The organism is Thalassospira sp. MIT121401 (assembly GCF_047125595.1).
Taxonomy (GTDB): domain Bacteria; phylum Pseudomonadota; class Alphaproteobacteria; order Rhodospirillales; family Thalassospiraceae; genus Thalassospira; species Thalassospira povalilytica.
On record NZ_CP138926.1, the window covers coordinates 872,573 to 1,745,000 of the forward strand.

General features: G+C 54.4%; 779 protein-coding genes, 10 tRNA genes, 1 other RNA gene, 1 pseudogene and 3 riboswitches (2 of these 794 cut by a window edge). Of the genes and pseudogenes, 449 read left to right on the plus strand and 342 right to left on the minus strand.

Annotated features, from left to right (window positions below; all coding sequences use genetic code 11):
• Positions 1-151, minus strand: partial view of a tRNA dihydrouridine synthase gene (locus tag SIB88_RS03900; protein WP_412557403.1) — the start only. 848 nt of this gene lie to the left of the window's left edge; the window shows 151 of its 999 coding nt (coding positions 1-151); it begins with the start codon at positions 149-151; the stop codon falls past the left edge of the window.
• A gap of 251 nt (positions 152-402) precedes the next feature.
• On the opposite strand from SIB88_RS03900, the gene SIB88_RS03905 reads away from it, so the two are divergent.
• Both SIB88_RS03905 and SIB88_RS03910 read left to right on the plus strand, forming a co-directional pair.
• Positions 403-552 carry a hypothetical protein gene (locus tag SIB88_RS03905; RefSeq protein ID WP_170310061.1) on the plus strand — a complete coding sequence of 50 codons (150 nt, stop codon included), beginning with the start codon at positions 403-405 and terminating at the stop codon, positions 550-552.
• 186 nt (positions 553-738) lie between these two features.
• The gene (locus SIB88_RS03910) at positions 739-894 is read left to right on the plus strand and encodes a hypothetical protein (RefSeq protein ID WP_170310062.1); all 156 of its coding nucleotides are present in this window, start codon (positions 739-741) and stop codon (positions 892-894) included.
• Between the two features lie 65 nt (positions 895-959).
• Here SIB88_RS03910 and meaB read toward each other — a convergent pair whose 3' ends face one another.
• From meaB to SIB88_RS03925, 3 genes are all read right to left on the minus strand, one after another.
• Entirely contained in the window at positions 960-2,018 is a 1,059-nt protein-coding gene (meaB, locus tag SIB88_RS03915) for a methylmalonyl Co-A mutase-associated GTPase MeaB (protein ID WP_412557404.1), read from the minus strand.
• 82 nt (positions 2,019-2,100) lie between these two features.
• Complete coding sequence (gene scpA, locus SIB88_RS03920) at positions 2,101-4,254, minus strand: methylmalonyl-CoA mutase (RefSeq protein WP_412557405.1); 2,154 nt, start codon at positions 4,252-4,254, stop codon at positions 2,101-2,103.
• Positions 4,255-4,256: 2 nt separating this feature from the next.
• Positions 4,257-6,305, minus strand: a complete 2,049-nt coding sequence (locus tag SIB88_RS03925) for a methylmalonyl-CoA mutase family protein (protein WP_412557406.1) — start codon at positions 6,303-6,305, stop codon at positions 4,257-4,259.
• Between the two features lie 148 nt (positions 6,306-6,453).
• Positions 6,454-6,561: riboswitch (cobalamin riboswitch) on the minus strand.
• A gap of 321 nt (positions 6,562-6,882) precedes the next feature.
• Between SIB88_RS03925 and SIB88_RS03930 the strand changes: the two genes are divergently transcribed.
• Positions 6,883-7,305: a response regulator gene (locus tag SIB88_RS03930; RefSeq protein WP_114112788.1), complete on the plus strand. Its 423-nt coding sequence runs from the start codon at positions 6,883-6,885 to the stop codon at positions 7,303-7,305.
• Between the two features lie 44 nt (positions 7,306-7,349).
• Here the strand turns inward: SIB88_RS03930 and phhA are convergent, their stop codons facing one another.
• Positions 7,350-8,258, minus strand: coding sequence for a phenylalanine 4-monooxygenase (phhA, locus tag SIB88_RS03935; RefSeq protein WP_412557407.1), 909 nt, complete (start codon positions 8,256-8,258; stop codon positions 7,350-7,352).
• 140 nt (positions 8,259-8,398) lie between these two features.
• Between phhA and SIB88_RS03940 the strand changes: the two genes are divergently transcribed.
• The 3 genes from SIB88_RS03940 to SIB88_RS03950 all read left to right on the plus strand — a co-directional run bounded on the left by SIB88_RS03940 (position 8,399) and on the right by SIB88_RS03950 (position 10,335).
• On the plus strand, positions 8,399-8,878 hold the full coding sequence (locus SIB88_RS03940) for an Lrp/AsnC family transcriptional regulator (protein ID WP_250281684.1): 480 nt from the start codon (positions 8,399-8,401) through the stop codon (positions 8,876-8,878).
• Positions 8,879-8,987: 109 nt separating this feature from the next.
• Positions 8,988-9,992 carry an asparaginase gene (locus SIB88_RS03945; protein WP_412557408.1) on the plus strand — a complete coding sequence of 335 codons (1,005 nt, stop codon included), beginning with the start codon at positions 8,988-8,990 and terminating at the stop codon, positions 9,990-9,992.
• Between the two features lie 22 nt (positions 9,993-10,014).
• The gene (locus tag SIB88_RS03950; RefSeq protein WP_412557409.1) at positions 10,015-10,335 is read left to right on the plus strand and encodes a YnfA family protein; all 321 of its coding nucleotides are present in this window, start codon (positions 10,015-10,017) and stop codon (positions 10,333-10,335) included.
• Positions 10,336-10,377: 42 nt separating this feature from the next.
• Here the strand turns inward: SIB88_RS03950 and SIB88_RS03955 are convergent, their stop codons facing one another.
• The 4 genes from SIB88_RS03955 to SIB88_RS03970 all read right to left on the minus strand — a co-directional run bounded on the left by SIB88_RS03955 (position 10,378) and on the right by SIB88_RS03970 (position 15,596).
• Complete coding sequence (locus tag SIB88_RS03955) at positions 10,378-11,778, minus strand: two-component system sensor histidine kinase NtrB (protein ID WP_101245316.1); 1,401 nt, start codon at positions 11,776-11,778, stop codon at positions 10,378-10,380.
• A gap of 30 nt (positions 11,779-11,808) precedes the next feature.
• Positions 11,809-12,993, minus strand: coding sequence for an HD domain-containing phosphohydrolase (locus tag SIB88_RS03960; protein WP_228194643.1), 1,185 nt, complete (start codon positions 12,991-12,993; stop codon positions 11,809-11,811).
• A gap of 14 nt (positions 12,994-13,007) precedes the next feature.
• A complete protein-coding gene (locus SIB88_RS03965; protein WP_101245318.1) occupies positions 13,008-14,231 on the minus strand; it encodes an HDOD domain-containing protein in 1,224 nt (407 codons plus the stop codon).
• 141 nt (positions 14,232-14,372) lie between these two features.
• Positions 14,373-15,596, minus strand: a complete 1,224-nt coding sequence (locus SIB88_RS03970) for a response regulator (RefSeq protein WP_101245858.1) — start codon at positions 15,594-15,596, stop codon at positions 14,373-14,375.
• 355 nt (positions 15,597-15,951) lie between these two features.
• Here SIB88_RS03970 and SIB88_RS03975 point away from each other — a divergent pair, with 355 nt between their 5' ends.
• Both SIB88_RS03975 and SIB88_RS03980 read left to right on the plus strand, forming a co-directional pair.
• On the plus strand, positions 15,952-17,223 hold the full coding sequence (locus SIB88_RS03975) for a pentapeptide repeat-containing protein (RefSeq protein ID WP_412557410.1): 1,272 nt from the start codon (positions 15,952-15,954) through the stop codon (positions 17,221-17,223).
• 170 nt (positions 17,224-17,393) lie between these two features.
• Positions 17,394-18,668 (plus strand): pentapeptide repeat-containing protein, encoded by a 1,275-nt coding sequence (locus SIB88_RS03980; protein ID WP_101245320.1) that lies wholly within the window; start codon positions 17,394-17,396, stop codon positions 18,666-18,668.
• An 82-nt stretch (positions 18,669-18,750) separates the two neighbouring features.
• Here SIB88_RS03980 and argJ read toward each other — a convergent pair whose 3' ends face one another.
• From argJ to SIB88_RS04000, 4 genes are all read right to left on the minus strand, one after another.
• On the minus strand, positions 18,751-19,980 hold the full coding sequence (gene argJ / locus SIB88_RS03985) for a bifunctional glutamate N-acetyltransferase/amino-acid acetyltransferase ArgJ (RefSeq protein ID WP_412557411.1): 1,230 nt from the start codon (positions 19,978-19,980) through the stop codon (positions 18,751-18,753).
• Between the two features lie 177 nt (positions 19,981-20,157).
• On the minus strand, positions 20,158-21,024 hold the full coding sequence (locus tag SIB88_RS03990; RefSeq protein WP_101245322.1) for a peptidylprolyl isomerase: 867 nt from the start codon (positions 21,022-21,024) through the stop codon (positions 20,158-20,160).
• A 286-nt stretch (positions 21,025-21,310) separates the two neighbouring features.
• Complete coding sequence (locus SIB88_RS03995) at positions 21,311-22,435, minus strand: hypothetical protein (RefSeq protein ID WP_412557412.1); 1,125 nt, start codon at positions 22,433-22,435, stop codon at positions 21,311-21,313.
• A gap of 54 nt (positions 22,436-22,489) precedes the next feature.
• Entirely contained in the window at positions 22,490-23,605 is a 1,116-nt protein-coding gene (locus SIB88_RS04000) for a hypothetical protein (RefSeq protein ID WP_412557413.1), read from the minus strand.
• Positions 23,606-23,940: 335 nt separating this feature from the next.
• On the opposite strand from SIB88_RS04000, the gene secA reads away from it, so the two are divergent.
• The 5 genes from secA to SIB88_RS04025 all read left to right on the plus strand — a co-directional run bounded on the left by secA (position 23,941) and on the right by SIB88_RS04025 (position 30,721).
• The gene (secA, locus tag SIB88_RS04005; RefSeq protein WP_287464370.1) at positions 23,941-26,649 is read left to right on the plus strand and encodes a preprotein translocase subunit SecA; all 2,709 of its coding nucleotides are present in this window, start codon (positions 23,941-23,943) and stop codon (positions 26,647-26,649) included.
• A 202-nt stretch (positions 26,650-26,851) separates the two neighbouring features.
• On the plus strand, positions 26,852-28,900 hold the full coding sequence (locus SIB88_RS04010; RefSeq protein WP_412557414.1) for a tetratricopeptide repeat protein: 2,049 nt from the start codon (positions 26,852-26,854) through the stop codon (positions 28,898-28,900).
• 84 nt (positions 28,901-28,984) lie between these two features.
• Positions 28,985-29,416: an 8-oxo-dGTP diphosphatase MutT gene (gene mutT, locus SIB88_RS04015; protein ID WP_114112799.1), complete on the plus strand. Its 432-nt coding sequence runs from the start codon at positions 28,985-28,987 to the stop codon at positions 29,414-29,416.
• A gap of 65 nt (positions 29,417-29,481) precedes the next feature.
• Positions 29,482-30,246: a competence/damage-inducible protein A gene (locus SIB88_RS04020; RefSeq protein WP_412557415.1), complete on the plus strand. Its 765-nt coding sequence runs from the start codon at positions 29,482-29,484 to the stop codon at positions 30,244-30,246.
• A gap of 124 nt (positions 30,247-30,370) precedes the next feature.
• Entirely contained in the window at positions 30,371-30,721 is a 351-nt protein-coding gene (locus SIB88_RS04025) for a hypothetical protein (protein WP_412557416.1), read from the plus strand.
• Between the two features lie 242 nt (positions 30,722-30,963).
• On the opposite strand, the gene SIB88_RS04030 is transcribed toward SIB88_RS04025, so the two are convergent.
• The 3 genes from SIB88_RS04030 to SIB88_RS04040 form a co-directional block, all read right to left on the minus strand.
• Positions 30,964-31,215, minus strand: coding sequence for a hypothetical protein (locus SIB88_RS04030; RefSeq protein WP_101245329.1), 252 nt, complete (start codon positions 31,213-31,215; stop codon positions 30,964-30,966).
• A 44-nt stretch (positions 31,216-31,259) separates the two neighbouring features.
• Positions 31,260-31,946: a 5,6-dimethylbenzimidazole synthase gene (gene bluB / locus SIB88_RS04035; protein WP_101245330.1), complete on the minus strand. Its 687-nt coding sequence runs from the start codon at positions 31,944-31,946 to the stop codon at positions 31,260-31,262.
• 131 nt (positions 31,947-32,077) lie between these two features.
• Positions 32,078-33,391 carry an autotransporter domain-containing protein gene (locus tag SIB88_RS04040; RefSeq protein WP_228194632.1) on the minus strand — a complete coding sequence of 438 codons (1,314 nt, stop codon included), beginning with the start codon at positions 33,389-33,391 and terminating at the stop codon, positions 32,078-32,080.
• A 307-nt stretch (positions 33,392-33,698) separates the two neighbouring features.
• Between SIB88_RS04040 and SIB88_RS04045 the strand changes: the two genes are divergently transcribed.
• Positions 33,699-33,786, plus strand: a tRNA-Leu gene (locus SIB88_RS04045).
• A gap of 278 nt (positions 33,787-34,064) precedes the next feature.
• On the opposite strand, the gene SIB88_RS04050 is transcribed toward SIB88_RS04045, so the two are convergent.
• The gene (locus SIB88_RS04050; RefSeq protein ID WP_412557417.1) at positions 34,065-34,802 is read right to left on the minus strand and encodes a substrate-binding periplasmic protein; all 738 of its coding nucleotides are present in this window, start codon (positions 34,800-34,802) and stop codon (positions 34,065-34,067) included.
• A gap of 327 nt (positions 34,803-35,129) precedes the next feature.
• On the opposite strand from SIB88_RS04050, the gene SIB88_RS04055 reads away from it, so the two are divergent.
• Both SIB88_RS04055 and SIB88_RS04060 read left to right on the plus strand, forming a co-directional pair.
• Positions 35,130-35,516 carry a hypothetical protein gene (locus tag SIB88_RS04055; RefSeq protein ID WP_228195133.1) on the plus strand — a complete coding sequence of 129 codons (387 nt, stop codon included), beginning with the start codon at positions 35,130-35,132 and terminating at the stop codon, positions 35,514-35,516.
• A 165-nt stretch (positions 35,517-35,681) separates the two neighbouring features.
• A complete protein-coding gene (locus SIB88_RS04060) occupies positions 35,682-35,957 on the plus strand; it encodes a DUF3572 domain-containing protein (protein WP_412557418.1) in 276 nt (91 codons plus the stop codon).
• A 6-nt stretch (positions 35,958-35,963) separates the two neighbouring features.
• Here the strand turns inward: SIB88_RS04060 and SIB88_RS04065 are convergent, their stop codons facing one another.
• Positions 35,964-36,524, minus strand: coding sequence for a GNAT family N-acetyltransferase (locus SIB88_RS04065; RefSeq protein ID WP_412557419.1), 561 nt, complete (start codon positions 36,522-36,524; stop codon positions 35,964-35,966).
• 37 nt (positions 36,525-36,561) lie between these two features.
• On the minus strand, positions 36,562-37,392 hold the full coding sequence (locus SIB88_RS04070; protein ID WP_412557420.1) for an undecaprenyl-diphosphate phosphatase: 831 nt from the start codon (positions 37,390-37,392) through the stop codon (positions 36,562-36,564).
• Between the two features lie 265 nt (positions 37,393-37,657).
• On the opposite strand from SIB88_RS04070, the gene SIB88_RS04075 reads away from it, so the two are divergent.
• Together SIB88_RS04075 and gltB are read left to right on the plus strand one after the other, a co-directional pair.
• Entirely contained in the window at positions 37,658-39,088 is a 1,431-nt protein-coding gene (locus SIB88_RS04075; protein WP_101245336.1) for an NAD(P)-dependent oxidoreductase, read from the plus strand.
• 29 nt (positions 39,089-39,117) lie between these two features.
• Positions 39,118-43,683, plus strand: a complete 4,566-nt coding sequence (gene gltB, locus SIB88_RS04080) for a glutamate synthase large subunit (RefSeq protein WP_101245337.1) — start codon at positions 39,118-39,120, stop codon at positions 43,681-43,683.
• A gap of 244 nt (positions 43,684-43,927) precedes the next feature.
• On the opposite strand, the gene SIB88_RS04085 is transcribed toward gltB, so the two are convergent.
• The 4 genes from SIB88_RS04085 to SIB88_RS04100 form a co-directional block, all read right to left on the minus strand.
• Complete coding sequence (locus SIB88_RS04085) at positions 43,928-44,074, minus strand: hypothetical protein (RefSeq protein WP_233432961.1); 147 nt, start codon at positions 44,072-44,074, stop codon at positions 43,928-43,930.
• A 218-nt stretch (positions 44,075-44,292) separates the two neighbouring features.
• Entirely contained in the window at positions 44,293-44,517 is a 225-nt protein-coding gene (locus SIB88_RS04090; protein ID WP_101245338.1) for a hypothetical protein, read from the minus strand.
• Positions 44,518-44,790: 273 nt separating this feature from the next.
• Positions 44,791-47,148 carry an ATP-binding protein gene (locus tag SIB88_RS04095; protein ID WP_289078764.1) on the minus strand — a complete coding sequence of 786 codons (2,358 nt, stop codon included), beginning with the start codon at positions 47,146-47,148 and terminating at the stop codon, positions 44,791-44,793.
• 42 nt (positions 47,149-47,190) lie between these two features.
• Complete coding sequence (locus tag SIB88_RS04100; protein ID WP_412557421.1) at positions 47,191-49,095, minus strand: ABC transporter substrate-binding protein; 1,905 nt, start codon at positions 49,093-49,095, stop codon at positions 47,191-47,193.
• A 528-nt stretch (positions 49,096-49,623) separates the two neighbouring features.
• Between SIB88_RS04100 and SIB88_RS04105 the strand changes: the two genes are divergently transcribed.
• The 4 genes from SIB88_RS04105 (at position 49,624) to SIB88_RS04120 (ending at position 52,465) form a co-directional block, all read left to right on the plus strand.
• Positions 49,624-49,872, plus strand: a complete 249-nt coding sequence (locus tag SIB88_RS04105; protein WP_412557422.1) for a hypothetical protein — start codon at positions 49,624-49,626, stop codon at positions 49,870-49,872.
• Between the two features lie 143 nt (positions 49,873-50,015).
• Positions 50,016-51,230: a hypothetical protein gene (locus tag SIB88_RS04110; protein WP_412557423.1), complete on the plus strand. Its 1,215-nt coding sequence runs from the start codon at positions 50,016-50,018 to the stop codon at positions 51,228-51,230.
• A 102-nt stretch (positions 51,231-51,332) separates the two neighbouring features.
• The gene (locus SIB88_RS04115; protein WP_412557424.1) at positions 51,333-51,692 is read left to right on the plus strand and encodes a TraR/DksA family transcriptional regulator; all 360 of its coding nucleotides are present in this window, start codon (positions 51,333-51,335) and stop codon (positions 51,690-51,692) included.
• A gap of 179 nt (positions 51,693-51,871) precedes the next feature.
• On the plus strand, positions 51,872-52,465 hold the full coding sequence (locus SIB88_RS04120) for a hypothetical protein (protein ID WP_412557425.1): 594 nt from the start codon (positions 51,872-51,874) through the stop codon (positions 52,463-52,465).
• A gap of 8 nt (positions 52,466-52,473) precedes the next feature.
• Here the strand turns inward: SIB88_RS04120 and SIB88_RS04125 are convergent, their stop codons facing one another.
• The 3 genes from SIB88_RS04125 to SIB88_RS04135 all read right to left on the minus strand — a co-directional run bounded on the left by SIB88_RS04125 (position 52,474) and on the right by SIB88_RS04135 (position 55,477).
• Entirely contained in the window at positions 52,474-53,133 is a 660-nt protein-coding gene (locus SIB88_RS04125; RefSeq protein ID WP_228194623.1) for a Crp/Fnr family transcriptional regulator, read from the minus strand.
• A 223-nt stretch (positions 53,134-53,356) separates the two neighbouring features.
• Positions 53,357-54,028 carry a response regulator transcription factor gene (locus SIB88_RS04130; RefSeq protein ID WP_101245345.1) on the minus strand — a complete coding sequence of 224 codons (672 nt, stop codon included), beginning with the start codon at positions 54,026-54,028 and terminating at the stop codon, positions 53,357-53,359.
• Between the two features lie 45 nt (positions 54,029-54,073).
• Positions 54,074-55,477 (minus strand): cache domain-containing protein, encoded by a 1,404-nt coding sequence (locus tag SIB88_RS04135; RefSeq protein ID WP_101245346.1) that lies wholly within the window; start codon positions 55,475-55,477, stop codon positions 54,074-54,076.
• A gap of 433 nt (positions 55,478-55,910) precedes the next feature.
• Here SIB88_RS04135 and pyc point away from each other — a divergent pair, with 433 nt between their 5' ends.
• The 4 genes from pyc to glcF all read left to right on the plus strand — a co-directional run bounded on the left by pyc (position 55,911) and on the right by glcF (position 63,572).
• Positions 55,911-59,381: a pyruvate carboxylase gene (pyc, locus tag SIB88_RS04140; protein WP_114112812.1), complete on the plus strand. Its 3,471-nt coding sequence runs from the start codon at positions 55,911-55,913 to the stop codon at positions 59,379-59,381.
• A gap of 15 nt (positions 59,382-59,396) precedes the next feature.
• Positions 59,397-60,881, plus strand: coding sequence for an FAD-linked oxidase C-terminal domain-containing protein (locus SIB88_RS04145; RefSeq protein ID WP_412559396.1), 1,485 nt, complete (start codon positions 59,397-59,399; stop codon positions 60,879-60,881).
• A 115-nt stretch (positions 60,882-60,996) separates the two neighbouring features.
• A complete protein-coding gene (gene glcE / locus SIB88_RS04150; RefSeq protein WP_412557426.1) occupies positions 60,997-62,247 on the plus strand; it encodes a glycolate oxidase subunit GlcE in 1,251 nt (416 codons plus the stop codon).
• Positions 62,247-63,572, plus strand: coding sequence for a glycolate oxidase subunit GlcF (glcF, locus tag SIB88_RS04155; protein ID WP_412557427.1), 1,326 nt, complete (start codon positions 62,247-62,249; stop codon positions 63,570-63,572). The genes glcE and glcF overlap by 1 nt, the downstream gene beginning before the upstream one ends.
• 161 nt (positions 63,573-63,733) lie before the next feature.
• On the opposite strand, the gene SIB88_RS04160 is transcribed toward glcF, so the two are convergent.
• Positions 63,734-64,036 carry a hypothetical protein gene (locus tag SIB88_RS04160; RefSeq protein WP_101245864.1) on the minus strand — a complete coding sequence of 101 codons (303 nt, stop codon included), beginning with the start codon at positions 64,034-64,036 and terminating at the stop codon, positions 63,734-63,736.
• A 411-nt stretch (positions 64,037-64,447) separates the two neighbouring features.
• Between SIB88_RS04160 and SIB88_RS04165 the strand changes: the two genes are divergently transcribed.
• From SIB88_RS04165 to phoB, 6 genes are all read left to right on the plus strand, one after another.
• Positions 64,448-65,479: a PstS family phosphate ABC transporter substrate-binding protein gene (locus tag SIB88_RS04165; RefSeq protein ID WP_101245351.1), complete on the plus strand. Its 1,032-nt coding sequence runs from the start codon at positions 64,448-64,450 to the stop codon at positions 65,477-65,479.
• Between the two features lie 134 nt (positions 65,480-65,613).
• A complete protein-coding gene (gene pstC, locus SIB88_RS04170) occupies positions 65,614-66,993 on the plus strand; it encodes a phosphate ABC transporter permease subunit PstC (RefSeq protein WP_101245352.1) in 1,380 nt (459 codons plus the stop codon).
• Positions 66,994-67,045: 52 nt separating this feature from the next.
• A complete protein-coding gene (gene pstA / locus SIB88_RS04175) occupies positions 67,046-68,335 on the plus strand; it encodes a phosphate ABC transporter permease PstA (protein ID WP_228194620.1) in 1,290 nt (429 codons plus the stop codon).
• A 1-nt stretch (position 68,336) separates the two neighbouring features.
• Positions 68,337-69,140, plus strand: coding sequence for a phosphate ABC transporter ATP-binding protein PstB (gene pstB, locus SIB88_RS04180; protein WP_170310064.1), 804 nt, complete (start codon positions 68,337-68,339; stop codon positions 69,138-69,140).
• A gap of 22 nt (positions 69,141-69,162) precedes the next feature.
• Entirely contained in the window at positions 69,163-69,885 is a 723-nt protein-coding gene (phoU, locus tag SIB88_RS04185) for a phosphate signaling complex protein PhoU (protein ID WP_101245354.1), read from the plus strand.
• A gap of 17 nt (positions 69,886-69,902) precedes the next feature.
• Positions 69,903-70,601, plus strand: coding sequence for a phosphate regulon transcriptional regulator PhoB (gene phoB / locus SIB88_RS04190; RefSeq protein ID WP_101245355.1), 699 nt, complete (start codon positions 69,903-69,905; stop codon positions 70,599-70,601).
• A gap of 115 nt (positions 70,602-70,716) precedes the next feature.
• Here phoB and SIB88_RS04195 read toward each other — a convergent pair whose 3' ends face one another.
• Entirely contained in the window at positions 70,717-72,786 is a 2,070-nt protein-coding gene (locus SIB88_RS04195; protein WP_412557428.1) for a cation:proton antiporter, read from the minus strand.
• Between the two features lie 299 nt (positions 72,787-73,085).
• On the opposite strand from SIB88_RS04195, the gene SIB88_RS04200 reads away from it, so the two are divergent.
• From SIB88_RS04200 to moaE, 7 genes are all read left to right on the plus strand, one after another.
• Complete coding sequence (locus SIB88_RS04200) at positions 73,086-74,048, plus strand: calcium/sodium antiporter (RefSeq protein WP_286887377.1); 963 nt, start codon at positions 73,086-73,088, stop codon at positions 74,046-74,048.
• Positions 74,049-74,095: 47 nt separating this feature from the next.
• Entirely contained in the window at positions 74,096-74,866 is a 771-nt protein-coding gene (locus tag SIB88_RS04205; RefSeq protein WP_228194618.1) for an SDR family oxidoreductase, read from the plus strand.
• A gap of 87 nt (positions 74,867-74,953) precedes the next feature.
• Complete coding sequence (folB, locus tag SIB88_RS04210) at positions 74,954-75,394, plus strand: dihydroneopterin aldolase (RefSeq protein ID WP_101245358.1); 441 nt, start codon at positions 74,954-74,956, stop codon at positions 75,392-75,394.
• 439 nt (positions 75,395-75,833) lie between these two features.
• Positions 75,834-77,771, plus strand: a complete 1,938-nt coding sequence (uvrC, locus tag SIB88_RS04215) for an excinuclease ABC subunit UvrC (protein ID WP_250281747.1) — start codon at positions 75,834-75,836, stop codon at positions 77,769-77,771.
• 159 nt (positions 77,772-77,930) lie between these two features.
• Positions 77,931-79,181: a uracil-xanthine permease family protein gene (locus tag SIB88_RS04220; RefSeq protein WP_228194615.1), complete on the plus strand. Its 1,251-nt coding sequence runs from the start codon at positions 77,931-77,933 to the stop codon at positions 79,179-79,181.
• 150 nt (positions 79,182-79,331) lie between these two features.
• Positions 79,332-79,883, plus strand: a complete 552-nt coding sequence (gene pgsA, locus SIB88_RS04225) for a CDP-diacylglycerol--glycerol-3-phosphate 3-phosphatidyltransferase (RefSeq protein WP_412557429.1) — start codon at positions 79,332-79,334, stop codon at positions 79,881-79,883.
• Positions 79,884-79,907: 24 nt separating this feature from the next.
• Complete coding sequence (gene moaE / locus SIB88_RS04230; RefSeq protein WP_101245362.1) at positions 79,908-80,360, plus strand: molybdopterin synthase catalytic subunit MoaE; 453 nt, start codon at positions 79,908-79,910, stop codon at positions 80,358-80,360.
• Positions 80,361-80,384: 24 nt separating this feature from the next.
• Here moaE and SIB88_RS04235 read toward each other — a convergent pair whose 3' ends face one another.
• The 4 genes from SIB88_RS04235 to metX all read right to left on the minus strand — a co-directional run bounded on the left by SIB88_RS04235 (position 80,385) and on the right by metX (position 83,420).
• Entirely contained in the window at positions 80,385-80,672 is a 288-nt protein-coding gene (locus SIB88_RS04235) for a hypothetical protein (protein WP_101245363.1), read from the minus strand.
• Between the two features lie 16 nt (positions 80,673-80,688).
• Positions 80,689-81,531, minus strand: coding sequence for a hypothetical protein (locus SIB88_RS04240; protein ID WP_412557430.1), 843 nt, complete (start codon positions 81,529-81,531; stop codon positions 80,689-80,691).
• Positions 81,532-81,651: 120 nt separating this feature from the next.
• A complete protein-coding gene (gene metW, locus SIB88_RS04245; protein WP_412557431.1) occupies positions 81,652-82,308 on the minus strand; it encodes a methionine biosynthesis protein MetW in 657 nt (218 codons plus the stop codon).
• A 2-nt stretch (positions 82,309-82,310) separates the two neighbouring features.
• Positions 82,311-83,420 carry a homoserine O-acetyltransferase MetX gene (gene metX, locus SIB88_RS04250; protein WP_341650688.1) on the minus strand — a complete coding sequence of 370 codons (1,110 nt, stop codon included), beginning with the start codon at positions 83,418-83,420 and terminating at the stop codon, positions 82,311-82,313.
• 237 nt (positions 83,421-83,657) lie between these two features.
• On the opposite strand from metX, the gene SIB88_RS04255 reads away from it, so the two are divergent.
• The 4 genes from SIB88_RS04255 to SIB88_RS04270 all read left to right on the plus strand — a co-directional run bounded on the left by SIB88_RS04255 (position 83,658) and on the right by SIB88_RS04270 (position 87,635).
• A complete protein-coding gene (locus SIB88_RS04255; RefSeq protein ID WP_101245366.1) occupies positions 83,658-84,551 on the plus strand; it encodes a chorismate mutase in 894 nt (297 codons plus the stop codon).
• Positions 84,552-84,604: 53 nt separating this feature from the next.
• Positions 84,605-85,702 (plus strand): histidinol-phosphate transaminase, encoded by a 1,098-nt coding sequence (gene hisC / locus SIB88_RS04260; RefSeq protein WP_101245367.1) that lies wholly within the window; start codon positions 84,605-84,607, stop codon positions 85,700-85,702.
• Between the two features lies 1 nt (position 85,703).
• The gene (locus SIB88_RS04265; protein ID WP_412557432.1) at positions 85,704-86,669 is read left to right on the plus strand and encodes a prephenate/arogenate dehydrogenase family protein; all 966 of its coding nucleotides are present in this window, start codon (positions 85,704-85,706) and stop codon (positions 86,667-86,669) included.
• 84 nt (positions 86,670-86,753) lie between these two features.
• Positions 86,754-87,635, plus strand: coding sequence for a DMT family transporter (locus SIB88_RS04270; RefSeq protein ID WP_412557433.1), 882 nt, complete (start codon positions 86,754-86,756; stop codon positions 87,633-87,635).
• A gap of 5 nt (positions 87,636-87,640) precedes the next feature.
• Here SIB88_RS04270 and SIB88_RS04275 read toward each other — a convergent pair whose 3' ends face one another.
• Positions 87,641-88,096 carry a hypothetical protein gene (locus SIB88_RS04275; protein WP_412557434.1) on the minus strand — a complete coding sequence of 152 codons (456 nt, stop codon included), beginning with the start codon at positions 88,094-88,096 and terminating at the stop codon, positions 87,641-87,643.
• 36 nt (positions 88,097-88,132) lie between these two features.
• Positions 88,133-89,824 (minus strand): gamma-glutamyltransferase family protein, encoded by a 1,692-nt coding sequence (locus SIB88_RS04280; RefSeq protein WP_412557435.1) that lies wholly within the window; start codon positions 89,822-89,824, stop codon positions 88,133-88,135.
• A gap of 134 nt (positions 89,825-89,958) precedes the next feature.
• Here SIB88_RS04280 and SIB88_RS04285 point away from each other — a divergent pair, with 134 nt between their 5' ends.
• The 6 genes from SIB88_RS04285 (at position 89,959) to SIB88_RS04310 (ending at position 95,727) form a co-directional block, all read left to right on the plus strand.
• Positions 89,959-90,753, plus strand: a complete 795-nt coding sequence (locus tag SIB88_RS04285; protein ID WP_412557436.1) for a GntR family transcriptional regulator — start codon at positions 89,959-89,961, stop codon at positions 90,751-90,753.
• A gap of 43 nt (positions 90,754-90,796) precedes the next feature.
• Positions 90,797-91,738, plus strand: a complete 942-nt coding sequence (locus SIB88_RS04290) for a tripartite tricarboxylate transporter substrate binding protein (RefSeq protein ID WP_206926744.1) — start codon at positions 90,797-90,799, stop codon at positions 91,736-91,738.
• Positions 91,735-92,349: a hypothetical protein gene (locus SIB88_RS04295; protein WP_101245372.1), complete on the plus strand. Its 615-nt coding sequence runs from the start codon at positions 91,735-91,737 to the stop codon at positions 92,347-92,349. The genes SIB88_RS04290 and SIB88_RS04295 overlap by 4 nt, the downstream gene beginning before the upstream one ends.
• Before the next feature lie 9 nt (positions 92,350-92,358).
• A complete protein-coding gene (locus tag SIB88_RS04300; RefSeq protein WP_412557437.1) occupies positions 92,359-93,957 on the plus strand; it encodes a tripartite tricarboxylate transporter permease in 1,599 nt (532 codons plus the stop codon).
• A gap of 244 nt (positions 93,958-94,201) precedes the next feature.
• Positions 94,202-94,762 (plus strand): gamma-glutamylcyclotransferase, encoded by a 561-nt coding sequence (locus SIB88_RS04305; RefSeq protein WP_286887349.1) that lies wholly within the window; start codon positions 94,202-94,204, stop codon positions 94,760-94,762.
• Complete coding sequence (locus SIB88_RS04310; protein ID WP_101245374.1) at positions 94,762-95,727, plus strand: DMT family transporter; 966 nt, start codon at positions 94,762-94,764, stop codon at positions 95,725-95,727. The genes SIB88_RS04305 and SIB88_RS04310 overlap by 1 nt, the downstream gene beginning before the upstream one ends.
• A 138-nt stretch (positions 95,728-95,865) precedes the next feature.
• Here SIB88_RS04310 and SIB88_RS04315 read toward each other — a convergent pair whose 3' ends face one another.
• From SIB88_RS04315 to ftsE, 4 genes are all read right to left on the minus strand, one after another.
• On the minus strand, positions 95,866-96,684 hold the full coding sequence (locus tag SIB88_RS04315) for a lysophospholipid acyltransferase family protein (RefSeq protein WP_412557438.1): 819 nt from the start codon (positions 96,682-96,684) through the stop codon (positions 95,866-95,868).
• Between the two features lie 101 nt (positions 96,685-96,785).
• A complete protein-coding gene (locus SIB88_RS04320; RefSeq protein WP_101245376.1) occupies positions 96,786-97,505 on the minus strand; it encodes a YdcF family protein in 720 nt (239 codons plus the stop codon).
• Positions 97,506-97,623: 118 nt separating this feature from the next.
• Positions 97,624-98,526, minus strand: coding sequence for a cell division protein FtsX (locus SIB88_RS04325; RefSeq protein WP_101245377.1), 903 nt, complete (start codon positions 98,524-98,526; stop codon positions 97,624-97,626).
• Positions 98,527-98,574: 48 nt separating this feature from the next.
• Positions 98,575-99,252, minus strand: a complete 678-nt coding sequence (gene ftsE / locus SIB88_RS04330; RefSeq protein ID WP_101245378.1) for a cell division ATP-binding protein FtsE — start codon at positions 99,250-99,252, stop codon at positions 98,575-98,577.
• A gap of 358 nt (positions 99,253-99,610) precedes the next feature.
• Between ftsE and SIB88_RS04335 the strand changes: the two genes are divergently transcribed.
• The gene (locus tag SIB88_RS04335) at positions 99,611-100,438 is read left to right on the plus strand and encodes a DUF3426 domain-containing protein (protein ID WP_101245379.1); all 828 of its coding nucleotides are present in this window, start codon (positions 99,611-99,613) and stop codon (positions 100,436-100,438) included.
• A 92-nt stretch (positions 100,439-100,530) separates the two neighbouring features.
• On the opposite strand, the gene SIB88_RS04340 is transcribed toward SIB88_RS04335, so the two are convergent.
• From SIB88_RS04340 to argH, 4 genes are all read right to left on the minus strand, one after another.
• A complete protein-coding gene (locus SIB88_RS04340) occupies positions 100,531-102,963 on the minus strand; it encodes a DUF4175 domain-containing protein (protein ID WP_228194602.1) in 2,433 nt (810 codons plus the stop codon).
• Positions 102,964-103,136: 173 nt separating this feature from the next.
• On the minus strand, positions 103,137-104,408 hold the full coding sequence (gene lysA, locus SIB88_RS04345) for a diaminopimelate decarboxylase (protein ID WP_101245381.1): 1,272 nt from the start codon (positions 104,406-104,408) through the stop codon (positions 103,137-103,139).
• The gene (lptM, locus tag SIB88_RS04350; protein WP_170310066.1) at positions 104,405-104,551 is read right to left on the minus strand and encodes an LPS translocon maturation chaperone LptM; all 147 of its coding nucleotides are present in this window, start codon (positions 104,549-104,551) and stop codon (positions 104,405-104,407) included. Before lptM ends, lysA begins: the two co-directional genes overlap by 4 nt.
• On the minus strand, positions 104,548-105,963 hold the full coding sequence (gene argH, locus SIB88_RS04355; RefSeq protein WP_101245382.1) for an argininosuccinate lyase: 1,416 nt from the start codon (positions 105,961-105,963) through the stop codon (positions 104,548-104,550). The genes lptM and argH overlap by 4 nt, the downstream gene beginning before the upstream one ends.
• Before the next feature lie 30 nt (positions 105,964-105,993).
• On the opposite strand from argH, the gene SIB88_RS04360 reads away from it, so the two are divergent.
• A complete protein-coding gene (locus tag SIB88_RS04360; RefSeq protein ID WP_412557439.1) occupies positions 105,994-106,554 on the plus strand; it encodes a redoxin family protein in 561 nt (186 codons plus the stop codon).
• A 21-nt stretch (positions 106,555-106,575) separates the two neighbouring features.
• Here the strand turns inward: SIB88_RS04360 and rbsK are convergent, their stop codons facing one another.
• The 8 genes from rbsK to SIB88_RS04400 all read right to left on the minus strand — a co-directional run bounded on the left by rbsK (position 106,576) and on the right by SIB88_RS04400 (position 115,118).
• Positions 106,576-107,499, minus strand: coding sequence for a ribokinase (gene rbsK / locus SIB88_RS04365; protein ID WP_412557440.1), 924 nt, complete (start codon positions 107,497-107,499; stop codon positions 106,576-106,578).
• 142 nt (positions 107,500-107,641) lie between these two features.
• Positions 107,642-109,108, minus strand: coding sequence for a xylulokinase (gene xylB, locus SIB88_RS04370; RefSeq protein ID WP_412557441.1), 1,467 nt, complete (start codon positions 109,106-109,108; stop codon positions 107,642-107,644).
• A gap of 164 nt (positions 109,109-109,272) precedes the next feature.
• A complete protein-coding gene (locus tag SIB88_RS04375) occupies positions 109,273-110,160 on the minus strand; it encodes a 3-hydroxybutyryl-CoA dehydrogenase (RefSeq protein ID WP_101245385.1) in 888 nt (295 codons plus the stop codon).
• A gap of 68 nt (positions 110,161-110,228) precedes the next feature.
• Complete coding sequence (locus tag SIB88_RS04380) at positions 110,229-111,164, minus strand: electron transfer flavoprotein subunit alpha/FixB family protein (RefSeq protein ID WP_412557442.1); 936 nt, start codon at positions 111,162-111,164, stop codon at positions 110,229-110,231.
• 15 nt (positions 111,165-111,179) lie between these two features.
• Positions 111,180-111,929 (minus strand): electron transfer flavoprotein subunit beta/FixA family protein, encoded by a 750-nt coding sequence (locus SIB88_RS04385; RefSeq protein ID WP_101245387.1) that lies wholly within the window; start codon positions 111,927-111,929, stop codon positions 111,180-111,182.
• A 242-nt stretch (positions 111,930-112,171) separates the two neighbouring features.
• The gene (locus tag SIB88_RS04390; protein WP_412557443.1) at positions 112,172-112,744 is read right to left on the minus strand and encodes a cob(I)yrinic acid a,c-diamide adenosyltransferase; all 573 of its coding nucleotides are present in this window, start codon (positions 112,742-112,744) and stop codon (positions 112,172-112,174) included.
• Between the two features lie 54 nt (positions 112,745-112,798).
• A complete protein-coding gene (locus tag SIB88_RS04395) occupies positions 112,799-112,993 on the minus strand; it encodes a twin transmembrane helix small protein (protein ID WP_114112836.1) in 195 nt (64 codons plus the stop codon).
• A 169-nt stretch (positions 112,994-113,162) separates the two neighbouring features.
• Positions 113,163-115,118: a sigma 54-interacting transcriptional regulator gene (locus SIB88_RS04400; protein ID WP_412557444.1), complete on the minus strand. Its 1,956-nt coding sequence runs from the start codon at positions 115,116-115,118 to the stop codon at positions 113,163-113,165.
• Positions 115,119-115,333: 215 nt separating this feature from the next.
• Between SIB88_RS04400 and SIB88_RS04405 the strand changes: the two genes are divergently transcribed.
• The 6 genes from SIB88_RS04405 to SIB88_RS04430 all read left to right on the plus strand — a co-directional run bounded on the left by SIB88_RS04405 (position 115,334) and on the right by SIB88_RS04430 (position 121,271).
• Positions 115,334-116,782 carry a CmpA/NrtA family ABC transporter substrate-binding protein gene (locus SIB88_RS04405; protein ID WP_412557445.1) on the plus strand — a complete coding sequence of 483 codons (1,449 nt, stop codon included), beginning with the start codon at positions 115,334-115,336 and terminating at the stop codon, positions 116,780-116,782.
• A 1-nt stretch (position 116,783) separates the two neighbouring features.
• The gene (gene ntrB / locus SIB88_RS04410) at positions 116,784-117,614 is read left to right on the plus strand and encodes a nitrate ABC transporter permease (protein WP_412557446.1); all 831 of its coding nucleotides are present in this window, start codon (positions 116,784-116,786) and stop codon (positions 117,612-117,614) included.
• 11 nt (positions 117,615-117,625) lie between these two features.
• Positions 117,626-118,552 (plus strand): ABC transporter ATP-binding protein, encoded by a 927-nt coding sequence (locus tag SIB88_RS04415; protein WP_101245393.1) that lies wholly within the window; start codon positions 117,626-117,628, stop codon positions 118,550-118,552.
• A gap of 37 nt (positions 118,553-118,589) precedes the next feature.
• On the plus strand, positions 118,590-119,030 hold the full coding sequence (cynS, locus tag SIB88_RS04420) for a cyanase (protein ID WP_101245394.1): 441 nt from the start codon (positions 118,590-118,592) through the stop codon (positions 119,028-119,030).
• Between the two features lie 241 nt (positions 119,031-119,271).
• On the plus strand, positions 119,272-119,976 hold the full coding sequence (locus tag SIB88_RS04425) for a glutathione S-transferase N-terminal domain-containing protein (RefSeq protein ID WP_412557447.1): 705 nt from the start codon (positions 119,272-119,274) through the stop codon (positions 119,974-119,976).
• A gap of 128 nt (positions 119,977-120,104) precedes the next feature.
• Positions 120,105-121,271 (plus strand): adenosylhomocysteinase, encoded by a 1,167-nt coding sequence (locus SIB88_RS04430; RefSeq protein ID WP_206926755.1) that lies wholly within the window; start codon positions 120,105-120,107, stop codon positions 121,269-121,271.
• A gap of 96 nt (positions 121,272-121,367) precedes the next feature.
• On the opposite strand, the gene SIB88_RS04435 is transcribed toward SIB88_RS04430, so the two are convergent.
• From SIB88_RS04435 to ccrA, 3 genes are all read right to left on the minus strand, one after another.
• Entirely contained in the window at positions 121,368-123,467 is a 2,100-nt protein-coding gene (locus SIB88_RS04435; RefSeq protein WP_412557448.1) for a methyl-accepting chemotaxis protein, read from the minus strand.
• 236 nt (positions 123,468-123,703) lie between these two features.
• Positions 123,704-125,371, minus strand: a complete 1,668-nt coding sequence (locus SIB88_RS04440) for an acyl-CoA dehydrogenase family protein (RefSeq protein WP_412557449.1) — start codon at positions 125,369-125,371, stop codon at positions 123,704-123,706.
• 164 nt (positions 125,372-125,535) lie between these two features.
• The gene (gene ccrA, locus SIB88_RS04445; RefSeq protein WP_101245871.1) at positions 125,536-126,816 is read right to left on the minus strand and encodes a crotonyl-CoA carboxylase/reductase; all 1,281 of its coding nucleotides are present in this window, start codon (positions 126,814-126,816) and stop codon (positions 125,536-125,538) included.
• A 291-nt stretch (positions 126,817-127,107) separates the two neighbouring features.
• Between ccrA and SIB88_RS04450 the strand changes: the two genes are divergently transcribed.
• Positions 127,108-129,168, plus strand: a complete 2,061-nt coding sequence (locus SIB88_RS04450) for a methylmalonyl-CoA mutase family protein (protein WP_412557450.1) — start codon at positions 127,108-127,110, stop codon at positions 129,166-129,168.
• A 7-nt stretch (positions 129,169-129,175) separates the two neighbouring features.
• On the opposite strand, the gene SIB88_RS04455 is transcribed toward SIB88_RS04450, so the two are convergent.
• The 5 genes from SIB88_RS04455 to ispH all read right to left on the minus strand — a co-directional run bounded on the left by SIB88_RS04455 (position 129,176) and on the right by ispH (position 134,971).
• Positions 129,176-129,844, minus strand: coding sequence for a DNA-3-methyladenine glycosylase I (locus tag SIB88_RS04455; protein ID WP_412557451.1), 669 nt, complete (start codon positions 129,842-129,844; stop codon positions 129,176-129,178).
• A 73-nt stretch (positions 129,845-129,917) separates the two neighbouring features.
• The gene (locus SIB88_RS04460) at positions 129,918-132,266 is read right to left on the minus strand and encodes a putative bifunctional diguanylate cyclase/phosphodiesterase (protein ID WP_228194586.1); all 2,349 of its coding nucleotides are present in this window, start codon (positions 132,264-132,266) and stop codon (positions 129,918-129,920) included.
• A gap of 276 nt (positions 132,267-132,542) precedes the next feature.
• On the minus strand, positions 132,543-132,995 hold the full coding sequence (rnhA, locus tag SIB88_RS04465; RefSeq protein ID WP_101245401.1) for a ribonuclease HI: 453 nt from the start codon (positions 132,993-132,995) through the stop codon (positions 132,543-132,545).
• Between the two features lie 12 nt (positions 132,996-133,007).
• Complete coding sequence (locus SIB88_RS04470; RefSeq protein ID WP_412557452.1) at positions 133,008-133,976, minus strand: homoserine kinase; 969 nt, start codon at positions 133,974-133,976, stop codon at positions 133,008-133,010.
• 47 nt (positions 133,977-134,023) lie between these two features.
• Entirely contained in the window at positions 134,024-134,971 is a 948-nt protein-coding gene (gene ispH / locus SIB88_RS04475) for a 4-hydroxy-3-methylbut-2-enyl diphosphate reductase (protein ID WP_101245403.1), read from the minus strand.
• Positions 134,972-135,229: 258 nt separating this feature from the next.
• On the opposite strand from ispH, the gene SIB88_RS04480 reads away from it, so the two are divergent.
• From SIB88_RS04480 to SIB88_RS04510, 7 genes are all read left to right on the plus strand, one after another.
• Positions 135,230-135,784 carry a hypothetical protein gene (locus tag SIB88_RS04480; RefSeq protein WP_101245404.1) on the plus strand — a complete coding sequence of 185 codons (555 nt, stop codon included), beginning with the start codon at positions 135,230-135,232 and terminating at the stop codon, positions 135,782-135,784.
• 90 nt (positions 135,785-135,874) lie between these two features.
• A riboswitch (glycine riboswitch) is annotated at positions 135,875-135,975 on the plus strand.
• A 3-nt stretch (positions 135,976-135,978) separates the two neighbouring features.
• Positions 135,979-136,088, plus strand: a riboswitch (glycine riboswitch).
• 59 nt (positions 136,089-136,147) lie between these two features.
• Positions 136,148-137,260 carry a glycine cleavage system aminomethyltransferase GcvT gene (gcvT, locus tag SIB88_RS04485; RefSeq protein WP_101245405.1) on the plus strand — a complete coding sequence of 371 codons (1,113 nt, stop codon included), beginning with the start codon at positions 136,148-136,150 and terminating at the stop codon, positions 137,258-137,260.
• A gap of 69 nt (positions 137,261-137,329) precedes the next feature.
• Entirely contained in the window at positions 137,330-137,701 is a 372-nt protein-coding gene (gene gcvH / locus SIB88_RS04490; RefSeq protein WP_101245406.1) for a glycine cleavage system protein GcvH, read from the plus strand.
• A 2-nt stretch (positions 137,702-137,703) separates the two neighbouring features.
• Positions 137,704-139,059: an aminomethyl-transferring glycine dehydrogenase subunit GcvPA gene (gene gcvPA, locus SIB88_RS04495; RefSeq protein ID WP_206926763.1), complete on the plus strand. Its 1,356-nt coding sequence runs from the start codon at positions 137,704-137,706 to the stop codon at positions 139,057-139,059.
• Positions 139,056-140,552, plus strand: coding sequence for an aminomethyl-transferring glycine dehydrogenase subunit GcvPB (gene gcvPB, locus SIB88_RS04500; protein ID WP_101245408.1), 1,497 nt, complete (start codon positions 139,056-139,058; stop codon positions 140,550-140,552). Before gcvPA ends, gcvPB begins: the two co-directional genes overlap by 4 nt.
• Before the next feature lie 202 nt (positions 140,553-140,754).
• Positions 140,755-141,675 (plus strand): protein phosphatase CheZ, encoded by a 921-nt coding sequence (locus SIB88_RS04505; RefSeq protein WP_412557453.1) that lies wholly within the window; start codon positions 140,755-140,757, stop codon positions 141,673-141,675.
• Positions 141,676-141,884: 209 nt separating this feature from the next.
• Positions 141,885-142,289, plus strand: a complete 405-nt coding sequence (locus tag SIB88_RS04510) for a hypothetical protein (RefSeq protein ID WP_228194580.1) — start codon at positions 141,885-141,887, stop codon at positions 142,287-142,289.
• Between the two features lie 101 nt (positions 142,290-142,390).
• Here the strand turns inward: SIB88_RS04510 and SIB88_RS04515 are convergent, their stop codons facing one another.
• Positions 142,391-142,870 carry a peroxiredoxin gene (locus SIB88_RS04515; protein ID WP_101245410.1) on the minus strand — a complete coding sequence of 160 codons (480 nt, stop codon included), beginning with the start codon at positions 142,868-142,870 and terminating at the stop codon, positions 142,391-142,393.
• Between the two features lie 168 nt (positions 142,871-143,038).
• Positions 143,039-145,252, minus strand: coding sequence for a protein-disulfide reductase DsbD family protein (locus SIB88_RS04520; RefSeq protein WP_412557454.1), 2,214 nt, complete (start codon positions 145,250-145,252; stop codon positions 143,039-143,041).
• A 349-nt stretch (positions 145,253-145,601) separates the two neighbouring features.
• Here SIB88_RS04520 and SIB88_RS04525 point away from each other — a divergent pair, with 349 nt between their 5' ends.
• The gene (locus SIB88_RS04525) at positions 145,602-146,180 is read left to right on the plus strand and encodes a YqgE/AlgH family protein (protein ID WP_101245412.1); all 579 of its coding nucleotides are present in this window, start codon (positions 145,602-145,604) and stop codon (positions 146,178-146,180) included.
• A 111-nt stretch (positions 146,181-146,291) separates the two neighbouring features.
• On the opposite strand, the gene SIB88_RS04530 is transcribed toward SIB88_RS04525, so the two are convergent.
• Positions 146,292-147,107 carry a hypothetical protein gene (locus SIB88_RS04530; protein WP_170310067.1) on the minus strand — a complete coding sequence of 272 codons (816 nt, stop codon included), beginning with the start codon at positions 147,105-147,107 and terminating at the stop codon, positions 146,292-146,294.
• An 806-nt stretch (positions 147,108-147,913) separates the two neighbouring features.
• Here SIB88_RS04530 and coxB point away from each other — a divergent pair.
• From coxB to SIB88_RS04605, 15 genes are all read left to right on the plus strand, one after another.
• Positions 147,914-148,762: a cytochrome c oxidase subunit II gene (coxB, locus tag SIB88_RS04535; protein WP_101245413.1), complete on the plus strand. Its 849-nt coding sequence runs from the start codon at positions 147,914-147,916 to the stop codon at positions 148,760-148,762.
• 11 nt (positions 148,763-148,773) lie between these two features.
• Positions 148,774-150,357, plus strand: coding sequence for a cytochrome c oxidase subunit I (gene ctaD / locus SIB88_RS04540; RefSeq protein WP_412557455.1), 1,584 nt, complete (start codon positions 148,774-148,776; stop codon positions 150,355-150,357).
• 80 nt (positions 150,358-150,437) lie between these two features.
• Positions 150,438-151,364, plus strand: coding sequence for a heme o synthase (locus SIB88_RS04545; protein WP_101245415.1), 927 nt, complete (start codon positions 150,438-150,440; stop codon positions 151,362-151,364).
• Positions 151,361-151,501 carry a hypothetical protein gene (locus tag SIB88_RS04550; protein WP_170310068.1) on the plus strand — a complete coding sequence of 47 codons (141 nt, stop codon included), beginning with the start codon at positions 151,361-151,363 and terminating at the stop codon, positions 151,499-151,501. Before SIB88_RS04545 ends, SIB88_RS04550 begins: the two co-directional genes overlap by 4 nt.
• A 13-nt stretch (positions 151,502-151,514) precedes the next feature.
• A complete protein-coding gene (locus SIB88_RS04555) occupies positions 151,515-152,105 on the plus strand; it encodes a cytochrome c oxidase assembly protein (protein ID WP_101245416.1) in 591 nt (196 codons plus the stop codon).
• A gap of 82 nt (positions 152,106-152,187) precedes the next feature.
• A complete protein-coding gene (locus tag SIB88_RS04560; protein WP_101245417.1) occupies positions 152,188-152,988 on the plus strand; it encodes a cytochrome c oxidase subunit 3 in 801 nt (266 codons plus the stop codon).
• Positions 152,989-153,021: 33 nt separating this feature from the next.
• A complete protein-coding gene (locus SIB88_RS04565; RefSeq protein WP_101245418.1) occupies positions 153,022-153,387 on the plus strand; it encodes a DUF983 domain-containing protein in 366 nt (121 codons plus the stop codon).
• A 42-nt stretch (positions 153,388-153,429) separates the two neighbouring features.
• Complete coding sequence (locus SIB88_RS04570) at positions 153,430-154,137, plus strand: SURF1 family protein (protein ID WP_412559397.1); 708 nt, start codon at positions 153,430-153,432, stop codon at positions 154,135-154,137.
• A gap of 146 nt (positions 154,138-154,283) precedes the next feature.
• Positions 154,284-155,771 carry a carboxypeptidase M32 gene (locus tag SIB88_RS04575; protein ID WP_412557456.1) on the plus strand — a complete coding sequence of 496 codons (1,488 nt, stop codon included), beginning with the start codon at positions 154,284-154,286 and terminating at the stop codon, positions 155,769-155,771.
• Positions 155,772-155,889: 118 nt separating this feature from the next.
• On the plus strand, positions 155,890-156,309 hold the full coding sequence (locus SIB88_RS04580; RefSeq protein WP_101245421.1) for a cyclic nucleotide-binding domain-containing protein: 420 nt from the start codon (positions 155,890-155,892) through the stop codon (positions 156,307-156,309).
• Positions 156,310-156,495: 186 nt separating this feature from the next.
• Positions 156,496-157,893 carry a threonine synthase gene (thrC, locus tag SIB88_RS04585; protein WP_228194574.1) on the plus strand — a complete coding sequence of 466 codons (1,398 nt, stop codon included), beginning with the start codon at positions 156,496-156,498 and terminating at the stop codon, positions 157,891-157,893.
• Positions 157,894-157,940: 47 nt separating this feature from the next.
• A complete protein-coding gene (locus tag SIB88_RS04590) occupies positions 157,941-159,200 on the plus strand; it encodes a M16 family metallopeptidase (protein WP_101245423.1) in 1,260 nt (419 codons plus the stop codon).
• Positions 159,201-159,319: 119 nt separating this feature from the next.
• Positions 159,320-160,252, plus strand: a complete 933-nt coding sequence (locus tag SIB88_RS04595) for an ROK family protein (protein ID WP_412557457.1) — start codon at positions 159,320-159,322, stop codon at positions 160,250-160,252.
• A gap of 6 nt (positions 160,253-160,258) precedes the next feature.
• Positions 160,259-160,984, plus strand: a complete 726-nt coding sequence (locus tag SIB88_RS04600; RefSeq protein WP_412559398.1) for a copper homeostasis protein CutC — start codon at positions 160,259-160,261, stop codon at positions 160,982-160,984.
• A 200-nt stretch (positions 160,985-161,184) separates the two neighbouring features.
• A complete protein-coding gene (locus SIB88_RS04605) occupies positions 161,185-162,258 on the plus strand; it encodes a diguanylate cyclase (RefSeq protein WP_101245426.1) in 1,074 nt (357 codons plus the stop codon).
• 78 nt (positions 162,259-162,336) lie between these two features.
• Here SIB88_RS04605 and SIB88_RS04610 read toward each other — a convergent pair.
• From SIB88_RS04610 to SIB88_RS04645, 8 genes are all read right to left on the minus strand, one after another.
• Positions 162,337-162,411 (minus strand) — tRNA-Gln (locus tag SIB88_RS04610).
• A 78-nt stretch (positions 162,412-162,489) separates the two neighbouring features.
• Positions 162,490-163,419, minus strand: coding sequence for a 4-(cytidine 5'-diphospho)-2-C-methyl-D-erythritol kinase (locus SIB88_RS04615; RefSeq protein WP_412557458.1), 930 nt, complete (start codon positions 163,417-163,419; stop codon positions 162,490-162,492).
• Positions 163,420-163,440: 21 nt separating this feature from the next.
• Positions 163,441-165,156 carry a tetratricopeptide repeat protein gene (locus tag SIB88_RS04620; RefSeq protein WP_114112859.1) on the minus strand — a complete coding sequence of 572 codons (1,716 nt, stop codon included), beginning with the start codon at positions 165,154-165,156 and terminating at the stop codon, positions 163,441-163,443.
• A gap of 196 nt (positions 165,157-165,352) precedes the next feature.
• Complete coding sequence (locus SIB88_RS04625; protein ID WP_114112860.1) at positions 165,353-165,976, minus strand: DJ-1/PfpI family protein; 624 nt, start codon at positions 165,974-165,976, stop codon at positions 165,353-165,355.
• 96 nt (positions 165,977-166,072) lie between these two features.
• Positions 166,073-167,260 carry a M20 aminoacylase family protein gene (locus SIB88_RS04630; protein ID WP_412557459.1) on the minus strand — a complete coding sequence of 396 codons (1,188 nt, stop codon included), beginning with the start codon at positions 167,258-167,260 and terminating at the stop codon, positions 166,073-166,075.
• Positions 167,261-167,387: 127 nt separating this feature from the next.
• Positions 167,388-167,876: a hypothetical protein gene (locus tag SIB88_RS04635; RefSeq protein ID WP_101245434.1), complete on the minus strand. Its 489-nt coding sequence runs from the start codon at positions 167,874-167,876 to the stop codon at positions 167,388-167,390.
• A 2-nt stretch (positions 167,877-167,878) separates the two neighbouring features.
• Complete coding sequence (locus tag SIB88_RS04640) at positions 167,879-168,709, minus strand: DUF3100 domain-containing protein (protein ID WP_101245435.1); 831 nt, start codon at positions 168,707-168,709, stop codon at positions 167,879-167,881.
• A 222-nt stretch (positions 168,710-168,931) separates the two neighbouring features.
• On the minus strand, positions 168,932-169,861 hold the full coding sequence (locus SIB88_RS04645; RefSeq protein ID WP_114112861.1) for a LysR family transcriptional regulator: 930 nt from the start codon (positions 169,859-169,861) through the stop codon (positions 168,932-168,934).
• A gap of 218 nt (positions 169,862-170,079) precedes the next feature.
• On the opposite strand from SIB88_RS04645, the gene SIB88_RS04650 reads away from it, so the two are divergent.
• Positions 170,080-171,006 (plus strand): NAD(P)-dependent oxidoreductase, encoded by a 927-nt coding sequence (locus SIB88_RS04650; protein WP_412559399.1) that lies wholly within the window; start codon positions 170,080-170,082, stop codon positions 171,004-171,006.
• On the plus strand, positions 171,003-172,538 hold the full coding sequence (locus tag SIB88_RS04655; protein WP_412557460.1) for an aldehyde dehydrogenase family protein: 1,536 nt from the start codon (positions 171,003-171,005) through the stop codon (positions 172,536-172,538). The genes SIB88_RS04650 and SIB88_RS04655 overlap by 4 nt, the downstream gene beginning before the upstream one ends.
• 75 nt (positions 172,539-172,613) lie before the next feature.
• On the opposite strand, the gene SIB88_RS04660 is transcribed toward SIB88_RS04655, so the two are convergent.
• On the minus strand, positions 172,614-174,251 hold the full coding sequence (locus SIB88_RS04660) for an electron transfer flavoprotein-ubiquinone oxidoreductase (RefSeq protein WP_286888187.1): 1,638 nt from the start codon (positions 174,249-174,251) through the stop codon (positions 172,614-172,616).
• Positions 174,252-174,494: 243 nt separating this feature from the next.
• Between SIB88_RS04660 and SIB88_RS04665 the strand changes: the two genes are divergently transcribed.
• From SIB88_RS04665 to SIB88_RS04675, 3 genes are all read left to right on the plus strand, one after another.
• The gene (locus SIB88_RS04665; RefSeq protein WP_228194559.1) at positions 174,495-175,385 is read left to right on the plus strand and encodes a uracil-DNA glycosylase; all 891 of its coding nucleotides are present in this window, start codon (positions 174,495-174,497) and stop codon (positions 175,383-175,385) included.
• Positions 175,386-175,686: 301 nt separating this feature from the next.
• The gene (locus SIB88_RS04670) at positions 175,687-177,474 is read left to right on the plus strand and encodes a transglycosylase SLT domain-containing protein (protein WP_412557461.1); all 1,788 of its coding nucleotides are present in this window, start codon (positions 175,687-175,689) and stop codon (positions 177,472-177,474) included.
• 16 nt (positions 177,475-177,490) lie between these two features.
• Positions 177,491-177,778 carry a hypothetical protein gene (locus SIB88_RS04675; RefSeq protein WP_412557462.1) on the plus strand — a complete coding sequence of 96 codons (288 nt, stop codon included), beginning with the start codon at positions 177,491-177,493 and terminating at the stop codon, positions 177,776-177,778.
• Positions 177,779-177,816: 38 nt separating this feature from the next.
• Here SIB88_RS04675 and SIB88_RS04680 read toward each other — a convergent pair whose 3' ends face one another.
• The 10 genes from SIB88_RS04680 to SIB88_RS04725 form a co-directional block, all read right to left on the minus strand.
• The gene (locus SIB88_RS04680) at positions 177,817-178,533 is read right to left on the minus strand and encodes a tetratricopeptide repeat protein (protein ID WP_228194556.1); all 717 of its coding nucleotides are present in this window, start codon (positions 178,531-178,533) and stop codon (positions 177,817-177,819) included.
• Between the two features lie 46 nt (positions 178,534-178,579).
• A complete protein-coding gene (locus SIB88_RS04685) occupies positions 178,580-179,080 on the minus strand; it encodes a cytochrome c-type biogenesis protein (protein ID WP_412557463.1) in 501 nt (166 codons plus the stop codon).
• On the minus strand, positions 179,077-179,613 hold the full coding sequence (locus SIB88_RS04690; RefSeq protein ID WP_101245443.1) for a DsbE family thiol:disulfide interchange protein: 537 nt from the start codon (positions 179,611-179,613) through the stop codon (positions 179,077-179,079). The genes SIB88_RS04685 and SIB88_RS04690 overlap by 4 nt, the downstream gene beginning before the upstream one ends.
• Entirely contained in the window at positions 179,610-181,715 is a 2,106-nt protein-coding gene (locus SIB88_RS04695) for a heme lyase CcmF/NrfE family subunit (RefSeq protein ID WP_412557464.1), read from the minus strand. Before SIB88_RS04695 ends, SIB88_RS04690 begins: the two co-directional genes overlap by 4 nt.
• Positions 181,716-181,848: 133 nt before the next feature.
• On the minus strand, positions 181,849-182,337 hold the full coding sequence (gene ccmE, locus SIB88_RS04700) for a cytochrome c maturation protein CcmE (RefSeq protein ID WP_101245445.1): 489 nt from the start codon (positions 182,335-182,337) through the stop codon (positions 181,849-181,851).
• Between the two features lie 13 nt (positions 182,338-182,350).
• Complete coding sequence (gene ccmD / locus SIB88_RS04705) at positions 182,351-182,548, minus strand: heme exporter protein CcmD (RefSeq protein ID WP_101245446.1); 198 nt, start codon at positions 182,546-182,548, stop codon at positions 182,351-182,353.
• On the minus strand, positions 182,545-183,333 hold the full coding sequence (locus SIB88_RS04710; protein WP_412557465.1) for a heme ABC transporter permease: 789 nt from the start codon (positions 183,331-183,333) through the stop codon (positions 182,545-182,547). The genes ccmD and SIB88_RS04710 overlap by 4 nt, the downstream gene beginning before the upstream one ends.
• Positions 183,334-183,346: 13 nt before the next feature.
• On the minus strand, positions 183,347-184,012 hold the full coding sequence (gene ccmB / locus SIB88_RS04715) for a heme exporter protein CcmB (RefSeq protein ID WP_288349326.1): 666 nt from the start codon (positions 184,010-184,012) through the stop codon (positions 183,347-183,349).
• On the minus strand, positions 184,009-184,710 hold the full coding sequence (gene ccmA, locus SIB88_RS04720; RefSeq protein WP_412557466.1) for a heme ABC exporter ATP-binding protein CcmA: 702 nt from the start codon (positions 184,708-184,710) through the stop codon (positions 184,009-184,011). Before ccmA ends, ccmB begins: the two co-directional genes overlap by 4 nt.
• 249 nt (positions 184,711-184,959) lie before the next feature.
• A complete protein-coding gene (locus SIB88_RS04725; RefSeq protein WP_412557467.1) occupies positions 184,960-185,703 on the minus strand; it encodes a DUF1223 domain-containing protein in 744 nt (247 codons plus the stop codon).
• A gap of 282 nt (positions 185,704-185,985) precedes the next feature.
• Between SIB88_RS04725 and SIB88_RS04730 the strand changes: the two genes are divergently transcribed.
• On the plus strand, positions 185,986-187,323 hold the full coding sequence (locus SIB88_RS04730; protein ID WP_101245451.1) for a sodium-dependent transporter: 1,338 nt from the start codon (positions 185,986-185,988) through the stop codon (positions 187,321-187,323).
• A 65-nt stretch (positions 187,324-187,388) separates the two neighbouring features.
• On the opposite strand, the gene SIB88_RS04735 is transcribed toward SIB88_RS04730, so the two are convergent.
• Together SIB88_RS04735 and acnA are read right to left on the minus strand one after the other, a co-directional pair.
• Positions 187,389-189,935, minus strand: coding sequence for an EAL domain-containing protein (locus tag SIB88_RS04735; protein WP_412557468.1), 2,547 nt, complete (start codon positions 189,933-189,935; stop codon positions 187,389-187,391).
• 188 nt (positions 189,936-190,123) lie between these two features.
• Positions 190,124-192,811, minus strand: coding sequence for an aconitate hydratase AcnA (gene acnA, locus SIB88_RS04740; RefSeq protein ID WP_412557469.1), 2,688 nt, complete (start codon positions 192,809-192,811; stop codon positions 190,124-190,126).
• A gap of 832 nt (positions 192,812-193,643) precedes the next feature.
• Between acnA and SIB88_RS04745 the strand changes: the two genes are divergently transcribed.
• The 7 genes from SIB88_RS04745 (at position 193,644) to SIB88_RS04775 (ending at position 202,014) form a co-directional block, all read left to right on the plus strand.
• Positions 193,644-194,453 (plus strand): ABC transporter ATP-binding protein, encoded by an 810-nt coding sequence (locus tag SIB88_RS04745; protein WP_412557470.1) that lies wholly within the window; start codon positions 193,644-193,646, stop codon positions 194,451-194,453.
• A gap of 2 nt (positions 194,454-194,455) precedes the next feature.
• Positions 194,456-196,405 carry a long-chain fatty acid--CoA ligase gene (locus SIB88_RS04750; protein WP_412557471.1) on the plus strand — a complete coding sequence of 650 codons (1,950 nt, stop codon included), beginning with the start codon at positions 194,456-194,458 and terminating at the stop codon, positions 196,403-196,405.
• A 62-nt stretch (positions 196,406-196,467) separates the two neighbouring features.
• Positions 196,468-197,361 (plus strand): branched-chain amino acid ABC transporter permease, encoded by an 894-nt coding sequence (locus SIB88_RS04755; RefSeq protein ID WP_101245455.1) that lies wholly within the window; start codon positions 196,468-196,470, stop codon positions 197,359-197,361.
• An 18-nt stretch (positions 197,362-197,379) separates the two neighbouring features.
• Positions 197,380-198,453 carry a branched-chain amino acid ABC transporter permease gene (locus SIB88_RS04760; RefSeq protein WP_101245456.1) on the plus strand — a complete coding sequence of 358 codons (1,074 nt, stop codon included), beginning with the start codon at positions 197,380-197,382 and terminating at the stop codon, positions 198,451-198,453.
• 103 nt (positions 198,454-198,556) lie between these two features.
• Positions 198,557-199,795: an ABC transporter substrate-binding protein gene (locus tag SIB88_RS04765; protein WP_412557472.1), complete on the plus strand. Its 1,239-nt coding sequence runs from the start codon at positions 198,557-198,559 to the stop codon at positions 199,793-199,795.
• A gap of 154 nt (positions 199,796-199,949) precedes the next feature.
• Positions 199,950-200,732 carry an ABC transporter ATP-binding protein gene (locus tag SIB88_RS04770; protein WP_206927130.1) on the plus strand — a complete coding sequence of 261 codons (783 nt, stop codon included), beginning with the start codon at positions 199,950-199,952 and terminating at the stop codon, positions 200,730-200,732.
• Between the two features lie 46 nt (positions 200,733-200,778).
• Positions 200,779-202,014: a phenylacetate--CoA ligase family protein gene (locus SIB88_RS04775; RefSeq protein ID WP_114112876.1), complete on the plus strand. Its 1,236-nt coding sequence runs from the start codon at positions 200,779-200,781 to the stop codon at positions 202,012-202,014.
• Positions 202,015-202,088: 74 nt separating this feature from the next.
• Here the strand turns inward: SIB88_RS04775 and SIB88_RS04780 are convergent, their stop codons facing one another.
• Positions 202,089-203,354, minus strand: coding sequence for a permease (locus SIB88_RS04780; RefSeq protein ID WP_101245460.1), 1,266 nt, complete (start codon positions 203,352-203,354; stop codon positions 202,089-202,091).
• A 132-nt stretch (positions 203,355-203,486) separates the two neighbouring features.
• Between SIB88_RS04780 and SIB88_RS04785 the strand changes: the two genes are divergently transcribed.
• The 8 genes from SIB88_RS04785 to SIB88_RS04820 all read left to right on the plus strand — a co-directional run bounded on the left by SIB88_RS04785 (position 203,487) and on the right by SIB88_RS04820 (position 211,615).
• A complete protein-coding gene (locus tag SIB88_RS04785; RefSeq protein ID WP_412557473.1) occupies positions 203,487-204,695 on the plus strand; it encodes an MFS transporter in 1,209 nt (402 codons plus the stop codon).
• A 181-nt stretch (positions 204,696-204,876) separates the two neighbouring features.
• Entirely contained in the window at positions 204,877-207,741 is a 2,865-nt protein-coding gene (locus tag SIB88_RS04790; protein WP_114112878.1) for a monovalent cation/H+ antiporter subunit A, read from the plus strand.
• Between the two features lies 1 nt (position 207,742).
• Positions 207,743-208,099 (plus strand): Na+/H+ antiporter subunit C, encoded by a 357-nt coding sequence (locus SIB88_RS04795; protein ID WP_101245462.1) that lies wholly within the window; start codon positions 207,743-207,745, stop codon positions 208,097-208,099.
• Positions 208,099-209,631 (plus strand): monovalent cation/H+ antiporter subunit D, encoded by a 1,533-nt coding sequence (locus tag SIB88_RS04800; RefSeq protein WP_412557474.1) that lies wholly within the window; start codon positions 208,099-208,101, stop codon positions 209,629-209,631. Before SIB88_RS04795 ends, SIB88_RS04800 begins: the two co-directional genes overlap by 1 nt.
• 21 nt (positions 209,632-209,652) lie before the next feature.
• Positions 209,653-210,144 (plus strand): Na+/H+ antiporter subunit E, encoded by a 492-nt coding sequence (locus tag SIB88_RS04805; RefSeq protein WP_412557475.1) that lies wholly within the window; start codon positions 209,653-209,655, stop codon positions 210,142-210,144.
• Entirely contained in the window at positions 210,141-210,410 is a 270-nt protein-coding gene (locus SIB88_RS04810; RefSeq protein WP_101245465.1) for a K+/H+ antiporter subunit F, read from the plus strand. Before SIB88_RS04805 ends, SIB88_RS04810 begins: the two co-directional genes overlap by 4 nt.
• 12 nt (positions 210,411-210,422) lie before the next feature.
• Positions 210,423-210,827 carry a Na+/H+ antiporter subunit G gene (locus tag SIB88_RS04815; RefSeq protein WP_101245466.1) on the plus strand — a complete coding sequence of 135 codons (405 nt, stop codon included), beginning with the start codon at positions 210,423-210,425 and terminating at the stop codon, positions 210,825-210,827.
• 164 nt (positions 210,828-210,991) lie between these two features.
• On the plus strand, positions 210,992-211,615 hold the full coding sequence (locus SIB88_RS04820; protein ID WP_114112879.1) for a ribonuclease HII: 624 nt from the start codon (positions 210,992-210,994) through the stop codon (positions 211,613-211,615).
• 38 nt (positions 211,616-211,653) lie between these two features.
• Here SIB88_RS04820 and SIB88_RS04825 read toward each other — a convergent pair whose 3' ends face one another.
• The gene (locus SIB88_RS04825) at positions 211,654-212,436 is read right to left on the minus strand and encodes an acyl-[acyl-carrier-protein] thioesterase (protein ID WP_412557476.1); all 783 of its coding nucleotides are present in this window, start codon (positions 212,434-212,436) and stop codon (positions 211,654-211,656) included.
• Positions 212,437-212,537: 101 nt separating this feature from the next.
• Positions 212,538-212,954 (minus strand): alternative ribosome rescue aminoacyl-tRNA hydrolase ArfB, encoded by a 417-nt coding sequence (gene arfB / locus SIB88_RS04830; protein WP_101245469.1) that lies wholly within the window; start codon positions 212,952-212,954, stop codon positions 212,538-212,540.
• Positions 212,955-213,100: 146 nt separating this feature from the next.
• On the opposite strand from arfB, the gene SIB88_RS04835 reads away from it, so the two are divergent.
• Positions 213,101-213,517 (plus strand): YbaN family protein, encoded by a 417-nt coding sequence (locus SIB88_RS04835; RefSeq protein ID WP_114112881.1) that lies wholly within the window; start codon positions 213,101-213,103, stop codon positions 213,515-213,517.
• Between the two features lie 31 nt (positions 213,518-213,548).
• On the opposite strand, the gene SIB88_RS04840 is transcribed toward SIB88_RS04835, so the two are convergent.
• Genes SIB88_RS04840 through SIB88_RS04860 form a run of 5 tightly spaced genes read right to left on the minus strand, consistent with a single transcriptional unit; the run spans position 213,549 to position 219,118 of the window.
• Positions 213,549-213,932 (minus strand): MerR family transcriptional regulator, encoded by a 384-nt coding sequence (locus SIB88_RS04840; RefSeq protein ID WP_101245471.1) that lies wholly within the window; start codon positions 213,930-213,932, stop codon positions 213,549-213,551.
• Positions 213,933-213,970: 38 nt separating this feature from the next.
• Positions 213,971-215,593: an ATP-binding protein gene (locus tag SIB88_RS04845; RefSeq protein ID WP_288349344.1), complete on the minus strand. Its 1,623-nt coding sequence runs from the start codon at positions 215,591-215,593 to the stop codon at positions 213,971-213,973.
• Positions 215,594-215,605: 12 nt separating this feature from the next.
• The gene (locus SIB88_RS04850) at positions 215,606-216,229 is read right to left on the minus strand and encodes a chemotaxis protein CheC (RefSeq protein WP_101245473.1); all 624 of its coding nucleotides are present in this window, start codon (positions 216,227-216,229) and stop codon (positions 215,606-215,608) included.
• Positions 216,226-216,600 (minus strand): response regulator transcription factor, encoded by a 375-nt coding sequence (locus tag SIB88_RS04855; RefSeq protein WP_412557477.1) that lies wholly within the window; start codon positions 216,598-216,600, stop codon positions 216,226-216,228. Before SIB88_RS04855 ends, SIB88_RS04850 begins: the two co-directional genes overlap by 4 nt.
• Before the next feature lie 43 nt (positions 216,601-216,643).
• Positions 216,644-219,118 (minus strand): EAL domain-containing protein, encoded by a 2,475-nt coding sequence (locus SIB88_RS04860; RefSeq protein WP_287464301.1) that lies wholly within the window; start codon positions 219,116-219,118, stop codon positions 216,644-216,646.
• A 324-nt stretch (positions 219,119-219,442) separates the two neighbouring features.
• On the opposite strand from SIB88_RS04860, the gene fdxA reads away from it, so the two are divergent.
• The 3 genes from fdxA (at position 219,443) to SIB88_RS04875 (ending at position 221,486) form a co-directional block, all read left to right on the plus strand.
• Positions 219,443-219,778 (plus strand): ferredoxin FdxA, encoded by a 336-nt coding sequence (fdxA, locus tag SIB88_RS04865; protein WP_101245476.1) that lies wholly within the window; start codon positions 219,443-219,445, stop codon positions 219,776-219,778.
• A 309-nt stretch (positions 219,779-220,087) separates the two neighbouring features.
• Positions 220,088-220,588 carry a CarD family transcriptional regulator gene (locus SIB88_RS04870; protein ID WP_101245477.1) on the plus strand — a complete coding sequence of 167 codons (501 nt, stop codon included), beginning with the start codon at positions 220,088-220,090 and terminating at the stop codon, positions 220,586-220,588.
• 91 nt (positions 220,589-220,679) lie between these two features.
• The gene (locus SIB88_RS04875) at positions 220,680-221,486 is read left to right on the plus strand and encodes a hypothetical protein (protein ID WP_412557478.1); all 807 of its coding nucleotides are present in this window, start codon (positions 220,680-220,682) and stop codon (positions 221,484-221,486) included.
• Positions 221,487-221,570: 84 nt separating this feature from the next.
• On the opposite strand, the gene SIB88_RS04880 is transcribed toward SIB88_RS04875, so the two are convergent.
• Both SIB88_RS04880 and SIB88_RS04885 read right to left on the minus strand, forming a co-directional pair.
• A complete protein-coding gene (locus tag SIB88_RS04880; RefSeq protein ID WP_412557479.1) occupies positions 221,571-223,049 on the minus strand; it encodes a M48 family metalloprotease in 1,479 nt (492 codons plus the stop codon).
• 101 nt (positions 223,050-223,150) lie between these two features.
• Complete coding sequence (locus tag SIB88_RS04885) at positions 223,151-223,399, minus strand: hypothetical protein (protein WP_412565928.1); 249 nt, start codon at positions 223,397-223,399, stop codon at positions 223,151-223,153.
• A 24-nt stretch (positions 223,400-223,423) separates the two neighbouring features.
• Between SIB88_RS04885 and SIB88_RS04890 the strand changes: the two genes are divergently transcribed.
• The 7 genes from SIB88_RS04890 to SIB88_RS04920 all read left to right on the plus strand — a co-directional run bounded on the left by SIB88_RS04890 (position 223,424) and on the right by SIB88_RS04920 (position 230,205).
• Positions 223,424-224,098, plus strand: a complete 675-nt coding sequence (locus tag SIB88_RS04890; protein WP_412565929.1) for a hypothetical protein — start codon at positions 223,424-223,426, stop codon at positions 224,096-224,098.
• Positions 224,099-224,198: 100 nt separating this feature from the next.
• Positions 224,199-225,161 carry a prolyl aminopeptidase gene (gene pip, locus SIB88_RS04895; protein ID WP_101245481.1) on the plus strand — a complete coding sequence of 321 codons (963 nt, stop codon included), beginning with the start codon at positions 224,199-224,201 and terminating at the stop codon, positions 225,159-225,161.
• A gap of 82 nt (positions 225,162-225,243) precedes the next feature.
• Positions 225,244-225,768: an acyloxyacyl hydrolase gene (locus SIB88_RS04900; RefSeq protein ID WP_101245482.1), complete on the plus strand. Its 525-nt coding sequence runs from the start codon at positions 225,244-225,246 to the stop codon at positions 225,766-225,768.
• A gap of 214 nt (positions 225,769-225,982) precedes the next feature.
• Positions 225,983-226,059, plus strand: a tRNA-Arg gene (locus tag SIB88_RS04905).
• A gap of 152 nt (positions 226,060-226,211) precedes the next feature.
• Positions 226,212-227,351, plus strand: a complete 1,140-nt coding sequence (locus SIB88_RS04910; RefSeq protein WP_341650305.1) for a homogentisate 1,2-dioxygenase — start codon at positions 226,212-226,214, stop codon at positions 227,349-227,351.
• Positions 227,352-227,593: 242 nt separating this feature from the next.
• On the plus strand, positions 227,594-228,760 hold the full coding sequence (locus SIB88_RS04915; RefSeq protein ID WP_412557481.1) for a hypothetical protein: 1,167 nt from the start codon (positions 227,594-227,596) through the stop codon (positions 228,758-228,760).
• The gene (locus SIB88_RS04920; RefSeq protein ID WP_206926800.1) at positions 228,757-230,205 is read left to right on the plus strand and encodes a hypothetical protein; all 1,449 of its coding nucleotides are present in this window, start codon (positions 228,757-228,759) and stop codon (positions 230,203-230,205) included. Before SIB88_RS04915 ends, SIB88_RS04920 begins: the two co-directional genes overlap by 4 nt.
• A 27-nt stretch (positions 230,206-230,232) precedes the next feature.
• Here the strand turns inward: SIB88_RS04920 and gcvA are convergent, their stop codons facing one another.
• Positions 230,233-231,159: a transcriptional regulator GcvA gene (gene gcvA, locus SIB88_RS04925; RefSeq protein ID WP_412557482.1), complete on the minus strand. Its 927-nt coding sequence runs from the start codon at positions 231,157-231,159 to the stop codon at positions 230,233-230,235.
• A gap of 199 nt (positions 231,160-231,358) precedes the next feature.
• Here gcvA and SIB88_RS04930 point away from each other — a divergent pair, with 199 nt between their 5' ends.
• From SIB88_RS04930 to SIB88_RS04965, 8 genes are all read left to right on the plus strand, one after another.
• On the plus strand, positions 231,359-232,549 hold the full coding sequence (locus SIB88_RS04930) for an acyl-CoA dehydrogenase (RefSeq protein WP_412557483.1): 1,191 nt from the start codon (positions 231,359-231,361) through the stop codon (positions 232,547-232,549).
• A gap of 86 nt (positions 232,550-232,635) precedes the next feature.
• Positions 232,636-233,859, plus strand: a complete 1,224-nt coding sequence (locus SIB88_RS04935; RefSeq protein WP_288349350.1) for a CaiB/BaiF CoA transferase family protein — start codon at positions 232,636-232,638, stop codon at positions 233,857-233,859.
• Positions 233,860-234,109: 250 nt separating this feature from the next.
• Positions 234,110-235,204: an ABC transporter ATP-binding protein gene (locus SIB88_RS04940; RefSeq protein WP_412557484.1), complete on the plus strand. Its 1,095-nt coding sequence runs from the start codon at positions 234,110-234,112 to the stop codon at positions 235,202-235,204.
• A 2-nt stretch (positions 235,205-235,206) separates the two neighbouring features.
• Positions 235,207-236,097 carry an ABC transporter permease gene (locus SIB88_RS04945; RefSeq protein ID WP_101245489.1) on the plus strand — a complete coding sequence of 297 codons (891 nt, stop codon included), beginning with the start codon at positions 235,207-235,209 and terminating at the stop codon, positions 236,095-236,097.
• Positions 236,094-236,888: an ABC transporter permease gene (locus SIB88_RS04950; protein WP_101245490.1), complete on the plus strand. Its 795-nt coding sequence runs from the start codon at positions 236,094-236,096 to the stop codon at positions 236,886-236,888. Before SIB88_RS04945 ends, SIB88_RS04950 begins: the two co-directional genes overlap by 4 nt.
• 82 nt (positions 236,889-236,970) lie before the next feature.
• Positions 236,971-238,011, plus strand: a complete 1,041-nt coding sequence (locus tag SIB88_RS04955) for an extracellular solute-binding protein (protein ID WP_101245491.1) — start codon at positions 236,971-236,973, stop codon at positions 238,009-238,011.
• A gap of 102 nt (positions 238,012-238,113) precedes the next feature.
• Positions 238,114-239,046, plus strand: coding sequence for a nitrilase-related carbon-nitrogen hydrolase (locus SIB88_RS04960; RefSeq protein ID WP_412557485.1), 933 nt, complete (start codon positions 238,114-238,116; stop codon positions 239,044-239,046).
• A 211-nt stretch (positions 239,047-239,257) separates the two neighbouring features.
• The gene (locus SIB88_RS04965) at positions 239,258-240,154 is read left to right on the plus strand and encodes a ketopantoate reductase family protein (RefSeq protein WP_412557486.1); all 897 of its coding nucleotides are present in this window, start codon (positions 239,258-239,260) and stop codon (positions 240,152-240,154) included.
• Between the two features lie 52 nt (positions 240,155-240,206).
• On the opposite strand, the gene SIB88_RS04970 is transcribed toward SIB88_RS04965, so the two are convergent.
• Positions 240,207-241,178, minus strand: coding sequence for a DMT family transporter (locus SIB88_RS04970; protein WP_412557487.1), 972 nt, complete (start codon positions 241,176-241,178; stop codon positions 240,207-240,209).
• 293 nt (positions 241,179-241,471) lie between these two features.
• Here SIB88_RS04970 and SIB88_RS04975 point away from each other — a divergent pair, with 293 nt between their 5' ends.
• The gene (locus SIB88_RS04975; RefSeq protein WP_412557488.1) at positions 241,472-241,759 is read left to right on the plus strand and encodes a hypothetical protein; all 288 of its coding nucleotides are present in this window, start codon (positions 241,472-241,474) and stop codon (positions 241,757-241,759) included.
• A 62-nt stretch (positions 241,760-241,821) separates the two neighbouring features.
• Here the strand turns inward: SIB88_RS04975 and SIB88_RS04980 are convergent, their stop codons facing one another.
• Positions 241,822-242,874, minus strand: a complete 1,053-nt coding sequence (locus SIB88_RS04980; RefSeq protein WP_114112896.1) for a helix-turn-helix domain-containing protein — start codon at positions 242,872-242,874, stop codon at positions 241,822-241,824.
• Positions 242,875-243,169: 295 nt separating this feature from the next.
• Between SIB88_RS04980 and SIB88_RS04985 the strand changes: the two genes are divergently transcribed.
• Together SIB88_RS04985 and SIB88_RS04990 are read left to right on the plus strand one after the other, a co-directional pair.
• Positions 243,170-243,337, plus strand: a complete 168-nt coding sequence (locus tag SIB88_RS04985) for a hypothetical protein (protein ID WP_412557489.1) — start codon at positions 243,170-243,172, stop codon at positions 243,335-243,337.
• A gap of 155 nt (positions 243,338-243,492) precedes the next feature.
• A complete protein-coding gene (locus SIB88_RS04990) occupies positions 243,493-244,089 on the plus strand; it encodes a hypothetical protein (protein WP_101245497.1) in 597 nt (198 codons plus the stop codon).
• A 50-nt stretch (positions 244,090-244,139) separates the two neighbouring features.
• Here SIB88_RS04990 and SIB88_RS04995 read toward each other — a convergent pair whose 3' ends face one another.
• Positions 244,140-244,928, minus strand: coding sequence for an AraC family transcriptional regulator (locus SIB88_RS04995; RefSeq protein ID WP_101245498.1), 789 nt, complete (start codon positions 244,926-244,928; stop codon positions 244,140-244,142).
• Between the two features lie 150 nt (positions 244,929-245,078).
• Here SIB88_RS04995 and SIB88_RS05000 point away from each other — a divergent pair, with 150 nt between their 5' ends.
• Both SIB88_RS05000 and SIB88_RS05005 read left to right on the plus strand, forming a co-directional pair.
• Positions 245,079-246,353: an MFS transporter gene (locus tag SIB88_RS05000; protein ID WP_206926810.1), complete on the plus strand. Its 1,275-nt coding sequence runs from the start codon at positions 245,079-245,081 to the stop codon at positions 246,351-246,353.
• A 166-nt stretch (positions 246,354-246,519) separates the two neighbouring features.
• Complete coding sequence (locus SIB88_RS05005; protein ID WP_412557490.1) at positions 246,520-248,490, plus strand: bifunctional 2',3'-cyclic-nucleotide 2'-phosphodiesterase/3'-nucleotidase; 1,971 nt, start codon at positions 246,520-246,522, stop codon at positions 248,488-248,490.
• A 102-nt stretch (positions 248,491-248,592) separates the two neighbouring features.
• Here SIB88_RS05005 and SIB88_RS05010 read toward each other — a convergent pair whose 3' ends face one another.
• Positions 248,593-249,030, minus strand: a complete 438-nt coding sequence (locus tag SIB88_RS05010; RefSeq protein WP_101245501.1) for a GcrA family cell cycle regulator — start codon at positions 249,028-249,030, stop codon at positions 248,593-248,595.
• 202 nt (positions 249,031-249,232) lie between these two features.
• Between SIB88_RS05010 and SIB88_RS05015 the strand changes: the two genes are divergently transcribed.
• The 3 genes from SIB88_RS05015 to SIB88_RS05025 all read left to right on the plus strand — a co-directional run bounded on the left by SIB88_RS05015 (position 249,233) and on the right by SIB88_RS05025 (position 251,066).
• Complete coding sequence (locus SIB88_RS05015; RefSeq protein WP_412557491.1) at positions 249,233-249,895, plus strand: NnrU family protein; 663 nt, start codon at positions 249,233-249,235, stop codon at positions 249,893-249,895.
• Between the two features lie 126 nt (positions 249,896-250,021).
• Positions 250,022-250,483 carry a hypothetical protein gene (locus SIB88_RS05020; RefSeq protein WP_101245503.1) on the plus strand — a complete coding sequence of 154 codons (462 nt, stop codon included), beginning with the start codon at positions 250,022-250,024 and terminating at the stop codon, positions 250,481-250,483.
• Between the two features lie 103 nt (positions 250,484-250,586).
• Positions 250,587-251,066 (plus strand): hypothetical protein, encoded by a 480-nt coding sequence (locus SIB88_RS05025; RefSeq protein ID WP_228194523.1) that lies wholly within the window; start codon positions 250,587-250,589, stop codon positions 251,064-251,066.
• A gap of 161 nt (positions 251,067-251,227) precedes the next feature.
• On the opposite strand, the gene SIB88_RS05030 is transcribed toward SIB88_RS05025, so the two are convergent.
• The 5 genes from SIB88_RS05030 to SIB88_RS05050 all read right to left on the minus strand — a co-directional run bounded on the left by SIB88_RS05030 (position 251,228) and on the right by SIB88_RS05050 (position 256,818).
• Entirely contained in the window at positions 251,228-252,091 is an 864-nt protein-coding gene (locus tag SIB88_RS05030; protein WP_412557492.1) for a DUF4743 domain-containing protein, read from the minus strand.
• Between the two features lie 60 nt (positions 252,092-252,151).
• Positions 252,152-252,478 (minus strand): hypothetical protein, encoded by a 327-nt coding sequence (locus tag SIB88_RS05035; RefSeq protein ID WP_101245506.1) that lies wholly within the window; start codon positions 252,476-252,478, stop codon positions 252,152-252,154.
• Positions 252,479-252,673: 195 nt separating this feature from the next.
• Entirely contained in the window at positions 252,674-252,796 is a 123-nt protein-coding gene (locus SIB88_RS05040; protein ID WP_336080141.1) for a hypothetical protein, read from the minus strand.
• A 217-nt stretch (positions 252,797-253,013) separates the two neighbouring features.
• Entirely contained in the window at positions 253,014-255,476 is a 2,463-nt protein-coding gene (locus tag SIB88_RS05045; RefSeq protein WP_412557493.1) for an EAL domain-containing protein, read from the minus strand.
• 313 nt (positions 255,477-255,789) lie between these two features.
• The gene (locus SIB88_RS05050; protein WP_114112906.1) at positions 255,790-256,818 is read right to left on the minus strand and encodes a M23 family metallopeptidase; all 1,029 of its coding nucleotides are present in this window, start codon (positions 256,816-256,818) and stop codon (positions 255,790-255,792) included.
• Positions 256,819-257,026: 208 nt separating this feature from the next.
• Here SIB88_RS05050 and SIB88_RS05055 point away from each other — a divergent pair, with 208 nt between their 5' ends.
• Positions 257,027-257,818 (plus strand): sterol desaturase family protein, encoded by a 792-nt coding sequence (locus SIB88_RS05055; protein ID WP_250281902.1) that lies wholly within the window; start codon positions 257,027-257,029, stop codon positions 257,816-257,818.
• On the opposite strand, the gene SIB88_RS05060 is transcribed toward SIB88_RS05055, so the two are convergent.
• The gene (locus SIB88_RS05060; protein ID WP_101245510.1) at positions 257,819-258,610 is read right to left on the minus strand and encodes a class I SAM-dependent methyltransferase; all 792 of its coding nucleotides are present in this window, start codon (positions 258,608-258,610) and stop codon (positions 257,819-257,821) included. It abuts the gene before it with no gap.
• A 263-nt stretch (positions 258,611-258,873) separates the two neighbouring features.
• Between SIB88_RS05060 and SIB88_RS05065 the strand changes: the two genes are divergently transcribed.
• The 8 genes from SIB88_RS05065 (at position 258,874) to mutL (ending at position 269,592) form a co-directional block, all read left to right on the plus strand.
• A complete protein-coding gene (locus tag SIB88_RS05065; RefSeq protein ID WP_206926814.1) occupies positions 258,874-259,311 on the plus strand; it encodes a MaoC family dehydratase in 438 nt (145 codons plus the stop codon).
• Positions 259,312-259,542: 231 nt separating this feature from the next.
• Positions 259,543-260,499: a bifunctional riboflavin kinase/FAD synthetase gene (locus tag SIB88_RS05070; protein WP_412557494.1), complete on the plus strand. Its 957-nt coding sequence runs from the start codon at positions 259,543-259,545 to the stop codon at positions 260,497-260,499.
• A gap of 93 nt (positions 260,500-260,592) precedes the next feature.
• Positions 260,593-263,433, plus strand: a complete 2,841-nt coding sequence (gene ileS, locus SIB88_RS05075) for an isoleucine--tRNA ligase (RefSeq protein ID WP_412557495.1) — start codon at positions 260,593-260,595, stop codon at positions 263,431-263,433.
• A 68-nt stretch (positions 263,434-263,501) separates the two neighbouring features.
• Positions 263,502-263,972 carry a signal peptidase II gene (gene lspA / locus SIB88_RS05080; RefSeq protein WP_101245512.1) on the plus strand — a complete coding sequence of 157 codons (471 nt, stop codon included), beginning with the start codon at positions 263,502-263,504 and terminating at the stop codon, positions 263,970-263,972.
• 54 nt (positions 263,973-264,026) lie between these two features.
• The gene (locus SIB88_RS05085; RefSeq protein ID WP_101245513.1) at positions 264,027-264,605 is read left to right on the plus strand and encodes a DUF3035 domain-containing protein; all 579 of its coding nucleotides are present in this window, start codon (positions 264,027-264,029) and stop codon (positions 264,603-264,605) included.
• Positions 264,606-264,754: 149 nt separating this feature from the next.
• Entirely contained in the window at positions 264,755-266,179 is a 1,425-nt protein-coding gene (locus SIB88_RS05090; RefSeq protein WP_412557496.1) for a M16 family metallopeptidase, read from the plus strand.
• Position 266,180: 1 nt separating this feature from the next.
• Positions 266,181-267,512, plus strand: coding sequence for a M16 family metallopeptidase (locus SIB88_RS05095; protein WP_412557497.1), 1,332 nt, complete (start codon positions 266,181-266,183; stop codon positions 267,510-267,512).
• A gap of 121 nt (positions 267,513-267,633) precedes the next feature.
• On the plus strand, positions 267,634-269,592 hold the full coding sequence (gene mutL, locus SIB88_RS05100) for a DNA mismatch repair endonuclease MutL (RefSeq protein ID WP_228194512.1): 1,959 nt from the start codon (positions 267,634-267,636) through the stop codon (positions 269,590-269,592).
• Positions 269,593-269,600: 8 nt separating this feature from the next.
• Here the strand turns inward: mutL and SIB88_RS05105 are convergent, their stop codons facing one another.
• From SIB88_RS05105 to SIB88_RS05120, 4 genes are all read right to left on the minus strand, one after another.
• A complete protein-coding gene (locus tag SIB88_RS05105; RefSeq protein WP_412557498.1) occupies positions 269,601-271,088 on the minus strand; it encodes a pentapeptide repeat-containing protein in 1,488 nt (495 codons plus the stop codon).
• A gap of 70 nt (positions 271,089-271,158) precedes the next feature.
• The gene (locus SIB88_RS05110) at positions 271,159-272,145 is read right to left on the minus strand and encodes an OmpA family protein (RefSeq protein ID WP_287464276.1); all 987 of its coding nucleotides are present in this window, start codon (positions 272,143-272,145) and stop codon (positions 271,159-271,161) included.
• 39 nt (positions 272,146-272,184) lie between these two features.
• Entirely contained in the window at positions 272,185-272,952 is a 768-nt protein-coding gene (locus tag SIB88_RS05115) for a motility protein A (RefSeq protein ID WP_101245518.1), read from the minus strand.
• Between the two features lie 519 nt (positions 272,953-273,471).
• Positions 273,472-274,323 carry a GNAT family N-acetyltransferase gene (locus SIB88_RS05120; protein WP_412557499.1) on the minus strand — a complete coding sequence of 284 codons (852 nt, stop codon included), beginning with the start codon at positions 274,321-274,323 and terminating at the stop codon, positions 273,472-273,474.
• A gap of 363 nt (positions 274,324-274,686) precedes the next feature.
• Here SIB88_RS05120 and SIB88_RS05125 point away from each other — a divergent pair, with 363 nt between their 5' ends.
• Positions 274,687-275,760, plus strand: coding sequence for a siderophore-interacting protein (locus tag SIB88_RS05125; RefSeq protein ID WP_412557500.1), 1,074 nt, complete (start codon positions 274,687-274,689; stop codon positions 275,758-275,760).
• Positions 275,761-275,770: 10 nt separating this feature from the next.
• Here SIB88_RS05125 and SIB88_RS05130 read toward each other — a convergent pair whose 3' ends face one another.
• The 5 genes from SIB88_RS05130 to SIB88_RS05150 all read right to left on the minus strand — a co-directional run bounded on the left by SIB88_RS05130 (position 275,771) and on the right by SIB88_RS05150 (position 280,891).
• The gene (locus SIB88_RS05130) at positions 275,771-276,754 is read right to left on the minus strand and encodes a hypothetical protein (RefSeq protein WP_412557501.1); all 984 of its coding nucleotides are present in this window, start codon (positions 276,752-276,754) and stop codon (positions 275,771-275,773) included.
• Between the two features lie 95 nt (positions 276,755-276,849).
• On the minus strand, positions 276,850-277,800 hold the full coding sequence (locus SIB88_RS05135; RefSeq protein ID WP_101245523.1) for a metal ABC transporter permease: 951 nt from the start codon (positions 277,798-277,800) through the stop codon (positions 276,850-276,852).
• The gene (locus SIB88_RS05140) at positions 277,797-279,017 is read right to left on the minus strand and encodes a metal ABC transporter permease (RefSeq protein WP_114112916.1); all 1,221 of its coding nucleotides are present in this window, start codon (positions 279,015-279,017) and stop codon (positions 277,797-277,799) included. Before SIB88_RS05140 ends, SIB88_RS05135 begins: the two co-directional genes overlap by 4 nt.
• Before the next feature lie 39 nt (positions 279,018-279,056).
• Positions 279,057-279,857, minus strand: coding sequence for a metal ABC transporter ATP-binding protein (locus SIB88_RS05145; RefSeq protein ID WP_101245885.1), 801 nt, complete (start codon positions 279,855-279,857; stop codon positions 279,057-279,059).
• A 59-nt stretch (positions 279,858-279,916) separates the two neighbouring features.
• Positions 279,917-280,891, minus strand: coding sequence for a metal ABC transporter solute-binding protein, Zn/Mn family (locus tag SIB88_RS05150; RefSeq protein ID WP_412557502.1), 975 nt, complete (start codon positions 280,889-280,891; stop codon positions 279,917-279,919).
• Positions 280,892-281,031: 140 nt separating this feature from the next.
• Here SIB88_RS05150 and mntR point away from each other — a divergent pair, with 140 nt between their 5' ends.
• The 7 genes from mntR to SIB88_RS05185 are packed head-to-tail and all read left to right on the plus strand — an operon-like array spanning position 281,032 to position 287,982.
• On the plus strand, positions 281,032-281,469 hold the full coding sequence (mntR, locus tag SIB88_RS05155; protein WP_250281930.1) for a manganese-binding transcriptional regulator MntR: 438 nt from the start codon (positions 281,032-281,034) through the stop codon (positions 281,467-281,469).
• A 41-nt stretch (positions 281,470-281,510) separates the two neighbouring features.
• A complete protein-coding gene (locus SIB88_RS05160) occupies positions 281,511-282,452 on the plus strand; it encodes an FkbM family methyltransferase (protein ID WP_412557503.1) in 942 nt (313 codons plus the stop codon).
• Positions 282,453-282,454: 2 nt separating this feature from the next.
• Entirely contained in the window at positions 282,455-283,399 is a 945-nt protein-coding gene (locus tag SIB88_RS05165) for an FkbM family methyltransferase (protein ID WP_412557504.1), read from the plus strand.
• A 55-nt stretch (positions 283,400-283,454) separates the two neighbouring features.
• The gene (locus SIB88_RS05170) at positions 283,455-284,606 is read left to right on the plus strand and encodes a glycosyltransferase (protein WP_412565930.1); all 1,152 of its coding nucleotides are present in this window, start codon (positions 283,455-283,457) and stop codon (positions 284,604-284,606) included.
• 22 nt (positions 284,607-284,628) lie between these two features.
• Positions 284,629-285,411 carry an N-acetylneuraminate synthase family protein gene (locus SIB88_RS05175; RefSeq protein ID WP_412557506.1) on the plus strand — a complete coding sequence of 261 codons (783 nt, stop codon included), beginning with the start codon at positions 284,629-284,631 and terminating at the stop codon, positions 285,409-285,411.
• Between the two features lie 13 nt (positions 285,412-285,424).
• Positions 285,425-286,621, plus strand: a complete 1,197-nt coding sequence (locus SIB88_RS05180) for an N-acetyl sugar amidotransferase (protein ID WP_412565931.1) — start codon at positions 285,425-285,427, stop codon at positions 286,619-286,621.
• 11 nt (positions 286,622-286,632) lie between these two features.
• Positions 286,633-287,982, plus strand: coding sequence for an amidase (locus tag SIB88_RS05185; protein ID WP_412557508.1), 1,350 nt, complete (start codon positions 286,633-286,635; stop codon positions 287,980-287,982).
• Positions 287,983-288,045: 63 nt separating this feature from the next.
• Here SIB88_RS05185 and SIB88_RS05190 read toward each other — a convergent pair whose 3' ends face one another.
• The 5 genes from SIB88_RS05190 to hisH form a co-directional block, all read right to left on the minus strand.
• Positions 288,046-288,984 (minus strand): FkbM family methyltransferase, encoded by a 939-nt coding sequence (locus SIB88_RS05190; protein ID WP_412557509.1) that lies wholly within the window; start codon positions 288,982-288,984, stop codon positions 288,046-288,048.
• A 125-nt stretch (positions 288,985-289,109) separates the two neighbouring features.
• Positions 289,110-290,339 carry an N-acetyl sugar amidotransferase gene (locus tag SIB88_RS05195; RefSeq protein WP_412557510.1) on the minus strand — a complete coding sequence of 410 codons (1,230 nt, stop codon included), beginning with the start codon at positions 290,337-290,339 and terminating at the stop codon, positions 289,110-289,112.
• On the minus strand, positions 290,336-291,544 hold the full coding sequence (locus SIB88_RS05200) for an N-acetyl sugar amidotransferase (RefSeq protein WP_412557511.1): 1,209 nt from the start codon (positions 291,542-291,544) through the stop codon (positions 290,336-290,338). The genes SIB88_RS05195 and SIB88_RS05200 overlap by 4 nt, the downstream gene beginning before the upstream one ends.
• A 9-nt stretch (positions 291,545-291,553) precedes the next feature.
• A complete protein-coding gene (locus tag SIB88_RS05205; protein WP_412557512.1) occupies positions 291,554-292,441 on the minus strand; it encodes a HisA/HisF-related TIM barrel protein in 888 nt (295 codons plus the stop codon).
• Entirely contained in the window at positions 292,438-293,058 is a 621-nt protein-coding gene (gene hisH / locus SIB88_RS05210) for an imidazole glycerol phosphate synthase subunit HisH (protein WP_412557513.1), read from the minus strand. Before hisH ends, SIB88_RS05205 begins: the two co-directional genes overlap by 4 nt.
• A 167-nt stretch (positions 293,059-293,225) precedes the next feature.
• On the opposite strand from hisH, the gene SIB88_RS05215 reads away from it, so the two are divergent.
• The 24 genes from SIB88_RS05215 to SIB88_RS05330 all read left to right on the plus strand — a co-directional run bounded on the left by SIB88_RS05215 (position 293,226) and on the right by SIB88_RS05330 (position 322,204).
• Positions 293,226-293,927, plus strand: coding sequence for a class I SAM-dependent methyltransferase (locus tag SIB88_RS05215; RefSeq protein ID WP_412557514.1), 702 nt, complete (start codon positions 293,226-293,228; stop codon positions 293,925-293,927).
• Between the two features lie 26 nt (positions 293,928-293,953).
• Positions 293,954-296,305 (plus strand): PEP/pyruvate-binding domain-containing protein, encoded by a 2,352-nt coding sequence (locus SIB88_RS05220; protein ID WP_412557515.1) that lies wholly within the window; start codon positions 293,954-293,956, stop codon positions 296,303-296,305.
• Positions 296,302-296,901 (plus strand): type 1 glutamine amidotransferase, encoded by a 600-nt coding sequence (locus SIB88_RS05225; RefSeq protein WP_412557516.1) that lies wholly within the window; start codon positions 296,302-296,304, stop codon positions 296,899-296,901. Before SIB88_RS05220 ends, SIB88_RS05225 begins: the two co-directional genes overlap by 4 nt.
• Positions 296,898-297,647 carry a phosphocholine cytidylyltransferase family protein gene (locus SIB88_RS05230; RefSeq protein WP_412557517.1) on the plus strand — a complete coding sequence of 250 codons (750 nt, stop codon included), beginning with the start codon at positions 296,898-296,900 and terminating at the stop codon, positions 297,645-297,647. Before SIB88_RS05225 ends, SIB88_RS05230 begins: the two co-directional genes overlap by 4 nt.
• A 15-nt stretch (positions 297,648-297,662) precedes the next feature.
• Entirely contained in the window at positions 297,663-299,057 is a 1,395-nt protein-coding gene (locus SIB88_RS05235; protein ID WP_412557518.1) for a hypothetical protein, read from the plus strand.
• Positions 299,058-299,059: 2 nt separating this feature from the next.
• Complete coding sequence (locus SIB88_RS05240) at positions 299,060-300,979, plus strand: hypothetical protein (protein ID WP_412557519.1); 1,920 nt, start codon at positions 299,060-299,062, stop codon at positions 300,977-300,979.
• A 2-nt stretch (positions 300,980-300,981) separates the two neighbouring features.
• Positions 300,982-301,512, plus strand: coding sequence for an adenylyl-sulfate kinase (locus SIB88_RS05245; RefSeq protein ID WP_412557520.1), 531 nt, complete (start codon positions 300,982-300,984; stop codon positions 301,510-301,512).
• Positions 301,505-302,059 (plus strand): hypothetical protein, encoded by a 555-nt coding sequence (locus SIB88_RS05250; protein WP_412557521.1) that lies wholly within the window; start codon positions 301,505-301,507, stop codon positions 302,057-302,059. The genes SIB88_RS05245 and SIB88_RS05250 overlap by 8 nt, the downstream gene beginning before the upstream one ends.
• Complete coding sequence (locus SIB88_RS05255) at positions 302,052-302,789, plus strand: formyltransferase family protein (RefSeq protein WP_412557522.1); 738 nt, start codon at positions 302,052-302,054, stop codon at positions 302,787-302,789. The genes SIB88_RS05250 and SIB88_RS05255 overlap by 8 nt, the downstream gene beginning before the upstream one ends.
• Before the next feature lie 2 nt (positions 302,790-302,791).
• Positions 302,792-303,532, plus strand: a complete 741-nt coding sequence (locus SIB88_RS05260) for a cytidylyltransferase domain-containing protein (protein ID WP_412557523.1) — start codon at positions 302,792-302,794, stop codon at positions 303,530-303,532.
• A 49-nt stretch (positions 303,533-303,581) separates the two neighbouring features.
• On the plus strand, positions 303,582-304,499 hold the full coding sequence (locus SIB88_RS05265; protein ID WP_412557524.1) for a Gfo/Idh/MocA family protein: 918 nt from the start codon (positions 303,582-303,584) through the stop codon (positions 304,497-304,499).
• The gene (locus tag SIB88_RS05270; protein ID WP_412557525.1) at positions 304,492-305,487 is read left to right on the plus strand and encodes a hypothetical protein; all 996 of its coding nucleotides are present in this window, start codon (positions 304,492-304,494) and stop codon (positions 305,485-305,487) included. The genes SIB88_RS05265 and SIB88_RS05270 overlap by 8 nt, the downstream gene beginning before the upstream one ends.
• Before the next feature lie 17 nt (positions 305,488-305,504).
• Complete coding sequence (locus SIB88_RS05275) at positions 305,505-306,875, plus strand: glycosyltransferase (protein WP_412557526.1); 1,371 nt, start codon at positions 305,505-305,507, stop codon at positions 306,873-306,875.
• Complete coding sequence (locus SIB88_RS05280) at positions 306,872-307,918, plus strand: class I SAM-dependent methyltransferase (RefSeq protein WP_412557527.1); 1,047 nt, start codon at positions 306,872-306,874, stop codon at positions 307,916-307,918. Before SIB88_RS05275 ends, SIB88_RS05280 begins: the two co-directional genes overlap by 4 nt.
• 17 nt (positions 307,919-307,935) lie before the next feature.
• Positions 307,936-309,747 carry an asparagine synthase-related protein gene (locus SIB88_RS05285; RefSeq protein WP_412557528.1) on the plus strand — a complete coding sequence of 604 codons (1,812 nt, stop codon included), beginning with the start codon at positions 307,936-307,938 and terminating at the stop codon, positions 309,745-309,747.
• A 7-nt stretch (positions 309,748-309,754) separates the two neighbouring features.
• Positions 309,755-311,539, plus strand: a complete 1,785-nt coding sequence (asnB, locus tag SIB88_RS05290; protein ID WP_412557529.1) for an asparagine synthase (glutamine-hydrolyzing) — start codon at positions 309,755-309,757, stop codon at positions 311,537-311,539.
• A gap of 1 nt (position 311,540) precedes the next feature.
• The gene (locus SIB88_RS05295; RefSeq protein ID WP_412557530.1) at positions 311,541-313,091 is read left to right on the plus strand and encodes a hypothetical protein; all 1,551 of its coding nucleotides are present in this window, start codon (positions 311,541-311,543) and stop codon (positions 313,089-313,091) included.
• Complete coding sequence (locus SIB88_RS05300) at positions 313,088-313,618, plus strand: GNAT family N-acetyltransferase (protein WP_412557531.1); 531 nt, start codon at positions 313,088-313,090, stop codon at positions 313,616-313,618. The genes SIB88_RS05295 and SIB88_RS05300 overlap by 4 nt, the downstream gene beginning before the upstream one ends.
• 1 nt (position 313,619) lies before the next feature.
• Positions 313,620-315,371, plus strand: coding sequence for an ABC transporter ATP-binding protein (locus SIB88_RS05305; protein ID WP_412557532.1), 1,752 nt, complete (start codon positions 313,620-313,622; stop codon positions 315,369-315,371).
• A 38-nt stretch (positions 315,372-315,409) separates the two neighbouring features.
• On the plus strand, positions 315,410-316,708 hold the full coding sequence (locus SIB88_RS05310) for a DegT/DnrJ/EryC1/StrS family aminotransferase (protein ID WP_412557533.1): 1,299 nt from the start codon (positions 315,410-315,412) through the stop codon (positions 316,706-316,708).
• Positions 316,709-316,710: 2 nt separating this feature from the next.
• Positions 316,711-318,582, plus strand: a complete 1,872-nt coding sequence (asnB, locus tag SIB88_RS05315; RefSeq protein WP_412557534.1) for an asparagine synthase (glutamine-hydrolyzing) — start codon at positions 316,711-316,713, stop codon at positions 318,580-318,582.
• A gap of 124 nt (positions 318,583-318,706) precedes the next feature.
• Complete coding sequence (locus tag SIB88_RS05320) at positions 318,707-319,903, plus strand: glycosyltransferase (RefSeq protein WP_412557535.1); 1,197 nt, start codon at positions 318,707-318,709, stop codon at positions 319,901-319,903.
• A 52-nt stretch (positions 319,904-319,955) separates the two neighbouring features.
• Positions 319,956-321,134 (plus strand): glycosyltransferase family 4 protein, encoded by a 1,179-nt coding sequence (locus tag SIB88_RS05325; protein ID WP_412559400.1) that lies wholly within the window; start codon positions 319,956-319,958, stop codon positions 321,132-321,134.
• The gene (locus tag SIB88_RS05330) at positions 321,131-322,204 is read left to right on the plus strand and encodes a glycosyltransferase (RefSeq protein WP_412557536.1); all 1,074 of its coding nucleotides are present in this window, start codon (positions 321,131-321,133) and stop codon (positions 322,202-322,204) included. Before SIB88_RS05325 ends, SIB88_RS05330 begins: the two co-directional genes overlap by 4 nt.
• Before the next feature lie 96 nt (positions 322,205-322,300).
• Here the strand turns inward: SIB88_RS05330 and SIB88_RS05335 are convergent.
• Positions 322,301-322,390 (minus strand) — tRNA-Ser (locus SIB88_RS05335).
• A 439-nt stretch (positions 322,391-322,829) separates the two neighbouring features.
• Here SIB88_RS05335 and rplU point away from each other — a divergent pair.
• The 4 genes from rplU to proB all read left to right on the plus strand — a co-directional run bounded on the left by rplU (position 322,830) and on the right by proB (position 325,767).
• Complete coding sequence (gene rplU, locus SIB88_RS05340) at positions 322,830-323,141, plus strand: 50S ribosomal protein L21 (RefSeq protein WP_008889408.1); 312 nt, start codon at positions 322,830-322,832, stop codon at positions 323,139-323,141.
• A gap of 36 nt (positions 323,142-323,177) precedes the next feature.
• Complete coding sequence (gene rpmA / locus SIB88_RS05345; RefSeq protein ID WP_101245546.1) at positions 323,178-323,438, plus strand: 50S ribosomal protein L27; 261 nt, start codon at positions 323,178-323,180, stop codon at positions 323,436-323,438.
• A gap of 164 nt (positions 323,439-323,602) precedes the next feature.
• Complete coding sequence (gene obgE / locus SIB88_RS05350) at positions 323,603-324,640, plus strand: GTPase ObgE (protein WP_114112990.1); 1,038 nt, start codon at positions 323,603-323,605, stop codon at positions 324,638-324,640.
• On the plus strand, positions 324,637-325,767 hold the full coding sequence (gene proB, locus SIB88_RS05355; protein WP_101245547.1) for a glutamate 5-kinase: 1,131 nt from the start codon (positions 324,637-324,639) through the stop codon (positions 325,765-325,767). The genes obgE and proB overlap by 4 nt, the downstream gene beginning before the upstream one ends.
• Before the next feature lie 9 nt (positions 325,768-325,776).
• Here the strand turns inward: proB and SIB88_RS05360 are convergent, their stop codons facing one another.
• The 3 genes from SIB88_RS05360 to SIB88_RS05370 form a co-directional block, all read right to left on the minus strand.
• A complete protein-coding gene (locus SIB88_RS05360) occupies positions 325,777-326,403 on the minus strand; it encodes a hypothetical protein (protein ID WP_412557537.1) in 627 nt (208 codons plus the stop codon).
• A gap of 129 nt (positions 326,404-326,532) precedes the next feature.
• On the minus strand, positions 326,533-326,928 hold the full coding sequence (locus tag SIB88_RS05365; RefSeq protein ID WP_101245549.1) for a helix-turn-helix domain-containing protein: 396 nt from the start codon (positions 326,926-326,928) through the stop codon (positions 326,533-326,535).
• A gap of 168 nt (positions 326,929-327,096) precedes the next feature.
• Positions 327,097-327,453: a hypothetical protein gene (locus SIB88_RS05370; RefSeq protein WP_101245550.1), complete on the minus strand. Its 357-nt coding sequence runs from the start codon at positions 327,451-327,453 to the stop codon at positions 327,097-327,099.
• A 485-nt stretch (positions 327,454-327,938) separates the two neighbouring features.
• On the opposite strand from SIB88_RS05370, the gene SIB88_RS05375 reads away from it, so the two are divergent.
• Entirely contained in the window at positions 327,939-328,112 is a 174-nt protein-coding gene (locus SIB88_RS05375; RefSeq protein ID WP_412565932.1) for a hypothetical protein, read from the plus strand.
• Between the two features lie 74 nt (positions 328,113-328,186).
• Here the strand turns inward: SIB88_RS05375 and phaR are convergent, their stop codons facing one another.
• Positions 328,187-328,807, minus strand: a complete 621-nt coding sequence (gene phaR / locus SIB88_RS05380; protein WP_101245552.1) for a polyhydroxyalkanoate synthesis repressor PhaR — start codon at positions 328,805-328,807, stop codon at positions 328,187-328,189.
• A gap of 317 nt (positions 328,808-329,124) precedes the next feature.
• On the opposite strand from phaR, the gene SIB88_RS05385 reads away from it, so the two are divergent.
• Both SIB88_RS05385 and SIB88_RS05390 read left to right on the plus strand, forming a co-directional pair.
• The gene (locus tag SIB88_RS05385) at positions 329,125-330,030 is read left to right on the plus strand and encodes a hypothetical protein (protein ID WP_412557538.1); all 906 of its coding nucleotides are present in this window, start codon (positions 329,125-329,127) and stop codon (positions 330,028-330,030) included.
• Positions 329,921-331,123, plus strand: a complete 1,203-nt coding sequence (locus tag SIB88_RS05390) for an alpha/beta fold hydrolase (RefSeq protein WP_412557539.1) — start codon at positions 329,921-329,923, stop codon at positions 331,121-331,123. Before SIB88_RS05385 ends, SIB88_RS05390 begins: the two co-directional genes overlap by 110 nt.
• Before the next feature lie 16 nt (positions 331,124-331,139).
• Here the strand turns inward: SIB88_RS05390 and SIB88_RS05395 are convergent, their stop codons facing one another.
• Positions 331,140-332,135 carry a hypothetical protein gene (locus SIB88_RS05395; RefSeq protein WP_412557540.1) on the minus strand — a complete coding sequence of 332 codons (996 nt, stop codon included), beginning with the start codon at positions 332,133-332,135 and terminating at the stop codon, positions 331,140-331,142.
• Between the two features lie 326 nt (positions 332,136-332,461).
• Here SIB88_RS05395 and SIB88_RS05400 point away from each other — a divergent pair, with 326 nt between their 5' ends.
• From SIB88_RS05400 to phbB, 3 genes are all read left to right on the plus strand, one after another.
• Positions 332,462-332,923 (plus strand): Lrp/AsnC family transcriptional regulator, encoded by a 462-nt coding sequence (locus SIB88_RS05400; protein ID WP_412557541.1) that lies wholly within the window; start codon positions 332,462-332,464, stop codon positions 332,921-332,923.
• A gap of 216 nt (positions 332,924-333,139) precedes the next feature.
• Entirely contained in the window at positions 333,140-334,312 is a 1,173-nt protein-coding gene (locus SIB88_RS05405) for an acetyl-CoA C-acetyltransferase (RefSeq protein ID WP_068518335.1), read from the plus strand.
• 251 nt (positions 334,313-334,563) lie between these two features.
• Positions 334,564-335,286: an acetoacetyl-CoA reductase gene (gene phbB, locus SIB88_RS05410; RefSeq protein WP_068518334.1), complete on the plus strand. Its 723-nt coding sequence runs from the start codon at positions 334,564-334,566 to the stop codon at positions 335,284-335,286.
• 67 nt (positions 335,287-335,353) lie between these two features.
• On the opposite strand, the gene SIB88_RS05415 is transcribed toward phbB, so the two are convergent.
• Entirely contained in the window at positions 335,354-335,947 is a 594-nt protein-coding gene (locus tag SIB88_RS05415) for a cysteine hydrolase family protein (protein ID WP_412557542.1), read from the minus strand.
• A 112-nt stretch (positions 335,948-336,059) separates the two neighbouring features.
• Between SIB88_RS05415 and SIB88_RS05420 the strand changes: the two genes are divergently transcribed.
• On the plus strand, positions 336,060-336,947 hold the full coding sequence (locus SIB88_RS05420; protein ID WP_412557543.1) for a LysR family transcriptional regulator: 888 nt from the start codon (positions 336,060-336,062) through the stop codon (positions 336,945-336,947).
• On the opposite strand, the gene SIB88_RS05425 is transcribed toward SIB88_RS05420, so the two are convergent.
• From SIB88_RS05425 to SIB88_RS05440, 4 genes are all read right to left on the minus strand, one after another.
• Positions 336,934-337,563, minus strand: coding sequence for a nucleoside triphosphate hydrolase (locus SIB88_RS05425; protein WP_412557544.1), 630 nt, complete (start codon positions 337,561-337,563; stop codon positions 336,934-336,936). The genes SIB88_RS05420 and SIB88_RS05425 overlap by 14 nt on opposite strands.
• Positions 337,564-337,695: 132 nt before the next feature.
• Positions 337,696-338,484 carry an ATP-binding cassette domain-containing protein gene (locus tag SIB88_RS05430; RefSeq protein ID WP_286888153.1) on the minus strand — a complete coding sequence of 263 codons (789 nt, stop codon included), beginning with the start codon at positions 338,482-338,484 and terminating at the stop codon, positions 337,696-337,698.
• Entirely contained in the window at positions 338,481-339,563 is a 1,083-nt protein-coding gene (locus SIB88_RS05435) for an ABC transporter permease (RefSeq protein WP_068518331.1), read from the minus strand. The genes SIB88_RS05430 and SIB88_RS05435 overlap by 4 nt, the downstream gene beginning before the upstream one ends.
• Positions 339,564-339,736: 173 nt before the next feature.
• Complete coding sequence (locus tag SIB88_RS05440; protein WP_068518330.1) at positions 339,737-340,765, minus strand: sugar ABC transporter substrate-binding protein; 1,029 nt, start codon at positions 340,763-340,765, stop codon at positions 339,737-339,739.
• Between the two features lie 226 nt (positions 340,766-340,991).
• Here SIB88_RS05440 and SIB88_RS05445 point away from each other — a divergent pair, with 226 nt between their 5' ends.
• Positions 340,992-342,239, plus strand: a complete 1,248-nt coding sequence (locus SIB88_RS05445) for an ROK family transcriptional regulator (protein ID WP_082817767.1) — start codon at positions 340,992-340,994, stop codon at positions 342,237-342,239.
• A 33-nt stretch (positions 342,240-342,272) separates the two neighbouring features.
• Here SIB88_RS05445 and gloB read toward each other — a convergent pair whose 3' ends face one another.
• The gene (gloB, locus tag SIB88_RS05450; RefSeq protein WP_250282036.1) at positions 342,273-343,043 is read right to left on the minus strand and encodes a hydroxyacylglutathione hydrolase; all 771 of its coding nucleotides are present in this window, start codon (positions 343,041-343,043) and stop codon (positions 342,273-342,275) included.
• 166 nt (positions 343,044-343,209) lie between these two features.
• On the opposite strand from gloB, the gene SIB88_RS05455 reads away from it, so the two are divergent.
• Both SIB88_RS05455 and SIB88_RS05460 read left to right on the plus strand, forming a co-directional pair.
• Positions 343,210-344,052 (plus strand): methyltransferase domain-containing protein, encoded by an 843-nt coding sequence (locus SIB88_RS05455; protein WP_412557545.1) that lies wholly within the window; start codon positions 343,210-343,212, stop codon positions 344,050-344,052.
• A 110-nt stretch (positions 344,053-344,162) separates the two neighbouring features.
• Positions 344,163-345,002: a substrate-binding periplasmic protein gene (locus SIB88_RS05460; protein WP_412557546.1), complete on the plus strand. Its 840-nt coding sequence runs from the start codon at positions 344,163-344,165 to the stop codon at positions 345,000-345,002.
• Between the two features lie 74 nt (positions 345,003-345,076).
• Here the strand turns inward: SIB88_RS05460 and SIB88_RS05465 are convergent, their stop codons facing one another.
• The 4 genes from SIB88_RS05465 to petA form a co-directional block, all read right to left on the minus strand.
• Positions 345,077-345,706, minus strand: a complete 630-nt coding sequence (locus SIB88_RS05465) for a LysE family translocator (RefSeq protein WP_412557547.1) — start codon at positions 345,704-345,706, stop codon at positions 345,077-345,079.
• Positions 345,707-345,866: 160 nt separating this feature from the next.
• Positions 345,867-346,643 carry a cytochrome c1 gene (locus SIB88_RS05470; protein WP_068518326.1) on the minus strand — a complete coding sequence of 259 codons (777 nt, stop codon included), beginning with the start codon at positions 346,641-346,643 and terminating at the stop codon, positions 345,867-345,869.
• The gene (locus SIB88_RS05475; protein ID WP_082817765.1) at positions 346,636-347,907 is read right to left on the minus strand and encodes a cytochrome b; all 1,272 of its coding nucleotides are present in this window, start codon (positions 347,905-347,907) and stop codon (positions 346,636-346,638) included. Before SIB88_RS05475 ends, SIB88_RS05470 begins: the two co-directional genes overlap by 8 nt.
• Before the next feature lie 8 nt (positions 347,908-347,915).
• The gene (gene petA, locus SIB88_RS05480) at positions 347,916-348,467 is read right to left on the minus strand and encodes a ubiquinol-cytochrome c reductase iron-sulfur subunit (RefSeq protein WP_068518324.1); all 552 of its coding nucleotides are present in this window, start codon (positions 348,465-348,467) and stop codon (positions 347,916-347,918) included.
• Between the two features lie 394 nt (positions 348,468-348,861).
• Here petA and SIB88_RS05485 point away from each other — a divergent pair, with 394 nt between their 5' ends.
• Positions 348,862-349,332 (plus strand): tRNA (cytidine(34)-2'-O)-methyltransferase, encoded by a 471-nt coding sequence (locus tag SIB88_RS05485; protein ID WP_068518323.1) that lies wholly within the window; start codon positions 348,862-348,864, stop codon positions 349,330-349,332.
• Positions 349,332-350,195, plus strand: coding sequence for an oxygen-dependent coproporphyrinogen oxidase (gene hemF / locus SIB88_RS05490; protein ID WP_412557548.1), 864 nt, complete (start codon positions 349,332-349,334; stop codon positions 350,193-350,195). Before SIB88_RS05485 ends, hemF begins: the two co-directional genes overlap by 1 nt.
• A 458-nt stretch (positions 350,196-350,653) precedes the next feature.
• Here the strand turns inward: hemF and SIB88_RS05495 are convergent, their stop codons facing one another.
• Positions 350,654-351,520, minus strand: coding sequence for a hypothetical protein (locus SIB88_RS05495; protein WP_412557549.1), 867 nt, complete (start codon positions 351,518-351,520; stop codon positions 350,654-350,656).
• Between the two features lie 261 nt (positions 351,521-351,781).
• The gene (locus tag SIB88_RS05500; RefSeq protein WP_228196206.1) at positions 351,782-352,720 is read right to left on the minus strand and encodes an AraC family transcriptional regulator; all 939 of its coding nucleotides are present in this window, start codon (positions 352,718-352,720) and stop codon (positions 351,782-351,784) included.
• Between the two features lie 116 nt (positions 352,721-352,836).
• On the opposite strand from SIB88_RS05500, the gene SIB88_RS05505 reads away from it, so the two are divergent.
• Complete coding sequence (locus tag SIB88_RS05505; protein WP_228196207.1) at positions 352,837-353,661, plus strand: oxidoreductase; 825 nt, start codon at positions 352,837-352,839, stop codon at positions 353,659-353,661.
• A 245-nt stretch (positions 353,662-353,906) separates the two neighbouring features.
• On the opposite strand, the gene SIB88_RS05510 is transcribed toward SIB88_RS05505, so the two are convergent.
• The gene (locus SIB88_RS05510; protein ID WP_412557550.1) at positions 353,907-354,557 is read right to left on the minus strand and encodes a glutathione S-transferase family protein; all 651 of its coding nucleotides are present in this window, start codon (positions 354,555-354,557) and stop codon (positions 353,907-353,909) included.
• Between the two features lie 144 nt (positions 354,558-354,701).
• Positions 354,702-355,598, minus strand: coding sequence for a branched-chain amino acid aminotransferase (locus SIB88_RS05515; RefSeq protein ID WP_068518318.1), 897 nt, complete (start codon positions 355,596-355,598; stop codon positions 354,702-354,704).
• Between the two features lie 113 nt (positions 355,599-355,711).
• On the opposite strand from SIB88_RS05515, the gene SIB88_RS05520 reads away from it, so the two are divergent.
• The 4 genes from SIB88_RS05520 (at position 355,712) to SIB88_RS05535 (ending at position 358,865) form a co-directional block, all read left to right on the plus strand.
• Positions 355,712-356,227: a MarR family winged helix-turn-helix transcriptional regulator gene (locus tag SIB88_RS05520; protein ID WP_068518317.1), complete on the plus strand. Its 516-nt coding sequence runs from the start codon at positions 355,712-355,714 to the stop codon at positions 356,225-356,227.
• Between the two features lie 52 nt (positions 356,228-356,279).
• Positions 356,280-356,429, plus strand: a complete 150-nt coding sequence (locus SIB88_RS05525) for a hypothetical protein (RefSeq protein ID WP_412557551.1) — start codon at positions 356,280-356,282, stop codon at positions 356,427-356,429.
• A 321-nt stretch (positions 356,430-356,750) separates the two neighbouring features.
• Positions 356,751-357,479 carry a response regulator gene (locus SIB88_RS05530; RefSeq protein WP_101245585.1) on the plus strand — a complete coding sequence of 243 codons (729 nt, stop codon included), beginning with the start codon at positions 356,751-356,753 and terminating at the stop codon, positions 357,477-357,479.
• A gap of 51 nt (positions 357,480-357,530) precedes the next feature.
• Positions 357,531-358,865 carry an ATP-binding protein gene (locus SIB88_RS05535; protein WP_231856699.1) on the plus strand — a complete coding sequence of 445 codons (1,335 nt, stop codon included), beginning with the start codon at positions 357,531-357,533 and terminating at the stop codon, positions 358,863-358,865.
• Between the two features lie 110 nt (positions 358,866-358,975).
• Here SIB88_RS05535 and SIB88_RS05540 read toward each other — a convergent pair whose 3' ends face one another.
• Together SIB88_RS05540 and SIB88_RS05545 are read right to left on the minus strand one after the other, a co-directional pair.
• Positions 358,976-359,671, minus strand: a complete 696-nt coding sequence (locus tag SIB88_RS05540; RefSeq protein WP_289078974.1) for a nitroreductase family protein — start codon at positions 359,669-359,671, stop codon at positions 358,976-358,978.
• Positions 359,672-359,927: 256 nt separating this feature from the next.
• A complete protein-coding gene (locus SIB88_RS05545; protein WP_412557552.1) occupies positions 359,928-360,611 on the minus strand; it encodes a GntR family transcriptional regulator in 684 nt (227 codons plus the stop codon).
• Positions 360,612-360,917: 306 nt separating this feature from the next.
• On the opposite strand from SIB88_RS05545, the gene SIB88_RS05550 reads away from it, so the two are divergent.
• From SIB88_RS05550 to SIB88_RS05560, 3 genes are all read left to right on the plus strand, one after another.
• Complete coding sequence (locus SIB88_RS05550; protein WP_068518313.1) at positions 360,918-361,694, plus strand: ferredoxin--NADP reductase; 777 nt, start codon at positions 360,918-360,920, stop codon at positions 361,692-361,694.
• A 205-nt stretch (positions 361,695-361,899) separates the two neighbouring features.
• Complete coding sequence (locus SIB88_RS05555) at positions 361,900-363,390, plus strand: PAS domain-containing methyl-accepting chemotaxis protein (protein WP_101245589.1); 1,491 nt, start codon at positions 361,900-361,902, stop codon at positions 363,388-363,390.
• A gap of 225 nt (positions 363,391-363,615) precedes the next feature.
• Positions 363,616-364,968 (plus strand): PAS domain S-box protein, encoded by a 1,353-nt coding sequence (locus SIB88_RS05560; protein ID WP_412557553.1) that lies wholly within the window; start codon positions 363,616-363,618, stop codon positions 364,966-364,968.
• A gap of 75 nt (positions 364,969-365,043) precedes the next feature.
• Here the strand turns inward: SIB88_RS05560 and SIB88_RS05565 are convergent, their stop codons facing one another.
• From SIB88_RS05565 to SIB88_RS05590, 6 genes are all read right to left on the minus strand, one after another.
• On the minus strand, positions 365,044-365,388 hold the full coding sequence (locus SIB88_RS05565) for a tRNA-binding protein (RefSeq protein WP_068518310.1): 345 nt from the start codon (positions 365,386-365,388) through the stop codon (positions 365,044-365,046).
• 151 nt (positions 365,389-365,539) lie between these two features.
• A complete protein-coding gene (locus tag SIB88_RS05570; protein ID WP_068518337.1) occupies positions 365,540-365,992 on the minus strand; it encodes a phasin family protein in 453 nt (150 codons plus the stop codon).
• Between the two features lie 228 nt (positions 365,993-366,220).
• Positions 366,221-366,907 (minus strand): TetR family transcriptional regulator, encoded by a 687-nt coding sequence (locus SIB88_RS05575; RefSeq protein WP_114114409.1) that lies wholly within the window; start codon positions 366,905-366,907, stop codon positions 366,221-366,223.
• 34 nt (positions 366,908-366,941) lie between these two features.
• Positions 366,942-367,757, minus strand: a complete 816-nt coding sequence (gene proC, locus SIB88_RS05580) for a pyrroline-5-carboxylate reductase (RefSeq protein WP_114114408.1) — start codon at positions 367,755-367,757, stop codon at positions 366,942-366,944.
• Between the two features lie 1,401 nt (positions 367,758-369,158).
• Positions 369,159-369,665, minus strand: coding sequence for a YbjN domain-containing protein (locus SIB88_RS05585; protein ID WP_170310086.1), 507 nt, complete (start codon positions 369,663-369,665; stop codon positions 369,159-369,161).
• A gap of 200 nt (positions 369,666-369,865) precedes the next feature.
• Positions 369,866-370,192: an accessory factor UbiK family protein gene (locus SIB88_RS05590; RefSeq protein ID WP_068518872.1), complete on the minus strand. Its 327-nt coding sequence runs from the start codon at positions 370,190-370,192 to the stop codon at positions 369,866-369,868.
• A 214-nt stretch (positions 370,193-370,406) separates the two neighbouring features.
• Here SIB88_RS05590 and rfaD point away from each other — a divergent pair, with 214 nt between their 5' ends.
• The 10 genes from rfaD to SIB88_RS05640 all read left to right on the plus strand — a co-directional run bounded on the left by rfaD (position 370,407) and on the right by SIB88_RS05640 (position 380,327).
• Positions 370,407-371,393 (plus strand): ADP-glyceromanno-heptose 6-epimerase, encoded by a 987-nt coding sequence (gene rfaD, locus SIB88_RS05595; RefSeq protein ID WP_288349479.1) that lies wholly within the window; start codon positions 370,407-370,409, stop codon positions 371,391-371,393.
• 130 nt (positions 371,394-371,523) lie between these two features.
• The gene (gene lgt, locus SIB88_RS05600; RefSeq protein WP_068518870.1) at positions 371,524-372,357 is read left to right on the plus strand and encodes a prolipoprotein diacylglyceryl transferase; all 834 of its coding nucleotides are present in this window, start codon (positions 371,524-371,526) and stop codon (positions 372,355-372,357) included.
• Positions 372,354-373,487, plus strand: coding sequence for a class I SAM-dependent methyltransferase (locus SIB88_RS05605; protein ID WP_228196216.1), 1,134 nt, complete (start codon positions 372,354-372,356; stop codon positions 373,485-373,487). Before lgt ends, SIB88_RS05605 begins: the two co-directional genes overlap by 4 nt.
• 34 nt (positions 373,488-373,521) lie before the next feature.
• Positions 373,522-374,343 (plus strand): peptidoglycan editing factor PgeF, encoded by an 822-nt coding sequence (pgeF, locus tag SIB88_RS05610; protein WP_101245593.1) that lies wholly within the window; start codon positions 373,522-373,524, stop codon positions 374,341-374,343.
• A gap of 113 nt (positions 374,344-374,456) precedes the next feature.
• Positions 374,457-375,470: a hypothetical protein gene (locus tag SIB88_RS05615; protein WP_206926875.1), complete on the plus strand. Its 1,014-nt coding sequence runs from the start codon at positions 374,457-374,459 to the stop codon at positions 375,468-375,470.
• A 327-nt stretch (positions 375,471-375,797) separates the two neighbouring features.
• Complete coding sequence (locus SIB88_RS05620) at positions 375,798-376,730, plus strand: ribose-phosphate pyrophosphokinase (protein WP_068518868.1); 933 nt, start codon at positions 375,798-375,800, stop codon at positions 376,728-376,730.
• A 123-nt stretch (positions 376,731-376,853) separates the two neighbouring features.
• Entirely contained in the window at positions 376,854-377,477 is a 624-nt protein-coding gene (locus tag SIB88_RS05625) for a 50S ribosomal protein L25/general stress protein Ctc (RefSeq protein WP_412557554.1), read from the plus strand.
• 15 nt (positions 377,478-377,492) lie between these two features.
• Positions 377,493-378,278 (plus strand): aminoacyl-tRNA hydrolase, encoded by a 786-nt coding sequence (gene pth, locus SIB88_RS05630; RefSeq protein WP_412557555.1) that lies wholly within the window; start codon positions 377,493-377,495, stop codon positions 378,276-378,278.
• A 65-nt stretch (positions 378,279-378,343) separates the two neighbouring features.
• The gene (gene ychF, locus SIB88_RS05635; RefSeq protein ID WP_068518865.1) at positions 378,344-379,447 is read left to right on the plus strand and encodes a redox-regulated ATPase YchF; all 1,104 of its coding nucleotides are present in this window, start codon (positions 378,344-378,346) and stop codon (positions 379,445-379,447) included.
• Between the two features lie 118 nt (positions 379,448-379,565).
• Positions 379,566-380,327 carry a glutamine amidotransferase-related protein gene (locus tag SIB88_RS05640; RefSeq protein ID WP_412557556.1) on the plus strand — a complete coding sequence of 254 codons (762 nt, stop codon included), beginning with the start codon at positions 379,566-379,568 and terminating at the stop codon, positions 380,325-380,327.
• Between the two features lie 124 nt (positions 380,328-380,451).
• Here the strand turns inward: SIB88_RS05640 and SIB88_RS05645 are convergent, their stop codons facing one another.
• Genes SIB88_RS05645 through SIB88_RS05660 form a run of 4 tightly spaced genes read right to left on the minus strand, consistent with a single transcriptional unit; the run spans position 380,452 to position 384,003 of the window.
• Positions 380,452-380,958, minus strand: a complete 507-nt coding sequence (locus SIB88_RS05645) for a DUF2478 domain-containing protein (protein WP_068518864.1) — start codon at positions 380,956-380,958, stop codon at positions 380,452-380,454.
• Positions 380,959-380,961: 3 nt separating this feature from the next.
• A complete protein-coding gene (locus SIB88_RS05650; protein ID WP_412557557.1) occupies positions 380,962-382,002 on the minus strand; it encodes a zinc-dependent alcohol dehydrogenase family protein in 1,041 nt (346 codons plus the stop codon).
• 42 nt (positions 382,003-382,044) lie between these two features.
• Complete coding sequence (locus tag SIB88_RS05655; protein ID WP_412557558.1) at positions 382,045-383,022, minus strand: rhomboid family intramembrane serine protease; 978 nt, start codon at positions 383,020-383,022, stop codon at positions 382,045-382,047.
• Between the two features lie 57 nt (positions 383,023-383,079).
• A complete protein-coding gene (locus SIB88_RS05660) occupies positions 383,080-384,003 on the minus strand; it encodes a LysR substrate-binding domain-containing protein (protein ID WP_068518861.1) in 924 nt (307 codons plus the stop codon).
• A 166-nt stretch (positions 384,004-384,169) separates the two neighbouring features.
• On the opposite strand from SIB88_RS05660, the gene SIB88_RS05665 reads away from it, so the two are divergent.
• On the plus strand, positions 384,170-384,697 hold the full coding sequence (locus SIB88_RS05665) for a peroxiredoxin (RefSeq protein ID WP_068518860.1): 528 nt from the start codon (positions 384,170-384,172) through the stop codon (positions 384,695-384,697).
• A 178-nt stretch (positions 384,698-384,875) separates the two neighbouring features.
• Positions 384,876-385,412, plus strand: coding sequence for a carboxymuconolactone decarboxylase family protein (locus SIB88_RS05670; protein WP_068518859.1), 537 nt, complete (start codon positions 384,876-384,878; stop codon positions 385,410-385,412).
• An 86-nt stretch (positions 385,413-385,498) separates the two neighbouring features.
• Here the strand turns inward: SIB88_RS05670 and SIB88_RS05675 are convergent, their stop codons facing one another.
• Both SIB88_RS05675 and SIB88_RS05680 read right to left on the minus strand, forming a co-directional pair.
• Positions 385,499-386,305: an alpha/beta hydrolase gene (locus tag SIB88_RS05675; protein ID WP_341653498.1), complete on the minus strand. Its 807-nt coding sequence runs from the start codon at positions 386,303-386,305 to the stop codon at positions 385,499-385,501.
• A 127-nt stretch (positions 386,306-386,432) separates the two neighbouring features.
• Positions 386,433-387,635 carry an aspartate transaminase gene (locus SIB88_RS05680; RefSeq protein ID WP_101245600.1) on the minus strand — a complete coding sequence of 401 codons (1,203 nt, stop codon included), beginning with the start codon at positions 387,633-387,635 and terminating at the stop codon, positions 386,433-386,435.
• Positions 387,636-387,955: 320 nt separating this feature from the next.
• On the opposite strand from SIB88_RS05680, the gene uvrB reads away from it, so the two are divergent.
• Both uvrB and SIB88_RS05690 read left to right on the plus strand, forming a co-directional pair.
• The gene (uvrB, locus tag SIB88_RS05685) at positions 387,956-390,091 is read left to right on the plus strand and encodes an excinuclease ABC subunit UvrB (RefSeq protein ID WP_412557559.1); all 2,136 of its coding nucleotides are present in this window, start codon (positions 387,956-387,958) and stop codon (positions 390,089-390,091) included.
• A 177-nt stretch (positions 390,092-390,268) separates the two neighbouring features.
• Positions 390,269-391,045: a substrate-binding periplasmic protein gene (locus tag SIB88_RS05690; RefSeq protein WP_412565933.1), complete on the plus strand. Its 777-nt coding sequence runs from the start codon at positions 390,269-390,271 to the stop codon at positions 391,043-391,045.
• A gap of 200 nt (positions 391,046-391,245) precedes the next feature.
• Here the strand turns inward: SIB88_RS05690 and msrP are convergent, their stop codons facing one another.
• The gene (gene msrP, locus SIB88_RS05695; RefSeq protein ID WP_101245603.1) at positions 391,246-392,214 is read right to left on the minus strand and encodes a protein-methionine-sulfoxide reductase catalytic subunit MsrP; all 969 of its coding nucleotides are present in this window, start codon (positions 392,212-392,214) and stop codon (positions 391,246-391,248) included.
• A gap of 223 nt (positions 392,215-392,437) precedes the next feature.
• Here msrP and SIB88_RS05700 point away from each other — a divergent pair, with 223 nt between their 5' ends.
• From SIB88_RS05700 to SIB88_RS05730, 7 genes are all read left to right on the plus strand, one after another.
• The gene (locus SIB88_RS05700) at positions 392,438-393,331 is read left to right on the plus strand and encodes a LysR family transcriptional regulator (protein ID WP_101245893.1); all 894 of its coding nucleotides are present in this window, start codon (positions 392,438-392,440) and stop codon (positions 393,329-393,331) included.
• An 89-nt stretch (positions 393,332-393,420) separates the two neighbouring features.
• A complete protein-coding gene (locus SIB88_RS05705) occupies positions 393,421-394,284 on the plus strand; it encodes a putative hydro-lyase (protein WP_412557561.1) in 864 nt (287 codons plus the stop codon).
• Positions 394,285-394,310: 26 nt separating this feature from the next.
• Positions 394,311-395,363 carry a TRAP transporter substrate-binding protein gene (locus SIB88_RS05710; protein WP_068518852.1) on the plus strand — a complete coding sequence of 351 codons (1,053 nt, stop codon included), beginning with the start codon at positions 394,311-394,313 and terminating at the stop codon, positions 395,361-395,363.
• A 28-nt stretch (positions 395,364-395,391) separates the two neighbouring features.
• Positions 395,392-395,940, plus strand: coding sequence for a TRAP transporter small permease subunit (locus SIB88_RS05715; RefSeq protein ID WP_082817813.1), 549 nt, complete (start codon positions 395,392-395,394; stop codon positions 395,938-395,940).
• Positions 395,937-397,217, plus strand: a complete 1,281-nt coding sequence (locus SIB88_RS05720) for a TRAP transporter large permease (RefSeq protein ID WP_412557562.1) — start codon at positions 395,937-395,939, stop codon at positions 397,215-397,217. Before SIB88_RS05715 ends, SIB88_RS05720 begins: the two co-directional genes overlap by 4 nt.
• A gap of 159 nt (positions 397,218-397,376) precedes the next feature.
• Positions 397,377-398,060, plus strand: a complete 684-nt coding sequence (locus tag SIB88_RS05725; RefSeq protein ID WP_412557563.1) for a DUF2848 domain-containing protein — start codon at positions 397,377-397,379, stop codon at positions 398,058-398,060.
• A 49-nt stretch (positions 398,061-398,109) separates the two neighbouring features.
• On the plus strand, positions 398,110-399,378 hold the full coding sequence (locus SIB88_RS05730; protein WP_412557564.1) for an amidase: 1,269 nt from the start codon (positions 398,110-398,112) through the stop codon (positions 399,376-399,378).
• 79 nt (positions 399,379-399,457) lie between these two features.
• Here the strand turns inward: SIB88_RS05730 and SIB88_RS05735 are convergent, their stop codons facing one another.
• The 5 genes from SIB88_RS05735 to SIB88_RS05755 form a co-directional block, all read right to left on the minus strand.
• Positions 399,458-399,928 (minus strand): Dps family protein, encoded by a 471-nt coding sequence (locus tag SIB88_RS05735; protein WP_068518847.1) that lies wholly within the window; start codon positions 399,926-399,928, stop codon positions 399,458-399,460.
• 168 nt (positions 399,929-400,096) lie between these two features.
• Positions 400,097-402,157, minus strand: coding sequence for an elongation factor G (locus tag SIB88_RS05740; protein ID WP_412557565.1), 2,061 nt, complete (start codon positions 402,155-402,157; stop codon positions 400,097-400,099).
• 836 nt (positions 402,158-402,993) lie between these two features.
• The gene (locus SIB88_RS05745) at positions 402,994-404,370 is read right to left on the minus strand and encodes an adenylate/guanylate cyclase domain-containing protein (RefSeq protein WP_250282102.1); all 1,377 of its coding nucleotides are present in this window, start codon (positions 404,368-404,370) and stop codon (positions 402,994-402,996) included.
• A 1,358-nt stretch (positions 404,371-405,728) separates the two neighbouring features.
• Entirely contained in the window at positions 405,729-406,208 is a 480-nt protein-coding gene (locus tag SIB88_RS05750; RefSeq protein ID WP_412557566.1) for a hypothetical protein, read from the minus strand.
• A 390-nt stretch (positions 406,209-406,598) separates the two neighbouring features.
• Complete coding sequence (locus tag SIB88_RS05755) at positions 406,599-407,147, minus strand: helix-turn-helix domain-containing protein (RefSeq protein ID WP_412557567.1); 549 nt, start codon at positions 407,145-407,147, stop codon at positions 406,599-406,601.
• Positions 407,148-407,340: 193 nt separating this feature from the next.
• Between SIB88_RS05755 and SIB88_RS05760 the strand changes: the two genes are divergently transcribed.
• The 12 genes from SIB88_RS05760 to SIB88_RS05815 all read left to right on the plus strand — a co-directional run bounded on the left by SIB88_RS05760 (position 407,341) and on the right by SIB88_RS05815 (position 415,057).
• Positions 407,341-407,637, plus strand: coding sequence for a helix-turn-helix domain-containing protein (locus SIB88_RS05760; RefSeq protein WP_412557568.1), 297 nt, complete (start codon positions 407,341-407,343; stop codon positions 407,635-407,637).
• A 159-nt stretch (positions 407,638-407,796) separates the two neighbouring features.
• Positions 407,797-408,678: a ParB/RepB/Spo0J family partition protein gene (locus tag SIB88_RS05765; RefSeq protein ID WP_412557569.1), complete on the plus strand. Its 882-nt coding sequence runs from the start codon at positions 407,797-407,799 to the stop codon at positions 408,676-408,678.
• On the plus strand, positions 408,678-409,151 hold the full coding sequence (locus SIB88_RS05770) for a phage regulatory CII family protein (protein ID WP_412557570.1): 474 nt from the start codon (positions 408,678-408,680) through the stop codon (positions 409,149-409,151). The genes SIB88_RS05765 and SIB88_RS05770 overlap by 1 nt, the downstream gene beginning before the upstream one ends.
• Entirely contained in the window at positions 409,151-411,100 is a 1,950-nt protein-coding gene (locus tag SIB88_RS05775) for a transposase domain-containing protein (RefSeq protein WP_412557571.1), read from the plus strand. The genes SIB88_RS05770 and SIB88_RS05775 overlap by 1 nt, the downstream gene beginning before the upstream one ends.
• A 62-nt stretch (positions 411,101-411,162) precedes the next feature.
• Entirely contained in the window at positions 411,163-412,131 is a 969-nt protein-coding gene (locus SIB88_RS05780) for an AAA family ATPase (protein ID WP_412557572.1), read from the plus strand.
• Between the two features lie 11 nt (positions 412,132-412,142).
• Positions 412,143-412,442, plus strand: coding sequence for a hypothetical protein (locus tag SIB88_RS05785; protein ID WP_287465540.1), 300 nt, complete (start codon positions 412,143-412,145; stop codon positions 412,440-412,442).
• 76 nt (positions 412,443-412,518) lie between these two features.
• Positions 412,519-413,022, plus strand: a complete 504-nt coding sequence (locus SIB88_RS05790) for a host-nuclease inhibitor Gam family protein (protein WP_412557573.1) — start codon at positions 412,519-412,521, stop codon at positions 413,020-413,022.
• A gap of 3 nt (positions 413,023-413,025) precedes the next feature.
• Positions 413,026-413,460: a hypothetical protein gene (locus SIB88_RS05795; protein ID WP_412557574.1), complete on the plus strand. Its 435-nt coding sequence runs from the start codon at positions 413,026-413,028 to the stop codon at positions 413,458-413,460.
• On the plus strand, positions 413,447-413,662 hold the full coding sequence (locus SIB88_RS05800; protein ID WP_412557575.1) for a hypothetical protein: 216 nt from the start codon (positions 413,447-413,449) through the stop codon (positions 413,660-413,662). The genes SIB88_RS05795 and SIB88_RS05800 overlap by 14 nt, the downstream gene beginning before the upstream one ends.
• Positions 413,662-413,886 carry a hypothetical protein gene (locus SIB88_RS05805; RefSeq protein ID WP_412557576.1) on the plus strand — a complete coding sequence of 75 codons (225 nt, stop codon included), beginning with the start codon at positions 413,662-413,664 and terminating at the stop codon, positions 413,884-413,886. Before SIB88_RS05800 ends, SIB88_RS05805 begins: the two co-directional genes overlap by 1 nt.
• A 225-nt stretch (positions 413,887-414,111) precedes the next feature.
• On the plus strand, positions 414,112-414,411 hold the full coding sequence (locus SIB88_RS05810; protein ID WP_412557577.1) for a hypothetical protein: 300 nt from the start codon (positions 414,112-414,114) through the stop codon (positions 414,409-414,411).
• The gene (locus tag SIB88_RS05815; protein WP_412557578.1) at positions 414,404-415,057 is read left to right on the plus strand and encodes an MT-A70 family methyltransferase; all 654 of its coding nucleotides are present in this window, start codon (positions 414,404-414,406) and stop codon (positions 415,055-415,057) included. Before SIB88_RS05810 ends, SIB88_RS05815 begins: the two co-directional genes overlap by 8 nt.
• 11 nt (positions 415,058-415,068) lie before the next feature.
• Here the strand turns inward: SIB88_RS05815 and SIB88_RS05820 are convergent, their stop codons facing one another.
• Entirely contained in the window at positions 415,069-415,650 is a 582-nt protein-coding gene (locus SIB88_RS05820; protein WP_412557579.1) for a hypothetical protein, read from the minus strand.
• Between the two features lie 77 nt (positions 415,651-415,727).
• Between SIB88_RS05820 and SIB88_RS05825 the strand changes: the two genes are divergently transcribed.
• Both SIB88_RS05825 and SIB88_RS05830 read left to right on the plus strand, forming a co-directional pair.
• Complete coding sequence (locus tag SIB88_RS05825) at positions 415,728-416,432, plus strand: gp16 family protein (RefSeq protein ID WP_412557580.1); 705 nt, start codon at positions 415,728-415,730, stop codon at positions 416,430-416,432.
• The gene (locus tag SIB88_RS05830; RefSeq protein ID WP_412557581.1) at positions 416,429-416,698 is read left to right on the plus strand and encodes a hypothetical protein; all 270 of its coding nucleotides are present in this window, start codon (positions 416,429-416,431) and stop codon (positions 416,696-416,698) included. Before SIB88_RS05825 ends, SIB88_RS05830 begins: the two co-directional genes overlap by 4 nt.
• A 98-nt stretch (positions 416,699-416,796) precedes the next feature.
• Here SIB88_RS05830 and SIB88_RS05835 read toward each other — a convergent pair whose 3' ends face one another.
• Positions 416,797-417,507, minus strand: coding sequence for a hypothetical protein (locus SIB88_RS05835; protein ID WP_412557582.1), 711 nt, complete (start codon positions 417,505-417,507; stop codon positions 416,797-416,799).
• Between the two features lie 82 nt (positions 417,508-417,589).
• Here SIB88_RS05835 and SIB88_RS05840 point away from each other — a divergent pair, with 82 nt between their 5' ends.
• The 31 genes from SIB88_RS05840 (at position 417,590) to SIB88_RS05990 (ending at position 442,245) form a co-directional block, all read left to right on the plus strand.
• Complete coding sequence (locus tag SIB88_RS05840) at positions 417,590-417,970, plus strand: hypothetical protein (RefSeq protein WP_412557583.1); 381 nt, start codon at positions 417,590-417,592, stop codon at positions 417,968-417,970.
• A gap of 75 nt (positions 417,971-418,045) precedes the next feature.
• Complete coding sequence (locus SIB88_RS05845; RefSeq protein ID WP_412557584.1) at positions 418,046-418,576, plus strand: hypothetical protein; 531 nt, start codon at positions 418,046-418,048, stop codon at positions 418,574-418,576.
• A complete protein-coding gene (locus SIB88_RS05850; protein ID WP_412557585.1) occupies positions 418,563-419,162 on the plus strand; it encodes a hypothetical protein in 600 nt (199 codons plus the stop codon). Before SIB88_RS05845 ends, SIB88_RS05850 begins: the two co-directional genes overlap by 14 nt.
• Positions 419,159-419,362 (plus strand): hypothetical protein, encoded by a 204-nt coding sequence (locus tag SIB88_RS05855; protein ID WP_412557586.1) that lies wholly within the window; start codon positions 419,159-419,161, stop codon positions 419,360-419,362. The genes SIB88_RS05850 and SIB88_RS05855 overlap by 4 nt, the downstream gene beginning before the upstream one ends.
• Positions 419,355-419,558, plus strand: a complete 204-nt coding sequence (locus SIB88_RS05860; protein ID WP_287465559.1) for a TraR/DksA C4-type zinc finger protein — start codon at positions 419,355-419,357, stop codon at positions 419,556-419,558. Before SIB88_RS05855 ends, SIB88_RS05860 begins: the two co-directional genes overlap by 8 nt.
• A 3-nt stretch (positions 419,559-419,561) precedes the next feature.
• Positions 419,562-419,912, plus strand: a complete 351-nt coding sequence (locus SIB88_RS05865) for a DUF2730 family protein (RefSeq protein ID WP_287465560.1) — start codon at positions 419,562-419,564, stop codon at positions 419,910-419,912.
• A gap of 2 nt (positions 419,913-419,914) precedes the next feature.
• The gene (locus tag SIB88_RS05870) at positions 419,915-420,214 is read left to right on the plus strand and encodes an ArsR family transcriptional regulator (protein ID WP_287465561.1); all 300 of its coding nucleotides are present in this window, start codon (positions 419,915-419,917) and stop codon (positions 420,212-420,214) included.
• Position 420,215: 1 nt separating this feature from the next.
• Positions 420,216-420,773: a DUF3486 family protein gene (locus tag SIB88_RS05875; protein ID WP_412557587.1), complete on the plus strand. Its 558-nt coding sequence runs from the start codon at positions 420,216-420,218 to the stop codon at positions 420,771-420,773.
• Positions 420,770-422,161 (plus strand): terminase large subunit domain-containing protein, encoded by a 1,392-nt coding sequence (locus tag SIB88_RS05880; RefSeq protein WP_412557588.1) that lies wholly within the window; start codon positions 420,770-420,772, stop codon positions 422,159-422,161. Before SIB88_RS05875 ends, SIB88_RS05880 begins: the two co-directional genes overlap by 4 nt.
• Positions 422,152-423,567: a hypothetical protein gene (locus tag SIB88_RS05885; protein ID WP_412557589.1), complete on the plus strand. Its 1,416-nt coding sequence runs from the start codon at positions 422,152-422,154 to the stop codon at positions 423,565-423,567. Before SIB88_RS05880 ends, SIB88_RS05885 begins: the two co-directional genes overlap by 10 nt.
• Positions 423,564-424,454 carry a phage minor head protein gene (locus tag SIB88_RS05890; protein ID WP_412557590.1) on the plus strand — a complete coding sequence of 297 codons (891 nt, stop codon included), beginning with the start codon at positions 423,564-423,566 and terminating at the stop codon, positions 424,452-424,454. The genes SIB88_RS05885 and SIB88_RS05890 overlap by 4 nt, the downstream gene beginning before the upstream one ends.
• A 296-nt stretch (positions 424,455-424,750) precedes the next feature.
• A complete protein-coding gene (locus SIB88_RS05895; protein WP_412557591.1) occupies positions 424,751-425,119 on the plus strand; it encodes a hypothetical protein in 369 nt (122 codons plus the stop codon).
• Complete coding sequence (locus SIB88_RS05900) at positions 425,119-427,476, plus strand: Mu-like prophage major head subunit gpT family protein (protein WP_412557592.1); 2,358 nt, start codon at positions 425,119-425,121, stop codon at positions 427,474-427,476. Before SIB88_RS05895 ends, SIB88_RS05900 begins: the two co-directional genes overlap by 1 nt.
• Positions 427,477-427,587: 111 nt before the next feature.
• Positions 427,588-428,250, plus strand: a complete 663-nt coding sequence (locus tag SIB88_RS05905) for a hypothetical protein (RefSeq protein ID WP_412557593.1) — start codon at positions 427,588-427,590, stop codon at positions 428,248-428,250.
• A gap of 3 nt (positions 428,251-428,253) precedes the next feature.
• The gene (locus SIB88_RS05910) at positions 428,254-428,766 is read left to right on the plus strand and encodes a hypothetical protein (RefSeq protein ID WP_412557594.1); all 513 of its coding nucleotides are present in this window, start codon (positions 428,254-428,256) and stop codon (positions 428,764-428,766) included.
• A complete protein-coding gene (locus tag SIB88_RS05915; protein WP_412557595.1) occupies positions 428,763-429,329 on the plus strand; it encodes a hypothetical protein in 567 nt (188 codons plus the stop codon). Before SIB88_RS05910 ends, SIB88_RS05915 begins: the two co-directional genes overlap by 4 nt.
• Positions 429,326-429,685, plus strand: a complete 360-nt coding sequence (locus SIB88_RS05920) for a DUF2635 domain-containing protein (protein ID WP_412557596.1) — start codon at positions 429,326-429,328, stop codon at positions 429,683-429,685. The genes SIB88_RS05915 and SIB88_RS05920 overlap by 4 nt, the downstream gene beginning before the upstream one ends.
• A gap of 1 nt (position 429,686) precedes the next feature.
• The gene (locus tag SIB88_RS05925) at positions 429,687-431,162 is read left to right on the plus strand and encodes a phage tail sheath subtilisin-like domain-containing protein (RefSeq protein ID WP_412557597.1); all 1,476 of its coding nucleotides are present in this window, start codon (positions 429,687-429,689) and stop codon (positions 431,160-431,162) included.
• A 25-nt stretch (positions 431,163-431,187) separates the two neighbouring features.
• The gene (locus SIB88_RS05930; protein WP_287465581.1) at positions 431,188-431,559 is read left to right on the plus strand and encodes a phage tail tube protein; all 372 of its coding nucleotides are present in this window, start codon (positions 431,188-431,190) and stop codon (positions 431,557-431,559) included.
• Positions 431,559-431,843, plus strand: coding sequence for a phage tail assembly protein (locus tag SIB88_RS05935; RefSeq protein ID WP_412557598.1), 285 nt, complete (start codon positions 431,559-431,561; stop codon positions 431,841-431,843). Before SIB88_RS05930 ends, SIB88_RS05935 begins: the two co-directional genes overlap by 1 nt.
• Positions 431,843-431,962 (plus strand): GpE family phage tail protein, encoded by a 120-nt coding sequence (locus SIB88_RS05940; RefSeq protein ID WP_412557599.1) that lies wholly within the window; start codon positions 431,843-431,845, stop codon positions 431,960-431,962. The genes SIB88_RS05935 and SIB88_RS05940 overlap by 1 nt, the downstream gene beginning before the upstream one ends.
• Before the next feature lie 9 nt (positions 431,963-431,971).
• Complete coding sequence (locus SIB88_RS05945) at positions 431,972-433,741, plus strand: tape measure protein (protein ID WP_412557600.1); 1,770 nt, start codon at positions 431,972-431,974, stop codon at positions 433,739-433,741.
• The gene (locus SIB88_RS05950) at positions 433,741-434,934 is read left to right on the plus strand and encodes a DNA circularization protein (protein ID WP_412557601.1); all 1,194 of its coding nucleotides are present in this window, start codon (positions 433,741-433,743) and stop codon (positions 434,932-434,934) included. Before SIB88_RS05945 ends, SIB88_RS05950 begins: the two co-directional genes overlap by 1 nt.
• Positions 434,927-435,988, plus strand: a complete 1,062-nt coding sequence (locus SIB88_RS05955; RefSeq protein WP_412557602.1) for a phage baseplate assembly protein — start codon at positions 434,927-434,929, stop codon at positions 435,986-435,988. Before SIB88_RS05950 ends, SIB88_RS05955 begins: the two co-directional genes overlap by 8 nt.
• On the plus strand, positions 435,976-436,614 hold the full coding sequence (locus SIB88_RS05960; protein ID WP_412557603.1) for a phage baseplate assembly protein V: 639 nt from the start codon (positions 435,976-435,978) through the stop codon (positions 436,612-436,614). The genes SIB88_RS05955 and SIB88_RS05960 overlap by 13 nt, the downstream gene beginning before the upstream one ends.
• A complete protein-coding gene (locus tag SIB88_RS05965) occupies positions 436,614-437,063 on the plus strand; it encodes a phage GP46 family protein (protein WP_412557604.1) in 450 nt (149 codons plus the stop codon). The genes SIB88_RS05960 and SIB88_RS05965 overlap by 1 nt, the downstream gene beginning before the upstream one ends.
• Complete coding sequence (locus tag SIB88_RS05970) at positions 437,063-438,133, plus strand: baseplate J/gp47 family protein (RefSeq protein WP_412557605.1); 1,071 nt, start codon at positions 437,063-437,065, stop codon at positions 438,131-438,133. The genes SIB88_RS05965 and SIB88_RS05970 overlap by 1 nt, the downstream gene beginning before the upstream one ends.
• Before the next feature lie 5 nt (positions 438,134-438,138).
• Entirely contained in the window at positions 438,139-438,723 is a 585-nt protein-coding gene (locus SIB88_RS05975) for a YmfQ family protein (protein WP_412557606.1), read from the plus strand.
• Position 438,724: 1 nt separating this feature from the next.
• Positions 438,725-439,312: a hypothetical protein gene (locus SIB88_RS05980; protein ID WP_412557607.1), complete on the plus strand. Its 588-nt coding sequence runs from the start codon at positions 438,725-438,727 to the stop codon at positions 439,310-439,312.
• 2 nt (positions 439,313-439,314) lie between these two features.
• A complete protein-coding gene (locus tag SIB88_RS05985) occupies positions 439,315-441,567 on the plus strand; it encodes a hypothetical protein (protein ID WP_412557608.1) in 2,253 nt (750 codons plus the stop codon).
• Between the two features lie 12 nt (positions 441,568-441,579).
• Entirely contained in the window at positions 441,580-442,245 is a 666-nt protein-coding gene (locus SIB88_RS05990) for a DUF4376 domain-containing protein (protein WP_412557609.1), read from the plus strand.
• Here the strand turns inward: SIB88_RS05990 and SIB88_RS05995 are convergent, their stop codons facing one another.
• Positions 442,246-442,767, minus strand: coding sequence for a hypothetical protein (locus tag SIB88_RS05995; RefSeq protein ID WP_287465600.1), 522 nt, complete (start codon positions 442,765-442,767; stop codon positions 442,246-442,248).
• Between the two features lie 129 nt (positions 442,768-442,896).
• Between SIB88_RS05995 and SIB88_RS06000 the strand changes: the two genes are divergently transcribed.
• Entirely contained in the window at positions 442,897-443,697 is an 801-nt protein-coding gene (locus SIB88_RS06000; RefSeq protein WP_412557610.1) for a DNA adenine methylase, read from the plus strand.
• 595 nt (positions 443,698-444,292) lie between these two features.
• Here the strand turns inward: SIB88_RS06000 and SIB88_RS06005 are convergent.
• Positions 444,293-445,222, minus strand: coding sequence for a LysR family transcriptional regulator (locus SIB88_RS06005; protein ID WP_068518844.1), 930 nt, complete (start codon positions 445,220-445,222; stop codon positions 444,293-444,295).
• Positions 445,223-445,608: 386 nt separating this feature from the next.
• Positions 445,609-446,559: a thioredoxin-disulfide reductase gene (gene trxB, locus SIB88_RS06010; RefSeq protein WP_068518883.1), complete on the minus strand. Its 951-nt coding sequence runs from the start codon at positions 446,557-446,559 to the stop codon at positions 445,609-445,611.
• Positions 446,560-446,904: 345 nt separating this feature from the next.
• On the opposite strand from trxB, the gene SIB88_RS06015 reads away from it, so the two are divergent.
• From SIB88_RS06015 to SIB88_RS06025, 3 genes are all read left to right on the plus strand, one after another.
• A complete protein-coding gene (locus SIB88_RS06015; protein WP_068518843.1) occupies positions 446,905-447,390 on the plus strand; it encodes an Lrp/AsnC family transcriptional regulator in 486 nt (161 codons plus the stop codon).
• A 395-nt stretch (positions 447,391-447,785) separates the two neighbouring features.
• Entirely contained in the window at positions 447,786-448,091 is a 306-nt protein-coding gene (locus tag SIB88_RS06020) for a hypothetical protein (RefSeq protein WP_212733750.1), read from the plus strand.
• Between the two features lie 17 nt (positions 448,092-448,108).
• A complete protein-coding gene (locus SIB88_RS06025; protein ID WP_068518841.1) occupies positions 448,109-449,572 on the plus strand; it encodes a methyl-accepting chemotaxis protein in 1,464 nt (487 codons plus the stop codon).
• 173 nt (positions 449,573-449,745) lie between these two features.
• On the opposite strand, the gene greA is transcribed toward SIB88_RS06025, so the two are convergent.
• From greA to carA, 3 genes are all read right to left on the minus strand, one after another.
• Entirely contained in the window at positions 449,746-450,219 is a 474-nt protein-coding gene (gene greA, locus SIB88_RS06030) for a transcription elongation factor GreA (protein ID WP_068518840.1), read from the minus strand.
• 105 nt (positions 450,220-450,324) lie between these two features.
• Positions 450,325-453,567 (minus strand): carbamoyl-phosphate synthase large subunit, encoded by a 3,243-nt coding sequence (gene carB, locus SIB88_RS06035; RefSeq protein WP_068518839.1) that lies wholly within the window; start codon positions 453,565-453,567, stop codon positions 450,325-450,327.
• A gap of 96 nt (positions 453,568-453,663) precedes the next feature.
• Positions 453,664-454,830 carry a glutamine-hydrolyzing carbamoyl-phosphate synthase small subunit gene (gene carA / locus SIB88_RS06040; RefSeq protein WP_412557611.1) on the minus strand — a complete coding sequence of 389 codons (1,167 nt, stop codon included), beginning with the start codon at positions 454,828-454,830 and terminating at the stop codon, positions 453,664-453,666.
• 368 nt (positions 454,831-455,198) lie between these two features.
• Between carA and SIB88_RS06045 the strand changes: the two genes are divergently transcribed.
• From SIB88_RS06045 to SIB88_RS06060, 4 genes are all read left to right on the plus strand, one after another.
• Positions 455,199-455,654 carry a GatB/YqeY domain-containing protein gene (locus SIB88_RS06045; protein ID WP_068518837.1) on the plus strand — a complete coding sequence of 152 codons (456 nt, stop codon included), beginning with the start codon at positions 455,199-455,201 and terminating at the stop codon, positions 455,652-455,654.
• Between the two features lie 169 nt (positions 455,655-455,823).
• Entirely contained in the window at positions 455,824-457,713 is a 1,890-nt protein-coding gene (dnaG, locus tag SIB88_RS06050) for a DNA primase (RefSeq protein WP_412557612.1), read from the plus strand.
• 114 nt (positions 457,714-457,827) lie between these two features.
• Entirely contained in the window at positions 457,828-459,885 is a 2,058-nt protein-coding gene (gene rpoD / locus SIB88_RS06055; protein WP_068518835.1) for an RNA polymerase sigma factor RpoD, read from the plus strand.
• A gap of 112 nt (positions 459,886-459,997) precedes the next feature.
• Positions 459,998-460,071: transfer RNA gene (locus tag SIB88_RS06060), tRNA-Ile, on the plus strand.
• A 230-nt stretch (positions 460,072-460,301) separates the two neighbouring features.
• Here SIB88_RS06060 and SIB88_RS06065 read toward each other — a convergent pair.
• Positions 460,302-460,619: a hypothetical protein gene (locus SIB88_RS06065; RefSeq protein ID WP_412557613.1), complete on the minus strand. Its 318-nt coding sequence runs from the start codon at positions 460,617-460,619 to the stop codon at positions 460,302-460,304.
• Positions 460,620-460,694: 75 nt separating this feature from the next.
• On the opposite strand from SIB88_RS06065, the gene SIB88_RS06070 reads away from it, so the two are divergent.
• Positions 460,695-461,411, plus strand: coding sequence for a FadR/GntR family transcriptional regulator (locus tag SIB88_RS06070; protein WP_231856726.1), 717 nt, complete (start codon positions 460,695-460,697; stop codon positions 461,409-461,411).
• 132 nt (positions 461,412-461,543) lie between these two features.
• On the opposite strand, the gene SIB88_RS06075 is transcribed toward SIB88_RS06070, so the two are convergent.
• The 7 genes from SIB88_RS06075 to SIB88_RS06105 form a co-directional block, all read right to left on the minus strand.
• Positions 461,544-461,735 carry a hypothetical protein gene (locus SIB88_RS06075; protein WP_228196278.1) on the minus strand — a complete coding sequence of 64 codons (192 nt, stop codon included), beginning with the start codon at positions 461,733-461,735 and terminating at the stop codon, positions 461,544-461,546.
• 72 nt (positions 461,736-461,807) lie between these two features.
• Entirely contained in the window at positions 461,808-462,860 is a 1,053-nt protein-coding gene (locus SIB88_RS06080; RefSeq protein ID WP_412557614.1) for an Ldh family oxidoreductase, read from the minus strand.
• Position 462,861: 1 nt separating this feature from the next.
• Positions 462,862-463,827: a phosphoglycerate dehydrogenase gene (locus tag SIB88_RS06085; protein WP_412557615.1), complete on the minus strand. Its 966-nt coding sequence runs from the start codon at positions 463,825-463,827 to the stop codon at positions 462,862-462,864.
• A 2-nt stretch (positions 463,828-463,829) separates the two neighbouring features.
• Positions 463,830-464,711: a dihydrodipicolinate synthase family protein gene (locus tag SIB88_RS06090; RefSeq protein ID WP_412557616.1), complete on the minus strand. Its 882-nt coding sequence runs from the start codon at positions 464,709-464,711 to the stop codon at positions 463,830-463,832.
• A gap of 11 nt (positions 464,712-464,722) precedes the next feature.
• Positions 464,723-466,210, minus strand: a complete 1,488-nt coding sequence (locus tag SIB88_RS06095; protein WP_412557617.1) for a tripartite tricarboxylate transporter permease — start codon at positions 466,208-466,210, stop codon at positions 464,723-464,725.
• A 70-nt stretch (positions 466,211-466,280) separates the two neighbouring features.
• The gene (locus SIB88_RS06100; RefSeq protein ID WP_068518807.1) at positions 466,281-467,237 is read right to left on the minus strand and encodes a Bug family tripartite tricarboxylate transporter substrate binding protein; all 957 of its coding nucleotides are present in this window, start codon (positions 467,235-467,237) and stop codon (positions 466,281-466,283) included.
• 33 nt (positions 467,238-467,270) lie between these two features.
• Positions 467,271-467,726 carry a tripartite tricarboxylate transporter TctB family protein gene (locus tag SIB88_RS06105; protein ID WP_412557618.1) on the minus strand — a complete coding sequence of 152 codons (456 nt, stop codon included), beginning with the start codon at positions 467,724-467,726 and terminating at the stop codon, positions 467,271-467,273.
• Positions 467,727-468,161: 435 nt separating this feature from the next.
• On the opposite strand from SIB88_RS06105, the gene SIB88_RS06110 reads away from it, so the two are divergent.
• Positions 468,162-469,283, plus strand: coding sequence for an iron-containing alcohol dehydrogenase (locus tag SIB88_RS06110; RefSeq protein WP_412557619.1), 1,122 nt, complete (start codon positions 468,162-468,164; stop codon positions 469,281-469,283).
• Positions 469,284-469,335: 52 nt separating this feature from the next.
• Here the strand turns inward: SIB88_RS06110 and SIB88_RS06115 are convergent, their stop codons facing one another.
• Positions 469,336-469,521: an AbrB family transcriptional regulator gene (locus tag SIB88_RS06115; protein WP_412559401.1), complete on the minus strand. Its 186-nt coding sequence runs from the start codon at positions 469,519-469,521 to the stop codon at positions 469,336-469,338.
• A gap of 204 nt (positions 469,522-469,725) precedes the next feature.
• On the opposite strand from SIB88_RS06115, the gene SIB88_RS06120 reads away from it, so the two are divergent.
• Entirely contained in the window at positions 469,726-470,889 is a 1,164-nt protein-coding gene (locus tag SIB88_RS06120; protein WP_412557620.1) for a DUF418 domain-containing protein, read from the plus strand.
• 78 nt (positions 470,890-470,967) lie between these two features.
• Here the strand turns inward: SIB88_RS06120 and SIB88_RS06125 are convergent, their stop codons facing one another.
• The 3 genes from SIB88_RS06125 to SIB88_RS06135 form a co-directional block, all read right to left on the minus strand.
• Positions 470,968-472,164: an aminotransferase class I/II-fold pyridoxal phosphate-dependent enzyme gene (locus SIB88_RS06125; RefSeq protein ID WP_412557621.1), complete on the minus strand. Its 1,197-nt coding sequence runs from the start codon at positions 472,162-472,164 to the stop codon at positions 470,968-470,970.
• On the minus strand, positions 472,161-473,444 hold the full coding sequence (locus SIB88_RS06130) for an MATE family efflux transporter (RefSeq protein WP_412565934.1): 1,284 nt from the start codon (positions 473,442-473,444) through the stop codon (positions 472,161-472,163). The genes SIB88_RS06125 and SIB88_RS06130 overlap by 4 nt, the downstream gene beginning before the upstream one ends.
• A 74-nt stretch (positions 473,445-473,518) precedes the next feature.
• The gene (locus tag SIB88_RS06135; RefSeq protein WP_412557623.1) at positions 473,519-474,601 is read right to left on the minus strand and encodes a GNAT family N-acetyltransferase; all 1,083 of its coding nucleotides are present in this window, start codon (positions 474,599-474,601) and stop codon (positions 473,519-473,521) included.
• A gap of 318 nt (positions 474,602-474,919) precedes the next feature.
• Here SIB88_RS06135 and SIB88_RS06140 point away from each other — a divergent pair, with 318 nt between their 5' ends.
• Both SIB88_RS06140 and SIB88_RS06145 read left to right on the plus strand, forming a co-directional pair.
• Positions 474,920-477,529 (plus strand): amino acid adenylation domain-containing protein, encoded by a 2,610-nt coding sequence (locus SIB88_RS06140; protein WP_412557624.1) that lies wholly within the window; start codon positions 474,920-474,922, stop codon positions 477,527-477,529.
• A gap of 13 nt (positions 477,530-477,542) precedes the next feature.
• Positions 477,543-478,853, plus strand: coding sequence for a lysine N(6)-hydroxylase/L-ornithine N(5)-oxygenase family protein (locus tag SIB88_RS06145; RefSeq protein ID WP_412557625.1), 1,311 nt, complete (start codon positions 477,543-477,545; stop codon positions 478,851-478,853).
• Between the two features lie 62 nt (positions 478,854-478,915).
• On the opposite strand, the gene SIB88_RS06150 is transcribed toward SIB88_RS06145, so the two are convergent.
• From SIB88_RS06150 to SIB88_RS06185, 8 genes are all read right to left on the minus strand, one after another.
• Positions 478,916-479,485, minus strand: coding sequence for a sigma-70 family RNA polymerase sigma factor (locus tag SIB88_RS06150; protein ID WP_412557626.1), 570 nt, complete (start codon positions 479,483-479,485; stop codon positions 478,916-478,918).
• A gap of 220 nt (positions 479,486-479,705) precedes the next feature.
• On the minus strand, positions 479,706-480,497 hold the full coding sequence (fhuF, locus tag SIB88_RS06155; protein WP_412557627.1) for a siderophore-iron reductase FhuF: 792 nt from the start codon (positions 480,495-480,497) through the stop codon (positions 479,706-479,708).
• Positions 480,494-482,503 (minus strand): Fe(3+)-hydroxamate ABC transporter permease FhuB, encoded by a 2,010-nt coding sequence (gene fhuB, locus SIB88_RS06160; RefSeq protein ID WP_412557628.1) that lies wholly within the window; start codon positions 482,501-482,503, stop codon positions 480,494-480,496. Before fhuB ends, fhuF begins: the two co-directional genes overlap by 4 nt.
• A complete protein-coding gene (locus tag SIB88_RS06165) occupies positions 482,500-483,327 on the minus strand; it encodes an ABC transporter substrate-binding protein (RefSeq protein ID WP_412557629.1) in 828 nt (275 codons plus the stop codon). The genes fhuB and SIB88_RS06165 overlap by 4 nt, the downstream gene beginning before the upstream one ends.
• Before the next feature lie 128 nt (positions 483,328-483,455).
• A complete protein-coding gene (locus tag SIB88_RS06170; RefSeq protein WP_412557630.1) occupies positions 483,456-484,253 on the minus strand; it encodes an ABC transporter ATP-binding protein in 798 nt (265 codons plus the stop codon).
• 96 nt (positions 484,254-484,349) lie between these two features.
• Positions 484,350-486,809 carry a TonB-dependent siderophore receptor gene (locus tag SIB88_RS06175; RefSeq protein WP_412557631.1) on the minus strand — a complete coding sequence of 820 codons (2,460 nt, stop codon included), beginning with the start codon at positions 486,807-486,809 and terminating at the stop codon, positions 484,350-484,352.
• Positions 486,810-486,986: 177 nt separating this feature from the next.
• Entirely contained in the window at positions 486,987-487,994 is a 1,008-nt protein-coding gene (locus tag SIB88_RS06180; protein WP_412559402.1) for a FecR family protein, read from the minus strand.
• A gap of 102 nt (positions 487,995-488,096) precedes the next feature.
• Entirely contained in the window at positions 488,097-488,669 is a 573-nt protein-coding gene (locus SIB88_RS06185; protein WP_412557632.1) for an RNA polymerase sigma factor, read from the minus strand.
• Positions 488,670-488,819: 150 nt separating this feature from the next.
• Between SIB88_RS06185 and SIB88_RS06190 the strand changes: the two genes are divergently transcribed.
• The 4 genes from SIB88_RS06190 to SIB88_RS06205 all read left to right on the plus strand — a co-directional run bounded on the left by SIB88_RS06190 (position 488,820) and on the right by SIB88_RS06205 (position 495,594).
• Positions 488,820-489,626 carry a 4'-phosphopantetheinyl transferase family protein gene (locus tag SIB88_RS06190; protein ID WP_412565935.1) on the plus strand — a complete coding sequence of 269 codons (807 nt, stop codon included), beginning with the start codon at positions 488,820-488,822 and terminating at the stop codon, positions 489,624-489,626.
• Positions 489,627-489,976: 350 nt separating this feature from the next.
• Complete coding sequence (locus SIB88_RS06195; protein WP_412557634.1) at positions 489,977-490,762, plus strand: ImuA family protein; 786 nt, start codon at positions 489,977-489,979, stop codon at positions 490,760-490,762.
• Positions 490,752-492,287: a Y-family DNA polymerase gene (locus tag SIB88_RS06200; protein WP_412565936.1), complete on the plus strand. Its 1,536-nt coding sequence runs from the start codon at positions 490,752-490,754 to the stop codon at positions 492,285-492,287. Before SIB88_RS06195 ends, SIB88_RS06200 begins: the two co-directional genes overlap by 11 nt.
• Before the next feature lie 4 nt (positions 492,288-492,291).
• Complete coding sequence (locus tag SIB88_RS06205; RefSeq protein ID WP_412557636.1) at positions 492,292-495,594, plus strand: error-prone DNA polymerase; 3,303 nt, start codon at positions 492,292-492,294, stop codon at positions 495,592-495,594.
• A gap of 59 nt (positions 495,595-495,653) precedes the next feature.
• On the opposite strand, the gene SIB88_RS06210 is transcribed toward SIB88_RS06205, so the two are convergent.
• The 3 genes from SIB88_RS06210 to SIB88_RS06220 are packed head-to-tail and all read right to left on the minus strand — an operon-like array spanning position 495,654 to position 504,125.
• Positions 495,654-495,995: an Hpt domain-containing protein gene (locus SIB88_RS06210; RefSeq protein ID WP_068518774.1), complete on the minus strand. Its 342-nt coding sequence runs from the start codon at positions 495,993-495,995 to the stop codon at positions 495,654-495,656.
• 2 nt (positions 495,996-495,997) lie between these two features.
• Positions 495,998-497,029, minus strand: a complete 1,032-nt coding sequence (locus SIB88_RS06215; protein WP_101245643.1) for a response regulator — start codon at positions 497,027-497,029, stop codon at positions 495,998-496,000.
• 25 nt (positions 497,030-497,054) lie between these two features.
• Complete coding sequence (locus SIB88_RS06220) at positions 497,055-504,125, minus strand: beta strand repeat-containing protein (RefSeq protein WP_412557637.1); 7,071 nt, start codon at positions 504,123-504,125, stop codon at positions 497,055-497,057.
• Positions 504,126-504,274: 149 nt separating this feature from the next.
• Here SIB88_RS06220 and SIB88_RS06225 point away from each other — a divergent pair, with 149 nt between their 5' ends.
• The 5 genes from SIB88_RS06225 to SIB88_RS06245 all read left to right on the plus strand — a co-directional run bounded on the left by SIB88_RS06225 (position 504,275) and on the right by SIB88_RS06245 (position 510,792).
• Positions 504,275-505,012, plus strand: a complete 738-nt coding sequence (locus SIB88_RS06225; RefSeq protein WP_412557638.1) for a response regulator — start codon at positions 504,275-504,277, stop codon at positions 505,010-505,012.
• A 131-nt stretch (positions 505,013-505,143) separates the two neighbouring features.
• The gene (locus SIB88_RS06230) at positions 505,144-506,841 is read left to right on the plus strand and encodes an ATP-binding cassette domain-containing protein (protein WP_412557639.1); all 1,698 of its coding nucleotides are present in this window, start codon (positions 505,144-505,146) and stop codon (positions 506,839-506,841) included.
• A complete protein-coding gene (locus SIB88_RS06235; protein ID WP_412557640.1) occupies positions 506,838-508,952 on the plus strand; it encodes an ATP-binding cassette domain-containing protein in 2,115 nt (704 codons plus the stop codon). The genes SIB88_RS06230 and SIB88_RS06235 overlap by 4 nt, the downstream gene beginning before the upstream one ends.
• Before the next feature lie 2 nt (positions 508,953-508,954).
• A complete protein-coding gene (locus SIB88_RS06240; RefSeq protein WP_412557641.1) occupies positions 508,955-510,316 on the plus strand; it encodes an HlyD family type I secretion periplasmic adaptor subunit in 1,362 nt (453 codons plus the stop codon).
• Positions 510,317-510,396: 80 nt separating this feature from the next.
• On the plus strand, positions 510,397-510,792 hold the full coding sequence (locus tag SIB88_RS06245; RefSeq protein WP_412557642.1) for a response regulator: 396 nt from the start codon (positions 510,397-510,399) through the stop codon (positions 510,790-510,792).
• 113 nt (positions 510,793-510,905) lie between these two features.
• On the opposite strand, the gene SIB88_RS06250 is transcribed toward SIB88_RS06245, so the two are convergent.
• The gene (locus tag SIB88_RS06250) at positions 510,906-513,950 is read right to left on the minus strand and encodes a response regulator (RefSeq protein ID WP_412557643.1); all 3,045 of its coding nucleotides are present in this window, start codon (positions 513,948-513,950) and stop codon (positions 510,906-510,908) included.
• A 387-nt stretch (positions 513,951-514,337) separates the two neighbouring features.
• Between SIB88_RS06250 and SIB88_RS06255 the strand changes: the two genes are divergently transcribed.
• Positions 514,338-515,240: a LysR family transcriptional regulator gene (locus tag SIB88_RS06255; protein ID WP_068519432.1), complete on the plus strand. Its 903-nt coding sequence runs from the start codon at positions 514,338-514,340 to the stop codon at positions 515,238-515,240.
• 47 nt (positions 515,241-515,287) lie between these two features.
• Here the strand turns inward: SIB88_RS06255 and SIB88_RS06260 are convergent, their stop codons facing one another.
• The 5 genes from SIB88_RS06260 to SIB88_RS06280 all read right to left on the minus strand — a co-directional run bounded on the left by SIB88_RS06260 (position 515,288) and on the right by SIB88_RS06280 (position 520,175).
• Positions 515,288-516,568: a TRAP transporter large permease gene (locus SIB88_RS06260; RefSeq protein WP_068519433.1), complete on the minus strand. Its 1,281-nt coding sequence runs from the start codon at positions 516,566-516,568 to the stop codon at positions 515,288-515,290.
• A 49-nt stretch (positions 516,569-516,617) separates the two neighbouring features.
• Entirely contained in the window at positions 516,618-517,127 is a 510-nt protein-coding gene (locus SIB88_RS06265; RefSeq protein WP_101245651.1) for a TRAP transporter small permease, read from the minus strand.
• Between the two features lie 78 nt (positions 517,128-517,205).
• The gene (locus SIB88_RS06270; RefSeq protein WP_114113657.1) at positions 517,206-518,204 is read right to left on the minus strand and encodes a TRAP transporter substrate-binding protein; all 999 of its coding nucleotides are present in this window, start codon (positions 518,202-518,204) and stop codon (positions 517,206-517,208) included.
• A gap of 23 nt (positions 518,205-518,227) precedes the next feature.
• The gene (locus SIB88_RS06275; RefSeq protein ID WP_082817846.1) at positions 518,228-519,115 is read right to left on the minus strand and encodes a carbon-nitrogen hydrolase family protein; all 888 of its coding nucleotides are present in this window, start codon (positions 519,113-519,115) and stop codon (positions 518,228-518,230) included.
• Between the two features lie 229 nt (positions 519,116-519,344).
• Positions 519,345-520,175 (minus strand): amidohydrolase family protein, encoded by an 831-nt coding sequence (locus SIB88_RS06280; RefSeq protein ID WP_412557644.1) that lies wholly within the window; start codon positions 520,173-520,175, stop codon positions 519,345-519,347.
• 236 nt (positions 520,176-520,411) lie between these two features.
• Here SIB88_RS06280 and SIB88_RS06285 point away from each other — a divergent pair, with 236 nt between their 5' ends.
• The 12 genes from SIB88_RS06285 to SIB88_RS06340 all read left to right on the plus strand — a co-directional run bounded on the left by SIB88_RS06285 (position 520,412) and on the right by SIB88_RS06340 (position 530,769).
• Positions 520,412-521,737, plus strand: a complete 1,326-nt coding sequence (locus SIB88_RS06285) for an ABC transporter substrate-binding protein (protein ID WP_068519438.1) — start codon at positions 520,412-520,414, stop codon at positions 521,735-521,737.
• A gap of 107 nt (positions 521,738-521,844) precedes the next feature.
• Entirely contained in the window at positions 521,845-522,741 is an 897-nt protein-coding gene (locus SIB88_RS06290) for a carbohydrate ABC transporter permease (RefSeq protein ID WP_068519439.1), read from the plus strand.
• 3 nt (positions 522,742-522,744) lie between these two features.
• Entirely contained in the window at positions 522,745-523,611 is an 867-nt protein-coding gene (locus SIB88_RS06295; protein ID WP_412557645.1) for a carbohydrate ABC transporter permease, read from the plus strand.
• A gap of 4 nt (positions 523,612-523,615) precedes the next feature.
• Positions 523,616-524,701 (plus strand): ABC transporter ATP-binding protein, encoded by a 1,086-nt coding sequence (locus SIB88_RS06300; RefSeq protein WP_228196325.1) that lies wholly within the window; start codon positions 523,616-523,618, stop codon positions 524,699-524,701.
• 9 nt (positions 524,702-524,710) lie between these two features.
• The gene (locus SIB88_RS06305; protein ID WP_412557646.1) at positions 524,711-525,829 is read left to right on the plus strand and encodes a mandelate racemase/muconate lactonizing enzyme family protein; all 1,119 of its coding nucleotides are present in this window, start codon (positions 524,711-524,713) and stop codon (positions 525,827-525,829) included.
• The gene (locus SIB88_RS06310) at positions 525,826-526,155 is read left to right on the plus strand and encodes an L-rhamnose mutarotase (protein WP_412557647.1); all 330 of its coding nucleotides are present in this window, start codon (positions 525,826-525,828) and stop codon (positions 526,153-526,155) included. Before SIB88_RS06305 ends, SIB88_RS06310 begins: the two co-directional genes overlap by 4 nt.
• Positions 526,148-527,203, plus strand: a complete 1,056-nt coding sequence (locus SIB88_RS06315) for a Gfo/Idh/MocA family protein (protein ID WP_412557648.1) — start codon at positions 526,148-526,150, stop codon at positions 527,201-527,203. The genes SIB88_RS06310 and SIB88_RS06315 overlap by 8 nt, the downstream gene beginning before the upstream one ends.
• Positions 527,196-527,642 carry a MaoC family dehydratase gene (locus SIB88_RS06320; protein ID WP_068519445.1) on the plus strand — a complete coding sequence of 149 codons (447 nt, stop codon included), beginning with the start codon at positions 527,196-527,198 and terminating at the stop codon, positions 527,640-527,642. Before SIB88_RS06315 ends, SIB88_RS06320 begins: the two co-directional genes overlap by 8 nt.
• Entirely contained in the window at positions 527,639-527,953 is a 315-nt protein-coding gene (locus SIB88_RS06325) for a UxaA family hydrolase (RefSeq protein WP_101245658.1), read from the plus strand. Before SIB88_RS06320 ends, SIB88_RS06325 begins: the two co-directional genes overlap by 4 nt.
• The gene (locus SIB88_RS06330; RefSeq protein ID WP_412557649.1) at positions 527,950-529,152 is read left to right on the plus strand and encodes a UxaA family hydrolase; all 1,203 of its coding nucleotides are present in this window, start codon (positions 527,950-527,952) and stop codon (positions 529,150-529,152) included. The genes SIB88_RS06325 and SIB88_RS06330 overlap by 4 nt, the downstream gene beginning before the upstream one ends.
• Positions 529,153-529,161: 9 nt before the next feature.
• Entirely contained in the window at positions 529,162-529,899 is a 738-nt protein-coding gene (locus SIB88_RS06335; RefSeq protein ID WP_220153964.1) for an SDR family oxidoreductase, read from the plus strand.
• A gap of 30 nt (positions 529,900-529,929) precedes the next feature.
• Complete coding sequence (locus SIB88_RS06340; RefSeq protein ID WP_412557650.1) at positions 529,930-530,769, plus strand: fumarylacetoacetate hydrolase family protein; 840 nt, start codon at positions 529,930-529,932, stop codon at positions 530,767-530,769.
• Between the two features lie 72 nt (positions 530,770-530,841).
• Here the strand turns inward: SIB88_RS06340 and SIB88_RS06345 are convergent, their stop codons facing one another.
• Positions 530,842-531,975 (minus strand): CaiB/BaiF CoA transferase family protein, encoded by a 1,134-nt coding sequence (locus tag SIB88_RS06345; protein WP_068519450.1) that lies wholly within the window; start codon positions 531,973-531,975, stop codon positions 530,842-530,844.
• Positions 531,968-533,110: an ABC transporter substrate-binding protein gene (locus SIB88_RS06350; protein ID WP_412557651.1), complete on the minus strand. Its 1,143-nt coding sequence runs from the start codon at positions 533,108-533,110 to the stop codon at positions 531,968-531,970. The genes SIB88_RS06345 and SIB88_RS06350 overlap by 8 nt, the downstream gene beginning before the upstream one ends.
• Positions 533,111-533,280: 170 nt before the next feature.
• Between SIB88_RS06350 and SIB88_RS06355 the strand changes: the two genes are divergently transcribed.
• Positions 533,281-534,072, plus strand: coding sequence for an IclR family transcriptional regulator (locus SIB88_RS06355; protein WP_068519451.1), 792 nt, complete (start codon positions 533,281-533,283; stop codon positions 534,070-534,072).
• Positions 534,073-534,134: 62 nt separating this feature from the next.
• Here SIB88_RS06355 and SIB88_RS06360 read toward each other — a convergent pair whose 3' ends face one another.
• The gene (locus SIB88_RS06360; RefSeq protein ID WP_101245664.1) at positions 534,135-535,040 is read right to left on the minus strand and encodes a LysR family transcriptional regulator; all 906 of its coding nucleotides are present in this window, start codon (positions 535,038-535,040) and stop codon (positions 534,135-534,137) included.
• A gap of 244 nt (positions 535,041-535,284) precedes the next feature.
• Here SIB88_RS06360 and SIB88_RS06365 point away from each other — a divergent pair, with 244 nt between their 5' ends.
• From SIB88_RS06365 to SIB88_RS06385, 5 genes are all read left to right on the plus strand, one after another.
• Positions 535,285-536,232: a tripartite tricarboxylate transporter substrate binding protein gene (locus tag SIB88_RS06365; RefSeq protein WP_101245665.1), complete on the plus strand. Its 948-nt coding sequence runs from the start codon at positions 535,285-535,287 to the stop codon at positions 536,230-536,232.
• Positions 536,233-536,297: 65 nt separating this feature from the next.
• A complete protein-coding gene (locus tag SIB88_RS06370) occupies positions 536,298-538,370 on the plus strand; it encodes a tripartite tricarboxylate transporter permease (RefSeq protein ID WP_206926944.1) in 2,073 nt (690 codons plus the stop codon).
• A gap of 51 nt (positions 538,371-538,421) precedes the next feature.
• Complete coding sequence (locus tag SIB88_RS06375; protein WP_068519455.1) at positions 538,422-539,498, plus strand: tartrate dehydrogenase; 1,077 nt, start codon at positions 538,422-538,424, stop codon at positions 539,496-539,498.
• A gap of 29 nt (positions 539,499-539,527) precedes the next feature.
• A complete protein-coding gene (locus SIB88_RS06380) occupies positions 539,528-540,808 on the plus strand; it encodes a glycerate kinase (protein WP_412557652.1) in 1,281 nt (426 codons plus the stop codon).
• A 36-nt stretch (positions 540,809-540,844) separates the two neighbouring features.
• Entirely contained in the window at positions 540,845-541,927 is a 1,083-nt protein-coding gene (locus tag SIB88_RS06385) for a tartrate dehydrogenase (protein ID WP_412557653.1), read from the plus strand.
• A gap of 54 nt (positions 541,928-541,981) precedes the next feature.
• Here the strand turns inward: SIB88_RS06385 and SIB88_RS06390 are convergent, their stop codons facing one another.
• Positions 541,982-542,953, minus strand: coding sequence for a LysR family transcriptional regulator (locus tag SIB88_RS06390; RefSeq protein WP_412557654.1), 972 nt, complete (start codon positions 542,951-542,953; stop codon positions 541,982-541,984).
• 119 nt (positions 542,954-543,072) lie between these two features.
• Between SIB88_RS06390 and SIB88_RS06395 the strand changes: the two genes are divergently transcribed.
• A complete protein-coding gene (locus SIB88_RS06395) occupies positions 543,073-544,236 on the plus strand; it encodes a mandelate racemase/muconate lactonizing enzyme family protein (protein WP_412557655.1) in 1,164 nt (387 codons plus the stop codon).
• An 83-nt stretch (positions 544,237-544,319) separates the two neighbouring features.
• Here SIB88_RS06395 and SIB88_RS06400 read toward each other — a convergent pair whose 3' ends face one another.
• The 7 genes from SIB88_RS06400 to SIB88_RS06430 form a co-directional block, all read right to left on the minus strand.
• Entirely contained in the window at positions 544,320-545,198 is an 879-nt protein-coding gene (locus SIB88_RS06400; RefSeq protein WP_412557656.1) for an amidohydrolase family protein, read from the minus strand.
• A 114-nt stretch (positions 545,199-545,312) separates the two neighbouring features.
• Entirely contained in the window at positions 545,313-545,969 is a 657-nt protein-coding gene (locus tag SIB88_RS06405; protein ID WP_412557657.1) for a dienelactone hydrolase family protein, read from the minus strand.
• An 82-nt stretch (positions 545,970-546,051) separates the two neighbouring features.
• A complete protein-coding gene (locus SIB88_RS06410) occupies positions 546,052-547,026 on the minus strand; it encodes a TAXI family TRAP transporter solute-binding subunit (protein ID WP_250282293.1) in 975 nt (324 codons plus the stop codon).
• Positions 547,027-547,028: 2 nt separating this feature from the next.
• Positions 547,029-548,972 carry a TRAP transporter permease gene (locus tag SIB88_RS06415; protein ID WP_412557658.1) on the minus strand — a complete coding sequence of 648 codons (1,944 nt, stop codon included), beginning with the start codon at positions 548,970-548,972 and terminating at the stop codon, positions 547,029-547,031.
• Between the two features lie 177 nt (positions 548,973-549,149).
• Positions 549,150-550,226, minus strand: a complete 1,077-nt coding sequence (locus SIB88_RS06420; protein WP_412557659.1) for a 4-oxalomesaconate tautomerase — start codon at positions 550,224-550,226, stop codon at positions 549,150-549,152.
• Complete coding sequence (locus SIB88_RS06425; protein WP_412557660.1) at positions 550,219-550,893, minus strand: 4-carboxy-4-hydroxy-2-oxoadipate aldolase/oxaloacetate decarboxylase; 675 nt, start codon at positions 550,891-550,893, stop codon at positions 550,219-550,221. The genes SIB88_RS06420 and SIB88_RS06425 overlap by 8 nt, the downstream gene beginning before the upstream one ends.
• On the minus strand, positions 550,893-551,630 hold the full coding sequence (locus SIB88_RS06430) for a PIG-L deacetylase family protein (protein WP_068519465.1): 738 nt from the start codon (positions 551,628-551,630) through the stop codon (positions 550,893-550,895). The genes SIB88_RS06425 and SIB88_RS06430 overlap by 1 nt, the downstream gene beginning before the upstream one ends.
• Positions 551,631-551,766: 136 nt before the next feature.
• Between SIB88_RS06430 and SIB88_RS06435 the strand changes: the two genes are divergently transcribed.
• Positions 551,767-552,990, plus strand: a complete 1,224-nt coding sequence (locus tag SIB88_RS06435; protein WP_412557661.1) for a LysR family transcriptional regulator — start codon at positions 551,767-551,769, stop codon at positions 552,988-552,990.
• A gap of 165 nt (positions 552,991-553,155) precedes the next feature.
• A complete protein-coding gene (locus tag SIB88_RS06440; protein WP_197460848.1) occupies positions 553,156-554,049 on the plus strand; it encodes an NAD(P)-dependent oxidoreductase in 894 nt (297 codons plus the stop codon).
• A gap of 89 nt (positions 554,050-554,138) precedes the next feature.
• Here the strand turns inward: SIB88_RS06440 and SIB88_RS06445 are convergent, their stop codons facing one another.
• From SIB88_RS06445 to SIB88_RS06460, 4 genes are read right to left on the minus strand one after another with little or no spacing between them, the layout of a single operon-like run.
• A complete protein-coding gene (locus tag SIB88_RS06445) occupies positions 554,139-555,101 on the minus strand; it encodes a catechol 2,3-dioxygenase (protein WP_412557662.1) in 963 nt (320 codons plus the stop codon).
• A gap of 40 nt (positions 555,102-555,141) precedes the next feature.
• On the minus strand, positions 555,142-556,428 hold the full coding sequence (locus tag SIB88_RS06450) for a TRAP transporter large permease (protein WP_206926955.1): 1,287 nt from the start codon (positions 556,426-556,428) through the stop codon (positions 555,142-555,144).
• Complete coding sequence (locus SIB88_RS06455; protein ID WP_068519469.1) at positions 556,425-556,970, minus strand: TRAP transporter small permease; 546 nt, start codon at positions 556,968-556,970, stop codon at positions 556,425-556,427. The genes SIB88_RS06450 and SIB88_RS06455 overlap by 4 nt, the downstream gene beginning before the upstream one ends.
• Positions 556,961-557,986 carry a TRAP transporter substrate-binding protein gene (locus tag SIB88_RS06460; RefSeq protein WP_412557663.1) on the minus strand — a complete coding sequence of 342 codons (1,026 nt, stop codon included), beginning with the start codon at positions 557,984-557,986 and terminating at the stop codon, positions 556,961-556,963. Before SIB88_RS06460 ends, SIB88_RS06455 begins: the two co-directional genes overlap by 10 nt.
• Positions 557,987-558,493: 507 nt before the next feature.
• On the opposite strand from SIB88_RS06460, the gene SIB88_RS06465 reads away from it, so the two are divergent.
• Both SIB88_RS06465 and SIB88_RS06470 read left to right on the plus strand, forming a co-directional pair.
• On the plus strand, positions 558,494-559,432 hold the full coding sequence (locus SIB88_RS06465; RefSeq protein ID WP_412557664.1) for a 2-hydroxyacid dehydrogenase: 939 nt from the start codon (positions 558,494-558,496) through the stop codon (positions 559,430-559,432).
• 76 nt (positions 559,433-559,508) lie between these two features.
• Positions 559,509-559,874: a winged helix-turn-helix domain-containing protein gene (locus tag SIB88_RS06470; RefSeq protein ID WP_412557665.1), complete on the plus strand. Its 366-nt coding sequence runs from the start codon at positions 559,509-559,511 to the stop codon at positions 559,872-559,874.
• 28 nt (positions 559,875-559,902) lie between these two features.
• Here the strand turns inward: SIB88_RS06470 and modC are convergent, their stop codons facing one another.
• The 9 genes from modC to SIB88_RS06515 all read right to left on the minus strand — a co-directional run bounded on the left by modC (position 559,903) and on the right by SIB88_RS06515 (position 568,488).
• A complete protein-coding gene (modC, locus tag SIB88_RS06475; protein ID WP_412557666.1) occupies positions 559,903-561,039 on the minus strand; it encodes a molybdenum ABC transporter ATP-binding protein in 1,137 nt (378 codons plus the stop codon).
• Positions 561,036-561,728 carry a molybdate ABC transporter permease subunit gene (modB, locus tag SIB88_RS06480; RefSeq protein WP_412557667.1) on the minus strand — a complete coding sequence of 231 codons (693 nt, stop codon included), beginning with the start codon at positions 561,726-561,728 and terminating at the stop codon, positions 561,036-561,038. The genes modC and modB overlap by 4 nt, the downstream gene beginning before the upstream one ends.
• Positions 561,725-562,519, minus strand: coding sequence for a molybdate ABC transporter substrate-binding protein (gene modA / locus SIB88_RS06485; RefSeq protein WP_412557668.1), 795 nt, complete (start codon positions 562,517-562,519; stop codon positions 561,725-561,727). The genes modB and modA overlap by 4 nt, the downstream gene beginning before the upstream one ends.
• 184 nt (positions 562,520-562,703) lie before the next feature.
• Entirely contained in the window at positions 562,704-563,222 is a 519-nt protein-coding gene (locus SIB88_RS06490) for a hypothetical protein (protein ID WP_068519481.1), read from the minus strand.
• Positions 563,223-563,284: 62 nt separating this feature from the next.
• Entirely contained in the window at positions 563,285-563,974 is a 690-nt protein-coding gene (locus tag SIB88_RS06495; RefSeq protein ID WP_068519482.1) for an exonuclease domain-containing protein, read from the minus strand.
• 5 nt (positions 563,975-563,979) lie between these two features.
• Complete coding sequence (locus tag SIB88_RS06500; protein WP_412557669.1) at positions 563,980-565,848, minus strand: DUF294 nucleotidyltransferase-like domain-containing protein; 1,869 nt, start codon at positions 565,846-565,848, stop codon at positions 563,980-563,982.
• Between the two features lie 190 nt (positions 565,849-566,038).
• On the minus strand, positions 566,039-567,805 hold the full coding sequence (locus SIB88_RS06505; RefSeq protein WP_068519484.1) for a sodium:solute symporter family protein: 1,767 nt from the start codon (positions 567,803-567,805) through the stop codon (positions 566,039-566,041).
• A 25-nt stretch (positions 567,806-567,830) separates the two neighbouring features.
• Positions 567,831-568,091, minus strand: coding sequence for a DUF4212 domain-containing protein (locus tag SIB88_RS06510; protein WP_068519485.1), 261 nt, complete (start codon positions 568,089-568,091; stop codon positions 567,831-567,833).
• A gap of 151 nt (positions 568,092-568,242) precedes the next feature.
• On the minus strand, positions 568,243-568,488 hold the full coding sequence (locus SIB88_RS06515; RefSeq protein ID WP_412557670.1) for a hypothetical protein: 246 nt from the start codon (positions 568,486-568,488) through the stop codon (positions 568,243-568,245).
• 221 nt (positions 568,489-568,709) lie between these two features.
• Here SIB88_RS06515 and ettA point away from each other — a divergent pair, with 221 nt between their 5' ends.
• A complete protein-coding gene (gene ettA / locus SIB88_RS06520) occupies positions 568,710-570,389 on the plus strand; it encodes an energy-dependent translational throttle protein EttA (RefSeq protein WP_114113684.1) in 1,680 nt (559 codons plus the stop codon).
• 143 nt (positions 570,390-570,532) lie between these two features.
• On the opposite strand, the gene SIB88_RS06525 is transcribed toward ettA, so the two are convergent.
• Complete coding sequence (locus tag SIB88_RS06525) at positions 570,533-571,174, minus strand: phospholipid-binding protein MlaC (protein WP_068519488.1); 642 nt, start codon at positions 571,172-571,174, stop codon at positions 570,533-570,535.
• A gap of 9 nt (positions 571,175-571,183) precedes the next feature.
• The gene (locus SIB88_RS06530) at positions 571,184-571,882 is read right to left on the minus strand and encodes a VacJ family lipoprotein (protein WP_242512713.1); all 699 of its coding nucleotides are present in this window, start codon (positions 571,880-571,882) and stop codon (positions 571,184-571,186) included.
• Positions 571,883-572,275: 393 nt separating this feature from the next.
• On the opposite strand from SIB88_RS06530, the gene SIB88_RS06535 reads away from it, so the two are divergent.
• The 4 genes from SIB88_RS06535 to metH all read left to right on the plus strand — a co-directional run bounded on the left by SIB88_RS06535 (position 572,276) and on the right by metH (position 578,008).
• On the plus strand, positions 572,276-573,253 hold the full coding sequence (locus SIB88_RS06535; RefSeq protein WP_068519490.1) for an ArsR/SmtB family transcription factor: 978 nt from the start codon (positions 572,276-572,278) through the stop codon (positions 573,251-573,253).
• Positions 573,254-573,314: 61 nt separating this feature from the next.
• Entirely contained in the window at positions 573,315-574,208 is an 894-nt protein-coding gene (metF, locus tag SIB88_RS06540; protein WP_369813526.1) for a methylenetetrahydrofolate reductase, read from the plus strand.
• Positions 574,209-574,259: 51 nt separating this feature from the next.
• Entirely contained in the window at positions 574,260-575,324 is a 1,065-nt protein-coding gene (locus SIB88_RS06545) for a homocysteine S-methyltransferase family protein (protein ID WP_228196351.1), read from the plus strand.
• A gap of 38 nt (positions 575,325-575,362) precedes the next feature.
• On the plus strand, positions 575,363-578,008 hold the full coding sequence (gene metH, locus SIB88_RS06550; protein WP_412557671.1) for a methionine synthase: 2,646 nt from the start codon (positions 575,363-575,365) through the stop codon (positions 578,006-578,008).
• Between the two features lie 118 nt (positions 578,009-578,126).
• On the opposite strand, the gene SIB88_RS06555 is transcribed toward metH, so the two are convergent.
• Positions 578,127-579,371, minus strand: coding sequence for a multidrug effflux MFS transporter (locus tag SIB88_RS06555; RefSeq protein WP_250282326.1), 1,245 nt, complete (start codon positions 579,369-579,371; stop codon positions 578,127-578,129).
• A 270-nt stretch (positions 579,372-579,641) separates the two neighbouring features.
• Between SIB88_RS06555 and SIB88_RS06560 the strand changes: the two genes are divergently transcribed.
• Entirely contained in the window at positions 579,642-581,435 is a 1,794-nt protein-coding gene (locus SIB88_RS06560) for a chloride channel protein (RefSeq protein WP_288350439.1), read from the plus strand.
• A gap of 78 nt (positions 581,436-581,513) precedes the next feature.
• Here the strand turns inward: SIB88_RS06560 and SIB88_RS06565 are convergent, their stop codons facing one another.
• On the minus strand, positions 581,514-582,119 hold the full coding sequence (locus tag SIB88_RS06565) for a hypothetical protein (RefSeq protein WP_412557672.1): 606 nt from the start codon (positions 582,117-582,119) through the stop codon (positions 581,514-581,516).
• Between the two features lie 270 nt (positions 582,120-582,389).
• Here SIB88_RS06565 and wecB point away from each other — a divergent pair, with 270 nt between their 5' ends.
• A complete protein-coding gene (wecB, locus tag SIB88_RS06570) occupies positions 582,390-583,529 on the plus strand; it encodes a non-hydrolyzing UDP-N-acetylglucosamine 2-epimerase (RefSeq protein ID WP_412557673.1) in 1,140 nt (379 codons plus the stop codon).
• Here the strand turns inward: wecB and SIB88_RS06575 are convergent.
• Complete coding sequence (locus tag SIB88_RS06575; protein WP_412557674.1) at positions 583,519-584,367, minus strand: hypothetical protein; 849 nt, start codon at positions 584,365-584,367, stop codon at positions 583,519-583,521. The genes wecB and SIB88_RS06575 overlap by 11 nt on opposite strands.
• 194 nt (positions 584,368-584,561) lie before the next feature.
• On the opposite strand from SIB88_RS06575, the gene SIB88_RS06580 reads away from it, so the two are divergent.
• Both SIB88_RS06580 and SIB88_RS06585 read left to right on the plus strand, forming a co-directional pair.
• Positions 584,562-586,916, plus strand: a complete 2,355-nt coding sequence (locus tag SIB88_RS06580) for an ATP-dependent helicase (RefSeq protein ID WP_228196495.1) — start codon at positions 584,562-584,564, stop codon at positions 586,914-586,916.
• Between the two features lie 77 nt (positions 586,917-586,993).
• Complete coding sequence (locus SIB88_RS06585) at positions 586,994-587,875, plus strand: 50S ribosomal protein L11 methyltransferase (protein ID WP_068519495.1); 882 nt, start codon at positions 586,994-586,996, stop codon at positions 587,873-587,875.
• On the opposite strand, the gene SIB88_RS06590 is transcribed toward SIB88_RS06585, so the two are convergent.
• On the minus strand, positions 587,872-588,627 hold the full coding sequence (locus SIB88_RS06590) for a sulfite exporter TauE/SafE family protein (RefSeq protein WP_068519496.1): 756 nt from the start codon (positions 588,625-588,627) through the stop codon (positions 587,872-587,874). The two genes, SIB88_RS06585 and SIB88_RS06590, sit on opposite strands and share 4 nt — an antisense overlap.
• 268 nt (positions 588,628-588,895) lie before the next feature.
• On the opposite strand from SIB88_RS06590, the gene SIB88_RS06595 reads away from it, so the two are divergent.
• Entirely contained in the window at positions 588,896-589,981 is a 1,086-nt protein-coding gene (locus tag SIB88_RS06595; protein ID WP_170310109.1) for an HD domain-containing phosphohydrolase, read from the plus strand.
• Between the two features lie 19 nt (positions 589,982-590,000).
• Positions 590,001-593,624, plus strand: a complete 3,624-nt coding sequence (locus tag SIB88_RS06600; RefSeq protein ID WP_412557675.1) for a PAS domain S-box protein — start codon at positions 590,001-590,003, stop codon at positions 593,622-593,624.
• A 54-nt stretch (positions 593,625-593,678) separates the two neighbouring features.
• On the opposite strand, the gene SIB88_RS06605 is transcribed toward SIB88_RS06600, so the two are convergent.
• Both SIB88_RS06605 and SIB88_RS06610 read right to left on the minus strand, forming a co-directional pair.
• Positions 593,679-594,416, minus strand: coding sequence for an SDR family oxidoreductase (locus SIB88_RS06605; protein WP_412557676.1), 738 nt, complete (start codon positions 594,414-594,416; stop codon positions 593,679-593,681).
• Positions 594,417-594,609: 193 nt separating this feature from the next.
• A complete protein-coding gene (locus tag SIB88_RS06610) occupies positions 594,610-594,801 on the minus strand; it encodes a hypothetical protein (RefSeq protein WP_068519500.1) in 192 nt (63 codons plus the stop codon).
• A 256-nt stretch (positions 594,802-595,057) separates the two neighbouring features.
• Here SIB88_RS06610 and SIB88_RS06615 point away from each other — a divergent pair, with 256 nt between their 5' ends.
• The gene (locus SIB88_RS06615) at positions 595,058-597,082 is read left to right on the plus strand and encodes an aminopeptidase P family protein (protein ID WP_412557677.1); all 2,025 of its coding nucleotides are present in this window, start codon (positions 595,058-595,060) and stop codon (positions 597,080-597,082) included.
• Between the two features lie 165 nt (positions 597,083-597,247).
• Positions 597,248-598,300, plus strand: a complete 1,053-nt coding sequence (gene mgrA / locus SIB88_RS06620) for an L-glyceraldehyde 3-phosphate reductase (RefSeq protein WP_412557678.1) — start codon at positions 597,248-597,250, stop codon at positions 598,298-598,300.
• A gap of 71 nt (positions 598,301-598,371) precedes the next feature.
• Here mgrA and SIB88_RS06625 read toward each other — a convergent pair whose 3' ends face one another.
• On the minus strand, positions 598,372-599,277 hold the full coding sequence (locus tag SIB88_RS06625) for a LysR family transcriptional regulator (protein WP_068519503.1): 906 nt from the start codon (positions 599,275-599,277) through the stop codon (positions 598,372-598,374).
• Positions 599,278-599,415: 138 nt separating this feature from the next.
• Between SIB88_RS06625 and SIB88_RS06630 the strand changes: the two genes are divergently transcribed.
• Positions 599,416-600,441 (plus strand): DMT family transporter, encoded by a 1,026-nt coding sequence (locus tag SIB88_RS06630; RefSeq protein WP_412557679.1) that lies wholly within the window; start codon positions 599,416-599,418, stop codon positions 600,439-600,441.
• Between the two features lie 29 nt (positions 600,442-600,470).
• Here SIB88_RS06630 and SIB88_RS06635 read toward each other — a convergent pair whose 3' ends face one another.
• The 8 genes from SIB88_RS06635 to ftsA all read right to left on the minus strand — a co-directional run bounded on the left by SIB88_RS06635 (position 600,471) and on the right by ftsA (position 611,342).
• Positions 600,471-600,941: a thermonuclease family protein gene (locus SIB88_RS06635; RefSeq protein ID WP_228196362.1), complete on the minus strand. Its 471-nt coding sequence runs from the start codon at positions 600,939-600,941 to the stop codon at positions 600,471-600,473.
• Positions 600,942-601,019: 78 nt separating this feature from the next.
• Positions 601,020-601,412: a hypothetical protein gene (locus tag SIB88_RS06640; RefSeq protein WP_068519506.1), complete on the minus strand. Its 393-nt coding sequence runs from the start codon at positions 601,410-601,412 to the stop codon at positions 601,020-601,022.
• 31 nt (positions 601,413-601,443) lie between these two features.
• The gene (gene ligA, locus SIB88_RS06645) at positions 601,444-603,543 is read right to left on the minus strand and encodes an NAD-dependent DNA ligase LigA (RefSeq protein ID WP_287466202.1); all 2,100 of its coding nucleotides are present in this window, start codon (positions 603,541-603,543) and stop codon (positions 601,444-601,446) included.
• 49 nt (positions 603,544-603,592) lie between these two features.
• Positions 603,593-605,263, minus strand: coding sequence for a DNA repair protein RecN (recN, locus tag SIB88_RS06650; protein ID WP_114113702.1), 1,671 nt, complete (start codon positions 605,261-605,263; stop codon positions 603,593-603,595).
• A gap of 258 nt (positions 605,264-605,521) precedes the next feature.
• On the minus strand, positions 605,522-606,346 hold the full coding sequence (locus SIB88_RS06655; RefSeq protein ID WP_082817856.1) for an outer membrane protein assembly factor BamD: 825 nt from the start codon (positions 606,344-606,346) through the stop codon (positions 605,522-605,524).
• Positions 606,347-606,578: 232 nt separating this feature from the next.
• Positions 606,579-607,547 carry a UDP-3-O-acyl-N-acetylglucosamine deacetylase gene (gene lpxC / locus SIB88_RS06660; RefSeq protein WP_082817857.1) on the minus strand — a complete coding sequence of 323 codons (969 nt, stop codon included), beginning with the start codon at positions 607,545-607,547 and terminating at the stop codon, positions 606,579-606,581.
• A 323-nt stretch (positions 607,548-607,870) separates the two neighbouring features.
• On the minus strand, positions 607,871-609,529 hold the full coding sequence (ftsZ, locus tag SIB88_RS06665; protein ID WP_341650892.1) for a cell division protein FtsZ: 1,659 nt from the start codon (positions 609,527-609,529) through the stop codon (positions 607,871-607,873).
• Positions 609,530-610,025: 496 nt separating this feature from the next.
• Positions 610,026-611,342 (minus strand): cell division protein FtsA, encoded by a 1,317-nt coding sequence (gene ftsA, locus SIB88_RS06670; protein ID WP_369813527.1) that lies wholly within the window; start codon positions 611,340-611,342, stop codon positions 610,026-610,028.
• A gap of 249 nt (positions 611,343-611,591) precedes the next feature.
• Between ftsA and SIB88_RS06675 the strand changes: the two genes are divergently transcribed.
• The 5 genes from SIB88_RS06675 to SIB88_RS06695 all read left to right on the plus strand — a co-directional run bounded on the left by SIB88_RS06675 (position 611,592) and on the right by SIB88_RS06695 (position 616,898).
• A complete protein-coding gene (locus SIB88_RS06675; protein WP_101245711.1) occupies positions 611,592-612,851 on the plus strand; it encodes an ABC transporter substrate-binding protein in 1,260 nt (419 codons plus the stop codon).
• 71 nt (positions 612,852-612,922) lie between these two features.
• Positions 612,923-613,816 (plus strand): carbohydrate ABC transporter permease, encoded by an 894-nt coding sequence (locus tag SIB88_RS06680; RefSeq protein WP_101245712.1) that lies wholly within the window; start codon positions 612,923-612,925, stop codon positions 613,814-613,816.
• Entirely contained in the window at positions 613,816-614,694 is an 879-nt protein-coding gene (locus tag SIB88_RS06685; RefSeq protein ID WP_412557680.1) for a carbohydrate ABC transporter permease, read from the plus strand. The genes SIB88_RS06680 and SIB88_RS06685 overlap by 1 nt, the downstream gene beginning before the upstream one ends.
• A gap of 30 nt (positions 614,695-614,724) precedes the next feature.
• Positions 614,725-615,822 carry an ABC transporter ATP-binding protein gene (locus SIB88_RS06690; RefSeq protein ID WP_412557681.1) on the plus strand — a complete coding sequence of 366 codons (1,098 nt, stop codon included), beginning with the start codon at positions 614,725-614,727 and terminating at the stop codon, positions 615,820-615,822.
• A gap of 20 nt (positions 615,823-615,842) precedes the next feature.
• Positions 615,843-616,898: a LacI family transcriptional regulator gene (locus SIB88_RS06695; RefSeq protein ID WP_412557682.1), complete on the plus strand. Its 1,056-nt coding sequence runs from the start codon at positions 615,843-615,845 to the stop codon at positions 616,896-616,898.
• Positions 616,899-616,920: 22 nt separating this feature from the next.
• Here SIB88_RS06695 and SIB88_RS06700 read toward each other — a convergent pair whose 3' ends face one another.
• The 15 genes from SIB88_RS06700 to SIB88_RS06770 all read right to left on the minus strand — a co-directional run bounded on the left by SIB88_RS06700 (position 616,921) and on the right by SIB88_RS06770 (position 633,438).
• The gene (locus tag SIB88_RS06700; protein WP_412557683.1) at positions 616,921-617,802 is read right to left on the minus strand and encodes a cell division protein FtsQ/DivIB; all 882 of its coding nucleotides are present in this window, start codon (positions 617,800-617,802) and stop codon (positions 616,921-616,923) included.
• Positions 617,790-618,704, minus strand: a complete 915-nt coding sequence (locus SIB88_RS06705; RefSeq protein WP_412557684.1) for a D-alanine--D-alanine ligase — start codon at positions 618,702-618,704, stop codon at positions 617,790-617,792. The genes SIB88_RS06700 and SIB88_RS06705 overlap by 13 nt, the downstream gene beginning before the upstream one ends.
• Positions 618,701-619,645, minus strand: coding sequence for a UDP-N-acetylmuramate dehydrogenase (murB, locus tag SIB88_RS06710; protein ID WP_412557685.1), 945 nt, complete (start codon positions 619,643-619,645; stop codon positions 618,701-618,703). The genes SIB88_RS06705 and murB overlap by 4 nt, the downstream gene beginning before the upstream one ends.
• A 7-nt stretch (positions 619,646-619,652) precedes the next feature.
• Positions 619,653-621,062: a UDP-N-acetylmuramate--L-alanine ligase gene (murC, locus tag SIB88_RS06715; protein ID WP_068519518.1), complete on the minus strand. Its 1,410-nt coding sequence runs from the start codon at positions 621,060-621,062 to the stop codon at positions 619,653-619,655.
• Between the two features lie 11 nt (positions 621,063-621,073).
• The gene (gene murG / locus SIB88_RS06720; RefSeq protein WP_412557686.1) at positions 621,074-622,270 is read right to left on the minus strand and encodes an undecaprenyldiphospho-muramoylpentapeptide beta-N-acetylglucosaminyltransferase; all 1,197 of its coding nucleotides are present in this window, start codon (positions 622,268-622,270) and stop codon (positions 621,074-621,076) included.
• Positions 622,271-622,435: 165 nt separating this feature from the next.
• The gene (ftsW, locus tag SIB88_RS06725) at positions 622,436-623,575 is read right to left on the minus strand and encodes a putative lipid II flippase FtsW (protein ID WP_412557687.1); all 1,140 of its coding nucleotides are present in this window, start codon (positions 623,573-623,575) and stop codon (positions 622,436-622,438) included.
• Complete coding sequence (murD, locus tag SIB88_RS06730; RefSeq protein WP_412557688.1) at positions 623,572-624,978, minus strand: UDP-N-acetylmuramoyl-L-alanine--D-glutamate ligase; 1,407 nt, start codon at positions 624,976-624,978, stop codon at positions 623,572-623,574. The genes ftsW and murD overlap by 4 nt, the downstream gene beginning before the upstream one ends.
• 12 nt (positions 624,979-624,990) lie before the next feature.
• Positions 624,991-626,079 carry a phospho-N-acetylmuramoyl-pentapeptide-transferase gene (gene mraY, locus SIB88_RS06735; protein ID WP_068519522.1) on the minus strand — a complete coding sequence of 363 codons (1,089 nt, stop codon included), beginning with the start codon at positions 626,077-626,079 and terminating at the stop codon, positions 624,991-624,993.
• Between the two features lie 24 nt (positions 626,080-626,103).
• Positions 626,104-627,534: a UDP-N-acetylmuramoyl-tripeptide--D-alanyl-D-alanine ligase gene (locus tag SIB88_RS06740; RefSeq protein ID WP_412557689.1), complete on the minus strand. Its 1,431-nt coding sequence runs from the start codon at positions 627,532-627,534 to the stop codon at positions 626,104-626,106.
• A 59-nt stretch (positions 627,535-627,593) separates the two neighbouring features.
• Positions 627,594-629,054, minus strand: a complete 1,461-nt coding sequence (locus tag SIB88_RS06745) for a UDP-N-acetylmuramoyl-L-alanyl-D-glutamate--2,6-diaminopimelate ligase (protein ID WP_114113711.1) — start codon at positions 629,052-629,054, stop codon at positions 627,594-627,596.
• On the minus strand, positions 629,041-630,759 hold the full coding sequence (locus SIB88_RS06750) for a peptidoglycan D,D-transpeptidase FtsI family protein (protein ID WP_068519525.1): 1,719 nt from the start codon (positions 630,757-630,759) through the stop codon (positions 629,041-629,043). Before SIB88_RS06750 ends, SIB88_RS06745 begins: the two co-directional genes overlap by 14 nt.
• Positions 630,756-631,184, minus strand: a complete 429-nt coding sequence (locus SIB88_RS06755; protein WP_101245720.1) for a hypothetical protein — start codon at positions 631,182-631,184, stop codon at positions 630,756-630,758. Before SIB88_RS06755 ends, SIB88_RS06750 begins: the two co-directional genes overlap by 4 nt.
• Positions 631,181-632,167: a 16S rRNA (cytosine(1402)-N(4))-methyltransferase RsmH gene (gene rsmH, locus SIB88_RS06760; RefSeq protein WP_412557690.1), complete on the minus strand. Its 987-nt coding sequence runs from the start codon at positions 632,165-632,167 to the stop codon at positions 631,181-631,183. The genes SIB88_RS06755 and rsmH overlap by 4 nt, the downstream gene beginning before the upstream one ends.
• On the minus strand, positions 632,164-632,667 hold the full coding sequence (locus SIB88_RS06765) for a division/cell wall cluster transcriptional repressor MraZ (protein WP_068519528.1): 504 nt from the start codon (positions 632,665-632,667) through the stop codon (positions 632,164-632,166). Before SIB88_RS06765 ends, rsmH begins: the two co-directional genes overlap by 4 nt.
• Positions 632,668-632,832: 165 nt before the next feature.
• Positions 632,833-633,438: a hypothetical protein gene (locus SIB88_RS06770; RefSeq protein WP_412557691.1), complete on the minus strand. Its 606-nt coding sequence runs from the start codon at positions 633,436-633,438 to the stop codon at positions 632,833-632,835.
• On the opposite strand from SIB88_RS06770, the gene SIB88_RS06775 reads away from it, so the two are divergent.
• The 4 genes from SIB88_RS06775 to SIB88_RS06790 all read left to right on the plus strand — a co-directional run bounded on the left by SIB88_RS06775 (position 633,413) and on the right by SIB88_RS06790 (position 636,569).
• On the plus strand, positions 633,413-634,012 hold the full coding sequence (locus SIB88_RS06775) for a hypothetical protein (protein WP_412557692.1): 600 nt from the start codon (positions 633,413-633,415) through the stop codon (positions 634,010-634,012). The two genes, SIB88_RS06770 and SIB88_RS06775, sit on opposite strands and share 26 nt — an antisense overlap.
• A 94-nt stretch (positions 634,013-634,106) precedes the next feature.
• A complete protein-coding gene (gene corA, locus SIB88_RS06780; RefSeq protein WP_412557693.1) occupies positions 634,107-635,207 on the plus strand; it encodes a magnesium/cobalt transporter CorA in 1,101 nt (366 codons plus the stop codon).
• 100 nt (positions 635,208-635,307) lie between these two features.
• On the plus strand, positions 635,308-635,856 hold the full coding sequence (locus SIB88_RS06785; RefSeq protein WP_412557694.1) for a cysteine hydrolase family protein: 549 nt from the start codon (positions 635,308-635,310) through the stop codon (positions 635,854-635,856).
• A gap of 80 nt (positions 635,857-635,936) precedes the next feature.
• Positions 635,937-636,569 carry a pyridoxamine 5'-phosphate oxidase family protein gene (locus tag SIB88_RS06790; RefSeq protein WP_412557695.1) on the plus strand — a complete coding sequence of 211 codons (633 nt, stop codon included), beginning with the start codon at positions 635,937-635,939 and terminating at the stop codon, positions 636,567-636,569.
• Between the two features lie 78 nt (positions 636,570-636,647).
• Here the strand turns inward: SIB88_RS06790 and rnpB are convergent.
• The 5 genes from rnpB to SIB88_RS06815 form a co-directional block, all read right to left on the minus strand.
• Positions 636,648-637,044: RNase P RNA component class A (gene rnpB, locus SIB88_RS06795), an RNA gene on the minus strand.
• A gap of 71 nt (positions 637,045-637,115) precedes the next feature.
• Positions 637,116-637,868 carry an N-acetylmuramoyl-L-alanine amidase gene (locus SIB88_RS06800; protein ID WP_412557696.1) on the minus strand — a complete coding sequence of 251 codons (753 nt, stop codon included), beginning with the start codon at positions 637,866-637,868 and terminating at the stop codon, positions 637,116-637,118.
• Between the two features lie 5 nt (positions 637,869-637,873).
• Positions 637,874-638,746, minus strand: coding sequence for a DMT family transporter (locus SIB88_RS06805; protein WP_068519534.1), 873 nt, complete (start codon positions 638,744-638,746; stop codon positions 637,874-637,876).
• Positions 638,747-638,966: 220 nt separating this feature from the next.
• The gene (gene abc-f / locus SIB88_RS06810) at positions 638,967-640,796 is read right to left on the minus strand and encodes a ribosomal protection-like ABC-F family protein (RefSeq protein WP_341650589.1); all 1,830 of its coding nucleotides are present in this window, start codon (positions 640,794-640,796) and stop codon (positions 638,967-638,969) included.
• A 122-nt stretch (positions 640,797-640,918) separates the two neighbouring features.
• A complete protein-coding gene (locus tag SIB88_RS06815) occupies positions 640,919-641,659 on the minus strand; it encodes a TerB family tellurite resistance protein (protein ID WP_068519535.1) in 741 nt (246 codons plus the stop codon).
• Between the two features lie 285 nt (positions 641,660-641,944).
• Here SIB88_RS06815 and SIB88_RS06820 point away from each other — a divergent pair, with 285 nt between their 5' ends.
• The 9 genes from SIB88_RS06820 to SIB88_RS06860 all read left to right on the plus strand — a co-directional run bounded on the left by SIB88_RS06820 (position 641,945) and on the right by SIB88_RS06860 (position 656,294).
• A complete protein-coding gene (locus SIB88_RS06820; RefSeq protein WP_082817859.1) occupies positions 641,945-643,942 on the plus strand; it encodes a methyl-accepting chemotaxis protein in 1,998 nt (665 codons plus the stop codon).
• Between the two features lie 339 nt (positions 643,943-644,281).
• Complete coding sequence (locus tag SIB88_RS06825) at positions 644,282-646,243, plus strand: methyl-accepting chemotaxis protein (RefSeq protein ID WP_101245728.1); 1,962 nt, start codon at positions 644,282-644,284, stop codon at positions 646,241-646,243.
• Between the two features lie 136 nt (positions 646,244-646,379).
• The gene (locus SIB88_RS06830; RefSeq protein ID WP_068519538.1) at positions 646,380-646,889 is read left to right on the plus strand and encodes a winged helix DNA-binding protein; all 510 of its coding nucleotides are present in this window, start codon (positions 646,380-646,382) and stop codon (positions 646,887-646,889) included.
• A gap of 399 nt (positions 646,890-647,288) precedes the next feature.
• Complete coding sequence (locus SIB88_RS06835; RefSeq protein WP_068519539.1) at positions 647,289-648,263, plus strand: TRAP transporter substrate-binding protein; 975 nt, start codon at positions 647,289-647,291, stop codon at positions 648,261-648,263.
• A gap of 133 nt (positions 648,264-648,396) precedes the next feature.
• Positions 648,397-648,909 (plus strand): TRAP transporter small permease, encoded by a 513-nt coding sequence (locus tag SIB88_RS06840; protein WP_068519540.1) that lies wholly within the window; start codon positions 648,397-648,399, stop codon positions 648,907-648,909.
• Between the two features lie 9 nt (positions 648,910-648,918).
• A complete protein-coding gene (locus SIB88_RS06845) occupies positions 648,919-650,220 on the plus strand; it encodes a TRAP transporter large permease (protein ID WP_068519541.1) in 1,302 nt (433 codons plus the stop codon).
• A 68-nt stretch (positions 650,221-650,288) separates the two neighbouring features.
• On the plus strand, positions 650,289-653,930 hold the full coding sequence (locus tag SIB88_RS06850; RefSeq protein WP_412557697.1) for a hydantoinase B/oxoprolinase family protein: 3,642 nt from the start codon (positions 650,289-650,291) through the stop codon (positions 653,928-653,930).
• Positions 653,931-654,236: 306 nt separating this feature from the next.
• A complete protein-coding gene (locus SIB88_RS06855) occupies positions 654,237-655,913 on the plus strand; it encodes an FMN-binding glutamate synthase family protein (RefSeq protein ID WP_412557698.1) in 1,677 nt (558 codons plus the stop codon).
• A 24-nt stretch (positions 655,914-655,937) separates the two neighbouring features.
• Complete coding sequence (locus tag SIB88_RS06860; protein WP_412557699.1) at positions 655,938-656,294, plus strand: VOC family protein; 357 nt, start codon at positions 655,938-655,940, stop codon at positions 656,292-656,294.
• 51 nt (positions 656,295-656,345) lie between these two features.
• Here the strand turns inward: SIB88_RS06860 and SIB88_RS06865 are convergent, their stop codons facing one another.
• The 5 genes from SIB88_RS06865 to SIB88_RS06885 form a co-directional block, all read right to left on the minus strand.
• The gene (locus SIB88_RS06865; protein ID WP_412557700.1) at positions 656,346-657,869 is read right to left on the minus strand and encodes a hypothetical protein; all 1,524 of its coding nucleotides are present in this window, start codon (positions 657,867-657,869) and stop codon (positions 656,346-656,348) included.
• A 72-nt stretch (positions 657,870-657,941) separates the two neighbouring features.
• Positions 657,942-658,199, minus strand: coding sequence for a YjhX family toxin (locus SIB88_RS06870; RefSeq protein ID WP_228196385.1), 258 nt, complete (start codon positions 658,197-658,199; stop codon positions 657,942-657,944).
• A 223-nt stretch (positions 658,200-658,422) separates the two neighbouring features.
• Positions 658,423-658,899 (minus strand): GNAT family N-acetyltransferase, encoded by a 477-nt coding sequence (locus SIB88_RS06875; protein ID WP_068519546.1) that lies wholly within the window; start codon positions 658,897-658,899, stop codon positions 658,423-658,425.
• 146 nt (positions 658,900-659,045) lie between these two features.
• Positions 659,046-660,047 (minus strand): diguanylate cyclase, encoded by a 1,002-nt coding sequence (locus tag SIB88_RS06880; protein WP_412557701.1) that lies wholly within the window; start codon positions 660,045-660,047, stop codon positions 659,046-659,048.
• A 71-nt stretch (positions 660,048-660,118) separates the two neighbouring features.
• Positions 660,119-661,531 carry a branched-chain amino acid ABC transporter permease gene (locus tag SIB88_RS06885; RefSeq protein ID WP_412557702.1) on the minus strand — a complete coding sequence of 471 codons (1,413 nt, stop codon included), beginning with the start codon at positions 661,529-661,531 and terminating at the stop codon, positions 660,119-660,121.
• A gap of 209 nt (positions 661,532-661,740) precedes the next feature.
• Here SIB88_RS06885 and SIB88_RS06890 point away from each other — a divergent pair, with 209 nt between their 5' ends.
• Both SIB88_RS06890 and SIB88_RS06895 read left to right on the plus strand, forming a co-directional pair.
• Positions 661,741-662,448: a TIGR00266 family protein gene (locus SIB88_RS06890; RefSeq protein WP_101245915.1), complete on the plus strand. Its 708-nt coding sequence runs from the start codon at positions 661,741-661,743 to the stop codon at positions 662,446-662,448.
• A 226-nt stretch (positions 662,449-662,674) separates the two neighbouring features.
• On the plus strand, positions 662,675-664,078 hold the full coding sequence (locus tag SIB88_RS06895) for an FAD-linked oxidase C-terminal domain-containing protein (protein WP_068519548.1): 1,404 nt from the start codon (positions 662,675-662,677) through the stop codon (positions 664,076-664,078).
• Positions 664,079-664,136: 58 nt separating this feature from the next.
• On the opposite strand, the gene SIB88_RS06900 is transcribed toward SIB88_RS06895, so the two are convergent.
• Positions 664,137-665,225: a lipid A deacylase LpxR family protein gene (locus SIB88_RS06900; RefSeq protein WP_068519549.1), complete on the minus strand. Its 1,089-nt coding sequence runs from the start codon at positions 665,223-665,225 to the stop codon at positions 664,137-664,139.
• A gap of 292 nt (positions 665,226-665,517) precedes the next feature.
• On the minus strand, positions 665,518-666,354 hold the full coding sequence (locus SIB88_RS06905) for a DUF2189 domain-containing protein (protein WP_412557703.1): 837 nt from the start codon (positions 666,352-666,354) through the stop codon (positions 665,518-665,520).
• Between the two features lie 463 nt (positions 666,355-666,817).
• Here SIB88_RS06905 and SIB88_RS06910 point away from each other — a divergent pair, with 463 nt between their 5' ends.
• From SIB88_RS06910 to queG, 10 genes are all read left to right on the plus strand, one after another.
• Complete coding sequence (locus SIB88_RS06910) at positions 666,818-670,411, plus strand: AsmA family protein (RefSeq protein WP_412557704.1); 3,594 nt, start codon at positions 666,818-666,820, stop codon at positions 670,409-670,411.
• A gap of 171 nt (positions 670,412-670,582) precedes the next feature.
• Positions 670,583-672,109, plus strand: coding sequence for an inorganic phosphate transporter (locus tag SIB88_RS06915; RefSeq protein ID WP_250282417.1), 1,527 nt, complete (start codon positions 670,583-670,585; stop codon positions 672,107-672,109).
• 233 nt (positions 672,110-672,342) lie between these two features.
• The gene (locus tag SIB88_RS06920; RefSeq protein WP_068519726.1) at positions 672,343-672,888 is read left to right on the plus strand and encodes a VUT family protein; all 546 of its coding nucleotides are present in this window, start codon (positions 672,343-672,345) and stop codon (positions 672,886-672,888) included.
• A 91-nt stretch (positions 672,889-672,979) separates the two neighbouring features.
• Positions 672,980-674,032: a tRNA preQ1(34) S-adenosylmethionine ribosyltransferase-isomerase QueA gene (gene queA / locus SIB88_RS06925; RefSeq protein ID WP_288350477.1), complete on the plus strand. Its 1,053-nt coding sequence runs from the start codon at positions 672,980-672,982 to the stop codon at positions 674,030-674,032.
• Between the two features lie 6 nt (positions 674,033-674,038).
• Positions 674,039-675,181: a tRNA guanosine(34) transglycosylase Tgt gene (gene tgt, locus SIB88_RS06930; RefSeq protein ID WP_412557705.1), complete on the plus strand. Its 1,143-nt coding sequence runs from the start codon at positions 674,039-674,041 to the stop codon at positions 675,179-675,181.
• A gap of 10 nt (positions 675,182-675,191) precedes the next feature.
• On the plus strand, positions 675,192-675,659 hold the full coding sequence (gene queF, locus SIB88_RS06935) for a preQ(1) synthase (protein ID WP_068519555.1): 468 nt from the start codon (positions 675,192-675,194) through the stop codon (positions 675,657-675,659).
• Positions 675,660-675,871: 212 nt separating this feature from the next.
• Positions 675,872-676,396, plus strand: a complete 525-nt coding sequence (locus SIB88_RS06940; RefSeq protein ID WP_412557706.1) for an RNA polymerase sigma factor — start codon at positions 675,872-675,874, stop codon at positions 676,394-676,396.
• Between the two features lie 94 nt (positions 676,397-676,490).
• A complete protein-coding gene (locus tag SIB88_RS06945; protein ID WP_412557707.1) occupies positions 676,491-677,549 on the plus strand; it encodes a FecR family protein in 1,059 nt (352 codons plus the stop codon).
• Positions 677,550-677,794: 245 nt separating this feature from the next.
• Positions 677,795-680,227 carry a TonB-dependent siderophore receptor gene (locus SIB88_RS06950; protein ID WP_412565937.1) on the plus strand — a complete coding sequence of 811 codons (2,433 nt, stop codon included), beginning with the start codon at positions 677,795-677,797 and terminating at the stop codon, positions 680,225-680,227.
• A gap of 117 nt (positions 680,228-680,344) precedes the next feature.
• Positions 680,345-681,499: a tRNA epoxyqueuosine(34) reductase QueG gene (queG, locus tag SIB88_RS06955; RefSeq protein WP_412557709.1), complete on the plus strand. Its 1,155-nt coding sequence runs from the start codon at positions 680,345-680,347 to the stop codon at positions 681,497-681,499.
• Here the strand turns inward: queG and SIB88_RS06960 are convergent, their stop codons facing one another.
• Positions 681,500-682,285 carry a phosphodiesterase gene (locus tag SIB88_RS06960; RefSeq protein WP_412557710.1) on the minus strand — a complete coding sequence of 262 codons (786 nt, stop codon included), beginning with the start codon at positions 682,283-682,285 and terminating at the stop codon, positions 681,500-681,502.
• A 75-nt stretch (positions 682,286-682,360) separates the two neighbouring features.
• On the opposite strand from SIB88_RS06960, the gene SIB88_RS06965 reads away from it, so the two are divergent.
• Both SIB88_RS06965 and SIB88_RS06970 read left to right on the plus strand, forming a co-directional pair.
• Positions 682,361-682,672 (plus strand): ribbon-helix-helix domain-containing protein, encoded by a 312-nt coding sequence (locus tag SIB88_RS06965; RefSeq protein WP_250282431.1) that lies wholly within the window; start codon positions 682,361-682,363, stop codon positions 682,670-682,672.
• Positions 682,673-682,731: 59 nt separating this feature from the next.
• Complete coding sequence (locus SIB88_RS06970; protein ID WP_412559403.1) at positions 682,732-684,537, plus strand: asparagine synthetase B family protein; 1,806 nt, start codon at positions 682,732-682,734, stop codon at positions 684,535-684,537.
• A gap of 28 nt (positions 684,538-684,565) precedes the next feature.
• Here the strand turns inward: SIB88_RS06970 and SIB88_RS06975 are convergent, their stop codons facing one another.
• Positions 684,566-685,660, minus strand: coding sequence for a response regulator (locus SIB88_RS06975; protein ID WP_068519561.1), 1,095 nt, complete (start codon positions 685,658-685,660; stop codon positions 684,566-684,568).
• 278 nt (positions 685,661-685,938) lie between these two features.
• Here SIB88_RS06975 and SIB88_RS06980 point away from each other — a divergent pair, with 278 nt between their 5' ends.
• From SIB88_RS06980 to SIB88_RS07005, 6 genes are all read left to right on the plus strand, one after another.
• Positions 685,939-686,814, plus strand: coding sequence for a MurR/RpiR family transcriptional regulator (locus SIB88_RS06980; RefSeq protein ID WP_068519562.1), 876 nt, complete (start codon positions 685,939-685,941; stop codon positions 686,812-686,814).
• 33 nt (positions 686,815-686,847) lie between these two features.
• Complete coding sequence (locus SIB88_RS06985; protein ID WP_412557711.1) at positions 686,848-688,224, plus strand: aspartate aminotransferase family protein; 1,377 nt, start codon at positions 686,848-686,850, stop codon at positions 688,222-688,224.
• The gene (locus tag SIB88_RS06990) at positions 688,221-689,054 is read left to right on the plus strand and encodes a 3-keto-5-aminohexanoate cleavage protein (RefSeq protein ID WP_412557712.1); all 834 of its coding nucleotides are present in this window, start codon (positions 688,221-688,223) and stop codon (positions 689,052-689,054) included. Before SIB88_RS06985 ends, SIB88_RS06990 begins: the two co-directional genes overlap by 4 nt.
• Before the next feature lie 204 nt (positions 689,055-689,258).
• A complete protein-coding gene (locus SIB88_RS06995) occupies positions 689,259-690,236 on the plus strand; it encodes a TAXI family TRAP transporter solute-binding subunit (protein WP_068519564.1) in 978 nt (325 codons plus the stop codon).
• A gap of 196 nt (positions 690,237-690,432) precedes the next feature.
• Positions 690,433-693,036 (plus strand): TRAP transporter permease, encoded by a 2,604-nt coding sequence (locus tag SIB88_RS07000; RefSeq protein WP_412557713.1) that lies wholly within the window; start codon positions 690,433-690,435, stop codon positions 693,034-693,036.
• Positions 693,037-693,050: 14 nt separating this feature from the next.
• Positions 693,051-693,479 (plus strand): universal stress protein, encoded by a 429-nt coding sequence (locus SIB88_RS07005; protein WP_068519566.1) that lies wholly within the window; start codon positions 693,051-693,053, stop codon positions 693,477-693,479.
• Between the two features lie 94 nt (positions 693,480-693,573).
• On the opposite strand, the gene SIB88_RS07010 is transcribed toward SIB88_RS07005, so the two are convergent.
• On the minus strand, positions 693,574-693,894 hold the full coding sequence (locus tag SIB88_RS07010; protein ID WP_101245747.1) for a hypothetical protein: 321 nt from the start codon (positions 693,892-693,894) through the stop codon (positions 693,574-693,576).
• Between the two features lie 329 nt (positions 693,895-694,223).
• On the opposite strand from SIB88_RS07010, the gene SIB88_RS07015 reads away from it, so the two are divergent.
• Together SIB88_RS07015 and SIB88_RS07020 are read left to right on the plus strand one after the other, a co-directional pair.
• Positions 694,224-695,096, plus strand: a complete 873-nt coding sequence (locus tag SIB88_RS07015) for a formylglycine-generating enzyme family protein (RefSeq protein WP_068519568.1) — start codon at positions 694,224-694,226, stop codon at positions 695,094-695,096.
• Positions 695,097-695,285: 189 nt separating this feature from the next.
• Complete coding sequence (locus SIB88_RS07020) at positions 695,286-696,026, plus strand: DUF6969 family protein (RefSeq protein WP_206927011.1); 741 nt, start codon at positions 695,286-695,288, stop codon at positions 696,024-696,026.
• A 101-nt stretch (positions 696,027-696,127) separates the two neighbouring features.
• On the opposite strand, the gene SIB88_RS07025 is transcribed toward SIB88_RS07020, so the two are convergent.
• Positions 696,128-696,526 (minus strand): c-type cytochrome, encoded by a 399-nt coding sequence (locus SIB88_RS07025; RefSeq protein ID WP_082817864.1) that lies wholly within the window; start codon positions 696,524-696,526, stop codon positions 696,128-696,130.
• Positions 696,527-696,959: 433 nt separating this feature from the next.
• On the opposite strand from SIB88_RS07025, the gene SIB88_RS07030 reads away from it, so the two are divergent.
• On the plus strand, positions 696,960-698,096 hold the full coding sequence (locus tag SIB88_RS07030; RefSeq protein ID WP_068519570.1) for a DUF2336 domain-containing protein: 1,137 nt from the start codon (positions 696,960-696,962) through the stop codon (positions 698,094-698,096).
• 152 nt (positions 698,097-698,248) lie between these two features.
• On the opposite strand, the gene SIB88_RS07035 is transcribed toward SIB88_RS07030, so the two are convergent.
• The 6 genes from SIB88_RS07035 to SIB88_RS07060 all read right to left on the minus strand — a co-directional run bounded on the left by SIB88_RS07035 (position 698,249) and on the right by SIB88_RS07060 (position 703,503).
• Positions 698,249-699,640, minus strand: coding sequence for a TRAP transporter large permease (locus tag SIB88_RS07035; RefSeq protein ID WP_068519571.1), 1,392 nt, complete (start codon positions 699,638-699,640; stop codon positions 698,249-698,251).
• A 22-nt stretch (positions 699,641-699,662) separates the two neighbouring features.
• Positions 699,663-700,247: a TRAP transporter small permease subunit gene (locus SIB88_RS07040; protein WP_068519572.1), complete on the minus strand. Its 585-nt coding sequence runs from the start codon at positions 700,245-700,247 to the stop codon at positions 699,663-699,665.
• A gap of 110 nt (positions 700,248-700,357) precedes the next feature.
• Positions 700,358-701,419, minus strand: a complete 1,062-nt coding sequence (locus tag SIB88_RS07045) for a TRAP transporter substrate-binding protein (RefSeq protein WP_068519573.1) — start codon at positions 701,417-701,419, stop codon at positions 700,358-700,360.
• A gap of 599 nt (positions 701,420-702,018) precedes the next feature.
• Positions 702,019-702,095: transfer RNA gene (locus SIB88_RS07050), tRNA-Pro, on the minus strand.
• A gap of 221 nt (positions 702,096-702,316) precedes the next feature.
• Positions 702,317-702,393, minus strand: a tRNA-Pro gene (locus tag SIB88_RS07055).
• A 99-nt stretch (positions 702,394-702,492) separates the two neighbouring features.
• Positions 702,493-703,503 (minus strand): polyprenyl synthetase family protein, encoded by a 1,011-nt coding sequence (locus SIB88_RS07060; RefSeq protein WP_412557714.1) that lies wholly within the window; start codon positions 703,501-703,503, stop codon positions 702,493-702,495.
• A 282-nt stretch (positions 703,504-703,785) separates the two neighbouring features.
• Here SIB88_RS07060 and SIB88_RS07065 point away from each other — a divergent pair, with 282 nt between their 5' ends.
• A complete protein-coding gene (locus SIB88_RS07065; protein ID WP_068519575.1) occupies positions 703,786-704,046 on the plus strand; it encodes a DUF2007 domain-containing protein in 261 nt (86 codons plus the stop codon).
• A gap of 24 nt (positions 704,047-704,070) precedes the next feature.
• Positions 704,071-704,856 carry a tRNA1(Val) (adenine(37)-N6)-methyltransferase gene (locus SIB88_RS07070; protein WP_068519576.1) on the plus strand — a complete coding sequence of 262 codons (786 nt, stop codon included), beginning with the start codon at positions 704,071-704,073 and terminating at the stop codon, positions 704,854-704,856.
• Between the two features lie 15 nt (positions 704,857-704,871).
• Here the strand turns inward: SIB88_RS07070 and SIB88_RS07075 are convergent, their stop codons facing one another.
• The gene (locus SIB88_RS07075; RefSeq protein WP_412557715.1) at positions 704,872-705,123 is read right to left on the minus strand and encodes a hypothetical protein; all 252 of its coding nucleotides are present in this window, start codon (positions 705,121-705,123) and stop codon (positions 704,872-704,874) included.
• A gap of 282 nt (positions 705,124-705,405) precedes the next feature.
• On the opposite strand from SIB88_RS07075, the gene SIB88_RS07080 reads away from it, so the two are divergent.
• The 3 genes from SIB88_RS07080 (at position 705,406) to ppdK (ending at position 711,105) form a co-directional block, all read left to right on the plus strand.
• A complete protein-coding gene (locus tag SIB88_RS07080; protein ID WP_068519578.1) occupies positions 705,406-706,296 on the plus strand; it encodes a glycine--tRNA ligase subunit alpha in 891 nt (296 codons plus the stop codon).
• A 3-nt stretch (positions 706,297-706,299) separates the two neighbouring features.
• A complete protein-coding gene (glyS, locus tag SIB88_RS07085) occupies positions 706,300-708,363 on the plus strand; it encodes a glycine--tRNA ligase subunit beta (protein WP_287466239.1) in 2,064 nt (687 codons plus the stop codon).
• 75 nt (positions 708,364-708,438) lie between these two features.
• Positions 708,439-711,105 (plus strand): pyruvate, phosphate dikinase, encoded by a 2,667-nt coding sequence (gene ppdK / locus SIB88_RS07090; protein ID WP_412557716.1) that lies wholly within the window; start codon positions 708,439-708,441, stop codon positions 711,103-711,105.
• A 47-nt stretch (positions 711,106-711,152) separates the two neighbouring features.
• Here ppdK and SIB88_RS07095 read toward each other — a convergent pair whose 3' ends face one another.
• Complete coding sequence (locus SIB88_RS07095) at positions 711,153-711,830, minus strand: hypothetical protein (RefSeq protein WP_412557717.1); 678 nt, start codon at positions 711,828-711,830, stop codon at positions 711,153-711,155.
• Positions 711,831-711,956: 126 nt separating this feature from the next.
• Positions 711,957-712,871, minus strand: a complete 915-nt coding sequence (locus tag SIB88_RS07100; RefSeq protein ID WP_412557718.1) for a YgfZ/GcvT domain-containing protein — start codon at positions 712,869-712,871, stop codon at positions 711,957-711,959.
• A gap of 161 nt (positions 712,872-713,032) precedes the next feature.
• Here SIB88_RS07100 and SIB88_RS07105 point away from each other — a divergent pair, with 161 nt between their 5' ends.
• The 8 genes from SIB88_RS07105 to SIB88_RS07140 all read left to right on the plus strand — a co-directional run bounded on the left by SIB88_RS07105 (position 713,033) and on the right by SIB88_RS07140 (position 722,177).
• Positions 713,033-714,061: a glycosyltransferase gene (locus SIB88_RS07105; RefSeq protein WP_412557719.1), complete on the plus strand. Its 1,029-nt coding sequence runs from the start codon at positions 713,033-713,035 to the stop codon at positions 714,059-714,061.
• A gap of 3 nt (positions 714,062-714,064) precedes the next feature.
• Complete coding sequence (locus SIB88_RS07110) at positions 714,065-715,036, plus strand: glycosyltransferase family 9 protein (protein ID WP_412557720.1); 972 nt, start codon at positions 714,065-714,067, stop codon at positions 715,034-715,036.
• Positions 715,029-715,793 carry a glycosyltransferase family 2 protein gene (locus SIB88_RS07115; protein WP_412557721.1) on the plus strand — a complete coding sequence of 255 codons (765 nt, stop codon included), beginning with the start codon at positions 715,029-715,031 and terminating at the stop codon, positions 715,791-715,793. The genes SIB88_RS07110 and SIB88_RS07115 overlap by 8 nt, the downstream gene beginning before the upstream one ends.
• 24 nt (positions 715,794-715,817) lie before the next feature.
• Positions 715,818-716,843 (plus strand): glycosyltransferase, encoded by a 1,026-nt coding sequence (locus tag SIB88_RS07120; RefSeq protein ID WP_412557722.1) that lies wholly within the window; start codon positions 715,818-715,820, stop codon positions 716,841-716,843.
• Complete coding sequence (gene asnB / locus SIB88_RS07125) at positions 716,843-718,603, plus strand: asparagine synthase (glutamine-hydrolyzing) (protein WP_412557723.1); 1,761 nt, start codon at positions 716,843-716,845, stop codon at positions 718,601-718,603. Before SIB88_RS07120 ends, asnB (SIB88_RS07125) begins: the two co-directional genes overlap by 1 nt.
• Before the next feature lie 38 nt (positions 718,604-718,641).
• The gene (locus tag SIB88_RS07130) at positions 718,642-719,028 is read left to right on the plus strand and encodes a YkvA family protein (RefSeq protein ID WP_412557724.1); all 387 of its coding nucleotides are present in this window, start codon (positions 718,642-718,644) and stop codon (positions 719,026-719,028) included.
• 105 nt (positions 719,029-719,133) lie between these two features.
• The gene (locus tag SIB88_RS07135; protein WP_412557725.1) at positions 719,134-720,132 is read left to right on the plus strand and encodes an MDR family oxidoreductase; all 999 of its coding nucleotides are present in this window, start codon (positions 719,134-719,136) and stop codon (positions 720,130-720,132) included.
• A gap of 89 nt (positions 720,133-720,221) precedes the next feature.
• Complete coding sequence (locus SIB88_RS07140) at positions 720,222-722,177, plus strand: response regulator (protein WP_412557726.1); 1,956 nt, start codon at positions 720,222-720,224, stop codon at positions 722,175-722,177.
• A 102-nt stretch (positions 722,178-722,279) separates the two neighbouring features.
• Here the strand turns inward: SIB88_RS07140 and SIB88_RS07145 are convergent, their stop codons facing one another.
• Both SIB88_RS07145 and SIB88_RS07150 read right to left on the minus strand, forming a co-directional pair.
• On the minus strand, positions 722,280-722,933 hold the full coding sequence (locus SIB88_RS07145) for a response regulator (RefSeq protein WP_068519590.1): 654 nt from the start codon (positions 722,931-722,933) through the stop codon (positions 722,280-722,282).
• Between the two features lie 287 nt (positions 722,934-723,220).
• Positions 723,221-723,919 (minus strand): putative metalloprotease CJM1_0395 family protein, encoded by a 699-nt coding sequence (locus SIB88_RS07150; protein WP_412557727.1) that lies wholly within the window; start codon positions 723,917-723,919, stop codon positions 723,221-723,223.
• Positions 723,920-724,174: 255 nt separating this feature from the next.
• Between SIB88_RS07150 and SIB88_RS07155 the strand changes: the two genes are divergently transcribed.
• Both SIB88_RS07155 and SIB88_RS07160 read left to right on the plus strand, forming a co-directional pair.
• Entirely contained in the window at positions 724,175-725,206 is a 1,032-nt protein-coding gene (locus SIB88_RS07155) for an NAD-dependent epimerase (RefSeq protein ID WP_114113846.1), read from the plus strand.
• Between the two features lie 6 nt (positions 725,207-725,212).
• The gene (locus tag SIB88_RS07160) at positions 725,213-726,496 is read left to right on the plus strand and encodes an oligosaccharide flippase family protein (protein ID WP_412557728.1); all 1,284 of its coding nucleotides are present in this window, start codon (positions 725,213-725,215) and stop codon (positions 726,494-726,496) included.
• A gap of 130 nt (positions 726,497-726,626) precedes the next feature.
• On the opposite strand, the gene SIB88_RS07165 is transcribed toward SIB88_RS07160, so the two are convergent.
• Positions 726,627-726,701 (minus strand) — tRNA-Thr (locus tag SIB88_RS07165).
• 29 nt (positions 726,702-726,730) lie between these two features.
• A tRNA-Thr gene (locus tag SIB88_RS07170) sits at positions 726,731-726,805 on the minus strand.
• Between the two features lie 200 nt (positions 726,806-727,005).
• On the opposite strand from SIB88_RS07170, the gene SIB88_RS07175 reads away from it, so the two are divergent.
• From SIB88_RS07175 to SIB88_RS07205, 7 genes are all read left to right on the plus strand, one after another.
• Positions 727,006-727,167, plus strand: a complete 162-nt coding sequence (locus tag SIB88_RS07175) for a hypothetical protein (protein WP_412557729.1) — start codon at positions 727,006-727,008, stop codon at positions 727,165-727,167.
• A gap of 180 nt (positions 727,168-727,347) precedes the next feature.
• Positions 727,348-727,902 carry a dCTP deaminase gene (dcd, locus tag SIB88_RS07180; protein ID WP_062956196.1) on the plus strand — a complete coding sequence of 185 codons (555 nt, stop codon included), beginning with the start codon at positions 727,348-727,350 and terminating at the stop codon, positions 727,900-727,902.
• Positions 727,903-727,984: 82 nt separating this feature from the next.
• A complete protein-coding gene (gene murA, locus SIB88_RS07185; protein ID WP_101245767.1) occupies positions 727,985-729,277 on the plus strand; it encodes a UDP-N-acetylglucosamine 1-carboxyvinyltransferase in 1,293 nt (430 codons plus the stop codon).
• A 61-nt stretch (positions 729,278-729,338) separates the two neighbouring features.
• Positions 729,339-729,998 (plus strand): ATP phosphoribosyltransferase, encoded by a 660-nt coding sequence (hisG, locus tag SIB88_RS07190; protein ID WP_068519595.1) that lies wholly within the window; start codon positions 729,339-729,341, stop codon positions 729,996-729,998.
• Positions 729,988-731,283 carry a histidinol dehydrogenase gene (gene hisD, locus SIB88_RS07195; protein ID WP_412557730.1) on the plus strand — a complete coding sequence of 432 codons (1,296 nt, stop codon included), beginning with the start codon at positions 729,988-729,990 and terminating at the stop codon, positions 731,281-731,283. Before hisG ends, hisD begins: the two co-directional genes overlap by 11 nt.
• Before the next feature lie 43 nt (positions 731,284-731,326).
• A complete protein-coding gene (locus SIB88_RS07200; protein ID WP_068519597.1) occupies positions 731,327-731,803 on the plus strand; it encodes a UPF0262 family protein in 477 nt (158 codons plus the stop codon).
• A gap of 6 nt (positions 731,804-731,809) precedes the next feature.
• Entirely contained in the window at positions 731,810-732,256 is a 447-nt protein-coding gene (locus SIB88_RS07205; protein WP_068519598.1) for an arsenate reductase ArsC, read from the plus strand.
• Between the two features lie 5 nt (positions 732,257-732,261).
• Here the strand turns inward: SIB88_RS07205 and SIB88_RS07210 are convergent, their stop codons facing one another.
• A complete protein-coding gene (locus SIB88_RS07210) occupies positions 732,262-732,753 on the minus strand; it encodes an N-acetyltransferase family protein (RefSeq protein ID WP_412557731.1) in 492 nt (163 codons plus the stop codon).
• A 274-nt stretch (positions 732,754-733,027) separates the two neighbouring features.
• Between SIB88_RS07210 and infA the strand changes: the two genes are divergently transcribed.
• From infA to SIB88_RS07235, 5 genes are all read left to right on the plus strand, one after another.
• Positions 733,028-733,246, plus strand: a complete 219-nt coding sequence (infA, locus tag SIB88_RS07215; RefSeq protein WP_007092059.1) for a translation initiation factor IF-1 — start codon at positions 733,028-733,030, stop codon at positions 733,244-733,246.
• A 146-nt stretch (positions 733,247-733,392) separates the two neighbouring features.
• Positions 733,393-733,974 (plus strand): Maf family protein, encoded by a 582-nt coding sequence (locus SIB88_RS07220; protein WP_228196421.1) that lies wholly within the window; start codon positions 733,393-733,395, stop codon positions 733,972-733,974.
• Positions 733,975-733,976: 2 nt separating this feature from the next.
• The gene (locus SIB88_RS07225; RefSeq protein ID WP_412557732.1) at positions 733,977-735,377 is read left to right on the plus strand and encodes a ribonuclease E/G; all 1,401 of its coding nucleotides are present in this window, start codon (positions 733,977-733,979) and stop codon (positions 735,375-735,377) included.
• Between the two features lies 1 nt (position 735,378).
• Positions 735,379-735,579, plus strand: coding sequence for a DNA gyrase inhibitor YacG (locus SIB88_RS07230; RefSeq protein WP_101245772.1), 201 nt, complete (start codon positions 735,379-735,381; stop codon positions 735,577-735,579).
• Between the two features lie 105 nt (positions 735,580-735,684).
• Positions 735,685-735,760, plus strand: a tRNA-Phe gene (locus SIB88_RS07235).
• A 57-nt stretch (positions 735,761-735,817) separates the two neighbouring features.
• Here the strand turns inward: SIB88_RS07235 and SIB88_RS07240 are convergent.
• Positions 735,818-736,834: a hypothetical protein gene (locus SIB88_RS07240; protein WP_412557733.1), complete on the minus strand. Its 1,017-nt coding sequence runs from the start codon at positions 736,832-736,834 to the stop codon at positions 735,818-735,820.
• 468 nt (positions 736,835-737,302) lie between these two features.
• On the opposite strand from SIB88_RS07240, the gene SIB88_RS07245 reads away from it, so the two are divergent.
• Entirely contained in the window at positions 737,303-738,850 is a 1,548-nt protein-coding gene (locus SIB88_RS07245; RefSeq protein WP_068519604.1) for a CYTH and CHAD domain-containing protein, read from the plus strand.
• A 37-nt stretch (positions 738,851-738,887) separates the two neighbouring features.
• On the opposite strand, the gene SIB88_RS07250 is transcribed toward SIB88_RS07245, so the two are convergent.
• Entirely contained in the window at positions 738,888-740,372 is a 1,485-nt protein-coding gene (locus SIB88_RS07250; RefSeq protein WP_412557734.1) for a cryptochrome/photolyase family protein, read from the minus strand.
• 116 nt (positions 740,373-740,488) lie between these two features.
• Complete coding sequence (locus SIB88_RS07255; RefSeq protein ID WP_412557735.1) at positions 740,489-742,009, minus strand: PLP-dependent aminotransferase family protein; 1,521 nt, start codon at positions 742,007-742,009, stop codon at positions 740,489-740,491.
• Positions 742,010-742,128: 119 nt separating this feature from the next.
• Here SIB88_RS07255 and SIB88_RS07260 point away from each other — a divergent pair, with 119 nt between their 5' ends.
• On the plus strand, positions 742,129-742,794 hold the full coding sequence (locus SIB88_RS07260; protein ID WP_412557736.1) for a pyridoxamine 5'-phosphate oxidase family protein: 666 nt from the start codon (positions 742,129-742,131) through the stop codon (positions 742,792-742,794).
• A gap of 65 nt (positions 742,795-742,859) precedes the next feature.
• Here SIB88_RS07260 and SIB88_RS07265 read toward each other — a convergent pair whose 3' ends face one another.
• Entirely contained in the window at positions 742,860-743,768 is a 909-nt protein-coding gene (locus SIB88_RS07265) for a pseudouridine-5'-phosphate glycosidase (protein WP_412557737.1), read from the minus strand.
• A 228-nt stretch (positions 743,769-743,996) separates the two neighbouring features.
• Here SIB88_RS07265 and SIB88_RS07270 point away from each other — a divergent pair, with 228 nt between their 5' ends.
• Positions 743,997-745,190 (plus strand): MFS transporter, encoded by a 1,194-nt coding sequence (locus SIB88_RS07270; protein ID WP_412557738.1) that lies wholly within the window; start codon positions 743,997-743,999, stop codon positions 745,188-745,190.
• 97 nt (positions 745,191-745,287) lie between these two features.
• Here the strand turns inward: SIB88_RS07270 and ilvC are convergent, their stop codons facing one another.
• From ilvC to miaA, 4 genes are all read right to left on the minus strand, one after another.
• The gene (gene ilvC, locus SIB88_RS07275) at positions 745,288-746,307 is read right to left on the minus strand and encodes a ketol-acid reductoisomerase (protein WP_068519609.1); all 1,020 of its coding nucleotides are present in this window, start codon (positions 746,305-746,307) and stop codon (positions 745,288-745,290) included.
• Positions 746,308-746,424: 117 nt separating this feature from the next.
• The gene (ilvN, locus tag SIB88_RS07280) at positions 746,425-746,934 is read right to left on the minus strand and encodes an acetolactate synthase small subunit (RefSeq protein ID WP_369813528.1); all 510 of its coding nucleotides are present in this window, start codon (positions 746,932-746,934) and stop codon (positions 746,425-746,427) included.
• Between the two features lie 114 nt (positions 746,935-747,048).
• Positions 747,049-748,812: an acetolactate synthase 3 large subunit gene (locus SIB88_RS07285; protein WP_068519611.1), complete on the minus strand. Its 1,764-nt coding sequence runs from the start codon at positions 748,810-748,812 to the stop codon at positions 747,049-747,051.
• A gap of 152 nt (positions 748,813-748,964) precedes the next feature.
• Positions 748,965-749,912 (minus strand): tRNA (adenosine(37)-N6)-dimethylallyltransferase MiaA, encoded by a 948-nt coding sequence (gene miaA, locus SIB88_RS07290; protein WP_412557739.1) that lies wholly within the window; start codon positions 749,910-749,912, stop codon positions 748,965-748,967.
• Positions 749,913-750,096: 184 nt separating this feature from the next.
• Between miaA and SIB88_RS07295 the strand changes: the two genes are divergently transcribed.
• Together SIB88_RS07295 and serB are read left to right on the plus strand one after the other, a co-directional pair.
• Complete coding sequence (locus SIB88_RS07295; protein ID WP_412557740.1) at positions 750,097-751,293, plus strand: DUF4062 domain-containing protein; 1,197 nt, start codon at positions 750,097-750,099, stop codon at positions 751,291-751,293.
• A 173-nt stretch (positions 751,294-751,466) separates the two neighbouring features.
• Positions 751,467-752,357: a phosphoserine phosphatase SerB gene (serB, locus tag SIB88_RS07300; protein ID WP_101245781.1), complete on the plus strand. Its 891-nt coding sequence runs from the start codon at positions 751,467-751,469 to the stop codon at positions 752,355-752,357.
• A gap of 89 nt (positions 752,358-752,446) precedes the next feature.
• Here serB and SIB88_RS07305 read toward each other — a convergent pair whose 3' ends face one another.
• The 4 genes from SIB88_RS07305 to hflK form a co-directional block, all read right to left on the minus strand.
• Positions 752,447-753,940 carry a DegQ family serine endoprotease gene (locus SIB88_RS07305; RefSeq protein ID WP_068519614.1) on the minus strand — a complete coding sequence of 498 codons (1,494 nt, stop codon included), beginning with the start codon at positions 753,938-753,940 and terminating at the stop codon, positions 752,447-752,449.
• Between the two features lie 199 nt (positions 753,941-754,139).
• Positions 754,140-754,331 carry a DUF2065 domain-containing protein gene (locus SIB88_RS07310; protein WP_068519615.1) on the minus strand — a complete coding sequence of 64 codons (192 nt, stop codon included), beginning with the start codon at positions 754,329-754,331 and terminating at the stop codon, positions 754,140-754,142.
• Between the two features lie 117 nt (positions 754,332-754,448).
• Positions 754,449-755,321 carry a protease modulator HflC gene (gene hflC, locus SIB88_RS07315; protein WP_068519616.1) on the minus strand — a complete coding sequence of 291 codons (873 nt, stop codon included), beginning with the start codon at positions 755,319-755,321 and terminating at the stop codon, positions 754,449-754,451.
• Entirely contained in the window at positions 755,321-756,448 is a 1,128-nt protein-coding gene (hflK, locus tag SIB88_RS07320) for an FtsH protease activity modulator HflK (RefSeq protein ID WP_068519617.1), read from the minus strand. The genes hflC and hflK overlap by 1 nt, the downstream gene beginning before the upstream one ends.
• Positions 756,449-756,850: 402 nt before the next feature.
• Between hflK and SIB88_RS07325 the strand changes: the two genes are divergently transcribed.
• A complete protein-coding gene (locus SIB88_RS07325) occupies positions 756,851-758,026 on the plus strand; it encodes an Mrp/NBP35 family ATP-binding protein (RefSeq protein WP_412557741.1) in 1,176 nt (391 codons plus the stop codon).
• 77 nt (positions 758,027-758,103) lie between these two features.
• On the opposite strand, the gene purL is transcribed toward SIB88_RS07325, so the two are convergent.
• The 5 genes from purL to SIB88_RS07350 all read right to left on the minus strand — a co-directional run bounded on the left by purL (position 758,104) and on the right by SIB88_RS07350 (position 763,210).
• Positions 758,104-760,317, minus strand: coding sequence for a phosphoribosylformylglycinamidine synthase subunit PurL (gene purL, locus SIB88_RS07330; protein ID WP_412559404.1), 2,214 nt, complete (start codon positions 760,315-760,317; stop codon positions 758,104-758,106).
• Entirely contained in the window at positions 760,311-761,000 is a 690-nt protein-coding gene (gene purQ, locus SIB88_RS07335) for a phosphoribosylformylglycinamidine synthase subunit PurQ (RefSeq protein ID WP_068519620.1), read from the minus strand. The genes purL and purQ overlap by 7 nt, the downstream gene beginning before the upstream one ends.
• A gap of 81 nt (positions 761,001-761,081) precedes the next feature.
• A complete protein-coding gene (purS, locus tag SIB88_RS07340; RefSeq protein WP_008891731.1) occupies positions 761,082-761,321 on the minus strand; it encodes a phosphoribosylformylglycinamidine synthase subunit PurS in 240 nt (79 codons plus the stop codon).
• A gap of 122 nt (positions 761,322-761,443) precedes the next feature.
• Entirely contained in the window at positions 761,444-762,208 is a 765-nt protein-coding gene (purC, locus tag SIB88_RS07345) for a phosphoribosylaminoimidazolesuccinocarboxamide synthase (RefSeq protein ID WP_068519621.1), read from the minus strand.
• Between the two features lie 222 nt (positions 762,209-762,430).
• Positions 762,431-763,210 (minus strand): NRDE family protein, encoded by a 780-nt coding sequence (locus SIB88_RS07350; RefSeq protein ID WP_068519622.1) that lies wholly within the window; start codon positions 763,208-763,210, stop codon positions 762,431-762,433.
• Between the two features lie 156 nt (positions 763,211-763,366).
• Between SIB88_RS07350 and SIB88_RS07355 the strand changes: the two genes are divergently transcribed.
• The 3 genes from SIB88_RS07355 to SIB88_RS07365 all read left to right on the plus strand — a co-directional run bounded on the left by SIB88_RS07355 (position 763,367) and on the right by SIB88_RS07365 (position 765,356).
• Positions 763,367-763,684, plus strand: a complete 318-nt coding sequence (locus SIB88_RS07355) for a DUF1476 domain-containing protein (protein ID WP_068519623.1) — start codon at positions 763,367-763,369, stop codon at positions 763,682-763,684.
• A 163-nt stretch (positions 763,685-763,847) separates the two neighbouring features.
• On the plus strand, positions 763,848-764,525 hold the full coding sequence (locus SIB88_RS07360; RefSeq protein ID WP_068519624.1) for a response regulator: 678 nt from the start codon (positions 763,848-763,850) through the stop codon (positions 764,523-764,525).
• A gap of 123 nt (positions 764,526-764,648) precedes the next feature.
• Positions 764,649-765,356 carry a glutamine amidotransferase-related protein gene (locus SIB88_RS07365; RefSeq protein ID WP_412557742.1) on the plus strand — a complete coding sequence of 236 codons (708 nt, stop codon included), beginning with the start codon at positions 764,649-764,651 and terminating at the stop codon, positions 765,354-765,356.
• A 97-nt stretch (positions 765,357-765,453) separates the two neighbouring features.
• Here the strand turns inward: SIB88_RS07365 and SIB88_RS07370 are convergent, their stop codons facing one another.
• Positions 765,454-766,440 (minus strand): DMT family transporter, encoded by a 987-nt coding sequence (locus SIB88_RS07370; protein ID WP_412557743.1) that lies wholly within the window; start codon positions 766,438-766,440, stop codon positions 765,454-765,456.
• 69 nt (positions 766,441-766,509) lie between these two features.
• On the opposite strand from SIB88_RS07370, the gene SIB88_RS07375 reads away from it, so the two are divergent.
• A complete protein-coding gene (locus SIB88_RS07375; protein ID WP_412557744.1) occupies positions 766,510-767,418 on the plus strand; it encodes a LysR substrate-binding domain-containing protein in 909 nt (302 codons plus the stop codon).
• Positions 767,419-767,471: 53 nt separating this feature from the next.
• Here the strand turns inward: SIB88_RS07375 and purB are convergent, their stop codons facing one another.
• Complete coding sequence (gene purB / locus SIB88_RS07380) at positions 767,472-768,782, minus strand: adenylosuccinate lyase (protein WP_412557745.1); 1,311 nt, start codon at positions 768,780-768,782, stop codon at positions 767,472-767,474.
• A 291-nt stretch (positions 768,783-769,073) separates the two neighbouring features.
• Here purB and SIB88_RS07385 point away from each other — a divergent pair, with 291 nt between their 5' ends.
• Positions 769,074-770,828 carry a GAF and HD-GYP domain-containing protein gene (locus SIB88_RS07385; RefSeq protein WP_412557746.1) on the plus strand — a complete coding sequence of 585 codons (1,755 nt, stop codon included), beginning with the start codon at positions 769,074-769,076 and terminating at the stop codon, positions 770,826-770,828.
• A gap of 80 nt (positions 770,829-770,908) precedes the next feature.
• Here SIB88_RS07385 and SIB88_RS07390 read toward each other — a convergent pair whose 3' ends face one another.
• The 5 genes from SIB88_RS07390 to SIB88_RS07410 form a co-directional block, all read right to left on the minus strand.
• A complete protein-coding gene (locus SIB88_RS07390; protein WP_412557747.1) occupies positions 770,909-771,928 on the minus strand; it encodes an ABC transporter ATP-binding protein in 1,020 nt (339 codons plus the stop codon).
• Positions 771,925-772,899, minus strand: coding sequence for an ABC transporter ATP-binding protein (locus tag SIB88_RS07395; protein ID WP_068519631.1), 975 nt, complete (start codon positions 772,897-772,899; stop codon positions 771,925-771,927). Before SIB88_RS07395 ends, SIB88_RS07390 begins: the two co-directional genes overlap by 4 nt.
• A gap of 21 nt (positions 772,900-772,920) precedes the next feature.
• Complete coding sequence (locus tag SIB88_RS07400) at positions 772,921-773,829, minus strand: ABC transporter permease subunit (RefSeq protein WP_412557748.1); 909 nt, start codon at positions 773,827-773,829, stop codon at positions 772,921-772,923.
• Positions 773,829-774,752 (minus strand): oligopeptide ABC transporter permease OppB, encoded by a 924-nt coding sequence (gene oppB, locus SIB88_RS07405; RefSeq protein WP_412557749.1) that lies wholly within the window; start codon positions 774,750-774,752, stop codon positions 773,829-773,831. The genes SIB88_RS07400 and oppB overlap by 1 nt, the downstream gene beginning before the upstream one ends.
• Before the next feature lie 81 nt (positions 774,753-774,833).
• Positions 774,834-776,468: a peptide ABC transporter substrate-binding protein gene (locus SIB88_RS07410; RefSeq protein ID WP_412557750.1), complete on the minus strand. Its 1,635-nt coding sequence runs from the start codon at positions 776,466-776,468 to the stop codon at positions 774,834-774,836.
• Between the two features lie 80 nt (positions 776,469-776,548).
• Between SIB88_RS07410 and SIB88_RS07415 the strand changes: the two genes are divergently transcribed.
• From SIB88_RS07415 to SIB88_RS07440, 6 genes are all read left to right on the plus strand, one after another.
• The gene (locus SIB88_RS07415; protein ID WP_412557751.1) at positions 776,549-776,842 is read left to right on the plus strand and encodes a hypothetical protein; all 294 of its coding nucleotides are present in this window, start codon (positions 776,549-776,551) and stop codon (positions 776,840-776,842) included.
• Between the two features lie 103 nt (positions 776,843-776,945).
• Complete coding sequence (locus SIB88_RS07420) at positions 776,946-777,470, plus strand: RNA polymerase sigma factor (RefSeq protein ID WP_412557752.1); 525 nt, start codon at positions 776,946-776,948, stop codon at positions 777,468-777,470.
• Between the two features lie 9 nt (positions 777,471-777,479).
• The gene (locus SIB88_RS07425) at positions 777,480-778,646 is read left to right on the plus strand and encodes a FecR family protein (RefSeq protein ID WP_412557753.1); all 1,167 of its coding nucleotides are present in this window, start codon (positions 777,480-777,482) and stop codon (positions 778,644-778,646) included.
• Between the two features lie 227 nt (positions 778,647-778,873).
• A complete protein-coding gene (locus tag SIB88_RS07430; RefSeq protein ID WP_412557754.1) occupies positions 778,874-781,693 on the plus strand; it encodes a hypothetical protein in 2,820 nt (939 codons plus the stop codon).
• Positions 781,694-781,760: 67 nt separating this feature from the next.
• The gene (locus SIB88_RS07435) at positions 781,761-783,290 is read left to right on the plus strand and encodes a trypsin-like peptidase domain-containing protein (RefSeq protein WP_412557755.1); all 1,530 of its coding nucleotides are present in this window, start codon (positions 781,761-781,763) and stop codon (positions 783,288-783,290) included.
• A gap of 322 nt (positions 783,291-783,612) precedes the next feature.
• Positions 783,613-784,476 carry a MipA/OmpV family protein gene (locus SIB88_RS07440; protein ID WP_412557756.1) on the plus strand — a complete coding sequence of 288 codons (864 nt, stop codon included), beginning with the start codon at positions 783,613-783,615 and terminating at the stop codon, positions 784,474-784,476.
• A gap of 116 nt (positions 784,477-784,592) precedes the next feature.
• Here the strand turns inward: SIB88_RS07440 and SIB88_RS07445 are convergent, their stop codons facing one another.
• The 4 genes from SIB88_RS07445 to sfsA form a co-directional block, all read right to left on the minus strand.
• Positions 784,593-784,985: a VOC family protein gene (locus SIB88_RS07445; protein ID WP_412557757.1), complete on the minus strand. Its 393-nt coding sequence runs from the start codon at positions 784,983-784,985 to the stop codon at positions 784,593-784,595.
• Between the two features lie 38 nt (positions 784,986-785,023).
• Positions 785,024-785,884 carry a RadC family protein gene (gene radC, locus SIB88_RS07450; protein WP_412557758.1) on the minus strand — a complete coding sequence of 287 codons (861 nt, stop codon included), beginning with the start codon at positions 785,882-785,884 and terminating at the stop codon, positions 785,024-785,026.
• A gap of 27 nt (positions 785,885-785,911) precedes the next feature.
• Complete coding sequence (map, locus tag SIB88_RS07455) at positions 785,912-786,718, minus strand: type I methionyl aminopeptidase (protein WP_101245800.1); 807 nt, start codon at positions 786,716-786,718, stop codon at positions 785,912-785,914.
• Positions 786,719-786,832: 114 nt separating this feature from the next.
• Positions 786,833-787,546 (minus strand): DNA/RNA nuclease SfsA, encoded by a 714-nt coding sequence (gene sfsA / locus SIB88_RS07460; RefSeq protein WP_412557759.1) that lies wholly within the window; start codon positions 787,544-787,546, stop codon positions 786,833-786,835.
• 127 nt (positions 787,547-787,673) lie between these two features.
• Here sfsA and SIB88_RS07465 point away from each other — a divergent pair, with 127 nt between their 5' ends.
• Positions 787,674-787,892 carry a DUF6500 family protein gene (locus tag SIB88_RS07465; RefSeq protein ID WP_412557760.1) on the plus strand — a complete coding sequence of 73 codons (219 nt, stop codon included), beginning with the start codon at positions 787,674-787,676 and terminating at the stop codon, positions 787,890-787,892.
• Between the two features lie 15 nt (positions 787,893-787,907).
• On the opposite strand, the gene SIB88_RS07470 is transcribed toward SIB88_RS07465, so the two are convergent.
• The 3 genes from SIB88_RS07470 to SIB88_RS07480 all read right to left on the minus strand — a co-directional run bounded on the left by SIB88_RS07470 (position 787,908) and on the right by SIB88_RS07480 (position 790,552).
• Positions 787,908-788,807, minus strand: coding sequence for a methyltransferase domain-containing protein (locus SIB88_RS07470; RefSeq protein WP_412557761.1), 900 nt, complete (start codon positions 788,805-788,807; stop codon positions 787,908-787,910).
• Positions 788,808-788,895: 88 nt separating this feature from the next.
• A complete protein-coding gene (locus tag SIB88_RS07475) occupies positions 788,896-789,861 on the minus strand; it encodes a pyridoxamine 5'-phosphate oxidase family protein (protein WP_412557762.1) in 966 nt (321 codons plus the stop codon).
• A 73-nt stretch (positions 789,862-789,934) separates the two neighbouring features.
• On the minus strand, positions 789,935-790,552 hold the full coding sequence (locus tag SIB88_RS07480) for a glutathione S-transferase family protein (protein ID WP_412557763.1): 618 nt from the start codon (positions 790,550-790,552) through the stop codon (positions 789,935-789,937).
• A gap of 132 nt (positions 790,553-790,684) precedes the next feature.
• Here SIB88_RS07480 and SIB88_RS07485 point away from each other — a divergent pair, with 132 nt between their 5' ends.
• Positions 790,685-791,599, plus strand: a complete 915-nt coding sequence (locus SIB88_RS07485) for a LysR family transcriptional regulator (protein WP_412557764.1) — start codon at positions 790,685-790,687, stop codon at positions 791,597-791,599.
• Positions 791,600-791,628: 29 nt separating this feature from the next.
• Here the strand turns inward: SIB88_RS07485 and SIB88_RS07490 are convergent, their stop codons facing one another.
• The 3 genes from SIB88_RS07490 to SIB88_RS07500 are packed head-to-tail and all read right to left on the minus strand — an operon-like array spanning position 791,629 to position 794,442.
• Positions 791,629-792,291, minus strand: coding sequence for a flavodoxin family protein (locus SIB88_RS07490; protein ID WP_412557765.1), 663 nt, complete (start codon positions 792,289-792,291; stop codon positions 791,629-791,631).
• A gap of 9 nt (positions 792,292-792,300) precedes the next feature.
• A complete protein-coding gene (locus SIB88_RS07495) occupies positions 792,301-793,518 on the minus strand; it encodes an adenylate/guanylate cyclase domain-containing protein (protein ID WP_412557766.1) in 1,218 nt (405 codons plus the stop codon).
• A gap of 33 nt (positions 793,519-793,551) precedes the next feature.
• Positions 793,552-794,442: a LysR family transcriptional regulator gene (locus SIB88_RS07500; protein ID WP_412557767.1), complete on the minus strand. Its 891-nt coding sequence runs from the start codon at positions 794,440-794,442 to the stop codon at positions 793,552-793,554.
• A gap of 205 nt (positions 794,443-794,647) precedes the next feature.
• On the opposite strand from SIB88_RS07500, the gene SIB88_RS07505 reads away from it, so the two are divergent.
• The 3 genes from SIB88_RS07505 (at position 794,648) to grxC (ending at position 796,880) form a co-directional block, all read left to right on the plus strand.
• A complete protein-coding gene (locus tag SIB88_RS07505; protein ID WP_412557768.1) occupies positions 794,648-795,619 on the plus strand; it encodes an alpha/beta hydrolase family protein in 972 nt (323 codons plus the stop codon).
• Positions 795,620-795,733: 114 nt separating this feature from the next.
• Positions 795,734-796,498 carry a ComF family protein gene (locus tag SIB88_RS07510; protein ID WP_412557769.1) on the plus strand — a complete coding sequence of 255 codons (765 nt, stop codon included), beginning with the start codon at positions 795,734-795,736 and terminating at the stop codon, positions 796,496-796,498.
• A gap of 124 nt (positions 796,499-796,622) precedes the next feature.
• Entirely contained in the window at positions 796,623-796,880 is a 258-nt protein-coding gene (gene grxC / locus SIB88_RS07515; RefSeq protein WP_101245924.1) for a glutaredoxin 3, read from the plus strand.
• A 102-nt stretch (positions 796,881-796,982) separates the two neighbouring features.
• On the opposite strand, the gene SIB88_RS07520 is transcribed toward grxC, so the two are convergent.
• From SIB88_RS07520 to SIB88_RS07530, 3 genes are all read right to left on the minus strand, one after another.
• Entirely contained in the window at positions 796,983-798,320 is a 1,338-nt protein-coding gene (locus SIB88_RS07520; RefSeq protein ID WP_412557770.1) for an NAD(P)H-dependent oxidoreductase, read from the minus strand.
• Positions 798,321-798,344: 24 nt separating this feature from the next.
• On the minus strand, positions 798,345-799,139 hold the full coding sequence (locus SIB88_RS07525) for a phytanoyl-CoA dioxygenase family protein (protein WP_068519650.1): 795 nt from the start codon (positions 799,137-799,139) through the stop codon (positions 798,345-798,347).
• A gap of 63 nt (positions 799,140-799,202) precedes the next feature.
• Positions 799,203-799,874, minus strand: a complete 672-nt coding sequence (locus tag SIB88_RS07530; protein WP_068519651.1) for a GntR family transcriptional regulator — start codon at positions 799,872-799,874, stop codon at positions 799,203-799,205.
• Between the two features lie 274 nt (positions 799,875-800,148).
• On the opposite strand from SIB88_RS07530, the gene SIB88_RS07535 reads away from it, so the two are divergent.
• A complete protein-coding gene (locus tag SIB88_RS07535; RefSeq protein ID WP_286885128.1) occupies positions 800,149-800,973 on the plus strand; it encodes a carbon-nitrogen hydrolase family protein in 825 nt (274 codons plus the stop codon).
• Between the two features lie 60 nt (positions 800,974-801,033).
• Here SIB88_RS07535 and SIB88_RS07540 read toward each other — a convergent pair whose 3' ends face one another.
• The gene (locus SIB88_RS07540) at positions 801,034-801,435 is read right to left on the minus strand and encodes a VOC family protein (RefSeq protein ID WP_412557771.1); all 402 of its coding nucleotides are present in this window, start codon (positions 801,433-801,435) and stop codon (positions 801,034-801,036) included.
• A 230-nt stretch (positions 801,436-801,665) separates the two neighbouring features.
• Between SIB88_RS07540 and SIB88_RS07545 the strand changes: the two genes are divergently transcribed.
• The gene (locus SIB88_RS07545; RefSeq protein ID WP_412557772.1) at positions 801,666-802,205 is read left to right on the plus strand and encodes a YHS domain-containing (seleno)protein; all 540 of its coding nucleotides are present in this window, start codon (positions 801,666-801,668) and stop codon (positions 802,203-802,205) included.
• Between the two features lie 124 nt (positions 802,206-802,329).
• Here the strand turns inward: SIB88_RS07545 and SIB88_RS07550 are convergent, their stop codons facing one another.
• The 5 genes from SIB88_RS07550 to SIB88_RS07570 form a co-directional block, all read right to left on the minus strand.
• Entirely contained in the window at positions 802,330-803,691 is a 1,362-nt protein-coding gene (locus tag SIB88_RS07550; RefSeq protein ID WP_412557773.1) for an FtsX-like permease family protein, read from the minus strand.
• Positions 803,688-804,419: an ABC transporter ATP-binding protein gene (locus SIB88_RS07555; RefSeq protein ID WP_412565938.1), complete on the minus strand. Its 732-nt coding sequence runs from the start codon at positions 804,417-804,419 to the stop codon at positions 803,688-803,690. The genes SIB88_RS07550 and SIB88_RS07555 overlap by 4 nt, the downstream gene beginning before the upstream one ends.
• A complete protein-coding gene (locus tag SIB88_RS07560) occupies positions 804,397-804,837 on the minus strand; it encodes a hypothetical protein (RefSeq protein ID WP_068519656.1) in 441 nt (146 codons plus the stop codon). Before SIB88_RS07560 ends, SIB88_RS07555 begins: the two co-directional genes overlap by 23 nt.
• Positions 804,838-804,910: 73 nt before the next feature.
• Positions 804,911-806,404, minus strand: coding sequence for an alkaline phosphatase (locus tag SIB88_RS07565; protein ID WP_412557775.1), 1,494 nt, complete (start codon positions 806,402-806,404; stop codon positions 804,911-804,913).
• Between the two features lie 375 nt (positions 806,405-806,779).
• Entirely contained in the window at positions 806,780-807,319 is a 540-nt protein-coding gene (locus SIB88_RS07570) for a class I SAM-dependent methyltransferase (protein ID WP_412557776.1), read from the minus strand.
• Between the two features lie 113 nt (positions 807,320-807,432).
• On the opposite strand from SIB88_RS07570, the gene SIB88_RS07575 reads away from it, so the two are divergent.
• Positions 807,433-807,870, plus strand: coding sequence for a DUF1178 family protein (locus SIB88_RS07575; protein WP_068519659.1), 438 nt, complete (start codon positions 807,433-807,435; stop codon positions 807,868-807,870).
• Between the two features lie 286 nt (positions 807,871-808,156).
• Complete coding sequence (locus SIB88_RS07580; RefSeq protein ID WP_412557777.1) at positions 808,157-809,554, plus strand: diguanylate cyclase; 1,398 nt, start codon at positions 808,157-808,159, stop codon at positions 809,552-809,554.
• A gap of 38 nt (positions 809,555-809,592) precedes the next feature.
• Here the strand turns inward: SIB88_RS07580 and ubiG are convergent, their stop codons facing one another.
• Positions 809,593-810,357, minus strand: a complete 765-nt coding sequence (gene ubiG / locus SIB88_RS07585) for a bifunctional 2-polyprenyl-6-hydroxyphenol methylase/3-demethylubiquinol 3-O-methyltransferase UbiG (RefSeq protein ID WP_412557778.1) — start codon at positions 810,355-810,357, stop codon at positions 809,593-809,595.
• Between the two features lie 428 nt (positions 810,358-810,785).
• On the opposite strand from ubiG, the gene SIB88_RS07590 reads away from it, so the two are divergent.
• From SIB88_RS07590 to SIB88_RS07640, 11 genes are all read left to right on the plus strand, one after another.
• Positions 810,786-812,006, plus strand: coding sequence for an aspartate kinase (locus tag SIB88_RS07590; RefSeq protein ID WP_068519662.1), 1,221 nt, complete (start codon positions 810,786-810,788; stop codon positions 812,004-812,006).
• Between the two features lie 152 nt (positions 812,007-812,158).
• The gene (locus tag SIB88_RS07595; RefSeq protein ID WP_068519739.1) at positions 812,159-813,187 is read left to right on the plus strand and encodes an NAD(P)H-dependent flavin oxidoreductase; all 1,029 of its coding nucleotides are present in this window, start codon (positions 812,159-812,161) and stop codon (positions 813,185-813,187) included.
• Between the two features lie 5 nt (positions 813,188-813,192).
• The gene (gene ptsP, locus SIB88_RS07600) at positions 813,193-815,475 is read left to right on the plus strand and encodes a phosphoenolpyruvate--protein phosphotransferase (RefSeq protein ID WP_068519663.1); all 2,283 of its coding nucleotides are present in this window, start codon (positions 813,193-813,195) and stop codon (positions 815,473-815,475) included.
• A 168-nt stretch (positions 815,476-815,643) separates the two neighbouring features.
• Positions 815,644-816,837, plus strand: a complete 1,194-nt coding sequence (locus SIB88_RS07605) for a helix-turn-helix domain-containing protein (RefSeq protein ID WP_412557779.1) — start codon at positions 815,644-815,646, stop codon at positions 816,835-816,837.
• A 179-nt stretch (positions 816,838-817,016) separates the two neighbouring features.
• Positions 817,017-818,141, plus strand: a complete 1,125-nt coding sequence (ispG, locus tag SIB88_RS07610) for a flavodoxin-dependent (E)-4-hydroxy-3-methylbut-2-enyl-diphosphate synthase (protein WP_068519665.1) — start codon at positions 817,017-817,019, stop codon at positions 818,139-818,141.
• Positions 818,142-818,269: 128 nt separating this feature from the next.
• Positions 818,270-819,511, plus strand: a complete 1,242-nt coding sequence (gene hisS, locus SIB88_RS07615) for a histidine--tRNA ligase (protein WP_412557780.1) — start codon at positions 818,270-818,272, stop codon at positions 819,509-819,511.
• A 7-nt stretch (positions 819,512-819,518) separates the two neighbouring features.
• Positions 819,519-820,865, plus strand: coding sequence for a glutamyl-tRNA reductase (gene hemA, locus SIB88_RS07620; protein WP_341650553.1), 1,347 nt, complete (start codon positions 819,519-819,521; stop codon positions 820,863-820,865).
• Positions 820,862-821,944, plus strand: coding sequence for a peptide chain release factor 1 (gene prfA / locus SIB88_RS07625; RefSeq protein WP_068519668.1), 1,083 nt, complete (start codon positions 820,862-820,864; stop codon positions 821,942-821,944). Before hemA ends, prfA begins: the two co-directional genes overlap by 4 nt.
• Before the next feature lie 2 nt (positions 821,945-821,946).
• Positions 821,947-822,837, plus strand: coding sequence for a peptide chain release factor N(5)-glutamine methyltransferase (prmC, locus tag SIB88_RS07630; RefSeq protein ID WP_412557781.1), 891 nt, complete (start codon positions 821,947-821,949; stop codon positions 822,835-822,837).
• Positions 822,838-823,129: 292 nt separating this feature from the next.
• Entirely contained in the window at positions 823,130-823,909 is a 780-nt protein-coding gene (locus SIB88_RS07635; RefSeq protein WP_412557782.1) for a DUF4167 domain-containing protein, read from the plus strand.
• A gap of 265 nt (positions 823,910-824,174) precedes the next feature.
• Entirely contained in the window at positions 824,175-825,764 is a 1,590-nt protein-coding gene (locus tag SIB88_RS07640; protein WP_412557783.1) for a type IV secretory system conjugative DNA transfer family protein, read from the plus strand.
• 93 nt (positions 825,765-825,857) lie between these two features.
• Here the strand turns inward: SIB88_RS07640 and SIB88_RS07645 are convergent, their stop codons facing one another.
• Positions 825,858-826,622 carry an MOSC domain-containing protein gene (locus SIB88_RS07645; protein ID WP_228196474.1) on the minus strand — a complete coding sequence of 255 codons (765 nt, stop codon included), beginning with the start codon at positions 826,620-826,622 and terminating at the stop codon, positions 825,858-825,860.
• A 353-nt stretch (positions 826,623-826,975) separates the two neighbouring features.
• On the opposite strand from SIB88_RS07645, the gene clpB reads away from it, so the two are divergent.
• Together clpB and SIB88_RS07655 are read left to right on the plus strand one after the other, a co-directional pair.
• On the plus strand, positions 826,976-829,567 hold the full coding sequence (gene clpB / locus SIB88_RS07650; protein WP_068519673.1) for an ATP-dependent chaperone ClpB: 2,592 nt from the start codon (positions 826,976-826,978) through the stop codon (positions 829,565-829,567).
• Positions 829,568-829,710: 143 nt separating this feature from the next.
• Complete coding sequence (locus tag SIB88_RS07655) at positions 829,711-830,514, plus strand: DUF4197 domain-containing protein (protein WP_231856773.1); 804 nt, start codon at positions 829,711-829,713, stop codon at positions 830,512-830,514.
• Positions 830,515-830,559: 45 nt separating this feature from the next.
• Here the strand turns inward: SIB88_RS07655 and SIB88_RS07660 are convergent, their stop codons facing one another.
• Positions 830,560-830,985 (minus strand): ATP-binding protein, encoded by a 426-nt coding sequence (locus SIB88_RS07660; RefSeq protein WP_287466300.1) that lies wholly within the window; start codon positions 830,983-830,985, stop codon positions 830,560-830,562.
• 8 nt (positions 830,986-830,993) lie between these two features.
• Positions 830,994-832,814 carry an AMP-dependent synthetase/ligase gene (locus SIB88_RS07665; protein WP_101245832.1) on the minus strand — a complete coding sequence of 607 codons (1,821 nt, stop codon included), beginning with the start codon at positions 832,812-832,814 and terminating at the stop codon, positions 830,994-830,996.
• 478 nt (positions 832,815-833,292) lie between these two features.
• Here SIB88_RS07665 and SIB88_RS07670 point away from each other — a divergent pair, with 478 nt between their 5' ends.
• Both SIB88_RS07670 and SIB88_RS07675 read left to right on the plus strand, forming a co-directional pair.
• On the plus strand, positions 833,293-835,068 hold the full coding sequence (locus tag SIB88_RS07670; RefSeq protein ID WP_412557784.1) for a M3 family oligoendopeptidase: 1,776 nt from the start codon (positions 833,293-833,295) through the stop codon (positions 835,066-835,068).
• Position 835,069: 1 nt separating this feature from the next.
• Complete coding sequence (locus SIB88_RS07675) at positions 835,070-836,449, plus strand: ABC1 kinase family protein (protein WP_412557785.1); 1,380 nt, start codon at positions 835,070-835,072, stop codon at positions 836,447-836,449.
• Positions 836,450-836,509: 60 nt separating this feature from the next.
• On the opposite strand, the gene SIB88_RS07680 is transcribed toward SIB88_RS07675, so the two are convergent.
• Positions 836,510-838,243 carry a hypothetical protein gene (locus tag SIB88_RS07680; protein ID WP_412557786.1) on the minus strand — a complete coding sequence of 578 codons (1,734 nt, stop codon included), beginning with the start codon at positions 838,241-838,243 and terminating at the stop codon, positions 836,510-836,512.
• An 884-nt stretch (positions 838,244-839,127) separates the two neighbouring features.
• Between SIB88_RS07680 and SIB88_RS07685 the strand changes: the two genes are divergently transcribed.
• The 5 genes from SIB88_RS07685 (at position 839,128) to SIB88_RS07705 (ending at position 845,686) form a co-directional block, all read left to right on the plus strand.
• Entirely contained in the window at positions 839,128-840,291 is a 1,164-nt protein-coding gene (locus tag SIB88_RS07685; protein WP_068519679.1) for a Re/Si-specific NAD(P)(+) transhydrogenase subunit alpha, read from the plus strand.
• Positions 840,284-840,715 (plus strand): NAD(P) transhydrogenase subunit alpha, encoded by a 432-nt coding sequence (locus SIB88_RS07690; protein ID WP_068519680.1) that lies wholly within the window; start codon positions 840,284-840,286, stop codon positions 840,713-840,715. Before SIB88_RS07685 ends, SIB88_RS07690 begins: the two co-directional genes overlap by 8 nt.
• 12 nt (positions 840,716-840,727) lie before the next feature.
• Positions 840,728-842,125 (plus strand): NAD(P)(+) transhydrogenase (Re/Si-specific) subunit beta, encoded by a 1,398-nt coding sequence (locus tag SIB88_RS07695; RefSeq protein ID WP_412557787.1) that lies wholly within the window; start codon positions 840,728-840,730, stop codon positions 842,123-842,125.
• Positions 842,126-842,364: 239 nt separating this feature from the next.
• Positions 842,365-845,022 carry an RNA-binding domain-containing protein gene (locus tag SIB88_RS07700; protein WP_412557788.1) on the plus strand — a complete coding sequence of 886 codons (2,658 nt, stop codon included), beginning with the start codon at positions 842,365-842,367 and terminating at the stop codon, positions 845,020-845,022.
• A gap of 76 nt (positions 845,023-845,098) precedes the next feature.
• Positions 845,099-845,686 carry a hypothetical protein gene (locus SIB88_RS07705; RefSeq protein WP_412557789.1) on the plus strand — a complete coding sequence of 196 codons (588 nt, stop codon included), beginning with the start codon at positions 845,099-845,101 and terminating at the stop codon, positions 845,684-845,686.
• Positions 845,687-845,878: 192 nt separating this feature from the next.
• On the opposite strand, the gene rpsU is transcribed toward SIB88_RS07705, so the two are convergent.
• Positions 845,879-846,082, minus strand: a complete 204-nt coding sequence (gene rpsU, locus SIB88_RS07710) for a 30S ribosomal protein S21 (RefSeq protein WP_008891676.1) — start codon at positions 846,080-846,082, stop codon at positions 845,879-845,881.
• Between the two features lie 366 nt (positions 846,083-846,448).
• Here rpsU and SIB88_RS07715 point away from each other — a divergent pair, with 366 nt between their 5' ends.
• From SIB88_RS07715 to SIB88_RS07730, 4 genes are all read left to right on the plus strand, one after another.
• The gene (locus SIB88_RS07715; protein WP_412557790.1) at positions 846,449-846,976 is read left to right on the plus strand and encodes a hypothetical protein; all 528 of its coding nucleotides are present in this window, start codon (positions 846,449-846,451) and stop codon (positions 846,974-846,976) included.
• Entirely contained in the window at positions 846,969-848,201 is a 1,233-nt protein-coding gene (locus SIB88_RS07720) for an HlyD family secretion protein (protein WP_068519685.1), read from the plus strand. Before SIB88_RS07715 ends, SIB88_RS07720 begins: the two co-directional genes overlap by 8 nt.
• A 146-nt stretch (positions 848,202-848,347) precedes the next feature.
• Positions 848,348-848,953, plus strand: a complete 606-nt coding sequence (gene def, locus SIB88_RS07725) for a peptide deformylase (RefSeq protein WP_068519686.1) — start codon at positions 848,348-848,350, stop codon at positions 848,951-848,953.
• Entirely contained in the window at positions 848,954-849,649 is a 696-nt protein-coding gene (locus tag SIB88_RS07730) for a COQ9 family protein (RefSeq protein ID WP_412557791.1), read from the plus strand. It begins immediately after the preceding gene.
• A 111-nt stretch (positions 849,650-849,760) separates the two neighbouring features.
• Here the strand turns inward: SIB88_RS07730 and SIB88_RS07735 are convergent, their stop codons facing one another.
• The 3 genes from SIB88_RS07735 to purE form a co-directional block, all read right to left on the minus strand.
• Positions 849,761-850,435 (minus strand): thermonuclease family protein, encoded by a 675-nt coding sequence (locus tag SIB88_RS07735; RefSeq protein ID WP_412557792.1) that lies wholly within the window; start codon positions 850,433-850,435, stop codon positions 849,761-849,763.
• Positions 850,436-850,626: 191 nt separating this feature from the next.
• Positions 850,627-851,715: a 5-(carboxyamino)imidazole ribonucleotide synthase gene (locus SIB88_RS07740; RefSeq protein ID WP_206927087.1), complete on the minus strand. Its 1,089-nt coding sequence runs from the start codon at positions 851,713-851,715 to the stop codon at positions 850,627-850,629.
• Positions 851,716-851,829: 114 nt separating this feature from the next.
• The gene (gene purE, locus SIB88_RS07745) at positions 851,830-852,330 is read right to left on the minus strand and encodes a 5-(carboxyamino)imidazole ribonucleotide mutase (RefSeq protein ID WP_068519690.1); all 501 of its coding nucleotides are present in this window, start codon (positions 852,328-852,330) and stop codon (positions 851,830-851,832) included.
• 262 nt (positions 852,331-852,592) lie between these two features.
• On the opposite strand from purE, the gene SIB88_RS07750 reads away from it, so the two are divergent.
• On the plus strand, positions 852,593-853,429 hold the full coding sequence (locus tag SIB88_RS07750) for a GGDEF domain-containing protein (protein ID WP_228196486.1): 837 nt from the start codon (positions 852,593-852,595) through the stop codon (positions 853,427-853,429).
• A gap of 195 nt (positions 853,430-853,624) precedes the next feature.
• Here SIB88_RS07750 and SIB88_RS07755 read toward each other — a convergent pair whose 3' ends face one another.
• Positions 853,625-853,831 (minus strand): YdcH family protein, encoded by a 207-nt coding sequence (locus tag SIB88_RS07755; protein WP_068519692.1) that lies wholly within the window; start codon positions 853,829-853,831, stop codon positions 853,625-853,627.
• A 154-nt stretch (positions 853,832-853,985) separates the two neighbouring features.
• Here SIB88_RS07755 and SIB88_RS07760 point away from each other — a divergent pair, with 154 nt between their 5' ends.
• Both SIB88_RS07760 and SIB88_RS07765 read left to right on the plus strand, forming a co-directional pair.
• Positions 853,986-855,092, plus strand: coding sequence for an ATP-dependent 6-phosphofructokinase (locus tag SIB88_RS07760; protein WP_101245839.1), 1,107 nt, complete (start codon positions 853,986-853,988; stop codon positions 855,090-855,092).
• Positions 855,093-855,130: 38 nt separating this feature from the next.
• Entirely contained in the window at positions 855,131-855,601 is a 471-nt protein-coding gene (locus SIB88_RS07765) for a TIGR02444 family protein (protein WP_101245840.1), read from the plus strand.
• Between the two features lie 15 nt (positions 855,602-855,616).
• Here SIB88_RS07765 and SIB88_RS07770 read toward each other — a convergent pair whose 3' ends face one another.
• Entirely contained in the window at positions 855,617-856,234 is a 618-nt protein-coding gene (locus SIB88_RS07770; protein ID WP_412557793.1) for a UbiX family flavin prenyltransferase, read from the minus strand.
• Between the two features lie 115 nt (positions 856,235-856,349).
• On the opposite strand from SIB88_RS07770, the gene SIB88_RS07775 reads away from it, so the two are divergent.
• The gene (locus SIB88_RS07775; protein WP_082817874.1) at positions 856,350-856,514 is read left to right on the plus strand and encodes a YdcH family protein; all 165 of its coding nucleotides are present in this window, start codon (positions 856,350-856,352) and stop codon (positions 856,512-856,514) included.
• A gap of 380 nt (positions 856,515-856,894) precedes the next feature.
• A pseudogene (locus SIB88_RS07780) lies at positions 856,895-858,805 on the plus strand (propionyl-CoA synthetase); the annotation flags it as partial.
• Positions 858,806-859,011: 206 nt separating this feature from the next.
• On the opposite strand, the gene SIB88_RS07785 reads toward SIB88_RS07780, so the two are convergent.
• Both SIB88_RS07785 and SIB88_RS07790 read right to left on the minus strand, forming a co-directional pair.
• Positions 859,012-860,268: an MFS transporter gene (locus SIB88_RS07785; protein ID WP_412557794.1), complete on the minus strand. Its 1,257-nt coding sequence runs from the start codon at positions 860,266-860,268 to the stop codon at positions 859,012-859,014.
• Positions 860,265-860,834, minus strand: a complete 570-nt coding sequence (locus SIB88_RS07790; protein ID WP_412557795.1) for an N-acetyltransferase family protein — start codon at positions 860,832-860,834, stop codon at positions 860,265-860,267. Before SIB88_RS07790 ends, SIB88_RS07785 begins: the two co-directional genes overlap by 4 nt.
• 99 nt (positions 860,835-860,933) lie before the next feature.
• On the opposite strand from SIB88_RS07790, the gene SIB88_RS07795 reads away from it, so the two are divergent.
• On the plus strand, positions 860,934-861,833 hold the full coding sequence (locus SIB88_RS07795; protein ID WP_412557796.1) for a LysR family transcriptional regulator: 900 nt from the start codon (positions 860,934-860,936) through the stop codon (positions 861,831-861,833).
• A 27-nt stretch (positions 861,834-861,860) separates the two neighbouring features.
• On the opposite strand, the gene SIB88_RS07800 is transcribed toward SIB88_RS07795, so the two are convergent.
• The 3 genes from SIB88_RS07800 to SIB88_RS07810 form a co-directional block, all read right to left on the minus strand.
• A complete protein-coding gene (locus tag SIB88_RS07800; RefSeq protein WP_068519700.1) occupies positions 861,861-862,670 on the minus strand; it encodes a DeoR/GlpR family DNA-binding transcription regulator in 810 nt (269 codons plus the stop codon).
• Between the two features lie 167 nt (positions 862,671-862,837).
• The gene (locus tag SIB88_RS07805) at positions 862,838-863,518 is read right to left on the minus strand and encodes a DUF1013 domain-containing protein (protein ID WP_068519701.1); all 681 of its coding nucleotides are present in this window, start codon (positions 863,516-863,518) and stop codon (positions 862,838-862,840) included.
• Between the two features lie 308 nt (positions 863,519-863,826).
• Complete coding sequence (locus SIB88_RS07810) at positions 863,827-864,834, minus strand: NAD(P)H-quinone oxidoreductase (protein ID WP_412557797.1); 1,008 nt, start codon at positions 864,832-864,834, stop codon at positions 863,827-863,829.
• A 212-nt stretch (positions 864,835-865,046) separates the two neighbouring features.
• Between SIB88_RS07810 and SIB88_RS07815 the strand changes: the two genes are divergently transcribed.
• Together SIB88_RS07815 and SIB88_RS07820 are read left to right on the plus strand one after the other, a co-directional pair.
• Positions 865,047-865,241: a DUF1192 domain-containing protein gene (locus SIB88_RS07815; RefSeq protein ID WP_068519703.1), complete on the plus strand. Its 195-nt coding sequence runs from the start codon at positions 865,047-865,049 to the stop codon at positions 865,239-865,241.
• Between the two features lie 502 nt (positions 865,242-865,743).
• Positions 865,744-866,193 carry a DUF1465 family protein gene (locus SIB88_RS07820; protein ID WP_288350567.1) on the plus strand — a complete coding sequence of 150 codons (450 nt, stop codon included), beginning with the start codon at positions 865,744-865,746 and terminating at the stop codon, positions 866,191-866,193.
• Between the two features lie 157 nt (positions 866,194-866,350).
• On the opposite strand, the gene SIB88_RS07825 is transcribed toward SIB88_RS07820, so the two are convergent.
• A complete protein-coding gene (locus tag SIB88_RS07825; RefSeq protein ID WP_412557798.1) occupies positions 866,351-868,171 on the minus strand; it encodes an adenylate/guanylate cyclase domain-containing protein in 1,821 nt (606 codons plus the stop codon).
• 114 nt (positions 868,172-868,285) lie between these two features.
• Here SIB88_RS07825 and SIB88_RS07830 point away from each other — a divergent pair, with 114 nt between their 5' ends.
• Positions 868,286-868,432: a hypothetical protein gene (locus SIB88_RS07830; RefSeq protein WP_412557799.1), complete on the plus strand. Its 147-nt coding sequence runs from the start codon at positions 868,286-868,288 to the stop codon at positions 868,430-868,432.
• Here the strand turns inward: SIB88_RS07830 and rpmE are convergent.
• Entirely contained in the window at positions 868,429-868,653 is a 225-nt protein-coding gene (gene rpmE, locus SIB88_RS07835) for a 50S ribosomal protein L31 (protein ID WP_068519706.1), read from the minus strand. The genes SIB88_RS07830 and rpmE overlap by 4 nt on opposite strands.
• Before the next feature lie 278 nt (positions 868,654-868,931).
• On the opposite strand from rpmE, the gene cyaY reads away from it, so the two are divergent.
• Together cyaY and SIB88_RS07845 are read left to right on the plus strand one after the other, a co-directional pair.
• On the plus strand, positions 868,932-869,264 hold the full coding sequence (gene cyaY / locus SIB88_RS07840) for an iron donor protein CyaY (protein ID WP_228196492.1): 333 nt from the start codon (positions 868,932-868,934) through the stop codon (positions 869,262-869,264).
• Between the two features lie 39 nt (positions 869,265-869,303).
• The gene (locus SIB88_RS07845) at positions 869,304-871,100 is read left to right on the plus strand and encodes an ABC transporter transmembrane domain-containing protein (protein WP_412557800.1); all 1,797 of its coding nucleotides are present in this window, start codon (positions 869,304-869,306) and stop codon (positions 871,098-871,100) included.
• 248 nt (positions 871,101-871,348) lie between these two features.
• Here the strand turns inward: SIB88_RS07845 and SIB88_RS07850 are convergent, their stop codons facing one another.
• Positions 871,349-872,428 carry the 3' portion of a peptidoglycan DD-metalloendopeptidase family protein gene (locus SIB88_RS07850; RefSeq protein WP_412557801.1) on the minus strand. It continues 231 nt past the right edge of the window, so 1,080 of the gene's 1,311 nt are visible here — the last part of the coding sequence; its start codon lies beyond the right edge, outside the window — the gene reads right to left on this strand; its stop codon occupies positions 871,349-871,351.

Here is an 872,428-nt window from a genome sequence, read left to right on the forward strand (position 1 = left end):
AATAGCGATGAAACACATGGGCGGGAAACAGGTTCTGCGACACGCGGATAAATTCGGTGACGCACAGATCAAAGCCGCCCGTCGCGGTCAGCAATTGCCGAACGCGCCAGTCAACCAGTCCTTCCATCGGTGCCAGCACCAGATGCGTCATTGCCGTTTAATCCTGTTTCCTGAAATCAGAGGGCGGCTTTTACCACAAACCGCACAAACGTGCCGTTGAAAAATCACAGAGCAGGAATGTGCGCGACCACCGAAATAAGGCGGAAAAAAGCGTATTGCTGACACCTTTCCAGCCGATTTGCGGGCCACATTTAAAGTATCAAAAACAACAATGAAACGCCCGGTCAGACTCAGACATTGCTCAGACAATGGTTGGTATCTGACAGGGCAGGAGCCAAAAAGATGCTGTATATTTTTGAAAGTGCCTTTGATGAAGTCGAAGCGGTTTCGCGCGAAGCCCGTGAAAAGCTTTCCGGTCTTGAAACGGTGTTGAAGTCAACGTCTGAAAGCCTTCAGGTTCTGAAAGAACGTCTGGAACAGACCGCCTCCTGATCCGTTAAAACCATATCGAGATGCTCCCTCAAAGCCGATTAACCGGGCAAACACAAAGTGTTTCCGCAGGTTTGATCTATATCTTTGAATTGCAACACGAACAGGTACATGCTTGGTGCTATGGTCATTACGTGCCAGCCCGACACGACGCGTGTCAGTGCCAAGACGCATGAAGGAGGATTGAGAATGCTTTATATCGTTGAAAAAGCTTTGGACGAACTCGAAGCAATGCCGCGCGAAAAGCGCGAAGGCCTTGCCCATCTTGATCGCGAAATCAATGATGCCGTCGAGAAGCTTAAAATCCTCAAGGACAAGCTCAAGGCCGAGCCGGAAAACAAGTAACGCATCCGCGTTTGAAAAATTCAAAGGGTCGCACACTACGTGTGCGGCCTTTTGTTATGGCCGGTTCATGCCTGTCCGGTTGTTTTGATCAGGCCCAGCAATTCCTCGACCGCAGCGGTCGGATTGGTGGTGCCCGAAAGAACGTCGGCTTCAAGCGCGGTCAGGCGGCTTGCGACGTCATCACGATGGGTAAAGGTTTCAAGCAGCCGGTCACGCAGCATGGTCCACATCCAGTCGCGCTGTTGACGGGCGCGCTTGGCGGTGAATTCGCCTTCCTTTTCCATCACGGCACGATGCTGGTTGATCAGGTCCCAGATGTTATCAAGCCCGTCATTGATGAGGGCGGAAACCATCACTGATTGCGGGCGCCAATGTTTGCTGGTCGGCTGCAAAATTCGCAAAGCCGAGGAATACTCACGTTTGGCTTCGCGTGCTTTGGCAGGGTCGGCATCGGACTTGTTGACCGCGATCAGATCGGCGATTTCAAGCACACCTTTTTTGATGCCCTGCAATTCATCCCCGGCACCGGGCAGCATCAGCACCAGGAAGAAATCGGTCATTTGCGCGACCATGGTTTCGCTTTGTCCGGCACCCACCGTTTCGACCAGAACCACATCAAATCCGGCGGCCTCGCACAGAAGGATGGTTTCGCGGGTCATGCGATTGACCCCGCCAAGATATCCGCTGCTGGGGGACGGGCGGATATAGGCATTGGGATCAATGGAAAGCTCGTTCATGCGGGTCTTATCCCCCAGGATGGAGCCACCTGATCGCGCACTGGTCGGATCGACCGCCAGAACCGCGACCTTTTTGCCCGCACCGGTCAGGTTCTTGCCGAACGCTTCGATAAAGGTCGATTTACCCACGCCGGGTACACCGGTAATGCCGATGCGCTGCGAACCGCCGGTATGGGGCATCAGACGGGCGAGAACCGCCTGGGCCTGTTCGAAATGTTTGGGATTGCGGCTTTCGACCAAGGTGATGGCGCGTGAAAGGATGGTGCGATCACCGGCACGCACGCCATCAACCAGTTCATCAGTTGATAGCACACGTCTGCGCACGGCCTTGCGCGGGCTGATATTGCCGCCCGTGCCTGCGGGTATGGTGCGCAGCGTTTCTTTCACCGATGGTTCCTTTGCGGATGCCAGATCACGGAGATATGCCCGCCGTCAGGTTAGGGCATGAAAGCCGGAAGAAGCAAGCCGATCAGGCTGCTTCTTCGCCAGACTGATTTAGCTTTTCTAGCAGGTCGCCCGCGGCTTCGGCAATCACCGTTCCGGGTGGGAAGATCGCCTCTGCCCCGGCTTCGAACAGCTTGTCGAAGTCCTGTGGCGGGATAACGCCCCCGGCAACGATCATGATGTCTTCACGGCCAAGCTTGTCCAGTTCGGCGCGAAGCTGCGGCACCAGCGTCAGGTGGCCCGCGGCCAAGGAGCTTGCACCGACAATATGAACGTCGTTTTCAACAGCCTGCTTTGCGGCTTCTTCCGGGGTCTGGAACAGCGGGCCGATATCAACATCAAAGCCAAGATCGGCAAAGGCGGTGGCAATGACTTTCTGGCCACGGTCATGACCATCCTGGCCCATTTTGGCGATCAGGATACGCGGACGGCGGCCTTCGGCGGCTTCGAATTCCGTGATCAGGCGATCGACCTTAGCCAGGGCCTCGTTATCGGCACCAACTTCGGTTTTGTAAACGCCGGAGATGGAACGAATAACGGCCTGATGGCGTCCATAAACCTTTTCCAGTGCGTCGGAAATCTCGCCGACCGTGCATTTGGCACGTGCAGCCTGAACAGCAAGTTCAAGCAGGTTGCCCGTACCGCTGTCTGCGGCATTGGTCAGGGCCGTGAGCGCACTTTCAACCGCACCATTGTCACGTTCAGCACGCAGGCGTTCAAGCTTGGCAATTTGTTGGCGGCGGACTTCGGCGTTATCGACCTGAAGCACGTCGACCGGGCGATCATCGGTCACGCGGTATTTGTTCACACCAACCAGTGTCTGACGGCCGCTATCGATGCGGGCCTGTGTTCTGGCGGCGGCTTCTTCGATGCGCATTTTGGGAATGCCGGCCTCGATCGCCTTGGCCATGCCGCCCTGTTCCTCGACCTCGGCAATATGGGCCCATGCCTTTTCGGCCAGATCGCGGGTCAGGCGTTCGACATAATATGAACCGCCCCACGGATCGATGACATTGGTGGTGCCGCTTTCCTGTTGCAGGAACAGCTGGGTGTTTCGCGCAATCCGGGCCGAGAAATCGGTCGGAAGGGCCAATGCCTCGTCCAATGCATTGGTATGGAGCGACTGGGTATGGCCCTGGGTTGATGCCATGGCTTCGACGCAGGTGCGGATGACGTTGTTAAACACATCCTGCGCGGTCAAGGACCAGCCTGATGTCTGGCTGTGCGTGCGTAGCGAAAGCGACTTGGGGTTTTGCGGATCAAACTGTTTGATCAGCTTGGCCCAGATCATGCGCGCGGCACGCATTTTGGCGATTTCCATAAAGAAATTCATGCCAATCGCCCAGAAGAACGACAGACGCGGCGCGAATTTATCAATCGGCAAACCCGCGGCCTGACCGGCACGGGCATATTCGATACCGTCGGCCAGGGTATAGGCCAGTTCAAGATCGGCGGTCGCACCTGCTTCCTGCATGTGATAGCCGGAAATCGAGATCGAATTGAATTTCGGCATGTTTTGCGAGGTAAAGGCAAAGATGTCCGAAATGATGCGCATCGATGGTTTGGGCGGATAGATATAGGTGTTGCGCACCATGAATTCTTTGAGAATGTCGTTCTGAATCGTGCCCGAAAGCTGTTCGTGTTTCACGCCCTGTTCTTCGGCCGCGGCAATATAAAGTGCCATGACCGGTAGAACCGCGCCATTCATGGTCATGGAAACCGACATCTGATCAAGCGGAATGCCATCAAACAGGGTGCGCATGTCATAGATGCTGTCAATTGCCACACCGGCCATACCGACATCGCCGGTTACGCGGGGATGGTCGCTGTCATAACCGCGATGGGTGGCAAGGTCGAAGGCAATCGAAAGGCCCTTTTGACCGGCTGCAAGGTTGCGGCGATAGAACGCGTTGGATTCTTCGGCGGTCGAGAAACCGGCATATTGGCGGATCGTCCAGGGGCGCTGCACATACATGGTCGGATAGGGACCGCGCAAGAAGGGCGGCATACCGGGCATGGTTGACAGATGATCAATACCGTCAAGGTCGTTGGGGCCATAGACCGGTTTGACGTCAATGCCTTCTGGTGTGGTCCATGGTTCTGACTGGAACGGGTCCTTTGCCCCGGCAGAAGCCCCGTCAAACAGCGGAAGGTCGGAGAAATCAGGAATACGGGTCATGGTTATTTCTCCCCCCGTTTGCCAAGAAGGTGGTCAAGTGCGGCACCACAAATCGCCAGAACATCCGCCCCGACATAGATAAATTCATCAATCCCGGCAGCCTCGTAACTGCCGCGGGACTCGCCCGGATGCCCGGCAAGGTAAACCATGCTGGCACCGGCCGATTTCAGGGCCTTGGCAACATCACCGGCCATGTCGCCATATTGCGGATCCGATCCACAAATGACGGCGATTTTTGCGCCACTTTCGGCAAAGGCCTGGGCGGCGGCATCGGCAGTATCAAAACCGTTATTGGTAATCGCCTCGATCCCGCCCGCTTCAAAGAAGTTGCGGGCAAAGGTCGCGCGGGCGGTGTGCTGGGCAACCTTGCCAAGGTTGGCCAGGAAGATTTGCGGGAAGCTGCCCGATGCGGATTTATGCGCGTCTGCACGTTTACGAAGGGCCTCAAAGCTTTCGGACAAACGATGCGGCGTCAGTGGTGAAATACGGGCCGCGGCACTGGTGCCATAAAGATCGGTAAAGATATGACCGATGGTGGCACCGGCACGGGCGGCTTCCATCATCGATGCCAGATCTTTGCCAACGGTGCCGTCATATTTGGTCTGACGGGATTTGGCGTCGGCCTGAATCGCATCAAGGTCAGGCATATCGCATTGAACCTTTGCCTCGGCGATATTGGGGAATTCCGAAACGCCGGTCAGCGGATCACGCCGGGTCGCCAGACGCCTTGCGCGTTCCTGCCAGACAGTTTCGATTTCCGATTTCAGTGACCCGTTGGCAAGGGCCTTAAGAATACCACCAGATGCTTCAAGCGACTGGAACTTGCCCCATGCGGTTTGTGCCAGTTCCTTGGTCAGGTTTTCGATGAACCATGACCCGCCAGCCGGGTCGATTACGCGGTGAACGTTGCTTTCTTCCTGCAAGATCAGCTGCGTATTGCGAGCGATGCGGCGGGCAAAGCCATCGGGCAGGCCAATCAGATGATCATAGGGCAGGCAGGTCACGCTATCGGCACCGCCAAGACCGGCCGCGAAGCTTGTAACCGTCGTGCGCAGCATATTGACCCACGGATCAACCTTGGTCAGGGCCATTTCAGCGGAAATCGCGTTGATCGAAATCGTTGCATCCTGTGCGCCCGATGCGGAAAGAACGCGGCTCCACATCATGCGAAGCGCACGGAGCTTGGCAATCCCGGCAAAGAAATCCGTCCCAATCGCAACGTTAAAGACAATCGCACCCGCCGCCTGATCAACGGCCATGCCCGCATCGGTCAGGGCGCGCAAATAGGTCACACCCGATGCCAGCAAGCATGCCAGTTCCTGACCGTCGGTTGCGCCCGCATTGTAATAAGGCGCGCCATTTACCGAAATTGCAGTTGCCAGCGGGAACAGATCAATCAGATCACAGGCAACAGATGCGGCATGACCAATGGCATCTTCGGCACTACACGGCAGAGCACCCGTGGCGGCAAGGGTGCCGATCGGGTCGATATTAAAGGCCGGCGCTGCTTCGTCGGCATCGTCGGAGCTTGCGATATGAGCCGCCAGAAGGGCGGCTGCGGGAACACCGGCGGCCCCGGCATCCAGCCCTATGGTGGCAAGATTGGTATAAATGTCATCAAGGGCGATTTTAAGATCCGCCAGGCAATGGATCGCGATCCCGTCAACACCGACTTCGCCCGATGAAATTTCGCGCCCCTGACGGGCAGCTGCATCAAGCTTCAGCGTGATCGATGTCGCGCCATTTTCGAGATCGTCAAGAATCGCGGCATTGGTTACCTTGGGATCGGGATGGGTATGAAGTTGGCGAATGTCCCAGCCGGTCACGGTCTCGCGCGGTTCGACCGTTGCGGTCAGAACTTCGTGGATCAATCGGGTTGCATCATCCTGATCATCAAGGGTGTAGATCGGCTGAACGGAGAATCCGTCGCGTGCACGGGTTACCAGTTTCTTGTCGAAAGGCGCGCCTTTAAGGGCGTCCTCGGCAAGTTTACGCCAGCTTGCGTAGTCGGCAGATGGAAATTCAGATGCAAGTTTAAGCGGGTCGGACATGGATTCTCCCGGCTTGGTGACTTCTGTCTGATCCGCGGTATATGGGGATGGTGCGCAATCGACAGAACGTTTCCAAATATTATTTTACTACGGATTTCCTGTACCCGGTACACCCCGCCCGGCCCAATTCAAACCACGGAAACAGTATCGGTATTCTGACTCGTGCATCGGCAAAATCCGCCTTTGCACATACAGTTGCGGGGGCAGTTCCGGATTTGGCGACAGCATATTTGCACCAGACCGCACCGGATTCCCGACGATATTTCCCGGTCACATTTGCGACAGGGCGGTTTATAGCACCTGACAGTAATTCCGTAAATAGGCATGGAAATACCTATTTAGGCGTAGTCGCCACGTCAGATATGATGGTTCCGTAACGTCATGTCGTGGAAACCGGCGGATTTTCTTGCACTGCACATAGGTGCTTGGGGGTATGGCCGGTCAGAAAATCGCCGTGTACTTTGATGGCAGAATCCCTGTTGCCAAAGCTATGTGGCAAAAAATCGGCAGGTTTAACCAATTTGACATTTTCATCTGCCAATTTGGGGCTGTCCCAATTCTCGGAGTATCGCCATCCATGAACGCGCTTAGCGCCATGCCGTCGCAAATCAGTCCTGATGGGCTGGTTGCCTTTGCCGACGACAGTCCCAGTGCCAAGGCCGCACTTGAAACAGTGTTGCGCCGGGCAGGATATGACGTGGCCGGTTTTGATTGTGCAGATGACCTGATCGATCAGCTTGACGGGCTGTATCCCCGGGCCATCATCCTTGATATCGAAATGCCGGGCATGAGTGGCTTTGAAGCGTTTTGTGAAATTCGTCGCCGTTATCCCGATGCGGTGAATGTGCCGGTATTTTTCTTCTCGGCCCATTATGACGCCGATACCCGCGCGCAGGCAGATGCCCTTGGCGCTGCTGATTTCATCAGCAAGGATGCCAGCCCGACCGTGGTGCTTGAACAGCTTAACCGTGTTCTTGGACAATCCATCAGCGCCTGCTGACCATTATCGCCGAACCACCGTATGCGGATGTTGGACGCCCTGCTTTATGCAGGGCGTTGTTGTTTGGCGGTGATGTTATGCGTGCTGCCTTGCGGGCCCAGTGCAATGATGCCGTCTGCGTCGCCATGCAGGTGATAGAGCCGGTCGGTCGGAAGGGTGGTTTCGGGATCAATCGATGGCTGATTGACAAGGCGTTCATAGATCGGCGCCATTGATGTTTTCATGGCGTCAAACAACTGATCATAGCTTTCCAGCACGAAATAGGTTTTCTGGAAATCGTCAATAGCATAGTCGGTCGCCATCACTCGTTCGAGATCAAAAGCCACCCGGTTTGGCGTCGGATCGGTTACCGAATAAATGGTTTCGGTTTGCGATGACAACATGCCTGCCCCATAGGCGCGCAGGCCATGTTCGGTCATGATCAGGCCGAATTCGACCATATACCAATACATCCGCGCCAGGTTTTTTAGGCCGCCCATGGCAATGGCCTCGGCCCCCTTGGCGCCATAGGCAGCAAGGTAATCGGCAAAGACCGGATCATAAAGCATCGGCACATGGCCAAAGAAGTCATGGAAAATGTCGGGTTCGACCAGATAGTCCATTTCTTCGGGTTTGCGCAGCCAGACCGTTACCGGGAACCGCCGGTTGGCGAGATGGTCAAAAAACACATCATCAGGAACAAGTCCGGGCACCGCGACAAGATGCCAACCGGTGGCGGCATGAAGCTGTTCACTGACCCGGCCGAAATGCGGAATCTGATCCGCGGCATCAAGGCGGGCAAGATTTCGAATGTAATCCGGGGCGGCATAACCCGGCAGAATGGCCGACTGGCGGGCATAAAGCTTGCGCCATAATTCGTGTTCTACCTCTGTGTAGGCATCCCAGTCCTGCAAGATGGTGTAATCATCATTGATGTGGCTGTAGTCGCCGCGCAGATTTTTTCCCTGATCCATGGCCGTCCTCATTTTGGTTCTTGTGCCGATTTATGAGAACGATTCTACATCAGTTTAAATGTCATTTTCTGGCCAATAAGATATCGAAATCGGATGCTATTGATATAATGTGACCATAGGTTGATATTTTGGGGTGAAAAATGACCGACGTAACCTTAAGCACAACAGACATCCGCATTCTGCAAGTTCTGCAACGGGATGCCTCGATCAGTAATGTGCAACTGGCTGAAATGGTTGGTATGTCCCCGTCACCCTGTTTGCGCCGGGTCAAGCAACTTGAAGAAAGCGGGGTGATCAAACGACAGGTCGCACTGCTTGATCGCAAGAAACTGGGATTCGGGGTGTTGGCAACCATTCAGGTCCGTCTGCAAAGCCACACCGAAGCCGGGGCAGAGGAATTCGCCCGTGCGATGAACGATCTTCCGGAAGTTCTGTCCTGCTGGGCGATGACCGGCAGACAGGATTTCCTTTTGGTTGCCGTGGCACGCGATATCGAAAGTTTCGGCGATTTCGTCACCCACCAGTTGCTTTCGATGCCCAATGTCCGTGATGTGCAGTCCAGTCTGGTTCTTAAGGAATACAAGAATCTGACCGCCATCCCGATGCCCAGACTGCCCTGAAATGGCAGGGTAGCACGGTGGAAATGATCGGGGGTGCTTGGCGAGACTTGCTTTTGGCCCCATGTTTCGGGCATAGGAAGAACAGTCCCACATCTGCCGGAGCAACAAGATGTCCCAAGCCGCCAATCCGATCCTGGTTGAAGCCACCCGTGGCGAGATGGTCGAAAGTTTCCATCGTGGACGCTATGTGGTGATGAAAGCGGATGGCACGGTGATTGATCAGGGCGGAGATATCGATGCGTTGATGTATCCGCGATCGGCGATTAAGCCGTTGCTGGCGATCCCGTTTCTTGAAAGCGGCGCGGTTGAGGCATTCGGGCTTGAGGACAAACATATTGCACTGGCGTGCTCGTCCCATAATGGCGAAGAAGAACATGCACAGACGGTAAAAGCCTGGCTTGAAAAGATCGGGTTTTCGGTCGATACGCTTGAATGCGCGCCGCACTATTCACTTAGTGCAGCAGCCGGGATCAAGCAGGCAGCCGATCACGTGACTCTGACCAAGGCGCACAACAATTGTTCGGGCAAACATTCAGGTTTTCTCAGCACGATTGCGCATCTGGGCGAAGATCCCAAAGGATATATCGAAGAAGCCCATCCCGCCCAACAGCGCCTGATCAAGGTGCTTGAGGAAATGGGCGATTGTGATTTGTCATCGACCCCGCGCGGTATTGATGGCTGCGGCATTCCGGTGATCGGCATGCGGTTGCGTGACCTTGGACTGGCCATGGCGCGAATGGCGGACCCGGCCGGGCTTGATCCCAAGCGCGTTGATGCGATCAAACGCATCCGCAAGGGATGTGCAAATGCGCCGTTCATGGTCGCTGGTACCGGTCGTTTCTGTACCGGGATCATGGAAGAATGCGGCGAAGATGCATTGGTCAAGGTTGGGGCCGAGGGTGTCTATTGTGCGGCCTTCCCGAAGCAAGGGTTGGGCGTTGCCCTTAAGATCGATGACGGGACCCAGCGCGGTGCGGAAGTCGCCATGGGCGGACTGTTGCGCAAGCACGGTGTGATTGACGATGCCAAGGCAGAAATTCTTAAAAACTATCTGACCCCGGTTTTGACCAACTGGGCGGGCAAATATGCCGGTGATTTACGTCCGGCTTTCTGATTGCGGATAAACGGAAAAGAATATGCAAAGCATCGCGGCCTATATCTTTGCAGCTATTGCTGAAATTGCCGGATGCTTTGCCTTCTGGGCCTGGCTGCGATCGGGGAAGTCGATCTGGTGGATCGTGCCGGGGATTGCATCGCTTGTTGTGTTTGCCTGGTTGCTGACCAAGGTCGATGCCGAATTTGCCGGGCGTGCATATGCAGCCTATGGCGGGGTTTACATCACCGCATCGGTTTTATGGATGTGGATTGTTGAACGCAGCAGTCCCGATCGCTGGGATGTGACCGGGCTTATGGTATGCCTGCTTGGTGCGGGCATCATATTGTTTGCACCGCGCTGAGTGGTTGGTTGTCAGCTGCGGCGACCTTGATCGTCGATCTGTTTATTCACTTGCCGATTTGCCTGTGCGGTCCTCGCCCGGAAGCAGCACATGGAACGTTGTTCCCTTGCCGACCTGGGTTTCAAACCAGATCCTGCCACCATGGCGCACCGTTACGATGTCATGGGTAATCGAAAGCCCCTGACCGGTGCCCTTGCCGACTTCCTTGGTGGTGAAAAACGGGTTGAAGATTTTCGATCTGTTTTCCTTGTCGATGCCCGTGCCGTTATCGGAAATGCTGATCAGGATGCTGTCATCAAGGGATGTGGTTTTGACGACAATCTCGCCTTCGGACGGTTTGCGCCCGGCTTCCTGAATGGCCTGAACCGCATTGACAATCAGATTGAGAAAGACCTGGTTGACCTCGTTGATATAGCAGGGGATATGCGGGATTTCCGGGTCAAACTTTTCGACCACGTCGGCATAGTGTTTCCATTCATTGCGCGAAATCACAATGACGTTTGACAGTACCCGGTTGATGTCGGTTGTTGTTTTTTCCGTCCCGCCGGGATGGGAGAATTCCTTCATCGACAGGACGATGCGCGCGACCTGATTGATACCGTCAAGGGATTGCTGGGTCGCGTGCGGGATTTCTTCGAGCAGGAATTCCATATCTGAATTGCGCAATTGCTTGGCGAATTCCTCAAAGGTGTTGTCGGGCAGAAATGCGCGGTTTTTCCACAGTGTTTGCAGTGACAGTCCAAGGACACGCGAAAGCGCACCATAGCTGTCATTGAGGAATTTCAGATTGTCGCGGATATACTGGCTTGGCGTGTTGATTTCATGGGCGATACCGCCGGCAAGATGGCCAATTGCCTCAAGCTTCAGAGCTTCACGCAGATCTTCTTCTAGCTTCTTTTGCGCATCTTCGGCCTGACGGCGGCGGGTGATGTCGCGGAAAATGTAAAGATAGCTCATTTCCGAACTGAAATTGGCCGGGCTTACGATGATTTCCATCGGGAAACTGTCGCCATCCAGTCGCTGGGCCATGGTTTCGGTATAGTCGTATTTCAAAACACCCGAACTGATATTGATACACCGGTTCAAAAGCCGGTGGCGCACCGTCATCTTGCGGTCGATAAACATCACGTCGACCGATGTTCCAAGCAACTCGCCACTTTGCGCACGCAGGATTTCTTCGGCGGATTTGTTGAAGTCCTGAATGATGCCGGCGGCATCCACAATCAGGATGCCTTCGACCACGGTATCGAGGATCGTTTTAAGGCGCTGGGTTATTTCCAGTTTGCGGCGGCTCTGTTCGTTGAACAGTTCCATGAATTGCTTCTGGAATTCTTCGGGGGCTTCGATCTTGCTGATTTCGTCAAGCAAGTCGTCATTGGTGATCAACTCGTCACCGCCGCTCATGATTTTCGGCGTTTCGATGTTATCCTGATCTTCGGCCATGGTTCTTTCCGTCACGAAATTGTTGCGGTATCAACCGCTTGCGCCCTTGCCGCCGCGGCGAACACGGATCGGCTCATGAAACTGATGCAGTTTCTGGAAAACACGCAGGCGTTGGATCTGAACTTCGGAAATATAGTTTCCGTGGGTCAGCAAGACATGCCCGTCACGGGTTTCGATGTCGGTCAGCAGGAAATCGCCCATCCGCAGATGTTTGAGATAGATGTCATGTTCGGTTCCTTCGGGGAAAGCGGTCTTGTCATAGGACGGATCAACAACCGCGAGAACCATTTCGATCTTGTCGAGAAGGCTCATGTCATAACGTTTCGGCTTTTGACGCAACTCGTCAAAATGCTGTTTGACCACCAGTTCGCTTTCCGTGATTTTTCCCAGGTCATTGAATATCCGAAGAACCCGTGATCCCAGCGGGATATCGGTTCCTTTCGGGCCGTCTGACGGGAAACCGGAACCATCAAAATCGCGATATTGCATATAGACAATCTGCGCGACATTTTCGAGACGGGGGATATTTGAAATCAGACTGCGCGCAACTTCTGGCGTGCGTCTTACGACATCGCGTTCAAGGGGCTGAAGCGGTTTTTCCTCGCCAAGGCGGCTTAAGATATCGGCGGGCAACGAAACATACCCGATTGGCGCAAGAAGGGCGGCAAGCCCCAATTCCCAGGGGTGCGGGTATCCGATCGACTTGGCGACCTGGTCACACCAGACCTTTGCGCGCATGGCCTTGCCAAAAATCGCGGGGTTCAGCTGTGACAAGACTTCGGTCAGGACCTTGATGCTGCCGGCAAGAGTCTGTTCAATCAGCGCCTTTTCAGCTGTGATCAACTGATGCTGGCGCAAGGCGGCGTTGACCCCGACAAGCAGTTCTTCGTCTTCGCACGGCTTGTTGAAAAAACGGAAAATCCGCCCCTGGTTGATGGCTTCGACCGCTGTTTTCTGGTCGGCATTGCCCGTCAGCATCATATTGACGGTATCGGGGCTGAGTTTTGCGACATTGCTGAGAAGTTCGACCCCATCCATTTCGGGCATGCGCATATCGGCAACACAAACCGCGTATTTTGCCCCGCCCTTGATCTTTTCGATGGCCTCAAGCGGGCCAAGGGCGGTGTCGAAACTGAATTTCCCCCGCAGCCGGCGTTTCAGTCCCATCAGCAGGTTTTCATCGTCATCGACGAAAAGTACACGCGGCTCTTCCATGATATGTCCCTCCCTTACTTGGCGAGTTCCGAATATTTTTCTTCGACCAGCTTTGCGGTTTCACGCCATGCCGGCAGTCTGTCGGCCTTGTTCATCCGTTCAAGATATTCGATGTCGATCCGGCTTTCCGGGGCTGTACCGGTTCTGAGTTCGATGGCGACTTCGCGCGCAAGATGTTGCGCAACGTAAATTGTCGTCAGCGCATCCATTTCATTGTGGGGCGTATCCTGAGGGCGGTGGTGATAGGCGACCGTCTGAACCATCGCGCTGGGGAAACCCCACAGACCCAGAAGATAGGCGCCGATTTCCGGGTGGGCGGCACCGAACTGGTCACGTTCGGCAAGGTTGATCGGGATATCTTCACTTTCGACGCGTTTGATGACTTCGGTCATTTCCTTGGCGCGGAATGCGTAAAGGATCAGGCTGCCGGTGTGGCTCAGCATTCCAATGGCGGGCATGACATTGATGATTTCCGGGGCGAGCTTTTCCTGTTCGGCAATCAGGGTGGCCAGAACACCAAGTTGCTGGCTGCGCTGGCACAGTTGCATCATGCGCGTGGCATCGGTTTTGGGGCCGTCATAACTGCGAAACAGGCCGGTAAAAAGTGCAAGCGCCTTAAGCGTATCAATGCCAAGCATGCGAATGGCAAGTGATACAGACGTGATGTTCTGACGAATGGCAAAATAGGCCGAATTGGTCAGTTTCAGAATTTCGGCGGTCAGGGCAATGTCAGACGCCACGATCGAGGTCAGCTTGTCATTGCTGACCATCGGGTCTTCAAGGGCATTGACCAGATTGGTATAGGTGCTGGGCGGGGATGCCAGCGTATCAATCCCGCCGACCAACGAGCGCAAGTCCGGATTGGTCAGCAAATTGCGAAGATCAAGCGCGTTGTCGATGGTTTCAAGCAACATGTTGTCGTCGCAAGGTTTGGCCAGATATTGATGGGCCGGACCGACAGTTCGCAACACGGCTTCTTCTTCGCTGAAGCCCGAAAGAATAATACGTGCCGTGTGTGGATGCTTTTGCTGCATCACGGTCAATAGTTCAGCCCCGTCCGTGCCGGGCATACGCATATCGGAAATGACGACGTCGGGCTCTGTTTCTGCGGCCTGGGCAATTGCACTTTCGGCATTCGCCGCAAATGACAATTTCCAGTCAGGACGCACAGAGTGCAGACGTCGACGCAATCCTTCCAGAATGTTTGTTTCATCATCGACAAACAGGATGATGCTCATGGTTACCCTCTTACGCACGTTTCATATTGTTTAGATGGGATTGCAGACCGTCCATTCACAGTCCGCATTTGAGGAGGGAGTTCAGATAATTGCAGGAAACCCATGGCAATTGGCCTGCAATGCCGGGATGCGGCGGATGTGTCAGCTGTTGGTAAGTTCACTGTATTTTTGCGAAACAATTCGGGCAATGTTTGTCCATTCTTCGATCCGGCCGGTTTTGCCGATCAATGCCAGATAGTTCATATCAATTCTGCTTTCGGGATCTTGCCCGTTTTCCTGGTCGGCGATTTCACGGGTGAGATGCTGGGCAACATAAATCGCTGTCAGGGCATTCATCTCCTTATGGGGGAGATCCATCGGGCGATGGTGATAGGCAACCGCCTGGATTACCGGGGCCGGGAACCCCCACAGTCCCAAAAGATAGGCACCGATTTCGGCATGACAGGCACCGAATTGCTCGGTTTCGGCCTTGGCAATTGAAATGCCTTCGGTCTCGACCCGTTTGGTGACGGCCTCCATCTCGTCAGGCCGGTTGGCATAAAGGATCAATGTGCCGATGTGGCTGAGCATCCCGATACTGGGCACCGCGTGGCAGATTTCGCGCGGCAGGTCTTCGAATTCGGCAATAAGAGCCGCAGTCACACCGATTTGTTGGCTGCGATGGCACAGGCGTTTGAGGTTGGCGGCCTGATTGGGCGGGCCTTCAAAACCGCGATAAAGCCCGACAAAAAGCGCCAGCGCCTTGAGCGTTTCCTTGCCCAGCATGCGCACCGCATGCGAGACCGATGACACCGTCTGTGTAACTGCGAAATAGGACGAGTTGGTCAGTTTGAGAACTTCGGTCGTCAGCGCAATGTCAGACTCGACAATTTCCGAAATGCTTTCGAGTGAATAATCCGGATCGGCAAAGGCGTCCTCAAGCCGGATATAGGTATCGGGCGGGGAGGCTAGGCTTTTGGAATCAGCCACCAGTGTTCTTAGTTCCGGACTTTGCAGCAACTGGCGCAGTCCCAGCGCATTTTCCATGCTTTCGATCAGTGTCTGATTGTCGCAGGGTTTGCTCAGAAACTGGTGGGCGGGGCCGATGGTGCGCAGATAGGATGCATTGTCAGCATGCCCGGTCAGGATGATCCGGACAGCGTCGGGGTGGGTTTCCTGAAGTTTTTCAAGCAAGGTAATCCCGTCCATTTCCGGCATCTGGATGTCGGAAACAATCACATCGAAATTCATCTTGCTTGCAAGTGTCAGGGCTTCTGCGCCGCTGGTCGCGAAATAGAGATTCCATTCCGGCCGCGCACTGCGCAGCCAGCGGCGCAATCCGCTTAGAACATTGGTGTCGTCATCAACAAAAAGGATGTGATGCATTCGCAGGGTCGCCTTGTTTTTCTTGCTTTGCAGGTGGGGGCTTTGCGGCGCGATCACAAGATCGGCTGTTTAATTCAGGGAATGCTGAAAAAAAGGCAGCCAGGGTGTGACGTGTGATGCGGTTTCGGGATGGACAGGGCAACATTGACACATTGTCCAATCCGGATGGATAAGGTATGGATAACTTATCCTTTGGTATAGATGTCTGCGTGTAAGCATCTATATTTGCAGTGCTTTTTTATGCAAATGTCATATTTTGTCAGACTGTAACCGGCCGGGGACAGTTACAATTATGTGGCTCGCGAACGACATAGAAGTATATTGCCGTATGAATGATCGGGGTGCGGTTTAATAGATGACAACGCGTTCAGAACTGATTGACGCGATAAAAAAACACCAGCTGTATGTGATGAAGCAGCCGGGTGGCAAACGCATGCAACTGCGTAACGGCAACCTTTCCCGCATCAAAATGAGCAAGATCACCCTCGAAGACGCAGTGCTTCCGGGCGCGAACTTCATTCAGGCCGTGATCCGTGACGTTAAGTTCGATTTCTGTGACCTGTTTGGTACCAATTTTGTCGAAGCCGACCTTGAAGGATCCAGTTTTGTTCGTGCGGATTTGCGCGGGGCAAATATGGCGCGGGCGAAATTGCGGCACGCCAACCTTAAGGGGGCTGACCTTCGATCCGGTGTGATGGTGATTGTTGATGCCGGGCGCGAGAAAAAGGTCAAACGCGCAACGGATCTTGCCAATGCCGATTTGCAAGGATCGATGTTGTCCGGGGCCAATATGGCCGAAAGCAATCTTTCAGGCGCGCGTCTTGCCGATGCCGATTTAAGCGATGCCAACATGTTTGCCGTCAACCTTGCCGGGGCTGATCTGACGGGATGTAATCTTTCGGGGGCGAAGCTTAAAAACGCCAATCTCAAAGGGGCGCGGCTCAAAGACAGTCTGCTGGTTGGAACCGACCTTACCGGTGCAAATTTGCGCAATGTCGATTTGACGTCTGTCGATCTGTCGCAGGCCAATATTGCCAATTCAATTGGCAGCAAGGCCGTAACCCCCTTGCCCGAAGACATTCGCGAACTGATCAACAGCCACACCGAATGGCTGACCAGTGGGGGTTCATCCGGTGTGCCGTTAAATGTCACCGGCCGTGATCTGACCGAACTTGATTTTTCGGGACTGGATCTTTCGGCGGCGTGTTTTGATGATTGCATTCTCAAGGGTGCATTGTTTGTCGATGCCATTCTGGCAATGACATCAATGCGCAATGCCGATCTGCGCAATGCCCGTCTGAGCGGTGCGATCATGAATGGTGTGCGGATGTCTTATGCCAATTGCGCCAAGGCGATTTGCCAGGGCGTGCGGTTTGGTGGCGTGGAACAGCGCGATGCCAAGGGCAACAAGACCGGTGATGTCTGGCGGGCCGATCTGACGGCGGCGGATTTTTCACATGCCGATCTTCGGAATTCTGTATTTGAAGCCCCGCAGATGAAGGGTGCGATTCTGAGCAAGGCAAATATCGCAGGCGTCGCATTCGGGGAAACCGACCTGTCCGAAGTTGAGCTGACCGGAACCAATATCGGCGCCATCCTTAGCGGCACAATTCCCGAACAAGTATAGTGTTTTTGGCGGCTTCCTGTTCATCAGGATAGTCCGAAAACCGAAATTCTTCCGATAAAACTAATTTAGCGACAGGTGCGGTGCGATTTGCATTGCGTTGCAGCTAACTGTTGCAGTTTATTAGATTAATACAAAACAGTGTGATCTTGGTGTGGGGGAAAATTGGTCACATGACAGCGCGTGCCGAGCTGATTGATGCAATCAAATTGCATCAGCTTTATCTGAACCAGAAACCGGGTGGCCGGCGCATGCAGGTGCGCAACGGCAACCTGTCGCGAATCAAGATGAGCAAAATCAGCTTGCAGGAGGCCGTCCTGCCCGGCGCGAACTTCATTCAGGCAACCGCGCACCAGGTCTGTTTTGATTATTGCGATCTGTTCGGGGCCAATTTTGTCGAAGCTGATCTTGAAGGATCAAGCTTTCTGCGGGCCGATCTTCGTGGTGCGAACATGGCACGCAGCAAATTGCGATACGCCAATTTAAGCGGCATTGATCTGCGTGCCGGCATCATGGTCGTGGTCGAGGGCAGTCAGGAACGCCCGGTCAAAAAAGCCACCGACATGAGCAACACCGACCTTGAAGGCGCAATGATGTGGGGGGCCAATCTGTCGGGGGCCAATATGTCCGGTTCGCGGCTGGCCCACACTGATATGAGCGATGCCAACATGTTTGCCGTCAACCTTGAAGGTGCGGACCTTACGGGCTGTAACCTCAGTGGTGCGAAATTGCGCAATGCCAATCTCAAGGGGGCGAAACTTGCCGGTTGTGAACTGGTTGGTGCGGATCTGAGCGGGGCGAACCTGCGCAATGTGGACATGACAGATGTCGATATCAGCCAGGCAAATACATCCTATTCGATCGGTGGCGGAACACCGTCCGCACCGCTGGCTGACGATATTCGCGATCTGGTCAACGGGCATAGTGAATGGCTTTCGACAAGCGGGAAAAGCGGTGTTCCGATGATTGCAGTTGGTCGCGATCTGAGCGGGCTTGATTTTTCGGGGCTTGATCTTTCGGGGGCGTGTTTTGACAAATGCATCCTGCGCGGCGCGCTGTTTGTCGACACCATTCTTGCCATGTGTTCAATGCGCGATACCGATATGCACAAGGTCCGCATGAACGGGGCGGTACTTGACGGGGTGCGCATGGCAAATGCCGACTGCACCGAGGCCGTGTTTCAGGGCGTGAAATTTGGCGGTGTCGATCAGCGCGATAAGAAGGGGGCCAAAACCGGGTCTGTCTGGCGGGCCGATCTGACCAATGCCAATTTCGAACAGGCTGATTTGCGCAATTCGGTTTTTGAAGAAACCCAGATGAAAGGCGCCAATCTGACCAAGGCGAATGTTGCCGGTGTTGCATTTGGCGCAACGGATTTGACCGAAGTCGAACTTGAAGGATCAAACGTTGGTCTGATCCTTAATGGCTATATCCCGGGCCGCAAGTGATCGGGCATTGCATCATCATGTGAAATGCAAAACGCCGCCCGGGCAGGCGGCGTTTTTTAATGTTTGATCAAGCGATCGTCGATCAGCTGCGGTAATCCGCATTGATCGAGATATAGCCATGGGTCAGGTCACAGGTCCATACCGTGGCCGCACCATCGCCAAAGCCAAGATCCGCTGCAATGTCGATATACTGGCCCTTGATATGGGCTTCGACCGGGCCTTCGTCATAATCGGCGACCCGTTCGCCGTTTTTGGCAAGTTCAATGCCGCCAATGGAAACGGTCAGTTTGTTCGGATCCGCGGTCACACCGCATTTGCCAACAGCCATGACGATACGGCCCCAGTTGGCGTCTTCACCGGCAATTGCGGTTTTGACCAGTGGGGAATTGGCAATCGCCTTGGCAGCAATTTTGGCTTCTTTTTCATTCACTGCGCCGGTGACGTTGACCGTGATGAATTTCGATGCACCTTCGCCGTCGCGAACGATCTGATGGGCAAGATCACGAAGAACACCTTCAAGAGCATCCTTGAATTCGGCGATAGCCGGGTCATTGGCATCAGACACGGTGTCATTGCCAGCCTTGCCGGTAGCGGCAAGCAGCAAGGTGTCAGACGTGGAGGTGTCACTATCCACCGTAATCGCGTTGAAGCTGCGATTGTTGCAGTCCGACAGCAATGCCTGAAGGGCACTGTGCGGAAGGGCCGCATCGGTGAAGACAAAGCCGAGCATGGTGGCCATGTTCGGTTCAATCATGCCTGATCCCTTGGCAATGCCGGCAATGGTGACTTTGGTGCCATTGATGGTGGCGGTCGCCGACGCCCCTTTGGGGAAGGTGTCGGTGGTCATGATGGCCTTGGCGGCATCAAGCCAGCCTGCATCATTGGCAAGAATATCGTCCAGCGCATCGGTAATGCGGGTTGCGGTGGTCGGCTCGCCAATGACCCCGGTCGACGCGGTGAAGATTTCATTTTTCGCACAGCCAAGGGCCTTGGCAGCGCTTTCAACCTTGTCTGCGACGAACTTTTCGCCGGCCTTGCCGGTAAAGGCGACCGAGTTGCCCGCATTGACAAAAAATGCACGTGCGGTCCCGCCTTTAAGTGCTTCGCGGCCCCAACGAACAGCCGCAGATGCGGTGGTCGATGTCGTGAAGACACCGGCAACCTGGGTGCCCGGTTCAAGTTCGGCAAACAGAACATCCGGGCGGCCCTTGTATCGAATGCCAAGGGTGGCCGTATGCAGTTTGACACCGGCAATAGCCGGGAGTTCAGGGAACCCTGCGGGGGCAAGCGGTGAAAGCGAGGTCGCTACCATCAGTGCAATTTCCTTAAATGGACAAGTTTGGTTCATCCTGCCGCAACGGTGACGAAAAGCAAGCAGCAGAATGCATTTATTCAGATCAGTGATCGGCAACACAAACGGGGTGAAGCCAGTGGCCGCACCCCGTTTGGTTCAAGTGAATTCAAGATCAGTCGGTATGAGCCGGGCTGATTAGTTCTTCTTGTCTTCTGCCGGTGCGTCCTTGGCAGCTTCTTCTGCTGCTTTTTCGACATTGTTCACGATGTCGGCTTTTTCGCGCAGGCCTTCAACAATGGTGTTGATGGCATCGCGGGTGACTTCGGCAGTCAGTTGCTGACGAACTTCGTCAAGCGAAGGCTGGGTGCCTTCTTTCTTTTCTTCAACCTTGATCACGTGCCAGCCGAACTGGGTCTGAACCGGTTCTTTGGAATAGGTGCCGGCTTCCATTGCAAAGGCTGCTTCGGCAAACGGGGCAACCATGTCAGCACGGTTAAAGAAGCCAAGATCGCCACCATTCGGGGCAGACGGGCCGGTCGACTTTTCCTTGGCGAGTTCTACGAAGTCCGCACCATCATCAAGTTCGGCGATGACTGCTTTGGCGTCTTCTTCGTTTTCAAGAAGGATATGACGGGCATGAACCTGCGGTTCGGGTTCGTTGTTTGCTACGAACTCATCATATTTTGCCTTGATCGCGTCTTCGGTGACGGCATCGTCAAGCGCACGGTCAAGATAGGTTTCGGCAATCACGCGGCGCTCAAGCGCTTCGACGCGTTCCTTGACTTCCTCGTCATCCGCAAGACCGGCGTCGCTACCGGCAATCATCAGCAGGCGCTGGTTGATTTCGCGGGTCAGCAGATCGGCCTTGAGCATTTCGAACGGCAGCTGGCGATACTGTTGCGGCAGGCCCTGTTGGGTTGCACGGACTTCAGATTCCAGAATTTCTTCGCCGTTCACCGTTGCCAGAACCGGGTCTTCGGCCGGTGCAGCATCCTGTGCCAGAACAGGGGATGCAAAAATGACGGATGCCAGCGACGCGGCAAGAAGGGTATTGCGCAGCATAGTTTCTCCAGACTTTGATTTCGCGGGCTTTCAGCCCAGTGCCTCTCTCCACGGGTAAATCACATAAGCGGGTCATGCACAAGGCTTCGCCGTGGAAGTCGGGCTTTTTCGCAAAGCAATCTGTCCAAAATGTGAAACCCTTACATGCGAGAGTAAAAATATGACTTTGCGCGCCAAATAACTGTGAAAATGCCCGCGGTCATCCGCGTCATCAAAATCCGTTTCAATGACGCGGGCATGTCAAATCCGGTGAATGACCGATTTGTGAAATTTGGGGTGGGGCTGATCAGGCTTTCACGTCAAAAAAGACTTCGCCGACCTGACCTGTTGATCCGTCATCGCGTTCAAACTGCGACTGTGCCACCAGATCACCGCCGATCAGGCGTTTATCGATCGGGGTTACCATGGCAAGCGAAATGGATTTGATGCCGGCATCGGTCAGGCCTTGCTGACTGCCATCCGCGCGCAGCAAGACCAGGGATGAAAATACGCCGTCCTGCTGGTCAATCAGGCCATCAAGATTGTCGTCAAATTTCGACAGTTCCGCGAAGCCGTCCTTGGCGCCGTGCTGGTCACCAAACAATTCGCGACCATCGTTGATTTCACCGTCACCATTGCGGTCAAGTGCCAAAAGGGCATCTGCACCCTTTATCCAGGCGGTCTGGTCAAGTGTGCCATCGCCATCGATGTCAAACAGCTGCCCGTCCTTGAGGCTTGTGATGTCTATGCCGTTGCCATCAAGGTCAAGGATCAGGGGGTCTTGCTGGAATATCTGGGCAATTTCGATCCGCACCATTTCGATATGTGCCTTGAATTCCGAGATCGAGACATTTGCCTGACCACCGATGCGTGAAAATTTCGCTTCAAAGGCACTGATATCGATTTCAACCCGTTGGGATGAAACGGATAGGGCGCCCAGATTAATCTGGCTTGCGCCGTTGCTGATGTTCAGTGACAGTTCCTGTGCCGAAATTGCCCGACCGGAACCGTTTGCACCGGAAACGGCCATATCTTCGGGGGCGCCACCGGTCATGGCATTGGCCATGGCGCGTGCCTTGGCCGGGGGAATGCCCATCATTGCCAGCACAATGAAAGCTTCTCGGTTCATTCGCGTCTGGGCTTCGTCCATTGCCGGTTTGATGGCATTGACCACATCAAGGGCGTTGGTCTGAACTTCGAAAACCGGGCGCTGCAATTGGCCAAGCGTTTGTTCGATACGCTGGTTTGCTTCGATGCTGAGATCAATCTGATCGACGATCGCGCGCTGACGGGCAAGCTCCCCGTCAGCTGCGTCATTATCGCCGGACTTTGCGGTTACGCTGAGCGCACTTTGTGATGCGGCCTGCGACAATGTTGCCGTGGCGGCATTTTGATGGGCCGTCGAATTTGTCAGGCTGGTATGGTCAAACATTCAGCGCCTCCTTCCTGAAGGGCTGCGGGGTGCCACAGGGCATCCCGTTGGCAGTTAAATCAGAACATCTTGTTCCTGTGACGGGTCGATCACCGGTACGGTTTCGCCGGCCGGGAAGGTGAAGGTTGCATCACCGCCATCCTGACCAAAACGTCCCATCGGCATCAACATGTCGACGGTAAGTTTCAACTGATTGTTGTCAGCACCTTCTTGCGGTGCGGACTGGCTGATGCCACGGACGATCAATGTCGCCTGTTCCATGAACTGTTCGGTGATCTGGGCATTGAGTGCAGCCATACGTTCTGCTGCAATCGACTGGCCGGTCGCCGGGGTTGCGGATGCGTCTTCGCCGTCGCCGTCGCCAGATTTGCTATCATCCGAACCGACTGTTGCATTCATCAATTCGCGGATGAACTCGGCGACTCCGTTATCATTCATATCAAACAGCAATCCGCCATCTTCGGCATTGGCCGGGTTGCCCAGCATATCAACAAGGGAACCGCCGCCAAGGCCGTCCATTACCGTGCCAAGCGCACCCAGTGCTGCGCCCATGCTGTTGCCGATGGCAACGGCTTCGGTACGGACAACCTCGATTTTGGCGGCCTGATAATTGAACGAGAATTCGCCGGTATCGTTATTGATGCTGATATCAAGCGATTGGACGGCCATCATGGCTGTTTCGGAAACGCCAACAGCGGCACCATTCGCGCCAGCATATGAAATCGCTGTCTTGCTGTGACTTGCAATGGCCTGGTCAAAGGAAAATTCAAACTGATCCTGACCCTTTGCTGCATCGCGAATGCCGTCAAACATGGCATCGGTTGCGGCAATTGCGTCTTCCTGGCTCATCCCGGACAGGGCAAACATTTCCTGGACACTGCCGCGGATCATGTCAAGCGACGCATCAAGGGCGCGCTCAAACAATTCTTCGGTCGTCAGCGGTTTGTTTGAAAGGGCTTTGCCATTGGCCGGTGCAAGCTGCTGGCTTTCATTATGAGCGGCCAGCGCATCATCAGACAGGGCAACCGGGTCCATACGGCTGCGCGCATTGGCATTCGCCTGTGCGGAGTCCTGACCGTTTTCTGTGCCGGGCTTTGCAATGGCCTGACGCGCGTCCTGCAGGCTGGATTGGCCCTGACGGAACGGATTAAGCGCGGAGAAATCTACCATTTCCTCCTCCTGAGGATGCGTTCAGGCATCGGGGCAAAACCCTTTTTGATTGCCGGAACTGAGCTACATGCTCTTTGAAGTTTAAAACTGTGGACCAAATAATACGGTTTTTTTGTGCATTTCTCAAGCCAGAAGCGATCAGGGACAAAGCCAACTCTCCCTGGCATGGTGGTTGGGCGTGAAACGGTGGTTCGATCGGTGCCTATTTTCGGCCCAACATTAGCGATATTGGTTCGTTCCGTTGACAGATGGCAGGCAGGGTTCTATCTGTGATCGGGCTCGGCTTTCTGCCGTTGCCTAATCGTGTCTTTATTCATTTGTTCAGGAACGTATTAATGCTCGGCGCCATTGCCCGGAAAATTTTCGGTTCAGCTAACGATCGTGAAGTCAAAGCCCTGCGGGCCACGGTCGAGCAAATCAATGCCCTGGAACCCGAAGTCGAGAAGCTTAGTGACGACGAACTGCGCGCCCGCACGGACTGGCTGCGCGAACGTCTGAAAAACGGCGAGACTCTTACCGATATTCTGCCAGATACATTCGCGACTATCCGCGAGGCATCCAAACGTGTTCGCGGCGAACGGCATTACGATGTCCAGCTGCTTGGCGGCATGGTTCTGTGCCAGGGCAAGATTGCCGAAATGAAAACCGGTGAAGGTAAAACGCTTGTTTCAACCTTGCCGGTTTATTTGAATGCGCTTGAAGGCAAGGGCGTTCATGTGGTGACCGTCAACGACTATCTGGCCCGCCGCGATGCGGAATGGATGGGTGAAGTGTATGGCTTCCTTGGTCTTTCGGTTGGCGTGATCATGCATGGCATGACCGATGATCAGCGCCGCGAGGCATATGCGTGTGACATCACCTATGCGACCAACAACGAGCTGGGCTTTGATTATCTGCGCGATAACATGAAGTTCCGCCTTGAAGACATGGTACAGCGCCCGTTCAACTTTGCGATCGTCGATGAAGTCGACTCGATCCTGATTGACGAAGCCCGTACCCCGCTGATTATTTCCGGCCCGGCCGAAGACAGCTCGGAACTGTATCGTGCGATCGATGTCCTGATCCCGAAACTGACCGAAGATGATTTCGAAAAAGACGAAAAAGCCCGTGCTGTTACCCTGACCGAAGACGGGACCGAGCACGCCGAACAGCTTTTGATGGAAATGGGCATCCTGACCGAAGGCACGCTTTATGACGTTGCCAACGTTCATCTGGTCCATCACGTCAACCAGGCCCTTCGTGCGCACAAGCTGTTCCAGAAGGACACCGATTACATCGTCAAGGACGACAAGGTCGTCATCATTGACGAATTTACCGGTCGTATGATGGAAGGCCGCCGTTATTCCGATGGCCTGCATCAGGCGCTTGAAGCCAAGGAAAAGGTCAAAATCCAGAACGAGAACCAGACGCTGGCATCGATCACGTTCCAGAACTATTTCCGTCTGTATCCGACCCTGGCAGGCATGACCGGTACGGCAATGACCGAGGCCGAGGAATTCGAAGAAATCTATGGTCTGCAGGTTGTCGAAATCCCGACCCATCGCCCGATTGCCCGTAAGGATGCCGATGACGAGATCTATCGCACGGCCAAGGAAAAATGGGTGGCAATTGCCGAACAGCTTGCAGATTGCCACGAACGCGGTCAGCCGGCACTGGTTGGGACTGTCTCGATCGAAAAATCGGAAATTCTGTCTGACCTTCTTAAGCAGAAGAAAATTCCGCACGAAGTTCTCAATGCCAAGCAGCATGAACGCGAAGCATTGATCGTTGCCCAGGCCGGTGCGCCCGGCGCGATTACGATCGCCACCAACATGGCCGGTCGTGGTACGGACATCAAACTTGGCGGTAACGTCGAGATGCGTGTCGAACATGAACTGGCTGACGTTACTGACGAGGCCAAGCGCGCGGCTGCAATTGAAAAAATCAAAGCCGAAGTCAAAGCCGATCAGGAAAAGGTTCTGGCTGCCGGTGGTCTGTTTGTGATTGGTACCGAACGTCATGAATCACGCCGCGTGGACAACCAGCTGCGTGGTCGTTCCGGTCGTCAGGGTGACCCGGGCGGTTCGAAATTCTATCTGTCGCTTGAAGATGATCTGATGCGTATTTTCGGGTCCGAGCGCATGGACGGGATGCTTCAGAAACTGGGGCTTCAGGAAGGCGAGGCGATCTACCATCCGTGGATCAACAAGGCGCTTGAAAAGGCCCAGCAGAAAGTTGAAGCACGTAACTTCGACATTCGTAAGAACGTTCTGAAATTTGACGATGTCATGAATGACCAGCGTAAGGTCGTTTATGAGCAGCGCCGTGATCTGATGCAGGCCAAGCATGTCGCCGAAGACGTGGCCGACATGCGTGCCGAAGTGATCGAAGAACTTGTCGAGAAATACTGCCCGGCAAAGGTTTACCCGGAACAGTGGGAAGTCGCGAGCCTGCATGAGGAAACCACGAGACTTCTGGGCCTTGATCTTCCGATTTCGGAATGGGTCAAGGAAGAAGGCATCGATCAGGAAGTCATGCGTGAACGCATCGAAAAGGCAGCATCTGAAAAAATGGCTGCCAAGGTTGCGAATTACGGCGCGGACATCATGCGTCAGGTCGAGAAAAGCCTTGTTCTTCAGCTGCTCGATCAGTCGTGGAAAGAGCACCTTCTGGCGCTTGATCATCTGCGTCAGGGCATTGGGCTTCGGGCCTATGGACAGCGCGATCCGCTGAATGAATTCAAGCGTGAAGCATTCAACATGTTTGAAGGGATGCTGGCCAATCTGCGCGAACGTGTGACCCAGATGCTGTCACATGTTGAACTGCAATCCGCACCGCGCCCCGAAGACCTTGAAGCCCGTCGTCCGCAGCAGGAAATGCACGAAAACCGCGACGAACTTGAAGGCAGCGAACAGGGATCGGACAGCGCAACTGTTCAGTCACGTCAGGCATCGGGCACCGTGAACCCGAACGATCCGTCCACCTGGGGACGTGTCGCCCGCAATCAGGCCTGCCCGTGCGGTTCAGGCAAGAAATACAAACATTGTCATGGTCAGCTTGCCTGATTGCTATCTGGTAATATCGATCACAAAACGCGCATTCTTCGGAATGCGCGTTTTTTTGTTTCTGTGAAGATAGCTAAGAATTTTGTCCTGTTTAGAATTGCCTAGGTAATTGGATTTATTTTTATTTTCCAGGCGTGTTGCTGCTTTGAATCTGGTGATTTAAAATTTCTCGCGACAGCACAAGCATTGGAAAGGAAGCAAGGTGTCCTCATTCGATCAGGTCTCCAGGCGGGCCAAAAAACTGGAAGCCGACGGCCGGATCGGTGAAGCGATCAAGCTTTACGAGGAGTTCTTGCAGAAATTTCCGAAGAATAGTCGCGCGAAGGCTGCACGCGACGAGCTACTACGCCGAACCAAATCCGCAAGCATGAGTGCTGCCCAAGAATCCTATCAGACTGCCAAGGCGCTGTTTGATCGGGGGGATTTCGCAAAAGGGATCGCTATTGCGGAACGGATTGTTACTGAAGTTCCGGAAAGTGCGGAGGCCTGGAATTTTCTGGGGGCAGCGTATTTCCGAAGTCAAAATCTGGTCGAAGCGGAGCGCTGTTTGCGCAAGGCGCTTGAAATCGACAAGAAGCTGATCCCGGCATGGACAAATATCGGAACTCTGTTTCATGCTCAGAACCGGCTGGACCAGGCGTTGGTTGCATTTCAAAACGCAAGTTTTCTGGAGCCGGAAAATGGCGGGTTTTACAACAGCATTGGCGGGATATTGATTTCAATGGGCCGCCTTGAAGAGGCGGAGCAGTTTTGTGCGCGTGCGATCAAATATGCGCCGAACCTGCCAAATGCATATAGCAATCTTGCTATTGTCTTCTATCACAGGTCCAAGTTGGATTTGGCGAAGAAAGCATATGAAAAAGCCTTGCAGCTTCAACCCAAAAACTTCGCGGCTTTTGGCGAGTATTTCTATATCCGGGCAAAGCTGTGCGACTGGTCAGAAGTTGCTATTGAATTGCCAGACACCAGCCCAGTTGGCGAGCCGGGCAACTCTATGTCGCCGTTTTCAATGTTACCGTATGAGGATGACCCGTTCGCACAACGCAAGCGTTCCGAGGTGCGTGCACGCGAGTTGCAGGTTCCAACCCGGTTTCCGGCGTTCCTGCCTCCTTCAGCACGTCCAAAGAAGTTGAAGATCGGTTATTTTTCAGCTGATTTCCATAATCACGCCACCATGTCGCTGATGATGGGGGTGTTGGGTGCCCACGACAAAGGTAGGTTTGAAATTCATGCCTATAGCTATGGCGGTGTGAAAGAAGGGTGGCGTCGGGCGCAGTTTCAGGAAAAAGTCGAAAAATGTTGGGACGTTCACGGTGCCGCGGACGAGGAAATTGTCAAGCACGCGCGCGAGCAAGGGATTGATATTGCCATCGATTTGAAAGGTTACACCGATCAGGGGCGGACCCGTCTGTTTGCACATCGCATTGCTCCGGTTCAGATCAGTTATCTTGGCTATCCCGGTACATTGGGGGCCGACTTTATTGATTATATGATTGCAGACCGTTCGGTCATTCCTGATCAATACAGGGATGCCTACTCGGAAAAGCTGATCTACATGCCGCATTGTTATCAGCCAAACGATGCCGATCGCAGGTTTGAGCCAAGTCACCAGTCGCGCGAGGATCTTGGTTTGCCCGAACGTGGCTTTGTCTTTTGCGCATTTAATGGCTGCTACAAGATTTCCCCGCGGGAGTTCGAAATTTGGATGCGGCTTCTGGACAAGGTAGATGGATCGGTGCTGTGGTTGCTTGGCGGTAGTGAAGACGCTGTAAGTAACCTCAGGAAAGAGGCCGAGCTGGCCGGCATTGATCCCGATCGCTTGATCTTTGCTGATTTGGTGCCTGAAGAGCAGCACCTTGCGCGACAAGCGCATGCTGACCTGTTTCTTGATACCTTCAACGTTAACGCCCACACGACGGCAAGCGACGCTTTGTGGGCCGGGTTGCCCATTCTGACTTTGCCGGGCAAACAGTTCGCAGCAAGGGTTGCTGCGAGCATTCTCAAAGCAGCAAACCTGCCAGAGCTGATTGCGAAAGATGAAGCCGAGTACGAGGAAATCGCTCTTGATCTTGCGTTGAATCCTGAGAAGGCACGGGCCTTGAAAGTCAAAGTTCAGGAGCAGCTTCAAACCTGTCCGTTATTTGATACCAAAAGCTATACCATTGCGTTGGAAGCCGGGTTTGAAGCGGCATATGGCCACTATTTGAACGGGGTTGCGCCAGAAGACATTGATCTGAGTTCATCTGTTTGATGCAGAGTGTTTTCTGCACTTGGCGAAGCACATTGGCCGCGATAAAACATTGTCATGACAATACAACAACCAGACAAAGGCTGCATGTCGGTCGACTTGCGGCAGGGTAAAACACCCGGGAAAACAGTGTTTGTCAGTGCCGTGGCACTGGTGGATGCCGATCATCGCGTATTGATTGCACAGCGCCCCGAAGGCAAATCCATGGCAGGGCTTTGGGAGTTTCCGGGTGGTAAGGTCGAACCCGGTGAAACCCCGGAAATGGCACTGGTGCGCGAGCTGAAGGAAGAGCTTGGTATCGATATCACCGAAAGCTGCTTGGCGCCTTTTACCTTTGCCTCATTTACCTATGATGACTTCCATCTGATGATGCCGCTTTATCTGTGCCGTGTCTGGAAAGGGGAAATTACCCCGATGGAAGGCCAGCAGGTAAAGTGGGTGCGTCCGGTGCGTTTGGGTGACTATCCGATGCCGCCGGCTGATGTGCCGCTGGTTGCGATGTTGCGCGATTTCCTGTGACCCGGACGCCTGTTAGGTGCGTAAGGTCTAGAGTCTGAAAATGATATTGAAGTTGTGGGGAAGTGATGTCTGATCCGGTCCGTGCCTGTTTGATTATTATTGGCAATGAAATCCTGTCTGGCCGTACCCATGACAAGAACCTGCCCTATCTGGCAGAAGAGCTGAACAAGATCGGCGTGCGGCTGGCCGAGGCCCGTGTGATTCCCGATATCGAAGACACCATTATCGCCACAGTCAATGAATGCCGGGCGAAGTTTGATTACGTCTTTACCACCGGGGGCATCGGGCCGACCCATGATGACATTACATCGGAATGCGTTGCCAAGGCGTTTGGGGTTGCGATCGAACTGAATGCCGAGGCGCATGAACTTCTTAAAAGCCACTATGAAAACCCCGAAGACCTGAACGAGGCGCGTCTGCGTATGGCGCATGTACCGGTCGGTGCCGAACTTGTGCAGAACCCGATTTCAAAGGCGCCGGGTTTCCGCATGGACAATGTTTATGTCATGGCCGGTGTGCCGATGATCATGCAGGCCATGTTCCAGGGCATCAAACATCAACTGGTCGGTGGCAAGCCGATGGTGTCGCGCTCTGTCGGTGGTTATATCCCCGAAGGCACAATCGCCAAGATGCTTGCAGAAATTCAGGGAGATTTCCCGGATACCGATATCGGGTCCTATCCGTTCCTGCGCGAAGGGAAACTTGGCACGACTTTGGTTGTGCGCGGGGAAAGCCCAGATGATGTCAATCACGCAGCCGAGCGTATCCGTCTTGTAATTATCGAAAGCGGGCGTGAGGTCATCGAAGATAGCGGTGCTGTCAGCGCCTAGCCCCGAGCCCCGACTTCAATCCTCGATCCTTTACGTCATGTCAGCTTTGACCAATTGCGTTTGGTCAAAGCATCGCGCGGGATGGATGTCTAGAATGGTTCTGACCTTGAACAAAGGACAGGGCATGGAACAGCATCACAACGACCCCGATCGCAGTCCCGAACAGGATATTCGCAACAGCAAGGCTGCGCGTGAGGCCCGGTCGATCGTGCGCTTCATGATCGAACATACTGCCTATGGCGGGTTTGGTGCCTTGGTGTTTGGTGGGCTGGTTCTTTATTTCGACATTGGTGGCATATACAGCCTTGCGATGGCATCGCGGGATGCGCCGATTTTTGTGTTTTTGCTGTTTTTTGGACTGTTCGTTACCTTTGGCGGCATCAGTCTTGGCATCGGGATTATGACGCTTGGCGGTTTTTCCGATGATGACCGATACCGGGATGAACGATGCCGAAATCAAAGACATGATGATTAGGTCAGGACCTGATAATTTGATCGGAGCGGCAGAGCTTATATCTGCACGGTCTGCTTTGTCGCGAAACCTTGAATGATTCCTTTCTGCTCTTCGGCGGTTTCGTTTGGCGGCCCAGCGCAAATCCGAGCGGCTACGCGAACCAAGTTAAAAGGTCATGATCCGTGGGATCGACAAGAAAAAGGCGCCCGACCAGCGGCGCCTTTGCTGCAATCTGGGGTGAAATATCCTGTTTAAATGCCTTCTTACGGGCGGTCTGCCCCGGACTTTTTGACGATGATGCGTGCCACGATCATCCCGATGATCCAGCCCGCTAACGGAACCACAAAAATATAGTCAAACAGCGGATGAGCGGTGTCGCCGCCCGATGCAGCCAGAATAAAACCGACCCAGCCAGCCGTCAGCAAGTAGCCCATGATCTTGAAATAGACACCGTTTGACAGGCCTTTCTTCTCAGGCTGCTCGGGGGTGTTTGGTTGGGTTTTGTCGGCGGACATCCTGGTATCCTTGTGTCTTGCAATGGGAATAGATGCGGGCGTTATCAGCGTTCAAGGGTCAGGGCATCGGGATCAATGCGATCCTGCCACCCTTCGCGGACCAGTTCGGGGACGATGTGGTCTTCTTCCGGATAGCCGATACACAAATAGGCAATCAGTCGCCAATGATCGGGGACTTCAAGGGTTTTGCCAACCACATCGGGCTCAAGGATTGAGACCCAGCCCACACCAATGCCTTTTACCCGGGCTGCCAGCCACAAAAGCTGAACCGCTGCCACAGCAGAATAATCAAGCATTTCAGGCATGGTCTTGCGACCAAGCCCCATGCCGGCTTCGGTTTCTTCGTCAGCAAAAACGGCAAGCTGTACGGGGGCCTGATCCATGCCCTGAAGTTTCAGGGATGCATACATTTTTGCCCGTTCACCATGATAGTCATTAAGCGCGTCATTGTTGGCGCGTTCGAAACTGTCGCGAATGGCCTTGCGCCGTTCGGGGGCATTGACCTTTACAAATCGCCAGGGCTGGCAATTGCCAACCGACGGCGCAAGGCAGGCTTCCTTGATCAGGTCATTGATATCATCTTGCGGGATCGGGTCGGTGCGGAACCGCCGCACATCACGCCGCCACAGCAACAGATCGATGAACTGTTTTTGAAAATTCCGGTCAAAGACCGGCGGGGTCAGGGTTTTGGTATCCACCGTGGACCGGTTTCCCGGATCTGGCTTGTTCATGGCGCAAACCTGCTGGAATTGGCGTTATTTCTGTATTTCTGTTTGCACCCTACCTGTCACAGGGGGGATCGCCAATAGCAAGATGCCGTCTTTGGTGATATTGGCGCTACGCCAATGATTTGGGTTACATCCTAGAACGGAAAATCGATGGTAAGTAGCCCGGAATAGTCGCTGTGCCGGACTTCATAGGTGAATTTTCGGCGTACTTCAAAACTCAACTGGCCGGGAATTGCGCCCCAGTTCTGGGTAATGCCGCCGCCCGTATCAAGATACATATTCGTACTTTCAACCATCAGAAACGGCTGCAGGGTCACATAGCTTTGGGGCAAGTCGCGGGTCAGCGCGATTTCGGACCGAATACCTTCCAGCGGTTCGCTGTCGGTTGCGACTTCGCGGAAGCCGGTGATGCTAAGATCAAATTTCAGCGGGTCATAGCGGTATTCCGATCCGCCGTAATAACGTGTTGATCCGCTGCGTCCATAGTTCTGGTTCAACAGCGAAATCGTTTCTTCCTGACCGGCAAAGGGCGTGATTTTGTGACGGCCAAGATCAAGGTCGTATCGTGCTTCAAGTGCTGCATCAAACAGCCTTGTGGTCGCGGTTTTTGCGGTGATGGTGCTGCCATCGGTCGCCCGCGCAGAGCCGATATATTCATGGGCGGTGATCATATCGCCATCAAGCTGCAAGCTTACCGGCAAGCCGCCAAAATCGTATTTCGAGGCAAACCCGATCGAATTGGAAAACGTGTTGCTTTCAAGGCTTTCGGCATAGGGCACATCGCTTGGCGGGGATGCAATGGCCGATTGGCTGATCATGCTTTTGCCAAAACTCAGACTGCCGCGCAGATTAAGCCAGTCCGTCATGCGGGCGACGAAATAGGGGGAAACTGCAAGGTTGCTTTCGCGATATCGCAATTGCCGTGAGCCTGTTTCGCCCAAAGTATTGCCCCAGCCAATGCCAAGGCCAACGACAAGGCCGTCATCAAGCAAATAGTCAACGCCACTATCAATCGAAACCGAATCACCGCTTAATCCCGGATCATATCCGGCCCGGGTGATGCGGTTTTCAAGATCGGTGTGGTTGCCGACCACCCAGATGCTGATGGGGACGCGCACGGTGCGTGACTGCATGGGGAAGGTTCCCGCCGCACTGTCAAAATCGATGCGCCGGGCAAGAGACGTTAGTGCTGCGCGACCGCCAAAGACTTCAACGCTCGGGTCCGTGTTTGTATCAAGGTACAGCGACGGGGATGTTTCATCGGCCGGGTCAACAAAATCGTCAAACAACAGCGGCGATATGGTGCTTTCATACAGATCGTTGTCGATCTTGTCATAAAGCCGGTTCATATGACGTCGGCGGTTATCCGCACGGTTCAAGGTTTCGCTTCGCAAAATCAATGAATCAGGGCGCGCTCCGCCGTCGCCGGCAAAGGCCAGCGAGATCATTCTTGGGAGAACCCCGCGGTGGTAATACAGCGCAGCGGTTGCGATGCAAACCGTGGCCGCGAGGGCAGTTTTCAGATGCCGGTGCATGTGCGATACAGCGCGTTGATTGGTATCTGGCGCCATGTTGCAGGGCAAAAGTGCAGGGATTATGGAGTAAGGCGGGCAATTTTGCCGTAATCAGTATCGGGTGGCTGTTGATCGGGGATCATTTCTGTATGACGCGATAAAGCGGCAATAGGATGTTGCACCAATTTCAAAGCCGCGCTAGAACCCTTTTTCCGGTTACAGGCTGGGTGCGACACGCAATGCGGGCGTGGCGAAATTGGTAAACGCAGCGGACTTAAAATCCGCCGGCCCTAAAGGCTTTGCCGGTTCAAGTCCGGCCGCCCGCACCATCTTTTACCGACCATTTTTGATTGTCCTGAGCGGTTGCCTTTGATAGCCGGGCATCAAATCGGCCTGATTGCGCCATTAAATTACCTGTTTTGCATTTTAGCGTTTGCTTTCGCTGTCCTTTGGCCTGTTTGCCATTGGACGTGGTTTGCGCTGCGCAAATTCAGGAGACAGAAAAATGATCCATCTGATCGCATTTGGCGTTATTGCCCTGACAGCACTGACCGTGGCCTGAGGCCAGTTTATCTGCCGCCAAATTCAGCAATCGGCGGCACCCGTTCTAATTCGTATCGATCCGGATTTGCTGCTTAAGTGGTGTCGGCTTGGCCTTTGCCAGGTGCTGGCGAATGTGTTCCATGTTCAGCCGAGATGCCGGTGATGTCGCGAAATAGAACGTTTGGGTGGCAACGGGCGTGTTGCTGATATGAATGACACGGCCAAGTTCAGGGTGCGCCTGTATCAGGGCGTCGGCCACAGATTTTTCCATCAGCCCGCCGTCGGCGCGCCTTGATGCCACCATGCGCAGGATCGAAAAATCGTCGACCACTTCCATGATGTCGACTTCGTCGCGGCGGTTTTCGAATTCATCGCCATACCAATATCCCGCACCCAGAGCGATGCGGTGTTCCCATAGTTGATCCGTCGGAAGTGGGTAATCACGGTGCGACAGCAGTACCGTGTCGCTGATCAGAATCGGGAACTCGTATTCAAGACCATAATGTCGCGCCTGTCCGGCTTCGGCACAGAAGATGACGTCGACATCACCGTTGCGTGCCGCATCAATTGCGCGCTTCCAAGGGTATATTTCGATCCTGGTCTTGTATCCGAAGGATGCCAGCAATTCTTCGACATAATCGACCAGAATACCCCCGGGGCTGTTGCCTTCGGTAACGTATGGCGGCCATGGGCTGCAGGATGCGACGATCTCGATGCCGGTTTCGCCGCTGGCATGCCCGGCAGAGGGCAGGAAAAGGCTTGCCGTTATTAGGCATCCGATGATTTTCAATTTACGCAGCATCCAAAGGTCCCGGTCTCATGCATTGTTGTTTTTATGTATGGCGGGTGGTCGGCTAATTACAGGGCTGACACGGGGGCTTGCGGATTGTCTTTAATCCTGCTGTCCGGGAAGTGTTTGAAAAGAGGGAAAAACAGCGCGGTAAAATCTTGGAAAAGGTTTTAGGGCATCATAGCTGCGCGTTGTCTTTGGGGATGTGATGCATGGTGATGCGCTTCTTGTTCGAAGCCCGTGTATCGATGGTTTACCTGATGTAAATCGGTTGGGGCTACGGTCTGTTTTCGGGCAGGGGCTGGCTTTGTCGGCCACAGGGGAAAAGATCGAGTGAACATGATCGAGAAAGAAGATGATGCGCCGCGCAAAAAAGAACGGATTGGCAAATATGTTGCCCCCGAAGAGCGCGCTGCGAACATCGTAAAACAACTCGACGAGTTCCTGCGCAAAGGTCCGCGAAAGGGGCTAAAATATTCCCGCTGGCAGCAGCTTGCCTGGTACGAGATTGTCGATGAAATCAAACGCGCAGAAGCTGCGCAGAAAAATCAGGATACCCTGACCAAGTCCGCATTCCTGAGCCTTGCTATCGGGTTCGGGACAGTGGGGTTTTGGGGGCTGGTGCTTATGGCGGGGAACGGCCTGGGTGGTGTTGCTGCTGCTGTGATTGTCATTGCTGGCCTGGTGATCTGGCGGGCCATGTCCAAGGCCAAATGGTTCAAGTGATATCCGGGGCGGGTTGAGCTGCATGTGTCGCAATCAAAATCCACTTTTGCACGATGCACATTCGAGGTCTTAAAATTGCAGCGTTTGACTATGATCTTTCTGTTGCCGACCTGGTTTGGTGGGTAAACGTCCATCTCTTGAATGTTGATGAGATACAGGTGACAAATGAACAAGGAAGCTGCCGAGACGCTGGCCATTCGGGCGATTGCACATATCGCCGGGGATGATGAATTGCTGCAGGGGCTGGTTGCGCAAACCGGGCTGGGGCTAGATGATCTGCGTGCCGGGATTACGTCAAACGAAGTGCAGCTTGGCACACTTGAATTTCTACTGTCGCATGAGCCGTTCCTGATGCGATTTGTTGATGATTCCGATTACGCGCCCGAAGATCCGGCGCGCGCGCAAATGGTGTTGGCCGGTGGTCCGGTCTGGCAGGATTAAGGGTGGCTATTTACCGGTTTCGACAAGCACGGGTTTGTCAGGCATGGATGGACGTGGGTCGGTTCTGAGCAGGCCGTAAATGACCGAATCCCGGACGCCGATATGGGTAACCCATTCCCCGCGCAGGACGCCTTCCCGGGTAAAGCCAAGTTTTTCAAATGTTTTGACGGATGCATGATTATCCGGGTCTATGTCGGCATAGATCCGGCGTGCTGTTGTCGTGGCAAAAAGATACTCAATGGCGACAGATAGCGCACGCGCAGCGATGTTTTGTCCCCGTGTGGCGGGCGACACCATACAGGCAGCTTCCCAGACATCCTTGTCATGGCCGGTATTGAAAAGCGAAATTCGCCCGATGGCCGGGCCGTCGGGTGTCAGGGCGATGGCCCAGGATGTCTTTTCGAACCCGGTGGTCCAGTCTGTCAGTTTTGCAATGGTTGCATCAATGTCTGCAAAGGCCGGTTCCGGAAGCCAAAGGCAGCATTGCGGGTCACCGAAAATGGTGTGCAATGCCGGGCCATCGGCAACCGGATCAAGCGGACGCAGGTAGATGGGGGAATGTGCCATTCTGTTTGGTGCCTGCTAGGCGGAATAACAAAACCGGTCAGCTCATAAAGGGCAGCGGCGCGCCACCATAAACGTAAAGCCAGATCAGCAGGCCACCACCAAGCAGGATGCGATAGATCGCAAACGGGGTGAAGCTTGAACGCTTCAACCAGCTCATCAACACTGCAATGGCAATAAGTGCTGTCAGGAAAGAAAGCCCGGCTGCGAGAAGCACGTCCTGGTTAAGGGCGATGTTCCCGGCCTGATGCAGGTCGATACCGGCCAGAAGACCCGCACCCAAAATAACCGGAATGGACATCAGCATCGAAAACTGTGCAGCGTCGGAGCGCTCGTAACCCATGAAACGGGCGGCGGTCATGGTGATGCCCGACCGGCTGGTGCCCGGGATCAGAGCCAATACCTGTGCCAGACCGATAAACAGTGCGCCGCCCCAGCGCATATGTTCCAGCCGATTGATCGTCATTCCGACCTTGTCTGCAATCCAGAGCAGGATCCCAAAGCCAAGTGTGGTCCATGCGATGATCTCGACAGATCGCAATTGTTCCTCGATGCCCGAGACCTTGAGATAGAAACCGACCGCGACGACCGGGATGGTTGCAAGCACAATGTGAATTGCCAGACGGGCACCTGCGTTGATTCGCCCGGTAAACAGCCGGACGAATCCGCCGAGCATGGCGGACACATCGCGCCAGAAATAGATCAAAACAGCTGCCAAAGTACCGACATGAACCGCAACATCTACCAACAAACCCTGATCCGGACTGCCGGTCAGGGCCGGTGCCAGAATGAGATGTCCTGATGAGCTGATGGGAAGAAATTCGGTGATCCCCTGGACGACTGCCAGAAGAATAATGTGCTGTAAGGTCACGCCGGCCTCTGTGCCTGTTCGCTTTAAAAACTCATCGCTTATAGCAGTTTAGCGTGATTCGGCGAAATGCATAAATGGTTCAATTTTGGTACTAATGAAACTTTATTACAGGCCAAATCAGCGGTGATTTCTGGAAGACCCGAAAAAATGTGCGGATATTTATGTCAGTAAAACTGACCTATAATGCATTTTGTGCTAGATTCTTGCGTATTTGGCACGTATACAGACCGAAACCCGCAACATAAAACCCTTCCAGAGGGCCGTCATGACAGAAAAGATGCTGAAATTTGTTCATCTCGAACAAAAATATCCGCACAAAAGAGAGGCGTCCGAGCGTCGGACAGACTTCAACGAAATCTATGAAGCATTCGAGGACGACAAGGCTGCCGATCAGGCGTCGCGTTGTTCCCAGTGTGGCGTGCCGTTCTGCCAGGCCCATTGCCCGCTTTATAACAACATCCCCGATTGGCTGCGCCTGACCACCGAAGGTCGCCTTGAGGAGGCTTATGCCATCTCGGCCGCAACCAACAACATGCCCGAAGTTACTGGTCGCATCTGCCCGCAGGATCGCCTGTGCGAAGGCAATTGCGTGATCGAACAGTCAACCCATGGTGCTGTCACCATCGGTTCGGTCGAGAAATACATCACCGATACCGCCTTTGCGAACGGTTGGGTCAAAGCCCCGAAACCGGCAAAGGAGAACGGCATGTCGGTCGGTATCATCGGCGGTGGCCCGGGTGGTATGGCGGCTGCCGAGCAGCTGCGTCTCAAAGGATATGAAGTCCATATCTATGACCGTTATGACCGTATGGGCGGCCTGCTGGTTTATGGTATTCCGGGCTTCAAGCTTGAAAAAGATGTGGTCGAGCGCCGGGTCAAGCTTCTTGAGGAAGGTGGCGTTATCATGCACACCGAATTCGAGGTTGGCCGCGATGCGACCCTTGATGATCTGCGCAAGAAGCATGACAGCATTCTGATCGCGACCGGTGTTTACAAGGCCCGCGAACTGAAACTGCCGGGTGCCGGTCTTGGAAATGTTTATCCCGCACTTGAATATCTGACCACGTCCAACCGCCATGGTCTGGGTGACAAGGTTCCGGCATATGAAGACGGAACGCTGAACGCCAAGGACAAGAATGTTGTCGTGATCGGTGGTGGTGATACCGCCATGGACTGTGTCCGTACCGCGATCCGTCAGGGGGCGAAGTCGGTCAAATGTCTCTATCGCCGTGACCGTGCCAACATGCCCGGTTCCCAGCGCGAAGTTGCCAATGCCGAGGAAGAAGGCGTCGAGTTTGTCTGGCTGACCAACCCGGAAGCCTTTGTCGGCGATGACAAGGTCACCGGTGTTCGCGCCGTGAAAATGCGCCTTGGTGCCCCCGATGCCGGCGGCCGCCAGAGCCCGGAAGTCATCGAAGGATCGAGCTACACCATGGATGCCGACATGGTCATCCTGGCACTTGGCTTCGAGCCCGAAGATCTGCCGACCCTGTTTGATGCGCCGGAACTTGGTGTGTCACGTTGGGGCACGGTCAAAATCGATTTCCGCACGATGATGACCAATCTTGATGGCGTGTTTGCTGCTGGTGACATCGCCCGTGGGGCGTCGCTTGTGGTTTGGGCGATCCGTGATGGCCGTGATGCGGCAGATCGAATTGATGAGTATTTGCTGGCGCGCAAAGAAGCTGCTGCTTAAGCCCGCTGCCGCATTAGGAGAGAGAAGTTATGAACAAGATCGTTCAGGACAAATTGGATCAGGGCCGCGGTGCTGCCGAGATCGCCCGTTTTGAGAAAAACGCGGCACATCTTGAAGCCAGTGGCATGTATGACCCGGCCGAAGAACACGCCAACTGTGGTGTGGGTCTTGTCGGCGCCATTGATGGCAAACCGCGCCGCGAAGTGGTTGAGGCCGGTATCGAAGCCCTGAAGGCAATCTGGCACCGTGGTGCTGTTGATGCCGATGGCAAAACCGGTGACGGCGCAGGTATCCACCTTCAGATCCCGCAGGATTTCTTCAAGGCTTACCTTAAGGTGATCAACCAGGAAGCCCCGGAAAGCCTGATTGCAGTTGGTCAGGTGTTCCTGCCGCGTATCGACATGTCGGCACAGGAACGTTGCCGCGCAATCGTTGAAACCGAAATCCTCAAACAGGGTTATGGTATTCTTGGTTGGCGTCAGGTCCCGGTTGATGTTTCGGTCATCGGTGAAAAGGCAAACCAGACCCGCCCGGAAATCGAACAGGTTCTGATCGGTGTCCGTGACGATGTCGACGAAGAGAAATTCGAAATCGACCTTTATGCGATCCGTCGTCGTATCGAAAAGGCAGTTCTGTCCGAGGCGATCAAGGATTTCTACATCTGTTCGATGTCGTGCCGTTCGATCATCTACAAGGGCATGTTCCTGGCAGAAGACGTTGATACCTTCTATCCGGATCTGCGCGACGAACGCTTTATTTCAAGCTTCTGCGTCTATCATCAGCGTTATTCGACCAACACCTTCCCGAGCTGGCCGCTGGCACAGCCGTTCCGTGTTCTTGCCCATAACGGCGAAATCAACACGCTGCGCGGTAACGTCAACTGGATGAAAAGTCACGAAGCACGTATGGCGCACGAAGTGTTCGCCGACAGCATCGATGATCTCAAACCGGTTATTCAGCCGGGCTCGTCTGACTCGGCTGCTCTTGATGCGGTGTTCGAATTGATGATCCGTGCCGGCCGTGACCTTCCGATGGTGAAAACCATGATGGTTCCGGAGGCATGGTCGAAAAAGGCATCGACGCCTGACAGCTATAAAAACCTGTATGCCTATTGCAACGCTGTGATGGAGCCGTGGGACGGTCCGGCAGCACTTGCGGCATATGGTGGCAAATGGCTTCTGGGTGGTACGGACCGTAACGGTTTGCGTCCGCTGCGTTATGCGGTTACCGGTAACGGCCTTCTGATTGCCGGTTCCGAAGCCGGTATGGTGCATATCGACGAAGAAAGCTGCATTGAAAAAGGCCGCCTTGGCCCGGGTCAGATGATTGCCGTCAACCTCGAAGAGGGCAAGCTGTATCATGACCGCGAGCTTAAGGACAAACTGGCTAACCGTCGTGACTGGTCGAAATGGGTCGGTCGCACCAAGGTTCTTGATGACCTGATTTCGCCGGAACATACCGAGCCGTCGCATATCGAAAAAGAACGTCTGCTGCGTTTGCAAAAGGCGATGGGCCTGACCCACGAAGATCTTGAGCTGATCCTTCATCCGATGGGTGAAGACGGCAAGGAAGCCATTGGCTCGATGGGCGATGACACCCCGCTTGCGATCCTTTCGGATCGGTATCGTGGCCTGCATCACTTCTTCCGTCAGAACTTCTCCCAGGTGACCAACCCGCCGATCGATTCCCTTCGTGAAGCGCGCGTCATGAGCCTGAAGACCCGCCTTGGTAACCTTGGCAACGTTCTGGACGAAGATGAAAGCCAGTGCGATCTGCTTCAGCTCGAAAGCCCGGTTCTGACCAACGCCGAATATGATGCCATGCGCGGCTATATGGGCGAAACGGCGGTCGAGATTGACACCACCTTTGACATCAATGGTGGCCAGTCGGCCCTGCGCGATGCGATTTCCCGTATTCAGCGCGAAGCCGAGGAAGCCGTTCGTGGCGGTGCATTGCACATCATCCTGACCGATGAAGCGATCAGCGAAGAACGTGCTGCAATCCCGATGATCCTTGCGACCGGTGGTGTTCACAGCCATCTCGTAAAGACGTCACTGCGTACCTATATCTCGCTGAACGTGCGTTCGGCGGAATGCATGGACGTGCACTACTTCGCGGTTCTGATCGGTGTTGGCGCAACCACGGTTAACGCCTATCTGGCACAGGAAGGTCTGCTTGACCGTTATGCACGTGGCCTGTTCCCGAATGTGAACAGCACTGCCGAAGTCATGCAGCGCTTCAAGGCTGCAATTGATGCGGGCTTGCTCAAGATCATGTCCAAAATGGGCATTTCGATCATCAGTTCCTATCGCGGTGGCTATAACTTCGAAAGTATTGGCCTGTCGCGTTCGCTGGTGGCCGAATTCTTCCCGGGCATGCCGTCGCGTATTTCGGGCATCGGTCTTCAGGGTATCCAGCGCCGCACGATCGCCCAGCATAAAGAAGCGTTTAACGGCAATGTCGTCAGCCTTCCGGTTGGCGGTCTTTACAAATATCGTCGCAGTGGCGAGCGCCATGTCTGGACCGGCCCGCTGATCCATACGTTGCAGTCTTCTGTCACGACGGGCAGCTACAATACGTTCCGCAAGTTTTCGGAAGGTCTGCGTTCGCGTGAACCGCTGCATCTGCGTGACTTGCTTGATTTCCGTTCCGATCGCAGCCCTGTTCACCAGGACAAGGTCGAAAGCATCACCGAAATCCGCAAACGTTTCGTCACACCGGGCATGTCCCATGGCGCATTGTCGACCGAGGCCCACGAGGCATTGGCGATTGCCATGAACCGCATCGGTGCGAAATCGAACTCGGGTGAAGGTGGTGAATCGCGTGAACGTTTCCGTCCGCGTGCGAACGGTGACAATGCGCGTTCCTCGATCAAACAGGTCGCGTCCGGTCGCTTTGGTGTGACGGCTGAATATCTGAACAACTGTGAAGAAATTCAGATCAAGGTCGCGCAGGGTGCAAAACCGGGCGAAGGTGGTCAGCTTCCGGGCTTCAAGGTCACGGTTGAAATTGCACAGCTGCGTCATGCGACGCCGGGTGTGACCCTGATTTCGCCGCCGCCGCATCATGACATCTATTCGATCGAAGATCTGGCACAGCTGATCTATGACCTCAAACAGATCAACCCGCGCTGCCGCGTTTGCGTCAAGCTGGTGTCGCGTTCGGGTGTTGGTACGATTGCAGCCGGTGTTGCCAAGGCAAAAGCCGACGTGATCCTGATTTCCGGTTATGACGGCGGTACGGGTGCAAGCCCGCAGACCTCGATCAAATATGCAGGCGTTCCTTGGGAAATGGGCCTGTCGGAAGTCAACCAGGTTCTGACGCTCAATAACCTGCGTGACAAAGTCAAACTGCGCGTTGACGGTGGTTTCAAAACCGGTCGTGACGTTGTGATTGGCGCAATGCTTGGTGCCGAGGAATTTGGTATCGGTACGGCTTCCCTGATCGCCCTTGGCTGCATCATGGTCCGTCAGTGCCATTCCAACACCTGCCCGGTTGGTGTCTGTACCCAGGACCCGGCACTGCGTGCCAAGTTCGTTGGTACAGCTGACAAGCTGGTCAACCTGTTCACCTTCATGGCCGAAGAAGTCAAAGACGTTCTGGCCGAGCTTGGCTATGACAAGCTGGAAGACGTGATTGGCCGCTCCGACCTGCTTCAGCAGGTTCACCGTGGCGCCAAAGACCTTGTTGACCTTGATCTTAACCCGCTGCTGGCACAGGCTGATGCCGGTGATCATGCACGCTTCTGCACCATCGAAGGTCGCAACGAAGTCCCGGATACCCTTGATGCCCAGATGATCAAGGATGCCCGTCCGCTTCTTGAAGACGGCGAAAAAATGCAGCTTCAGTACAACATCCAGAACACCCAACGTGCAATCGGGACCCGGATGTCGTCACTGATCACGCAGAAATACGGCATGACCGGCCTGAAACCGGGTCATCTGCATGTCCGTCTGCGCGGTTCGGCTGGTCAGTCACTTGGTGCCTTTGCGGTTCAGGGGCTCAAGATCGAAGTTCAGGGCGATGCCAACGACTATGTCGGTAAGGGCCTTTCGGGCGGGACGATTGTTCTGCGTCCGCGGCCTTCCAGCCCGCTCAAGACCAATGAAAACACCATCATCGGCAACACCATTCTTTATGGTGCGACGTCGGGCAAATTGTTTGCTGCGGGTCAGGCCGGTGAACGTTTCTGTGTGCGTAACTCCGGTGCGACCGTCGTGGTCGAAGGTTGTGGTTCGAACGGTTGTGAATACATGACCGGCGGTACCGCAGTTATTCTGGGCTCGGTCGGTGAAAACTTCGGGGCCGGCATGACCGGTGGCATGGCATTCATCTATGACGTTGAAGGCACCTTTGCCGACGTCGTCAATGATGGCTCCATCCTGTATCAGCGCATTGAAACCCAGTACTGGGACGAACATTGCCGTTCGCTCATTGAAGAGCATGTTGCAGAAACCGAAAGCGGTTATGCACGTACGATCCTTGATAACTGGGATCGTGAACGCGGCAACTTCTGGCAGATCGTGCCGAAGGAAATCGTCGACAAACTGGAACATCCTATTCGCTCCGAGAGCGAAAACCAGGCAACTGCGTGATCTGATCACGCTTTTGCGCAAGCTCCCTTGTCCAACACACCTGGACAATTGAACTGGCCCCGTACTTCGGTACGGGGCACTTTTCTTTGTTCGTGACGGATGAAGCGAGCAGGCAAAAAGGCGGGCCTTTTGGTCCGCCTTTTATTTTGCGAAGTTGCCAGAATTGCGGGAACGCGTGCAAAAGGCGTCGCAAACAACGGATCGGTTCACGACGGGCAATTCATAAAGATGGTCGAAAAGAGCGTCAAAGCAGGATGTTAAGATAGGTCCCGCGACGCGCATTATGATCAATCTGATCGGTGGCAATCAGATTACGCAGACGCGCAAGCTGTGCCGCAATGAAGCTGTCAGAAGATGGCTGGTCTGAATTGGCCGTAACACGCCCACCCATGCCCGGGACACCCTGGGGGCGGGATCGTGCATCCTGAAGTCCCGTTTGGGACGAACCTGTTCCAATTCTGTTGGCGACCATCATACCGTCCAAATGCGCAATATTCCCGAACCTTAGCACGGGGCTTACTGCTTGTCATGACCGGGTATTTGAAAGCATTCAAATACAAAAAGGGGTGGTCGCAGACCACCCCCGGAGGAAGCTAACGAGAGGGAAAATCACGTTAGGATATTAACCTTGGTGCCGCGATGGCCACTGGTTTCAAGGGGCTGATGTTCGGTCACAATGGATCCGATAACCTTGGCCAGGCCGGTCGCCTTGTTAATGGCACCCTCTGCTGCTGCAAAGGGCAGGGACGGGTCAGCACCACCATTCGGGGTGATGGCATCGTTAACAGCCTGTGCTGCGGCACCAAGTCCTGAACCTTGTACTGAACCGATCATCCTGACCTCTTCATGCTCGTGCGTAATCTGTCTGTTTATAAAGGTAGGGATGAAACAGATCAAAAAAAGTGACGGCTGTCACACCGGGCTGGTTACGAGCAGCTCATCACACAAAGAACCGCAGTCACGCCAATTGCTTAGCGGGCAACTGTATCGAAAGAATTTTTTAACCTTTGCGCGATGATCGCGGTTTGAAATGCTGTTGTTTGGCGAGGGACTCGGGCGGGTAGGTGCCCGGTCAAGGGGCGGATTTCCTGTTCTAATACGCCGCGGTCAGGTTTTTTGCCGTTCGGCGCGCAAGGCCAAGGCATCATGGATGGCCTTTTGCAACTGGCTGGGGCGGAACGGCTTTTTGACAAACACGTAATTGCCGAGCAGCTTGTCGAGTTCCTTGCGCGAGCGCGCGGGATAGCCCGACATGAAAACAACGCCATAACGCGGGTTGCTGCGCAATGCCTCGATGACCAGTTGCGGGCCACTTCGGCCGGACATGACAACATCGGTCAGAATGACGTCAAACGGGTCATCCTGTTCGGCCGCACTTAGCAGGCTTAGTGCTTCTTCGGTGTTTTTGGCGGTTTCGGTTCTGAAGCCGACATCTTCAAGAATAATACGTGCGGTGGTGCGCAGTGCCTGTTCGTCATCGACAATCAGAACCCGCTCGCCATTGCCCGGGAATTTGTCGACTTCATCCACACGAAGGGCGGTCTCGCCGCCTGCTTCGGAGCGCGGCAGATAAACCGAGAAGGTCGTGCCTTCGCCTTCGATGCTTTCGACATTGATGAAGCCGTGTGATTCTTCGACCCAGCTGTGAACAATCGACAGACCAAGACCGGTACCCTTGCCCGGCTCCTTGGTGGAGAAGAAGGGTTCGAAAATATTGTCGATAATGTCGTCGGGAATACCGGTACCGGTATCCTGTACCGTGATGACAACGAATTCGCCTGCGACATCTTCGGGATAGGTATCTTCGTCCTCGTCCGGGTTGCGCTGGGCAAGGGGCGGGATTTCGACACTGCGCGACGATATTTGCAATGTGCCGCCATCGGGCATTGCATCACGCGCATTGATCGCAAGGTTAAGGATACAGGCCGAAAGCTGCGTCGGGTCGACGCGGGTGTAAAGTTCCGGATTGTCCGACCAGATTTGCAGTTCGATCCGGTGTTCGAGCAATGTCAGCAGAAGTTTCTCCATCTCGGAGAAAATGCTTTGCACGCGGATATTGGTCGGCTGGTCAATGCGCCGCCGCGAGAACATCAGAAGCTGATCGGCAACACTGGTCGCACGTTCGCCAAGCGAGATGACGTGATCAAGATATTCCTTAACCCGTTCGGGATCATCGATTTTGGCACGCGCAACTTCGGCAAAGCTCAGAATGCCGGCAAGGCAGTTATTGAATTCATGGGCAACCCCGCCGGCCATCTGACCAACAGCTTCAAGCTTTTGGGATGTGGCAAGCTGACGCTGAAGAGCTTGCTGTTCTTCGGCGGCGCGGTGCTGGGCTGTGATGTTGCTGCCGGTGCCGCGATATCCGTTAAATCGACCATCAAGCGAAAAGACCGGGACGCCGTTGATGCGGCCATAATTCTTTTCGCCTTTGCGTGACGTCCAGGAAAATTCGACATTCTGGAACGCCATATGGGCATCAAGCCTGCGTTGCAGATAGTGCCAGCCTTCTGGATGTTCGGATGTCAGGCCAAGTTTGTCGAATGACTGCCCCTGCGGGGAGCCGTTAATTTCTTCGATCAGCTGATAGAACTTATAGGATGCGAACGCGATCTTGAGATCCGCACCCATTTCCCAGTACCAGTCCGCCGATGACAGGGTGAAGTCACGGAAACGTTCTTCGCTGTCGCGTAAGGCGTCCTGGGCGATCTGATGTTGCTGGGTTCGCCGTTCGAGACTTTCGGCCATGGCATTCAGGCCGCGCTCAAGGGTTCCGATTTCATCGCGTCCCATCGGTGTCAGCCGCGAACTCAGTTTGCCAAGCTGGATCTTGTTCACGAACTGGGCAGCTGAAATCAGGCGCCGAAGAACGGTTTGCTGTGTGAACAGGAAAATCAGCGCAGATGTCATCAGAATACAGATTGCCGATCCGATCAGCAGGACCGACTGCATCTGGCGCTGGCTTTCTTCAAGGCCCTTGGTCGAGACTTTGAGAAACACATACATGAATGGCTGATTGGCATTCAGGCTGAAAAGCGGGGTGATCGAAACGATGCTGTGACCATCGACGTCATCGACTGTAAACAGCGCCGGCTCGGTCATGTTGGGGCGCAATTCATCGGACGGGAAATCCGGAAGAACGTCGGTTGAACTGCCGATCAGAAGCGGATCAATCGCATGATAAATCGTACCGTCAAAGCCGATTGCCATGGCTTGCTGCAAATGATCGCCAAGCAGCAATTTCATCTGCTTGGCATCACTGAGAATGGAGACCTTGAGCTGTTCGTCCTGAATCAGGCGGCCGGGGGTGCTGATCTGTTCTGCAATGCGGCGGTCAATTTCGGCACCGAAATACTGAACGTAATAGCCGCCGAACAATCCAAGCAGGATGGTTTCGACAATCACAATCGCCAGTGCGATCTTGAAAACCAGGCTGCCGATCATTCGGTCAAACAGCTTCTTCACGCCTCGTCGTCCCCCCTGACCAATGATCCGAGCCCGTGCCGATTACTTTTGCTCAATATAATATTGGCTCGGGTTGGTCGGTGCCGGTGTTGCATAACTCCAGGCCGCCGGGATTACCTTTGGAACGTTGTGGAAGTTTTTGGCGACCACGCCTTTCCGGTTTGGCGGCAGAGCGATGCCCATAACGTAAAACTGATCGGCGCTGATGTCGAGGATGTCGCGCATCAGTTGATTTTGTTTTTCTGCATTCGCGGTTTCCTTGAGCTGGTTATAAAGGGCCAGCTGCTTTTGAACCGCCTCAGGTGGCGTCATGGCATCGGGGCTGTTCGGGTTGACGTACCAGTTGGCCCAGCCGGTTGCAAACCATGATGATTCGGCCGACATCGGAAGATAGTTGATCGGGATAACCATGGCATCAAGCCCGCCATCACCGCCCCAGGCACTTGCTTCGTGGTCGTTGCGTTCACGCAGCGAGACGAATTCGTCGCGGGGCAGGTTTCTTGCGGTAACGTCGATACCGATATCACGCCAATACTGGATGACGGCATCAAGCATCGCGAACCGGTCGGCACCCTCTGTGTCGATGGTGAATGACAAGCGTTTGCCATCCGGACGCAACAAGAAGCCATCCTGATCCTTTTCCATCAGGCCGGCCTTGGCCAGATAGTCCGTTGCCAGTGCCTGGTCATAATGGATGTATTGGCGGGCAAGTACTGTGTGGTAAAGCGGGCTTTCCGGTCGTGGTGCCGCCTGATGGGGCAGGGCACCGGGCACGAAACGCGCAATGATGTTGTCACGGTCAATCGCATGCGAAAGCGCGATCCGGAAATCCTTGTTCTGGAAAATCTTGCGCAGTACCGGATCCTTGTCATTCAGGTTCAATGACAAGGTCAGAGTGTTCATGTCGCTTTCAATCAGCGTGAAGGGCAACAGATTGTCGTTGGCAGCCAGAACTTCGTCCGCACGTGTGCTGACATGGCGTTCCTGCATATTGACCTTGCCGGCGATCGCGGCATCCCCCGCGGCACTTTTCGACGGAACCAGGGTAAAGGATACCTCGTCGATATAGGGCAACTGGCGTCCGGTCGGATCGATTTTCCAGTAATAGGGATTGCGTTTGGCGATCAGTGGGTCGTCTTTGCCATAGACGCCGGTCAGGACCCAGGCATTCAATGTCGGAACATCGGGATTAAGCCAGCGCGACGGATCGTCGATCGTTCCCGGATTGCCAAAAACATCAATGAAGCGATCTTTCCAGCCGGCAAAGCCAAGAGCACGGGCTTCTTCATCGGCGTTCGGGTTATATTTGGGCAAAAGCGGCTTTAAAAAATGTGCCGGATAGCTGACCGGTTCAACGCCTTCTGGCCGGGCAAGCGCGGTCGGGAACAGGCCATAAGGCGTGCTGAAGCGGAAGGCGACGGTATTTTCGTCGACTTCATCAATCTGAACAGCGTTTCCGCCAGCCGTCAGCCATTCGGGAACAGCATCGGGAAAGGCCGGGTTCAGCAGAATGTCTTCGTACCAGAACGTAATGTCATCAGCGGTAAATGGCGCGCCATCAGACCAGCGCATGCCAGGACGCAGACGGAAAAAGAACTCGGTCGCGTCACTGCTGGGCTGGAAGGAAAGGGCAACGTTCGGAATGGTCGATGTCCATTGCGGCGTCCAGCGCAAAAGCGGCTCGTAACCGATGTTGCGGATCAACAATGCCTGGTCGCGCTGATCGCGCTGTGCCATTTTCCAGGTGCCGCCATAGACGCCAATTCGATCGTTTGGCGTGACAATCATCGGCGTGGTTGGTAGACGATCTTTGACAGGGGGAAGCGTTCCGGCGGCAACTTGCGACGCAAGGACCGGGGATTCACCAAATTCCACGGCACGCGCTTCCGGGATGTTGACCAAAATGGTCCCCAGTGCGGCGATCAATATGTACTTAAACTGCTTCAAAGAAACTGAGCCCCCATCGTGTTGCCGTTTGATCGAAGGTATCGGCAAAACTATTCAAAGGTGGTGAATACCCTGAGTGGATACGAAGGTAAATACACCAGTGGGCTTGATAAACCCCAAAATGACAGGAATTGAACTTTCCTCCTGCGAAACAATTTACTTAATTGGATTGTTCTATTGGTGTTTTTACAATGGGTTGTATCGAATGGTTCGGTCTCTATCACGGCAGACCCCGCAGAACTGAAAGGTTTTGACGACAAGTTGAAAACGTTCGAGGGTGCGGAGCGTGTTATCCTGGGTTGAGATTTTTTTGGTCACCGGAATCGTTTGCTCATACATATCCTACTAAAGTTTAATATCCGCTAATTTAGGTTTTTCGGCTTCCCGGAAGGCAAAATTATTGAAAGACGGTGCAGTTCCAACGACGAGTCGCCATATTCTGACGAAGAAGCATGTTTGCCATCTGACGAAGGACAGGTCGTGACGGAAAGTGCAAAAAAGCAAACGCAGTCCATTTCGGCCCCATTCATGAGCGGTCCGAAACCTGCGGCGCCGATTCCGAAATATGAACCGGGTTCGGATGCGGCTTTGCGTGATCGTTTGCGTGACACATCATCGGCGACGTCAATTGTCCCGGTCCAAAATGATGCTGATGGCATCAGTGTTGCCGGCATCGAAGGAATGATCGACCGCAAAAAGGCAAATGTCGCGACAAAGCTTGTTGAAACGGATCCTGATCAGGCGCTTCGGATTATTCGGAACTGGCTTTTGGAATAATAAGATTACCCGATCACGCCACCTGCGTGATTGAGGCTGCAAATTCGTGACATCATCGGTTTGTCTTCCGATAATTCCTTGGCAACAGGTGATTTTTTGTCATGCTGGTGGCTTCCACGCGTAACGGGGGGCGCAAAAGGCCAATGACAGATTTTACCAAACTGATTTCACAACAGTTCACGGCATTTGATCCGGATTATGTGACGCAGCAATCGGCTTTTGCCGCCAAGCTTTCCCCTTTGCAGGACAAGTTGATCGAAATCCAGAAGACCGGCAACAGCATGGCCGCATCCGATCAGCAGATGATCGAATGCAAATGGCTGTTGATGTATACAGCCGACTGGAAAACGCTTTCGACCAAGATTGATGCCTTTGCGGCATCGCTTGATAATCGCGATCAGGACTGGGCCGGGAAACAGGTTGCAAGCGATGGGTCTTGGGGGCCTTGCTACGATCAGTGGTTTCTGAAGGTTGATGCCATGATCGATGCGGTCAATACCCTTGCCGATGAAGGGCAGGCACCGCAATACCCGTTGGCATTTCTTGCCCCGATAGCCACCCCGGAAAAAATGGTTGCGTGGCTTGAAAGTCAAAAAACATCAAAGATTTACGCAGATGGTCTTGATCGTCGCGATGCACTGGGGGCCGTCAGCGCGGCCCTTTCACAAATGTGCTTCAAAAGCGAAATTCGCGACTATTTCCAGGCCAATATAAAAGGGTTTGATCTGACCCAGGATTACATCGATGCCTATAAAAAGTGGCTTGATCGCTGGCAAGACGGGCAGAGCGGCTATTGGGGTGGGTGGTTCGATACACCCGATCAGGGCGTGCTTAAAAGCAGCGATCTTAGCCTGACCTTCCACAATATTTCCTATCAGCACGGGAAGGTCGATTTATGGACCGAGATTTTCCAAACCACGCTGGCGATCCGCGATGACGCTTATCCGTTCGGCTGGAAGCACAATGGCGATTTCAATAACCACAATAACTATGACGTGACCAAGATCTTCGATCTGGGCTGGTCAAAGGTCGATGCCGATACCCAAAAGGCCGCCGCATCTGACATCGCACTTGTTCTGGACTGGTGTTTGACAAAGTCGATGACACCCGATGGCGGATTTATCGATGATCCGACCTTTTATAATTCGGTCGGGGCTGCTTATTACTACGGTGTATCGTTCCTTGATCAGGCGGGGTATTTCGGCACAACAGCACCGTTCTGGACTGACAAGCCGTTCCCCGACGGGCCGGCGCTTTGCTGCAAAATCCAGAAAAACATCAAAGCCGAAGGTCTTGATGATGATGAGGCAAAGGCAGCATTGGAAAAGCTTGTCGATGCATGCGGAAATTGCGCCTGAGCGGTCGGGCAAACCGGTCAAATCTGTTCGGGGGTTGGCGAAACAGCGGTGCCGATCCCCATATGGAATAAAGAAGAACAACAACTGGTCACGAGGTTTCGCATGACGGACCGTAAAGACATCGATCTGGCTTCGCTGCGTGTGCGTCTTGAAGAAAGGCGCGCTGACATCCTGGCATATTCAAGCCATTCAGAAGACTATCGAAAACCTGTCGAGCTGGATCAGCAGGCGGTTGGGCGGTTGTCACGCATGGACGCACTTCAGAACCAGCAGATGCATCTGGAACAGGAACGTCGTCGCAGTGCTGAACTTGACCGGATCGAAAAGACGCTCAAGCGGATGGACGATGACGAATATGGCCATTGTCATAATTGCGGTGAAGACATCGACAAACGGCGTCTGGAATTTGATCCGACCACACCGCTTTGTGTCGAATGTGCAGACAAGGTTCGTCATGTCTGAGATTTGCAGCCGACTTTATCGCATCAGCACGGGGAACTGACGTGTCGCAATGCGATCAACGATACCGGCTGTTATCGCGACACCATGTCATTGGTCTGCTGGTTTTGCTTGTTATATGGGCATGGCAAAGCCCCGCATATGCGCAAGGGACCTGTGCGCCGGTAAGGTCGCCCGAGGCAATGCTTGAATTCAATCACAAGGACCCGATGCTTGACCGTCACCGGTCGGTACGATGGCTGAACAGTCGGGCGGGCGGTGGATCGCGTTATCTGGTGGCCGGACTGACCGAATATGAAATGCGGGCATCATTTGACATGCGGTTTGAACCGCGCGAAGTCGGGTTTGGGCGGTATTGTCTGGATCCGGTGCGGGTCAGCCCAAAGGTCGATGTCGTCAAACATCTGGTCTATATCGCATCCGAGCTCGAACGCGGGTCATGCGAATATGATGTGGTTTACACCCACGAAGGCGAACATGTGAAAGTCAATCAGGGCATGGAAGCCGATATTCGCGCCGCCCTTGATGATCTGGTCAATGATGTCGTGGGCAAGGTCAGTGCGATGTTCCCGCTTTCTGCGGATAATGTGCCATCCGCGATCAAGCGGCTGTTGTCGGAATATGGTCGGGATTTCAAGCGCCGGCTGCGCGATATTGACCGGCGCCGTCGCGAAGAACAGCGCCAGATCGACACCCCCGAAGAATATCAACGACTGTCCTTGGCCTGCGGTCCGAATTCAGCATTCCAGACCGTTTTGCAACAAGCCATCCGGTAGTTGGGATATCACCCTGTTTCGTCAGGCAGAGTGTCGGTTTCATCAAGCCCAGCTACTTCCCTGATCCCGTCAAGGTCCAGTCGGAAGACATTGCGCGACAAGAATGCAAGCAAATCCGCCCGCCTGAAATCAGCGATGATACGGCTTGCCGTTTCCGTGGTAATGCCCAGCATCGCCCCGATATCTTCGCGACCGGGCAGGGTGCAGGTCGCCGTTTCTTCATCATTGAGAAACAGGCAAAGCCGTGCGACCCGTTCGCGCGCCGTGCCCGTCGACATTTGGGTCAGCCAATTATCTGAATCCATCACGGCCTGGTGCCAGCGATTGAGAACCTGCTTGTGCAGGCGTGGACTTTCCCGATCAAGCTTTTCAATCACCGCAATCGGGATGCGGCACAGGGCACTGTCCTGAATGGCTTCGGCGTGGTGGGTAAAACATTCACTGACCAGGGCTTCAAGACCGATTGTCCCGCCCGGACGCACCAGCCGCACCACCCTTTGCCCTCCATCGGGAAGATAATGCACAAGTTTGATCAATCCGCTGCGCAGGGTGAAGATCGATTGTGCCATGTCCCCCGCATTGTAAAGGGTGCCCCGTCTGGGCAAGCTGACATCTTCAACCGGCATATGGACAAGTTTGAAATCCTCGTCCGTCAGATTGTTGAACAAGGCAAATTTCCGCACGCCGCAATCACGGCATCGGGCGATGTCTGGACGGAAAATATGGCTTGTCGAATGGTTCACAAACGCCACCCTTTAAAACGGGGCATGGGCCCGGACTGAAATCAGACTGACGGATCGGGCCAATCAAAATCAGTCTTAAATGTACTGTATCTTGTTGTGAAATCAATCCAGGGCGCGGCAAAACCGATTTGTTCGGTGCTTGGACGCGTCAGGCGTTGGTATCGAGGGTGACCAGACCCTTTTCAATGGCGTACCGCACGAGCCCGGCCGAGCTGTCGATATCAAGTTTGCGCTTGATGTTGCGGCGGTGGGTTTCAACTGTTCGCACACTGATATCGAGTTCGCGGGCAACGTGCTTGTTGCTGGCCCCTTTGGCGAGAAGACGCAAAACGGTTCGTTCGCGCGTCGTTAGCGGCACGCCGTCACTGTTGCTGCCTTCGCCGGCACTGATGCGATCAAAGGTCGAACTGTATGCTTCGCCGCCATTGGCGATGGTTTCAATCGCGCGGACCATGTCGTTGGATGAAACATCCTTAAGGATGAAGCCTTTGGCGCCTGCCTGCTGGGCGGTGCGCAGATATTCCGGGTTTTCATGCATCGACAGAATGACAACCTTGGTATCCGGAAGCGTTTCGCGGAACTTTTCAGCGGCTTCAAGCCCGTTCATGACCGGCATTGAAATATCCATCAATACAACATCGGGGCGCAATTCACCGGCCAGCGACAGGGCTTCGACGCCGTTGCTGGCTTCCCCAATGATGTTGATATGATCAAAACATTCCAGTCGCGAACGAATGCCATCCATCACAAGCGCATGGTCATCGCACAGCAAGATACGCAACGGGCGGTCATTGGAATAGATTTGATTGGCACTGTTCATTGATCGAAACTTGGTCCTGTCGATGGGTATGGTTGCCAGCCCAGATTAACCGCTGATTCGCCCGTCGGGTAGATCATTCTGGCTGGTGGCGGGAATAAATGCGGTAATTTTGGTTCCGTCATCGGGTTCCGAGCGCACGGAAAGACCACCGCCATGGAACTCCATGCGTTCGCGCATGTTGCGCAATCCGATCCCGGCGCGTGGGTCGCGGTTACGGATATAACGGTTGGTTTCAAAGCCCACACCGTTATCGGTGATGCGCATGACCACGCTGGTTCCTTCGCGCTTGATGGATATCTTGATCACGGTTGCATCGGCATGGCGTTCAATATTGGTCAGTGTTTCCTGCAAGACACGATAAAGCGTTGTCTTTTTGGCCATATCAAGCTGGTTGTCGATATTGTCGATCTTGACTTCCATGAGGATGCCCGACCGGTCCTGCAATTCGGCGCACATGCTTTCGATTGCGGGTTTCAGGCCAAGATCATCAAGCACGGCGGGGCGCAAGTCGCGCGAGATGCGACGTACTTCGTGAATGGCATCCTGCAACCGTTTGGCGGCCTTTTCCATCGGTTCAATCGCATTTTCCCGGTTTTGCCCGATCCGGGCAATTGCGGTTTCAACCGAATATTTGACCGATACCAGAATCTGACTGATGCCGTCATGCAGTTCGCGCGACACCCGAAGGCGTTCCTGTTCTTGGACATCGACCACGCGATGGGTCAGTTCCTTGAGCTTGGAATCAGCAAGCTTGCGTTCCGAAAGCGTGACCACAGTTCCGGAAATGCCAACCAGCAAGACCGCAAGGATGGTGACACCGATGATGGAAATTGTGGTTTCGCGGATATGGGTAGAGACCTCTGCCTCGATTTCCGTCACCTGTTCGGCAATGTCGTCGATATAGATGCCGGTCCCGATCATCCAGTCCCATTTATCAAGCATCAGCGAATAGGTGATCTTTTCGGTCGGCTCGCCGGTTGATGGCTTTTCCCAAACATGGCGCATGAAATCGCCACCCTTTTCGGCATTGAATATCAGCCCCTGAATGACCGAATTGCCGTTAATGTCGCGAAGGTTCCAATAGGTCCGCCCGACCCGCCATGGTTGGGGCGGTTCAACAAGCGCGGTGCCGTCGCGGTCGTAAATGAAGAAATAGCCGTCCTCGCCATAGGTCAGATCTTCGATAATCGCCTTTACCCGTTCCTTGGAAACAGCATCCAGCGGGCTTGCCACCGAATAGATATGGTCAATCGATGCCATGGCGAGCTCAAGATAACTTTTGAGCTCCTCCTTGCGGGCTTCAAGGATGTTGCGTTCAAAAGTCCTGATTTCGGCTTCGGCCAGTCTTTCGGCCTGCGCAAAGACCAGCCATGAGATGGCCGATGCGGCAAGAACCAGTGGCAAAATGGAAAGCAGCAGGAACTTTAGTCGAAGATTGAGCTTCGGCATGGGCGCGACCGTTCTGGGAATTGGGTGTTTCAGGCGTGGTCGGACAATAACATATCTGTGACAAAAGTCCCCAAAGATCACGGATTTGCACGACACCGTTCACGTGGAAAGGCGATTTTCGTTCCGCATGGTGAAAAGCGGCTGGCCTTGCTTTTGCCTGATTGGTATTACCAATTCATGAGATCATGCTTTGACAGGGAGAGGGCAATGCGCATATACCAGAACCGACGCCTGCCCACCGGGCGCCAAAAGCTCTGGATGCATTGCACAAGATCTCAGCGTGCAGGCATCTTGTTCCGCCACAAAAGGTATGGCGTTGCAGGCATCCCGCACCGCAGCGCATTCCGGGACCATATCGTGGCGTTTCACTTGGTTTTGGCAGGCGCGCACAGGCACGTTCCTGCCAGGAAAATGTGGTAGGAGCCCGGTGTCAATGACGCGTTCTGCACCTAAGCGTATCCGTAAACTTCTGGTCGCCAACCGTGGCGAAATCGCGATTCGTGTTTTGCGAGCTGCCAACGAACTTGGCATTCGCACCGTTGCGATTTTCTCTGACGAGGACCGGTTCGCCCTTCACCGTTTCAAAGCTGATGAAAGCTATACGGTGGGCAAGGGCAACAAACCCATTCGCGCCTATCTGGATATTGAAGACATTCTGCGGGTGGCACGTGATGCCGACGTAGATGCAATCCACCCCGGATATGGTTTCCTGTCTGAAAATCCGGAATTCGCCGATGCCTGTGCCGAGGCCGGAATTCAGTTTATCGGTCCTGATTCCGATGTCATGCGCACGCTTGGCAACAAGGTGTCTGCACGTAATCTGGCCGAAAGTGCAGGCGTGCCTGTCATGCCGGCATCCAGTGCGCTTCCCGAAGACATGAAGGAAGTCACCCGCATCGCCGAGGAAATCGGCTATCCGCTGATGCTCAAAGCCAGCTGGGGCGGCGGTGGCCGCGGTATGCGGGTCATCGAAAATGGCAAGGACCTTGCCAATCAGGTTCTGGCAGCACGCCGCGAGGCCGAGGCAGCCTTTGGCAATGGCGAAGTGTATTTCGAAAAGCTGATCCGTCGTGCCCGCCACGTTGAAGTTCAGCTTTTGGGGGATACCCACGGTACGTTGGTACATCTTTATGAGCGCGACTGTTCGGTTCAGCGCCGAAACCAGAAGGTTGTCGAACGTGCACCGGCCCCGTATCTGAATGATGAACAGCGTCAGGAAATCTGTGATGCTGCCATTCGGCTCGGGACGGCGGCAAACTACGTCAATGCCGGTACGGTCGAATTCCTGATGGATGTTGATACATCCAAATTCTATTTCATCGAGGTCAATCCGCGTATTCAGGTCGAACACACCGTGACCGAATGCGTCACCGGCTTTGATCTGGTCAAGGCACAGATCCTGATTGCCCAGGGTGGTCGCATCGGTTTCCCGTCAGAAACCGGTATTCCGTGGCAGGACAAGATCAAGCTGCGTGACCATGCGCTTCAGTGCCGTATCACGACTGAAAACCCGGAAAACAACTTTGTCCCCGATTACGGGATCATCAAGGTTTATCGCGGGGCCAACGGTTTTGGCATTCGTCTGGATGGTGGCACGGCCTATTCCGGGGCGGTGATCACGCCGTTCTATGACAGTATGCTGGAAAAGGTCACCGCATGGGGTAGCACCCCGCGCGAAGCCGTTGACCGTATGGACCGTGCATTGCGCGAATTCCGAATTCGCGGTGTTGCGACCAACCTGGCCTTCCTTGAAAACCTGATCAACCATCCGAAATTCCGGGCGGGTGAATATACCACGCGGTTTATTGATGAAACGCCCGATCTGTTCAAGTTCGTGCGCCGTCGTGACCGTGCAACGCGTTTGCTGCGCTTCATTGGCGAGGTCGCGGTCAATGGCAACCCGGAAGTCGAAGGCCGCGTTGTCCCGACCAATCTGCATGATCCGGTCATGCCGAAATCGATTGATCTGGGTGAAATTCGTCCGGGCACCAAGCAAAAGCTTGATCAATTGGGACCGGAAGGTTTTTCACGCTGGATGAAAGATCAGGAACGTGTCCTGATTACCGATACGACCATGCGTGATGCGCATCAGTCGCTTCTGGCAACGCGTATGCGTACCTATGACATGCTTGAAATTGCGCCATATTATGCGCACGGCCTTCCGGAACTGTTTTCGCTGGAATGCTGGGGCGGGGCGACGTTTGATGTTGCCATGCGCTTCCTGAAAGAAGATCCGTGGGATCGTCTGGTCAAGCTGCGCGAACGGGTGCCAAACATCCTGACCCAGATGTTGCTGCGGGCGTCGAACGCGGTCGGTTACACCAACTATCCTGACAATGCGGTGGATTACTTCGTCAAACAGGCGGCTGAACATGGCATGGATGTTTTCCGCGTGTTTGATTCCCTGAACTGGGTTGAAAACATGAAGGTCGCGATGGAATCGGTTCTTAAAACCGATAAACTTTGCGAAGCGACCATTTGTTATACCGGCGACATCTATGACAAGAGCCGTCCGAAATATAACCTTGATTACTATGTGAATATGGCGCGCGAGCTTGAAAAATCTGGTGCGCATATTCTGGGCCTTAAGGACATGGCCGGGGTTATGCGCCCAGCGGCGGCGACCGAGCTGATCAAGGCGCTTAAGGATACGGTCAATATCCCGATCCATTTCCACACCCATGATACCAGCGGCATTTCCGCGGCAACGGTGATTGCAGCGATTGATGCCGGGGTGGACGCGGTTGATGCCGCAATGGATTCAATGTCGGGTCTGACATCGCAGCCAAGCCTGGGGTCGATTGCCAATAACTATATCGGTCAGCCGCGTGATCCGGGGCTCAAGGCCGAGGCACTTAAGGAAGTGTCGACTTATTGGGAACAGGTCCGTCGTTACTATGCCGGCTTTGAAAGCGACATTCGCAGCGGCACGTCCGACGTTTATGTCCATGAAATGCCCGGCGGCCAATATACCAACCTGCGTCAGCAGGCCCGTGCTTTGGGGATCGAGGATCGCTGGCCCGAAGTGTCAAAGGCCTATGCCGCAGTCAACAAGATGTTTGGTGATGTCGTCAAGGTCACGCCAAGCTCCAAGGTGGTTGGCGATATGGCACTGATGATGGTGACATCGGGCCTGTCCGAGGAAGACGTTCTTGATCCCAAAAAGGATATCGCCTTCCCCGACAGTGTGATTTCGTTCTTCCGCGGTGAAATCGGCCAGCCGGTCGGTGGCTTCCCGCCCGCCCTTCAGCGCAAGGTGCTTAAGGGCGCCGAGGCGCTGACAGATCGTCCGGGCAAGTCATTGCCGCCGATTGATTTCGAGGCCACCCGCAAGGAAATCGAAAAGAAGACGCACCGCAGCAACATCAGCGATGCCGAAGTGGCATCCTATGTGATGTATCCCAAGGTGTTCCTTGATTATGCCGAACATCGCAGTCACCACGCCGATGTATCCATTCTGCCAACACCGGTCTTTTTCTACGGGATGAACCAGAATCAGGAAATCTCGGTTGATCTGGAAAAGGGCAAAACCCTTGTCATTCGCTATTTGGCGACGTCCGAATTCGGTGACGAAGAAGGCCATCGTACGGTGTTCTTCGAACTGAATGGTCAACCCCGCACAGTCAAGGTCGCGGACAAGACGCTGGCGGCTTCGGGCAAGGCAAAACCGAAGGCCGAAGACGGCAACAAGCTGCATGTCGCAGCCCCGATGCCCGGTCTTGTGGTCGAGGTGCATGTCGCCGAAGGCCAGAAGGTCAAGTCCGGGGACGTGATGTGTTCACTTGAAGCCATGAAAATGGAAACCGCAGTTCACGCGGAAAAGGACGGTATCGTGGCCAAAATCCACGCACCGGCCGGTACACAGGTCGACAGCAAGGATTTGCTGGTCGAATTGAAGGAGTAACTACCGATGCTTAGGATGCCTGAGCCGAACCAGAACACACTTGCGCGTCGCAAGGACATTATTGCGGCCATGCGTGACATTGTTCCCGCAACCGGCGGCGTAATCGTCGATGAGGATCAGCTCAGGCCCTATGAATGTGACGGGTTGATGGCTTATCGCCAGCTCCCGATGATTGTGGTCCTGCCCGAAAATACCGGGCAGGTCGCAGCCATTCTTAAATATTGTCACGAAAACAAGGTGCGCATTGTCCCGCGCGGGGCCGGTACCGGACTTTCCGGCGGGGCTTTGCCGATGGCTGATGCCATCACGATTTCGATGATGAAGTTCAACCGCGTTCTTGAAATTGACTGGAACAACCGGGCGGCTGTTGTGCAGCCCGGTGTCACCAATCTGGGGATTACCCGCGCGGTCGAACATAAGGGGTTCTATTACGCGCCGGACCCGTCCAGCCAGATTGCCTGTTCGATTGGCGGCAATATCGCCGAAAATTCCGGCGGCGTGCATTGCCTGAAATACGGTTTGACGACCAATAATGTGTTGGGCGTTGAAATGGTCACGATCGAAGGCGAAATCCTGCGCGTCGGCGGCAAGGGCCTGGATCAGGCGGGATATGACCTGCTTGGTCTGATCACCGGATCCGAAGGGTTGCTTGGCATCGTAACCGAGGTCACGGTTCGTATTTTGCGTAAACCCGAAACGGCACGCGCGCTGTTGCTTGGGTTCAATTCATCGGAAGAAGGCGGTAAATGCGTGGCCGCCATCATTGCCGCCGGCATCATTCCGGGCGGCCTTGAGATGATGGATGCCCCGGCGATCAAGGCGACCGAGGATTTCGTCCATGCGGGATATCCGCTGGATGTGGAGGCATTGCTTCTGGTCGAGCTGGATGGACCCCAGGTCGAAGTTGATTACCTGATTGATCGGGTTGGCAAGATCGCGACCGATTGTGGCGCGATCTATTCACGAATTTCCGAGAATGAGGAAGAAAGGCTTCTGTTCTGGTCGGGGCGCAAGAACGCATTTCCGGCCATCGGGCGCATTTCCCCCGATTATATGTGTATGGACGGCACAATCCCCCGCGGCCGTCTGGCCGAAGTCCTGACCGGGATGCAGGAATTGTCCAAGCGACACGGCCTTGGCGTTGCCAACGTCTTTCATGCCGGTGATGGCAATTTGCATCCGCTAATCATGTTTGATGCCAACAAGGCCGGCGATCTTGAAAAGGCCGAGGCATTCGGTGCCGACATCCTGAAACTGTGTGTCGAGGTTGGCGGCGTGCTGTCTGGCGAACATGGCATCGGCGTCGAAAAACGTGATCTGATGGGCGAAATGTTCACCCAAGACGACATGATGCATCAGGAACGGATCAAGATGGCCTTTGACGAGGATCAGCTTCTTAATCCGGGCAAGGTATTCCCGACCTTGCATGGCTGTGGCGAGCTCAAGACACTTCATGCCAAGGCCGTCGCCGACAAATTCCCGGATATCCCGCGCTTCTAGGTCGGAATTCAAACAAGACCGTCGATCATAAGACGCAACAATAAAGCCAAATATCAGCATGTCGTTTCCCGCAAATCCGGCATGTCTGGTTCAGGAGAGGAAAAGAGAGACCGCCATGGCGGAAATTTTGACACCCACCACCCCGGAACAACTGCGCGATGCCGTTGGCTGGGCGCTTGGTTCCCGGACCCCGCTTGAAATCATCGGATCAGGATCAAAACGCGCGTTTGGACATGCCGTAAAGACCAATGCGGTGCTTGATTGTTCGAAATTGTCCGGAATTCTGTTTTATGAGCCCGAAGAATTGGTGATATCGGCCCATGCCGGGACGCCATTGGCCGATATCAAGGCTGCTTTGGCTGAAAAGAACCAACAATTCCATTTTGAACCCGGAAACTTTCCGGAACTTCTTGGCAGCGGGAACGCGCCGGATGCCGGAACGATCGGCGGCCTTGTTGCCTGTAACCTTGCCGGGCCGCGCCGGATCAAGGTCGGGTCGGCCCGTGATCATCTTTTGGGGTTCCAGGCAGTGTCAGGCCGTGCCGAAGATTTCAAATCGGGTGGCCGGGTGATGAAAAACGTCACCGGTTTTGATTTGTCCAAACTGATGTCGGGATCTTTCGGAACGCTTGGTGTCATGCATACCGTGACCTTGAAGGTCATGCCCTGTGACGAACAGTCGGCAACCGTGATCGTTGCCTGTGATGATCCGAAAAAGGCAGGCAAGGCAATGACTGCCGCGATGGGGAGCGAGAACGAAGTTTCCGGCGCGGCCTGGATTTCGGCGGCTGATATTGCCGGGCTTGAAATTCCGGTGGCTTCTGAATTCGGGTCGGGGCTTGTTGTCTTGCGGGTCGAAGGACCAAAGCCATCCGTCGCCTGGCGGGCCGAGGCGCTTTGCAAGGCATTGGCATCTTTTGGTGAAACCCATGAACTGGCTGACAGCTACAGCCACCGTGTCTGGCAATATGTTGCCGATGTAAGACCGTTTGTGGAAACGTCAGGGACGGCAAGCCTTTTGTGGCGGGTGTCGGTTCCACCGGCAATCGGCGGTGATGTGTGCGCGCAGTTGCAAGATGTCACGGGCGGTCGGGCAATGATGGATTGGGCCGGTGGTTTGATCTGGTTGGCGCTTGATGATGCCGACGCGATGGCAAACCGGATTCGCGAGATTGCAGAAATGGCAGGCGGGCAGGCCAATCTGGTCCGGGCCCCTGAAAGGATGCGTGAAACAGTGCCGGTGTTCCATCCAGAAAGTCCTGCACTTGCGCGCATCAATGCCAAGATCAAAGCAAACTTTGATCCGGAAGGCATCCTTAATCCGGGACGACTGATGCCCGGCACCCAGATTGCGGAGGGCGCGTAATGCAGACGAATTTCAGCACCGCCCAACTTGAAAATCCGATGTTTGCCGAAAGCGAACAGATTTTGCGCAAATGCGTGCATTGCGGCTTTTGCACTGCGACCTGCCCGACTTTTGTAACGTTGGGGGATGAGCTCGACAGTCCGCGTGGGCGTATTTATCTGATCAAGGACATGCTGGAAAATGACAAGCCGGCAACGGATCGGGTTGTAAAACATCTGGACCGTTGTCTGTCATGTCTGTCCTGTACCAGCACCTGTCCGTCGGGTGTGGACTACATGCATTTGATCGACAACGCGCGGGCCTACATCGAAGAAACCTATGAACGTCCGCTTGGCGATCGTCTGTTGCGCAAACTGCTTGCGTTTGTCGTGCCCAACCCGACCCTGTTCCGGTTGTCGATGATCGGGGCAAAAATGGCGGCACCTTTTGCGCGCCTGATGCCGGGGCGTCTTAAGGGCATGGTGAAAATGGGCGCGCGCCACATGGCCCCGCCGAGCTGGGTGGACAAACCGCAAATCATTCCGGCCATCGGTCCGCGCAAGGGACGGGTGGCAATTTTGACGGGATGTGCCCAGCAGGTTCTTGAAACGGAAATCAACGAATCGACGGTTCGTCTATTGACCCGGCTTGGGATCGAAGTTGTGGTCGCCAAGGGTGCGGGCTGTTGCGGGTCGCTTGTCCATCACATGGGCAAGGAAGAAAAATCCCACCATCAGGCCAAAGGCAATATTGATGCCTGGTGTGCCGAAATCGACGGCGAGGGGCTTGATGCCATTGTCATTACGGCATCTGGTTGCGGCACCACGGTAAAGGATTACGGGCATATGTTGCGCAATGATGCTGCCTATGCGCAAAAGGCCGCCACGGTGTCTGCCTTGGCCAAGGATATCACCGAATATCTTGCCGGGCTTGATATCGAAGACAATGTGTTTGCCAACGCCACACATGGTGGTCCGCGCGTTGCCTATCATTCCGCCTGTTCGATGCAGCATGGCCAAAAGATCACCCGACCGCCACGCGATCTTTTGAAAATGGCCGGGTATGAGGTGCTTGAAATTGCCGAAGGCCATTTGTGCTGTGGCTCGGCCGGTGTCTATAACCTGTTGCAGCCCGAAATTGCGGGCAAACTCCAGGAACGCAAACGCGGCAATATTCGTGCGACCCAACCTGATCTGGTGGCAACGGGCAATATTGGCTGCATGGTTCAGATTGAAACCGACGACCTTAAGGTCATTCATACTGTGCAGCTGCTTGACTGGGCGGCGGGTGGCCCGGTGCCCGAAAAGCTGCGCGACCGGATTGGCGAAGCAAGCCTGGCGTCCTGACCCCGGTCCGGATGCTACGGGGAAAACTTCCCTGGGCCAGCACTATAAGAAGGCGAAATATAAAAAGACGGCGGGGAATCCCGCCGTCTTTTTTTGTACTTAAGGATCGTCATGCGCGATCACGAACTGGTCAATTGGCGTGTGGGTCGGTTAATGCCGGCTCAGGATTCTTCCTTGCCCAAAAGGCTTTGTGCGATGCCTTCGGCGGCTGATCCTTCGTTGCCGTCTTCGGCATATGCCGCCGTCTTGTCGCGAATCCACTGTATTGCGGCGGCATCGTCAATTTCGACCTTTTGCGCGACAAGCGCCAGAATCGCCTCGATCGCCAGAACGTGGGATGCCACGTTATTTACTGCGACATGCAGATCATCGATATGCCGGGATGCTGCTTCGGACATTTCGCCGAGTTCCCCTGACAGTTTCTGGATCAGTTCCTGAATCTCGTCGATCGATGCGTTGCTCATGTCGTTCTCCTGATGATGCCGCCCGGTCGTGCGGGTGGCGTTTTGCTGTCCCTGATGCACAGTTGCGTGGATTGCCTGTCATGTAAAGAGGGCGCCGGGATTATTCCTGAACCGTGTGGCCGCATCTTTGCCCGATCAGCTGGAACCATCAAATGTGACAGTTTTTGTTACAGTGTGTCGCCAATTGGCCCGCCAAGGCAGAAAACCGGTCGGATTTGACGTGATTTCTGCCGGGCCGTGATTCTTTTATATCATTGATATTTATCGATAAATCACGGCGTTTTTACTGCTCTGATACGTTGTCACATAACGTTAACAAAAGCGACACAATACCGTAAGCACCCAGCGTTAGAGTCCGCCTCGCAGATCGTTGCACCGTTCCGAAGTGGAACAACCATTGGGGAATATACCATGAAGAAGACTCTTGCTGTTGCGGCGCTGATGAGCGTTGCCTTTGCTGGCGCTGCCCAGGCACGTGACCAGATTCGTATCGTTGGTTCGTCCACCGTTTTCCCGTTTGCAACCGCAGTTGCAGAAGAATTCGGTAAAACCACCTCGTTCAAAACCCCGGTTATTGAATCGACCGGTTCTGGCGGTGGTTTGAAGCTGTTCTGTGCAGGTGTTGGCGAACAGCACCCGGACATCACCAACGCTTCGCGTCGCATCAAGAAGTCCGAAGTTGAAACTTGTGCAAAGAACGGCATCTCCGAAGTTACCGAAGTTAAAGTCGGTTACGACGGTATCGTTCTGTCGAACTCGAACGAAGCACCTGAAATCGATCTGACCAAAGAACAGATCTTCCTGGCGCTTGCCAAAACCGTTCCGTCCAAAGACGGCAAGTCGCTTGTAGACAACTTCTACAGCACCTGGTCGGAAATCGATCCGAGCCTGCCGGACGTTAAAATCGAAGTTCTCGGCCCGCCGCCGACCTCCGGTACCCGTGATGCCTTCACCGAGCTGGTACTCGAAGAAGCTTGCGATGCCTTCCCGGCGATTGCTGCTCTGAAAGACAGCAACAAAGACCAGCACAAAGCAGTTTGCGCCGGCGTTCGTGAAGACGGTGCCTATGTTGAAGCTGGTGAGAACGACAACCTGATCGTTCAGAAGCTTGAAGCAAACCACGATGCGCTTGGCATCTTCGGTTTCTCCTTCCTCGACCAGAATGGCGACAAGCTTCAGGGTTCGAAAATCGAAGGCGTTTCGCCGACCTTCGAAGCCATCTCGGCTGGTGACTATCCGGTTTCGCGTTCGCTTTACTTCTACGTAAAGAACGCACACGTCGGCACCATCCCGGGTATGAAAGAATACCTCGCAGAATTCACCTCTGACAAAGCATTCGGTGACGAAGGTTACCTTGCTGACCGCGGTCTGATCCCGATGGATGCCGCCGAGCGTGAAGCTGTACGCAACGCTGCGATGAACCTTTCGCCGCTGAGCATGTAACGCGATCTTTCAACCGATGGCGGCTAATGCTGCCATCGGTTTCTTTGTTTCCAGGCTTGATTAATTTATTGTTTTTGTCCTATTGGCCTCTCATCTGATTACTACAGGCTCACCTGGCAAACGGATTTAACGTAATGTCCCTGTCTTTCCTGTTGCTCGCGGTTGCTGCACTTTGTGCATTGTCCTTCTATTTCGGGCGCCAGCGGGCCGTTGCCCTTTCGGGTGGACGCTACAGCAATCTTCATTCTCTTCCGGCTCATTACGGGACATATGTTGCCCTGTGGTGCGGCCTTCCTGCTTTGCTGTTGCTGTTCGTCTGGCACACGTTCCAGGGATCGGTCATCGAAGCGATGATCATTGCCGATCTGCCTGCAGAAATCACATCAGACAGCGGTCAGCTGTCGCTCGCACTCAACAGCATTTCGTTGATTGCGGCGGGGAATGGTCAGCATCTGACTGTTTCACCCGAAGTTGTCGATGCCGGTCGCCGTCTTGCGAATTTGCAATCGATTGCCAACGCAGCACTGATTGTCGTGATGCTGTGTGGTGCGGTTATCGGGGTTTCGCTTTCCTATCGCAAAATTTCGCCGGAACTGCGCGCACGTAACAATGTCGAACGCATTTCGCGCTGGGTGATGATTGCCTGTTCGGCGATTGCAATCCTGTCGACGGTCGGAATTGTGTTTTCGCTTCTGTTTGAAGCACTGCACTTCTTTAGCAAGATCAACCCGCTTGAATTCCTGTTCGGTCTGGAATGGAGCCCGCAGACGGCCATTCGCGCCGACCAGGTCGCATCCGAAGGCGCATTCGGTGCCATTCCGCTGTTTGTCGGTACGCTTCTGATTACCGTGATTGCAATGTGTGTTGCAGTTCCGGTCGGTTTGTTCTCGGCCATTTATATGGGGGAATACGCATCCCCGAAATTCCGTGCGGTTGCCAAACCGGCACTGGAAATTCTGGCTGGTGTGCCGACCGTTGTTTACGGCTTTTTCGCAGCCCTTACGGTTGCGCCGTTCCTGCGTAACAATGGTGCGATCCTTGGTCTTGATGTCAGTTCGGAAAGCGCGCTGGCGGCGGGGCTTGTCATGGGGGTCATGATCATCCCGTTCGTATCGTCGCTTTCGGATGATGTGATGTCACAGGTGCCCAAATCGCTGCGTGACGGGTCGTATGGTTTGGGCGCAACCAAATCCGAAACCATCCGCCACGTGATTTTCCCGGCGGCTTTGCCCGGGATTGTCGGTGCGGTTCTTCTGGCTGTGTCGCGCGCAATTGGTGAAACGATGATTGTGGTGATGGCCGCAGGTCTTGCTGCCAACATGACGGTCAACCCGCTTCAGGCCGTGACGACTGTGACTGTGCAGATTGTTACTCTTCTGGTCGGCGACCAGGAATTTGACAGTGCAAAAACCCTCTCAGCCTTTGCGTTGGGGCTGGTTCTTTTCCTTGTCACCTTGGGCTTGAACGTATTTGCCCTTAAGGTAGTTCAGAAGTATCGCGAGAAATATGACTGATATGGCATCCCTTATGGAAGACAGAGCCGCAGCAAAGGTGATTTCGGACAAAATGCACAAGCCCGTAGACTGGGACAGCCCGAAGATCGCACGTAACATCAAAAAGCGTTACGCAGCTGAGCGTCGTTTTAAAATCTATGGACTAAGCGCGATCGGTGTTGCGCTTCTGGCCTTGTTTGTTCTGGGCTTCTCTATTGTCTCCAAAGGCTATAGCGCATTCTTCCAGACCTACATTCAGCTTGAAGTTCACTTTGATCCGGCGGAAATCGATCCGGACAGGACGGGTGATCCGGCCGTTATCGGCAAGGCCAACTTTGACGGCCTGATCAAGCAGTCCCTGCGTGAACGGTTCCCCGAAGTAACCAGCCGCCGCGATCGCCGTGATCTGTATGGCATCGTGTCAGGTGGTGCGTCCTATGATCTGCGTGAACGGGTTATGGAAAACCCGAACCTGATCGGGCAGACTCGCAAGATCTGGCTGATTTCCGGTGATGATTTCGACATGCTCAACAAAGGCTATATCGATGCCGAAGTTGATGAAAGCAGCCGTCGTCTCAATGACCAGGAAATCGGATGGTACAATGCGCTGGTCGAAGACGGTGCGGTCGAAAAGCAGTTCCATGCCCGCTTCTTTACCAGTGGTGACTCCCGCGAGCCGGAACTTGCCGGTATCTGGGGGGCGGCTGTCGGGTCATTCTATACCCTGCTTGTGACCTTGGCCCTGTCCTTCCCGATCGGGGTTCTTGCGGCGGTCTATCTTGAGGAATTCGCACCGAAGAACCGGTTCACGACAATTGTCGAAGTCAATATCAACAACCTTGCTGCTGTGCCGTCGATTGTGTTCGGTCTGCTTGGTCTGGAGGTCTATCTCAATGTCATGCATCTGCCGCGTTCGGCCCCGGTTGTCGGTGGCTTGACGCTCGCACTCATGACCTTGCCGACCATCATCATTGCGTCGCGTGCAGCGATCAAGGCGGTTCCGCCGTCAATCCGCCAGGCGGCCCTTGGTCTTGGTGCCTCGCCGGTTCAGACCGTAACCCACCATGTGCTGCCGCTGGCGATGCCGGGCATTCTGACCGGGACGATCATTGGGATGGCACAGGCACTTGGTGAAACGGCACCGCTTTTGATGATCGGCATGGTTGCCTTCATCGTTGATATCCCGGGTGGTGCACTTGATCCGGCAACGGTTCTGCCGGTCCAGATCTATCTTTGGGCAGACAGCCCGGAACGTGCCTTTGTCGAGAAAACCTCGGCAGCGATTATGGTGTTGCTGGCCTTCCTGATCCTGATGAATGGACTGGCTGTGTATCTGCGCAAAAAATTTGAACGGAAGTGGTAAAATGGCTGCTGTATCCCAGAGCGCAATGACGGCAGAGCCGTCGGTCGCAAGCCCGAAAATGACGGCACGTGACCTTAATCTTTTCTATAGCGACAACCAGGCGCTGTTCGATGTCAATCTGGATATCGTCGAACGTCAGGTTACCGCTTTGATCGGCCCGTCGGGTTGTGGCAAGTCGACCTTCCTGCGGTGCATGAACCGCATGAATGACACGATTGATGGTGTGACCATCAATGGCAAGGTGACCCTTGATGGCCGCGATATCTATGACAAGCGGATCGACGTTGTTCAGTTGCGCGCGCGTATCGGGATGGTGTTCCAGAAACCGAACCCGTTCCCGAAATCGATCTATGACAACGTGGCCTATGGCCCGCGTATTCATGGGCTGGTCAATTCGCGTGACGAACTTGATGAAATTGTCATGACCTCGCTTGAGCGTGCCGGTCTTCTCAAGGAAGTAAAAGATCGCCTGCAATCGCCCGCTACCGGTCTTTCGGGTGGTCAGCAGCAGCGTCTTTGCATCGCACGTGCGGTCGCGGTCAGTCCGGAAGTCATTTTGATGGACGAGCCGTGCTCGGCACTTGATCCGATCGCAACGGCAAAGGTCGAAGAGCTGATTGACGAACTGCGTTCGAACTACACGATCGTGATCGTGACGCACTCCATGCAGCAGGCTGCGCGTGTATCGCAGCGGACCGCATTTTTCCACCTTGGCAAGCTGGTAGAAGTTGGTGAAACCGATCAGATCTTCACCAACCCGAAAGACGACCGCACCAAGGGTTACATTACCGGTCGCTTTGGTTAAGCGATACGAGGAGAACGCATAAATGGCTGACGACAAAACACATATCGTGAGTTCGTTCGACGAGGAACTGACCCGTCTGAACAACATCATCTCGCAGATGGGCGGGCTTGCAGAAAGTCAGCTGATCTCTGCGATCCGCTCTATTGTAAAGCGTGACTCGGAACTGGCTGAAAAAGTCATTCTTTCAGACCATCGTATCGATGTTCTTGAACAGGAAGTGCAGGACTTTGCGGTCCGTCTTCTGGCCCTGCGCCAGCCGATGGCTGATGACCTGCGTCAGGTCGTGACGGCGCTTAAGCTGTCCAATGATCTTGAGCGTATTGGTGATTTGGCCAAGAACATTGCCAAACGTGCCCAGGTCCTGAACCAGATCCCGCCGATCCGTCCGGTTCAGGTGATCCCGAACATGGGCAAGCTGGCCCAGGAAATCATCAAGGATGTTCTCGACGCCTATATCGAAGGTGACGCCGAAAAGGCGGAACGCGTCTGGGCGCGCGATCAGGAAGTCGATGACATGTACAATTCGCTGTTCCGCGAATTGCTGACCTACATGATGGAAGATCCGCGCAACATTACGGCATCGACCCACATGCTGTTCATCGCCAAGAACATCGAACGTATTGGCGATCATGCCACCAACATCGCCGAAACGATCTATTACCGGATCAAGGGCGAAGACCTGCCGGCAATCGACCGGCCAAAAAATGATGCAGCGAACTTTGCTGTTGTCGAACCGAATGAGTGACACTGGAGCATAGGAAGATGGACCCAACGGTTCTTATCGTCGAGGACGAAGCTGCAATCGTAACCATGTTGCGCTACAACCTCGAACGTGAGGGGATGCAGGTTGTCGAAGCCGGTGACGGTGACGAAGCGTTGAAAATTCTTGCTGAAACGCATGTTGATCTTGTCCTTCTGGACTGGATGTTGCCGGTCATGTCGGGGATTGAGGTTTGCCGTCAGATCCGCCGCAAGCCCGAAAGCCGGGATTTGCCGGTCATCATGGTGACTGCGCGCGGCGAAGAAGGGGATCGCATTCGCGGGCTTGATACCGGTGCTGATGACTATGTCACCAAACCGTTCGCGATTGGCGAATTGCTGGCACGTATTCGCGCACTTCTGCGCCGATCCGGTCCGGCGCAACCACAAGGGCAGTTGGTCTATTCCGATATCGAAATGGATCTTGCCGCCCATCGCGTCAGCCGCAATGGCAAGGCCATCCACCTTGGTCCGACCGAATTTCGTCTTCTGCGCTACTTCCTTGAACATCCGGGGCGTGTTTTCTCCCGCGAGCAGCTTTTGAATGCTGTTTGGGGACCGAACATTTATGTCGAAACCCGTACAGTTGATGTGCATATCCGCCGCCTGCGCAAGGCCCTGAATGATGTCAAAGGTACCCGCGACATCATCCGGACGGTTCGGGCGGCCGGCTATGCGCTGGACTCGGAAACTGCGGCCTGATTGATCCGGCCACAAGGCCGGGCTGCTGGCTGGCTGGTTGGATGGCTCGTCGGAAAAATCCTGACAATCAGATCAAACAAAACCCCCGTTGCCACAGGCAGCGGGGGTTTTGCATTTAGCTGTCTTTAGTTTTGCCGCGTGTGGTGCGGCCTGACCGGGATGTAGCCAGTTTGTCTGATGACGCTGTCTTTGTCGCCGGTTTGCGGGGCGCTGCTTTTTTGGCCGGTGTGGTTTTGCCCGACGTTGTTTTGCCCGACGTTGTTTTGGTTGCGGCGGGTTTTGTCGCAACCTTGCGCGCGGTTGTTTTCTTTGGCGTGGCACGCGACGCAGGTTTCTTTGCCGTCGGTTTGGGTTTTGCGGTTTGCGCAGCCGTGCCGGATGCCTTTGTTGTTTTCGCGGTCGCCGGGGACGCAGATGCCGCAGATGGTGTTGTCGCTGGTGCGACGTCTGATGCCGGTGCTGTTTGTGCCGGTTCCGGGGCTTTTTTACGCTGGGTCCTTGGCGCCAGTTCGTTCATCAACAGCATGTCGGCGCGCCGGAACTTGGCGATTTCGGCATCAATGTCTTCTTGTGGCACGTCACAGGCCGACAGCACATGATCCGAAAGCCGAAGGCCGGTTTCCAGTACTTCGGGAATTGCCGCATCGGCCCCGCTGCGCGATAGCGGGCCAATATGGGTGATGTCCTGGGCGCGGGCAAAGATCTTGAGATGCGGATAATGCTGACGTAGAAGCGCAACGGTCTTTTCGGTTGCATGCGGGTTACCCATGGCAACAACCGCAATGCGCGCTTCATCGGTGTGGGCGGCGCGGAATGTTTCCGGGCGCGATCCATCGGCAAAGAATACGGGAAGTCCCTCTGCACGGCCGCGCGAAACCTGTTGGGCATCACTGTCGAGAACAATGAACGGAATATCGCGGGTTTTCAAAAGACGCGCCAGAACCCGGCCAACACGCCCGCTGCCGATGACCAGAACATGCTGGTGGATGCCTTCGGTTTCATCCGAGATCGGGCCAAGCTGGTCGTCTTCCTTGGGATGCAGCTTTTCCTCGATCCGGTGGCCAAGATTGATTAGGGTCGGTGTTAATGCCATCGACAAGGCAACCACCGGGATCAGCATCGCAGCAAGATCGCGCGGAATTGCACCATTCTGGGCCGCCAGTGCAAACATGACGAATGCAAATTCACCGCCTGCTGCCAGGCTCATCGCAACACGAAGGGCCGAACCCCGTTCGAACCGGATCGCCAAGGACAAGACAAACAGAACGGCCGTCTTGATGACAAGCAATGCAATCAGCCACAGCAGCACACTGCCAAACTGTTCATAGACAACATTGGCATTGACCGACATCCCGACCGACATAAAGAACAGCGACAGGAAAACGCCACGGAATGGCGCGATATCGGCTTCGATCTGATGACGGAATTCGGTTTCGGCCAGCATTACACCGGCAATGAACGCGCCAAGTGCCATCGAAAGTCCGGAAACCTCGGTCAGGGTGCTGGCGGCAAGAACAACGAACAGGGTGCCAATCGCAAACAGTTCCGGGTTTTTAAGCGACGCGATATACCGAAACAGATGCGGCAAAAGATATCGTCCTGCGACCAGAAGCAGGGCGACAGAACCGAAGCCAAGAAGAATACTGATCCACGGGCTGGTTTCGGTGCCGGCATTGCCCGCCGCCTGAACCATGATCAGGAACGGACCAACCGCCACGTCCTGGACCAGAAGGATTGCAAGGGCGGCCCGCCCGAAACGGGTATTGAGCTGTCGGTCATCGGACAACTGTTTCAGGATGATCGCGGTTGATGACAGGGCAAGCGCACCGGCAATAACAAGGGATGCTGCCAATGGCAGATCAAGTAGCGCCAGAACGCCCATGATCGCAGCCATTGAAACCAGGATCTGCAACAGGCCGAGTGCGGCAAACCGCCCGCCAATGACGCGCAATCGTTCGCGCGACAGTTCAAGCCCGATCATGAACAGCAGAAAGACAACCCCCAGTTCGGCAACTGTGGAAATGTCTTCGCGTTCGGTAATCAGTCCAAACCCGAATGGCCCGATGCAAAATCCGCCGATCAGAAAACCGATAATCGAATTGGCGCGCAAACGATGCGCGATGGGTACTGCAACCACAGCCGCAGCAAGGATCAGGAACAGCTCGAACAGAACGCTGTGATGCATGGTCAGAATCGATCCGGCAAAGCAGATAAATATTTGAAAACAACGAGATGATCAGGATAGCGGAATTGAACGGTATCGTCCTGTGGAAATTTGACGATGCCAACGCAATTAACCCGTACCGGTTTGATCTGTTTCAAGGCTTGTCTTGTTGGTTTGACCTAATGCGCCGGGCGGGGAATTCAATTGTGTGCTGTGAAAATTGTCATGCCCTGATGACTTGCCAATCCCGGTGCCAGATGCCATGTTCCGCGGGCCTGATCAGGTCCATATAATTGACACCCAATAAGAGCAAACGCGTCTTGGAACAGCTTATCCCCTATCTTCAGATTATCGCCGGTCTTGTCCTGTTGACGGCTGGTGGCGAATTTATCGTGCGTGGTGCCGTTGGATTGGCTCTTTTGCTTGGGGTGTCAAAAGTCATTGTCGGTTTGACGATCGTTGCGGCCGGGACATCGGCGCCGGAATTTGTCGTGTCATTGAACGCATCGCTCAAAGGAACGGCCGATATTGCGATGGGCAATGTGGTCGGATCCAATATTGCCAATATCCTGCTGATCCTCGGTGCGGTTGCGGTGCTTAAACCGGTTGCGGCAGGACGCATCACGGTTGTTCGCGATGGCGGGACCATGCTGCTGGGCACCGTTTTGTTCATCGCACTTTGCATGTTCGGGGCGATTGACCGGTGGGCCGGGGCCTTGATGCTGTGTGTGTTGGCGGCTATCTGGTATTTCACCTACAAGCATGACAAAAACATGCCCAGCGAAGCCAGCCATCTGCATGAAGAAGAAGTTGATGAAGTCGGCGAGGTGCCCAAAGGCTGGGCCAAGCCGCTTGTGGCGACCCTGATCGGGATTGTCGCACTGATGTTCGGGGCGGAATGGCTTGTTGACGGTGGCGTTGCCGTTGCCCGGCAGTTCGGTGTTTCCGAGGCCGTTATCGGATTGACGCTCGTTGCGTTCGGAACGTCATTGCCCGAACTTGCGGCATCTGTGGTCGCAGCATTCCGTGGTCATTCAGATGTTGCACTTGGCAACGTGCTGGGTTCGAACCTTTTGAACCTTCTGGTGATTATTGGCGGGGTGTCGCTTATTGCGCCAATTCCGGTGCCGGAACAGATTTTGAATTCCGATTTGTGGATCATGCTGGCGGTAACCGTCGGGTTGCTTGCTGTTGCCTATGCGTTTCGCAAAATTTCGCGCATTACCGGAAGTGCATTTGTGATTGCCTATTTTGTCTATGTCTTCCAACTTGTAGCAGCCTGAAAACCGGCTTGGTTGAATTGACAGACGCATAAAGGGATCCGCAGAAAATGACTGCACAGGTGCCCAAAACCGTTTTGATTACAGGTGCAGCTAAACGCATCGGTCGGGCCCTGTCGCTTGATCTGGCGCGAAATGGCTATGACGTCGCACTTCACTGTCATCATTCGCGCAAGGATGCCGAAAGCCTGGCCGAGGAAATCCGTGCATTTGGCCGACGCGCCTGTGTGATTTCCGCCGATCTCGCCAGCGAAGAAGACACCCACCGGATTGTGCGCGAAGCACAGGCGGCCTTGGGGCCGATTGCGGTTCTGATCAATAATGCGTCGACATTTGAGTATGATGACATTCAATCGGCCACCCGCGAAAGCTGGGACCTTCATATGGAGGCCAATCTGCGGGCGCCGTTTGTTCTGTCACAGGAATTCGCCAAACGCCTGCCCGACGATGTCAAAGGCCTGATCGTCAATATTATCGATCAGCGGGTCTGGAATCTGAACCCGCATTTCGTGACCTATACATTGTCAAAGGCCGGGTTGTGGACCTTGACCCAGACCCTTGCACTGGCATTGGCGCCGAAAATTCGTGTTAATGCGATCGGGCCGGGGCCGGCTTTGCCTAGTAGCCGACAAACACAGGACATTTTCGATCAGCAGTGCGAGAAAACCCCGCTTAAAGTCGGGACAAACCCGCAAGAGATTTGCGACGCGGTTCGATTTTTCCTTGCCGCGCCTGCCATCACCGGGCAAATGTTAGCCCTTGACGGCGGGCAGCACCTTGATTGGGCGCCCAGTGGCAATAATGACAAGCCAATCGAATGATGTCAGGCATGATGGTCTGACATCGGCCGGACGGGGAGGGCAGCACAAGGCGCCCATACCCAAAAGCAGCACAAGGAAGACCCGACTATGACCGCAGGCCTGAAACAGGATGCCAAAATTACGACATTGCCTTTTGCCGATCTGCCTCATGCAGACCGGGCCGGCAGCCTGCGCCGTGTCTTTGTGCGCGATATGGTCATTCATACCTCGATCGGAGTTTATGACCATGAAAAGGAAGCCCCGCAAAGGGTCCGGATCAACCTTGATCTGGCAGTCCTCGAAGGGGACGGGGTTCAGAATGACGATATCACCACGGTCCTGAGCTACGAGGATCTTGTGGTTGGGACCCGACGCATCTGCCAGGATGGTCATGTGAACCTTGTGGAAACCCTTGGGGAAAAACTTGCGGATATGTGCCTTGCTGATCCGCGCGTGCGCAAGGTGATCGTCCGGGTTGAAAAGCTCGACGTTTTTGAAGACGTCTCGGCGGTCGGGGTCGAAATCGAACGGCACAATATCGCGCGTTGATTTACGCCCGATTTCGTTAAAAAATTTACTTTTTCAAACCGGCGGGCCAAGGGACTCTGTGATTCCCTTAGGGCGAATCGCAGCAGTCCTTATGCACAAGCATTTGGCGAGATGGAATCAAAGGAAAATATTCGATTTTTACGGCTGTATTACCGAATGATTTCATGTTGACAGTTATTTTTGGTATATAAATCAATAACTTAACTGTTTTGCCCAATATTTGGGCACTTCACAGAAAGTTAAGACTCTCAACGGGTGCAGGAAGAAGCCCCCCTATTACCCACATAGTTATCCACAGTCTTGGTGGACATCTTTTTTCCGCCACGATTCCCTGACGCGGTGTTGCGATGTTAATCTTTTCGGCTATGTTCCAAAGCCCGGCCAGATTGTGACGGCCGTCACAACTTTGGATGTATTTGTCTGATTGCGGAGTGCCTTTATGAAACCTGATGCCCCCTCCGAAAACCCGAACGGGGAAGATGCCCCGGGGCGGGAAATCGGTTTGTCCCTTGAAGGTGACGAGAACCGGGGCGGGGCCGCGCGTGGTGTCGAGGCAATCAAATACGCCCTGAAAACCATGCCGGGTGCACCGGGCGTTTACCGGATGCTCGATGACAAGGATCGGGTTCTTTATGTCGGCAAGGCCAAGAACCTTAAAAAGCGTGTGGTGGCCTATACCCGCATCATGCAATTGCCGATCCGGATTGCCCGTATGGTCGCCCAGACGGTCCGGATGGAAATCATCACCACCCATACCGAGGCCGAAGCCCTTCTTCTTGAATCCAACCTGATCAAGAAGCTCAAGCCGCGTTACAACATTCTTCTGCGGGATGACAAAAGCTTTCCCTATATCCTGATCACCGAAGATCATGATTACCCGCGCATCGTCAAACATCGCGGGGCACGCGCCAAGGATGGCAGTTGTTTTGGGCCTTTTGCGTCTGCCTGGGCGGTGAACAATACGATCAACCATTTGCAGCGCGCATTCCTGTTGCGATCCTGTACCGATGCGGTTTTCTCGAACCGGTCGCGCCCGTGTTTGCTGTATCAAATCAAACGGTGTGCAGCGCCCTGTGTGGACCGCATATCCAAGCCGGAATATGACGGGCTTGTTGATATCTGCCGTGACTTCCTGACCGGCCGCAGCCAGAAAATCCTCAAGCAGCTTGAAGCTGATATGATGGCCGCGTCCGAGCGCATGGAATTCGAACAGGCCGCGATGTATCGCGACCGCATCCGTGCATTAAGCCAGATCAGATCGCATCAGGACATCAATCTTGAAGGCGTCGAGGAAGCCGACGTCATCGCCCTGCATCAGGAAGGCGGACAAAGCTGTGTGCAGGTGTTCTTTTTCCGGTCTGGATCAAACTATGGCAACCGGTCCTATTTTCCGCGCCATGAACAGTCTGCGGAAATTCCCGAAATCCTGTCGGCCTTTGTCGGGCAGTTCTATGCCGATAAGCCCGCGCCCAAACAGATTTTCCTGTCTCACGAGATCGAAGGTCAGGAACTGGTCGAAAATGCACTGGGCATCAATAACAACCGCAAGATCGAGTTGCTGGTGCCCAAACGGGGCGGCAAACGCAAACTGGTCGAGCATGCCCTGACAAATGCCAAGGATGCGCTGGGGCGGCGTCTTGCCGAAAGCGCAACACAGCGCAAGCTGCTTGAAGACCTTGCTGACAAGCTTGATCTGGAAAGCACGCCCGAACGGATCGAGGTTTACGATAACTCCCACACCCAGGGGACCAACATGGTGGGCGGGATGATTGTGGCCGGACCGGAAGGCTTTATGAAAAACGCCTATCGCAAATTCAACATCAAGGGCGACATCGCACCGGGTGACGACTTTGCCATGATGCGGGAAGTTCTGACCCGTCGGTTTGCACGCGCCCAAAAAGAAGATCCGGATCGTGAAAATGGCACCTGGCCGGACCTGTGTCTGATTGACGGTGGTTTGGGGCAGCTTGGCGTTGCGCGCGAGGTCCTTGAAGATCTTGGCATCGAAGATGTGATGCTGGTTGGTGTCGCCAAGGGTGTTGATCGAAATGCCGGTAAGGAAGTTCTTCACATCCCGGGCAAGGCACCGGTGCGTCTTGATATGAAAGACCCGGTTCTTTATTTCATCCAGCGCCTGCGCGACGAAGCGCACCGTTGGGCGATCGGAACCCACCGGGCAAAACGGGCCAAGCAGATCGGCAAAAGTGTTCTGGATTCGGTTCCGGGTGTTGGTGGTGCGCGCAAAAAGGCGCTTTTGCATCATTTCGGATCAGCCCGGGGGGTTGCCGATGCCGGGCTTTCGGATCTTGAGGCAGTCGAGGGCATCAGTGCCGCCCTGGCGCGAAAGATCTACGATCATTTCCACGAAAATGACTGATAACCTGTTGCTGATGTCTTGCTTTTTGGCGGCAGGCGGGTAATACCCCGTGTGCATATTGCCGTCCCGGCAGCGCGCTTTTGTGCGATCAACGATCTCAGCTTAAGGAAACAAATGCGATATTTTCCTTCCTGGTCTTTGACCCGGTCTTCAACAGTCATGCCTGATGAACGTCTGCCGTGGGGTGAGATGTTCCCGATGGGATTGCAGCATCTTGTTGCCATGTCTGGTGCCACAATTCTTGGCCCGCTTCTGATGGGGTTTGATCCCAATCTGGCCATTCTGTTTTCCGGTATCGGAACCCTGATTTTCTTCATCTGTACTGCCGGTCGGGTGCCAAGTTATCTGGGCTCGTCCTTTGCGTTTATCGCGGTTGTCATTGCTGCGACGGGATATGCGGGGACCGGTCCGAACCCCGATATCGGGGGCGCGCTTGGTGGTATCATTGCAGCCGGGGCGCTTTATGTCGCCATCGGTCTGGTTGTTATGGCAACCGGGACGGGCTGGGTTGAAAAACTGATGCCGCCTGCGGTGACGGGTGCCGTCGGTGCGGCCATTGGCCTGAACCTTGCGCCGGTGGGGATCAGCGGCATCACAGGTGACAATATGCACATGCTGGTGGCGCTTCTGACCTTGTTGTCGGTTGCTGCTGTTTCTGTCTATGCACCTGTTGCGTTGCGCCGTGTTTCGATTCTGGTCGGTATTTTGGCGGGTTATGGTCTAGTTCTTGTTCTGGGGAATGGTCTGGGACTGATGCCGGGTGTTGATTTCTCTGGTCTTGCGCACGCCGCCTGGTTTGGCATGCCGGATTTCGTTGCACCGCGTTTTGAAAGTTCCGCCATGGTCATGATCGCACCGGTGGCCTTCATTCTGGTGGCTGAAAACCTTGGTCATATCAAGGCGATCGGCGGCATGACCAAACAGAATATGGATCGTTATATCGGCCGCGGTTTTGTTGGCGACGGCTTGGCGACCATGCTGGCAGGTTCGGGTGGTGGCACGGGGGTGACCACCTATGTTGAAAATATGGGTGTCATGGCGGTCACACGCGTTTTCTCGACCCTGATTTTCGTCATTGCAGCGGTGATTGCCATTTTGCTTGGGTTCTCTCCGAAATTCGGGGCATTGCTGCACACAATTCCGGCACCGGTTCTGGGCGGGCTTGGCGTGGCTGTGTTCGGATTGATTGCCGCGGCAATGGTCCGTTTGTGGGTTGATAACCAGGTTGATTTTTCTGATCCGCGCAACCTGTTTACGGTTGGTATTACCCTGATTTTCGGTGGTGGCGACTTTACCGTGACGTTCGGTGGTTTTGCGATTGGCGGGATTGGAACGGCTACTCTGGCTGCGATCATTCTTTATCAGGTTCTGAGTATCGGCCGGAAAAAGAAAGACGCCATAGCCGCTTAGATAAATGACTTGGGCCGTGTCTCAGTTTTATGGCAATTGAACACGGCCCTTGTCGTCATGGACCCAAGGCTTTAATAATTGCGCGGCTTCGGGGTGCAAATCCCTCTGGCTGGAAATTGTCGCCCTAAATACCCGCAAACAGGCCTGTTCATGAAAAACCAGATTCCCAATCTGCTGACCTTGTCGCGCATCATCGTGATCCCGGCACTGGTCGCATCGTTTTACATTGACGGACCGGTTGGCAACTGGATCGGTTTTGCGCTGTTTGCCTTTGCCGGGGTGACCGATTTCTTTGACGGTTATCTGGCGCGCAGCATGAATGTGGTTTCTCCGCTTGGCCGGTTCCTTGATCCGATTGCGGACAAGTTGCTGGTGGCTGCAGCCCTTATGATGATGGTGGCGTTTGAACGCATTGCCGGTCTTGCGGTATTGCCGGCTGTCGTGATCATGTGCCGCGAGATCATGGTTTCGGGCTTGCGCGAACATCTTGCCGAACTGAAGGTGCCGCTTCCGGTGACGGTGCTTGCGAAATGGAAAACAACCGCCCAAATTCTGGCGATCGGCTTTCTTCTGGTCGGGGATGCGTCGCCCGAGGTTATCCCGTCGATCTTAATTGGTGATATCTTGCTGTGGATCGCAGGGATTGTAACGGTTCAGACCGGCTATATCTATTTGCGGACCGGGCTTAAGCATCTCGACTGAGTTTCGAATTACCGGACTGGGGCCATGTCGCGCGTTTCTGTTCAACAACATGATTTTGACCCGGGGGCAGAACTGTCTGCACTGACCGATGGTCGCACCGATATCGGGGCTGCTGTCAGTTTTGTCGGGTTGGTACGTGATCTTCATGGCGATGATCGGGTATCAAGCCTGACGCTGGATCACTATCCCGGCATGACAGAACGCGAACTTGAAAAAATTGCGGACGAAGCATCACAACGCTGGCCGCTTGATGATGTTCGCATTGTTCATCGTTTCGGCAAAATGCTGCCTGGCGATCGCATCGTGCTCGTTATTACCTTATCCGCGCATCGACGTGCCGCGTTCGAGGCCTGCGATTTCATTATGGATTTCCTGAAAACCCGCGCACCATTCTGGAAACGTGAAGAAACGCCGGAAGGTGAAAAATGGGTCACCGCAAAGGCATCGGACGACGCCGATGCCGATCGGTGGAACTGACGCCAGGTCGCCCTTTCAGGCCCGTCAGACGAATTTCAAAATCAGCGCCACCATCGATGACAAGGCGGTTTGCAGGGTGGCTGCATCATTTACCTTGTTCCGCAAATCCTGCATGGCGGCGACATCCTGGTCGCTTACGGTAATGGCACCTTGCAGCTGCTTGGTGCGCAGGGTGACAATCAGTTCCGCGGCCTGATCAAGTTTGGGTTTGGTGGCGATCTTTTGATCAATGCTTGCGGATTGATAGGTCACCAATGCCTGTTGATAGGCCTGTTCGGCGGCTGAGATCAGGGTGTCGATATTCTCGGTCATGTGATGATCCCCGGCTTTACTGTGTTGCAGTTTCAAGCAGGCCTGTGCCCTGCGTGACAAGTTCTTGCGGACTGAGCTTGTTGATTTGATCGGCAAGGGTGATGCCCTGTTCAACAGCCCCGATCAGGGATGCGACATCCAGTCTGGCGTAATTGTCGATCTGTCCCTGCAATTTGTCGCCAAGTTTTGTCGCGGTCAAAAATGCCCGCAATGTTTTGGACTGCATTGCCTGTTCTTCGGCCAAAAGGCCTTGCCAGCGTTGCCACCAGATCTGGTATTCTAGGTCCCGCGCTTCGGGGTCGTTGCTGTCATTCTTGCGGAATGTATTCAGCTCGGCGATCAGTGTGCTGCGTCGTGTCAGATATGTCGGCGGATTGCGCGCAAAATCACTGGTGATGGTTGCCAGTTGCGTGCGCAGCTTTTCGAGTATTGGTCCCGATTGGGTAACAGCAGATGCACCAAGTGCGGAACCTGCTTCGATATTGTCAAAGATGGCGACGAATTGCTGATACTGGTTGCGCAGGTCACGAAGCGTTGCAGTCCATTGATCGCGCACGGTCGGGGATATCTTGACCGCATCCGGATCCAGAAGTGTTTCGATATTTGATGGTGTTACAGACCCGGTGAATGCAGCCATGTTGCGCACAAATTCATCACGCTGTGCATCCGCCGATTTGGGGAAGGGGGCAAACTGGGCACTGAAGGCGGCATCATATCCGTCAAAGGCGGTTTCGGTTGCCGTGCCAAACTGTGTGACCGAAAGTTTGAGTGTCTCGGCCTTCTGGCTGCATGCGGCAAGCAGGCCGATGACGGTGACAAGGGTACCGTTACGAATGATGCGTTTGAATGTGCAAAACATCTTTTGTCCCCGCGATGAATTTGATGGTCATCAGACGCGGACAGACCGGGTTTGTGATGCAAAACAAAACGCCGCAACAATTGTTACGGCGTTTGTCAGGTTGGAAACAGGAAAGATGGGTTATTTGCTCAGCATGAACAGGGCCTGATTGCCAAAGAAGTTGGCAAAGCCCGAATGGCTGTCCATTGAAACACGCGATCCGCTTTCATTCAGAACCATTGATCGTTCGATCTTGAGATTCATTTCATTGCACAAGGCGACAAAGTCCCGCACGGTGCAGAAATGGATGTTTGGCGTTTCATACCACATGATCGGAAGGTTCGGGTTTTGCGGCATCCGACCACGGAACATCAGGTCAAACCGCGCACGCCAATGTCCGAAATTCGGAAAGGACACAATCGCCTTGTTGCCGATACGCAGCAATTCCGACAGGACTTCTTTCGGGCGATGGGTGGCCTGAAGGGTCTGGCTGAGGATCGCGTAATCGAACGCGCCATCCGGATAATCGCCAAGATCGCGATCCGCATCCCCCTGCATCACAGGAAGCCCCTGTGCGACGCAATTGCGCACCCCTTCGTTGGAAAGTTCAAGACCGCGACCATCGACATTTTTGGTGCGGGTCAGATAGCCAAGAAGCTCCCCGTCACTGCATCCGATATCAAGAACACGTGTGCCGGGCTCGACCATGTCGGCGATCAGCTGAAGATCGACACGGATGCGGTCGCTATGTGCCGGAAGCGACGGGGTGCCGGCGGCATTTGAAACAGTATTGGTCATGATTATTTCAGTCCCCGGCTTTCGGCAGCACCATCGATAAAGCCGCTCAGAACCATGTGGAAATCGGGTTCATCAAGTAGGAAGGCATCATGGCCCTTGTCACTTTCGATCTCGACACAGCTGACATTACACGATGCCGCATTCAATGCATGGGCAAGGGTCCGGCTTTCAGCGGTGGTAAAGCACCAGTCGCTTGAGAACGAGATAACGCAGAACCGGGTTTTGCAGCCGGTAAAGGCCTCGGCGAGCCTGCCGTCATATTCCATCGACAGATCGAAATAATCCATCGCACGGGTGATATAAAGGTAACTGTTGGCGTCAAATCGATCGACAAAGCTTTTGCCCTGATGGCGCAAATAGCTTTCGACCTGAAAATCATGGTCAAAACTGTATGTGATTGCGCCGCGGTTCTGAAGCTTGCGACCGAACTTGCGATGCAGGGCCGGCTGTGACAGATAGGTGATATGGGCGGTCATGCGCGCAACGGCCAGACCACGCGCCGGTTTCTTGCCTTCGAGCAGGTAATTACCCCCGCACCAGTCCGGATCGGCCATGACGGCCTGACGACCGACTTCGTGGAAGGCGATATTTTGCGCGGAATGGCGGAATGATGTTGCAATCGGGGCTGCGGCAAAAACGCGCTCCGGATAGCTTTTGCACCATTCAAGGACCTGCATTCCGCCCATGGAACCGCCAATGACCGCAAACAGGGTATCAATGCCCAGCGCATCAATCAGCATGGTCTGGGCGCGCACCATATCGGCAATGGTGATCACCGGGAAATCAAGCCCCCAAGGCTTGCCGGTTTCCGGGTTGATATCCTTGGGACCCGTACTGCCAAGGCAGCCGCCAATCACGTTGCTGCAAATCACGAAATATTTGTCGGTATCGATGATCTTGCCCGGCCCGACAATTTCGCGCCACCAGCCTTCCTTGCCGGTAATCGGATGAACATCATCGGCAACATACTGATCCCCGGTCAGGGCATGACAGACCAGAATCGCGTTTGATTTATCGGCATTGAGTTCGCCATAGGTCTGATAGGCCAGCGTAAAGGGACCAAACTCGACACCGCTATCAAGGCGCAGCTTGTCCGTCTCTCCCAGAACCATATGATGGCCGGGGAGCGGCGGGCGCTTGTCTTTGTTAAGGGCGGTGTTCATGGACGTTGGTTTCCCTGTCATAACGTGACTTTTCGCTAAAACCCGGTTGTGTTTTTGCATTTGTTGCCGAGTTTGCAGAAAATTCGTTTGTTCTAGCTATGAAGCAGACCCGGTTTAGTCAATCTTTTCTTTGCAATTCGGCGGCCCTGTCCTAATACTGTGCGCCGTTCAAAAGAAGAGTAGATTATGGCGTCTGACGATAAAAATTTGGCAAATCTTGACCTTGATGGTTTGCGCGGCGAGATCGACGAAATCGATCAGGCGCTGCAATCGCTGATCATTCGGCGCACCAAAGTAGTCCAGGCCGTCGGGGCCTATAAGGACCGGGTGATTGCTGCTGGTGGCAAGGTCAAGGTGCCCTATCGTCCGGCCCGCGAAGCCCGCATCATGCGGACATTGGTCAATCGTCACGACGGGGCCTTTCCGAAATCGGCACTGATCCAGATCTGGCGCGAAATGATCGCGGCGGGCACAAGGCTTGAAGCGCCATATACGGTTGCATTGTGTCGTAACGCCGATGGTCAGGATTGCTGGGAACTTGCCCGCCTTAACTTTGGCTGTTTGAACGAAATTATCGAATTTGATACCCCGCGCGAAGCATTCGGTGCGCTTGAAGACGGCCGGGCGGCGGTCGGTGTGTTTCCCAAACCCGAATTTGGTGAAGCCATGCCGTGGTGGACGCTGCTGACGGATGATACGGCAGTCAAGGTCGTCTCCAAATTGCCATTTGGCGGTCGCCCGGTCGGGCGCGGCGAACAGACCGAGGGTTTTGTTCTTGCCGCGATTGATCTGGAAGACAGTGGCGATGACCGGACTCTGTTTGTTGTCAGCTTGTCGAAAGAAATATCGATGGATACGGTGCGCAAAAAAATTGCGGATGGTATCGACGGGGCGACAATCCTTGGCTTTTCTGACGATACGGTCGCAGATCGGCGTTTTGTTCTTGTTGATGTGCCGGGATTCTTTTGTAATCGCGCCGACGCGTTCGAGGACACACTCGCAAAACAGGGACTTGCCCCTGAAAGCTTGCGTGTGGTCGGTGCCTATGCGGTGCCGATTTCAGAAGACGCACTGAGTTAACAATTTTTGGCAGGCTGCCATTGGCTGCCGCTTCCTCTGGGAGAACCTAAGTTATGTCTGCGCCCACCCCCCGCCCCGGAATTCTTGATATCGCGCCCTATAAGGGTGGAAAATCCAGCTCTGCTGGTGCCCAGCGCGTGATCAAGCTGTCGTCCAACGAAGGTGCCCTTGGTCCGAGCCCCAAGGCAATGGAGGCCCTTCGCAATACTGCTGATCGTCTGCATCGTTATCCGGATGGTGGTTGTGATCTTTTGCGCAACAAGCTTGCCGAAAAATACGGCCTTGAAGTTGACCAGCTTGTTTGTGGTGCCGGTTCCGATGAATTGCTGACGCTTTTGATCCGTGCCTATGCCGGTCCGGGCGACGAGGTTCTTTATTCGCAGCACGGCTTTTTGATGTATCCGATTGCGGCAATGGGTGTTGGTGCAACCCCGGTCACCGCGCCGGAAACCAACATGACGACCGATGTCGATGCATTGCTTGGCGCTGTTACCGACAAAACCAAGATCGTCTTCGTTGCCAACCCGAACAACCCGACCGGGACCTATATCACCGATGCCGAGATGAAGCGTCTGCGTGATGGCCTGCGCGAAGATATCGTTCTGGTGGTTGATGCGGCCTATGCCGAATTCATGACCGGTCAGGAAGATTACAGTGCGGGTGAAGAACTGGTCAAAGCCGGCAACAACACCGTGATGACCCGGACATTCTCCAAGATTTATGGTCTTGGCGGCATTCGTCTTGGCTGGTGCTATGCGCCGCCGGCAATTGCCGATGTGTTGCAGCGCCTGCGCAATCCGTTCAACGTGCCGCTGCCGACCCAGGAAGCGGGCGTTGCAGCCCTTGATGATGATGATTTCGTCAATGAATGTGTACGCCACAATGCGGAAACGCTTGCCTGGTTCCGTGACGAGATCAATGCGATTGCAGGCCTGAAGGCTCATCCGAGCTATGGCAACTTTGTCATGGTCGAATTCCCGGAAGTTGCTGGCAAGGATGCCGATGCCGCCAATGATTTCATGATGGCCCGTGGCGTGATCCCGCGCAAAATCGGTGCCTATGGTTTGCCGCAGATGCTTCGTGTTTCCATCGGCACGAAGGAAGAAATGGAAATCTGCCTTCAGACCATCAAAGACTTTGTGAACCAGTAAAATGACCAATACCGCATCCCAGCCGCTTTTTGATACTGTTGCCTTTATCGGTATGGGCCTGATCGGGTCCTCAATGGCGCGTCGCATCAAACGTGACGGCCTTGCCAACAAGATCACCTGTGCCGTGCGGTCTGAAAAGACCCGCGATCGCGTGCTTGAACTTGGCATCGCCGATGAAGCTTATTGTGACATCAAGGAAGCGGTCGGGGATGCGGATCTGGTGATGATCTGTGCGCCGGTCGGTGCCAACGAAGCCATTGGCGCGCAGCTTGCCGGTGCCTTGAAAAAGGGTGCGATTGTTTCTGACGTCGGATCGGTCAAGCAATCGGTCATTCGTGACATTGCACCGTATCTTGACGAAGGCGTGCATTTTGTTCCGGGCCATCCGCTTGCCGGGACCGAGCATTCCGGTCCGGATTCAGGTTTTCCCGAATTGTTCGAGGAACGCTGGTGCATCCTGACCCCGATTGCGGGCGAACCCGAAAGTGCGACCCAGAAAGTCAAAGCCCTGTGGGAAGCCTGTGGCATGTATGTCGAATGCATGGATGCCGACCATCATGATCGCATTCTGGGGATCACATCGCATCTGCCGCATCTGATTGCCTACACCATCGTCGGTACGGCAACCGATCTTGAAGATGCCCTGCGTCAGGAAGTGATCAAGTTTTCCGCATCGGGTTTCCGTGATTTTACCCGTATTGCGGCATCCGATCCGACCATGTGGCGCGACGTGTTTCTGAACAACCGCGAAGCCGTGCTTGAAGTTCTTGGCCGTTTTCAGGAAGACCTGATGGCATTGCAGCGCGCCATCCGCTGGGGCGAGGGGGATAAACTGTTTGATTTGTTTACCCGCACGCGCGAAATCCGCCGTGGCATTGTCGATGCCGGACAGTATTTCACCAATTTCTCGGCCGAGGGTGAAAACCGCCAAAGCGACGAAAAGGGCAAGAAAAAGCCCACGGAATAATATCGAGACGGCCTGTTAGTACAGGCCGTCATTCGGTTGGTGATGCGCCCCATTCTGCACCGCCCGCCGGTTAGAGGGGAAGTCATGTCTGCCACCAACCACCCGGCATTCGGCCGGATCATGCCGTTTGTCTTTGTGTTTCTCTGGAGCACCGGATTTGTCGGCGCCAAATTCGGCCTGCCATATGCCGATCCGTTTGTTTTCCTGTTTGTCCGGTTTGCGATTGTCATCTTGTTGATGGTGCCGGTCGTGATGCTGATGAAGGCAAGATGGCCGTCCTCCTGGCGGGAAGCATCGCATATCGGAACGGCCGGCGTTCTGGTGCATGGCATTTATCTGGGCGGCGTTTTCTGGGCGATTGATACCGGTTTGCCATCCGGCCTTGCCGCACTGATTGTCGGGTTGCAGCCCGTTGTCACGGCATCGGTTGTTGGCAGTCTTCTTGGCGAACGGGTTTCGATGCGCCAGTGGGGCGGACTGGTTCTCGGACTTGTCGGTGTGGCCCTTGTCCTTGTGCCCAAAATTGGCGATGGCATTGGCATTACCCCGTTTGGCATCGGGCTGGCCGTGATGGCCTTGCTGGGGATGACCGCCGGTACATTATATCAAAAGCGTTTCTGTACCGGCATGGACCTGATGAGCGGTACGGTCATTCAATATGTTGCCGCTGCGGCCTTTGTCGGTGTCGTCGCACTGTTCAAGGATGAGCTCTCCGTCGAATGGAGCATGAACTTCATTCTGGCGATGGCGTGGCTTGTGCTGGTGCTGTCAATCGGTGCGATCATGTTGTTGATGGTTCTGATCAAACAGGGTGAAGCAACCCGGGTCGCCAGCATGTTTTATCTTGTGCCGCCGACCGCTGCTTTCTTTGCGTGGGTTCTGTTCGATGAACATCTTGGTGCGCTTGGCTTTGCCGGTTTCGGGGTTGCGGCACTTGGCGTTGCGCTGGTGATTATGAAACGCTAGGCCGGTCAGGCCAGTCTTGCTGCCAGGCAGGCGGCAAGAAGCTGGGCGATGGCTTGTTCCTGCAGGCTAAACGGCTGTTGCAGGCGCAGGTAATTCATCGTGCCGACAACCTGTTCGCCCAAAATCACCGGGACATTCATAACCTGATCAAGACCCAGTCCAAGGATGGTTTCGTGGTCGGAGAATGCCCAGCGAATATCGTCAGCACCGCTGCCAAGATTGATGTGGCGATCTATCAGGACCTTTTGTCCCCACGGCGTGTCCTTTTTCGGTTTGCGACCGCCAACCGGGTAAATTTCGGGCATGGTTGACGCTATGCGCTCTACCTCGATCGTGGCGGGGTGGTAACGCATGGCGCTGTATAGTTCGTTTGGGATCGCGTTCGCACAAAGGTCGTGAAACGCTGTATCTGCCGTCGCCGGATCAGTCAGTTGCGCAAACAGTTCGGTCGGAATGTCCATGGTGCCTGTCTCCTGCGTGGTGGTGGCGCGAAGGGGTTAAGCGTTGACTGTTGCGGTGCCGGCACGGCGGGGGTCGGCAAAGGCGCTCAGATTGCCGTTTTCATCAGACATGGCGACACAGATCCCGCCAGCCTTCCAGGTTTGTTGCGGCCAGGCTTCCATGTCATGACCGCGCGCTTGCAGCTCCGCGATCGCGGCATCCGGCAGGTCCTGTTCATAAAGAACCTTGTTCGGATAGGCGATGTGGGGGGCAAAGGAGCCGGGATAGGCATAACTTGAAACGCGCGGTTCCAGAATGGCTTCCTTCAGGCCTTTGCCGCGATCCATCATATGGATAAGAACCTGTGCCATCGCCTGGATCTGAATGTCACCGCCCGGCGTTCCCATTGCGATCCATGGTTTGCCATCTTTCAGGCCAAGGATGGGGTTGGGTGTAAGGCGCGGGCGTTTGCCCGGTGCCAATGCATTCAGATGCCCCGGGATGGCGCGTGACTGTGACCCGCGCGACGATACGCTCAGTCCTGTGCCGGGAATGACCTGGGTGTCTGAGCTTGGGTCGCTTGGCGTGGCAGAAAACATGTTGCCGTCGCCATCAATCACACTGACATGTGACGTGTCGGCAGAACCGCGCGCATATTCGGGAGTTTCGCCGGCGTTATTGCGATACGCGGCATTGATGTGATCCATGTCGCCCGGGGCGGGCATCGGATCAGAACGGGTTTCCGATATCGTTGCCAGGCGTTGAGCAACAAAAGAGGCATCAAGCAAGGACGCCGGATCAACTTTCATGTAATCGGGGTCGGTGACAAAGGCTTCGCGGTCGGCGAAAACCCGTTTAAGCACCTCAAGCAGGAAATGCCGGTCAATATCGCCATCTGGCGTAAGGATCCGCTCCTTGCCAGCCGTTTCAAGCATGGTCAGTGTTTCAGCCATTGAAATGCCCTGACACCATGCCCCGCAACAGTAAATTTCGCTGTCGCGGAACTTCACCGGAAATGTTGTTTCTTCGCGCACTTCATAGGATGCCATGTCTTCCATGGTCAGAAGACCGCCATTTTCAGCATGGAATGCGGTGATGCGCTGGGCAATTTCACCGTCGTAAAACGCTGCCCTTGCCGCGGCCAATCCGGCTTTGCGGTCACCTTTGGCATTGCGTTCGGCATCGACCATGATTTGCAAACTGTTGGCGAGATCCGTCTGGACAAAGGTTTCGCCAACGACCGGCGGTTTGCCATTGGGCAGGAAAATCTCGGCTGTTGATTCAAATCGCTGATATTCGCGGTGACGGGATTTTACGAATTCGGAAAGCAATTCGAACACCGGAAAACCGTCACGTGCCGCCTTGATCGCCGGGGCTGCCACATCACCAAAGCGCATGGTGCCAAATTCGGACAGGGCGCGAATCCAGGCGGCCGGGGCGGCGGGGACCACAGTACGCAAAATGCCCTCGGGCACGGAATCGCCGAAATTTTTGTGGAACCATTCGACATTGGCGGCTTTGGGCCAAACACCAACCCCGTCATAGCTTGTAATCCGTCCGGTTTTGCCATCACGCAAAATGATCGGGGCAACACCGGCAACAGAAACAAGTTCGGGGTGAACAACGCCAAGTGCCAGCCCCGCAGCAACGCCGGCATCGATGGCATTGCCGCCTGCGCGCAGCATTGTTTCCGCTGCTTCTGTGGCGATCGGATGGCCTGTGGCAATGGCGAAGTTATTGGTACTCATAGGTTTTCCTTGAAGTCTTTCCAAAACAGCAAAGGCGGGACGTAACGCGCCCAACCGCCGTTATCTTCATAACTGTTTCTATTCTTTAACTACGTAGTTGACAAGCCATAACTAGTTAGTTTTATGATTGTGTCATGAACAAGGAACGCACAACAAACGCACTGAAACGTGTGGCCGCAGAAATGGAAGCCAGTGATGCAAACAGCTCGCTTCCAAAATATGCACGCCTTGCCGAAGCCTTTTACGGCTGTGTCCGAGATGGTCATTACCTGCCCGGTGATCCTTTGCCGAGCGAGACGGAACTGTGCGACGTCCTTCCGGTCGGTTTGAGCACCGTGCAAAAGGCGCTGGCGCAGCTGGTTGAGCAGGGCATCGTTGTGCGTCGGCGCAAACTCGGGACTTTTATTGCCGATTTCCGAAATCAGGTCCCCGAGGTGCACGTCTATCGGTTTCGCGATCCGGTCACGGGTGAAAACCTGTTGCCCTATACGCGGGGAATCTCGGTCGAAGAAGCCCATACCGAAGAACTCGGACCATTGGCCGCCGGCTTTGAAGGAGATCCGGTCGTACGACTTGATCGTCTGGTCTGGATCGAAGGCGAACGCCCGGTCTTCAGTTCCATTTTCCTGCGCAACGCCCACGCCGAGGGACTGTCAGACCGTGGTGGTCTGAACAATTTTGACGGTGTTTCGGTCCACCGGCATCTCGCAGAAAAATTCAATCTGCCGACCTTGTCGGTCACACATCGCGTCACGGCGGACGAACTGTCTGCCAAGGCCTGCGCAAACCTTGATCTGGCGGCACCGCATGTTGGCCTGATCTGGGAAGCAACAGATCGCAGTTTCAACGAAAAACAAATTCTTGTGCAGCGTTTCGAACTGCCAAGGGGGCACCGTCCGATGGAAATCATCGAAGGAAAAAAATCGTAAAGATTTTGGAACCTATCACGTCTGGAGAACGAGGAGTTTGAGAATGAAAAAGGTACTGGCGGCAGCTGCAATGCTGGCCTTGAGCACCGGTTCGGCATTCGCCGCAGACTGGAAACCCGACGGACCGATCCGTCTTTGGATCGGTTATGGCGCAGGTGGCGGAACCGATGTTCAGGCCCGTATGCTGGCCAAGGAACTTGAACAGACCCGTGGCTGGATTCTGGTCCCGGAAAACAAATCCGGCGAAGATGGCGCTGTGATGTCTGCACAGCTCAAGAATGAGGCACCCGATGGCCAGACTCTCGGCTTTGCCATCACCACGACCTATAACTTCGCGCCGATGAACAGCGATAATATCTCGCCCGAAGACTTCACCTATATCACCACCACTGCCGGTTCGCAGATGGCGGTATTGGCACGGACTTCGTCGGGCTGGAAATCGCTTGATGACGTTAAAGCCGCGGCAGAAGCCGGTGAAACCCTTGTCTGGGCCAACTGGGGCACCCAGGTTGAAGCCGGTGCAGAAGTTATTGCACGTAAACTTGGCATCACTGTTAACCACCTGCGCACGGCAGGCGGCAAAGGTGCCCTGAACGCCGTTGTGGCCGAAGATGCCAACCTGTCCTGGGGCGGCGGTGTTCAGCGTCCGCTGGTCGAAGCTGGCGAACTGACCATTCTGTCGTCGGCCGAAAGCACCCATCTGGTGCAGGCCCCTGATACCCCGACCCTGAAAGAACAGGGTATCGACCTTGATCTCGGCTACAAATACATCATCGTTGCGCCGAAAGGCATGTCTGACGAAGTGCGTGACACCATCGCGGAAGCGGTTGCTGAAATCCTGAATAATCCGGAAAGTGAAACCCGGAAATTCATCGAAAAACAGTATCCGCCGGCACCGGTTATCGAAACCGGCGACGCATTGCGCAAAACCATCATTGATGGCTATGCCGCCAATGTCGAGATGATGAAAGCACTGGTAGAATGAGTGCTTCCCGTCTCGAAGCGCCAGAGAAAAAGGCGCGGTGGAACCTTTGGCTGGGGGTGGGGACACTTGTTTTCTGTGTTCTGTGCTTCACCGTCTGGTTTCCCAATGACATTCGGGGCGGCATTATCGAACGTACGATCTCCGGGCGGATTGCGCCCGGAGACTCCTTCTTTCCGGTGATCCTGGCCGGACTGATGATGCCGCTTGGCTTGTTGCTTACGCTTGGTCACTTTCGTCGCGGTCCGGACAATGCCGGGGAACCGACAGGTGAAATCACGGGCGCCAATATCTTTTTCCTGGTGCAGTTCCTGTTGCTGACTTTTGTCGGGTTGTTCTTCATGTCCAATACCGGCCCGGCGCTGGTATGGGCGTGGAACGGTCTTGGCCTTGGTGTCATTTCGTCTTATCGCGCGGTTTCCACCACGTTCCCGATCAATGTCGCTGGCTTCTTCCTGGGCGGAATGGTGATTACCTGCGGCTTTGTTTTCATGACCCGGCATCGTCTGCGTTGGCGTGATGTGCTGATCTGTCTTTTGACCGTGCTGTTTTTGATTCTCGTCTTTAACGGCCTGCTCGAAGACGTGTCGCTGCCGCCCAACCGCAATCTTTAAGGAACGATCATGGAATTGGCGTTTCAATATATCGGGCTGGGCATCCATTCGGTGTTCTTTGATGCCGATGGACAGTTCTGGCTGATGCCGGTCCTGATGGTTCTGACCGGAATTATATCGGGGATCTTCTTTGGTGCCATTCCGGGGCTGAGCGGGCCATTTGCGCTTGCGCTTGCCTTGCCGGTTTTGACATCTGTTTTTGGCTATTCGAACGAAGCATTGCTGCCGGTTTTGGGCTGTCTTGTCGGTCTGATGAAGGGGGCGACGGTTGGCGGTGCTGTGCCGGCCATCCTGTTTAATACGCCAGGCACGCCCGATGCGTTCCTGACGACCGCTGACGGTTATCCGATGGCGCAAAAAGGTCAGGCCCGCAAGGCCATCCAGACCAGCCATTTTGCATCGGTCATGGGCGACAGCTTTTCCGACATCGTGCTGTTTGTAGCCGCACCCGTATTTGCGGTGGCGGTTGAACGTGTTCTCGACCTTCCGGAAAAGTCGGCCCTGATTATCCTGTCGCTTTGTTTCATGGCGGCCGTTGTCGGGAATGCTCCGCTTAAAGGATTGCTTGGCGGGCTTTTGGGGATGCTGCTGTCACTGGTTGGTACAACGCTTTCGGGGAATGGTGTGCGTCTGACCCTTGGCCTTGATGGTCTTGGTTCCGGCGTGCCTTTGACGTCGGCGGTCCTCGGCGTTCTGGTTCTTTCAGAAGTTCTGATCAGTGTTGAAAACATGTCGCGCGCCCGAAAGGCGCGTGAAAGCTTGCCCCAAACGCCTGAAATGGGGCCGCCGCTCACATGGGCGGAACGGTTGCGAATGATGCCGGCAATCCTGCGTTCGGCAAGCATCGGGACTGTCATCGGTGCCCTGCCGGGCATCGGAACCACGACGGCGGCAACGCTTTCCTATGACACGGCCAAGCGTCTTTCCAAAAAGCCCGACGAATTCGGCAAAGGCACGCCCGAAGGCGTGGTTGCAACCGAGGCCGCCAATTCCGCAGTATCGGGTGCCAACCTTATTCCGGTGATGAGCTTGGGCATTCCGGGGAATTTCGCCGCTGTGTTTCTGATCCTTGCGGTCGAGACGATTGGCGATTTCTCGTTTGGTCCATCAGTGTTCAAATTCACCGAGATCAAGGAAATTGACGGCTATGGCATGATCATGAACAAGGATCTGGTCATGGCATTCGGGCTGTTCACGCTGATGGTGATGGGTAATATCTTCAACTGGACCTTTGGCGGGTTTGTCATGCGCTTCCTGGTGCATATGGCCCGCATCCCCAAAGATATCGTCATGCCGCTGATCTTGCTGGTTTCGCTGACAGCTGCCTATGTTCAGGATGGCGGGTATCGTGGTCTGGGTACGGCACTGGTATTTGCCGTCATCGGTTATCTGATCAGACGGCTTCAGGTTTCAACGTTGCCATTCGTGATCGGGTTCTTGTTGGCCCCGGCCCTTGAGCAATTGATCCGCGGCGCATTCACCGCCAGTGGTGGTGATGCGCTCTTCCTTCTGAAATCGCCAATCGCGGTAATCATGCTGGGCCTTTCCGGGTTCCTGATTGTGCGCATGGTTCTTCAGGGGCGGCAAAAGGCGGCGTCACAAAGCTAGCTGGGATAACCTGGTCCCGATTTCAGCCCAAACATGGCACCCCGACCGGTGATTTGACCCGGTCGGGGTGTTTGTATCTCGGGGCTGCTTTCAGGGTCGGCAAAGAAAGCCATTTCTTTTGTGCTCGGCTGTTTTCAAACAAGTCGAAAATGATTAGGGTCACCTTCCTTGCTGACCAGATGCTTGCAAGACGCTGTAAACAGGCGCGTGCACTGGCAGGAAGGTCTTGTCGCCGGAGGAAATTTTGGTTCAGCACGAAGAAAGATGGGTCTTTGGGTATGGGTCGCTGTTGTGGCGGCCCGGTTTTGAATTTACCGAACGGTCGCGTGCATTGTTGCGTGGCTATCACCGGTCATTCTGCATCTATTCCCATCATTATCGCGGAACGCCCGAAAATCCGGGGCTTGTTCTTGGCCTGAATGCCGGGGGCGAGTGTGTCGGGAATGCATTTCGTATCGCGCCGGAAAACTGGAACGCGGTCAAGGCGTATCTCGATGAACGGGAACTTGTAACCAATACCTATATTCCGGCCGACGTTGAAGTCGAACTTGATGATGGTCGTACCGTGATTGCGCATACCTATGTCGCCGATCCGACCCATCAGCAATATGCAGGCAATCTTCCGGTGCGTACGGCTGTTGAGATCATTGTTGCTGCACACGGCAATGTTGGTCCCAATCTGGAATATCTTGAAAATACTGTGCAACATCTTGACGAGATGGGCATTGTCGACCCGCCCTTGCATGATCTGATGGATCTGGTTCGGCGCGAATATGGTGAGATCAATATGGGGGCCGGTATCTGATGGCGCAGGGGAATAATCTTACACAGGGCTCTGCGACAGCAACAACCGGTTCGGCTGGTGATCATACCCCGATGACGGTCGCATATCTGATGCTGATTGCCTGCGCGATGATGTGGGGGTCGAACCATGTGGTGGCGCGCGGTGTCAATGCGACTGTGCCGTTTGAAGCACTGTCATTCTGGCGCTGGGTCGTGGCAGCCGTGATGCTGTTCCCGGTCTGCTTTAAATATTTGCGCCGCGACCTCAAGCTGATGGCACAGCACAAAATGTCGATGTTCCTGATCGGCTTTACCGGCGTGTTCCTGTTTTCGGTCGTGATTTATCTGGCGGCCTATAACACGACGGCGGTCAATACCGGCCTTTTGAATGCGACAACCCCGGTCTGGGTGTTGTTGTTTGCCGCAGTACTCAGTGCTGACAAGCCCAAGCTTGGGCAATGGGTCGGTGTTCTTGTCGCCGGTGCCGGAACGGCTACCATCATTGCCAAAGGGGACCTTTCGGTCTTTGCGCGGATGGATTTCGTTTCGGGCGATGTGTTTGCGATGATTTCGGCGATGGTGTGGGCCGCCTATTCCATGCTGCTGAAACGTGCGCCCAAGGGTGTTCATCCGCTGAGCCTTGTCTTCGTTTCCGCGCTGGTCGGCTTGTGCTTTTTGACGCCGCTTTATATCTGGTCGATCCTGATTGATGGGGAACCGTTCTTTACCCATCTTGATCCGGCATGGCCGGACATGCTCAAGATTTTCTATATCGGTGCGGGGCCGGCCTTCCTTGGGTATCTGTTCTGGAACAAGGGCGTTTCGGTGGTTGGTCCGGCCAATGCCGGGGTCTTCCTGTATCTGATGCCGGTCTTTGCCAGTGTGCTTGCGATCATCTTCCTTGGGGAAGAATTGCATATGTATCATCTGGGCGGAATTGTTCTGATTGCCTTTGGCATCTGGCAGGCGACGCGCCGCAAAAAATAGACCGCACGGATCGCGATCCGTGTTCAGCCAAAAAGGCCGGTGACGAATATCACCGGCCTTTTATTTGTTGGGTCTGTATCTGATGTGGCTGTATCGGTTGGGCGGGCTGTGGTGGATTTCAGCCATGCCCAAACCGGATCAGGATGCCTTGTCCGAAAGGGTGTCTTGCTGTTTGGCAGCCGCCTGATCGGCCTTTCCCGCGGCAATGTCATCGGATGTCAGCATCGGCAGGTTGAATTCCTGCTGTGCTTCGGCTTCGAGTTCCCGGGTACGGGTATCGATGCGGTTCTTGATTTCTTTCATAAAGGTCTTGCGATCAAGATCGGGTTCGATCGGCTTCATGAATTCCATCGTGACCTTGCCGCCATATTTCATGAAGCTGTGACGCCCCCAGAACATGCCGGAATTCAACGCAACAGGTATCACCTTATATTGCGGGAACGCCTTATACAGCGCATAGATACCCGGATGGTACGGGCGGTCGGAACCCGGCGGTGTTCGCGTCCCTTCCGGGAAAATCACCACCTGGCGGTTTTCTGCCAGTGCTTCGGCGGCACCTTTGATCATGTCCTTAAGGGCAGATCCACCTGCCGAACGGTCAACGGCAATTTGCCCTGAAAGTGTCAGGAACTGTCCAAAAACCGGAATTTTCGTCAGTTCCTTTTTCAGGATATAGGCCGGATCGGTAACCACGGTATGGAAGGTCAGGGTTTCCCACGCTGATTGATGCTTTGCCACCAGAATACAGGGACCATCCGGCAGGTTTTCCAGTCCGGTAATGCGTTTGCGCATGCCAACCGAATAGCGCAGCATGAACTGCACCAGCCGACACCAGGCATGACCGACAAACTGGTTGGCCTTGCGCCCAAACAACATTAACGGGATCAGGCTGAGGCACAAAATCGCCGTTCCACCGAAAAACAACACGTTAAACAGTAACGCGCGGAGGGTTCTCATACAGAAAAGTCCTTCATACGCCTTGGGTCTAAACCCACTTACATGATCTTGATATTTACTGCTTTGTAACAGCTATATTGCAATCGGAAAATGCCGATTGTTCAACTGCCTTTGCCTGTTGCATTCGATGCGGAATAATCCTGTGGGGCGGGGGATGCATCACCGGGACCGCGCAAGCCCGGATGATTGCCATCGGGCAACCATTGCAACAGCGTATTGCGCAGGCTGGCAAACATATATTTGTTGAATTCACTGGCAATCAGCGCCGTGCTTCCCGGGAACCGCCACCAGTTATCGATTTTGACATTATCGGGAAAGACCGGGTGCGGGATGATCTCGACATCGGGCATCAGACTTTTGAATTCAAGCATCGATCGCGGCATGTGATAGTTCGCGGTCACAATGCGAAGGCTTTTATACCCTTCCTCATAGACCCAGACCGCTGTTTCCAGTGCGTTGCCGCGCGTGTTTTCGGCGACATGCCCCAGAACCACACAACAGGATATCAGTCGCGGGTCCGACTTTCCGACCGACAGAAGTTCATCAACTTCAACACCGCGATACACACCGGAAATGAAAAGCTTGTCGGCCATGCCACGGGTCAGCAAACGACGCCCTTCCGAAAGGCGTTCACTGCCCCCGGTCAGAACAACAATGGCATCGGTATGCTGATCGGTATTTTCGACGGAAACCGGGATCGAACTGACATACCAGACAAACCCGGCAGCCCACACCAGTGCACATACAATCAACATTGAAAGCAGAAAACGAAACCGGCGGAACCGGCGACGGTGCTGCACGCTGAGCGGTGGCTTATTCATGAATGCGAGCCTGGATAGCAGTGCGCGGGCATGTGTTCGGGTCTCCTGAGGTGGCCAAGGCCATGATCCCAAAAGGGAAGCAGCTCTACAAACGGACTATACGGAGCCGGGCGGCGGGTTACAACATTCGGTGCAATACACGAAGAACCGTGCGTGTTGCTGTGATCCCGGCCACCATCGCAACGATAAAGGGAATGGCCACAATCAGCGCAATGAAAGTCGGGCTAAGGACAAGTGATGGTATCGGCCAGCCAGCCCGCAGACCAAGCCAGGCAATCAGGGCCGATACAGGAAGGGCAATCAGAAGGCCGATCAAGGCCCCGAAAAACGCCAGTCGCTGGTTATGGCGTCCGAACTGTTTGGCGATATAGCCATCCTGCGCCCCGATCAGATGCAGCAATTCAATGATCCGGTGATGGATCGAAAGGCCCGAACGGGTTGCAAAAACCACCGAAAGCATGGTGGCCCCGAACAGCACAACAATCAGCAGCGACAAGGCAAGTTCGACCGAGAAGGCGACATCGGCAATGCGTTCGATCCAGATGCGATGATCATCAAGAACCGCCTCGGGCGCAATGACGCCAAGGCGGCTTTCAAGCGCGTCGTAATTGAACCCGGTTTCGGGGGTGATTTCGATAATGCGCGGGATGGGAAGTTCGCTGACAACTTCATCCGGGCCAAGCCACGGCTCAAGCAAGGCCGCCATCGTATCAGGGCTGAGTTCCTCGATCCGGGCGATGCCGGGCATGTCGGAAACATCATCAATAATTGCATCAACGGTATTTTGCAGCGCCTGTTCACGTTCATCAGGTGAGCGGTTGGCAAGTTCGGTTGGCGGGACCTGAATGGACAGGCTGCCTTCGATCTGGCCAGACCATTGACCAACGCTGTCATGCAGGGCTGCCAGGCCAACAATCGAAAAAGTCAGCAAGGCAACCATCAGGGCGACGATGCTCGGCAAAAAGCGCGAGGATGAATCGCTTTCAAGCGGTAGATGCGATGGATGTGCACGAAATGCCATGATCGTCGTTTGGTCCTGTTGATCGGTTTGATCTTGTCGTTCAGATCGTCAGCCGCTGTGGGTGACATCGTGAAGGGTGCCACCTTCGAGAAGCCACTGCGTATGGCCAAATCGCCTGACCAGTTGCCGGTTATGGGTGGCGATCAGAACAGTGGTGCCCAGTTTGTTCAGTTCTTCAAACAGATATAGCAACCGCATGGCGATTCGGTCGTCGACGTTCCCGGTCGGCTCATCGGCCAGCAACAGGGCTGGACGGCCGATCACGGCGCGAGCGATGGCGACACGCTGTTGTTGACCACCCGAAAGACGCGATGGTTGGGCATTGATATGATCGCCCAAACCGACCCATTCGAGAAGTTCGGTCACGTTTTTGCGGATTTGCAGATCCTCAACCCCGGCGACCCTTAACGGCAAGGCAACGTTTTCAAAGGTCGTCAGGTGATTGATTAGCCGGAAGTCCTGAAAAACGACGCCGATTTTTCGGCGAATCGCAGGCAGTTCTTCGCGCGGGATGCGGATATTGTCGCGACCGAAAATATTGATTTCGCCACGGGTTTGACGCAACGCCAGATATAAAAGTCGCATCAGCGTCGATTTGCCCGCCCCGGAAGCCCCGGTCAGGAAATGGAAACTGCCACGACCCAAAGAAAAATTCAGGTCGCGCAAAATTTCCGGCCCGGATTCGTATCGGACCCCGACATTCCTGAAACTGACAACTTCGGTCAAAATCGGTGCTCCATCTGGCAGAATGACGGTCTACATTGGCGTGTGCCGGGGCAAATGATCAAGGGTTTCTCTATGGTCTGGCACGGTTGGAATTCACGTTTGCCATGACAATATCGGAAATGACCAAATCGGTTTACCCGGATTTCGTATGCTTTCGGATGCCATGTTCGCAGCAATTAGGCAACGATTAGACACCCAAATCCGGGCAGCTTCTGTTATCTGTACTTAACAGTCTGTTAAATCGCGGCTATTTACATATAGTGTAATTCACTGCTGACGTGATTGGGGGATCGTCAGTCGTGCATGCTTTGTTGTCCCCGATGTTTGATGCCGCTGTCATCGAAATGCCAGGTTTGCAATGATCATTACTTGCCCAGAGTGTTCAAAGAAATACTCAGTTAAAACAGAAGCAATCGGTCCAAAAGGCCGAACCGTGCGCTGTAAAAGCTGCGGCAATAGCTGGCATCAGGACCCGCCGGGGGCAAAGAAGCCTGCGCCACAGCCCGCAGCACCGGAAAATGATCTTCCGCCACCCTTCAATCAGGAAGGCTCGCTTGGTGCGGACTTCAATGCCGACCAGATGGGTGGGGGACAAGTTGATCCCGGATTTGAAGAAGCGGACAAGATCCCTGATCCGCCGCCCATTCCCCAGCAGCTGATTCGCAATAATCCCAAGCCCGAACCCAAAAAGAAAAAGGGTATCGTTGGCTGGATCATCTTCCTGCTGCTGATTGGCGGCATTGGTGCGGGTGGCTATTTTGCCAAGGATTACCTAATCAATCTGTGGCCACCGGTTGCCAAGGTCTATGACATGATCGGACTTGATGTGCCCCATGTTGGCGAAGGCCTTGATATCCGGGAATTGCCGCCGACCCGTGAAGATGAAGACGGTGTTGATGTTCTGGTCGTCCGTGCCGAGATCGTCAATATCAGCGAAGAACCGCGCGTACTGCCCTATCTTCTGATCGAGCTGCTTGATCCGCTTGATCGTGTGGTCCAGCGCAAAAAGGTTCCGCTGATCTATGACGAATCCAAAGTACCCGCCGGTGCTGAAATGCCGATGGAACAGCAAATGTTGCCGGTTGGCGAGAGCCTGACGGTTGAAACCAAAATCCGTCGTCCAAACCCGACGGCAACCCGGTTGCAGGTTACCTTCCTTGATCCGCGCGAAGCGGTCGAGCCGTAAGGAACCCGATCGATCAAATCAAAAGGCAGCGTTGTCATACGCTGCCTTTTTTGTGTCTGGGGTCCTTGGTTCTTGTTGGCGGGCGGTAACGCTCAGAACCGTTTCAGCAATCTGTCGATATATTCCTGTTCGATTTGCGGGCGATCGGGATCACCGGACCGGCGGCGCAATTCCTGAAGGATGCGCCATGCCCGTTCCAGGGTATTCACATCGGGAATGATGGTGGTGCCATCGCCACCGACCGGGCGGCCCAACGGGTCCCGGCGGCCGGTTCCTTCCAAATCTTCGAGCATCGGGGCCATCTGGCTCAGACCTTCAAGTGCACGGCTGATCTCGCCAATGCCCTGTTGCAAGGCTTCCATCGCCTGTCTTTGGAACTGCAATGCCTCGTGTGAGCGGTTATGTCCAAGCGCATCTGCAGCCCCGCGCATGGCATCAATGACCGTATTCATGCCGCTGACATCACCAAACTGGTTGATACCCGGACTGTTCATGATGTCGGTGGCATCATCGGCAAGACCCTGTTGCTGATTGGCACGTGGAACCGGGCCAGATTGGGCTGATGAATTGTCGCCCTGGTTCATAAGGTCCTGTTGGCGGCGCGCCAGATCACGCATCCCATCAAGCATTTCGCGCAGGGTGGACGTGATGTCCATGCCGCCTTCGCCAGTGGTGACCTGCATGTTTTCGACCAGTTCGCGCAGGCGATCAATCAGTTGGCGTGCCTGATCACGCGCACCGGCCCGCATCAGGGCATCAATCTGATCAATGATACGCGAAAGATCCTGCTGTTCGAGGGTGGCAGATGCTTCGGGCTGATCTTCGCCCATCTGGGGACTTTCGCGGGTCAATGCGGCCAGATATTCGTTCAGCGCCTGACGGTATTCCTCGATCAGGCGGGCAATCTCGGTTTCGGTGATATCGGGGTTTTGTAACGCTTCAAGCAGCCGTTCCTCGGCCTCCATCAGGTTGCGTTCGGCAATGCCGTAACTGCCCCGCTCGACCTCTTCTGCAATGTGCCAAAGAAGGCCCGCGACATCCTGATGAACAGCACGGTCATGCAGATTTGCCGCCAGCCGGTTTTCGGCAACCGACAATGCAAGAAACACTCCGATATGCCCATTGAAGGCCTGTGGGGCATAAAGGATTGGCAAGATCGCCTGGTGCATTTCAAGTGCGCGCTCGGGATAACGTAATAGCCCGCGTCGGATGGCAATCAGCTTTTGCGCAACCGGATGGGTGAATTCGCGTTCGGGCAACATCAAGGACCTGATGTCGCTTTGTCCGGTTTGACCGGCATTGTCTTGCGACACCAGCTGGATATTGACCGGCAATCCCGCCCAGGGATGTGCAACAAGATCGATGAAACGTGGTCCTTCAATACGGGTGGGCATGGCTGTTTGGCTGATGCCTTCGCCGCGAACATCAATCACGATCTTTTCAATCGGGCCATACTGGTCATATGACCCGTCATCGGGGGCGGGCGTGATTACAAGATCAAGCTTCGCCAAGCCATAATCATCATTGGCCGTATAATCCAGCCGGACATGGTCGCGCCGGGTAATGGCGGGTGAACTGACAAAGGAAAGGTTTGGTGCCTTGTCCGGCACCAGTTCGATATTCAGGGTCAGCCGGTCATTGCCCCAGACAGATATGCGCCACTCACCGGATTGTTCGATTGCTGTTGACAGAACATAGCTGTTTTCACTGCTTTCGGTGAAGTCGCGTGCCCCGTCCGGCGCGGTCAGGGTTGGCTGCCAGATGCTGGAAATGCTGCCATCAAGTGTTGATCCAACCGGGACCTTGACCGCAATGACCTTGCTTTCGGTCGTTGGGGTGGTGTCCGTATCACTTGAAGATGAAGTCGTCCCGCCGTCAGATGAAACTGCATTAAATCGCAATACGCGTGGCACCTGTCCGGTATAGGCCGGCGGGGTGACCCAGAGTGTCGCACTAAAGTCCGCGGCACCAAGGCGTTGCAAGGGGCTGAACGCCTTTGAAAACCGTTCGGATATATGGTCGTGACCGGCAAGCAGCCCGACAAAGATCAATAAAACGGGAATGGCGGTCAGCCCGAAACGGTCAATGCGGGTCAGTGCCGGGATCGGCCGCGGCAGGCGAAGCTGCCCCAGCGTCCTTTCATGCAGACCCAACTGGCGTTGCCACAGGAAACTGGTCAGCGGATCATCTGTTTCATCAATATGATCTTCAAGACTTTGCAACGGGTTGTTTGAAAGCCCGTTTTCGATTTCAAGCCGGTGCAGGATATCGCGTCTTGTTGGCCAGCGGAAATTCCGCCACGGGGCGACTGCGGCAATCATGGTGACGACCGACAAAATCGACAGCAACATGATATGACCGGTGGCCGGCAAAAACTCGAACGTCCCGGTAAGCGTCAATCCACCGGTCAGAAGCACAATCGATAATGACGGGATCAGACAGGGCCAGGCCGCTTCCCATATCATGACCATGCGCGTTCTGCGCACATGGCGTTCCATTCCGGGATAGGGTGGTATCAACGACATGCGACCGGTCGTCCCTGATTGCCAAAAGTTGCGAGATTAATCGCAATGCTACCCTTTAAAACTTGGGGTTTTGGCAGGACGGGTCAAGCTATTCCCGAAGGTGTGGCAGAAATAAAAAGGGTGGTCCGCAATCAACGGACCACCCGGATGTGTTTCAGGACCGGTCTTATGGCTTATGAGTTTCCAAGCCAGGCCGGAATCTGATCCATATTGATCAGCTGATCGATTTCCTGACGCGGGCGGACAATCGCAAAATTGTTGCCCTTGACCAGAACTTCCGGCGTCAATGCACGGGTGTTATAGGTCGATGACATCACCGCGCCATAGGCACCAGCCGACATGACCGCAACCAGATCACCGGCCTTCAGGTCATCAGGAAGTTTGCGATCCTTGCCAAAGGTGTCACCGGTTTCGCAAACCGGACCAACGACATCCACGGTCGCCTGCACGTCATCTTCGCCCTGTTCATCAACCGGGATGATTTCGTGGTAGGCGCTGTAAAGCGTCGGACGGATCAGGTCATTCATTGCGGCATCAAGGATGACAAAGCGTTTTGCTTCGCCGTCTTTGATATACATGACGCGTGACACCATGATCCCGGCATTGCCGGCAATCAGGCGGCCCGGTTCAAGGGTGATGTGGCAACCAAGATGACCGACCGTTTCGCGCACCATCTGCCCATAAGCATCTGGAAGCGGCGGTGTTTCACCCTGATAGGCAATGCCAAGACCGCCACCAAGATCAAGATTGCGGATTTCAATGCCTTCGGAACGAAGCTGTTCGACCAGATCGGCAAGGCGGGTAAATGCCTCGCGGAAGGGGGTCAGGTCGGTCAACTGGGATCCGATATGCATGGCAATGCCGGTAACCTCGATACCGTCCATGGCCGCAGCATCCCGGTACACTTCAATCGCACGGGTCCAGTCGATGCCAAACTTGTTTTCGGCCTTGCCGGTTGCGATCTTTTCGTGGGTTTTGGCATCGACATGCGGGTTGATGCGCAATGCAATGCGTGCCTTTGTTCCCATGTCGATGGCAACACGGTTAAGTTCGACCAGTTCCGGGATGCTTTCGACATTGATCTGCGCGATACCGGCTTCAAGGGCTTCGCGCATTTCGGCGTCGGCTTTGCCCACACCCGAAAAGATGATCTTGGCGGGATCAATACCGGCGCGCAGCGCACGGCGCATCTCGCCAACCGAGACGACATCAGCACCAGCGCCAAGATTGGCGAGGGTCTTGAGAACCGCCTGGTTCGAGTTCGCCTTGACCGCAAAGCAGACGGTGGCATCAAGCCCCTCGAACGCATCGGCATAGACATTGTAGTGGCGTTCAAGCGTCGCGGTCGAATAACAGAAAAACGGCGTGCCGACTTTTTCTGCCATTTCCGGGATCGAGACACCTTCGGCGTGAAGCACGCCATTAATATATTCAAAGTGGTTCATTGCGCCGGGTAGTCCCTTGGATATTCATAACCTTTATCGGTTGGCGGTTCGAGCGGGCCTTTTTTGCCGCAAGCCGCCACCGAAAGACCAAGCATGATTGCCAGTGTGATCACGGTGCCGCGTTTAAGCAAGGCGGGGGTCATTTCAGAAACCTTTCCTTTGCTGCCTTGACGGATTCCTTGACGCGAACCGGTGCAGTTCCGCCAAAGCTCTGGCGGGCGGCGACCGATGCTTCGACAGTCAGGACGTCATATACCGCATTGGTGATTTTCGGCTCGATCCCCTGAAGATCTTCAAGGGAAAGCTGATCAAGATCGCACCCTTTGGACTCTGCCAGTTTCACGGTCGCGCCAACCACATGGTGGGCGTCACGGAACGGCATGCCAAGTTCGGCAACAAGCCAGTCAGCAAGATCGGTTGCGGTGGTGTACCCGGCACCGGCAGCTGCGCGCATGTTATCGGCATAGACCTTCATGTCGGCAACCATGCCGGTCATGGCAGCAACGCACAGACCCAGATGATCGTGGGCCTCGAATACCGGTTCCTTGTCTTCCTGCATGTCCTTGGAATAGGCCAGCGGAAGCCCCTTCATCGACAGCATCAGGGAATTATAGCAGCCAACAATACGGCCGATTTTCGACCGGATCAGCTCGGCGGCATCCGGGTTGCGTTTCTGCGGCATGATGGATGAACCGGTCGAAAACTTGTCGGACATCCCGATAAAGCGGAACTGTGCCGAACACCAGATAACCATTTCCTCGGCCAGGCGCGACAGATGCATGGCGGCAATCGATGCCGCGTTCAGATATTCCAGTGCAAAGTCACGATCCGATACCGCATCAAGCGAGTTCGCCGTCGGGCGATCAAAGCCAAGCGTACTTGCCGTCAGGTGACGGTCAATTGGATAGGGCGTCCCGGCAAGGGCCGCGGACCCCAGCGGGTTTTCATTCACACGCGTCCGGCAATCGGCCACACGACCACGGTCGCGACCAAACATTTCAACATAGGCCAGAAGATGATGGCCAAAAGTCACCGGCTGGGCCGCCTGAAGATGGGTGAAGCCCGGCATGATGGTTTCAGCATGGGTTTCAGCCTGTGAAATCAGGGCTTCCTGAAGTCCCTTAAGGCCGGCTTCGAGATCGGCAAGGGCAACATCACGGACCCACAGTTTGAAATCGGTTGCGACCTGATCGTTACGCGAACGTGCAGTATGCAGGCGACCGGCCGCCGGTCCGATCAGTTCCCGCAGGCGGCTTTCGACATTCATGTGAATGTCTTCAAGTGCGCTCGAAAACTTGAACTGACCGCTCTCGATTTCTTGAAGGATCTGGTCTAGACCATTGGTTATCTTTTCGCCATCTTCTGCGGGGATGATGTTCTGCTTGACCAGCATCGCGCAGTGGGCTTTGGAACCCTGGATGTCCTGGGCATAAAGGCGCTTGTCAAAGCCGATGGAAGCATTGATTTCTTCCATGATGGCAGACGGTCCTGCTTCAAAGCGACCTCCCCACAGGGAGTTGGCGTTTTTCTGGTCGGTAGCGTTTTGATCGGTCATCTTGATCCGCAGTATTGGAAGGTGGGTGTTGTGAAGGCTTTGCTTCGTTACGTAAAACTTGGCGTGATTGTCGCCATATCGGGCATTTATGCAACCCCTGCCTTTGCAGATACGCAATTACCACAAGAACTTTCAAAGATGGTGGCGCCGTCTGATGATGGTTCTTTGCCCGATGGCGTTACCTTTGTCGATGAAAATGGCGATGAAAAACAGCTTAACCAACTGAAAGGTCAGGTTATTCTGGTAAATCTGTGGGCGACCTGGTGTGTGCCTTGTGTCAAGGAAATGCCGGAACTTGACCGGCTGGCTGCGGAAATGGATGGAAAGCCGTTCCGTGTTCTTGCCCTTAGTCAGGATCGCGGCGGGGCGGCTGCCGTTACGGAATTCTTTGAAAAGAATGGAATCGACAATCTGGATGTGGTTCTTGACCCGCGCGGGGCAACCGCCCGCAAAATGGGGGCGCGCGGTCTTCCGACCAGTTTCGTGATTGATGGTCACGGTGTGGTGCGCGGCAAGCTTGAAGGCATCGCGCGCTGGGATGCCCCCGATGTCATTTCCTATTTTAGCGATCTGATCGAACAGACATCCTGATTTCAGAACCGCAAGCCGTCATCAGCTTCCTGGTTCCAGCAAGGCAAGAACCTGATCAAGGGTGGGGGCGGCATCGCCGGCCCCGTTGCGGGTGGTTGCCAGTGCGCCGGTCGCACATGCAAACCGCACGGCATCAGGAAGGGCTTGCCCGCTATGCAGGGCAACCGCAAGTCCGGCATTAAAGCAATCCCCCGCACCGACCGTATCAATGGCACTGACGGTAAAAGACGCGACCAACCCCGACATGTCGGGTGTTGAATAATAGGCGCCTTGACGCCCCATTTTAATGATCACGGTTTTGGGGCCCATGTCATGAAGGACCTTTGCGGCCTTCTTTGCGCTGGCTTCATCAACCGGTTCGATGCCCGTCATGGCGCGGCATTCGGTGCTGTTGGGGGTGACGATATCGGTCAGCGCCAAAAGATCGCGCATCACCATATGATCGGGTACGGGGGCGGGATCAAGCATGATTTTTGCCCCGCCTTCACGCGCATATTTGATCGCGCAATCGACAGCGACGACCGGGCATTCAAGTTGCAGGAGCAAATAGTCGCAGTCGCGCAGATAATCCTGTTTTTCATGCAAATCGCCACGGGTCATCGTCATGTTGGCACCGCCAACGACCGTGATCATGTTTTCACCGGCTTCATCAATTGAAATCAGGGCCGTCCCCGTCTGTGCGGCATCGGCAATGATCAGGTGGCTGGTATCGATGCCTTCGGCGGCAAGGCTGGTCACCAGTTGCCGGCCAAGTGCATCGTCACCAATCTTTGATATGAAAACGGGGGAAACGCCAAGACGTGCGATGGCCAGCGCCTGGTTACATCCCTTGCCCCCGGGGCCCGAGATATATTCCTTTGCCGGGACGGTCTGACCCGGTTTCGGAAGCTTGGCTACGCGTGCTGCGAAATCAATGTTCGAGCTTCCGACAACTGCAATACTCATGGACTATCCAAATGGTCGAAAATTAATACTCGTACTAATGTTGGTGTTAAATCATTGGTTTAAAGAAGGCGGGGGATTAATTTACTCATGATCGCGGGCGTCTTTGGAAATATGTGCGGTTGGTGCGTCGGGAAGGTCATTTTCAATCGGGCGTAAACTCATCGGCCAATGCGTTATAAAGCCTGCGGAACTTTGCAAAGCGCGGCTGATAGGATGTGTGTCGTGATGTGTCCGGTTCGATAATTTCTTCGATAACCGGTTTCAGGCATACATCTTCGACTGCTTCCTGTGTCAGGGCCAGTCGCGCCAGACGTGCGGCACCGAATGCCGGTCCTTTGGCAGCACCTTCATAACGGGCAAGGGGGGTGCCCATGATATCGGATATCAACTGGATCCAGTAACGGCTTCTTGCACCGCCACCAATCACACCGGGCAGGGCACAGCGGGTCCCGGCGGCATGCAGACGCGATTGTGCGTCACTCAGCGCAAAGGCCACCCCTTCGAGAACCGATTGCACCATGGCTTCGCGCGATGTGTCACTGCCCAGGCCAAAAAACACCCCGCGCGCATAGGGATTGTTATGCGGTGTCCGTTCCCCGTTCAGATAGGGCAGAAAGACAATATCGGCGGGCTTATGATGCTGGGCCTCAACCCGTTTCAGCAAGCCGCCGATATCACTTTCGCCAAGCAACTTTGCCGCCCATTGCAGGCAACTGGCCCCGTTCAGCAGAACGGCCATCTGGAACCAGTGGGCCGGAATGGCATGGGTGAAGCTGTGCAGAAGTTCTTCGGGTTTTGGGCGGTATTTGTCCGATGCGACAAAAATCTGTGACGATGTGCCAAGCGATATGAACCCGTCACCGTGACTGACGGCGCCAACACCAATGCCGCCGGTCGCGGCATCACCCCCGCCACCGGCAATGATGACGTCACCCTTCATGCCCCAGCGTTTGACAAGTTCGGCCCGCAAAGTTCCGGTAATGTCCGATCCTTCGACCAGTTCGGGGATTTGGTCCATCGAAAGCCCGCAGGCATCGATCGCCGCCCTGTTCCAGCTGCGACTTTCTTCATCAAGCCACAAGGTCCCGGCCGCATCAGACATTTCCGTCACCTTGTCACCAGACAGGCAAAACCGGATATAGTCCTTGGGCAGCAGGATGGTGCGTACTTTGGCAAAGATATCGGGTTCATGCTTTTGCAGCCAAAGCATTTTTGGTGCGGTCATGCCCGGCATGGTCGCGACACCGGCCCTTGTCCCGAGATCGGGCAGCATGGCATCAAGTTTGTCACACTCGGCCTTTGCACGGCCGTCATTCCACAGAATTGCCGGGCGCAACGGTTTGTCATTTTCATCAAGCAAAGTCGCGCCATGCATCTGTCCGGACAGGCCAATTGCGCGGGTGGCGGCAACAGCACCCGGATTTTGATGGTGCAGGGCATCAATCGCGCGCAATGTCGCGTCCCACCAGTCATCGGGGTTCTGTTCGCTCCAGAACGGGTGGGGATTTGATACCGACAAAGGAATATCTGTCTCGGCAACCGTGGCCGAGTGTTCGTCAATCAGCAATGCCTTGACGGCCGATGTGCCGACATCAATTCCGAGATACATTTTCGGACGGCCTCCAGACTTCTTTTGTCATTTTGTCCCGCATTCCATCCGTGCGGGTTTTAACGGACCTTATTCCAGATGGTTGGCGGTCTGATTGCAACAAAAAAAGCCGCTGAACAAAACAGCGGCTTTAATTTGAAAATGCGAATGTTTTAAAGCAGTCCCTAGCGGGTCGGGACCGGCTCATCACCGCTGTAATCATAGAAACCGCGGCCAACCTTGCGGCCAAGCCAGCCTGCTTCGACATATTTGACCAGAAGCGGGCACGGGCGATACTTGGTGTCGGCCAGACCATCATGCAGCACATGCATGATCGAAAGACAGGTATCCAGACCGATAAAGTCTGCCAGTTGCAGCGGACCCATCGGGTGGTTTGCACCCAGACGCATTGCGGTATCGATGGATTCGACGTTCCCCACACCTTCATAAAGCGTGTAGATCGCCTCGTTGATCATCGGAAGAAGGATACGGTTGACGATGAAAGCCGGGAAATCTTCGGCACTTGCCGTGTCTTTGCCCAGTTTTTTGGTCAATTCATGAATGGTGCGATAGGTGGTTTCATCCGTGGCAATGCCGCGGATCAGTTCCACCAGCTTCATCAGCGGCACCGGGTTCATGAAGTGCATGCCCATGAATTTCGCCGGGCGGTCCGTATAGGATGCCAGACGCGTCACCGAGATCGACGAAGTGTTGGTTGCGATGATGGCTTCGGGGCCAAGAACCGGGCAAAGCGCCTTGAAGATCTGTTTCTTGATCTCTTCATTTTCGGTTGCCGCTTCGATCACCAGATCGCAGTCCGAAAGGAAGCTGTATTCCGTTCCGGTTGAGACCCGCGCAAGTGCGGAATCTTTTTGCGCTGCGGTAATCAGTTCTTTTTTGACCTGACGGTCCATGTTCTTGTCCATCAGGCCAAGCGCCTTATCAAGGGCGTCCTGCGAGATGTCTAGAATTCGGACGTCGTAACCGGCAAGTGCGATCACATGGGCAATGCCATTGCCCATTTGACCGGCGCCAATTACGCCAATGGTTTTGATATCTTCCAACGAAGCCATTTGTTCCCCACTCGTCCCCTAGGGTCAAAACAACAGTATGCATTGCTTTGACCCTAATCGGGATCAGATTATTTGTCGAGTTCACTCGCCAGTGCGGGAAGGGCTTCGAAAAGGTCACCGACAAGGCCGTAATCCGCCACCGAGAAGATCGGCGCTTCTTCGTCCTTGTTGATTGCAACGATGACCTTGCTGTCCTTCATGCCGGCAAGGTGCTGAATAGCACCCGAAATGCCTACAGCAATGTATAGCTGCGGTGCAACAACTTTGCCGGTTTGACCGACCTGCCAGTCGTTCGGAGCATATCCGGCATCAACCGCAGCGCGTGATGCGCCAATGGCTGCGCCCAGTTTGTCGGCAATCGGTTCGATCAGATGGAAGTTTTCAGCCGATCCCATGCCGCGACCGCCGGAAATGACGACGCTTGCCGCGGTCAGTTCCGGACGTTCCGACTCGGTCAGTTCCTGACCAACGAAGCTGGACTTGCCGGCATCGGAAACAACGGAAACGTCTTCGATGGCAGCAGATCCGCCTTCGGCGGCAACCGGATCAAAGCCCGTGGTACGGACAGTGATCAGTTTCAGGCTGTCTGCCGACTGCACGGTTGCCAGTGCGTTACCGGCATAGATCGGACGGACAAAGGTATCGGCGCTTTCAACATCGGTGATGTCGGAAATCTGTGCGACGTCTTTCAATGCCGCAACGCGCGGCATGAAGTTTTTACCAGAAGTCGAGGCCGGAACCAGAATGTGGCTGTAGCCATCGGCAAGTTCGCAAACCAGACCGGCCATGTTTTCAGCCAGGAAGTGGCCATAGGCGGCATTGTCTGCGACCAGTACCTTGGAAACACCGGCAACTTTTGCGGCTGCTTCGGCAACGCCGCGGCAGCTTTCACCAGCAACGAGGATGGCAATGTCGCCACCGATCTTCTGTGCGGCTGCAACGGTGTTAAGCGTGCCGCCCTTCAGTTCGGTATTGTCGTGTTCGGCAATAACAAGAATGCTCATTTGATTGATCCCCGCTTAGATTACTTTTGCTTCGTTGCGGAGCTTGTCGACAAGCTCTGCGACGTCGGCAACTTTGACACCTGCCTGACGTGCCGGTGGTTCCGTCACTTTCAGGGTTTTCAGGCGCGGCGCGGTATCAACACCAAGATCGGCCGGGCTCAGGGTATCGAGCGGTTTTTTCTTGGCTTTCATGATGTTTGGCAGCGACGCATAGCGCGGCTCATTGAGGCGCAGGTCGGTGGTGACGATTGCCGGAAGGTCGAGCTTGACGGTTTCAAGTCCGCCATCAACTTCACGGGTAACGTCAAGTTTGCCGTCAGCAACGGCAACTTTGGATGCGAAAGTACCCTGCGGCCAATCCAGCAAAGCAGCCAGCATCTGGCCAGTCTGGTTGGCGTCATCGTCAATCGCCTGCTTGCCGAGGATCACAAGATCCGGGCTTTCCTTGGCGACGACTTCTTTCAGGAGTTTTGCAACGGCAAGCGGTTGCAGCTCATCCTCGGTTTCGACCAGAATGCCGCGATCGGCACCCATGGCAAGGGCGGTGCGCAGGGTCTCCTGGCACTGTTTAACGCCGAGCGATACGGCAACCACTTCGGTCGCGGTACCTGCTTCCTTGAGGCGGACAGCCTCTTCAACGGCGATTTCGTCAAACGGGTTCATGGACATTTTGACGTTGTTCAATTCAACGCCAGACTGGTCCTGTTTGACTCGGATCTTGACGTTGTAATCCACAACGCGCTTAACGGCGACAAGAACCTTCATGACAGACCTGTTCGTTTTTGTTGTCGAAACTATGGGCTTTCTGCTCCCTGCCGAGGCAGTTTGCTGCGGCCCGCATGTTACTGTTTTCCCCGCGATGCACAATAGGGGGTGCTACGCAGGTTGTCAATTTACGTAAAGAGGTTGACGTTAACGATAACTTCTTTACTGATTTTTTGATGCCCTTCGCAACCTTGATACGGCACAAAGCCGCCAAATGACAGGGGTTTGTCCAAATATTTTCGTCAGCGTGTCAGGCCGGGTTGCCACAAAATGTCATCCTTGCCGCCGTTATTTGCGTGCCGGGCAAGAACAAACATATGGTCCGACAGCCGGTTGATATAGCGAACGCATTCCGGGTTGATCGGCTCTAACCCGGCCAGTTCGACAATAAGCCGTTCGGCGCGGCGTGATACGGTGCGGACCACATGAAGCTGTGCCGAAAGCGCACTGCCACCCGGCAGGACAAAGGATTTCAGCGGATCAAGGCCGGCATTGATTTGATCTATTTCCTGTTCAAGGCGTTCGGTCTGGGTTGCGGTGATGCGAAGGGCGGGCTGTTCGGGATTGTCATCCGATCCGTCACCCGGGGTGCAAAGGTCCGCACCCAGATCAAAAAGATCATTCTGGATTCGGGTGAGCATCGCATCTATGTCGCCATCCGCATGCAGCCGGGCGACACCGATGAATGCGTTGGTTTCATCAACCGTGCCATAAGCCTCGACGCGGACTGAATTTTTGGGGACGCGTGTCCCGTTGCCAAGGGCGGTTTTGCCCTTGTCGCCGGATTTCGTGTAGATGCGGGTCAGTTGAACCATGTGTCGTCCATTAATGCGCAAGATGTCATAAGAATTGAAAACGGTCGCAGATGCCTATTTGCCAAGTGCCATCATCGACAGAATGAACAAAAGCAACAATGCGACTGCCTGAAGCAGCACGCGAAGCTGCATCAGTTTGTTGGATTTGCGTGCATCCTTGCCGCGGGCCATTGAAATGATTCCCATCACGAGAACGCCGGCAACGGCGGCCATCGCGACCAGCACGCCAATTTGAAGAAATGCGGTCATCTGTCTTCTTCCCTGTCTGTTGCCTGCTGATGGTCACCTGAAAGCAGGGGCCGCAATCGGAACAAGCCGAACTTGCCGCAGGTCGAATTTATTGATGCCATCTTACGGGCGGCGTCATGCTGCGCCAAACCGGGACCGCAGGCAACTGGTGGATGGAAACTTTTCGACATTATCGGGCATTTTGATTTTCCGGTGCGGCAAAGTCACGGCGATCGATTTTGAATTTCTTGATACGGGACGCCAGCGTGGTCGGTTTGATATCAAGAAGTGCCGCGGCCCCGTCCGGGCCAAAAATCTTGCCCTGCGTCTGTCTTAGGGCATGGGTGATATTGTCATATTCGGTTTGTTGCATTTCAGCGCGCGTCAAAATGGTCCGGGCGGGCTGGGTATCCCGATCGGCTTTGGTTGCGGGGGATGGTTTTTTGCCGTCCCGGGTGCTGAAATCGGGAAGATCGAAATGCAATTTGCCGTCATGGGCCAGGATGGCTGCGCGCTCGATCACGTTTTCAAGTTCGCGGGCATTTCCGGGCCAGCCATAATTTTGCAAAACATGAACCTGTCCCTTGGTCAGGGTGGGTTGGGCAATGTTCAGGCGCTGGCAGATATTGCGCAGGAAATGCGCAGCCAGTGGCGGAATGTCGTCTGGCCGTTCACGAAGCGGTCGACATTCAATCGGAAACACATTCAGGCGGAAATAAAGGTCCTCGCGAAACCGCCCCTGACGGACTTCTTCCTTAAGGTCGCGGTTGGTGGCGGCAATCAGGCGGACATTGACCTCGCGTGTGCGTTCTTCGCCGATGCGCTCAAACTTCTGATCTTGCAGAACCCGCAAAAGCTTGCCCTGAAGTTCCAGCGGGATTTCACCAACCTCGTCAAGGAACAGGGTGCCGCCATCGGCCAGTTCAAAGCGCCCGACACGGTCGCGAATGGCGCCGGTAAAGGCCCCGCGCACATGCCCGAAAAATTCGCTTTCGAACAGTTCATGGGGGATGGCCGCGCAATTCACGCGCACCAGAACGCGATCAGACCGTGTGCTGGCCTGATGGATGGCACGCGCGATCAATTCCTTGCCGGTGCCGGATTCCCCGGTGATCAGAACGTTGGCGTCAGTCGGCGCAACCAGATCAATCTGTTTGAGCGCGCCTTGAATGGCATCCGATTGCCCGATGATTTCATGGTGATTGTTGGTCGACAGGATTTCTTCCTGAAGGTAGGCATTTTCAAGTTCAAGCCGTTCACGAAGACGGTCGACCTCGGCAAGGGCAGCATGCAGTTTTTCTTCGGCGATTTTGCGTTCGGTAATGTCGCGAAACACGATCACTGCCCCGATGACCAGACCATGGTCGCGAATGGGGGTGGATGTGTATTCGACCCGGATCGGTTTGCCATCGCTGCGCCAGAAGACTTCATCATCAACCCGTCTTACGATGCCCTCGCGGAACGCATTGTAAATCGGGCAGTGCTCGGCGTGATAGGGTTCGCCATCAACATGGGAATGGTGAATGATCGAATGGATTTCCTTGCCCACAAGTTCCTCGGCGGTCCAGCCCAGCATGCGTTCGGCGGCCGGATTGACAAAGGTGGTCACCCCGTCCGAATTCACGCCGTAAATGCCTTCGCCGGCCGCCCCCAGGATCAGCTGGTTCTCGCGTTCGATCTCGCGGAAGAACCGTTCGGCACGTCGCCATTCGGCAATGCCTTCGCGCAGGTAATCGTCGGCTTCGGAGTCAACATCGCGGCGGTGGCGGGCATCAAGATCCGATATCGTCACCGTAAGATATTCTTCATCGCCAAGCGTGATGGCGCGGGCTTCGTGTTCTAGTTTCAGTTGGGTACCGTCCGGCCGGGTCAGGTCTAGTCCGCGGGTCCAGGCAAATCCGTGATAAAGGGCGGCTTCGCTGAACACGACAAGGCTTGGCACCTGTCCCTTGTGCAGGGCGCTCATTTTCAGGGATATGAGGGCGTCTATGCTGCGGCCCAGCAATTTTGCCGCCGCGTCATTGGCGAAAACGATGCTGTCGGTTTTGGGGTGAACCAGAATTGTCGGATGCGTATGCGCCAAAAGAGCTTGCAGATGGAGCGGCTCCAAAGACGTTGAAACAGATTGGTTTACGTCATGGTTCATACGAATTTCCTACGATAATTCGTAATTATGGTTACGAATTATCGTAAATTACGATTTTTCGTATATGTGAAGACTGCCTGTCATCATCCCCTGAGTCCAGCATTTTCAACGAAAATTCTGCATTGCAGCAAACTGGCACGACGGTTGCTCTTATCCTGACTGAATGTCTGGTGCTGTTCTGATCTGGACAGCGAAACAACACAGGGGGTGATCAAATGTCAGTTAAAAGTCTGGGCGATCCATTTAGCGGTGATACCGACCTGCGGCACAGCAAATCGTGCGGTTGTGATATGTGTGCGTCAAAGGACGGGCATCACCATGCGGATCATGATCATGGTGTAAAGCACGATCTGGCGTCGATGCCTGCTCATAGCGATATGGCGGGAAAGGCACCGGAAAGCAGCGAAGAAATCCTCGATCGCGCCATCGACAGCGCGATTGTCCGTTCGGTTTTCGGTCACAACGAAATTTCGCGTCGTTCCTTTGCCAAGATGGTTGGCGGCAGCACCATGATGGCGGCATTGGCATCGGTATTGCCAATCGACAAGGTCAAGGCAGCGATCCTTGATGATCTGGGGACACCGGAAAAGTCGAAGCTTAATATCGGCTTTGTGCCGATCACCTGTGCCACGCCGATCATCATGGCGCAGCCAATGGGCTTCTATGAAAAATACGGTCTTGATGTTGATGTCATCAAAACCGCGGGCTGGGCGGTGGCCCGCGACAAGTCGCTGAACAATGAATATGACGCGTCGCACATGCTGACCCCGATGCCGCTGGCCATTTCGATGGGGGCGGGTTCAACCGCGACCCCGTTCCTGATGCCGGCTGTTGAAAATATCAATGGTCAGGCCATCGTTCTGCACAATGATCATCTGGATAAACGCGATCCCAAACAATGGAAAGGCTTCAAGTTTGGTGTGCCGTTCGAATATTCGATGCACAACTTCCTGCTGCGTTATTATGTCGCTGAACATGGTCTGGACCCGGATAAGGACATCCAGATCCGCGTTGTTCCGCCGCCCGAGATGGTGGCAAACCTGCGTGCCGGTAACCTCGACGGGTATCTGTCACCCGATCCGTTTAACCAGCGTGCTGTTTGGGAAAAAATCGGCTTCCTGCACACCCTGACCAAGGATATCTGGGAAGGTCATCCGTGCTGTGCATTCGCCTGTTCCAAGGCCTTTTCCGAAGAACTGCCAAATACCTATGGCGCGCTTTTGAAATCCATTGTCGATGCGACCCAATACGCGGCCAAGCCCGAAAACCGCAAGGAAATTTCGGCCGCGATTGCGCCGGCTAACTATCTGAACCAGCCGGTTCCGGTGATTGAGCAGGTCCTGACCGGACGTTATGCCGATGGTCTGGGCGAGGTGAAAAACGTTCCTGATCGCATCGATTTCGATCCGTTCCCGTGGCATTCGATGGGGGTGTGGATTCTGACCCAGATGAAGCGCTGGGGCTATATCGAAGGCGATATCGATTACAAGAAAATCGCCGAGGAAGTCTATGTCGCGACCGATTGTGCCAAGGTGATGAAAGACCTTGGCTATGAGGCCCCGACTTCGACCTATAAGTCCTATACCATCATGGGCAAGACCTTTGATCCCGATCAGCCCGAAGCCTATGTCAACAGCTTTGCGATTGGCAAAGGGGTAAGCTGACATGCTGGCATCGTTGAATGCCAGGGCTTTGGTTTTGTCACTCGTGCTATTGGCGGTCTTCCTTGGCCTTTGGGAGGCCGCCAGCCCGAAACAGAACATTTCTGGCGAACTGACAGAATATGAACTTCTGATGGGTGGGGCCGAACCCAAGGCGGCCGTGCCGCCACCCTCGGCAGTGATCAGCAAGGCATGGGAAGAACTTAGCAATCCTTTCTATGATGCAGGCCCCAACGACAAGGGGATTGGCATCCAGATCGGCTATTCGCTTTATCGGGTTCTTTCGGGATATTTCCTTGCTGCGGCGCTGGCCATTCCGGTCGGGTTCCTGATCGGAATGTCGCCTCTGATGTATAAGGCGCTTGATCCGTTTATTCAGGTGCTAAGACCCATTTCCCCGCTGGCGTGGATGCCTTTGGCCCTGTTTGTCATTCAGGACAGTCAGGCATCGGCAATCTTTGTCATCTTTATCTGTTCGATCTGGCCGATGCTGATCAATACGGCATTCGGTGTCGCCGGGGTGCGCAAGGACTGGGTCAATGTGGCGCGAACCCACGAACTGGGTCCTTTCAAAACCGCATGGATCGTGATCCTGCCCGCTGCGGCACCAACCATTCTGACCGGAATGCGCATTTCCATCGGGATTGCCTGGCTGGTGATTGTCGCTGCCGAGATGCTCGTGGGCGGTACCGGCATTGGCTACTACGTCTGGAATGAATGGAACAACCTTGATCTGACCAGTGTGGTGTTCTCGATCCTGATGATCGGGGTTGTCGGCATGTTGCTTGATACGGCCTTCGCCTATTGCGCACGCCTTGTGCAGTACCAGGAATAAGGAGACCAGATATGTCGACACCATTCCTGAGTGTTCAAAACCTTACCAAACGTTTTCAGGCTCCCAAGGGTGGCGAAAGCCTTACGGTATTTGAAAACGTCAATCTCGGGATCGAGAAGGGCGAGTTTGTTTGCATCATCGGCCATTCCGGCTGTGGCAAATCAACGATCCTGAACATTCTTGCGGGGCTTGATGAACCAAGCGACGGCGCGGTCATCATGAATGGCAAGGAAGTTTCCGGGCCCAGTCTGGATCGCGGGATCGTGTTTCAGAACTATTCCCTGCTGCCATGGTTGTCCGCGCTCAAGAACGTCACCTTTGCCGTTCAGGCGCGCTACAAATCCTGGAGCAAAAAACAGGTTCACGATCATTCGATGAAATATCTTGAAATGGTCGGCCTTGCCGGCGGGGCGGAATTGCGCAAGCCATCGCAACTGTCTGGCGGGATGCGTCAGCGTGTATCGATTGCACGTGCCTTTGCCATTCAGCCGGAACTGCTTTTGCTCGATGAGCCGTTCGGCGCACTTGATGCGCTGACCCGTGGCAGCATTCAGGACGAGTTGATCCGCATCTGGTCGGGATCGGACCAGACGGTCTTTATGATCACCCATGATGTTGATGAGGCCATCCTGCTTGCGGACCGCATTTTGTTGATGACCAACGGTCCCTATGCCCGGGTTGCCGAGTCCGTTCAGGTCGAAATCGAACGACCGCGTGAACGGGCCAACATCATCCATCATCCCGACTATTACGACATCCGCAATCACCTGGTGGAGTTCCTGGCCACACGGTCGCGCGAACTTGCCGGGAAACAGGACGATGATGCGAATTCCGCACCCAAAGTCGTCCGGTTCGGGGCAAATGCCGGAGCGGAAATCTCATCAGAAACAGGCAGCAAGTCCGGCACGCGCAAGCGTGCGGTCAATCGTGCCGATTAATCAAAACAACGTGCTGTATCAGAAGTGGAGAAAACCCATGAAAAAAGCTGACGTCAAAGAACTCATTCTCGAAGCCAAAAAGGCCAAAGGGCTCGGTTGGGAAGAGATCGCAAGCAAGATCGGTATGTCCCCGGTTTGGACAACTTCCGTATGCTTTGGCATGAATTCGGCGCCAAAGGACAAGGCCGACATGCTGGTTGCCCTGTTTGACCTGCCGCCCGAAGCATCGGCAGTCATTCAGGAATGCCCGATGAAAATCTGGGACCAGGCGGTCCCGACCGATCCCGCCATCTATCGTCTGTATGAAATCGTTGGTGTATACGGCGAAACCATCAAGGAAATCATCCACGAGAAATTCGGCGACGGCATCATGAGTGCGATCGATTACGAAATGTATATCGAACGCAAGGAAGACCCGAAAGGTGACCGTGTCGTGATTACCCTGGATGGCAAGTTCCTGAAATACCGCGCCTGGTAAGGATATCTTCCGGTGTGAAATTAATTGGCGGTGCCGATGGGGTTGATCATCGAATGCCGCAGTCCGGTCAGGCCCGTTTGCATGCGCATTCGGGCCTGCTCCGTATGGGCCTGGTGAAAGTCTTGTCGGATGCTACTGGCGAAAAGGATGCGATCTGCTAAATCCTGAAGATATGTAATTGCCTGTATGCAATGCCTGATTTGGTTTTGCGTATCGGCCAAACAACAAGGATCAAATTCAGATGGCTGACCTTTCCGCATTCGACATCACCAAACGCTGGCCGGCAATGAACCCCGATATTCTTCAGCTTTATTCATTCCCGACACCCAACGGGGTAAAGGTTTCGATCATGCTCGAAGAAATCGGTCTTCCCTATGAGGCCCACACCATCAAAATCGGTGAAGACGAAACCTGGACCCCGGAATTTCTGTCGCTGAACCCGAATGGCAAAATCCCCGCCATTCTTGATCCGAACGGTCCGGATGGAAAACCGTTCGGGCTTTTTGAATCCGGGGCGATCTTGCAATATCTTGCCGAAAAATCCGGAAAGCTGTTGCCTGCTGATCCGGCACGGCGGATGGAAACCATCCAGTGGGTCTATTTCCAGATGGCCGGACTGGGCCCGATTTTCGGGCAGCTTGGCTTTTTCCACAAATTTGCAGGCAAAGAGATCGAAGATAAACGCCCGCTTACCCGTTATGTAAATGAATCCAAACGGCTTCTGGGTGTTCTAGAAACCCGTCTTGACGGGCGTGACTGGATCATGGGCGATGAATATACCATTGCCGATATCGCAATCCTTGGCTGGGTCCGCAATCTGATCGGATTTTACGAGGCAGGTGATCTGGTGGCTCATGATACGCTCAAAAACGTACCGGCATGGCTTGAACGCGGTCTTGCGCGGCCCGCTGTTCAGCGCGGTCTTGATATTCCGGCACGGCCATAAGGTCCGGGTTGCCTGAACAGGCTCAAAATTGACCGGATGGTCAGAAATGCTTTCCATCCGGTCTGGCTATCATTAATTAGGGGACGATACTATTCGTCACGCCACCACTGAACCCAAGAGATTGATTAATGACCAGCCGCATCAAGGACGCAGCACTTGCCGCCCAGATCAATGACGAAACGCTTGCATGGCGCGAAGTCATCTGTCCGGTAACGGCGAAATACGGAAACTATGTCGCCAAGCGCGATTTGCGCGACAAAACGATTGTCAGTTTCCAGCACGTGCTTGAAGACACCATTCCGACCCTGTTGCCTTTCGTCAAGGCCGGGGCAAAGGTCAAGGTCGGGGCGTGCAACCCCGACAGTACCGATGATGTTGCGGCGGCCTATCTGGCGGCAAACGGGGTTGAGGTTCATGCCTTTTCGGGCATGACACCCGAAGAATATGCCAAAAGCATCGATATCCTGTCGTCCGAGCCGGCCGATATCGTGGCCGACATGGGGGGGGAACTGATCGAGGCCTTTGTCAAAAAGGGCCATAAGGTCGACGGTGCGCTTGAAGCCACGACGACGGGTGTTCACCGCGTTGAAAAGCTTGATTATTCATTCCCGGTCTTTAACTGGAACGACATCGCGATCAAGGATCGCCTGCATAACCGACATCACGTGGCACAGGAAATGTGGCCGGTCTTTTCCAATGTAACCGGTCTGGCGCTTTATGGTCGTTCGGTTCTGGTGATCGGGTTTGGTCCGGTGGGGCGTGGTGTTGCCGAACGTGCGCGCAATCTTGGTGCGGTGGTCTCGGTTGCCGAACGCGATCCGGTGCGCGCCCTTGAAGCCCAGCATCACGGATGCCGTGTCGTCAGCCTTGAAGACGGCATCAAGGAATGCGCGATCATTGTGACCGCAACCGGTCTTTCGGGCATTCTGGGTGAAAAGCAGATCAAGCAGGCCCGCCGTGGTGCCATTCTGGTCAATGTCGGTCATTCCAATACCGAGATCGATGTGGCATGGCTCGATACCCAGAAACGCACCAAAATGCGCCGCTATATCGAAAAATTCGAATTCGATAACAGCCGCGAAGTGTATTTGCTCAACCGTGGCAGTCTTTTGAACCTGGCACCGGGCATGGGTGGTTCGGGCAAGGATCTGTTCGATCCGTTTTCCGCAATTCTGATCCGCGGAATTGACTGGTTGGCATCGGGCGGGGCCAATGCGTTCAAACCGGGATTTTATGATTACCCGGCCGACATCGAACGCGAAATCGCCGAGGCGATCCTGCATTCGCACAGTTGACGGCGGCACGCCCTTGCAAGGATGTTAGCGCTAACATTAAAGCCCCCGGCCAATAAATGGTCGGGGGCTTTTTTATAGTTTGCTCGGTCCAAAGGGTCAGGCGCGGTACCCGATACGCAGGTTGCCCCACTGTTCGCCATTTACGATGATCGGGACGTCGCATTCCTTCATGAAGACCACACTGTCGCCCATGTCGCGGAAATAGGTCTGCAACAGGTGCGGTTTGGTGTTGCGCGCGGCCACCAGCCCGGCCCGGTCATCAAAGATCCGCCGATTGCGGCAATTGCCCATGTTCCAGGCGGCTTCGCCCGGGCGCTGCGGCTGGCTATAGATCTTGTTATGGGTCGGAAGATAGCCGTTAATATCCACACCGGCGGCAAACACGATATGCTTGTCCTTTTCAAGAATAGCTTCCTGAAGCGGGGTGAAATGCCGATCCGTGAACGGGATATAGGGCGTCATGAACTGTTTGGGATCACTGCCTTCGATCAGTTCATAGCGCGGATTGAACAGGTCTTCGTGCTTGATTTCATTATTGCGAAGGCCGTTCTCAAGCACCTTGGCCAGATCTTGTGACAGTTGTTTGCCAAGTTCGGCGATCTTGCTGTCATGATCGTGGGTTTTCTTGAGGTGATTGAGAATGACCTGGTTGGCCTTGTCGTCGATTTCGGTAAACTGAACATGGGTTCCAAGTGCCGAAACAGCCTTGATCACGCCATGCAGAACCGTGCCATCCACCATGGTGATCGTGACGTGCTTGTTGCGATCCTTGTCACTGGCATCAATGCGCGCAAGCAATCCGGCCAGTGACATATCGGCGGTAACGCCATTGCGGACGTCACCCTTTCCGAAATCGAATGAAAGATCGACCGCGATCGGGACGCGTTCTTCGTGACGCCGGTTTGCGCTTTCGGTACTGCGAAGCACCGTTCGGAACCGGCTTTCCATTTCATTGATGTCTTTGCGAATATTGGAAGCCAGAATGCGCAGGTTCTCGGCGGTTTCGCTGGCGTTTTGTGATTTCACGCTGGCCAGTTCGATATCACCGGAAATGCCCCGCATATGGGTTGATACTTCCTGTGCGCTTGTTGAAATTTCGGCGATTGCGGCGGTCTGCTGTTCGACCGATGCCGAAATGTCCGCTGAAAGCTGGCTGACTTCATCGATCGCGCCGCCGATTCCTTCGATTGCGGTGACGGCTTCTGATGTTGCCCCCTGAATGGCTGTGATCTGGGAATTGATATCAAGGATTGCCTTTTCGGTCTGTGTCGCAAGGTTTTTGACCTCGTTGGCGACCACAGCAAATCCTTTGCCGGCATCCCCGGCACGGGCGGCCTCGATCGTGGCGTTCAGTGCCAGCATTTTCGTCTGATCGGAAATGCGTTTGACGATGTCGACAACCTTGCCGATTTCACTGGCGGTTTCCGACAGGCTGTTCATCGTCTGGGATGTTTCCTGGGCGCGGATAACGGCCTGTCCGGCAATATCGTTTGTTTTGTGGATGCGATCAGCAATGCCATGACTTGACGCCTGCAATTCCTCGGTCGCGGATGCGACAGTGGCAACGTTGCTGCTGGCGACTTCCGTGGTGGCGGTAATGCGTTCGACCAGTTGCGACAATTCGCCGGCATCACTTTCCATGGTTTGCGCCACATCGTTGGTGCGCCCGGCCTGAAAGCCGACTTCGGAAATGATGTTGTCGGTTTCGCGTTCGATGATCTCGGACATCGACTGGATTTCGGACGATGCGCGATGCTGGGCGATCTGTTTTTGCTGATCAGCCATCAGACAGGCCATATCAGCCATCAAAACACACCGTGCCGCATCATTAAGGGCAGGCGACGGTCGAATGCCCTTGGTCCGCGACGCCAGCGTAACGCAATTTGCTGCCGACTTGTAATAAGCAAGCACGATGGCATCGGGTGTCAGATTGGCGGTGGCTTCTGCCAAAACGTGTTTGGCAAAACACTGATTGAAAGCATCAGCAGAACCGGCAGATGCCATTGCCCGAAACTGCTGGGCAAGACCCGAGACAAGCGTCTGCGGCGCATTCCTGTCGACGCTGCTTTGTCCTGATCCAAGCAGTTCGGTCACCAGGCCTTCTGCGATCTGATCAGCATGCTGATCGAACAGGTCCTTGGCTTCACCTGTTCGCGCATAGATTGTGGTTTCCGGCATTGCAGAGGCGTAATTCATTGAAACGTCTCTCCCCTTTTCCCTAAAAGGCAATTGGGCCTGTTTTGCACAGATTTTTAGGCTTCTGTGTTTGCTTAATTTCAGTCTATCACCACAGGTAAGTGGTAAATATATCATACTTTAGGTTGATATAGAAAAGCGGCCCGTCAAGGTTGACGGGCCAAGTTTGCCCTCGTTGATCACAGGGGCCACGGTTCACAATGAAAATAAGGTTCGGCTTTCAATCTGTTAGCCGGTTATCGCCCCAACAATCCGCGGGTCACAACTTGCGCCTGAATTTCGGCGGCACCTTCAAAAATATTGAGGATACGGGCATCGCAAAGCACGCGACTGATCTGATATTCCAGCGCATAGCCATTGCCGCCATGAATCTGAAGCGCGTTATCAGCATTTGACCAGGCAACCCGTGCCCCCAGAAGCTTCGCCATGCCCGCTTCAATGTCGCAGCGGATATCCTGATCTTTTTCAAGTGCCGAGAAATAGGTGAGCTGACGGGCAATCATGGTTTCAACAACCATCCATGCAACTTTGCCGTACACCCGCGGGAAGCTGAAAAGCGGTTTGGAAAACTGGACGCGATCCTTGGCGTAGCGCATGCCGATCTCAAGCGCGTTCTGGGCAACGCCGACTGCACGTGCAGCTGTTTGAATGCGGGCCGACTCAAAGGTTGCCATAAGTTGCTTGAAGCCCTGGCCTTCTTCACCGCCCAGAAGGTTGGCGGTCGGGACTTCAAACCCGTCAAAGGACAGCTCGTATTCCTTCATGCCGCGATAGCCAAGAACCTCGATCTCACCGCCAGACATGCCGTTGGCTGGGAACGGGTCGTCATCGGTGCCGCGCGGCTTTTCGGCCAGAAGCATCGACAACCCGCGATAACCGGCCTCATCAGGGTTGGTGCGCGTCAAAAGCGTCATCAGATCGGACCGTGCCGCATGGGTGATCCATGTCTTGTTCCCGGTCACCTTATAGGTGTCGCCATCCTTGATCGCGCGGGTACGCAGATGGGCAAGGTCGGAGCCGTTATTGGGTTCGGTAAAGACTGCCGTTGGCAGGATTTCACCCGATGCCAGTTTGGGCAGGTAATGTTCCTTTTGCGCATCCGTGCCGCCAAGGCGGATCAGTTCCGCAGCGATTTCGGAACGGGTACCAAGCGATCCCACCCCGATATAGCCGCGCGACAGTTCTTCGGTCACGACACACATCGCGGTTTTGCCCATGCCAAGTCCGCCGAATTCTTCGGGGATGGTCAGGCCGAAAACGCCGAGTTCCGACATTTCAGTCACGATTTCAATCGGGATCAGCTCGTCGCGTTCATGCCAGCCATGGGCATGGGGTGTTACTTTTTCTTCGACAAACCGCCGGAACTGGTCGCGGACAAGATCCAGTGTTTCGTCTTCCAGTCCGGTTTCGCCAAAGCGACCGGTATCAAGACTGTCTTCGATTTCAGCGGCAATGGCGCGGCGCGCAGCATCAGAATTACCATGGGCTGACAGAACAGAAACCGCACGACTTGAACAGAAGGTCTGAATATCGGTTTCGGAAACACCCAGTGTGGTCAGACGAATGATTTCGCCCTGCGACATCGGAATGCCGCCCTTGATCTGGGCAAGATATTCGCCAAAGGCGACTTGCAGGATAAGGGTTTCAAGATGCCCGCGTTTGCCCTGTGTGACCAGCCTGTCCGACCATGCCTTCATCTGTTGAAGGGCGGTGACATAGGTCGTGAACCAGGCAAAGCCATGGGCGGCAAACTGATGTTCGTCAAAGGCATTGGCATCAATACGACCATCAATGGTGACCCGGGCGCGAATGGCATTTTCGGTGGCATCATAAAGCGATGCCAGTGCAGCCAGTGCATCGTCGCAAAGCTGGTCAAGATCAGGAAGCAGGGCGGTATCAGTCATTGGCTTGGTCCTTTGCCCGGCAATCGTGTGGGGCGATTGCACTGGTCGAAAACGGATATCTTGGTCGAAAAGGGTGGTGGCACCCCGCACGCGGATCGGGCGAGAACGCGCTTGGGGTGCCAGCAATCAGTCAAAGGCCGGGACGGCTGCGCCCCGATGTGGGATTAACCTTCGACTGCTTCTTCAAGGGTGCGCATGCCCGGCCGCTTGGCCTGAACCAGAACCGCCATGTTCCCCGGTTTATGTTCGTTGCGCATCATTTTCATATGTGCGCGCGGAATGTCTTCCCAACTGAAAACTTCGGACATGCTGGGATCAAGGCGGCGCTCGATCACCAGTTTGTTGGCCTGTGCCGCCTGTTTCAGGTTGGCGAAGTGGCTGCCCTGAATGCGTTTCTGGCGCATCCAGACAAAGCGCGCATCAAAGGTCAGGTTAAACCCGGTTGTCCCGGCACAGAACACGACCATGCCGCCACGTTTCACCACGTTGCACGATACCGGGAAAGTTTGTTCGCCCGGATGTTCAAAGACGATATCAACGTCATTGCCCTTGCCGGTGATTTCCCAGATCGCTTTGCCGAATTTGCGGACTTCTTTCATATAGTCGCCAAATTCCGGACCATTGACCGTGGGAAGCTGGCCCCAGCAATTGAAATCCTTGCGGTTGATGACGGCCTTGGCCCCAAGTCCAAGGACAAAGTCGCGTTTTGATTCGTCTGAAATCACCCCGATCGCATTGGCCCCGGCGGTGGTGATCAACTGGATCGCCATGGAACCAAGTCCCCCGGACGCCCCCCAGACCAGAACATTATGCCCCGGACGCAGGATATGCGGGCGATGCCCGAACAGCATGCGGTATGCGGTGGCAAGGGTCAGCGTGTAGCACGCACTTTCTTCCCAGGTCAGATGTTTGGGGCGCGGCATCAATTGCTGTGCCTGGACACAGGTGAACTGGGCGAATGACCCATCCGGGGTTTCATAGCCCCAGATGCGCTGGGTCGGGGACAGCATCGGGTCGCCGCCGTTACATTCTTCGTCGTCGCCATCATCCTGATTGCAATGAATGACGACTTCATCGCCGACCTTCCAGCGGGTAACTTTTGACCCGACTGCCCAAACAATGCCCGAGGCATCAGACCCGGCAATATGGAACGGGCAGTCATGGGAATTGAAAACCGAGATCGGTTTGCCAAGAGACGCCCAGATACCGTTGTAATTGACGCCCGCCGCCATCACGAGAACCAGGACCTCGTGGCTGTCTGGCTGGGTGACGGGCAGAACTTCACATTGCATGGCGGTATCGGGTTCGCCGTGGCGTTCTTCGCGAATCGCCCATGCATACATATTTTTGGGCACATGACCCAGCGGCGGGATTTCGCCGATTTCATAAAGATCTTTTTCTTCCTGACCGCCACGGAAAGGCAGCACTTCAGCAGTGGTGTTCATGGCCTTCACTCCTTCTTCAGGGTCGATCCGGATGGCAGGGTAATAAAATTACCTATGCTGCGTTGCGGTCGACGAAACCTCCAAGCCACAGAATTTGTTTTATTTTCCCTGGGCGTTTCCCGGATTTCTGCGGTTTGCATGCAGAATGAACCGAGGCGATATTTGTTTTCGCTTTTATCGCGTTGCACAAATTGTTATATAATTACCCAAGTGATGTCTAGTAGATAATTTAATAACGTTCAGACGTAATTATCGAAAAGTCAAAAGGTAATAAAAATACAAGAGGTCGTGATGTCGATGGAAAATAAGCGCAGCGCAGCAAAGCAGGATCGTGATCGGCCCTGGCTGATCCGGACATATGCGGGGCATAGCTCGGCCTCGGCTTCCAATGCCCTGTATCGTCAAAACCTGGCCAAGGGGCAGACGGGGCTTTCCGTCGCATTCGATTTGCCGACCCAGACCGGATACGATTCGGACCATATTCTCGCACGTGGTGAAGTGGGCAAGGTCGGGGTGCCGGTCGCCCACCTTGGGGACATGATGACGCTGTTTGACGGCATCCCGCTTGATCAGATGAATACATCGATGACGATCAACGCCCCGGCGGCCTGGCTTTTGTCACTTTATATTGCAGTTGCCGAAAAGCAGGGAACAGCGCGCGACAGCCTTCAGGGCACGACCCAGAACGACATCATCAAGGAATATCTGTCACGCGGGACATATATCTTCCCGCCCGCACCCAGCCTGAAACTGATTACCGACGTTGCGGCATTTACCTATCGCGAGGTGCCTAAATGGAATCCGATGAATGTGTGTTCGTACCATCTGCAAGAAGCCGGGGCGACGGCGGAACAGGAATTGGCCTATGCACTGGCAACGGCGATTGCGGTACTTGATGCGGTTCGCGATTCGGGTCAGGTCCCCGAAGAAGACTTTGCCAAGGTTGTCGGGCGGATTTCATTTTTTGTGAATGCCGGTATTCGCTTTGTGACCGAGATTTGCAAGATGCGGGCATTCTGCGAACTTTGGGACGAAATCACCCGGGATCGCTATGGCATTGAAGATGCAAAATATCGCCGGTTTCGGTATGGGGTGCAGGTCAATTCGCTTGGCCTGACCGAACAGCAACCGGAAAACAACGTCTATCGCATCCTGATCGAAATGCTGGCCGTGGTGCTTTCCAAGAATGCGCGTGCGCGTGCGGTTCAATTGCCCGCCTGGAACGAGGCGCTTGGGCTCCCGCGCCCGTGGGATCAGCAATGGTCACTGCGCCTGCAACAGATCATGGCCTATGAAACCGATCTTCTGGAATATGAGGACCTGTTTGACGGCAACCCGGCGATTGAGCGCAAGGTCGGTACCCTTAAGGAAGGGGCACGCGTGGAACTGGCAAAGATCGATGCCATGGGGGGCGCGATTGCAGCTGTTGATCGCGGGTACATGAAACAGGAACTGGTGCGCTCCAACGCCCGCCGTCTGGCCGATATCGAAAGCGGACTGACCAAAGTGATCGGTGTGAATGCCTTTACCGAAACCGAACCATCGCCGCTGACATCGGGTGAAAAATCGATCCTGACGGTCGATGACATGGCCGAGCAGGAGCAGATCGAAAAACTCAAAGCTTGGCGCTCTGACCGTGATCAGGCGACGGTCACCAAGAATCTTGAGGCCCTTAAATCCGCCGCCAGCGAAGGGCGCAACATCATGGAAAGTTCAATTGCCTGTGCCCATGCCGGTGTCACGACCGGGGAATGGTCGGAAACGCTTCGCGACGTATTTGGCGAATATCGTGCACCGACCGGTATTACGTCGATGATTGTCACGGGCGATGCACAGGACATCCGGACCCTTCGTGACCGGGTTGATGAAGTGTCTGACAAGCTTGGCGAACGCATGAAAATGCTGGTGGGGAAACCGGGGCTGGATGGTCATTCCAACGGTGCGGAACAGATCGCGGTCAAGGCCGGAGACGCCGGTATCGAAGTTCTTTACGAGGGCATTCGCTGGACACCCGATGCACTGGTTCGCAATGCAATTGACGAAGGAGCCCATGTAATCGGGCTTTCGATCCTGTCGGGGTCGCATGTGCCATTGGTGCGCGAAGTGGTCAATGGCTTGCGCGCAGAAGGGGCCGGTCACATCCCCGTCGTGGTCGGCGGGATCATCCCCGAGGCCGATATGCTGGTTTTGCGGCAAATGGGGGTGGCAGCCGTCTACACGCCCAAGGATTATCAACTGGTCCGGGTGATTTCCGAGATTGTCGATCTTGTTGATCGCAAGTCGTCGGACCGCCCATCGTCAACGGGCACGCACCCAAACGATGATGCCGGGCGTAGCGCAACGGTGTATTAGGCGGCCTTTATCCCGCTGAAAATGCCAGAATCTGGCTGATCTGGGTTAAGGGTCGGCCGGATTCCTTGTGCCAGTGGTCAAGGGCGGCCTGGACCGATGCGAAATCCTTGTTCGATGACGGCATCTTGGTAACCACGCCTTCGGTCTTTAGTGCCTTGATGACGTCGTTGGAGAAAATTGGCGTGTCCATGCCAATACGGCGCAGGGCAACTTGCCCGGTTTTGCCGCCAAGCCGTGATCCGCCTTTGTGGACAAGGCGCAAATTGTCGCAATAATCGGGAAGTTTCCAACTGGCAAAGAATGCGCCGACTGATCCATGGTTGTCGGCAAGGTCGCGCAGGAAGCGGGCATTTTCCCCAATTGATTTGATCTTTGGCCCATGGGCGACAATCCCGTCGACCTTAAGCAGGCGTTCGACATCTTCGTCATGCATCATCGACAGTCGGCCGATATCAAAACCGTCAAAGACTTCTTCAAACCGTGGCCATTTGTTTTCAATCACTTTCCAGCTGAAACCGGCCTGAAAAACCGATTTGCTGAATTCTGACAGCCAGCGATCATTGGCAATCGCGGCGATTTCATTGCGTGGTCTGGGGGTGACGAGGGCCGCGGAAAGGGCGGTTTGGCTTCCTTTGCGGGCGATGGCGGCTTGTTCTATTTCGGGAAACGGGCGCATGGAGTGTCTTGTCCCTTGAACGAAAAAACAGCCAAAGCAATGCCAAGGCTGTTTTCAAGAATATCGGGTGTGATCAGGACTTTGCAGCAACCCGTTCGGGCACGCGACTGTGGCGGTCACTGACCCAGCTTTCGAATGTGGTGGCCGGAAGCGGTTTGGAGAACAGGAAGCCCTGAATGAAATCACAGCCCTTTTCACGCAGATATTCAAGCTGTTCGACTTCTTCCACGCCTTCGGCAACCACTTCAAGATTAAGGCTGTGGCCAAGACCGATCACCGCATCGACAATTGCCTTGTCATCGAGATCGACATGGATGTCATTCACAAACGACCGGTCGATCTTGATCGAGCCAACCGGGAAGCGTTTCAGATAGTTCAGGGACGAATAACCGGTACCAAAGTCATCAATCGCGATCATCACGCCAAGCGCTTTAAGCTCCTTCAGCGTTGAAACCGCCTTTTCCGGGTTGTTCATCAGGATCGATTCAGTGATCTCAAGTTCAAGCGTACCTTCCGGAAGGGCGGTGTCCTTGACGATTTTGGTAACACTTTCGACCAGTTCGGCATCTTGGAACTGCGCAGGTGACAGGTTCACCGCAATCCGCATCCCGGGCAGTGACGAATCACGCCATGCCTGCGTCTGTTTGCAGGCCTTTTCAAGAACCCAGGCACCAAGCCGGTTGATCAGGCCGCATTCCTCGGCCACCGAGATGAATTCGCCCGGCAGGATCAGGCCGCGTTCCGGGTGATGCCAGCGCACAAGTGCCTCGGCGCCAACGACCTTTTCGGTCCGGCAATCAATTTTGGGCTGATAATAAAGTTCGAGCTGATCCTGTTCGAGCGCGTTACGCAGATCTTCCTCGATAGTTTTGCGTTCCTTGACCCGTTCATGCATCGACGGCAGGAAGAAGCGATAATTGTTGCGCCCTTCAGCCTTGGCCGCATACATCGCCATATCGGCGTTCTTGACCAGCTGTTCGGGGTTCTCGCCGTCTTCCGGGAACAGGGTAATACCGACACTGGCCGTTGAATGCAGGCGAATGCCCCGGCAATCAAACGGCTGGGACAGCTCGTCAATGATGCGCTGGGCAAGGGCGATGGTGTCTTCGATATTCTGGACATCGGTCTGAATGATCGCGAACTCGTCCCCGCCAAGGCGTGCGGCGGTATCTGAATCGCGGATGATCCGCGACAGACGCTGACCCATTTCCTGAATCATCAGGTCACCAACATCATGGCCAAAGTGGTCATTGATGTCCTTGAACCGGTCAAGGTCAACAAACAGAACCGTGACACCGCGCTGGAACCGGCGGGCCGACAGCAATGCCTGACGCAGGCGGTCAAGGAACAGGGTCCGGTTCGGAAGGCTGGTCAGCACATCATGAACGGCCAGATGGCGCATGCGTGCTTCGGTCTGTTTGCGTTCGGTAATGTCGGTATAGGTCGCAACATAGCCGCCGCCGGGCATCGGGTTGTGATCAACCTGAATAACGCGACCATTGGGGCGGGTGCGTTCCATGCGATAGGGTTCACGACGTCGTGCAATGGCAACACGATCGGAAATCAGGGCCTGAATGCTGACATCGCCATATTCGCCGCGTTCGCCGTTATAGCGCAGGATATCGGAAAGCGGTGTGCCTTCCTTGACCAGATCACGCGGCAGATTAAGCAACTCGATATAGCGTTCGTTCCAGACCATAAGATTAAGGTCCTGATCAAACAGGCAGATACCCTGACCGATATTGTGAAGGGTCGCTTCGAGAAGGGCCTGTTTGCGCTGGGCTTCTTCCTGTGCCTGACCTTGCAGGGCGACCATTTCGTTATATTCGCGGATCAGAAGGCCAAGTTCGTCCGAACTGTTCCATTCCACCGGACGGCGCAAGCGGCCATGCTTGGTCATGCGAATGGAATGCAAAAGACGGTTCAGCGGTTCCTTGATCGACCGTTTGTTTGCGATCAGCAGGCTGGCGGCAACCACCGCGATCAGCAATCCAAACAGGATCATGTCAATGGCAATGCGGCGGAACAGAAGGTCCTGAACGCGGGCATCGGTAAAGTAAATGACCAGTTCGCCGACATCGTGGCGCACATTGTTACGTTCGAAATAGACACGGCGTGACAGGCGCAATGTATCGGCCAGTTCCGATTGCGAAACGCCGGTATGGGCAAATTCGGTGCCGTCCGCACCAAGAGCCTGCACCGCGACGATATCACGGTCACGCGCCATCGCATTCAAAGCAGATTCGATATTGTCGACATCAAGATACCAGAACGGGGTTGCCAGAACGCGGGCATTGATGTCTGCGGTCTGTTCGACCTTGCCATTCAGATCATCGCGCAGAACTTTGTAACTGACATAGCCAAACACAATAAACAGGGCGAGCGAGAACAGGGAAACCAGCGGCAATGCTATGAATAGCAACCGACTGCTCAAAGACTTCCGTTGTAAAAAGCCGTATGATCCGCGCGACAAGCGTTCTCTCCTGGACACCCAACTTTTGGCTAGTCAGATATACTTTACTCGACGTTCTTATAGGAGCCAACACTCCGATGATTGAGTCGACTCAACCCGGAAGTTGGTCGAAACGCAAGTTTGATTTTATTTTCCTGATAAATAAATAGTTGCAACAACCTGCATCGTCTATTTTGGGGCGAAGTGCTGAAGCTTCAAGCGTTTGTCGGCACAAGACCGAAAATATCACGATTTTGGAACCGCCATCCGGGCCAGTTCGTCGCATCGTTCGTTCTCGGGATGGCCGGCGTGACCCTTGACCCAGTGCCATTCAACCTTGTGCGGTTTCAGGGCATCAAGCAGGCGTTGCCACAGCTCGACATTCTTGACGGGTTTCTTGTCCGCCGTCTTCCAGCCGCGCTTCTGCCAGCCGAAAATCCATTTGGTAATGCCGTCTCGGACATAGCTGCTGTCGGTATAAATATCGACCACGCAGGGGCGTTTAAGCGCCTCAAGCGCGCTGATTGCGGCCATCATTTCCATGCGGTTATTGGTGGTTTCGGGATCACCCCCCGAAAGTTCCTTTTCCACGCCCTTGAACCGAAGGATCGCCCCCCAGCCACCCGGGCCCGGATTGCCGCTGCATGCGCCGTCGGTGTAAATCTCGACGTGGTTGTCACCGCCATTTTGTGAATTCATCTCGTGGTATCCTTAGTCAAGTCCATAGGCGGCTGCATTGTCCACCCGTTGATGGAAACGCAGTTTATTGATGTATTCACGGGGATTTTTGGGCGTAACCAGGGCGTCTTTGGGGGTGTTGACCCAGTCATAAAGACGGGTCAGCAAAAAGCGCAGGCTTGCACCACGGGCCAGAACCGGCAAAGCGGCAATTTCCGCATCACCAAGCGACCGTACCTTGCCATATTGCGACAAAAGGTTCTTGGCCTTGGTGACGTTAAAGCTGTTATCAGGTTCGAAGCACCAGGCATTCATGCAGATCGCAATGTCGTAGCAAAGCAGATCATTGCACGCGAAATAGAAATCAATCAGCCCCGATACGTCTTCCTTACCCGGGAAGAAGAAAACATTGTCCGGGAACAGATCGGCATGAATGACCCCCTTGGGCAGGTCATGGGGCCAGTTTGCTTCGAGATAGTCGATCTCGTCACCGATCATTTTGCCAAGACCGGGTTCGACATCATCGGCATGTTCCCGGCAACTGTCGACCAGTCCGCGCCATCCCTTGACGCTCAGCGCGTTGGGAAGATGCATTTCAAAATCCAGACCGGCGTTATGCAGCTTGGCCAATGCGGTGCCAAGACCCGCACAATGATGGGGAAGGATGCGCCGTGGCGACATGCCTTGTAAGAAGGATGTGATTGCTGCGGGCCGGCCGCACAGGCGACGAAGCGCAACACCGTCAGTGCCATGGATCGGGGTCGGACAGTTCAGCCCCTTGGCCGACAGATGATCCATCAGGCCCAGATAAAACGGCAGGTCGTCCGGATTAACGCGCTTCTCATACAGGGTCAGGATGAATGGCGCCTCGGTCGTCTGAAGCAGGAAGTTGGTGTTTTCGACACCTTCTGCGATGCCTTTGAACGAGACAACATCACCGATGTCATATTCGGCGACAAAACGGGCGATGTCTTCGTCTGAAACGTCGGTATAGACGGCCATTGGATTTAACGTGGTCCTGAACTTGAAAAGTAAGCAGCTATAATATCTTAGCTGGCAAGCTGACGTGGCAATTTGAATGTCACGTTCTCGTCGGTCAAGGTAATGGTTTCGACCGTGACGTCATAACGTTCACGGCAGGCATCAATAACTTCCTCGACCAGAATTTCCGGGGCAGAGGCACCGGCCGTAATGCCAAGGGTGCTGATACCGTCAAGCTTGTTCCAGTCAATGTCATGCGCCCGTTCGACCAGAACCGAACGCGTGCATCCTTCGCGCTTGGCGACTTCAACCAGCCGGTTGGAGTTTGACGAATTCGGTGCGCCGAGAACCAGGATCGCATCGGCCTTTTCGGCAATCAGTTTGACAGCATGCTGACGGTTGGTCGTCGCATAGCAGATGTCTTCCTTTTTCGGGACCGAAATCGCCGGGAAGCGGCGCTGAAGAATCTCGATGATCTTGGCCGTGTCATCAAGTGACAAGGTCGTCTGGGTCACGAAAGCAAGGTTCTCGGGATTTTCGACTTCAAGATTTTCGGCATCTTCTTCGGTTTCGATCAAGGTCATGCTGCCGACCGGAAGCTGGCCCATCGTACCGATGACTTCCGGGTGCCCGGCATGGCCGATCAAAAGAATATGTTTGCCATCGGCAAAATGACGTTCCGCACCGCGATGGACCTTTGATACCAGCGGGCAGGTCGCATCAAGATATTCAAGCTTGCGGGTTTCGGCGGCCTCGGGGACGGATTTCGGGACCCCGTGGGCCGAAAAGATGACCGGCACACCATCGGGAACCGCATCCAGTTCATCAACAAAAACAGCGCCCATATCACGAAGGCGATCGACGACAAATTTGTTATGGACGATTTCGTGACGGACATAAACCGGCGCACCATATTTTTCGAGCGCCTTTTCCACGATCTCAATCGCACGATCTACCCCGGCGCAGAAGCCGCGCGGGTTGGCAAGAACGATCCGAAGACTGGCTTTGTCAGGCATGATACGGGTCCGGTTTCCAAATTGTGCCGGGACAAGCCCGCTACACTTATTCAAACGTTCTCGTTACATAACCTGCCTGACCTTGTGGCGCAATGACTGAGCACCGATCGCCCCGGGAACAATTGCACCCGATTTTGTGTTTTCATTTCGTGGCAATCGTCGAAGCGGGTTGTGCGGCTTACGGCGAAAGAATAGACTGCGCCACGACAGTGCAGATCATGCATATGTCAGAAAACAGATGGTTTGATAGAGGCTTGGATGACGATCGGTAACGGACTGCGGCGCGTTTGTGCATTGGGGATGGTCTCGGTTGGGGGATTGCTTGCAGCATGCAGCAGTAACCCGTTTGAAGAGCAGCCTGTTCCGACCTGCCCGGCAGCCTATCTGCCAAAGGATACGGCAAAGCTTGTTCAGTTCGCTGGCAGTGGCAAGGATCTGACCGATGTGATCGTCGAGGCAGAATTCACCGGCTATCTTGGTGACTGTGGCTATGACCTTGATGACAAGACGCTTGATGTCATCATCAGCCCGATCATTACCGCCGAGCTGGGCCCGGCGGCACAGGGGCGTTCGGCATCATTCAAATATTTCGTCGCCCTTCGTGACCCCGATGGAAAGTTTGTTCAGAAATCGGTGTTTGATGTGACAATGCCGTTTGCGGACAATCTTAATATGGCGCGTTACCGTGACGAGCAGGTCACCCTGTCTGTTCCGCTAGATGATGTCTGGGCCGGTCCCGACTACGAGATTTATCTCGGATTCCAGCTAAGTGCTGATCAGCTCGACTATAATCGTCGTTTCGGTACAAACTGACAGCGGCGGGTTGAAAACCTGCCCGGGTGATTGCCCGAATTTTGGGGCTGGTCGACCGGGAACGAAATACGTATAAGGACGCATACCCAAGTGATCCCCGTGGGAGAGTGCCACGGTCCATAACGGATTGCGCGGACGCCGAAGGAGCAACCACCCCGGAAACTCTCAGGCAAACGGACCGCGGGGAGATGGGACTCTGGAAAGCAGGCGGCATCAATTTGAATTGCCGGTGACCGCCTCGCCGAAGATGTAAGCAGACCGTCGCGACAAGTCGGCTGTGATTCTTTCAGGCTCCAAGACAGAGGGGGAATGTGGTTGGCCATTGGTCGGCTATGTTTCGCAACGACTGTCCGGGAGACCTTGATGGCCGATCATCAGCCAGAACTGCTTAAAACCGCCCTTTATGACCTCCATGTGGAACTTGGCGCCAAAATGGTGCCATTCGCCGGATATGACATGCCGGTTCAATACCCGTTGGGAGTTAAGGGCGAACATCTTCATACGCGTGCCAAGGCCGGACTTTTTGATGTGTCCCACATGGGACAGGTTCGTCTGACCGGTGAAAACCGCGTCGCCGAACTTGAAAAACTGGTGCCTGGCGATATCGCGATCCTGAAACCGGGGCGCACCCGTTATTCGACCTTCACCCAGGACGATGGCACGATCCTTGACGATCTGATGATCACCAATGCCGGTGACAGCCTGTTTCTTGTGATCAATGCGGCGTGCAAGGATGACGATATTGTTCACATGCGTGCCAACCTTGGTGACGGCGTTTCCCTTGAAGAAATCGATGACCGTGCGCTGATGGCGCTTCAGGGGCCAGAGGCCGCCAATGTTCTGGCGCGCTTTGCCCCGGCTGTTGCCGATCTGAAATTCATGAGCTTTGCCGAAATTGATATTGCCGGCATTGCCTGCTTTGTCACGCGTTCGGGCTATACCGGCGAAGACGGCTATGAAATTTCCGTGCCCAATGATCGCGCTGAAGAACTTGCGCGCAAATTGCTGGCCGAGGAAGAAGTCGAGGCAATTGGTCTTGGTGCCCGTGACTCCCTGCGTCTGGAAGCAGGGCTTTGCCTTTATGGCAATGACATTGACACCACCACGACGCCGGTTGAGGCCGATCTGAACTGGATCATCAACAAGCGCCGCCGCGAAGAAGGCGGTTTCAAGGGCGCGGATGTCATTCTTGATCAGCTGGCAAACGGTGCGGATCGCAAACGTGTTGGCATCAAGCCCGAAGGCAAGGCGCCTGCACGCGAACATACCCAGATTTTGAACAGCGACGGCGAAGAGATCGGCGAAATCACATCAGGTGGTTTTGGCCCGACCGTCGATGGCCCGATTGCAATGGGCTATGTCGCAATTGAATTTTCCGAACCGGGCACCAAGGTCGATCTTATGGTGCGCGGCAAGGCCCGTCCGGCAGAGGTGGTTGAACTCCCGTTCGCACCGCATCGCTATTTCCGCGGCTGATTGCTGCAAATCTTGAGAATGTGCGGCGTGTGCCGCCTCGCAGACAACCGATCAACAGGGACAAAGATCATGGCTAAGAAATTCTCGCAGGAACATGAATGGATCGAGCTCGAAGACGGTATCGCAACCGTCGGCATCACCGATTACGCGCAGCAGTCGCTGGGCGATATCGTGTATGTCGAGCTTCCTGAAATCGGCAAGAAACTGACCAAGGACGGTGATGCAGCCGTTGTTGAATCGGTCAAGGCCGCAAGCGATGTTTATGCCCCGCTTGATGGTGAAGTTGTTGAAATCAACGAAGAACTTGATGCCAACCCGGCACTGGTGAACGAAGCACCGGAAACCGATGGCTGGTTCTTTAAAATGTCGCTGACTGATGAGTCCCAGCTTGATGAGCTGATGGATGAAGCAGCCTATAAAGACTTCGTCGAAGGTCTGTAAGTATGCGTTATCTTCCCCTGACACGTGCTGATCGCGCCGCGATGCTTGAAACCATCGGGGCGTCATCGGTTGATGAACTTTACAGTGACGTGCCCGAAGGCGCGTTGCTTGATGCGCCGGTTGACCTGCCGCATCATCTCGGTGAAATGCAGGTCGAACGCGACATGCAGGCACTGGCGGCTAAAAATATCGGTACTTCAAGTGCGCCAAGTTTCCTGGGTGCCGGTGCGTATCGCCACCATGTTCCTGCGACGGTTGACTATGTCATTCAGCGTGGTGAATTCCTGACGGCCTATACGCCCTATCAGCCGGAAATCGCACAGGGTACGTTGCAGTATCTGTTCGAATTCCAGACCCAGGTGGCATCGATCACCGGCATGGATGTGGCAAACGCATCGATGTGGGATGGCGCAACGTCCTGTGCCGAAGCCGTTCTGATGGCCTGCCGTGCAACCCGTCGCAAAAAGGCCGTTTTGTCGGGTGGTCTGCACCCGCATTACCGCGAAGTTACCGAAACCTATTGCCAGTATAGCGATACCGAAGTTGCCGGACGTGATGGCAACCCGGAACAGCAGGCAACCGTCGAAGAACTTGGCGAACTGATCGATGATCAGACCGCCTGTGTGGTTGTTCAGTATCCGGACGTTTTTGGCCGCATTCAGGACCACACCCGTCTTGCCGATCTTTGCCATGCCAAGGGCGCGCTTCTGGTTGTTGTCTTTACCGAAGCAGTTGCATTCGGTGCGATCAAATCACCGGGCAGCTTTGGCGCAGATATCGTTTGCGGCGAAGGTCAGTCGATCGGCAATGCCCTGAACTATGGCGGGCCGTATGTCGGTCTGTTCGCCACCACCCAGAAACTGGTCCGTCAGATGCCGGGTCGTCTTTGTGGTGAAACGGTTGATCAGGACGGCAAGCGTGGCTTTGTCCTGACCCTTTCGACCCGTGAACAGCATATCCGTCGTGAAAAGGCGACCTCGAACATCTGCACCAACTCCGGCCTGTGCTCGCTGGCATTCACGGTGCATATGAGCCTGCTTGGCGAAGACGGTTATCGCCGTCTGGCAACGTTGAACCATGAAAATGCCTGCAAGGCGGCAGACGCGATTGACGCGGTTCCGGGCGCATCGGTGGTCAATGACAGCTTCTTTAACGAATTCACCGTCAAGCTGACCAAGCCGGCGGCCGAGGTGGTCGAAGCACTGGTTGCCAAAGGCGTTCTGGGCGGTGTTCCGCTGTCGCGTCTTTATCCGAACCGTTCGGATCTTGATAACTACCTTCTGGTTGCGGTTACCGAAACCAATACCGACGAAGATATCGCAGCCCTTGCGGGCGCATTGAAGGAGGTGCTGGCATGACGTTCGCAACCCATACCGGCAACCGTGGACTTGTTCTGGAAGAAAAGCTGATCTTTGAACAGGGTCAGCCGGGCCGTACCGGTGTTGATCTTCCGGAACCCAAAGGAACCAAGTCGCGTCTTGGCGGTCTTGACCGTGACAGCAATGTCGGCCTTCCGGGCCTGTCCGAGCCGCAGGTAGTGCGTCACTTTACCCGCCTGTCGCAGAAAAACTTCGGTATTGATTCCGGCTTCTTCCCGCTGGGATCCTGCACCATGAAGCATAACCCGCGTCTGAACGAAAAAGTCGCGCGTTTGCCCGGTCTTTCCGACCTTCATCCGATGCAGCCCGAAAGCACCGTTCAGGGTGCCCTGGAACTGATCGACACCTGTGCGCACTGGTTGCTGGTTCTGACCGGCATGCCGGCGGTTTCCATGTCACCGGCTGCCGGTGCACAGGGTGAACTGTGTGGCATGATGGCAATCCGTGCCGCCCTTGATGCGCGCGGTGAAAACCGTCGTCGTGTTCTGGTGCCGGAATCCGCACACGGAACCAATCCGGCAACGGCTGCTGCCTGTGGCTTTACTGTGGACTCGATCCCGGCAACCGAAGATGGCCGTGTTGACTTGGCCGCATTCGAAGCCAAGCTTGGTGACGATGTGGCTGGCATCATGCTGACCAACCCGAATACCTGCGGTCTGTTTGAACGTGACGTTCGCAAGATTGCCGATCTGGTGCATGCAGCAGGCGGTTATTTCTATTGCGATGGTGCGAACTTCAACGCCATTGTCGGTCGTGTTCGCCCGGCCGATCTTGGCATTGATGCGATGCATATCAACCTGCACAAGACCTTCTCGACCCCGCATGGCGGCGGTGGACCGGGTTCCGGGCCGGTTGTGTTCTCCGAGGCATTGGCACCCTATGCGCCGATCCCCTATGTCGTGCGCAATGAAAACGGCTTCCATCTGGTTGAAACCGCAGACGAAAATGACGGCATGAAGCCGTTTGGCCGTCTGAAGGGTTTCCATGGTCAGATGGGCATGTTCATCCGTGCTTTGACCTATATGAAGAGTCACGGTGCAGATGGTCTGCGTCAGGCATCAGGTGATGCGGTTCTGAATGCCAACTATCTGCTCGCACGTCTCAAGGAAAAGCTCAGCGTGGCTTTCCCCGGCTATTGCATGCACGAAGCCCTGTTTGATGACAGCTTCCTTAAGGATACCGGTGTTTCGACACTGGATCTGGCCAAGGCGATCATCGACGAGGGGTTCCACCCGATGACCATGTATTTCCCGCTGGTTGTCCATGGGGCATTGCTGATTGAACCGACCGAAACCGAAACCAAGGAATCGATCGATCAGTTCTGTGATGCGGTGTTGTCACTGGTGGCAAAAGCCGAGTCGGGTGATGCCGAATTCTTCAAGAATGCGCCGTATCTGACCCCGCGTCGCCGTCTTGATGAAACGGCGGCTGCGCGTAAGCCTGTTTTGCGCTGGCAACCGGAAACGGCTTGATACACAACGCTACTACCTGCTTGAAAACACCCCGGCCAATCGCCGGGGTGTTCTTTTTCAAGGACTTGTACTTGAAACACATTGGACTTGTTGCAATCTGCACCCTTATACTTGTTCGAAAGGTAATGAACGACACCGTCAAACGGTGCGTTTGGGGATTTGGTGAATGGGCCTTGCCCGTTCTGGAGGTTTGAAGTCGATCATGTCGCGTCGTGTTCAGAAGGTGTTTACTGCAGAACGTCGGTTAAAAGAGCGAACAGGTGGGGTCGTTGAAGATTGGTCGGATTCCTTTTTCGATCCGACGCTTGAAAGCGGAATGGGTGCAGGCGACGCAATGTCGGCATCCCTGCCATCGCCAAAGCCGGCTGCGGAACCGTCTGAACTGACACAGGCTGTTCTCGATGAAATCCGCGCGCTGCGTGGGGAAGTATCGCAACTGCGTGAAGCAGTGGCGTCGGGCGGAACAATCAATGAAGATGCGGTTGCCGCAGCACCGGTGGCCTCAAATGATGCGCCGGTTGACGAACTTCCCGATCCGGTTTCAAGCAACTTCACCCACAGCAACCGTCCCGGCGCTTCCGAGCCCGACCGCGATGATCTGGAACTGATCCGGACCCAGATCGCAGAAATGAACGAACATATTCACAAGGCCAAGATCCAGATCGCGTCGCTACGCCATCCAAAGGCGTCTGATGACCGTCTGATCAGTGCAGCATCCGAACTTGATGCCATTGTCAAAGATACCGAAATGGCAACCCACACCATTCTGGAATCTGCCGAACAGATTGATGATCTGGCGATGACGCTGAAGAATTCCGCACCAAGCGAATTCGTGGCCGATCACGTTGAACAGATTGCCTTTATCGTTACCAAAATCTTTGAATCCTGTAACTTCCAGGACATCACCGGACAGCGCATCAACAAGGTTGTGCGCACACTCGAATTCGTCGAAGAACGCGTCCACAACATGATCCTGATCTGGGGCGAGGATGCATTTGCAGACCTTCCGGTTCCTGAAAGTTCTGAAAAGGACAATCCGGTCGAAGATGCCGATTTGTTGAATGGTCCGCAACTTGAGGGCGAAGGCATCAGTCAGGACGACATCGACAAATTGTTCGATTAGGGATGAATTTCTTGTTTTTATTCCTATATTTGCGGTAACAGACGTACACGATCCTTCCGAAGAAGAAGGTTGACGGCCGTGACTAAGGATCTGACGTCAACTAATCGTTTACATATGTTGGGATAGGTTTACACCTATAAGAATAAGAAGCGTTGTTGGGATGCGTGTAACACACGGTTGCACGCGTTTTGGCGTGCTTGGAGGTTGCTATGGGATTTTGGTCTCTTGGTGCTATTCGCCAGCCTAAGGCTCAGGATATCAAATGGCGAAAGAGCCCGCGCGGAGAATATTACCGCCTGTTCATGATCGACGACATCAAGGAGCTCGGTCTGGATGGTGTCGGCGGGGTTTATCTGTTGTGGCATGGCGGTCTGAAGCCATCATGGCTGGTTGCCGGCGCAACAGAGGATTTGGGGCACAGTTTTGCCGAACTGATGCGCGATCCGGACATTCGTGAATATGACGGCCGTGGTGGCGTCTTCATGAGCTGGTCGCCGATCAAGGGCAACTTCCGCGAGGGCGTTGTGCATTTCATTGCAAAACACACCAATCCGACCTTTGAATGTGATTACGACGAAAGCGAAGATCCGATCCCGGTTCTTTTGCCGCGCTAGTCGCGCGGGCATGATCGTCTGTCATATTGCATGAAAAAGAAAAGCTCCGCAGGTATCTGCGGAGCTTTCTCTGTTTTGGTGATCAGATCGACCGGATCGGATCAGAGTTTCTCAAGAACCGCTTCTGCGCTGGAAACTTCGAACACACCGGGTTCTTCAACAGCAAGATGGGTGACTTTGCCGTTATCGACGATCATGGCAAAGCGGTTGGCGCGTTTGCCAAGGCCACGACCGGTAAGATCAAGTTCAAGGCCGGTGGCATCAACAAATGACAGATCACCGTCCGACAGCATGGTGATGTTGTCGGCCTTTTCGCTTACCGACCATGCCTGAAGTACAAAGGCATCGTTCGACGCCAGGCAGGCGATTTCATCAACACCCTTTGCCTTGATCTCGTCAGCCTTGGCGACAAAGCCCGGCAGATGTTTTGCAGAACAGGTCGGGGTATAGGCGCCCGGCACTGCAAACAGGACCACTTTGCGGCCTGCGAAGAATTCCTTGGAATTGACAGCTTCGGGGCCGTCACTGGTCGCGCGGAACAGGGTAACGTCCGGGATCTCGTTGCCGACTGTGATGGTCATGGGTATCTCCGTTTGATGGCGCAATCCCGTTGACTGCGCGGTGGAACTCTTGGACCTGAATCAAACACCAAATTCGCAGGACATTCAATGCCATCGAACAGAGTTTTTAGGAACTTTGATTTAGGCCGATGCATGATGGCGTTCATGCATGGTCGCAAACAAATGTGATTACGCACCGCCATTTGCGATCTTGGCCCCGTCACCGGCCCCTGCCTTTTGCAGCGCATCCAGGACGGCATCAACGCTTAGCAACTCGGAAAGAAGAATGCCATCCGTTGCATCCGGACCAAATACCGCATTGAACGGAATGCCAAACCGGCCATAGGAGGCCAGATAATCCGCGATTTCCTGATCCGGGCGGGTCCAGTCAGCCTGCATCAACACCACATTGTCTGCACCAAGTGCCCGGGCAACTTCGGATGTTTCAAGCACCAGCTTCTTGTTGACCTGACAGGTCACGCACCATTCGGCAGTAACATCGACCAGAACCGTTTTGCCATTTGCAATCAATGCCGGAATGGTGTCAGGGGCAAATGCCTGCCATTCAAGCTGACCATTGCTGCGGGCCATGGTTGCCTGTTGCGGCGGTTTGGCAAATCCCGGGGCAAACAGCGCGACCAGAAATCCGGTCACTGAAAGTGCCGTAAAGGCAAAGCGCGGACGCAATTTTTCTGTGCGCGAACGTGCCCATACAAACAGACTGCCAGCAACAAGTCCGCCACCGACCGCAATGGCGCCGCCAAACCCGATCTGGACAGAAAGAATACCCAGAAGCCAGATGGCTGTTCCGATCAGCGCCAGACCCAGAACAATCTTGACCACATTCATCCAGCGTCCGGGTTTGGGCAGAAGGCGTGCAACACCGGGCCGGATCGCAATGGCAAGATAGGGCAAGGCAAGACCGACACCCAGCAGGGTGAAAATCAGAAAAATGTCAAACAGGCTGCCAGCCAGCGCAAAGCCGATTGCCGTTCCAAGAAATGGTGCCGAACACGGTGTTGCCAGCAAGGTGGCAAACATGCCGGTCAGGAAGTGGCTGCTCAGATGGCGGCCACGGCTTTGCTGGTCGGTAATGGCATCATTTGCCACGTTGCCAAGTTCGCTGGGACCGGAAATCTCAAACAGTCCCCACATATTCAGGGCAAACACCGCAAGGATGATTGTCATCACGGTCAGGAACAGTGGCTGCTGGAACTGAATGCCCCAGCCGATGGATCCCCCCGCCAGCTTGATCGCGACCAGGGCGGCGGCAATCAGCCAGAAAGATGTAATGATCCCAGCTGCACTGGCCAGGAATCCCGACCGGACATGCTTGGTATCCTCGGCCCGCATATTGATCACGGACATGACCTTGATCGACAGAACCGGCAACACACAGGGCATCACATTCAAAATAAGCCCACCCAAAAGGGCAAATATCGCGATCAGCCAGATACTGGTGGTGTCCGCCGATGATGCGGCTATCTGGGGCGATGCGGTCAAGGATTTGACGGTTCCAACCGTGACGGGTTGTTCAATAGACAGCGGCCCGGCAATCACGGTGACGGTCAGGGCGGCCTGATCAAGGGGCTGCCCGTCCGCAAGCCCGAAGACAGGTAGTTCGAAATATGACAGGCCCGATGATGATCCTGCTGGCTGCGAAACCGCTGCTGGCGTCCCGAACCCGGCGCGCAGATCGCTTTCAATCAGGATGTCATCAACCCTGACGTCGGCATCGGAAAGGCCCGAAATACCAAGACGCAAAACCGGCTGTTCAGATCCGCTTTGCGCTGTAATGCTGTTGACCGAGATCGGAAGATCCGTACCCCGCAACGGTACGCGCGAAACGAACTTTTCGATCTGATGGGCCTGATTGCTGGCAACGGACGCGCTGCTATCGGCTGCGGTCGCCGGAATGTCGAGATTGAAGTTCGCACTTGCCGGGATGCAGATGTCACTGCAAACCAGATAATCCACATTCAGCCGGACGGATACCGGCTGGTCCGGGTTGGGAATGGCAACATCAATCGGCAGAATGATCTGGTTTTTGTAGCCGAACGTTTCCAGCCCGAAGATCGAAAATCGGTGAGGGGCCGGCCACAGGATGGTGGCATCGCCAATATTTTCCGATCCGGTCCAGTCAAGTTGCGGCGGGAACCCGGCATCGCCGGCACTGCGCCAATAGATTTTCCAGTCCGGCTGCAATTCGAATTCCAGCCCCAGACGCAATGTGTCTGATCCGTTTGTGCGGGTTTGGGCACTGATCAGGCGAACCGATGCAAAATCCTCGTCGGTCCAGGCGGTGGTCATATCCTGTGCCGCATTGGCGGTGCCAAACGAACTGACGGTCAGGACCGTCACCGCAAAAAGAACTGTAAAACGAATGATCAGGTGGCGCAGCACGTCTTGGTCCTTGAATTGCCGATATTCGGTATCCCGAGATTGCACCGTCGATGTGGCGCAATATGGGCAGATATCTTTGACTTGAAGGCGTAATCCTCTGTGGCGATCAAATCAAGCCACGACTATGTGACCGGTTTATCATTCATGATCGGTCATTGCCCGAATTTGCGGGCTTTGGGCGATCAAAGTTTCGCGAAAAAGTTGGCGATCCGGCCTTTGCGTTCCTACATCTTCAATAGGTGGAAAGGGCTTTTGATATGCATATTATGTGGCCCTTTCCGGGGTTCTTGATGGTAATGGAACACCAATCGCGCTAGGCTTGATGAAACAGGACAGAAAGAGTTACGAGATGGCTGAGCGTATCGATACAGGCGAATATCTTGGTGGGAAGCTGCTGGTGGCGATGCCCGGCATGCGTGATCCGCGTTTTTCGCAAAGTGTTGTCTATATCTGCGCACACAACCAGGACGGGGCGATGGGGCTTGTCATCAACCGTGTGATTGACAGCATCACATTCCCCGAACTTCTTGAGCAGCTTGGCATTGCCCGGCCCGCGCCCACCATCGAAGACATTCAGGTCCATTTTGGCGGGCCGGTTGAAAGCAGCCGGGGCTTTGTCCTGCATTCCACCGATTTCTCGAACGAGGCAACCTTGCATGTCGATCCGGGCGTTTCGGTGACGGCAACGGTTGATATCCTTGAACAGATTGCCTTGGGCGAGGGCCCCAAAAGCCGCATTCTCGCACTTGGATATGCCGGTTGGCGCAGTGGCCAACTTGAAAGCGAAATCCTTGCCAACGGATGGCTTCATGTGGATGCCGACCCGGATCTTCTGTTTGATGTCGACTGCGAAGACAAATGGGAACAGGCCTTTTCCAAGCTGGGCTTTGCCCCCGAATTGCTGTCTGGCGAAGCCGGTCACGCCTGATCCTTTCCAATGCGCCAATCATGGCAGCAATCAGGGTGACCAAAGGGATCTCGCAAAAAAAAAGCCTGCCAGTTTGGCAGGCTTTGTTGTTTTTGTTTGCTCTGTCCCTGATCAGTCGAACAGGGCGTCGATTTCTTCCTGTGAGAAGATCTGATCGACTTCATCCTGGCTGACACGTTCGGCGTTTTGCGGTGCCTTGGTGACAGTCTTGTCAAGGTTATCGAGCCCTTTGGGATCGGCGGGCAGGTCAAATTCGCCGAAGTCGTCATCGCCCCAGATCTCGATCACGCGGTTCACGCGTTCCTCGATATATTTCATGGTATTGACGACCTTGGTAATGCGTTGGCCGGTCAGATCCTGGAAGTTACAGGATTCAAACACCTTGACCACCAGCTCCACGATGTCGTCTGCCAGACCCTGGGTATATTCATCCGGGGCAGCTGAGCGAATATTGTGGGCAACCGCATCGATTTTTTCGACGGTTTCAAGGATGTTTGCCGTTGCGTCCTCGGTTGCGGCAACGACCGAATCAAGTTCACCTTTCACGATATTGATACGCGTGCCGCTGCTGTCTTCGGGCGCGGTATAAAGGGCTGCGATTTCGCGTTTGGTTTCCTGGATCGAGTTGGCCAGTGCGCGAATTTCGGTTTTCAGAAGTCGCAATTCAGTTCGCGCATCTTCCTGTTCGCTGTCGGTCGGACGGGCATTGGCCTTTTTCTGCTCCTCGATCATGATGCGAATGTCGGCAAGCAGTTCAAGCTTGAGGTCCTCGATCGCGGTATGCAGCGATGAAACATCCGCGCTACCACCACCCTGGCCGTCCGTTGGCATCTCGGTCGGGAAAGCGACCATGTCGCTCATGTTCTCAAGCTTGTTGAGAAGCCGCATCTCGGCGGTAAAAAGTCTTTTGCTGCCTTGACGTGCCATTGGCGAACCTCTGTCTTTTATCTGTCGGCATCCGGTGAGCCGCGTTGCGAAGTGAATTACTACGGATGAGGGGCAGGATGCATACGTTTGGGTAGAATAGTCCGCAAAGCATATCACGCCAACCAAATTCATTTATCTGATATGCGACAATTTCCCTGTGTTTCAAGGTGTCTGACTGTGATTTCCGCACAGGAGCCATCATTGCCGGGTCAACGGGGCCGAATTGCGAATCGCGTTCCCAAACAGGCGCTTACCCGTTTGATCCGTCGTAATCTGGTGTCGCAAATGCAAACTTCAATATGACGTAGCGGCAGGATGGAACAAAACACCGCTTTTGGCATGGCAGCCGATCGCGCGGATGCTTTATCCATTGGTTGAAGGGATTTTAAACTGACTTTCTGATTATATTGCATGGCAGCAATTCACGGTCGCACAGATCATGTCTGACCGGAATGGCGGTTTTTCTATCTAAGGGTGGGTATTTTCGAACGTTTTTAGTGAAACCAGAGCGATAATTTGAGGTGTTATCAAATACATTTTTTGTGCATCGCAGCGAGGTTTTTTCTGGAACAGGTGTCGAAGATACGCTATTTGCCTGCCTTACAGATGTACTTTCGGGTGCAGGCTTATTAAGAATAAGATATGTCAGAGGAAATGCTCTGGTCTGATCTGTTGGTAATCTTTGGTTGAGACGTGATAATGTCCTTGAGAGGGGGCGATATATATCGGATCAGCCATCGCAGGATCAGAGGCAGAGACGATTGAGGCATATCGCCTTGAGATGTAATGCGAGGGGGCAGATTCGCATGTCGATCAAGAAGCTATTTCCCATCTTTCTGTTGGGATTGGCGGTACTCGTCGGGTTTGACAGTTCAGCACTTGCTGTTGGACAACCCGAGCCATGGCAGCTTGGGCTGCAGGAGCCGGTTTCGCCTGTGGCTGTCGAAGGCCATGAATTCTTTATTTTGCTGACGTGGCTGATGACGATCATTACCGTGATCGTTCTTTTGCTGCTGCTTTATGTGCTTTTCCGCTTCAGTGCGAAACGCAATCCGGTGCCGTCGAAAACAACGCACCACACCCTTCTTGAAGTGGTCTGGACGGTTGTTCCGGTTCTTATCCTCCTTGTCATTGCGATCCCGTCGTTCCGTCTGCTGTATTTCGCAGACCGTGTCGAAGATGCCGATCTGACGCTCAAGATCATCGGCAAGCAATGGTACTGGACCTATGAGTACCCCGATAACGGCAACTTCACCTTTGATTCGCTTATGATCGACGAAGAAACCGCTGTCGCCGAAGGCAAGAACCGCCTTCTGGATGTCGACAATCCGGTTGTTCTGCCAGTGGACCAGAATATCCGTCTGATCATGACATCCGATGACGTGATCCATAACTGGGCCATGCCGTCACTCTTCATCAAGCTTGATGCCGTACCGGGCCGTCTGAATGAAACCTGGACCCGCATCCCGGCCGAATATGCCGGTACGACATTCTATGGTCAGTGTTCCGAGCTTTGCGGTGTGAACCACGCCTATATGCCGATCGCGGTCAAAGCTGTTACCATGGAAGAATACGAGGCCTGGGTAGCCAAGGCCCAAGAACAGTTCGCATCTGCTGACCTGCCGTCATCGGTATCAGTGGCATCGGCAGAGTGAGGGAGAGATTGATGGCTCACGCTGACACACATGATCACGATCATACCCCCGGCTTCTTTACCCGTTGGTTCCTGTCAACCAACCATAAGGATATCGGGACGCTTTATCTTGTTTTCTCAGTGATCGCCGGTTTGATCGGTGGCGCGTTTTCCGTCTGGTTCCGTATGGAACTGGCGCATCCGGGAACCCAGATCATTGAAGACCACCAGTTCTTTAACGTGCTCGTGACCGCACACGGCATGATCATGGTGTTCTTTGTTGTCATGCCCGCCATGATTGGCGGTTTTGGCAACTGGTTCGTTCCGATCATGATCGGGGCGCCCGACATGGCGTTCCCGCGTTTGAACAACATTTCGTTCTGGCTGATTGTTCCGGCCTTTATCCTGCTGATGCTGTCGGCTGTGGTTGGCAGTGGCGCGGGTACCGGCTGGACGGTTTATCCGCCGCTTTCGGGTGTTCTCGGACATCCCGATGCATCGGTGGATATGGCGATCTTTGCCCTGCACCTTGCAGGGGCCAGCTCGATCCTTGGTGCGGTGAACTTCATCACCACCATTTTCAACATGCGTGCGCCGGGCATGACCCTGCACAAGATGCCGCTGTTTGCCTGGGCGATGCTGGTCACAGCATTCCTGCTGCTGCTGGCTGTGCCGGTTCTGGGTGGCGCGATTACCATGCTTCTGACCGACCGTAACTTTGGCACGGACTTCTTCAATCCGGCCGGTGGCGGTGACCCGATCCTGTATCAGCACCTGTTCTGGTTCTTCGGGCATCCGGAAGTTTACATCATGATCCTGCCGGGCTTCGGCATCATCAGCCACATCATTTCGACCTTCTCGCGCAAGCCGGTCTTTGGTTATCTCGGCATGGCTTATGCGATGGTTGCGATTGGTGTTGTCGGCTTTATCGTGTGGGCGCACCACATGTATACGGTCGGCATGGATGTTGACACCCGTGCATATTTCACCGCGGCAACAATGGTGATTGCGGTGCCGACAGGGGTCAAGATTTTCTCGTGGATCGCGACCATGTGGGGTGGTTCCATCACCTTGCGGGCGCCGATGCTTTGGGCGATCGGCTTTATCTTCCTGTTCACTGTGGGCGGTGTGACAGGTGTGATGCTGGCCAACTCGGGCATGGATTTGCCGCTGCATGACACCTATTTCGTTGTGGCGCACTTCCACTATGTTCTGTCGCTTGGTGCGGTCTTCTCGATCTTTGCCGGTTTCTATTACTGGTTCGGCAAAATGTCGGGATACGAGATTTCCGACCTTGGTGCGAAGATCCATTTCTGGCTCTTCTTCATCGGCGTCAACCTGACCTTCTTCCCGCAGCACTTCCTGGGCCTTGCCGGCATGCCCCGTCGTTATGCCGACTACCCGGATGCGTTCGCAGGCTGGAACCTTGTATCGTCTTACGGTGCCTATATTTCCTTTGCTTCAACCATCTTCTTCCTCGGTGTGGTGGCGCATGCCTTCATCCGTGGCAAGAAAGCCGAAGCAAACCCGTATGGCGAAGGGGCAGATACCCTGGAATGGACCGTCAGCTCGCCTCCGCCGTTCCATACCTTTGACGAACTGCCGCGTATCAAGTAAGTGACACTGGTTTAAGTCCCCCGCAAACCGCGCTTTGCGGGGGGCGCCTTACCGCCCCAAAAAGAGAAGACCAGAGTTCCATGACCAAGCAGGTTGCCGACCAGACCCTTGCGCTTGAAAACGCAGCTCAGCTGCCGATTTCCGAGGTGCGCGACTATATAGCGTTGCTGAAACCCGGTGTGATGACCCTTGTGGTTTTCACCGGTGCTGTTGGTCTGTTGATTGCCCCGGGTTCCATTCATCCGTTTTTGGGACTCGTCGCAATCGCCTGTATCGCTGTTGCCAGCGGTGCGGCTGCTTCGATTAACATGTGGTACGACCGCGACATCGATATCCACATGAAACGTACCCAGAACCGACCCATCCCGGCCGGGCGGGTTCCGGCAGACGAAGCCTTGTCACTGGGCATTGCGCTGTCGATCGTTTCGGTAACCGTGATGGCGGTTGCCATCAATATTGCGGCTGCTGTTTTGCTGGCGGTGTCGATCGCGTTCTACGTGTTCGTTTACACCATGTGGCTGAAACGCAGCACACCACAGAATATCGTCATTGGCGGTGCCGCCGGGGCATTCCCCCCGATGATCGGCTGGGCGTCGGTGACAGGCGGGATCGATCTGAATTCGATTGCGCTGTTTATGATTATCTTTATGTGGACGCCGCCGCATTTCTGGGCCCTGGCCCTGTTCCGTTGCGGTGACTACGCAAAGGTCGGTGTGCCGATGATGCCGGTGGTCGCTGGTGAAGCGGCAACCAAAAAGCAGATGCTGATCTATACCCTTTTGCTGTTGCCGGTAACGTTCGTTCCGGTGGCAACCGGGTTGCTTGGCGTCTTTTATGGTGCGACGGCGGCCTTTACCGGGCTTCTGTTCCTGCGCCATGCGATCCGCGTGCTGCGCGATGCTGAAGAACGCGCACCGCACAAGATGTTTGGATATTCCATCCTGTATCTGTTTGTCCTGTTCGGGGCGATGGTTGCAGATGTTTGGCTGGTTGGATTTATGGCATGAGCGAACAGGCACAGCATAACAAGGCCGAGCTTGAAGCGTTTCTTGCCAAGCGCAAAAAGAAGAACCTTGTCTTCCTGATCATTCTTGGTGGTCTGGCGGTTCTGTTTTTTGCAATCACGATTTTGAAGATGAGCTAGGAACCAGGGCACGATGACCGATCAGAAACCGATTGATAAAACAAAGGCGCAGAACAGGAAAATCCTGTTTAGCTGCGTGTTTGTTGTCGGTGCGATGGTCGGTCTGGCCTATGCGTCGGTCCCGCTTTACAAACTGTTTTGCCAGGTTACCGGCTTTGGCGGCACGACCCAGGTCGCAACAGAGGCCCCGGTCGAGGTTTCTGAAAAAACCATCAAGGTGCGGTTCAATGCCGATGTGAATTCGGGCCTGAACTGGCAGTTCAAACCGGAACAGCGCGAGATCACGGTTCGTCTTGGCGAAGATAATCTGGCCTATTACATGGCCGAAAACATGTCTGTTCAGCCGATCACCGGGCAGGCGGTTTACAATGTTACACCACTTAAGGCGGGGCAATATTTCAACAAGATCGCATGTTTCTGTTTTGACGAGCAAACCCTTGAACCGGGGCAGCGCGTCGACATGCCGGTCAGTTTCTATGTTGATCCTGCCATTGCAGAAGACATCAATACCCAGGACGTGAAGACAATTACCCTGTCCTATACCTTCTTCAAGGCAGAAGCCTCGGTCGAAGCGGCGGACGGGAATGAAGATCAGGGAGGCTGACAGACCCCGTTTTCGGGTTCTGTTGTCTCGGTTTAACAAAGCGAACTTGAGTTTCTTTTGTAAGGATTGAGGGGGGCAAGGAATGAGTGATCATGCTCAGAAACATCCGTTCCACCTGGTAGACCCAAGCCCGTGGCCGCTTGTTGCGGCAGCATCGGCCGGTCTTTTCACTGGTGGCATGGTCATGTTCATGCATTCGGATCGTGCACCGGCCGATTTCTGGCTGGCGGCAATCGGGATTGCAGGCATCCTGTTTGTGATGTTCCGTTGGTGGAGCAACGTGATCAGCGAGTCAAAGATTTACCATAACAAGGTCGTTCAGATCGGCCTGCGCTATGGCATGTCGCTGTTCATCGCATCCGAAGTGATGTTCTTTGTCGCTTTCTTCTGGGCATTCTTCCACAACGCCTTTGTGATCTTCAGCCCCGGTGTGACCGAATGGCCGCCGGCCGGTGTCGAGGTTCTGGATCCATGGGATCTGCCGTTCCTCAATACCCTGATCCTGCTTTTGTCGGGTTGCACCCTGACCTGGGCGCATCATGGCATCATCGAAGGCAAGAAAAAGGACCTGGTACAGGGCCTGGCATTGACGGTGGCCCTTGGCGTTATCTTCCTGTGCCTTCAGGCCTATGAATATAGCCATGCGGCATTCGGCTTTGCCGACAACATCTATTCTTCGACCTTCTACATGGCGACCGGTTTCCACGGCTTCCACGTGTTTGTCGGAACGGTGTTCCTGGCAGTTTGCCTTGTCCGCGCGATGAAGGACGGCTTCAAGCCGGACCATCATTTCGGTCTTGAGGCAGCAGCATGGTACTGGCACTTCGTTGACGTTGTGTGGCTGTTCCTGTTCTTTGCCGTTTACATCTGGGGCGGCGAATAAGCCGCCCTGATCCGCTTTGCCGGGTCAAAGATCATGGATGATTATTATCCGAACATTTCCCCCATCCGGACCGGGCTGGCATGCAAATGCCCCCGATGCGGTGGGGGAAAGTTGTTTCAGGGCTATTTGACCGTTCGCGAACGTTGCGAAGTCTGCGGGCTGGATTTGCGGGGGCATGATGCCGGAGATGGACCGGCGGTGTTTCTGATCTTTATTCTCGGATTTCTGGTCGTTCCCATGGCACTTTGGGTGGAGATGCGCTATATGCCGCCTTTGTGGTTGCACGCGCTTTTATGGGGCCCTGTGATTGTTGGTGTGACACTGGTCTTGCTACGACCGTTAAAAGGTCTCATGGTGGCGCTGCAATATCGTCATAGATCGACATCCCAACAGGACTGATTTCAGTTAATGCCTTTACTTACTTCGCGCCCAAGTCTGGCGATGAAAATTTGCGTCGGATTGTCTCTGGTGATCCTGCTCGGTCTTGGAACCTGGCAAATGGACAGACTTTTCTGGAAACAGGGCCTGATTGATCAGCGCCACGCCCAGGCTGAATTGCCGCCGATCCCGGTTCCGGTAGATACAGCTGTTGATCCCGATATGGCATTTCGTGCCGCCTTTGCCGAAGGCCGTTACCTGAATGATCAGGAAAAGTACCTGATGGCGCGCACCCGGCGCGGCAATGTCGGTTTCCAGTTGATCACGCCGCTTGAACAGGAAGATGGCCGCATCATTCTTGTCAATCGCGGTTGGGTTCCGACCGATTATCGTGATCCGAAAACCCGCCCCGAAAGTTTGATCGAAGAACCGGTGCATGTCACCGGTGTGCTGCGTCTGCCCAAAACCAAACACTGGGCACAGCCCGAAAACGACGCGCTTGCCAATCAATGGTTCTATGTCGATGTTGATCATATGGCCGAAGACAGCGGTGCGGAACTTGCCAGCCGATACTATCTGGAACTTGACGAAACGGAGGTTCCCGGCGGGCTTCCGATTGGCGGTCAGGCCAAGGTCGAACTGCCAAACAACCATCTTGAATATGCGATTACCTGGTACAGCCTCGCGTTGTCGCTGATTGTGATCTTTGTGTTCTATCACCGCCGCCCGGTTGAGAACAAAGAAGACAACAGCAACGGTAATGACGCCTGATCGCCGGTGTCTGCCGTAACGGTGGTCAGCTGCAAAACTGACCACCGAAATTGCCCTGCTGTCAGGGTATCACTTGCCCGACATTTTCCGTTTACCAAAGACCAAAAGGCGCGTTGTCCGTACCCGGTCTGCGCACAGGAGCCCCGATGACCAAAGCATATCAACAGCTCGAAGCCCGTTTTCGTCGCATGAATGTGTTGTCCGATGTCAGTGGAATGCTGCATTGGGATATGGCTGCGATCATGCCAAATGGCGGCGCAGAAGCACGTTCCGAACAGCTTGCGACGCTAAGCGTTCTGAATAACGAGCTCATCAATGCGCCTGATATGGGAGACCTGTTGGCGGCGGCCGAAGACGAGGATCTTGATCGCTGGCAGAAGGCCAATCTGGCCGAAATGAGACGCGAATGGGTGCATGGCACAGCTGTCCCCGCCGATCTGGTCGAAAAAATGTCGCGTGCGGAAACCGGCTGCGAAGTTGCATGGCGCACAGCACGCGCAGAAAACGACTTCAAAGGGCTGCTTCCGAAATTGCAGGAAGTTCTTGATCTGTCGATCGAGGCCGGAAAAGCCAAGGCCGAAGCCCTTGGTACATCGGTTTATGACGCGTTGCTTGATCAATATGATCCGATGATGCGTTCCGAACGGATCGACAGCCTGTTTGCCGAACTTGAAGCGTTCCTGCCCGACTTTACAGCCGATGTGATCGAACGCCAGAAGGCCGAAGAAAAGCCGATCTCGCCAACCGGCCCGTTCCCGATTGAAACCCAGAACAAGGTCGGTCTGGATTTGATGAAGGCGGTCGGGTTCGATTTCGACCACGGGCGCCTTGATATTTCGCACCATCCGTTCTGTGGCGGTATTCCCGATGATGTACGGATCACCACCCGATATGATGTGAATGATTTTACCTCGGCGATCATGGGGGTTCTGCACGAAACCGGACATGCCATGTATGAACGTGGGCTTCCCAAGGACTGGCGTAACCAGCCGGTAGGCAAGGCGCGCGGCATGACCATGCATGAAAGCCAGTCGCTTCTGGTTGAAATGCAGGCCTGCCGGTCCGAGGAGTTCCTGACCTATGCCGGTCCTGTCTTCAAACAGGCCTTCGGCGGCGACGATGCGTCCTGGAGTGCATCAAATCTGCACCGCCTTTATACCCGGGTTGAACCGGGGCTTATTCGGGTCGATGCGGACGAAGTTACCTATCCTGCCCATGTCATCCTGCGTTATCGGCTGGAACGTGCCCTGATCGAAGGGGACATGAAGCTTGCCGATTTGCCCGGTGCCTGGAACGATATGATGCAGAAGCTGCTTGGTATCACGCCGCCCGATGATCGCGACGGCTGCTTGCAGGATATCCACTGGCCGTCCGGGGCATGGGGTTATTTCCCGACCTACACGCTTGGTGCGATGGCGGCAGCACAGATTTTTGCGGCTGCCAAAAAAGCCAATCCGGAAATCCCGGAAGCTCTGGCCCGCGGGGCGTTTGGTCCGCTGATGCAGTGGCTTGAACAGAATATCCATAGTCAGGCATCAAGCCGTTCAACCGACGAAATCCTGCAAGAAGCGACCGGAAGTGCTCTTGGTGTTGATGCCTTCAAGGCCCACATGATCAGCCGGTACGGTGCGTAAATTCGATTGAATGCATGTGGTAATGTGCTAGCATTTTTGCGGCTGCGGATTTCCGAATAATGATAAGCGGTTATCCGTTGCCTTATCCCTTTTCAGGCGTCATGGGCATTGCAGTCACATGGGAATAACCGACGGTAACAAGAAGGTCATGGACCGACAGGTCTTTGCCATGGATCAGGTTATTTTCCGGGAAGGCAAACCGGGAAACGCGGCCTATGTGGTTCAGGAAGGCAAAGTCGAAGTCTTCAAGACGCTTAATGGTGACGAGGAAGTCATTCTTGGCACGATCGAAGCCGGCGGACTTTTTGGTGAACTGGCTCTTGTTGATAACAAGCCGCGCATGGCATCGGCACGGGCAACCGAACGCACGGTGCTGATTGCGATCAACCGCCAGACATTTGAAAAAAAGATGGCGGGATCGGACCGTTTCATCAAGGCGATCCTGCGAATCCTGCTTGGTAATTACCGGACCGTGGTACGGCGTGCCGCCCTTGCCGAGGCCAAGCTGAAAGAACACGGCATTCCGATCGACAATTAGGACGGCATATCAGCCAGCCATGTGACATGCCTTGCGCGATAATGCGTATGACACGGCAGACCTGCTTGATTGTCCCTTGACTATATTGGCCCAAACCCTCACTAACTCAGGCGTTGGAGTGTGTTTTGGCGCGATTTGTGTCCGGACGCACGGAACTGGTATTCGCCTTATGCAGGAGCAGGTCTAGTGCGCTATGTCAGCACGCGGGGAAGTGCCCCCGTTTTGCAGTTCGATGAAGTTCTTCTTGCCGGTCTGGCCCGTGACGGTGGTCTTTATGTCCCTGAAACCTGGCCGACCTTTTCCAAGGATGACATTCGTGCGCTGCGAACTCTGACATATGCCGAAGTCGCCTTTAAGGTGATCCAGCCATTTGTTGCAGGCACCGTTGATGACGATGCCCTTAAGGCCATTCTTGAAGATACCTATAACGGGTTTGATCACGAAGCCGTGGCACCGCTCAAGCAGCTTGGTGCCAATGACTGGGTAATGGAACTGTTCCATGGTCCGACCCTGGCATTCAAGGATTATGCGCTTCAGGTGGTTGGTCGTCTGTTTGACCATGTTCTGGCCAAACGTGGCGAACGCATCACGATTGTTGGTGCGACGTCCGGTGATACCGGGTCTGCTGCGATCGAGGCCTGCCGTGATCGTGAAAATATCGATATTTTCATTCTGCATCCCAAGGGCCGCGTTTCCGAAGTTCAGCGTCGTCAGATGACGACCATCCTGTCTGACAACGTGCACAACATCGCGGTCGAAGGATCGTTTGATGATTGTCAGGATCTGGTCAAGGCCCTGTTCAATGATCATGGCTTCCGGGATGAAGTTGGCCTGTCTGCGGTCAATTCGATCAACTGGGCACGCATCATGTGCCAGATCGCCTATTATTTCTGGGCGGGTGTGCAGCTTGGATCGCCGGAACGCGAAATTTCGTTCTCTGTGCCGTCGGGCAACTTTGGCAATGTCTATGCCGGTTATGCCGCGATGCAGATGGGCCTTCCGATCAAGCAGTTTGTTGTTGGTGCAAACCGCAATGACATTCTGGCCCGCTTCTTTGAAAGCGGTGTGATGAAGATGGAAGGTGTCGAACCGTCTCTTAGCCCGTCGATGGATATTCAGGTCAGCTCGAACTTTGAACGTTTGATGTTTGACCTGTATGACCGCGATGGTCTGGCAATCGCCGAAATGCTGACCAAGTTCCGTGAAACCGGTGTGATGGAAATGTCGCAGGGGCAGTTTGCCCGTGCGCGTGAACATTTTGACGGTTACCGTCTGGATGATGATGCGACCAAGGCCGCAATCAAGGACATCCTTGAAACCAGTGGTGAACTGGTTGATCCGCATTCCGTGATCGGCATTGTTTCGGGCCGTGAATGCAATCGTGACAAGTCGGTGCCGATGGTGGCACTGGCAACCGCACATCCGGCAAAATTCCCCGACGCGGTAAAGCAGGCATCGGGTATCTACCCGGACTTGCCGCCGCGTCTGTCTGATCTATATGACCGACCAGAAAAGGTCGAACCCATGTCCAATGATGTGGCGGCCTTGATGGCGCATGTCCGTAAAAACCGGCGTGCGGCCTGAAGGTACGCAGACATCGGGAAAGACGTGAAAAACAGGAGTAATGCTATATGACAGTCGAGCTTACCCAGCTTGACAATGGGATGATTGTCGCGACGGACCGCCTTGACCATGTGCAGTCTGTTGCCCTTGGTACATGGGTTGATGTTGGTGCACGTAACGAGACACCTGATATCAACGGCATTTCCCATATGCTTGAACATATGGCCTTCAAGGGCACGCGCCGGCGTTCCGCACTTCAGATTTCCGAAGAAATCGAAGCTGTCGGCGGGCAGATGAATGCCTATACGTCGCGTGAAAATACGGCCTATTATTGCAAGGTCCTGCACGAAGACCAGGAACTTGCGATCGATGTGATTGCCGATATCCTTCAGCATTCCACACTGGATGCCAAGGAACTGGAACGTGAACGTCAGGTAATCTTGCAGGAAATCGGTCAGGCCAACGATACCCCCGACGACATCATTTTCGACTATTTCCAGGAAACTGCCCTGCCAAATCAGGCTTTGGGCCGTTCGATCCTGGGCAGTCCGGAAAATGTATCGTCGCTGACACGTGATCATTTGTTTGACTTCATGTCGCGCCGCTATAGCCCGAAGAACATGGTGTTTTCGGCATCGGGCAAAGTCGAACATAACCGTGTCGTCGATATGGTGGCGTCGAAATTCGACAGCCTGCCTGCCTATGAAGAACATGAAATCGAGCCGCTCAAATACGAAGGCGGCAGCCGGATCGAAAACCGCAAACTTGAACAGGTGCATGTGATTTTCGGTCTTCCGACCGTGTCCTACACCGATGACAGTTTCTATGACCTTCAGGTGTTCAATACCCTTCTGGGCGGGGGCATGTCGTCGCGCCTGTTCCAGGAAATCCGTGAAAAACGCGGTCTGGTCTATTCGGTCTATAGTTTCTCGTCGCATTATGTCGATGGGGGGCTGTTCTCGATCTATGCGGGGACCGGGGCTAATGATATTGGCGAACTGATGCCGGTCATGTGTGACGAGCTGGTCCGTGCGACCGATGATCTGACCGAAGAAGAAGTCACGCGTGCACGTGCACAGCTCAAGGCATCTGTGGTCATGGCGATGGAAAGCAATTCCGGTCGTTGTGAAACCCTGGCCCGTCAGATCCAGATTTTCGGCCGCCCGCAAACCATGGAAGAAATCGTCGCCAAGATTGACGGGGTTGATCTTGAAAGTGTTCGCCGTTCCGGCAAGGCGCTTCTGGATGGCAAACCAACCATCACCGCCCTTGGCCCGGTTGACCAGATGCCGGCATATGATGATCTTGCCGCCCGTCTGCGCGGCTGATTGTATCGGAATATTTGATTTTCGACGGCACATGTCCAATCGGGCATGTACCGTTTCTTTTTGCTGCCCGGCACTTACTGGTGTATCCCCATATCAATCAGGATGACGGGGTAAACTCCATGCAATACGCCTTTGATATTGGTGGTTCAAAAATCGAATTTGGTGTGTTCGGTGAGGCGGGTGAAGTCCTGCTTCATAGCAAAACCCCGACGCCAAAGGATGACCGTTACGCGTTCGTCGCAACCATCAGTGATGTTATCGACGAGGCAGATCGTGAATTTGGCAGCCGTCCCGATATCGGCATCAGCTTTGCCGGCGGGCTGGACCCACAGACCGGTGCCGTGATTTCAGCCAACATACCCGCGATCAAGGGATGGTCACTGGCAAGCGAACTTTCAGCAATTCTGAACCGCCATGTTCTGGTTGAAAATGATGCGGACTGCTTTGCACTGGCCGAAGCTATCAGCGGTGCGGGCAAGGATGAACGTACGGTTTTTGCCATCATCCTGGGCACCGGGGTTGGTGGCGGGATCGTCGTGAATGGTGAATTCATCGGCGGGCGCAGCGGCATACGCGGCGAATGGGGCCATGGCAATGACGTTACCGGTACCCTTATTCGCAACGGTTTGGCACCGGTGGTGTGCGGTTGCGGGCAAACCGGGTGCCTTGATGCTTGGGGCGGGGCGCGCGGTCTTGAACATATCTATCGCCAGATCAGTGGTAATCCTGCGTCGAGTTTCGATATTACCGATGCCTGGCGGACCGGTGATGCCGTGGCCAGCCGTTCGGTTGAAATCTATTGCGAACTGGTGGCGCGCGAATTGGCGCTGATGGTCAATGTCATTGATCCGGACTGTATTCCGGTCGGTGGCGGGATGGCATCAGAACCGGCATTGATTGCCCAGATCGATGGGCTGGTTCGCGACCGTGTGCTGGGGCGTTATGATGATCGGCTGGTTGTTCCCGGTCATTTTGCCAAGGATGGCGGTCTGCGCGGTGCGGCAATGCTGCATGCCAATCAAATCCCGTCAGCCGCGCAGGGTGGGGTTTAAGTGGAAATGACGTTGTCGGAAATGCCGGATCGGGTTGCAGACCGGGTACTTGAAGTTTGTGTTGAAAGTTTTCAGGACGCGGTGCTGGCCGTTGATTCGGGTGCTGATCGTATTGAATATTGTTCTGCATTGGCACTGGGCGGGCTGACGCCAAGTCCCGGGGCGCTGGCAATGATCGGCAACATCAAGGCCCCATGCATGGTCATGATCCGTCCGCGTCCGGGCAATTTTTGCTATGACGCCAACGATTGCGCGATCATGAAACACGAAATCGCAATGGCCCGTGCGTGCGGGGCGGCCGGTGTTGTCTTTGGGGCAACGGATGATGCGGGGCTGCTTGATACTGACATCTTGCGCGATCTGATGGCTGAATGTGCTGGCTTGCAAGTCACCTTGCACCGCGCCTTTGACGAAGTGCATGATCAGTTCGGTGCCTTGGAACAGGCGATCGATCTTGGATTTGAGCGGATATTGACAAGTGGTGGAGCACCCGATGCCATCACCGGTATTGACCGGATTGCGGCGCTGACTGAACGTGCGGCTGGGCGCATTGTCATTCTTCCGGGGGCGGGGGTATCGTCGGCGAATGCTGCTGACATCCTGAACAAATCCGGCGCGCCCGAGCTTCATGCATCGTGCAAGGCCGATGTCGCAGCAAAAGAAGATGGGGCAGGCCGTGTTAAGGTGGCCCCTGATCGCGTGCGTGCCCTTAAAAACGCGATGGATATCTGATCTCGCTAAACAGCCGGTTTGGTTGTTTGATGCAGATCTTCGGGACGGAACCCCTATTCATAGGTATGATACGGGTCTAATCTTAATAGGGCAGGGCCGGTAATTGTTCGTTAAGGGGGCCGGCCTAAAGCTACGTTTCTGATGCGCGCCATCGCCGACGGGCGGCTTTGGTGGTAAATGGTGCAACGTTTGGTGAGATAATGAATACAGAACAAAAAGGTGCGGTCACGGGGGCGGCCAATGAAACAGCACACCAGAAGGCAACCGAAAACGCCCTGAGTGCGTTGCACCGGATCACGTCATCGCGCGATTTGAATTTTGAACAACGTGTTGATGCAATCCTGAAGCTTGGAACCGGGCATTTCGGTCTGCCGATTGGCATTTTCAGCAAGATCATCGACGACCAATACGAGATTCAGCAGGCCCTGCATCCGGAAAATGCCCTGACGCCGGGGACCAGTTTTGAACTTGGGAATACCTATTGCGCCCATGTGGTTCAGGCCGATGACGTTTGCGGTTTCCATCATGTTGGTGAAAGTGACATCAAAACGCATCCCTGCTATCAGAATTTCGGGCTTGAGGCCTATCTCGGTGCGCCGATCATGGTTGATGGCGAACGCTACGGGACCTTGAACTTTTCAAGCCCGCAGCCGACCCGTCCCTTCACCGGCGAAGATATCGAACTGGTTCGCCTGTTTGCATCGTGGCTTGGTCATGCCATTGCCCGTGTGGCGGATTTGCATGCGCTTGAAACCGCGCGCAAGGAACTTGAACATCTTGCAACCCGTGACAGTCTGACCGGGCTTTATAACCGGCGCTATATGCAAGATTGCCTGAAATCCGAACTCGAACGCACCAAACGTTACGGCAAGCAGTTCGTTGTTGGCCTTCTGGATTTCGACAATTTCAAAAAACTTAATGATGATTACGGTCACGATACCGGTGACAAGGCATTGAAACTGTTCGCCAAGGTTTCTTCGGCCCTGATGCGTGACACAGATATCATTGCGCGCTGGGGGAATGAAGAATTCCTGATCCTGATGCCCGAAACCGGGGCAGCCGGGGCGCTCAAATATCTTCAGCGCCTGACCGATCGCGTTCGCGAGTCCGATTTCCATGCCGGTGACGAAGAACTCCAGCTTAGCCTGAGCATCGGACTGGGAATTGCCGAACCTGATGACACGGTTGATTCGCTTGTCGCCCGCGCGGATATCGCGATGTATGAATCCAAACAGGCCGGCCGCGACACCATTCGCCAACGCGAACTTGATTGATTGCTTGGGTGACTGAACTGTCACCCGTTTAGGGCCAAAAGAAAACCGCTTTGAGGAAAACCTCAAAGCGGTTTGTCTTGGCTGGGGCGGTAGGATTCGAACCTACGGTACACGATACCAAAAACCGATGCCTTACCACTTGGCCACGCCCCATCAGCGTGTGTGGCGCGGAAAATAGCGTCCCCGCGACAAGAGTGCAACCCTCTATTTGAAGGTTTTTTTATCCAGGCCTCAGTCGGGAAAAGATGCGCCGATATTTGACAGAACGCGCGCTTCCTGACACACGATCCGGGTGGGTGAAATCCACCAGTCAGGATGCTGTTCTGCGATGGCACGCGCGGCTTTTTCGGCCTGTTCATCGGTGTCGTAAATCCCGAAACAGGTCGCCCCGCTGCCTGACATCCGTGCAAGAAGACAGCCTTCTTCACGCGCCAGTGCATTCAGCACGTCGCAAATCTCGGGCAGGATGCTGGTTGCGGCAAGTGTCAGGTCATTACCGCATTCCGACAGCGCATCGGCAAGCGATGCGCCGCTTGTGAAGACGCGGCTGACATCCCAAAGCCCGGAAACAGAAAAACCTTCATCTTCGCGGGCCCGGAAAATTTCCGGCGTCGACACCGCCTTGCCGGGATTGACCAGCAAGATCGGGATGGGCGGTAAATCGGGCAGATCGGTAAGTTCTTCACCGATACCCGACATCAAACACGTCTTGCCATGAAGGCAAGCCGGAACATCGGCACCAAGCGCCAGTGCAATTTCCGCCAATCTGTCCTGATCGATATCGAGTTGCCACATGTCGCATAAAAGCCGGATGGCACTTGCCGCATCGGCCGAGCCGCCACCAATCCCCGATGCAACAGGAAGGCGTTTATCAAGGACAAGATCCGCGCCAAGTTCGGTACCGCTTTCTGCCTGAAGCATGCGTGCGGCCCGAACCACCAGATTGTTGTCGGTATCTTCAAGCGCCAAGCTTGCCGACATCGGACCGGTAACGGTCAGGTTGATGGCACCATCATCGCGGCATTCCCCGCTAAGTACATCGCCGGTCGCGGTAAAGCAGACAAGGCTTTCAAGCAGATGATAGCCATCATCGCGTTTGCCGGTGACATGAAGGAACAGATTGATCTTTGCTGGTGCCTGTTCGCTATAGGTCGCAGACATGGATGTTTCTTCCCGAATTGATCAGTTCACGACAATTGGGGCAACGCTTGGCACCTGGCCATTGATTTTGGCTTCGACGGTGGCGCGAAGTTCTTCTGTCGGATTGAATGAAAGCGCGCGGTGCCACTGAAAGCGGGCTTCGTGATACCGCCCGATCTGCCAATAGGCATCGCCAAGATGATCATTGATGGTCGGATCATCAGGTTTAAGCTCCACAGCCTTTTCAAGCTGGATAACCGCGTCTTCGAACCGGCCAAGCTTGTAATAGACCCAGCCGAGACTGTCGACGATATAGCCGTCTTCCGGTTGCAATTCGACGGCGCGTTTGAGCATGTCTTCGGCCTTGTCGAAATTCATTCCCATATCAACCCAGCTATATCCAAGATAGTTCAGGACATAGGGCTGTTCGGGTTCAATTTCGAGAGCAAGCAGGAAGTCTGCTTCGGCCTTTTTCCAGTCACCGGCCCGTTCATGGGCAATGCCGCGACGATACAGCAAACGCCATCCGACAACGGTATCACCGCCAAGACGTTCAATCGCCTTGTTATAGGCATCGGCCGCCTTGGCGTATTCCCCCTGAATGCGCAGAATGTCACCAAGCTGGATCAGCGCATCAGGTCTGTCTTTGCGTTCGGAAACCATGTCTTCGAGGATATCGATCGCGCGCTCGGCCTGACCGATCTGCTCAAGACTGGATGCCGTGCGAAGGCGTGCATTCCAGCTGTGCGGCGAACTATGCGGGATCGCGCCATAGATCGTGATTGCCGCATCATAGCGTCCCTGGATTTCCATCACTTCGCCGACAAGCAGTCGGGTAATGTCGTCATAGGGGCGCAATGACAGCGAATATCTGGCCATCAGCAACGCCGGATCAACGGCATTTTCCTGACTAAGAAGGGTCGCAATATCAAGATAGGCCTCAGCCAGACCGGTGGCCGGCGTCAACATGGTTGCAAGCGGTGGTTCACCGCGCTTAAGCCGTTCAAGATGGAACGGCATGGCAAGTGACTGCGGATGACGATCCATATAGCTTTGATAAAGCAGGGCGGCCTTCTGGACCTGACCTTTGCGCTCGAATACCGCGCCAAGGGCCTCGGCCGCGCGCAGCGGCGCATCCGCCGGATCACCATAGGCACTGGCAAGCGCGCGTTCGGCCCCGTCGAAATCATCGAAATAGGCCAGGATCAGGCCGCGATGATATTCCGAAAGCGGGTTAAGCGCACCATTGCCCTGAATTTCATTCAATGCCGACAGCGCCTTGGACTTTTCATTCAGTCCGGCATACAGCCATGCCTTGGCCAGCGGCGCGATAAGGGCATTGATGCCCCGTTGCGGCAGTTCCGATACTACATCAATTGCATCTTGCAACCTGTCATCGCGGATGGCGGCATCCATGACAGTCAGTGCTGCAAACAGGTCTTCGGAATTTTCACGTTGCAGATCGGTCGCGATTGAACTGGCATCGGCAATCCGGCCATCACTGATCAGGGCAAGAAACGCCCGGCGACGCAATTCTGCATTGGCAGGTTCAAGTTCATGCGCCCGCAAAAGATATTGCGCAGCATAGCTCGACTGGTTTTCAAGCTGGGCTGCTTTCCCGGCAAGGAAATTGCCCGAAAAACCATCAGATTGCGGATACTGGAATTCTGCCTGTTCGGGATGCTGTGGCAATGAGCTACAGGCCGAAAGAGCAAGTGCCGTCATCGGGATGATGATGTGTAACAGTTGACGTTTCAAAGGCTTGTCCTGCGTCCGCAATTCGGGTTCGGTGCCGTCAGGTATTGAACAACACCATGTTGAATTTCGGGTTTAGCCTACTCAGTCGGCAATTATAAGGCAAAGCATTTGCAACACGTAATCACGTGCAAAGCCGATGCAAAGTCAAAATCACGGAAAAATTGGCAAAAACCTTTATGGGCAACAGGTCCGGACCCTAGCAATAAAGCGGGCGTTTGGCCGGTATATCAAGCTGCTTGCCAATGATTTCGCGCGCCTGTTTACCAAATTGCGATCGCTGGCCAACCGGGGCCACTGTTTCAAGGATCGACATTGCCTTGTCCAGTCCAAGTGCCTTGGCAAGGAACCATCCGGCAAGATAACCAGATGACAGGCAGCCGCCACTGGTGACAATATTGCCCTGTGCAACCAGCGGCCGGTCTTCGACCACGGTATCGGTGCGCGCCAGAAGCGGCCGGGTTTTGGTATCCGTGGTGATGGTTGCAGGCAACAGTCCCATCCGGTACAGGAAAAGCACACCTGAACATTGCGTCCCGATCAGTTGTCGCGACGGATCAAGTGACAATTCTCCGATCAGGGCAGCGTCATCAATATGTTCGCGGGTATTGATACCACTTCCGATCAGCACGGCATCTGCTTCCTGAACAAAGGAAAGCGGCTTTTGCACGGTGACGGAAACACCATTCATTGATGTCACCGTGTCACCGGGGGCTGTGATTGCAGCACTGACGCCATCGGCCTTTGCACGGTTCAGAATGGACAAGGCGACAAAACTGTCGATCTCGTTAAAACCGTCAAGTGTCACGATTGCAATCTTCATGTCCGTCTAACCGCTAATGAAAAGGGCGGCTATTGAACGCGCAGATTGAAAGCTGCACAAGAAAAAACTTGTATACGGTCCTGCGGCTTGCCGGCGTCAGACTGAGCCGAGATATTCATCCACCAGCGTGATCCAGTATGTCACGCCATAAGGGATGGCATCGTCGTTAAAATTATAGGCCGCATTATGGAGCAAACAATTGCCATCGGTCGGCCCGTTACCAAGCAAGACATAGCTGCCCGGTTTCGCATTGAGCATGAAGGCGAAATCTTCGCTGGCCATTGATGATTCCGGATTGGGATCGACCTTGTCTTCGCCAACGGTCCTGTGGGCCGCGGCTTGGGCAATTGCGGTTTCGGCTTCACTATTGATGGTTGCCGGATAACGGCGCTGATACATCACACGCGCGCTGCACCCGAATGCCTCGGCCGTGGCGTTTACAACGGTCTTCAGCCGTTCTTCCACCAGATCCTGAACCGCGGGTGAGAATGTCCGAACGGTCCCGCGAATGGTTGCGCTATCGGGAATGACGTTCCAGGTGTCACCGCCTGAAATCTGGGTTGGCGAGATGACGGCACTTTCAAGCGGATTGACGTTGCGTGCCGTAATCGTCTGAAGGGCAAGCAGGACCTGACCGGCCGCCGTGATCGGATCGCGACCCAGATGGGGCATGGCCGCATGGCAGCCCTTGCCATCAATGTTGATTTCAAAAACGTCGTAACTTGCCATCATCGGCCCGGCTTTCATCGCCATAGTACCGACATCGCGTCCGGGCCAGTTATGCATGCCGAAAATCGCATCGACCGGATGGCTGTCGAAAAGACCTTCATTGACCATTTCACGTCCGCCGCCTTCGTTTTCTTCGGCAGGCTGGAAAATGAAATCGACGGTTCCGGCAAAGTCGGGGGCCTCGGACAGGATTTTGGCGGCACCCAACAGCATGGCCATATGGCCGTCATGACCACAGGCATGCATTTTGCCCGGATGTTTGGATGCATAGGGCAGATTGGTCATTTCATGAATATCAAGCGCGTCCATGTCGGCGCGCAAACCAATTCGTTTGCCGTCGCCCTTGTTGCCTTTCAATGTTGCAATCACACCGGTTTTTGCCATGCCGGTCGAAACTTCAAGGCCAAAGGATGTCAGCTTTTCCGCGATGAAGGCGCTGGTCAGCGTTTCTTCAAATGCAGTTTCGGGGTGAGCATGCAGATGTTGACGCCAGGATTTGAACTCATCAGCAAGTTGGGTGGCACGAGGATGAGGGGAGCGATTGGAGTCAGTCATCTGCATACTCTATAGCGTGTCATCAAGGGCGGGTTCAGACATTGCCAGACGGCACATTCTGATCCGCGATAAACGGGGACAAAGCTGCCCCCGTTTATATGGTCATACGGGGTGTGTTCGAAGGTGATCAGGCACCCTGAAGGCGCAGGATCAACTCGGCCACCAGAACCGAACCGGCATAGGTGCCAAGGAAAACAAGGCATGCAACCAGTGCCAGCTTCCAGCCGGAATGTTTGGCAACCTCGATTTCCTTCTTGGCGATCGCAAAACCTGCATAGGCAAGAGCCGGGGTTGCGAGTGCAAGGAAGTTGACCGATTTGGCCTGTGCAACGATCCATTCCGAACCAGGTGTCCAGGGCAGGGTCGCAACGATCCCGACCAGCGAAATCCAGGCAACACTCGGAAGATAGAACGGTGCAAAACGGGTCAGCAGCAAGCCGACCATGGTGATCAGGTAAATCACCACCATGCCGACAAAGCCATCCGCCAGCGGAATGGCCGGACCAACCGTATTCATGACCAGACCGACAAGACAGACAATGATCAGGGTGACAGCATGATCGGCAAGATCAATGTTCGGACGGGTGCGTTCCATTGCGATTGCGCTATCGGACATGATCAGGCCTCCTTCTTGCTTGCGTTGGCGAGATCGTTCTTGCCCGCAGTCGCGTTATAAAGTTTTTCAACAATCGGAAGTGCGATGAACAGGCCGGCATACAGCCCGGTCGCATAGGTCAGAAGATTGCTTGCACCAGCCAGTGCAAGGATTTCGTCCTTCATTGTCGGAACGACTTCGGTCAGTGCCCCGGTGCAGGCCGCCATCATTGAACCACTGCCGATACCGCACGCCATTGCAAGTGCACGCGGATCAAACAGATCGCTGCTGGCGAAAAGCGACGCCAGAATGGCGAAAATAAAGGTGCCAAACAGGGTGCCGATAACATAAACACCCATGACGCCGGTACCTTCCGGGCTTTTCAGGGTATAGCGGTCAGCAATGATCGCAAGGTTGGGTTCACGCGCGATCGAGAATGTCGCACCGATTGCCTCGCGGCCCATTTTCAGGCCCCAAACCGCAAGCGGGAAGGCCAGAACGATGGTGCCAAGGTTGCCCAGTTCCTGCAACAGAAGTGCCGGACCGGCTTCGATGATGGTTTCGATTGCCGGGCCGATGGTGGTGCCGAACTTCGCAATGAACGGCATGATCGCAATCACGATCAGGGGCGATGCGGCTTTGACTTCTTTCTGGCGAATGAACTTGCCGAGTGCCGGTACAACATTCGGGTTCAGCACCGCTGACATCACAAAGGCATACAGCAGCGGCAGCAACAAAATTGCCCCGATGCCAAACGAAATTTTCTGAATACCGATCAGTTCGGCGATGGCGCCGAGTACGATAACGGCAAGATGAAGCCGCCAAAGCTCCAACTGTCCCCGAAGCGCGTTCATTTTCAAGTCTCCTTGACGTGGCGTGTTCGACGCAACTTCGCCCGGAGTTCGAAAGAAGCCAGACTGTTGCATCATCCCTGCGGCATCCGGGTATTGGCAGATTTCACATTTTTGCCATTTTCTGAACCCGGAATTTTGTCTGACAATGAAAACTAGGCGGGGGCTGGGCAAGTGCCATTTTGGGATGCTTCTGTTGCCGAAATGGCAACAGGTATGTCGGGCTCAGGCATGCTCTTCGGGATACCAGGCCGATCCGAATGCTTCCATCCGGTCGCGGATCATGCCGGTAACGGCCCTTACAGCGGCAGTTTTCGGGCGTCCCTTGCGCACCAGAAGATGTGATGGCACGCGCGCCAGAAACGGGTCTGTCATCGGGACTGCCACCACCTCGCCGCGGCGCAATTGGCGCGATACCGCAAAGGCCGGAAGAAACGTGATCCCGCCACCCGACAGTACGAAATGAACCGCAACATTGATCGAATCGGCGATCAGAAATGCGTCCTGGGCAACCCGGTTACCCTGATCGACATTGGCCAGAAGTTTGGCCACGCCAAAATGCGGATTAAGGAGCGCGCTGGGATAATTCAGCGTGTCCGACAGCGTGCAGCTTTCCTTGTTGGCCAACTCGAACCCCGGCGGCACAAGTGCGCAAAGCGGTGCGTGGTCTTCTGCCAGAAGTTCAAGTTCGGGCGTTCCGGGCGGGTTGAAGACAAGCCCCATATCGTAGTCGTCACGCAGGATTCCATGGGTGATTTTTTCCGTACCGGCGACATCGATTTCAAGGCGGATATCGGGGAACTCGTCCCGCAACGGGCGCACAACATGATTGACCAGATCGACAACAAATCCTTCGCCCGTGGCAATACGGACAGTGCCGGCAATCGCCCCCCGTGCCGCCGCCAGTTCAACCGAAAACGCTTCGTCCATCTCAAACCGGCGCCGGGCGTGGGCTGCGACCATGTGGCCTGCTTCGGTAAAGATGATGCCGCGTTTGGTTCGTTCCATCAAAAGCGTTTCGAGATGGGCTTCAAGGGCCGCGATCTGGCGACTGATGGCTGATGGCGCAATACGCAGATTTTCTGCGGCGGTCCGGATCGATCCGGCTTCAAAAACGGCCAGGAAATAACGAAGCGGCTTGTCGTCGATCTTCATGATGAATACTGCGCAAAAGTGGTTGGCCAGACTGCTGGCGTGATGGTGATCACCTAATCAGAGCATATGTGTTGCTGTTTCGGCAACAATATGTTCCGCCAATTGATCTTGAGTTCGTCGGGTATCCACCGGAAAGTCGACGGGCAAAATCAAAAAATCACATCGGACCGCATCGGTGTTGTGACGGGAAGACCTGGGTCTTCACCGGCTGAACCCGGCTGTCTGAAACCAAAGAGGCATTTTTCGTGAATAATCCAGAAACCGGCACCATCGGTGTCATTGGGCTTGGCAATATGGGGCTTGGCATGGCCCGGACCCTGCTGCGCGACGGTTTTTCCGTCATCGGGTTTGATTTGTCTGCGGAACGCCAGGCAGAAGCCGCACTTGCCGGGGCGACCATTGTTGCCAGTGTCAGTGAACTGTATGCAGCCTGCAAAACAGTCATCCTGTCTTTGCCAACGGCAAATCATGTTCGCATGGTGCTGACTGGTGATGCCGGCCTGACATCCTGTGATATAGACGGGCGGCTGGTGATTGACACCACAACGTCCGAGCCCGATGTGACTCGCGAAATCGACGGGGTCTTGCGCGGGTTGGGGCATATCCTGATCGATGCCCCGGTCAGTGGCGGTCCGGCGGGTGCCAATAGTGGTCAATTGACCATGATGGTTGGTGGCGATGATGCCGATGTTGCGCGCGCCATGCCGATTCTGGAATCGCTGGGTGGCAAGATCACCCATGTCGGACCTGTTGGTGCCGGGCATGCGGTCAAGATCGTCAATAACATGCTTGTCGCATCCCATCTTTTGACCATGAGCGAGGCCGTAAGGCTCGGCAATGCAGCAGGTGTGACGACGGAAAACCTGATTGCGGCCCTGAATGCCGGATCCGGGCGCAGCGCCATCAGCGAAGTCAATTATCCGAAATGGGTGATGAACGGGGCCTTTGACAGCGGCTTTACCATGGGCTTGATGCGCAAGGACGTCCGTCTTGCCATGGCCTTGGCCCGGGATAAGGACGTTGCACTGCCGGTTTGTGAACTGGCCGGGCAGATTTGGGCAGCCAGTGCCGAGCTGTTGGCAGACGATGCCGATTTCAACCGCATCACCGAATGCGATCCCACCCATGCAGGAGTCAAATCATGACCGGTGAAACCAATCTGATTGCCCGCGACTATCACAAGGCAATGAACCCGTTTTTCGGCACGACTGAAATCGGAAGCTGGGTAAATGGTGCGATGATGCCCGGCACAGGCGACATGTTCGAACTGATCGACCCGGCAACCGGCAAGGCGTTTCTTGCTCTTAAGGATGCGGGGGCTGATGTCGTGAATGCCGCGATGGATGCCGCCGTTGCCGGGCAGAAAGTCTGGTGGGGAATGACCGGGGCAGAACGCGGTCGCATCATGTGGCGGATCGGACAGCTGGTCCGTGATCAGCTTGAAGACCTGGCATTGCTTGAAACTGCTTCGGCGGGCAAGCCGATCCGCGATACCCGGGTCGAGGTCCTTAAAGTCGCCGAGATGTTTGAATATTATGCCGGCTGGGCTGACAAGCTTCATGGCGATGTTATTCCGGTTCCAACCAGCCATTTGAACTATACCCGCCCGGAACCATATGGCGTGGTTACGCAAATCACGCCCTGGAACGCGCCGATCTTCACCGCGGGCTGGCAGCTTGCCCCGGCGCTTTGCACGGGCAATGCAGCGGTTCTTAAACCGTCGGAAATGACGCCGCTTACCTCGCTTGCGCTTGGTGTTCTGTCCAAAAAGGCCGGACTGCCCGATGGTGTGATCACGGTTTTGACCGGGCTTGGTGCGACCACCGGTGTTGCGGCAACCACCCATGATGCCACGCGCAAGGTGGTCTTTGTCGGATCGCCGCGGACCGGGGCCATCATTGCCGGGCAGGCCGCACAGAATGTTGTGCCCTGCGTTCTCGAACTTGGTGGCAAGTCGGCCAATATCGTGTTTGGCGATGCCGATCTGAAACGTGCCGTGATTGGCGCACAGGCCGCTATTTTTAGCGGTGCGGGGCAAAGCTGTGTGGCAGGTTCGCGTTTGCTGGTCCAGCGCACCGTGGTTGATCGTTTTCTTGATATGCTGGTTGCCGGGGCGAACCAGATCCCTGTCGGTGATCCGATGGATGTCGCAACCCAGATCGGACCGATCAACAATGATGTCCAGTATCAGACGGTACGTCGACTGGTCGCAAGTGGTCAGGCCGAAGGTGCGCAGTTGCTCGCTGGTGGCGAACGCCCGGACGGGGATGCCTATCGGGATGGTTATTTCCTGCGTCCGACCGTGTTGGGCAATGTTCGCAACGATATGAATATCGCACGCGAGGAAATCTTTGGTCCGGTTCTGTCGGTGATCCCGTTTGATGACGAAGCCGAGGCCGTGGCGATCGCCAATGACAGCAAGTTCGGTCTGGCCGGTGCGGTCTGGACCCAGTCGGTTGACCGGGCGCATCGGGTTGCGGCCAATGTCCGGGCCGGAACGTTCTGGATCAACAGCTACAAGACGATCAATGTCATGTCGCCATTTGGCGGTTTCGGTGCCAGCGGCTATGGCCGGTCCAGCGGCAAGGAAGGCTTGATGGAATATATGCAGCCCAAAAGTGTCTGGACCGAAACGGCGGCAAATCCGCCGGCCGCTTTTGGCTATGCCCCGGAATAAAACGCAATCATCAGACTATTATGAAAAAGGGCCGCATCACGCGGCCCTTTTGTATGAGGATAAGCTTCAAGCAGCTTACATGTTTGGATAGTTCGGCCCACCGCCACCTTCGGGCACCACCCAGACGATGTTCTGGGTCGGGTCCTTGATGTCGCAGGTTTTGCAATGAACGCAGTTCTGCGCATTGATCTGCAACCGTTTGCCGCCCTTGTCTTCGTCTTCGACGAATTCATAAACACCAGCCGGGCAGAACCGTGCTTCCGGTCCGTCATAGACCGCAAGGTTGGTATTGACCGGCACGCTGTCATCTTTCAGTGTCAGGTGAATGGGCTGGTCTTCGCTATGGTTGGTGTTTGACAGGAAGACCGATGACAGCTTGTCAAAGCTGATTTTGCCATCCGGCTTCGGATAGTCGATCTTGGGCATTTCGGCTGCCGGCTTCAGGCACGAATGATCTTCGTGGTTTTTGAAGGTCCAGGGCGCCTTGCCGCCAAACAGATATGTATCAACCGCACTATAGGCCATGCCGCCCCAGAAGCCCCATTTGGCAAAACTCGGACGGATGTTGCGGACCTTGTGCAGTTCCGGATAGACCCAGCTGTTTTCCAAACGCGACGGATAGCTGTCCATCTGTGCCGGGGCTTCATCAGCACTCAGGGCCTCAAACGCGGCCTCGGCGGCGAGCATCCCGGTCTTCATTGCGGTGTGCGACCCTTTGATCTTGGGCACATTCATGAAACCGGCCGAACAGCCAATCAGGCAACCACCCGGGAAAACAAGATCAGGGATCGACTGGAACCCGCCTTCGTTCAATGCACGCGCACCATAGGAAATGCGACGGCCTTTTTCGAAAATCTTGCGGATTTCCGGATGGGTCTTGAAACGCTGGAACTCGTCAAACGGGCTTAAATGCGGGTTTTCGTAATCAAGGCCGATGACAAAGCCGACAACCACCTGATTGTTATCAAGATGATACAGGAAGGACCCGCCATAGGTTTTCTTGTCCAGCGGCCAGCCAACGGTGTGCTGGATCAGGCCTTCCTTATGGACTTCCGGGTCAACTTCCCAAAGTTCCTTGATGCCGATGCCATAGGTCTGCGGATCGGAATTCTTGCGCAGGTCAAATTTCTTGATCAGCTGTTCGGAAAGCGATCCACGGCAACCTTCGGCAAAGAAGGTATATTTCGCATGAAGTTCCATGCCCGGTTCATGGTTCGGGCCCGGCGTGCCATCACGCTGCAAGCCCATATCGCCAGTGGCAATACCCTTGACCGAACCGTCTTCGTTAAACAGAACTTCGGCAGCGGCAAAACCCGGATACACTTCAACACCAAGGGCCTCGGCCTGTTCGCCAAGCCAGCGGCACACATTGCCAAGGCTGACAATGTAGTTGCCCTTGTTATGCATCTGCGGCGGGGTTGGCAGCTTTTTCGCGCCGGTTTCGCTCAGCATCAGGAACTGGTCTTCGCCAGCCGGAACATTCAGCGGTGCGCCGCGCTCTTTCCAGTCCGGGAAAAGTTCATTCATGGAGCGGGGCTCCATCACAGCACCCGAAAGGGTGTGCGCGCCGACTTCGGAACCCTTTTCAACCACGCAGACGGTGATTTCTTTTTCATGTTCCTGGGCGAGTTGCATCAGTTTGATGGCAGCCGACAGACCGGATACACCAGCCCCGACGACAACCACGTCAAATTCCATGGATTCGCGTTCCATATGGCCTCTCTCCTTTGGCTGCCACCTTTTTCGAACTGTTTTCGTCCGTTTGGTTGCAGACCGGTATTCACCGATCAGGGTCTCGCCCAAGCCCTGATTTCTCACATTTGTCGCTTAATCGGTATAGCTATACCGATTTGACGCGCGTTTGTATATGGTACATATGGACCAAAATCGTTAAAGTCGGTCAAAATCCATCGCACCAATCACGCGTGCGCCGCAACATACACCGCCTTTGTGTAGATGAGCAATCCAATTACAGATTTTGATGTAAATAATCTCGATCCGTTTCAGGCCCTGGTCTGGCAATATGAAATGGGCGTGGACGAAGCAATCGCAGACGAGCCGCTTGATCGTTTCAAGGCATCGGAAAGCCTGACACGCAATGCTGCCAATCGTCCGGGATTTGCGCCGCAATCCCCGACCGGCGCGCGCCGTGGTCCGGCACAGGCAGCCCGTCCTGCGGCATTGGCCGGTGCCGGTCCCGCACCAGTGCCCTCGGGGGCCGATGGCGGGTTTTTGCTGTCAGATACACCACACGAAGCCCGTCAGTCCGCCCGTGATGCCGCTGCTGCGGCAAGCAATCTGGACGAATTGAAGGCCGCGATTGAAAAGTTCGAAGGCTGCGCACTTAAGAAATCGGCAAGCAATACGGTCTTCGGGACCGGAAATGTTGAAGCCAAGCTGGTGCTGGTCGGCGAGGCGCCAGGGGCAGAGGAGGACCGGCAGGGTCTTCCGTTCGTCGGGCCAAGCGGAAAGTTGCTTGATGCCATGTTGCGGTCGATCGGACTTGCCCGCGAGGAAGTCTATATCACCAATATTCTGCCCTGGCGTCCGCCGGGCAACCGTCAGCCGACCACAGCCGAGGTCGCGGTATGTGAGCCGTTTGTACGCCGTCATCTTGAACTGATCGGCCCCAGCGTCGTGGTCTGTCTGGGGGGCAGTTCGGCCAAAACCCTGATGGAAGAGGATCGCGGCATCACGCGGTTGCGCGGAACATGGAAAGAGCTGGTGTTTGGCGATGGGGCAAAGGCCGATCTGACGGCAATGTTCCACCCGGCATATTTGCTGCGCACGCCCGAACAAAAGCGCCTTGCATGGCGTGATTTGCGCGCGATTGCGCAAAAGCTTTAAGGAAATGGCGATAAATTTGGCGTACGCATGGGAGCTATGCATCCGTTCGGGTGCCAGAAATCCGTCACGCCAAGTGATTGATTCCAGATAAATGATTTCGCGGTTTGGGCGTTTGCTGGTATAAAAGGCGCCGTTGCACCGGGGGGAACACCGCAGGCAACGGGTTGCGAGACCAAACTGCTTCGGGATAAATACGCGGCTTTAAAGCAAAGCCTCGTTGGGGATATTGATTTTGATCGAAGCAATAAGAACAAGCCTGCCGGGTGTGAAACGCACACTAAGGCAGGGCCTCTTAATCGCTATGTTTGGCACCATGACGACGGTCATGGTTGCGCCGTCACCTGCTGTTGCTGACACGCAGGAACAGGCTGCTTTGGGCGGGCCGGAACTTGACGATGCGCTGTCGATCCTTATTCCCAAGCCGCTGTCCGATCGTGACGCCGAACTTTACGAACAGATTTTTGCCGTTCAGGAACAGGGTCGCTGGAAAGATGCAGACCGCCTGATTTCGCGCCTGTCTGACGATGTTCTGATGGGGCATGTGCTGGCGCAACGTTATCTTCATCCGACGGCATATCGTTCCCGCTACAAGGAACTCAAGGATTGGCTGGCAAGTTATGCCGATCTTCCGCAGGCGCCGCGTATTTACAAGCTTGCCCTGACGCGCCGCGGATCTGCCAGCTATCCGAAAAAGCCGGTCGGAAGCTATGTCTCGGGTGCGGGGTATGATTACGAAGATATTTCGCCCTATTACCACAAATCGACCAAGAAGCTGTCAGCACCACAGCGGTCCCGCCTTTCGACGCTTAAAAGTCGTATCCGCCACCGGATTGGCAATGGATGGCCGACCGGGGCGCTTCAGGTTCTCGAAAGCCAGGAAGCAAAACGCCTGTTTGATGCCTATGAGCAGGATCAGGCACGGGCATCGATTGCATCGGGATATTATTATTTCGGCAAGCCTGACCTGGCGCTGAAACTTGCGGGTGACGCGGCCAAGCGGTCGGGCAAATATTTGCCGCAGGCTCACTGGACTGCCGGGCTTACCGCATGGCGTTTGGGCAAGATGGATACCGCACACAAACATTTTGCGGCACTCAGCACCAATAAATATGCATCAAGCTGGACACGCACAGCCGGTGCGTTCTGGGCGGCGCGTATCGATCTTGCGGCCAGTCGTTTTGAAGAAGCCGACAAGATGCTGAACCGTGCGGCGGAATATCCGCGCTCCTTCTACGGGCAGCTTGCGATGCGTGCCCTTGGTCGGGATGACGTGTTTGACTGGGACAGTCTTGAGCTTGACGAAAACCGCGCCAACAAATTGAAGCTTGATCCGCATGGTCGTCGTGCTCTGGCATTGTTGCAGGTGGGGCAACGTGATGAAGCCGAACGCGAATTGCGCAAGGCCGCGGCCAAGGATGATGATGGCCTGCGCCGTGCTGTTCTGGCATTGACCGATACCGCGAATTTCGCGTCGCTGACCATGCGTCTTGGCAGTTATATCGCGCAGAAAACCGGGGATGTATTTGTAAACGCCCTTTATCCGGTGCCGCCATGGTCGCCCGAAGGCGGTTATGAGGTTGACCGTGCGCTGATCTATGCGTTCATGCGCCAGGAATCCGGATTTAACACCGATGCGCGCAGCCATGCCGGCGCCCGCGGTTTGATGCAGCTGATGCCGGCGACCGCAAGCTATATCGGCAATACCCGTTATCGCGGTGCCAAACGTGCCGAACTGTATGAACCGGAAATCAATCTGTCGCTTGGGCAGAAATATGTTGACCATTTGCTTGAACAGAACGGCGTTGATAACGGCTTCTTGCAGTTGATGGCGGCCTATAATGGCGGGATCGGCAATCTGGGCCGCTGGCAAAAGGCGCTTAAGGACAATGTTGATCCGCTTTATTTCATCGAAAGCATCCCGTCGCGCGAGACGCGTCTGTTTATCGAACGTGTGATGGCCAATCTTTGGATGTATCGTTCGCGCTTTGGTCAGGAAGCACCGTCGCTTGATCTTCTTGCCGCCGGGCAGTGGCCGACATACCAGCCACAAGATGGTGACAGCGATCGTGGCTTGACCGCGCAACGTTAAGCACCAGATACCTTTCATGACCGGCAATAACGCCAGCACGCCGCAAGATAACAGCAACAAAAGCAAGAACCGTAACCCGGATGAGGGAACGGTTCTTGACCGTATCAAAATGCCGCCAATGAGCGGCGAAGAAGCCTTGCGCCGGTTTCATGAAAACGGTCATTCACCAGACGGGCAGGGGCCGGAAACCGGTCAAAGCGACTTTGCCGGGCTTCATCCGGTGATGAAGCTGGTATCGCTTGGCGGGACATTGTTGATGATCACCGCCCTGCTTCTTGGCGTGATGTATCTGTTCGGGGCGTGATCCCTGTTCTGATCTAGTCGCTGACAAAGGTCGCTGTTTTACTGGGTGTCGGTTCTGGCATCTGAAACGGCCTGGAGCGTCTTGATTTCGCCCTGGGTGGCATTGGCCAGCGGATCATCCTTTGGCAAATCCCGATACAGATCACGAAGCACGCGCAAAGCCTGTTCGGGTTTGTCATTTTGTTTCAGCATCATGCCGTAATAATACCGCGCAAGCAGATGGTTGGGCATCTGACCCAATGCATGCAGAACCAGATCACGTGACGTACTGTCGATCTGACCGTTCTGGGCGGTAATCCGGGTATCGGCATATTCGATTGCGAGTAACGGATTATGCCCGGAAAGCGCATAGGCCTGGGCAAAGGCGGCAACCGCACGTTCGATATTGCCAAGGCGCAATGACCCGCGTGCCAGGGCCACCCAGCCCTGAAGATTGCGGGGATTCACTTCAAGCGACAGCACGATCTGGTTCAACAGTCGCTGGATTTGCTGATCGGTCTTGTAATTGGGATCGGTCACATTCCCGGCAACAGCGGCGGCGGCGGCAAGGTTGCGTTCCCCAGCCCGTTCGGCAAACGGCTTGGCGGGCAGGGACGGATTGCCAATGACCAGATAGATACCAAACGCCACCAGCACCGGCGCGACGGCCATGGTCAGCCGACGAGGTGAAAATACCTTGTCACCGCATTTGGGAAGGCTTGCGTAAAGAACCGCAATTCCGATCAATGCCAGTAAAGACAGACCAATCCAGGTCACCGGTCACCTCCGGCAGGATGGTGATATTTCCCGACAAGGCACCGCATCAGGATTTTTTATCTCCGTTTGAGGTGCCCAAAATCTCGTCAAGGCGGGCCTGTTCATCACGCGACAGCGATGTTGTTGCGTTTGATGCTTCGCGCTGCTTGCGACGATAAAAGGCAAAAACCGCCAGAAGCGCCAGAATTGCCAGAACCGCCGGACTTGCCCACAGGATATAGGTTTCCGGTTTCAGCGGCGGGTTGAGCAGAACATAATCCCCGTACCGTGCGACAATGTAATCGATGGCTTCTTCGTTGGTGTCACCGGCAATCAGGCGTTCACGAACAAGCACACGCAGATCGCGGGCAAGTTCGGCATCGGAATCATCAATTGACTGGTTCTGACAGACAAGGCAACGCAGTTCCTGACTGATGTCGCGGGCGCGTTTTTCCAGAACCGGGTTCGATAACATTTCATCGGGATTAACCGCCCATGCCGGTGTGCCGGTCATAAGCCCAACCACCAGGCCAAATGCACCGATCATGGTCAAAAGACGACGGGTCATTCTTTTAACTCCGCGATTTTGGGCAGAAGCACATCTTCAAGAACATCTGCGGTTACCGGGCCGACATGTTTGTATCTGATCTGTCCTGCGCCATCGATGATGAAGGTTTCGGGCACGCCATAGACACCAAAATCAATTCCGGTGCGTCCCGACAAATCCATGCCGACCGCGGCGTAGGGATCACCAAGTTCCGCCAGCCATTTGACACCGTCCTGCGGGTCTTTTTCCTTGTAGTTCAGGCCATAGACCGGGACATCGGCTTCGCGTGACAGACGTTTGATCAACGGATGTTCGGCACGGCAAGGGATGCACCAGCTGGCAAAGACGTTCAGAACCGAAACTTCGCCCTTGGTAACATCGGCACGCGACAGTCCGGCTTCACGTCCGGGAAGTGGCGGCAAGGAGAATTCCGGTGCAGGCTTGTCGATCAGGACAGAGGGCACAACAGAAGAGTCCTTGTCGATATTCATCAGGAAAACCCCGGCGAGTGCCGCAAACAGAACCAGCGGGATCACGGCGATCGAAAATCTCATGAAGCGGGAACTCCGTTCTTCTGAAAACGCAGGAAGATGCGCGTAAGGATGCTGATGGTTCCACCCGTCAGCATCAAAATCATGCCCGCCCAGACCCAGGGCATCATTGGCAGGAACCGGACCGAAACAACCCGGCCGCCATCATCGCCCCTGTCTCCGATCGAGACATGCAGATCCCCGTCACGGCCATGCCAGATACCGGCTTCGCGTGTTTCAACGCCGCGGATCGGGTAATACCGGATTTCCGGGAAAAGTTCGGTTACCGGCAGCGCATGTCGATACAGGATAAAGGTCGCCTGACGCGTGGCATAGTTTTCTCCGGCAAGCAAAGCCACACCCTCATATTGCAGGTTATAGGGGCCTGCCTGAATGCTTTGACCCGCCCGTGCGGAAACAACAACCTGTTCTTCCCAGACGCTGCTTGCAGCCCCGCCAGCTAGCATCACGGCCAAGCCGATATGGGCAAGCGTCATGCTGAGATAACGCGGGCCAAGCAGTTGCAGATTGCGGTATTTGCTTTCGCCGTGATCGGGTTGGCGCCACAATCTGGCCCACAGATCACTGAGCGACGCTGTTAAAATCCATCCGGCCAGTCCGATCCCGATCAAAGGTGCGGGTGACAGATCGATAAAGCGGATCGATACAAACAGCACGATGATGATCGACAGGATTGCCGCCAGCTTCATGCGCCGTCCGATCATCCACATTTCATCCTGTCGCCAGCGCAAGGTCGGGGCAAAGCCCATCAGAAACAGCAACGGAACAACAATCGGCACCAGTACTTCGACATAGAACGGGCCGCCAACCGTGATGTTTTCACCATCAAGCCAGCGCAAAACCAGGGGGTAAATCGTCCCGATCAGTACCACAGCAGCAATCAGTGCCAGCATCACACTGTTGATGAACATGCTGCTTTCGCGCGACAGCAATTCAAAAGGACGCGGTTCACCGAGTTCATCACCCCGGCGCCAGAACAGATAGTAGGAGCCTGCAAATATCGCGCAGAACCCGACCAGAAGCGCAATACTGTCATTGGGCTTCATCAGGGTTTCATTGAGCGGGCCAAACAGATCGGACCGCGTCAGATACACCCCGAACCAGCCAACAGCCAGCGCAGAAAGTCCAAGGAACGCAGTCCAGCCCTTAAGGGTTTCGGTTTTTTCCAGAACCGCCCGGCAATGCACAAGCGCGGTGGTCAAAAGCCATGGCAATAACAGGCTGTTTTCTGCTGTGTCCCAATACCACCAATTCCCCCATGCCTGCTGGCTATAGGATCGATAGGCATTGATCGCAATTGCGGCCCCCAGCGCAACCCATGATGCAATCACCCAAAACCGCAAGGTTTCTGCAATCCGGCGGTCAAATTTGCCTCCCAGCAATCCTGATAGCGTCAGGGCATAAATCACCATGAGTCCGGCAAGACCCAGATACAAAAACGGTTCACGCAGAACCCGCAGAACATCCTGGCTTTGCGGGTTCATCCCGCGCCCGTCAAGCGGTGCCACGGCAACACGCAGGAACGGATCAGCATCAATCAGGGTCGCAAGGCCAAGCACACCAACCAGCAGGCCAAGCACGGACATCGCATTGTAAAACAGTGTCCGGTCATCATCCTGTCCATAGGTCGATTGACCCGCCCCGAAAAGCTGCATGGCCAACACAATATTGACCAGTGATGCCGCAAGAAGCCACAGGATCATCGCCCCGCCATCCGGGGTAAAGGCGGCACCGATCCGGAAAAGAAGCGGGGTGGATGAGTGACTGACATTTGCAACAATCGGCAGGCTGAAATCGCTGACGATAAAGGCATGCAGCAACGCCGCCTGTGCAACGATCGCCATCAGCAACAGTCCGGCAGGCAGAACAAGATAGTGCCCCGGTCGGGATATCTGGCTGTCAAATGGCAGCGGTGCTGAAACGGGCCCGGATCCGTTGAATTCAGGGGAAATGCCGTTGGGGCGGGTCGCGGCGAGAACGGTCGGGCGTCCCTGCAAGGTCGCGCGTATGGACGACCGCAGCCAAAGTGGGCTGAACAGCACAGCCTGCCCAAAGCCTGTCACCACAATCAGGAGCAGGGCAAAATGTCCGAGTTCTGCAAGCATCTCCGTCTAAGGCTTCCCCGAATTGATCCCCGATGACATATCTGGCGGTGTGACGGGACACTGATGGCACAGTTATGTCAAAGACAGGTTTTTCTTACGCGTTTGGTTTGACTTTATGGCCACAGAATGTGGCTTAATTGCGCATCTGTTCCGCATTTTTGGCTTCGATTTCTTCCCAGTAGCCGCTTTTCTTAAGCGATTCTGCGACTTCGGGCGGCATGTAGTTTTCATCATGCTTTGCCAGGACTTCCGATGCAACAAAGGTCCCGTCAGATGACATGTGGCCTTCGGCGACAACGCCCTGACCTTCGCGGAAAAGGTCGGGCAATATGCCGCTATAGGAAATCGGGACGGTTTGTGCCATGTCTGTTACGGCAAAGGCAATGGTTTTGCCGTCCTGAAGCTTTTGAACAGACCCTTCGACGACCAATCCTCCGATCCGCAGACGCTGGTCCGGATCAATCGGGGATTTTTCGATGATTTCGGTCGGGCTGAAGAAGAAGACAACCGAATCTTCAAAGGCGGTCAGTATGAGTGCCGCTGCACCGGCGACGGCCAAAAGAGCCGCACCGATGATATACATGCGTTGGCGTTTGCGGGCTTTTGCACGGGAAAGTGACACAGTTATTCTCCGGTCAGGGTGCCTTTGGGGCTTTTTTGTTTCGGCGCGACCGACGCGATTGCAGCACGGCTTCCAGCTGGTCGCGTTCAATGCGGCTGTTGCGCAGACTGCGCAAGGTCGCCACCAACAAGGCAATCATGGCAATTGCCGTGATGGCATAACTGCCCCAGATATAGCCGCCATATCCGCCCATTGAGAAGAATTCACTCATTGGCTGGCCTCCGCGTTGTGACCCGCATCATAGCTTGGGGTGTCGGTATTCTGGCCGGGGGATCGTTCATCAAACATGCCGGAAAGCTGCAATGCCCGGATACGCCGTTCATTGAGTTCAAGCCTTACCCGCAAAATCAGCATGACAAAGTAATAGCAGGTAAATCCAAGGATCATCAGCGCAAGCGGCAATTGCATGCTGGGATCAACCGTCGGGCCGTCCATGCGCACGATAGAGGCCGGCTGATGCAGGGTATTCCACCAGTCGACCGAAAACTTGACGATCGGAACATTGACCGCTCCGACCAGTGCCAGTGCCGATCCGGCCTTGGACCCGCGTTCGGGGTCATCAAATGCATTTACCAGCGCGATATAGCCAAGATACAGGAACAGCAAAATCAGCATCGAGGTCAGGCGCGCATCCCATACCCACCAGGTGCCCCACATCGGTTCACCCCACAATGATCCGGTAATCAGGCACAATGCAGTAAAGGTGGCACCGATCGGGGCCGTGGCACGCGCGCAGATATCGGCCAGCGGGTGTTTCCAGATCAGGCTCATGGCACCGCAAACCGCCATGCCGACATAACAGAACAACCCCATCCAGGCCGCCGGGACATGCAGATACATGATTCGGACCGTATCGCCCTGCTGATAATCAATCGGGGATGCGAAAAGCGCAAAATAAAGCCCAGCGGCAATCAGGATCGCCGTCGCACCGGACAGCCACGGCAATAGCGGGTCGGTCAGCTTCAGAAAAACACTTGGTTTGGCAAAACGATGCATATTCTTCTGTCCGTTATTCCATTGCCTGACGCACCGCATGGGCGGTGGCAAATGGCGTTGCTGCCAGTGCGATCAGCAAAATGGCAGCCATGATCTGTAATTGTGCGGTGGCCGAAATGCCCAGCAAGGCGGCCTCGACCGCACCGGCCCCGAAAATCAGAACCGGGATATAAAGCGGCAAGACCAGAAGCGACACCAGAACCCCGCCACGCCGTGCCCCCAAAATAAGTGCGGCCCCAATCGCCCCGATCAGACTAAGAGCCGGGGTACCAAGCAGCATGGCAAGTATCAGGGTAACAAACCCGTCCTGATCCATATTGAGCATCACGGCCATCAACGGGGCTGCAATGATCAATGGCAAGCCGGTGGTCAGCCAATGCGCACATACCTTGCCCAGGACCAGCAATTCCAGCGAAACCGGCGACAGGGTCAAAAGTTCAAGCGTGCCGTCCTCATAATCGGTCTGAAACACCCGCTCAAGCGACAGCATCGCCGCCAGAAGTGCCGATACCCAGATCACCCCGGATGCAATCCGGGCCAGAATATTGGCTTCCGGGCCGACGCCGAACGGAAACAATGTGGTGGTCACAATAAAGAAGGCAACCACCATGACCGAATCTGCCCCCTGACGCAGTGCAAGACGCAGGTCGCGCTGTAAAATGGCAAGGAAACCGTTCATTGGGCGGCCTCCTGTGCGGATATCGGCGCCGATCCGTCCATTTCCGGATGTTCCATCAGCAATTCGACCATCGGAATGGCAAATTCATCCAGATCAAGCACGGTTGGCGCATCGACATCCAGATCAATATGTGTCGAATAGATCACAATGCCGCCACGCGCCCGGAATTCGGCAATCAGTCGTGCGACTTCGCCACAGCTTTCGCGGTCCAGTCCGACGGTCGGTTCATCAAGCAGCCAAAGATCACTTTGACCGATCAGAATACGGGCAAGGGCGGTGCGTCGTTTCTGTCCGCTTGAAAGATAACGGCCAGCGACCCGTGACAGGTGATGAATATCAAGCGCATCAAGGGCCGCATCAATTTCACCATCAAGGTCATCGACCCCGCGCATCTGCCCCCAAAGGCGCAAATTGTCGCGCACGGACAGCACCGGTTTGACGGCATCCTGATGACCAAGATATTGCAGCCGGGCCTGATGGCCGATGCGGTCTTCGAGGATGTTTTCACCGTCCCAGCAAATCTGTCCGGCGCGCGGGGACAGCAGTCCGGCCATGACCCGCAACAGGCTGGATTTTCCGGCACCGTTCCGGCCACGCAGCACAATCGCGTCACCGGATCGGGCGGCAAAGGATAGGCCGCCAAATACCAGTCGCTCGCCGCGCAGGCAGGTCAAATCAGAACCGCTAAAATCTGCCATGTAACCCGTTCAATAGTCAGTGTCTCAGCCGTGGTCGCCGTATTCTATAACGCGTTTAGGCTGATTATCCATTCTTTAACCGAGCGCGGCCGCGATGGCTTTGTTTCAAATCAATCCAAACAAGGTCGGGAAAGATTGGCACGCACTGGTGCGGGCATATCAGGGGACGGGTTTCCAACCGGTGAATGCCCGGGCAAATGAAAGGACACAATAAAAGGGGCGTTAAAGGCGTTCGGGGATCAGCGGATATTAATAGCGGATGACAGATGCCGAGATGATCGGGCCACCATTTCCGTTTTGAACCAGAACAGCAATGCCACCGTCACAGGCCTTTGTCATGGCAAACGGAATGTCTTTTGATGATCCGTCCCATGGACCAAGGTCGATCATCTCACGGACGACATTGGCATGTACCAGCCGTTTCCCGGCATTCTCGCCCGATAGAACGTCACGCTGATGTTCGCGGTCAAAACCGATGATCCAGATACGATGGGCATTTCCCGAGCCCGGCATTGTGAGGTTGCGCAGTGCGACCGTACCGCGGGCGGGCAGATCGGTGCTGTCTGATGCCAGTGTGATTGCCGAGATGTCCTTTAAACCGGGCAGGGCATCGGCGGTCGACTCGATACGCCGTTTTGCGGTTGCCTGAACCACATTGTCGCCATTGATAATGACCTGTGGGGTATAGACATACCGTTCGCGCATCCGGTTGGCATAGTCGCGTTGCCGGTCGCTGTATCGGGAATCTGAAAACGGATCCGTCCAGCCCAGATAGTTCCAGTAATCGACATGGTATGACAGTGCCAGAAGGTCGGTATGTTCCTGATTTATCTGATAAAGAACACGATCTGCTGGCGGGCAGGAGTTGCATCCTTGCGAGGTGTAAAGCTCTATCACGGCGTGGGGCGTTGTGCTTTCGGCCGCATATGTCGGGCCGGAAAGCATCATTAGCGCCAGTGCAAGCATGCAGATGATGGGGCGAATATGTTTCATGCCCATCATCATGCCCGAGAACTGCCATCAACCCCTAATCACAAGGCCTTGAAAGCAACGGGAAGACCAAAAGGGCGGATTCTTGCGCTTTTTGGGTGAATTTCGAAATGAGATTTCCAAAGATTGATGTTAATAGCTGCGGACCAATCGGGACCACCTTGAGGGAACGGTCGCAACGCATCGGGTGAATTCGCCTGTGCGTTAAATGATAAAAATCTGGAATCGGTCTGCCGGCGGGAGCTTCATCCGGCAATTCCGGTCCGAAACAAGGTTTGCAGGTTAATGATGAAACGTGAACACTGGGGCTCGCGCCTCGGCTTTATTCTGGCAGCTGCGGGGTCGGCCGTCGGACTTGGGAATATCTGGAAGTTCCCGTATATGGCGGGCGAAAACGGCGGTGGCGCCTTCCTGATTATTTATCTGGCACTGGTCTTTACCATCGGGATTTCGGTCATGCTGGCCGAATTCGTGATTGGCCGCATGTCTGAAAAGAATGCGATTGGCGCGTTCGCCAAGCTCAAAGGCGGTCTTTGGCCGGTCATCGGGTTCTTTGGTGTGGCTGCTGCCTTTATCATTCTGTCCTTCTATAGCGTCGTCGCTGGCTGGACGATTTCCTATATGATCAAGTCGATCACCGGCGCGCTGGCGATCGAAGATCCGGCCGCGCTGGGAAGCCTGTTTGGTGATTTCATTTCCGATCCGGTTTCGCCGCTGATATTCCATGCGATCTTTATGGCGCTGACGATTTTCGTGGTTCTGGCCGGTGTTGGTTCCGGGATTGAACGCGCATCGAAAATCCTGATGCCGGCCCTGTTTGCACTTCTGATCATTCTGATCATCCGTTCGGTCACGCTGCCTGGTGGTGGCGAAGGTGTTGCCTTCCTGCTGTCGCCGGACTTTTCCAAAGTGACCTGGGAAACTGTATCGGGTGCATTGTCGCAGGCATTCTTCTCGCTCTCGCTCGGTATGGGGGCGATGATCACCTATGGCTCGTACCTGTCGAAAAAAGAAAACATCGCCGGTTCTGCCGGTTGGGTGACGCTGCTTGATACCGCGGTTGCCGTGATGGCGGGTCTTTTGATCCTGCCGGCGGTCTTTGCATTCGGCTTTGATCCGAGTGCCGGTCCCGGCCTGACCTTTATCACGCTTCCGGCTGTGTTTGCGCATATGCCGATGGGCTCGCTGTTTGCCTTTATGTTCTTCCTGCTTCTGGGCATTGCGGCTTTGACTTCGGCGGTATCGATCCTTGAAGTGGTTGTGGCCTATTTCGTTGATGACCGTGGTGTCAGCCGCAAAACCGCAGCCATCGTGGTTGGCGTGATCATTTTTGCGCTCGGTATCCCGTCTTCGCTGTCGCTTGGCGTAATGTCGGATGTCACCATCTTTGGCAAAAGCTTCTTTGATCTGATGGACTTCATCAGTTCGAACCTGCTGTTGCCGATCGGTGGCCTGTTCATTTCGCTGTTTGTTGGCTGGGTCATCTGGGGCAAGGCCAAAGAAGAAATCGCAGCACATGACGGTATCGTCCCGATGTGGATCAATGCCTGGGGACTGATTGTCAAATTCGTTGCCCCGGTTGCGATTGCTTTCATCCTGCTTAAGGGGCTTGGTATCTTCTAGGATCAGAAGAACCGGTTCATGAAGTTTGAAAGGGCGGGGTTATTCCCGCCCTTTTGATTTTTGGATCAGCCATCCGTTGCGGTGGCAAGCCTTGAAATATCCTGTGCGCTCATTGGGCGGCCAAGCAGGTAACCCTGCACAAGGTCGCACCCGGCATCCCGCAGAACTTCAAGCTGGCGGTCGTTTTCAACCCCTTCGGCAATGCAGGTTTTGCCAAGGTTGCGCGCCATATTGATGATGGTGATTGCCAGTGTTCGGCCTTCTTCGCCACGATCGATGTCGGTGACAAAACTGCGATCGAGCTTGATCTGGTCAAATGGCAGGGTCCGCAGATAGCTCAAGCTGGAAAAGCCGGTGCCAAAATCATCAAGCGAAATGCGAATGCCCAGATCCTGGATACGCTGAAGTTTGGCACGCATGTCGGCCATATCGCGCATGAACAGGCTTTCGGTGACTTCGATTTCAAGCCGGTCGGCAGACAGCCCCTTGTCGACCAGAATGGCACGCAGCTGTTCTGCAAGATCGACCGTGCCATAGAATTGCTGAACCGACACATTCACCGCCAGCCGCAGATTGTGCAGACCTTCGCTGCGCCAGTTGACCAGTTGACGACAGGCCGTGCGCATGACCCAGCGGCCCAGTTCGCCGATGACACCGATTTCTTCGGCGACCGGGATAAAGGTCGATGGCGGGATATGTTCGCCGCTTGCCGTTGTCCATCTTGCCAAGGCTTCGACACCGCACAACTGGCCGGTTTTGGTGTCAAATTGCGGTTGATAGGCAAGATGGAGTTCATTGTTATCAAGCGCGCGCCGCAACGCCGTTTCAAGTGCCAGATCAGCACCCTTCTGACTTTGCAGCGACACGCTGAACCGGCCGACCCGATTGCGTCCCTGTTCCTTTGCCTGAAGCATGGCAATTTCAACACAGCGCAAAAGATTGCTGGTGTCATTGGCATCCTTGGGAAAAGAGGCAATGCCGATGCTGGCCGAAAGATAAAGGTCATCACCCTTGCTGGTCAGATGAGGTTCGCCAAGTCGGACAAGAACGCGTTCGGCAAGGTTCAGGGCTTCCTGTTCGGTTTTTATGTCGGGCAGGATGGCGGCATATTCATCGGCACCGACACGGGCCATGACCGCATCATGGCCAAGTTCGCGGCTGATGCGTCGGGATACTTCAACCAGAACATCATCCCCGGCATTGTGGCCCAGTGCGTTGTTGACGCGCTGAAAGTTATCAAGATCCAGCATCATGACAGTCAATGGCCGGCCATGCTGCCGGGCGCGCCCGACATGAAGCGACAGCAATTCCGAAAAACGTCGGCGGTTGGGCATGCCGGTCAGTTCGTCGGTAAAGGCAATCCGAAGGATATCTTCGCGGTTTTTTTCGCGTTCACTGATGTCGGTAAAGATCGATGCATAGTGGCTTATGGTGCCATCGCTGTCGCGGATGGCCATGATCGAAAGCCATTCCGGGAATGTTTCACCCGATTTGCGACGGTTCCAGATCTCGCCTTCCCATTTTCCGGTCCGGGCAAGTTCGACCCACATCTGGCGATAGAAGTCCTTGCTTTGGCGACCGGACTGCAAAATGCTCGGGTTTTTGCCAATGACTTCTTCGGCCTGATAACCGGTGACACGGGTAAAGGCGGGATTGACGGCCTCGATCTCGGCGCGGGCGTTACAGACCATGACGCAGTCTGGCGAGTTTTCAATCAACTTTCGGGCAAGCGCAAGTGACTGGCGGGCCTTGACCAGTTCGCTGTCGCTGTCATCATTGATGTTGTTCAGATAGATCAGATAGTCCTGCTCGATAAATTCAAGCAGATCGGCAAAGGACAGAACGCCGATGATTTCCCGGTGCTGGTTATGAACAACGAGGTGGCGGATGTTCTTGCGCAACATGATGGTGCGCGCATCATTAAGGTTCACATCCCCGTTAATGACCATAACCGGGCGGGTGGCGATATCACCTGCTGTCAGGCCATCATTGTCATCGGCAAACCCGCGCAGGATATCGCGTTCGGTAATGATACCGGTTTGCTGATCGACCGGCAGGTCGGCGGGAAAACCGGTAACGATGGCGCTGTCGCATTTTTCGCCATGCATGCGGTGACGCAATTCCGATACCGGCATCCGGGCATCGACAAAGATTGTCGACCGTCGGACCGCATCGGCAACGTCATTGGCGCTGAACGGCTTTTTGTTGCTGATCTGCCGGATCAGATCGGTCCGGCTGATAATGCCGACCAGACAATCGTTTTCATCGACGGTGACCAGGTGGCGGACATTGCGTTCGCGCATCCTGACGATGGCTGATTGTGGACTGGCATGGATGGAGATGCTGTGAACCGGATGCGACATGCGCATCTCGACGGGTTGCGACAGCACAGCTTTGCTGTTGGCTGGTAACGACAACAGGTCGTGCTCTGTCAGTATTCCGACCGGCTTGTTCGACTGTACCACAATGATGGAACTGCTGTTGGCATTGCGCATTTTGGTGACGGCTTGCGCAAGTGGCGTTGCAGGTGAGCAACTTAAAACAGTTCCGGGTGACAGCGTACCGACCGTCAGACCAAAAGACCGGTCTTCGGCTGGGGTAGGGCGTATCATTTGATCCTGCTCAGAAGACAATTCGAATTGCACCTGACTTAGCAGACAACAAGCAGTTTAGGATTGTTTTGGATCAAGGACACATGCCGGAATTGTTTCGCCGGTTTTGACATCAACCGGAAATAAGACACCCCGCCGGACGAAACCGGCGGGGTGTCTTTTGGTCAGCGTCTGACTTCGTACTGAAATCAGGCAGCTTTCATCATGTTACGCAGAACGAACTGCAAGATGCCGCCGTTCTGGTAGTAGAGAACTTCGTTCTCGGTATCGATACGGCAGGTGGCAACGAATTCTTCGGTGCTGCCATCTTTGCGCGTGATGCGAACCGTAACGTCCTGAAGCGGGGTGATACCATCACCGATGCCAAGGACATCAAAGGTTTCAGAACCATCAAGCTTGTAGGTCGCACGACCTTCACCGTTTTTGAACTGCAGCGGCAGGACGCCCATGCAGACCAGGTTGGTGCGGTGAATACGTTCGAAGCTTTCCGCGATCACAGCTTTGACGCCAAGCAGGTTGGTGCCTTTTGCTGCCCAGTCACGCGAAGAACCGGTGCCGTATTCTTTACCGGCGACGACAACCAGCGGGGTGCCTTCGGCCTGATAGCGCATGGCAACGTCATAAACCCAGCCCTGTTCACCCGACGGGTAATGGACCGAGATGCCGCCTTCGGTGCCCGGTGCCATTTCGTTACGAATACGAATGTTGGCAAAGGTACCGCGCATCATGACTTCGTGGTTACCACGACGTGCGCCATAGGAGTTGAAGTCACGAACCGCAACGCCATTCGCCTTGAGGTATTCACCTGCCGGGCTTTCTTCCTTGATCGAACCGGCCGGAGAAATGTGGTCGGTGGTAACAGAGTCACCCAGGATCAGGAGCGGACGTGCACCATGGACTTCTGCGAAGTCGTTCGGCTCTGCCGCCATGTTGACGAAGTAAGGCGGGTTCTGGACGTAGGTGGATTTGCCATCCCACGCGAAGGTTTCGCCTTCGGTGATTTCGATGGCCTGCCAGGGCTTCGGACCGGCAAAGATGTTGTCGTAACGCTCTTTGTACATCGCAGCAGAAATCGACGACGCAATGGTGTCGGCAATTTCTTTGTTGCTCGGCCAGATGTCTTTGAGGAAGACGTCTTTGCCGTTCTTGTCGGTGCCAATCGGGTCGTTGTTCAGATCGACCTTCAGGTTACCGGCAAGGGCATAGGCAACAACCAGCGGCGGCGAGGCAAGGTAGTTTGCCTTGACGTGCGGGCTGATACGGCCTTCGAAGTTACGGTTACCCGAAAGAACGGCGGTAACGAGCATGTCGTTGCCGTCAATTGCTTCGGCGATCGGGCCGGCAAGCGGACCGGAGTTACCGATACAGGTGGTGCAACCGAAACCGGCAACGTTAAAGCCAAGCTGATCCAGGTAATCCTGAAGGCCTGCTTTTTCGAGGTAGTCGGCAACAACCAGCGAACCCGGTGCAAGCGAGGTTTTCACCCACGGTTTGCGGTTCAGGCCAAGCTCGACAGCTTTTTTCGCCAGCAGACCGGCTGCGATCAGCACGCTCGGGTTCGAGGTGTTGGTGCAGGACGTGATTGCGGCGATGACGACGTTACCGTCTTTCATTTCGAAGTTTTCATTCGAAACCGGAACGGAACGATCAGCATCTACACCCGGTGCCATGTCGGCGAAGGTGCCATTGAAGCTCGATACGGCGTCTTTAAGAAGAACGCGGTCCTGCGGACGCTTCGGACCCGACAGGGCCGGCTCGACGGTCGAGATGTCAAGTTCAAGCGTTGCAGTGTATTCTGCTTCGAAGCCCGGCTCGCGCCACATGCCCTGTTCTTTGGCATATGCTTCAACCAGGGCAATCTGGTCTTCGTCACGGCCGGTCGAACGCATGTAGTTCAGCGTTTCGTCATCGATCGGGAAGAAGCCACAGGTCGCACCATATTCCGGTGCCATGTTACCAATGGTCGCACGGTCCGGCAGGCTCATGTGGTCAAGTGCATCGCCATAGAATTCGACGAATTTGCCGACAACGCCTTTTTCACGCAGCATCTGAACGACGCGCAGAACAAGGTCGGTTGCGGTGATGCCTTCTTTCATGGTGCCGGTCAGCTTGAAGCCGACGACTTCCGGGATCAGCATCGAGATCGGCTGGCCAAGCATTGCTGCTTCGGCTTCCAGACCACCAACACCCCAACCAAGAACAGCAAGGCCGTTCACCATGGTGGTGTGGGAATCGGTACCGACCAGGGTATCAGGATATGCAACGGTCTTGCCGTCTTCGTCCTTGCCGGTCCAGACGACCTTGGCAAGATGTTCGACGTTGACCTGGTGGCAGATGCCTGCGCCCGGCGGAACGATGCGGAAGTTGTTGAACGCGTTCTGACCCCAACGCAGGAAGCCATAACGTTCGCCGTTACGTTCGAACTCGACTTCCATGTTTTTGTCGAGTGCATCATCGGTGCCGAAGAAGTCGATCATGACCGAGTGGTCAATGACGAGATCAACCGGTGAAAGCGGGTTCACCTTCTGGGCGTCGCCACCCATGTTGACAACGGCATCGCGCATTGCGGCAAGGTCAACGACGGCGGGAACGCCGGTGAAGTCCTGCATCAGAACGCGGGCCGGACGATAGTTGATCTCATGGCTGCTCTTGCGGGCTTTGAGCCAGTCTACAACAGCCTGAACATCGTCGGTTTTGACAGTGAAGTCATCTTCATAGCGCAGAAGGTTCTCAAGAACGACTTTCAGCGTGAAGGGAAGTTTGGAAACGTCGCCGAGTTTTTCGGAAGCAACTTTGAGGCTGTAATAGTCGACGGAATTATCCCCGACTTTCAGCGTGCGGCGCGTTTTCAGGTTGTCTTTGCCACAAATGGACATCAGACCCTCCTCAAGGTGGTTAAAAGGGCTTGTCGTGACAAGACACCCCGACCGTCGGAGCGCCGAGCGGTGGGCTATCTGTGTTGCGTGACGCGGGTCACGGCTACATATGCATGTGCACCGGGGTTACACCACAATTCCCTGTGAAAGTCCAGACCCAGTGAAGGGGTATTCAGTAAAACCCGCTGATCACAGCATATTGGCAAAGTCCAACAAGCATCGGTAAACCTTTGATCGATATGTGAAGGCGCATTTCGCCTTTCAATAGGGGCTGTTCGGGGGCCGAGTCTGTTGCTGACCATATTGCTTGCGTGTTTTCGGGGCATGTCGGGGGTGCGGTGGTGTGCCGATTGCGAACGAGGATACCAGACGCCGTAAAATCCCGCCCCGAATCCGTTCCGATTCGATCAATCGCGCTGATCTGGATCCGCCTTATTCGGGGGCATTCACCCGTCAAATATTGTGCGGTGCATGATCGCGAAAATTTTTTGCAATGCGACGTGCGCGGGGCTGCCTAAGTGATCTCACCGTCAGATAACGTTACGTAATCAAGGGTAGAAAGATGGTGCGCGGTAGGCGAATTTAAATTGTGCATTGCGAATTTGTAGAAAAGTCGCAATCCCTTGCTGATCATTGCATTGACGCAATATGCTGAAATTGGTACTTAAATGCCTATTAAATGTGTCAGGCCCGGTTTCCGTAAGGTCAGGGTCCCAAAAAAATCCGACACATCATCAGGGAAACTGAATATCGGTTCGCGAATTTCACCAAGATGAACCCGAAATGTGGTTCTGCGGCATTTGCGGCCCAAGTCAGGGAGGAATGCGACGGCATGACGTCACAGAGTCCTATTTTACAGATCAGCGATGTGTCGCTGGTTTTCGGCGGTGTACGTGCGCTGAGTGATGTCAGCTTTTCCGTCCAGCCGGGCGAACTGTTTTCGATCATCGGCCCGAACGGCGCGGGCAAGACGTCCATGCTGAACTGCGTGTCCGGGCGTTACACCCCGACCACCGGATCGGTATCGTTCAAAGGTCAGGATGTTACGGGGCTTAAACCCAATGATCGTGCCGAACTGGGCATCGGTCGTACATTCCAGAACCTGGCGCTGTTTGGCCATATGAATGTTCTTGATAACATCATGGTCGGTCGCCACCATCTTTTGAAAAACAACTTCCTGAACGGGCCGCTTTACTGGTTTGGCGGCGCGCAGAAGGAAGAACTCGAACACCGTCGCTTCTGCGAAGACGTGATCGATTTTCTTGAAATTTCCCATATTCGCAAGGCAACGGCCGGCACGCTTTCATATGGTCTGCGCAAACGCGTCGAGCTGGCGCGTGCTGTTGCACTGCGTCCTGATCTGATCCTGCTTGATGAGCCGATGGCGGGCATGAACCTCGAAGAAAAAGAGGACATGGCGCGCTTTATCATCGACCTCAACGAAGAATGGGGCATGACCGTTGTGATGATTGAACATGACATGGGTGTTGTCATGGATATCTCGAACCGGGTCATGGTTCTCGACTTCGGGCGCAAGATTGCCGAAGGCCTCCCCGAAGAGGTGATGGCCAACAGTCACGTCAAGAAGGCCTATCTGGGTGAAGAAGACGACGAAACGGATGAAGACGAGCAGGTGGCCTGATCATGAGCAGCAATATCCCCGATTATGCCGATGTGCAGTCGCTTGATACCTTCCCGAAAGTGCTGGCCTATAATGCGCGCAACTGGGGTGGTGACGTTGCCATGCGCGAAAAGGAATTCGGCATCTGGCAGGAATTCACCTGGAAAGATTACAATGACCGCGTCAAATGGATGACGCTTGGCATGCGTGCGCTTGGCATCGGGCAGGGCGATGTCGTCGGCATCATCGGTGAAAACCGTCCGGAATGGGTTTGGGGCGAAATTGCTGCCCATGCCCTTCGCGGAATGTCGGTCGGTCTGTATCAGGACAGCCTTCACGAAGAAGTCGCTTATCTGATCACCTATTCGGGTGCCCGTATCCTGATCGCCGAAGACGAAGAACAGTGTGACAAGCTGATCGAACTTGGCGACGACATTCCAACCGTGGAACATATCGTTTATTGCGACCCGCGCGGGATGCGCAAATATGACGATCCGCGTTTGATGGATGTCGAAAAGCTTTACGAGCTTGGCCGCGAGCTCGAAGAAAAAAATCCCGGTATCTATGACCAGATGGTCGCCGATACCAGGGGTGATGAGTGCGCGATCCTGTGCACGACATCGGGCACGACGTCCAAGCCGAAAATGGCGATGCTCAATTCCGGTGATTTTCTCGATCATTGCGCGGCGTATCTGCGTGCTGACCCGAAATATCCGGGTGACAACTATGTATCTGTTCTGCCGCTTCCGTGGATTATGGAACAGGTCTATGTGGTTGGTCAGTCGCTGGTCAGTCGCCAGATCGTCAATTTCGTCGAAGAGCAGGAAACCATGATGGCCGACCTGCGCGAAATTGGACCGAACTTCGTGCTGCTTGCGCCGCGCGTCTGGGAAACTATTGCCGCCGATGTGCGGGCCCGGATGATGGATTCAACGCCGTTCAAGCAAAAGATGTTTGATTTCGGCATGGCGCTGGCCCGCACGGCACTCGACAATGGTGGTCATTCCAAGATGGCCGACGTCATTTTGATGAATGCGCTCAAAGACCGTCTTGGTTTTTCCAACCTGCGCTCAGCCGCGACCGGCGGGGCGGCGATTGGTCCGGAAACCTTTAAGTTCTTCCATGCGATGGGTGTGCCGCTGCGTCAGCTTTATGGGCAGACCGAACTTTGCGGCGCCTACACCATTCATCAGCCCGATGATATCGATTTTGATACGGTCGGTGTTGCCTTTGACAATTCCGACATCCAGGTCATCAATACCGATGAAAACGGGGTTGGCGAGATTGTCGCGCGTACTTCGGGCATGTTCACCGGATATTACAAAAACCAGTCCGCCTATGACGAAGATGTCAGAGATGGCTGGATGCATACCGGTGATGCCGGTTACTTCAAGAAAGAAAACAATCATCTGGTTGTGATCGATCGCATGAAGGATCTGGCGGAAACCTCGACCGGGGTGCGCTATTCGCCACAGTTTATTGAAAACAAACTGAAATTCTCGCCCTTCATTGCCGAGGCAGTGATCCTTGGCAAGGATCTTCCGTTCCTGTCGACCATGATCTGTATTCGTTATTCGATCATGGCAAAATGGGCCGAACAGCGCGGGATTGCCTTTACCAACTATACCAACCTGTCCGCCCAGCCGCAGGTCTATGACATGATCACCGAGGAAATCCGCGAGGTGAATAAGACCCTGCCAGAGGCACAACGCATCAAACGCTTCCTGCTTCTTTACAAGGAACTGGATGCCGATGACGGCGAACTGACCCGTACGCGCAAGGTGCGCCGTGGCGTGGTTGCCGAAAAATACGCCGACATCATCGATGCGGTTTATGCCGGCAATGACAAGGTTGATATCGACACCATGATCACCTTCCAGGACGGGTCAAAAACCCGCATCCAGACAAGCGTGAAGGTCGTCGATCTCGAAGATAACAAGGTCGCACAGACGGCCCCGAAAGCCGCCGAATAAGGCAGCAGCAAAACTGTGGTCCCGATCACCGGATCGCGGACCGCCATTACAGGGATGGCAACATGAATTTCGAACTTCTGTTCCAGCTTCTGCTGAACGGGTTGATCGTCGGGACACTGTATGGTGTCGTCGCGATGTGCTTCGTGCTCATTTATAAATCAACCCAGATCGTTAACTTTGCCCAGGGCGAGTTTCTGCTGATTGGCGCGTGGGTTTGCTATGCGTTCCTTGTGGAAATGAGTATGCCCTTCTGGCTGGGCTTCCTGTTTACGCTGCTGTTTATGATGGCATTTGGCATCATTCTTCAGATGGTTGTCTTGCGGCCCATGATTGGCGAACCGATCATTTCCGTGATCATGGTGACCATCGGGCTTTCGATCTTTTTCCAGGCGGCGACCAAATGGATTTTCGGGGCCACCACGGCAACCTATCCGCAGGTATTTGAGACCCGCTCGATCAACCTTCTGGGGATGCAGATCGAAACGGCCTACATCATGAGCTTCGTGATCTCGTTGTTCATCATGGCCGGGTTCTACTGGTTCTTCAAATATTCCAAGCTTGGTCTTGCGATGCGCGCAACCGCCTTTGATCAGCAGGTCGCACAAAGCCTTGGCATTTCGGTCAAAACCGTCTTTGCGATGTCCTGGGCGATTTCGGCCCTGGTGTCGGGGATCGCCGGTATCGTGATCGGGATGGTCAATGGTGTGTCTTCGGCCCTTTCGGTGATCGGGATCAAGGTGTTCCCGGCGGTTATTCTGGGCGGGCTTGATTCCATCGTCGGTGCGATTGTCGGTGGTGTGATCATCGGTCTTCTTGAAAACACGGCCGAGTTTGTGGATGGCCAGTATCTGAACTGGGGCAACCTGTTCTCGATCGCGCCGTTCTATGTGCTGATCATCATTCTGTGCATCAAGCCATATGGCCTGTTTGGCACCAAAGACATCGAACGTATCTAAGGGACGAGGAAAAGTACTATGGCTGGATTTTCGATGCGTCCCTGCGGTGATTTCCGAACGACCTATCGTCAGGATACCCGCATTTACGATACGACCTATATCCGCAATGCCGCGATCCTTGGCATTCTTGCGGTGGCAATGATCCCGTTTGTTCTGGATGGCTATTACGTCAACCTGTTCATCCAGATCTCGTACTTTGCGATTGCGGCACTTGGATTGAATATCCTGGTCGGTTTTACCGGTCAGATTTCATTGGGCCATGCGGCGTTCTTTGGCTTTGGCGCCTTTGCATCGGCCTGGATCAACAACACGACCGGCATTCCGGTGTTGCTGTCCATTCCGCTTGCCGGCCTGATGACGGCGGCTGTTGGTATGCTGTTTGGTCTGCCTGCGGCCCGGATCAAGGGGCTTTATCTGGCGATTGCCACCCTGGCGGCCCAGTTCATTCTTGAAGATTTCTTTGCCCGTGCCGAATGGTTTACCGGTGGTTCGTACGGGGCTGCGGCCAACCCGATCAATGTGTTCGGCTATGAAATCCTGGATGATTTCAGCTTCTTCTATGTGTCGCTGTTCTTCCTGGTCCTGATGTATCTTTTGGGTACCAACCTGATGCGGACCCGTGATGGTCGTGCCTTTGTTGCGGTACGTGACCATTACCTGTCAGCTGAAATCATGGGCATCAATCTGACGAAATACCGTCTGATGAGCTTTGCCATCTCGTCCTTCTATGCCGGTGTCGGCGGGGCGATGTACGGGCATTATCTTGGCTTTGTTTCGGCCGAAGGTTTCACCATTCTGCTGTCCATCCAGTTCCTTGGCATGATCATTATCGGTGGTCTCGGATCGGTCAAAGGCACCCTGATGGGAACCGTCTTTATGGTGCTTCTGCCCGAAGTCATGGAAAGCGGCGTCAGCGCATTAAGCGTTTTTGAATGGGCAAGTTCGACGGCCGTGACCGACGGACTGGCTTATATCAAGGAGATGGCAATTGGTCTGGCCATCATCCTGTTCCTGATCTTTGAGCCGGATGGGCTTGCCCATCGCTGGCAACAGATCAGGGCGTACTGGAAGCTTTATCCCTTCTCGTACTGATAAAGACCCCGAACCCGGCCCGCTTAAAAACAAAAAGGGCCGGGACCAAAACGGGGAGACCGGGAGGCTATCTTTGATGAAAACGTCCAAGGGAGACGTCGTTATGAAGAGACTGATTGCTGCGACCGCGATGGTTGCAACCGGCTTGTCGTTCTCGGCAGCCAAAGCAGACGAAGTATTTGTCGGCCATCTGATGGATATTACCGGTGCGACCGGCTTTATCGGCAAGTTCTATGCTGATGGCGTGCGTGATGCGCTGTCTTACATCAACACCCATGGCGGGATTGACGGTACGGTCCTGGATTCTGAATCGGTTGACTATGCCTACAAGGTTCCCCAGGCGATTGCGAACTACAAGAAATGGCGTTCGCGCAACAACATGGTTGCCATGCAGGGCTGGGGCACAGGCGATACCGAAGCACTGATCAGCTTCGTTGCCAAGGACAAGGTTCCGGTCTACTCGGCATCCTATTCCGGTCACCTGACCGACCCGACCGCGAAAAACCCGAAAACGGCAAAACCGGCACCGTATAACTTCTTCTATGGCGCATCCTATTCCGATGCCTGCCGTGCAATGGTTCAGTGGGCTGCTGAAGACTGGAAAAACTCCGGTGGTTCGGGCAAGCCGGTCTTCTCGCATATCGGGGACAACCACCCGTATCCGAACGCACCGAAAGAAGCCTGTGCAGAATATGCCAACGAGCTTGGCTTTGAAGTAACCGCACCGGTGGTTGTTTCGATGAAGCCGGGTGACTTCAAGGCACAATGCCTGACCCTGAAAGAAGCCGGGACCAACTATGGGTATCTTGGCAACCTTGGTCCGTCGGTTGTGTCGCTGGTGAAATCCTGTGACACGGTTGGCGCGACCCCGAAATGGCTGGCCAACATCTGGGCGGGTGACTACGAAACGCTGAAAACCATTGGCGATGTTGAAAACTATGTCTTCCCGGCCATGACCAGCTTCTGGACCGACGAAGGCGTTCCAGGCATGGATCTGGTCCGCGAAATCTCCAAGATGTCTGATCGTTCGGGCACCGAGTTCCGCACCCACCATTACATCCGTGGCATTTGTTCGGCCTATTACATGAAAGAAGCCATGGAATGGGCAAAGGCCAATGGCGGCATTACCGGTGAAAACATCAAGGCCGGCATGTATGCCCGCACCAACTGGGTCCCCAAAAGCCTTGAAGGTGTGTGCATGGAAGCAACCTGGACTGCCGAGGACCATCGCGGCATCAACACCGTCAACATCTATAACGGCAGCGCCAAAGGTGGCGAAGTTACGGTCAAAAAAGAAACGACCGTTACCCTGCCGCGTCGTGACGACTGGCTCGGTTACTAAGATCTGAGTCCAGACAGACGAATGTCTCCCAGTCTGTTCGGGGGCAAGGCATAAGACGCAAGATGCCTTGTCCCCGACAGGGGGGATCACCAAGCGATAATTCGAAGGGGACACCATGGCAGAGCCCGCCCGCAAAATTGAGACCGCCGAACCGATGCTGTCGGTCAATAACATCGAAGTTGTTTATGACGAGGTCATCCTTGTCCTGCGCGGCGTATCGCTGGAAGTTCCGCAAGGCAAGATCGTTACCCTTCTGGGGCCGAACGGTGCTGGCAAGTCGACCACGCTTAAGGCGATTTCAGGTTTGCTGAAAACCGAAGACGGCGAAGTCACCCGTGGCGACATCAATTTCATGGGCCAGCAGATCGCCAATGGCAGCCCGGAAGAAATCGTGCGTTCCGGCCTGTTCCAGGTGATGGAAGGCCGCCGCATCATTGAAGACATGACCTGTATCGAAAACCTGCGTCTGGGGGCCTATACCCGCAAGGACAAGGGTGTCAAAGACGATATCGAAATGGTCTTTGAATATTTCCCGCGCCTGAAGGAACGCACCGGGCTTGCCGGTTATCTGTCGGGCGGGGAACAGCAGATGCTGGCAATCGGCCGGTCCCTGATGGCGCGTCCGAAAATGATCCTGCTTGATGAACCGTCAATGGGTTTGTCGCCGCTTCTGGTCAAGGAAGTGTTCGGGATTATCGAAAAGATCAATCGCGAACAGGGCATCACGATGCTGATCGTTGAACAGAATGCCAACTTTGCGCTTAAGGTTGCCGACTATGGCTATATCATGGAAAGCGGCAAAGTGGTTCTTGACGGTACCCGCGACGAGCTTTTGAACAACGAAGACGTCAAGGAATTCTATCTTGGCGGTGGTTCCGAAGAACGCAAAAGCTTCAAGAACATCAAGTCCTACAAACGCCGCAAGCGTTGGCTGTAACGGCCTGAATGCTTTGGTGACTGAATTTTGAAGAAAGACGGGCAGGATGCTGACGACATATTACGACGCACGTGAAACGCGCAATCCCGCAGACCGCGAGGCCGGTCTGATGGCGGCACTGCCGCGCATCCTTCATCATGCAAAGGAAAAGTCGGCCGGCTATGGCCGCATTCTTGCCGATATCGACCCGCGAACAATTACCTCGCGTGATGCACTGGCAACCTTGCCGGTAACCCGCAAATCCGATCTGATCGATGCCCAGGCCCGGGAACTTCCCCTTGCCGGATTGAATGCAACGCCGGTTCCGGCGATGGCACGCATGTTCCAAAGCCCCGGCCCGATCTATGATCCGCAGGGAAAAGGCGATGACTGGTGGCGCATGGGGCGTGCGTTCTTTGCGGCCGGTTTCCGTCCGGGCGATATCGTGCATAACTGCCTGTCCTATCACCTGACACCGGGTGGGTTCATTTTCGACAGCGGGGCGCGTGCCTGTGGCTGTGTGGTCGTACCGGCCGGCGTCGGGCAAAGCGAAGCCCAGGTCAAGGCGATCAGTGATCTCAAACCGGCTGGCTATAGCGGCACGCCTTCTTTCCTGAAAATCCTGATGGAAAAGGCCGATGAACTCGGCGCCGATATTTCATCGATCAAGCGTGCCCTTGTTTCGGGCGAAGCATTGCCGCCTTCGTTGCGCGACTGGTTTGCGGAACGCGGGATTGCGATGCTGCAATGTTATGCCAGTGCCGACCTTGGCCTGATTGCCTATGAAAGTGACGCCAAGGACGGCATGATCATTGCCGAGGACATTATTCTTGAAATCGTGCGCCCGGGCACCGGGGAACCGGTTGCAGATGGCGAAGTCGGCGAAGTCGTGGTCACGACCCTGAATATGGACTATCCGCTGATCCGGTTTGCCACGGGTGATCTGTCGGCCATTGCGGTTGGGCAAAGCCCGTGCGGGCGCACCAATGACCGGATCAAGGGATGGATGGGCCGTGCCGATCAGACCACCAAGGTCAAGGGCATGTTTGTTCATCCAAGTCAGGTTGCCGAAATCGTCAAGCGCCACGACGCCATCACGAAGGCGCGTCTGGTAGTAACCCGTGAAAATGACAATGATGTCATGACCCTTCTGTGCGAAGGCGACGAGGCATCAGCAGATCTGGACGCGATTGGTGAAACCATGGCCGGTGTTTGCAAGCTGCGCGGCGTGGTTGCCTTTAACCCGTCCGGAACATTGCCAAATGACGGCAAGGTCATTGATGACCGGCGCGATCACGGATAATCGCGCCGATAGTGCCAAATTTTATTCCCGCTCGGGATAACTTGCGCCGTCCGGTCTGACCGGGCGGTGTTTTTTTAGGACACCGCTGTTCCGATCTGCACCACAAGTCCACCTGCCAATATCAGGAAGATCACACCGATCAGGGCATTTTTCGGGGTCAGTATCGATGTCTTGCTGCCGTGATGATCATGTCCGTGGTCATGTCCGTGATCATGATCGTGGTTGTGACCATGCCCGCCGGAACCGGCTTTTTGTGCCAGTGCGCGCAACCGGATCAAAACGGCTACCAGTACAAATGCCGCAATATTCAGGAACAATGTGTAATTGACGCCAAATGCACTGATTTCGGCAATGTCCCGGCTGCTTTCGGGGACCTGGTCAAGTGCCGCAAAGGCATAATGCAGAAGCAACGCCGTTGCGACGATACTGACATACATCACACCCGCAATATAAAGCGCGGTTTTCCAGCCATAATAGCGTGCATTCACTTTCACCAGCGGCGGGACCATCAAATCGGAATAGATAAAGCCCATAATACCGGCAAAACTGACGCCGCCTGCACTCAGCACGGTGGCAAGCGGGATATTGCCCATGGACCCGATAAAGGTCGCAGCGGCAACAAACGGGGCAATCAATGCGTTTTCCAACACCCGCAGGAATGGCAGATCGGCACCGCTTGCGCCATCATCGGCAAGAAACAGCGTCTGCCACACATGGTCTGGCACAAACACCGCAATAAATCCGGCAACGGTAAAACCGATCAGGATTTCACGCCAAACCATCTGCCATTCCATGACGAAACGGTTGCCGACCTGTTGCCATCCCTCGATCGATGCAATGCGTTTTTTCCAGTCGAAATCGTCATCCTCATGACCGGTCGCATCATCTGCATGATCGCGGGCCTTGTCAATCAGTTTGGTCGGATATGTCAGACGGATCAGGATGGCCGAAATCACGATCATGATGATGCCACCGACGATCTCTGCGACCAGAAACTGCCATCCGAGAAACAGAAAGATCAGAACGCCCAGTTCAATGACCAGATTGGTCGATGCAAACATGAAAGCGACGGTTGCGATGAAATGCGCGCCTTTCTGAAAAAGCGATCTCGCAGCGGACAGCGCGGCAAAAGAACAGGAACTTGAAAGCGCGCCAAACATCCCGGCCAGTGAAATGCTTTTGGCACCGCCATCGCCCATATGGTCAACCAGTCGGCGTTTGGGCACAAAGACCTGGATTGCAGCACTGATGGCATAGCCAAGAACGAAAGCCCAAAGCGCATTCCAGAAAAAACCAAGGGCCGTTACAACGCCATTTGCATATTGATCAAGAATGTTCATTTCTGCCGTCCGCTCGGAATTGGAAATTCATCGGGATAAACATCTAACGGTCAGAATTTCAAAGAGTTCCAAGATAGGTTTTTGTCCGCATCTGTGTATGATGTGCAAAACATCAAACATGTTGGGGGGACAATGGCGCGCACGGGCAAAGGCTTTGCCGTTACAATGATTACGGTTTGCCAGTTAATGGCACTTGCCCTGTGGTTTTCGGCGACCGCGGTGCTGCCGCAATTGCGCAGCGAATTCGATATCGGCGCGTTGCAGTCTTCGCTGTTTACCAGTTCGGTTCTTCTTGGCTTTGTTCTGGGGACGGTAACCAGTGCGGTTTTCGGATTGGCCGACCGGATCGAACCGCGTCGTTTCTGGGCCGCGTCGGCGATCATTGCCGCAACCGCCAATATCCTGATCCTTGTGGTGCCGATTGATGGTGTGGCGGTGATCTTGCTGCGCCTGATCACCGGCATATGCATGGCGGGCATCTATCCGATCGGCATGAAAATGGTTGCGACCTGGTCGCGTGGCGATACCGGATTTCTGGTCGGGCTTCTGGTTGGGGCTTTGACCATGGGCTCTGCCTTGCCGCATCTGTTTTCGGTGGCGGTTCCCCTTGATTGGCGGTTGGTGATCGTAACGGCAAGTGTGTCGGCCTATCTGGCGGCCTTTGCCGTTTTGTTTGTGCATCTGGGCGGAACACCGGGAAGGTCGCCGCGCTTTGATCCGCGCATGGTCGGTAAAATCTGGTCCAACAAGCCGTTGCGCCATGCCTGTTATGGTTATTTCGGGCATATGTGGGAACTTTACGCCATGTGGGGCTGGATCGGGTTGTTCCTGTACGGGGCCTATTCAGACCGGATGGTCGAAAATCCCGGCATGTGGTCGGCATTATCGACCTTTGCCATCGTCGGGATCGGCGCGTTCGGATCGCTTGCCGGGGGATATTATGCTGACCGGATCGGGCGGACGACCGTTACAATTACCGCCATGGTCATCAGCGGTGCCTGCGCACTGGTTGCCGGTGCCTTCGGGGATGCGCCGTTTGCGGTCCTTCTTCTGATTTGTATTGTCTGGGGTATTTCGGTGGTGGCTGATTCCGCACAGTTTTCATCCTGCGTGATTGAACTGGCCGATCCCCATCAGGTCGGAACAGCCCTGACCCTGCAAAATGCTATCGGTTTTCTGATCGCGCTGGTATCGATCCATCTGGTGCCGGTTGTTGCCGACTGGGCCGGTTGGTGGGGGGCGTTTGCCATGCTGTCGATCGGGCCGGTGGCCGGCACAATTGCCATGATCCGTTTGCGCATGATGCCAGAAGCATCGCTTCTGGCTGGCGGGCGGAAATAACCCGGCAGTTGAAAACGCCAAAATCACGGGTGATCATCTTCACTTGACAGTCAGAAGGTGAAAATCTGCGCCGTTTGGGTTTTCTTGACCATTTTCTGAACAAATATTACCTTCTGCCGGAATTTTCTTGCTGTCTCGCGTTGGGGGCGATGCGGCGATTATCCAAAAATAAGGGTCTTTCATGAGTCTCACCCTCATTGTTTTGCTTCCCTTCATTGGGGCGGTCTTGCCCGCCATAATGATCAGGGCCGGGCGCAATGCATGTGCAACTGCCACCGGTTCTGTCACGCTGCTTGCCCTGATCCTTTTGATGGCAAAGGCCCCAGCGGTCATTGCCGGCGAGGTATTTCAGGTCAGTTATAATTGGCTGCCGGAACTGGGTCTGAATGTGACCTTCTTCCTGGATGGTCTTGGATTGCTGTTTGCGACACTGATCCTTGGCATCGGTTTGCTGATTATCATCTATGCGCGGTTCTATCTGTCAAAGAACGATCCCATGGGGCGCTTCTATGTGTTCCTGCTCCTGTTCCAGGGGGCCATGGTCGGTATCGTTCTTTCCGATAATATTCTGCTGCTTCTGATTTTCTGGGAACTGACATCCCTGTCATCGTTCCTGCTGATCGGGTACTGGAAACATCTGCCGGAAGGCCGTCAGGGCGCGCGCATGGCGCTTGCCGTGACCGGTGCTGGTGGTTTGGCGATGATTGCGGGGATGCTGATCCTTGGCGATATTGTCGGCTCCTATAACCTGACCGATATTCTTGCCAATGCCGATCTGATCCAGGCATCGCCGATGTATGTTCCGGCACTGGTTCTGATCCTTTTGGGCTGTTTCACCAAATCGGCACAGTTCCCGTTCCATTTCTGGCTTCCCCATGCCATGGCCGCACCGACCCCGGTTTCGGCCTATCTGCATTCGGCAACCATGGTCAAGGCCGGTATCTTCCTGATGGCGCGCATGTGGCCGGTTCTGTCCGGCACACCGGAATGGTTCTATATCGTGGCGACCGCCGGTCTGGTCACGATGGTTCTGGGCGCATGGATCGCGATCTTCAAACATGACCTTAAGGGACTTCTGGCCTATTCGACGGTCAGTCACCTTGGTCTGGTGACCATGCTGTTTGGTTTCGGAACGCCGATGGCCGCAGTTGCCGGTGTTTTCCACATCATCAACCATGCGACCTTCAAGGCGGCCCTGTTCATGACCGCGGGTATCGTCGATCATGAAACCGGGACCCGTGATATTCGCCGGTTCGGCGGATTGCTGAACCTGATGCCGATTGCCGGGACCATCGGCATTATCTCGGCGGCATCGATGGCCGGTGTCATTCCGTTCAACGGCTTCCTGTCCAAGGAAATGATGCTGGAAGAGGCATGGCACACGGTCTGGTTTGATCAGAACTGGCTTGTGCCGCTGCTTGCCACGATTGGTGCGATCTTCTCGGTTGCCTATTCCTTCCGGTTTATCTTCCATGTCTGGCTGGGCAAACCGCGTGATGAAAACCTTCCGCATCATCCGCATGACCCGCCGTTCGGCATGTGGGCGCCGCCTGCATTCCTGACCGTTCTTGTGGTTCTGATCGGCCTGTTCCCGGCAACCATTGCCGGTCCGCTGGTGGCGGCGACCTCCGGTGCGGTGATTGGCGGGGAACTGCCGGAATATCATCTGGCACTTTGGCATGGTTTGACCCCGGCACTTGGCATGAGCGCGATTGCCCTGGTTCTGGGGGCGCTTTTGTTGATGCGTCATGCGGGGCTTCTGTCGGCGACCGCAAACTTGTCGCGTCCCGATGCCAAATCCATGTTTGATTGCGCAATGGCCAAGCTGGTGGCGCTCAGCCGTTTTGTCTCGGACAACCTGCATAACGGTTCCTTGCAGCGTTATCTGGCGATCATGGTGGTTTCGGCTGTGGCAATTGGTGTTTCGGGCTTTTATGCAAAACCCGATTACCTGTCGGGTTCGCGTGAACTTCTTGAAGTTTCACCGCCGGCGGCCATTGCCTGGCTGTTGCTGGTCGTGACCTGTATCGCGTCGGTCTTCATGCATCACAACCGGTTGCTGACATTGCTTCTGGTCGGTGTGATCGGCCTGATCGTGTCACTCGGCTTCATCTACCTGTCGGCACCGGACCTTGCCCTGACGCAGATCTCGGTCGAGGTGGTGACGGTCATCCTGATGTTGCTGGCACTCAATATCCTGCCCAAGGAAACGCCAAAGGAAAGCCTGCCGGGCCGCAAGATGCGCGACGGGATTGTTTCCATTGCTGCGGGGCTTGGCATTGGCGGGGCCATCTGGGCGATCATGACACGTGATCTGCCCAACTCGATTTCGGCTTATCATCTGGCCAATTCGAAAACAGAAGGCGGCGGTACGAACGTTGTGAACGTGATCCTCGTCGACTTCCGTGGCTTTGATACCTTTGGCGAGATCATCGTTCTGGGCATCGCGGCACTGTCGATCTTTGCCCTGATTGAAACCGTCACCCAGGGCGAAGCCGCCAAGCGTCTTGCCAACTGGGTTGTCGATAATCGCCGGTCGGCTGATCGCCATCCGATGATGATGGTGGTGGCAACGCGCGTGATGTTGCCGCTGTCGCTGATGGTAGGTGTTTACATCTTCCTGCGTGGCCATAACGAGCCGGGCGGTGGCTTTATCGCCGGTCTGGTCGTTTCGGTTGCGCTGGTCATGCAATATATGGCGTCAGGCTTTGGCTGGACCCAGAACCGCATGAAGGTGAACTATCACGGCATGATCGGTCTGGGCGTGATTGCGGCTGCGATTACCGGTGTATCGGCATGGGTTGCGGGTCTTCCGTTCCTGACCAGCGGTTTCACCCATGTTCATCTGCCGATTGTTGGCGAATTTGAACTGGCATCTGCCATGGGCTTTGACCTTGGCGTGTTCCTGACCGTGGTCGGGGCGGTGATGCTGGCCCTTGCCAAACTGTCACAGGTTGAACGCATGGCCGAACATGTCGATGTGAACCTTGATCCGATGGATCATGATCCGTCTGCATCTGTAGCAACCCCGGAAAAGGAGGCCTGATATGGAGTTTCTTGTAGCAAGCAGTATTGGGCTTCTGACCACGTGCGGCACGTATCTGTTGCTGCGCGGGCGGACTTTCCCGGTGGTGATCGGTCTGGCCTTGCTGTCCTATGCGGTGAACGTGTTCCTGTTCGCGATGGGCCGCCTGACGATCAATATGCCGCCGATCCTGCGTGATGGTGTGACCGAATATACCGATCCCTTGCCCCAGGCACTTGTCCTGACGGCGATTGTGATTTCGTTCGGCATGACCGCCCTGATCGTTGTTCTGTCGATCCGGGCTTATCTTGAAATCGGCAATGACCATGTTGACGGTCGCCCGGTTGGCGAGCCATCCGAAGCAGGAGATAAAAACTGATGGGTGACTGGATTGTTGTTCCCATAGTGCTGCCCGCCGTGATGGCCGCCCTGATTGTTCTGGCGGTCCGTCACGACATTTTGTTGCAGCGCGTATTTTCGATCACGGCGACCGTGGCCCTTGTGGCGGTGACGCTGTCACTGGTGGTTTTTGCCAATGGCAATGACCCGGAAATGTACGCCTTGTCGAACTGGCCGGCACCGTTTGGGATTGTGCTGGTGCTGGATCGCCTGTCAGCGATGATGGTGTTCCTGACATCGCTTCTGGGACTTGGTGTTGTCCTGTTTGCTTCAAGCGAATGGGATCAGCGCGGCAAGCATTTCCATGCCCTGTTCCAGTTCCAGCTGATGGGGGTCAATGGTGCGTTCCTGACCGGTGACGTATTCAACCTGTTCGTGTTCTTCGAAGTTCTGCTGATCGCGTCATACGGCCTGATGCTGCATGGCGCGGGGGCTGAACGGCTGAAGGCCGGCATGCAATATATCGTGATTAACCTGACGGGATCGTCGCTGTTCCTGATCGGGGTTGGCATGATCTATTCCGTGACCGGTACGCTGAACATGGCCGATCTCGCGGTTCAGGTGGCCAATGTCGCGCCGGGTGATGCCGCTCTGTTGCGGGCTGGTGCGCTGGTCTTGCTTCTGGTGTTCTGTGTCAAGGCAGCACTGGTTCCGATCCATTTCTGGCTTCCGGGAACCTATGCCAATGCACCGGCACCGGTTGCTGCCCTGTTTGCCATCATGACCAAGGTCGGTGCCTATTCCGTGCTGCGTGTCTATTCACTGGCCTTTGGCGATGCGGCCGGGGACATGGCCTGGCTTGCACAGCCTTATCTGATGCCGGCAGCTTTGATCACGCTCGTTCTGGGTATGGTCGGTGTGGTCGCGGCCAAACGTCTTAACGGGTTGATCGCCTTTTCGGTGATCGGGTCGATGGGAACGCTGCTGATTGCAATTGCCCTGTTCACACCCGAAAGTATTGCGGCGGGCCTTTATTACCTGTTGCATTCGACCTTCTCGGGCGCGGCCCTGTTCCTGATTGCTGATCTGGTGGTGTCACGTCGCGGCCAGTTTGGCGACAGCCTGCATACCGCACCGACATTCCATCAGTCGGGCTTCCTGGCTGTTCTGTTCTTTGTCGGGGCGATTGCCATGGCCGGTATGCCGCCACTAAGCGGCTTTATCGGTAAACTTCAGATCCTTGATGCGGCGCGTGGAAGCAATGCCATGGTCTGGATCTGGGCGATCATTCTGGTGACGTCACTGCTGTGCATTATCGGCTTTGGCCGGGCGGGCAGTGTCCTGTTCTGGAAAAGTGCGTCGGTCGAAGGTGAAATCACGGTCGAAGGCGCGAAATGGCCGGTTCTGCCGATCATTGCCACGTGCGGCATGCTGGGTGGACTGGTTGCCCTGACGGTCTTTGCCGGTCCGATTACCGATTATCTGCACGGTGTTGCTGCGCAGATTTTTGATACATCGGGCTATATCCAGGCGGTGCTGGGCGAAGGTGCCCTGGCATTGCTGGGCCAGTAAGCGGAAAGGACAAGGAACATAATGATGAAACGTTATCTCCCCCATCCGCTTTTGACACTGGCCTTGCTGGTGGTGTGGGTGTTTCTGGTCAACAAGGTTTCGGCAGGTGCCGTTATCTTCGGTCTCATCCTTGCGGTCATCATTCCGTTGATCACCGCAAGTTTCTGGCCGGCCCGTCCCAAGGTGGGCAATGCCTATGCCATTTGCGAATATGGTCTGGTGGTTTTGTGGGACATTCTGGTGGCAAACGTCATTGTTGCCGGTCTGATCCTGTTTCGCAAAACCGAAAGCCTTGAGTCAAAATGCGTTGTCGTTCCGCTTGATCTGACCTCTCCCGAGGCGATCACGACCCTTGCCGGAACCATCACCATGACGCCGGGCACGGTGACCATCGATCTGAGTGCCGATGCCAAAAGCCTTCTGGTTCATTGCCTGCATGCCCCCGATCCACAGGGCGTGATCGATGACATCAAGAACCGCTACGAACGCCGTCTGAAGGAGATCTTCGAATGATCGAATATGCACTGAATTTCGGCTTTGTCTGTGTGGCGCTTGCGCTTTTGATGAACCTGTATCGCCTGACCGTGGGGCCGACCACGGCCGACCGGGTTCTGGCGGTTGATACGATGGCGATCAATGCGATTGCGCTTCTGGTGCTGTATGGCATCGGAAAATCAACGGCGATGTATTTCGAAGGCGCGTTGCTGTTTGCAATGTTCGGGTTTGTTTCAACGGTGGCCTATTGCAAGTTCGTCTTGCGTGGCGACATCATCGAATAAGGGAGCGATAAGATGCCGTTTGTTGTTGAACTCATCATTTCGCTTCTGATCGTGATTGGCGGGGCTTTCCTGCTGATCGGGTCTTTCGGGATGATCAAACTCAAAGAATTGCTGCCGCGTCTGCACGCACCGACCAAGGCCAGTACTGTCGGGCTTGGCGGTGTGCTGATCGCGTCAATGCTGTTCTTCTGGGTTGAACGTGGCCATTTCACCATTCACGAATTGCTGATTACGCTGTTCATCTTCCTGACAGCACCCATCACCGCAAATCTGATTGCCAAGGCCTACATGCTGCTGAATGTCGATCCGCACAAGGATCTTCCGCCATCCAAGCAGGATGAAGGCTGGGCCACCTTTGACCCGATCGGACCCGAAGGTTACGACCCAAGCGAAGAATACAAGGAAAAGGAAACCTGAAAGGCAGGGGACCTGTAATCAATCAAACGGCACCGGTTATCCGGTGCCGTTTTTTGTTATGCTGGTCCGTGAATTCACCCCAAGGAAGCAGCCCGGACAAACTGCGATATTGTCGGTCACCGGGCAGCTTGCTATGACGGTGGAAAGAGAGAGTGACCAGAAACATGCCGGACTTTACCATCGAAGATCAGTATAGCGGGCGTATTGCCGGGATCGACGAAGTCGGCCGCGGGCCACTTGCCGGTCCGGTGGTGGCGGCTGCGGTCATCTTGCCGCGGGATGCAAGATTGCCCGATATTCTGGTTGCCGAGCTCAATGATTCCAAAAAGCTGTCAGCCAAAAAGCGCGACAAGCTTTTTGGCGTGATCATGGAATGCGCCGAAGTCGGTATCGGGGCGGCATCCGTTCGTGAAATTGACCAGATCAATATTTTGCAGGCAACCTATGTCGCCATGCGCCGCGCGGTCGGACGTTTGGCAGTGGTGCCCGATCAGGCACTGGTGGATGGTAATCGTGATCCCGGCCTGCCATGCCATGTCGAAACCGTGGTCAAGGGCGACAGCAAATCCTTGTCAATTGCCGCAGCATCAATTGTGGCCAAGGTCGTGCGCGACCGCGCCATGGCACGGCTTGCAACGCGCTATCCCTTTTTTGGCTGGGAAGGCAATGCGGGGTACGGGGTGAAAAAACACATGGCCGGGCTTGGCGAAGTTGGCCCAACCCCGCATCACCGCAAAAGCTTCAAACCGGTTGCCGATCTTTTTGATGCCATGATGGACCGGGCGTGAGGCGATCCGGGTGCCGGTTATCGTGATCCTTGTCCGCGCTAAGCCAGTGCCAGAGCATTGCGCTCCACAATATGGGCACGCACAAGGTCCGTGCCGTCTTCTTCGCGACTGACCGCGGCAAAGCCGTTGGCATGGCGCAGCTCGACCCGTTCATGGACGCGGCATTCTGTTCTGAACTGGATATCAAGACTTTCGGGATGGAAATCAGGACGGCTGTTTTGCCCCGAAACCCCCAGCACCCACTGCATCAGGCGCACATTATTGACATGCCCATACAGATCAAGGTCCGATGGCCGTGCCTTGATCGTGTCAATTGCGGGTAGGGGATCGGTGGTAAAGGCCGGGCGCAAGGGCGGTTCAATCAGTTTGGGACCGGGCGGATCAGGCAGGCGTTCTTCAATCCAGTCCGGCCATTGGGCTGCGCGCCGTTCGCGCAGGTCAAACATCACCCAGTAACTTTGCGCAACGCCGATCACATCCCCCTTGCCGTTCGACAGGCGGAAATCGCGGGTCGCAACCCGGCGCGATACACCTGACGGCCAGGTTTCAACCAGGATTTCCTCGCCATTGCCGGGATAGTCGCGGATATGGATCACCATACGCGCCAGAACCCATGCAATGCCCTGATCAACCGTATCGTCATAAGCCAGTTTCAGGATCCGCGCGCCCCAACCGGCGGCATCCTGCATATAGTCGGCAAGGGCCGGCATCATGACTTTGCCGTTCTCACCAATTTCGGAATAGCGCACACGATAGGTGCCTTTCCAACCGCAATTGGTCGGCAGGGGGGCTTTGGCGATGTGATCCCAGTCGATGATCATGTTCTGAACCTGAATGTCATGTCCGTTCGGTTTTAAAAGCCCGTTACAGCCGGTGTAAACAGGATGGAAAGGGCTGTGTGCCTGTGGGCACTAGCTGGGCCTCAGTCGATCGGGCGTTGGCGCATTTTCTTGATATCGCCGCGCTTTTTCTTGGTTTCAACGCGTTTGCGCTTGGCCGAAAGGGACGGGCGGGTTTTGACGCGGTATTTCTTGCGCTCGGCAGCCTTGCGCAACAGGGCCAGCAATCTTTCAATGGCGTCCTGCTTGTTGCGTTCCTGGGTTCGATGTCGCTGGGCGTCAAAAATGATTTCCCCGTCATTGGTCAGCTTGCTTCCGGCCAGTTCACGCAATCGGTCGCGCACCCGTTGAGGCAGTTCGGTCAGATCATCAATGCGCACCCGCATCTGGACCGCACTGGACACCTTGTTGACATTCTGCCCGCCGGGACCGGATGCACGGACGAACTGAAAATGCAGATGGCGTTCATCCAGATAAAGGCCATTTTCAATTTCAAGCATGGTCAACCGTTCGGAATCATAAGGTGTCAAAGAGGGTAAAAATAACTGAGTGTAATGGTCGGCTATTTGTTGAATTTCGCAATCGCAGCGCCTAAATTACCTGTCCTAGCCTGTCAGGGGTGGAACGGACTGTAAACAGGAAATCTATGGTGCGTATAGCGCATATCTATCTTGCCCTTGGATGGCTTTCGGTTGGTCTTGGCGTGATCGGAATCTTTTTGCCGCTTTTGCCGACCACACCCTTCATGTTGCTGGCGGCCTGGCTGTTTGCCAAGGGATCGCCGCGTCTGCATGACTGGATTTGTAATCACCCACGTTTTGGTACGTCCATCCGTCAATGGAATGAACATGGCGTGATCAACCGTCGCGCCAAACTTCTTGCCATGCTGGCCTTTCTGGTGGTGATTACCGCATCCCTGATCTTTATCGAAAACCGCTGGATCGTGATGATCCAGTTGCTGGTCGCCTTGCCGGTCAGTTGTTTTATCCTGTCTCGGCCATCCGATGTCAGCCTGTCAAAGGCGTCGGCATCCCCGTCAGGTTCGGCCGGACCCGGACAGTAAAAGTAATTGGCGATAACCGGGACGGGGCGGATTATCCGGCCTTTTTGCGACCAAGTTCTTCCTGACAGGTTTCTTCCAGCTTATCGAGCTCGTCCAGTGTGGCATCAATGTCTTCGCGTTGCTTGCGCAAGGTTTCGCGACGTTCATTGATCTTGTCGACAAGGGTGGTCAGCTGAGTGATTTCGCTGCGATCACCGTCATACAGATCAAGCAGATCACGGATTTCCTTAAGCGAAAAGCCAAGCCGCTTGCCGCGCATGATCAGGCGCAACCGCACGCGATCACGTTGGCTATAGATGCGCGTCTGGCCATGGCGTTCGGGGGAAATCAGTTCCTGATCTTCGTAAAACCGGATGGTTCGGGTGGTGACTTCGAACTCGCGGGCAAGATCGGTGATGGAGTAACTGTCGGTCATGGTAGCTCAATCATCTTTACGCTTACGTAAACTGCAAGCTACATGCTTTCGGATGTCGCGACAATCGGCAATTCCTTGGGCAACTCGACGCAGAAGGTGCTGCCTTCGCCAACATTGCTGGTAACGCTAAGTATTCCGCCATGCCGGTCGGTGATCTTTTTACAGATCGCAAGACCAATTCCCGTGCCGGCATAATCACCATATCCGTGCAGGCGTTTGAAAATCTCGAAAATGGTTTCGTGATACTGGGGATCAATGCCGATCCCGTTATCTTCGACAAAAATCCGGTGACTGTTCGGGGTGTCGGCGGAAAAAATCCGCACCCGGCCATTTTGCGGATCGCTGTATTTCAACCCGTTCGACACAAGGTTCTGGAACAGCAACAGCAATTGGCTGGCATCGCCCATGACCGTTGGCAGGTGATCTTCGCGGATGATGTTGCCTTCCGGGGCCGATCCGGCGCGTTTGAAGTTGGCAACAATCGCATCAAACAGATCATCAAGCGGTACCGGGTGAAACGGTTTGCCATGGCGTCCGACCCGCGACAGGGTCAGAAGGTCGTCAATCATGCGCTGCATGCGCTGGGTGCCATCAACCGCGTAATGGATGAATTCATCGGCGGTATCATCAAGTTTGCCCTCATAGCGCCGGGCAATAAGCTGGGTATAGCTCGACACCATGCGAAGCGGTTCCTGCAAGTCATGGGACGCCGCATAGGCGAACTGTTCAAGTTCGCTGTTGGAGCGTTCAAGCTCGGCCATGGTGCGCTGGATTTCCATCTCGTGGCGCTTGCGCTGGGAAATGTCACGCAGGGTGATGATGTAATGATATCGCTGATCCGCCGAAAAATGACTGATCGCAACTTCCAGCGGAATACTGCGCCCGGTTTTGGTAAGGGCCAGGACTTCGATGACGCCGGTACCAAGATCGGTCAGAAGCCGGTTGGGTGGGGGCGGCGTGATTGCGATATGATCACTGTCAGGAAGCAGGAACCGGATAATATTGCGCAATTCGGGATCGCCATCCGGTCCGCAAAGTTCCTGTGCCCGGGAATTCAGTGGTTCGATATTGCCATCGTCGGACGCCACAAGAATGGCATCGATGGTGTTTTGCAAAATCGCCTTGGTGCGGTCTTCGCTGCGTTTTGACTGGGTAACCAGTTCGGCCAGTTCAGCGGCCTGTTTGCGCAACAGACGGTCGCGCTGTACGGCAAGGGTCACGTCCCGAATGATCAGCGAACATAATGTGCCATTGCTTTTGGTCTTGATCGGATGGACGCGGATCGATTGTTCCATGCGATCAAAGCTTGCGGCAAATTGCGGCAATGGCGAAAGCGGCAAGGCCCCCTGATTAAGCGACGGTGAAATCACCGCGGGCATTCCGAATTTCAGGCAATCCTCGATGGCAAGGCTGACGCGTCCCATCCGTGTTTCGGGAAAGATATCATGAAGCGCCTTGCCCAGAACCTCGTCGGCGCGCAATCCCGAACGGGTCTGCATCCACTGGTTCCAGTGACAAACGGTCCGGTCCGGGGCAAGCGCAACCAAACCGGTATCGGCCGTATCAAGCAATGCGGCAAACAATTCTGCGGCATTGCCTTCACGATCAAGATCGAATGACGGCGTTGCGTCCTTTTGGGGCTTGGACGATGGCTTTTTCATTCACCTCACCGGTTAACCAAGCGAATTGGCAAGAAAGCGACGAACCAGTTCACGCAGCATCTGAATGGAATCCAGATCCATGACAAACAGAACATACCCGTCAATGTCGTTATGACGCAGCATAAACTGAACATGCAGGATCATCAGGACCGGCATGCTGCCGGCATTAAGTTCGGCCTGATCAACGTCAAGCAGCGACCGGCTTTCACGTTTGCGAAATGACGGCATTGAACAGTTGATCGGTTCACCAAGCACATTCGAAATGCTGCCAAGACAGGCATTCAGAATGATGTTGCCGACCTCCATCAGGGCTTCCTGTTCAAGATCGGTCAGGGTATCAAGCGGCACTTCGACCTTCAGAAGACTGCGCACCAGCTCCAGGCTGCGTTCTTCGGGAAAGACCAGCATGGCTTCGCCCTTGAACGGGCCGTCAAATGTCTGACTGACCGCCGAGACAACCTCGGTCGGGGCCTTGGCAAGTTCCGTATCGGAAAAACGTTCGACAAATGTAATACGCGGGACAGTAAGTTCGACGGGCTGTTCGACCATCTCGGACAATGACGACGCTGCGCGACCAACCCCGATATTGATCAATTCGCTGATGGTGTCATGTTCAAGTTCGCTAAGGTCGATCATCTGGACGCTTCCTGCGCCAGAATGAAGGCACGCATTTTTTCCTCGGTCGGTGGCTTTGCAAGGAATTCAAGGCCAAGGTTTGCGGCCTTTTTCTGAATTTCCTGCTGAATGTTGGCAGTCAGAAGGGCGATTACCGAGTCCGGGAACCGTCCACGCAATTGTTCGCCCAGCTCCAGCCCGTTCATTCCCGGCATGTTGAAATCAAGCAATAAATAGTCATACGACTTGCCTTCAACCATTTCGAGCGCCTTGCTGGCATCTTCGGCCTCGTCAATTTCCCAGTCGGTAAAGTTGCTGGAAATGAAAGCCTTGACCAGAAGGCGGGCAAATTTGCTGTCATCGACAAGCAGAACGGAACGTTGTTGGGCCATATGTCTTCTCAGGTAACCGGTTCAATGTGTATCGGGGCTGCGATTATAGTTCAGTCTCGGCATTTGCGGAAAGTCGCAGGATATGTTTGACGATTTCCTGGGGCGGTTGCGGGGTGGCGATCAGGAAACCTTGAACTTCGTCACATTCACTTTCGCGCAAGAATGCCATCTGTTCTTTGGTTTCCACACCTTCTGCAATGACCTTAAGGCCAAGATTGTGGCCCATGACGATGATGGTTCGCGTAATCGCGGCATCATCGGTATCGATTGTCACGTCCCGCACAAAGGATCGATCAATCTTGATCGAATTGATCGGCAACCGTTTCAGATAGGCAAGGGACGAATAGCCTGTCCCGAAATCATCAACGGCAATCTGCAGCCCTAAATGACGCAGTTCTTCAAGAATGGCGGCCGATTTCTTGATTTCCTGCATCATCACCGTTTCGGTTACTTCCAGAACGATGCGTGCGGCCGGGGTGCCTGTGTCGGTCAATATTCGAGATATGGTTTCTGTAATTCTGCCTTCAATAAGCTGTCGGGGCGACAGGTTGATTGCGATCGGCAGTGGCGGGACTGATTGCGCGTCCCATTCTGCGATCTGGCGGCAGACTTCTGCGATCACCCATTCGCCGATCTTGCCAATAAGGCCGGTTTCTTCTGCGACCGGAATAAATTGCATCGGCGAAATATAGCCGCGCCCGGGCTGTTTCCAGCGGATCAGTGCCTCGAGGCCGGAAATCCGGTTGGTACGCAGATCGACCTTGGGCTGGTAATGCAGTTCGAACTGATTTTGGGCCAGGGCTTCGCGCAGATCATTTTCGATCACCAGACGCGCCATGGCACTTTCATTCATCGTCTTGGTAAAGAAGTGATAGGTGCCCCCGCCGCCGGATTTCGCACTGTACATCGCGGTGTCGGCGTTGCGCATCAGGGCCGGAAAATCTTCGCCGTCCGATGGATAAAGCGCAATCCCAATCGATGGCGACACAAACAGAACGCGTCCCTTGATGTCAAATGCCGGTGCCAGTGCATCAAGCACGGCTTGTGACAGAATGGCGGCGTCCTGGGTTTCTTTCAGATCGGGAATAATGATCAGGAACTCATCACCGCCAAGCCGGCCGACGATCTCCTGGCGACCGATCACTTTCTGCAAGCGTCCGGCGACTGCCTTGAGCAACAGGTCGCCGACATCATGGCCCAAACTGTCATTGATGACCTTGAACCGATCAAGATCGATAAACAGCACAGCCGTCGCACCGTGCCGCGTGCTGCTTGCTTCCTTGTGTTTGTCGAGTGCCTTTGACAGGCTGGATTCAAGCATGCTGCGGTTCGGAAGGTTGGTCAGCGTGTCGTGGTTGGCCATATAGACCAACTGTTCCTCATAGCGTTTGCGCACCGTGATGTCGGTCAGGACCGCGGTCATCATTGGCGTTGCCGCATCCGGGATCATGCGAAGTGCAATCGAAACATCAATTTCGGTCTGGTCGGCGCGTCTGATCGGAAGCGTCAGGCGTTTTTCCGTCGTCTGATTGTCCGAAGACTGCGCTGCAAGTTCTTCCAGACTGTGCTCCAGAAGCGGGATGGCGCGCGGCATCAGGAATTCGTGCAATGTCCGGCCTTGCGGCGTTTCATCGCGCATCAGGCCAAGAAGCTGCTTGGTTGCCCCGTTATATTCAACAATCCGGCCGGTCGGGGTGATTGTCAGGATACCGTCCGCAACGTTCTGGACAATCGCGGTCAGCTGGTTTTCACGGTCACGGACCTGTTGTTCTGTGGTGCGCAGCTTATCAAGTGTTGCTGAAATACGTTCGATCAGTCCCCGCGTGGTCCGAAGGATCATGCCCAGCTCGTCGCGGTCATGATTTTCGGGGATGACAATGGCATCGGGGGTCGGGTTTTGCGGATCAATTTTGCGCAGCAGACTTGACACCCGCAGCAGCGGTTTGGTCAGGGTGACATAGAAAAAGACAACCAGAATAAGGCCAAGAATCAGGTTGCGCAGGATGCCCGATGTCAGAATGCGGGTGGCGCGATTAAGAAACCCGTCCGCGATCATGTCCGTATCGATCTTGACGCTCAGATGGCCAACCAGATCGCGTCCGCTTCCGGTTTCAAGCGGGATTTCATATTCCTGGTTTTCACCAAACATCAATTTGGTCAGGACCGTACGGTTGGAGCTGACCTGCTGTTCGGTCTTCTGGGCCAGAATGTTGTTGAAATTGTCCCGCAGAACCGCCGCATAGACCGGTTCATATTCAAAAAGGCCGGAAACCACGCGTGCAGCAAGTGTCTCATCAAGGCCGTATGCCGCCTGTGTCGCGGATTCGCGCAATGTCGCCAGAACCTGCATGACGGTGCGGTCAATCAGGCTCTTTTCTTCGCGCAAGTCCCAGACAATCTGGATGCCGCTGAAAAGCAGGCCGATCAGCAAGGTAAGGGCAACCGCGATCCTTGCCTGTTTGACAGACAAGCGATCCCGCCATTTAAGCCGTTGCTGATCAAGGCTTTTGTCAGGCACGCGTAACCCCAAAAATCCGCAGTTCCCACTCAATCAGAAGCACACTATGGCTTTGCGGGGGTAAAAGCAATTATCCGCGGCGTCTGCAAACTGGAAAATTGTGAAGAAATCTGTATGTTCTGCGCTGCTTTGTCGTGTGCGGTACCGAAATGCCGGATGTCGCCACGCCGCATTGCATCACAAAATCTATACTACGCAAAAAAATGGGATTTTATTGGAGTTGCACACAACAGCTGTGCGTGATAACCCAATCCCCAGAGAGAGAACAAGGCCAAGCGCGGGTGCAGCCGCAACATGGCCTCGCAACCTGTACGGAGTTACACCATGACCTATGTGGTGACGGAAAACTGCATCAAGTGTAAGTATCAGGACTGCGTCGAGGTTTGCCCCGTCGATTGCTTCTATGAAGGTGAGAACTTCCTGGTTATTCACCCTGATGAATGCATCGATTGCGGTGTCTGCGAACCCGAATGCCCCGCCGAAGCGATTATTCCCGATACTGAGCCGAATCTGGACAACTGGTTGGAAATCAACCGAAAATTCGCGGAAGTTTGGCCGAATATCACCCGCAAAGGTGATGCGCCGGCTGATGCTGATGAATGGAACGGTAAAACCGGCAAGACCGAATTGCTCAGCGAAGCGCCGGGCGAAGGCGACTGATTGTCGGACTAACCCCCCAGATTACATACGGTTTTTAACCCGTTGGCATATGCCAGCGGGTTAAATGCATGGCTGCATTGAGCCATAAGCGCCGAAAAAATCTGTGAACCAGTGGCGTGTTGTGCTATTGTGGGCAACTCGCGTTAAGGGCTCGACAGGCTCGTTCCGAATTGCCGGATTTCCGTTTTTTGTATTCCTGTCTGAAACCGCGACTTCGCCAAAAGCTTGGTCGTGTGCAGCTCTTCGCGTCACTGGGTCTATATTGTTACAGTTGAATGACCAGGCCTGAATGGGCCGGAAGGATGCTTGATGTCGGATAAGTTGCCCTTTGCTGTTGGCGATTATGTTGTTTACCCCGCACACGGCGTTGGCTGTGTTGGTGGCCTGGAAACCCAGGAAATCGCGGGTCAGGAATTGCGCCTTTATGTAATTACCTTTGAATCCAGCCGCATGACTTTGCGCGTGCCGGTCAACAAGGTGGGTAACTCCGGTCTGCGTAAACTTTCCTCCAAAAAGCAGATGGACTCGGCGCTGATTACGCTTAAGGGTCGTGCACGTGTCAAACGCACCATGTGGTCGCGCCGTGCACAGGAATACGAAGCAAAAATCAATTCCGGTGATCCGGTCTCCATTGCCGAAGTTGTGCGCGATCTGCATCGCAGCGCGACCCAGCCGGAACAGTCCTTCTCCGAACGCCAGATCTATGAAGCTGCTTTCGAGCGCCTTGTTGACGAACTGGCCGCGATCGAAAAGATCGACAAGGACAAGGCATCGGGCAAGCTCGAAAAGCTTCTGCAAAAAGCTGCCTGATTGAATAAGTCAGCTATACAACTATTTATAAAAGCCGGCCCGCAAGCTATCCTTGGGCCGGTTTTATTTTTGTTTTAGGCAGGTTACAGCGATGAGTGCAGTTCTGGCGCCGATAAAACCGGCCGAGAGAATCTGGGTTGTCGGCGCAATCAATGGCGATCACGGTGCGTTGCGTACCGTTCATCAGAAGCTTGCTGAACGTATCACACCAGGTGACAGGCTTGTCTATCTTGGCAATTACTGGGGGGATGGCACGGCGGAATCCGTTGTTGCGACCATCAACGAATTGCTTCTGTTCCGTCGTTATTTCATCGCCCTGGACGGGGTTGATATCGCCGATATCGCCTTTTTGCGCGGTGCGGCCGAAGAAATGCTGTCGAAATTGCAGCAGATCCAGTTTGCCCCCAATCCCGGCGAAGTCTTTGACTGGATGTTGACCCGCGGTATTGCCGGAACAACCCGTGCCTATGGTTTCGACCCGGCGCATGTCCAGTCAATCATGCGTCAGGGCGCGCACGCCATTTCGCAATGGACGTCCCAGTTTTCCGATGCATTGCGCCGCCACAGCGGGCATAGCGCATTGCTATCCGATCTCAAACATGCGGCTTATACCACGGATGGTCGTCTGATCTTTGTTCATGCCGGGCTTGATGGTTCACGCCCTCTTACCGGTCAGACCGATACGTTCTGGTGGGGCGGCTCGATGTTTGAGGCAATTACCGAACGTTATTACGACTGCGCGCGTATTGTCCGCGGTGCATCACTTTCGCAAACCGGGCTTCAGGAACGTGAATTTACCCTGTCGGTGGATGGTGGTGCCGGGCGGGGCGGTGTACTGATCGCGCTGGCCCTTGATGGTCAGGGCAAAATCATCGAACAGGTTACAAGCGGCGCCTGATCGTGCGCCGAGATCTCTGGTCTGTTTCGACCAAAAAAAGGCAGCATTTTCATGCTGCCTTTTGCTGTTTTGGCCTGCTTGCGTCTAGTGACGGACAACCTTGACCAGGGATCCGGTTTCAGGGGCTTCGCCGTCGCGCAATCCGTTAATGGTGGCAAAGGTTTCGGCCGGTGCGCGGTCGACCTGCATGTCGTCGATAAATGTCTGCAAGCTATATTCCGGGTTCACAGCACGGACCTTGATCCTAAGCGGGGTGTAGATCTTCTTCTCATTCGTGCTCAGCGACCGGAAGCTATAGGTCGTATGCCTCAGGGGCAGGTTATAGCTTTCGGTTTGATCAAGCGGGGTGATGAACAGGAACTGATAGGCGGAATCACCGTGGCGGATGACCACCACGCGCAATCTTGCCGATCCCGATCGCAGGGATACATCCGTGCTGCCGGTGGCAGCTTCAAGCCCGTTAATATCGATCATCTCGACATCGCGAAGCGAAATCTTGCTTGAGAAGCCGCTTTCAAGATAACGATCCAGTCGGGTGTCCTTGGCCTTTGGTGCGCCTTCAAAGACAATCTGCGCCCCTTTGCCGTCGGTCGCAATGACGGCGGATGGCTGGTTGTTGATGGTAAAGCCTTCGGGCACTTCAAACCGGAAGCCAAGGGGAACATGGACGAATTCCCGACCACGAACATAGCCCTGATCCGGACCATCCCCGTAAAGGATACCGTCAATCGCTGTCATGTAGCGGACCGTGCCAAGTTCGGGATTCTGAACCGCGGTGACATTGGCGCTTTGATGGGCCTGCTCGATACGGTCAAGGGTTCTCGGGTGGGTTGCCATAAAGTCATACTGGTCAACATCATCGGCCGAACGTCCGGCGAGAACTGCCTGCAAGCGCGAATGGGCGCGCAGTTTTTCAAGGAATGTCGCCATGGCATCCGGGTCGTACCCGGCCCGCGTGATATAGCGTACGCCAAGCATGTCGGCTTCAAATTCATGCTCACGCGAGAACGATTTAAGATAGGCGCTCGCCCCGGTATTGATCAGTTCGCCAGCCCCGTTGCCAATCGCAATTGACAGGCCACCGGCCAGAATCTGGGTCAGGACACCACGGCTGTATCGCTGTGCCGAATGGCGGGCGACAACGTGACCGATTTCATGGGCAATGACGCCGGCCAGTTCAGCTTCGTTGGTGGCAAGGGCGGCCAGACCACGCGTGATATAGACATACCCGCCCGGCAGGGCGAATGCGTTGACCACCGGGGAATCAAGAACCGTGAAGGTGAATTTCTCATTCGGGGTTTCGGAAACGGCAACCAACTTTTCACCGATTTCGGTGACATAGCTTTGCAGATCCTTTTCCGTATATTGGCCACCGAACTCCTTGACCATTTTCGGGTGTTCCTGCGACCCGATTTTCTTTTCCTCGTCAGGCGACATAAAGGCGGTGAAGCTGTCCTCACCTGTTGCGCGGTTGGTCGAGCAGCCAGCAAGTGCCGTGCTGAGCGCAACAGCAGTCAGAAGTGCCATCAGGTGCTTGTTGGGACTGAACTTAAACCAGCTCATTGATACCTTTCCTCATGTCGCTCTGCCGCGTAAGCTGCAGGTCGTTGTCAGCGAAACCAAGTGGGAATTGGTAGCGCGTGTTCCAAGATCATTCAACAGATTCACAGTTTTCGAATAGACATCCAAAATGGGGAAATTTTACGGTCATGCCAAAGGCCGGCTTTTCCTGCCGGTTTCTGCTCGCAACAATAATAACCATTGGGACTCTGTTTCCCATTGATGGTCATGCCGGTCCGGATTGGCAATGCGGTGTTGCGGCAAATCATGACATTGCAAAATCCGTGCAGTCTGATCAGGCCGATCGCAACTGGCATGAAATATCCCAAATCGATATTCACCGCGTTGACCAACTAACGGCTTCCGAATTGCCAGATGTGACGTTTCGACTGGCCGATGTCGAATTTGTCCCGGAATACCAAGATCTGGCATTGAACTGGCTTCAGACGGCGTCTCGCGAAAGTGACAAGGCGTTTTTGCTTCTGGATGATCCGGATTTTCTAGGGCGTCGACCGGCATGGATCACAAGCAGGCCTTCTGGCGGGCTTGGTGGCGACAACAATGTGCGATGGTCGCAGCGGTTGCTTTTGGCCGGATTGGTGATGGCATTGCCTCAGACCGGTTCTGATGTCGGATCTTTGATGGATGCCGAAGACGCTGCGATCCGCCAAGGGACGGGTATCTGGTCAATCCGGGATGCCCGTCATGCCTATTTTGTTGCCGCAAATACTGATGTGGATGGCGCGCAACCATTGGGTATCCCGTCGGTAGAAGATGCGATTGGCCGGTTTGTGGTTGTTGATGGGGTCGTTCGCTCGGTCGAGCATCAGGAATGGCGCAGCTACCTGAATTTCGGGGACAATTGGCGCAGCGATTTTACCATTGCACTGGATGATGCTGTCCGGCGCAGCATCGCAGAGGGCGACAACTTCGAAAAGGTGATGGATCGCTGGTCCGGGCGGAAAGTCCGGGTGCGCGGCACTATCGAAAGTCGCGGTGGCCCCTATGTCTCTTTGGAAAATCTGGACTGGCTTTGTGTTCAACCGGAATAGAGGCTTGTGTTTGTTCCCCCGGTCATGAGACTTCTAGATACGCGTTGCCACCAGCAAATTGCACATTCTCGTTTCCGCTCAGACACAAAGAGGTTCCTGCGTGCTCTATCCCGAAATTGCGCCCCGAATGACGGGGATGTTGTCACGTGACGACGGTCACGAAATCTATTGGGAAGAAGTCGGCAACCCCGACGGTATTCCGGTCATCTTTCTTCACGGTGGGCCAGGGGCCGGGATTTCTCCCAATAGTCGCCGATTTTTTGACCCTGAAAAATACCGCGTCATTTTGTTTGATCAGCGCGGCTCCGGAAAATCAAAGCCGTTCGGAAGCCTTGAAAACAACACCACCGACCATTTGATCGGTGATATCGAAGCCCTGCGCGAAAGTCGGGGAATTGATAAGTGGCTGGTCTTTGGCGGGTCCTGGGGATCGACATTGGCGCTGGCCTATGGCCAGGCATGCCCGGATCGCGTTCTGGCCTTTGTGTTGCGCGGCATTTTCCTTGGTCGTGAAACCGAAATTGCCTGGTTCATGGATGGCATGGGCCGATTTTTCCCCGAAGTCGAACGCAGTTTCTTGGCAACCGCCGGATTTGACGCGCATCCCGGCTGGCAGCGAATGCTGGATCGCTATGCCGAGATTTTCGCAGGCAAGGATGGCGAAGATGCCGCGATTGATGCCGCACGTGTCTGGTCGGCCTATGAAGCTACCTGCTGTACTCTTTTGCCGGATCACGGTCTGGTCGAAGATTTCGAAGGCGATGAAATCGCACTCGCGCTGGCAAAGCTTGAACATCACTATTTTGTCCATCGCTGCTTCTTCGAACCAGATCAGCTTCTTCGGAATTTGAACCGGATTTCCCATTTGCCTGCTGTCATTGTGCAGGGACGCTATGACGTTGTCTGTCCGCCAATGTCGGCATTTGAACTGCACAATGCATGGGCCGGATCAAAGATGGTGATTGTTGACGATGCCGGGCATGCAGCCAGTGAACCGGGGATTGTTCGCGAGCTTGTCCGGGCAACCGATTCATTCGATGGCAAAAATTTTGCGGGAAATTGATGTATTTACACCAATGTGTGGTTGAGTTTGCCGCATGCTTGGTTAGTATGTCCGACGTATTGATCCAGTGGGGACTTGATTAATGAAAATGACTTTGGGGAAACTGCTTGCAGTTTGCGTCTTTTTTGGCTTTGTAAACGCGGCATCTGCGCAAGAAATTCTTGGCAATGACAAAGATTCCGGGCTTCTCGAATTCTCGACCGGCATGGTCGATATCACTCAGGATGAAGAAGCTGCTGAATTCCGCATCAATTACCGCGCCCAGCATGCGATGTTTGACGTAACCCGCCCGATTGGCGGCGTGATGGTAACGTCGGAAGGTGCGGTTCATGGGTATGGCGGGCTTGCGGTTGACGTGCTTTGGGGCGACCATTTCGTCTCGAGCGTCTATACCTCGGTCGGTGCTTACCATCAGGGCAATGGCGAAGACCTCGGACACTGGATCGAATTCCGTTCCGGTCTTGAACTTGGCTTCCGCTTCGACAGCCACGAACGTCTCAGCCTCGGGATTGCCCACATTTCGAACGCCAGCATCGGCGACGAAAACCCGGGCACAGAAATCCTTTCTCTGACCTATTCCTTCCCGATTGATCGCCTTTTTGACTGATCAACGCATATTGCGTCAGTCTGAAAAGACCGAATGGAATAATCAGCAAGAGCCTTGGAAAGAGAAACTTCTTCCCAAGGCTCTTGTTGCTTTTGCGGTCTTGATCACCGGTTGGTATGAGGGGAGCCAAGCATTCCTGCGATCGGTCATATGATAACCTCCCGGATTGATCATCGGCAGAATTGCTGCTAATTGAAGGCCACTTTTGTGGTGTGCGCCCGTAGCTCAGCAGGATAGAGCACCAGATTCCTAATCTGGGGGCCACAGGTTCGAATCCTGTCGGGCGCACCATCCTTTCAGGCCTTGATGCGCGGATTTTGATCCGTTCTGGTCTTCACGCCTATAGCTTGAAAGCCATCAGGTTTCTTCTCATATCCATATTATGTGCGACTGCTCTGAACATAACGGGCCGCAATGCCATAATACAGGGCCGGGAGGAAACGATGACAAACTGGATCAGGCTTCCCAACAGCGAAGGTGCCTGCACGCCGCAATCCGATACGCGATCTGATCAGCCAACCTATCAAAGGCATATCGGACGCAAGGGTTTTCAGGGGCCGTCGGCCCAGATCTATCATCGCCATCCCCCGGTCGGCTGGGCAACCTTTGAAGGGCCATTGCGTCCGCGGGCCTTTGATCTGGCAAAGCTCGCCCCCGGTCCGGCCTGCCCGTTACAGGCAAGGCGCATTTTGCGCAGTGACAGCATGGAAGTCCGTTACTGGAAAACTGATGCCAAAATGCATGCCCTGTCACGCAATGCCGATGGTGACACCCTGATGTTCGTCCATAATGGCGAGGGGGCGCTATTTTGCGATTACGGGCATTTGCCCTATCGCGATGGTGATTATATTTTGCTGCCGCGCGGCACCGCCTGGCGGGTGGAGCCGGCCGGTCATTGCGAGTTCATGCTGATCGAGGCAACGGCAGATGCGTTTGGATTGCCTGAACCCGGCACCATGGCCGGTGGCACGCCACTTGACCCGATGATGTTCACCGTGCCGCGCATCGATGACGCATTTCGCGCCCAGCAGGATGATGCATTCTGGGAAATTCACATCAAACGCAAAGGTCAGGTGTCAACGCTGACATATCCCTATAACCCGCTTGATGCCGCCGGCTGGGAAGGTGATCTGTGTGTCGTCAAACTGAATTGGCGTGATCTCAGGCGGCAAAATGGGTCGGGGCACAAGGTCCCGCCAGCAGCTTATTGTACCTTTGTTGCCAGCACGTTTTCAGTCAGTACCTTTGTGCCCAAGGTCGGTGAAGGCCAATCCGGCATGTTGCGTGTGCCGTTTTATCATTCCAACGAGGATATGGACGAATTTGTCTTTTATCATCGTGGTGAATTCTTCAGCCGCGGGGAAATAAAGGCAGGCATGGCAACATTCCATCCAAGTGGCTTTCCGCACGGTCCGCATCCGAAATCCTATCAGGAAAAAATGATCAAGGCGCCGGTCGAAACAGACGAAGTGGCCGTCATGATCGATAGTCACGATTTCCTGGCGGTGGACGACTCAATCCCGGATGGTGCGGAATGGAAGGCCTATGTCAAAACCTGGGAAAAATCGCAGGAAACCCTATAAGGTCTTGATCCCGCCCATGGGGGAATGGCACTCTCGGTCGGCAGTCGGATGCCGCAAAACTTGCGAAAGGTTGTTAATGTTATTGTCAACTTGTCGGGTTAATTTATGCTGAGTAACAAATGTAGGATTTGCGTGTTTGCACAGGCCGGTCTGCACTGCACCCGACAGTCTGCCATCTGGCTGTAACACGCTTATCGTATGGCGAAAATCAATAGCGCCGCACAGGTTGACCAAAGCCCAGAATGACCAAACAGAAGATCGTCAAATCCGTCAGTCATAAAACTCCTGAACCGTCCCAGGCGCCGGAAGACCCGTTGGCATGTTTGCCCAACACCTTTCTGTCGCGCGGGGTGCGGACGCCGTTTACGACCAAAACCCTGCGCTATGCGCGTGTGGCGGCGGGCAAAGGCGGGCGATCCATGATCATGCTGCCCGGCCTTGCCGGCGGTCTTGGGACTTATGAATTGCCGCTTGATACCCTGCGCGAGGTTTTTGATCTTTCTGTGCATGACCGCATGCTGTTTGACCGTTTGCTGGAACTAGAAGACATTCGCCCGGGCACCGTTCTTGAACAGGCGCGTGCGGTTGCGGTAACCGGCGTTGGCGGGGTCGAACTGGCAAGAACCGCGATTGAGCGCGGCGGGTCGGAAAAGTCATCGCGTGAATTGGGGCAACTGGCTGTCCTGCATCAGGCACTGCGTCAGCTTGGCGGAAGCGCCGTTCAGGATATGCAGCGCGAAGAATTGCTGACCATGGAAGGTCAGGTCCGCGCGCGCAAGGCCTTGAACCGCTTTGCATCCGAACATAAAGTCGCCAATGACACCATCATCGACAGCCTTGGTGAATGGAGCACAATGATCGCCCCGGTTGGGCTTGAGCTTGATGGCTGCAAGGGGCCGCTGCGGGTACTGACCAACGGTCTTTCGAAATTTGCAAATGACGTCGAGGAATGGGCAAATTCCGAACAATCCGATTTCCGCTTTATGGCCGGACGTATTTCGAGTGCGACAACCGCGACCTATAAGCATGCCCTGAAATGTGTCGAGGAAGTCGATAGCTGGAACCGCGAACTGGGCAAGGTTCTGACCGATTGGGAACGGGCCAAGCAGGATATCGGCAAGACCATCGAAAAATTGTGGTGGCTTCTTGATGGCTGGCAGGAAATGATCGACCTGTGGCATAAAAGACCGGTGGCAGACCGGGTGAAGCAGCGCGAAATCATCGAAGAAGTCGCAAGTTTCGCACCTGTACTCCCGGTCGAGGAAATTACGACCGCAGAACAGCAATTCTGGATCGATATTCGCGTCAACCAGATGCTGTGGGCCGGTGAATTGCGCAAGTTGGGCAGTGGGGAAATTGATGCCGATATGGTGGATCGTCTCGAACGCTTCAGGAGACAGTCTGCATGAAGATTGAAGACGCAGGTAATCTTGGTGTTTCGCAACTCGGGCAACTGTTTGAATCCTTAAGCGGTTCTGAAATCGCACGATTTACCCGTGCGATTGAAAGCGATCGCGCAGACCCCAAATTGCCGCTCCCCCATGAAACCATTTTGCAAATCCTGCGTCCGCGTCTTGCATCGCTCAAACCCGAACGCTATCCGACCCCGATGCGTCAATTCTGCGATCCGTTCGAAGATCTTCTGACGTCGGGCGAGGCCAGTGAAAAAAGCATCCGCATCAGTCGTTCATCCCTGATTCCGATCTGGCGGGTGGTCACCGGTGCGAATGACCCGGAATTTGCCGAGGCCATGAAGGAAATTGATGCGGCGGCGGGCAAGCGCGACACAACAAGCCTTGCCGCAGCCGAAAGCAAGCTGTGGAAGGCAGGGGCACGGATCATCGAAGATCAGATCGCCCGGTCCCACGGCGGGATAAAGGAAGAACGCGCCCTTGCAACAAGCCTTGGATCGCGCGTCCATCTGAAGGCCTTTGCCGAAGTCGGTCGTATTCTGAATGTGGGCGAAGAAATCGCGCAGGTGCGCGCACGTTTTCCGTCGGCGCCGATCAGGGGGCTTGATGCCAATGACGTTACCTGGCTGCGTGACCGGTTTGTGGAAATTTCAAAAAACAAACCCGGGTTCGAGCCGATGTTCCTGTTGGCCGTGCTTGCCCGGTTGCTGCGTCCAAGTGAACTGTTCAAACTGATCCGTGTCTTGTCGACCAAGGCCGATGACAGCACGATTGAAAAGACCAATCTGGCCGAGACCGGTGACCTGATCATTGATTTGCTGGCAGAAACCGTGACTGAGATCGAACAGGGTGTTGTGACCGGCAAGGATGAGGCACATATCCTGTCGCTGGCGCGCTGGTACGCATCCGAATTCACCCGCATTACCCGCGAATTCAAAATTCGCAAGGATGGCCGTTGGGGTGAAAAGCTTCTGGAAACGCGTCGTCGAGTATCGCGCGCTCTGGCCGATACGATGTTTGGCGCAACCCCGGAACGCGTGATTGACGCACTGCCTAAAATGGAAGTCCGGCAGGGGCCCGGTTCCGGCGTCAAGGGCTTGGCGCGGCCGCTGTTTGCGCAGGATTTTGACGATGAAAAAGTCCTGGCCGCGGAAAAGTCGGCCGAAGCAATCGCGGAAACTGCCCGGATTTCGGATGTGCTGGCCGCACAAAGTTCGGCTGCCAAGGCGGTGGTTGAGCTTAAGAAAAAGCTCAATCAGATTGGGCGTGCCGGTGTTGACGGTATGGGCCGTTTGACGCCCGAAGAAATCCCCAATGCACAACGCAATCTGATGGCAACAGTGCGGTTGCTTGAAATCGTTGATGGCCCCGAAGACGCAGATGTTTTGCGCCGCCGCGGCATGTCTGCCATTCGCGCTCTTACCAGCCAAAAGGCAAGCTGATCGTTTGATCCTTGCCTTTGCCATCCATCAGGTTTTCGCACCCGCCGTTTTTCCCGCCAACTGTGATGCTGTATCAAGCTGATCAAGCCAGCTCATGAAGGCGCGGATCTTGGGAAGGCGCGCGCGTGATGATGGGCAGCAGGCGTAATAATGAAACGGGCTTGCCTTTGGCGGGCCAAACGGGGCAACGATCCGGCCCGATTTAAGTTCATCCTCGATCGCGAATGTCGGCAATAGGGCGACGCCAAGTCCGGCTGCTGCGGCCTGCATGGCCATGGTGAAATGCTCGAATTTCGGGCCGTTTTCGCCGTCGATATCACGCAACCCGCTGGCATCAAGCCAATCGGCCCAGCCACGCGGGCGGGTGGCAATATGCAATAATGGAAAATGGCGCAGATCATCGGCAGAAGGCGGATGATCCAGATTGGCAATCAATTGCGGTCCGCAAATCGGCACCATTTCCTCGCCATGCAGGATATGGGCTTCAAGATCGGTCCAACTGCCCTGACCAAACAGAACCGCGATATCGATCTGTTCGCGATCAAAATCGGGCATTCCGATCCGTGAGATGAAATTGATCGCGATTTCCGGATGCTTGGTGCGAAATTGCGGCAATAAGGGAATAAGGCACCGCGATCCGAATGTTGGCGGGGCGGCCACCGTCAGAACCCCGCTTTCCGATCCGCCCGAAAGAACGGTCAGGGTCGCACTTTCAAGCTGATCAAGGGCCGGGCGGATGGATTGCAGGTAACTTTCCCCTTCGGGTGTCAGGACAAGACGTTGCTTCTCGCGGGCAAAAAGCTTGCATCCCAGCCAGTTTTCAAGCCCCTGAATCTGCCGGCTGACCGCGCTTTGGGTCAGATATAACTCATCAGCCGCGCGCGACGCACTGCCGAACCGGGCGGTTTGTTCAAAGCAACTTAGCGCCTTGAGACTGGGGATACGACGGCTCAATCGTCACCTTTGACTTGTTGGATATCTCAAAGTTTATGAGTTTTTTGCATAAACTCCATCGCTTTTATCATTTGCAACTTTGTCTGCCAATTCCTAGCTTAACGGCATAAGCAAATAAGCTTACAGGGGTAGCGTCATCTCGCCCTTCTATGGCGCTGCCCCTGCTTTCTATCGAAAAATTCATAAAAGGATCAGGCAAATGGCAAGCCGCGCACCGTTTCATTGGGAAGATCCGCTCCTGCTTGAAGAGCAGTTGAGCGAAGAGGAACGCATGATCCGCGATGCGGCCCGTGCATATTGTCAGGAAAACCTGCAAACCCGCGTTCTCGAAGCAAACCGTCATGAAATTTTCCACCGTGAAATCATGACCGAGATGGGTGAACTTGGCCTGCTTGGCCCGACCATCCCCGAGGAATACGGCGGACCGGGTGTAAACCACGTGGCCTATGGTCTGGTTGCTCGCGAAGTCGAACGCGTTGATTCCGGCTATCGTTCGGCAATGTCGGTTCAGAGCTCGCTCGTGATGCATCCGATCTTTGCTTATGGCAGCGAAGAACAGCGCAAGAAATATCTGCCGAAACTGGCAACCGGTGAATTCGTTGGCTGCTTTGGCCTGACCGAGCCGGACCATGGCTCCGATCCGGGCGGCATGAAAACCCGTGCCCGCAAGACCGAGGGTGGCTTCACCCTGACCGGGTCGAAAATGTGGATCACCAACAGCCCGATCGCCGACGTCTTTGTCGTCTGGGGCAAGGATGACGAAGGCGTCATTCGCGGCTTTATCCTTGAAAAGGACATGAACGGACTGTCCGCACCGAAAATCGAAGGCAAGTTTTCGCTGCGTGCGTCGATCACCGGCGAAATCGTCATGGACAATGTCTTCGTGCCCGAAGAAAACATGCTGCCGAATGCCAAAGGCCTTGGCGGTCCGTTCGGTTGCCTGAACAAGGCCCGTTATGGCATCGCGTGGGGCGCAATGGGTGCGGCTGAATTCTGCTGGCATGCGGCACGTCAATATACCCTTGATCGCAAACAGTTCGGTCGTCCGCTTGCCGCCAATCAGCTGATCCAGCTGAAACTGGCAAACATGCAGACCGAAATCACCCTTGGTCTTCAGGGTGCGCTTCAGCTGGGCCGTCTGCTTGATGCAGGCAAAGGCGCACCGGAAGCGATTTCGCTGATGAAGCGTAACAACTGCGGCAAGGCACTCGACATTGCCCGTGTTGCCCGTGACATGCATGGCGGTAACGGTATTGCGGATGAATTCCATGTCATCCGTCATTCGATGAACCTTGAAGCGGTCAATACCTACGAAGGTACCCACGATGTTCATGCCCTGATCCTGGGCCGTGCACAGACCGGCATTCAGGCCTTCTCCGCCGAAGGCTGATCAAGTTTTGACCGGGCGGCAGCAGCAATGTTGCCGCCCGTTTTGATTCTGCGACATGTTTCCAAATCGACTTTCGGGATATTCAAATGACTGGCGCACTTTCCGGGCTTCGTGTTCTTGATCTTTCGCGTGTGTTGGCAGGACCATGGGCCAGCCAGACCCTGGCCGATATGGGGGCCGAGGTCATCAAGATCGAACGTCCCGGTGCCGGTGATGATACGCGCGGCTGGGGCCCGCCCTTTGCCAAGGACGCCAACGGCAATGACACCACCGAGGCCGCCTATTATCTGACGGCCAACCGTGGCAAAAAGTCGCTGACGATTGACATCACCAAGCCCGAAGGTCAGGAAATCGTTCGCAATATCGCGGCCCAAAGCGATGTGGTTCTGGAAAATTTCAAGGTTGGTGGTCTTGCCAAATACGGTCTTGATTACGCGACCCTGTCGGCCCTCAATCCCAAGCTTGTCTATTGTTCGATCACCGGATTTGGTCAGGATGGCCCCTATAAGGATCGCCCGGGTTATGACTTCATGATCCAGGGCATGGGCGGCCTGATGAGCATCACCGGTGCACCCGATAGCGCCCCGGGTGGTCAACCGATGAAGGTCGGTGTGGCGGTTGCCGATATCTTTACCGGCCTTTATGCGACGATCGGTATCTTGGCGGCACTTCGTCATCGTGATGCAACCGGCGAAGGCCAGTATATTGATCTTGCCCTGCTTGATGTGCAGGCCGCAGTTCTTGCCAATCAGGCGATGAATTACCTGACAACCGGCAATGCGCCGGGGCGTCTGGGTAATGCGCATCCCAATATCGTGCCATATGAAGCCTTCCCGAGTGCCGATGGCTATCTGATCCTGGCGGTCGGCAATGACAGTCAGTTCAAAAGTTTCTGTGCGGTGGCGGGGCTGGACGATTTACCGGCTGATGAACGCTATGCCACCAACCGCAATCGTGTCGCCAACCGCGATACGCTGGTGCCATTGATCCGTCAGGCCATGGTTTTGAAAACCACCGATGAATGGATCGCGGCCCTTGAAAAGGCCAATGTGCCGTGCGGGCCGATCAATACCCTTGATCGTGTTTTTGACAATCCGCAGGTCAAACATCGTGGGCTGGTCAAACATCTTGATCACCCGACGGCCGGCACCGTGCCGACGGTTGGCAATCCGATCAGGTTTTCCAAAACGCCGATTGCGGATGAAAAAGCCCCGCCGATGCTGGGGCAGCATAGCGACGAAATCCTGCGCAAGGTCGCCGACCTCAGTGACGATCAAATTGCCAAACTGCGCGACGCAGGAATTGTGTGATCTGGAATTTTCGGATGGAACGGTGCAACACCTTTGGATTGTTGGATCCGGTGATGCGACTTCCTATGGTTGAATGGTGCGCTGCACATTATTTTGTAAAGGGTCGCCCTGACGCAATTGCAGTCACTTAAAGCGGCCATTCGCGGCGGATGCTGCGGAATTTATACAATCTACGGTGTTCTCCTTATCCCGCATTTGAAACTCTCCGAAGATTTTATATCATTTTAAAAAATACATATCGGGGATGTGCATGTCAGAAGTTGTAATTTCGGCACGCTCAGTCAGTAAAATTTTTGGCTCGGGTGCAGATAAGGTTACCGCGTTGGATGCGGTATCGGTTGATATCTTTCAGAACGAATTTTTCACAATGCTTGGTCCGTCAGGCTGCGGCAAAACCACTTTGTTGCGCTTGATCGGTGGCTTTGAAGAAGCAAGTTCGGGCAAAATTCTGCTCGAAGGCAATGAACTGAATGATTTGCCGCCCTATAAACGGCCAATCAACACGGTTTTTCAGTCCTATGCGCTGTTTCCGCATCTTACCGTGCGCCAGAACATCACATTCGGGCTGGAAATGCAGGGCATTGATCGCGCCAAGGCCAACCACCGGGCTGACGAGATGCTCGAACTGGTGCGACTGGCCCAATATGGCGACCGGGTGCCAAGCCAGCTTTCCGGTGGTCAGCAACAACGCATCGCCCTTGCGCGTGCATTGGCACCGGCCCCCAAGGTGCTGTTGCTTGATGAACCGCTTTCAGCACTGGATCTTAAACTGCGCAAGGAAATGCAGGTTGAACTGAAACGTCTTCAGACCGAAACCGGCATTACCTTTGTCTTTGTCACGCATGATCAGGAAGAAGCGCTGGCGATGTCTGACCGGATCGCGGTCATGCAATTTGGCAAGATCCAGCAGATCGGTGCGCCGCGCGAAATTTATGACGAACCGACAGATCGTTTTGTTGCCGACTTTATTGGCGACAGTAACTTTTTGCCCGGCAATCTTGTCGCGGCCGCGGATGGCAAACATGCGCTGACGCTTGCCAATCAGCATGTCATCGAACTTCCATCCGTAAGGTCGGGCGAGAAAACCGGCGATGTTACCATTTCGATCCGTCCGGAACGGCTTGGACTGGTGGCCGAAAACCTTGCCGATCAGACCCATCTGATGGGATCGGTCAAATCCGTGATCTATTTTGGCACGGACACGACCTATGAAATCGATCTGGGCAATGATCAGACAGTCAAGGTGCGTACCCAGAACGGCACCGGTGCCATGGATGATTTCGGCCGGGGTGAACGGGTCGGGGTGCATGTGCCTGCCGATGCCATCCGGGTGTTGGTGGACTGATCATGAAAGCAATGCTGCGATCCAAACGGTTCTGGCTGATTGCACCTGCGGTTCTTTATATCGGCTTCTTCATGGCCGTGCCGCTGGTGCAGATGGCCTATGTCTCGATCCTTGAACGGGGCGATTATGGCGGGGTGAACTGGGGCGTGTTTTCGATGGACGCCTATGTCAGTTTCCTGTTTGAACGCGATCTGATGGATAATCTGGTGCTCAATACCGATTACCTTCAGGTTTTCGCCCGGTCCTTCGGGCTGTCGGCCATGACCACGGTCTTTGCGCTGATCCTCGGGTTCCCGACGGCCTTTTATATTTCGACCCAACCGCAGGGACGGCGAAATTTCCTGATCTTTCTGGTTACCATTCCGTTCTGGACCAACATTCTGGTCCGCAACTATGCCTGGATGCTGTTGCTGCGTAATGGCGGTCTGGTCGACGGTATGCTGGGCTGGATCGGTATTGAAACCGGCGGGCTTGATATCCTTTATACGCCCTATGCCGTCTCCATCGGTCTGACCTACACCTATTTGCCATTCATGGTGTTGCCGATCTATGCCAGCCTTGAAAAGCTTGATCATCGTCTGGTCGAGGCAGCCTTTGATCTGGGTGCAGACAAGCGCCGCGCGATGAGCCGGGTGATCCTGCCGCTTGCCGCACCGGGTATTGCGGCCGGGTGCATTCTTGTGTTCATTCCGTGCCTTGGGGCCTATGTCACGCCTGAATTGCTGGGCGGGGGCAAGTTCATGATGATTGCCAATCTGATTGGCAGCCAGTTCGGGGCTGCGCGAAACTGGCCGCTTGGTGCGGGACTTGGTTTTGTCCTGCTCGCCCTGGTTCTGATCGCGATGATGGTCTATTCGCTTAAATTCAAATCATTGCCGGAGGAAAGCCGATGAAAGTCGATGTTTCCAACCCGCTTTGGCGTTTCCGCGGGATCACATCCACGGCAATGTTCTTTTTTGCCTACCTTTATCTGCCAATCGTCATTTTGCTGGCGCTGTCGTTTAACGAAAACAAGCTGGCAACGATCTGGACGGGTTTTACCACCGACTGGTATGTCACGGCCCTTTCGAATGACGATATGCTGCGTGCGGCCAAAAATTCGATCATTGTGGCCGTTTCGGCGACCATTCTTGCCACCATTGCCGCAACCTTTGCTGCGATGGGTATGGCGCGCGGACGGTTCCGCGGGGAAGTCGGTGTATCGGCAATGCTGGTTCTGCCGTTGCTGGTGCCTGAAATCGTTACCGCGATTGCCACATTGCTGTTCTTTGTGGCACTTGGCATCAAGCTTGGCCTGATTACCGTGATCATTGCGCACACGGTCTTTTGCATTCCCTTTGCCTATTTGCCGATCCGTGCCCGTCTCGAAGGGATGGACCCCGCATTGGCCGAGGCGGCAAATGATCTTTATGCCAATGAATGGCAAGCCTTCAGGCGCGTGACCATGCCGTTGCTGTGGCCCGGGATTTTGTCGGGGGCGATGCTATCCTTCATCATCTCGCTTGATGATTTCGTCATTTCCTATTTCGTCGGCGGGGCCGGGGCGACAACGCTTCCGATCTATATTTTCGGCATGATCCGCATCGGTATCACCCCCGAAGTCAACGCGGTTTCCGCAATGATGCTGATTGTCTCGATCGTGTTTGTCAGCGTCTCGTTCCTGATAGATCGCATTCGGTACTGATCGAAAAATGGACGCCCGGTTTCCGGACGGGTCGGGCATCCGAACAACAAGCAATGAACCGTCCTTAATTGGGAGTCTCACAATGAAACTACGTTCCGTAATTCTGGGAGCATCCGCAATGGCCGTTTTGTCGGTTGGGTCGGCAAAGGCGGATGGCGAACTGTTTTTATATAACTGGTCGAACTATTTCCCGCCGGCATTGATGGAAAAGTTCGAAAAGGAAACCGGCATCAAGGTGACCCTTGATGTGTATGATTCCAACGAAACCATGTTGGCAAAGCTGCAAGCAGGTGCTTCTGGCTATGACATTGCCGTGGCATCCGACTACATGGTCGATGTCATGATCAAGGAAGGTCTTGCGACCAAATTTGACGCCAAGTCGCTTGAGAATTTCAAGAATGTCGCAAAGCCCCATGACACCATGAAATATGATACCGACCGCGAATATTCGGTCACCTATCTGTGGGGGACGACCGGCTTTACCTATGACGGTTCGGTGGTTGATGGCGAACTTGAACGAAGCTGGAAAGAATTCTTTGAACCGCGCGAAGAATTCCGCGGCAAGATCGGTGCCTTGAACGACGAAGTCGAAATGTTCAATGCCGCGTCCTATTACGCAGGCGTTGAAAAATGCACCGAAGACCCGGCCGAAGCCCAGAAGGTTCTTGATGTCCTTCTCAAGCAAAAGCCCTATATCGCGGTTTACAGCTCCGAAGGCACGATTGACCGCATGTCGGCCCGCGAAGTCCAGATGCATATGCAGTGGAATGGTGCTGCCCATCGGACCAAGGAAAGCATCCCGGAGGCCGTCTTTGTCTATCCGAAGGAAGGTCTGACCTATTGGGCTGACCACTTTGTCATTCCGACCGGTGCGCCGAACCTGGAAAATGCCAAGACCTTCATCAACTGGATGATGAAACCGGAAAACGCGGCAGAAGCCTCGAACTATGCCGGTTACATGAACTCGATCAAGGGGACCGGCGAATTCATGGACCCGTCGCTGAATTCCGATCCGGCTGTGAATATGCCGGAAGAATATGCAGATCTTCTGATCCCGTCGCAGAACTGCTCGGTCAAGGCGCGCGATTTGCGTAACCGTGTCTGGACCAAACTTAAAAACTAGGTCCGGTTTTAACCGGTCTTGATGATCCGGCCCGTGCAGTGTTCGGGCCGGATCATGATTTTGAATACACGATGTGAATTGAACTGGCAGGAACCCCTGATCATGACCGCTGCGGCTTCTCTTACCGAACATGTGACTTTGGCTCTTTGGGCGACCAATCTTGGCTGCAAGGTCACGGATATGGCCGACTGGGCCGCGCATGTTGATGCCCAGATGGCAACGGCTGCCGCCAAAGGGGCTAAGATCTTTGTCCTGCCGGAATATGCCAGCGAACAATGGCTGGCTTTCAAGCCCGACGGTCTGCAAACCGGTCAGGAAATCGCATGGATGGCCGATCTTGCCCCCGAGGCCCGCAAACACGCCGCTGCGCTTGCCAAAAAGCACGACATGCTTCTGGTCGCGGGCAGCATGCCCTGGCACATCGACCCCAAAAATCCGGCGGCCGGACAAACCAATAGTGCGATGATCTTTACCCCGGAAGGGGATGCGATCATTCAGGACAAAATGTCACTGACCCCGGGGGAACAGGAACCGGAAAACTGGTTTTTGACACCAGGCAAGGCATTCAATGTAATTGAATGGCGTGGGCTGACGGTTGCCGTTCTGATTTGCCTTGATATCGAAATGCCGGCTTTGTCCTGTTTGCTTGCGCCGCTTGATATTGATGTTTTGCTTGTGCCGTCGATGACCATGACGCCGTCGGGCTATAACCGGGTGTTCGGTTGCGCAAAAGCGCGCGCGGTTGAACTGATGACCGTTGTTGCGGCTTGCGGCACGACCGGGACGGCGATCAACACCACCAACAACCCGACCAACTATTCGGGATGTTCGGTCTTTACCCCGTGCGAACCGCAACTGGGTCATAGCGGCCTGTTTGCCCGGGCTGAACCCGGTTTCGATGATGGCGCGGACGGACCGCTTCTGATCGCAGAAGACGTTCCTGTCGGGCTGATCCGGTCCCTGCGTAACGGTGATGCCGAAGTCTGGCCGGGCGGCTGGTCGGCAGCGCACGTTTCTGTGCACAAACATGGATGACAGCCTTTGACCAAGGCTTTGCTTTGGGACCAAGGCCCTGATGTGGTGGGGCTTTCCGAAAGCTGAATAATCCCCACGATGTGAAAAACCTGCGATCCCGGTTGTCTGATCGCAGGTTTTGCGCGATGAAGGGCCAAAGGAAAGTTTGCCGGTAATAGGCACGGTCATCCATGCCATTGCCGGGGCATCAATAAATGCAGGAGCGGGCAATATGAAAATCGCGGTTATGGGGGCAGGGGCCGTTGGCTGCTATTACGGGGCGATGCTGGCGCGTGCAGGTCACGACGTCACCCTGATCGGGCGTCCCAACCATGTCGAGGCGATGAACCGCGATGGCCTGTTGCTCGATTTCGGGACGTCGCAGGAATATGTTGCGGTTCATGCCGCAACCGACACCGCGGCGATTGCCGGGGCGGAACTCGTTCTGTTTTGCGTCAAATCGACCGATACCCAATCGGCTGGCGAACAGATCAAACCGTTCATTTCGCGCGATACAATTGTTCTAAGCTTGCAAAACGGTGTCGATAATGCCGAACGGCTTGGTGCTGTTCTGGGGCAGCCGGTCATTCCCGTGGTGGTCTATGTTGCCACCAGCATGGGCGGGGCTGGTCACGTCAAGCATCACGGGCGCGGGGAACTGGTTTTCGGACCGTCCGATCAAAGCCAGCTGGTTGCGGATACCCTGCGTCCGGCCGGTATCCCGGTCGAGATTTCCGAAAACGCCCCCGGCGCCCTGTGGGCCAAAATGATCCTGAATTGCGCCTATAACGCGCTGTCTGCCATTACCCAGCTTCCTTATGGAAAACTGGTCGAAGGGGATGGGGTCTGGGATGTGATGCGCAATGCGGTTGATGAATGTCTTGCCGTGGCAAAGGCCGATGGTGTCACCGTGCCGGGCAATGTTTGGGAAGCGATCGAAAAAATTGCCGCCACCATGCCAGCGCAATTTTCTTCAACCGCGCAGGATCTGGCGCGCGGAAAGCCCAGCGAGATTGACTATCTTAACGGCTATATCGTGCGCAAGGGCCGGGAACTTGGCATTCCGACCCCGACCAATCTGACCTTGTTTGCCCTTACCAAGCTTCAAGAAGGCAAAAAGGCGATCTAGGGCCTTCGGACCCTTTTTTGCCTTCGGCGTGATGATGCGCGTTATTCGGCCGCTATTCAGCTGGTGTCTTGGCCGGTGCGGGCGGGGGCGCATCTGAAAGTGGCCCCGCATCAAGTGCCGGTGCGGTTTTGGCAAGCTGGCGTTTGGCCAAATCGACAAGCCGGTCATTGAACATTACCAGGGCCGCGGCCAGAACGATCAGAACCGCCCCCATCAGGCTTACGGGGGCTGGCAATACGCCAAACACCAGAAGATCAAGCGCGATCGCCCAGATCATCGCGGTATATTCAAATGCCGAAAGCGTTGAAACCGGTGCACGTGCCAATGCTTCTGTCATGGCGATATGGGCAAGCCCGCCGGTCAGTCCCGCCCCGATCAACCAGACCAGATTGCCCGATGAAACCGGTGCCCACCCAAACGGAATGGTCAAAAGTCCGCCAATCGAACAGACAAGTGCAAAGTAAAAGGCAATCGTGCCCGACGGTTCGGTCGTGGTCAGGGCCTTGATCTGGGTTTTGGCAAAGGCCGTGGTGATTGCAAAGGCAATTCCGGCCCCAATCCCGATCATCGTTTCATGATCAAGCCCCGGTGTTGAAATCATCGGCCACAGGATCAGAAACACTCCGGCAAACCCGGCAACGGTCGCGCCCGTAACCAGCCAGCCCGGATTTTCACGCAACACAATGATTGCAACCGGGATCACCACAAGCGGGGCCAGAAAGCCCAGCGCGGTGGCCAGTGCCAGCGGAAGATATGCCAGCGACACAAAGGAAAGAAACATCGAAACGCCACCAAATGTGCTGCGTTTGAGGTGTCCCCACGGTCGCTTGGTCCTGAGCGCGCGCGGAAATTCATGGCGCCACATCAGATACAGCACGATCGGCACAATCGCGACAGAGCTGCGCCAGAACATGATCTGGCCGACCGGCGCTTCAAGGGACGCCATGCGGACAAACAGGCTCATGATGGCAAACAAGCCGGTTGCTGCCAGACGTAATCCTATGCCGGTCCAAACACTGTTCATTGCTGATAACTCCGGGGGCGCTGATGTAATCAATAGCGGAGTTTGGCGACATTCGATGCATGACAAATTCTCATGTCTGGGCTGATAAAAATTTACATGTCGAAATTGTAATGGGGATGCCGCGACTGCTTGTTACAAATTCTGGACGCTTTGCGCATAAATATGGACCGCTGGAATAGTGACGGGCCCGGGAATGGTCCAAACTGTCGGAGATCACGAATAGTACCAATGGCAATGAAACCGTTTCATGACGCATTGGTGCAGGTCGTCAACCAAGTAGGGAAGACCGGCAAATGCAGAACGTATCTGAAGTGCGTCGTGATGATCCACTGGTATATGGCCGTTTCAGCAATCAGCGGCCCGTCGTGATCATTGAACAAAATCAGGAAAATCTGGACCACCTGATCGATCAGTATCTTGGACTGGCCGATATCATTCTGGTGCCCAATGCCTATATCGGCTTGCGGATGATCAAGCTTTTCAAATCCGAAGATGTGGAAATTCTGGCGATCGAAGGATTGTTCGGGCATGACGCCATCTGCAAATCCGACACCAACATTACCGGTATCTGGAAAATCTGAGGCGATTGCGTTTCGTATCTGATCGGTGCGTGCTGTTGCCTTGCAAAGACCGCACCGCGTCCTTAGCCAAGACCGTGTATCCAGTTTTCAAACTGTTTGTTGACCAGCCCGGCAATGCACTGGGTTTTGCGGGAATGGATCGCGGCCCCGTTCCGGACTTCACCCGGCGTGGCGTCATACTTGTCGCGAAACGCCCGGATGAAGCTGGCGTCACTCGAAAAGCCGCATTCCAGTGCAATGTCATAAATAGAAGACCGCGCACAATGCGGATCATTCAAAAGCGATATTGCCTTGCGCAGCCGCATGTCACGGACATAGGTATAAACCCCGCCATAGGGCGCGAAATAGTTATAAAGCTTGGACCGTGATACCCCCAAATCCTGAGCCGCCCGCCGTGGATTGAGGTCCGGCGAACACAGATTTTCGCGGAAATAACGCCGCATCTTGACCATGCTCAGGATGTTCTGGCGTTCATGGCTGCTATCGGCGGTCTGGCTGCTGACCGAATTCAAACAGGTCGCCAGCATGGTGGGGAACATCTTTTCAAATATTTGGGCTTGCTGATGGCCAAGTTCACAGACATTGCGCTGAAGCGACAGAACCATGTCACGGATGATCTGCACCATCGGGTCATCGGGCGCCAAAAAGCGCATGCAATGGTCATCGGGATGCTGCAAATGGTCTTCAAGCAGGGCCCGCGGAATCACAAGATTAAGTGTCAGATGATCGCTTGTCTGTGCCGTGAAGGGCTGGGTCAGGTCATAAATAAGAATGCCGCCGGGTTTAAGTCGGTCATGCCCGCGCGATGTTTCGCATTCGATCTCGCCACGCTGATAGACGCCGATGCCGTAATGATCCATGCCATTGCCGACAATCTGTTGATAGCCACGGCGCCATTGCTGCTGGCGGGACTCAACTTCCATCAACATCAAGGAACCAAACAGATGGGATCGGATCGTTGTTCGGAAATCATCTTCCCGAACCTGTTTCTCGGCATCTACATCGAAAAGACAGGATATCGACTCTTTCCAGACCGCAAAACGGTCCTGCATCGGCAGATTGTCGACAGTGAAGAACGTGCTGGTGGTTCCAGCAGAATCTTGATCCGGTTGCATCTTGCTACCCCAATTGCCTACGTGGCGGACACTTACAACGAATGTATGCGGTGTGGATTGGGTCAGGCGTACTTGCCTATCCACAGGTCGAGATTAAGTAAACTAACGAATGAGGTAAAGCTATTAAATTTGGATAATTTAAATTAGTTTATTCTGATTTAATGGTCTGTGCCGTAATTGGCCATGACACATCCCGATCGCCTCCTTTCCCCCGACATCGATGTGCCTGATCGTGATCATCACCTGGTGATACGTCGCGTTACCCGACGCTGCGTATTGCAGGAAACCATGTGTGATGACGGTCATTGTTTTTGCCGCATTTTTAATTTGCAGATTTTCTAATTTAACTACAGCCAATCGCCATCCGGTGCAAAAGACCTTTGGTATAGCGGGCGTCAATTTGCCTATTCCCAAGGGTGGGTCCAAAGGTATGGACGTTACGGAACAGGCGGTTTTTCGATGATTTTTTGGACTCAATGCAAAGCGATTTGGACGCCGTGTGCATTGGACAACCACAAGCTGTGCTAGACAAGCGCATCAAAATATAAAGCTCTGCGGTCGATTGAAGAAACAGCGGGGCATTCGGGGCAACGCTGAGATTTCTCTCTGGGGGAGAACATGAATTCAGTCGATTCACACCCGGCACGTAGGAAAGGGGAACGCAACTTCTCTGATCCGGGACGTGACTGGGGGCCGGCCTGCCATATTGTGCCAGGTCGCCGCATTAACGAACCCAATTACAAGGCCGGGAACAGTCCGGTGGCCTTGCTGGCGCGGTCGCGGTCCAATTTTGATCTGATCGCCGAAAGCAGCAAGGAAATTGCCGATGGACCGCCGCCCTCTGATCCGTATGAGGCAATGGCCATGGCAATGATCCGCACCATCGGTGAAAGTGTCTCGGTTCTCAAAAGCATTGCCGATGTGATGCCGACCCTTGATCGGATGCTTGTTGGTCGTGATGGCGAAAGTCTGCATGAAGAAGCCCTTCAAGACAAAACCGGCAGCGCATCTGACAAGGCTTCTGAAAAAGCCCGGGCAGAAGGCAAGGCAAATGCCCTTTGCTGGTCATCGGACATGATGGTTGAAATTCACAATCTGTGTGCTCAGAACCGCAAATCCGGCCAGGCCCACGCCAAAGCCATCCGCCGATATGACATCGATCCCGAACCCGACAATGACATCTTTCCGCCGCTGCGCAATTTCAGGAACGATTGACGTTGCACGGGATGGCGGGCCGGGTTTGCCGGGCTGGCACCGCGGGATGTTCAGCGGAAATACCCGCCCGGTGTGCGTCCGGTAACCTTGCGGAACATGGCGATGAAAGCGGATGGCGTTTCGTAGCCAAGATCAAGCGCGATCTCGGTGACAGGGCGGTCATTCGCCAGTTTTTCAAGTGCATAAAGCAGGCGCAGTTTTTGGCGCCAATCGCGAAACGGCATCCCGGTTTCGCGCAGAAACAGCCGTGCCAATGTGCGTGATGACGCCCCGCAGATGCGCGACCAGTCATCCAGGGTGCGGTTATCTGCCGGGTTTTCAAGCAGCGCGTCGCAAATCTTGCCAAGCCGCGGGTCCTTCGGGGCCGGAAGATGCAGGTTTTCCTGATCCGGTGCCCGCAATTGATCAAGCAGAACCCGCATCAAACGGCCTTCTGCGCCATCTTCGTCATATTCGATCGGAATTTCGGTTGCCGCACGGATCAGTTCACGCAACAGCGGACTGACATCAAGTACCATGCACCGATCAGGCAGGTTCACCGGCGCAGTGCGGTCAATATAGATATGGCGCGCACGGGTAAAGGTCGCATGGGTCACGGCGTGTTCAAGATGGGGCGGCACCCAGACCGCGCGTTGTGGCGGCACGATCCATATCCCGGCTTCGGTAATGACCTTCATCGTCCCTTCGGATGCGTAAATCAGCTGACACCAGTCATGGCTGTGCGCACCGATGCTGTGCCCGGCGGGCACGTCGCTCATACGGACATAGATCGGGCGCGGCAACGCATAGGGGCGCGGACGGATATGGTTGGCTTCGTCAATCGGGGTTGGACGGTCCATCGGAACGCCTCGTGTGTCTGTTTTGCGATATATGATGGCAGATTATCGTAAGACAGACGGCCTGCAATAGGTTTAATTTGGTTTCATTCCAAAACATACGATGCGTGACAGCGGAACCGCCACCAATGCGGCCCAGTCCGGGGAGACAAAATGTCCAAGGAAGAAATCATACCCGAAGCCTCCAACCACGCGGCCCCGATCGGCGAGGTGCCCGATGCGGCGGCCGGTGTTCCGGTCTATAAGGGCTGGCGCAATCCGGAAGTTCTTCTGATTGTGATGGCCGCGGCCATGCCATTGTCCTTTTCGACATGGATGGCGCTTTTGAACAACTTTTCGATCGAGATGGCGGACTTTACGGGACGTGAGATCGGAATTTTGCAGTCCCTGCGTGAAATTCCGGGGTTCCTTGCCTTTACCGCGATCTTTGTCTTGCTGGTGCTGCGCGAACAGACCTTTGCGTTGCTGTCCTTGCTGGTCCTGGGGATCGGGGTGGCAATTTCGGGATATTTCCCGACGGTGATTGGCCTGTATTGCACCACGGTTCTGATGTCGATTGGCTTCCATTATTTTGAAACCATGCAGCAGGCGCTTTCCTTGCAATGGGTTAAAAAGGAACGCACTGCCATGGTGATGGGCAAACAGCTTTCGGCGAAGTCGATTTCATCGCTTGTGATGTTCGGGGTTGTCTGGCTGATGCTGGAAATCTTCGATGTCGACTATCGTTATGTCTATCTGTTTGGCGGGGCACTGACGGTGATTGCGGCGTTGTTTGTCTGGGGCGCTTTCCCGAAATTCTCCGATGCCCATCCGCAAACCAAAAAGCTGATCTTGCGCAAACGCTACTGGCTTTACTATGCGCTGACCTTCATGAGCGGTGCCCGACGCCAGATCTTTACCGTGTTTGCCGGCTTCCTGATGGTTGAAAAGTTCGGATATGACGCGGCAACCATCACGTTGCTGTATCTTCTGAACCACGCGATCAACATGTTCCTCGCACCCAAGATCGGCAAGCTGATCGGCAAATGGGGGGAACGCCGTGCCCTGACCTTTGAATATATCGGTCTGTTCATCGTGTTCGTCTCTTATGCCTTTGTTGACAACCATGTGGTTGCCGGTGGCCTTTATGTGATCGATCATCTGTTCTTTGCCATGGCAATCGCCATCAAGACCTATTTCCAGAAGATCGCCGATCCGGCCGATATTTCGTCAACAGCAGGGGTCAGCTTCACGATCAACCATATCGCAGCGGTCTTCATCCCGGCGGCATTCGGATTGTTGTGGCTGTTTTCGCCAAGTGCGGTGTTCCTGGCGGGTGCGGCGATGGCGGCTGTGTCGCTGGTGCTTGCGCTTAATGTGCCCCATGATCCGGAACCGGGGAACGAAGTGGTGCGGGGCTACAAATCGCCGCATGCCGTTCCTGCCTGATCTCAATGGCCTTTTTGGCGCTTTGTTTCAAATCCGGAAACGCCCGTGCAGATGCGCGGGCGTTTCCATTTGTATTTGCCCCATCTTTTTCGCAAAATCTTCAAAACCTGACCATCTGAACAAGAATAAAGTTGATCGACCGAGCACTCGAACAGGGAAAAGACCCATGACATTCATCCACAAGGCAGGCCTTCGCACCGCTGGCGCATCCGCGATCGGACTTTCGCTGGCATTGCTCAGCGGCACAGCACTGGCCGACAGCACGGTTTCGCTGCGTATCCTCGAAACCACGGATATCCACACCCATCTGGTCAATTATGATTATTACCGTGATGGTGAATCGGACACGGTCGGTCTGGCAAAGGTCGCGACCTTGCTCAAGACCGCACGCGGCGAGGCAGAAAATGTCGTCTTTGTTGATAACGGTGATCTGATCCAGGGCAATCCGCTTGGCGATTACATGGCCAAGGAACGCGGCCTGAAAAAGGGCGAAACCCATCCGGTCTACAAGGCAATGAACCTGCTGGGCTATGACGCGGCCAATCTCGGGAACCATGAATTCAATTACGGGATGGAGTTCCTTGAAACCGCGATTGCCGGGGCAAACTTCCCGTATGTTAGCGCTAACATCTTTGTTGATGATGGTGATGGCAATGCCGAAAATGACAAACCCTATTTCCAGCCCTATGTGCTGCTTGATCGCGAATTCGTCGATGACGAAGGTAAAAGCCACAAGGCAAAGGTCGGGGTGATCGGGTTTGTCCCGCCCCAGATCATGCAATGGGACAAGGCCAATCTGGAAGGCAAGGTCTTTACCAAGGACATTGTTGAAATGGCCGAAAAATATGTCCCGGAAATGCGTGATAAGGGGGCTGACATTGTCATTGCCGTTCCGCATTCGGGTCTTTCGACCATGGAACGCCACGGCATGGAAGAAAATGCCACTTATTACCTGTCAAAGGTCGATGGCATTGACGCCATCCTGTTTGGTCATGCCCATACGGTCTTCCCGTCCGATGCCTTTTCCGATCTTGAAGGTGTCGATATCGCCAAAGGCACGATCAATGGTGTTGCCGCGGTCATGCCGGGCTTCTGGGGCAGTCATCTTGGCGTGATTGATTTGACACTCAATGTTTCTGATGCAGGTGAATGGACCGTCGTTGACAGCCTGTCAGACGCCCGCCCGATCTATCAGCGTGAAGGCCGTACCATCACTCCGCTGGTTGAAGCCGATCCCGAAATCATCGCCGCGGTCAAGGAAGAGCACGAAGGAACGATCGCCTATATGCGCGAAGGTGTGGGCACGACATCGGCCCCGATCAACAGCTTCTTTGCGCTGGTGGCTGATGACCCCTCGATCCAGATCGTGACCAATGCCCAGAAATGGTATCTGGAAAAGATCCTGAACGGATCGGAATATGACGGCATTCCGATCCTGTCGGCCGGGGCGCCGTTCAAGGCCGGCGGGCGTGGTGGTCCGGACTATTTCACCGACATTCCCGAAGGCAAGATCGCGCTTAAAAACGTGGCTGATCTTTATATCTATCCCAACACGGTGCGTGCGGTTCTGTTGAATGGTGATCAGGTCCGTGAATGGCTTGAAATGTCGGCCGGGCAGTTCAATCAGATCGACCCGAACAACAGCGATGAACAGCCGCTGATCAACCCTGATTTCCCGACCTATAACTATGACGTGATTGACGGGGTGACCTATCAGATCGATGTGACCAAACCTGCCCGCTATAACAAGGCCGGTGAAGTGGTGAATGCCGATAGTCACCGCATCGTCAATCTGAGCTTTGATGGCAAACTGGTTACCGCGGATCAGCAGTTTGTCGTTGCGACCAATAACTATCGCGCTGGCGGTGGCGGCAATTTCCCGGGACTGGACGGATCGACGATCATTGTCGAGGCCCCCGATGAAAACCGCACGGTTCTTGCCAACTATATCCTGACCGAAAAGGAAATCGATCCCAAGGCCGATGGCAACTGGACCTTTGCCCCGATTGGCGATGCGTCCAAGGTGACCTTTGTCACCAGCCCCAAGGCATCGGCGGCCGCCAATGCCCCGGACAATATCAGCTTCATCGGTGAAGATCAGGACGGCTTTGCCAAATATGTCCTGCAGACCAAATAGTCTGTCTGCTTGTTTCGCATCATAACAATGCACCATAAGAAAAGCCGCCCGGTGAAACGGGCGGCTTTTTTATTCGGGCGGGCATTTTATCCCGATCAAATATTATTTCTTGTTGGCGGCCTGCGGACCTTTGCCACCCTGACCCTGCTGTGCAGGCGGGTTGTCTTCACGCGGGTTCTTGCCGTTCAGATAAGCCTGTGCGCAATGTTCTTCGCAATAGGGCTTGCTCGGGACGATCTTCTTGCCACAGAAGTGGAAATCATCATCACCCGGATCACCAAACGGCCAGCGGCACATGCCAGCGCCAAGATCAAAGATCGAAATGCCTTTGCTCTGCTGCTTGGGTGCCGGGGCTTTTTTCTGTTCAGCTTCCTCTGCACGGCGCTGAATCGGGGACGGGCGTTTCGGCAGGCCCAGGCGGTGCGCCTTGCCCACGACGGCATTTTTGCCGACACCCAGTTCTTCACCGATGCGTGCCGTGGTCCAGCCCTGATTCCAGAGCGAGGTCAGCAGTTCAATCTTTTCCGGCGTCCAGCTCATTTCGAGTATATTCCGTGTTCCGTTGTCCGCCCGACGGTTTCAGTCCGCAGGCAGTTGCTAAATTGTCCGATGTCAAACAGGGATACAGAGGTATCCGCTAATATCTCGTAACGCAAGGGTCTTGGAGATTCGCACCCCGACCCGTATGCGGGAACAGCGCAATTTGCATGTTGAAGCAGCAATGTAAAGAGGGGATCGCACTTTGGTCTGGTTTTTCATCTCGCTCGCGGTTTTCCTTGGGGCACATATCATTCCCGGTCTGCTCAGGGGGAAAATCGTCGGTCTGATCGGGTATTGGGCCTATGTTGTTGGTTTCTCACTTGTTTCGACCATCCTGTTTGCATGGGTCATTCACGAGGTGATCACAGCAGAGTCGTCATGGCTTTGGGATTTTCATCCTCTGCGTGCAAAACTGTTGATTATCATCATGTTACCCGCTTCTATTTTGTGGGCCTGCGCCATTCTTCAACCCTGTCCGTTGTCAATCGGGCGTCGATCCGGGTTTGATCCGGACCGTCCGGGCATCAATCTTTTTTGTCGGCATCCTTTGTTGCTGGGCGTGATGCTGTGGGGGGCTGGTCATGTCGTTGCCAATGGCGATTTGGTGGCTGTGATCTTTTTTGGCGGCAGTGCAATCTTTGCCCTGATTGGATTTTGGCGCATGGAGAAAATCCGCCTGCGTGACATGCCTGCGGCCCGTCGGGATGCAATTTTACAAGGGACTCGGCGGTTTTCGCCGTCCGGGCTGCTCAAAGGGGCGATCGGGTGGCGTGATCTGCTGCTTGGTTGTGTGATTTATGCCGTGCTTCTGGGCGGGCATGCCCATGTGATCGGGGTCAATCCGCTTGAATTGGCCGGTTGGTAGGGGCACTCGCAGCGCAAGGCTTGTCAGCCCCGGCGATCAAAGGGATACTGTGGCAAAGGCATACCGCAAAGATATGTCCCGCGTTTGTCGTTTTTGGCAATCGCGGGCGCAACCAAGCGAGGTATCATGACGTCTCCCCAACTCGCGACCAATCTTGCCAGATTTGCAGAAATAGAAGGCCGTCATCCAAGGCTTCTTCTGGCCACCGCCTCGTCCGAGGAACAGGCCCATCACAAACATGTCGCCACCCTGTTTGCCGATGGTGGTTTTGATGTGGATGTCGCCCCGCCGCATTCCGATGCCCAGTCAATTGCCCGCCAGGTTATTGATTGCGATGCCGACATGCTGGTGCTGATCCGAACATCCATGACATCCCCGGACCGGGTCAGTGTTGCCGATCTGATCTCGGCGCTTGATGCGATGGATGCGGAATATGTCAAATTCGGCATTGTTGGCCATTCGGATGATCCGGCGCGTGCGAACGTCGATTTTGTCTGTGATCTTGAACATCTTCAGACAGCCGATTGCGAAGCGCTGATTGCCTATATTCTGGCAGTTGAAGAAGGCCGTGTTGCACAACATATTTAAATCATTGCCGGTTTTGCACACGAAGCCGGGCAATGATTTCGAAACCCTTTATGTGCATAATGGTTGAATCCCCGTGCGGGAAAAATAATCGAAGGGTCAATTGATGGGATTGCTCAAGGAAACGCTGATGCGCGTCTTTGTCGGCAAGAAGGGCCGCGATGCCATTCGTGCCTATAACAATGCGCAATCCCTTCAGGTCCGTGATCCGGCCACCGCCGAACAGGCCGCCGCCCAGGCCCGTCAGGCGCGACGCATCGAAGACCGTGCCCTTGCCCATCAGGATGAAGGCATGTCGCTTGAAGAAGCACGCGCCCTTGCCCTGGCCGAGACCCTGACAGAACAGGCAGACACCCCGCACACCGAAATCATGAAGGCCCTGAATGCGGCCGATGCCAAACTTGGCAAACAAAAAAGCAAAATCCCGACCGAAGCCGATGAACGCCGTCAGGAACTGATCAACGAGGCGGTAAAGGCCCTGCGCAGCAAGCAGGGCGATCTCGACCGGCTCGATCCCGACTTGCGTGCCAAACTGACCGTGATGGCGGTGGGGGCGCTGATGGGCGGACCCAATACGCGCCAATAACCAAGCTAACCACACGGGCACGCATCAATGCCGCCCCGTTTCGATGTGGATTTGCATATGGCAACCGGTTACGGGTGCTTTTTTGTGGGCGGGTCGGGGCAGGGATCGCAGGTCAGAAACCGGGACGGAGCGGAACAGAACAGAACGCCTGGGGCAAACTGTCAGACATTTAACGGGCGATGCAGCCCGCTTAGAAGTTCGCCATAGCTTGGTTCATTGTCTGCGGTCAGATAGCCGTGGCGGATCAGGAAATCAATCACCACCAGCGCACAGTTGAACTTGAAATCAAAACCCGACCGGACAATTTCTGCGACCTCGGCAAGGGACAGCAATTCGAACCGATCAACTTCGCCGTCGGTACATTGTGGAATGAAATCTTCCGGCAGTTCGAGATCGAAATTGATCATGACATCGGGTTTCAGTCCTTCGGCGGTTTCATAAAGATATGAAACTGCCCCGATCGGGCGGAGATGGCGGGACAGGCTTTCGGGAATGCCGGCTTCTTCGGCGCATTCCTTGATCATGTTTTCGCGGAAACCAAGCCCGGTCGGCTGACCACCGGCAACCATATTGTCAAGCATCCCGGGATAGGTCGGCTTGTCCTTGGCGCGATGGGCAATCCACATATGGATCCCGTCGGATTTACGCACAAAGCCGTTCATATGCACGCCCCACGACCGGCACCCGAAATAGGGCATTGCAAACCGGTCCAGCTGACAAAGTGGGGGATCGGACAACTGATTGCGGATGTCGAACTTTTCACCGTGAAGCCGTTTGATCACCCCCTGTTCGCACAGGCGGCGGGTCGCATCGACAAGGACTTCGTTACGATGTTCCGGCGTTTCGATATGCGCGGCAAAGCCGTATTCGCCATTCTCGTCGCGGATGAAATCCGATCCAAGTGCGGTAAGTGCCGTGGCAAAGTCCGACCGAATGGCCCCGACCGGCTGATCATCAATGCGAAACCGCGCATAGCGCGACAGATTGGCATTGTTGCAGGCATTGATATGGTCAAGATAAGCCAATTGGGACTCCTGTCGGGTGGAACGCGCTGCCCGGTGGGGCAGCGCTGCGACCGCGACAGCCTACGCGCTCAGTGCAGAATTGGAATAGCCTTTTTCCGATGTCAGCACCGTGTTGACGTGCACAACCTGACGCAGACAGCGCGCGATATGTTCTGCCACCTTGGTTTCAAGCTGCTGGACCTGAATGTCGATCTGCAGCTCTTCGAAACCGCGATTGCCGTCGGCAACGGTGGAATGCCAGCTGGCCGGGACCAGATTGCGCTTGGCAAACAGTTCAAGAACGCGCGGCATCACATCGGGTTCAGCAGCCGCATGAACAGAAAAACAATAAACGGATTTTGGGGTGCGTGCGTCTTCTTGGGACGCCGCAAAACCATGATTGGTCATGACAATGCTCACGGATTTTCAGTGCATCAAACAGGCGAACAGGTACGTCCCGGTGTCCTTAGACAACCGGGCAGATAATTCGCGTAATGATGGCAGTGAAAATGTGGCGGTTGGTCATGAAGCTATCTAAGCAGGGTGGATTTCAGAACCGGCTGGTTTGAAACAGATCACGGGATGATGAAGGCGATAACTGGATCAGAGAACCAGTAGCGATGCAATCAGGGCCACAATGGTGCCTGCGAACAGGATTTCCATCGAACGGGCAATTTGCTGTTCACGAGCAACGGCGATAGCAACGGCTTTGCGCTTATTCATCATATTCACTCCGTCTTCTGACAGGTAGCTTGTTCGTGCCAACAGGGCACTCGACAAATATATGCAGGGCAATGGCCGCGATACAAGGCTTGTGAGTCAAAAAACGTCAAAAAACTTTCAACTGCGTGGAAAAGGTCGCTTTTTTCTCGTCGAATTTGTCACAAATCGGCTTTTTGCAGTGCGATCCCCCCGAGGATTGGGGGAATCGCCCGCAACCTGATTAAACGGTTTCGATGCCGCTTTGCCGATTCGCCGGTTTTTTGCCGCTTTTGGCGGGTTCGGGCGCTGGTTCGGGCGCGGGTATCTGGGGGTGAACGATATGGGCGTAATCGCTGATCGGGCGCGGATGACCAAACATATATCCCTGAACTGCCCGGCAATCGTGATCGGTCAGGAAGTTGGCCTGTTCATCGGTTTCGACACCTTCGGCAATGACATCAAGTGCCAGGTCACGGCTCAGATTTATGACGGCCCGGACAATCGCCCCGGCCTGGGCATTGCCCACCAGCTTGGTGACAAAGGACTGGTCGATCTTGATGCGGTCAACCGGGAAGTTTTGCAAGGTCGCCAGCGATGAATAGCCGGTCCCGAAATCATCCATGGCAATCCGCACACCAAGTTTCTTGATGTCGGAAAGGATCTTCATCGAACGCGCGGGGTTGTGGATCAGGGCGGTTTCGGTGACTTCAAGCTCAAGACGCTTGGGATCAAGACCGCTTTCCTCAAGGATGGCGGCAACCACTTCGGGCAGTTCATGTTTCTGAAGCTGAACTGCTGAAAGATTGACCCCGATACCAAGCGGCTTGTCCCAGCCGGCCGCCTCAAAGCAGGCGGTGCGCAAGACCCATTCGCCCAGCGGAATGATCAGGCCGGTTTCCTCGGCGATCGGAATGAAACGGCCCGGCGGAACCTGGCCAAGTTCGGCATCCTTCCAGCGCAGCAACGCTTCGAATGACTGGATTTCCTTGTCATCGGCATGGCATTGCGGCTGGTAATAAAGTTCAAGCTGCTCGTTTTCGAGTGCCACCCGAAGATTGGACGCCAGCTGGCGCTTGAAACGGTATTCTTCATCCATTTCAGAAGAATAGAACACCACATCATTGCCGCCCGATTGCTTGACCCGATACATCGCAAGATCGGCATGGAACAGGATGCTTTCGGCATCGGCACCGTCTTGCGGATAATGGGCAACCCCGATACTGGCCGACAATTTGGCGCGGTTTTCCTGATTGATAAAGATCGGAAGTGCGATGCAATCGAGGATCTTCTGCGCGACTTCCTGGGTATGGGTCTTGATGCTGTTGGGGTTGGTGCGGTTCTGATGATGCAACAACACAACAAATTCGTCACCGCCAACACGGGCAATGGTCAGTTCATCACTGATCAGTTTGCCCAGCCGTTCGCCAAGTTCACGCAGCGCATGGTCCCCGGCGATATGGCCGAAACTGTCGTTAAGTTCCTTGAAATGGTCGAAATCGACACACATCACGGTGGTCGGAACGCCGGTTTCGTCTGATTCCTGAAGCGCCTCTGACAGCCGGTCGTTAAAGGTCGTCCGGTTCAGAAGTTTGGTCAGTGAATCATGTTCGGCCAGGAACCGGATATGCTTTTCCGCCGCATAGCGTTCACGCAGGTCGCGCAGACCGAAAATGGTGGTGTCATCGGCAATGTCATCGGCCGGAATTTCACGGCGAATGACTTCAACCGGAAGCTCTTTCTGGTTTTCCAGCCGCAACGACGTCTCGACATAATTCAGGTTGCCTTGCTGAAATGCCAGTGGCGTTTCCGGAAGCCAGCGCGCCAGGAAGTCCTGATCGATGACGTCATGCTGTTTGGTGCCGGTCAGGCGCAGGAAGCTCTCATTCACATCAATGATCCGCCCGTTCTGGGTCAGGACCAGGGCCTCGATCGCGGAATCGCCAAGGATGTGCATGCGGTTGGTAATGTGGGCGCGCATCTGGCGGTCAACCAGTGCGGTGACAAAGCCGATTGCAATCAGAAGGGCAGCGACAATCGCAACGCCAATCGCCAGATATTGCTGCGAAATCAGCTGGGCCGGAACCGGGACCGTCGGGTCCGGGGTAACAATAAGGGCGCCCATCGCACTGAAATGCATGGTTGCAACGGCAATGGTCAGATTGACCTTGCCCAGAAGCTTTTGTTTGGGCGTCCGCGCCGGGCCGGCCAGCCACAGCGAAATCATCCCGAACACCGCCCCCATCAGAATGGCTGCGATGACGATATCCATATGCCAGCTGATGACGCCCGGCACGCTCATGGCCATCATGCCGGTGAAATGCATCGCCGAAATGCCCAGACCGACAACCAGGCCCCCGACCAGCCGCGACAGCAACAAATGCGGCCCGGCGACCGATGCAATCGAAAACCCGAACATGGTTGCGCCAATGGCAATCACAAGCGACGTTGCGGTCAGAACGGGCTCATAGCCGACCGGCAAGACGGGGTCATAAGCCAGCATCGCGATAAAGTGGGTGGCCCAGATGCCGCCACCGGTGACAACGCCGGTCAGAAACAGCCATGCAAACCGTTGCTGCAACCGCCCCATACAGGCGCGCGCATACAGGTTAAAGGCCGTATGAATTCCGCCCAGGCCGATTGCGATGGCAACCAGAACCAATACAATGTCATGCTGGGTCGCTAGGCAGTCATATATTCTATACATTCAGACGCCGATAAATTTCATTATTCAATGGTTTCAATGCGTAAGGCCGCTTGCTGATTTGATTTTAATTCCTGAATTACAATCAACGCAAATGATAATGTAATGTCCGTGCAATTGTTTTCGCGAATACAGGAATTCGGACCGGAATTTGTTTAGTAAAATTCCACGTTTACTGTTTTACGGCTGCGTATCAATTGCAGATCACGCAATAAAATACCGGCGGTTCATTTGGTTGCGTTTTGCGCATACCAAACGGATCGCGCCCGGTCTGACCGGGCGCGGTGGGGGGCGATTTAGGTTGAAGTATAACGGCCTAGCGGATCGTCAGATCGGTCTGCCCGATTGTTCTGGGCTGTTTGCCCGGGCGGGTGAAAATGACTTCGCCGGTATAGTTGCCCGATGGCCATGCAGCACCCGGCCGGTCCATATTGATATAGAACCACTTGGCGCGTGGTCCCTGATCATTGGGCTGATCAATTACAAAGTCGCGATGCCCGCCCTTGCCGGTCGGGGTCTGCAAGCTCAGCCGGATGACGTCGCCGTTATTGGCCCCGATCAGATAAGCCCAGAAATAAAGTCCGGGGCTTGTGCGGGGCAGTTCGGTTTCCTTGCCATAGCCGCGCTTGATATCGGATGCGTTCGGGCGCGCCATTGAAAAGCCGTGCCCGTAAAGCGTGATGTCATGATAGGTCAGCTGGGCACGCGCCGATGACGACCACAGCACAGCCTGATCGGTCGAACACTGGCTGCGGTCGCTTGATCCCATTGCCGATCCGCTGAACGGATCCACAAGCTGGCCATCCTTGCGCAAATTGAAATGCAGATGCGGGAATGTTGCCTGACCGGACATGCCGATTTCGGCAATCATCTGTCCGCGTGTGACCCGGTCGCCTTTCTTGACCGCGATCGAGCCGCGCCGCAAATGGCAATACTGGCTTTGCCAGCCATCGGCATGGTCGATCAATACCCCGTTGCCACATTCGATGCCATCCAGGCTGTTTTTGGCAAGCCGGCCTGAATCAATATCTTCGACCCCTTCGCGCAGGGCAACCACCGTGCCATCGGCAACAGACCGGACAGAAATACCTTCAAGCATGGTGGCTTCGTCGGGAACGGAAAAATCGGTGCCGCGATGACCGTCATAAGTCGTGGTGCCACAGGCATAATCACGGATTTCCGGGCCGGGATCGTGATCGACATAATGGACGATGTCACATGTATTGTCCGGGCAATCGACCGGAAGATCAAAGGGCGGCCCATCTGCCTTTGCCAGACCACCAAGGGACAGGGTTGCGAACACGGTCAGAAAAAGTGTCCGTAAATGTCCGGATGGGTGTGGCATGGGGCCTCCTTGTCATTATCAAACTGTTTAAAACTGGGATTTATCACGAAACACTTATTATCTAACACAAAGGTGATGCATCTGCGACGCGCAAGATATTGTTCGTAAGGGCAGGTATCGCTATCAATTCCTATATGGTGATCAAACCCGCCGGGGTGGCAAATTCTTGTCAAACGGCTGTGCGGACCAACGACCAGGGCATTTTGGAATGGATCAGAACGGATTGCTGAGACTGGGGATTTTCGCGGCCATTCTTGCTGTCATGGCCTTGTGGGAAGCCATCGCCCCCTATCGCCCCAAGGAGGTAGTACGTCGCCCGATGCGCTGGCTGACCAATTTCGGGTTGCTGCTGGTCAGTGCGGCCCTTGCGCGCTTTACCATTGGTGCGGTGATGATTGCGACGGCCATCTGGGCGCAGCAACAGGGGCTTGGATTGAACAACCTGGTGGGGATGCCGGCACTTCTGGGCGGGGTGATTACGATCATCGTGCTTGATTGCGCCATATACTGGCAGCACCGCCTGGCCCATATGATCCCGATTTTGTGGCGGTTTCATCGCGTGCATCATTGTGATGTCGAATTTGATGTCACAACGGCTGTGCGCTTTCACCCGTTCGAAATCGTGGCCTCGGCGCTTTATAAATCCTTTTTCGTTTTGCTGATCGGGGCCGACCCGTGGGCGGTGGTGATTTATGAAAGCATGCTAAGCGGTTTTGCCCTGTTCAATCATGGCAATGTCCATCTGCCCAAAAGTCTGGATCGTGCGTTGCGGTTATTGATCGTCACACCGGACATGCACCGGGTGCACCATTCCAGCGTCATGGATGAAACCAACAGCAATTATGGAAACATCCTGTCGGTCTGGGATCGGCTGTTTGTCAGTTATACCGATCACACCCGGACCAATGATCATGACATGCAGATCGGGCTTGAAGAATTCCGTGACCGCAACAGTCAAAGCCTGCTTGGCGTGTTGTGGTTGCCGTTCCGTCAGCCATAATCAGGCCGGCACGATCCCGCGCACCGCAAGAGCCGATGCCACAAGGGATCGCCGCCCGTCCGGTTTGCCACCAAGATAGGCCCGCATGGTGGCCTGCTGGATTTCATGGGCAAGATCGGCGGGCTGATTGGCAAAGAAATTCCGGATCAGGCTGTGTGCCCCCATCAGGGCCTGCCAGTAATCATCAAAATCGATGAAATCCATCCTGACGGCCAGTGTGGCTGTCGAAACATCTTCCAGTCCCGCATCGGACCAAAGATCAAAAAGATCGTCTTCATCCTGATAGGGAACATCAAAGACCTTGGCGCGCAATTCTTCGCCTTCGCCATCGGCAAGCAGCGCCGCCACATCCAGAAACAGCCGGATGAATGTCAGTCCCCCGACACGGTCCCAGACGGTTGCGGCAATCCGGCCTTTGGCACGGGTGACCCGGACCATTTCGCCAACTGCACCAGCCGGTCCGTCAAGATCGTTCAACAGAAGCTGGGAAAAGGCTGTGTCAAAGCTGTCATCCGCAAAGGGAAGGGCGGTGGCATCCCCGGTCTCGAACCGTACATTCGGCGCGGAATTGCGTAGGGCGTCGGTCATATAGTCGGGCATCACGTCAATCCCGACAATGTCGGCCTTGGGATAACGGGTGGCCGCGGCCAATGTCAGACTGCCCGTACCGCACCCGACATCCACCAGCGCCCCGCAGGACGGGGCCGCGACAAAATCAAGGAAACTGCGCGACAAACGGCGGCTCCATCGGCCCATTGCGATTTCATAGGTATCGGCAATTGTCATGTTCATCGGGTGTTGTTTCCTTCGGGCTGGCGGCCGGTTGGCGGCATCTTTTTTGTGGTTATGACGGATGCCCCACACATCAGCCAAGTACCTGATGTGTCGCTGATTTCATTTATTGCAAGTCCAACAGTTTTGCCTATTCGACGAAATAGGGATTGCCCAAATTTCAAATTGCGCAATAAAGTTACAAATGCTGCGATGCAAAATTAACCATAAGCGCGATAACGCGTTGGTCAAATCCGACCATGACAGGCAAGGAAGGTGAGGAAATGAAAGATTTGAACGGACTGGAAGGGCTGTATCTCGAAGATCTCGAGGTGGGGCTGGCCGCAAGTTATGCCAAAACCGTGACGGAAACCGATATCGTCATGTTTGCCGGCCTGTCGGGGGATACCAACCCGGTCCATCTCAATGATGAATATGCCCGGACCACGATGTTTGAAGGCCGCATTGCCCATGGGATGTTGTCGGCCGGCTTCATTTCCACGGTTCTTGGGACGCGCCTGCCGGGGCCCGGCACGATTTATCTGTCACAGAACCTGCAATTCAAGGCACCGGTGCGGATCGGCGATACCGTCACGGCCAAGGTTATCGTGCGTGAAATCATTGCCGGTAAAAAGCGCGCGATCCTTGAAACCAATTGCTATGTCGGGGATCGCTGCGTGATTTCGGGCGAAGCAACCGTCATGGTGCCAAGCCGCGGCTAACCAATGATCTGGCGCAGGCGGATGTTTGTTCGCCTGCCGCTTGCAGCCCCAAAGACGCTTCCTTATCTGGATGATCTTGACGGCTGTCGTATCAGCCATGCAGGACGGGCTGCGCTTTTTTAGCGGAAAAGTCTTTACGCTCCGGGGGCGGGACCTTTATAGCTGCCTGCTGGATTTGCCGATATGCGATCGGCTGACATGGGTAAAAGCAGCAAAGAGAGACCGGCGCGGATGCGCGTTTTTCGATCTTTTGAAAACCTGACCGATGAGGCGCGCGGCGCTGTTGTGGCGATCGGCAATTTTGACGGTTTGCATCTGGGGCATCAGACGCTTCTGGATCAGGCACGCAAAATTGCCCGCGATCTCGGTGTGCCGCTTGCGATCCTGACATTCGAGCCCCATCCGCGCATGTTGTTCCGGGCTGATGATCCGCCATTTCGCCTGACCTCGGCCGAGGATCGCGAAACCGCTGCGGGCAGCATCGATATCGATCTGTTTTACGAGGCCGAGTTCAATCGCGAATTCGCCGCCATGAGTGCCGAAGAATTCATCGAGCGCGTTCTGGTCAAGGGACTTGGCGTCAAACATGTGGTGGTCGGCTGGGATTTCTGTTTTGGCAAGGGCCGCGCAGGCAATGTCGATCTGTTGCGTGCCATCGGCGAGAAATCCGGATTTGGCGTGACCGCGGTCGAAGCTGTGACCCACGATAACGGGATCATTTATTCGTCGACCGCCATCCGCCAGGCCCTGCGCGAAGGCCGCCCCGAAGACGCAGCCCACCTTCTGGGACGTCCTTGGGAAATTGCCGGAATTATTGCCCATGGCGATGCGCGTGGGCGGACGATCGGCTTCCCGACGGCCAATGTTGCGCTGGGTGACCATCTGCGTCCCAAATTCGGGGTTTATGCCATCGAACTTGGCCTGATTTCTGATGCGGATGGCCAGACGGTTGAACGCTGGGTGCCCGGAGTCGCCAATATTGGTGTAAGGCCAAGCTTTGGCGGCGATGACGATGCCGGGCTCGAAGCTCACCTGTTTGACTTCGATCAGGACATCTATGATCGCCACGTGCGGGTCCGTTTGCACGGCTTTATCCGGGGCGAACAGAAGTTCGACGGGCTTGATGCCCTTAAGGCCCAGATTGCGGCTGATGTGATTGCAGCCAAAGAGATTCTCGGCAAGATTTGAATTTGTCGACGAACCCGCTATGATCCGCGCGCTTTTTGCGGATTCACCGGGGGTTCGCCCTTTTAATTTGTTCAAGACGACAGGACCGTCACGATGAGTGTCGAATACAAGAAAACCGTTATCCTGCCCCAGACCGATTTCCCGATGCGGGCGGGTTTGCCAAAGATGGAGCCCACCCTGCTCGAGCAGTGGAAGAAAGAGGACCTCTATGGCAAAATTCGCGGTATTTCGGCCGACCGTGAAATGTTTGTCCTGCATGATGGCCCCCCCTATGCGAACGGCCATCTGCATATCGGTCATGCGCTGAACAAAATCCTGAAAGATGTCATCACCCGTTCCCAGCAGATGCTGGGCAAGAACGCCGTTTACGTTCCGGGCTGGGATTGCCACGGTCTTCCGATCGAATGGAAAATCGAAGAACAGTACCGCGCCAAGGGCAAGAACAAGGATGATGTTCCGATTGCCGAATTCCGCAAGGAATGCCGCGAGTTCGCCCAGAAATGGCTTGATGTCCAGCGCGAAGAATTCAAACGTCTTGGCGTGATGGGTGACTGGGACAACCCCTATGTCACCATGGATTACAAGGCCGAGGCATCGATTGCCCGTGAACTTGGCAAATTCCTGATGAACGGGTCGCTCTATATGGGCTCCAAGCCGGTCATGTGGTCGGTGGTCGAAAAGACCGCCCTTGCCGAGGCCGAAGTCGAATATCACGACCATACCTCCAAAACCATTCATGTGCGCTTCCCGGTCACCGAGACCAAGGTTGATGTCCTGAAAGACGCCACCATCGTCATCTGGACCACCACCCCCTGGACCATTCCGGGCAACCGCGCCATTTCCTATGGTGCGGAAATCGAATATGCGGTGATCGAAGTCACCGAAACGGCTGAAGAAGCATGGGCCACCGTTGGCGAGAAAATGGCGGTTTGTACCGACCTTCTCGAAGACCTGTGCAAAAACGGTCGCATCACCGGTCACAAGGTTGTCGGCTCCTTCAAGGGTGCGGACCTTGACGGCACGGTTGCCGCCCATCCGTTCCGCGGTCAGGGCTATGACTTTGACGTACCGCTTCTCGCAGCTGATTACGTTACGACCGACACCGGTACCGGCTTTGTCCATACCGCACCGACCCACGGCCCGGACGATTACCAGACCGGTCTGAAATACGGTCTGGAAATTCCGGAAATGGTGGATGGTGACGGTGCCTATTACCCGACCGTTCCGATGTTTGCGGGCAAGCGCATCTATGATGAAAACGGCAAGGAAGCCGACGCCAACGAAGCCGTCATCGCCAAACTGATCGAAGTTGGCGCATTGCTGTCGCGTGGCCGTCTCAAGCACTCCTATCCGTGCTCCTGGCGTTCCAAGGCCCCGATCATCTATCGCACCACGCCGCAATGGTTCATTTCCATGCAGGATAACGACCTGCGTGAAAAGGCGCTCAAGGCGATTGATGAAACCCGCTTTGTGCCCGAAGCCGGTCGCAACCGTCTGCATTCCATGATCGCCAACCGTCCGGACTGGTGCGTATCGCGTCAGCGCGCATGGGGTGTGCCGATCACGGTATTCATTGATAAAAACACCCGTCAGCCGCTTCGTGATCAGGGGGTTCTGGATCGCGTGTATGAAGCCTTCTGCGAAGAAGGTGCCGATGCATGGTTCACCCGCGATCCGCAGGACTTCCTGGGCGATAAATACGACGCGGCGAACTATGAACAGGTCACCGACGTTCTTGACGTCTGGTTTGATTCCGGCTCGACCCATGCCTTCGTGCTCGAAGAACGCCAGGACCTTAAGTGGCCGGCGGACCTTTATCTCGAAGGATCGGATCAGCATCGCGGCTGGTTCCACAGCTCGCTTCTGGAATCATGCGGAACCCGCGGTCGCGCGCCGTATGAAGCAGTACTGACTCACGGCTTTGTTCTGGACGGCGAAGGCCGCAAGATGTCCAAGTCGCTGGGCAACGTGATTGCGCCAAACGACATCATCAACAAGCTTGGTGCCGACATCCTGCGTCTGTGGGTCGTCAGTTCCGACTATCATGATGATCTGCGCATCAGCCACGAAATCATTCAGCGCCATTCCGACATCTATCGTCGTCTGCGCAACACCCTGCGCTTCCTGCTGGGGAACCTTGCCGGCTTTGATGATGCGGAAAAAGTTGCTGATAATGAACTGCCGGAACTTGAACGCTGGGTCCTGCATCGTCTGAGCCACCTTGACGATATGGTGCGCAAGACAACGGCTGATTTCGACTTCCACACCATGTTCATCGAACTGCACAACTTCTGTGCGCTCGACATGTCGGCCTTCTATCTTGATATCCGCAAGGACGCACTTTATTGCGACGCGCCAAGCAGCCTGCGCCGTCGTGCGGCCCGCACGGTCATGGATCGCGTGTTTGATTGCCTTGTGCGCTGGCTCGCACCGGTTCTGTGCTTTACCGCCGACGAAGCATGGCGTGCACGTTATGGTGCGGAAAGCTCGGTCCATTCGGAAACCTTCAACACGGTATCGGATGGCTGGAAAGACGAAGCTCTTGCTGCCAAATGGGCAAAAATCCGCAAGCTGCGTCGTGTTGTCACCGGTGCGCTGGAACTTGAACGCGCGGAAAAACGCATTGGTGCCAGCCTTGATGCTGCGCCCAAGGTTTACGCAACGGCTGAATATGTCGAAGCACTTGACGGCCTTAATCTTGCCGAAATCGCCATTACATCTGACATCGAACTGATCACGGGTGACGCGCCAACTGGTGCCTATACCCTTGATGATGTTGCAGGTGTTGGTGTTGTTCCGGCGCTGGCAGATGGCGAAAAATGCGAACGTTGCTGGCAGACCTTGCCGGAAGTCGGCAGCCACGCAGAACATAAAACCGTCTGTAACCGCTGTGCAGATGCCGTTGATGAAATGGGAATTACCGCGGACCAGTAAGGTCTGTGGTTTCTGGTATCAGTCCTGCCATGATGCAGGCTGATACCGGCAAGTCAGAAAGAGTATCAATGAAACATCGCGCCTTTGTGTTTGGTCTGATCGTCATTGCGATTGTGTTTGGTGTCGACCAGTGGACCAAGGCCCTTGCCATTGACGGCTTGTCCAATCCGTTTCGGGTGATTGAAGTCACGCCATTCATGAATTTTGTTCTGGCATGGAACCCGGGCGTGTCGTTTGGCCTGTTTCAGGGCCAGGCCCCCTGGGTGATGATTGCGGTGACCGCTGCGATCACCATCGGGTTTGGTGTCTGGATGTGGCGGACGCGTGATTCCATGTTGCGTCTGGCGCTGGCCATGATTGTTGGCGGTGCGATCGGCAATCTTGTCGACCGCTTGCGCCACGGGGCTGTGACCGACTTTATCGATCTGCATGTTGCCGGTTATCACTGGCCGGTCTTCAACGTCGCTGACAGTGCAATTACGGTTGGTGCCGCGCTACTGTTGATCGATTCCCTTTTTGGCGGTAAAAAATCTGCCTGATGAATTTTTGGCCGGGTGATCTGATCCCGGTCCCGGAGTGGTAAAGAGGCACAAATGGCCCGGAAGCTTACGACCAGTATTTTCAGAATTGCGCTGCTTGGCGGACTTGCACTTGGTGTTTCCGGTTGTGAATCGACCCGTGAAACCTTTGGCCTGAACAAACAGTCCCCGGACGAGTTCCAGGTCGTTTCGCGTGCGCCGCTCAGCCTGCCGCCTGATTTCACCATGCGCGTTCCTGAACCGGGTGCGTCCCGTCCGCAGACCGGCTCGACCACCGATCAGGCGCGCCGCATTCTGGTTGGCGATGACCCGACCAAGGTCAAGCGCGACATTTCCGGCACCGGCAGCAAAGGCCAGGTTGCGCTGTTGTCCGCATCGGGCGCGCAATATGCCGATCCGGAAATCCGTTCGACCGTGGATCGTGAAACCTCGATCTTTATTTCCGAAAGCGAAAGCGTGATCGACGATCTGCTGTTCTGGCAGGAAAAACAGGATCCGAATTCCGTCGTTGATCCGGCTGCCGAGGCAAAGCGCATCCGCGACCAGCAGGCATTGGGGGATAATGTCTCGGGCGGTGGGTCGACCCCGGTGATCGAGCGCAAGCAAAAAGGCTGGCTGGAAGACATTTTCTGATCTGATTGTGATCGGACCGGCCGCTTTGCAGCGACATACGAAAATTTGAACAGAATGAACAAGGGCGCGGAGATTTCGCGCCCTTGTTCTGTCATATTCGCTTTTTAAGAAATTCGGGATAGACGCCTGATATCGAATGGGATGACGTAATGAGAATTCCAAGACTTTCCGTAATTTCGATGCGCGACCGTACAGTTGCCGGCTTGCTGGCAGCAGTCATGGTGGCATTGATCCCGAATATGTCCGCAGCCGCGGTCTTCAGCCCCCAGACAGCGACCCTTGATAATGGTATGCAGGTGGTGCTGGTGGAAAACCACCGGGCGCCTGTCGTGACCCAGATGGTCTGGTACAAGGTCGGCTCGGCCGACGAGCCGCTTGGCGTATCGGGCATTGCCCATTTTCTCGAACATCTGATGTTCAAGGGCACCAACGACATTGCTCCGGGCGACTTTTCGAAAATCGTTGCGCGCAATGGCGGCAATGACAATGCCTTTACCACCTGGGACTATACCGGGTATTTCCAGAATATCGCACGCGACCGTCTTGATCTGGTGATGAAGATGGAAGCCGACCGCATGACCAATCTTCAGCTGTCTGACGATGTGGTTCTGGCCGAACGCGATGTCATCATCGAAGAACGCCGGTCGCGAATTGATAACAATCCCGGTGCGCTTCTGGGCGAACAGATGCGGGCAAGTCTTTACATGGCCCATCCCTATGGCCGGTCGATCATTGGCTGGCGCAACGAGATGGAACAGCTTTCGACCGAAGATGCGCTTGATTTCTATCGCAAATGGTATGCACCCAATAACGCCATTCTGGTTGTGGCCGGTGACATCACCATGGATGAATTGCTGCCCATGGCCGAAAAATATTACGGCGTCATTCCGCGTGGCGATGTTCTGACCCGCAACCGGGTCAAGGAACCGGTCCAGCACGCCCCGCGTAAAGTCACCATGCATGATCCGCGCGTTGGTCAGGCATCGATGTCGCGCTATTACCTTGCGCCGTCCTATCACAGTGACAATGCGGCTGATGCCGCCCCGCTTGAAGTGCTCAGTGAAATTATCGGGTCCGGCACCACCAGCCGTTTCTTCAAGTCGCTTGTCGTTGATCAGGCCATCGCGACCAGCGTCGGGACTTTCTATGACCCGGTTGCGGTCGATCTTGCCAGTTTTGGCGTCTATGCCGTGCCGCGTGACGATGTCGAACTGGCCGATCTTGAAAAGGCGGTCGATGACCAGATTGCCGATGTCATTGCCAATGGCGTGACCGAAGACGAACTGGCCCGCGCCAAGCAGAAGTTGCTTGATAGTGCTGTCTTTGCCCGTGATTCACTTTCGGCAGGCGCACGTGTTCTGGGCAAATCGCTTGCGGTTGGTCTGACGGTCGATCAGGTCGAAAGCTGGCCGGACCGGATTTCGGCGGTCACTGTTGATCAGGTCAACGAAGCTGCCAAGCGCGTCTTTAATGACAAGCAATCTGTCACCGGCTGGCTGATGCCGCCAAAAGACGGACCGGTTTCCGGCCGGGGTCCGGCACTGCCCATCGATTCCGGCGCAGGAGTACATTGATATGAACCAGATCATGAAACACGCCGCCGGTCTTGCCGTTGCGGCCCTGACCTTTGTCGGTATCAGCCAGTCCGCCCACGCGGTCGAAGTCCAGGAAGTCATTTCCAAAGGCGGCATTCGTGCCTGGCTGATCGAAGACCATATGAACCCGCTGATGACGATGGATATCGCATTTACCGGTGCGGGGGCGGCAACCGATCCGGCTGACAAGCTTGGTCTTGCCAATATGGTTTCGGGCCTGATTGACGAAGGGGCCGGCGCCATGGACAGTCAGACTTTCCGCGGCGAGATGGAAAACCGTTCAATCAGCCTGACCTTTGATGCCGGTCGCGATGATTTTTCCGGATCCCTGACCACGCTGACCCGCGAACGCGATACCGCAATTGATCTTCTGCGTCTGGCCTTGGCCGAACCGCGTTTCGATGACGAGGCGGTCGAGCGTATCCGTTCGCAAATCATTGCCGGTCTGAGACGGGCGGAAAACGATCCGGGTGACATTGCCAGCCGGACATTCTTCAGCTCGATCTTTGGCGATCATCCCTATGCCCGTCCGGTTTCGGGTACCTTTGAAACGGTTGGGTCGCTCAATGCCAATGATTTTCGCAATTTCGTCGGGCGTGCCTTTGCAAAGGACAATCTGATCATTGGTGTTGCCGGTGATATCACGGCCGACGAACTCGGCCCGCTGCTTGACGAGGCCTTTGGCAGTCTGCCTGAACACAGCGACCTTCCTGAAATTCCTGATGTGACCCCGACCTTTGGTGGTGTTGATGTGGTTGATCAGGACATCCCGCAAAGCCAGGCAATCTGGGGGCAAAAGGGCATCAAACGCACCGACCCGGATTTCTATGCGGCCTATGTCATGAACTACATTCTCGGTGGGGGCGGTTTTTCATCGCGCCTGACCGAAGAAGTGCGTGAAAAGCGTGGCCTTGCCTATGGGGTTTATAGCTACCTTGCCAATCTTGACCATGCCGAAATGGTGATGGGCGGGGTTGCCACGCGCAATGACGCGATTGGCCAAAGCCTGTCTTTGATCAGCACCGAATGGACCAAGATGAAGGAAAAGGGCGTCACCCAGGAAGAACTCGATAACGCCAAATCCTATCTGACCGGGGCCTTCCCGCTGCGCTTTACCAGTCTTGGCAATCTGTCGGGCATGCTGGTCGGCATGCAGAAAGAAGACCTTGGCATGGATTTCCTTGATCGTCGCAACAGCCTTGTTGATGCTGTCACCCTTGATGACGTCAACCGCGTTGCCGCCGAACTGATGGACCCGGCCAATGTGACGGTGACCGTGGTTGGCAAACCCGAAGGCGATCTGGCCTTCTGATCCGTCAGTCACATCTAAAAATGTCAAAGCGCGGTGAAAGGGATTTCGCCGCGCTTTGTGCTTTGATAGGTTCAAGGCAACCAAGATAAACAATCCGAACATCACGAGCATTGCCTTCATCATGACCCTGCGCGTCCTGCCCCAGAACCTGATCAACCAGATTGCCGCCGGTGAGGTGGTCGAACGTCCGGCCGCGGCGTTAAAGGAGCTGGTTGAAAACGCGCTTGATGCCGGGGCCACCAGGGTCGATGTCAATCTGCGTGATGGTGGCCGGACGCTTTTGTCGATCACCGATGACGGCAAGGGCATGACGCCCGAGGAACTGTCGCTTGCGGTTGAACGTCATGCCACGTCAAAACTGCCCGATGATGATTTGTTCAATATCGGGTTCATGGGCTTTCGCGGTGAAGCATTGCCATCAATCGGTTCTGTATCGCGGATGCGCCTGACCAGCCGGGTGCGGGGCTCTGAAAATGCCTGGTCGCTCAGCATTGAAGGCGGGGCCAAGGGCGAACCGGAACCGGCCGCCCATCCGTATGGCACTCGGGTCGAGGTCCGCGATCTTTTCTATGCCACCCCGGCGCGTCTGAAATTCCTTAAGACCGCGCGCACCGAACAGATGTATGCGCGTGAAATCATGGACCGCCTTGCCATGGCACGGCCCGATGTCGGTTTTACCCTGACGGGCGATGGCAATAAATCGATCCTGAATTACCCGGCGTGTGAAGGCGATCTGTTTGATGCGCGCCTCAAACGCCTTGGCGCTGTCATGGGCCGCGAGTTTCAGGAAAATGCCCTTCAGATCGAAGCCGAACGCGAAGGCATCCGTTTGACCGGCTATGCCGGTGTGCCGACCCTGAACCGTGGCAATGCCCAGATGCAGTTCATGTTTGTCAATGGCCGCCCGGTCAAGGACCGGCTGTTGCAGGGGGCTGTGCGCGGTGCCTATCAGGATTTCCTGGCGCGCGATCGTCATCCGTTGCTGGCGCTGTTCTTTGAATTGTCGCCGCGCGATGTTGACGTCAACGTCCATCCCGGCAAGACCGAGGTCCGTTTCCGCGATCCGGGTCTTGTCCGTGGTCTGATTGTCGGGGCGCTCAAACATGCATTGGCCGGGGCTGGACACCGGGCCTCGACCACGGTTGCCGATATGGCATTGGGGGCGGTTCGCCGCGAAGGTGAGGGACCCTCACTTCCGTATGGTGGGGCTGGGCGCAGCGGTGGCGGCAGCGGCTTTAACATCGGGCAGTATCAGCCCAGTATTCCAAGCCATGCGGCGGTCGAACGCAATTATGCCGCCCAGTCCCCGGTCGATTCCGGGGCGGGATATGGCGGTCTGTTTGATCGCGGGCGGGATTTTGCCGGGACACCGGATGATGCGCGCGATACCGGCGGTGACGGTTTTGCTGCGGCGGCAGCCGCGGCGTTGTCGGGCGGCTATGACAGTGCCGCACCGTCGGCCCGTATCGATCACATTGCCGATGAAGGCAAGTTTGTCGATCATCCGCTTGGTGCTGCGCGCGGGCAGGTTCATGCGAACTACATCATTGCCCAGACCCGTGACGGTCTGGTGATTGTCGATCAGCACGCCGCCCATGAACGCATTGTCTATGAACGCATGAAGGCCGATCTTGCCGCCAATGGTGTCAAGCGTCAGGGATTGCTGCTGCCCGAAGTGGTCGAACTCGACGAAGCATCGGCCGACCGCATTGCCGACCGTGCCGAAGAATTCGCCGAACTCGGACTGGTGATCGAACCGTTCGGGCCCGGTGCCATCGTGGTGCGCGAAGTCCCTGCCATGCTGGGCAAGGTCGATGTTGCCGCCCTGGTCCGTGACATGGCCGACGAGATCGCCGAACTGGGGCAGGGTATGGCGCTAAAAGATCGCCTGATGTATGTCTGCGCGACCATGGCGTGCCACGGGTCGGTGCGTTCGGGACGCAAACTCAATGCCGATGAAATGAATGCGCTTTTGCGCCAGATGGAAGCCACCCCGCATTCCGGGCAGTGCAACCACGGGCGCCCGACCTATGTCGAACTGAAACTTCATGACATCGAAAAGATGTTCGGCCGCCGATAGGGGCCGCCTTAATCACGCAGTTTAAGATTGCGGGGCAGGCGGGTATTGGCATTGACCCGCGCGCGCTGAATTTGTTCGGCAAACAGTCCGCGCGTGCCGGTAAGATCCGCATCGCGGAAATCGGTCCCGGCCAGATTGGTGCCGCTCAGATCGCAATTAAGCAAATGCTGGCCCCGGAAACTGGCATTCGAAAGATCCGATCCCAGAAATACCGTGTTGCGCAGCATCGCATCATTGAAACGTGCTCCCGAAAGACGGCTTGCCGCAAGATTGGCACTATCAAGATTGCTTTCGATGAAATCGGCCCCGGTCAGGTTACAGCGCCGAAGAACCGCATCCTTGCAATTGGCGCGCTTGAAACTGGCAAAGGGAAGGCCGCAGCGGCTCAGATCAATGCCTTCAAGTTCGGCTTCTCGCAGATCGGCATGGTCAATCGACATGACCGTGCCTTCCTTGCCGCCGGTATCAACCCACAGCTTGTGACTGATCAAGGCTTCATGCAGATCGATTTCAACCAGCTCTTCGCTGTCGTCATCTGCTGCGGTTTCGATCGGGTCGTCATCGGGTTCTTCGGTCGCGGGTTCTTCGCTGGCCGGTTCGATAACCGGGGACAATGCCTCGCGCGCGGATTGTACGGCTTCGATATTCTGGGGGCCGGTATCACGGTCATGGGCGATCGGCACTTCGGGAAGATCGCTGTCATCAAAGACCTGCCCGCTGCCATTCAGCCGTGCCTGCACATTGGCAACTTCGATGGTGTCGCTCATTCCGACCAGGGGGGATTTGTCATCGCGGATGTCGGCAACGGTTTCCACGGGCTGCGTGCTTTTGGCGGGTGCCGGCTTGCCAACCGCCGCCCGACGACGCGCGGGGGCAGGGCTTGCACTGGCGACAGGCGGGGTTTCAAGCATTGCGGCCTTGATGCGGTCACGCTTGCGGCGACCGGGATTTTCCGGGGTGGTTTCTTCGACCGGGGTGGTGGTCTGTGACGGGGTCTTTGTCGCCGGGGCTTTGGGCATGGTGGTACCCGTCCGGATCATGTCCTGTGGCCGGGCCGGTCCGAAATAGTTTTCCTTAAGAACGAAACGGCGCGGTGATCGCATGACTGTTTCAATGATCTTGCGCAGGCGTTTGGGATCAATCGGCTGACGAAACACCCCTTCGATCCCGGCATCGACCGCATCGCGCATGCCGCGGCGGTCAAGTTTTGGCGCACCAAGAAGGATCGGGACCGTGCGGCCGATCGGGTTTTCGTCACTTCCGGAATCGCGAATGGCGCGAATTGTCGAAATGCCGCGCATGCCATCAAGATACAATCCGACAAGAACCAGCTCCGGGCGCATTTCACCGATCAGCTCGACAGTCTTTTCGCGGTCGTCGCAATGGACGAAATTGCCAAAGCCAAGCGGTTCGATTGCTTCGCGGGCGGCAAGCATGTTCCGTTCACTGTAGTCGGCATACAGGATCGTTTTGTTTTTATTGTCCTTGCTCGCCATGTTCCGCGATTTCCCTTATTCGCAAGCCGGTTCCTGTCCCGGGAATGTCCGGCCTTTTTGCGCGTAATTGTTACTGTGCGGACGGAATGCTGAACGAGCGCCGCGGCAATGTGGAGCCCGGCGTGTCGGCGGTGTTGCCTGTGCCGCTACCCGCCCCGCCTGCACCGGGATTGTCGATGCTGAAGGTTCCTGAACCGGAACTGCCGGTATCGGGCGCATCAAAGTCCGTCGCATCAGTATCGTTTACGCTTTCTCCGCTTCCTGTTGCACCATCGGGTGCATTTGTTTCGACCATCTGGATGGTGATTTCCACACGCCGGTTTTCGGACCGCCCTTCGGGGGTGTCGTTGCTGGCGATCGGGCGGCTGTCACCATAGCCCTGAATAACCATCCGTCTGGGGTCCGTTCCGTTCTGATCAATCAGAAAATGCAAAACCGATGTCGCACGTGCTGCGGAAAGGTCCCAGTTTGATATATAGGGAGACGAAGACGATACCGGAATATTATCCGTATGACCGGCCACCAGAACTTCCCCCTCTGTCTGGTTGATGACCGGTGCCAGCCGATTGAGGATGGCGGCAAATTCTTCGGTCATGCCCGATGATCCGGACGGAAAGGCCAGCTCGTTCGGAAAGCGGATCACGACTTCGCCATCAATGCGTTCCAGCCCGACCTGATCTTCCAGGCTCATATTCTCAAGAACGCTTTCAAGCGTTTCCTCAAGGGCCTCGGCCTTTTGTTCCTTGGTGTCGGTTTTCTCGATTTCGATTTTCGGGGTTTCTGCCTGCGGAATTTCCGAAACCACGCGCGGACTGTCGGGGGTTGGTGCCTTAAGCGACTTGCCGACAATCGACCCGTCCAGTTCGATCACCCCGGCCAACTGGTCCTGTTTGGAAAAGCCGAATGCGGCTTTGACCGATCCGGCGATCTGCTTGTAGCGGATGACATCCATCTCGGCAAAGGTCAGCAACAGAACAAACAGCACAAGCAGCAATGACATCAGATCGGCGAACGTCGCCATCCAAGCCGGTGCGCCTGCTGCGGGTTTCTTGGCCATGGGTCTATACCGCTACCTGAAGATCAGATGACAGCATTCTTATTCTCCGTCTTCCGCATCAGCGGGCACGCCACCCGGAAGATATGGACCAAGAATTTCTTTCATCACCATCGGGCTCTGGCTTGCCTGAATCTGGACGACCGATTCAATGATCAGCTGTTTGGTGTTGCGCAGGCGATCGACCTTAAGGGCCAGCTTGTCGGCAATCGGCAGCGCAATCAGGTTGGCCAGTACCGCGCCATAGAATGTTGTCAGCATCGCAATTGCCATTGCCGGGCCAATCGCATCCGGGTCCGAAAGGTTGGCCAGCATCTGCACCAGACCGACCAGGGTTCCGATCATGCCGAATGCCGGTGCGGTATCGCCGATCCCGCGAAACATCAGTTCGCCAAGCTCGTCATTCTGGATCGATTTTTCCACTTCGCTTGAAATCGAACTTCTGATCACTTCGCCGCTGTGACCATCCACACACATGCGGATGCCGCGCGCCATGATTTCGTTTTCGACTTCAACATTTTCGAGCCCCAGCAGACCGTTCTTGCGGACCAGACCGGCAAGTTCGATGGCCTTTTCATAGATCGAAAGCGGGTCTTCCTTGGGGTTCTTGAATGCAATACCCACCCCGATTTTCAGCGACTTTATGACGTCGCGCATCGGGAACTTGATCAGGGTCGCGGCCGCAGTCCCGCCGAACACAACCATGACGGATGGAATATCAACAAAAGAATCAAGGCTGCCGCCCATCATGATGGCGCCAAAAATAACGCCAGCCCCGGCGATAATCCCAATGAGTGTAGCTATATCCATGTCGGTTATTTGTATCCGGCGTTAAAACTTTTGTTTCGAAGCGTGCTTGATGAAAATTGGCAAAGAACGCGCGGCAGCGGGCGTAAATTTGAATTGCCGTGCGGTTGCATTTCTAAAGTCCATACTGACCCCATTACATAAAAGCAGGATTTTAGGTGCTGCACTCCTCAAAATTGGGTTTCTACAACCTGTTTTCCAGAACCAAACGATAACTTCCTGCGTTACGGCGCGGAATGGACCAAACAAAAAGAGCCGCCCGATTGTAAAATTACGGCATTAGGTTAGGGGATGCTATACCTTTGGCATTAAATGTTTGTTGCCAGAAATCGCCGCGCGGTCAACCCCGCCGTAAGGATAATCCGACTTGATCAAGCGATGTAGGCGCAGTCTGGCAAACCGGCCCTGAACAGCGCATGGCCGGTATCGCCGCGATCATGGGGTCGCGTGATTGGATGGGGCTGTTTTTATTGTCAGCCCGATTGCCCGATTGCCGGGCTGTATGGTGACCCGGCTGGCAGGTTATCCCAGCTCGAACGATGAAATGCCGAACGTCATATCAAGGTTCAGCTTGGGTGCTGTTCCCTTGTACATGCGCGCGGTTTCGAACTCGGCAATCATCTGATGGTCATTGACCAGCTCGCGGGCCGCCTGATTGGGTTCGGGAATATCAAGATAGACCTTGCCGTCCTGATTATCGCGGCTTTGCAAAAGGGCGCCAAACAGGGTCCGGGCATCTTGTGCATTGGCTGCGAAAAGCGGGCCGACCTTGTGACCTTCTTTACACGGGCGGATCACGCCATAACCACGAAGCCCCATCGGCCCTTTAAGGGCCAGCGCCGTATGGGTGTCATTGCCGATCCAGCCACGCAGGAATTCGATCCGGCTTTCGGCAAACAGATTGCAGGTCTGCTCAAAGGCATCCACAACGGCGATGTCATCAATCGCCAGGGCAAACAGATCATCATCAGTCGGGGCGCTGGCATGGACCACCCCGCCAAAGCGGATATTGCGATGGGCAAATTCAAAGCCCGACTTGCGGTAATTGTCCTGCTGATCGACAACACCATCAAGCCCGATGGTTTTCATGACGCTGTCATCAAGAACCGTCTGCCACAATTTATAACCAAGACCCGATCCACGCCGGTCCGGGCGGCAGATGTAAAACCCGACAAAGCCGAAATCGGACCTGTATTGAACCGCGGAAATCACTGCGGCCATGCCCTGTTTGTCAAAGGCACCCCAGAAACCGTCAGGATCGGTATTGTAAAACACCTCGGCATCGGCAAGTCCGGGATTCCAGCCCTCATTGGCGGCCCATTCAACGGCCAGCGGGAATTCGAATGATTTCAGGCGGCGGATCTTGTCTGTCATGGCGATGTCTTCAATCTTCCGGATCGATAATCAACTGGGTCACAAGCCCGTCCCTTTACAGGATCGGCGGATAAACATCCAGTGGCAGAGCCGGGTCAGGGTCGGTTAATTTGGTTTGAATGGTCGATCGAAGTTTATATTTGCAAACGCCGACGTCAAACCCCTTGTGCGAATGCCAATAGGCATGGCGTGATATCACCATGTTTTCACAAACATCAACGCAGCCATTCCAAGCGGACCAACTGGTTCCGGGCCTTTCACGGTGGCGGAAAAATCCTGATAAATATTGTTGAGAATGCCTATCACTTTTATTATCAATAGGCCTCCGTGGTTTTATCCCAACACCATCGCGCCGAGGCCCCAATGCCGTCCTCCATCCTGACTGCAACCACCCGCATCGATTTGCCCGAAAGTGCCGCTTTGATCCGGCAGACTGCCGACTATTACAAAAGCCATGATTGCGACGTGCAGGGGGATGACATCGCAACGCGCATTTCGGTATCGATCGGGCATATCAAATTGTGCAGCCGTGAAAACGGTCTTGATGTGGAAGTCGGGGCAACGACAGAGGTCGGCGTGGTCCAGATGAAGGCCGCGATCATTTCACTGCTTCAACAGGGTGCTGCACCGGGTACCAGTTTCGACTGCCGCTGGAAGGGGGCTGGGCAAAGCAACGGCAAACTTCCGAACTTTCGCGAATTGACCGTCGGCGCGATCACCGATCTGTCACCCCATATGCGACGCCTGCGTCTGCACGGGGTCGATATGGGCGCCTATGAGCAGGAAGGCATTCATGTCCGTCTTCTGATCCCGCCACGTGGCAAGGCCCAGCCGAAATGGCCAACGCTGGCCGAAAATGGCATGCCGGTCTGGCCAAGCGGTGATGATCTGGTCGAACAGCGGGTCTATACCATTCGCGACATTGATGCTGCAGGCGGCTGGGTGGATGTCGATTTTGTCATGCATGGCGATAACGGGCCGGGTTCGGCCTTTGCCCTGCATGCGCGTCCGGGCGATCTGGTGGCGATGACCGGGCCGCTGGGCAATGACCTGCCGGCTTCTGACTGGATGCTGTTTGCCGGGGATGAAACGGCCCTTCCGGCGATCGGGCGTTATCTGAATGAAATGCCTGCCCATGTGACGGGCCATGCGCTGATCGAAGTCGGCAGCAAGGAGGACATTATTCCGCTTGCCACCAAAAGCGGGATCAAGGTGGCCTGGATCCTGCGCGACAGTGTCGAAGAAGTCACCCACAGCCTGATCCAGGATGCAATTCGCGCTGTCGAAGTGCCGAGTGATGGTCGTGCGATCTATTGCTGGGCCGGTGTGGAAAATGCCGATTACAAGCCGATCCACACTTACTGGCGCAAGGAACTTGGCCTTGGGCGTGATCAATGTACGGCCATGACATTCTGGCGCAAGACCGACCAGGCCTGACCGATATGGCCTAACGTTTTGTTGCCACCCTGGCATGCAGGGTCGGGGCAAAATGGGCAATCGCGTCATCCAGACCGATCAGGATTTCGGGCGCATGGGCGATGACGGGTGTCAGTGTCCCGGTCTCGGCGGCGCTGCGAAGTTCGGTAATCGCACGAACAAGTTCAAGATTGGTCGGCGTGACACTGGCGGCGATGGCCTTGGCATGTGCGCCGATCATGCGACGTGTTGCCAGAAACGCTGCCACTTCCTGATCTGTTGTGATGGTTTTGCCATCTGATGCCGGGTCCAGCGCATAGCGCAGCGACAGGCCGGTCATATGCGACCGGTCGGCAAACAGGGCTGATGTGATCATGCGAAATGCGATGATATCAGCGATCAGCCCGTCACGGTTTTGACCCGTTGCAATTTGATCCAGTGCGAAAAGATCGGCATCGCGTTCGTCGCGGTGGCTTTCGATATCGTCACCGCCAAAATGATCGGGCTGGCAATGGCGGATCTCGTGATAGATCAGCCAGCGATATGTCATGGCGGGATCCGTGCCATAGGACAATCTTTTCCCGAACCAGCCACGCATCAGTTCGGCAAATATCTCATTGCCGCTTTGCGGGGTGACATTTTCCGGGACAAAAATCTGACAGGTGGCAATCTGTTGGCCATTTTGCTGACCGGTAACGGTAAAGGGTGATCGCGGCAATTTGGCAAATGTCTTGTCCGGGTCTTTGATATTGGCAAGTCCCAGTGTCTCGTCCATCCGCGCCAGAAACGCTGCACGATCCCTGAAAACAAACAGATCGATATTGCCAAACCCCTGCAATTCGTCACGGATGTCGCCATCCGTCGGGGCGGTACCAGTCTGTTGCGCGACCGCGGACGGGCTGCCAGACCAAAGCACGATCAGGACAGTCAGGATGGCCGTGAAAGTGGTCCTGAAACTGGCCCTGAAAAATGCCCTGACAGTCGGGCGTGCCGGATTTGGGGGATGCTTGATCATCCCTTCATTATGGGGGCTTTGACCGGCTGATACGATAGCAATCGGTCACATTTGATGTTTTACACCCGATTTCGGGTGTCTCAGGTTCGGGTGTCTCAGGCTTCGGCGCGCTGACCGGTCCGTTTGCGTTGCGGCCCGAACAGGCAGGTCAGGATCAGGATGATCCCCGAAATGGTGGCAATCATGCCCGCGGCACTGACCGCATAGGGCGATCCGAACCAGCCCGGCCCGTATCCGGCAAAGACATATCCGAGCACTGCGGAAATAACCGCAAACACCACCGACCAGCCAACCTGTCGGCCGAGCTGATTGGTCATCAGGCGCGCACTGGCCGGCGGGCAGACAAACATCGCAATGACAATGATCGAACCGACCGCATCAAACGCCGCAACAGCGGCAATTGCGGTTGCCACCACAAGTGCAAAGCTGAGCAGTCTGGTGCGAATGCCGATTGCCTCGGCAAAGGCGGCGTCAAAGGTCGATATCTTGAGCTCCTTCCAGAACAACAGGATAAACAACCCGATGCCGACCAGAACAATCGCCAGACGCGGCAATTGCGGCGGCAAGGTCGCAAGGGCTGCTGGATCAAACAGCGATCCCCATCCCTCGGCATCAAACCAGATCAGGCTTTCCAGATTGCCCAGAAGCGCATGTTGCACATCAATATGAACCGAACTGGTATCGGTGACTTCAAGAAACAGAACGCCCGCTGCGAACAGTGTGGTGAAAACCAGCCCCATCGCTGCCCCCGGTTCAACCCGGCCAAGGCGCTTGACGATTTCGATCATCACAACCGCGATGATTGCCGCCACACCGGCACCAAGCATCATCGGAACCGCGGTGATGGTTCCGGTCACCAGAAACGCCCCGACAATACCGGGCAAAACCACATGGCTGATCGCATCGCCAATCAGTGCCTGGCGACGCAACAACAGGAAATTCCCCGGAAGCGCACAGGCAACTGCTGCCAGAATGCCGATTACAATCGGGCTCAGGCTCAGCTGGACAAACTCGGCGCCAAGGGCTGTGATAAGGTCGTCGATCATGCCTTTGCTCCGTTCCGGGCTGCGATGATGCGATCAATCTCGTCAATCTGGTCGGGGGTCATCATGCGTTCGATCGGGGTCAACCCGTCATAGCGTTCAATGGCGGAATCATCGGGCAACATGCGCCGCGCAACCGCCCAGCGTGCCTCGTCACGGGCGGCTTTTTGTGCCGCGACCCGGCCGCGCGCCGTGGCAACCCCGTCGCGCCGGATCATGCCCGACCGCCGCAGGATACGCAGGGTCAATCCGTCATAGATCGGTTCACGCCGCGCAAGTGACAGCAACCCCTGGCGACGGTGGACCCGGCGCTGGAAACGCTGATGACGAAGTGCCGATGCCAACCCGCCGCGCAACGGCGAAAACAGGGCAGAAACCAGGAAAAAGCCAAAGGCAATCAGAACAATGATCGGCCCGGTCGGAAGTGATGCCTCGGCTGCGGAAAGTACCGCACCGATATATCCCGAAAGCCCGCCAACACCTGCTGCAATGCCGATCATCGGTCCGACCTGGTTGGTCCAGAACCGTGCGGTCACCGGCGGAATGATCAAAAGCGCAACAATCAGGATCAGCCCGACAATCTTGAGCCCGATCACCGTCACAATCAGCGCCAGCCCCATCATCGCCAGATCGATATTGCGCACATTGACCCCCGTGGTCGCGGCATATTCCGGATCAAAGGCCACAAGCGTCATCGGGCGGCGCAACAGAAACACGAATGCGGCGGCCAGTGCGCCGGCAATGGCGATGGTCATGGCCTCGGAAATCAGCATCCCGGCCGTTGATCCCAAAAGGAAGTTTTCAAGTCCGGCCTGACGGCCCGATGACATGGTCTGGATCACGGTCAAAAGGACAATGCCAAACCCGAAAAACACCGACAGCACCGCACCGATTGCCGCATCCTCGGTCAGGCGGGTTTTGCGCGTGATCCATTCGACCATCAAAAGCCCGATCGCCGATGACACGGCTGATCCGATGATCAGACCCGGAAGCCATCGTCCGTCGCTGCCAAACGCGACCATGATCATAAAGGCAAGACCCACACCCGGAAGGGTCGCATGACTGATGGCATCAGACACAAGGGCGCGTTTGCGCAGGAAAATAAACGCCCCGGCACTGCCCGCAGACAGGCCAAGCAACCCTGCGCCAACCGCGACCAGGGCGCTGTTATATCCGGCCTGAAGAAACAGGGCGCTTATGAAATACTCGATAAAACTCATGACGATATCTGCCTTTGCCCGTCGCTCTTTGCCACCCGCCTATGCCAGATGCAATTCGTCGATATGGGTTGCGGCCAGACGCCCGCCATAGGTTTCCTGAAGGTTCTCGGCGGTAAAGGTGGTTTCAACCGGGCCTTCGGCAATGCGCCGGACATTGATCAGAAGCACACGGTCGAAATATTCCGGCACGGTCGACAGATCATGATGCACGCAAACAACCGTGCGGCCTTCGGCCTTCAGTTCCTTCAGAACCGATACAATCGCGCGTTCGGTGGCGGCATCCACCCCGGCAAACGGTTCATCGAGCAAATAGAATTCCGCATTCTGGGCCAGTGCGCGGGCCAGGAAGACACGCTGTTGCTGTCCGCCGGAAAGCTGGCCAATCTGACGGTCGGCGAAATCGGCCATGCCGACCCGTTCAAGGCAGTCCATCGCCTGTTCGCGGTGGCGCGATCGCCAGAGCCGGAACAGCCCGACCGATCCGTAAAGCCCCATCAGGACCACATCAATGACGCGGGCCGGAAAGTCCCAGTCAACACTGGCGCGCTGGGGCACATAGGCAACCCGGTCGCGGGCCTCGGCAAACAGTTTGCCGAAAATGCGGACCTCGCCCGACAGGCGCGGCACAACACCAAGCGCACCTTTCAAAAAGGTGGATTTTCCCGCCCCGTTCGGACCGATGATCGCGGTCATGGACCCGGCCGGGATCGAGGCATCAACCGAAAACACCGCCGGTTTGTTGCCATAGGAAACGGTCAGGCCGCGCACGGTCAGTGGCGCGTCCTTGGCCGCGACATCAACGATTTTGCCGGACTCTGCAACCAGTTTGGCATTGCTCATGGGGGCTTCCTTGTTCGCTTGTGCGTACATTGTCTTGGCTGGCGTCAAATATTGTCTGATCAGGACCCGGCCGCAAGTTTACCCTGAAACCCGTTTTGTGGGGCGGTGCCGCCCAGGGCACGGGTGATCAGGGTAACGTTATGGTCGATCATGCCGATATAGGTGCCTTCATAGGTTCCCGGTTCGCCCATCGCATCGGAAAACAGGGTGCCGCCAATCACCACATTCTGGCCCCGCGCAGCCGCGCCTTCGATCAGGGCGCGCACATTGCGCTCAGGCACCGAGCTTTCGACAAACACCGCCGAGATCTTGCGATCGACGATGGTGTTGACCAGGTCTTCGACCCGGCGCAGGCCCGCTTCGGATTCCGTTGAAATGCCCTGAATGCCCAGCACGTCAAAGTCATAGCCGCGCCCGAAATAGCTGAAGGCGTCATGGGCGGTCAAAAGAACCCGGCTTTTCTCCGGGACGGTGACCGTGACCTCTTTCATATAGTCGATCAGCTTGGCGATCTCGGCAATATGGTGGTCCGCATTGGCGCGATATGTGGCCTCACCCTCGGGATCGGTTTTGATCAGGGCATCTCGCACCGCCAGAACGACGGTTTCCCACAATTGCGGATCCATCCAGACATGCGGGTCATAACGGCCCTTGTATTCGGCATGGCTCAGAAGCTTGTCCTTTGCGATGGCCTCGCCAACCGCGACGACATTGCGGCGCTTTTCCAGATCAAGGAAGAATTCCTCAAGCTGCGCTTCAAGATACAGCCCGTGCCACAAAACAAGATCGGCGCGCGCCATGGCGGCGATGTCGCTTCGGGTCTGGCGATAGGAATGCGGATCAACCCCGGGGCCCATCAAGGCCTTGACCTCGGCCCGGTCGCCGGCAACCTGGCGCGCGGCATCGGCGATCATGGAGGTGGTGGCAACAACATTCAGCGGCTTTGCCATGGCATGACCGGCGCCGGCCAAAAGACCGGCTGCAAGGATAAGGGCGCTCAGCAAAATGGGGCGTGCGGATCGGAAAAGGCTCATCAGATGTCCCGAAAGCAAATTGAAATCAGTCCAGCGAATACCCACTATTTATGTGCGGACTTTTAAAGTTAGTCAAGGCTAAATTGATTTTTGCAAACTTAGTTGTTATGAAGGTTGCGGGACAGAAATTGGAGAGATCAATGGGCGACAAAGCCGTGGTAAACCCGCGTCACAACAAGGCCGAAGTCTTCGCCCGCCTGCGCGACGCGCATGCCAGGGAAGTGACCGAGGATTACGTTGAAATGATCGGCGACCTTATCGCCGAGGAGGGCGAGGCCCGCTCGGTCGCCCTTGCCGAACGCTTCGGCGTGACGGCCGCAACCGTGAACAACACCATCAAACGCCTCGAACGCGACGGCTTTGTCACATCACGCCCCTATCGTGCAATTTTTCTGACCGAAAAAGGCGAAGCACTCGCCAAAAAGTGTCGCGAACGCCACCAGATCGTCTATAACTTCCTGGTATCCATCGGCGTCGACCCCGAAATCGCGGAATTCGACGCCGAGGGGATCGAACACCATGTCAGCGAGGAGACGTTGGCGGTGTTCCGAAGCTGGCAAAAAGGTTCCGGAAATTAAGTTCCCAAAATCCTAAGCAATTCTCTCTTGGTTATCACTCTTTGTTTGCTGTCGATATTTGTTATGCCGGTATTTATTTTTGGTTGCTTTCGGGCGGCCCAATTGTAAAACAAGGTTTGAATTTAAAAGGCGGGGTGCGGAATAGGAAAATGGCGATCCTAAACATTTTAAGGAAGCTGCGGCATGGTCCTTTAAGGGGGTTGGGGCCAGTATGGGTGTTTGCAGGTGACTGTTCACGATACTGTCTCAAGTTATTAGGTCAGAAATTTTACGTATCACAAAAGATTGGTGGCTATGGCCCTTTTAAGCTCAACGCGAACTTTATGTTCAGTGATCTTGAAAGTTGGGGGGATGGTCACAACAACGGTTTCGTTGCTACAGTAGAAGCGTGTCGTGGAAAGAAATGCGTTTTGGATGTTGGTGGTCATATTGGTTTGGTCTCACTTCCCATCAGTAAAGTTTTGGCAGCGGGCGGTTGCTTGATTACGTTTGAGCCGAGTGCCGGAAACCTGAGGTATTTGAAGCAACATCTGCAAAAAAATGAAGCGCATAACGTAACTCTTGAAGAATGTCTTGTTGGAGACAAAGTCGAAACTGTTTCCTTTTTTGAGCAAGCTGACGCAGCTGGGCAAAATTCAAGGGTTGTGGCGAAAAATCCCGAGCTTTATAGCGAAGTATTGCGACCGCAAGTAACGTTGGATGCATATTGTGCAGAAAACAATCTCGCGCCAGAGATAATCAAAATGGATATTGAAGGCGCAGAGGTAGCTGCTCTGAAAGGGGCACGCAATGTCCTCATTAGAAGTAAGCCCATCGTGTTCTTGAGTGTGCATCCACGTCATATTGAAATGATGGGGGCATCCATCAAAGAAATGGAAGAGTTTCTTGAGGATGTAGGATATATCGTTTCGGAGATCGATGGTGCTCCAGTAGAAAAGTTCCGGTTAGCCGAATACCGTTTGCAGCCTAAAATTGGGAATTAATCGTGTTTTCAAGTATTTATTCAACGTTTGTCGAACGTGGCCCCAAGCACCTGGCACGTGCAGTTTTCAGTTTGTCTACAGCGCTTGTCCAGGCAAATTTATTTGGTCAGAGATTTGTTAAGCGACGTGTTTATGATTATCAGCTGTTGCTGGATATGACTGATCGCGGGATTTCGCGCACATTGGTGCTGTTCGGGGAAAGGGAGCTGGAGCACAAGATAATGCTTGAGCGTATTCTGAAGCCGGGAATGCGTGTATTCGATGTTGGTGCAAATATCGGCTATTACGCGATTATGGAAAGTAAACTTGTCCGGGATAGTGGTTCTATTATCGCTGTTGAGCCTTCACCATCAAACGTTGCGCTGCTAAAAAGAAACTTAGAATTGAACGGTGTAACGAATACAATCGTGAGGGAAGGTGCGGTTTCTGACAAGGCTGAAACCAAAAAATTCCATTTGGCTCGCCAGAGTAACCTGAATACGTTTCATAATGTGGGCTCAGGGGTGGAGCATCTGTCTGGAAAGTCAATTGACGTTCAGACATATACAGTGCCTGATCTTGCTAAAGAATACGGTGCACCAGACCTTCTTCGAATGGACGTTGAGGGGCATGAGGTGCAGGTCCTTGCTGGGATGGTTGAGGCGATCAGAAATGGTGAGATTAGACCGACCGTGATTTTCGAGACTCATCTTAGTCGCTATACAGAAGAAAATGATTTCCGTCCGGTATTGGAGGCGCTGTTCTCACTGGGCTATTCCGTATCCCTTGCTGCGTCATCTTGGGAAAGAGGAACCGAAATAGTTAAATCATTCGGTTACCAGAGTGTTGGGAAAGTCAAATCTGACGGGAACGAGCGAGAGTTTTTTGAGAATATTAACGCTAATGATGCTTTGGAGCTCATTTGTAAAACAGGCGGTTTGAGAACGGTTGTGTTGGCTCCTCAATAAGGTGACGATAAGATAGTAGCGTGTTTTTTTTCTCTAAGAACTCAGTGAATAGAGCGTGAAAAAAGTTCTCTTCGTCACCGGCAGTCTACAGATAGGAGGAGCGGAGAAGCACCTGCTGGCATTGCTCCCTAAACTTGTAGAGCGAGGGTTCGATGTTAGGCTTTATGTGTTCGACAAATACGGTCCGCTCAGCACAGGGTTCGCAAAATATGGTATCAAATGTGTCGGAATCAAAAAACCAAGAAAAGGATGGCCAACTGGGCGGTTGGGAAGATTCGTGCGAATCTTTCATACGGCATTTGATCTGATTAAAGCATATTGGATATTTCGACCCGATATTGTTCACTTCTTTCTGCCTCATGCTTACGTTCTTGGTGGTCTTACAAGCCTGTTATACCCCAACGTTGTTAGGATAATGAGCAGAAGAAGTCTGAATCGCTATCATAGCAAGCATCCTTTTTTGAGTAAGATTGAAAGACGCCTGCACCAAAAAATGGATGCTGTTATGGCAAATTCGAACTCCATTGTTCAGGAGCTGATTGATGAGGGCGTTCCGAAGGACAAACTAGAGTTGTGCTACAATGGCGTGATTTTATCTTCCGCCGAAGACTTGATAGACAGAAGTGAATTTCGACAGAGCCTTGGGGTCGCAGAGCGATCACTTGTTTTTGTGATGATCGCAAACCTGATCCCATACAAAGGGCACTCAGATTTGCTGAAAGCATTTTCGTTGTGTCGGGAACAGTTGCCCGAAGAGTGGAATTTGATCTTGGTTGGTCGTGATGATGGTATTGGTCAGTTGCTTATTGAACAGTGCAACGATCTGGGTATAGCTGACAACGTCATTCTTACCGGAGAGCAAGCCAATGTATCCGATTTTCTATCAATCAGTGACGTTGGCCTTCTATCTTCACATGAGGAAGGGTTCTCAAATAGTATTCTTGAGGTTATGTACGCGGGCATTCCGATAATAGCTACGGATGTTGGGGGCAACCAAGAAATCGTTCAAAATGGTCGACACGGATATATTGTACCTCCATCTGCGCCTGACCAGCTTGCGCAGGCCATTCTGAAGTTAAGTGGTAGCAGCGTATTACGGCAAGAGTTTGGGCGAGCAGCACGACAGCATATTTTGGAACATTTCAGTATGTCTTCGTGTGCAGACTGTTACGCCAAGATATATCATAGCAATCTTGCGAAACATTAATCGATGAAGTGGGACGATAACTATGAGCTGTGAAATCATAGCTGAAATTGGTCAGAACCATAACGGCGATATGGACTTGGCTGTCGAGCTGATTCGAACAGCGGCAAAAGCGGGCGCCGAAGTTGCGAAGTTCCAGCTTTATGATGCCAAGTCGCTTTTCCCTACAAAAGAACAAGGGAATGAGTGGTACGATTATAATTGTGCTACTGAGCTAAGCTTTGAACAAGTATGTCGTTTGAAGGACGTTTGCGACGAGGTGGGTGTCGAATTTATGGCGTCACCTTTCGATGTTGAACGGGTAGAGTGGTTGGAAAAGCTTGGTGTTAAGCGATATAAAGTCGCATCCCGCTCTATCCGGAACAGTGATTTGATCAATGCGATCGTTGCAACCGGAAAGCCAATTATTTCCTCTTTGGGGTTATGGGCCGAGCCTAATTTTCCAAAGATTGGCTCTACTGGGCAAACCAGATTTCTGTACTGCGTGGCGAAATACCCTACTCCTTTGTCGGACCTGAATTTCTCGGAAGTGCAGTTTTCGGATAATGGATTTGCAGGATTTAGTGACCATACAATTGGTGTGACGGCTCCAATCGTTGCCATCTCTCGGGGAGCAAAGATTGTCGAAAAGCACTTCACATTGGACCCCAAGATGACCGGACCAGATCATCTTGGCAGCATGACGCCAGATGAGCTTCAGAGGTTGGTCAGCGCAAGAAACGAAATTTCAGTTTGCTTAGGTTCACGCGATGGAGCTGGTATCAAGGCAGAGAATAGTTTTGGAGAGAGCTTTGTCCTACAACTCTGATGTTACGAAACCGATGTTCACCACGATGGAGTATTGTGTTCGTTGTGGTATGCCATCAAGTGAAGAAGAACATGCTCTCGATGAGATGGGTATCTGTGTGACCTGCCAAAGTCAGGAACAGAAGATGCATATGAATTGGAGTGAGCGCGAAAAGATGCTGGAAGACATCCTTTCCCAATATAAGGGAAAGGGGGATTACGACTGTATTATCGCTATTAGTGGCGGGAAGGATAGTGCGTGGCAAATGCACGTCATTAAGAACGTCTTTGGGCTAAAGCCGCTCGCGGTGACCTTTAATCAAAACTGGCATTCAAAAGTAGGACGTCGCAATCTTGAGTGGTGTCTGGAAACTTTTGATGTTGATCATATCATGTTCACGCCGTCTAGGAGCTTGGTGAATAGGTGCGCAAGACGTTCTTTGGAAGCTATCGGAGACGCATGTTGGCATTGCCACATGGGAGTTGGAGCGTTTCCGTGGCAAATTGCTGTCCGATACAATATTCCCTTGATGATTTTTGGTGAGTCAGTTGCGGAGAACTCGTGCAAAGGTAGTTATGAAAGCTTGCTCGAGTTTAACGAAGACTATTTCGTTAGAGTTTCAGCAAAAGTGCCAACGGAGCAATTCGCTTGCGACTATATACCACTGCGAGACCTTGCTCCGTTCAAATTGCCAAGTTACCAAGAAATCAAGGACACCGGTGTTATTGCTCTGCATCTCGGAAATTACATGTTTTGGGATGGGGAAAAGCAGACCGAAATTCTACGAGACAAATATGGTTGGCAAGAGGACGACGTCGAAGGTACGTACAAGAGATACAAAAGTGTCGAATGTATCATGCCAGGTGTTCATGACTACACTAAGTTCCTGAAGCGCGGGTACGGACGTGGAACTGACTTTTCTGCGCAAGATAGACGTGCCGGCCTAATGACTCAGGAAGAACAAAATCGCGTTGTTAGAGACTACGATCCAAAGGAGCCAGAAGTCCTCGATTACTATCTTGAGATATCGGGGTATTCAAAAGAGGAATTTTACTCAATTATGGATCGCCATCGGGAAAAGGTAGGTCGTTTGTCAAAAGAGGAGATTATTGCTGCGCTTGAGGACTACAAGAAAAAAAATCCAGAAGAAGATAAAAATAGACGTGCAATTCGACCCGAACGAGTCGAAATGGTCGCAGATATAAATAGTCCTAAGACTTCGTCTCGTTGAGGAAATTCGGTATGGAAAGAGGACCAATTTCTCTGGCCGCAGGGGTGAAGAGAGTTCGTAGTGGATTGCTTAAGCCATCCGAATGGGTTTCAGAGTGCTTGGAAGTAATTGCAGGTCTTGACGAAAGGTTGAAGGCGTGGGCATTTGTCGATCCTGATGCAGCAATGAGACGTGCCGGCGAATTAGATGGTGAAGATTGGTTTAGCTATAAGCCCGATCCAATTCTTGCCGGAGCACCAATTGGTGTGAAAGATATTTTCAACACGATAGATCATCCTAACGGTATGGGAAGCCCCACCCGCCAAGGATATTGGCCCGGCAACGATGCAAGGGTTGTGACTTCTGTGCGGTTGGCAGGAGGTTTGGTTATTGGAAAAACGACAACCGCAGAATTTGCTGTTCATTCCGCACCAGAAACGTTGAATCCATGGGACTCTGGGCATATTGCAGGAACGTCTTCAACCGGATCTGCCGTTGCGGTTGCTACCGGTATGGTGCCGGCTGCATTGGGCACCCAAAGCGCTGGGTCAATCGCGCGACCAGCTAGTTATAACGGAGTTGTTGGGTTCAAGCCTTCCTTTGGAATGGTCCCACGGACCGGCGTGCTGAAGACATGTGACACATTCGACACTATTGGGTGGATGACTCGGAATATAGAGGACGCGATATTGCTTTTGGACGCACTACGTGTTCGCGGTCGCAACTACCCAGTTGTTGAAGCTGGTGTCTCCCACTTTGCGAAAGCATTTTCTGGTCGGCAAAACTATGTTTTGGGAAAACTGAAAGCGCCGGGGTTTGAGGATATATCAGGTCACAGCTTGGATAGCTGGGAGCAGCTTGCTTCTCAGATCGCGAACAGGCGTGATACAGCTGTCAAAGAGTTAGATTGGCGATCCCTTTTGTCAGAGGCCCACGAGATTCATCAGGTAATTTATGATAAAAGTTTAGCCTATTATTTTAGAAAAGAGCTTGGTGATGTCAGTTTTGTAAGTCCAATTTTCAAAGAAATTGTCGAAAGATCCAAGATTATAACCAGGGAAAAGTACTTTTCTTCTCTATCTCGTCAAGAGAGCCTAACTCGTATTGCCTCTGATGCATTCGGAGATTTTGACTTTTTGTTCTTGCCAACTACCTCGGGTGAAGCTCCAGCTTTAGGAGAGCTTGAGCGTAAAGATAGTTCGCTGATCTGGACTCTTCTTGGTTTTCCAATGGTGAGTGTACCCATTATGAAAGGTGCCAGTGGATTGCCCGTAGGTCTTACAGTCGTTGGAAGAAAGTATTCTGATTATGAACTCTTGAAGTATGTCCAAAAATTTATAATGCCAGAAGATGCAGAGATTGCTTCTTATTCTGAGTTTTAAAAATTAAAGAAAATCCATTCAATCTCATGAATGGATTTTCTTTACAATATGCTTTTCTGCTTTTTATGTTTTGCAGCGTAGGACCAGATCGTGAGCGATCATGTTGTGCTTGCTGTTTATGTCGGATAAATAGTTATCAAATTCTTCTTCGGAAATTTTTATTTCGGATGTTTGTATTTTTGATATGTCATATCCGAGAGCATTGTATTCTTTAAGAACGTCTTTGCCGTTTAGACCAGAATACGAGAATTGTTTTTCAAATTCAGCAACGACGCAGGAGTTTCCGTTCTTTATTGTCTCAGTTGCTCCTTGAGTTACCTCTAGTTCGAACCCATCTGTATCAATTTTTATTAAGCTTACAGGTCGTTCTTCTCCAATAAACTTTAAAAAGTCATCAATCCTTACAATCGGAGTGCCGCTGCTCCCGTAAAGGGTGTTTGCTCCGACATAGTATTCTTTTTGATCGGCTTCTTTAAAGTATCCGTTTTCGTTACCACAGCCTGCTTTTACACACACAACGTTTGTTAAGTCGTTTAGGCTAACGGTTCTGATCAATGCATTAAAAGACTTGGATGGTTCGAAAGCATAAACAGTTCCGCTGTTGCCTACTGCCTTTGATAATTCAACAATTTCTTGGCCGCAGCTTGCGCCAACGTCAATTACTACAGTGCCAGGTATAATATTTTTTCTAAATATCGGCGTTAGATTATCTACATTGTACTTTTTGATATCTGGGCCGTAAAGAAAGTACATAGTGTAGATGGGGAGTGGGAAGCAAATCCAGCTGCCATCATTGGAGCATGTGTCAATTGTTGACTTTCCAATGACTTTAGCCAAAAACCGACCTATGGGCCAGATGTCTTGGTGTTTTGGGCCGAATGCATATGGTGCGATAAACCTGAATACATGCCTAAGTATTTTTATATGCAGACGACGCATGTCATCACGTTTTGCCTCACAGGCTTGTGGTGTTTCTGTATGAATATGAGAAAAAGAGGTCATTCGATAGCCCGCTTCCTTAATAGTCATGCATCTGTGCCAAAGGGAATTATGGTAGGTGAAAATCTCAGGTGGAGATGGCCTAAAGGGTGATGAGGTTCTCTCAGGAAACCAACAATTTAAAAAAACTAACTACCACCTTTCAGGAGTATCCTGTGTGCAGACGGACGCCCGATACGTCTTGGTAAAAACTCTGTGTATTTAGCTTTTTCTTCAAGTGTTAATTCCCCTTCGCCTGACAGTGCGCAGCTTTCAATGCTGTTCAGCTCCCACCCAGAATCTGTTTTTTTCCATACTCTCGGATCTCGATGTTTATCGACGGCATCGAAAATTTCTTTTTGGCTGATGTCCAGAATTTTAAGTTCTCGGCCTAGATTGGCTGTAGCTTGGTTTCTGTATTTGCGTATAAGTTGAAGGCCTTGGCTTGTGGTAATTCGTCCGTGCCTGATTTCGCGAGCTACATGATCGTTGACGACGGAATATCCAAATTTTCTGAATTTAATTTCATCGTGCAATGTATTGTATATCAAGCAATCGGGATCGCTATAATTATCAAAAGTCCGATGCTGTTGTTCTCTGTATACGGGATATATTTTGTGCATTTCTTCGTGCTGCATCTTTGTATCCCAACGTATATAGTTGCCAAGGTAAATCCCCCTGATTCCCTTTTGGCGTATTATGTCATCTTGTGGATAGAAAAGAGATGCCAAATCTGAAGTTGACAATCCATGGTCTTGGGGAACTATTTCTTCTGGAGCTAGCGCCATTAAGTCATGCTCGTTTCGATACCATTTAGACATTTCAACATTGTCAAAATGGGAGAACATACCGACTTGCTCCAGGCCTTGATGTGCACCCCATATTATCAATGGAATCCCTTTCTGAGCGGCTACTTGCACAGGAAAGGTTGTTGCTCCTGCAAGGTAGGGCCAATGGATACTGCCTACTAGCTCAAGCGACATACGAGTAAGTTTTCTTAGTCTTGCGGGGTTTGGTGTCTGGGCAATGATGTCGCAGCCTATTGCGGATCTGATTAGCTCGATGTTGTAAACACCCCCAGCGGTGTTGTAATATCTATTGTAGGTGACAAGTAATGGATTGAGATTGTAAGTATTTTTTATTGTATGTGCGATGAATAATGAATCTTTTCCTCCCGATATTGGTATTATGCAATCGTAGTTTTTTTTGTTTCTTAATTTGTAATTATTTAAAAGGTGGTTTAGTTCTTTCTCTTTGTTATCCCATATGTTTTTGTTTTTTTCTTCATGAATAAGGCAACCGGAACATATTCCGTCTTCATTGAAGGTGATTCCAAGGGCGTGGTTTTCGGGGTAAAGGCATTTAGTGCAATGTCTCATTGCTTATCTGACTTATTTTGTGAGGCAACTACAGTATCTACTCGATTGATAACTTCGTTCGTGTCGATTTTATCAATTTCGTTGTAACTATCCCATATAGGGCTTTTTAGTTGCCATTCTCCATTGTTGTTTTGATACCACATTGGGCCACGAAACTTTCCAACGTTTGCTGTGAATTCATTAATGGTAATGCCAATCCACTTGCAGAAATCGCGGATAAATTTGTCGCTACACTTGCCATCAAGTTTCTTAACTAAAGCAGCAGCCTCTTCTCGGGTCATCCTGCCGGCCCTGACGTCGTAGGAGGCCTGTTCTGTCGTCTCGCCGAAGCCAAACTTAACGTGTTTCATCATGAAGTTGACAGCCGCGCCATTGTTGCTGTCCAGAGAGTGATGTTTGTAATGAATACCGAGCTCTTCATGTGACGAATGATGTGGTGTCAGCCCGTGGCGAAGCGAAAACACTGCGTTGTTCCAGCCACTCCAGTCTAGGAAATATCCCATGAAAACCCCTCGGCCTCCCCATGATTCAAGTTCTTCTTTGTTTGGGAAGGTGTAGAGAATTAAGTCGTCTTTTGTGACGCCGTCTCCTAGCCAAATGTCAGTCGCCGCCCCTGATAACGTGTTGCTAAAACGGACACCGCTGGCGTCCCATCCAGGATAGTCCGTGTTGGTGTCTCCAGCTTCAAGTGCGGGGTTTTCTCCGAAGAAGACAAGAGGAATGTTATATTCAATCGCTGTTCGGAACGGAGCTGAAAAAAGTGCAAGCTCGGAGAACTTTGCAATATTGCCATGCTCAAAGAAGGATCGCTTCGCAAGTTTCACTGCAATTTTGGGATTGGGTTGGATTGATAAAACATCAAATCCGCATTCAATAATGTTTTCAGCGTTCTTACGCCCAAGTTCTGTTACATCAGATGACACATACATTACTAGCAAAGGGTTGAGTCCGAACTTATCTCGGAGTTGGTGCGCTTGCCAGAGGCTGTCTTTGCCGCCGCTTACTCCTAGGATGCAGTCCCAGCTGCTCTGCGTTGTGGCTTTCGCCCAGTCCGCAATGTCCTGAAATTGTTGATGTCGCGCATTCCAGTCTATAGTTGCTTTCTTCTCATGCCAGCGGCAAGCGGAACAAATGCCCTCTCTATCAAGTTGCATTCCTGGGCGGCTTGTAGGCATTACGCATCTTTTGCAATAACGCATTTCCATATTGTTTCGCTACCCCATCAGCCCAGTTTCATCGAGCATATTCCATAGAGCACTTTCTTTGGAGGCCGATGACAGTTCTTTTTCTGCTTTTCGTTTCACAGCTTGGAAATCAAAGAAATTGCTTGACCTAGTATCTACTTTGGATGTGATAGCGTCTTTCACTTTTGGGTAACTTAGCTCTGAAAACGTAAACAAATTTGCTGCTGCTGCTGCGTCTGCGCCTGCCTCGATGGCAAGTCTAAAGTCATCGTGGGTGCCGGCGCCACCTAGTGCCATCAGCGGGATATCTATGACGTTGCGCATTGCTTTGATAATAGGCAGATCATATCCAAATGTTGTTCCATCTCTATCTATTGACTGCAATAGTATTTCTCCAGCACCAGCCTCTTGAAGTGTACGGGCCCACTCAAGTGGTGGGCAGCTCTCAGGGACTGTCCGGCCTTCAGAGTAAACGACATGCTCGTGGCCTTCCAGTTTGACATCAATACCGGCAATGATTGCTTGAGATCCAAAAACCTTAGCTGCATTACTTACAATTTCAATATTGCGGTGAGTTGAGCTGTTCAGAAGTACGCGGTCTGCCCCAGATTGGAAAATGCTGTGTATCTCTCTGATATCCCTTATGCCGCCCCCGACAATTAATGGTGCAAAGCAGTTTTCGCTAACCTCTCTGACGAGTTTGCAGAGGTTAGTCAAATCGCTAATGTTGTTACGGAAGGGATGAGAGTTTCGATAACTCGAGATATTTAGAATCACGATTTCATCGACATCCCAGACCTTTAGGCGTTTGGCGAATTCTAACAAATTGCCGGTCCTCTGATGGCGATTGAAGTCTCTACTTAGCACATGATGTGTGCCGTCCCATAGCAAAACGGGCGTTACTCTTTTTTGGGTCATGACGATCTACGTAAAAATTGTCCAAGAAAACTGAGCCCTGCTTTTTGGCTTTTCTCCGGATGTGCTTGAATGCCCCAAACATTCTGTTTGATAATTGCGCTAGGCCAATTGTCGCCGACACAGTACGCGGAGACCGCGTTTGGGTCTTCGGGAAGGCAGGCGTAAGAGTGGTTGAAGTAGAAGCTTTCCTCGATATCCAGTCCGCCAAAGAAAGGAGTTTCTTCTCGAAAGTGTATTGGTGCCCAACCGGTTTTGGGTGTTTGCGCAGAAGGCGAGAAGTCATTTAAGTGTCTTACTGAGCCAGTAATTGCCCCGAGACCTTGATGTCGACCAAACTCAAAACCTTCGTCGAACAATAGTTGCATTCCCACGCAAATTCCAAGTACCGGTTTGCCTTTGGCAATTTCTGTTAAGAGCATTTTCTTTAGGCCGCGGCGTACCAAGTTCTCAGATGCCTCGGAGAAGGCGCCAACTCCAGGAAGTATAAGATGTGAATACTTATCTGCATTGTTTTTTGCGCTATGAATTAGACCGACCTGATATCCTAAATATTCAAAGGCCTGAGAGACAGAGCGGATATTTCCGCAGCCATAATCAACGATCCCGACATTAAGCATGTGTGAGGCCTGTATGAATTCAATCTTGGAGTAAAGAGTGTGCCATGTTTTGATAGCAGAACAGTATGGGGGACGGCTAGAGAGAACAAAAAATTATGTTCGCAGTCGTAACTGAAGAATTGTATATGCAAGGTAGGATATGAACTTCAAAAAGGGGCCGTGGGGCAATGGGAAAGCAAAATAACAACAAACTTAGTAGGTTGCATGCCGATATTCTTCAACAACTGGACCTTGAGTATGAGTCCAATCCCCTTAGTTATAGAAAATTTGCTAACGCTCGAGGAAGGCCGTACCAAGCTTATGAGCGAATTAAGTTTGAAGGCTTGAGGTGGTCCGTTGAGAGGAGAATTAAGGAATATTCTTTGGCTCGATATCTAAAACCTCAGGCGAAAGTGTTGGACATAGGAAGTAACTACGGATTTTTCGTCTGCGAGTTTGCCCAGTTTGTTGCCGTCGCGCACGGTGTTGAGCCAGTTCCTGAGTTGTGTCGTGTCGGGGAACTTACTGCGGAATTTTTAGAAGTCGGAGAGAAAACGAAATTCTATGCTCAGAAGTTCGAGGATTTTAGTCCCGAATGTAAATATGACACGGTGTTCTCATTGGCTTCATTCTTTACTACGGATAAGAATCAGCGCAGTACTCCTGATGAGTATTTCGGAAAAATAAAAAATATGCTGATTTATGGGGGTGAATTATTTTATGAGTCGACTAGTTATCAAAAACAAGAAAATCAAGAGGATTATGAGCATTACTTGCATGCCTTGAAGGCTAAAGAATGCTTGGAGAACATGTTTGATGTGTACGATTGTTACGAAACTCCGTCAGGCCCAGAGAACTTTAGGCTATTTATGAGGTGCAGGAATAAATAATTGATCCTCAATGGAGTATTGTTAGTTTGTCTTTTTTTGATGGGAAGAATAAGTCGCAAGTTCTGGCCTCTCTTGAGGGGAGAGTCAAAACTGCGCGTGTTTTGCCACAAGTTTCCTTCTCAGTGTTCGATTGGTTGACGGCGAGGGGGAAGACTCTCGATCGGATATTCGGTGCTCCATTTGGTGCAGAGCCTCTGATTGTCCGGTCAAGTTCGTCTTTGGAAGATAGGGCAGATAGTTCACTTGCTGGCGCATTCGAGAGCATCTTGAATGTCACCTCGAGAGAAGAAGCATGTCGCGCGATAGATGCTGTGCTTAACTCGTATGGCGATACAGCTTCTGATGAGGATATGATCTTTGTTCAGCCAATGCTTGCAGGCGTTAGCGCGAGCGGTGTCGTGTTTACTCATGACCCGAATAACGGCGCCCCTTACTACGTCATTGATTACGCGCTTGGCGAAGACACAACTCTAACCACTGGTGGGGAGAGTAACGAAGGCAGAACATGCTATGTTCATCGGTATGCAGACAACGAAATAGATAGTGAACTTATAGCTAGTATTGTGCGTTTAAGTCGCGAGCTTGAACAGATCACTGAATGCGATTCTCTTGATATTGAGTTTGGAGTGAATGGCGATGGTGATGTTTTTCTCTTTCAGGTTCGACCGCTGAACTCTGCTGTAAAATTGACCAAAGAAGAAGTTGAAAAGCAAGTTGTAGCCTTGCAGCAAGCTGCTGATATGGTGTCTCGTTTGAATCAGAGAGTACCATACGTGACCGGCGAGAAGACGCTTCTTGGGAATATGCCGGACTGGAACCCGGCAGAAATGATTGGGGCTCGTCCTAAAGCGCTCGCTTTGTCTCTTTACAAAGAGATGATCACAGATCGTATATGGGCCTACCAGAGAGACAATTACGGGTACAAAAATTTAAGGAGTGTTCCCCTTCTGTATTCGTTGGCGGGAAGCCCTTACATTGATGTTCGGTCCAGCTTTTACTCATTTGTTCCAAAAATGGTTTCGGATTCGTTGGCAAAAAAGTTAGTTGACTACTACTTGAAGCAACTCGAAGAGAAGCCGGAACTCCACGATAAAATTGAATTTGATATCGTTTTCTCGTGCTTTACCCCGTCGACAATCAGAATGAGTGAAAAGCTTGTTGCAGCAGGCTTTTCTCCAGAAGAAGTTCGTGAGCTTTTGGTCGCGCTGCGTGATTTGACCAATCGGGTTACTCATCCGGAGACAGGGGAATGGCGGGTAGATCGAGGGAAAATTGATGTATTAAGGCAAAGGCAGCAAAAACTATCAAAAGGAGATTATTCTCTGTACGACCGTCTTTTTTGGCTGTCTGAGGATTGCAAGAGATACGGAACCTTGCCTTTCGCGGGATTGGCTCGAGCAGCCTTCGTTGCTACGCAGTTTGTTAGGGCGTTACAAGACGAAGGAGCCTTGTCACCTGAACGTGTAGAAGACTTCTGGAGGTCGTTGGAGACAGTTGGCTCTAAGTTAAAATTTGATCTTGCTCAAATGGACAAGGGTGATTTCTTGCTTAAGTATGGGCATTTGCGTCCAGGTACTTACGATATAACCTCTTTGAGCTACCGGGAAGCCCCTGACAGGTACTTTGATTGGGATAAAGAGCGAGCTTACTTATCCGGATGTGTTGGTAGGGAAGAGTTTCGCCTCAAATCAGATGAATTCCGGCGGGTTCAATCTTTAATTGAAGAGTATGAAATACAGCATACTCCAGAAAGTTTGTTTCGTTTTATCAAAGCTGCGATTGAGGGGCGTGAATATGGGAAGTTTGTCTTTAGTTGGTCAATAAATGAAATTCTCAGATGTATTCAAGAGTTAGGCGAAAGGCACGGGTTTACACGTGAAGAGTGTGCATATCTAAACTTTCAAACGTTGTTGGGCAATTATTCCAATTCGGTACCTTTGAAACAAGTTATGGGGGATTCCATAAAGGTTGGAAAAGAGCAGCATGATATAGCGCTCTCAGTAAATCTCCCTAGTTTGATCAAAAGTGTGTCTGATATTTGGACATTCGAGGTAACTAACAGCACTCCAAACTTTGTTACTCAGCTGGAAGTTAGTGGTGAAGTAGTTCTTACTAACACCGAAGTGAACCACAACGACTTGAAGGATAAAATTGTACTAATCACAAATGCGGATCCTGGGTTCGACTGGTTGTTGAGTGCTGGCGTGAAAGGTTTTGTGACATGCTATGGTGGGGCTAACTCCCATATGGCCGTTAGAGCGATGGAGCTAGCAATACCTGCCTCGATTGGGGTGGGGGAGCGACTTTTTGCAAAGCTCTCCTCGGCTAGATTTGTTGAACTCTCTTGCTCTGGCAAAAAGATAACGGTGCTATCATGATGCCTAGGATTGGTATTTCTCAACGAGTGGAACGTGTCCATTCGTATGGAGAGACGCGTGATTGCTTAGATCAAAATTGGATTAAAAGTTTCGCTGAGGTCGGTGTGCTTGCGGTACCAATTCCCAATAACCCGGATTTATTTACCCAGTTTTCGTCAACACTAGGATTGTCTGGGTTTGTGCTGACTGGAGGAAATAACTTAATGCAATACGGAGGAGAGGCTCTTATGCGAGACGAGTTGGAGCTTCAATTGCTGAAATATTCAGCTGAGCGAGATCTACCGGTTTTGGGAATATGTCGAGGTATGCAGTTTATGCACGTCGAAGACGGAGGTGAACTGGTTCCTTTGGACGGGCATGTGGGCACAAGGCACGCTGTATTCTTTAATGGCAAAAGCGTTGAAGTTAACAGTTACCATCGTTGGGGGATCAAATCGGAGACGAAGGGCTATTTGGCTGTAGGTGTGAGTGACGACGGGACTATTGAGGCTATTCGTCACCGTGATAGGCGATGGGCAGGTGTCATGTGGCATCCGGAACGTGAGTTGAGTTTGAGCTCGCATGATCGGACTCTTTTCAAGGATTTGTTCACATGACCAAAGGGCTAATTCTTGCTGCTGGGCGCGGGTCTCGTTTGGGTGAGATGACTGAGCATATGCCTAAAGGACTAGTCGAGTTGAAATCCAAGAGTTTGATTGCTCGGACTATTGACACTATGCGGTCATCAGGATTGGATGAAATCGCGGTTGTTACGGGATATCAATCAGAAAAGATCGATAAATTTGGTCTGCGTACCTATAAAAATGAGCAGTGGAGCAAGACGAACATGGTTTCGTCTTTAATGGAGGCGGATGAATGGTTGAGCACAGGAAACACTATCGTTTGCTATAGTGATATATTCTTCTCACCATATATTTTGCAAGATCTCATATCATTTAAAGGTGATATGGTGATTACTGCTGATTTGAAATGGGAGTGTTTGTGGCGTCGACGAAACGAAGATTTTCTTGCAGATGCGGAGTCATTCCGATCCGTAAACGGAAGGCTGGTCGATATAGGTCGACAACCCGTCACGCGTGAAGAGATTGAAGCCCAGTACATGGGGCTTCTTAAGATTTCATCAGAGGGCTGGGCGCGGATCAAGGACTATCTTCTATCTCTAGAAAAGGGAGTTGTTGCTGGCCTGAGTATGACGGATCTATTGATGAGGCTAATAAGTCTCGGAGAAAGTGTGATGGTTTGCTTTACCCAAGGCCAATGGGGGGAGGTCGATACACCTACAGATTTAAGTCTTTATCTGAAAATGGATAATGATGGCGAGTTTGGTGATTGGCTGGATTGATAGAAGATTGAATTAATGATGAATTGGGATTTCAAAGAGCTTGAAGATTTTTCACGCAACGTCAACTTGGTATTGATTTTAGACCATGGTGGAAGGGCAGGTAGTAACTTCTTTCAATGTATATTTGATAAAAAAGCGGACTTTGTTGTATCCCCTTTAATTCACTATGTGTATTCGTACTGGCATAGAGTATTCGGAGGCCGGAACTGTGTCAGTGCTAAGGAGGGTCATGCTTTTGTTTCTGAAATTTCCTATTCTAGATTGTTGTATCAAGATCCCGTCGCAGATATTGGAAGGCTGATATATAAAATTGGAGGTGATGTCTCTGCGCCATTTGATCGAGTTTCGTTTAGGAAATTGATCGACAGTATATTTGAAGGTAGGGAAAGTGTAACTCGCAAGCAAGTTATTCTCTGGACGTATGCCGCCTATGCGATGGTGCGAGGTTACCGGCTATCTGGTGTGAAGTTGATTGGTATTAACGATGCCGTTTCTCTAAGTTCCGAAAACATGTTAATTGGGTTCTCTGGCGTTGTTATAGACAATGCTGCAGAAGACTTCCCTCAACTCATTAACTTAGCTTTGGTGCGCGACCCGCGCGCTCAATATGCCTCGACGAGGCATCAAATGCTAAATGAGTTTGGAAATAACTACGCGATAAAGCCGGGGAATTGGCTAGCATCTCTAGTGAAGTTGTATAGCGAGAAATTCTCATTAGAGCATGGTCCGGCTCATTTCTGTTCATTCTACCAGTATGCGACTTTCAAAGCTCTAATGAAAAAGTGTAAGTCTAGCAAGGGTAGATGGTACTTTATTAAGAACGAAGATATTAATTGCAGTTTTTTGCCGACAATGACCGCGCTCTGCAATGTTCTTGGGATTAGCGTTCATCCGGAATGGATTGAGCAAGGGGATAACTACCGGGTAACGATGTTGGGAAGGCCTTGGGCTGGAACTGGGGCGTATAATAGTCGGTACCAGCAGGTTGTAGATGGGCCGATCGCGAATGATAGTGACGAAATGTCTGCCAAAGCTACAGGGCCGAACAGATATGTAACTGAGCGGTGGAGAAAGCGTATTCCTAGCTCAGAGATAAGCATTTTAAATTGCTTGTTTTTTGAAGAGATTTCCAAGTTTGGTTATGGAGAGGGTGGTGAGCCGAAATTTCAACCAAAGGGGTTACCCATTCTCTCTCTCTGGTCCTTTTGCGCGGGGGAGTTTCCGGGGCGTGATTGGCTGTTTACAAAGGGAAAGATCGTTGCGAGGTTGTATTATTTGATGGCATTTTGGCCATTTTACTTTTTGTCTCGGATCAAATTGAATAAATTTTATAAGCAAGAGAGATTTTTTTCGGGATTAGGGTCTGATTCTTTTGATTTGATTTTTATTTCTGACAAGTGGAATAATTAATAGTGATAGTTTCAGATCGAATTTCACTGAAATTGGTTTTATATTCAATTGCGTTTTTTTTGATTAAATTACGTAAAGTAAAGTTTGTTTTGTTGGGGGAGGGAGATGGTTCATTAAAGGTTTATTTAGTTCGTTTATTAACAGATTTTAGAATGGTCGACTTTGATTTAGCTGATTGTACGACGACATGTAAGCTGCACCCTTTTATTGAGCGAGAAAACTATCTGCTTGAAGCTTTCACTGAATTCTCGGGATTGATGAAGTTAGCATTTACTCAGTCTCGCGCGGATAAAATGGTCAAATGGTCGGATTTTCAGCAGTTTCTCGCGCGATATGTGCTGTTTAGGGATGGGGAATCTGTTGCGAAATGCATTATAGCTCGGCATCTTTTGCTTACAAATAACAGTATTGATCTGGTTTTTCTTGATGAAAACATCATGTCCCGCCAGTTAAAGGAAACGTACCCTCGTAAGGTGTGTGTTCTCGCTAAGAGGCCGTGTCTGCAAGGGTTAGGTGCTTCTGTGTTTAGATACCTATGGCAGATATGGTGTGGTGCTTCGGGCTGGGTTGATATTGTTGCCAAGCAAGGACTTGATGTATCAGCAAAGAAGCGAATCGCCATTCAGTACGTACATGGATTTCATAATCAAGGCTGGGGAACAGATTGGGATTGGTTTGAGCATAGTCGGCTTGATTATAAAGATGTCGTTTACCTGGCTGAGAATGAATTGAAAGTAAGGGACGAAGATGTTGAGAAGGCTAGAAAGGTTGGTGTGGAGTTTAAATTTGTTAAACGAAAGTTTTTTGCAAAAAACAATGAAGTAATTGTTGGGCTGTTCGGAATAATTTCTTTTTTTTATGTGTTGTTCTTTAGTGCTTCTGGACGGACATTCGTGAGTGTCTTTCTTTCGTATTTTTCGATTTTTTGTAAATGGAAATATCTTTTTAAAGCTGCTGGGGTTTACGGTTATGTGAACGTTGGAGATGCAAACTTCGATGCTATTCCGAAAATACATGCTATTGAGTCGATTGGAGGTGTTAATCTCTCTTATGAGTTTAGTGCCACGGGGTTTCAATCTTATTTTGACGCTTGCCCAACTGGAAAGCATCAATACCTGATGTGGGGAAGCCTTAGTAAAAGGATACTCGAAGATAGTGCGGGGAAGGTTCCATATAGGCTCTCTCCCAAGTGCTTTCCGTTTGCTGGGAATATGAAGTTACATCTACAGTTTTCTAAAACTCGTAAGCAAGAAGAGATGGTGAAGAACATAAAATGTTTAGGATTTGAGAAGACTGTTCTTATTGCTGATTCAACCCCTACACACTTGAAGCTGACTTCATCAAGAAATTTAGAGAAATTTTATGATGCTATCCTTCCACTTGTTGAAGAACATAGTGACACACTGTTTGTAATAAAGCCACAAAACGCATCAGCACTTTCAGAAATTATTCATCAGAAATTAGCCGCACTCTCTAACCGAAAGAATGTGTTCTTAATCTTGGAACCACTTGGTTTGACACACTTTTTACTCCCTTTAGTTGATGTTGTGATTGGGGCGCCTGTTTATGCATCACTCATTTTTGAAGCTCTAGCTGCGGGCAAAAGGACGATCTGCTTTGATTGCTGGAGGTTCCCGCATGTGGTCAGAGAGGTTCATTCCAAAGGCAGTTTGGTGACGTCTTCATCAGAACTAATGCAAGCCTTTGATAAGGCTATTAGGGGCGAGTTTGATCAAGACAAGCTTCGGAGGCTAATAGAGCCCTACGGAGACAGCAGGGGGCATGTCAGGTTTGGTGCCTATCTGGGGGTGTGGTTTGATTCACTGAATGAGTTCGGTTCAGCGGATGCTGCGCTGGGCCATGTGATGAAGCGCTATGATAAGGCGTGTAACGAGGTTAGCCAAAGCGTGGGGATACATTAGTTTTGATAGTATGGCTTACAGGGCTCTCGGGAGCAGGGAAGACAACTGTCGGCGAGCTTCTATACCGCAAAATAAAAGCTCGATTTAGTGCTACGGTTCTGTTGGATGGGGACGTTCTTCGGGAAGTTTGGGCCGATGACCTCGGGCATGATATCGAATCGAGGCTCTTGAATGCGAAGCGCTTGTCAATGTTGTCAAGAATGTTGGATCTTCAGGGAATTAACGTTGTCGCATGTGTATTGTCAATTTCGCCATTGTGGCGGAGATGGAACCGGGAGAACTTGTCTGACTATTACGAGATAAAGCTTGAGCCCGGCATGGATATATTGATTGAACGTGACAGCAAAGGACTTTATGCCGCTGCTATACGTGGAGAAATTGACAATGTTGTTGGAGTAGACATTCCTTATCCCAACGATGTAACACATGATTTGGCTTTCATTGGACGGGAAGCATTGGTGCCTCCAGATGAGATCGCTCGACAAATTTTTGAAAAGATAAAGGATCGTTTGGAGGCAGATAGGGGTGACTAACTATCCTTATGTTTCGAGGCAGCCTTTCGAAAAGGCAACCCGCTATGATTATGCGTCTAGCGAAGTTGACGCATTTTTTGAGTCTTGGATGTCGGCACGGAAGATATTTCAAGATCGTTTATCTAGGGTGCGGGCGGATCAGCAAGCGTCTTCCTTCGTGGAGCCTCCTTCATCGTCCGGTTTTCTAAGCTGTGTAAGTGTTATCAACGGATGTGATGATTTTCACGCTAATGAGTCGTTTTGGGCTCTGATCCGAAAGTTTGAAGTCTTTGGTCGTCTCTTTGAAGGTTATACAGCCGAAATGCTTAGGCATCCCGCTGCTAGGCCGGCTGATGTAGGTGTTTATGCACTGTTCGCCAGGAAGTTGTTTTCGTTGAGTGAAAATACTGGCGTACTTCAATTTCTTTCAACTGGCATGAAGGTGATCGATGCTCTTTCGGGGGTTGAGACAAGCAAATTTGATGCTTCAACGGCTAGAGAAGTTCAGCGCCTCATAACCGACGAGCGTGTGTTGGTTTATGCTTTGGATGGAAGAATTGATGGCTAATACGAGGTTTTCCCGAAGCTATGGTATGGTTTTGGCACCAACTACGCGGTCTAAAATGTACTTGCAGCTCTTGATGTTTGCTGGGGTGCGCCCCAGCCACGTGATCCTTCTGGGCGAGGATCAAGCGTTTCAAGGGAATGAAGAAAGAATGATCTTGCAGAGTGACTTCGGGAGTTTCGAGTACGATCCAAGTGTTGGGATTAAGGACTTTCTGAAGAAATTTGACATAGTTCATGAATACGCGCCTTGCTCTGACGTAAACAAGCACGAGTTTGTAAGTTATTTGCGGGGCGCTCCGGAAAGCGAATATATTTATTCCGGCTATCCGGGGGTAATATTGGGGAAGGATCTTTTATCTAATTCAACGAAGCGTTTTTTGCATGCTCACGGAGGCCGAGCTCCGCGTTATTCAGGAAGCACAGCGTTTTATTACAGTATTCTTGAGGAAGGCCTGATCGGAGCAACGGCGTTCTGGGTTGACGAAGGTATTGACACTGGCGAAATCATTGCAGTTATTGAGCGCAAGCCGGTACCGAATTTGAACATAGATTTTGTCCAGGATCCATTCATTCGAGGAGAAGCGTTGTTGCGTGCGCTTGTTCGTTTAGAGGAAGGTCATCAAGGTGGAGAGCAAGCTTCGGAGCGCAATCAAAAGCGTATTGCTTATCACGTCATCCATCCTGTTTTGAAAAATTGTGCTCTACGTAGAGTTAGTTATCAGGAAAGCTGAACATGCAGGTGATGGCAACCATAGAAGCTCGAATGGGATCCAGTCGCTTACCCGGGAAGGTGATGTTGGAGCTGGCGGGTAAGCCAATGTTGCAATGGAAAATTATGCAGGTCAGGCAGGCCAAAACGGTTGATTGTGTAAAAGTCGCATCCGCTAGCTCACCGGCAAATGCTTTAATCGAAAACTTCTGCGAACGCATTTCTTGCCCGGTGTTTAGGGGAAGTGAAGATGATGTCTTGGACCGACTACTGAAGGCAACAGAGGTAGAAAACCCTGAAGTGATCGTTCAGTTAACGGGTGACAATCCTTTAATCAGCCCGAAGTTGATTGATGACGCTGTGAAATATTTGCTGGAAAATGACCTAGACTTTGTTTCGAATTCACTAAGCCAAAATACTATAATTGGAATGAACGTACGCTGCTTTAAGAGGTCAGCTCTCGTCGCTGCGTCTGAGAAATGTACGGATCCGAAAATTCGAGTTCATGGCGGTTATTGTATTCAACAGTATCCGGATTCTTTCCGGATTGGAGAAAATGCTGTCCCAAAACAGTGCTTGCGAGATGACATTCGCTTAACTGTCGATGAAGTCGAGGACTTTGAGCTTGTAAGGCGGATCATTTCTATAGCTAGGTCGGAGAACCAAGAACTAAGCCTTGATAATATCTTATCCTATTTTGATCGAATTCCCGACCTGAAATCTGTTAATTCGGCAGTCCGGCAAAAGCTTGTTGGTGAGGGATAGTGTTGTGGGATGTGGGATATACACAGGCATAGTAGTCGGAGGTGGGGTGATGGGGGCCGGGCAGGGGGCAGCGGATAGCACAGACCCTGTTTCCCACGCTGGAGCGATCGTAGCACACAGCAGGTTGAAGCTTTCTGCGATATGTGACGTGAACGCTTCTATGGACGCCAAAAGTTGGGGTGTTCCAGTTTATGGTTCGTTGGAGCTTGCGTTAGAGGAAACTGATCCTGATTTTGCCGTCGTTGCTGTTCCTGAAGGCGCTCAGTTGAATGTCTTGGAGCATCTTCTTCAGAGTGACGTGAAGTTAGTTGTTGCTGAGAAGCCATTGGCTCTAAATGTGTCAGAGGCCGAGGATATCGTTTCTTGCTACAAAGAAAGTGGAAAAAAGCTGATTGTCAATATGTCCAGGCGGTTTTCCGCTACATATTCTAGAATGGCAGAAATTTTTCGAAATAAAGATGAATTGCCAATATGCGCGACAATCTACTATGCCAAAGGGGTGCGACATAATGGAGTGCATGGACTCGATCTTGTAGAATATCTGTTTGGTGATATTACTTCTTGGACTCCATTGTATCATCGCATTGATTACGACGCTTCTGATCCTTCTGTTGCTTTGTTTATTCAAACCAAGCTGTGCCCGCAGGTGTTTTTCAGCGTATTAGATGAAAGGCTTGTGACACATTTTGAAGTTGATGTTTTTACGGATCAGCGACGCTATACGGTTGATAGTGATCATCGGAGACTTTCGACGCGTGTTATACTGGAAGGCGTGGGAATTCCACGAGGGCGCAGATTTTCGTCTTCGAATTACTCCAGCACTGACTATTGCAAGTCATTAGAAAATTTGATGAATAATGTCGTTGGGGTGTTAGACGGACACGAAGATGTTGTTTGCAGCGGTGAGGATGGGATTAAGTCATTAAAGTTGGCTTGCGCTATATTGGAACATGTGCGCGATGTTTGAACCTAAACTTTGCAGCGAGCATATTGACCGTATTACGGGATGTTTGGAACCATACGACAATGTCTATTTTTATACAGCTGACCCTGGGGCTACGTCCGCGCTTATGCCCTTCTTTCGTCGTGCTAAAGAATTGTCGAAATTTCGAAATTGGTATGTTGATGGCTGGGCGTGTTCAGTAAGTTTAGAGCAGCAGCAGCCAATTTCAAAACACATACTTTCGAGTTCAGCTTGCGGTAAAACCGCTGTCTTTATGGGGCAGCAGGTGGATTTTTCTAGAGCATTTGATCGCTTGCAGGCGTTTAAGAACGCAGGGTTTCACACTCATTTTGTGTCGGATCATTGGAAGGATATATCTCTAAGCTTCAAGCCAAAAGAAAAGGGCGATTTTTTATTCCCTGATAGGTTTTACGTGCCAGATACTGAAGCGTTTGAGCGCCAATTGAAATGGCTGCAGCAGCGCGGGATACCAGATGAAGTTGTGAAATCTTCTATGGTCGCCTTTTTTCACCCAGGTGTGGAAGCCTCATTGAGTATTATTTCCGAATTCTCTGCTGTGCAGTGCCAGAAGCTAAGGGATCGCTACAGTGTCGCAACTAAATGCCTAGTGACAATGATGCTTGATTGTACAACCCCAGAAGAAGAGGTTAACTACGGGTTTGGCTGGAGGTCTTCATTGATATCAGCTATCCAGCATTTTACTGAATGCTACGAAGATACCACTCTGTTGGTTAAGCCGCATCCGAGGCAGCGAAGGGTTGAGGTTTTGGATGTGGTAATGAAGGCTTCCAATCCGAAAATAATGGTTGTGGAAGAGAATGCTCCAGAACAGTTTGTTGCTGCAAGTGACGAGATTTGGGGGGCAACAACTGTTCTATTGGTTGTAGCAAGGAAGGCCGGAAAGAGGATTAAAGTGTTTATGCCAAACAGAACCTCGAAAGGTGAGCTGGAAAGCAACATTCACATTGAGCCGTATATTGTAGATATTTGAATTGGTTGAGAGAATAAATGTCTGAGAATGTTGCTATTTCTGTCTATGTCCCTTGCCACAACTATGGCTCCTTTTTGAAGGAGGCTGTTGAAAGCGTCTTTAGGCAAAGTTTTAAGGATTGGGAGTTGATTATTATCGATGATGGATCATCAGATAATACTCCGGATATTATAAAACTTTACTCAGGTGCGCCGAATGTAAAGACTATTCGCACCGAAGGTATTGGGTTGCCAGCTGTTTGCAATAGAGCAATTGCAGAGGCTAATGGGAAGTACATTATTCGCCTGGATGGAGATGATGTATTTGATGAAAATATTCTGTTGGTTTTGCACAGTTATCTCGAAAATAATCCCGGAACATTTATGGTGTTCCCGGATTATTACCTGATGGACCAGATCGGCAACATTTTCTCACATGAAAGACGCCGCAAGCTTTACGAGGAGGACCATATTCTTGATATGCCTCCAAACGGGGCCTGCATTCTTGCGCAAACTGCTCTTATGCGAGAAATTGGTGGCTATCGGGAAGATCTTGGTGCGCAAGATGGTTTTGACTTGTGGGTTCGAATTCGGGAACGTTACAAGTGTGGCAACGTTAATCTGCCGCTGTTCTACTACAGGCGCCATTATCACAACTTGACGGGAGCAAGTGGTGAGAGTCCGGTCATCAAAAATGCCAGACGACAAATCAAAAAAGACATAACCAGAGAGAAAATTGAGCGTAATCTCCCAATTACCGCCGTTGTTCCGGTGCGAAAGTACTTTGATTTCGTCGAAAACTTCTGGTCTGAGGAGATCGGGGGAAAGAGTATGCTGGAACATGCTTTGGATCGACTTATCGGAAGTGAGTTATTTGATAATATAATTGTTTCTTCGGATGAAGACAGTGTCCAAGATGTTTTGAAAAATTACGACGATGACCGCTTAGCATTCCATTCTCGATCATTCGAGAGCACGTACCGATCAGCACCTCTTTCGGAGCTGCTAAACGAAATACTGACGCCGCTAGACCCGGACATGAACGGCGTTACTGTTATAAATTATGTTCAGGCGCCTTTCCTGACCCGTGAGTCGGTTGAAGAAGCGATTTATACATTGTTGCTCGCAGATGCGGATGCTGCCATTTCTGTGGAGGAGTTCGATGACAAGAACTTCTATGTAAAAAGTGCTTATGGGCTACAGAACATGCAGTTTCATCGCTTTCAATATTTGGATGGCGGTAAAATCTATTATGACACGAATGTTTGCTCTGCCGTGCGGAACATTAACGTAAGAAAAGGAAACATCCGAGGGCCACGTTTGACACACTATACAATCACAGGTCCCGAAGGATTCTTCGTTGGGAACGAGCACAATTTTGAAATTGCCAAACTGATTGCAGAGCGATGAAAGCGAGAAAGATAAAGTTTTCGAAGTCGATAGGTGATGTTGTCAGTGAGAAAAACCGCATAGTCGACATGGAGAGCAGATTGCAGGCTATAGTAGTTGAGGCTACTGGGCATCTCTCAAGCTATCCGGACAGAAGGAACTGTCTTTTATGTGGAAGTGATGTAGCGCTTGCAGAACAATTCTTGCATCGTAAAATAAAGTTTTTGCACTGTCATAATTGCGGTCATGTTCAAACTCAGTGTGAGCCAGATGGTCAATACGAAGAAATTGTTGCGTCAGCGTTAGGTTATAAAGAGATTTATCCCGATAGCTCTTGGGAGGATTTTCAGTCCCGAACCGAGAGGGTCTACCAACCCAAGTTGGAATGGATCATTGAAGGACTGGGGGCGCGGGCAACCAAAGCCGAGCTTGCGAACCTTAGCTGGTTGGATATTGGGTGCGGAGCTGGATACTTCCTTAATGCATTAATAAAAAACGGGTTTTCGAATTGTGCCGGAACAGATTTGGATGTTCACAATTTGGCCGTCGCCGAGAAGTACTTGGACGGTGGGCAAGTGTTTCAAAGTGAAACTAGCGTAGCTGATACCATAAAAAATGCTGCGTCAGATGTCATCACTGCTTTTTATGTTCTTGAGCACGTTTCAGACATGAAAGATGTTATTGATGCCTTATCTCGCAAAGAGCAAGGGACTATTTTTGTGTTTGCTGTTCCCGTGTTTAGCTTCATTTCAATATTTGAAGGCCTTGTTGAGAAACATTATCCAAGATCTTTGGATGCCATGGTGCATACTCAAATTTTTACCGACGAGTCCATCGATTATATGATGGAAAAATCGGGGTTTGAGATAGTGTCAGAATGGATTTTTGGGCAAGACATTGCTGACATTCATAGGTTTATTGATGTGGGCTTGAATTCAAACTACCCTCAATATTTGCGCGATCAATTCTCGCAGAAGTTTGCAAAATTGATTGATCCATTGCAGATGGTTCTTGATGGTGCTCGATTTTCCGATAGTCGCCATATCATTGCGATCAAGAAATAGAAGCATAGAATGTCCACATGAAACATTTTGCCTTAACTGTTCCCCTAAATTCGCGCTTTTCGGATGCAATACTTAAGCGGGAAGGCTTAGAGAGTAAACAGAGCTGTGACGAGGTTTCTGTTAAACATCTTGGCTTTGATGATCTGATTTTCGTCGCGGTCGACCAAGCCAAATCAAGAAAAGTTTTCATTTTAGGAAGCGTTCTGGAAGGAGGGACTGTCGATACGCAGTCTGCGGCTATGCGTCTAGCCGCTGCTGACGATCCCGACGCTGTTGTTGCCGCATTTAATGGGGAATTTCTGGCCGTTGTTGTAGACTTCGAAGAGGTGAATGTCGCGGTATATACTGACAGGTTTGCATCTTATCCGTTTTATTGGGCGTCAAATGGAGATCAGCTTGTCGGTAGCTACATATATACAGACTTGGCGCGCTATTGTTGTAGTTGGGATGGTTTTCAGCTTAGGGCGGAAAAGGCATTTGAGTTTTTCTACCTTCAGCGTTTGATGGGCACCGAGACACACGATACTCTGAGTAAGTTTCTGCCTGCTGCGTCAAAACTGTTCCAGGATGCTGCAGGAAATTTATGCTGCCGTTTTTACGGGCAGCGAGGTTTTGATAAGTTTGATAATGTGTCAACCGATGATCTCTCTTCGAGATTTGTCGGTTTAATTGATGAAGCTGTTAAATCAAGGCTCCCAAAAGATGACAAATATGGCGTCTTTTTGAGCGGGGGGCATGATAGCAGGCTGGTTGCCGCCTATGCTGATAGTCGAGCTCAGTGTTACACGTTGGGTTTCAGCGATAATCTCGAAGTGAGTTGCGCTAGAAAAATTTCCAAAGAACTTGGTCAAAAGCATCATTTCGTAAAGCTTCCGCAAGACCATTTTCTGCAAATATTGAGTGATGCTGGTTATTTAAGCGGTGCCATGTACGCTGTTGATCATTCGTTATTTGTCCCGACCGCATGTTTGAAACAATTGGATAGTAATGTAATTCTGCATGGCCATGCACTTGATTACATGTTCCAAGGAATGTACTTGAACGCGTCACCAGTAAAATTTTTTGGTAGGAATACATTTCTCAAAAAATTTAAAAAATTCCCAGAAGATATTGCTAGGTATTTTCTCCAGAACGCTTCTTTCAAGCTTAAGTACAATTTCGCTGAAAAATACGGGAAATCAAATCAGGTTATTGATTTTCTTTCAGATAGATTGTACCGAACAGTAAATAAGCTTGTAGATGAAGCAAAGGAGTTTGAGTACTCATCAGCCGATATATGGGAGTATTTATACTTTCACCAACCTTCTCGTCATTACACGTTCTCAAACGTTCTTAGTAAACGTCTTCATGGAGAAATAAGGACGCCTAGTTTCGATGCGAATCTGTATTGTTTCTATCGGGGGTTGAGGGGAAGTGATCGCCTATATGCGCAAATGTCCCGTGCAGCTATGTCACGGCACCCTTCAAAAATAGGTCAGATACCTGCTGGAAATTACGGTCTACCAGCAGCTTGGGGGCCTGTTCAAAAGACCGCAGGCTTGTTCTTTAGAAAAGTTATGAAGGAAATCACGGGTAACCCCGCATACGCGGTTCCGGGAGCTGATGCTCGTACTTGGCCTAATCGAACAGACTACTTGCAAAGTGACGAAGGGTATTTCTCTGAAGTACGAGCTGCTGTGGACTATTGTGCGAAATGTGATGTGCTGGACTTCTTGGACTGGGATGCAGTTCGGGCGGATCTCGAAGAATTGAAAATGAGTAACGGTGGTGCAAGCTTCCTTGTTTCTGCATTAACTTACGCCCTCTTCCATAAAAACGTTTACGGGTAACAGTTGAATGTGTGGAATCGTTGGTTGTGTACTCAAGCGGCCGCTGAATGACAACGACTTGACGTCGATGCGTCAGCTACGAGATGCTCAATCCTTTAGGGGGCCCGATGACGCCGGGGAGTTTTATTCTCAGCAAGAAGGCATCTATTTTGGTCATTCACGATTGTCGATCGTTGATTTGAATTCGCGTAGCCGTCAGCCGATGTGTCGTGACAATCTTGTAATCACATTTAATGGTGAGCTATATAACTTTAAAGAAATCAGAGACAGGCTTTCTTCGTATTCATTTTCAACCGAAGGGGACACAGAGGTTATTCTGAGGTCCTGGCAGAGTTGGGGGGAAGGTGCTCTTGATGTATTTGACGGAATGTTTTCTTTTTCACTTTATGATGGTAACGAAGTAACGCTTGTTACGGATCCATTTGGAGAAAAACCTCTTTATTATTATGAGGGAGAGGATGGCTTCTATTTCGCTTCGGAAGCAGCTCCGTTAATAGAGACACTTGGTCTGAACTTTGCGCCGACATCGACAGAAGTGTCTCAATTTCTGACGCTTGGCTATATCTTGCCTCCAGGAACGGGCTATCGGAATCTTCGCACAATCCAGCCGGGAATGGTTCTTCGGGTGCAGGGCGGAGTACTATGCTCGGCCCGAAAATATTGGAGTGTTCCGCAACCTGAAAAATACCGCGGTACCGTCAAACCGGTGACATCACGTGATCGTGAAGAAATTAAGCGTGCGCTTTGTGTATCTCTTGAACGACGTTTGAACTGCGACGTTCAAAAGGGAATTTTCCTTTCGGGCGGCGTCGATAGTGTTCTGTTGGCTGCTCTGATTTCGAAAGAGCTCGGTAAATCAATTGACTCCTACACGGTCGCATTTCCAGATGGCGGTGATGAGACGGTTTATGCGCAAAGGATTGCAGATATACTTGGGCTGCAACACACTGTGATTGATAGTCGAGACTCTGATTTGTGGGTGGATTTGCCGAAATCATTAAAATCGATCTATGGGGTGCCTAACGACAACGCGACCAGCTTGGCCGTCTACCAGATGTGCAAGCATGTGAAAAAGTACATGACGGTGGCTATCAGTGGTCTCGGTGGTGACGAGTTATTTGCAGGTTATAATCGATATAGATTGCTTGATCGCCTGCGTTGGTACTTTAGATGCTCCAAAGTTATCGCTCCGGCTCTATCGGTGTTTGCAGAAAAGTTCCCTAAGGCGAAAATTGCTGCAAGATTGCTTAAGGGAAGTCGTACAGATCAGTTTCTTGCTGTGAAGAATAGCGGCTTTGATGAAGATATAACCGATTTGGGCGTGGATCACTTAGCTGCCCTAATTGATGAGCGTGGTGACATATTGGACGGGGTTAGGTACTTCGACTTAAGTGTTTCGATGTCGCAAAGCTACATTCCTGCAATAGAGCGCGGGAGTATGAGGGCAAGTGTGGAGGTTCGAGCGCCTTTTCTTTCTAGAGATTTGCTTGATGTCGTCAGTAGCTTTGACCAAAGAGCACTTATTCGATTTGGACCGAAGAAGGTACTGAGAGATATTTTATCTGAGTACATTGACTTGAGGGAAATTTTCCAAGGAAAGCAGGGGTTTATTTTTCCTAGTAAAAGGTACTTTTTACAAAGAAACTTGAGTTCTCCGACCGTCAGTCAACTTGATATGAGTAAGATGAAGGATTTGTGGGACAATCGGGAATATTCAAAAAATTACACCCTACTGACGCGTTTGGCTGTTTTGTCAGAGTTTAATCAGTCAAATGTAGGTGTGCGGGTTTAGTATGGTCGAAAATTCTGAAAAATTTTTGGATCTCTATCCAAACCGCTCAATGCTGATGGCACCTTCGGCATTGGGAAATGTAAGTTGGCCAAATAAAATTACCCTTCCAGCTGATCTAAACTATTATATCACTCATAAAATATGGGAATACATATCTGATCACGATGATGATATTGCAGATTGTCTGTCCTGTATTATGTATATTACTGGCGCTATTTCTTATAATATATCTTTCTTTTCTCTTGCTAAGTCGCGTGATTTCAAGAGTGGAGGGGGTGTTTTATTTAGTGTGAATTTCTCTTATTCTGATCTTTTTGCGTATAGCTCGCCATACTCTAGGCGGGATCTTAAAGTGAAGGGAATGATTAAGGGTTTTATCTCAAGAATTTATAATCGAGTAAATATCCTTAAAGCGTCATTTGTTTCTGGTGTTCCTGTCCTCACAATTACAAACGACAGAATTGTGCAAGATATGTGTGGCGCACCTGTCCTTTTGAGAAATCCAACTTCTATTATATCGCGAAGCGAGCGTCCCTCGCGCTCGGGAAATACCCAAAAAATAGATCAATGTGCAGGAATCTTATCCTCATTTGTCTCTGAGGCTATCGAAAGTAGTGGAGTTGAGGTCGATAATAAGTTTCGTGATTTGATAGAGGATTATATATCTATTGAGGTTTCCAAGGTTTTTGCCGACCTTTCAAAGGTCAAAAGGTTTTTCAAAGGTCGTAAGTTCCATTTGGTTGAAAGAAGTTTGTCTCCATATCTGATTTCTTTATTTGCGGCTGTTTGTCGTCGGAATGGGGGGCAGGTACACTCGACCTATCACGGTGTGTGTCAGACGGCCAATGAGCCGGATATCTCTACTATGATAAATTCCTCTGTGTTTTGGGGGGTTAGTGAAGCTTTTTGCGATGATGCAAATGCCTTGATCAAGCGTCTTCCCCCTGGTGTTGATCGGAAGAAAATCAAGAACTTAGACTTGAAAGGTCTACAGGATCGCTTCTTGCGCGCAAACGTACTGCGCAAAAAAATCAAGCATGTTGCCATTATGGGGCGTCAAGTCGTCATGAGGTATTCGGCCTTTAATACCCTCGAGTTTCCGGCCTATCTGAAGTTGGAGCGGGATGTTGCGATATGGTTGCTCAAAAATGGATATAAAGTGACATATAAGGCGCATCCCGAGAGTGATTGGAGACATTTCGATACTTACCTACCGGAGGGGGTTTTAATCGATTGGGAACCATTCGAGGAAGTTGTTGATCAATATGATGCATTCTTCTACCACTTTGGTGCGAGTTCTACGTTGCCAGCGGCGCTGGGCTCTGGCGCTCATGTCTTCATGCTAAAAGATGGATGGCATGATGTGAAATTGTGGCCGCCACGTCTTCAGGCTTACTTCGAAATCTACTGTAATATGGTGTCTGCGCAGTTAAGTCAGCAGGACTTCATTTCATTGGATTATGCGGAATTAGAAAGGAAGCTGCGAGAGCCTGCAGAGGTCTCAGTATACGACAGGATTTATGACTTTTATTATCGGAGAGAGTTCTCGTGAAGCAGATCGGGGAATTGAGGTGCGATGACCTTGTTTTAAAAGATTTCTCTGAAGATAATCTATCTGAAGAATATGTGTCTTGGTTGAACGATCCGGAGGTAGTTCGCTTTTCGCGGCAGAGATTTGATAAGCATACAGCTGATAGCTGCAATCTGTTTTTTCGCGAAATGCAAAGTCGTGAAGAGTATTTTGTTGCGGTTTATGTTGAAAAAGACGGGCTCCAACATATCGGAAACATAACGACGGCAACAGACGAGCATAATGGCGTAGTCGATTTAGCTATTTTGATAGGTAATCGTGATTATTGGGGGATGGGATACGGGCGTAAAGCGTGGAAACTTCTGATCAATAAGCTCCTAGAGTCATCTGATATTAGAATGGTGACTGCAGGATGTATGTCGGAGAATAAAGCTATGGTCCGGATCATGATGGCTTCTGGCATGGAGGAATATTATACAAGGAAGAACTACTTTGTATTTAATGGTAAATATTGTGATAGTGTTCACTTTATTTTGAAAAAAAAATAGTATGAATATAATAAATCAAGAATTGAAATCATTTAAGGTTATTGTTAATTCTTTCAAGGAGTATCCAAAAGAAAGCTTCTTAGTTATTTTTTCTACTATATGTTCAGGATTTGCGGAATCAATTGGTCTGATAACTTTTTTGCCACTGTTGCAGATTGGGATTGGCAGAGGAAGTTTAGATGCAGCAGATATGTCAGATGAAGGTGTAAGCTCTGCTGAAAGAATATTTTTCGAAATTTTCCATTTTTTAAATATCGAACCGACCATTTCAGTATTGTTACTGATAGTTTTCTGTACTGTCGTCTTGAAAAGTTTCGGGATGTTCGTGACGAGATCATACATTGGAATTGTATCAGCTCGGGTTGCAACAAATCTAAGAATTGATTTGATCAAAGCGCTGTTGCTTACGTCTTGGTCATATTTTGTGTCGCAATCTACGGGCCGCTTGTCCAACGCAGTCAGTACAGAGGCGCAAAGAGCATCAAATACCTACCTGGCGTCCTGGAATATGCTGGCAGCGTTGCTGCAGGTTGCTATGTTTTTGGTGATCTCGGCTGCTGTTTCGCTGGAAGTACTAGTGCTGGGGTGTGTTGCTGGTGTGATCATCAATCTCTTGTTGCACGCAGTGGTGCGAGCAGCGGGGGCTGCGGGCAAGGAAGAAACTGTTCGTATGAACAGTCTTATCTCCCGTTTAACTGATAACATATCAGGCATTAAGCCGTTGAAAGCAATGGGGATTGAAGGCCGAGTTTTGCCCCTTTTGGAGGGAGATACTGAAGGCTTGCGGGTCGCACAGAAAAAGCAGGCGTTTGCTGCCGCTGCGCAGCAAAATTTACCTCAACCAATAATGGTTGGACTTTTGGTGCTTGGTGGATGGTATGCGATCTCTTTTACATCGGTGCAGTTTGCGCATTTGGCTGTTATTGCTCTGTTTTTCAGCCGTATGGTCTCACGTATAACGGAATTTCAAAAATTCTATCAGATGTTTTCTGTGTCTTTCAGTGCTTACGAATCTATTCTCGATGCGACCAAGTCTGCAAAGAAAGCTACTGGTGAGTGTTTAGGTACTGGATATGTTCCTGATCTGAAGGAATATATCAAGTTGGAGCACGTATCATTCTCTTACGAGCATTCAGTTAATGTTTTAGACGACGTTTCATTTGAAGTTCCGGCCAATGCCTTAACGGCTCTTGTCGGTCCATCTGGTTCAGGTAAAACGACAATAGCAGATTTAATTACGGGCCTCATTACTGCTGATAGTGGTCGTGTTAGCATTGATGGTGTGGATATGCGTTCTGTTGACACTGCGAAATGGAGATTGAAGATTGGATATGTTCCCCAGGAACTTTACCTTTTTCATGATACCATTATGAACAATGTCACGTTGAAAGATCACACGATCACAGAAGAAATGGTGCTGCTCGCACTCGATCGAAGTGGGTGTATGTCATTTATCCAGGGATTGCGCGAGGGTTTAAGTACCGTAATAGGCGAACGAGGTGCTCGTTTGTCCGGTGGGCAGCGACAAAGATTGATGATCGCCCGTGCTTTAGTGCGAAATCCTCGCTTGCTCATTTTAGATGAAGCCACAACTGCGTTGGATCCGGATACTGAAAGAGAAATTTGTGAGACGATTAAAGATTTGTCAAAGGATCTTACGATTGTGGCAATTTCTCATCAGAAAACTGTTAAAGATTTTGCAGACAAGGTTGTGGATCTTGCCGGTGTTCAGTCGAGAGATATTGCCGACTAAGCGTATTGGTTGGGATGCCTGTAAGGTGAATAAAGAAAATGAGTAACTTGATTAAATCGAAATCGACACTCGCAATGTTAGGTGGTTCTCCAACTATTGAACAACAGATTCAAACGTTTAACAGTATTTCGAGTGAAGAAAAGGCAGCGGTTATTCAGTTTTTGGATTCTGGTCATCCGCTGTCAGGGTTTTATGGTTCCGCTCAACCGAAGTTTTTCGGTGGCCCAACCGTCGTAGAGTTCGAAGATGCTTGGCGGAAGAAGTTCGGCTTTGAGCACGTGGTTTCAGTGAATTCTGCTACTTCAGGTTTGATTGCTGCAATGGGTGCAATCGGTATCGGCCCTGGAGACGAGGTTATCGTTCCTCCCTACACAATGTCGGCTACAGCCATCGCACCGCTTTTTTATGGTGGAATTCCGATATTTGTAGATATTGAAGATGAGTATTTCTGTCTCGATGTTTCTAAATTGCGAGATGCAATTACACACAAGACCAAAGCTATAATTGCAGTAAATTTGTGGGGACATCCGGCACGTCTAGCTGAATTGAGAAGTTTGGCAGATGAGCATGGAATTTTTCTGGTCGAAGATAACGCGCAAGCACTCCTAGCGGAAGAAGATGAATGTTGGACAGGTAGTGTCGGTCACATTGGTGTGTTTTCACTCAATGTACACAAGCATATTCAAACCGGTGAAGGCGGAATGTGCGTTACCGCCTCAAAAGAGTTGGCTGATCGACTGAAGTTAATTCGTAATCACGGCGAGAATGTCGTTGATTGGTTGGAAGTCGACGACATCAGCAATCTGATCGGTTTTAACTTCCGGCAGTCAGAAATTTCGGCAGCGATTGGTCTAAGTCAAATGACCAAAATTGATTATCTGGTCGACCGATGTCGTAAGGTGGGGCGTACGTTGTCCGATGGTTTACGTGATCTCCCGGGAATCGCAGTGCCGGCTGTCAGAGAAGGATGCTCTCACAGCTACTTCATGTGGTCACTGAAGTTTGACGAGAAAGTTGTGGGTTGTTCTCGTGAAGCCTTTGTTTCAGCTCTTAAGGCTGAGGGTTTTCCTGCTGCGCAAGGCTATGTTGCGCCGCTATACAACCTTCCTCTCTTCCGAAAGCGTATCGCTATTGGAAAGTCTGGGTTTCCATTTAATCTGTCGGACACTCAGTATCGTGATGGCATGTGTCCAGTGACAGAGAGAATGCATACAAAGGAAATAATTCAGTATCAGCCTGTGTCATGGGATCCGAGTGAAGAGCAAGTGTTGCAAATGATTGAGGCCGTTCGCAAAGTTCACAGACATTCCAGCCTCCTTGCTCAAGGGAAAAATTAACAATGTGCGGGATCGTTGGTTACTGCTGTCCGGATCGAATTCATCCTCGAGTTTTGGAAGAAATGGTCCGTATGATTCGTCATCGAGGGCCCGATGAAACAGGAATGCTTCGGTCCGGTGCATTCAATGGTGCTATGACGAGGTTGGCTATCAATGGGCTGTCTAACGGGACTCAACCTTTATATAGTCCAGATAAAAATGTCGCAGTTTTTTACAATGGTGAAATCTACAACTATCCGGAATTGAAAACAGATCTAGAGAGGAAAGGGTACGTCTTTTCAACTGGTTCGGATGGCGAGGTCATCGCGTATCTTTATGAGGAATTTGGCACCGATCTTTTCGAAAAACTAGATGGAATGTTTGCTATTGCCCTGTGGGATAATAGGCTTCGAAAGCTCTTTCTTGCTAGGGATATTCCTGGTGAAAAGCCGCTTTATTATGCACATTTATCTAACGGAGGTCTCGTCTATGCCTCTGAAATCCAAGCGTTTCGCGTATTTCAGCCGCTAAATCTTACGATCAATCGGCAAGCAGTTTGGGATTTTCCTACCTTCTTATGGGTGCCTGAACCATCGACGATTTTCGAAGAAATTAAATCTTTGCCTCGTGCCTCGTACCTTGAATACGATCACGGTAAGGTGACTGTCCACTCATACAAGAACAAATTCAATAACTTCCAGGTTGGGGGTGAGGATGATTGGAATGTTCTGGTAGCCAAAACACGTGCCGTTGTTGAAAGGGCCGTGGAAAGCAGGTTGTTATCTGATTTACCCCTAGGCGCTTTCTTGAGCAGTGGTTTGGATAGCTCAATTGTTGCTACACTTGCTCAAAAAAGGCTGGGAAACCTGAGCACATTTTCCATCGGTTTCCTAGATGATGCAGCAGACCCCTATGAAGGGGATGCTGACGAGTCTGCTGCAGCGGCTGAGTATGCGCAAATAATAGGCACGAAACATCATGAGGTGAGAGTTTCGTCGGACGATTTTCTGTCGGCGCTTGGGGTAATGGTTGATCACGCGGGGCAACCTTATGCTGTCTCGTCTGGTTTAGGGGTTCTCGCTATTGCAGAAGTAGCGCATAGGGTAGGGTTGAAAAGTTTGTTATCTGGCGACGGGGCTGACGAGCTTTTTGGTGGGTATTCTTGGTACCAGTTTCTTCATCAAAGATCGAATGCTGCTTTAATGTCACGTGATAGTAATTCCGTATCTGACATCTCAATGCACAGTCGCGGAATGAGTGTCGGAGAAATCCTGTCCGAATTGTCCAAATATGCAGGCGCAAAACAAGCTTGGGCTTGGCATTATTATGCCAGTGAAGATGACAAGAGAAATTTGTTTAATTCCGAGGCGTTTTCCGACTGTCAGAGTTCCCTGCGCCACTTTGAAGAGTTCAAACCTTCAAGCGACTGGGATGCTATAGATTTCATTCATCAAGACCGTAACTTTTACTTGCCCTATGAAATGATGGTCAAGTTGGATCGAATGACAATGTCGCATGCGATCGAGGGGAGGGCCCCTTTTGTGGCGCCGGAAGTACAGAGCTTCGTTAGCGGCTTGAGCTACGATCATATGGTTCGAGATGGGCGATTGAAACCATTATTACGCGATGCATTCAAGGATCTTCTCCCAAACAGTGTGGTCAGTCGGCCAAAGCACGGGTTTCGAGTTCCGATAGATAATTGGTTGAACGGAGATTGGCGTGAACTCGTTGCGCACACCTTCTCCTCTTCCTCTGCGTTGTCCAAGGCTGACTTCATTGATAAGGCATCGCTCGAACGAGCTGAACAGATGTTGTCGAGCAAAGAAAAAATATGTGGACACACGGTTTTTTCCTACGTGATTCTCAATATGTGGATGGAACGAGCACTGCCGTGATACAGAAGGAACAAAGATAACAAGGTTGTTTCGCTGTACCATGTTCTGAAATTGTATTTCTGAAATGCATACCAATGTAGGTTAATTATATTTTATGCGGGTGTCTGTCGTAATAAGTAAGTTCTTGCCGGAGTATACAGGCGCAGCATATAGGATATTCAATACCTATCGCCGTGTGAGTTCGGCAAACACCAAGATTGATCTGCGTTATTATTGCAATTCGACTCAGTTTCCCTTCAATAAAAGCTATGAATATGAAGGCATTCCCGTGGAGCGCGTTGCCTTCGATTTGTCGACATGGCTGCCGGAGAGAATTGGTCGTGCACTAAAGTTTTATTTGGAGGCAATAGGTACCTTTCGAAAACTTCTGTGTAATAAAAAACCAGATGTGATCCATATTGTGGGGTCATCTGGGGGGACCGCGGCTGCCCTCATTTATTCTCGATTGTTTGAGATTCCGCGTCTTGTGGAATTGGTGACCAGGGATGCCTCGCCCGAGCAATTTCTTCCGGGACTGAGGTATAGAAACTTTCTAAATTTAAATTCCCGAACGATTTTGATTGCGATATCCCCTCAGATTGCCGAAAGGTGTGCTGCTCTTGGCTATTCTGCAAACGTGTGGTGTCGCCCGAATCCGGTTGACGAAGATAGATTTGTGTTTGATCGCGCTCGTAAAGACAAGGAACGTAAAGAGCTGACCCCATTTGGTTCAGAGGTCACCGTTATTGGGATGGTGGCCAAGTTCATGCCGCAGAAGAATCAAATATTCCTCATCGATGTTCTTAAGCGCTTGCCTGAAAACTTTACTCTGTTGCTTGCAGGGCCTGTAGTATCGGAGGGGATCTTCGTCGAGAGGGATCAGCAGTACTTTCGGAAAATTGTTGATCGAGTGACAGAGCTCGGGCTTACATCTCGTGTCCATATAATCAGTGAATTTGTTGACGCTGCCCGCATCATGGCGGCGTGCGATATATATGCGATGCCGCAAATGAAAGAGGGACTGGGGACACCGATGTTGGAGGCGATGGCAGTCGGTCTGCCAGTTATTGTAAATGCAGATGAACCTGCACTGAAGTATTGGGCTGATAGGGCTCCTGGGAGTGCGGCTTGTCCTCTGCTTACAGAGGACTGGTCTGAGGCGGTTTTAGCTGTCGACGCAGTATTAGAAAAAGATTTGGGCGTTGTCTCCGAGAAAATATTGAAATGTGCTGGAAGTAAGGCACTTGATGAAAGCTTTCTCGGCGTATTGGAGGCGATTTGTCGAGATCCAGGTGACATACCAAGCTTGATGGAAAGTTTGAGTGCTAAGCATGAGGCCTAGTAAAGGAAAAGTTGCTCTTTTGATATCTAGTTACTTGCCGAACTTGGGGGGGATGGAGGTCGGTTTGCATAACATCGCCTTGGAACTCCTTGAGCAAGGAATGGAGCCAATCGTGATTGCGCCATGGACGCACGTGCGGCAACTCAAGCGGCTTGGCTGGCAATTGCCTTATAAAGTTGAGGCGATGCCACCAAAGATATGGAGCCTACTTGCTTTCTCCTCGACGCTTGGTTTTAAATTGCTGGATTGGTGGTTTGCCCACCTAGACAAAAAACATCAGTTTGAGTTTTGGCACGTTACCATGGCCTATCCCACCGGATGTGGGATCGTGCATTATGCCGAAACTGCAAAACATGATGTTAAGTACTTGATTCGATGTGCTGGGGAAGACATTCAAAAAAATAAGGAAATCGGGTACGGCTTGCGCCTTGATCTCAAGCTCGACAAAATGATTTCTTATTATTTGAAGCGTGCTAAGCGACTTGTTGCAATAACGGATAGTGTCTATCAAGAATATCTAGAGCTTGGTATTGCGGAAGAATGTATACGTCGTGTTCCAAACGGAATCCCCTTGAGGCGATTTAATCAGTTGCGAGCCAGCTCAACGGCGCGTAGCGATTTCGGATTTTCTGACGACGATTTTATTCTTCTTTGTGTTGGGAGAAATCACCCGAAGAAAAACTACGAGGCGTTGATTGGGGCGTTGGCGGAATGTTTGAAACTTGGTACGTTTAAACCGAAGTTGATGTGCGTCGGGAAAGACGTCTCTAAGTTGCAGGGGCTTGTCACCGAATTTGGGGTTTCCCAGCATGTTAAGCTGATTGAAGAGGTCGGCAGTGCAGGGGCGGATCCGAACGGCTTGGAATTTCCCTCAGATAAATTGATCGAAATATACAAAATGTGCGACTTGTTCGTATTTCCCTCTAAAATGGAAACTTTTGGTATCGCAATTGTAGAAGCAATGGCTGGCGGATTGCCTGTTATAGTAGGTGATTCGGAAGGGTGCAGAGATATTGTTGAGGGCGGAAAATGGGGACGGATGGTTCCACCAGACGATGTCAAACAACTGGCTCAGATCATTACTCAAATGTATTGCGATCCTGATCTTTATGCAAAATTTCAAAAGAAGTCCCTTGAAAGATGCAAAGCATTTTCATGGGAGCAAGTGGTGCGTTTGTATCTCGAAATTTATCAAGAAGCCTCAGAGCTGGCTAAGGAAAGCGTGTCGTGATTCGAGTTGCTGTTTTATCTCCTGGATTTGACAGCCCGAATGGGGCGGCTTTTTTATTTCCGCTCATCAAATTCTCGAATACTCTGCGGGATTTTGGAGTTTCACTCTCTATTTTTAACAAAGTCGATGCTTTGCCTTCCGAGCTTGATTTCTTGATGGTTGACGGAAAGTATTACAAGCCAAAATGGGCGACTAAAGAACAAGAAATTCTGGACGAAATCGCTCTGCTATCTAAGCGGACAAGGTTAATATGGTGCGACCAAACAGATAGTTCAGGTACCCTGTTGGGACAGGTACTGCCGTACGTTCACAAGTATGCTAAAGCCCAGTTAATTTCTGATCGGTCAATGTATTTGGAAACGCATTACGGGGCGCGTATTTATTGTGACTATTATCACAGAAAATACGGAGTTTTGGATACCGAACCGTTCTGCTCGCAGCCTGTGGTTGACCCTCAAAATTTATCTAAGTTGGTTGTTTCCTGGAACTCTGGACTGATGCATTATGGCTGGCTTCGGCCGTACCTAATGGTACTGTATACCAAGCTCAATACTGCTAAATTCCTACAGTTTTCTAAGAATTTTACCTCTCCATCGCATGTGCGGCAGCTGGATTTTTGTTGTCGTATGGGAATCCCATATTCGCGGGAAACGGTGTGCTTTCAGCGTCAGCGTCTAAAGGCTTTGTTGGCGGATCAATTGCCTACTGACAAACTTTCCCGCCGGGCTTATTTACAGGAAATGAGAAATAGCAAGTTGACGATTTCGCCATTTGGTTATGGCGAGATAACTCTAAAGGACTTCGAGTGTTTTCTTGCGGGAAGTGCTTTGGTGAAGCCAGACATGAGTATGTTTGAAACTTGGCCGAATTTCTATCAGAAGGACGTCACCTACGCTGCCCATAGTTGGGATGTTGACGACGTCCTGGAGGTGATCCAAGGGTTGCTTGATCATCCAAAGCAAGCGCTCTCAATTGCTGAGGCAGGTCAGAATGTATACCGCCGATATACCGTTAGCTCCGAAGCCCCAAGCTTGTTTGCGGAGCAATTATTATCGCTACTAGTTTCGTAAATTGAAAAGAAACGTATCAACTATCAACTGGTCGGAGTTCTCCCAGTCTAAAGGCACCACTTACACTGATACTCATGTGAAGTTCAACGAGGAAAATGGCGGAGAGGGTGGGATTCGAACCCACGGTACTATTGCTAGTACAACGGTTTTCGAGACCGCCCCGTTCGACCACTCCGGCACCTCTCCGCATGTGTGGTCTTGGCGTTCGACGCGGTGTTTAACGGTCCTTGCGCCATATTGCAAGAGGGAAATCGCAATTCCGGTGACTCTTTTTTGCGCGGCGGGTGCTTTGCTCTTTGGTAACCCTTCGCGGTTTTGCCGCCGGTTTCCGGTTGTGGTTGATTTGATGTGGGGGCGCTTGTCGTCTGGCGTTGTGATTGCATCGGTGTGACCCGTGGCGGGGGATGGGTGATCATCGCGATCGTGCCCTGCATCAAAAGCAGGGCAGACCCCCGCGCCATCATGCGGGAATGTGCGGGTTTGCGATGCTTTGGCGATGACTCAATTGTTGACTCATCGGGTCAAAAGGGGTAATTCACCCGTTCCTCGCAGCGGTTCGGTATCTGTTAGCAGCGGCACCGAGCTGCGCGTTTGTGTTTCCAGAATGTTTTTCAGGAACTTTTAGATGTACGCAATCATCAAAACTGGCGGCAAACAGTATAAAGTTGCTGCCAACGACGTTATCAAAGTCGAAAAGATCGCTGCCCAGGCCGGTGATACCGTGAAACTTGAAGAAGTTCTCATGGTTGCTGGCGACGGTGCGCCGAAAGTTGGTGCTCCGTTGGTCAAAGGTGCTTCTGTTACCGCAGAAGTTCTCGAGCAGGCCAAGGGCGACAAGGTGATCGTTTTCAAGAAAAAGCGCCGGCACAACTACCGTCGCAAAAATGGTCATCGCCAGAACCTGACTGTTCTGCGCATCAAGGACATCAAAGCCTGATTTCATCAGGTCAAGATGCAGTTTTAGGAGAGTTTCATGGCTCATAAGAAAGCTGGTGGTAGTTCGCGTAACGGTCGTGACTCCGAAGGTCGCCGTCTCGGCGTGAAAAAATTCGGTGGTCAGGCAGTTGTCGCAGGCAACATCCTCGTTCGTCAGCGTGGCACGAAGTTCCATGCCGGTGACAATGTTGGCCTCGCCAAAGACCACACCCTGTTTGCGACTGTGGACGGTTCCGTCCAGTTCAAGTCGGGCTTCAAGGGTCGTACCTACGTAACCGTCGTTCCGGCAGAGGCGTAAGCCTCCCGTCGGGTGCGATTTACGTACCGAATTTAGCAAGGGAGGAATGAGCAATCATTCCTCCCTTGTTGTATGTGATATAGAATTCCCGATCCCGTCGAGGCGCAGCCCCGTTGCGCGCCGGGACCGACGATATAAAATGGGCACCGCCCGAAGGACCGGTTATGAAGTTTCTCGATGAAGCCAAGATTTATGTGCGCAGTGGCCGCGGCGGTGCCGGTTCGGTCAGCTTCCGCCGTGAAAAATATATCGAGTATGGCGGGCCCGACGGCGGTGATGGTGGCCGCGGCGGCGACGTCATTCTCGAGGCGGTCGAAAACCTCAATACCCTGATCGATTTCCGTTATCAGCAGCACTTCAAGGCCGAAGTCGGCATGCATGGCATGGGCCGGCAGCGTACCGGCCGTTCGGGCAAATCGATCACGATCAAGGTCCCGGTCGGGACCCAGGTCCTGGCCGAAGACCGCGAAACCCTGATCGTCGATATGATCGAACCGGGACAGACCTATATGCTGTGCCGGGGGGGCGATGGCGGGCGTGGCAACACCCATTTCAAATCCTCCACCAACCAGGCCCCGCGCCGCGCCGAAGAAGGCTGGCCGGCCGAGGAAATGTGGGTCTGGCTGCGTCTGAAACTGATCGCCGATGCCGGTCTGGTCGGGCTGCCCAATGCCGGCAAATCGACCTTCCTTGCTGCATCGTCGCATGCGCGTCCGAAAATCGCCGATTATCCCTTCACCACCCTGCATCCGCAGCTTGGCGTCGTGAATGTTGATGACCGCGAATTTGTCCTGGCCGATATCCCCGGTCTGATCGAAGGCGCGTCCGAGGGCAAGGGCATCGGGACCCGCTTCCTGGGCCATATCGAACGTTGCGAAGTTCTGGTTCATCTGATCGACTGTGCCGAGGAAGACCCGGTCGCGACCTATAAAACCGTGCGTGAAGAGCTTGAAAACTACGCCGATGTTCTGGTCGACAAGCCCGAAATCGTCGCGCTGTCCAAAGCCGATCAGCTGCTGCCCGAAATGGTCGAGGAACAGCGCCAGATCCTTGAAAAGGGCATCGGCAAGAAAGTCTATGTGGTGTCCGGCGTGACCCAACAGGGCATCAAGGATATCCACCGGCAAATCCGCGACCATATTGATGGCGAACGTGAACGCCGCGCCATGGAAGGTCGCGAGGATAAGGGATTCCAGCCGTGAGCCTTCAGCACGCTGTTCTGAGTGATGCAAAACGTCTGATCATCAAGGTCGGCTCGGCCCTTCTGGTCGATGAAAATACCGGTAAGCTGCGCCGTGCCTGGCTTGAAGCACTGGCTGACGATATCGCCCATCTGCGCGAACGCGGGGTAGAGGTGATCGTGGTGTCTAGTGGTGCGATCGCCCTTGGCCGTCGCCTGCTGGGGCTGGATCACCGCACCATCAGTCTGGCCGACAAACAGGCCGCCGCCGCCACCGGCCAGATCAGCCTGTCACAGGTCTGGCAGGAAGCATTGGGCCGTAACGGCCTGACCATGGCACAGGTTCTGGTCACGCTTGAGGATATGGAAGGCCGCCGTCGTTATCTTAATGCGCGCGGCACGCTCAATGCGCTTCTGGCCCGCGGGGCCGTGCCGCTGATCAACGAGAATGATACGGTCGCGACCGAGGAAATCCGCTTTGGCGACAATGATCGTCTTGGTGCCAAGGTCGCGCACATGATCTCGGCCGATACGCTGGTGCTGCTGTCCGATATTGACGGGCTCTATACCGCCGATCCGCGCAAGAACCCGGATGCGACACTGATCCCCGAGGTCCGCGAACTGACCCCGGAAATCTTTGATATGGCCGGTGTTGCACCGACCATGTATAGCTCCGGCGGGATGGTCACAAAACTTCAGGCCGCCGAAATCGCCATGAAGGCCGGCTGTCGCATGATCATTGCGCGTGGCACCATCTATCATCCGTTAAAAGCCCAGCTTGATGGTGCGCCCAATACCGTCTTCCTGCCCAGCGAAAGCCCCCTTGCCGCCCGTCGGCACTGGATTGCGACCTCGCTCAAGGCGACCGGGGCGATCATTGTCGATGCCGGTGCGGCAAAGGCAATCGCAGCGGGCAAAAACCTTCTGGCGGCCGGCATTACCGGTGTTGATGGCCGGTTCAAGCATGGGGATGCGGTGCGCATTCTTGATGCCGATGGTCATCAGATCGCGCGTGGCATTACGTCCTATGGGGCGGAGGAAACCCGTCTTCTGATGGGCCATGCATCGGGCGATATCGAAGCCACCCTTGGCTTTACCCGCGGCAATGCCGTGATCCATTCCGATGATCTGGTGATTGCCGACCAATAGGGCGCGTCTTCACCGCGCTTCGGGGTGATAGAATGATTGTGGCTTCTGCGCGCTGATGCAGAAGTCTCCACTGCCGGCGATCACCTTGCCGGCTTCAAGCCGTATGCCCGTTGCCTTGCCAAAGCCCTTAAGCACCGCACCGCGTTCATCGGCAATCGGGTGTTTGAATGATCCACCCGCGGCAAGTTCGACTGACTGCACGCTGATCTGGCCCAGGATCTGGCTGCCATCCCCCAGCACGCATTGACCATCCATGTCGATGGTGCCGCGATACCGGCCAAACGACCCGATGCGGATCATCGCATTCGGGCGCGCTGTCGTGATGGTTACGCTGCCCGGGCCAAAGATGTTTTCATCCCCGATCCTGATCGGTCCGGTCTGCGCCATGACGGTGGTGCCGCTGGCAAACATGTTGCCATTGCCGATCATCAATTGGGTATGCTGGTCCGCTTCAAGGCGGATATTGGGATGCAGGATATTGTGTACGCCGATCTTGATGTGCCGGGACACAAGTGTCGAGAACGGATCAAATACAATATTGGCCGACCGGCCAAGCGCGATCGTCTCGGCAATGCCGAGATATCCGGCCTCGTGCCGGTATCGGTCGATTTGATCAATCATCTGATCGGGCGTCATGTCGGGTCTGCCTTGTGCCGGTTTTGCCAAGACTACAATGACATGGCCGTCCGGCAAGACATAAAAAAAGGCTGCCCACCTTAACTGGGGCAGCCTTTTTTCAAAGCGGCGCTGAAGTTCGAAATGAACTCAGGCAGCCTGATCAGCAAGGGCACGAGCCATCTGGCTCAGAGCTTCCTGATGTTTTTCGTGCTTGATGCTCGCAAAGTTGCGGGCCAGCTCAAGGCACATGCGCTGACGTGCGTTAAGCTCGGTTTCCTGATTGCCGTCGAGCCCTTCATAGAAGTAGCTGACCGGAACGCCCAAGACCTGAGAGATTTCATACAGGCGACCGGCAGAGATACGGTTGATGCCGCGCTCATACTTGTGGGCCTGCTGGTAGGTGACGCCGATCAGATCAGCCATCTGCTGCTGGGAAAGGCCCAGCATGATGCGGCGTTCGCGAATACGCTGACCAACATAACGGTCAGTGTCAGTAGCGCGGTTTGCGCGCTTCGGTTCTTCGTTTGCAGCAATCTCAGTCATATTATAATCCGTTATCAACCGCCAGTTATAGATCCCCACTTTGGATGCTGTTGGGCTTGTTTGTTTTGTGCCCAATGAACACCGGATCGCAGCACTGAAGATGCACTGCGATTTGATGATCTGTATCTGAACTTTGGTCAGATAATCGTTACAGCAATCCGCCAGAAGCTAGCTATATAGGTCAATTGAGCTGTCTTTGTCTAGTCCAGAAGGCGAAAAAAAGACGTGGGTTTCTACGCCGTAAGGTTTGGAGTGCCGTGCATAGCTGGCATGCATTTCCTGAATGACCGGCGGTTGCAAAAGGTTTTCCTGTGGTAAGAGCTGCCCCAAAAGCTGCGTCCAGAATGCTGCACTGCCCCCAAGATCATGGGGTTGCAACCACGCGCCACCATCCTGCGTGATTTCCCTGACGGGTGAAATTCGCGCAAGTTGATCTATTCCGATCCCGGCAGGACCATCCGTTCCGGTGCTCGCAGACGGATTCCTGCGGGCCGGTTGCATGGGTATCGGTGTGATCGCGGTCATGTGTTTTTCGGTCTACGGGGTTAAAACTGCCTGTCTGGTTCGGGACTCCGTGTGTTTCAGGGCGTGATCGGCCATTTACCCGGCAAAAATTGCCGCCTGTCGGCGGTGCCGGACGGGTTCAAAGAGTTAACAAAAAGTTTATGCAAGAATTCTGCCGACAGATGCGGTCCCCCATTGCCGCAGCAAAGCAGCACGCGGCAAAAGACAAGATCCGCCAGCTACCAGCCACCAGGCATCAAGGGCCAAGCAACGGGCAAGGTCTTTGGTCGTGGTCTTTGGCTTAGGCATGGATATGCGGAAGACCGGCGCGCCAGCACAAGGCCAACCGGCATCCGTCGACACAGACGGCACCCGTCTGCTTCTCACGGGCGGTAAGCATGACGGGGTAGGTTGCCGGATGCCCCCCCGGATGCCCAAGGCTGCCCGGAGGGCGAGAGTGGCCATGGGGGATAAGCGTTTGAATATGAGTTCGGATATTGGTTGGGATGCACTTGGGGATAGCCGTCGGGGATCGCTGGGATGGTCATGGACCAGTCACGGGAAGAGTATCCTGGTGCCTGACACGTCTGATCCCGCATCGCGGCGCCAAATCCCCTGATGTCACGCGCGTCTTGCCGACCGGCATGTCATCGCGCCTTGTCGATCAAGGCGACTGGTGATTGTCGGCATAAAAAAAGCGGGATCGCCCGATGCGACCCCGCTTTTGAATTCTGTCGTCTGTGACGATTGATGCCTATTTGTCGGACTTGCCACCGGCCAGACTGTTAAGCTGTGCCTGCATCGCTTCAAGCTGGCTTTTAAGCTCGTTAAGGGACGCATCGGACGGCGCGCTTGCAGGCGCGGTCGGTTTGGTCGGGGTGGCACCGGGCTGTCCGCCATTTTCATTTTCCTGAAGGAATGGCGAGAACATTTTCATCGTCTGTTCAAACAGCGCGATATTCTGTTTGTTCATTTCCTCGAACTGGCCGAACGGGAACATGCCCTGCATCGTGCCCTGCATATATTCGCGCATCTGTTCCTGATTATGGCCAAAGGCGCGCATCGCCTGTTCAAGGTAGCTTGGCACAAGCCCCTGAAGGCTGTCGCCATAGAACCCGATCAACTGGCGCAGGAAGCTGATCGGCAAAAGGTTCTGCCCCTTGTTCTCTTCCTCGACGATGATCTGGGTCAGCACCGGACGGGTGATGTCTTCGCCCGACTTGGCGTCATAGACCACAAAGTCGGTATTTTCTTTGACCATCTGTGAAAGGTGATCAAGCGTCACATAGGAACTGGTGGCCGTGTTATAGAGACGGCGGTTCGCATATTTCTTGATTACGATGCGGTCCTGATCATCTGATTTCTTGGTGGTCATGGCGTCTTTCCTGCTTCCCTGTTTCCCGGACGTCTGGTTGGCGAATGTTTGTAACGGTGGCTTTCTGCCTGATTTGCGTGTGCACAATTTACGATGTTGCGCAGCATTTTCGATTTTGCATTCGCTCAGAAGACAACAAGATTGCCGCGATTTTTCCAATGTGTCCAGTATTCAACGCGAAGTGCGGTGCGAAAAACAACTTGCGATATCGTTTATTGCTGCGCAGCACGGGAATTCGCTTTCCCCGAGCAGCCAACGATCTATAGTATTTGCCAGAACAAAGGCTTTGTATCAGGGACCGCAAAAAGGCCGCACCCATGACGACCGGAAAGGACAACCGGGATCACCCGGAAAGTTCGGATCAACCTTCGCCCGCATCTGATCCATCATCGGATGACGAAAAACTCGAACATCTTGCCACCCGTTTCCTGGCCCTGTGGCGTGAACAGGTCGCGGCAACCGCCGACGGGGCCGATGCCGCAAGCGCGATCGGGCGTCTTTATGCATCCCTGGGGGCGGATACCACCCGCATGGGCGAAGGGTTCGAAGCCTGGGGCAAGCTGATAGGGCAAATGGCCATGGGCCAACAGGCCGACCCAAAATCGACCCATCCGTTTGCCGGGGCGATGGGGGCGGCGGCGTCCAACCCGCTGATGGCAATGATGGATCAAATGGCAAAGGCCGCCCGCGATTTGCCGTCACAGCCCTTTGGCGGTGTGATGCCGTTCCCGCCCGGAATGGCGGAAATGGCCGGCATGTCGGGCATGACCGGCATGAAGCCCGGTGCGGCAACTGCGCCCGGTTCGAATGACAAAGCTGCGGATCACAAAACAGACACCGCCGAAAAAGCTGATGCCGGGACTGGCGGGGCTACCGGGACTACTGGGACTACCGGAAACGCATCGCCTGCGGCGGCGGCACCGCCAGCCGCGGCGACACCGGACGATCGGCCGTCACCGGCCAAATCACGTAAAAAGACGACGGCTGCAAAAAATGCTGCAAAGGGGCAGGGGAAGAATGATCAGTCCGATGCGACCAAAACCGCTTCCGCCAAAAAGGCAAAGTCAGAAACGGGCAGGGCCACGGCCGCTTCCGATGCACATGGCAGTCGAGATGACGAGCTGGCTCAGCTCGCGCGCCGCATTGCCGATCTTTCTGAAACAATTGCTGCCCTGGAAGCCGGAACTGAAGGAACAGGCGGAAAACCTCCTTCGCGAGATTGAAGCCTTCCATCCTGACGATATCGCCCAGGCCCTGGATCGTGTCGCCTTTGACCGGCATGCCGGATTTCATGACGGGGTGCGGTCCTATCAGCGCCATCCTTATCGCCGCCCGCGCGACGGGGCCGATGGCGATATTCCGGTCACCTGGGAAGACGGATCGACCCGTGTATATGATTATGGTGCCCTGAACCCCGATGATGATCAGGCGGCGGGCAAATATGTGTTGCTGGTGCCATCGCTGGTCAATCGCGGCTATATCCTTGATCTCAATGAGAAACGCAGCTTTGCCCGCTATCTCGCCAAATGCGGCTATCGCCCGCTTCTGGTTGAATGGGGCTATCCGGGGCTTGATGAAGCCAATTTCGGACTTGATGACTATATCGCGGCCCGTCTTGTAACCATCCTTCAGGATGTCGCCGATATGAATGGCGGGCCGGTTCCGGTGGTCGGCTATTGCATGGGCGGGGTGCTGGCACTGGCGGCGACACTTCTGGACCCGGCACAGGTTTCAAAGCTTGTTTTGCTCGCCACCCCGTGGGACTTCATGGCGGCCGGCCCGACCCAGTCGCGCATTGCGGCCGCCTTTGCGCCGTCACTGCCCCATATGCTGGCCATTCATGACACCTTGCCGGTCGATGTGCTGCAAAGCCTGTTTGCCAGCCTCGATCCCTTCATGATTGGCGAAAAGTTCCGCCGTTTTGGTCAGATGGCAACCGATTCCGCCCGGGCCCATGATTTTGTCGCCCTTGAAGACTGGCTTAATGACGGGGTGCCGTTAACGCGTCGGGTGTCGGTCGATTGCCTGATCGGCTGGTATGTCGAAAACAAGCCGGCCAAGGGCGAATGGCAGATTGACGGCATTGATATCAATCCGGCGGATTTGTCCTGTCCGGTGCTGGCGGTCATTCCGGAAAATGACCGCATCGTGCCGCCCGAAAGTGCGCAGGCCCTGTTTGATGCCTTCCCCGAAGATCTGCGCACCGAACTTCACCCGTCAAGCGGCCATATAGGCATGATGGTCGGATCGCGCGCCGAAAAATCAACGTGGGAACCGGTGGCGAAATGGTTGGCAGGTGACAGACCCGTCCCATAATCAGCCCGCGCCATAATCAGCCTGATGTATCGGTCACCAGTTGATCGGGTTTAGGGTCGGGTTTGCGGTCCCAGCGGATGGTCAGGCGGGCCAGAAGGGCGATGATGATCAGGGTCAGGATCACCCGCCCGACCAGAACCACCCAGATATCGGCACCAAGTGCCAGCATGATCGCCGTATCCTCGATCAATGAATGCGACAGCGACAACCAGCTCAGTGACAGGAACAGCGTGCGCGGCGGGTAATTGTTCTTGCGCGCATCATCAATGATCAGCGCCCCGCCAAATGTCAGGCCCAGCAACACACCAATGGTCGTGACCGGGGCGACATCACGCGACAGGCCCGAAACCCGCAAGATCGGCGACAGGGCAAGGGTGAACTTGTCGGTAAGCCCCGTGACCTTCATGACATCCAGTACCACCAGAAGCGCGGTAATCACGGCAAAACTGACAATCAGCGATTTGACGGTCTGCACCACCCAGTCCCCCCAACCGGCAAGCCCGGATGCGGTTTCATTGACCGTGCTGCCGGCCATCCATGAAAAATCCACCGGCTCGGACAGCCAGCCTGTCATGTTGCTGACCCATGTGACCAATGCGCCATACCCGATGGCCGCCCCGACCCGAAGGGCCGTGGTCGCAATCAGGCTGGCACCGGCCCGTTTGACAATCGCCTGTTCGACCGGAAGACCATGGGCAAACAGCATCATGGCGCAAAGCGCGCTTAACTGTGCGGCCGTCATATCAAGATGGGCCGACAACCCGATAAAGGCCCCAACCGCGCCATACATGCTGACCAGCGCACAGGTCGCCCAGATCAGGCCCGCCTCGGCCGGCAACCCGATCAATGACATCACCGGCGTCAAAAGATCCGACGCCACCTTGATCGCGCCGAATTCCTCGGCAATGCGGACAATGATCATCACCGGCAGCATCACCTTCATCAGGGTGATGAAAAGCTTCTGGCTGCGATTGATCAGATCAAAAACATAACGTTGCGTGGCACGGGTCATCGGGGCGGTTATCCGTTGGTCATGATGTGGCGGGCCCTTTGGTGCGCGCAAGGATCACATCCGAACAGGTTGCGGTTGGGGCGGTGGCAGTTCGACTGAATGATCTTCCCGGCATCTCTGGGGCAAAGATGCCGGTCTGTCCATCCCGTTCTTTGACAGTCTTTGACAGGGGGCAAACCTGTCATCTCGATTTGTTCGCTGGTGGGCGAGGGTCTCTGATGCCCGGATCATGCCATGCGTTCCCGATGGGTGGGCGGCGAATTTGCGCAAACGCACGCAATGTGGCAGCGTTATGTGGTGAAATCGCGCTTTGGAGTTGCGTATCTATGGCCGAACTGGATCAGATCGATATGAAAATCCTGCGTCTGTTGCAGACAGATGCAGACATCCCCAATGCCGAACTGGCCGAACGGATCGGCCTTTCGCCATCGGCCTGCTTGCGCCGGGTCGCCAGGCTGCGTGAAAACGGGGTGATTCGCAAAACAGTCGCGGTCATTGATCCGGCCTTTGTCGGTCGGCCCCTGACCGCGGTGATCAATCTTGAATTCCACCGGCACGGTAATCGTTATCGCCAGGGCTTCATTGCCAAGGTCCGCGACCTCGCCGCTGTTCAGCAATGCTACCTTGTCACCGGCGAGGTCACCGGCGTTCTGGTTTTGCATATGCGTGACATGGCCGAATATACCGCCCTGTGTGAAACTCTTTTTGACGCCGATGACAATATCGTCTGGTACCGGACCTATATTGTGACAGAAGTCCTAAAAGATGAACCGGGGCTTGCGATCTAGGGGCGCAAGGCGCACACTCTTAATCACAGGTTATGCAAAGACGTGGCGTAAATCGGCTTTGGGGTGTAGTCCGGCGGGGCTGTCCGAAAGTGGTAGGCATCAATGCTTGGAAAATTGTTGCAGTGCGATAATATCGTCACAGGACCATGTCTGGGCAGAAATGAAAAATCGTTGCCCGGTCCAGGGAAACGTAATCAGGAATAATCGGAGGGTTTCATGACCGACGTCGTAATTGTGGGTGCAGCACGTACACCAATCGGCGCATTCAGTGGTACGCTGGCGAATACGCCGGCACATGATCTGGGTGCTGTTGCCATCAAGGCTGCACTGGAACGCGCGGGCGTTGAAGGGGACGCGGTGGATGAAGTCATCCTCGGCCAGGTTCTCACAGGGGGGCAGGGGCAGAACCCCGCCCGTCAGGCCGCCATCGGTGCGGGCATCTCGGATCGCGCAACCGCCTTTTTGATCAACCAGGTCTGTGGTTCGGGTCTGCGCACGGTGGCCCTTGCCGCCCAGCAGATCATGACCGGGGACGCCAATATCGTGGTTGCCGGTGGTCAGGAAAACATGTCGCTTTCAACCCATGTCGCACATCTGCGCGCCGGGCATAAAATGGGCGATGTCAAATTCATCGACAGCATGATCAAGGACGGCCTGTGGTGCGCTTTCAACGGCTATCACATGGGCAATACGGCTGAAAACATTGCCGCCAAATGGGGTATCTCGCGCGAAGAACAGGACGCCTTTGCAGCCGGTTCCCAGAACAAGGCCGAAGCCGCCCAGAAATCCGGTCGTTTCAATGATGAAATCGCTGCGGTAACCATCGCCAACCGCAAGGGCGATATCGTCTTTGATACCGATGAATATCCGCGCCATGGTGCAACTGCCGAAGGCATGGCCAAACTGCGCCCGGCCTTTGACAAGGAAGGCACGGTCACGGCCGGCAACGCATCGGGCATCAATGACGGGGCTGCTGCCCTTGTTGTGATGTCCGCAGCCGAAGCCGCCAAACGTGGCCTGACCCCGCTTGCAACAATCAAAAGCTGGGCGACGGCGGGTGTTGATCCGGCCATCATGGGCTCAGGTCCGATCCCGGCCTCGAAAAAGGCCCTTGAAAAAGCCGGCTGGTCGGCCGCCGACCTTGACCTGATCGAAGCCAACGAAGCCTTTGCCGCCCAGGCAATTGCGGTCAATCGCGACATGGGCTGGGATACCGACAAGGTCAATGTCAATGGCGGTGCGATTGCGCTTGGCCATCCGATCGGGGCATCGGGCGCACGTGTCTTCACCACGCTGCTGTATGAAATGCAGAAACGCGACGCGAAAAAAGGTCTCGCGACGCTTTGCATCGGTGGCGGCATGGGAGTTGCGCTGTGCGTCGAGCGCTAACGCAAGTTTCTGACTGAATTTTCTGCTGCGCGGGGCGTCCTCTTGAATGGGGGAGGCCCCGTTTGCATTTCAGAAAGTCATGCTGCAGTGCGACGAAAGACTAAACCGACCGGCTGACATAGATCATGGAGAAGTAATAAAATTACATATATAAGGTAGTTTATGGATTAAAGTTACGTGCGTCGTAGAAGGGCAAACTACGAGACTCGTTATGAAGACAGGCTTGATGAACGAAGTTTAGGGAGGCGACCATGACAAAAACAGCACTGGTAACCGGTGGAACGCGCGGTATTGGCAAGGCAATCAGCCTGGCGCTCAAGGATGCGGGCTATACCGTTGTTGCAAACTATGCTGGCAATGACGAGGCCGCAAAGGCCTTCAGCGATGAAACAGGCATTGCAACCTGCAAATGGAGCGTCGCGGATCCCGATGGCTGTGCGGCTGGCATCGCCAAGGTCGAGGCCGATATTGGCCCGATCGATATTCTGATCAACAATGCCGGCATCACCCGTGACGGTTTCATGCATAAAATGGAAACCGAACAATGGCATGCGGTGATCGAAACCAATCTCAGCTCGCTATTCTATATGACCAAACCGGTTCTTGAAGGCATGCGGGCCCGCGGCTTTGGCCGCATTGTCAATATTTCCTCGATCAACGGGCAGGCCGGTCAGTTCGGCCAGACCAACTATTCCGCGGCCAAGGCCGGTGTGCACGGCTTTACCAAGGCCCTTGCCCAGGAAGTCGCGCGCAAGGGCATTACGGTCAACACCATCGCGCCGGGCTATATCAATACCGACATGGTGGCGGCTGTCCCGGAAAAGGTTCTCGAAGGTATCGTTGCCAAAATCCCGGTCGGCCGACTGGGCGAAGCCGACGAAATCGCCCAGGCGATCCTGTATCTTTGCGGCCCGAATTCCGGCTTCATCACCGGTTCCTGCCTGTCGATCAATGGCGGTCAGCACATGTTCTGATCCCGCCTGCGCCGGATCAAAACAACGCCCCGCAGACAAATTTGCGGGGCGTTTTGTCTATCCGGGATCAGGCTGCCAATACATCCCTGGTCGAGACGATCTTGGCAAAGGTATCACCCAGCATGGTCAGTTCGTGGCGATGCAGGTCAGCGGCCGGTATTGCCTTGCCGCTGATGGCATCGGGCAGATCGCGCGTGGTGGTGGCATCCGATACCACCGTGACCCCAAACCCCTTTTCATCGGCGACCCGGGCGGTGGTTGATACACAAACATGTGTCATGAAGCCGGTGATCACCAGCTGCTTGAAACCGCCCTGTTGCAACAGTTCGTCAAGTCCGGTGCCGCCAAACGAACTTGGGACCGATTTGGTCAGGATTGCCTCACCCTCCTTGGGCGCAACCTCGGCCATGATCGCGGCATAGGGGCCGCTTGGATCAAACAGGCCGGTTGCGTGATGCTGAATATGGATAACGGTCCCGCCCTGTGCCCGCCAATGGCTCAGAAGTTTCTGAATATTGGCCAGTGCGGGCTCAAGACCCGACAGTTGCAGTTTGCCGCTGCGGTATTCTTCCTGTGCGTCAATGACGATCAGGGCGGCATCATCGGGTGTTCCGGTCACAAGACTTGCCCCGGCAAGATCAAAAATGGTTTTCGCAGTCATTTTCGGCATCCTTCGGTTGTTTCGCTGATGCCCCATCATGTCTCTGCGAAATTGCATTATCCATCGGCAATAATTCGATTATAATCTGCAAAAATGCAGATCAGTGGAATGTATGATGTCACTTGATTGGGAAGGATTGCGGACCTTTGCCCATGTCTGTCAGGCCGGGAATATGAGTGCCGCTGCCCGTGAACTCGGGGTGAACCAGACGACGGTGGCGCGCCGCATTGCCCGGCTGGAAGAATGGGTGGGCTATGCCATTTTGCACCGCGATGGTCGTGTGCTGGTACCAACCGCCCGTGCGCAGGTCCTGTTGCAAACCGCCCGGCACATGCAGGACACGGTATCGGATTTGCTGACACGCGATCCGGTTTCCGAACAGGCTGACGGGGCTGTTGGCGGCATTGTGCGCCTGACCGGGGTTGATGCGATTTTACAAGATTGCGTCGCCCCGCATATCGCCGATCTGCATCAACGCTTTCCGAAAATTGCTTTGGAACTGATCGGGGCCAACCGCAATCTCAGTCTGCCACAACGTGAAACCGATATCGCCATCCGCCTGGCCCGACCCGATAGCGGGGCGTTTCATATCCGCAAGCTCGGTTATCTTGAATATGGCATCTATTGCAATCCGAACGGGCTGCCGGCAACCGCGGTGGATCCGCAAACCCTGCCATGGATCGACCTTGACGAATTCTTTGCCGACAAGCCCGAACAAAAATGGCTGGCCGATCATTTCCCCGACCGGACGGTCATCGGCTATGCCAATCGCGGATCGATCATGGTTTCAATGATGACGGGGCACGCCTGTTGCGCCCTTTTGCCCCGATGCGTCGGGGATCGCATCGACTTTCTCAGATGCCTCGATACATATCACCCGACCGGCCGCGAAGTCTGGCTTCTAACCCATCAGGAAAAACGCCATCTGCCCCAAGTCCGCGCCGTCATCGACTGGCTGACCCGCATCCTGCTTGACGGGGATTTCATTACACGTTTGTGATTGTGATGGTGGCCGGTTTGCTGGATCTGGCAACCGTCAAGGCATTGGGCAGATCATTATGCTCGGCTTTGGTGATTGCTGATTGATGGTCAAAGCCAAGGCCCTGCCACCGGTCAATCAGGCGTGCGCGCAGGGTTTCTTCAGGCACTTCAAGAAATACCGACAGATCAAAAAGCCCGTGAAGCCCGTTCCATGGTTCCTGATCAAGCAACAGGTAATTGCCTTCGACCAGAATGATGCGGTGGCGCGGCGAAATGGCGCGTGCCGATCCGCGTGATATTTCAAGTGCGCGGTCAAAAACCGGCACATAGATCTCTTCATCTGGGCTATCACGCAGCGCAAGCAGGATGCGTCTCAATCCCCCGACATCAAAGGTGTGCGGCGCGCCCTTGCGCGATAACAGCCCGCGCTGTTTCAGGATCGCATCATCAAAATGAAAACCATCCATCGGCACAACAGCAGCACCGGCTTCATCACCCCCCAGATGGTGATAAAGCCGGTCGGACAAATGTGATTTGCCCGATGCTGGTGCCCCGATGATCGCAACCAGGATGCGCTGATCATCAGTTTGTTGTGCGCGGATCATCGCCGCCAGTTCGTCAATGTCGGGTGTCATCTGGGTTGGGTCTTCTGGAATTGATGTCTTGTGGGTTTTTGTTTTTGAACGGGCGGGGCAGGGGTGCTGCTTTGGGTCATTCTGCCCCGCCCGGTCTGGTGTCATATCAGTGTCGGGTCAACCATCATCGGATCAGGTGGCGGCATCCGCCGCGGGTGGTTCCATGGCCCCGGTCATGAAGGCAACCGCATCGGACATGCTGTAATCATCGGGCTTGATGGTACAAAGCCGTTTGCCCAGCCGATGGACATGAATGCGGTCCGCGACCTCGAACACATGGGGCATATTGTGCGAAATCAGCACAATCGGCATGCCGCGCGCCTTCACATCGGCAATCAGATCCAGCACACGCCGGCTTTCCTTCACACCAAGGGCGGCGGTCGGTTCATCCATGATCACGACGCGCGATCCGAATGCCGCTGCCCGTGCGACCGCAACCCCCTGGCGTTGCCCCCCAGAAAGGGTCTCGACCGCCTGGTTGATGTTCTGAATGGTCATCAGGCCAAGCTCGGACAGCTTTTCACGTGCCAGCCGCTGCATTTCCTTGTGATCAAGTGCACCGAAATATTTGCCCATGAAGCCTTTTTTGCGAAGCTCGCGCCCCATGAACATGTTATCGGCAATCGACAGGGCCGGTGACAGCGCAAGGTTCTGATAAACCGTCTCGATCCCGGCTTCGCGGGCCTCCATCGGCGATGTGAAACCGATCGGCTTGCCATCTAGTTCGATGCTGCCTTCATCAATCGTGATCGCCCCGGAAAGCGCCTTGATCAGCGATGATTTCCCCGCCCCGTTATCACCGATAACGGCCAGGACCTCGCCGGGATAAAGATCGAAATCGGCATGATCAAGTGCGGTTACCCGGCCATAGCGTTTGACAATCCCGCGTGCCCGAAGAACCGGTTTTGTTGTGTTGCTCATGACGACACCTTTCTGATCCACTGGTCAATGGCCACGGCAATGATGGTCAGCCAGCCAATGGCAAAGACCTGCCACAGAACATCCACCCCCGCCAAGCGAAGCCCGGAATTGAACACGCCAACAATCAGCGCCCCGATCAGCGGACCGATGATCGACCCGCGCCCGCCAAACAGCGAGATGCCGCCAATCACAACTGCGGTAATCGATTGAAGGTTGGCTTCCTGAAAGCTTTGTGGTGAAACCGATCCGACACGTCCGATCGATGCCCATGCCCCGATGCCGCATACAAGTCCGGCCAGGCCATAAACCATGATCAGGGTACGGTTGGTGCGGATGCCCGAAAGCTCGGCGGCTTCCTTGTCATCGCCAATCGCATAAACATGCCGCCCCCAGCTGGTATGGTTCAGGATGTACCAAAGCACTCCGAAAATCACCAGCATCAGGATCGACCCATAGGTGATGCGTGCCCCGCCAAGCGCGATGCTTTCGCCAAAGAATTTCAAAAGCGGGGCAATTTCATCAAGCGTCTGGCTGCGGATCGACTGCGCGCCCGAAAGCCACAGATTAAGCGCAAAGAAAATATTCCAGGTGCCCAGTGTGACGATGAAAGGTGGCAACTTGATCCGGGTGACCAGAAAACCGTTAAGCCCCCCGGCCGCAATCCCCCCGATACAGCCCGCAATGATCGCAATCGGGGCGGGCACGCCAAGGGTAATGGCAAGCTGGCCCATGATCACCGACATCAGAACCATGATCGCCCCGACCGAAAGATCGATGCCCGCGGTCAGGATGACAAGGCTTTGTGCCGCGGCCAGAATCCCGATGATCGAGACCTGCTGCATGATCAGCGACAGGTTAAAGGGTGAAAAGAATTTGCTGCCTGCAACAAAGCCGAAAATCACGATGGACGCGATCAGAACGATCACCGGCACCATCGTCGGGTTGCCGTGCAGGAAATGCTGCACATTGTCAAACAGGCTGCGTGATTTGTGTTCGAATGTTGCAATGGAGCGGTCACTGGATTCAAGCGACTGCTCGAAATCCTGTTTTTTGCGTGACGATTGAGCTGTATCGCTCATCTGTTCCTCCCGACCTGGTTCGGGTCTGTGCGGGGCAGGGTGCACGCACGGCCCGGAAGTCATCCGTCCGGTTCTGATGACCGGTTTGGTTTGCGGATGTCGACCAAGTGTAATCTAAAGTGGGACAAGGAGGGCGAACTTCTTGCCGCCCTCCTTCGAAGCGGAAGGGATCCTTAACCCCAGCAGCGATCCGTGCCCTCGGCAACGCTGATTGACGGCACGCCGTCAACAGGCTGGTCGGTCACAAGATTGACGCCGGTGTTATAGAAGTTCAGGCCCTGCGAATTCTGGGGTTTTTCACCGCTATCCGCCCATGCCTTGATTGCTTCGATTCCCTTGGACGCCATCAGAAGCGGATATTGCTGGGAGGTCGCACCAATCACGCCATCCTTGACGTTGGCCACACCCGGGCAGCCGCCATCGACCGAAACAATCAGAACGCCTTCTTCCATGCCAAATGCCTTGAGCGCCTCATAGGCACCCGCCGCGGCCGGTTCGTTGATCGTATAGACAACATTGATATCCGGGTCGCGCTGCATAAGGTTTTCCATGGCTTTGCGGCCACCTTCCTCATTGCCGCTGGTCACGTCGTGACCAACGATCCGGGCGTCATCCTCGTCCCCGATCTTGTTGGGGTCCTTGATGTCGATCCCGAAACCTTTCATGAAGCCCTGATCGCGCAAGACATCGACCGACGGCGCACTTGGCGACAGATCAAGCAGCGCGATTTTCGCATCACTTGCCTTGTCACCCAGTTTGGCCGCCGCCCACTGACCAATCAGCTCGCCTGCCTTGAAATTGTCAGTGGCAAAGGTTGCATCGGCCGCATCGATCGGTTCAAGCGGCGTATCAAGCGCAATCACAAGCAGCCCGGCATCGCGGGCCTTTTTGACCACCGGCACAATCGCCTTGGTGTCCGATGCGGTCAGAAGAATACCCTTGGCCCCCGATGCAATGCAGGACTCGATGGCCTGGACCTGTGTTTCATGGTCGCCATCGATTTTCCCGGCATAGGTCGAAAGATCGATGCCAAGTTCCTCGGCCTTGGCCGAAGCCCCTTCTTTCATTTTGACAAAGAACGGGTTGATGTCGGTTTTGGTAATCAGGCAGGCCCCGATATCGGCAGCCTGTGCCGCATTGGGGGCAGCCGAAAGGCCAAGAGCAAGCGCACCAAGGGTTGCGCCAAGAAGTGCTTTTTTCATGTGTTTCCTCCCAGGGATGAACCTGAATGGCTGATCGGTTTCGACCAGCACCATTTGTTTTCCAACAGATCGTGGCGCGCATTTTCTTCAGGGCCTTCAACCTGTCTGCCGCCTAGCACACACCAATCCGGCGGGGCTGTCAATTAATAAATCCGGTTGATTTATTAATTAATCCTGTCACTCTGAACCGCAATCGGGCATTAAAGGACCCGAGTGGGAGGACCAGATGACGCAAACCATATCGACCAGCCCCGACCAAACAGGGGCGGAAGATCAGGCAGCACGTCCGCTGCATCCGGGCGGTGGCGCCAATCAGCTGCGTGTGCGCGCCTATAATGAACGGCTTGTCCTGTCGCTGGTCCGCCGCAATGCCGGTCTGTCAAAGGCCGATATTGCAAGGCTTTCGGGGCTTTCGGCCCAAACGGTGTCCGTGATCATGCGCGCCCTTGAAAAGGACGGATTGCTCAAACGCGGCACCCCGGTCCGCGGCAAGGTCGGCAAACCCAAAGTCCCGATGGCGCTTAATCCTGACGGGGTATTTTCTTATGGTCTGAAGATCGGCCGGCGCAGTGCCGAACTGATCCTGCTGGATTTTGTCGGCACCGTGCGGGCGTCGCTCAAGGAAGCCTACAAATACCCGACCCCCGATGGCATCCGCCAATTTGTCCGGGACTCGATTGACCGCATCACCGCCGGTCTTGGCACGGATCAGCGCAACCGCATTGCCGGGATCGGCATTGCCGCCCCGTTTGAACTCTGGAACTGGGTGGATGAAGTCGGCGCCCCGGTCGAAGACATGAATGCCTGGCGCGAAGTCGATCTGATCGACACCATCGGCGCCATCGTGCCCTTCCCGGTCTTTCAGCAAAATGACGCGACCGCCGCCTGCGGGGCCGAACTGGTCTTTGGCCTTGGTCCGAACTATGCCGACTTTGCCTATTTCTTTATCGGATCATTTATCGGCGGTGGCGTGGTGCTCAATCAGGCGCTTTATGCCGGGCGTACCGGCAATGCCGGGGCTTTCGGATCAATGCCGGTTTCCTCGCGCAGCGGCCATCCCAGCCAACTGATCGATCAGGCATCGATCTTTGTGCTTGAAGATATGCTGACCCGCGACGGCCGTGATCCCGCCATGCTGTGGCGCGACCCGGACTATTGGAACACGCTGGGTGAAACCCTTGATATCTGGATCAGCCACACCGCACGCAGTCTGGCAATCGCCATTACCTCGGTCTGTTCGGTGATCGATTTTGAAGCGGTGATTGTCGATGGCGGCTTTCCGCCTGATGTCTGTGCCCGGCTGGTCGCGGCAACCCGGGCGGCCACCAGCGACCTTGACCTTCAGGGCATCGAACGCCCCCATATCGAACAGGGCCAGGTCGGCAGTGCCGCGCGTGCCATCGGGGCGGCAAGCCTGCCTTTATTCTCGCGCTATCTGCTTGATCAGAATGTCCTGTTCAAGCAGATGCAATAACCCCGGACCCAGACCCAGACCCGGACCCTGATCCTAGAAACTGTCCTTGCGCTTGCGGATCTCGGCAAAGATATCGACCGGGCTTTGGCCGCTCATGCCGATTGCTGCGGCAAGCGACGGCTCATCAGCCCGCAGGAACGGGTTGGTCGCAAGCTCGACATCCAGACGCGATGGAATGGTCGGCAAATTGCGCGCGCGCAGCCCGTCAATATCCTGACAGCGTGCAATCAGGATCGGATTATCCGGTTCGATGGTTTTGGCAAAGCGCGCATTGGACTGGGTATATTCATGCCCGCAATAGACCTGGGTGCTGCCCGGAAGATCGCGGAACTTGCAAAGGGAATCCCACATCTGTGCCGGTGTGCCTTCAAACAACCGCCCGCAGCCCAGCGCAAACAGGCTGTCGCCCGAAAACAGCGCAGTAACCGCCGGGAAATAAAACGCAATATGGCCGCTGGTATGACCCGGAACGTCAAAGACCCGCCCCTTGAGATCCCCGATCAGAACCTGATCCCCCTCGGCGCATGTTTCATCCATATTGGGAATGCGCGCACTTTCCGCCGCCGGACCCAAAAGCTTCGCCCCGTATTTTTCAATCAGTTCGCCATTGCCGCCAATATGGTCATGGTGGTGATGGGTATTGATCACCAGATCAAGGTTCCAGCCCCGTTCTTCAAGGGCGGCAATCACCGGGGCTGCTTCGCCCGGATCAATCACGGCGGTGACGTCGCTGTAATGACAGCGCACAAGATAGGTGTAATTGTCTGAAAGACACGGAATAACGATCACTTCGCCCGCGGCCATGGCGTACCTCTGCACTGAATTTGTGTAATTGCCCCAAGACTATCAGCAAGGACTGTCTTGAAACAATCACCCAAAATCCAAAGATTTTGACATTCTATGCTAGGGTCGGGACCGAACTGTCTGCAAAGATGTTTCCGTGCCGCAAAGGGGATGATAGGTTTACCGAATGCCGCAGGATGTCGTTGATCTTCACCGTTTTTATGCCAGCAGTATCGGTCAGGCCGCCCGTCGCCTGATCCGCAGGCGCCTGCGCGTCATGTGGTCGGATGTGCGGGGCATGCGGGTGCTGGGCTTTGGCTATGCCACGCCCTATCTGCGCCCCTTTATCGGCGAGGCCGAACGCGTTATGGCCTTCATGCCCGCCCGTCAGGGCTGCGTGCACTGGCCCGTGGACGAAGAAAACCGTGTCGCCCTGACCGAAGAAACCATGCTGCCGCTGCCGGACAGTTCGGTTGATCGCATTCTGCTGGTCCATCTGGTCGAACATTCCGATTCCATGCGCCGTCTGATGCGCGAATGCTGGCGGGTCTTGACGCCCAATGGCCGGATCGTGGTCGTGACTCCGAACCGAAGCTCGCTGTGGTCCTGGTCGGAAAAGACGCCGTTTGGCTATGGCCATCCCTATAGCGTGTCCCAATTGCAAAACCTGATGCGCGAAAACATGTTCCTGCCGGTTCAGCACAGCCGCGCGCTGTTCCTGCCACCGACCCAGCGCCGCCTGTTCCTGCGCTGGTCGCAGCTGTTTGAAAATATCGGATCGCGCCTGTTCAAGGCCTTTGCCGGTGTCTCGATCGTCGAAGCCGGCAAACAGCTTTATGCCAGCACCGGCACCCCGTCGCGCAAGCGCCGTCTGGTCCACATTCCGGTAACCGTACCGCCCCTTCGCCCGGCCGAAGGCAATCATCAGCATCAAAAGGACCACGTCCTGTCATCGCGGTCCGCTATGGTCGATGTCGCCGATGCCGCCGATGATGCGGCGCTTACGGATCGGACCGACAAGCCCGCATGATGTCCGGGCCGGTTTGGCGCCCGGATCGGCAATGATCGGCATTGATCTGCAATGATCTGTTACCTCATGACAATTGACAGACCCGTGCAGTCTTCCCCCATAATAGGGGCATGAATTTCAGAAATGCTGTGCAAAATGCTGTCCGCTTTACGGGGTGCATGCTGGTCGGGGCTGTGCTGACCACATCGCTTTGCGCCCGCGCCGAGCCGGTCCAAAGCAGCAATATTCCGCGCACGATTACCCTTTATGCCGAAGACAGCAACCGTCCCTATGCCTATTTTGACGGAACCGGCGCCGAAGGCATCTATGTGCGCATCCTCAAAAAGGCCTTCGCCAGAATGCCGCAATATCATCTCGATATTGTCAGCGTGCCGTTTCGCCGTGGCATGGAATTGCTCAAGGATGGCAAGATCATGGGGTTTTTCCCGCCCTATGCGCGCAAGGACCGCGACTGGATTGACCGCTATTCGATCCCGATCCTGCGTGAAACGGTCGTCGTCCTGTGCAGCAATGATTACGCCCACAGCCACGATCTCAAAGTCTTTCCGCGCGATTTCAAGGATGCCCGTTTTGCCAATAATGCCGGCTATCGACTGGCGGGCGAGGCATTCTTTGACATGGTCGATGCCGGTGACATCACCCTTGAAGAAGCCAACACAACCGCCAGCAACCTGCGTTTTCTGATGGCCGGGCGGGTTGATTGCTATGTCAATGAACGCATGGCCATTCTGGCGGGAATGCGCGAACTTGCCATCGACAAGAACATGGCGCGCCTGTTCAACGAAACCGCCATCATCGGGCAGGAATTCGGCTTTGTCGCCTATGGCCCGGACCCGGATAACCAGTGGCCCTGGCGCGATCAGTTCGCCGATGACCTCGACAAGGCCCTGGCTGACATGCGCAACCAGGGCGAAATAGACCGGCTGGTTGTTGATTATTTCACCTATTAGGTGCCGGTTCGTTCTGCTGTTGCCCGTGCCTGCATTGGCTGCATGATTCGGCTTTCTGCTTTGGTTGTCTCGGCCTAGCGCGCCGAAACCGCAAGCCCGATCCCGAAACTGACAAAGATGCTGCCTGAAATGCGCTGGAACCATTTCTTGCCATTCCCGGTCAGGAACTGGCGCGACCGGGCGGCAAACATCGAATAGGCCATGATCGATGAAAACGACATGATGACAAATGTCGTATCCATGATGGCAAATTGCGAAATCAGCGGCGCATTATGGTCAATGAATAACGGGAACAGCGCGGTAAAGAACGCAATGGCCTTGGGATTGCTTGCCGAAACGATGAAACCCTGAACATAAAGGCGCAAGATACCCGGCGTGCGTTTGGGTTCGGTGCTGTTGACCCCTTCGACGGCGGGCAGTCTGCTGTCGCGCCAGAACTTGATGCCCAGCCAGATCAGATAGCCCGCGCCGACATAATGGATGATCGAAAACAGCACGCCCGATGTCATGATCAGCGCGCCCAGACCCAGTGCGGATAACAACCCCATAAGCCCGGTCCCCGTCACACAGCCCAGCGCCCCGATCAGCGACGCACGCGGGCCGAACCGGATGCTGTTGGTAATGCCCAGCATGATGGCCGGGCCGGGGGTCAGGGTGGCGATAAAGACTGCCAGAAAATAAAGGGCGAATTGATCACTGGTCATGCCGGGGCGCTTTCATTGGGGCGGGCTCGATGCCGAACGCCATTCAATGGCATGGGATAAGCGCGGTCAAATACCATGATTGCGCATCAGATGCGCAAAAACAAACAGGCCATCCGAACGACGGATGGCCTGTTCAAAGGTCTTGGGCAGATGACCGAACTTAATGTTCGATATCGCGCCAGATTTTGCGTTTCACCGCATACAGCATCGCCGTCAGCACGATCAGGAACAGGATGACCTTAAGGCCAAGCTCCTTGCGGGCTTCAAGTTCCGGCTGTGCCGTCCAGTTCAGGAAGGCAACAACGTCACGTGCATGCTGTTCCAGGGTTGCCGGGGTTCCATCGGTATATTCGACCGCTTCATCATAAAGCGGCGGTGCCATGGAAATCTGGTGGCCCGGGAAATAGTGGTTATAGGATTTGCCATCGGAAAGATCGAACCCTTCCGGGGCTTCTTCCTCGTAACCGGTCAGAAGCGCGAACACATAGTCCGGGCCCGCGACACGTGCTTTGGTCATCAGGGACAGATCAGGCGGAATTGCCCCGCCGTTCGAAGCAGCCGCAGCCTTTTCGTTCGGGAACGGAGACGGGAAATAATCCGACGGCTTGCCCGGACGGGTGAACATGTCACCATCGTCATTCGGACCGTCTTCAATGTCATATTCCGCCGCAATCGCCTTGATCTGGTCTTCGTTAAATCCAATGCCTTCAAGGTTGCGGAAGGCAATGAACCGCAGGCTGTGACAACCCGCACAAACGTTTTTATAGACCTGGAAACCACGTTGCAGCTGGGCACGATCATACGTGCCAAACAGACCCTTCCAGCTCCAGTCCTGTGACGGCGGTACCGGGGCGTCCCCGGCAGCCTTGGCTGCGTTACCGGTGAATGCAGTTACCGCGAAGGCGGCAGCAATTGCGGTCAGTGCGAACTTACGCATTTGCACCCTCCTTCAAAACAGACTCACTGATGCTTGCCGGAAGCGGTTTGGTTCTTTCAAGCTTCCCGACCAATGGCATCACAACAAGGAAATGCGCGAAGTAATACAGCGTCGAAAGCTGACCCATCACGATAACCTTAAGACCCGGAATTCCCATGAAATAGTCATCCGGTGCCTTCGCCCCGCAATAGCCGAGGATGAAGGTATCGATCACAAACAGCCAGAAGAACCATTTGTAAACCGGACGGAATTTCGAGCTGCGAACCTTCGAGGTATCAAGCCACGGAATAACGAACAGGATGACGATCGATGCAAACATCGCCAGAACACCAAGCAGCTTTGCCGGGATGCCAAGGATGGTGAAATCGATCGAACGCAGGATCGCATAGAACGGCAGGAAGTACCATTCCGGCACGATGTGCGGCGGGGTTACCAGCGGGTTGGCCGGAATATAGTTGTCCGGGTGGCCAAGGTAATCCGGTGCAAAGAACACAAACGCGCAGAAGAAGATCAGGAACACGCCCAGCCCGAACAGATCCTTGATCGTGTAATACGGGTGGAACGGAATGCTGTCTTGCGGGGTTTTGATTTCAACGCCGGTCGGGTTGTTCGACCGCACACTGTGCAGCGCCCAGACATGCAGGACAACAAGGCCCAGAATGACGAACGGCATCAGATAATGCAGCGAGAAGAACCGGTTCAGCGTCGGGTTATCAACCGAGAAACCGCCCCAAAGCCACGTCACCAGCGGATCGCCAATGATCGGGAAGGCCGAGAACAGGTTGGTAATAACCGTCGCACCCCAGAAGGACATCTGGCCCCAGGGCAGGACATAACCCATGAAAGCAGTCGCCATCATCGCCAGAAGGATCAGGATGCCGATCCACCAAAGCACTTCGCGCGGCGCCTTGTAGGACCCGTAATACAGGCCACGGAAAATATGGATGAAGACACAGATGAAGAACATCGATGCGCCATTCATGTGGATATAGCGGATCAGCCAGCCATGGTTCACATCACGCATGATGCGCTCGACCGACTCAAAGGCCATATCGGTATGCGGGGTATAGTTCATTACCAGGAAAATCCCGGTAAGGATCATCGTCACCAGAACAAAGCCCGCCAGGGAACCGAAGTTCCACATATAGGACAGGTTTTTCGGGGTCGGATATTCGTAAGCGGAATGGTGCAGCATGGAGATTACCGGAAGACGGTCATCAACCCATTTCACCACTTTGTTATTCCATTGAGGTGCGCTCATCATACAGCTCCTTAGCCGATACGGACGGTTGTGTCGGTGAGGAAGGTGTAGGTCGGCACCTCAAGATTCTTCGGCGCAGGACCACGGCGGATACGGCCCGACGTATCATAGTGCGAGCCATGGCACGGACAGTACCAACCATCATAATCGCCACGGGCTTCCCCGGTGGCGGTGCCCATCGGGATGCAACCCAGATGGGTGCATACGCCGACAACAATCAGCCATTCCTTTTTCTCGACACGTGCGTCGTCGGCCTGCGGATCGACCAGCTCGTTCAATGCAACCTCATTGGCTTCATTGATTTCGCGCTCTGTACGATGGCGGATAAAGACCGGTTTGCCTCGCCACATTACCTTGACGGCCTGACCAACCGGGATGTTGGCCAGATTAACCTCGACCGAGGCAAGTGCGAGAACATCTTTGGACGGGTTCATGCTGTCCACGAACGGCCACAACGCAACACCGGTGCCAACGACACCGACGGCAGTGGTCGCCAAGGTCAGGAAATCCCTGCGGTTCTCGTCCGGCTGGTGATCGCCGGATGAATGCACCGTTTGCGACATAATTTATCCCTCTTTCTGCCCCCAAAACAGGCATGTGGATTGCCAAAAGCAAGACTTAGGACATCCTCGTTTGAATTCCCTTGATGAAAATCAAACAATGACGTCACTAAAAGCCTTTAGGCCTGTTTCCGCTCCGTCATACTAACAAAAATTCGGTTTGTTAAGGAGAACTTGGAGTTGCAATTTGTTTGCATTCAATAAGATCATTTGGTTTTGCGGTGCACAATTCGGTAAAACCTAGCGTATTTGCGGGTATCGTGGGCCTTGCGAACCAATGGTTTGGCGCTTTGGTTTTTCTTATTCCAAAAAAGTCTAATAGGGCTATTAACGGGTAATTATATGTCTTCAATGATCTGATTCGACATCGGATCACCAACGATTCTAAAAGTGCGTCATGAGAATTTGTTTATTTGAACCCGACATCCCGCAAAATACCGGAACAATCCTGCGCATGGCGGCCTGTTTCGGATTGCCGGTCGATATTATCGAACCGTGCGGATTTTTGCTGACCTCGGCCGCCCTCAAACGCGCCGGGATGGATTATCTTGGCAAGGCCGATTATATACGCCATGCCGATTGGCGCAGCTTCGTCGAAGCCCGCGATCAGGGCACGGTGCCGGGTCGTCTGGTTCTGCTGACCACCAAGGGGGCCGAACCCTATTGCGATTTCGAATTCCGGCCTGACGATATCCTGATGCTGGGCTCCGAAAGCAAAGGCGTCCCCGATCAGGTCCATAACTATGTCGATGCCCGGGTGGTGATCCCGATGCAGCCCGAAATGCGATCGCTCAATGTGGCGATGGCAACCGCGATGACGCTGGGCGAAGCGCTCCGCCAGACCAACAGCTTTCCAAAGAGGACGTAATGAGCAGCAAGGACGAAACCCTGATCGAAACCCGCAAGAACACCGCAAAGGCGTGGTTCCGTCAGCTGCGCGATGAAATCTGTGCCAGCTTCGAGGCGCTTGAAGACAGCTATGCCGGACCGCTGTCGGACCGTCCGGCCGGGCGGTTTGAACGCACGGTCTGGGAACGCGGCCCGGGCGAGGGCGGCGGTGAAATGTCGGTCATGAAGGGCCGGGTCTTTGAAAAGGTCGGGGTCAATATCTCGACCGTGCATGGCGAATTTTCCGAAAAATTCCGTGCCGAAATTCCCGGTGCGGCCGAAAACCCGAGTTTCTGGGCGGCGGGCATTTCGCTGGTGGCCCATCCCTGTTCGCCCCATGTTCCAGCGGTGCATATGAATACCCGCCATATCGTCACCACCAAGGCATGGTTTGGCGGCGGGGCGGATCTGACCCCGGTCTTCCCGCAAGACGAAGACACCGCCGATTTCCACGGTGCGCTCAAGGCCGCCTGTGATGACCATGGCGATGATTATTACGACCGCTTCAAAAAATGGTGCGATGAATATTTCTGGCTGCCGCACCGCAACGAACCGCGCGGGGTTGGCGGGATTTTCTATGATTATCTCGATGCCGACTGGGATGCGGACTTTGCCTTTACCCGGGATGTCGGCAAGGCATTTCGCGATATCTATCCGAAACTGGTGGCGCGCCATTACAACAAATCCTGGACCGACGAAGACCGTCAGGCACAGCTGGTCAAACGTGGCCGCTATGTCGAATTCAATCTGCTGCACGACCGCGGCACGCGCTTTGGCCTGATGACCGGTGGCAATACCGAAGCCATCCTGATGTCGCTCCCGCCCGAAGCAAAATGGCCCTAAGCAACATGGCCCCAAGCAAACAAAGAAGCCCGAACTAACCAAAGCCATCGGCCAACCCTCGAACGCAGCGATCAAGACGATCAAGATAATCAAGGCATCACGCCCGCTGCGTTCGCTTCGGCGCCACACCGGCACTGGCACCACACCGGCACTGGCGCCACAACGGCACCAGCCCCAGCTCTAGCTCTAGCTCTAGCTCCGACCCGAACCCCGCTCCATCACGGCAAAAGCCGGGCCGGGGACATAGCCAGAGTCAGAATGAGGACAAAGGCAATTGCAAAGGTCGTGGAAATGCCGAAAGCCACGGCAACGGCAACGGCAACGGCAACGGCAACGGCAACGGCAACGGCAAGGGAGGGGAAGGCAAGGCAAGGCAAGGCAAGGCAAGGAGGCTAGACAAGGCAAAGCTTGCCTAGCCATACGACGGCCTGTTCGCTTTGTCGCGGATGGCAGTGGCGCTACTGGGTGGAAACGGCCGGGGCTGCGGGCTTGGTCGTTGCGTGCGGGCTGTTCAGGTTGTGCCAGTTCTCGACCGCCGGGTTGATGACGCCGTTATTGACCAGACAGCGGTGGATAAAGCCGTTATCGCGCATCACACGGATCCCGCGATCGAGTGCGGCAACGACTTTGTTGGCGTCTTCAAGCTGGTCAGACACCATGAAATGCTGGGTTGCCGGCAGCGACACCTTGATCCCGGTGATCGGGTAAAGCCAGATCCCGTCAATCTCGCGGCCCATATCTTCCTGTGACGAGAATTCAAGCAATGTGAAATCGGCCCGTCCGGCATCAATCAGCGAAAACATTTGTCTGGTTGTCGCCGCACTGATCAGGCTTGCAACCGGCAGGCTTTCAAGAACCTGCCAGTCCAGTCGCCAGGTGCGAATGCCGACCGCGCGCAATGTCCCGATATCTTCGAGTGTTTCTGGCAGATCATCCGCCATAAATCCCGGGCGGGCGTAAAGGCCCTTTTCGATTTCGCCTGACTGAAACAGCGGGGCGGTTTTAAGCGCCCCTTCCGCCGGGGAAATATTGAACACCCAGTCGGTTTTGACATCGGCAATGCCGGCCTGGATCATTTTGCGGCTGCGTTCGGAATTGGGGGACTGCACCGGCACGACCTCGGCTTTGATCCCGCCGGCCGTCAGGGCCTCGCGCAGCAATGTGTAATTCATCAGTGACAGGTTGGACTGCCCCGGAATCCGGCATTTCCGACAGTCTTCCGACCCGCTGTTGATACAGGCTTCCACACCCGCGATATCGGCCTGTTTGACCGGAATGCGGATGGTCTGGATATGTTCTGGCGGTTTGGCGTCGGCACCGGACACGGACGCGAAAAACCATGCAGCTATGCCCAACACAGACTGCCTGAACCGCATGACGTTCCCTCATTCTCTTTTGTTCTTTATAAATTAGTTTTACCGTAACCAACGGTAAAATACTATCCGAAAGTATTATTCCAAATGGTTGGGTGTGAAGTACGCAACACGCACACATCTCCGGCCAACAGCCTCAGACCATTAGCACAGCACAACGCCCAAAACCCACCCCGGCAAATCATCCCAAAATCCGAAATCCGTCCCGATCCCTTAATCGAATTTGGCAGGCATGTGCGAATGATCGTGCGGCAGTTCCCCGAGATGCTGCTTCATCCATCTGACTTCCTCGGATGCGGTTTTGCCAAAGTGGCGTTTGAATTCCCGACTGAATTGCGACGTGCTGAGATAACCGACCGTGTTGGCAACCTCTGCAACCGTCTGGCCTTGGCGTGCCAGCAACAGGCGTGCCTCATGAAGCCTCATGGATTTGATGTATTGGCCGGGGCTGCTGCCAAGGAGCCGCCGAAAATATGCGTGATAGGATGGCACGCTCATCCCTGCTTGGGATGCCAGGTCGGAAATCGATATCGGCTTGGTGAAATTCTCGCGCAGATAGCCAAGGCTGCGCATAATCCTTCCTGTGTTGCCACGTTGGGTCAGCGCCGCAATCATGTTGCTGCCTTGCGGGCCGCTCAAAATGCGGAAATACAATTCCCGCAACAGGCCATCGCCGAGGACGGCCGTTTCGACCGGGCTTTGCAGGGCGGTCAGCAACCTGCGCAGAACATCCTGTATTTCACCATCTATTTTGGTCGAGATCAGCGTTTCAGCATCCGCCATCGCGGTGTTTTGAGCCCCGTGCTGTTCAAGCGTGCTAATCACTTCAGCCAGCAGCCGCATGTCAAAATCAAGATATATGGCAAGCAATGGGCGCTCCGGACTGGCGGCAGACTCCATGCGAAAAGGCACAGGGACCGCGACGGCCAGATAATGCTCCTCGTCATATACAAAGACATCGCCATCAAGAATGCCGCGTTTGCTGCCCTGACAGACAAAGACGACGCCAGGCTGATACAGCACCGGAACATTGTGCAGCACGCTTTCACTGCGCAACAGGCGCAGGCCTTTGATCGGCTGCTGGTTATAGCCCTCTTTGGGGGCAAGTGCCGCGGCGAGTTCGGCAAGGTTGGCGGTCGGGCGTTCGGTCATTGCGGTCATTCATAGGATTAGGCATTAAACTTAGCGTATCTGGCGTGTATTTCAGCTCGATTTGATAATATTTGACAATTTGTCATCTTATCAAGTCAATGAAAGGATCACGTCTTATGATCAAGCGCTTTTTCATAACCGGTGCTAATTCCGGTTTCGGGTTTGCCATCGCCAAAGCAGCCCTTGATGCAGGCCATATTGTGATTGGCACCGTGCGTTCGGACGTCGCCCGTGCTTACCTGAAGTCTGAGCTGCCCGGTCTTTCTCCGGTGCAGATGGATGTCACCGATTTCGATGCCATTCCGGACATTGTCGCGACGGCCGAACATGATTTCGGTCCTGTTGACGTTTTGATCAACAACGCTGGCTACGGCCATGAAGGCGTTCTGGAAGAATCCCCGCTTGATGAAATGCGTCGGCAATTTGACGTCAATGTCTTTGGTGCGACTGCGGTGGCCAAGGCATTCTTGTCGCGTTTCCGTCAACGCCGTTCCGGTTCCATCGTCAATATCACGTCCATGGGTGGGTTGATAACCATGCCGGGTATTGCCTATTACTGTGGCAGCAAATTCGCCCTTCAGGGGATTTCAGAAGTGATGCGCGCTGAAATGGCACCTTTTGGTGTGCATGTCACAGCGGTTTGTCCCGGTTCATTCAGAACCGACTGGGCAGGGCGGTCGATGGTACGAACAGATCGGTCAATCCCGGATTATGACACCCTGTTCGAACCGATCCGAAAGGCGCGTCTGGAAAAAAGCGGCAAACAATTGGGCAACCCCGACAAGCTGGCGCTGGCCGTGCTTGAACTGGTCAAAATGGATAACCCGCCCGCGCAGTTGTTGTTGGGCAGTGATGCCTATCAGTTGGTATCCGATAAACTGAACCGCATGCAGGACGAAATCGCCCGATACAAGGATTTGACCATCTCGACAGATGGCTAGATATCAAGTCCGACGGATCGCACATTGACAGAAAGGCACCATTCTCCCGCGCTGGGGGATCGTGCCTTTCCTTCTTTCTGTGGCTCTTGCCTCCTGCCTCCTGCCAGCCAGGGCCATGGCAGAATGCCTCGTTTACGCGTGCTGAATGCAGGGGGGGCTTGTGCGACGCCGGTCGCGCTGGGGAGATGTTATATTGTGTGAGGAATTGAAATCCTGATTGTCCAATTGATTACAGGTGCTTACGCCTAATCATGGGTTTGGCCGCTAAAGGTGGTTCGGGTCATGGATGGGCGGGCGCGGAAATCCTCATACCATTTGCTCAGGGTCGGGCGGCCGGTTTGGAAGTCGACCAGATCGCGAAAGGTGATCCAGTCAAGTCCGGTGGCAAGGGCAATATGGCCGATGGTGATCGGGTGTTGGGGATCAAGATTTGCTTCGAGATAGTCGAAGGTTTCGATCAGTTTGGCTTTCTGTCCGTCGGCCAGGGGCGGATAGCGTAAAGGTTCCGGGCGGCGCGCGGTTTCCCAGCGATACAGCACCCCGGCATCGCACATGCCTTGTGCCAGGGCATGCAAACGCAAGGCATGCAGCCGTTTTGGCATCTTGTGGGGGATCAGCTTGCGCCCGCCATGCAGCCGGTCGAGATAGTCACAAATCACCAGTGAATCATAAAGCGCCATGCCATCAGGCAGAACGAGAACCGGCACCTTGCCCAGCGGATTGGCGGCAAAGATCGCATCATTGCGATTGGTCGGGCTGGTTTCGTGATGGATGACCTCAAGCCGGTTTCGCAGGCCCGCCTCGATGGCAAAGACCAGTACCTTGCGGGCAAAGGGCGAGTGGGTCTGATACAGAAACTGGTGGTCGGGTTTTAAATCATCAGACTTTTGGGGCATCGATTTCGGCCTTGGCTGGGGGCTGCGTGCTGGAATGCGACTTAGCCATGCGGTTTGGCGGCGGGCAATAAAAAACCCGGCCCATCAGGACCGGGTTGATTATTTGGCAAAATTTAATAATCGGTGCGATTATTAAATGCAGACTTACTCGGCGGCGACAGCAGCTTTTTCGCCACGGACCAGCGCCATGTAATCTTCCATCAGCGTCTTGCAGACGGTGGCCGGGGTGAATTTGTACTGGCCGATTTCGGCAACCGGGGTGACTTCAGCCGCGGTGCCGGTCAGGAAGCATTCTTCGAAATCTGCCATTTCTTCGGGCATGATGGTCCGTTCAATGACTTCATAACCGCGCGCTTTGGCAAGGCCGATCACGGTACGGCGGGTGATGCCATCCAGGAAGCAATCCGGGGTCGGGGTATGGATTTTGCCATCCTTGACAAAGAAGACGTTCGCACCGGTCGCCTCGGCGACATGACCGCGGTAATCAAGCAGCAGGGCATCGGCATAACCCTTGCGCTCTGCCTCGTGCTTGGACAGGGTGCAGATCATGTAAAGACCGGCTGCCTTGGCATTGGTCGGCGCGGTGTTCGGTGCCGGACGGGCCCATTTCGACAGGTCAAGGCGGATGCCCTTAAGACGTTCTTCCGGTGCGAAATAGCTCGGCCATTCCCAGCAGGCAATCGCCACATTGATGCGGGTCGACTGGGCGGAAACGCCCATCATTTCACTGCCACGCCAGGCAATACGACGGATATAGCCTTCGGTAATGTTGTTGGCAGCAAGGGTTTCGATGACCGCATCATCAAGTTCCTTGGCGCCATAGGGGATCTTCATATCCAGGATTTCACCGGACTTGATCAGGCGTTCGCCATGTTCAGCCAGCTTGAAGACCTTGCCATTGTAGCAACGTTCACCTTCAAAAACCGCACTGCCATAATGGACAGCGTGGCTCAGCACGTGCAAAGTGCTTTCACGCCAAGGTTTTAGTTCACCATTATACCAGATAAAACCATCACGGTTATCGAAGGTTGGAGTCGTCATTTGCCAAATTCCAATTCAAAATCGTTCCTGGACGTAACTTTATGTCCTTATTTGTCTGGTCGAAGTAACATTCATAGATTAATATGTCAATAAAACTGACTTAACGGATAAGCATGGCAGATATCTCTACACGTAAAGTCAATCCGCTTTTCCTGCGGGAAGAAGAGCTTAGGCAGGGCATCGAATTGCTGTTCTATGCCTATCGCGATTTCACCGCGGTCGCGGACCAGATGCTTGAGCAATATAATTTCGGGCGCGCCCATCACCGGGTCATTTATTTCGTCAGCCGCAATCCCGGAATTACTGTCAGTGATCTGTTGTCGATTCTGAAAATCACCAAACAGTCGCTGTCACGCGTGCTGGGCCAGCTGGTGCGCGAAGGGTTCATCGAACAGCGCACCGGATTGCAGGACCGCAGACAGCGTTTGCTGACCCTGACCGAAAAGGGGGAGGCGCTTGAACGCGAACTGACCGAAAAGCAGCGCGCCCTGATTGCAGCGGCCTATCGCGAAGCGGGGGCAGAATCGGTCGAAGGGTTCCGCAAGGTGATGCTTGGCATGCTGGGCGAGGAAGACCGCAAGCGGTTCGGCGACGACGGCCCGACCGGATTGCGCCAGCGCGCCGGTTAAAAACGCGCCGGTTAAAAAGCCGCTGCTTGCGGCGGGCAAGTTCCGGTGGCCGATGCTTGATCTTGATCTTGATCTTGATCTTGATCTTGATCTTGGTCTTGGTGCTGATCCTGATCCTGATGGTTCTGTTCGCGGGGCCCTAAGGCGGATGCCCTATAGCGGACGCCCTGTGGTGGATGTTGGGGGCTTGTGTCGGGCCTGACGGCGGTGGAAGCGCCCCGGCGGTATGGCCGCATCCCAATTATGGCCGTGTCGCAGCCGCGTCCCAGTCGTATCACAGTCGGATTATAGCCGCGTCGTGGATGGGGATCGCGTCGGGATGGCGGGGCGTTGCGCCGATGTTTGATCCGCAAAACTCAATTACGCCATATATTGATATATAAAGTGTCTTGCGTCAGTGGCGCGGGGCACTTTATTGCATGGTTCCATGGTCTTGGCGCCTTGATCCTTACGCTTTTGAAACACTTTATCGCCAAGTTACTGGGCATTGAATGAGATTGATCTCGATCGTTGGGGGCCTGCAATGACTGGTGCTGATCAGCCACATATTCTGGTGGTCGATGATGATGATCGCCTGCGTGATTTGCTGACCCGCTATCTTGGTGAAAACGGGTTTTCGGTCTCGGCTGCGAGGGATGCGGCCCATGCACGGGCAAGCCTGGCCGGGCTGCAATTTGATCTGATCGTTCTTGATGTCCTGATGCCCGGTGAAAAGGGTGTTGATCTTGCGCGCAGCCTGCGCGAATCAGGATCGAAAGTACCGATCCTTTTGCTTACCGCCCTGTCGGAAACCGAGGACCGGATTGCCGGGCTTGAAGCCGGGGTTGATGATTATCTGGCCAAACCGTTCGAGCCGCGCGAGCTGGTTCTGCGGATCGAGGCGATCCTGCGCCGTTACGGGGAACAGCCCGAACCGGTCGAACCGGCCACAGAGATTGCCCGATCCGATATTGTATGTTTTGGTCGCTTCAGCTTTGATCTTGGTAAAATGACGCTGCAATGCGAGGGCGAGCATGTCTATCTGACAACCGCCGAGCAGGCGTTGTTGGCTGCCCTGATCAAGCGGCGTGGACAAACCACGTCACGCGAACAACTTCATGAAATGATCAGCGGCAATGCCGTTGATCCGGCGGCGTCGCGCAGTATCGATGTGCAGGTGACCCGTCTTCGTCGCAAATTCGAAGAAGACCCGAAACAACCAAGATACTTGCAGACTGTACGTGGTCGGGGCTATGTCCTTTATGCCGATTGAACAAGATCCGAGAACGAGACGGTAGTGCTGAAATGAACAGGGAATTGCACTGTGGGTAGTGAACAAAAAAGCCCGATCAAGTCATTGATGCCGACGGGCCTTTTGGGGCGGTCGTTGCTGATTCTGATGACGCCGATGCTGTTGCTGCAAATCGTCACCGTTCTGATCTTTTTCGAACGTCACTGGGATACGGTTGCCCGCCAGCTCAGCCGCGGGCTTGCAGGCGATGTTGCCTATGTCATTGACTATCTGAACGAATATCCCGACGAGGATCACTATCGTTCCCTGCAGCATTCCGCGCGAGCGCATATGCAGCTTGATATCGTTTTCGAACCGAACGAAATTCTGGGCGAGCAAACACTCGATCCCCCGCTTGGACTGGTGTCGGAGGAACTGTTTGTCGCGCTGAGCGAACGGGTGCAGCGGCCATTTTATTTCAATCTTGATCTGGATAACCGCCGCCTGGAAATCCGGGTACAGTTCAAGGAAGGTGTCCTGTCGATCGTTGCACCACGCAAACGGCTTTACAGTTCGACGACCTATATCTTCTTTATGTGGATCGCCGGTTCTGCGCTGATCCTTTACGGGGTTGCCGTGATCTTCATGCGCAATCAGGTGCGGCCGATCCGCCGTCTGGCCAAGGCTGCCGATCAGTTCGGCCGCGGGGTCGAGGTTGGCGATTTCAAACCCGAAGGGGCAGCCGAAGTCCGGATGGCGGCAACGTCGTTTATGTCGATGCGTGACCGCATTGCCCGCCATCTGTCGCAGAGGACCGCACTTCTGGCCGGGGTGTCGCATGACTTGCGGACACCACTGACACGCATGAAGCTTGAACTTGCCATGCAGCAATCATCGCCCGGTGTCGATGCCCTGAAACAGGATGTGATCGATATGGAGCGCATGGTTGATGCCTATCTGGCATTCGCGCGCGGGGAAGAAGGCGAAAAGGCCGAGACAACCGATATCGGCAAGCTTTTGACCGATCAGGTCGGCGAGGCCCTTCGCGACGGGCAGCAGATCGATCTTCATATCGAAGACAGTCTGGAAATGGATGTGCGACCGCAATCCCTGCGCCGCTGCATTTCCAATATCATGTCCAATGCCGGGCGTTATGCCAACAATCTGTCGGTCCGCGCCGGTCGTCGAGGTCAGGATTATGAGATCGTGTTTGATGATGACGGGCCGGGCATCCCGGCCGAAAAGCGCGAAGAAGTCTTCAAACCGTTTTACCGGCTTGAGGAATCGCGCAATCAGGCCACCGGCGGGGTCGGGCTTGGCATGACCATCGCACGTGACTCCGCGCGCGGCCATGGCGGTGATGTGTATCTTGAAGATGCGCCGGGCGGTGGCCTTCGTGTACGTCTGGTGCTGCCGATCGGCAATTGATCGCGCAATAGCAAAGCAAAAGCCCCGCCAGATTGCGGGGCTTTTTTGTTGCCAGATCCTTGCCGGTTTCAGGTATGCGGCAGATGGTGCAATCACTGGGAATGGCGCGCTTAAAAGAATGTCGCGATTTCCGACAGGTCCTTTTTCTCGGTCGCGTGGGCCGGGATGGTGGCGTCGGATGCGGGATAGCCGGTGACAAGCAGGATATAGGGTTTGTTGTGATCGGGGCGGCCACAGATTTCGGTCAGGAAGCTCATCGGGTTTGGCGTGTGGGTCAGGGTGGCAAGACCGGCACGATGCAGGGCGGCAATCAGAAAACCGGTGGCGATGGAAACGGATTCCGGTACGTAATAGTTCTTGCGCAACTTGCCATCGGCAGAGGTGCTTTTGCGTTCGCCAAAGATACAAATCAGCCAGGGTGCGGTTTCAAGGAACGGTTTGCTGTCATCGGTTCCCAGCGGTTTGAGGGCATCAAGCCATTCTTCGCCAGCGCGGCCTTCGTAAAAGGCGCGTTCTTCTTCCTCGGCAGCAAGACGGATTTGCTTTTTCATCGCCGGGTCGCCGATTACCGAGAAATGCCAGGGCTGATGATTGGCGCCATTCGGTGCGGTTCCAGCGGCGCGAATGCAGGTTTCAATAATGTCGCGCGGCACCGGGCGGTCGGAAAAATCGCGGACGGTATGGCGCGTTTTGATGTCGTTATAAAAGGCCTGCGCCCGGGCCCGCATGTCGGCAATGTCATATTCCCGATAGTCGGGCAGGGGGATCGGCACAAATTCGGTAGTGAGTTTCTTGGCGGCAGACATGACGCTTCCTGAAATGTTGTTAGTTTAAATTGTCAGACAATCGTAAATGTGATGGTCAGAGCCAGCAAGCGATAAAATATGCCTTGCCTTGCCTTGCCTTGCCTTGCCTTGCCGTGCCGTGCCGTGCCGTGCCGTGCCGTGCCGTGCCGTGCTGGGAAGGGGATGCTATGGGATGTGAGAGCCGCACCCGTTCTGTTGTCAGTGCAGGTGGGTGGATGAAGTATTGGAGGCTGGTTTTTCGAATGCCGCGCGGCAGTCAGTCGGACGCCGGGGCGGCGAAATGGTCATCTGACAGGGCCTGGACCAGCTGTCTGGATTGATCGATATGGTCGATCATGATGGTTTCGGCCTGTTTGGCGTCATTGACCCTTACGGCTTCGAGCAACTGGCGGTGGGCGGCATTGGTTGCCAGGACCTTTTCATCGGCAACCAGAACCCGAAATTGCAGCCAATAGACATTGTTGGCGATCCGGCGAAGCTGTTCACGGAGCAATTCATTCCTGCTGACATCGGCAAACAGCATGTGAAAGGCAAGGTTATGGCGCGACATGGCATTGAGGTCACGCGATGCTTCGGCCGCATCAAGCGCGGTCTGGATGGTTTCAAGCGGTGTGATCGCCGATGCAAGGACCGGGGTTGCCAGACGGACAGCCAATCCTTCAAGCGCGCCGCGCACGGTGAAAAGATCATCAACCTCGCGCCTTGTCATGTGGCGAACACTGACCCCACGATAGGGCTGGGATAACAGCAGGCCGTCCGAGCTGAGCTGACGGAAGGCTTCGCGTACCGAGGGGCGGCTGACATTGAGCTTTTTGGCAAAATCGATTTCCGTCAGCCGTTGTCCGGGCACCAGACGTCCTTCGCGGATGGCGCTGGTAATCGCATCCGCGATTTGCTGAACAGTCAGCGGGTCGGAGTTTCCGGCAACGGATTGCGTCATATATCACCGCATTGAGATGTATCATTGTGTCGCCGCAAGGCAGGGTATATCAAGCCTGCAGAATATCTTGCCAAGCGGGTTCAGTCTGCATACTGTGCCTGATTGTCAGACAATATTCTACACTTAATTTGTATTGTTTTATGTAATTTACACAAAATGACAAGAAATATGGATTGTTTCCTTGCGATATACGTTTGATTGATGTTAAATCGCGCCAACTTGGCATGGAATGCGTGCCGGGATAAAACTCCGTGTTTCCCGCCACGGTTCCACAAACAGACAGACGAAACGGATTGATGTAGCGTTATGGCCAGCAATTTTAACGAAGAAACAGTCACTTACGTCCATCACTGGACTGACACACTCTTCACGTTCAAAACCACCCGCGATCCGGGCTTCCGATTCATCAATGGTCAGTTCGCTATGATCGGACTCGAAGTCGAAGGCAAGCCGCTTTTGCGCGCCTATTCGATGGTCAGTGCAAATTATGACGAAGAGCTTGAATTCTTTTCGATCAAGGTGCCGAACGGCCCGCTGACATCGCGTTTGCAGCACATCAAGGTCGGGGACAAGATTCTGGTCGGGCGCAAGCCGACCGGTACGCTTATTCATGACAACCTGCTTCCGGGCAAGAATCTGTGGCTGCTGTCGACCGGTACCGGTCTGGCACCGTTCATGAGCGTCATTCGCGATTATGAAACCTATGAGCGCTATGAAAAGGTCATCCTTGTTCATGGCTGCCGCGAGGTACGTGAACTGGCCTATCAGGAATTCATTCACAGCGAACTGCCCAATAACGAGTTCTTTGGCGAAGATGTCCAGAACAAGCTTCTGTACTATCCGACCGTGACCCGCGAGGAATTCAAAAACCAGGGCCGCATCACCGAACTGATGAAGTCCGGCAAGCTGTATGACGACCTTGGCCTGCCCAAGCCGAGCCTTGAAAATGACCGCTTCATGCTGTGTGGCAACCCGGAAATGATTGCCGACACCCGCCAGATGCTGGTCGAGTGGGGCGGCAAGGAAGGCAACATGAACGAACCCGGTCACTTTGTGATCGAGAAGGCCTTCGTCGAAAAATAAGCGGCCTTTTGCAGGCAGATGATGGCGGCATGTCGTTTGATATGCCGCCATTTTTTATGCCCGGTTTCAGATTCCCTGATAGGTTGCAGTGATCCTCCTCATATGAGGATAGGTTTACTTAGTTCTTTTGTATAGTATCCTATCCTAATGCATCGGGCTGGTTATGGCTAAGTCGTTTTCCTGATGCTGAGTGAGAGGACATCACATGGGACTTTTCGACTTATTCAAGCGTGGTGACGCCCACGCCGCTGCAAGAACGCTTGATGCACTGGAACAATCGCTGGCGGTTATCGAGTTCGATTTGCAGGGCAAGGTTTTGCGCGCAAACAAGAACTTCCTGTCGGTCATGGAATACGAGCTGTCCGAGATCGTCGGCAAACCGCACGCGATCTTTGTGCCCGAAGACATCCGCAAGAGCCCGGATTACGAGACCTTCTGGTCCGATCTGCGGGCGGGGTCGTTCAAAAGTGCCGCATTCCCGCGAATCACCAAATCAGGTCGCCAGGTCTGGATCGAGGCCACCTATAACCCGGTGCGCGATCGCAAGGGCAAGGTCGTCAAGATCGTCAAATTTGCGTCCGACATCACCAAGCGTCAGGAAATGCTGGCGAGCTTTGAAGGCAAGGTAAATGCCATCAACCGCAGTCAGGCCGTTATCGAGTTCGATCTGAACGGTACGATCCTTGATGCCAATGACAATTTCCTGTCGGTTATGGGTTATCAGTTGTCGGAAATTGTCGGCAAGCATCACCGTCTTTTTGTCGACCGTGATTATGCCAAAAGCCAGGAATATGTCGATTTCTGGCGCGAACTGGCCAAGGGCAATTTCTGTTCGCAGCAATTCAAGCGGTTTGCCAAGGGTGGCAAGGAAATCTGGATCGAGGCATCCTATAACCCGATCTTTGACGCCAATGGCGTGCCTTACAAGGTGGTCAAATACGCCATTGATATTACCGATCAGATCACGCTTCTGACCGATCTTAAAAAGATGATCGACAACAATTTCGGCGAAATCGATCGCAGTCTGAGCGACCTTGATCAGCGCTCCAGCGATGCCTATTCGTCCTGCGAAAAAACGTCGGCCAACGTCCAGACTGTTGCCGCCGGCGCCGAACAGCTTGCCGCATCGATTTCGGAAATCTCGCGCAGCATGGCAGAAGCCCGCGCGACCACCGATCAGGTGTTCGAGAAATCGATTGCTGCTGGTGCATCGACCGAAAAAATGAACGAAGTGGTCGCCGCCATGGGCAGCATCATCGATGTGATCCAGGACATTGCAGGTCAGATTAACCTGCTTGCGCTGAATGCGACGATTGAATCGGCCCGTGCCGGTGAAGCCGGCAAAGGTTTTGCCGTTGTCGCCAACGAGGTCAAGAGCCTTGCCAATCAGGTCGCCAAGGCAACCGAACAGATCACAAGCGAGATCGAAGGGGTGCAGAGCATTTCGGTCGAAGTATCCGACGTGCTTGGTGCAATCCGCAACGAAGTCGAAGGTGTGTTGAACAATGTGACCACCATTTCGTCAGCTGTTGAGGAGCAAAGTGCGGTGACCCAACAGGTGTCAAGCAGCATGCAAAGCATGGCAACATCGGTCGAGCAGTTTTCAAGCAGCGTCAATTTCATCCGCGATGCATCGTCCGCAGTACAAAGCAATGTCGGACGGACCCGCGAAGCGGCCCTTGTACTGGCGCGCTAACGGGCATATCGGCTTTGGCAATGTTGCCAGGGACCATCGATCTGAAAGGGGTCATGACGGGAAACTGTCATGGCCCAATCTTTTTTGGGATGAGGTTCAAAATCCTATCCATAGGTATGTAGTTTACTCCTCAAATGAGGATGTCTGGATAGGGGGCTGGGCGCTATATTCGCCGCAACGAATATTTGCAACGGCGCATAAAGTTGCTTCTCAGGAGATCCGGCCATGAATTCAATCATTTCCATTATTCGCGAAAATATCGATGTCTCGGACGAGCTGATCGCTGCGATAGATGCATCATTCGCTGTGGTGGAGTTTGATCTGGATGGCACAGTGCTGAACGTCAATGAAAGCTTCATGAAGCTGACCGGCTATGAAGAGGATGAGGTTGTCGGACAGCATCATTCGATGTTCCTACCAGAAGAAATGCTTAATGGCCCGGATTACGAAATGTGCTGGGCGGATTTGCGGGCGGGCAAGCGCAAACAGGTCGAAGTACCGTGCATCACGAAATCCGGGGACCGTATCTGGGTCGAGGAAACCTATGCCCCGGTGCGCAACAGCGATGGCGAACTGGTCAAGATTGTGCGGTTCGGGGTGAATGTCACGGAACGTCATGAAATGGTTGCCGATCTGCAAGGCAAGGTCGATGCAATTCGCCACAGCCACGCCATCGTCAAATTTGACGCCAATGGCATCATCCTGAATGCCAACCGGCATTTTCTGGTGGCGATGGGTTATGATCTTTCTGAAGTGGTCGGACAGCATCACAGCATGTTCGTTGGCGAGGAATATGCCAAAAGTTCGGCCTATCAGGCGTTCTGGCGGTCGCTTGCCAATGGCGAGTCAAAAATACGCCAGTTCAAATATTTCGGCAAAGACGGACGGGAAGTCTGGTTCGAGGCGACCTATAGCCCGGTGCTTGATGTCTATGGCGAGGTGATCAAGATCATCAATCTTGCTGTGGATATTACTGACGAGGTCAGCGAGCTGATTGGCCTGAAATCAACGCTTGAGGTCAATTTCGCCGAGGTCGATGAACATATCGAAGGTGTTGATCGCAAATGCGAAACCGCCGAACAGATGTTCCGTCAGGCCCAGGCCCATCTCGAAGCCAGCAATATCGCATCGGGTGTTCTGGTCGGATGTGTTGGTGAAACGCTGGAACGCATGACCGAATTGCGGTCGGTCTCCGACCATGTTTTCGATACGGTCATCGAAGGCGATGTTGCCGCGGTCGCGCTTGAAAATGCGGTCGACAGGTTGCGTGACGGTGCCGGGGAAAATTCCGAACTGGCAGAACAGCTCGATAATCTTGATGAATGCGTTACCGAAAGTTCGCGGATCCTGACGTCATTGCGGCTTGAACTGAAGGAGATGCTGAACCGGATGGCGGTGGTGTCGCTGGCGATCGAGAAACATGGCGATGTTACCGGTCAGATGACCAGTGAAATGCACGGCATTCAGACATCGCTTGATGCCGCCCAGAACGCGATTGCAACCATCGGTCAGTCGACAGAGGAAATGGCCCTTACCATCGGCCGGTCGCGGGAAGTATCCGTCGTATTGGCGCGCTAGTCGGGCGAGGCAGCGCGGCAATGAGCGGGACAGGCATGATCGTGCCTGTCCCTTTTTCATACGGGCGAGCATTGCCTAGAACAGGCGCGCCCCATTGGGGACATCCTGATCCGGGCGGATCAGAACGATGCCCTTGTCGTCTTCGCCGTCGGGGAAGCCCAGACACAGGAATTCGGACATGAACGGGCCGACCTGCTTTTTCGGGAAATTGACCACACCGGCGACCTGGCGGCCGATGAGTTTTTCCGGGCTGTAATATTTGGTGATCTGGGCGGATGTTTTCTTGGTCCCGATTTCCGGGCCGAAATCGACCCAAAGCTTCAGGGCCGGGCGGCGGGCTTCGGGGAATTCCTGGGCGTCGATGACAGTACCGACGCGAATATCGACTTTCAGAAAGTCATCAAAACTGATTTCGCTCACTGTGGGGCCTCCTTGTTTTGCGCAAGCTTAGTCGAGGCGCAGACCGTAAATCAATCGGTTAAGGTGGGCGTGATATCAGGCAAAAGAAAAATGGCAGGACCAAAAGGCCCTGCCATCAAGTAGATTACGGGAAGTGTTCAGCGAAAAGCTGTTACTTCGCAGCAGCGGTCTTTTCGATCGCTGCCTTGAATTCATCAAGGGATTCGGTAAAGCGAGCCTGCAGAAGAGAAAGAGCCTCTTCCTGGGACTTGGTTACCAGACCAGAGAGTTCCTTGGCGTTCGAAAGTGCTTCTTCGTATGCAGCTTTCGCGGCTTCGGTCTGCTTGGCAGCCGTTGCCATCGGATCGTCAGCGGTAGTAGCAGCGAAATCCTTGCCCTGGGTCTGAACTTTATCCAGCAGCGTTTTGAAGATTTCGCTCTGACGCTGAGCGACAGCCTGGAACCCGTCGAAGGCCACCTTGTTGGCTTTGGTGAGGGCTTCCACGTTTTTACGCTGGAAAGCCATCATTTCGTTCACGTCAACACCCGGAATTTTGAAATCCGCAGTGTATTTGGTGAAGTCGAGGTCAAAGAACGGGTTGGTTGCCTTTTTTGCGGCGGTCATGGTTTTGCACTCCATCAACATTTGCAACAGGTGTGGAATGAGGCGCTATTGTGCGCCGCACAAATTCAACTGCAATATGCCGGAATGCATCCGATCCGTCAAGGGTTATTTTGCACTGCACAATAACTTTAAGGTTAATGTTTTGTGTCGTGATGTTCTCATAGGTTGGGTTGTCGGATTTCCTGCGTCAGATCAGAAACTTAGCCATCCGGCACGGATTGCCTGTTCTTATTGACGGGCATCGGTCGGCTGTGTGTCAGCCCGGCGGGATGATTTTTTCGACCGGATCTGCTGGCATTTTTCAGACAGTTTGCGACACAGTCCCGTCGCCTTGCCCAGACCTTTTTCAACCTGCCCGTCCCAACCGGCGGCCTTTGATAATTCCCGATCAAGATAGGCCATGGTCGGGGCAAAGTCGGTGCTGTCATCATCAAGCCAGTGGCGGAATGTTCTGGCGTAGATGGCGGTAAGGCCGGCAACCCGAAGGGACCCCTGAAGGCCTGATGTGCGAAAACCGGCAGCTTCAAGCATCCAGCGCATCGATCCGAAATGGCTTTTGATCGCGCGGATCGAGTCTGCCGGGCCAAGATCCCCCCGTGATTTAAGGATCGAGCGCAGGGCATCACGATGGTCGGCCAGGGCGTCAAACCGCGCCATGATCACCGCAATCAGCCGGTCATGGCCGGGTTCGGCAAAATCATCCTCGTGAAGATCGGCCAGGACTTCGTGGTCGATCCGGGCGATGAAGCGGCGCAGGATATCGGCCTTGCCACCGACATGGGCGTGGCAATCGGCGATGGTCACGCCCGCGGTTTGGGCAATGTCGATGATGGTGACGTCATGCCAGCTTTTTTCTGTTGCCAGTTTCAGGGCGGCATCGATCAGGATATTGGCGATATCCTTTTTGGCGGGCATGACGGTCTCCAATCTTTGTGGGTGTCGTTATCAATCAGCCGGCAAGTTCGACCGACCGTTTGCGTGCAGCTTCGACCGCGCGGGTCATCAATTCGGGCAGGCCGGTTGTCTGATCCATCAGAACATCAAGGGCCGCGGCCGTGGTGCCGCCCGGACTTGTGACATTCTGACGAAGGGTGGCAGCAGTTTCTTCGCTGGCATCAAGCAGGAAACCGGCCCCGATCACGGTCTGACGGGCAAGCAGCATGGCCTGCTCTGCCGGAAGGCCGGCTGCTTCGCCAGCCTGTGCCATGGCTTCGACCATATGGAAGATATAGGCCGGACCGCTGCCCGAAAGGGCGGTAACCGCATCCATCAGGCTTTCATCTTCGACCCAGGATACCAGCCCGACCGTGGCCAGCAGGGTTTCGCACATGTCGCGCTGGGCGATGCTGACATTTTCGGTCGGGCACATCACGGTCATGCCGCGCGAAACAGCCGCCGGGGTATTGGGCATGGCGCGCACGATGCGGGCAAGCTCGCCCAGATGGCGTGCGAAAAATTCGATGGTCTTGCCCGCGGCAACCGACAGGAACACGGTTTCTGCCCGGACCAGCGGTTTATAAGCGTCAATCACATCGGGAAGGACCTGTGGCTTGACGGCAAACAGAACGACCTGCGGGATAAAGTCCTGCGGAACATCGGCGACATCAGTGATGCCATTGATGCCATAGCTGGTGGCAAGTTTCTCGGCTGCTTCGGGTTGTTCGACAATATAGACATTGTCGGCCTTGAGCCCCTGGGCCAACCAGCCTTCAAGCATGGCACTTCCCATTTTGCCACAGCCGACCAGCAAAAGACGCGTATTCATGAAATCTGCTCCGCTTTATCCATCGGGTTCTGTTGAGTGTGTTGCGATCAACAGTCGTCAAGCAATGCCGTAGCGATCTTCTCAAGGTGGGTCAAGTCGCAGCGAAGGACAAGTGGTCTTGTCCCGATGCTGTTGAAAAAACAGGTTTTAGCCGCTTTGCGGATGCTTTGGCTGGCAAGTGCGGCCTTTGCCGGATTTTGTTTCGCCCGACCCCGTTCTGCCACGGCGATTACGGGCAATCTGTTGCGCAGGCAAGGTCGCGGAAAGTGGTGAAAAAAAATCAACGGCCAACAAGGATGAATGGCAATGGCGTCACGCCCCTGTCAAATCCCGACGGGGTTGCGTTGCGGGGCGCGGGTTGACTGCGGGCTGAGGGTTGGGGCGTCGGGATCTCGGAGTCTGATGATATCGCGGGGCCGGGGACCCGGCCCCGGGTTGGCGGGACAACGGCGATTGAGGCGTCGGGATGTGGCGGGGGTGTGATATCGGGTGCCGGGCTGGTCAACTGCCATGCTCCGATCTTAACCCCGGTTTCGGCTCCGGCCTCGGTCTCGGTCTCGGTCTCGGTCCCGGCCCCGGCATCCGACTCAATCGCAGCCTCAGCCTCAGCCTCAGCCTCAGCCTCAACCGCAACCGCAACTTCATGCTCAGCTTCTGCTTCAACAACGGTGACAGGCGGACATGGGATGCACGCTGTTTGGTGGTTCAGTTTGAGCCGTGGCGTGCGAGGGCGGTGAGGTTTGGGGGCGCGGACCTTGTGATCCGGTCGGGGCGCGGCGACCGGCGGGGGGATGGGGAGGCAAACTGTCTGGCGCCGCCGCCTTACCTTGCCGGGAGGCAGTGGTGGTCTTGGCGGTCACTTGGGCGAGGTGCTCGGGCCGGGTCGCGGTGACCGGCGGGGCATGGGGAGGCACGCTGTCTGGTGGCGCCGCCTTACCTTGCCGGGAGGCGGTGGTGGTGGTGGTGGTGGCGATCACGTGGACGGGGTGCTCGGGCCGGGGCGCGGCGACCGGCGGGGGATGGGGAGGCAAACTGTCTGGCGCCGCCGCCTTACCTTGCCGGGGGCGGTGGTGGTGGTGGCGATCACGGGGACGGGGTGCTCGGGCCGGGGCGCGGCGACCGGCGGGGGATGGGGAGGCAAGCTGTCTCGTGGCTTCGTCCTTACCGTGCCGGGGGCGGCGGAGGTGTTGGCGATCACGTGGACAGGGTCGCTCAGGCCGGGCCGCGTGACAGGAGGCGGTACTGGTTATGAAGGGAAGGTTTCAGATTCGCATGCGTCAAGCACGGACCGGCGATTATGCCGGTCGCGGTTGCAAAGAGATTGGCGGTTTGAGGGGAGGCGGTCTGTTGCGGCCCGGCTTTGATCAAAAAGGGCAGGGCCGCACATATGCGAAAGGCGGTTTATGCCTGTCCGGCCGGTTCAAGCATGGCATGGGTCAGGGCTTCGTCAGGTGACTTGCCTTGTCCAAGCACGAAGTTGAAAGCCGGGAAGAAGCGTTCGCATTCCGAAATCGCGATATCGATCAGTTCTTCGAACTGTTCGACCATCGGCGGGACATCGCCACCAAACAGCAGGGTATGACGGAACAGCGGCATGTTTTCTTCGAGCCACAATCCGAAATGCCCGATCCAGAGCTGTTCATTGCATTTGGTCACCAGTTCATACATGCGCGGACGCAGCGGTTCTGGCACAAACAGATCAAAGCAGCAGGCAATATGCAGTGCTTCGGCATCGTCGCGCCAGGTGAAATAGACCAGATAGGTACACCAGTGGGCCGGAATTTCGACCACCACCTCGTCTGAGCTGCGTCGTTCCAGATGCCATTGGTTCGTGCGGGCGATATCTTCGACAAGAAGCAACGGATTTTCGTCGCCCAGGTCGCCAATATCCTCCATTTGGTCGTTCATATATACCCAGCCTGTATCAGCATGTGCGAAAGGGCGCGCACTATATGCCGGTGCCCGCCGTCTTTCAACCGTCCCGCGACGCAGGACAGCAATGAATTTCGGAAATGGGGTCAACCCTGATCCGTTTTATCGGTCTGATCGACCTTTCCGCGATCCTGATAAGACGGTCTGCATCCCTTTATGTGGGGATTAAACCGCGCTTAGGAGTCTTTTTTTGCAGCTGATTTTGATGCGGTGCGTTTTGCCGCGGGTTTGCTGGCCGGTGCCGCGGCGGATTCCGCAGTTTCAAGGCGCTTTTCAAGATCGGCAATCCGGGCTTCAAGCGCATCGATGCGTTCGGCGGCCTTGATGGCAACGTCGTGAACAACGTCGAATTCTTCGCGGGTGACCATATCCATGCCCATCAGGATTTTTTCAAACTGCTGACGGACAAGGGCATCAACTTCGCCTTTGACGCCGGTCATGGTGCCCAGTGCAGAATTGGTCACACGGGTAAGGTCGTCGAGAATGCGGTTGTTGATCTGCATTGTTGTGGTCTCCGGCTTTTGGATCAAAGTGTTGCGCATAATATGGGTGTTTGGCCTGACAGGGCAAGCCGATCATCCGATCAGTCGCAGCAGGTTTTGTTATCAGTTTGACGATATCGTGATTTTAAGTGGCTTTTCTTGCTCCAGATCAGGGGCGGTCCTATAAAGTGACCAGAAAATTTGATTAATGGGCTGAGCCCGCCAGGAGAATGCAATGCTTATCGTCACCGGTGGTGCCGGTTTTATCGGTTCCAATATTGTTGCTGCCCTTGAAGAACGCGGTGAAACCGAAATTGTTGTCGTCGATCGTCTGCGCGACGGTATCAAATGGAAAAACATCGCCAAACGCAATCTGCGCGACATTGTTCATCCCGATGATTTGCCGGCATTTCTTGAAAAGCATTCCGGGGATGTTGAGGCCATTTTCCACATGGGCGCGATATCCGCGACCACGGAAACCGATGCCGACAAGATCCTGAACAACAACCTGAAACTAACGACCTGGCTTTGGGAATGGTGTTCGCGTCATTCCGCGCGCCTGATCTATGCATCATCTGCCGCGACCTATGGCGATGGCAAACAGGGGTTCGATGACAGCTTTGATGCCGACGATCTGGCAAAGCTGGCACCGCTTAATGCCTATGGCTGGTCGAAACATGCGACCGACCGCCGGTTCCGTCGCATTCTTGATCAGAACGGTTTCCGCCCGAAACAGTGGGCAGGGCTTAAATTCTTTAACGTTTATGGCCCGAATGAGTACCACAAGGGCGGCATGCGGTCGGTCGTCTCGCAGATGTTTGACAAGCTGTCAGCCGGTGAAACGGCGACATTGTTCAAATCTCACCACCCCGATTATGAAGATGGCGGGCAGTTGCGCGACTTTGTCTGGGTCGGGGATGTCGTCAATATCATCATGTGGCTGTATGACAATCCGGACGTCAGCGATCTGTTCAATATCGGGACCGGCAAGGCGCGCAGTTTCAAGGATCTGGCATTGGCGGTGTTTAGCGCCATGGGCAAGGAGCCGGTGATCAATTACATCCCGACGCCTGAAGCCATCCGCGACAAGTACCAGTATTTCACCGAAGCCAATATGGCCAAGCTGCGCAAGGCCGGTTACGCCGCCGAGATGACATCGCTTGAAGAAGGGGTGCGTCTTTATATCCAGGATTATCTCGCGACCGAGGACCCGTTCCGGTAATTGCCGGATGTGTCGCAGCAAGGGCCAAATCGCACGATATCATCAGCCGGTTTGCCATGATGCTGCCCATATCCTTTGGGACACGAACATCATCCATTTTGACAACTGATTGCCAACCGGAGTTTCCCCGATGCTCAGCCTTGCCTTTCCGGCGATAGACCCGATTGCGATTTCCATCGGCCCGATTGCCATTCGCTGGTATGCGCTGGCCTATATTGCCGGGTTGCTGCTGGGGTGGAAATATGTGGTTTATTACTGCACCAAGACGCCCAACATCATGAGCAAACGCGATGTGGATGATTTGCTGTTCTGGGCAACGCTTGGCGTGATCCTTGGTGGCCGGTTGGGCTATATCCTGTTTTACAATCTGGATTATTATCTTGAGAACCCGGCCAATATCCTGAAGGTCTGGCAGGGCGGCATGGCATTCCATGGCGGCTTTATGGGGGTGATTGTTGCCATCATCCTGTTTGCGCGCAAACGCGGGATTTCGATCCTTGCCGTGCTGGATGCCGCCGCAGTGGCAACCCCGATCGGTTTGTTCTTTGGCCGGATTGCCAATTTTATCAATGGCGAACTGTTCGGACGCACAACCGATGTGGCCTGGGGGATCGTGTTCCCCAATGGCGGACCCGAACCGCGCCATCCCAGCCAGCTTTATGAAGCAGCCCTTGAAGGGTTGATCCTGTTTGTTGTGCTGTTTGTTCTGTCGCGCAGCGCCTTTGTACGCCATCGCCCGGGTATTCTGGGCGGCACGTTTGTTGCCGGCTATGGCATTTCGCGGATCATTGTCGAATTCTTCCGCCAGCCTGATGCGCAGCTTGGCTTCCTTGCCGGCGGGGCAACCATGGGGCAGCTTCTGTCGGTTCCGATGGTTCTGGTTGGTGTCGGATGCATTGTCTATGCGATGAAATCAGCCCCGATTGAAACCCGCCAGCATCCCAAAGAGGCAGAAGCCGCGTGAGCCAGGTGCCTGAAACCCCGTCGCCACTTCTTGATCATATCAAACGCCGGATCGCGCTTTCCGGGCCGATAAGCATTGCCGATTTCATGAATGAGGCCCTGGCCCATCCGGAATATGGCTATTACCGCAAGCAGGACCCGTTCGGGCGGGCCGGTGACTTTATCACCGCGCCCGAAGTCAGCCAGATGTTTGGCGAACTGATCGGGCTGTGGGCGGCGGTAAGCTGGCAACAGATGGGCTGTCCGCCCAAGATTGATCTGATCGAACTGGGACCGGGGCGTGGCACCTTGATGGCCGATGCCCTGCGGGCGGTGCGCAATGTGCCGGGGTTTGGGGATGCGCTGACCGTGCGGTTTGTCGAAACCAGCCCGGTTTTGCGTACCCATCAGCAAACCGCCATCATGGCATCGGGCATACCGGCAACATGGCATGAAGCCTTTGACGATATTCCGGTCCGTGCGGATGTTCCGGCCATCATCATCGGCAATGAATTCTTTGATGCATTGCCGATCCGCCAGTTCGAACGTGGTGATCATGGCTGGTCGGAACGGCTTGTCGGTGTTGATGCCGACAGTGGTGAACTGGGATTTGTACGCGGGCGTGAAACACCGGTGACCGATGCGCTGATCCCTGCGACCTTGCGCGGGTCTGCAAAAAAGGGTGACATCTTTGAAAGCTGCGCGCCGGCAATTGCCATCGCCGATCAGGTCGCGCGCCGTCTGAATGAAACCCACGGGGCAGCACTTTTTATTGATTACGGTCATCCAAGCAGCGCATTTGGCGATACGTTGCAGGCGTTAAAGGGGCATGAATATCATCCGGTCCTGCGTGATCCGGGGGATGCCGATCTGACGGCGCATGTGGATTTTGCCGCCATCGCACGGGCGATGAACGAAGCCGGGGCAAGAACCGGTGCGGTTCTTACCCAGGGGACGTTTCTTAGGATGCTGGGCATTGAACAGCGTGCCGAGCTTTTGAAAACCGGTGCCGATGAACAGCAGGCGGTTGCGATTGACCAGGCGCTGGCGCGACTTGTTGATGCCGATCAGATGGGAACGCTTTTTAAAGTTCTGATCGGGTATGGTCGCGAGACCACGCCGCCACCTTGCGTCAGCGGTGTCGCAGGATAAATACCGACCATTCAAACCTTGGAGCCCGCAAACCATGACCCATCCGATCACTGACGGTATTGAACGTTCGTCAAACGGTCTGATCTGGTTTGAAGCCGAACGTCTTTCGGGGAAGGACGGGGTGCGCCACGGGTTCCTGAGCCGCAAGGGCGGGGTCAGTGATGGAATCCATGGCGGGCTGAATGTCGGGTTCGGCTCAGATGATGACAAGAACCGGGTGGCCGAAAACCGGGCCCGCGCGGCATCGGCCTTTGCAACGGATGCGCAAAACCTGACGACGGTGTATCAGGTCCATGGCACCGATGTTGCGGTTCTTGACCGGCCGCTTTCACGTGACGAGGCCCCCAAGGCCGATGCGATGGTGACAGACCGGCCGGGTATCATGCTGGGAATTCTGACCGCCGATTGCACGCCGGTTCTGTTTCATGATCCGGTTGCGGGCGTGATCGGCGCGTGCCATTCCGGATGGCGCGGATCATATGGCGGGATTTCGGCCAGCACGGTTGCGGCGATGGAAAAGCTCGGTGCGAAGCGCGAAAATATCACCGCCGCTGTTGGCCCGTGCATTGCGCGCAAATCCTATGAGGTGGATGGCGCGTTTCGCGAGACCATTCTGGGCGGCCCGGAAGGCAGTGATGATTTGTTTGATCCATCGGTGCGCGACGGGCATTTCATGTTCGATCTGCCCGAATATGTACGCCGCCGGACCATTGCGACCGGTATTGCATCGGTCGAACTGGTGGCGCGCGATACCCTGGCTGAAGAAGACTTGTTTTACAGTTATCGCCGGACCACGCTTCGCAAGGAGCCCGATTATGGCCGGCAACTTTCCGCAATCATGTTAACCGAGGCGTAGGGCCGCAAACGGCCCGGGGGGATACGTCATGCCGCATATGATTATGCTGTTTTTCTTTATGATCATCGTGACCATGGTCGGTTGCGTTTTGATGTGAATATATAAGTGACGTTATGAAATCGATCCTCCGTTCCCTTGTTCTTTGCATTTTGATGTTGGCGCCGCTGGCGGCGTGTGGTGATTTGCCCCGCCCGTTCGAGGGGGCGGGACGCGAAGGTGATCCGTCGCTTCTGGAATTGCGCGATGCCGGAACGGTTCGGGTCGAAGCAGGGGATGATTTGCCGGACGGGGCATCGGCACATCTGGCACGGGCGATGGCGCGTGCCCTTCGCAATCGGGATATTCCGGCCTATAGCGACAGTCTGATTGGCGGGGATTATATCCTGCGTCCCAATGTGGTGGCCAATCTGGTCGAAGACGGGGCGAAGCTTGATGTGACCTGGGTTTTGATGCGCCCGGACGGGCTTGCGATCGATACCGCGCGCGCCCAGGGTGAATTGTCTGCCGAACAATGGTTTGCCGACAGTCCGAACGGCCCGGAAGAAAGCAATCTTGCCCTGCCCAAGGAGTTTGCCGAGAAAGTGCGCGAGCTTGACGGCATCAAGGAAAATCCGATCCACAAGACCTATGACGGGCTGGTGGCCGAGTCTGCCGATCAGATTGCCTTTATGATTACCGGCGACCGGTCGGCCTTCAAGGCGGCACCGTTCATGAAGATTGCCCTGATCGATTTTGCCGGTGCGCCGGGTGACGGGAATACCGCGCTTGCGCGGTCCGCCGGGGCCTTGTTGCAGTCAAAGGGCATTCTTGTTGATAACAAGGATATCGGCGAACACAGTGTTATTCTGTCTGCGACCATTGATGTCAGCCCGATTGAAAACGGTCAGAAGCCGCCGGTCGACAAGGTTTCGATCGAATGGGTGATCATGGAACCCGATGGCAGTGAGCTTGGCCAGATGAACCAGAACAATGTCGTGCCCCATGGCAGTCTTGATAAATACTGGGGGGCGGTGGCGTCACTTGCGGCACAGGCCGCGGTCGAAACCCTTGAAGGGGTTCTTGGGCAGATTGCCACGCGCAAGCAATTGCAATTGCGCGCAGATAAAAAGACACTTTCGGCGCGATAGGGCAGTTTGAGAACCGGACAGGAACCGGGAGACGTGCCGGGATGATCGCCTGATGCATGACTGCCTTGTCGTGATTTGTCACTGGGCCCATTTACAGACTGTTAACGGCTGGTTATAAAGCCGCCGCGATCTGCCAAGGTGCGGGTTTGCCTATATATGGTCTTTGAGTGTCGTGAACATGTCGTCGATCCGGGCGGGGTTTCCCCGGTTTCCGGGCTTTTGGGCGACAAGGCAAGCAGGGAACCATCCCGGCAGAATGCACCGACCCGGATTCGCAATAGAATTTGTTTTTTCGCTTTCCCGGCACCCATTAACCGAGGCCCCGCTATGAAGATCCTCGCTGGTAACAGTAACCGCCCGTTGGCTGAGGCAATTGCTGACCATCTGAATCTGCCGCTTACCCGTGCAGATGTTAAGCGTTTCTCCGATGAGGAAATCTGGTGTGAAATTCAGGAAAACGTCCGCGGTGAGGACGTTTTTGTCATTCAGAGCACCTCTTTCCCCGCAAACGACAACCTGATGGAACTTCTGGTGATACTCGACGCGCTGCGTCGTGGGTCTGCACGTCGCATCACGGCTGTCATTCCGTATTTCGGCTATGCCCGTCAGGATCGTAAATCGGGTCCCCGTACCCCGATTTCGGCAAAGCTTGTTGCCAACCTGATCACGGTTGCCGGTGCAGACCGCGTTCTGACCATGGACCTCCACGCCGGTCAGATCCAGGGCTTCTTCGACATTCCGCTTGATAACCTGTTTGCTTCGCCGGTTCTGACCAGCGACATCCGCAACAAGTTCGAAGGCCAGAAACTGGTCATCGTCAGCCCGGATGTCGGCGGTGTTGCCCGTGCGCGTTCCGTTGCAAAGCGTCTGGATGCCGAACTTGCGATCATTGACAAACGTCGCCCGCAGGCCGGTGTTTCCGAAGTGATGCACGTCATCGGTGACGTCAAGGATGCGGCCTGCATCCTGGTTGACGATATCGTTGATTCGGCCGGCACCCTTTGCAATGCAGCCGGTGCCCTTAAAGAGCGCGGCGCATCGTCGGTTGCGGCATATGTTTCCCACGGTGTCCTGTCGGGCCCGGCGGTCGAACGTATTGCCAATTCGCCGATGACCGAAGTCGTTACCACCGATTCCATCCGGGCTTCGGATGCGGTGCGTGATTGCGCAAAAATCCGACAGCTTCCGATTGCGCCGCTGATGGCAGAAGCCATTCGCCGTATCTCGGAAGAAAAATCTGTTTCCGTTCTTTTCGATTGAGGGTATAAGGCCCTCGCCGCGGTGGCACCCCTGGAGGCCACCGCGCTTGTTTTCGTGGGCTTTCAGCGGTGATTTTCACCAACCTGCGAAGACAATATTTTACTAGTTCAAGGAGATTTTCCGATGGCAAATACTGTTATCTCTGCGGAAATCCGTGAACGGGCCGGAAAGGGGGCCGCCCGTGCCGTGCGTCGTGCCGGTATGGTCCCTGGTGTTATTTATGGTGCAAAACAGGAACCTGTTCTGTTCCAGATTGACCCGCGTCCGCTTTGGAAACTTCTGCATAAGCCGGGCTTCTATTCTCATGTTCTGACTGTTCAAGTCGGCAAAGAGAAATACGAAGTTCTGCCGCGCGACGTTCAGTTCGACAAAGTTACCGACGAAATCATGCACGTTGACCTTCTGCGCTTTGCAAAAGGCCAGACCATCCACGTTGAAGTTCCGGTTCGTTTCGAAAACGAAGAGAAATCCCCGGGCATCAAAAAAGGTGGTGTTCTTAACGTTGTTCGTCACGATGTTGAAGTCATCTGCGCTCCGAATGCAATTCCGGAAGAGCTGGTCTTCGACCTTTCTGGCGTTGAAGTTGGTGACTCGATCCACATTTCGGCAATTACCCTGCCGAAAGGTGTCGAGCTTGCGATCACCGACCGTGACTTCACCGTTGCGACTGTTGCTGCTCCGTCCGCTCTGAAATCGGAAGAAAATGCCGAATCAGACGAAGACGAAGAAGAAGCAACCGAAGAATAAGATCGAGGTCTTACGATGTTTTTGGTGGTTGGATTGGGAAACCCGGGATCGGGATATGCCGCCAATCGCCACAACATTGGCTTCATGGCGGCGGACGAACTCGTCCGCCGCTATTCTTTTGGTCCCTGGCGCAAAAAGTTTCAGGGCCAGATTTCCGAAGGTGAATTGAACGGTCAGAAAGTTCTGGTTCTGAAACCGGAAACCTTCATGAACCTGTCAGGGCAAAGCGTTGGCGAAGTGCTGCGCTTTTATAAAATTCCGGTCGAAAACGTTATTGTTCTTCATGATGAGCTGGATTTGCCACCGGGCAAATTGCGCGTAAAACGCGGCGGCGGACATGGCGGGCATAACGGTTTGCGATCCATTGACGCCCATTGTGGCAAGGAATATCGCCGCGTTCGTCTTGGCATTGGTCATCCCGGGGACAAATCCCGTGTGCATGGTCATGTTCTTGGGGATTTCTCCAAGGCCGAGCAGGATGGCTGGCTGATGACGCTTCTGGACGGTGTTGCCGCCGAATTCGGGCGGCTGGTCAAGGGCGATGACGGTGGCTTTATGAGCAAGGTCTCGGCCATTGTGAACCCGCCCAAGCCAAAGGCACCGAAAAAGGACAAGCCGGATGCCAAACCGGCCCAAAAGGATGGCGATGCGGATGCCGGTTTGCAAAAGCGCGACGGCGACGGATTGGATGATTTGTCCGGTGCGGCAAAAGTCCGCGTTGAACGTGCGGACACACCGGTCAGCAATGCTGCTTCGGCCATGGCCGAAGCCCTTGCCAAGGCATTTGGCAAAAAGAAATAGTCTTTCGGCCGGGGACTGCCCGGGCCGATCCTGATGAACAGAAATTCAAGTGACGGAGCCCGAAGATGGGATTCAAATGCGGTATTGTTGGTCTGCCCAACGTTGGCAAATCGACCCTTTTTAACGCCCTGACCCAGACGGCAGCTGCCGAGGCAGCAAACTTCCCGTTCTGCACCATCGAGCCGAATACCGGTCGTGTCAGTGTTCCTGATGATCGTCTGGACAAGATTGCCGCGATTGCAAAATCGGCAAACATTATTCCGACCCAGCTTGAATTTGTTGATATTGCCGGTCTGGTCCGTGGGGCGTCCAAGGGCGAAGGTCTTGGCAACCAGTTCCTTGCCAATATTCGCGAAACCGATGCGATTGTGCATGTTCTGCGGTGCTTTGAAGATGGCGACATCACCCATGTTGACGGATCGGTTGACCCGGTACGTGATGCCGAAACCATCGAGACCGAGCTGATGCTGGCTGATATGGAAAGCCTTGAAAAGCGCGTTCCGGCCTTGCAGAAAAAAGCCCGTTCCAATGACAAGGATGCCAAGCTGGCGCTTGATCTGATCGAGCGCGCGCTTGTGGTGCTGCGCGATGGTCAGCCGGCCCGCGTGGTTGAAATCAATGGCGAGGACGAAGAAAAAGCATTCCGGATGCTGCAACTTCTGACCAGCAAGCCGATCCTTTATGCCTGCAACGTTGATGAAGACAGTGCGGCAGAAGGCAACGAACTTTCGGCCAAGGTTGCCGAAATGGCCGCAGCCCAGGGTGCGCGTTCGGTGGTGATTTCTGCCGCCATTGAATCGGAAGTGGCCCTGCTTGAAAGTGCCGAAGACAAGAAAGAGTTCCTTGAAGGTCTTGGTCTTGAAGAAACCGGTCTGGCCCGTGTCATTCGCGAAGGCTACAAACTTTTGAAACTTTTGACCTTCTTTACGGTTGGTCCGAAAGAAGCCCGCGCATGGACCGTGCATGAAGGGGCAACGGCACCCAATGCTGCCGGTGTCATCCACACCGATTTCGAGCGCGGCTTTATCAAGGCCGAAACCATCGCCTATGACGATTTCATCGAATTTAACGGCGAAGCCGGTGCGCGCGATAACGGCAAGCTGCGCCAGGAAGGCAAGACCTATATCGTCAAGGATGGCGATATCTTCCACTTTAAATTCAACGTCTAAGCCGTCCGGATTTCGGATCGAATTCAAGGGCCGTCGCACAATGTGCGGCGGCTTTTCCTTTGGGGAACAGCGTTTTTGACGGCAGGGGGCTTGTCAAAGAGGGCGTGAAGCAGATTTAATGACCCCAGTTCTGCACCATGATGAGGACCCGATGAACGAACTGAGTACCAATGATCGCATTTTGCTGATTTTCAATTCGGCCACCGGACAGCCGGGGCGGTTGGGAACGGTTTTGCGCAAATATGGTTACGAGTTCGATATTCGCCGTCCGGGCGAAGGCGATGCCTTGCCCGATGACCTGTCGGGCTATCATCTTGTTGTGGTGTTTGGCGGCCCGATGAGTGCCAATGACGATGATCTTGGCAATGTGCAGGCAATCATGGAATTCCTGCCCAAGGTGGTCGAAAGTGACGTTCTGTATCTGGGCATTTGTCTTGGCGCACAGATGATGGCGCGCCATCTGGGGGCGGATGTGGAACCCCATCCCGAAGGCTTGACCGAGATCGGATATTACCCGGTGCAGGCAACCGATGCCGGGCGTGATCTTTTCCCCGACGAGATGATGGTCTATCACTGGCACAGCGAAGGGTTCGGATTGCCCGAGGGCGCGGAGCTTGTGGCGACCGGGCCAACATTTCCCCATCAGGCCTATCACATTGATGAACGCATCTGGGGCATTCAGTTTCATCCCGAAGTCGATGATGAAACCCATGAACGCTGGCTTGCCAATGGCGGGGATAAAACCGACCGCCCCAATGGTCAGGGGCCCGATGAACAACGCGCCGGACGGATCAAATATGATCAGGCATTCGGGGAATGGTTCGAACGGTTTGCCGCCCGGGTTCTGGTCCGTGAACGCACAACCCTTCAGACCGGATAAGGTGCACGCAAGTGCGGACTGGTTCGTGCAGCCGGGCTGATTTGCCAGCGTGATATCCGGCCGTCATGCCCATTTGCTCGTTTACCCATTTGCCCATTGCCGGTCAGGGATCAGCAGCCAGTCATCACGCGTCTTGCAGCAGGCTTGTCTGATGGTTCAGCCAGTCCAAGATTGCCTGTCGATCAAGGTCGAGACTTTCGGCAATGCCGCCATGGAAATCGGCCCAGGCATCGGCATATTCACCGCGCACCCCGACCAGCACCGGTACGCCCAGTTCAAGGGCGCGTGAAATCACATCGCGCAAACCGCGCCCGTCGGCTTCGCTGCGGCCAAAGCGCGCAACAATCAACAGATCACAATCGGTTTCGACATCGCGTTCAAGCTGCTCGGACAGGGATGACAGGGCATCACCATCAAGCTTGCAGCCCTTTGCCATGGCGCCACGGTTCTTGGTGATCGGCATTTCATCGCCGCTGCGCAGATTGCGGACATAAACCAGTGTCCCGCAGTCCCGGTCCTTACGGCGTTTTTGCACATAACCGGCGATGCGGTTGGCATCATAGCCCGCTGCGATATCGGCAAGGATATCGTCAATCGGTTGTTTGGGAAGAAACGCAATACCCGCCAGCATCGATCAGAACCGGTCAATGACAGTGACGCCGGTTCCGGCGAAGTGATCCATATTCATCAGCGCGGTGGCGCCTTCGGCCAGGGTGACGCGATCGCCGATCAGTTTTTGCGGGGCCAGTTTGCCGGTCATGATCATGTCGACCATGGCATCATAACGGAATGCCTGCATGCCGTGGCTGCCCAGAATTTCAAGTTCATGGGCAACGACCCGGTCCATCGGAACTTTGGCATGGGCGTGGTCGCCGGTCATCAGGCCGATCTGGATATGCTTGCCGCGTTTGCGCAGGGACGCCACAGAGTTAAAGCAGGTCACCGCACTGCCAAGTGCATCGACCGAAACATGCGCACCGCCGCGGGTGATGTCCTTGATCTCGGTCGGGATATCATCAATTGCCGCGGCATTGAGAACCGCATTGGCGCCAAGTTCCTTGGCAAATTCAAGCTTGGCATCGTCAATATCAACTGCCACCACATAGGCCCCGGCGGCGGCGGCAATCATGATTGCAGACAGACCCACACCACCAGCACCATGCACAGCGACGATCTGACCGGCACTGACCTTGCCCTGGTCAATCACGCCACGGAAGCTGGTGGCAAAGCGGCAGCCAAGACTGGCGGCAGTTGCGAAATCCATTTCATCGGGCAGGCGCACCAGATTGGTGTCGGCATAGTCAATGGCGACAAATTCGGCAAAACTGCCCCAATGGGTAAAGCCCGGCTGGAATTGATGGTCACAGACCTGATGATTGCCACTGTTGCATTCCGGGCAATGACCACAGCCCGATACAAACGGGACGGTGACCCGGTCGCCTTCCTGCCAACGTTTGATATCCTTGCCGACTGCAACCACGGTTCCGGCAAATTCATGGCCCGGAACATGGGGCAATTGCACATCGGAATCATGGCCCATCCAGCCATGCCAGTCACTGCGGCACAGGCCGGTTGCGCCAACCCTGATCACGACCCCGCCATTGCTCGGGGTCGGATCGTCAAGTTTCTGGACTTCGATCGGACCCTGATATTCGGTGAAATAGGCGGCGCGCATGGCAATCCTCCGACGGGGTTAGGGGACCCTTATGGGGTGAGTTCAATTATCGTCCGGGTTGGCGTCTTTATGCAAGCGAACAACTTTCGGAACACCAACAGACGGCTTTGTGGGGTGCTTTTGCTTTGGGGCCGTGGCAGGGCGATAGCGCCCCCAGGGTGATGTGTCACGATTGTCGCCTTCCTTGCCCCACGGGCCGCGCTGATCGTCGCGCATGCTGGCATGTTTTGCCGCACGTTCGGCCTCGTAGGCGGCGGCCCATGGCGGGATATTGGCACCCGTGCCAGCGTCGCGGGCCTTGCGGCCGGGGCGATAAATGCCGAAGGCCGGGGCGGGGGATCCGTCATGCCAAAGCGGGATGTTGCGATACTTGAAAAGCGGGATCAGGGCAAGACCGGCAACGAAGCCCGCGATATGGGCAACCCAGGCAATGCCGCCATCGGCACCGCTTCCGAAATTGATGATCTGGGTGACAAACCAGAAGCCGAGCACGAAAACGGCGGGCACATAGAAAATGAAAACCCAGAAGAACCACACCAGTACGCGTGCCTTGGGATAAAGCAGGAAATACGCCCCCAGCACGCCGGCAAGCGCCCCGGATGCACCGATCATGGGGATATGGGACTGGGTATCAAGCAGGCCATGGCCAAGGGCCGCGGCAATGCCGCAAATCAGATAGAACATCAAAAAGCGGAAATGCCCCATCGCGTCTTCGACATTGTTTCCGAAGATCCAGAGATAGAGCATATTGCCGCCAAGATGCATCCAGCCGCCATGCATGAACATGGCCGAAAAGATCGACAAAAAGCCAAAGCCCGGCGGGAAGGGGGAGAATTCCGGTGGCAAGTCGGCATGGCCGAAAACAATGGCGGGGATTGCGCCATATTGCAGATTGACCAGCTGGGCCGACCGCGGATCAAGCGAGACGGTAAACAGAAACACCACCACATTGAGCGCAATGATCGCGTAGGTCACCCAGGGGGTGATGGTGGTCGGGTTGTTATCCTTGATCGGTAACATCGACGATAAGCCTGTTTCCTGTTTTACCCGTAAAACAAATCAATGACGCCGGGCAAATCAGGCAACGTCGGCCTGATGCCGCGGGGTAAGCCGATCACGCAAATAGGTTGCCAGTTGGCGATATTCACGTTTGCGGGCCGAACTTCTGCGCCAGACCATGCCGATGCGCCGGATCGGGACCGGGTTTTCAAACGGCATGATTTTCAAAAGGTCGGGGCGGCGGGCCTCGACTTCAAGCGACATTTCGGGAAGCAGGGTCGATCCGACACCCGCCGCCACCATCTGAACCAGGGTCGACAGGCTGTTGGCCTGAAAGTCGGCGGATTTGCTCCATCCGGCTTTCTGGCAGACTTCAAGGGCCTGATCGCGCAGGCAATGACCGTCTTCAAGCAGCAAAAGTTTTTCATCCTTGATGTCGGAAATTTCAAGCCGGCTTTTGCTGGTCAGCGGGTTGTCGGGGCTGCAGGCAAAGACGAACTGGTCTTCGAACAGATCAAACTCTTCAAGCCAGGCTTCCTCGATCGGAAGGGCAATCAGGGCAAGATCAAGTTTGCCCGCCGACAGAAGCTTGATCAGGTTGCCGGTCTGGTCTTCGCGCAGGAAGGGCTGCAATTTCGGGAAGCCGGACTTGATCTGGGTCATCACGTCGGGCAGCAAATACGGACCGATGGTCGGGATGACGCCGATATGGATCGGGCCCGACAGCGGTTCTGTTGCGGCCTGTGCCATGGTGGTCAGTTCGTCGACTTCCTGAAGAATGCTTCGCGCCCGCGAAACGACTTCTTCGCCCAGCGGGGTGATCAGGACCTGACGCTTGTTGCGTTCGACAAGCTGCGCCCCAAGAAGGTTTTCAAGTTCGTTGATTGCCGCAGACAGGCTGGGCTGCGTGATAAAGCAGGCCTCGGCCGCGCGGCCAAAATGGCCGCATTCCGCAAGGGCAACTAAGTACTTGAGCTGCTTGATACTTGGTTGGGCAGCCATAAATTTTTCCTATCACCAACTGAGGATTTATCTATTTGTCTTAGTTAGTCCATTTCACTACAAATCGCCAGCAGGGAGTGCATTTTTTGCACTTGCACACAAGATGACACGGCCTGTCGGGGGCCGTTAATCGGGAATTTTAACTGGGTTATGGAGTACCAAAATAATGCTTACCGTTGGTGATACGCTTCCTGAATTCAATCTGACTGGTGTTTCGGGCAAAACCCCGGACAGCTTTGCACCGGTGACCGACAAGTCCTATGAAGGCAAATGGAAGATCCTGTTCTTCTGGCCGAAAGACTTCACCTTTGTCTGCCCGACCGAAATCGTCGGTTATGGCGAACTGAACGGTGAATTCGAAGACCGTGACGCGGTTCTTCTGGGTTGCTCGACCGACACCGATTTCGTCCATGCAGCATGGCGTACCCACCACGAAGATCTGGGCGACAGCCCGTTCGTATGGCTGGCTGACGAGAAAAAAGAACTGTCGGCAGCCCTTGGTGTTCTGGCGAAAGATGCCGGTGTTGCCCTGCGTGCGACCTTCATCGTCGATCCGGACAACATCATCCGTCACGTCCAGGTTAACGACCTTAACGTTGGTCGTAACCCGCAGGAAGCCCTGCGTATTCTTGATGCACTGCAGACCGACGAACTTTGCCCGTGCAACTGGAACCAGGGTGACGCAACCCTCTAAGTCGTATTTTACGACTTGGTCCAGACCGATTTTGGGGCCGGACACCTGTCCGGTCCCGTTTTCAGCCCATCGGGAAAATTTGATTGATCCATCTGCCGATATGGTCGGCGGCTTGGTGATGGCTGAAGAGTTTTGTGATTTTCGCTTTCAAAGCAGCAATGAATTCAGGGGTTAAACAATGACTTCTATCGTCGAAATCAAAGACGCAATGCCGTCCTATGCCAAGGATCTCAAACTGAACCTGTCGAGCATGGCCAACAATCCGGGCATGACCGACCAGCAGGTTTACGGCACAGCCCTTGCGTGTGCATTCGCATCGCGCAACGCCAAACTGATCAAGGCCGTTGCCGCCGAAGCAAAAGAAAAACTGTCCGAAGAAGCCATTGAAGCTGCCAAGGGTGCAGCGGCAATCATGGGCATGAACAACATCTATTACCGTTTCGTGCATCTGGTTTCGGATGCCGAATACGGTTCGATGCCGGCCCGCCTTCGTATGAACATCATCGGCAAGCCGGGCATCGACAAGGCCGATTTCGAACTGTTTTCGATCGCGGTTTCGGCGATCAACGGTTGCGGCATGTGCATCGATTCCCATGACAAGGTGCTCAAAGGTGCCGGCGTCAAAAAGGAAACCATCCAGAACGCCATCCGCATTGCATCGGTCATTCACGCCGTTGCGGTCGTGATCGACGCCGAAGACGCGTTGGCCGAATAAGCCGACAGAATTCGGGCATAGCCCAATCAAAAAGCCCCGGTTGCATGACGCAGCCGGGGCTTTTTTGTTTGGGCGGCAAGTTGGTGTTAGCCATCGACAAGTTCGGCAAGGCCCAGATGCTTGAGGCTGGCGGCAATCACCTGATCGGGTTGATCAAAGTGCGGGATGTGGCCGCAATTCTTGATCAGCATTCCGGTTGCCGGGCCGCTGACATTGGCGCAGATGGTGTGGACCTGTTCGTCGCTGCCAAACTGGTCATCATCGCCCTGAATGACCAGAAGCGGGCAGGTGATGCTGGCCAGTTCGTCGACCATGTTCCAGTCACGAAAAGCCGGTTGCCGCCAGGTATCGACCCAGGCGCTGAAAACGGCATCGGTCTGGAAGAAGTGATGGCGTTCAAGTTTGGTTTTCCAGTCGGTATTGGCATAAATGCCCGCCGCATCATTGATGCCGGCAATGGTGACGTCTTCGACAAAGACGTGGGCGGCCTCGGAAATCACCGCAGTGACATTGTCGGGGAAGCGGGCGGCGTATTTAAGGGCAATGGTCGCGCCGTCACTGTGACCAAACAGGATGGGTTTGCTTAGTCCCAGTTCGGTGATCAGTCCGTGCAGATAGACATCGCTTTCGGTGTTGTGAAAATTGACCGCACGGGGAATGTCGCCATCGGCATGCGGGTCTGACCGGCCATGGCCGCGCCGCTCATAGACAATGACAGGGTGCCGGGTTGCGGTTGCCAGTTTGGCGGGGAAGTCCCGCCACATGCGAATGGTGCCCAGGGCCTCGTGAAGGAAGATAATGGTCGGGGCATCTTCACGAACATCGGCAGGGGTGATCCGCTGACAGAACAGACTTATTCCGTCGACGGTGGCGTAGAAGTTCTCGTTGATCATGATGTGTCCGATTTATCGGTAATTCAGTGCGTAATTATTGAATTCGATAATGGACAAAAAAACAGGGCCCGGCAAGTGCCGGACCCCGTTTGGTGATCAATGCCCCGAAATATCGGGTGCAGAAACCTTATTTCAGTGCAGCGCAGGCACGTTTGATACGTGCGCATGCTTCGGTAAGGGCCGCATCCGACGTCGCATAGGAAATGCGGAAATACGGAGCCAGACCGAATGCCGAACCCTGAACCGCAGCAACGCCTTCTGCTTCGAGCAGGTAGGTGACGAAGTCGGTGTCGGTTTCGATTTTCTTGCCATCCGGGGTGGTTTTGCCGATCGCACCCGCGCAAGACGGATAGACGTAAAACGCACCTTCCGGGGTTTTGCACGACAGGCCTTCGCATTCGTTCAGGGCTGCGACAACAAGGTCACGGCGCTTTTTGAAGACTTCTGCGCGTTCTTTAAGGAAGTCCTGCGGACCGCTAAGCGCTTCGATCGAAGCAGCCTGGCTGATCGAGGAGGTGTGGGTGCTGGACTGCGACTGGACCTTGTTGATCGCTTTGATCAGGTCTTTCGGGCCGGCAGCATAGCCAAGACGCCAGCCGGTCATCGCATAGGATTTCGACACACCGTTACAGGTCAGCGTACGCTCTTTGAGCTTCGGCTCGATCTGGGCGATGGTGGTGAATTCGAAACCGTCATAGACGAGGTGCTCATACATGTCGTCAGACATGACATAGACGTTTTCGTGTTTCAGAAGAACGTCGGCAATCGCACGCAGTTCGGCACGCGAATAAGCCGCACCGGTCGGGTTCGACGGCGAGTTCAGAACAACCCATTTGGTTTTCGGCGTGATTGCGGCTTCGAGCTCGGCGGCGGTGATTTTGAAGTCGTTTTCTTCCTGGCATTCGACCACGACCGGTGTGCCTTCGGCCATCAGGGTCATGTCCGGGTAGGAAACCCAGTAGGGAGCCGGGATGATGACTTCGTCGCCCGGGTTCAGCGTTGCGAAGAACGCATTGAACAGGGTCTGTTTGCCACCACAACCAACGGTGATTTCGTCGATGGTGTATTCCAGGTCGTTTTCACGCTTGAACTTCTCGACAATGGCCTTGCGCAGCTCGGGAGTGCCAGCGACCGGAGTGTATTTGGTCTTGCCAGCATCGAGTGCCGCCTTGGCAGCTTCTTTGATGTTGTCGGGGGTATCAAAATCCGGCTCACCTGCGCCAAGACCGATCACGTCAACGCCAGCTGCCTTGAGTTCAGCGGCCTTGGTGGTTACGGCAATGGTGGGAGATGGTTTGATACGGCTCAAACGGTCGGCAATAAACGCCATTGGTCTGTTTCCCTGGAATGAAAAAAGAAGTGAAAAGAATCGCGTTCTTTCGGATCGGACCCTACGCCTGCCTTAAATGCAATTCAAGGCAGTTTGTCGCGTTTTGCGGGTTCTTTGGGATGAATTTATCCAATTTAACCGTCCACAGGATGTCAGATCGAACAGAACAGAATGCATAACGCGGTAAAATGGTTCTTGTTCCGGCAATCCTAATCCTGACGGCTCCTGACATTTCCTGACAGGAACTGTCAGGGGTGGGGCTTGCGATTGGTGCTATCTGACCTATAACTAGGGGCAAGATCAAACAAGGGATTTGCCCGATGGATGCGCTACCGGAATTTCTGACCAAACGTCGCCCGCCCGTTGAAGGATCACGGGAATTCAAGCTGGTGACGGAATATCAGCCCGCCGGCGATCAGCCATCCGCGATTGCCGAACTGATGGCGGGCATCAACGAGAATGAACGTGATCAGGTTCTTCTGGGTGTAACCGGGTCGGGCAAGACCTTTACCATGGCCAATATCATCGCCAAGACCCAGCGCCCGGCCCTTGTTCTTGCGCCAAACAAGACACTGGCCGCCCAGCTTTATGCCGAGATGAAGGGATTTTTCCCGGAAAACGCGGTCGAGTATTTCGTTTCCTATTACGACTATTACCAGCCCGAAGCCTATATCCCGCGGACCGATACCTATATCGAAAAAGACAGTTCGATTAACGAACAGATCGACCGGATGCGCCACGCCGCAACGCGTGCGATCCTTGAACGCAACGACTGTATCATCGTGGCATCGGTGTCGTGCATTTACGGTATCGGGGCGGTGGAAACATATCTTGAGATGACCCAGCGCATTTCGGTTGGCGACGAGGTCGATCGCAACGACATCATGAAGCGGCTGGTCGAATTGCAATATACCCGCAATGACGCGGCCTTTTCGCGCGGCACTTTCCGGGTGCGCGGTGATGTGCTTGAGATTTTCCCGGCCCACGCCGAAGACCGCGCATGGCGGGTTTCGATGTTTGGCGACGAGATCGAGGAACTGGCCGAATTCGATCCGCTGACCGGGCATAAATTTGCGACCATGGACTCGGTCACGGTTTATGCAAATTCGCACCATGTGACACCGCGCCCGACCCTTGTGCAGGCAATGGCCGGCATCAAGCAGGAATTGAAAGACCGTCTGGCCCAGTTCCGCGAAGAGGGCAAGTTGCTGGCAGCCGAGCGGATTGAACAGCGCACGACCTTTGACCTTGAAATGATGGAAACGGTTGGCCATTGCAAAGGGATTGAAAACTATTCCCGCTGGCTGTCGGGCCGTAACCCGGGCGATCCGCCGCCGACATTGTTTGAATATTTGCCTGAAAATGCGTTGCTGTTTGTCGATGAAAGCCACGTGGCTGTGCCGCAAATCGGCGGCATGTTCAGAGGTGACTATAATCGCAAATTCACCCTGGCCGAGCACGGGTTCCGCCTGCCAAGCTGTGTTGATAACCGGCCGCTGAAATTCGAGGAATGGGACGCCATGCGCCCGCAAAGCGTGTTTGTTTCGGCAACACCGGGCAATTGGGAAATGGAACGCACCGGTGGTGTCTTTGCCGAACAGGTGATCCGCCCGACGGGTCTTATTGATCCGGTCTGTATTGTTCGCCCGGTTGAAACCCAGGTCGATGATCTTCTGGGTGAGGCCAAGGCATGTGCGGCCAAGGGGCAGCGCGTTCTGGTCACGACCCTGACCAAACGCATGGCCGAGGATTTGACCGAATATCTGCATGAACACGGCATTCGTGTGCGGTATCTGCATTCCGACATTGATACGCTTGAACGTATCGAGATCATCCGTGATTTGCGTTTGGGCGTGTTTGACGTTCTGGTTGGCATCAACCTTCTGCGCGAGGGGCTGGATATTCCGGAATGTGCGCTGGTTGCCATTTTGGATGCGGACAAGGAAGGGTTCCTTCGTTCCAAGACGTCGCTGGTTCAGACCATTGGTCGCGCGGCGCGTAACGTTGATGGCCGGGTGTTGCTGTATGCCGACAAGATGACCGACAGCCTGGAATATGCGATTGGCGAAACCAACCGCCGCCGTGAAAAGCAGATGGCCTATAACGAGGAACATGGCATCACGCCGGAAACGGTCCGCAGCAAGATCAATGATGTTCTTGAAAGTGTGGCGGAACAGGATTACGTCACGGTCGATACCGGCGTTTCGGGCGACACATTGATTGGTCATAACCTGCGTGCGCATATCGAAGATCTTGAAAAACGGATGCGCGAAGCCGCAGGCAACCTTGAATTCGAAGAGGCCGCCCGCCTGCGCGACGAGGTCAAGCGACTGGAAGACCAGGAACTTGGTCTTGCGGAAGCCGGACCGATGGCGCGAAGCATCGGAACGGCCGGCCCCGGATCAAAATCGGCCAACAAACCGAAATATAAAGGCCGCCGGCGCAAGGGACCATAAGCCGAAAACCAATGCAGAAAACGCCGCATCAGATGGGCGAGCATTGCAAAAACAACGGTTGTTCGGGGTGATTTAGTCCGCATATAAAGCGCCATGACGGGCGACGGGAGTCGCATTGTTGAAGGGAGCGGGTTCTTTCCCTATCCTGATGTTCTGGTGGCCTTGGAGAACAGCTTTATGCTGCGTCTGAGATCTTGGCTTTTGTGGGTTGCGGTTTGTTTGGCCGGGGCAGGTGGATTGTTTGCCGGTGGCAATGCCGCTGCGCGCGAACTGACCGTGGTGATCAATCCCGCGCCACCCTATCGCATTGTCAAGGAAACGCCGGACGGGCTTTCATATTCGGGCATTTATGTTGAAGTGGTGCGCGAAGCCGCACGCCGGGTCGGTATTGATCTTGCATTCGAAGTGGTGCCGTTCAGGCGTGCTCTTTACCTGATCGAACGGGGCAAGTCCGATTTGATGTTGGGCCCCAATCGCACCGATGAACGCCAGCAATATATGTATTATTTCGGCGCGGCCTTACCCGACGAGCCAAAGGCGATCTATATCGGGGCGCTTGATGGCGATATCCGAAGCATTCAGGATCTGGGCGCAAAGTCGGTCGGGGTGTTGCGCGGGGCAAATCACAGCCGCCAGCTTGACGAAGTTGCCGATATCCGGCTGGTCGAAGCGGCCGATTATCCGACCCTGTTCAGGATGCTTGATATGCACCGGATCCATGCCTTGATCGTTCCGGAACTTCTGGCGGTTGAACTGATCAGACGCGAAGGGCCGTTTCGTATTCGCAAGGCCGATCTGGTGTTGCAAGGTCAGCCATCCTTTATCGGATTGTCCCGCCAGTCCGCCTATTTCACCGATGGCAGCTTTACCGCACTTGAAGCCGCATTGGTTGAAATGCGCCATGACGGCACGTTTGATGAAATCTATGCCCGCTATGCCCAGCCCGCCCAATAGGCGGACCGGATATCATGCATCCCTGCATCAAGCATCCCGCATTATGAAGCGGGGATGATTGTGTGCGGCCATGGGCAAATTTGCAGACCGTAATGCCGGTCCCGAAAACCGAACGCGCCGCCCATCAGTAATGATGGCCAGCGCGCATAACGGGAAGATCGGTTGCAAGCAGCGTGTTTGCTGTGCTCAAGGATGACCGGTCACATGAACAGTTTTTCGTTTTCCATGCCCTTGTAGATATCGGCGACATATTCGCCATATCCGTTGTAAATCCGGGTCGGGACGCTTTCGCCATTATTCAGAAGGCGTTCGTAAGCCTGGCTCCATCGCGGATGGGGGACTTCGGGGTTTACATTGGCCCAAAAGCCGTATTCGTCGCTGTTGATATCTTCCCAGAAACTTTTGGGGCGTTCATCGGTGAAGGTAAAGCGGACGATGGATTTGATGTTTTTGAAGCCGTATTTCCACGGGGTGACCAGACGCAAGGGGGCGCCATTTTGTTTGGGCAGTTCTTCGCCGTAAATGCCCGTCGCGATCATGGTCAGTTCATTGGTGGCCTCGGCCATCGACAGACCTTCGATATAGGGCCAAGGGTACCAGAATTGACGAAGCCCCGGCATGGTTTCCTTTTGGCTGGCGGTTTCCATTTCGACATATTTGGCGCCGGAAAGCGGTTTGGCAAAATCAACCAGTGCCTTCATCGGGAAGCCGGACCAGGGCACGGTCATGGCCCATGCTTCGACACAGCGGAAACGATAAACCCGTTCTTCGAGCGGCATCTTGCGCACGAGTTCTTCGAAATCGATTTCGATCGGCTTTTCCACCAACCCGTCGATCTTGACTGTCCAGGGGCGGATATTCATCGCCTGGGCAGCCTGCGAGATCGATTTGTGCGACCCGAATTCATAGAAGTTGTTATAGGTCAGCGCCTTGGCCTTTTCGGTCAGTTCGCGATCCACCGTATAGGCGGGATTGCGCGATACCGGATAAAGGTCGGCGGTTGATGCCGATCCTTGTGCCAGCGCACTGCCAAGTGGCAGGGACGCGGCGGTTGCACCGATCGATCCGGCGGCAATCCCCTTAAGGAACTGACGGCGGTTCTGGTAGACCGCTTGTGGTGTGGCATCACGTTCAGGAATTTCCCAGCCCTTTTTGCGGCGTATCAGCATGTCGTCCTCCAATTACCCGGTTGGTTCAATGTCCGTGCAAAAGCATCTTTGGGCAAGTCACGCCTCGGTGATCGGTTGGTGAAACCCGGTTTGGCGCGCGGTCCGGTATCTTGGATTTACGGCAAAAGACGGGCTTCTGATCAAAAGATTGATCAATTGATCGTGCGAAGTGATCGGATGGAGGGTAAAGTGATCACAAACAATATTGATCAGGGTGGATGGCGTGTTTGAATTCAAGGATATCGAAATTCTGCAAGATATCGTCAAGGCTGGCGGTTTTCGGGCAGCAGCCCAGAAATACAATCTGTCGCAATCGGCGATTTCGGCCCGGGTTTCGGGGTTGGAAAAGAAACTGGGCATCATGCTGTTTGATCGCAGCAACCGGCAGGTTCGCCTGACGGCGGCGGGTTTGCGCTTTGTCGAGGAAGCCCAGCGCCTGTCACGGGCGCGCGACCGCATCTGGCAGGAATTGACCCATCCGGGCGAACTGAGCGGAACCGTGCGCATCGGTGTTGCCGAAACCATCGTGCATACGCTTTTGACCGATATGCTCAACAAGCTGAAAAACGACTTCCCCAAGGTCCGGTTCGAATTGTCGGTCGATACATCCGGGCAGCTTGGCAAGGCGCTTGAAGATGACGAGATGGATGTCGCGATCATGTTGCGCGAATCCGTGCCCCAAGGTGCGGTGGCAGCCCCGTTAAAGCCGGTTGAGCTGGGCTGGTATTGCGCCGAAACGATGGAACTGGGGGATGCACCTCTGTCACTAAGTGAGCTGGCAAGCCATGCCATCGTGACATTTCCAAAGGGCACCCCGCCATTCCGCGAGGTCGAAAGCATCTTTGCCGCACCCGATATTTCCCAGCCGGCATTGCATGGTTCGGCATCGCTTTCGACCGTCAAACATCTTGTGGCGGGGGGCTTCGGGATCGGGGTCTTGCCGACCCTGATGGTCAAGAATTCCGTTTGGGATGAACATATTAAGCAAATCCCGGTGCGCGATGAGGCATCGCTGACGGCGTTGCATTTTGTCATCACCTATTACCCGGAACGCAACCGCGAAATCGGGGCAGCAGTACAGGAAGCAGCAAAACTGTTTGATCAAACTGATCGATAAATACGATCAAAAATCAGATAAAATGATTTCTTGACAAGATCGGTCCGGTTTCTCAATCTTTACAAAGAGGCAGAGAATGGGACTGAAAAATGAACGCGTCAAAAAGCGCCCCCCGTTCCGTTGACATCGCGAAAGAAGCCATTTCCGCAATTACGCCACTGGCGTTGCGCAAGGCGATCCGTAGCGGCGAACATACAGGGACGACCACCGGTTATTCATCAGGTTACCTTCAGGGCAATCTGGCGATCCTGCCGGCCGACTACGCAGACGAGTTTCTGCAATTCTGTGCAAAGAACCCCAAATCATGCCCGTTGATCGGGATGTCCGAACCGGGATCGCCGTTTATCCCGGCACTGGGCGCGGATCTTGATATTCGCACCGATCTTCCGGGGTATCGCATTTTCCGCGGCAGTGCTGATTACACCAGTGCGACCGATCTGACCGATGTCTGGCGCGATGATCTGGTGACATTCGTTCTGGGTTGTTCGTTTTCGTTTGAAGCGGCAATCACGCGCGGCGGTGTGCCGCTGCGTCACATGGATGCCAACCGCAATGTGCCAATGTATGTGACCAATGTCGAAACGTCCCCAGCCGGGCGTTTCCATGGTCCGCTGGTGGTATCGATGCGGTCATTCACCCCGGGCGACGCGATCCGGGCGATCCTGTATTCCGATCGATATCGTCTGGCCCACGGCGCACCGGTCCATATCGGCGACCCGGCCCAGATCGGTATTGCGGATATCATGAAACCGGACTTTGGAGATGACCCCGTCATTCATGAAGGGGACATTCCGGTTTTCTGGGCGTGCGGAGTCACGCCGCAAATGGCAATTCGCAATGTCTTACCCGAATTTGCCATCACGCACGAACCCGGCCTGATGCTTGTGACCGATGTCCTTGCCGAGGCCGCGGAGTTTTCCCTTCAGACCAAACCACACACACACCAATCATAAACGATCTATCAGAGAGGACTTTTCTTATGAAAAAGATGGTTTCTTCGCTTTTGGCGGTTTCTGCCCTGGGTGCAGGTTTTGCCGCAACCCCGGCCTTTGCCGAGGATCTTTCGGTTGTCGGCAGCTGGAGCAGCCTGCCGCTTTACAAACAGTATGAAAGCCCGTTCTGGACCGAAACCCTTCCGGCAGATTCCAACGGCGAATTCAATGTTGAAATGACCACCCATGACCAGATGGGCATCGGTGGCGGTGACGTGTTCCGTATCCTGAGCGACGGCGTTTTTGACGTTGCCATGACCGTTGGTGATTACGCAGTTGGCGATGCGCCGGAGCTTGAAGGCCTTGACGTGCCGCTGGTTGCCAACACCGCAGCCGAAGCAAAAGCAATGGTCGAAGCAGCCCGTCCGATGGTTGATGACATCTTTGCCGATCGTTTCAACGCCAAGGTTCTGGCAGTTGCACCGTACCCGCCGCAGGTTGTTTTCTGTGCTGGTGAAGTCAACACGCTTGCCGACCTTAAAGGCAAGAAAGTCCGTGGTTCGGGCCGTATGACCACCAAGTTCCTGGAAGCACTGGGTGCGACCGGCGTGAACGTTGCCTTCTCGGAAGTTCCGGGCGGTCTTGAGCGTGGCGTGATCGATTGTGCCGTTACCGGTGCCGGTTCGGGCTATAGCGCAGGCTGGTGGGAAGTTTCCGATCACCTGATGACCATTCCGCTGGGCGGCTGGGATCCGGTTGTGACCGCGATGAACATGGACAAATGGAACAGCCTGAGTGCCGAACAGCAGGCCTTCATCATGGATGAAGTCAAAACCAAGTTCGAAGCACCGGCCTGGGCGTCGGCAGCAGATGCCCTTAAAAACGATGTTGCCTGCCTGACCGGCAATGGCACCTGCCCGGCAGGCGATGCGGCAAGCATGAAACTGGTTGAAGTTTCCGAAGCCGACGTTGCCAAGGCCAAGGAAATCCTGACCACCACGGTTCTGCCGGAATGGGCAGAGCGCGCAGGTAACGATTGGGTCAAACGCTGGAACGATAGCGTTGGTGCGACCGTCGGTGTTACCGTACCGCTGAACTAATCAATAGTGCATGGCGGAGACCGAGATCGTGACCCAGAAACTGATTGCGGCCATCCGCCGCACAAACCGCATTATCGCGCTGCTCGTCGGACTTGTTCTGATGGGCAGCGTGGCCCTGATCATCGCCGAGATTTTGCTGCGTGAAGTCGGCATATCGCTTGGCGGATCAGAAGAAATTTCAGGTTACGTCATGGCAGGCGTTGCAAGCTGGGGCCTTTCATTTGCCCTGACCGAGCTTGCACATGTCAGGATTGACCTTATTCGTCTGAAATTGCAGCAGCGCGGCAAGGCGTTCCTTGATCTGCTGGCAATTGTTGCGCTGGCCGCAGTGGCATCGATTGTTGCCATTCAATGCTGGCCAGTGCTGTCCAAGACGATCGAACGTGGATCAACCGCAAACACGCCGCTTGAAACACCGCTTTGGATTCCGCAGGCAATCTGGTTTTCCGGCTGGTTGTGGTTTGCGGTCTGTTCCTGTGCGCTGGTGATCCTTACCCTTATTCTTTTGATGCGACGCGATCTTGAACAGGCCGATACGCTTGTTGGTGCCCGCTCTGAACTGGAGCTGGAATCATGATTTTTGCTGTTACCGCATCCTTGCTGGGTCTTTTGGCCCTGTCGATCCCGGTGGGGATTGTTCTTTTCCTGCTGGGGATTGGTGTTGATCAGTTCTTTACCCCGTTCCCGCTATTGCGCGGATTGGGGCAGGTTGTCTGGTCGTCGTCCAATTCTTCGACCCTGATTGCCATTCCGTTCTTTGTGCTGCTGGGTGAAATCCTGGTGCGTGGCGGGATTGCCGCAAAAACCTATGAGGCACTTGATAAGTGGTTCTCATGGCTGCCCGGTGGTCTGATCCATGCCAATATCGGTACGGCAACCATGTTTTCGGCAACCTCGGGGTCATCGGTTGCGACGGCTGCAACCGTTGCCACCGTCGCCATGCCGCAGGCCGAGAAGCTTGGTTATGATCCCAAACTGTTTTCCGGGGCGATTGCCGCGGGCGGTACATTGGGCATCATGATCCCGCCATCGATCAACCTGATCGTTTACGGGTTCCTGACCGAAACATCGATCCCGCGCCTGTTCCTTGCCGGTCTGGTGCCGGGCCTTGTGATGGCGGTGGCCTTCATGCTGGTGACAGCGGCCCTTTGCAAAATCAAACCGTCGCTTGGCGGGCAGAGCCGGTCCTTTACCTGGTCGGAACGCATTGTCAGCCTGAAGCATTTGCTGCCTATCCTTGTGCTGTTCTTTGTGGTGATCGGATCGATCTATGCCGGTTGGGCGACCCCCACGGAATCAGCCGCGGTCGGTGTTGCGATTGCACTTGCGATTGCAGCCTTTAACAAGGGTGTATCCAACCAGATGGTCAAAATGTGCCTTTTGGGCACGGTGCGGATTACCGCGATGATCATGCTGGTGATTATCGGCGCCTATTTCCTGAACTTCACCCTGACGGCGGCGGGTATGGGTCGCGAGCTCAAGGAGCTTCTGGTCGGTCTTGACCTGAGCCCGATGGGAACCCTTTTGGTGGTGATCGCGCTTTATATCGTGCTGGGCTTCTTTATCGAGACCCTGTCGCTGATGGTGGCGACCATTCCGATCATTGTGCCGATCATGGTCGGCATGGGGTTTGACAAGGTCTGGTTTGGCATTCTTCTGATCGTTCTGATCGAGATGGCGCTGATTACCCCGCCGGTCGGATTGAACCTTTATGTCGTGCAAGGCGCACGCAAGACCGGACGATTGTCCGAGGTCATGCTGGGTACCATCCCGTTTGTTCTGGTGATGGTGGCGATGATTATCGGTCTGATCTTCCTGCCTGATCTTGCACTGTTCCTGCCGGAATATCTCTGAGCCGGGCACGCGCAGACCCCATTTCCCTGAACGGGCCAATAAAGAATGCGGATCCACAACCGATCCGCATTCGGGCCCCGCGTCCGCCTGTTGCATCGCGTATCCGCACCGCGCAACAGGCCGGACGCCCCAAAAAACAAGTTGAACGGGACTATAAAAATGCAGATGAAATTCAGCCTTTTGGGCAAAGAGATCGCCTTTGACATCAGCCATTGCACCGTTGCCGGTTGGACCGGACGCGATGCCAAGGCCATTCAGCATCACATCGACGAGCTGGCCGCAATCGGTGTCAAACCGCCATCAAGCGTTCCGCTTTATTACCGGACGGCATCGGGCATGGTGACCCAGCAGGACGTGATTGAAGTGGTTGGCAAAGGCACATCGGGCGAGATCGAACCGTTCCTGATTGCAAGTGACGGCGTGCTTTATATCGGTCTGGCATCGGATCATACCGACCGTGAACTTGAAGCGCATTCGGTTGCCCTGTCCAAACAGATCTGTGAAAAGCCGGTGGCACGCGACATCTGGCGTTTTGACGAAGTGGCCGACCATATCGAACAGATCGAAATGCGGTCGTGGATTTCGGAAAAGGACGGCGATGAGTGGGTTCTGTATCAGGAAGGCACGATTGCCTCGATCCGTCCGTTGACTGATCTGATTGATGGTTCCGGTCTGACGTCATCGGCCCCGGCCGGCAAGGCATCGGTGATGCTGTGCGGGACCCTTGGTGCCAAGGGTGGCGTGCGTCCGGCAAAACGTTTCAAAATGGCGTTGCATGATCCGGTACTTGGTCGCACGATCGAGCATTCTTATGCAATTAATGAACTGCCGGAAATTGCCTGAGCCAGTTTCCGTCTGAACCATAACGATAAAACAAGGATGAGGCAGCCAGATGGGTGCGATGATCGACAAGGCACAAGCAGCAATCGACAAGGTCAATGAACTTGGGGATCTGAAAGGTAAAATCTTTACCGAATTTGACCCGGACCGGATTCTAGCTGCTGCGGCAAAGGCCGAAGAAATGGCTGCTGCCAATCCCGACCTGCCATTGGCCGGGATGCTGGTGTCGATCAAGGACCTGTATGACGAGGCAGGCATTGCCACCACGGCGGCATCCAAGCTTTTGCTTGATCGCGCACCGGCCAATCAGGATTGCGATGTTGTAGCCCAGGTCAAAAAAGCCGGTGCGATCCCGTTCGGGCGCACCAGCCTGAGCGAATTTGCCTATTCCGGTGTCGGGCTTAACCCGCATTACGGCACACCTGGCAATGTGTTCGACCCTGAAGGCATTCCGGGCGGTTCAACATCGGGGGGCGGTTTGACCGTTGCCCATGGTCTGGTTGATTTTGCACTTGGCACCGATACCGGCGGATCGATCCGGATCCCGTCGGCAATTAACGGGCTTTATGGTTTCAAACCCAGCCGGTTGTGCGTTTCGGGCAAGGGCATCCATCCGTTGGCAAAAAGCTTTGATACGCCAGGGCCGCTTGCGCGTGATCTGGAAACCGCGATCACGGTTTTCGAAGTCATGACCGGCAAGACCGTTGCGCAGACTGCTGCGAAATCCATCCGGATCGGTGTGCCGACCAGCGGGTTTGTCGACGGGCTGGATGACCGGGTCAAAGCCGACTTTGCCGCGATTTGTGACAAGCTGAAATCGGCGGGCCATGAACTGGTCGAGATCGAGCTTGGCTTTGTTGCCGAGAATGCGATCCTGAATAAGATGCTGGTGGCGTTTGAAGCCCACGCGATCTATTCGGGGGATTTGGAGGCACTGGAAACGGTCGGTGATCCACGTGTTCTGGCACGGATCAAATTTGCCGAAACCCTGTCCAAGGACGAAATGATCGCAGCCTATGCCAAGCGGGCCGACATTGTTTCGATGTTTAATGCCGCGATGGCCGATGTCGATGTCATGATTGCGCCGACCTTGCCGATGATGGCACCGAAAATTGCCGAGGTCGAAGCCGATTTCGACCATTTGAATGCGCAGATGTTGCGCAATACCAGTTATCTTAATCTGGTGGATGCCTGTGCCATTTCGATCCCGGTCCATGTTGAAGGCGAAACCGTCCCGGCGGCCTTGATGATCGCAGCCCCGCACGGGGCGGATAAAGTGGTCCTGAATGCAGCCCGCCAGATCGATCCGCTGTTTGGCTAAGATCACCTGTCTGACAGATTAAAAAAAACGGCCCGGGATTTCCGGGCCGTTTTCTGTTTGGGAAATATTGATCTGATGATCAGCTTTCAAGCAGGGAACGCAGCATCCAGGCGGTTTTTTCATGAACCTGAATGCGGGCCGTCAGAAGGTCGGCAGTCGCATCATCGTCCGAGCTGTCGCAAATCGGATAAAGCGAACGAGCGGTCTTGATCACGGTTTCATGGCCCGATACCAGCTGACGGATCATGTCCTTGGCAGCGGGGACGCCTTTTTCTTCCTCGATCGAAGACAGTTCGGCATAGGCCGAGAAACTGGCCGGTGCAAAGGCACCCAGCGAACGGATACGTTCGGCGATTTCATCAATCGCGGTGGCCAGTTCGGTATATTGTTCTTCGAACATGGTGTGCAGGGTCTGGAACATCGGACCCGTCACGTTCCAGTGGAAGTTGTGAGTCTTGAGATACAGCGCATAGGAATCAGCCAGAACGCGGCCAAGGCCGTCGGCGATTGCAGTGCGGTTGGTTTCATTGATGCCAATATCAATCTGCATGGTCGATCTCCTTTCGTCGAGGGCGCAACCCACGAAGGTTCTTTGTGTTTCTGTCTTGAGAAGGAGTATGAAACACGCAGAAACGTTACGCCAATCAATAGTTTATTGATTTGCAATAGATCAATTCTATTACAAAAAGTGTGGTTATAGATTGTGTCATGCCAAGGGCTATTTCCCGGCTTTCTGTTGCTGGGTGACGATGGTGTCGGCCTGTTTCCCGGTCAGTTCCTGCATGTGGGAATAGCTGCGTGTGAAAAAGCCGGTTCCCTGTGTCAAAGAACGTAATTCCGTCACCATGTCGGCGGTTTCCGATGTCGGCATCTGAACGTCGATTTCGTCCCATCCCTGCCAGCCATCCTTGGCATTGAAGCCAAGAATTTGACCGCGCCGGGTGCTGACCAGCCGCTGGGCCTTGGATGTGAAGTCTGACGGGATCGAAATGGTACAGCGATCAACCGGTTCAAGAAGCACCGGACCGGCATTGCCAAGTGCTTCCCCGATGGCAATGCGGCCAGCCATCTGAAAGGCCTGATCGGAACTGTCGACAGTGTGATAGGACCCGTCGACCAGCTTGACGGCGACATCAATCACCGGAAAACCAAGTGGCCCGCATCGCAAGCCGTCACGAATGCCCTTTTCGACTGCCGAGATATATTGCCGTGGGATGGCGCCACCAACGATATGGTCGCTGAAGTCAAATCCTTCGCCGCGGCCAAGCGGGCGCAGTTCGATTGCAGCATCCCCGAATTGGCCATGTCCGCCGGTCTGTTTTTTATATCGTCCGCGGGCCGAGGACGGCTTGCGGATGGTTTCCTGATAACCGGTCAGAACCGCCGTCGTGGTGATTTCCAGATGATAGTGATCACGCAGATGTGCCAGCGCGCATTGCAGGTGTATATCCCCCTGACCGGCCAGAACCAGTTGTCCGGTGCTGTCATTGTGGGTGAAGCTCAGGGAACGGTCCTGTTCGCATAAATGTCGCAAGGCTTCGGTCAGTTTGACATCATCACCCGGTTTGGTGACTTCAAGCCCGGTTTCATAAAGCGGGGGCAGGGGATCGGGCCATAAACTGTCGATCGGGCCATCGGTTGCAACCAGACTTCCGGTGCGCAAATGTTCAACGCGCGGCAGGCCTGCAATTGCCCCGGTTCGCGCAGCATCAAGCTTTTCATGCTTGTCGGCAAAGATGGTGCAAAGTCCTGACAGCTTGTCCGCACCAAGCGCATCACCGTTTTTAAGAACCCCCGACAGAACGCGCCCAAAGCAGAACCGCCCGGCATGGGACAGATGCAGGGTTTTGAAAATCTGAACGATGGTTTTCTGATCATCGGGATCAACACCAAGACGATGGGCACAGACATCCGCGGCAGGGGCTTCGTGGCGCAATGCCTTAAGCAGCCGGATAATCCCGTGATCCTGTTCGGCCGATCCGAAAAACACCGGCACGATCAGATCGCGGCCAAGATCCTGTTTAAGATTGTCATAGATCGTGGCAGGGGCGGGTGTCTGATCTTCGAGAATCTGTTCAAGAAGATCATCATCAAAATCAGCCAGTGTTTCGAGCAGGCCTTCGCGTGCTTCGTCTTCGCGGCTTGCCAGTGTGGAGGGCATGGTAATCAGTTTGGAAGGCTGACCTTCAAGATACTGGTAAGCCCGTTCAGAGACGATATCGACAAAGCCGGTGATGGCATCGTCATGACCATCGCCATCACGGATCGGTATTTCACGCAGGATCAGGGGGCGTTCGGAAATGGATTGCAGGGCGTCGATATTATCGCGCAATCGCACGCCGACATGATCGGTCTTGTTGATGAAAATCAGATGGGGGATGCGGTTACGATCAAGAAATTTCAGGATCGGGGCAACCGTCATCACCCGGGCGGGATCACAATCAACCACGACAATGGCGACATCGCAGATCATCGCGACTTCGCGGGCATCCTGGGCAAAGTCAACCGATCCCGGACAGTCGATAAAATGCCATTCCTCGTCGAGATAGGTGGTCTGGGCACAGGTGAGTTCGGTGCTCATTTCGCGGGTGCGCGATTGGGGATTGTTGTCGCCGACGGTATTGTGGTCGCGGATGGTTCCCTTGCGGTGGATGCGCCCGGTTGCACACAGCAAACTTTCAAACAGGGAAGTCTTGCCGCTGGAATAGGGGCCGATCAGGGCCGCGACGCGCGGGGTATGGGTGCCGGGTGAAGTGGTCGAACGGGCGGTGCTGGGCATTGGCATCTCCTTGAACAGGAAGACCGATATCCCATGGTGCCGGGCGTGTGTTGCGATCTGTTCCACGCTGCAGCAATCCTGGCAGCCGGTCTGGACGTTTCGAATGCCCGGTTTTGTCCGGGGTGTCTTTTTAAGGCAGGGTGGGGACAATGGGCATCAGGCAAAAGCCATTTGGTGGATATGCAGCCTTGTTTGCATGTTTTGTGCTGTCCTATACACCCCCTTAAGTAGATCATGGCTTGGGGCATTGGTATCAAGTGGTTGGAGGAAATGTGCCCAGATTTGAACATAATTCGCCCCGAAATGGCCCAATCAGGCCTGTTTTCCTGCCTTGTTCTTCGGTCAAATTCGTTCTTGTCAGTCGAGGACATGGCCAGCCAAATCTGTCCCCCCTCACAAGGCTGGGCCGGTTGTTTTCAGGTTAGTTCCCCCACCTGGAATGCCGCGGCTGACAAGGTCTCCCCAAGACCGTAATGACCCCGAATATGTTGGGGCGGGTTTATCCCGCCCCATTTTTTTTATGTCCTGATCCGGGGTGGGGACAGGTGCCGTATTTGCCCCATTTCGCCCGCAAATGGTCACCAAACGTAGATTTTTAAGCCCCAATTACATGGCAAATTCCTAATTATCGGAAGCGCAAACACCGATGCAGTGCCCTCCCTCACGACGCATCGGGGCCCGAATGAACGTTTTCTCCCCCGAAACGTTCACACCCCACGGGCAAGGCAACGTTTCCGATCGGTCTCCCCAAGACCATCTGTCCCCAAAGCCCGGGCGAGCCCCAAGCTCCCCGGGCCTTTTTTTGTCTGTGGCATGGCGCGCAAACAGAACCGCGATCAGGCCTGTTGCGGGGTTGTTTGTGTCGTGTCGGCGTGACGTGGCTGCGGCGGGGCAATCCCGAATATTCTTGTCGGGGTTTCACGCCCGCGCATGGTGACCTCACCGCGCGAAATCCAGTTCGGGATATCGGCATGATCGCCACAGGCCCTGACGGTGCTTTCTGTGGCCAGGATGTAGCTTCCATATTGTTTGTTCATGCCTTCAAGGCGGGCGGCGATATTGACGTTGTCACCATGGACGGTAAAGGTCAGGCGGTTTTCCGATCCGATGGCACCGATCACGATATCACCGGTATTGATCCCGCATCGTGTTTTCAGCTTTCCACCGAAACTGTAGACCCGGTTTTCGGACAGTTCCTGAATGGCAAGTGCGGTGCGCACCGCATTAAGTGCGTGATCGGCATCCGGGGTGACCGCGTTAAAGGTGATCAGCATGGCATCGCCTTCGAACTGCGTGATCACACCCCCGAAACGCGAAATGATGGCATTGGTCTGGGTGAAATACTCATTCAGCATCGTCGCCAGTGCCTGAGGGCTCAGTTTTTCGGAGATGGATGAAAACCCTTCGATATCGGTGAACATCACGGTTGCACTAACCGCTTCGCCATCGCCGGGTTTGATCTGTTGGTCGGCATGGGTGATGCGATCGGCAATTTCGGGCGATACAAACCGTGACAGATCGCGGGCGGCAATTTCATCGGTGACTGCACGGATAAAGGACCGTTTGGCACGCATCACCGCAATCGTCAGAACAAGGGTGACCAGAACAATTGCGATGATCTTGTCAATTTCCGCACCGATCAGGATCGAGTTCGAGGTCAGATAGGTGACATAGTCACGGGTGATCATGCTTTGGCCGCCCTCGCTCCAGATCACGTAACCGGCGAGGATCAGCCAGCCCAGGGCGGCCGTGCCGCCGGCAATCAGGATATAGCGCGGATCAAAGCGCAGGCTGCGCAAGGCGATAAAGATAAAGACATACATCACCGTCGGCGCTTTGAGATAGAAGCTGGCCGGTTGCATATACTGGATATGGAAGCTCCAGATCAGGACCATCAGAAGCCCGATATCGGCAATCACCGACAAGGTCAGAAAACCGTCAGTCAGGGCATTGCGATAGGCCAGCATCAATCGTTTAAGCGTGAACAGGTAATAAAGCCCCAGCGCCCATGGCACCGGCTGAATGCCATTGGACATGGTGGCACTTGGCGAAATCGCATACAGGCTGGCGAAAATGGTCACCAGCAACAATTGCACCCAGCCAATCAGCTTTTCGCTGTCATGTTGTTGTTTGTCGATCGCGGCCTGAACCCGTTCGGGCAGGTGGGACTGGGCTTTGTTGCCAAACAGGAATGCACCAAGTGTGCTTTTCATTGTGACCGGAATCCCGATTGCTGTGGCCGAAACCATCAGACAATAGCACAGGATTGCTTAACAGACCCGGCAATGGCGCACACGACCGGCGGGCATTGTTAATCATCGCCCATTTGCCAAACAGGCCGTGCCGGTGCCGGTTAAAGAAGCCAGCGTGCGGATGGGGAGGGGAGGATGCGGGCAAAAAAAAGCCGGGCAACAAATGTGCCCGGCAAGTTTATCAGGGAGGCTTCACGTCTGGGAGACGTAGGACCCTTCGCAGGGCCCTGGGTAAGCCGGACAGGGCGTCCGGCTAAGACCGAAATTCGGTCAGGGAGAAAACTCTTTACCGCGGTGCGGTGTTTGCCGCTGCGGTTCGAGAGGGAAGATAGCGTTTTTGCCGGGAAACACCACTGCCAAATTGCTTTTTCAGCCATGCAAAATCTGCATAAATGTTGGGCTGCGAAGATTTATGGTTTAACTATTTGAAATTGCGCGATTTTATTTGGGTGATTTGTGTCACTTGCTTGTGAAATGGGCATTTGACCGCGAAATCAATTGTGCAACAGCACAAAAAAAATGCCGGTAGCAGGGGGGCGCTACCGGCAAAGATCAACAGGGAGGCTTACGTCTGGGAGACGTAGGGAATCTTGGGGAAGATTCCGGTGCCGGATTTCGTTCCGACGGACGGATCATGCGGAGATCAGGGAAGCTGAAGCGATCACGATTTCGCGTCTGCTCACAACTTATGATGCAAATGTAAGTATGCTTACTTCCGATTTAAAGTAGAATAAGCTCAGACCAACCATGCAGGGAATGCATGGCAGAAAAATGTCAATAATTTTAAGAAATTATGACCAGCCCCGCGTCTGGCGCATTCCAAAACACTTATATTAGGCCCTGATCCTGATGGCTTGTCCGCGCGATTTTGCATGTAACGGACCGTTCTGCGACCCGAAAACAGCATATGGCGATTCTGTCGGCCAGATATCGGCGGGGATCAACGCGGATCAGGTCGCCTTTTCAAGGGACAGAGATGAATTTGGGGGCCGCATTTGGCGGGCTTGCAAAGCTTGGTCCGGCTGGTGTGTGTTCCGCGTGTATTCTCGTGGTCCGACATCCGGATCATCCCGATGATGCCTGGGTGTTAACCGACACTTATTCTTAGAGTGAGGCGGGATAAGGTGGGATGATACGGGACCAAGTGGGACAAGGCACGGTTTGCGGGGACTTACGGCCAAAACGGCGCTCAGGTGGAGTGAGTGCATTTGGTTTTGGAGTTGGCTGGCGAATGGCAGTGTCCGCCATTTGATGTTGGAGTTGATGGCGTTCAGTTCGTTCGGCTCTCAGTTTAGTCTGCAGCCTCTCTTAGTCAGCTCTTAATTCCCGTCAATTGAGGCCGTGACTAACTTGCATCCTTCTTGAGTAATCACTGCGCTGGCTGAGCCTATAGTCATGCCTCCAAAGCCGTTCCGTGCACGAAACTGCATGGAAATATTGTGAGTTCCGATGTCTGACACTGGTGAAATCAATGTTTTGATGTGCTCATAGCTATCTGGGTCGCGGAGATGGTCTTTCACGTACCGTTCAAGATCGCGCTGGCTACCGTCCCAAGCGCTGAGGCAATGGAAGCCTTTGCGCCGATCTTCGGCCTTTTCTGCAGCACGTGCCGCCGTTTCAAGCGCCTCCCTTTTGGCGTCTTCCTCGGAATTCCAGTTCCATCCGACGACGACCATAATAATTCCGACGACAGCGAAAATAGCACCTTGCTTACGAGTAATGTTCTTCTCTGGTTTGAACATTGCTCCGATGCCACCAAGAGTAAAAAAGGCCCCAATTATCCAAGCGATCGTTGACAACTTCTTTACTCCTCCAGGTGTCAGGGTTTCGATGTCGCGACATGCCAAAATCTTCGATACCCAGTCGTAAACTCTAAATGAAAAAGTGAATTGTCATTCGAGTATTCGACTGTGCCTGAGAATTAAACACTCGCAGAGTTTTTTTTATGACCAGAAATAAGGATTGACTGATCGTTCAGTGCTTTTTGAAGTGACTGCAGATGTATAAAAGTAAACTTCGCGAGGTTTTTTTTCAAAGTGTCAGTCGACAAAATCGACATTAGGTACGACAGCACGAAAGCACGATTAGTCATCTTTTTTTTTGAGCCGGGCAGAACGATTGAAAGCTCGAGGTTCTCAATGTTCACGGTCCCTCCGTAAACATTGATACCGGCCCCAACCTCAGTGGGATTACTCGTCTGTTCCTTGTCTCCGCGACCGTTGTCGTTGCGGGATCTCAAGGTATTCATCAGTCGTGTTATTTCGTCCAGTTCTGCCATTTCGGGACTTTCCAAGCAAACTACTCATCACTGATTTTGGTTCAGTAAGACTCTGATCTTTCTCTTTCATTCTGGTTCGATAAAGTAAGTAAATCAACCTAGATTTGTCACTAGGCTCCATTGTTTCGCCTCTATCGTGCAAATCAGTCTCGACAGCCTGGATGGCGGCTAGGAGTACTTCTTCGTCAACAGCTTCATTCGCGCGGTCACTTTGTGGCTCTGTACCGAATGCGAGCCAATCCAGCGATACGTTGCACGCCAGAGCAACCTGAATGATTGCAGACCATGAAGGATCGGTCGTTCCAGAAAACCACTTCTTTATGCCAGAAACCGAAAAGCCGATTTCCTCAGCTAGCGTTTCCTGAGTGAATTTCCCCCGCATCGCTGTTTTCAGTCGACTGGCAAACGCTTTACGCTTCTGTTCCTGAACTGGAAAGTCCACTTTACGGTTCTTTTCCATGTTTACAGTTCCGCCAAGTCACTGAAAGTGTTTATAAAGTGCCTTATAGGGTTCTTGTTGGGCGCAAAAAGAACCGTAAAAGGATTTTTTATATTGAAAAGTTCCTTATAAGGGACCATAGTTTCCTCGTTCACGGAATTTCTCATTCCAAGTCTATCGGCCTGGCAGGGCCGGGAAGTTCGAGGAGATGCCAATGGTGCGCAAGCACGACAGAAGCCCTCAGGAGATCCGGTTCGAATTGAACCAGAAGGGGCTTACCTTTGCTGATGTAGACCGTGCTTCCGGTTTTCGCGTCGGTACGACACGCGATGCAACCCGTCATCCCCATGCAGAGGGTGAGCAAGCGATCGCAGAAGCACTTGGTCTGCGGGCAAAGGATATCTGGCCGTCGCGCTACGACGCCAAAGGAAAACGCCTCAAACCTCAACCTTCCCAGAACTATACGGATCGGCCACGGCTTCGTCACTGTCTAAAAGGGGAAGCCGCGTGAACAGTTCCCCGGATACTAACAAGCAGAATTTCCTGTTGATCGGTTTGTTTGGTCGCTTCCGATCACCGGGAAACAAGGCGGCGGCGCGAATTCCTCTCTCAACCCCCGCGCCGTCGTCTGCCTCTTAAACATGTTCTCACGTCTCTTAGAGGGTTCTGAATGTCTCAGTTGATCGAAATCGAGTTGATTGAAGTTGGTGACCGGCTGCGGGCAATTGACGATGATTATGTTGCTGTACTGGCGTCTTCGATGAAGGAACGCGGACGGGTGCTGCAACCTATCGCGGTAACATCATTCTTTACTGAAAAAGCGTTGCGGCCCAGCTATCGACTGCTTGCCGGTGCTCATCGCCTTGCCGCCGCGAAGCAGGCAGGGTTCAGCGTGATCCCGGCCGAAGTCGATCCTGACACCAATCCTCTTGAAGCCCGCCTGGTTGAGATCGATGAGAACCTGTTTCGTCATGACCTCAATCCGCTAGACCGGGCGATCTTCCTTGCTGAACGAAAACGCATTTATGAAGAGCTGTATCCCGATACCAGGGCCGGTGTTGCCGGGGGAAAGGCAGGACGAAAATCAACAACGGACACGATGTCCGCTGTTCCGGGCAAAGCGTCGTTTGCTGAAGATGCGGCCATTCGCACCGGGCTTGATCCACGCACAATTCGTCGGGCGGTATCCATAGCGACAGGGCTCTCGGCCAAGGTCCGCAAGCGACTGGTTGGAACCGCCTACGCAAGCAACCAGAAAGAGCTGCTACTTCTGGCCAAACAAGAGCCCGAGCGTCAGGAGCAGATTGTCGATCTGATCCTCAATGAAGCGGACAGCGTCAAATCCGTCAAAGCAGCGATTGAGCGCGCGGGCGGAAAACCGAGAGCGGTTCCAGATGCGAACCATGCACAGGTCAAGAAGTTGATGGATGCCTGGCGTCATTCAGGCCTTACCGCACGACGGACGTTCGTCCGAGAGCTGTCAGCGGGAGATCGTGTTCTTCTCCAAGATTTGCTCGATATGGCAACTCCTGACACCGAGGAGGCTGCTTGATGGCACGGCAACGTTCAGATCGCAAGACACTGGACCTGCTGAGCTGGTATCCCTCCAGCCCGAAGGTCGAAAGGTTCGAAGAGCAGATGGTTCGAGCAGCGACCATCAGCGGCAAGATCGCACTGGCGGTGTCTCGCATTCTTGCAGACGTGAAGGTCCGCGAAAAGGAACCGCTGGAACGCGAGGACGTAGCACGCCGCATGGGAGAATTTCTTGGCGAAGAAGTCTCAAAAAACATGCTCGACGCCTATGCTAGCCAATCCCGAGAAGATCATAAAATCAGCGTGCCGCGTGCTGTTGCTCTCATGCACGCGACAGATGATTACAGGCTTTTGACCCTGCTGGCCGAGGAGCTTGGCCTGACCGTAATTCCACGGAAATACGAAGGCACGGTTCGCGAAGCAATCCTTGCTGAAAAAATCGAAGAGCTTAACGGGGAGCTTCATTCGCTCCGGCGCGGGAGGAAGTCGTAATGCAAGAGTGGTTTTCACCCGCTGAAATCGCCGAATTGAGGTTGCCAGGTACACCGGGCACCAAAATGGGGGTCAATGCGCTGGCAGATCGCAACAACTGGCGCGATGCATCCACCCATAACAATGACCCGCTTGCAAGGAAACGCAAAGGGCGCGGCGGCGGTTGGGAATATCATTGGTCATTGCTGCCAATACCGGCCCAAACAGAGCTGCAAAGGCGGGAAATCGCCCGCAAGAAAGCCGAAGCACCGCAATCAAATGGACGGGGTTCGACTGCTGCCCGTGTAGATTGGGAGTGGTTTGAGGCTCTGCCCGAAGCGCGGAAGAAAAAGGCGCATGACCGGTTTGCTGTTCTTGATGCGATTTGCACTCTGCAACGTGGTGCACTTTCCAAGGATCAAGCCGTATGCAGCGTTTCTGCGCAACAGAACATCGGTGCATCCACGATCTACAACTGGTTCAAGCTGGTTGAAGGTTTGGATCGCAAAGACTGGTTGCCTGCCCTCTGTCCACGACATGCCGGCCGCACGAAGAAGGTGCCTTGTGACCCGCTCGCCTGGGAATGCCTGAAGGCTGATTTCCTGCGCCTTGAAAAGCCGCCTTTTGCTGCCTGTTATCTTCGACTTGAGACAGCGGCGCAGGAGAATGGTTGGACAATACCAGCTGCACGCACACTGGAACGGCGGTTGGAAAGCGAAATACCGGCTCCGGTCCGTGTCTTGCTGCGCGAAGGCAGTGAAAAACTCAAGATGATGTATCCGCCCCAAGTGCGCGACCGATCAGAATTCCACGCGATGGAAGCGGTCAACGTTGACGGTCACAAATGGGATGTATGGGTTGAGTTCCCAGATGGTGAGATTTGCCGCCCAATCATGATTGCGATTCAGGATCTGTATTCCAACAAATGCGTTGCCTGGCGCGTCGATAAATCCGAGAACTCTGACCTTGTTCGACTGGCCTTTGGTGATTTGTTCCGTGAATACGGTATCCCGGACCATGCATGGCTTGATAACGGTCGCGGATTTGCCGCCAAGTGCATTTCGGGCGGCACCCCCAACCGTTTCCGGTTCAAGGTGAAGCCTGAAGAACCAAGCGGTATCCTCACCGCACTGGGTATCAATATCCACTGGACCACACCGTATTCCGGGCAATCCAAGCCAATCGAACGCATGTTCCGGGATTTCTGCAACCACATTGCGAAACATCCGAAATTCGCCGGTGCCTACACCGGCAACAAGCCGGATGCCAAGCCGGAAAATTACCGCAGTAAAGCGATCCCGCTTGATGAATTTTTGAAGGTCGTTGGCGAGGGCATTCGCGTCCACAACGCACGTCCGAAGCGCAATACGCGGGTGTGCGGTCGGGTTCGGTCCTTTGACCAGGCATTCGATGCGAGCTACGCGGATTCCGTCGTTCGCAAGGCAGCACCCGAGCAATTGCGCATGTGCCTGCTTGCCGCCGAACAGATCCGCACGGATCAGCGCAGTGGCCGGATCGAGCTTATGGGGAACTTCTATTGGGATGAATGCCTGCATGATCACATGGGCAAGTCGATCATGGTGCGGTTTGACCCGGACTTCCTGCATGACAGCGTTTACGCCTATCGCCTTGATGGCAGTTTCATCGGCGAAGTCGGCCTTTGGGAGGCCAGTGGGTTTGCTGATCGTAATGCGGCTCGCGAACATGGCCGCAAGCGTCGGGCATTCATCAACCTGACCAAGAAAGCCGCCGAGATCGAGCGCACACTTTCACTTGAAGAATACATGGGTCTGCTTCCGGACAGCGATGACGCCGACGCGGCACCGCAGCCCGCTGCTGTGCGCCTGGTTACAGGCAACCTTGCACGCCAAGCGGCACCGGAGGTTCTGCCAGAACAAGACGCCAATGAAGAGTTTTCGAGGAATTTCCGAGCAGGCCTGCAGATTTTGCAGGGCGGCCGGGATGAGTGAGGGCGCGCCGCCTGCAAGCCAAGCGCACCCTCTTTGATCACAAGGACCGAAAGGATTTTAGCATGAACAACATCGTTGCGACAGACGCCACGTTCAGCCCGGACGAAATTGAAGAGACCCGCATCCGTTGCCGTGAAGTGATGGAGGCTGAGGGTTACACCCAAGCAGACGTAGCTCGGCTGGCTGGCATCGCATACGGTACCTTCACCGGCTGGTTCAAAGGCACTTACGCCGGCAACAACGCCAAAGTGGCCTCAGAGGTACATATCTGGCTGTCAGGGCTTGGCGAGAAAAAACAAGCAGCAAGCCGTGTTCCACAGCTTCCCGATTTTGTTGAGACCCCGTCTTCGCAAGAGTTCTACGACGCGCTCCAGTTTGCACATCTGTTGCCGGAAATCGCGATTATTGCTGGCGGTGCCGGTATCGGAAAGACCAAGGTCTGCGAACAATACGCAGCCCGAAACCGCAATGTCTGGCTGGCGACCATGGACCCAAGTTCCAAGGGCACCCACGGGCTTCTCGTGGAACTTGCTGAAGTCATGGAAGTGGATGAGAAGCACGCAGCCAAACTCTCAAAAAGTATCGTTCGGCGTGTCGAGGGTACTAAAGGGCTGATCATCATTGATGAAGCTCAGCACATGACCACAGAAGCTCTTGATCAGTGCCGGTCAATCTATGATCGCGCCAAGGGCACTGTCGGCTTGGCCCTGGTTGGCAACGAAACAGTTTACTCCCGGCTTGAGGGGAACGGTCGCACCGCTGGCTTCGCGCAGATTTTCTCGCGGGTTGGTGTTCGTGTCACTCAGGCACGTCCCAAGCCGAAGGATATGTGCGCCCTTATCGAAGCATGGGGTGTGACCGACAAGGAAGAAATTAAGTTGCTCAAGGCAATCGCCAGAAAGCCCGGTGCATTGCGCGGGATGGCCAAGTGCTTCCAGTTGGCGACCCTGCTTGCGAACGGTGCAGGTGTTCCCCGAACCATCGAGCACATCAAAACCGCCTGGGACAAACATTCCTCGGCTGCAGTGTAAGGAGGTTTGTGATGATCAGCCAAAAACTGTCCAACATCACAGCGGCGTTGCGGAAGATGGCCAACCACAGTTCCGGGAGCCTGAAACTCGATCACGCAACCACAGACATCTTGCTGACCAACCTGCAGGAGCTCTCTGACAGTCTTGGCTCTTACGAGCATAGCGCCGGACCGATCCCTGTTGGTGAGACCAGCCTGCACGCGATCGAGCGCGCCGTTGCCCGAGGTCAGGTCATCAATCTGGCAGACCGACGCACGGCAGAAATACTGCGCCGCGATCTGCCGCCGGACGGCGGGGGATCAGTCGCATGAAACGTTCCCGCATTCCCTTCATTCGCTTTTGGCTTCAACAGATCCGCTACTGGCGGACCCTTCAAAGGAAACCGCTATGACGACGATGGCAGAGATCGAACAAATGGCACAGGGCTATGCTGCCGCCCGGATCGAGCTGCAGGAAGGTGTGACCGCCCTGCACGAGGATCTCGAAAAGATCAAGGCCCGCTATATGGGCATGATCCGCAAACAGGTTGAAACCGTGCGCGAGCATGAGACAGCACTCAAGAACGCGATTGAGGCTGCACCGGATCTGTTTACCAAACCGAAATCCCGCACGTTTGCAGGGATCAAGGTTGGGTTTGGAAAGCAGCCAGGACGGCTTGAATGTCCCGAAGATGTCCTTCTGGTCGCGCGCATTCGCAACACACTTCCTGACCAGTTTTCAACCCTTGTGAAGGTTACTGAAAAGCCGGTGAAAACGGCTCTTTCCAATCTTCCGGGCAAAGACCTTAAGCGTCTTGGTATCTCGGTTGTTGATGCGACCGACGCTGTCATTGTCAAGCCGCAGGACAGTGATATCGACAAACTGGTTGCGGCGCTGATCGAGGAGGAATGAGCAATGTCATTCGTAACAATCGAGCCGCCCGTCAAGAATGTCAAACCGGCTATCAAGCCTGACGAAGTTCTGCTGACCACCCGCAAGGTTCATAAGTGCAACATGGTCGTTTTGCGCTTTGGTGATGAGGCCGTCAAACGGCTCAAGCTCAGTGTAGGCAAGCAGTACATGGTGCGCTGGGGCATTGATGACCATGCAGGCAAACTTCGGCTGAGTGAGGTTTCCAAAGGGTGGGAGCTCAAAGTGCCGAAGCGAGGCAATACAGCTCAGATCACGCTCTCCCGCCTTCCTGAGCAGTATCTGGGGCGAGCTTTTCAGGCCAAGAAGATCACTGGTGAACATATCGACGGCGTGTTGGGCCGCAGTGACCCGTTCGTCCAGCTCATCCTTCCGTCTGATTTCTTTGCCGAGCCGGAGGATACCGATGAGCAAGCGTAAGCCAACTGTCTTGTTCTCGGTGCTCTTGGCTGACTGTCGTCAGATCTATGTCCTGGCACGTCATGCCAAGGGGGCATTGAGCGTTGCCATATCGCATGGCTACACACCGGATCGCAGTCCCGGTGTCAGGCCGCGCCGTGTTGATGATGTGCTCAAGGATCGGGCGATCAACTTCAAGTCCGCTGAGGAGGAGGCAGCCTGATGTTTGCCTACTGCTATGAGAGTGGAGACATCCAGTTCGGCGAGCAGTTGCCTGTGAATGCGATCAAGCTCGCGAGCGGTCCTGAAGCCATTCTTCGCCGCCGTATCGGTTCAAACCGTCGCGTGCCTGGCATCCCGGCCGAGGACGCAATTGGTGACCGCCAGGCAATCGAACAATACAGACGATTTCTGATGGCACCACGCAGACGTGTGCGTGGTGGCTGATGAGCCAACCGGGGCCGACCCGAACCTGTTGCAAGTGCTTTTGGTTCGGTCCCGGTACCGCTTCAGCAACGAGCAGTCCACGGACTGCTGATTGGTGCAGCGGCGAGCGGAGATGAGGGCGTTATTGCCAAAACCGTCAAGGCCGTAAGGCCGACCGGAATGGTCCGCTGCACCACCCGCTGAGTTGGCGGGACAGAGCAAACGACAACAAGGTGATTGAAAACAATGGCCTCGCTTCGCGCACAAACCCATGACAGCCGAAAGGTGCTTGCCAATCTGGCAATCGTCGCGGCCGGGTTTGTGCGCGGTCGCGGCCGAATGAAGGCCCGCGAACATCTCCGCAAGGCCATTCACGAAGCGAACGAAGCGTTGAGGGCCGATGGTTCGGTCGCAGACCATTCTGTGACGATCTCCGACCCTGAACAGTTGGTTCGCGCCTACATCGAGGCTGGTGGCAATTGGCAGGCTCTGGTCGCGGCCGTCAGCCGCCATTCACTTGAGGGGGCAACGCGTCGTCATGACTAACACCATGCGTAAGCAGTTTGCAGATCTGCGACCTATGGGAGGCTTTCGCGTCATCCTGGCGGATGCAGCATGGCCTTTTGCCAATTTCTCCCCGAAAGGCGAAGGTAAAGGACCATCGGCCCACTACGACTGCATGACAGTGGATGAGATTGCAGCGATGCCGGTTGAGCTTCTGGCTGCGGATGACTGCGCTTTATTCATGTGGGTCACTTGGCCGCTGATGCCCGAATGGAACCGTGTTCTGAAAGCATGGGGTTTCGAGTTCAAAGGGCTTGCCTGGGAGTGGCGCAAATTCAATCCGGACACTGGAAAATATGCGTTCGGTACCGGCTACGGCACGCGAAAGAACCTGGAGCCGTGCCTGTTGGCGACACGCGGAAATCCGCCGCTTAGATCCGAGCTCCCCGATGATCTCTTTGGTGTCGGGAGCGTCCCTGACGGGGTGCGCTCGGTCCGCGACTGGATGGAGTGGTGGCCGGATGACGAGATCCGCGCCAAAGCGCGCGGTCATTCCCGGAAACCTGACGAACAATATGACCGGATCGAGACGATGTTTGACGGTCCATATATCGAGCTGTTTGCGCGTCAGCGCCGAAAAGGTTGGTCCGCATGGGGAAACCAAGTCGACAAGTTTGGTGAGACATAATGAATAGCCATCTATCTACATTTGTCGTCCAAGTACGATCTGAGGGATTCTATAGCTATGAAAAGCTTCGTCATTCCCACCCCGTGAGCAACGAGTTCGTACTTCATAGCCTTTGCAAGAACCTGCAAGTTGAGCACCAGTTTATTGAGTTCATCGTTGATGATTTCGGGGGGCGGCATTTCCAATTCGGTCAGCAATTTCGCAGCGGCGTCTTGTACCATTTCGACGCGCATCGTCTGGTATCTGCCTGTATCGATTTCTTTCACCATGGCCTCAATGGATTCCAACATGATGCCATTTGGGTCTTTGTGAATGTAGACTATGTTCGTCGCTTCTATCACCTTGAGACGATAAGCGATCAAGGCTTGTTTGATTGTTCTTTCGTGGGTTTTTGTCGCGCCGAGATACGCCAAAAGCCCGCCCGCAATTGCAGCAAAACCTGTTGCAAGCACTTCCCACTGAAGGCGTTCGGAAGAGGTGTATGGAAAACCCATGACCTTTCCATATTGCTTTTCGACAAAAAGCGATCCAGCGAGAAAGCCTGTACCAAGCAGAACGCATACGGAGACAATTCTAGAAATCCAGTCGTTCATAAGCCCACCTTGATAAATTTACCAAATCCTATCGCGGCGTTTGCGTTTGTGCGATGTTTAATTACTGGAGGCACCCAATGACAGCCTCGAGTAAGCCCAAAAAAAAGATCGATCCGTTCCGACGTAGCCTTTACGCGAAGATCGAAATCGCCAAGAAACAGCTGGCACTCGATGACGATGCTTATCGCGATATCATCGCGCAGCGTTTTGACGGCAAGACAAGCCGGACTCAGCTTGGCACCGCACAACTGGGCGAGCTAATTGATCATTTCAAAACACTTGGCTTCAGGCCGAAGCGCAAAGCGCCAAAACGTGCCGGCCGGGAACGGCTTGCGGACAGTGATACTGCGCGCAAAATTCGTGCGCTATGGATCTCTTTGTATCATCTCGGAGTTATCTCAGACCCTTCTGAGAGCGCCTTGGGGGCCTTCATCAAACGGCAAGCCAAGGTCGATGACGCTGCTTTTTTGGTGCCTGAACACGCCTACAAAGTGATTGAAGCTCTCAAAAGTTGGGCTGAGCGCGAGGCCAAGGTCAACTGGTCGCCCTATCCGATCGGGTTCCGCGACAAAATAGAACGCCCGCGTTGCCGCATTCTCGAAGCGCAATGGAAGATCCTGCATCCCGGAAAGTTTGACATCCTCGATCTCTGCCGGTGGGTTGAGCGGTTTGTGAAGAGCCCGCGCCAGATTTCGCATGTTCATCTGTCTGATGATCAGGCCGACCAGGCAATAGAGGCCCTTGGTGCGCGTGTGCGTTCGCTGAAAGGCGGTGCCAAGTGAACCTTGATGCACTGATCGCGCACCGCACTCATTGTTTTCTGCACGTGCTGAAACGGGCGCGCGCCAGACACATCGATCTTTCACCCGCAGCAATCGAGCGCCTGCAGGATGCGATTGAACGCCTTGAGCGTGCCTTTGTTCGCGATGGTCAGGCCAGATATCGTCTATCGGTTCGTCATGCTGGCCAGTGGCTGGTTGTGACCTATGACGCTCGTTTGCACTGCCTGGTCACTGTCTGGCCTCATCCAAATAGGAGGCACCTGTGACAAAACGTGTTTGCCCTGCTTGCGAGGGAACGGGGTGGCTATGGATTTGGCCGTGTGACGTTTGCGGTGGTCGAGGTTGGTTGTCGATACCTCCGGACTCATGCCTCTTTCAAGGCGAGCTCCGGAAGTTCCTGATCAAGACCTTCGTTAACAAACCATCGCTCGAAGGGATTATTGGGGCTGATTTTTGCGACACGATGCAAATGCCGCATGGCGTCGACTGTTTCTTTGAACATGTTGTTAAACACATCTTTCATCCATGCGAGTTCGTTAGCCGCAGCCTGCACGTCTGTTGGTTCGGGCCTGTCTTTCCAGTATCTGACATGCGTTCGAAACTCGTTGTAATTTCCAACAACCGCGAAAGCGGTACCGACACCGAGTTTGGCAACATTCGCAGGGGTGCTGTCATAAATTGGAAAATCGAGAGGAGAGCTTTTCAGAATGGCGATGGCGCCACTCTGGTTGTTGTTCCTGAGTTGCAGACGTACTTGATTGACCTCCATCGCAATGACCAACATCTCTGCGGCCAATGCTGCTGCGAAGCTAGTTACTTCGGACGCCTCTCGTTCCGCTTCGCGGTTCATTGTCTGCTGATGAAGAGCAATCGCAGTTCTCACCTGTTCTCTTGTCGCATTAGCTTGAACTATGGCTCCCTTGTAGGCCTTACCGGCGGCGTGAACAGCTGCAAGGCCAGTAATGAGGATAGCGATAGCTTGCGCCCATGCCGATGCGTCAGAGAATGCTGGACTTCTCCAAACAAAAATAAAGAAGCCCAAAACCCAATCAGAAATCGCGCTGAGGATGTCCATTACTATTCTCTACTTCTGACATTAATTATTTATCTTCGCGCTATTTTCGATGGCACACAACTCCAAGTGGGGAGTATGTCAGATGGTTGATGACATTCGCTCTTGGCCGGTTGGATTGCGCAGGCTGGCCGAAGTCATCGGCCCGGCCGCAGCGGTGCGTCTTGCAGAAGCATTTGGCGGCACCGAGGACATTTATATTCCGATCACGGCTAACCCGTCTCACTCATTCACCGATATCATCGGGCTTGACCGGCTTGAGGCTTTGTGTGCTGAATTCGGCGGACGCAAGATCGAGATTCCGCGCGGCACCTTCCGCGACCTCAAGAAAACCCGAATTATGGACGCAGATGGGACCAATCGAACCGTTGCCTTGACGCTTGGCTGTTCACAGCGATATGTCCGCAAAGTCCGCTCAGAAGTGCGTCAACAGACCCAGCCGGACCTTTTTTCCGAAAAAGATTGATAGCCGGAACAGTTCCGGCCACGCGCGATAAGATCAAGATCGCGCATCTTGCTACCAACACAGTTGGAGCAAGTCATGTTTCCCCCGAAGCTATTTCTCGGCACCGTCATTCGACCGGTGCTTTCAAGCCTCAGTTCAGTTGACCCACGTCTGAATAGTGTGGCAGCCGAGCAATTGCTGCTGGGCACCGCCTTGGCGGAAAGCGGGCTTGCGGCTGTTTCTCAACGCGGCGGTGGTCCCGCGCGCGGATTTTTCCAGATCGAACCGGCAACGGCACATGACGTTTTCGAACGCTGGCTTAGGGTTCAGCGCAAACGAGCCCTGGAAGATATCGTTCATCGCCTTCGCGTCCTGCCGGGGCGTGAAAAGGCAATTGATGAGCTGTATGGCAACCCGTTCTTTGGCTGCGCTTTGGCACGGCTCAAATACTGGATGTCTCCCGATCCGCTGCCATCCGCCGGTGATTGGCCCGATATCGCCGCCTATTGGAAACAGCATTACAACACGCCTGCAGGTGCAGGAACGCATCAGCATTTCCTGCGCGCGATCGAGGATGTGCGGGGTCTTTGGGACATGAACGAGGAGACGGAAAATGTCCACGCCTGAAATCGCCACCAAACAATGGTGGCAGTCCAAAACCATTATCGGTGCTCTCGTATCGTTGATCTCGACGCTTTGCGCGAGCCTCGGCGTCACAATCGCACCGGAAATGCAGACTGAAATCGTCACGGCTCTGGTTGCCTTTGGCGGTGTGGTCGGTACCGGTCTTTCGATCTATGGCCGGATCAAGGCCAGCCATACCATCGGCAAGGTGGATAAGAATGCCATCCGGTCGATTGCCATTGCGTTACTTGTCTTTGGTGGCATCGGGCTTGGCGGGCCGGTGGCTTGTGCCTCCTACACCGCCTATCAGAGCGAGGACGCGACACCTGCACAGACGGTTTTCGCCCTTCAGTCTGATTACAACACAGCGCTGGTCGCGGCGACCGAGTTTGTCCGAAGCCCGCAGACCGATCCCGCAACGACCGATATCGTCAAGCGGCTGGAAATTGCTGCACATGACGCCTTGAAGGAGGCGCAGGGAGCCGTTCGGGCCGGGGATAGTCCAGCCATTCCGGTGGCGATCTCGGCAGCGCGATCAGCCCTGGCCGAATTCGGGGCATATCTTTCGAAGAAAGGAGCCCTGCCGTGAGCATCGCACAACTGATCCTGCTTGGTATCCAGATCGGCAATGCCGTTTCGGCCGGTGTGCCGATGGCCATCAAGGCAAAGGAAGCGATTGACAGGATGATCGCCGAAAACCGAGATCCAACCGACGCAGAATGGTCCGAGCTTAATGCCCTGACCGATGCTTTGCGAAACGAGCTGCATCAAGGCGGCATAGATGCCTGATATGATCGACGCCGCACAGGCGAACGAGGAAATGTGGCGGGACCAGGCAAAGGCCAAGTCCCGCCGCAACCAAAAAGGGGCCGGGCGCGCCGAATGTATCGATTGCAGCGAACCGATCAAGGAAGCGCGACGGAAAGCAAATCCACATGCAGTTCGCTGCGTGCGTTGCCAGAGCGATTTTGAGCGGGGGAAATAGGTCGTGACGCTTGAACTACTGACAAAATACGGTTGGCTCATCGCCTTGGTCCTTCAGGGCTTCATCGCTTGGATTGGCTGGTCGATCAAGGAACGCTTTGTCACTCGCAAAGACTATGAGGAAGACAAAAAGCAACTCGATGGCTTGGTAAGCCGGGTCAAAAGGGTTGAGGAGATGCTCGAGGATCTGCCCGACCAGTCCGAGATCCACGACCTGAGCATGGCGCTTGAGAAGCTGTCCGGAAAAATGGGCGGCCTAATGGAACGTGTAGAAGCTGCGTACCGAAATCAGGATCGATACGAACGCGTTCTTAATCGCATCGAAGATTTCCTGCTGACCAACAAAGGGGCATAACCGTGAGCTATCCTGATTTTGTCGCGGAAAAACGCCGTTTAACCATTCTGCGGTATCTGAAAGAGGAAAACGGATACTCGGCTAACGACAGTGTGATGCATTCGGTTGTCGATCATTTCGGGTTCAGTTGTTCGCGCGATATGGTGCGGGGCGACTATGCCTGGTTGCGCGATATGGGCTTGGTAACGGTCGAGGAACTTTCGGCCTCTGTCCACACTGCAACCATCACCCAGCGCGGTATTGACGTGGCCTCTGGCAATGTACGTGTTGCCGGTGTTGCTCGCCCCGGACCGGGGGCCTGAAATGGCGACGAAACCCAAGATCGAAACAGAACTCTCCGAAGAGGATCTGAAAGCCTTCCGGCACCTGATGGCGACGGGACGTTGCTCTATCGATGACCTTGTTGGTTGGCTTGGAAAGCGGGGTTATGAAATCTCCCGCTCGTCCGTCGGTCGATATAGCCAGAACTTTGAACGTGTGGCGGCGCGCCTCCGGGAATCCCGACAGATCACGGAAGCAATCACCACCGAACTTGGTGATGCGGCTGTGCAAGGTAAGCAGGGTCGTCTTTTGGTCGAGATGACCAGGACGCTTGTATTCGACATGCTGATGAAGTTTCAGGAAGAGGATGCTGAGCTCGATACCAAAGATGTGATGATGTTGGGCAAGGGGCTGGCTGAGTTGGGTAAAGCGCTGCGTCTCGATCAAGACTTTGAAACCAAGCTCAGAGAACAGATCCGGGATGCTGTCGATCGCAAGCTTGAAACAGTCGAGAGCGAACTGGGTGAAACAGAAACATCCGATCCGAAAGCAGTACTGAAGCGCATCCGTGAAGAAGTTTACGGGATCATCGTCGAATGACCAAAACCCAGCCTGCCGTTCCATTGTTCAAATATCAGCGTGACTGGTTTCTTGACCGGTCGCGTTTCAAAATCGGCATGTTCGCCCGCCAAACAGGCAAGACGTTTACGACGGGCCTTGAGATCGTTGATGATTGTTTCGATGCGTGGGTCAACGACAAACGTGCCCGCTGGGTCATTCTCTCCCGTGGTGAACGGCAAGCCAAAGAAGCAATGGATGAAGGCATCAAGCTACATGCCAAAGCCTATCAGATGGGCTTCGAAGAGTTGGAGTATGAGGTCTCCGGTGCCGATGACAGCCGTTACAAAGCGCTCGAGGTCGTTCTTCCGGGGGGATCGCGCATTACTGCATTGCCAGCCAACCCTGATACGGCTCGCGGCTTCTCTGCCAATGTTTTCCTTGATGAATTCGCTTTCCATCGGGACTCTCGCGAAATTTGGAAAGCCCTGTTCCCGGTGATCAGTGCTGGTCACAAACTTCGCGTAACAAGCACGCCTAACGGCAAGGGTAACAAATTCTATGAGCTGATGACGGCCGGGGATAGCACCTGGTCGCGTCACGAGGTTGATATCTATCGTGCGGTGAGCGATGGGCTGCCCCGAAGCATTGAAGAACTGAAACAGGGCATCGCAGATCAGGATGCCTGGGAACAGGAATATGAGCTCAAATGGGCCGATGAGGCAACAGCCTGGCTAACCTACGAACTGATCATGCCGTGTGAAGCGGAGGATTCTGGTGATCCGTCAAAGTTCACAGGTGGCAAAACGTTTATCGGAAACGACATTGCAAGACGTAACAACCTCTGGGTTGCTTGGGTTTTAGAAGAGGTCGGGGACGTTCTGGTCACGAGGGAAATCCGTGCCGAGAAAAATATCTCTTTCTCCCGACAGGACGAAATCATGGACGAGTTGTGTTACCGCTATAACCCGGTGCGCATCGCAATGGACCAAGGCGGTATGGGCGAGAAGCCCGTTGAAGATGCCAAGAAGCGCTATGGCGAGTTGAGGGTGGATGGCGTTTTGCTTCAGGGTGCAACGCGCCTGAATATCGCGACGATGGGAAAGCAGAAATTCGAGGATCGCAAAATCCGCATTCCTGCCGGCGATCCTGCATTGCGCGCCGACCTTCACAAGGTTCGCAAGGTTACAGGTGTCACCGGGGGTATTCGGCTGGTTGCTGATGATGATGCAGAGGGACACGCTGACCGGTTCTGGGCGGGAATGCTGGCTATTGCGGCGGCCAGCGAGGCCGCGTTGCCGGCTGCGGGTGCAACCGTAGACCACGATCCGGAAATCTATGACGTTCGGAGCATGCCGGGCCGGGATGCTAACCGTCTTTTGCAACGGCCGGGAACGCCTTTTGACGGGAGAAAACGCACATGGGCTTGAAACATTTTCTGTCGTTTGGCGGTTTGTTTTCGAAGAAGGAGACGACGGTAAGAGAAGCGGCCGGAAAGACGATCGATAATGACGAGGAAGGTTGGCGTCGACTGACCGGCGATGCACGCCGGGATCTGTCATCGATCACACAGACCCGCATGCAGGAACTTGGCGTCTATATGTGGCGGACCAATCCGCTAGCCAATCGTCTTATCGAGCTCCCGGTGGCGTTTCTGCTGGCCGAAGGTGTCACGCTTCAGGTCAAGGATGAAGAGGCCCAGAAATGGCTTCGCAAATTCTGGAATGACCCGATCAACAATATGGATATCAAGCTGCCCAAGAAGGTCCGTGAACTGGCCCTTTATGGAGAGCAATGCTATCCGGCCTTCGTCAACGAAATGAACGGCCATGTCCGTTTGGGCTATCTCGATCCTGGACTGATCGAAACGGTTGTCACCGATCCGGACAATATCGAACAGCCGATCGGGGTGGTGACCAAGAAAGACCGAAAAGGTATTGCACGGCGCTATCGCATCATCGTGAATGGTCCTGAAGACGCATTTTCAAAACGGACACGCGATATCCGCGAAACCTTTACCGATGGTGATTGCTTCTATTTCACGGTCAACGATTTGTCGAACGCGACCCGAGGACACTCTGACCTGTTGCCCCAGATTGACTGGCTGGATGGTTACGACCATTCACTGTTTGGCGAACTCGAGCGCTGGGACTTTCTGCGCGCATTTGTTTGGGATGTGACCCTGAAGGGGGCAACGCCCGATGAAGTCAACCAGCGTGCCCGCGAGATTGCACCGCCGCGACCGGGCAGCGTGCGCGTCCATAACGACAGCGAAACATGGAACGCCGTCGTTCCGGAACTTAACGGAGCCGATAACAATGAAACGGCGCGTTTGTTCCGCAACCATATTCTTGGTGGCCGTTCGATCCCCGAGCACTGGTTTGGTGGCGGCGGCGATGTCAACCGCGCAACAGCGGGCGAGATGGGCGAACCGACCTTCAAGGATCTGTCCATGCGTCAGCGCTATATCAAGCATATGCTTGAAGAGATTGGCACCTTCGTCATTCGTCAAAAGACTTTGGTCCTTTATGGCTCGGAACCCGATCAGAGCAATGAGCCGGAGGACTACGAGGTCTCGGCCGTGTTCGCAGAAATGATTGCAAGCGACACCTCGAAATACGCAACTGCCCTGGTCAGTGTGGTCACGGCGGTTGCGGCCGCTGTTGATCGTCATTTGTTGAGCCAGACATCTGCGGTCGCTCTTATTGCCCTGGTTGCCGGTCGCATGGGCCTCGAAGTCGATCCTGACGCGGAACTGGAGCAGGCATTGGCAGACAAGGGCAAGCAGCAGGAAGAAGACAGTTTTCCGGGCTTCGAAGAGGATGAGGCCGCATGACCACCGACCCGCGGGATAAAGCCTTTCGGAAAGAGCGCAAACGCCAAGTGAAGCTTTACACTGAAGAAATGCGCACCGCCCTCAGAGACGTTGTCCATATCCTTAAGGTCGGTCGGCAACGCATTGCCGCCGAACTGGCTATGGGCGCGAGTGAGTTTCAGGCATGGCAATTGCCCAACATCCAGCAATCGATCGACAAGGTTCTTAAAGAGATCGGCGAAGAGATGGCCAGTTCGGCTAGTGAACATCTGGCCGCAGCGCATTCGCTTGGCATCGATCTTATCGAGAAGCCTTTGGCCGCTGGTGGGTTGCGAATTGCCGGACTACTGCCTGATGTGGATCGCCGCCAACTGATGGCGATCCGGTCATTCCTTACCGATCGCCTGAAGAATGTCAGCGCGGACGTTGCCAGCAAGGTGAAGGGCCAGATCGGCCTTGTCATGATCGGTGGCCAGACACCGGCCGATGCTGCTACTTCTGTTGCAATGTTAATCGAGAGTGAGAGAAGTCGGGCTGTTACGATTGTTCGGACAGAGATGGGGCGCGCGTTCTCAGTGGCATCCCAGGAACGGCAAAAGCAAGCTGTCGAAATGTTGCCAGGGCTGAAAAAGCAATGGCGGAGATCAGGAAAGGTTCACAGCCGTACAAGTCACGACCTGGCCGATGGACAGATTGTTGAAGTCGACAAGCCGTTCATTGTTGGGGGCGTAGAGTTGATGTATCCGCGAGATCCAAATGCACCGGCAAAGGACACGATAAATTGCGGCTGCGTTTCCCTTCCTCACATGGAGCACTGGGAGGTCAAGAATGCCGAACGTATGCCGTTCAGTGACGATGAAATTTATCGCAATCCACGCAAACGAGATCTGGCGCGCGAGTTGAATTGAAGGATTGGAACCGGCAAAATCGTTCATTCGATTTATTTTGCCATACAAGCACAGTTGGCTCTATAGATGGGGCGTTGCTGCTCCCAATGGCCTCTTAGGCCTCTCACAGCCTCTTAAAGCCTCTTAAAACCGAATGTTTAAGTGTTTGGGGATCCGGATTGCACATCAGTCCGGAGGAGAAGCTGTGGACCGGAACTGTTCCGGACACGTCATCAAGCAATCACACCGATAGATTGGCACCAAAGCGGCCTGACGATCAAGGCCGTTTGTGTTTCATCCGACAAGGTGTGAGAGCAATGTCCAGTTCGAAAGCTGCAGAACCTTCGACCGCTTCCAAGGAAATCAATTCCGAAGCCGACAAGGGCAAGGATGCAACGGCCGGTGCAAACCAGCCGTCTACCGAGCCTGCCAAAAAGTCGGCACCCGCGAAAAAGGCGGCGACTTCCAAAAAGGCAGATGATGCAGAACCTGATCTCGATGCCGAGGCTGTTGCAAAGCAGCTCGACGTTAAGGTTCTTGTCGTCAAATCGGTCGACAAGAAGCGCGGGCCGGTCACCGACGAAGTGCCCGTCAAGGCCGAACACATACTGTCATGGGTCGTCCGTGACAAAGCTCTGACGGCTGTCACGATTGATGGCCAGAAGCACCAGGCGGAGCTGAAGTAATGGCCCGCAGCAAACTGTTTCTCGCATCAGCGGGCATTGCCGCACTTGTCGCTTCGGCAACATCAGCAAAAGTATTCATTACCGATTTCCGGGAAGCACAGGGAATTCCGGCATTGGGGTTGATCGGTCCTGATGCGGTCCGCGAAGCTTTCGAGGGCGATCTTCGCCAGTTGCAGGATCTTCTGCAGGGGGCAATCAAGAAAGCGCTTGAACTTTCCGGCGAGGAAGACTGGTGGCCCTATATCCACGGCCTGTTCGACGACTTCATTGTTGTCGAGAACAAGGATGGCAAGTTGCTCCGGTATCCCTACGAAGTCGACGGGACAAAGGTGTCTCTTGGAAATCCGCAGGAAGTCATCAAGACTTTCGAACCTGTCATTGACGGCGGTATGCGCGAGGCTGTTGGGCCTTTCATCGAAGCGGATAGCAAAGCCACACAGTATCGCATTCGCGTAATTCGCCAAGGCGTTTCAGGAAACCGGAACTTTTACCCAGCAGATGTTCTCCGCGAGGCCGTGCCACTGTTCGATGGCGTGCGTGTCTTCGTTAAGTCTGACGAGGAACACCTTAAAGGCCAGGGCAAGGATGTCCGCAACCTGATCGGTGTTCTGCGCAATCCTGCCTTTGTCGAAGCCGAGGGTGAAATTCACGCCGATCTCCTGCTGATCGAGCCGGAAGGCGATATCGCAGTCAAAATTCGGGAAGCATGGAAGCAGCAGTTAACTGACCTGTTTGGCTTCTCGATTGATGCACGGGCCAAAGCCCGTGTGATCAACAAGGATGGTCAGCGCGTCCGCGAGGCTGTCTCTTTTCTCAAAGTAAGTTCCGTCGATCTGATCGTTGAGCCAGGCGCAGGCGGCGGCATTATCAACCTTCTTGAAGCACAAGGAACCGCAGTCATGGGACGCGACGAAATCATCGCTCTGCTTGAAGCCAAAGGGCTTCTCAAAGACAAGGATACAGAACAGCTGTCGGATGATCAGCTGATCGCCATGCTGACCGAAGCCGTAAATCCCGAAACCGATGAAGGTGCGGACGATCTTCGCGAAGCTGAAGATGAAAACTCCCCGGTCACGCGGGCAGAACTTCGTATGGTCGAAGCGCGTGGAAGTGCTCGCGTTTTGATCGATGCCAGCCAACTGCCGGATAAGGCAAAGCTGCGCCTGAAGGCGAAGTTTGATGCGATGGACAGTTTCACTGATGCAAATGTTCGTGAAGCCATTTCCGACGAAGCAGACTACATCGCGACCTTCACGGAAAGTGGTTCTGTCCGTGGGCTCGGTACCGTCGGGTCGCGTATTCAGATTGGTGAAGACCGGTTCGAAAAAACCTCTCAGATGTTCGAAGCGTTCTTTGATCCGGACCACAAGGATCATCGCCACGCGCGCTCTTTCAAGGAATGCTATGTGCAGGTAACTGGCGACAAGTATGTCACTGGTTCCATTCGCAACTGCGACCAGTCGCTGATGCGTGAGGCATTGGCTTCCGGAACCTTTGGCGACGTGCTGGGTGATTCAATAACACGCCGTATGATCGCCGACTATAACGTGCCGACGCGCTATGACGTCTGGCGTCAGTTGGCCAACATCGTGAATGTTGCCGACTTCCGTTCGCAGGAACGCACTCGCTTTGGCGGCTATGGCGATCTTCCGGCAGTCGCCCAGGGTGCAGACTATGCAGCTCTTGCTTCGCCGACGGACGAAAAGGCGACCTATGCTGTCGCGAAAAAAGGCGGGACCGAAAGCATCACGCTTGAAATGATCAAGAACGATGATGTTGGTGTCATTCGTCAGATCCCGATCAAGATGTCTCGGTCTGCCAAGCGTACCCTCGGCAAGTTCGTTCTCGACTTTATCAAGGACAACCCGATCATTTACGACGGCGTAACCCTGTTCCATGCCACGCACGGTAACCTGGGTGCTGCGGCGCTCGACAAAGCCTCTTTCGCTGCCGGCCGTCTTGCGATGCTTGAGCAGACCGAAAAGGACAGTGGCGAGAAGATGGGTATTCCGCCGACCTTCCTGTGGGTTCCCGATACCCTCGAAGAAACGGCAGTCGATCTCTTCCGTCGTAATACCGAAAACGACAAGAACTTTATCCAGGCACAGAATGTCCAGGTGGTTCCTGTCTGGTATTGGACCGATGCAAACGACTGGGCGTTGTCGGCCGACAAAAACGACATTCCGAGCATCGAGATCGGCTTCCTCGATGGCAATGAAGAGCCGGAACTGTTTGTCCAGGACAACCCGACAAACGGCTCAATGTTCGCCAGCGACAAGCTGACCTACAAGATCCGTCACATTTATGGCGGCACCCCGGTCGACTTCCGTGGCCTCTACAAAGGCGTGGTTGTCTAGAACGGCGCTTTGAACCTTGGCTGAGAGGTCTGTCAAAGGCCTCTCAGCGACATACCCGATTTAGGGGTGACTGCCGGGAAAGATCGGCTTTCCTGTTTATTGGTGAGAGCAATGGCGTTCGTAGATTTTCAGACACTGGTTGATGGACTGGTTCGCGACGAAAGCGGCGCGGTATCGGAAAATGAACGTGACCAGGCTATCAATCTGGCCGTCGTCCGCTATTCGACCGATCGGCCACGATCGGCAGTCGAAGCCATTATCGGTACCGGTAACCTTCTCGACCTTCCGGAAGGCTGGGCACTGAACTTCAGTTCTCTTCAGGCGATTTGGCTTCCCAGCGACAGTGGGCGCGTTCCACTTGAAGGGAGACTTGAAAATACATTGGCGGGGCTGCGCATCCGGCTCGCTGAGAATCTCGCAGCCGGGACAGAAGTGCATGTTGAGTATTCCATTCTGCACGAGGTGGCAGACCTGGTGGATACAGTCCCGGTGCGAGATCGCGAGGCCGTCGCAAGCTGGGCAGCACAGTTGCTGCTTGAACAGCTATCCAGTCTTTATTCCGGTCATCGCGAGCCCACTATTCAGGGCGACACAACCGATTGGCAATCCAAAGGCCGGGACTATGCGGCACGCGCCAAACGCTTGCGCGAGAACTATCTCAATCACCTTGGAATTGATCCGAAACGCACGGTCCCATGTGGAGCTATTGTGAATTTCGATCTGCGTGATCAGCTCGGTGGCGATCGTATCGTTCATAAGCAGCGGAGACGTTGAGCAATGGCTTTCGACGTCCGTATTGATATTCGTGAAGCCGCCGCTCTGGCTGATGCTTTTGACAAGTCACCGAAGATTGTGACCGAAGAGCTTACTGCCGCGACGTGGCAAGCGAGCCTTTTGCTGGAGCGTGAGGTCAAGGAAAACACGCCAACTGGCGTCGGTGGTGGTGGCGGTCTCAAGGGATCTATCAGCGCGCGAGAGCCGGAAGTGCTGTCCGACAATGTGATCGGTATGGTGGGCACGCCCCTTGATTACGCAGTCCCGGTCGAACTTGGAACCCGCCCGCACTTTCCTCCAGTGCAACCGCTTGCGGACTGGGCCGAGCACAAACTTGGACTTTCGCCCGCCGAAGCGCAGGGCGCTGCATTCGCGATTGCCCGCAAGATCAGCCGCACCGGTACCAAGGGGGCGCATATGTTCGAGCGGGCCTTTGAGGAAAACGATCTTCAGGTGCAGCGGATCTTCGACCGAGCGCGTGTCCGGATTGCCGATCGCATGGGAGGCCGAGCATGAGCCTTACTGAGATCAGAGACGCAATCGCTGCAAAAATCGCGACGGTGCCGGGGGCCGGGAAAGTTCATCGCTACGAGCGTTATGCCGTGTCTCAGAAGGATTTTCGCAACCTTTATGTGTCGGAAAACAAGGTGTGCGGGTGGTTCGTGCGCCGGGTGCGGACGGTCGAGCAGGAAGACTCAACGAATGCGAACCGCGAAATCCATTCCTGGCGCATAGAAGGGGTTATGAGCTTCGATGATGCCAATCAGAGCGAGATCGTATTCGACGATCTGATTGAGCAAATTCGAGCAGCTTTCCGTCATGACGAGACAATCGGTGGTGTTGTCGAGACGACGCTGGTTGACGGCCTTGCAGGTGTCCAGCTCGAAGACAGCGGGCCTGTCATGTTTGCCGGAACTCTCTGCCATCGTGCGCGCCTTTCCCTGCAAACGCGGGGCTTTGTCGACGTCGGAGAAATCGCGATCGACAGTTTCAATACTGGTGCCCCCGAGTGGGATCTCGCGGCACCTGACGGCACGACGGATGCCAAAGACACGATCACACTGGAGCAAGACCAATGACCAACAAAGTCAATGTTGTGCCTGGAAAGGATGGCTTGAAGGTGCGCACCGAAAATGGTGCCCGCCATATCCGCCCCAAAGGCGAGAGCGTTTCGCTCACTTCCTATTACCGCCGTCGGATCGCCGCAGGTGATCTCAAACAGGTTAAACATTTGCCTGAAGAGACCCATGAGCCCGACACGCCAGTGGTCGAAGAGGAGGTCACTCTCGGTTCGCTTCTCAAGGCGCTTGATTATAGCGACCAGGCGCAGGCGACCGAGGATGGCAAACCGTCTCTCACCTATCTCTCAGACATTCTTAATCGCCGTGTGACGCGCAAGGAAGTTGACGCGGCCCTGAAGGAAATGGAGGCCTGAAATGTCGATCAGCTTCGATAATATCCCGACGACCTTGCGAGTTCCGTTCGTCTATGCCGAGTTTGACAACACGAACGCGGTGTCCGGTCCGGCATTGATGCCTTATCGCAATCTGGTTATTGGCCAGCGCATTGCAAGTGGTCAGCCAGTTGCCGCTCTGACACCGATCCGGGTCACCAGTAAAGCCCAGGCAAAGAACTATTTCGGTGCTGGTTCGATGCTTGCCCAGATGCTTGAACGCCAGCTGCAGAACAATAGCGTTACCGAGACCTGGGCAATTGCGCTTGATGATGAAATTGCCGCAACGGCCGCAACCGGGGCGTTGACAGTAGGTGGCACGGTTTCGGCCGGCGTCATTTATCTCTACATCGGTGGTCGGCGTGTAAAGGTTGGTGTTTCTGGCGATGATGCGCTGAGCGATATCGCCAGCAACATTGTTGATGCGATAACGGCCAACACAGATCTGTCGGTCTCGGCTGCTGTTGACGGCGTTACGGCCGAGAAGGTCAACCTGACGGCACGTAACAAGGGCGTTGCGGGGAACGATCTGGATATCCGCGTCAACTACTACGATGGCGAGAGCCTGCCTGAAGGCTTGACGCTGACGATTACAGCCATGTCTGGTGGGCAGGCAAACCCGGATATCGAAGACGTGTGGGCTGCAATCGGTGATGAACACTACAACGTCATCACCAACCCCTACACCGATGCTGCGAACCTCACAGCGCTCGAGACCGAACTGGTCGATCGTTGGGGACCGCTGCGCATGATTGAGGCGATGGCCTTCAGCGCAGCCACGGGAACACATTCTGCATTGGGCACACTTGGCGACAGCCGCAACAGCCCGCATGTTTCAATCATGAACGGTGCCGGCAGCCCGTCTCCTACCTGGGAAATTGCGGCCGCTGTTGCAGGCAAGGTTTCGTACTACGCCAACATTGATCCGGCCCGTCCGTTCCAGACGCTGACGCTGGATGGCATCCTGCCACCGAAGACGCAGGATCGGTTCACGCTGCAGGAGAACAACCTGCTGCTGTTCGATGGCATTTCGACCTTCATGGTTGATGACGGTGGGTTGGTTCGTATTCAGCGTCTCATTACGACCTACAAGACCAATCCGCAGGGTGCGGAAGACATCAGCTACCTCGATGTCAATACGCCGCTGACCCTTGGCTATCTACGCTACGATTTCCGCAATTACATCCTGCGCAAATATCCCCGTCATAAACTTGGCAATGACAGCACGAACTACGGTGCCGGCCAGGCAATCATGACGCCGAAGCTCGGCAAGGCCGAGGCGATTGCACGTTTCCGCGTATGGGAAGAACAGGGTCTGGTCGAGAACATCGATCAGTTCAAAAACGACCTGATTTGCGAGCGCAATGAAAGCGATCCGAACCGGCTCGACTGGTATCTGCCACCGGACCTTATGAACCAGTTCCGTGTTGGCGGGGCCAAGATCGGCTTCATTCTCTAACCGCTTTCCGTGAGGAGACAAGGATATGTCTAATAACCCAAATCGCCGCGCCGGGCGGATCTACTTCAAGGTTGATGGCACTCAATACGATGCCAAGGGCAGTTTCAGTTACAACCTGGGCGCAGACAAGCGCGACGGCATTGTCGGGGCAGACGGTGTGCACGGTTACAAAGCCATGCCGCAGGTTCCGTTCATCGAAGGTGCTGTGACCGATCGTCCGGACATGGACCTAAAGTCCGTTCTGGAACTTGACGGTGTGACAGTCACCCTCGAGCTGGCCAACAGCAAAACCATCGTCCTTCGCAACGCCTGGTGGGCCGGTGAAGGAACCGGCAGCTCAGAAGAGGCCGAAATTCCGGTCCGTTTCGAAGGTATTAGCGCCGAGGAGATGAAGTAATGGAGCCTGTCAAAATTCAGTTGAAACGCCCTATTGAGGCGCACGGTGACACCGTCAAGGAACTGACCCTTGATGAACCTGATTGCGGCGGCCTCGATGGTGTCGAGATCACTGTCACTGAAGGGGGTGTCAAACTCAACCTTGGTGATATCCATAAAATTATCGCTTCTATGGCAGGCATACCGCCTTCGGCGGCGCGCACAATCAAGGTCTCGGATTTGGCAAAGATCGTTCCGGTGGTCATGGATTTTTTGCCCGAGTTCCTCCGAACTGGCGCGAAGTGATGGAGGAAGTGGCTTTTACCTTCCATTTTCAGCCGTCCGAGCTGGAACGCATGAAGGTGAGCCAGCTCCTTAAGTGGCACCAGGGCGTGCGTCGAATTCAAAAGAAAATCTCGGGATAGCAACCTTTCATGGCCGACCGTGAACTCACATTGAAGATGATTGTCCAGGCGATTGACCGGGTCACCAAACCGGCGCGCCAGATGGGTGCCGCGATGGGTGATATGGCTCGTCGCGCACGTCTTGATCAGCTTCAGGCGAATTTGCTGGCGGCACGTGAAAGGTTGGCTGCCATTGGGAGCGCAGCGAGAGATGTTGGAAAGCGGTTCCAGGATATGGGCACTGGAGCATTGACGAGCCTCACCGCGCCGATTGCTGCGATCGGTGGTTTTTCACTTCGCGCCTTTGGACAAATGGAGCAACTGGAGACGTCCTTCAAGTCGATGCTTGGTGGTTCCGAAGCTGCGAAAAACATGGTCAAGGAACTTTCCGACTTCGCAGCAAGAACGCCTTTTCAGATGCAGGACATTGGTGGTGCAACCAAACAGCTGCTGTCGTTTGGCGTGGAAGCGAGCAAAATCACAAGCACCTTGGGCATGCTCGGTGATATCTCGGCTGGGGCCAATATACCGCTGGGCGATATGGCATCGATTTTTGGAAAGTCTATGGCCAAAGGCAAGGCCATGACCGAAGAGCTTTTGCAGCTGTCGGATCGTGGGGTTCCGATCATCGACGTGTTGGCAAAAGGGCTTGGACGATCAAAAGATCAAATCTTTGAACTCGCATCGCAAGGTCGTATCAGCTTCGATATTCTGACGCGCGCTATGCAGACAATGACCAGTCAGGGAGGCGTTTACTTCAAGCAGATGGACGAGCAGTCCAAAACGCTTTTTGGCAAATGGTCTACATTCAAGGATAACTTCATCCTTGGCATGGTCGATATCGGCGATGCTCTAATGCGGGTGTTTGGGATCGGCGACGGTCTTGACGGTCTTACGCTTCAGATCCAGTTGATCCGGGAGCAGTTCAAAGCATTCGCTGAAGCCAATCCAGAACTTCTCAAATTCATCTTTATTGCAACAGCCCTGGCTGCGGCCGTTGGTCCGACATTGATCGTTATCGGGTGGATGGCAAAAGGGTTTGGCGTTCTGGCTGCAAGTGGTGCCGGTGCCATCAAAATGATGCTTATGCTTAAAACCGGTATTGGTGCATTGATTGGGATGGTGGGCAACTTTGCTGTTGCCTTGAAGGCCGGCTACAGCGTGATGCAGGCGTTCAATCTCGTGCTGGCAGCAAATCCGATCGGCCTGATAATCGTCTCGATTGCCGCACTCGCCGCAGCCGCCTATCTGATCTACCAAAACTGGGGGCCGATCAGCAATTTCTTCTCCGGCCTATGGGCAGAAATCAAATCAGCCTTTGACCAGGGCTTCATCCAAGGTGTGCTGAAGGTTCTAGAAGTCTTCAACCCGACGATCTGGATCGCCAAGGGTGTCAATGCACTCATCGAGTACCTGTTTGGCATCGATCTGGCCAAGGTTGGCAGCGAGTGGATCGGCGGCCTGTGGGACGGAATGCAAGCCAAGTGGGCGGAGCTGGTCGACTGGTTGAGTTCCGCCGTGACGTCACTGATGGACTGGATGCCAGACTGGGTTAAAGAACGCCTCGGACTGGATGCAGGTGGCCTTGGGCAAATGCCTGGGAGCGCGGTCGGTAATGTCGCTTCGGCAGTTGCGCCTGCAATCGGTCCGCAGAATGGCCAAGGACAAGGTCGCTTTGCCGGTGAGGTCAAGGTTTCCTTTGATAACGCGCCGTCAAACATGCGGGTCAAGGAAGTCAAATCAGACAATCCTGATTTCGTGCCGTCGGTCTATGCCGGCTACGCAATGGGAGGCTCGTGATGTCCTGGAAAGACAAGCTGCGGCCAGCCAGTTACAAGGGTGCGCGGTTCCATATCGAAGGTCACGATTCCGATGTGGCTGGTCGTGAAGTCCAGGTGCACGAATATCCCGGCCGCGATGTGCCGTATCCCGAAGACATGCGTCGCAAAACCAAGAGTTTCAACTTTCCCGCCTATGTGATCGGTGATGATTACATGACGGCCCGCGATCAGCTGATCAGCGCATGTGACAGCGAAGGTCCGGGGACGCTGATACATCCGTATCTGGGGTCGATCATCGCCATTTGCACTGGCTGTAAACTCTCAGAGCGGGCCGATGAAGGACGCATGGCGCGCCTTCAGCTCACTTTTGTTGAAGGTGGCACAAACCAGTTTCCGACATCGAGCAAGGATCAATCCTTTGCACTGACGCAGGCCGTTGAAGCCGCCCACGCATCAAACCGTGAGAGCTTTGCCAACGACTTCTCTGTCGCTGGAAAACCGGCGTTTCTGGCCTATGAGTCGGTTGATGTGATTTCGGAGGCAACCAGCGAGATCGATGGCGCTGTCAGTGACCAGGGCGACGGTACCTTTGCCCGTGCGCTTAGCAAGATCGGAAAGGAAGCGCTGACCTTTGTCCAGAACCCGTCGGGGCTCGCCAATCAGTTGGGCGATCTGATTGTTCAGGCTGGCGAAGCTGCCGGTGCAGGTCCGGAGACCATGCAGGCGCTTCGTCCTATTGCTCAATTTGGCACGCAGCTGGCAGCGGTACCGCTGACCACGGCAACCCGAAAAGTCCAGGCCCTCAATCAGAATGCTGTCGTTTCACTTGTGACCAACTCCGCTGTGATCGAGATGGCCCGGAACGTCATAAACACCGAGTTCACGACAACAGATGATGCCTTTGCAACGCGCGACGAAATTGGCGGATATCTCGATACCGCGATGGATCGCGCCAGTGAAGCCGAGGACGATCAGTTGTTCGAGACGCTCCGCGTACTCCGCACAGCGACCACCGACTACATCAATGCACAGTCACCCCGCACTGCACAGGTCATCAACACGGTGGCTCCGCTGACAGAACCGGCCTTGGTTACCGCTTATCGCTTGTACCAGGATGCCAGCCGGGCTGATGAAATCGCTACGCGCAACGGTGTGGCACATCCGGGGTTCGTGCCTGGCGGGGAAACGATCGAGGTGCTGAGCAATGTCTGATGTCACGCTTAGTCTCAGCGGCACCAATTACGGTGGTTGGAAGCGCGTCCGTATCACGCGCTCGATCGAGCATATGGCAGGCACCTTTGACCTGCAGCTCAGCGACCGCTATCCGGCGGAGGGGAGCATTCCAGTCATTTCGCGCGGATCTGCCTGCAGGGTGGCCATCGATGGCGAAACTGTCATCACGGGTTTCGTCTATGACGACAATCCGGGCTTTGATGCCAAATCGCGCGAGATCCGCGCAGCCGGTCGCGATGTAACAGGTGATCTTGTCGACTGCTCGGCAATCAATCGGCCGGGTGAATGGTTGAATGCCACGCTCGACAAGGTTGTCACCGATATCGCGCGGCTGTTTGCCATTCCAGTAAGGATCGAGACCGCCACGGGCACGCGGTTTACCAAGTTCCGGATCGAGGAAGGCGAGACCGCCTTTGAAGCCATCGATCGGGCTTGCCGCATGCGGTCGGTTCTGGCGATCAGTGATGGCAAGGGAAGCCTCGTTATTACCAAACCCGGCGTTGCGCGGGCTTCTGTGCGGTTGGAAGAAGGTGTGAACCTTCTGTCCGGATCTGCTGGCTATTCGGATAATGAACGTTTCTCGCGCTACATCGTCAAGGCACAACAGCCGGGGTCGGACGACTTGTCTGTCGATCAGATTGCCCAGGTTGTTGCCGAACAGGCCGATGCAGGCGTTTCGCGCTATCGTCCGATGGTGATCCTGGCAGAGGATTCCGCCGATCGGAACTCCGCGCGCAAGCGTGCGCAGTTTGAGGCCAATGTCCGCGCCGCTCGCAGTCAGCAGATCACCGTGCGCGTGCAGGGATGGCGTGAAACTGAAAACGGCACGCTTTGGCAGCCCAACCGGCTGGTGCAAATCAAATCAGCCACACTCAAGGTCGATCAGGATCTTCTGATCTCTCAGGTGATCAATACCAAGGACCAGTCCGGTACCGTGACAGAGCTCACGCTGTTGCCGCCGGCCGCGTTTGATATCGAACCGCCCAAAGAGAAGAAACTCAAAGATCAGGGGGCGCTCAAATGGATCGAATAAGCCTGATCTTTAATCGTCTGATCCAGCCGTTGCGTCGTCGCGTGATGCTGATGGTGTCCCGTGCGGTGATCAAGGTTGTGAATGACGCCGGGGGCATCCAGAAGCTTCAGATCGTCGGTTATGACGGTGAGCTTCTTGAGGGGGTCGAGCGGCTTCAGGAATACGGTCTGACATCCGTACCACTGGGCAATGCCGAGGCTGTTGCAACGGCCGTCGGCGGCAATCGATCTCATACTATCGTGATCGCCGTTGATGATCGCCGTTTTCGCCTCAAGAACCTCGCACCTGGTGAAGTTGCCCTCTATGACGATCTTGGCCAGAAGGTGCACTTGAAACGCGATGGCATTCTGATCGAGACAGGCCAACCATCTGGTGTGACGGTTAACGCGCCTGCTGCGACGGTTAACGCGCCTGCTGCGACGGTGAATTCGGACACGGTTACAACCAACGCGACCGAAGTCACGGTGAACGCGGCCAAGGCCGTTATCAACAGCGATGAAATTCATCTCGGCGCTGAAGGTGGACAACCGATCGCCCGTGTTGGGGATCTGGTCGATGTTGCTTCGGGCAGCTCTGCAGGCCAGTGGCCGATTGTTTCTGGCTCTGACAAAGTGAGGGCCGGTTGATGGACGTCCTGATCGCATTTGATGACAAGCTTCTGATCGGTGACATCAAAACTGCTGCCGGCGACCTTGAAACGGACCCTTCGATCCGCACTGCAGTTGTCATCAGCATCTTTACCGACGCACTGGCCAACCCGGACGATGAATTGCCAGCCGGTGAAACGGATCGACGTGGCTGGTGGGGAGATTTGTTGCCCGAAGTCGAAGGCGACAAGATCGGATCACGCCGCTGGCTTTATGTCCGTGAGAAGCAATCTCCAGAAACCGCTGAGAAGATCCGGGAAGCCGATCAGGAAGCCCTGCAGTGGCTGATCGATGACGGGATCGCAGCGTCCGTGTCTGTTACGACCGAATGGATCGAACGCGGTGTTCTGGCCGAAGAGATCAAAATCACCAAACCCGATGGCGACCAGGTGAATTGGCGTTTTAATCAGCTGTGGGAGAACCTGTAATGCCATTCTCGCGTCCGACATTGGCGGATCTGGTGAACCAGATTTCAAGCGATATCAAGAGCAACCTGACCGATGCGAATGCCTGGCTGCGTCGTACCGTTCTGGGTGTTCTGTCGCGCGCATTCGCCGGTGCGTTGCATGGGCTTTACGGCTTTATTTCCTATGTTGCCAAGCAGGTCTTTCCCGATACGGCCGAGAAGGCATTTTTGCGTCGCTGGGCTTCGATCTGGGGTGTAAAGCCAAAGCCGGCACAGGCGGCGACGGGCAATGTTACCTTCACCGGACTAATCGGATCTACCATCCCGGTTGATACGGTCCTTCAGCGCTCTGACGGGGTCGAGTACGTCACGCTCGCCGCCTTGGACCTTGTCGCTGAAACCGGAACTGTTGCGGTCGAGGCGATTGCGGGCGGTGTCACCGGCAATCTGGATGCTGGCGCAACTCTGGCACTTGTTGAGCCGATCGTCGGCGTTCAGACCAATGTGACGGTCGCGGCCGGTGGTCTGTCGCAGGGTAGCGACGCCGAGGATGATGAATCACTTTTGGCACGGTTGCTCAATCGCATCCAACGTCCGCCACATGGGGGCAATAAGGACGACTATGTTACCTGGGCGAAGGATCAAGAAGCACATGGCATCGATGTGACGCGGGCTTGGTCAAACCCGCTCGAGCTTGGCTTGGGTACGGTTGTCGTGCGCTTCATGATGGACGACACATACGGCGATGGCATTCCGCTGCCCGCTGATGTTGCGACTGTCGCAAGCTATATTGCTGAAGTCCATCCAGTCACGGCCGACGTGATGGTGGTACCGCCGGTGGCGGTTGCAGTGGTGTTCGAGATCTCCGGTCTGACACCTGGTAATGCCGCAGTCCGTTCTGCGATCGAGGCCGAGCTGCGCGATCTGATCCGCCGTGAAGCAGAGCCGGGCAGCACACTGTTGATCAGCCATGTTCGCGAGGCGATCTCGATCGCGGCCGGCGAGACCGATCATGTTCTGGTTGCGCCCAACGCGAACCTGATCGCGGACACGCATGAAATTTTCACCTTTGGCAACATTACCTGGAGCTGAAGGTTATGCGGGCAACCATAGATCAATACCTCAACAATCTTAGATCCCTGATGCCAAAGGGCAAAGCCTGGGCACGCGAAAATGAGGCGGGTCTGACACGGCTGTTACGTGCCTTTGCAGCGCCTCTCATGCGGGTCCACAACCGGGCGGTTGATCTGATCGATGAGGTTGATCCCAGGACTTCGGTTGAGCTCCTGCCCGATTGGGAACGTGTTTGCGGTTTGCCTGATCCTTGCAGTGGCCAGCCGGAAAGTCTTGCTGAACGTCGCGACCAGGTTGTTGCCAAACTTGCCGCGCGCGGTGGCCAGTCAATCCCGTTCTTTGTCGAGCTGGCCAGTAACCTTGGCTACGTGGTCACGATCACGGAATTTCGCCCTTTCAGATGCATCTCGAAATGCAATGACCCGCTGACACAAGGCGATTGGCGGTTTGTCTGGCAGGTCAACGCACCGGCCGAGACCATTCGCACCATGACGGTCGATTCCGGCTGTTCGGAGCCATTGCGGACTTGGGGCAACGCACCGCTTGAATGCAACTTCAACCGCCTGAAGCCAGCGCACACCAAAGTCATTTTTACCTACGGAGCCTGATATGAAACGCATCGATACAGCAACAAAGGCAACCGATAAATTCGGCCCTGGCAAGCACGGTTTCACTGATGGCGATCCGACCATACCGATCCCGGCAACCGAGCTTCAGGGGAGTTGGTTTGACCACGTCCAGGAAGAGATCGCCAATTTCATCGAAGAACAGGGCATTGTCCTTGATGAAAACAACAGGACACAGTTGGCAGCCGCGATTACGGCCAAGCTGGCCAACGGAAACTATTTGCGTGCCAATGTCGCTGCGACACTGACTGCTGGTTTCAATACGCAGTTTGCCGACCTGACAGTTGCAGCTGGCGTGGCGACGTTCGATCCTACGGCTCGCAGTCGGTTCAAGCATGTTCTGGATGACGCGATCCTGATCGATAACCCGGCAGTGATCCCGAATGCTGGACCGGCGATGATCAAGCTCACACAGGATGGCACTGGCAACCATGCCGTTGACTGGGGCAGTAAATACAAAGTTGTCGGTGAGGTGAATTACACCGCCAATTCGGTCAGCCTTTGCCAGCTTCAGTATGACGCTGCTGACGACGTTATTGACGTTGTGATCACGCAGCGTGCAGGAGCCTGATCATGTCGCTTTTGATGGAAAACAGTGTTGCCAAGATCGGCTGCGGTGATCCAGGTGATCCGATTGAGGCCGCAGTTATGTTCGCAGGCGTAAGTCCAAGAATTACTTTTCCCTCCTCGGGTGGAACGGGGAAAGTCTGGGCATATTCCGAATGGTTGAAGCTCCCAGCAATCGGGAATGCCATCATTGCGCTTCAAAGCTATGTCGATGATCCCAACAACACGTCTTTGTATTGGCGTGGCGATTTGAAGGGGCAGTTTCAAATTCAAAACCAGATTAGCAACACGATCACAACAGATAACTTGCTATTTGGTTCTTTTCTCGCCGGTGGCTTTTGGCTCCATAGATATACCATTTATGACAGTACGCAGGCTGACGAAACCCTTCGGTATCGTGTTTATGTTGGCGGCGTCCTGCAGCCGCACAACGATGACTATCCTGCTCTCAATGAGGCGAGCTTTATCGGCGCTAGTGGCCAGCACCGAATTCAAGGTAATCACTACCGTGCAGAAACCGCTCTGTTTGTTGGCACCTACCCAGATGTCTCATCTTTCGGTCGGTTCAATGCGCAAGATGTTTGGGTTCATAAAGAGTTCGACGGTAAAGGCGGCGGCGCGGCGATATATGGCGCTGCAGGCGCACATTTTGATTTTCTAGACGGAGCCGATCTGACCAAAGACGTATCTGGAAATGGCAATCATGCGACAATAGTAGCGGGCTCGCTTTACCAGGTTTCTGATACCCCGACCAACAGCGCCAATATTCATGAAGCCATAGACAATACGAACCAGACCTGGACCTTTTCCGATGGAAACACGGTTGTCGAGAACGATAACTTCGGCGGCACGTCTTACATGATCCGTTCATCCATGCCTGTCGCCATCGGTCAATTCTGGGCAGTTATGGAAGTCGAGACCATCGGTTCGGGAACCGGTTTTCCGGTGTTCGGCGTTTCCGATGCATCGCGGTATTTCGGAGGAAGTGTCACCAAGAGACCTGATATCGCGTATCATCGGGACGGAACCATCCGTGACATTGACAACAATGTTCTTCAATCCGGGTTGCCGACCTATGGTGTCGGCGATTTCGTTGGTATAGCGCTGGATGGCACAAATCAATCGGTTCAATTTTACCTAAATACTGGAGCCGGAAAGAACCCGGTCGGTTCGCCTGAAGCCTACAGTTTCACGCTCGCCACTTTCGCGTTGTGGTCCTATTACGATGCCAGAGCACGGTTGTATTACACCGATTTCCCGGCAAATATGCTTGCTGAATCTGGTTTCTCAGGTTTGACATCAGAGAACTATCCTTGTCCGCTCATCCAAAACCCTGATGACTACGTGACTGTTCGCCTGCGTTCTGGTGGTGATGGTGTAGATGATCTGAACTGGAACCCACTGCTTGAAAAGACATTGGTTGTCTCAAAGCGGCGTGATGCGGCTGGCTCGTTCTGGATTACTGATACGGTTCGGGGCGCTGGCTTGGCGTGGCGTTCAAACGTTGCTGATGAGGAAAAATCTAAACCTGACGGTCTCTATCAGTTTGTTGCGAACGGCTATCTTATCGGTGCTGGCACGGATTATCAGGGAAACAGGGCCGACATCATCTTTCGAGCAAGTCCTTTGGCTGGTTTCGACATCGTCGAAATCGAGCACGTGGCTGGGACGCCTTCCACCGAAGCGCACAACGTAGGTGGGGCAATTCAATACGCTTGGGTGGTTCCGCTCGATGGGGGTGACCGTCGAGTATTTCATCATCTCCTGCCTGCAGGGCAGTATTACAAGTTGAACCAAACTGAAGCGCAGACGATTACGGCTGACCCCGACTGGCTTTTGTCAACGGCAAATACAGTGACGCTTAGCGCATCAATGCTCTCGGGTCGCTATATCCTTTATGTTTGGCGAGGTGTGCCTCAATTCTCTGCGTTTGGGCTGCATGGTGGCAATGGTTCGGTCAATGGACCGTTTGACGCGATGGATTTCAAAGCGCGGCTATATCTCATTACAGAACACAACCCCACGGATGATGTAAATCTGAGCGTTGCAGACATAAATCCAAGCAACCCGGTGCAGAAATATCTGATGCTCAACCGGGATCAGCAAGAAGTGACACTAACCGACCGAGATCGGGACTTGATGCCAAATGGTGTCAAGGCGCGAGCTTCTGCAAGCGGCGCTGAAATCAACAACGCTAGCGGTGTCTTTCCTTGGGCGGCTTGGGCGTCTGTACCCATCAAATTCGCAACTGCGCACTAGGAGGATACTGTTGTGCGAACCCCGATTTATGCGATCTTTAATGAAGACTGGTCACTGAACCGCTTGGAGAGTGGGGCCAGCTTCACTGCTGTCACTGGTCGCCCGTTTACTGATGCGACCAAGCATCCGGTCGAAACCCTGCTTGAGCACTACGTCAAGCCGATCATCCAGACCTCGAAACCGTCAAGTGAATGGCACGATGTATCCAGCCAGCCGGATGTTTTGATTGAAGGCGAAGGTGCAGCGCAGACGGCAAAACTGTATTGGCCAACTACACCAATCAGTCTTGAGTTGGCAAAGGCGAAGCTGCGGGCGAAGGTCAAGCAATGCAAGTTTGCGCGGATGGATGCAGGGATCGAGTTTTCGGTTGGTGAAACGACCTATCTTGTTCAGACCGATGCTGACAGTCGTAGCCTTATCGACAGCACCTTTGCACTGGCTGTGAATGGGTATCTGCCCGACGGGCGTGGCTGGCGTATGGGGGATAATTCCTACCCGACCCTGACGCAGCAGCAGTTGATTGATATGGCCTTGGCGGTCGGGGCGATGGTTGGGGATTGCTATGATGTCCAATCGGAGCTTGAAACGGCAATTGATGCCATCGCCGATATCGAGGCCTGCATGGCGTTTGACTGTTCGTCAGCTTTCCCGGCTGCGCCAGACCCGGTGGCTCCGTAATTACTGCGTGACGCTGAACAGCAAGAACAGCGCAAATATTACCGCGACGACAAGAACTATGAGCGAGAAGGCATCCAGCACAACAGGCAGGAATGACCAGCCTCTCCCAGGCTGAAAACCCGGCTTGTTTTGGTAAACCGGCATAGCAAGGCTATGAAAACGTTCAAGGGCCCCGAAACCCTCGATAATCATTCGGAAACCTTGAATGGCTAAGCCCAAAATAAATAACGCTGTAAGGATGGCAACATTGGTCTTCAGGGGGCCGGTAAAGAGCTGAGAGCCGACAAAGGTAAGGGATGCGAGCAAGCCGCCGCAAAGTCCTCTCAGGATGAAGCTTTGGAAGGTCTTCCACTTCAATCTGACTTCCTGATCGTACTCGTCGATCGACTTATAGATCGCTTTCAGTTCTTCGGTGTGGTTTCCGATTTTCCGGGCGTTTGCATGGTCTCTTCGGAAATCCATCGCATTTCGAAACCACCCCCTGCGGACGCCAGATTTTTGCTTCTCGTTCTTGGTCATCATTTCCCTGTCATGAAACTAGGCGGGGGTCAGGGTGCGCCAACACCCTGAACCGGGAGGGACTAGCTCCCACGATAAATCGCCCCGCCACCGTTGCAACGGCGGGTACAGATTAGAAAGACTTGTTTAGCTATGTCGACTCAAACAGTTACGCCTGTTCGTCCAGTCGCCCCCTATCTTGGGGGCAAACGCAATCTGGCCAAGCGATTGGTGGCCATCATCGATCAGATTGATCACACCACCTATGCGGAGCCTTTTGTCGGTATGGGCGGCGTTTTTCTGCGCCGAATCCGTCAGCCCAAGGCCGAGGTCATCAACGATATCAACAAGGAACTAGCGACCTTCTATCGTATCCTGCAGCGCCACTATGTGCCCTTTATGGATATGATGAAGTTTCAGATTACGACCAGGGCAGAGTTTGATCGCCTGGTCAGAACAGATCCGACGACGCTGACGGATCTTGAGCGTGCTGCGCGGTTCCTCTATCTTCAGAGAACGGCTTTTGGGGGCAAGGTCTCCGGCCGGAATTTCGGGGTGTCGGTGGAGCGAGGTGGCCGGTTCGATATCACCAAGCTGGGGCCGATGCTTGATGATCTGCACACCAGGCTTTCGGGTGTGGTGATTGAATGCCTGCCATATGGTGACTTCATCAAACGCTATGACCGGCCGGAGACACTGTTCTATCTCGACCCACCGTATTATGGCGGCGAGAACGACTATGGAAAGAACATCTTTGAGCGCGCCGATTTTGAGAAGCTCTCAGAGCATCTCAGAGGCCTCTCAGGGCGCTTTATCCTGTCTCTGAACGATACGCCAGAAGTGCGCCAGATATTCGACGGGTTCTCAATGGACACGGCCGAGGTCAACTATTCGATCGCGAAGCAGAGTGAAAGCCGTCGTGCCTATGGCGAGTTGATCATTTCAAACATCTGATGGTGCGGGCGGCTTGAAACGGTCGCCCAACCCTCTTAAATTCCCGATCGGGACAGGTGATGACCATCGTTGAGAGGCCATATGGACATTGCCAAGGACGGAATACCACTAAGCGACACGGTCAGACACGACCTCGAAGCCGTTCATTTCTATTGCCGCACCTGCCATCGATCGATCTCAAAGACCCCGCAACAGCTCCTGAAGCTTGCATCGCCTGAAACTGGCCTCTGGGCGCTCACCCGTCGCCTGCGATGCAATTCATGCGGAGAGAGGGACTTCACGGTCCGGCTCGGCTACCCAAGAAATTGCGCCGGAATCGGCAAAGCAATACCGGACCACCCAGCCAAGGATGATCCGGTCTGACGAAAAGTGCTATGCTCCAACTTTAATTGGCGAGCACTCCAAAACCAAATGTCGCGCTACACTGGGGCATGCGGGCAAGGGCGCAGGCAGGGGGCAGGCAGTGTGGGGGTAGTCCGGGGCCATGATCACTGACCATGGGGGTGGGTCGAAATTATCCATGCGTTGCGCGCAATGCAAAACGGCCCGGCGAAACTGCCGGGCCGTTTCAAACGGGATTTGGGTAAGCCTTGCGCTATTTGTCGGCGCTGGCACTACTGGCGGCGGCCGCAGCCTTGGCTTTTACCTTGGAGATTTCTTCGATCAGGAAGTCGCGGAACACGGCAATGCGTTTTGAATGGCGCAATTCTTCCGGATAGACGAAATAGGCATCAAAGCTTGGCCCTTCGAGCTCGGGCAGGATGCGGACCAGATTGCTGTTGGTCGGCAGCAGATAATCAGGCAGGGCCGAAATCCCCAGACCGGATTCGGTCGCGCGGAAAATGCCGTAAATATTGTTCAGCTTCAGAATCGGGCGCATGTCCGGTTTGAACTGCTGGGCGGTGGCCATCATCCAGTTGACGTTCGAAACCGGCGGGCGGGCATCCGCACCGTAAATGATCAGCCGGTGATCTTTCAGATCTTCGGGTGTCTTGGGCATGCCGTACTGTTTGATATATTCCGGCGACGCAAAGACGTGATAGCGCAGGGTCATCAACTGTCGCTGCACCAGATCGGCCTGACGGGGCGGCTGCATGCGGATGGCGACATCGGCCTCGCGCATGGCAAGATCAAGTTCCTCGTCATTGAGGACCAGCGACAGTTCGATTTCCGGATAGCGTTCCAGGAATTCATTGATGCGCGGGGTCAGCCAGGTCGAGCCAAAGGCCACCGTGGTGGTGACTTTCAGCGGGCCACTCGGCCGTTCCTTGGATTCACGAATGCGGGCTTCGGCCATGGAAAGCTTGGCAAAGACGTCATGGGCGGTGCGATACAGCAACTCGCCCTGTTCGGTCAGAATCAGGCCACGGGCATGGCGGTGAAAAAGCGGAACCTTGACGCTTTCTTCAAGCGCGCTGATCTGTCGGCTGACAGCCGACTGGCTCAGATTAAGGTTTTCCCCTGCGTGAGTGAAGCTTCCGGCTTCCGCAACAGCGTGAAATACACGCAGCTTGTCCCAGTCCATAGACCCGCTCCTAGATGTCACTGCCGCACGGCTCTGCGCCAGTCCCCTGATAATACTTCTCTTCTTTTATGGGTAATTTGGTTTCAACACTGTTAAGCGCGTCACACAAACGACCCAAGCCCGTAATTGGGTTCAGACCCTTTACCAATATGAGGCCTGTAGCATTTTCTGCAAGCAGGCATTTTCCGCAATGTTGATTTCGCAGATGCGTGATTCTTTTGAAATGTCAGACGATTGGCGGGATCTGGTAATTTGTAAGCATGAAAAAAGGGGATGCATGTTGCATCCCCTTGCAGGTGTTTCTGACCACTTCGCGTGATCGGGCAATCATCCTGTTTGGCCCGGCCGTTTAAGTGTTGTCAAAGCACTGTCAATGCCCTGTCAGATCAGGCTTCGTGTTCGGCGATGAACTTTTCAGCCTCAAGCGCGGCCATGCAGCCCATGCCAGCCGCGGTCACGGCCTGACGGTAAATCTTGTCGGTGACATCGCCAGCCGCAAACACACCCGGGACATTGGTCACGGTGCTGCCCGGCTTGACCAGAACATAGTTCTCGTCATCCATGTCGACCTGGCCCTTGAAGATGGCGGTCGCCGGATCATGGCCGATGGCAACAAAGAAGCCGTCAGCCGGAATGTCGGTGACTTCGTCGGTTTTGACATTGCGGACGCGAACCGCCTCGACGCCATCCATCGGGCCGTCACCGCCCAGAATGTCTTCGACAACGCTGTCCCAGACCACGTCGATTTTTTCATGCTTGAGAAGGCGTTCCTGAAGCATCTTTTCGGCACGCAATTCATCGCGACGATGGATCAGGGTAACTTTCGAGCAGATACCGGCAAGATACAGGGCTTCTTCAACGGCGGTATTGCCGCCACCAACAACCGTGACCGGTTTGTTGCGATAGAAGAACCCGTCACAGGTCGCGCATGCCGAAACGCCGCGGCCATTGAATTTTTCTTCGCCTGGAAGGCCAAGCCAGCGTGCCTGCGCACCGGTGGAAATGATCACGGTTTCAGCGATGTAGGTATCGCCGGAGTCGCCTTTGCAGACGAACGGACGTTTGGAAAAATCGACCTCGGTGATCAGGTCATGCACCATTTTGGTACCGACATGTTCAGCCTGTGCCTTCATCTGATCCATCAGCCACGGACCCTGAATGACATCGGCAAAGCCCGGGAAGTTTTCGACATCGGTGGTGATCGTCAACTGACCACCCGGCTGAAGGCCCATCACCATCATGGGTTCAAGGTTGGCGCGTGCCGCATAGATTGCCGCAGTATAACCGGCAGGGCCGGAGCCGATGATGAGGACTTTGGTCTGATGTTCCTGGGCCATGTTCTTTGTATATGTCCGAGATTGATAAAAGCTGACGTCGAACATATGGGCAGTCCGGACAAGACGCAACCGCTTCACGCAAAGTTTGACCGGCGGATATCGCGTTTTTTGGATGGTGAAATTTTACGCAACAAGCCGGTAGTTTCGCCAGACTGTTGAAGGCCGGGGACAATGCCGGAATTCTGCATCGTCAGCGATGCCAAAAAGCGGATTTTACTGCATTTTCAGTTACGGCATCCAAGCGCAAGATTGCATTCTTGCTCGGAATATATTATTGCCAGCAACTTGCCTCGCTGTAATATTGTTTCAATCGGGGTAACTTTCGCGCACAGAATCGAGGAATAAATGCAACGGGTCAAACTCGACAAGATCGACCGCAGAATCCTGCGCGATCTACAGGAAGATGGCCGCATGACCAATGTGGAACTTGCCAGACGTGCAGGTATCTCGGCCCCGCCCTGTTTGCGTCGTGTGCGCGCACTCGAAGAAACCGGATTTATCCAGGGCTATCATGCCGATGTCGACGCGCAGGCGCTTGGCTATAACGTGACGGTGTTTGCGATGGTCGGTCTTGCCAGCCAGGCCGAACATGATTTGCGCGCCTTTGAAGCCCGTGCGGCGCAATGGCCGGAAGTTCGCGAATGCCACATGGTGGCCGGTGAAATGGACTTCCTGCTGAAAATTGTTTCGCACAGCTGGGACGAATATCAGAAATTCCTGACCACCGAACTGACGGTTGCCGAAAACGTCAATCACGTCAAATCGGCATTGTCGATTCGAACCGCAAAGAACATGCCCGGCGTTCCGATTGATATCGACGCCGAAGACTGATCGCTTCGGACATTTGCTGCGTAATGTAAACCGGTGCCAATTTGGCGCCGGTTTTGTTTTTGCACCCTGTCTCCGTGCAACCCGCCATGGGCAGGGCATGCCGCCCGGGTTTATGTGCCGTCGTGCGGCGATGTCGCGGGCAGGGTGTGGGTAGCGGACTGATATCATGATGGAAAAACGTGATCGAGCAATACGGTCAAATACACGTGCAGACGAATAACCTTACTAAACGTAGGGATGAAAATCCTTGTAAAGGATGTGGTTTAGGCATACATACCAAGTACCTATACCAATGGGATAAGTTTTATATCAAAGGTTAGTCATTGGAAGCGTTCAGATCACAGCATCAAGCCCGCGAAAATGAACCGGTCATCGATCAGGGATGGTCGGGGATCGTGCCAGCAGGTTTATTTGCCCTGTGCGGTGTGGTGTTGCTGGTGCTTTTGTCCTATCGCCCAGCCGATGACATGACCGGTGTCGGTATGGTGTTTCCACTTTCGCTGTCTGAAGATGACATTCTTGCGCAAGTCGGTGCGTCTGGCGGGCGCGTTGTGCGGTTTGGCGGCTTTGGCCATATGGCAGTCGTTGTTCGCGACGATGGTGCCGTCCCGCAGGCCGAAGATTTCGGCGCGATGTTTACCCTGTCTCCGCTGATTGCTTCAGCATGTTTTGAGTCCGGCGATACCAATAACGCCTTTTGACGTCTGGGTGTAAGTCCATGGAAAAGTTACTAGAAATTCGGGCCAACGCGATAAAGACACTGTTCGTGATCCTGGCCCTGCACATCCCGCTTAGCGGGATTGCCGGATATGTCGCCAGCAGTGATGCATGGTCGCCATTGATTGCCAGTGCAGTTTTTGCCGCTGTTGCCTTTGTGATTTATCGCCTGGCGGGAACGCAGGCACAGGTCACGCGGTTTGTTGTGGCCTCGGCGATGATTTTGCAGGTTGGTGTGCTGGTTTATGCGTTTCGCGGGCATCACTGGCAGATTGACGTGCATATGTATTTCTTTGCTGCCCTTGCGGTTCTTGGCGCACTGGTATGCTGGAAAACAATTGTCGTTGTGACCGGCGTGATCGCGCTGCATCACCTGATCCTGAATTTTGCAGTGCCTTACTGGGTGTTCCCCGAAGGCGGCCAGTTCTGGCGTGTGGTTTTGCATGCGGTGGTTGTGATTGTAGAAGCAGGCGTTCTGATCTGGTCGTGCAAAAGCCTTTATACCACGCTTGCCAATGCCGAAACCGCACGCAACGAAGCGGTCAAAGCTGCGACCGCGGCCGAAGATCTGTTGGCGCAGAATGAACAATTGCGCAAACAGCGCCAGGTCGAACGCGAACAGTTCAAACGTGAACTGGCCGACCAGATCAGTGCGATGATCGGCAAATCGGCCGGGGCGGTTGATGATGAATCTGTTCAGTTGCAGAAACGTGCACAGCATATGAATGACCGTGCACGGGTTGCAAAGGAAGCATCCAAAGGGGCGGTGCATGCGTCTGAAGAAACGTCGCAGAACGTTGAATCAGCGGCATCGGCAGTCGATGAAATCAACGCATCGGCCGAAGAAATCGCCCGCCAGATCGGACGCGCCCGCGAGATTACCGACAATGCGGTGGAGCGGTCAAAAACCGCCAGCGACCGGATCGAATGGTTGTCAAATGCGGCCGAAAAGATTGGCGAAGTCGTCAATCTGATTACCGATATCGCATCCCAGACCAACCTTCTGGCGCTCAACGCGACGATCGAGGCCGCCCGTGCCGGAGAAGCCGGCAAGGGCTTTGCCGTTGTTGCCAACGAAGTCAAAAACCTGGCCAACCAGACCGCGCGGGCAACGGACGAGATCGCCCAGCAGATTTCCGAAATCCAGGCCGCGACCGGAGATTCGGTGTCGGCGGTAAACGGGGTTTCCGAAACCATCGGCGATATGGTCGAAGTGGCGGCAACCATTTCGGCCACCATGGAACAGCAGCAAAGTGCAACCCGCGAGATCGCGCACAGTCTGGGCAGCACGGTTGAGGCAACCCGCGATCTGTCGGACCTGATCCATCAATTGTCACAGATTTCGGCCGAAACCGGCGAGATGGCAACCGAACTTCTGGGCAGTGCCGATCATCTGGGATCGGAGGCAACCGATCTTAATCGCAATGTGGAGGCCGTTCTCGAACGGTTGGCCAAAAGCGGTTAAAGCCAGCAGATCCGTTGCCAAAATGGCAGACAGCAGAAAGCCGGGCATACGCGCCCGGCTTTTTTGTTTGCTGTGACGGGGGCTGGAGCTGGAGCGGGGATATCTGGCACGCGGGCATAAAAAAACGGCCCGATAATCATCGGACCGTTTTGATCACTGGGACATTTCCCGATTTACGAGAAATCGACCTTCAGAATTTCATAGCTTTTGGTGCCGCCCGGAACGGTTACTTCGACGGAATCACCGACAGACTTGCCGATCAACGCACGCCCAATCGGCGAGGTGGTTGAAATGCGGCCAGCATTGATGTCAGCCTCGATCGGGCCGACAACCTGATAGGTGGTTTCCTCGTCGGTATCTTCGTCGACAAGATCAACCTTGGCGCCGAACTTCACAACGTTGCCGGCCAGAGACGGCACGTCGATCACTTCGGAACGGCTCAGGACATCTTCGAGCTCGGCAATACGACCTTCGCAGAAACTTTGGCGTTCGCGTGCGGCATGGTATTCGGCGTTTTCCGAAAGATCACCATGTTCGCGTGCTTCCGCGATGGCCTTGATGATTTCAAGACGTTCGACGGACTTGCGATGCTTCAGTTCTTCTTCGAGGCGCTGATGCCCTTGCGGGGTCATTGGTACTTTTTCCATCGCGCTCACAGCCTATTCTTATTAGCGGTCGATACTACAAAATCAACCGCCCGGCATTTTACCGCCGGGCGGTCTGAATTCTTCCGTCAGGTTCGGTAAGGAACCTTAGTACTTGTCCCCAAGATATTCCTGAACCGGACGAACTGCAAGTGCGCCGCGTTTCAGGTTGTCGATGGCGCGCAATGTTGCGCGGGCACCGGCGACAGTGGTGTAGTACGGAATATCATCGGTAAGGGCAGTACGACGGATCGAGAAACTGTCGACCACGGCCTGTTTGCTTTCCGTGGTATTGAATACCAGGTTGATATCGCCGTTCTTCATCATGTCCACGATATGGGGACGTCCTTCCTGTACCTTATTGACCGGGGTGACGTCCAGCCCTTCTTTTTCAAGAGCTTCTGCGGTGCCGTGCGTCGCAACCACGCTAAAGCCAAGGGCAATTGCGTCGCGTGCGAGTTGAACAGCAGCCGGTTTGTCATGATTTTTGACCGAGATGAAGACCTTGCCACCTTGCGGCAGAGTGTGGCCTGCGGCCATCTGTGCCTTGGCAAAGGCGCGACCGAAATCGGTATCAAGGCCCATGACTTCGCCGGTTGAACGCATTTCCGGGCCAAGCAGGGTGTCGACACCCGGGAAGCGGTTGAACGGAAGGACTGCTTCCTTGACGGCGATATGTTTGAACGGACCGTGATCAATGTCAAAGTCGCCCAGTTTTTCGCCCGCCATGATACGTGCGCCGATTTTTGCAATCGGGTTGCCGGTTGCCTTGGCAACGAACGGAACGGTACGCGATGCGCGCGGGTTAACCTCGATCAGATAGATCGTGTCATCCTTGATCGCGAACTGAACGTTCATCAGACCAACAACGTTGAGTGCCTTGGCTAGCTGGACTGTCTGTGCCTTGAGGCGTTCAATCATGGCCTCGTCAAGAGAGTAGGGCGGCAGCGAGCAGGCAGAGTCACCGGAATGAATACCGGCTTCTTCGATATGCTGCATGATGCCCGCGACAAAGACGTTTTCACCATCGGAAACCGCATCGGCATCGATTTCGATCGCATCCTGAAGGAAGCTGTCGATCAGAACCGGGCTTTTGCCGGAAACCTGAACGGCTTCGTGCATGTAGCGCAGCAGGTCTTCGGTGGTGTGAACGATTTCCATCGCACGACCGCCAAGCACGTAAGACGGGCGGATCACGATCGGGTAACCGATGCTTTCGGCAATCTTGACGGCTTCGTCAACCGAACGGGCAATGCCGTTGGCAGGCTGTTTGAGGCCGAGCTTGTTGATCAGCGCCTGGAACCGGTCGCGGTCTTCGGCAAGGTCGATGCTGTCCGGGCTGGTACCAAGGATCGGAATGCCGGCCTTTTCAAGGGCAGCGGAAAGTTTCAGCGGGGTTTGGCCACCATACTGAACAATCACGCCCATCAGCTCGCCCTTGGACTGTTCAAGCTGGCAAAGCTCGATCACGTCTTCGGCGGTCAGCGGTTCGAAATACAGGCGATCGGAGGTGTCATAGTCGGTTGAAACCGTTTCCGGGTTGCAGTTGACCATGATGGCTTCGATGCCGGCTTCGCGCAGCGCATAGGCCGCGTGCACACAGCAATAGTCAAACTCGATGCCCTGACCGATACGGTTCGGACCACCACCAAGAATGATGACTTTCTTGCGGTCGGTGACTTCGGCTTCGTTTTCCGGCTCGAAGAAACCGTCGCCTTCATACATGGAATACATATACGAGGTGCGCGACGGGAATTCGGCAGCACAGGTATCGATGCGTTTGTAAACCGGACGCAGGCCAAGGGCCTGACGGTCGGCGCGCACGGTGTCTTCGTCCTTGCCGGCCAGTTCGGCCAGACGGGCATCAGAGAAGCCGAGCTTTTTAAGGCGCAGCAATTCCTGCTTGTCGGTCGGAATGCCGTTGGCGCGGACTTTTTCTTCTTCGGCGACCAGCATTTCAAGCTGTTTGAGATACCAGCGGTCAAACTTGGTAGCCGACTGGATTTCTTCGAGCGTCATGCCATGACGGAAGGCCTGGGCCGCGTAAAGAATACGGAACGGGATCGGCTGGGTCAGCTGGGCGCGGATTGCGGCCTTGTCCGGGGCGCCTTCGATTTTGACTTCGTTCAGGCCCGTAAGGCCGGTTTCCATCGACCGCAGGCCTTTCTGAAGGCTTTCGGCAAAGCTTCCGCCAATCGACATGGCTTCACCGACCGACTTCATGGCTGTACCCAGAAGCGGTTTGGCGCCCGGGAACTTTTCAAAGGTGAAGCGCGGGATCTTGGTGACGACATAGTCGATGGTCGGCTCGAACGAAGCCGGGGTCACACCGGTAATGTCGTTATCAAGTTCATCAAGGGTGTAACCAACTGCAAGCTTGGCCGCGATTTTGGCAATCGGGAAGCCGGTTGCCTTGGATGCCAGGGCAGATGAGCGCGAGACGCGCGGGTTCATTTCAATAACGATCAGACGACCGTCGTCCGGGTTGACCGCGAACTGAACGTTGGAACCACCGGTATCAACACCGATCTCGCGGAGGACGGCAAGCGATGCGTCGCGCATGATCTGGTATTCTTTGTCGGTCAGGGTCAGGGCCGGGGCAACCGTGATCGAATCCCCGGTATGGATGCCCATCGGATCGACGTTTTCAATCGAACAGATGATGATGCAGTTATCCGCGCTGTCGCGGACGACTTCCATTTCATATTCTTTCCAGCCGAGAATGGATTCTTCGATCAGGACCGTATGAGTCGGGGAGATTGCCAGACCGTTGCGCACGATCTGTTCGAATTCTTCACGGTTATAGGCAATGCCGCCGCCTTCGCCGCCAAGGGTGAAGCTCGGACGGATGATTGCCGGCAGACCGGTGATTTCAAGTGCCTTGACCGCATCTTCGAAGGTGCTGACCATCGCAGAACGCGCACTTTCCAGACCGATCTTGTCCATGGCGTCACGGAACAGCTGGCGGTCTTCGGCCTTTTCGATGACGTGCTTTTTCGCACCGATCATTTCCACGCCGTATTTTTCAAGGGTGCCGTCATTGAACAGGGCCAGTGCCGTGTTCAGCGCGGTCTGTCCACCCATGGTCGGCAGAAGCGCGTCCGGGCGTTCCTTTTCGATGATCTTGGCGACCATTGCCGGTTTGATCGGCTCGATATAGGTGGCATCGGCCAGGTTCGGGTCGGTCATGATGGTCGCCGGGTTCGAGTTGACCAGAATGACGCGGTAACCCTCTTCCTTGAGCGCCTTACAGGCCTGGGCGCCGGAATAGTCGAATTCGCAAGCCTGACCAATGACAATCGGGCCAGCACCGATGATGAGGATTGATTTGATATCTGTACGTTTCGGCATGTCGTTTTCCGCTTTTCGCAGGGCGGGCGCGCGTGCTGCACCGCCTCGTTTAAGTCCGTTAATCGCGTATCTTCGGAGCGTGTCCTGATCGGGTGATCAGAATTTTGCTTCTTCGATCAGACCAACGAAACGTTTGAACAGGTAGTGGCTGTCATGCGGCCCCGGCGAAGCTTCCGGGTGGTACTGAACCGCAAAGGCCGGTTTGTCTTTGGCGCGCAGCCCGGCAAGGGAGCCGTCAAACAGCGAGAAGTGCGTTGCCTCGACATTGTCGGGCAGGCTGTCCTTGTCGACGACAAAGCCGTGGTTCTGCGAGGTGATCTCGACGACACCGGTGGTGGTATCCTTGACCGGGTGGTTTGCACCGCGATGGCCGACATCCATTTTCTTGGTCTTAGCACCAAGCGCCAGCGCCATCATCTGATGACCAAGGCAAATGCCAAAGACCGGCTTGCCGCTATCGATCAGTTTCTTGATGGTCGGAACGGCATATTCGCCGGTTGCCGCAGGGTCACCGGGACCATTTGACAGGAAGATGCCATCCGGGTTCATCGCCAGGACTTCCTCGGCCGTGGTGGTGGCAGGGACGACCGAGACCTTGCAGTCGAGGCTTGCGAGGTTGCGCAGGATGTTGCGTTTCACGCCATAATCAATGGCAACCACATGGTGTTTTGCATTGCCAAGTTTGCCGTAGCCGCCTTCGCGCGACCACAGGGCTTCATCCCAGTCGTAACCGGTGGTGCAGCTGTTGTCCTTGGCAAGGTCCATGCCTTCAAGACCCGGCCATTCATTGGCCTTGGCGATCAGGGCGGGGATGTCAAAGACGCCGTCAGGGTTATGGCAGATCACACCGTTCGGTGCGCCTTCGGTACGGATGCGTTTGGTCAGGCGGCGGGTGTCTACACCGGCGATCCCGATGCGGCCATGCTCGGCAAGCCAGTCATTGAAATGTTTGCGCGCACGGTAGTTGGAAGGTTCGGTAATGTCCTGGCGCAGGATGCAGCCAAGGGCGACCGGTTTGGCATTTTCGATATCTTCGTCATTGGTGCCGACGTTACCGATATGCGGGAAGGTAAAGGTGATCATCTGACCGGCATAGGACGGGTCGGTCATGATTTCCTGGTAGCCCGTAATGGAGGTGTTGAAGCAGACTTCACCGACGACCTCTCCTCGGGCCCCGACGCCGCGTCCCCAAAAAACTGAACCATCTGCGAGAACCAGTACGGCAGAAGCACCAGGAGGCGGGGTGTGCGTGGGCGCTGACATTGGCAAATGTCCTTTCGATCTTTCCACGGTGAGACACGGAGTCTTTTTATATATAATAAATGCGGGCAAGCCGATAAAAACGACTGCAATTTGCCTGCATACCGGACATGCGGACGTGCCAAGTCGTTCCCAGCATGTTGAACTGTGCACCGTTGATGCGACAGCGGACCATGCTGGAAGCGGGGCAAATCGTGATCCCGGTAGGCAAATTGGCGGATGTCTACGGGAGTCGCGGACCCATGTCAAGGACGCATCGAAACTTTTATTTCCCAAGGAAAATCAACGGTTTGCGGGGGAAGGTTTTCTTTGCGTCTTATGCTGTAATGCGGTATGTTCGCTCCTTTCTTCCACAGAATCAGAGATGAGCCATGCTGCGATCGCAGCTTAATGACGCTTTGAAAAAGGCTGTCCTTGCCAAGGATGCCTGCTCCGTTACCACCGTGCGCCTTATTCTGGCAGCACTGAAAGAACGCGATATCGCCGCACGGGGCGAAGGCAACACCGATGGCATTTCGGATGACGAAATCATCAATCTGCTTCAGGCGATGGTGAAACAGCGTCGCGAAAGCATCGAGATGTATACCAAGGGCAACCGTCCCGAGCTTGCCGAACAGGAAGCCGCAGAAATCGCGGTGATCGAGAAATTCCTGCCCGCACAGCTTTCCGATGAGGAAATCGAAGAAGCTGTGCGCGGTACGGTAAGCGAAATCGGTGCGACCTGTCTTAAGGATATGGGGCGCACGATGGCGGCCCTTCGCGAAAAATACAGCGGCACCATGGATTTCGGCAAAGCCGGTGGTGTTGCCAAAAAACTTTTGGGCTAGTCCCGGAAGACCTATCTTTATTTAGAAAGCCGGGCGTGTAAAATCGTCCGGCTTTCGTCGTCCCAGAGCCGGCACTTCGCACAGACGAATTCATAATGCCGCGCCGGGACAAGGACCAACAACAGGGTTGCGCATGTGCGCAACAGCATCATCACGGGATCGGGACATCATGAGCTTTCCCCAGTCGTTTCTGGACGACCTGCGGGCACGGGTCGGACTGGCAGATATTGTCGGTTCATCGGTGAAGCTGATCAAACGCGGCCGGGAATATTCCGGGCTGTGCCCATTCCATTCCGAAAAATCCCCGTCCTTTACGGTCAATGAGCAAAAGGGCTTCTATCACTGCTTTGGCTGCGGGGCGCACGGGGACGTCATCAGTTTTGTGATGAATACCCGCGGGCTGACCTTTGTCGAGGCGGTCGAGGTGCTGGCCAATCAGGTCGGCATGGATGTCCCCAAACCGTCACGCGAAGCCCAGGAACGCGAACAGAAGGCCAAAACCCTTTACGAGGTGATGGAAGCGGCTTGTGTGTTTTTTGAACGCATGTTGCGCATGCCCGAAGGCAAGGAAGGGCTGGATTATTTTCATCGTCGCGGCCTTGATGACAAAACCATCGCCGAATTCCGCCTGGGATTTGCGCCCGACAATCGCGGCGCGCTGAAGGCGGCACTCAAACGCGAAGATATCGACGAAAAGTTGATGATCGAGGCCGGGCTTCTGATCGAACCCGAAGATAACGGCCGGCAAAGCTATGACCGGTTCCGCGGGCGGGTGATGTTCCCGATCCTTGACCGGCGCGGGCGGGTGGTGGCGTTTGGCGGCCGCGTGATGGGCGATGCCAAGCCGAAATACCTTAACAGTCCGGATACACCGCTGTTTCACAAGGGGCGCCTTCTTTATGGCCTGCCCCAGGCGCGCGAAGCCGCCCGTCACGATGCACCGATCATTGTGACCGAGGGCTATATGGATGTTATTGCCCTGCACCGGGCCGGGTTCCGCGGGGCGGTGGCGCCGCTTGGTACCGCGGTTACCGAAGAACAGATTGGCGAACTTTGGAAAATGACCAACGAGCCGATCCTCTGTCTGGACGGGGATGCGGCGGGCAAACGTGCCGCTGTGCGTGCGGCGGAACGGGCACTTCCGATCCTGCGGCCGGGCAAGTCATTGCTGTTTTCCATTCTGCCCGAGGGCGAAGACCCCGACAGTCTGATGGGCGCACCGGGCGGGTTTGAGAATTTCAAAAAGATCATAGAACAGGCCGTGCCACTGGCCGAGCTGGTCTGGCGCATGGATGTAGGGGCGCACAAGATCGATACCCCGGAACGGCGGGCGGCCCTTGAGGCCGATATCAATCAGCGGATTTCGGTGATTGCCGACGAGGCAGTACGCAGCCAGTACAAGTCGATGTTCAATGATCGCATCTGGAAATTGTTCAAGGGCGACCGCGGCGGCAACGCGGCCGGTCGCGGGGCATCTGGCGGCGGTTATCAAAATAAAAAACCGGCACGGGGTGGCAAACGCGGAAAAAATGACCATTTCTGGGGTCCGGCCGGAAAAGCCGTACCGGGCATGTCGCGACCGCCAATGCAGAAGAAGCGCGATCTACAGGACTCCATTCTTTTGCTGACGCTGATCAATCATCCTGCCCTGCATGATGAGATCGGTGAACAGCTTGGAATCTATAGTTGTGCAGACTCCGCGCTTGACAATCTTCGTCGGGCCGTCTTAAAGCTGCTTGATGACGATCCTGGACTTGATTCCGATTCAATCCGGGCTCATTTGGAGCGCGACGGGCTGTCAGAGACAGTTTTGCGGGTGGTTAGTGCGGATGTAATCGCGCACGCTGCTTTCGCCAAGCCCGAAACGCCGCTGGAACGGGCCAGAACGGGTTGGAAACAGGTTTTTTCCATGGCTGTAAGCTCCCTGGAGGACGAAGAGGCAAAATACGCCGTCCGACAGTTGGCAGCAGATATCAGTCAGGAAGAATGGGAGAGGTTTTCTCACAGGCGTGAGGATCTCGCCCGTCGCCGGGAAAAAGTGTTTAAGCTCGACGACTGATCTTTGGGTGCCTTGCATTCAGGATCAGCGATCGGGCTATTTGTGATTTGCGCTGAAAAGACAGTGCGTGGGACAACAACGGTACGAACGTACCCAGCGGGAAACGGGGAATAGATGTCGTCTAAGACTTCGAACGCTGAAGAGAAAAAGAACTCTTCTGAAAACGCAGACGGACCTCTTCTCGATACATATAAAGCGGCCATCAAAAAGCTCATTGCCAAGGGCAAGGAGAAAGGCCACATCTCTGTCGATGAGTTGAACGCGGCACTGCCGTCAGAACATTTCTCCTCTGAGCAGATCGAAGACGTGATGAGCAATCTCAACGAGATGGGCATCAATGTCATCGATGGTGATGAGGCCGATGACAATGATGACGACAACGACGATTCCGACAACGATCCGAGCGGCAATATTTCTGCCGATGATGTTGGGCGTACCGATGACCCGGTACGTATGTATCTGCGCGAGATGGGCAGTGTCGAACTGCTGTCGCGTGAAGGCGAAATCGCCATTGCCAAGCGTATCGAGGCCGGCCGTGACATGATGATTGGCGGGATTTGCGAATCCCCGCTGACCATTCGTGCGATCGTGAACTGGCATGATCAGCTTCAGGCTGGTGAGCTTTTGCTCCGTGATGTCATTGACCTTGAGACCACCTATGGCGGTGGCCCGGATGCCGAAATCGGTGCCGAGGAAGGCGAGGACGAAGACGTTGATGCAGAGGCAGATGTCGAAAGCTTTGACTCTGCCAATGATGATGAGGACGAAGACGCCGAAACCGAAACCCCCGATGCGATCGGTGGCGAGGAAGCCGAAGAGGAAGAGGACGATGAGTCCGAAGACTCCGAAGGTGAAGAAGGCGGCGAAGGCGATGATGAGGACGAAGACGAGAACGAGCAGGTCAATGTTTCGCTTTCCAAGATGGAAGAGGAACTGACCGAGCAGGTTCTCGAGAAATTCGAACTGATCGCCAAGACCTATGAGAAGCTGCACAAGGCGCAGGAGCAGCGTCTGGTGGCGCTGAACAAGGGTGAAACCGTTCCGGCGGCGACCGAGAAGCGCTATACCAAGCTCAAGAACGAGATGGTCGAGCTGATGGAAGATGTTCACCTGAACAATTTCCGTATCGAAGAGCTTCTTGACCATCTGACCGGGCTTAACAACCGTCTTCTGGGTCTTGAGGGCAAGCTTCTGCGCTTTGCCGATCGCTGCAAGATCAAGCGTCCGGACTTCGTCAAACAGTATCAGGGCAATGAACTTGACCCGAACTGGATGGAACGTGTTGCCGGTCTGCCGGGCAAGGGCTGGAAAACCTTTATCGAACGCTATCCCGAAGAAATCGCCAAGCTGCGCGAAGATATCGGTGGTGTTTCGGCCGAGGTCGGACTTCCGATTTCCGAGTTCCGCCGTGTTTACGGTGTTGTAAACAAGGGTGAACGCGAAGCTGGCCGTGCGAAAAAGGAAATGATCGAGGCCAACCTGCGTCTCGTGATTTCGATCGCCAAGAAATATACCAACCGCGGTCTTCAGTTCCTTGACCTTATTCAGGAAGGCAATATCGGCCTGATGAAGGCGGTGGACAAATTCGAATATCGTCGCGGTTACAAATTCTCGACCTATGCGACTTGGTGGATCCGTCAGGCCATTACCCGCTCGATCGCGGACCAGGCCCGTACGATCCGTATTCCGGTGCACATGATCGAAACCATCAACAAGCTGGTACGTACCTCGCGCCAGATGCTGCATGAAATCGGTCGTGAGCCGACCCCGGAAGAGCTGGCTGAAAAGCTTCAGATGCCGCTTGAAAAGGTTCGCAAGGTTCTGAAAATCGCCAAGGAGCCGATCTCGCTCGAAACCCCGATCGGGGACGAGGAAGACAGCCATCTTGGCGATTTCATCGAAGACAAGAACGCCGTTCAGCCGCTTGATGCAGCGATCCAGGCCAACCTGCGTGAAACCACCACACGTGTTCTGGCATCGCTCACCCCGCGTGAAGAACGTGTTCTGCGTATGCGTTTCGGGATCGGCATGAATACCGACCACACCCTTGAGGAAGTTGGTCAGCAGTTCTCCGTTACCCGTGAACGTATCCGTCAGATCGAGGCAAAAGCACTGCGCAAGCTCAAACATCCGTCGCGCTCGCGCAAGCTGCGGTCGTTCCTCGATTATTAATAGGATTACAGGCGACGTTCGGGCTTGACCTTGGCCGGAAAATCGCTAGTTTTCGGGACCGCACCGGTAATCCGGTGCGGTCTTTTCTTTACCCTGACACATCTTGTCTTGGGGGCCCGTAGCTCAATTGGTTAGAGCCGACCGCTCATAACGGTCTGGTTGGGGGTTCAAGTCCCTCCGGGCCTACTATGGAGCAGTGATTACAGCGCGTATTCACTGCTCCATTGCCGCTTGTTTCCCGTTTGAAGCCATTGTGACGAGTAGTCAGGCCAATTCTCAGAAGTCTCTACATGCGATCTCGATCGTGTCTTTTGTGACTCGATCCGTTGGGAGCTGTGAATGGCAGTGTAAGTTCTGCCGATGTCGCCGCTGATTAGATTAAGTGAAGGTGCTGCAGAAACCGCGCTTGCGCAATTTTACCAATTATGTACAAGTTTACATATTAATCGATATTGGTAATTTTGGAGCATTCCAAGTTTGTCCGTTACAATCAATGCCGGTGATTTATCCGGCGCATTCGGCAGTACAGTTTGCTGGGCAGGGCGTGGTTTGACAGCAAGGGGCGTTGCCTCCTTGGGTGTGTTTGAGGAGGCAATGGCGTGACGCGCCGTCAACCAAAGAGATTTGGGATCAGGGTCAGTCCCTTCCGCCAGCAGCAATCCTCGCAACAGGGGCGCGCGATAAAAGTTTTTACCAAGTCTGCCGGATTTGGCAGAGAGGACGCGCTGCGCCATTTTTTATCGTTGCTTGATTGACAGCTGAATTTACGTAAGTTGCTTATGATGAAAGAAAAAACGGGAAGCTCCGACGTGAAAGAGCAAACAAAGAAACCGCGTATGTCATTGGCGGACAGGGTTTATCATTCACTTTACAGCCGGATTACGAATGGTGAGTATGAACCAAATAGCAAGCTCCCACCGGAAACGACCCTTGCGACCGAGCTTGATGTTTCCCGACCTGTCCTGCGCACTGCGCTTGAGAAGCTGCGTGAAGAGGGTTTGATTTATTCGCGCCAGGGGGCGGGAAGTTATGTCCGTGCTGCCACGCAGGCGCCTCTGGGCTTTGCCAAGGTCGAAACTCTTGCGGACATTCAACGTTGCTACGAGTTTCGCATGACGATTGAGCCGGAAGCAGCCGCACTTGCAGCTACACGGCACAATGCGGAGGCGTTAAAGGAAGTTGAGCATGCTCTTGATTTGCTCAAGGTCGCAACGGGATCGCATCAACATCGTGAAGATGCCGACTTTGCATTTCATCTGTCGATCACGCGCGCTGCCAACAACCATTATTATGAAGCATCAATGCGCGCACTTCGTGAACATATCAATGTGGGCATGAAGCTTCATGGGCAGTCATTGATGTCCGATGGGCTGAAGCGCCTCGAAGAAGTGTTTGAAGAACATTCAGCGATTTACGCGGCCATTCGGGATGGCAAACCCGATGAGGCTCGAACGCTTATGTATAAGCATATTGAGCATTCGCGTGATCGCTTGTTTGGGGGAAGTTTGTTGAGCTTGAAGATGTGAAGACATAAGCCCGGTTTTGACGCCAGGTTTGTGGCGCTGGATACGCAGGCTGATTGGTGGTAGCCAGCTTGCCCTGCCGCAGTGTCAGACAGGCGATGCCAAATTTGTCGAGCAAACCGTCAATCAAGCATGTTATGCTGAAATCAGGACATCATCGGTCCTGTCACCAGCCAAGTGGATTGCTATATCAAGAGCCTGGGCGCCGATTGCATGGTTAAGCATATTGATGTCGTTGATCTCGGAATGGCGTTGTCTTTTCCGATCTATGAGGGCGGCGAGCGCGGGCTTGGTTGCCTGATGCCAACATCCGATGGGATCGATCACCAACGATGATCCCATCGGGCATTTTGGGGAATTATATTGCTCTCCTGCCTTCGGCCGCGTACCCGTTTGCATTTATGATCTGTGCGCAAGAACCGGCGCGATGCCATAATAGTCTGCTTCGGCATTCAGACTGGAAGCGATGCCGGGATATAGCCGAACACCTTCCCTGATGGCCTGCTCTTTGCGTTGAAGGGCTGCTTGTCCGGGCAAACGCACCGGATTGCCGGGATCACGGGGGCGGTTGTTCAGGCAGGCATCACGAAGCCAACTGCTTTGGCCGATAAAGTTATCAACACCGCCAAAGGCATCCGGGTCATAGACGCTGACGGTTACCGCGGCATTTGTGCCTTTTGGAGCGTCGGCACGACCATATCCGGCAAGCCCCTGAGTCAAAGCTTCGACGGACAGAGCCATGCCGTAGCCTTTTTGGCCATGATCCAGGCCACCGGTTGGCAGCAATGTAGCACCGCCATCAAGCAAAGCAGGATCGCTTGTTAGGTTGCCTTCACGATCCATCAGCCAGTCATGATCATATTTCCGGCCTTCTCGTTGAAGGCGCTTGCCCATATTCACCGTCGTAATTGATGCCGAGATATCAATCAGAACAGGTTGGTCATTTGTTGGAATACCCCAAGCCACGGGGTTGGGCGTGAAAACGCCGTCAAGTCCGCCAAACGGTGCAACCTGTGCGCCGGACGGTGAAGATGACGCGATCGAAACCAGCATCGACTGATCGGTCGCAAGCGTTAGATAGGCAGCAAGTGCACCGATATGGTGACTGTTGGCAATGGCAATGGTCGCCGTACCAAATTCGCGCGCCCGCTTGATTGCGGACCTAACAGCTTCGCTGGTAAGCCAGGCACCGGGAAGTCTGTGACCATTCCAGCACTGGGCCGCACCGCGGTCCGACACAACTTCAAAACTGCCGGTGGTTTTCATCACGCCGTCGCGTACCGATTGCAAATACCAGGATGCCAGTGCCAACCCATGGGTGGTATGTCCCATCAGGTCGGCTTCGATCAGGTATCTGGACACAGCGGCGGCCTTGTCTTCGTCCAGACCGGCTTTGGTAAACAGGTCTGTTGTGAAGCGTGTCAGCTCGGCAACGTCAAAACGTTCAGTCATGCTATCCCCCGAATACTTGCGGATTTAAAACCCGTTTGGGATGTTCGCCGCGCATCAGGCCTTCAATATCAGCGATATTCATCAGGCCGACATTTGCCAAGGCCTCGCTGGTATCGGCCCCGGTATGCGGGGTGAAAACGACACGTGGATGGGCAAAGATCGGATGGCTGATTTCTGGCGGTTCGACGACATAGGCATCAATCCCCGCACCGCCCAGTCGATTATTGGCAAGTGCGTCGGCCAGTGCATCAAGATCAACAACCTCGCCACGTGCAAGATTAAGCAGGCAGGCGTGCGGTTTCATCCTGGCGAGTTTGGCAGCATCCATGAATGCAGTGTTCTCCGCGCCGCCAAAGATGTGCAGTGATACATAATCAGAACGGGCCAGAAGGCTATCAATATCGACAAATTCAATGCCGTTGGCATTGGCAAAGGCTGTGTCAGGATAAGCATCCTGGGCGATGACATTCATGCCAAGAGAGCGGGCCTTAAGCGCAAGGGCCTTGCCTATATTACCCAGTCCGACAATACCAAGCGTCTTGCCGCCGATCTGTGTACCAACAGTTCGGTTCCATCCACCGGAAACCACAGAATTGTGTCCGACGATGATGTTGCGAGCCAGCGCAAACATCATGCCGATGGCGAGCTCTGCCACGGCATCGGCATTCGCGCCCGGAGTATTCAAAACCGGAAGTCCGGCCTTCGAACAGGCGGGAATATCGATATTATCAACCCCGACGCCGTGTTTGAGAACAGCCTTGAGGTTCTTGCCTTGTTTCAAGGTTTTGGCCGTTACCGGAACAAGACCAACTACAATGTAATCCGCGCGTTCGATATGTTCGCTAACGCCGCCGTCGGCTTTGGTTGTATCGACACAGCGGATCAATTCCCAACCAAGTTCGGACAGTTTACTGGCTACGTCATTGTGTTTCCCGAAACCGGGGGATGTCGTCAAAATAACAGTCATGATCAAATCCGCCCGTACTTTTTAAGGATTTCGAGGATTTTCTTGTCCTGTTCGGTATCCGGAAGCAGGGCGGGCTGACGTGATGCGCCAACCGTTTCATCCATCAGGTACAAGGCGCGCTTTACCAAGGCGGGCGGGTAGCCCAGGCCGTAAAGGTCTTTGCGGAAATTACCAAAGATTTCTTGGTTCTGTTCGGCTTTGGCGGTGTCGCCGGAATTAAAGCCGTCGATGATACCGGCAAGAATGTCGGGAAGAACGTTACCAAGGCCGGAAATCGCACCCGCCGCACCGTTTTGAAGCGACCAGAGAACCAGATGGTCCGGACCGGAATAGACATCGAAGTCCGATCTGGAACGTGCGATCCCAAGATAGGCATTCAGGCTTGCATCCGTGCCGCCGGAATCCTTGATCCCAGCAATATTGCCATGTGCGGCAAGTGTTTCGGCTGTTGCAGGCTCAATATGGTTCTGGGTTCGTGGCGGAATGTCATAAAGATAGGTCGGTGTATTCACACTGTCAGCGACAGCGGTGAAGTGGCGAATTAATCCATCCTGGGTGCAGGCGATGAAGAATGGTGTGATGACTGCGATGCCGTCGACACCGATGCGATCAAATTCTTTTGCAAGTTTGATCGTTTCAAAGGTTGCAGGCATTCTGGCATTGACGATGACCTTGGCCTTGCCGCCAACTTCGTCCACCACTTCCTCTGTCAGGCGTACTTTTTCTTCGAATGTAAGTGCAGTGAAATCACCGTTGGTGCCTGCGCACATGATGTTGTTGCCGGCTGCGACCTGACGTTTCACCTGATTGCGCGTTGCCTGGTAATTGATGGTCTCGTCATCATTAAAGCAGGTGACAAGGGCGACATATGCCGATTTGGTCATGTTACTTCCTGTTAGTCAGAGGCTTTGGACTGGCGGCGGTTCTGCTGCATGCGCGTGATGAGCGGCCAGAGAAGGGAAAGAACGGTAAGTCCGAGGAAAAGCAGCGTGATCGGGCCTGAGGCAAATTCGATCAGGTTGTCACCCGATTGCAAAAGGCCTCGGCGAAGATTGGCTTCCATCATCGGCCCAAGGATCAAGGCGATGCAAAGAGCTGCCTGACTGAAGCCGAACTTATTCATGCCCCAGCCCAGCACGCCAAACCCGACCATGGTGTATAGATCAACGGGGTTCAGGTTGATGGCAAAGGAACCGATGAAGCAGAAAACGACGATGGTCATGGCAAGCAATTGTCGCGGGATCAGCAATATCCGGGAAAACAGCGGAATAAGCGCCATCCCGAAGATGAACATGAAGATCGTTGCGATAAAGGTGCCGCCGAAAATGCCGATGATGACATCCGGGTTTGTTTGGAACAGCATTGGTCCGGGGGCCAGTCCCTGAATCATCAGGCCACCCATCAGAACCGCTGTTACAACGTCACCGGGGATGCCGAGTGCTAGCAACGGGATCAGTGCGGCGGCACAAACCGCATTGTTCGCACTTTCCGTCGCAGCAATGCCTGGTGCGTAACCGGTTCCGAATTTTTCCGGATGTGGCGAAGAGCGGCGGGCTTCGTTATAGGAAATCCATGAAGCTGTGCCCGAACCGGTGCCGGGAATAATCCCGATAATGGTGCCGATAATCGAGCCGCGAACCAGAGCGTTTTTGCTTTGGCGCATTTCAGAACGTGACGGCCACCTTCCGGTGACATTGCGCACTGGTGCTTCCGAACTTCCCAAGCGTTCCATTTGGGTGAAAACTTCCGAGAGTGCAAAAAGCCCGATCAGTGCAGGCGTGAATGCAAATCCCGATGCAAAGCCGGAAACACCGAAAGTATAGCGCAAAACGCCGGTAATCGGATCCGCGCCAACGCAGGAAATCAGAATGCCAAGAAGTCCGGAAATCGCACCTTTCAGCAAATCGCCCGAAAGGGAGGCAATAATAGTCAGTCCGAACAGGGCCAGAGCAAAATATTCGGCAGCACCAAATTTAAGGGCGATGGACGCCAGTTGCGGGGCAAGGGTGGCAAGGATGACGGCCGCAAACAATCCACCAACAGTCGATGCAATTGTTGCCATGCCCAGCGCTTTGCCGGCCTCGCCACGCTGTGCCATCGGATAGCCGTCAAGAACGGTTGCCGCAGATGCCGGGGTGCCGGGGGTGCGCAAAAGAATGGACGACACGCACCCGCCATAGATCCCGCCAATATAGATGCCAATCAACATATTGAGGCCAACAACAGGCGCCATGCCAAAAGTCATAGGGATAAGCAGGGCGACACCCATGGTTGCCGTCAGGCCGGGCAGTGCGCCGATAATAAGTCCCCCCAACGTCCCAAGGGCAATTGTCCAAAGGGTGCTGAGTTCAAACAGTTGGGAAAGAGAAGAAAGAACATCCATACAGGCTACTCGTTCGAACCGAAAAGGGACGGGCTTCAGAAAATCTGAAGCCCGGAGTTCGCAGGCTTGATCAGTTATTCATCCCATACATGCCAAGTTCACGCAGGACGGCTTCTGCCACCTTGCTGTCGGAACGGGCACGGGCTTCATATTGTTCGGCATTTTCGTAGATGACGAACTCGCCCATCTCGGCCATTTTGGCTTTGAACTCTTCGTCTTCGACCGTCGTTTTCAGTGCATCACGCAGGAATTTAAGGTCCTCTGCAGGAATGCCTTTCGGGCCAATCAGCCCTTTCCAGGACGACCAGGTGAAGTCGATGCCTTTTTCAACGGCGGTCGGGGTGTCCGGGAAAAGGTCAATGCGTTCCGGCTCCATCACAAAGAGTGGTGAAACGTTGCCGGCCTCGACCTGGGCAAGGGCTTCTGCCGGGGAGGCAACCATTGCATCAATGTGGCCGCCAACGCATGCGGTACGGGCCTCGGACGAGCCACCAAACGGAACAGATTCAATTTTGATGTTGGCTGCTTTGGCGAAGGCTTCAGCAGAGACGTGGTTTGCGCCACCTGCGCCGGAATTGCCGATCTGCGGGGCCTTGGTTTTGGCATATTCAAGGAAGTCGTCAAAGTTATCGAACGGTGCATCTTTGCAGGCAACCATCACCTGGAGGTTGCGGCCGAACAGGCCAATGAATTCAACGTTATCGATCTGGTAGGTGGTGCCGCCAAGATGCGGCAGAATTGCAAGAGGTCCCTGTGCCCCTGCGCCGAGCGTGTAGCCGTCGGGGCGCGCTTCAACTGCACCAGACGTTCCGATGGAGCCGCCGCCACCTGGCTGGTTGCGAACAACCATGGTCGCGCCGTCAACGTTACGCTCAAAGCTTTCGGCAAGTACGCGCAAGGACAGGTCTGTGCCGCCACCTGCGGAATAGGGAACAATCACCTGGATCGGACGATCCGGGAAGGCGAGCGCCTGTGTCGAGAACGTCGCTGTTATCAATGCTGCGGCGAGTGCCAATTTCGTTTTCATGTCTTCCTCCGTGATAGAAATTTTGTTTTTTGTTCAGGGCAACCAGACCTTTAGCAGGTGCGTGAAGCCGAGATAGATTGCGCCGGTGGTGATAAGGGGAAAGGCGATCAGAACAACGGGGCGTTTTTCGCCAACCAGATACAGGCCGATACAGAAGGTGATCAGGGTAGATGGCAAATACCCGAGCGGCATGAATGCGGCGGCATAACCAACAAGCAAAATTGTAAACATTCCCATCCGCACAAGCAGTTTACGGCCGGGCATGTGAATAAGGCGCTCTTCCTTGCTGCTGTTCAGCGATCGAATAATCATTGCAACAGATAGGGCGGCAATCAGACCGATCATCAACCAGGGCAGAAATGTTGGTCCGGCCACGGTGTTGGTGGCTTGTGCCTTGACCATGGCGGTGCGCCATGCAGCAAAACCACAAAAAGCAAGCAGACCGCTGCCGATATAGATGCTGCTGCGTGATTCGCGAATTGTGTTCACGCTTTCCTCCCTATGTGGGCGTGACAATCAGGCGTGGCATTTTCTGCTTCTTGTTGGAGCCAAGGTTATGTTGCTCTGAAAATATGTCAACTTGTTTTGTTGTTTTTCACGGATTCTTTTTTCCACAAGGTGCCGACCAAGGGGAAAGGACGTAGGTGCGTTTTGAGTGATAACTTTTTATAAAATTATATATATCAATAATTTAAGGATATTTCTCCAAATGTTTATGTCGATGTTTCAGGTTGGTGGATTTATCTCGATCAATGAATTTTCTTTAACATTACAAATTGACAAATTTTTCAAATCGCTTTTAAGGTGGGCATCTCGTTCCGTTGGGATATTGCCTGGAATGGCTGAAAATTGCGGTTTTCTAGTGCTGTAGCGGATTGAGGAAATTTTACTTAACAAGTTTTGTTCAATTCAAAGGATTCGAAGATGCTTAACCTCTCGCGTCAGATCGAAATACAACGTCCCTCCATTCTTCAGTTTGGTGAAGGTGCCGTGTCGGTGTTGGCGGGCTGGGTCGAAGCATCGGGCTTTAAAAAGCCGTTTGTTGTTGCAGACAGGTTCAATGCAGCGCGTCTCGATATGCTCGGACTGGGGCGGATATCGGTATTTGGCGATGTCGAGCCGGAGCCGGATGAGCATAATCTGGATGCCGCGATCAAGGCGGCCGGGGATTGCGATCTGGTCATCGGGTTTGGTGGTGGATCAGCCATGGATCTGGCAAAGCTGGTTTCTGTTTTGGTCGGGCGGGAGCTGAAATTGTCCGATATTTCCGGCCCCGGACGTGCGCCTGTGCGTAAGGTGGGGCTTGTCCAGATTCCTACCACGGCAGGGACCGGGTCGGAGGTGGGTACGCGTGCACTTGTTACGGACCCGGCCAGTTTGAACAAGGTTGCAACCGAAAGCATCCATATGCTTGCCGATCTTGCGATTATTGATCCGCTTTTGACGGTTTCTGTTCCGGCTGCGGTTACGGCAGCAACCGGTGTTGATGCGCTTGCGCATTGCGTGGAGGCCTTTACGTCGAAACGTGCGCATCCACTGATTGATGGTTATGCCCTGCAGGGTATCGAACTTGTTGGTAAATATCTTGCCCGTGCGGTTGCGGATGGTTCGGATATCGAAGCGCGTTCTGGTATGGCGCTGGCGTCATTTTATGGTGGCGTCTGTCTTGGCCCGGTCAATACGACGGCAGGCCATGCCGTTGCTTATCCGTTGGGAACGCGTCACAAACTGCCCCATGGTTTGGCAAATGCCTTGATGTTCCCGCATGTGCTTGCGGTGAATGCACCTGCGGTTCCAGAGAAAACCCAAAAGATTGCAGCCGCCCTTGGTGTTACCGGATATGGCAGCGTTGACGCATTGCGTGACGCAGTTTGTGATTATTGTGCGTCGCTGGAGATCAATATGGCAATCGGTAGTCACGGTGTGCCGGAGGATGACCTGCCCCGTATGGCCGAAGAGGCGCATGGTATCCGACGCCTATTGGACTGGAATCCGGTTGATTTGTCCAAAGATGATATTCTTCAGCTTTACCGGGTTGCTTATTGAATGCGACGGGGAGGCTCAATAACCATGCCTCCCTTGGGTGCTGCCTGCGCTGTTACTGGTTAAATCGTGATAGTGCATTTGCGCCCAAGACGAACATCGCAATGCGACTGATATGGCACAAGGCGACGAAGGAAACTTTGATATTCAGCGCGAGGGCAACCAGGCTCATTTCCGGCAGGCCACCCGGCGAAAATGCAAGGAAAATACCCTTGATCGGGATACCGATTTCAAACCAAATTCAGTTTCTCGCTCTTACATATTCAACCTGCTTTAATTCTATCGACCTTCAATTCAATGGCTTAACTAGTTTGTCGAAAATCGGGGTAATGGGATTTTTTGTTCAGCGTGGATAAGCGGTGCAGAAGCCTTTCTTGTCATCTGAACTAAATCAGTTTCCAAACGTCTTTCCAATAAGAGTTCCAATCAAGAGGAAAGACGTAAGATGCTTCAGCAACGCGAGTCATCAATTGACGCCCTTCGCGCGTTCGCCCTGTTCGGGATACTTGTGGTCAATTTGCCCTTCTTTGCGATTACGTTCGGTTTTGCTGGTGGGGCATGGCAGGACGGGGACCCGCTTTGGTTGAATGTGCTTGCCGCGAGCGTGATCCAGGGGGTGTTTGAAAGTAAATTCATCCTGATTTTCTCGGCCCTGTTCGGGTTTGCTGCGTTACAGCAGTTCAAACGATATGGGGTCGGTTTTTATGTTCGGCGGCTTTGTGTGCTGGCAATGTTCGGCGTTGTGAACCTGGTATTCCTTTTCGAAGCAGACATTTTGCTGCCCTATGCGGTGATCGGGCTGCTTTTGTTGAGTGTTCGGCATATGTCTGTTCGCGGGCTTTTGGTTTGTGGTGTTGCTCTGTGGGCGATGGCTGTGCTTGGAAATGCCCTTTTCGGGGTGAACCTGACAGTGAACGCGTCGCCTTATGTCGCGCCGGAAATACCGGTTTCGGTGGTTCTGGCCACAGGCAGTTTCGCCGATGTAATGGCGGTACGTCTTGAGAGTTGGGCCGGTTTCCAGCTTTATTGTCTTTGGAGCAACTATCTGCTTGTTGCGGCTGCCATGGTCTCGGGCCTTGCTGCCGCGCGGTTTTGTGATGAAAACGGCTTTGATGCTCTTGTTGGCAAATTACGCACTATTGCGGCGTTTGCCGCCTTTCCGGGTATCGCTGGAAGCCTTTTTTATGGGGCGCTTGCATCGCTGCCCGCAGTATTTGAGCCAGAACGATTCTTTATGATGACATTGGTTATGCGTCCGCTGTTTGCGGTGCCATTGTCCATTATTCTTGTCGCATATGGTCTTTTGGCTTTTCGTGCAACGGCTTGTCGCAGTTTGGTTGCATTCATTGCCCCGGCCGGTCGCATGTCGCTGACAATCTATTTGGGGATGTCTTTGGCCATGGGATTGGTGTTCCTTGGTTACGGTGCCGGTATGCACAATCAGGTTCGTCTGGCTGATTGTTTGTGGATTTCAGTCGTGATGTATCTGGGCTGGATCGTTTTTGCCAAGTTTTGGTTCCGCTTTGCATCACGCGGACCGCTTGAATTGATTTTGGCCGTTCTGACAAGGCCGAATTCGCGACAGGGAGTTGTGTCGGTTGGCAGTTAAGCCGCAACAGTCAGAAATGCAAAAGGGCGCCAGTTTGGCGCCCTTTAATTGTTACGAGAGTTGGCCAAGGCCGTGGCCTTAACTGGTTACCCCGGCATCGATTGCCTGTTTTAAATCTGCGAGAAGGTCAGACGGGTTTTCCAGCCCGCAGTAAATGCGCACAAGTTGCGGATCCAGCTGGAAATGACGAAACGCACTGATTTCATATTTCTGGTGCAGTACAGCAGCCGCAGGAACGACCAGACTTTCAGGTCCCCCCCAACTTACGCCTAACCTGAATGTTCGAAGGGCGTTGCTGAAATTCCGAATGTCGACCGTCTTATCAAGAATGATGGAAAACAGGCTTGAATGGCCATGTAATGTGCGTTTTCCGGAATGGTCACTGAACCCGGTATAGAGCACTTGGGAAACCTTAGGGTGCTGGGTCAGGCTTGTGGCCAAATACTCGCCGGTTTGAGCGTGTCGTTGCATGCGCAGCTCAAGTGTGTCGAGGCCGCGGAGCAAAAGCCATGCTTCAAACGGACCGAGTTTCCCGCCGAGATAGGGGAAGGTTGAACCGTTGATTTTGTTGATCAGATCCTTTCGCCCGGTGACGACGCCGGCTACCGTGTCGCTGTGACCAGACAGGAATTTCGATGCGGCATGGATGACAAGATCGATACCGTGGTCGGCCGGGCGCTGAAAAACCGGTGTGGCCCACGAGTTGTCGATAACGGTGATCACGTTTTTCTGCTTTGCAGCTTGGGCCAGGTTTTCCAGGTCCTGGAGCTCAAATGTCAGAGACGTCGGGCTTTCAAGGAACAATAGTTTTGCACCTGAAATGGCGTCAATTACGGCATCTGTCTTGGTGCCATCGACATAATCGATGGCGACCCCCATTGGTCTGAGCATGGTTTCAAAAAGTCGATATGCATCGGAATAGACATTGTGAACGGTAACGATCCGGTCTCCCGGTTCGACAAGTGCCATGACAGTTGCACTGATTGCCCCCATCCCGCTTGCAAAGGCGCGGGATGCTTCGGTGTTTTCCAATCTTGCAATTTCCCGTTCAAATGCCATCACGGTGGGGTTATCACCACGCGCATAGATGGGACCACCAGGATTTCCAGCATAGGCATTCGCCATGTCGTCAAAGTCGCGAAATGCAAATAATGACGTTTGATAGATCGGCTGGGAAACCGCCCGGAAGTGGCGCTCGTAGTTGGGGTCAAATGCGCCGTGATGCCGGGGCTCGTGGTCTTGCAGCGGAAGTGGCTTTGAAGGCAGCTCGTTCATGATGAAAGCTCCTTGATCAAGAGTGTTTTGCGATCAGAAAACGTCAGAGAAACAGCAAGGAGTGCCGTCAGACCGGCCGCAAGCGCAGGTGCCATGACAATTCCGTCCAAGCCAAATGCCATGGGCAAAAATAGAGCTAGCGGTATTTGAATGTAGCCCTGTGGTGCCATGCTGACGATGGCTGCGCGCCGGGCATTGTGAGCAGCCTGAAACCGGGATACCATTGGCTGATAGATGCCAACGAACGCGATTTGTATGGCAAGGATATCGAGCAGATGCGCACCAAAGGTGATCAATTCCGCTTTGCTGACGAAGGCCGCAATCAACCAGTCCCCGAACAGGAAGGCAATAACTGCGCAGGTCATCGAAAAGCCCGAGCAATAGAGAAGGATGCCCTTAAATACGGCCTCAAACCGTGCCTGATTACCTGCACCCGCAGCGTAGCTCAGGATCGGTTGCGCACCCAGGCAAAAGCCGATGATCGGAAGAATGGCAAGAAGCACGATACGTAACGAGATGGCCAATCCAGCCAGTTCTTCTTCGTTGCCATGCGTGGTGGCGGCCTGCATCAGAACGGCAAAGCATATTGATGCCAGAATGGTGGTTGTACTGGCTGGAATGCCAAGCTTCCCAAACGGTATGAGGGCTTTGCGCCAAGAAAGTGTGCGAAGGGCCCCGACATCGGGATGTATTCGGCCAAGGCGTCTTTTGAAGTAATAGACATACGCACAAAGGGCCGCGATCTGCGAGATGATCGTTGCCCAAGCCGCCCCTGCCACCCCCAAATCCAATCCGAAGATGAGTATCGGGTCCAGCACCATGTTCAGACCAAACGATCCGAGCAAGGTATACATCGAAAACCGGCTGTTACCTTCGCCGATTGCAATGAAATCGCAAACGATCTGCAACAGCACCAACACAGAGCAAGCCCCGAGAATTCGCATGTAAATGGAAGCTTCGGTGAAAACCTCGTTGCGCGCACCGAGCAGATGCAGAATTGGGCCGTTAAACAATGTGATCAGGATGGCAACGGCAACACCAAAGCCAATGGCCAAAGCCAAGGCAAGGGACGCGCTTCTTGCGGCATCATTGACATTGTCCCTGCCAAGAGCGCGACCGATTTCGGTTGAGGCCGTCAAACCCAATCCGTGCCCGATTGCACCGACCAGCATGAAACAAGGAATGGATAAAGTTACGCCCGCCATCGCACTAAGTGCATATTGGGAAACAAAAAAGGCGTCGACGACCTGATTGATGGCATTGATCGAAAGCCCTGCCACAGATGGCAGGGCCAGTCGCAGGATCAATCGCATGATCGCTGGATCATTCAGGTTCGGAAGAGCACGCTTTCGCATCAGGAAGCATCCTCATCGCGGACAAAGTCCGGAACATACAGCCGGTCATCAAAGAAGCGTTCGCGCAGCAACATGACAAGAAGGGACGTCTTGTGGGGGAAACGAACCTGTTTAATGCCGGCAAAGCCCGAACGCAGAAGATTGCGGATTTGCTGATTGTGGCCGGCATCAGGTTCGCCAACAATGCGCTGCGTTCTTGGGTCATCAAGGAACATGTAATGCATCAGAGACGGCAGCCATGCGGTCAGATATTCCTTGCCGCGAAATGCTTCTTCACCAATGGCAACATGCCAGCCGCGATCAAAGTCATATGCATCATAATGTTCGCCAAGGCGATCTTCTTGTGCCCAGTAGAGCTCGAAATACCCGAACGGGATGTCGTTGAAATACCCGATCAGCGGTTCGGTTCTGGGGTCATCCAGTCGGCTTTGGATGAAGGCTTTGTGCTTTTCCTCTGAGCCGGATTCTTCCCAGAAGACATCGACGCGCGGGTCGTTCATCCATTTATGGAAGCACCCGAGATGACGCCGGATATCCGCGCGTTCGAACCGGATTGTTTTGTCAATCCAGGGGATGTAACGCGCATAAAGTGTGTGCGAGGCACTTGGACGACGGACTGGATGGCGACGTCCGTTGGTTGACATGTAACTCAACGGGAGAGGGTCGCGTTCGGGATGAGCCAACCAGTTCAGCGTCAATTGATAGAGATTGCGTGAACTGACAACAAGGCCGTCATTGGAATGAGATATCAAACCGCTGCGAACCATGTTCGCTGTCCATTCCGGGTCCAGTTGCGGGGGAAGTTTGATTTCAGACCGGGAAGGATGCGCAATCAGAAGCGCCTCGCCCAAGGCAGCCAAACCCTGGGCATCCAGAACGTTCAATGTCAGGCTTGCGACATCATCAAGGATGATCTGGTTTGGTGACAGGGTGAAATAGAAGTCGTGATTTTCACTTTCACCACATAGCTGAATATGTCCGTTCTCGATTGATGAGCGCCATTTTCCCGCGTTCTGAAAGTGCGGAATTTCCAGTTTTCGGGATGAGTTTTGAGTTGGCGTTTCTAATGCAATGACATTCATGTCCGGATCTCCTGATGTCGAAGTTTCCAACCCGGTTGGGTTCGTTAAGTCGCTGTAGTCCGGACGGATGAGGGGATGCGAAGTTCAGGTGCATTTTTTCAGTTCGAGATGCAGAAACTTCTGAACTTGGCGCGCGACGGTTCGTCTTCGGTGCAAATGCTTGAAACTTGCTTTGCCAACGTGGAGACGACCATGAATGGTTCTCAGGCGGTAAATGCCGCGTCCTTAAACCCATCAAACGAACCGATGTCAAAGCCCGGATTTCGTTCAATTTCAGACGATGCTGTTGGTTTGCCATGGGCGGTGGAATCCTGGGGAATGACGGGATATCCGCATCAAGTCATTGACCGTTTTTGTAGTGACGATCCCGACCGCCCGGTCATCCTGACAACAGATGAGGTTTGGTCACGAAAGCGCCTGAAACAAACGTCAGATGCGATTGCATGCGCCTTGATTGCCAAAGGTGTCGGGCGTGGTGATGTTGTTGTTGTGGCGCTTCCGAAATCGGCAATGGCGATTGCCGCCATTCTGGGTGTCTGGAAGGCGGGCGGGGCCTTTGTTCCCGTGGACCCACAGCACCCCGAGACCAGAAATCAGCACGTATTGAAAGATTGCGGTGCACGTTATGCTGTTTCCACCGGCAGGGATTTGACGGTTCTTGGTCAGCAGGCGCTTGACGTTGTTCTTGTCGATGAGCTTGACATGTCGGAAGCCGATTTCCTTGCCGTCGCCCCGCTTGCCGATCAGCTTGCCTATATTATCTACACGTCCGGTTCGACTGGTAAGCCCAAAGGGGTCATGGTGGATCATGGCCCGTTGATTGACCATCTGAATGCTACCGGGCCGATCTATCTGATGGATGAAGATTCGCGAGAATTGCCGTTTCTTCCATTTTCATCGGATGGCGGTCATGAACGCTGGATCGTACCGTTGATGGCAGGTGGTAGTATTTTGTTGCCTGACCAATTGCTTTGGACGCCGGAAGACACGGTTAACGCCATTCGCAAACATGGCGTGACCCATGCTTCATTTCCGACCAGCTATGTCCATGAGTTGGCAGGATGGCTTCGCGAGAAAGGTCAGACTCTTGATCTGACACTTTGTTCCTTTGGCGGTGAAGCGATGCCAAAGGAAACCTTCAACCGGATCGCGCGGGCCATCAATTCTCGTTATCTGATCAACGGTTACGGTCCGACGGAAACCGTGATGACACCCATGTTGTGGCGTGTCGATCAGGACCGGCTTTGTGAAACCGTTACAGCCCCGATCGGAAGACCGGTCGGAGATCGTTGGGCCTATATCCTGGATGCTGATGGCAACGCGGTCGCACCCGGCGACATCGGTGAGATACATCTTGGCGGCTATTGTGTCGCACGTGGCTATAACAACTTGCCTGAAAAGACCGCCGATCTGTTCATTCACGATAATTTTGCGCTCAGTGATCACGCACGAATGTATCGCAGCGGTGACTTGGGCCGGTTCCTTCCCGATGGCATGATCCAGTTTGCCGGACGGGTCGATGATCAGGTTAAAATTCGTGGACATCGTATCGAGCCGGCAGAAATTGAAACAGTTTTGCGCGGCTTTGATGATGTTGCCAACTGTGTCGTCATCGCGGCTGAAATTGCTTCGCGGTTGGAACTGATTGCCTATGTCGTGCCGCGTTCCGGAGCATCGGTTGATACGCGGTCAGTTCGTGCGCGTTTGCAGGACCTGCTGCCAAGCGCCATGGTGCCTGGTTACATCATCGAAATGACGATGTTGCCGCTTAATGCCAATCATAAGGTCGACAAATCACAATTGCCGCTGCCGCGTCGCGAGGGGGCCATAACCAAGCCAGCCAATGACGACGAGGCCGCTTTGCTGGAAATTTGGAAATCCGCGCTGGGTCTTGATGAAATCGGCGTGACCGATAATTTCTTTGAGATCGGCGGGAATTCGATAACGGCCCTGCGTGTATTGGCAAAAGTTCGTGATCAGTTTCCTGAACGTAACGCTGAAATTACCGATCTTTTCAACTTTCCGACCATTCGAAGCTTTTTGTTGGCGCTGTCTGAGCCTGACTGCAAGCCGGGCGCGGATATCGTGCATTTGCAGCAAGGCAAGTCCGATCAGCCAGTCCTTTATTGCTTCCCCGGGCTGCTTGTCAGCACACGCGAATATATGAAGCTGGTGAAAAGCCTGGGCGAGGATCAGTCCGCTGTGGGCTTCATGTGCCACTCGCTTACAGACAATCAGGAACTTGATGTTTCGGTCAACGATATCAGTTCGCGTTATGCAGAGCTGGTTTATCGGGAAGCGAAGGGACGCACCTGCGCCTTTCTGGGGTGGTCCTGGGGTGGTTTGCTTGCATACGAAGCTGCGCGAATGTTGGGCAACGAAATTGATTTGCGCGTGATCGGGATGGTCGATGTCTGTGACATGGACGATGATTTTGATCTGAACGCACGGCCAAAATTCCAGCCGGGGCAGCGGGCCGAGATTGAAGGGCGCATTCGGGCCTGGTTACAGAAAACCAGGATGCGCGAAGAATGGGAACGGCTTTTGGCGCTGATGGACGACCTTGCCTATGCGCAGTTTGTTCATTTTGTGGGGAAAAGCGAATTCGGGCTGCCCACGGACGGGCCGGGGATTGGCACGCGCGAACATACGTTCTGGGTGTTAATCGATAATGCCCTTGTTTTCCGCCGTCACGAGCTTCGGCCCTATGACGTGCCGATTGCTTCATGGCTTGCCGGCGATACGGTCAGTCGAAAACTTGATCTGATTGATTGGCAGTCACTTTCACGTCTTGCCGAGGCCCCTGAACATATTCCCGGAACGGATCATTTGACCATCATCGGTGATCCGGCATTCCACAAGCGGTTTGGCAAACGTTTGACGAGCGCTTTCGCACAACCAGCCGATATTAAGTTTTCAGGCAAATAGAAGGACTTGAACGATGGATAAATTGGATCTTGTCGGGATCGGAATTGGTCCTTTCAATCTTAGTCTTGCTGCGCAGCTCGACGGGGTTGCTGATGTGTCTTCAATCTTTCTCGAGCAACGTTCAGAATTTGCCTGGCATCCGGATATGATGCTGCCCGGTGTCGAGCTTCAGACGTCATTTCTGAAAGATTTGGTGACCCTGACCAATCCGACCAGCAAATGGTCGTTCCTGTCTTACATGGTCGCCCAGAAACGCATGCTTGATTTCATGAACGCCGATTTCGCTGCTGTCCCTAGACGGGAATTCGCAGCTTATCTGAAATGGGTTGCAGACCATCTTGATGGTTTGGCCTTTGACAGTTCAGTGCGCGAAGTCACGTTCGATGGCCAGGAATTTAAGGTTCGCACGGATCATACAAGTTACGTCGCGAACAATCTTGCCATTGGTGTCGGCAAGCCTGCATTTGTTCCTGCCTGGGCGCGCCAGTTGCCCAAGCATAAATGCTTCCACACAAGTCAGGCAAAGTCGAATTTGCCAAAGCTGCGCGGCAAGAGAATTGCCGTCATTGGCGGTGGGCAGAGTGGTGCTGAACTTGTTGAGTATCTGCTTGGTGGCAACATCAAAGATGTTGAAGAAGTTCTCTGGTTGTCGCGGCGCGACAATTTCGAACCTCTTGATGATACTCCTTTTGTGAATGAATATTTCACACCCGGATATGCCGATGTGTTCGCAGGTTTGCCGGATGCCTGCAAACAGGATCTGATGTCTCGACAAAAGCTTGCCAGTGATGGTGCATCGCTTTCGACGCTCAAGTCGATTTATCAACTGCTATACCGGCAGCGTTACCTGCAGGAGGGCAATGTTGCCGGCCGGCTCCTGCCGCAACGTGAAGTCTTTCAGGTTCAGCAAGACGGCGAAGCAATGAGGATTGCTGCCCGGAACGGGCTCAATCAGGATGTCGAGTTCTTTGATGCGGATGCGCTGATTCTGGCAACCGGTTATGAAACGACATTGCCGGAATTCATGGCGCCACTGCGTTCACGTCTGGAAGTGGGGGCGTCTGGTGCGTACCGTCTGGATGCGGATTTCCGTGCCCAATGGGATGGACCATCGGACCGCAACATCTTTGTTCAAAATGCCGGCAGGATCGACTTGGGGATCTTTGAGCCTCAATTAAGCCTGATGGCTTGGCGAAGTGCCAAGATTGTAAATGCACTGACAGGCAAGAACGTCTTTAATCTCGATCAAAATCCACCGATTGTTGACTGGGTTGCCGGAAGTGGTGATCTGGCTGGTGGTGCCGTCGTGCAAGCGTGGGGCTAGGGATTGCAAACTGAAATCTGCAGCCTGTTCGACGTGGGGAACAGGCTGCAGATCGCGAAACATTATGCCGGACGTGTCAGTTCTACATTATGAAGAGCCTGACGGCATCGCTGATCGGCCTGATGGATATATGCGCAAACAGATGCTTTGGAGACGCCGATATCCTTTGCTATGGCGTTTTGTGCGAAACCATCCACGCGGTGACGGTAAAATGCAGTGCGCACGTGCGATGGAAGTTCCTTCAATGCATTTTCGATGATGCGTAGGGCTTGGCAACCACTTAGGCGTGCCTCCGGGCAGTTGGCGTTTCCGGCCGGACAAAATTCGGTTTGGTCACTGTCAGCGAAAAGAGTGCGTTCGAACGTAATTTGGCGGACCTTGTCGATTGCCATGTTTCGTGTAATTCGCGTAATGAAGGCACTTGGTGTGGTGACCTTGTCATCGATCTTTGCTGTAAGCAGTTTGGCATAGGTATCTTGAACAATGTCATCCGCCAGATGGGGGCATTTTACGATAGATCGCGCCACGCGTCGCAATTTCCCTTCTTGATTTTTGGCAATGGTTAGCAAGGCTTGTCGTTGAAGTTGGCCTTTGGGAAGTGGATCAGTTTGGTTCGCTTGATGCATTTCCATGTGTCTCCGTTGGTTTGCTCGTTAGTGAAAATAATAGTCACTTGCAAATCTGGGACGTGGTTTGCACTCTCCACTGGGTCGATCACCATTTGTCATTCGGACGGATCTGACGCACATCAGATCCGTCCGTTGTTCATATGACGGGATTTTCGCAGAGACTCAGTAAGGAATTCTGCAGTGCGGATCTATGCCACAGGAAGGCAGGCTATCTAATGGAAGTCTAAAGCTTTGCCAGCGGGCAGGTCGGGCAAATGTCGACGGATGTCAGCAGGTAGCGAAGGCAACAGACGCGTCTTGATGGACTGCCATCCTCGGATTGTTTGGTGCTATATGGATTTGCCATCGGGTTTCGATTGCCATCAGGTCGCTTGGCATCGCTGATCAATGGCGCAAGCGATATCCGGGTGTTTTTCAGGACATGTTTCTCAACGTAAGAAACAACAACACCGATATTTGACCAGAACACTTTTGGTGAGACCTTTGACGATGCAGCCAGTGACGCAACCATCGGTTCGAGATGGCCGTCAATCAGGCTTTCAAGATGTGTCCAAGGATCAGGTGCAGCTGATTGGTCTTTCATTTCAGATAATTGCCAATCTCGAATGTCGAAGCCTGTAGGGCATTGATTGTCATCTGTTTTCAGGCTGACGAAACCGGGCTGAAATGGCAGTACAACTTCGCCCGCCGCGGCCATAACCAGCATCGGGGATAAAAATATTCCGAAATACCATTGTGACCACATCGAAATGGCAGCCCGGCGATCATCATCCGGATATTTTGCCCGGCAATAGTGATCAAGAATTGGTGCGAGACATTGAGGATCGTGAAGTGCGAAGCAGTCAATTCCGTTGCTTTGCGCGGCCAGAATATGATGTCGGTCACCGAGCGCCTGATAGGGGCCCTGAAACAGGTCGGTCTTGATATTTGACAGTGCGCGGGTGACAGGAGCATCGCCGATGGAAGAAGAAGCGTTGTTTTCAGAACCGTTCTGGAGGGGAAGCGAGTTCATCATGATGCACCTCTTCCGATGCGTAAAAGCAGCCAGACCATGATTGGTCCTGCGATGATGGCCGCCATCAGTCCGGCCGGGATTTCCCAGGGGAAGAATAACATCCGCCCAAGCCAGTCAGCAGCGATCATCAAGGCCGCCCCGATCAGTGCCGCCCCGATCATATGCGACAATGCATGACGCAATCCGGCCAGTTTTGCCAGATGTGGTGCAATCAGACCCGCAAAGCTTAGGGGGCCGACCAATAAAGTTGCCGCCGCTGTAAGGATCGATGCAAACAGCAACATCACCCCGCGCGAGAGTGAAAGATCGACACCAAGGGACTTTGTTGTCACCGGCCCCAATGGAAACAGGTTAAGCCAACGGGCAAAGGCTGGCAGGACGGGCAAGGAGGCAACCGCGATGCCTGCCAGTATCGTTGCACGGTCAAACCCAAGGCCGTAAGTAGACCCGGAGCTCCATGCCAGCAGGCGTGTTGCACGGGGATCACCACCGGCCATCAGAAATGCGATAAATCCGTCAAACAATGCGCTAATCGCTATACCTGCGATCAAAATTCGTTCCGGTGCATAGCCGGACTTGCGGGTGAGCGCAAAGATCGCCCCCAAGGTGATAAAGGCGCCAATCGTTGCGCCCGCTATTTGCAACCAGGCCGTTGGGGCATCCATCGAAAACACGATCGCGATCATCCCGATTGCCGCGCCTGCACTGACGCCAAGGCTTTCGGGACTTGCCATCGGGTTTGCCGTCATGCGTTGTAGCACGGTACCCGCAATCGCAAGCATGGTCCCGGCTGCCATCGCACCGAGAATACGCGGACCGCGCCAAGGCCAAACGGTTTCAAGTGCGCCATTCCATTGAAGTTCCCAGTCACCGTGAACGTCACGACCGATCAAGATCGCACCCGTCACCACCACGAACACACCAGTCAGAACAAGCAAATGGTTTCGAAGGTGACCCCGGTCAGCTGTGCTGACGGCGATCGTGTTTTGTGGCGGTTGTGCGTCACTTCGAAGTTGCCGGATCAGGATGATCAAAAGCGGGCCACCCAGAATACCCGTCAGGGCACCGGCTGGTACCAGTGTCCCGATATATCCCGATAAAACCTGCACGCCCTGGTCTGCGGCACATAAGAGCAAGGCGCCAAAAACCGCAGACATCATAAGTTTTGTTCGTAATCGCCTGATGCCAAGCATACGTGTGATGGCCGGACCGGCCAGCCCGACAAATCCGATGATGCCAACTGCGGCAACAATTGTCGCCGTTAGCCAACACCCGATCAAAAGACATAGCAGTCGCAGTCGCGCTGGCGATGCGCCAAGGACTGTTGCCTGATGATCACTGAGATTAAGCATCTCAAGCGGGCGGGCCAGGGTAACTGCAATTGCGGCGCCCACCATTACCTTTACGGTCAGTGGTTCAAGGATATACCAACCGTCTTGGGTAAGGTCGCCACTTCCCCATATAAAAAGACTTTTGAGCCATTCATGGTGGATGATTGCCAGCGCAGTTGTCACAGCCCCGCAATAGAGCGCGATGATCATGCCCGTCAGGATGACGATCAACGGCGAAAAGCCACTGCGACGCGCCAAGGCAAAAACCAGAAATCCGACACAGAGGGCGCCCAGCAGTGCGATCGTATCCTGACCAATGACGAGTGCGCCTGGCACATAAAGGGTCACCAGTGTCAGCGCCAGCTTTGCGCCGCCCGCAAGCCCCAATGTAGACGGCGATGCCAAGGGGTTCTTTAACGTGTGCTGAAACAGTCCACCGGCAATCGCAAGCCCGGCACCCGCGACAAGCGCAATCAAAAAGCGGGGGACCCAGCCCTGAGTGAGCAACAATGATCGCGTATCGGATCCGGTGGCAAGGTCGATTATTTCGGTCGGGTTCAAGCTGCCGACCTCAATGTCGAGCGACAGCAGGGTTAACACAGCTGAAAGGATGCACAGCACAGCCGGAACCGCATTTAGTTGGATGGGGTGTCTTCGCATGGCTTGGCTTGTCATGATGCGAATTCCCCATGATCTGCACTTTGGGCTGTCAGACTGCTGGCAAGAAGGTCTGCAAACCGCCCGGCGGCATAGAGCCCGCCAAATGTTGCAACTGGTGGCATCGTGATCAGTCCAAAGCGCTTGATGGAGGGGAGCTCCGAAAGGATCGGGCTATATTGAATGGCACGGTCAACAGTGTCGGGAACCGGTTCGATCGCGATGAGAGCTGCGTCTGAATATTGCGCGATCTGATCAATTGTTACGGTGGCAAAACCCCAGTGATTGGTGGGACCTGTCCAGGCATTTTTGATGGGAAGTCGATCAATTACATCCTGCATCAGGCTGTTTTGCCCATAGACGCGCATATGGCGCGGCGAAAGCATGCTGGTGACAAGCACCGAGCCGGCCCGCGACGTGGTCAGCCTGCTGGCCGCCTGATCTATCTGACTTTGGGTATTGGAAATCAGTGTATCGGCAGCATGTGGGTGCCCCGTAACGTCAGCAATTTTTCGTGCCGCTGCCATCGCATTCAGGAAGGGTGTTTTCTTCCTGTCATAAATGTCGATTTTCTCAATCGGGGCCAGATCGGAAAGACTGGCATACTGGTTTGCATAGAAACTGCTGGTCAATATCAGGTCAGGCTCAAGTTGCGCCAATCTTTCCAGGCTTGGTTGAAAGCGTGCCCCAAGATTGATGACGCTTTCCGGAACTTCCGGCTTCTGAACCCAGGCGCGATAGCCAGGCACATCGGCCATGGCCAGTGGAATAATCCCCATGGCAAGTGCGGTTTCAGCAATTGCCCCATCGGCGATGACCAACCGTTTGAGAATGTTCGCCATAGCAGGATGTGCGAAGGTTGCAGGCAGAATTGGCGCGAGCGTTGCGAAGGTGTAGGCACCTGTAATGCCCTTGAGAAAAAGCCGTCTGGAGTATGCGCGATGGTTTTCATGCATTGAAATTGTCCCCATCACACATTGGCAAGGGCAATCGGGTGCCCGTGGGCAGGGTGGGGATGCACCAGCATATCCATACCAAAGATGGTGCGAAGCATGTCTGACTGCATGATTGTTGAAGGCGGCGCATCTGCAATCAAATGACCGCCTTTAAGAGCGACAATCTGATCGGCAAATCGGGATGCCAGATTGATGTCATGCAAGACCGCAATAATGCAAAGGCCATCCTGTTTGCAAAGCTGTTCGAGTAAAAGCAGGATTTCGTATTGATGCGAAAGGTCCAATGCGGAAATCGGCTCATCAAGCAAAAGACACGGGGCTTGCTGTGCAAGTGTAACCGCGATCCAGGCCCTTTGGCGTTCGCCACCTGAAAGGGTGTTGACCGCGCGTTTGCGAAGCGGGCCTAGTCCAGTCAAAAGGATAGCGCGTTCAATAGCTTGTTTGTCATGTTCGCGCAGGCGGCCAAACGGTCCATGCCATGGGTAACGTCCAAGTGCAATCAGCTCTTCGACGGTATAATCTGCGCCGTGCCCCGGGTCCTGTGCAAGATAGGCAACGCTTTTGGCAAATTCGCGCGCACTAAACTGTTCCACGTCATTCCCGTCAAGCGTGACAGACCCACTTGTTGGTTTGTTCAATCCGGCGAGCATTTTAAGTGCGGTGGATTTTCCGGACCCGTTATGTCCGACAACCGCGGTCAGGCAGCCTGCACGAAAAGTCACGGATATGTTGTTAAGGAGTGTCACACCCTGGGCCGTTTCAAAGCTGGCCTTTTGCATTCCAAGGACAGCGGGACGATCAGATGTATCCATGGCCATAATTTGCTCTCGATAAACGCAGAAAATCCGCGGTGAACGCGGATTGCGAGATTTGGTCCGGGGCGCAATCGCGCGCCCCGGAATATTCGGTTACCAGTCGTATTTCAGAGTTGCGGCGATGGTCTGTCCTTCGATCTGGTAGCAGTAACCATTGTTACAGATACTGGCATCGTTATCGGCAAGGTTGGTGCCGTTAATCGCAAGGGTCAGGCCATCGAGCTTGTTACTAAGTGCTGCAAAGTCATAGCGGATCGCAGCATCGAGCAGCGTATAGGGCTTGTTCTTGCTCGTGTTGGTATAGTTGGCATAGCTTGAGTCGGTGTAGCGAACACCGGCACCAAAGCCCCATCCATCAAGCGGGCCTTCATTGAAGGTGTAGTTCGCCCAAGTGGATGCTGTTTTTTCCGGTGTTACGAGCGGGGTATTGCCGCGATAGGAACCTTTGACGATTTTGGCATTGTTGTAGGAAAGGTTCCCGACCAGGCTAAGGTTCTCGGTTACATTGGCGCTGCCTTCGAGCTCGAGGCCACGCGTTTCCAGTTTGCCGATTGAGTCATAGTACGAACCGATAGACCCGCTATAGCCAGCATAGCGTGCGACATTGTCCTCGGTCAGGCGATAGGCGGAAACCGTGAAGAAGCCATCAAACCCGACCGGTTCGAATTTGATTCCGGCCTCATACTGCTCGCCCTCGGTCGGGGTGAGCATTTTGCCTTCGGAATTCTGACTGGTGCTAGGCAAAAAGGACGTACCCCAACTGACATAGGGCGATATGCCGTTATCAAAGGCATAGAGCGCACTGAGGTTAAAGGTCGTTGCCGTGTTGTAGTCGGTCGAACCTTTATTGGTCAGTCGGCTGATACGTTTGCGTTCAGCATAGTCAAACCGCACACCACCATTCAGATGCCAGTTGCCAAGTTCAATCTGGTCCTGAACATAGATGCCGGATTGATTGTAGGTTACATCATCAAATGTTGTGTAGGCTGGTGTCGTGCCGGAAATCGACCGGTTCGGATCATTGAGATAGAAGATGTAGTCACTGAGTACACCGCTTGAACCGAAACGGTAATCCGACTTGGAATACATCAGATCAAGACCGGTCAGGACTTCGTGTTTGGCATCGGCGGTCTCGAAAGTCGTGATGACCTGGTTGTCGACCTGCGCGCTCCAGAGGGTTTCCTCAACTGCCTGTGCTGCGCGATGGTATTCCGTATTGGAGTTCTTCCACCCGCCGCCGGTCACGCCGCCGGTCAGGTAGCGTGCCTCAAGATCGAAATACCCGAAGCGCGCTTTCTGCGCCAAAGTGACAGGCGCGTTGTTCAGGTCATGGGTCAAGTCATAGCCGACTTGGAACTGATCCTGCTTCTGGTAGTCGTAATCCGCGTCACTGGTCCGGTAATCAAGGATCGCGCCATTAAGGTTCAGAAGGGTTGCCGAGGCATCCGTTTCGTCATGCTGGAACAGGGTATAGATGGTCAGATCGGTATCCGCGTTGGGTTGCCAACGAATTGTTGGCGCGAACATTTGCCGATCATCCTGAATTTCGTTGCTGGTTTCGCCAAAGCGCGCCATGCCAACAAAGCGTGATGCCCAGGTCCCGTTTTCTGTCAGGCCAAGATTGTAATCAAATCCGCCTTCGTATGAGTCGGTGTTGGTGAAACGGCCATAGACATTGTTTTTTGCACCAAGGTGGGGGCGTTTGGTAACACTGTTGAGCAAGCCTCCCGGTGTTGATTGCCCGTAAAGAGCCGCGGTGGGACCCTTTACGATTTCAAGCTGTTCAAGGCTGTAGGGTTCTGTGCGAAACGTCGCATAGACGCCTGTCATCTGGCGCAGGCCGTCACGGTAATCGCCATAAATATGGACAGGGTAGCCACGAACATAAACCTGATCAAAGCGCGGATCATATCCGTAATTGTTGGTTGCTACCCCGGCGGTATAAGCAACTGCATCTTCGATGCTGGCAACGGCGCGGTCTTCGATTTCCTGGCCTGATACGACGGAAATAGTTTTTGCTGTTTCAATCAGGGCTTTGCTGGTTTTTGTACCTGCACTGCTTCGTGTGGCGACATAGCCATGTGCGAGGTCCTCTGAGTCCTGGGCGTTTGCTTCGACATAGACCGGGTCAATGACGTTTGCTCTGCTGCTGTCTGATGTTTCCAGCTTGGTAAGGGAAACCGTATTCTTGCCAGTAAAGCGATAGCTGACGCCACTGCCGGAAAGAAGGATTCTCAATGCATCGGCAGGGGAATGCGTGCCGTTAAGGGCCGTGCTTTGCAATCCGGCAACCCGATCGACATCATAAAAGAGTTGCAGATTTGTCTGGTTGGCGAAGGTCAAAAGCGCCTGATTAAGGTCCTGAGCCGGGATGGAAAAATCGATTGCGGATGATGTGTCACTTTGCGTTTCTGTATTTTGCTGCGCGGTTGCAGGTGTCGATACCCCGGCAACAACAATACCCGCAGCCAATGCGACCAAGCTGACGCTATGTGCCAGACGATGGCCAAACCCGTTTACCAATCCGGCTTTGCCGGTTTTTATTACCTGCATTACGCAGACCCCCATTCTCGAAAGTTTTTCCGTAACGCAAATGATTGTCATTTGCTTGTATTGGATGAGACGGGATTTGCGTTCAGACTCAGTAAGATAAATTTCAGTTTTTTTGATTTTTGGGTCGATAAAGACCAGAAGCCCAAGAAAGCCGGGCCTCTCAGAATGCCGAAATCCTTAGTACAGAACGGTCATTAGCGGTGTTATCGAGATATTCTGGACCCCAAGTTCCCGTGCAATCAGTTCCAGTCCGGCCTGGGGATCGGTCATGTCAAAGACACCGCTGACAAGCTTGCGTGCCGCAGTCTCGTTCGCAATCATGATTTTGCCGCGCTGGTACCGCGAGAATTCCGAGACAACTTCGCGCAGTGTGACGCGATCAAATATCAGTTTGCCTTTTTGCCAACTAAGCGCCCGGTCGGGTTTGATTGTGGACACCGGGCTGATTGAATGGCGGTTATAACGGACGGCCTGATTTTCCGCCAAGATCGCTATGTGTTCTGATGTTGCCGAGTTTGGCTTGACTTCAACCTGATGTTCCAACACGGCAACATTGGTGTGGTCATCAAAGCTGTTGACGATAAACCGGGTGCCCAACGCCTGCACCTGGCCATGCGGCGAGGTGACGGTGAAAACACGCTTGTTCGCACGTTCCATCGGAACAGCTTGAAAATCGGCAAGCCCGCTAATCAATGCGATGTTTCGGATTTGATCGGTAAACTGAACCGCGATTGCACTATCGGGGCCCAAGGTGACGGTACTGCCATCCTCAAGTGTAATGGCCCGCACTTCCCCGACAGCAGTGTGATAATCAGCGCTGAGGAAAATGGTCGGGTCACCAAACATAACGCGCGTAGAAGCAACCGCCAGCAGCAAGCTTGCGGCAAGTGCGACGTAGCTCCAGCGGCGTTTCTTTGCCGAGGGGACCTTGGATGACGGTTTTGCCGGATGTTTAAGCTCGACAACCTTTGATGAAGGGCTTTCGGTTGTGCGATCTTTTGATCGAATTGCTTCATCCATTACAGCAAGCGCGTTGTTGGCCTCAATGAAAGCTTGCTGGTTTTCCGGTGCGGCATTCAGCCAAATGTGGAGCTCTTCATGTTCAGATGTGCTGAGGTCGCCATTGATCATTTTCGCAACCCAATCGGCCGCGGCCAGATCAATGTTTTTCTGTGTTTCTTGCATCTGGCTCACGTTACCAACCCGCACTTGCCGACAACCCGGACAAAGCGTCCTTATCTGTTGGACGATAAAACTGCAAGAAATGCGTAAAAACTTTGTGCAATTTCATGACCGGCTTTCCCGCATGCGCTTCATCACATGGGCAATAGCGCGCGCGACATGTTTCTGCACGGAGCTGTCAGAAATGCCGAGCTGTTCAGCCGTTTCGCGATAAGTCAGCCCTTCAACGCGCACAAGAGTAAAGATTTCGCGCGTTTTTTCAGGCAGCTCATCAAGCGCGCGGCGTACATATTCAAGCTCAGACTGCCCTCCGACGATCTGTTCTGGCGAGGGTGAATTATTGGGAATGACATCAAGGGGAATGTCATCGGTACCGGCAACCGGGTTTCGCTTTTGTGCCCGAACGTGATCAATCGCAAGATTATGGGCGACGCGGTACAGGTAGGAACGGACATGGGTGACTTCGTTTGCCTTATCGGGGCTGGCATGTTCCGACACACGCAAAAATGTCTCCTGTGTCAGATCCATTGCTGTATCTGCATCACGCAAAAGGCGTGTCAGATAAATCTGCAATTCCCTTTGGTGAGACTGAAAGAGTTTTTTGAGGTCCGTTATTGCCAAGTCACATACCTGACTAAGGTGATGGGTTTTTATGGAGTTATCAAAAATAATACTCATTCGCAATTAATTAGTTGTGCAGGGTGTATGAAATTTGCATCCTGCACGTGTGTAAGGTGAATGTGTGTGGTTGCCTGAATACAGCTTGGTAAAGCAGCCATCTTCGCCGGGCCATACAGAAGCAGTCTGAAAAGTATGAGGTTAATCGCCATGTTTCCGGAAAGCTGCGTCGTGCAAAAACTGGCATTAACCCGTGATGGATCCTTCGAAGGCTTTGGTGCCCCGGATATTTTGAAAGCGACCATTGCAATAATTGACAGGCAACGCCTTGGTCCGGAGGAAACCGAAAGTCTGGCGAACAGATATTTACATACACACGAACAGCAAAGACGGCTGTCTTTCGAGTTTCCTCAGCGACGTGACAGTTTCACAATTGGACGGTTGGCTGCGAAGCTTGCTTTGAAATGTCATCTCGATGATGTGTCACCACATGATATCGCCATCGGTAGCGGTGTTTTTCACCAGCCTATTATTATGGGTACATCTGTCGGGTGTTGCGAACTTGGTGTGTCGATTTCTCACTCCGACGAGATTTGTGTTGCCGTTATTCACCATAAAGGTCACCCGATCGGTGTCGATGTTGAGCAATTGGCAGAGGCCGACATTGTGCCCGTTCTGAATGATGTTGACGCGAGTTTGCGGCAACAGTTCTTCGAGCTTTCTCTGAATGAGTATGAGGCTGCATCCATACTTTGGTGTGCACGCGAAAGCTTGGGCAAGGTGCTGACAACAGGTATGACTATGCCGCCCAAACTGTATGAGCCGACCTCAGTATCGGAAGTCGTGGCAGGGGTCAGATTGAGCTACAAGACCTTCACACAATACCAGACACAAGTTATGCCAATTGACAAAGCATGGTTGGCGATAACGCTTCCTGCGCAGACAAAAATTGATTTCGGGTGGCTGGAGGCACTCAGCAGTTGGCGTGCCTCAACTATCTATCCCGGACGGATCTAGCATGTTGAAAATGTGTCGTGTTTTCTGTCACTAGGCACATTTTCCTTCATCCACTGTCTGTTTGTTGGAGTACTGTTATTGTCACAACGTTTGCACGGTTCCCTTTGCGTGTTCTTGCCAGCAGGCACCGCAGATGAATAGGCCCGCTTTCCTCCATCGCCCTCACCCCACCTGAAAGCTTTTGATTTGACTCTGATATCGGGCGTTCCTAAATAAGAACAAATAGAGAACATTTGTTGTGTTTGGGTAAGATGCTTGCTGAACGGATCAGGGATGCCCGGGCTGTCTTGGCACGGGCCGAAAAAAGTTGGAGGGGAAATGTATCCTGTTTCCCCGGCAAGGCAGGCGGTGTGGTCGGCTGCCTGTTTGGCGGTATGGCCTTGTCACGCAATATCAGCATCGGCGGTTTTGTGCCGGTTGGTATGCATGAGGTAATCTGTGCCCATGATGGTGGGGCGGCGTCGATTTTGGCCTGGTATCTGGCCCGGATTGCTCCGCAAGAGCAGAGGGCAGGATACGGAAGGTTACAAGGCTGCGAGCAAGACAGATCGCAAGAAAAACCGCAAAACAGCGCACAGGGCCATGCCCAGTCAAACCGGTCTGTTTTCTGGGTTCGGCAAAGACGGGCGATTGATCAGGGCGGGTTTTATCATCTGGCCTTGCCGGTCGGGCAGGTAACGGATCCGCCGCCCTTGATGATGACAGTCGATCAGCAGGATATCGCCTTATGGAGCTGTGAGGAGGCCGCCAAATCCGGGCAGGTCGCATCGATTATTCTGGAAACCACCGATTACGACCTGACATCGGCAAGGCGTCTGCAACTGGCCTGTGAAGCGGGCGGAACCCGGATGATTGTTTTGCGCCGGGCATCGCATGGCGGGCGGTTGATGCCATCAAGTGCATTGACACGCTGGAAGATCGAACCGGTCCCAAGCACGTCAGACACCAAGACAGGGAATATTCATCATCTCAGCCTGATCGGGGGACGCGGGGTCCGACCGGGAAGCTGGAAAGTCAAAACCGATGCATCAACGTTTTCTTTATCTGTGGTTGACCCACTGGAAGACGGATTGTCAGAAAATCAGCAGAACCACGGCCGATACCCGCCACAAGGCGGACCAGGACGTGTCATCTGAAAACAGCGGCCCCACCGAACCGGCAGATGATGCTGACGGGCCACATGTCATCACGCGCGCCGATCACAAAGGGGTTCTGGTGTGCGGGCTGAATGCCCGGGCCCGGGACGCGGGATTATACGGGGGCATGCGTCTTTCCGATGCGCGCAGCATCCTTCCCGGTTTGCACGACAGCCCCGAGGATGAGGCGCTTTATGACATGCATCTGGCGGGATTGATCCGTTTGATGGATCGATACAGCCCCTGGGTCGCGCCGGATCGGGAATTGCATGCGCACGGCCTGCAAGGCGATGGCGGATTATGGCTGGAAATCACCGGCGGCAGTCATTTGTTTGGCGGGGAAGCCACCATGATCGGTCACATCCTGCGTGATGTGAAATCCCGGGGCTATGGTGCTAGAATTGCCATTGCCGATACGGCCGGGGCCGCCTGGGCCGCTGCGCGTCATCATCCCGGTGCGTCGACCGAGCATATCCTGTCCTTGCCCGCCGATCATGAAATCGCGGCAGGATTTCCGGTTTCGGCCCTGCGTCTGTCGGATGACATCATCGCCCTGTTGTCGCGGCTTGGCCTTAAGCAACTGGGCGATATTACACCCTTGCCGCGCGCCAATATCACCACCCGGCTGGGACCCGATGTGTTGCGCCGTCTTGATCAGTTTTATGGGCGCTTGCCCGAACATCTGAACTTCAAATTGCCCGATACCCCCTGGCTGATCAAACAAAGCTTTGGCGAACCGCTTGGCGATGCGGTCAATCTGGCACTGGCGATCGAAAACATGACGGGCAAGCTGTGCGAGATGCTTGCATGCGAAAATCTGGGCCTGCGGCGGATATGTGTCCGTTCGATCCGGGTGGATGGTCATGCCCATACCATCACCACAACAACCGGGACCCCGTGTCAGTCCGCACCGCATGTTTTGCGATTGCTGGGCGAAAAGATGCCCGGTGTCGATACCGGTTTCGGTATCGAGCAGATCATTGTCCATGCGCCGTGGGTCGAACATGTCGCCTTTCGCCAGGCCCGCCTTGACCATCAGCAGGATGACAGCAGTGACGGGCTTGCACTGGGGCAGTTGATTGACCGGATCTGTCATCATCTTGGACCAAATGACATTCTTTATCGTCCGGCCCATCACGCAAGCCACATGCCCGAACGGGCCGCCATTCGCCAATCCCCGGTCGGCGGGGCAAGGCCGGTACGGCTGCCAGATGCCCCCTTGCCAAAACGTCCTGTCAGATTGCTGGAGCCCCCCGAACCGGTGGAAGTCATCGCACGCAGTACCAATGGCGCGCCAACGCGACTGCGCTGGCGCAAAATGATTGTGGATATCGCCTGCGCCGAGGGGCCTGAACGCATCTGTCCGGAATGGTGGGGGCATCTTGATGACGATCATTACGCCCTGTCGCGAATGACACGCGACTATTTCCGGATCCGTGATCAGAAAGGCCGGATGTTATGGCTGTTGCGCACCGGACATGCGGGGCAGGATATCTGGTCAATCCACGGGATTTTCGGGGGATGATGCCATGACACAGCAAGCCATTCGCACCGATGAGCCGGTCTATGCCGAACTTCAGGTCAGCAGCAATTTTTCCTTTTTGCGCGGGGCATCCCATGCCGAGGAACTGGTTTTGACCGCCGCGACCAAGGGATTGCATGCCATTGCGCTGACGGATCGCAACACATTGGCCGGTGTCGTGCGCGGACATAGCGCACATCGCAATTATGCCGACCGGTTAAATTACATTGTTGGCTGCCGGCTTGATCCGATGGATGGGCCATCCTTGCTGTGTTATCCGACCGATCGGGTATCTTATGCACGATTGTGCCGGTTGCTTACCCTTGGCAAGCGCCGCGCGCCCAAGGGGGCGTGCGAGATTTATCTTGCCGATATTGTCGATCACAAGGACGGGCTGCTGTTCATTGCCGTGCCACCACAGGTGCCGGATGATGCATTTCGCAGCGATCTGGTGCGGCTCAAATCATGGTTCGGGGGGCGATTGTGGCTCTCTGTCGGGCGGTTCATGGACGGGTTCGACAGCGAACGCCTTGCCTTTACTGAGGAAATCGAAACCCGTCTTGGCATTCCTGCGGTCGTGACCAATGATGTTCATATGCATCTTCGGTCGCGCAAACCCCTGCAGGATGTGCTGACCTGTATCCGCCATCATTGCCGGATCGAGGATGCGGGCTATCGGCTATTCCCCAATGGGGAACGCCATATCAAATCGCCGCGTGAAATGGCGCGTCTGTTTCCCGATCATCCCCATTGGCTTGCCCGCACGGTCGAGATTGCCGATCAATGCACCTTCAGCCTTGATGAATTGCGCTATGAATATCCCGATGAAAATGACGGATCGGGCGAAGGCACACAGGAACGTCTGATCCGTTTGACCTGGGAAGGGGCGGCAAAACGCTATCCCGAAGGGGTGCCCGACAAGGTCAGAAACCTGATCGAGACCGAGCTTAAACTGATCGACGAGCTGGGCTATGCCCCCTATTTCCTGACGGTGCATGACATTGTGGCCTTTGCCCGGTCGAGGGGGATTTTGTGCCAGGGGCGGGGATCGGCGGCTAATTCATCGGTTTGTTTTTGCCTGCATGTCACATCGGTTGACCCCAACAAGGTGGAGTTGCTGTTTTCGCGCTTCATCAGCAATGCCCGCAATGAACCGCCTGATATCGATGTTGATTTTGAACATGAACGCCGCGAAGAAGTCATTCAGTTCATCTATGAACGGTATGGCCGTGAACGTGCCGGATTGACCGCGACGGTGATTTCATACCGGTCGCGCAGCGCCATTCGTGATGTCGGCAAGGTGTTCGGCCTGTCCGAAGACACTATTGTCAAACTGACCAAAACCATCTGGGGATCAAGCAGCAAGGGTGCGCATGACACCATGATGCGCCAATCGGGCATTCATCCCGATGAGCCAAGGCTTAAGGCCGTGCTTGATCTGGCGGGCGAACTTACCGGATTTCCCCGCCATTTGTCGCAACATGTCGGCGGGTTTGTCATTACGCGCGGGCCGCTTTGTGAACTTTCGCCGATTGCCAATGCGGCGATGGCCGATCGCACGACGATTGAATGGGACAAGGACGATATTGATGCGCTGGGCATTCTCAAGGTTGATATCCTCGCCCTTGGGATGTTGACCTGCATTCGCAAGGCACTGGATGATTTGCGCACGCACAAGAATATTGATTATGACCTTGCGACCCTGCCCAAGGAAGACCGGGCAACCTACCGGATGCTTGAAAAGGCCGACAGTATCGGCACTTTCCAGGTGGAATCACGTGCACAAATGAGCATGCTGCCCCGTCTTAAACCCAAAAGTATCTATGACCTGACCATTCAGGTGGCGATTGTGCGCCCCGGTCCGATTCAGGGCGGCATGGTTCATCCCTTCTTGCAGCGGCGCATGGGACGGGAAAAGGTCGAATATCCGTCCAAACAGCTTGAAGCTGTTTTGAAGCGAACCTGTGGCGTGCCGCTGTTTCAGGAACAGGCGATGCAGATCGCCATTGTTGCCGCCGGCTATTCCGGCGGAGAAGCCGATAACCTGCGCCGGGCCATGGCGACCTTCAAACGCACCGGAACGATCGGCGAACATCGCACCAAATTCATCAATGGCATGCTCAAAAACGGCTATGACATCGAGTTTGCCGAACGCTGTTTCAAACAGATCGAAGGCTTTGCCGATTACGGATTTCCCGAAAGCCATGCGGCAAGCTTTGCCATTCTGGCCTATGCGTCATCCTGGCTGAAATGCCATCATCCGGATGTATTTTTATGTGCGCTTTTGAACGCGCAGCCGATGGGGTTTTATGCCCCGGCGCAACTGGTCAATGATGCGCGCAATCACGGAGTACGCGTGCTTGAAATCGATATCAATCACAGTTTCTGGGACAACCGGCTTGAACGTGAAATGGGCCGGGCCAGCGGCTATCACGCGGTGCGGTTGGGCTTTCGCCAGATCAAGGGATTTGGCGAACTTGATGCCCTTGCCCTGATGGCCAACCGTCCGGCTGGCGGCTTTCAGGATATCTATCTGATGGCGCGTCAGACCGGTCTGTCACCTGCGGCCCTTGAAAAACTGGCCGAGGCCGATGCGTTTGGATCTCTTGGTTTGTCGCGGCGCGAAGCGCTTTGGGCCGTCCGGCGCTTTGGCAAGGGGCGCAAACCACCCGCTGCCTTGCCCTTGTTTGAAGCAGCCCAGAATTTCAACCACAATATGGGGGTATCAGCCGAATTCGGGCCGGAAGCCCCGGTGGATTTGCCGGTTATGGGGCCGGGCGAAGAAATCATCGAGGATTATGCAAGCCTGCGCTTGTCGCTTAAGGGGCATCCGATCAGCATGTTGCGTGATGCCCTTGGCGGGGCCGGTATCAGCAAGGCGACGGATCTGGCCCGGGTTCGCGACGGCGACCGGATCAGTCATGCCGGTCTTGCCATTGTGCGTCAACGTCCGGGTACGGCATCGGGGGTGGTGTTCATCACGCTTGAGGATGAAACAGGCATTACCAATCTGGTGGTCTGGAACAAGGTGATGGAAAAATATCGACGCGAAGTCATGACCGCCACGGTGATGGGGGTAACCGGCAAGCTTCAGCGTGAAGACGGCGTGACCCATATCATCGCCGACAAGCTGGTTGATCTGACCCCCATGTTGCAAGGATTGACCGAAAACAACAGAATTGCGCGCAGCAACAATACCCATCCGCGCAATCTGCGTTGGGCAAGCGGGCTTGATGGTTTGGGTTCCTCACCTGCATCAAAGACGCAAACTGCCCCGACCCTGAAAATCGACAGTCATGATTTTCATTGAACGCCCAACAGATGCGGCGATTTTCTGTGCCGCACTTATCGGAATTGGGGCAGAAATGCCTATGCTTCGAACCCTTCGTCTTCGTCGGCGGAATAGTCTTTTAGCTGATCAATGATCGACAGGGCCTTGGCAGACGGGTTTGCCACGCCCTCGTCAATCAGCAACTTTTCAAGGTCACATGCCATTTCCCCCAGTCTGGGGAAGCCATATGTTTTTGCCGTTCCGGAAATGCGGTGGACTTCCATCAGAAGAACTTCGAAATCATCCCGGTTCGGAGTTTCGCAATAACGCGACCAGGTGCTTACGATAAAGTCGATTTTCTCAGAAGTTTGCTCGGCATAGCGTTCACGCAACGCAGCAATTTTCGACTGAAAGCTGTTCATGTTTATCGAAGCGTTCATGACTATAAAATCTCCAGAACACGATTGAGGTGTATTCTACTGTTGATGGATATCCATTCCTTGGACGGTGCGGTTTGCGGGCTTCGTCCTTCTTCCCCCAGGAAGCAGAACTGCCCGCCCGAGAAAACGTTTTCCGGATGCAGCAGATACTCGTCAGACACGCCGGGAAGTGCGATGGTCACAGGCAGATATCCCGACTTTACCAGTGTCGTGATCAGATTGTCTTTGGCATCCAGAAGTGCGAGTGGACGGAACCGGCAACTTCCGCGTTCACCAATCACCCCGAATCTGGACTGTTCGTTCATGATATAGGTGACACCGGTTTCCAAACCAAGTCCGTCCTCGACCGGCATAAGCGGCCGGATCGACTTCCTCTTGAGAAAAGTCTCAAGAGATTCAATGCACGAGCGCGGCACATTGGCCGAAATCAGGACCGGCAAACAGCCGGTGGAAAAGGTTTCCACAATATCCTTGAGAATGGGCACGCTGCCCGCCCCAGCCTTGAGCAAAAGCAGTTTGGGTTCTTTGCGTTTGACCAGGATTTCGATTTTCGGACTGTCGCCGATTTCATCCTGTTCCGACCCGAATGAATTGCGCCCCCAGAAAATGATCTTTTCAAGCATGGTTGCGGCAATACCATCGAGATCGATATCAAGCATCGATGCAGACTTCCAGATCACATCGACCGCACCAAGATTAAGCAATTCATTGGCCAGTGTATGGCGTTGCTCGCTTAATGAACTCAGAACGATGATCGATGTATCGGCCTCGGACAGAATTTCGCGGGTGGCAGAAATACCATCCTGATGGGGCATCGCGATATCCATCGTGATGACATCGGGCTGCAATCTTCGGGCGGCTTCAACGGCTTCAAGTCCGTTTTCGGCTTCCCCGACAATTTCGATTTCCGGATGATCCTCGCAAAGGGCAACCAAAGCCATTCGCATAAAGACGGAATCATCACAGATAAGCAGGCGTACCGGGCGTTGACCGCCTCGTTCTTGGGCAGCAAATTTTGTTATTGTCGCTGTCATTTTATCCACTCCTCTCCAGACGGGATCAGATCAACGGATCCAACGGATTTGGCAGCACATCGATATCCAGCGTTGCCGTCGTTGTCGCCACAGTATTGCTCGAAGAATCTTCAACCGTCGCCGTGATCGACAATTGCAGATCGTCTTCGGTGTCCGGCGTGATCGCCAGACCCACCAGATCCAGAAGCTCAAGCGTATAGGTGCCATCCGGGTTAAGCGTTCCGGCATTAAGCGTCGCACCGTTATCCACCCCGTCAATTGTCAGGGTGACATCCTCGGTAAGGGCAAGATCACTTACCGTAATCAAAAGCGGCGTGGGCGAGTCCTCGATCACAGCAGCAGAAAGCGACAGATCAAGTGTCGGTGCATCTGCGATATTGAGAACTTCCAGATTGATGTTGGCAATCGTGCTGTCACTGGTCCCACTGATCGGATCACTGACAGTGGCGGTCACGGTCAGAAGCGAATCCCCCGGTTCCAGCGCGGTGACGGTCAAGCCGACGAGTTCAGCCTGTGTCAGGGTCCAACTGCCATCCGGGTTTTCGATCCCGGCGGACAGGGTTGCATCATTGGGCAACCCTTCGATGGTGACTTCAAGTACTTCGGTCGGGGATAGCACACCAACATCGATGGTCAGACCACAAGCGGTGTCTTCGAGGCACAGGGCCGGCAGACCCAAATTCAGGGTCGGGCCTTCTGCGACATTGAGGACCTCAAGATTGATATTGGCAATGGTGCTGTCGCTGGTGCCACTGATCGGATCATTGACGGTGGCGGTCACGGTCAGAAGCGAATCACCGGGCTCAAGGACAGTGACGGTCAGTCCGACCAGTTCGGCCTGTGTCAGGGTCCAACTGCCATCCGGGTTCTTGATGCCGGCCGACAGGGTTGCATCATTGGGCAGTCCTTCGATGGTGACTTCAAGTACCTCGGTCGGGGACAACACACCAACATCGATGGTCAGACCACAGGCTGTGTCTTCGAGGCACAGGGCTGGCAGACCCAAATTCAGGGTCGGGCCTTCTGCGACATTGAGGACCTCAAGATTGATGTTGGCAATCGTGCTGTCACTGGTCCCACTGATCGGATCACTGACAGTGGCGGTCACGGTCAGAAGCGAATCCCCGGGCTCAAGGACGGTGACAGTCAGCCCGACCAGTTCGGCCTGGGTCAGGGTCCAGCTGCCATCCGGGTTCTTGATGCCGGCCGACAGGGTCCCATCATTGGGCAGCCCTTCGATGGTGACTTCAAGAACTTCTGATGGTGCCAACACACCAACATCGATTGTCAGACCGCAAGCAGTGTCTTCCAGACACAGCGCCGGCAGCCCGAGATTCAGGGTCGGGCCTTCTGCGACATTGAGGACCTCAAGATTGATGTTGGCAATGGTGCTGTCACTGGTGCCGCTGATCGGGTCATTGACGGTGGCGGTCACGGTCAGAAGCGAATCACCGGGCTCAAGGACGGTGACGGTCAGTCCGACCAGTTCTGCCTGGGTCAGGGTCCAACTGCCATCCGGGTTTACAGTACCAGCCGACAGGGTCGCATCGTTAGGCAATCCTTCGATGGTGACTTCAAGAACTTCTGATGGTGCCAACACACCAACATCAATTGTCAGACCGCAAGCAGTGTCTTCGAGGCACAGGGCTGGCAGTCCCAGATTAAGGGTCGGGCCTTCTGCGACATTGAGGACCTCAAGATTGATGTTGGCAATCGTGCTGTCACTGGTGCCACTGATCGGGTCATTGACGGTGGCGGTTACGGTCAGAAGCGAATCCCCCGGCTCAAGGACGGTGACAGTCAGCCCGACCAGTTCGGCCTGGGTCAGGGTCCAGCTGCCATCCGGGTTCTTGATGCCAGCCGACAGGGTCCCATCATTGGGCAGCCCCTCGATGGTGACTTCAAGTACTTCTGATGGTGCCAGTACGCCAACATCGATGGTCAGACCGCAAGCCGTGTCTTCGAGGCACAGGGCTGGCAGGCCAAGGGTCAACTCAGGACCGTCTGCAACGTTTTCAACCTGAACCGTAAGCGTTTCAGAGACAGATGCAGAGTCTGAGCCATCAACCGAAGTCGCGGTAACTGTCAGATCGAACGAGCCATAGTAATCAGCAGGCGGCGTGATCGTCAGACCGGCCAACTCACCAGCGGTGAGGGTAACCGTGCCATCCGGGTTTACAGTACCAGCCGACAAGGTGGAACCCGCCGGAATGTCGCTGATGGTGACCGACAGGGTCTCATCCGCATCAGTCAGACCAGCGGTGATATCCAGCGCAATGGCGCTGTCTTCGTTGCCCGAAGCCGGGTCAACACTGAGTGTCGGGGCATCGGCAACCGGATCAACTGTAACAGACAGGGTATCTGCGATGGATGCCGTGTCCGCGCCGTCACTCGACGTTGCGGTGACAGTCAGATCAAACGATCCGCTAAAGTCTTCTGGCGGCGTAATTGTCAGACCTGCCAGCTCACCAGCGGTCAGGGTCACAGTACCATCCGGGTTTACAGTGCCAGCCGACAGAGTTGCACCCGCCGGGATGTCGCTGATGGTCACCGACAGGGTTTCATCCGCATCGGTCAGACCAGCAGTGATATCAAGCGCAATCGCGCTGTCTTCGTTGCCCGAAGCCGGATCAACGCTGAGCGTCGGAGCATCGGCAACCGGATCAACGGTGACAGACAGGGTATCGGCGATGGATGCCGTGTCCGCGCCGTCACTCGACGTTGCGGTGACAGTCAGATCAAACGATCCGCTAAAGTCTTCCGGCGGCGTGATGGTCAAACCGGCCAGCTCACCAGCGGTAAGGGTGATGGTGCCATCCGGGTTTACGGTGCCGGCCGACAGGGTTGCACCCGCCGGGATGTCGCTGATGGTCACCGAGAGGGTCTCATCCGCATCAGTCAGACCAGCGGTGATATCAAGCGCAATCGCGCTGTCTTCGTTGCCCGATGCCGGATCGACGCTGAGTGTCGGAGCATCGGCAACCGGATCAACCGTAACCGACAGAGTATCTGCGATGGATGCGGTGTCCGCACCATCGGAAGAGGTGGCAGTCACAGTCAGATCGAAGGACCCACTGAAGTCTTCCGGCGGGGTAATCGTCAGACCGGCAAGTTCTGCAGCGGTGAGGGTCACAGTCCCGTCCGGATTAACGGTACCAGCCGACAGAGTGGAACCCGCCGGGATATCACTGATGGTGACCGAGAGGGTCTCATCCGCATCGGTCAGGCCAGCGGTAATGTCGAGCGCAATGGCGCTGTCTTCGTTGCCCAATGCCGGATCGACACTGAGTGTCGGAGCATCAGCAACCGGATCAACGGTGACAGACAGAGTATCAGCGATGGATGCGGTATCTGCACCATCCGAGGAGGTGGCGGTGACAGTCAGATCAAACGACCCACTAAAGTCTTCCGGCGGGGTAATCGTAAGACCTGCCAGCTCACCGGCAGTCAGGGTAACCGTGCCATCCGGGTTTACAGTGCCAGCCGACAGAGTGGAACCAGCAGGAATGTCACTGATGGTGACCGACAGGGTTTCATCGGCATCGGTCAGACCAGCGGTGATATCAAGTGCAATCGCGCTGTCTTCGTTGCCCAATGCCGGATCGATACTGAGTGTCGGAGCATCAGCAACCGGATCAACAGTAACCGACAGGGTATCAGCGATCGACGCGGTGTCCGCACTATCCGAAGACGTTGCAGTCACAGTCAGATCAAACGAGCCGCTGAAGTCCTCTGGCGGTGTAATCGTCAAGCCGGCGAGTTCCGCAGCGGTCAGGGTCACAGTACCATCCGGATTAACGGTGCCAGCCGACAGGGTTGAACCCGCCGGGATGTCGCTGATGGTCACCGACAGAGTCTCATCCGCATCGGTCAGACCAGCAGTGATATCGAGCGCAATCGCACTGTCTTCGTTACCCGATGCCGGATCAACGCTCAGCGTCGGAGCATCTGCGACCGGATCAACGGTGACCGACAGGGTGTCGGCAACGGATGCCGTATCCGCACCGTCACTCGACGTTGCAGTGACGGTCAGATCAAACGAGCCGCTGAAGTCCTCTGGCGGGGTGATGGTCAGACCGGCCAACTCACCGGCGGTCAGAGTGACGGTGCCATCCGGATTAACGGTCCCAGCCGAAAGAGTTGAACCCGCCGGGATGTCGCTGATGGTGACCGACAGGGTTTCATCCGCATCGGTCAGGCCAGCAGTGATATCGAGCGCAATCGCGCTGTCTTCGTTGCCCGATGCCGGGTCAACACTGAGCGTCGGGGCGTCCGCAACCGGATCAACCGTGACCGACAGGGTATCGGCGATGGATGCGGTGTCCGCGCCGTCACTCGACGTTGCGGTGACAGTCAGATCAAACGATCCGCTAAAGTCCTCTGGCGGGGTAATCGTCAGACCGGCCAGTTCACCGGCGGTCAAGGTCACAGTCCCATCCGGGTTTACGGTACCAGCCGACAAGGTGGAACCAGCAGGAATGTCACTGATCGTCACCGACAGGGTTTCATCCGCATCGGTCAGACCGGCGGTGATATCAAGCGCAATTGCGCTGTCTTCATTGCCCGATGCCGGGTCAACGCTGAGTGTCGGTGTGTCCGCGACCGGCTCAACGGTGACAGACAGAGTATCGGCAATAGAGGCAGTATCCGCACCGTCACTCGACGTTGCAGTGACAGTCAGATCGAACGATCCGCTGAAGTCTTCAGGCGGGGTAATCGTCAGACCTGCCAACTCACCAGCGGTGAGTGTGACGGTGCCATCCGGGTTTACAGTACCAGCCGAAAGTGTCGCACCCGCTGGAATGTCACTGATGGTGATTTCCAGGCCTTCACCGGCATCGGTTACACCGGCTGTGATATCAAGGGTGATGGCACCGCCATCTTCAGTGCCGCTGGCGCCATTGACCGTCAGGGTCGGGGTGCCGGCAACGGCTTCAACCGTTGTCGAGACGCTTTCGGTAACGGTTTCGGTGCCGGCTCCGGACGTGGTTTCAGCGGTTACCGTGAAATCAAGGCTGCCATTGTAATCGTCAGGCGGGGTCAGGGTCAGACCGGCCAGTTCGCCCGGAGTCAGGGTGACGGAGCCGTCGGGATTGACGGTTCCGGCAGAAAGAGTGGTACCGGCAGGCAGGCCGTCAACAGTGACTTCGACAACACTTTCACCGCTTTCAACGGCGACACTGATATCGAGAGGTGTTGCAGCATCTTCCAGCACGGCACCATCGAAGCTGACAGTAACACTTGGCAGTGCGCCAGCATCGACCACATCGACAGTCGCACTTTGGGTCGTGCTGTCGGTTGTGCCATTGATGGTGTGTGTCACGGTGACATCCACCGTGAAGGAGATATTGACGGTTGTCGAAACCGTGAGGGTCAAGCCCGCAAGGTCGCCTTCGGAAAGGGTCCAGCTGCCATCCGGGTTCTGGGTGCCGGCACTGAGGGTTGCATCAGCGGGCAGACCGGTGACGGTGATTTCTGCGGTAACATCGGCCTCAAGCGGATCGAGGGTGATGGTCAGATCGGACGGAACATTTTCTTCGATGACCGGATCGATATCGACCGTGACAGCCGGTGCATCAGCGACCGGATCAACGGTGACCGACAGGGTATCAGCAATCGACGAAGTATCTGCGCCATCCGAGGAGGTGGCAGTGACAGTCAGATCAAACGACCCGTTGAAGTCTTCCGGTGGTGTGATCGTCAGACCGGCCAGCTCACCAGCGGTAAGGGTGACAGTGCCATCCGGGTTTACAGTACCAGCGGACAGAGTGGAACCAGCAGGAATGTCGCTGATGGTGACCGACAGGGTTTCATCCGCATCGGTCAGACCGGCGGTAATATCGAGCGCGATCGCGCTGTCTTCGTTACCCGAAGCCGGATCGACACTGAGCGTCGGGGCATCTGCCTGGGCATCGACGGTGACGGCAAGTGTTTCACTAACAGATGCCGTATCCGATCCTTCGGTCGAAGTCGCCGTCACGGTCAGATCAAACGATCCGCTGAAATCTTCCGGCGGCGTGATGGTCAGACCTGCCAGCTCACCAGCGGTCAGGGTCACAGTACCATCCGGGTTTACAGTGCCAGCCGACAGAGTTGCACCCGCCGGGATGTCGCTGATGGTCACCGACAGGGTTTCATCCGCATCGGTCAGACCAGCAGTGATATCAAGCGCAATCGCGCTGTCTTCGTTGCCCGAAGCCGGATCGACACTGAGCGTCGGGGTGTCAGCACCGTCATTTGCAGCAAGTTCAAAAGACTCGCTATCGACGACTTCACCGGTTTCTGTGTTGATGACAGTGACAGTAACATTGTAATTGCCGATGGTTTCTTCGGTAATGGCAACGCTCAGCCCATCAAGTTCATCAACGCTGACCTGCCAGATCCCGTTGCCGAGATTGTCACCGGCAGAAAGGGTCGCGCCATCAGGCATGCCCTGGATCAGGATGATATAGATCGAGGTGGAGTTATCTTCGAAAACATTGATGTTCAGTGTCAGGTTTTCACCACCCGCACCTTCGACATCATTTACCGAAAGAACATCGGAGCCCGAAGCCCCCGCCGCCGCATCATCAGCACTGGCACCAGCAATGGTTGTGGTGCCACCACCACCCCCGCCGCCCCCCACCGAGCGGGCAGCCGCAGATGAGCCGCCAGAACCTGAAGTGCCACCAGCGCCACCCCCGCCGCCAAAGCCGTTGCGGAAGGTGTCGCCGGTGTCAGGCTGGGTAACCGGTTGCAGAGGCGGGCTGTTGGTTTCGATAATTTCCTGCCCGTTTCCTGCGATCGGGGCCTGATTGTTTACGATTTTGGTCGAGGAGGCATTGTTTCCGGACCCGCCCAACTCTATGTTTGAAACAGAGCTGTCGCCATCCTGAAGGACAGATTCATTGTAGTTTTCGGAGGAGTTCGAAATATCGGGTGACTGCGTATAGCCTTCATCCGGGGCCGCTTCGATACGGGGGTCATACCACTGACGGCTTCCCGTATGAACGCTGGAAAGCGAAGTATCCTGTCGCAGAGACACCTGAAGGCTCTGGCCATCGTCAGCCTGAACTTTCGGTGTGTTGACTTGTCCCTGATCACGTATGTCAGCCATCATTCGTCTCCAAGAATTCCGTCGGCGAACAGGTTTTCGCCCATAGATTTGTCGTTATTCCGATGAATTCTGGAGAAGCGGGCGCAACAAAGAAATGCACTTTTGGTTGCAAAATGTTATTGAATTGTAATGCCTAGTGTGCAATTGAAATGGGGTCTTTTTTGACACAAAGCCTGACCATCATGATCGTGGATGACGATCCTGATATCACAAATCTTCTTGAGGTTTATTTATCCGAAGAAGGGTATGAGGTCGTTGTTGCCCATACAGCCCAGGCAATGTGGGAATTGTTGGATAGCCAGACAATTGACCTGATACTGCTTGATATCATGTTGCCGGACGGAGACGGTTTTGACCTGACGCGGAAGTTGCGCGAAACGCTGACTTCGCCGCTGATCATTCTTTCGCGCAAAAGCGACAGCATCGACCAGATTGTCGGTCTTGAGCTTGGCGCGGATGATTATGTCACAAAGCCGCTGGAACCGCGTAACCTGTTGGCACGCATAAGAAGTTTGTTGCGCCGAACCAATCTGAATAATGCCGCCCAACCGGCTGCACCCGCAGCGGGCGACAAGCACATCCGGTTTGCCGAGTGGTCACTTGATGCCCAGACACATCGTCTGACGCATGACAATGGTGACGAGTTTACGCTGTCGGCAAACGAGGCAGAATTGCTGTATTTCCTGGCAAGCAATAGCGGTCAGGTTCTGTCGCGCAATGACCTTTCAGTCGCGGTGAGTGGCCGGGAATGGGAATATATGGACCGCAGTATCGATATCCTGATTGCGCGTCTGCGCAAACGGATTGAACGCGAACCTGCCGAGCCGGAATTCATCCAGACGGTGCGCGGCAAGGGATATGTTTTCAGCAATTCCGGCAACAATTGACCGTTTCCCGAGCATATCGACAAGAACAATCGCATAACAATTCGCTACAGACCCAAAACTGAAAGGTGTTTCCGCCTCGTACTAAACTCCGAGCATGAACTGAGCTGGCAATTCGCAACCAGGGAAATTTCATGTCAGAGTCAACGACGAGCCAAACACAGGTTTTGCAGGCAGCAGGAAAGACACGCGGCATTCGTTTGAATGAAGCGCTAACCCTGTTTGCTGCGTCTGCAATGCTGAACCTGCTGGCTCTGGCGATGCCGGTTGCGATCCTTCTGGTTTATGACCGGGTATTGCCGAGCTCCTCTATCCCGACATTGACAGTCTTGCTGATCGGCATCGTCATCGTGGTGGCGTGCGACATGCTGTTGCGGTTCTCGCGGCAGGCCATTCTGGCCAAGGTTTCCGCCCGGCTTGATTATTCCCTGCGTGAAAAGACATTTTCGCGCCTGTTGCGTCAGAGCTTCCCGACGGCGGCACGCATTCCGTTCGGTGTTCTGAGCTCGACCTTCAATATCGCCAACAGCAAACGCGAATTTACCTTGCTGCGGGCACAACTGATCGCGGATTTGCCATTTCTGATCGGCATTCTTGCGATTGTCGGGTTGATTGGTGGCTGGCTGGTCATGATGCCGGTGACGTTGCTGATGCTGTTTGCAATTGTCATTTCGATTTTGGCCGTTCTTCATACGCGGGCGTCAAAAAGCTACTTCGATAGCGAAGATGTGCGTCAGCATTTTCTGTCGGGTGTTTTTGACAATCTGGGCCATGCCAAATCGCTGGCATGCGAGGTCGCGCTTTCCGACAAGTTTGTAAACATTCAGGGCGCGCATTCCGAAAGCCTGCGCCGGATGAAGTTCCTGTCAGCATCCAGTGTCGAGATCTTTACCTTTGTCACCCAGGCCCTGATCGGGTCGGTGATCGTGGTTGGTGCGCTTTCGGTTTTGTCGGGCAATATGACCTATGGTGGTCTGGCGGCGTGCACGCTTTTGACCGGTCGTTCGATCGAGCCGCTTAAAACCTGCTATCAGTTCCTGATGCAGTTCCAGCTGCACCGTCTGAACAAACAGCGTGAAATCCTTAAACTGAAGCTGGGCCGTGCGACCGATGCGGCACCGTCAGCGGTCAAGCTGCCGCGTTGGAGTGCCGCGCCGAAACTTTCGCTTTATCAGGTCAGCGTCTGCCGGGTTGGTGAAGATCAGGCCTGCCTTGAAGACATTACGGTTGATATCGAACCGGGCACGATTGTCAGCATCGAAGGCGGCCGCGGTGATGGCAAAACCACATTTTCGCGGGCACTTCTGGGGCTGTGCCCGATCGTGGGCAATATCACCATCAATGGTATCCGCCTTGAAGGCAGTTCGGCCGAACTCATTCGCAGCAACACAACCTATATCGGGACATCGCCCCAGTTGCCGGAAGGAACGGTGATTGATGCGCTGACCATGGGCAACCAGGATAACTATGCCGATGTGCGCTATCTGAGCCATCTGATCGGACTTGATCAGGCGGTCAAGCGCCTGCCCAAGGGATATGCAACCGAAATCGGTTCAACCAATACCGCACTGCCGACCGGATTCCTGCAAAAGATCGCAATCGTGCGGGCCCTGGCGGTGAAGAAGAAATTCATCATTCTTGATGATGCAACATTCGGTCTTGATGCCAACACCGAAATCCGTCTGTCGCGGTTGATCAAGGCCCTGTCGGGCAAGGCAACTGTCCTGATTTTCAGCGACCGCGAAACCCTTAAGGCTGTCTCGTCGCGGCGCTTCAAGCTGTCCGAAGGCCACTTACAAGAAATCAGAACCGTGGAGGCGAGAGCAAAATGACGCTTACTCCAGTTACCACAGCAGGCCGCACGACAACCGAGAATGCCAAGGATCCGTTCGAGGGACTTCGCTTCGAAGGGCTGCACAGGCTTTTCGTCAAGGCGGGTTTGGCTGTTACGACAGCAGACCTTGCAACCATCACGCAGAATTATGAGCGTTTGCAGCTTGAAGATATTGCAAAATTCTCGCTAAGCCTTGGCGCATCCCCGGAACTGGTGAACGGATCGTTGCGCGATACGCTGTTCTTCGGGTTGCTGTGTGTTTTCGAAACCAGCGAAGGCAATCTGATTGCCATTGCCCCGAACGGGGATGGCCCGCCCATCTGTTTGCGGATCGATAATGGTCTGGAAACAGAAATGCCGGCGCTTGATTCGATCGGGCGCGCATTGGTGTTTTCGGTTGCCGAAAACAATCGCAGCAATGCCGGTTCAATTCGGGCCACCATTTTTGAACAGATTTCGCAATATCTTGACGGGCACGGGCCGCTGATTGCCTTTTTGACGCTGGTATCAAGTACCCTTGGTCTGGCATTGCCGCTATTCACACTTGCCATTTATGACCAGGTTCTTGCGGCCGAAAATACAACAATCCTTGCCTATGTGATTGTCGGTTTCATGCTTGCCGTGGTTGGTGAGTTTTGCGCACGGATGATCCGTGCCTGGATATTAGCCAAGGTTTCCGCCAATACCGAATTCCGGGGCAATACCCGGATTTTCAGCCGTTTGCTCAAAATCTCGCACACCGAATCCCGGATGTTTGACAGCCGCCTTGGCCTGACCAGGATGCGTGATGTTGAAACCGTGCGTAACTTCATTACCGGTCCGGTCGGCATGGCGCTGATCGAAGGTCCGGTCAGCATCATCTATTTCATTGCACTTGCGGTGTTGGGTGGGTGGCTTGCGGCGGTGCCGGCACTTGTGGTTGGTGGTGGCGTGATGCTTATTCTGGTGCTGCTGGCGCCGCCGTCATCGCGCAACATGCTGACGATCCAGAAGGCCGATGATTTCAATCTTGTCTGTCATGAAATTGCCCGTCGTCTTTTGACCATCAAACTGGCGGCACGTACGCAGAACTGGCTCAACAGGTTCCGTGATGCATCAGCCCGCCTGTCAGAAGCAGACCGTCTGCGTCAAAGCAAATTGCATCTTGCGCGCATCATTTCGTCGGGTCTTGGTTCGCTTGCTGTCACAGCAACGCTTGGATTTGGCACAATTGCCGTTCTGGACCAGAATTTGACAGTCGGTGCGCTGATTGCCTCGGTTGCGCTGGTCTGGCGGATCATGTCCCCGGTGCCATCAATGCTTGAAGCCAAGCTGCGCTGGAACGACACCAAAAATTCGATGGATGTCTCGCAGGCCAATGCCGACATGATGTTTGACAATTCGGCGGCCGACGGCACGGGCAACCAGATCAAGGGCATCAATGGCAACATTTCGCTCAGCGGTGTGACCATTACCTTCCAGCGCGGTATTTCCCCGGCACTTCGCAATGTGTCACTTGAAATCACCGCGGGCGAAACCATCGCCATTACCGGCCATAGCGGTTCGGGCAAGTCGGTTCTGCTTGATGTGATTGCAGGGACAACCGCCCCGCAGATCGGCACAATCACGATTGATGGCGTATCGCCAAGCCATGTGCCGCCGAACGTTTTGCGTCAATCGATGTCCTATATGTCACGCGATACGATTCATCTGCCCCTGACCATTCGTGAATATCTCGAACATGCCGATCCGTTCGACAAGACGATCTCGGCAGAACTGATCTGCAAGCAGATGGGCCTTGAATTCGAAGTTCAGCGGTTGCCAAGCCGCTACAACACGTCGCTTTGCGATCTGGACCCACGAAGCAGCCTGGGTCGCATTCTTTCGATGGCGCGTGCGTTCTATTGTCGTCGCGGGTTGCTTCTTCTTGATGAACCCGATGCCGCCAGCATTCAGTCGCGTCATCTTTTCATGTCGGAAATCGAAGAAAGACGCGGCAAATCGACAACCATTTTCACCACGCACGAGCCGGAATATCTTCGTGTTGCCGACCGCGTGCTGGTTCTTAATCAGGGAATGCTGGTGCGCAACTGTGCGCCAAGCGAACTGTCCCAGAAGCGGGGAGCTTGATCATGAGCAAGAACAAGTACGCCATCCCACAGGGCGATACCGGGAAACCAAACAACAGCAAGTTTGCAGTCGACGCCCCTGTGACAGCGATCCAGTTGTTTGACAAAAAATCCACCCACCGGCCGGCCATGTTTACGGTGGTCTTCATGCTGGTCTTCTTCCTTGGTGCAACTGTCTGGTCAACCCAGACACCGATGGCCGAGATTTCGGTCAGTTCCGGTGAAATTGTGCCGGTTGGCGCTATCCAGCGTATTCAGCATCTCGAAGGCGGAATTTTGTCTCATCTTGCGGTCAAGGATGGTCAGCACGTTACCGAGGGACAGTTGCTTGTCAGCCTGGCCCCCGATATCGCGCAGTCCGAACTTGAACAGCTTGAAACCCGTTTGATGGCCGTCACCATGAAATACGGGTTGCTGAAATCCGCCGCCGAGGGAACGACACCCGCCGAACTGATGCAGACCGGTGTCTATTCCGAAATTGCGGAAACGGCATTGAAAGCGTTGAACAGTCGTAAACAGCGTCTGGTAAGCCAGCTTGATGTTCTTCGTCAGCAGGAACGCGAACGCAAGGCTGAACTGACAACGATAACCCACCAGTCCAATGCGCTGGGCGAACAAATCGATCTGATGCAGAATCAGGTCGACGGGCGTCAGATTCTGGTCGACAAGGGACTGTTCCCGCGTCTGGACTTCATTCAGGATCAGCGTGAACTTGCCCGTCTTCAAAGCGAACGCATGGCATTGATCCTGGATGCGGACCGTATCAATGAACGTGTTGTCGAAGCACGCCAGCGTATGATCGAAATGGAAATGACGTTCCATGCCGAACTGACAGCCGAACTCAGTGCGCTTGCTACCGAGGCCGCTGAACTTCGTCTGGCAATCAAACGTGCGGTTGATCGTGTCAAACGTCTGGATATCACGTCCCCGGTGTCGGGATACGTCAAAGGGATCGATATTGAAACGATCGGCGGGGTGATTACGCCGGGTGCGCAGATCATGGAAATTGTGCCCGATGACAGCGAACTGATCGTTGAAGCCCGTCTGTCGACAAATGATGTCGGACATGTGACCGTCGGTCAAAGTGCCAAGATCAAAGTTCTGACATATGACTATACCCGCTATGGAACAATCGAGGGCACGGTACAGCGTGTTTCGCCATCGACATTCTTTGACGAAGACGGAACCCCGTTCTTCAAGGCGGACATCGCCATGAACAGCTATATCGTAGGTGAAGAGGACAAATTCCTGGTCAGTCCGGGCATGACGGTTCTGGTCGATATCATCACCGGCGAGAAAACCCTGTTCAAATATCTTGCATCCCCGATCATCAAAAGTTTCGATGGCGCATTGCACGAAAGATAAAAGGTTACATTGAAATGATGGCAACCAATGGTTTAACATCATAAAATAGTTAAACCATTGGCGGCGAATGAGTGACTTATATGTTCAGTGTCAATCCGTTAAGGCATGTGTGGGTCGTTGATGATGACCCGTTGATGCATGAGGTTTGGTTTGCTGCAATTGGAGAAGATCAGGAATTCGAGTTGAAGCTCTTTCATTCCGGCGCAGAAGTGATCAATGCGCTTGAAGAAACATCCGGTCCCCAATTGCTGGTGATTGACATGAATTTGTCAGATACAAGCGGCGATCAGCTGTTGCAGGAATTGCGCAACTTGCCAAACTTTCACCGAACGGCGGTCATTATATGTTCTGCCAACCTGTCATCTTATAACGATGCCGTTGGCACGACATTGCCGCCGATTGGCTGGATGAAAAAGCCCCTTAATATTATTGAGATCAAAAACCAGATCCGTACGTTTTGGCGTGAGATCGGGTAATCAATCACAAATCAATCAAAACAGGCTTTGAAGAAGAACAATCAATGCCGATGATTTGCATCAGGCGATGATGCAAAGCCTTTTCTGGCAGGGGGGACGGATTGCATAAGGGCCTATTGGCCTTTGGCAAGCTGCTTCTGGACCCAGTGCATGACCTTGTTCACCAGCCGGTCGGGTTCGATCGGCTTGGTGATATAGTCATTCATTCCGGCATCCAGGCATTTTTCCTTTTCACCCGACATTGCATTGGCGGTCATGGCGATGATCGGAATGTTTGACATGACAGGGCCAAGAATGCCGCTTCTGATCTGTTTGGTGGCTTCGAACCCGTCCATGCCCGGCATCTGACAATCCATCAAGACCGCGTGAATCGGCTCGGAAGCATGACGCATGGTTTCGAGTGCCTCGGCACCGTTGGTTGCGGTCAGCAGGGTGAAATCCATTCCCGACAGCAATCCCTTGGCGACTTCGATATTGATGGCATTGTCATCGACAATAAGAATGGTCGCCAGTTTGTCAGATGCCGCATTGGCATCCGCGGTGCTGGTTTGGGGGGCGTCGTCAGTGATCGCTTGCGGGGCCTTTGTCGCGGACGGCGTATGCGGCGCGGGTTGCTGGCGATGATCCGGATCCAGATTGGCAACCAGTTCGGAATAGCTGACCGGTTCGGACAACCAGTTTGTCTTACCCGAATATTTTAACGGATTGCGCCGGAAGTTCTGCACGATCAGCAAGTGCGGTGGTGTATCGCCATCGGTTGTCAGGGTGCTTAGAAACGCACAGAATTTTTCAAGTTCGCGATCGGTGTGATCGGTAATTGCAACATCGGGCAGCGGCCGTATTTTGTCTGATACTGCGTCTGTCTTCATGTTGATGACATCACCGCCAAGTCGTTTGATCAGGCGCGATACCGCAATGACAGCTTGTTCATGCGCAAGATCAAGCAAGACATACTTGTCTTTCAGAAGTGCCGGAACGGAACGTTTTTTGGCGGTTTTGGCATCGAAATACACATGGAAGAAAAAGCGGCTTCCGGTTCCTTTGGTGGAATCAAAATTGATGTCGCCATGCATCAGCCCGCAAAGCTGCCGACAGATCGACAATCCAAGGCCGGTGCCACCGAATTCGGATGAAATCGATGTGTCTTCCTGGGTGAACGCGGTGAAAAGCTTGTGTTTGTTTTCTTCTGAAATGCCAATACCGCTATCTTCGACGGAAACATCAAGGCGAATGCGTTCGCCTTCAACTTTGCTGGCGACAAAAATACCGACATATCCCTCGTCGGTGAATTTTATGGCGTTGCTCAGAAGATTATTGAGCACCTGTTTCAAGCGTGTGGCATCGCCATACAGTTCAATATGATCAAGATCGACCGTATCAAGGATCAGATCCAGACCCTTTTCACGTGATCGAATGACCGATGAACTTGCAATGGCTTCAAACAGTTGCAGGGGATTAAACGGCTTGCTTTCAAATTCCAGTTTCCCGGCTTCGATCTTTGACAGATCAAGGATGTCGTTGATCAATGTCATCAGGGTCGAACAGCTGGTTTCGGCCATCAGCAGGTATTTGCGCTGATTTTCGGTCAGTGGATCGCGTTCGATCAGTTTATGGGCACCGACCATGCCGTTTAACGGGGTGCGCATTTCGTGACTGACATTCGAGATAAAGGCACTTTTCATGTCGCTTGCCTGCAACGCCTTTTTGTGGGCTTCGGCAAGTTCGGCTGTACGTTTGGCAACTTTTTCCTCAAGCTCGGCATTGGCGCGGCGGATCTGGCGTTCGGCGATCCTTTCCTGGGTCACATCACGGGCAATTACCGCCGCCCCGGTGATCCCGCGCCCGTCGCTAATGATCGGGGAACAGGTCAAAAGAAGTTCTTTTTTGTCGGTGCTGGCCGAAACAAACGTAGCGTCAAAGGACACAGGTGTTTTTGACGTTGTGACCTGTTTGATCTTTTCGGCAAAATCGACATCCGGCAGGATGTTGAGATCGGCAATATTGCGCCCGATCGCCGTGCCGCGTTTGATTTCAAAAAGCTTTTCGGCGGTTTCATTGACGCTGGAAACCGTTCCGGATCGCTTGAGCCCGATCACCCCGTCAGAAGAACTGCGGATGATTGCTTCGTGTTCTGCGCGGGCATCGGCAAGATGAATGCTGTTTCTGTATCCACGCAGCAAAAGCAAAAGGGTGATGGTCATGATGATAATGGAAACCGCCGCAAACCCGTAAGTCGACAGGCGCCTTTTCCAGATCACGTCGGCGACCCGTTGCGATGCAATTGCGGCATACAGATGCAATACGGATGCCGGGTTTGACGCAAACTGAATGGTGGATGCCTGAATATAAAATCGGCGGTTCGAACTGAGTTCAGTCGCGGTAATCAGGCCGGTTTGTTCGTTTTCGCGGGTGTCGTAATCTTTGTCCCAGCGATGTTCCGGCAGCAAATCCCGGCTGAACCGGTATTCTTCAAGCGGATGGGCAATATAAAATCCGTCATCATCGGTCAGGATGATTTCGAAATCGCCGGTGACTTCTTTTTGCAGACGCGTCAGAAGGTTCTGCGCGTTGATATTCATGATCAGAAAGCCAAATCGCGTGCCGTCTTCGTTAAAGATCGGCAGCGACAACCGCAAGGTTGGCCGGATCGGATATTCAATCTGTCCGAATTCCTGGTTCAAATTGATGCGTGAAACAAACAGCTCATCTGGTTTGAGGGCGGCGGAGTGGGCGAAATAGTCGGTTGTGCCCTTGTCCTGAAGCATTTGGTTAGGCACGGCATAAATATTGCCGCCCCTGCGGTTCACCCGGACAAGTTCGGATCCGGCATCATTGGTCCGGATGATCCGCAATTGATCGATCGATGCATTGTTGTGAAGCATCGCGATGAAAATCGTCTCAAGACGAAGCTTCCACTGGTCAAAACTGGTGCCATCAAACGGGTCAATGCCGCCATTGCTTTCCGCCCGCGTCAGCCCCGAAATTGGCGGGGTCGCGTGCAGGAAGCTCAGATTGTCGCGAAACCTGTAAAGATCGTTGAGCAGAACCGAACGTCCCTGCGCAAGAAGCTGCTGCAGGTCCTGATTGGTGTCGCTGAAGACTTCCTGTTCAACCGACTTTTCGTAAAAGAAAATGAAGCCCGAAGCAGCGCTCAGCAAACACAAAATGCATATCGGCAAAAGCCACCGAGATGTATCCTTCACATTCCCTGTCACGAAGCTGCGCATGCATTGGTTCCTCAAGTCACCTTATCTGGGCGACTTTGTTTGGGTGGCTTCGCCTATAGATTGTGTTTGTTGAGAAGGATTTAAACATCACAACCGAAATTAGCCCGATTGTTTCAACTGCGCGCCACAATGCAATCATAGCGTGTAATGAATTTCGGTCAATTGCGCGGGTAAACAAACGCTATTTTCCTGCTGAAACCGGGCAGAAGTCGTTTCAACAAACTGCCATTTCCGGTATGCTCACAACGTCAGAAAAAGGACCGGTCTGCTTGGCAGCAGGTGTATTTAACCTTTGCAAATCCACAGGAATTTTGACGGTTGCAAGAACCCCATTTTGATCTGAACTGGGATGACTTAAAGCATCTTCTGGTATTGTCACGCGAAGGCACCCTGTCCGCAGCAGCAAGGGTTCTTGATACGTCGCGCGTAACGGTCAAGGCGCGGATATCCAACCTTGAAAACAGTATGGGTGTCCGTCTGTTTTCACAGGACAAGACCGGCTATAAACTGACCCGCGACGGGCGCGATCTGGCCAGCTATGCGCTTGAATGTGAACGTCAATTACGGCTTGCTTTTGCGCAGCAGAACAGTCCCGCAGCCCCGCGCCTGAAAATCCGCGTCGGTGTTGTAGAAGGCATCGGGAACGGGTATCTCGGTGAAAAGATTTCCTGGTGGCTTCGTGGACAGAATATTGATTTTGAACTGGTTTCACTGCCCAAGCAGGCCCGGATCACGAACAGAGAAGCAGATATCTGTGTAACCTTGGAAGAACCCGAAGGTGAAAACATCATCAAAAAGGTTCTCACACCCTACACATTGGGCATCTATGCCAGCGAAGGCTATATTGCCGAACACGGCCCGCTTAAGGGATCGCAGGATGTTCTTGACCATATGTGGGTCGGATATGTCCGGGATCATATTTTCTCCCAGACCCTGAATTATCACGAAGAACTTTCACCAAATCTGAAATATGCGTTCCGCGGAACCAGCATGGTGTCGCAATTATTTGCCACGGCTGCCGGGCTGGGACTGGGGATTTTCCCGATCTATCTGATTTCGGAATTTGATCTGGTGCGGGTCTGTCCGGAAATTGCATTCGAGCGCAAATACTGGATTTCCTCGTCGAGCGACCTGCATCGGTTTCCCGGTTTGATGTCCGTTTGGAAATTTCTGCTCGAAACCTGTCAAAAAGACCGGCGACTGTTCTTTGAAGGAAATTAGCGGGACCGGATTTCTCCGGCCCCGCCAACTGTTCGGATCGTTTTACCTTATTGCGCGTAGATCAGGTCAGGAAGCCACAAGGTAATCCATGGCACATAGGTGATCAGGATCAGGGCAACAATCATGATCGCGATAAACGGCAGACAGCCGCGCAAGACATCGCGCAGCGACATCTTTGATACCCCCATCGCGACAAACAGGTTCAGGCCGACCGGCGGTGTCAGCATGCCGACCGAGAAGTTCACAACCGTGATCAGGCCAAAATGCACCGGATCAATACCGACCTGGGCGGCAATCGGTTGAAGCAACGGGGCAAGAACGATGATGGCCGATGCACTATCAAGGAAAAAGCCGGTCACCAGCATGACAACATTGAACAGGGCCGCGATGGTGAAGGGATCGCTTGTGTTGCTCAAAACCTGTGATGACAGGTTCCCCGGCGCCCCGGTGATCGTCAGAAGCCACGAAAAGGCCGATGCCCCGGCTGTGATCAAAAGCAATGTCGCGGCAATGGCGCCCGACGATTTCAAGATGCTTTTAAGCTCGTCAACGCCAATCTGCTTATAGATGACGGCCCCGACAAACCAGCCATACATGCAGGCAACTGCCGCGGATTCCGTGGGGGTAAAGATACCGGAATAAATGCCGCCCAAAAGCAGGAAGGGCAGACCAAGACCCCATGCCGAGCGACGAATGGCCAGAAGGAAGGCCGCGCGTGTCGGGAAATCTTGGCGCGGATAGCCGCGACGGATGGCAAAAATCACACAGGCTGCAATCAGAAGCGCCCCAATCAGAAGGGCCGGACCAACACCGCCGGCAAACAGTTTGCCGACCGATGCCCCGGTCACAGAGCCATAAATGATCAAGCCGATACTTGGCGGAACAATCGGGCCAAGCGTTCCGGCCACCGTGATCAGGCCGATAGCAAAGAAGCGGTCATAGCCCGCGGCCACCAGTGCCGGGAACATGATGCTGCCAATGGCAATGACCGTTGCCGGACTTGATCCCGAAATCGCCCCGAAAAACAGGCAGGACAGAACGGTTGCCGCAGCAATACCGCCCGGGATCCAGCCAACCAGAACGGTGGCAAGATCGACCAGTCGTTGCGACAGGCCGCCAATGCGCATCAGTTCGGATGCAAGAATGAAGAACGGAATGGCCATCAACGAGAAATTGTTCATGCCTGCGAACATGCGCATCGGAACAATTACCGGATCAAATGGTCCCCAGAAACCGACGGCAACAACAACGGCAAAGGCCAGTGCCGCAAAGATTGGCAACCCAAATAGCAAAAGGCCGCCGAATGAAAGCAATAGTCCTGATAACATTATTCTTTTGCCCTGTTAAAAACCGGGAATCAGCTTCGCGAAAAGCAGCTTACATGGCGCGAAGGTTTTCTTCTGATGCTGCGATCTGCTTGCCCTGTCGCAACTGCACGAACGCATAGCCATAGCGAAACAGCGACAGAAGCCCGGAAACGGGAATGATTGCGTAGATTGCTGCGACCGGGATGCGCAAGGCAGGCGACAGCTGGCCACGATCAAGCGTATTGAGGAAAAGTTTCCCGCCGAAATAGACCAGTGCACCGGCAAAAAGTATTCCGAGAACAATGGCAATCATTCGAAGAACGGGGATGTGTTTTTCCGGAACAAGCGCATCAAGAAGGTCGACCGAGATGTGGCTGCCAAGCCGGATGCCGATACTGATGCCGACAAAGCTCATTACGATGATCGAATAGAGTACAACTTCTTCGGCCCAGTAAAGCGGCGCGCTGAAGACATAGCGCATGACCACCTGAAGAAATGTCAGGCAAATTGCGACGGCCATCAGAAAGATCATGGATCCGTCTTCGAGCCGGGCAAGAGCCTTGTCAAATTTTTCGAACATGTTGCCGTCCCATTGTCAAAAAACCGACTTGCAAGAATGCGTTCCTGCAAGTCGGTCCATCATTTCGAAATGTGCAGATTACTTGGGGCCTGCGCCGGTAACTGCATAAATGGAATTGATCAGTTCCGGTGTAACTACATCGGCGAAGGCTTCATGGACAGCGAAACTGCCTTTGATGAAGGCTTCTTTTTCAGCATCGGTCAGGCGATGGACGGCAATGTCCGAGCTGATTTTTGCCAGTTCTTCTGCCTCATACTCATTGGTGAGTTCGCGGGCCAGATCACGGGCATTGTCGAATGCGGTAACAACAATGGCGCGCAGATCATCCGGAAGCGAGTTCCATGCATTTTCGCTCATGACTGCGGCATAGCCGTGATAGGCATGTGACGACAGGGTCATGTATTTCTGAACTTCATAGAACTTCATCGCAACGATGTTGGCGATCGGGTTTTCCTGCCCGTCAACGACACCGGCCTGCAGGCCGCCATAAACTTCGGCAAAGGCCATCGCGGTCGGATTTGCACCCCATTCATTGTACTGGGTCAGGATGACCGGTGCCTGCATGGTGCGCATTTTGATGCCGGCAAGGTCTTCTACCGAGGTGATTTCACGCACATTGTTGGTGATGTTACGGAAACCGGCACCCCAGAAGTTGACGCCATGCATGCCGTGCTGATCAAGGGTATCAAGGATCGAACGACCGACTTCGCCGTCAAGAACCTTGACCATCATTTCTTCGCTCGGAAGGATGAAAGGAAGATCAAGAACCTGAAGCTTCGGCTCGAAGTTGCCCAGGGTCGCGGTCGGCGGAATTGCAATCTGTACCAGATCGTTTTGCAGCTGCTCGATAATGTCGACATCACCACCAAGGCCACCAGCCGGGATCACATTGATCTCGATGCGGCCATTGGATTTTTCTTCGACTTCTTTTTCGAATGCGCGTGCTGCCTTGCCATTGGGCGTGTCTTCCATAAGAACATGCCCGAAGGTAAAGGTGAATTCCTGTGCCAGGGCAGGTCCGTTGAAACCGGCCAAAGCGATTGCAGTTAATGCCGCAAATTTGAACTTGCTGTTCATTGATGCCTCCGTACTGATAGTAATTATCTGATTGTTGCTGGTTGTTCGACCAGTTTTCGACCCCGAAGACGATCTGCCATCAGGGGGTAGTTGGTGCGGGCTTCGATGAGATCATCGACATTCAGTTCGGCCCGAATGGTTTCAGCTGCGAACTGTCCGGCTTGGGCAAGAATGCCGCTGTTTGGGGAAACAATCTGGCTCAGGCCAAGGCGTTCCCAGGTCCCGACTTTTTTGCCAAGGTCAAGGAAGCCGCAAGCGTTGCATGACACGACAAACGCCTGGTTTTGAATTGCGGTAACGGTCGGGACAGTTTCCCAGAATTTCTTTTTGGTTACCGGGTCACCTGCGCCGCCTTTGATGCCGCCAGACCAGAATGAAGAGGTGACTGCAAGAATTTCTACACCCTGTCTGAAATGCTCAAGTGCAATTTCAGGGAACAGGGTCTCATAGCAGATCACAATGCCGATTTTGCCCAGTGCGCAGTCAAAGGTCGTGCGATTGTAGTCCGGCGTGTAATACAGCTTTTCAATGCCCGGGAAGAAGCATTTGCGGGTGACACCAACGATGCCTTCCGGACCGATCAGGGCCGCGCTGTTATAGATGGTGCCAACCATCGACGAACGTTCGTTGAAACCGACGACGGTATAGATGCCAAGGGTTTTTGCCGCTTCGACAATCGCGTTGAGTTCCGGGCCGTCAACATCAACCGATCCCTCATTCCAAAGCCGTTTCAAGCCGCCTTCTTCATGTTTGAAAAAGCTGGTCAGATTGGCTTCTGGAAAGACGACAAGATCGCTACCGTTTGATGCTTCGAGCTGCATCTGATTAAGGATGAAAGCAAGATTTTCATCAATACCACCCAACTCTACGGGTTGGTGTTGGACCGCACTTGCTACGACCTTGCTTTGCATGGAGTTACTACCCTTCGCCTGTCAAATTGTTATCCAAAGAGCTTGGTGCCCTTGTTTGTTGGATAAACATTATCGAGGCCCGATCCGGGCGAACAGGTAGTCACTGCTTGCGCTATGTGTAAGAAAACTTACACCACGCGTGTTTATGGTAATTGTTTCAGTGGATTATTTGATGTGCGGCCTTAGCATCGCATCGCTCGCGGGTCGCACATCACGGCATCTTATCGGTTCAGATCGACCAGATGCGTTGGGCGTTGCGGTGGGTCAGGGATGCGTGTTCGGTTTCTGAGGCACCGGCGATCAGGGCCTGCGTTACCGCCATCCATTGGTCCAGTGATGAGTTCAGGGTGCAAACCGGGCTGTCTGATCCCCACACCACGCGATCCCAGCCAAAGCATTCAATGATATGTTCGACATAGGGACGCAGCGTTTCGAGTGTCCAGTCGGGTTTGGCATAGGCCGTGATGCCGGAAATCTTTGCATTCACATGCGGGCGTTTTGCAAGTGCTGAAATGGATTGTGCCCAATCGGCAAAGCCATCCCCGGCAATATCGGGAACACCACAATGATCAAGAACAAACACCGTATCAGGGCAGGCATCGACAAGATCGCGGGCCAAAGGCAACTGACGTTGCAGAACACATATATCAAAAGGAAGCCCCTTTTTGCCGATCCGTCGGACATTCTCGCGGAACAGGGATCCTTGTGACAGGTCGTCGGGCACGACATGCAGCACCCGGCGAATGCCCTTGACGATATCAAGATCAAGCGTATCGAGGAATGCTTCACAATCCCCGGATTCCGGTCGTGCGGATGAAATTGCGCCGCGCATGAGGCTGCCGGGCTGTGCCATTAATTCCCCGACAAAGGTGTTTTCGGCGGAGATATCGGTTGGCGCGCAATCGACTTCCATGTGCAAAACGCCCTTGATCCCGATCCGGCGTGCAGTGGTTTCATAATCCTGAAACGTCCAGTCACGATCCAAAGCAGCGACATCCTTAAGCCAGGGATAGGTGATCCGGTCGCGTGCAACGAGGTGAAGATGCGTGTCGATGAACATGGCGTTTCCTCTTTGGTTCGGCGTTTCCCGGTTGTCACGCAACAGGTGGTGCTACCTTGCGTCCCGGCGATCTTATGTTTTTTCAGCTGTAAGGTGATTTCTTGTGGAGTTCAACTTGACTCACCGATCAAGTCAAGTTTAAATATAAAAGATGCTTCCGAATATGAAAGTCACAGCAAGAATGACCTCGGAAGTGATAGTCGGTCGGGAAAGACCGTTCCTTCAGGGAGGATAGAATGAAAACGTTATTGAGCGGTGCGTCCCGTGCCGTGCTTGCGACTGCATCTTTGACGGCAGCAATTTCTGCATTCGGCACCGCGCAGGCGGGTGAATTTGACGGTGTAACCATCGAGGCAAAGCTTATCGGTGGTCAGCAATATGAAGCGCTTTATGCCCGCATTCCCGAATGGGAAGCCGCCACTGGTGCCAAGGTAAATATCATCTCGAAAAAGAACCATTTCGAGCTGGACAAGGAATTCAAATCCGACATCGCAGCCGGAACCACCGACTGGTGCGTCGGATCGAACCATTCGTCTTTCGCATCCCAGTACCCGACCCTTTATACCGACCTGACCGGTCTGGTGGACAAGGGTGTGGTGGCCGAGTTCGTGCAGGCCAATATCAAGGCCGCGACCTTTGACGGCAAACTTGTGATGTTGCCGCGTGCACAGTTCGATGTGTCGGCACTTTATTATCAAAAAGACCTGTATGACGATGCCGAAAAGGCCAAGGCATTCGAAGCCAAGTTCGGCTATCCGCTTGCCGTGCCGGAAACCTGGGAACAGGTAAAGGATCAGGCGACCTTCTTTGCCGATCCGCCGAACTTCTATGGCACCCAGTATGCGGGCAAGGATGAGGCAATTGTCGGTCGTTACTATGAAATGGTCGTTGCCGAAGGCGGCAAACTGTTTAATGACGATTTCTCGCCGGCTTTTGATTCCGAAGAAGGCAAGCGCGCCCTTCAGTGGTTTGTCGATCTTTATAATGCCAAAGCCGTTCCGGCCGGCACGACCAACTATCTCTGGGATGACCTGGGCAACGGCTTTGCGTCGGGCACCATTGCGCTGAACCTGGATTGGCCGGGCTGGGCCGGTTTCTTTAATGATCCGTCATCTTCGAAAGTGGCTGGCAATGTCGGTGTCGCACCGGCCCCCAAAGGGTCGGCAGGTGTGCGTACCGGTTGGTCGGGCTTCCACGGTTTTTCCGTGACCGAAGATTGCGCGAACAAGGAAGCCGCGGCGTCGCTGGTCGAATTCCTGACCAACGAAGACAGCCAGAAACTTGAAAGTGCGGCCGGACCGCTTCCGACCCGCACCGCAGTTTGGGATTACATTTCCGAACAGGCCAAAGACGATCCGTATCGTCGTGAAGTGCTGGCGGCATTCAAGGAAACTGCGGCAACTGCATTTGCCGTCCCGCCGACCCCGCTTTGGATCGAGGCAACCAACCTGATCTATCCTGAACTTCAGGCCGCCATTCTTGGTGATAAGTCGGTTGATGATGCGCTTGCGGATGCGTCCGAAGCCGTTGACGATCTGATGCAGGAAGAAGGCGTCTACTAAGCCAGACTTGTGGCGGCGCAATTCGCAATTTCGGGTGTTGCGCCGCCTGACCATCCTCTGACCCAAATGCGCGGGCACAGGTCCGTGCCGATCAATGGGACATCCCGATGAATCGCTTGAAGCTTCCACCGTGGTTGGTTCTTTTGTTGCCAGCCATCATTATTCTATCGGCCGTCGTGCTGATTCCGCTCGTCCTGTCATTATATTCGAGTTTCACCTCGTATCGGCTGACCCGGCCTGACAGCATTTTCAACTGGGTGGGCTTTTTCAACTATGAAAAGGCCCTGACGGATGTGAAGTTCTGGGCGGCTTTCGGGCGAACAGTTCTGTTGCTGACCGTGGCACTCAATCTTGAGATGCTGTTTGGTCTGGGGCTGGCTTTGATGGTGTCCAAGGTGACGCAGGGACAACGTCTTTTGCGCACCATGATGATGTTCCCGATGATGTTTTCGCCGATCCTGGTCGGCTTTCAGTTCAAATTCATCTTCAATGACAATGTCGGTCTGGTGAATAACGCGCTTCAGTCGCTTGGCATCACCGATCAGGCGATCCCGTGGCTGGTTGACGGGCAATTGGCGATGTTTTCAATCATCTTTGCCGAGATCTGGACTGCAACCTCGGTCTTTGGAATTCTTATTCTTGCCGGTCTGTATGCGATCCCGCGTGATCCGCTGGAAGCCGCAAAGGTCGATGGATGCACCGCATGGCAGTCGTTCCGTTATGTGACCCTGCCGTTCCTGATGCCCTTTATCTATATCGCGATGGCGATCCGGTCCCTTGATGTCGCACGTGCCTATGACATCGTGCAGATCATGACCAATGGTGGCCCGGCACGTCGTACCGAACTGCTTTGGACCCTGATCGGGCGGACCGGCTATGTCGATGCCCGCATGGGGTATGCCAATGCCATGGGCTATATTTCGATCTTTCTGGCGATTTTCTTCACCATCTATTTCTTCAAGAAACTGACGCAGTCGCGCAAAGAACTCGGGATGGGGGCGTAAATCATGCCAAGTAACCTTAATCATCGCATGCGTCGCTATACCCTTAAGGGCCTGCATTTCTTTGGTCTTTTCAGTGCCATGATGGTGCTGTGCGTGCCGGGCCTGTGGATTGTTCTGAATTCTTTCCGCCCGACGGTCGAAATCATGGCCAAACCACCGGTCTGGATCCCCAACGAGCTTAACCTTGATCATTACCGCGCCATGTTCAGTGGTATCGGCGAGGGCGGGGTGCCGGTTCTGACCTATTTTGCCAACTCGCTGGTTATTTCGGTTACCTCAACCGTGATTGCCATTCTGATCGGGATGGCAGGCGGCTATGCCTTTGCGCGCTACAAGTTCAATTTCAAGGGCGGCATGTTTGTCGGTCTGATGGTAACGCGGGCTGTTCCCGGTGTGGCGCTTTCGCTGCCGTTATTCATCCTGTTTGCGCGGATCGGGATCATCGATACCCATTTTGGTCTGATCCTGGCCTATGTCGCATTGAACATTCCGTTCACGATCTGGCTGATTGACGGGTTCTTCCGTCAGGTGCCGCCGGAACTTGCCGAGGCCGCCGAGATCGATGGCTGCACCCGTTGGCAGGCATTCTGGCGTGTCGAATTCCCGGTCGCACGTGCCGGTATTGCGTCGGCGGGTATCTTTGCCTTCCTGACATCGTGGAACGAATATGCGCTGGCATCCCAGCTGACCCGTTCGACCACGTCAAAGACCATGCCAGTCGGGCTTCTCGATTTTACGTCTGAATTTACCCTGAATTGGGGCGGGATGTGTGCGCTTGCGGTGTTGATGATTATCCCCGCGCTGATCCTGACATTCCTCGTGCAGAAACATCTCATTGCCGGCCTTACTTTTGGCGGTGTGAAAGGATAATAAAATGGCTCAGGTCCACCTTCGCGATGTCGTCAAAAAATACGGCCCGCTTGAAGTTGTTCATTCCATCAATCTTGATATCGCGGATGGCGAATTTGTCGTGCTGGTCGGTCCGTCGGGCTGTGGCAAATCGACGACACTGCGCATGGTTGCCGGTCTTGAAGGCATTTCCGGCGGTGAAGTGCAAATTGGCGGACGTGTTGTAAACGATCTGCCACCACGTGAACGCAACATCTCGATGGTGTTTCAGAACTACGCGCTTTATCCGCATATGACGGTGCGTGAAAATCTTGGTTTCTCGCTCAAGATTGCCAAACAGTCACAGGCCGAAATCGACAAGGCCGTTGACGAAGCCGCCGAAATCCTGTCCCTGACGCCGTTGCTTGATCGCAAACCGGGCGCCTTGTCCGGTGGTCAGCGCCAGCGTGTGGCGATGGGGCGTGCAATTGTCCGTCACCCGGAAGTCTTCCTGTTTGATGAACCGCTTTCAAACCTTGATGCCAAGCTGCGTACCCAGATGCGGGTCGAGATCAAAAAGCTTCATCAGAAACTGAAATCCACCATCATCTATGTCACCCACGATCAGGTCGAAGCCATGACGCTGGCCGACCGGATTGTGATCATGCGCGATGGCCATATCGAACAGGTCGGGACCCCACTGGATGTGTTTGAAAACCCGGTAAACACCTTTGTCGGGACTTTTATTGGTTCCCCGCCGATGAACCTTCTCGATGGTGTGGTGAAAGGCAATGAGCTTGAATTTGCCGACGGCACCCGCCTGCCGGTTCCACCCGGCTATGCAATACAGGACGGTCAGGCTGTGACCTTTGGCGTGCGGGCCGACAATATCATGCCGGTTGGTCATGCCCTGCCACGTGGTGAACATATGGCCGAGGTCGAAATGGCAGTTGATCTGACAGAGCCGCTTGGTACCGAGACCCTTCTGTTTGCGACGCTTGCCGGAACCGAAGTCCAGGCCAAGATGCTAAATCCCCGTCCGGTCCAAAGTGGCGAGCGCATGACTTTCCAGATCATGCTCGACAAATGTCATCTGTTTGATGCCGAAACCGGCGCAACCCTTCGCAAGTGAGGTTGATCAATGGCGCGCATTACATCTGCAAATGCCTTTATGGTCGATCTTGAACCCAAGGTCGTGCGCACGGATGCGATTCAGTCATTCAATTCACAGGAAACGATCTTTGTTGTTTTGCGTGATGCGGATGGTGTCAAGGGCATGGGATACAGCTACACCATCGGTGATGGCGGACCCGCGATCCTGTCGCTGTTGAAAGAAACGCTGTTGCCGCGCCTGATGGGGCAGGATGCTGACCGGATCGAAGCCATCTGGCGGGATCTGTTATTCTGTTCGCATGCCACGGCGGTCGGACCGATCATGTCGCTTGCCCTTGCGGCAATTGACACGGCCCTTTGGGACATGCGCGGGGTTAAAACCGGCTTGCCGCTTCATATTCTGGCGGGCGGGGCGAAATCGTCGGTGCCGATGTACACGACCGAAGGCGGGTGGCTTCATCTGTCACCCGATGCACTTGTCGAAGATGCCATTGCCTCAGAAGAAGCCGGTTTTCTTGGCTCCAAGGTAAAGATCGGCAAACCGACTGTGGCACAGGATTGCGAACGTCTGGAAGCGGTCCGCAATGCACTTGGTGATGATTATGAAATCATGACCGATGCCAATCAGTCGATGACATCGGGGGAGGCCAAGCGTCGCTTGCCGATGCTTGAGCGCCTGAATATCGCATGGTTTGAAGAACCGCTTCCGGCTGATGATATTGCGGGCCATGCCCGGTTGCAGTCCCAGTCACGCGTGCCGATTGCTGTGGGTGAAAGCATGTATAGCCCCGGTCAGTTTGCCGATTATATCGCACAGGCTGCCTGTGAGATTGTGCAGGCCGATGTGGCCCGGATTGGCGGGATTACGCCATGGCTCAAGGTCGCGCATCTGGCCGAAGCCCATAACATCGCGATCTGCCCGCATTTCCTTATGGAACTGCATGTAAGCCTTGTTTGCGCGGTGCCCAATGCGCCCTGGCTTGAATACATCCCCCAGCTTGAAGACATCGCAGCCCCGATGGCACGCGAAGGCGGTAATGCGCTTGCGCCGATGACGCCGGGCCTCGGGATCGAATGGGATCACGACAAACTTGCCGTATTAACGGTCGCAGGAAGCGCATTCGAAATTACGGAGGCACATCAATGACCCGTCATGGACAATTGATCGGGATCGGCGCGGACGCCATTGCCGAATATAAAAGGCTGCATGCCGATGTATGGCCCGGCGTGCTTGCCAAGATAACTGATTGCAATATCCGCAATTATTCGATTTTCCTCAAAGAACCGGAAAACCTGCTGTTTGCCTATTTCGAATATGTAGGCACCGATTTCGAAGCTGACATGGCAAAAATGGCCGCCGACCCGGAAACCCAGCGGTGGTGGTCTCATTGCATGCCGCTTCAGCGTCCGCTGGACAGTCGGGCCGATGGCGAATGGTGGGCCGAAATGCCGGAGGTCTTCCACCATGACTGATCTGCGCCAAACCGTCGAAATGCCTGAAAAAGTCACACCGGTTGTGATTTTTGGATCGGGGTCCATCGTGACCGATGCCCATCTTCCGGCCTATCGCGATCTGAAGGTGCCGGTGGCCGGGATTTATGATCCCGATCTGGCCAAGGCACAGAAAGTTGCAGGTGCGTGGGGCACAATTGCCTTTGAAACGCTTGAACAGGCCGCAAGTCAGGCTGGTGTTGTCTTTGATCTTGCCGTGCCGCCCGCAGCCATTCCGGAATTGCTCGAAGCATTGCCCGATGGTGCGATTGCCGTAATCCAGAAGCCGCTTGGTTCCGATCTGGGGGAAGCGGATCGGATCATCTCGGTCCTGCGTCGCAAAAACATCAAGGCCGCGGTCAATTTCCAGCTTCGTTTTGCGCCGAATTCACTGGCGATCAAGGATGCCATCGCCAAGGGGCTGCTTGGCGATATCGTTGATTTCGACGCCTGGCTGGCGCTTGATACGCCGTGGCATCTTTGGGCGTTTCTTGCCGATTTGCCACGGGTCGAGATCCTGTTGCATTCGATCCATTATCTGGATTTCGTCCGCGACTTGCTGGGCAATCCTGCGGGCGTTCATGCGCGCACAATTGGCCATCCGTCATCAACGGTTTCCAATACCCGAAGCGCGATCATGCTTGATTACGGTCATGACGTTCGCTGCAACCTGTCGATCAATCACAATCATGCCTTTGGGCGCAAATTCCAGGCCTGCGAATTCCGGATCTGCGGCACCAAGGGGGCGGCCTATATGAAAATGGGCGTCAACCTTGATTACCCGAAAGGCGAGCCCGACGAGCTGTGGCTGAACACCGATGGTGAATGGCGCCAGATTGATCTGGTCGGCAACTGGTTCATCGAAGCCTTCCACGGGCGCTTTGCCCAGGTACAGCGTTTTGCGGCCGGGATGGATGATGCGCTTGAAGGTTCGGCCGAGGACGCATGGCATACCATGGCACTGGTCGAGGCCGCTTATGAAAGTTCGGCCCTTCCGATGCATCCGATCAAGGAGGCACCCGATGCTTGAGCAAACCAAATATTACGAAGATTACGAAATCGGCGAAGGGCGCGACACGGTTGGCCGTACGATCACGGAAACGGACTTTGTGGTTCATGCCGGTCATTCCGGGGATTTTTTTCCGCATCATCTTGATGAGGAATTCTGCAAAACCTTGCCGTTCGGACAACGGATCGCCCATGGCACGATGGTCTTTACCATCGGGGTCGGTTTGACCGCGACGATTATCAATCCTGTGGCATTTTCATATGGTTATGATCGTATGCGGTTCGTCAAACCGGTCTTTATCGGTGATACGATCAAATCGCGGGTCGAAATCATCGCCAAGGAAGTGATGGAAAAACGCCCGGGTTACGGACGGGTGACCGAACGTTTGACCGTCACCAAGCAGAATGGCGAAACAGCCCTTGTGGCCGATCACATCTATATGGTGGAGATGAAGCCATGACCGCACCGTTCCTGCATCTTCATCCCGATGACAATGTGCTGGTGGCCCGGGCATCTGCCCCGGCCGGGACGGAAGTCAAGCTGGCTGACAGCACGGTTACGCTTGCCCATGCCATCCCGCTTGCCCACAAGATTGCCTTTCGCGATATCGCGGCGGGTGAACGCATCCTGAAATACGGGATGCCGATCGGTATTGCGACGGCTGATATCGCCGCAGGCACACATGTTCACATCCACAATATCCGTTCTGCCTATACCCCGACCCATGCGCTTCAGGATGCGGATGGGCAGAGCCCGGAGACGCCCAAATGACAGAAAAATTCCAAGGCTATTTGCGTTCTGACGGGCGCAAAGGGATCCGCAATACAGTCGTTGTTGCCTATCTGGTTGAATGTGCGCATTTCGTCGCATCGAAAATCGTTGCCGGTTTTGATGATGAAGACGTGCAATTGATCGGGTTTCCGGGATGTTTCCCCAATGAATATGCTGCCCGTGTGATGGGGCAGCTTTGCACCCATCCCAATGTCGGTGCGGTTCTGTTCGTGTCGCTTGGCTGCGAAAGCTTTGACAAGGTGCGCGCAAAGGGAACCGTTGCAAGCACCGGGCGCCCGGTTGAAACCCTTGTCATCCAGCGATCCGGCGGTACGGCAAAAACGGTTGAAACCGGGCGCGCTTGGGTGCGTGCCGCACTTGATGAAGTCGCCACGGTCGAACGTGCCCCGATGGGGGTCAATGAATTGATCATTGGCACGATTTGCGGCGGGTCTGACGGGACGTCTGGCATTTCCGGCAACCCGGCGGCGGGGAAGGCATTTGACCTTCTGATCGCCGAGGGGGCTGCTTGTATCTTTGAAGAAACCGGCGAACTGATCAGTTGCGAAGACATCATGGCCGAACGTGCCAAAACCCCGGAACTGGGCGAAGAACTTCGCGCGGCGGTGCAAAAGGCCGAACGGTATTACGCAACGCTTGGCTATGGCTCGTTCGCGGCCGGCAATGCCGCAGGCGGTCTTTCCACGATCGAGGAAAAAAGTCTGGGTGCCTATGTCAAATCCGGGGATAGCCAGATTTCCGGTCTGATCAAACCCGGTGACGTGCCGCCACGCGGCGGGCTTTATCTGATGGATGTGGTGCCCGATGGCGAAGTCCGGTTTGGCTTCCCCAATATTTCGGACAATGCCGAAATCGTCGAGATGATCGCAAGTGGCGCACATATGACCCTGTTTGTCACCGGGCGTGGATCGGTTGTCGGATCGGCCATATCCCCGGTCATCAAGATCTGTGCAAACCCCGATACCTATCGCGCCCTTGAAGGCGACATGGATGTCAATGCCGGTGACATCATCGAAGGCAAACGATCCATCGCCGAGGTCGGACAGGAAATCCGCAATCTGGTCGTCAATGTCGCCAAGGGTGCGCAAACCAAATCCGAGGCCCTTGGTCATCGGGAATTCATTCTGACTTACAAATCATTTGATCCGATCGGGCCGTCGTGCCTGCCAGCGGTCTGAGGAGGAATTATGAAAAGACTAGAAGGAAAACTGTGTTTGGTCACCGCTGCCGGTCAGGGCATTGGCCGGGCATCGGCCGAACGGCTTGCGGCCGAAGGCGGTCGTGTGATTGCAACAGACGTCAATGACGCTGCCCTTGCCGAACTTGGTGCCATTGACGGCATCGAGGCCCGCAAACTTGATGTCACCGACAAGGATGCGATCACGGCATTGATCAATGACATTGGTCCGGTTGATGTTCTGTTTAACTGTGCCGGGATCGTTCACAACGGCACCATTCTTGAAGCAACCGAAGAAGAATGGGACTTTGCGTTTGAATTGAATGTCAAATCCCAGTTCCGCATGATCCGTGCGGTCCTGCCCGGTATGCTTGAAAAAGGCAAAGGTTCGATTATCAATATGGCCTCGGTTGCGGGGCCGGTAACAGGGCCGGTCAACCGTCTGATCTATTCGGCGTCAAAGGCGGCAGTGGCCGGCATGACCAAGGCAATTGCCAATGATCACGTTACCCAGGGCATTCGGTGCAACGCGATTGCACCGGGAACCGTGGACAGCCCCAGTCTGCATGAACGTCTGCGGGCGACGGGGGATTACGAAGGCGCGCTTAAGGCATTTATCGCGCGCCAGCCGATGGGCCGTATCGGCAAGCCGGACGAAATTGCAGCACTGGTTGCGTATCTCGCATCAGATGAAAGCGGCTTTACCACCGGTGCTGTGCATGTTGTTGATGGTGGCTGGACCGCCTGATCGGAATTTGAACAAAGGATTGGACGTAATATGAAGTTCGCACGTTACGGAGAACGCGGTGCAGAAAAGCCCGCACTGGTCGATGCCAATGGCAATCTGCGCGACCTTTCGGCCCATGTTGATGATATCGCGGGTGACATTCTGACCCGCCTTGATTATCTGAAATCAATCGATCCGGAAAGCCTGCCGATTGTCGAAGGCAATCCGCGTCTTGGTGCCTGTGTCGGTCAGACCGGCAAATTCATCTGCATCGGTTTGAACTATGCCGATCACGCCGCAGAATCCGGTATGGAAGTCCCGCCGGAGCCGGTGATTTTTGCCAAATATACCTCGGCAATTTGCGGTCCGAATGATCCGATCATTATTCCGCGCGGCTCGGAAAAGACCGACTGGGAAGTCGAACTTGGCTTTGTCATTGGCAAGAAAGCCAAATACGTCTCCGAAGCCGATGCACTTGATCATGTTGCCGGTTTCTGTCTGATCAATGACGTTTCCGAACGTGCCTATCAGATCGAACGTGCCGGTCAGTGGTCCAAAGGCAAATCATCAGACAATTTCGGTCCGACCGGTCCGTGGCTTGTGACCCCTGACGAGGTGGGCGATTTTGACAATCTTGGCATGTGGCTTGATGTGAATGGCGAACGGGTTCAGGACGGATCGACCGCGACCATGGTTTATCGTGTGCCGCACCTGATTTCCTATTTGTCTCAGTTCTTTACCCTGCATCCGGGTGACATCATTTCGACGGGTACGCCCCCGGGTGTCGGTCTTGGTTTCAACCCGCCGCGTTACCTTAAGGCCGGTGATGTGGTCGAACTGGGCATTGATCGTCTGGGTACCCAGCGTCAGGTCTGCGTGAATGACGACTGATCCAATTGTATGACAAATAAAAAGCGCGGCATTGTGATGATGCCGCGCTTTTTTTGTTTCGTGGGTTTTGGCTTACCAGCCGGTTTCAAGCAACCCGTTCGCATCACCAAGTTCCGGTGCGGCACGGGAAGATGACGGGCGCACACCGTCAATGCGCAGCGGCAATTTGGTGGTTTTCATTGCAACATCACCGCGTTCGATATTCTGAACCATATCAAGTGTCTGCAAGACACCGCTTGCAACCACGCCGTCCCAATCCATCACCGGGGCCGCCCAGATATCATTGGCAACGAAGTCATCCATCCAGCTTGCGCTGGTTCTGGTTTTAAGCTGTGCGGCAAGACCGGCCTTGATTTCATCACGCTGTTTGAAGGCATCCAGTCCGGCGATTTCAGGTGCAAGGCCGGTGATCGTTGCCAGAAGGTCAAGCTTGCCCATCGCAATGGCGATATGCCCGTCAGCAGTTTCATAAACCCCGTACGGTGCTGCCAGATAGGCATGGGCCGGATTGTTTTTTGACCGTTCCGGGGTGCGGTTGCCGTCGTTAAACCAGGTGGTCAGCAATTCAAATTGCAGATCGGCCAGAACTTCGATCAGGGATGTCTCGACATAGCCGCCGATATTTTGCGTCGCCTTGCGATACAAAAGGGCCAGAATCCCGTGCGCCAGGGCCGATCCGGCCAGCACATCGGCAATCGGAAGGCCCATGGCAACCGGTCCATGGTCACGTCCACCGGACAACCACATGACCCCTGATCGTGCCTGTGCCAGCAAATCCTGCCCCGGAAGGTCCACCCACGGCCCATCCGATCCATAACCGGTTACGGTGCCATATACGACAGTGGGATTGATTTTTTTGACGGCTTCATAGCCAAAGCCAAGGCGTTCCATCACGCCGGGACGGAAGTTCTGCAAGATGACGTCGGCATCACGGACCAGTTGGGTCAGGCGGGCCTTGTCATCATCGGATTTAAGGTCCACCGCAACCGAACGTTTGTTGCGGTTGATCGCGTGAAAGATCGTGCTTTCACCGGCAATCCTGGTGTCGGTCAGATACAGATAACGTGACAGATCGCCAAGGCCGGATCGTTCGACCTTGACCACATCCGCGCCAAGGTCCGCCAGTTTCAGAGCGCAATAGGGGCCGGCAAGAAACTGCGAGAAATCAAGAACCTTAAGTCCCTTAAGCGGCAGCATGTCATTCATGGTCAAAGCTTTCGTCAAAACGTGTCTCAAGGGCCAAAAGGGCCGATTTAGGATCGGTTTTTCCGGTCAGCGCATCGAGAAGGATGTGCGATGCGTCTTCCTGAAACGCCATATAGCCGTCATGGCGCGGACGCAGCCACGCGGCTTCGTGGGTCATGCGGGTATTGCTGTAACAGGACCCGACCGGCGCATTGACCGTCGCATCCCCCCAGGCAACCGCATTGCCCGGTTGACCGTTATGGGTGGCATAAAGGCCGCGCTGGATATCGGCCGACGCAACCCAAAGGGCGAATTCAACGCAAAGATCGGGATGTTTGGTTTGTGATGACACCGCAATCCCGGTGCCACCAAGGGCGGAGCCAAGCGGGCCGGACGCGCCAAGCGACGGCATATTGTGGAAGGCAATGCGATTGGCCCGGTAATTGGCCCGCGCGTAGGGCGCGTACAAATAGACATACGGGCACAGGGCAAATGTATTGTCCTCACACAGGGCATCAAGTGCTGCAATCGGATCCATTGTCAGGCAGGAAGGATCGACAAGATCAGCAAGCGTTGCCATCGCCCCGATCACATCAAGGGCGGCGGTGTGATTGATTGCCGTGCCACGGGTAACCGGAAAAGGGGCGCCGGAATTTGCCAGCAAGCTGAAGAATGACATCAGAACATGGGGGGCCAGAAGCGGCCATACGACCCGGCCGTCTTTGGCCAGCGCAATCACATCGGAAAATGTTTTGACGGGCGCAGAAACAAGGTCCGGGCGGATGGCCTGCACCTGGCAGGCGGCATCAACCGGCAAGGCCCATTGATGACCGTCATAGGCATAGCTTTGATAGCTTTTGCCCACGGTTTCGGCAAACAGACGTTCAAGCGCAGTTTTTTCGGCAAACCTGTCGATCGGCAACAGGCAGTTTTTTTCAACAACAGCCCCGACATGGGGATGGTCGATGATGATCAGGTCATAGGTTTCTGCCAGTTCTTCGACCGGGGTGCTTTCAAACCCCTGAAGCGATCGTTTGTCCCAGACAATATCCGCATCGGGATGCCGGTCGCGGAATGTTTGGCTGGCCGCGACAAGCGGGTCATATCCCCGCGGATCAGACCAGGTCATGCCCCTGATTTTCTTGTGTTCAGTCATTCTTGCGTTTCCTCCTTGCCGCAGTTTAATGCTGAACATTTATAAATGAAAGAATGTTTTATATTTGATATTATGATTTGCGCATCACGGGGTCAGTTGCCACAATGAGGCTGGCCCGCATATACTCCGCCGACCGAAATCAACCGGTTTTTATCCGCCTGCGAGGACATATGAACGGCAAGACCGACGACCAGATTGATCAGGAAAAATACCGTGCCCCGGCATTGTCAAAGGGGCTCGATATCCTTGAACTGCTTGCCTCTGAAGTGGACGGATTGTCGCAAATCGCCATTGCCAAGCAGCTGAACCGCAACACATCGGAAATCTTCCGGATGCTGATGGTGTTGTGTCAGCGCGGCTATATCGAACAGCGCGAAGAAGACGACCGTTATCAACTGACGACCAAGATGTTTGAAGTTGCACACCGCCATCCGCCGATCCGTCGTCTGACTTCGATCGCGGGCGATGCGATGCAACGTCTTGCAAATGAAGTTAACCAGTCGATGCATCTGGCGATCATTCATTCGGGCAAGGTGCTTGTGATTGCGCAGGTCGATTGTCAGGACAACAACATCACCGCTGTTCGCCTGGGCGCGCAGATCAATATTTTTGACACGGCATCGGGTCGGGTGCTGGCGGCGTGGATGGATCAGGATGGGCTTGATAATCTGATGAAGGATGTCGGGACCGAACCGGCAGACAAGTATCAGGCATTTCTTGATGACCTGCCCAAGGTCAAGGAAGCGGGATATTGTGAATCACAGTCGCTGACCATTGCGGGGGTCTTGAACCTTTCGGCGCCGATCTTTGATTTTTCGGGCAAGGTCGTGGCGGCACTGACCGTACCGTTTATCCAGCGCCTGTCGGGAACGTCGGTGGCATCGGTCGAAGAATGCCGTGAACGTCTGATCGCAGTGACAAAGGATATTTCCCGCCGTCTTGGTGCCGGCGCACATAGCTGATTGCGGCAAACGTCAACAGGCACCCGAGAACATCGCTGTGGTGCCTGCTCCTATTCCTATTCCTAGGTGTTGTCGCTGGTGTGCTTGCGCAATTTGCGATGCAGGAAATCGATAAAAATGCGCACCTTGGCCGACAGGTTGTGACGTTCCGGATACACGGCATAAATATCGGCATCGACATGGGCATATTGCGGCAGCACGAGTTGCAGGCGGCCTGCCTTGACGTGGCGGGCAATATCCCATTCGGACCGCAACATGATGCCAAGCCCGTCCATCACCCAGCCCAGTGCAATTTCACCATCATTGCTGCTGAGTGTGCCATGCACCTTGACCGTTTCGGAATGCTGACCACGCTGTAATTTCCAGACATCATAAACATCATTGTCCTGACGCAGGATGATGCAATTGTGGTTGATCAGGTCCGAAAGACTGCGCGGCATGCCGTGCTTTTCGATATAGGACGGGGCCGCACATAAAAACCGCCTGTTGGCGAGCAGCTTGCGCGCAGTGATACGCGAATTGGGCAATCCCCCGAACCGGATGCCAAGATCAATGCCTTCTTCAACCATGTTCATCGGTGCATCGGTCAAAAGAAGCTGGACCTCGACCTCGGGATAAAGGTGGGAGAATTCTGAAATCACCGGGGCCACATATTCGCGCCCGAACCCGAAAGTTGCATTGATGCGCAAAAGCCCGCTCGGGGTTTCGCTGGCATGGGAAACCCGTTCTTCGAGTTCTTCGATTTCGCGCATGATCTGGATCGCGCTTTGGTAATAGGCCTCGCCCTCGCTGGTCATGCTGATCCGGCGGGTGGTCCGGTTCAATAAACGCACCCCAAGTCGATCTTCAAGTTTGGCCAGCCGTTTGCTGACCGCAGGCGGTGACAGGTTCAGCTCCTGGGCGGCTGCACTCAGGCTGCCCTTGCGGACGAGAAGAACGAAAAAGCCGAGATCACTGTCTGATGACATTCTTAACCTGTGCGACACAATGAAATGAATAATCAGAAATTATAATGAATAACTAAAAAATCTACACTGCAAGAGTCATTCGGGCAAATGATTCAAGCCAAATACGCGTGTCCTACTGCGCCACAAAAGCCCGCAATGACATCAGGGAAACAGCTGGTGACGGGGCCGGGTGTGCTTTGCCGTCCCTTCGTGACCAGCCGGTGCCAACAAAGTTGGTGCTGTTCATTCTACGGGAGGAATACCAATGCGTAAGCTCGCAATCGCGGCAGCCATGGCTGCAACCCTGGTTTCAACACAGGCATTTGCCGAATATCCGGAAAAGACGATCAACTACATCATTCCGTTCAACGCGGGTGGCGAGTCTGATGTTTCCGCACGTTTCCAGCAGCCCTATCTGGAAGAACTGGCTGGCCAGTCCTTTGTGATCCAGTACATGGCGGGTGCCGGCGGTGCACAGGCCTGGTCACAGCTTAACGGCATGGAAGGTGACGGCTATACGATCATGGGCATCAACCTGCCCCATACGATCCTTCAGCCGATGGAAAAGGACGTTGGGTACGAAACCAAGGACCTTACCTATATCAACTTCTTCCATTACACCCCGAACGCCCTGTTCGTTCCAAAAGACAGTGAATTCCAGTCGCTTGGCGAACTTGTGGAATATGCAAAAGCCAATCCGGGTCTTGTCACGCTGAGCGGTTCGGGATCGAATTCGGCCAACCATCTGGGTCAGGTTCAGTTCGATGAACTGGCCGGTATCACGACCACCTATGTCCCGTTCAGCGGCACCGGTCCGGCCGTTACCGCGATCCTTGGCAGCCAGACCACCGGTGGTTTCAACTATGTCACGTCCGGTGTGAATAACGGTGATGGCATGCGTATGCTTGCTGTTGCGTCCGAACAGCGCGTCAAGGCATTCCCGGATGTTCCGACCTTCAAGGAACTGGGTTACAACATTGTCGGTGGTGCATTCCGTGGTGTTGCCGTTCCAAGTTCAACCCCGGAACCGATCCGCGAAAAGATTTCGCAGCTGATCACCGATGTGAACAACAACCCGGAATTCCAGAAAAAGATGGAAGATGCGGGCTTTGTTCTGACCGACATTTCCTATGACTTCATCAATGACTTTGTCGCGGCCAAATCCGAAGAATACCGCGAAATCGCAGAAAAACTGGGCATTGCCAACCGGTAAGTGCCCGGTCTGAAACATTTGAAACTGCGACAATAAAAAGATTGGGATTGGAAAGGTCCATCGTCATGGAGCTCTTGGGTTATCTTGTTAATGCCTTGACGCCACTAAACATTCTTATGGCACTTGGTGGCGTCATTCTGGGCACTGTAATCGGTGCTTTGCCGGGACTCTCGGCAACCATGGCGGTGGCCGTTCTGGTCCCGTTTACCTTTACCATGGATCCGGCGACCGGTTTGATTGCACTGGGTGCGATCTATACCGGCGCCATTTATGGCGGTGCCTTTGCCGCCATTCTGGTCAACACACCGGGAACCCCGTCGGCGATCGCCACGACCTTTGACGGTTTCCCGATGGCCAAACGTGGTGATGGCAGTCTTGCAGTAACACTGGCGACGCTTGCTTCTGTTGTAGGCGGGCTCGTCGGGGGTGTGTTCCTGTTGCTGCTGTCACCACCGCTGGCCAAGGTGGCACTTGCCTTTGGCCCGCCGGAATATTTCTGGTTGGCGATTTTCGGACTGACTTTGATTTCGGCCCTGTCGGTTGGCAACACCATCAAGGGATTGCTGGGCGGCTGTATTGGTCTGATGCTGGCGATGGTGGGCGTTGCTGTGGTGGGCGGTGATATCCGCTTTACGATGGGCACCCATATGTTGCTGGGCGGGTTTGATATCGTATCGGCACTGATCGGACTTTATTGCATCCCGGTTCTGATTGATCTGGTTGCAACGCCGGACCCGCATTTGAAGGTAGAGCAGGGCAACCGTGGCATTCGCCTGCGCGAAGCATTCGGCATCGCCTGGGAAAGCAAATTCAACGTTCTGCGCAGCTCGATCATCGGGACTGTGATCGGGGTTTTGCCTGGTGCGGGTGGATCGATTGCCGGACTGGTTTCCTATTCCGAAGCACGGCGGTCATCGAAAAAGCCCGAAACATTCGGCAATGGCGCACCCGATGGCATTATCGCAACGGAATCTGCCAATAACGCAACAGTTGGTGGCGGTTTCATCCCGACCCTGGTTCTGGGTATTCCCGGTACGCCGCCCGATGCGGTCATTCTTGGCGCGTTGCTGGTACAGGGGATCAAGATTGGTCCGACGCTGTTTTCCCAGCAGGGCGATATCGTTTACACCTTTATCTTTGGTCTTTTGATTGCAACGGCCCTGATGTTGCCGGCCGGTTTGCTGATCGGGCGCTATGCCTATAAGTCGATTGCATCAATCCCCAAGACCCTTCTGGTTCCGACCATTGCCTTTTTGACCGTTGTCGGCAGCTTTGCCATCCACAGCAACCTGCATGATGTGCAGATGATGCTGGCGCTTGGTGTGATTGGCTGGCTTTTGAACCGGTGCGGTTTTGCGCCGTCGCCGATTGTGCTTGGTCTGGTGCTCGGTCAGATCGCCGAACAGGGATTTGTGCAGTCCTATCTGATCGGCAACGCGACCCATAATCTTGTCGGTATGTTCTTTGGGCGTCCGATCAGTCTGGCGATTGTCGCCCTTGCCGCTTTTACCCTGCTTTATCCGCTTGTCTTTTCCAAGCGCAAGGAAAACGCCAAGAAGCGCGCGCTTGATGCGGCGCGCAGCTATGCCGACAGTCAGGGATCAACCACCGTGGGTGACGTCGAACCGGTTGCGAAAAGCGGTTTTGCACCCCTGGCAGGATTGAAAAAACAGCTGGCAAAACCACGTGATCATGCGGGTATGTTCCTGTCTGTATTGCTGATTGGTGTGGCTGTCTGGGCATTTGCGGAAACATCTGCCATGACCCCGATGGGGTCGGTTTTCCCCAGCACGATTTCGGTGGCGATCATTGTCATGTCACTGATGCTTCTGGGGCTCAATATATTGCGTAAACCGGCAGGTCCGGAGCAAGGGGGCGTTGCTGACAATAGTTCAAACGCACGCCGGGTTGCTTTGGTCATTGCCATGATTGTCTGGGTGGCGGTGATCCCGATGGTCGGCTTTGGCATTGCTGCCATTCTGGCCTTCCTGATTTTGGGACGCGTTGCCTGTTACGAGCATATGTCGGCCAAGCGCATCCTTGGCGAAGCGGTCGGCGGGCTTGTGATTGTCGGGGGGCTTTATCTTCTGATGGCCGAAGTGCTGCTGATCAGAATGCCAACCGGCGCGCTTTTCTAGGACACGCGTCAAACCCGTATAAAATTAATCTGCAAACTGAAGAGACTTGTGATGAAGAACTATCGTATTGCTGCCATTCCGGGTGACGGAATTGGTAAAGAGGTTGTTGCGGCCGGTGTAGAAGTACTTGATGTCCTGGCAAAGCGGGATGGTGGCTTCACCATGAGCTTCGACAGCTTTGACTGGGGATCGGATTACTACAAAAAACACGGCATCATGATGCCAGCCGATGGTCGCGATCAGATCAAGGATCATGATGCGATCTATTTCGGTGCCGTGGGTGCGCCCGATGTTCCAGATCATGTGACTCTTTGGGGCTTGCGTCTTGCGATCTGTCAGCCGTTTGATCAATACGCCAATGTGCGCCCGACCCGTATTTTGCCGGGTATTGAAAGCCCGCTTCGCAATGTCAAACAGGGCGAACTTGACTGGGTGATCGTGCGCGAAAACTCCGAAGGCGAATATGCCGGGCAGGGCGGTCGATCGCATGTCGGTCTTCCCGAAGAGGTCGCAACCGAAGTTTCGATTTTCACCCGTGCCGGTGTCACGCGCATCATGCGGTTTGCCTTTGACCTTGCCCGGTCACGCCCGCGCAAGAAACTGACCGTGGTCACCAAAAGCAACGCCCAGCGCAACGGCATGGTGATGTGGGATGAAATCGCCAAGGAAGTGGCGGCCGAATATCCGGATGTCGAATGGGACAAAATGCTGGTTGATGCAATGACCATGCGCATGACCCTGCGCCCGGAAACCATTGATACCATCGTTGCTACCAACCTGCATGCCGACATTTTGTCTGATCTTGCCGCTGCCCTTGCCGGATCGCTTGGCATTGCACCGACGGCAAACCTTAATCCCGAACGCAATTTCCCGTCGATGTTCGAACCGATCCATGGGTCGGCTTTTGATATTACGGGCAAAGGCATCGCCAACCCGGTCGCTACATTCTGGAGTGCGGTGATGATGCTCGATCATCTGGGGGAAAAGGCGGCATCGGATCGTTTGATGCGTGCGGTGGAACGCGTTACCGCTGATCCGTCCCTGCATACGCCCGATCTGGGTGGTAAAGCCACCACCCGTCAGGTGACCGATGCCGTGATTGCGGCAATCCACGGCGATAACGTTTGATCGTGGGCAGGCAGATGACAGGGGATGACATGATGTCTGGCATTGGCGATAGCACGGCGATCAAAAGGTTCCTGACGGAACTTTTTGAAACGGCTGTGCGTGCTGCTGATCCCGATATCTGTGTGCCGGCGCATCTGCCTGCGCCGCCAGACGGACGCACGATTGTGATCGGTGCGGGCAAGGCATCGGCAAAGATGGCGCGCGCACTCGAACAGAACTGGTCAGGGCCATTGTCGGGATGTGTGGTCACGCGATACGGACATGCGGTACCGACCGACCATATTGAAATCATCGAAGCATCCCACCCGGTCCCCGATGCTGCGGGACTGGCGGCAATACGGAAGATCACAGAACTTGTGCGCGATCTGCGTGAGGATGATCTGGTCATTTGTCTGATATCGGGCGGAGGATCGGCGTTACTGGTTGATCCGGTTGCGCCGCTGGATCTTGCCGGGTTGCGCGACATCAACCGTGCCCTGTTGAAATCCGGTGCGGCAATTGACGAGATGAATTGTGTTCGCAGGCATATTTCAAACGTCAAAGGCGGTCGTCTGGCCGCGATGTGCCATCCGGCACGCGTTGTGACCCTGGCGATTTCCGATGTGCCGGGGGACAGTCTTCTGGATGTGGCATCCGGGCCGACCGTTGCTGATCCGACAAGCTGTGCGGACGCGCTGGCAATTATTGACCGCTATGACATCGCACTTCCCGATGCTGTGCGGGGCATGCTTGAAAATGGCGAAACCGAAAGCATCAAACATGACGATCCGCGCATTGCAAAATGTGAGGCCGTTCTGATTGCAACACCGCAAATGGCGCTGGAAGCTGCCGCGCGAAAGGCGCGTGATATGGGAATTACCGCCCATATCCTTGGCGATGCGATCGAAGGTGAAGCATCTGACGTCGGAACGGTCATGGCGGGTATCGCACGTCAGATCGTGCTGCGCGGGCAGCCGTTTGCGCGCCCTTGTCTGTTATTGTCCGGGGGCGAAACAACCGTCACCGTAAAGGGCAACGGGCGCGGCGGGCGCAATGTGGAATTCCTGCTGGGGTTGGCGGTTGCGCTTAATGGTTTGTCCGGGGTCTATGCGATTGCCGGGGATACCGATGGTGTTGACGGGCTCGAAGAAATTGCCGGTGGCCTGATCACACCCGATACCCTTGATCGCGCAATTGGTGCCGGGGTCAAGGCGCAAGAATATCTTGCAAACAATGACGGTCACAGTTTTTTTGAGCGGCTTGGCGATGCGGTGATTACCGGGCCGACTTTGACGAATGTGAATGATTTTCGTGCAATATTGATTAATTGATATCTGAATTAGTCCCACAAGGAGGAAATGGCTGAAATGGCTGGTAAACAACATAAGATCGCGGTGATCGCCGGGGACGGCATTGGCACAGAAGTCATGCCCGAAGGTGTTCGCGTCCTTGAAACAGCCGCCGAGGTCTATGGGATCGATCTTGCGTTTGATACGTTCGAATTCGGGTCCTGCGACTATTATCTCAAACATGGCCAGATGATGCCCGATGACTGGAAGGCACAGATCGGTAATCACGATGCCATTTTCTTTGGTGCGGTTGGTTGGCCCGATACGGTGCCCGATCATATTTCGCTGTGGGGATCGCTGATCCAGTTCCGGCGCGATTTTGACCAGTATGTCAGCCTGCGCCCGGCAAAGCTGATGCCCGGTGTGCCATCACCCCTTGCCGGTCGCAAGCCGGGCGACATTGATTTCTATGTGGTTCGTGAAAATACCGAAGGTGAATATTCGTCGGTTGGCGGGAAAATGTATCCCGGCACGGATCGCGAGATCGTTATTCAGGAAACGGTCATGTCGCGGGTCGGTGTTGACCGTATCCTGAAATATGCGTTCGAGCTGGCCCAAAAACGCCCGCGCAAACATCTGACATCGGCGACCAAATCCAACGGCATTTCGATCACCATGCCCTATTGGGATGAACGTGTTCTCGAAATGGCAAAGTCCTATCCGGATGTGACCTGGGACAAATATCACATCGATATTCTGACCGCGCAGTTCGTCATGAACCCGGATCGCTTTGACGTCGTGGTCGCATCGAACCTGTTTGGCGATATCCTGTCCGATCTTGGTCCGGCCTGCACCGGAACCATCGGTATTGCGCCGTCGGGCAACATCAACCCGGAACGCAAATTCCCGTCGCTGTTCGAACCGGTGCATGGTTCGGCCCCGGATATCGCCGGCAAGGGCATTGCCAACCCGATCGGCCAGATCTGGTCAGGTGCGATGATGCTTGATCATTTGGGCCATACCGATGCCCATGACGGCATCATGCGCGCGATTGAAAAGGTCCTGTTGTCGACCGAATTGCGGACGGCCGATCTTGGCGGTACGGCAAATACGGTCACCTGTGGCAAGGCAATTGCCGATGCGGTTCGCGAACAAGGCTAACCTCCCCAAGAAACGATAAGAACAGTTTCCCTTATATCCTGACCCGATCACGGCTTATTGCGGTGATCGGGTTTCTTTCTGGCCGGTGACATGGGCCCACAACCGTTCGGCAAGCGCACTTCGGCGATGGCGCGGGCGGGTAATGCGGATTTCAAGCGGGATGGACGGGGTCGGGTTTGTGCCCGTGTTCGTGCCCGCGACAAAGGGCTCAAATGACTCGAATATCTCGAAGGGTTCTAGCTGTCCTGTTTCAAGATCACGTGCGATCAGGCTTTCCGGAAGCCATGCGAAACCGGCACCATTTCTGACCATCGAATGCAATGTCGCCGCCAGATGGGATGTGAAATTGGCGGTGCCTTGCGGTGCGATTTCGCCGTTTTGATCGCTGGCGGCAATGATCCGGCCAAGCCCGGATTCCATGCTATAGGCCAGATAGGGCACGGGCGTCCTTGTTGCGTGCGCGCTTGCGGCAAGTGATGGGCTGATCACGGCCATCAGTCTGTCATGCCCGATCACACAGCTTTGAAACAGGGATGGCTGCAAACCATCGGGCGTATTGGAGGCATCGGGGCCATCCGGCCGGGCATGGGCAATCAGAAAATCTGTCTCACCTTTGAGCATGCGGCTTTCACAGGCCTGCATGCTGTCCGACACCAGATTAAGCGGGCCCAGTGCGATGTCTTCATTCTGGCGGCGTAGCCATTCCGGGATGAAGGTAAAGGACAGTGCATGGGTCGCTGCGATATTCAGCGACGTACAGGCTGTTTTCGCAAGTTCGGCGGCCTCGCGCTTGGCCTGTGTCAGCGAAAAGCAGATTGCCCGTGCATGGGACAGGAAATGTTCCCCGGACGGGGTCAGGGAAACAGAATGCGTGGTGCGTTCAACCAGGGGCGCCCCGACCCAGGTTTCAAGTGCCCGGATACGTCGGCTGAATGCCGGTTGGGTAATGTTTCTGATTTCGGCCGCACGTGAAAAATTAAGCGTCTCACACAATGCGATGAAATCTTCAAGCCAGCGCAATTCCATTCTGGTTATGCCAAATCTGTATAAACATAGACCCAGTTCACATTGGATGAATGGGCTTTGCAAGCCTTAATGTGTAGTCATTCATCACATTTACCGACGCCCATTACAGAGAGCTGGTCATGCAAATCGTCGATATCGTCGAAGTTACAAAAACCATCGCATCCCCGATCCGCAATGCCTATATCGATTTTTCGAAAATGACGGCCAGCTTGGTGGCGGTTGTCACCGATCAGGTGCGGGATGGCCGCCGGGTGGTCGGATATGGTTTTAATTCCAACGGACGTTACGGGCAGGGCGGCCTGATCCGGGAACGGTTCCGGGATCGCGTATTGTCGGCCGATCCGAAAAGCCTGATCAATGATGCGGGCGATAACCTTGATCCGCATCGCATCTGGGCGGCGATGATGCAAAATGAAAAGCCCGGCGGGCATGGCGAACGATCGGTTGCGGTCGGGACCATGGATATGGCGGTCTGGGATGCCGTGGCGAAAATCGCGGGAAAACCGCTTTTCCGTCTGCTTGCCGAAACATACGGGGGCGACGCCGATCCCAGGGTCTTTGTTTATGCCGCGGGCGGTTATTACTATCCGGGCAAGGATCTTTCGGCATTGCGTGCGGAAATGCGCGGATACCTAAATCGCGGCTATACGGTTGTTAAAATGAAGATCGGTGGGGCATCGATTGACGAAGACCGCCGCCGGATCGAAGCTGTTCTGGAAGAAATCGGTAACGAGGCCCAGCTTGCGGTCGATGCCAATGGTCGCTTTGATCTGGAAACCGCAATTGCCTATGCCAAGATGCTGCGCGAATTTCCGCTGTTCTGGTACGAAGAAGCCGGCGATCCGCTCGATTATCAGCTTCAGGCCGCCCTTGCCGATTTTTATCCGGGCCCGATGGCAACAGGGGAAAACCTGTTTTCCCATCAGGATGCCAGAAACCTGTTGCGTCATGGCGGCATGCGCCCGGATCGGGACTGGTTACAGTTTGACTGCGCGCTTTCATACGGGCTTGTTGAATATCTGCGCACGCTTGATGTTCTCAAGGTTCACGGCTGGTCGCCGAAACGCTGCATTCCGCATGGAGGGCATCAGATGTCGCTTAATATCGCAGCCGGTCTGGGGCTTGGTGGCAATGAAAGCTATCCCGATCTGTTCCAGCCCTATGGCGGTTTCCCTGATAGCGTAAAGGTCGAACAGGGCTATATCACCATGCCTGAACTGCCCGGCATCGGGTTTGAAGGCAAATCCGATCTGATTTCGGTGATGCGCGAACTGGCCGAATAACGCGCCGCACAAACAAACACCCGACAATCGCGCACATGGTGTTGCGGTTGTCGGGTGTTCTCGTTTGATCCGGGTCGACCGGGTTATTTCGGATCGTAAAGACGGGTCGGATTGTCGATCAAAAGGGCGCGTTGCTGTTCGGGTTTGGGGGCAACGCGTGCAATATGGTCAACCAGTTTGCCATCGTCTGGCACATGGCTTTTCATGTTGGGATGTGGCCAGTCCGTGCCCCAGATCACGCGATCGGGAATGTCTTCGACGATCGCCTTGCCAAAGGCCACAACATCGTCATAGGGCGGGCCAGCAACTGTCAGGCGTTCCGGGCAGGTGACCTTGACCCAGATATGGTCATTTTCGCGCACCAGTTTGCGGAAACGCTCAAAGTCCGGGTGATCAACGCCCTTGGTGACATCGGGGCGGCCCAGATGATCAATCACCACCGTTACCGGCATATCGATCAGGAACTGCTCAAGCCCCGGCAGGTCGGCGGCTTCGAAATAAACAACTATGTGCCAGCCATACGGTTTGATCTTTTCAACGATCTTGAGGAAATGGTCGCGCGGCGTATCATCAACCAGTCGTTTGACGAAATTGAACCGCACACCCCGCACGCCAGCCGCATCAAGTTCATCAAGATGTTCCTTGCTGACATCCGGGCGGACGGTGGCAATGCCGCGATAGCGGCCATTTGATGCCAGAAGTGCATCGACAAGCGCGCGGTTATCCGCACCATGACAGGTCGCCTGAACGATGACGGATCGATCAACGCCCAGATATTTGTGCAACTCAAACAGTTTGTCCTTGCCGGCATCGACCGGGGTGTATTTCCGTTCCGGTGCAAACGAAAAATCTGCCTCTGGCCCGAAGACATGGCAATGGGCATCCCAGGTTCCTTCGGGCAGGGTGAATTTCGGTTTGGACGGGTTGGGATGGAAGGGAAGATAATCTGGCGATGGGGGCATGGGTATCCTCGTAAATACCGTCAGGCGCCCGGCAGGCAGCGCCACATTTGGCGGCCGTGCTAGGACGCAGGATCAAGGCAAGTGGTGGTAAAGCCAAAACTTGGTCGGGCCGGATTACCCGACATGTTTTGCAAGGAATTCGGCCGTGCGGGCATGTGCCACATCGGCTGCATCCGCGACATAGGACGGGCGCGCATCATTGGCAAAGGCATGACCGGCGTCATACATGTGAATTTCCATATCCGGCAAATAAGCCTTGGCCTGATCAAGCATTTCGGCGGGAACATGGTCATCCTTGCTGCCGAAATGGCCAAGGAATGCAGCCTTGAGCGGGCGGTCAAGATATTGCGGCAAACGCGTGCCGTAAAACGCAACACCTGCCGCAATATCAAGATCCTGTGCCGCGCGCAGGGCCAGTCCGCCACCCCAGCAAAAACCGATCACACCGACTTTGCCCCCATTGGCAGCAAGTGCTTTGACCGTGGCATCGATATCGGCAACGGTTTTCTCAAGATCCGATGCCAGCATCATGTCGCGGCCACGCGGGGCCTGATCAAACGGAATTACCGCATCGCGTTCCTGACGGTCAAACAGGGCCGGGATCGCAACTTCATAGCCAAGGGCTGCATATTTGGCCGCAACTCCTTTGAGCTGGTCGGTCACGCCGAAGATTTCCTGAAGGATAACAATCCCGCCGCGACGTTCGCCGACAGCCGGCTCAAACCAGCAATTCAGCGAATGGCCATCCGATGCGGTAATGGTCTTCATCATGTCATGTGTTCCTGTTGTCTTGTGCCTGTGATGGTCAATGCGTTACCGGCAAATCGGACCGGTAACGCATGATAGATCGCGGTTATTTGCCGACCGGAATGCCGGCTTCTTCATAATATTTGATCGCGCCCGGGTGATAGGGCATCAGGTTTTTCGGGGCCATCTTTTCAGGTTGGGCACGGGCAAAGGCGCCAAAGGTTGCCTTAAGCGCATCGCGTCCTTCGGCGATTGCCTTGGTCAATTTGTAAACCAGATCGTCGCTGACATCTGCATTGGTCATCAGAACCCAGGGGATCTGCATCAGGTTGACGTCATAGTTCTGAAGGCCATTGATCTTTTCGTTCTGTTTCATCGAAACGATATCGCCGGCGGGCAAAAAGCCCTTGAACAGTGACGTGCCGATCACGGAATTATCCAGCGAGATATAGCAAAGACCGCCACGGTCCTGAAGTTTCACGCTGGCCTGCTGACCGGCACCGGCATTCAGACTGACAAGTGCGATATCCACCAGACCGTCACCAAGGGCGTTGATCCCGGCAACAAAATTGGCAACCGGAACCATCTGGAAATCTTCGTATTTCAGGCCGGCATTGGCAAGACCACCCATGATGTAATAGGGGATGATGGTCGATGACGTATATTCCGAGGCAATGCGAAGCTCGGATGCCCGCTCCTTAAGGTCATCAACCGATTTAAGGTTGAGATCACAAGGCGCCATCAGGCCGGTGGTCAGCGGGAACATCGTTCCGACCAGACGCATATTGCCATTGGCGCGGTCATAGTTGCCGGTCCCGGAATAGGCATATTCCGCTTCGACGCCGTTGGAGAAACCGAAATCAACCTCGCCCGAATTGATCAGCGGCAAATACCCGACCAGCGGCTGGGTCCGCGCGATGATGCCCGCATCATTGGCGACTTTCGCAACGGCCTGACCGGAATTATAGGCAAGTGAGCCTTGTGCGCCGGTGGCGACGGTGACGACCTGGGCGGATGCGGCACTTGCACTGATTGCAAGGCCCATCAGCCCGGCAGACAATGCCTTGGTAAGTTTGTTCATTTTCAGTTTCCTCCTGATTTCACTTCGTTCTTTTGGTGTGTTCCCTGAAACCGCAGGCCGACAGCCAGCAAAATGGCTGCGATTGCGGCGATGATGTGAAGTTGATTGCTGAATGCGGCGGGCAGGAAGCCCAGCGGCAAGGCGGCAAAGCCAAGAATGGTAAAGGCGATGCGCAACATCGGCCCAAGACCACGCGACCAATACCCTACAATCCCGGCGGTTACGGCAATCACCCCGATGATCGCAAGACCAAGGTTAAGGGCAATATCGATCCAGCTTCCCTGCATCAGAATTGCCGGGGTTTCGACAAAGATGAAGGGCAGGATAAAGGCCGCCCAGCCAATGCGCATGGACGCAATCCCGGTGGCAAGCGGATCATCCTCGGTGATTGTTGCCGCGGCAAAGGCGGCAAGGGCAACCGGCGGGGTAATCATCGACATCATCCCGAAATACAGGATGAACAGATGTGCCGCGATCGGATCAATTCCGGCTTCGACCAGGGATGGTGCAACCAGTGCGGCCAGCAGGACGTAAACGCCCGATGTCGGCATGCCCATGCCAAGGATCACACAAATCACTGCCGATACGGCAAGCAGCAAGAAGGCGTTTGATCCAACCGCATCAACCAGAACCAGTGTCAGGGCAAAGCCAAGCCCGGTAATGTTGAGAATACCGATCACGAACCCGGCCGCCGCCACCACAAGGATCAGGTCAACCATCCCGGTTCCGGTTTCAACAAAGGTCCGGCCCAGCATTCGGGGTGTCAGTCGATATCCACGATACCCGCGCACGAAACCGACAATGACAATCGCAACCGCCGCCAGAAGGGCGGAATCCTCGGGATCCATTCGCCACCAGAACAGGGCAGCCAGAAGGACAGCAAACGGGATGATAAAGTGCCAGCCTTCTTTCAGAACCTCGCGAACCGTCATGGTGTCCGTATCGGCAGGCTGAATGTTATCGCGTCCGGCAATCAGGTCGACTTGGGTGAAGACGCTCAGATAATAAAGGATGGCTGGGATAAGTGCGGCGCCGGCGACCGTGAAATAGGAAATATCAAGGAACTCGGCCATCAAAAAGGCCGCCGCCCCCATGATTGGCGGGGTAAGCTGCCCGCCGGTTGACGCCACGGCTTCAATCGCACCGGCATCGCGTTTGGTATAGCCGCCGCGCTGCATCAGCGGGATGGTCACCACCCCGGTGGTGACGACGTTCGATACCGCACTGCCCGAAATCGATCCGAACAATGCCGATCCAACAACCGAGATTTTGGCACTGCCACCCCGTGATCGACCGGTGGCCGCCATGGCAAGATCGGTAAAGAAGTTCCCGCCACCCGCAGCAAACAGCAATTTGCCAAAAAAGACGAACAGCATGACGATGATCGTGCCGACCGCAAGCGGGGTGGAAAACACCGCATTCGGGTCAAAGCCGATATACTGGACCATCCGTTCAATGGTCAGTGCCTTGCCGATCAACTGACCGGGCACCTTGTCGGCGAACAATGAATAGACCATGAAAACAAGGACGATGGCAAAAAGCATCCAGCCGGTCCGCCGACGGATCCCTTCGACCACGCCAAGCGTTACCACAGCACCAATCAGGGTAATCTGCCAGGGACGATAAGCCTGTTCTTGCAGCAGCCAGACAAAATCAAGTGCTGCATACATCAGAACTGCAAATATGATCGCCGCAACCGTGCCGTGGAACCAGCCGATGGTTTGCTTTTCCTCGCCGCGGAAATTGAACTTCAGATAGGCGATGGTCAAAGCCATGCCGAGCTGGAAGGCCATATATTGTTGTGGCAAGACAGCAAAGCCCAAGCGGATCGGTGCTTCAAGATTCCAAAGAATACAGGCAACCACCATGCTTGATGCCAGCACGGTAATCAGATGATTGCGCAGGGATGCCGAATTGATCATGGCCGTGCCCCCGTTTTTGCGCATATCGGCACGACCCCGGCGTGATGCGGGATCAAAAGGCAATGGATCGTCGCCAGACGCGCATCGGAAAACAATGCGCTGGTGTGTTTTGCCACACGCGGGTTCCGCGTCATGGGCTTCCTCCTACTTCCTTGTTTATTCTTGTTATTATTGTTTTTTGCTTTTGGCGGGGCATCGTCATCAATCGATGAAAACGGTCCCGTCAAACAGTTTGCGTGCCGTACGCAGCAGGCCGGCCTTTTCGACCGTACCGTCTTTGGTCTTTTCGATGATCACGCTCATTTCGCCGGACGGGTGTTCGACCGAAATGGTGCTGAGATCGGCGATATTGCCAACAGCAATGCTTGCGGCCGGTGATCCCGGCAGCAGACAGGCCGTTGCCACACTGACCGCGCCCAATACCCCGATCGAGGCATGGCAACGATGCGGGATGAAGGTCCGTGTGGAAATGGCACCGCCATTTCGGGCGGGCGAAACCATGGTCATTTTGGGAACGGATGCGTCGCTGACATCGCCAAGATTCATCAACGGTCCGCATTTCAGGCGGATGCTTTCAAGCTTGGTGCGAAGGGCAGAATTGCCTTCCAGGTCTTCCCGGTTTTCTTGCCCGGTAATTCCCATGTCGGACGCACGCAGGACAACAACCGGCATGCCGTTATCGATCATGGTGACGGGAACGCCGTCGATCACATCAACTTCGTTTCCGGTCGGAAGCAATGCCCCACAGGTCGTTCCGGCAGTGTCACTGAACAAAAGCGGGATCGGAGCAGATGTGCCGGGAACGCCGTCAATGCGGGCATCCCCGCCATAAACCGGTTTGCCATTTGGCGTTTCGATGGTTGCGGTTGCCGTCTGTCCGGTGTTCTCCATGAAGATGGAAACTTTGGTTTGCCCGGATGTGGCCGCAACCAGTCCCCGTTCAATGGCAAACGGGCCAACCCCGGCAAGGATATTGCCGCAATTCTGTTGATCGGTCACAACGGCGCGATCAACAAAAACCTGCAAGAACAGATAATCGACATCAATGCCCGGGCGGTCGGATTTTTTGACAATGGCAACTTTCGAGGTCAGGGGGTCTGCACCCCCCATCCCGTCGATTTGTTTGGCATCGGGCGATCCCATGACACGCAGCAAAACCGCGTCGCGTTCTGCAATGTCATTTGGCAAATCTTCTGCCAGGAAATAGCCGCCCTTTGACGTGCCGCCACGCATCCACATGCAGCGGATGCCGCCGGTTTGCGTGATCCCCCTAGACATATTTCAGGCCTTTTTCAGCCAGGCGCGGGCGCATGTCATAAATATCCAGACCCAATTCCCCGGCCATCAGGCGGGCACGTGTCTTGGCTTCTTTTTCTTCGCGTGCGATCGACTGTTTCAGGACATTTTCGGCATTGGCATTGGGGACGACGCAAACACCGTCATCATCGGCGACAATGACATCGCCGGGATTTACCTGGGCACCTGCAATCGTCACCGGGACATTGACCGAACCAACCGTTTCCTTGACCGTGCCCTGTGCCGAAACAGCCTTGGACCAGACCGGGAATTTGATTTCGGTAAGATCAAGCACATCACGTACACCGGCCTCGATGATCAGGCCGCGGACCTTGCGATGCATCAGCGACCGGGCAAGAAGTTCACCAAAATACCCCGCATCACAGGGCGAGGTCGGCGATACGACCAGAATGTCGCCTTCCTGACACTGTTCAACCGCAACATGGATCATCCAGTTATCGGCCGGTGCGATGGAAACCGTTACTGCATTTCCGGCAATGCGTGCGCCCGGATAGATCGGGCGCATATGCGACTGCAAAAGCCCGGTACGGCCCTGTGCTTCGTGGACGGTGGCAACACCACATTTACCCAGACCGTCCACAATCGAAAGATCGGTACGGGTAATATTCTGCACAACGACGCCACCCATTACAGTTCATCCACGGTGCGCGGATAGACCGACTGGAAACCTTCGGCATATCTGGCGTTACGACCACCGGCCTGACCGCCCGAATTGCGGCGGAAATGGTTGCCGCGGTTTTCAGCAACATTTTCATAATAGTGCCAAAGATGTTCCTGGCCTTCCATGCACTGGATCGCCGCCCATTTCTGATCCCAGACATCGGTGATATCGAGGAAATGGTCAGGCTTCCATTCCATCTGTTCGGTCTGGTGGGGTTCAAACAGATAAAGCTGCGGCGCACCCAGAACCTTTTCACCCGGGTTGTGGCCCCAGGCCTGCGCGATCATGCGGCATTCAATCGCCACACGCGTCGCATAGGAATGGTCGGTATTGTAATTGTCGACAAAGCTGTGACTCAGCATGAATTTCGGCTGAACAGCACGAATGGTGTCGACCAGTTCGAATTTCTGATCACGGGAAAGTTCAAGCGGGTAATCACCGACATCCATGAACTTGATGTCATGAACGTTAAGCGCCTTGGCAGCGTTTTCTGCTTCCTTGCGACGTTCGGTTTTGACCCGCTCCATCGTGCAGCCTTCCTGCTTCCACAGCTTGGCGGATTCACCGCGTTCGCCATAAGAAAGGCAAACGACCGTGACGTCGTAACCCTTCTTGGCATGCAGCGCGATCGCGCCGCCGCAGCGCCAGACAAAATCCGCAGAATGCGCACTGATGACCAGTGCGGTCGGTTTGGTGGTGGTCACGTTTCTGACTCCCTAGCTTGGTTTGGTTTTGTGAAATCATGCTAGGTGCCAAGCCGCGTCAGGTGAAATAGAACCAATGGTATTTGCTATAAGTTCTTTCTATAATGTGTGCGCGATCACAGGGAGAACGTCCTTAATGAGCCTGCAAAATCCGAACCTTAAACATCTGCGTGCCTGTCTTGCGGTGGCCCGCCGCCAAAGCATCAGTGCCGCTGCCGAAGACGTTTACATGTCCCAGCCCGCCGTGACGCAGGCGGTGGCAAAAGTCGAACGTCTTCTGGGGGTGGAACTGTTTGATCGCAGGCCCGAAGGCGTGTTTGTGACCGAACCGGGAAAGATATTTGTTCGCCGTGTTGAACGTTTGCAGGATTACCTTGTTCAGGCGACCGCCGAGATCATGCGCATCGGGCGGCGCAATCGCGGTCATCAGGTCAAATTGCATCAACTGGTCACCGGCGTGCAATTGCGCGCATTGATCGCCATTTCCGAGGCGGGCAGTTTCAGTCTGGCGGCACGCAATGTCGGTGTGTCGCAGCCATCCTTGCACCGGGCTGCGCGCGAACTTGAACAGCTTTGTGCCGTGCCGCTGTTTGAAAAGGCCAGTACCGGCATCCTTTTGACCAAACAGGCCGAAACATTCGTGATGTTTGCCAAACTGGCACTGGTAGAACTGGGGCAGGCCGAAGACGAAATTGCATCCTGGAAGGGCGGGCGTGGTGGCCGCATCGTGATTGGCAGCATGCCGCTTGCGCGTAGTGCCATTCTGCCCAATGCGATCAATGCCATCATGGAAGAATTTCCCGATACCCGATTGCGGGTGGTCGACGGACCTTATCAGGATTTGTTATTCGGGTTGCGGCACGGTGACATTGATCTTCTGATTGGTGCCCTGCGCGATCCGGTGCCGGTCGATGATGTGGTTCAGCACAAATTGTTTGATGATCCATTGGCAATTGTCGGGCGAGTTCATCATCCGTTGCTTAGCCAGAAAAAGCTGACACCTGCCGATCTTGCGGCGTATGGCTGGGCGGTGCCGTTACGGGGGGCTCCGACCCGGGATTATTTCGAAACCATGTTCCCGGTTGATTGTGGTCTGCGCCCGCAAAGCATCGTTGAAACCGGGTCATTGATCCTGATCCGGCGGATGCTGTCGACCAGTGACAAGCTGACCATCATTTCGCGCCATCAGATCATGCAGGAAGAAAAATACGGCGAACTGACCATGTTGCCGATTGATCTTCCCGATACCGAACGGCCAATCGGGCTTACGGTGCGCAAAGGCTGGTCGCCAACATCGATACAGCAAAACCTGATAGAGCGACTGGAAGCGATCAGCAAAAACATTGCTACTTTGTGGTAGGCACGCCCGGCCCGGAAAACGGACCTATTTGCATTTTGAATGCCGATTTCGGGCAATCAATTTTCCCTGACAGCCACGAAATGATAGCAGTGAGGCAATGACTTCACATCTGCTGCCTTATGGCGGCCCATCACAACAAAAAATCAGATCGGGAACTTCAAGAACATGACAGTCACCATCAATACCATCGCCTTTCTGGGGTTCGGCGAAGCTGCGCAGGCCTTTGTAAAAGGTTGGGGCCATGACATCGTGCCGGTCACGCGGGCTTTTGACATCAAGACAACAAGTGCCGATACCGCCATCCGCGAAGCCAAGAATGCCGATTATGTCGCTGCCGGTGTCACCGGTGCAGTCAGTGGCCAGGTTGCCCTTTCGGGCGCGGAACTTGTTTTCTCGCTGGTGACGGCTGATCAGGCAGCAACGGTTGCCCGTGACGCCGCGGCATCGATTGAACCGGGTGCGTTTTTCTTTGACTGCAATTCATGTGCGCCGGGCACCAAACGCCGCAATGCCGAACTGATCGAAGCAGCAGGCGCGAAATATGTTGATATGGCGGTGATGGCGCCGGTTTATCCGAAATTGCACAAAACCCCGATCCTGCTAAGCGGTCCGCATGCCGAGGCTGCAAAACCGGTTCTGGAATCTCTTGGCATGGAGCCCGGTATTGCCGGTGACACCGTCGGTGCCGGATCGGCGATCAAGATGGTGCGATCCGTGATGATGAAAGGACTCGAAGCACTGTTCGCCGAATGTGTGTTGGCCGGGCGTCGTGCCGGTGTTGATGAAACCGTGCTGGCATCGCTTGATAAAACCTATCCGGGTTTCGACTTCATGGAAAAGGCCGCCTATATGCTTGAACGGTCCATGACGCATGGCATTCGTCGTGCAGCCGAAATGGAAGAAGTCGCACTGACGGTCGAGGAACTTGGCCTTAATAACGGTATGGCCAAGGCCACTGTCGATTGGCAGCGAACCATTGGTGAATTGAAGCTTGATGCCGGGGATCTTGGTTATCGCGAACGGGCCGATATGATCCTTGAGGCGATGGCAAAGAAGTAAATCCGTTCTGAGTTTGACCGGAAATGTAAAAGGCAGGGTTAACACCCTGCCTTTGCCGTATCTGGATGAAGCTTGCAGATCACAGATGATTACTCTGCGGTGTCCGGCACCGGCGGGGTGCCATGGGTATGGAAGGACGGAATGGTTTTCAGTCCCCATGCCTGCCCCTTTTTGCGGTCGCTTTCGGTCCAGGTGACGGTTTCCCAATCGGGTTGCAGGATCAAACGTGCCCCGGCGTTGCAAACCTCGACCCGGTTGCCGGCCGGTTCATAGACATACAGGAAGAACGTGCCCTGAACGGCGTGCTTGTGTGGGCCGGTCTCGATGAAAACATTGTTTTCAAGGAAGATGTCGGCTGCACGCAGCACGTCCTCGCGCTGATCAAGCGCATAGGTCACATGGTGGAAACGGCCCGGCGTGCCGGTCGCATCCTTGGTATAGGCAATGTCGTATGTCTTGTTATTGACCGTAAACCAGCACCCGGCAAGCACGCCGCTATCAAGCATGATCTGTTCGGTCACGCGTGATCCCAGTGCCTTTTGCATGAAGTCACGAATGGCTTCGACATTGGTGGCCAGAAGGTTCAGGTGGTCAATACGGCGCACGGCAACACCACGGCCGTGATAACGCTGTGCAATGTTTTTAAGTGCCGGCTTTTCTGATTTCGGGGCCTGGTATTTGACCGTGTCGTAATAAAGTTCAAACACATGGCCGTCCGGATCGGTAAAGCGATACGCCCGTCCATGGCCCATATCGCCATCGACCCAGCCAATACCGCACCCCATTTCCTCGATCGCTTTGACGCGGCGTATCAGGGCGGCTTCGGAACTTGCGCGATAGCCGATATGGCCGACGCCGGTGGTGTCGGATTTGGTCAGTTTCAGGCTGTGGAACTCGTAATCGTCCCAGGCGCGCAGATAGACAGAATTTTCATCACGACCGCTTTCGGTCAGACCATAAACATTGACGAAGAAATCCAGGCTTTCTTCGAATTTGTTGGTCAGCAACTCGACATGACCGAGATGGGCAACATCAAAACAGGGTTCAGACATGTCCGTTTCCTTTCAGTATGGGCGTTATCGGATCGCGGCGTTACAGAAGTGCATAAACCAGCGACGGGAAAGCAATCAGCACGGCAAGACGCACGATGTCTGAAATGACAAACGGCATCACACCACGGAAAATCTGACCAATCGGGATGTCGGGCGCGACCGACTTGATGACAAAGGCATTCATGCCCACAGGCGGTGTGATCAGGCCAAGTTCGACCGTAATCACGGTCAGAATGCCAAACCAGACCGGATCAAACCCGGCAGCAATGACAATCGGGTAAACCACCGGCACGGTCAAAAGCAGCATGGCAATACTGTCCATGACACAGCCCAGCACGACATAAAGGGCCAGCACACAGAACAGAACCGCATAAGGCGGCATGTCAAGCTGTGCCACCAGTTCGACCAGCGAATGGGAAATGCGCGACACCGACAGGAAATAGCCAAATATTTCCGCCCCGACCAGCATGAAGAAAATCATGATCGACAATGTCAGGGTTTCGCCAATCGCCTCGATAAACTGGGTACCGGTCATGCCGCGGACAAAGGCAAGGATCATGGTAAAGAACGCCCCAACAGCCGCCGCTTCGGTCGGGGTAAAGAACCCGCCATAAATCCCGCCAATGATAAAGGCAAAGATCACCGCAAACGGCAAAAGCCCCTTAAGGCCGATAATCTTTTCCATGATTGTTGTCGGCTGGCCGGGTTTGGCAACGTCGGGTTTGAAAAACACGATGGCAGCAATGGTTGCGCAATAAAGCACAAGACCCAGCAAGCCCGGAATGATCCCGGCCATGAACATCTGGCCAACCGAATGCTCGGTAATCAGCGCATATAGCAAAAGCGCAATTGATGGCGGGATCATGATGCCAAGGGTGCCGCCTGCAGCAAGCGTCCCGGCGGCAAAGGATGGCACATACCCGTTCTTTTTCATTTCGGGCAGGGCGACGCGTGCCATGCTGGCCGCGGTGGCCAGTGAAGACCCGGAAATGGCGGAAAATACGCCACATGACGTGACAGCAGCCAGTCCCATGCCGCCACGCCAGCCGCCAAAGAATGTCTTCGCACCGTTAAACAGTTCGGCCGACATGCGGGCTTTGGAGGCAAAAACACCCAGAAGAATGAACATCGGGACCGGGCTGAAACCATAAGCGGTCAGGGTTTCAAACGGTCCCTTTTCAAGCAGGGCAAAGGCCGGTTTGAATGCGACAATAAAGCCAAAGCCGACAAAGCCGACCGCCGACATCGCCAAGGAAATCGGGCAGCGAAACGCAATCAGCAACAGCATGACCGCAACGCAGATAAGACCAATCAGGGGCGCGCTCATGGTCGTTTAGCTCCTGAAACAAGATAGTCAATTGCAAGCAGGGTGCAGCGCAGGGCAAGGAACGCCAGCGCGCAGGATGCAAGGCTGTAGACAATGTGAAGGGGGATCAGAAGATCCTGACTGGATTCACCGGACCGTCGCATGCGACCGGCAACTTCGAAAAACCGAACCGTCATGCCAGATGACAGGGCGGCAAAGCCGAACATGTAAACGGCTTCAAGGATCATTTTGGTGCGGCGGCGCAGATTGTCGGTAAACAGATCGACAATCACCTGTCCCTTGTCGACGCCATAGGGAAAGGCCAGAAGAACCATCGCCATCATGCCATAGCTGACCAGTTCGACCGCCCCGGTAAAGGTGACATCAATGCCGCCATTCGTCGCGGCAAAGATCGTGCGTGCGATGACATCGACAAGCGTGACTGTCATGATAAAGACCAGAAGAACCCCGCTACCGATCCGCATCGCCTTGGCGATGCGGTCGGTCAGGTCAAGAAGGAAGAAAGCCTTGCGGGCAGGCTCTGTGGTCGAGCTTACTTGCATGTCGTGGCAAGTTCCTTGGCGCGGGCATAGACTTTGCGGGCCGGAAGACCGCGGCTTTCAAGATCGGCCAGATAGGTTTCCGTTGCTTTGTCCAGAACCGGCTTCCAGGCCGGGTTGTCGACGCCGCCTTCAACCGTCAGGAAGGTGTGACCGGCATCCTGTGCCTGTTTCAGGCCCTTGGCATCAAGGGCGTCGAACAGGTTCCCGGCCTTTTCCGACCATGCCATGCCCGAATTTTTCGTAATCACGTTCTGAAGATCTTCGGGAAGGTCTTCAAAGCTGTCTTCGTTCATGGTGACAAGGAAGGACAGGGTGTAAAGGTCCCCGACGCTGGTATGGGCCTTGGCCAGTTCATTAAGACGGAATGCCAATGCGCCTTCCCATGGAAGGGCAACACCGTCAATCACTTCAAGCTGCATGGCCTGATAGGATTCCGGGGCCGGCATGCCAAGCGGTTGCGCGCCTGCTGCTTCAAGGATATTGGCAACCACAGATGTCGGACGGCGAATACGAAGCCCGGCCAGATCATCCGGGGTGGCAATCAGCTTGTCCCCGGTATGCAAAAGACCCTGACCGTGGGTGAACAGGAACAGGGGCCGGGTGCCCTTGTATTCATCGGAAATCAGGCCTTCGTCATACAGGCTCTGGATGATGCAGGAACCATGGGCGGCATTCTTGATCAGGCCCGGAAGTTCCACCACCTGGGTCAACGGAAAACGGTTTGCGGTATAGCCCTGAATGGCGGCGGCGACATCGGCAATGCCGTCTTCGACCGCTTCATATTGTGCGGGTGGTGCGGCAAGGGTCGCGGACGGATACATTTCAACTTCGATCCGGCCATCGGATTCCTTGGCGATGGTGTCGGCCCAGACCTGGAACAGGTCTTTTTGCATGCCTGCAACCGGCGGCCATTGATGCGAAAAGCGCAGGGTATAGTCGGCGGCCTGTGCCTGATTGAACGAGACAGCAAGTGCCGATGTCATGACACCGGCAATCAGTAATTTGCGAAACATCATTTTCCTCCCGAGTGTTACGCAACGATTGGGGGCTTTGCATGCCGGGTCCGATGACGGCCCGTGCCACGAAAGCCAATTTGTTTTGTCTAATTGCGTTTGGCGACGTCTTGATCGCCGCAACCATGTTCGTGCTGCTCTGTCCAATGATGTTCAGGGCAGAGGCATAATTTTGGGTACCATTCGGGAGGTGCGCGGGGAAATTGAATGACCGGCAGGTCTATTCAAAATTGTTAATGGGTTTCTCGGTGCTGATGAAGTTATCGGCAGTCGGACGCCAAGCTATCAAGGGTAGTTGGTCCGAATTCTGCTTGTTCAGGGAGCGTAGCTTGGGTTGGAACAGCTTCACCTTTTGTGGGCTTCCTTTGTTGAAAGTTGCGATGATAACGGTTGGCCTAGCTTTGCACTGGCGTTGGGCAAAATCGGCAATTGTTATTTATCTTATCAACTTGTTTTACAAGTTGGCATTGGGTAGTTTTGGTCTTTGTTTGCCCCAATGAAAGTCTGATCATGACCCGGTCTGTTCTTGCGATTACGGATATTCGTCCTGCCTATACCGCGCAGCTTGCCCAGCGATATGACCTTCATCGTTTTGATCAGATCGATGACAAGGCGGCGTTTCTTGATCGCATGGGGGATAAGATAACTGCTGTTGTGACTTCGGCCAGGTTTGGACTGTCTGTCGATCTGATGGACCGGTTGCCAAATCTTGAAGTGATTACAAGTTTCGGGGTCGGTTATGACCAGATTGATCTCGATGCGTGCCGGGCGCGCGGCATCCGGGTTTCAATTACCCCCGATATTCTGACAGATGATGTTGCAGATACCGCGATCATGTTGATGCATGCGACCTTGCGCAAGCTGGTTGCCGGTGATGACTGGGCGCGCAGTGGCAAATGGGCATCGGTCGGGCCGATGGCATTAACCCGGTCGGTACGGGGCAAGAAACTTGGCATTGTCGGCTTGGGCCGGATCGGTCAGGCGATTGCATCGCGTGCCGCGCCAAGCGGGCTTGAAATCGGTTATTTCGGACGCAATCCAAAGCCGGTCGATTACCGGTTTTTTGATCGTTTGACCGATCTGGCAACATGGGCCGATATCCTGATGCTGTCCTGTCCGGGCGGGCCCGCAACAGAGGGGATCATCAATGCCGATGTGCTGGCGGCATTGGGGGAAAACGGTTTTGTTATCAATGTGGCGCGCGGTTCTGTCATTGACGAGCCTGCCCTGATCAAGGCCCTTGAAACCGGGCGGATTGCCGGTGCCGGGCTTGATGTTTTTTACAACGAACCAAACATGGACCGGGCTTTTGCCGCGTTCGAAAACGTGGTTTTGTATCCGCATCATGCCAGCGGTACTGTTGAAACCCGCGATGCCATGGCGCAGCTTGTTGTTGATAATCTTGATGCCTGGGATACGCGCGGGGAACTGATCACGCCGGTCGCTTGACCGCGAATGTGACCCGTTGCCAGGCCCCTGATCTTTGATCTTGGCGGGCAATTGCCGGTCGGGATAATGTAGCGCCATGACAGGCGAAAAACTTACGGTCCGACTGAAAATTGAACTGCCCGACGGTGTTCGGCTTGGCTATGGCAAGGTCGATCTGTTGCGGGCGGTGGATGCGCATCACTCGATTTCGGCAGCGGCGCGGTCGATGGGGATGTCCTATCGCCGGGCGTGGTTGCTGATTGACGAGCTTAATCGCAGCTTTGCCGATCCGGTGATTGAAACAAGCATCGGCGGGCGCGGCCATGGCGGGGCAACTTTGACCGCCACGGGGATGCGGGTAATCGAACTTTACGAAGCGGCCTGCACAAAGGCCCGTACCGCCCTTGATGACGAGCTTTGCGAACTTGCGGGCCTGCTTGGCCCGGATATGCCAAATAATTGAATTTCAATATTTGTTAGCGCTAACATCATCAGATCGCGTGGTCGGCAACCTGACCGTCGACCGTGACGGATTTGATCACGGCGAAGACTTTCTGACCAAGACCGAGTTTCAGGCGGTGTGCCGACCATCGGGTGATGCGGGCATGCAGGACCGGTTGAGCATTTGCTGTGTCGTGAGGGCGTGAAACTGCATCATGGCCAAGGCACAGGCTGATATCGACGGTATCGCGGTTTTCCTGGCTGATCTTGGTGATGGTGACCGGAATGACGTTATTGGCACTGATGCCGGTCGGTGCGGCTTTCGCGATCATGACATCGCGCGCACGGATATGCAGCCTGACATTCGGATTGGTCGGACGGCCGAGATAGGGCACAACAAGCCGTTGTCCGGCGCAATCAAGAAAACTGACTTCGGCCCTGGGATCGCGACTGACAATACGGGCCGAAAGAACGGTACCGGCATCAAACCGGCCGGCAAGGGGGGGCAAGTCGGTGCGGCCCAGCATTTCAAATACCGATCCGCTGGCCAGTGTTTTGCCCTGATCAATCACCACCATATGGTCGGCAAGCCGCGCAACTTCGTCAATCGCATGGGTGACATAAAGCATCGGTATTTTGCGATGATCACGAAGCCATTCGAAATAGGGCAGGATTTCCTGTTTGCGGGCATGATCAAGTGCCGATAGCGGTTCATCAAGCAGCAGGATATCGGGGTTGGATAACAGCGCACGGCCAAGGGAGACGCGCTGTTTTTCCCCGCCGGAAAGTGCGGCAGGACGGCGTCCCATCAGCGGCAGAATGCCCAGCATTTCAAGGATGGCGCTTTGTTCTTCGCGCGGCAGTTTCTGTGCATTGCGGCGCGCCCCGAAATACAGATTTTCACTGACAGTTTTATGGGGAAACAGGCGAGCATCCTGAAACACATAGCCGACCCGCCGTTTCCGTGCGGGCAAATTGATCCGTTGGCGATGGTCAAAGACGACCCGCTCACTGATTTCGATATGGCCCTGACGGGGAGTTTCCAACCCGGCGATAATATTGATCAGACTGGTCTTGCCACTGCCCGATGGCCCGAACAGGGCGGTGATGCCGGTATCAGGAATGTGGAAGTCCGCATCCAGATCAAATTTGCCAAGCTTGTGGCTGATCGAAACAGTGATGCTCATGCCAGTGCCCTTTTGCGGATGTGGCGCATGGCAATTTCAGACAGTAACAATCCGGCAAAAGCCAAGCCGATCGACAGGGCAGCCAGCCGTGCCGCGGCAAGTTCGCCGCCCGGTGTCTGAATGGCGGTATAGATCGCAAGCGGCAATGTGCGTGTTTCGCCGGGAATATTGGAAACAAAGGTAATGATCGCGCCAAATTCGCCCAAACTGGCAGCAAAGGCCGTAATCGCACCGGCAATGATCCCCGGAAGGGCAAGTGGCAATGTCAGCGAGAAAAAGCGATCAATCGGCCCGGCGCCAAGTGTTTCAGCAGCCTGATAAAGGCCGTGATTGACGTTTTCAAGGCTGAGCCGGATGGCCCGGACCTGAAACGGGAAACTGACAATGGCCGATGCCAATGCCGCCCCGGTCCAGCTAAAGACAAAGCGGATATCAAAGGTTTCATAAAGCCACGCGCCAAGCGGGGCGCGGGTGCCAAACCCGATCAAAAGCAAATAGCCCATCACCACCGGCGGCAGGATCAGGGGCAAATGCACAATGGCATCAAGGATGAAACGCCCCGGAAACCGGCCCAGTGCAAGTGCTGTGGCGACAAGAATGGCAAAGGGCAGGGCGCATAAAACAGCAACGCCCGAAATCCGCAAGCTCAGTAAAAGGGCCTCGATTTCGGCGGGCGTTAAACTGATCATTGCGGGGTCGTACCTGTTTTGAGTGTCTCAACCGGATCAAAGCCATAATCGGCAAAAATTCGACCCGCGTCATCCCCCAAAAGCCAGGCAAGGAATTTTGTGTTGCGATTGGTGTGTGCATCCCTGGTCAGGGCGACCGGATATGTGATGGGGGGATGGCTGTCTTTGGGGAAGGTGGCGACAATTTTGACATCCTGTGCAATTGCCGCGTCGGTGCCATACACAATCCCGAATGGCGCCTCGCCGCGTTCCACCAGGGCAAGGGCCGCACGCACATTATCAGCGCGCGCAAGTCGGGGTGACAGTTCATCCCACTGCCCCAGTTTGGAAAGCGCCTGTTTGGCATAGATGCCGGCAGGAACATGGTCCGGATCGCCAACCGCAATTCGGTCATCTGTTCCCAGCAGTTCCACAAGTCCAGGGTCCCCGGTCAGTGAAACCGTTTCAACCGGACTGTCGGTTGGCGCAATCACCACCAGCGAATTGGCAACAACATCGTGGCGCGTGCCCGGCGCGATCATGTCCTGATCAGACAGCCAGTCCATCCATTTCTGATTGGCCGAAATGAAGATATCGGCCGGTGCCCCTGCCGCGATTTGCCGGGCGAGTGTCGATGAACTGGCAAATGACATCTGAATATGATCGCCGGTTTGGTCTTCATAAGACCGGGCTGCTGCGGTCATTGCATTGGTCAGGCTGGCCGCAGCAAAAACCGTAATGGTGTCCGCGCGAACGGAAAGTGACGCGAAAAGAATCACCGGAAGAACAAGAAAAGGGGCGAGATAGCGCATGGGGCAGGGATCCGGACCGATTATGATACATCGTTATATTTCATTGGATATAGCGATGCGTCAAGCAATTGATGCGATGGCCATTATGCGCATCGGGTGCCTGATGGCGGGTTCGTGTCCGCAAAAACAAACAGCCCGCAAAAAGCGGGCTGTCGGGATCGGGTGATGAAGAATTCGGCGGTGGTTACCGGCAGACTGCCGCGCGCAGCGGATCGTCAGCATCCATGTCAAACCATTCTGTCATGTCGGTCGGAAAGCCGTTTTCATCAAGATTGTTATCGGCAGTGATATAGCCGCGCTTGCCCGATGCACAGTCCACAAGATGGGTCAGCGCCAGTGTTTCGGCACCTTTTTTCAGCAGCAATGTGGTGACCCGTTTCTGATCAGGATTGCCGGGATTGGTGACAAGCTTGTCACGGTCAATGGCGGTAAAGCGATTGATCGGCGCAGAAATCAGGGTCCAGGGGGCGAACGGGTTTTCGTCGGTGAAGGTCTGAATAACGGTGATGGTATCGGGAAGGCGGGCGTCATAGCGTTCAAACCAGCTATATTCATCCCAGATCATATAGCAGAACATCGCAACAGCCGCGACGAAGGGGATGACATATTTCGGTGCCTTGCGCCCCCACAGGCGAAAAAGCAACATGACCACCCCGGCCGCAGCAAACCCAACGACAACCGTCGTGAAAATAAAGACATACATGCGTGCGGCTCCCAGTTCCCTGTTATATTTGTTCGGGCCTTTTTTAATGCCCTATCATCGGATTAGCGCAGTATCCGGTTGAGCTCAAGTTCGCCTTTTGGATCACGTTTGGCAATCTGTGCCAGAAACAGCCCCGAGGCGGCAATTGCATCGGACAATGCGTTGTGGGCGCGAAATGGTGGCAGGTTATGACTGCGTCGCAAATTATCAAGTTTCAGCGCCCCTGATTTCATCGGTTGTCCGCTGCGATGCAGGTCGCGCAATGCCAGAACCAGGGTATCAACCGTTGGAATTTGCAGTGGCGCACCAAAACATCGTTTGCAGGCCTGACCCAAAAAGCCGAGCTCGATCGGGGCGTGATGCGATATCAGAACCCGGCCAGCCATTTGGGGCAGCAAATGTTCCAGTGCGGTGGCAATGTCGGGGGCATCGGCCACGTCGCTGTCAAAGATGCGGTGAACAACAACCGAACTTTCGCGAAGTTCTCCGCGCGGGCGGACCAGAATATGTTCGCAGCTGGCAAAATCGACACCAAGCTGGCGGATAATGACCCAGCCCAGACTGACAATCTCGTCGCGTTTGGGATCAAGGCCCGTGGTTTCGAGATCAAGGGCGATAAATTCGGTTTCCATCACGGACCGGGCTGGATCGGCAGGCGGGATATCATAATAGCGGCGCAACGGGCCGGTAGCCTTGCGCTGAATGAAATCGCGATAGAGCTGACTGTCGAAGATTTTCTGGCGCAACCCCATACCGATCAGGTCCCGCTTTTGCCAAAGGCGTGTTCAAGCGCACCCTGAAGGTTCTTGATCACCGAAAAGGCATCCTTAAGGTGGCTGCGCTCAAACGCAGACAGGCTTTCAGGATGAAGGAAGTTGTCCGGGGCATCCCCGCGCCGGATTTGTCGTACCTGATGTTTCAGGCGCGTGATGCTGATGAATTCGAACGCATCAAGCAGATCGGATGCCCCCTGTGTGCTGATGGATGGCAATGGTTTGATGGCATGAAGACGTTCGAAGGTATTGACTGCTTCGACCCCATTTGCCAGCGCGTGGATACGCGCAATATCAACAATCGGGACCACGCCATTATGTTTCAGATCAAGGGTCCGGTCATGTTCCCCGCCGCGGATCATCACAAAGTTTTTAAAGAAGCCCAGCGGCACGTGATGGGTCAGGGCATTGCCAACCATATAGGCCTGGAAAATACGATTGTCCCGGGCCTTTGACACAATCAGGCGGTGCAGATTGTCAAACAGGCTTTTGGTGCCATGGATCGGGCGCAAGTCAAACCAGACCGAACACAACATCAGGGCCTTTGGTTCGGGTTGTTCGATCCATTTGTTGAAATATTGCTGCCAGACCCGTACGGGCTGACGCCACTGGTCGGTTTTTGCCATCATCTCGCCCGGGCAAAAGACATAGCCAACCGTATTCAGCCCGTCACAGACAAAATCAGCCAGCGCCTTGAACCAGGCCCCGTGCTGTTCGGGATCATAGGTGTCATCAATGATCAGGCAGTTGTCCTGATCGGAAAGGGCGGTTTGTTCCTGTCGGCCCTGGGATCCGCCAGCCATCCAGACATAGGGAACGGGCGGCGGGCCAAGCCTTTCTTCGGCCAGTTGCAAAAGCCGCACGGTTGCCGCATCCGACAGGGTGGTGACGATATGCCCGGCATTTTGCGATGTCGCGCCTGCTTCGATCAGGTGGCTGAGAAGTTCGGGAACCTGTTCGATCACCTTTGCCATGTCTGCCGGATTGGTCAGTTTGCCGATCCGTCCGGCCATGTAAACGGCGGACAGGGATTGACGCGCCAGCAGGTTGTTGGTGGTGATCATGCCGACCGCCTTGCCGTCTTTCATGACCGGAAGGTGACGGACATTGTGTCGCGTCATGGTCAGAAGCGCGTCAAAGGCATAATCATCGGGATGAACCGAGATCGGGTTGGCAGTCATGATTTCGGTTACCGGTTCATCATAACTGCGTCCCTGGGCAACAACGCGATTGCGAAGGTCGCGGTCGGTCATGATGCCTGCAATCTCGTCGGCACCCTCGGTGATCAGCAGGCAGGAAACCCGTTCCTTGCTCATCAGTTTTCCGGCTTCAAGGATGGTGGCCGATTTGTCGATACTGACAAGATCGCGGGCAATCAGGTCGGCGACCTTGATGCTCATGAGTTTGAGCTGATCGTCATCGCGGCTTTCAATCAGTTGCATGCCGCTGCGCAGCCGGTCGCCCCCCATCTGGGCAAAGAAATATTTGAATTGCGGGTATTTCCCGGCCAGTTCGTGAAAGTCCTTTTCCGGCAACAGGTAACACAGGCTGTCTTCAAGGGTGGTGATGTTATTGGCAGCCTTGCCATTGCGGAACATTGCGCGCACACCGAAACATTCCCCTTCGGACAGGCGGGCAAGAAGCTGGCCGTCCGGATCGCGGGTTTCGGTGCCGCCAGTCCGGATGATGTAAAGATGAAGGCATTGTTCTTCGGGGGACAGGACCTTGGTGCCGGCGCGGAAATACCGGGCCGTCAACCGTTTGGGCAGGGCATTGATTTCTTCGTCAGGCAACAGCGCAAACGGGTGATGCTGTTTGAGAAATTCCGCGATTTCTTCGAGTTCGATGCTCATGCCTTTTGTCCTCCGTCAGAGGCTGTTTGATTTAATTTGCACAGCGCAGCCGGTTGGTGGGCCAACATAAATCAATGCAAACCAAATAAAACAGACCCGCCTTCATTGTTGCCTGATAGCAACCGAAAAGAAAAGCCCCCGGACCAGTGATCCGGGGGCCTGCAACAGATTTGGCAAACCGGTTGACCGATTAATGGTCAACCGCGCCACCGGCTCCTTTCGGAACGCGGATGTCTTCAACCATGTGCTGGATATGTGCCGGCGGTTCAGCGGTGACTTTCGACACAGCGAAAGCAACGATGAAGTTCAGAACCATACCCACGGTACCAATGCCTTCCGGCGAGATACCGAACAGCCAGTTGTCCGGCGTGTTGGCAATGATCGGATCGAAGAACACACCTTTATAGGCAAGGATATAGCCCATGGTGAAGATCAGACCCGTCAACATGCCGGCAATCGCGCCTTCGCGGTTAACCTTCTTGGAGAAGATCCCCATGATGATAACCGGGAACAGCGAGGATGCCGCAAGACCGAAGGCAAACGCGACCACCTGTGCCACGAAGCCCGGCGGGTTGTACCCGAGATAACCGGCAATCAGGATCGCAACAGCTGCTGCGATACGTCCTGCCATCAGTTCTTGGCCTTCTGTCATGTCCGGTGTGAAGGTACCTTTCAGAAGGTCATGCGACACGCCAGAGGAAATCACAAGAAGCAGGCCGGCAGCAGTCGACAGCGCAGCGGCAATACCGCCCGCAGCAACCAGTGCAATGACCCAGTTCGGAAGCTGTGCGATTTCCGGGTTGGCCAGAACCATGATGTCACGGTCCACGCTCAGTTCGTTGCCAGCCCAGCCATATTCGGCAGCCTTGGCAGCGAATTCTGCGTTCGCATCGTTGTAATACTGGATGCGACCGTCACCGTTCTTGTCCTCGAAGCTCAGAAGGCCGGTTGCTTCCCAGCGCTTCATCCAGTCCGGACGTTCTTCATAGGACAGGTTGCCGTCTTCGGCACCAACTTCACCGGTCTGGATGGTTTCGGTCAGGTTCAGACGAGCCATTGCACCAACTGCCGGGGCAGTGGTGTAAAGCAGCGCGATGAAGACCAACGCCCAACCAGCCGACGAACGTGCGTCACGTACTTTCGGCACGGTGAAGAAGCGAACGATAACGTGCGGAAGACCGGCAGTACCAACCATCAGGGCGGCGGTGATGGCAAAGACATCAATCGTCGATTTGTTGGTGGTCGTGTATTCAAGGAAGCCGAGTTCCGTCACGACATTGTTGAGGCGTTCAAGCATATATTCGCCGGTACCATTGACGGTCGAGCCGAATGCCAGCTGCGGCAGCGGATTGCCGGTCAGCTGGAAGGCAATGAAGATCGCCGGAATGGTGTAGGCAACAATCAGAACGCAATATTGTGCAACCTGGGTATAGGTAATGCCCTTCATGCCGCCAAGAACGGCATAGATGAAGACGATGCCCATACCGACGATCAGACCGGTAAGAATTTCGACTTCAAGGAAGCGCGAGAACACGATACCGACGCCGCGCATCTGGCCTGCCACATAAGTGAACGAAATAAAGATCAGGCAGATAACAGCAACGATACGGGCCGCTTTGGAGTAATAGCGATCGCCGATGAATTCCGGCACGGTGAACTTGCCGTATTTACGCAAGTAAGGTGCCAGAAGCATGGCCAGCAGGCAGTAGCCGCCGGTCCAGCCCATCAGGTAAACCGAGCCGCCATAGCCAAGGAAGGCAATGAGGCCAGCCATAGAAATGAAGGAAGCAGCCGACATCCAGTCTGCTGCGGTCGCCATGCCGTTGACGACCGGGTTAACACCTTTGCCAGCGACATAGAATTCGCCGGTGGTGCTCGCCTTGGCCCAGATCGCGATGCCGATATACAGCGCGAAGCTCAAGCCTACGACGATATATGTAAGGGTAGTAAGATCCATTTTGTCTGTCTCCCCAGATCCAGCGTCAATCGTCGTCTTCGTGAACGTCGAACTCGCGGTCCAGTTTGTTCATCTTCGACACATAAACGAAAATCAGTGCGACAAAGACATAGATGGACCCCTGTTGAGCAAACCAGAAACCAAGCTGGAAGCCCGCTATTTCGATACTGTTAAGGGCATCGACAAACAGAATGCCGAAACCGTAGGAAACGATGAACCAGATCACAGTCAGAGTTGCGACCAGCTTCACGTTTCTCTTCCAGTAGGCTGCGCTTTGTTCATCCATCGCGCGTCTCCTTCCTAGAATTGATAACTTCCCCTGCCGACCGTTTGTTGTGTTTTTGTCAGTCGGCCGCATGTACTAAGCGGCAATGAAACTGTAACGACACACTCATTGCCTTCTAAGCTCGATACCAGTTTTCGGGATTCCCCAGAAGCTAATCATTAGTCGTATAGAACAGTGCGTTAGCGATGGTCTGGTTGAATGAACCGGCCAAAATCACAAAGATTTCCGCCAGTTTTTTCATTGTGCAATGCGGCATTTTTGGTTGAGTTTTCGGGGTGAATAAAACACTCATAGATTGCCGTTTGGCAGTGTTCCGGATGCTTTTGGTCTGTTTGGGGGCGATTGCCTGTGATGGTTTGCACATCGGTTGCGGATCAAATTTGCGCGTCGCTTGCACAAAAAATTGCCCGGCGCGGTTGCCCGATCACCAATTTCGACAAAGTTAGAGGGTGTCCTGCCCCCGCGTGCGGCTTGCATGCGGGCATGTGCGGTTTGAAGTTGTTAAGCGCAAGCACGTCGGTTACAAACGGGCACAGCTTTTCAGGCATGAATATGTGCATGCCGTCGTGATCCGGTCCCGATGGGGACGGACCCAATGACATTTGGATGGGGAATTTAATGGCATCCTACCAGTATATTTACGTCATGAAGGACCTGACCAAGATCCTTCCGGGCGGTCGTGAACTTTTCAAGGGCATTACGCTGTCGTTCCTGCCGGGCGTAAAGATCGGTGTTCTGGGGAACAACGGTGCGGGTAAGTCGACCCTGCTCAAGATCATGGCAGGCATCGAAAAGGATTTTGCCGGTGAAGCATGGCCGGCAGAAGGTGTTCGCGTTGGTTACCTTGAACAGGAACCGCAGCTGAACCCGGCCAAGGATGTTCTTGGCAACGTCATGGAAGGCTGCGGCCAGGTTGTTGACGATCTTGCGCGCTTTAACGAAATCAGCGCCAAATTCGCCGAGCCGATGACCGATGACGAGATGAATGATCTCCTTGCCGAGCAGGGTGAACTTCAGGAACGCATCGATGCGGCCAATGGCTGGGATCTTGAGCGTACGCTTGAAATCGCCATGGACGCGCTGCGCTGCCCGCCCAAAGATGCCGATGTGTCCAAGCTTTCCGGTGGTGAGCGCCGCCGCGTTGCGCTTTGCCGTCTGCTGCTTGCCAAGCCGGACATTCTGCTGCTCGACGAACCGACCAACCACCTTGATGCGGAATCGGTTGCGTGGCTTGAACGTCACCTGGAAGACTATCAGGGCACCGTCATTCTGGTTACCCACGATCGTTACTTCCTTGATAACGTTACCGGCTGGATCCTTGAACTCGACCGTGGTCAGGGCATCCCGTATGAAGGCAACTATTCATCCTGGCTGGAACAGAAGCAGAAGCGTCTGGAACAGGAAGCCCGTCAGGAAGGCAGTCGCCAGAAACAGCTGGCAACCGAGCTGGAATGGATTCGCCAGAACCCGAAAGGCCGTCAGGCAAAATCCAAGGCCCGTGTCCGTGCCTATGATGATCTTGTCGCCGAAGCCGCCAAGGCGGTACCGGATTCGACCAAGATCGTTATTCCGATTGCCGAGCGCCTTGGTAACGAGGTTATCACTGCCGAAGGTCTGACCAAGGCATTTGATGACAAGCTTCTGTTTGATGATCTTCATTTCCGTCTGCCGCCGGGCGGTATCGTTGGTGTGATCGGCCCGAACGGTGCAGGTAAAACCACGCTGTTCAAAATGCTGACCGGAACCGAAACCCCGGATTCCGGAACGCTGAAGATCGGTGAAACCGTCAAGCTTGGCTATGTCGATCAGTCGCGTGACTCGCTTGATCCGAACAAGACCGTCTGGCAGGAAGTTTCCGACGGCCTGGACGAGATCCTTCTGGGTAAACGTCCGATGTCATCGCGCGCCTATGTTTCGCAGTTTGCATTCAAAGGTGCGGACCAGCAGAAAAAAGTCGGTCAGCTTTCCGGTGGTGAACGTAACCGCGTTCACCTTGCCAAGATGTTGAAATCGGGCGCAAACGTGCTGCTGCTTGACGAACCGACCAACGATCTTGACGTTGATACGCTGCGTGCGCTTGAAGAAGGTCTTCTGGAATTTGCCGGTTGTGCTGTGGTTATCTCGCACGATCGCTTCTTCCTTGACCGTATTGCGACTCACATCCTGGCTTACGAAGGCAATTCGCATGTCGAATGGTTCGAAGGCAACTATCAGGAATACGAGGCGGATTACAAACGCCGCTATGGTGAAGAGGCAAGCCGCCCGCACCGCATCAAATACAAGCCGCTTACCCGTTAATTCGGGCAAGGGCATTGTGAATTGCGAAAGGCCACCTTCGGGTGGCCTTTTGTTTTTGGCGCGCAATGGGCTTATTTTCGGACAAAGAAAAAGCCACCATCTGGAAATGGTGGCTTTGATCTTTTGATGGTGTGGTCTGTGACCTAAAGGCCGGTTTTTGCCTTAAGCGCGCTAGTCAGGGCGCTGACATCATCGTTATTTTGCTGGATCACCGAGGTGAATTCGTCACGCTGGGTGATGCCCATGCTCAGACCTTCGATCGAAACATCAATGATCTTGTAATGGTTATCAAACAGACGCATACGCCAAACGATATTGACCGGCGGGCCATCGGGGCGGACGAACTGTGAATTGACGAAGGTGTCCTTGTTCTTTTCGGTCTCGCTGCCGACAACGAACTGTTCGCCGTTAAAGGCTTTGAACTGGTTGGCATAATTCAGCGCGAGATAGTTCTGAAGAAGCTTGGAAAACTCGTCGATTTCTTCCTTGGAGATGGAACGCCAATAGCGGCCGAGCACAAAGCGCGACACAACTTCCATTTCGAAGTAGCGATCCATCAGGGCAACGAATTTCTGGCGGCGGACATCATCGCCAAGCGTCTGGTCGGTCAGTTCGGCCATTGCCTGATCGGCAAGGGACTGAATGACATTGGCCGCACTTTGGTCAACGGCGACCTCTGCGATCACCGGGGATGCGGTGGTCGCGGCCATAACCGGGCCAGACCAGACCGCAGCAACACCAAAAAGTGCGGCTGCTGCGGGGATGATGATCTTGGTCTTGGTCATGGCTTGCTCTTACTGGCTTGCGGCTTCGACGGCGTCGTCAAAGCTGAATTCAGCACTTTCATCCTCGACCGCAGAAGCCGGTGCAGGTGCGCCGTTGCGAATCAGGGTGTTGCGCTGCTGACGATACAGGCTGCGCAGGGCTGCATAATAGTCGATTGACGATTTCTGCAACTCGTTAAGCTGATTGACGGTCGCATAGCGATAATGCAATGCGCTCACACCGATCGAGCCAAGATAAAGTGCTTCGGCGGTGTCGCTGTTCCGTGCGCCCCAGGTCAGCGGGTTGGCAACATAGTCAACACCAAGGCCAACACTGTCACGCAAGTTGGACGGACCAATCAGCGGCAGAACAATATAAGGACCGGCGCCGACGCCATAATGCGCCAGGGTCTGACCGAAATCTTCACGACGGTACGGAATGCCGAAATCGGCAGCGACGTCGTTGAAACCAAGGAAGCCCAGCGTCGAGTTCATGATGAAACGCTGGAACGAGGCCGCGGCCTGATCCGGATCACCCTGAAGCAATGCGTTGAGTGAGTTCAGCGGTTCGTTCAGGTTGCGCACAAAGCTTGCAACCGACGTCTTGACGGGTTCCGGCGCAATATCGCGGTACCACATCGCAGCGGGGTACAGAACCATGAAATCGACTGCGCCGTTTACACCGTGCACAACACGGTTTACCGGTTCAATTGGGTCGAAATCGCTCATATCCTGTGCGGGCTCTGTTGATGCACAAGCCGTCAGCAAGGACAGCGAACCAGCAGCACAGAGTGAAAGTAGAGCTCGAAACTTCATTATTTTCAGCCAACCGATTTTCGATACATAGACTTCCTTGACCCAAGACGTTTTTCGCGCGGGAACACCAAAAAACGTTACCGATCAACTTCCTGCTCTCGAAGTCGGATCATGTATCGCGTACGCCTCGAATATTTATGTGGTTAGCATAGGGCGAAATTAAACGCCAGCATACAAAAAGTTGAAAGGGTTCAAGCCGTTTTACCGTGTGACCTTTTTGCCATACCTCGTTTGGGTGGGAAAATAGTCATTGATTAAATATAAACATATCTTTATATCTGTTTTTTGTGAATGGGAGAAACGGTTATGGAACAGGTTTTGGCAAGATTGCGCGCGGCCGCCGAAGCGACACGGCTTCGGTTATTGGCGATTTGCGCGGAATGCGAACTGACGGTCAGCGAGATCACGCAGATCATCGGCCAAAGCCAGCCACGTGTTTCCCGTCATCTGAAATTGCTGTGCGAAGCCGGGCTGCTTGTGCGGTTCCGTGAAGGGACCTGGGTGTTCTATCGCACGCCGCATTCCGGCCCGGGGGCCGATCTGGTGCAGCCGGTTCTGGCGTTGTTGCCGGCCGATGATGAAATTTTGTCCCTTGATCGGGCCCGCCTTGATCAGGTCAAAGCACAGCGTGAAAAAATCGCCACCGAATATTTCCGCGCCAATGCCGAAGACTGGGACCAGATCAGATCCCTTCATATTGACGAGGCTGTTGTTGAACAGGCCCTGCTTGATGCGGTCGGGGATCTGAGCGGCGGGCGTATTCTTGATATCGGTACGGGAACGGGCCGGATACTGGAACTGCTGGGTCGAAACGCCGAAGAAGGTGTCGGTGTGGACATGTCGCGCGAAATGCTTGCCGTGGCGCGTGCACGCCTGCAACGTGCCGATCTTTCCAATTGTCTGGTGCGTCAGGCCGATATGTATCAGCTGCCGTATCCGGGGGGCATGTTTGATGTCGTGACCCTGCATCAGGTTCTTCACTTTGCCGAAAAGCCCGATGCGGCAATTGCCGAAGCCGCCCGCGTTCTGGCGCCGGGGGGCAGGCTGGTGGTTGTCGATTTTGCCCCGCATGATCGCGAAGAATTGCGTGAAGAGCACGCGCACCGGCGCCTTGGCTTTGAAGATTCGTCGATCAGTACGTGGTTTCGCGCATGTGAACTTGTATTCGACAATGTCATAAACCTGCCCGGCAAGCCGCTGACCGTCCGGATCTGGACAGCGCATGCTGCAACCCAGGCCGCCACACAGACACCAGATAAAAACACCGACAGGGCTGCGGAATAATCCGTATCACCCGAGACCAAAAATAAAGCCCGATCCAAGGGAAAGCGAAGACAGGATTGAAATGATGACGGTTCAAGAAAAACAGGCAGCACGCAACGATCTGCGGGTTTCATTCGAATTCTTTCCGCCCAAAACGGAAAAGATGGAAGAAACCATGTGGCGATCGATCCATCGTCTTGCGCCGCTGAACCCGTCCTTTGTTTCGGTGACCTATGGCGCGGGCGGTACTACGCGTGATCGCACACATGGCAGTGTCACCCGCATTCAGGGCGAAACCGGCATTCCCGCGGCGGCACACCTGACCTGTGTTGGTCATACCAAGGACGAAATCGAACAGATCGCCCGTAAATACTGGGACGAAGGCATTCGTTCGATCGTGGCCCTGCGCGGTGATCTGCCTGATGCCGGTGATACCTATGAACCGACCCCGGGCGGTTATCCCTATGCGGTTGATCTGGTTGCCGGGCTTAAGGAAATTGCCGATTTTGATATTTCGGTGTCGGCCTATCCGGAAATGCATCCCGATGCACCAAGTGCCGATTTCGAGATCGATTATCTGAAACGCAAGATCGATGCCGGGGCCAACCGTGCGATCACGCAGTTCTTCTTTGATAACGAGACCTATCTGCGGTTCCGTGACAAATGTGATGCTGCTGGCATCACGGCCCCGATTGTTCCGGGTATCCTGCCGGTGACCAATTTTGCATCGCTTTTGAAATTTGCCGATATGTGTGGGGCCTCTGTGCCGGAACGCTTGCACTGGCGTTTTGACGGTCTGGACGAAGATCCGGAAACGCGCCGCATGGTTGCATTCCACGAAGCCATTTCACAGGTTGAAGGGTTGATGAAGGAAGGGGTCAGCGACTTCCACTTCTATACCCTGAACCGTGCCGAACTGACCTATGCCATCTGTCATGCGCTGGGTATTCGCGGAACGGACAAGGCTGCGGCCTGAGTTCCGATTACCGATAACAGCAAAGCCTGACTGAAAGACTGGATGAAAAAGATGAATGATCGCAAGGAACGCATCGCCCTGCTGCGCAAACGGGCCGAACAAAAGATACTGATCCTTGATGGCGCCATGGGCACCATGATCCAGAAACACAAACTGACCGAGGAAGATTATCGCGGTGAACGGTTTGCCGACTGGAAACAGGATGTCAAAGGCAATAACGATCTTCTGTCTCTGACCCAGCCAGACATCATCAAGGACATCCATCTGCAATATATTGCGGCAGGTGCTGACCTTCAGGGGACCAATACCTTCAGTGCGACGACCATCGCGCAGGCCGATTACGGCATGGAAGACCTGGCCTACGAGATCAATTTCGAAAGTGCCAAGATCGCGCGTCAGGCGTGCGACGAATGGGAAGCCGCCCATCCCGGCGATGTGCGTTTTGTGAACGGTGCCATTGGTCCGACCAACCGCACGGCCTCAATCTCGCCGGATGTGAACAATCCAGGCTATCGCGCGATCACCTTTGATCAGCTTAAAGACGCCTACAAGGAAGCGGCCAAGGGCCTGCTTGACGGTGGTGCGGATACGCTTCTGGTCGAAACCATTTTCGATACGCTCAATGCCAAGGCCGCATTGTTTGCCATCGACGAAGTTCTTGAAGAACGCGGTGAAGATGTTCCGGTCCTTATTTCGGGCACCATCACCGATGCATCGGGCCGTACCCTTTCAGGGCAGACCACCGAAGCATTTTATAATTCGGTCCGCCATGCCAAGCCGTTTTCGATCGGTTTGAACTGCGCACTTGGTGCTGCACAGCTGCGCCCCTATGTGCAGGAACTGTCGCGCATTGCCGAATGCCGCGTTTCGGTTTATCCCAATGCCGGCCTGCCGAACGAATTTGGTGAATATGATCAAAGCGATGCGGAAATGGCCGCACTGGTCAAGGAATGGGCTGAAACCGGCATGGTCAATTTGCTGGGCGGATGCTGTGGCACAACACCGCCACACATCAAGGCGATTGCCGATGCCGTGGCCAATGCCAAGCCGCGGGCGCTTCCGAAAATTGAACCCAGAATGCGTTTGTCCGGCCTTGAGCCGTTTGACGCTGCGTAAACCCGATATTGATTGCTGAAAAGAGATCGAACAGACCCATGACCGACATTTCCAGATTTATCAATATTGGTGAACGTACCAACGTTGCCGGATCGCTTAAATTCAAAAAGCTGATCGTTGACGAAGATTACGATGCGGCCCTTGAGATTGCCCGCCAGCAGGTCGAAAACGGCGCACAGATCATCGACATCAACATGGATGATGCGATGCTTGACGCCGAAACGGCGATGGTCAAGTTCATCAACCTGATTGCGGCCGAGCCCGACATTGCGCGCGTGCCGATCATGGTCGACAGTTCCAAATGGAATGTCATCGAGGCCGGTCTTAAATGTCTTCAGGGCAAGGGGATCGTCAACTCGATCAGTCTGAAAGAAGGCGAAGAACCCTTTATCGCCCAGGCCAAACAGTTGCGCCGTTACGGTGCGGCTGTGGTTGTCATGGCCTTTGATGAAAAAGGCCAGGCTGATACGGTCGATCGCAAATTTGAAATTTGCAAACGCAGCTATGACGTTCTGGTCGAAAAAGTCGGCTTCCCGCCCGAAGATATCATTTTCGATCCGAACATCTTTGCGGTCGCAACCGGGATCGAAGAACACGACAATTATGCCGTTGATTTTATCGAAGCCTGCAAGCTGATCAAAAAACACCTCCCTTATGCCAAGATTTCCGGCGGTGTTTCGAACGTCTCCTTCTCGTTCCGGGGCAATAACCCGGTCCGCGAAGCCATGCATTCGGTCTTCCTGTATCACGCCATCCAGGCCGGTCTTGATATGGGGATCGTCAATGCCGGGCAGCTGGTCGTGTATGAAGAAATTCCGGCAGAACTGCGCGAACGCGTTGAAGACGTCATTTTGAACCGTCGTTCGGATGCGACTGACCGTCTGCTTGAGGTTGCCGAAAAATACAAGGGCACGGGCGGCCCGGAAAAGAAGGCCGATCTGGAATGGCGCAAAAAGCCGGTCAATGAACGTCTGGCCCATGCGCTGGTCAACGGCATTGCCGAATTCGTCGAGGAAGACACCGAAGAAGCCCGCCAGCAGGCCGACAAGCCGCTTCATGTCATCGAAGGGCCGCTGATGGATGGGATGAACATCGTCGGTGACCTGTTTGGTGCCGGCAAGATGTTCTTGCCCCAAGTGGTGAAATCCGCCCGTGTGATGAAAAAGGCCGTCGCCTATCTGATCCCGTTCATCGAAGAAGAAAAAGACGGTGTGCGCGAAAGCAACGGCAAGATCCTTCTGGCGACGGTAAAGGGTGATGTCCATGACATCGGCAAGAACATCGTTGGTGTGGTTCTGCAATGTAACAATTTCGAGGTCCTCGACCTTGGTGTGATGGTTCCGACCCAGAAGATCATTGAAACTGCCAAGGCCGAAAAGGTCGACATGATCGGTCTTTCGGGCCTGATTACGCCGTCGCTGGAAGAAATGACCTATGTTGCTGCCGAAATGGAACGCGAAGGACTGGATATCCCGCTTCTGATTGGCGGGGCGACCACGTCAAAGGTACATACCGCGGTCAAGATCGCACCGAACTATAACAAGTCGGTCGTTTACGTGATTGATGCATCGCGTGCGGTGGGCGTTGCAAGCCAGCTGGTTTCGGAAACCCATCGCGAACGATTTGCTGCTGAAATCCGCAATGAATATTTGGCGATGGCGGAAAAACACGCCGCCCAGCAATTGCAGAAAAAACGCTTCGCCCTTGCTGATGCACGCGCCAACAAGGTGCAGCTTGACTGGGATGCCTACGACGTTCCGGTTCCGGCAAAGCCGGGGATCACCGTCTTTGATGACTTTGATCTTGAAGATCTGGTCGCGCGTTTTGACTGGAAGCCGTTCTTTGAAACCTGGGAACTGCATGGTCGTTTCCCCGATATCCTCAAGGATGAAAAAGTCGGCGAAACTGCGCGCGGTCTTTTTGACGATGCGCAGGAAATGTTGAAACGCATTGTTGCGGAAAAATGGTTCAAGCCGCGGGCGGTTGTTGGCATCTGGCCGGCAAACTCGATCGGCGATGATATCGAAGTCACCCCGGCCCCGGATCAGAATGAACCGGTCATGCTTCATACCCTGCGTCAGCAGATGTTCCGCGAAAACAACAAACGCCCGAACCGGGCTTTGGCCGATTACATCGCGCCGAAGGAAAGCGGCAAGACCGATTATATCGGTGCCTTTGTTGTGACGGCGGGACCGGAAGTCGAACAGATTGCCTCAAAGCTTGAAGCCGAGCATGACGATTACAACGCCATTCTGGTCAAGGCGCTTGGTGATCGCTTTGCCGAAGCCTTTGCCGAGCGTATGCACGAAAAGGTCCGCAAGGAGCTTTGGGCCTATGCCGCAGACGAGAATCTCGGCAATGATGATCTGATTGCGGAAAATTATCGCGGTATCCGTCCGGCACCTGGTTATCCTGCGTGCCCGGAACATACCGAAAAACGCACCCTTTGGTCGCTTTTGAATGCCGAGGAAAATGTCGGCGTTTCCCTGACCGAAAGCTGTGCGATGACCCCGGCATCGTCTGTCAGCGGTTTCTATTTCGCCCACCCCGAAGCCAAATATTTCGGCCTTGGCAAGATCGAACGCGATCAGGTCGAAAGTTATGCCGAACGCAAAGGCATGACCATGGCCGAGGCAGAACGCTGGTTGGCACCAAACCTGAATTACGATCCACGTCAGTCATAATGATCTGAAGTCATGATGATCTGACTGGTCGCAATGAAAAGCCCCGCAGACTGCACTCTGCGGGGCTTTTTCGTTTAGGGGCTGTCGGGGAAAGGCCGTGTCAGTTTCAGAGCCCGTGTCAGTGTGTCGCCTGACAGAACTTTCCGCGTTCGGTAATGCCGACAATGACAATGGCAATCACACCAAGACAGAAATATCCACCCAGAAGCGGGATGACCGTGCCGTCAAACTGCTGGCCGATAATGCCCCCGGCAATCACGCCGATCAGGGTGCTATAGACGCCGATCATTGAAGACGCAGTTCCGGCGATGGCGCCAACCGGTTCCATGGCCAGCGAATTGAAATTCGGCATGGTCAGTGAAAAGCAGAACAGCGTCATGGTAAGGCCGATACCAAACAGCCAAAGCGGCGGCTTGCCGTCAAAACCGATTGCGATCAGAACGTTGACCAGACTGCTTGCCGTCATGAAGAACAGGGCGACATGGGAAATCTTGTGCATGCCAAGTTTCCGCACCAGACGGGCATTGACGAAGGATGAGAAACTCATACAGGCCGCAATCATGCCAAAGGCAAGCGGGAACCAGACACCCAGTCCATAGACCTCTGTCTCGAAGATTTGCTGTGCCGAACCGATATAGGCCATTAGACAGGCAAACATCATGCCCATGACGGTGGCATAACCGAATGTCTGGCGGTTGGTCACGGTGGTTCTGATGTCACGGGCAATCCGGCGAACCGAGAGTTTGTGACGATATTCAGGATGCAGTGTTTCGGGCATCCGAAGCAGGTACCAGCACACAATCGCAATCGCGAGGACAAGCGTACTGACAAAAATCATGTGCCAGTTTGCCAGTGCCAGAATCAAACTGCCCGATGCCGGGGCAAACACCGGAAGAATGATGAACACCATCATGACAAAGGACATGACGCGCGCCATTTCGCGACCTTCAAAACAGTCGCGCGTGATCGCCATGGTCAGAACGCGCGGGGCCGCAGCACCAAGTCCCTGGACGAAACGGGCAATAAGCAAATGATCATAGCTGTCGGCAAAGATCGCCATGACCGTACCGACGGCATAGATGCCAAGTCCGGCGATCAGGGTCGGGCGGCGGCCGAAACTGTCGGCAAGCGGGCCATAGACGATCTGCATCAGGCCAAAGGCAATCATGAAGACATAAATCAGCATCTGCATGCGGTTGCCGTCTTCGATGCCGAAATCGGCAGCAATCGGGCCAAAGGCCGGTAACAGGTTGTCAATCGACAGGGCGACAAGCCCGATGGTGATGGCCATCAGACAGACAAATTCAGCAAAGCCGGGTAGCGGTCGTACCGCAGTGCTACCCGTGGGTCGGGGATCATTCATTTTCGGATTCCGTATCAACACGGTTTGGGTGGCGTCAGAAATTCTGAACAGACGGCGAAGAATGCTGCATTTCCCCCGTCGATGGCAATGATCGTTTTTTGAAAGCTGTTTGGTTGTGGACACCGGCTGACGGGGGAGGGCGCGGCCAGAGATCGGAAAATATCCTTGATGTTTCGGGTGTTTACCCTTTATTCGCAGCAATCGCTGATCCTATGATCAACCCCATCGGAACAGGACCCCTTCGTATGTTTGCTCTGCGGTGTTGCGGCAATGGCTGAAAAACTGATCAAATCCAATCTGGTACTAAGCCGTCTGCGCCGTCTGGTGAAAAGCGAGCAACTGGTCCTGTCGCTTCTGGCGCTGGTGGTTGGTGCGATGGCCGGGGGCGGAACGATCCTGTTTCGGGACGGTATTTTGCTGGTGCAGGCGCTGGTTTATGGGTGGGGCGAAGAATCCCTTCATCAACATCTGATGGGATTGTCGAACTGGCATCTGGTTCTTGGCCCGACCGCAGGCGGGCTGGTCGTCGGTGTTTTCATCTACAAGTTTTTACCCGGTCAACGCCCGCACGGGGTTGCGGATGTTATTGACTCTGCTTCGTTCAATGATGCGCGCATGTCGACCCGGTGCGGCATCAAAAGTGCGATTGCCAGCGCGGTGTCACTGGGAAGTGGCGCGTCACTTGGCCGCGAGGGGCCGGTTGTCCATATGGGGGCGTCCTTTGGGGCTTGGCTTGCACGCGTGTTGCATTTGCGCCGCGGGGCGGCGCGCACCTTGTTGGGATGCGGGGTGGCATCGGCCGTTGCCGCATCCTTCAATGCGCCGCTGGCCGGGATGTTTTTTGCCCATGAAGTGGTTCTTGGCCATTATGCCAGGACCGCTTTTGCACCGATTGTGATGTCGTCGGTGATGGGGACTGTGATTACCCGTCTTTATTACGGATCGGAAGTGGCGTTTTTGATCCCGCTCCATAACATTCAGTCGTTCTGGGAATTTCCCGCATTTGCACTTTTGGGGTTGCTGGCCGGGATCACCGCAATGCTGACGGTGCGTGCCATTCCCATCGTTCAAAAGGTTGCCGATACCACGCGTGCGCCGCTTTGGTGTCGGCCGGCGATTGCCGGTCTGGTGGTTGGAATTGTTGGCCTTGGCTTTCCGCAGATCATCGGTGTCGGTTATGGCGCGATGAATGATGCGCTTTACGAAACATACAGCCTGACATTTCTGATCGGTCTGCTGTTTGCCAAGGCGTTTGTCGTGGCGATCTGCATGGGGCTTGGATTTGCAGGCGGGATGTTCAGCCCCAGCCTGTTTCTTGGTGCGATGCTGGGCGGTGCGTTCGGGATCGTTGCCACCCACGCCTTGCCGGATTTCTCGTCCGGGCACGGGGCATATACCCTGGTCGGGATGGGGGCGGTGGCGGCTGCTGTTCTGGGGGCACCGATTTCCACAACCCTGATCGTGTTTGAGCTTACCGGCGACTATCAACTGACCATTGCGGTGATGCTGGCGTCGGTTCTGGCATCGGTAATCATGGATCAGGCCAATGGCGGATCATTCTTCCACTGGCAGCTTAAAATGCGCGGGCTGTCGACCAATTGGGGGCGGGAAGTCAATCTTCTGCGCATGATCAAGGTCGCCGACATCATGAAGCGCGAATATGTCACCGTGCCTTTATCCCATGATTTGCCAAGTGTCCGATCAGCCCTTTTCAATGCACCCTATGCGGAGCTTTTTGTCGTCGATGACAAAGGCAAACTGCATGGAACCATCACATTGACCGATTTGCGCAATGCAGCGTTTGATACGGATGCCGCCCAGAATATGACGGCTGGCGAAGTGGCGCGGTCAAAGCCGCCGGTTCTGTTCCGTACTGACAGCATCGAAAAAGCCATCCGCCTGATGGAGCAAACCGGCGAGGAACATTTGCCGGTGCTCAATAACGGTGAAGATCGCGAGATGATCGGCTTTGTGCACGAAAAGGATGCGATGATGGCCTACAACAACGCGCTTCTTGAACTGCAAAGCGAAGAACGCGGCGACGCCCCGCCAAAGCTGTTCTGACGTTATCAAAGTCCCCGCATAAAAAGAGCAGCACCGAAAGATGCTGCTCTTTTGCGTGGTCGGATCACAGACTGGTCTTTATGCGGCCAGTGCCGTGTCACCGGCTGATTTCCGGGTTTGCTGTCCACTTAGAAGCTGGGCTGTAAGGCGACTGTCCAGACCGGCAACATCTTCGGGAAGATTTGTTGCGGATTGTTCTATCTGATCAAGTTCCTGACGTGCCTGGCGTCGTTCGAGTTCAGTCTTTTCTGCCTTTTCATCATCCTTTATCGGAATTGAATTGGCATCACGCAGTGCGGTTCTGAATTCTTCTTCGGCGTCTTTCTTGGCATTCAAGATGTCAGCTTCGGTAGAGTCAGATTGTGAGGATGACGAAAACACATCGCCCGCCGCATTGCTGTTCGGGTCATTGTCATTGTCATTGCCTTGAACGTCAGCCATGGCAGACGCAAAGCTTGATGATCCCGAACCGATATTCTGAAATTCAAGCATGACGGACTGCATCGCATCGGAAAGCTGGCTTTTGGACGTGCCGGTTTCCGAATTGGTGTCGCCCGTTGTCAGTACAGGTACTGCGCTACCTGCGCTAAAACCTTCGATACCTTCGTGTGCACCTGACCGCTCCGAAGAGCCGGCCCGGGAAGACATTGGCAACCCGTTGCCCAATCCAAAAATAGTACTCATGCCGAGATACCCTTCTTGTGGGATGCACAAAGCATCCCTGACAGCGGCAAATTTGCACAAACCGCCGTCAGAGGATGCTAACCACCGGGAAACAAGCAATTCCCGGACCACATGAAGCAGGGCAATCTTCTTGAGCGGACAGTAATTTAGGTGAATTGAATTTTGCGTGCGCGGCGGCCCCCGAAAGATGTGCAGCAGGCAAAATATACCGATACCAAAGAGGGTTATGAGCACCCCGCCTTATCCATTAGGCTGTTTGGCCTTGAAAACATGTCTGGCGGCAATGACGGGACGGGGATGAAGCTTCATCTGATTGCAGGGGCACGGCCGAATTTCATGAAGATCGCCCCGTTATGGCAGGGCTTGCGTACCCATGGGGATATCAAGGCGGCTTTCATTCATATGGCGCAGCATCGCGATGCGGAGATGACGTCAACGATCTGGCGTGATCTGGGAATGGCGGATCCTGACCATATTGTGCAATGGCAATGCAGTACCAGTCAGGACCGGATTGCGCCGATGATGGCCGGTTATGAAAAGCTTTGTCTCCAAAATCGCCCGGACGCGGTTCTGGTGGTCGGGGATGTCAGTGCGTCACTTGCCGCGGCGATGACGGCCTCGAAGCTGCAAATGCCGCTTATCCATCTTGAGGCTGGATTGCGGTGCTTTGATTTGTCTGTTCCCGAAGAACGCAATCGTATGACCATTGACCGGTTGGCGGACCTGCATCTGACCCCGTCCGCCGATGCGGACGAAAACCTTCTGGCCGAGGGGATCACACCAGACCGCATCAGGCGTGTCGGCAATATCATGATCGATACCTGTGTCATGATGAATGATGCGATATGCAATGATGTGATAACAGAAACGCTGGGGCTTGCCCGGGGTGAATACGTGCTCGTAACGCTTCATCGTCCGGGCAATGTTGATGATCGTGCAAAGCTGCGCCGGATCTGTCATGCAATTGGTGATGTTGCCGGCCATGTTCCGGTGTGCTGGCCATTGCATCCCAGAACCCGCCACCAACTTGAACAGATTGACGGCATTGCCATGCTTGAACAAAGCGGGGTGAAGGTCTTGGCGCCGCTTGGATATGTATCCTTTGGGGCTGTGATGGCAAATGCCGGACTGGTGGTAACCGATTCCGGTGGTGTGCAGGAAGAAACCAGTTGGCGTGCGATCCCCTGTCTGACCTTGCGCCCGTCAACCGAACGACCGGTTACGATTGACTTGGGGACAAACCGTCTTGTCAGCATTGAAGGTCTGTCCGCCACGGCAATCGATGCCATGACCGGGCAGTTATTCGCGGAACGGCGGGATTGTGAAATCCCGCTTTGGGATGGTCAGACGACCGGGCGTGTCATTGCGGAACTTGACCGGTTCCGCAGAAATGGTGGCATCAGGAAATAATCTGCGCCATTACCTTGTTGCCCAGGGCTTCGTTGCGCATGTCAAAGCCGCCAGTCGACAGGGTGCTGTCATCATTATTTTCAGCCATATTTCGCGCAACGGTTTCAGGCATCGTGCCGTTATCGGTGGCCGTATCCATTCCCGCATTAACGTCAGTATCAGAGTCAGAGTCCGAGCTGTTGTCAGGAAGGCTGCTTTGTGACGGGGTTGCATCTTGCGGGGCGGCAGCCATGATTTCCGACAGGCTGACCACACCGTCTTCGTTGGTATCAAGCGGGTCATAGGTGCCCTCGGACCCCATCGAAGCCAGCATGCTGTTCATGACGGTATCTTCGCTGCTGCTGTCATCGCTTGAAAGCACGGCCCCGCTTGGCGGTGTCATGGATGCCAGATAGTCATCTTCGGATATGCTTTGGGCATCGGACCCGGCCATGACATTCCAGAGATTTTCAGACATTTCATCGCTGACCCCATCGGGGGCCGATGCCATGAATTCATCCTTGGTCAGCGTTCCGTCGCCGTCGGTATCCATGTCAGAGAACAGGCGCTGGGCATCAAAGCTGCTGTTGCCGTCGGTGGTGGTGCTGGTTTCCTGCAACTCAATAAGCATCGACATGATGGAGTCTGAAAGCTGACCGGTGATGGCTTCGCTTTGCGATGTCATTTCCGACATGCTGTCGGTGCCGGTCGATCCGCTGCCCTGCAAGGCATAAAGCGAAAATCCGCCAAATGCTTCAATGCCCGAAGAACCGTCGCTACCTGTTGATGAATTGGCAGACTGGCTGTTCTGGCTAAGTATTTGCGCGATGCTGCCGCTCATGCTGCTGATGCCGCTCATATTTCTACCTTCATTCAGAATTGCGTTGTTATCTGAACTCACGCGAAAGACCGGAAAAACTGGCGCAAAAAGTTTTTGAAGATCGGGAAAGGGGTGGTTGATGTTCCTGTTTCGTTGCAGAATGGAAAAAATACCCGGCCGCATCCGATGCAAGGCTGGTCCTTGGAACACAGCGTGATATATATGCCGCCATGATGGATGATCCCTTCGAAATTGATGAATTCGCCGCCAGCCCGGAAATGCGTCTTGGTGATGCACCGGCCCCGGCATATCTCGATAATCTGAATGCCGAGCAGCGCGATGCTGTGGAAACGCTTGACGGGCCGTTGCTGGTTCTTGCAGGGGCGGGCACGGGTAAAACCCGGGTCTTGACCACGCGGCTGGCGCATTTGCTTGAAACCAAGGCCCAGACCGAACGTCTGCATCCGCAGCAAATCCTTGCCGTGACCTTTACCAACCGTGCGGCAAAGGAAATGCAGGAACGCGTGGCACAGGCATTGGGCCGTCCGGTCGAAGGTTGGTGGCTGGGAACCTTCCACTCGCTCTCGGCTCGTTTGTTGCGCCGTCATGCCGAACTGATCGGGCTGCAATCAAACTTCACGATCCTTGATAGCGACGATCAGGTCCGTCTGCTCAAGCAGATCATGGATGCCGAACAGATCGACCCGAAAAAATGGCCGGCCAAGCAGCTGATGGGCATCATTCAGCGCTGGAAGGACAAGGGCCTGACGCCCGAACGGGTCAATGAAAGTGTCGAATTCGCCAATGGCGGGGCCAAACATCTTTACAAGATTTATCAGGAACGGCTGAAAGTTCTGAATGCGTGCGATTTCGGTGATTTGTTGCTGCATTGCCTGACGCTTTTCCAGCAGCATCCGGAAGTTCTGAAACAGTATCAGAACACCTTCCGCTATATTCTGGTTGATGAATATCAGGATACCAACGTTGCGCAGTATTTGTGGCTGCGCGCTATGGCGATGGTTCATCGCAATATTTGCTGTGTCGGCGATGATGATCAGGCGATCTATAGCTGGCGCGGGGCCGAGGTCGGCAACATCCTGCGTTTTGAGTCCGACTTCCCCGGTGCCAAGGTTGTGCGCCTTGAACAGAATTATCGGTCCACCCCGCATATTCTGGCCGCCGCATCGAAACTGATCACCTTTAACGATGGACGTTTGGGCAAGCAGCTTTGGACGGAAATCGACACCGGCGAAAAGGTCTTTGTCAAAGGTGTCTGGGATGGCGAGGCAGAGGCGCGTCTGGTTGGCGAAGACATCGAAGCCCTGCAATCAAAGGGCATTGGTGCATCCCAGATGGCCATTCTGGTCCGTGCCGGTTTCCAGACCCGTGAATTTGAAGAACGTCTGATCACGCTGGGCATCCCGTACCGGGTTGTCGGCGGTCCACGTTTTTATGAACGTCAGGAAATCCGTGATGCGCTGGCCTATATCCGACTGGTTGCGCAGCCTGATGACAGTCTTGCGTTCGAACGTATTGTCAATGTGCCCAAGCGCGGGGTTGGCAAGGCCACGCTTCAGACCCTGCATCAATATTCCCGTGATCAGGCGATTTCATTGCCTGCGGCGGCGCGTGATCTGATCGATACCGAAGAACTCAAACCCAAGATGCGTCAAAGCATTGGCGGGCTTTTGGGGGATTTCAAACGCTGGCGCGAAATGCTGGCAGGCAGTTCCCATGTCGAGGTGATCGAAACCGTCCTTGATGAAAGCGGCTATACCGATATGTGGCGGTCCTCCAAGGAAATCGATGCGCCGGGACGGTTGGAAAACCTCAAAGAACTTGTTTCCGCAATTGGCGAGTTCGAAAATCTGACCAGCTTCCTTGAACATGTTTCGCTGGTGATGGAAAACGAACAGAATGACGCGCAGGAAAAGGTCACCATCATGACCCTGCATGCGGCCAAGGGGCTGGAATTCGATTATGTCTTCCTGCCCGGTTGGGAAGAGGGCGTCTTCCCCCATCAGCGCGCCATGGATGAAAGCGGCGTCAAGGGGCTTGAGGAAGAACGTCGTCTTGCCTATGTCGGGATCACGCGCGCCCGCAAACGTGCAACCATTTTATATGCCGCGAACCGCCGCATCTATAATCAGTGGCAATCGGCGCTGCCGTCGCGCTTTGTCGACGAACTGCCAGATGAGCATATTGAACGGATCAGTGATACCGGTCTTGGCGGGCATGGGGGGAATCATTCACCCGGTGCCTGGGGGGCTGATGACTGGATGAAAATGCCAAGCTGGGCCAACGAGGGTTCAAGCAACCGCAATCCGGTTTCCGGCGCATCCGAGCGCAAATTTGCATCCAGCGGCTGGCAGGATCGCGTGCGTAAAAACGTGATTGATGTAAAGCCGGACGGCGAAACCAGCTATGCGACCAGCTCGAAATCATCGAAATACAAGGTTGGCGATACAGTGCGACACCGAAAGTTCGGACCGGGAACGGTGCGTGCGGTGGATGGCAACAAACTTGAAATCCATTTCGAGGGTGTCGGCACAAAGAAAGTGGTCGACAGCTTTATTCTGCCGGGGTAAGCCCCGGTTCAAATATTCACGGAATACCGAACTAACCGGGCGGCGATCGCAAGCGGCCCTGACAAGCGAGAAGCGATATGACCCAACCCGTTCTTTGCTATAACTTCCAGTTCGAAGTTGATGGCGCCTATGCCGAGGCCTTTGCCGAAGGGCTATACGAATATTGTGATGCATTGTCGCATTTCGAACGTCCCGGTGATCCGAGCGCGCCTTGGAGAATCGAAGGTTTCTCGGGCGAGATGTTTGACAAGCCGGCAATTGAAACGGCAGTGTCGATCATGGCATCGGCGGTCGGGGTCGATGCGCCGGTTGTGACATTTGGTACATATGAGCCCAAAGACTGGGTCAGTGAAAACCTGCGCAGCTTCAAGCCGATTTCGGTCGGGCGTTTCTTTGTCCATGGTTCGCATTGGGACGAAGACCTGCCGGTGGCAAAAATCGGACTTCAGGTGGATGCCGGTCTGGCATTCGGTTCCGGTGAACATCAAACCACCAAGGGATGCCTTGCGGCAATCGACTGGGTGGCAAAACGCGGTCCGCGCCATAATGCCCTTGATATGGGCTGCGGGTCGGGCATCCTTGGCATGGCATGCGCCAAAACCTGGCGCAGCACAGTGATGATGGCCGATATTGATGCCGCATCGGTGCGCGTTGCACAGGAAAATGCGCGGGTTAACAAGATCGCCGATCTTGTCACCGCCATCCATTCAAACGGTTTCCAGGATACCCGTATCCGTGACGGCGGGTATTACGACATTGTTTGTGCCAATATTCTGGCCCGTCCGTTGCGTGCCATGGCCCATGATCTGGTCGGGACATTGTCACAGGACGGCGTTGTGATCCTTTCGGGGCTGCTGTCCGAGCAGGAACAGTTTGTTCTTTCAGCCTATCGCGAAGTCGGCCTGTCGCTGATCAAACGGTTCAAGGTTGAAAACTGGACCACGCTTCTGGTCGGCTAAGCCATCAGGCTTCCGGCAAATCGATACAGCCCCAGAATGCCCAATGTGACGATCAGCACACCTACGGCGATCATCAAGGGTTTTCTGGGGATGATTTTGACCAGTACAGCCGCCAATGGTGCGGCCGGGACCCCGCCCAGAACAAGAGCCAATGCCGCCATCCCGAAGCTTTCAAGCCCGAACGATCCGGCAAAGGTCACTGTAATCGCCACAGTAACGAAAAACTCCGCAGCCGCAGATGTACCAAGCATGCGGTGGGGTTCGCTGCCGCGATAAACCAGGGTGCTGGAAACAATCGGTCCCCAACCACCACCCCCGACAGCATCCAGAAATCCGCCAATCAGGCCAAGCGGCGTCAGACCGCGCATTGCCGCAGGTGGCTGAACCTTGCGGATGGCTTTGGCAATTACCAGCACACCCAATGCCGACAGATAAAGTGCAACCGCCGGGGCAAGGTATTTGCCAATCCCCGAGGACAGCAAGGCCGCCCCGACGCAACCGCCGACCGCACCGGCAATGGCCAGAACCCGGACCATCCGCCAGTCCACATTTCGGGCAAAATGATGCGCGGTCCCTGAAACAGCGGTGGTTGCGATTTCAGCAGCATGCACAGTTGCACTGGCATGGGCCGGCGGCAATCCGATTGTAATCAGCAACGATGTCGATGTAAGGCCATAGGCCATGCCAAGTGCGCCATCAATCAGCTGGGCGACAAAGCCGATCAGAACGATCCACCAGAAATAGTCATCCATAGGACCACAGGCTCCTGCTGCGGGGATACTTTCCGGAAGTGTAGCAACTTGCCCGAAGCGCGATATGGCATTTTAGTTTCGGCCCGGCATTCCCGGTATGCATTAATGCCACGCGACATTTTTATGAATTTGGCGATGTGCCGGGATCGACCACCTCATATTCCTACATTCGAATAACTATATATAAGTGGTAATCAGTTTACTACTTATGTATAGTCCACATCGCGCGTGACAGCGATGATATATTAAATCAGTAAGGGAGATGTCCTTGGCTGAATTTGAACATCGAATACTTGTGGTTGATGATGAACCGGTAATCCGCAAATTGCTGACCCGCGTTCTGGAGCGAGCCAACTTTGAGGTTGTGCAAGCCGTTGATGGTCTTGACGGGATCGAGCATCTGCAAAAGGACGCTGGTTTACGGCTGGTCATTTCCGATTTGCGCATGCCCAACTGTGGCGGCCTTGATTTTGTGCGTCGCGCCATTGGCGAATTTCGCCGTGATTTTGAATTCATCCTCCTGACCGGGGATGGTGACAAGTCAGACGCGATCGATGCATTGCGTCTTGGCGTGCGTGAATTCCTTGATAAACCGGTGGATCGTGCGGACCTTGAAGCCGCCGTTCAGAAGGCGCAGGAACGTTTGCTTGAACGGGATCGCGAACATGAACGCGTCCGGAAACTTGAACTTGAAAATGTCAGCAAGGCCAAGACGCTTGATGACATCACGCGCAAGCTGGGCGGTGCCGAACAGGAAATGATCGACCGGCTCAGCCTGATTTCCCAATACAGGGATATTGAAACCGCCGAACATTGCGTGCGGGTCGGGCTTTATTCCCAGTTGCTTGCCGATATGGCCGGGCTTGATACCCAAACCCAGCGCTCCATTCGTTTGGCGGGTATTCTTCATGATATCGGCAAGGTCGGTGTGCCCGATAGTGTCCTTCTGAAAGAGGGGCCGCTGACGGATGCCGAATTCGAAGTCATGCAGCGCCATACCGAAATCGGTTTTTCGATGCTGAATGCGTCGGACAATCCGGTGCTTGATCAGGCGGCACAGATTGCGCGTTACCACCATGAAAAGTGGGAAGGCACGGGATATTGCAACGGGCTTTCAGGCGCAGACATTCCGATGGTTGCGCGTATCGTTTCCATTGCCGATGTCTATGATGCCCTGCGCAGTTCACGGCGGTACAAGCCACCATTCAGCCACAGGGAAGCCGTCGACATCATCACCAAGGGCGACGGACGCACGACGCCAGACATGTTTGACCCGAAACTGATGTCGCTGTTTCTTGAACATAATCAGCGCTTTGAGTCCATATTTGACAGCATGCCAGACCAGATGGTGTAAAGCCGGAGACGTTTAGACGATGAGCCAGAACGTAGACGTGATTTTGCACCGTACGCGAAATCGTATTGCCGATTTCATGTTGCTGGTCATGGTGATTGGCGGATTTCCGGCGCTGATTGCGTCGTTGCTGCGTGAAACAAAACAGCCATTCTGGGTGATCGAAAGCATCCAGCTTTTGGTGTTTGTTGCCGTGGTCGCAAGCCTCGTGCTGCGTCGTCGGCTTGAAACACGGACGAAATCGCATGTGATTGTCGGCGCAATGACAGTGTTGTCGTTGCTTTATATCATCATGTTTTCGCCAGCCAGTGGCATGGCGCTGATGATCGTATCAACAGTGACGGTGGCCATATTCCATCCACTGGTTACGACATTCCGGTATGCGCTTTTCTGTTTTCTGACCATAACGGGCATCGGCATCATCCGTGTTTATGATCTTGACGGATTTCTGATTGATGATGCGGGCATGGTCGCACACACGTTGCCGGTGTGGATTGCGACATTGTTTGGCTATGCTTGGATGAGTTCGGCCGTGGTTGTCGGGGTCATCTGGATGCGCCAGGCGCTGTTGCAGATGAGTGTTGATCAGCTGTTGTCCAAACGGGAACTGGTTTCCGGCAAGAAGTTTCTGGAAGAAATCCGTGTCAGCGCGGGGGAAGTTGCCAACTACTTTTCGTCGCTGGAACGTGTTGAAGACGTATCATTTCGCCCATCCTTGCAGCGGTTTGCCGAATTGCTCAATTGCGAACGGGCCAGCTTGTGGTTGCAGAATGACGATGGTGATGTGGCATGCTTTGGCCTTTACGATGCCAATAACCCTGATGCATCGCATGAAGGACTGGTTCTGCGCCGCAAGGATCTGCCACGGTATTTTGCCGCCCTTGAAACCGGGCAGGCGATTGATGCCGAAAATGCCAAAGAAGACCCGCGGACATCGGAATTTACCGAAAACTACCTGATTCCTTTGAATATCGGGGCGATGCTGGATGTGTCGCTGATGTCGGTTGCCGGGCGCATGGGCGTTGTCTGTTTCGAGACCGTCGGAAGGACCCGCGTCTGGCGATCAGACGAGGTTGTCTTTGCCCATATGGCAGGCGGACTTCTTGCCGCGGCGGCCGGGATCAAGTCGATCATGGAAGCCGACGAGGCACTTAATTTCTCGCGCAGGCGGTTCGAGGCGGTTGCCAATTACACCTATGACTGGGAAAGCTGGGTGTCGTCAGACGGGCGTCTGGTGTGGGTCAACCCGGCTGTGGAACGTATTCTGGGCTATTCGGTCTCGGAATGCATGACACTTGAAAACTATCCGTTGCCGTTTGTCGCACCCGAAGATCAGGCGCGTGTACGCCATTATCTGGATGAAGGCCTGTCCGGGCTTTCGGGCAGTGATCGGGAATTCACCGCCATTCATAAAAATGGCAACCGGGTCAGTATCGGAATGTCCTGGCAACAGATTGCCGATAGTGACGGAACCAATCTGGGGGTTCGCATTTCATGTCGGGATGTCACCGAACGGGTGCGGTATCGCCGTGATCTTGAATATGCCAAAACCGATCTTGAAGCCAACCAGCGCCGTTTGCGTGCGCACTTCAATAACGCGAAGATCGGCGTGTTTTACTGGACCCCGGATCGTACGATCATTGAAGTCAACGACACCGCCTGTCAGTTGTTCGGGTTCAGCGCCGAGGAGTTTGTTGGCAAAAAGCTTGAACTGATTGTGCCGCCATCGGAACGCGCCCGGTTGGGAACGCTGATCAATGAAATCATGGAAACCCGGACCAGTGTGAATAACCGGTTCGAAAATGTGACGCGCAGCGGCAAGCGTCTGGTGTGTGAATGGTATGAAAGCCCGATCTTTGACACCAACGGGCAACTTGATTGTATTGCAAGCTTTGCGCTCGATGTGACAGACCGGCAGCGCTATCAGGAAACGCTTGAATCCATTTATCGCGGTGTACGCTATCAGGTCGGTGAAGACTTTTTTGACAACCTGACCAAGGTGATGTGCGAAGCATTGGGCATGCATTATTGCCATGTCGGGTCGATCGAAAATGGTCGCGTAAAGCCGGTTGCCCATTACAGCCATGACAAATCGCGCGGCGGGCTTGATTTCGAAGTCAAGGGATCGGCCGCCGAAAGGGTTATTGATAACGGCATCTTTGTCTGCCCGGACAATTTCAAGGAAGTGACAAGCGGCGTGCGCCGGGTGACCGACCTTAATATCCGCGGATATGTCGGGGCGGCACTGAAGGACAGCGAAGGCAACCCGATCGGGATATTGGCAACGGTTTCAGAACAGCCGATTGCCGATCCGGAACTGGCGCGGTCGATTGTTGAAGTGTTCGCTGCGCGTGCGTCAGCAGAATTGCAGCGCCTTCAGGCCGAACGCAAACGTGAAAAACTTGAACAGCAATTGCGTCATTCGCAGCGCATGGAAACGATTGGTGTTCTCGCAGGCGGGATTGCGCATGACTTCAACAATATTCTGCAACCGATCAGCGGTTATGCCGAACTGCTATATACGGATTTGCCCGAAGATTCGCCGCTGCGCGAAGATGTCATGGAAATTCGTCAGGGGGCAGATCGGGCGCGCGATCTTGTCAAACAAATCCTGTCATTTTCGCGCAATTCCGAAACCGAACGGTCGCCGATTGATGTCGCATCCATGATCAAGGGAACGGTCAGGTTCGCGCGCGGATCCATTCCATCTACCGTATCGCTGGTCAGTAACCTGGCACCCGACACCATGTCGATCCTTGGCAATGCCACGCAGCTTGACCAGTGTCTGATGAACCTGATCACCAATGCCTATCACGCGGTTGGTGAAGAGGGCGAAATAAAGATCGAAGCCGCACCGTTTGAGCTGACCGACGACAGTGCCGAAATGCATCCGCTTTTGACACCGGGGCCCTATATCCGCATTTCGGTGATTGATAACGGCACGGGCATGGATGCCGATACCGCCAAGAAAATCTTTGATCCGTTCTTTACGACCAAGGAACCGGGCAAGGGCACGGGGCTTGGCCTGTCGACGGTGCATGGCATCATTGCCGGTCACAAGGGCGAAATCACGGTCTATAGCCGATTGGGGCAGGGGACGCGTTTTTCGATCCTGCTGCCGGAATATGACCGCGAGGAAGAAGGCGAGGAGCGTATTTCGCGTGGTCTTGTTTCAAATGCCAGTGGTCATCTGGCGGTTGTCGATGACGAGGAAAAGAACCTCAAGCTTTGTTCGCGGATGCTTGAACGCATTGGTTATACCGTTGAAACCTTTACTAATGGTGCCGATGCGATTGAAGCGATCAAAGCCCCGGGTGCAAAGTTTGACGGTCTTTTGACCGATCAGACCATGCCAAACATGACCGGGGTGAAGCTGGTGGAATTGCTCCGTCAGTCCGGACATGACATTCCGGTTGTCGTCATGACGGGATATGCCGCCGATGATATCGTGGCGGCCTATAAGGATCTTGGGGTTGAGACCATTCTGGCAAAGCCGGTTGATGTGGTTGAACTGCACGATGCACTGGCCACTGCCTGCAAGGGCGCGACAGAACATGCACCGTCATCCGAGAAACCCACACCCGATGCGTTGTCAACCGATGCGGTCGCACATGAAACAGCCTTGCCGGGGGAACCGCTGCCATGACGGGGGATATGCGATAAGGCGGGGCTGCGGGCGGCGGCGGGGCCTTGATAAGGGTTATCGCCCGCCGGAAACATCAAGGATCGCCCCGGTAACATAGGACGCGTCATCTGAAATCAGCCAATAGATACTTTGTGCGACTTCATCGGCATTCCCCGTACGGCCAAGCGGGCAGCCCGGCCCCAGTTCGGAAACCCGTTCCGGGCGTCCTGCGCTGGCATGGATGTCGGTATTGATAATCCCGGGTCGCACCGCATTGACGCGAATGCCTTTGGGGCCGAGTTCCTTGGAAAGTCCGATGGTCAGCGTATCGATCGCGCCCTTTGATCCGGCGTAATCGACATATTCGCCAGGTGATCCAAGCTTGGCTGCCATGGACGAAACATTGACGATCGATCCACCGTTCGTAAGCATCCGCGCCGCTTCACGGGCAACCAGATACGCACCAAGCACATTGGTATCGAACACATTTTTCATGCGGTCGACATCCATATCGGCAAGGGTGCTTTTGGGGGCGACAATGCCGGCATTATTGACGACACCATCGATTGCGCCAAAACGTTCATAGGCGGTCCGGAAGAAATCGATGACGCTGTCTTCGTCGCGTACATCGCATTTGCGGGCAAATGCATTGCCGGTAACGCCCGCACGTTCGCACAAGGCACAGGTTTCGTCAGCACTTTGCTGATTTCCGACAAAACTGAAAGCGACATTCCAGCCGCGACTTGCAAACAGCACTGCTGCCGCCCGACCGATCCCGCGCGAACCGCCGGTAATCAGAACCGTTTTTGCCATAACCACCCCGAAACAGTTTTGTTGTTTTGGCTACTATGGCGCGGATGGTGCGTGATGGTCAAAAAGAAACGGCCCTGCTGTGGAGAAGCAGGGCCGTCTCAGAGGGAAAAGACAAAACTGACCGCAAGGATCATGAACCGTGATCCTGCGCTTCGCCATTAGGCATCCGACCATTCCGGGCGGGACTGATCCTTCAATCCTTGCCTTTGGTGTCTGCCGATCCGGTTGGGGACCGGTCTGCTTCATCGTCTGCCAGATGGGCAGGGCCAATATCAAGACCGAGCGCGGCTTTGCGACCAATGGTCAGGCGCTCAAGGCCATCATAGGCCGTCTGACGTCGACGCGATTGTACGACACTTAGGGCAGTAATAGGAAAACGGATCACCGTTCATGGTCTCCTGCAAATTGACGTCCCGACGGGCCATCTTTTTGTCACGGAGATGTAATAAGTTAATCTTTGACTAATGTGCATTGCGAAGCTTGCAACGCATTCATTCCTGTGACGCATGTTACGGCTGTTGGGGGCCGAATTATGGGGTGATTATTTTATAAAATATGCACAAATATCATTGTGGCTTGCGCCGGATCGGCAGTAACCCTTACATAGATTAACTGCCCCACATATCAAAACGAGGACGTCTATGACCATTTCCGGCGATGCCCAACTCGCGACCCTTCTGGAACGCGACAATGTCAACAAGGATGTTAGCGCTGTCATCGCCCTGATTGATGGCGTGCTTGCGGCCGCCGACGGACATAGCCGGACCGACTGGATTGATCTTGTATGTGCCGATCCCAGCGAAGAACTGGTGCACGTTCTGTTGGCGCTGCGCGACGAACGCAAAGGTCTGTTCAAAATGGCAAAGGATGATTTCAATCCGGCCGAACGGATCGCAGCTCTTCGGAAATATCTTGCGGCAAAGGGTGTGGACGGCTTTATCGTTCCGCGTGCCGACGAACATCAGGGCGAAAATGTCCCGGCCCGGGCCGAACGTCTGGCCTGGTTGACCGGTTTTACCGGGTCGGCCGGGGCTGCTGTGGTTCTGGCGAACAAGGCAGCGGTGTTTGTTGATGGCCGTTACACCATTCAGGTGCGCCAGCAGGTCAATCGCGACCTGTTTGAATATCGTCATCTGGTTGACGAACCGGTGGTCGGCTGGCTGCATGACAATCTGAAATCCGGACAGAAACTGGCGTATGATCCGTGGCTTCATACCGTGCAGCAGGCAAATCATTTGCGCACAGCATGCGAAGGTGTCGGGGCGGAACTGGTTGCGATTGATACCAATCCGATTGATGCGCTTTGGCGTGACCAGCCGGCCATGCCGCTTGGCCCGGTGCGTCCGCATCCGTTGGAATATGCCGGAAAATCAAGTGCCGAAAAACGTCAGATGATTGCCGGGCAGCTGTCGCGCTTGTCATGTGACAGTGCCATTTTGTCCGCACCTGACAGCATTGCGTGGCTTTTGAATATTCGCGGGGCCGATGTGCCGCAAACGCCGCTTGCGCTTGGTTATGCGATTATCAACGGTGATGCATCGGTTGAATTGTTCATGGATGAACGCAAGCTGGCCGGTGAAACTGTCGCCTGGCTGCGTGATGAGGCAAGCCTGCGCGCGCCCGGTGAACTTGGCGATGCGTTGAAGGCCATGGGCAATCAGTCCGTCCGCCTTGACGAGGCAACAGCGGGTGACTGGTTGCGGATGCAATTGGCCGAGGCCGGGGCAACCGTCCGTGTCGGACGTGATCCGGTGGCGTTGCCCAAGGCCTGCAAAAATGACGTCGAACTCGAAGGATCGCGCAAGGCCCACAAGCGCGACGGCGAAAAGATCATTCGCTATTTCAAATGGCTTGATGAAACGGCAATCGATGGCGGGATTGATGAACGTACGGCAGCCGACAAATTACTGTCGCTGCGTAAGGAAGATCCGCTGTTTCGGGATTCAAGCTTTGAAACCATCCCGGGCAGTGGTCCGAACGGGGCGCTTTGCCATTATCGCAACACCCCCGAAAGCAACCGCAACCTGACCCCGGGCGAGATCTTTTTGATTGATTCGGGCGGTCAGTATCTGGACGGCACGACCGACATCACCCGGACCACGATTGTTGGTGAACCGACACAGGAACACCGTGACCGGTTTACCCGCGTGCTCAAGGGGCATATTGCGCTGGCGCGGGCGATTTTCCCGGTCGGAACAACCGGTCAGCAGCTTGATACGCTGGCGCGCATGCCCCTTTGGGAAGCCGGTCTTGATTTTGATCATGGCACCGGGCACGGGGTTGGAAGTTACCTTGGCGTTCATGAAGGACCGCAACGGATTTCAAAGGCCCCGAACAGCATCGCACTCAAACCGGGTATGGTTCTGTCAAACGAGCCGGGCTTTTACAAGGAAGGCGAATACGGCATCCGGATTGAAAACCTGATTGCGGTTTGCGAGATTGATGCACCGATCGGGGCGGACCGTCAGATGCTCGGTTTCGAGACCCTGACATTCTCGCCGATTGAACGCAAATTGATCGATCCGGAATTGATGACTGCTGACGAGTTGCAGTGGCTTAATGATTACCATGCCCAGGTCTATGCCATGTATGCCGATGAACTGGACGAAGATCATCGGGAATGGCTGCAAAGGGCAACGGCACCGATCAAGAAGAAAGTCATCTGATCTGGCCATCGGATGCCATGATGTGAAAAAGTTGAGCCGTCCCGTCCCGCGGGGCGGCTTTTTGTTGTTTCGGGCACTGACAAGCGCGCGGGAATGGCTTAAAGAGTATCTATTGGATCGATTCAATAGAAGGCGGAAAACCGCTTCTGATAATTGGAGGAAGACATGGCTGAAGTCGAAACACAGTGGATGGCAAACCCCAACCGCTATGACGACGAAACCTGGAACCGCTGTGGCAATAGTGGCCTTATGCTGCCGAAAATCACGCTTGGGCTTTGGCAGAATTTCGGCGGCGTGGATGTCTATGAGACCCAGCGTGCAATGATCCGCCGCGCCTTTGACCGCGGTGTGTTCCATTTTGATCTGGCCAACAACTATGGCCCGCCCCCGGGGTCTGCCGAAGAAAACTTTGGCAAGGTATTGAGCCAGGATCTTGGCAAACATCGCGACGAACTGATCATTTCGACCAAGGCGGGCTATCGCATGTGGCCGGGGCCGTTTGGTGAATGGGGATCACGCAAATATCTGATTTCCAGTCTGGATCAGAGCCTCAAGCGGATGGGCCTTGATTACGTCGATATTTTCTATTCCCATCGTGTTGACCCCAACACGCCGCTTGCCGAAACCATGGGTGCACTTGATCAGATCGTCCGGTCGGGCAAGGCGCTTTATGTCGGGATTTCTTCCTATTCCCCGGAAATGACCCGTCAGGCGCACGCGATCCTTAAGGATCTTGGTACGCCCTGCGTCATTCATCAGCCGTCCTATTCGATGATGAACCGCTGGGTCGAGAATGGCTTGCTTGATACGCTGTCCGAACTTGGCATGGGATGCATTGCCTTTTCGGCGCTGGCACAGGGGCTTTTGACCAACAAATACCTTAACGGTGTGCCCGAAGAATCGCGCGCCGCCCTGGAAGGTTCCTTCCAGAAAGGCATGTTGTCGGAAGAAAATCTTGATCGTGTCCGTGCACTTAATGAAATCGCCAAACGCCGCGGGCAGAGCCTTGCACAGATGGCGATTGCGTGGGTATTGCGGCGTCCGGAAATCACATCGGCCCTGATTGGTGCCCGTCATGTGCAGCAGCTAGATAACAGCCTTGATGCGCTGAACAATCTTGAATTCAGCGCAGAAGAGCTGGCTGAAATCGACAAATATGCAGCCGATGGCGGCCTGAACCTTTGGCAGAAGTCATCGGACAGCAAGGCACCTGTCTGATCCGGTTTTCAGATAAGCTTATGAACAAGGCCCCGACCGTTATTGCGTTCGGGGCCTTGTTGCATCCAAGGTCATTTTTCAGCCATTGGCATGGTTCCGGCCAGATCACGCAATGTATCGACCACGGCCTTGGCCCCGGCACTGAGCGGGCGATCATGAAGCCAGGACAGCATCACCTTGCGCGACAGTTCCGGGCTGACGATCCGGCGGGCCTTGAGCCGCCCGGTTGACAGTTCCATCACAAGCGAACTGCGCGGCAAAACCGTATGCCCGACATTGCGATGAACCAGATCGACCAGCACACGCAATGCGTCGGCTTCGACCACCGGGGTCAGGGGACGGCCGGCCCGAAAGGCAGCTTCCTGCATTTTGGCCCGCAAACCGTGTTTGTTGGTCGGCATGATCAACGGCAGCGACAGGACATCTTCATAGGCGATTTCGGTTTCCTGTTCGCCAACCTGTGACGGGTGGGAAATCAGAAACAGGTCTTCGCGCCAAAGCGGTTCGGCATGCAAACTGCGCGAAATCATGCCGTCATGTAAAATTCCGATATCAAGACGACCTGACAGCAAGCCTTCCTGAACATCACCGGTCAGGTCTTCGGCAACCGAAATATTCAGATCGGGATAATGGGCGCGAAGGCGTTCAATCAGTGCCCCGGTAATGACAATCCCGGCACTTGGCGGGACGCCGACATGGACATGCCCGGTGACCTGGCTGCTGCGTGCTGTCAGGTCCGCTTCAAGGCGGGCCAGATCGGCCAGAATGACGCGTGCACGTTCGGCAAGCATTTGCCCCGCTTCGGTCAGCTTTACACCGCGGCCGGTTCGTTCAAGCAGTTTGGTTTCAAGCGTTTCTTCAAGCAGGTTAAGCTGGCGGCTTAACGCCGGTTGGGAAAGGTTCAACCGTTCGGCTGCGCGTGACAGGCTTCCCAATTCGGCAATATGCACGAAACTTCGCAGCTGTTTGATATCCATGGATGACGGTTCCAAGCCGGATTTGTGGATGCGTTCCCCTAAGATATAGCCAAAGCTGATATCTGATAGCAATTAATTCGAATTGAATAATGGCACCTTGCGGGTAACACTGAGCCCGAGAGAGGATCGGAGACCACCATGACATCACAGCCCCACGCGGATGCAGATGCCCCGACGGCATCTGCGCAGTCATCACCTGTCAGCACACAGAAAAGCGCAAATGCGGAAAAGCCGGTAGGCTCCGCCCTGACGATTGTGTTGCTGGCGACCGTCGCGCTTGCGATGAAGGGGCTGCTTGCCAAATTTGTGTATGCCACCGGCATGACTGTTGATGGCTTGTTGCTGTTGCGGTTTCTGATTGCGATGCCGTTCTTTTGGCTTGGCGTTATGCTGTTTGGCAAACAGCGCCCCGGCGATCGCAAGATGCAACCGGTCGATCTGGCATGGGGGGCGCTGTATGGCGGATTGTTCTTTTTGGCATCGCTGTTTGATTTTACCGCCGTATCCCTGATCGATGTGACCGTCTCGCGGATCGTGCTGTTTACCTTTCCTGCGGTGGTGATGATCCTGGAAGCTTTGCACAAACGGCGTTTCCCGCCATTCCGTCAGGTGGTATGTTTTGTTGTGACCTATATCGGTCTGATGCTGGTATTGGCACCGGGCGGTTTTGACATGGTGTCAGGCGGTTTGTGGTATGGCGCGGCCTGGGCGTTCGGATCAGCATTGACCTATGCCTGTTATCTGTATTTCGGGCAGCGCATGATCAAAACCATCGGGTCGATGCATTTCGCGGCCCTGATCAACACAATGGCGGGGCTGTCGATGGTTCTTTACGAACTGGTGGTCCAGAAGCCTTTGAACCTTAATCCGGCTGGAATTGCATGGACGGCGGGCATTTCGATCTTTTGCACCGTGATCCCGTTTTTCCTTTTGTATGAGGGGATCCGGCGAATTGGTGCGACCCAGGCATCCCTGATTTCCCTGTCGGGGCCGGCAATGACATTTTTTGCTGCCTGGCTGTTCCTGGGCGAAATTCTTACGGTTCCGCAAATGATCGGTTTTGCGGTTGTGACCTTGGGGGTGGCATCGTTGAAAAACAGCTTCAGCCTTGCGGGGCTGGGGCGGTTACTGGCACGGCCGTTTGCGCCCAATATAAAACCGTAACCAGCCGGTGATCTTGCAGGTTTGCGGCCTTACCAGCGGCGGACTTCGATTTCATGTTCAGGAAGGCGTTCACCGCGTCGCCATTTCAACGGATCAATGAATTGCCCGGCCCATATGCCGGTTCTGCTTTGTCTAGCGCGGGCTTCGATCGCCCCATATTCGGGCATCTGATCGGGGCGCGCGACCGCCATGCCCCGGGCAATCAGACTTTGTCCGATATCCATGCCATTGGCATTGCGACAAATGGCCAGATTGCGGTGATAGCGGTTCTTGCCCTGAACCCGGCAGGTGATCGGGGTGGCCACCAGAAGATTGGTGGTGACTTGCCATGCCTCTGCACCGCAGGCCGTGCTTTGACCGTTCACCAGGCATTTCTGGAACCGGTTCATGGCATCCGCGCCCCACAGGTCCACACGCCGAAATCCGAATTCCAATGTGTCGGCATCAATGGCCCGCGCCGTTCCCGACAATGTTTCAAAATCAGGGTCGGCTTTGGCCATGGGCGGTGCGCCTGCAAGCAGCAGCACAGTACATAAAATCAGAAACCGGCGGGGATCAGGAACGGCCATCAAGGGACCTCAATACAGGTCGCTGTAACGGATTTCATCAAGCTGGGCGAAAACGACCTTCCATTTTTCGTCCTGTTTCAGCAGGGCAAAGGCATAATCACAGTCAAAGATCAGGTTGTTTTCCGAATTGCCAAACCGGAAGGACACGATTGCACGTGCCCCGCCGGGAAGTGCGGAATGCTGTTCGACCACCATCGATTTGGCCATGGCCAGATCCGCATTTTTCAACTCGTCAAAGAATGACTGATGATATTTGTGCAGATCCTCGGCCTTGGAAATCGCATGAACACCGGACAGGTCATTGATCAGACAGGGAAAGTGATAAAATTCGTCAAGCGCGCCTTCATCGAGCTTAAGATGTGCATCTACGTAGCGGCGAAAAAAACTTCCGAGATCTTCCATCTGCACCCATTCCTTCGGTCATGGACCGCCATTATTGCGTGGCAATCAGATCAAGCCATCCTTGCTCATCAAGAACAGTCACACCCAATTCTTCTGCTTTCTTTAATTTGGAACCTGCACCGGGTCCTGCAACAAGATAATCTGTTTTTGCCGAAACCGAACCCGCTACTTTAGCACCAAGACTTTCGGCTTTGACCTTTGCCTCGTTGCGCGAAAACAGTTCAAGTTTACCGGTAAACACAACGGTCTTGCCGCTAACGGGGCTGTCGGAAACGGTGGGCGCTTCGACATCGGTGATGGTCAGCAACAATTGCAGGTCATCGAGCACCGCCAGATTGTGTTCTTCGGCCATGAACTCGATCAGGTCCTTGGCAACGCCGGGGCCAATCTGATCGATATTGATCAGTTCGCGCAATGCGTCACTATCGGCCTGATTGGCGGCAATCATGGCGTTGCGCCATTCGCCCAGTGACCCGTAGTGTCGGGCAAGCAGTTTGGCGGTTGCCTGACCGATCTGACGAATGCCAAGCGCATAGATGAACCGGTCAAGCCCGATGGTCCTGCGTTCATTGATCCCGTCAAACAGTTTGGTTGCGGATTTATCACCCCAGCCTTCAAGCTTTCTGATCGCATCGCCATGGTCCGTTTCAAGCCGGAAAATATCGCCCGGTGATTTGACCCAGCCCAGTTCAAAGAATGTCTCGATATTTTTGGCCCCCATGCCGTCGATATCAAAGGCATTGCGCGATACGAAATGTTTAAGCCGTTCAACCGCCTGTGCGGGGCAAATCAGACCACCGGTGCAGCGGGTGACAGCTTCGCCTTCTTCGCGCATGGCATGGCTGTGACATTTCGGGCATTCATCGGGGAACTGATATTCCTCGGTTCCCTCGGGGCGTTCATCAAGGATGACTTCAACTACCTGCGGGATCACGTCACCGGCACGCTGAATGACCACCATGTCACCGACCCGCACACCCAGACGTTCGATCTCGTCACGGTTATGCAGAGTGGCGTTTGACACAACAACACCGCCGACCGTGACCGGTTCAAGACGGGCAACCGGGGTAAGCGCGCCGGTGCGGCCAACCTGGATATCGATGGCATTAAGGCGGGTGCGGGCTTGCTCGGCCGGGAATTTATGGGCAATGGCCCAGCGCGGCGAACGGCTGACAAAGCCAAGCCGCAGCTGAAGTTCAAAATCATTGACCTTATAGACGATGCCATCAATGTCGTAATCAAGGTCCGGACGCTGTTTTGCCAGCTCGTCGTAAAACGCCATGATATCATCGGCATCGTTCAGTCGGCGTGTCAGCGGGTTGATGACAAAGCCCCAGCCTGCGACCTTTTGCAAAAAGTCCCACTGTGTCTGTGCCAGACTTTCGGACAGTTCGCCAAAGCTGTATGCAAAGAAACGAAGCGGGCGTTTCGCACTGATGGAAGGATCAAGCTGGCGCAAGGAACCCGCAGCAGCGTTGCGCGGGTTGGCAAATGTTTTGCCGCCGGTTTCTGCCTGTGTCTCGTTCAGCTTTTGAAAGGCGGATCGCGCCATATAGACCTCGCCGCGGATTTCGACCACATCGGGCGCATCATCGGGCAGGGTTTTGGGGATGTCGTCAATATGGGCGACATTGGCGGTGACATCTTCGCCTTCGGCCCCGTCGCCGCGGGTTGCCGCTGTAACAAGCGTCCGGCCTTCATAGCGCAGCGAAAGCGAAAGCCCGTCAATCTTGGGTTCGCCCACGACTTCGACCGGACTGTGCGCCGTCAGGTTCAGGAAACGGCGGATACGGGCAAGAAAATCGACAATGTCATCGCGTGAAAACGCATTGCCAAGCGACAGCATCGGACGGGCGTGCTTGACCTTGGCAAAGCCTTCGGCCGGGGCCGCACCGACTTCCTGCGTCGGGCTGTTTTTCTTAAGCGTCGGATAATGGGATTCCAGTTCGATCAGGCGATTGAACAATGCGTCATATTCGGCATCGGGAACAAGCGGTTCGTCATTGACGTAATAGGCTTCGTTATAGGACCGAATGCGATCGGAAATTTCCGCATGCTGTTTGCGTGCCTCGGTGCTGGTGGCGGGCATTTCCGGAAGGCTTGTGTTGTTTGACGCATGTTCGGCGTTCATATTCTTTTTGTTCCGTATTCGAAGTGGGTTCGGCGTGAATTGCCGGATCTTAATTGGGTTGTTCAAGCAGGCTGTCAGCCGCTGCACGGGCCTCGGCGGTGACGGAATGCCCGGCCAGCATGCGGGCAATTTCTTCGCGGCGCGCACCATCAACCAGGGCGTCGACACGGGTCACCATGGTGCCGTCTGTTTCGCGCTTGGCAATATAGAAATGGGTGCGTCCGCGTGCGGCGACCTGCGGGCTGTGGGTAATCACCAGGATCTGGCGTTCCTTTGCCAACAGATGCAAACGCTGTCCGATGGCAGCAGCAGTAGCACCGCCAACACCGCTGTCAACTTCGTCAAAGACAAGGCTGGGGACGGCTGATACACGTGCCAGAACGACCTTGAGCGCAAGCAGGAACCGCGACAACTCGCCGCCTGAGGCGATCTTGTTCAGCGCGCCCGGCGGGCTTCCCGGGTTGGTGGCAACGGTGAATTGCACCCGGTCGATGCCATCAATGCCCCATTCATTTTCATCAACCAGTTCGATATCGGTAACGAAGCGGGCCTTTTCCATGCGAAGTGGCGGCAATTCGGCATTGATCGCGCCGTCAAGCTTTGCAGCCGCTTCCTTGCGTGCGGCATGCAGCTTTTGTCCGGCTTCGATATAGGCATTGCGATGTTCGCCAACCGCAGCAGTCAGACGCGACAGTTCCTTTTCCCCGAATTCAAGCTGATCAATCTGGGACCGGAAATCCTTCATCAGGGCATTCAGGCCATCGACGGGCACGTTGTATTTGCGCGCCGCAGCCCGAAGGGCAAAAAGCCGTTCCTCGACATTTTCCTGATGGCCGGTATCAACATTCAGATCGGCAAGGGTGGCAGAAATGGCGCGATTGGCTTCTTCAAGTTCGATGGCTGCACGGTCCAGCGCCTCGATGATCGGTTCAAACCGGCCATCGGCCTTTTCAAGTTCACGTTCAAGGCAACGCTGGGCGCTGCGTAGCGCGCTTTCGGCACCCTTGCCGCGCGAAAGCTCGGTGCCGGCATCATTGAGGGCGGCAACCAGCTTTTCACCATGCATCAGGAACTGGCGTTCCTCGGCAAGGCGTTCTTCTTCGCCTTCTTCGGGGCCCAGTTTTTCAAGTTCGTCGACCGCGTGGCGAAGCCATTCTTCTTCTTCGCGCGCCTTGTCGATGCGTGCGCGTGCAGCGTTGAGTTCTTTTTGCGTTTCCCGCCAGGCCCGCCAGTGGTCGCGCACCGTCATGGCAAGCGCCCCAAGATTGCCATGGGCATCAAGGGTGGCGCGGTGGGTTGTCGGGTCAAGCAGGCCGTGCTGATCAAATTGCCCCTGAATTTCGACGCAATAATTGCCAACATCGCGCAAAAGCCCGACCGAGACCGACTGGTCATTGACATAGGCTCGCGACCGTCCGTCCGCGGTTACCACGCGGCGTACCACCAGTTCTTCGCTTTCAAGATCGATATCCTGATCGGCAAGCAGCCGGAAAACCGGGTGTCCTTGTGGCAGGGTGAAGGTGGCGGTGACACTGCATTTGTCGCAGCCATGACGGACAAGTCCGCTATCGGCGCGTGCGCCCAAAGCAAGCCCCAGAGAATCCAGCAAGATGGATTTACCGGCCCCGGTTTCACCTGTCAGGACGCTAAGTCCGTCATGGAAATCCAGATCCAGCTTGTCGATAAGGACTACGTTCCGAATGCTGAGGCGTCGAAGCATTTCTGGGTACTGATGTTGTTAACGGGGCAGCAGACAGTTTGGTCAAACAGCTTTGCGACTTGCAGAGTGCCCAATACCGACCCGGCTTGCAAGTATTGCAACACCCGGCACGTGATCAAAAACCGGGATCTTGTGCGGTCGGAGCAGAAGCGATTTGCAACAGGACCTTATTATTATTTGTTCCTGTTGTGTTCTATGGTTGTTTTGCCCCGGATGTCAAGAAGACCTGATGGTGATCAGGTCTTTTGCACAAGTGGCCTAGAAAAGGTCGGTGATCGACTTGGTTGCGGAATCCCACCAGCTTTCTTCGGTGCGTTCGGCACCGGCATCCCCGACCAGAAGGCTGTAGGATTCGCTGTAATATTCGCTGCCCGGGAAGTTGTGGCCAAGGACGGCTGCGGTGCGCTTTGCCTCACCCTCAAGACCCAGTGCCAAATAGCATTCGGTCAGGCGTGCAAGTGCTTCGGGAACGTGGGTTGTGGTCTGATATTTGTCGATAACCGACTTGAACCGGTTGATCGCAGCCAGATATTCCTGACGGTCCTGATAATAGCGCCCGACGCTCATTTCCTTGCCGGCAAGGTGATCGACCGTAAGGTCCTTTTTCAGCTTGGCGTCGCGGGAATATTTGCTGTCGGGGAAACGGCGGATAACGTCATCAAGCGCCTCCATGGCGTGCTGGGTCATCTGCTGATCACGGCCGACATCGGAAATCTGTTCATAGTAGGACAATGCCTTGAGGTAATAGGCATATGGCACATCCGGGTTGGCCGGATGAAGCGAGATGAAGCGATCAAGTGCGTTGATGGCATCATCATATTTGTTGTCCTGATAGTAGGAATAGGCCGACATCAGGGTCGCCTTGGTCGCCCAGACCGAATAGGGGTGCTGGCGTTCGACTTCGTCAAATGCCTGGGCAGCCTTTTGATATTCCTTGGCGTCCAGAAGATCCTGTGCACCGTTATACAGTTCGGATACCGGACGTTCGACATATTCCGGTGCCTCATTGCTTGAGCAGGCAGCAAGCAGAATGGCCATGCCACATGTTGCAATGATGTGTTTGGCGCGAACGGTACTAAGCACTGTGACCTATCCTTGAATTTTGTGACGCACTCACGGGAAAATCCGCCGGACTATATCATGTGAAGGGCGTGGTTGGGCAAGTAGTTGTGTCGCCAATCGGTGACTTTTATGCCCGATCTTGACCCTGTGCTTTGATCTGTGTGGGAAAAACGCGGTCAGACAACAAAAAAGGCGACCCGACGGGCCGCCAATTTTGAATGTTTTGTGCCGGATTCCAAATCCCGTTATCGAGTTACGCAGTCGCCAGAACCGGTGCAGATGCACCATGCAGTGCTGATTTCGGCATCGGGACAACCTGATAGGCGCTTTCATCGGCCAGCAATGCCTGAAGCAGCAGGTTATTGACGTGGTGACCCGATTTATAGGCGGTTACCTTGCCCTGAAGCTGCAAGCCGGCCGTATAAAGATCGCCCAGCGCATCAAGGATCTTGTGGCGAACGAATTCGTCTTCGTAGCGCAGGCCTTCTTCATTCATGACTTCATCGCCCGACAGCACAACCGCATTGTCAAGCGAACCGCCACGGGCCAGACCGGCCGAACGCATGGCTTCGACTTCGTGAAGGAAGCCGAACGTGCGGGCACGTGCGATGTCGGCCACAAAAACACCGTCATCGAATTTGACATTCATGCGCTGGTTGGCAATGGCCTTGCTGGCGAAATCAATTTCGAAATCGATTTCAAAGCCGTGGGCCGGCTCAACACGTGCTGTGCAGCCGTTATATTCGACTTCAACTGCCTTGAGCACTTCGATGACCTGACGCGGGGCATTTTGTTCTTCGATGCCGACACAATCGATCAGGAAGTTGAACGGCGCCGAACTGCCATCCATAACCGGAACTTCGTCGGCATCGATATCGATCAGAACGTTATCAATGCGCGATCCGGCCAGAGCAGCCATCAGATGTTCGATGGTGCCGATCTTGATACCACGGGAAGCGTCGCCCAGGCAGGTGCACAGGCGGGTGTCGATCACGCCATCGTAACGTGCCGGGAACAACGGCTGGTCGTCCAGATCCGTGCGGCGAAATACGATGCCATGGTTAACCGGGGCAGGGTGCAGTGTGATGCGGATCTTGTGACCGGAATGCAGACCGACGCCCGCACAGCCGATGGACGCTTTAAGCGTGCGTTGACGCACGTAATCGTCACCAGAGACGCCTGTCTGCGCGATGGCAGCACTAAGGTCGGCGATGTTGTTCACAGGAACCCCCAAATCAGGTCAGTCAGGTTGCAATCAATCTTGGTCGAAGTCATTGGCAGGGCTGTAACCCTTACTTCGTTAGCTTCAGACACTACAGAGGTTGTGAAAATCACTCAAATCACTCTTTGTTACGCTTTGTAAATCATCGAAAATGGTAAAAATTACAAATAAAACAATGGCTTGAGTTTGTGTTTCTCTGTTCTGAAACAACGATGTGAAACATTTCATTTCACAGTTGCCGGTCTCGGGCGTCAGATAAAATGGTCTGCCTATAAAAAAAGGGAAGGCCGAAGCCTTCCCTTTCATCGCGCGGAGTTTTGCCGTCAGTTCGCCTGACGACGAAGGAAGGCCGGAATTTCAAGAAGGTCATCAGACGCGCCTTGCGCCTTGCCCCGGGAAGCGGGCTCCTTCTTCATGACAGAAGCACTGTCTTCGCCAAGAGACATTTCAGTCTGACGCGGTGCCGGTGCCTGCGGTTGCGAGACTTTCGGCTCTGCGTGCTGATGCGGTTCCTTGACGGTTTTGTTCTTGCCAAACAGGCTGCTCAGAACCGAACGCGGAGAGGTTGCGTTCTGCGCATCGGCAGCTTCGAAGACGTCCGGGCTGTGGTTGACCTGATCGGCTTCGCTTGGCGAAACGGCGCGCGGCGGGATAAAGGCCATGTCGCCGTTACTGTTGGTTTTTTCCATCGGCTTGTTGGCGCGCAGAACCGGTTTCGGTTTCAGAACCGTCTGGCCCATTTCAATGGAACCGGTTTCCTGTGCTTCGGCCTGATGGCTCAGTTCCGGCTGCTGTGCGCTGCCGGTCGCGGCAAAGCGTTCGGCCGGAATGTGATCGATGGATGCGCCACCGGCATAATCGCCACCGCCCGACTGGGTGGTTTCAGCAACGCTGGCTGCTGCGTTGGCAGCGCCATGCTGACCAAATGACGGCATGGACGGCTTTTCAGCCGGCTGTGCTGCTTTGGGCTGTGCAACGGAAACGGTGGTCGGCTGCGGACGGCGTACTTCTTCGGCGTCGATGCCCGTGGCAACAACAGAAACACGCAGTGCACCTTCGATGGTCGGATCAAAGGTCGAACCAAAGATGATGTTGGCTTCGGAAGCAACTTCTTCGCGAATGCGGTTTGCAGCTTCGTCAACTTCATACAGGGCCATATCCATGCCGCCGGTGATGTTGATCAGGACCGCACGTGCGCCCTTCATCGATGCATCTTCCAGAAGCGGGTTGGCAATGGCGGCTTCGGCTGCTTCAAGCGCACGTTTTTCGCCGGATGCTTCGCCGGTGCCCATCATCGCCTTGCCCATTTCGCTCATCACGGTGCGAATGTCGGCAAAGTCAAGGTTCACAAGACCCGGAACCATCATAAGGTCGGTAATCGAACGGACACCGTTGCGCAGAACATCGTCAGCCATCTGGAAGGCATCTGCGAAAGTGGTTTTTTCGTTCGCAACCCGGAACAGGTTCTGGTTCGGGATGATGATCAGGGTGTCGACATATTGCTGAAGCTGTTCGATGCCCTGTTCGGCAGTACGCATACGGCGCGTACCTTCGAAATGGAACGGTTTGGTAACGACACCAACGGTCAGAATGCCGGCTTCCTTGGCGGCACGTGCAATGACCGGGGCTGCACCGGTACCCGTACCACCGCCCATACCGGCGGTGATGAATACCATGTGGCTGCCTTCAAGCTGGGCCTGAATGTCTTCGATGGATTCTTCGGCGGCGGCACTACCGGCATCCGGTCGTGCGCCTGCACCAAGACCCTGGGTAATCTTGCGGCCAAGCTGCATCTTGCGCGTGGCTTTGCTTTGGGTCAGGGCCTGTGAGTCTGTGTTGGCAACGACAAAATCGCATCCTTCGAGTTCGGACGCGATCATGTTGTTAACGGCGTTGCCGCCCGCACCGCCGACACCGATAACGGTGATCTTCGGCTTTAGATTTTCTTCCGTTTCAGGGACGGAAAAATTGATTGTACTCATTGTTTGCTCTTCCTCTCCGCGCTTTAGAGCTGAGGGTCAGGACCTATTAATTTGGTTCGAATGGTCATTCGGATTAATGCGGATACGCGGATCAAAACCGAAGGAAGATGAATATCTTTCAAGGTTTTGAGACAAAGTAGCCCGCGAAAATCCGATTGACCCGAAGGGCAGTGTTTATATTTACGAACTCCGGCGTCAAATCCCTTGCCCGGGGTGCCAACCCGCTCTGCGGGCTTTTCCTTGGAGTTCGCAAATATAAACACTGCCATTCCAATCAAATTAATAGGTCCTGACCCTTAAGATCACACAAGCCTTCCCTTTGCCTGTGCGTACCCGAAATGCATCGGGCACAAAGACCTCCGAGTCCGTTTTAGCGGGCAAAGAGTTATTGGCTTGTTAATGCGCGCGAAAGTTTTCGAAAAAATGCAGAAAAAAATGCACTTGTTTTTCGATTGCGCAGATTTCTGCGCCAGTCAGGGGAAAGGGGCAGAGGAAACTAGAAGTTTTCCTTGAACCAGGCCCCGAGACGGCCCCAGCGACCGCCCGATTGATGGATCGATGCCATTGCTTCGCTAAGGGGATCATTGCCTTGTTCAACCGCCCGCAGCAACAAGCCTGCGCAGGCCGAAAATGCCGGGCCGGCGGTTGCTTCTGCAAGGCCGGTCACCCCGTGCGGATGGGCAACGGATGCCGGACGTTCAAACATCTGGTTGGCGAGATCGGCAATGGCATTCAGCTGACTTGCACCGCCGGTCAGGACAATGCTGCGTCCGCCGATTTGGGTCAGGCCGTGTTCTTCAAGCTGATCACGGATCAGTTCAAAGGTTTCTTCAAGGCGCGGCTTGATGATGTTGATCAGCATCGAGCGCGGCACATGGTTGAAGTTGTTTTCGTCTTCGTCACCAATGATCGGGACCGCAAGGATTTCCTGATCATCCGAAGGTGATGTCAGGGCACTGCCATGCAGGGTCTTCATCCGTTCCGCGTGATTAAGCGACGTATTAAGGCCATAGGCAATATCGCGGGTAACATGCGCGCCACCAACCGGGATCGAGGCGGTATAGATCACCTGGCCGCCATTGAACACGGCAACGCTTGTTGTGCCGGCACCCATGTCGATCACGGTTGCGCCAAGGTCACGCTGATCAGGGGTCAGTGCCGAAAGACCGGACGCCAGCGGCGTGACCACGGTTTCCTCGATCGCCAGATGACATCGTCCCAGAAGCGTATCAAGGTTGCGCAATGGCGCGGTCTGGGTGCGCACGAAATGCAGATCAAGACCAAGGGTCGATCCATACATGCCGCGCGGATCGTTCATCGTACTGGCCCCGTCAAGCCGGAAGCCGAGCGGAACGGTGTGGATCAGTTCGTCACCGGCCTGACGCAGAAGGGCTTCTTTCTGGTCATTCAGTTTGCGGATCTCGAGATTGCCGATCGGTCGCGACCCTAATGGCAGTTCAACCGTGTGGGTTTCTGATTCCGGGCGACCACCCGACAGGTTCACAATGACCGATTCAATGGTCTGACCCGCCATTTTTTCAGCCGCATTGACCGCGGCCAGAACGACTTCCTGTGCAGCATCAAGATTGGCGATCGAACCGCTTTGAAGGCCCTTGGACATGTTGTGTCCGATACCGATGATTTTCGGCGGATGGTCCTTTTCGCGTCGCGCAATGAAACAGCAGACCTTGGACGTTCCAATGTCCAAGGCCGCAATCAATCCTGATCTTGTCTTGCTGCGTGCCAATTTAATGCTCTGAATTATTCTAAAGTTATTGGAGGGAGGCGAACCTGCCCCAGGGTCATGACCCAAGTTATTAAGCCCGTTTTCCATCAAAAGCGGTTGCAATTTGGTTAAGGCAGCACCGAGTCTTCTGCATGTCACCGTGCTTTTCACGGAAATGTCCGATTTTGCGATGCGATAGTGCCCATATCTCAATCAAGGGTTTCTCGGGCGGTTGATATCATGCTGTACTGCAACGTTACAGGTGTAGCTTGACACTCAACTGTAACGTTGCAGTAATCAAGCGCCGAAACAATAACCGTACAGGGAGGAAGCAAAATGTTTCTTGGCAAGATGACGCGTGCCGGGCTTGGCATGATTGCGGCACTGGGTCTTTCCACCAGCATCGCATCCGCACAGGAAAGCGTGGAGGTTCTGCACTGGTGGACCGCCGGTGGCGAGGCAAAGGCGCTTCAGGTTCTGAAAAAGGATCTCGAAGGTCAGGGTGTTTCATGGAATGACATGCCGGTTGCAGGCGGTGGCGGGGAACAGGCAATGACTGTTTTGCGCGCGCGCGTGACATCGGGCAATGCACCGACAGCCGTTCAGATGCTGGGCTTTGATATCAAGGACTGGGCGGGCGAGGGTGTTCTGGCCAATCTTGATGAGCTTGCCAGCAAGGAAGGCTGGGATGCGGTTGTTCCCGATGCGCTTAAGGGCTTTTCAAAATATGATGGCCACTGGATTGCAGCCCCGGTCAACGTGCATTCGACCAACTGGGTCTGGGCCAACAAGGCGATCTTTGACGAGCTTGGCCTGAAACAGCCGGGCAACTGGGATGAGCTGATTGCGGCCCTCGACAAGATCAAGGCTGCTGGCTACACCGCCGTTGCCCATGGTGGTCAGGCCTGGCAGGACGCGACCATCTTTGATGCGGTCGTAATGGCAACGGGCGGGCCTGATTTCTATCAGGCATCGATGATCGATACCGATCCCGACGCACTTGGTTCCGACACCATGAAAACCGTGTTTGAACGCATGGCGAAGCTGCGCAGCTATGTGGATGACAATTTCTCGGGCCGTGACTGGAACCTTGCAACCGCGATGGTGATCAACAAGGAAGCTGGTGTTCAGTTCATGGGCGACTGGGCCAAGGGTGAATTCCTGAATGCGGGCAAGGTGCCCGATCAGGACTTTATGTGCTTCCGCTTCCCGGGAACGCAGGATGCCGTGACCTTCAACTCTGACCAGTTCGTCATGTTCAAGGTCGGTGAAGACCGTCAGGACGCCCAGATGAAACTGGCATCAGCAGTGATGTCGCCAACCTTCCAGTCGGCGTTCAACGTAGTCAAGGGATCGGTTCCGGCCCGTACCGACGTTCCCAATGATGCCTTTGATGCCTGTGGCAAAAAAGGCATGGCAGAACTGGCAGCAGCCAACAAAAAAGGCACGCTGTTCGGGTCCATGGCCCATGGTCACTCGGTCCCGGCCGGTGTCAAAAACGCCATGTATGACGTGATCACAGCCCACTTCAATGGCGAATACGACGCCGAGACCGCGGTCGAGGAACTCGTCAACGCCGTTGAGTCTGCACAGTAAGAATAAAAATGATCCTCGGCGGTCGGGTTTCCGACCGCCGAACCGAATTGCGGAAGTGCGGAGCATCATCAATGCAATACTCACTGCCCGGCAAGGCAGAAGCCACCCTGCGGGAAATCCTTCCGCGGCTGGTGCTGAGCCCCAGTCTGTTTTTAATCCTGTTATTTGTTTACGGTTTCATCCTTTATACCGGCTATCTGTCGCTGACCGACAGCCGGATGTTGCCATCCTATGATCTGCAAGGGCTTGATAACTACGCCCGCTTGTGGGGGCAGCGTAACTGGATCACGGCCCTTCAGAACCTTGCGATTTTTGGCATTCTTTACATTCTGATTTGCTCTTTGCTGGGGCTTGTTCTTGCCATCTTTCTGGATCAGAAAATCCGGGGCGAGGGCATTTTGCGCCCGATCTATCTCTATCCGATGGCGCTGTCCTTTATTGTGACCGGGACAGCATGGAAATGGTTTCTTGATCCGGGACTTGGTCTTGAAAACACCATGCATCTTTGGGGGTGGGAAAGCTTCACCTTTGACTGGATCAAGGATCGCAATATGGCGATCTATACCGTGGTGATTGCCGCGGTCTGGCAGTCATCGGGCTTTGTCATGGCGATGTTTCTTGCCGGATTGCGCGGGATTGACAGCGAAATCCTCAAGGCCGCGCAAATGGACGGTGCCGGTCGCTGGAGCCTGTATACCAGGATCATGATCCCGCAATTGCGCCCGGTCTTTTTGTCGGCTTTCGTGGTGTTGGCCCATCTGGCGATCAAGGCCTATGACCTTGTCATCGCGCTGACCAATGGCGGGCCGGGACGGGCGACCGAACTTCCGGCAACCTTTATGTATTCCTATACCTTTACCCGCAACCAGATGGGGGTTGGTGCATCATCGGCGGTCATCATGCTGGCGATGATTGCATCCATTATTGTGCCCTATCTGTATGCAGAACTCAGGGAGCGTCGGTAATGGCACATTCTTCGCAACCTGCATTTTCATCGGCCCGTTTGCTGCGCGCATGTCTTTATGCGGTCCTGATCCTGTTTGCGGTTTATTATCTTTTGCCGCTGTTTGTGATGCTGGTGAATTCCGTCAAGACGCTTGATGAAATTCGCGGCGGCAACATGATGGCATTCCCGGAGAACTTCACGTTCGAACCGTGGCTGACAGCCTGGTCCAGTGCACAGATCGGGGTCGAGCCAACCGGGCTTAGCCCATATTTCATCAACAGCATTTTGATGGTCGTGCCGGCGGTAACGATTTCGACCTTCCTTGGGGCGTTGAACGGGTATGTCCTGACCAAATGGCGGTTTTCCGGTGACAAGATTGTTTTCGGGCTGATGCTGTTTGCCTGCTTTATTCCGTTCCAGATCGTTCTGATCCCGATGGCGCGTGTGTTGGGCACCATCGGACTGGCCGGGACAACAAGTGGTTTGGTTCTGGTGCATGTGGTTTACGGGCTTGGATTTACCACGCTGTTTTTCCGCAACTATTACGCGGCTTTCCCGGACGAACTGATCAAGGCCGCCAAAATGGATGGTGCCGGGTTCTGGCGGACCTTTACCCGCATCCTTCTGCCAAGTTCGGGACCGATCATTGTGGTTACCGTGATCTGGCAGTTCACCAATATCTGGAATGACTTCCTGTTCGGGGCATCCTTTGCCGACTTTGATTCGATGCCGATGACGGTTGCGCTGAACAACCTTGTGTCATCCTCGACCGGGGTCAAGGAATACAACGTTCACTTTGCCGGTGCGGTGCTTGCCGCCTTGCCGACCCTGATCGTCTATGTCGTATCGGGCCGCTATTTCGTACGCGGGCTGATGGCAGGCGCGGTCAAGGGTTAGGCCAAAAACAGAAAATTCAGGGGAAGAACCATGTCATTTCTTCAGATCGACAAGGTATGCAAAAGTTTCGGACCGATAAATGTCCTGCGCGATATTTCATTGGATGTCGAAGAAGGCGGATTTCTGGTGCTGGTCGGGCCGTCGGGCTGTGGCAAGTCGACCTTGCTCAATACCATCGCCGGGTTGGAAAAACTGACCACCGGGGAAATCCGGATCGAAGGTAACGTGATTGACGATCTGGCACCGGCAGATCGCAATATTGCGATGGTGTTTCAAAGCTATGCGCTTTATCCGAATATGAATGTCGGGCAAAACATCGCCTTTGGCCTTGAAATGCGCGGCATGCCCAAGGATGAACGCGACGCCAAGGTCGCCGAAGTCGCCAAAACGCTTCAGATCGAACATCTTCTGGATCGCAAACCCGGTCAGCTTTCCGGTGGTCAGCGACAGCGCGTAGCCATGGGGCGGGCCCTTGTGCGAAATCCGAAACTGTTCCTGTTTGATGAACCGCTTTCAAACCTTGATGCCAAGCTGCGTGTGGATATGCGTACCGAGATTAAACGGATGCATCAGACATTTGGCAGCACGATTGTCTATGTCACCCACGATCAGATCGAAGCCATGACCCTGGGCACGCGCATTGCGGTCCTCAAAGACGGGATTGTCCAGCAATATGGCACACCGGCCGAAATCTATAACGATCCCAGCAACATGTTTGTTGCCGACTTCATGGGCAGCCCGGCCATGAACCTGATCCCGGCGACTGTGCGGGGCCATGCAATCGAAATGAGCCGTGCGGGGGATGATCCGCTTGTTCTGTCCTTTGACGCCCTGCCGGTTACGGTCAGTGCGCGCAACGGGCAGGATGTGATTGTCGGCATCCGGCCCGAAGCCATAACCGATGCGGCCGGGCGCGGTGGCGAAAAATCCATTCAGGCAACCTGTCGTATCGACGTTGTCGAACCTGCGGGTGCGGATATCTATGCCATCACGACACTGGGCGGCAAAGAAGTCGTTACCCGCCTGCATCAGGACTGGTCAGGATCGGCCAATCAAGTAGCCGATTTGCTTTTCAATCTTGAAAAGATTGTGTTTTTTGATCCACAAAGCGGTGAACGGTTGCGTTAATTACGCGTTCAGCCCGGAGGTTGGGAAAACTGTCTGATCCATATCTGACCGGAAAGGGGATAACATCCCCCCGGTCACGCCCCACACTTAAAACCATTGCCGAGATGACCGGGCTTGGGGTCACGACGGTATCGCGTGCGTTAAAGGATGCGCCCGATATCGGCGCAAAAACCAAGGAACGTGTCCGCAAGGTCGCGGATGCGGTCGGCTATCACCCTGATCGCGCCGGTGTAAGGCTGCGCACCGGCAAGACAAATGTCATCAGCCTGATCCTCGATCAGACCGACAAGGTACCTGAATTCGCCCGGCGCATGATTGTCGGCATTTCAGAAGCCATTCGCGGCACGCCATACCATCTGGTGGTGACGCCGCAATCGCGCCTGGATGATCCGATGGACCCGGTGCGCTATATCCTTGAAACCCGGGCCGCCGATGGGGTGATCCTGACCCATATCCGGCCTGATGACGAGCGGGTTCATGCCCTTAGACAAAGTGGGTTGCCATTTGTCACCCATGGGCGATGCCAGACGATACAGGATCATGCCTATCACGATTTTGATAACCGCGCCTTTTGCCGGATGGCGGCAGAACGCATGATCAAACGCGGGCGCAGCCGTCTGGCGCTTTTGGCACCGCCGTCGGAATTTTCCTATTATCAGGAAACATTGGCAGGCCTTGCGGAAATCGCCGAACCGGCCAACATCCCGTTCAGGGTCCTGCCCGGTGTCGATCTTGACAGCAGCATCGAAGTCCTACGCCAGGCGGGCATGGCGCTTCGTCATCAGGAATATGTCCCGGACGGGATCATTTGCGGCAGTGAATTATGTGCCATGGCACTGATTGACGGCATGACGCAGTCCGGGCTTGAGGTTGGCAAGCATGCCGATGTCATCGCCAAGGAAACGTCGGATTTGCTTGATCTGACACGCCCGCGGATCGACAGTTTGCGCGAAGACCTGATTGTTGCCGGTCAGCAACTGGCTTCGCATCTTCTTGATGTGATCAAAGGGGCGGAACCCGATACGCTGCAAACGCTTAGCGAACCGAAACCGGTTTGGCGCGTCAATCAGTCCTGATTGGTGATTTCAGGCGGCCGTTCTAGACCGCTCCCTCCTTCTTTGGGGGATTACGGCGCTTTTCCGCCGCCCCCGGTGTCAGACGTACAAAGGTACGATCAGGCAAACGCAAATCGACAATCAGGATGTCGCGTTCAAGAAGGTCATGTTCGCGGTCAAGCATCTCAAGCCGTTGCCAGGCCTTGTCCATGTCGTGTTCGGGCAAACGGATGAACATGCCGTTCGACAGCTGAATATTCCAGCGACGATGACCGATACGCTGTGCGCCGGTGACCTTGGCATAAAGATCCGGGATGCTTTGAATGGTTTGAAGCATTTCGGCGGCATGTTGCGGGGCATCGTCCCCGACCAGAACCGGCAGATCAAGATAATCACCAAGTTCATAGTTCTGAAGCTGTTCACCGTCCCCATCAATCAGGACGTGACCGCGATCTTCGGTTTGCCACAGTGCAAGCGGCTTACGTTCAACAATCGACACGATCAGGGTATCGGGCAACTGGCGTTCAACCGTTGCGGTGCGCACCCATGAAAGCTGCTCGATCCGTTCGCGCGCGGCATCAACGTCAAAGGTAATGATCGGTGTGCCAGGCTTTTGACCGATTGCTGCCAGAAGGGCGTTGGTATCGGTTTTTTCCCGGCCCGAAACTTCGATATTCTTGACCGTCATGCCCAGTTCAGCAGACAGGCGGACACTTTCCTCTTCGGCAATGGCAATCCATTTGTCTGCCTTGCCGCTATACCAAAGGGCTGCGGGAATGATTGTAATGACCCCGACAAAGCCCGCCCACCACATGACACGCGCCACCTTTTTCAGGTTGGAGGCGATGCCATGCTTTTTATCAAGCTTTTCGCGACGTTCGCGTGCCTGTTCTTCAAGCGTACCAACGGGGCCTAGCGTTCGCATGAAGCATCCTCCACCATCCATGCGACGATATCGGCAAAGCTCATGCCGTCATGGCGGGCCGCATCGGGAACAAGTGATGTCGGTGTCATGCCGGGCTGGGTATTGATTTCGAGGATGGCCAGCCGGTCCTGTTCCGGATCATAGCGGAAATCTGCGCGCGCCACACCACGACAGCCCAGCGCACGGTAAGCCTGCTCGGCATGGCGTTGCAGACGGTCGCGCAGATTGCCGTGAATGTCGGCGGGAATGATGTGTTCGGACCCGCCCTGGACGTATTTGGATTCAAAGTCATAAAAGGCATGGTTGCCGGTCAGGATTTCGATGACTTCCATCGCCTTGCCATCCTTTACCGCAACCGTCATTTCGCGCCCGGCAATGAATTCTTCCTGCATGACGCCATCGCCATGAACCCAATCGCGCGCCAGCATGTTCTGTTCTTCTTCGGGGGTCAGAATGATTTCGACACCGACAGAAGACCCTTCGTTATTGGGTTTAAGAACATAGGGCGGTGGCAGTGCCTTGCCATTGGCGATATCGCCCCGGCTTACCCAGACATGGCGCGCACAGGGGATTTCATATTCGGCAAACATCGCCTTGGCCGACATTTTGTCCATGGCAATGGCCGATGCCCGGACACCGGAATGGGTATAGGGGATGTTCAGAATTTCAAGCAAACCCTGAACCGCGCCATCTTCGCCCCAGCGGCCATGCAGGGCGTTGAAAATAACGTCGGGTTTGGGATCGATTGCGGCGATCTGGTTGGCAAGGTCACGGGTCGCATCGATTTCGGTGACCTGATATCCCTTTTCACGCAGGGCCTTGGCGCATTCGCGCCCGGATGACAGGGATACTTCGCGTTCTGCTGACCAACCGCCCAGAATGACAGCGACATGTTTGCTCATGCGTCTTTTCCTATGATCGAGTGGCCAAGGCGTTCGCCAATGCGCCGGATTTCCCAGCGCAGCTCAACGCCGCTATGTTCCTTAACCCGTTTGCGGACTTCATCGCCCAACTGTTCAAGATCAAGGGCGGTGGCATTGCCCGTATTGATCATGAAATTGCAATGTTGCTCGGACATTTGCGCCCCGCCGATGGTCAGTCCGCGACATCCCGCCGCATCAATGACTTCCCATGCGCGGTCGGGCACCGGATTGGCAAAGGTCGATCCGCCCGTTCGTGACTTGATCGGCTGGGACCCGGCGCGGGCCTGCTGGATTTCGTCCATACGTTTGGCAATTTCATCGGGATCGCCCGCTGTGCCGCGCAGGATGGCGGATGTGAAAATCCAGTCTTCGGGCAAATCGCAGTGGCGGTATGACATCCCCATTTCATCGGGCGTCACCGTGTGTTTGATGCCCTTGCCGTCGATGGCGGTGGCGGAAATCAGAACATCCTTGATCTCGCTGCCATAGGCCCCGGCATTCATCCGAAGTGCCCCGCCGATGGTTCCCGGAATACCCGACAGGAATTCAAGTCCGGCGATCCCGGCCTGCTGTGCGACTTGCGCGACATTCAGATCAAGTGCGCCGGCACCGACATGCAGATCGCCATCCTTGATCACGGCATCGGTAAACGGACGGCCCAGGCGAATCACAACACCGCGAATACCGCCATCGCGCACCAGAAGGTTCGATCCCACCCCGATCACAGTGACCGGCATGTCATCGGGTTTGCCTTTCAGGAAATCTGCAAGATCGGCTTCATCGGCCGGGCGGAACATCACATCGGCCGGGCCGCCGACCTGAAACCAGGTGACTTTTGCCAGTTGCGCGCCTTCACGCAGCTTGCCGCGAACTTTGGGCAGGCGATCGATCAGCGGTGTGTGGTGTCCCGGCGTGCTCATGGATGTCTCAGTTCTTCAGGGCTTCGAGTTGTGCGGGCAGGGCATTGGCCCATGCGCTGATGGAACCGGCACCAAGACAGACGACAAGATCGCCCGGCTTGGCTTCGTTCCTGATGACTTCGGCGAGTTTGTCCGGGCCTTCAAGGGCACTGACATGGCGATGACCACGGTTGCGCAACCCTTCGACAAGGGCGTCACGTGATGCGCCTTCGATCGGGCTTTCGCCGGCTTCGTAAACATCGGCGACAATCACGCTGTCGGCATCGTTAAAGCAGGTGCAGAAATCTTCAAACAGGTCATGCAGGCGCGAATAGCGATGCGGTTGCACTACGGCAATGACATTGTTCTGCGTCGCTTGGCGGGCGGCCTTAAGGACCGCTTTGATTTCGACCGGGTGGTGGCCGTAATCGTCAATGATGGTGACGCCATCGACTTCACCGGTTTTGGTAAAGCGGCGCTTGACCCCGGTAAAGCCGTCAAAGGCGGAAACGATTTTGTCGTCCGGAATGCCAAGTTCAAGCGCAACCGTGATCGCCGCGAGCGAGTTCGATACGTTGTGATCGCCAACCATCGGCAGACGGACATCCTTGATCACGCGTTCTTCGCTATCGACACGTTCGCGGATAACGACGTCAAAGATGCTTTCGCCGATATTGGTGCGCACATTGACCGCGCGCACATCAGCCTGTGGCGAGAAGCCGAAGGTAAAGATACGGCGATCCGTGACCTTGCCAATCAGGGCCTGAACTTCGGGGTGGTCGATGCACAGAACGGCAAATCCATAGAACGGAATGTTCTGAACGAAGTTTTTGAAGGCTTCGCGCAGCTGATCGAAATCTTTCCAGTGATCGAGATGTTCCGGATCGATATTGGTCACAACCGAAATGGTGGACGGTACTTTGACAAAGGTACCATCAGACTCATCGGCCTCAACCACCATCCAGTCGCCTTCGCCAAGGCGGGCATTGGTGCCATATGAATTGATGATCCCGCCATTGATCACGGTCGGATCAAGCCCGGCAGCATCAAGCATGGTTGCCACCAGCGAAGTGGTGGTGGTTTTGCCATGCGTGCCGCCAATCGCGATTGCTGCCTTAAGGCGCATCAGTTCGGCCAGCATTTCCGAACGGCGGACAACCGGGATCATTTCTGCGCGCGCGGCGACGACTTCAGGGTTGTTCGGTTTGACGGCGGTGGAAATCACAACCACCTTGGCATCTTCGACGTTGGACGCCTGATGACCGACAAAAACCGTGATGCCCAGATCGCGCAGGCGCTGCACATTGGCATTGTCCGAAATATCCGATCCCTGAACCGAATAGCCCAGGTTATGGAGAATTTCGGCAATGCCGGACATGCCGATGCCACCAATACCGACAAAGTGGATGGTGCCGATGTTGAGCGGCAGGGTATTCATTGCATGTCTCCTCATACCTTCTGGGGGTCTTTATTCATATTGTCGTTATTCGGGCTTCCGGCCGGGTTCAGCCCCAGCATATGAAGCACCATATCGGCCAGCCGTTCGGCGGCATTGGCGCGACCGCTGCTTTTGGCGGCCTTTGCTGCGCGCGTCAAGGCCGCCGGATTGGTTAAAAGTTTCGCCAGCCGTTCGGATACCAGTTCGCTGGTAAAGCGATCCTGGGGCAGCAACCATGCGCCACCGGCATCCTCAACCTGCTGGGCATTAAAACGTTGATGATCATCAATGGCATGGGGCAGGGGAACCAGAAAACCCGGACGTCCTGCCGCGGTCAGTTCGGCCACTGTTGATGCCCCGGATCGCGCGATCACCAAATGGCAGTCCCGCAATTTTTCGGGAATATCATTGATGAAAGACGCAAGGGTCACATCAATCAATGATCCCTCATAGGTCGCGCGGACAGCATCGATATCTTCTTCGCGGGCCTGCTGGGTGACGTGAAGACGTTTGCGAATATCTTCTGGCAGGCTGACCAACGCATTTGGCAGCACCTCGGACAGAATGCGTGCTCCTTGCGAACCGCCAGTGATCAAAAGGCGGATCGGGCCATCGGCCATAGGCGCCTCATACTCACTCGCGGCAAGGGCTGCGACTTCGGCGCGCACCGGGTTGCCGGTCCAGATGACCTTGCCTTCATCGCCCGGCGCAATCATCGTGACTTTGGCAAATGATGTGGCAATGCTTTCTGCATGGCTGGCAACCAGTCGGTTTGCCCGGCCCAGAACCGCATTCTGTTCATGAATGGCATAGGGGATGCCAAGCCATTTTGCCGACATGGTGGCCGGGATCGATGCATATCCGCCAAAGCCGATCACGGCGGCCGGTTTTGCCTTTTTGATCAGGGATCGCGCCTTTAACGTGCCAAGGCCAAGGCGAAATGCGCCGGTCAGACGACCCTTGATGCCTTTGCCGGCAATGCCACCGGCTGGCAGGATGACGGTTTCGACACCTTCAACACCCTCGGTATAGCGGGCCGCACGGGCATCTGTGAAAAACAGAACCTTGGCACCGCGTCGAACCAGTGATCTGGACAAGGCAACAGCAGGGAACATATGTCCGCCGGTTCCGCCAGACGTGACGGCAATCACCTGACCCGCAAGCGGTGTGTCAGTGGCCGAAATATCAAGTTTGGTGAAGTCAGTCATCTTGTCCACATGTGAAACGACGTCGCATCGGGATGATCCCGCACAGTTACCCCATCAGAACCCGACAAAGGTTAATATCCCTTCAAACCGGGTACGGAATAAGGTCGGATTTTGTCGTTTTGATGCAGAAAATTCAGGTCAGGCAAAACATCCCGAAAACAGGTGTTATTCACCCGGACGTTTACGCGTAAGCGCAAGAACAAATCCCATGCCGATCGCAATGCCGATGGTGGCCGACCCGCCATAGGAAACGAACGGCAGGGTCATGCCCTTTGGCGGGACCAGTTGCAGGGTGGAGGCCATGTTAATGACGGCCTGCAAGCCGAACTGAACCAGAATGCCGGTCACAGCCAGAACCACAAACAGGTTGCGTTCCCCCATCAAGCGCGAAAGCCCGCGCATGATGATAAAGGTAAAGACACCGACCACCAGCACACAGAACAGCAATCCGAATTCTTCACCGGCCACGGCAAAGATAAAGTCGGAATGCGCATCAGGGATGGAGTTCTTGACCCAGCCTTCGCCGGGACCGCGGCCCATGATGCCGCCACTCATGAAGGCTTCCATCGATCGTTCGATCTGATAGTTGTCACCAGATGCCGGATCAAGGAAGCGGTCCACGCGGGACTGAACGTGGGGCAGGATCAAATAGGCACTGACCGCAAGGCCAACCGCACCCAATCCAAGACAGAACACCAGAATGATCGGAAGTCCGGCCAGGAAGATCTGTACCGACCAGATGGACGTGACAACGACGGTCTGGCCAAAGTCCGGCTGGATCATCAATAGAAAGATGCAAACCGCCAGCATCAGACAACTGACGATATAACCCGGGAAGTTCGGGTTCAGCCGACCTTCGGCAAACATCCATGCAACAACCACTGCAAAGGCCGGTTTCAGGAATTCCGATGGTTGCAGGTTGATGCCCGCAACGTTGATCCAGCGTACCGCACCCTTGATGTCCGATCCGATGAAGGGGGTAATGATCAAAAGGAAAATCACGCCCAAAAACATGATCGATGCCAGGCGCCGCACCCATTTTACAGGCAAAAGCGATATGCCGAACATGCATCCGGCCGCCATGCCCAGAAATACGAACTGACGGGTGACAAAGTGGAAACTGTCAACATTGATGCGATCGGCCACCGGCGGACTTGCCGACATGACCAGAAGCGCACCGATGCCCATCAGAAGAATGATTGCCGCCAGTAGCCAGCGATCAATCGTCCACCACCAGATGCCCAGAACAGACGTATCGGCACGCGAAAAGGCGATATTGGTGTTATTGCCAAACAACGATTTCATGCGCGTGCCTTCCCGGTTGTGCCGGCATTTGCCAGGCGGGAATACAAATCGCGGAACGCATCGCCGCGTGCCTCAAAACTTTTGAACTGATCAAACGATGCACAGGCCGGGGTCAACATGACAACCGGTGCATCCTCGCCGTCCGATCTGGCATCTGCAAAGGCGGCTTTGGTCGCGACATCAAGAGTTTTGCATTTCTCCCATGGCAGATCGTCACCAAGGGTCCGGGCAAAGGCATCTTCGGCCTCGCCGATCAGATAGGCCTTCTTGATGTGGGGATAGAATTCCTCAAGCCCGGCGATACCGCCTTCCTTGGGTTTGCCGCCAACAATCCAGTAGATGTTCTGATAGGCCGAAAGCGCCTTTGCCGATGCCTCGGCATTGGTGGCCTTGCTGTCGTTGACGAAAATGACATTATCAATCGTACCCAGACGTTCCTGCCGGTGGGCAAGGCCCGGAAATGTCATGATCCCGTCAATGATACGGGTGGCATCAACACCGCGCGCCCGACACAGGCCATAGGCAAAGGCGATGTTTTGCCAGTTATGTTTGCCCGGCATGTGGGTTACGGTCGCAAGATCAAGGATCGGCGTTTTGGCACCCGTAAGGTCATCAATCAGCCAACCCTTTTCATCGACATAAATGCCGTGATCGACCGGGGATTTGACCGATACTTCGATAATGTGACGTCCGCCTTCGCGGGCCAGTTCAACCGCCATCTTGGCACAAGGTTCATCATCAACCGAAATGATCGCCCATTTCGGACCCTTGTTACGCGCAAAGATCTGGCGTTTGGCCCCGATATAGCCATCCATTCCGCCATGACGGTCAAGATGATCCGGGGTGATGTTCAACAGCGCACAGGCATCAAAGGCCGCATGTTCAAGAAGATCAAGCTGATAGGATGACAGTTCAAGAACAAGGCAATCATCGGCTGTTGACGGTTCAAGGCCAAGGGCCGCATTGCCAAGATTGCCGCCCGCCTGGGTTTTGATCCCGGCCTGCGAAATGATATGGGCGGTCAGGGCGGTCGTCGTTGACTTGCCATTGGTGCCGGTGATTGCCAGTGTCGGAACGTCTGGCTGTGCGGTGCACAGAAGTTCGACATCGCAAATGATCGGCTTGCCCGCCCGACGTGCCTTTTCCGCGGCCGGATGCGGGGTCGGGAAGGTGGATGGGATGCCCGGGCTGATCACCAGCATATCGGGTTCGGTCCAGTCACATTCCGCCAGATTGATCGGGGCAAGGCCCAGTGGTTCGATCTGTTCGCGGCCTGCGGGATTGTCATCCCACGCCCAGACGACGGCACCGGAATTGATCAATGCCTTTACGCTGGCAAGGCCGGATTTCCCGAGCCCCAGGACCGCAATGGTTTTGCCGCGCAGATGCGAAAGATCAATCACGATAGGACGTCCTTACCGGAGTTTCAAAGTAGCAAGACCAACCAGCGCCAGAATGACCGCGATGATCCAGAACCGGATCACGATGGTCGGTTCCTGCCAGCCTTTTTTCTCGAAATGGTGATGAAGCGGAGCCATGCGGAAAACGCGCTTCCCGGTCAGTTTGAACGATCCCACCTGAATGATCACAGACAGGGTCTCAAGAACAAACAGGCCACCAATAATTGCCAGAACAAGTTCATGTTTGGTCACAACCGAAACAGCACCCAGGGCACCGCCAAGAGCAAGCGATCCGGTATCCCCCATAAACACCATCGCCGGCGGGGCGTTGTACCAAAGGAACCCAAGACCGGCCCCAACCAGGGCGCCAAGGAAGATGGTAAGCTCGCCCGATCCGGCGACATAGTGAACCTGAAGATATTCGGCAAACTGTACGTTACCGATCAGATAGGTGATCAGCGCAAAACTGGCAGCGGCAATCATCACCGGAACGATGGCAAGACCGTCAAGACCGTCCGTCAGGTTGACCGAGTTCGACGCACCGACCATGACAAACATGGCAAACGGAATAAAGAACCAGCCAAGATCAAGCAGGAAGTTCTTGAAGAACGGGAAGGCAAGGGCGGTCGAAAGCGGATCAGCGGTATTGTAGGAAATCCACCAGGCAGCAAGGGCTGCGATCGAAAACTGCCCCAGCAGTTTGAGCTTGCCCGGCAGGCCTTTGGTGTTTTTCTTGGAAACTTTAAGATAGTCATCAAGGAAACCAAGGAAACCGTATCCGATGGTGACAAGAAGAACCGCCCAGACATAGGGGTTTTTCAAATCCGCCCACAGCAGGGTCGCAATCGATGTCGACAGCAACAGCAAAAGCCCGCCCATGGTCGGCGTGCCCTTTTTGGTCAGAAGATGGCTTTCAGGGCCGTCTTCACGGATCGGCTGGCCTTCGCTTTGTTTGGAACGCAACCAGTTGATCAGATGGGGGCCAATTACAAAGGCAAGGATAAGCGACGTAATGATCGCACCGCCCGTCCGGAAGGTAATGTACCGAAACAGGTTCAATACCGGCATCTGATCAGACAGTTGATAAAGCAGATTATAGAGCATTGCTCTTGTCGTTCCTTCTGCGACTTAATTCTGTGTTTCTGCGGGGCTATCCACCACGCCACAGGATTTTAGGGCCGATACAATTTTCGAAACGTAAATGCCAAGCGATCCTTTGACCAAAACCACGTCTCCGGACCGCAAATCGGCCTTTATCGGTTCAATCGCGTCTTCGGCGGTGTCAAAGTGACCGGCATTTTTGTCTTCAGGCAGGGTCTTGTCGAGTTCAGCCATCAGCGGACCGACGCAATAAACCCGATCAATTTCAAGTGCGGTTAGCGGCTGGTGCAAATCGGCATGCAGGCGAACAGCATCGTCGCCGAGTTCGCGCATATCGCCTAGAATGGCAATCTTGCGACCACCATCGCCCGGTTTGGTTTGCGACAGAACCTTGATCCCGGCCATCATTGATGTCGGATTGGCATTGTATGCATCATCAATCAGGGTAAAGGTACCTTCGCCTGACGGGACCTTGACGGTCGAGATTTCACCGCGACCAGCCGGCGGGGTCACATCGGCCAGATCCTGTGCAGCACGCAGCGGATCGGCCCCGATTGCATCAACACATCCAAGAACCGCCAGCGAATTCAAAACCCAGTGTTCGCCGGGGCATCCGATGAAATATTCAAGATCCCGGCCACCGATACGGGCGCGTACAGCACTGCCATCGGTGACAATGTTGGCTTCAAACAGGCGGTAATTGGCCATCGCATCGGTGCCAAAGCACTTGATATTGCCAAGTCCCAGTTCCTTGGCGCGCCGTGCCAGGGCAAAGTAATGCATGTTGTCACGGTTCAGAATAACCGCGCCATCCGATTCAAGACCGTCGAAAATCTCGGCCTTGGCCATGGCGATTTCGGCTTCGTCCTTGAAGAATTCGGTATGCGCGCCAACCACGGTGGTAATCAGGGCGACCGATGGTTTGACCATCTTGACCAGCGGGCTGATTTCACCCGGATGGTTCATGCCGATTTCAAAAACACCATATTGCGCATCGACCGGAAGGGTCGCCAGACTGATCGGCACACCCCAGTGGTTGTTGAAACTTGCCGGGCTGGCGTGGGTTTTACCCTGCTGGGACAAAACATATTTAAGGGCTTCCTTGGTGCCGGTCTTGCCGACACTGCCGGTAATCGCAACGATTTTTGCCGAACTGCGCGCACGACCGGCAAGGCCAAGACGCACAAGCGCATCCATCGTGTCATCAACCAGAAGAACCTTGTCGGTATCGGTGATGCCGTTGGTATCAGAAACCATCACGGCACTAGCGCCGGCATCAAGGGCGGCCTGTGCAAATTTGTGCCCGTCGAAATTCGGGCCTTTAAGTGCGATGAAAAGATCGCCTTTACTGACTTTTCGGCTGTCTATCGAGATCCCGGTAACTGACCAGTTCCCGGTCGTTTTGCCACCGGTTGCGGTTTCGGCATCCTTTGCCGTCCATAAAACAGCCTTGGTCATAACGTCACTTTCATTTCACTCAGGCCGTTACGGCCTGGGCGCCGTAACGGGAATTCAGGTCAATTGCCGCCTGCAAGGATGCTGCGGGCAACAGATGCATCGTCAAACGGAAGAACCGTATCACCGACAATTTGGCCTCTTTCATGGCCTTTTCCGGCGATGATAAGGACATCGTTGCGTTGCAGGATGCCAATGCCGCGTTTGATGGCCTCTGCCCGGTCGGCAATTTCCACCGCACCTTCGCATTTGGCCTTGATCGCCGCACGGATCAGGGCTGGATCTTCGCTGCGCGGGTTGTCATCGGTGATGATGGCGATATCGGCAAAGTCATGGGCAACGGCACCCATCAACGGACGTTTGCCGGTGTCGCGGTCTCCGCCGGCACCAAATACACAAACGATGCGGCCTTTGCAATGCGGGCGCACAGCCTTGATCACGGTTTCAAGCGCATCAGGCGTATGGGCGTAATCGACAAATACCGGTGCGCCAAAACTTGTCTTGCCCACCAGTTCCAGACGACCACGGACACCTTCAAGTTTTTCAAGCGCCAACACGGCCTGATCAAGATCGGCACCCGATGCCACAACAATCGAAAGGGCCGCAAGGGCGTTCATCACCTGGAAGCTGCCCATCAGGGGAAGATGAATGCTGTATTCACCCTTGTTGGCCAGAAGCGTGATTTTGGTGCCGGTGCTGTCCGGGGTTGCCTTGACCAGTTTGATGTCATCGGCATTCTGCCCGTAAGACAGAATATTCACGCCGCGCTTTTCACACATCTTTTTCAACAGCGCGAACTGTTCGACATCGGCATTCAGAACAGCAGTGCCGTCCGCCACCAGAAGGTCGGAAAACAGGCGTGCCTTGGCGGCAAAGTATTTTTCGAACGTGCCGTGATAATCAAGATGATCGCGCGAAAGGTTGGTAAAGGCCGCCACCGTGACCTTGACCCCGTCAAGACGATACTGGTCAAGCCCGTGCGAACTTGCTTCCATTGCGACATGGGTGACGCCGATACCACACATTTCATCAAGACTTTGGTGCAGGGCAACCGGGTCGGGGGTGGTCAGTGATCCGGGGATCTTGGCGCCGGCGGCACGAATGCCAAGGGTACCGATCGATCCCGACATATTACCAAGGATCGTCCACAGCTGTTCGGTAAAGATCGCCGTGGATGTTTTGCCATTGGTTCCGGTGATCGCCGCAATATTTGCCGGCTGCTTGCCATAAAAGCGCGCGGCAAGCTGGGCATAGCGTTTGCGCGGATTTTCAACCGGGATAAGGGGAACTGTCGCGGCCGTCGGTCTTGGCGTGCCGTCCTTTGCCAGGATAGCGGCAGCCCCAAGTTTGATCGCATCAGCAATATATTTGGAACCGTCGTCGCGGGCACCGGACAGGGCGGCAAACATATAGCCATCCTTCACGGTGCGTGAGTCTGCTGTCAGGCCCGTGATATTCGGGTCCTGTCCTTGGGCATGTTTCAATGCCGCCTGATCACCTGCCATGAGCTCAGAAAGACGCAAGTTTGCGTTCCCCCTTGCGAAGTTCGATCTGCAGCGCTTGCTCGATCTCCGGCGCCTTCGCATTCGCCGGTTCAATGCCCAAAAGGGGAGCAATACGTGTCACAACCTTGCCAACTGCAGGGGCGGACACCCAACCTGCTGTGGCAAATCCATAAGTTTCTTTGGTGCCTTTGGGCTCGTCCAGCGTCACCAGAACCACATATTTCGGGTCCTGCATCGGGAAGGCGGCGACAAAGGTCGACATGCGGGCGTTCTTGACATAGCGCCCGTTCACTAGTTTTTCCGAGGTGCCGGTCTTCCCGCCAAGGAAGTAGCCGGCAACTTCGGCCTTTTTGCCCGAACCTTCGGTGACAACCAGTCGCATCAGACGACGCAGCTGTTCCGAAGTTTTCTGGGAAAACACACGTTCACCGGCCGGTGCACCATCCTGTTTGAGGATCGTGGACGGGCGGCGGATACCACCATTGACGATGGTTGAAATGCCATTGACGACCTGAAGCGGGGTGACAGCCAGACCATGACCGAACGAAATCGTCATGGTGTTCACTTCGCGCCACGGATTGGGCACAAGCGGCCCGCCAACTTCCGGAAGCTCGATTTCCGGTTTGTCGAGCATGCCAAGCTTTTTCAGATATTTTTTCTGGTTCTCACCGCCGAAGGCCATCGCCATGCGCGCCGATCCGATGTTGGAACTGTGGACCAGAATTTCCGGTACCGTCAGCCAGCGGTTTTCAGCGTGGTAATCGCGGATCGAGAAACGCGCAATCCGCAGCGGTTCGGTCGCATCGTAAACCGAATTGAGTGTCGATGTGCCGGTTTCAAGGGCGATGGCGGTGTTAAACAGTTTGAACACCGACCCCATTTCATAAACGCCAAGGGTCGACCGGTTGAACCGCGCATCTGCCGGGGCCTGACCCGGGCGATGGGGATCAAAATTCGGAAGCGACGTCATCGCAATGACTTCACCGGTATAGACATCCATGACAAGACCCGCAGCGCCCACCGCGCTATAGGTCTCCATCGCGTTTTCGACTTCTTCTTCGAGTGCGAATTGCACACGGGTATCAAGCGACAGCTGAAGCGGGCCGTTATTGATGCGCAACTCGTTATCGAATTCGCGTTCGGCGCCAGCAATGCCGTTATTGTCGATGTCGGTAAAGCCAAGCACGTGCGAGAACAGCCGCCCATGCGGATACACCCGGCGTTCCTCGCGCTGGAAATTCAGGCCGGGAATGCCAAGCGAGTTGACTTCATATTGCTGTTCAGGCGTCAGGTTGCGGCGCAGCCAGACGAATGCCTTGCGCGAGCTCAGATGCCGGATCAGAGTATCACGATCAAGATCGGGCAAAACTGTCAGCAAAAGATCGGCAGACTCAACCGGGTCCTTGACCACGCGGGCATCGGCATAAAGCGAGTTGGTCGGAAGATCGGTGGCAAGCAACAGGCCGTTGCGATCAATGATGTCGGCGCGTTCGGTTTTAAGTTCGCGCGCATCGGTACCCGATGCCACAGCCGGTTCGTTGCCCTGGCGCAAGACCGATGCGTCTACCAGGCCATAGGTGATCCAGCAAAAACCGATGATGAACATCGCGCCGGTGATGAAAATACGGTTGCGGGCCGTTTCAAGTGCAAGACGTTCACGCTGATCGGGCCCCAGTTCCGGACGGTCACCACGCAGCCAGTATGAGAAACGGGTAAAGCTCATTGCGCACCCCCGGTCTCGGCGACTGATGGTGCGTCCACAATCATGGTTTCGGCGGCCTCGGCATAGGCGCGATCGCCCGGACGCGGACGGGGTACAGGCATGAAGGCAACCGCTTCGCCAAACTTGTCGATGCGGTATTGATGCATGTCGGAATCTTCTGGCAGATCATCTATGCTGGCCATTTGCAGCACTTCGATCTGGGCCAGGCTAAGATATTCGCGCGAAAGCTTTTCGATCCGTTCCGGATTGTTCAGGTAGCTCCATTCCGCTTCAAGCACGTGGATGCTTTCCTGTTCGGCCAGAATGTCGGACTGGATTTCCGCATAATGCTTTTCAAGGCGTTCGACTTCGTGGCTGACCCAATAGGTGCCAGCGCCAATCAAAATGGTCAGGAACAGGCCGATAATCGTCACCGCACGGGTCATTTCGGACCTCCGTGCTTGTTGGCTGGCTGATCATTGCGGGCAACAGCACGCAGCTTTGCCGACCGGGCGCGCGGGTTGGCACGAATTTCGTCTTTCTGGCCGGTCACTGCCTTGCGTGTGATGGTCGTAAAGGTCGGTGTGGCGACTTCCGGCTCACCGGGCAGGCGGCGCGACATTTTCTTGGGATCGCCCGAACGCGCCTTCATGAATGTTTTGACCAGGCGGTCTTCGAGCGAATGGAACGTCACAACCACCAAACGTCCGCCCGGCTTTAACAGTGTTTCGGCCGCATCCATCGCACGTTCAAGTTCGCCAAGCTCGTCATTCACATAGATGCGCAATGCCTGGAACGTGCGGGTGGCGGGGTCAATGCCGTCCTTGGATTTGCGCACGACCGAGCGCACAGCACGGGCAAGCTGTGATGTGGTTGTAAACGGCTCATCTGCGCGCATCTCAATGATCTTGCGGGCAACCTTGCGCGATGCCCGTTCCTCGCCATAACGATAGATGACATTGGCAATGTCTTCTTCTTCGGCGGTATTGACGAAATCGGCCGCAGTGGGGCCAGACATCGACATGCGCATATCAAGCGGACCGTCTTCGCGGAATGAAAAGCCGCGAGCAGCCTGATCAAGCTGCATTGACGACACGCCGATATCGAGAACGATACCATCGACCTGTTCGGGGCCAGCAGTCGGGATCAGGCGACCCATATCGCCAAAGCATCCTTCGACCATGTGGAAACGGCCGTCATATTCGGCTTCAAGTTTCCGGCCGGTTGCAACCGCACTCGGATCGCGATCAATGCCATAAAGCTCGCATTTCGCGGAATCAAGAATGGCGCGGGAGTAACCGCCTGCGCCAAAGGTGCCATCGACCATGATTTCGCCGTCACACGGTGCAAGAGCATCAAGCACCTCGCGAAGCAGGACCGGCTTGTGCGGGCGATCTTCGGTGGCGAAACGGATGTCCTTGTCGCTCATGATGCGTCCTCCTCGTTCGGGGTGCCGGGACGTGCACCTTTGGGGAGTTCGTTCATCGGTTTGAGCTTGAGCGTCGCACCACGATTAAGCGTGCGGGTCCGGCTGGCTTCTTGCAGGGGCTTGAAGATGTCCGGGTTCCACAGGCGGAAGGTGCGACCACGGCCGACAAAGGCGACCTGATCTTCGATACGGGCAAATTCGATCAATTCAGCGGGCAGAATGATACGACCTTCGCCGTCATAAGGAAGCATATGCGAGGAGCCAAGGATGGTGTCGGCCAGATCGTCGGCTTCGTCAGAGAACATATCAAGTTCATCAAGCGACGCGGCGATGCGTTCCATGTGGCTGTGGCTGCAGCCTTCGAGCGCGCATTCCTTGTGGGATTGATACAGGTAGATACCGGCGAATTCTTCCATCTCAAGGGCCGCACGGAACCGTTTGGGGACGGATACGCGTCCCTTCCGGTCCAGCTTGTGAATGTGCGTCCCTGTGAACAGCACTTCGCCATTCCCCTGATCAAAAGTCCGATTTCAAAGTTCGACGTGAACAGGTCCGCCTCAACGGCCGGTCGATGTTTGAAATGGATATGCCCCGCATGGCACAGAATTTGTGCCTGCTTATGGGGTATCATGGGAAATGATGGGGGTCAATGGGATTTGATGGGGTCAAATGTGACGATTTGGTGTGTTTCTGCGGATTCTGCGGTACATGCGAAAAGCCTGAATTCCCTCAAAAACACATTGAATCACGGTCTTATCCATCTTCTGCCCATAAAATCCCAATTCGGTTCCATGGGAACCCATGGGGCGACCATAAAAAGACCCGATCCATGGGTTTTGATGGTCAGATCGAAAATTGGAATATGATGGGCCGTTCGAAGACAATTTGCGATTTGGCTCCCAATCGGGTTTGATGCGCGGGCGAACTCCTGCAAAATGTCGGGACGATATTTCCGGAAACCCGGGGCGTTTTACGTCTTGTGATGCCCGGATGATTTCCGGATATGCAGTAGCAAGACCGATCAGATATTTGGTCAAATACTGGCGCGGGGCTGCGTCAGCGAAATGAAGGATGCGATTGTTGCGGATAAAAGCTGCCATTGTGTTAATGGGTTGCATGGTTTGTGCCGGAATATCAGGGACCTTTTTCGAATGGCCCGGTGTTGTCGGGGATGCCCGTGCGCAAGGATTGACCATGGACAAGGCCGGCGGCAGCAGTTCCTCGCCCGAGGTGACGTCACCGCAGATGCGCGAACTTTTGCCGCTGATCATGAAGCAGCTTCAAAACAATCCGGAACTGATGTCGCAATTTGGACTGGGCGGGCTTTCGGGGCTGGGGGCGCTTGATGGTGCTGCGGGTTTGTCGGGCGATGCTGGAACCGGGACTGCCAATATCCCGGGGCTCAATGACGCAATTGCCAAGGCCCTTGCCCAGAAAAATGGTGCGACGGGTGGCGTACCGGCAGGCATTCCCGAACAGGTAAAGCTTTACCGCGAACAATATCATCCGGTCGATATTGATCAGGATGGCCGTATCAGTGCTGACGAAGCCGCATCCTATTCAAGCTGGATGTTCAGGCGGCGTGACATCAATGGCGACAGTGTTCTGGTGGCACGCGAATTTGCCGCAGTTGAACAATTGCCCGGAACGGCCGATGCCAATCGCCAGCGGCTGCGCACCGAAAGCCGGCGTCTGGAATTGTTGTTTCCGACATATGATGCAAACAACGACCAGATGATCAGCAAGGATGAGTTCCTTGATCAGGTGCGTGTTGCCTATGACGAAAAACGCGGAACCAATCCCGATATTGATCCGTTTTCATTCCAGACGGCTCTGCCATTCTGACTGGTGACAGAATTGCAATGGAAACACCATATGACAGCAAAGCAATAATCTGGCATCCGTATCACGCGGCAAGCCGGTCAGGATGGAGAAGCTAATGGATACCAACGAATTTTTCGCCCCTCTCCGGGCAACGGCGGATGACGGCAACAGCGCGGATGCCGCAGTTGCTGACAATGTTGGTGTCGAAAATGGTGAACCGGCGGCAACCACCGCGCAAGCACCAGCAAAAATCACGGCCAATGCGCTGGGCAAGGCAACATCGACCGCGACCGCGACCAAACAGGATGGTGGCAAGGCTGATCGGACGCCTGTCTGGATTGACCTGTTGTCACCGACGCCTGACGAAATCCACGATATCGAGGAACGCTTCGGGATCGAGGTGCCGACCCGCGAAGAAATGCAGGAGATCGAGCTGTCATCGCGTCTGTATGACGAAGAGGGCGCACTTTTCATGACGGTTTCGGTTCTGACCCGTGCGACCACAGATGCGCCGCAAACAACGGCCGTGACCTTTATCCTGGTCAAGAAAACGCTGATTACCCTGCGCTATGCCGATCCGGTTCCCTTCAAGACATTTATCCGTCGGGTCAAACGCAGCCCGTCACTTGCCAACAGTGCCGAGGCGGTGCTGTTTGGTTTGCTTGAACAGATTGTCGACCGTCTGGCCGATTTGATGGAACAGACAGCAACCGATCTTGAAAACCTGTCCAATCAGGTGTTTGCAAGCCCCGAAGACATTGCCTCGGATCAGGATCATCGTGAAACCCTTCGTCAGATCGGGCGTACCGGCAACCTTTCTGGCAAGGCCAAGGACAGCTTGCTGAACCTGCATCGTCTTGGCTTGTTCCTGTCGACTCAGACGCGCCTGAAAAAGGATGCGAAGGCACGGCTCAAGGTGATTTCGCGCGATATCGTGTCGATCACCGAACACGCAAACTTCATCGCCAACAAGGTCACCTTCCTGCTGGATGCGACCCTTGGCATGATCAGTCTTGAACAAAACAACATCATCAAGATTTTCTCGGTCGCAGCCGCGGCCTTTCTGCCGCCAACCCTGATCGCCAGCATTTATGGCATGAACTTCGAATTCATGCCGGAACTGGGATGGGAATTCGGCTATCCGGTCGCCATCGGCTTGATGATTCTGTCCGCGGTTTTGCCGCTTTGGTATTTCAAGCGCAAAGGCTGGCTCTGATCATTTGGCAATATTGGTGGGGTGTTTGTCATTTGCGCCAGACAAATTGCTGCTAAAGTCTGCGCCATGATCTTCCCGTATTGTTATCGGAGCCCCACCCATGACCCGAACCGCCCTGATCCTGATTGATTGGCAGCAAGGATTTGATGATCTTTTCTATTGGGGGAAACGCAACAACCCCGATGCCGAAACCAATGCCGTGCGGTTATTGACCCATTGGCGCGCAAACGCTTGGCCGGTTATTCACGTCAAGCACAACTCGACCGAGCCGCAATCGCGGTTGCATCCTGATCATCGCGGAAATGCCTTCAAGGCGGTACTCGCACCGATGGAGGGCGAGGCGGTCTATGGCAAAAACGTCAATTCGGCCTTTATCGGAACAAGTCTTGAGGCGGACCTGCGCGCACAGGGGATTTCAAAACTGGTGCTATGCGGGATCACAACTGACCATTGTGTGAATACCAGTACACGGATGGCCGGGAATCTTGGCTTTGATGTTGTCATTGCCGCGGATGCCTGTGCGACCTTTGATCGAAGCCTGCCTGACGGGCGGGAATTTCCGGCGGAACTGGTGCATGATGTGGCACTGGCAAGCCTGAATGGCGAGTTCGCAGCCGTCAAAAATGTCGAGCAGATCATAGCTTCGTGACCGGGGTGCTGATCGGTAATTGACTTGCGTTCGCAAGTAACGCACCTTCGGCCCCTGATTCCCGCATAAGGTGCCTTTTGATGACGTCTGCAGAAACCAAAATCGATACGCATGACAAGCTTCGTGCGATTTACGGTGAACCCATGGGGCTTGCCGTTGACAAATGCCTGTCGCGGCTTGATCCGCATTGCAAGCATTTCATTGCACTAGCACCCTTTGCGGTCATTTCTTCTGCTGATGCCAATGGCGACGCCGATGTCAGCCCGCGTGGCGACGGCCCGGGTTTCATCAAGGTTGTCGATGACAACACCATCGTCATGCCGGACCGTCCGGGCAACAATCGTATCGATACATTGGCCAATATCGTCGACAATCCTAAAGTCGGGATGCTGTTTTTTGTGCCGGGCGTGAATGAAACGCTGCGTGTGAATGGCAGTGCTGAAATCAGCACCGACCCGGCGTTGCTTGATCTGTTTGCCGATACGCCCAAACCGCCGATCACCGCGATCAAAATCACGGTCGAGGAAGCCTTCCTGCATTGTGCAAAATCGCTGATGCGCTCCAGGCTTTGGGACGCCGGTACACAGATTGATCGCAAGACGCTTCCGACATTGGGCAAAATGATCAAGGATCAGACTGCGGCCGATTTCCCGGTCGGTACCCAGGAAGAGGCAGATCAGCATTTCGCGCAATCCATTGCGGAGCGCGGCTGAAACCCGGCATGTTCGGAAGATGCATCTGATCGCACAAGGCGGTGACAAATCCAGTCATCGCCTTTTATTTTGGGAAATAATACCAGATGGCCTGTAAGCCGGGTTCTGTCCATGCGGCGAACCGCACTGGATGGCTATTCATCTGGGACGTCCGTCGCCGAACGCCTCCTGCAACCAACCCGAATGGTGGTGCGAAAACCCACCTGCCGACAATGCCGAAGCACCCGGCCGACCATTCCTATTAGGTTTTGCTCCCGGTGGGGTTTACCATGCGTCCCGCATTGCTGAAGGACCGGTGCGCTCTTACCGCACCCTTTCACCCTTTCCGACAGGCTTGCGCTGTGTCGGTGGTTTGCTTTCTGTGGCACTTTCCCTAGGGTCGCCCCCGCCAGACGTTATCTGGCACCGTGTCTCCGTGGAGCCCGGACTTTCCTCCCCCGTTGTAAACAACAAGGGCAGCCATCCGGCCATCTGGTGGTGCGGATGTAGGTCACATCGATCTGAACGTCAAGCAAAAGCGATGGGGTGGGGAACGTACAAAGCAGCCTATTTGCCAATCATATTGGCAAGGGCAGTGGCAATTGACATGCATTGCCCGTCAAGCACACCCGAAATGTTTTCCGGACGCCAGCGGCGCTGAAATGCGATGGTGCGTTTGATGCGATCATCGTTCTTTTTCGTCTGGTCCTGACCGCTTGCGGGCCAGCCATAACCGATCCGGTCAAGAAGCTTGTCAAAAGCTTCCTGATCAACCGGATGTGCCGTTCCGTGGTCTGGTTCGGGCCACATGCCGATGCCGTTTTCGGCAAGCAGTTTCCAAGGAAACAGTTCGCCCGGATCTTCCTTGCGATCCGGGGCCATGTCGGAATGGGCTATGACGCGATCAGCGGGGATATTGTGGCGTGCCAGAATTTCCTGACACAGACTGATCACCGATGCGATCTGGATGCCGGGAAAAGGGCGATAGCCAAATTCATGCCCCGGATTGACGATTTCGATGCCAATCGAATGGGAATTCACATCGTCGCATTCCTGCCAGCATCCGCGCCCGGCGTGCCAGGCGCGTTTGTCCTCGTCAACAAGGGCGAAGATGCGTCCGTCTTCCTCGATCAGGTAATGACTGGAAACCGAACTTTGCGGATCACACAGGCGTTCAAGCGCATCTTTGCCGGTCTGCATCCCGGTATAGTGCAGAACCAGTATGTTGACCGGGCAGCCTTCCGGTCGCGGTCCGAAATTGGGCGACGGACGGGATATGATTTCCCCCGTTTTGTGATCTCGTGATTGCCCGGATGCCATCTGGATCAATCCATGCCCTGTGTTTTGCGCTGAACGGGTTTACGCAGCATGATGACGGTCACCCCGCACAGCACGACAATCCCGCCAATGATCTTAAGCATTGAAAAGGCTTCGTCAAATACGACAAACGATCCCAGAACGCTGATCACCGGGGCAAGCAGCGACCATGGCACAACCGCATTCACATCCTGTGTTTTAAGCAAATGATACCAGAAGCCATATGCAACGATCGATGACATCACAACCGTGAAGCTCAGATTGGCCCAGGCCACCCAACTGGCGTCAAAGACCGCCTGCACCGATCCCGGTTCGAACGCCAGGGACAGGATCAGCAATTGCGGGGTGGCAAACAGCGCCATCCAGCCATTGAGCTGGAAGGTATCAATATCGCCAAGTTTCTTGATCATGACATTGGCAACCGCCCACATGAAGGCAGCAAACACTACAAGCAGCAGCGGAAGCTGAAGATCGGTCATGGTCGGATCCCAGAACATGATCGTCACGCCAACAAAGGCCAATGACATGCCCGAAAGCCTTTTCCAGCCAAGCCGGTCATTAAAGAAATAGGTGGCAAGCATCGATGAAAACGGCACGCCAAGCAGGACAATAATCGCCACCGGTCCGGCATCAATCATCGACAGTGCAAAGAACAGCACCCCGAAATGAAGACTGCCGAATGTAACGGAAATGATTGCCAGACGGCCCATGCGCCCGCGTGGCACCCGGGTAAACGGGATCAGCAGGATCGCGACCGCGGCAAAGCGTATGGCCGTAAGCATAAAGGGCGGAATTTCCGCAACGGCACCTTTGACGGTCAGCATGTTGATGCCCCAGATGACGGCAACGGACAGGGCCATAAGCATTGCTTTAAGCGGCATGGAGCAGGCTTTCAATAAGGGGCGGCACGCGCATGTGCCCAATAACGATACATTCCTTTGTCATCTGTTTGCAGCCAAACGACAAATGAGTTCTTTTCAATCGAGAATATCTGACCGTGTCAGAAATACGCGCAGGACAAGTGTGACCCGGTCTTTACATCACGTAAAGCAGCAGGGCGCAAAAGATGCCAGATGGAATTTTCGGGGGCCGGTTGGGCGCTTATCCCAGACCGAGTTCCTCGCGCAGCATTTCAAGTTCCAGCCAGCGTTCTTCGGATGCTTCAAGTTCGCTTCTTGCGGCATCAAGGCGGTCGACCTTTTTCTGAAATCCGGTCGGGTCCTTGGTGAACAGGGCGCTGTCCGAAAGCGCGTCCTCAAGCGTTTTGATTTCCGCTTCCAGCTTTGCCATCGCCCCGGGCAGGTTGTCATATTCGCGCTGATCCTTGTAGCTCAGCTTCGAAGACGATTTCGGTTTTGCCGGTGTTGATGATGTGCCTGTTGATTTCTTGGTCTGCTTGGCGGCGGATTTGTCTTCTTTGACCGGTTCAGCGCGCGAAAGTTTGCGCTGGGTGATGTAATCGGAATAGCCGCCTGCATATTCAACAGCCGTACCGTCGCCTTCCATAACGATGGAAGACGTCACAACACGGTCAAGGAAGTCACGATCGTGGCTGACCAGAAGAAGCGTGCCTTCATAGTCATCCAGCATTTCCTGAAGCAGATCGAGCGTATCCATATCCAGATCGTTGGTCGGCTCGTCCATGATCAGAAGGTTGGTCGGCTTTGCCAGCAATTTCGCCAAAAGCAGACGGTTGCGTTCTCCACCTGAAAGGGCGCCAACGGGGCTTCTGGCCTGTTTTTCATCAAACAGGAAATCGCGCAGATAGCTGACCACATGGCGCGGATTTCCGCGCACCATCACCTGGTCGCCGCCAACATCACACAGCGTATCCCAAAGTGTTTTGTCATCATCAAGCGCGATACGCTTCTGATCGAAATAGCTGGGATTAAGGTTGGTGCCGATCTTGATCGTGCCACTGTCAGGTTCAAGCTGCCCGGTCAGCATTTTAAGCAGGGTGGTTTTACCTGCCCCGTTCGGGCCGATGATGCCAACCTTGTCGCCGCGCAGGATACGGGTCGAGAAATCGGCAATGATCTGGCGGTCGCCAAATGACTTGGCGATGTCGGTGGCTTCGATCACGACCTTGCCCGATGTTTCGCCGGCCTCGGCGGCAAGCGATACATTGCCGATGCGGTCAACCTGTTTGGAACGCTGTTCGCGCATGTCGTAAAGACGGCGCAGACGGCCCTGGTTGCGTTTGCGGCGGGCCGAAATGCCCTGCACGGACCAAACGGTTTCCTGTGCGATCAGCTTATCAAGCTTTGCGCGTTCTTCGGCTTCCTTGCGATAGATTTCCTCGGACCATTCTTCGAACTTGGCAAAGTTGATCGCCCCCTGATGCATGACACCGCGATCAAGCCAAAGGACACCGTTCGACACTGCATTCAGGAATGCACGGTCATGCGAAATCACCACGACGGCGCCACGGAAATTCTTGATCTCGCCTTCAAGCCATTCAATGGTCGGAAGATCAAGATGGTTGGTCGGCTCATCAAGCAACAGAACCTGCGGGTCGGCAATCAGGGCGCGCGCAATTGCCGCACGGCGGCCTTCGCCACCCGACAGGCTTTTGGGATCGGCCTTGGGATCAATATCAACCGACGCCAGCAACATGTCGGAACGATAGGCATATTCCTGTTCATGTTCGTCCAGTGCCGAAAGAACGAAATCTTCGACCGTGTCATAGCCGTCAAATTTCGGTTCCTGATTAAGATAGGCAACCTTGCAGCCCGGCTGGACAAAACGTTCGCCGCCATCGGCTTCGATTTCGCCGGCGATGATTTTCAGAAGGGTGGATTTCCCGCCGCCGTTACGTCCGACCAGACATAGCCGGTCACGTTCGCCAATGGCAAATGACACATCGGAAAACAGATCATTGCCGCCAAAGGTCAGGCGAATGTCATTAATATTGATCAGCGGTGGCGCCATGGGAAAACCGATAAGCTTGAGTTCAGAAAACAGGTCACTGTGACAGGTCCCCTGCAAACAGCAATTTGGGTGCCGTTGCAAGGGAAATCATCTGTCAGCCGTTACGTTCCGCTGTTTTGCAATTAGCGGATGCCGCGTTCCTTGCGGATTTGATCCCACGCGGCATTGATGCGGGCCATTTTGTCATTCGCCTGTTCGATAAATTCAGGCGGCATGCCCTTGGCCATCAGGGTGTCGGGATGGTTTTCGCGCGACAATTTGCGATGTGCTGCTTTCAGTTCATCGTCACTGGCATCGCGGGTCACGCCAAGCTGTTCATAAGGATCGGCACCGTTCGATGCGGTATAGGCGTGATGGACGCGGTCAAAGTCGACATCGGCAAACCCGAAGATATGGGCGACTTTTTTCAAATATGCCTGTTCTGCCGGATGCAATTCGCCATCGGCCATCGCGATCTGGTAAAGCGCTTCCAGAATGCCTTCCAGAAGGGCGTGTTCGCCGCGGAACATGGTGGCGATTTGCCGCGCATAGATTTCAAACCCGTCCGAGGATGCGCGCGCCATATCAAAGATACGCCCGACATTCTTTTCCTCGCCCGGCGGGATATGAAAGACGCGCTTGAATGCGTTGATTTCATCACGGCTGACATGGCCGTCAACCTTGGCCATCTTGGCGGCCAGCACGATTACACCCGTGGCAAAGGCAACCTGTCTCGGGTCATGCCCGCCAAGCTGCGGTCCGCCATTTGCCGCACTTTTGATCTTGTCAACGACATGGCCGGCTGTTGCGCCAAGAATTGCGCCAAGTGGTCCGCCCAAGGCAAAACCTGCGGCTCCGCCAATAATTTTGCCCCAGATACTCATGCTGTACTCATGCTTTGCTCATGGGTGAATTGCGTCCTGATTTCTGTGTCGAATGCGGCACGGTGGTATTCGTCCGGCAAGATTACCATCTTTCCAGAACAACCAACATAGTTCGCAGAGCGCGGAAATAAATGGCGAATTGGCTTTATTTCCGACTGAGCACACCCGGTTTCACCCGTCGGTCTATACTTAAGTGTTTATTGATCTACTTTGGGTGGGGTGTTTCTATGACAGCCGTGTAACAAGAACAATAACGCACATGGACTGGATTTTAGGGGGTGAAACATGTCTTTCTTGTCGCGTATGAAGCTTGTCTATCAGATTTCACTGATAAGTATTGTCGCACTGGTCATTTTTGCTGTTGTCGGAACGACCCAGTTTGTCGCAGATCAGCAACGGCAGTCCGCACAGGAAATTGCCAAGGCCGCGACCGCCGATCAGCTTGTGGTGGACGGAATTTCGCGGGAATTCCTTAATGCCCGACGCCATGAAAAGGATTTTGTTCTTCGTAAAAGCGAAGAATATATTACCTCTCATAGCGAGGCGGCGGCTTCGGTGCGTAGCGGGCTTGAAGAACTTGCCGGGCGCAAGGAAATCGGTGAACTGATCGGACAGGTGGATCAGGCAAGAGCCGCCTTTGAAGACTATGTCAGCGAATTTGCCAATGTGGTCGAACTGCAACGCAAGGTCGGGCTTGATGCCAGTTCGGGCCTGCTTGGTGAAATGCGCGAAGCTGCCTCCGAAGTGGAAACCGCGCTTGGCAAGATTGCCCAGCTTGAAGCAATGCTGGGACTTTCCAACACCAAGGATATTTCAATTGCGGTTCTTAAGATGCGTCGCGATGAAAAGGATTTCCTGGCCACCCTTGATCCTGTCTATGTCAGCAATGTGGATGCCACAGCCAAGGAATTTGACGCGGCCCTGCAAAAGGCAGGTAGCATTCAGGACGAAAAAAAGGCCGAACTGGCCAAGCTGATGACATCCTATATCGCGGACTTCAAGGCGCTGGCAGATGCCGTTCTTGCCCGCGAGGAATCGCTTGCGCAACTTAGTGTCTATTACAGTGCGGTCGAGCCGGTTCTGGTGGAACTCAGCAATTCCATCGGCGAGGTCGCCGAGCGAATGCAGATGCAGGCCGAAGAAATCGCCCATACCGGCGTTCAGGTTACCTTTGCAATCTTTATCGCCGGTGCGCTGGTGCTGATTTTGTTATCGATCATTCTGGCGCGTGCGATCGTGCGCGCGATTACCGGTCTGACAGGCAAAATGGCCCGTTTGGCCAGGAATGACTTTGACGTCAAACTTGAAGAAGCAGATCGCAAAGACGAGATCGGCGAAATGGGACGGTCGGTTGTGGTGTTTCGTGAAAACGGACTGGAACGCCAGAAACTCGAAGCCCAGCAGCGCGAACTGGATGAAAAGCAGCGCAAACGCATCGAAAGCCAGGAAAAGCACATTCGCGAATTTGACAATGATGTTGTCGCCATGATGAGCGAGGTGGGAACCGCCGTGCAGCAGCTCCATGCGGTATCGGAAACCCTGCGCAGCAGTGCGGCCACGGCCAATGAGCAATCAACAACCGTTTCGGCCGGAACCGAAGAAGCATCGTCAAATGTCCAGCTGGTTGCGACCGCGGCAACCGAACTTTCGGCATCGATACATGAAATTGCCGGGCAGGTCAGTGATACATCGCAAATGGCAATATCGGCCAGCCAGCGCGCGCAGACAACCAACGAGGATATCCAAGGACTTAATGCCGCCGCCGTACGCATTGGCGAGGTGATCGGTCTGATCAACGATATTGCGGGACAGACCAATTTGCTTGCGCTGAACGCAACGATTGAAGCCGCCCGGGCGGGCGAAGCGGGCAAGGGATTTGCCGTGGTCGCAAGCGAGGTCAAAAACCTTGCCAATCAGACGGCAAAGGCCACCGAAGACATCACATTGCAGATCAATGAAATCCAGCAGGCAACGCTTTCGGCCGTTGAGGCAATTGACGAAATCGTGCGCATGATCACCGATATCAGCGAACGTGCATCAGCTGTTGCTGCTGCTGTTGAACAGCAAACCGTTGCCACCAGCGAGATTTCGCAGAATGTCGAACAGGCCGCTTCGGCGACCAGTGAAATTTCATCGGCAATGCAAGGCGTGTCATCGGCGGTTGCCGGCACCACAGAGGCCGCAAGTGACGTGCGCGGTTCGGCCGACAACCTTGGTCGTCAAAGTGACAGTTTGAGTGAACGGATTGATCAGTTTCTTGCGCGGATGCGGGCTGTCAGTTGATCGGTCATCAGGATACCTGAATTCACAATTCTATCCGAAAGGAGGGGGAAGATTCGTCTTCCCCCTTGTTTTGTTTGTGGGCGGTGCAAATGTATTTCGGTATCGCGCATGCGAGCACGGATGCGAATTTCGTTTCGCGTCAACGCGCTGACATCGGTGTCGAAAACGGGTACTTGTCACAAAACTGTAACAATTCCCTTCTGATAAACCAGCCACCGCATCCCAACCTAAAAGGTTTGGGGCGACCGGATGTTCGTGCAGTGCCGTTGTAGGTTGGCTTGTGCCTGTCATGTCGCGTCTCACACTTTTGGACAGGTCCGGTAAGGCTTGGGGGTTTAGATGAATTTCCTTTCACGCATGAAGCTTCTTTATCAGATTTCGCTGATCGGGGCGGTGGCGCTTGTGATCTTTGTGGTTGTTGCAGCGGTACAGTTCGTTGCCGACCAACAGCGCCAGTCAGCGCAAATGGCAGCGCAGGAAGCATTTGATGATCGGTTGATTGCCGATGAAATATCGCGCGATTTCTTGCATGCCCGTCGGCGTGAAAAGGACTTTCTTCTAAGGCTCGATGAAAAATACGTCACCCAGCATGCCGAAGTCGTCGAACGTGTAAGTTCGGGGCTGGCAACGCTTGAAGCTGACCCGGAACTGGCGGAATCTGCTGCTGAAATCGCGCAGATCAAGGAAGCCTTTGCAAACTATGCTGCGGAATTCAAAACCATCGTTGCCCTGCAACGTGAAATCGGTCTGGACGAAGAAGGCGGCCTTTTGGGCCGTTTGCGTGGTTCGGTCCACAATGTCGAAGAAGCGCTTGCGAAATACAAGGCAGACAATCTGACCGTCATCATGTTGATGATGCGTCGCCATGAAAAAGACTTCCTGGCCCGTATCGATGAAAAATATGTCGATCGTATTGATCAGCGTTTGGCCGAATTCGGACCGGCACTGGCGGCATCCGACATTCCGGCTGCGGAAAAGGCCAATATCACAAAGTTGATGAATTCCTATGTTGCGGACTTCAAGGCGCTGGCAGGAAAGATCCTGCAACGAAATGCCGAACTGGGATTGTTGTCGGATTATTACGCACAGGCCGAACCGGTGCTTGAAGCGCTTAGCGCATCCATTGCCGAAACCGCCGCACTGGAAAAACAAAAAGCTGAACAGATCGCCAAAACCAGCCTGACCATCACGGTTGCGATGTATGTGATCGGGGTGATTGCGCTTCTGGGGCTTTCTGTTCTGTTGTCGCGCGCGATTGTCCGTGCGATCGGCGGATTGACCAACAAGATGACCCGTCTGGCTGAAAACGACTTTGACGTTGATATCAACGAGGTCAATCGTGCCGATGAAATTGGTGAAATGGGCCGTGCGGTTCTGATTTTTCGTGAAAACGGGATCGAGCGTGTCAAACTTGAAGCGGCCCAAAAAGCCGATGACGAGCGCCGCCGCAAACGCATGGAAACCCAGGAACAGTATATTCAGGAATTCGATCAGGCAGTTGTCGCCGTGATGGCCGACGTTGCTGTTGCTGTCAAACAGCTTCATCAGGTGTCAAACGTTCTGCGCAGCAGTGCAGACACAGCCGCCGACCAGTCGATGGCCGTTTCATCCGGCGCAGAAGAGGCGTCATCAAATGTGCAGCTGGTGGCAACGGCTGCGACCGAACTTGCCGCATCCATTAACGAGATTTCCGGTCAGGTGACCGAAACATCGTCCATGGCCCAATCGGCGACCGAACGGGCTCGGTCAACCAATGACAATATTCAGGGGCTGAATGATTCCGCGATCAAGATTGGCGAAGTCATCGGGTTGATCAGTGATATTGCCGGTCAGACCAATCTGTTGGCCCTTAACGCCACGATCGAGGCTGCTCGTGCCGGTGACGCCGGCAAAGGCTTTGCCGTGGTCGCAAGCGAGGTCAAAAACCTCGCCAACCAGACCGCCAAGGCGACCGAGGATATCACCATCCAGATCAATGATATCCAGCAGGCGACCGGCATTGCTGTCAGTGCGATTGATGAAATCGTGACCATGATTGCCGAAATCAGTGAACGGGCTGCCGCCGTCGCCGCTGCGGTGGAACAGCAAACCGTCGCCACCAGCGAGATTTCGCAAAATGTCGAACAGGCAGCCGCTGGGACCGAGGAAATTTCATCGGCGATGCAAGGTGTGTCTGCTGCTGTTGGTGAAACCAACAGTGCCGCAACCGAAGTCCATCATTCAGCGGACAATCTTGGCCGTCAAAGCGGGGACCTTCGGGCCCAGATTGACGGTTTCCTGGAACGGATGCGCTCACTTTAATGACGAAATGTCGATAACAAACAGTAGCCGGGTCTTTACCCGGCTGCTTTTATTGCGATAAAATCCCGACAAACTTGTGGCATTTTACAGAAATAGACCGCAATAACAGTATAGGTACGAAAGCAGGAAATGTCGGATGGCTGATAAACCACGTATTGTTTCATCGTCGCATCTTGTATCGGAACGCGCCGCAGAACTCTCGGAGCTTGAATTCGCGCTGATCCTTTCAGGCAACGCATTCAACCGCTGGATGGTTCGATGCATGCGCGCGGCCGGGATGCCGGATGTATCGGTTCTCGACATTCTTGTTCTGCACAATGTCAATTCGCGCGAACGCGAAAAAAGCCTTTCGGAAGTGTGCTTTGTGCTCAATGTCGAAGACAGCCATCTTGTGAATTACTCGCTTAAAAAGCTTCGCAAGCTTGGCCTTGTCGAAGGTGTGAAGCGCGGCAAGGAAGTCCATTACGGTACGACCGCCGACGGGCGCGCCATGTGTGAAAAATACCGCGAAGTCCGCGAAGCCTGTCTTGTCGAAACGTTCCAGCGCCTTGGTGTGAATAGCCAGGAAGTCGGCGATGTTGCCAAGACGCTCCGCGCCATTTCCGGTGTCTATGATCAGGCATCGCGCGCAGCAAGTGCGATGTAATCCCGAACTGCACATCGGGGCATGCATGCGCGAATGCATGTTGTTCCAGTGCTTCCGGCCAATGTGTTTCTGACTAATGTGTTTCTGATCAACATGCTTTTGATCAATGGAATCCAGCAGGCGGTGGTCCCCACGGGGACGCCGCCTGTCTTTGTTTGATCCGTCCGGATCCGTTTTTCGCGCGGCCGAAGATGTGATGTTGTTCGGCGCAATCATACGTTTCCCAACGGTTTGACCACCGATGTGGGGTCGGGCAAAGGCCGGGCGTTGCAGATTTTGCATGGTAGTTATGAAATTACATTGACAATTTGTCAGTAAAATGTGATCAAGATGTCGGGTGATTAATTTGGAGTCTCTGTTATCCTGACTCCACGCCTCAACACACAGGGAGACTTATCAATGCTGAAAAAAGCACTTTCGACGGTTGCTGTTGCTGCCATCACCATGTCGGCCGGTTTGGCGGCTGCGGCAGAAAAATGGGATATGGCAACGCCGTACCCGGATGCGACCTTCCACACCCAGAATATTATCGAATTTGCCAAGGACGTGAATGACGCGTCGGGTGGTGAACTGACCATCACCGTTCATTCCGGTGGTTCGCTTTTCAAACATGCAGACATCAAGCGTTCGGTTCAGCGCGGTCTGGTTCCGATCGGCGAAACCCTGATTTCGCTGCTGGCCAACGAAAACCCGATCTACACCGTTGATGCGATCCCGTTCCTTGCAACGTCCTATGACGATGCGAAAAAGCTTTGGGAAGTCTCGCGTGCCGGTATCGAAGCGGCACTGGAAAAAGACGGCCTTAAAGTTCTCTATGCGGTTCCGTGGCCGGCACAGGGTCTTTATACCGCAAACCCGGTGAACAAGGTCGAAGACCTCGAAGGTGTTAAATTCCGCGCTTACAACTCGACCACTTCGCAGCTTGCCGATCTGACCGGCATGGTTGCCACCCAGGTTGAAGTTCCGGAAATCCCGACTGCATTTGCAACCGGCATTGTTGAAGCAATGATCACCTCGCCGTCGACCGGTGCCAACTCCAAGGCATGGGACTTCGTTTCGAACTTCTATGACGTTCAGGCATGGCTTCCGAAAAACATGGTCGTCGTGAATGCAAAGTCGTTCGACCGTCTGCCGGCTGAAACCCAGAAAGCCGTTCTTGACGCTGCTGCCAAAGCCGAGACCCGCGGTTGGGAAATGAGCATGGCCGAAGCTGACGAGAAGAAAAAAGTTCTGGCTGACAACGGCATGAACGTTGCTGCGCCGAGCGATGAACTGAAGGCCGGTCTGGCCAAAGCCGGTGAAACCATGGTTTCCGAGTGGCTTGAAAAAACCGGCGATGAAGGTGCTGCCATCATCGACGCCTTCAAGAACTAAGGTTCTTTCGTCTTTCGGGATCGGGCAGACGTCGTCCTCTGTCCGGTCCCGGACAAACCCCACAATTTGATGTTACTGTTCTTAGGGAACAATCAATCAGCATCGCGACATCGCGGGCGGAAAGGGGACTGCTGTGCGCAGATCACTAAATTACTTATTCAAGTTCAGTGCCGGGCTGGCCGCAGTTTTTATGGTCGCGATCGCACTTCTTATTCTGGCGCAATCGCTTGGCCGTCTGGTTGGAATTGCGGTGCATGACGCCAACGAGCTGGCCGGTTTCTGTTTGGCGGCGGGAACGTTCCTGGCACTTGGTCCGGCATTGCGCGCCGGGACCCATATCCGGGTCATGATCATATTGTCCCATCTTCAGGGCGGGCTGCGCCGCGTGATCGAAAGCATCACGCTTCTGGCGGCAACTTTCCTTGGCGGATATTTCGCCTGGTGGATGGCGGTTCTTGCCGAAGAAAGCTTTTCCTATGGCGATACGTCGCCCGGTGTTCTTGCCTTTCCGCTTTGGATCCCACAGGCCGCAATGGCCTTTGGCCTGATCGTCTTTACCATCGGCATGATCGAAGCACTGGTTGATACCGTTGCCGGTCGTCAGGCTGCCTTCGCTGCTGGCGAAGCAAACGAATTGAACGAATAGGGGACGGTCGTGGAAGTACTTGAAATTGGCCTGATCCTGATGGGGTTGTTGTTCCTGTTCCTTGGGGCAGGATTGTGGGTTGCCCTGTCACTGTTTGCCATCGGCGTTTTCGCACTTGATTTCTTTACCAGTGCCCAGACCGGCCCGATCATCGCAACGACTGCTTGGTCAAGCCTGGCGACATGGTCGCTGGCCCCGCTGCCGCTGTTTATCTGGATGGGGGAAATCCTGTTCCGGTCGCGCTTGTCAGAAGACATGTTTACCGGTCTTGCCCCCTGGCTCAATAAACTCCCGGGGCGTCTGTTGCATGTGAATGTTCTGGGCTGTGGCATCTTTGCTGCGGTGTCGGGATCGTCTGCGGCGACCGCTGCGACCATCGGGCGCATGTCGATCCCCGAATTGCGCAAGCAGGGCTATGCCGACAAGCTGATCCTTGGCACGCTGGCCGGGTCGGGGACGCTGGGGCTTTTGATCCCGCCATCGATCATTCTGATTGTCTATGGCGTGTCTGCCGAACTGTCGATTGCGCGTCTGTTCATTGCCGGTGTTTTGCCTGGTGTCATGCTGATCATTTTGTTCATGAGCTTCGTTGGCATCTGGGCCACGGTGAACAAGGACAAAATGCCCCCGGCAGAACCAAGCATTCCGTTTGGCGAAAAAGTCCGCGCTTCAGGTCGCCTGATCCCGGTGATTGCCCTGATCTCGGCTGTAATCGGATCAATCTATGGCGGTGTTGCCACCCCGACCGAAGCCGCGGCATTCGGAGTTGTCGGTGCGCTGATCCTGTCGCGACTAAGCGGTTCCTTGACCAAGGAAAGCCTGATTGACGGGATCATGGGGGCGACCCGCACATCCTGCATGATCTGCTTTATCCTGGCAGGGGCGGCTGTTCTGACCGTGGCCATGGGCTTTACCGGGATCCCGCGTGAACTTGCGGCCTGGATTGCGCAGATGGATCTGTCGCCCTATGCGCTTTTGGCGGCACTCACCGTGTTCTTCATTGTTCTTGGTTGCTTCCTTGACGGGATTTCGGTGGTGGTTCTGACCACCTCGGTCATCCTGCCGATGGTTCAGGCCGCCGGGATCGATTTGTTGTGGTTTGGTATCTATGTGGTGCTGGTGGTCGAAATGTCGCAGATCACCCCGCCCGTGGGTTTCAACTTGTTCGTTTTGCAAGGCCTGACAGGCAAGAACCTGTTTGCCATTGCGCTGGCTGCTTTGCCGTTCTTCTTCCTGCTGTTGCTTGCTGTTTTGCTGATTACCGTATTCCCGGAAATCGCAACATGGCTGCCCCAGCAAATGAACGGCTGACCGGCCTTTTGAATATCTGATCGTTCGCACAGAATTTTATGACTACAGATGCCCAAGGAGTAAGCATCATGGCTTCTCACGACCAAAATTCCCCCGCTTCGCAGACATCGGGACAGCCGAAATGGCAGTTCTGGATCGATCGCGGCGGTACCTTTACCGACATCGTGGCGCGTAAGCCGGACGGATCGCTTGTTACCCACAAGCTGCTTTCGGAAAACCCGGAACGTTATCGCGATGCCGCCATTCAGGGCATTCGTGAACTGCTTGAAGTCCCCGCTGGCGAGAAAATCCCGGCCGAGAAAATCGAAGCCGTCAAGATGGGCACCACGGTTGCGACCAACGCCCTTCTTGAACGTAAAGGCGACCGCACGGTTCTGGTCACCACCAAGGGCTTCCGCGATGCGCTGCGCCTTGCCTATCAGAACCGCCCGCGTCTGTTTGATCGCAATATCAAACTGCCCGAAACCCTTTATGAAAGTGTGATCGAGGCCGATGGTCGTTTCGACGCCCAGGGGACGGAACTGACCCCGCTTGATCGCGACAATCTGCGCAAGGACCTTCAGGCAGCATTTGATTCCGGCATTCGTGCCTGTGCCATCGTCTTCATGCATGGGTATCGTTACACCGCCCATGAAAATGCGGCGGCCGAAATCGCCCGTGAAGTCGGCTTTACCCAGGTTTCGGTCAGTCACGAAGTCAGCCCGCTGATGAAGCTGGTATCGCGTGGTGACACCACGGTTGTTGATGCCTATCTGTCGCCGATCCTGCGTCGTTATGTCGATCAGGTGGCATCCGAACTGGGCGGCGTGAAACTGATGTTCATGCAGTCCAACGGTGGCCTGACCGATGCCGCCAAGTTCCAGGGCAAGGACGCAATCCTGTCCGGTCCGGCGGGCGGTGTTGTCGGCATGGTTCGTACGGCTGAAATGGATGGCTTCAAACAGGTCATCGGTTTCGATATGGGCGGCACGTCGACCGACGTTTCGCATTATGACGGCGAATATGAACGCGATTTCGAAACCCAGGTTGCCGGTGTGCGCATGCGTGCGCCGATGATGAAAATCCACACGGTTGCGGCCGGTGGCGGTTCGATCCTGCATTTCGATGGCGCACGTTTCCGTGTTGGCCCCGACAGTGCCGGTGCAAACCCGGGCCCGGCGGCCTATCGCCGTGGCGGTCCGCTTGCGGTGACCGATATCAACGTCATGTTGGGCAAGGTTCAGCCGGACTTCTTCCCCAATGTCTTTGGCCCCGAAGGCAACGAGCCGCTTGATGCCGATGCGGTACGCAGCGGTTTCGAAGCCATGGCTGCCAAGATCAAGGAAAGCACCGGTCAGGTCAGAACGCCCGAAGAAGTCGCCGAAGGCTTCCTGCGTATTGCCGTTGAAAACATGGCAAACGCGATCAAACAGATTTCGGTGCAGCGCGGCTATGACGTAACTGATTATATCCTGCAATGCTTTGGCGGTGCCGGTGGGCAGCATGCTTGCCAGGTGGCCGATACCCTTGGCATGATCAAGGTCTTTGTTCATCCGTTCGCCGGTGTTCTGTCGGCTTATGGTATGGGTCTTGCCGATATTCGTGCGATGCGCGAACAGGCGGTCGAGGCGAAGCTTGCCTCTGATGCGCTTTCCGGTCTGGATGAACAGCTTGATGCCTTGGCCGTTGATGCCCGTGCGGAACTGCATGAACAGGGTATTGGCGATGCCAAGATCACGATGCTGAAAAAGCTGCATCTGCGCTATGACGGCACCGACACCCCGCTGATCGTTGATTTCGGTGATGTCGATAGCATCAAGGCCCAGTTCGAAGAACAGCACAAACAGCGCTATGGCTTTGTCATGGACGAGAAACCGCTGGTCGTCGAAGCTGTCGCGGTTGAGGCCATCGGTGAAACCCAAAGCCTTCCGGATGCCGAAGCCGAAGCAACCAACGACAATGTCGCGATCACAGCCCTTGCGACCCGTCCGGTGGTATTTGATGGTAAAACCGAAGATACCCCGTTCTACAAACGTGAAGACCTCAAACCGGGGGCGACCGTGCGCGGTCCGGCCGTGATTGTGGAGCCGGTTGGCACCACCGTGATTGATCCGGGCTGGGAAGCCAAGGTCAATGGCCGTGACCATCTGGTTCTGACCCGTGTGGTTGCCATGAAGCGGTCTGAAGCCATTGGCACCCAGGCCGATCCGGTGATGCTCGAAGTCTTCAACAACCTGTTCATGAATATTGCCGAACAGATGGGTGTTACCCTTGCCAACACCTCGTACTCGGTGAATATCAAGGAACGTCTGGACTTCTCATGCGCCCTGTTTGATCAGGAAGGCCAACTGATCGCCAACGCACCGCATATGCCGGTCCATCTTGGATCGATGGGTGAGTCGGTTCAGGCTGTTATGCGTAACAATGTCGGCACCATGAAGCCGGGCGATGTCTATATGCTGAACGACCCGTATAACGGCGGGACGCATTTGCCGGACATCACCCTGATCACGCCGGTCTTTAGCGATGATGGCAAGGACATCCTGTTCTATGTCGCATCGCGTGGTCACCATGCCGATGTTGGTGGCATTACCCCGGGGTCGATGGCGCCGAATTCACGCATTCTCGAAGAAGAAGGCGTTCTGATCGACAACTTCAAACTGGTTGATCAGGGCAAATTTGACGAAGCCGGCCTGACCGCACTTCTCGAAGGGGCAAAATACCCGGCCCGTAACCCGTATCAGAACATCGCCGATCTGCGCGCACAGATCGCCGCCAACGAAAAAGGCGTGCAGGAACTGCGCAAGATGGTCGATCACTTTGGCCTTGATGTTGTTCATGCCTATATGGGCCATGTTCAGGACAATGCCGAAGAAAGCGTTCGTCGCGTGATTGATGTTCTCAAGGATGGCGAGTTTTCCTATGAAATGGACAATGGTGCGGTCGTTAAGGCCAAGGTCACCATCCATAAGGAAACCCGTTCGGCGACGGTCGATTTCACCGGCACGTCCGATCAGCTTGATAACAACTTCAACGCCCCGTCGGCTGTGACCCGTGCAGCGGTTCTTTATGTCTTCAGAACGCTTGTTGATGATGACATTCCGCTCAATGCCGGGTGCCTGAAGCCGGTCAATCTGATCGTGCCCGAAGGATCGATGCTCAATCCGCGTTATCCGGCCGCCGTTGTTGCCGGTAACGTTGAAACGTCCCAGCATGTCACCGATACCCTTTATGCCGCCCTTGGTGTCATGTCGGGTGCACAGGGGACCATGAACAACTTCACCTGGGGCAATGATACGCATCAGTATTATGAAACCATCTGTGGCGGTTCGGGTGCCGGTCCTGATTTTGACGGCACCAGCGGTGTTCATACCCATATGACCAACTCGCGCCTGACCGATCCGGAAGTTCTTGAATGGCGCTTCCCGGTCATGCTCGAAAGCTTTGAAATCCGCAAAGGGTCGGGCGGTAACGGTAAGTTCAAGGGCGGCGATGGCACGACCCGTCGTGTCCGCTTCCTCGAAGACATGACCGCATCGATCCTGTCCAACCACCGTCGCGTGCCCAACCAGGCCGTTGCCGGTGGCGAACCGGGCAAACTTGGTCGCAACGCCATCGAACGTGTCGACGGTACCGTGATCGAGCTGAAAGGCACCGACGGGGCAGAAATGCATCCGGGTGATGTTTTCATCATCGAAACCCCGGGCGGTGGTGGTTACGGCAAGGCCTAAGGGTTCTTGCCAACCCCATCTTCCGGTTTGACCAGAAACACCGGTTTTCCCCCAAACCTTCGGTGTTTCTGGTCCGGGGTTTTAACCCCGGCCTCCCTGTTGAACTTCCTGCCGCCCCTGAGTTTCCTCACGGGCGGCTTTTTCTTGATGTTGGCAATATCGTCCCTACATGCATGAGGGGACACTTCATTAAAAATCAACGACATTGCCATAGGCTTCACTCAAGGATCGGGTTGCCAAAGCTTGCCCGCACAGGCTGCAATCGCGATCCATCAGGTCGACCTGAACAGACAGGATGAGAGCACCGTGAAATTCTTTATTTTGAACCAGCGCTATTTCGTCATTACAAGCGTTGCGCTTCTGACCGTCATTTCCGTGATTTGTGCCGGCGTGATCGATAGCTGGTTCTGGGTGCCGGCGGTGGTGTTCGGTCTGTTGCTTCTGGTCGGCATTCATGATCTTCATCAGACCAAGCATTCCATCCTGCGCAACTATCCGATCAGTGCGCATATCCGCTTCATCCTTGAAAGCTTCCGCCCTGAAATCCGCCAGTATCTTCTGGAAAGCGATCAGGACGAAATCCCGTTCAGCCGTCAGGCCCGCGGCCTTGTCTATCAGCGCGCCAAGGGTGTCGAAGACAAACGCCCGTTTGGTACGATCGAGGATGTCTATAAATCGGGTTATTCCTGGATCACGCATTCGGTGGCGCCAAAACACATCACCGATACCAATTTCCGGGTTCGGGTTGGCGGGCCACATTGCAAGCAACCCTATGATTGCAGCTTGTATAATATCTCGGCCATGAGCTTTGGCGCGCTTTCGGGCAATGCGATCCTGGCGCTGAACAAGGGGGCGAAAAAGGGCGGCTTTGCCCATGATACCGGCGAAGGCAGCATTTCGCGCTATCACCGCGAAGGCGGTGGTGATCTGATTTATCAGGTGGCGTCGGGCTATTTCGGGGCACGCAATGAAGACGGCACATTTTCCGAGGAAAAATTCGCCGAAACCGCCGCCGACCCGCAAGTCAAAATGATCGAGTTGAAACTCAGCCAAGGCGCAAAACCCGGTCATGGCGGCATGTTGCCCGCCGCCAAAATCACCAAGGAAATTGCCGATGCCCGTGGCATTCCGATGGGACAGGATTGTGTATCTCCCTCGGCCCACAGTGCCTTTTCAACGCCGATCGGCCTGATGGAATTCATTGGTCGCTTGCGTGATCTTTCCGGCGGCAAGCCGGTCGGGTTCAAGTTGTGTATCGGCCATCGTCGCGAATTCATGTCGATCATCAAGGCAATGCTTGAAACCGGCATCACGCCCGACTTCATCGTGGTCGATGGCAAGGAAGGTGGCACCGGTGCCGCCCCGGTCGAATTTGCCAACCGTGTCGGCATGCCGATGCAGGAAGGGCTTACGTTCGTTCACAATGCGCTGCGCGGGGCGGGGCTGCGTGATCAGATCAAGATCGGGGCCGCGGGCAAAATCATCTCGGCCTTTGATATTGCGCGAACCCTGGCACTTGGGGCGGACTGGTGCAATGCCGCACGCGGTTTCATGTTTGCGCTTGGCTGTATTCAGGCGCAAAGCTGTCACACCAACTGCTGCCCGGTCGGCATCGCGACACAGGATAAAATCCGTCAACGCGCTTTGGAACCGGGTGATAAAAGTGAACGCGTCGCACGGTTCCACAAAAATACCATGCATGCGCTGGCTGAAATCACCGGTGCAGCTGGCCTGACCGATCCGCGCAATTTCATGCCCTATCACTTCATGGTCCGCCAGAAGGACAACGAATTCATCGATGGCAACGAAGCCTATCCTTACCTGCCCGAAGGTTTCCTTCTGGCAGATAAAGAGATCGAGGAGCTTCATGAATGGCATTCGCGCTGGGGTCGCGCATCGGCCGATACCTTCGCGCCCAAGGAAATCCCGTTTGGTCCCTATAAGCGCGCCAAGGCAATTGCCGGCGAAAAGGCCGCGCAATAGACGATATCAGGAGCCGCTAGCACCATGGCTGTTAAACGTATCGTTGCAAATTTTGCGGTGGATGACATCGCCAAGGCTGTCGCGTTTTATGAAGATATCCTTGGCCTTGATACCGTGATGGATCATGGCTGGATCAGAACCTTTGCCGTGGCGGGGCAAACCATGACAACCCAGGTAAATTTCGCCACCGAAGGCGGATCGGGAACCCCGGTGCCCGACATGTCGATCGAGGTCGATAACCTCGACGAAATCCTTGGCAAAATGACCGATGCCGGGATTACCATCGAATATGGCCCGACGGATGAGCCATGGGGTGTCAGGCGGTTTTATGTCCGCGACCCGTTTGGCAAACTGATCAATATCTTACAGCACAAACAATAAAAACACTCATGATAGCTGCGCTGGGCAGGTGTCTGGAAGAAACAGAGCTGCTTAATTGTTCTGGAGGAAGTACGTGAAGATCGGCAAGAAGGTTCCGCAAATTATCTTTAGCCGCTCTGGGGATAGATTTCCGAAGCCGCCATGTATGTTTTGATTTAACTCGAAAATTGTGCCGTCGTTATTAGCGTTTTCAAGTGAGCGTATAAGTTGTCTCGGCATTGTTATTCCAGAGCGTTTGTTTTGAATGCAGAACTTAATTAGCTCGTCGAGAGAAGGCTTATCAGAATGCCTCTGCTGCAACTGATCTTTTAATCCTGACTTCTTTACTTCTAGCAGAAGACCTTGCTCAAGGATCGCCCGAATCAAGAAGGAAATTGAAATGACCTGCGGGGGCTTCAGTTGGCTAATTCGTCTCGCTTCTGAGGCTAGTTGCTTCAAACGAGCGTCAGAAGTTGATGAGTATACCAACGTATTCAATAGTTGAGGGCGATCGTAGCGTGAACCATCGCCAGTCTCTTTTTCTTGCGGCGTGTTGTCTTGCTGAGAATCGGTGTTCGGATTTTCTGTTTCTTCGCCCACAGGTTCGATGTGCGAGCCTCCAGTGGAGATTACATTTTCTGCGCCATCAGCAGGCCTTAAGTTGAAGGAGAGGTTTGAGTTAACTGCAGGAGCTCTCCGAGGGAACCGCTCATTAAGGTAATCTCGTACCGCTGTGTTTCGCGTATACTTGTAATCTATGTTTAAGCGTTGCGAGATCAGTGTGTGTTGGACAATTCTTTTACAAACCTCGTCTTTGTCCGGAAAATCGTGGTTTATCTCACCCGCATCACTAAAAAGCACATGCCCAAAGTGTGAGTAAATTACATTGTTCGTTAGCACATAGAACATGATATCCAAGTCAACTGCGTCATCCCAAATTACGCTTCGCTCTTTGGTTGACCAAGTTAATGAGGATACGTAGGTGAAAACTCGACCAAAAGATTTCAGCTTGTAGAGGTTTCTAGTGCTAATCCCAAGATTGGATGCGAGAGCCTCGACATCATTTCCGAACCTCAACCTACTTTCTACATATCGGATTTTTTTTCGCGTATTCCATGAGAGCTTTCCGAATTCGTCAATATGAAGCTTAGCAATGATCTCGTCTGCAGTTTGTCGCGTGTCTGCGATACAGGCCTGCAGTTGTGAGATTGAAGAGCGCGTTTGGTCATCAATTTTCGGTATTTCGCTCTCATCGCCAGCCGCACCAATAAGATAAGGCTTACTAAGCAATTTGCAGGCGGCAACTCTTCTATTCCCTTCAACGACAATGTAATTGCCATCCTCAATTGGTATGCAGATTATACTCTCGTGAGGGTATAGGTTCTTATATTCGGCAATGTTGCGAGCTAGGCCTAATACATTTTCGTGTTCAACCAAGTAAGCTAGTGCTGCGACATCAGAGCTTTGGTTATATGGACCTAGCCTTGGGTTGTCAGAATCAAGGATAATGTTGTTCAGTGGAATTGATTTCGTTTCCCACTGCATATCAGAAAATGCCAACTGTCCCTCACCACCTGAAATAGTTAACCCAATCATTACATTCACTAAAAGCGATTGATGTCAACTATAGGTGGAGTGAGGCCCGGCCAAATCGGCCGGGCTTTGTTGTTAGCGTTGAAACAGTTCGGCGCGGACCGCGACCAATCCTTCACGGGTGATGCGATAAGGCGCACCGGCGCGAGACCGGATAAGGCGGCGTTTGCGCAGTTTCTTGAACACCTCGATCGTGCAGGCGGTCAGAAACCAGCCGTCACGGGTAATGCAGTCTGCTTCGAGGATGCGATTGTGGTCGTCTTTGATCACCTTGATCAGGCCGCCTTGCGCAAGTGCATGCAGCACGCGCTGTTCATTCTTTGAAATATTCACTGTCAGAGTCCGAAAACCAGTTGGGAAAACGGTTTCCGATCGGGGCGGGCACAACAATACCGGCCACGCGCACCCGTTTCATTGGCGGGCAGGCGATCCGATCTGCTGATCAGCGGTCTGGAAAGGTCAGGCTGTCAAACCGCGATCAGCGGCTGTGCCGGGACTCTGACATAAAAGCTCCGAATAAGGTTCGCCGCCAAATTGCCAATCTGGCGGCGTTTCGTCAAGCGGCGCGCTGCATTTCCACGGTCGGGACTTCGCGGTCCGGCACCGGGCCGGTCACGAGGAAGCCGAACTTGCGGTAAAACGCCTTGGCGCGTTCATTATGGGCTACGACCTTGAGGCGGACATTGCTGCGTGCACCTTTTTCCGACAGGGCGTCAAGGGCCGCCATCATCAATGCCTTGCCCGCACCGCTGCCATGTGATGCCGGATCAACCATGATCCAGTCGATTTCCGGGCTGTTGTGGATGGCGATGACATAGCCCAGAAGAATGTCGTCTTTGGTCGCGACATAGACAGTGTGGTTATCACTGCCAAGGGCATTTTCAAAAACACTGGTCGACTGTTCGACATAGCGGGCAACCAGATTGGTTGCGGCATCGCCCATGCCTTCGATGAAATAGGTTGAGTCCGTCGCGCGCTTGGTCAGGTCGCGAATGAAAGGAAGATCGTCGGCAGTGCCTTTGCGGATCTGCATTTTGTAAGCTCGTGTGCGTTATTCTATTTTTCGGGTTTGCAACCCGTCACGCAGTCTGAGCCAAAATCCATACCATGTGGTTAATGGATCACGTTTGTTGCAATGATTTTTTAACCGACCTGAAACCGGTCAAAACGCCAAAGTCCCTATTTCTGGCGGTTTTTCTTGTCGCGATACATTTCAAGATCGGCAACCGCCATCATTTCTTCGAAATTTTGGTTAATTGGTTCAAAGAAAACAGATGCCCCCGAACTGATTTCGGGTGTCTCGCGGATCGGTGCTTTGGCGTTGGGGATGCTGAGTTTGATATTCGCAAGCGCGTTGCGCACACGGGTGATGATGGTCGTAAGATCCCCCCGGTTCCGGACATAGCCAAGCACGGCAAATTCGTCACCGCCGACGCGACCGCAAATATCAACCTCGCGGATGCTGTCGGTGATGGCCTTGCCAACCGCACGAAGGGCGGCATCCCCGGCGGCATGGCCATAATCGTCGTTCCAGTGCTTCATATTGTCGAGATCAAAGAAAATGACCCCGATATGATGGTGATAGCGTTTGGCGATGCGGATTTTCTGATGGGCAAGCATTTCAAATCCGGCGCGGTTATTCAGCCCGGTCAGCGGATCTGTCATCGACATTTCGCGCATGACTTCGAACTGTTCATACAGGCGCAAGTCGGCCTCGATCAGATCGCGGAAAACATCAAGCAGTGTTTGAAGGGGCTCCTCATAGCTGGTTGGTTGGCGATCAAACACGCACAGGGTGCCAAAAACCTCACCATTCGGCCACAGAAGTGGTGTACCGAAATAGGAGACATAACCGTCATCAGTCAGTTCGGGATTGTCGGCCCATTCTGATTTTCCGCGGGCGTCGGGTTCATAAAAGGGCGTTTTTTCCTGAATGACGCGTCGGCAGTAAATGTTGGAATCAAGTGGTTCCGCCTTGCCGGAAATGTCGCGATGCGGATTTTCCGCATTCTGGCTGGTTACAGCCGCCCGGTATCCTTGGTCCTTGTTATATTCGACAACATAACCGGATGTCGCACCAAGAAGCCGTGTCATCACATCGACAACGCGTTGCCATTTCGCAAGCGAGGCCTGTATGGCCTCATCCTGTGAGATCCATTCAAGTTTATGGTGGGTCGCCATTCTAACCGCCTTCGTGTCTTTCTGCCTGACCATTGAAACCGATAAGCGGTTCTGTCCCGGGCCTTTGATTTTTATATTTGTCCCGCGCGCGGCGAGCACAAGCTGTCTTTTCCATCATTTACGCCCAAAAGCCCGCCGGGCCGCAGGACCAGAATGGCGGCAAGCAACCCGAATACCGCGACATCGCGATAGGCGCCGCCGAAATATCCGGACCAGTATGCCTCTGTCAGGCCGATGACAAATCCGCCCAACCAGGCCCCGCGCATCTGCCCGATGCCACCAAGAATGGCCGCGACCAGTGCCTTGAACCCGAAAAGTGTACCGGAATGAAAGTTAATCACGCCATAACGCAACGCCATTACAGCGCCGGTAATGCCGCATAAAAATCCAGCCAGAACAAATGATTGCTGTTCGATGCGTTGCAACGATATGCCGCACAGACCCGCAGCAATGCGATCCTGGCTGATTGCGCGCCATTGGCGCCCGAACCGGGTATTTGCCATCATCCAGATCAGGACGCCACCAACCGCAACTGCCATGCCGATCGACAGAACGTCAAATCCAAGCATGCGCACAACGAACTGATCGCTGCGCAGGACCGGAAACGAATATTGCCACAGCGGCGGCAGATTGAAATTGCGGGCCGATATGACAAGCCGGACAAACTCCTGAATGAACAGGACACATCCAAGCGATGCCACGATCACGGCCCGGCCACCCGCGGCCTTGCGTCCGAGCGGCCCGAATACATTGCGCCAAGTCAGATGGCTAAGTCCGGAACCGACAAAGACCGCCATCGCGGTTGCCCCGATCACGATCAGAAAAAGGTTCCAGCCGGCAAGCGATGATAACAGCAAACCGCCAATCACCGTTGACAGGGCCGCCGTCATGACGATTTCGCCAAAGGCCAGATTGATCCGTCCGATCAACCCATAAATCAGCGTGAAAGACAGCGCGAGCAATCCGTAAATCGCCCCGCGCGACAGGCCATTGATACCAAGTTGAAGCCCATAGGCCAGATCGCGGGAAACTTCGGGGACATCGGGCGTCAGGCCGTGCTGATCAGGGTTTTCATACCGATCAAGCGCCTGCCTGCCGACACGATCAAGCCAGAACCGGTTCAGGATCGAAAGATGGGTCGGGGAAACCGGTCCGAACCGGCTGGTTTCGATCCCGATCAGGGTGGCGGGACTGTTGGGTTTGTCCGCATGTGAAAACAGACAGCTCATCTGATGGACCGGCAGGGACGATATTGCCGATGGTGACGGGCCTTTGTCGGGAACCGTACGGGCATTGTCCGGTATGATCTGATAGTGCAGGGTGATGCGCTTCTGATCGGTGATTTCGTCAAATCGGGTCAGAAGCCGGATTTTGGGTGCTTCGTCTTCAATACCGGGAAGGGCAATGCGGCAGATGTTGAATTGCCAGGGATCATCGGGCTGACAAGCGCCAAGGCCGATCGCCAGAAATGGCATCAGCAGCATGAAACGCCAGCATCTGAAAGCCCGGAACCGATGATACACGCAATTCCCCGGCAGAGTTCGTGATGACATATCCTGCTTGATTTTCAGGTTTTTACAAGAAAACGATGCCATCTCTTGCCGGATTGTTGCCCCTTTTTCTTGCGATCAGGATCAACAGGTTCCAGACTTGCGCCAAACAGATTGATGATTTGATAAAAGGAGACGCCCGCATGGCAGACGTGATCGACTATACGATCCATGGCGAAGAAATGCAGTTGGTCGAAATCGAACTCGATCCGGGCGAGGGTGTCCGGGCCGAAGCCGGTGCCATGATGTATATGGGCGATGGCATTGCCATGCAGACCGGGACGGGCGGGGGCCTGTTTTCAGGGTTCAAGCGCATGCTGACCGGCGAAGGATTCTTTATCACAAGCTTTGTCCATGAAGGATCGGGCAAGGGGCATGTTGCCTTTGCCGCCCCCTATCCGGGTAAGGTGGTGGCACTTGATCTGGCGGAACTTGGTGGTGAAATCATCTGTCAGAAGGATGCGTTCCTGTGTGCTGCGGCCGGGATCGATATTGATATCGCCTTTTCCAAAAAGATCGGTGCGGGCCTGTTTGGCGGTGAAGGTTTCATCCTTCAGCGCCTCAGCGGTGATGGCATGGCCTTCATGCATGCCGGGGGCACGATCATCCGCAAGGATTTGCAAGCAGGCCAGACCTTGCGCGTGGATACCGGGGCGCTGGTCGCAATGACGCCATCCATTGATTATTCGATCAAATTTGTTGGCGGTTTTACCAATGCACTGTTTGGCGGCGAGGGGCTGTTTGTCACGACCCTTGAAGGTCCTGGTACGGTCTGGCTGCAAAGTTTGCCATTCTCGCGGCTGGCAGACCGCATTGCCGCGGCCCTGCCGCAGGATCGCAACAAGGGCTAAGACGGGCTTGCCGGCATCAAGATGGATCTGTCGTGCCCGCATGTTTTGACGGGCGCGACAGATTTATCGGGTTTGAATTTTTGCCAAACCGGTCAAAAGGTATTACCAATTTCGATCATCTCGGCGTAAGGTGTCAGCCCTTATCGCGTAATCCGGATCAGACCCCACATCATTCTGGTTCGGGTTGCGACCGCCACCCGGATTGAAAAGACCAAAGAGCAAAATCATGTCAGATCGCCAATACGAACGCATCGAAACCCCGGAAAGCCTGATCAGCGCCCTGCGCGAGATGCTGGGCGATCGGCTGTCAACTGCGCAGGCTGTGCTTGAACAGCATGGCAAGGATGAAAGCTGGCACGAGGCATCGCCACCCGATGCGGTGGTTTTTGCAACCTCGACCGAAGAAGTCGCTGAAGTCGTCAAGCTGTGTGTTGCCCACAATGTCCCGATTGTTCCGTTTGGTACGGGTTCATCGCTTGAAGGGCATGTTGCGGCATTGCGTGGCGGGATTTGCATTGATGTATCGCGGATGGACGCGATCCTTGAGGTCAATAACGAGGATCTTGATTGCCGTGTTCAGGCCGGTGTAACGCGCGAACAGCTTAATGATCATCTGCGCGATACCGGTCTGTTTTTCCCGATTGATCCGGGTGCGAATGCATCGATCGGCGGCATGACTGCAACCCGCGCATCGGGTACCAATGCGGTACGGTATGGCACCATGCGCGACAATGTGCTGAGCCTGACTGTGGTGACCCCGGAAGGCAAGATCATCAAAACCGCCAATCGTGCCCGCAAATCATCGGCCGGTTATGACCTGACCCGTCTGTTTGTCGGGTCCGAGGGCACGCTTGGTGTGATCACGGAAATCGGATTGAAGCTTTATGGCATCCCGGAAGCCATGTCGGCTGCTGTCTGTGCCTTCCCGACGGTCGAGGCCGCAGTTGATACCGTGATCCTGACCATCCAGGCCGGTATTCCGGTTGCCCGGATCGAATTCCTTGATGAATTGCAGGTCCGCGCGGTCAACAACTATTCCAAGCTGGACCACAAAGAAGCCCCGACCCTGTTCTTTGAATTCCATGGCACCGAAGCCGGTGTGAAGGAACAGGCCGAGTTTGTTCAGTCCGTGGCCGAAGAATACGGTGCCGAGGAATTCCAGTGGGCAACCCGCCAGGAAGATCGCAACAAGCTGTGGGCCGCACGCCACAAGGCCTATTACGCGTCGCTTCAGCTTGAACCGGGCAAGGCCGGCATGCCGACCGATGTGTGTGTGCCGATTTCAAAACTGGCCGAAGCCATCACCGAAACCCGTGCCGATTGCGATGCCAGCCCGCTGACCTGCACCATCATCGGTCATGTCGGCGATGGCAACTTCCACACACTGATCCTGCTCGATCCCGAAGATCCGGCACAGATGGAAGAAGCCAACCGCCTGCACAAACGCATGGTGGAACGTGCCCTGAAGCTTGGCGGTACCTGTACGGGTGAACATGGCATCGGTTATGGCAAGCTCGACTTCATGGTTGCCGAACATGGCGAAGATACGATCGCCATGATGCGCGCCATCAAAGCGGCCATTGATCCCAAAGGTCTGATGAATCCGGGCAAGCTGATCCCCGGGCTTTGATATCATCATACAATTTGGAAATTTGATGCAAAACGGGGCCCTTGGGCCCCGTTTTTCGTCAGAAGCGGAATGACAGTGAAATCGATCCAAACTGATCGGCACCGCTTTGGGCGGTGAATTCCGGGGTGCGATAGACATGTGTGTAGGTCAGGCGCGCCTGGCCGATGATCATCGCAAAACCGATCTGAAGGTCCCCGACCAGCGGTTCCTTGTCGACCGACGCACTGTCGGCAAAGGTATTGCCATCAAGGGTGATGTCGCGCACCACATAGCGGCCGGCAAAGCCCGCGAAAAGATATCCGCTGACCGGGAAGCCTTCTGTATCCGGGACAAAGAAGTCCGAACCGGGCAGGCTTGGGCGAATGCGGGGCGGGCCGTAATCGGCAGGCAGGTCAAAGCCCATGCGGAACATAGTCCCGATTTCGGCATTGGTGAACGCATTGCCAAGGGTCACCGCCCCGTGCGGTGTGGCATCAAACTCGATGCCTGAAACATCGGCTTCAAACCAGCTGCGATATTTCCGTTCATAGGTCAGGCCAATGATCGGTTCATTCTTGATCTGGTTGTCCCAGCCTTCCGGGCGTGGGCTGTCGATCAGTTTATGCACGAAATCCTGCGTTTTGTCGGCAAGGGATGCCGGGCCCACAACGCCAAGTGTCAGTTCAAGCGTATCGATGCGCGAATAGTTGCTTTCGCCATCATCGGATTTCAGTCCGGTATCAGACAGAAGCCCCGCCGTCCCGTACAGCATCCCGGCCCAGGGGCGATCATCGGGCTGGTGTTCGGCGATGGTTATGTCGTCGGGGGTATACATGGTCTGGCCCAGCGAATAGCTGGTGCGAATGCGGCCTTCGGATGCGAAAAACGGGACCTGTTTGGCAACGTTCAAAAAGGCCGCGGGCGCACTGTCTTCCGGGGAGACAAAGGCCAGTCGCACACCGTTGGTGTAATGCTGATCACTGTTGGTCGGTGTGAAAAGGTCGTTTTCAACCGAAAGCGACACACCCCATTTTTCATCCGGCGTACGCGTTGATTGCGGCCCGTCTGCCGTATTGGTCTGGGCATGCAGGGTTCCCATCCCGGCGACTAAGGCAATCAGTGACGCTGAAAGTACGACAAGATGACGAACTGCCGGGGCCTGATACATAATGAATTATCTCATGAACGCAGATGGTTGCAGGGAAACATGTGAAGTTCGGATATTAATTGGTCCTGACCCTATGACCACAGAATTTGGACAATTTGTGGCGGGTTTGTAAGTGCTGTCTGGATGCGGGGCCCGATTACAGAAAACCGGGCAATCTATTGTAACCGTGAAACAATACGATGCCATGATTGTTCCCGCAATGATGTGATCTGTTTATCACAATTTCGGCTTTGGGCACAAAAACGCCGCCAGTGCGGCGGCGTTTGGAGGATGGTCTGGTTTGTTGAGCTGGTTACGGCACCTGTCGACGCAGACGTGCGACATCGGCGTGACTGGCGTCAATGATCCCGCGATAGGCGTGCCAGCTTGAATAGCCAAGCAACGGCATCATGATCGCCAGTCCGAACATGAAGACAACCATGCCACAGGCGGCAAGAATGGCAATCACCGCAGCCCAGCCGATCAGAACTTTCCAGTTTTTGCGAAACGCATTCACACTGATGATGACAGCGGTAATCACATCAACATCGCGATCAACCAGAAGCGGGATCGAGACCACCGAAATGGCAAAAACAATGATCGCCAGCGCACCGCCAAGGATGGAGCCGGTAATCAGGAATGTAATCGCATCGCGCGAAAAGAATGTTTCCCAAATCAGGGCATCAAGTGACGGCATGGTTCCGTTGTAAAACAGCGCGAACAGCAACATCGCAATCCGCGTCCATGCCAGGAAGAACAGCATCAGCACAACACCGATCGCCCCGATCTGGCCGGGGTTGCGGCGAAAACCGTTCAGGCTGTGCCAGATGGTGACATTTTCGCCCATCTCAAGGCGGCGGCTGGTTTCGTAAAGGCCCACGGCGACAAGCGGTGCCAAAAGCATGAAGCCCGCAGCCAGCGGCAAGGTCAGATAAGGCTGTCCGGTTCGAAAGATGCTCAGGATCACGAGCCACCCAGCCAGGACGCAAAGCGCACCATAGGTCAGGCCAATCGCCGGTGTCTGTTTGAAGTCCCGCCAGCCGGCCTGAAGCCATTTGCCGGACTGGTCGGTTGTGATGGTCCGGATCGTAATACCGTGCAGTCCGTTGTCGACCGTGTTTTCTGGCGTTTGAATTGTTGTATCGGTCATTTTCATCCTCCCTGTCGCGGAAAAGCGCGATGATCTTTCGATTTGAATGAAAGTCAGGATTGAATTTATTGTTTTCTAAAATGTATCATTTTAATCGACGATTTCCAGTATCCAGTTGATTTTAAACTATGTATTTGGCTCGAAAGGTGTGTCAAAACTGGAATTTATGGTTTGGTTACGGTCTGTTCGATGCTTGTTTTTATTTGTTAAAAATTTTGCGATTTCTGCGCGATGCTTGACCCGTGTCCGGGGGCTGCTCACATGTTATGGGCCGGGGCGATAAGGCGGTGGAAAAATGCTTCCCGCAAGATCGCACACCATGTCGTGTAATGAATACAACATTCTCTCGCCATTTTCTGTTGCGACAGATGTCACGAGCCCTATGATTTTGGACTGAAAATCAAACCATTGAGGGTCACGGCCAAACGGCAGTGTGACCTTGCGAGCGAGCGGAGCCTGACTGTTGAAAAAGATCCTTGCCGTAATCGGTGCGTTAGTAGTGGTGCTTGTAGCCGCATTGCTGATCATTCCGTCCCTGATTGACTGGAATGGCTACAAGGCACAGATCACCCAGGCCGTCCGGGATGCGACGGGCAGGGAGCTTGTTCTGACGGGCGACCTGTCGATGTCGCTGATCCCTTCGCCGTCGCTTTCGGCAAGTCAGGTGACCTTGGGCAATTTGCCCGGCGCACAGGATGCCGACATGGTTTCGATTGAAGAGGCGCGGGTTTCGGTTGCCCTGATGCCGCTGCTTACCGGCAATATCCAGGTTACTGAAGTCAGCCTGATTGATCCGGTCATCGCAATCGAAACATTTGATAACGGTACGAACAATCTGGTCTTTGATCCGGCAGCCGCGCCGCGTTCCGGACCGGATGCAGGCACGATAACAGTTCCGCAAACTGAACCCCAGACCCCGGCAGCCAACGAGGAAAATAGCGGCAGTGCCACAACCGGGACTGACGAAACCGCATCCGGCAGTGATTTCGCAAGCACGATCAAGATCGATCGTCTTGAAATCGAAAATGCCACCATCATTTACCGCACCCCGGGTTCGGTCGAACGTATCGAGGGTCTGACGGTTGGTGTGTCGGCCGACAGTCTGAATGGTCCGCTCGAAGGGGAAGGGTACGTTTTCTATCGCGGTATCCCGCTGACATTTGGCTTTAATGTCGGTCAGATCAGTCAGGTTGCGCCGTTCCCGATCAGCCTGAAAGTCGGCATCGACAAGGTTGACGGTGGTGTCACCGTTGCCGGGCGCGTCGATCTTTCAACCGACAGTCCCGGCTTTGATGGTCAGATTGACGGTGATTTCAAGGACCTTCGCGAGGCGGCCCTGCGTATTGCCGGTGATGGTGCGGAAATCCCCGATATTGCGGCAAAGCCGCTTGATCTTGGTGGTCACATCACCGCGAATGCAAAGTCGGTCACGTTAAATGATCTGTCGATCCGCTTTGGCGAGACCCGTGGTTCGGGCGCCATTGCCATTGATCAGGAACCCAGCATGCGTGCCGATGTCGCATTGCGGTTCAACCAGCTTGACCTTGATAGCATTCTGGTTCTTGCCGATATGGGTGACGGGGCCGGGGCAGCTTCGGGTTCGTCACCGACAGATACCGCAACTTCGGGCAATGACGGTGCAACCGATGGCGGCGCGCAATCCATCCCGTCGCAAAGTTCGGTTAAAAAGGGCGACAGTGCAAATGCACCGATTATTCCGGCTGATCTGACAGCCGCGATCGATTTTGAAGTCGAGACCCTTATTTACAATCAGACCCCGGTTCACAATGCGCGGGTCAATGCCGCGATTGCCAACAGCAAGGTCACCCTGAACGAGGTTTCAGCGGGCCTTCCGGGCGGGACCGACTTTGCCGTATTCGGCAGCATTTCCGGCGAAAAGCCCAAACTGTCTGCGGCGCTGAGCTATGAAATGGCATCGGAAAATATCCGGGCGGTGATCCGTTGGCTGGGTGTTGATGTTGACGGTGTTCGTGCAGACAGGCTGCGCCGGTTTTCGCTGACTGGCGGGATCAAGGGAACGCCCGATCAGTTGAACATTTCCGATCTTGATCTTCGGATTGATGATACCGCCATTCGTGGTGCGGTTGTTGCCAATCTTGGCGGGTCGGGGCTGCCGGCACTTGGTATCGGCTTGAAGCTCGACCGGATCAATCTTGATCAGTATGTCGCAACCGCCCAGACCGGTGGCGATGCATCCGCAACGACGTCGGGCAGCGCGGGCAATGGCACCGCAACCGGGACGTCCGCCGCCGGCGGGACTGCGAACGGTGCTTCAAACGCGACCGCGGCCAAGGAAGACATGGTCAAGGTCATCAAGGACGCATTGGCGCCGCTTGATGGGCTGGCGGCAAATTACCGGCTGGCTGCCGATGAAATCATTTCGTCGGGTGTTGCGGTGCGCGGCATCATGATTGATGGCAGCATCAAGGGGCGCGATATCACCCTTGGCAATTTTGCCGTTTCAGATGCCGCAGGGCTGAGTGCATCGGCAAAGGGTACCTTTAATGGCAGTGCCGACATCCCGGCTTTTGAAAATCTGTCTGTCCGGGTAACCGCAAAGACACTGGAACCGCTTGTCAAGCTTACGGGCATTACGCTTCCGGCACCGGCAAGCAGCTATAAAAGCATTCAGGCAAATCTTGGCCTGAATGGTCCGATTACCGGTCCGACCCTTAAGCTTGATGTGTCCAACCCGCTTATGCAGGTGGCGCTTGATGGTGTGGTGTCGCAGATGCTGGGTGCCAATCCGGGACTGGATGGCAAACTGGCGGTGCAGGCATCCAGTCTGAACCGCGCGCTTGATCTTGTTGCGCCCGCCTATACGCCATCAGGCAATCTTGGCCGACTGGCCGTTTCCAGCACGGTCAAGGGCAATGCGCAAAATGTTACGCTTGATGATCTGAAGCTTGTGCTTGGTGCGTTCGAAACCGCGGGTAAGGTGACCTTTGATGGCAGCCAGGCACAGCCGAAACTGACTGTCGCACTTTCTGGTGGCAAACTGGTCGTCGATCCGTTCGTGCCAGCCCAGAAGCGCGCGGGTCTTATGCCCGGTATTGGCAGTGGTCCGCGCAAGGCCGCGTTCAATCTGCCGGCAAGCATGACCGCAACAAGGGTTGATGCGCGTGATGGTACGCCGTGGGATGATACCGTCATTGACGTATCGGCATTGCGATCGATTGATGCCAATATCGCCATTGCGCTTGATCAGCTTGATTTCGATACCTACAGCCTTGTGAACCCGGATCTGAAGGCAACCCTGGTTCAGGGACTTCTGACGATCTCGAACTTCAAGGGACTGTTGGGGGATGGTGATCTTGGCATCAACGGGACGTTTGATGCACGCAACACGGATGTGCCGCAACTTGCCCTGAAGGGGGATCTTGATGGTGCGCGGATCGAAAGGCTGACGCCGATCAAGGTTGCCAATGATACGATTATTGGCGGTGCGAACCTTAAATTCGATGTTACGGCATCGGGCAATACGTCACGCCGTCTGGTTTCGGCCCTGAACGGCACGGCCAATCTGGTTTTGACCGAAGTCCGGTTCAGCAATGCGTCAAAACGGTCGAGTGATCCGAAGCTCAATATCGAAGCCCTGTTGCGTCAGGGGCCGCAGGCAATGGTCGTCGAAGGGGTTGGCAACAACGATCTGCTGCAATCGCTTGAAGGTGACATCACCATCACCAAGGGCATTGCCAAGACCACCCGTGTCGAAGCGCTTTCGCGTGTCGGGACGGCGGATGCCGATGCGACGCTTGATCTTCCGAAATGGGTGATGGATACGACCGCAGATTTCGATTTTTCCAAGAAGATCGAAGAACTGCCGCCGTTTAGCGTTTATGCCAAAGGCAAGATCGATGATCCGGTCATTACCGGACGCATGGACAAGGTTGCGGTCAAGGTTCTGGATAACATCCTTGATAAGGCACTTGGCGGAAGCAGCTCTGGTAACAGTGATACCGGATCAGGTGGCAATTCGCCCGAAGATGCGGCAAAGGGCCTTTTGAAAGGGCTTTTGAATCAGTTTGGTCGCTAGGCGTCCGGCATCGTGATGACACAGAAAACGGCCCTGTATTGCGGGGCCGTTTTTCGTTTGTCCTCAGACGGTTGTTCGTATGTTGTAATATAACGGCAAAAAAACCTTAACAAACGGGCTCGGCTTCGACATGATCCGCGCGTCGATTCCCTTTTGTGGTAACGGTTGATTATGTCGGTTAAAAAAACTGCTCTGGATAAGGACCTCAAGTGGCAAAAGCGCATGGATGCCGGGATGGGCGCAACTGCGTCGATCAGTGCAAAACTTGGTCTTGCCATTGTTTTCCTGCTTGCCTGTAGTGCGTTTGTCGCCTTTCACATGGGCGGACTGCCGCAAAGTGGCTTCCTGATCGCCGCTGCTGTGATCGGCGGTTACATGGCGCTCAATATCGGTGCCAATGATGTTGCCAACAATGTCGGTCCTGCAGTCGGCTCGAAAGCACTGACCATGGTTGGCGCGCTGTTGATTGCCGCCGTGTTCGAAGCCGCAGGTGCGATCATTGCCGGTGGCGACGTTGTCGGGACCATCAAGAACGGCATTATCGATCCAAACCAGATGCCTGATGCACAGACCTTTGTCTGGGCGATGATGGCGGCGCTTTTGGCTGCTGCCCTTTGGCTGAACCTGGCGACCTGGCTCGGGGCGCCGGTATCAACCACGCATTCGATCGTTGGCGGTGTGATGGGTGCCGGCATGGCTGCCGTCGGGCTTGGTGCTGTCAACTGGCCGACCATGGGCACCATTGCTGCCAGCTGGGTGATTTCCCCGGTTTTGGGTGGTCTGATTGCCGCGGGCTTCTTGGCCTTTATCAAATTCCGCATCATCTATACCGAAGACCGCGTTGCGGCCGCACGCAAATGGGTTCCGATCCTCGTGGGCGTGATGGTTTCGGCATTCTCGATGTATCTGATGATGAAGGGTGTGAAGAAAATCTGGAAGGCCGATACCCCGGTTGTGATTGCCATTGGTATCGCCGCATTCTTCATTACTGTCATTCCGGTTCGCAAGGCCGTGATTCGTGCATCGGCATCGATGACCGGACGGCGCAAGGAAATTGCATCGCTGTTCCGTATTCCGCTTGTTGTGTCGGCAGCTCTTTTGTCCTTTGCCCACGGTTCTAACGACGTTGCCAACGCGATTGGCCCGCTTGCAGCCATCGTATCGGGTGTGGATAGCGGTGAAATCGTGACCAAGGCCCCGATCCCGATCTGGGTTATGGTGATTGGTGCGCTTGGTATTTCGGCTGGTCTGATCCTGTTTGGTCCGAAACTGATCAAAACCGTTGGCTCCAAAATCACCAAACTTGATCCGATCCGTGCCTATACGGTTGCGCTTTCGGCGGCATTGACCGTGATTGTGGCCTCGGCACTCGGTCTTCCTGTCAGCTCGACCCACATTGCGGTCGGCGCGGTGTTTGGTGTCGGTTTCCTGCGTGAAAGCCTGTCGCATCGTCGTCGTCAGGTAGCACCGCCGATGCTGGTAGACGCGCCGGAAGGCGAACAGTCCGACGAACATCTCGAAGCATTGCGTCAGATTGATCCGAACGAAGCAGAACGGGCCGAGAAGAAACTGCGCAAGCGTCTTCTGGTGCGCCGTCGCTATGCGGTGACGATTGCAACGGCCTGGGTGGTGACGGTTCCGGCCGGTGCCTTCCTTGGGGCGCTGCTGTTCTTCACCATTCGCGGTATCATGCTGTAATTGCAATAAAAATAAAGTTTCGCGGCACGGCGTCCCACTTTCCCCGGGGCGACTTGCAGCGATCTGCAGCGGCGGTCAGGGTAACCTGGCCGCCGTTTTTCCTTGACCATACGGGGGGCTGGGCGTAAACAGCGCCCCAACCAAAGTTATCCGAACCCGGTCTTGATCGTCGCCCAGTAAGGTGGGCCGCGAGATTTGCTATGCGTGGGTTCACCTTTTTGAAGGACGAAAAGATGAAAGCGATCATTTTCGGCATTCTGGCAATGGCGGCGACTGTTGTTGCGTCGAACATTCTGGTCGAATACCCGCTTCCGGGCGTGTTGGCGGATTGGCTGACCTATGGCGCCTTTACCTATCCGGTAGCGTTTCTGGTAACCGATCTGACCAACCGTGCACGCGGTGCAGGGGCCGCACGTATTGTTGTGCTGGCGGGCTTTGCCCTGGCTGTTGTGTTGTCGCTGATCCTTGCTGACACGCGGATCGCCATCGCGTCCGGTACTGCTTTCCTGATTGCCCAGATGCTTGATGTCACCATCTTTGACAAACTGCGTCAGGCAACCTGGTGGAAAGCACCGCTCGTTTCATCTGGCATCGGTTCGGCTGTTGATACGGCATTGTTCTTTTCGATCGCCTTTGCCGGGACCGGTCTTCCGTGGGATACCTGGGCACTGGGTGATTTCACTGCCAAGGTGATCATGGCGCTGACTTGTCTTGCGCCGTTCCGTCTGTTGATGGCGGTGGTAACGCCGCGCCTGAATGCGGAACCGGCACAGGGCTGATATGACGCGCCAAGCCTTGTGGTTTTGAACGAAGGGGCGCATAAAACGCCCCTTCAATTGTTTGTCCAATCAACCGGAATAATCCCGATCCATGAAAGTCGATCTGTTCGATTTCGAATTGCCGCGCGAACGCATTGCCGAACATCCGGCAAATCCGCGTGATGCTGCACGCATGCTTGATCTGTCTGCTGGCGGAATGACCGACCGTATCGTGCGCGAACTGCCCGATATTTTGCGCCCGGGTGATTTGCTTATTTCCAATGATACCCGCGTGATCCCGGCGCGCCTGTTTGGCAAGCGCGGAGACGCCAAGGTCGAAGTGACCCTGCACAAGCAGGAAGGACTGGCCGAATGGGTGGCGTTTGCAAAGCCGGCCAAAAAGCTTCGGATCGGGGAAACCTTCAAGGTCAATGACGAATTCGAAGCCGAAGTGCTTGATAAGAAGGATGGCGGCGAGGTTACGCTGAAATTCAACCGTTCGGGTGCTGATCTGATTGCGGCACTTGAAAAATACGGTGTCATGCCGCTGCCGCCCTATATCCGTCGCGAAGCCGGCGGCAACGATCAGGACAAATCCGATTATCAGACGATCTTTGCCCAGAAAGACGGCGCGGTGGCAGCCCCGACAGCAGGGCTGCATTTTACCCCGGAACTTTTGGCCAATCTGGATGCGCGCGGGATCAATCGCCGCACCATAACCCTGCATGTCGGGGCGGGCACGTTCCTTCCGGTCAAGGTTGATGATACCGATGACCATAAAATGCATGCGGAATGGGGATCGATCAGCAAGGAAATCGCTGATCTGATCAACGAAACGCGCGCCAAAGGCGGGCGGGTTGTTGCGGTGGGTACGACGTCGCTGCGGCTGCTTGAAAGTGCGGCGCGCGAAGATGGTGTGGTTGAACCGTTCGAAGCGGAAACCGACATCTTTATCACGCCTGGTTACAAGTTCCGCGCGGTCGACATGCTTTTGACCAACTTCCATCTGCCGCGTTCGACCCTGTTCATGCTGGTTTCGGCCTTTGCCGGGTTTGAACGCATGAAGGCCGCCTATAATCACGCGATCGAAAACGAGTACCGTTTTTATTCTTATGGCGATTGCAGTCTGCTTGAATGCGCCAGTAAAATTGATGCACGGACATAAATTGTCATGACCGAATTTCGCTATGAATTGCTTGCCCAGGATGGCAAGGCCCGTTTGGGGCGCATCCACACCGCGCACGGCGTTATTGATACGCCGACTTTCATGCCGGTGGGGACTGCCGCCACGGTTAAGGGCATGTTGCCGGAAAACGTCGCGGATACAGGGGCGCAAATCCTTTTGGGTAATACGTACCATTTGATGTTGCGTCCTGGTGCGGAACGCATTGCGCGTCTTGGTGGTTTGCACAAATTTATGAACTGGGACAAACCGATCCTGACTGACAGTGGCGGGTATCAGGTCATGTCGCTGGCAAAATTGCGCAAGATCACTGAAGAAGGTGTCACCTTTAAAAGCCACATTGACGGGCGCAAGTTTAACCTGACGCCGGAACGTTCGATGGAAATCCAGCATTTGCTGGGCTCGACCATCACCATGGCCTTTGACGAATGCACGCCGTTCCCAGCAACCGAGCAGCAGGCCCGCGAAAGCATGCAGATGTCGATGCGTTGGGCCAAGCGTTCCAAGGATGCCTTTGTCGAACGCGAAGGCTATGCGCTTTATGGCATTCAGCAGGGCAGCGTTTTTGAAAACCTGCGTCGTGAAAGTTCAGAAAAGCTGGCCGAGCTTGATCTTCCGGGCCATTCGGTTGGTGGTCTTGCGGTTGGCGAAGGCCAGAAGATCATGTTCGATACGCTTGATTTCTGCGTCGATATGTTGCCAGCCAACAAGCCGCGCTACCTGATGGGGGTCGGCAAGCCGTCTGACCTTGTTGGTGCGGTGATGCGCGGGATTGATCAGTTTGATTGTGTTCTTCCGACCCGTTCGGGCCGCAATGCGCAGGCCTTTACTCATCGCGGGACCTTGAACCTTAAGAATGGCCGTCATCGCGATGATGATCGTCCGCTTGATGATCAGTGCAATTGTCCGGCTTGTACAAAATATTCGCGGGCCTATCTGCATCATCTGATCAAGGCGGGTGAAATTCTGGGTGCGGTTCTGCTGACCTGGCATAACCTTGCCTATTATCAGGATTTGATGCGCGGCATGCGCGAAGCCATTGCCGAAGGCCGGATGGAGGCATTTGCGCGCGATTTCCATGCCGGACAGGAAGGCGGGGATATCGATCCCGTGCCGATCATCGAAGATTAAGGAGGCTGTCATGGCCGATCAGACCATTTACGACAATCTGACCATGCTGGGCGGTGACACGGTACAACCGGCATCCCCAGACGAAGCCGTTCTTGAACGTGTTCAGAACCCGCAGGCCGGAACCGATTACTGTGTGCGCTTTGTCGCACCGGAATTCACATCCCTTTGCCCGATCACCGGGCAGCCCGATTTTGCCCATTTGGTAATCGACTATGTGCCGGGTGACTGGTTGGTCGAAAGCAAGTCACTGAAGCTGTTTCTGACGTCGTTCCGTAATCATGGTTCATTCCATGAAGATTGCACGATCAAGGTTGGCAAACGCATTGTTGAAACGCTTGATCCGAAATGGCTGCGTATCGGAGGATACTGGTATCCGCGCGGTGGTATTCCGATTGATGTGTTTTATCAAACCGGTGCCGCACCCGAAGGTGTGTGGATCCCGGAGCAGGGCGTTGCCCCGTATCGCGGGCGCGGATAGTCTGGCGCATCGGTCTGAATTGGCAGGCTGATGATAAAGAATTCAAAGGGCTGCCTTGTTTCGCAAGGCGGCCTTTTTCGTGCGATTTTGGAGGGGGCATGATTAGTTGTTGATAATTATTCGCATTGTCATTTTCAATTGATCCTGCTAAGTCAGAAGCCGGGCAGGGGAACCTGCCGGGTTTGTGTTACTGGCTTGGTTGGAAAACGGCGATGGCGCGCCAAAGCGCATCAGTCCTTATTGCGAGTTTTCAGGAAAACTATGAACAGCTTTTGCGGTTTCTGACCCGAAAGCTGAATGGTGATTCCGAACGTGCCGCCGATGTTGCCCAGGACACCTTTGTTCGCCTTGCCAGAACGCCAGATACTGACGACGAAATCGACAATCCCCGGGCCTATATCTATCGCGTGGCCGGGAACCTTGCGATTGATCAGATCAGAAGTGACCGCCGCCAATCCGCCCATCATGACGGCGCAGATGGTGCGTCGGAGATCAGTGATCCCGAACCCGGCCCGGAAAGAATTTATCTGTCACGTGAACAGGTCAAACTGCTTGATCAGGCATTGAAACAGTTGCCGGAAAATGCCCGTGCAGCATTGCTGATGTTCCGGGTAGAAGGATTGTCCCATACCGAGATTGCCGAGAAACTTGGTGTTTCCAACAGCATGGTCGCGAAATATATTGGTCGCGCCTTAAAGCATTGCCGTGATGCGCTTTTGGCAGGGGGCGAAAAATAATGTCAAAAAAAATGGCATCATTTGTTCTGCTCACTCGTCTTAATAACAGGAACAGCCGTTTATCAAAGGCGGCACAGGATCGGGGACGGTTACTTTGAATTCGGGTGCATCCGCACATCAGCAGCCAGCTCTGCAAGGCTATGACAATGACATGGTCGCATTAAGCGATCAGGCCATTGACTGGCTTGTGCGTCTGCAATCCGATGATGCGACGGATCATGATCGTCAGGCATTTGCCAAATGGTCCGCCCAAAGTGATGCGCATATGCGCGCAGTCCGTGATGCAGAGGCGCTGTTTGGGGCGGTGGATCAAACGCAAACCGCGCAGGACTGGACGGGGCACGTCGCGCCATTGTCACCAAATGCAGCAAAGCCAAATAGCCCAGCACGAACAAAACAGCGTCCGGCAGCCCGTTCGGTTGCAAGGTTTGGCACACGGCGGTTTGCCCTGACGGCTGCATCGCTTTGTGCGTTTGTTTTGATGATTGTGACCGGGGCTGGCATGCAAAGCGATATCTGGGCACGCTGGAATGCACAATACAGCACTGATATCGGGGGGGCCAAAACCGTCAATCTGCCGGACGGTACGGTGGCCCACATGAATACGGCGTCGGCCTTTTCCATTGATTTCTCTGACGGGGTGCGACGGGTTGATCTGGCCGCGGGCGAGGTGATCTTTGATGTGGCCAAGGATGCGCAACATCCCTTTATCGTTTCCGCCCAGGGGGGCGAAGCCATGGCCGTTGGTACCGTCTATGGCGTTCGCATCAAAGATGATCATGTGAATGTAACGGTGCGCGAAGGTATCGTTGAAGTCAGTACCGGTGTCGGAAGCAGCATACGCCTTTTGGCCGGGGATCGCGCCGTTTATCAGAATGGTCGCGGCCCGCAGGCAGATGGAACCGTTGACCTGGCAGCGTATGGAAGCTGGCAACGCGGCAAGCTGATCTTTAACAACCGTCCCTTGGGCGATGTGATTGATGAAGTTCAGCGCTATAAGGCCGAACGCATCGTCATTGCCCGTGATGCGGTCCATAACTTGAAAGTTACCGGTGTATTTGACATTGCCGATCTTGATGCATTGCTTGATACGCTGGAACAGGCAATGAATGCCCGGGTTGTCAGGTTGCCGCTTTTGACGGTGATCTACTAAATCCTGTTCCCGGCTGGCCGATTTTCGGGCCTTTTCCAATAAAATCGAAAAAAATTGAAAAATCCGGTGCAAATCGCGTTGGGTCAGATCGTCTTAAGGTCAAAAGCGAATGATTTCGGTTCTTATAATCATTCGCAAACAGGGGAATGACCGGAAGACTTATGATGAATTCAACAAATATGATGGCGCAGGCCGCAGTCAGTCAAAAAGCTGCGCAGCGGAGTGGGACTTTACGTAATGGATGGATGCGCCGTCTGGCTGCAACCACGGTGATCTCGGGGATCACGGCAACGTGCCCGATCGTCGCACACGCAACCGAACAGCAAACACCGGTATCGATTGATGCTGAAGTCGCGCAGTCGACTGTCGTACGCCTTGATATCCCGGCACAGGAACTTGACCGTGCGCTGACCAGTTTTGCCGATCAGGCCAACCTGAAGCTGCTTTTCCCGTCCCAGGGACTGAACGGGCTGCAAGCCCCGGAACTTAAGGGTGAGATGACTGTTGATGCGGCTCTTGATCGTCTTCTGAGCGGAACGGGTCATTTTTGGCGCTACACCGATGGTGGCACGATTACAATTGAGCCGCTTTCCGAAACTGGCGAAAACGTCACCGACGCCATCCGGATTGAGGCAAACAGTGTCGGCGAAAAGGCGGATGGCCCTGTTGACGGATATATCGCCACCCAATCACTGGCCGCGACCAAGATCGGGACACCGATCCTTGAAACATCACAAAGCATCACGGTTGTGACGCAGGATCAGATGGAAGATCAGGGTTCGCAAACCATCATGCAGGCCATGCGCTATACCCCCGGTGCCTTTACCGGACAGGTCGGGGCGTCAAACCGCTATGATTATGTGATCCTGCGCGGGCTGGTCGACCGGTCGATTGATAATATTTATCTTGATGGCCTGAAAACCATGGGCGATGACTCGACTTATAGCTCGATGCAGATCGACCCGTATTTTGTTGAACGCGCAGACGTTGTCAGAGGCCCGGCTTCTGTCCTGTACGGACGCAGTTCACCGGGGGGGATCGTCGCGCTTTCAAGCAAAAAACCGCAGTTCGAGCAGCAGGGCGAGATTGAGGTTTCCTATGGCAACCGCAATCAACGCGGTATCGGTTTTGATCTTACCGGTCCGCTTGATGACGCCGGAAAGCTTGCCTTTCGCGTGACGGGCAAGGCGGACGCGGCCGACACCCAATATACCGGTACCGAAGAAGAACGTTACGCGATTGCACCTTCGCTGACGGCGAACTTCACGGATGATACCCGTGTTACCCTGATGGCATATCTGCAAAAGGATCCCGAAGGCGGAACCCATAACGGTCTGCCCTCAGAGGGCACCTTGTTCCCGCGCAATGGCAAATACATCTCGACCGGATTTTTTGATGGTGACCCGTCGCTCGAAGCGTTCGAAAGAACCCAGAACATGGTCGGATATCAGTTCGAACATGATTTTGATGACAATCTGACGGCGCGCCAGAACTTCCGTTTTCTTGATGCATCGGTCCATATCGATCAGATCTATCAGACCGGTTGGGATGGATCGTCTGATAACCTGAACCGGCGCTATGGCGGTGGTGACGAAGACATGCGCGCCTATGCCGTCGACAACCAGCTTCAGGCCGAATTTGCGACAGCGGATATCGACCATACCGTTCTGGGGGGATTTGATTATCAGCATCGCCGCGTTGAAAATGCCTGGCAGTTCCCAAGTGCATCCAGCATCAATGCCTTTAACCCGGTATATGGAAACACGGGTGTGACCATTGGCGCGCCAACAAACAGTAAAGTGCAGACGCTTGAACAAGCCGGTCTTTATATTGAAGACCAGTTGGAATACGAAAAATGGCGCTTTTCCCTTGGTTTGCGCCAGGATTGGGTCGAGACCACCAAGCATGACCGTCTGACACAGAAAAACACCAGCGAAGACCGTCAGAAGCTCACCAAGCGGGCAGGGGTGCTTTATCTGTTTGATAATGGTGTCGCGCCGTATGTCAGCTATTCCGAATCTTTTAATCCAAGCCTTTATTCCGATGTCGCGGGCAATCCGATCGAACCGTCAGAAGGCACGCAGTATGAGGCGGGTGTGAAATACCAGCCCGAGAACGGCAACCTTCTTTTGAGTGCGGCGGCCTTCTATCTCGAACAGGATAATGTCGCGATTTACGACTCATCGACCTATGCCTATGATCCGGTCGGCAAGATCGTCAGTCAGGGGCTTGAGCTTGAAGCACGTGCGAACCTGAACGAAAACCTGAGTGTGATGGCGTCTTATACCTATACCGACGCGGCCTATGACGCGCCGGGCGATACCAAGGACGGCAAACAGCCGATGCAGGTGCCTGAACATATGGCATCACTTTGGGGCAACTATTCGTTCTATTCCGGGGCGTTGAATGGCCTTTCCATTGGTGCCGGTGCACGGTTTGTCGGTGAAATGGCAGCCAATGAAACCAACACCATAACGGTTCCGGATTACACGATCTTTGACCTGTCGCTGAACTATGACATGGCCAATGTCGGTCTTGAAAACACCGATCTTCGGGTGAATGTGAACAACCTGCTTGACGAAGAATATGTCGCGTCATGTTTGATCACGTCGTCATCGGACAACTGTTACTATGGCGAGGAACGCTCGATCCTTGCAACCGTGCGATATCGGTTCTGATCAGCACTACTTTCCAATCAAGGGCCGCAGCATCGTGCTGCGGCCTTTTGCGTTTCAGGCAGATGATTATATAAGGCAGCAGAGAGAGGCCCAAACAAGACAAGCCCGACTGATGCCATGACCACCAAGACGCGCAAGAACATCACCTTTGACATGCTTGAGGTCAAAGCCCGTGAAATCGGCTTTGATGTCTGTGGGGTGGCGCGTCCGGAAATTGACCCGCGCAATCAGCAGCGTCTGGATGAATTTGTTGCCGCGGGTGAATACGGGTCGATGGCCTGGATGAATGATCCCGAACGTCTGCCGCGCCGGCGCGACCCGGAAATGCTGTGGCCGGATGTCAAATCGGTGATTGTTCTGGGCAGCAATTATGGCCCGGCCGAAAATCCGATGGCGCTGCTTGATCACCCGGACCGGGCGATGATTTCAGTTTATGCCCGCAACAAGGATTACCACGACCTGATCAAGAAACGCCTGAAACAGTTGGCCCGCTGGCTGGTTGAACAATCCGGTGGAACAGAACAGGTCAAAGTGTTTGTTGATACCGCCCCTGTCCTTGAAAAGCCGCTCGGCCAGTCATCAGGGATTGGCTGGCAGGGCAAGCATACCAATCTGGTATCGCGGGAATTTGGCAGCTGGCTGTTTCTGGGCGAGGTCTTTACCACCATCGAATTTGCACAGGCAGAACCGGAAATCGATCATTGCGGGTCATGTTCGAAATGTCTTTCGGCCTGTCCGACCAATGCCTTTCCGGCGCCTTACAAGCTTGATGCGCGCAAATGCATTTCCTATTTGACGATCGAACATGACGGGCCGATCCCGGGTGAATTCCGAACGGCAATGGGCAATCGTATCTATGGCTGTGATGATTGTCTGGCGGCCTGTCCCTGGAACAAGTTTGCCAGCCGTACCGAAGAACTTGCCTTTATCCCGCGTGCCGAACTGACCGCACCGCGACTGGCGGATTTTCTTGATCTTGATGATGCGTCATTTCGGGCATTCTTTACCGGGTCACCGATCAAGCGCATCGGACGGGCAAAGTTTTTGCGCAACGTTCTGATTGCCGCAGGCAACAGCTGCTCAGAACGGCTGATCCCGAAAATTACAGCCTTGCTTGCCGATGAAAGTGCGCTGATCCGTGCCAGTGCCGTTTGGGCGCTTTCGCGTTTGATGAGCAAAGCGGCATTTGATGCCCTGAAGGCTGAACATTATGACACTGAACAAAGCCCGATTGTGCGCGACGAATGGGATTTGGTGCCGGTCGCGGCCTGATTACAAATCCATATCGAATTTCACAAAATCAAAGTGATAGCGAAGTCCGCCCTTGGGATCGGTAAAGCCGATGCCATAGCCCGGGCCAAGCGGGTTGCGATCTTCGAGCTCTTCTTCCTTTTCATGGCGGAAATCAAGAGGCTCCCCGCATTGGGTGCTGTTGGCCAGAACAAATGGCACACCAAGCCAGGTTCCGGTTGCCGGCCGGTGAAGATGGCCAAAGAACAGATGTTTGATCTGTCGGTTTGCCTGAACGATTTCGCCAAGTTCATGTTCAGCATCAAGCCGGATGGTATCCATGAAAGGCAGACCCATTTCAAAGGGCGGATGATGCATGAACAGGAAAGTCGGTGTATCGCGATGGGCGGCAAGTTCGTCACGCAACCATGCAAGACGACGATCACATAACGTGCCGTGATGATGATCGGGAACGATGCTGTCCATCATCACAAAGCGAACCCCGCCAATTGTTTGACCGAAATTGACAAAGCCGTTGGCATCAATCTCGGTGGTCGGGAACGCATCGCGGAATGCTTCGCGGATATCATGATTACCCGGAATGACCAGATAGGGAATGGCAAGTTCGGACAGGATATCAACAGCATGTTCATACTGTTCGGGTGTACCGCGATGGGTGATATCCCCGGTAATTACACAAATTTCCGCATCACGGTGCAGTGCATTGACTTCGCCAATAACCTTGCGCAGCGTTGCCGCAGCATCGGGCTTACGCGACATGTCATTGCGCGACAGAATATGAAGATCGGAAAGATGTATGAATTTCATGACGATGCCCTATCATGATCAAAAGCATTTGAAATCATGTTCGTTTTTCCCAGACATGAAAAGATATAAACGCCGATGGATGACAGCGTTCGTAAAAGATCAGTGACAATTGCCGGGCACAGAACCAGCTTTTCGCTTGAAGATGCGTTCTGGCAGGAACTGGTCGGTATTGCCGAACGCCGCAACGTGACCCTGGCGGAGCTTGTTGTCGAAATTGATTCCGATCGCGACGGTAATCTTTCAAGTGCGCTTCGCCTTTATGTGTTGCGTGACCTTCAAAACCGCCTTGCCAGCCAAACGTCAAATCAGACGACTGGCCAAACGCAAACTGGCCCCGGTGCAGCAGGCGCACCCGACGATGCGCCCGGTCCGGACAAACAGGCATAAGGTCGATGTGTGGTATTGCCGGGCTAACAGCACCAACTGATCAGCCGGCAATGGCGCGCATGTTGCAAAAACTGTCCCATCGTGGTCCTGACCATCAAGCAATATGGACAGAGCCCGATGGTGCCATGAGTGGAACGGTTGCACTTGGCTGTGCGCGGCTCATGACCACGGATCCCGATCCATCTGCGGATCAGCCATTGGTGACATCAGACGGGAAATTCGTTCTGGTATTTAATGGCTATATTGCCGCTCACCGGCGCAAGATTGCCCACCTGAACAATGATGGTGCTTTGCCACGCAGTTCCAGTGACGCCGAACTTGTCTTGCAAGTGCTGGCGCGCGCCGTCGCGAATGACTGCGATGTTGCCGATATTCTGGCCGGTCTTTCCGGGCAGTTCGCGCTGGCACTTTGGGACCGGACGCAAAGGCGGCTTTGGCTGGCCTGCGATCCGTTGGGGATCAAGTCGCTTTATGTTGCGCATCGCACCAATGGTGACATTGCCTTTGCGTCGGAACTGGCGGCACTTGATGAAATACGGGCAGGCCAATTCGATGACAGCATTGCATCAGATTATTTTGCCCATCTGTTCGTGCCAGGCCCGGCAAGCGGTATTCGCCAGACAGAACGTCTGAAGCCGGGAACGGTCCTATGTTGGCAGGATGGCAAAATATCGCGCAGCATCATCGCTCATCCGGCGACAGCCGAGCGCGCGGGGCAGGCAATACCCGATGTAATCGCGGATTTGCGCCAACATGTTCGTCAATCGGTTGCCGATGCGATGGATGTTGATTGCACCCTTGGTTGTCTGGTTTCAGGCGGGCTTGATAGTGCCGGTGTAGCGGCAATCGCATGCGACATTGCACGCGGGCATGATCGTGATCCGCCACCTGCATTCACGATGGGGTTTGATGACCCGGCACGTGATGAAACCGATGCGGCACGTAAACTGTGTGCGCATCTCGGACTTGAATTAAGCATTGTGTCGGCCCCGCAAAAGGCGGACGAGATTTTTGATATTCTGACAGCGGTACTCAGAGCCGTCGGCGTACCCTTTGCCAATCCAGCGATCGTTTTGAACTGGAAGCTGTCAGAAAGGGTGGCGCGGGATGTGCGGGTTTGTCTAAGTGGCGATGGCGGTGATGAGCTGTTTGGTGGTTACCCGCGATATCGCGCCGCACGGTTATTTGACAGTGCCTGGCACTATCTGCCAGCGAGCCTGCGGCGATTATCGGCACAGGCCGGACAGGGGATTGGCAATCGCGCATTGTCGCGGTTCCTGACTGGCGGCCAAGGGGACGCAAAGACAGCATTCACGGTTTGGAATAACCGTTGTGCGATTGGGGAACTGACAGCGGCGTGGCATCCCGATGATGGCGGTTTTGACGCCAAAATGCCGCTGACCGATCAGATGATGACGTTTGATCGTGATGTGACCTTACCCGGTAATCAGCTTGTCATGGCTGATATTTGCGGGATGGCGTTCGGACTTGAATATCGGCCACCATTGTTGGGCCATGATATCGTACGCAAAGCATCCCAGGTGCCGGCGATATCCCATCTCCGCGGGGGCGGCAAGGCGGTCTGGCGTGAAGTCGTTGCGCCACTTCTTCCGGGCTGGCATCTGCGCAATCGCAAGATCGGCTTCAATCCGCCTGTTGCAAATTGGCTGGCGATGCTGGGGCCATATATCTGGGGGGACGAGACCCGGATTTTGAAAAACCTGTTTGCGCATGCGGGGGTGACATCAACCGAACAACGCAAATGCTGGAAGCGTGCCATATCGGGACGGGATATGGACATGTCGCTTAGTGTTTGGGCGCTTCTGGTTTGGGCGATCTGGCCAATGATTCGCAACGGGAAATAGCCAATGGCAGGAACAGCGTGGTTTTGCCCTATGCCGTGCTGTCACCGGCAATATTGCGCGACCGGCGATAAAGATTAAGGGCGGTCAGCGCGGTTGGCGCCAGCTGAACAACTTGGCGCGACAATGAAAGCACGCGTTCTTCGTCAAGGTTGCTGTCTTCAAACACCGACTGGGTCGTTTCGCATAATTCCGACAACTGACGTAATCCAAAGGTCCCCGACGTGCTTTTAAGGGCATGGACTTCGTTGCGCACGGTTTTCAGGTCATCTTCTGACAGGGCCTTGTCGATTTTGACCAGACGTGATTCCGTTTCATTGATGAATATGTCGATGCCGCATTTTGCGCCTTCATCCCCGGCATCATTGTAAAGCTGTTCAAGAACACGAATATCAAGTACCGGACTTGTCGGGGATTCCGGACGTGGCGGGCGACCAATGCGTGCGCTTTTACTGCGCAGATGCGGCGGGGGAGAGTTTTTGGACTGGGCGTTGCTGACCGTTCCCGGTGCACGCGAAATCAGGTCATGCATGGTTTCGATCAGCTTTTCGCGCTGGATCGGTTTGTTGATAAATTCATCGACCCCGGATTGGCGGGCAATGACATTCCAGTCACGCGACTGATGTGCCGACAGCGCAATGATCGGGGTCTGTGAAACCGGTCCTGCCATGTGGCGGATACGGCGGGTGGTATGCAAGCCGTCCATATCGGGCATTTCAACATCCATCAGGATCAGGTCGGCATTGACCCCGCGGCGCAGCATGTTCAGAACCGTTTGTCCGTTGCTTGCTTCAACGATGCTGTATCCTTCGGCCTGAAGGATACGACGGGCGACCATGCGGTTGCTTTCGCTGTCATCGGCGATGATGACGGTCCCGATTTTGGAATCATTGGCCGAATTTTCGAGATTGATTTTATCAAGCGGCAGAAGCTGTGGCTTGACGAAGCAAACGGAAATCATGCCGCCATCGGCAAGTTCGGTTTCGTTGAAAATCAGATCTTCTTCGGCAACACCGGTGATCAATTGCTCCCACGCCGGATTGGCATAGACAATCCGTTCGTCCGCGTCAAAAAGAGCAATGCCTGCTTGCGTCTGCGCAAGTGCATCAATGATCCGATGTTCCATTGGCCACCTACCGATTCGGTGCCCAGTCCCTTACCAAAAGGCACAAAGATTCTTTTTGGGTGAAACGTTCACGTTTCTTGTATGACTCTTAATATTGTTACAGTTTTTTCTAATAAGTCCATGATTTTTAACAGTCACGGATCTAAGTCACTCAAAACGCGTGAAACACTTGTGTGAAACATGTGTTTCAATGATTGCGGAAAGTGAAACATATGTTGCGAAGTGCGAAGCCATGTGGCGTAATTTCAGGTGTCCTGTTGCACAAAGGTGCCTGATAGATGGGTTTGTATTCCGATCTGCGCGAAAAACTGATTTCCGACTATGGCAAGCTAAGTCCGCAGATGCAGAAAGCGGCGCGCTATATTCTGGATCATCCCAACGAGGTCGCCTTGCGGTCGATGCGCGCACTTGCCGCGGCTGCCGATGTTCCGCCCAGCACGATCACCCGTCTGATGGGGGCGATCGGGGTTGGTACATGGCAGGAATTTCGCGACCACTATCAGAACCGGTTGCTTGATCAGCCCGCAAGCTATGCCCAGCGGGCCCGTGAAACGCAAAGTACCGAACATGATGCCAATCGTGACGAACATTTGCTTGAAAGCATCGCGCGTACCGAAATCGACAATATCGGCGCTGCGTTCAATCCCGATCTGATGGCCGGAATGATCAGGGCATGTGCCGCAATCGAGAATGCGCGCCATGTCTATATTGTCGGGCGCGGGGCTGCGTATCCGGCGGCATATCAGTTTGCCTATGCCTATCGGCTGTTTCGCGATAACGGGGTGCTGGTTGATGGTCATGCCGGCGCATTCGGGGATGAATTGCGCGGTATCGGGCGTCGCGATCTGATGATTGCAGTGGCGGCCAAGCCCTATATTCGCGATACGGTCCGCGCCGTTGATTTCGCGCGCAGCCAGCATTGCCCGGTAATCGCAATCAGCGATTCAGATGTTTCCCCGATTGCACTTGATGCCATGACCAAACTGGTTGTGCGCGATACGTCGCAATCATTTTTCCAAAGTTTTACCGCTGCGTTGTCGGTCATGCAGGCGCTTGTTGCGCTGCTTGTCGCGCGTGGTGGTCAAAAGGCCCTGCAGCGGATTTCCGCAGCAGAAGAACAACTTGCTGCTTTCGATACCTATTTTGAAGACTAGGGCAAAACTGCAGCCCCATACGGATTTCCGAACATGACGACTGTGTCAAATACCAATCCCGTTCCCAATGCCACCACCCATGTCCTGCATCGTTCCAGTACGACGATACCGCCGCGTGCTGTTCGCGGTGAAGGCATTTATATCTTTGATCAGAATGGCAAAAGCTATCTTGACGCCTGTGGCGGTGCGGCCGTGTCATGCCTTGGTCATTCCGACCCGGATGTTCGTGCGGCAATGCATGCCCAGATCGATCAGATTGCCTATGCGCATTCCGGGTTCTTTTCATCGGATGCGATGGAAGAACTGGCTGATGAACTGGTGGCCAATGCACCGGCCGGTATGGACAAGGTCTACTTTGTGTCTGGCGGGTCGGAGGCAACCGAAGCCGCCCTTAAGATGGCGCGTCAGTATTTCCTGGAAATCGGGCAGCCTGACCGCAAATACGTGATTGCACGTCGCCAGTCCTATCATGGCAATACGCTTGGTGCCTTGTCGGTGGGCGGCAATATGTGGCGGCGCAAACAGTTCGAGCCACTTTTGATCACCGCAAGCCACATTGCACCAGTGTATCAATATCGGGACCAGCGCCCGGATGAAAGGCCGGAGGCCTATGGTCTTCGTGTGGCCAATGAACTTGAAACCGCAATCCTTGAACTTGGCGCCGATAGCGTTGCGGCCTTTGTGGCTGAGCCGGTTGTCGGTGCGACGGCTGGTGCCCTGGCGCCGGTGCCGGGCTATTTCAAACGCATTCGCGAGATTTGCGATCAGTACGGTGTGCTGCTGATCCTTGATGAAGTGATGTGCGGCATGGGGCGTACCGGAACCCTTCATGCGATCGAACAGGAAGGGATTTCTGGCGATCTTCAAACAATTGCCAAGGGACTTGGCGCCGGATATCAGCCGATTGGTGCGGTTCTGGTTTCCAAAAAGATCAATGACGCCATTGCAACCGGTTCGGGCTTTTTCCAGCACGGCCATACCTATCAGGGGCATGCCACGGCCTGTGCGGCGGCATTGGCAACCCAGCGGGCAATCCGCGATCGTGATTTGCTCGGCAATGTGGTCAAACAGGGGGAAAACCTTGTGAACGGGCTTCAGGCAAAGCTTGGGCAGCACCCGTTTGTTGGCGATATTCGCGGGCGCGGACTTTTCCGCGGGGTCGAACTGGTCGCAAACCGTGAAACCAAGGACCCGTTTGACCCGGCGTTCAAGATCAATGCGAAAATCAAAAAGGCGGCGTTCGCGCGTGGTCTTATGGCCTATCCGATGGGGGGCACAATTGATGGCGTGCGCGGGGATCATGTGCTGTTTGCGCCCCCGTTCATCGTCACCGAAGACGATGTTGCAAAGATTGTTGATCTGTTTGCAACTGCACTGGATGACGTCTTTGCCGCCGAGGGGCTGGCATGATGGCATATGGTGAAACCCCGTTTCTGATTGCCGCGGCCCCCAATGGCGCGCGCAAGACCAAAACCGATCTTCCCAACATTCCGATTACACCGGCCGAGGTCGCCCGCGAGGCGGTTGCCTGCCAGAAGGCCGGGGCGGCAATGATGCATCTGCATGTGCGTGATGATGATCAGAAACACAGTCTGGATGTCGGGCGCTATCGCGAGATGCTGACCGAAGTGCGCAATGCCGTCGGCCCGGACATGCTGTTGCAGGTCACGACCGAGGCGGTTGGCATCTATGATGCCGATGCGCAGATGGCCATGGTGCGTGCGCTTGTGCCTGATGCGGTATCGATCGCCATTCGCGAAATCGCCCCGCCAAATGCCGACCTTGATCAGGTCCGGGCATTTTGCGAATTCATGCGTGAAGCGGGTATTTTGCCGCAATTCATCCTTTATGCCCCCGAAGATGTCGCGCGTTTCAACCAGCTGGTCGAAGCGGGAATTCTGCCCGGCGAAAAGTTCCCGGTTCTTTTCGTGCTGGGGCGCTACACGGTTGGTCAGATGTCCAATCCTGTCGAGTTGCTGCCATTCATCGGGTCCAGCCCGTATGTGTCGGAATGGATGCTGTGTGCGTTTGGTGCGTTTGAAAATGCATGCATCCTGACCGGGGCCGGACTGGGTGGTCACGGGCGTATCGGATTTGAGAATAATCATCTTAAGGTTGACGGATCATTGGCGCAGGGTAATGCTGACCTTATCGCGCAGGCACGAGATGGTGCGCGTTTGATGGGCCGCAAGATCGCGACAGGCGAACAAGCAAATCAGATCATGCAACCATTATGGTAGGAGGCCTCATCGCAAGCACTTGAAATGCTGAAAGTTTGAATTTTATCAGGAGGTTTTGGGGTTATGGGCTTTAAATTCAAAGCGCCCAACCCTATAATCTGGAAGTCGAAACACCTGATTTAACTGGTGTTTCCCTATAATTCGACTGTTCCGTCCAGAATGGTTGGATGCCTTATAACAGGGTGTACAAGGGAGCTAATCCTAATGAAAAAACTAATTGCAGTAGCGACTGCCGTGGCAGCGATTGCTGGCGCATCGCTTTTTGCTGGTCAGGCATCAGCACAGGAAAACCGTTTCATCACCATCGGTACCGGTGGCGTAACCGGCGTTTACTACCCGACCGGTGGCGCGATCTGCCGTCTGGTGAACAAGGATCGTAAAGAGCACGGCATTCGTTGCTCGGTCGAATCCACCGGTGGTTCGTCCTACAACATCAACACCATCCGTTCGGGCGAACTGGACCTTGGTGTTGCCCAGTCCGACATTCAGTACTATGCCCTGCATGGTGAGAAAGCATTCTCCGAAGTCGGTCCGTTCGAAGATCTTCGTGCTGTCTTCTCCGTCCATCCGGAGCCGTTCACCGTTGTTGCCCGTGCAGATGCCGGCATCAAAACCTTTGACGACCTCAAAGGCAAGCGCGTGAACATCGGTAACCCGGGTTCGGGTCAGCGCGACACCATGGACATCGTTATGGCAGCCAAAGGCTGGACCCTTGACGATTTCGCACTGGCATCCGAGCTGAAGCCGGCTGAACAGTCCCAGGCGCTTTGCGACAACAAGATCGACGCGATGATCTACACCGTTGGTCACCCGTCCGGTTCGATCCAGGAAGCAACCACTGCCTGTGATTCGGTTCTGGTTGAAGTTGCTGGCGATGCCATCGACAAACTGGTTGCCGAAAACCCGTATTACCGTGTTGCCACCATCCCGGGCGGCATGTATCGCGGTAACCCGGATGACGTCAAAACCTTTGGTGTTGGCGCAACCTTCGTATCCTCGACCGCAACCGATGCGGACGTTGTTTACCACGTTGTTAAAGCAGTCTTTGACAACTTCGACGATTTCAAAAAGCTGCATCCGGCTTTTGCGAACCTCGTCAAAGAAGAAATGGTCAAAGACGGCCTGTCGGCACCGCTGCATGACGGCGCTGTCAAATACTACAAAGAAGCAGGCCTGATGTAATTCAGGCAGGAACGGAGGGCAGGTTTCTGCCCTCCGTTTTTCTTTCTTTCGCCCGCTGGGTACGACCAAAAAATTGAATTAAACGGTATCGTTGATCGATACCAGGGTACTCCGTGGGCGACCGGGTGTGTGTCGACGGAGATTTTTTGATTCTGGAGACCAGAACAAAAATCTTTGTTCAGACCGGGAGTTTGTAATGACCGACGTGAAAAACGCGAACCAGGGTGCGTCTGATCAGGACCTGCAGGATCTTATTGCAGAAAATGATACAGGTGCGCGCCAGCCGAGCGGCATGACAGCAAAGGTCTTGCTGTATGTTGCCGTGGCGTGGTCGTTGTTCCAGCTGTGGCTGGCATCACCATTGCCTTATCTTGTCAGCTTTGGCGTGTTCAATTCGACCGAGGCACGGTCGATCCATTTGGCTTTTGCCGTCTTTCTTGCATTTCTGGCCTATCCGGCCTTCAAGACATCGCCGCGCAGCTATATTCCGATCCTTGACTGGATTCTGGCGGCGGCTGCGGCGTTTTGTGCTGCCTATATTTACATCTTTTACCGCGACCTTGCCGGGCGTCCGGGACTTCCGATTACCCAGGACCTGGTTGTGGCCGGTGCCGGTCTGGTGCTGTTGCTTGAAGCAACCCGCCGTGCACTTGGCCCGCCCTTGATGTGTGTTGCGGTCCTGTTCCTGGTGTATGTCTTCTTCGGGAATGCAGCCTGGGTACCGGAAGTTCTGCAATGGGCAGGGGCCAGCTTCTCCAAGGCGATGTCGCACCAGTGGATCACGACCGAAGGCGTATTCGGGATCGCGCTTGGCGTTTCGACAAGCTTCGTCTTCCTGTTCGTGCTGTTTGGATCGCTTCTCGATAAAGCCGGTGCAGGCAACTATTTCATCAAGGTGGCGTTTGCGGCCCTTGGTCACATGCGCGGTGGTCCTGCAAAGGCCGCTGTTCTGTCATCGGCAATGACCGGTCTTATTTCCGGGTCGTCGATTGCAAACGTTGTGACCACCGGGACATTCACCATTCCGTTGATGAAACGTGTCGGTTTCTCGGGCGAGAAGGCCGGTGCGGTCGAAGTTGCATCCTCGGTCAATGGTCAGATCATGCCGCCGGTCATGGGGGCTGCTGCCTTCCTGATGGTCGAATATGTCGGCATTCCGTACCCGGAAGTGATCAAGCATGCCTTCCTGCCGGCAACGATTTCCTATATCGCGCTGATCTATATCGTTCACCTTGAAGCGCTCAAGGCGAACATGAAGGGCCTGCCGAAACGGGTAACCTCGACGCTGTCGCAGACCCTGATCCGGTCGCTGATGTTTGTGCTGTCGCTGATTGTTCTGGCGGGGCTGGTTTATTATGCCATCGTCTTCCAGAAACAGTTGTTTGGGGCCGCGGTTGGCTGGGTCGTCGCCATTGAATGTGCGGTGATCTATCTGGCCGGTCTGTATTACGCGGCGAAATATCCCGATTTGGAAATGGATGATCCGAACCAGCCGGTTGTCGAATTGCCGCAACTTGGCGAAACGGCAAAGGCCGGTTTGCATTATCTGCTGCCGGTGGTTGTTCTGGTCTGGTTCCTGATGATCGAGCTGAAATCACCGGGACTTTCGGCCTTCTGGGCGACGGTTCTGATGATCTTCATCATGCTGACCCAGCATGCGGCCAAGGCATATTTCCGCAAAACCGCGGATTATGCAGCCGAGTTCAAACAGGGCTTTGCCGATGTCATTGACGGTTTTGCAACCGGTGCCCGTAACATGATCGGCATCGGTGTCGCGACGGCGGCGGCCGGTATCATCGTCGGTACCGTATCGCTGACCGGTATCGGACAGGTGATGGTTGAATTCGTCGAACTGATTTCGGGCGGCAATCTGATGCTGATCCTGATCTTTACGGCGGTGATCAGCCTGATCCTGGGCATGGGGCTTCCGACCACGGCAAACTATATCGTGGTTTCCAGCCTGATGGCACCGGTGATTGTCGAACTTGGCGCGGAAAACGGCCTGATTGTGCCGTTGATCGCGGTACACCTGTTTGTGTTCTATTTCGGGATCATGGCCGATGTGACCCCGCCGGTTGGTCTGGCATCCTTTGCCGCGGCTGCGGTATCGGGGTCTGATCCGATGAAAACAGGTGTGGTGGCATTCTTCTATTCGATGCGTACCGCGGTTCTGCCGTTCCTGTTCCTGTTCAACACCCAGCTTCTGATGATCGGTCTGGATCATCCGGTGGATGTGGTGATGGTGATCATTGTTTCGACAATAGCCATGCTGGTCTTTGCCGCAGCAACGCAGGGCTACTTCTTTGCCCGGTCCAAGCTGTGGGAAAGTGCGGCATTGCTGCTGATTGCCTTTACCCTGTTCCGTCCGGGTTTCTGGCTTGATCTGATCGAGCCGCCCTATGACAACCTTCCGGCAGCATCGATCATCGAAGATGCCGAAGGCATGCCGGAAAATTCCAGCATTCTTCTGGATGTTGAAGGCATCAATATCGAAGGCGAAGAAGTTTCCAAATCCGTGATGCTGCCGCTTGGTCCGGCAGGTTCGGGTGAGGACCGCCTTTACAATGCGGGTATTGCCGTTCGCAACGAAGATGGTCGCATCTTCATTGACGATCTGGTCTTTGCCGGACCGGCCGAAAAAGCAGGCCTGGATTTCGATTTCGAAATCACCGCAGTAAAGGTCGAAGCTGATCGCATGCCCAAGGAAGTGTTCTTTATCCCGGCATTCTTGTTGCTGGGAGGGATCATTGTTCTGCAACGCCGTCGCAAGCGCAGTGAAGAAGCGCTTGGCACCGCCTGACAGGGAGAATGAACATGTATAAGGATATTCTGGTTACAGTAGACCTTGATCATGAGTCTTCCTGGAAGAAGGCCGTGCCGGTCGCGATCAAGCAGGCGCAAAGCTTTGGCGCGCGTTTGCATGTTCTGACCGTGGTGCCGTCTGTGGGCATGTCCATGGTCGGGCAGTTCTTCCCCAAGGGATATGAAGGCAAGGTTCTTGAAGCCTATAACCAGCGGCTGCATGAATTTGTGTCCGAACATATCCCCTCCGATATCAAGGTTCAGCATATCGTGGGGCAGGGCACCGTTTACGAGGTGATCCTGAAGATGGCCAAGAAAACCAATTGCGATCTGATCGTGATCGGTGCCCATCGTCCGGAACTGAAAGATTATCTGCTTGGGCCGAACGCGGCCCGCGTTGTCCGCCATGCCGATTGTTCGGTGATGGTGGTACGCGACTGATTTCGGCTTTTCCGATCAAAAGCCGGTATGAGCAAAGGGGCGATGCATTGCATCGCCCCTTTGTCTTTGGAAGATCGCCGGGACGCGAAAGGTCTTATTTGGCCGCACACGGGTTGGCGGCACAGGGATTAGCCGCGCACGGATTTTTCGCAGCGCACGGATTTGCTGCACAGGGATTGGCTGCGCACGGGCTGCAGGGATTGACGATTTTTTTCGCAGCACAGGGATTGGCCGCACACGGATTTGCTGCGCACGGGTTCGCCGCACAGGGATTGGCCGTGCAACTTGCCACTTCGGCGGTCGGCGACGGAAGCGGCGCTGCCATTGCCATCGGGGTTGCCATTGCAATGCCGGTGCCCATGGCCAGTGCCGGAAGCAATGCTTTTTTGGCGAAGCTCTGTGATTTCTTGGTCATTATTGCCTCTCTGAAAGGTCCTGTTCGATCAAAGCCCGACGGCGATGCTGCCGATCGGTGCAGGCACTATGGGCCAAAATGGCAGGCGGGCGGCGTCACATGGTTTCACTGTTGTGTGAGAGCTTTGTGTATGGTCAGCGCCCGGCAATTGCCCCGGTTATCGCGATTTCACAATGATTTGGTCGGATAAAACCGGATTTAAATCCTCAAACTGATTGAAAGAACGGTCACTTTTACTCATCTTGATGATAATAAAGACGACAGATCAAAGTCGTCGGGCGGGCTAAAGAAACCGTGAGAACCAAGTTCGATCAGGACGGAATTCGCATATGAGAGTTGGGGACAGTATCGCATCTATTCATAAAATGTGCGCAGCGGCATTTCTGTTGGGGATGATTGCCGCCACACCGGCACAGGCAGATGACGGTGATATACCGTCTGTTGTCGAAATCCCGTCAGGCTGGTTCTGGCAAGGATCGGATTCGGTTGAACGCCAGTATGCCTATCAGATTGACGAGCAGGTCTATGGTCATGATCTGAGCCGGCGCAATCGCTGGTACGATATCGAAGGTGACAAATGGCATGTGCATCTTCTGAGTTATCATATTGCCAAAACGCCGGTGACAAACGATCAGTACGCGGCTTTCATCGAGGATACCGGGCACCCGGCACCGGAAATGACGCGCGACGAATGGAACCGGCAGGGGCTGATCTATAATTTTGACACCATACAGCCATTCCTGTGGTCAAAGGGCAAACCACCCAGAGGGCGCGGCAACCATCCGGTCGTTCTTGTATCCTGGCAGGATGCAGAAGCCTATGTGCAGTGGCTTGGCGAAAAGACCGGCAAAAAGTGGGCCTTGCCCAGTGAGCTTCATTGGGAAAAGGCGGTGCGGGGACCGGAAGGCGCATTTTATCCGTGGGGTAATATTTTTGATCCCGATCGGCTCAATAGCGGTGATCGCGGACCGTTCGATACAATGCCGGTCGGACAGTTCGAACCCGGTCCGTACGGGCTGTATGACGGTGCCGGTCAGGTGTTTGAATGGACATCAACATCGGCCCAGGCTGGCTATCGGCTGGTCAAGGGCGGGTCATGGGATGACCGGGGATGCGGTGTCTGTCGACCGGCGGCGCGGCATGGGCGTCCGGAACATCTCAAACATATCCTGATCGGGTTCCGGGTGATGTATCTGGACTGACAGACTGTCCGGTCCGTATCCCGTGTGCGATGTTTCCATTGTTAAATCAGGCCGTTTTGATGGAACATTGTTGCAAACCAGCATGAAATCACTAACTCTTGATCGGTGTTCATTCGCCCGCGGGCATGAATGCCGATAATTCTGCCTTTGCGGAAATTCTGAGCGGATCGCAAAGATGCTGGTGTTTGTATGACCGATATTGAAATTGACTGGACTTCACTGCCGACGGGCCAACTGGAACGTATGTTGGCTGCCGGTCGCGATGTTATGGAATGCCATCGTGTCTTGACGGCAACCGGCGACAACATTGTTGGTGAACTGATCAAAGGGGCAGGGGCCTTTTATGAATGGTCCCATTACCCCGAAGGCGATGTCTATGATCGCCAGTCACATGCGCAATTCTATTATCATGCCCATCCCAAGGAAGAACGTCGTGAATGGGATGAACATGGTCATTTCCATACATTCATGCGTCCGCGCGGCATGCCCGACCATTGCAAGCCAAAACAGATTGACGGGTTTGAATATCCCGAAGGCCCGAATGACGCATTGTCTCATCTGATCGCTTTTTCGATGGATGAATTCGGTTTTTGTCAGCGGCTGTTTACCACCAATCGCTGGGTAACCGGTGAAGTCTGGTATGATGCAGATGACGTGATCAATATGCTCGACGGGTTTCTGATCGATCATGCCCAGCCGTCCTGGCCGGTGAACCGGTGGGTATCGGGGATGATGGTGCTGTTCCGCCCGCAAATCGAAGAATTGATCCGCAAACGCGACATTGCAGTTGCCAGCTGGCAGGAAGCCCACCCTGATCGCGATGTTTACGAAGACCGCGAACTTGAAGTCACATCGACGGAAAATGTCACCGTTGTTGATCAGATCCGCGCGATCGGTGATGAGTTGGGAAGACGGCGCAAGGCGGCATAATTGCGGCGTTCCAATTTCTGATCGAGAAAACAAAATGGCCGGCTGCATGTATTTGCGCCGGCCATGTTCATATGAAGTCGCGGGATGGTCCTGAACCGGAATTACTTGGTTTTCAGGAATTCGATGATATCGGCAACGTCTTCATCTTTTTTGAGTTTGAACGCCATTTTCGAACGTTCCTTGGAACCGGCAATCTCGCTGAGTTTCGCAGACGGGTCTTTGAGGTAGTCGGTCAGGAATGCTTCGTCGGCAACAAAGCCCTTCTCGCAGGCGGCCAGATAACCGCGCCCGTATTTGTAGCCCTCAACAGTGCCGCATTCGCGTCCGACTGCCCCGGCAAGACTTGGCCCAACCTTGTTCACGCCGGCTTCAATGCTGTGGCAGGCAGCGCAGCGTTTGAACAGTTTCTCGCCATTTGCGGCATCCCCGGCCATTGCTGGCGCGGTTGCGAGGATGACCAGAGAACTGGCGACAAAAGACAGTTTGCGCAAATAGGTCATTGTGGATCTCTCTCTTGGTTCTTTTGACGATCGGTACAATCTGTTTTCGGACTACCATTTCGCAGGGAAAACGCAAGGTCAACACGGCAGAACGTCACTGGAAAAAATTGCCATGTCATCCGGTATTGGAAAATCTCACTGAGACTTACCATATCTGATAAGTCAGGGATTTGAGTTTCATCAATTAATCAGGATGAATTTACGGTATTTCCTGATACGTCGGGTTGGCGCATATGGTTTGTTTTTCACAGGCCAAATTGTACGGCAGAACGCGGTTGTGAAGGTTTCAGTTGAACAATGAAAACTGCAGGATGTTTGAAAATCAGCAACTTGTCGTCCGCACGGGGAAAATATGTTTGTCGATTTAGTGCCAAAAGTATAATCTGCTTGTGTGAATTGGCAGCCAGTTGAGAAGCGTGCCAGGAGATATCTATTGCCACGTATCACAAAAGACGATCTGAACAAGCTGGTTCAGGACCCTTCGGGGGATAACCGCGCTGAGACAGCCGATAAGATTAGCCGTGAATTTTCCACGGATACACTCTCGGAGAGTGAACGTGTTCTGGCTGAAGATATCTTTCGACTGATGATCCGCGATGCCGAGATCCGCGTGCGCAAGGCGCTTGCGAAGAACTTGGCCCAGACCCCGCTTGTTCCCCATGATGTGGCCGCAACGCTTGCCCGTGATGTGGATGAGGTTGCGCTTCCGGTTCTTGAGTTTTCCGAAGTTCTGAACGACGAAGACCTGGTCGATATCATTGGTGACAATGCCGACAGTGTCGAAAAGCAGCGCGCCATTGCATCGCGTGCCTATGTTTCGGAAATTGTATCTGCGACCCTTGTCGATATCGGTCATGAAGACGTGATGGTCGATCTGATGTCAAACCAGGGTGCAGAAATCAGCGAAGTTTCCCTGCAAAAAGTCGTCAATGATTTTGGCGACAATGAACGCATCCAGAAACCGATGATCGAACGCAATCACTTGCCCATTACCATTGCCGAACGGCTGGTGACGCTGGTGTCCGAACGGATGCGTTCGCAACTGATTTCGCGCGGGCATATCCCCGAAGGGATCGTTAACGCGGTCATGACCCAGTCACAGGAAAGCGCGACAATCGGGCTTCTGGGCGATGGTGTCGAAGATCGCGACGTCGAATTGCTTGTCGAACATCTTTATACCAACAATCGTTTGACCAGCGGATTGATCCTGCGCGCTCTTTGCATGGGTGATGTGTCCTTCTTCGAAGCGGCGCTGGCCAAGCGCGCCGGGGTGTCGCTGATCAATACGCGCATTCTTATTCATGATAGCGGGCCGTTTGGTCTTGAGGCGATCTATAACAAGGCCAAGCTGCCTGAACATTTCTTCCCGGGTGTCCGGGCCGCGATTGAAGTCGCGCGCGAAACCACCTTTGATGGCGGAGAACAGGACAAGGAACGCTATTCGCGCCGGATGATCGAACGGGTTCTGACCCAGTATGGCGATCTTGGTGTCGAATTCGATTCAGATGACGTCGATTATCTGATGGGCCGGATGTTGCAATTGCCAAGTGAACGGGCAATGCATACCTGATTGTTTTGCTGCTGAATTGCCGGAAATTTGACAAAACCGCCCGATCCATGATCCGGGCGGTTTTGTTTTGTGCGATCCCGGTCGGGGGGCAGGCAGCAAAAAAGGCGCTGTGTGATGCACAGCGCCTTTTTGATGTGATCGGATGTTAGTGGTTATTCAAGGAACGTGTTTGGCATCCACAATGCCAGTTCCGGGAAATACATAACCAGAAGCAATCCAAGAACCTGAAGCAGAACAAAGGGAATGATGCCTTTGTAGATCTGCTGGATCGAGATTGATTTCGGCGCCACACCTTTAAGATAGAACAGGGCAAACCCGAAGGGTGGCGTCAGGAAGCTTGTTTGCAGGTTGACGGCGACCAGAACTGCGAACCATGTCAGCACCTGTGCATGGGTGGCATCAACACCACCGATATCAAGATGATGACCGAAATCAAGCTGGGCAATAACCGGGGCAAAGATCGGCAGAACGATCAGGGTGATTTCGACCCAGTCAAAGAAGAAGCCAAGAATGAAGACAATCAGCATCAGCAAAAGCAGAATGCCCCACGGTCCAAGTCCCGCACCTTCGACAAGGTCAATCACCAGATCATCCCCGCCAAGCGAGCGGAAGACATAGGAAAAGACCGTTGCACCGGCAAACAGGAAGAACAGCATCGCACCGGTCAGGGCAGAGCGTTCGCAGACATCCTTAAGGACCGGCCATTTCAGACGCCCCTTGACCAGGGCCAGGAAGGTTGCACCAACGGCGCCGACACCGGCCGCCTCGGTCGGGGTGGCAAACCCGGCAAAGATCGATCCCAGAACCAGAACAATCAGGAAGACTGGCGGCAGGAAGCTGCGCAGCATCATCTTGACCAGATCCATGCCGTGAACCGCTTCGCCTTCGGGCAGGGGCGGCGCAAGGGACGGATTGATCTGGCAGCGAACAAAGATATACAGCGTATAAAGACTTGCCAGAAGCAGGCCCGGGATGATCGCGGCCAGGAACAGGTTGCCGACCGAAACCGACAACAGATCGGACATCAGAACCAGCATGATCGATGGCGGGATCAGAATGCCCAGTGTGCCGGATGCGGCAATCGTACCGGTGGCCAGCGACGGGTCATAATTGCGTCGCATCATGACCGGCAGGGCCAGAAGCGTCATCATGACAACCGATGCGCCGATAATGCCGGTGGTGGCAGCCATGATGGTGCCCATCAGGGTGACAGACAATGCAAGACCGCCCGGAACTTTCCGCAGCAGCATGTTGAGGCATTCCAGAAGGTCTTCTGCAACGCCACTTTTTTCCAGCATCGTGCCCATATAGATGAACATCGGCACCGCAACCATCACCATGTTTTCGGAGATGCCGCCCCAGATGCGTGAAACGATATTGAAAAATTCAATAAACGAGAAAATGTCATAGGCCATGCCAAGGAAGCCAAAGGCAATCCCGATGCCCGAAATGACAAATGCGACCGGAAGTCCCGTGAAAACAAGAATGCCCAACGAGGCAAACATGAACAGCGGAAACCAGTCTTCGATATAGAAGTTACCCATTTTGGATGTATCCCTGTTCCGCTTAGTCTTCGACTTTGGCGATATCGCCAAGGTCTGCGTGATGAGTACCGACATAATAGCCGGCACGCTTGTGCAGGTCGGTCGGACCAAAGACAAAAACGAAGCATTTCAGGAAGATGGAAATGCCCGCCATGGCAAGAAGGCCAAAGCCGATCGGAATGGTGGACTTGATAATCCAGCGATGGGTCAATCCGGTCGCAGCGGCCGAAACCTCGTGGCTGTCATAGGACCGGGCAACAAAATCAAAACCGAAATAGATAACCAGTGCACAAAACGGCAAGACACACAAAATGCCGCCGATCATTTCAATGATGGCGCGCGTGCGCGGGCGCAGATTGTCACGAATAAGTTCGATGCGAACGTGGGAATCACGAACATAACCATATCCAAAGCACAGCATGAACAGGCCGGTATGCAGGTGCCATTCAAGTTCTTGCAGCTTGATGGAGCCCTGACCGCCGAACTTGCGCTGGATCACGTCATAGATGATGACGAACATCAGTGGAATGGCAAGCAGGGAAGCGAGCTTTCCCGCGCGGGTAACAACATTGTCCATGCTGTCACTGATTTTTAGTAGCGCTTCCATAGAAGTCTCCCGGGTCTTTTTTTCGCGGTCAAGGCCGGGGGCACCTGGCACCCGGCCTTGCCGAGACTTGTTCTTATTGACTGCATTAGCAGTCAGTCAGACCTGTCGGATTAGTCGAGATAACCGATGTCTTTCCAGATTTTGTAGTTCGCACGGAACTCCTGGAGGCTCTCATAGGCCATTTTGAAGTCAGCATCATCAGCCGAAAGTTCGGCCGCAACTTCTTCCCATGCTCCGCGCATCGCGCCCAGCATTTCAGGGGACCATTTCTTGATGTTGACGCCTTTTTCCTGCAGCTCTTTCAGAGCCGCGAACTGAATGGCTTCACCTTCGGCAAAACCGTAAGCCAAGTTGTCGTTACAAACGGCTTCGATCTGTGCCTGCTGGGTTTTGTCCAGTGCGTCCCACTTTTCCTTGTTCATCATCAGATCAAAGAAGGTCGACTGCTGATGCCAGCCCGGGAAGTAGTAATATTTCGCGACCTGGTGGAAGCCGAGCTTAAGGTCAATTGCCGGCATCGAGAATTCGGTGGCATCAATGGTGCCAAGTTCAAGGGCCGGGTAAATGTCACCTGCTGACAAAAGCTGGGTGGAAACGCCAAGCTTTTCCATGACCTTTGCGCCAAGGCCGAAGAAGCGCATTTTCAGACCTTTAAGGTCTTCAACCGTGTTGATTTCCTTGGAGAACCAACCGGATGCTTCCGGTGCGATCAGGCCGCAGAACAGCGACTTGATGCCATGTTCGGCATACAGCTTGTCAAAGATTTCCTGACCGCCGCCAAACTTGACCCAGGCCAGGTATTCACCAGCCTGCGGACCGAACGGAACCGAGCCAAACAGCTGCAGTGCCGGAACTTTACCTGCCCAGTAGCCCGGTGTGGAGAATGCGGCATCAATCGAGCCGGTCGAAACGGCGTCGAAAACTTCAAGTGCCGGCACAAGTGCGCCCGGCTCATAGAATTTGATTTTGATGTTGCCACCGGAAACTTCGTCGATCTTGTCGTCGACGCGCTTACCGAGCGTACCAAGCTGGGTCAGGCTGCCCGGATAGGTCGAGCCCATTTTCCAGCGAACACGCTCCTGAGCATTTGCATCAGACGGCGCCACAGAAAATGCAGCTGCAGCAAGAACAGCGGCACAGGTTGCCGACTTGAGCAATTTAGAAAAAGTCATTCGTCTTCCTCCCTAAGAAGTCCGAAATTGGTAATACCACGTGAGGTCGACTACCGCCTTTTGCTTTTATTATTGGGCGGTTTTCTCCCCGATCTTTATGTTGCAGGGCGAAGCATAAGCGTATTTCGCAAGTATGGGCAAGTTTGTTTAGCCCGTTGCGCAAGAAAATATCTTTCCGTTCGGGCAAAAAAGAACTTGCATTACTATTCAAAAGTAGGAATTGCGCACTGAAATGCCGATTTCATCCGGCTTTTGGGGGTGGTGTGGTTAGAATCCTTATAAACTACATAGTTTTTGCCATTCCGCCGAATTTAATAGGGCGGAGTCGGCTTTTTGCCAGATGGAATCGGGGATGCCGATTTTGGCCGGGCAGGGAATAACTTGTTGCGGGGTGGGCACAGCTACCGGAATGGATAGTGGTTTGGGGGGGGGCTGCATCATGAAACCGCTTGGGCCATTGCATCTGCAACACCGTCAAAGGGGGATGGCACACATCATCGACCAGCCGGATGGGAAGGGACCGATCATCATGAAGTTTCAGGGATGAAAACACCGGAAATAAAAACGGGCGATCTTTCAATGAAAGACCGCCCGACTGATGGTCGGAGCGAGAGGATTCGAACCTCCGACCCCTGCCTCCCGAAGACAGTGCTCTACCAGGCTGAGCTACGCTCCGTCAGTGGGCGGAGGTTTAGCCCGTCTTTCGGCGCGGATCAAGCATAATCCGGCTGTTTCGGGTGAAAAAATTCGTCGAAATCTGATGTTTCAGCACCCGGTTGCCCGAAAGCGATAAAGATCACCTCTGGGCTGGGGCGAACCGGGGTGAAAGCTGCCGATCGCGGCGGGTAAAACGCAAAAGGCCCCGAAACGCCAAAACGTTTCGGGGCCTTTGAATGATGGTCGGAGCGAGAGGATTCGAACCTCCGACCCCTGCCTCCCGAAGACAGTGCTCTACCAGGCTGAGCTACGCTCCGTCATTCTGCGAAGCCGGGTGATACTGGTTTATGAAGCATGACGCAAGATATTTTTACGACAAACTTCAACGACCCCGGCATGCGTTTGGGGTATGGCCGTTAATAAGGGCGGGAAATACAGAACTCTACCGCTTCGATCATTGCATCCTTGATCGCGCCATCTTCAAAACGGGCAAGTGTATCAATCGCCATCTGGCCGTATTCGCGGGCCCGGTCCATGGACGCATCAAGGGCATCATGTTTGCGAATAAGGGTCTGCGCCCGGTCAAGGTCGCCGTCTTTGAAATCCTGATCTTCCATGCAGCGGCGCCAGAATGCTTTTTCTTCATCATCGCCCTTTGCATAGGAAATAATGACCGGCAGCGTCACCTTGCCATCGCGGAAATCATCGCCGACGGTTTTGCCAAGGGTTGCCTGATGGGCCGAATAATCCAGAACATCGTCAATCAGCTGGAATGCCGTGCCAAGATAAATGCCATAAAGGCGCAGGGCTTCTTCGTCTTCGGCGGACCGGTTGGCAATCACCGCGCCAATTTGTGACGCCGCGCCAAACAGGGCCGCGGTTTTGGCCGTGATGACTTCAAGATAGGCTTCTTCGGTCGTGCCCATGTCGTTTGCCGTCGACAGCTGAAGCACTTCGCCCTCGGCAATGACAGCCGATGCCTGTGCCAGAATATCAAGAACGCGCAGCGATCCGGTTTTGACCATGACCACAAAGGCGCGCGCAAACAGGAAATCCCCGACCAGAACGCTTGCTTCGTTGCCAAACAGGGCATTTGCCGATGCCTGACCCCGGCGCAGCTGGCTTTCATCGACCACATCATCATGCAAAAGCGTTGCGGTATGGATGAATTCGACACATGCGGCAAGATCAACCGCATGCGGGCCGTCGCCATATCCGCACAACCGGGCTGCGGCCAGTGTCAGCATCGGACGCATACGCTTGCCGCCGGCTGCAACCAGATGGGTTGCCAATTGCGGAATCAGGGCGACTTCGCTGTGCATGTTGTCGATGATCACCTGATTGACACGCTTCATATCGGCGTCGACAAGGTTGATCAGTGAATCAAGGCTCGGCTGAGTCTTAGGCTGCGGTGCGGTATTGGTCACGCTGTATTCCGACTATCTCAATGGCATCTTCGCTGCCTGCTTTGGGCGAAGATCGCAAATAACACCAGGCGGCCTCAACATAGATAGGCCAAGGCACCATGGTCAAGTGGACAAATCGTATCGGGTGATCTGGATTTCTCCCGATAAATTGCGGTTTTGCCGACAGAATTTTGAAATCTCTGTCTGCAAGCCCCTACATTATATTACATATAGTCTGTTCTTGTCGTTCCGATCCAAAGGTGCAGGAGGCAGGCAACATCAAAGTTTCAGGGGAAATGCCAGATGATTGAACTCTTTCGCAGCAATGATCCGATCGAACTGAGCTGGGCGCAATCGGTCTTGGCGGACGAAGGAATCACAAGCCATATCTTTGACTATCATGCCAGCATCATCGAAGGATCGATTGGTGCACTTCCCCGCCGGTTGATGGTGGATGGCGAAGCCGAAAGCCGGGCGAAATACATTCTCGATATTGCCAGACGCGATCTGGATGCGCATAACGCTGCGACCAATTCATCCTCCGACGCCCTGGCATCGGAATAACACAGCAGGCAGGACCTTGATCCGATGGCAAGCGCAGTGGCAGCAATAGACGTCCCTGATTTTCCGGAAGCACGCATCAGTCATGATTATCTGCTGGGTGGGGCGGTGACGTTGAAACAGCCGGTTGACGGCTATCGCGCGGCAGTCGATGCGGTGTTGCTGGCGGCTTCTGTTTCGATCAATTCCAGGCGGGATGAAAAAATTCTGGATGTCGGGGCGGCAGTGGGGTCCGCCGGGCTTTGTGTTGCCAAGCGGCTTGAGGATGCAAAGGTTACCGGGGTCGAACTTCAGGATGACCTTTACGCCCTGTTTTGCCGCAACGTCGTGGAAAATGAACTGGCGGGCCGGGTCAACCCGGTTCACGGTGATATCAATGATGCCAGCTTGCCGCTTGTCGCGGAAAGCTTCGATCAGGTGATTTCAAATCCGCCCTATTATGCCGGGGGCACGCGACCTGCCAATGAAAGCCGCGCGACCGCCCATCAGGAAGGCAGTGCCGATCTGAAAGACTGGATCGGCTTTTGCCTTAAGATGGTTCGGCAAAAGGGCCGCATCACCCTTGTGCATCGTGCGGATCATCTGGACCGTATCATCGGGCTTTTGCATGGTCGGGCCGGTGACATGACAGTTTACCCGATCTGGTCCAAGGCCGATTCAGATGCACCTTTGCGTGTGATTGTATCGGCCAGAAAGGGAGTGGCATCCCCGCTTTGCATGCGGCGCGGGATTGTTCTGCATGATGCCGCGGGGGCATATTTGCCCGAAACCGATATACTTTTGCGCAATCCGTTGCCATTGCCCGGTTTCTAAATCGCGCAGAGTTCCCTATAAGTGCGACATGGCTGTGGCCTGTGTCACGGAAATTTGGGTGCTTTGGGACCGGATATGCTGAGCTTTTCGAAAATAATCTTCACTGCCTTGGTCATTGTTGTCGTCTGGCAAGGTTTCAAGCTGCTTAACCGTGCCAAGCAGGTCCCGACCAAGGATCAGCCCAAGCAAACCCGCGCTCAGAAAAACCAACAGTCCGCGCCCGCCGCGCAGGAAATGGAAAAATGCCCTGATTGTGGTGTTTACCATGCCGAGGGTTCAGCCCATCGCTGCGATGCCTGAGTCTGATATTCTTGCCCGTAAATAAAAGCGTTCCGGGCTACGACTTCGGGTGAAATTGCGCGAATTTTGCTTGGAAATCCGGATCGGATCGTTGATCTATGTTGCTGCGATGCGGCATAAGAAGGCCGGTCCGGATGCAAGGGTTGCAAATTCAGCGTGTCTCAGGGCTTTTGCGTTCTTGACCGCGAGGGGGCAGGGCGGTAGCTTGCCGCTCTAATTTATAGGCAACAGTAATAGAGAGTTCGCGCCATGGCGCTCGACGGGTCGCAACGTCCCCCTTCATTCCAGGAAATCATTCTTCGACTGCAAAGCTATTGGGCTGATCAGGGATGTGTCATCCTTCAGCCATATGACTTGGAAGTCGGTGCCGGTACCTTCCATACCGCGACAACCCTGCGCGCGCTTGGTCCGGAAAGCTGGAATGTGGCTTATGTGCAGCCATGTCGTCGCCCGACCGATGGTCGTTATGGCGAGAACCCCAACCGTTTGCAGCATTACTACCAGTTCCAGGTTCTGCTGAAACCGTCGCCCAGCAATTCGCAGGATCTGTATCTCGGATCGCTGAAACATCTGGGCATTGATCCGATGGCCCATGATATCCGTTTTGTCGAGGATGACTGGGAAAGCCCGACCCTTGGGGCATGGGGTCTTGGCTGGGAAGTCTGGCTTGACGGTATGGAAGTCACCCAGTTCACCTATTTCCAGCAGGTTGGCGGTTTTGAATGTAATCCGGTTCCGGTCGAGCTGACCTATGGACTGGAACGTCTGGCGATGTATATCCAGGGCGTCGAAAACGTTTATGACCTTGATTATAACGGTCAGGGCGTGACCTATGGCGAAGTGTTCCTTCAGAACGAAGTTGAACAATCGACCTATAACTTTGAAGTTGCGAACACCGATATGTTGTTCCAGCACTTCAAGGATGCGCAGGCCGAGTGTGCGGTGAATATCGAACGCGGTCTGGCGCTTCCGGCCTATGAACAGGCCATGAAAGCAAGCCATCTCTTTAACCTTCTTGATGCGCGCGGCGTGATTTCGGTTACCGAACGTGCGGCCTATATCGGTCGTGTTCGTGACATGTCGAAATCCTGTTGCGAGGCGTGGCTGCGGTCGCGCGGCCATCTGAAAGAGGAGGCATAAGTTATGGCCGAGTTGCTGCTTGAACTGTTTTCCGAAGAAATCCCGGCCCGTATGCAGGCCCGTGCAAGCGAAGACCTGTCGAAACTGGTGACGGATGGTCTGAAGGCCGCCGACCTTGCATTCGATAATGTCGAGGCACTTGTGACCCCGCGTCGTCTGGCGCTGATCATTGACGGTTTGCCGGAAAAGCAGCCTGACCTGCGCGAAGAACGCCGCGGTCCGCGTGCCGATGCCCCGGAAAAGGCCATCAGCGGGTTCCTTGCCGGCAACGGCGTGACCCTTGAACAGTGCGAAAAGCGCGAAACGCCCAAGGGTGTCTTCCTGTTTGCAATTGTCGAGCAGAAAGGCCGCCCGGCATCCGAGGTGATCAAGGACATCATCGAAGATGCGATGAACAAACTGCCATGGCCGAAATCCATGCGCTGGGCTGATCAGAAAGTCCGCTGGGTTCGTCAGCTTGACCGTATCCTGTGCCTGTTTGACGGCAAGGTGATCCCGGTAACCTATGGTCCGGTAACCGCTGGTGACAGCACACGTGGTCATCGCTTCCTGGCGCCGGCGGAATTCAGCGTTGCCAATGCTGCGGAATATAAGGAAAAACTGCGCGCGGCCAAGGTCATGATTGACCGCGAAGAGCGCAAGCAGGTTATCCTTGAAGGTGCCAAAAAACTGGCCGCTGCCGAAGGATATGAGCTTCTTGAAGATAATGGTCTTCTTGAAGAGGTTTGTGGTCTGGTTGAATGGCCGGTTCCGGTCATGGGCAAGGTTGACGACCAGTTCATGGACATCCCGCGCGAGGTTCTGGAAACGTCGATGCGTGAACATCAGAAATATTTCGTTGTTGAAGACAAGGACGGCAAACTTGCCGCGCGCTTCATCACGATTTCCAACATGGTGACTGCCGACAACAACGCCAAAATCATCGCCGGTAACGAGCGTGTTCTGCGTGCGCGTCTGCATGATGCCAAATTCTTCTGGGATCAGGATCGGAAGGTGACGCTGCAATCGCGTCTGCCGAAACTTGATAACATCGTCTTCCACGCCAAGCTTGGTTCACTTGCCGAACGCGTATTGCGTTTGCGGGGCCTTGCGCGTGAACTGTCTGCCGACATTCCGAATTGCGATGTCAAACTGGCAGACCGTGCGGCAGAAATCGGCAAGGCCGATCTGGTGTCGCAGATGGTGTTCGAATTCACCGAACTTCAGGGACTGATGGGTAAATACTACGCCGAAAATGACGGCGAAGCCCCGGAAGTCGCCAATGCCATTGCAGAACATTATGCACCTGCCGGCCCGTCGGATAGCTGTCCGACCGCCCCGGTTTCGGTCGCGGTGGCACTGGCAGAGAAGCTCGATACCCTTGCCGGGTTCTTTACCATCGATGAAAAGCCGACCGGTTCAAAAGACCCGTTTGCGCTTCGTCGTGCGGCACTGGGTGTCATCCGTCTGGTTCTGGAAAACGGTTTGCGTTTGCCGCTGCGTCGCGCATTTGCATTTGCCGTCTCCCAGTATCCGGCAGCCATTCGTCGTGACGAGGCGGTCGAAGACCTTCTGGCCTTCTTTGCAGACCGCCTGAAAGTCCATCTGCGTGAACAGGGTGTGCGCCATGATCTGGTCTCAGCCGTGTTTGCACTGGATGGCGAGGACGATCTTGTCCGCCTGCTGGCCCGTGTTGAAGCGCTTTCCGATTTTGTCTCTGGTGAAAGCGGCGTCAACCTTATGGCCGGCTACAAGCGCGCGTCCAACATCCTGCGCATCGAAGAGAAAAAGGACAATACGTCCTATGATGCGGACGTTTCCGCATCTCTTCTGCGCGAGGAAGAAGAACGCAAGCTGTATGAGGCGCTCATTGATGTCCGGCATAAGGCCCTGCCACTTCTGCGTGACGAGGATTATGCCGCGGCTATGGCCGAATTTGCGCGGTTGCGTGAACCGGTCGATGCATTCTTCGAAAAGGTCACGGTAAATAGTGACAATGCAGACGAGCGCGCCAACCGGCTTAAGCTGTTGGCGCAAATTCGCACTGCGTTGCATGACATTGCCGACTTCTCGAAGATCGAATCGTAAATAGGTCAAGGTTGCGGGGCTTTCCCCATCCGGGGAGGCCCAAAAGGGGCCTTGACCAGATGAGGAAAAGGCAAGATGACCAAATGGGTGTACGGTTTCGGTGGCGGTAGCGCCGAAGGCCGTTCGGATATGCGTGAACTTCTGGGCGGCAAGGGCGCGAACCTTGCCGAGATGAGCAATCTCGGACTTCCTGTTCCGCCCGGCTTTACCATTACAACCGAAGTTTGCACGGCGTTTTATGACAATGACCGTGCCTACCCGGATGGTCTTGATGCCGAAGTGGAAAATGCGCTGGCCGCTGTTGAAAAGCTGGTCGGGCGCAAATTTGGCGATGCCAAGGACCCGCTTCTTGTTTCCGTGCGTTCCGGTGCCCGTGCTTCGATGCCGGGCATGATGGACACGGTTCTTAACCTTGGTCTGAATGACGAAACCGTTGAAGGCCTTGCGACCGTTTCCGGCGACCGTCGCTTTGCCTATGACAGCTACCGCCGTTTCATTCAGATGTATGGTGACGTCGTTCTGGGCGTCGACCATTACCATTTCGAAGAAATCCTTGAAATTCACAAGGAAGACAAGGGCTATTCCCTTGATACCGAAATGGGTGCCGATGACTGGGCCGAAGTCGTTGGACAATTCAAAAAGAAAGTCCAAAGCGAACTCGACGCCCCATTCCCGCAGGACCCGCGCGAACAGCTTTGGGGCGCAATCGGCGCCGTATTTGGCAGCTGGATGAATGCACGCGCCAACACCTATCGCCGTTTGCACAACATCCCGGCAAGCTGGGGGACCGCTGTCAACGTTCAGGCCATGGTCTTTGGCAATATGGGCGATGATTGCGCGACCGGTGTTTGCTTCTCGCGCAACCCATCGACCGGCGAAAACCGGTTCTATGGTGAATATCTGATCAATGCGCAGGGCGAAGATGTGGTTGCGGGTATCCGTACCCCCGCACCGCTGACCAAGATTGAACGCGAAGAATCCGGTTCTGATCTGACATCGATGGAAGAAGCCCTGCCGGGTGTGTTCGCCGAACTTTGCGATATCCGTGACAAGCTTGAATCCCATTACCGCGACATGCAGGACATGGAATTCACTGTTGAATCGGGCAAGCTTTACATGCTTCAGACCCGTGCGGGTAAGCGCACCGCCAAGGCTGCCCTTCGTATCGCGGTTGAGATGTGCCGCGATGGCGTGATTTCCCAGGAAGACGCATTGCGCCGTGTCGATCCGGCACAGCTTGATCAGTTGCTGCATCCGACCCTTGATCCGGATGCGGAACGCAAGGTTGTCGGCATGGGCCTTCCGGCATCGCCGGGGGCCGCATCCGGTCAGATCGTGTTTTCTGCCGAGGCAGCCGAAGAATGGGTTTCGAACAAAGGCCGCAAGGTTATTCTGGTGCGTATTGAAACCAGCCCCGAAGATATCGCGGGCATGCATGCAGCCGAAGGCATCCTGACATCGCGCGGTGGCATGACCAGTCACGCCGCCGTTGTGGCACGCGGGATGGGAACGCCGTGCGTTTGTGGTGCTGGCGCGATCAAGATTGATTATGCCAACAAAACCATGATTTCCGGTGGTGTGACTCTTAAGGAAGGGGACGTCATTACCCTTGATGGCAGCACCGGCGAAGTCATGCTGGGCGAGGTCGCAACTCTGAAACCCGACCTTTCGGGCGATTTTTCCCAGTTGATGGAATGGGCAGACGCCGTGCGCCGCCTGAAAGTCCGTACCAATGCCGAAACCCCCGATGACGCGGAAACCGCACGCGGGTTCGGGGCTGAGGGCATTGGTCTTTGCCGTACCGAACATATGTTCTTTGACCCGGCCCGTATCATTTCAATGCGTGAGATGATCCTGGCGGAGACAGAACAGGGTCGTCGTACCGCACTTGATAAACTTCTGCCTTACCAGCGGCAGGACTTCATTGATCTGTTCCGGATCATGAAGGGGCTTCCGGTGACGATCCGTCTGCTCGATCCGCCGCTTCATGAATTCTTGCCTCATGGCGATGCCGAAATCGCCGAGGTGGCAAATGCCGCCGGTGTCTCTGAGGCCATCGTTAAGCGTCGCTTGCTTGATCTTGCCGAAGCCAACCCGATGCTGGGGCATCGTGGTTGCCGTCTTGGCATCAGTTATCCGGAAATCTATGAGATGCAGGCGCGCGCGATCTTTGAAGCCGCGATCGAAGTTTCCAAGGATGGCGGTGATCCGGTGATCCCGGAAATCATGATCCCGCTGATTGTCGGCAAAAAGGAACTCGAAATCCTCAAAGCTGCCATCATCAGGGTTGCGGCCGATGTCGAAACCGAAAAGTCGGCAAAGCTGAACTTCCTTGTGGGCACCATGATTGAACTGCCGCGCGCAGCCCTGCGTGCCGGTGAAATCGCCGAAGAAGCCGAATTCTTCAGCTTTGGCACCAACGATTTGACCCAGACGACCTTTGGTCTGTCACGTGATGATGCATCGCGTTTCCTTGATACCTATATCGCCAAGGATATCTTTGCAGGTGACCCGTTCGTATCCCTTGATCAGGAAGGCGTTGGCGAACTGGTCGGGCTTGCAGCAGAACGTGGTCGTGCGACCCGGGGTGACATCAAGCTTGGCATCTGCGGGGAGCATGGTGGTGATCCGTCATCCATCGCGTTCTGCGAGGCACAGGGGCTTGATTACGTATCCTGTTCGCCATACCGCGTGCCGATTGCACGCCTGGCAGCAGCACAGGCGGCCCTTGGTCGCAAATAGGCGCGATCGGGACTGACTTCACACGGCGGCAGGGAAACTTGCCGCCGTTATTTATGACCGGTTTCTGAATCCGGGTCGTTGCGGTGGGCGATGTGTTTCATGATCAGCATCCCGCCAACCGACAGCCCGAGAAGCAGCAGCACAATACCGCCGATCTTGAACATTTTTTCGTACAGGGCCGCGCGGTGGAATTCTTCTTCCTGCAAATAGGTCATGCGTTCGATGACCTCGTTCATATGCGCGCGGTACCGGGTTTCGGGTTTAAGCGTGCTTTCATAGCGCACGGCACGCAGCAACATGTTCAGGCGCTCAACCGCATCGAAATAGTTTTCCTCTGTCATCCGCGCCTGTGCCAGGGTTGGCTTCAGTGGTGGCTGTTCATGCGGGCCAAGAAAGTGACCGGGATAATTTTTCAGATCCGGCCATTCATGATCAATGCAGTCGCGAACCGTGGTCACGATTGCACCACACGGCACGATCTTTTGCGGATAGAATCGCAACAGAACGCCTTGGGCCATCTGTTTGATCTCATTGCCCTTACGGTTATAGATCTGTGTGATGGTGGCAAGTTCGGCGGTGGTTTCGTCGATTGACATATCCGGAACCGGCTTGTCGCTGATGCCCGGCGGCATTTGCTGTTCCAATGCAATGCTTGGCGATGTCGCCATGACGCAAAGCGCAGAAAACAATGCGATCAAAAGCGGGGCTGCGTGACGCAGTTTCATTCCGGTTACCTGTTTTGTTCCGGCCTTAACATAGGGGTTATTACCCCTTTCGAACAGGTTTGAAAACAAAACGGGCCCCGAATTCGGGGCCCGGTTGCAAAATTTTGCGATCACGTGATGGGTGGATTATGCCACGGTTTCGGGCAGTTTGACCCAGCCCGGAACATGAACCGTGATTTTTGCATCGCCGGCAACAAGGTCGGCATCATCGCTAACCCGTTCCAGACGGATCAGGGCAAGACCGCCATTTCCGTGCACAGACCGAATGGTTCCAGCTTCCTTGTCACCGTTCATGATGATGGTTCCGGCTTCCGGTGCCGGGCCCTCAACCGAGATCGGCAGCAGGCGCTTGCGCACAAGGCCGCGATATTTGGTGCGCGCTGTCAGTTCCTGGCCCATATAGCAGCCTTTTTTGAAATCAACCCCGCCCAGCTCCTCAAAGCCGTTTTCAAGCAGGATGGATTTTTCGATCTCAAGTTCTTCGCTGCCATTGGGCAGGCCAAGAGACACGCGAAGCTGATGATAGGATTCTTCATCGCTTTCCGATGCGCCGATTGCTGCCATTTCAGCCAGCTCATTCTTGGGCAGCAAGATGCGGGCCCCCATTGCGCTCAGGCGCGGGTCAACAACCTTGATGCCATTGGCAATGCGTCCGGTCGTACCCGGTGTCGTGTCGGTAAACAGGTTCGCAAGGGCATCTTTGCCGAAAACGGCGATAACGTCGTAACTGTCGGTGACATCGGTCAGTTCGACCTTTGCACGCAGTTTGTACGTGCGCAGTTTCTTGAACAGTTCGGCGGCGCGTTCGCCATTTTGACCGCGTTCGCATTCCAGAAGAAGGCTTTCCTCATCCTGTTGATAGACAAAGAAATCAAACAGGAATTTCCCCTGCGGTGTCAGCAGCGCGCCATATCCCGATTTGGTGGCAGAAACGGTTTCGACATTGTTTGACACCAGCCCTTGCAGAAAGCTGACGCGGTCCGGTCCGCTCACGCGGATGACGGCGCGATCACTCAGAACGGCGTAAAAAGACTCACTCATAATCGTATTGGCTCCGATCTGTCGGATTTGTTTGGGCGAAATGTGGGGCAATCAGCTAAATTTCGCAAGGGTAGACTGCGGGGATAAAGCCCGCACGATCTGCAAGAAAACCCTTCATAAAACGCCTGTGAGCAGATAGAACCAAACTTATGAAAATCTTGATGCTTGATCATTCAATCGGCTTTGATCCCAAGGATCGCGAAGCCCGCCCGCTGGGAACCTGCCAACGTGCTTTCATTGCGCTGGCCGAGGCCCTTGTTGCCCGTGGTCACAAGGTCGAAGCGCGCCGCAATGGCGGCATCGACAAGGATGCAAGCGGTGTAGCATGGCGACAACTTGATGCCGAATTGCCGCCCTTTGGTGGCGATGCGGCCAATACTGTTATTGTCTGGCGCGATCCTGCTTTGCTCAGCCATCCTTCGGTACCGGCAAATGCCACGGTTGTTCTGTGGTTTGACTGTGATCCGGCGCGACTGAATGCGGATGAAGTGCGATTGGTGCTTCAGGAAAAGAAAGTACAGGTCATCTTTACCGATGATGCCCAGGCCAAATCATTTGATGCGGACCTTGCCAAAAAGCCGATCGTGGTGAAACCGGGCGCAACAGCTGCTTTCACCATGGCGTCGAACATGCATTGGGCTTTTGAATCGCGCGATGAACTGGCGGTGACGGTTGCCAATACCAAAACCGGTATTGCCCAGATCATTCGTATCTGGGATGCCTATGTCGCGCCCAAGGCACCGAATGCGATCCTTGAAGTGTATGCCTATGACCTGTTTACGGCGATGGCAGGCGAGAATGATGATGTTTCCGATGACATCCTTGATCTGGTCCGCGGTGCCATTGACAAGGGTGTGCGGGTTTATCATCCCAAGCCCGAAGCCGACATGGCCGAAACGGTTGCGAATGCGCGTGCGTTCCTCCATCACGGCAAATACGGCACCGACAATGTCGGACAATGGATCGTTGACGCGCTTGGCGCGGCAACGCCGGTTGTTTCCTATGGCGGGATTGCCCGAAACCGGATCGAGGACGGCAAGACCGGCTATATCGTTCCGGACGAAGCCGCATACGGAAATATAACAGCCCAGCTTCTGACCGACCGCGCATTCTTTGCCAACCAGTCCGAAGCTGCGCGCAATGATCGCCGCGAATGGATCCATGTTGCAGGCGAGCTGGAGAAACTTTAAGCCGTGCGTCTTCTGTTTATCACGTCCAACCGTCTTGGTGACGCGGTGCTGTCGACTTCTGTCCTGCGCCATTATGTCGAAACCTTTCCCGGTATTCGCGTAACGGTCGCGTGTGGCCCGGTCGCCGCTCCCATCTTCAAGGCCGTTCCGAACCTTGAGCGCATCATCGAAATGCCCAAGCAAAAACGCGGCGGGCACTGGTGGAAGCTCTGGAAATCGGTTGTTCTGAACTGGTGGGATGTGATTGTCGATTTGCGCGGCAGTGCCACGGCCTATGTGTTGCCAGGGTGGAAGCGGGTGGTGCAAAAAGGCAATGATGACAATTTGCATCGGCTTGAGCAACTTGGTGCGCTGATTGATGTCACTCCGCCGCCTTTGCCAAAAATCTGGATCGATCAGGAAAGCCGGGACCGTGCCGACGCGTTGCTTGGCAATATCAAAGGTTCGCTCTTGATTGTCGGGCCGACCTCGAACTGGGTTGGCAAGACCTGGCACAAGGAACGTTTCATCGAAACGGTTGCGACCCTGACCGGGAAGGGGGCTGTACTTGAAGACGCCCATGTTATGGTGGTTGGTGCACCCAATGAACGCGAAATGGCAGAGGAAGTCATCAGTTCCATTCCAGATGGACGGTGTTCGGAAATTTTTGGAACGGAAAGCCTGTTGACCGTCATGGCCTGTCTGGAGCGTGCCGATCTGTATCTCGGGAATGATTCGGGCCTTATGCATATGGCTGCGGCGTCCGGATGTCCGACACTGGGATTGTTTGGTCCATCGCGTGATGAACATTATCGTCCATTCGCCGAATGGGGCCGCGCTGTTCGGACAGACTGGTCGTACGACAAGATTATCGAGAACCGCACCAGCCGGTTTTCCCAAGAAAACCTGATGGAAACATTGCCGGTCGAAAAGGTTGTCAAAGCCGCAACCCAACTGGTTACCGAACATCGTCTTGCAGGAAAAACCAATGACTGATGCAGCACCGCGTATTTCAGTTGTTCTGTGCGCCCATAACGAGGAAAAGCGTCTTGCAGCCTGTCTGGAAAAGGTCAGCTTTGCCGACGAAATTGTTGTGGTCTGCGACAAATGTACTGACCGAACCGAGGAAATTGCCAAGGAGTTTGGTGCCAAAACTGTTGTTGGCAGTTGGGATATCGAAGGGCATCGTCGTAACAGGGCAATCGAAGAAGCAAGCGGCGACTGGATTTTCGAGCTGGATGCGGACGAACATGTCAACGAGGAGCTGGCCATCGCAATCCGCAAGGCGGTCAATAGCGGCGCTTATGACCGTTATCTGATCCCGGTCGACAACTATGTTGGCAAACGGTTGGTGCGATATGGTTGGGGGGCGTCATTTGGGACGTCTGCGGTGTGGCGACTGTTTCGCAAGGGTCACAAGGTTTGGGGTGATCAGCGAGTGCATCCGGCCATTGATATGACCGGGCGGCAGGGGCCGAAACTGAACGGGGCCTTGGTGCATTTTGTGGATCGCAATATCTCGGACATGATCCGTCGGCTTGATAGCTACACCAATGCACGTGCCGCAGATTTGCGGGCAAGCGGGAATATCGGAACATTCCGTCATAATTTCCGGCGGATTTTTTCGCGCTTCTGGCGCTGTTTCGTATCGCGCAAAGGATACAAGGAAGGCGGGATGGGCTTTTTAATCGCGCTTCTGGCGGCCCTGTTCCCGATGATTTCCTATCTCAAAGCCCGCTATGACGATGAATAACCGAACTCAGATGGGAATTGGTGCATGACAATGCTGCTGCAAACCATGGCTGGAAGTCCGTTTGGCGGGGCCGAGGAGTTTTTTGTGCGCCTTGCCTGCGGTTTTCAGCGTGCCGGTATTGATCAGCATTGCGTTGTCCGCCCGAACGAAGGACGTAATCCGGTTCTCGCGGCCAATGGTGTATCCTTTGATGAATTGCCGTTTGGCGGGCGTCTTGATTTGAGAACCCCTTGGGGATTGCGCCAGCAAATCAAAAAACACAAACCCCGTATTGTCCTTACTTGGATGAACCGGGCCAGCCGGATGACACCATCGGGTGAGTTCACCAAGGTCGCCCGGCTTGGTGGCTATTACAAGCTCAAGAATTTTCGTGATTGCGATCATCTGATCGGAAATACCAAGGATATTTGCGACTATCTTGTGCGCGAAGGGTGGCCGGTTGAGCGCACCCATTACCTGCCAAACTTTGTGGATGCGGTCCCGGGCACGGCGATTGATCGAGCCGAATTCAACACGCCGTCCGATGCGCCGCTTATTCTAGGGCTGGGACGACTGCATGAAAACAAGGGGTTCGATACCCTGATCCGTGCCTTGGTGGATGTGCCGGGGGCCTATTTGTGGATCGCGGGCGCTGGTGATTTGAAAGACGACTTGCTGAAACTATCCGGGGAATGCGGTGTTGCTGATCGCGTACGTTTGCTGGGTTGGCGGCGTGACGTTGCCGACCTGTTTGCGACCTGTGATGTCTTTTGCGCGTCGTCGCGTCATGAGCCGCTTGGCAATATGGTGATCGAGGCATGGGCGCATGGCAAGCCGGTTGTCGCCCAGGCAAGTCAGGGACCGGTCCAGTTGATCACCCAAGGTGAAAGCGGATTGCTGTCCCCGCTCGAAGATGCAACCGCATTGGCAAATGATCTTCGCACGGTCCTTGACGACAAGAGCTTGTCCGAGACATTGTCAGCAAACGGTCGTGCGGCATTTGAAGCCGAATTCACCGAAGACGTAGTGGTTGCCAGATACAAGGCTTTCTTTGACGAGGTTGCGCGTTAATGTGCGGAATTGCCGGTTATATCGCCAAGGATAAGCAAACCCTTGATCCCGAAATTCTTGATCGCCTATGCACGGCGTTGGGGCATCGCGGGCCCGATGGCGAGGGGCGATATGTAAAGGGGCCCGTCGGGTTTATTCAGACGCGTCTTGCGATTATTGATCTCGATACCGGTGATCAGCCGATTTATCATGAAAATGGCAGTGCCTTGGTCGCCAATGGCGAGATCTATAACTATGTCGAGCTGCGCAAAAGCCTGTGTGAAGCCAGTTTCAAGACGCGTTCAGACAGTGAAACAGCACTTCGGGTCTATGCCCGTGACAATATTGACGGCTTTGATGCCCTGCGCGGTATGTATGCCTTTGCCATTCATGATGCTGTTGAAAACCAGGTTGTTCTGTGCCGCGATCCGTTTGGCATCAAACAGCTTTACTATGTCGAAACGCCGGAATATTTCGCCTTTGCATCCGAAGCACAGGCATTGATCGCGGCTGGTCTGGTTGGTCGGGATGTGCGTGCAGATGCCCGTTCCGAATTATTGCAGGTTCAATTCACAACCGGCAGCGATATGATTTTTGACGGGATCAAGCGGCTTCTGCCGGGCGAGACCATTGTGCTGAGCAATGGTCGGATCATTGATCGTCGCCGTCGTCAGGTTCTTGGAGACAGTGCATCGGTCGGCACACATCTTGAAGCAGCGTTGACCGACTGGGACCGTGTGTTCGAAGAATCCGTCAGGGTGCATCAACGATCAGACGTTGATTACGCCATGTTCCTTTCAGGCGGGGTAGATAGTGCATCCTTGCTTGGCATGATGCACCGGCTGAATGAGCGTCCGGTAACGGCCTATACAGCAGCGTTTGAAGCATCAAGCGTGCATGATGAACGAGAAATTGCGCGCGATGTTGCCAAGGCTTGCAACGCCAATCATATCGAGGTCATGTTCTCGGAACGTGATTTCTGGACGCTTCTGCCGGAAGTCGCTGCGCGGATGGATGATCCTGTTGCAGATTATGCAATTCTTCCAACCTACAAACTGGCCAGCGAAGCCGCACGCGATTTCAAGGTCGTGCTGTGCGGCGAAGGCGGGGATGAGCTGTTTGGCGGGTATGGGCGGTATCGTTCCGTGATGCGGCCACTTCTTCTGGGCGGGCGCGTAATGCGGTCCAAGGGGACGTTTGACAAGATTGATGTATTGCGTCCCGATGTGCTTGAAGGATGGCGCGACGGGATTGCTGCGTCTGAAAGTCGGGAAAACCGCGGAAAGCGTTCGAGACTTGCGGTGGCGCAGGCTGTTGATTGTTCCGACTGGTTGCCAAATGACTTGCTGATCAAGCTTGATCGCATGCTGATGGCACACGGGCTTGAAGGGCGAACACCATTCCTTGATCCGATGGTTGCCGAATTTGCCTATCAGTTGCCGGATCGTCTTAAAGTTCGCAAGGGAGTTGGCAAGTTCCTGCTGCGCAGCTGGCTGGAACGCTGCTTGCCGATGGCCCATCCATTTGCGAAAAAACGTGGCTTTACTGTGCCGGTTGCAGAATGGATTTCAGGACAGGGTAAGCGTCTGGGACCTTTGGTTGCCAATCAGGCGGGCATACTTGAAATCGCCGACCCGTCAAAGGTTGAAAAACTGTTCAATACACCGGGAAAACGCGAAGGTGCGGCTTGCTGGCATCTTCTTTTCTTTGCGCTGTGGCATCAGGCCAATGTTTTGGGTCATGCTCCGGAAAAAGATGTGTTTGAAACACTGGCACCCTAAAGACTGCACCCAACCCTGATTTAGGACAGGAGGCGGCTATGCCCAAGATCAGATCTTCAGTCTGGATGATTGTCCCAAATCTTTTGCGGACCCTTTTTCGGGGGAATGTCAGCTGGAAGTCGAAAGCTTTGCTGCTTGGCGGACTGGTCTATTTGATCAGTCCAGTCGATCTTTTGCCTGATATTCTTGTTGGTATTGGCTGGCTTGATGATCTTGTCATTGTGCCGTTGCTAGGCTGGTTGTCCTATCGAAGTTTGCCACCAGAGATCCAGGACGATGTTGGTTCTTTTGATCAGCGTGCTGCGAAATCGACGCGCCGGGTCTGGCTTTACCTTTTGCTTATTGTCGTCGCGATAGTTGTCATTGCCATTTGGGGGGGTGCTCAATACCCGGTCTCGCCAACCCAGCCGGGGTTGGCCGAGTGACACTGTCGTCTGACACAATTGTCATGATCCGGACAGCAGGTTTGACGGGGTAGGGATCGAAGACTAACCTTTGGTCATAAAAACCGTCAGACAGGGAAGAAAGTCATGAGTGATACATTCCGTGCATTGGTTCTTGATCAGCAGGACAAGTCCGTTTCGGCCAGTTTCAAAAATCTGACGACCGAAGATTTGCCAGAAGGTGATGTTCTGGTTCGGGTGAAATGGTCGACCCTTAATTACAAGGATGGCATGATCCTGAACGGATTGGGGCGCCTCGTTCGATCCTATCCGCATGTGCCTGGCGTCGATTTTTCCGGTGAGGTCGTTTCATCAACGGACCGGCGATATAAACCCGGTGATGAGGTCATCCTGACCGGCTGGCGCGTGGGCGAGGCCCACTGGGGTGGTTATGCGCAATATGCCCGTGTCAAGGCGGATTGGCTGGTTCCGCTGCCAAACGGGCTGGGGGCAGATCAGGCCATGGCCATCGGCACGGCGGGCTTCACTTCCATGCTGGCGGTTATGGCCCTTGAGGAGCAGGGTGTTTCACCTGATCAGGATGGTGAGGTTCTTGTAACCGGTGCTGCCGGGGGTGTCGGGTCAGTTGCGGTATCGATATTGGCGGCGCTGGGATACCGGGTTGCCGCATCGACCGGGCGTGCCGAAACACATCAGTATCTTCGTGACCTGGGTGCGACGACAATCGTTGATCGCAACGAATTGACCGATACCAGCAAGCCGCTTCTAAGCGAGAAATGGGTTGGTGCGATTGACAGTGTCGGCAGCAGCACACTTGCGAATGTATTGTCAGAAATGAAGTATCACGGTGTGGTGGCTGCATGCGGTCTTGCCGGTGGTCCGGATCTTCCGGCTACGGTCATACCGTTCCTGCTGCGCGGGGTTCGGCTGATCGGAATTGATTCGGTGATGTGTCCCTATGACTATCGTGTGAAGGCTTGGGAACGCCTTGCCAGACAATTGCCGAGCGATCATTTGTCTGCAGCGACGACCAAGGTTGCCTTGTCCGAAATTCTGCCTTGGGGGGAGAAAATCCTGAAAGGTCAGGTCAAAGGTCGAGTTCTGATTGACGTGCAGGATTGCTAGTAAGGTCAAAACCATGCAGAATCAGCAGGTTCCCGATCGGTACTTCCGGTAAACGGGGCCCGTCAATTTGTTAGCTGGAAGTCAATCTGATGCTTGAACAACGGTTTCGCATTCTTCTTGTGGAAGATAACCCCGGTGATGCGTTTCTTGTCCGCACACTCCTTGAGGAGACCGGCGAGCCGTTTGATATTGAACATCGCAGCGATCTGACTTCCGCGATGGCCGTGCTGAACGGAGAGGGTCCTGATGCGGTTTTTGATGTTGTTTTGCTGGATCTGACATTACCGGATTCTTCGGGCGTGACGACCATCAGCCGTATCAGGGACTGTGCCAACACAGCACCGGTTGTTGTGTTGACCGGACACAAGGATGAAGAACTGGCTTTCGAGGCGCTTCAGCATGGTGCCGAAGATTATCTGACCAAGGAATTCCCGGACGGTCGCACCATTCGACGGTCCATCCGCTACGCGATTGAGCGATCACGCGCCGAGCGTGCTCTTAAGGAAAGTGAAGAACGTTATCGCAAACTGGTTGAACTTGCCCCCGAATTGATTTCCATCCTGAGCGGGGAAGAAATCGCCTATATCAACCAGCAGGGGCTTTCGATCCTTGGTGCAGACGACAGTGCAGCCCTTATCGGTCGGTCCTTTATGGAAATGGTTCATCCGGCAAGCAAGGAAACGCTGGGCGAGTATATTGCCCGTTACAGGGATGGATACACCGGGCGTGCAGATTTCACCATCATGTGTCAGCGCCCGGCTGGGGACAATGTGGAACTCGAAGTTTCCGCCATTGCGTTTACCCATGAAGGGGCGCCGGCGATGCTGATGCTGGCCGAAGACGTTACCGAGAAGCGCAAAATCGAACGCCAACTGGTCCAGACGTCCAAGCTTGCGACCCTTGGTGAAATGGCGGCTTCTGTTGCCCATGAAATGAACCAGCCGCTGAATGTTATTCGCATGGCGGCCGATACCTGTGCGCTTCAATATGATCTTGATGCGGTCAAGCCAGTCTTTCAGCATGAAAGACTGGCGCTGATCAGCAGCCAGACCGAACGCATGTCGGAAATCATCAAGCATCTGCAGATTTACAGCCGGCCTGATGATGATGACTTCGTGCCGTTTGATCCGATGCGTGCTGTGGCAAGTTCGGTGGACATGATTGAACATGATTGTCGGCTTTCGGGCATTGAAATCGAAGTGGTGCCACCTGCCCAGGCCTGTCTGGTCAATGGTCGCCAGGTTCAGCTTGAACAGGTTCTTGTCAATATGCTGACCAATGCCCGCGACGCGATTAACGAAAATGGCGATGATGGAAATATCGGCGGTCTTATCCGGGTCAGCGCCATGGTCGACAAGACCAATCAGGTGCTTAAGCTGGCGGTGAATGACAATGGCGGTGGCGTTCCCGAAGCCGCCATTGATTTGTTGTTCCATCCGTTCTTTACAACAAAGGATGTTGGAAAGGGCACGGGCCTTGGGCTGTCGGTCAGTTTCGGCATTGTGGAAGCAATGGGTGGCAAGATTGATGTCAGGAACGAAGGTGATGGTGCCTGTTTTGAAGTGACCCTTCCCATCGTCAGCTTTGACGCAAGCGATGCAGATCAGACGGAATATGAGCCGGAAGGGCACCCGGGAGGGGACGCGGGATTGAATGCAGAAACGCGTCAGAACATCAGAATTCTGGTGGTGGATGACGAAGTTGACGCCATGGAAATCATATCGGGATATCTCGAAGCACAGGGCTATAACGTTTCTGCGGCCAGTGATGGTGAAGATGCGTTGGCACTTGCAGCGGTGGTGCAGCCCAATATTCTGATTACAGACATCAGGATGCCGCAAATGGACGGCAATGCCCTGGTCAAGGAACTGCGCAGCCGCGACCCGGCATTGCCGGTTATCGTGATGACCGGGCATCCCGGCGATGCAGAGCGCCCGGTCGACGATGACGGTGCCGATGCCCCGGTGATGGTGATGTCCAAGCCACTCAACCTCAAGGAACTTCTGGGTATTCTGGATGAATTGTCGGAAGTCTGTATTCAATGATGCCAGAGTAGATGCCGGAGCAGTACAGGATCCGGTCAAAGAAAAAGCCCGGTCGTAGCCGGGCTTTTTTGTCTTTTATATCGGGCAGAAGGCTGGTTGCCTTTAGGCTTCCCAACCAAGCTGCATGGCAATTTTGACAGCCTGTGTACGGTTGGCAGCGCCAAGCTTCTTGAAAATGCCGGTCAGATGGACTTTGACCGTGATTTCACGAACCGTAAGCTGCTTGGCGATTTCCTTGTTGGAAAGCCCTTTGGTCAACAGGCCAAGAACTTCACGTTCACGATTGGTCAGCTGACGCAGGGGGTTGTCGGGTGCCAGGCCTTCAAGGTCAATTTCGCCAGGACGGATTTGCGAGCCGTCATCTTCAAGCAATGCAGAAGGAATATATTTCTCCCCTGACAGAATCAGGCGCAAGGCATTGATCAGCGATTTGCCTGACAATGTTTTGGGGAGATACCCTGATGCACCATGCTCAAGAGCATTCAGAACGTCGCTGCGCTTTACCGAGCCTGACAAGATCACGACAGGAATCTCCGGATGCTTCTGGCGCATGACCGTCAACCCCGACAAACCGTTCATGCCCGGCATGTTGAGATCAAGGATTGTCAGCTCAACGTCTGTTTCCCCGTCAACGACGGCAAGTGCTTCTGCGAAATCCTTCGCCTGCGCGACTTCAACTTCCGGCGCTGCGATTTTAAGGAAGGAAGTAATCCCGTCTCTGACGAGATCGTGGTCGTCTGCTAGCAGGATGTTCATTTTTATGCAGTACCCGTTCTTGTCCGAAGCTCTGACATCTGATGATTGGCCCCGGAAACGCTCCCCGTACTGACGACACGGTTACGCGCAATAGTTAGATTATAATTCAAGCGTCCCCCCCGGACGCGTGCGCAGCATTCAACAAAACCGGGGTCGTGTCAAACGGCAGGATAGTTTCTGAAAGCCTCAACTATTCGATCAGATAGGTCGGCTTGTGCGGGAGTCAATGTTTTATCCCATATTGCATAGTATGCGGGAGGCGCAAGGCCATTTCCGGAGGTTGGAAATCAGACGGAAATCGAAAGACTTGGCTGGTCGCTGCTATCGGCGCGTGCATTTTTTGTCGCGGATTCTTCCGCTGAGAATACAGGGCTGTCGTCGTTGCTGGTGGCCCGCTGCAGACTGGCCTGTCGGAAGGCCGCCATGTCAGCACTAGAAGGCGCATTCGGCGCAAGGGCGGCGTTCTGCAATGTCGCCAGTGCGCGATCACGGTCGGCCTTGCTGCCCGACATCGAAACGCTGACATCGACATGCCCCCCGATAGCATAGGCATTGCCATCCGGGCCTATCTGATAGGTATATTGCGGGGCCGATCCATATGGGCCTGCTGCGGCCGCATGGGCTTCTTCTTCCTGACGCACGGCAGAATCCCGGGCCTGCAATTGTGACACAACGGCTTTTTCTGCGGGATCAAGATCTGTGCTGTTTGAAGTTGCAGAAGAAGTGTCACCATTTTCTTCATTGGTTTTGACAGCGTCGCGATACTCGGCCCGGCTTACGCCACCGGCGACGGCCTGTGCTTCGGTCAATGTTCTTGGATCAACGATGCGCGTCCGCAGGCTGTTATTATCTTCTCCCCCGATGGAATAGGGGGAGGCAGCAGTTCCTGATCGGGAATTTTTTTGGACTTCGACTGCTTCATATTCGGCCAGAACGCGCCCGTCAGACGTTTGCGCGATTTCCCGAACATTCAGGATCACGCCCATTCCGCCGCTATTCGGATTTGCTATGGTTTGGCCCGCTGCAATCATTGATGTCGAAGTGGTTTCCAAGTTTGAACGCAAAAGACTATACATCGCAGGTTATCAGAAAATGCGCACGGAGTCTTGCACCGGATTCCAATGCCGGTGTGGGGGCGCTCATGTCTTGCGCAGCGTGTGGCTTGCTGATATCAGGAAAGCCAAATTTCGGCGGTACGGTAATCGTCGCTGCAATCAATTCAATCAGGAATTCATACGCATATGTCCGACTTTGTTATACCCGCCAACGAAAAAGTACTCGTTACGGGCGCAGCAGGTTTTATTGGTTCTCACCTTTGCCTGAAATTGCTGGAGCAGGGATCAACCGTCGTCGGACTGGATAACGTCAATGACTATTATGACGTTAACCTGAAAGAAGCACGACTTGCCCGTCTGGAAGGCAAGCCCGGTTTCAAATTTGTGCGCATGGACCTTGAAAACCGCGAGGGTATCGCGGATCTGTTTGCAACGGAAAAACCGACATATGTTGTGAACCTGGCTGCACAGGCCGGGGTGCGGTATTCAATCGAAAATCCGCATGCCTATATCGATGCGAACCTTGTCGGTTTCACCAATATTCTTGAAGGGTGTCGCCACAATAATGTGAAGCATCTGGTCTATGCTTCAAGCAGCTCGGTATATGGCATGAACACGGAAATGCCTTTCTCCGTGCATCACAATGTCGATCACCCGATAAGCCTTTACGCAGCATCCAAAAAGGCAAACGAGCTGATGGCGCATACCTATAGCCATCTCTATCGCTTGCCGACGACGGGTCTTCGTTTCTTCACGGTGTATGGTCCGTGGGGACGTCCGGATATGGCCCTGTTCCTGTTTACCAAGGCGATTCTTGAAGGGCGTCCGATCAACGTCTTTAACGAAGGCAAAATGCGGCGTGATTTCACCTACATCGATGACATTGTCGAAGGTGTTTACCGTTGTATTTCCACGGTTGCTCAACCAAATCCGAACTGGAATTCGGCCAAACCCGATCCGGCGACCAGTTCCGCGCCGTATCGCGTGTTCAATATCGGCAATAACAGCCCGGTCGAACTGATGTATATGATCGAGACCATCGAAAAGGCATTGGGCGTTAAGGCCGAAAAGAATATGCTGCCGATGCAGGATGGCGATGTGCCGGCGACTTATGCCGATGTCGAAGCACTGACCGATGCCGTCGGCTTCAAACCGGCAACATCGATTGAAACCGGGATCGGCAACTTTGTTGAATGGTACCGGTCTTTTTACGGGTAAGATAACTTGAAATTTGCCGCGATCTTCGTGCTGTTCGCCAATGCGTTTTCGGCGGGCATGATGTTTCTGGCCAGCGTGTTTATCTCGCGCTATGGCGGCAAGGATCTTTTCGGCTTCTTCTCGGTCATACTTGGGTTGATTATCTCGGCTGCTCCTGTCGTAACGTTCGGCATGGATACCGCGATTGTCCGGTTCTTGCCCAAATATCGCGAAGAAGGAAAACGGCAGCTTGTCAGTGGCATGCAGCGCTTTGTTCTGGCGTTCGCAGCACTGTTGTCGATCCTTGGCGGTGTTGTCCTAGCGACCATTCTGGTCCATTTCAGAAACTATAGTCTTGAGATCGGGTTTGCGGCTGGCGTGTGCTTGCCGTTGGCTGTCATTCTTTCGGTACTGCAGGGGGCAATTCGTGCTGATGCCAATGTTTCACGCGCGGTAGTGGGAGAAGCCGTCGTAAGGCCCCTGATCTTTGCCGTTTGTCTTCTTTCGCTCTATTTTTGGCTGCATGGGGAGCTGACCCTTCTGACAGTCGTCAGTTCTTATGCCATTGCACTAAGTGTTGCGATGGTATCGGCGCTTTGCCTTGTAATCAGGGGCGGACACATCAAATGGCGCAGCACCTTTCATCCAAGGATGGCAGACATCCGACTTTGGCTTCAGCTTGGTCTGAATGTTCTGTTTTCCCAACTTTCCATCGCACTGTTGAACCAGTCGCCTGTCGTGCTGGCAGGTGTCCTATTATCCGCATTTGATGCCGGCGAAATTGGCGCGGTCATTCGTTTGGCGATGCTTGTTGCCTTTGCCTTGACGGCCGTGAATTCGGTCGTGGCACCGTTTCTTTCAAGGGCCATGGCCAAAGATGATACTTGGGAATTGCAGTCCCTGGTTTCGCGCGCGACGGGCTTTTCCTTGCTGGTGGCAGTACCTGTTTGCGGTGCTTTCTTTATCTTCGCGCCGGAATTGCTGTCGCTGTTTGGTAACGATTATACAGGTGCTGTCCCTTACTTGCGGATGATGCTGATTGCTTATGCGGTTCAGGCCGCGTGCGGACCAAGTGTTGCGCTGCTCAATATGACGGGCATCCACAGGGCAATGACAAAAATTGTTTCTGTATGGGCAGGATTGACCGTAATTGGTTTGGCTGTCGCCATGATCCAGGTTGGCATGTTGGGCGGCGTTGTCATCGCCGCCGTGTCTGTTGCCGGTTACCCACTAATCCTTGCAATCCTGTGCCGCAAGACGCTTGGGGTGGATCCGACGGTACTGTCATTGCGCTATTTGGTCGCCAGGTAGCCTGCCAGCACGCTCTCGCCATAGTGCAAAGTCTGCTGGCGTTGTCGAACGCCCAAGAAGGGATGATGCGATTTCTGCAAAATGCAGCGCATCAGGCATTTGCCATCATTGGCGATCTATTTTGGGGAAATGGTGCTGCTGGGGAGATTTGAACTCCCGGCCTCTCCCTTACCAAGGGAGTGCTCTACCCCTGAGCTACAGCAGCCCGATATCATCAGGCAATCCGGTGGGGGATGGTGCTGCTGGGGAGATTTGAACTCCCGGCCTCTCCCTTACCAAGGGAGTGCTCTACCCCTGAGCTACAGCAGCGTATGCCCCATGCGGTGCGGGCGGGTTATAGGCCACGGATCAGCAATTGGTCAAGCCCGAAATATGCGAAGTTTTCCGAATGATTGTCCAAGGCTGCTTTTCGCCCTGTTTTCGTCAAGATCGGCTGTAATTTTTCGCCTGCTGTTTTATAACAGGTCCAAGGATTGAACCCTTACGCACACCGGAACCCAAATCGAACCATGACTGCAAAGAAATCCGATATCCGCCCGGCGGTGAATGAAGAACGCCTGAAGCGTGAGGCCGAAGCTCTTCGTGCCAATCTGGCCAAGCGCAAACAACAGCAGCGATCGCGCAAGGATAGCGCTGGCGACTCTGATACCAAAGGCAGTTCGAACGAGTAGCACGGTAACTAGGTTGCGAAGCTGCCACCCGTTGTCGCCGGCCTCAAAGCGGTGCGATCGCACTAGGCAGTCATAAAGCGCTTAACGGCGTATCGTTTGGTTGATCTTGAAGGTCAGGCACGGGTAAAACCGAAGGTGCAGAAAAGCACAGGGACTGTTTCGCAACAAAGGGGTGGCACTATGTCGGTAAGACCGGATCACTGGATACGCCAGATGGCGCAGGAAAAAGGCATGATCGAGCCGTTCGTTGACGGCTTCAAGCGCGATGGCGTGATCTCCTATGGTGTTAGTTCTTACGGCTATGACGCCCGTGTTGCCGACGAGTTCAAGATTTTCACCAATGTCGACTCGGCCATTGTCGATCCCAAGGAATTTTCCGATGACGGGTTCGTCAATCGCCAGACCGATGTCTGCGTGATCCCGCCCAACAGTTTCGCACTGGCGCGCACCGTGGAATATTTCCGCATCCCGCGCGACACACTTGTGATCTGTCTTGGCAAATCGACCTATGCCCGTTGCGGCATCATCGTCAATGTCACTCCGCTTGAACCCGAATGGGAAGGCCATGTGACGCTGGAATTTTCAAACACGACACCACTTCCGGCACGTATTTACGCCAATGAAGGTGCCTGTCAGTTCATTTTCCTGAAAGCCGAAAGCGAATGCGATACCTCCTATGCGGATCGCGCAGGGAAATATATGGGCCAAAAAGGTGTCACTTTGCCGCGTCTGTGATAAAGGCATGGCAACCAATCTGGCATCAAGATGCCAAGACGCGCGTTCGCTGCGCGAGCAAGCGCAGCACAAAGAGGATTGAATGGACAAGATCAAGATTTCCGGTGGTCGCCGGTTGCAGGGCAAAATTGCAATTGGCGGCGCCAAAAATGCGGCACTTCCCCTGATGGCAGCCGCCCTGCTGACAGATGAAACGCTGACCCTTTCCAACCTGCCGCATCTGGCGGACATCACCTCGATGGCGAATCTTCTCGCCCAGCATGGTGTTGCGTTGCATCTGAACGGGCATGCGCCCAATGGCGGGCACACTGGCCGCGTTCTGGAAATGACCGCCAAGGAAATCACCTCGACCACGGCACCTTATGATCTGGTCCGTAAAATGCGGGCATCGGTTCTGGTATTGGGGCCGATCGTTGCACGTTGCGGGATTGCCCGTGTGTCGCTGCCGGGCGGCTGTGCGATCGGGAACCGTCCGGTTGACCTGCATCTCAAGGCACTCGAAGCCATGGGGGCTGAAATCCACCTTACAGAGGGCTATATCGAAGCCCGCGCGCCCGAAGGCCTGAAAGGCGGACATGTCCTGTTCCCGCAGGTTTCCGTCGGGGCGACTGAAAATGCGCTGATGGCGGCATCGCTTGCCGATGGAGTTGTCACGATTGCCAATGCTGCCCGCGAACCCGAGGTCGCGGATCTTGCCCATTGCCTTGTTGCAATGGGGGCGGAGATTGAGGGTATCGGCACTGACACCCTGAAAGTTACCGGCAAACCGCGCCTGCATGGTGCGGAATATTCTGTTGTACCGGACCGTATTGAAACCGGGACCTATGCGATTGCAGCGGCCATCACCGGCGGTGAGATCGAGTTGACCGGAACCCGTATGGATCTGATCGAAAGCCTGGTTGATGCGATGCGCAAGGCCGGCGTCGAAATCGAAGAAACTGCTGACGGCATGAAAGTACGGGGTAACCGTGCGACCCTTCGCGGTGTTGATGTCATGACCGAACCCTATCCGGGGTTCCCGACCGATATGCAGGCCCAGTTCATGGCGCTGATGTCGGTTGCCAATGGCGCTTCGATGATTACCGAGACCATTTTTGAAAACCGCTTCATGCATGTGCCTGAACTGGGACGCATGGGGGCGGATGTGAATGTGCATGGCCGATCCGCAATCGTACGCGGCAGTGCAAAGCTTTCAGGTGCCGAAGTGATGGCAACCGATCTGCGTGCATCGGTATCCATGGTGCTTGCGGGCTTGGCAGCCGAGGGCGAGACGGTTATTAACCGTGTCTATCATCTTGATCGCGGCTATGAGCGGCTTGAAGAAAAACTTGCGGCCTGTGGGGCGCAAATCGAACGTGTCCGCGTTCCGGCCTGATTTGCCGGTGGTGATCGCACAGCGATCGGGACAACAGACAAACGCGTAAGGCGACTGATTTATGAGTGACGAAAAGTTGGTGCTTGCCCTGCCAAAGGGGCGCATTCTTGACGAGGTGATGCCACTGGTCCGATCCGCCGGGATCGAACCGGAAGCGGCATTTGATGATCCGAAATCCCGGGCACTTCGGTTTGCCACCAATCATCCGCATATCGATATCATTCGTGTTCGCAGCTTTGATGTTGCAACCTTTGTTGCGTTTGGTGCCGCCCATATCGGTGTATGCGGCAATGATGTCCTGATGGAATTCGACTATCCCGATATTTATGCGCCGCTGGATCTGAATATCGGGCATTGCCGCCTGGCTGTTGCCGAACCCGAAGACATGATTGATGGCGATGATCCGTCACGCTGGTCGCATGTTCGTGTTGCCACCAAATATCCGCACGTAACCCGAACCCATTTTGCAGCCCGCGGTGTGCAGGCCGAATGCATCAAGCTTAATGGTGCGATGGAACTGGCACCGACGCTTGGTTTGTGTCGTCGTATTGTTGATCTTGTTTCGACCGGCAACACGCTTAAGGCCAATGGTCTGCGCGAGATTGAACATATCGCCGATGTGACATCGCGTCTGATTGTGAACCGGGCTGCTCTTAAGACACGCCCGACTGATATTCAGCCCTGGATCGACCGTTTCTCCGAGGTAGTCAATGCCGCTTAAGCTTTCCATTACGGACGCCAATTTCGAAGAAGACTTTGTCAAGCTTCTGGGCATGAAGCGCGAATCGGATGCCGATGTTGATGCCGCTGTTGCCAATATCATCGCCGACGTGCGTGCACGTGGTGACGAAGCCGTTTGTGAATATACCAATCGCTTTGACCGTCTGAATATCGATGCCAAGGGCATGGTGGTCAGTGCCGCCGAAGTTGATGCTGCAATTGCCGATATTGATGCGGACTTGCTTAAATCGCTGGAACTGGCCGCCGAACGCATTGGAGCCTATCATGCCAAGCAAATGCCGACGGATGAACGTTACACCGACGAAGCCGGGGTTGAGCTTGGCTGGCGCTGGCGCGCTGTTTCGGCAGCCGGTCTTTATGTGCCTGGCGGTTTGGCGTCCTATCCGTCATCTGTTCTGATGAATGCGATCCCGGCCAAGGTGGCCGGTGTTGAACGCCTTGTCATGGTTGTGCCGACCCCGGATAACAAAATGAACCCGCTGGTTCTGGCCGCGGCCCGTATTGCCGGTGTCGACGAAATTTACCGTATCGGCGGCGCACAGGCGGTCGCAGCCCTTGCCTATGGCACTGAAACCATCAAGCCGGTCGACAAGATCGTTGGTCCGGGTAATGCCTTTGTTGCCGCGGCCAAGCGTCGCGTTTTCGGTCAGGTCGGCATTGATATGATTGCCGGTCCGTCGGAAATCCTTGTGGTTGCGGATGGCAGCAACGATCCAAGCTGGGTCGCAGCCGATCTGTTGTCGCAGGCCGAACATGATCCGGTTGCGCAGTCGATTCTGATTACCGATGACGCCGGGTTTGCCGATCGCGTGCAACAAGCCATTGATGCGCATCTTGAAACCTTGCCACGTGCAGAAATCGCGGGCGCAAGCTGGCGCGACTTTGGTGCAATTGTCTTGGTCGAAAATCTGTCGCAGGCTCCGGCCCTTGTGGATCGGATCGCACCGGAACATCTTGAACTGGCGGTCGATGACCCGGACGCCCTGGCAGAAGACATTCATCATGCCGGCGCGATTTTCCTGGGTCGTTACACGCCGGAAGCCATTGGTGACTATGTCGCCGGGCCGAACCACGTTCTGCCAACCGCCCGTTCGGCACGGTTTTCTTCCGGTCTTGGGGTTCTGGACTTCATCAAGCGTTCTTCGCTGATCAAGTGCACACCCGAAAGCCTTGCCAAAATCGGGCCGGCCGCAATTGCACTGGCAGAAAGTGAAGGTTTGCAGGCACACGGACTTTCAGTAGCGATCCGGTCAAACCAGATGTAAGCTGTTGCAGTGCAGCGCGTAAGGGGACCGCAGGGAGAAAGCCATGGCTTCAAATCAGTGTATCGCCGGTATTTATCTTGATGAAAAATACAAGGTGCGTCGCCGTCCCGAGGTCGAGCACGAGCAGGCTGTGGCAATTTACGACCTGCTGGAAGAAAATCACTTCGAGCCTGCTGGCGGGTTCGAAGGTCCGTATTCGGTTCATATGCGCATCGAAGACAATCGCATCTATATGGATGTGCGCGGCGATGATGATAGTGAAAACCTGACCACCATTCCCGTGCCCTTGTCGCCGTTCCGCCGGATCGTCAAAGATTACTTCATGATTTGCGAAAGCTATTATGACGCAATCAAAAAGGCCAGTGCAGCCCAGATCGAGACGATCGATATGGCGCGGCGCGGCCTGCATAACGAAGGGTCGGAGCAATTGCGCGAGCTTCTGACCGACAAGGTGACGATTGATGAAAATACGGCCCGTCGCCTGTTTACGCTGATTTGTGTTCTTCACATCCGGGGTTAAGGCGACGTGGCAGAAGAACTTCCCGGCTCGGTTCTTTTTGCCTGCAGTTACAATGCCGTTCGTTCCGTGATGGCGGCCGCATTGTTGCGTCATTATCACGGAACACGCGTTTATGTTGAAAGTTGCGGCGTACGTGCAGGCGATGTTGACGGTTTTGCCATCGCCGTGATGGATGAAATCGGGCTCGATATTTCATCCTATAAATCCAAGACATTCGATCAGCTCGAAGACGGGTTCTTTGACCTGATTATCACCATGTCGCCCGAGGCCCAGCACCGTGCGGTGGAGATGACCCGCACGATGGCCTGTGATGTCGAATTCTGGAATACCTTTGACGCCACCATGATCGAAGGATCGCGCGAAACCAGACTTGATGCCTATCGTCAGGTCCGCGATCAGATCAAAAAGCGCATCCTTGATCGTTTCCCGGTCGGCCCGGCACCGAAAATCTAGCAAGATCAGCTGGCCTCTGTTGCCAGATGGTCGAATGCCGGTCCATCAAGAACGAAAATCCGTTCATCAGTTGCGTGACGCATCCCAAGCTTTTCGTAAAATCGTTGGCCCACCATATTTTCGGCATCAACTGACAGCCGGATATAACTTTTGCCGGATGCACGTGCTCGGCGGGCAACATTTGCAACAAGATGCCGGGCGAAACCGCCCCCGCGATGAGACGGCGCGACATAAAGGTCCTGGATATAAAGCCCGGCTTTGCCGCGAAATGTTGAATAGCTGGGAAAAAACACACAAACCGCGACCGGCGTCTGGTGATCGGTTGCGATCAATGCCTCGAATGCCGGGCTGTCGCCAAAGCCGTCACGGACCAAATCATCGGGCGTACTTCTGAATTTGTCCTCACAGCCGGTAGTTTTGGCGATTTCAAGCAGCATGGCATGGATGGCGGGGACGTCGGGCTTTTGGGCCAAACGAATTTCCGGGTGGCGGGGCATCCGTATTTTCCTTTGAAACGGGGCGATTGATTGTTGGAACAATACGCGGGCACAAGGCCGGGGCAAAGGATCAATCATCATTTATGTGGGCTTGTTGGCAATCCGGATAAGGGGCGCAACCCCGCACCGGTCAGATCAAATATCGCTGCCATGCCAAAGATGCAGTGCTGAGACGCCCGCCATGACATGCGAAAGAACTTGACCTTTTGCCCGGTTCAGAGCAGTTTGCGCCCCACCGGTATTTTGATATTGCAATACGAAAGCTAGGAGTCACATGGCTAAAGAAGACGTTATCGAGTTTCAGGGCACCGTCGTTGAACTTCTGCCCAATGCGATGTTTCGCGTGAAGCTGGACAATGACCACGAAATCCTTGCCCACACCTCGGGTAAAATGCGCAAGAACCGTATTCGTGTTCTCGCAGGGGACCGTGTCAGCGTCGAAATGACCCCTTATGACCTGACCAAAGGTCGTATCACCTTCCGTTTCAAGTAATCTGGAACCAGTTCCAGCGCAAATTGACCTTGTCTGGCGCGCAGTTTACCCTTTGCGCCCAGGGCAACTTGTTGCTGTTTACGGGGATGTGCATCTTTGAGCACGTCAATCCCACGGTTTAAGATCCGATATCCGGGAGCCACGTCTTGTCGAAACTGATACTGGCATCTGCATCGCCGCGCCGTCTTGAGCTGCTTGCGCAGATCGGAATTGTGCCAGATCAGGTGGTCCCGGCAGATATCGACGAAACACCCACGGCCGATGAAAGTCCGCGCCGGCTGGCGCTCCGCCTTGCCGAGGAAAAAGCCCGTGCTGTTGCAAAAGGCAATGGCGGGGCTTTTGTACTTGCGGCGGACACGGTGGTCGCATGCGGCAACCGGGCCTTGGGTAAGGCCGAGGATCAGGCCGAAGCCCGCAAGTTCCTGACACTGCTTTCGGGGCGTCGTCATCGTGTTTATGGTGGCATGTGCCTGATTGCACCGGATGGCACGGAACGGTCGCGTGTGATCGAAACGCAAGTCAAATTCAGAAATCTCGGGCACGAAGATCTGGATCGTTATTTGTCGCATGATGAATGGAAAGGCAAGGCAGGCGCCTATGCCATCCAGGGACATGCGGCAACCTTTGTAAAGGCGATTTCCGGGTCCTATTCGAATGTGGTCGGACTGTCACTGTGCGAGGTGGATGGTCTGCTGCGCGGCCTTGGCTATCAAACAAAAGAGGTCTGATCATGTCGGCTGGCGGACATAACCGGGACCGCCTGCTGATTGATGCGATTGCGCTTGAACGCAGGGTCGCGCTGATCAGGAATGACCGCATTTGCCGTCTGTGGATTGATCGCGGCGGCCCGGCACGGTTTGATATCCATCTTGGACGTGTTTCCAAAATTCTTCCTGAAATGGCGGCCGCAATGGTTGCGCTTGATGGTTTGGAAGACGGCTTGTTGCCGTTTGACCGCCATGACGGGTCGTTGCACGAAGGCCAATGGGTTGTGGTTCAGATCGCCCGCCTTGGTTTTGAAGACAAGGGCGTGAAGCTGACCGGACGCATCGCGATCGAAGGTGTCGGGATGATCTTGCGTCCCGGTGGTCAACTGATTGAGTTGCCCAGAAAACTCAAAGATGCGCAACAGCGCGCCAACCTGCTTGCGATCCTGAAAAACATCCAGTCACACGACGATGGCATCATGTTGCGTTCCGGGGCCACAGATTGGGACGAAGACGCGATTGCCGGTGAATACCAGCTGCTAAGCGCCCAGTGGCAAAAGGCCGAGGCCGCACTGGCAAACCCGCGTAAACCGTTGCTGGTTTGCAAGGCGCAGTCGGAACTTGATCAGATGATCGAACGCCATCTGATGGCGGGGCAGGAATGCCTGGTCGACGGGGTCGATGAATTTGTTCGATTGCGCGGCATATTAAAGGCACGCGGCAAGGCCGAAGATCATCTGTTGCGCCATGGCGGGTCACGTTTGCTGTTTGATGATCAGGACATCGAGGCCGATATTGCCAATGCCCTGAATTCAAAAGTCGACCTTGCCGGGGGCGGGTGGATCGCAATTGATCAGGCAACAGCGTTATGTGCGATTGATGTCAATGGGGCAGGCGCAGATAGCGGACGTGATCCGGAATCCCGTGCAATAGACATCAATCTGCGGGCCGCGGACGAAATTTTCCACCAGATCAGGCTGCGCAATATTGGCGGTCTTGTCGTGATTGATCCGTTGCGGATGAAAAGCCGTGCCGGGCGTGACAAATTTGATGCCGCGATCAAGGCCGCATTTGGGCCGGAACTTGATGGTGCCGTGCAAATTGGCGGATTTACCCGGCTGGGTCTTTATGAATTCAGCCGTCAGCGCGCCGGCGAATCGCTGGCAGCACGGATTCTGGTCAAACAGGATCAGGCACGGCTTAATGCTGTTTCGGCATTGAACAATGTCTTGCGAAATGTGGTCGGGGAAAGTCGCGCGGGACTGGCGGGAACGGTGCGTTTGTATGTTGCCAGTGACATTGCGCAAAGACTTGCTGAAAGTGATGATGCGCGCCAGATACTGATCAGGGCGTTTGGAACGGTCCCGCAAATCCTGGCCGATCCGGCCCTTGAAAACGATAGTTACCGGTTGGAAAAGAATTAGGATGACCCAAGAAAATACAACGAAAACAGTCAGCTCCGAGTGCGTGGTTTGCGGCAAGCCGGCAGACGACAAATACAAGCCGTTCTGTTCCAGACGCTGTGCGGATCGCGACCTTGGGAAGTGGTTGAATGAAAGCTATGCAATTCCCGCGACCGAGCCGCCGGAGTATCTGGAAGACCTTGAAGATGAAGAAGAATTTTAATCGCAAAAAAAATGCGATTTGAGGCTAGACAAGCCCCAAAGGAGTTTGTATAACCCCGCTCGTTCCGCAGGGAACACTCCGGAGACGGAGACGAAAGTCGGATTTGCCCAGGTAGCTCAGTTGGTAGAGCAGTGGACTGAAAATCCGCGTGTCGGTGGTTCGAGTCCGCCCCTGGGCACCACTTTCGGTAGCCAAAAAAACCCGGCCTTGTGGCCGGGTTTTTTGTTTCTCCATCCTGTCAGCTGTCGGTATTCGGAAGCCACAAGGTAAAAGCAACGGCTTTGTCGTCCTGATCCGTTCCTTCGCCCGTCAGGTTGCGCTTGCGATCCAGAGTGAAGGTGCCCGACGCAAAATCGCCCCTGTCGCAATTGGTAAACCAGCTGCCTTCGGCCGGGCTGTCATATTTGCTGACACTCAGCTGCATTTTGCAGTTGGCGCTGTTGCGGCCGACAAATTCCATTGATCCGCCATAGTCCTTGAGGCTGATCTGGGTATCAAGATAACCGTCGGAAAAGCCATCGCCCCAGGTCATCGCGAAAGTGCGTTTGTAATCGCCTTTTTTCACGGTCGCCCAGTTGCTGTCTTCAAAGGATGAGGATTGCGATGCGGCTGATTTGCGGGCAGGGCATTGCTGTTTCGGAAGTGCGGCAACCTGCGCGCCATAGGCGTCGCGATCCTTGACCAGGCTGATGCCCTGAATAAGCTTGGTCATGTTCAGATCGGGCTGGCCGCAATAATAGACGCTGACCACGGCATCGATCCCGCCATGATCATTGTCATAGATCTTCTGCCCGCGGGTCGCGCGAAAGCCGAATTTGGCAACCTTGCACTCGGAAATGTTGCCGATATTGGCATCCGCGTAATAGCCGACGGCACGACCGTTATCGTTTGACGTAACCGGATAGGTTTTCAGGATCTCGATATTGTTCTTGGCAAATTCGGCCCGAAATTCTTCTTCGTCTTTGAGTTTCTGTTCGGTTTGCTGGGTAAACCAGACATCAAACGTATAAGAGCTGGTCACAATCCCGTTGCCACAGCCCAGTTCCCACTTTTCGTTCTGGACCTGACCGTTGTTGCGGTCGTTCTGTTCAAGCTTTGTGACAGGGATGTTTGAAATGGTCGGAACGTTGAACCGCGATTTGCCGATCGGCTGTTCCTGCCATTCCGAAAAAGAGTAATTCCGGGTGGTCTGGCACCCCGCCAACAACAGGGTGGTGCCAATAACGGCAAAGCCGATAAGTTTTTTGGTCTGCATTTTTGCCCTCAATTTTTAATGTCCCGCAAACAGCATAGGGATGTTTGATATCGCTGGGACCTGATCAAAGGGGTGGGGATGCGATTTTAGTCCTGTACTTTCAGATGGTTGCTGGTTTTCGCATGCTTGCGAATGCGCAAAAATGCCGGATGTCGGGAATCGGGCCGGTGTGACAGCAAATTTTTTGGGGAACGTCGCATGGTCCTTGATGCAAACCAGCAAAGAAGGGGGACAAAACTGCTCAAATGAACAGAATCCCCAAGTCTGGATTTCAAATGAAAAGCCGAAACTGTGCGAGCCGCCAGATCTGCGTTTAGTGCTTGATTAAGAACGGCTTTACGCCTTTTGTTGCGGAAATTTTACATTCCGGTACGCTTTGAAATCAGACGGCAGCAAAATGTTATCGGAGTTCGCTTAACGAACCGGTGGCTCCCGCGTCACCGAAAACTGGATGCCCAGGGGACAAACATGACTGAGAAGCAGATCGAGATCGAACTGAAACTTCGGATCGATCCGAAACACGTTGCGCGCCTTAAGAACGCGCCGGTCCTGCGCGAGGTCAAGGAAGGTCGGCGTCTGATGACGACGCATCTTGTCTCTATTTACCATGACACGCCCAAGCTTGCCCTTGCCAACAAGGGGCTTGCGATCCGCGTGCGCAAAAAAGGCACCAAAGGCTGGGAGCAAACAGTCAAGACATCCAACGGCCTGCGTGAAGCACTGCCATCGCGTCATGAATGGACGGTGGAACTCGAAGACGGTGTGCTTGATCTTGATCTGTTTACCGATAAGGACGTCAAAAAGCTTCTGAACAAGTTTGCCCGAAAAAAGAAGATCGACCGTATCTTCGAAAGCGACCTGAAACGAAGTGCCGTTGATTTGACCTATCGCGATGCTGTCATGGAACTGGCGATCGATCAGGGTGTGGTGCGATCAGGTGAAAAGGAAGTTCCGATTTCCGAGGTCGAGTTTGAGCTTAAAAAAGGCCATCCGGCGGCACTTTTTGATCTCGCACTTGAACTGCAGCGCACGGTGCCTTTGTTGTTAAGCATGCGCTCCAAGGCATCACGCGGGCGTGACCTTTATCTTGATCGGGCCCCCGGCGCGTACCGCGCAGCCCCGGTTGAACTGACCGATGACATGTCGGCTGAAACGGCATTTCGCACCATGCTGGGGCAGGGGCTTCGGATGATTCTCAGCAACGAGGTCTGTGTTCGTCAGGATCTTGATGTTGAAGGCTGCCATCAGATGCGCATCGGGATGCGTCGATTGCGGGTCGCGCTGAACCTTTTTAAAAGAAACCTTCCGGCTGGCGAGGCCGTCTTGCTGCGCCGTTTGCTTAAATCATGCAGCAAGGGGTTGGATGGTTTGCGCGATTGGGATGTTTTCCTGGGCGAGACCCTGCCCCTGATCGAAGAACGTTTTCCCGATCACCAAGGCGTTGCCGAATTGCGCATCGCAGCCCAAAAACAGCGTGCCAAGGCATTGGACGCGGCCCGGGTGATGCTGGATGCGCCGGAATATGGTCAGCTTCTTTTGATCCTGGGGGCCTGGGCAAGTTATTCGCGCTGGGCATCAGGGGCCAGTGCCGAACAGATGAAGGCAATGGCATCCCCGGTCACTGATCTGGCAACACCGCTTCTTGATCGGGCCTATAAGCGGGTCACCAAGCGGGGCGAAAATGTCGCCGAACTCACTACGCCGCAACTTCATGCCTTGCGCCTTGATGTCAAACAGATGCGCTATGGGACCGAGTTTTTCGGGTCGGTCTATCCGGCCAAAAAGGTCAAAAAGTTCCGATCCAGACTGACATCGATGCAGCAAATTCTGGGACAGCTTCAGGACGCCGCCGTTGCCGAGGCAAGGCTTTCGGCCCTGACGCCCGAACTGTCAGCTGACGGGCATGTTGCGGTCGGACTGGTGTCGGGCTGGTTTGGCGCACGCGTCGAACATGAACTTCCTGGCCTTGAAGAAGCCTGCAAGAACTTCACAGAACAAAAGCTGTTCTGGAAGTAGGTAACCCGGTTGCTGCGGGGCGGGTGAAGCCGGGTGCCTAAGATGCCGCCTGTTTCATGTCCTGATAGGCGCTAAGGGCGCGTTCACGGCCTTCTTTGACGCCGATAACCGGTTCGGGGTAGTCGGTGCCCAAACGGACGCCAGCGGCCTTGAGGATCAAGGGCGATGCTTCCCACGGTTTGTGGATATATTGTTCGGGCATGTCACGCAGTTCTGGCACCCACTGACGGACATAGTCACCGGCCGGATCAAACTTTTCACCCTGAAGTACCGGGTTGAAAATGCGGAAATACGGGGCCGCATCCGCCCCGCATCCACCAATCCATTGCCAGGAAAAGGCATTATTGGCCGGGCAGGCATCAACAAGCGTATCGTCAAACCATGCCAGCCCCGCGCGCCAATGAATCAGCAGATGCTTGACCAAAACCGAACCGACAATCATCCGGACCCGGTTATGCATATAGCCGGTGTGCCAAAGTTCGCGCATGCCGGCATCGACAATGGGAAAACCGGTCTGGCCTTTTTGCCAGCGTGCAAGGGCGTCCTGATCTTCTGACCATGGAAAATGCGCAAACTGCCCCTGCAATGGTACCGATCGCAGGTCTTTGGCATGAAACAGAATGTGATGGGCAAATTCGCGCCATCCCAGTTCGGACATGAATTTTGACGCGGTTTTCCCCTGTCCCTGATGGGCATCGGCATAATGGCTTGCACTATGCCACACCTGATAGGGGCTGATTTCGCCAAAACGCAAATGCGGGGAAAGCTCGGACGTTACCCGGCGGTCTGGCCGGTCGCGCAGATCGGCGTAATCAACCAGACGATCATCGATAAAATCAAACAGCTGGTCTTTTGCCCCTTGTTCACCCGGGGTGAACCGTTCGGCAAGGCCACCGGCCCAGTCAAACGGTTTGGGGCCAAGATCAAGGGCCGAAAGGCTTACTTCGTCACCAAGTTCAGCATCGCACAGTGCAATCGTGTCCGGGGCGGCAATTGGCGTACGGGGTGGTGGAAATTTCTGGCAGGCCCGCCAGAACGGGCTATAGACCTTGAAATCCGTGCCGTTACCGGTTTTGACTTCCCACGGTTCGAACAGAAGATTGGCCTTGAAGCTTTCACATGTCAGGCCGCGATCAGACAATGCGGATTTGATGTCGGTGTCGCGTTCTGTTGATGGTTTGTCATACAGGCGGTTCCAAAACACCGCCTTGACGTCACAAGACCCGATGATGGTTTCAAGAACCCCATGCGCGTCACCGTGAAACAGGCGCAAGGATGGAATTTGGGCCGATGACTTTGCGGCCAGGCCATCAATGCCTTGCGCTAGGGCAGACAGACTTTTTTCAAGCCACCAGCGCGTTGCCCCGCCAAGCTGACCGTCAATGACCGGATCAAGAATAAAGACCGGCAGCACCACACCATTATGCTCGGACGCCCACTTTACAGCCGCACGCAAGGCAGGATTATCCGCCAGACGCAGATCGTTTCGAAACCACATGATGGCGATCGGGCGTTGGGTCATTGGTAATCCTGAAGTTTCTTGTCCTGCGGGGATTTCAAAGCCGGAGGGGAGAGAGTGTCGTGACTGTGACAGCGTATTGAGGGGATGTCACGCCACTCTCTCTGGCTCGGGGTACATCAAGCATTACGTTTCAGAATTTCGATCAGTTCACCGAAGCTGTCAGAAAGTTGGTTTTTGTCCCAGCCGGCAAATCCAAGAACCAGCCCCTTGGGCAAGGTTTCTGCATTTTCGGGTGATTTGTCATGGTAATAGGATGAAAGAGCCCGGCAATCCAAACCGGCCTCGACCATTTTTTCCTGAATGAATATATCGTCATGGCCGCCTGTCAGTCGGGCGCACAGATGCAATCCGCCATCCGATGGCATTGCCGCAAGCAATCCTGACGCGCCGTTTGCAATCAGATCCTTGAGATGGGCGCGTCTTTCCCCGTATCGCATCCGCATTTTGCGGACATGACTGCCAAAATGCCCTTCGGCAAAGAATGTACCAAGGGCCGCCTGTGCCGTTGGTGCCGGAACACCGTCGGCAAAACCGCGCATGCCACGAAAAGCCGGGATCAATGCCGGTGGCAGAACAAGATAGCCAAGCCGAATACCCGGAAACAGGACCCGTGAAAACGTCCCGACATAAATTACCCGATGATCGGTATCGAGCCCCTGAAGCGATGAAAGTGGCGGCCCGTCATAGCGGTAATCGCTGTCGTAATCGTCTTCAACAATCCAGGCGTCATGGGCCTGTGCCCATTGCAAAAGTGCCAGTCGCCGCGACAGGGACAATGTGGTGCCCAGCGGATAATTGCGCGACGGGGTGGTCACAATCACCCTGGATGGGGACGGTGTTTGGGATAACCGTGCAACACATAATCCTTCATCGTCGACCGCCACCGGATGCACAATGGCGCCACTTGATGCCAGTACCCCGCGAATGCCCTCGTAACCGGGGTCCTCGGTTGCGATGATATCGCCCGGATCAACAAGGGCACGGGCAATCAGATCAAGTGCCTGCTGGGCACCGGAAACCACCATGACCTGATCGGCGTGGCAATTGACCCCACGCGACTGGCGCAGCCATTTGGCAATTTCCGCCCGCAATTGCGGCAATCCCATCGGATCATCGGGAATGGTCAGGTCGATATTTGGCGCGCGCCAGGCGCGGCGCAAAAGGCGCGCCCACATATCAAACGGGAAACCGTCCAGATCCGGCGTTGCCGGGTTGAACGGGCGGGCAACGCGAAAACGCGGAAACCGTCGCTGATATGCCAGCATCCGTGACGCGCTTTGACTAAGATGCAATGGGCGCGCGTCCGATCCCCGCGACGGGGGCGTTCCGGTTTGTGACACGGTCTGCATGTCACGATCAGGGAGTGAGCGGGCAACAAAGCTTCCAGCGCCAATGCGGGTTTCAAGATATCCTTCGGATGTCAGCAAATCGAAACTGGTCACCACCGTATTGCGCGATATCCCCAGTGACTTTGCCAGATCACGACTTGCCGGAAGCCGTTCCCCCGGATGCAGGCGCCCGTCCAGAATGGCGGACCGGATGCCGTGATAAAGTCTGCGATAGGCCGTGGTTGCGCCGGGCTCGTTGTCCCCGTCGATCTGGCTTGGGTAAATCCAGCTGTAATCACTGCGTGGCATCGGCGGTCCTGCGGGTTAAATTGGATCTATCATTTTTACTATAATGGACCTTTTTAAAAGTCCAATTCTAACGATGATGGCGCCATTGATTGCCACCCGAATAAAAGAACGAGACCGCCATGGCTGATATGACCTTGCCCGAACAATATGAAGTCCATCCCCACACCAAAGTTGTCCGCGGACCCAAACGCGCGTCTTATGACCGTGAACTTGTGCACGGCATTATTGATGATGCGCTGATTTGTCATGTCGGCACGGTGGTCAATGGTCGTCCGGCCATGATCCCGACCGCGCACTGGCGTGTGGGTGAACGGATTTACATCCATGGTGCGTCAAAAAACCGCATTCTGGCGGCGATTGCCGATGGCGCAGAAGCCTGCCTGTGCATCACCCATCTTGATGGTCTGGTGATGGCGCGTTCTGCCTTTCATCATTCCGCCAATTACCGGTCGGTCATCATTTATGGCAAGGGCGCGGTTGTAACCGATGACGCCGACAAGATGGAACATTCGCGCCTGTTTGTCGAAAAGCTTGAACCGGGGCGCTGGGATAAAATCCGCCAGCCAAACAAACAGGAACTCAAAGCCACGATGTTCCTTGGATTTGATCTTGAACAGGTTTCTGCAAAGGTGCGCGCCGGCGATCCGGTCGATGATGACGAAGATTATGACTGGCCGGTATGGGCTGGTATACTGCCCAGTACGACCCACTGGGGCACTCCGATTGACGATACCCGCATCAAACCCGGGTTCGAGGGGCAGGGATATCTTCGGACATCTTCGTGATTAAATGAAAAAGGGCTGGCAATCATTTGCCAGCCCTTCGTCTGTTCGGATAGCGATCTGTTTGATCAGCCTGCCATGGCAACCGCGATCTTTGCGCCCAGGCGCGCATTGTTGCGCACAAGGGCAATGTTGGCTTCAAGGCTTTTGCCTTCGGTCAGTTGCGTGACACGTGCCAACAGGAACGGGGTGACATCACGTCCGTGAATGCCTTTTTTCTGGGCTTCGGCCAGTGCATCATCAATCGCGCCTTCGATGGCTTCGCGTGCCAATGCCTTGTCGGCTTCTGGCGGATTGCCAATCACAGCACCGCCTTCAAGACCGAATTCCCATTTCGATTTCAGGAATGCCGCCAAATCTTCCGGGCTATCAAGGCGAAGCGGCGCCTTGTGGCCGCTTTCGACCGAATAGAATGCCGGGAATTCATCGGTCCCATAGGCAATAACCGGAACGCCAAGCGTTTCAAGATGCTCAAGCGTCTTGGGGATATCAAGGATCGCCTTGGCTCCAGCACAGACAACCGCAACACTGGTTTTGCCAAGTTCGGTCAGATCGGCCGATACATCGAAATTGCCAGCCAGATCACGATGAACACCACCGATGCCGCCAGTCGCAAAGACACGAATACCGGCCTTTTCTGCCAGGATCATGGTTGCTGAAACCGTGGTCGCACCATCGCGTTTCTTGGCAATGCAATATGGAATATCGCGACGCGACAGCTTCAGAATATCGGAGCCCTTGGCAAAATATTCGAGTTCTTCGGGCGACAGGCCGATCTTGCAGCGACCGCCAATCACGGCGATGGTGGCAGGGATCGCACCGTTATCACGCACATCCTGTTCCACAGCCTGTGCTGTTTCAAGGTTCTGCGGATAAGGCATCCCGTGCGAGATAATGGTGGATTCAAGGGCCACAACCGGCTTGCCGCTTGCCAGGGCTTCTGCGACTTCGGGGGCGATATCGATATAGTCAGACATTCAATCTGCTCGTCTTGAAGTTAAAGTTTTAAAGGCCAGAATTAAACAGGTGGGCCTGATAAATCCAGCCCAAACCACGTCATCTGATCATGCATTGGGAATGGCTGCCTTGCGCGGGCAGGTATATCGTTGCCCCTGTTGCAACGGACTTGTGCCAGCGATCCGATTGTAAGCAACTGATTTGATGGATATCCTGAAACAATACCACGTTTTGAAAGCCCATCTGAAATGCATGCCAAGCCCACCCTGACGCGCGGACTTCTGACCTTTATGGCAGTCGGAAGTGGCCTGTCTGTCGCCAGCCTTTATTACGTGCAGCCGCTTCTTGAATTGCTGGCCCGCGAATACGGGTTAAGTGAAACCAGCGCCGGACTTCTGGTGACGGTTGCGCAGCTTGGCTATCTGACCGGCTTGATTGCGGTTGTCCCGCTGGGTGATCATCACGAACGGCGTAAACTTTTGACGGTGACGTCGGCTCTTACGGCACTCGGATTGCTCGCCATGGGGTTGGCGCCATCGTTTCTGATGCTGGTGGCATTCAGCATTTCGGTCGGCATTACCTGTGTGACGGCACAAATTCTGGTGCCGCTTGCCGCCCACCTTGCGGCCGATGACAAGCGTGGATCGGCGGTGGGTGCGGTGATGAGTGGCCTGTTGCTGGGGATCTTGCTGGCGCGCACTTTTTCCGGCGTGATGGCCGAGCTCGCCGGATGGCGATCGGTCTTTATTGTCGCGTCTGTCCTGATGGCGTTCTATGCAGTTGCGTGCTATCGCATCATTCCCAATATCCCGCCAACCTCGCATACCAGCTATCGCGCACTTTATCTGTCGATCCTGCATCTGTTCAGGGATGAGCCGGTTCTGCGGCGGCGCAGCCTGATTGGCGGGTTGCAATATGCGGTCTTCGCGATTTTCTGGACATCAATGGCCTTCATGCTGGTGCGCCAGTATGACATGTCCGAAGCCGTCATCGGGCTTTATGGCCTGATCGGGGCGATCGGTATTCTGGCTGCGCGCATTGCTGGTCGTCTGGCTGACATGGGTTGGGCACGGCTTAGCACCGGCGGGTTCCTTTTGACCACCATATCAAGCTGGGTGTTGCTCTATTGGGGGCAATGGTCGCTGGTGGCCTTTGCCATCGGGGTGGTGTTGCTCGATCTTGGTATTCAGGGCACGCATATCTCGAACCAGAGCGAGGTTTATCGTCTGAGTGCCGAAGCCCGCAGCCGCCTGACGACAGGCTATATGGCCAGCTACTTCTTTGGCGGTGCCTGTGGTTCGGCAAGCTCGGCTGTTGCTTATGGCATGGGGGGATGGCCCGCTGTGGTGGCCCTTGGATCAGCTGTCTCGATCCTGTGTGCGGTGATCTGGGCTGTGACCGAATTGCGCCTTCCGTTGCGACAGATGAAACACGGTGCCTGAACCCGGACAGGGCCTTGACAGGAAACGGCACGGCACACAAAGCAAAACGGCCGCCCCATCGGGACGGCCGTTCGCGCGAGAACGAACTGAGCGATGCTTAGTTCTTTTCTTTGTCGACGAGCTGGTTTGCAGCAATCCACGGCATCATCGCGCGCAGTTTGGTACCAACTTCTTCGATTTCATGTTCGGCGTTCAGACGGCGGGTTGCCTTGAACATCGGCTGGCCGCAATGCATTTCCTGAACGAAGTCACGAACGAATTTGCCTTCCTGAATGTCAGCAAGAACTTCTTTCATGCGTTCTTTGACCGATGCGTCGATCACGCGCGGGCCGGTGACATAGTCGCCGTATTCTGCGGTGTTCGAGATCGAGTAACGCATGTTGGCCATGCCGCCTTCATACATCAGGTCAACGATCAGCTTAACTTCGTGCAGGCACTCGAAATATGCCATTTCCGGTGCATAACCTGCTTCGGTCAGGGTCTCGAAGCCGTATTTGATCAGCTGGGTCAGGCCGCCACACAGAACTGCCTGCTCGCCGAACAGGTCGGTTTCGCATTCTTCACGGAAGGTGGTTTCGATAACGCCGGAACGACCGCCACCGATTGCCGATGCATAGGACAGTGCAACTTCAAGCGCGTTGCCCGAAGCGTTCTGTTCGATCGCAACCAGGCACGGAACACCGCCGCCACGCTTGTATTCGGAACGAACGGTGTGACCCGGACCTTTCGGCGCGATCATCATGACGTCAAGGTCAGCGCGCGGCTCGATCAGGCCGAAGTGAACGTTCAGACCGTGTGCGAACAGAAGTGCGGCACCCTGTTTCAGGTTGTCACGCAGTTCGTTTGCATAGATCGCTGCCTGGTGTTCGTCCGGGGTCAGGATCATGACGACGTCTGCCCATGCGGCTGCTTCGGCCGGGGTCATGGTTTTCAGACCGGCAGCTTCGGCTTTCTTGCGCGAGCTCGAGCCTTCACGAAGGCCAACAACAACTTCTTTAACGCCGGAGTCATGCAGGTTCAGTGCATGGGCATGGCCCTGCGAACCGTAACCGATGATGGCAACTTTTTTGGTCTTGATCAGATTAACATCTGCATCGCGGTCGTAATAAACACGCATCTTTCGATACCTCTGGACGTTGGACCACGCTTATGTCTGTGCGTGGTGGATGGTAATAATGATTTCGGGAACATATCCCGATGCCTTGCCCGATGCGGATCACCAGGCAGGGCAAACTCACATCGTTAGTGTGCCGCGCGAAATCGCAGCCACACCGGTACGCGAAATTTCCGAAAGCCCCAGTGGCGCCATCAATTTGATGAAGGCATCAATCTTTTCGGGGCTGCCGATGATTTCATAAACGAAGGAATTATTGGTCGCATCGACTGCGCGGGCCTTGAAGATGTCGGCAATACGCAGGGATTCAACACGCTGTTCACCCGTGGCGATCACTTTGACCAGTGCCAGTTCACGTTCGACACTCGGCCCGGCAAGAGTCAGGTCACTGACCTTGTGAACCGGGACAAGACGCGAAAGCTGTGCCTTGATCTGTTCGATTACCATGGGCGTGCCCGAGGTAACCACAGTGATGCGCGACTGGTGGGCATCGGCGTCGACTTCGGCAACGGTCAGGCTTTCAATGTTATAGCCACGACCGGAAAACAGGCCGATCACACGGGCCAGAACGCCAGATTCGTTGTCCACCAGAACGGATATGGTGTGTTTCGAGATTTCGGTTTCTTTCACGGTTTCGCTCCGTAGGTACTCGGCCAGGAGGCACATTGAGGCATCTTTGTGCCGCCCGCGCCGGCCTTTTAATTATGGTTTGATGAGTTCGTCTCGCACATTGGTTGGTGCGGATCAGACCAGAACCATCCCTTCGTCGGAATCAATGGCTTCGTTGCCGTCGGTTTCCTGCCCAAGCAGCATTTCATTATGCGGCTTGCCCGATGGAATCATCGGATAGCAGTTTTCCTTGTCATCCACGGCAACATCCAGAATCACCGGACCATCAATCTCGAGCATCTTCTTGATGGCGTCATCAAGATCAGCCGGATTGTTACAGGTCAAACCGGTAAAGCCGAATGCCTCGGACAGTTTGACGAAGTCAGGCAGGGTCTCGCTATAGCTTTCGGAATAGCGCGAACCGTGCAGAAGCTGCTGCCACTGACGAACCATGCCCATGTAACGGTTATTCAGGATCACGGTTTTGATCGGCAGACGATACTGCGTCATCGTCGCGCATTCCTGAATGTTCATCATGATGGACGCGTCACCGGTAAAGCACACGACCGTCGCATCGGGATGGGCAACCTGAACGCCAAGGGCGGCCGGCATGCCATAGCCCATGGTACCAAGACCACCGGACGTCATCCATTCATAGGGATGTTCGAACCCGAAATGCTGGGCTGCCCACATCTGGTGCTGGCCAACATCGGTGGTGATATAGGTCTTGCGATCACGGGTAAGCGCATGAACACGACGGATAACGTGCTGCGGCTTGATAACGTCTTTGGGCTGCTTATAGGACAGGCAGTGTTTGCCACGCCATCCTTCGATTTCATCCCACCAGCTATCAAGTGCGGTCGCATCGATCTTGTACTGTTTGGCTTTCCAGATCTTGATCATGTCTTCAAGAACATGACCGACATCACCAACAATCCCGATATCGACCGGAACGTTTTTGTTGATCGAGCTCTGATCAATATCGATCTGGATTTTCTGCGAATTCGGGGCAAAGAAATCAAGGTTGCCGGTCACGCGGTCATCGAAACGCGCGCCAATCGCGACCATAACGTCGCAATCATGCATCGACATGTTCGATTCATAGGTGCCGTGCATCCCGACCATGCCAAGATACTGCTTGTCCGATGCCGGATAGGCGCCAAGCCCCATCAGGGTCAGCGTGATCGGCGCACCGGTCATGCGGGTGAATTCGGTCAGAAGCTTGCAAGCCTGGGTGCCGGAATTGATCACACCGCCGCCGCAATACAGGATCGGCTTTTTCGCCGATGCCAGCATCTCAAGCGCTTCTTCGATCTGGCTGCGTTCGCCTTTGACGACCGGGTTATAGGTGCGATGCTGAACCTGGGCCGGCTCCATATAGGGGGCCTTGCCAACAAGGATGTCCTTGGGAAGGTCGATCACAACCGGACCCGGGCGGCCGCTGGAAGCAACGTGGAAGGCTTCGTGCATGGTGCGCGCCAGACGATCCGGATTTTTCACCAGATAGTTATGCTTGGTGCACGGGCGGGTAATGCCGGTGGTGTCGGCTTCCTGGAAGGCATCATTCCCGATCAGATGGGTCGGGACCTGGCCGGTCAGGCAGACAACTGGAATAGAATCCATCAACGCGTCGGTAAGGCCCGTAACAGCATTTGTCGCACCCGGTCCCGAGGTCACCAGCACAACGCCGACCTTGCCGGTCGAACGGGCGTAACCCTCAGCAGCGTGGACAGCAGCCTGTTCATGGCGCACTAGAACGTGACGAATCCGGTTTTGTTTAAATATCTCGTCATATAGCGGTAGGACAGCGCCGCCAGGATAGCCGAACACGACTTCCACACCCTGATCAGCAAGGGCCTGCAACACTACTTCCGAACCGCTTAAAATACGTTCTGCCATGATTTTCGAGCCTCTTTACTTAACGACAACAACGTGTCGCGTGATAACCGCGTGATTGAAACATGATCCAATTATCCTCAAATTGGAGTTGAAAAATCCGCCGAAACGGCGGTTTTCCGCCATTTCGGCGGGGGAAGCGCCAACCTATCGCCTCACTTTGGCGTGGTCAACAGAAATTGGTTAATATCATGACGCATTTTTGCTGCCAAACTTTCCGAATATTGCGCGTCGATGATTTCCTTGTCGCTCATCTGGTGGCGAAACCACGTCAATTGGCGCTTTGCGTAACGCCGGGTTTCGCGTTGTGATTTTTCCCGGGCGGTGGGCAAATCGATCTCGCCGGCAAGGTATGCGCCAAGCTCGCGCACGCCCACGGCCTTCATGACCGGCGCCGTGTCAGGAAGCCCAAGCGCAATCAAATCGCGGACTTCATCGATTGCGCCCTGTTCAAGCATAAGGTCAAAACGGCGATTGCAGCGGTCATAAAGAATATCGCGCGGCGGCATGTAACAAAGTTTTTTGAACTTCATATTGGCGGGCGGGGGAACCATTGGTTCCTTGTGCCAGGAAGCCAACCCGCGGCCGGTATGGGCAAAAACTTCGGCAGCGCGAATCATCCGTTGCGTATTGGTGCCATCGAGTGTTGCCGCGGTCTCCGGATCGTTCTTTTTAAGCTTTTCAAAGAAGGCGGCATGGCCAATATCCTCGAGTTCGGCGGTGACTCTGTTGCGAATCCGGCTCGGAACATCGGGAATGGGGGCGATTCCTTCGGTCAGGGCATTCAGATACATGCCTGTTCCGCCCGTTATGATCGGCAATTTTCCCTGCGCGTGGCAGTCATTGATTTCGGCCATCGCCATGTCGCGCCACTTGCCGGCCGAACAGGCTTCGCGTCCCGACAGCACACCATAAAGCCGGTGTGGCGCACGCGACGTTTCACTTTCATCGGGGCGGGCACTCAGGACACGAAGCTCGGAATAGACCTGCATGCTGTCGGCATTGATCACCACCCCGTCAAACGCTTCGGCCATATCAAGCGCAAGTGCGGATTTGCCGCTGGCAGTCGGGCCTGCGACAATTAGGACCGCCAGATCGTTCATTTAACCTGCTTTCGTTACGGTTACTAAGTAAGCATCAGTTGCGACTTCTTTTAAAAGTATTAGTCGTTTACTTGCCAAGATTACATTTTTGAAGTGCGTAGTTAGGTATTTTGTATCAAACTAGGAATTCGGCACTTAAAGGTTGTGTTGACAAAATAAGGCAAACTGATTGGGGAGGGAGCGTATGGCCGGTCTGCGAGTGTTTGTATCATCGACTTGTTATGATTTAACCGCAATTAGGTCACAGTTGCGAATGTTTATTCAGGGGTTGGGGCATGAGCCACTCATGAGTGATTATAGTGACATATTGTACGATCCAAGGGTGCATACACACACAAGCTGCGTCGATGAAGTGGCAAATGCTGACGTTGTAGTGCTGATAGTTGGATCTAGGTATGGGGGCAAGAGTGTTCCGGAGGCACTTACGCGACTTGATTTTGACTTGATATCGAAAGAAAGCAAAAGCAAAGAATACTTGGATAAGCGTGAAAATCTATCTGTCACTCAATTGGAAATTTTGAAGGCAGTTGAGGTTGGTGTTCCTGTATTTACTTTCGTTGATAATTCTGTTTGGCACGACCACGCTCTTTACGAGAAAAACAAAGAAAAAAGTATAATTGGTGAAATATCCTTCCCGTCTATAGAAAAACCAGAAACAGCACCCTTTATATTCGAGTTTATAAATTTTCTTCGACATCGGGTTCGAGGAAATAGTGTATTTAATTTTTCGAAAATACAAGACATAGAGGATGCATTGCGTAGACAGTGGTCTTCTCTGTTCCAGAAGCTGGTTCAGGAGCAAAGAGGTAGGCATCAAGAAGTTAAAAGGCTAGATGATTTAACGGAGCAGTTTGAAAACTTAAAAACAGCAATATTAACTTCAATTGGAACGACGAACGAGCGCGAAGTAGCTAGGGGAGTGGTTCGTTTTCGTCGACTTATGGATTTTGTTATTGCTCTTAGACTTAAAGATTCAAGGTTCTTATTGCAAGAAAAGCACTCATGGGAAGAGCTGCTCGACGCGGCAGAGATAGTTAAAGTACTTGATGCAACTGAAGTGGCACCAAGCTCCGCCTTCATAAGACGCGGTATTGGGCCAAAGCCGAGATTGTTTCTCTTAAAATCAGACGAAACATTTTTTGAATTTCGAGGGTCGACTGAATTTTACCACAACCTGGCCTTGGAATGGGATGCATTCATGGAACTACCTGCCGACACTCGTGAAATTATCGTCGATGCGTTGAGTGATATGAGACCCACTATGGGGCCTATTCGCTATGTTAGAGAGCCCTTCCGCTATTTTATGGATCGTTGGTATAGTGAAGAACACTCCATTCGTAGTGAGCCCGACGATTTGAATAGTGATTCAGACGATCAGTAGCTCTGAACAAACTTATTACAATTGACAATGACTGGCTAATTCTAATAGCCAAACCTCAACTTGAGCACATGCTCTAACGACTATAGCCAGTTCCTTCTTGTCATTCAGGTCAGCAATTCGGATAAAGGCGACAAATCTGTTTTATGCCTTTTCCGCCAAGGAGCCCGCAGACCATGAAATTGGTACTGACCCTGATTGCCGCCCCCAATTCAAATGCGCTGACCAAAAACGTGATTGATCAGGCCGCAATCGCCTTGACCGGTGCCGGTGCGCTGGTCGGGGATGTTACCTGGCTGGCGGATGGCGAGGCATGCGATCTGATTTTTGATGGCATTCCCCTTGATGTGGCCGATACGAGCCTTGCGGAGGCGGAGCTTGGCGTGGACGCCGTCACCCAGAAAATCGCCACCCGGCGCAAGAAGCTGCTGATTGCCGATATGGACAGCACCATGGTCACCGGGGAAACCCTTGACGAACTGGCCGAGTTTGCCGGTGTAAAGGAACGTGTTGCCGCGATCACTGCGCGCGCGATGAACGGGGAACTTGATTTCGAAGCCGCCCTTGATGAACGTGTCGGCCTGCTTGAAGGCATGTCGACAGACATGCTGCAAGAAGCATGGAAAACCGTGGAATATACCGGTGGGGCCAAGACCCTTGTTGCAACCATGAAGGCCAACGGGGCGTTTGCGGCACTGGTATCGGGCGGATTTGACTTCTTTACCGGTGCGGTTCGGGCCGAACTTGGTTTTGACTATGATCAGGCCAATGTCCTGATCGAAAGTGATGGCAAACTGACCGGCAAGGTTCAAAAACCGGTTCTGGACCGTCAGGCCAAGGTCGATGCCCTTGAAACTCTTTCAGCCCAGCAGGGCATTACGGTTGATGATGCAATCGCGGTTGGCGATGGCGCCAATGATCTTCAGATGATCTCGCTTGCCGGGACCGGTGTTGCCTTCCACGCCAAACCGTCGGTGCAGGAACAGGCCCGTATTTGCATCAATCATGGTGATCTGACGGCGTTGCTTTATCTGCAAGGTTACAGCAAGGCCGATTTCGTTTCCTGATATCGGACACAATATCGTACACACCCCAAAGAAAAAGGGCGGCCTGCCAAGCAGGTCGCCCTTTTTTCGTATCATCGTGTTCGGGATGCTTATTCAGCAACCGAAAGTGTGAGGCCGAAGTAACGCGGGCCAGCCGATGTTTCGATCAACATCAGGATGGTGCGTTTGTCATCATCGACCGCGGCTTTGACGGCCTTGGTGACGTCTTCGACAGTTGTGACCGAGCTGTGCGATGCCTCGATGATGATATCACCGGGACGAACGCCTTTTTCGGCGGCATAGCTGTCACCCGAAACATCGGTGACAATCACGCCTTCTGTACCTTCGGCAAGGTTGTAACGCTGACGAAGTGCGTCATCGACATTGGCAACCTTGATACCCAGTTCGGCAATGCTGGCTTCGGCGATTGCCGGGGCTTCATCGCCTTCGGACGGGCTTGCGCTTGCGGCAATCACTTCTTCTTCAAGTTCGCCAAGCTCGACCTGGACGGTCTGTTTCTTGCCATCGCGCCAGATCACGACATCGACATCCTTGCCGATTTTGGTTTCGGCAACGATACGCGGCAGGCGACGCATGGACTCGACATCCTTGCCATCAAATTTCAGGATGACGTCACCCTGTTTGATGCCGGCTTTCTTGGCCGGGCTGTCGTCAGAAACGCCGGCAACCATTGCGCCGGTCGCGCTATCAAGGCCAACCGAGTCTGCGATATCATCGGTCACGGTCTGGATGTGAACACCAAGCCAGCCACGACGGGTGCGGCCATATTCCTTAAGCTGATCAACAACACCCTGTGCAATGGCCGACGGAATGGCAAAGCCGATGCCAACCGAACCACCGGACGGGGAATAGATTGCGCTGTTAATACCGATCACGTCACCATCAAGGTTGAACAACGGCCCGCCAGAGTTCCCGCGGTTGATCGATGCATCGGTCTGGATGAAGTCATCATACGGACCCTGGTTGATGTCGCGGTTGCGGGCGGAAATGATGCCGGCCGTTACCGTACCGCCAAGACCGAACGGGTTCCCGATCGCCATTGCCCAGTCACCGATACGCGACGCGTCCGAGTCCCCCCATTTTACAAATGGCAGGTCATCCTTCGGTTCGACTTTCAAAAGGGCGACGTCGGTTTTCGGATCGCGACCGATCAGTTCGGCATCAAGGGTTTCGCCATCATGAAGACGGACGCTGATTTCATCGGCACCATCAATAACGTGATTGTTGGTCACAATGTAACCGTCAGCCGAGATGATAAAGCCCGAACCAAGTGCCGTTGCACGGCGCTTTTGCGGGGCCTGACCACCTTGGCCGCCCTGGCCATTGCGATCCATGAAGTCACGGAAAAGGTCTTCGAACGGCGAACCCGGAGGGAACTGGAAATCCGGTCCCTGGCGTTCAGCGACCATCTGGCTGGTAGATATATTCACGACACTCGGCAGAAGCTTTTCGGCCAAGTCTGCGAAACTCTCAGGAGCGGGGCGGGCATTCGCGATATGCGAAACACTGGTCACGCCAAGGAGAACAATCACCAGTGCAGCGCTAACCTTCGACCGCACCGGGTTGTAAAATGCTTTTAGCATGTGTCTGATCCTGTTCGTTGCCGCGTTCACGGTATTTGTAATTCTGTTTTGCAGCGCGCGATGGGGCGTTTATTTTACCCGTCGCTTAAGTAACCAAATTAACCCCGACTTTGGCAGAATTTGGGCGGCTCTTGGAAAAATCAAGGAATTCTCGGCACAAAGTCGTGACGTTCCTATCATATCTGGCGGTTTTCGGGGCCTAGAGCCAAACACGTACCGCCCAGATTGCGCCAATGGCAACGACCGCTGCAATCAGTCCACCGATGCGCAATTGTGACTCAGGGATTTCCTGAACCAGTTCCAGCACCCTTTTCGCGCCGCCGGGAAACAGCGAATAAAACATGCCCTCCAGCGCGATGGCCAGAAGTATGGCAGTAGCAAGTTCCTTCATGGGCGTGGACGTTCCGGCGGTTTTTAAAGCCTGCCTTACGCAATGCGCCAGCAGGACTTGATTATGAAAACAAAAAGGGCGACCTGATGCCAGTATCAGGTCGCCCTGTTGTTTTGTCTAGCGGCTTGTGCTTGGAGCCGACTGATTAAAGTATTGGAAAAACTCGCTGTCTGGTGAAAGCACCATGGTCGAGCCATTCGAAAGCGCCGTTTTGTAGGCTTCCAGCGAACGGTAGAATTCGAAGAATTTCGCATCCTGACCGTAAGCTTTACCCAAAATAACGTTCCGCTGTGCATCACCTTCACCCCGCAGGACTTCTGCCTGGCGGTTGGCTTCGGCGATGATGCCAATACGTTCACGATCGGCTTCTGCCTGGATTTTCGCCTTGAGCTCTTCACCCTCTGCGCGAAGCTGTGCGGCTTCGGCGATACGCGAAGAACGCATACGGTTATATACCGCCTGCGACGTTTCCTGCGGAAGGTCGGTACGACCGATACGAACATCAATCAGTTCGACACCGAATTCCTTGGCCGGATCAACCAGGGTCGCCTGGATCTTTTCCATGATCTGTGCACGGTTGTCCGACAGCATTGCAACAAGCGGGGCCTGCGCAAGTTCACCACGGATGACCGAGTTCAGACGCTGACCAAACAGCTGCACAAAGTTGGCAGAGTTGGTGGCACGCTGACGGAAGGTCAGGGGATCGATAATTCTCCAGCGGGCAAAGCTGTCAACATTGACACGCTTCTGGTCCGACAGAAGAACCTGCTGTACCGGCGGATCGAGTTCAAGAATACGACGCTCGTAATATTCGACGTTCTGGATCGGCAGTTTGAAATGCAGACCCGGTTCGGAAACCGCATGAACCGGATTACCGAACTGAAGAACAAGTGCCTGCTGGTCCTGACGAACCGTAAAGACACACATCGAACCAACCACAGCGGCAATTACAAGGACGACGCCAGCGGCAATAAGTTTAGGACTTGCCATTAGTTGTTGCCTCCTGCATTCGCACGTTTCTGAACTTCCGGCAGCGGCAGATACGGGACAACGCCGTTTCCATCGCCTTTCTGATCAAGAATGATCTTTTCGGATTTGTTCAGGATGTCCTGCATGGTTTCAAGATACAGGCGACGTGTGGTCACGTCCTGCGCGGTCAGATAGGAATTATAGACCGAGGTAAAGCGTTCCGCTTCACCTTCTGCTTCCTTGGTCACGCGGTCCTTATAGGCGCGCGCCTGAAGAACCTGACGTTCAGCTTCACCCTTTGCACGCGGGATGATGTCGTTGCGATAGGCCAGTGCCTCGTTCTGGGAACGGTCACGGTCCTGACGGGCACGCTGCACGTCGTTGAACGCATCGATAACATCACGCGGCGGATCCACTTTCTGCATCTTCACTTCTGCAATGAAGATACCGGAATCATACCCGTCCATGATTTTCTGAAGCAGTGTACGGGTTTGTTCTTCAACCCGGACACGGCCAACCGTCAGGGCCTCTTCCAGATTGGTTTTCCCGATCACTTCACGCATCGCACTTTCGGATGCCAGCTTGATGGTGTTTTCCGGATCGCGAACATTGAACAGATATGCGCCCGCGTCGCTGATGCGCCACTGAACAACATAATCAATGTCGATGATGTTCTGATCACCGGTCAGCATCAGGCTTTCTTCCGGAACGTCACGCGAACCGTTCGACGCCACCGTGCCTGCACCGCGATAGCCAACCTCGATCTGGTTGGTGCGTTCGACATTCGGCTTGATGACTTCGCCGATCGGGGCGGGCAGGAAGTAGTTCAGACCAGGGCCCGTGGTGCCGACCCATTTGCCAAACAGAAGTGTCACACCCTGTTCGCCCGGCTGCACACGATAGAAGCCGGTCAAAAGCCACAACCCGATGACTGCGATACCGATCAGGACAAAGCCCTTGTAACCGCCACCACCGGGGAACAGCCGTTTCAGGCGTTCCTGGCCTTTACGAATCATTTCATCAAAATCAGGGGGCGTATTTCCGCCGCCGCCACCACCCTGGGGACGCTGTCCCCACGGATTCTGGCCGCCGCCGTTATTGCCGCCGCCACCCCAGGGGCCGCCGCCCCCTTGTGAATTCCAAGGCATCGAGTGTTTTCCTCTTCTTGCCGTTCGGTGTTTATCTTTGTTTACCGAGCTTGGGGACGTTACCCCCAACGCATGCTCCGTCCAACAAGATCCAGTGTGCCATTCTGGCGTGGATCCAGACCACGTGACAGCCGTGATTTGGCCCGATTGACATTTCGCACGATCAAGGCCGGTAAAACCGGGCAAAGTTCGGGCGATCAGTCCGTTACCACCAGTCCGGCAACATGTTGATCATATGCCATTTGGTGGTGCAACCGATTGCAGACCATAGCAAACTCACGAAATCTTGTTGGACGGAGCATGCCCTTAGGCCTTATATGACAGCTTGCCTTGCAAAACAATGTTACGCGCCTGCAAGTTCTGTGTGATCACGGACTTAAGCCAAAATTTGGAGACCGCAATATGACTTCGCTCAACCGTGAACAGATTGTCGCCGCACTCGACAGCGTCATCGACCCGGTCGACGGCAAATCAATCACAGCCAAGGATATGGTGCAAGGTATTGATATCAATAATGAAGTCGTCAATGTAATGATCGCGGTCGATCCAAAGCGCGGCCCGGCACTCGAAGATTTGCGTCAGGCCGCCGAAAAGGCCGTGGCTGCTGTGAACGGGGTCACAACTGCCCGTGTCGCCCTGACGGCAGAACGACCGGCGGCTGCAAGTCAGTCCGCGCCACAACAACCAGCGGCTGCGCGCCCGGCCCAACCCGGACAGCGCCCGCAAGGGGCCGGTCAGAAGCCGCTTGAACTGCCAACCGTGCGCAGCATCGTCACCGTCGCATCGGGCAAGGGCGGGGTTGGCAAATCGACTACTTCGGTCAATCTGGCGCTGTCGCTGGTGGCCAAGGGGCTCAAGGTCGGACTGCTTGATGCCGATATTTATGGACCCAGCCTGCCGCGCATGATGGGGCTTCGCGCTGCCAAGCCGACCCCGTCATCCGAACATCAGGGCAAAATGATCCCGCCATCGGCCTTTGGCATCCGGATCATGTCGATCGGATTCATGGTTGATGAAGAACAGCCGGTAATCTGGCGCGGACCGATGGCAATGGGGGCGCTTGAACAGCTTCTGCGCGATACCGACTGGGGCGATATTGATGTGCTGGTGGTCGACATGCCCCCGGGTACGGGCGACATTCAGCTTTCCATGGCACAGCGTGTTCCGGTGACCGGTGCTGTCATCGTTTCAACCCCGCAGGACATTGCCCTTCTGGACGCCAAAAAGGGCCTGAACATGTTTCGCAAGGTCAATGTGCCGGTCTTCGGCCTGATCGAAAACATGTCCTATTACAAATGCCCGGAATGCGGCCATGTCGATCACGTCTTTGATCACGGCGGCGCACGCAAGGCTGCCGATGAACTGGGTGTGCCGTTCCTGGGTGAAATCCCGCTGGATCTTAAAATCCGTCTGGGGGCCGACGAAGGCAAACCGATTGTCCAGACCGAGGCTGACGGCGAACATGCCAAGGCCTATGGCGCAATCGCCCAAAAGATTGCAACCGCGATCGAAGAACGCGTCGGCCCCGCTGAAGCGCCGAAGAGAAAGGGCCTGTTCCCCAAGATCAGCTTCAAGTAACCAGCTGTTTGAACGCCTGAAATCACAAAACCCCGCCAGATTGCTCTGACGGGGTTTTGTTTTGAAATCGGGTTTGCTTACTGAACGGCTTCTGCCATGAAGGACGGCATCCAGCCTTCGTTCAGTTCGCGCAGTTCGGCCAGCGTTACTTTGTCGCCACCATCGATGGTGACAGAATCGCCGCCTGCCTGACCAATGATCACTGCTGCAACGTTCGAGCTGCTTGCCGCATTCAGGACTTTGTCCGGGTCGCGGGTTGCGATCACGTAACGGCCCTGGTCTTCACCAAACAGCCACGCGATTTCGCTGCCAACTTCCGGAAGGTGCAGTTCAGCACCGATATTGCCCGCAAGGCACATCTCGGCAACCGTGACCAACAGGCCGCCATCGGCGATATCGTGGCAGGTTCGCACCAGACCAAGTTCGATCAGTTCGCGGACCAGCGTACCGGCACGCTTTTCAGCATTCAGATCAACCGGCGGCGGTGCACCTTCTTCGCGACCTTCGATGGTTTTGAGATACAGCGACTGGCCAAGTTCACCGGTTGCAGCACCGATCATGATCAATGCGCTGTCATCGCGTTTGATGCCAATCGTTGCATGGTGACCAAGATCGGAAATCACCCCAACGCCACCAATTGCCGGGGTCGGCATGATGCCAACGCCGTTGGTTTCGTTGTAAAGCGACACGTTGCCTGAAACGACCGGGAATTCCAGCGCGATGCAGGCTTCGCCAATACCCTGGCATGCGCCAACGAACTGACCCATGATGCGCGGGCGTTCCGGGTTGCCGAAATTCATATTGTCCGTGATGGCAAGCGGCTTGGCACCGGTTGCAACCAGGTTGCGATATGCTTCGGCAACGGCCTGTTTGCCGCCTTCGACCGGATCGGCCATGACATAGCGCGGGGTGCAGTCGGTGGTGGCTGCAATGCCCTTGTTGGTGCCGTCAACACGCACCACACCGGCATCGCCACCCGGGCGAACAATGGTGTTGCCCATGACCAGATGGTCATACTGTTCCCAGATCCAGCGACGCGATGCCAGATCGGGCGATGCGATCAGGGTCTTGAGCGCTTCGATATGGCTGACTTTTGCGGAAATGCTGTCGGGGTCAATGCGATCCTGTTTCGGGGTCGGTTCCCACGGACGATCATATTCCGGCGATGCTTCGGCCAGCGGATCAATCGGAAGATCACCGGCAACGTCACCATGCCATTTCAGAACCATGCGTTTGGTATCGGTCAGAACACCGATGACGGCAAAGTCGAGTTCCCATTTGTCAAAGATTGCCTTGGCGGCTTCTTCGCAACCGGGTTTGAGAACCATCAACATGCGTTCCTGCGACTCTGACAGCATCAGCTCATAGGGCGTCATGCCTTCTTCGCGCATCGGAACCTTATCAAGCCACAGTTCGACACCAACGCCACCCTTGGACGCCATTTCGAACGAGGACGAGGTCAGACCGGCCGCACCCATATCCTGAATGGCGACGATCATGTCGGTTGCCATCAGTTCAAGGCAGGCTTCAAGCAGAAGCTTCTCGGTGAACGGATCGCCGACCTGAACGGTAGGACGCTTTTCTTCGCTGTCATCATCGAACTCGGCCGATGCCATGGTTGCGCCATGGATGCCGTCACGACCGGTTTTCGAGCCGACATAGACAACCGGGTTGCCGATACCGGCCGCCGCCGAATAGAAAATATTGTCCGCATCGGCCAGACCCACGGTCATCGCATTGACCAGGATGTTGCCATTGTATGATGCGTGGAAGTTGGTTTCGCCACCAATGGTCGGAACGCCCATGCAGTTGCCATACCCGCCGATACCTTCGACAACGCCGCTCAGAAGATGGCGGGTTTTGGGATGGTCGGCCTCGCCGAAGCGAAGGGCATTAAGGTTTGCAATCGGACGTGCGCCCATGGTGAACACGTCACGCATGATGCCGCCAACGCCGGTTGCAGCACCCTGATAGGGTTCGATAAAGGACGGGTGGTTGTGGCTTTCCATCTTGAAGACAGCTGCCTGACCATCACCGATGTCAATCACACCGGCGTTTTCACCCGGACCCTGAATGACCCAGTCAGCCTTGGTCGGAAGGGTTTTAAGCCATTTTTTCGACGACTTGTAGGAGCAATGCTCCGACCACATGACCGAGAAAATGCCAAGTTCGTTGATGTTGGGTTCGCGACCCATGATTTCGAGAACGAGTTTGTATTCTTCCTCGTTCAGGCCGTGTTCCTTGACCAGTTCCGGCGTGATCGGGGTGTTGAAATCAAGTGCACTCACGATGCTGCCTCCACCAAGCTTTTGAACAGATTGCGGCCATCAGTGCCACCATGGAGCGGATCAATCGCATTTTCCGGATGCGGCATCATGCCAAGAACGTTGCCGGCCTCGTTAATGATACCGGCAATGTTGCGCTGGGACCCATTAAGGTTGGTTTTGGGATCGACAACACCATCCGCATCGCAATAGCGCAGGATCACGCGACCTTCGCCTTCAAGGCGGTCAAGCGTTTCGCTATCGGCAAAGAAATTGCCGTCATGATGGGCAACCGGATAGTCGACAACCTCGCCAGCCTTGTACTGGTTGGTAAAGCGGGTGTCAGCGTTTTCGATTTTCAGATGCGTGTTCTTGCAGATGAATTTCAGGCTGGCATTGCGCATCAGCGCACCGGGCAGCAGGCCTGCTTCTGTCAGGATCTGGAAACCGTTACAAACACCAAGAATGGTCACACCGGCTTTGGCGCGATCAGCAACAGCGCGCATGATCGGGGATTTGGCAGCCATGGCGCCGCAACGCAGATAGTCGCCATAGGAAAAACCACCCGGAACCATGATGATGTCGGTCTTTGGCAGTTCGGTTTCGCCATGCCAGACTACGATCGGTTTGGTGCCGGTGGCCTGCTCAAGTGCTGCAATGGCGTCATTCTCCCGGTTGATACCGGGGAAGAGGATGACAGCGGATTTCATGAAATACCGTCTCTCGATTAATGTCCGTTACGTGATCGCGAAAGACAAAGGCCCCGCATCGGCAAAGCCCCGTCCAGGCGGTTAGGCCAGCTCGATGCTGTAGTCTTCGATCACGGTATTGGCGAGAAGCTTCTCGCACATTTCCTTGACCTCGGCTTCGGCCTTGGCGGCATCGGTGCCATCCAGTTCGAGTTCGATGAATTTGCCCTGGCGGACGTCATTGACGCCATCAAAACCCAGACCCTGAAGGGCGTGGTGAACGGCTTTGCCCTGCGGGTCAAGAACACCGTTCTTCAGGGTGACATGAACACGTGCTTTCACGAGAAGCTCCTTTAAGTTCGCAGGCGCGGGGCTCGCGCGACTTTGTTTGCAAACAGAACGCTGTCCGGCATTCGCCGCCGGTCAGCCATAAGAAAAGGCCGCGCGAGCGCGGCCTTGGGGTGTTATTTGGTCGCGTCTTTGTTCAGCGACTCTATTTCGGCGGACTCAGGGAGCACACCAAGACGGCGCGCGACTTCCTGATAGGCCTCTTCGACGCCGCCGAGATCGCGACGGAAGCGGTCCTTGTCCATCTTTTCGTTGGTGATGGCGTCCCACAGGCGGCAGTTGTCGGGGCTGAATTCATCAGCCAGCACCAGCTGCGCAAAATCGCCTTCCCAAACACGACCGAATTCAAGTTTGAAATCGACCAGTTTCAGACCGATGCCGCGCATCAAGCCACAAAGGTAATCATTCACACGCAGGGTCATGCCAACGATTTCCTCAAGCTCTTCGGGGCTTGCCCAGCCCAGAGCAAGGATATGCTCGTCAGAAACCAGCGGATCACCAAGCGCGTCGTCCTTGTAATAGAACTCGACGATCGGGCGGGGCAGACGTTCGCCTTCTTCAAGGCCAAGACGCTTTGCCATGGAACCGGCAACGATGTTGCGGACCACCACTTCGATCGGAACAATTTCGCATTTCTTGCAAAGCTGTTCGCGCATGTTCAGACGGCGAATGAAATGGGTCGGAATGCCGATTTCCGCCAGACGGGTCATGACGAATTCGGTGATCATGTTGTTCAGGACGCCCTTGCCGGCAATCGTGCCGCGCTTCTGAGCGTTAAACGCAGTGGCGTCATCCTTGAAATACTGAATGATCGTACCGGGCTCAGTACCTTCGTAAAGAACCTTGGCTTTACCCTCGTAGATGGGCTGCTTTCTGGACATTGGCGGGATCTTTCACATCTAGGCCCGCACGGCAACTGCGCAGGCACCCTGAAATTCGCGCCCCCCGTATAGCAGTGCTGGGCGAGAAACTCAATTGTCGCTTAAGCTCTATTTACGCAAACTTGATAATCAAAATTTGCAACCGTCCGGGCATCCATCCCGGGACGGTCTGTTTTGCACTGCAAACATCTGGCAAAGTTGCGTTTTATGCCTGATCGGGGCCTAAAGGTTTACCGGATGGAACGGTGTGGTGTCAGGCTGACCGTCGGCAAATAACCAGACAGGACGACGTGGTAGCTCGTGTTCGCTTGTGGGAATCGCCGGCAAACCGATCAGGGACGAACAAACTGTTTCAAATCCCATATTGCTGCGCACCAGCATGGCATCGGACCGGATATCATGGTGATCGGGATCGGGGGCCTCGATGCCGGTATCGGCCAGCAAGGCCTGCCAGGCAAACCAGTCATCTGCTTCCGGGTTCGGTGCCGGGGCGGCACGAAACCGTGGCAGATTGCGGCGTGTACGCGCACTGTTTGCGGTATCGTTCAGATCATGGGCCGTCAAAATAGACAATCCTTCGGGGATGTCGGTAATCTCGATTTTTCCTGTCCCGCGATTGGCCAGCCAATAGGCATCCCGGTTATCGGCAATAACCATGTTGAACGGGCGATAGGCATCGCCATCAAGGGCCGCCAGCGCCTGTGCCGCATCAATGGCATCGGCATGATCAAGGGCCTCAAGCGGCAATTCCCCGCGGGATCGTTTGTCCTCGGCCGGGCCAAGGGTGCCAAACCGGTTCAGAACGGCCGCGACAACGCCATCTTCGTTGACACCAAGCCAGGTGCCTCCGGCCGTTTCATCCAGCCCGGCCACAACATCGGGACGATCATCCCAGTGACGTGCCGGGGATTTCCACGGGCGATTGTTCATTTCGTCGCGATTGGCGCCGATGATCACCGGCCAGTCATGGTCGGGGCGGCGTAAAATAATGACTGTGCACATGAGCCAGATCAAAGCGCGATGAAAGATGATTTGTCAAATTCAAAAGTGTCGAACAAAGGGGTGAAAAATACCCCGCTTATTCTCAAATATTAATTCAGAGGACGGGCGCAACACACCCAGTGTGAAAGCCGGTGCAACATCCAAGGAGGGCTCGATATGAACAGCTTTAATGATCGTGAACGTGGTTTCGAAGCAAAGTACAGTTTTGATCTGGAACAGGATTTTCGTGTCGAGACACATCTTTATAAAATGCTGATCGCCTGGGCTGGCGAACAGATGGGCATGTCCGCCCAGGAAAGTCAGGATTATGCCGTCAAGGTCGTGGGCGAAGTGGTTGCCAACCCGCGTGACAATGGCGTTGTTGCAATGCTTCTGGCGGACTTCGGGCGCAAAAACGTCGATATCACGGCCTCTGAACTCAATGCCAAACTCGAAGAACTACGTCCGGTTGCGCGCGCAGAAGTCCTGACCTGACGGTCAGGATGCAGGCCTTTGCCAAAAACTTCTAGTTTGCAAACCACTAGGCGGTCTCGTATCCTGCGTCTTGTAATAAAAGACGAGTGGGTGCAACCTTTTGGTGTGATATTATGCACCAGGGGCGTAAGGGTGCTAATCAGGTAGAAGAAGGGCAAAGGCTTTGCGTATCCTTTTGGCGGACGATCACGATCTGGTTCGTGAGGCGATATCACTTCTGTTTCAGCAGTATTTCGACGATTGCGAAGTCGCTGAGGCCGGTGCATTGGAACCGGCGCTGGATTTGATTGACGAAAACAATTCATTCGATCTTGTGTTGCTTGACCTGCGCATGCCCGGCATGAACGGTCTGGAAGGGTTGAAACGTGCACTTGAAAAAGTCGCGCCATCAACCTTTGTGGTTCTGCTGTCGGGTGCCTATCGCAGTGAAGATGTGCGCAACGCCATCGAGGCTGGGGCACATGGTTTCATTCCCAAAACCCTGCGCGGGCAGGCCTTGGCAAATGCCGTTCAGCTTGTTCTGGCCGGGGAAAAATACCTGCCATCGTCGATTCTGAATGATCTGAGCGACGGTACGATCGGTGGTGGCGACGGTGATGGTCGTCTGGCCGGCGGTTTCGGAAGTGATGGCGACTTCGGCCGTTTGACACCGCGCGAACGCGAAGTCCTGGCACTGCTGTCCGAAGGGCGCCCGAACAAGGATATCGCCCGTCATCTCGACCTGCGCGAGATCACGGTTAAATACCATCTCAAAAACATCTATCGCAAACTCAATGTGTCCAACCGGGCACAGGCGGTGAAAATGGCGCTCGAAGATATGGCGCGCACCGGAAGTTTGTAGTATCTTCGTCAAAGGCAGCTCAGTTTGTGGCGCAAATCCCGGCTCGTGATTTCACGGGCCGTTTTTTGTTGCGAAAACCGGTTTGCGTTCCCTCGTAATGTCACCTGAAACGAGGAAAAATTCATGACTGTCAAAATTGCATTGATCGGCGATTTCAATCCCGATGTCACTGCCCATCAGGCGATCCCGAAGGCGCTTGAGATCGCGGGCAATCGCGCGGGCATATCGGTTCACCATGACTGGATTGCGACCGCATCGATTGATCCGGAAAATATCGCATCACAGCTTGGCCGTTATCAGGGCATCTGGTGTGTGCCTGCAAGCCCGTATCAAAGCTTTGACGGTGCCCTTGCCGCCATCGGGTATGCCCGCCGGAACAAGGTGCCGTTTCTTGGCACATGTGGTGGTTATCAACATGCGGTTCTTGAATATGTTCGTAATGTGCTTGGGTTTGGGAATGCCGCAAATGCCGAAATCGATCCCGACGCCGAACTTCCGATTATTGCCCCGCTGGTCTGTGCATTGATTGATCAGGACGGCGGAATTGATCTGGTCAAAAACAGCCTGATCCAGTCCCGTTATGGCCAGGGCCGGATCACGGAAACCTATCGTTGCAGTTATGGTTTTAACCGTGACTATGTCGGGTTGCTTGAAGGCCGTTCAATGCGCGTTTCGGCCTGGGATCAGGATGGGGACCCGCGTGCTGTCGAAATCGTTGATCATCCATTCTTTATCGGAACAGCGTTCCAGCCCGAACGATCCGGATTGCGCGGCGAGTCCCATCCGCTGATTTCAGCCTTTGTCGATGCGGCAATGATGCTTGCGGCATAGCTGTTTTCTGCCCAGTTTCATGGGCAGCCATCACATGGTTGCAAAAAAAAAGCGCCCCCGGGGACACGGGGGCGCAGTTTCTGAGAACAGGGAGCTCTCAGGCTGGTTCGGGCCGGTTGTGGGCCCGGACATCTGGTGATGGGGATATCGCAGGGGTGGTGGACGCGATGGGGGCGGGCGTTCTGCCCGATTGCATGATGATGACCCCGACCAGAATTACCGAAGTGGCAACCAGATCGGTCGCGGTAACCGTTTCACCAAGGATCAGGGTCCCGGTCGCAAGACCGATGACAGGCGGGATATAGGTCGAGCTGGCTGCTTTGATCGCGCCGAGTTTTTCGACAACATAGTAATAGCACATATAGGCAATGCCGGTGCCAAACAGGCCAAGCCCGATAAACAGCCCGGCCGTTGCCAGCGGACTGACAAAGATCGCATCAATCCCGTCAAGATCACCCACTACAAGCAGGGTGGCCGACGACAGGCCAAGCTGATAGGTGCAAAGCGCAATCGGGGAAATGCAAAGCGGGCTTATGAATTTGCGCGCATAAACAAAGGACAGCCCGACACAGGCAGACCCGAATGCGATATAGCCGACCCCGGCCGGATCAATTGCCCCGGCACTGCCTTCCCACGGGGGGGCAATGGCGGCAATCCCTGCAAAGCCAAGCAACAATCCCCCGACAGAACGCAGATTGATCGGCTCTCCTTTCAGGAACAGCAGGGCGGCGATAAAGGTGAAGAACGGAATGGCACCTGCCAGGATCCCGGCGATGCTTGATGGCAGGATCGCGATGCCCTTGGCAAAGGCGTAATAATAAACCGACGCTGCCAGAAGCGACATCACAACGAAATGATGGGTATGTCGCAGGTGCCGCCAGGCAAGTTTTCGGCGCAACAACGCAATCAGGAATAACGGCACAAAGCCCATGGTCACCCGAACCATCACAATATGCATCGGGCTGACATAGTGGCTGGCGGTTTTGTTAAACAGATAGGTCAGCCCCCAGACAAGGGCGAGAAATCCGAAAACGATATAGGCATTCTTCTTCATGTCGGAAAACTCGAATTGCGAAGTTTCCACGACATTTACTTATTTACCGTGTATCTTACAAATCATGCTATCTGGATCATAATATAGAAAAACTGCATTATGTCGACATATCCGCCCCTGAAAACGCTTCCGGCTTTCGAGGCTGCATTACGTCTGCAAAGCTTTTCACTGGCTGCGGATGAACTTAATGTCACGCCCGGTGCGGTCGGACAGCAGATCCGCAAACTCGAAGAATGGCTTGGCGTTGAACTGTTCACCCGCTCGGTGCGACAGGTCTACCCGACCGCAGACGGGCTGGCCTATGCCGCCCGTATCGGTCCGGCCTTGCAGCAGATTTCCGACGCCAGTGCGCAATTGCGCCGACGGCAGGATCATTCCGTTCATTTCGCCATGCCGCCAAGCTTTGCCGCCAAGTGGTTTTCATCGCGAATGGCCCGGTTTCTGATCATGTATCCGACCACGGCCCTTCATGTCGGATCGACCGAAGAAAAGCCGAACTTCGATCAGGATGGTCTTGATATTGCGGTTCGCTACTTTGATGGCAATGACGACAGTCTTGAGGCAGTGTTGCTGTATCGCGGGCAGGCTGCTGTTTATTGCGCGCCATCATATCGTGATGAACTCGGCCTTGAAACGCCGGGGGATCTTGTGCGCGCGACCCTGATCAATGATACCAAACATCACTGGTGGGCAGACTGGCTTGCGACCTTTGCCGGAATTGATCCCGACCAGACTCGGGCACTGAAGCATATCGATATTGATCAGACCGCCATGGTAATTGAGGCCGCCATTCATAATCAGGGGGTGGTGATCAGCAACCCGCTTCTGGCCGAAGAAGACGTCAGCGAAGGCAAGCTTGTTCACCTTTTTCCCGAACATGTTCTGACCGTGCCGTTGGGCTATTATCTGGTGCATCCCAAAAAGCGGGAATTGCGCAGTCAGGTCAGGCTGTTTCGCGACTGGCTGCTTGAAGAAGCCCGCGACCTTGTCTCAAGCCAGCGGTTCTAACGAAAAAAGCCCCGGCCAGTGACCGGGGCTTTGATATCTGAACCGGGTTGCCGTTAGTCGGCAAACACGCGGGCAAAGATCGTGTCGACATGCTTGGTGTGGTAACCAAGGTCAAACAGCGCTTCGAGCTTGTCCATCGGAATACGTGCGGTGACGTCTTCGTCGGTTTTTAGAAGCGACAGAAGATCGCCTTCGCGGTTCCAGACCTTCATCGCGTTGCGCTGAACAATGCGGTAAGAATCTTCACGCGAAACACCATACTGGGTCAGGGTCAGCAGCACGCGCTGCGAGAAGACCAGACCACCCATCTGATTAAGGATCTCGTCCATGCGTTCCGGATAGATCACCAGATTTTCAACAACGTTGGTCAAACGCATCAGTGCGAAATCAAGCGTTACGGTCGCATCCGGGCCGATGTTACGTTCGACCGAGCTGTGCGAAATATCGCGCTCGTGCCACAGGGCAACGTTTTCCATCGCCGGGATTGCCATCGAACGGACCAGACGGGCAAGGCCGGTCAGGTTTTCAGTCAGAACCGGGTTACGCTTGTGCGGCATCGCCGAGGAGCCTTTCTGCCCCTTGGAGAAGAATTCTTCGGCTTCGCGTACTTCGGTGCGCTGAAGATGGCGAATTTCGGTTGCCAGATGTTCGATCGAGGATGCGATGACACCAAGGGCTGCGAAATAGGCGGCATGACGGTCACGCGGGATCACCTGGGTCGAAACCGGTTCCGGTTTCAGGCCAAGCTTGGCTGCGACATGTTCTTCGACGCTCGGATCGATATTGGCAAATGTGCCAACCGCGCCGGAAATTGCACAGGTGGCAATTTCGTCACGTGCCGCGACCAGACGATCACGGTTACGTTTGAATTCCGCATAGAAAGTCGCAAGCTTAAGACCAAAGGTCACCGGCTCTGCGTGGATGCCGTGCGAACGGCCCATGCAGGGGACATCCTTGGTTTCATAGGCGCGCTTTTTAAGGGCGGCCAGAAGCTTGTCCATATCTTCAAGAAGAATGTCGGTTGCCTGGGCAAGCTGCACGTTAAAGCAGGTATCCAGAACGTCCGAGCTGGTCATGCCCTGATGGACAAAACGGGCTTCTTCACCGACCTGTTCGGCCAGTTCGGTCAGGAACGCGATCACGTCATGTTTGACTTCGGCTTCGACGGTATCGATGCGATCAATGCGGTCCTGGGTATAGGGCTTGTCGCCTTTTTCCCAGACAAGCTTGGCGGATTCAGCCGGGATAACACCCAGTTCAGCCAGTTTGTCAGCAGCGTGAGCTTCGATTTCGAACCAGATACGGAATTTGTTCGCCGGTTCCCAGATGGCTGTCATCTGCGGACGGGAATAACGGGGGATCATGCGGTCGCCTCCGGGCATAATGGTTGGGCGCCGGGGCATGATGTGAATGATCGGAATGCGTGATCAGTTGCACGATCATAAGGCCGGCACGCTTTCACCGGGTCGGATAGTCCATTCCGGGGCAATTGGCAACCCTGCAGACGGTATGGCAGGGATGTGAACGCATTTTTACCGCCCAAAAACTTGTCTTCTGTTAGAAATATAGCAACTTAGATAATATATGCAGTGTTGATCGAAACGCTGTCAGTGCATTCAGCCTGACAATCCGATTGTTGAGTAGGCGGGAAATTAATGGCGCGTGAAGCCGACGGGGCCAAGAGTCACCAGAAAGAACCGACCGGCAGCCAGATGACCGACGAGAACCATCTTGCCAGGCTCGTGGATCTGGGGATCGCACTTTCCGCCGAACAGGGGCGCGAAGAGCTTAATCAGAAAATTCTGATGGCGGCGCGCGAATTTACCAATGCCGATGGCGGATCGCTGTATCTTGTAAACCGCGAAGAAAGCGAACTGCATTTCCGCATTCTGGTCAATGACACGCTCGATACCTTTTTCGTCAGCGGCCGCGAGGCTGAAAAACCGTTCCCTCCATTGCCGCTTTATGATGACGAAGGTCGCCCGAATTACCGCAATATCGCAACCTATGTCGCGCTAAGCGGCAAGGCGATCAATATCGAAGATGCCTATTGCGCCAAGGGTTTCGATTTTTCGGGAACGCGTGCCTTTGATGCCAAAACCGGTTATCGGTCAAAATCCTTTCTGACGGTGCCGTTGAAAAACACACGTGGCACGGTCATTGGCGTTTTGCAGCTGATCAATGCGCGCGATGATAAGGGCAATGTCATTGCCTTCGATCCGGCGATCGAACCGATCATCAACGCTCTTGCCAGTCAGGCGGCGGTGGCCATTGAAAACAGCCGTCTTCTGGTTGCCCAGCGTGACCTGATGGAAAGCTTTGTCCATGTGCTGGGCCATGCCATCGATGCCAAATCCCCGCACACGGCCGATCATTGTTCGCGCGTGCCGGTGATTGCACGCATGCTGGCACAGGCCGCTGTTGATGACAAACGCGGGCCGTTCTCCAATTTCTATCTGACCGATATGGAATGGTATGAGCTTGATCTTGCCGCCTGGCTTCATGATTGCGGCAAGATCGTTACGCCCGATCACGTGATTGAAAAGGCCACCAAGCTTGAAACCATCCATAACCGCATTCATGAAATCCGCACCCGGTTCGAAGTCCTTAGACGTGATGCCGAAATCGACATGCTCAAACGCCAGCTTGCCGGTGAGGATGCCGGTGTGTGCGAAGCCGATTTCAAAGCACGGGTCAGCGAACTGGAAGCACAGTTTGCGCTGGTGGCCGATGCCAATATCGGTGATGCGGAAATCGACACGGATGCCATCTATGCCTTGCATGACATTGCGGAACAAAAATGGACCCGCCATTTCGACCGGACATTGGGGCTGTCATGGGCGGAAAATGAACGGCTAAGCGATACCGAACTTGCAACCTTGCGCGAACCAGGCCCGGAAAATCTTTTGATGGATCGCGAAGATCACATCTATCAGGGCTTCAACCGCGGGGAGCTTTACAATCTTTCGGTCCCGCACGGGACGCTGACATCAGAAGAACGCCAGGTGATCAATGATCATGTGGTGATCACGCAGGATATGCTTGCCCAGTTGCCCTATCCGCGTGAATTGCAACGCATTCCGGCGATTGCGGGCAACCATCACGAAAAAATGGACGGCTCGGGATATCCGCGCGGCCTTACCGGCGATGATATGGGGATCCTCGAAAAAGTGATGGTGATCGCCGATATCTTCGAGGCACTGACCGCGGTCGACCGTCCCTATAAACGGCCCAAACTTCTGTCTGAATGTATCGCAATCCTTGCCGATATGCGTGACAAGGGTCAGATCGACAACGACCTGTTTGAACTGTTTCTGGTCAGCGGGACATATCTGGATTACGGCCGTAAATATCTGCGGTCCGAGCAGTGCGACGAAGTCGATATCGAACAATTCATCCTTTCCAAATAGCAACCCGTCCTTGCACCGAAAAAAAACGGACCGCGACAGGGACGGTCCGGCAAGTTCAGGGTGCAATTATTGGGGGCTTCTTATGAGATGCTGTCATGGAAATGACAGGCAACTTCCTGGGTTTCGGAAACCCGGTCAAGTGTTGGTGATGCGGTTGCGCATTTGTCCTGTGCAAACGGGCACCGGGTTCTGAAAACACAGCCCGATGGCGGTGACAGCGGACTTGGCAGATCACCGGTCAGAACGATGCGTTCCTTGTTGCGTTCAATCTCCGGATCGGGGATCGGCACGGCTGAAATCAGCGCCTTGGTATAGGGGTGTCTTGGTGCGGCATAGATGCTGTCACGATCTGCCAGTTCCATGACATTGCCCAGATACAGCACCATGATGCGGTGGCAGATATGGCGCACGATCGACAGGTCATGGCTGATGAAAATCAGCGACAGATCAAACTCACGCTGCAATTCCTGCAACAGATTGACGATCTGGGCCTGAATGGACACATCCAGTGCCGAAACCGGTTCATCACAAACAATCAGTTTCGGTTCAAGGATCATCGCACGCGCAATCCCGATACGCTGGCACTGACCACCCGAAAATTCATGCGGATAACGGTTGATCATCTGCGGGAGCAATCCCACACGCGCCATCATGCGTTTGACCCGGGCCTTGATTTCATCCTTGCCCAGTTCGGGTTTGTGGGTCACCAGCGGCTCGGCAATGATTTCGCCAATCGTCATGCGGGGATTAAGGCTGGCCAGCGGATCCTGGAAAATGATCTGAAGATCACGGCGCAGCGGCTGCATTTCACGGTGCGGGGCGCCGACAATATCTTTGCCAAGCCAGGCGACCTGTCCGCTTGATGGCGGGATCAGTTGCAGGATCGCCCGGCCAAGGGTCGATTTGCCACAGCCGGACTCCCCGACCACGCCAAGTGTCTCGCCGGGATAAAGGTCGAAATTCACCCCGTCCACGGCGCGAAGCTTGCGGTCAGGGGCAAAAAGTCCCTTGCCCGGTACGGAAAAATGCACCTTGAGATCGCGAACGGACAAGATCGGACTGGTTGCTTTTTTCGGTTTGTGCTCGGTGATTGCGGTCATTGTCCATCCTCCCGGAAGCAGGCGCTGGCACGGCCCTGATCAAACACCTTAAGAACCGGGCGTTCGGCACAACACCGATCCATGACATAGCCACAGCGTTCCTGATAGGCGCACCCTGTCGGCAGGTTTTGCAGGTTGGGCGGCTGACCAGGAATGGCAAACAGGCTTTCCTCATTGGCGTGATCGATGCGCGGCATCGATTTCAGAAGCCCCTCGGTATAGGGATGATGACTGTCGTAATAAATGTCGCGGACAGATCCGGTTTCGACCACGCGCCCGCCATACATCACCATCACCCGGTCACACAGCCCGGCCACCACGCCAAGATCATGGGTGATCATGACCGTGGCCGTGTTGAAGTCCTTTTGCAGGTCGCGCAACAGATCCAGAATCTGTGCCTGTACCGTCACATCAAGGGCGGTGGTCGGTTCATCGGCAATCAGAACTTCCGGATCGCACAAAAGCGCCATGGCAATCATCACGCGCTGGCGCATGCCGCCGGAAAATTCATGCGGATACATATGAACACGCTGGGCCGCACCCGGGATGCCAACACGATCAAGCATCGCGATTGCACGTTTAAGGGCCTCGGCCTCGGACATGCCGCGATGTTCGACCAGCACTTCGGTCATCTGCTTGGAGATTTTCAGATACGGGTTCAGCGACGTCATCGGATCCTGAAAGATCATCGACATCGAAACACCGCGGATCTTGTTAAGTTCGCGCGCAGGCAGGTTCAGGATTTCACTGTCCTTATAGCGAACCGACCCGCTCGATGTGCCATTCTTGGCCAAAAGCCCCATGATCGACATGAAAATCTGGGTTTTTCCCGAACCGGATTCCCCCACCACGCCAAGTGTTTCGCCCGGATCAAGATGGAAGTTGACGTTATTGACGGCTGCAACTTCCCCGTCCGGGGTCTGGAAACGGGCGGTCAGGTTTTCGACTGTCAGAATATGATTTGTTGTCATGATATGTGTCCTTGCCGTCCCTTATCTGTCTTTCGGATCAAGCGCATCGCGCAGACCGTCACCGATGAAGTTGAAACAGAAAAGGGTGAGTGCCAGGAACAGAGCCGGATAGATCAGCATCCAGGTCGATGCTTCAATCACTTTGGCCCCTTCGGAAATCAGTACCCCCCAGCTGGTCAGCGGTTCCTGCACGCCCAGTCCAAGGAAGGACAGGAAGCTTTCTGTCAGGATGACCTGCGGGATGGTCAGGGTCATATAGACAATCACCGGCCCCAGAACGTTGGGGATGATGTGCCGGAAAATGATCTTGAAGTTCGAAACACCCGTGGCGTGGGCGGCCTCGATAAATTCGCGACGGCGCAGGGATAAGGTCTGACCGCGGACAATACGCGCCATGGTCAGCCATTCAACCGCACCAAGGGCGACAAAGATCAGGAAAATGTTTCGGCCAAACACCACCATCAACATGATGACAAAGAACATGAAGGGCAGGGAATAAAGCACATCGACAAAGCGCATCATGATGTTGTCGACCTTGCCGCCGAAATACCCGGCAACCGCGCCATAGGTCACCCCGATCGCCAGCGACACCGATGTCGCAAGCAGGCCGACCGCCAGTGAAACCCGCGCACCATACAGAACACGGATAAACAGATCGCGCCCGTTGCCGTCGGTGCCAAATATATGGCCGTTTTCCCAGTTCGGGCCTTCCTGGATATAGCCCCAGTCGATCTGGTCATAGGCATAGGGACTAAGAAGGGGGGCAAAAATCGCCAGCAGGGTAATGATCCCCAGAATGATCATCGACCCCACAGCCGCCTTGTTGCGAAACAGGCGGATACGCGCATCCCGCCACAGGCTGCGGCCTTCGATTTCTGCGGGCGCGCCTGCTGCTTCAAGAATTGCTGTCTTTTCAGATTTATTCATCATCAGCGTGACTTCAATTTTGGATCAAGAAGGCCGTAAACCATATCGACCAGGAAATTCAGCATGATGATCATCACCGCATAGACAATGACCACACCCATCACCAGCGGGTAGTCACGATTGAGTGCCGCCTTGATGAAATAGGTGCCGATACCGGGCACGCCAAAGATGCTTTCGATCACCACCGATCCGGTCATCACAGCCGCGGTTGCCGGCCCCAGATAGGACACAACAGGCAAAAGTGCGCCTTTGATCGCATGACGATTGACGACAAGGGTTTCACGCAAACCCTTGGCGCGCGCGGTGCGGATATAGTTGGAATGAAGAACCTCGACCATGGAACCGCGGGTCAGGCGCGCAATATAGGCAATCTGGGGCAGGGCAAGGGCAATGATCGGCAAAATCTTGTACTGGATTTCACCATCGCCCCATCCCGCCGTCGGCAGGATCGAAAGATACAGCCCGAACACCAGTGACAAAAGCGGTGCCATGACAAAGTTCGGAATGGCAATGCCGATCATGGCAACACCCATCACCGCAAAATCAACTGCACTGTTTTGCCGAAGGGCGGCATAGGTGCCAAAAACGACCCCGAAGACAAGGGCGATGGCAATTGCACTCAGTCCAAGCTGCATGGAGGCCGGCGCACCGGCCATGATCAGTTCGGCAACGCTGAAGTCGCGGATTTTGATCGATGGGCCAAAGTCGCCCTGAAACAGTTTTCCGATATAGATCGCGTATTGTTCGATCAGCGGCTTATCAAGATCATAGGCCGCCTTGATGTTCTTTTCGATTTCGGGTGGCAATGCGCGTTCCTGATCGAACGGGCCGCCCGGTGCAATACGCATCATGAAAAAGGCCACCGTGATCACGATGAACAATGTCGGGATCGCGATCAACAGGCGCCGAATGGCGTAAGATAACATAATTCTCTCTCATCCCCGTCGGGGTGGCCACAGGCTGCGGGCGGGAGGAACACCACGCAGCCTGCGACACGAAGTCAGGATTTACTCGGCAATGTCGAGCCAGCGGGTCAGGTGGCGATCCGGGGCGTTATCGATCCAGCCCTTGATCTTTGGCGAGACAAGCTGTTTCGAGACATAGTAGTAAATGGGGATGTAAGGCTGTGCTTCCATCATGATGGCTTCGGCCTGATGCATCAGATCGGAACGCTTTTTAAGGTCGCCTTCCTTTTCGGCAGCCAGCATCAATTCGTTGTAACGCGGGTTGTCGAATGCGGAATAGTTCAGCGGCCCGGTGCGTTCTTCTGCCAGGAACAGGAAGTTCTGTGCATCGTTGTAATCAGCAATCCAGCCAGCGCGGGCGACTTCAAAGTCACCAACCTTCAAATCGGCATAATGGATTTTGCCTTCGGAATTGAACAGTTCGGCTTCGACACCGATCTGTTTCCACATGTTCTGTGCGGCAATCGCGATACGCTTGTGGTTTTCCGATGTGTTGTAACGCAGGGTGAATTTAAGCGGGTTTTCCGGACCGTAACCGGCCTCTGCCATCAGCTTTTTGGCTTCGGCAAGTTTTTCGGCATAGGGCAGGTCTTTCCACGAAACATAGGCCGGTTCCGTGTAGTTGCCGGTTCCCGGCGGAACAAAGGAATAGGCCGGCAATTCACCGGTCTTCAGGACTGCATCGGTAATGGCTTCGCGGTTGATCGCCAGTGAAAGCGCCTTGCGCACGCGGACATCCTTGAATTTGTCCTTATCAGTGCTGATCGCATAATAATAGATACCGGCATAAGGCGCGATGCGCAGGCTGTCTGCCAGATTGTCACGCAGCCACGAAATCTGTTCGGATGCGATGTCGCGCGCAACGTCAAGTTCATCGGCGCGGAAACGGTTCTGCATCGCGGTGCGATCTTCATAGGTGTAATAGATCACCTCGTCGATCGGAACATTGGCGGCATCATAGAATTCTTCGTTCTTGACCAGTTTGGTGTGAACGTTCGGAAGCCACTCGACCAGTTTATACGGGCCATTGACCACGATATGTTCGGGCTTCACCCAGTCTTTGCCGTATTTTTCAACGACATGACGCGGAATGGCAAATGCGGTCTGGTGGGTAAGCTGTGCCAGGAAATAGGGGGCAGGTGCCGTCAGTTTGACTTCAAGGGTGTGATCGTCAATCGCATTTACGCCAAGTTTGGCACCCTCTTTGCCGGTATTGACCGCCTCGGCACCTTCGATGATGTAAAGAAGGGATGCGTATTCCGCACCCAGTTCCGGATCAAGAAGGCGTTCCCAGCCGGCAATGAAATCCTGTGCGGTGACTGGTGTTCCATCCGACCAGTTATGGTCGCGGATTTTGAACGTATAGGTCATGCCGTCTTCTGAAACCGTCCAGCTTTCTGCTGCACCGGCGACCGGCTGTCCATCCGGGCCATAGGTCAGAAGGCCAAGCGACATATCATCGGAGATACGGCTGGTCTGAACGGTGGAAATGAAATGCGGATCCATCGACTGGGGTTCGCCATCATTGCCGATGCGCAGGATTTTTTCAGCCTGGGCATGGGTACTCGACAGCAAGGTCATGGAGCCCGCAATCAAGGCTGTCCCAAGGACAAAGGCACGTGAGGATTTCAGCAATCCGTTCACGAGACCTTTTGCAGTCTTCGTGTTTTCTGACATGTGTGATGTCTCCCTCAACAATTATGATTTGTTGCGTACGTACTCCCTGAAAGTACGTACGCAAAAATACTGAGGCTGCCATGCGTCAACTGCAAGTCAGATTTCACTTTATTGACGCAATTGGTCGAAGTTTGCGCATTTTTACGGAAATGCAGGTGATTTTTTGCGTGATGAGCAAATTATGCCCAATTTTGTGCGGTCCAATTTCCAGATTGGTTCGATTGGCCGGAAACCTGTTTATTGGTGTGTTTCCGGCTGGTTTTTGTGCCCAGGGTTGTGGATTGTGGTGTGAAATACTTCACATTCAAGGGCTTGGGCATGATCGGGAATGGTCGAATCGGCTCTTTGGCGGGATGATTCGTGTCATTGCGTGATGCAGTAATCTCGCATTTGTTATTAATAACTATTTGCAATTGGGCGCGATTGGTGTATTTGCTGGCTACTCGCCCATGCAGCCCTCCCAGTCATTGCTTATTCATGCTTTCACCCACAGGTTTCCGAAACAGTCTGCTTGCTGATTTTGAACAGGAGCGCGAAAGCCTGTTGCGTCTTGCTGCCCGTAAAATCGGGGATGTCGAGGAAGCGCACGACATCGTTCAGGATGCCTTTGTTCGCGTGGCTGGCGCATCGGTGCAATCGGTTGAAGACGGACCGGCATATTTGCGCACCATCGTGATCAATCTGGTGCGTGACCGGATGCGCCGGCGCAAGGTGGCGGGGCATGTTATGGACAGCCAGCAAGAAACCAATCCGATCGAATGGGCGGCGTCAGACACACCATCGCCAGAACAGATCATCTACCATCGTCAACGTCTTGGTGCCTTTGAACAGGCGCTAAAAAGTCTGAGTCCGCGATCACGTGAAGTCTTCATCTTGCGGAAGTTGCATGGTAAGAGCCATGATGAAATCGCATCGGTGACAGGCTTGTCACAATCCGCGATCGAAAAGCACCTTTACCGGGCTTTGACCGCGTGCCGCGATATCCTGAAAAACTTCGACTAGGCGATGATTGTGAACGATAAACCACAATTTCAGGATCAGGACACCAGTATCGGTGATCAGCCGGACCGTGACCAGATCACGGCGGTACAGCCATCTGATGAACTGATCGATCAGGCCATCGCCTGGCACGCCAAGGCCGGCATTGATGATCGGGCGTCGCCTGTATGTGCGGCCTATCAGGACTGGTGCGCCCAAAGCCCGGCGCATCAGAAGGCCGCAGACAAAGTCAGCGCCTTTATGGCCGATGACGGCTTCAATGATGTCTTGTCGCGGATGGAGGCGGAACTCGCCTCCTCAACAGCGGGGGGGGCAGATCAGTCCGGTTCGATCTCTGCCCCGAATGGTGACAGGTCGGCGGATGCTTCCGGCCCGCATCGGGGCTTGCGCCATCCGTATCGCAAATCACGCCCACTGTCACAAACCTCTGCGCGCCCGTTGGGGCGCCGTCGCGCCGGCGGGTTGATCGGTATGCTTGCCGCTGCGTGTTGCGTGGTTGTGCTGGCTGTGGTCGGGGTGGAAGTTTTTGCGCCCGCGCCAAACGGTCAGCAATTGGTGGCGACCCGTAACATTGTCGATGAAACCCTGCCCGATGGCAGCCAACTTACCCTCGCACCGGGCACGGCTTTGACCTGGTCACTGACCAATTCCGAAAGACGGATTGATCTCGAAGAAGGGGCCGTGACCATCAAGGCCGCACATGACACGGCGCGCCCCTTGGTCGTTCATACCGGCATCAGCGATGTGACGGTTGTCGGAACCCGTTTCATCGTCATCAGCGATCAGGACAGCAATGAAGTCGGCGTTGCAGAAGGCATCGTCAGAGTCCGCGAACGTCAAACCGGCCAGCATAGCGAAGTGACCCTTGCAGCCGGGCAGGGGCTTGTCGTTGATCCATCGGGTAAATTTGTGCGCCGTGATGTGACCGAAGCACAAATTGACAATGTCGCAAAAGGCTGGCGGGTCTTTTCACCCAAATCGCTGGGCGATGTTGCTGCGGCCATTCGGCGTCAAAGCGGGGTCAATTTGCTGATTGATCCGTCGATTGCCGGTCTTGATGTCCGTGGCCGGTTTAATCTTGTGGATGGTGAACAGTCCATCGGGCTTTTGGTGCAGTCGCTCGGACTGAAACGCTATGATTTGCCATTCGGGTATGTCCTACTGACCAGCCGGGGGTGATCCCCGGTTTGGTGCATTTGCGCCCTGTTTAGACACCCGTCTGTTTTTCCGACTTTAAAATGAAATAAATTCTGTCCGGTTTGTCATTTGGCCTGCGTCCATATTTGCGAGTGATACGCAATAACGTTTTTGGATGCCGTCAGATGATCATGAAGAACGGACTTTTAACCCCGGCAACAATTTGCTTCGGGGCAGGGCACAACACCGCCCGAAGTCTGAAATTACGCTTGGCATATGCAACACTTCTGGTCAGTTGTTTTGGCATTCCGGCCCATGCACAAACCGGCCCGACACCGCAAACAGATCAGGCAGCCCCGGTCGCCCAACAGGATCAACCCGCCCCGATATTCCAGTTTGATATTCCGTCACTTCCGTTGATGCAGGCCCTTGAACGGGTATCCGAACTGACAGGTACGGCCTATTCCGCGGTTGCCGATGTCAATCTGGCACAGGATGGCAATGCCATTTCCGGGCGCTTTGATCTGCAATCAGCCCTTCAGACATTGTTTGACGGAACCGATCTGACCTTTTCGCTGACGGATGGGCAGATCGTGATCCTCAAACGCGTTGACGCGCAGTCGACAGGCGGCACGACAACTGCCCCGATCGTTGTCCAAGGCAGTCAATCACCCGGTATCGCACTTGGCAGCGGAGCAGACAGCGGATCAACCGTTTACGGCGAACAGCTGATCAAGGGATTTGTTCAGGGCAATAACGATCCGAACATGGTGTTTCGTGCCAATCCGAATGTTCAATATGTCGTTCAGGGGCAGCGCGACGAAGACGGTGCCAGCGCAACCGCCGAACAGGACCTTCGTCCGCAGACATTAAGCATATCGGGCGGGGCAATTGATCAGAACAATATCCGGCTTGACGGTGTTGGCATCAATTCGCTGGGCGGTACGGATACAAGCTATAATGGCGAAAGCAACCTGCCTGATGATGATAAAAACTCGATCAATGCCGATGACCTGTACGGGTTGCATCCGCAAAGCGTTTATGTCGATGCCTCCATCCTCAAACAGGCAGAAATTATCGACAGCAACGTGTCGGCAAAATATGGCGGGTTTCAGGGCGGCGTAATTAATTACGAAGTCATGGATCCAAGCGACAGGCCGACATTTTCCGCCAATATCAGCCGTACGGGTTCAAACTGGACCGAATACCACCTGAAATCAGACGAAACGCCTGATGCGACTGCACGCGAACCCCGTTTCACCAAACTTATGTACGGGACGTCGGCCAGCGGCCCGGTTGCCGATCAGTGGGGTGTTGTGGTGTCGGCCGGACGCAAAACCGCAGAAGCCACAAAATATGCTGGCGATGATTATTATGGTCGGGAAGTCTCGACCGAAAGTACCGCTGACAATGTGCTGGGCAAGCTACAGTTCAAAGGCAATGACGGCATCAAGCTGACAACCCAGCTTGTCTATGCCCCCTATAGTCAGGAATGGGAAGCGGCTGAAAACTATAACAGCAAGATGGACATTACCGGCGACGGGCTTAGCACCTATGTCGGGTTGGAAATGCCGATTGAATATGATGGCTATGGCCTGTCCAATCTGAAACTCGATACCCGTCTGTCGTTCAATACATCGGAAAATGCCCGGGAATCCGAAAGCAATGTGCGTCGGCAAATCCGGTCCGGTGTTGCCGGATCGGCCTATGAAAACCTGTGTGATGCCACGAACTGTTATGACGGTTGGTATGGCGATCTGACCCAGACGGAACAGGATCTTGGCTATACGGCAGATCTTACCGGCAATCTTGGAAATGGTGACATTCTGGTGGGGGCGGATCTTCATTCGATCCGCGCTAACCGTCGTCGTCCCGAAGATGTCTATTATTATTATTCGACCTCGGTAAATTCCGCGATTGTCTGTGCTGATGCCGATGATCCCGCCTGTGATGACGGTGATCAGGTATCGAGACGACGCGTTCATTATGATGCCTTTTCCGGAACGGCAAGTTTTTCCACGGCGGCCCTTTATGCCGAATATGGCATGAATTTTGACAATGTTCCGTTCGGTGAAGTCGAAGTTCGTCCGGGCTTGCGGCTGGAACGTGAGACGTTTCTGGGCAATACCAATCTGGCACCGCGTTTCAACGCCACGTATTACACCGACTGGGACGTCAGTTTCACAGCGGGCTGGAACCGGTATTACGCGGCGAACATGCTAAGCTACGCATTGCGGGACGCCACACCAAGCACAACAGTGGAAAACCGTACCGGAACGACCAGCGGCGCAGATATCATCTATTCCGACGACTGGTCGTATCTGTCATCGGGCAACAAATACAACTTCAAGGGATCTGACCTTAAAACCCCGTTTACGGACGAACGCATGGCGGCGGTAACGTTCCCTTTGCCGTTCCTGGGCGGAAACACCCGCCTGAAATGGGTCGAACGCAAAGGACGTGAACAGTTTTCGCGCGATTCCGCAGACAGCAGTCTTTCGACCTATACCCTGTCGAACGAAGGATCGAGTTCCTATTCTTCCTACTCGGTGGAATGGAGCAAAAAAATCGGAACCGACCCGTGGGGTGGTCAGCACGCCTTTAGCATCAATGGCCAGTATTCCGAACGCCAGACATCCAACAATACCTACTACGCCACCAGCGACGAGACCGAGGGTGCCTATTACAATGGCAACGTGATTCCGACCATGGACCTCGGTGTTCTGACGGGCAATCTCGATGAGCCGATCTTCGTTAATGTCAGCCTGTATTCCAGCTATCTCGACGATACCCTGCGCACCGGACTGGTTGGCCGTTACACCACGGGATATGACACCATCACCGATAGCGGGTCCGACATCACCATCAATGGCGAGACTTATGACATTTATGAAGACGGCTATAACAAGGCCCGTTTCGATCTTGATATGTCGCTCGATTATGACGTCATCCGCGAAGACAACCGTGTCCTGACGCTAAATGCCTCAATTGACAATGTGCTCAATCGTGGTGGTGGTCACACGCTTTCTGCATCAACCCCCTATCGCAAGGGCCGGGCTTTCTGGCTTGGTCTGACTTACACCTATTGAATTTTCCACAATCGGCGCGCCGGCAATTTGCTGGCGTGCCTTTCTTTGTTTCAAGGGAAAACCCGCAATGAGAGTTTCGATATCCCGTCTGATCGCCATTGGTATGGTGTCAGGTTTGTTGGCGCTGCCAGGAATTGGTGTGCCCTCAGTATCCTTTGCCGCGACCGGCGACCTTGCCCTTTCCGATATCTATAAGGGCATAACGATGGGGGTTGTTCGCATCAATGTCGTCAAGAAAAGCTATAATGAAATCGTCGCCGAAGAACGCGAGAAAAAGGAAAATGGCGAAGATTTCTGGCTGCCGCCCGATGAACGTCGCAAGGACGATCATGACGACGAAGAAAAGGAAGACCCGAACGAACCCGAACATGACTGGGAAAAGAAACGCCGCAACAAGGCAACCGGGACCGGCTTCTTCATTTCCCACGACGGCCTGATTGTCACCAACGAACATGTCGTGCGCGACGGGGTGCGGTTCATCGTGATCCTGACTGACGACCGCCGTCTTCCGGCAAAGTTGGTTGGTAAGGACTTCCTGACCGATCTCGCCGTTCTCAGGGTTGATATGCCCGATGATATAGAGCCGTTGAAATGGGGAAGTTCCCACGCCGCTGCCGTCGGGGACCCGGTCTTTGCGGTCGGATATCCGTACGGGTTTGATCAAAGCCTGACCACCGGGGTGATTTCGGGCAAGCAGCGCGAACTCAGCAAGGGGCAATATAACCCCTATATCCAGACCGATACCGCCGTGAACAAGGGCAATTCAGGCGGACCTCTTTTGTCGATGGATGGCAAGGTGATCGGCGTCAATTCCGCGCTTTATACCCGGTCCGGTGGCAATGAGGGGCTGGCATTTTCAATTCAGTCCGAACATGCGCAGGGTATTATCAGCTTGCTGGTGGCAGATGGTGAAATCAAACGCAGCTGGTTTGGTATCGCCTATAGCGAAGTCAAAAAAGGCATGGGAAAACTGCTTGGAATGGAACGGGACGAAGGCATGCTGGTATCACGGGCACCTGACGATGAACCTGCCTATAAGGCCGGTATTCGTGCCGGTGACGTGATCGTCGCGGTCAATGGTGAAACCGTTCAATCGCGCATGAATTTCCGTATGCAGGCCGCAATGGTCAAGGGCGAAGCCACGGTCACTGTCTGGCGCAATGACGGTTATCGCAGCTTTACCCTGATCCCCGATGACATGGACGAAGCCAAATCCCGCCGCCGGGCCCAGGAACGCGAAAAAATGGGGCTTGGCAGCAAGGACAAGGATGACGGGCGCAAGGAAGTTATGGGCATGGACCTTGTTCCGGCCAATGAAAAAGCCTGGAAAAAACTTGAACTGCCGGTGGGAACGACGGGGCTTGTCGTAGACCGCATGGAAACCATGAGCCAGGCCTCGCGTGCAGGCTTTTCCAAGGGGGACTTCATTACACAGGTCAATGACGTTGCAATGAAAACCCCCGAAGATTTCGAAGCCATCATGCAACGCGCCCTTGACGAAGATCAGCAATATGTTCTGGTCCACTATCTGCGCAAGGGCGAGGATCGCGTGCGTATGATGGACGTGCTTGAGATGGTCGATCTCGAAGCATACTGACAAAGCCGCCTTATCACAGCGGGACAGCAGAAATGCTGTCCCGTTTTTTGTGCCGTAACACTCGGACCGATCCATTCCCGATATCCCGGGCGGGGGGCGTAATCGCCAATCATCCGCCAATCCGGTCTTCAAGAAAAAGACCGGCGGAACGCCAGGTGCCTGTTGCGGCAAAACGCCATGTGATCAGGTGTTTGGGGTGTATGAATGCACATTCGTACCTCTGATGGATGGTTTGTACGTACAAGGCTATAAAACCGGACGCCGTGCTTTTCGCATTCGGGCAAAGTCGCGACATCAACCACACAAGGGGATGTTTAGACATATGGTCTCGTATTTTTGGACGCGGCGATTGGGATGCATGATGGTGCTGGGCGGTCTTGCGATCTCCACAACTGCAATCATCATGGCCCTGAGCAGCGATGCCTACGCCCAATCGGCAACGCCGGGGCAAAAGGAAATTATCCGCGAACAGGTAAATCCCCAGACCGAAGATGCTCTGAAACCATGGCTGGGCGGCGACTGGCAGATCGGCGTGCTTGGCCGGGGCAGTTCCAATCCCTATCGCGGTGCAGACAACACGGATCTGACCGGATTGCCCATGCTGGCCTATGATGCCGAACGCCTGCATGTCGGCATTGATGGAATCAATGCAAAGGTTTGGGAAAACAAATTTGGCAGCGTGTCTTTGCTCGGCAATCTGCGGATGGAGCCGTTCGATCCCGATGATTCCCCGTATCTCAAGGGGCTTGAAGACCGTGACATGGCATTCGAAGCCGGACTTGGCGGATCATTGCGTCTGTGGCGGGGCGAAGTGAAGGCAAGCTATCTGACCGATCTGAATGATGCGTATGGCGGACATGAAATTGATGTCGGCTATTACATCCCGACCAATTGGGACAAGTTCAATTTCAATATCGGCGGTGGTGTCACCTGGCAAAGCGAAGAACTGGTTGATTACAATGTTGGCGTAAAACGCAGTGAAGCGCGCAGTGACCGGGGCTTCTATGCGCCGGATGCGGCCTTTGTCCCCCATCTTGATTTCAGCGTGATCTATCCGGTGACAGAAAGCTTTGCCGTGATCGGGACAAGTGATGTGCGCTTCCTGCCCGATGAATATACCGACAGCTCAATCATCGAAGATGACTATGTCATCAGTGCCGGACTGGTGCTGGTTTATACCTTCTAGGGTCGGCAATTCGAAATGATCTGATCCATCTTTACCCCAAAACTTTCCGGTGCCAGTGATGGTGATCGGGGTGGGCCGGTTTCCCCGCTGTTTTTGACCGGCCCACAATTTTTTGACTATTGCAAAGCCAGCTCAAGCAAATCCCATTTGTTGCCATACAGATCCTCAAACACCGCGACTGTGCCATATGGCTCGTGTCGCGGGGCTTCAAGAAACCGCACACCGGCCTTTGTCATGCGTGCGTGGTCGCGCGCAAAATCATCGGTATTGAGGAAAAATCCCACCCGGCCGCCTGTCTGGTTGCCAATCGCATTTTCCTGATCCGCACCGGATGCCCGGGCCAGCAATATGCGGGTTTCCGTCGCACCCTTCGGGGCAACGATGACCCAGCGTTTCCCGTCCCCCATATCCGTATCTTCAATCAGATCAAACCCGACCTTGTCGGTATAAAAGGCAATGGCGTCGTCATAGTCGCGCACAATAAGCGCGCACAAACCGATATTGGGCATGATGAATTCTCGTTATGCGATGGGCGATCAGATGCGGTCTATATCAGGCCAAGCGTCTTGAAGGAATTATATCCGGCATGACTGATGATGATATGGTCATGCACGATGATGTCCATCGCCTTGGCGGCATCAATGATCTTGCGGGTCATGTCGATATCCCCCTTTGACGGGGTGGCATCACCGCTTGGGTGGTTATGGACCAGAATGATCGCCGATGCATGCAGTTCAAGTGCGCGTTTTATCACCTCGCGCGGATAGACCGGGGTGTGATCGACCGTGCCGCGCTGATGACATTCATCGGCAATCAGGCGGTTCTTGCGATCAAGAAACAGCAAATGCAGTTCTTCGGTCTTGAGGTGCCCGATCCGGACCCGGCAATATTCGATCAGCTGTTCCCAGCTCGCAATCACCGGCAATTCCATGGCGCGTTCACGCGAAAGATGCCGTGCGCCGGCTTCGGCAATTTTGATGGCCGCGATCCCGGCATCGCCCAGTCCCTTGGCGGTTTGCAAATCTTCGGGGCGGGCGGCAAGCACATTGGCAAAGCTTCCGAATTGCGCAATCAGTGCCTTGGCCAATGGTTTGACGTCCCCGCGCGGCATCGCCATGCACAGCATCAATTCCAGAAGCTCGTAATCGGCCAATGCATCGGCGCCCCCCTTGATAAAACGTTCACGCAGGCGTTGGCGGTGCCCGTGATAATGGGGTTTTGTCGGCTTGGCCGATTTTGATGCTTTGTCATCTGCTTTGGATGCGATGTCTGCATCAACCGGGGGGGCGCTACGCGATGCCAGATGATCGCGGGTCTGATCAAAAAAGACCCGCGTGCCGTCATCAATTTCAGATGGGGTGGGGATATTCGGGGCAGAAGCAGGTTTGCGATCTTCGGTTTCGCTCAATTCTGCTTCCCCCGTTTTGGCCCTTGTTTATTCTGCCGCAGCGGGCAGGTCATAGGGCGGCTTGTCCAGACCGGCCGGGGATCGGGTAAAGATTTCAAACCCGTCATCCGTCACGCCGAGCGAATGTTCAAACTGTGCCGACAGTTTGCGGTCTCGCGTTACGGCTGTCCAGCCATCTGGTAAAATTTTGCACGCATAGGTTCCCTGGTTGATCATCGGCTCAATCGTAAAGATCATGCCCGGTTCCAGAACCAGACCTTCGCCCGGCTTGCCGTAATGCAGGACATTGGGCGCATCATGGAACACCTGGCCAAGGCCATGCCCGCAGAAATCACGCACGACCGAAAAACGCTCGCTTTCGGCATAGGACTGGATCGCATGACCAATATCGCCAAGGGTCGCGCCCGGTTTTACCGCATTGATGCCACGCCAAAGCGCTTCATAGGTCACATCAACAAGACGCTGCGCCATGACTTTGGGTGTGCCTGCGATATACATGCGCGATGTATCGCCGTACCAGCCATCAAGGATAACCGTGACATCGATATTCATGATGTCGCCATTTGCCAGTTTCTTGTCACCGGGAATACCGTGGCAGACCACATGGTTGATCGATGTGCAGATCGATTTCGGAAAACCGCGATAGCCAAGGCAGGCCGAAATCGCGTTATGGTCGCGGATATATTCGTCGCACAGGCGGTCAAGTTCACCGGTGGTTACACCGGGCACCACATGCGGGGTAATCATATCAAGCACTTCCGCTGCCAGCTTACCTGCGGCGCGCATGCCTTCAAATGCTTCGGGTCCGTGAAGTTTGACTGTTCCGTTCGCCACCCGAAATCTCCTTACGTTCGGCTAAGTATATCTGTGTTTTATAGTCCAATGACATAAAGCCAGACGCCGAAATTGGCAAGGATTGGCTGATATGCAGGGATTTGGGATCGGTGCTTACAGGCCGACAATCGGTAACGCCGACCGCACGGTCACGGCATCCGTATCTATCGAACAGTCATAGGCAATCGCCTCGACCCCGTTGCTGCGCGCGGCCTTGAACCGTTCGCCGTAATGGGGATCAATATCGGTCGACAGGGTAAAGCGATCACAATCGGTACGCTGGATCAGGTAAAACATCACCGCCCGATGGCCTTCGGCAACCATGTCGGCCATTTCATCAAGATGCTTGGCCCCGCGTGCGGTGACGGCATCGGGGAATTCGGCAAGACCGGGCACATCTTCATCGCGTTTCAGATGCACATTCTTGACTTCGACATAGCAAAGCCCGCGATCGGGGTCCGACAGCAGGATATCAATCCGCGAGTTTTTGCCGTATTTGACTTCACGTTTCAGGGTTTCATAGCCCGCCAGTTCCGGGACCTTGCCCGACAGGATCGCTTCTTCGACGATGGCATTGGGATGGGCGGTATTGATCCCGATCCAGGCATCACCGATCTGGCACAGCTCCCAGCTATATTTCAGTTTGCGTTTCGGATTGTCCGATTTTGACAGCCAGACATCAATGCCCGGCTCCTTAAGCCCGATCATCCCGCCCGGATTGGCGCAATGGGCCGTAATCATCTCGCCATTATTCAGTTCGATATCGGCAAGGAAACGTTTGTAACGCTTGATCAGTTTGCCATGAATCAGGGGCTGGGGAAGCTGCATGAAAAACCTTTCGGGAAATCTGTCCTGACAGAAACTGTCAGTTTGGGGCCGCGATCAGGAGGCCAATTTTGCGGCAAATCGGTCATACATCAACCCCTTGCAAATACCAGCCCGTATCGGAACCATCATGCGTCAAAGCCTGCGCGCCAAAATCATTGCCGTTTGTGATCACAAAATTGCGCAAAAGGGACCGGATGTTGGCGTGTCATTCTATGCGTTCTTTGCCAATCGCAATGATGATCCGGCTCTTTTGATGGAGGCCGCAACCTGGTGGATCGCAACCCACCAGCTTGATCATTTTGAAAAGGCCACGAAAATCCGTGAGATGGTGCTGGCGGGAAAATAGCCCGCCAAACAGGGATTATTGTTTCTTGGCATCATCGCCGAGGAAATCAACCAGGCTGACCTGACCCGATCCACGGCGCAGCGGCTTGGGTTGGCTTTCATCAGGTGCCCAGGCCGTCAGATAGATCACCTGAAACTTCGCATGAATGCGGCCATCTTCGCGCGCATGGCGTTCGTGATAGATCGCGGCCGCACGGGCAAGGGTGCTGCGTTTGGTGAATTTCTTGGACCGTTTGGCGATCAGGTTGCTTTCACCCATCCCGGATAAATCACGCATCAGTTTAAGCGCATCGGGATAATCAATGGTGATGTCATCGGCATCAACCACCGGCAGGGCAAAGCCACTGCGCTGAAGCAACGCACCGGCATCCTTCACATCGACGAACGGTGATACGCGCGGGGATACGCCACCTTCTTCCTCGGCCTCGGCAGCCATCAGGGCTTCGCGCAAATCACGCAATGTGTCGCCGCCCAGCATACAGGCCAGAAGCAACCCGTCGGGTTTCAGCGCCCGGCGAGCTTGCAGCAACATGCCCGGAAGGTCATTGACCCAGTGCAGCGACAGGTTGGACAGGATCAGGTCAAGCGATCCTTCGGCGAATGGCAGGAATTCCTCGTCCGCGACAAGGGTCGGTTTGCCATTGTTGGCCTGCGCATTGCGGGCATAGCCGGTTGAAATATCGGATTGATAGAGTGTTTCAATACCGCCGCGCGTGCCAATGATCTGGCCCAATTCGCCGCTGTGGCAGCCAAGATCAACCGCCATGGGGAATGTGCGTGTGGTATCATCAAGCCGGTCGGCAAGCCGTTCGGCGGTTTCGGCAAACAGGAAATTGTAATCCTGTGCCCTGATTGCCGCACGGTCGCGGCGCAGTTTCAAGATGTCTCGATCAAAGACAGTGATCGGATCGGCCATGAGGCGGGATGCTCCGGCAAAAGTCGTTAAAAATGTTACGACCTAGATAGAGCGTCTTGGTCCGCCGCGCAATCAACCATCAAACCATTCAGCCATTCGCACCAGTCATGCGCAGCGGAAATGCGCCGGGACGATGGATCCATTGGCTTGGTCGAAATGCGACTAGGCGTTCCGCCCCGTCATAATTTGCCAGCATGGCACCGCCCATGATGATTTCGGCATTGCCGGTAATCTGCAACATGTCGCCATTGGTAAAATCAACAAATACCAGTCCGGCCCGCGGATTGATCAAAAGATTGCCGAGCGTGTTAAAAAAACGGTTTCCGGCATAATCGGGAATGATCAGGGTTCCGTCATCCTCGATATGGACAAAGCCCGGATTGCCGCCGCGATGCGATACATCGACATCCCGCCTTTGATCATTATGATCGATATAGGACGCGATGAAAAATGTGTCGCTGCGCGCAATCAATGCACGGGCATCGTTTGAAAGGTCATGCTCGCCACGGGTAATTGTGGCGCCTGCGGGGGCAGAATGACGGGAAATGTCGAGATCGCGCGGGGTGATATATTTCGGGCAATTGCCAAAACTGTGCCCGACCGTGATGTCAAACGATGTTTCATTTGTGCGACTGATTGTCCCATTCAGACGATTGCGACGACGGGTATGAAGCTCGATCCCAAGCAATCCGATGGCATCACCGTCTTCCATCCCGGCATCAGCCGGGTCATTCCCGTCGCGCGGCAGCGTGACGGCAAGGTGATAGATATCGGTCGCAAACAAAAAGCCCGGCTTGTTGGCGCGAAGGGTGGCCCACGGTCTGCCATCGGGATCGACACTGCCCAACACGACGAATGGCAGTTGCGGGTAAAACAGGCGGTGCTGTTCGATCAAATGATCGCGGAGCACCTTGCGCCCGACTTCCTCCATGCGCGCATCGACACCCAAAATTTGCTGAAGACGGATTTCTCCAGCATGCCAGGGGGTGGGGGCACCATCTGACACAGGCGGTCGGGGGGAGTGCGGGTTTTGGGTGTCGATGCGATCAGACATGGGTGCGTCCTTCAAACAAGGGGGCAGCAGGCAACAGGCAGGTGGCAGCCGGCATGGGGTCAGGACCGGGCGTTCAGGAAGACGCCAGCATCTCGGCCGGGGCATGCATGAAGGGCACAAAACCCGGCAATTCTTCGATCCGCGACAGCCAGTCGCGAACCTTGCCATAGCTTTCAAGGTCAACATTGCCTTCGGGCGCGCGGGCAACATAGCTGTATAGCGCGACATCGGCGATGGTCGGATGATCGGCTGCCAGCCAGTTCTGGGTGTTCAGATGGGCTTCCATTAAACCAAGGATGGCATGGGCGCGCGCAATCACTTCATCGGGGTCAAAAGGTGCGCCAAACAGGGTCACAAGACGGGCGGCACCGGGGCCAAAGGCGATCTGCCCTGCCGCAACCGACAGCCATCGCTGTATGCTGGCGGCACCTTTTGGGTCTTCGGGCAGCCAGTTGGTCGCCCCCTGCTTCTTGGCAAGATAGACCAGAATGGCATTTGAGTCAGAAATCACCGTCTCGCCATCCTGCAGGACCGGAACCTGCCCAAATGGATTAAGGGCGAGAAAGTCGGGCTTCTTGTGCGCACCGCTGGCAAGATCGACTTCGATCAGTTCATGATCAATCCCCAAAAGGCCAAGCATCAAGACCGCACGATGGGCATGCCCGGAAATCGGATGGTAATAGAGTTTCATGGCAGGTTTCCCTGTGATTGCGCTGTAAATGTCGTGCTATGATGTCTGTTTCGGAAAATTTATAGAATTCGCATCTTATGCAATTTATTATTCCGATAAATGAAATAATAGTCGTTGCGAAGGAGGCTGTACTTGGATCGCTTCAACGCCATGAAGGTCTATGTGCGTGTGGCCGAGGAACAAGGCTTTGCCGCTGCGGCCCGCGCCCTGAATATGAGCCCGGCCGCCGTCACCCGGACCATTGCCCAGCTTGAAGATATCATCGGCGCGCGCCTTCTGATCCGCACGACACGCACAGTCACAATGACCGAGGCCGGGACACGGTATCTGGCTGATTGCAAACGGTTGCTGGCGGATTTGCACGAAGTCGAAGCCGCGGCTGGCGGGGCATATGCCCGCCCAAGCGGGATGTTGTCGATTACCGCACCTGTGCAGTTCGGACAGATGCATGTTGCCCCGATTGTCGGGCGCTATCTTGATCAATATCCTGACATGCGTGCACGCCTGATGCTGTTTGACCGCATCGTCAATATCGTCGAAGAAGGCATCGACCTTGCGGTGCGGATCGGTCATCTTGCCGATTCATCGCTTTCTGCCATCCGCATCGGGCAGGTGCGCCAGGTGGTTTGTGGCGCGCCGGCCTATTTTGACCGTGTCGGGGTGCCTGAAATTCCTGCGGATCTGGCCGGGCACCGGATCATTGCCACCACCGGTTCATCGGCAAGGCTTGATTGGCAATTCAACACATTGTCGGGGGCCGGGCGCAAAATACAGGTTTCCCCGGATGCCAGATGGCAGACCAATTCGATCGAAGCGGCGCGAAAAGCCGTAATTGACGGGTGGGGGATCATGCGCATGTTGTCCTATCAGGCCGCACCCTTCATTTCCAATGGCAGCCTGCAAACCGTGCTTGATGATCATGCCCCCGACCCGGTGCCGGTTCATCTGGTCCATCCCGAAGGCCGCCACGCCCCGGCAAAGGTCCGAAGTTTTATTGATCTCGCTGTCGAAACCTTGCGATCAAACCCGGTTCTGAATTCCGGTTAGCCATGCCGGCCTGACCGAGGAACCTGGGTCTATTTGCCTTGTGGATCTGCCGTTTGATCGGTCAGTTCCCAGCGTGCATCGATTTCCTGAAGCATATCCTCGGTCGATAGCTGCTGACCCATGCGCCCGCGTTTGACAAAGCGATGATCAAAGGAAACAGCACCATTTGTCCGGACAAGATCACGAAACTCGTCAATGAAGCTTTGTTCAAATTTGCTGTTAAAGGTGTTGAACAAAACCACCCGTTTGCCATCAAAACGATGATGGCGGGCAAATTCCCAGATCGGCGGTGCAGGGCTGTAAAGCCAGATCGGTGATCCGAGATAGATCGTGTCATAGGGGCTAAGGTCAATCTCGGCGGGTGTCACAGCCGCCTGATGGTTGCGGGCATCGATTAAAGCCCTGATCCAGCCGATAATGCCAAGTTTGTAATCGGGGGCCTCAATCCGGAAAATGCGCGCGCCAAGCTGATCTGCGACATGATGGGATGCAAGGGCTGTGTTCCCGGATCTGGAAAAGAAAACGACCGCGGTGGTGCTTTCAGACACAGCTTCACGCTGTTGCGCACTCAGGAACTTTTCGGCCTGACGTGCCTGACTGTTTTCTGTTTGTGTGACAAAAAGCGTAACGGAAAGTGCGCCAATTAACGCGATGGCGACAATACCGATCACAATCCAATGCCATAACACCATGATGTTTTCTTATTCCTGTTGCAGGTTCAAAGGAGACAGGATTTCGATCGGATGGCCTATATTGCGCAGTTCAAAGGTGCCGTGGGAATGCCAATTGCCGGGGCGGATGGCTGCAAAGGCATCTGACACCAGAACGGTTTGCGACAGTTCCTTGCACTTTGCTTCGATCCGGGCGGCTTCGTTGGCAGCACTGCCGATAACGGTGAATTCAATCCGTTCCTTGGTTCCGATATTGCCATACATCACCTTGCCGGTATGAAGCCCGATCCCGAATTCAAGGGCCGGTTCCCCGCGTGCCTTTCGGTCCTCATTGATTGTTTGGGCACGCTTCATCGCGTCATGGGCAACGGCCAGCGCCGCATCACAGGCATCAATGTCGCGCTCATAACGCTCAAACGGAAAAATCGCCAGTGACGCATCACCGATATAGCGCAAGACCTCGCCGCCACCGGCAATTACGGCACCTGCGGTAATGTCGTAATAGTCATTCAGAACTTCCAGAAATCCCTGAAATCCATATCGCTCGGCCAATTTGGAGGACTGTCGAAGATCGCAGAACAGGATGACGGCTTCGATCAGGTCGCCGTCACCGCGCTGGATTTGTCCGGACAGAACACGGTCGGTGGAATAATTGCCAAGATAGGCCCGAAGGATGTCTCCAACCAGACGGCGTTGCGACAATCCTTTGATTTCAGCGCTAAGCGGAAGTCGCAGACGTTGCAAAAGTGCGACGGCCTTTTCGTCAAATCCGCCGGGCGCTTTTGTTGTCCAGCTAAATATCGTGCCTTCCTGACCAATGAGGTTGGTTTTGCGGTCGTCAAAACCGGTCAGTTGAATGATGTAGTCGGTAGCACCTTCGGCGGCGAAGCGACTGAAAATCTCGAAGCGGTCGCGGTCCCTGCCATTGATCTGATATCGGGCTTCTTCCTTGCCGTTCAGGAATGTCTCGCGGACGGGGCTTTTTAGCCATGCGTCGCTTTTTTCAAGTCCGCGGTCATAGGTTTCGGCAACAATGCCTTTGCCGCGTGACCAGGAATAGCTGCCCGCGACAAAAAGCGGATGAAGCATTGGCATCCCGATATGCACACGGATCAGATCAAGGCCGGCTTCGTTCAGCTTTTCCACCAGTTCGGTCAGAAGCGTTTCGACATCCCATCCCTGAATGGAGCGCCGGTGCAACCAGTTGCTCAGTTCATCGTAAAGGCTGTCGCTTGTCATCGAATTCATGAAGTCCCCGTGATTGCTACCGGATGCGTTAACTTATCTGGGAATTGACGGACGGTATCGCACGGCATCAAGGAAAAGTTTGAAAGCTGGCGAATGGTGACGACGGCTCGGATAATACAGATGATACCCCGGAAGCGGCGGCACAGCATCATCAAGTACCTTGATCAATTTGCCTGAACTTAATGCATTGGTCACCTGATCTTCAGGAAGATAGCCAAGACCAACACCGTCAAGTGTCGCATCAAGAATCAGATCGATGGTGTTAAAGACGAGCGGCCCGTCCACCCTGACCCGGATTTCTTCGCCATCCTGCATCAAGCGCCATGCATTGAGGGTTTCCGAACTCGGAAGACGCAGATTAATGCCGCGATGTCTGGCGAGGTCCCGCGGGCTTTTAGGGGCAGGGTGGCTTTCGAAATATTCTGGCGACCCGACGATGCACATCGGGATATCTGCGCTGATCCGCATGGCAATCATATCGCGCGCCACATGTTCGCCCAGACGGACGCCTGCATCAAAACGGTCGCTGACTACATCGGCCAATCCGTAATCCACCGTGATCTCGACCGTAATATCGGGATTGGATTTCAAAAGGGCGGACATTGCCGGATTAAGCACCGTCTTGGCAGCATGTTCGACAGAGGTGATCCGGATCGTTCCGGCGGGCTTGTCACGAAATTCGCTTAGATCAGCGATGCTTTGATCAAGTTCATGAAGCATCGGCGCAAGTTGATCGACCAGTCGCTGGCCAGCTTCGGTTGGCGCAACACTTCGCGTTGTGCGCGCCAGTAACCGAACCCCCAGCCGTTCTTCAAGGCGACGGACAATCTGGCTAAGTGCTGATTGCGACAGGCCAAGTTTCCCGGCGGCTCGGGTAAAGCTGCGTACTTCGGCAACGACGACAAAGGCTGTGAGATCGGCCATTTCATCCCGGCGCATTTATCACCTGATTTATAAGTTCATGCACAATTCAGTATCTAATCACTTTCTTGGTGATGCGCTACCTTTTGTTTGTCGCTGATTGATCGACGGTTTCGGACTGTCCTCTGTTCCCGGACCCGACATATGTGACGCAGAGTTTCTGAAATGTCCGCAGGACGGACAGAGTTGCAATGATAGGAGAGTTAAGATGTCTCGCATGTCGAAGGAGCGTATGGAAGCAGCATTCAAACAGCTCGAAACCATTTCGCCGGAAGACTACGCAAAGGTCCAGGGACTTGCGGAGATTGTGCGACCGTTGCGCAGCGTGATCCACAAGACCCCGGATGATTACGGTATGACCGGCTGGTATGATCTGGTGATCCCGTCAGATGATGGCGTGCCGCTGGAAGCCTGGTACATCCCGGCAAAGGGCGGTGAAAGCAACAAGCTTGTGATTTTCAACCACGCACTTCCGATGTGTCGTGCCGGCTTCCCCGGGCATCTTGGCGCACCATGGAGTGCCTATGACGCGGTCGAAATCGACTTTGTCATTCAATACAAACATCTTACCGATGCGGGCTATAACGTCCTGACATACGACATCCGCAATCATGGCAACAGCGGGGCTGCCAATGGCGGGCTAAGCGGGATTGGACAATGGGAATGGCGCGACTGCGTCGGTGTAAAGAAGTTCGTCGATAACCACCCCCGTCTGTCGAAGATGAAGGTGGCACTGTATAGTCAGTGCATGGGTGGAAACTCGCAATATCACGCCATTCACCGCCATCCGGAGCTTTTTGAAAATGTCAGCTGCATGGTCAGCCCGATGGTTGTTTCAATGTCGGCAATCTATGACGCTTTCTCGGAGCTTCAGGGCGTTTCGCAATATCAGGAACTGATCGATCTTGAATTGCTGAAAATGGGTGGTTTTGTTGCAGCCGAAATGACCCCGCATCTTTGGGCGCCAAGTGTCACGATGCCGGTTCTGATGGTGCAGGTTCTCGAAGATGCATGGACCCGCAACCCGGTTGACGGGCAGACAACCTTTGATCTTCTGGGCAGCAAGGAAAAGGAACTGTTTTGGATCGAAGATACGCCCCATCGGTTCAAGGATGGCTATAACCATTTCGGTCGCCATCCGGAAAACGTCCTGTCGTTCCTTGCAAAGCATATGGGCTGATACTGTACTGATATCCAAAAAGCGCGAATGCCTTAAATGCGGCATTCGCGTTTTGCGTGTGATATCGTGGGTCGGTTGGTGATGCTGATGTGACTGGGGATCACGGGAATGGTAATGGCGTTGTTGCGCACGGTTGGCCGGATCGGGATTGATGCCATCCTGCCGCCGCGCTGTGGCGGGTGTGGCGCGATTACCGAAACCACCCATGCGGTCTGTGCCGATTGCTGGGCGGGACTGCGGTTCATATCGGCCCCGCAATGTGCCTGTTGCGGCTATCCGTTTGAACTTGATGATAGCGCTAACATCCCCGGAAATGAGCAGCCTGACGGGCAGGTGCTGTGTGGAAACTGTCTGCAAAAGAAACCGGCTTTTGATCTGGCGCGGGCTGCACTTGTTTATGATGATCACAGCCGCGATTATCTGCTTCGGTTCAAACATGCCGATCGCACCGATCTGACCCCGCTTCTGGCACGCTGGCTTTATCAGTGTGGCAAGGGGATATGGGATCAAGCGGATTTGATTGTGCCGGTTCCGCTGCATCGGCGGCGGTTATTGCATCGTCGCTATAACCAGTCGGGATTGCTGGCCGCCAGATTATCAAAAATGACCGGCATTCCCTGCGATGGATTGGTGCTGGGGCGCAAGCGAAACACGCGCAGTCTTGGCGGGCTTGGTCCGTCATCGCGCAAACGTGAAGTCGGCGGTGCTTTTGCCATTGATGACACGCGGGCGCAGCTTTGCGGGCTTGATGGCGGGCGGGTTGTTTTGATTGATGATGTGCTGACAACCGGGGCAACCGCCAATGCCTGTGCCCGGGCGTTGAAGCAGTCGGGCGTCATGCACGTATCTGTGATCACGGTTGCACGCGTCGTACGATGACGCGTTGCAAAAAATCTGTTATACAGCCGTCATCAGAACAGTTTTCCGCGCCGTATCAAATGTTCAAAGCCCGGTTTACGGGGCTTTTGGCATGATCGGCTGCTTGAAAAAGGATGAATGCCCAATGGCAAAAGTTGAAGTGTATGCCACCGAATGGTGCCCCTATTGCAAACGTGCCCGCAAGCTTCTTGAAGAAAAAGGCGCGAAATATCAGCTGATCGACGTGATGATGGAGCCGAAGCGCAAAAAGGAAATGATGGACCGTGCCAATGGCCGTCATACCGTGCCGCAGATCTTCATCAATGACGAACATATCGGCGGTTGCGACGAGCTGATGGCGCTTGAAGCTGCTGACAAGCTTGACGCAAAACTGTCGGCATAAATCAGGTCATCCTGACCCGCACATGTTAAAAACCCCGGCCTTTTTGTGGCCGGGGTTTTTTGCTGGTGGCACGGGGGACGGGGCGAGACTGATTTGCGAAAATCAGGAAAAGACCTTTTCCATTTCCTTGCGGAATGCGATTGCCGGGTCCGTGGCGTCAAATTCGACATCATCCCAGGTCAGGGTCTGGTCCATCCCGACCGGGCGTTTGATTTTAAGATGGTGGGCAAGGCCGATCGGCAGTGCATTGCGTGCACGCGATGCGCTGGCCGGGGCGAGTTTGCCATACACCGTATAGCCCCCTTCACCATCCAGCATCTCGCCGGGTTTAAGATCACGCTTGGCGGTGGCGACTGCATCGCCCGACCAGGCGCGTGATGTGCCGGTTGCCTCACCGCGCAAGGCCGCCGATGCCACCGAAATGCCCAGTTCCAGCCCGATCAGGTGATAGGGTTTATACATGGTGGAATATTGCCCGCTTGGATCGGTCAGAAGGCCATATTCGTTAAAGCATCTGGCGACATAGTCACTGGGGGCTTCAAATGTCACATAGACGCCCCAGCGCAGATCGCGAAAGACCGGGCGGGTGTCACGTTCAAGACTTGAAACAACTTCGACCGTACCTTTGCGATCAAGGATGCCGCCACTTTCACGCGGACAAAGCAATCGGGGAAGGTCATCAACCCCGCAGGCCGGGAATTGCAATCCGCAATCCTGGGGCACCAGATCACAGGCATTGGAAACAGCGGCCATTTCAATGGCGGATTTGGTGCCATCAAGGAAGCTGTTGAAAATTTGCGGGTTCATGCCGCCGGCCTGTGCCTGCTCCGGTGTCAGACCATAGTGATGCCAGACATCATCAGGGGTTACATGGTGATAGATCGGAAGATATTTGGTGCCCTTGCCTGCGCAGGTTACCGGCAGGCCAATGGCGCGCGCCCAATCAACCATTTCCGAAATCAGAGCCGGCTGATCGCCATAGGCCATGGAATAGACAAGACCGGCGGCCTCGGCCCGCTTGGCAAGAAGGGGGCCTGCAAGCACATCGGCCTCGACATTTACCATGACGATATGGCGACCATATTCGATGGCCTTTAGCGCAAAGCGAATACCGGCTGACGGGCTTCCGGTTGCATCAATGATGACTTCAAGCCCGTCAGCGGCGATCAGGGCGTCGGCATCATCGGTGATCCAGGTCGTTCCGTTTTTATACGCACTTGCCGGGTCGGTTGCGGAAAACCGGTCATCGGACCAGCCAACGCGGCGCAATGCCGCCTTGGCCCGGTCGATGCCAAGATCTGCGATGCCCAGCACATGGTAGCCCGGATGATGTCCGGCCTGACTTAAAAACATCGATCCGAATTTACCGGCACCGATAATGCCAACCCGGACCGGATTGCCTTCATCGGCACGCTTGCGCAGTTTTGCATCGAGATTCATTTATCTTCACTTCTCCGGCAGGTGTTATGCGGCGGTGCGCTTGGCGACCAGTTCTTCAAGGCAGTTATCCGCAAGCGGTTCGATCGGCGTGAAATCGCGGTGCGCAATCCACGGTTTGCGATTGAATGCCCGAATATGGTTCGAAACCGCACACAGGCTGAGATACACAATCGTGCGGTCAAACGGGCTGATATTGGGCGGGCTGGCATGGACCAGATTGCCGTGGAACATCACAACCGAGCCGGCCGGACCGATCGGGGCTTCGCAGCCGCCGTCATCGGCAAGTTTGGTCACGGTTTCACGATCAAGCGTCCAAAGCGGATAGGACGTGGTTTCAAGATCATGACCGGCCTGAAGCACGCCTGCCTTGTGGCTTTTGGGAATGAAAAGAAGCGGGCCGTTGGCCGGGGTCACGTCTTCGAGGAACAGGGCAATGTTGAACGCGCGCGGTTCGGGCATTTCATCATCGCGTTGCCATGTGCCGTAATCCTGATGCCACTGCCAGACAGCGCCATCAAAGGCGGCCTTGGCGTTGATCTTGTACTGATGCATGTAGACCTGTTCTTCAAGATACTGAACAACCGGTTCGATCAGGCGAGGATGGGCGCCTAGACGGCGGTGGGCTTCGTTATAGGTATGTGCGGCAAAGGCGGTTCGGGCGACGCCGGATTTCTCGCGCCAGACCTCTTCGCGGTCGGATGCGTAAATCTGTTTGGCTTCGGATAACAGCAGGGCGGCTTCTTCGCGTGAAAAAAGTTCAGGCAAAAAAACAAAGCCATCTTCGCGAAATTTCGCGAGTTCGGTCTCACTGAGTTTCATGACGTTTCCTCCGCGCCGCACATTCTTGTTTATTGTGTTGCGGCTGATGCCCGCTTCGGGCGGTTAATTGGTGTGGTGATCGGTATCCTTCATATTCGAGATCAGGCGATGCTTGGCATTGTGGGTATGTTCAATGGCCAGCATTTGGGCACGGTCGCCATCGCCGGCACAGATCGCGTCGGCGATGGCTTCATGTTCCGTCCAGATCGGATCGCGGGACGATCCGGTCTGCAGGTCTGCATGCATCACACGCCGAATTTGCAACCAGACGGCCGCTGATGCTTCGGGCAAAAGGGGGTTGCCCGACAGACGATAGATCGTTTGATGAAATGCGACGTCGGCTGCAACAAGTTCTGCGGTGTCGCCGCTGCCCAGGGCGTGGTTTCCCTGTGTGATGGCAGCCCGCAAAGCCGATTCCCGGTCCGGGGCGTTGGATTGGGCGGCAAGACGGGCGGCGAGCCCGTCAAACGCTTCTCGCAGGTCATAAACGTGACGGACCAGATCGGCATCAACAGGTGCCACGCGATAGCCGCGCCGCCCCATCGGTTCGACCAGTCCGTCACGACGCAGCAGCCCCAGAGCTTGCAACACGGGTTGCCGCGAGACATTGAGTTCCTCAGCCAGCGCTTCCTGACGCAAAGGTGTCCCGGGAGGGAGAGCACCGGAACACAAGGCATCAACCAGGCGGTCATGCACTTCGTCAGTCAGACTTTTTCGACCGGAAAGAGGTTCCATCTTCGATCCTTCTTAGGTGTACGGAATACTGTATACAGTAATTTCGACCAAGGAAAGGTGTAAGTTGCAATCAGGACTGTTTTGGGGGCATACGGCTGATCACGCGCCTGCGCGGACGTGACGTTTTGTCATTGCGTACGGGTGCTGGGCATCATGACCGAAAGGCGGTGCGATGGTCATAAGGTGCGAAGTTCGCACTGATCGAATTGCGTATTGTCGCGCGTGACCGACAGGGTCATCATGGCAGGGATAATGATAAAAAGGAGAATGCATCATGACCCGTTTCATTGCTGCCTGTGTCCAGGTCAATTCCCGTGACGTCATGTCCGACAACCTTGCGCGTGCGGCGACCTATGCGCGCGATGCCCATGCGGCAGGGGCCCGGTTGATCGCATTTCCTGAAAACGTATCCATGATGTCCTTTGGCGGGGAAAATGTCCGCGCCGCAGCCTTTCCCCAGGAAGAACATCCCGGCCTTGGCTTCTTTGCCGATCTGGCCCGGGAACTTCAATCAACCCTGATTGTCGGATCGCTCCATGTAAAGGTCGCGGGCGAAGACCGGGTGGCAAACCGCTGCTTTGTTATTGGGCCCGATGGCAATGTCATCACGTCCTATGACAAGATCCATATGTTTGATGTCGATCTTGCCAATGGGGAAAGTTACCGCGAAAGCAAAACATTCCGTCCCGGCGACACCGCCAAACTTGCGGAGACCGAGTTTGGCAAGATCGGTGTGTCGGTTTGCTATGACGTGCGGTTCCCGCATCTGTTTCGCGATTACGCCAAGGCCGGTGCCAAGATCCTGAGCATCCCGGCGGCCTTTACCCGAACCACCGGACAGGCGCACTGGCATACGCTTTTGAAGGCGCGGGCGATTGAAAATGGCTGCTTTGTCATTGCCGCTGCCCAATGTGGCGATCATCCGGGTGGGCGCCAGACATTCGGCCATTCCCTGATCATTGATCCGTGGGGCGAAGTTCTGGCCGATGGCGGGACCGATCCCGGCTTTGTCACAGCCGAGATCGATCTGTCGCGCGTTGATGAAATCCGGCGCATGGTGCCGTCCCTGCAAAATGGTCAGACCTATAAGCCGTGCTGACCATGTGCCGGTAAGGCTTGAGGTTCGAGGTTCGCGGTCTAAGCTCCGATGTCGAAGTGGTCAGGAATAACTGACCACTTCGAACTCGATATTGTCGGCATCGCGGAAATAGAACCGCCGTCCCGGTTCGTAATCGGCGTGATTATGGGTCGTGAAACCCGATGCCTTGATCTTTTCTTCGGTCGCATCAAGGTCATTGACCACCACGGCAATATGGTTCAGGCCACCGCGCGTCTGATAGGTATTGTCGCGTGCATCACGGGCGCCGTTTGAACTGTCGGCTTTGCCGGGGGCATAAAGTGCGACGTAACTTGAACTGTTGCCGACGTGATAGGTTTCACCGTCATGGATTGACGGGCCTTTCCAGCGGACGTTCCATCCGAACCAGTCATGCAGAAGACTTGCCGTTCGGGCGGGGTCGGAAACGGTAAAATTCACGTGTTCCAGAAATGCTTCACTCATGGCGTTTCCCTTTCAATGTAAAGGAGAAGGGTGGGTTTGTTCCTTGGTGGTAATTCCTGAAGTAAGGTTGAGGTCAATAGCCAAATTGCATTGAATTTGCAATTTTATCTGATCGGGATGACAGATTGCTCACAGGGCCTCACGAAACAGTGTCGCAACGTCATTTCGATTTTCAGGCTGTGCGGGGCACTCTTGGTCATCACGGAAACCCAAGCGGAGAGACAGCACCAATGTTGAAGAAAACACTGACCGGGGCGATTGTCCTTTTTGCCATGTCGGGCGCAGCCCTGGCGGGTGAGCAATATGTCGACGAAACCGGCTTTGCGATCAGCGGCTATGACGCGGTGGCCTATTTCAATCTGGCGCAAAAAGACGATGGCATGATGCAGCCCCATGCCGTGCCGGGCCGCGCAGACATTACCGCCGATTATAATGGGGCGACCTGGGCCTTTGCGACGGCTGAAAACCGCGACATGTTCCTGGCCGATCCGGCAAAATATGCCCCGAAATATGACGGGCATTGTGCATATGGTGTTGCCAAGGGGGCAAAGGTTCCTGCCAACCCGAACCTGTGGCGGATCGTTGATGGCAGCTTGTATCTTAACATCACCCCGGAAGTCGCCGAAACCTGGAACAGCGATATCGCCGATTACATTATGGATGCCAATGATGAATGGTCCGATCTTGAACCGAAATCGGCGTCTGATGACAGCTGGATGGACATGAGCGACAATGACGGCACCTATGACATGGCAGCACCGATCAAATAAGCGTTAAGCCCCATACCACCCATAGCGCCCCATACTGCCCCGCCATATTGCCCCCCATGACAAAACACCCCGGCCAGAATGGTCTGCCGGGGTGTTTTTTAGATCGGTTACGGATCAGATCAGGTCAGGAACCGCGCAATGCGCTGACCACCGGGCGGCGATACAGCAAAAAGGCGGGCAGGGTTGCCAGGATCAATCCGATAATGACAAAGCCACCCGCCAGCATCAGTTCTGATGATCCGAGCGATGCCTGCATCGCCATTCCGGTTTCGGCGGTAAAGATCCGCGATACAGATTGCGCCACCATCCAGCCAAGCCCAAGACCGCAAATCGCGCCGGTAACCACCAGCAGGGAGACATAACTCCAGATCGCGGAAAAGACATAACTGCGCGGCGCACCAAGGGCCCGCAGAACGGCAAACTGTTTGCGATAAAGCTGCATCAGCGCAAGGATCGCAGCCAGAATTGCCGCAACCACAAGCGCTTGTGACCCCAGCGCCATGGCCCGCATCACCGATCCGGCATTGCCAAGCAGACGATACATCTCGACCAGGACTTCGGCCGGGAAAAAGGCGGTGGAATGGTCGGTGCGATAATCGGACCGGATGGTATAGGCCGCGGCAACGCTTTTGGGTCTGACGACAATGGCAGGGACACCGGGCAATTCATCAAGATCAAAGGGCGGGCCGATGCGGGTTACGTGATGATGGTCATCATGTTCGTGTGCGTGATCATGGGCGTCTTCGTCGTGATCTGCTGCATGGTCATGATCGTGGTCATGGTCGCCATCATCATGGGCATTGGCTTCTTCATGTTCATGATCTTCGTGATCCTGATGATCATGTTCATCAAGGGCAAGTTCATGATGCCCGGTCGGTAGGGCATGAAGATCCCAGACCTGTTCGACCGCCACAATAATGGCGCTATCCCATGGGGTGCCGGTCGGCTGCATTTTGCCAACTACATGCAGTTCCGCGCCGTGATGATGATCAAGGACTTCTTCGGGGCCATGGCCGTGGCTGGGTTCAAATTCATCACCAATGGCAAGCGGCACGGCAGCACCGACCACGGCCTGTTCGATGGTTTCAAACACATGCCCGCTGGCAAGCCCGCCAGACAGATAGGTCACGAATTGCGGCGTTGATCCGACAATCGAATGCCCCTTCCAGCTGTCGCCAAAGGCAAGCGGGGCAGCAATTTCAACCCGCGGATCATCAAACAGCTTGCCCCAATAAGGACCATCAAGAAGATTGATGGCGCTATGTTGCAGGAAGATCGAATTCATGACGATTTCGGTCTGGCTTCCCGGGGCTGCGATCAGGATATCAAACTTGTCGGCCGCCTGTGCACTGCCCTGACGGAGCGCACGTTCCTGTGCCGTCAGGCCAACACCGATGGCAACCGCAACCGCGATCAGAAGAACAAACAGAATGTTCATGATCCAGTGCCGTTTCAGGCTGGCCATCACGATGGGAAACGGGTTCATGCAAGCTCAGCCTTTTCCTTGATGTTAGCGCTATCATCAATCAGGGCGCCCTTGTCAAAACGCAGAACGCGGTCGCAGCGATCAATCACATCCTGATCATGACTGACGGTGATGATGGTGCGGTTCGACCTGGCCAGCGAAAACAGGGTGTCTGTTGCGGTTTTTGATGCGGCGTCATCAAGGCTTGCGGTTGGTTCGTCGGCCAGAATGACGGGTGGATCAAACAGCAGGGCACGGGCAATGGCGACACGTTGTTGTTCACCGCGTGACAAATCAGATGTGCTTTTGCGCGCCAGCGGTACGCCCACCTGATCAAGAAGTTCGTGGGCGCGTTTACGGGTGGCATCATCAATGCGCCAACCGATAAAACTTGCCGGGATCAGAACGTTGTCAAGCGGGCTGACTTCATCAATCAGGTGGAAATCCTGAAAAACGAAACCGATGGATTTGCGCCGCCAACGATCTGTTTCACCTTCGCCCAGGGTGGTGATATCCGTGCCGTTCCAGATGATCTTGCCGAGGCTTGGCTTCAAAAGGCCGCTGATCAGATACAGCAGGCTTGATTTGCCTGATCCGGACGGGCCGGAAATGCCGACGGTTTGCCCGCGATCAATCGCAAGATTTCCGATTTGCAACACAGGGGGCTGGTTTTTCCCGTAATGCAGGCTGAGTTCTTCGATGCACAAAAGCACGTCAGAGACGGGCTCAGATAAGTTCGAACTGGGCATCGACAAGTCGGACAAGGCTGACAAAACCGGTTTCCTCATCTTTGGCTTCACCGAGTTCAAGAATACCGGTGGTAATGATCGGGCGATTGAATGCCACCGCATCAACCGTATCGCGGGTGCGGACAAAAACGATGTCACTTGGCCAGTCTGCCGATGTTTCACAGAACGGGCAGACCGCCATCGGGCGCTGGGTCAGGACAAAAAAGGATGCATCTGCCTTAAGCGGCGGGGCCATGAAACCCGGAACCGTGATGATTTCGCGCGATGCGGCAAAGGCTTTTGCCTCGGCGGAAAATTCGGCCTGTGTTTTGTAAAGGTCGCGAATTTTGATGCGGCTTTGCGCGAATGCCGGACGGGTCAGGGCAAGACCGATTGAGGCAGAGGCACCGGCAATGAATGTGCGGCGTCCGATGGGCATGGGAAGTCTCCGTCAAACAGAAGCACCGGTCGCAGCGAACTGCGACCGGCAAAGATGGTGGTCAGCGGATGGCTTATTTCGAAGCCATGCTTTCCTGGATTTTCGAGGCATGCGCCATGACGTGGTAGATGAAGTTCTGTTCAACCACACCCTTGAACAGGTGCGACCACGGACCGGCTGCAAAGATTGCAACATCGTCGCCCGCGTGGGTTTCGCTGCTCATCGGGACCAGTGCCTGCTGAAGGTAGTCAATGTCGGTGGTGTCAACATTGGTCAGATCAGCGCGAAGGTTGTCTTTCAGAGCACCCGGGCCGTTCATGTAGCCAAGGGTGGTGTAAGGCTTGCCATCATCGCCTTTTTCTTCGGACAGGCCGAGGATCGGGTTGCCGCGGCTTGCATAACCGGAAATGGTCATGGTGTGCGCGTGGTCGGCGGTGACAATGATCAGGGTGTCATTCAGGTTGACCTTGCCCATGGCGGCCTTGACGGCATCGTTCAGCGCGACGGTGTCTTCAAGGGCGCGTGCGGCATTGCCGGCATGGTGGGCGTGGTCAATACGACCTGCTTCGACCATCAGGAAGAAGCCCTTGTCATTTTTTGCGAGAATATCAATCGCCTTGCCGGTCATTTCAGCAAGCGACGGTTCGCCAGCCGCATCTTTTGCACGGTCGGCTTCATATTCCATGTGCGAACGGTCAAACAGGCCCAGGACCTTTTGGGTTTTGGCCGGGTCGAGTTTGTTGAACTGTTCCTGGTTCCAGATGTATTGCGCACCGGCACCGTTGGCTTCTACCCATTCTTTCGGAAGATCGCGACCATCGGAACGCTGGCCCATTTTGCCGGCATCTTCCGGGTCTTCCATGGTTTTGTCCATGAACATGCGACGACCGCCACCCATGGCAACCTCAAAGCCGTCACCGCCTTCTTTCCATTCGATCATCTGAAGAGCGATGTCCTTGCAGCCGCCTGCCTTTGCTTCTTCGGTCAGGTCGCTGTCGCTTTCCCAGTTACGGTCAGCGGTGTGAACATAGTTCGCAGCCGGGGTCGCGTGGGTCAGGCGGGCGGTGGAAATCCAGCCGGTCGACATGCCTTTTTCTTCGGCCTGTGCGGCGATGCTGGTCAGCGGATGTTCTTTCTGTGCTTCGCAATCACGACGGGCGACTTCCTTGGAAACGCCGATGGTGCCGTTATTGAGCTTAACACCGGTCACCATTGCCGATGCGGTCGGTGCCGAGTCAGCGATCTGGGCGTCATGGGTATAGGTTTTCGACAGTGCGACGTTCGGGAACTGACCGAAAATCAGGCTGTTGCTTTCGCCGTCAACGCCGCGCTTCTGGCCTTCAAAGATACGGGCCGCGGTAACGGTCGGAATGCTCATGCCATCCCCGACGAACAGGATGATGTTTTTGGCACGGTTGGTGTTGTCCTGTTCCATCAGCTTCTGCTGAAGGGTCTGCTGTGCAGCAAGGAAATAGGAATCGTTTGCCTGCGGAAGCTGATCAGCCGCATAGGCAACGTTTGCGCACATGGCACCAGCCAGCGCGGAAGCCACAAGAAGGCGTTTCATTTCGATAGTCTCCCTTATCGAATAATATGCTCGCTGCTATCTGCCCAACAGCGAATGCGGCGGGAGTCTAGTGTCTGTGAAAGGCGCTTTCGTGAAGCAAATATGATTGATCTGTTACAATGTTCGGATGAACCGGAATTCGCCAATTCCCGCGATTTCAAAAGTCTGACGATATGTTTTTACCGGTGTGGTGTGGTCGTGTGGTCGACATCATAAGATGCTGTTATTTATCGATAATTTCGACAAAACAGTAATCTTGGCGTATCCACGAATACGTGACTTGTTGGTATGATGTTTCGAAAGAGCCGATTGTTCATTTGAATGCCGATTTTGCCAGGCCGAACCTTGCGACCGTGACCGGTCCTTCGGGCCCGATCATTCGTTTTCAGGTGGAGCCGGCTTTTGCGCAACGATCGCCTGTTTGACAGAAACCGGTAATCCGGTATCGCTGTCGCGGACGGGGCCTTGTTGGGCGGTGATGATATTCCAGTCGGCAAAGGTTTCGTTCAATTCATCCGGGCGCAGCAGAAATTCCGGTGACCGTGGCCGGCCAAAACGTTCATTGCCGACCATGAATGTTTCATAGATCAGGATGCCGCCCGGGCTTGTTGCCGCGCGCAGATGATCAAACAGCGGGCGATGCAGGTAATTGACGACGACAATCAGATCAAACTGACGGTTTTCAAGGGGCCAGTTCCCGGTTTCAAGATCGGCCTCGATCCAGTTGATCGCCCGGTTGCTGGGCTGTTCGATACGCGAAAGATCGCGATCAATTGCCGTGACATCCCATCCCTGATTGGCCAGCCAGAAACTGTGCCGTCCGGCGCCGCAGGCAAGGTCGAGTGCGCGGTTATGTCCCGGCGTTGCCACGGGGCAATGTTGTGTGATCCAGTCCGATGGCAATTGGGATGACATTTTTGTAAATCTTGTTTATTGAAGGTTTCGCATGTGACTGGCGGAATGCGCCCGGTCAGGCCATATTACAGATACCTTAATTCTGCGACATATCGGTTTCCACAAGTACCATCATGATTCTTTTTCAGCTTAAATGCGAACATGATCACGAATTTGAAGGCTGGTTCAAGGACGGCGCGACCTATGACACGCAGGCCGCAAGCGGCGATTTGTCCTGTCCGGTTTGTGGCACGTCCAATGTGGGCAAGGCCCTGATGGCACCGCGATTGCGCACATCGCGGCAAAAGGAACTGGCAGCGGAAAAACAGCAGCAAAAAGCCGTGGCCGAAGCAACCAAGGCCGCGATTGCCGAAATCCGCAAACAGGTCGAAACCAATTGCGAACATGTCGGTGACAAATTTGCCGAGGAAGCCCGCAAAATCCATTACGGCGAAGCTGAAAAACGCGGCATCTATGGTGAGGCATCGCTGAAGGAAACGGTCGAACTCGTCGAAGAAGGCATCGACGTTCACGCCTTGCCCTGGGGCGATGACACCAAGAAAAAGAACTGACAGCACAGCAGGCGGACGGGTGTCTTGATATGCAAATTGCAATCATCGAAAGTTGCCTGCAATTGCATTGAAAGATTTCTGTTCCTCCCCATTTGAATGGCTGGAGCTATTCGGAGGGAGAGGTTCGGGGAAGCGAAAACATCGCGATTTCGGTATTCCCGGCATTGGCTTGAAAACCAGAATGGCCTGAAGGCCATCACAGAAATCGTTATCTGATCAGACGGCTCTCCCACGCGCGGACCATAAACCGTGTCCGGTTCAACCGACCGAAGAAGAGTGTGGGGAGATGAAGATTGATTTTAACGAACTGAATCTGAAGACCCTTCTTGATAATTCCATCGTCGGCGTGGTGATCCATGACTGGGATACATCGATCGTCTATGCGAACCCGCGGGCGATGGATTTGCTGGAAATGAGCTACGATCATCTGATCGGAAAAACATCATACGATCCGCAATGGCACTTTGTTGACGAACAGCACAGGCGGTTGATGGTTTACGAATACCCGGTCAACAGGGTGCGTAAAACCAACACCACGATGGTCAACGAAGTCTTTGGCAAGGTGAATGAGGAAACCGGTGACGTCAGATGGTTTCTGGTAAATGCCTATGTCGAACGCCAACCCAATCTGCCCGATGGCAAAGGCTTCATTGTTGTTTCCTTCAATGACATTACCGACCGGCAGAACCTGTTTTCCTATGAACATATTCTGGAACATGCCGGGGATGTGGTCATCGTTACCGAAGCCGATCCGATAGAGGCACCGTTTGGCCCGAAAATCGTCTATGTGAACAAGGCGTTCGAAAAGCTGACAGGATATTCGCGCGACGAAGTCATCGGTGAAACACCGCGCATATTGCAAGGTCAATTGACCGATATCGAAGCCTGTCGACGCATTTCCAGGGCCCTGCACGAAAAAACCAATATCCGCGAGACATTGCTGAACTATTCCAAAACCGGAAAGCCATATTGGCTTGATATGAGCATCATGCCGCTTTTGGGGCGAAATGGTCAGGTTACCCATTTTGCGGCGATTGAACATGATGTGACGGAATCAGTATTTAACGCGCAGCAACTTGAACGACGCAATGCGGAGCTCAGGCAAATCAAGGACTCGCTTAACAAGCTTGTTCAGGAAAAGACCCGTCAGCTTCGCGAAGCCAATATGAAGCTTGAGCAGCTTGCCTATTATGATGCGTTGACCGGCGTTCCCAACAGGCGCAGCTTCACCGACCAGTTGCAAAAAATGTTCGGGTTTTGTGTGCGCAACAGTTACCCGTTGCTGGTCGGCATTTTTGATATTGATGACTTCAAATATGTCAATGATACGCACGGTCACGGCGTAGGGGACGAGGTGCTGGTGCAATTGGCGCGTGCGGTTGACGATCAGTTCCGCATCGAAGATGTGTTTGGCAGGATCGGCGGCGAAGAATTTGCCTTTGCCTCAATCGTCAAAGAGCGCAAAGCAGCGGACATCCTGTGTGCCAGGGTGCTGTCAAATGCACGGTCATGCCAGGTTGAGCTTGCCGACGGTCAGCATGTGTCGATCACTGTCAGCCTTGGCGCATGTTTCGTGGTTCCGAGCAACGGCATCGATACGGACAAGGTCTTGCAGGTCGCCGACCGGGATCTGTACGAAGCCAAAAGGTCGGGCAAGAACCGGTTTGTGATTTCGCAGTGTTAGGGGCCGTTTCGCGGCCCCGGGTTCAGGCAGTCCCGGATTCAGGCAGCTTCGGGCTTGCGGGCGATGACCATGTAATTGACGTCAAGATCGCGCGGGGCGGGATACCAGGTATCCTTGATCGGGTTATAGGCAACACCGGTGATATCGGTCAGTTCCAGACCGGCACCACGCAGATAGCCCGACATTTCCGACGGTTTGACGAATTTGCGCCAGTCATGAGTGCCAGCCGGCAGCCAGCGCAGAACATATTCAGCGCCGATCTTGGCCAGTGCCAGTGACTTGATGGTGCGGTTAAGGGTCGCAACAAACATCAGTCCGCCCGGTTTGAGAACCGATGCACAGGCCTGCATGAAGAATTGCGGATCATCGACATGTTCGATGACTTCCATATTGAGCACGATATCAAACTGTTTGCCTTCATCGGCCAGCATTTCCGGCGTGCAGCAACGATAGTCGATTTCAAGTCCGGACTGTGCTGCATGAACCTTGGCGACTTCGATGTTGTTTTCCGCAGCATCGATCGAGGTCATTTTGGCCCCCATCCGTGCCAGCGGCTCTGACAACAGGCCCGCACCACAGCCGATATCGATGATTTCGATATCTTGAAGAGGTTCGATCTGTGCGGGGTCACGCCCGACATGGGCACAGATATTGTCCCGCAAAAGCTGCAAACGCACCGGGTTGAAGCGGTGCAGCGGTTTCATCACGCCATTCGGATCCCACCATTTTTCTGCCATCGCGGAAAAACGCGCGATTTCCTCGGCATTGGCGGTGCGGCTGGTTTTGGCGGATGCGTCCGACATGGCGTGGCTCCAAAGGCGTGACATCAGTATGTGTGTTCTGTGCCCTGTTTACGCGGGCCTGATCGGCAAGGCAATACTCAGCTGACAAATGCGCGCGCCCATTGTCGCCGATCGGGCATCAAAACCATGTCTGAGGTGATCTGCATTGCCGGTATGGATCGTCAGGGTTTTTGGGTAAATTTCGCACGATATTTCACTGAATTTGCATGTGCGGAGCCATTCGGGACATATTTGGCTTATAAAAATTGCTCCGACGCAATTTATCGGCTGCGTTGATGCTTGTTTCGCGATGATTATGGAAGTATTGATAACGCCGCCCGAAACAGGGGACGCGCCGACACGATGGCATTGCATCCCTGCCAGGGAACCGGATCACATACCGTCTCGTTCGGATCGCCGATGGACGGAGAGCATAGCGGGGATACTTCATGGCCCGTATTGTCATGAAATTTGGCGGCACTTCGGTCGCTGATGTTGATAAAATCAAAAACGTAGCACGTCGGGTCAAGGCCGAGGTGGACGCTGGCAATCAGGTTGCTGTGGTCGTCTCTGCCATGTCTGGCAAGACCAATGAACTGGTCGGTTGGGCGCAGGAAGTCTCGCCGATGTATGATGCACGCGAATATGACGTCATCGTATCGTCGGGTGAGCAGGTTACCGTCGGGCTTCTGGCCATGGCGCTGCAAAGCATGGATGTGCCTGCGCGTTCCTGGCTTGGATGGCAAATTCCGATCAAGACCGATGGCGCACATGCCAAGGCCCGCATCAAGGAAATCGATACCACCGAACTCGACAAGCGCATGAATGGCGGCGAAGTCGTTTGTGTGGCCGGGTTCCAGGGGATCGCACCGGACAACCGGATCACCACGCTCGGACGTGGCGGGTCGGATACGTCTGCTGTGGCGCTTGCGGCGGCACTGAATGCGGATCGTTGCGACATCTATACCGATGTCGAAGGGGTTTACACCACCGATCCGCGCATCGTGCCCAAGGCCAAGAAGATCGAAAAGATTACCTACGAAGAAATGCTGGAACTGGCTTCGCTGGGTGCGAAGGTCCTGCAAACCCGTTCTGTCGAGATGGCCATGAACCATCGCGTCCGGGTACAGGTCCGCTCGACCTTTAGCGAAGCAGAAGGAACACTTGTTGTAGACGAGGACGAAATCGTGGAACAGGAAGTCGTCAGCGGAATTGCCTATAGCCGTGACGAAGCCAAGATCACCTTGGTTAAAGTCGCTGATAAGCCGGGTATTGCCGCTTCTATTTTCAGCCCGCTGGCTGATGCGAATATCAATGTCGATATGATCGTGCAGAACGTCTCTGAAGACGGCAAAAGCACGGACATGACCTTTACCGTTCCGCGGGGTGAATTCCAGCGTGCGCTTCAGGTCATCGAAAAAAACAAGGACAAGATCGCCTATCAGGAACTTCTGAGCACTTCGGATGTTACCAAGGTATCGATCATTGGTGTCGGCATGCGTTCGCATGTCGGTGTCGCGCGCAAAATGTTTGAAACCCTTGCTGAAAAGGGCATCAACATTCAGGTCATCTCCACCTCGGAAATCAAGGTCAGTGTTCTGATCGCCGAGGAATATACCGAACTTGCAGTTCGTGCCCTGCACACTGCTTATGGTCTTGATGACGAATAATTTCGACAGTCCGATCGCTTTTGCGCGATTAAGCCACTGTTAAATTACGTGTAATACTACATACTGGTCGCAACGATGTGTTTCGGCCATTTGTGATGAAATGGCAGGGGATCAATCGGTCTCCTGCATTTCTGCTTTGGGGTACAGAAAATATGAGTGATCCGAAATTCGACGCAGCACACGCGCGCCTTGAAAAACTGTGGGCAGCGGGCAAGGAATTCCTTGGAACCGATTATGCCATCATGGCTGGCGCAATGTCGTGGGTGTCTGAACGTCATCTGGTTTCGGCGGTCTCAAATGCGGGCGGTTTTGGTGTAATTGCCTGTGGCTCCATGACCCCGGATTTGCTGTCGGCCGAAATTGCCGCGACCAAGGAAATGACCAAAAAGCCGTTCGGCGTCAATCTGATCACCATGCATCCGCAGCTTGATGATCTGATCGAAGTTTGCCGTGAACATAATGTCGGTCATGTGGTTCTGGCTGGCGGTTTGCCGTCGTCAAACTCGATCAAGCAGGCCAAGGAATTCGCCAAGGTTGTCTGTTTTGCCCCGGCACTGGTTCTGGCCAAGAAGCTGATCCGTTCGGGTGCCGATGCGCTGGTGATCGAAGGCAGTGAAGCCGGTGGCCATATCGGCCCGGTATCGCTGACCGTTCTGGTTCAGGAAATTCTGCCAAACATTTCGGACATTCCGGTTTTCTGTGCGGGTGGTATCGGACGCGGCGAAGCAATTACCGGTCTGCTTGAACAGGGTGCGGCGGGTGTGCAAATCGGGACTCGTCTGGTGTGTGCCGAAGAATGCATTGCCCATCCCGATTTCAAGAAGGCCTTCATTCGCGCAAGCGCGCGTGATGCTGTCACCACCGTGCAGCTTGATGACCGTTTCCCGGTTATTCCGGTCCGTGCCCTTGCCAACAAGGGAACCGAGGAATTCCGCGAAACCCAGCGCAAAGTCATTGAAAAATTCCGTTCAGGCGAACTTGATCAGGGTGCCGCCCAGCTTGAGATCGAACATTTCTGGGCCGGGGCATTGCGCCGCGCCGTGATCGATGGTGACGTCGAAAGTGGATCGGTTATGGCAGGGCAGTCGGTTGGTATGGTAAAGAAAGAACAACCGGTTACAGAAATTCTGCAAGAGTTGGTCGAACAGGCCGTTCATTCCCTGATTAAGAGAGACGACTAAGCCAAATGAGCATTCCCTCCGCCGCAGTCTCTGGTCCGCGACGCCTTTTAAAGCGCGTCCGTGACGTTATGGCTGGGCCGGGGACTGCGGAAGAGCGTCTGGGACAGATCGTAACCATCATTGCTGCTGATATGGTGGCAGAGGTGTGCTCGGTCTATGTCATGCGCGCGGGCGAAGTGCTTGAACTGTTCGCGACATGTGGTCTGTCCAAAGAGGCGGTCCACATGACCCGCCTGCGCGTTGGCGAGGGCATTGTCGGCTTTGTTGCCGCCCATGCCCGTCCGCTTAATCTCAAGGATGCGCAAAAGCACCCGAACTTTGCCTATCGCCCGGAAACCGGCGAGGAAATCTATCATTCCATGATCGGTGTGCCGATTTTGCGCGGTGGTCGCATTATCGGGGTTCTGGCCGTTCAGAACCGCACCGAACGCCTTTATTCCGAAGACGAACAGGAAGCGCTTGAAAACGTTGCCATGGTGCTGGCCGAAATGGTCGCCGGTGGTGAACTGGTCAGCCGTGAAGAACTGCTTCCGGCTGATGGGATTGCATTGTTGCCGCTGCGTCTGGGCGGGGCGCGTCTGGCACCCGGGATCGGCAAGGGGCTTGCCGTTCTTCATGAACCGCGCATCGTCATTGATCGCATGGTGTCCGAAGACCCGGAAGAAGAACTGACGCGTCTGCGCGAAGCCATGCACGGGCTTCAGAACCATCTCGACAAAATGCTCGAAGCGGTATCGGGTATTGATGGCCTGAACGAGGCCGACGATCCGGGCGATATTCTTGAAGCCTACCGGATGATTGCCCAGGATACCGGATGGCTTAACCGCATCACAGAGGCGGTCCATACCGGCCTTACCGCAGAAGCCGCGGTGCAAAAGGTCCATGACGATACGCGTGCGCGCATGGCGCAGGTCTCCGATCCGTATTTGCGCGAACGTCTTCATGATCTCGAAGATCTGGCCAACCGGTTGTTGCAGCATCTTTCCGGGCAATATCAGTCCCCGGCATTTGGCGATCTGCCTGATGACATCATTCTGGTTGCGCGCAATATCGGTCCGGCCGAACTTCTTGATTATGATCATACCCGGTTGCGCGGTCTGGCGCTTGAAGAAGGGTCGCATACCTCGCACGTGGCGATCGTTGCCCGTGCGCTTGATATTCCGGTTCTGGGCGGGGTCAAAGGGGTTCTCGACAAGGTCGAAGCCGGTGATCCGCTGATTGTTGATGCCGACAATACCCAGCTGTTTGTCCGCCCGACCGAAGATGTGCGCGCGGTAATTGACGGCGCCCTTAAGGCCCGGGCCGAACGCAAGGCGCTTTATGCCCAGATGCGCGACATGCCCGCACGCACCACCGATGGTGCGGATATTTCACTTAATGTGAATGCCGGTCTTTTGATCGATGTCCCCCATGTGGTGGAAAGCGGTGCGGATGGTATTGGCCTGTACCGGACGGAAATTCCGTTCATGGTGCGATCGGCCATGCCCGATATCACCGACCAGACGCGTCTTTACGACCGCATTTTCGAACAGGCGGACGGACGTCCTGTTGTGTTTCGGACCCTTGATGTCGGGGGTGACAAGTTGTTACCCTATTGGGAGGACATGACAGAAGAAAACCCGGCAATGGGGTGGCGGTCGATCCGCATCACCCTGGATCGCCCGGCAGTGCTTGTGCATCAGTTGCGCGCCCTGATCCGGGCCGGTCATGACCGGGATTTGTATGTCATGTTCCCGATGATCGCAGAAGTGGCCGAGTTTGATCAGGCCAAGCAGCTTCTGGATCAGCAGCTTAAACGTGAAGCCGAACGCGGATTTGTGCCGCGCAAGGTCGAAGTTGGCGCAATGCTCGAAGTGCCCGCCCTGATCTGGCAGGCCCCGACATTGCTTGACCGGGTGGATTTCCTGTCGGTTGGGACCAACGATCTTTTGCAGTTCATGTTTGCTGCCGATCGCGGTAACCCGCGGATCGAAGGACGGTATGATACCCTGTCACCGAGTGTATTTGCATTTATGCGGCAATTGGTGACATTGTGTGACCAGCGGAATGTCCGCCTGACCATTTGTGGTGAAATGGCGGGGCGGCCGCTCGAAGCGATGGCTCTCATCGGTTTGGGAATCAAACGATTGTCAATGGCGCCTGCATCTGTCGGTCCTGTGAAGGAAATGGTCAGAAGCATGTGCAAGGCTGAAGTTGAAAGATATGTCCTGACGATAATGGACAGTTCCACCAGATCTCTGCGTTCGCGTCTTAAGGCTTTCGCAATAGATCATGGTGTAAAACTTTAAAAAACATCGCTTTTGGTGGGGGTATCTGCTATTTTTATTGCTAGATCGTAACGTGGGGGTGCGGAGTTGGCGATCAAAAAGCGAAAGGAAGATCATTTGGGTGATGAGTCCCGTGAACGCCTGCGTTTCAGGCCTTTATCCGGGGACCAGCCATCGAATGATGTTGTGATGGACGCAGAGAATAATCAGTTCGGCGGTGGAAGTGCCGATGTCGGAAGCCTGCTTAAGGCGACCCGTACCGGATTGGGGCAATCAGTCGAAGACGTTTGCCGTATGCTCCGTATTCGCAAAATCTATATCGAAGCCATTGAAAACAGCGACTATTCGATCTTGCCGAATGGTCCCTATGGTCTTGGCTTTGTAAAGGCATATGCCGAACATCTTGGATTGGACGGGGCAGAAATGACCCGTCGTTTCCGCGAGGAAAGCAACGCGCCTGCGGTTCGCAGCGAATTGTCATTCCCGAAACCGGTTCAGGAAAGCCGTGTGCCCGGTGGGGCGGTGCTGCTGATTGCCGTGATGCTGGGTCTTGGTGCTTATGGCGGATGGTACTATCTGTCGAGCCAGGGCAAAACCATTGCTGATCTGGTTGATCCGTTGCCCGAACGCCTGGCAAGCTATTCGGCAAAGCCGGTCGAGCCGGCTGAACCGCGTAATCTTGAAAACGCAGCCGAGGCACAAGCCGCCGAGGCCGATGTTACTGCAACAGCACCGGTAACCCCGGAAACGGCGGCGAATGACGCATCTGATGCGCCAGTCACCCCGGTCGTGCCGTCACAGGAAACTGCAACCGCGACAGAAGAACCGGTCGCGGAACCGCAATCGGCACCGGCCGCCGAAGTTGCAGAAGCAACCGAGGCAACGGGCGCATCTGATGCACCGGCACCGGTTGTGACCGAAGAACCCGCAGCCACGCCTGAAACGGCACCTGCGGCAGTGGCAACGCCTGCGCCGGCTGAGCAGCAACCTGCTGCTTCGGCATCGGCACCGGCACCGGCGGCACCCGCAGCGGAAGTTGCGTCGGTTCCTGCGGCACCGGAAGTCGAAGAAGCGGGCGGTGCCCGTGTGTTCGGGGCGGTCAATGTTGACAGCCGTGTCACGATTTCGGCGGTTGAGACCAGCTGGGTCCGCATCCGCGAGTCAGATGGCAATGTGCTTCTGACCCGTATGCTGACGGCAGGCGATACCTATAAGGTGCCGAATCGTGATGGCCTTAAACTTGAAGTCGGCAATGCCGGTGCGCTGACCTATAGCATCGACGGTGCGGACGCCAAGCCGGTCGGCGATTACGGTGCGGTGATTTCGGACTTTTCGCTTGATGTCGATGATCTGACACAGGCTGATCAGCCGACTGCACAGTAACTTTTCTGCCATCGAACTGGCACGGAACTGTGATCTGATGACGAAGGCGACCCAATGGGTCGCCTTTTTCGTGTCAGATATGCAAAATCTGGCTGAAAATCTGTCAGGCAACGGTTTCTAATCTGTGCCTGATAAGCTATATACACCCCCAAGACATCTTGAACATTTTGGAACACGAAATGAGCGTCCGCCCATATCGCGATATTGAACGCCGCCAAAGCCGCAAAATCCGTGTTGGTAATGTGGAAGTTGGTGGAGATGCGCCGATCTCGGTGCAGTCGATGACCAATACCCTGACCACGGATGTGAACGCGACAGTTGCGCAGATCCATCGTCTGGAAGAAGCGGGTGCGGATATTGTGCGTGTTTCCTGCCCCGATCAGGAATCAACCGCAGCCCTGAAAGACATCATCAAACAGGTGCATGTCCCGATCGTTGCCGACATTCATTTCCATTACAAACGCGCGATCGAGGCCGCCGAAGCCGGTGCTGCGTGTCTGCGCATCAATCCGGGTAATATCGGATCGACCGACCGCGTGCGCGAAGTCGTCAAGGCAGCCAAGGATCATGGTTGTTCGATGCGCATTGGCGTGAATGCCGGGTCGCTCGAAAAGGAGCTCCTGGAACGGTACGGCGAACCTTGCCCGGAGGCGATGGTCGAAAGTGCGCTTAACCACGCCAAGATCCTTGAAGATCAGGATTTCCGCGAATTCAAGATTTCGGTAAAGGCATCGGACGTGTTCCTTGCTGTTGCCGCCTATTACGGTTTGGCCGAAGCATGCGACTATCCGCTGCATCTTGGCATTACCGAGGCCGGTGGTCTGCGCGGTGGTACGGTAAAATCGTCGATCGGTATGGGCAACCTTCTGTGGGCCGGTATTGGTGATACGCTTCGTGTGTCGCTGTCGGCTGACCCGGTCGAGGAAATCCATGTCGGGTTTGATATTCTGAAATCGCTTGGCCTTCGGACCCGTGGTGTTCAGATCATTTCCTGTCCGTCCTGTGCGCGTCAGGGCTTTAACGTGGTTGAAACCGTGGCAGAACTTGAAAAGCGTCTCGCCCATATCTCGACCCCGATTTCCCTGTCGATTATCGGCTGTATCGTCAATGGCCCGGGCGAAGCCCGCGAAACCGATATCGGTCTGACCGGGGGTGGTGGCGGAAATCACAAGATGTATATTTCCGGCCGTCCCGATCATAATATCAGCACCGAAAAGATGGTCGACCATATCGTCGAACTGGTCGAAGAACGGGCTGCCAAGATCGAAGCCGAAGAAGCAGCAAAACAAACCGCAGCGGAATAGCAACGCTGTATTGATCAATTTTGGCTTTCCGCCACACCGGCGGAAAGCTATTTTCATTTTCGCATGAATTTGCGCAACGCGGATTTTCGCGCAAATATCTGGAATTCAAGTTAGATCGGAGACCCAAAGTGGCATCGCTTCAACCCGTCCGTGGCACGCACGACCTTCTGCCGGAACAGAACCGTCTGCAGGATTATATCGCGAATACTGCACGCGAAATCGGCGAGTTGTATGGCTACCACCGGATGACCACGCCGATCTTCGAATTTACCGAAGTCTTTGCCAGAACCCTTGGCGATACATCCGATGTCGTGACCAAGGAAATGTATACGTTCGAAGATCGCGGCGGCGAACAGATCACGCTGCGCCCCGAAGGAACGGCGGGTATTGCGCGTGCCTATATTTCCAATGGCATGCAGCAGATGTCCCCGGTCAAGGTCAGCTATTATGGCCCGATGTTCCGGTATGAACGTCCGCAAAAAGGCCGCCAGCGCCAGTTCCACCAGATCGGTGCCGAACTTCTTGGCGTCGAACAGGTCGCAGGCGACATCGAAATGATCGGGTATGGTGCACATATCCTTAAACGCCTTGGCCTTTGGGACGATATCACGCTGGAACTCAATACCCTTGGCGATCCGGAAAGCCGTGCGGCTTATCGCGATGTGCTGGTCGATTACTTCAAGGGCCATTTTGACAAGCTGTCAGAAGACAGCCGCGCGCGTCTGGAAAAGAACCCGCTGCGTATTCTTGATTCCAAGGATGAAGGTGACCGCGAACTGGTGGCCAATGCGCCGCTGTTTTCGGAATATCTGAATGACCACAGCAAGGAATTCTTCAAGGGCCTGACCGAAGGTCTGGGGGATATCGGCATCAGCTATGAGCTGAACCCGCGTCTGGTGCGTGGTCTGGATTACTATTGCCATACCTGTTTCGAGTTCACCACCAACACTCTTGGCGCGCAGGGCACCGTGATGGCCGGTGGCCGTTATGATGGCCTGATTTCGACCATGGGTGGTCCGCAGACTGCCGGTGTTGGCTGGGCGGCCGGTGTGGAACGTCTTGCCCTTATGGTGGGCGAAGCCCCGGCCGGTGCGCGCCCGGTGGCCCTGATCCCGATGGGGGATGCGGCCGAGGCCAAATGCAGAAGTCTGGCCCAGACTTTGCGCGAAGCCGGTGTGGCTGTCGAGCTTGGTTATTCAGGCAATATGAAAAAACGACTGAAGCGCGCGGACAAGGCAAATGCCAGCCGGGCCGTGATCCTTGGTGATGACGAACTGGCCAAAGGTGTCGCCCAGTTGCGCGATCTCGATAGTGGCGAGCAACGGGAAGTCGCACTTGATCAGCTTGCTGATGTGATCGGCAAAAAGTGAGAACAGCGTGACAGACGGACCAACGCATGAGGATGCCGGAGACTGGCCGCTTGATCGCCTGATGGTGATCGGCACCAATCATCGGCGCTCAAGCGAGGATACCCGCGACCGTCTGTTCATCGAAGAAGCCCGCCTGCCACAGTTTCTGGCCGCGATCGAACAGGCCCGTCTGGGGCAGGCCGTGGTGGTTTCGACCTGTAACCGCACCGAAATCCATTTGCTGGCGTCTGAGGCCGAGCGCGGTCGTGAACGTCTGATCGATCTGATGTCGCTTTGGGCTGATATTGATCGCGATCAGCTGGCAACCGAACTTTATATCCGCGCGGGCCGGGATGCGCTTCGCCACATGTTTGCGGTGGCCGCATCGCTTGACAGTCTGGTGATTGGCGAACCCGAAGTCTTTGGTCAGGTCAAGGATGCGCATCGCATCGCGCGCAAGCATGATCTGGTCGGGCGCGAACTGGAACAGGTTTATCAGACCGCCTATGCGATCGCCAAAAAGGTCCGAAGCCAGACCGGTATCGGACAGGGCGCAGTTTCGATTGCCGCAGCGGCCCAGTCGGTTGCCCGTGACCTGCATGGTGATCTTAAGGATTGTACCTTGCTTGTTGCCGGGGCCGGGGATATGGGCGAACTGATCGCCGCATCGCTTGCCGAACGGGGCATCGGACGCATTCTGGTGACCGATCGCCTGACGGCCCGGGCGCGGCTGGTGGCCAGACGGCTTGATTGCCACTGGTCGGAAATGGACGATCTGGACCGGCTTCTGGCAGAGGCGGATCTGGTTCTGACCGCCGGGGGTTCACGGCGATACATGATTGACAAGGACCGCGCGCTTGCCGCGGTCAAACGCCGCCGGTTCCGACCGGTTCTGATGATTGATACCGCCGTTCCGGGCGATATCGATCCGCAGGTCGATGAAATTGACGAAGTGTTCTTTTACCGGATCGAGGATCTGGAAAAGATCGCTGCCGAAGGACGCGGCGGGCGCGAGGAAAAGGCAGACGAAGCCTGGGCGTTGATTGAAACCGAGCTTGACGGTTTTGTCCGGGATCGTGCGCAACGGGCGGCTGTTCCGGCCATTGCCGATTTGCGCAAACGGTTCGAGGCCGTCCGCGAAGATGCGCTGCGTGAAAGCCACGGGGATGCGGAAAAGGCAACCAGACTTCTGGTCAATCGTCTTTTGCATGCACCGACCCAGGCCCTGAAAGATTTGGCGACGACAACAGACGGTGTTGGCACCGTGGAATGGGTCAAGGCCCAGAAATTGTTGGCGCGCCTGTTTGAACTTGAAGACAAACCGGTCAACACGGCAAAAAGCCCGACCGATCCGAAGCAGGAGAATGAAGAGTGAGTCTCGACCTTGGTAAACTTGATGGTGTTGTGCGCCGGTTTGACGAACTCAACGCGCTTCTTTCAAGCGGCGAGCTTGATGGTGAAGGCTTCGCCAAAATGTCGCGCGAACATGCCGAACTGGCCCCGGTGGTCGAGGCGATCGAGGCCTATAAACGCCTTTTGAGCGACCTTGAAGAAGCCGAAGAAATCCTGGCTGACCCGTCCGGTGATCGCGACATGCGTGAAATGGCAGAAACCGAGAAATACGAAATTCTTGAAAAACTGCCCGAAGCCGAACGCCAGATGAAGCTGATGCTGATCCCCAAGGACAGCGCAGATACCAAAAACGCCATTCTTGAAATCCGTGCCGGCACCGGCGGCGAGGAAGCCGCCCTGTTTGCCGCCGATCTGTATCGCATGTATCAGCGTTACGCCGAAGGCCGCGGCTGGAAGTTCGAACAGATGGATGCCAGCGAAAACGATCTTGGCGGTTACAAGGAAGTCATCGTCAACGTGTCGGGGACGGACGTGTTTGCGCGTCTGAAATTTGAAAGTGGCGTGCACCGTGTGCAGCGTGTCCCGGTGACAGAAGGCGGCGGTCGCATTCATACGTCTGCAGCAACCGTTGCTGTGCTGCCCGAGGCCGAAGAAGTCGATATCCGCATTGATCCCAAGGATCTGCGTATTGATACCTATCGTTCGCAAGGGGCCGGTGGTCAGCACGTCAACACGACGGATAGTGCGGTGCGCATCACCCATATCCCGACCGGCGTGGTTGCCGCCAGCCAGGAAGCAAAGTCCCAGCACAAGAACAAGGAAAAGGCGATGAAGATGCTGCTTTCGCGCCTGTATGACCAGGAACGTGAAAGCAAGGACAGCGCACGCGCGGCGGATCGCAAGTCACAGGTTGGATCGGGGGATCGTTCCGAGCGTATCCGCACCTATAACTTCCCGCAGGGGCGTGTATCGGATCACCGCATCAACCTGACCCTGTATCGTCTGGATGATTTCATTGCCGGTGGTCCGGCCGTCGATGAAATGATCGATGCCCTGATTGCCGAGGAACAGGCACAGAAACTGGCCGAGATCGAAGGGTGAGCATGTCCGCAACACTCGGCACATTGATGGCAGAAGGGGTCGCAGCCCTGAATGAAGCGGGCATTGAAAATGCCCGGATGGATGTGCGTATCTTGCTTGCACGTGCGGCCGGTGTTGATGGCGGGCGGATATCGGCATGGCCCGAAGAAGAAGTCGCGGCTGACAAGGAAGCACTTTTTCGTGACATGATCGCGCGGCGCAGCGGCCATGAACCGGTCGGACGGATTTTGGGGGAACGCGATTTCTGGCGTCATACTTTCAAGCTGGCGCCTGAAACGCTTGAACCGCGCCCCGATAGCGAAACCCTTGTTGAATGGGCGATTGATTTCCTTGAAGACAATGATGCGCCGCGCATTGTCGATTTTGGCACCGGCACCGGGTGTTTGTTGCTTTCGACCATTGGTGATCTGCCCGGATCAAGCGGTATCGGTCTTGATATCAGCGAAGGTGCGGTTGCCTGTGCGCGGGAAAATGCCCGCGCCCTTGATCTGGACGGGCAGGTGGAATTCCGGGTCTCGGATTGGGATAGCGCCCTTGATGATCGCGAACGTGCGGACGGGTTTGATCTTGTGATGTCCAACCCGCCCTATATCACCCGGGACGAGATGGAAACGCTGTCACCGGAAGTTCAGAAATTTGATCCGCGCATTGCCCTGACCGATGAAGGGGACGGACTGGCGGCCTATCGGGTGCTGTCACAGGTTGCCTTTGGTCTGGCAAAGCCGGGTGGTTTCGTGATTTTCGAGATCGGCCGCGGTCAGGAAAAAGACGTTGGCCAGTTGCTGGTCGAAGCCGGTTTTGTCGGGGTGGAATATCGCGAGGACCTTGGCGGTATTGTGCGCTGTGTCGCGGCAAAGAAAACGCGCTGTTCTGTTGGTCGTTGCGTAATCTGAGTTTTGCGTCCCTGTGATGTAAAAAAAGCGATTGGCAGTGAAAAAAACAGTTGGAATAACAGATCAAGCCATATAGGTTGGTTTTAACGGGCCGGGTGCCCGACGCGCTTATGAGAGCGCCGTGTTCCCCAGTAAACAGTTAACAATCTCCGTTCCATTGATGGATCCCGGCAGGTTTGTGTAGGTGCCGTTTTGACCGGTGCTGTTTAGCGGGAAATATGTTTTTCAGACGGAGTGGTTCCGGGGCCTTTGATGCCACCGGATTGTTCTTCAACACCAAAGTCATGTTGATATGAGAAATAACAATAAACGTCCGCGCGGACGGCAACAGTCTAACAAACGTCCAGTAAATCCAAAATTCCAGAATTTTGACAGCAATGGGCCGGACGGCCGTGTTCGCGGCAACGCCCAGCAGGTCTACGAAAAATACGTTTCGCTTGCCAAGGATTGCACCGACGATCCGGTTCTTGCGGAAAACTTCTATCAGCACGCTGAACACTACCACCGCATTCTTCAGGCGGCACAGGAGTGGGAAAACCAGCGTCGCGAAGAACGTGGCGAAAACAATCGTCAGCGCAACAACCGTGGCAACCGTGACGACCGCAACGACGCCCAGTCAAATCAGGGCGACGACCAGCAGGGCGACAACACCGAAAACGCGGAAAACGCGTCCAACGACAGTGTTGCAACCCCGGCGGATGCAGACGGTTCGGCTGGTGAAAACACCGAAACTGCCGCAAGCGACGATGGTGACGACAAGCCGAAACGCGCAACCCGCACCCGTCGGACCGATGGTCGTGCAACCGGTCGCGGTCGCCCGCGCAAAACCGACGATGCCGATGCGTCCGACAAGCCCGCAGCAACAGATGCCGCAAGCGACGACACCCCGGCTGATGCCGAAACGGCAGAGCAGGGTGACGAAACCGAAAAGAAACCGCGCCGTGCCGCAAGTGGCACCGCCCGCACCCGTGGCCGCCATCCGACAGCACGTCGCGGGCGCAGCCGTGCGGCAGGCCGTGATGACGAAGAAGCCGTTTCTTCTGACGAAGGTACGGAACCGGTTTCGGCCTGATCTGACGGTCACATCATCTCAACATGACAAACACCCCTGTAAGTCAATGACTTGCAGGGGTGTTGTCGTTTCCGGGGGAATTCACGGTCCCGGGTGCCTGTTTAACGCGGTGTAACTGTAAAACAATATATCGGAATATATCGTGCAACCTGAGATTATTGTTGGTATCAATTTATAAAAATCACAAATAATTCCGTAAGGTTACTGCCGGTCAAAGAACACAGGTGGTGACCACCGAAAGGCGCGCATAGTCGGGGAGTGGTTGATGGGAACAGGTCTGTTTCGGGTCATCATGGTGCTGTTATGGGCACTTGGCGGGATGGTCATCGCCCTTGGTTTGTTTAATGGTGACTATGAACTGGCCCTGCTTGGCGGGGTATGTTTCATCATCCCGATGTTCCTGCCGCTGATTGTGATTGCCATTAACCGGTCGCGACCGGCTTCTTCGAAGTCCAAGAAAACCCTGTCACCGGCCCAGCAGGCCAAAATCAAGGCCGAAGGACAATGGGCCAAGCGCGAAGACCTGACGGCACGCAAGCTTCTTGAAAACAATCCGCCACTTGTACTGGGGCGCTGGGGGGATGAAAAGCGCCTGGTCGGGGCGTCAGGTTTGAAACGTGTCATCACCTTTGCCACGTCACCTGACGAATATTACCGGTCCTCAGCCGAACCCAATGCGCTGCTTCATACCGGCAATCTGTTTGTCTATGAACGGGTCGGCAGCATCTATCGCGCGGTTCATGATCGCCGTGCAAAAATGGGCCAGAAGCTGATCGTGCTGGATCCGCACGGACAAAGCGGGGCTGAAACCCATCAATTCAATCCGTTTGATTTTATCCGTCAGCAGGGCGAAGGGCTGATTACCGATACCGGGCTGATCGCCGATACCCTGTTAGCGCCGATGTTTGTCCAGGAACTTGACGAACAGGAAGTGCGAACTGCGCGCACCCTGTTGCAGGGCTTCATCGTTCATACCATTCAGAAAAACCTTAAGGAAAACAGGAATTTGGGCGAAGTCCGCCGCAACCTGATCATGCCTTCTCACCGGTTCTACAAGATCCTTGAAGAATTGATGGGGATTGAATCCGCCGATGGGCGGATTTCCGAGGTCGCCCTGAATATCCTTGATATGACCGAAGATCAGCGCATGAAGATCATCGAGGCCTGCCGCAATGCGACGGCGGAATTCGATCATCCGCAAATCTCGCGCCTGGTCAGCAGCAGCAGCTTCACCATCGATGATATCGTATCGGGCGGCGTTTCGATTTTTGTCATCGGGCAACTGGCCGGGGAAACCCCGGATGTTCAGCCATCCTTCAGCCGCGTGATGTTGGCCGGGATGATGAACCTGATCAATCAGCGCGGCTGGAAATCGGGGGACCCGGAATTCCTGATTCTGCTGGACGGGGTGGAACGGGTCGGGCGCATGCCGCTGTTTGAACGGCTTCTTGGTGGCGGATATGGTGATGGCATGGTGGTCTGGCCCGGATTTAGCGGTGTCAGCGGCCTGATGGATGTGTGCCTGAACTGGGAAAACGTTGTCGGCCGGGTTGATGCCATTTCGGTGCTTAGCCAGGAAGGGGCGTTCAACCTTGACTGGGTGTCGGGGCTGACGGCGATGTCACGCTTTGACGACACCGGTGGCGGGGCTGATACCACACGCCCGGTGCATTTGCGCCCGCAGGACAATCAGCCGATCCTCAGATCAGCCGAAGTCGCAAGGTTCCCGAAGGAAGAACAAATCCTGTTTCGCAAGGGATGCCCGCCGATCCGGGCCTGGCGACTTGACTGGCATCATGATGAAATGTTTGCCGGCATGGCTGTTCACGCCCCGACATTCAATCCGGAAAACTAGAAACGATATTCGGGGGCCGGGGTCATCAATGGACGACATCCTGCCGGTATTTGATGAACCACCGGCAGGATGGAAATTTCGGGAATATTCGGGTCAGTCGATCGTGATCGCATCACCCGGGGTGATGGTCACATCGTCAAGGGCCTCGACATAGACACCCATATAAAGATGGTTCACACCCTTGCGCAGCATCAGGGGCACATTGATGTCGGAAACGGCGGTGTCGGGATTGACACTTGTTGCCTTGCACCGGGTGATCGGGTGAATGACCCGGAATGATCCGCCATTGATCTTGATGATCTGGCCTTCTTCCCATTCCAGTTCTTTCCACGGATCAAGTCCGTCAATCAGCAAATTGCCACGGAACCGCATCGGGTCGACTTCGCCCTGGACGATGCGGGTGGCGAAATCGCGGATGGATGCCAGATTGAGAACCGAAATATAGGGTTCGCGCATGTCGCCAAACTGGGTTTCAGGTGCGGAATAGATCTTCGGCGTGCCAGCGACGTCGTTTTTCAGAAACGCCTTGAGGAAATCCTCGATCACGGTGCGGCCCATGGCATCGTCAAGCTTGCCCTTGCAGATTGCCCGGCCATTTCGCAAAACCGTCAATGTCGCGGTGTCCTGATCATATTCGGTGCCAAGTTCGGCCAGTTTGGGGGTGTTGACCAGTTGCAGGAAGTTGCTTTTGCGCGCCCATTCCCGCACACCGTCTTGTCCCAGCGATGACTGGGTGGCGACGACAAACCGGCGGTCATCGGCAAGCATTTTATGCGCCGTGATTTTGGCGTCTGGCATATCGATGCCGCGCATTCCCTTGACCGGGTATCGTTTGATGGCTTTGAGCTCGACCGTCATGGTGTGTCTTCCTGTATGGCAGCTTGGGCATGGTATCGGTTCGGGGCGGAATACATGCCGTAAACGGTGACGTTAATTCGTTGTTTTGCCAAGAGCAACCCCAACATTCATACATGTTTCAGGGCAGTCCGGGCGTCTCTGGAATAATGACAGAATTCCGTGTTGCGGCGCACAAATAATTCTTGCAACTTTTGTAGGGGTATATGGTTGCAAACAGGCTAGACTGAGACATATCAATGTTGTCGCTGTTGAAATAATCTATAATTTTAGAATTCGGCAATGACGCCAAGGCCGTGGATGCTTCAAAGAAGGTCCACATCGTATGGATACTGTTGACTCAAGGAGTGGCAGGAATGGAATTCGAAAAGTTTACGGACCGGTCCAAAGGATTTCTGCAGTCTGCGCAATCGCTTGCGCTGCGTGAAAACCATCAGCAATTTGTACCGATCCATCTTCTGAAAGTGCTGCTGGATGACGAAGAAGGTCTGGCAGCCAATCTGATCAAGGCAGCAGGCGGCAAGCCCAAGCTTGCCCAGGAACGCTGTGCGCAGGAACTGGCAAAATTGCCAAAGGTTTCCGGCGGCAATGGTCAGATTTACCTTTCGTCGGAATTTGCCCGTCTGATTGATCAGGCACAGGAAGTCGCCAAAAAGGCCGGTGACAGCTATGTCACGGCTGAACGGCTGTTGCTGACCATCGCACTTGATCCGAAATCGACTGCGGGCAAGGTTCTGGCGGATGCCGGTGTAACCGCACAGGGCCTTAATGGGGCGATCAATGACATCCGCAAGGGCCGCACCGCAGACAGTGCGGGCGCGGAAAATCAGTATGACGCCCTTAAAAAATATGCCCGTGACCTGACCGAGGCAGCGCGCGAAGGCAAACTTGATCCGGTCATTGGCCGTGACGAGGAAATCCGTCGTGCCGTTCAGGTCCTGTCGCGCCGGACCAAAAACAACCCGGTAATGATCGGTGAACCCGGTGTCGGTAAAACCGCGATTGCCGAAGGTCTGGCATTGCGCATCGTCAAGGGTGACGTGCCCGAAACGCTTAAGGACAAGAAACTTCTGTCGCTTGATCTCGGGGCATTGATTGCCGGTGCCAAGTTCCGCGGCGAGTTCGAGGAACGCCTCAAAGCGGTCTTGAGCGAAATTGAATCAGAAGCCGGTCAGGTCATTCTGTTCATTGACGAGCTGCACACCCTTGTCGGGGCTGGCAAGGCAGAAGGTTCGATGGATGCATCCAACCTTCTGAAGCCGGCACTGGCGCGCGGTGAGCTGCACTGCGTTGGTGCGACCACGTTGGACGAATATCGTCAGCATATCGAAAAGGATGCGGCACTGGCCCGACGTTTCCAGCCGGTCTTTGTATCCGAACCATCGGTTGCCGACACGGTATCGATCCTGCGCGGGATCAAGGACAAATACGAACTCCATCACGGGGTCCGGATTGCCGATACCGCACTGGTGGCCGCCGCAACGCTTTCGAACCGCTATATCACGGATCGTTTCCTGCCCGACAAGGCGATCGATCTGATGGATGAGGCATCATCACGTCTTCGGATGGAACTTGATTCCAAGCCCGAGGAAATCGACGAGCTTGATCGCCGTATCATTCAGCTCAAGATCGAACGCGAAGCCCTGAAAAAAGAACAGGACAGCGCGTCACAGGATCGTCTTGGCCGTCTGGAAAAGGAACTGGCCGAGCTTGAAGGCAAGTCGGCCGAACTGACCGCGAAATGGGAAGCCCAGAAAAAAGAACTGGCGGCATCAACCCATATCAAGGAACAGCTTGACCAGGCGCGCGGTGAACTTGAACGCGCCATGCGTGATGGCAAACTCGACCGTGCCGGACAGCTTCAATACGAAGAAATCCCGGCCCTGATGGCATTGCTTGAAAAGGCCGAAAACGATCCGTCGCGCGGCATCAAGGAAGAAGCGGTAACCGAAAAGCATATCGCATCGGTGGTATCGCGCTGGACCGGTATTCCGGTGGACAAGATGCTTGAAGGTGAACGTGAAAAACTTCTGGAAATGGAAGACACGTTGCGCAAGCGGGTTGTTGGTCAGGATGACGCCGTGCGGTCGATTTCGAACGCGGTACGCCGTGCCCGTGCCGGGCTTCAGGATCCAAACCGACCGATTGGTTCGTTCCTGTTCCTTGGCCCCACCGGGGTTGGTAAAACCGAACTGACCAAGGCGCTGGCACAGTTCCTGTTTGATGATGAACAGGCCATGGTGCGGATTGATATGTCCGAATTCATGGAAAAACATGCCGTCGCGCGTCTGATCGGTGCGCCCCCGGGCTATGTCGGCTACGAAGAAGGCGGTTCCCTGACCGAAGCGGTACGGCGGCGTCCGTATCAGGTTGTGCTGTTTGACGAAGTCGAAAAGGCACATCCCGATGTGTTCAACGTCCTGCTTCAGGTTCTTGACGAAGGTCGTCTGACCGACGGGCAGGGCCGGGTTGTCGATTTCCGCAATACGCTGATCATTCTGACCTCGAACCTGGGCGGTGAAATTCTTGCCAACCAGCAACCGGGTCATGACAGCGGCGAAGTCCGCAATCAGGTCATGGAAATTGTCCGGGCATCGTTCCGTCCGGAATTCCTGAACCGTCTGGATGAAACCATCCTGTTCCATCGTCTGGCCCGCGAACAGATGGGCAAGATCGTCGAAATCCAGCTTGGCCGTCTTGAGAAGCTGCTGTTTGATCGCAAGATCGATCTCAAGCTTGATGATGCTGCCAAGGACTGGCTGGCAGAAAAAGGGTATGACCCGATTTACGGTGCCCGCCCGCTTAAACGCGTCATTCAGCGTTATCTGCAAAACCCGCTGGCGATGCAGATCCTTGAAGGCGCGATCAAGGATGGTGATACCGTGCCGGTCTCGACCGAAGGAAGCGATCTTTTGCTGAATGGCAAAAAGGTCGAGGTGGTTGAATAAGCCCGCCTGACATTACAAATGCAAAACCCCGGCATATGTCCGGGGTTTTGTCTTTTTCGGGTCATGATTACCCGGCACTATCGGTTTGCGATAAGATAGACAGATCAGACAATTTACAACCACGTAAACGACCGGGACATCACATGCAGTCAAAACCGTTTTCATCCATGCAGCGCCTTGGCGTGATCGCACTTGGTGCGCTTGTTCTTTCAACCGGGATGTCCCAGCCGTCTGTGGCGCAATCCTTTTTTGACAAGGCCAAGCAAACGCTTGGCGATGCGTTGAATTCATCGGGATCAGGCAGTTCGTCAGATGCCACGAGTGCTGCGGTTTCGGCCCTGTCATCGGATACGGTGGAGCAGGGCCTTAAACAGGCGCTTGATATGGGGGTTGACCTTGTTACCAGTCAGCTTGGCGCGACCGATGGCTTCAACGCCGACCCGGTGGCCCATATCCCGCTTCCCGAAAGTGTCAAATCTGCCCAGAAACTTTTGAGTGCCGCCGGGCTTGGCAGTTATGCCGACGAGATCGAGCTGCGCATGAACCGGGCGGCCGAACAAACCATGAGCGATGCGGGGGATATCCTGGTCAATGCGGTCAAACAGATGACTGTTGCCGATGCCAAGGGCATCCTTGAAGGACCTGATGACGCTGCAACCAGTTATCTGCGTCGTGTTGCCGGTTCGGACATCGAAGGGCGCTTGCGCCCGGTTATCACCGATGCGCTGGCCGATACCGGTGCCCTGTCGCTTTATGATCAGATGGTCGGGCAATATGACACATTGCCGTTCGTCCCCGATCTCAAGGCGTCACTGACCGATCATGCGACGGAAAAGGCAATGGACGGACTGTTCCATTACATCGCGCTTCAGGAAGCAGATATTCGTTCCGATCCGACCCGCTGGACGACAGATATCCTCAAAAAGGTATTCTCGGCCGCGCAATAGGGGCATTGAAACCGGGGACAGCAGATGCGAAACAACCGGCTTTGATCAGCGGTATTGTTCGGGAAGGTCTTCCCATCGATCACGCATGTCGGCAAGGGTTTCGTCGGGAACCTGATGGATGCTACCGAATTTGCCGTGGCATTCGACGATCAGAAGTTTGATATCAAGCTGTTCGGCCATGTCGATATAGGCCTTCATTTCCCAGAACCGGGTAAAGGTATTGGAGACGATGACATTCCTGCCGTCTGTCAGGGCCTCGCGACATTTGGCTTCGCATTTGGCGTGGGTGTGCCGAAGCCGGCGGATGTCAAATTCATAGAAGCCCTGACGGTCGACCATGAACATGTCGGCTTCCAGATGGAGCGCGCCGGTTGCCGATGCCAGATGCACGGCCAATGTTGATTTCCCTGATCCGGGAAGACCCCGGATCAGGGTTAGTGTTTGAAGCTTTCCGTCTTTGACGCCAGGCATTTCGACAGTTACTGGCCTTTGCGCTTGCGCTGATAAAGGCCATCAAGCTGTTTGCCATAGGCTTCGCGGATTTTATGGCGACGGATTTTCATCGACGGCGTCAGCATTTCGTTATCGATGCTGAACGGAGCTTCGGCGAACATGAAGCTGCGGACCTTTTCAATCGTCGACAGGCGTTTGTTGACGCGATCAATGGCGTCACGGATGGCTTTGCGGAAATCTTCGTTCTTCGCCAGCACATCGATATTGTTTTCAATCGAATTGTCGCGGGCGAATTCGCGCATGAAGTCTTCTTCCGGCCAGACAACCGCCACCAGATAGGGCAGCGCATCGCCATAGACCATGGCCTGCGAGATTTCGGTCTCAAGCGTCATCAGACCTTCGATCCGCTGGGGCGAAATATTGTCCCCGCCGGAATTGACGATGATGTCCTTCTTGCGATCGGTGATGATCAGGCTGCCTTCCTCGTCAAACATGCCGATATCGCCGGTATGAAGCCAGCCATCAACAATGGTTGCTGCCGTCACATCGGGCAGGTTCCAGTAGCCTTTCATCATGCTTTCGCCGCGCAGAAGGATTTCGCCATCCGGGGCAATCTGTACCTCTGCGCCGACCATGGGCGGACCAACGGTGCGCAGTTTGTTGTTTTCGGCACGGTTACACGAAACAACCGGGGCGAATTCGGTCTGGCCATATCCCTGCAAAATGCGGATACCGCACGATACAAACAGGACACCCAGTTCATAGTTCAGCGGCCCGCCGCCCGATACCATGGCCTTGATGCGGCCACCGAAACGTTGGCGCAACTTGCGCCGCAACAGCAATTCGCATGCGAGGTTCTGAAGCTTTTCCACAAATGTCAGGCGCTGCTTTTCGTAATTCTTGCGCCCAAGACGGAGTGTCAGTTCAAACAGCTTCTGTTTGATGCCGCCTTCTTTTTCGACCATGCGGCTCATGCGCTGATAAAGCATCTCATAAAGACGCGGCACCGCGGTCATGATGGTCGGGCGGACTTCGGCAAGATTGGCCGCAAGCTTATCAAGGCTTTCGGCGTAATAGATCTGCGCGCCGATACTCATCGGGAAATAAAGCCCGGCTGTATGTTCGTAGGAATGCGACAGCGGCAGGAATGACAGGAAGATTTCATCTTCGATGCCAAGGGTATCAATGATGTCGAACGCCCCCATGCAGTTCGACAGGATCGCCCCGTGGGCAAGCATCACACCCTTGGGCGAACCGCCGGTACCCGACGTATAGATCAGGCAGGCCAGATCATCGCGCTTGATCCCGTTGACCCAGCTGTCAATATCATGCGCAAGACCGCGCCCCTTGGCAATCAGGTCATCCCACCGTGAAATGGTGATATCGCCAACAAAGCTCTGTCCCCATTCTTCCATCATGATGGCATGACGGCAGCGCCCGCTATCAAGGGCGGCATGCAGGAAGGGCTGGGCGAGTTTCTTGGTCGATATGATGGCAATGGCCGCACCACTGTCTTCGATCGCGTGCAAATGATCGCGTTCGGTATTGGTGGTATAGGCCGGGACAGTCATTGCGCCCACGCACATGATGGCAAGATCGGCAATCCCCCATTCCGTGCGGTTTTCCGACACCAGCAAAACCCGGTCCCCGGGACGCACGCCGATATCATAAAGCGCACGGGCAAGGGCGCGGACCTGATCGGCCGCCTCAAGCCAGGTGGTGGGGACAAATTCATTGGTTTCGCTGTTTTTGGTCCAAAGAAACGGTGCGTCACCATATTTCTTGGCCTGTGCGAAAAACATCGAGGGCAAGTTTTGCCAGTCGGCATAATCCTGCAAGCTCGTCATGACATTTCCTTGCCTTGTTATCTTTTCCCGTGGTCGGCAATCTTCGGGTTGCCCTGTACTGGTTGTTCTCTTCAAATCGTTCAGATCGCGCAAGATGCAAGCTGGACCAATTTAAATGAACGTTCCAAGACAATTTTGTTATCAGGGATTGCATCGTTTGGCAGCCTGAAAATGACGAAATTTGCGTCTGCCGGAATGCTTTTCACAAAGAACATTGAATTTTCGGGAAATTTTTCACGCAATCGTGCCGGCGATGACGTGATCTGAACACATTGTCGGGCCATCTTCATGACGGTTTGCTGTTGTTCGGATCGACGGTAACGATATGATCGGTTGGATCGCCCGGAAATCGATCCGCATTCAGGGCTGGTGATATGGCATCAAGCAGCTATATATCGGTATCGGGATGTGACTGCGCGGCATGCGGATCATGACGGCGCAGAACGGGGCGAAAGCAAGAGATTAGTCTGGAGGACAAATGAACGCGATCAACAAGAATTTGCCGACCTGGGATCTGACGGATCTCTATAACGATCCAAAAGACCCCGCTATCCGGCGCGATCTTGATGATGCAAAAAATCGCAGTCAGGCGTTCCAAAAAAGCTATCAGGGCAAATTGAACGATCTGTCGGGCGACGAACTGGCAGGCGCGATTGCCGAATATGAAGCCATCAGCGAGATTTGCGGTAAAATCGGCTCCTTTGCACAGCTGCTTTATGCCGGTGACAGTGCCGATCCCGCAATTGGTCAGTTCTATCAGTCCGTTCAGGAAGAAATGACGGCGATTTCAAGCCTGTCACTGTTCTTCGGGCTTGAGCTGAACCGCATCGAAGATGACGCGCTTGATGCGAAATATGCCGAAAGTGCCGATCTGCGCCGGTATCGCCCGTGGCTGAATGAAAACCGGGCCTTCCGCCCGCACCAACTGTCTGACGAAGTCGAACAGGTTCTTCATGAACGCCGTGTCGTCGGATCAAGCGCCTGGGTGCGCCTGTTTGATCAGACCATGGCTGATCTGCGCTTCCCGATTGATGGCAATGAGCTGACCATGTCGGACGCATCAAACATGCTTTCCTCGACCAAGGTGGAAGATCGCAAAAAGGCCGCCAAAGCAATTGGCGATGTTCTGGGCAAGAATATCAAGCTTCTGGCGCATATCACCAACACCCTTGCCAAGGACAAGGAGATTGATGATCGCCTGCGCAAATTTGCCACCCCGGTATCGTCACGCAACCTGTCCAACCAGGTCGAAGACGAAGTGGTTGATGCGCTTAACACCGCCGTTAAAAACAGCCATGCCGATCTGTCGCACCGTTATTATCGCCTGAAGGCAAAATGGTTCGGTGTCGATCAGCTTGATTACTGGGACCGTAACGCGCCGCTTCCTGATGACGATGATCGTCAGATCGATTGGGAAACCGCACGGTCGACCGTGCTTAAGGCTTATGGTGAATTTTCACCGGAACTGGCCACGGTTGGGCAGAAATTCTTTGACAATCCATGGATCGATGTGCCGCCGCGTGCCGGTAAATCATCGGGCGCCTTTGCCCATCCGACCGTACCGTCAGCCCATCCCTATTTGCTGCTGAACTATCACGGCAAAACCCGTGATGTGATGACCCTTGCCCATGAACTGGGCCATGGTGTGCATCAGGTCCTGGCCGGTGAACATGGCTATTTCCTGTCTGATACGCCGCTGACCCTTGCGGAAACCGCATCGGTATTTGGCGAAATGCTGACTTTCCAGTCGATGCTGCGCTCGGAAACCGATCCGAAGATGAAACGCATCATGCTGGCCGGCAAGGTTGAGGATATGCTCAACACCGTCGTGCGTCAGATCGCGTTCTTCGAGTTCGAAAAACGCGTCCATGACAAGCGCCGCGAAGGTGAATTGACCGTTGATGAGATCTGCGAGATCTGGCTTGCCGTACAACATGAAAGTCTGGGCGATGCCATCCGGTATGAGGACGAGTACAAATATTACTGGTCTTACATTCCGCATTTCATCCATTCGCCGTTCTATGTGTATGCCTATGCCTTTGGTGATTGCCTTGTGAACTCGCTTTATGATGTTTACGAACACGCCGAAGACGGCTTCCAGCAGAAATATCTTGATATGCTGAAAGCTGGGGGCACCAAACATCACAAGGAACTTCTGGCACCGTTCGGTCTTGATGCATCCGACCCGGCCTTCTGGCAACGGGGTCTGAACATGATCAAACGCATGATCGACGAGCTGGAGGAGCTTTCCTGACATGAATGCAGACGACGATGATTTTACCCCACCTTCCGAAGAAAACAGGTTTGGCGGGCGGGTTCGTCGTTATGCAAGGGTGGGGGCGTCGGCCGGGAAACTGGCCGCACGCCTTGCCACCGGAAAGGTGTTCGGTGGCGAAATTGATCATGCCAAATATGCTGCCGAACTGACCTCGGCTCTGGGCGGGTTGAAAGGCCCGCTTATGAAAGTGGCCCAGATCCTTTCAACCATCCCCGATGCCCTGCCCAAGGAATATACCCAGGCCCTGGCACAGCTTCAGGCTGATGCGCCCAGCATGGGCTGGCTGTTTGTCAAACGCCGGATGCGCAGTGAACTGGGGGCGGGATGGCAATCAAATTTCACCGAATTCAGCCACGATGCGGTGGCTGCTGCATCGCTTGGACAGGTGCATAAGGCAACCCTGCCCGACGGACGCGAAGTGGCCTGCAAGCTGCAATATCCCGATATGTCGGCAACGGTTGAGGCCGACCTTAAGCAGCTTCGCGCCGCCTTTGCGATCTATAAGCGCTATGACAGTGCGATCGATGCCGAAAATATCCAGAACGAACTGACGGCACGCCTGCGCGAAGAGCTTGATTACGGCCGCGAAGCCAAACATATGCGCCTTTATGGCCACATGCTGGCCGGTGAAAATACCGTGCATGTTCCCGAACCGGTGGACGGGCTGACTACCGGGCGGCTTTTGACCATGACCTGGCAAAACGGGCAGAAGTTCCAGAAATTCCTTGATAGCAATCCCGATCAGGATGCGCGCAATCAGGTGGCGCTTAACATGTTTCGGGCCTGGTATGTGCCATTTTACCGTTATGGCGTCATTCATGGTGACCCGCATCTGGGCAATTACACATTGCGCGATGACCTGTCGGTCAATCTTCTGGATTTCGGCTGTATCCGTATCTTCAAACCCGATTTCGTCAAGGCGGTGATCACGCTTTATGAAGCCCTTCGTGACGAGGACGAGGAAAAGGCCGTTTCCGCCTATGAAAGCTGGGGCTTTGAGGCGCCGTCACGCGAACTGATTGATGTGCTTAACATCTGGGCCAGCTTTGTTTATGGCCCGATCCTTGATGACCGCGAACGCAAAATGGGCGAAACCAATTCGGTTGCCTATGGCGCGGAAGTCGCCTCCAAGGTCCATCAGGAACTGCGCCGTGTCGGCGGGGTCAAGCCGCCACGCGAGTTTGTTCTGGTTGACCGTGTAGCGGTCGGGCTGGGGGCTGTGTTCCTGCGCCTTGATGCGCATGTGAACTGGTATCGCCTGTTCCATGATCTGGTCGGCGATTTTGATGTCTCTGAACTCGAATCCCGTCAGAAAAAAGCCCTTGATCTGATCGGGCTGGAACGCCCGGAAGATTAAAGAAATGAATGCACGGCCCCGAAAATGGACGTTCTCGGGGCCGTAGCATTTAGGCTCGAATTACTTGTCAGGCGCCTTGGGCAGGTCAGGGCTGATGTCGCTGAAAATATGGCTGATGTCCAAGCCGTTGGACGAGCCAAAGGTATTGTGACAACCAAAGCAGCTGGTTTGCTGTTCGAATGTTTCCATGGTGGTGTTGGCAAGGATCATCGAGCCGGTATTTTCGGGATAATGTTCCTTGGTCGGGATGCTGCCATCACTTGTCCAAAGCGCGCCACTCAGGAAATAGTATTGGCGCGGGTCGCCGGAATTGTTGGCCTTGATCAGGTTTCTGACGTCATTATTCAGTGAAATGATCTGAGTGTTCTGTGAAATGACATCCGAATTTGAGCTGGTCTGAACATTGCCCCACGGGTGTAGACGCGTGACGTTCGATGGCTGAATCGGAACTTCAAGCGGTGTGGTATTCGGGACATCAATAGCTGCGACAATGTCGCTTTTCTCAACACAGCCTTTCGGCATCTTGTCGCTATCACAGCTCACGGCGAATTCCGCTACTTCGTCGACGACTGTACCATCCGAGAACGTCCAGGAGCTCCCTGTCTGAGGGCCGGAAACCTCGGTCACTTTGCCATTTGAATTCATGTAGTAATATGTGGAATTGGGAGCGTTGTCTTCATGCTCGATGGTTGCCCAGATCATTTCCGGGTGCCCTTCGACAGAACCGACAACATGCATGCCGACCATCGCAAGTTCGCGTGTTTCAGAACCAGTCACAAACCAGCGGTCGGGATTGGATTTGTCATAGACCGGAATTTCCAGATTTTGCCGGACATACTTGTGAAGCTTGTTGGCCGGAAGGGTGGATGCATCAACCCATGATGTCTTGAGTTCAACCGCCAATGACAGGAAATCAACAGCCGGTTCGATTTCAGGGATGGTCGGAATGGTCGTGGGTGTCTTGCCCGGTGCTGGCCAGAAATACGGGCACAATAGATGCTCAATCAGATCAGGCCAGTCGCCATGTTCAACAAAGCCCTTTTCCTTGGCGTAGAAAATGGTTGCGCATGCCTCGGCCGAAGTGGTCGGAAAACGGGAAAGCTTGGGATCAATTTTGACGGGATCAATCTTGATATCCTGGTTGATGTCGATGACCCGTGAAATGACCTTGTCATACAGGTTCAGGAAATACCCATAGAGACGGTTAACATGAACACCGTAATAGGTCAGGGACGGCGAACTCCCCTGTGTCAGCAAGACGCCATTTCCGCCAGCCTGCCCGATGCTTTCATCTTCGTCGGATTTGGCGTGGCGCAGACTGATCTGCATGTTCGGTGCGTCTGCGCCCGATCCCTGCGCCAGCAGGTTCTTGTGATCCGAAGACAGTCGATAGAAAAACTCGCTGTTGAAAACATACGGTAATTTTGACGAGAAGGTCGGATTTGTGGTCTGGCTGCCGGTATCATCAATGGTCGAGGTCAGCCACAGAAACATCTGTGCGCCCCATTTATAGAAGTCGCAATGATCGGGTTTGGTGCTTTCAAAACTGGGGCCATTAGCCGGGAAAACGTAAACCATGCCACTGGTGGCATCGTAAACCGGTCCGAACGGGGCACCCGGCGAGAAAACCGAAAGCCGGGTCCAGTCATTGTTGAAGTCATCCTGGGATAAGGCACATCCTGATTTGTCGACATCGGGTGGAAAATACGTTTGGGCCTTTGCAGAAAAGGCCATAGTCCCGGCCGAAAGGCTCATAACGGCCCCAAAGACCAGCAGTCCAAATTTGGTACGCATTGGTTTGTCCCCATCAACCTACATTTGAAGAAGCACTTTTGGTGATCGTAAAGTCGGGAAAGGCAGTCCTGAAAATACCATGGGTGGTATATTAGGTAACCTGTAACTGAGTATAGGCTTGGCCTTTTTCGCCTATAAGTTGGTGTAGGGAGGGGTGGGTTTTTGACCGGGAAGTGCCGCTTGTTAGAATTAATCTAAGAAAGCGCGGTTTGTATCGGTGCGCTGATAGATCGATTCCATGGCAAATTTCCGATTTTCACCTGTCTGGTATCTTCTGTTTCAGAAAAAAAACTTGCACAAATTCACGAACATTTTTTCGGACGGGGCGTTCGATATGCGACGGGAATAAATCAATTTATGCAGACTTTCGCGTTTGTTTGTAAGATAATGTTCACTTTATGCGTGGGGTGAAAATAGGGGAAACTGCTGTAAATCAACGGTCTATTGTGTGATGGTGCGGATCAAGACCTGTTCCGTTACGGAAATAAAATGTGCGAAAATCCGCACATAATGGAATTTCACCGTTATTAATCGAAATTCAGTTAAACTGATTTTTTATAGGTTTTTGATATTGTGGTTGTTGGTGGGAAATCGCATCTTGCTTTCAACGCAGACATGGCGGGGCGTCATTGATTGTTTGTCCTGAGCACCAATGGCGGGTGGGACCTGACATGTCACCAAGGCTTTATGCCTCGGAATGCGTGGTGGGAAAGTGGGCGGTTTCTTCTGCGTTAGCTGGAAGAACCGCCTTTTTTCTTTCCGGGCAAGGGTGCCGGTAGCCGGATCAAAACAGAATGCGTGATGACATTCTGAAACCGGTTACTTCGCAATAACAACAAGAATTACCGTGCTTACCATTACATTAGGGAAGGAGGTCTAACGCGATGAAACTGGCCGTTCCAAAGGAAATATGGCCCGGAGAGAAGCGCGTTGCCGTCACACCAGAGACCGTCAAGAAGCTGAAGGCTCTGGGGTTCGACGTCGCAATTGAGGCTGGTGCCGGAATTGACGCCGCCATACCGGATGATCGCTTTGTCGATGCCGGTGCAACCATTGCCAAGACAATGAAAACGACCGTGAAGGATGCCGATGTCATCTTCAAGGTTCGCCCACCTGTCATTGATGGCAAAACCAACGAATTGACGGCTTATAAAAAGGGTGCTGCTGTTGTTGCCCTGCTTGAGCCCTATGACCGCAAAGACCTGATCGATGCGATGGCCAAGGCCGGGGTTGATGGCTATTCCATGGAACTGATGCCGCGTATTTCGCGTGCCCAGTCGATGGACGTTCTGTCGTCGCAATCCAACCTTGCCGGATATCGCGCGGTTCTTGATGCCGCCCATGAGTTCGGCCGGATCTATCCGATGATGATGACGGCTGCCGGCACCTTGCCGCCCGCCCGTGTTGTTGTGGTCGGGGCCGGTGTTGCCGGCCTTCAGGCCATTGCAACGGCCAAGCGCCTTGGTGCCGTTGTGTCGGCATTTGACGTGCGCCCGGCGGTCAAGGAGCAGGTCCAGTCGCTTGGCGGTACCTTTATCGAAGTCGAAGACGACAATGCATCGGATGCAGAAACCTCTGGCGGCTATGCCAAGGAAATGTCGGACGACTACAAGAAAAAGCAGGCCGAGAAGCTCAAGGAAGTTCTGGCCAAGACCGATATCGTCATTACGACCGCGCTTATTCCCGGCCGTCCGGCCCCGGAAATTGTCACAGCCGACATGGTTGCCGGCATGAAACCGGGTTCGGTGATCATTGATCTGGCTGCTGAACGCGGTGGCAACGTTGCCGGTGTGAAGCTTGGCGAAACGGTTCTGACCGACAATGGCGTCAAGCTGATCGGTCCGGCAAATATCACAAGCTCGGTCGCGACCGATGCAACCGCGATGTATGCCAAGAACCTTTTGAACTTCATTACCCTTTCTGTCGACAAGGACAAGGGCGCACTGGTGTTTGACGGCGAAGACCAGATCATCGCCGAAACCAGGCTCACCCACGACGGAAAGGTCGTCCATCCGAAATTCGGCGGGGAGGAGGTCGCAAATGGCTGATCAATCCGTAGCCCAGAATGCAAATGAACTGCGTGATGCCGCCCTTGGTCTGGCAGAAAAGGCCGCAAAGCTTGCCGACAGTCTGGCAAGTGGCGCAACCGACGCAGCAAACACCGCCACGGTCGCAGTCCAGGGAACGGGTGTCAGCCCGACGGTTCTTGGTCTGACCGTGTTCGTACTGGCCTGTTTTGTCGGCTATTACGTGGTGTGGAAAGTCACCCCGGCCCTTCATTCACCCCTGATGGCGGTTACCAACGCCATTTCGTCGGTGATTATTGTCGGTGCACTTCTTGCAGCAGGCCCGGTGGAGATGAACTTCTCCAAGATGATGGGCTTCATCGCGGTGGTGTTGGCATCGGTCAACATCTTTGGCGGCTTTATCGTCGCCCAGCGCATGCTGCATATGTTCAAGAAAAAGAAGTAGGGGGAACACACAATGTCGGAAAACCTTTCGGCTTTCCTGTATCTGGTGGCCTCGGTCTGCTTCATCCTGTCGTTGCGCGGACTTTCGTCACCTGAATCGGCCCGGACCGGGAACATCCTTGGCATGGTGGGTATGGCAATTGCCATCTTTACCACGCTGGCTTCCCCGGAAGTGCTGTCTTACACCACCATCATTGTCGGGATTCTGATCGGCGGGGCCATCGGTACGGTGATCGCCCTTAAAATTCAGATGACCGCCTTGCCACAGCTTGTCGCCGCCTTCCATTCGCTAGTCGGTCTGGCGGCGGTATTCGTTGCCGGGGCGGCCCTTTATTCGCCCGGTGCCTATGGCATTGGTACGGCGGGCAATATCGGTGCGGCCAGCCTGATCGAAATGGGGCTTGGGGTGGCGATTGGTGCGATCACCTTTACCGGGTCGCTCGTTGCCTTTGGCAAACTTCAGGGCATCGTTTCAGGCACGCCTGTGCGCTTTGCCGGTCAGCATATGCTTAATCTTGGCATTGGCATTGCCATTGTCGTGTTTGGCATCATTCTGGTCACCACCGAAAGCCACACCGCATTCTGGATTTTGGTCGCCTTGGCACTGGTGCTGGGCGTGACCCTGATCATCCCGATTGGCGGCGCGGATATGCCGGTTGTTGTCTCGATGCTGAACTCCTATTCCGGGTGGGCGGCATGTGGCATCGGCTTTACCCTGCAAAACAATGCCCTGATCATTACCGGCGCGCTGGTTGGCGCATCTGGGGCGATCCTGTCCTATATCATGTGCAAGGGCATGAACCGATCGATCTTCAATGTGATCTTTGGCGGCTTTGGCGCCGAAGGCGAAGCTGCTGCTGCTGGCGGTGGCGATGGTGATCGGGCGGTCAAATCGGGTTCGGCTGATGATGCGGCTTTCATCATGAAAAACGCATCAAGCGTGATCATCGTGCCGGGTTACGGCATGGCAGTCGCACAGGCACAGCACGCATTGCGTGAAATGGCCGATATCCTCAAGGCCGAGGGTGTCAATGTCCGCTACGCCATCCATCCGGTGGCCGGTCGTATGCCCGGTCACATGAACGTGCTTCTGGCCGAGGCCAGCGTTCCCTATGACGAAGTGATGGAAATGGAAGAAATCAACCGTGATTTCGGATCCGCTGACGTTGCCTTTGTCATTGGGGCCAACGACATCACCAACCCGGCCGCCAAAACCGATCCGGCCAGCCCGATCTTTGGCATGCCGATCCTTGAAGTCGAAAAGGCCAAAACGGTCCTGTTCGTCAAACGCGGCATGTCATCTGGCTATGCCGGGATTCAGAACGAACTGTTCTTCAAGGACAACACCATGATGCTGTTTGGGGATGCCAAAAAGATGTGCGAAGAAATCGTCATGCATCTTGATACCTGATCAACCAGATTGGTTTGCAATGAAGAAGGCGGCCCAAGTGGGCCGCCTTCTGTCTTTTATGATGCCGAACGTTGGGTGGTGCCATTTTCCTCTAGGTTTTCGACGGATATTTCACTCTTCCTTTTTGCTCCTGAAAAAACACGGTTTGGGCAGGGATCGCGCTTGCTTCTGCGTTGCAATTTGGGGTGGTATTGGGTTTAATGTCTCGACCTATCGTCTTTAATTGAAAGATATTACTGATGAAATTCACACCCAAAATAGCAGAAGAAAAACCAACGCCCTCAAAGTATAAGTCAGAAGAGGAAAAGTCTCTGAAAGGTGTGTTGGAGGAGTTGCGTACAGCAGTGGATGAATATGATCTTAGTCAAAATATTATAAACCTTATTGTTCCAAATAGTATTCCATATGATTTTGAAACACAACTATGGGACTATAAGTCAGAAATTCCTCAGTTTTATAATGGTGATAGCGATGATCAGCGGAAGTTGTTTAGGTACAGGCAGGCATCAATAATTAAAGACATAGTTGCATTTCATAATTCATATGGTGGGTATATATTATTTGGTGTCCATGATAAGGGGAGTAATAGAGTAAAAGGGGTGTCTGGAGAATTTGATTGTGGAGAAGTTAATAAGAAAATTCAATCATATACTGATAGAAGTATAGAGTGTTTATATCGCTCATTTGAATTGGCGGAAGGTGTCAAGGTCGGGTTGCTCTTGATACCTCGTAGAAAAACCAATGATACACCGGTCTGTTTCCGGAAAGACGGTCCCTCGAAGGGGGGGGACAGAGCTTTCAGAAAAGAAACATACGTTCGAATTCGGGACGAGTGCAGGCCAGCCGCTTCAACGAGTGAGGATTGGAAGTTTCTGCACTCCGACCGAAATCCGCCGGAAAGAAAGTCCTCGATGCCTCTCCGAAGAGTGGAAGCGTTCCTTCCGCCACGTGATCCAGAGTTGATTAAGTTCGTTGGTCGTGATGATCAGCTGGCGGAACTTAGGAGTTGGCTGAGCGATGTTAGAAATCCTGTCAAATTAATTACAGGCATCGGTGGCTTAGGGAAAACGACTTTAGCTCTTCAGTTTGCCGAAGAGGTCATTTCTAATAATGCTGGTGACATTGAGAAAGTAATTTGGCTGACGGCAAAGCAGCAAACGTATTCGGCGTTGCGTGGGAAAATGGTCCCCACTGGGCGAGTAGACTTTCAAGACTTAAGTGACCTTCTGAAAAAAACACTTGAAGTGCTATCTTATGATGTAGCTCTTGATGATGAAGAGGTTACTATAGATGATCTAATAGATCATGTTATAGAGGCAATATCTATATATACATGTTTGATAATAGTTGATGATTTGGATAGTCTTACACCTGATCTTCAAAAAGAATTTGTTTCTGCTTTAAATGGTGTTGCTCTTAGGACTGTTGGAAGGGAGATACCTCCAACAAGAATATTAATGACGTCTCGAATTGATCAGGGACTTCCTCCTACGTCAGTATTGAAGATATCTGGGCTGGAACGTCCATCATTTAATGATTATGTAAATAATCTCACCGATACCTTTAAAATTAAAAGAGTGTCAGGAAAGGTTCTAGATGATCTTTTCATTTCAACATCTGGATCTCCGTTGTTTACCACCTCAATCATAAGGCTTGTTAAACTTGGTGAGAACCTATCTGACGCAACGAGCACTTGGAAAGGGCAGGATGGTGAAGAAGTTAGGCGTTTTGCTTTCGAGAGAGAGATTGATCAACTAGATGATGCGCAAGGAAAATTGCTCTATGCTGTGCTGCTTTTACGTGAAACGAGCATTAACGACTTAACAAATGTTTTGGAAAGCACATCAAAAATTATTCGCGACCGCATTTCTGAACTGCAGGCGTATCACCTAATAGCAACAAATACCTCATCCACAGGAGACACAGTAATTGTTGCTCCATCAGACCTTGTGGCTATTACGGAGATTATAAAAAGGAAACTTGGTGCGAATGCGTCACTAGTTGAGAGCTCTTGTGCTAGAGCCCAGCAGAAAAGCAATACTGATGTAAAAGAAGTAGGCTTAGGGATTCGACGAGTATTGCATTGCTGGGATGAGCAGAAATTTGATCAGGGGGTCATTATAGCGAAACAGCTTTGTGACAAGTTTTCGAAAAGTGGGGATGCGGCTAGTATACTTGGAGCTGCTCTGCTTAAGCTTTCACCGCCAGATATCCGAGAAGCTAACAAGGCTTTAAGTAAGGCGCATACGCTAGGTTGCAGGCGTCGTGAGTTTATTCGAAACTTCATTCAAGTCAAAAAAATCTCGGACGATTGGCAGGGGCTTCACAACTTCACCTTAAGTCTGTCCTTTAAGGATACAACAAGCGATGCCGCACTTGATGCGTTTGTGCTTTCTTCCAAGGAACTTATTAAAATTGCAGAGCAGAGGAACGATCTTCCCCGAGTGGAGGAATTGTCTCTGGTAGCCGTAGAAAAAATCGCTACAAAACTTACTCGCTTTATAGTGGATCAATCGTATTTTGAGACCCTAGTTAAGGAGCGAAATTACTTTTCGAGGAAATACGTATATACGCTTGATAAGTTGAATCCGCGTAAAGGGGACAAGCTTTCCGTTTTCGAAGGAGTCTTTAGGTTAGCAAATAGCGACGTTATTCTGCTCGATCTCGTGCGGCACGGCATCCTTGCACTCAATACTTGGTGGGATGATGTAGAGTCCCGTCCTTACACCGATACCAAGGCAAGCAACTTGCTAGCACAACAATTAAGGCGCCTAGGAAGGATTCAAAAGCAGTTTGAGGGGTACTCTTCCACGAATGCTCAAAACTCACAGGAAATAACTTACGGCATACGAGACCTTTCTCATCGAGGCGCTTCCTATGAACGACGGCTTTCGTGATTAGCGGAACTGCTTGAATTGAAGGTGGTTTTTAGTCTTCTAGGCTTCGTTCTGATGGCTTGGGTTGGAAAGTGGCATGTTTCGGGTGATACGGGTTTCGCTGTTTCTGGTGGTCGTGTTGTCGATTGCGCTGGTGGCCTCGATGGGGCTGACGGTGTTGACCTATGTGCGCCTGAGCGATGAAAAGCCGATAGCAGCCCTGTATTTCGAAGCGGTCGGACCCGATGTGTTTACCGCCCATCTGGCGTCCGATGATCCCGGTGTCAGTGGCAGCTACGAGATTTTCGGGGATCAGTGGCGGATAGATGCCGAGTTCATCAAGCTTAAGCCATGGGCCAATGTCATGGGCATGGATGCGCGCTATCAGCTGGTGCGCTTTGAAGGGCGCTATCGCGATGTGCAAAAGCAAAATACCGCCCCTTATCGCGCCTATGAGCTGGGCGTGGGCGATGCGCTTGATCTGGTCAATTATCTGGCGGAATGGAATTTTCTGGTTGATACCGACTTTGGCAGTTCGGCCTTTACCGATATTGCCGAACGCACGGTCTATACGGTCTATCGCGGCCAGTCGGGCATTTTGATCCGATCAGAACCGATGCCCGGCCCAATTGGGGCAACGTCATCATGGCTTGATGATCTGGCTCGGCTGATAAGCGCGGACTAGGCGTGTATTTGCCGTGTTTTGGGATTGCCTGTCGGTCGTACCGCAAATGGGGTGGGGCGGCAGGAAAGGCAGGGTCCAGATAAACCAAACCCGCCCGGATTTCTCCGAGGCGGGCTTGGCGCACGGGTCCGAACTTGGCAAGCCAAATTCGATCGTACAGTCACGTTCGAGATACCCCGAAAGTGAAAAAGACTAGAAGCCTTCGCGCTCGATGCGCTTACGCTCCAGCTTGCGGGCACGACGGATTGCTTCCGCCCCTTCGCGAGCTTTCTTCTCCGACGGCTTTTCAAAGTGGCGACGGAGTTTCATCTCACGGAAAATGCCCTCGCGCTGCATCTTTTTCTTAAGCGCTTTCAGAGCCTGATCGACATTGTTGTCGCGAACGATTACCTGCACGGAAACCACGCTCCTTTCAAAAAAACAAAAACACCCGGAGTGCGGAATGCTCCCCGGTTGGATTTACGGTCAAGCTGACCGTGGCCTGTATATAGTGCAAACCGGCCAAAAAGAAAAGAGGGAAGGGGATATTCGCCTTTGACGTTTATACATGCCTGCACCGCAAAACGCCAAGGCATGGGAGGTGAAATTCCGATGTCGGTTTTGTTATAGGATGCTTTGGGTGAATTATATAGTAAAAATAAAATCAAAAGTTGCTATAATGCGTTGACAAAATTCAATATATCGCGGGCCACCAAGGGTGATCAGCCCCGGATATCAAAACGCACAAGACAAGGTTGGTTCAAAAACGGGTAGGGTCCACAGATGGAAAACAGTCTGCGCGAAGCGGCAATTGCCCATGCGCCGTTCTTTGTTACAGCGCCGGGCGATACCGATGCCCTGTTTGTCGGTGTTGTCTGGTTTGTGATTCTGGCGGTGTTTTTGATCGGGGCGTTTTATCTGAATATCCATGCCTTGCCCGAACGGTTGGCCCATCATGCCAATCACACCCAAATTCAGCTGATCGGTGTTTTGACGCTTCTGGCGTTATTTACCCATAACAACGTGTTCTGGGTGGCGGCACTGGTTCTGGCGGTGATCAGGTTCCCCGATTTCATTTCCCCGATTCAGGCGATTGCCAATGCGCTTATGGCGATGGCGCAGGCCAAGGGGGCGACCATAAGCCCCGGTGGTGCAGCCCAAAACCCGTCGTCAAGCCCGTCGGGAACCCCGGCGCCAAACCCGTCACCAGCAACGGCACATGGGACAACCGATGTGAAACCGGCGGACGGGGCAGGCAGCCCTGATCCGTCATCCGAGGGCGCGCGTCAGGAGAATCCGAAAGATGTTTGAGCTTCTTCTGTGTTCGATGTTCACCATCCTGCCCGATTTTCTGGTGCGCCGGTATGTCCAGGGCAAACGGATCGGCAAGGAATTAACCCTGTTTTCCGTCTGGTACGAGCTTCGCTATGGCATTACGGCCTGTGCGATCCTGACACTTAGTCTGGTGACCTTGATTTTCTATTTCCATCCGTCGACAACCAATGTGTCGTCCTTTTTCCGGACCATCACCATTCTGCCGGAAAAGGGCGGGCGCGTGGTCGAGGTTTATGTCGATAATGATGACGATGTGGATGCCGGAGACCCGTTATTCCGCCTTGATAACCGGGTCGAACGCGAAGCCGTTGCCATGGCCGAACAGCGTATTGCCGAAATCCGTGCCCAGATGGATGTGGCGCGTGCCGATATTGCCGTGGCCGAAGGCAATGTCGAACAGGCGCGCGGGGCCTATAATCAGGTGCGCGACGAATTGAAGGTCAAATCGGACCTGCTGTCGCGCGGCACCAATGCGGTTTCAAGGCGCGAAGTCGAACGGCTGGAAGTATCATTGACCACGCGTCAGGGCGGACTTAATGCCGCCGAGGCCAGCCTGAATGTGATCAAGACCAAACTTGACAGTCTTCTGCCCGCCCAGCTTGCCAATGCGCAGGCAGCCTTGCGATCGGCCGAGGCTGATCTGTCCAAAACCGTGGTCCGCGCCGGGGTAAAGGGCAATATCCAGCAATTCGCCCTTCAGGTCGGGGATTTTGTCAGTCCGATCTTGCGTCCGGCCGGTATCCTGATCCCGGAACGGGACGGGGAAACCATATTCCTTGCCGGCTTTAACCAGATATCGACACAGGTGGTCAAAACCGGTGTGATTACCGAAGTCACCTGTGCGTCCCTGCCATTTGAAATCATTCCGATGGTGGTGATTGATGTGCAGCCGGTGATCGCCGCCGGTCAGTTCCGGCCAAGCGACCAGTTGCTTGATATCACCGAACGGGCCAAGCCCGGTACGTTCCTGGTCAAGATGGTGCCGCTTTATCCGGAATCGATTGCCGATGTGCCGCTTGGCAGCAAATGTGCCGGCAATGCCTATACCAACACCCATGATCAGCTTGAAAATCCCGATATCGGAACGGGCGAATGGCTGTTCCTGCATATGGTGCAAACCGTCGGTGTGGTTCACGCCCTGTTGTTGCGGGTTCAGGCCCTGCTATTGCCGATCCAGACGCTGGTTCTGACCGGGCACTAGGAATGGGGCATCCCCGGGATGCGCCGGGGGGATTGCAAGGATGATTGTCGCTGGCATCGCAGGTGTTGCTTGCAAGGGCCGGTATCGTCGGGATGTTTTGCACGCCGGGGCTTTACAGCCGGGCGGTTTTGGATGGATATAGTGCTATGTCGATCCTGAAAATTGCCCGGATGGGCCACCCGGTTCTGCGCAAGGTCGCCGACCGGGTCGAAGACCCGCTTGATCCCGAAATTCAGCGCCTGATTGCTGATATGAAGGACACCATGAAGGATGCCGGTGGCGTTGGCCTTGCGGCACCACAGGTGTTTCAGTCAAAGGCGATTATGGTCTATTACGTGCCCGCCATGCGCCAAAGCGACGATCCCGACGATGCGGCCATTCCGCTTTCGGTTCTGATCAACCCGGAAATCGAACCGGTTGGCGATGAAATCGTTGATGGCTGGGAAGGGTGCCTGTCGATCCCGGGGCTTCAGGGGGTGGTACCGCGCTGGAACAAAATCCGCTATCGCGGGTTAAATGAACAGGGCGAAGAAATCGAACGCATTGCCGGTGGGTTCCATGCCCGGGTCGTTCAGCATGAATATGATCATTTGATCGGAGTCATGTATCCCGAACGTATGGAAGACATGACGCTTCTTGGGTTTAACGAAGAATTGCGCGAATACCCGCCCGAGACTACATTCAGGCAGGCTTGTGCATCGCGAAGTGATGACGATGCGCAAGACGCCGGATCACCTGACGAGGAGGCATAAATGACCGTGTCCGAAAGCATGAGCCGCCTGCAAGCCCAGCGCGAAGCACTGGTCGAGGCCGCCCTTGAACATATCCCCTTTGACGGCTGGACCAGACAGGCGCTGCTGGCCGGGGCAGAGGATCTTGATCTTGCGCCGGGTGAAGTGGACCGGTTGCTGCCAAATGGTATCCGTCAGGCCATTGTGACCTATGTCGAAATGACCGACTGCAAAATGATCGCCGCCCTTGATGAGAAGGGGCTGGAAAACATGAAAATCCGCGACCGGATTGCCACGGCGGTCAAAACCCGGCTTGATCTGGTGGAAAATCAGAAAGACGCCGTGCGCGGTGCGCTGGCCTTCATGACCCTTCCGCAAAATGCCGCCCTTGGGCTTAAACTGACCCATGGCACGGTTGATGCCATGTGGGTGGCCGCCGGTGATACATCGACCGATCATAACTGGTACACCAAGCGCATGTTGCTGGCCGGGGTGTATGGATCGACGCTGGCTTACTGGCTGGATGATACATCCGATGATCATGCCGACAGCTGGGCGTTCCTTGACCGCCGGATCGGCAATGTTCTGCAAATCCCGAAAATCACCGCCAAGCTGGGCAAGGTCGGCAAGTTTGCCACAGCCCCGTTCAAGCTTGGTGCAAAGGTCGCCAATTGCATGCCGACCCCGGGGCGGCTGCGCCGTCAGTTCGGGGGCTGAGCCGCCCGACTGCCAAGCATAAAGACAAAATCAGAAACGCCACCGGCAGCAATGCGGTGGCGTTTTGTTTTGGGGCGGGAACTCTTTGGGGCGATGGTCCGGAAGGCGGACCTAAAAGGTGTTTTCAAGAAAACTCAGAAGCGTTCTGTCCGGGGCGTTTGCGCGTTTCATGTCCTCGGCCAGGTCGACGGTGAAGGCTGATCCGAAAAGATGGCGCGGGCTGTCGCCATTGGCTTTGCGCTTTGCCTTGTCATCGGCGGACTGGATTTCTTCAAGGGTCGGTTTGGCTGCCAGCGCAACCAGTTCGGACGGCGGCGTTCCCATCCAGATGCCTTTGCGGTTTTCCTTGGCAAATTCCTGATCGCGCAAATAGGTCGCACAGCTCGGATGGCTGTCGCAGCTGACCATATCGACCATTGCCCACCCGGCACGCAGGATCAGCCGGTTCAGGTCATTACGCCCGATGGTGCATTCGGTCAGCATCGGGAACAGCTGCACATCCGATACTTGCTGACATTTGATGGCATAGTTGTCGATGATGCGATCAAGTGCCTGGGATGCGGCGGCACCGCACTGGAATTCAACCGATCCCGCACGGCAAATCATGCCCGGTTTCGGGGCGCGAATGCCAAACAGTTCAACAATCAGATTGCCAAAACGAAGCTTGTCGCCTTCGACAACTTCGGGAAATCCAGCCGCACCCGGTGCGGCATGTACGCCATTCAGGCGGGTTTCAATGGCGCCAAGCCCGGCAAGCATTGCAACAATGATCAGAAGTTTCTTCATCACGTTCAGTCCGTAAAGAGTTTCCTGTCTGATCAACAGCAAACCCGATGCCAATCTGCTGGGCATAAAATGCCAGCCGGTGATATTGATGCGATATTGATGCGTAACGTAATGAAATACATAACAAAAAGCCCCGGATGCATAGGCTGTCCGGGGCTTTGAATATTGTGTGACCTTACGGTCGGGGCACTTTATTTGGGAAGAACCCAGGTCACGTGACCCATTTTGCGTCCCGGCTTTGCTTCGGCCTTGCCATAGAGATGCAGTTTTGCATTCGGCTCGGTCAAAATTGCCTGCCAGTCATTGATGTCATCACCCAGAAGGTTCTTCATGCGGGCCTTGGAATGGTGGGCCGGATCGCCCAGCGGCAGGCCGCAAACAGCACGGATGAACTGTTCGAACTGGCTGGTGATGCAGGCATCAATGGTCCAGTGACCGGAATTGTGCGGGCGTGGGGCCACTTCATTGACCAGAATGTCGCCATCGGTAGTGACAAACATTTCAACCGCCAGAAGGCCGACGAATTCCATCGCACTGACCAGCTTGATTGCGATGTCTTCGGCCTTTTTTGACAGGCTGTCGGCAATTTCAGCCGGGGCGACGGTCACATCAAGAATGTGGTTGGTATGCACGTTTTCGACCGGGCAGAAGCAGGCGGTATCACCCTGAACGCCGCGTGCGACAATGACCGAGATTTCGCGTTCAAAGGAAATGAAGCCTTCAAGGATGGCCTCGGCCCCCTTCATCTCGTCCCAGGCTTCGGCCAGATCGGTATCGGCGTTGATTTTGACCTGTCCCTTGCCGTCATAGCCAAGTTCGGTGGTCTTGAGAACCGACGGGCGGCCAAGTTTGGCGACCGCTACTTCAAGATCGGCAAGCGAACGGACGGCTTCGAACGGGGCGGTGCCGATACCGTGTTCGTTGCAGAAGGTCTTTTCACGCAGGCGGTTTTGCGAAATATGCAGGCATTTCCAGCCCGGGCGTACCGGCACCAGGTCAGAAAGCAGCTTTACGCTGTCATGCGGGACGTTTTCAAATTCAAACGTGACGACATCGACATCCTCGGCAAAGGCGCGCAGTGCATCCAGATCGGTGTAATCGGCAACGGTTGCCTTGGCGCAAACCTGTTCGGTCGGGCTGTCGGCCCCGGGGCCAAACACATGGACCTTATAGCCCAGTTCAGCCGCACAGAAGGCGGCCATACGACCAAGCTGCCCGTTGCCCATGATGCCAATCGTGCTTCCCGGTGCGATGATGCGCGTGTCGAAATCCTGCGTCATTTAATCCTCGATCAAAAATCTTCCCGGTGGGAAAACATTGCCTGTCGTCAGGCCAATTTCAAATCTGTGACGGGCAAAACAAAAACGCGCCCGTTTGGGCGCGCCTGTCTTGGGTCATGGTGCCGGATCAACCGGTTCGTCGGCGACCGATGCGGTCTGGGCTGCGCGCCAGTCATCAAGGCGTGCGGCAAGTCCGTCATCCATCAGCGCCATGATTTCGGCGGCCATCAAACCGGCATTCTTTGCACCCGCCGATCCGATGGCAAGGGTACCAACCGGAACGCCGCCCGGCATCTGCACGATGGAAAGCAGGCTATCAAGGCCCTTAAGCGTGCGGCTTTGAACCGGCACACCCAGCACCGGAAGCGGCGTCATGGCCGCTGCCATGCCCGGAAGATGGGCCGCCCCGCCAGCACCGGCGATAATGACCTTAAGGCCGCGTGACTTTGCCGTTTTGGCATAGTCATACAGGCGATCAGGGGTGCGATGGGCCGAAACGATTTTCTTTTCGTAAGGGACGTTCAGCGCATCGAGGACATCTGCTGCGTTTTTCATGGTTTCCCAGTCGGACTGGCTTCCCATGATAATGCCGATGACCGGTGTTTGATCGCTCATGTTGGCGGCTCCGTATTCGGGCGGTTTCGTGAAGGGCCGCATTATATGCAGCACGGGCCATCATGCAAGCCTGCTTGCAACATGCCAGACCCGCAGAATCCTTTATATTTTCCTGTCCGATCTTCAATTATTCCGCGCTACCCGGAAGGGTAGCGATACTATTCTTACTGTCGATTGAAAATTAATGTGAAATGATTGTACTTTTGATTTATTATTTACCAATCACTCATATAACTGTGCAGGTAGCACGGGAAGGTCAGACATGAAAGTCACAAGGCCCGGTTCGTTGACACCCTCCATGGGGGGCGGGGATGGCAGATACCCATCCAATCCGTATGGTGTACTTGCCTATGGCAGGGATGCCGGAAGTCGACGTGCGCCCAGCCGCGAACATCAGGTTGATATCGATACGGAAACGCATCCCGACACGGTGGATGACGTTCCCTTTCACACGCCTGATATGGCCAATGTCCTTGGCATTCCCGACAGTCAGGTAACCCCGGCGGTTGAACAGGCCATCGGCCGGTTGATGGTGCGCATCAACAGTCTGACGGAAAATGTCAATGAACTGAAAAAGCGGCAGGCACGTCTGGCCCGCACCGAAGGCCGTGATCCGTTTACCGGGGCGCTCAGCTATCCGACCTTTATGCAGATCCTTGAAAACGAAGTTTCCCTGATCGGAACGGACCGCACCAACAGGACGGTTCTGATCTGCGAGCTGTTTAACATTGACGATATTCTTCAGCGCTATGGACAGGGCTGCAAACACGGCCTGTTCAACTATGTCCGCAGAATCATGGCCGATTTCGTGATGGCGCCGCATCATCTGGGCTATCTGGGATGCAATGACTTTGTCGCCTTGATGTATAATGTCGATCGCGACGATGTGTTGCAGCGTGCCGATGCGATAACGCGCTGGCTTGAACAGAACCCCTATTCGCATAATGACAAATTCATCTATGTCGTGCCGGTCTTTGGCCTGTATCAGGCGACCAATGGCGATACGGCCCAGTCGGTTCTGAATTCTGCGGATGCCGCCTTGCGCGCGCAAAAGGAAATGCGCCTCGCCCAGCTTGACCGTATCCCTTACGGCATCTGATCGCTTCCCATATGCATTGAATGCCCGATGCAAGGCTTGGCCTTGCATGTTTTTTTGTGTGGTCTTCAAAAACACAAACCCCGCATCGTCAATCGACGGTCGGGGTGCGGTTCGGATCAAATTTTTAAAGGGTGTCGGGGCGCTTTTGTGAACGGGCAAAATCGGCGCCCCACGCGGGCGCAATTGCCGGCCCGGTCAGGCAATAATATCGGGCACGAGTTGCGACTCGACATAGCGAATTTCATCTTTTAACGCGAGTTTGCGCTTTTTCATGCGGCCCAGACGCAATTGGTCATGGTGCGGGGCCTGAACCATCTGTTCGATGGCGATATCAAGATCGCGGTGTTCCTCGCGCAATGAAAGAAGTTTCTTTTCAATCTCGATCTGATTGATTTCGTCCATTTTTGATCCAGCTTAATAATCAACGCGAAGGGATTCTGATAATACCAGAATTGAGGTGGGCAACCCATATGATTTGTATCACCCTTTGCGGGCGGGACCCTGAAATCAGCGCCCGGACCTTAAAATAATGATGGCGACCTTGGGAAGGAAACACATGCGGATCGGGATTTTGACCAGTGGTGGCGATTGCGCCGGACTGAATGCTGTTATTCTGGCGGTCGTGCGCCGTGCGGTTCTTGGTTATGGCTGGGATGTTGTCGGTATCCGTCAGGGTACACACGGCCTGATGCAGGACCCGCCCCAGGCGATTGATCTTAATGATCAGGTCAATAATGACGGCATGTTGCGTCTTGGCGGGACCATTCTTGGCACGATCAACAAAGGCGATCCATTTCATTATCCGATGCCCGATGGCAGTTTTGCCGACCGCTCGCAGGAAGTGATTGATGGCTATCACAAGCTTGGACTGGATGCGCTGATCGGGGTTGGCGGGGATGGCAGCATGGCGATCCTGCATCGGCTGGCCCAGATGGGGGGCATCAATCTGGTCGGTATTCCCAAAACCATCGATAACGATTTGGCCCAGACCGAATATTCGGTCGGCTTTACCACCGCGGTCAATGTCGCGGTCGAGGCACTGGACCGCCTGCAACCGACCGCCGCATCACACGATCGCATCATGATCCTTGAAGTCATGGGGCGCGATGCCGGGCATATTGCGTTGTTTGCCGGGGTTGCGGGTGGGGCGGATGCCATTCTGATCCCGGAAATGGATTACGATCTTGATGCGTTGACCGAACATTGTCTCAATATCCGCAAACGCGGGCGCAACCATGCGCTGGTGATTGTCGCCGAGGCCGTCAAACGCGATGACGGGGCGGCCGTGACCCAGGGCGATGACGGCCAAAAGGTCCGCTATGGCGGGATCGGGCACTGGCTGGCCGATGAACTTGGTGCGCGCACGGGTTGGGATACGCGGGTTACTGTTCTGGGGCATGTTCAGCGCGGCGGAACGCCATCGCCGCGTGACCGGGTGATTGCATCGGCCTTTGGGGTTCATGCGGTCGATCTGATTGCCGAACAGAAGTTTGACCGGGTTGTCGCCTGGTCAAAGCGCAAGGTTGTCGATGTGGCGATGGCCGATGTTATTGTCGGTCCGCGTCTGGTTGACACGGCGGGTACGATGGTCTCGACGGCAAAGGGGCTTGGTGCTTATCTCGGGCATCCGCCAAAGGTCGCGCGCACGGCAAAAACCGTGTGACGATCAGACAAAACAAAAAACGATACGAGCAGGTAACAATGGATCAGGATGAAGTCTGGACCTTTACGGTCGGGATGTATGGTCGCGACGGTGTGGCAAAGCTGTGTCTGGAATTGCAGGAACGCTGTGGTCTGGATGTGAACATGCTGCTGTTCATGTTCTTTCTTGGCCAGAAAGGATTGGCACCGCACAGCGTCAGCGCCCTGGAAGAAGCCGTGCGGGACTGGCGCGACAACGTGATCGTTCCGTTGCGCCAAACCAGACGCTTTTTGCGTGATGACCCGCGCGCAACCGCCCAGGAACTGCGCCAAAAGGTCAAATCAGACGAATTGCAGGCAGAACGGATTGAACAGCATATCCTGTGTGACGCGGTAACGCCGATCCCGTCGGATGACCCGTTTGCCGGGGCACGGGCATATCTGTCGCCCACCCGGTTCGATCTGGAACAGGGCGAATGTGATCAGGCGCTAAATCGCCTGATCTCGCTGATGGGGTTGGTCGCAGCCTGAGGCAACGATGAACGTTCAGGTCCGGTTTTTCGGCTTGCCGGTGACCGGGATGTGATTGGCGGCATCCTCATCGCCCCAGCGTGCGGTGTCGGGTAAATCGATATCAAACAGATCAAGTACCCGCCCGCAACTTTGCGTGACCATTTCATCAAGCGATTGCGGCCGGGCATAAAAGGCCGGAACCGGCGGGGCAATGATCGCACCGTTTTCAGTGGCCTGCGCCATGTTGCGGATGTGACCGGCATGCAGCGGGGTTTCGCGCACCATCAGCACCAGACGGCGGCGTTCCTTGAGCATCACGTCAGCTGCACGCGCGATCAGATTATCGGCGACTCCGCTTGCGACCTCGGCCAGGGACTTCATCGAGCAGGGGGCAACCACCATCCCGCGTGCCCGGAACGATCCCGACGCAATGGATGCACCAATGTCGGCATTGTCATGGATGACGTTTGCCATCTCCTTGATTTCGCGGATTTTAAAATCGGTCTCATAGGCGATGGTGCGTTCGGCTGCCTTCGAAAGAACCAGATGAGTCTCGATTGGTGTGTTTTTGAGCAATTCTAAAAAACGTATGCCGTAAATCACACCCGATGCGCCGGTTATGCCGATGATAAGTCGATCTTTTTGCGTCATGCCGATCCTTGCTGGACTGTGTTCTGGTTCACGATTGTGATTGAAACACTGGAAATCATGTTACGAAATTAATACCATCTTCTTGTGGGCAATGTCAGATATAAGGAGTAGGCGAATGAGCGTTCAAAGCCATATCGAAGCTCTTACTGCCAAACATGCTGCACTTGAGCAGGAACTCCACCTCGAGACGCGCCGACCGGCGCCCGATGATTCCCTTGTCGCAGACATTAAACGTCGCAAGCTTGAAATCAAGGACGAGATAAACCGAATAAACCATTAGCCGTTTGAGCATGGCCAAACGCGTGATGAAAAACATGCGATCAACCATGCAGACGGTTTGACGACCTCACAGATTTCCTAACTCTTGCTTTTGCCGCCTCCGATTGTCGCCCACGCGTGAGGCGGCAACTTTATGTCTGCGCTTTAAAGCGCCTGGCGACATTCCCGCATCACTGATGACACCTGATCCGATACGCGCGTGCGGCCCAAGCCGATCACGGCGCAATGGATTTTAGTGATTTTAATCCGCAAAAAATGGCGGAATACCGACGCTCTACCAATGTCTAAGGGGTAAGTGCGCATTAAATAGGTATTATGATGCCGATTTAATCGCTCGCCACAAAAACGCGGTCCGTATGGGCACAAGATCCATCATCGCGGGAGGAATTTTCGCCAATGACTGGTCGTTATCAGGAAACCTATGATCGCTCCCTTGCTGACAAGGAAGGTTTCTGGGCAGAAGCTGCCGAAAACATCACATGGTACCGCAAATGGGACCGCGTTCTTGATGACAGCAATGTGCCGTTTTACCGATGGTTCACGGGTGGCGAGGTCAATACCTGCTATAACGCGCTTGACCGGCATATCGAAAACGGGCGCGGGGACCAAACGGCCCTGATCTATGACAGCCCGGTCACCAACACGGTCGAAAAAATCACCTATCGCCATCTGCGCGACGATGTGGCCCGCCTTGCCGGGGCCCTGCATGCACGCGGTGTGACCAAGGGCGACCGGGTAATCATCTACATGCCGATGATCCCGCAGGCCGCGATGGCAATGTTGGCGTGCGCGCGCATCGGGGCTGTGCATTCGGTGGTGTTTGGCGGGTTTGCCTCAAACGAACTTGCCACGCGCATCAATGATGCCAAACCGAAACTGATCCTGACGGCGAGTTGCGGCATCGAAGGATCGCGCATCATTGAATACAAACCGCTTCTTGATCGTGCGATCGAACTTGCCGACCATAAACCGTCATCGGTCATTCTGTACCAGCGCCCGCAATGTGACGCCTTGCTGATCCCCGGGCGGGATTTTGACTGGACCGTGGAATGTGCCAAGGCCGCGCCATCGGATTGTGTGCCGGTGGCGGCGACCGATCCGCTTTATATTCTTTATACGTCCGGGACAACCGGTCAGCCCAAGGGCGTTGTCCGCGACAATGGCGGCCATATGGTTGCCCTGCACTGGTCGATGAAAAACATCTATGACGTCGAAGCCGGTGATGTTTACTGGGCGGCGTCCGATGTCGGCTGGGTGGTCGGGCATTCCTATATTGTCTATGCGCCGCTTTTGGCGGGCTGCACGACGGTGATGTATGAAGGAAAGCCGGTCGGCACCCCCGATGCCGGTGCCTTCTGGCGGGTGATTTCCCAACACAGGGTCAAGGTCCTGTTCACCGCGCCAACCGCATTTCGTGCGATCAAACGTGACGACCCCAAAGCCGCCCATATGGCGAATTACGATCTTGGCTGTCTAAAGGCGCTGTATCTGGCCGGTGAACGGTCCGATCCCGATACCTTGCAATGGGCGGAAAAAAGCCTTGGCGTGCCGGTGATTGACCATTGGTGGCAAACCGAAACCGGCTGGTCGATCTGTGCCAATCCGCGCGGCATTGAATTGTTGCCGATCAAGTACGGATCGCCGACGGTTGCAGCCTGTGGCTGGGATGTTCAGGTTCTTGACGAGGCGGGCAAACCGCTTGAACGCGGACAGATCGGCGCATTGGCCGCCAAGCTGCCATTGCCGCCCGGCACCTTGCCGACGCTTTGGCAAAATGACGACCGGTTCAAGTCATCCTATCTCGAAGAATTCCCGGGCTATTACGCCACCGGTGATGCCGGTTTCATTGATGAAGACGGCTATATCTATGTCATGTCGCGCACCGATGACATCATCAATGTCGCCGGGCACCGCTTGTCGACCGGGGCAATGGAAGAAGTTCTTTCCGGTCATCCCGACGTTGCCGAATGTGCGGTCATTGGGGTGCATGACGATCTTAAGGGGCAATTGCCGCTTGGTTTCATCGTCCTGAAATCCGGTGTCACGCGGCCCCATGATGCCATTCTGGCCGAAGTGGTCGCCATGGTCCGCGATCAGATCGGACCGGTTGCCGCGTTCAAGCAGGCAACCGTGGTTGACCGGCTTCCGAAAACACGGTCTGGCAAAATCCTGCGCAAGACCATGCGATCGATTGCCGACGGGGAAACCTATAACACGCCGGCCACCATTGATGATCCGGCGATCCTTCCGGAAATTGCCGAGGCACTCAAGGAAATCGGATACGCGAAATAACACCAACCAAAGATCCCGTAAGCACGGATACTCCCGGCTCTTTCATCACAGAGCACACCTTGCGCCTGCCATCTCCGATTGGCAGGCGTTTTTTCTTGGACGTTGTCGGGATGGCGGAGGTGTTGGCTCTGTCCGGTCCGGCTCAGTTCGGTTCAGCTCAGCTCAGCTCGGTGCGGGGTTGCCGGACTTGGTGAAAGGGCCGGCTGTCAGGATTGTTCTGCCATCGGGATGTGCGTGTGACCGGGGGGGAGCATCCGGTACAGGACGATTGCACTGATGAACCCGATCAGAAGCAACCCGGCTGATGCCCAGATCGCAGATTGCGGTCCGAAACGGGCAATCAGCTGATCATAAAGGCTGGGCGCGATGGCGGATAAAAAGAAGCCCGGGATCAGCAACCTGCCAACCTGTTGTCCATATCCGCGCCGCCCGAAAATCATCAAGGGCAATGTCCCGCGCGTGATGGTCAGAACGCCGTTGGCAGCACCATATAAAAACGTGAATGCCATCGCCGCCATCACATGGGGATCCCCGATCAGAACCAGCAAAAAGGAGACCGGCAGGATCGCGGTCGCCAGCACCGTCAGCCTGGTTGGCGCAAGCCGTTTGCCAAACAGCACTTCGGCCGCCCGTGCGATCGATTGACCAATTCCGCGCAGGCTTGCTGTTTCAATGGCAATCACGGTGCCCAGACCAAGCCCGATCAGAACCGCGATCATATGGGCTGACATCGCGGCATTGACGACATTCAGAACCGTTACAATCACCGCATACAGAATCCCGCACAGCTGCTTGTTTACCGGTGTTCCTTCGCGGGCTGGCACTTTTGGATTTGCCGCGATATCACCAGACGGGGCATGGGCCGTTGGTGACGATGAGGCGGCGGTGTTGGTTTCATAATCACTGTTGGGCGAAGCCGGCGGCAGCATCAAATGCAGCGGAACCGTCAAAATGGCAAATCCGGCATAGCTTGCAAGGGCGGTGGTGATGCCAAACTGGCTTTCGATCAGATGACCGACCGGCCAGAACACGGTGGATGCAAGTCCGCCAAACAGGGTGATCTGCCCCATGGCCCGACCGGCGTTCGGACCACCGATGCGCGCCAGTGTGGCAAAGGCCGCATCATAAAGCGTCGCGCGCATGGCAATGCCCAGAATGACCCAGCCAACGAAATGCCAGATGATCTGATCGGCAAAGGCCAGCGTCAAACAACCAAGCGCGTTAAGCACCGACCCCGCCAACATCACCGGCCGTCCGCCCCTTTGATCAATCAGCCGCCCGCATGTCGATGAACAAATCCCCATGACCAGCAGTGCCGATGAAAACCCGGCATAGACAATTGCACTGTCCCAGCCATGTCGTGCGGCAATGATCGCACCGAAATTCCCGATCAGGTAATAGGCCGTCCCCCAACTGATCAATTGGGCAAGGCCAAGGGCAATAACAGTGCGGGGCCGGATCATTTGTCGAGCGGACCGGGAAGAACCGGCTTGTCATCGCCAAGGGGGCGTTGCATCAGGATGGAATCAAGCCAGCGCCCAAACTTGAAGCCGACATTATGGAAAACGCCGGTTTGCTCAAACCCGAATTTTCGATGAAGGGCAATCGATGCGTGATTGGCGCTGTCGCCGATCGCTGCGACCATCTGACGCCAGGGACCGTTTTCGCAACGCTCGATCAGATGACCCATCAAAAGACTGCCGACACCCTGACCGGCGCAATCCGGGGCCACATAGATCGAATTTTCCACCGTATGGCGATAGGCCGTGCGCGGACGATAGGAACTGGCATAGCAATATCCGACGATGCTTTGGTCGCGGATCGCCACCAGATAGGGCATTCCCTTGTCACGGATTGCATGAAACCGGCTGGTGATTTCATCCTGTGATGGCGGAATTTCTTCGAACGATGCCGTCCCGGTCAGCACATGGTGGCGATAAATCGCGGTGATGTGCGCCATATCTGCATCGCATGCATCGCGCACGGTTATGCGGGTAACTGGGATCGGGTCGCTGGTTGTCAGGCACATTTTATTGTCCGGTGTTGATTTGTTTGACCAGACAGTACGGCGAATTCTATCATAACGTAAGTTTTGAAATCTTATGCATGTCATAAGGAAAAGTTTGATATGCGCGCCCTTAATCTTGATCAGCTTCATGCCTTTGCCGATGTGGTCGCACTTGGCAGTTTTTCGGCAGCCGCCGCCAAACTTAATCTGAGCCAGCCCGCGATCAGCCAGCAGGTGCGCCAGCTTGAAGAACGGCTTGGCGTCAAGCTGATTGAACGGGTGGGCAAGCGGGCCGAACCAACCGCTGCCGGGCAGGCATTACTGGCCCATATTGGCGGGATTGATGCATCGATCCGTTCCGCACTGGATGCGGTTTCAAGCTTTGCCGATGGCCCCGCCGGTCAGGTGCGGATCGGCACCGGGGCAACGGCCTGTATCTATTTTCTGCCAGCCGTTCTGGAAAAACTGCAACGGGCCTATCCGAAGCTCGAAATCATGGTGCGGACCGGCAATACCAGCGACATTGTCCGCGCAATCGAAGACAACCAGCTTGATATCGGGCTGGTAACCATGCCGTGCAGCGGCAGAAGCCTGTCGATCATGCCGGTCATGACCGATCCGTTCGTGGCAATCTTTGCCGGGGACGCGGATGTGCCCGATATTATTCACCCCCGGGATCTCGAAACCCAGCCGCTGGTGCTTTATGAACGCGGTGGTTTGACCAGAACCCTTGTAGATGACTGGCTGCGTGATGCCGGGGTTGCCGGACATTCGATCATGGAACTTGGCAGTGTCGAAGCCATCAAGGAACTGGTCGGGGCGGGGATCGGGGCGACAATTTTGCCGGAAATGGGCGCACGCCCGGGCCGCACCCAGTTTCCGGTCACGACCCGGCCGCTTAATCCGCCATTATCGCGTGAACTGGCCATCGTCATGCGCCGGGATAAAACACTGACCCCGGCATTGCGCGAAGTCCGCAACAGCCTGATGGCAGCAGCGCAAACCCGCAAGTCGTCCTGACAAATGCGGGGGTGCGTGCGATGTGGCCTAGTCTTCTTCGGGCACGTAAAAGGTCGGAAATTCCGCGTTGGGTTCGGGCATGTGCATGGTAACGCCCGCACGGTTGATCATCGCCATGATGTGATCAGGGGGCAGGCAGTCGGTAAAGAATGCACTGACATCGGTGATCGAACCACCCCGCACCACAGCGTTCCGGCCGAATTTGGTATGATCGGCAACAAGGTATGATTTGCGCGCATTCTTGAGGATTGCCGAACGGGCGCGGACTTCCTGTTCATCGAAATCCAGAAGACTGCCATCGGGATCAATACCACCGACGCCGAAAATCCCGTAATCGACCTTGTAGCTGTTAAAGAATGCCTCGACCTCGGGGCCAAGAACATCGCGGTCACGGTTACGCAACCGGCCACCAATCAGGGTGACGTCAAAGCTGTCATTGGTTGCCGCAACATAGGCCACATTCAGATTGTTGGTGAAAATCCGCAGGTCGCGATGCTGAAGTAACGCGCTTGCCACCAGTTCCGGTGTGGTGCCGATCGAAAAGAACAGCGACGCCCCGTTGGGGATTTCACGCGCGACAAGGGCGGCAATCTTGCGCTTTTCATTGACGTTCAGAACCTTGCGCGCCCGATAGGCGATATTTTCATGTTCAAGTGCCGGTTCGACGCCGCCGTGGCGACGGCGCAGCAATCCTTCGTCACACAGCGCATTCACATCACGGCGGATGGTCTGCGGGGTGACGTCAAAGCGTTCAGCAAGCTGATCAATGGTGCGAAAACCATCGGCGCGGACAAGTTCAACAATGCCAGCCTGGCGTTCAGTTGGACGTTTTTGCATGGAAACGTTTCTTCGGTGTTGTTCGTTCGAAAGCAGGCGAATGGTATGTCGCGCATATGTCGGTTGCGTTACGGTTTAGCGGCAATCGTGTGAAACAAACTTTATGCAATAAGTGCCGGGCAACCCAAAGAAAAAAGGCCGCCCCGTGGGCGACCTTTTGAAACGTATCAGGACCGGAAAAGGTTTTCTGCCGCTTCCATGTAATCGGAAGTTTTCGGCTCTTCTTTTTTCTCTTCGGTCTTTTTGCCCGGATAATCCGGTTCCGGATTGATCTGCAATTCTTCGGGCAGCGGATCGGGCTCGACATCGCGGGCGATTTTTTCCGGGTTCTTCGAACGTGCGATCACGACCTGTTTTTCAAGATCAAGTTCGGTGCAAAGGCCCATGGTCACCGGGTTGCGCGGCGTCAGATTGGCGGAATTCCAATGCGTACGGTCGCGGATTTTACCGATGGTGTCCTTGGTAGTGCCGATCAGTTTGCAAACCTGTGCATCCGACAGTTCCGGGTGATGCTTAAGCAACCAGGCAATCGCATTCGGGCGATCCTGACGTTTGGAAACCGGGGTGTAACGGGCACCTTTGGACTGCGCGCGCGGACGCGGCAAATCGGTTTTCGCCATCTTAAGGAATTCGCGCGGGTCTTTTTCGCAGCGCGCGATTTCTTCCTTGGTCAGCTGCCCGTTGGCAACCGGGTCAAGACCGACGATGCCCTGGCCAACGTCACCATCAGCAATTGCCTGGATTTCAAGCTCGTGAAGCTCGGTAAAGGCGGCAATCTGCCGGAACGACAAGCCGGTATTGTCGATAAGCCATACAGCGGTTGCTTTGGGCATGAGGGGCTGTGCCATAATTCCTCCTGTTTCCTTCTTTCTCTCTGGAGACCGGCAATGGGTATGAGCCCAAAAAGCGCGGGAATCTATGCCCCAGAATATAATCTCTTTTGGTGGTCCGGCAATGCTGCAAAGGCAACCAAGGGGTGAACCAAGGGTTGCTGCGCATCGTCGGACCCGCCATTGCGTTCTTTTCGATCAATGTGCGGGTAAATGCAACAATCTGTTGCGGACTTGCGAAAAGAATATTTCTTTTCGATCTGCAAACATCGTCATGTTGCGATGGAAAGGTCCGGTAAACGGTTCGGACCGATATCCAAAAACGATCAACTGACTTCCAGTATCACTTTTCCGATGTGTGCGCCACCCTTCAATATGCCATGGCCTTCCTCTGCCTTGGCTAGTGGAAGGGTTTTGTGGATGACTGGTGCAATCTGCCCGTTTGCAATCATCGGCCAGACCTGTTCACGCAGTGACTGTGCAATTGCGCCCTTATTCGCCACCGGCTGGGCACGCAGTGTGGAGCCCATCAAGGTCAGGCGCTTAAGCAACAGTGGCGTGAAATTGGTTTCGGCCTTCGGGCCGCGCAAAAAGGCAATGATCAGAATGCGGGCGTCAAAGGCCGCGGCCTTGAAATTGCGGCTGATATAGTCACCGGCAACCATATCAAGGATGACGTCGGCACCCTTGCCATCGGTTGCGGATTTCACATCTTCGACGAAATCGCGCGTTTTGTAATTGATTGCAACATCGGCGCCAAGATCGCGGCAGGCCTGACATTTTTCATCGCTGCCTGCGGTTGCGATCACTTTGGCCCCGAATGCCTTGGCCAACTGGATCGCTGTTGTGCCGATCCCCGACGTGCCGCCATGCACCAGGAATGTTTCACCGGATGTCAGCTTGGCCTTGTCAAAAACATTGTGCCAGACCGTAAAGAAGGTCTCAGGCAGGCCCGCGGCCTGAACCATCGTAAGGTTCTCGGGAACAGGAAGGCATTGCGCCGCCGGTACAGCAGCATATTGCGCATACCCGCCACCGGTCACCAGCGCACAGACTTTGTCCCCGACTTTCCAGTCGCCTACTTTTTGGCCGGTTGCAACGATCTCGCCCGCAAGTTCAAGGCCCGGGATTTCGGATGCGCCCGGCGGTGGCGGATACATGCCGGCAACCTGCATCAGATCGGGGCGGTTGATCCCGGCGGCCCGAACCCGGACCAGAACATCATCATCGCCGATTTCGGGAATATCGGCTTCGGCCAGTGCCAGATAGGGGGCATCGGCGTCCTTGCGAATTTCGACAGCCTGCATTTTCGTTGGCAATTGGGCGTGCGACATTGCGACCTCCGTGGCGAATTGTGGATTTAGTACCTATCTAGGGTCAGGACCTGTTAATTTTGTTGAAATGGTCAACCGGTCATTGGCGCAAGTTAGCCGCCAAAATGCCCGGACACCAGTGCGATAAATCTAACAGGTCACAAGCCAAACCGACATCCCGTTACCCGAACGGGGCAGGGGTGTTGGAAAAAAGCGACTGCAGGAAATGGAGGATGAGTGTGGAAGAAGAAGATCTTGGCATTGTCAGCAAGCGTGAATTTGGCCTGCCGCGCAGCCTCGAAGGCATTTCGGTTGAAAGCCTGAAAGAATACCGGACCGCACTGGAACAGGAAATCAAACGGGTCGATGCGGCACTTGAACATCGCAAAGGTGCCCATGCCGGGGCCGAAGCATTGTTCAAAAGTTAAGTCCGAAACAGTTTCGGGTGGTGCAACAAGGATTGATGGCCTTTCCAAATACTAGACGTGAGGATAATTTTTTTAAACCTGGGGTTAATTGAAATTTAAACTTCCCGTCTTATATGTGGAATAGAGGGTCATCTGTTGACCCCCTTGTCGAACGTGATGTTTCGATGCCTCCCTGTTAAACTGAGCCGCCCTTTTAGGGCGGTTCTTTTTCTTTATCTTGTATATTCAATTACTTGTATTGCTTGTAGTTCTGCGTGCCATGGCAGTGCGCATCTGTAAAATGTGCAAAAGGGTACGGGTTAATACGTATTGTCACATTTGTGCCATGAATAGCCTTGACCGCTTATGAACCGCTGGCTAAAGTTCGCTCACCAAGAAAAATAAAACTAAAAAGTCCGGCAAGTTTAGCAGGTTGAGGTGAGGCCGCCCCGCAAGTGGGCGGTCTTTCTATTTGGCCGAACCGTGCCTTGAAGCAGTTCGGCACCTTTCCAATATAAACAGGATGACACACGAGCATCCACCGGCGTCCAAAAAGGCGTCATATCAAAGCAATTTTGCGGTTGTTCATTTCTCGCGGACATATGACGAAGCCTTTACCCTGCTTGTCGAGGCCCGTAACTATCTCGCCGCTCACAGAAGTCAGCATCGTAAAAAGAACAACAGCGGCGAAGCCATGGTCCGCTGTCTGGAAGAAATGCGCATGACCACGCGCCTGATACGGGCAATGGCATGGCTTCTTGCGGTACGTGCTGTCGAAGAAGGCGAAATCGGCTGGGAAGAAGCAATCGATACCGATGACCTGATGGTGGATCTGCGCATTTGTCTCGAAGAACGCAGTGACGCGTGTCAGTTCCTGTCGCCGGGATTGCTGGATCTGATGGACAGGGCACAGGCACTTTATATGCGTACTGCGCGCATGGAGCTACAGGTCGCCGCACGCTGTGCAAACTGACTGCTCGTTTTAATCCCTGACATCAACGGATCACTTGACGGCCGGGCGTGGCTTCGACGCGCTGGCGCAATCTCGCATGTAAGTAGATGTGTGGGGGAGAGGCCGAAGCGCGGGCAACAAGTTTTCCCGCACAGGACCCGGTGCAGTAAAATACGGATCAGGTACGCGATTGAACCTGAAAGACCTCAACCGGTTCGGCAAAGCCTTTCATCTGGCGGGTGCCCATCGAAACAAACTTCGCACGGCTGCCGCTATAGGTGTTTTTGACATTGCCTGACACCAACGTTTCATCCCCGCCAGCCTGGGCGCAAACGCGCGCGGCAAGCTGAACAACGCTGCCAAACAGGTCGTTTTCTTCGGCAATGGCTTCGCCGGCATTGATCCCGATGCGGATCTGGAATTTCAGGTCCTGGGTGGCGTTGTGATTGGCCATATTCTTCTGGATTTCGATGGCAGCCTCGACCGAGCTGGCAGAAGACGGGAAGACGGCCATGATGCCATCACCCATATGTTTGACTTCCTTGCCGTAATTATTGATCAGTGCAGTGCGCACAATCTGGTTGTGGATATGAACCATCTGCTGTGCACCATGATCACCCAGTTCCTGGGTTTTGGCCGTCGAATTGACAATGTCGGTAAACATCAGCGCGTGCAGCTTTTTGCCTGCGCCACCTTGCGGATTGGCGGCGGGCTTTTCGCTCCAGTTTGCTATCGCACGCGATACCGATGACATGATGCTTTTCTCATCCTTCAGATAGGCATCCATCGATTCGCGGCCCGCGCCGTACATATCCTTGTATTTCGGCTCAAGAATATAGTCATCGACATTCTTGCAGAACGTATCGGCCATATTCTTGTTTGCGCCCAGCGCCGAAATGCAGTCGCGCAAAACGGCTCGGCCGTCTCTTTGTTCGAGTGCATTCTTCTCGCTACACGCATCGCACGCGCCCGCGACATAAAGATTGACGCCAAATTTGTGATAGGCATCGAGAACCGGCACCGTGCGTTTGATCGCCTGCATTGATCCGGAAATGAAGTTCTTCATCTGCTCGCGGGTTGCACGCATTTCACGCGTTTCGACCAGTGGCCGGTCGGGCGTATCATCAATCGGGGCGTCCGGGGTTTGATCCTGAACGGAGTCCGCGGTGTCATCATCTGTATCGGATGCCATCCCGTCGCGTTCAAGTTCAGCCGCCATTTCGGCGGCGGACATTCGCGATCCGGATGCTGCCGTGCTGTTTGATGCTCCACGGGCGCGGCTTCGCTGTGCCGGGCTGGTTCGTGCGGGTTTTGGCGATCGGCCAGATGATGGCTTGCTGCGCGCGCGTCCCTTGAACTTCTTGGTCAATGCCATCAGCATCGGCACGACACTGGCAAGGAAACCGACCGTAAAGGACATGAAATTGGCTTTGTCGTAAAAGCCCTGGCTGATCTGCATGCCCATATTGGGCAGATATTCCAATCCCTTGGCCGCAACCAGCATGGTCGCCAGACCAATGGCGATGGCCACGCAAAACGCGATCATCATCTTAAGGGCCAAACCAAGAATGCTTTGGCTTTCTGCCGCGGATGTGCGCTTGGGGCTTGCGGGTTTCGGGGCCTTGGCCTCATCGCTGCTGCTGGCGTCCGCGCTATTGCTTTCGGTTTGCCTTGTCGGCTCGGGTGTCGGGGCGGTCGGCTTCTGGGCCGCTGCGGGACGGTTGGCTTTGGGGCGGCTTTGGGCATTGCTGTTTTCAAGGTTGCCCTGACCACGGGTCTCATAGACCACATACTCGTCCGAGCTGTTGGTCGCGTGGTTATAGACTTCGCGAATCACCTTGACGCCCGAAACATGTTTCGCGCGTTCGATCTGCTTTGCCTCTTCTTCGGCCTGCTTTTTTTGCGCACCGGTAAAGTGGCCGTGGATCTGCCAACGGCCTGAACGGTCTTTGATATAGACCTCATAACTTACCTGGTTACGCGCCGCCACCTGGTTCATCTATAACCCTGGTCGATTTGACAAGCCAAAGAGGGCGGCACGTCAGGTGCCACCCTATCCAAACGAAATAGAATTATGGCAAAAAAATGCCCGGAGAACCACCAGATATGCTGCATGGCAGATCATCCTTATGGTCATTCCAGGTTTCTTAGTGCCGGCAAGGCCGCAATCAATGGTTCTGCCAAAGAAAAACGCCCGCAGCATCAACAAGATGCGACGGGCGCTGATCCCACAGAACACATGAATGTGTTCTTTGCTTAGTTGCCGATATTGAAACCAGCGAAGCGCTTTTTGAATTTCGCAAGCTGCCCGCCGCTGTCCAGAAGACGGTGAACACCAGTCCAAGCCGGATGGCTTTTCGGATCGATGTCGAGCTTCATCACGTCACCAGGGTTGCCCCAGGTCGACTGCGTGGTGAAGGTGCTGCCGTCAGTCATCTGAACGGTGATCTCATGGTAATCGGGATGGATATCTTTTTTCATCGCCTAATCACTCCGGAATTTGAAGCGCGGTGTATAGTGTAAAAAATCGGCTCGCGCAACCCCTGTAACCGGGAATTATCCGATTAACGCCAAATGAGGGGAGTGCAGTAGCGATCTCGCGGTCATGTAGCAGCCACGCGCGTACGTTTCAAGCTTTTCTCGCAAGCGGTATCTTATGCATACTTGCACAGCACACTTTATATAGTATGGTGCGCCGACAATTGATTATCGCCTTGCCGGGGCAGATGCGCTTCCGGCGACAGACGGAGAACAAGACTGTGGCCCTTGAGGAAACCCGCTTCCATCAGATTGCAGATGAAACCATCGAGACCCTTTCCGATGTCATCGATGACGCGCTGGGCGATGACCTTGAAGTCGATTTGCAATCCGGAATCCTGACAATCGAACTCGATTCGGGCGAACAATTCATTATCAACAAGCATGGCCCGAACCGTCAGGTCTGGTTGTCCTCACCGGTCAGTGGTGCAAGTCACTATGACTTTGATGAAGACAATGAAACCTGGACCTCGACCCGCGGTTCGACCACGCTCCATGATCAGCTTTCTGCCGATCTGGCGGTGAAAACCGGAAACAAGCTTGATCTTGGCTGATCGGCTATATCGTTCCCTATGCATGCGGGATAAAGGGCCTTGGCGCGTACACCTACTGCTTCTGCAAGACTGATTGACCGGGAAACCAGTCGGAACCTGTCCTCGTTGCGGGCCATTGTTCCGTTTGTTCTGAAATATCGATTACAGCTGATCGGTGCGCTGATTGCGCTGGTGACCGCATCGGGAACCGTGCTGGCGCTGGGCAACGGTCTGCGCATGCTGGTCGATGAAGGCTTTGCCGACGGTGATGGCGGGTTGCTTGATCGCGCGCTTTTTGTGCTGTTTGCGGTGACCCTGCTTTTGGCTGGCGCCAGCTATATGCGCTTTTTCCTGGTGTCCTGGATTGGTGAACGGGTGGTCGCAGATATCCGTTCTGCGGTTTATCGTCACATCGTCCGGCTGGATTCGGAATTCTTTGAAGTCACCCGTACCGGTGAAGTTCTGTCGCGGCTGACGACCGACACCACGCTTTTGCAATCGGTCATCGGATCAAGTGTTTCGATCGCGCTGCGCAATGCGCTGATGTTTGTCGGCGGTTTGACTATGCTGGCAATCACCAGCCCCAAGCTGACAGCACTGGTCCTGCTGGTGGTGCCGCTGGTGGTGGTGCCGATTGTTGGTTATGGCCGTCGGGTGCGTCGCCTGTCACGCGAATCCCAGGACCGTATTGCCGATGTCAGTGCCTTTTCCGAAGAAACCCTCAATGCATTGCGCACGGTTCAGGCCTATACCCACGAAGATATCGAAAGCAAACGCTTCAACGATCATGTCGAAGGCGCGTTCAGAACGGCTGTCGCACGTATTTCGGCCCGGGCACTTTTGACCGCCATTGTCATTGTCATGGTGTTTGGTGCGGTTGGCACCATCCTGTGGATCGGCGGGCATGATGTTCTTGACGGGGTCATCTCGGCCGGGGAACTTTCTGCCTTTGTCTTCTATGCCGTGGTGGTGGCCGGCTCTGTCGGTGCGATCAGCGAAGTGATCGGTGATCTGCAACGCGCTGCCGGGGCGGCAGAACGCCTTGTTGCGCTGCTTGAAACCGAACCGCGGATTGCCGCCCCCGAAACGCCACAGCCGATGCCTGTCCCCCATCAGGGGCATGTCAGCTTCGAAGATGTCACCTTCCATTATCCGGCCCGTCCGGATCGTTCTGCCCTCGAAGGATTGACGCTTTCGGTCAAACCCGGCGAAACAGTTGCCCTGGTTGGGCCGTCCGGGGCTGGGAAGACAACCGTGTTCCAGTTGCTGTTGCGCTTCTACGATCCGGCAAAGGGCACCATTCGTGTTGATGGTGTCGATATTCGCATGGCCGACCCGGTTGCGGTACGTGCACGTTTCGGCCTTGTCGCCCAGGATCCGGTGATTTTTGCTGCCAATGCCTGGGACAATATCCGCTATGGCCGACCCGATGCCAGTGATGCGGACGTTCGTGCTGCGGCCGATGCTGCTCATGCCAGCGAATTCCTTGATCGCCTGCCGGATGGTTTTGATACCTATCTCGGGGAAAAAGGGGTCCGGCTTTCCGGTGGTCAGCGTCAGCGTATCGCGATCGCCCGTGCCATCCTGCGCAATCCGTCGATCCTGTTGCTTGATGAAGCGACCAGTGCCCTTGACGCCGAAAGCGAACAAGTGGTCCAGCAGGCCCTTGAAACCATTATGAAGGACCGCACCACCCTTGTCATCGCCCACCGTCTGGCAACGGTGCTGCATGCTGATCGCATTGCGGTGATTGATGATGGCAAGCTGGTCGCGATTGGCACCCATCAGGAACTGCTCGAAGCATCACCGCTTTATGGCCGCCTTGCCAAACTGCAATTCGACCGCGACGCAGCCTGATCCGGTCTCGACGTTTCCGGACTGACCCGGCCCGAAAGTCCGCGCTGCTATCTATCAGGCGGAGGTCGCTGCCCTTACCCTTATATCGGGCAGGGCGGTCTGATCAGACCGCCAGCATTCCCGTGGCGCGTTGGCACTTGTACGGGCCCGCTGACGTATCCCGTTCCTGTACCCTGTATCCCGAACATCAAAAAAGCCTGCTCCGATAAAACGGGCAGGCTTTTTGCGATGCGATTGTGCGATGATGCTTACTGGGCGCTGGCGATCTTGCGGTTATCAAGCGACAGCTCTGCATATTGCTTGCGCAGGATGTCGGCATCGGCCAGGAAGGTTTTTAGCTCATCACCCTTAAGCTTTTTGCCGCTGGGCATCTTGACGCGGATCGGGTTGACCTGGGCGTTGTTTTTCAGGATCTCGTAATGCAGATGCGGACCGGTCGAAGCGCCGGTGGTCCCGACATAGCCGATCACATCGCCCTGCTTGACGCGCGATCCCTGTTTCAGCCCCTTGGCAAAGCCCTTCATGTGGGCATAGGCGGTTTCATAGGAATCATTGTGGCGGATGCGGATGTAATTGCCATAACCGCCATTGCGGCCGATTTTGGCAATCGTTCCATTACCGGCGGCAAAGATCGGCGTTCCGCGCGGTGCGGCAAAATCGATACCTTTATGCATTTTGGTATAGCCAAGGATCGGATGCTTGCGCTTGCCAAAACCGGAAGACAGACGCGCGCCATTGATCGGCGTACGCATCAGGGCACGGCGATAGGATTCCCCCTTCTGATTATAGAAGTCGGTTTCGCCATTGCTGTCGGTATAGGAATAAAGACGCACTTCATGGCCGCTCAGCGTCATGCTCGCATAAAGCAGATCGCCATAGCGCACGCGCTCGCCCTTGTCGTTTTCAAGTTCCTGATACATCACTTCAAAGCTGTCACCCGGCTGGATGTCACGCTGGAAGTCGACTTCATAGGAATAAAGCTCGATCAGGCTCATCAGCACCGGGATCGGTACGCCAGTGCGTTCGGCGGCCAGAAACAGGCTCTGCTCGATGGTGCCCGATGCGACATTCTTTTTGGTGGTCAATTCGATCTTGTCAGACGATGCTTCAAAACCGCTATCGGTCCGTGACACGGAAACAATGGTCTCGGGATCAGGCTGGAAGCTCAGTTCGTCAAGAAGCTCGATGCTGTCTTCCATCGGCGCGGAATAGACAAGATCAAACTCCTGACCGGCCCGCAATTTGCGCGGATTGTAAACATCGCGCAGCGCCTCGATGGCGTTATAGGCCACGGTCCGCTCAAGCCCGGTTGCGGTAAGGGTCGCCAT

What these genes read in the sequence shown, in the direction of transcription:
- SIB88_RS03905 (WP_170310061.1), top strand. Translation starts at nt 403, where the DNA reads ATGCTGTATATTTTTGAAAGTGCCTTTGATGAAGTCGAAGCGGTTTCG.
- SIB88_RS03910 (WP_170310062.1), top strand. Translation starts at nt 739, where the DNA reads ATGCTTTATATCGTTGAAAAAGCTTTGGACGAACTCGAAGCAATGCCG.
- scpA (WP_412557405.1), bottom strand. Translation starts at nt 4,254, where the DNA reads ATGACCCGTATTCCTGATTTCTCCGACCTTCCGCTGTTTGACGGGGCT.
- SIB88_RS03925 (WP_412557406.1), bottom strand. Translation starts at nt 6,305, where the DNA reads ATGTCCGACCCGCTTAAACTTGCATCTGAATTTCCATCTGCCGACTAC.
- SIB88_RS03930 (WP_114112788.1), top strand. Translation starts at nt 6,883, where the DNA reads ATGAACGCGCTTAGCGCCATGCCGTCGCAAATCAGTCCTGATGGGCTG.
- phhA (WP_412557407.1), bottom strand. Translation starts at nt 8,258, where the DNA reads ATGGATCAGGGAAAAAATCTGCGCGGCGACTACAGCCACATCAATGAT.
- SIB88_RS03940 (WP_250281684.1), top strand. Translation starts at nt 8,399, where the DNA reads ATGACCGACGTAACCTTAAGCACAACAGACATCCGCATTCTGCAAGTT.
- SIB88_RS03945 (WP_412557408.1), top strand. Translation starts at nt 8,988, where the DNA reads ATGTCCCAAGCCGCCAATCCGATCCTGGTTGAAGCCACCCGTGGCGAG.
- SIB88_RS03950 (WP_412557409.1), top strand. Translation starts at nt 10,015, where the DNA reads ATGCAAAGCATCGCGGCCTATATCTTTGCAGCTATTGCTGAAATTGCC.
- SIB88_RS03955 (WP_101245316.1), bottom strand. Translation starts at nt 11,778, where the DNA reads ATGGCCGAAGATCAGGATAACATCGAAACGCCGAAAATCATGAGCGGC.
- SIB88_RS03960 (WP_228194643.1), bottom strand. Translation starts at nt 12,993, where the DNA reads ATGGAAGAGCCGCGTGTACTTTTCGTCGATGACGATGAAAACCTGCTG.
- SIB88_RS03965 (WP_101245318.1), bottom strand. Translation starts at nt 14,231, where the DNA reads ATGAGCATCATCCTGTTTGTCGATGATGAAACAAACATTCTGGAAGGA.
- SIB88_RS03970 (WP_101245858.1), bottom strand. Translation starts at nt 15,596, where the DNA reads ATGCATCACATCCTTTTTGTTGATGACGACACCAATGTTCTAAGCGGA.
- SIB88_RS03975 (WP_412557410.1), top strand. Translation starts at nt 15,952, where the DNA reads ATGACAACGCGTTCAGAACTGATTGACGCGATAAAAAAACACCAGCTG.
- SIB88_RS03980 (WP_101245320.1), top strand. Translation starts at nt 17,394, where the DNA reads ATGACAGCGCGTGCCGAGCTGATTGATGCAATCAAATTGCATCAGCTT.
- argJ (WP_412557411.1), bottom strand. Translation starts at nt 19,980, where the DNA reads ATGGTAGCGACCTCGCTTTCACCGCTTGCCCCCGCAGGGTTCCCTGAA.
- SIB88_RS03990 (WP_101245322.1), bottom strand. Translation starts at nt 21,024, where the DNA reads ATGCTGCGCAATACCCTTCTTGCCGCGTCGCTGGCATCCGTCATTTTT.
- SIB88_RS03995 (WP_412557412.1), bottom strand. Translation starts at nt 22,435, where the DNA reads ATGTTTGACCATACCAGCCTGACAAATTCGACGGCCCATCAAAATGCC.
- SIB88_RS04000 (WP_412557413.1), bottom strand. Translation starts at nt 23,605, where the DNA reads ATGGTAGATTTCTCCGCGCTTAATCCGTTCCGTCAGGGCCAATCCAGC.
- secA (WP_287464370.1), top strand. Translation starts at nt 23,941, where the DNA reads ATGCTCGGCGCCATTGCCCGGAAAATTTTCGGTTCAGCTAACGATCGT.
- mutT (WP_114112799.1), top strand. Translation starts at nt 28,985, where the DNA reads ATGTCGGTCGACTTGCGGCAGGGTAAAACACCCGGGAAAACAGTGTTT.
- SIB88_RS04020 (WP_412557415.1), top strand. Translation starts at nt 29,482, where the DNA reads ATGTCTGATCCGGTCCGTGCCTGTTTGATTATTATTGGCAATGAAATC.
- SIB88_RS04025 (WP_412557416.1), top strand. Translation starts at nt 30,371, where the DNA reads ATGGAACAGCATCACAACGACCCCGATCGCAGTCCCGAACAGGATATT.
- SIB88_RS04030 (WP_101245329.1), bottom strand. Translation starts at nt 31,215, where the DNA reads ATGTCCGCCGACAAAACCCAACCAAACACCCCCGAGCAGCCTGAGAAG.
- bluB (WP_101245330.1), bottom strand. Translation starts at nt 31,946, where the DNA reads ATGAACAAGCCAGATCCGGGAAACCGGTCCACGGTGGATACCAAAACC.
- SIB88_RS04040 (WP_228194632.1), bottom strand. Translation starts at nt 33,391, where the DNA reads ATGATCTCGCTGGCCTTTGCCGGCGACGGCGGAGCGCGCCCTGATTCA.
- SIB88_RS04050 (WP_412557417.1), bottom strand. Translation starts at nt 34,802, where the DNA reads ATGCTGCGTAAATTGAAAATCATCGGATGCCTAATAACGGCAAGCCTT.
- SIB88_RS04055 (WP_228195133.1), top strand. Translation starts at nt 35,130, where the DNA reads ATGATCGAGAAAGAAGATGATGCGCCGCGCAAAAAAGAACGGATTGGC.
- SIB88_RS04060 (WP_412557418.1), top strand. Translation starts at nt 35,682, where the DNA reads ATGAACAAGGAAGCTGCCGAGACGCTGGCCATTCGGGCGATTGCACAT.
- SIB88_RS04065 (WP_412557419.1), bottom strand. Translation starts at nt 36,524, where the DNA reads ATGGCACATTCCCCCATCTACCTGCGTCCGCTTGATCCGGTTGCCGAT.
- SIB88_RS04075 (WP_101245336.1), top strand. Translation starts at nt 37,658, where the DNA reads ATGACAGAAAAGATGCTGAAATTTGTTCATCTCGAACAAAAATATCCG.
- gltB (WP_101245337.1), top strand. Translation starts at nt 39,118, where the DNA reads ATGAACAAGATCGTTCAGGACAAATTGGATCAGGGCCGCGGTGCTGCC.
- SIB88_RS04085 (WP_233432961.1), bottom strand. Translation starts at nt 44,074, where the DNA reads ATGGGTGGGCGTGTTACGGCCAATTCAGACCAGCCATCTTCTGACAGC.
- SIB88_RS04090 (WP_101245338.1), bottom strand. Translation starts at nt 44,517, where the DNA reads ATGATCGGTTCAGTACAAGGTTCAGGACTTGGTGCCGCAGCACAGGCT.
- SIB88_RS04105 (WP_412557422.1), top strand. Translation starts at nt 49,624, where the DNA reads ATGAGCGGTCCGAAACCTGCGGCGCCGATTCCGAAATATGAACCGGGT.
- SIB88_RS04110 (WP_412557423.1), top strand. Translation starts at nt 50,016, where the DNA reads ATGACAGATTTTACCAAACTGATTTCACAACAGTTCACGGCATTTGAT.
- SIB88_RS04115 (WP_412557424.1), top strand. Translation starts at nt 51,333, where the DNA reads ATGACGGACCGTAAAGACATCGATCTGGCTTCGCTGCGTGTGCGTCTT.
- SIB88_RS04120 (WP_412557425.1), top strand. Translation starts at nt 51,872, where the DNA reads ATGCTTGAATTCAATCACAAGGACCCGATGCTTGACCGTCACCGGTCG.
- SIB88_RS04130 (WP_101245345.1), bottom strand. Translation starts at nt 54,028, where the DNA reads ATGAACAGTGCCAATCAAATCTATTCCAATGACCGCCCGTTGCGTATC.
- SIB88_RS04135 (WP_101245346.1), bottom strand. Translation starts at nt 55,477, where the DNA reads ATGCCGAAGCTCAATCTTCGACTAAAGTTCCTGCTGCTTTCCATTTTG.
- pyc (WP_114112812.1), top strand. Translation starts at nt 55,911, where the DNA reads ATGACGCGTTCTGCACCTAAGCGTATCCGTAAACTTCTGGTCGCCAAC.
- SIB88_RS04145 (WP_412559396.1), top strand. Translation starts at nt 59,397, where the DNA reads ATGCCTGAGCCGAACCAGAACACACTTGCGCGTCGCAAGGACATTATT.
- glcE (WP_412557426.1), top strand. Translation starts at nt 60,997, where the DNA reads ATGGCGGAAATTTTGACACCCACCACCCCGGAACAACTGCGCGATGCC.
- glcF (WP_412557427.1), top strand. Translation starts at nt 62,247, where the DNA reads ATGCAGACGAATTTCAGCACCGCCCAACTTGAAAATCCGATGTTTGCC.
- SIB88_RS04160 (WP_101245864.1), bottom strand. Translation starts at nt 64,036, where the DNA reads ATGAGCAACGCATCGATCGACGAGATTCAGGAACTGATCCAGAAACTG.
- SIB88_RS04165 (WP_101245351.1), top strand. Translation starts at nt 64,448, where the DNA reads ATGAAGAAGACTCTTGCTGTTGCGGCGCTGATGAGCGTTGCCTTTGCT.
- pstC (WP_101245352.1), top strand. Translation starts at nt 65,614, where the DNA reads ATGTCCCTGTCTTTCCTGTTGCTCGCGGTTGCTGCACTTTGTGCATTG.
- pstA (WP_228194620.1), top strand. Translation starts at nt 67,046, where the DNA reads ATGCACAAGCCCGTAGACTGGGACAGCCCGAAGATCGCACGTAACATC.
- pstB (WP_170310064.1), top strand. Translation starts at nt 68,337, where the DNA reads ATGGCTGCTGTATCCCAGAGCGCAATGACGGCAGAGCCGTCGGTCGCA.
- phoU (WP_101245354.1), top strand. Translation starts at nt 69,163, where the DNA reads ATGGCTGACGACAAAACACATATCGTGAGTTCGTTCGACGAGGAACTG.
- phoB (WP_101245355.1), top strand. Translation starts at nt 69,903, where the DNA reads ATGGACCCAACGGTTCTTATCGTCGAGGACGAAGCTGCAATCGTAACC.
- SIB88_RS04195 (WP_412557428.1), bottom strand. Translation starts at nt 72,786, where the DNA reads ATGCATCACAGCGTTCTGTTCGAGCTGTTCCTGATCCTTGCTGCGGCT.
- SIB88_RS04205 (WP_228194618.1), top strand. Translation starts at nt 74,096, where the DNA reads ATGACTGCACAGGTGCCCAAAACCGTTTTGATTACAGGTGCAGCTAAA.
- folB (WP_101245358.1), top strand. Translation starts at nt 74,954, where the DNA reads ATGACCGCAGGCCTGAAACAGGATGCCAAAATTACGACATTGCCTTTT.
- uvrC (WP_250281747.1), top strand. Translation starts at nt 75,834, where the DNA reads ATGAAACCTGATGCCCCCTCCGAAAACCCGAACGGGGAAGATGCCCCG.
- SIB88_RS04220 (WP_228194615.1), top strand. Translation starts at nt 77,931, where the DNA reads ATGCCTGATGAACGTCTGCCGTGGGGTGAGATGTTCCCGATGGGATTG.
- pgsA (WP_412557429.1), top strand. Translation starts at nt 79,332, where the DNA reads ATGAAAAACCAGATTCCCAATCTGCTGACCTTGTCGCGCATCATCGTG.
- moaE (WP_101245362.1), top strand. Translation starts at nt 79,908, where the DNA reads ATGTCGCGCGTTTCTGTTCAACAACATGATTTTGACCCGGGGGCAGAA.
- SIB88_RS04235 (WP_101245363.1), bottom strand. Translation starts at nt 80,672, where the DNA reads ATGACCGAGAATATCGACACCCTGATCTCAGCCGCCGAACAGGCCTAT.
- SIB88_RS04240 (WP_412557430.1), bottom strand. Translation starts at nt 81,531, where the DNA reads ATGTTTTGCACATTCAAACGCATCATTCGTAACGGTACCCTTGTCACC.
- metW (WP_412557431.1), bottom strand. Translation starts at nt 82,308, where the DNA reads ATGACCAATACTGTTTCAAATGCCGCCGGCACCCCGTCGCTTCCGGCA.
- metX (WP_341650688.1), bottom strand. Translation starts at nt 83,420, where the DNA reads ATGGTTCTGGGAGAGACGGACAAGCTGCGCCTTGATAGCGGTGTCGAG.
- SIB88_RS04255 (WP_101245366.1), top strand. Translation starts at nt 83,658, where the DNA reads ATGGCGTCTGACGATAAAAATTTGGCAAATCTTGACCTTGATGGTTTG.
- hisC (WP_101245367.1), top strand. Translation starts at nt 84,605, where the DNA reads ATGTCTGCGCCCACCCCCCGCCCCGGAATTCTTGATATCGCGCCCTAT.
- SIB88_RS04265 (WP_412557432.1), top strand. Translation starts at nt 85,704, where the DNA reads ATGACCAATACCGCATCCCAGCCGCTTTTTGATACTGTTGCCTTTATC.
- SIB88_RS04270 (WP_412557433.1), top strand. Translation starts at nt 86,754, where the DNA reads ATGTCTGCCACCAACCACCCGGCATTCGGCCGGATCATGCCGTTTGTC.
- SIB88_RS04275 (WP_412557434.1), bottom strand. Translation starts at nt 88,096, where the DNA reads ATGGACATTCCGACCGAACTGTTTGCGCAACTGACTGATCCGGCGACG.
- SIB88_RS04280 (WP_412557435.1), bottom strand. Translation starts at nt 89,824, where the DNA reads ATGAGTACCAATAACTTCGCCATTGCCACAGGCCATCCGATCGCCACA.
- SIB88_RS04285 (WP_412557436.1), top strand. Translation starts at nt 89,959, where the DNA reads ATGAACAAGGAACGCACAACAAACGCACTGAAACGTGTGGCCGCAGAA.
- SIB88_RS04290 (WP_206926744.1), top strand. Translation starts at nt 90,797, where the DNA reads ATGAAAAAGGTACTGGCGGCAGCTGCAATGCTGGCCTTGAGCACCGGT.
- SIB88_RS04295 (WP_101245372.1), top strand. Translation starts at nt 91,735, where the DNA reads ATGAGTGCTTCCCGTCTCGAAGCGCCAGAGAAAAAGGCGCGGTGGAAC.
- SIB88_RS04300 (WP_412557437.1), top strand. Translation starts at nt 92,359, where the DNA reads ATGGAATTGGCGTTTCAATATATCGGGCTGGGCATCCATTCGGTGTTC.
- SIB88_RS04310 (WP_101245374.1), top strand. Translation starts at nt 94,762, where the DNA reads ATGGCGCAGGGGAATAATCTTACACAGGGCTCTGCGACAGCAACAACC.
- SIB88_RS04315 (WP_412557438.1), bottom strand. Translation starts at nt 96,684, where the DNA reads ATGAGAACCCTCCGCGCGTTACTGTTTAACGTGTTGTTTTTCGGTGGA.
- SIB88_RS04320 (WP_101245376.1), bottom strand. Translation starts at nt 97,505, where the DNA reads ATGAATAAGCCACCGCTCAGCGTGCAGCACCGTCGCCGGTTCCGCCGG.
- SIB88_RS04325 (WP_101245377.1), bottom strand. Translation starts at nt 98,526, where the DNA reads ATGGCATTTCGTGCACATCCATCGCATCTACCGCTTGAAAGCGATTCA.
- SIB88_RS04335 (WP_101245379.1), top strand. Translation starts at nt 99,611, where the DNA reads ATGATCATTACTTGCCCAGAGTGTTCAAAGAAATACTCAGTTAAAACA.
- SIB88_RS04340 (WP_228194602.1), bottom strand. Translation starts at nt 102,963, where the DNA reads ATGTCGTTGATACCACCCTATCCCGGAATGGAACGCCATGTGCGCAGA.
- lysA (WP_101245381.1), bottom strand. Translation starts at nt 104,408, where the DNA reads ATGAACCACTTTGAATATATTAATGGCGTGCTTCACGCCGAAGGTGTC.
- lptM (WP_170310066.1), bottom strand. Translation starts at nt 104,551, where the DNA reads ATGACCCCCGCCTTGCTTAAACGCGGCACCGTGATCACACTGGCAATC.
- argH (WP_101245382.1), bottom strand. Translation starts at nt 105,963, where the DNA reads ATGACCGATCAAAACGCTACCGACCAGAAAAACGCCAACTCCCTGTGG.
- rbsK (WP_412557440.1), bottom strand. Translation starts at nt 107,499, where the DNA reads ATGAGTATTGCAGTTGTCGGAAGCTCGAACATTGATTTCGCAGCACGC.
- xylB (WP_412557441.1), bottom strand. Translation starts at nt 109,108, where the DNA reads ATGTATCTCGGAATTGATGTCGGCACATCGGCCGTCAAGGCATTGCTG.
- SIB88_RS04375 (WP_101245385.1), bottom strand. Translation starts at nt 110,160, where the DNA reads ATGGCTTCGTTGGAAGATATCAAAACCATTGGCGTAATTGGCGCCGGT.
- SIB88_RS04380 (WP_412557442.1), bottom strand. Translation starts at nt 111,164, where the DNA reads ATGAGCATTCTTGTTATTGCCGAACACGACAATACCGAACTGAAGGGC.
- SIB88_RS04385 (WP_101245387.1), bottom strand. Translation starts at nt 111,929, where the DNA reads ATGAAGGTTCTTGTCGCCGTTAAGCGCGTTGTGGATTACAACGTCAAG.
- SIB88_RS04390 (WP_412557443.1), bottom strand. Translation starts at nt 112,744, where the DNA reads ATGGTTCAACTGACCCGCATCTACACGAAATCCGGCGACAAGGGCAAA.
- SIB88_RS04395 (WP_114112836.1), bottom strand. Translation starts at nt 112,993, where the DNA reads ATGACCGCATTTCTTCAAATTGGCGTGCTGGTCGCGATGGCCGCCGTT.
- SIB88_RS04400 (WP_412557444.1), bottom strand. Translation starts at nt 115,118, where the DNA reads ATGAACCATGACGTAAACCAATCTGTTTCAACGTCTTTGGAGCCGCTC.
- SIB88_RS04405 (WP_412557445.1), top strand. Translation starts at nt 115,334, where the DNA reads ATGTCAGTTAAAAGTCTGGGCGATCCATTTAGCGGTGATACCGACCTG.
- ntrB (WP_412557446.1), top strand. Translation starts at nt 116,784, where the DNA reads ATGCTGGCATCGTTGAATGCCAGGGCTTTGGTTTTGTCACTCGTGCTA.
- SIB88_RS04415 (WP_101245393.1), top strand. Translation starts at nt 117,626, where the DNA reads ATGTCGACACCATTCCTGAGTGTTCAAAACCTTACCAAACGTTTTCAG.
- cynS (WP_101245394.1), top strand. Translation starts at nt 118,590, where the DNA reads ATGAAAAAAGCTGACGTCAAAGAACTCATTCTCGAAGCCAAAAAGGCC.
- SIB88_RS04425 (WP_412557447.1), top strand. Translation starts at nt 119,272, where the DNA reads ATGGCTGACCTTTCCGCATTCGACATCACCAAACGCTGGCCGGCAATG.
- SIB88_RS04430 (WP_206926755.1), top strand. Translation starts at nt 120,105, where the DNA reads ATGACCAGCCGCATCAAGGACGCAGCACTTGCCGCCCAGATCAATGAC.
- SIB88_RS04435 (WP_412557448.1), bottom strand. Translation starts at nt 123,467, where the DNA reads ATGAATTACGCCTCTGCAATGCCGGAAACCACAATCTATGCGCGAACA.
- SIB88_RS04440 (WP_412557449.1), bottom strand. Translation starts at nt 125,371, where the DNA reads ATGACTGATACCGCCCTGCTTCCTGATCTTGACCAGCTTTGCGACGAT.
- ccrA (WP_101245871.1), bottom strand. Translation starts at nt 126,816, where the DNA reads ATGAACACCACTGCTGAAGTGCTGCCTTTCCGTGGCGGTCAGGAAGAA.
- SIB88_RS04450 (WP_412557450.1), top strand. Translation starts at nt 127,108, where the DNA reads ATGTCGATGGAAAATAAGCGCAGCGCAGCAAAGCAGGATCGTGATCGG.
- SIB88_RS04455 (WP_412557451.1), bottom strand. Translation starts at nt 129,844, where the DNA reads ATGCGCCCGTTTCCCGAAATAGAACAAGCCGCCATCGCCCGCAAAGGA.
- rnhA (WP_101245401.1), bottom strand. Translation starts at nt 132,995, where the DNA reads ATGAATTCACAAAATGGCGGTGACAACCACGTCGAGATTTACACCGAC.
- SIB88_RS04470 (WP_412557452.1), bottom strand. Translation starts at nt 133,976, where the DNA reads ATGGCCGTCTATACCGACGTTTCAGACGAAGACATCGCCCGTTTTGTC.
- ispH (WP_101245403.1), bottom strand. Translation starts at nt 134,971, where the DNA reads ATGCCTGACAAAGCCAGTCTTCGGATCGTTCTTGCCAACCCGCGCGGC.
- SIB88_RS04480 (WP_101245404.1), top strand. Translation starts at nt 135,230, where the DNA reads ATGACGATCGGTAACGGACTGCGGCGCGTTTGTGCATTGGGGATGGTC.
- gcvT (WP_101245405.1), top strand. Translation starts at nt 136,148, where the DNA reads ATGGCCGATCATCAGCCAGAACTGCTTAAAACCGCCCTTTATGACCTC.
- gcvH (WP_101245406.1), top strand. Translation starts at nt 137,330, where the DNA reads ATGGCTAAGAAATTCTCGCAGGAACATGAATGGATCGAGCTCGAAGAC.
- gcvPA (WP_206926763.1), top strand. Translation starts at nt 137,704, where the DNA reads ATGCGTTATCTTCCCCTGACACGTGCTGATCGCGCCGCGATGCTTGAA.
- gcvPB (WP_101245408.1), top strand. Translation starts at nt 139,056, where the DNA reads ATGACGTTCGCAACCCATACCGGCAACCGTGGACTTGTTCTGGAAGAA.
- SIB88_RS04505 (WP_412557453.1), top strand. Translation starts at nt 140,755, where the DNA reads ATGTCGCGTCGTGTTCAGAAGGTGTTTACTGCAGAACGTCGGTTAAAA.
- SIB88_RS04510 (WP_228194580.1), top strand. Translation starts at nt 141,885, where the DNA reads ATGGGATTTTGGTCTCTTGGTGCTATTCGCCAGCCTAAGGCTCAGGAT.
- SIB88_RS04515 (WP_101245410.1), bottom strand. Translation starts at nt 142,870, where the DNA reads ATGACCATCACAGTCGGCAACGAGATCCCGGACGTTACCCTGTTCCGC.
- SIB88_RS04525 (WP_101245412.1), top strand. Translation starts at nt 145,602, where the DNA reads ATGGCTGAGCGTATCGATACAGGCGAATATCTTGGTGGGAAGCTGCTG.
- SIB88_RS04530 (WP_170310067.1), bottom strand. Translation starts at nt 147,107, where the DNA reads ATGGCACGTCAAGGCAGCAAAAGACTTTTTACCGCCGAGATGCGGCTT.
- coxB (WP_101245413.1), top strand. Translation starts at nt 147,914, where the DNA reads ATGTCGATCAAGAAGCTATTTCCCATCTTTCTGTTGGGATTGGCGGTA.
- ctaD (WP_412557455.1), top strand. Translation starts at nt 148,774, where the DNA reads ATGGCTCACGCTGACACACATGATCACGATCATACCCCCGGCTTCTTT.
- SIB88_RS04545 (WP_101245415.1), top strand. Translation starts at nt 150,438, where the DNA reads ATGACCAAGCAGGTTGCCGACCAGACCCTTGCGCTTGAAAACGCAGCT.
- SIB88_RS04550 (WP_170310068.1), top strand. Translation starts at nt 151,361, where the DNA reads ATGAGCGAACAGGCACAGCATAACAAGGCCGAGCTTGAAGCGTTTCTT.
- SIB88_RS04555 (WP_101245416.1), top strand. Translation starts at nt 151,515, where the DNA reads ATGACCGATCAGAAACCGATTGATAAAACAAAGGCGCAGAACAGGAAA.
- SIB88_RS04560 (WP_101245417.1), top strand. Translation starts at nt 152,188, where the DNA reads ATGAGTGATCATGCTCAGAAACATCCGTTCCACCTGGTAGACCCAAGC.
- SIB88_RS04565 (WP_101245418.1), top strand. Translation starts at nt 153,022, where the DNA reads ATGGATGATTATTATCCGAACATTTCCCCCATCCGGACCGGGCTGGCA.
- SIB88_RS04570 (WP_412559397.1), top strand. Translation starts at nt 153,430, where the DNA reads ATGAAAATTTGCGTCGGATTGTCTCTGGTGATCCTGCTCGGTCTTGGA.
- SIB88_RS04575 (WP_412557456.1), top strand. Translation starts at nt 154,284, where the DNA reads ATGACCAAAGCATATCAACAGCTCGAAGCCCGTTTTCGTCGCATGAAT.
- SIB88_RS04580 (WP_101245421.1), top strand. Translation starts at nt 155,890, where the DNA reads ATGGGAATAACCGACGGTAACAAGAAGGTCATGGACCGACAGGTCTTT.
- SIB88_RS04590 (WP_101245423.1), top strand. Translation starts at nt 157,941, where the DNA reads ATGACAGTCGAGCTTACCCAGCTTGACAATGGGATGATTGTCGCGACG.
- SIB88_RS04595 (WP_412557457.1), top strand. Translation starts at nt 159,320, where the DNA reads ATGCAATACGCCTTTGATATTGGTGGTTCAAAAATCGAATTTGGTGTG.
- SIB88_RS04600 (WP_412559398.1), top strand. Translation starts at nt 160,259, where the DNA reads ATGACGTTGTCGGAAATGCCGGATCGGGTTGCAGACCGGGTACTTGAA.
- SIB88_RS04605 (WP_101245426.1), top strand. Translation starts at nt 161,185, where the DNA reads ATGAATACAGAACAAAAAGGTGCGGTCACGGGGGCGGCCAATGAAACA.
- SIB88_RS04615 (WP_412557458.1), bottom strand. Translation starts at nt 163,419, where the DNA reads ATGTCTGCGACCTATAGCGAACAGGCACCAGCAAAGATCAATCTGTTC.
- SIB88_RS04625 (WP_114112860.1), bottom strand. Translation starts at nt 165,976, where the DNA reads ATGAAGATTGCAATCGTGACACTTGACGGTTTTAACGAGATCGACAGT.
- SIB88_RS04630 (WP_412557459.1), bottom strand. Translation starts at nt 167,260, where the DNA reads ATGACTGACTCCAATCGCTCCCCTCATCCTCGTGCCACCCAACTTGCT.
- SIB88_RS04635 (WP_101245434.1), bottom strand. Translation starts at nt 167,876, where the DNA reads ATGTCCGATAGCGCAATCGCAATGGAACGCACCCGTCCGAACATTGAT.
- SIB88_RS04640 (WP_101245435.1), bottom strand. Translation starts at nt 168,709, where the DNA reads ATGAACGCGCTTCGGGGACAGTTGGAGCTTTGGCGGCTTCATCTTGCC.
- SIB88_RS04645 (WP_114112861.1), bottom strand. Translation starts at nt 169,861, where the DNA reads ATGAAGATCGACGACAAGCCGCTTCGTTATTTCCTGGCCGTTTTTGAA.
- SIB88_RS04655 (WP_412557460.1), top strand. Translation starts at nt 171,003, where the DNA reads ATGACCGGTGAAACCAATCTGATTGCCCGCGACTATCACAAGGCAATG.
- SIB88_RS04660 (WP_286888187.1), bottom strand. Translation starts at nt 174,251, where the DNA reads ATGGAACGCGAATCCATGGAATTTGACGTGGTTGTCGTCGGGGCTGGT.
- SIB88_RS04665 (WP_228194559.1), top strand. Translation starts at nt 174,495, where the DNA reads ATGAGCAATCCAATTACAGATTTTGATGTAAATAATCTCGATCCGTTT.
- SIB88_RS04670 (WP_412557461.1), top strand. Translation starts at nt 175,687, where the DNA reads ATGTTTGGCACCATGACGACGGTCATGGTTGCGCCGTCACCTGCTGTT.
- SIB88_RS04675 (WP_412557462.1), top strand. Translation starts at nt 177,491, where the DNA reads ATGACCGGCAATAACGCCAGCACGCCGCAAGATAACAGCAACAAAAGC.
- SIB88_RS04685 (WP_412557463.1), bottom strand. Translation starts at nt 179,080, where the DNA reads ATGACCCGTCGTCTTTTGACCATGATCGGTGCATTTGGCCTGGTGGTT.
- SIB88_RS04690 (WP_101245443.1), bottom strand. Translation starts at nt 179,613, where the DNA reads ATGAGATTTTCGATCGCCGTGATCCCGCTGGTTCTGTTTGCGGCACTC.
- SIB88_RS04695 (WP_412557464.1), bottom strand. Translation starts at nt 181,715, where the DNA reads ATGCTTGCAGAACTCGGACATTTTGCCCTGCTCCTGATTGTGGTGACA.
- ccmD (WP_101245446.1), bottom strand. Translation starts at nt 182,548, where the DNA reads ATGAGTGAATTCTTCTCAATGGGCGGATATGGCGGCTATATCTGGGGC.
- SIB88_RS04710 (WP_412557465.1), bottom strand. Translation starts at nt 183,333, where the DNA reads ATGCATCGTTTTGCCAAACCAAGTGTTTTTCTGAAGCTGACCGACCCG.
- ccmB (WP_288349326.1), bottom strand. Translation starts at nt 184,012, where the DNA reads ATGAACGGTTTCCTTGCCATTTTACAGCGCGACCTGCGTCTTGCACTG.
- ccmA (WP_412557466.1), bottom strand. Translation starts at nt 184,710, where the DNA reads ATGGCAGATTTTAGCGGTTCTGATTTGACCTGCCTGCGCGGCGAGCGA.
- SIB88_RS04725 (WP_412557467.1), bottom strand. Translation starts at nt 185,703, where the DNA reads ATGAAACATATTCGCCCCATCATCTGCATGCTTGCACTGGCGCTAATG.
- SIB88_RS04730 (WP_101245451.1), top strand. Translation starts at nt 185,986, where the DNA reads ATGATGAAACGTGAACACTGGGGCTCGCGCCTCGGCTTTATTCTGGCA.
- SIB88_RS04735 (WP_412557468.1), bottom strand. Translation starts at nt 189,935, where the DNA reads ATGATACGCCCTACCCCAGCCGAAGACCGGTCTTTTGGTCTGACGGTC.
- acnA (WP_412557469.1), bottom strand. Translation starts at nt 192,811, where the DNA reads ATGTCCATTTGTGGCAAAGACAACCTGAAAACGCGCCGCACGCTGAAA.
- SIB88_RS04745 (WP_412557470.1), top strand. Translation starts at nt 193,644, where the DNA reads ATGACGTCACAGAGTCCTATTTTACAGATCAGCGATGTGTCGCTGGTT.
- SIB88_RS04750 (WP_412557471.1), top strand. Translation starts at nt 194,456, where the DNA reads ATGAGCAGCAATATCCCCGATTATGCCGATGTGCAGTCGCTTGATACC.
- SIB88_RS04755 (WP_101245455.1), top strand. Translation starts at nt 196,468, where the DNA reads ATGAATTTCGAACTTCTGTTCCAGCTTCTGCTGAACGGGTTGATCGTC.
- SIB88_RS04760 (WP_101245456.1), top strand. Translation starts at nt 197,380, where the DNA reads ATGGCTGGATTTTCGATGCGTCCCTGCGGTGATTTCCGAACGACCTAT.
- SIB88_RS04765 (WP_412557472.1), top strand. Translation starts at nt 198,557, where the DNA reads ATGAAGAGACTGATTGCTGCGACCGCGATGGTTGCAACCGGCTTGTCG.
- SIB88_RS04770 (WP_206927130.1), top strand. Translation starts at nt 199,950, where the DNA reads ATGCTGTCGGTCAATAACATCGAAGTTGTTTATGACGAGGTCATCCTT.
- SIB88_RS04775 (WP_114112876.1), top strand. Translation starts at nt 200,779, where the DNA reads ATGCTGACGACATATTACGACGCACGTGAAACGCGCAATCCCGCAGAC.
- SIB88_RS04780 (WP_101245460.1), bottom strand. Translation starts at nt 203,354, where the DNA reads ATGAACATTCTTGATCAATATGCAAATGGCGTTGTAACGGCCCTTGGT.
- SIB88_RS04785 (WP_412557473.1), top strand. Translation starts at nt 203,487, where the DNA reads ATGGCGCGCACGGGCAAAGGCTTTGCCGTTACAATGATTACGGTTTGC.
- SIB88_RS04790 (WP_114112878.1), top strand. Translation starts at nt 204,877, where the DNA reads ATGAGTCTCACCCTCATTGTTTTGCTTCCCTTCATTGGGGCGGTCTTG.
- SIB88_RS04795 (WP_101245462.1), top strand. Translation starts at nt 207,743, where the DNA reads ATGGAGTTTCTTGTAGCAAGCAGTATTGGGCTTCTGACCACGTGCGGC.
- SIB88_RS04800 (WP_412557474.1), top strand. Translation starts at nt 208,099, where the DNA reads ATGGGTGACTGGATTGTTGTTCCCATAGTGCTGCCCGCCGTGATGGCC.
- SIB88_RS04805 (WP_412557475.1), top strand. Translation starts at nt 209,653, where the DNA reads ATGATGAAACGTTATCTCCCCCATCCGCTTTTGACACTGGCCTTGCTG.
- SIB88_RS04810 (WP_101245465.1), top strand. Translation starts at nt 210,141, where the DNA reads ATGATCGAATATGCACTGAATTTCGGCTTTGTCTGTGTGGCGCTTGCG.
- SIB88_RS04815 (WP_101245466.1), top strand. Translation starts at nt 210,423, where the DNA reads ATGCCGTTTGTTGTTGAACTCATCATTTCGCTTCTGATCGTGATTGGC.
- SIB88_RS04820 (WP_114112879.1), top strand. Translation starts at nt 210,992, where the DNA reads ATGCCGGACTTTACCATCGAAGATCAGTATAGCGGGCGTATTGCCGGG.
- SIB88_RS04825 (WP_412557476.1), bottom strand. Translation starts at nt 212,436, where the DNA reads ATGATCATCGACTGGGATCACATCGCCAAAGCCCCCCTGCCGACCAAT.
- arfB (WP_101245469.1), bottom strand. Translation starts at nt 212,954, where the DNA reads ATGCTTGAAATTGAAAATGGCCTTTATCTGGATGAACGCCATCTGCAT.
- SIB88_RS04835 (WP_114112881.1), top strand. Translation starts at nt 213,101, where the DNA reads ATGGTGCGTATAGCGCATATCTATCTTGCCCTTGGATGGCTTTCGGTT.
- SIB88_RS04840 (WP_101245471.1), bottom strand. Translation starts at nt 213,932, where the DNA reads ATGACCGACAGTTACTCCATCACCGATCTTGCCCGCGAGTTCGAAGTC.
- SIB88_RS04845 (WP_288349344.1), bottom strand. Translation starts at nt 215,593, where the DNA reads ATGAAAAAGCCATCGTCCAAGCCCCAAAAGGACGCAACGCCGTCATTC.
- SIB88_RS04850 (WP_101245473.1), bottom strand. Translation starts at nt 216,229, where the DNA reads ATGATCGACCTTAGCGAACTTGAACATGACACCATCAGCGAATTGATC.
- SIB88_RS04855 (WP_412557477.1), bottom strand. Translation starts at nt 216,600, where the DNA reads ATGGCCCAACAACGTTCCGTTCTGCTTGTCGATGACAGCAAATTTGCC.
- fdxA (WP_101245476.1), top strand. Translation starts at nt 219,443, where the DNA reads ATGACCTATGTGGTGACGGAAAACTGCATCAAGTGTAAGTATCAGGAC.
- SIB88_RS04870 (WP_101245477.1), top strand. Translation starts at nt 220,088, where the DNA reads ATGTCGGATAAGTTGCCCTTTGCTGTTGGCGATTATGTTGTTTACCCC.
- SIB88_RS04875 (WP_412557478.1), top strand. Translation starts at nt 220,680, where the DNA reads ATGAGTGCAGTTCTGGCGCCGATAAAACCGGCCGAGAGAATCTGGGTT.
- SIB88_RS04880 (WP_412557479.1), bottom strand. Translation starts at nt 223,049, where the DNA reads ATGAGCTGGTTTAAGTTCAGTCCCAACAAGCACCTGATGGCACTTCTG.
- SIB88_RS04900 (WP_101245482.1), top strand. Translation starts at nt 225,244, where the DNA reads ATGAAAATGACTTTGGGGAAACTGCTTGCAGTTTGCGTCTTTTTTGGC.
- SIB88_RS04910 (WP_341650305.1), top strand. Translation starts at nt 226,212, where the DNA reads ATGACAAACTGGATCAGGCTTCCCAACAGCGAAGGTGCCTGCACGCCG.
- SIB88_RS04915 (WP_412557481.1), top strand. Translation starts at nt 227,594, where the DNA reads ATGACCAAACAGAAGATCGTCAAATCCGTCAGTCATAAAACTCCTGAA.
- SIB88_RS04920 (WP_206926800.1), top strand. Translation starts at nt 228,757, where the DNA reads ATGAAGATTGAAGACGCAGGTAATCTTGGTGTTTCGCAACTCGGGCAA.
- SIB88_RS04930 (WP_412557483.1), top strand. Translation starts at nt 231,359, where the DNA reads ATGGCAAGCCGCGCACCGTTTCATTGGGAAGATCCGCTCCTGCTTGAA.
- SIB88_RS04935 (WP_288349350.1), top strand. Translation starts at nt 232,636, where the DNA reads ATGACTGGCGCACTTTCCGGGCTTCGTGTTCTTGATCTTTCGCGTGTG.
- SIB88_RS04940 (WP_412557484.1), top strand. Translation starts at nt 234,110, where the DNA reads ATGTCAGAAGTTGTAATTTCGGCACGCTCAGTCAGTAAAATTTTTGGC.
- SIB88_RS04945 (WP_101245489.1), top strand. Translation starts at nt 235,207, where the DNA reads ATGAAAGCAATGCTGCGATCCAAACGGTTCTGGCTGATTGCACCTGCG.
- SIB88_RS04950 (WP_101245490.1), top strand. Translation starts at nt 236,094, where the DNA reads ATGAAAGTCGATGTTTCCAACCCGCTTTGGCGTTTCCGCGGGATCACA.
- SIB88_RS04955 (WP_101245491.1), top strand. Translation starts at nt 236,971, where the DNA reads ATGAAACTACGTTCCGTAATTCTGGGAGCATCCGCAATGGCCGTTTTG.
- SIB88_RS04960 (WP_412557485.1), top strand. Translation starts at nt 238,114, where the DNA reads ATGACCGCTGCGGCTTCTCTTACCGAACATGTGACTTTGGCTCTTTGG.
- SIB88_RS04965 (WP_412557486.1), top strand. Translation starts at nt 239,258, where the DNA reads ATGAAAATCGCGGTTATGGGGGCAGGGGCCGTTGGCTGCTATTACGGG.
- SIB88_RS04970 (WP_412557487.1), bottom strand. Translation starts at nt 241,178, where the DNA reads ATGAACAGTGTTTGGACCGGCATAGGATTACGTCTGGCAGCAACCGGC.
- SIB88_RS04975 (WP_412557488.1), top strand. Translation starts at nt 241,472, where the DNA reads ATGCAGAACGTATCTGAAGTGCGTCGTGATGATCCACTGGTATATGGC.
- SIB88_RS04980 (WP_114112896.1), bottom strand. Translation starts at nt 242,874, where the DNA reads ATGCAACCGGATCAAGATTCTGCTGGAACCACCAGCACGTTCTTCACT.
- SIB88_RS04985 (WP_412557489.1), top strand. Translation starts at nt 243,170, where the DNA reads ATGACGGTCATTGTTTTTGCCGCATTTTTAATTTGCAGATTTTCTAAT.
- SIB88_RS04990 (WP_101245497.1), top strand. Translation starts at nt 243,493, where the DNA reads ATGAATTCAGTCGATTCACACCCGGCACGTAGGAAAGGGGAACGCAAC.
- SIB88_RS04995 (WP_101245498.1), bottom strand. Translation starts at nt 244,928, where the DNA reads ATGGACCGTCCAACCCCGATTGACGAAGCCAACCATATCCGTCCGCGC.
- SIB88_RS05000 (WP_206926810.1), top strand. Translation starts at nt 245,079, where the DNA reads ATGTCCAAGGAAGAAATCATACCCGAAGCCTCCAACCACGCGGCCCCG.
- SIB88_RS05005 (WP_412557490.1), top strand. Translation starts at nt 246,520, where the DNA reads ATGACATTCATCCACAAGGCAGGCCTTCGCACCGCTGGCGCATCCGCG.
- SIB88_RS05010 (WP_101245501.1), bottom strand. Translation starts at nt 249,030, where the DNA reads ATGAGCTGGACGCCGGAAAAGATTGAACTGCTGACCTCGCTCTGGAAT.
- SIB88_RS05020 (WP_101245503.1), top strand. Translation starts at nt 250,022, where the DNA reads ATGACGTCTCCCCAACTCGCGACCAATCTTGCCAGATTTGCAGAAATA.
- SIB88_RS05025 (WP_228194523.1), top strand. Translation starts at nt 250,587, where the DNA reads ATGGGATTGCTCAAGGAAACGCTGATGCGCGTCTTTGTCGGCAAGAAG.
- SIB88_RS05035 (WP_101245506.1), bottom strand. Translation starts at nt 252,478, where the DNA reads ATGACCAATCATGGTTTTGCGGCGTCCCAAGAAGACGCACGCACCCCA.
- SIB88_RS05040 (WP_336080141.1), bottom strand. Translation starts at nt 252,796, where the DNA reads ATGATGAATAAGCGCAAAGCCGTTGCTATCGCCGTTGCTCGTGAACAG.
- SIB88_RS05045 (WP_412557493.1), bottom strand. Translation starts at nt 255,476, where the DNA reads ATGTATAGAATATATGACTGCCTAGCGACCCAGCATGACATTGTATTG.
- SIB88_RS05050 (WP_114112906.1), bottom strand. Translation starts at nt 256,818, where the DNA reads ATGCCACACCCATCCGGACATTTACGGACACTTTTTCTGACCGTGTTC.
- SIB88_RS05055 (WP_250281902.1), top strand. Translation starts at nt 257,027, where the DNA reads ATGGATCAGAACGGATTGCTGAGACTGGGGATTTTCGCGGCCATTCTT.
- SIB88_RS05060 (WP_101245510.1), bottom strand. Translation starts at nt 258,610, where the DNA reads ATGAACATGACAATTGCCGATACCTATGAAATCGCAATGGGCCGATGG.
- SIB88_RS05065 (WP_206926814.1), top strand. Translation starts at nt 258,874, where the DNA reads ATGAAAGATTTGAACGGACTGGAAGGGCTGTATCTCGAAGATCTCGAG.
- SIB88_RS05070 (WP_412557494.1), top strand. Translation starts at nt 259,543, where the DNA reads ATGCGCGTTTTTCGATCTTTTGAAAACCTGACCGATGAGGCGCGCGGC.
- ileS (WP_412557495.1), top strand. Translation starts at nt 260,593, where the DNA reads ATGAGTGTCGAATACAAGAAAACCGTTATCCTGCCCCAGACCGATTTC.
- lspA (WP_101245512.1), top strand. Translation starts at nt 263,502, where the DNA reads ATGAAACATCGCGCCTTTGTGTTTGGTCTGATCGTCATTGCGATTGTG.
- SIB88_RS05085 (WP_101245513.1), top strand. Translation starts at nt 264,027, where the DNA reads ATGGCCCGGAAGCTTACGACCAGTATTTTCAGAATTGCGCTGCTTGGC.
- SIB88_RS05090 (WP_412557496.1), top strand. Translation starts at nt 264,755, where the DNA reads ATGAGAATTCCAAGACTTTCCGTAATTTCGATGCGCGACCGTACAGTT.
- SIB88_RS05095 (WP_412557497.1), top strand. Translation starts at nt 266,181, where the DNA reads ATGAACCAGATCATGAAACACGCCGCCGGTCTTGCCGTTGCGGCCCTG.
- mutL (WP_228194512.1), top strand. Translation starts at nt 267,634, where the DNA reads ATGACCCTGCGCGTCCTGCCCCAGAACCTGATCAACCAGATTGCCGCC.
- SIB88_RS05105 (WP_412557498.1), bottom strand. Translation starts at nt 271,088, where the DNA reads ATGGCGAGCAAGGACAATAAAAACAAAACGATCCTGTATGCCGACTAC.
- SIB88_RS05110 (WP_287464276.1), bottom strand. Translation starts at nt 272,145, where the DNA reads ATGGCCAAGAAACCCGCAGCAGGCGCACCGGCTTGGATGGCGACGTTC.
- SIB88_RS05115 (WP_101245518.1), bottom strand. Translation starts at nt 272,952, where the DNA reads ATGGATATAGCTACACTCATTGGGATTATCGCCGGGGCTGGCGTTATT.
- SIB88_RS05120 (WP_412557499.1), bottom strand. Translation starts at nt 274,323, where the DNA reads ATGACAGACAAGATCCGCCGCCTGAAATCATTCGAATTCCCGCTGGCC.
- SIB88_RS05125 (WP_412557500.1), top strand. Translation starts at nt 274,687, where the DNA reads ATGCCGTCCTCCATCCTGACTGCAACCACCCGCATCGATTTGCCCGAA.
- SIB88_RS05130 (WP_412557501.1), bottom strand. Translation starts at nt 276,754, where the DNA reads ATGATCAAGCATCCCCCAAATCCGGCACGCCCGACTGTCAGGGCATTT.
- SIB88_RS05135 (WP_101245523.1), bottom strand. Translation starts at nt 277,800, where the DNA reads ATGATCGACGACCTTATCACAGCCCTTGGCGCCGAGTTTGTCCAGCTG.
- SIB88_RS05140 (WP_114112916.1), bottom strand. Translation starts at nt 279,017, where the DNA reads ATGAGTTTTATCGAGTATTTCATAAGCGCCCTGTTTCTTCAGGCCGGA.
- SIB88_RS05145 (WP_101245885.1), bottom strand. Translation starts at nt 279,857, where the DNA reads ATGAGCAATGCCAAACTGGTTGCAGAGTCCGGCAAAATCGTTGATGTC.
- SIB88_RS05150 (WP_412557502.1), bottom strand. Translation starts at nt 280,891, where the DNA reads ATGAGCCTTTTCCGATCCGCACGCCCCATTTTGCTGAGCGCCCTTATC.
- mntR (WP_250281930.1), top strand. Translation starts at nt 281,032, where the DNA reads ATGGGCGACAAAGCCGTGGTAAACCCGCGTCACAACAAGGCCGAAGTC.
- SIB88_RS05175 (WP_412557506.1), top strand. Translation starts at nt 284,629, where the DNA reads ATGAGCTGTGAAATCATAGCTGAAATTGGTCAGAACCATAACGGCGAT.
- SIB88_RS05180 (WP_412565931.1), top strand. Translation starts at nt 285,425, where the DNA reads ATGTTCACCACGATGGAGTATTGTGTTCGTTGTGGTATGCCATCAAGT.
- SIB88_RS05185 (WP_412557508.1), top strand. Translation starts at nt 286,633, where the DNA reads ATGGAAAGAGGACCAATTTCTCTGGCCGCAGGGGTGAAGAGAGTTCGT.
- SIB88_RS05190 (WP_412557509.1), bottom strand. Translation starts at nt 288,984, where the DNA reads ATGACCTCTTTTTCTCATATTCATACAGAAACACCACAAGCCTGTGAG.
- SIB88_RS05195 (WP_412557510.1), bottom strand. Translation starts at nt 290,339, where the DNA reads ATGAGACATTGCACTAAATGCCTTTACCCCGAAAACCACGCCCTTGGA.
- SIB88_RS05200 (WP_412557511.1), bottom strand. Translation starts at nt 291,544, where the DNA reads ATGGAAATGCGTTATTGCAAAAGATGCGTAATGCCTACAAGCCGCCCA.
- SIB88_RS05205 (WP_412557512.1), bottom strand. Translation starts at nt 292,441, where the DNA reads ATGACCCAAAAAAGAGTAACGCCCGTTTTGCTATGGGACGGCACACAT.
- hisH (WP_412557513.1), bottom strand. Translation starts at nt 293,058, where the DNA reads ATGCTTAATGTCGGGATCGTTGATTATGGCTGCGGAAATATCCGCTCT.
- SIB88_RS05215 (WP_412557514.1), top strand. Translation starts at nt 293,226, where the DNA reads ATGGGAAAGCAAAATAACAACAAACTTAGTAGGTTGCATGCCGATATT.
- SIB88_RS05225 (WP_412557516.1), top strand. Translation starts at nt 296,302, where the DNA reads ATGATGCCTAGGATTGGTATTTCTCAACGAGTGGAACGTGTCCATTCG.
- SIB88_RS05230 (WP_412557517.1), top strand. Translation starts at nt 296,898, where the DNA reads ATGACCAAAGGGCTAATTCTTGCTGCTGGGCGCGGGTCTCGTTTGGGT.
- SIB88_RS05235 (WP_412557518.1), top strand. Translation starts at nt 297,663, where the DNA reads ATGATGAATTGGGATTTCAAAGAGCTTGAAGATTTTTCACGCAACGTC.
- SIB88_RS05255 (WP_412557522.1), top strand. Translation starts at nt 302,052, where the DNA reads ATGGCTAATACGAGGTTTTCCCGAAGCTATGGTATGGTTTTGGCACCA.
- SIB88_RS05260 (WP_412557523.1), top strand. Translation starts at nt 302,792, where the DNA reads ATGCAGGTGATGGCAACCATAGAAGCTCGAATGGGATCCAGTCGCTTA.
- SIB88_RS05265 (WP_412557524.1), top strand. Translation starts at nt 303,582, where the DNA reads ATGGGGGCCGGGCAGGGGGCAGCGGATAGCACAGACCCTGTTTCCCAC.
- SIB88_RS05270 (WP_412557525.1), top strand. Translation starts at nt 304,492, where the DNA reads ATGTTTGAACCTAAACTTTGCAGCGAGCATATTGACCGTATTACGGGA.
- SIB88_RS05275 (WP_412557526.1), top strand. Translation starts at nt 305,505, where the DNA reads ATGTCTGAGAATGTTGCTATTTCTGTCTATGTCCCTTGCCACAACTAT.
- SIB88_RS05280 (WP_412557527.1), top strand. Translation starts at nt 306,872, where the DNA reads ATGAAAGCGAGAAAGATAAAGTTTTCGAAGTCGATAGGTGATGTTGTC.
- SIB88_RS05285 (WP_412557528.1), top strand. Translation starts at nt 307,936, where the DNA reads ATGAAACATTTTGCCTTAACTGTTCCCCTAAATTCGCGCTTTTCGGAT.
- asnB (WP_412557529.1), top strand. Translation starts at nt 309,755, where the DNA reads ATGTGTGGAATCGTTGGTTGTGTACTCAAGCGGCCGCTGAATGACAAC.
- SIB88_RS05295 (WP_412557530.1), top strand. Translation starts at nt 311,541, where the DNA reads ATGGTCGAAAATTCTGAAAAATTTTTGGATCTCTATCCAAACCGCTCA.
- SIB88_RS05305 (WP_412557532.1), top strand. Translation starts at nt 313,620, where the DNA reads ATGAATATAATAAATCAAGAATTGAAATCATTTAAGGTTATTGTTAAT.
- SIB88_RS05310 (WP_412557533.1), top strand. Translation starts at nt 315,410, where the DNA reads ATGAGTAACTTGATTAAATCGAAATCGACACTCGCAATGTTAGGTGGT.
- asnB (WP_412557534.1), top strand. Translation starts at nt 316,711, where the DNA reads ATGTGCGGGATCGTTGGTTACTGCTGTCCGGATCGAATTCATCCTCGA.
- SIB88_RS05325 (WP_412559400.1), top strand. Translation starts at nt 319,956, where the DNA reads ATGGAGGTCGGTTTGCATAACATCGCCTTGGAACTCCTTGAGCAAGGA.
- rplU (WP_008889408.1), top strand. Translation starts at nt 322,830, where the DNA reads ATGTACGCAATCATCAAAACTGGCGGCAAACAGTATAAAGTTGCTGCC.
- rpmA (WP_101245546.1), top strand. Translation starts at nt 323,178, where the DNA reads ATGGCTCATAAGAAAGCTGGTGGTAGTTCGCGTAACGGTCGTGACTCC.
- obgE (WP_114112990.1), top strand. Translation starts at nt 323,603, where the DNA reads ATGAAGTTTCTCGATGAAGCCAAGATTTATGTGCGCAGTGGCCGCGGC.
- SIB88_RS05360 (WP_412557537.1), bottom strand. Translation starts at nt 326,403, where the DNA reads ATGACGCCCGATCAGATGATTGATCAAATCGACCGATACCGGCACGAG.
- SIB88_RS05365 (WP_101245549.1), bottom strand. Translation starts at nt 326,928, where the DNA reads ATGACTGAGATTGCTGCAAACGAAGAACCGAAGCGCGCAAACCGCGCT.
- SIB88_RS05370 (WP_101245550.1), bottom strand. Translation starts at nt 327,453, where the DNA reads ATGACCGCGATCACACCGATACCCATGCAACCGGCCCGCAGGAATCCG.
- SIB88_RS05375 (WP_412565932.1), top strand. Translation starts at nt 327,939, where the DNA reads ATGCACTTGGGGATAGCCGTCGGGGATCGCTGGGATGGTCATGGACCA.
- phaR (WP_101245552.1), bottom strand. Translation starts at nt 328,807, where the DNA reads ATGACCACCAAGAAATCAGATGATCAGGACCGCATCGTAATCAAGAAA.
- SIB88_RS05385 (WP_412557538.1), top strand. Translation starts at nt 329,125, where the DNA reads ATGACGACCGGAAAGGACAACCGGGATCACCCGGAAAGTTCGGATCAA.
- SIB88_RS05390 (WP_412557539.1), top strand. Translation starts at nt 329,921, where the DNA reads ATGACGAGCTGGCTCAGCTCGCGCGCCGCATTGCCGATCTTTCTGAAA.
- SIB88_RS05395 (WP_412557540.1), bottom strand. Translation starts at nt 332,135, where the DNA reads ATGACCCGTGCCACGCAACGTTATGTTTTTGATCTGATCAATCGCAGC.
- SIB88_RS05400 (WP_412557541.1), top strand. Translation starts at nt 332,462, where the DNA reads ATGGCCGAACTGGATCAGATCGATATGAAAATCCTGCGTCTGTTGCAG.
- SIB88_RS05405 (WP_068518335.1), top strand. Translation starts at nt 333,140, where the DNA reads ATGACCGACGTCGTAATTGTGGGTGCAGCACGTACACCAATCGGCGCA.
- phbB (WP_068518334.1), top strand. Translation starts at nt 334,564, where the DNA reads ATGACAAAAACAGCACTGGTAACCGGTGGAACGCGCGGTATTGGCAAG.
- SIB88_RS05415 (WP_412557542.1), bottom strand. Translation starts at nt 335,947, where the DNA reads ATGACTGCGAAAACCATTTTTGATCTTGCCGGGGCAAGTCTTGTGACC.
- SIB88_RS05420 (WP_412557543.1), top strand. Translation starts at nt 336,060, where the DNA reads ATGATGTCACTTGATTGGGAAGGATTGCGGACCTTTGCCCATGTCTGT.
- SIB88_RS05425 (WP_412557544.1), bottom strand. Translation starts at nt 337,563, where the DNA reads ATGACACCCGACATTGACGAACTGGCGGCGATGATCCGCGCACAACAA.
- SIB88_RS05430 (WP_286888153.1), bottom strand. Translation starts at nt 338,484, where the DNA reads ATGAGCAACACAACAAAACCGGTTCTTCGGGCACGCGGGATTGTCAAA.
- SIB88_RS05435 (WP_068518331.1), bottom strand. Translation starts at nt 339,563, where the DNA reads ATGAGCGATACAGCTCAATCGTCACGCAAAAAACAGGATTTCGAGCAG.
- SIB88_RS05440 (WP_068518330.1), bottom strand. Translation starts at nt 340,765, where the DNA reads ATGAAAAAAGCACTTCTTGGCGCAACCCTTGGTGCGCTTGCTCTTGGC.
- SIB88_RS05445 (WP_082817767.1), top strand. Translation starts at nt 340,992, where the DNA reads ATGACGCAAACCATATCGACCAGCCCCGACCAAACAGGGGCGGAAGAT.
- gloB (WP_250282036.1), bottom strand. Translation starts at nt 343,043, where the DNA reads ATGGCCGCGGGCGAAGTGATCGTTATTCCGTGTCTTTCAGACAATTAC.
- SIB88_RS05455 (WP_412557545.1), top strand. Translation starts at nt 343,210, where the DNA reads ATGCCGCAGGATGTCGTTGATCTTCACCGTTTTTATGCCAGCAGTATC.
- SIB88_RS05460 (WP_412557546.1), top strand. Translation starts at nt 344,163, where the DNA reads ATGAATTTCAGAAATGCTGTGCAAAATGCTGTCCGCTTTACGGGGTGC.
- SIB88_RS05465 (WP_412557547.1), bottom strand. Translation starts at nt 345,706, where the DNA reads ATGACCAGTGATCAATTCGCCCTTTATTTTCTGGCAGTCTTTATCGCC.
- SIB88_RS05470 (WP_068518326.1), bottom strand. Translation starts at nt 346,643, where the DNA reads ATGCGTAAGTTCGCACTGACCGCAATTGCTGCCGCCTTCGCGGTAACT.
- SIB88_RS05475 (WP_082817765.1), bottom strand. Translation starts at nt 347,907, where the DNA reads ATGATGAGCGCACCTCAATGGAATAACAAAGTGGTGAAATGGGTTGAT.
- petA (WP_068518324.1), bottom strand. Translation starts at nt 348,467, where the DNA reads ATGTCGCAAACGGTGCATTCATCCGGCGATCACCAGCCGGACGAGAAC.
- SIB88_RS05485 (WP_068518323.1), top strand. Translation starts at nt 348,862, where the DNA reads ATGAGAATTTGTTTATTTGAACCCGACATCCCGCAAAATACCGGAACA.
- hemF (WP_412557548.1), top strand. Translation starts at nt 349,332, where the DNA reads ATGAGCAGCAAGGACGAAACCCTGATCGAAACCCGCAAGAACACCGCA.
- SIB88_RS05500 (WP_228196206.1), bottom strand. Translation starts at nt 352,720, where the DNA reads ATGACCGAACGCCCGACCGCCAACCTTGCCGAACTCGCCGCGGCACTT.
- SIB88_RS05505 (WP_228196207.1), top strand. Translation starts at nt 352,837, where the DNA reads ATGATCAAGCGCTTTTTCATAACCGGTGCTAATTCCGGTTTCGGGTTT.
- SIB88_RS05510 (WP_412557550.1), bottom strand. Translation starts at nt 354,557, where the DNA reads ATGCCCCAAAAGTCTGATGATTTAAAACCCGACCACCAGTTTCTGTAT.
- SIB88_RS05515 (WP_068518318.1), bottom strand. Translation starts at nt 355,598, where the DNA reads ATGACGACTCCAACCTTCGATAACCGTGATGGTTTTATCTGGTATAAT.
- SIB88_RS05520 (WP_068518317.1), top strand. Translation starts at nt 355,712, where the DNA reads ATGGCAGATATCTCTACACGTAAAGTCAATCCGCTTTTCCTGCGGGAA.
- SIB88_RS05525 (WP_412557551.1), top strand. Translation starts at nt 356,280, where the DNA reads ATGCTTGATCTTGATCTTGATCTTGATCTTGATCTTGATCTTGGTCTT.
- SIB88_RS05530 (WP_101245585.1), top strand. Translation starts at nt 356,751, where the DNA reads ATGACTGGTGCTGATCAGCCACATATTCTGGTGGTCGATGATGATGAT.
- SIB88_RS05540 (WP_289078974.1), bottom strand. Translation starts at nt 359,671, where the DNA reads ATGTCTGCCGCCAAGAAACTCACTACCGAATTTGTGCCGATCCCCCTG.
- SIB88_RS05545 (WP_412557552.1), bottom strand. Translation starts at nt 360,611, where the DNA reads ATGACGCAATCCGTTGCCGGAAACTCCGACCCGCTGACTGTTCAGCAA.
- SIB88_RS05550 (WP_068518313.1), top strand. Translation starts at nt 360,918, where the DNA reads ATGGCCAGCAATTTTAACGAAGAAACAGTCACTTACGTCCATCACTGG.
- SIB88_RS05555 (WP_101245589.1), top strand. Translation starts at nt 361,900, where the DNA reads ATGGGACTTTTCGACTTATTCAAGCGTGGTGACGCCCACGCCGCTGCA.
- SIB88_RS05560 (WP_412557553.1), top strand. Translation starts at nt 363,616, where the DNA reads ATGAATTCAATCATTTCCATTATTCGCGAAAATATCGATGTCTCGGAC.
- SIB88_RS05570 (WP_068518337.1), bottom strand. Translation starts at nt 365,992, where the DNA reads ATGACCGCCGCAAAAAAGGCAACCAACCCGTTCTTTGACCTCGACTTC.
- SIB88_RS05575 (WP_114114409.1), bottom strand. Translation starts at nt 366,907, where the DNA reads ATGCCCGCCAAAAAGGATATCGCCAATATCCTGATCGATGCCGCCCTG.
- proC (WP_114114408.1), bottom strand. Translation starts at nt 367,757, where the DNA reads ATGAATACGCGTCTTTTGCTGGTCGGCTGTGGCAAAATGGGAAGTGCC.
- SIB88_RS05585 (WP_170310086.1), bottom strand. Translation starts at nt 369,665, where the DNA reads ATGAACGACCAAATGGAGGATATTGGCGACCTGGGCGACGAAAATCCG.
- SIB88_RS05590 (WP_068518872.1), bottom strand. Translation starts at nt 370,192, where the DNA reads ATGCAGATCAACAACCGCATTCTCGACGACCTTACCCGTGTGACCAAT.
- rfaD (WP_288349479.1), top strand. Translation starts at nt 370,407, where the DNA reads ATGCTTATCGTCACCGGTGGTGCCGGTTTTATCGGTTCCAATATTGTT.
- lgt (WP_068518870.1), top strand. Translation starts at nt 371,524, where the DNA reads ATGCTCAGCCTTGCCTTTCCGGCGATAGACCCGATTGCGATTTCCATC.
- pgeF (WP_101245593.1), top strand. Translation starts at nt 373,522, where the DNA reads ATGACCCATCCGATCACTGACGGTATTGAACGTTCGTCAAACGGTCTG.
- SIB88_RS05615 (WP_206926875.1), top strand. Translation starts at nt 374,457, where the DNA reads ATGAAATCGATCCTCCGTTCCCTTGTTCTTTGCATTTTGATGTTGGCG.
- SIB88_RS05620 (WP_068518868.1), top strand. Translation starts at nt 375,798, where the DNA reads ATGAAGATCCTCGCTGGTAACAGTAACCGCCCGTTGGCTGAGGCAATT.
- SIB88_RS05625 (WP_412557554.1), top strand. Translation starts at nt 376,854, where the DNA reads ATGGCAAATACTGTTATCTCTGCGGAAATCCGTGAACGGGCCGGAAAG.
- pth (WP_412557555.1), top strand. Translation starts at nt 377,493, where the DNA reads ATGTTTTTGGTGGTTGGATTGGGAAACCCGGGATCGGGATATGCCGCC.
- ychF (WP_068518865.1), top strand. Translation starts at nt 378,344, where the DNA reads ATGGGATTCAAATGCGGTATTGTTGGTCTGCCCAACGTTGGCAAATCG.
- SIB88_RS05640 (WP_412557556.1), top strand. Translation starts at nt 379,566, where the DNA reads ATGACCCCAGTTCTGCACCATGATGAGGACCCGATGAACGAACTGAGT.
- SIB88_RS05645 (WP_068518864.1), bottom strand. Translation starts at nt 380,958, where the DNA reads ATGCTGGCGGGTATTGCGTTTCTTCCCAAACAACCGATTGACGATATC.
- SIB88_RS05650 (WP_412557557.1), bottom strand. Translation starts at nt 382,002, where the DNA reads ATGCGCGCCGCCTATTTCACCGAATATCAGGGTCCGATCGAAGTCCAG.
- SIB88_RS05655 (WP_412557558.1), bottom strand. Translation starts at nt 383,022, where the DNA reads ATGTTACCGATCAAGGATAACAACCCGACCACCATCACCCCCTGGGTG.
- SIB88_RS05660 (WP_068518861.1), bottom strand. Translation starts at nt 384,003, where the DNA reads ATGGCTGCCCAACCAAGTATCAAGCAGCTCAAGTACTTAGTTGCCCTT.
- SIB88_RS05665 (WP_068518860.1), top strand. Translation starts at nt 384,170, where the DNA reads ATGCTTACCGTTGGTGATACGCTTCCTGAATTCAATCTGACTGGTGTT.
- SIB88_RS05670 (WP_068518859.1), top strand. Translation starts at nt 384,876, where the DNA reads ATGACTTCTATCGTCGAAATCAAAGACGCAATGCCGTCCTATGCCAAG.
- SIB88_RS05675 (WP_341653498.1), bottom strand. Translation starts at nt 386,305, where the DNA reads ATGATCAACGAGAACTTCTACGCCACCGTCGACGGAATAAGTCTGTTC.
- SIB88_RS05680 (WP_101245600.1), bottom strand. Translation starts at nt 387,635, where the DNA reads ATGGCGTTTATTGCCGACCGTTTGAGCCGTATCAAACCATCTCCCACC.
- uvrB (WP_412557559.1), top strand. Translation starts at nt 387,956, where the DNA reads ATGGATGCGCTACCGGAATTTCTGACCAAACGTCGCCCGCCCGTTGAA.
- SIB88_RS05690 (WP_412565933.1), top strand. Translation starts at nt 390,269, where the DNA reads ATGCTGCGTCTGAGATCTTGGCTTTTGTGGGTTGCGGTTTGTTTGGCC.
- msrP (WP_101245603.1), bottom strand. Translation starts at nt 392,214, where the DNA reads ATGCTGATACGCCGCAAAAAGGGCTGGGAAATTCCTGAACGTGATGCC.
- SIB88_RS05705 (WP_412557561.1), top strand. Translation starts at nt 393,421, where the DNA reads ATGAACGCGTCAAAAAGCGCCCCCCGTTCCGTTGACATCGCGAAAGAA.
- SIB88_RS05710 (WP_068518852.1), top strand. Translation starts at nt 394,311, where the DNA reads ATGAAAAAGATGGTTTCTTCGCTTTTGGCGGTTTCTGCCCTGGGTGCA.
- SIB88_RS05720 (WP_412557562.1), top strand. Translation starts at nt 395,937, where the DNA reads ATGATTTTTGCTGTTACCGCATCCTTGCTGGGTCTTTTGGCCCTGTCG.
- SIB88_RS05725 (WP_412557563.1), top strand. Translation starts at nt 397,377, where the DNA reads ATGCAGATGAAATTCAGCCTTTTGGGCAAAGAGATCGCCTTTGACATC.
- SIB88_RS05730 (WP_412557564.1), top strand. Translation starts at nt 398,110, where the DNA reads ATGGGTGCGATGATCGACAAGGCACAAGCAGCAATCGACAAGGTCAAT.
- SIB88_RS05735 (WP_068518847.1), bottom strand. Translation starts at nt 399,928, where the DNA reads ATGCAGATTGATATTGGCATCAATGAAACCAACCGCACTGCAATCGCC.
- SIB88_RS05740 (WP_412557565.1), bottom strand. Translation starts at nt 402,157, where the DNA reads ATGCCCAGCACCGCCCGTTCGACCACTTCACCCGGCACCCATACCCCG.
- SIB88_RS05745 (WP_250282102.1), bottom strand. Translation starts at nt 404,370, where the DNA reads ATGAAAAGCACACTTGGTGCATTCCTGTTTGGCAACAAAGCCCAGTCC.
- SIB88_RS05755 (WP_412557567.1), bottom strand. Translation starts at nt 407,147, where the DNA reads ATGGAAAAGAACCGTAAAGTGGACTTTCCAGTTCAGGAACAGAAGCGT.
- SIB88_RS05760 (WP_412557568.1), top strand. Translation starts at nt 407,341, where the DNA reads ATGGTGCGCAAGCACGACAGAAGCCCTCAGGAGATCCGGTTCGAATTG.
- SIB88_RS05765 (WP_412557569.1), top strand. Translation starts at nt 407,797, where the DNA reads ATGTCTCAGTTGATCGAAATCGAGTTGATTGAAGTTGGTGACCGGCTG.
- SIB88_RS05770 (WP_412557570.1), top strand. Translation starts at nt 408,678, where the DNA reads ATGGCACGGCAACGTTCAGATCGCAAGACACTGGACCTGCTGAGCTGG.
- SIB88_RS05775 (WP_412557571.1), top strand. Translation starts at nt 409,151, where the DNA reads ATGCAAGAGTGGTTTTCACCCGCTGAAATCGCCGAATTGAGGTTGCCA.
- SIB88_RS05780 (WP_412557572.1), top strand. Translation starts at nt 411,163, where the DNA reads ATGAACAACATCGTTGCGACAGACGCCACGTTCAGCCCGGACGAAATT.
- SIB88_RS05785 (WP_287465540.1), top strand. Translation starts at nt 412,143, where the DNA reads ATGATCAGCCAAAAACTGTCCAACATCACAGCGGCGTTGCGGAAGATG.
- SIB88_RS05790 (WP_412557573.1), top strand. Translation starts at nt 412,519, where the DNA reads ATGACGACGATGGCAGAGATCGAACAAATGGCACAGGGCTATGCTGCC.
- SIB88_RS05795 (WP_412557574.1), top strand. Translation starts at nt 413,026, where the DNA reads ATGTCATTCGTAACAATCGAGCCGCCCGTCAAGAATGTCAAACCGGCT.
- SIB88_RS05800 (WP_412557575.1), top strand. Translation starts at nt 413,447, where the DNA reads ATGAGCAAGCGTAAGCCAACTGTCTTGTTCTCGGTGCTCTTGGCTGAC.
- SIB88_RS05805 (WP_412557576.1), top strand. Translation starts at nt 413,662, where the DNA reads ATGTTTGCCTACTGCTATGAGAGTGGAGACATCCAGTTCGGCGAGCAG.
- SIB88_RS05810 (WP_412557577.1), top strand. Translation starts at nt 414,112, where the DNA reads ATGGCCTCGCTTCGCGCACAAACCCATGACAGCCGAAAGGTGCTTGCC.
- SIB88_RS05815 (WP_412557578.1), top strand. Translation starts at nt 414,404, where the DNA reads ATGACTAACACCATGCGTAAGCAGTTTGCAGATCTGCGACCTATGGGA.
- SIB88_RS05820 (WP_412557579.1), bottom strand. Translation starts at nt 415,650, where the DNA reads ATGAACGACTGGATTTCTAGAATTGTCTCCGTATGCGTTCTGCTTGGT.
- SIB88_RS05825 (WP_412557580.1), top strand. Translation starts at nt 415,728, where the DNA reads ATGACAGCCTCGAGTAAGCCCAAAAAAAAGATCGATCCGTTCCGACGT.
- SIB88_RS05835 (WP_412557582.1), bottom strand. Translation starts at nt 417,507, where the DNA reads ATGGACATCCTCAGCGCGATTTCTGATTGGGTTTTGGGCTTCTTTATT.
- SIB88_RS05840 (WP_412557583.1), top strand. Translation starts at nt 417,590, where the DNA reads ATGGTTGATGACATTCGCTCTTGGCCGGTTGGATTGCGCAGGCTGGCC.
- SIB88_RS05845 (WP_412557584.1), top strand. Translation starts at nt 418,046, where the DNA reads ATGTTTCCCCCGAAGCTATTTCTCGGCACCGTCATTCGACCGGTGCTT.
- SIB88_RS05850 (WP_412557585.1), top strand. Translation starts at nt 418,563, where the DNA reads ATGTCCACGCCTGAAATCGCCACCAAACAATGGTGGCAGTCCAAAACC.
- SIB88_RS05860 (WP_287465559.1), top strand. Translation starts at nt 419,355, where the DNA reads ATGCCTGATATGATCGACGCCGCACAGGCGAACGAGGAAATGTGGCGG.
- SIB88_RS05875 (WP_412557587.1), top strand. Translation starts at nt 420,216, where the DNA reads ATGGCGACGAAACCCAAGATCGAAACAGAACTCTCCGAAGAGGATCTG.
- SIB88_RS05880 (WP_412557588.1), top strand. Translation starts at nt 420,770, where the DNA reads ATGACCAAAACCCAGCCTGCCGTTCCATTGTTCAAATATCAGCGTGAC.
- SIB88_RS05885 (WP_412557589.1), top strand. Translation starts at nt 422,152, where the DNA reads ATGGGCTTGAAACATTTTCTGTCGTTTGGCGGTTTGTTTTCGAAGAAG.
- SIB88_RS05890 (WP_412557590.1), top strand. Translation starts at nt 423,564, where the DNA reads ATGACCACCGACCCGCGGGATAAAGCCTTTCGGAAAGAGCGCAAACGC.
- SIB88_RS05895 (WP_412557591.1), top strand. Translation starts at nt 424,751, where the DNA reads ATGTCCAGTTCGAAAGCTGCAGAACCTTCGACCGCTTCCAAGGAAATC.
- SIB88_RS05900 (WP_412557592.1), top strand. Translation starts at nt 425,119, where the DNA reads ATGGCCCGCAGCAAACTGTTTCTCGCATCAGCGGGCATTGCCGCACTT.
- SIB88_RS05905 (WP_412557593.1), top strand. Translation starts at nt 427,588, where the DNA reads ATGGCGTTCGTAGATTTTCAGACACTGGTTGATGGACTGGTTCGCGAC.
- SIB88_RS05910 (WP_412557594.1), top strand. Translation starts at nt 428,254, where the DNA reads ATGGCTTTCGACGTCCGTATTGATATTCGTGAAGCCGCCGCTCTGGCT.
- SIB88_RS05915 (WP_412557595.1), top strand. Translation starts at nt 428,763, where the DNA reads ATGAGCCTTACTGAGATCAGAGACGCAATCGCTGCAAAAATCGCGACG.
- SIB88_RS05920 (WP_412557596.1), top strand. Translation starts at nt 429,326, where the DNA reads ATGACCAACAAAGTCAATGTTGTGCCTGGAAAGGATGGCTTGAAGGTG.
- SIB88_RS05925 (WP_412557597.1), top strand. Translation starts at nt 429,687, where the DNA reads ATGTCGATCAGCTTCGATAATATCCCGACGACCTTGCGAGTTCCGTTC.
- SIB88_RS05930 (WP_287465581.1), top strand. Translation starts at nt 431,188, where the DNA reads ATGTCTAATAACCCAAATCGCCGCGCCGGGCGGATCTACTTCAAGGTT.
- SIB88_RS05935 (WP_412557598.1), top strand. Translation starts at nt 431,559, where the DNA reads ATGGAGCCTGTCAAAATTCAGTTGAAACGCCCTATTGAGGCGCACGGT.
- SIB88_RS05940 (WP_412557599.1), top strand. Translation starts at nt 431,843, where the DNA reads ATGGAGGAAGTGGCTTTTACCTTCCATTTTCAGCCGTCCGAGCTGGAA.
- SIB88_RS05945 (WP_412557600.1), top strand. Translation starts at nt 431,972, where the DNA reads ATGGCCGACCGTGAACTCACATTGAAGATGATTGTCCAGGCGATTGAC.
- SIB88_RS05950 (WP_412557601.1), top strand. Translation starts at nt 433,741, where the DNA reads ATGTCCTGGAAAGACAAGCTGCGGCCAGCCAGTTACAAGGGTGCGCGG.
- SIB88_RS05955 (WP_412557602.1), top strand. Translation starts at nt 434,927, where the DNA reads ATGTCTGATGTCACGCTTAGTCTCAGCGGCACCAATTACGGTGGTTGG.
- SIB88_RS05960 (WP_412557603.1), top strand. Translation starts at nt 435,976, where the DNA reads ATGGATCGAATAAGCCTGATCTTTAATCGTCTGATCCAGCCGTTGCGT.
- SIB88_RS05965 (WP_412557604.1), top strand. Translation starts at nt 436,614, where the DNA reads ATGGACGTCCTGATCGCATTTGATGACAAGCTTCTGATCGGTGACATC.
- SIB88_RS05970 (WP_412557605.1), top strand. Translation starts at nt 437,063, where the DNA reads ATGCCATTCTCGCGTCCGACATTGGCGGATCTGGTGAACCAGATTTCA.
- SIB88_RS05975 (WP_412557606.1), top strand. Translation starts at nt 438,139, where the DNA reads ATGCGGGCAACCATAGATCAATACCTCAACAATCTTAGATCCCTGATG.
- SIB88_RS05980 (WP_412557607.1), top strand. Translation starts at nt 438,725, where the DNA reads ATGAAACGCATCGATACAGCAACAAAGGCAACCGATAAATTCGGCCCT.
- SIB88_RS05985 (WP_412557608.1), top strand. Translation starts at nt 439,315, where the DNA reads ATGTCGCTTTTGATGGAAAACAGTGTTGCCAAGATCGGCTGCGGTGAT.
- SIB88_RS05995 (WP_287465600.1), bottom strand. Translation starts at nt 442,767, where the DNA reads ATGATGACCAAGAACGAGAAGCAAAAATCTGGCGTCCGCAGGGGGTGG.
- SIB88_RS06000 (WP_412557610.1), top strand. Translation starts at nt 442,897, where the DNA reads ATGTCGACTCAAACAGTTACGCCTGTTCGTCCAGTCGCCCCCTATCTT.
- SIB88_RS06005 (WP_068518844.1), bottom strand. Translation starts at nt 445,222, where the DNA reads ATGGACTGGGACAAGCTGCGTGTATTTCACGCTGTTGCGGAAGCCGGA.
- trxB (WP_068518883.1), bottom strand. Translation starts at nt 446,559, where the DNA reads ATGGCCCAGGAACATCAGACCAAAGTCCTCATCATCGGCTCCGGCCCT.
- SIB88_RS06015 (WP_068518843.1), top strand. Translation starts at nt 446,905, where the DNA reads ATGCAACGGGTCAAACTCGACAAGATCGACCGCAGAATCCTGCGCGAT.
- SIB88_RS06025 (WP_068518841.1), top strand. Translation starts at nt 448,109, where the DNA reads ATGGAAAAGTTACTAGAAATTCGGGCCAACGCGATAAAGACACTGTTC.
- greA (WP_068518840.1), bottom strand. Translation starts at nt 450,219, where the DNA reads ATGGAAAAAGTACCAATGACCCCGCAAGGGCATCAGCGCCTCGAAGAA.
- carB (WP_068518839.1), bottom strand. Translation starts at nt 453,567, where the DNA reads ATGCCGAAACGTACAGATATCAAATCAATCCTCATCATCGGTGCTGGC.
- carA (WP_412557611.1), bottom strand. Translation starts at nt 454,830, where the DNA reads ATGTCAGCGCCCACGCACACCCCGCCTCCTGGTGCTTCTGCCGTACTG.
- SIB88_RS06045 (WP_068518837.1), top strand. Translation starts at nt 455,199, where the DNA reads ATGCTGCGATCGCAGCTTAATGACGCTTTGAAAAAGGCTGTCCTTGCC.
- dnaG (WP_412557612.1), top strand. Translation starts at nt 455,824, where the DNA reads ATGAGCTTTCCCCAGTCGTTTCTGGACGACCTGCGGGCACGGGTCGGA.
- rpoD (WP_068518835.1), top strand. Translation starts at nt 457,828, where the DNA reads ATGTCGTCTAAGACTTCGAACGCTGAAGAGAAAAAGAACTCTTCTGAA.
- SIB88_RS06065 (WP_412557613.1), bottom strand. Translation starts at nt 460,619, where the DNA reads ATGGCGCAGCGCGTCCTCTCTGCCAAATCCGGCAGACTTGGTAAAAAC.
- SIB88_RS06080 (WP_412557614.1), bottom strand. Translation starts at nt 462,860, where the DNA reads ATGACTGAACGTTTTGACGTTGCCGAGCTGACACGCTTCACAACAGAC.
- SIB88_RS06085 (WP_412557615.1), bottom strand. Translation starts at nt 463,827, where the DNA reads ATGACTGTTATTTTGACGACATCCCCCGGTTTCGGGAAACACAATGAC.
- SIB88_RS06090 (WP_412557616.1), bottom strand. Translation starts at nt 464,711, where the DNA reads ATGACCAAATCGGCATATGTCGCCCTTGTCACCTGCTTTAATGATGAC.
- SIB88_RS06095 (WP_412557617.1), bottom strand. Translation starts at nt 466,210, where the DNA reads ATGGATGTTCTTTCTTCTCTTTCCCAACTGTTTGAACTCAGCACCCTT.
- SIB88_RS06100 (WP_068518807.1), bottom strand. Translation starts at nt 467,237, where the DNA reads ATGAAAACGAAATTGGCACTCGCCGCAGCATTGATAACAGCGACGTTC.
- SIB88_RS06110 (WP_412557619.1), top strand. Translation starts at nt 468,162, where the DNA reads ATGCTTAACCTCTCGCGTCAGATCGAAATACAACGTCCCTCCATTCTT.
- SIB88_RS06120 (WP_412557620.1), top strand. Translation starts at nt 469,726, where the DNA reads ATGCTTCAGCAACGCGAGTCATCAATTGACGCCCTTCGCGCGTTCGCC.
- SIB88_RS06125 (WP_412557621.1), bottom strand. Translation starts at nt 472,164, where the DNA reads ATGAACGAGCTGCCTTCAAAGCCACTTCCGCTGCAAGACCACGAGCCC.
- SIB88_RS06135 (WP_412557623.1), bottom strand. Translation starts at nt 474,601, where the DNA reads ATGAATGTCATTGCATTAGAAACGCCAACTCAAAACTCATCCCGAAAA.
- SIB88_RS06140 (WP_412557624.1), top strand. Translation starts at nt 474,920, where the DNA reads ATGACGGGATATCCGCATCAAGTCATTGACCGTTTTTGTAGTGACGAT.
- SIB88_RS06145 (WP_412557625.1), top strand. Translation starts at nt 477,543, where the DNA reads ATGGATAAATTGGATCTTGTCGGGATCGGAATTGGTCCTTTCAATCTT.
- SIB88_RS06150 (WP_412557626.1), bottom strand. Translation starts at nt 479,485, where the DNA reads ATGGAAATGCATCAAGCGAACCAAACTGATCCACTTCCCAAAGGCCAA.
- fhuF (WP_412557627.1), bottom strand. Translation starts at nt 480,497, where the DNA reads ATGATGAACTCGCTTCCCCTCCAGAACGGTTCTGAAAACAACGCTTCT.
- fhuB (WP_412557628.1), bottom strand. Translation starts at nt 482,503, where the DNA reads ATGACAAGCCAAGCCATGCGAAGACACCCCATCCAACTAAATGCGGTT.
- SIB88_RS06165 (WP_412557629.1), bottom strand. Translation starts at nt 483,327, where the DNA reads ATGGCGAACATTCTCAAACGGTTGGTCATCGCCGATGGGGCAATTGCT.
- SIB88_RS06170 (WP_412557630.1), bottom strand. Translation starts at nt 484,253, where the DNA reads ATGGATACATCTGATCGTCCCGCTGTCCTTGGAATGCAAAAGGCCAGC.
- SIB88_RS06175 (WP_412557631.1), bottom strand. Translation starts at nt 486,809, where the DNA reads ATGCAGGTAATAAAAACCGGCAAAGCCGGATTGGTAAACGGGTTTGGC.
- SIB88_RS06180 (WP_412559402.1), bottom strand. Translation starts at nt 487,994, where the DNA reads ATGCAAGAAACACAGAAAAACATTGATCTGGCCGCGGCCGATTGGGTT.
- SIB88_RS06185 (WP_412557632.1), bottom strand. Translation starts at nt 488,669, where the DNA reads ATGAGTATTATTTTTGATAACTCCATAAAAACCCATCACCTTAGTCAG.
- SIB88_RS06190 (WP_412565935.1), top strand. Translation starts at nt 488,820, where the DNA reads ATGTTTCCGGAAAGCTGCGTCGTGCAAAAACTGGCATTAACCCGTGAT.
- SIB88_RS06205 (WP_412557636.1), top strand. Translation starts at nt 492,292, where the DNA reads ATGACACAGCAAGCCATTCGCACCGATGAGCCGGTCTATGCCGAACTT.
- SIB88_RS06210 (WP_068518774.1), bottom strand. Translation starts at nt 495,995, where the DNA reads ATGAACGCTTCGATAAACATGAACAGCTTTCAGTCGAAAATTGCTGCG.
- SIB88_RS06215 (WP_101245643.1), bottom strand. Translation starts at nt 497,029, where the DNA reads ATGACAGCGACAATAACAAAATTTGCTGCCCAAGAACGAGGCGGTCAA.
- SIB88_RS06220 (WP_412557637.1), bottom strand. Translation starts at nt 504,125, where the DNA reads ATGGCTGACATACGTGATCAGGGACAAGTCAACACACCGAAAGTTCAG.
- SIB88_RS06225 (WP_412557638.1), top strand. Translation starts at nt 504,275, where the DNA reads ATGGGGTCTTTTTTGACACAAAGCCTGACCATCATGATCGTGGATGAC.
- SIB88_RS06230 (WP_412557639.1), top strand. Translation starts at nt 505,144, where the DNA reads ATGTCAGAGTCAACGACGAGCCAAACACAGGTTTTGCAGGCAGCAGGA.
- SIB88_RS06235 (WP_412557640.1), top strand. Translation starts at nt 506,838, where the DNA reads ATGACGCTTACTCCAGTTACCACAGCAGGCCGCACGACAACCGAGAAT.
- SIB88_RS06240 (WP_412557641.1), top strand. Translation starts at nt 508,955, where the DNA reads ATGAGCAAGAACAAGTACGCCATCCCACAGGGCGATACCGGGAAACCA.
- SIB88_RS06245 (WP_412557642.1), top strand. Translation starts at nt 510,397, where the DNA reads ATGTTCAGTGTCAATCCGTTAAGGCATGTGTGGGTCGTTGATGATGAC.
- SIB88_RS06260 (WP_068519433.1), bottom strand. Translation starts at nt 516,568, where the DNA reads ATGTTATCAGGACTATTGCTTTCATTCGGCGGCCTTTTGCTATTTGGG.
- SIB88_RS06265 (WP_101245651.1), bottom strand. Translation starts at nt 517,127, where the DNA reads ATGTTCGAAAAATTTGACAAGGCTCTTGCCCGGCTCGAAGACGGATCC.
- SIB88_RS06270 (WP_114113657.1), bottom strand. Translation starts at nt 518,204, where the DNA reads ATGAACAGCAAGTTCAAATTTGCGGCATTAACTGCAATCGCTTTGGCC.
- SIB88_RS06275 (WP_082817846.1), bottom strand. Translation starts at nt 519,115, where the DNA reads ATGCAAAGCAAGGTCGTAGCAAGTGCGGTCCAACACCAACCCGTAGAG.
- SIB88_RS06280 (WP_412557644.1), bottom strand. Translation starts at nt 520,175, where the DNA reads ATGTTCATCGACACGCATCTTCACCTCGTTGCACGCGACCGGATCACC.
- SIB88_RS06285 (WP_068519438.1), top strand. Translation starts at nt 520,412, where the DNA reads ATGAAAACGTTATTGAGCGGTGCGTCCCGTGCCGTGCTTGCGACTGCA.
- SIB88_RS06290 (WP_068519439.1), top strand. Translation starts at nt 521,845, where the DNA reads ATGAATCGCTTGAAGCTTCCACCGTGGTTGGTTCTTTTGTTGCCAGCC.
- SIB88_RS06295 (WP_412557645.1), top strand. Translation starts at nt 522,745, where the DNA reads ATGCCAAGTAACCTTAATCATCGCATGCGTCGCTATACCCTTAAGGGC.
- SIB88_RS06300 (WP_228196325.1), top strand. Translation starts at nt 523,616, where the DNA reads ATGGCTCAGGTCCACCTTCGCGATGTCGTCAAAAAATACGGCCCGCTT.
- SIB88_RS06305 (WP_412557646.1), top strand. Translation starts at nt 524,711, where the DNA reads ATGGCGCGCATTACATCTGCAAATGCCTTTATGGTCGATCTTGAACCC.
- SIB88_RS06310 (WP_412557647.1), top strand. Translation starts at nt 525,826, where the DNA reads ATGACCCGTCATGGACAATTGATCGGGATCGGCGCGGACGCCATTGCC.
- SIB88_RS06315 (WP_412557648.1), top strand. Translation starts at nt 526,148, where the DNA reads ATGACTGATCTGCGCCAAACCGTCGAAATGCCTGAAAAAGTCACACCG.
- SIB88_RS06320 (WP_068519445.1), top strand. Translation starts at nt 527,196, where the DNA reads ATGCTTGAGCAAACCAAATATTACGAAGATTACGAAATCGGCGAAGGG.
- SIB88_RS06325 (WP_101245658.1), top strand. Translation starts at nt 527,639, where the DNA reads ATGACCGCACCGTTCCTGCATCTTCATCCCGATGACAATGTGCTGGTG.
- SIB88_RS06330 (WP_412557649.1), top strand. Translation starts at nt 527,950, where the DNA reads ATGACAGAAAAATTCCAAGGCTATTTGCGTTCTGACGGGCGCAAAGGG.
- SIB88_RS06335 (WP_220153964.1), top strand. Translation starts at nt 529,162, where the DNA reads ATGAAAAGACTAGAAGGAAAACTGTGTTTGGTCACCGCTGCCGGTCAG.
- SIB88_RS06340 (WP_412557650.1), top strand. Translation starts at nt 529,930, where the DNA reads ATGAAGTTCGCACGTTACGGAGAACGCGGTGCAGAAAAGCCCGCACTG.
- SIB88_RS06345 (WP_068519450.1), bottom strand. Translation starts at nt 531,975, where the DNA reads ATGAATGACATGCTGCCGCTTAAGGGACTTAAGGTTCTTGATTTCTCG.
- SIB88_RS06350 (WP_412557651.1), bottom strand. Translation starts at nt 533,110, where the DNA reads ATGACTGAACACAAGAAAATCAGGGGCATGACCTGGTCTGATCCGCGG.
- SIB88_RS06355 (WP_068519451.1), top strand. Translation starts at nt 533,281, where the DNA reads ATGAACGGCAAGACCGACGACCAGATTGATCAGGAAAAATACCGTGCC.
- SIB88_RS06360 (WP_101245664.1), bottom strand. Translation starts at nt 535,040, where the DNA reads ATGTCATCAGACAGTGATCTCGGCTTTTTCGTTCTTCTCGTCCGCAAG.
- SIB88_RS06365 (WP_101245665.1), top strand. Translation starts at nt 535,285, where the DNA reads ATGCGTAAGCTCGCAATCGCGGCAGCCATGGCTGCAACCCTGGTTTCA.
- SIB88_RS06370 (WP_206926944.1), top strand. Translation starts at nt 536,298, where the DNA reads ATGGAGCTCTTGGGTTATCTTGTTAATGCCTTGACGCCACTAAACATT.
- SIB88_RS06375 (WP_068519455.1), top strand. Translation starts at nt 538,422, where the DNA reads ATGAAGAACTATCGTATTGCTGCCATTCCGGGTGACGGAATTGGTAAA.
- SIB88_RS06380 (WP_412557652.1), top strand. Translation starts at nt 539,528, where the DNA reads ATGATGTCTGGCATTGGCGATAGCACGGCGATCAAAAGGTTCCTGACG.
- SIB88_RS06385 (WP_412557653.1), top strand. Translation starts at nt 540,845, where the DNA reads ATGGCTGGTAAACAACATAAGATCGCGGTGATCGCCGGGGACGGCATT.
- SIB88_RS06390 (WP_412557654.1), bottom strand. Translation starts at nt 542,953, where the DNA reads ATGGAATTGCGCTGGCTTGAAGATTTCATCGCATTGTGTGAGACGCTT.
- SIB88_RS06395 (WP_412557655.1), top strand. Translation starts at nt 543,073, where the DNA reads ATGCAAATCGTCGATATCGTCGAAGTTACAAAAACCATCGCATCCCCG.
- SIB88_RS06400 (WP_412557656.1), bottom strand. Translation starts at nt 545,198, where the DNA reads ATGCCCCCATCGCCAGATTATCTTCCCTTCCATCCCAACCCGTCCAAA.
- SIB88_RS06405 (WP_412557657.1), bottom strand. Translation starts at nt 545,969, where the DNA reads ATGATGAAGACCATTACCGCATCGGATGGCCATTCGCTGAATTGCTGG.
- SIB88_RS06410 (WP_250282293.1), bottom strand. Translation starts at nt 547,026, where the DNA reads ATGAACAAACTTACCAAGGCATTGTCTGCCGGGCTGATGGGCCTTGCA.
- SIB88_RS06415 (WP_412557658.1), bottom strand. Translation starts at nt 548,972, where the DNA reads ATGCGCAAAAACGGGGGCACGGCCATGATCAATTCGGCATCCCTGCGC.
- SIB88_RS06420 (WP_412557659.1), bottom strand. Translation starts at nt 550,226, where the DNA reads ATGTCTAGGGGGATCACGCAAACCGGCGGCATCCGCTGCATGTGGATG.
- SIB88_RS06425 (WP_412557660.1), bottom strand. Translation starts at nt 550,893, where the DNA reads ATGGGTGGCGTCGTTGTGCAGAATATTACCCGTACCGATCTTTCGATT.
- SIB88_RS06435 (WP_412557661.1), top strand. Translation starts at nt 551,767, where the DNA reads ATGAGCCTGCAAAATCCGAACCTTAAACATCTGCGTGCCTGTCTTGCG.
- SIB88_RS06440 (WP_197460848.1), top strand. Translation starts at nt 553,156, where the DNA reads ATGACAGTCACCATCAATACCATCGCCTTTCTGGGGTTCGGCGAAGCT.
- SIB88_RS06445 (WP_412557662.1), bottom strand. Translation starts at nt 555,101, where the DNA reads ATGTCTGAACCCTGTTTTGATGTTGCCCATCTCGGTCATGTCGAGTTG.
- SIB88_RS06450 (WP_206926955.1), bottom strand. Translation starts at nt 556,428, where the DNA reads ATGAGCGCGCCCCTGATTGGTCTTATCTGCGTTGCGGTCATGCTGTTG.
- SIB88_RS06455 (WP_068519469.1), bottom strand. Translation starts at nt 556,970, where the DNA reads ATGCAAGTAAGCTCGACCACAGAGCCTGCCCGCAAGGCTTTCTTCCTT.
- SIB88_RS06460 (WP_412557663.1), bottom strand. Translation starts at nt 557,986, where the DNA reads ATGATGTTTCGCAAATTACTGATTGCCGGTGTCATGACATCGGCACTT.
- SIB88_RS06465 (WP_412557664.1), top strand. Translation starts at nt 558,494, where the DNA reads ATGACCCGGTCTGTTCTTGCGATTACGGATATTCGTCCTGCCTATACC.
- SIB88_RS06470 (WP_412557665.1), top strand. Translation starts at nt 559,509, where the DNA reads ATGACAGGCGAAAAACTTACGGTCCGACTGAAAATTGAACTGCCCGAC.
- modC (WP_412557666.1), bottom strand. Translation starts at nt 561,039, where the DNA reads ATGAGCATCACTGTTTCGATCAGCCACAAGCTTGGCAAATTTGATCTG.
- modB (WP_412557667.1), bottom strand. Translation starts at nt 561,728, where the DNA reads ATGATCAGTTTAACGCCCGCCGAAATCGAGGCCCTTTTACTGAGCTTG.
- modA (WP_412557668.1), bottom strand. Translation starts at nt 562,519, where the DNA reads ATGCGCTATCTCGCCCCTTTTCTTGTTCTTCCGGTGATTCTTTTCGCG.
- SIB88_RS06490 (WP_068519481.1), bottom strand. Translation starts at nt 563,222, where the DNA reads ATGTATGTCTTTATTTTCACGACGGTTGTCGTTGGGTTTGCTGCGGCC.
- SIB88_RS06495 (WP_068519482.1), bottom strand. Translation starts at nt 563,974, where the DNA reads ATGGGGTTGCGCCAGAAAATCTTCGACAGTCAGCTCTATCGCGATTTC.
- SIB88_RS06500 (WP_412557669.1), bottom strand. Translation starts at nt 565,848, where the DNA reads ATGAGCATCGAACTCGAAGAAATCGCGGAATTTCTCAAACAGCATCAC.
- SIB88_RS06505 (WP_068519484.1), bottom strand. Translation starts at nt 567,805, where the DNA reads ATGGATCTTACTACCCTTACATATATCGTCGTAGGCTTGAGCTTCGCG.
- SIB88_RS06510 (WP_068519485.1), bottom strand. Translation starts at nt 568,091, where the DNA reads ATGGATGAACAAAGCGCAGCCTACTGGAAGAGAAACGTGAAGCTGGTC.
- ettA (WP_114113684.1), top strand. Translation starts at nt 568,710, where the DNA reads ATGGCATCCTACCAGTATATTTACGTCATGAAGGACCTGACCAAGATC.
- SIB88_RS06525 (WP_068519488.1), bottom strand. Translation starts at nt 571,174, where the DNA reads ATGACCAAGACCAAGATCATCATCCCCGCAGCAGCCGCACTTTTTGGT.
- SIB88_RS06530 (WP_242512713.1), bottom strand. Translation starts at nt 571,882, where the DNA reads ATGAGCGATTTCGACCCAATTGAACCGGTAAACCGTGTTGTGCACGGT.
- SIB88_RS06535 (WP_068519490.1), top strand. Translation starts at nt 572,276, where the DNA reads ATGGAACAGGTTTTGGCAAGATTGCGCGCGGCCGCCGAAGCGACACGG.
- metF (WP_369813526.1), top strand. Translation starts at nt 573,315, where the DNA reads ATGATGACGGTTCAAGAAAAACAGGCAGCACGCAACGATCTGCGGGTT.
- SIB88_RS06545 (WP_228196351.1), top strand. Translation starts at nt 574,260, where the DNA reads ATGAATGATCGCAAGGAACGCATCGCCCTGCTGCGCAAACGGGCCGAA.
- metH (WP_412557671.1), top strand. Translation starts at nt 575,363, where the DNA reads ATGACCGACATTTCCAGATTTATCAATATTGGTGAACGTACCAACGTT.
- SIB88_RS06555 (WP_250282326.1), bottom strand. Translation starts at nt 579,371, where the DNA reads ATGAATGATCCCCGACCCACGGGTAGCACTGCGGTACGACCGCTACCC.
- SIB88_RS06560 (WP_288350439.1), top strand. Translation starts at nt 579,642, where the DNA reads ATGGCTGAAAAACTGATCAAATCCAATCTGGTACTAAGCCGTCTGCGC.
- SIB88_RS06565 (WP_412557672.1), bottom strand. Translation starts at nt 582,119, where the DNA reads ATGAGTACTATTTTTGGATTGGGCAACGGGTTGCCAATGTCTTCCCGG.
- wecB (WP_412557673.1), top strand. Translation starts at nt 582,390, where the DNA reads ATGTCTGGCGGCAATGACGGGACGGGGATGAAGCTTCATCTGATTGCA.
- SIB88_RS06575 (WP_412557674.1), bottom strand. Translation starts at nt 584,367, where the DNA reads ATGAGCGGCATCAGCAGCATGAGCGGCAGCATCGCGCAAATACTTAGC.
- SIB88_RS06580 (WP_228196495.1), top strand. Translation starts at nt 584,562, where the DNA reads ATGGATGATCCCTTCGAAATTGATGAATTCGCCGCCAGCCCGGAAATG.
- SIB88_RS06585 (WP_068519495.1), top strand. Translation starts at nt 586,994, where the DNA reads ATGACCCAACCCGTTCTTTGCTATAACTTCCAGTTCGAAGTTGATGGC.
- SIB88_RS06590 (WP_068519496.1), bottom strand. Translation starts at nt 588,627, where the DNA reads ATGGATGACTATTTCTGGTGGATCGTTCTGATCGGCTTTGTCGCCCAG.
- SIB88_RS06600 (WP_412557675.1), top strand. Translation starts at nt 590,001, where the DNA reads ATGAGCCAGAACGTAGACGTGATTTTGCACCGTACGCGAAATCGTATT.
- SIB88_RS06605 (WP_412557676.1), bottom strand. Translation starts at nt 594,416, where the DNA reads ATGGCAAAAACGGTTCTGATTACCGGCGGTTCGCGCGGGATCGGTCGG.
- SIB88_RS06615 (WP_412557677.1), top strand. Translation starts at nt 595,058, where the DNA reads ATGACCATTTCCGGCGATGCCCAACTCGCGACCCTTCTGGAACGCGAC.
- mgrA (WP_412557678.1), top strand. Translation starts at nt 597,248, where the DNA reads ATGGCTGAAGTCGAAACACAGTGGATGGCAAACCCCAACCGCTATGAC.
- SIB88_RS06625 (WP_068519503.1), bottom strand. Translation starts at nt 599,277, where the DNA reads ATGGATATCAAACAGCTGCGAAGTTTCGTGCATATTGCCGAATTGGGA.
- SIB88_RS06630 (WP_412557679.1), top strand. Translation starts at nt 599,416, where the DNA reads ATGACATCACAGCCCCACGCGGATGCAGATGCCCCGACGGCATCTGCG.
- SIB88_RS06635 (WP_228196362.1), bottom strand. Translation starts at nt 600,941, where the DNA reads ATGGCCAAAGCCGACCCTGATTTTGAAACATTGTCGGGAACGGCGCGG.
- SIB88_RS06640 (WP_068519506.1), bottom strand. Translation starts at nt 601,412, where the DNA reads ATGGAAGATCTCGGAAGTTTTTTTCGCCGCTACGTAGATGCACATCTT.
- ligA (WP_287466202.1), bottom strand. Translation starts at nt 603,543, where the DNA reads ATGAACGCCGAACATGCGTCAAACAACACAAGCCTTCCGGAAATGCCC.
- recN (WP_114113702.1), bottom strand. Translation starts at nt 605,263, where the DNA reads ATGCTTCGACGCCTCAGCATTCGGAACGTAGTCCTTATCGACAAGCTG.
- ftsZ (WP_341650892.1), bottom strand. Translation starts at nt 609,529, where the DNA reads ATGAGTACAATCAATTTTTCCGTCCCTGAAACGGAAGAAAATCTAAAG.
- SIB88_RS06675 (WP_101245711.1), top strand. Translation starts at nt 611,592, where the DNA reads ATGTTTCTTGGCAAGATGACGCGTGCCGGGCTTGGCATGATTGCGGCA.
- SIB88_RS06680 (WP_101245712.1), top strand. Translation starts at nt 612,923, where the DNA reads ATGCAATACTCACTGCCCGGCAAGGCAGAAGCCACCCTGCGGGAAATC.
- SIB88_RS06685 (WP_412557680.1), top strand. Translation starts at nt 613,816, where the DNA reads ATGGCACATTCTTCGCAACCTGCATTTTCATCGGCCCGTTTGCTGCGC.
- SIB88_RS06690 (WP_412557681.1), top strand. Translation starts at nt 614,725, where the DNA reads ATGTCATTTCTTCAGATCGACAAGGTATGCAAAAGTTTCGGACCGATA.
- SIB88_RS06700 (WP_412557683.1), bottom strand. Translation starts at nt 617,802, where the DNA reads ATGCGAACGCTAGGCCCCGTTGGTACGCTTGAAGAACAGGCACGCGAA.
- SIB88_RS06705 (WP_412557684.1), bottom strand. Translation starts at nt 618,704, where the DNA reads ATGAGCAAACATGTCGCTGTCATTCTGGGCGGTTGGTCAGCAGAACGC.
- murB (WP_412557685.1), bottom strand. Translation starts at nt 619,645, where the DNA reads ATGAGCACGCCGGGACACCACACACCGCTGATCGATCGCCTGCCCAAA.
- murC (WP_068519518.1), bottom strand. Translation starts at nt 621,062, where the DNA reads ATGAATACCCTGCCGCTCAACATCGGCACCATCCACTTTGTCGGTATT.
- murG (WP_412557686.1), bottom strand. Translation starts at nt 622,270, where the DNA reads ATGACTGACTTCACCAAACTTGATATTTCGGCCACTGACACACCGCTT.
- ftsW (WP_412557687.1), bottom strand. Translation starts at nt 623,575, where the DNA reads ATGAAATCGTTGTTTGGCAATAACACCAATATCGCCTTTTCGCGTGCC.
- mraY (WP_068519522.1), bottom strand. Translation starts at nt 626,079, where the DNA reads ATGCTCTATAATCTGCTTTATCAACTGTCTGATCAGATGCCGGTATTG.
- SIB88_RS06740 (WP_412557689.1), bottom strand. Translation starts at nt 627,534, where the DNA reads ATGACCAAGGCTGTTTTATGGACGGCAAAGGATGCCGAAACCGCAACC.
- SIB88_RS06750 (WP_068519525.1), bottom strand. Translation starts at nt 630,759, where the DNA reads ATGAGCTTTACCCGTTTCTCATACTGGCTGCGTGGTGACCGTCCGGAA.
- SIB88_RS06755 (WP_101245720.1), bottom strand. Translation starts at nt 631,184, where the DNA reads ATGACCCGTGCGGTGACGATTATCGGCCTGTTCCTGACCATTTTGATT.
- rsmH (WP_412557690.1), bottom strand. Translation starts at nt 632,167, where the DNA reads ATGAGCGACAAGGACATCCGTTTCGCCACCGAAGATCGCCCGCACAAG.
- SIB88_RS06775 (WP_412557692.1), top strand. Translation starts at nt 633,413, where the DNA reads ATGCGCGAACTTTTGCCGCTGATCATGAAGCAGCTTCAAAACAATCCG.
- SIB88_RS06770 (WP_412557691.1), bottom strand. Translation starts at nt 633,438, where the DNA reads ATGATCAGCGGCAAAAGTTCGCGCATCTGCGGTGACGTCACCTCGGGC.
- corA (WP_412557693.1), top strand. Translation starts at nt 634,107, where the DNA reads ATGGATACCAACGAATTTTTCGCCCCTCTCCGGGCAACGGCGGATGAC.
- SIB88_RS06785 (WP_412557694.1), top strand. Translation starts at nt 635,308, where the DNA reads ATGACCCGAACCGCCCTGATCCTGATTGATTGGCAGCAAGGATTTGAT.
- SIB88_RS06790 (WP_412557695.1), top strand. Translation starts at nt 635,937, where the DNA reads ATGACGTCTGCAGAAACCAAAATCGATACGCATGACAAGCTTCGTGCG.
- SIB88_RS06800 (WP_412557696.1), bottom strand. Translation starts at nt 637,868, where the DNA reads ATGGCATCCGGGCAATCACGAGATCACAAAACGGGGGAAATCATATCC.
- SIB88_RS06805 (WP_068519534.1), bottom strand. Translation starts at nt 638,746, where the DNA reads ATGCCGCTTAAAGCAATGCTTATGGCCCTGTCCGTTGCCGTCATCTGG.
- abc-f (WP_341650589.1), bottom strand. Translation starts at nt 640,796, where the DNA reads ATGGCGCCACCGCTGATCAATATTAATGACATTCGCCTGACCTTTGGC.
- SIB88_RS06815 (WP_068519535.1), bottom strand. Translation starts at nt 641,659, where the DNA reads ATGAGTATCTGGGGCAAAATTATTGGCGGAGCCGCAGGTTTTGCCTTG.
- SIB88_RS06820 (WP_082817859.1), top strand. Translation starts at nt 641,945, where the DNA reads ATGTCTTTCTTGTCGCGTATGAAGCTTGTCTATCAGATTTCACTGATA.
- SIB88_RS06825 (WP_101245728.1), top strand. Translation starts at nt 644,282, where the DNA reads ATGAATTTCCTTTCACGCATGAAGCTTCTTTATCAGATTTCGCTGATC.
- SIB88_RS06830 (WP_068519538.1), top strand. Translation starts at nt 646,380, where the DNA reads ATGGCTGATAAACCACGTATTGTTTCATCGTCGCATCTTGTATCGGAA.
- SIB88_RS06835 (WP_068519539.1), top strand. Translation starts at nt 647,289, where the DNA reads ATGCTGAAAAAAGCACTTTCGACGGTTGCTGTTGCTGCCATCACCATG.
- SIB88_RS06850 (WP_412557697.1), top strand. Translation starts at nt 650,289, where the DNA reads ATGGCTTCTCACGACCAAAATTCCCCCGCTTCGCAGACATCGGGACAG.
- SIB88_RS06860 (WP_412557699.1), top strand. Translation starts at nt 655,938, where the DNA reads ATGGCTGTTAAACGTATCGTTGCAAATTTTGCGGTGGATGACATCGCC.
- SIB88_RS06865 (WP_412557700.1), bottom strand. Translation starts at nt 657,869, where the DNA reads ATGATTGGGTTAACTATTTCAGGTGGTGAGGGACAGTTGGCATTTTCT.
- SIB88_RS06875 (WP_068519546.1), bottom strand. Translation starts at nt 658,899, where the DNA reads ATGCAGATCCGCAAAGGCACTGCCGACGATCTTCCTTTCATTCGCGAC.
- SIB88_RS06880 (WP_412557701.1), bottom strand. Translation starts at nt 660,047, where the DNA reads ATGGCGACCCACCATAAACTTGAATGGATCTCACAGGATGAGGCCATA.
- SIB88_RS06885 (WP_412557702.1), bottom strand. Translation starts at nt 661,531, where the DNA reads ATGCTGCTGATGCCATTTCTGGCGATCGGCCTTGGCGCTTGTCAGCCC.
- SIB88_RS06890 (WP_101245915.1), top strand. Translation starts at nt 661,741, where the DNA reads ATGGCAGACGTGATCGACTATACGATCCATGGCGAAGAAATGCAGTTG.
- SIB88_RS06895 (WP_068519548.1), top strand. Translation starts at nt 662,675, where the DNA reads ATGTCAGATCGCCAATACGAACGCATCGAAACCCCGGAAAGCCTGATC.
- SIB88_RS06900 (WP_068519549.1), bottom strand. Translation starts at nt 665,225, where the DNA reads ATGTATCAGGCCCCGGCAGTTCGTCATCTTGTCGTACTTTCAGCGTCA.
- SIB88_RS06905 (WP_412557703.1), bottom strand. Translation starts at nt 666,354, where the DNA reads ATGACCGATACAACAATTCAAACGCCAGAAAACACGGTCGACAACGGA.
- SIB88_RS06915 (WP_250282417.1), top strand. Translation starts at nt 670,583, where the DNA reads ATGTCGGTTAAAAAAACTGCTCTGGATAAGGACCTCAAGTGGCAAAAG.
- SIB88_RS06920 (WP_068519726.1), top strand. Translation starts at nt 672,343, where the DNA reads ATGAAAGCGATCATTTTCGGCATTCTGGCAATGGCGGCGACTGTTGTT.
- queA (WP_288350477.1), top strand. Translation starts at nt 672,980, where the DNA reads ATGAAAGTCGATCTGTTCGATTTCGAATTGCCGCGCGAACGCATTGCC.
- tgt (WP_412557705.1), top strand. Translation starts at nt 674,039, where the DNA reads ATGACCGAATTTCGCTATGAATTGCTTGCCCAGGATGGCAAGGCCCGT.
- queF (WP_068519555.1), top strand. Translation starts at nt 675,192, where the DNA reads ATGGCCGATCAGACCATTTACGACAATCTGACCATGCTGGGCGGTGAC.
- SIB88_RS06940 (WP_412557706.1), top strand. Translation starts at nt 675,872, where the DNA reads ATGGCGCGCCAAAGCGCATCAGTCCTTATTGCGAGTTTTCAGGAAAAC.
- SIB88_RS06950 (WP_412565937.1), top strand. Translation starts at nt 677,795, where the DNA reads ATGCGCCGTCTGGCTGCAACCACGGTGATCTCGGGGATCACGGCAACG.
- queG (WP_412557709.1), top strand. Translation starts at nt 680,345, where the DNA reads ATGACCACCAAGACGCGCAAGAACATCACCTTTGACATGCTTGAGGTC.
- SIB88_RS06960 (WP_412557710.1), bottom strand. Translation starts at nt 682,285, where the DNA reads ATGAAATTCATACATCTTTCCGATCTTCATATTCTGTCGCGCAATGAC.
- SIB88_RS06965 (WP_250282431.1), top strand. Translation starts at nt 682,361, where the DNA reads ATGGATGACAGCGTTCGTAAAAGATCAGTGACAATTGCCGGGCACAGA.
- SIB88_RS06970 (WP_412559403.1), top strand. Translation starts at nt 682,732, where the DNA reads ATGTTGCAAAAACTGTCCCATCGTGGTCCTGACCATCAAGCAATATGG.
- SIB88_RS06975 (WP_068519561.1), bottom strand. Translation starts at nt 685,660, where the DNA reads ATGGAACATCGGATCATTGATGCACTTGCGCAGACGCAAGCAGGCATT.
- SIB88_RS06980 (WP_068519562.1), top strand. Translation starts at nt 685,939, where the DNA reads ATGGGTTTGTATTCCGATCTGCGCGAAAAACTGATTTCCGACTATGGC.
- SIB88_RS06985 (WP_412557711.1), top strand. Translation starts at nt 686,848, where the DNA reads ATGACGACTGTGTCAAATACCAATCCCGTTCCCAATGCCACCACCCAT.
- SIB88_RS06990 (WP_412557712.1), top strand. Translation starts at nt 688,221, where the DNA reads ATGATGGCATATGGTGAAACCCCGTTTCTGATTGCCGCGGCCCCCAAT.
- SIB88_RS06995 (WP_068519564.1), top strand. Translation starts at nt 689,259, where the DNA reads ATGAAAAAACTAATTGCAGTAGCGACTGCCGTGGCAGCGATTGCTGGC.
- SIB88_RS07000 (WP_412557713.1), top strand. Translation starts at nt 690,433, where the DNA reads ATGACCGACGTGAAAAACGCGAACCAGGGTGCGTCTGATCAGGACCTG.
- SIB88_RS07005 (WP_068519566.1), top strand. Translation starts at nt 693,051, where the DNA reads ATGTATAAGGATATTCTGGTTACAGTAGACCTTGATCATGAGTCTTCC.
- SIB88_RS07010 (WP_101245747.1), bottom strand. Translation starts at nt 693,894, where the DNA reads ATGACCAAGAAATCACAGAGCTTCGCCAAAAAAGCATTGCTTCCGGCA.
- SIB88_RS07015 (WP_068519568.1), top strand. Translation starts at nt 694,224, where the DNA reads ATGAGAGTTGGGGACAGTATCGCATCTATTCATAAAATGTGCGCAGCG.
- SIB88_RS07020 (WP_206927011.1), top strand. Translation starts at nt 695,286, where the DNA reads ATGACCGATATTGAAATTGACTGGACTTCACTGCCGACGGGCCAACTG.
- SIB88_RS07025 (WP_082817864.1), bottom strand. Translation starts at nt 696,526, where the DNA reads ATGACCTATTTGCGCAAACTGTCTTTTGTCGCCAGTTCTCTGGTCATC.
- SIB88_RS07035 (WP_068519571.1), bottom strand. Translation starts at nt 699,640, where the DNA reads ATGGGTAACTTCTATATCGAAGACTGGTTTCCGCTGTTCATGTTTGCC.
- SIB88_RS07040 (WP_068519572.1), bottom strand. Translation starts at nt 700,247, where the DNA reads ATGGAAGCGCTACTAAAAATCAGTGACAGCATGGACAATGTTGTTACC.
- SIB88_RS07045 (WP_068519573.1), bottom strand. Translation starts at nt 701,419, where the DNA reads ATGACTTTTTCTAAATTGCTCAAGTCGGCAACCTGTGCCGCTGTTCTT.
- SIB88_RS07065 (WP_068519575.1), top strand. Translation starts at nt 703,786, where the DNA reads ATGATTGAACTCTTTCGCAGCAATGATCCGATCGAACTGAGCTGGGCG.
- SIB88_RS07070 (WP_068519576.1), top strand. Translation starts at nt 704,071, where the DNA reads ATGGCAAGCGCAGTGGCAGCAATAGACGTCCCTGATTTTCCGGAAGCA.
- SIB88_RS07075 (WP_412557715.1), bottom strand. Translation starts at nt 705,123, where the DNA reads ATGGTAAACACCACAATCAGGGCATTTTTCCATTTCCTGCGCGGCGGG.
- SIB88_RS07080 (WP_068519578.1), top strand. Translation starts at nt 705,406, where the DNA reads ATGGCGCTCGACGGGTCGCAACGTCCCCCTTCATTCCAGGAAATCATT.
- glyS (WP_287466239.1), top strand. Translation starts at nt 706,300, where the DNA reads ATGGCCGAGTTGCTGCTTGAACTGTTTTCCGAAGAAATCCCGGCCCGT.
- ppdK (WP_412557716.1), top strand. Translation starts at nt 708,439, where the DNA reads ATGACCAAATGGGTGTACGGTTTCGGTGGCGGTAGCGCCGAAGGCCGT.
- SIB88_RS07095 (WP_412557717.1), bottom strand. Translation starts at nt 711,830, where the DNA reads ATGAAACTGCGTCACGCAGCCCCGCTTTTGATCGCATTGTTTTCTGCG.
- SIB88_RS07100 (WP_412557718.1), bottom strand. Translation starts at nt 712,871, where the DNA reads ATGAGTGAGTCTTTTTACGCCGTTCTGAGTGATCGCGCCGTCATCCGC.
- SIB88_RS07105 (WP_412557719.1), top strand. Translation starts at nt 713,033, where the DNA reads ATGCTTGATCATTCAATCGGCTTTGATCCCAAGGATCGCGAAGCCCGC.
- SIB88_RS07115 (WP_412557721.1), top strand. Translation starts at nt 715,029, where the DNA reads ATGACTGATGCAGCACCGCGTATTTCAGTTGTTCTGTGCGCCCATAAC.
- SIB88_RS07120 (WP_412557722.1), top strand. Translation starts at nt 715,818, where the DNA reads ATGACAATGCTGCTGCAAACCATGGCTGGAAGTCCGTTTGGCGGGGCC.
- asnB (WP_412557723.1), top strand. Translation starts at nt 716,843, where the DNA reads ATGTGCGGAATTGCCGGTTATATCGCCAAGGATAAGCAAACCCTTGAT.
- SIB88_RS07130 (WP_412557724.1), top strand. Translation starts at nt 718,642, where the DNA reads ATGCCCAAGATCAGATCTTCAGTCTGGATGATTGTCCCAAATCTTTTG.
- SIB88_RS07135 (WP_412557725.1), top strand. Translation starts at nt 719,134, where the DNA reads ATGAGTGATACATTCCGTGCATTGGTTCTTGATCAGCAGGACAAGTCC.
- SIB88_RS07140 (WP_412557726.1), top strand. Translation starts at nt 720,222, where the DNA reads ATGCTTGAACAACGGTTTCGCATTCTTCTTGTGGAAGATAACCCCGGT.
- SIB88_RS07145 (WP_068519590.1), bottom strand. Translation starts at nt 722,933, where the DNA reads ATGAACATCCTGCTAGCAGACGACCACGATCTCGTCAGAGACGGGATT.
- SIB88_RS07150 (WP_412557727.1), bottom strand. Translation starts at nt 723,919, where the DNA reads ATGGGCGTGATCCTGAATGTTCGGGAAATCGCGCAAACGTCTGACGGG.
- SIB88_RS07155 (WP_114113846.1), top strand. Translation starts at nt 724,175, where the DNA reads ATGTCCGACTTTGTTATACCCGCCAACGAAAAAGTACTCGTTACGGGC.
- SIB88_RS07175 (WP_412557729.1), top strand. Translation starts at nt 727,006, where the DNA reads ATGACTGCAAAGAAATCCGATATCCGCCCGGCGGTGAATGAAGAACGC.
- dcd (WP_062956196.1), top strand. Translation starts at nt 727,348, where the DNA reads ATGTCGGTAAGACCGGATCACTGGATACGCCAGATGGCGCAGGAAAAA.
- murA (WP_101245767.1), top strand. Translation starts at nt 727,985, where the DNA reads ATGGACAAGATCAAGATTTCCGGTGGTCGCCGGTTGCAGGGCAAAATT.
- hisG (WP_068519595.1), top strand. Translation starts at nt 729,339, where the DNA reads ATGAGTGACGAAAAGTTGGTGCTTGCCCTGCCAAAGGGGCGCATTCTT.
- hisD (WP_412557730.1), top strand. Translation starts at nt 729,988, where the DNA reads ATGCCGCTTAAGCTTTCCATTACGGACGCCAATTTCGAAGAAGACTTT.
- SIB88_RS07200 (WP_068519597.1), top strand. Translation starts at nt 731,327, where the DNA reads ATGGCTTCAAATCAGTGTATCGCCGGTATTTATCTTGATGAAAAATAC.
- SIB88_RS07210 (WP_412557731.1), bottom strand. Translation starts at nt 732,753, where the DNA reads ATGCCCCGCCACCCGGAAATTCGTTTGGCCCAAAAGCCCGACGTCCCC.
- infA (WP_007092059.1), top strand. Translation starts at nt 733,028, where the DNA reads ATGGCTAAAGAAGACGTTATCGAGTTTCAGGGCACCGTCGTTGAACTT.
- SIB88_RS07225 (WP_412557732.1), top strand. Translation starts at nt 733,977, where the DNA reads ATGTCGGCTGGCGGACATAACCGGGACCGCCTGCTGATTGATGCGATT.
- SIB88_RS07230 (WP_101245772.1), top strand. Translation starts at nt 735,379, where the DNA reads ATGACCCAAGAAAATACAACGAAAACAGTCAGCTCCGAGTGCGTGGTT.
- SIB88_RS07240 (WP_412557733.1), bottom strand. Translation starts at nt 736,834, where the DNA reads ATGCAGACCAAAAAACTTATCGGCTTTGCCGTTATTGGCACCACCCTG.
- SIB88_RS07245 (WP_068519604.1), top strand. Translation starts at nt 737,303, where the DNA reads ATGACTGAGAAGCAGATCGAGATCGAACTGAAACTTCGGATCGATCCG.
- SIB88_RS07250 (WP_412557734.1), bottom strand. Translation starts at nt 740,372, where the DNA reads ATGACCCAACGCCCGATCGCCATCATGTGGTTTCGAAACGATCTGCGT.
- SIB88_RS07255 (WP_412557735.1), bottom strand. Translation starts at nt 742,009, where the DNA reads ATGCCACGCAGTGATTACAGCTGGATTTACCCAAGCCAGATCGACGGG.
- SIB88_RS07260 (WP_412557736.1), top strand. Translation starts at nt 742,129, where the DNA reads ATGGCTGATATGACCTTGCCCGAACAATATGAAGTCCATCCCCACACC.
- SIB88_RS07265 (WP_412557737.1), bottom strand. Translation starts at nt 743,768, where the DNA reads ATGTCTGACTATATCGATATCGCCCCCGAAGTCGCAGAAGCCCTGGCA.
- SIB88_RS07270 (WP_412557738.1), top strand. Translation starts at nt 743,997, where the DNA reads ATGCATGCCAAGCCCACCCTGACGCGCGGACTTCTGACCTTTATGGCA.
- ilvC (WP_068519609.1), bottom strand. Translation starts at nt 746,307, where the DNA reads ATGCGTGTTTATTACGACCGCGATGCAGATGTTAATCTGATCAAGACC.
- SIB88_RS07285 (WP_068519611.1), bottom strand. Translation starts at nt 748,812, where the DNA reads ATGGCAGAACGTATTTTAAGCGGTTCGGAAGTAGTGTTGCAGGCCCTT.
- miaA (WP_412557739.1), bottom strand. Translation starts at nt 749,912, where the DNA reads ATGAACGATCTGGCGGTCCTAATTGTCGCAGGCCCGACTGCCAGCGGC.
- SIB88_RS07295 (WP_412557740.1), top strand. Translation starts at nt 750,097, where the DNA reads ATGGCCGGTCTGCGAGTGTTTGTATCATCGACTTGTTATGATTTAACC.
- serB (WP_101245781.1), top strand. Translation starts at nt 751,467, where the DNA reads ATGAAATTGGTACTGACCCTGATTGCCGCCCCCAATTCAAATGCGCTG.
- SIB88_RS07305 (WP_068519614.1), bottom strand. Translation starts at nt 753,940, where the DNA reads ATGCTAAAAGCATTTTACAACCCGGTGCGGTCGAAGGTTAGCGCTGCA.
- SIB88_RS07310 (WP_068519615.1), bottom strand. Translation starts at nt 754,331, where the DNA reads ATGAAGGAACTTGCTACTGCCATACTTCTGGCCATCGCGCTGGAGGGC.
- hflC (WP_068519616.1), bottom strand. Translation starts at nt 755,321, where the DNA reads ATGGCAAGTCCTAAACTTATTGCCGCTGGCGTCGTCCTTGTAATTGCC.
- hflK (WP_068519617.1), bottom strand. Translation starts at nt 756,448, where the DNA reads ATGCCTTGGAATTCACAAGGGGGCGGCGGCCCCTGGGGTGGCGGCGGC.
- SIB88_RS07325 (WP_412557741.1), top strand. Translation starts at nt 756,851, where the DNA reads ATGACTTCGCTCAACCGTGAACAGATTGTCGCCGCACTCGACAGCGTC.
- purQ (WP_068519620.1), bottom strand. Translation starts at nt 761,000, where the DNA reads ATGAAATCCGCTGTCATCCTCTTCCCCGGTATCAACCGGGAGAATGAC.
- purC (WP_068519621.1), bottom strand. Translation starts at nt 762,208, where the DNA reads ATGTCCAGAAAGCAGCCCATCTACGAGGGTAAAGCCAAGGTTCTTTAC.
- SIB88_RS07350 (WP_068519622.1), bottom strand. Translation starts at nt 763,210, where the DNA reads ATGTGCACAGTCATTATTTTACGCCGCCCCGACCATGACTGGCCGGTG.
- SIB88_RS07355 (WP_068519623.1), top strand. Translation starts at nt 763,367, where the DNA reads ATGAACAGCTTTAATGATCGTGAACGTGGTTTCGAAGCAAAGTACAGT.
- SIB88_RS07365 (WP_412557742.1), top strand. Translation starts at nt 764,649, where the DNA reads ATGACTGTCAAAATTGCATTGATCGGCGATTTCAATCCCGATGTCACT.
- SIB88_RS07375 (WP_412557744.1), top strand. Translation starts at nt 766,510, where the DNA reads ATGTCGACATATCCGCCCCTGAAAACGCTTCCGGCTTTCGAGGCTGCA.
- purB (WP_412557745.1), bottom strand. Translation starts at nt 768,782, where the DNA reads ATGATCCCCCGTTATTCCCGTCCGCAGATGACAGCCATCTGGGAACCG.
- SIB88_RS07385 (WP_412557746.1), top strand. Translation starts at nt 769,074, where the DNA reads ATGGCGCGTGAAGCCGACGGGGCCAAGAGTCACCAGAAAGAACCGACC.
- SIB88_RS07390 (WP_412557747.1), bottom strand. Translation starts at nt 771,928, where the DNA reads ATGACCGCAATCACCGAGCACAAACCGAAAAAAGCAACCAGTCCGATC.
- SIB88_RS07395 (WP_068519631.1), bottom strand. Translation starts at nt 772,899, where the DNA reads ATGACAACAAATCATATTCTGACAGTCGAAAACCTGACCGCCCGTTTC.
- SIB88_RS07400 (WP_412557748.1), bottom strand. Translation starts at nt 773,829, where the DNA reads ATGATGAATAAATCTGAAAAGACAGCAATTCTTGAAGCAGCAGGCGCG.
- oppB (WP_412557749.1), bottom strand. Translation starts at nt 774,752, where the DNA reads ATGTTATCTTACGCCATTCGGCGCCTGTTGATCGCGATCCCGACATTG.
- SIB88_RS07410 (WP_412557750.1), bottom strand. Translation starts at nt 776,468, where the DNA reads ATGTCAGAAAACACGAAGACTGCAAAAGGTCTCGTGAACGGATTGCTG.
- SIB88_RS07415 (WP_412557751.1), top strand. Translation starts at nt 776,549, where the DNA reads ATGCGTCAACTGCAAGTCAGATTTCACTTTATTGACGCAATTGGTCGA.
- SIB88_RS07420 (WP_412557752.1), top strand. Translation starts at nt 776,946, where the DNA reads ATGCTTTCACCCACAGGTTTCCGAAACAGTCTGCTTGCTGATTTTGAA.
- SIB88_RS07435 (WP_412557755.1), top strand. Translation starts at nt 781,761, where the DNA reads ATGAGAGTTTCGATATCCCGTCTGATCGCCATTGGTATGGTGTCAGGT.
- SIB88_RS07440 (WP_412557756.1), top strand. Translation starts at nt 783,613, where the DNA reads ATGGTCTCGTATTTTTGGACGCGGCGATTGGGATGCATGATGGTGCTG.
- SIB88_RS07445 (WP_412557757.1), bottom strand. Translation starts at nt 784,985, where the DNA reads ATGCCCAATATCGGTTTGTGCGCGCTTATTGTGCGCGACTATGACGAC.
- sfsA (WP_412557759.1), bottom strand. Translation starts at nt 787,546, where the DNA reads ATGCAGCTTCCCCAGCCCCTGATTCATGGCAAACTGATCAAGCGTTAC.
- SIB88_RS07465 (WP_412557760.1), top strand. Translation starts at nt 787,674, where the DNA reads ATGCGTCAAAGCCTGCGCGCCAAAATCATTGCCGTTTGTGATCACAAA.
- SIB88_RS07470 (WP_412557761.1), bottom strand. Translation starts at nt 788,807, where the DNA reads ATGGCCGATCCGATCACTGTCTTTGATCGAGACATCTTGAAACTGCGC.
- SIB88_RS07475 (WP_412557762.1), bottom strand. Translation starts at nt 789,861, where the DNA reads ATGTCTGATCGCATCGACACCCAAAACCCGCACTCCCCCCGACCGCCT.
- SIB88_RS07480 (WP_412557763.1), bottom strand. Translation starts at nt 790,552, where the DNA reads ATGAAACTCTATTACCATCCGATTTCCGGGCATGCCCATCGTGCGGTC.
- SIB88_RS07490 (WP_412557765.1), bottom strand. Translation starts at nt 792,291, where the DNA reads ATGGTGTTATGGCATTGGATTGTGATCGGTATTGTCGCCATCGCGTTA.
- SIB88_RS07495 (WP_412557766.1), bottom strand. Translation starts at nt 793,518, where the DNA reads ATGAATTCGATGACAAGCGACAGCCTTTACGATGAACTGAGCAACTGG.
- SIB88_RS07500 (WP_412557767.1), bottom strand. Translation starts at nt 794,442, where the DNA reads ATGGCCGATCTCACAGCCTTTGTCGTCGTTGCCGAAGTACGCAGCTTT.
- SIB88_RS07505 (WP_412557768.1), top strand. Translation starts at nt 794,648, where the DNA reads ATGTCTCGCATGTCGAAGGAGCGTATGGAAGCAGCATTCAAACAGCTC.
- SIB88_RS07510 (WP_412557769.1), top strand. Translation starts at nt 795,734, where the DNA reads ATGGCGTTGTTGCGCACGGTTGGCCGGATCGGGATTGATGCCATCCTG.
- grxC (WP_101245924.1), top strand. Translation starts at nt 796,623, where the DNA reads ATGGCAAAAGTTGAAGTGTATGCCACCGAATGGTGCCCCTATTGCAAA.
- SIB88_RS07520 (WP_412557770.1), bottom strand. Translation starts at nt 798,320, where the DNA reads ATGAATCTCGATGCAAAACTGCGCAAGCGTGCCGATGAAGGCAATCCG.
- SIB88_RS07525 (WP_068519650.1), bottom strand. Translation starts at nt 799,139, where the DNA reads ATGAAACTCAGTGAGACCGAACTCGCGAAATTTCGCGAAGATGGCTTT.
- SIB88_RS07530 (WP_068519651.1), bottom strand. Translation starts at nt 799,874, where the DNA reads ATGGAACCTCTTTCCGGTCGAAAAAGTCTGACTGACGAAGTGCATGAC.
- SIB88_RS07535 (WP_286885128.1), top strand. Translation starts at nt 800,149, where the DNA reads ATGACCCGTTTCATTGCTGCCTGTGTCCAGGTCAATTCCCGTGACGTC.
- SIB88_RS07540 (WP_412557771.1), bottom strand. Translation starts at nt 801,435, where the DNA reads ATGAGTGAAGCATTTCTGGAACACGTGAATTTTACCGTTTCCGACCCC.
- SIB88_RS07545 (WP_412557772.1), top strand. Translation starts at nt 801,666, where the DNA reads ATGTTGAAGAAAACACTGACCGGGGCGATTGTCCTTTTTGCCATGTCG.
- SIB88_RS07550 (WP_412557773.1), bottom strand. Translation starts at nt 803,691, where the DNA reads ATGAACCCGTTTCCCATCGTGATGGCCAGCCTGAAACGGCACTGGATC.
- SIB88_RS07555 (WP_412565938.1), bottom strand. Translation starts at nt 804,419, where the DNA reads ATGCCCAGTTCGAACTTATCTGAGCCCGTCTCTGACGTGCTTTTGTGC.
- SIB88_RS07560 (WP_068519656.1), bottom strand. Translation starts at nt 804,837, where the DNA reads ATGCCCATCGGACGCCGCACATTCATTGCCGGTGCCTCTGCCTCAATC.
- SIB88_RS07565 (WP_412557775.1), bottom strand. Translation starts at nt 806,404, where the DNA reads ATGAAACGCCTTCTTGTGGCTTCCGCGCTGGCTGGTGCCATGTGCGCA.
- SIB88_RS07570 (WP_412557776.1), bottom strand. Translation starts at nt 807,319, where the DNA reads ATGTCATCCCAATTGCCATCGGACTGGATCACACAACATTGCCCCGTG.
- SIB88_RS07575 (WP_068519659.1), top strand. Translation starts at nt 807,433, where the DNA reads ATGATTCTTTTTCAGCTTAAATGCGAACATGATCACGAATTTGAAGGC.
- SIB88_RS07580 (WP_412557777.1), top strand. Translation starts at nt 808,157, where the DNA reads ATGAAGATTGATTTTAACGAACTGAATCTGAAGACCCTTCTTGATAAT.
- ubiG (WP_412557778.1), bottom strand. Translation starts at nt 810,357, where the DNA reads ATGTCGGACGCATCCGCCAAAACCAGCCGCACCGCCAATGCCGAGGAA.
- SIB88_RS07590 (WP_068519662.1), top strand. Translation starts at nt 810,786, where the DNA reads ATGGCCCGTATTGTCATGAAATTTGGCGGCACTTCGGTCGCTGATGTT.
- SIB88_RS07595 (WP_068519739.1), top strand. Translation starts at nt 812,159, where the DNA reads ATGAGTGATCCGAAATTCGACGCAGCACACGCGCGCCTTGAAAAACTG.
- ptsP (WP_068519663.1), top strand. Translation starts at nt 813,193, where the DNA reads ATGAGCATTCCCTCCGCCGCAGTCTCTGGTCCGCGACGCCTTTTAAAG.
- SIB88_RS07605 (WP_412557779.1), top strand. Translation starts at nt 815,644, where the DNA reads ATGGACGCAGAGAATAATCAGTTCGGCGGTGGAAGTGCCGATGTCGGA.
- ispG (WP_068519665.1), top strand. Translation starts at nt 817,017, where the DNA reads ATGAGCGTCCGCCCATATCGCGATATTGAACGCCGCCAAAGCCGCAAA.
- prmC (WP_412557781.1), top strand. Translation starts at nt 821,947, where the DNA reads ATGTCCGCAACACTCGGCACATTGATGGCAGAAGGGGTCGCAGCCCTG.
- SIB88_RS07635 (WP_412557782.1), top strand. Translation starts at nt 823,130, where the DNA reads ATGAGAAATAACAATAAACGTCCGCGCGGACGGCAACAGTCTAACAAA.
- SIB88_RS07640 (WP_412557783.1), top strand. Translation starts at nt 824,175, where the DNA reads ATGGGAACAGGTCTGTTTCGGGTCATCATGGTGCTGTTATGGGCACTT.
- SIB88_RS07645 (WP_228196474.1), bottom strand. Translation starts at nt 826,622, where the DNA reads ATGACGGTCGAGCTCAAAGCCATCAAACGATACCCGGTCAAGGGAATG.
- clpB (WP_068519673.1), top strand. Translation starts at nt 826,976, where the DNA reads ATGGAATTCGAAAAGTTTACGGACCGGTCCAAAGGATTTCTGCAGTCT.
- SIB88_RS07655 (WP_231856773.1), top strand. Translation starts at nt 829,711, where the DNA reads ATGCAGTCAAAACCGTTTTCATCCATGCAGCGCCTTGGCGTGATCGCA.
- SIB88_RS07660 (WP_287466300.1), bottom strand. Translation starts at nt 830,985, where the DNA reads ATGCCTGGCGTCAAAGACGGAAAGCTTCAAACACTAACCCTGATCCGG.
- SIB88_RS07665 (WP_101245832.1), bottom strand. Translation starts at nt 832,814, where the DNA reads ATGACGAGCTTGCAGGATTATGCCGACTGGCAAAACTTGCCCTCGATG.
- SIB88_RS07670 (WP_412557784.1), top strand. Translation starts at nt 833,293, where the DNA reads ATGAACGCGATCAACAAGAATTTGCCGACCTGGGATCTGACGGATCTC.
- SIB88_RS07675 (WP_412557785.1), top strand. Translation starts at nt 835,070, where the DNA reads ATGAATGCAGACGACGATGATTTTACCCCACCTTCCGAAGAAAACAGG.
- SIB88_RS07680 (WP_412557786.1), bottom strand. Translation starts at nt 838,243, where the DNA reads ATGCGTACCAAATTTGGACTGCTGGTCTTTGGGGCCGTTATGAGCCTT.
- SIB88_RS07685 (WP_068519679.1), top strand. Translation starts at nt 839,128, where the DNA reads ATGAAACTGGCCGTTCCAAAGGAAATATGGCCCGGAGAGAAGCGCGTT.
- SIB88_RS07690 (WP_068519680.1), top strand. Translation starts at nt 840,284, where the DNA reads ATGGCTGATCAATCCGTAGCCCAGAATGCAAATGAACTGCGTGATGCC.
- SIB88_RS07695 (WP_412557787.1), top strand. Translation starts at nt 840,728, where the DNA reads ATGTCGGAAAACCTTTCGGCTTTCCTGTATCTGGTGGCCTCGGTCTGC.
- SIB88_RS07700 (WP_412557788.1), top strand. Translation starts at nt 842,365, where the DNA reads ATGAAATTCACACCCAAAATAGCAGAAGAAAAACCAACGCCCTCAAAG.
- SIB88_RS07705 (WP_412557789.1), top strand. Translation starts at nt 845,099, where the DNA reads ATGTTTCGGGTGATACGGGTTTCGCTGTTTCTGGTGGTCGTGTTGTCG.
- SIB88_RS07715 (WP_412557790.1), top strand. Translation starts at nt 846,449, where the DNA reads ATGGAAAACAGTCTGCGCGAAGCGGCAATTGCCCATGCGCCGTTCTTT.
- SIB88_RS07720 (WP_068519685.1), top strand. Translation starts at nt 846,969, where the DNA reads ATGTTTGAGCTTCTTCTGTGTTCGATGTTCACCATCCTGCCCGATTTT.
- def (WP_068519686.1), top strand. Translation starts at nt 848,348, where the DNA reads ATGTCGATCCTGAAAATTGCCCGGATGGGCCACCCGGTTCTGCGCAAG.
- SIB88_RS07730 (WP_412557791.1), top strand. Translation starts at nt 848,954, where the DNA reads ATGACCGTGTCCGAAAGCATGAGCCGCCTGCAAGCCCAGCGCGAAGCA.
- SIB88_RS07735 (WP_412557792.1), bottom strand. Translation starts at nt 850,435, where the DNA reads ATGAAGAAACTTCTGATCATTGTTGCAATGCTTGCCGGGCTTGGCGCC.
- SIB88_RS07740 (WP_206927087.1), bottom strand. Translation starts at nt 851,715, where the DNA reads ATGACGCAGGATTTCGACACGCGCATCATCGCACCGGGAAGCACGATT.
- purE (WP_068519690.1), bottom strand. Translation starts at nt 852,330, where the DNA reads ATGAGCGATCAAACACCGGTCATCGGCATTATCATGGGAAGCCAGTCC.
- SIB88_RS07750 (WP_228196486.1), top strand. Translation starts at nt 852,593, where the DNA reads ATGAAAGTCACAAGGCCCGGTTCGTTGACACCCTCCATGGGGGGCGGG.
- SIB88_RS07755 (WP_068519692.1), bottom strand. Translation starts at nt 853,831, where the DNA reads ATGGACGAAATCAATCAGATCGAGATTGAAAAGAAACTTCTTTCATTG.
- SIB88_RS07760 (WP_101245839.1), top strand. Translation starts at nt 853,986, where the DNA reads ATGCGGATCGGGATTTTGACCAGTGGTGGCGATTGCGCCGGACTGAAT.
- SIB88_RS07765 (WP_101245840.1), top strand. Translation starts at nt 855,131, where the DNA reads ATGGATCAGGATGAAGTCTGGACCTTTACGGTCGGGATGTATGGTCGC.
- SIB88_RS07770 (WP_412557793.1), bottom strand. Translation starts at nt 856,234, where the DNA reads ATGACGCAAAAAGATCGACTTATCATCGGCATAACCGGCGCATCGGGT.
- SIB88_RS07775 (WP_082817874.1), top strand. Translation starts at nt 856,350, where the DNA reads ATGAGCGTTCAAAGCCATATCGAAGCTCTTACTGCCAAACATGCTGCA.
- SIB88_RS07785 (WP_412557794.1), bottom strand. Translation starts at nt 860,268, where the DNA reads ATGATCCGGCCCCGCACTGTTATTGCCCTTGGCCTTGCCCAATTGATC.
- SIB88_RS07790 (WP_412557795.1), bottom strand. Translation starts at nt 860,834, where the DNA reads ATGTGCCTGACAACCAGCGACCCGATCCCAGTTACCCGCATAACCGTG.
- SIB88_RS07795 (WP_412557796.1), top strand. Translation starts at nt 860,934, where the DNA reads ATGCGCGCCCTTAATCTTGATCAGCTTCATGCCTTTGCCGATGTGGTC.
- SIB88_RS07800 (WP_068519700.1), bottom strand. Translation starts at nt 862,670, where the DNA reads ATGCAAAAACGTCCAACTGAACGCCAGGCTGGCATTGTTGAACTTGTC.
- SIB88_RS07805 (WP_068519701.1), bottom strand. Translation starts at nt 863,518, where the DNA reads ATGGCACAGCCCCTCATGCCCAAAGCAACCGCTGTATGGCTTATCGAC.
- SIB88_RS07810 (WP_412557797.1), bottom strand. Translation starts at nt 864,834, where the DNA reads ATGTCGCACGCCCAATTGCCAACGAAAATGCAGGCTGTCGAAATTCGC.
- SIB88_RS07815 (WP_068519703.1), top strand. Translation starts at nt 865,047, where the DNA reads ATGAGTGTGGAAGAAGAAGATCTTGGCATTGTCAGCAAGCGTGAATTT.
- SIB88_RS07820 (WP_288350567.1), top strand. Translation starts at nt 865,744, where the DNA reads ATGACACACGAGCATCCACCGGCGTCCAAAAAGGCGTCATATCAAAGC.
- SIB88_RS07825 (WP_412557798.1), bottom strand. Translation starts at nt 868,171, where the DNA reads ATGAACCAGGTGGCGGCGCGTAACCAGGTAAGTTATGAGGTCTATATC.
- SIB88_RS07830 (WP_412557799.1), top strand. Translation starts at nt 868,286, where the DNA reads ATGGCAGATCATCCTTATGGTCATTCCAGGTTTCTTAGTGCCGGCAAG.
- rpmE (WP_068519706.1), bottom strand. Translation starts at nt 868,653, where the DNA reads ATGAAAAAAGATATCCATCCCGATTACCATGAGATCACCGTTCAGATG.